We start from the raw sequence: 922,746 nt of genomic DNA, 5'->3' as shown, positions 1-922,746 counted from the left end.
GACCAGCAGCACCTCGTCGCCGCGGATAACCACTGCCGTCACGCCGATCAGCCACAGCGGGGAGTGGCCGACGTGCGCCCGGAGATCGACGATGAATTGCGGAATCGGCATGTGATCGATGGTGCCAGCCGGCTCGGTTGATCTCACAGCATTAGCGCAGGTAACGCGAGGGTGGCACACCTTGTGCCGGGCCGGCAGCGGGTATTCAATCGACGATAATGACAATCATATTCAACAAGTGGGCGGGCGCCCGGCCGTGACAGCCGCGCTGCCGGTGTGGATGGCATCTCCGCCCGAGGTGCACTCTGCGTTGCTGAGCGCCGGAGCGGGGCCCGGCCCCCTGCTGGCCGCCGCTTCCGCGTGGTCGGCACTGGGAGTCCAGTACACCGACGCCGCTGAGGACCTGCTGGCGCTGCTGGGGTCCGTGCAGGCCGGGGCGTGGCAAGGTCCGAGCGCGCAGGCCTATGTGGCGGCTCACTCGCCCTACCTGGCGTGGCTGACTCAGGCGGGCGCCGACAGTGTGGCGGCCGCAACCCAATACGAGACGGCCGCCGGGGCGTACGTCAGCGCGTTGGGCGCCATGCCGACGTTGCCGGAACTGGCCGCCAATCACGCCACCCACGGCGTACTGGTGGCGACGAACTTCTTTGGGATCAACACCATTCCGATTGCGCTCAATGAGGCCGACTATGTGCGGATGTGGGTGCAGGCCGCGGCGACGATGGCGACGTATCAAGCGGTCAGTGGTGCGGCGGTGGCTTCGGTGCCGCACACTCCGGCGGCGCCCCCGATCCTCAAGGTCGATGCGCAACCCGCCGATGACGACGAGGGCACCGACCCCACCGTCAACGATCCGCTGGATCAGCTGATCGCCAAGATTCTGCAGACCGCCAGCAACGGGCAGATCAATTGGGATCCCGCTCACGCGATGATGAACGGCATTCCCTATGACGAGTACGTCGATCCCAATCAGCCGATGTTCTGGCTGGTGCGGGCCCTCGAGCTGTTCGAGGACTTTCAGCAGCTCGGCGTGAATTTCCAGCAGAATCCCGCACTGGCGTTCCAGTACCTTGTCCAGCTCGCCGAGTTCGACTGGCCGACGCACCTCGCCGAGATCGGTTCCTGGCTGGCCCAGTCGCCCCAGTTGTTCGCCGCCGCGGTCGGCATGCTGGTCGCCCCGGTGGGCGCGGTGGGAGGTTTCGCCGGGCTGGCCGGATTGGCCGGCCTTCCGCAGCCGATTGCGCCGCTGCCGCCCGGCGCCGCTCCCGATGCCTTTGCCGGGGTCGGATCGGCCTCAGCGGGAGCGTCCGCACCGGCGATGCCGACCGCGCCGGCCCCGGCGCCGACTCCAGCGCCGGCCCCCGCGACGGCGGGTGTCAGCGGCCCCGCGCCGGCGCCGCCGCCCGCGCCGCCAGGTGCCACGCCGTTCTTCCCGCCGTATCTGCTCGGCCCGCCCGGTACCGGTACCGGCTCCGGCATGCCCGTCGGCGCGGGAGCGTCGCGCAAGGCCTCCGAGCCGCGCGGTTCGGAGGCTGCCGCTGCGGCAACCGCGGCCGAGCGCGACCAACAGCGGGCCCGACGTCGCCGGCGCGCCAAGCTGCGCCGGCCCGACGACGCCGTCATGGACCTCAACGTCGAGGTGATACCGGATTGGGCTGATCCGGCCGACCCGAGCGTGACAGCATCGTCTCGCGGATTGACCGGATTCGCCGGGACGCTGGCTCGCGACCACACACGCGCCGGGGGACTGGCGGTGTCGTCCGGCGGCACCTTCGACGACACGCCGCGCATGCCCTTGCTTCCGGGCGGCTGGCGGGACGAAAAAGGGTAGGAGTTCGGGTACCCGAAACTATGGATTCGCTAGAGTGAATTCTCGTGTTCGGGCCTATGTGGATGGCGTCTCCGCCTGAGGTGCATGCGACGCTGCTCAGTTCCGGTCCCGGTCCCGGCCCCCTGCTCGCTGCCGCCGGCGCATGGTCGTCACTGAGCACGGCATACGCCACAGCGGCGCAGGAACTGACCGCACTGCTGGCATCGGTTGCGGCGGGATTGTGGCGCGGTGTCGCCGGTGAGCAGTATCAGGCGGCGCATCTGCCGTATCTGGCGTGGCTATCTCGGGCCGGTGCCGACAGTGCCCGGATGGCGGCCGAGCATGAACAGACGGCGGCGGCCTATACGGCCGCGCTGGCGGCGATGCCCACGTTGCCGGAGTTGGCCGCCAACCACGCCACCCACGGGGTGTTGGTGGCGACGAATTTCTTTGGGATCAACACCATTCCCATCGCGCTCAACGAGGCCGACTACTTCCGGATGTGGGTGCAGGCCGCCACCACGATGGCGACCTATCAGGGGGTCAGCGAAGCCCTGGTCGCGTCGAGCCCTCGGGCCGCCGCGGCGGCTCCGATTCAGAACCCGGCCGAAGACTCATCACCGCCCCCATCGTGGCAGAATCCGTTGCAAGGACTCCTGGATTTTCTCGAGCCGATTCTGAAGGCCCTGGGCATCCAAGACGGTGTGACCGCGCATGATCCGATGGTCTCCAACGCCTTGACCACGGCCGTCTCGAATTTTCTGCAGAACTTCGGGATCAATTGGAATCCCGCCGCCGGCACCCTCAACGGTCAGGTCTACGACTTCTACGTCAACGCCGCGGACCCGATGTGGTACATGGCCAGATCCCTGGAGCTGTTCGAGGATTTCCTTTACATCAGCCAGGACCCCAGCCAGATCATTCCGGCGCTGCAGTACTTCGCGGCGCTGGCGCTCTTCGACTGGCCGACCCACATCGCCCAGTTGGCGACGACGATCAGTCAGTCTCCGGCGCTGTTCGTCGCCGCCGCGGGTGCCGTGGTCGCTCCCGCCGGCACTCTGGGCGGCCTTGCCGGTCTGGCCGGGCTGGGTCTGCCGGCGCCCGGTCCGGCTGCGGCCCCGACGCCACCGATGCACGTCGCCGACGTCTCGGGCGTCGCGGTGGGCCCGACTGTGGCGACGCCGCCGGCCGGCCCGCCTGCCGGACCGCCGGCGTCCGCCCCGGCCGGTGCGAGCCCACCGGCTCCGGCACCCGCGCCACCGGCGCCCGTGCCCGCGAACGCGCCGCTGATGCCCTACCTGATCGGTGGCGGGCCTGGCGTCGATTCCGGCTCGGGTCTCGGCGCACACGTCGGGGCCCCGGCCGCTGCCAGCAGGAAGTCGCCCACCCCGTCCGCCGCTTCAGCTGAGGCGGAAGAGGCCGCTCGCCGGTCCAAGCGCCTGCGCCGACGCAAGACCAGGCCGGGCCACGACGACGCGGTGATGGATCTGACGGTCGGCGTCTGCCCGGATTGGGGGCCGACACCGGCTTCGGATCACGGAGCCGGTGAGCTGGGACGCGCCGGGGCGGCACGCACCGACCTATCCGCGCCGACCGGGCTGATCCGGTTGGCGGGTGCCGAGTTCGCCGACGGTCCGCGGGAGCCGATGTTGCCCGAGACCTGGGGTGCGGGTTAGTAGGCGTCGAGCACGATCGAGCCCACCGTCTGGCGGCCCTGCAAGTCGCGGTGGGCTTGGGCCGCCTCGGCCAGCGGATAGTTCCGACTCACCGTCACCGTGATCGTGCGGTTGGCGATAGCCTCGAACAGTTCGCCCGCACGCCAGGTGAATTCCGGTGCGGTACGGGTGAAGTGGGCCAGGTTGGGACGTGTCAGGTAGACCGAGCCCGCGGCATTGAGTCGCTGCGGGTCGACTGGTGGCACTGGGCCGCTGGCCGCGCCGAACAGCGCCAGGGTGCCCCGGACAGCGAGACTGGCCAGGCTGGCGTCGAACGTCGACGCACCCACCCCGTCGTACACCGCCACGACCCCGCCGTCGGTCAACTCCCGGACCCGGGCGCCGAAGGCCGCGGCGTCTTCAGGCGCCGAGCCGGGATAGTCGAGCACCTCCACGGCGCCGGCTTGCCGCGACAACTCGGCCTTGGACGGATTCGACACCGTGGTGATCACCCGGGCACCGAGCGCGGTGGCCCATTGCGTCAGGATCAGTCCGACCCCGCCGGCACCGGCGTGCAACAACACGGTGTCGCCGGACTGAACGGGATACACCGACTTGATCAGGTAGTGCGCCGTCAAGCCCTTGAGCAGCGCGGCAGCGGCCACCCCGGCCTCAACGCCGTCGGGAATAGGTGCCGTCAAAGATGCTGGCGCCGTGCAGTATTGGGCGTAGGCGCCGGTCGCGGCCGCCGTCACCACGCGATCGCCCACGGCCAGTGCGGTCACACCCGCGCCGACCTCGGCGACCGTGCCCGCGGCCTCACTGCCGACCACGAACGGTAGCGCGGCGGGGTAGATCCCGGAGCGGAAATACGTGTCGATGTAGTTGACCCCGACGGCCTCGACGCGGATCAGCACCTCACCGGAGGCGGGGGAGGGCTGCGGTCTGTCGACAAGGTTCAAAACTTCGGGGCCGCCGGTCGCGGCCACTTCCACGGCGTACATGGTGACTATCATCTCCGAATATGAGGTCTGCATGAAGCTGGCCCGGCCCGACATCTTCCACCCGCGCGTCGTGCTGGCGGTCGATCCGCGGCGCGGCCACCACCGCGGCGGGAAGGCGACCGATGACGCCGATGACGACGCCGGCCTGGTCGCGGCGCTGCGTCATCGTGGGCTGCACGCCCGCCAATTGCCCTGGGACGATCCGGAGACACTGGAAGCGGACCTGGTGATTCTTCGCACGGCCGGCGGCGACCCGGTCCGGCACGCCGAATTCACGAAATGGACGACGCGGGTCGCCCATCTGCTGAACCCGCCCGAAGCGGTGGCATGGAACGCCGACGGGCGCTACCTGGCCGACCTGCAGTGCGACGGGGTGCCGACGTTGGTGGGACGGCCACCGGCCGAGGTCAGCACGCTGGTGTTCTTCGGCGCCGGCCGATCGCACGCATTCGGTGCTGAAGGTTCCGATCCCGACTTCGAACTGTGGGACGTCGGACGTGCCGCCCTGCGTTCGGCGGCCGAACGCTTGAGCATCCGGATCGAAGAGCTGCTCTACGCGCGCGCCGACGTAACCGGAACCGGCGCCGATGCGCGCCTGGTCAGCTTGGATCTGATTGCGCCGCAACTGGGTCTCAGCGAACTCGACGCCGACGAACGAGACCGGGCGCAGCGCCGCTTCGCCGTCGAGGTCACCGCGGCGCTAGAGCGACTCGGGTTGGGTCCGCTGGCGCAGCGACGCCCATAGTGCCGCGGTCGCGCCGGTGACCAGCACCGCACCCGCCACGTGCAGGGTGACCAGCACGGCGGGAACGCCGGTGAAGTACTGGACGACCCCGATCAGCCCCTGAGCCAAGGTCAGGACGGTCACCACTGCCAGCCGGCGGATCACCGGCTTGGCCGCCTGTACCGCAGCCAACCCGAAGGCCAAGCCCACCAGCAGTCCAAGGAATCCGATCAGCAGCGACTCGTGCAGATGGGCGAGTGTGGCGACCTCCACCTTGAGGCGGGCCACCGTGCGGGTCGCGCTCTTGTCGCCGGCGTGCGGTCCGGCGGCGGTCACCAGGGTTCCGGTCACCAGTACCGCGGCCAGCGTGACGGCACACAGCGCGGTCAGCCCGCGTAACGGCGTCGGGACCCGGTAGGTCACCACCGCCGACTCGTCGTCGGTCTGGCGGACCTTCGCGTAGAACTGCACCGCCAGCCACACCATCAGCATGGAGACCAGCAGGTGCACGGCCACCGTCCACCACGCCAGCCCGGTGCGTACGGTGATCCCGCCGATCACCGCCTGCAACACCGTGGAGCCGGGCATCAGCCAGGCATAGACCAGGACTTCAGTACGCCGCCGGGCCCGAATCACCGCCAGCACGGCCAGCGCCGCCGTGATCACGACGGCGAAGGTGACCATGCGGTTGCCGAACTCGATGGCCTGATGAATCCGCGGAACTTCCGAGACGGCAACCGGAACGTAGCTGCCCGGGAAGCACTGCGGCCACGTCGGGCAGCCCAATCCGGACGCGGTGACCCGCACGATCGCGCCGGTGACCGAGATGAATCCCTGGGTGAATACGACCGCGGCAGCCAGCCATCGCTGGGTCCGCAGGCCCGGTTCGGGCAGCAGGTCCACCAAGCGCATCAGGAACCGTCCCACGGGCCTGATCGTAGAGGATCGGTAACTACATTCCGTAGTAGGTCAGCTGAACCGGAACCACCGCACCGCACCGACGGCGGCCAACACACCCCACACCGCCACCACCGCGATACCGAACCAATCAATCGAGACGCTCAGCGCTTGCGCCAGCGCCTCGGTGAGCGCCCCCGAAGGGGTCAGCTGGGCGAGCCAGCGGACCGTGCCGGGTACCAGGTCGGTCTCCACCGTCAGCGCGGAGAATCCACCGAACACGAACCACATCAGGTTGGCTCCGGCCAGCACGATCTCGGCGCGCAGGCTGCCGCCGAGCAGCAGACCCAACGCCGCGAAACAGGCGGTCCCCAGCGCGATGACCACCGCACCCAGGCCGAGGCCGGCCAGTGTCGGCCGCCAGCCCAGCGCTGCGCCGATCGCCCCGAGCAGCACGGACTGCAGCAGAACGACCGTGGCGACCGACAGAGATTTGCCGGCGATGACACCCCAGACCGGGAGAGCCGTGGCGCCCAGCCGTTTCAGCGCCCCGTAGCGCCGGTCGAACGCCACGGCGATCGCCTGGCCGGTGAACGCGGTGGCGATCACCGCCAGCGACATGATCACCGGAAGCACGGTGGTAGCGCGTTCGGCGTGGCCCTCACCGAACGGTCCCAGCGGTAGCACCGTCAGGCCGATCAACAGGGTGATCGGAATGAACATCGTCAGCAGCAGCTGCTCGCCGTTGCGCAGCAGCAGGGTCAGCTCCAACCGGTACTGCGCGGCCAGCATCGCCGGCACGCTGGCCGGACGAGGGTCGGGGGTGAAGGTGCCGGGCGCGAAGACTTGTTGGTTGCTCATGCGCGTAGCTCCCGTCCGGTCAGCTCCAAGAACACGTCCTCCAGGCTGCGCTGCTCGACCCGCAGTGCGGTGGCCAGCACATCCAGGCGCGCGCACCAGGCGGTCACGGTTGCCAGCACCTGGGGGTCCACCGTTCCCTCGACGAGGTATTCGCCGGGCATTACCTCGCTGGCCCGATAGCCCTCCGGCAACGCCATGATCAGCAACGACAGATCCAGTCGCGGCGGTGCGGTGAACCGCAGCTGCCCCTGGGCTCCGCTACGGGTCAACTCCGTCGGGGTGCCGGCTGCGACCACCGCGCCGTGGTCGATGATCAACAGTCGGTCGGCCAGCTCTTCGGCCTCACGTAGGTGGTGGGTGGTGAGCACCACGGTCACGCCGTCGCGCCGCAACGCGTCGATCAGCTCCCACACCAGCAAGCGGGCGTGGGCGTCCATGCCCGCGGTCGGCTCGTCAAGGAACACCAGCTCGGGCCGGCCGACCAGGGCACAGGCCAAGGCGAGCCGCTGCTGCTGCCCGCCGGAAAGCCGCCGATAGGTGGTGCGCGCCGCGTCGGTCAGGCCCAGGGTGTCCAGCAGCCACTGCGGGTCCAGCGGGTTGGCCGAATACGACGCCACCAGCTTGAGCATCTCCCCGGCACGTGCGGCCGGGTAGCCGCCGCCGCCCTGCAGCATCACCCCGATGCGCTCCCGAAGCCGGTCATTGTCGGCGACCGGGTCCAAGCCGAGCACTTCGATGGTTCCGGAGTCCGGGCGGACGAAGCCCTCGCACATCTCGACCGTGGTCGTCTTCCCGGCGCCGTTGGGGCCGAGGAGGGCGAACACTTCGGCGGTCTGGACGTCGAAATCGAGGCCGGCGACCGCTTCGACCGCAGACGGACCGGTCCCGTAACGCTTACGCACCCCGCGCAAGCGCACCGCGACAGCTGAGTTCACGGAGAATCAGCGTAAGCGTCGGTGGCAGCGGCCGGCCGCGGGGTGGGCTCCTCGGCCGGTGCACCGCCCGTCGGGTGGTCAGCTTCAGCCGGCAACTCGCGCCACGGCAGCCGTCGATAGGTCAGCAGGAACAGCCCCGCCACCACGACGGCGCTCGCCAGGGTGGCGTCCACGATCTGGAACAGGGCAAAACGGTCGCCGTTGGCCGTCGGGCCGAAGATGCCCACCACCAGCGTCACCGCGATCACCGCGACCCGGAACTGCGGTCGGGTGGCCCAGGCGGCGAGCGGGATGATCGCCCACAGCAGGTACCACGGCTGGACCACCGGAAACAGCAGGACCGTGATGCCCAGCGCAACTCCGAGACCGCCGACCGGATGCAGCCGCCCGTTGAACACCACCAGCAGCAGCCACACCACCAGCACCGCGATGATCAGGACACCGATGGCACGCGTCAGCGACAGCACCGCGGTGGTGTGATCACCCAGACCCAGCAGGATCCCGACCTGGCCGGTGCCCAGAGCGATCAGCGTCGGAGGCGACATCCAGCTGCGCACCACGTTGGCCGTGCCCAGGGTGAAGACCCACCCGAAGCCCAGCCCGCTGGCCCACCCGATCAAGCCCGTCACCGCCGCAGCCAGAGCGGCCATGCCCGTGCCGGCCAGCAGAAACGCCCTCACATCGCCGCCCCAGCGCCAGCCCAGCGCCATGGCGACGAAACCGAGTGCCAACAGTGATGGCAGTTTGACCTGCGACGACAGCGTGATCAGCACGGCGCCGGTGAGCAGCTCGGCCAGCGGTGCCCAGTCGTCCCGGCTGGGGCGACGGCGCAGATCCGGCCATAGCGGTTTGGCCGCGGTGATCCCGCGCAACGCGAACTCCGTGCCGGTCAGCATGAGTCCGAGCATCAGCGCCTCGTTGTGGATGCCGGCGACCAGATGCATCAGCAGTAGCGGGTTGGCCGCACCGAGCCACAGGGCGCTGACCTCGGCGACCCCGCAGCGCGCTGCCAGGCGCGGCACCGCCCACACGATCAATCCGACCCCGAGCAGCACCACCACTCGGTGACACAGCACCGCGGTGACGATGTTCTCGCCGGTCAACGCCGAGATTCCGCGGCCGATCCACAAGAACAGCGGCCCGTAAGGAGCCGGCGTCTCCCGCCACAGGCTGGGCACCGACAGGGTGAAGACATGGTCGAGGCCCAGGGCCGGGGCCGGGCCCACCCGGTAGGGGTCCAAGCCCAGCCGGGAGATCTGGCTCTGCGCCAGGTAGGAGTAGACGTCTTTGCTGTACATCGGCGGGGCGACCAGCAGCGGCAGCATCCACAGCAGCAGGGTGCGGTCGAGTTGGCTGCGCGACATCCGTCGCTTGCCCAGCGCAAAGCGCCCCAGCATCAGCCAGGCCAGCGCCATCATCACCGCGCCGGTGGTGGTCATGGTCAGTGCCACCGTGGCCAGCCGCGACGGCAGATTCAGCAGCCGGACCCCGAAGGTCGGGTCTTGCACCACCGGGCGCGCACCCGCGCCGAGCGCACCGATGGCCATCAGCACCGTGCCGGTCGCACCGAACAGCCGGGTGCGCCGCAATGCGACCAGCTCAGCGGCGTTGAGCGGGGAGCCGACAGTGCGCTCATCGCCGTGCAGGTGCGCGATCGACGTGCTCAGCGAATGCCGGCGGAGGGCCATCCCAGCAGCGTAACGGCCGCTAGTTTTGCGGCCGGCGCACGCGCAGTGTGATCAGCGCAACGGCCGATCCGGGCTGAACTGAGGTAACCCTTTCTAGACCGTGCCCTGGAATTGCGTCACACTGGTGTTGTGAAAATCGAGGCCTCCGAAATGGGGGAGGTGAACGCCGCAACCGAAGCCGCCGGGCAGCGCCCCGTCGGTGCGGTTATGGCGGACGCCCAGCCGGCGGCCGACGTCGCCGGTGGCCACGACACCCGTCACGCGGTGGTACGCCTGCTGATGGAATCCGGATCGATCACCGCAGGGGAGATCGGCGCCCGGCTGGGCCTGTCGGCCGCCGGGGTGCGCCGCCACCTTGACGCCCTGATCGAGATGGGTGACGCCGAGGCACATGCGGCGGCATCCTGGCAGCAGGTGGGGCGCGGGCGGCCGGCGAAGCGGTTCCAGCTCACCGAGGCCGGCCGCGGCAAGCTCGGCCACCGGTATGACGACCTCGCGGTGGCCGCTATGCGTCAGCTGCGCGAGATCGGCGGCGAGGACGCGGTGGTCGACTTCGCGCGACAGCGCATCGACACCATCTTGGCCAAGGTCGCGGCCGTCGCCGCCGGCAGTGACGCCGATGACGACGGCGACCTGGAGGCCACCGCGCAGCGCATCGCCGGCGCGCTGACGGAGGCCGGTTACGCCGCCACCACCGCGCGGGTGGACGGTGGCGTACCGGGCGTCCAGATACTGCAGCACCACTGCCCGGTGGCCAACGTCGCCAAGGAGTTCCCGGAGTTGTGCCGGGCCGAGCGGCAGGCGATGGCCGAGGTGCTGGGCACCCACGTGCAGCGGTTGGCGACCATCGCCGACGGCGGCTACGTCTGCACCACTCATGTGCCGCTGACCAACCGAAGCGCCAAGGCCGCAAAGGCCGGGAAGACCGGCGCCGCCGCGACCAGCAAAAAACAGCACTAGCAGCACCGAACGACCTTCGGCCCACACCCTGCGCCGAAGCCATCACGAGCACAAGGAGCGTCACCATGACACTCACACCGGAGGCCACCGCAGCAACCGCGGAGCCGGCCACCCAGGAAGAGACGATCGCTTCGCTGGGCAGCTACGAATACGGTTGGGCCGACGCCGATGTCGCGGGCGCGGCCGCCCGGCGCGGAATCTCCGAGGACGTCGTGCGCGACATCTCGGCGAAGAAGAACGAGCCGGAGTGGATGCTCAAGGCCCGGCTGCGTGCCTACCGGACGTTCATGAAGAAGCCGATGCCCATCTGGGGCTCGGACTTGTCCGGCATCGACTTCGACAACATCAAGTACTTCGTGCGCTCCACCGAGAAGCAGGCTCAGACCTGGGACGACCTGCCCGACGACATCCGTAACACCTACGACCGCCTGGGCATCCCGGAGGCCGAAAAGCAGCGTTACATCGGTGGCGTCGCCGCCCAGTATGAATCCGAGGTCGTCTACCACAAGATCCGTGAAGACCTTGAGGCACAAGGGGTCATCTTCCTTGACACCGACACCGCGCTCAAGGAGCACGAGGAGCTGTTCCGCGAGTATTTCGGCACGGTGATCCCGGCCGGAGACAACAAGTTCTCCGCGCTCAACACGGCGGTGTGGAGCGGGGGATCGTTCATCTACGTGCCCAAGGGCGTGCACGTCGACATCCCGCTGCAGGCCTACTTCCGGATCAACACCGAGAACATGGGCCAGTTCGAGCGCACGCTGATGATCATCGACGAAGACGCCTATGTGCACTACATCGAGGGCTGCACCGCGCCGGTGTACACCTCGGACTCGCTGCATTCCGCGGTGGTGGAGATCGTCGTCAAGCCGGGCGGCCGCTGCCGCTACACCACCATCCAGAACTGGTCGGTCAACGTCTACAACCTGGTCACCAAGCGGGCCCGGGCCGAGGCCGGCGCCACCATGGAGTGGGTCGACGGCAACATCGGTTCCAAGGTCACCATGAAGTACCCGGCGGTCTGGATGACCGGCGAACACGCCAAGGGCGAGGTGCTCTCGGTGGCGTTCGCCGGCGAGGACCAGCACCAGGACACCGGTGCCAAGATGCTGCACCTGGCGCCTAACACGTCGTCCAACATCGTCTCCAAGTCGGTGGCGCGTGGCGGCGGTCGGTCCTCGTACCGCGGGCTGGTGGAGATCCACAAGGGTGCTCACGGAGCCAAGTCGAGCGTGAAATGCGATGCGCTGCTGGTCGACAATGTCAGCCGCAGCGACACCTACCCCTACGTCGACATCCGTGAGGATGACGTCACCGTCGGCCACGAGGCCACCGTGTCGAAGGTCAGCGAGAACCAGCTGTTCTACCTGATGAGTCGCGGCCTGACCGAGGACGAGGCGATGGCGATGGTGGTACGCGGCTTCGTCGAGCCGATCGCCAAGGAACTGCCGATGGAGTATGCGCTGGAACTCAACAAGCTGATCCAGCTGCAGATGGAAGGCTCGGTGGGCTAGGTGACAAGCTCCATTGCCGGTACCAACCTGACCCAGGCGGCCGAAGGCTTCCACAAGGGGATGCAGTTCACCTCGTTCGACGTCGAGGCGTTCGAGGTGCCGCACGGTCGCGACGAGGTCTGGCGCTTCACCCCGCTGCGCCGGCTGCGCGGCCTGCACGACGGCTCCGCGGTCGCTGATGCGGTCGCCGCCATCGAGGTCCTCGGCTCGGATGCCGTGCGGATCGAGACGGTCGCGCGCGGTGACGACCGGCTGGGTGCCGCGGGTGTGCCCGCGGACCGCATTGCGGCCCAGGCCTTCTCGGCGTTTCGTGAGGCGACGGTGGTCACCGTGCCCAAGGAAGTGAGCGTCGAGGAGCCCATCGGGATCACTGTCACCGGACCGGGTGCGGGGGCCACGGCCTACGGCCACCTGCAGCTGCGTGCCGAGGAACTGTCGCGGGCGACCGTCGTGATCGACGTGCGGGGCAGCGGAACCTACGCCGACAACGTCGAATTCGTGGTCGGCGACGGCGCGCAGCTGACTGTGGTCTGGATCGCCGACGCCGCCTCGGACCTGGTGCACGTCACCATGCACCACGCGGCGCTGGGCAAGGACGCGGTGCTGCGCCACAGTGCCGTGCAGCTGGGTGGCGAATTGGTACGCCTGACCGGGCGGGTCCGGTTCGACGGCCCGGGTGGCGACGCTGAAATGCTCGGCCTGTACTTCGCCGACGACGGCCAGCACCTCGAATCGCGGCTGTTGGTCGACCACGCCCAGCCCAACTGCCGGTCGAACGTGCTCTATAAGGGCGCGCTGCAGGGCGACCCGGGTTCGGCGCTGCCGGACGCGCACACCGTCTGGGTCGGCGACGTGCTGATCCGCGCAACCGGCGTCGGCACCGACACCTTCGAGGTGAACCGCAACCTGGTCCTGGCCGACGGCGCCCGGGCGGACTCGATTCCCAACCTGGAGATCGAGACCGGTGAGATCGTTCAGGCCGGACATGCCAGTGCGACTGGACGGTTCGACGATCTCCAGTTGTTCTACCTGCAGGCGCGCGGCATCCCCGAAGAGCAGGCCCGGCGCCTGATCGTGCGCGGATTCTTCGGCGAGATCATCGCCAAGATTCCCGTTGCGGCCGTGCAGGAGCGCCTCACCGAGGCCGTCGAGCGTGAACTCGCGGTCACCGAGAACCGATAAAACCGAACGCATCACCTAAGGACACGAATCAGCAATGAGCACACTGGAAATCAAGGGCCTGCATGTGAGTGTGTCGCCCGCCGGCGACGACGGCACGGCCGACATCCCGATTCTGCACGGTGTCGACCTGACGGTGAACTCCGGTGAGACACATGCCCTGATGGGCCCGAACGGGTCCGGCAAGTCCACGCTGTCCTACGCGATCGCCGGGCACCCCAAATACACCGTGACGTCCGGGTCGATCACCCTGGACGGCGAAGACGTGCTGGCGATGAGCATCGACGAGCGTGCGCGCGCGGGCCTGTTCCTGGCCATGCAATACCCGGTCGAGGTGCCGGGGGTGTCGATGTCGAACTTCCTGCGTACCGCGGTGACTGCCGTGCGCGGTGAGGCGCCGAAACTGCGGGCGTGGATCAAGGAACAACGTGCGGCGTTCGCCGACTTGGGCATTGACTCCGGATTCGCAGAACGCAACGTCAACGAGGGCTTCTCCGGCGGGGAGAAGAAGCGCCACGAGATTTTGCAGCTGAGCCTGCTCAAGCCGAAGATCGCCGTCCTCGACGAGACCGACTCCGGCCTGGATGTGGACGCACTGCGGGTGGTCAGCGAAGGGGTGAATCGCTATCAGGAGGCCGAGAACGGCGGCGTGCTGGTGATCACCCACTACACCCGCATCCTGCGCTACATCCAGCCGCAGTTCGTGCACGTCTTCGCCGGTGGGCGGATCGTCGAGTCGGGCGGGCCGGAGCTGGCCGACGAGCTGGAGGAGAACGGCTACGAGCGCTTCACCGCCGAGGCGGCAGTGGCGGAGGCCTAGAACATGACACTCTCGGTCAGTCGTTCGGCGGGGCCGGACCTCGACGCGATTCGGGCGGATTTCCCGATCCTGAACCGTGTCATGCGCGGCGGAAGCCGGCTGGCCTACCTGGATTCGGGTGCCACCTCGCAGCGTCCACTGCCGGTGCTCGACGCGGAGCGGGAGTTTCTACTGACCTCCAACGGCGCGGTGCACCGCGGGGCGCACCAGCTGATGGAGGAGGCCACCGACGCCTATGAGGACGGCCGGTCCGCGATCGCGCGCTTCGTCGGCGCCGAACCGGACGAGTTGGAGTTCACCAAGAACGCCACCGAGTCGCTGAACCTGGTGTCCTATGTGCTCGGCGACGACCGTTTCGAGGGGGCGGTCGGGCCCGGCGACGTCATCGTCACCACCGAACTGGAACACCACGCGAACCTGATTCCCTGGCAGGAGCTGGCGCGGCGCACCGGTGCGACGTTGCAGTGGTACGAGGTGACGCCCGACGGGCGCATCGACCTGGACTCGCTGCAACTCGACGAGCGCGTCAAAGTCGTTGCGTTCACCCATCACTCGAACGTGACCGGTGCGCTGGCGCCGGTGGACGAGCTGGTGTCGAGGGCCCGCGAGGTGGGTGCGCTCACCGTTCTGGACGCCTGCCAGTCGGTGCCGCACCAGCCGGTCGACTTCCACGGATTGGGTGTGGACTTCGCGGCGTTCTCGGGTCATAAGATGCTGGGGCCCAACGGGATCGGGGTGTTGTACGGCCGGCGGGAGCTTTTGGCGACGTTGCCGCCATTCCTCACCGGCGGATCGATGATCGAGACGGTCACGATGGCTTCGAGCACCTATGCGCCGGCACCGCAACGTTTCGAGGCAGGCACGCCGATGACCTCGCAGGTCGTCGGGTTGGCCGCGGCCGCCCGCTACCTCGATGCGATCGGCATGGACGTGGTGGCAGCCCATGAGCGTGAACTGGTGGCCGCCACCCTCGAGGGACTCGCCGGCATCCCCGGGGTGCACATCGTGGGGCCCACCACCATGATCGACCGGGGCTCGCCGGTGTCGTTCGTCATCGACGGGGTGCACGCGCACGACGTCGGTCAGGTGCTCGACGATGACGGTGTCGCGGTCCGGGTGGGCCATCACTGCGCAATGCCGTTGCACCGCAAGTTCAATGTGGCTGCCACCGCCCGAGCCTCGTTCGCGGTGTACAACACCCACGAGGAGGTGGAGCGCCTGCTGGCGGGTGTTCGCCGGGCCGTGGAATTCTTCTCCGGGAGCGTGAGCGATGCGTCTTGAGCAGTTCTATCAAGAGGTGATCCTCGATCACTACAAGCATCCGCAGCATCGCGGGCTGCGAGAGCCCTATGGCGCGCAGGTGCACCACGTCAACCCCACCTGCGGTGACGAACTGACCCTGCGGGTGGCGCTGTCGCCCGACGGCACGCAGATCGCCGATGTCTCCTATGACGGCCAGGGGTGCTCGATCTCGCAGGCGGCGACCTCGGTGCTGGCCACCCAGGTGATCGGTGTGCCGGTGGAGCAGGCCTTGACGACATTCGATGCATTCCACGAAATGGTCTCCTCACGGGGCACTGTGGAAGGCGACGAGGAGGTGCTCGGCGACGGCATCGCGTTCGCCGGGGTGGCCAAGTACCCGGCCCGGGTCAAGTGCGCGCTGCTCGGCTGGATGGCATTCAAAGATGCGTTGGCGCAGGCACTCGCGAAGACAGAGGAACCAACGCTGGCATCAGTCAGTGGGACAACCCAGGAGATGAATCGATGAGCGAATTGGGACCGGAAGAGCTGCTCGCCGAAGTCGAGGAATCGATGCACGACGTCATCGACCCCGAGATCGGCATCAACGTGATGGACCTGGGCCTGGTGTATGACCTGTCGATCCGGCAGGACGAGGACGGTGCGGCCGCGGTCGTCACCATGACCCTCACCTCGCCGGCCTGCCCGCTGCAGGACATGATCGCCGAGCAGGTCGAGAACGCCACCGTGGGCGCCGGTCTGGTCAAGAAGGTCGACCTGTCCTGGGTCTGGGAGCCGGCTTGGGGACCGGACAAGATCACCGATGAGGGCCGCGAAATGATGCGCGCAGTCGGTTTCACGGTCTGACCGTGCCGGCATCCGAGTTCTGGCTCTGCCGGACCTGCGGTGTCGAACACGAGGCGACACCGCAGGTGTGCGCCATCTGCGCCGATGACCGGCAATGGGTGCCGCCGGACGGCCAGCGCTGGGCCACCTTGGACGCTTTGGCCGCTGAAGGCATGCAGTCCTACGCCTTTGAACTGGAACCCGGGCTGATCGGGATCGGCAGCAATCCGCCGCTGGGTATCGGTCAACTGGGCAAGCTGGTGTGCACGCCCAGCGGCAACATGCTCTGGGATCCCTCGGGATTCTTCGATGACGCCGCGGTCGCCGCAGCGCTCGAGCACGGTCCGGTGCTCGGCGTCGTCGCCAGCCACCCGCACATGTTCGGCGCCCAGGTGGAATGGGGCCGACGACTCGGCGGGGTACCGGTGTACGTCAACGCCGCGGACAGAGAATGGGTGATGCGTCCGGACCCGGCGATCCGGTACTGGTCCGGGCTGCTGGAGCTCGCGCCCGGCTTGACCGCGATTCAGGTCGGCGGCCACTTTCCGGGCAGCTGTGTAGCGTGCTGGGACGCCGGTGCCGACAGGCGCGGGGTGCTGCTGGTCGGCGACACCGTCTTCCCGAACCCCGACCGGCGCACGGTGGCCTTCCTGCGCAGCTATCCGAATCGGATTCCGTTGTCGGCGGCTGTCGCCCAGCGGATGGCTGCAACGTTGGAGGAGTTGCGCTTCGACCGAATGTACGGGTTGCACACCAACACCATCGACACCGATGCGGTGGCCGCGGTCAGGTTCTCGGCGGACCGTCACGCAGCGTGGGCGCGCGGCGATCACGACGACCTCACCTAGCGCGGGACCGGTCAGCGTTGTCATGTGTCCCGGCCGGCAGCCCGGGAGACGGGCGCTGCCATACTCGTCGCGTGACTGTGACGGAAAACGAGCGGACACGGTGACGACGAGCAGGCGACGGTTTATGGCCGGGATGGCGGCCGCGGCGGCGGGCACAGCTGTTGGCGGGCTCGCGGCGTGCGGATCGCGGGGGCCGGGGGCCGACACCATTTTCATCGGTGGCCCGGTGGTGACGGTGGCGCCGGGCGCTCCGGAGGCCGAGGCGCTCGCGGTCACCGCTGGCCGGATCAGCCAGGTCGGCACCGCCGACGAGGTGCTACGACTGCGGGGCTCGGGGACCACCGTCGTCGACTTGCGCGGCCGGGCGCTGCTGCCGGCATTCGTGGAGCCGCATGGTCATCCCTTCGAGATGGGCTCCACCCTGGCTCCGCCGGCCATCGATGTGCGTCCCTTCACCGTCCCCACCGCCAGCGGGGTGTTCGCGAAGCTGGCCGAGGCCGTGGCGGACACGCCCAAGGGCCAGCCGATTCTGCTCAACGGGGTGGATCCGCTGCTGCAGACCGGCCTGCAGCCCTTCACCCGCAACGAACTGTCCCGGCTCGCGCCGAACAACCCCGTGGTGATCATTTCCAACAGCGGCCACGCCGCCTACGGCAACACCGCCGCATTCACCGCGGCCGGCATCACCAAGACCACCCCAAACCCGGCCGGGGCGCAGTACATCCACGGGCCCGACGGCCAGCTGACCGGCGAGGTGCGTGAGGCGGGGGCGGTGATGACGCTGGTGGCGCCCTTCTCCGGTGCGATCATGGCCAACGCCGGCGACAATCTGCGCTGGGCCTACTCCCAACTCGCCCGCGCGGGAATCGCCACCGCCACCGAGCATTCCTATGACGCGCGTGCGCAATCCGAGGTGTTCGGCAAGCTCGCTCAGCAGGCCGACTGTGCGGTGCGGGTCCGTGCCTACGAGATCGGCACCGCAGACCTGGCCGCGGACCCCAAGAATGTTCGTGGCAAGCGGGCCCGCGCCGACGTCCTGTTCGACAAGATCGGGATGAAGATGTGGGCGGACGGTTCGCCCTGGCAGGGCAACATCTTCACCACCTTCCCGTATCTGAGCAACGCCACCACCGCGGGCATGGGCCTGGGGCCCGACCACCGCGGCCGGATGAACTACTCGCCCGAACAGATCCAGGAGCTGACCAAGGCCTTCGTCGATCAGCATTGGCAGGTCTCCTGCCACGTCCACGGTGATGCCGCGATCGACGTGGTGCTGGACGCCTTCGAACAGGCACGCACGCCCCCGGCGCTGCGACCCCGGATCGAACACGTCGGGGCCATGCGACCCGATCAATTCGCGCGGGCCGCGCAGCTGGGAATCACCCCCAGCCTGTTCATCGAACACATCTATTACTGGGGAGATGTGTTGGTGGACAAGCTGTTCGGTCCCGACCACGGCTCGCGCTGGATGTCGGCGCGGTCGGCCCTGGACGCGGGGCTGCGCCTGTCGTTCCACAATGACGGCACCGTCACCCCGCCCAACCCGATCGGCAACATCGCCACCGCGGTGAACCGCATCGCCAAGGGCAGCGGCCGGGTGCTGGCACCCGAACAGCGCATCGGCGTGGATGCGGCGATCAAGGCGCAGACACTCAACGCCGCCTGGCAACTGCGGCTGGACACCGAGATCGGCAGCCTGGAGCCCGGCAAGTACGCCGATCTGGTCGTGCTGTCGCACAACCCTCGCCGGGTGCCGCCGGCCGAGCTGCGTGACGTGGCCGTGGAGGCCACCTACTTGATGGGCCGGCAGACCTACGGGAAGGTGCTGGGGTAGCGGTTACGGTGCCGCCGAGGCCCGCTACGCGGGCGGCTCGGGGCAGTTGCCGTCGCCGGCCCACACGGTGACCCGGGCCGCCTGCAGCACGCCGTCGCCGTCCGTGGTCCCGCCGGCGGCGACGCACTTGCCGGCGCTGATCGACGGTGCGCTGACAGTGACCATCCGGCGGAAGTGGGTGCTGTCGTTGACCGTGACCGTGGTCGGCCCGGACGGGCCACTGATGGTGAGGGTGTCACCGGAGACCGACTCGACCACGCCGCGCACGCCACGGTGCGGCTTCGGGGGCGCCGGGGCGTCGGCCGCCGCGGCGGGTCGCTGCGGGCACTTGCCGTCGACCGTGGTGCTGATCGCCACGAACTTCGCGGTGATGGCGCCGCTGTCGGCGGGGGCGCTGTCGCCAGTGGCGCCGGCCTTGATGCAGGTTCCGGCGGTGATCTCGGCGCGTTGTGCGGGTACCGACTCGAAGATCCGCGTGCCGTCGGTCATGGCCACCGTGGTGGTGCCGGAGGAGCGGGCCACCTCGAAGGTGTTACCCGACACCGAGGAGACCGAACCCATCACGTGGTCGCCCTGGGCGTGTGCCAATGCCGGGACGAACAACCCGGCCGCGAACAGTGCCGTCACTCCGGTCAGTGCGCGGATCGTCTGGGTGGGTGTGCTCGGGCGGGGGGACATCGGCAGTCTCCGTTCGTTGATATCGGCGGCGACGGGTGCCGCCGGCCGGTGCTACCACCGTCGATGGTCGAGTTAGTGGACAGCTAGCTTCCAGCTGTGAGCCCGCTGTGTAGACCACTCGGCCGGCACCCGGGAACACCGCGGCGTATCCGGGCGTTAGGCCAATCATGGCAACTCAAGACCTCACCGCAGCGAAATTCGAAGAAACCATCGCCGACAACGACATCGTGCTCGTCGACTTCTGGGCGTCCTGGTGCGGGCCGTGCCGATCGTTCGCGCCGACGTTTGCGGCAGCCTCCGAGAAACACCCTGACGTGGTGTTCGCCAAGGTCGACACCGAAGCCGAGCAGCAGTTGGCCGCCGCGGCCCAGATCCGGTCCATTCCCACCCTGATGGCCTTCAAGAAGGGCACGCTGGTGTTCAACCAGGCCGGTGCGCTGCCCGCTCCGGCGTTGGAGAACCTGGTCCAGCAGGTCAAAGATCTCGATGTCGAGGCGGCGTTGGCCGAGCAGGCCGCTGCGGGTAAGCCCGACCAGGTCTGAGGGCACGCACGCGATAGCGTGCATCCGTGTCTTCCGAATCCGAATTCATCCTGGTCGAACGTCCCCGTCCGCACGTCGCGCTGATCACGCTGAACCGCCCGGAGCGGATGAACTCCATGGCGTTCGACGTCATGGTTCCGCTACGCGATGCGCTGGCCGAAATCAGCTACGACAACTCGGTGCGGGTGGTGGTGCTCACCGGGGCGGGCCGAGGGTTCTCCTCGGGCGCCGACCACAAGTCCGCGGGTTCGGTGCCGCACGTGGCCGGGCTGACCCGCCCCACCTTCGGCCTGCGCTCGATGGAACTGCTCGACGACATCATCCTGGGGCTGCGGCGACTGCACCAGCCGGTGATCGCCGCCGTCAACGGGGCGGCCATCGGTGGCGGGCTGTGCCTGGCGCTGGCGGCCGACATCCGGATCGCCGCGTCCGGGGCCTACTTTCGGGCGGCCGGCATCAACAACGGGCTGACCGCCAGTGAGCTGGGGCTGAGCTACCTGTTGCCCCGGGCGATCGGGGCGTCGCGAGCGTTCGAGATCATGCTCACCGGCCGCGACGTCGATGCCACCGAGGCCGAGCGAATCGGCCTGGTCTCGCGGGTGGTGGAGCAGCCGGACCTGCTGGACACCTGCTACGACATGGCCGAGCGGATCGCCGGTTTCTCTCGCCCCGGGGCCGAATTGACCAAGCGGACGCTCTGGAGCGGACTCGACGCCGGTAGTCTGGAGGGGCACATGCAGGCCGAGGGGCTCGGACAGCTCTACGTGCGCCTGCTGACCAGCAACTTCGAGGAAGCCGTCGCTGCGCGCGCCGAGAAGCGCCCACCGGCCTTCACTGACGATAAGTAGCACCACGACAGGAGTACGCGCGCGTGATTACCGCAACGGGCCTGGAGGTCCGCGCCGGAGCGCGCACCCTGCTCGACTCGGTGGACTCGGTGCTGCGGGTACAGCCCGGAGACCGGATCGGCCTGGTCGGCCGCAACGGCGCCGGCAAGACCACCACGCTGCGCATCCTGGCCGGTGAAGGCGAGCCGTATGCGGGCACCATCACCCGCACCGGCGAGGTCGGCTACCTGCCGCAGGACCCCCGGGAAGGCAACCTCGATGTGCTGGCTCGCGACCGGGTGCTCTCGGCGCGCGGCCTGGACACGATCCTGACCGACCTGGAGAAGCAGCAGGTGCTGATGGCCGAGGTCGTCGACGACACCGAGCGCGACCGGGCCATCCGTCGCTACGGCCAACTCGAAGAGCGATTCGCCGCATTGGGTGGCTACGCCGCCGAGAGTGAGGCGGGCCGGATCTGCACCAGCCTGGGCCTGCCCGATCGGGTGCTGACGCAGCCGCTGCGGACCCTGTCCGGCGGGCAGCGCCGCCGGGTGGAGCTGGCCCGGATCCTGTTCGCCGCAGGCGAGGGCGGCGCTGGAGGCGCCGGTTCGGGCACCACCCTGCTGCTCGACGAACCGACCAACCACCTCGACGCGGATTCGATCGGCTGGCTGCGTGACTTCCTGAAAAACCACAGCGGGGGACTGGTCCTGATCAGCCACGACGTGGACCTGTTGGCCGACGTGGTCAACCGGGTGTGGTTCCTGGACGCGGTGCGCGGCGAGGCCGACGTGTACAACATGGGCTGGAAGAAATACCTCGACGCCCGTGCCACCGATGAACAGCGTCGCCGCCGGGAGCGCGCCAATGCCGAACGCAAAGCTGGAGCACTGCGCGCCCAGGCTGCGAAGATGGGTGCCAAGGCGACCAAAGCTGTTGCGGCGCAGAACATGCTGCGTCGCGCTGAGCGGATGATGGCCGAACTCGACGACGAGCGGGTCGCCGACAAGGTCGCCAAGATCAAGTTCCCGACCCCGTCGGCGTGCGGGAAAACCCCGCTGATGGCGTCCGGGCTGACCAAGATGTATGGCTCGCTGGAGATCTTCACCGGCGTCGACCTGGCCATCGACCGGGGCTCACGCGTGGTGGTGCTGGGCCTCAACGGCGCCGGCAAGACCACCCTGCTGCGGCTGCTCGCCGGCGTCGAGACCCCCGACGCCGGTCAGCTGGAGCCCGGCCACGGTTGCAAGATCGGCTATTTCGCCCAGGAACACGACACCATCGACAACGCTGCGACGGTGTGGGAGAACACCGTTCATGCGGCCCCCGACACCTCCGAGCAGGATCTGCGCGGACTGCTGGGCGCCTTCATGTTCACCGGGCCGCAGCTGGAGCAACCGGCCGGCACGCTGTCCGGCGGTGAGAAGACCCGGCTGGCGCTGGCCGGCCTGGTGGCATCCACCGCGAATGTGTTGTTGCTCGACGAACCGACCAACAACCTCGACCCGGCCTCGCGCGAGCAGGTACTCGACGCGCTGCGCAGCTATGCCGGCGCGGTGGTGCTGGTGACCCACGACCCGGGCGCGGCCGAGGCACTTGATCCCCAGCGAGTGGTGTTGCTGCCCGACGGCACCGAAGACCACTGGTCGGCGGACTATCGCGACCTGATCGAGCTGGCCTAGCAAGCGAGGCGGAGCCAGGCCCGGAGGCCCCGCTGTCCCGATTCCCCTGTATTTCAGCCAAACCCGCCCGATCGCCTCATCGGCTTCCTACGCTGAAGCCGTCAAGGCGGCGAGGGGATGGTGAGGGGACGTGGCGACGACGACGAAACCGAACAAGCAACGCGATCGTCAGCTGGTCGAGTTGCGCAGCGCCTATGAGGGCGGGGCGAGCATCCGGACTTTGGCGGCGTCGACCGGCCGATCGTACGGATCCGTGCACAGCATGCTGCGCGAGTCGGGAGCGGCGATGCGCAGCCGCGGTGGGCCCAATCACCGCACCCGATCGCGTTAGCGCAACTCCTGGCATCTCGCCGAACGTGTACTCAGGGCGAGATTTTGGCGAGAAATCCGTCCTGAGTACACGATCGGTGCAAAAGTTGCCCTCTAGTGCGGCGAAATCAGCTCTGCCGCACCGAATCCTCGACCAGGTCGAGGACAGCCGACAGTCGCTGCGGATCTTCGCCGGACGCCAGTCGCGCGACCAGGCCGTCGAGCACGAGATCCAGATAGCAGTGCAACACCTCAGCGGGGACATCGTCGCGCAGCCGTCCGGCCCGCTTCTGGCGGCGCAGCCGATCCACTGTGGCAGCGGTCAATTCGGCTGACCGCTCCGCCCAGCCGCGGCTGAACTCCGGATCGTGGCGCAGTTTGCGGGCGATCTCCAGCCGGGTGGCCAGCCAGTCGAACTGCTCTGGTGCGGCCAGCATGTCCCGCATCACGCCGATCAGGCCCTCGCGCGAGGCAACATCAGCCATCCGCTCCGCATCCTCGCGGGCCAGCTCGAAGAACAGCGTGTCCTTATCGCGGAAATGATGGAAGATCGCCCCGCGCGACAGCCCGATCATCTGCTCCAGTCGCCGCACCGTCGCCTGGTCGTAGCCGTAGGCGGCGAAGCAGCGCCGCGCGCCATCGAGGATCTGGCGGCGCCGGGCCGCCAGATGATCCTCGCTGACCCTGGGCATCAGGTGATCGCTGTCTAGGCGGTCTTGGACGACTTCAGCATGTTGCGCAGCACGTACTGCAGGATGCCGCCGTTGCGGTAGTAGTCGGCCTCACCGGGTGTGTCGATGCGCACCACCGCGTCGAACTCGACCGTCTCTCCACTTTCCTTGGTGGCGGTGACCTTGACCGTCTTCGGCGTCTTGCCGGCGTTGAGTTCTTCGACACCGACGATGTCGAAGGTCTCGGTGCCGTCCAGGCCCAGCGTCTTGGCGGTCTCGCCGGCCGGGAACTGCAGCGGGATCACGCCCATACCGATCAGGTTCGAACGGTGGATGCGCTCGAAGGACTCGGTGATGACGGCCTTGACTCCCAGCAGCGTGGTGCCCTTGGCCGCCCAGTCACGCGACGAGCCGGAGCCGTATTCCTTGCCGCCCAGCACGACCAGCGGGATGCCGGCCTTCTGGTAGTTCATGCAGGCGTTGTAGATGAACTCCTGCGGGCCACCCTCCTGGGTGAAGTCCCGGGTGTAGCCGCCCTGGGTGCCTTCGAGGCCGATGGTGTCCAGCACCCGGTTCTGCAGGCGGATATTGGCGAAGGTGCCGCGGACCATGACCTCGTGGTTACCGCGACGGCTGCCCAGCGAGTTGTAGTCCTTGCGCGCCACACCGTGGGCGTCCAGGTAGTCCGCCGCCGGGGTACCGGGCTTGATCGGGCCGGCCGGGCTGATGTGGTCGGTGGTGACCGAGTCGCCCAACAACGCCATCACCCGAGCGCCCTTGATGTCGGAGACCGGCTCGGGCTCCATTCCCATGCCGTCGAAGTACGGGGCCTTGCGCACGTAGGTCGACGCCTCGTCCCAGGCGAAGGTGTCACCGTCCGGGGTCGGCAGGTTTCGCCAGTTCTCGTCGCCCTTGAACACGTCGGCGTAGGACTTGCGGAACATGTCCTGGTTGATCGCGGACTTGATGGTGTCGTCGATCTCCTGGGCCGACGGCCAGATGTCGCGCAGGAAGACGTCGTTGCCGTCGGTGTCCTTGCCCAGGGAATCGGTTTCGAAGTCGAAGTCCATGGTGCCGGCCAGTGCGTAGGCGATCACCAGCGGCGGGGAGGCCAGGTAGTTCATCTTGACGTCGGGGGAGATGCGGCCCTCGAAGTTGCGGTTACCCGAGAGCACCGCGGTGACGGTCAGGTCTTCCTCGTTGACCGCCTTGGAGATCTCCTCGGGCAGCGGGCCGGTGTTACCGATACAGGTGGTGCAGCCGTAACCGCCCAGGTAGAAGCCGAGCTTCTCCAGGTAGGGCCACAGGCCGGCCTTCTCGTAGTAGTCGGTGACGACCTGGCTGCCCGGGGCCATGTTGGTCTTCACCCACGGCTTGGACGACAGGCCCTTCTCGACGGCGTTGCGGGCCAGCAGGGCCGCGCCGATCATCACCGACGGGTTGGAGGTGTTGGTGCACGAGGTGATACCCGCGACCGCGACGGCACCGTGGTCGAGGATGAACTCGCCGCGCTCGCCCTTGACGCGGATCGGCTTGCTCGGCCGGCCGTCGGAGCCGTTGGCGGCGGACTGCACGTTTACCGCACCGTCGTCGGCGAAGCTCAGCTTGGCCGGGTCGGAGGCCGGGAACGACTCCTCAATGGCTTCGTCGAGCTGGGTGTGCGGCGTCGGGAGCTGCTCTTCGACGTAGTTGTGGATGTCCTTGCGGAAGGCGATCTTGCTCTCCGACAACAGGATCCGGTCCTGAGGACGCTTCGGTCCGGCGATCGACGGGACCACGGTGGACAGGTCCAGCTCCAGGTACTCGGAGAAGGCCGGCTCGCGGTCCGGGTTGTGCCACATGCCCTGGGTCTTCGCGTAGGCCTCGACCAGCGCGAGCTGCTCGTCGGTGCGGCCGGTCAGGCGCAGGTAGTTGATGGTCTCTTCGTCGATCGGGAAGATCGCGCAGGTCGAGCCGAACTCGGGGCTCATGTTGCCCAGGGTGGCGCGGTTGGCCAGCGGGACCTCGGCCACGCCCTTGCCGTAGAACTCGACGAACTTGCCGACCACGCCGTGCTTGCGCAGCATGTCGGTGACGGTGAGCACCACGTCGGTGGCGGTGACGCCCGGCTGGATCTCGCCGGTCAGCTTGAAGCCGACGACCCGAGGGATCAGCATCGACACCGGCTGGCCCAGCATGGCCGCCTCGGCCTCGATACCGCCGACGCCCCAGCCCAGCACGCCCAGGCCGTTCTGCATGGTGGTGTGGCTGTCGGTGCCCACACAGGTGTCGGGGTAGGCCTGGCCGTTACGGACCATCACGGTGCGGGCCAGGTACTCGATGTTGACCTGGTGCACGATGCCGGTGCCCGGCGGGACGACCTTGAAGTCGTCGAAAGCGCCTTGGCCCCAACGCAGGAACTGGTAGCGCTCGGCGTTGCGCTGGTACTCCAGCTCGACGTTGCGCTCGAACGCGTCGGCGGTGCCGAAGACGTCGAGGATGACGGAGTGGTCGATGACCATCTCGGCGGGCGAGAGCGGGTTGACCTTGTTGGGGTCGCCGCCCAGGGCGGTGACGGCCTCACGCATGGTGGCCAGGTCGACGACGCAGGGCACACCGGTGAAGTCCTGCATGATCACCCGCGCCGGGGTGAACTGGATCTCGATGCTCGGCTCGGCGGACGGGTCCCAGTTGGCGATCGCGTTGATGTGATCTTTGGTGATGTTCGCGCCGTCCTCGGTGCGCAGCAGGTTCTCGGCCAGCACCTTGAGGCTGTAGGGGAGCTTCTCGGTGCCGGGGACGGCATCGAGGCGGAAGATCTCATAGTTCTTCTCACCCACGGTCAGGGTGTCGCGGGCTCCGAACGAATTCACCGAATCTGTGCTGGTCACTTCAACTCCCGAGATCGAGTTCTCATCCATCGACGGGTCCGCGCCGACGGGCGACATAACCCTAACAGTACGATTGTCCTGTATAAAGTAAGGTTCACCTCACTTGGCCGGGGTTGATACCGTCATCAACCGTGACGATCCAGCACCCGCCGGCCTACATTCCCGGCGAGCTCTGCATCACTGTCGGCCTCGATCCGGCCACCCCGCCCGACGACTGCATGGCGTTGGTCAAGGTCGCTGTCGCCGTCGACGGGGTGAGCGCGCCGGCGGCCGATGTGCCGGCGCTGCGCGAGGTGGTGGCCCAGGCCGGCCGCGACGGCATCGACCTCAAGATCGTCGAGGTCGCCCGAAACCCCGGGATGGACACCGCGCTGCGTGACGTCGCCACCGTGGTCGGCTACGACTATCCGGATTCGACCGTCCTGGTCGTCAGTACGAACTATGTCGGCAGCTATAGCGGCCAGTTTCACCGGTCCAAGCTGGAGGCGGCCGAGGATCACGCCAAAACCGGCGATCCGGTGACCTCGGCGCAGAATTTCCTGCACGAATTGAACACGCCGGATCTGCCCTGGACGGGCCTGACCGTGGCGCTGCTGGTCGGGGTGGCGGCGGCGGCCGTCGGCACCCGCTTCCTGCAGCGACGCAGCAAACGTGCTGCCGTGCGTTCCGACGTCGCGAACTAGCGGCCTTACCTCCGAAAACCCGGAAAGTGGGCGATCAATTGTCGCCCAGTTGTGGGCTGCCGCAAATAATTAGGTCACCGAATGGTCACAAGCGGCTTAATTACACAAACGTAGTTTGTTACGAACGTTTCTCCAGTGACTGATGTGACGTATGGTCTCAAAAGGCGCAGCTGTTGTATCTGTTGTTTCTGTGCTTTTGCCACCGGCCGAAGCGCGGCGCCGCCTGCTGAGAGTCCGAGGAGATCCAAGCCGAATGAGACGCATGCGCTGTGGCTCCGATGGCTCTGTTTTCCGACTGGCGACCCGGTTGGCCCAACCCGCGACGGTGTCGGTGCTCAGCGCCGCGATGCTGCTGGGCACCCCGGGACTGGCGACGGCCCTGCCCGGGCAGGACCCCGATGGCATCGCCGCGCTGATCGCCGACGTAGCCGACGCCAACCAGCAGCTGCAGGACCTGGGCGCGCAGATCGCCGAGGAGAAGGAAGGGGTCAACAAGGCCCTGGTGGATCTGCAGACCGCGCGCGAGGACGCAGCCGCCGCCCAGCATGAGGTGGAGGCGGGCCGGCAGGCGATCGTCGACGCCGATGCTGCGATCGCCGTCGCACAGCGCAGGTTCAACACCTTCGCCGCGTCGACCTACGTCAACGGGCCCTCGGACAGTTACCTGACCGCGGCCAACCCCTCGGACATGATCGCCACGGCTGCGGCCGGGCAAACCTTGGCGCTCTCCTCCCAGCAGGCGCTGGACGGGCTCAAGCGGGCCCGCACCGAACAGCTGAACAAGGAGTCGGCCGCCCGGTGGGCCAAGCAGAAGGCCGACCAGGCCGTCGCCGACGCACAGTCGAGCCAGGACGCCGCGGTGGCCGCGCTCACCGATACCCAGCGCAAGTTCGGCGAACAACAGGGCGAGATCGACCGGCTGGCCGCACGACGCAACGAGGCGCAGGCCAAACTCGCCGCTGCCCGCGGCCACGATCAGCCCCAGCAGGGGCAAGCACCGCCCGGTCCCGCAGGCGGTGATCGGTGGGGGAATCCGACTGGACCCGCCGCCGGTCCGGTGGCCGCCAAGGAGCCCGCGAAGTGGGACGGTCCCTGGGACCCGACCCTGCCGATGATCCCCAGCGCCGACGTCCCCGGCGACCCGATCGCCGTCATCAACCAGGTGCTCGGGATCTCCCAGACCTCCGCGCAGGTGACGGCGAATCTCGGCCAGAAGTTCCTGCAGTCGATCGGGCTGGCCCGCCCCGACGACACCGGTATCAACAACGGCAAGATTCCGCGGGTCTACGGCAGGCAGGCCTCCGAATACGTGATCCGGCGTGCCCTTTCGCAGCGCGGCGTGCCCTACTCGTGGGGCGGGGGCACCGCTGCGGGGCCCGGCCGCGGGATCGGCTCCGGTTCGGGCACCGTCGGATTCGACTGCTCCGGGCTGATCCTCTACGCCTTCGCCGGGGTCGGCATCAAGCTGCCGCACTACTCGGGTTCGCAGTACAAGATGGGGCGCCAGATCCCGTCGGCAATGGCGCGTCGCGGCGACGTCATCTTCTACGGACCCGGTGGTAGTCAGCACGTGACGCTCTACCTCGGCAACGGTCTGATGCTGGAGGCCCCGGACGTGGGCCAAACGGTGAAAGTGTCACCGGTGCGCAAGAGCGGCATGACGCCTTACGTAGTCCGATACATCGAATACTGACGGCGGTGCAATGCAACTGAGTTCATTACGTCTTTCGCGCCTCATCGGGTCGCTGCTGGTGGCGATCCCGGTGATGGTGGGCCTGGCCGGACCGGCCGAGGCGGACCCGGGGTGGGACCCCACCCTGCCGGCGACGATCAGCGCCGGGGCGCCCGGTGACCCGCTGGCGATCGCCAACGCGTCGCTGCAGGCCACCGCCAATGCCACCCAGACCACGATGGACCTGGGCCGCAAGTTCCTGTCCGGCCTCGGGTTCAACGTGGGCGATGAAGCCGCCGGCAACGTGTCACCCGGCCAGCGGGTGCACGGCAAGCAGGCCATCGAGTACGTGATCCGTCGCGGTGGCGCGCAGATGGGCGTGCCCTACTCCTGGGGCGGCGGTTCGCTGACCGGTCCCAGCAAGGGTGTCGACTCCGGCGCGGGCACGGTCGGTTTCGACTGCTCGGGCCTGATGCGTTACGCCTTCGCCGGCGTCGGCGTGCTGATCCCGCGATTCTCCGGTGACCAGTACAACGCCGGCCGGCACATTCCGCCCAATCAGGCCCGCCGCGGCGACCTGATGTTCTACGGCCCCGGCGGTGGCCAGCACGTCACCATGTACCTGGGCGGCGGCAAGATGCTGGAGGCCTCGGGCAGTGCCGGGAAGGTAGTCGTCAGCCCGGTGCGGACGTCGGGGATGACGCCGTATCTGACCCGGATCATTGAGTACTGACGCATTCGGGACGGGCCTTACGTCGACGGATGCTGCTAACCCTGGAATAGTGAAACGAGGGCACAACGCTGCCCCTCGGCCGTGCGCCGTGCAAGCAGTTGTGTCTGACCGACCTTTGTGGAGGATTTGTCGATGACGTCATCGGATGGGACGCCCGCGGGCGCCAGCGGTTTCCCCGGCTCGGCCGGTGCCGAGACAGGCACAGTCGGCGGTAGCGGGCTCGCCGCCGACGTACACGCGCTGGAGCGGGCCATCTTTGAGGTCAAGCGCGTCATCGTCGGCCAGGACCAGCTCGTCGAGCGCATCCTGGTCGGCCTGCTCGCCAAGGGCCACGTGCTGCTCGAAGGCGTGCCCGGCGTCGCCAAGACCCTGGCCGTGGAGACCTTCGCCAAGGTGGTCGGCGGGTCCTTCGCGCGCATCCAGTTCACCCCGGACCTGGTGCCGACCGACATCATCGGTACCCGCATCTACCGGCAGGGTCGCGAGGAATTCGACACCGAGCTCGGCCCGGTGATGACCAACTTCCTGCTGGCCGACGAGATCAACCGTGCACCGGCCAAGGTGCAGTCGGCTCTGCTGGAGGTCATGCAGGAGCGCAAGGTGTCCATCGGTGGCAAGAGCTTCGCGCTGCCCAACCCGTTCCTGGTGATGGCCACCCAGAACCCGATCGAGCACGAGGGCGTCTACCCGCTGCCCGAAGCGCAGCGCGACCGCTTCCTGTTCAAGATCAACGTCAGCTACCCGTCGCCCGAAGAAGAGCGCGAGATCATCTACCGGATGGGTGTCACCCCGCCGGAGCCCAAGCAGATCCTCGGCACCGGCGACCTGGTGCGACTGCAGACGCTGGCGGCCAACAACTTCGTGCACCACGCCCTGGTGGACTACGTCGTCCGGGTGATCACGGCCACGCGCCACCCTGAACAGTTCGGTATGCCGGACGTGAAGAACTGGCTGTCGTTCGGTGCGTCGCCGCGTGCCTCGCTGGGCATCATCTCCGCGTCCCGGGCACTGGCCCTGGTGCGGGGTCGCGACTACGTGATCCCGCAGGACGTCATCGAGGTGATCCCGGACGTGCTGCGGCACCGCCTGGTGCTGTCCTACGATGCCCTCGCCGACGAGATCACCCCGGAGATCGTCATCAACCGGGTGCTGCAGACGGTGCCGCTGCCTCAGGTGAACGCCGTTCCGCAGCAACAGCATTCGCCGGCACCGGGTGCCCCGACCGCGGCGGCAGTGGCCGGCGGTCGGTGAGCGACCCCGACACCGGGGCTGAATCGTCTCAGGCGCCCGGAACCAGTACCGCACCGCCGTCGATGCTGCGCGGAGGAATCCGCGACCCCAAGCTGGCCGCGGCGCTGCGGACCCTGGAGCTGACGGTCAAGCGCAAGCTCGACGGGGTGCTGCACGGGGACCATCTCGGCTTGATCCCCGGCCCGGGCTCCGAGCCCGGCGAGTCCCGGCTGTACCAGCCCGGCGATGACGTGCGTCGGATGGACTGGTCGGTCACGGCCCGCACCACCCATCCGCACGTCCGCCAGATGATCGCCGACCGCGAGCTGGAGACCTGGCTGGTGGTCGACATGTCGGCCAGCATGGATTTCGGCACCGCCACCTGCGAGAAGCGTGACCTGGCGGTGGCGGCGGCCTCGGCCATCGTCTACCTCAACAGCGGCGGCGGGAACCGGCTGGGCGCACTGGTAGCCAACGGTGAGCGCGTCGTGCGGGTCCCGGCCCGCTCCGGGCGCAACCACGAGCAGACCCTGCTGCGCACCATCGCCACCATTCCGCGGGCACCCGTCGGGGTGCGGGGCGACCTGGCGGCGGCCATCGACGCACTGCGCAGGCCCGAACGCCGGCGGGGGATGGCGGTCATCATCAGCGACTTCCTCGGACCGATCAACTGGATGCGCCCGCTGCGAGCGATCGCCGCCCGCCATGAGGTGCTGGGCATCGAAATCCTCGACCCGCGTGACGTCGAGTTGCCCGACGTCGGCGACGTGGTGCTGCAGGACACCGAATCCGGGATCACCCGCGAATTCACCATCGACGCCAAGCTGCGCGACGATTTCGCCCGGGCCGCGGTGGCCCACCGCGCCGACGTCGCGCGCGCGTTGCGCAGCTGCGGCGCGCCGATGCTGGGGTTGCGGACCGACCGGGACTGGATCGCCGACATCGTCCGATTCGTCGAGTCACGCCGGCGCGGCGCGCTGGCGGGGATGCCGTGAACTCGACCCGTAAACAGACAGGTCTGCTATGACATTGCCGCTGCTTGGGCCGATGACGCTGACGGGCTTCGCGCACCCGTGGTTCTTTCTGTTCCTGTTCGTGATCCTGGGCCTGGTCGCGCTCTACATCCTCATGCAGGTGGCGCGGCATCGGAGGATCCTGCGGTTCGCCAACATGGAGCTGCTGGAGAGCGTGGCGCCCAAATCGCCGACGCGCTGGCGGCACCTGTCGGCGATCCTGCTGATCACCTCTTTGCTGCTGTTCACCGTCGCGATGGCCGGCCCCACCCACGACGTCAGGATCCCGCGCAACCGCGCGGTGGTGATGCTGGTGATCGACGTCTCCCAGTCGATGCGGGCCACCGATGTGGCACCCAGCCGGCTGGCGGCCGCGCAGGAAGCCGGCAAGCAGTTCGCCGACGAATTGACCGCGGGAATCAACCTCGGCCTGATCGCCTATGCCGGCACCGCGACCGTGCTGACCTCGCCGACCACCAACCGCGACGCGACCAAGGCCGCGATCGACAAGCTGCAACTGGCGGACCGCACCGCTACCGGTGAGGGCATCTTCACCGCGTTGCAGGCGATCGCCACCGTGGGCGCCGTCATCGGCGGCGGCGACACCCCGCCACCGGCCCGCATCGTGCTGCTCTCGGACGGCAAAGAGACGGTGCCGTCCAACCCGGACAATCCCAAGGGGGCGTTCACCGCGGCCCGCACCGCCAAGGACCAGGGCGTGCCGGTCTCGACGATCTCGTTCGGCACGGCCTACGGCTACGTCGAGATCAACGAGCAGCGTCAGCCGGTGCCGGTCGACGACGATTCGCTGAAGAAGATCGCCGATCTGTCCGGCGGCAGTGCCTATACCGCCTCCAGCCTGGCCCAGCTCAAAGAGGTGTACTCCACGCTGCAGGACCAGATCGGCTTCGAGACCATTCGCGGCGACGCGAGCACCGGCTGGCTGCGGCTGGGGGCGTTCATCCTGGCGCTGGCGGGGTTGGCGGCGCTGCTGCTGAACCGCCGTCTGCCCGCCTAGGTCCCACCCCACCCGTTGACTCTGCGCTGGCGGCGCAAAAGTGCGAGTAGCCCGCGCCCTCAGCGCAGAGTCAACGTGTCGATTCGATAGGTTATGCCGGTGACAGACAGCGAAGCCCCCGCAGCAAAGCCCGCATTTGTGTCCCGTTCGGTCCTCGTCACCGGTGGAAACCGGGGCATCGGACTGGCGATCGCGCAGCGACTGGCCGCCGACGGCCACAAGGTGGCGGTGACGCACCGCGGGTCCGGTGCCCCCGAGGGATTGTTCGGGGTCGTGTGCGATGTCACCGACAACGACGCCGTCGATCGCGCCTTCACCCAGGTCGAGGAGCACCAGGGTCCGGTGGAGGTGCTGGTGGCCAACGCCGGCATCTCCAAAGACGCGTTCCTGATGCGGATGACCGAGGAGCGTTTCGAAGAGGTCATCAACGCCAACCTCACCGGCGCCTTCCGGGTCACCCAGCGGGCGTCGCGCAGTATGCAGCGCAAGCGCTTCGGCCGGATCATCTACATCGGATCGGTCTCGGGCATGTGGGGCATCGGCAACCAGGCCAACTACGCGGCCGCCAAGGCCGGCCTGATCGGCATGGCCCGCTCGATCTCGCGCGAGCTGTCCAAGGCCGGTGTCACCGCGAACGTCGTGGCACCCGGCTACATCGACACCGAGATGACCCGGGCCCTCGACGAGCGGATCCAAGAGGGCGCCCTGGACTTCATCCCGGCCAAGCGGGTGGGTACCGCCGAAGAGGTCGCCGGTGCGGTCAGCTTCCTGGCATCCGAGGACGCAAGCTACATCGCCGGTGCGGTCATCCCCGTCGACGGCGGCATGGGCATGGGCCACTAGCGACTCGTTCAGTTCAAGATAGGGGACTTTTCATGGCAGGCATTCTCGAAGGCAAGCGGATCCTGGTCACCGGGATCATCACCGACTCCTCGATCGCGTTCCACATCGCCAAGGTGGCGCAGGAGGCCGGCGCGCAGCTGGTGTGTACCGGTTTTGACCGGCTGCGGCTGATCCAGCGCATCATCGACCGGCTGCCGGAGCCGGCTCCGCTGCTCGAACTCGACGTGCAGAACGAGGAGCACCTGGGCTCACTGGCCGAGCGTGTCACCGAGGTGATCGGCGAGGGCAACAAGCTCGACGGCGTGGTGCACTCCATCGGATTCATGCCGCAGACCGGCATGGGCATCAACCCGTTCTTCGACGCTCCCTACGAAGACGTCGCCAAGGGCATCCACATCTCGGCGTACTCCTACGCCTCACTGGCCAAAGCGGTGCTGCCGATCATGAACCCGGGCGGCGGCATCGTCGGCATGGACTTCGACCCGACGCGGGCGATGCCGGCCTACAACTGGATGACGGTGGCCAAGAGTGCCCTGGAGTCGGTGAACCGGTTCGTGGCGCGCGAGGCCGGCAAAGTCGGTGTGCGGTCGAATCTGGTTGCGGCCGGGCCGATCCGGACCCTGGCGATGAGTGCCATCGTGGGCGGTGCCCTGGGCGAGGGCGCCGGCGAGCAGATCCGGCTGCTGGAGGAGGGCTGGGACCAACGGGCCCCGATCGGCTGGGACATGAAGGACCCGACGCCGGTGGCCAAGACCGTCTGCGCGCTGATGTCCGACTGGCTGCCGTCCACCACCGGAACGGTCGTCTACGCCGACGGTGGCGCGCACACCCAGTTGCTCTAAATGGAGCTAGACGCCGTCTTGCTGCTGTCTTTCGGGGGACCCGAAGGCCCGGAGCAGGTTCGGCCGTTCCTGGAGAACGTCACCCGGGGACGTGGTGTGCCGCCGGCCCGGCTTGACGCGGTCGCCGAGCACTACCTGCACTTCGGCGGCGTGTCGCCGATCAACGGGATCAACCGCGCGTTGGCCGACGCGATGCGCGCCGAAATGCCCGGCCTGCCGGTGTATTTCGGTAACCGCAACTGGGAGCCCTACGTCGAGGACGTCGTCGCTCAGATGGCAGCTGACGGCGTGCGACGTGCCGTGGTTTTTCCGACCTCGGCCTGGGGCGGATATTCGGGTTGCGACCAGTACGCCGAGGACATCGCCCGAGCGCGGCAGGCGGTGGGGGAGCAGGCACCGGAACTGGTGAAACTGCGCCAGTACTTCGACCACCCGTTGTTCGTGACGATGTTCGCCGAGGCGATCGCCACCGCCGCCGACAGCCTGCCGGCCAGCCTGCGGGATGCCGCCCGGCTGGTTTTCACCGCGCATTCCATCCCGGTCAGCGCCGACGCGCGCTACGGCCCGCAGCTCTACAGCCGCCAGGTCGCGTACGCGACGAGGCTGGTCGCGGCAGCCGCGGGCTACCACGACTACGACCAGGTGTGGCAGTCGCGCTCGGGGCCCCCGCAGGTGCCCTGGCTGGAGCCCGACGTCGAAGCGCACCTGGCTGCCCTGGCTGAGAACGGCGTGCGCGCGGTGATCGTCTGTCCGATCGGCTTTCTCAGCGACAACATCGAGGTGGTGTGGGACCTCGACAACGAAGTCCGCTCTGCGGCGCAGGCGGCCGGGATCGCCTACGCGCGCGCGGGCACCCCGAACGCCGATCGACGGCTGGCCCGTCTGGCCCGCGGCCTGATCGAGGAACTGCGCACCGGCAGCGCACCCGAACGCATCGCCGGGCCGTCCGCGCTGGGCTGCGGATTCGGGGTCAACGGGGCGCCGTGCGGTGCATCGCACTGCACCGCGGTCGTGGTGCCTGCCGATTAGGGGCTCGCCGTCGTAGCGTCAGTTCCGCCAGGCCGAGTGCAGAATCTCGGTCACCGCTGCGCTGCGCGCTGAGCGCACCACGGTCGTCAGCGGTGCAACCGCATCCACGGCACGCTGCACCGCAGAAGACGACTGAGCGCTGGCAGTCAGCAGATCCTCGCTGACGGTGATGATCGCCTCGACGTGCGCGGCGCTTTGCAGAACGCGCACTGCACGGTTCGGTGCATGGTCCGGAATCCGGTGCAAGAGCACGGCTTCCATCATCTGTTCCACCCGCAGCCGTGGATCCTCCACGCCGTAGTCGGCCCAGCGCGAACCGGTGGAGCCCAACGCTTCGGCCGCCGTTCGCACCGCCGATCGCAACGAGTACTCGGCGTCACCAAGATCGTGCTGTTCGGCGACCGGTACCCCCTGCAGCGCGTACACGACCCAGGACAGCGCCTCGGATTCGTCGAACTCCGGAACCAGCCCGATCGCGTCGCCGTGCGGACCGGAAACCAGGATCGCTTCGCCGACCGCCAACGCGTCCTGCGCGAATTGGGTTCCCGCCGGCAGACCGCGCACGTCGCCGGGGACCGGCAGCACCACGCTGATCGTCGGTTCGGTGCGGCCACCGGCCGCGGCGCGCAGCGTCTGAAGCAACGACGTCGTCCCGGCATCGGTGACATCGGGCCATGGCAGGCCCGAGCTGCCGGCGGCGACGGCGTCATAGGCGTACACCGATTGCACTGGAGCCCAAGCCGATAGTGCGTCCAAGACATCGTCGGGCGCCGCCCGGCCGGCAAGCCAGGCGTTGGCCCACACCGACAGGGAAGTACTCGGGCACCACATGATGCAAGGCAGTGTAGTTGCCCGCGCTGTCCCGGCCGGACCGCACAGGTTCGCGCGATTCTCGGGCTATCCTGGCCGCATGCCGACTGCCCTGATCTGGTTGGTCTTCGCACTCGGGCTCGCAGGAGCCGAGGCCCTCACCGGTGACATGTTCCTGCTGATGCTCTCCGGTGGTGCGCTGTCGGCGGCGGCAACCAGCGCCCTGACCAGTTGGCCGCTCTGGACGGACGGGGCGGTGTTCCTGGTGGTGTCGGTGCTGCTGCTGGCATTGGTGCGCCCCGCGCTGCGCCGCCGGCTGTGGGCGGGCACCGGCGGCGAAACCGGGGTGCTCGCGCTGCAGGGCAAGACGGCCCTGGTGCTCGACCGCGTCGAACAGCACGGCGGTCGGGTGAAGCTGGACGGCGAGGTGTGGACCGCCCGCCCGCTCACCGACGGCGACGTGTTCGAACCGGGGGAGCAGGTCACCGTGATGCACATCGACGGCGCCACCGCGGTGGTCGGCAAGATCCTGTAACGAAAGGAATCGTCATGGAAGGCGTCACAACGGGGCTGCTATTGCTGGCCGTATTGGTGGTGTTCGCGATCATCGTGGTCGCCAAGTCGGTCGCGCTGATCCCGCAGGCCGAGGCGGCGGTGATCGAACGGTTGGGCCGCTACAGCCGCACCGTCAGCGGTCAGCTGACCCTGCTGGTCCCCTTCATCGACCGGGTACGGGCCCGCATCGATCTGCGTGAGCGGGTGGTGTCGTTTCCGCCGCAACCGGTGATCACCGAGGACAACCTCACGCTCAACATCGACACCGTCGTCTACTTCCAGGTCACCAACCCCAAAGCCGCGGTGTACGAGATCAGCAACTACATCGTCGGTGTGGAGCAGCTGACCACCACCACGCTGCGCAACGTGGTCGGCGGGATGACGCTGGAGCAGACCTTGACCTCCCGCGAGGTGATCAACAGCCAGCTGCGCGGCGTGCTCGACGAGGCGACCGGCCGGTGGGGGCTGCGGGTGGCCCGGGTGGAGCTGCGCAGCATCGACCCGCCGCCGTCGATCCAGGCGTCGATGGAGAAGCAGATGAAGGCCGACCGCGAGAAGCGGGCCATGATCCTGACCGCCGAGGGACAGCGCGAGGCCGCCATCAAACAGGCCGAAGGCCAGAAACAGTCCGAGATCCTGACCGCCGAGGGCGCCAAGCAGGCGGCGATCCTGGCCGCCGAAGCCGACCGGCAGTCCACGATGCTGCGCGCCCAGGGCGAGCGGGCCGCTGCCTACCTGCAGGCCCAGGGCGAGGCCAAGGCGATCGAGAAGACGTTCGCGGCGATCAAGGCCGCTCGGCCCACGCCTGAGTTGCTGGCCTACCAGTACCTGCAGGTGCTGCCGGAGATGGCCCGGGGCGAGGCCAACAAAGTGTGGGTGGTGCCCAGTGATTTCGGCACCGCACTGCAGGGCTTCACCAAGCTGCTCGGTGCCCCCGGCGAAGACGGCGTCTTCCGCTACCAGCCGTCGCCCGATGACGAGCCCCGGCACCGGTCCGAGGACGACAGCGAGGAAGTCGCCGACTGGTTCACCACCCAGACCGATCCGGCGATCGCGCAGGCTGTCGCCAAGGCCGAGGCGGACGCCCGCAAGCCGGTCGAGGGCGGCGTGTTGCCGCCGCAGCTCGATCCCGGTCTGGCGTGAGCGCGCTGACGGCACGGCCAACCTACGCGGCGTTGGCCGCGTTTCTGGCGGGCGACGCCGTGGCGTCGGCGATCCCGGTGCCCTATGTCGCCAAGAACATGGATGCCATGCGGATTCCCGCCGAGGCCCGCTGGGCGGTCCCGGTGGCCAAAGCAGCCACCGCGCTGGGCCTGGCATCGGTGTTCCGCTTCCCGGGCGTCGCCCGGCTCACCACCGGGTTGTTGACGTTGTATTTCGCCGGGGCGCTGGGCATCCACCTGCGGGTGCGCAACCGGGTCGCCAACATCGTGCCCGCGGTGCTGCTGCTGATGGTGTTCGCCGCGATGACGGTCCAGGGCCCGCACGCCGCCGGGGGCGGGGTACGGGCCCTGGAGTCGTAGTTCCCTAGCTCCTGCGGGAGGAGGTGGCGGTGTGCTCGTCGAGGTTGGTCGCCTTGTAGGCGTAGGCGGCCACGACCGCGCCGAGCACCTGGGCGATCAGGTAGACCCAGAGGAACTTCCAGGCGAAGATCCCCGACAGCATCAAGCCGAAGGTGATGGCCGGGTTGAACGCGCCGCCGGAAATGGCGCCGACCGCCACCACGCCGACGGTCACCACGAATCCGATCGCCAGGCCGTAGAAGCTGTTGCCGGCACTGTCTTTGCTCGTCGCGGTGTGCAAAACGACGTAACACAGCGCGAAGGTGAATACCAATTCGGCCAGGAATGCGGGCCAGACGGTGCCGGTCAGATCAAGTGTTCCGGTCGCGTACTTGTCGTGCCACAACCCGAATCCCACACCGAAGGCGGCGAGCGCACCGACCAACTGGGCAACGATGTAGGGTCCGAGATCACCCAATGGCAGTGCCCCCCGCAAATAGGCGGCCACTGAGACGGCCGGGTTCAGGTGGCCGCCCGAGATGTGCCCACTGGCGTAGACCATGACCATCAGCACTGAGCCGATACCCAGCGCGGTGGCGGCGACGCATTCGGTGCCGGACAAGACGATGCCGAGCACAGCGAACATGAATACGAACGTGCCGATCATTTCGGTCAAATATTTGCGCACCGCGGCGTTCCGATCAGCCATTGATCCGGTCCCTTCACTCCGTCGAGCACTTGTCCAATTTGTGCTGTGCCAGCACATGGCACTAACGAATACTGTAACGGCGTGAAGTCTTCGGTCCGCTATTTGCGGACCGTTTTTCACCGAATTGTTGCTGGATTAACGAGAATTTCGTGTTGTTTGCCTATGCGTTTTCCGCAGTTTTCGTGTCGGGCGCGCAGCTCGGGGAGGCGGCGCTATCGGTCCAGGCGCAATTCGACCATCGGCAGCGCCGTGTTGGGCGGCGTCACCGGTTCGCCCAGCGTCTGCTCGAGCACGGCGCTGAACTTCGCCCAGGCGCGAGGGTGGCCTTCGATGTAGTGGCCCAGCACGCGGTCGACTTCGGCCTGGTCCAACACCCGGGCGGTGGCCGGTACCGATGCCCTGCTCCCGGCGTAGACCCGTACCCGGGGGTTGGCGGTGATGTTGCGAAACCATTGGGCGCGGGCGCCGAAACCCGATGCCACCACATAGCTGTCGCCGGCGGCGTGGTCGATGACTTCCAGCACGACACGGCGGGACGCGCCCGTCTTGCGTCCGATGTGCTCGAGCATCAACAGGCGCGGTCCGAGGAGGCCGCCAAGTCGCGCGCGGTACAGCCAGATCGGGGCGCGCATCAGCCGTCGTGATCGCAACAGTCGGCTGAACGTGTCGGCTAAGGGCGGCATCTTCTGCAGGTTACCCGCGGCGCGGCCGGGACACCGGATCACTCGTCGCGCGGGCGAACAAGGTCAACAGCGCCTTGCCGACAGACACGGCAGCCGACGGGCTGTCCACCGACACCGAGACCTGGTCGCCGAACCGGCGGCGAAGCTCGCGTTGCAGCCGGTCATAGAGCGTCGATTCCGCCGCGGGGCAGCCGTGGCAGGCACCGGCCATCCGCACCCGCACCTGGTCGCCGGTCACCTCGACCAGCTCGATCGCCCCGCCGTGGGATGCGGCGATCTCGCCGATCGGCCCGTCGAGCAGTTCCTGGACCGCCCGCGTCAGGTCGCCGGCGTGTTCGATGGGGGCGATACTCCACCCGGCCGGCTCCCGAAGCGCGTCGTCGAGCGCGACGCGGATCTCCTCGCCGCGAACCCGCCAACTCTGGCGGGGGCTCAGCGTGATCGCGATCTCCGACCCGGCCACCGCCAGCTCGTCGATCACGCCGTCGTCCTGCAACTCACCCAGCCGGCCCGGGGCATGCCGTACCCGCCCGGCGGCGGGCATGCGCTCGTGGTCGATCACCCACCGCACCCGTTGCGGATCTTCGGTCGCGACAGCATGCATGGGAATCATGCGCCCAGGCCCGACGCGATCGACCGGGCGGCGAATGCCATCACCCAGGCCAACACGAACATGTAGCCAAACGCGAAGGCCGGCCATCGCCAGGAATTGGTCTCCCGGCGCATCACCGCCACGGTGGACATGCACTGCAGCGCGAACATGAAATACACCATCAGCGCGATGACCGTCGGTGCGGTGAACACCGGCCGGCCGTCGTCGTCGGTCATCGACACCAGGGCCTGATGCGGGGCGGTGGGGTTGGTGGCCGCCGACACCTGGCCGAGCGTGGACACGAACACCTCCCGCGCCGACAGCGACCCGACCAACGCAATGTCGGTACGCCAGTCGAAGCCCAGGGGCGCGAAAACCGGCTCGATCGCCCTGCCGATCCCGGCGGCGTAGCTGTGGTCCAGCACGTAGGCGCTGGCGTCGGGTGGCGGGAGCGCTGTGGTCTCGGCGTCGCGGGTGGGCAGATTCATCAACACCCACAGCACCAGCGACGTGGCCAAGATGACCGTTCCGGCCTTGCGCAAGAAGATCTTCGCCGCATTCCACATCGCGACGAGAACGGCCGTGGGCGAAGGAAATCGATACGGCGGCAGTTCCATGGTGAACGGCAGCAGGTCGCTGCGCAGAATTGTGGACTTGAACAACGAGGCGGCCAGCAGTGCCGAGGTGCCACCGCCCAGGTACAGCAGGAACATGGTGATGCCCTGCGCGCTGAAGCCCCACCAGCGCGTCTGCGGTGCCACCAGGAGCCCGACGAGCAGGGTGTAGACCGGCAGTCGCGCTGAGCACGTCATCAACGGCGCACTGATGATGGTGGCGATCCGATCCCGCGACGACGGCAGGGTGCGCGTTGCCATGATGCCGGGGACCGCGCAGGCGAACGAGGAGAGCATCGCCACGAACGCGCGCCCCTCCAGCCCGGTTCTGGCCATGACCCGATCCATCAGGAACGCGGCACGCGACATGTAGCCGACGTTCTCCAGCAGTGCGATCAGCAAGAACAGCAACACAATCTGGGGAAGGAACTGCAGCACGGTGCCGACGCCGCCGATGACACCGTCGCCGATCACGCCGCCGAGCACCGTGCCGCCGAGCCGGCTGTCGACCTGGGATCCCAGCCAGTCGAGGGCAGTGGCGATCCGGTCCTGTAGTGGGGCGGCCAGGGTGAAGATGATCTGGAAGAACCCGAACATGACCGCAAAGAAGATGACGACGCCCCAGAGTGGGTGCAGCACCCACCTGTCGATCCGGCCGGTCCGCAGATCCTGGTGCGGGGAAACGTAGTCAGCGGCGGTAAGCACGGAGGTGCCCCAGGCGTCGAGCGCCTCGGGCTCTTCAGGCGGCAGCACCGCAGGCCGCGACCAGGCGTCGCTGCACCCCAACAGCGTGCGCAGGCCCTCTATGCCGGAACCGCGGTTGGCGATAACGGCAACGACCGGCACTCCCAACGCGCTCGCGAGAGCTTCCGCGTCGATTCCGCCTCGGCGCGAACATAATTCGTCGGTCATGGTGAGTACCAGCGCTGTGGGGAGGTCCAGGCGCAGTACCTGGCCCACCAAGGTGATCGAGCGGCGTAGCGTCGTGGCGTCGGCGACCAACACGATCGCGTCAGGGCGGTCGATCCCGTTGATTCCGCCGGCCAACACGTCGGCAACAACCTGTTCGTCCGGACTGATCGGGTCCAGGCTGTAGGTGCCGGGTAAGTCTTCGACCGCCACATCGACATCACCGACGGTCATCACCCCGACGCTGCGCCCCACCGTGACGCCCGGGTAGTTGCCGGTCTTGGCACGCAACCCGGTCAGGTGGTTGAACACGCTGGTCTTGCCGGCGTTCGGGCTACCGACCAGCGCTACCCGTCGCGCCGATGTCACGTCGACGGTGGTGGCGGTGCCATCGTGGCAGTCGGTCATTGCCGACCACCGCCGATGCCGTCGATCTCGATCAGCCGGGCCTCCCGCCGCCGCAGACACAGTTCGGTGTCCTGCACGCGGTAGATGGTGGGATCGCCCAGCGGCGCCCGGCGGATCACCTCAACGCGGGCGGTCGCACGGAATCCGAGCTGGCGCAGCCGGTTTGCCACCGCCTGAGGGGCGTGCACTGCGGCACCGGTGATGGTGGCCTGCTGGCCCGGAACCAAGTCGGCGAGCACGGCCGCCGATTCGGTTCGATGCGACGATCGCCGCCGCCACCTGCGCATCAGACGCCCTAACGTTAGATCGGCTTACTGCCTGAAAGGTACGCCTGATTCGCCGGTTACGTCATCGGCCGATTCGCCTCGCTCAGCCGATGGTCACCGATTCGGCCGCGTCGATCTCGGGGGTTTGCAGACCAGCCTCGGACCGGTTCGCCCGATGGGAGCGGACCTCGTAGGCCAGCAGTGCCACCCCGACTGCGGCGGTGCACGCCGATACCGCGAACAGCACCGGGCTCACCTCACCGGTGAGGGCGTCGCCGAGCACCACCACCGCGGCGGTGCCCGGCAGCAGCCCGACCAGGGTGGCCACCGTGTACGGCACCGGTCGCACCGCCGACGCGCCGGCGGCGTAGTTGATCACCGAGAACGGGATCGCCGGAATCAGCCGCAGCGAGATCACCGCCGGCCATCCGCGCTGGCGAAGGCGCTCGTCCAGTGAGTCGAGCCGCGGATGACGTACCACCCGGCTCAACTGCCAGCCGAACACCCGCATCAGGACCAGCACGCCCACGGCGCTGAGCGCGCTGGCCACCACTGCCAGTAGGACTCCCAGCCACGGGCCGAACAGCAAGCCCGCCGCCAGCGTGAACGCGGTCCGCGGGAAGGGGAACACCGTGACGACGGTGTGCGCCACCAGAAAAGCCAGCGGAAACCACGGCCCCAATGTCTGCGCCCAGTCCCGCAGTTGTACGGCGGTGGGAACGGGGACCAGCAGCGCCACCGCGATCAGGCTTCCGGCGACCGCGGTCGTCCATGCCAGCCGACGGAGGGCCACCTGGCGTGCGGTGGCGATGAATGCCGACCAGGCGCCACGCAGTACGCGCGGGATTCGGGTCGCGGCGGCCATCACGGCACTCAAGACTACGGGCCGGGGGTTAACACTTTGCGTCACGCAGAGGGAGTTTCTCCGCTCGGCACACCTCAACCGTGCCTGCCGATCGCCATCATTTAGCCTGGTTGGCACATGTCGGGTAGCGATTCAACAGCTACTCGCGAGTAACCACAGGAGTCGCCGGTGTCCATCGACGTGTCCGCCGAACCCGCCGGCATCCAGCAGGCCCGGGCCCGCTGGCGTGCCGCCGTGGCCGGGGTGCTGGCCAAGAGCGCACGCCGCGAGCCGGCCGATATCACCGCCGAGACCGACGGTGAGCCCGAGCGGCTGCTGGACACCCCGGTGGAGGGGCTGGCGGGACAGGGCGGATTCGCCGTTCGGGCGCTCTACACCGCGTTGGACGCCCTGCCGGAGCCGCCGTTGCCTGGCCAGTGGCCCTACGTGCGTGGCGCCGACGCCCGGCGTGACGTCAACACCGGCTGGAAGGTCGCCGAGGTCTTTCCCATCGGCGGTCCGGGTTCGGCCGCCGACGCCAATGGCGCCGTCCTCGGTGCCCTGACCGACGGCGTCAGCGCGCTGACCCTGCGGGTCGGAGATGCGGGCGTGCCGGCCGCCGAACTGCGGCCAGTGTTCGACGATGTCTACCTGGACCTGGTTCCGGTGCTGCTCGACGGCGCGGGTGCCGGCGACTACACCACCGCCGCCGAGACGATGCTGACGCTGGTCGACGCGCTCGACCCGGAGAACCGCGCCAACCTGTCGGTCGATCTGGGTGCCGACCCACTGACCGCGCCGTTGACGGACGGTGCGGCACCGTCGCTCGACGAGGTGATCGCGGTGGCGACACGTGCCGTCGGCCACCCGGGGGTGCGGGCCATCGCCGTCAACGGCCCGGCCCTGCACAACTTGGGCGCCGGCGCGTCCGGGGAGTTGGCCGCCGGGCTGGCCGCGGCCGTGGCCTACCTGCGGGTGCTCACCGACGCCGGCCTGTCGGTGGCCGACGCTGCACGCCAGATCAGCTTCCGGATCGCCGCCGACGACGACCAGTTCATCACGATCGCCAAGATCCGGGCCGCTCGGCAACTCTGGGCGCGGGTCACCGAGGTCGCCGGGGCGCCAGAGGCCGGGGCCGCTGTCGTCCACGCCGAGACGTCACTGGCGATGATGACGCAGCGTGACCCGTGGGTGAACATGCTGCGCACCACGCTGGCTGCCTTCGGTGCCGGTGTCGGTGGGGCGGACACCGTGCTGGTGTGGCCGTTCGACACGGTGATTCCCGGTGGGCAGCCCGGCACCTCGGCAACGTTCTCCCGGCGGATCGCCCGCAACACCCAACTGCTGCTGCTCGAAGAGTCGCACCTGGGTCAGGTGCTGGACCCGGCCGGCGGATCCTGGTTCGTCGAAGACCTCACCGAACAGTTGGCGCAGCAGGCCTGGGGGCAGTTCCAGGAGATCGAGGCGCTGGGCGGATTCGAGGCCGCCCGCGAGCACATCGGTGAGCGGATCGCAGCGGTGGCCGCCGCTCGGGCCGGGGAGATCGCGCATCGGCGCAGCGCAATCACCGGGGTCAACGAGTACCCGAACCTCGATGAGTCGCCGCTACCGCTGTCCGCGACTCAGGCTGCCCCGGCCGGCCTGCGGCGCTACGCGGCGCAGTTCGAGGCGCTGCGGGACCGCTCCGACGCCTACCTGGCGCGCACCGGTGCCCGGCCGCAGGTGCTGCTGCTGCCGCTGGGACCGATCGCCGAACACAACGTTCGGACCACCTTCGCCGCCAACCTGCTGGCCTCCGGTGGCATCGCGGCGATCAACCCCGGCACGGTGGGCGCCGAGCAGGTGGCAGCGGCCGTCGCGGAGGCCGGCTCACCGAGTGCGGCGGTGCTGTGTGGCAGCGATGCCCGCTACGGCGCCGAAGCGGCCGCGGTCATCGGGGCGGCTCGTACCGCCGGACTCGACCGGGTCTACCTGGCGGGGCCAGCCAAGGCTCTAGCCGGTAGCGCCGAAACCGATCCGAAGCCGGACGATTACCTGACCATGAAAATCGATGCCGTGCAGGCGTTGTCGGACTTACTGACCCGATTGGGGGCCTGAGAGCCATGACCACGAGCACCTCACACGGCACACTCGGCAGCTTCGCCGAGGTGGCGCTGCACGGCGACCGCGTCGCCGAACCGGTGACCGAGAGCGCCGTCGCCGCACACGTCGCGACCGCCGCGGCCGCGCACGGTTACACACCCGAACAGCTCGAATGGCACACCCCCGAGGGGATCGCGGTCAAGCCGGTGTACATCGCCGCCGACCGCTCCGCCGCGGTTGCCGAGGGCTACCCGCTGGACAGCTTCCCCGGCGAGGCCCCGTTCGTGCGTGGGCCGTATCCGACGATGTACGTCAACCAGCCCTGGACGATTCGCCAGTACGCCGGGTTCTCGACCGCCGCAGACTCCAACGCGTTCTACCGCCGAAACCTCGCCGCCGGGCAGAAGGGTCTGTCGGTCGCGTTCGATCTGGCCACCCACCGCGGCTACGACTCGGATCACCCCCGGGTGCAGGGCGATGTCGGAATGGCTGGGGTGGCGATCGATTCCATTTTGGACATGCGGCAACTGTTCGACGGGATCGACCTGAGCGCGGTCAGCGTCTCGATGACCATGAACGGTGCCGTGCTGCCGATCCTGGCGCTGTACGTGGTGGCCGCCGAGGAGCAGGGGGTGCCGCCGGAGAAGCTGGCCGGCACCATCCAGAACGACATCCTCAAAGAGTTCATGGTGCGTAACACCTACATCTATCCGCCGAAGCCGTCGATGCGGATCATCTCCGACATCTTCGGCTACACCAGCGCCAAGATGCCCAAGTTCAACTCGATCTCGATCTCGGGCTACCACATCCAAGAGGCCGGTGCCACAGCCGATTTGGAGTTGGCGTACACCCTGGCCGATGGGGTGGACTACATCCAGGCCGGCCTGGACGCCGGCCTGGACATCGACAAGTTCGCGCCCCGGTTGTCGTTCTTCTGGGGCATCGGGATGAACTTCTTCATGGAGGTCGCCAAGCTGCGCGCGGGCCGGCTGCTGTGGAGCGAGCTGGTCGCGAAGTTCGACCCCAAGAGCGCGAAATCGCTGTCGCTGCGCACGCATTCGCAGACCTCCGGGTGGTCACTGACCGCCCAGGACGTCTTCAACAACGTGGCGCGTACCTGCGTCGAAGCGATGGCCGCCACCCAGGGCCACACCCAGTCGCTGCACACGAACGCCCTCGACGAGGCGCTGGCGCTGCCCACCGACTTCTCCGCCCGCATCGCCCGCAACACCCAGCTGCTGCTGCAGCAGGAGTCGGGCACCACCCGGCCGATCGACCCGTGGGGCGGCTCCTACTACGTGGAGTGGCTGACCCATCAGCTGGCGCAGCGGGCCCGGGCCCACATCGAAGAGGTCGAGGCGCACGGCGGCATGGCCCAGGCCATCAGCGAGGGGATCCCGAAGCTGCGCATCGAGGAGGCCGCCGCGCGGACCCAGGCGCGGATCGACTCCGGGCGTCAGCCGCTGATCGGCGTCAACAAGTACCAGGTCGCCGAGGACCAAGAGATCGAGGTGCTCAAGGTCGAGAACAGCCGGGTGCGGGCCGAGCAGCTGGCCAAACTCGAGCAGTTGCGCGCCGAGCGCGACGAGGCGGCCTGCCAGGCCGCGCTGGCCGAGCTGACCCGGGCAGCCGGCGCCACCGGACCGGCCGGGGACGACGGACTGGGCAACAACCTGCTGGCGCTGGCCATCGACGCCGCCCGGGCCAAGGCCACCCTCGGGGAGATCTCGGACGCGCTGGAGAAGGTCTACGGTCGCCATCAGGCCGAGATCCGTACGATCTCTGGCGTCTACCGTGACGAAGTCGGGAAGGGCAGCAACATCGCTAGCGCAACCGCCCTGGTCGAGAAGTTCGCCGAGGCCGACGGCCGTCGGCCCCGCATCCTGGTAGCCAAGATGGGCCAGGACGGGCACGACCGTGGCCAGAAGGTGATCGCCACCGCATTTGCCGACATCGGCTTCGACGTGGACGTCGGCGCCCTGTTCTCCACCCCCGACGAGGTGGCCCGCCAGGCCGCCGACAACGACGTGCACGTGGTCGGGGTGTCCTCGCTGGCCGCCGGGCACCTGACGTTGGTACCCGCCCTGCGTGACGCGTTGGCCGCGGTGGGGCGGCCCGACATCATGATCGTGGTCGGGGGAGTGATCCCGCCCGGCGACTTCGACGAGCTCTATGCCGCCGGGGCGACCGCGATCTTCCCGCCCGGCACGGTAATCGCCGATGCTGCGGTGGACCTGCTGAAGACCCTCGCGTCGCGGCGAGGTTACGAGCTCGCCGAGCAGGCAGAACCGGCGGCAGACCAGAAATAGATGGCCGACAACGTGTCTGACACCGTTGCCGAGTTGGCGGCGGCGGTGCGCTCCGGCGACCGCTCCGTGCTGCCGCGGGCCATCACCCTGGTCGAGTCCACCCGCGCCGACCACCGCCAGCAGGCGCAGGAACTGCTGCTGGAGCTGTTGCCGGACGCCGGCGGGGCTCGCAGGGTGGGTATCACGGGGGTTCCCGGCGTGGGCAAGTCGACCACCATCGAAGCCCTCGGAATGCATCTCATCGAGCAGGGCCACCGCGTCGCGGTACTGGCGGTCGACCCGTCCTCGACGCGCACCGGTGGTTCGATCCTGGGGGACAAGACCCGGATGCAACGGTTGGGCACGCACGAACGCGCCTACATCCGGCCGTCGCCCACGTCGGGCACCCTGGGCGGGGTCGCCAAGGCCACCCGCGAAACGGTGGTGCTGCTGGAGGCCGCCGGCTTCGATGTCATCCTGATCGAGACCGTCGGCGTCGGCCAATCCGAGGTCACCGTCGCCAACATGGTCGACACCTTCGTGTTCTTGACGCTGGCCCGCACCGGCGATCAGTTGCAGGGCATCAAGAAGGGTGTGCTGGAACTGGCCGACATCGTGGTAGTCAACAAGGCCGACGGCAACCACCTGGCCGAGGCGCGAATGGCCGCACGGGAGTTGTCGACCGCGATTCGACTCATCTATCCGCGCGAAACCCTTTGGCGACCACCGGTCTTGACGATGAGCGCGATCGAGGGCACCGGGCTGCCGGAGTTCTGGGAAACCGTCGAGCGGCACCGGCAGACGCTGATCGATGCCGGGGAGTTCGACGCCCGCCGACGCGCACAGCAGGTGGACTGGACCCGGCAGTTGGTGCGTGACGCGGTGCTCGAACGCGCGCTGTCGGACCCGGCGGTGCGTGAGGTGCGCACCGAGGTGGAACAGCAGGTACTGCGCGGAGAACTGACCCCCGCGCTGGCGGCCCAGCGAATCCTCGGGGCCATCTGGAATTAATGGCACGCGCGTGCGGTAATCCGACTTATGTCGGCCGGTCGGCGCGGTAGATTCCCCACCATGACACAGCATCTCGAGGTTCGTCGGGCACAGCTTCCGGCGAACGTGCACGGCGCGGCCGACCCGAATTTCTCGTGTGCTGTGCGCGCTTTCGCCGCGATGTTCCCGGGCCGCCGCTTTGGTGGCGGGGCGTTGGCGATCTACCTCGATGGACAGCCCGTGGTAGACGTGTGGACCGGGTGGTCCGACCGGGCGGGGCAGGTGCCGTGGTCGGCTGACACCGGTGCCATGGTGTTCTCGGCAACCAAGGGTGCGGCGTCGACGGTCATCCACCGGCTGGTCGACTCCGGACTCATCGACTACGACGTGCCGGTGGCGCAGTACTGGCCGGAGTTCGGCGCGAACGGCAAGGCCGAGATCACCGTTCGCCAATTGTTGGGGCACCGGGCGGGGCTGACCCACCTCAACGGGGCCAGCAGGGCAGATCTGCTGGACCACGTGACGATGGAAGCCCGGATGGCTGCCGTGGCGCCCGGACCCGAACGCGGCAAACCCGCATATCACGCGCTGACCTACGGCTGGCTGGTGTCCGGGCTGGCCCGGTCCGTCACCGGCCTCGGCATGCGTGAGTTGTTCCGCACGGAGCTGGCCGGGCCGCTCGGTGTCGATGGTCTGCACCTGGGCCGCCCGCCCGCCGACGCGCCGACCGTCGCCGCGGAGATCATCATGCCCCAGCGCAGCCGACGCAACGTCGTAGTGGACCTCCTGGCGCCCAGGGCCGCCGCGGCGCAGAGATACGGGGGCCTGGGCGCCTTCTACTTCCCGGGGGTGATGGACACCGTCCGCGGCGGCATCCCGTTCCTGGACACCGAGGCCGCCGCCCTCAACGGGGTGGCCACCGCGCGTGGGCTGGCCCGCCTGTACGGCGCACTGGCCAACGACGGGCAGATCGACGGGACCCAATTCCTGTCGCCCCGGCTTGTGGCGGGCCTGACCGGTCCGCACACCCTCGAACTGGACCGCACCATCGGGGTTCCGCTGGCGTTCCACCTGGGCTATCACGCGATCCCGTTTGGGCCGGTGCTGCCCGGATTCGGTCACGTCGGCCTGGGCGGCTCCATGGGCTGGGCGGATCCGGCCTCCGGGCTGGCGATCGGCTTTGTGCACAACCGCCTGTTGACCCCGTTCGTGGCGCTCGACCATGCCGGTTTCGTCGGTACGGCCGCGCTGATCCGCCGGGGCGTGGCCCGGGGACGCCGGCACGGCTACACCCCGATCCCGCAGTTGGGGGAGCCGTTCGCCGCGCCGGATGCCGCGGCCGGCTAGCGCTGCTGCGCCGCTGTGCCGATGGCGGTGACCCGCTTCACCCGGCTCCGCCGGGTTCGCGATCGCCGCTGTGCTGGATGGCGGTGACCCGCTTCACCCGGCTCCGCCGGGTTCGCGATCGCCGCTGTGCCGATGGCGGCGACCCGCTTCACCCGGCTCCGCCGGGTTCGCGATCGCCGCTAAGGTTGCCGAGTGACTGACCGTACGCCGAAGCTCTACATCTTCCCGCATGCCGGCGGATCGCCGCAGTACTACGTTCCGTTCTCCAAGACCTTCACCACCGATGTCAAACGCATCGGCGTTCAATACCCGGGCAAGGGCGGAACCCACGACCTCGGCGCCTTCACCAGCATCGAAGACCTCGCCGACCAGGTCTGCAAGACCGTCGCGGCGCCGGCGGCGTCCGACGGACCCGTCGCCTTCTTCGGTCACAGCATGGGTGCGCTGTTGGCCTTCGAAGTGGCACGCCGATTCGAGGCGGACGGACATCGGATTGCCGCGCTGTTCGTGTCGGGTGCCGGCGCACCGGGACGAGCCGGGTACGACAACATCCCCGAGTCCGACCGCGGCCTGCTGGACGCCGTCAGCAGCATGACGGGAGTCAACCCCGAATTCTTGGAGAATGAGGAGTTCGCGGCCAAGATTCTGCCGACGCTGCGCGGCCTGAAAGCCATCGCGAACTACGACTGCCCGCCCGAGGCGAGGGTGTCCTGTCCGATCTTTGCGTTCCATGGTGACGAAGATGACGTCGCCACCGACGAAAAGGTGGGCCCCTGGGCGGAGCGCACCACCGCCGAATTCAGCGCGCGGGTGTTCACTGCGCCCGGCCACCACTTCTACCTCACCGAACACCTGCCGGAACTGGTCGGAGATATCGAGAAGAAAATCGCGCAGCACTGCCAAGGATGACGCGCCCGGCCACCCCGGAATGTGAATGGGCACTTGGTGCCGAAGTTACTCGTGATGCGCGTAATTGACTTCTCCGCTACTATGGCGGATCTGCTGCGTTTGCGCTGTACGCGGGCCATAAATTGCCTGTCAGCAGCGCGTCCGTGGTAGCCTCCGCGGAGGGAAACGCCTGGGATGTCGGGGTCCAAGGAGTTTTAGCGCAGGTTCCAAACATCCAGAAGGGGTACCCGTGTCGTTGGTCGAATCCTCCGCACCGGCCGTGTCGGCCGGGCGATCTCGGCGCTCGGAGGTCCCCGCCCCCGTCTTTACCCGGCACGGCGAGCAACCGACGTGCGCTGAGGCTGAAGTATTCAGCTGAGCAACTCCGCTGGGGGTGCCCGCAAGCTCTGATCCCGCGGGGGAACCGTCCCAAATGTCGCTAATCCAATTGCATACCTCCGCTGTGCAGGGACCTTGCGCAGCGAAACCGTCAGCTCGGACAGCAAGCGCAACGACTCTCGACGGGGCCGAAGTACTCAGCAGGTGAGGTCCACGGACCTGACAGCACAAGGAGAAAACAACGCAATGTCGGTAACTGAAACGCACATCCCGACCCTGTTGGCGAACCTGGAACGGGACCAGCCGGACCAGCCTGCGTACACGTTCATCGACTTCGACGTCGACCCCGCCGGCTACCGCGAGACCGTGACCTGGTCGCAGTTGCGCAACCGGGTGCGGGTCGTGGCGGCCGAGTTGGCCACCTGTGCCTCGCCGGGCGACCGGGTGGCAATCCTGGCCCCACAGAGCCTCGAGTACATCGTCGGGTTCTACGGCACGCTGGAGGCGGGCATGATCGCCGTGCCGCTGCCGGTGCCGATGTTCGGCGTACACGACGAGCGCGTGTCGGCGGCGCTGCGGGACAGTTCTCCTGCCGCGATCCTGACGACGTCGGCGGCTGTCGGTGACATCGCCAACTCGATCAAGGGCCTGGGCGGCAAGCCTCCGGTGGTCATCGAGGTCGACGCCCTGGATCTGGACTCCGAGCCGGCGTCGGCACCCACCGCGACCGCCCAGACCAAGGTCGCCTTCCTGCAATACACGTCCGGATCTACTCGGACCCCTGCCGGCGTCATGGTCACCCACACCAACGCCGTCTCGAACATGCGGCAGATGGCCGACGACACCTTCGAGCTGACCGGCGGGAACCCGCCGGAGGGACTCCACATGGTGTCGTGGATGCCGTTCTACCACGACCTGGGCCTGCTCGGCACCGTCATCTACCCGCTGGTTTTGGGCGTGCCCACGGTGCACATGAGCCCGATGGCGTTCCTCGCCAAGCCTGCCCGCTGGATGCAGGAACTCGCCAAGGCTCCCATCGGCTTCACCGGTGGGCCGAACTTCGCCTATGAGCTGGCCGTGCGGCGTACTTCCGATGAGGACATGGCTGGGCTCGACCTGGGCAACGTGCACACCTACTGCTTCGGCGCAGAGCGGATTCACGCCGCGACGCTGCGACGCTTCGTCGACCGGTTCGCCAAGTTCAATCTGAACCCGGCCGCCCTGCGGCCCGGCTACGGGCTCGCCGAGGCCAGCGTTTACCTCACCTCGAACACCCCCGGCACGCCGCCGCCGACCGCACGCTTCGACTACGCCAAACTGGCCGCCGGCACGGCCGAGCCGAGCGGGGCCGAAGGCGGCGTCGAGCTGGTCAGCTGTGGTGTCCCCCGGGCCTGCACCCTGCGTATCGTGGACCCGGAAACCCAGACCGAGAACCCGGAAGGCAAAGTCGGCGAGATCTGGACGCACGGCCCCAACGTCGCGGCGGGCTACTGGCACAACCAGCAGGCCACCGAGGCCACCTTCGGCGGCAAGCTGGTCGACCCGACTCCCGGAACGCCACAGGGGCCCTGGCTGATGACCGGCGACCTCGGCGTGATCTCCGGTGGAGAGCTCTACATCGTCGGCCGGATCAAGGATCTGCTGATCGTCGACGGGCGCAACCACTACCCGGACGACATCGAGGCCACCGTTCAGGAAATCACCGGTGGGCGTGTCGCCGCGGTCTCGATCCCGAACAGCCAAGCAGAGCAGCTTGTTACGATCGCTGAGTTCAAGAACAAGGGGGGGTCCGATGAGGAGGTCCTGGACAGGCTGACCGAGGTACGTCGCAAAGTGACGGCCGCGTTGTCCAAGGCGCACGGTCTGATGAGCGGAGACCTGGTCCTGGTGTCGCCGGGTGCCATCCCGATCACGACCAGTGGCAAGATTCGCCGCTCCAGCTGTGTGGAGATCTATCAGCGTGACGGGTTCGACCGACTGGATGCTACTGCTCGGTCTGTATGACAGATGACGAGCTGCTCGCGCGGCTCTCGGGGAGGTTGAGTTGAGCGAGAAGAGTGCTGCGCCGGTCGGGGGGCCGGATCGTCGGGCGATTGTTGCTGAGGCGCTGCGCAAGATTGATGATCTGACGGCGCGGTTGGCGGTGGCTGAGGCCGGCGATACTGAGCCGATTGCGGTGGTGGGTTTGGGGTGTCGTCTGCCTGGTGGGGTGGATGGTCCGGCTGCGTTGTGGCAGTTGTTGTGTGATGAGGGTTCGGGCATTGTGCGGGTTCCGGCGGATCGCTGGGATGCGGATGCGTTCTATTCGTCGGATCATTCGGTTCCGGGGACGATTTGTTCTCGTGAGGGCGGGTTTTTGACGTCGTGGCAGCCTGCTGAGTTTGATGCGGAGTTTTTTGGTATTTCGCCGCGTGAGGCTGATGCGATGGATCCTCAGCAGCGGTTGTTGATGGAGGTGGCCTGGGAGGCGTTGGAGCATGCCGGGATCACCAAGGAGGCGATCCGGGGCACTGCGACCGGCGTCTTCGTAGGTATGACCACCAACGACTACACGCTCAACATCATCGGCAAGATTCGCGAAGAAGAAATCGACCCCTACGTCCCGTTTGGGAATGCGCCGAATTTTGCGGCGGGGCGGTTGTCGTATTTCTTGGGTGTGCATGGTCCGGCGATGATGGTGGATACGGCGTGTTCGTCGTCGTTGGTGACGATTCATTTGGCGTGTGCGAGTTTGCGGCGTCGGGAGTCGGATCAGGCGTTGGCGGCTGGGGTGAACCTGATTTTGACCCCGCAGAACAGTATTGCGACGTCGCGGTGGGGGATGTTGGCCCCGGATGGGCAGTGCAAGACCTTCGATGCGGCCGCTGATGGTTACGTCCGTTCTGAGGGCGCTGGGGTGGTGGTGCTCAAGCGTTTGTCGGATGCGCAGCGTGATGGTGATCGGATTTTGGCGCTGGTGCGGGGTTCGGCGGTGAATCAGGATGGGCCGTCGTCTGGTCAGACGGTGCCGTCGGGTCCGGCGCAGCAGAAGGTGGTGCGGGCGGCGTTGGAGTCGGCTCGGTTGTCACCGGCTGATATCGATTATGTCGAGGCGCATGGCACGGGGACGGCGTTGGGTGATCCGATTGAGTTGGATGCGCTCTCGGCGGTGTTTGGTGAGCGTGCTGGGTCGGCGCCGTTGGTGTTGGGGTCGGTGAAGACCAATCTGGGGCATTTGGAGTCGGCTTCGGGTGTGGCGGGGTTTATCAAGACGGTGTTGTCGGTGCAGCGGGGGTTTGTGCCGCGGCATTTGAATTTTTCGGAGTTGACGCCGAATGCGGGTGTGGGGGCGTCGAAGTTTCAGGTTGCGGGTGCGGCGATGGATTGGCCGGCGGTGTCGCGTCCGCGTCGGGCGGGGGTGTCCTCGTTTGGGGTGTCGGGCACTAATGCGCATGTGATTGTGGAGCAGGCTCCCGATGCTGAGGTTGTTGCGGCGGGTGCTCCCGAGCCGGTGAGCACGTTGGTGGTGTCGGGGAAGTCGCCGGCGCGTATCGCGGCCACTGCCGGGGTGCTTGCGCAGTGGATGACCACCGACGGCGCCGAGATCGCCCTGCCCGATATTGCACATGCGCTCAACCATCACCGCACCCGCCATCAGAAGTTCGCCACCGTCGCCGCTCGCGATCACGAGCAGGCTATCGCGGGTTTGACGGCGCTTGCCGCCGGAGACTCTGCGCCGGGCGTGGTGGAACCCGCCGCGGCGCTGCCCGGGCCTGGCACGGTGTTTGTGTTTTCGGGTCAGGGTTCGCATTGGGTGGGGATGGGTCGTCGGTTGTTGGCCGATGAGCCGGTGTTTGCGGATGCTGTTGCTGAGTTGGAGCCGCTTTTTGCCCGGCAGGTGGGTTTTTCGCTGCGTGAGGTGATCGAGCAGGGCGTTGAGATTTCTGGTGATGCGCAGGTGCAGCCGGTGATCATGGCGTTGCAGTTGGCGTTGGCTGCGTTGTGGCGTTCGTATGGGGTTGTTCCGGATGCGGTGATTGGGCATTCGATGGGGGAGGTGTCTGCGGCGGTGGTGGCCGGGGCGCTGACGCCGGAGCAGGGTTTGAAGGTGATCGGGGTGCGGTCGGCGTTGATGTCGCGTCAGGCCGGTCAGGGTGCGGTGGCGTTGTTGGAGTTGGATGCCGCCGCGGTCCAGGAATTGTTGGTGGGTTATCCCGGGGTTGAGGTGGCGGGGTATTTGTCGCCGCGGCAGACGGTGGTGGCGGGTTCGCCGGCGGATGTGGATGCGGTGATTGCTGCGGTGGCTGCTGCGGAGCGGTTTGCGCGGCGGGTGAATATGGAAGTGGCTTCCCATACCGCGTTCATGGATCCGATTCTTGATGAGCTGCGTGCCGAGCTGGCCGACCTGACCCCACAAATGCCGCAGATCCCGTTCATATCCACGGTGGTCGATCCGGCCGGACCCACCCCGGTGCTCGACGCCGGCTACTGGGCCGACAACGTGCGTCAACCGGCCCGGGTGAACCAGGCGGTCGCCGCCGCAGGGGACAAGTACGGCACGTTCATCGAGATCAGCCCCCACCCGATCCTGACTCACACCATCGACGAGATCTTGGAGGCAGTGCCGCACTGCAGCGTCGCCACTCTGGTGCGAGACGGTGACGACACCGTCGTCTTCCATCAGCACCTCAACAGCGCACACCCGGTGAGCCCTCGCGAACTGCCGCACGCGTCCGGTCCGTACCCGGTGCTGCCGACCACCCCGTGGCGGCACACCCACCACTGGCTTGACGTCGAAAACTCCATCACTGCAGCGGAATCCGCGCCGCGGCCGGGCCTGCTGCTGGGCACTCATATCAAGATCGGCAGCACACCGGCCGTCCATCTGTGGCAAGCGCGGCTGTCGCCGGAGACCAAGCCGTACCCGGGCAGCCACCGCAACAATGGGGTGGAGCTGGTCCCGGCGTCGGTGCTGCTGCAAACGCTGTCCGACGCTGCCTTCGAGGTGAGCGGGCACTCGGCGGTCCGCGACATCCGTTTCGAACACCCGGTGATCGTCGACCGGCCGCGGACCATCCAGGTGCTTGCCGATGCCGAGTCGGTGACGGTGTCGTCGAAAGCGGTGACCGACGACCCGGCCGCGCGCTGGGTCAAGCACCTCAGCGCCCGCATCGCACCACGTGACGACACCGCCTGGCCGTCCGCCGACCCCACGTTCACCAACGGGCACAGTGGAACGGAGTTCGATGACGACGCGGTGACCTCGCTGTGGCTCACCTGGGGCAGTGAGGGGCGCCCGTTCGAGTGGTCACTGGCCTCCGGTCGGTCCACCGCGACGGTGTTGCGCGCCGATGTCACATCGGCACAGTCTGGGACGGCTGCGTTGCTCGACGCTGCTCTGCATGTTGCACGCCTGGTGGACGAGGCCAACCCCGAGCTGATGGTGCCCGCGTCGGTCGACGACGTCCGTTTCGGCGAAGCACCCGCTGACGGCCGGGCCGGAGTCACTGTGCACCGGCGCGACGGCGGTGAGGGCGAACTCGTCGTCGACATCGCCGTGACCACACCGGGCGGCGCCCGGTGCGTCGAGGTCCGCGGACTGCGCTACACGGCCCTGGGCTCGGCCACCTCGGCCGACGACCCGAGCGCCATTGCCCATGCGATCGACTGGCAACCCTGGGATGGTGTGCCGCAAACCCCGGGCCAGCCGGGAACCCTGACGGTGGTCGGGGACAGTGCGGCCGCCGACCGGTTGCGTGACGGGCTCAATGCGGTCGGTCACCACAGTGTCGGGATCACCGACGCCCAGACCGTCGTCTACGTCGCCGATCCCGGCCTTGCCGGCGAATCGGACCTGGACTGCGCGTCCCGGCTGGTCGGCGAGGTGGCTGACCTGGTGGCCACGCTGGCGCAACGCGACACCCACCCGCCCGCCCTGTGGATCATCACGCACGGTGTCCACGAGGCCACCTCCGACGCCGCGGTGCGTCAAAGCTGCCTGTGGGGCCTGGCCGGTGTGATCCGGGCCGAGCAGCCGCAGTTGTGCGGCGGTCTGGTCGACCTGCCCAGCGATGACACCGCCGGTGCGGCCGATTGCGCGGCGACGCTATCGGGCATCCTGCGTACGCCGGCCAAGTCGATCCTGGTTCTGCGCGACGGCCAGTTCCTGACGCCGGCATTCACCCCGATCTCCGGCCCACCGCAGCGCGAGCCGATGGTGTGCCAGCCCGACGGCGCCTACCTTATCACCGGCGGTATGGGAGCGCTTGGCCTGTTGATGGCCGGCTGGCTGACCGATCGAGGTGCCCGGCGCCTGGTGCTGGCCGGCCGCAGCGCCCTGCCGCCTCGGCGCGATTGGGACTCCGAAGAGATCGAAGCCAGCGTCCGCCACAAGATCGCCGCCATTCGGGCGCTCGAACGGCGCGGTGTCACCGTCGACGTGGCCGCTCTCGACATCGGATCCAGGGCCGCGGTGACCGACCTGTTGGCTCGCCGCGACGCAGCCGGCGCCCCGCCGATCCGTGGCATCATCCACGCGGCCGGCATCACCGAGGGCCAGCTGCTCACCGAGGTGGACGCCGACCGGCTGCGCGACACCATGTGGCCCAAGGTCGCGGGTGCCCAGGTGCTCGATGAACTCTTCCCGCCGACAAGCCTCGACTTCTTCTTCATGACCGCCGCCGCCGGCGCGGTGTTCGGTGTGCCCGGCCAGGGTGCCTACGCGAGCGCCAACGCCTACTTGGACGGCCTGGCCCGTGCCCGCCATCAGCGTGGCTGCCACAGCGTCAGCCTGGACTGGGTGGCGTGGAAGGGCCTCGGATTCGGGGCCGAAGCGCACGTCGTGCTGCACGAACTCGAGCGGATGGGTTCGCGGCCCATCACCCCGGCGGAAGCCTTCGCGGCCTGGGATCACGTCGAGCACTACGACGTCGCGCAGGCAGTGATGGTGCCGCTGCCCAGGGAAGGAAAGCCCGGGGAGTCCGCTTCCGATGCCGCCGGACCGGTCCGCGACTGGGCGCTGCTGCCTGCCGATGAGATACTGAGCGAGCTGGAAATCGGGTTGCGCGGCATTCTGGCGCGCGAGCTTCGCATGTCGGAGGCTGAACTGCAGCTGGACCGGCCGTTCGCCGAACTCGGTCTGAACTCGGTGATGGCAATGGCGGTCCGGCGCGACATCGAAGCGCTGGTCGGCCTGGAGTTGTCAGCCACCATGCTGTGGAACCACCCGACGACTGCGGCACTGGCGGCGCACCTGACCGGCAAGCTGCTGCCGCAGGACGATGCCGGCGACGACGCGGCGGCCACCGGCGGTGAGCTGCCCGAGTCGGCCGACAGTGTGTTGAATGAGCTGTTCGACAGCGTGGAATCGGCTCCGGCCGGATGGGACGGGATCTAGTGGGAATTGAGTTCCCCGCATGACCGCAGCATTTGACGAAGAAGCACTGCGCCACTGGCTGGCCGACTATCTGGTCACCAACATCGGTTGCAGTCTCGAGGACATCGATTTCAACGCGTCGCTCAACGATCTGGGCGTCGGGTCCCGCGACGCTGTGGTGCTCTGCGGCGAACTATCGGAGCTGCTCGGCCGCAAAGTCTCACCTGTCGAACTCTGGCAGCACCCGTCGGTTGCCGAACTGGCCCGATTCCTGATCGAGCCTGACTCCGCAGACGAAGAGTCGGCACCCGAGCCCGGTCGCTTCGGCACCGACGAGCCCATCGCGGTGATCGGTCTGGGTTGCCGCTTTCCCGGTGACATCAACTCACCGGAAGCGCTGTGGCAGTTCCTGATCGACGGCGGCAACGCGGTGACCGAAGTGCCGGCCGATCGCTGGGCGCCCTTCGACGACGGGTCGGCCGAGACCGGCAACGCGATCGCTCGCACCACCCGGTGGGGCTCGTTCCTGCGCGACATTGCGGCGTTTGACGCCGATTTCTTCGAGATCTCCAGCCGCGAAGCGGTCAAGATGGACCCGCAGCAGCGACTCCTGCTCGAAGTGGCGTGGGAAGCCTTGGAGCACGCGGGAATTCCGGCGACATCGTTGCGGCGATCGCAGACCGGCGTCTATGTCGGGGCCAGCATCACCGAGTACGGCTGCCACGCGTCCGCCGACCTTCCCAACGTGGACGCCTGGAGCAACGCCGGTGGTGCCTTGAGCATCATCGCCAACCGGCTGTCGTACTTCTTGGACTTGCGTGGTCCTTCGGTGACGGTGGACACCGCGTGCTCGTCGTCGTTGGTCGCCCTGCACCTGGCGTCGCGCAGTCTGCGGACCGGGGAGTGCGAGACCGCGATTGTCGGCGGGGTGAATCTGCTGATGTCTCCGGCGGTGTTCCGCGGCTTCGATCAGAGCGGGGCATTGTCGACGACCGGCGCATGCCACGCGTTCGACGCCGACGCCGACGGATTCGTTCGCGGTGAGGGCTGCGGCGTCGTGGTACTCAAGCGCCTGTCGGACGCCCGGCGGGACGGCGACCGGGTGCTGGCGGTGGTGCGCGGATCGGCGATCAACTCCGACGGCCACTCCAACGGTCTGCTGGCGCCGAACCCGGCCGCCCAAATGGCGGTGCTGCGGTCGGCCTACGCCGATGCGGGAGTAGCACCGCAGGAAGTCGACTACGTCGAAACCCATGGAACCGGCACCCTGTTGGGTGACCCGATCGAGGCCAAAGCGCTGGGCACGGTGCTGGGCCGGGGCCGTTCCCCGCAGGCACCGCTGCTGCTCGGGGCCGCCAAGTCGAACCTCGGCCATCTCGAGGCCGCCGCAGGCATGGTCGGCTTCATCAAGACGGTGCTGGCGGTGCAACGCGGGCGCATTCCGAAGAACCTGCATTTCAACACCCCGAACCCGCACATCACGTTCGACCAGATGCGTTTGAAGGTCGTTGCCGAACACCAGGAGTGGCCTTCGTCGGATCACCCGCGGCGGGCCGGGGTGTCCTCGTTCGGATTTGGCGGCACCAACGCCCACGTGGTCATCGAGCAGGCGCCGCCCGCCAAGGTCACTGCGCGCGAAGCCGACCCGGCGGTGACCACCCTGGTGGTCTCCGGGCGGACCCCGGAACGAATCGCCGCAACAGCCCGCGACCTGGCCGACTGGCTGGACGGCGACGGTGCAGGGGTGGAATTGGCCGACGTCGCCCACACCCTCAATCACCACCGTGCCCGGCAGTCGCTGTTCGGCAGCGTGTGCGCCCGCGACCGGGGTGCGGCGATCAGCGGCTTGCAGGCGCTGGCGGCCGGTACCTCGGCCGACGGCCAGGAGTGCGGAGTCGTCGGGCCGCACGACGGCCCGTGCGGTCCGGGCACCGTGTTCGTGTACTCCGGCCAGGGCTCGCACTGGGTCGGCATGGGGCGTCAACTGCTCACCGACGAGCCGGCTTTCGCCCGGGCGCTGGCCGTGCTGGAACCGGCGTTCGTCGAACACGTCGGGTTCTCGCTGTGGCAGGTGATCTCCGGCGGCGAACCGGTCAGCGGCGACGCGCAGGTACAGCCCGTCCTGATGGGGCTGCAGCTGGCACTGACCGAGCTGTGGCGCTCCTACGGGGTGCACCCCGACGCCGTCATCGGGCACTCCATGGGCGAGGTCACCGCCGCGGTGGTGGCCGGCGCCCTGAGCCCGGCCGATGGATTCGCGGTCATCGCGGCTCGTTCACGCCTGATGTCGCAGCAGGCCGGACAAGGCGCGGTGGCGTTGCTGAACCTGGACGCCGAAGCGACCGAGGCGCTGCTCGCCGACTACCCGGATGTCAGTGTGGCGGGCTACCTCTCGCCGAAGCAGACCGTCGTGGCCGGCCCGGTGTCGCCCGTCGATGCGGTCATCGCCGTGGTGAGCGGTCAGAACAAGTTCGCCCGGCGGGTCAACATGGAAGTGGCCTCGCACACCGCGTTGATGGACCCGATCCTGCCGGAGTTGCGGGCGGCACTGGAGGGCCTGACGCCCGAAGTCGCCACCATCCCGTTTTTCTCGACCGTGACCGAAGCGGCCATGCCGGCCGGCGGCATGCCGATGCTGGACGCCGAGTACTGGGTGAACAACGTTCGCCAGCCCGCGTTGCTGACCCAGGCGGTCCGTGCGGCGGCCGGCGAGTACACCACGTTCGTGGAGGTCAGCGCCCACCCGATTCTCACGCACGCGATTGCTGACACCGTGGAGGCCCTCGGCGGTCACCACCACAGCGTCGGGACCCTGGTGCGCGACGCCGACGACGCGGTCAGCTTCCACACCAACCTCAATCGCACGCACACCACCCAGCCTCCGCAGACTCCGCACCCGCCCGAACCGCACCCGGTGTTGCCCGCCACCCCGTGGCAGCACAGCACCTATTGGATCGAGACCACGGCCGTCCGGCATGCCGGCTCCCCGGCCGGTGCCGCAGCGCAACCGGCCGCCGGCAACCCGGGAGCGGTGCCTGCGGACTGGTGGTGCGAGCTGACCTGGCCGACTGCCGAAGCAGAGGCCCGCGACACCGGCACCGAGCAGTCCTGGCTTGTCATCGGCGACAACGGCCTGAGCGCCGAGATCGGCGCCAAGCGCGGTGGCGCCGTGACGGCGCTGGATGTCGACGCCGACCCTGCCGCACTGGTTGCGGCGCTGGCCACCGCCACCCATGTCCTCTACGCGCCGTCGACCGACCCGACGGACCTGCGCGCCGAACCGGCCTACGCGGCGTTCAACGCAGCACGGCGGCTGGCCACCGTGATGGCCGAGCAGACATCGACGCCGGCGACGTTGTTCCTGTTGACCCGCAACGCCCAACCCGTCGGCGACGGTGACCGGGCCAACCCCGCGCAGGCCGTGCTCTGGGGGCTGGGCCGCAGCCTGGCCCTGGAGCACCCCGAGATCTGGGGCAGGGTCATCGACGTCGACGAGTCGGTGCCCCCGGCCGTGGTCGCCGGATACCTGCTCGCCGAGGCGGGCGCTGCCGACAACGAGGACCAGGTCGTCTACCGGGCCGGCATCCGCCGGGTGCCGCGCCTGCTCGGTGGCCGCCCGACCGGTGCCGCGCCGGTCGAATTCGACGCCGACAGTTGCCATCTGGTGATCGGCGCGACGGGCAACATCGGTCCACAGCTGGTGCGGCAACTGGCGGCCAGTGGGGCAAAGACCATCATCGCCGTATCCCGGCACCCCGGTTCACGGCTCGACGAGTTGACGGCTGAGTTGGCCTCGGCCGGAACGACACTGGTGACGGTGCCCGCCGATGCCGCCGACGAGACCGCGATGAGTACGTTGTTCGATCGGTTCGGCGCCGACCTGCCGCCGTTGGAAGGCATCCACGTGGCCGCCTTCGCGGGCGGCCCGGTGACATTGCGCGACATGACCGATGACGACGTCACCACCATGTTCCGCCCGAAACTCGACGTGGTCGCGGTGCTGCACAAGCTGTCGCTGCGACAGCCGGTGCGCTACTTCGTGTTGTTCTCGTCGATCTCCGGTATCACCGGATCGCGGTGGCTTGCGCACTACACGGCAACCACTACCTTCCTGGACACCTTCGCCTACGCCCGCCGTGCGGCCGGGTTGCCGGCCACCGCGATCAACTGGGGTCTGTGGAAGTCGTTGACCGACACCCAATCCGATGTCGAGCGTCAGGTGACCGTCGACTCCGGGCTGGAGCCGATGGTCGACGACGTCGCGATCGGGGCGTTGCCACTGGTGATCGGCGCGCGGAGCGCGGTACGGCACACCGTCGTCGCGGCGGACTGGCCACGGCTGGCCGCCGCCTACCGCACTCGGGCCGCGCTGCGCATTGTCGATGACCTGCTGGTCGTCGACACGCCGGCTGATGGCGCGGCGGCGCAGAGCACCGAGTTCCGCCGAGCTTTGACCGAGGCGGAACCCGAACAGCGCCTGGAACTGCTGCGCGAACACGTCACCGATCAGGTCGTCGCGGCCATGGGCCTGGCGTCGCGCCACGCCCTGGATCCGACTGCGGGATTCTTCCAATCCGGCATGGATTCGCTGATGAGCGTCACCCTGCAGCGGGCCCTTTCGGACAGTCTCGGCGAAACACTGCCTGCCGCAGTGGTGTTCGACTACCCGACAATCGACGCGCTGACGGGGTACCTGGCAACGATCCTGCCCGAGGTGGCAGAGGCCGCCGAGCAGGACAGCGCCGACGCCTACGACGACATGAGCGATGACGAGCTGCTCGCGCGGCTCTCGGAGAGGTTGAGTTGAGCGAGAAGAGTGCTGCGCCGGTCGGGGGGCCGGATCGTCGGGCGATTGTTGCTGAGGCGCTGCGCAAGATTGATGATCTGACGGCGCGGTTGGCGGTGGCTGAGGCCGGCGATACTGAGCCGATTGCGGTGGTGGGTTTGGGGTGTCGTCTGCCTGGTGGGGTGGATGGTCCGGCTGCGTTGTGGCAGTTGTTGTGTGATGAGGGTTCGGGCATTGTGCGGGTTCCGGCGGATCGCTGGGATGCGGATGCGTTCTATTCGTCGGATCATTCGGTTCCGGGGACGATTTGTTCTCGTGAGGGCGGGTTTTTGACGTCGTGGCAGCCTGCTGAGTTTGATGCGGAGTTTTTTGGTATTTCGCCGCGTGAGGCTGATGCGATGGATCCTCAGCAGCGGTTGTTGATGGAGGTGGCCTGGGAGGCGTTGGAGCATGCCGGGATCACCAAGGAGGCGATCCGGGGCACTGCGACCGGCGTCTTCGTAGGTATGACCACCAACGACTACACCATTCTCGCGACAGAGCAGACCAGCCCGCGCGACATCGACCCCTACCTCTCGTTTGGGAATGCGCCGAATTTTGCGGCGGGGCGGTTGTCGTATTTCTTGGGTGTGCATGGTCCGGCGATGATGGTGGATACGGCGTGTTCGTCGTCGTTGGTGACGATTCATTTGGCGTGTGCGAGTTTGCGGCGTCGGGAGTCGGATCAGGCGTTGGCGGCTGGGGTGAACCTGATTTTGACCCCGCAGAACAGTATTGCGACGTCGCGGTGGGGGATGTTGGCCCCGGATGGGCAGTGCAAGACCTTCGATGCGGCCGCTGATGGTTACGTCCGTTCTGAGGGCGCTGGGGTGGTGGTGCTCAAGCGTTTGTCGGATGCGCAGCGTGATGGTGATCGGATTTTGGCGCTGGTGCGGGGTTCGGCGGTGAATCAGGATGGGCCGTCGTCTGGTCAGACGGTGCCGTCGGGTCCGGCGCAGCAGAAGGTGGTGCGGGCGGCGTTGGAGTCGGCTCGGTTGTCACCGGCTGATATCGATTATGTCGAGGCGCATGGCACGGGGACGGCGTTGGGTGATCCGATTGAGTTGGATGCGCTCTCGGCGGTGTTTGGTGAGCGTGCTGGGTCGGCGCCGTTGGTGTTGGGGTCGGTGAAGACCAATCTGGGGCATTTGGAGTCGGCTTCGGGTGTGGCGGGGTTTATCAAGACGGTGTTGTCGGTGCAGCGGGGGTTTGTGCCGCGGCATTTGAATTTTTCGGAGTTGACGCCGAATGCGGGTGTGGGGGCGTCGAAGTTTCAGGTTGCGGGTGCGGCGATGGATTGGCCGGCGGTGTCGCGTCCGCGTCGGGCGGGGGTGTCCTCGTTTGGGGTGTCGGGCACTAATGCGCATGTGATTGTGGAGCAGGCTCCCGATGCTGAGGTTGTTGCGGCGGGTGCTCCCGAGCCGGTGAGCACGTTGGTGGTGTCGGGGAAGTCGCCGGCGCGTATCGCGGCCACTGCCGGGGTGCTTGCGCAGTGGATGACCACAGACGGCGCCGAGATCGCCCTGCCCGATGTCGCCAAGACCCTGCGGCAGCACCGGAGCCGCTACACCTACACCGCGGGTGTGTGCGCTCGCGACCGCGCCGCCGCAGCGGCCGGATTGGCCGCACTTGCTGCCGGAGACTCTGCGCCCGGCGTCGTTGAACCCCGGCCACGGCCGGCGACATCGCGGCCGGTGTTTGTGTTTTCGGGTCAGGGTTCGCATTGGGTGGGGATGGGTCGTCGGTTGTTGGCCGATGAGCCGGTGTTTGCGGATGCTGTTGCTGAGTTGGAGCCGCTTTTTGCCCGGCAGGTGGGTTTTTCGCTGCGTGAGGTGATCGAGCAGGGCGTTGAGATTTCTGGTGATGCGCAGGTGCAGCCGGTGATCATGGCGTTGCAGTTGGCGTTGGCTGCGTTGTGGCGTTCGTATGGGGTTGTTCCGGATGCGGTGATTGGGCATTCGATGGGGGAGGTGTCTGCGGCGGTGGTGGCCGGGGCGCTGACGCCGGAGCAGGGTTTGAAGGTGATCGGGGTGCGGTCGGCGTTGATGTCGCGTCAGGCCGGTCAGGGTGCGGTGGCGTTGTTGGAGTTGGATGCCGCCGCGGTCCAGGAATTGTTGGTGGGTTATCCCGGGGTTGAGGTGGCGGGGTATTTGTCGCCGCGGCAGACGGTGGTGGCGGGTTCGCCGGCGGATGTGGATGCGGTGATTGCTGCGGTGGCTGCTGCGGAGCGGTTTGCGCGGCGGGTGAATATGGAAGTGGCTTCCCATACCGCGTTCATGGATCCGATTCTTGATGAGCTGCGTGCCGAGCTGGCCGACCTGACCCCACAAATGCCGCAGATCCCGTTCATATCCACGGCGGTGGATCCTGCGGGGCCCACGCCGCGATTGGACGCGGACTACTGGGTGGCCAACGTGCGCGAGCCCGCGTTGGTCAGCCAAGCCGTGACCGCAGCGGTCGCGGAGCACGACACGTTCATCGAGATCAGCCCTCACCCGTTGCTGACCCACTCCATCATCGAGACGGCCGAAGCCGCCGTCGCCGAACCGGTGACCGTGGCCTCGACCCTGCGCCGGGGCGACGACGAAACCCTGAGCTTCCATGTTCAGCTCACCGAACTCGGCCGGCATGCCGGCGACACCAACGCTGCCAATCCCGCCAAGGCCGGCGGATTCGCCGAACTACCGACCACCCCCTGGCAGCACAGCCGGCATTGGCTCGCCCCGCGTGGACCGGCTGCTGCGGCCCTGGACGTGCATCCGCTGCTCGGTGTGCACGTCGAGATGCTCCGCGGCGGCGACCACATCTGGCAGAACGATCTGAGCATCGAGACGATGCCGTGGCTGGCCGAGCACCCGGTGCACGGACAGGCCGTGGCGCCGGCGGCGGCGCTGATCGAGATGCTGGTGGCGGCGGGCGGCGAAGCGCTCGGCCGACCCACCGAGTCGATCGCGGTGACCGGCCTACAGATCGAACAGCCGCTGGTGCTGGAGGGCGGGATGCAGGTCACCACCCAGCTCAGCGGCAGCGAGGGGCAGACCCGGGTCGAGATCCACGCCCGCGCGGCCGGCGAAGCGTGGTCCCGGCATGTGGTCGCCGACATCTCGCCGGCACCGGCCGAGCGGGCGGTCGAGGCGCCGCCGGCGCACAGTGTGCTCACGTTGCCCGACAGCGTGGCCACCCATCCCGCCTACCGCCTGCACCCCGCATTGCTCGATGCCGGGCTGCGGCAACTGGCGGCGGCTATCTCGGCCGAGGGAACCAGCTACGTACCGACGGCGGTGGCCGCGGTGCGGGTGTTCGCCACGGCTGGGCGCCAGGTTGGTTGCCACGCCGAAGTGACCAGCCACGAAGACCAGGTGGCCGTAGGCCGCGTCGTCCTGAGCGATGAGGCGGGCGCCGTCCTTGCCGAGCTCACCGGGGTCGAGCTGCGCCCGCTCGATCCCCGGTCCCTGCGGGTGCCGTTGGACCAGAAGCTCTTTACCACCGAGTGGGCTCTGGCGCCTGCACCCGATGCCGCCGGGGCTGCCGACGGCAGCTGGCTGGTGCTTGCCGAGCCGTCCGCCGGAGAACTCGCCGCGCAGTTCGGGGCGCGCCTGGGCGGGCCGAATCGCAAGGTCGTGACCGGCCCGTTCGCCGACGAACCGGCCCTGACTGAGGCGGTTGCACGTGCCGCCGCCGACCCCGCGCACCCGCCGGCCGGCATCGTGGTCTTCCTGGACCGGCGCGGATTCGACGGGGCCGACCCGGACGGCGCACTGGCTCGCGCCCGCGAGCTCGTCTGGACGGCGTCGTCGACGGCCCGCGCAGCCGTCGAGGGTTGGCCGGCTGCGACCGGGGCCAACAAGCCGCGGTTGTGGCTGGTCAGCCGCGGCGGGTTGGCCTTCGGCGATAGTGAGCCGCATGAGCCTGGGGATCCCGCTATCGGCGCGCTGAAAGGCGTGGTCCGCACCTGGCGTTTCCCCGGCGAACTCGCCCGGGTTCTCGCCGATGAGCCCGACCTGGGTGCCACCCTGGTCGACCTGGACGCCTCGGAGGACGCCGCGGCCCTGGCCGAGGCCCTGCTGGCCGAACTGGGCGCCCCGCTGCGCGACGACGTGATCGCCTGGCGCGGCGGACAGCGCTACACCGAACGCCTCACCCGGGCCACCCTCGACGATGTCGAGACGATCCAGGCCCCACAGGCCGAGGTCCGCGCCGACGGCTCCTACCTGCTCACCGGTGGTCTGGGCGGACTGGGCATCGTGGTGGCTCGCTGGCTGGTGGCCCGCGGCGCCGGGCGAATCGTGCTGAACGGCCGCAGCGAGCCCGCCGGACAGCAGCGCGCCGTCCTCGACGAACTGGCCGCCGGAACCGAGGTGGTCTTTGTCGCCGGCGACATCAGTTCACCGGGAGTAGCCGATGCTCTGGTGGCCGCGGCCCAGGAGACGGGCAAGCCGCTGCGCGGAGTCGTGCACGCCGCCGGTGTGCTCGGCGACGGGCTGGTGACGGCCGTGACCCGCGAGAGCCTGGAGAGCGTCTGGGCGGCCAAGGCCGTCGGCGCCGCCCGGCTGCATGCCGCGACCGCAGCCACCCAGCTTGACTGGTGGGTGGGTTTCTCCTCGATGGCCGCGCTCCTGGGTCTGCCCGGCCAGCTCGGCTACGCCACCTCCAACGCCTGGCTGGATGCGCTGATGGCGTGGCGGCACGCCTCTGGCCTGCCCGCGACCGCGATCAACTGGGGCCAGTGGTCCGATGTGGGTCTCGGACGGTCGATGACGCTCAGCGTCCTCGACCCGATCAGCCCCGACGAAGGCATCGAGGCACTGGATGCCGTGCTGGGCGCCGACGCCGGCCGGATCGGGGCCCGGGTCGGGGTGGGACGCCTGCGGATCGACCGCGCGGTCGCCACCTCGCCGGAATTCCGGGAGCTGACCTTCTTCGAGGATCTGGTGAGCGAGGCCTCTGAAGCCGGAGTGACGCTCGGTGCTGCTGCGACCAGTGAGCAGTTCGGCGCTGCTACCTCGGCGGCAGGCGTTCCGGACTGGTCGACCATCCCCGCCGACCAGCGGCACGGGGAATTGGTGGTCAGGCTGCAGGCTATTCTGGCCCGCGAACTTCGGACATCTGCGACAGCGGTCAATGTGGATCAGCCGTTCCCGGAGATGGGACTCGATTCCATGATCGCGATGACGGTTCTGAAAGAGACACAACAGTTGGTGGGAGTGGATTTGTCGGCGTCGATGCTGTGGAATCACCCCAGCATCTCAGCGTTGGCAACGCACCTGGTGGGACTGCTGGCGTCACGTTATGTCGAACCGGACACCACGACGGGGCAAGACGACGATGATTTGGGGTTCGGCTCATCCGGCGGTGTGCTGGACGAGTTGTTCGATCAGGTCGAGTCGGCTTCGACCGGTAGCGAGAGCGGTATTTATTGATGACGACGATCTTCAACAGGATGTCGGCCATGGGCGCCGACAAGCGGGGGGCGCTGACCGAGCAGTTCGACAAGGCATCGCGGATCGCCGCCGCCGAACCGATTGCGGTCGTCGGGATCGGCTGCCGCTTCCCGGGCGGCGCCTCGGGCCCGGACGCCTACTGGGAGCTGTTGGAGACCGGGCGCGACGCCATCACCGAAATCCCTTCGGATCGTTGGGACGCCGACGAGTACTACGACCCGGATCCGCTGGCCCCGGGCCGGATGTCGTCGAAGTGGGGTGGCTTCATCTCCGACGTTGCCGGCTTCGACGCCGACTTCTTCGGAATCTCTCCGCGCGAAGCCGAGGCGATGGACCCGCAACAGCGTCTGATGCTCGAGGTTGCTTGGGAGGCCCTCGAACACGCCGGGCTGTCGCCGGAAACCCTGTCGGGCATCCGGTCCGCGGTGATGATGGGTGTGTATTACACCGAATACCAAGGGATTTCAGCAGCCAATCCAGATGCGATCGACGGCTACTCAGCCACGGGTAACGCCCACGCCGTCGCCGTCGGCCGAATCGCCTACCTGCTGGGACTGCGCGGTCCCGCGGTCGCGATGGACTCGGCATGCTCGTCGTCGCTGGTCACGATCCACATGGCCTGCCAGAGCCTGCGCATGCGGGAGAGTGACCTGGCCCTGGCCGGCGGTGTCAGCCTCATCCTGCGGCCGGAAACCCAGATCGCCATGGCCAAGTGGGGAATGTTGTCACCGCGCGGGCGATGCCACACCTTCGACGCCGGAGCGGACGGATTCGTGCGCGGCGAGGGCGCCGGGATCGTCGTGCTCAAGCGCCTCACCGACGCCATCCGTGACGGCGACCGGGTGCTGGCGGTGGTGCGCGGCTCGGCGGTCAACTCCGACGGCAAGTCCAACGGGCTGACCGCGCCGAACACCATCGCTCAGATCGACGCGATCAGCCGGGCCCTGCGTAGTGCCGACGTTACGGCGAATTCGGTGAACCTGATCGAGACGCACGGCACCGGAACGGCTTTGGGTGACCCGATCGAGTTCGAGGCGCTCGCAGACGTCTACGGCCGCGGCACCGACAAATGCGCCTTGGGTGCGGTCAAGACCAACATCGGCCACCTGGAGGCGGCGGCCGGAATCGCCGGCTTCATCAAGGCCGCGTTGTCTGTGCAACACGGCCAGATTCCGCCGAACCTGCACTTCTCCAAGTGGAACCCGGCGATCGACCCGTCTCCGACGCGGCTGTTCGTCCCCACGGAGATGACGCCTTGGCCGGCGGCCGAGGGGCCGCGCCGGGCCGCGGTGTCATCGTTCGGGCTGGGCGGAACCAACGCACACGTGGTGCTCGAGCAGGGACCGGACCCGGTACCGGCACCGGCTTCGGCCGAACCGGTCGCCACGCTGGTGATCTCGGGCAAAACCGAAAAGCGGGTGGCGGATTGGGCCGCCACGTTGGCCGACTGGATCGCGGGCCCGGGCGCCGCCGTACCGCTGGCCGACGTCGCCAACACCCTCAACCACCACCGCAGCCGGTATGCCAAGTTCGCCACCGTCTGCGCACGCGACACCGAGCAGGCGCTGGCCGGGCTGCGGGCAGTCGCTGGCGGATACCCGGCCCCTGGAGTCGTCGGCACGCGGGCCATGTTGCGCGGCAAGGGAACCGTGTTCCTGTACTCGGGCCAGGGATCTCAGTGGGCCGGCATGGGCCGCCAACTGCTGATCGATGAGCCGGCGTTCTCCGCCGCCGTCGACGAGCTGGAGCCCGATTTCGTTGCGCAGGTGGGGTTCTCGTTGCGCCAGGTTCTCGAATCCGGCGAGCCGGTGGTCGGCATCGATCGCATCCAGCCGGTGCTGGTGGGCATGCAGCTGGCACTGACGGCGCTGTGGCGATCCCACGGAGTCGAACCGGACGCGGTGATCGGCCATTCGATGGGGGAGGTGGCCGCGGCCGTGGTGGCCGGTGCGCTGAGTCCCGCGGACGGTCTGAAGGTGATCGCCACCAGGTCGAAACTGATGGCCCGATTGAGCGGCCAGGGCGCGATGGCGCTGCTGGAGCTCGACTCAAGCGCAGTCGACGCCGCTATCGCCGAGCACCCGGACATCACCGTGGCGGTGTACGCAGCGCCGCAGCAGACCGTGATCGCCGGACCGCCCGACCAGGTCGACGCCGTGGTCGCGATCGTCGACGCCCAGGGCAAGCTGGCCCGCCGGGTCGAGGTGGACGTGGCGTCGCATCACCCGACCGTCGACCCGATCCTGGGCGACCTGCGGAGCGCGCTGGCGGACCTGAGGCCGTCCGCGCCGAAGATTCCGCTGATCAGTACCGTCGGCCAAGAAGGAACCGGCGTGCCGGCGTTCGATGCGGACTACTGGGTGCACAACCTGCGCAACCCGGTGCGGTTCGCCCAGGCCGTGACCGCGGCCGCCGCTGGGCACGCCACCTTCATCGAGGTCAGCCCGCATCCGTTGCTCAGCCACGCCATCAACGGCAACCTCGAAACCGCACGGCCCGCCGGCGACAGCGTGGTAACCGGCACCCTGCTGCGCGAGCAGCCCGAGGCACTGAGCTTCCACACCAATCTGGCGACAGTGGCACCGCCGCCTGCCGACGCGCCGCAGCCCGACGGCGGGATCGGCCGCGCCGACCTGCCGCCGCGGCCGTGGCAGCACGTCCGCTACTGGGCCGCGCCGGTCGCCGCGAACCGTCACAGCGCCGATGCACATCCGCTGCTGGGTATCCACGTCGAGCTGCCGTCGGGCCACGGCCACGTCTGGCAGGCCGACGTAGGCACCGATCTCGTGGCGTGGATGGCCCACCACAAGGTGCACGGCCAGGTCGTGATGCCCGCGACCGGCTTCGCCGAAATGGCGTTGGCGGCGGCGGGTGAGGCCTTGGGTCTGCCGCCGTCCGCCGTCGCGGTGGATCGGGTCGAGGTCGAGCAGATGCTGCGCGTCGACGAGCGGACCGAAGTCACCACCCGGTTGCTGCACGACGCCGACGGTTCCGACGAACTGCGCATCGAGATCCATTCCCGTCCGGCCGGCGGCAGCTGGTCCCGGCACGCCGTGGCCCGCGCTGCGGCGGCACAACCCGCCGCTGCGGCGCAACGTCCGGCACCCACCGGCGGCGGCACCGCGCTCTCACCGGCCGACCTCTACACGGCGCTGCGCCGTACCGGCCTGCAGCACGGGCCGGCGTTCGCCGCGTTGACCCGGATCGTGCGCAAGCCCGGCGGCGCCTCGGAGGCCGAGATCGTGCTGCCCGACGAGGCCACCGCGCACCGGGGTTACCGGATTCACCCGGTGATGCTCGACGCGGCCCTGCAATGCCTGGCCGCGGCCCTGCCCGACGAGTCGTTGATGGGTTCGGCCGGGATGGAAGAGGCCACCTATCTTCCGGTGGCGGTCGAGAACATCCGGATCTTCGGCGACGTCGGCCGCCGGGCCCGTGGGCACGCCGAGCTGGTCAGCCACGACGACGGCGGGATCCTGGGCCGGGTCACTTTGACCGACGACACCGGGGCGGTCACGGCCGAGCTGTCCGGGATCTATCTGCAGCGTGTGCAGCGTCGTACCGTGCCACTGCCGTTGACCCAGAAGATCTTCGACACCGAGTGGATCGACACGTCCGTCCCCGCGCAGCCGCCGGCAGCTCCCGATGGCAGCTGGCTGGTTCTCACCGACGGTGCCGAAACCGAAGCGCTGGCAGCCGATTTCACCGCTCGCTTCGGTGGGGACAACCGCCGGGTGATCACCGCAGACCTGGCCAGCGAACCCGCCGTGCGGGAGGCGTTCGCGCAGACCGCCGACGACCCGGACCGGCCTCCGGTCGGGGTGATCGTGTTGGCCGCTCGAGGTGCCTTCGACGGCACCGAGGTCGGCGATGCGCCGGCACGCGGTCGTGACCTGGCCTGGTCGGTCGCCTCCACGGTGCGCACCATCGTCGGCGGCTGGCACGGCACCGCGCCGCGGTTGTGGCTGGTGGGCCGCAACGGCCTGACCGTGGGTGACGAGCACGGCGACCCGTCGATCAGCGCCCTCAAGGGGCTGGTGCGGGTGCTGGCCTACGAGCACCCGGACCTGCACACCGGCGTGGTCGACCTGGACGCTTCGGCGGACCCGGCGGCGGCCCTGATCACCGAGCTGGGGTTGGCGAGCACCGACGACGTGGTGGCCTGGCGCGGGGAGCACCGCTACGCCGAACGTCTCAAGCGTGCGAACGTGACCCCCACCGGTGTCCCGACCGTGCGATCCGACGGCGCCTACGTGCTGACCGGCGGCCTGGGCGGTATCGGGCTGGTCGTCGCCCGGTGGCTGATCGACCACGGTGCCGCGCGGATCGTGCTCAACAGCCGCTCGCAGCCATCGGAGGAGCAGCGCGCCGTGCTGTCCGAACTCGAGGCGCGGGCCCAGATCGCGGTCGTCTCGGGCGATCTCGCCGCACCGGGGGTGGCCGAGAGCCTGGTTGCCTCCGCGGAACAGACCGGGCTGGCACTGCGCGGTGTCATCCACGGTGCCGCGGTCATCGATGACCAGATCGTGGTCGGTATCGACAAAGAGACGCTCGGCCGAGTGTGGGCACCCAAGGCCGCGGCCGCGCTGCGCCTGCACGTCGCGACCGTCGGCAAGGAGCTGGACTGGTGGGTCGGGTTCTCCTCGACCTCGTCGCTGCTGGGGGCACCCGGCCAGGCGTCCTACGCCGCGGCCAGCGCCTGGCTGGACGGCCTGGTGGCGTGGCGGCGGGCCGCCGGACTGCCGGCGATCACCATCAACTGGGGCCAATGGTCCGGAGTCGGTGTCGCCCAGGAGCTCAAGTTCAGCGCGCTGGATCCGATCAACCCCGACGAAGGCATGGAGGCCCTCGAGGCCATCCTCGGCGGCGATCTTTCCCGGATCGGTGTTGCCCGGCTACGCCTGGACCGGGTGGCCGCGGCCTTCCCGGAACTGCAGCAGCTCGGGTACTTCGCGACCCTGGCCGAAGAGCTCGACCTCGACGACGAGGACGACGACTGGCCCGGTCCGGAAGGCCTGAAGCAGCTCAGCGCCTCCGAGGCCACCAAAGCCGTTGTCGCACGGTTGGGTTCGCGGATCATGGCGATCATGGGCTACCCCAAGGGCAGCGTCATCGACCCGGCGAGGCCATTGACCGAGCTCGGCATGGACTCGCTGATGGCGGTGCGCATCCGTAACACCGTCCGGGGTGACTTCGGTGCGGAGCCCCCGGTGGCACTGCTGCTGCAGGGCGCCTCACTGAACGACCTGGCCGCCGACCTGGCCCGCCAACTCGGCCTCGCCGAGCAGGAGGGGGCGGACCGCGCCGGCGACGGCGGGGGTGTTCGAGGCCGAGCCCAGCAGCGTGCCGCGGCACGTCAGCGGGCCGCGGCACGGCGAAAAGTAGGAGATCGTTCGTGACCAACAATGAAGTGCCGCCCAACGCGATCGCGGTTGTCGGCATGGCGGGGCGCTTTCCGGGTGCCCGCACGCTGACCGGATTCTGGAACAACCTGCGCAACGGCACCGAATCCATCGTCACGTTGTCCGAGGACGAGCTGCGCGCCAGTGGCGTGAGTGACAAGGCACTGGCGAACCACAACTATGTGCGGCGGGCCGCGCTGCTGGACGGCATCGACGAGTTCGATGCGGGCTTCTTCGGCTTCACCCCGCTGGCTGCTCGCACCATGGACCCGCAGCACCGGCTTTTCCTGCAGACCGCCTGGCACGCCCTGGAGGACGCCGGCTACCGGCCCGGCGAGATCGAGGGATCGGTCGGCGTCTACGGGACCAGCACCACCAGTGGCTACCTGCTGCACAACCTGATGTCGCACTACGACCCGAACCTGATCATCGGCCAGGGCGTCAGCTTCGAGATGGTCAACTTGTCGTTGCAGAACGACAAGGACTATCTGGCCACCCGGGTGGCTCACCAGCTCAACCTGCACGGCCCGGCACTGTCGGTGCAGACGGCCTGCTCGTCGGCGTTGGTCGCGCTGCACCTGGCCTGCCAGAGCATCCTCAACGGCGAATGCGACATGGCGCTGGCCGGTGGTTCGTCGCTGCGGGTTCCGCACCACGTCGGGTACTGGCACGAGCCGGGCTCGATGGTCTCGGCCAGCGGGCATTGCCGGCCGTTCGACGTGCGCGCCGACGGCACCATCTTCTCCAGCGGTGTCGGTGTGGTGGTGCTCAAGTCGCTGGATGCGGCCGTCGATGACGGTGACCAGATCCACGCGGTGATCCGGGGTTCGGCGCTGAACAACGACGGCGGCACCAAGATGACCTACGCCGCGCCCACCGCGGCCGGGCAGGCCGACGTGATCGCCGAGGCGCATGCGGTCGCCGAGGTCGACGCGTCCACCATCAGCTACATCGAGTCGCACGGCACCGCCACCCCGCTGGGTGACCCGATCGAAATCGAGGGCCTGCGACAGGCTTTCGCGGTCTCCGACGAGCAGCGGTCCGGTCCCTGCTATGTGGGCTCGGTGAAGTCCAACATCGGCCACCTGGAGTCGGCGGCCGGTATTGCCAGCCTGATCAAGACCATCCTGTGCCTCAAGCACCGGGCCATTCCCGGCACGCTGCACTACACCAGCCCGAACCCCGAACTGCACCTCGAGGACGGGCCGTTCCGGATCCGCGGCGAATACGGGCCCTGGGAATCCGACGGCATCCGGCGCGCCGGGGTCAGCTCTTTCGGCGTCGGCGGCACCAACGCCCACGTCATCGTCGAGGAGTGGCCGCAAGAGGAGACCGCCGGCACCGAACCCAAGCCCGGCCCCGAGGTGCTGTTGCTGTCGGCGCGTACCGCCGAGGCACTGGCGCAGGGACGCATCGATCTGGCCGCTGAGCTGTCCGGCGGTGACGACGCCGAGGCGCCCAGCCTCCCAGACGTTGCGTACACGCTGGCCAACCGGCACCCGCACAACCTGCGGCTGGCCGCGGTCGTCGCCGATCGCGCCGACGCGGCGGCGGTGCTGAGCGCCGAAGAGAGCGAGAACGTCTTTATCGGCGAGGGTGTGGACCTCAAAGAGGTGGGCGACGCCGCCGATCGGGTGGTGTTCCTGTTCCCGGGCCAAGGCGCCCAGCACATCGGAATGGCCCGCGGGCTCTACGACAACGAGCCGGTGTTCGCCGAGTACTTCGACCGCTGCGTCGCCGGCTTCGAGACGGAGCTGGGCTACGACCTGCGCGCGATGATCTTCGAGGGCACCTCGCGAGACTTGGAGCGCACCGACCGCACCCAACCGGCCCTGTTCACCGTGGAATACGCGCTGGCGAAGCTGGTCGAGAGCTACGGCGTGCGTCCGGCGGCCCTGGTCGGCCACAGCATCGGCGAATACGCTGCGGCCACCGTTGCCGGTGTCTTCGACCTCGACACCGCAATCAAGGTGGTGGCGATGCGGGCCCGATTGATGCACGCCGCACCGCGCGGCGTCATGGTGGCCGTACCGATCAGTGCCGACGCGGTCGGCGCCTACCTGACCGAGGGTGTCGACCTGGCCGCGGTCAACGACCCGGACGGCTGCGTGGTCGCCGGGGCCGAAGCCGACATCCGCGAGTTCTCCGACGCGCTCAAGCAGGCCGGGATCAACGCGCGCCGGGTCCGGACCTCGCACGCATTCCACTCGCGCCTGATGGACTCGATGATCTCGGAGTTCACCGCGTTCCTGTCCCGGCAGACGCTGCACGAACCGCAGATCCCGCTGCTGTCGAACCTGACCGGTACCTGGCTGGCGCCCAGCGAGGCGACCAATCCCGCGACGTGGGCGCGCAGCGTACGGGCCACCGTACGGTTCGCCGACGAGATCGACACCGTGCTGAACGACCCGCACCGCGTCCTGCTCGAGGTCGGCCCGGGAGCCACCCTGACCGCGTCGGCGGCCCGCAATCCGAAGTTCGCGGGTGGGCATCGGGCGGTTCGACTGATGCGTCACCACGCGCAGAACCGCGACGACCGCGACACCTTCCTGCTGGCCCTCGGCCAACTCTGGGCTGCCGGTGTCGAGGTGGACTGGTCGGCGTTGCGTGGCGATTACCAACCCAAGCACGTCACTGTTCCGGGTTATCCCTTTGAGCGTCAACGGCATTGGCTCGAACACAATGCCGGCGCCACCTGGGTGTCCGGCTCGAGCGCCGGAAGTGGCTCCGCCGGCGGGCAGAGCAACGGTAGTGGCAGCGGCGGCTCGGCCGGGTCTTCGATCGAGGCGACGCTGCAACGCATCTGGGCGCTCTGCCTGGGTGTCGGCTCAGTGGACCGCACCGCCAACTTCTTCGACGTGGGCGGTGACTCGCTGGTGGCGATCAGCGTCGCAATGGCCGCCTCCCACGAGGGGTTGGACCTCACCCCGCAGGACCTCTATGACAACCCGACGGTGGCGGCGCTGGCCAAGGCGTTGACCGCCCGGTACACCGCTGGGGGGCTGGGGCGCCAATCGCTCGGCGAGGTCGAGCACCCGCCCGTGCCGCCGAACATCACCTACTTCCTGGAAAACGGTGTCCGCGAACACGGTCGCTGGCGTATCCCGCTGATTCTGCGGTTGCGCCCCGACGTCTCGGTCGATGCCGTCCGAGCCGTGTTGACCGCGGTGGTCAACCACCACGACGCGCTGCGGCTGCGCATCACCGAGCGGGCCGGTACCTGGGAGCAGCGGATCGTCGAACCCGGCGATTTCGGGGAGATCAGCACCCACTCGTTGCCCGAGGGCCTGACCGCCGAACACGACGCGGTGCGCACGCTGCTGGCCGAGCACATCCGCGACCAGGACCTGTCCGGCCCGCCGCTGACGGCGCTGTACATCCGAGGCGCGTCGGGTGATCTGTGCTACCTGGCGCTGAGCCTGCACGCCGGAGTCGGTGATGAGGCGTCCCGCGACATCCTGCTGACCGACATCTTCACGGCCTTCGGCCAGAAGCTGGCCGGCAACGACATCGAATTGCAGCCGGTCGGGGTGGGCTGGACCGAGTGGTCGCAGCGTTGCGCCGGGCTCGCGACCCACCCGGCGGTGCTGGAAAGCCGCGAATTCTGGTTGAAAGCAACGCAATCAGCGACGCTGCGGCTGGCCGCGGATATCGCCGAACCTCCGGCCGCCGCCGACCTGTCCAAGCTCACCACGACGCTGCCTGCCGCCGACACCAGCGAGATCGACGACGCGCGCCGGCGGCTGCGGTTGCCGATCAACGAGATCCTGTTGGCCGGCCTGAGCCGGGCGGTGGCTTCGGTGGTCGGCGAGGGCACCGTGGCCGTCGACATGGGGGGAGCGGGCCGTTCGGTGCTCAAGCCCGACGTCGATCTGCGCCGTACCGTGGGCTGGTTCACCACGCTCTACCCGGTCGCACTCGGTTGCTCCACCGAGGGCCAGGCAAGCGCCCGGCAGCTGTTGGACTCGGTTCACGAGGCGCTCGACGGCGTACCGCATTACGGGATCGGCTACGGCCTGCTCCGTTACCTGTACGCACCGACCGCGCGACTGTTCGGCTCGATTCCTCCCGCGGATATTCATTTCGACTACGTCGGCGCGATTCCCGAGCCGCCATCGCTCGGCGACGCGCCCGTGCAGTTCGACCCCGATACCGCGATGCCGGTGCGCGAGGCGATCCCGGGGCTGGGGCACGCACTGGAACTGCGGGCTTATCGCACCGGCGGTGTGCTGTACCTCGATTGGTGGCACGACGGCCGCCGGATCGAGGAGTCCGTGGTGCGCGCGATCGCCGACGGCTTCTCCACGGCGGTGATGGACCTGGTCCGCGCGGCCCTCGCCGAAGAGGACATGGCCTCGCAGGGCGAGGACGAAATGACCTTGGTCGAGTTGTCATAGGCCTTTGATTTAGGAGAGAACCGAAAGTGTTTGCCACGTCGGTCATTCGGAAGCTGGCGATCAGTGAGGAGATGCTCGCCGAGACCCACAATTTCGTGGGCCTCGCCGCGCACGTCACCGGTCCGGTCGACATTGATCTGCTCTCGGAGGCCTACGAGGCGCTGCTGGAGGCGCATCCGATCCTCACCGGGCGCCTGGAGCGACTGCCCGACGGGCGCCACCAGTTCGTCACCGACGACCTGATGCCCGACGGCATCGAGGTCATCGAACTCGACGGGCCCGACGCGCAGCCGCCCACCCCGCGCTTCGATCAGACGGAGTCGCTGGTGGCGATGCGGGTGATCATCCGCGATGGGCAGGCCCAGCCGACGCTGTACGTGCACCATGCCGTGGCCGACGGTCACCACATGTATGCGCTGATCGAGGAGATGCTGTCCTTCTATACCGACCTGGTCACCATCGGCCGGATCGGTGCACTCAACGTCGAGCCCGCGCCGTTGTCCATCGAGGCGGTGCTGGCCGATCGGGGGATCGAGAAGCAGCAGCGCTCCGGGATCGAGCGGTTCATGCCGGCACTGTTCGCCTACGACCTGCCGCCCACTCGGCGGGCTGTCGGGCACGAGACGCCGTCGTCGCCGGTGCTGGTGCCGATGGCGTCGTGCCGGTTGACCGAAAGCCAGACCGACAGCGTGGTCGCGTTCGGCCGGGCACACGACCTGAGTCTGCACGCGGTGCTGTCGGCGGCGGTGCTGATCGCCGAATGGCAACTACGCGGCAAGCTGAGTATCCCGGTGCCCTACGTATATACGGTCGACTTGAGATACTTTCTGTCACCGCCGGTTTCGGCCACCGGATGCACCAATCCGATCGGACTGGCCACCTATCTCGCCGAGATCGACGCCAAGACCGACCTGGTCGAGATGGCGCGTGATATCGCCGCGAACTTCCAGAAAGACCTCGACGAAGGCGTCATCCAACAGTCCCGGCTGCACTTCAGCCCGCAGTACGTCGGAAACCCACCGGGCCTGCCGGACGTTGTCGTGCTGAGCAACAACGGTCTGGTTCCGCCGGTGCGGACACCGCCGGGCGTCGAGGTGACCACGACACACGGCGAGCTGTATTTCGCCGTGAGCGCAGGCATCGACATCTATTTCACCCAGATCTTCTCTGGGCAGCTCAACATCGAATATCACTCACACGGACCGGCGCCGGAGCGCTCGGTGGAGGCGATTCGCGCGCTGCTGTGCGACATCGCCGAGCAGCACGCCGGCGTCAGCTGACCGGACCGAAGGCGTAGCGGTGGTACTGCAGCATTCCGCGCAGCGGCCCCACCGCACGAGCCAGGCGGCTGGATCGCCGGAATCCGGCCGGGACCCGACTGAAGGTCTCCGCGTCGAAGAAATTCGCTGCAGCCAGCAGCCGAATACCGCTGACCTTGTCCAGAATGTCGCTGGGGCCGTTGACCGCCCAGTGCAACGTGGCGCCGGACTGTCGTTGCAGCCGATGGGTTTTCTGGCTCTTGATACCGAACCAGTTGTAGAAGTCGATCTGCAGTTCGCCGGCCGGGAAGCGGTCGACGATGCTCTGCAGCAATGCCACACCGTCGGCTTCGGCCAGGTACATGCTGATGCCCTCGGCCAGCAGCAGGACCGGGCGATCGGTGGGAATGTCGTCCAGCCACGACGGGTCCGTCGCCAGCGTCGCCACCAAGTGGTAACCCGGGCGGTCGGGGTACACCTGCTTGCGCAACGCGATCACCGGTGGCTGGTCGACGTCGTACCAGGCCACCCCGGGACCGGGATCGATCCGGAAGACCCGGGCATCCATACCGCAGCCGAGGTGAATGACGGTCGCATCCGGGTGGGCGGCCAGGAACTGACGCGCCCAGATGTCGTATTGCGCGGTGCGCACCGTCACCAGGGGCGCCCAGCGGCCGTTAGCCTTGAGTGCGTCCCAGTCGAAGTCGATACGCTCGACCGCCGCTCTGGCGTACCGATCACCCAGCACCGGCTGGTCGAAATCGGCGTCGAGGGCCTTGAGGTAGAGCGTCGTCAGCATGGTTGCCGCGGCTCCGTGCAGGTCGACGGGGATCTTGTCTGCCACGTCGGCGAGCCTAATACGCTTGCCGGAAAGTCGATGCACCGCACGGTCGGACCCGGCGGTTCAGCGAGGCTCGACGTAGGAGAGCCGAAGCTGGGACCGCCGCATAAACCCGGCGGTTCAGCGAGGCTCGACGTAGGAGAGCCGAAGCTGGGACCGCCGCATAAACCCGGCGGTTCAGCGAGGCTCGACGTAGGAGAGCCGAAGCTGGGACCGCCGAATGAATCAGGAGGCACAGATGGCGGTTGAGGCCAGCGAGCGCAACGGACGAGCGCCGCGGATCCTGTTGTTGTATTACAGCTTCTCCGGGCAGTCGCTCAAGGTGCTTGAGGCTGCCGGCGAGGTGTTCGCGCAGCGGGGCTGCGAGGTGGTCAAAGCCGGCATCGAATTCACCGACCCCCGCTACTCGCAGCGTTTTGCGCAGTTCCCGCTGCGCCGGGTCTGGCCGGACATGCTCAGCGTGCTCAAGGCACAACAGCGGGGCGAAACGGGGGAGATCTGCACGCCCGACGCGGTGCGCGACGGTGAGTACGACTTGATCTGCATCGGCTCGCCGACTTGGTGGAAGGCGCCCGCCATGCCGATCAGGTCGTTTCTGCAGACGGACGAGGCGCGAAAGCTTCTGGACGGCAAGCCGTTTGTGGTGTTCACCGTCTGCCGCGAGTTCTGGCAGGAGAATTACGCCGAGGTCTGCAGGCTGGCCGAGGAGTGCGGCGGTCGCTATCAGGACGAGATTCACCTCAGCTATCCCGGTGACCCGCTGCGCTCGATGCTCGCGTTGACCAGCTACCTGGGCAGCGGCCGCTACCGGCAGCGCTACCTGGGCCTGCGGCTACCGCCCACCAACGTCCAGCCCGAGCAGCTCGACCGGGTCCGCAAGTTCGCCGCGGGCCTGGTGAGCCGGTTGTTCGGCAAGTGAGAGGTCAGCGCTTATGCCCCGTTCCTTCGAGGTGACGTTCTCCTCACCGGCCTCCGTCGAGCAGGTACACGGTGCCTTCGGGAATCGCTCTTATTGGCAGGCCCGGCTGGAGGCCTTCGGCGGAAGCAAGACCCTTGATTCCCTCGACGTCGATGCGGACGGCCGAATCCGGGTCGTGGTGACTGAGGACCTGCGCCACGGCGCGTTGCCCGGGATGTTGGCCAAGGTGTACCGAGGTGACCTCAACATCGTCACCACTGAGGTGTGGACGCCGGCAGGGGAGGGACGGGTCGACGGTGAGATCTCGGTCGCGGTGACCGGCGCCCCGGGGTCGGGGACCGGCGCCGCGGTTCTCCAACGCGACGGCACCGGCTCGAGGTTGGAGCTGAACGGCACGATTCGTTTCAAAGTGCCGTTAGTGGGTGGCCCGATTGAGAGTTTCCTTGCCCGCGAATTCGCGCAGGGCATTCCGGAGATCCAACGCTTCACTACGACTTGGCTGGGTGAAAATGCCTGAATCAGAATTCACTTACGCTCACGTGCCGACCGCGGCCGCGGCGTTGGCCCGGCTGGACATGCCGCTGGCCGAGGCCATGATGACGCAGCGCGCGATACGGCGGGTGTACTCCGATCCGGTCGATGACGCGGTGGTGCTCAAGTGCATCGAGCTGGCGCTGCGGGCCCCGACTGGAAATGACGGGCAGAACTGGGAATTCATCGTTGTGAAGGACCGACGCGTCAAAGAAGAATTGGCTAAGCGTTATCGGCAGGCGTGGAAAATTCAGCGCGGTGTGGTGTTGCGGCGAAAAATCAAAACCGATGAATCGATCGCCGGCATTGCCCGGGCGATGGAGTGGCAGATCGACCATTTCGCCGAACTCCCGGTGCTCGTGGTGGCCTGCCTGCGACTGGGCGCACGCGAGGGCCGCTTGCCGGTGGTGCGCATGCCGCACATCGCCGAGTCGGCCTACTGGGGGTCCATCTATCCCAGCGTTCAAAATCTGCTGCTAGCTGCCCGTGCCATGGGCTTGGGCGCGTCGCTGATCACCCTGCCGCTGTGGAATCAGCGCGCCGTACGGCGCATCCTGCGGCTGCCGCACGCGGTCACGCCGTGTTGCATCGTGCCGCTCGGTTGGCCCCGTGGGCGCTATGGTCCGACCACCCGCAAGCCGGTCGGGGAGGTGGCTCATCTCGACGGCTATGGCGATCTTGCGTGGCGGGATAGCTGAATGGGAGCTTAAGATCAGCCTTTGCCGAAGTTTACGTGGAACTTAGCGGAAAACATTCCCCAAGTGATGTAAGTTAATCACTGCTCGCTTAGACACCCGGCGGTGACACCTATATGCTGTCACGGTTCGTGGGGGACACAAGGGGGATTTGTGATTGGTGGGGGGACGCGTCAGCGTCGATACGCAACAGGCGGAGCGCATAGAGCGGTTCCGCAGCGTCGATTCGCGATAGCCGGGGGACCTGTAGCCGTCCCGCAGGGTCGATCCGCGGCTGCCGGGGCGCACCGCGCAACGCCGCAGCGTCGATCAGCGACTGGCGGTACGCGCCCGGTGGCGCCGCCGCGCCGGTACACGACAGCCGGCGCCGCCGTCGCGGCCGCGACAGCCGTCGCGGCGGTCACCCCGGTCTCGCCGGTCGCACCCTGGATTACGGATCTGACCGCGGCCGAGCGTGCGGTGCAGCTGGCGGCCGAGGCGTCGCTGCTCAATATTCCGTTCAACCTGTTCCAGGACATCGTCAACATCCCGTTCAACGAGGTGTCGGCCACCAACGTGTTGGCCAACTCGTTCTTCTTCACCGGCAACTGGTTCACCCCCAGCGCCACCAATATCTGGGGTGAGGACCCGGGCGACCCGGGCCACTTCATGGCCGTCATGGACTACATGCTGCCGTTCGCCCCGCAGCTCTCCGGGCTGTACGACCCCACCATCGACCCGGATGCGTTGGCCAACGGCACCGCGGGCTGGGGCCAGCAGTTCGCGATGTTCGCCGCGGCCCTGCTGCCGATCAGCGCATCGTGTGACTCGATCCAGTGCTACCCGATGTCTCCGGTCGAGCCGATCACCGGGATCACCGGATTGGACGCGGCGCTGAACTTCTTCCTGAAGTTCACCAACTTCCCGAACGACGACAATCAGCTGGACCTGTTCAAGTACTGGCTCAAGGTGCCGATCCAGGACATGTTGAACGGTTACAAGTTCCCTGACAGCCCGTGGAGTGACCCCGATAACCCGACCTCCGGTGGCATCGCCAACCCGGACGCCGGCGTCGGTCCGGGTGGGGCGGTGCCGGGCGGACCCATGTACGGCGGGGCGCCATGGTCCGGTGAAGCTCAGCCCGGGTTCGGCTACCCGGGCACCCACCCGCTCCTCGACGAGAACGGCGACCCCGTCCTCGACGAGTACGGCAACCAGATCAACCTGATGCCGTGGGCGGGTCTGACCTTCAAGCTGGACCCGTTCGGGCCCCTTCAGCGGTGGTTCGACAGCCTGATGCAGCCGGTCGACTTGAGTGTCAACGGCGACGACCCGCTCACCGGCTTCCACTTCGCCGGCCCGGACGAGGTGTTCCAGGCCATGAAGGCGCTGATCGCCGGAATGGTGGTCGACTTCAACCCCTACGTCGCCGGCAGCCCGATGTGCCCGGGACTGTGCAACATGCCGCCGGTCTCTCCGCCGTGGGGAGTGACCAGCCTGGACCTCGTCAAGTCGATCCAGGCCATCGGCGCCCCCAACCCACTGATTCAGCAGTGGATTGACCTGACCGAGCAGGAAGGGGAGAACGCCGTCGGCAATGCCAACGGCGGGACCGACGAGCAGATCCTGGCCGGCATCTCCGCCCTGCAGACCGGCATGTTCACCTTCGACGCGGACACCCACAACCAGATCATCGACATGCTCGCGGACATCAACCCCTACCTGCCGGCCCTGGCCGTCAACGGCGGGATCTTGACCGACCCGGGCCTGCTGGGGCCGTGGCCGATCAACCCGGAGACCGGCTACTACATGCCGCCGACCTGGAACCCCGACCTGCCGCTGGACGAGCAGGAGATCGGCGACTTCGGCGGCAAGAACTCGCTGCTGCTGTGGGATGACTTCCTGCGGTTCCTTGACCCGAGTGGCGGACTCGTCACCGATCTCGACTCGCTGTGGAGCGAGCTCGCGAGCTGGTTCCCCTTCTAGATCGACTCCGCGTCTGCGCGACGTCGCGGCAGCCCGGCCCGTTCATACGGCCGGGCTGTCGTGCGTTCTGAGGGAGCGTTCTGATCTCATGCCAAATACAGCGCCTACATCGATTACCAACATGTGACTCTCGATTTGCGCTCAGGTAACACTTTGGTAGATTCATGAACCGCACGCGGCTGTGCCGCTTTCAGTAGTTACCTTAGCTTGTTGGAGGACCCCGGGATGGTTTCAGCCTTGCGTTCGTACTTCTCCGCGGGGCTGGTCGTCACCACCGCCGGACTCATCGCTGTCGCTCCGGTGGCGCCCGCGATTCCCGAGCTGCCCACGGTTCACCTGGACACGCAGCTCAGCGCTGGTGAGTCATTGTTGAATGTTCCGTTGAACCTGTTCCAGGCGTTGGTCAACATTCCGGCCAACGAGATCCACGCGATGGACACGCTGGCGAAGTCGCTATTCTACAGCGGCCCGTGGATGGCCGGAAGCCCGACGAACGCCTGGGGTGAGGACCCCGGCGACATGGGGCACTTCGAGGGCATCCTTCAGATGATGTTCCCGTTCCCGGAGATCTCCGGCGCCGGCCATGAAGGGGACCGGTTCTTCCCCGGCCTCGGACAGCAGCTGTCCATGCTGGCCAATGTTCAGATTCCGATCGATCTGAGCTGTGCGGGTCTGGACTGTCTGCCGGTCATGCCGACCAGCCCGATCACCGGCTTCACCTGGATCGACCAGTCTATCTGGAGCGTGCTGATCGCCCTGGGCCTGCAGAATTTCCCACTGATCCAGAACTGGTTCCAGATCCCGTTCTCGGACATGATGGACGGCAACGAGTTCTACTTCGATCCCAATGGGCCCGGCATGGTCAACATTGGCTACGCCAATGACATGTACTACTGGGAGGGCACGCGCACCCTCGCGGAACTGGGGTTGAACCCGGAGGACTACCCCAATATCGACCCGGACGCCCCGCTGATGCCGTGGGCGGGCAGCTACTACGCGATGGACTTCACCACGCCGTTCACGAACTTCTTCGACAGCCTGATGCAGCCGTTCGACGTCGACAAGTTCAACCTGCCGGACCCGATCGAATTCGCGCGCGCGCTGCAATCGCTTTTCGCCTCGTCTCTGCTGGCCTTCAACCCGTTCATCCCGGGTAGCCCGCTGTGCCCCGGGCCGTGCCTGCTTCCCGAGCCCGGCGGCAACATCTTCAACCCTGAAGACTGGAACACACCCAGCTATTACTGGCTGGTGAAGATCATGGACGACCTGTGGCCGGGCAACCCCGTCATCGGTGAGTGGATGGACGCCTACGACGAGGGCACCGCCAACGTCTCCAACCCGGAGATGATCGAGACGCAGGCGTGGTTGTGGCGCCTGGGCACCGTGTTGCTCGACATCAAGAACCCGCTGCCGGATGACCCGTTCATCGACACCTCCGGTTTCCTGCCCACCCCTGAGCAGCTCCAGGAGTTCTTCGGCGACTACTGGTACAACATTTTCGACAACTCCGGGATCATCGGGCCCTTCGACATTCAGGGCCTGTGGGACGCCATCTTCAACATCACCCCGGAGTAGACGCTCGCGGGCGCCCACGTGTCGGACACGTCCGGCACGTGGGACGTTGGAGCATTCAACTACTTTGGCATCCAACGGTTTTGAGCTGATTTACATTCAGCTTCGCCCGGTAGAACGCTCCGTCGTGCGCTACGCGCCGATCAGGCCCGACAGGTCCGGCAGGTAAGGGTAGAGGTCCGGCAGCGCGGACTGCGGCAGCATGCCCAAGTCCACCTGGGCGGCCGTCCAGCCCTGTTCCATACCGAGTTGGATGTTGCGCGACACCAGGTCCCAGTCGATGCCCGGCATGCTCCACGACATCGGGGTGCTGACGTCGGCGGGATCGGAGCGGTCGTAGCCCAAGTCGATCAGTACCCTTAGCGCGGGCTGGATCAGGTCCGCCATCGCCGGTCCGAACAACGGGAACTGTCGTAGCGACTCGAGCAGCGGCAGGTTCATGGTGGGGATCAGGTAGATCGAGGTGTCGCCGTCATACCCGTCGGACATGGGCAGCTTCACCGCGTCGGCCATCGCATCCGGGTCCCACGAACTGGGGTAGCCGGTGATCAGGTAGGGGTGCAGATAGAGGTACCCCGCCATCGAATTCGCCAGCGCCAGCATGTTCAGCGGATATTTGGGGAAGTCGGTGGCGCCGCTGTACTCGAAGTTGTAGATGTCGGTGGTGTACGGCGTATCGACGGGGGTGGGCGGAAGGCTCCCGAAGTCCAGCGGAAAGCGGGTGAAGATACCGCCGTTGGGCGTGTTCAGATCCTCGACCAGCACGAAATGCAGATTCGCCGGGTCGGGTGCACTTGCGCCGGCCTGGGCGAGGTCGATCATCGCCTGCGTGGCGATCGCCGTGGTCGAGGAGACGCCGAACACCGTTACCGGTCCGTCCTGCAAGTGCCGGGCAATGTCCTGGTTCAGGGTCTTGGCGGCATCGAGAAGGCTCTGTTGGTAATCGGAGGGATTCAGCGGCTCGACGACCGGGGTGTAACCCGGATACACCGACTGGCCGGGAAACGGGTTGGTGGGGTTGATGAACAAATCCATCACCCGTTGGTCGTAGACGGCACCGGGATCGGGCGTCATGACATAACCCATGATCAACGCCGTGCCGTTGCTCTCCCCGAAAGCGAACGACGCGTTGAACATCGACGTCAGCCCCATCAGGCCGGCGCAGCCCCCTGCCAAGACACCGGCCGTCAACCATCGATAGCTGGAATGCGTCATCTGATCCCCCATTTATCTCAGACACATGCTCGCGTCAGCGTACACAGGAGTTCGGCCCAGCGCGCGCAGAGGTGGCCAATAGGGCCAATAACCGCCCACCGACCGGCGCGGGTCCGCTGGTCGTCGACGACACGCGGGATAGGGTGAGTGCGTGGCTCTACCAGGTCCGGGAGACGACCGCGCGGCGATCGTGACCGGCGCATCGTCGGGTATCGGTGCGGCGGTGGCCCGTGAACTCGCGCGGCGCGGCCACCAGGTGATTCTGGTCGCGCGCAGCGCCGATCGATTGCACGCATTGGCCGGTGAGCTGAACGCGCTGCGATCGGGGCGGGTGCACGTGTTGCCCACGGACCTGTCCAGCCCCACCGAGCGAGCCGCATTGCCCGGCCGGGTCGCGGATCTGGGCGTGGTGCCGGATGTGCTGGTCAACAACGCCGGTGTGGCGATGGTAGGGCTGGTCGCGAAAACGGAGCCGGAACGGCAGCTGGGCCTGATCGAGGTCGACGTGGCCGCTGTCGTCGACCTGTGCACCCGGTTCCTGCCCGGCATGGTCGAGCGAGGACGTGGCGCGGTGCTCAACGTGTCCTCGGTGGCTGCGTTCGGCCCGCTGCCCGGTCAGGCCAGCTACGGCGCCGCCAAGGCATTCGTGGCGTCCTACACCGAAAGTTTGCGGAGCGAGCTGCGGGGCACCGGCGTCACGGCCACCATGCTGTGCCCTGGGCCGGTCGACACCGGCCTGGATGTCGCTGCCGGGTTCCGGGCGGGCGAACGCCGGCGGGTGCTACCGGCGGTGATGTGGAAGCCCGTGGACCATGTTGCCCGGGCGGCCGTTGACGGCCTGGCCAAAGGCAAGGGACGGGTGACGCCGGGTTGGGCGAATCGCCTGCTGGTGGACGTATACCGTGCTGTGCCGCACGGCCCACTGCTACCGTTGCTGGCACGGCGCACGCCGCTGTCGACGCGCAAAGCCGGGACGGGGAAGGCCGGGCTATCGTCGAAGTCAGTCGGGGGCAGGTCGCTGGACAGGGGGAGCGGTGTCGTGCTTGAGGTGATCGACAAGGGCTGCGTCAGCGACGCCCATCCCGTTCCTTTGCTGTTCGTCCATGGCGCGTGGCATGCCGCGTGGTGCTGGGACGAGAATTTCCTCGGCTACTTCGCCGATCTGGGCTACCGCGCACTGGCCGTCAGCTTCCGCGGGCACGGCAGCAGCTCCAACGACAAGCCGCTGCGAACCTGCAGCGTGGAGGACTACGTCCAAGACGTCCGATCGGTCGCCGACGAGCTGCCGGTGCCCCCGGTGGTGATCGGCCACTCGATGGGTGGGCTGATCGTCCAGAAGTATCTCGAGAACCGGCCGGCGCCTGCCGGGGTCTTGATGGCTTCGATTCCCCCGCAGGGCAACTACGGGTCGAGTCTGCGTTGGCTGCGCAACCGGCCGTGGCATGCCATCAAAATGGCGGTCACCGGTAAGTCACTGCCCTACATCAACACGCCGGAGCTGGCCCGGGAGAAGTTCTTCTCCGAGGCCACCCCGGAGCACGCGGTGCTGGAATGCGCGGCGCGGCTTCAGGAAGACAGCGCGCGGGTCAGCGTCGACTGCTTGATGCTCAACCTGCCGCGTCCGAAGCGAGTGAGCGCGCCGCTGCTGGTGCTGGGCGCCGAAGAGGACGGCGCGCATACCTGTAAGGAAGTGCGGGCCACTGCGAGTGCCTACGGCACCGAGGCCGAGTTCTTTCCGGGCATGGGCCACAACATGATGCTCGAACCGGGCTGGGAGGCTGTGGCCGAGCGCATCCACAACTGGCTCGGCGCCCGGGGCCTATAACGGCCGCTAGAGGCAGCCAGCGGGCCTACTGGACCCCGCCTCTCAGTCCTTGGTGAAGCAGTACAGGCGGTAGACGAACTCGCCGTTCTTCAGGGCGCCGTTGAAGGTCCAGTCGGTCGCGGCGCTGGCGAAGCGGGCCAGACCGCCGTGGTGGGCGATCATGTCCTGCTTGCGGGCCAGGTTCTTCTCGTTGCCGCGCAACACGTCCTTGCTGATGTCCTCCTGCGACACCAGTCGCAGTCCTGTGGCGGCCAGCTCAGCATCCCAGCGGGCCAGCTCACTGCGGCGGCGGAAATCGGTGTAGAGGAAGTGTCCGCCCGGGGCCAGCACCCGTGCCGCGCCGTTGAAGAACTTGGCCGGGTGCGGGTACAGGTGCGATGCCTCCACCTGGAACACCACGTCGAACGAGCCGTCCTCAAAGGGCAGGTTCTCGGCGTCGCCCTGCACGAAGTCCATCCCAGGCAGCTGGTGGCGCTCCCGGCAGAACTCGATGGCGGTCTCGTTGAGGTCCAGGCCGGTGTAGGAGGCGGGCTTGAAGGTGCGGGCCACATAGGACGCGCCGCCCCCGTGGCCACAGCTCACCTCAAGCACCTTCTTGCCGGCCATGTCAGCCAGGGCGGCGGTGCGGTGGTACTGCTGGATGAAGAACCGGTTGGGCTCGTCCGAGGCCTCCAGCGGCACCGCCATCGGGGGGTCCTCTTCGTAGCCGTAGTTGAGGAACAGCCAGTCGTCGCCGCTGAGCATCTTGGTCTGGGTCGAGAACCGCTTAGTCACAAACGAGGTGAACAGCAGGTGATAGACGAACGGGTTCGTCATGACGCGGTGGGACACCGGATTGAAGATCAGGCGGTTCATCGTGACCATCGAAAAAGTATCTCACGATTCTGGAGACCCCGCCGTGCCCGGGTCGCCGACGGCGGCGAACTCAGTCGTGTAGACCGCGCATCAGGATTCGATCCCACATCCGATCGGTCAACACGGCACGCGCCAGAACGGTGGCCTTGCCGGAGAGTCCGACCACATAGCGGGGACGAGGATTCTTCGACCGGACCACGCGGAGCACGGCACGGGCGACCACGTCGGGTTCGATCATCACCCCGCGCTGCGCGGAGAGCTGGCGGGTGTTCTCGGCGTAACGGATCTTGAAGCCGCCGTAGGGATCATCATCGGTGTAGGACGGTCGCGCCTCCTGTTGGGAGATGACGAACGGAGTCCGCACCGCGGTCGGGTCCAGCAGCACCACCCGCACTCCGAACGGCGAGACTTCGGCGCGCAGCGACAGCGACAACGCCTCCATGCCGTACTTGATCACGTGGTAGCCGCCGGCTCCGGGGCTGGCGAAGCGCCCGCCGGTACTGCCGATGTTCACGATGACGCCGGACCTGCGGCGGCGCATCACCGGCAGGACTGCCTGGGCCAAGTGAAGTGTCGCAACCACATTGGTCTCGAACAGGCCGCGAAGGTCATCGAGAGGCAACTGTTCGAGCGGACACGTGAGCGGATATCCCGCGCTGTTGACCAAGACATCGACCCCGCCGTGTTCCGCGTCGATCTCCGCGATGAGCCGATCCACCGCGGCTTCATCGGTGACGTCGAGGGCGCGAGCGGTCAGCCCGCGTGACGTAAGACGTTGCAGCGCTTCGGGATTGCGTCCCACAGCGAAGACGCGATAACCGGCTGCCTGCAGCCGATCGGCGGTCGCTTCGCCGATCCCGCTTGTCGCTCCGGTGACCAGCGCTACCGGCTGGTCGCTCATCGGGTGCCGGTGTTCCCGGACGGCACGGGCGCGGAGTCCACACCGGATTCGGCAGGCACCAACTCGACGGGCAGGTGCTCTAGGCCGCGCATGGTCGCATTGACCAGGTAGCGGTAGTCTCCGGCCAGCCGGATCTCCTTGACATGGGGGATCAGCTGCGTCAGCACCCGGCTGACTTCGATGCGGGTCAGGTGGGTGCCGAGGCAGTAGTGCGCGCCACCACCGAATGCGAGGTGGTCCGTCGGATTGCGGTCCAGGTCGAAGGTGTCGGGATCCGGGTAGTGCTGCGGATCGCGATTGGCGGCCGCATACAGGATCAACACCCGGGCTCCGGCCGGGATGGTCTGGTCGCCGACCCGGTAATCGCGGGTTGCGGTTCGGTAGAAGCCCTGAACGGGGGAGACCAGCCGCAGTTGCTCTTCGATGGCTGCCGGGATCAGCTCGGGGTGTTCGCGCAGCCGGCTGTAGACGTCCGGACGCTGTGCCAGTGTCAGAAACAGGCCCGAGATCAGGTTCGTGGTGGTCTCGCTGCCCGCGCCGACGAGCATCGAGGCGGTCCAGAACACCTCGTCATCGGAGAGGGTGTCCTCACCGCTCGGTGCCGCAAGCATCGAGATCAGGTCATCGCCGGATTCGGTGCGGCGCGCCTTGATCATCGGATCGAGACTGCGGTGCATCGCGATGACCGCCTGACTCGAGCGCATGTTCATCGCCATCCCACGCAGGGTCAGCGGGGCGAACGCAGCTTCATTGATGGTGTCCGCCCATTCCAGGAACTGGTGGCGGTCTTCCTGCGGAATCGCCAGCATCATGGTGATCAGCCGGTTCGGCAGGGGCTTGGCCAAATCTGCCACGATCTCGACTCGTCCGCGCGTGATCATCGCGGCGACCAGTTCGTCGGCCGCGCGGTTGATATTGATCTCCCACGACTTCATCGCGCGGGGCGTGAATGCCCGAGACACCGAGCGGCGCAGCCGGGTGTGCACCGGTGGGTCGGTGGCGTTCATGGTCTGCAGGCGGACCCGGAAGCGGGCCTGGCTCTGCGCCGAGGACAACGCCTCGTCGTCGCGCAGTGCCTGTCGGACCTCGTCGTAGCCCGGGATGATCCAGATGCCGCGCTTGCGGCTGTACCAGACCTTCGGACCGGACAGCAGCGTGCGATAGCCCGGATAGGGATCGTGCATCGTCTCGGGCGCGAACGGGTCGAAGTCAGTCAGCGGTGCGGTTTCGCGTCGGGTCAGGGCATAGCGGTAAGCGGTTGCCCGGTCGCGGACCACGCCGATAAGCCCGTCAGTGCCGATCTTGAGCAGGCTGGCGCGAAACCGAAGCCGACGCGTCAGTTCCTTCTGATCCATCTGGCAAGCCCCTCGTCACGATTGTCGGGTGTGGAGCGCGATTGGCCCGCGGCCGGGCCGCGGTTGGCCTGCGATCAGGCTAGCCGCCACCCTAACCGGCTGCCTCTGTCGCCTGAAGGGACGTCGGTCACCAAAGAAGCGCCGGAGCGCCGGGACGTCAGTCCCGATCGCTCCGGCGCTTCGATGCAGTGTCCTCAGTCTTTGACGAGGTCGAAAATGCGGTAGGTGATCTCGCCGCGGTCCAGGTCGCGGTAGAACAGCGAGCCCTCCACGACGGCGAATTCCCGGGCGAAACGGCGCAGGAAGAACGGCATCCGCTCGTTGATCAGGTCGTTGGAGCGCGGCGAGTTGGCGGCCAGGCCGCGAACGACCTCGCGGCTGATGTCGCGCTCGTTGACCAGCCGCAGCGGCGGGGTGGCCAGGGTCTGCTGCCAGGACTCGATGTCCTCTTTGGCGCGGAAATCGGTGTGCAGGAAGTGTCCGCCCGGACGCAACACCCTTCCCACCTCGCGAACGAACTGCGCGAAGTCGGGGTAGATGTGCGAGGCCTCGACATTGACGACCGCGTCGAACGAATTGTCGCCGAACGGCAGGTTCAGGGCGTCACCCTGCACGAAGTCCAGGCCGGGGACCTGGTGGCGCTGCTGGCAGAAGACGACACCGTCCGGGTTGAAGTCCAGTCCGGTGTAGGACGCGGGCGCCAGGGTGCGGGCCAGGAAGGAGGCGCCGCCGCCGTGCCCGGAGCTGACTTCGAGCACGTTCTTGCCGGCCAGATCGATCTGGGTGGCGGTCTGGTGGTAGAGCTGGATCGAGTACCGGTTCTCTTCGTCGGCCTCGTCGAGCTTCAGGCCCAGCGGTGGGTCCTGCTCATAGCCCCAGTTGAGGAAGACGACGTCGTCGTGTCCCATCCGCTTGGTCATGAACGGGTACCAGTATTTGAAGGCCTTCTTGTACAGCGGCATCGCCGAGATGCGGTACACCAGATCGGCGCCGACTTTTTCCAAGGTCTCAGATGGGGAACGCACCATACCGAAAGTATGGCACAGGGCAGAGCGGGCTTTAGACCTCGGTGAGTTGCACCGGCAGCTGCGCGCGTTGCGGCTCGCCGCGATACCGCGACGGTGCCCCGTCGATCTTGCAGATGCGCCACATCAGCCGCGCGGCGGGATTCATCAGCCCGAGTTCGTGGCAGACCATCCGAACATCGGAGAACATGTCCCGCCAGGTCTGGCGTGCGTCCGGGGTGCCGAAGAACCACTGCTTGCGCGCGGACTTCGGAACACCGAACTCGCGGAAGAACTTGCGGGGCGGCACGATCATCGCCTGGCCGAGCATCCGCATGACAACGGGCACGTACAGCGAGAGCATGAACCGGCTGCTCCACCACAGCCGAGGCACCCGTCGCTCCAGGTACTTGTGGGCGAACGAGATGTGGCGCGCCTCTTCGGCGACGTGGATGCCGATCATCCTGCGCACGATTGCCGGCACGCTGTCCTCTTCGCGCAGGGCAAGGGTCTGCAGGTAGTCGAACGGGACCTCGCCCGCCAGGACTCCGAAGAAGAACGAGTTCGGCAACGGCCCGGCGTAGAGCGGCACGATAGGGGAGAGCAGGCGCAGCCACCGCGGCATGCCGGGGACGTCGACGCCGATGCGGTTCACCAACTCCTGGAACATCAGGGTGTGGTTGCATTCCTCGATGCACTCGTGCAGGCAGTAGCGGTATTCCGGCGAGCCGTTCGGCACCCAAAACGTGTAGTGCATGAGGCCCCGCACCAGGATGCCCTCGAACTGCACCCCGACCTTGGCCATGTTGGCCTGGCGCCACATGCCCATCGCGATCTTCTTCTCCAGGGGCTGCGCCCGGTACCAGGGGTGGCGGCCCAGCGGGTCCGCTCCCGAAAGCACCCAGCGGGCGTCATCGGTCTTCACCGCGAGCTCGGGATCATTCCAGTCGATGTCGACATACGGGTTGAAGTTGCGTCGCACCGAGCTTTCGGACAGCGTCGCCAGCGTTTCGCCGTAGGCGGCATCGCCGCCGACATACATCGCGTTCTTCAAGCGCCGGAAGAAGTAAAAAAGGGCATAGGGCACCGCGGCGACGGCAATCATGCCGGCCAGCAACCAGCAGATGACGATCACGACGGTCGGCATACGGGCCCATCCTCAATTTCAGGCACGCACCGCCATGGGGCGTAGCCGAGCCGAAGCTTACCGTCAAGTTTGGCAAAACAGTAAGGTTTAACCGTTCACTTGAGTGTGATCGGCATCATCTTGGTACCGGGCGGCGTCCATTACTTTATCTCCCGGCCGTGGGCCGCCTCGCACTGGGCTGACCTGCACGTACGGCGATATATTGCGGCGTTGGGGTACCGTGTTCACCTTATGGGGACCCAGCAATACGACGCCGTCATCGTGGGGGCGGGCTTCGGCGGCATCGGTACGGCCATCCAACTGACCAAGCTGGGTTACGAGAACATCGTGATCGTGGACCGCCTCGACGGTCTTGGCGGAACATGGCGGGTCAACCACTATCCGGGGCTCTCCGTCGACCAGCCCTCTACTACCTATTCCTACTGGTTCGAACCGAACCCCTACTGGTCGCGGCTGTTCGCCCCCGGTAACGAGGTCCAAGCCTATGCCGAGCATGTGGCGGACAAATACGACGTGACGCGCTTCATGCGCTTCAACACCACGGTTGACGGCGCCCAGTGGGATGAGGACGCAAAGCTGTGGCGGACGTCGTTGGCCGGCGGTGAGACGCTGACCTCGCAGTTCCTCATCGTCGCCACCGGCTTCCTGTGCCAGCCGAAGATTCCCGACATCCCCGGCATCGACACGTTCGCCGGCCATGTCGTGCACACCGCGGAGTGGGACCACGATTACTCGATGGCGGGCCGGCGGGCGGCGGTCATCGGAACCGGGTCCACCGGGATCCAGGTGATCCCCGAGCTGGCCAACGAAGTCGCCGATCTGACGGTGTATCAGCGGACCCCGATCCTGGTGACGCCTAAGTCCGACGTGGTGTTCCCGCCGGCGGTGCAGCGGATGTTCGCCCGGGTGCCGTTCACCCAGCGTATTGTCCGGTGGCTCACCGACAACACCACGGACTTCATGATGGTGCTGACCATGTGGCGCTACCGGCGCTTCAAGTTCCTCAACAAGGCGATGGCGGCCCAGTCCGCGCGCCACCGGCGGCGCTCGGTGCGCGATCGTGAGCTCGCGCGCAAGATGGCGCCCGATTTCGACTTCGGCTGCAAGCGTCCGTCGATCTCCAACAACTACTACCCGACCTTCGCCAAGCCGAATGTGCACCTGGTGACCGAGGGGATCGAGCGGATCGAACCCGACGGCATCGTGGCGTGTGACGGCACGAAGCGCGAGATCGACACCCTGGTGCTGGCGACGGGATATGACGTCTGGGAGGGCAACCTGCCGGCGATCGAGGTGATCGGTCGCGGCGGTCGCAACCTGGGCAAATGGTGGCGCGAGACGCGCTTCCAGGCCTATCAGGGCATGACCGCCCCGCAGTTCCCGAACTTCATCAACATGGCCAGCCCGTTCTCCTGGGTTGGGTTGTCCTGGTTCAACACCGTGGAATACCAGACCCGCCACATGAACCGGCTGTTCGGCGAGGTGCAGCGGCGCCAGGCGCAGACGTTCGAAGTCACCGAGGAGGCCAACACCCGGTTCTACGAGCGGATGATGGGCCTGCTGGACAGCTCGGTATTCCACCTCGGCAACTGCGCGACGTCGAATTCCTATTGGTTCAACCAGAGCACCGGGGAGGCCCCGCTGTTCCGGCCGACCTCGGTTCGCAGCGCTGTGAAGGAGCAGGACCACTTCCCACTCTCGGACTATCTGATCGGATAGCTTCCGCCGCTACGGTCCTGAACAGGGGGTTACAGTGATCGTTTGGGCACATTGTCAGGTGAGGGGCCTCGGACAGTGACACATACACACCGCCCGAGCCACGAACGGTCGTCCGCGGCCGCATTCGTTCGCCGATTCGCGTTGCCGATCATCCTGGGCTGGATCGTCCTCACCGCGTTGGTGAGCGTCGCCGTGCCGCCGCTGGAGCAGGTCGCCAAGGAACACCCGGTGTCGTTGAGCGCCAAAGACTCACCATCGATCCAGGCGATGGCACGGCTCGGGCACGACTTCGCGGAGTCCAACACCGACAGCGCGGCAATGATCGTCATCGAAGGCGATGAGCCCCTCGGTGACGCCGCGCACCACTACTACAACGAGCTGATCGCCCAGCTCAACGCCGACACCAAGCACGTTCAGCACATCCAGGACTTCTGGGGAGACCCGCTCACCGCGGGCGGTGCCCAGAGTTCCGACGGCAAGGCCGCATTGGTGCAGCTGAACCTCGCCGGAAACCAGGGTGAGGCGCTGGCCAACGACTCGGTCGAGGCGGTCCGCGACGTCGTGGCGCGCACCCCGGCGCCCGCCGGGGTCCGGGCCTACGTCACCGGCCCGGCGCCGATGGTCACCGATATGAACTCCAGCGGCGACCGAGCGGTGCTCAAGATCCTGGTGGCGACCGTCTCGGTGATCTCGCTGATGCTGCTGCTGCTTTACCGATCGTTCAGCACCGTCGCGTTGTTGCTGGCCGTGGTTGGGGTCGAACTGGCGGCGGCACGCGGAATCGTCGCGTTCCTGGGGCACTACGGCCTGATCGGACTGTCCACGTTCGCGATCAACATCCTGGTGACGTTGGCGATCGCCGCCGGCACCGACTACGGGATCTTCTTCATCGGCCGTTACCACGAAGCCCGCCATGCCGGCGAAGACCCGGAGACCGCCTACTTCACCACCTATCGCGGTGTGGCCCATGTGGTGCTGGCGTCGGGCCTGACCATTGCCGGTGCCACATTCTGCCTGAGCTTCACCCGGTTGCCGGTGTTTCAGACCATGGGTGTGCCGTGTGCGGTCGGCATGCTGGTCGCGGTGGCGATTGCGCTGACCCTGGTGCCGGCGGTGCTGGCGATCGCCACGCGCCGCGGGCTGCTCGAACCCCGGCGCAAGATGTCCGACCGCGGCTGGCGCAAAGTGGGCACGGCTATCGTGCGCTGGCCCGGCCCGATCTTCGTGGCCGCCTGCGCGATCGCGCTCATCGGCCTGCTCGCCCTGCCTGGCTACAAGGTGAGCTACAAGGACCCGTCGTTCATCCCGCAGGACACGCCGGCCAACCTCGGCTGGGCCGCCGCGGCGCGGCACTTCCCGGAATCGCGCCTGCTGCCGGAGGTGCTGTTGATCGAATCCGATCACGACATGCGCAATTCCGCGGACTTCCTGGTGCTCAACAAGCTGGCCAAGAGCGTCTTCGCGGTCGAGGGTGTTGCCATGGTGCAGGGGGTGACCCGGCCGGAGGGCACCCCGCTCGGTCACACCTCGATTCCATTCCTGCTCAGCATGCAGAGCGCCGGGCAGATGCAGAACCTTGACTTCGTCAAGAGCCGGGTGGCCGACATGCGCCAGCAGGCCAACGATCTCGAGGGGACCATCGCCTCGCTGCAGCGGATGTACGGCCTGATGCAGCAGATGGCCGCCAACACCCATCACGCGACCGGTGTCTCGCAGGAGGCGAGGGATCTGGCCACGCAGGTGCGGGGCAACATGGCCGATCTGAACGAGAATTCCAAAGCGTTGCGTGAATCCGTCGAAGGGAAGGATTGCCGCGGCGACACCACTTGTCTGTCACTGCGGGCGGCGTATGCATCGATGGACGGGACCACCCTTCTCACCGAGAAGCTCGACGAGCTGGCGCCCGACATGAGCAATATCGATGCGGTGACGCCGCAGCTGCTGGAGATGATGCCGGCGCAGATCGCCGCGATGCGCAGCCTGCAGACCATGATGCTGACGTTGCACAGCACCATGTCCGGGATGATGGCGCAGATCGAGGAGGTCGGTGGTGACTCGGCCGCGATGGGGCAGGACTTCGACGCGGCGAAGAGCGACGACTCGTTCTACCTGCCCCGGGAAGCGTTCGACAACCCGGACTTCAAACGTGTGATCCAGCTGTTCTTGTCGCCGGACGGGCACGCGGCGCGCTTCTTCATCACCCACGACGGATACCCGGCGACTCCGGAGGGCATGGCGCGGGTCAACCTGATCAAGAAGGCCGCCATCGAGTCGTTGAAGGGCACCCCGCTGTCGACCGCCAAGGTGTACGTGGCCGGCACCGCCGCGCTTTTCAACGACTTGCAGGGAGCCGCCGACTACGACCTGCTGATTGCCGGAATCACCTCGCTGGCAATCATTTTCATCATCATGCTGCTCATCACCCGCAGCTTCATCGCCTCGGTGGTGATCGTCGGGACGGTGTTGGCGTCGCTGGGCGCGTCGTTCGGGCTCTCGGTACTGCTGTGGCAATACATCTTCGGCATCAACCTGCACTGGCTGGTGATGGTGATGTCGGTGATCATTCTGTTGGCGGTGGGCTGTGACTACAACCTGCTTCTCGTCGCCAGATTCAAAGAGGAGATGGGCGCCGGACTGAAGACCGGCATCATCCGCACCATGGGCGGCACCGGCAAGGTGGTCACTGCTGCCGGGCTGGTGTTCGCCTTCACCATGGCGTCCATGCTCGTCAGCGATCTGCGGGTGGTGGGCCAGGTGGGCACCACGATCGGGCTTGGCCTGCTGTTCGACACGCTGGTGGTGCGCTCGTTCATGATGCCCTCGATGGCGGCGCTGCTGGGGCGGTGGTTCTGGTGGCCGCTGAACGTGCGGGAGCACCCGGCGCGAGCGGTGCCGGTGGCTGCCCCGGCTGCCACAGCTCCCTCGGCTGCCACGGAAGGCAAGCCCGACGCGCATGACCGGACCTTCGAGGACATGGTCGCCACGGCATTCCCGGAGCTGTCCGCTCGTCCGGCGACGTCGTCGGACCAAGACCGGCCCACCGAGGTGCTGGCCACGATTCAGCCGCCGGAGGAAGAGGCCGACAACTGAGCCCTGCGCCGGCTCTGGTCAGCGTCCCACCGCATGGGCTAGATTTAGACAATTCGTGATTGTAGAAATCATTTGTGGGGTCTGACGCGCGGATTCGACGGTGTCAGTCAGGTCGTCGAACCGGTCTGAGGGGAGCGCCGTACATGTCCGATGAAGCCCTTTCCGCCGCCTTGGAGCGTGAGCATCAGCAGATCGAAGCGGGAATCGGCGCCTTCCTGGGGGGCCTCGAGGGCGGCAGCGCCGACGTTGAGGGCCTGCGCGTGACACTGGCTGTGCTGCGCCGCCACATCTACCTCGAGGAACAGTTGCTGTTCCCGCCGATCAGCAGGGGCGCGCACATGATGGCGGTCTTCGGGATGATCCGAGGTCATGGCGAGATCTGGCGCACGATGAACGCGCTCGAAGACCTGTCCCGTGCCGGCGCGGAGCATGCGACGCTACGGGGCGCCTGCTGCCGGCTGCTGGACCAGCTGGCCGACCACAACAAGGTGGAGGAGCCGGTGATCTACCCGGCCGCCGACACCGGCCTGGCGCCGGAAGTGGCCGCAGAAGTGGCCGAATTTCTGGCCGCCGGCCGGATGCCCGAAGGGTGGACCTGCGCACGGGGAGCGGCCTGAGCCCCGGCGGTTCAGCGAGGCTCGACGTAGGAGAGGTGAAGCTGGGACCGCCGCATGGACCCGCAGGAAACCAGCGATCAGGCTTCGGCGGCGATGAGAGCCGAGAGGCCGGCGTGATAGGCGGCCAGGCTGTGCCGCCAACCGATGTCGACGGCCCCACCGCTGTCCACGGCGATTTCGGCACCCACGTGCACATAGGGCGCGGGCGGCACCAGCGGGACGATGTCGAGGAAATTCACCACGCGATAGCAACATTCGATGGCGGCGTCGAACGCGGCCCTGAAGTCGGCCACGCCGACTCGCGGGCCCCCGAACGTGGTCAGTCGCGGCTCGATGGTGTTGGGGGGCATCCCGTGCGCGGCATCGGGTGCGGCCAGCACGGCCAGGGCGCCCCCGAGGCTGTGCCCAGTGATGAGGATCTGACTGCACCCGGCGGTCGCAGTGGGCAGATTGGCGGCGATGGAGGCACGGACACAGCCGTAGATGTCCTGGAAGCCCGCGTGCACCTGGCCAAAACCCGCCACCGGCGAATAGGGCGCGGGGAAGAAATCGAAATCGGCGATCCAGTCCGCCACATCGGAGCTGCCGCGAAAGGCGATGAACGCGGTGCCACTGGCGTTGTCACGGCCCATCAGCCCAAAGATGTTGGTGTCCTTGCCCATCGCCGTCGCAGGATGCTGCTCGGGTAGGGCGGCCAAGTGTGCCCGGTCAGCCTTGATCAGGGCGGTCTGGCTGAAACCGGTGGGCAGTGTGGGCGCAGCGCCGGACATCACGGCGTAGGCCGCCGATGTCAGCGGCAGCACCACGTCGCGGGCGTACGACGGGCTGAATGCCACGTCGAACAGTCTAGGAGCCTCAAAGTTGTCAACGAGCCTCAAAGTTGTCACCAAGTTGGCAACGTTTAAACTTTGACTCAACGGCTTTGAACCGGCCATCACCGGGGAGCCTTCGGAAGAACAGTCGGACCATTCCCACGGGCCGGCTCACTAGAACCGAACGGGACGGCCCGTCACAGCCCTACATCGAGCGGTCGTGCCCCGCAGGCGGGAGTGCGGCAAGCGGGGTGGTACCGCGGCGCTCGCGCAACCGCGCGGCGTCGTCCCCGGGCCGGGCCCTTGGGAGACGACACACCGTGAGCGAACGCAGCTATCCGAAGCCGGCCGCCGGCGCCCCCGATTTCCCGGCGGCTGAAGCCGCCGTCCTGGATTACTGGGCCGCAGATGACACCTTCCGGGCCAGCATCGCCCGCCGAGACGGCGCGCAGGAGTACGTGTTCTACGACGGGCCGCCGTTCGCCAACGGCCTGCCGCACTACGGACATCTGCTGACCGGTTACGTCAAGGACATCGTGCCGCGTTACCGCACCATGCGCGGCTACAAGGTGGAGCGCCGGTTCGGCTGGGACACCCACGGGCTGCCCGCCGAGCTCGAGGTGGAGCGCCAGCTCGGCATCACCGACAAGTCGCAGATCGACGCCATGGGCATCGCCGCGTTCAACCAGGCATGCCGGGAATCGGTGTTGCGCTACACGTCCGAGTGGCAGGCCTACGTCACCCGCCAGGCCCGCTGGGTGGACTTCGACAACGACTACAAGACCCTGGACCTGCCGTTCATGGAGTCGGTGCTCTGGGCGTTCAAGCAGCTCTGGGACAAGGGCCTGGCCTACGAGGGCTACCGGGTGCTGCCGTACTGCTGGCGCGACGAGACCCCACTGTCCAACCACGAGCTGCGGATGGACGATGACGTCTACAAGAGCCGGCAGGACCCGGCGCTGACGGTCGGGTTCCGGATCGTCGGCGGGGGACCGGCCGGTGAGCTCGAGGGTGCTCACCTGTTGGTGTGGACCACCACTCCGTGGACACTGCCGTCCAACCAGGCGGTGGCGGTCAACCCGGATGTGACCTACGTGCAGGTCGCGGTGGGGGAGCGCCGCTACCTGATGGCCGAGGCGCGGTTGGGTGCCTATGCGCGCGAGCTCGGCCTGGGCGAGGGTGAGGAACCGCAGGTGCTGGGCAGCTACCGCGGCTCGGAGCTGCTCGATGTGCGCTATGCGCCGCCGTTCCCGTACTTCATGGACTCGGCGAATGCCTTCCGGGTGCTTGCCGCCGATTTCGTATCCACCGAGGACGGCACCGGCATCGTGCACCTGGCGCCCGCCTACGGCGAGGACGACAAGAACACCACCGACCCGGCCGGCATCACCCCGGTCACTCCCGTGGACGCCAAGGGCCGCTTCGATGTCACTGTGCCGGACTATGCCGGCCAGCACGTCTTCGACGCGAACAAGGCGATCATCGCCGATCTGAAGAACGGCACCGGGCCGGCTGCCGCCAACGGGGCGGTGCTGGTGCGGCACGAAACCTACGAGCACCCCTACCCGCACTGCTGGCGGTGCCGCAACCCGCTGATCTACAAGGCGGTGTCGTCGTGGTTCGTCCGGGTCACCGAATTCCGGGACCGGATGGTCGAGCTCAACGAGCAGATCACCTGGTACCCCGAGCACATCAAGGACGGGATCTTCGGCAACTGGCTACGTGGTGCGCGGGACTGGTCGATCTCCCGAAACCGCTACTGGGGCACCCCGATTCCGGTATGGAAATCCGACGATCCGGCTTATCCGCGGGTCGACGTTTACGGCAGTCTGGATGAGCTGGAGCGCGACTTCGGGGTGCGGCCGGACAATCTGCATCGCCCCTACATCGACGAGTTGACCCGGCCCAACCCCGACGACCCGACCGGCCGTTCGACGATGCGTCGCATCTCCGACGTGCTGGACGTGTGGTTCGACTCGGGTTCGATGCCCTATGCCCAGGTGCATTACCCCTTCGAGAACGCCGAGTGGTTCGACGGCGGCGGGGGGCAGGCTGCCCATTACCCGGGTGATTTCATCGTCGAATACATCGGCCAGACCCGCGGCTGGTTCTACATGATGCATGTGCTGGCAACTGCGCTGTTCGACCGTCCGGCATTCAAAACCTGTGTGGCGCATGGCATCGTGCTGGGCAGCGACGGGCAGAAGATGAGCAAGTCGCTGCGCAACTACCCGGACGTGAGCGAAGTGTTCGACCGCGACGGCTCCGACGCCATGCGCTGGTTCCTGATGGCCTCGCCGATCCTGCGCGGCGGAAACCTGATCGTCACCGAGGCGGGCATCCGCGAGGGCGTACGCCAGGTGATGCTGCCGCTGACGAACGCCTACACCTTCCTGACGCTGTATGCCCCGAAACCCGGTGTCTGGCGCACCGATTCGCAGCACGTACTGGACCGCTACGTCCTGGCCAAGCTGGCGTCGCTGCGCGACGACCTGACGCGAGCCCTGGATGTGTGCGACATCTCCGGTGCCTGCGAGCAATTGCGACAGTTCACCGAGGCGCTGACCAACTGGTACGTGCGCCGGTCCCGGCAGCGGTTCTGGGACGAGGATGCCGACGCGATCGACACCCTGCACACCGTGCTGGAGATCACCGCGCGACTGGCCGCGCCACTGCTGCCGCTGACCACCGAGGTGATCTGGCGCGGGGTCACCGGGGAACGCTCGGTGCACCTGACCGATTGGCCCGAGGCCGCCGATCTGCCCGCCGATACCGAACTGGTGGCGGCGATGGATCAGGTCCGCGAGGTCTGTTCGGCGGCGTCGTCGGTGCGCAAGGCGCACCAGCTGCGGGTCCGGTTGCCGCTGCCCAAACTCACCGTCGCCGTCGACGAACCGCAGCGGCTGGCACCGTTTACCGACCTGATCGCCGACGAGCTCAACGTCAAGGCCGTCGAGCTGACCGACGACATCGCTCACTACGGGCGATTCGATCTGGCGGTCAACGCGAAGGTAGCCGGTCCCCGCGTGGGTAAGGATGTCCAGGCCGCGATCAAAGCGGTCAAGGCCGGCGAGGGCGTCGTCAACGCGGACGGCACCCTGAGCGCTGGTCCGGTGGTGCTGCTGGAGAACGAGTACACCTCCAAGCTGGTGGCCGCCGACCCGGAATACACCGTGGCGCTGCCCGAAGGCGCCGGCCTGGTGGTGCTCGACAGCGCGGTGACGCCCGAGCTGGAAGCCGAGGGCTGGGCCAAGGACCGGATCCGGGAGCTGCAGGAGCTGCGCAAAACCAGTGGCCTCGAGGTCTCCGACCGGATCAGTGTGGTGATCGCGGTACCCGAGCAGCGGCTGGAATGGGCGCAGAATCATGCCGAGTTGATCGCTGGAGAAATCTTGGCGACCAGTTTCGAATTCGGTGACCCAGCCGACCCCGTGGAAATCGGGGATGGTGTGCGGGTGTCCATCGCCAAGGCCTGACGATTCAGTCGGCGAAATTGCTGATCTCGGCCAGGACCGACTTTCTCGCGCCCAGATTCTTATGGTCGACGGGGGCCCACGGACGGGGCCTGCGCCGTCCGTCGTTGGCAGCTCGATCACGGCATTTATGCAGTTTGGGGTGGTAAAAAACCCCGCCGCGGGCGTGCGCTGGTGGCACCGCTGAGGTAGGTGAAACATCGGCGAAACAGCCCTGAACTGCCACGTCGGCGACTTCAGGGGCCGTTCGTCCCCGATTAACCTTCAGGCCATACGGACAGTTGTCTGCGGTTGGTTCTGACCCACCCGAATTGCCAGGAACCTGGCAAGCCGTTGCGTGACGCAACTCGGGTGGGTCCGTTCATTACTTGGCTAGAGGGGCAGGGGATTCATGGATTTCGGGGCACTCCCGCCAGAGGTCAACTCCGCGCGAATGTACGCCGGCCCGGGCTCGGCACCGTTGCTGGCCGCCGCGGCGAACTGGTCGGCGATGGCGACCGAGCTGCACTACACCGCCACCTCGTATGCCTCGGTGATCGCCGACCTGGCGGACTCGGCGTGGCAGGGCCCCTCGGCGGCATCGATGACGGCAGCGGCGGGCCCGTACGCGGCGTGGCTGAAGGCCACCGCCGTCGGCGCTGAGGAGACGGCGCTGAAGGCCACGGCAGCAGCCGGCGCCTATGAGGCCGCCTACGCCGCCACCGTGCCGCCGCCGGTGATCGCCGCCAACCGCACCCTGCTGGCCACGCTGGTGGCCACCAACTTCCTCGGACAGAACGCACCGGCGATCGCGGCGACCGAAGCGCAGTACGGCGAAATGTGGGCGCAGGACGCGGCCGCGATGTACGCCTACGCCGGTTCGTCGGCAACAGCCAGCCAGCTAGCTCCGTTCAACACCCCGCCGGAAACCACCAACGCCAGCGGTCAGGCCAGCCAGTCGGGGGCGGTCACCAACGCGGCACAGTCCGCCGTGGCCTCCAACGCGCAGTCGAGCCTGTCCGACTTCATCAACCAGATCCCGAACGCCCTGCAGAACCTGACGGCGAATCCCCTGACGCCGACGCAGATCGTGGACGACTACCAGGCGATCATCAAGACCCTCACCGGCGTGATCAGCACCGCGAACGGACCCTACGGGCTCAACCTCGCCAGCTCGGCGCGGGGCATCTACCAGATGGCCATCAGTATCCCGTCGGTCGCCAACGGGCTCGGGAACCTGACCAGCACGCTCAGTCCCAAGCCGATCGCCGGGGCCTTGGCGCCATTGCTGTCCAGCCCCCTGCTGAGTGGTTCGCACGCTGTCCCTACAGCGGTCTCGGGGGCCGTCGGTCGGGCCGGCCTGATCGGGTCACTGTCGGTGCCGTCGACCTGGGCCAGCGCGGTTCCGGCGGTCAAGACCGCCACCGTGGCGCTGCAGGCCAGCGTGCTCGAGGCCGCTCCGGCTCTCGCCGTGAACGGCGAGGGTGTGCTGGCCGGCCAGATGGCGCTGTCGAGTCTGGCCGGCCGCGCGATCGGCACACCGATACGGCAGGCCGCGGGCGCCACCGCCACCCGTGCGATCAGCGCCATCACCCACGTCACCAACAACCAGACGGCACCGGACATCGCTACCACCGCCACCGTCATCGTCATCCCGCCGATCGCGAAGTAACGAAAGCAGGTCGCGTTCATGGTATTTCAGACTTTCGCAGCGCAGCCCCCAGAGGTCATCTCCGGCCAGCTGTATTCGGGACCGGGTGCTGACCCACTGTTCGCCGCGGCGGCGGCCTGGTCGGGGCTGGGCGTCGAGCTGCACACAGCTGCTTCCTCCTACCAAGCGGCGCTGGCAAGCCTCAGCGGCGGCTGGCAGGGGCCGGCGGCGGCGGCCATGGCGGCCGCCGCCGCTCCGTACGTGACCTGGCTGACGACCACTGCGGCGCAGGCTGAGCAGACCGCCGCCCAGGCGACGGCCGCAGCCGCTGCCTATGAATCGGCCTTCGCCGGAATCGTGCCACCGCCGGCGATCGCCGCCAACCGCAGCCAGTTGGCGTCGCTGGTGGCCAGCAACATCCTTGGCCAGAACAGCACCGCGATCGCCGCTGTGGAAGCCGAATACGGCCGGATGTGGGCGCAGGATGTCGCCGCGATGCAGGGCTATGCCGGTGCTTCGGCGCAGGCAACCAATCTGCGTTCGTTCACCGCAGCGCCGCGGACCACCAACGGGGAGCCCGGAAGCGCGGACGCCACCGCCGAACCCGACCTGATCCAGGTGATCACCAAGCAGATCAACGATCTGACCTCGGCCTATAACACCGGCTGGCAGAACATGATTGATGGCGCGCTCGGCACCACCTACGCGCATAACCTGTGGGAGAGCCACCTCTCCCTGGCAAGTGGCGTCAGTGGCCAGACCGGGTGGGTCAATGCTGTCCATGCCACTACCAACATGGGCATCACCCAATTCCGCAGTGGGTACAAGGCGGTGGTCCCGGTGATTCCGAAGTCGGCCCTCGGCGGCCTGCACAGTTCCGGATTGAGCGCAGGCGTCGGTCTGCCCAGGGCCGCGGGGGCCGGTGTGGCCAGCGCGATGCGGGTGGGAGCGCTCTCGGTGCCACCGAACTGGGCCAGTGCCACCTCGGCGATCCAGCTGGCCTCCACTTCGCTGCCGCAGACCGCGCTGGGCGCTGCCCCCGCGGCGGGATCGGTGCCGGGGATGCTCGCCCCGGCGGCCCTGGGCAGTGCGGCCGGTGGTGCCTTGGGTGCGCCGGCGACTCGGACGGTGGCCCCGGTGGCCCGCGTGGTGTCGACCAACATCAAGGACCGCGAGGCGCCGGTCCCACTTGATCAGGTGATCGCGCAATTGCAGCAGACGCCGGATGTGGTGCAGCATTGGAACGTCGACCAGGCCGGCCTGGACGAGCTGGTCGCCAAGCTTTCCCTGAAGCCAGGAATCCACGCGGTGCACGTCCTCGACGACGAGGACATCACGCTCGCCGGAACGAAATCGGCGCTCGGCTGACGTGGCCCCGATGCCTCACGATTTCAGCCGCCCCAGGAGGACCCCGATGAAGCTGTTGTTCGTCCCGCTTGTCGCCGCCGCCGCGGTTGTTCTTGCCGCCCCTGGACACGCCGATCCCAATGTGGTCGAGGTGAGCACGGTCGACAGTACGGAATTCATCACCTCGCTTCGGCAGGTCGGGATCGTCTTCGACGACCCGGCGCAAGCCGTGGCCGCCGCCGAAGCGCTCTGCGGGTTGGCGGCCAACGGTGAAACAAGCCTGGAGCTGCTGAACGACATCACTGAGGCCAACCCGGACCTGAGCGTCGCCGACGCCGCCCGGTTCGCGGCGATCTCGGCGAAAACGTATTGCCCGCACCAGCTCAACAAGGGCGGCGGGGGGTCGAAGTAGCGCCGGCGTCAGGGCTTGACGGCCAGCCAGCGCTGCTGACCGGCCGCGGTAACCACCTCTACATCGCGGAAACCTATGCCGCGCAACCGGTCCGGTAATGCATCGGGGGAGACCGGGTTGTAGGTATCGCGGAAATGCATCAGCTGGAACATCGCCGAGTGCACCCCGTCGCTGCCGGCGAAGACCGCCCCGGGCCGCAGCACGCGAAAGGCCTCGGCGAACAGTTGGTCCTGCAACGCCGGCGTCGGAACGTGGTGCAGCATGGTGAAACACACCACGGAACTGAATTCGTCCGAGGGCAGCCCGGTATCGGTGCCGTCGCCGTTGATGATGTGGGCGCGTGAGCCGTATTTCGCCTGTAGGCGGCTGGTCATCGGTGGGTCGATCTCGACGGCAGTCAACCGGGGCGTCATCTCCACCAGGCACCGCATGTTGGCGCCGTAGCCCGGCCCGATCTCCAGGGTGTTCTCGCCGAGGACGACGTCCGTCAGCGCCCACGGCAGGAGTTTGCGTTCGACGCTGCGCGCCCAGTACCGCGAGCTGCAACACAGTCGGTGCACCAGATTCATCGCCATCGTCTCGACAGTAGTCGGATGCGGCCGCCAGGCGCAGTGCCCAATAGGCTTAAGCCCGTGGACGCCCGATGGGTCCTGCACCTGGATATGGACGCCTTCTTCGCGTCCGTCGAGCAATTGAGCCGCCCGACGTTGCGGGGACGGCCGGTACTGGTCGGCGGGCTCGGGGGCCGCGGCGTGGTGGCCGGGGCCAGCTACGAGGCGCGGGTTTTCGGCGCCCGCTCGGCGATGCCGATGCACCAGGCGCGGCGGCTGGTGGGGGCCCCGGCAGTGGTGCTGCCGCCGCGAGGCGCCGTGTACGGCATGGCCAGCAGACGGGTTTTCGAGACCGTGCGTGCGGTGATCCCGGTCGTCGAGCAGCTCTCCTTCGACGAGGCATTCGGGGAACCGGCCGAGCTGGTGGACGCAACCGCCGCGGAGGTCCTGCGGTTCTGCGAAAACCTTCGCCGGCGGGTGCTCGACGAGACCGGTTTGGTGGCGTCGGTCGGGGCGGGCTCGGGCAAGCAGATCGCCAAGATCGCCTCCGATCTGGCAAAGCCGAACGGGGTGCGGGTCGTCAGCCGCTCTGAGGAACGGCTGCTGCTGGACGGGCTGCCGGTGCGCCGGCTGTGGGGCATCGGTCCGGTCGCCGAGGAGAAGCTGCACCGGCTGGGCATTGACACCATCGGCCAGCTCGCCGCGCTGACCGACCGTGAGGTCGCCGACATTCTGGGCGCCACCATCGGTCCCGCGCTGCACCGGTTGGCCCGCGGGATCGATGACCGGCGGGTCGCCGAACGCGCTGAGGCCAAACAGATCAGCGCCGAATCGACCTTCGCCACCGACCTGACCACCTTGGAGCAGCTGCGGGCTGAGATCGGTCCGATCGGTGAACACGCCTACCGCAGGCTGCTGCGGGACGGGCGCGGCGCTCGCACCGTGACGGTGAAACTCAAGAAGGCCGACATGAGTGTGCTGACCCGCTCGGCCACGCTGCCTTATGCGACGACCGACGCCGCCGCACTCACGTCGGCGGCCGGCCGGTTGCTGCTCGATCCGCAGGAGATCGGTCCGATCCGGCTGCTTGGCGTGGGCTTCTCCGGGCTGACCGATGTCCGCCAGGAGTCGCTGTTCCCGGATCTGGAGTTTTCAGAAATTGGCGCCGTCTCGCCGGAAGTGACTGCGCGAGAACCGCTTTCCCCGACAGCAGCGGCGCCGTGGCGAGTCGGCGATGACGTCAGCCACCCCGTCCTCGGCCACGGCTGGGTGCAGGGGGCCGGCCACGGGGTGATGACGGTGCGCTTCGAGACGCGCAGCTCAGGCCCCGGTGCGGTGCGGACATTCCCCGATGACGAGCCAGGGATCAGCCGCGCCGACCCGGTGGCCAGCCTGGACTGGCCGGACTATGTCGCCCGCCCGGAGGAACACAGCTAGCTCGTCAGGGGAGTGCCTGCACCACCGGATCGTGTAGCACCGGGAAGTTGACGGAGTTGGCGATAAAGCAAATTCGGTGCGCATCGGAATGCAATGCCAAGGCCCGCTCCACCATCGCCGCATCGCCGACTTCGACGCGCGGCTGCAAGACAACACTGGTGAAGTGTCCGCCCTCGGGGTTCTCGATCATCGTGCCGACCGGCTGGTCCTGGTAGGAGACGACCACCACGCCGTTGACCGAACACAAATACAGGTAGGACAGCATGTGGCACTGCGCCAGCGCGGCCAACAGCAGCTGTTCGGGATTCCACCGGGTCGGATCACCACGGAATGCCGGGTCGGCGGTGCCGAGAATGGCGGGACACCCCTCGGCGGTCACCTCGTGCTCTCGCCCGTAGCCGCGATAGTCGCTGGTCCCGCTGCCGTGATTGCCGGTCCAGCGGACATCCACGGTGTAGGTGTGTTGGGTGGACACGCGGCCTCCACGGGCTTCGGGGTGGTGCGGGCTCGTCACCACAGCACACCGTAGACGCTGGAGAGCGTAAAACCATGGTGCCCATAGCCCTTGCAGGTCACCGTGCCCTGGTAGCCGACCGCACAGCTGGAACCCCAGTTCTCCAGCCGATGGCCCTCCGGCAGCACATCCACGTCCCGGGTGAACGACGCGATGTCGGAGTGGCGGTAGGCCGCGGGCACCACGCCGGCTTCGAGCACAGTCTGGGTGGCGCCGGCGGGAGCATCCATCGGCACCGCATCGCAGCCGATCGGCCCGCCGTTGGGGCCGATGCCGCAGGAGCGGCCGTCCGGCGTTCTGAAGAAGACCCAGTAGAAGTCGGTCGGCGACGAGTAGCGGCCGGTGCCGACCGGGTAGTCGTCGACAGCGTCCGCCCCGGGCGGCGGCTCGGCGTGGGCCGCGGCGGCGGTCCCGGCTGCGAGAACAGCGACGCCGATGAGGGCGAAAATCCTGGCCATCGGTCAGCCCCACCGGTCGATGACGTCGCCGACCGGCTGCCCGGCCGCGAGCGCCGCCATCAGCAGGACCCGTGCCTGCGGCGGCCTCAGCCGCGGCACTATCACCGCGCCCGCCTCCACCAGGGCCCGGCCGGGGCCGTAGTCCGCCCGGATGTGCCCGTCCGGAACTCGGCTGGACACCGCGACCACCAGCCCGGATTCGCAGTGCCGGCGCACCCCGTCGATCACCGCCGTCGGGGCATTGCCCGACCCGAGCGCGGCCAACACCACCCCTTGCGCACCAGCGGCGGCGCAGGCATCCAGGGCGACCGTGTCGGCACCCCCGTACAGCGCCACGACATCCACCCGCGGCACAGTGGCCGGTGCACCGAGGTGGGGCCGAGTCTTGGCACCGGAGAACGTGACACGGCCGTCGGTGACGCTGCCCAGCACCGGACCGGTGAAGCCGGTCAACCCGGTGATGGTCGCCTTCTGCAGACCCAGCGGGGCCAGCACCCGGCCGGCGAAGCACATCAGCACCCCCAGCCCCCGAGCGGCCGGATCTGCGGCCACGGCCAGGGCGTCGCGCAGGTTGCCCGGCCCGTCGGCATCGGGGGCGTCCGCGCCCCGTTGGGCCCCGGTCAGCACCACCGGCGCATCCCCGGTGTAGCCGAGTTCCAACCAGAGCGCGCCCTCTTCGCAGGTGTCGGTGCCGTGGGTGACGACCACCCCGTCGACGCCGCCGGCGACGGCGGAGTTGACCGCGCTCAGAAGCCGCACCCAGTCGGCCGGGCCCAGTTCCGAGCTGTCCCGGGCCATCAGGTCCACCACGGTGAGGTCCGCGGCGCCCGTGTCGGCGAGCAGGTCCGAGCCGCTGCGGGCGGGCCGCAACACCCCGTCGCCCTGGGTGCTGCAGGAGATGGTCCCGCCGGTGGTGATGACGGTGAGGCGCTTGGACAGCATGCCGCGATCATGCCGCACCTGGGTTAAGGGATGATGGGAGCGTGACTGACGAGACAACCGACTCGACCGAGACGGAGGTGGACCCGGCCCCGGCCCCGCAGACAGCGCCGGCCGCCCCGCCCCGCCGGCTGGGACTGCTGCTGTCGGTGGCCTCGGTGGTGCTGATTGCCGACGTCGTCACCAAGGTGCTCGCGGTGAAGATGCTGACCCCCGGCCAGCCCGTGCCGATCATCGGCGACACCGTGACCTGGACGCTGGTCCGCAACTCCGGCGCCGCGTTCTCCATGGCCACCAGCTACACCTGGGTGTTGACGCTGATCGCCAGCTCGGTGGTGCTCGGCATCATCTGGATGTCGCGCCGTTTGGTGTCGCCCTGGTGGGCGATCGGGCTGGGGATGATCCTCGGCGGGGCCCTGGGCAACCTGGTAGACCGGTTCTTCCGGGCGCCCGGGCATCTGCAGGGCCACGTGGTCGACTTCCTGTCGATCGGCTGGTGGCCGGTGTTCAACGTCGCCGACCCGGCGGTGGTGGGCGGGGCCATCCTGCTGGTCGCGTTGTCCGTGTTCGGCTTCGACTTCGACGCGGTGGGCCGTCGCCGCGCCGACGACGACGGCGACGGCGAGCAAGCCTGATGCGGCTGTGACCGAACGATCCATGCCGGTCCCCGAGGGCCTGGCCGGCATGCGCGTCGACGCCGGGCTGGCCCGCCTGTTGGGCCTGTCGCGCAATGTTGTCGCGACGTTGGCCGAAAAAGGCGACGTGGAACTCGACGGCGTCGCCGCAGGCAAGTCCGATCGGCTCATCGCGGGGGCGTGGCTGCAGGTGCGGCTGCCCGAAGCTCCGCCGCCGCTGGAGAACACCCCGACCGAGGTCGAGGGCATGACGATCTTGTACTCCGATGCCGACATCGTCGCCGTCGACAAACCTGCCGGGGTCGCCGCGCACGCCTCGGTGGGCTGGAGCGGGCCCACGGTGCTGGGCGGCCTGGCCGCTGCCGGCTACCGGATCACCACGTCCGGAGTTCCGGAGCGTCAGGGCATCGTGCACCGCCTGGATGTCGGAACCTCCGGGGTGATGGTGGTGGCGATCTCCGAACGCGCCTACACCGCACTCAAACGTGCGTTCAAGGCGCGCACCGTGGAGAAGCGTTACCACGCCCTGGTGCAGGGCCATCCGGACCCGTCCAGCGGGACCATCGATGCACCGATCGGGCGACACCACGGGCCGGAGTGGAAATTCGCCGTGACCGCCGACGGCCGGCACAGCATCACGCACTACGACACGGTGGAGGCGTTCGTCGCCGCGAGCCTGCTCGACGTACACCTGGAAACCGGCCGCACCCACCAGATCCGGGTGCACTTCTCGGCCCTGCGGCATCCGTGCTGCGGTGATCTCACCTACGGTGCCGACCCGACCCTGGCGCGCAAGCTCGGGCTCGAACGCCAGTGGTTGCACGCCCGTTCACTGGCGTTCGCGCACCCCGGCGACGGGCGGCGCATCGAGATCACCAGCGAATACCCCGCCGACCTGCAACACGCCTTGGACGTCCTGCACCGCTGAGAGCGCGCCTCAGGGCTTGCGGGCCTCGACCAACACCCGGGTGGCGTGTGCGACGAAGCACCCCTGAGACTCGATCAGCTCATGCATCTCGCGCAGCCGGTCACGGTGATCCTCGACCACAAAGTCGGGCACCGTCCAGATCACCTTGCGCAGGAAGTAGATGACGGCGCCGACGTCGAAGAATTCGGCCCGTAGCCGCTCGAGCCGTAGATCGAGCACCTCCATACCGGCGGCCGACGCGTCGGCACGTACCGCATCCGGCTGGTACTGGGCTCCTTTGCCCGGCATCGGCCCGAGAAAGAACTCGCTCAGCTCGAGCATCGTCGCCGGCCCGATCTGCTGGGCGAAGTAGTGACCGCCGGGCCGCAACACGCGGGCGATCTCGTCCCACCATGTCGCCAACGGGTGCCGGCTGCTGACCAGATCGAATGCTTCGTCGCCGAAGGGCAGCGGCGGCCGGTCCGGCACCGTCACCACCACCACGCCACGCGGATGAAGCAGCTCGGTGGCGCGTGCGGCATTCGGCGGCCAGGATTCGGTGGCTGCCATGGTCGGGGGAAACGTGCCGAAGTCCTGGATGCCCGCCAGCACCTCGCCACCGCCGGTGTTCAGGTCGACGGCGGCCGAGACGCCCGAGAGCCGCCCGGCCAGCAGCCGCTGGTAGCCCCAGGAGGGGCGCTGTTCGGTGGCGCGGCCGTCAAGCCAGGAGAACTCCCAGCCGTCGACGGGGGCGGTGGCGGCCTCGGCCACCAGTTCGTCGAAGCTACGTGACATCGAGTGGGTTAGCTCGATTCGTCGGCCGGCTTGGATGACTTCGGCGGCCGGATCTTGAAGGAGATGCGCAGTTTGGTGCGGTAGATGATCCCGCCCTTGTCGTCGAGGGTGAGGTCCTGCTCGACGACCTGAGCAACACGGATGTCGTCGATGGTCTGCTTGGCCCGGTGCACCGCTTCGGCCGCGGCGTTCTCCCAAGACGACGGGCTGGTCCCGATGATGTCGATCACCCGGTACACGCTCATGTATGCCTCTCCTCGCTTGCGCCGAACCTCAACGTAGTGCACAGCGGCAGTCGCTGTCCCGGGAAACGACAGCCGAAGAGACACGGCTGCCGACACGCCCGAGAAGCGTCGGTGCCCAGTCCTAGACTGGCGGTCCTATGGACAGTTCATCGTCGCGGTCCTTCGTGCACCTGCATAACCACACCGAGTACTCGATGCTCGACGGAGCGGCGAAGATCGCCCCGATGCTGGCTGAGGCACAGCGCCTGGAGATGCCCGCGATCGGGATGACCGACCACGGAAACATGTTCGGCGCCAGCGAGTTCTACAACGCGGCGACCAAGGCCGGAATCAAGCCGATCATCGGGGTGGAGGCCTATATCGCCCCCGCGTCTCGTTTCGACACCCGTCGGGTGCACTGGGGCGATCCCAGCCAGAAGAGCGACGACGTCTCCGGCAGCGGCTCCTACACCCACATGACGATGGTGGCCGAGAACGCCACCGGGTTGCGCAACCTGTTCAAGCTCTCCTCGCTGGCTTCCTTCGAGGGCCAGCTCGGCAAATGGTCGCGGATGGACGCCGAGATCATCGCCGAGCACTCCGAGGGCATTATCGCCACCACCGGCTGCCCGTCCGGGGAGGTGCAGACCCGGTTGCGGCTGGGCCACGAGCGCGAGGCGCTGGAGTCGGCCGCCAAGTGGCGGGAGATCTTCGGCGCGGAGAACTATTTCCTGGAGGTGATGGACCACGGGCTGTCCATCGAACGCCGGGTACGCGAGGGCCTGCTGGAGGTCGGGCGCAAGCTCGGCATCCCGACCTTGGCCACCAACGACTGTCACTACGTCACCCGCGACGCCTCGGGCAACCACGAGGCACTGCTGTGCATCCAGACCGGTAAGACGCTGTCGGACCCCACCCGGTTCAAGTTCGACGGGGACGGCTACTACCTGAAGTCGGCCGCCGAGATGCGCGCGCTCTGGGACGACCAGCTGCCCGACGCCTGTGACTCCACCCTGCTGATCGCCGAGCGGGTGCAGTCCTATGCCGACGTGTGGGCGCCGCGCGACCGGATGCCGGTGTTTCCGGTGCCCGACGGCCATGACCAAGGGTCCTGGCTGCGCCACGAGGTACAGGCCGGTCTTCAGCGACGCTTTCCCGCCGGCGTGCCCAGTGAGTACACCGACCGCGCGTCCTACGAGATCGACGTCATCTGCGGCAAGGGATTCCCGTCCTACTTCCTGATCGTCGCGGACCTGATCCATTACGCCCGCTCGATCAACATCTGGGTGGGCCCGGGCCGAGGGTCGGCCGCTGGGTCACTGGTGGCCTACGCGCTGGGCATCACCAACATCGACCCGATTCCGCACGGGCTGTTGTTCGAGCGCTTCCTCAACCCGGAACGGCCGTCGGCCCCCGATATCGACATCGACTTCGACGACCGTCGCCGCGGCGAGATGGTGCGCTACGCCGCGGAGCGGTGGGGTAGTGACCGGGTCGCCCAGGTGATCACCTTCGGCACCATTAAAACCAAGGCGGCGCTGAAAGATTCAGCCCGTGTGCACTACGGCCAGCCTGGCTATGCGATCGCCGACCGGATCACCAAGGCGCTGCCGCCGCCGATCATGGCCAAGGACATTCCGCTGTCGGGTATCACCGACCCGAACCACGAGCGGTACAAGGAGGCCGCGGAGGTTCGCGGGCTGATCGACACCGATCCCGACGTGCGCACCATCTACGAGACGGCACGCGGCCTGGAAGGCCTGGTCCGTAACGCCGGCGTGCATGCCTGCGCGGTGATCATGAGTTCCGAGCCGCTGATCGACGCGATCCCGTTGTGGAAGCGCCCGCAGGACGGCGCCATCATCACCGGCTGGGACTACCCGTCGTGTGAAGAAATCGGCCTGCTGAAGATGGACTTCCTGGGCCTGCGCAACCTGACGATCATCGGCGACTGTCTGGAGAACATCAAGGCCAACCGGGGCATCGATCTGGATCTGGACACCGTGGCGTTCGATGATCCCGCCACGTACGAACTGCTGGGCCGCGGTGACACGCTGGGGGTGTTCCAGCTGGACGGCGGCCCGATGCGTGACCTGCTGCGCCGCATGCAGCCCACCGAGTTCAACGACATCGTCGCTGTGCTGGCGCTCTACCGGCCCGGCCCGATGGGCATGAACGCCCACAACGACTACGCCGACCGTAAGAACGAGCGTCAGGTCATCAAGCCCATCCACCCCGAGCTTGAGGACCCGCTGCGCAGCATCCTGTCGGAGACCTATGGCCTGATCGTCTACCAAGAGCAGATCATGTTCATCGCACAGAAGGTCGCCTCGTACACGATGGGCAAGGCCGATGCGCTGCGTAAAGCCATGGGCAAGAAGAAGCTCGAAGTGCTGGAAGCCGAGTACAAGGGCTTCTATGAGGGGATGACGGCCAACGGGTTCTCCGAGAAGGCCGTGAAAGCGTTGTGGGACACCATTCTTCCGTTCGCCGGGTACGCGTTCAACAAATCGCATGCGGCCGCCTACGGTCTGGTGTCGTACTGGACGGCCTACCTGAAGGCGAACTATCCGGCCGAATACATGGCGGGTCTGTTGACATCGGTCGGTGACGACAAGGACAAGGCCGCGGTGTACCTGGCTGACTGCCGCCGGCTGGGGATCACGGTGCTGCCGCCGGACGTCAACGAGTCCGAGCTGAACTTCGCGTCGGTGGGCGAAGACATCCGCTACGGGCTGGGAGCGGTGCGCAACGTCGGCGCCAACGTTGTCGGCTCCCTGATAACCACCCGGACACACAAGGGCCGCTTCACCGACTTCTCGGATTACCTCAACAAGATCGACATCGCGGCCTGCAACAAGAAGGTCACCGAATCCTTGATCAAGGCCGGTGCCTTCGACTCGCTGGGGCATCCGCGCAAGGGGTTGTTCCTGGTGCACACCGACGCGGTCGACTCGGTGCTGGGCACCAAGAAGGCCGAGGCGGTGGGCCAGTTCGACCTGTTCGGCGGGGGAGACGGTGAAAGCGCTGGAACCGATGCCGTTTTCGGCATCAAGGTGCCCGACGAGGAGTGGGCCGACAAGCACAAGCTGGCACTGGAGCGAGAAATGCTCGGACTCTATGTGTCCGGGCACCCGCTCAACGGCATCGCGCACCTGCTGGCCGCCCAGGTCGACACCCAGATCCCGGCGATCCTGGAGGGCGACGTCGCCGCCGACACCCAGGTGCGGGTCGGCGGCATCCTGGCATCGGTGAACCGTCGGGTGAATAAGAACGGACTTCCTTGGGCCTCAGCGCAATTGGAGGATCTTACCGGCGGCATCGAGGTGATGTTCTTTCCGCAGACCTACTCGGCGTACGGCGCCGACGTCGCCGATGACGCCGTGGTGCTGGTCAGCGCCAAGGTCAACATCCGCGACGACCGGATCTCGTTGATCGCCAACGAGCTGGTGGTACCCGACTTCTCCGCCAACGCCCCGGACCGGCCGCTGGCCGTGAGCCTTCCGACCCGCCAATGCACCATGGACAAGGTCAGCGCGCTCAAGCAGGTGCTGACCCGCCATCCCGGCACCGCTCAGGTGCAACTGCGGCTGATCAGCGGGGAGCGCATCACCGTGCTGGAGCTGGATCCCTCGCTGCGGGTGACGCCATCGTCGGCGCTGATGGGGGATCTGAAGGCGTTGCTCGGGCCCGGCTGTCTGGGCGGCTGACGATCTAGCGGGCGGCCAGGTCGACCCGAACGATCACGCTGTCCGGCCAGAGGTTGCGAGTCCGGGTGCGCCGCACCTTGTCCCGTAGCGGCAGATCCCGGTGCACATTGGTCACTCCGGGCACCGGGATCATCGGCACGACGTTCCACTGCCAGCCGTACCGCCGGTGCAAGGCGCGGTTGGCGGCTTCGGCCTCATTGCCAGACAGAATGGTGGCCCGGCCGCGCAGCGCGGTCGCATGGTGACGGCGCCGGCCGCGATAGTCGCAGGCGGTCAGCTCGACATCCGGACGAGGGGTCAGCCTGCGAGTCTTGGGTCCGGTCTTGGTCCGAAACAACACGGCGCCGTCTTCGACCGCGAACCACACCGGAGTGTCCACCGGCGTGCCGTCGCGGCGGAAGGTACGCAGCAGCGCGTAGCGGGTGTCGCGTAGCTCTTCGAGTTGTTGGGGATGCATACCACCACGAAACAACTTAGAGTTGACTTCAAGTCAAGTCCTTCGGAGGTGCCGATGTCCGGTCGGTTCACCATCGGCGAAGTGGCTCACCGCAGCGGCGTCGCCGCAACCACACTGCGCTACTACGAGCGGATCGGCTTGCTGGCGTCGCCGGCTCGGGCCGGCGGCCAGCGCCGCTATGACGAAGCAGTGCTGGCCCGGCTGGAGGTGATCGGCCTGTGTAAGGCGGCGGGGTTCGCGCTCGACGAGATTGCGTTGCTGTTCGCCGATGACGCGCCCGGGCGTCCGGCGAGCCATGCGCTGGCCCAGGCCAAGCTCGCCGAGATCGATGCACAGCTGGAGTCGTTGTCGCGCGCTCGCGCGGTCATCGAATGGGGAATGCGGTGCACCTGTCCGTCCATCGACGCGTGTACCTGTGGAATCCATCCGCCGAAAGTCTGACTCTCAACATTACGGTTAGATCCGTTCCTGATTACAACATCGCATCACTGGTGTAACGTCTGAAACTTCTCACACAACACGTGTGGCCTCGGGGGGAGGTGGAGACTGTTGACGGCTGTGCGGAGCCGGTTTCGGCGGGCGCACTAACCCAAATAATCGAACTTTACCCAAGAATAGAATTAGCATAGGATATCAATGTTGTAACACAGACGTAACGAAAAACGTCTGTTGATACACAGAAAAGCATGTGCATGAACAACACGGAGGCAGTCATGTGGGTTTCGCGTCGTCTTCTCAACCTGCTCGGGATGGGCGCTGCCGCCGCATTCGCCGCGCTGGTACTACCCGTGTCGACCGCCAACGCGGCGGGGGACCCGTTCCTGGACGGCGGCCCGTACGAGACCTGCAACGGGGCGGTCTGCCTGGTGATGGGTGACATTCTGGATGGGAACTGGAAATACGAGGGCATCCGTCCGGTCATCACGGACTGGAAGGGCGACCAGCCTTACACCGTCCAGGTGACCGACGGCGACAACACGATCGACGCCGGAACGTACAACATCAAGATCGAGGACTACTGGAACTCGTTCTTCTCCACCAGGGCCTACCAATTCGGTGACTTCACCGCCAACTCCAGCCTGCCCGCCGACTTCGACATGAGCAGCCTGGGCAACTTCGGATATCTGTCCGGATCCTCGATCTACGAGGTCAACATCGGCGACTTCACCAACCTGACGATCAACGGCGTCGGGCCGCACGACCTGAACTACTGGGTCATGTCTCTCGGTGACATCAACTACTCCGTGGTGACAGACCCGATCAACTTCACGTCCGCGGGCGTGATCCAGTTCGGCGACGACGCCCCGATGCAGATATGGAACAGCCTGTTCCACTCGTGGACCCCTGAGGTTCCGGACTATCTCATTCCGAACGATCCGTTCGCCAACCTGGACTTCGACCCGTGTGACTTCCTCGGCGGTTGTGTCTAGCCAGGCACGTCAGAACTTGTAGCGCAGCACCCGGGCCTTGCCGGCCACCGACTTGAATCGGCCGGCAAGTCGGGTGATCGCGCGGGCCGGGCCGGGAAACGAATCCACCTCGGCGGCGTGCGCCAGGCAGGCCTGTTCGACCAGGCGCAGGCGCGGATCCCACCGCTGCGGCGTACGAGGGTCGGTGAAGCCGGGGTTGGCCCAGACGTGGCGCAGCACGGTGAACATGCCCCGTGGAGCCAGCTTCATGCCCAGCCAGCTGAGCGCCCCGACCCGGCCGTAGTCGTTGAACGCCAACTCGCCGGTCCCGAAATGGTCGATGGCGTGCCCGATCAGCGCAATGACCTGTGCCTCGGTGAGAAAGGCGAACAGTCCGTCGGCGATCACCATGGTGGGTCGCCCGACCGGAATACGGTCCGTCCATGCCGTGCCGGTCAGATCGGCGGCGACGACGTGCTCCCCGGGCTGAGGCGGCACCACCTTCTCACGCAGCGCGATCACGTGTGGCAGGTCGATGCTGTACCAGTCGACGCCGGGCGGCGGCTGCACCCGGGCGAACGGCTCGTTGAGCCCGGCGCCGAGGTCGACCACCACCGCATCGGGGTGCGCCGCGGTATATGCGCGGACGCGCTCATCGAGCATCTTGGCGCGAAGGGCGGTTTGGCGCACCACACTCGCCGGGATCCGGAATGCCGGGAAGTCGTAATCGATCTGGCCGACGACGCGGTCGGAGAACTCGTCACCGAGGATCGGGACGGGAGCACGACAGTCCAGTGCGCGGGCATACGCCGTGAGGAAGGCGGTCTGCTCGAGGCGGCTGAACTCGGTGACGGAAATCGGCATGGGCTCACCGTAAGCGATGTCGACGCTCGGTGGCCGTAACGGCAATCCCGCGCCTCGGCCGGGGCGGCGCCACTAACGTCGACGCCATGGAAACCACCACAGAGAATCTGTCGACCTCCACCATCGCGGTGACAGCCGACGGTGCGCTCGGCTCGATCACGCTGAGTCGTCCCGACAAGCTCAACCCGCTGGGCACGGTGACGCTCGACGAGTTGGTGGCGGCGGCCCGCTGGTTCGACGCCCGGCCCGCGGTCAAGGTCGTGGTCGTATCCGGCAGCGGCCGGGCGTTCTCTGCCGGCGCGGACCTGGCAGCGTTCGTCGCCGCCGCCGACGGCGCCGGGGCGCTGCGGGAGGCCGCCGACGCCGGTCGCCGGATGGCGGACGCCATCGAAGCCATGCGGGCGGTGACGGTGGCACGGCTGCACGGTCATTGTGTGGGCGGCGGTGTGGTGCTGGCCGCAGCCTGCGACCTGCGGGTGGCGGCCGAGGGCACCCGGTTCTCGATTCCGGAGGTGGACCTGGGTATTCCGCTGGCCTGGGGCGGTATCCCGCGGCTGGTCCGCGAGATCGGACCGGCGCTCACCAAGGAACTGGTGATGACCTGCCGCCCGTTCGATGCCGCCGAGGCCAAGGCAATCGGGTTCCTCAACCGGGTGGTGCCCGAGGCCGACCTGGATGCGGAGGTCGACGAGTTGGTGGGCCAGCTGGTCAGCAAGTCCACGCTCACGCTGGGCGGCACCAAACGGCAAGTCAACGCGGTCGCCGAGGGCATGGTGGGGACCGCGCGCAGTTGGAATGACGCCGATGCGCTGGTCACCGCGGTGCACGATCCCGAGTCGCAGGCATCGGCCATGGCATATCTGCAACGGGTCAGTCGCCGCTGAGGCGGCCGCGAGCAGGAGGAACGGATGACGCAGACATCGCCGGCGGCCACCCTGTGTGAGGCGTTTCAGCGCACCGCCACCATCGATCCGGACGCGGTCGCGGTACGCACCGTCGGCGATACCCAAACGCTGACCTGGCGCGACTACGCGCAGCAGGTGCGCCAGGTGGCGGCCGGCCTGGCCGGGCTCGGGGTACGCCGCGGCGACACGGTGTCGCTGATGATGGCGAACCGTATCGAGTTCTACCCGCTGGAAGTCGGCGCCCAGCACGTGGGCGCGACGTCGTTCTCGGTGTACAACACCCTGCCCGCCGAGCAGCTCGGTTACCTGTTCGCCAATGCCGGTACCAAAGTCGTGATGTGCGAGCAGGCGTTTGTCGAGACGATCCGGGACTGCGGAGCGGCGATCGAACACATCGTCTGCGTGGATGGGCATCCCGACGGCACCTTGTCGATCGCGCAGATGCTGGCCGCGGCCGACGACGACTTCGACTTCGAAACCGCTTGGCGGGCAGTGCAGCCCGACGATGTCGTGACGCTGATCTATACCTCCGGGACCACCGGTCTGCCCAAGGGCGTGGAGATGACGCACACCAATCTGCTGTTCGAGGCGGCCGCCCTCGACGCGGTGCTCGGGGTGCGTTTCGGGGACCGGATCACCTCGTATCTGCCTTCGGCGCACATCGCCGACCGAGCGATGGGCCTCTACAACTCCGAGATCGCCGGAGTTCAGGTGACCGTGGTCCCCGACGCGCGCCAGATTGGCGCGGCACTGCCGGACGTGCGGCCCACGATTTGGGGCGCGGTGCCGCGGGTATGGGAGAAGCTCAAGGCGGCAACAGAATTCGCTGTCGCGGGGGAGCCGGACGACAATCGCCGCGCTGCTTTGCAGTGGGCGCTGGCAGTCGGCGCGAAAAGGTCCGCGGCGCAACTGGCCGGCGAGCCCGTACCCGACGCGCTGGCCGCGGAGTGGGCACAGGCCGACGAGCTGGTGCTGTCGGCGCTTCGAGCCAAGCTGGGTCTGGACGAGCTGCGGTGGGCGGTGTCCGGCGCTGCGCCGATTCCCAAGGAGACCATCGCGTTCTTCGCGGGCCTCGGGATTCCGATCTGCGAGGTCTGGGGCATGTCAGAGCTCAGTTGCGTGGCGTCGACCACCCATCCGCGCGACGCACGACTCGGTACGGTCGGAAAGTTGTTGCCCGGACTGGAAAGCCGCATCGCCGACGACGGCGAATTCCTGGTGCGGGGGCCCCTGGTGATGCGGGGTTACCGCAAGGAGCCGGCCAAGACCGCCGAGGCGATCGACGCCGACGGATGGCTGCACACCGGAGACATTCTCGAAGAGGATGCCGAGGGCTACCTGCGAGTGGTCGACCGCAAGAAAGAGCTGATCATCAACGCCGCGGGAAAGAACATGTCGCCGGCGAACATCGAGAACGCGATCCTGGCGGCATGCCCGATGATCGGGGCGATGGTCACCATTGGCGATTCCCGGCCGTACAACACCGCACTGATGGTCTTCGACGCCGACTCGGTGGCGCCCTATGCCGCTGCCCATGGTCTGGCGGCGGCGACACCGGCCGCACTGGCCGATGACCCTCGGGTGATCGCACAGATTGCGGCGGGCGTGGCTGCTGGCAACACGAAACTGTCACGGGTCGAACAGATCAAGCGCTTCCGGGTACTGCCCGCGCTGTGGGAACCCGGTGGCGACGAAGTCACCCTGACCATGAAACTCAAAAGACGGCCGATCGCGGTGAAATACGCCGAAGAGATCGAACGCCTCTACGCCAGTGACCCCGGGCCCCACGTGCATCAACCCCGAGCCATCGAACAGCCTGCGCCCACCTCCGCGGTCTGACAGGAGAACGCCACGTCGCCAACGGTTTTCACGTTCGGCCACGGTACCGCGGACCGGGCCGCAATCATCACGCTGCTCGCCGGCGCCGGTGTGCAAGGCCTGGTCGACGTACGCAGCGCTCCGGGGAGTCGGCACAATCCCGAGACCGCGCGGGAGGAGATGCAGCGCTGGCTGCCGGAAGCCGGTATCGACTACCGGTGGGAACCGCGACTCGGCGGCTGGCGGCGGGTCACCGGCCAGAGCCCGGACATTGGGCTGCGCAACGAATCGTTTCGGTCCTACGCCGGCTATATGCGCTCCGCGGACTTCCAGTTCGGAATCGATGAGCTCGTGGTCCAAGCGGACGCTCAACAGGTTGCGGTGATGTGTGCCGAGACCGTTTGGTGGCGATGCCATCGCAAGCTGATCGCGGACCATCTCACACTGGTGCGCGGACTCGAGGTCCGGCATCTGATGCACGACGGCAAGCTGCGCGACCACCGGCCGACTGCCGAAGCCCGAGTTGCCGGCGATGTCCTGGTCTACGACGGCACGGCCGTCGGGCCCGAATAGCTGCGCTCAGCGGCGCGAAGGACGTTGCGCGCCCAGCACCAGCCACACCGCGGTGCAGACACCTGCGGCGGTCAGAACCGCGGCTGCGGCGCTGGACGTCACGGCGCCGACGATCAGAAGGGCGACCAACCCGGTGGCCAGCGCAACCAACTTGTAGGCCGGCCAGGGCACGCCGGCGATCGGCACTTGCTGCCCGAGGAGCTCGGCGGTGGTCATAGATTTAACGGTACGCGATAACCAATTGTTAGGCCAGCCGAAATCTGCAGGTCGGATTGTTATATCGTGCCACGGGACTACGCTGGCTGCATGCCTCTGAGCGGAGAATATGCACCCAGCCCGTTGGATTGGTCACGCGAGAACGCCGAGAAGTACATGGAGTCCGGTGGCACCGAGGGCATAGAGATGAAGGGCAAGCCGGTCGTGCTGTTGACCACGGTCGGCGCCAAAACCGGCAAACTGCGCAAGATCCCGCTGATGCGGGTGGAGCACGACGGTGAGTACGCGATCGTCGCGTCGCTGGGCGGGGCCCCGCAGAACCCGGTCTGGTACTACAACGTCGCCGCGAACCCCCGCGTCGAGCTGCAGGACGGACCCGTCAGCGGCGATTACGACGCCCGCGAGGTATTCGGCGAAGAGAAGGCGCAATGGTGGGAACGCGCCGTCGACGCATTCCCGTACTACGCCGAGTATCAGGAGAAGACCGATCGACAGATTCCGGTGTTCGTGCTGACCCCGGTGGGCTGAACACCCTACTGGGTGACACCATATTGCGGTGTCCGCCGAACTACGCCAGAACCGAAGTGGCTCCCATTCCGGCCCCTCGCAGGGCCCGTTGAAGGGGCCGTTGACCGCGGCCGACATTGACGCGGCGGCCAAGCGGATCGCCGGCGTGGTCGCCCCCACGCCGCTGCAGTACAGCGACCGGCTCTCGGAGCTGACCGGCGCCAACGTCTACCTCAAGCGCGAAGACCTGCAGTCGGTGCGCTCCTACAAGCTGCGTGGTGCCTACAACCTGCTGGTCCAGCTCAGCGAATCCGAGCTGGCTGCCGGTGTGGTCTGTTCGTCGGCCGGCAATCACGCACAGGGCTTCGCCTACGCCTGCCGGTCGCTGGGTGTTCACGGCCGGGTCTATGTGCCGGCCAAGACCCCGAAGCAGAAGCGTGACCGCATCCGCTATCACGGCGGCGAGTTCATCGAGCTGATCGTCGGCGGCGCGACCTACGACCTGGCTGCGGAGGCGGCCCTGGCCGATGTCGCCCGCACCGGCGCGACACTGGTGCCGCCCTACGACGACCTGCGGACCATGGCCGGCCAGGGAACCATCGCGGTGGAGATACTCGACCAGCTCGAGACCGAACCGGACCTGGTGGTGGTGCCGGTCGGCGGCGGCGGCTGCATTTCGGGTATCACGACCTACCTGGCCGAGCGGACCACCAAGAGCGCCGTGCTGGGCGTGGAGCCGGCCGGAGCCGCCTCGATGATGGCCGCGCTGGCCGCCGGGGAGCTGGTCAGCCTCGATCACGTCGACCAATTCGTCGACGGTGCGGCCGTGCGGCGCGCCGGGGCGTTGCCGTACGAAGTGCTGTCCGGGGCCGGCGACATGGTGTCGGTGACCACCGTCGATGAAGGTGCGGTCTGCACCGCGATGCTCGACCTGTACCAGAACGAGGGGATCATCGCCGAGCCGGCGGGTGCCCTGTCGGTCGCGGCCCTGCTGGAGGCCGAAGTCAGCCCGGGCTCGACGGTGGTGTGCCTGATCTCCGGGGGCAACAACGACGTCTCCCGGTACGGCGAGATCCTGGAGCGCTCGCTGGTGCACCTGGGCCTCAAGCACTACTTCCTGGTCGACTTTCCCCAGGAGCCGGGCGCTCTGCGGCGTTTCCTCGACGAGGTCCTCGGGCCCAGCGACGACGTCACCCTGTTCGAGTACGTCAAACGCAACAACCGCGAGACCGGTGAAGCCCTGGTCGGCGTGCAACTGGGGTCGGCTGCCGATCTCGACGGACTGCTGGACCGCATGCGTACCTCGGAGATCCACGTCGAGCCCCTGGAGCCCGGCTCTCCGGCGTATCGCTACCTGCTGTAGAAACGCGGGATCCGCCACAGCAGGTGAGCTCCAGGCGCCGAACGGGTAGCCGACGGACATGCCGTCAACGGAAACACTGCGCATGGATGAAACCGACGTCCGACGAGTTCTCGATATCGCTCTGCGATTCGGACAGCTGCTGTTGGGCTCACAGGCGGGCACCGCCGACGTCGCCTCGAGCATGCTCGCCATCGCCACCGCCTACGGGCTGCCGCAGACCCAGGTCGACATCATGGGCAACTCGATCCGGGTGTCGGTGCCCCGAGGCGTTCCGGGCGCCCCGGTCACCGCGATGTATCTGGTGCCGTCGCGCTCACTGGACTACACCCGGCTGCAGCTAGCCACCGATCTCGCCCAGCGCGTCGTGAACACGACGCCCGATCCCGAGTGGGTGCAAAAGCAGCTGGACGTCGTGAGCCGGGCCGGTCATCCCTATCCCCGCTGGGTGGCCACCGCCGGCTGGGCGGTTATGGCCGGCGGCTTCGCGGTCCTGATCGGCGCCGGGCCGCTGGTGGCCCTGATCTCGGCGGTCACCACCGCCTTGATCGACCGAATCGGACGAGTGCTCAACGGATGGCAGCTGCCACTGCTGTTCCAGCAGGTCGTCGCCGCCGCGGTGGCCACCGGGGCCGCGATCGGCGTGCATGCCGTCGGCTGGCTGCCCGCCGGGACCCCGGTATCGCCGGTGGTGGCCGCCAACATCGTGGTGTTGCTGTCCGGGCTGGCCACCGTCGGCTCCGTGCAGGACGCCATCACCGGCTACCAACTGACGGCCGTCTCGCGCGGCATGGACATCCTGCTGATGTCGGTCGGCATACTGGTCGGCGTCTCGATCGCGGTGCGGATCGGCGGGGCGTTCGGTGTGCAAGTTCGGGTGAGTCCGGAAATGCCGGTCGCGGCGCTCAGCGTTCCGGTGTACCTATTGGCGGGCGCCATCGGCGCCGCGGCCGCCGCGATCGCGGGCTACGCGCAGCTCAAGGCGGCCCTGGCGGCTGGTCTTGCCGGAGCAACCGCCACGCTGCTGTTCTTCGGACTGCAACTGGTGCAGAGCAATCCGATCGTGAGTTCGTTTGTGGCCGCCGCCGCCACCGGCCTGGTGGGCACGCTCCTCGCGCCGCGGCTGCGGGTCACGCCGCTGGTGATCATCATGGCGGGCATCATCCCGCTGGTTCCCGGGTTGACCCTGTTCCGGGGCTTCGTGCAGCTGGTCAACGGGCAACCGAATGCCGGCGGTTCACTCGGGCTGGCGGCCGGGCTTGCCCTGGCGCTCGGTGCGGGCGCGGTGTTGGGGCCGCTGTTGGCGCCCTCGGTGCGGCGCGAACTCGGTCGCTATCACCTGCGCGGTCGCGGACAGGCGACGCGTCGCATCCGCAGCCCGTACCGCATCCCGCAGCTGGCCGGCATCCGCTACTTCGGGCGCCGGGCGGCCTAGCTCAGCTGCTCTTGCGCAGGATGGTCAGCGAACGTCCGGTCACCGTCACGGCCTGGCCGGCGTCGACCACCAGGTCGGTGCTGCCGGCCGGATGGGCGGTGTCGATCACCGCGGCCCAGACCTGCGCGTATTCGGTATTGGGCGTGACGAAATCCACCGGTGCCTCACCGGCGTTGAAGCACAGCAGAAATGAGTCGTCGATGATCCGCTGCCCGCGTTCATCCGGTTCGGGCAGTGCCTCACCGTTGAGGAAAACCATGACGCATCTGCCGAATTCGCTGTCCCAGTCCTGCTGCGTCATCTCGTCTCCGGCCGGCGTGAGCCAGGCGATGTCACGCACCTCGTCGCCGCCGCGGATCGGCCGGCCCTCGAAGAACCGGCGCCGGCGGAACACCGGATGCGCGGTGCGCAGCGTGGTCAGCGCCTGGGTGAAGGCGAGCCGGTCGGCGTTGCCCTCAACCAGCGTCCAATCCATCCAGGACAGCTCGGAGTCCTGACAGTAGGCGTTGTTGTTGCCCTGCTGGGAGCGGCCCATCTCATCGCCGTTCAATATCATCGGGGTGCCCTGGCTGATCAGCAGGGTGGCCATGATGTTGCGGACCTGGTGGGCCCGCAACGCCAGGATCTCGGGGTCGTCGGTCGGGCCCTCGACACCGCAGTTCCACGACCGGTTGTGACTCTCGCCGTCGCGGTTGTCCTCGCCGTTGGCTTCGTTGTGTTTCTCGTTGTAGGACACCAGGTCCGCCAGCGTGAAACCGTCGTGGCAGGTGACGAAGTTGATGCTCGCGCTGGGACGCCGCCCGGTCGCCTCGTAGAGGTCCGAGGAACCGGTCAGCCGGGAGGCGAACTCGCCGAGGGTCTCGGGCTCACCACGCCAGTAGTCGCGCACCGTGTCGCGGTACTTGCCGTTCCATTCCGTCCACAGCCCGGGGAAGTTGCCCACCTGATAGCCGCCTTCGCCGACGTCCCAGGGCTCGGCAATCAGCTTCACCTGGCTGACCACCGGATCCTGTTGCACCAGATCGAAGAACGCGGACAGCCGGTCGACATCGTGCAGTTCCCGGGCCAGCGTGGAGGCCAGGTCGAAACGGAAGCCGTCCACGTGCATCTCGGTCACCCAGTAGCGCAACGAGTCCATGATCAGCTGCAGGGTGTGCGGATGGCGGGCGTTGAGACTGTTTCCGGTGCCGGTGTAGTCGGTGTAGTGCCGCGGATCGTCTTCGTCGAGCCGGTAGTAGGCGGCGTTGTCCATGCCGCGGAAGTTAAGCGTGGGGCCCAGGTGGTTGCCTTCGGCGGTGTGGTTGTAGACCACGTCGAGGATCACCTCGATGCCGGCCTGGTGGAACGCTCGCACCATCGCCTTGAACTCGGCTACCGCCCCGCCGGCCTGACGATTCGCCGCGTAGTCGTTGTGCGGTGCGAAGAACCCGAAGGTGTTGTACCCCCAGTAGTTCCGCAGCCCCAGCTCCAGCAGACGCTGGTCGTGCAGGAACTGGTGGACCGGCATCAACTCGATGGCCGTGACGTTCAGCGACTTGAGGTGCTCGATGATCACCGGATGCGCCAGCCCGGCGTAGGTGCCGCGTAGCTCGGCCGGAATCCCCGGATGGGTCGCCGTCATGCCCTTGACGTGCGCCTCGTAGATGATCGTCCGGTGATACGGGGTACGCGGTGAGCGGTCGGCCGCCCAGTCGAAGTAGGGGTTGATCACCACGCTGGTCATGGTGTGGCCCAACGAGTCGAGTGCCGGGGGCTCGGCACCGTTGTCGGGATCGGCCAGGTCGTAGGAGAACAGCTGCGGACCGAAGTCGAAGGAGCCGTGAAAAGCCTTCCCGTACGGGTCCAGCAATAGCTTGCTGGGGTCGCAGCGCTGGCCTGCGGCGGGGTTGAACGGGCCGTGCACCCGAAAGCCGTAGTGCTGGCCGGGGCTGACGCCGGGAAGATAGGCGTGCCAGACGTAGCCGTCCACCTCGTCGAGGCCGATCCGGGTCTCGGTGTGGTCGCCCTCGTCGATCAGGCAGAGTTCGACGCGCTCGGCGACCTCGGAGAACACCGCGAAGTTGGTACCGGCTCCGTCGTACACCGCGCCCAGCGGATAGCTGTTTCCGGGCCAGACCGCGGGCGCGGACGGCTCCGGTGTGGGCTCGGGCCCCGACTGCGCCGACGACACCGCTCGACTTTATCCGCTTTCTCGGCATCTGCCGCCGAGCATGGCCGGGTTCACCACCAGCCGGTGGCCGCACCCATCTGCCGACCGAGCTCGCCGGTCATGGTGCGCATGTAGGTCGCCGACAGATGGTGAGAGTCGTGGTAGACCAGCACATTCCCTTCGACCGCGCGGCAGATCTCTTTGTCGCAGACGGCGTCGGAGAGATCCAACGGCTTGAGCAGCGGGAACTTGCCGACGAAGTCCAGGGTGGGATTGCGCTCGACGAGGACTTCGGAACGCTTGATTCCGCAGGATTCCGCGTCACCGCCGGAGGCCAGGCAGTCCGCCGGCTGGAACGGGTCGCCGTCGCGCACCAGCCACGGGGTGTCGCGGACTCCCAGGATGGGAATGTGGTTGTCCGACAGCTGCTTCCAGATCCCGATATAGGTTCCGGGCATCACGTCGCCCGGTTTGATGTTCCACGGCCGGGTGGCGGTGGTGAACACGAAGTCCGGGTGGTCGGCGATCAACTTGTCCATCGTCTTGCCCACCCACTGGTAGCACTGCGGGTAGGGGGCGTTGTTGCCCATGATCAGCGGGACCTTCTCGGTGGACAGCGGACAGCCCATCTTGAGGTAGGTGACCACCTTGAAGTGGTGCCGCTGGCCGAGGATGTCCAACGCGGGCAGCCAGTGTTCGGCGTGCGATCCGCCGGCCAGTGCGACGGTCCGGGTCGCCTCCTGGTCGCCGTAGGTGCAGTTGATCAGGTCCGGGTTGGTGAAGGTGCTGATGCAGCCGTCCCGAGTGGAGCGCGGCAGGTCCTTCTTGGCCTCCAGGATGGTGGGCCGCATCCGAAGTTTGGGCACCCGCTTGTGCTTCAGCAGCGCGCGGGCGCCGGGGTAGTCATCCTTGCTGAGCTTGACCAACTCGGTGCCGCTGGCACGCTGCACGGTGACATGTTCGCGCCAGGAGAATGACGTCGCCGTCAGTGCCACCCCCAGCAGCACCACCGTCGAGCCCAGCACCGACGTTGGGCGCCGCCACCAGCCGGCCGCCGGCTTGCGCCACCGCGGGCGCACCACCGGCGCAGCGGCTTGGCCGGCCGGCTTGCGGTAGCGCAGCGGATCTTCGACGAACCGGGTGGTCAGATAGGCCAACACACCCGACACCACCAGGATCACGGCCCCGTCCACCAGGCTTGCGTGCCGATGCCCGCTGTAGGACAGCCAGAAGATCAGCAGCGGCCAGTGCCACAGGTACAACGAGTAGGCCATCGAGCCGAGCGTCACCAGCGGCGCCGCCGCCAGCCACCGGTTCGGCCACGGCAGTTTGGCGCTGGTGCTCGAGCGGGCTTGCCGGTTGGCTCCGGCCAGGATGAACGCCACCGTGGCGCCGACCGGGACCAGCGCCCACGGGCCGGGGAACTCCCGCACCCCTTCGATCAGCGCCCCGCAACTCAGGATCGCCGCCAGCGCCACCGTGGCGACGGCGGTTCGCAACCACATCGGCCAACGGATGTAGGGGACCAGCGCGCCGACCAGCGCGCCGATCAGCAACTCCCAGGCGCGGGCGAAGCTGTTGTAGTACGCCAGCGACTGATTGGCCTGGTGCGCGACGATCGCGTACCAGAACGAGGCCACCGTCAGCGCCGTGAGCAGTACGACGAACGCGGCCCGCAGGTGCTTGCCGAGCACCTTGCGGAACAGGAATGCAAAGCCGAACACCAGCAGCAGGAAGCTCAAGTAGAACTGGCCCTGCACCGACATCGACCAGATGTGCTGCAGCGGGCTGACTGCCTCACCGGCCTGCAGGTAATCGGCGGCACTGCGCGCCAATTCCCAGTTCTGGTAGTAGCCGAGGCTGGCCAGGCTCTGGTCGGCGAACGTCTCCCACCGGGTCTGCGGCTGAATCCAGATGGTCAGCAACGCGCAGGCGGCCAGCACGACAACCAGCGCGGGCAGCAGACGGCGGACCAGACGGACCAGGTCGGGGATCGGTGACAGCGACGAGGTCGGGTTCAGCGCGACCCGCAGCAGTTTGCCGCCGAAGAAGAAACCCGAGAGCGCCAGGAAGACGTCCACGCCGCCGGACACCCGCCCGAACCACACGTGGAACACCGCCACCAAGGCGATGGCGACCCCGCGTAGGCCATCAAGGTCGTGGCGGTAGAAACCCTCCTTGCGGGTACCCAACACGGTGGCCGGCCCGGCGGTCGGAACCGACCCGGATGCGGGCTCCGCAACAGGTGTTACCGCCGGTCGAGGCGGGGACAGGGCAATCATGATCGCCCGACAATCTACCTAACCTGCCTGGAGAAACCGCATTCTGCGCGTTGTGACGTCGACCGAGTCGGTCAGGAGCTGAGCACCCGGGTCAGGTAGGGGACCATGTTGGAGGTGCGCGCCGGTGAGACCGAGACCGCGGGGCTGGTGCCCTCGATCATCTGGTTGTTACCCAGGTACAGCGCGACGCTCTGGGTTCCGCCTGGGCCGTAGCACAGCAGGTCGCCGGGACGGGCCTGGGCGGGCGGGACCTTCTGGCCGACGCTGCACTGCTCGCCGGAGGTGCGCGGCATCCTGATCCCAGCACCGGCGAACGCGTATTGGATCAGGCCGGATGCGTCGAAACCGACGGTGGTGGTGTCGGGAATGCCCTCGCTGGGGGCCAGCGCCGTGCCCGGCAGACCCGGGGTGACGCTTCCCGGCAGCAGCGGATTGCCGGGGGTGCTCGGGAGGCTGGCGCGGCCGGTGATGTCGGTCAACGAGCTGCGGGTGGTGGCGGCCCGGGCACGCGCGCTGTTGGTGGGCCCGTTGACGTCACCGCCGCCGTAGACGAAGGGCACCCCGCGCTGTGACAACGCACGCTGAATCACGCGCTCGACGAGCTGGTTCTGACCGGTTTGCGACAGCGGGTCGGCGTAGGCGGGCGCGGCACTCAGCGCCGGGGCCAGGGCCGCCGTCAATGCGATCGCAGTAGCGCAGACGCGTTTCATTGGGACAACCCCCTTCTCAGCCGATATTCACGGCAGTATCACTCGTCACTTCTGTCACAGAGACTACCGGCGTTTACGCCCCGTCAGCCGTCGCGGAGGAGAAATTGCGCAACCTGTGACCCAACGGTTACGCCGGCGGCCACTACTGTCGTCAGGCATGCCCGCGTTGAGTCCCGACCAGATCAGCGCTATCGACGCCGCACACCTGTGGCACCCCTACAGCACGATCGGCGTGCATTCTCTTGCGCCGACCGTGGCGTTGGGCGCCCGGGGTGCCTACCTGACCCTGGCCCTCGACGATGCGCCGGCCGATGTGCTGGACGCGATGAGCTCGTGGTGGGCTGCGATTCACGGGCACGGCCACCCCGACTTGGATGCGGCGCTCACGGCGCAGGTGGGCACCATGAGCCACGTCATGTTCGGCGGACTCACCCACGAACCCGCCGCACGACTGGCGCAGCTGCTGGTGCAGATCACCCCGGCCGGCCTGGACACGGTGTTCTTCTCCGACTCGGGTTCGGTGTCGGTGGAGGTCGCGGTCAAGATGGCGCTGCAGTACTGGCGCGCTCGCGGCCGCGGCGCCAAACATCGCCTGATGACGTGGCGCGGTGGCTATCACGGCGACACCTTCACCCCGATGAGCATCTGCGACCCCGACGGGGGCATGCACTCGCTGTGGCGTGACGTCTTGGTGGCCCAGCTGTTCGCCCCGCAGGTGCCCCGCGACTACGACCCGGCCTACAGCGCCGCATTCGAGGCGCAGCTTCAGCAACACCGCGATGAGGTGGCGGCCGTGGTCGTGGAGCCGGTAGTACAGGGCGCCGGGGGTATGCGCTTTCACGATCCGCGTTACCTGGCGGACCTGCGCGAGGCCTGCACCCGCCACGGCGTGCTGCTGATCCTCGACGAGATCGCCACCGGGTTCGGCCGCACCGGTGAGCTCTTCGCCGCTGACCACGCGGGCGTGAGCCCCGACATCATGTGTGTCGGCAAGGCCCTGACCGGGGGCTATCTCAGCCTGGCCGCCACCCTGTGCAGCTCGGAGATCGCCCACACGATCAGCGGCGGCGAGGCCGGTGCACTGATGCACGGGCCGACGTTCATGGCGAACCCGCTGGCCTGCGCGGTCTCGGTTGCCAGCACCGAGCTGTTGCTGAGCCAGGACTGGCGCGCGACGGTCGCTGGGATCGGCGCGGGGTTGACCACGGCTCTAGAACCTGCGCGTGAGCTGCCCGGAGTCGCCGATGTCCGGGTCTGCGGCGCCATCGGAGTGATCGAATGCCGGGAGCCGGTCGACATGGCCGTTGCCACGCAAGCCGCGCTGGACCACGGGGTGTGGCTGCGCCCATTCCGCAACCTGGTCTATGCGATGCCGCCGTATGTCTGCGCGCCCGAAGAGATCGCCCGGATCGGCGGTGCGATGGTGGGCGTCGTGCATGCCTTAGCCTGAACAGTGTTCAAGTCGTCTCGAGACCGCACAGGGAGCACCGCGTGACCCGCACCGATGTGTCGCCACTGGCCTGGTTGGCCGAGGTGGAACAGCGGCGCCGGCAGGCCGGCCTGCGACGTTCTCTGCGGGTGCGGCCCGTCGTGGCCACCGAACTGGACCTGGCGTCCAACGACTACCTGGGTCTGGCCACCCACCCGGCTGTCGTCGCCGGCGGTGTCGAGGCGCTGCAGACCTGGGGCGGCGGCGCCGGGGGATCGCGCCTGGTGACCGGTAACACCGAACTGCATGAGCAGTTCGAACAGAAACTGGCCGACTTCGTCGGTGCGCCAGCGGGTTTGGTGTTCTCCTCCGGTTACACCGCCAACCTCGGCGCGGTGGTGAGCCTGTCCGGGCCCGGTGCATTGCTGGTGTCCGACGCCTACTGTCACGCATCGCTGGTGGATGCCTGCCGGCTGTCGAGGGCGCGGGTCGTCGTCACCGAGCACCGTGACGTGCAAGCGGTGGCCGCCGCTCTGGCCGGCCGAACCGAGGAACGCGCGGTGGTTCTGACCGAGTCGGTGTTCAGCACCGATGGGGCGCTGGCGCCGCTGCGGCAGCTGCACGAGGTGTGCCGCCGCTACGGCGCGCTGCTGATCGTCGATGAGGCACACGCGCTGGGCGTGCGCGGAGACGGGGGCCGCGGGCTGGTGCACGAGGTCGGGCTGGCCGGAGCGCCCGATGTGGTGATCACCACGACGTTGTCCAAGGCCCTGGGAAGTCAGGGCGGCGCGGTACTGGGGCCGGTCGAGGTTCGCGACCATCTCATCGACGCCGCCCGCACGTTCATCTTCGACACCGGTCTGGCGCCGGCGGCGCTCGGCGCCGCATCGGCCGCCCTGGATGTGCTGGTCGCCGAACCGTCCCGCGCCGCCGACGTCTTGCGGCACGCCGGCGTGCTGGCGCAGATCTGCGGGCTGGGCCTCCAACCGGAATCCGCGGTGGTCTCGGTCATTCTCGGGGACGCCGAGGTGGCGGTGGCCGCGGCGAGCGCCTGCCTGGATGCCGGGGTGCGGGTGGGATGCTTCCGGCCGCCCACCGTCCCGGCGGGCACGTCGCGGCTGCGGTTGACCGCGCGGGCTTCGCTGACCGGCGACGACCTGGAACTGGCGCGACGGGTGCTGCGTGACGTGCTGCGCGAGCACCCCGCCTCCTCCTCATGACCATCCTGGTCATCACCGGCACCGGCACCGGGGTCGGCAAGACGATCGCCACGGCGGCGCTGGCCGGCGCCGCCCGGCAGGCAGGCCTGGACGTGGCGGTGTGCAAACCGGTCCAGACCGGCACCGCCGACGGCGACGACGACCTGGCCGAGGTCGGGCGGCTGTCGGGTGTGACCGAACTGTTCGCCGCGGCCCGCTATCCGGCGCCACTGGCTCCGGTTGCCGCGGCCGAGCAGGCCGGGATGGCACTGCCTACCCGAGCGGACCTGCTGGCGACGATCCGCGCCGCTGACCGCCCGGGACGACTGACGCTGGCCGAAGGCGCCGGTGGCTTGCTGGTCGAGCTCGCTGCCGACGGCGTCACCCTGCGCGATCTGGCCGTCGACCTCGGCGCCGCTGTGCTGGTGGTGGTCGACGCCGGCCTAGGCACCCTCAACCACACCGCGCTGACCCTGGAATCGCTTGCAGGACAAGGGCTGTCGTGCGCCGGATTGGTGATCGGCAGTTGGCCGGCACAGCCCGACCCGGCCGCCACCAGCAATCGCGGGGCGCTGGATCAGCAGGCGCCGGTACGCGCCGTGCTACCGGCCGGGTCCGGGGCGCTGGGTGCTCCGGAGTTCGCCGCCATGAGCGCCGCCGCGTTCGACACCGACTGGGTGCGCACCCTGGCGGGGTAGCGATGGTGCACTCCATCGAGCTGGTCTTCGACGCCGACACCGAGTCCGCGGTCCGGCGGATCTGGACCGACCTGGCCGCCGCCGGGGTGCCCAGCCAGGCCCCGGCCGCCCGTCCACACGTCACCCTGGTGGTCGCCCAGCGCATCGATCCGCAGGTCGACGCCGCGCTGTCCACGGTCGCCGACCGGCTGCCGATCGACTGCACCTTGGGTGCGACGTTGATCTTCGGCCGCTCGCACGGGGTGCTGGCACGGCTGGTGGTACCGACTTCGGCACTGCTGGACCTGCACGAACAGGTGTATCGGTTGTGTGCACCCCACCTGATACCCGGGCCGATGCCCAACGTGGCGCCCGGCCAGTGGACCGCGCACACCACGCTGGCCCGCCGGGTCGGCCCGGCCCAGTTGGGACGGGCCCAACGAATCGCCAGTAAGGCCGATATCACTGGGCGGTTTGTCGGCTTGCGACGCTGGGATGGCAACGCGCGCACCGAACACCCGATTTAGGCGTTACGTACTGGGGAAGCACCGGTTCCCCGGGCGATACTGGGTAGTACCTAGTGCGGGTCGTTTCGATCGAAGGGTGACGCCGGTGCGAACAGCGAGCATGCGACGGTCGATCGCAGCACCGGTCGACGAAGTCTTCGACTGGATCGCGGACGGGACGAACTGGGCCTCCGTACCCGGAATGTTCTACTCCCGGGTACGGCCAGCCGACGGACCCGAGCCCTATGGTGTTGGCTCCGTCCGAGAATTCGCCAGCGTCGGCTCCAAGGTCACCGAAATAGTCACCGCATTCGAGCGCCCACGTTTCATGGCCTATAAGACTCTGTCGACAATTCCGCGCATCCAACACGCCGGGGATCGATAACCTTCCAAGAGGTTCCTGGCGGCACCGAAATCATTTGGACCTCAACGTTCCGGCTGAAAACTCCAGTGCTGGCGGACTTCCTGACGCGACTGTTTGCGCCCCTGGTCCACACGGGCATGGTCAGCGTGACTCGAGCTGCTGAACGCGCGTTGACGCGCTGATCCGCTCCCTTGCTAGCCGAGTGTGGCTCGGGCCCGCATCGTCAGCCCGTCAATCAGCAGTCCCAGCCCGAACGCGAACGCGCTGCTCGGGTCGGCGTCGGTCGTGATCGCGGCGGCCCCGGCGGCGTCCCACTGCAGGCGGGACTGTTCGTCGGCGGTGAACCCCAAGACGTAGTAGACGACCGTGCGGGCGACCTGCCCGGCCTGATCCGGATGCACGCCTGCCGCCGTTGCGGCCTGCGCCAGCAGCGCCAGAATGCCGGTGGCCGCCTGGGACTGGCCTGCCGCCATGCTGGCCGACACCAGTTCGGCGCCGTCGGTGTGGGACAGCAGCGCATCGCGCAGGCGTTCGCCCACGGTTTGGATCCGCCACTGCCAGCTGCCCGACCCGGGGTCGGCGCAGGCGGGAGCCAACACGCGGTCGGCGACCGCACCCAGTAGTTGCTGCTTGTTGGCGAAATGCCAGTACAGCGCGCTGGGGCTGACGTTGAGCTCACGCGCCAGCCGGCGCATCGACAGGTCGGCGATGCCGTAGTCGTCCAGGATGGTGGTGGCCGCGGCGACCACGTCAGGTTTGTGCAGCTGCACCCCGCTAGCCTAACCTGAACACCGTTCAAGTCTTGAGGGGAGCGCGCGTGACCGACGACATCCTGGCATTGGCCCGGGAACAGGTACTGGAGCGCGGCGAAGCGTTGCGTCAGGATCAGGTTCTCGAGGTGCTGCAGCTGCCCGACGAGCGCCTCGATGAGCTGCTGGCGTTGGCCCACGAAGTGCGGATGCGGTGGTGCGGCCCGGAGATCGAGGTCGAGGGCATCATCAGCCTGAAAACCGGTGGCTGCCCGGAGGATTGCCACTTCTGCTCGCAGTCGGGGCTGTTCTCCTCACCCGTGCGCAGCGCTTGGCTGGACATTCCCAGCCTGGTCGAGGCGGCCAAGCAGACCGCCAAGACCGGCGCCACCGAGTTCTGCATCGTCGCCGCGGTACGCGGGCCCGACGAGCGACTGCTCGCCCAGGTCGCCGCGGGTATCGAAGCCATCCGCAACGAGGTCGACATCCAGATCGCCTGTTCACTCGGCATGCTGACCCAGAGGCACGTGGACAAGCTGGCCGCGATGGGCGTGCACCGCTACAACCACAACTTGGAGACCGCCCGATCGCACTTTCCCAACGTCGTCACCACCCACACCTGGGAGGAGCGCTGGGAGACCCTGCGCATGGTGGCCAAAGCCGGCATGGAGGTCTGCTCCGGCGGCATCCTCGGCATGGGCGAGACGCTGGAACAGCGCGCGGAGTTCGCCGCCGATCTGGCCGAGCTCAACCCCGACGAGGTCCCGCTGAACTTCCTCAACCCGCGCCCGGGCACCCCGTTCGGGGACCTGGAGGTGCTGCCGGCCGCCGACGCGTTGCGGGCCGTCGCCGCGTTCCGCCTCGCCCTGCCGCGCACCATGCTGCGCTTCGCGGGAGGCCGGGAGATCACCCTGGGCGACCTGGGTGCCAAGCAGGGCATCCTGGGCGGCATCAACGCCATCATCGTCGGCAACTACCTGACCACCCTGGGCCGGCCGGCCGAGACCGATCTGGAACTGCTCGACGACCTGCAGATGCCGATCAAGGCACTCAACGCCACCCTGTGATGGTCCGCGACCTGCCCGTTCCGGTGGGAGCCGGCGTCTACAACGTCTACACCGGCGTGCAGATCGATGATCCTGCCGGCGCATCGCTGCCCACCGCCGCCCAGTTGGGTCTGGAGCCGCCGCGATTCTGCGCCTCCTGCGGGCGCCGGATGAAGGTGCAGGTCCGCCCGGACGGTTGGTGGGCCCAGTGTTCGCGGCACGGCCTGGTGGATTCGACCGACCTGGACACGCAGCGGTGACGACCTCCGGCGCGCCGCGGATCACACGGGGCCGTGCGTACCTGATCGTCGTCGCCGGACTGACCGCTGTCGGCCTGCCGATCGGCGCCTTGTGGGCGTGGGTCGCCCCGCCCATCAACGGTGTGGTGGCACTCGCCCGCAGCGGCGAGCGGGTGCAGGCCTATCTGGGCAATGAGGCCGAGCACTTCTTCATCGCGCCGTTTCTGCTGCTCGGACTGTTGGGCGTGGTGGCGGTGGTAGGGGCCGCCCTGGCCTGGCAGTGGCGGGCGCATCGGGGACCGGGCATGATCGCGGGCCTGTCGGTGGGTCTGACTGCCGGGGCCGCGCTGGCGGTATTGACCGGTACCGTCCTGGTACACCGCCGATTCGGCACCATCGACGTCGATGCCGCACCGGTGAGCCCCGAACACCGAGTGCACTACGTCGCCGAGGGTCCGCCGGTGTTCTTCGGGCACACCCCGCTACAGATCGCGGCCTCACTGCTCTTGCCGGCGGCCACCGCGGCGCTGGTGTACGGCTTGTGCGCCACGTGGAGCACCCGTGACGATCTCGGCGGCTATCCGCCAGAACCCGCGCAGCGACCGCAACCGGCGGTCACAGTGGAAGCCGTCGCACCGCCCCGCCGGTGATGACCCGGCTCGCGACCACGCCCAGGCGCACCAACCCCAGGTAGGTCTTGGGGTTCAGCAGCGCCGGCCACCCGCTGCTCACCGGAGCCTGCGGCAGCGGCCGGTTGGCGAACCGGTCCCGCAACCAGTCCAGCACCATGGGTGCCGACAGCGGATGCAGCGTCACGTGCTCGCTGAGCCGATCACGGTGATAGGTGACCCGCGCACCGCCGGCCGCGTAGGTCTCGGCGAGCGTGTCGATGTCGTCGACCGAGATCACCTGGTCGTGGATGGCCTGCAACATCAGCACCGGGACGGCCGGGGTCGCGCCACCCAGCCGGGTGTCGTCGAACACGTGCTGCACCACGGGGTGCTCGATCAGCTGCTCCAGTGGCCGGTCGATGAAGGTGTCCAGGGCGCGGTGGTGCAGCCGCAGCACCGCGGTCGCGGTAGTGACCGACTCCAGCGAGTGCAGCAGCGCACGGCCTTCGACGGTGGCGTGCTCCTCGACGACCTTGTCGAGGTCGGGATACACCCGGGCCAGCGCGGAGATCATGATGGCCGGCAGACCGGACCAAAACGAGCCGTTGAGTCGCTGCAGGGTGTTACCCAGGTCCCCCACGGGTGAGCCCAGGGCGGCTCCGACGATGTTGAGGTCGGGAGCGTAGTCGCCGCAGACTTGGGCCGCCCACGCGGTGGACAGGCCGCCGCCGGAATAGCCCCACAGGCCCACCGGGGCATCGGGGGACAGTCCCAGCTGCTCGGTGCCCAGCGCGGCGCGCAGCCCGTCGAGCACGTAGTAGCCGGGTTCGTACGGTGCCCCCCAGTGGCCGAAGCGGCCCTCATGGTCGGGAATCGACACCGCCCACCCCTGCGACAGGATGGCCGCGATCAGCACGAACTCCAGCTGGGTGAAAGACCCATGCGCGCGGGCGCGGCGGCGCAGCGCGAAGGACGGGAAGCACCGGCCGTCCACCGCGTCGATCGCGCACTGGTACGACACGATCGGACACGGCCGGGTCCGATCCCGGTCGGTGGGCACCACCACGGTTGTCACCGCCACCTGCGGGACGTTGTTGCGGTCGACGCTGCGGTAGAGCAGCTGGGTGGCCTGCAGCTGCTGCGGGATCAGGCCTAAAAAGGCCAGCTCAACGTCGCGGGAGCGCAGCACGGTGCCCGGCACGGCGTGCTGGAAGCCTGCCGGTGGCTCATAAAACGGATCCTCGGCCACCGGCAGCGGGCGTTCGCCGGATTGCAGGGGCTGGTGCGGGGCCTGCCCGATCCACTCGACAGAAGTTTCGCGGGCCAGACTGTCGACGTCCATCCCGGCATTGTTGCTTAAGAAGGCGTTAAGATTCCAGTCGACTCACCCGGGCGGGCGCAACGCAGCGAATTCGTCGGTGACGCGAAGTTCGGAGTCGGTGAACCGATATCGGGCCGCCGGACGGCCCCCGCTACGCCCGGAACGGGCGGTGGTACCGGTCGGGGTGATCACCCCACGGCGCACCAGCACGCGCTGCAGATTGGTCGCATCGACCTGGTAGCCCAGCACGACACTGTAGATATCCCGCAGTGTCGACAGGATGAATTCTGTTGGCGCCAAACCGAATCCAATATTCGTATAGGACATCTTGGCGACCAGACGGCTGTGCGCGTGCGCCACCATGGGGCCATGGTCGAACGCCATCGGCGGCAAGTCGTCGACGGGATGCCAATGCGTGTCGCCCGGCAGTTCCGGGTCGGCAGGGGAGGGCACCAAGCCCAGAAACGTCGAGGCGATGGTGCGCACGCCGGGCACCCGGCCCGGGTCGGAGAACACAGCCAGCTGCTCAAGGTGGGCGATCTCACGTAAATCGACCTTCTCGGCCAGCTGGCGGCGGGCCGATGCCGTGACATCCTCGTCATTGCGCAGCAAGCCCCCGGGTAGCGACCAGCGCCCCGACTGCGGTTCACGCGCGCGTTCCCACAGCAGCACGTTCAGTCGGGGTCGACGCTGGTCAAGCTCGCCAACCTGGAAGACCACAGTGAGCACTTCGTGCTCGGTGCTAGTATGGACCACGTTTTCGATTATAAGTCGAAAACCTGTTTTGAGAAGGAGTCACTCATGACCACCCTCACCGACAGCGGTGTACAGGCAGGCAGCCTGGCCGACCGCATCGTGAACTCGCCGGCCGGCTACAGCGGTATCGAACCCGACGAGGAGTGGGTGGCCGAGGTTCTCCGGCTCAAGAAGGAACGCAACGCGACGATCCTGGCCCACAACTACCAACTGCCGGCGATCCAGGACATCGCCGACCACGTCGGGGACTCGCTGGCGCTGGCGCGGATCGCGGCCACCGCGGACGAGGGCACCATCGTGTTCTGCGGTGTGCACTTCATGGCCGAGACCGCCAAGATCCTCTCCCCGGACAAGACGGTGCTGTTGCCCGACACCCGGGCGGGCTGTTCGCTGGCCGATTCGATCACGGCCGAGGAACTGCGGGCCTGGCGCGACGAATACCCGGACGCGGTCGTGGTGTCCTACGTGAACACCACCGCGGCGGTCAAAGCGCTGACCGACTACTGCTGCACCTCATCGAATGCCGTCGACGTGGTCAATGCGATCGACCCGGACCGTGAGGTGCTGTTTCTGCCCGATCAGTTCCTGGGCCAGCACGTCAAACGGGTCACCGGCCGCGACAACATCCACATCTGGGCCGGCGAATGCCACGTGCACGCCGCCATCAACGGCGACGAGCTCGCAGAGAAGGCCCGGGCCAACCCCGACGCCGAGCTGTTCGTGCACCCCGAGTGTGGTTGCGCGACGTCGTCGCTGTACCTGGTCGGCGAGGGCCATTTCCCCGAGGAGCAGGTCAAGATCCTGTCGACCGGCGGGATGCTCGAGGAGGCCGCGCGCACCGGAGCCCGCAAGGTGCTGGTCGCCACCGAGGTCGGCATGATCCACCAGCTGCGCAAGGCGGCGCCGCAGGTCGACTTCGAGGCGGTCAACCGCAAGGCGGCCTGCAAGTACATGAAGATGATCACCCCGGCGGCCCTGCTGCGCAGCCTGACCGAGGGCGCCGACGAGATCCACGTCGACCCCGAAACGGCGCGCCTGGCAGCCCGCAGCGTGCAGCGGATGATCTCGATCGGACACTCCGTCCCGGTCAGCAAGTGACCGCTGGTCCCAGCTGGCAGCAGCGAGCCGATGTCGTCGTCATCGGCACGGGCGTCGGCGGGCTGGCGGCAGCGCGGGCCGCGCACCGCGCCGGGCGCGCGGTCGTGGTGCTCAGCAAATCCGCCGCGGGCTCGGCGGCAACGGCGACGCACTACGCCCAGGGCGGGATCGCGGTGGTGCTGCCGGGCAATGACGACTCGGTGGCGGACCATGTCGCCGACACCCTGGCCGCCGGCGGCGGATTGTGTGACCGCGACGCGGTGACCTCGATCGTGGCCGACGGCTATCGCGCGGTCTCCGACCTTGCCGCCGCGGGGGCGCTGTTCGACCAGGACGCACAGGGGGACTGGGCGCTCACCCGCGAAGGCGGGCACTCCCGGCGCCGCATCATTCATGCCGGCGGCGACGCCACCGGGGCCGAGGTGCAGCGTGCCCTGGACCATGCCGCGGCCGCTCTGGATGTTCGCGTCGGCCAGGTGGTGCTGCAGATCCTGCGTGACGCCGATCGCGTCACCGGTGTGCTGGTGGCCAATGCCGACGGGATCGGGGTGATCCACGCCCCGTCGGTGGTGCTGGCGACCGGCGGTCTGGGCCATCTGTACCGGGCGACCACCAATCCCGGTGGAGCGACGGGCGACGGGGTGGCCTTGGCGCTGTGGGCCGGAGTCGCGGTCAGCGACCTGGAATTCATCCAGTTCCATCCGACGATGCTGTTCTCGGGAGCCGGCAACGGCAGTGCTACCGGTGGGCGCCGGCCGCTGATCACCGAGGCGGTGCGCGGCGAAGGCGCCAAGCTGATCGACGCCCGCGGCGCCTCGATCACCGAAGGGGTGCACCCGATGGGGGATTTGGCTCCGCGCGACGTGGTGGCGGGCGCTATCGACGCGCGCCTGCGCGAAACCGGCGACGCCTGCGCCTATCTCGATGCTCGCGGAATCGACGGCTTCGAAGGGCGCTTCCCGACCGTGACCGCGGCCTGCCGAAACGCCGGTATCGACCCTGTGCGCCAACCGATTCCGGTGGTCCCGGGCGCGCATTACAGCTGTGGTGGAGTGATCACCGACGTCACCGGCCGCACCGAGCTGCCCGGGCTGTACGCCGCGGGTGAGGTGGCACGAACCGGGATGCACGGTGCCAACCGATTGGCTTCCAACAGCCTGCTGGAAGGCCTGGTGGTCGGTGCCCGCGCGGGCACTGCGGCTGCGGCACACTCCGCCGCGGTGGGTCGGTCCGACACCGCGGTACCCGAGCCTGTCCGCCGCGCGACACTGGACCGGCAGACCCTGCAGGAGGCCATGTCGCGCGACGCCTCGGTGGTCCGCGACGCGCGCGGGCTTACCGGCCTGCAGGAGCTGCTGGCAGGCGCCGGTGCGCGGCCGGTCGCCGACCGGGCCGGCGTCGAGGACGCCGCGCTGACCCTGGCTGCCCGGGTGGTCGCAGCGGCGGCGTCGGCCCGTGCCGAGAGCCGAGGCTGCCATCACCGGGCTGACCACCCGGCCGCCGACCCCGGTCAGGCCCGCAGTTCCACCATCCGGCTGCGCGACGGGGTTGTCGCGCTCGACACACCCGCGGGAGTCGCATCGTGAAGCTGTCCGAGACCGAACTCGACGAGGCTCGCCAGGTCATCGCCCGCGCGCTCGACGAGGATCTGCGCTACGGGCCCGATGTCACCACCGCTGCGACGGTTCCCGCCGGCGTGATGGCCGAAGCGGCCATGGTCACTCGGGCGCCCGGGGTGATCGCCGGGGTCGATCTGGCTCTTCTGGTGCTCGACGAGGTCCTCGGGGCCGACGGCTACCGGGTGTTGGACCGGGTCACCGACGGTGCACGACTTGAGGCCGGCGCACCTGTCCTGAGCCTGAAGGCCGACACCCGCGGCCTGTTGACCGCCGAACGCACCATGCTCAACCTGGTCTGCCACCTGTCCGGGATCGCCACCACCACCGCGGCCTGGGTCGGCGCGGTCGACGGCACGTCGGCGCGCATCCGCGACACCCGCAAGACGCTGCCCGGCCTGCGGGTACTACAGAAGTACGCGGTACGTGTCGGCGGCGGGGTGAATCACCGGATGGGTCTGGGCGATGCCGCGCTTATCAAGGACAACCATGTGGCCGCGGCGGGTTCGGTGGCTGCGGCGCTGCGGGCGGTCCGAGCCGCGGCGCCCGACGTGCCCTGCGAGGTCGAGGTGGATTCACTCGAGCAGTTCGACGAGGTGCTGGCCGAGGGGCCCGAGCTGGTGTTGCTGGACAACTTCGAGGTCTGGCAGACCCAGATGGCCGCGCAGCGGCGCGACTCCCGAGCCCCCGGCGTGCTGCTGGAGTCATCGGGTGGACTCACTCTGGACTGCGCCGGCGCCTACGCCGCCACCGGAGTCGACTACCTGGCCGTGGGGGGCCTCACCCATTCGGTGCAGGTGCTCGACATCGGCCTGGATATGTAGCTTCAAGCAGCGATTTCGGCGCGCTCACGCCCGCTCAGCGGTGGTTACCGCGCCGAAATCACCGGTTTCAGCTGATATCGGTGACGAGCACCGCCACCTTGCGGTTCTGTACCCGCAGCAGGAATGGCAACGAGGTGTCGCCCGAGCCGGCCGGCAGGATCCGCGGATTGACCAGGTGCAGTTCACTGCGGGACAGCCGGACGTCGGCCTCGCCGGCGGCCAGCACGTTCTTGACCCAGTCGGTTTTGCCGTGGCCGAGCGCTATCGCCAGCAGGCCGTCTTTGCGGTAGGTGGTCACCACCGTCTCATAGGGCTTGCCGGACTTGCGCCCCCGATGGGTGATCACCGACGTGCCCGGAATGAACTTGGACAACGGCTTGACCACCGGGTTCACATACTTGATCTGCAGGCGATCCACCCACGCCGGGAACACGGCCGGCAGCGTGGACGGGTCAGCGGCACCCTTGTCGGAAGCCATGGCAACTCCGTTCCTCGTGGGGCGTGACGCGCATGTCGGCGATCGGTGTTCGCCGACGTCACACTGCGCACCACCCTAGCCGCGAGCCCCTACGCGGCGGGTCATCCCGGCGCTGCGATATTGACTTGAGCCCCTCTGGGAGAATGGGCGGTGTGAACACCGGCCTGATGGCACGCATCGACCTGCGCGGCACCGAACAGTCGGACCTATCCAAGGCCGAGCTGCGTGCCGCTCTGCCCCGCGGTGGTGTGGACGTGGAGGCGGTGCTGCCGAGGGTGCGCCCGATCGTCGAGGCGGTCGCCGAGCGTGGGGCCGCCGCGGCGCTGGAGTTCGGCGAATCGTTCGACCGGATCCGACCGGCCACGATCCGGGTGCCGGATGCGGCGCTGGGGCGCGCGCTGGCCGAGTTGGACCCCGCCGTCCGGGCCGCTCTGGAGGTGGCGATCAGCCGCGCCCGGGCCGTTCACTCCGATCAGCGGCGAACCGACACGATCACCACGCTGGCCCCGGGCGCCACCGTCACCGAACGCTGGCTTCCGGTCGAGCGGGTGGGCCTGTACGTGCCGGGCGGTAACGCGGTCTATCCGTCCAGCGTGGTGATGAACGTCGTACCGGCCCAGATCGCCGGTGTCGAGTCCCTGGTGATCGCCAGTCCGCCCCAGGCCGCCTTCGACGGTCTGCCGCACCCGACGATCCTGGCTGCGGCGCGGCTGCTCGGTGTCGACGAGGTCTGGGCGGTCGGCGGTGCCCAGGCGGTGGCGTTGCTGGCCTATGGCGGCACCGACGCCGATGGGGGTGAACTGGCACCGGTCGACATGGTCACCGGCCCCGGCAACATCTACGTCACCGCCGCCAAGCGGTTGTGCCGCTCGCAGGTGGGGATCGACGCCGAAGCCGGCCCCACCGAGATCGCCATCCTCGCGGACAACACCGCGCACCCGGCGCATCTGGCCGCGGACCTGATCAGCCAGGCCGAGCACGATGAGATGGCCGCCAGCGTGCTGGTCACCACCAGCCCGGAACTGGCCGATGCCACCGACCGCGAGGTGACTGCCCAGCTGCAGACCACCGTGCACCGCGAGCGGGTGACTACGGCACTGTCCGGGCCGCAGTCGGCGATCGTCCTGGTCGACGACCTGGACGCCGGTATCCGCGTGGTGAACGCCTACGCCGCCGAGCACCTGGAGATCCAGACCGCCGATGCCGCGGAAGTGGCAACCCGAATCCGTTCCGCCGGTGCGATTTTCGTCGGACCGTACGCACCGGTCAGCCTCGGTGACTACTGCGCGGGCTCCAACCACGTGCTGCCCACCGCGGGCAGTGCGCGGCACTCCAGTGGGCTGTCGGTACAGACGTTCCTGCGCGGCATCCACGTCGTCGAGTACACCGAGGCCGCACTCAAAGATGTCAGCGGCCACGTGATCGCACTGGCCACGGCCGAGGACCTTCCCTCACACGGCGAAGCGGTTCGACGGAGGTTCGAGCAGTGAGCGGCACACCAGCCCGCCCGGGCGCAGAGATCAGCCTGGCGGATCTGCCGCTGCGCGACGATCTACGCGGCAAGTCGCCCTATGGTGCACCGCAACTGGAAGTTCCGGTGCGGCTCAACACCAATGAGAATCCGCACCCGCCGAGCCAGGCGCTCATCGACGACGTGGCCCGTTCGGTGCGCGAGGTCGCGGCTGAGCTGCACCGCTATCCCGATCGCGATGCGGTGGCGCTGCGCACCGACCTGGCCGCCTATCTGACCGCGCAGACCGGTGTCGAGGTCGGGCCGGACAATGTGTGGGCGGCCAACGGGTCCAATGAGATCCTGCAGCAGTTGCTGCAGGCATTCGGCGGCCCGGGCCGTAGCGCCATCGGATTCGTTCCGTCGTACTCGATGCACCCGATCATCTCCCACGGCACCCAAACACGGTGGCTGGCCGCTAACCGGACCTTCGACTTCGGGCTGGACGTCGGTGTGGCCGGCGCCGCCATCGCCGAGCACCACCCCGACGTGGTGTTCGTCGCGTCCCCGAACAACCCGTCCGGGCAGAGCATTTCGCTGGAGGATCTGCGCAGCCTGCTCGACGCCGCGCCGGGGATCGTGATCGTTGACGAGGCCTATGGCGAATTCTCGTCGCAGCCCAGCGCGATCGCGCTGATCGACGAGTACCCGGCGAAGCTGATCGTCAGCCGCACGATGAGCAAGGCGTTCGCCTTTGCCGGCGGCCGGCTCGGCTACCTGATCGCGGCCCCGGCGGTGATCGACGCGATGTTGCTGGTTCGCCTGCCATATCACCTGTCGGTGGTCACCCAGGCGGCCGCTCGCGCCGCGCTCCGCCATGCCGACGACACCCTGGGCAGCGTCGCCCAGTTGATCGCCGAACGGGACCGCGTCTCAGCCGAGCTGTCCGCCATGGGGTTTCGGGTCATTCCCAGCGACGCTAACTTCGTGCTGTTCGGCCGGTTCGCCGACGCGCCCGCAACCTGGCAGCGCTACCTGGACGCCGGCATCCTGATCCGTGACGTCGGCATCCCCGGCTACCTGCGGGCCACCACCGGACTTCCGGAGGAGAACGACGCATTGCTCGCCGCCAGCAAGCAGCTTGCGGCCACCGAACTCGCCCAACCGCTATTAGGAGAATCATGACCCGCCGCGCCCGGGTGCAACGCGCCACCCGCGAATCCGACATCACGGTCGAACTCGACCTGGACGGCACCGGCATCGTCGACATCGAGACCGGTGTGCCGTTCTTCGATCACATGCTGACCGCGCTGGGCAGTCACGCCAGCTTCGATCTGACGGTGCGCGCCCGCGGCGACGTCGAGATCGAGGCCCACCACACCGTCGAGGACACCGCGATCGTGCTGGGACAGGCGCTGGGCGAGGCACTGGGCGACAAGAAGGGTATTCGCCGATTCGGCGACGCCTTCATTCCGATGGACGAGACGCTGGCCCACGCTGCCGTCGACGTGTCCGGCCGGCCCTACTGCGTGCACACCGGGGAACCGGATCACATGACGCACACCACGATTGCCGGAACGCAAGCCCCCTATCACACGGTGATCAACCGGCACGTGTTCGAGACGCTGGCGTCGAACGCGCGTATCGCACTGCACGTGCGGGTGCTCTACGGCCGCGATCCGCACCACATCACCGAGGCCCAGTACAAGGCGGTCGCGCGTGCGCTGCGCCAGGCAGTGGAACCCGACCCCCGGGTGACCGGCGTGCCGTCCACCAAGGGAGCCCTGTGAGCAGCTCTGCCCGGGTGGTGATCCTGGACTACGGTTCCGGGAACCTGCGCTCCGCCCAGCGGGCCCTGCAGCGGGTCGGTGCCCAGGTCGAGGTGACCGCCGACGCCGACGCCGCCGCCGCTGCCGACGGTCTGCTGGTGCCGGGTGTCGGGGCGTACGCGGCGTGCATGGCCGGGTTGCGCAAGGTCAACGGCGACAAGATCATCGCCGAACGCGTGCAGGCCGGCCGGCCGGTACTCGGAGTGTGCGTCGGGATGCAGATCCTGTTCGCCCACGGAGTCGAGTTCGGAGTGGACACCGCCGGCTGCGCCCAGTGGCCCGGGGCCGTCACCCGCCTGGACGCCCCGGTGATCCCGCACATGGGCTGGAACGTCGTCGATGCCGCGCCCGGCAGCACGCTGTTCGCCGGGCTGGACGCCGACACCCGGTTCTACTTCGTGCACTCCTACGCCGCGCAGCGCTGGGAAGGCCGCCCGGAGGCTTTGGTGACCTGGGCGACCCATCAGGTACCGTTCGTGGCGGCTGTCGAGGATGGGCCGTTGGCCGCCACCCAGTTTCACCCCGAAAAGAGTGGGGATGCCGGGGCGACACTGTTGAGCAACTGGGTGGAGGCACTGTGAGTACTGCTGTGAACAAGGCACTGGTTCTGTTGCCGGCCGTCGACGTCGTCGACGGGCGCGCGGTGCGCCTGGTGCAGGGCAAGGCCGGCAGTGAGACTGAGTACGGCTCAGCGCTGGACGCCGCGCTGGGTTGGCAGCGCGACGGCGCGGAATGGATCCACCTGGTCGATCTGGATGCCGCGTTCGGCCGCGGATCGAACCGGGAGCTGCTCGCCGATGTCGTTGGGCGCCTTGATGTCAAAGTCGAACTGTCCGGTGGCATCCGTGACGATGAGTCCCTGGCGGCCGCACTGGCCACCGGCTGCGCCCGGGTGAACCTGGGCACGGCCGCCTTGGAGAACCCGCAGTGGTGCGCGCGCGCGATCGCCGAGCACGGCGAAAAGGTCGCGGTCGGGCTGGACGTGCAGATCGACCCCAACCATCCCGATGGCATCCACCGGCTACGCGGCCGCGGTTGGGAGACCGATGGCGGTGATCTCTGGCCGGTGCTGGAACGTCTTGACCGTGAAGGCTGTTCACGCTACGTCGTCACCGATGTGACCAAGGACGGCACGCTGGGCGGCCCGAACCTGGAGTTGCTCGGCGCAGTCGCCGACCGCACCGACGCTCCGGTGATCGCGTCCGGGGGCGTGTCGAGCCTGGATGATCTGCGGGCGATCGCCACGCTGGTCGGTCGTGGAGTCGAAGGCGCCATCGTGGGCAAGGCCCTCTACGCGGGCCGGTTCACGCTGCCCGAGGCGCTGTCCACGGTGCAGGAGTAGTCCGGCATGGCGTTGGACACCGCGGATCTGGACGCGCTGATCGCAGCGGCGTCGGAGATCCTCGATGTCGCCGCCGAGCCTTTCCTGGCCGGCCACCGCGCCGACTCCGCGGTCCGCAAGGGCGCCAACGACTTCGCCACCGAGGTCGACCTGGCCCTGGAACGGCAGATCACCGAGGCATTGCTGGCGGCAACCGGAATCGGCGTGCACGGCGAGGAATTCGGCGGGCCACCGATCGATTCGCCGCTGGTGTGGGTGCTCGATCCCATCGACGGGACGTTCAACTACGCCGCCGGATCACCGATGTCCGCCATCCTGCTGGGCCTGCTGCGCGACGGTGAGCCGGTCGCGGGATTGACCTGGCTGCCATTCGCCGACCAGCGCTATACCGCGGTGGCCGACGGCCCGCTGATCCGCAACGGGGTGGCGCAGCCGCAACTGAAACCCGTCGACTTGGCCGACTCGTTGGTCGGCATCGGCACCTTCAACGTCGAGTGGCGGGGCAGGTTTCCCGGCCGCTACCGGCTCGCGGTGCTCGAAGGCCTGACGAGGGTGACCTCACGGACGCGGATGCACGGCGCCACCGGAATCGATCTGGCTTACGTCGCCGATGGAACCCTCGGCGGTGCGATCAGTTTCGGCGACCACATCTGGGACCACGCTGCCGGTGTGGCCATGGTGCGCGCAGCCGGAGGCATTGTCACCGACCTGGCAGGTGCACCGTGGACGGCCCACTCGGACTCGGCGCTGGTCGCCGCACCGGGAGTACACGATCAGATTCTCGACATCCTCAAGCGAGTCGGCCCACCGGGGGACTACTGACATGCATAAGCGCAGTGATGTGGCGGTACGGGTCATTCCGTGTCTGGACGTCGACGGCGGCCGAGTCGTCAAGGGCGTCAACTTCGCGAACCTGCGCGATGCCGGTGACCCGGTCGAGCTGGCGGCGGCGTACGACGCCGAGGGCGCCGACGAGCTGACCTTCCTGGACGTGACCGCGTCGTCGTCGGGCCGGGCCACCATGCTCGAGGTCGTCGCGCGCACCGCAGATCAGGTGTTCATCCCGCTCACCGTCGGCGGCGGAGTGCGCACGGTCGCCGATGTCGACGTATTGCTGCGGGCCGGCGCGGACAAGGTGTCGGTGAACACCGCCGCGATCGCCCGCCCGGAACTGTTGGCCGAGCTGTCCCGCCAATTCGGCTCCCAGTGCATCGTGCTGTCGGTCGACGCCCGTACCGTCCCGGCAGGTTCGCCGCCCACCGCATCCGGATGGGAGGTCACCACACATGGCGGCCGGCAGGGCACCGGTATCGACGCGGTCGAATGGGCCATCCGTGGTGTGGAGCTGGGGGTCGGGGAGATCCTGCTGAATTCGATGGACGCCGACGGCACCAAGGCCGGATTCGATCTGACGATGCTGCGTGCCGTTCGGGCCGCGGTGAGCGTGCCCGTGATCGCCAGTGGGGGAGCCGGTGCGGCAGAACATTTCGCCCCGGCGGTCGCCGCGGGTGCCGATGCCGTTCTGGCCGCCAGCGTGTTTCACTTCCGGGAACTGACCATCGGCCAGGTCAAAACCGCGATGGCGGCCGAAGGGATCGTGGTCCGATGACCCACCGCCTGGATCCGGCGATCGCGGCGCGGCTCAAGCGAAACGCCGAAGGATTGATCGCCGCGGTTGCGCAGGCGCGGGGCACCGGTGAGGTGCTGATGGTCGCTTGGATGGACGACGACGCATTGGCCCGCACGTTGGCAACTCGTGAGGCCACCTATTTTTCCCGCTCCCGGAATCAGCAATGGATCAAGGGGGCCACTTCCGGCCACACCCAGTACGTGCATTCGGTGCGGTTGGACTGCGACGGTGACACCGTCCTGCTGGAGGTCGATCAGACCGGGGCAGCTTGCCATACCGGGGCCCGTACCTGTTTCGACAATCACGTGCTGTTGGAAGCCGGGGACTGAGATTGAGTGACCGACGGTGACGGGCGGGAGGTGCGCCCTCACCGAATGGGCCTGATTGCCCGATCTTAGGTCGCCGGAACCCAGTCGTCTGGTGTCCGTCGCGCGACTCAGCGGGCGTTGCAGAGTCCCAGGGCTCGTGCGTCATTTCGCCCGATCCACGGAAATACAGTTCTTCTACCTATCCATTGTCCGCGCGATCACCGAGAAATAGTGATTAACTACCGGCAATGGCGATTAACAAATAGAACCGGACCTTGATAAATGGCGCGTTGTCCACCGGCCCACCAGCGGCGCCCCTCCCAAATAATGGTTAACAAAAGCGCCTCGAACTGGGGATTGGCGCCGTTCCGCGAGGCACGTGCCACGTCACATGGAAATACTGATTAACAAAATTAGGCTTGCGCGGGCGTCAATATAAGTCGATATAGTGACACGCGTGACGGGAGAGCAGGCGAGGATCATCAGTCAACGCGTCGACGTCCAAGCCGCAGCCATCTACGCCCGCATTTCTGCAGATATGGAGCGGATGAATTACCGCCATACCGAGGCCCATGACAAGGAGCTCTCCGAGCTGCACACACTGATCCGCCGTAGCGAGACGCGGATTGCCGCGCTCGGCGATCAGGTCGACAAGTCTCGGTACGAGTTGGCCACCACCTCGGCGCAGTACACCGAACTGGCCCGGGCAATCCCCGGCGATATCGCCAACCTCAGTGATCAGTTGACCTCGATCCTCTCGTCGGCCACGGCCGAAGCCGATCGAATCCGCACCAGCGCCCATGACCACGCCGCCGAGATCATTGCCGACGCGCAGAAGGAACATGATGCGGTTGTCGCGGTGCGCACCAACCTTGAAGAGCAGACCAGCCAACTGCACGCCGGACTGGCATTGCTTCGCCAGCAGGCCCGTCAGGACGCCGCCGACATCGTGCGCGACGCCGAGAGTGCAGCCGAGGAACTGCTGGCCCAGGTCCGGCTTGACATTGAAGCGCAACAGGCAGCGGCACAGGCCAAACTGCAGGAACTCCTGACGGTTCGCGCGATGATCACCGAACAACTGCGCGATTTCTACGCCAAGGTCAATGAGCTGGAGCAGGCCGCAGAACCCATCGACCAGGCCCGCACGGTAACCGTCACCTCGCACCGGGTTCACAACTCCGATGAGGGCGAGGACTGGGACGCGCTATTCCAGAAGCCTCCGTCCACGAAGCGGCTGGCGCGGCCGACCCTTGACCCCCAATCCTCCGACGACACACACCTCAACTAGGAGCCCCGGTGAGCACAGCGATTTCTCTTCTCGAGCCGCAACTGCCCAACTTCACGACGCAACTGCGCGGCCTCGACCGAAGCCAGGTGCTGGAGTACATCCAGAACCTGCACCAGGAGCTCGACTCTCTTCAACAGCGCATCCCAGCGCTCGAAGCTCAGCTTGCCGATGCTCGGCGCGATCTCGCCAACACCGACGATGACCGGACCCGGCTGCGCGGTGAGATCGATGCGCTGCGTGGTGACATCGCTCGGTTGTCCGGTCCGATCGATTCGGTGGAGGGGATGTCGGACCGAATAGCACGGATGATGCGGGTGGCCTCCGATGAGGCCCGGCGCACCAAGGCGATGGCTCAGGAAGAAGCCGAAGCGCTCACCCACGACCTGCGCGACGAGCTCGAGGCAGCCCGCCAGGATCGCGCCGCGGCCGGTGCCGCGTTGGCTGAGCTTCAGGAATCGACGTCGCAACGTCGCGAGCAGATCCTCACCGACGCCAAGACCGAGGCCGAGGAGCTGCTACGCGCCGCGCAGGCCGAATGCGCTCGCCTGATCAGCGAAACCGAGGAGACCGAGCGCGCCCGCCGCGAGGCCGCGCAGCGAGTCGCCGAGGAGGACGAACGGCGCCGCCGCGAAAGCGAACGCGAGCAGGCTAAGCAGGTCAGTGCGGCGTGGGAGCAGGCACAGATCCAGATCGCAAACATGGAAAAGGACAGCCGCCTCAACGCCGCAGCCCTGATCGCCACTGCTGAGCGTGAAGCCAAGCTCATCATCGAGCGCACCGATGCCGAAGTCATGCAGTTGATTCACGTCCGCGGGGACGTGGTCGGCGCGCTCAGCGAGATCCAGAGCCGGATCGAGTCGGCCATCCGCCGAGACCGGATGAGCGTGGTGAAGCGGTCCGGAGATTCCGAGCAGGCATAGCCCGCTCGTTTCCTCGGGTGAGTTGGGCCGGGGGACCGGGCCCGGTTGCAGCCCGTAGCTCGGCAATGTTTGCCTGCCAGTGTGTGCCGGCGCGCCTACGAACGATTCCTGCGCACGAAACAACGACGTGATAGCGTCCGCGGGTGCCGGACCTGCCATATTTCGACCTCGTCATAGGCGATAGCCAGAACCGCGGCGAACTCGGCCAATTGTGGGGCGACCAGGTGCACTGGGGCTACTGGGAGAACCCGGCAGTCGCCGACGGCACCCAGGCTGACTACATCGCGGCCATGGCACAGATGAACGGCCTGCTGCTCGATGCCGGCAAGGTTGCAGACGGGCAGGCGTTGCTGGATGTCGGTTGCGGATTCGGCGGAACGATTCGCCAGGTCAATGCCCGATATTCCGCCATGGGTCTCACGGGCCTGAATATCGACCCCCGCCAGCTCGCGGCCGCCGAGGCTCAGAGCACGCCGGCCGGCGACAACTCGATCTCCTGGGTCGAAGCCGACGCCTGTCAGTTGCCGTTCGCGGACAACTCTTTCGACCGCGTCCTAGCCGTCGAATGCATTTTCCACTTTCCCTCCCGTGAGCGGTTCATCGCGGAGGCGGCGCGGGTACTCCGGCCGGGTGGCTACCTGGCGGTTTCCGACTTCGTACCGATCTTGGCGGTCTTCGGGAAGACCCCGATCTGGATGGCGATCCGCAGCCGGATCGCGAAGTCCTACGGAACATTGGGCAATGTCCCCCTGCGGTCCTACAAGGCCATGGGCTCACGCGCGGGACTGCGACTGGAAACGAAGCGCAACATCCGCAAGCAAACCCTGCCGACGTACCCATTCCTGCTCAAATTCTTCCGCGCACACGAGTCAGCGCAGACTCGGAAGACCATGATCGTGGGGACCCGATGGATGAAGTGGCTGTCGCAGCTCGGCCTTCTGCAGTACCAGGTCTACACGTTCCACAAACCCGCCTGACCTCCGCCGCAACCGCCCAGCGCTAGGCCGACGAGCGCGCCCGCAGCACCTCCAGCGCCTTGTCGGCGTGGGTGTCCATGGAGAATTCGCTGGCGATCACATCCAGCACGGTGCGGTCGGTGTCGATCACGAACGTGGTCCGCTTCACCGGGATCAGCCTGCCCAGCATGCCGCGTTTGACGCCGAACTGGGTGGCCACCGTCCCGGCGGTGTCGGACAACAGGGGGTAGTCGAAGCCCTGCTGGTCGGCGAACTTGGCTTGCTTGTCCACCGCATCGGCGCTGATGCCGACTCGGGTGGCTCCCACGGCGGCGAACTCGCCGGCCAGGTCGCGGAAGTGGCAGGCCTCCTTGGTGCACCCCGGCGTCATGGCGGCCGGGTAGAAGAACAGCACCACCGGCCCGTTGGCCAGCAGGTCGCTGAGTCTGCGCGGCGCCCCGGTCTGGTCGGGGAGCTCGAAGTCGGCCACGGTGTCACCGGTTTTCATGGCGGCCACGCTACTCCGGGTGTCAGTGCGGCGGCGGCGATAGTGGTGGGTGCGCCGGGGTCTGGGAAGATGGGCGCGTGCAAATCACGAGCACTTCTAGGGCCGGCGTCACTTCCCGGGCGGACTTCCGGGCGCTGGCGGCTGAGCACCGCGTGGTCCCGGTGACACGCAAGGTGCTGGCCGACGCCGAAACGCCGCTGTCGGCCTACCGCAAGCTGGCCGCCAACCGTCCTGGCACCTTCTTGCTGGAGTCGGCCGAAAACGGCCGGTCGTGGTCACGTTGGTCGTTCATCGGTGCCGGTACGGCCTCTGCGCTGACGGTGCGGGGCGGCGAAGCGGTGTGGCTGGGTGCCGCACCGCAGGACGCACCCACCGGCGGTGACCCGTTGCAGGCCCTGCGCCAGACGCTGACGCTCCTGGAGACGGCCGCCATCCCCGGGCTGCCACCACTGTCGAGCGGCCTGGTGGGCTTTTTCACCTACGACCTGGTGCGCCGGCTGGAGCGACTGCCCGAGCTGGCCGTCGACGACCTTCAGCTGCCCGACATGCTGCTGCTGCTGGCCACCGACATGGCCGCCGTCGACCACCACGAGGGCACCATCACGTTGATCGCCAACGCGGTCAACTGGAACGGCACCGATGAGCGGGTCGACGAGGCCTACGACGACGCGATCGCGCGCCTCGATGTGATGACCGCGGCGTTGAGTCAGCCGCTGGAGTCCAGCGTCGCCACCTTCGACCGGCCCGACCCGGTCTACCGCGGTCAGCGCACGCCCGAGGAGTACGGGGCGATCGTCGAGCGGCTGGTCGGCGAGATCGAGGCCGGCGAGGCGTTTCAGGTCGTTCCGTCGCAGCGTTTCGAGATGACCACGCCGGCAGACCCGCTCGATGTGTACCGGATGCTGCGGGTGTCCAATCCGAGCCCGTACATGTACCTGCTGCAGGTGCCCGACGCCGATGGGGGACTGGCCTTTTCGATCGTGGGCTCCAGCCCCGAGGCGCTGGTGACCGTCCAGGACGGCCGCGCGACCACGCACCCGATCGCCGGGACCCGGTGGCGTGGGGCGACTGAGGACGAAGATCAGCTGCTGGCCAAGGATCTGCTGAACGACGAGAAGGAGCTCGCCGAGCATCTGATGCTGGTGGACCTGGGCCGTAACGATCTGGGGCGGGTGTGTGTTCCGGGCACGGTGCGGGTCTCCGATTACAGCCACATCGAGCGTTACAGCCACGTCATGCACCTGGTGTCCACCGTCACCGGGGAGCTCGCCGAGGATCGGACGGCGCTGGACGCGGTGACGGCCTGCTTCCCGGCGGGCACCTTGTCCGGGGCCCCTAAGGTGCGCGCCATGGAGCTCATCGAGGAGGTCGAAAAGACCCGGCGCGGCCTCTACGGCGGCGTCGTCGGCTATCTGGACTTCGCCGGCAACGCCGACTTCGCGATCGCGATCCGCACGGCATTGATGCGCGACCGCACCGCCTACGTGCAGGCGGGCGGCGGAGTGGTCGCCGACTCCAACGGCCCTTACGAGTACACCGAGGCATCCAACAAGGCCCGGGCAGTGCTGGCCGCGATCGCCGCCGCCGAGACCCTGGCGGCGCCCGGGACCGATGGCTGACGGCCGCGAACGCAACGACGCCCGCGCGCTACGCGGGGCACAACTGCTGCTGGTAGCGGCCGCCGGCGGGCTCTGGGGCGCCTCACGCCTGCCGTGGGTGCTGATCCGCTCGTTCGACGGGCTCGGGCAGCCCAAGGAGATCACCCTCACCGGCGCGTCCTGGTCGACGGCGCTGTTGCCCCTGGCGCTGCTGTGTCTGGCCGCTGCCGTCGCCGCGATGGCGGTGCGCGGGTGGCAGCTGCGGGTGTTGGCGGTGGTGTTGGCCGCAGTGAGTCTGGCCTGCGGCTATTTGGCCACCAGCATGTGGGTGGCCCGTGACATCACCCTGCGGGCCCTGGACATCGCCGAGATTCCGTTGACCTCGCTGGTGGGCACCGAGCGCCGGCTTACCGGCGCCGTCGTGAGCCTGGTCGCCGCCCTGGGTGTGCTGGCCGCCGCGGTGCTGCTGATGCGGGTCGCCGCACACACCGCCGGCCGCGTCACCAAATATTCGGCGCCCGCGGAGCGCCGCGCGGTCGCGCGTGATCTGGACGCGGGCAAGCGCGCCGGCCAGGGTGATTCACCGCTGTCGGAACGCATGATGTGGGACGCGCTCGACGAGGGGCGAGACCCCACCGGGGACCCCGATGACCGGGCGCCCGGCCCGGACGTCGAGGGCCGGTGACACCGCGGGCAACGAGGGTCGTTACCCTTCGATAAAGGTCTTCGACGAAGGTCCACAGGACGCGGGAGAGGAAGCGGCAGTCATGACTTCGGCATCCGTTCTCGACTCCATCATTGAGGGAGTCTGCGCCGACCTTGCCGCCCGTGAGGCCCTGGTCCCGCTCGCCGAAGTCAAGGCAGCGGCCGAGGCCATGCCCCCGCCACGCGACGTGATGGCGGCGCTGCGCGAGCCCGGCATCGCGGTCATCGCTGAGGTGAAGCGCGCGAGCCCCTCCAAGGGCCAACTGGCGCCCATCGCCGATCCCGCGGAGCTGGCCAGCTCCTACGCCGACGGCGGGGCCCGTGCCATCAGCGTTTTGACCGAACAGCGCCGCTTCAACGGCTCGCTGGCCGACCTGGACGCGGTACGCGCCGCGGTCTCAGTTCCGGTGCTGCGCAAGGACTTCATCGTGCGGCCGTACCAGATTCACGAGGCCCGCGCCCACGGCGCCGACATGCTGCTGCTGATCGTGGCGGCGCTCGAGCAACAGGCACTGGAATCCATGCTGGACCGCACCGAGTCGCTCGGCATGACCGCACTGGTCGAGGTGCACACCGAAGAAGAAGCGGACCGGGCCTTGACGGCCGGTGCCAAGGTGATCGGCGTCAACGCACGCGACCTGACCACGTTGGAGGTCGACCGCGACTGCTTTGCGCGGATCGCGCCCGGGCTGCCCACCGAGGTGGTCAAGATCGCCGAGTCCGGGGTGCGGGGCACCGCGGACCTGCTGGCCTACGCCGGTGCCGGCGCGGACGCCGTCCTGGTCGGCGAGGGACTCGTCACCAGTGGCGACCCGCGGGCGGCCGTTGCCGATTTGGTCAGTGCGGGTAAGCATCCGTCCTGCCCGAAGTCGGCCCGCTAAATGTCAGACACCTCGCAACCGAGTCTGCCGCGCGCCAGCGCCGGAGTGGCCGAGCCGACCCCGCACGATCCCGACGCCCGCGGGCACTTCGGGGCCTTCGGCGGCCGCTACGTCGCCGAAGCACTGATGGCGGTCATCGAAGAGGTCACCGCGGCCTACGACAAGGTGCGCAACGACCCGGAGTTCCTCGACACGCTCGATAACCTGCAGACGCACTACACCGGCCGACCCTCGCCGCTGTATGACGCGGAGCGCCTGACCGCGCATGCCGGCGGGGCCCGGATCTTCTTGAAGCGAGAGGACCTGAACCACACCGGTTCTCACAAGATCAACAACGTGCTCGGCCAGGCACTGCTGGCGCGGCACATGGGCAAGACCCGGGTGATCGCCGAGACCGGCGCCGGTCAGCACGGGGTCGCCACCGCCACCGCCTGCGCCTTGCTGGGCCTGGAATGCGTGATCTACATGGGTGCCGTCGACACTCGCCGTCAGGCGCTCAACGTGGCCCGGATGCGGCTGCTGGGTGCCGAGGTGGTCTCGGTCGAGTCGGGTTCGCAGACCCTCAAGGACGCCATCAACGAGGCCTTCCGGGACTGGGTCACCAACGCTGACCGCACCTACTACTGCTTCGGCACCGCGGCCGGGCCCCACCCGTTCCCGACCATGGTGCGCGACTTCCAACGGATCGTCGGCCTGGAGACCCGCGTTCAGATCCAACAGATGGCGGGCCGGCTTCCCGACGCCGTAGTGGCGTGTGTGGGCGGCGGTTCGAACGCCATCGGCATCTTCCACGCGTTCCTCGACGATCCCGCGGTCCGGCTGATCGGTTTCGAGGCCGGCGGCGACGGCGTCGACACCGGCCGGCACGCCGCGACATTCGCCGGCGGAACACCGGGTGCGTTCCAGGGATCGTTCTCTTACCTGCTGCAGGACGAGGACGGTCAGACCATCGAGTCGCACTCGATCTCGGCCGGTCTGGATTACCCGGGTGTGGGTCCGGAGCACGCCTGGCTGCGTGAGACCGGACGCGCCGAGTACCGGCCGATCACCGACACCGAAGCGATGGATGCTTTCGGAATCCTTTGCCGCACTGAGGGAATCATTCCGGCGATCGAATCGGCACACGCGGTGGCCGGTGCACTCAAGCTGGCGGCCGAGCTGGGACCCGGCAAGGTCATCGTGGTCAACGTATCCGGTCGCGGCGACAAGGACGTGGAGACCGCGGCCAAGTGGTTCGGTCTGTTCGACGAGGCAGGAGACGCGTCGTGAGCGACCATGCCGGCGACCGGCTGGCCCCGATGTTCGCCGCGTGCCGAGCCGAGGGCCGCGCCGCACTGATCGGCTATCTGCCGACCGGCTACCCGGACGTGCCGGGCTCCATCGCCGCGCTGACCACACTGGTCGAATCGGGTTGTGACCTCATCGAAGTCGGTGTGCCCTATTCCGACCCGGGAATGGACGGCCCGACCATCGCACGCGCCACCGAGACCGCCCTGCAGGGCGGGGTACGGGTGCGCGACACGCTGACCGCGGTCGAGGCGATCACCAAGGCCGGTGGGCGTGCAGTGGTGATGACGTACTGGAATCCGGTGCTGCGCTACGGCGTCGGCGCGTTCGCCCGCGACCTGGCGTCGGCCGGCGGACTGGGCCTGATCACCCCCGACTTGATCGTCGACGAAGCCGATGACTGGATGGCCGCGTCGCAACAGCACGCGCTGGATCGGATCTTCCTGGTGGCGCCTTCGTCGACGCCGCAGCGGCTGTCCGAGACCGTCAAAGCGACCCGCGGATTCGTCTACGCCGCCTCCACCATGGGCGTTACCGGCGCCCGCAACACGGTGTCGAACGCGGCGCCGGAGCTGGTGGCCAGAGTGCGCGAAGTCTCCGACATCCCCGTCGGCGTGGGGCTGGGCGTGCGATCGGGCGCGCAGGCCGCCGAAATCGGTGCCTACGCCGACGGTGTCATCGTCGGTTCGGCGCTGGTCACCGCGCTCGCCGACGGCCTGACCGAGCTGCGGACGTTGACGCAGGAGCTTGCTTCCGGCGTGCGTCAAAGGATTTCAACGCCATGACGTTGGATTGGCTGACCTATTTTCCCAGTCCTGCGCGCGGAGTCTGGCACCTCGGTCCGGTGCCGATCCGGGCCTATGCCTTGTGCATCATCATCGGGATCGTCGCCGCCCTGCTGCTCGGTGATCGCCGGTGGCGGGCCCGTGGCGGGGAGCCGGGCGTCATCTATGACATCGCGTTGTGGGCGGTGCCGTTCGGGCTGATCGGTGGGCGGCTGTATCACCTGATGACCGACTGGCGCACCTACTTCGGCGAGGGCGGCGTCGGATGGGAAGCGACGCCGCGGATCTGGGACGGTGGTCTGGGGATCTGGGGCGCCGTCGCGCTCGGTGGGGTCGGCGCGTGGATCGGCTGCCGCCGCCGCGGGATCTCCCTGCCCGCCTTCGGTGACGCCGTCGCGCCCGGGATCGTGTTGGCCCAGGCGATCGGGCGCATCGGGAACTACTTCAATCAAGAGCTCTACGGCCGGGAGACAACGCTGCCGTGGGGCCTGGAGATCTTCTGGCGCGAAGACGCCGCCGGCGTCCGGGATCCGCACCTGCTCGACGGCGTATCGACCGGCGAGCTCTACAAGATCGTCCAGCCCACGTTCTTGTACGAATTGTTGTGGAACCTCGTGGTGTTCCTGGTGTTGATCTACGCCGACCGGCGGTTCCGCATGGGGCACGGGCGATTGTTCGCGCTCTACGTCGCGGGCTACTGCATCGGCCGGTTCGGTATCGAGTTGCTGCGCGACGACGCGGCGACCCATATCGCCGGGATCCGGGTCAACTCGTTCACCTCGACGTTCGTCTTCATCGGTGCGGTGGTGTACATCCTGCTCGCGACCAAGGGGCGGGAAGACCCCGAAGCCATCCATCGAGCATGGCAACCCGAAGAAGCCGACGAGCGCGACGCTGCCGAGGCGGAGCCGCAAGACGAGCACGACGAGGCCGACGAGGCCGAGCTGGTGGCGGCCGGAGTCTCCAACGGTGTCGGCTCCGTGGTTCGAGTGCCGAAAAGACTTACCGGCGAAGCTGAATCGGCAGATGCTGAGACCGTCGACGAAGCCGAGGCGTCCGACGAGGAAGTGCCGGAAGCTGCGGTCGCCGAGCCGGAGGCCAAGGGGGACACCGACGCCGACGACGAAGCCCCCGTTGAGGAGGCCGGCGAAACCGACGAGGCCGTTGAAGACGAGGCCGTTGAGGAAGGTGACGCCGAACTCCCCGAAGGTCAGCCGGCGCAGGACGCTGACAACTCCGAGGAGCCAGAGGTAGTCCAGGAGGACGCAGTCGAGGAGCCCGCCGAAGACGCGGCAGAGCCCGAGCCTGAGCCCGAGCCGGAAGCGGCGGCGGACGGCGGCGAAGACGAAGCGGCCGATTCCGAACCGGACAGCGCCGACAGCGCGGAGTCGGAAGATTCGGAGAGCGACGGCACCGACGACGCCGAACTCCCCGAAGATCCCGTTGACGAGGCCGCCGAGGAACCCGAAGCCGTCGAGGCCGAACCCGACGAACCCGGCGACACCGAAGATTCGGACGGCGCCGACCAGGACCGATAGCGGACCAGCCGTCGTATCCGGCATTTCTGGCATGCTGCAGACATGACCGATCCGTCGTGGCCTCCAGCAGGTCCGTACGGCGGGTGGCAGCCCTACCCGCCACCGCCGGGCCATCCGGACATGTGGGCGCCCTACGGCCGCCATCCGAGGACGGGACAGCCCTACTCACCGAAGTCGAAAGTCACTGCCGCACTGCTACAGCTGCTGGGGTTTTTCGGGTTCCTCGGATTCGGCCGCATGTACCTGGGGCACATGGGCCTGGGCTTGGTGCAGCTGGCGATCGGTGTGTTGGCCACCATCACCACATACGGGCTCGGGATCGTCGTGCCGTTCGTCTGGGGTGTCATCGACGCGATCCTGATACTGAGCGGTCGAGTGCGCGACAAGCAAGGCCGACCACTGCGCGACGCCGGCTGATCGGCCGGCGCACCCGTGCGTCACATGGTTTTTCGCTGGCGGCAACCATTCCTGAGGGAGGCAGCTCAGTCGGCCCGACTATGCTGGCGCCGTGAATAGACGCGGAAAGATCGTCTGTACTCTCGGTCCTGCGACCAGCTCCGCGGAGATGGTCCGGGCACTGGTTGACGCGGGCATGGATGTGGCTCGCCTGAACTTCAGCCACGGTGCTCACGCAGACCACCAGGCGTCCTACGAATGGGTACGGGCCGCCTCGGATGCGACCGGGCGGGCTGTCGGTGTCCTCGCCGACCTTCAGGGCCCCAAGATCCGGTTGGGGCGTTTCGCCGACGGCCCCACCTACTGGGCCAACGGCGAGACGGTGCGCATCACCGTCGCCGACTGCCCCGGCGATCACGACCGGGTCTCCACCACCTACAAGAAGTTGGCCGCCGACGCCGCCCCGGGAGACCGGGTGCTTGTCGACGACGGCAAGGTCGGGCTGGTGGTGGATCACATCGACGGTGACGACGTGGTCTGCACGGTCACCGAGGGTGGTCCGGTCAGCAACCACAAGGGCATGTCACTGCCGGGCATGAACGTCTCCGCACCGGCGCTGTCGGAGAAGGACATCGACGACCTGGAGTTCGCGCTGAAGCTCGGCGTCGACATCGTTGCGCTGTCGTTCGTGCGCTCACCGTCGGACGTGGAACTGGTGCACGAAGTGATGGACCGGGTCGGCCGACGGGTTCCGGTGGTCGCCAAGATGGAGAAGCCCGAAGCCATCGAGAACCTCGAGGCCGTGGTTCTGGCCTTCGATGCGGTCATGGTGGCCCGCGGTGACCTGGGCGTGGAGCTGGCTCTCGAAGAGGTGCCGCTGGTACAGAAGCGGGTCATCCAGGTGGCCCGCGAGAACGCGCGCCCGGTGATCGTGGCGACTCAGATGCTGGAGTCGATGATCGAGAACTTCCGGCCGACCCGGGCGGAGGCGTCCGACGTGGCCAACGCTGTGCTCGACGGCGCCGATGCGTTGATGCTGTCCGGGGAGACCGCGGTGGGTAAGCACGCCCTTGACGCCGTACGGACCATGGGCCGGATCATCTGCGCGGTGGAGCAGAACTCCACGGCGGCACCGCCGTTGACGCACGTGCCGCGCACCAAGCGCGGCGTGATCTCGTTTGCCGCACGCGAGATCGGTGAACGCCTGGACGCCAAGGCGCTGGTGGCGTTCACCCAGTCGGGTGACACCGTGCGACGGCTGGCCCGGTTGCACACCCCGCTGCCGCTGTTGGCGTTCACCGCACTGCCGGAGATCCGTAGCCAGTTGGCGATGACCTGGGGGACCGAGACGTTCATCGTTCCGCAGGCTGACTCGACCGACGGGATGATCCGCCAGGTGGACAAGGCGCTGCTCGATCTGGGGCGCTACGAGCGCGGTGATCTGATGGTCATCGTCGCGGGGGCCCCGCCGGGAACCGAAGGCTCCACCAACATGATTCACGTGCACCGGATCGGGGAGGACGACATCTAGTGTCGTCCGAGCCGAATACGGATCTTGAGGAGCTGCTGGCCGTACTGGATCTCAAGAGTGTTGATGACGACATCTTCGTCGGATCGCACCCCAGCAAGACGCCGTTGCGCACCTTTGGCGGCCAACTGATGGCGCAGTCATTCGTCGCCGCGAGCCGCACCGTGGCCGCGCACCTGCCGCCAGGCGCGCTGTCGGTCCACTTCATCAACGGTGGCGATCCGACCCGCGACATCGAGTTCCGGGTGCACCGGCTGCGCGACGAACGCCGATTCGCCAATCGCCGGGTCGACGCGCTGCAGGGTGACACCTTGATCGCCACGTCGATGGTCTCGTACATGTCCGGGGGGAGCGGGCTGGAACACAGCGTTGAGGCGCCCACGGTGGCCGAGCCCGAGACGTTGCCCAGGTTGCGCGAACTGCTCAACGGTTACGAGGAAGTGGTCCCGGGCTTCGTCAAGGCGCCGCACCCGATCGAGTGGCGCTACACCAACGACCCGGCCTGGGTGATGCGGAACAAGGGTGGCCAACTGGGCCACAACCGGGTCTGGGTCAAGGCCGGCGGGGCTATCCCCGAGGACCCGGTGCTGCACACCGCGATGATGGTCTACTCGTCGGACACCACCGTGCTCGATTCCATCATCACAACCCACGGGTTGTCCTGGGGCTTCGACCGGATCTTCGCGGCCAGCGCCAACCACACGGTGTGGTTTCACCGGCCGGTGCGGTTCGACGACTGGGTGCTGTATGCGACGTCGTCACCGGTAGCGGCGGACTCCCGCGGGCTGGGCACCGGACACTTCTTCGACCGATCCGGGCAACTGCTGGCCACCGTCACGCAAGAAGGCGTGCTGAAGTACTTCCCGAGCTCGAAGCGCTAGGCCGGCATCAGCGCGGAGTCCGATTCCTCCTGCACCATGGGGGCGTCGGGACCGCTGCCGAAGGTGTTCTCGAAGTGCTCACGGAACCGTTCGGTGCACTGCTGCTGGGCGTCGGTGTCCGATCCGGCTTTGCTCATGCACGCCACGTAGTCGCCGGCGCCGGCGGTCCGCCAGATGCCGACATAGACGAAGATGCAGCCGATACCGGCGATCACCGCCAGCGCACCCAAGACGATCCCGGCGAGGGCGACACCGCCGTTGTCGGCTTCCCCGCGCTTGGCGCGGCCACGGCCGATGATGCCGAGCACGATGGCCGCCAGACCCAGTGCCACGCCGCCGATCACCGACAGCGCGGTCACGATGCCGGCGATCGCAACGATCAGGGCTGCGATGCCCGCACCGTTCCTCAGCGCCGGAGGCGCCGCAGGTGGGGGATAGCCGGGGTACTGCCCGGGCGCCGGATACGGGTACGGATAGCCCGGCGGCGGGGGATAGCTGGGACCGGGCGACGGCCAGGATTGCTGAGGCTCAGGCGACAGCGAGGGCATGCCGGACTCGGGCATTGAGCAGACTCCAGATCAGAGCTTCAGGCAGGTGTCAAAACAGGTCAGAACCCAAGGGTACCCGCGACTGGGCGAATCGGCCGCGGGCCGTCTGTCGCAGTTACCCGGCCGACAGCGCGGTAGCGACTTCGTGGGACGCGCTCCGAATCTTAAGCGCGGTGACGATCTCGACGATGCCGATGACGATCAGCCAGCTGCCGACGACCAGCGCCAGCACCCACAGCGAGGCGAACGGTGACGCGAGCGTCACCAGACCGGCCAGCAAACTGACGACACCCATGAAGATCTGCCAACCCCGGCCCGGCAGCGCCGGATCGCTGATGGCCGCCACGGCGGTCGCCACCCCGCGGAAGATGAAGCCGACCGCGACCCAGATGGCCAGCAGCAGCACCGCCAGGGCTTCCTCGTCGGAGTTGAAGTGCCGGAAACACAGGACCGCCAGAATCACCGACGCGGTGCCGCTGAGGAACAGCAACACCCGTCCGCCGGCGGACATGACGGGCAGGCTGAAAGCGAAGATCAACTGCGCGATTCCGGTGACGACCAGATACACACCGAACAGCACAGCAGCGGCAATGATGGACCGGCCCGGCCAGACCAAGACCAGCACGCCCAAGACGAGGGCCAAGACACCAGAGACCAGTGTCGACTTCCACAGATTCGGCAGCAGGCTTGAAACCGATGTTTCCATGGCCGCAGTCTGGCACAGATGCCGCGTTCCGGCCGGGTATTGGATGCCGTTCAGCTACCGGTGATGACCTGCGTCGTCTGCCGGGCGTAGATCTCGGCGAGGAACTGTTCTACGGCTACCGCCGTGTGTGCCGCGCGGGGCGAGCCGAAGATGTCGAAAGCGTGCTGCGCCACCGGTAACTCGGCATAGACCACCGGGCTCGTGCTGACCTCTCGCAGCCGGTCGGCGAACGCGCGGCCCTGTTCCACCGGCACCAACGAATCATTGCGTCCGTGCAGCACGAAAAACGGTGGAGCGTCAGCGGATAGATAGGTCATCGGGGAGGCGTCACGGTAGGTGTCCGGGAAGCGCCGCCGGCTCTGTTTGAACACATAGGCACCCAAAGCCGGGGTCAGCAGCGGGTGCAACCCGGTCTCACCGGTGAAGTCGTAGATCCCGTAGAACGGCACCGCTGCGCGCACGCTGGTGTCGGCGTCGGCGAAACCCGGCTGAAAACGGGGATCGTTTGCCGTCAGCGCGGTCAACGCGCACAGGTGACCACCCGCTGAGCCACCCGTCACCGCGACCCAATCCGGGTCGCCGCCGTAGTCGGCGATGTGCGCTTTGGTCCACGCCAAAGCACGCTTGACGTCGATGATGTGGTCTGGCCAGGTGGACCGTGGACTCAGCCGGTAGTTGATCGATACACACACCCAACCGCGTTCCACCAGGTGGGCCATCAGCGGATGCGCTTGGCCGCGTTTGCTTCCCACCATCCAGGCGCCGCCGGGTATCTGCAGCAGAACCGGGGCGCGGCCGTCGCGGGGTAGGTCGCGATGCCGCCACACATCGAGGGTGTTGCGGCCGCCGTATTCGCCGTAGGGGATGTCGGAGTCGGTGGCGTAGTCCTGGTAGACCCGCATCATCCTCACCACGCCGGGCGCCTTGGCGATTTCCGCGTCGGGGCCCGGCCGCTTCCACAAGTCCCGGCTTTCGGTGCGCCGTCCCGCACCGAGGTCGGCGTCCAGTGCCTCGGTCAGCGGCCTATTGGCGGTACGCCCGGCATAGTTCAGCCCCAACAAGCCCAGCCACGAGATCGCCGACAGCAGCCAGCTGGTCCGCCGAGCCCGCGGTGACAGCCGGCGGCTCACCGCCGCCAACGCTGCGGACTGACCGGCGATCAGCTGCAACGGCAGCTCCGAGGCGAACAGGCCGAACGCGAATGCGTACAGCGACGGGTAACCGCGCTTGGTCAGCGGGCGATACCCGTTGACGGTGGTGGCCAGACCGGCCAGCGAACCGAGCACGGCCAAAAGCCTTCGCATTGCGCTCCTCAGCGTTGTGGGACGACCTGATTCGGCACCCTACCGAAGCCGGCCGAACCACCCGGTCTGTGCGGGTCAGCCCGCTGGGGTCGCCGACAGGGACCGGGGTGCCGGACCGTGCGAGGCCGGAGGACGGGTGTTGACCAGAAACCAGGCGCGCATGACGCCCTTGCCTTTGACCTCGACGTCGCCGCGCTCCTCGAACACGAAGTCATCGTTGAGTCGCTCGTGCACCGTCTGCGGCACCTGGATCCGGTCCTGGGCGCCGGTCGATTCCATCCGGGAGGCGAGGTTCACCGCGTCGCCCCACACGTCGTAGAAGAACCGGCGGTTGCCGACGACGCCGGCCACCACTGGCCCGGTGGCCAGGCCGATCCGCAGCGACACCGGCCGGCCCAGGGGGTCGCGCAGGTCGGCGACGGTCGCCGCGATGTCGAGCGCCAGGCGCGCCAGCGCATGCAGATGATCGGGTCTCGGGTCGGGAACGCCGCTGACCACCATGTAGGAGTCGCCGCTGGTCTTGATCTTCTCCAGGCCATGTTGATCGACGAGCCGATCCAGGTCGCTGTAGAGGTCGTTGAGGAACCCGACCAGCTGGCCGGGGTCGGTCTGGCTGGCCCGGCGGGTGAAGTCGGCGATGTCGGCGAACAGCACCGAGGCGTCGGTGTAACTGTCGGCGATCACGTCCACCGCCGGGTTCTTCAGCCGGTCGGCCACCGCGGTGGGCAAGATATTGGCCAGCAGGGCTTCAGATCGTTCGTATTCGGCCTCCATCGCCGCTTCGGCCTGGGAGATCTCGCGCAGCGCGAACCAGACCGTGGCGACCACCATGAAGCAGGCCGAGACCACCACCAACACGTAGGAGAAGTTGTGCAACCACTCCGGTTGGTGCAGGTTGTCGGCCGGGACCAGGAACTGCAGTGCGATGGTCAGCGCCGCACCGATGCCGGCCACGACGGCGGCCAGCTTGATCCGGTCCACGCCCAGAATCAGCACACTGATCGATGCCGAGGCCAGAAAATAGAACTGGATGCCCGACCCGGTGCCCACCACCGCGCAGACGATGGCGGTCGTCGAGTAGGCGATTGCCACGAAGGCCAGGGGCGCGATGAGTTCGCCGTAGCGGTAGAGCAGCGGGGTCAGGGCCAGCGCGGCGGCGGCGACGAGATTGATCGCGCCGATCCACCAGTAGGCGGGGTCCACCCAGATCTCCAGCAGTCCCCAGCCCGCGCTGATCAACGCCGCCAGCCCGGCCGACAGCTTGAGGATCCGCAGCCGTTGCGACAGCCGCGCCGCGTAATGCCGGGTGCGGGCCGGTATGCAGTGCGTGCGCCGGTAGGGGCTTTGAGCCTCGGCCGGCACCGCGAGGAACCGCTTGACGGACACAAGCGACAGCCTAATCCGGGGAGCAGGGCCGTTGGCGGTTTCACCAGGTCGAGGGCTTACGTCTAGGGTCAGCGCTCATGGTCATGCGTTCCATCGCGCTGTTCGTGTTGGCTGCCATCGCCGAGATCGGCGGAGCCTGGCTGGTGTGGCAGGGCGTGCGGGAGCACCGCGGCCTGCTGTGGGCCGGCGCCGGGGTGATCGCCCTGGGGTTGTACGGCTTCGTCGCCACCCTGCAACCCGACGCCCAATTCGGCCGGATCCTGGCCGCCTACGGCGGGGTGTTCGTCGCCGGCTCGCTGGCGTGGGGCATGGCGTTCGACGGTTTCCGGCCCGACCGTGCCGACGTCCTGGGTGCGCTGATCTGTCTGATCGGGGTGGCCGTGATCATGTATTCGCCGCGCTGACGGGCCTCAGCCGACTGCTTCGATCCCCGAACTTGAGATCACGAAGCCGCGCCCTGATGAATTGACGGTGCAGGTCACCCCGGCGGCTTCCGATTGGCAGGTGAACGGTCCGGCACCCGCGCTCTGGCCGAACGGGAGAATCGGCTGGTCGAACGGGGGATTGGACAAGCAATTGACGCTGTCACGGCAAACCGATAACTCCCCGTCGGTATCCATCGATACGTGCTGCGGCGGATTGACCGACATGCAGTAAGCCGCATCGGGCAGTTCTGCTCGCCGGTAATTGATTTCGCAGTTGAACCCGGCCCGTGTCCCGAAAAACGGCACAAAGGGCAGGTGGCATGATTCGCAGTCGTCATAACTGGGCTCGCGAGCAAGCTCTTGTAGGGGGTCGCGCTGCAGCAGGTTGCCGCCGATGCCGCCGTCATGGCCAGATGACGCGTCTTCGTATTGCCCGCGAGCCTTGGCCGGCACCTGCTTGGTGTGGTGCGCATGATTCGACGTCCACACCAGAAAGCCGACCGACACGCCCAACAGCAGGACCAGAACACTCAGCACCGATTTCCTCAACGGCCCTCCTCGGCTGCCCAGTCGCGGCCCGAGTCTAAGTTCGGTGGTGCCGGTGAGTGGCGACAATGGCGAATCGCTTGGGACTCGTTGGCTCGTGTTGCTAGTGAACGACGTTCTATCCGGAGCACACAGCGCAAGGTGACAACATCCTGAGGCGGCAGAAGTGTCGATCAGATTAGGCTGTCGTCAGGGCCGATCCCTCGGTGAAGCCGCGACTGCCCCCAAAGTTTGTATCTCACCGACGGCATCACACCTCATCATCCTTTTCATTGGGCACCAAACTCACAACCACTGGCTGTTGAGGTCTCTTGCCCACCTGACACCGCGGCGTGCCGGCGTATTCCGAGCAGCAAGAAGCCACATCGGAGAGGTCGTGGCGGCTCGGCTGCACTCCGCCCGGCAGGGGAAACACCTCCGACTGTCGCCACAGCCATCATCGCCTAGGGAGTCGAAAGCCCGCTCCGCAAAGAACAGTCTACAGAATCAGCTCTCCAGCATTCAGGAAATGTTGCATGAAATCGAGTTGTGCGTCAAATCGTATCAATCTCAATATCGACATCATCTTGCGAGTTAGCGTGCTCGCCCGCTTTCCTTTTGTTGACTTCGTCCCGAATACGCCGCTGGATAATTCTGGGCTTCAGGGAATTTGTCTGGCTTCGAATTTCTTCGACGAGATCGATCATGTCAGCGGGTATCACGTCCATTTTGGCCAAGTCTAAAAGAACCGGAAACCGGTCAAGCGCAGCGGTCGCCTCCTGCGGGGAGTGGGGACGAAAACGCATTAACTGAGCGAGAAAGCCGGGATCAATGACTGGCGATGCGATAGGCTCGTCGAGCGCAAACGTCAGGGCCGCACTCAGCCCCTTAGCTAAACGGTCCGTGGTCAACCACCATTGCTGGTAGCCAGTAGGGCCCGGATTACTACGCCCACGTAGCTGTATAACGCCTACACTGTTCTCAACGTCGTGAGCAACCAATCGATCAAGATGTGTTGAATCAATTCCGCTACCATCGCGTCGTTTTTGCTGCTCTTCGCGCCAGTAATCTTGCGCAGCGATCCTAAGCTCGTCTGAGGCTGCATCTACAGCATCACGCAAATCTTGGCGAACTATATCGAATTCAACTCGCAGATATTCCTCTATGTCAAGAAGGGGCTCGTCCGCCCCACGAAAATCTTCTTGCCAGCTCGCGAAGCCGTTTCGCGGATGACCGTTGAGCATGTACTCAGACAGCAGGAATGGAATTCTGTATGAGCTTGACCTAGTTGAGCGAGCGGCGGCGACGCAGCTAGTGAGATGTGCGTTGACTTCTTCTATAACCCCAGTGGTCACAAATAGCCTGACCTCCGATAATCTACATGCTTTGACAAGGTCGCGCATTGGAGTCCGGTCGGGGTGTAACTCTTCCGCCATCAGCGGCAAGATGACCGACGTATCGAGCCAGATCTGCCCTCCCGTGAATACCTTTCGGAGCGCTTTCTGCACGTCGGGCGTCGACTTAACCATGGCCAGAACGGTGTACGAATCAAGCAGTTTGCGCAGGTGACGCCCCGTAGTCTCAGTGCCTTGCGTAAGCACCGTTTCGATAACCTCAGCGGCCGCCGTATTTGGCAAATGCGTTTTAAACGACATTTCCGCCAGCAGATGCTCAAGCTTTTCGGAAGTAGCAGCAGGGGCCCGCCCCGTAGATATGGCAACGGTGAACTGTTCACCATAATCAAGTAACAATTTTTCGATCACCTTGCGAAGCGCTTCGACAGACTCTCGACCCTTTGTCTCGTCTTCGGCTAAATCAGCATCTACGAGATAGATGGCGGCGCGAATATCTTCTTCGAACGCCGCTTCCTGTTCCAGAAATCGCTCGGTCTCTTCATTTATGCGCGTCGTTTCTTCGTGCGCGATGTGAAAGCTGTCCAAGTTCCGGATATGTTTGACCGTGCCGCGTTTCTTTGATAGACGCTCGAGAGCCGAGTCCACGCGAGCTGTCAGTTGCTCTTTGGATTCGGCATGTACAAAGCTGCATATACGCCCGTGGATGGACTGCCGATCCAGCGGAGCTTCATGCGTTGTCCCATGCAGAACGGCGAGAACCAAAGATTCAAAGGAATCTTTAGAGAAATTACGTGAACTGTCCCGCTCGATAAGATCAATTGAAATATGAAGAAAGGCGATTCGCTCTTCCTCCGCGGTAAGAGCGGGAGCAACCGTCTGCGCTATGCCCTGGGATGTCAAAAGCGGTACGACAAACTTCTGCTCTAAAACCTCGCTTGCGGCACGGGCAGCAATTGTGTGATCGCGTCGATCCAAGAAATACGACCGATCTCGGACATCAACCACGATCCCGTGTTCGGCGAATACATCGCGCTTCAAATCATCGGCTTCTGGGCCTATCTGTTGATTCGTTACGTATATCAAATGGGTCGGTTTTGGATCAAACTCTTTGAGGCGTTGGATGGTCCGCAATATCTTAGAGCGCCAGCCAACCGCAACCGAGTACTGCAATTTGATGCGTCCTGCATCATCCAAGTCGAAAATTTCAGCGTCTCTACCTTTGTCACCGGCAGAGCGTGCCATCGTGCGTAGATTGGGGAAATCCGCGATCAGAAATTCTGATGCGAACGTCTCAAAATCTTCCCAAGCGGTCGGTGGAATCTGCGACAGGGCTAATTCTAGGCGTCCTCGGCTCACCCGTGCATCGTAGGCGGGTTGACATACCAAGGGCCGGGTTCCTGATCGCGAAGGCTCAACCGCGCACCCCCCTAACAGAGAGCACAAGGAAGCGCGTGGCTAGGGCGGTGTGGATCGCACAGCGGCTTCATAGCGGCCGCCGGTGGAGGACGCCGCCGCCCGTCAATAGCCGTGGCGCGCCCCTAGCTCGACCAGCCATACTCGAGGGCTTCACTTAGGTGTATCTCAAGATCACCGCAACCAGAATGAACTGCTACTTCTGGTGCCCTCGGTGAGATTCGAACTCACACTGCACGGGTTTTGAATCCGTTTCCTCTGCCAGTTGGGATACGAGGGCCCAGCGCTGACGCGCGGCTTCCTACCTTAGACGATGCCCCTCGGGGTTGCCCCAGCCGGCAGCCACGACAGAATAGGGGGATGACCGAGCCCACGTCCGACAGCAGCCCACGCCCAGCCCGGCGGGTGCTGATCGCCGAGGATGAGGCGCTGATCCGCCTGGATCTCGCCGAGATGCTGCGCGAAGAAGGCTATGAGGTGGTTGGCGAAGCCGGCGACGGGCAGGAAGCCGTCGAGCTGGCCGAGCTGCTGCGACCGGACCTGGTGATCCTCGACGTGAAGATGCCGCGCCGCGACGGCATCGACGCGGCCTCGGAGATCGCCGCCAAGCGGATAGCACCGATCGTCATCCTGACCGCGTTCAGCCAGCGCGATCTGGTGGAACGCGCCCGCGACGCCGGGGCGATGGCCTACCTGGTCAAGCCGTTCACCGCCGGTGACCTGGTCCCGGCAATCGAGCTGGCGCTCAGCCGGGCCGACGAGATCACCGCCTTGGAGCGCGAGGTCAGCAACCTGTCCGACCAGCTGGAAACCCGCAAGCTCGTCGAGCGGGCCAAGGGCGTGCTGCAGACCGCGCACGGCTTCACCGAGCCCGAGGCCTTCAAGTGGATTCAGCGGGCGGCGATGGATAAGCGGACCACCATGCGACAGGTGGCCGAAGTCGTACTGGAAAACGTCGAGGCCCCGGTCAACCCACCGGCCTGACCGCCACGCCACCAGCGCAGCTGAGCCCCGTTGCGCTGGTTCAACCAGTACGCTCGATGACGTGCAGCGCAGAATCATGGGCATTGAGACTGAGTTCGGTGTCACCTGCACCTTCCACGGCCATCGGAGGCTGTCGCCCGACGAGGTGGCGCGCTATCTGTTTCGCCGGGTGGTGTCGTGGGGGCGTAGCTCGAATGTGTTCCTGCGCAACGGTGCTCGGTTGTATCTCGATGTCGGCAGCCATCCCGAGTACGCCACCGCCGAGTGCGACAACCTGATTCAGCTGGTCACCCACGACCGGGCCGGGGAACGGGTGCTCGAAGACCTGCTGATCGACGCCGAGCAGCGGCTGGCCGATGAGGGCATCGGCGGCGACATCTACCTGTTCAAGAACAACACCGATTCGGCCGGCAACTCCTACGGCTGCCACGAGAACTACCTGATCGTGCGGGCCGGGGAGTTCTCCCGCATCTCCGACGTGCTGCTGCCGTTCCTGGTCACCCGCCAGCTGATCTGCGGCGCCGGCAAGGTGCTGCAGACCCCCAAGGCCGCCACGTTCTGCCTGTCCCAGCGCGCCGAGCACATCTGGGAAGGCGTCTCAAGCGCCACCACCCGATCCCGGCCGATCATCAACACCCGCGACGAACCGCACGCCGACGCCGAGAAGTACCGGCGCCTGCACGTCATCGTCGGCGACTCCAACATGTCCGAGACCTCGACCCTGCTCAAGGTGGGCAGCGCGGCGCTGGTGCTGGAGATGATCGAGGCCGGGGTGTCCTTCCGGGACTTCTCGCTGGACAATCCGATCCGGGCGATCCGCGAGGTCAGCCACGACGTCACCGGCCGGCGACCGGTGCGCCTGGCCGGCGGTCGTCAGGCCGGTGCCCTGGATATCCAGCGCGAGTACTACGGGCGGGCCGTGGAGTACGTGCAGACCCGGGCCAGCAACCCCCAACTCGAGCAGGTCATCGACCTGTGGGGCCGCCAGCTCGACGCCGTCGAGACCCAGGACTTCGCCAAGGTGGACACCGAGATCGACTGGGTGATCAAGCGAAAGCTGTTCCAGCGCTACCAGGATCGCTACAACATGGAGCTGTCCGATCCCAAGATCGCCCAGTTGGACCTGGCCTATCACGACATCAAGCGTGGGCGCGGGGTGTTCGATCTGCTGCAACGTAAAGGATTGGCCACCCGCATCACCACCGACGAGGACGTCGACGAAGCCGTCGACACCCCTCCACAGACCACCCGCGCCAAACTGCGCGGCGAATTCATCAGTGCCGCACAGGCAGCGGGCCGTGACTTCACCGTCGACTGGGTGCACCTCAAGCTCAACGACCAGGCCCAGCGCACCGTGCTGTGCAAGGACCCGTTCCGGTCGGTCGACGAGCGGGTCAAGCGCCTGATCGCCAGCATGTAACGCACCAGCGATGACTCGGATCAGTGGCTTGGCCGCGCTTATCGGACTGGGCATCGCGCTGGCCGGGTCACCGGTAGCGCACGCAGACAGCGTCGTCATCTGCCAGTTCAGCGTGGCCAAGCCGTTCGTCTACTCGGTCAACGGGGCCGACTACATGGGCAGCCGCGTCGACGTCAGCGATTGCCGGACCGATCTTCCCGGCACGCCGGTGACCCTGCAGATGCACCTGACCGCCTCCGGCGCGCCGCTGGAGCTGGCTGGCCCGTCGCACACCCTCACCTACACCGAGACTCGTGCGGTGCACACCGGGGACAGCTTCTCGGTCGCGTTTCCCAACGATGACCGGCTGATGCCGCTGTACCCGGGCGTCTACGGCGCGAAGATGTCGGCACGCACCGATCTTCCGGGCGAGCCGCGCGCCGAAGACCCGGAATTCTCGGACTACCAGTGCAGCACCTGGGACTTCCCGGGCATGACATGCGCGCCGGCGACCCATATCTGAACAAACCCGCAACCAGGGACCCTTATCCTGTCTTGTCATGGCGACCGCGAAAGTCGAGCGACTACTCAATCTCGTCATCGCGTTGCTGGCCACCCGCAGCTACCTGACCGCCGAGAAGATCCGGACCACCGTCGTCGGCTACGGCGACAGCCCCAGCGACGACGCGTTCTCGCGGATGTTCGAGCGCGACAAGAACGAGCTGCGTGACCTGGGCATTCCGCTGGAGACCGGCAAAGTATCGGGGTTCGATACGGTCGAGGGCTACCGGATCAATCCCGACACCTACGCCCTGCCGGCCATCGACCTGACCCGCGAAGAGGCCGCCGCGGTCGCGGTGGCGGTTCAGCTGTGGCAGTCCCCGGAGTTGCGCGCCAACGCCGAGGGCGCGGTCGCCAAACTGCATGCCGCCGGTGTCGAGGTAGACCCGAATCAGGCCGACGTGCTGGTGGCGCCGCCGACGGCGCTGCCGGGCATGCACCGCGCCGAACCGGCGCTGGGCGCCTTGATGGATGCCGTGCAGGCGGGGCGGGCCGTGCAGTTCGAGCACCGCCCCTCGCCGGTCGAGCAGTATGTCACCCGCACCGTCGAGCCATGGGGAGTGGTCACGCACGCCGGCCGCTGGTATCTGGTGGGCCACGATCGCGACCGCAACGCGGTGCGCACCTTCCGGATGTCGAGGATCGCGCCGCAGGTTCGGCAGATCGGGCCGCCCGACGCCGTCAACCGCCCCGACACCGCCGATCTGCGCGCGATCGTCGCGAACGCCGTCGGCGATGCGCCCAGCGGAGTGCAGGCCCGCATCTGGGTCGCCGATGGCCGCGCCGTGGCGCTGCGCCGGGCCGGCACGGTGCTGACCCGTGAGGCGCTGGCCGGCCGCGACGGCGACATCATCGGCGTCGACATGGGCACCCATGACCGGCTGGCGCGCGAGATCGCCGGCTACGGGGCCGATGCCGTCGTTTTGCACCCGCCGTCGCTGCGCGACGACGTGGTGGCGCGCCTGAGTGCTCGTGTGGGGGAGGTGCCGGCGTGACGCAGCTGTCGAAACGCCTGGTCCGGCTGCTGAACATGGTGCCGTATCTGAAGGCTCGGCCCGGGATCAGCAAGGAACAGGCCGCCGCCGAGCTCGGCGTGAGCCTGAGCCAGTTGCAGAACGATCTGGAACAGCTGGTGATGTGCGGCCTGCCGGGCTACGGGCCCGGCGAGCTGATCGACGTGACCTTCTACGAAGACCGCCTGGACGTGTTCGAGTCCGCAGGAGTGGATCGGCCGCTGCGCCTGACGTCGCGGGAAGCCACGGCCATGCTGATGGCGTTGCGCACCCTGGTCGACATGCCCGGCATCGTCGACCCGCGGGCCGCCCGCAGCGCGATCGCCAAGGTCGAGGAGGCCGCCGGAGCCGCGGCACCGGCGGCGCCCGTATCCGCCACACACGACGAGTCGGCCGCCGACGTGGTCCGCGACGGCGTCCAGCAACACCGCGCGCTGGCCATCGACTACTACGCGGCGTCGCGGGACAGCGTGTCGCAGCGGATCGTCGATCCGATCCGGGTGGTGTTGATCGGCGCGCACAGCTACCTGGAGGCGTGGAGCCGCGAGTCCGAGGGGGTGCGGTTGTTCCGGTTCGACCGCATCGACGGCGCGCGGCTGCTCGACGAGCCGTCGGCGCCGCCGGAGCCGGCACGCCAGGCCGAAACCGACACCTCGCTGTTCGACGCCGACCCGTCGCTGCCGGTCGCCATCGTGCGGGTGGCGCCCTCGGCCGCGTGGATGTTCGAGTACTACCCCATGCAGGCCCTCGGCGAGCTGTCCGACGGCTGGCGCGAGGCGCAGCTGACGTACGCGTCGCAGGAGTGGCTGATCCGGCTGCTGCTGGGTATGGGCGACGACGTGCAGGTGATGGCGCCGGACTCGGTGGTGGCCGGGGTGCGCCAGGCCTCGGTGGCCGCGCTGGCGATGTACGAGAAGGTTTCCAGCTTCACCTCTCCTTCGTCGAGCCTCGCTGAACCGCCGGGTTGATGACCTGCGGTAGCATCGTGGCGACGTCTGGAGGTAACCAAAGTGAACGCTTTAGGACCGTCGCACCTGGCGATCCTCGCCGTCGCCGTGATCATTCTCTTCGGCGCCAAGCGACTGCCCGATGCAGCACGCTCGCTCGGTAAGTCGCTGCGCATCTTCAAGTCCGAGGTCCGCGAGCTGCAGAGCGAGAGCAAGCCGGATTCGACTGCCACCCCGACCACCGTCCAGTCCGAGCGGGTCGATCCGCCGGCGGCCGGCGGCCAGTCGGCGTAACCCGGTCCCGCCGTCGCGGCGACCGCGCCCCATTCGACTGTGCGCACGTTCGGAGTTCTGCGGCGGCTGGATCCCCGTCAGCGGCGCAGCCGCACCAATCCCGACGGGACGATGTCTCTCGTCGATCACCTGCGGGAGTTACGTACCCGGCTGCTGATCTCGATGGCGGCGATCGTGCTGACCACGATCGTCGGTTTCGTCTGGTACACCCAGCCGCTCTTTGGGCTGGAAAGCCTCGGCGAGTGGCTGCGTCACCCTTACTGCGAACTGCCGGCCTCCGCGCGTGCGTCGATCGCGCCCGACGGGCAGTGCCGCCTGCTGGCCACGGCGCCGTTCGACCAGTTCATGCTGCGCCTCAAGGTGGGGCTGGCTGCCGGAATCGTGCTGGCCTGCCCGGTTTGGTTCTACCAACTCTGGGCGTTCATCACTCCCGGGCTCTACCACAAGGAACGGCGATTCGCGGTGGTGTTCGTCGTCTCGGCGGCCGTGCTGTTCGTCACCGGCGCCATCCTGGCCTATTTGGTGCTGGCCAAGGCGCTCGGATTTCTGCTGACTGTCGGCAGCGACGTCCAGGTGACCGCCTTGTCCGGCGATCGCTATTTCGGGTTTCTGTTGAACCTGCTGGTGGTGTTCGGGATCAGCTTCGAGTTCCCGCTGCTGATCGTGATGCTCAACATGGTCGGCGTGATCAGTTACGCCCGGCTCAAGGAGTGGCGGCGCGGCCTGATCTTCGCGATGTTCGTGTTCGCCGCGTTCTTCACCCCGGGCTCGGACCCGTTCTCGATGATCGTGCTGGGTAGCACACTGACCCTGTTGCAGGAATTCGCCATCCAGATCGCCCGGCTGCATGACAGGCGCAAGGCCAAGCGGGAGGCGGCCACCGCGCTCGGCGACGATGAAGCCTCGCCCATCGAAGCGCCCACACCGGTTACCGCGCCGCATGACTAGTCCCGTTTTCCCCGCGAGGCGGGGGCACCTCCCGCTTGCGGGGGAGCGTGTTTGTACGGCGACACGCCGGTTTGGCTGTACAACTGTGCACGCTCAGCGGACCTCGGCACGCAACCCCGACGGCTCGCCGGCATGACTGAGCTGAGTCGGTTCACCGCGGAACTGCCCTTTGGACTGGACGACTTTCAGCGTCGGGCCTGCGAGGCCTTGCAGGACGGCCGGGGAGTGCTGGTGTGTGCTCCCACCGGCGCCGGCAAAACCGTCGTCGGCGAGTTCGCGGTCCACCTGGCGCTGGCCGGCGGCGGAAAATGCTTCTACACCACGCCGATCAAGGCGCTGAGCAACCAGAAGCACACCGATCTGGTGGCCCGCTACGGCAAGGACCGGGTGGGACTGTTGACCGGCGATCTGTCGATCAATTCGAATGCGCCGGTGGTGGTGATGACCACCGAGGTGCTGCGCAATATGCTGTACGCGAATTCTCCTGCACTGCACGGGCTTTCCCACGTCGTCATGGACGAGGTGCACTTCCTGGCGGACCGGATGCGCGGCGCGGTGTGGGAGGAGGTCATCCTGCACCTGCCCGAGGAGGTGCGGCTGGTCAGCCTGTCGGCGACGGTCAGCAACGCCGAGGAATTCGGCGGCTGGATTCAGACGGTGCGCGGCGACACCTCCGTCGTGGTCGACGAACATCGCCCGGTGCCGTTGTGGCAGCACATGATGGTCGGCAAACGGCTCTTCGATCTGTTCGAATCCCGGCCAGATTCCGACGCCCGCGCCGCCGGGGGCCGGCCGCGGGTCGCCCCCGAGTTGCTGCGCCACATCGCCCATCGCCGAGAAGCAGACCGGCTCACCGACTGGGGCAGTACCCGGCGACCACGGCACGGTGGCTCCGGCCGAACGGACCGGCCGACCTACCGGCCGCCGATGCGCCCGGACGTGATCGCGGTCCTGAACTCCGCGGGTCTGCTGCCGGTGATCACCTTCGTCTTCTCCCGGGCCGGCTGCGACGCCGCGGTCAAGCAGTGCCTGCGCTCCCCGCTGCGGCTGACCACCGAATCCGAACGGGCCCGCATCGCCGAGGTGATCGACCATCGCTGTGGTGACCTGGCCGACGACGATCTGGACGTGCTGGGTTACTACGAATGGCGCGAGGGGCTGCTGCGTGGCCTGGCCGGCCATCACGCCGGAATGCTGCCGGTGTTTCGCCACACTGTCGAAGAGCTGTTCGCCGCGGGTTTGGTCAAGGCGGTGTTCGCCACTGAAACCCTGGCGCTGGGCATCAACATGCCGGCCCGCACGGTGGTGCTCGAACGACTGGTGAAGTTCAACGGTGAGCAGCACGCCGCGCTGACACCGGGCGAGTACACCCAGCTGACCGGCCGGGCCGGCCGGCGCGGCATCGACGTGGAAGGCCACGCAGTGGTGCTGTGGCACCCCGGAGAGAGCACCGCGGACCCCGACCAGGTAGCCGGGCTGGCATCCACCCGTACATTCCCGTTGCGCAGCTCCTTCGCGCCCTCGTACAACATGACGATCAACCTGGTTCAGCACATGGGACCCGAGCAGGCCCATCAGCTGCTGGAGCAGTCATTCGCCCAGTTCCAGGCCGACCGGTCCGTCGTCGGCCTGGTGCGCAGCGCCGAGCGCGGTGAGCGCTCCCTCGATGAGATCGCTGCCGAGTTCGGCGGGCGCGACTCGGCGGTGCTCGACTACGCCAGGCTGCGGGCGAAGATCTCCGAACGCGAACGCGCCCAGGCCCGGGCCTCGCGCCTGCAGCGGCGACGGACGGCCAGTGATGCGTTGGCTGCGCTGCGCCGCGGCGACATAATCAACCTCAGCCACGGCCGCCGCGGAGGATTGGCGGTGGTGCTGCAGGCCGACCGGGATTCCGATGAGCCACGGCCACTGGTGCTCACCGAGCATCGCTGGGCCGGCCGCATCTCCTCGGCCGACTACTCGGGCGCCGTCCCGCCGATCGGCACCATGAGCCTGCCCAAGCGGGTGGAGCACCGCCAGCCACGGGTGCGCCGCGACCTGGCCTCGGCACTGCGATCGGCGGCCGCCGGCCTCGATGTGCCCAGCTCACGCAAGCGCCGCGGCGACCCAGATGACGCACCGGTGGATCCGGAGCTGGCGGCGCTACGCCAACGCATGCGCGACCACCCCGTTCACGATGCGCCGGATCGCGAAGCCCAGGTGCGGGTCGCCGAGCGCTACCTGCGGGTGGAGAACGACAACGCACAGTTGCGCAGAAAGGTCGAGGCCGCCACCAATTCGCTGGCGCGTACCTTCGACCGGATCGTCGGGCTGCTGTCCGAACGCGGCTTCATCGCAGACGCCGCGGCCGACGGCGATCCCAAAGTCACCGACGACGGCCGGATGTTGGCCCGGATCTACAGCGAAAGCGACCTTTTGGTCGCCGAGTGCCTGCGCACCGGGGCCTGGCAGAACCTCAAGCCCCCGGAACTGGCTGCGGTGGTCTCCGCGGTGCTCTACGAGACGCGCGGTGCCGATGGCCCCGGCGGACCGCCGACCCTGCAGGCGCCAACCGAGGCGGTGCGGCGGGCGCTGCACCAGACCCGCAAACTCTCGGCGGCATTGCGGGCCGACGAGCGCCGGCACGGCATCAACCCGACCCGCGAACCCGACGATGGGTTCGTCGCCGCGGTCTACCGATGGGCCCGCAGCGGCGATCTGGCTTCGGCACTGGCCGCATCGGACGCTGCCGGCGGGGGGACGCCGCTGTCGGCGGGTGATTTCGTGCGCTGGTGCCGGCAGGTACTCGACCTGCTGGATCAGCTGCGCAACGCGGCGCCCAGTCCGGAGTTGCGGGCCACAGCAAAACAGGCGATCGACACGGTTTTGCGCGGGGTCGTTGCCGTTGACGCCGGGTAGGCTGGTCCGGGCGCTACGGTGGAGAGCCGGCGGTGATCAGCACCCGCTACGTGAGAGGACTTGAGGAACAACGATGAGCGGACCGCAGGGATACGACCCGACGCAGCCGTGGCAGCCTCAGCAGCCCGGACAGCCCGAGGACCAGGGCACCGGACAGGGTCCCGCAACCGGCGCTGAGCAGCAGTGGCAGCCTCCGGCCTACACGCCGCAGCAGTACCCTCAGTACCCCCAGCAGGGCGCGTATCCGTCGGCGCCGCAGCAATATCCCGGCTACCCGCAGCCCGAGCAGTACGGTCAGCCGGGCCAGTATGGCCAGCCCGGCCAGTACGGTCAGCCGTCGCCGTATGGTCAGCCCGGCCAGTATGGCCAGCCGGGGCAGTACGGTCAGCCGGGCCAGCCGGGACAGTACGGCCAGTACCCGCAGCAGCCGGGCCAGTACCCGGCGCCGGGCACCGCGACCAAGCGTCCCTCCGGAATGGTCGGCACGGTGCTCGCCGGGTGCGTGGGCATTGCTGTCCTGGTGTTGCTGGTGCTGGGATTCTGGAAGCCTGGCTTCTTCGTGACCACCAAGCTCGACATCGACAAGGCCCAGGAAGGCGTGCAGCAGATCCTGGCCGACCAGACCAATGGCTACGGCGCCAAGAACGTCAAGGACGTCCGCTGTAACAACGGGCAGAGCCCGGTGGTCAAGCAGGGCGACACCTTCAACTGCGAGGTCAGCATCGACGGGACCAAGCGTCAGGTGACCGTCACCTTCCAGGACAACTCGGGCACCTATGAGGTCGGCCGGCCCAAGTAGTTCCGGGGCCGCCTAATCCGGCAGGGCGTCGAGCGCCCGCTGGAGCCGCGTGATCGAAGAGCCGACGCCCAGGCGCTGCGCCAGCTCGGCGACCCGCGCCGGGTCGGCGGCCACCCGCGGCAAGGTGTCCGACGCTGTCGACAGGCTGACCGGCGCGTCGGTCGCCACGCGTACCACCGGACCGGCGGCCTCGATGTAGTCCTGCCCGGCCTGCAGTTTGGCCCGAACTCCCTTGGCCATAGGCGATCCCGGGTCGGCGGCCGCGGCCAGCACCGCCGCCAGCGAGCCGTACTGAGTCAACAGGCCGACCGCCGTCTTCTCGCCGATGCCGGCAACCCCGGGCAACCCATCGGAGGGGTCGCCGCGCAGCAACGCCATTTCGGCGTAGGCAGCGCCGGCCCGCTCCGGCGGCAGGCTGTAGCGTTCGGCCACCTCCTCCGGGCCGAACAGCGTCGCTTTGGCCAGACCTTGGCCCAGGTAGAGCACCGACACCGGGACCGGCTGGTCGGTGACCACCTGAAGCAGGTCGCGGTCGCCGCTGACGACGATCACCGGGTCCTGACGTTCGGCGGCCGCCAAGGTGCCCAGCACGTCGTCGGCCTCGAAGTCCGGCGCCCCGCCCGTGGCGATCCCGAATGCGTCGAGCAGCTCGGCGATCATCTCGACCTGCGGGCTCAGCTCGTCGGGCACCTCCTCGACATCGGGGACGTCAGCGCCGGCCGGAGCCTCTTCGACCACCCGGTGGGCCTTGTAGGACGGGATCAGGTCCACCCGCCACTGCGGCCGCCAGTCCAGATCCAGACAGACCACCAGCCGTCCGGGGCTCTGGCGGGTGATCAGGGTCGCCACCGAGTCGAAGAAGCCGCGCACCGCGTTCACCGGCCGGCCGTCGGGTGCGGTGATCGAGGACGGCACCCCGAAGTAGGAGCGAAACCACATACTGGCACCGTCGAGCAGCAACACGGGAGCAGTCATGGGTGCCAGCCTATTTGCCGCCCGATAGCCTGATGTGCGTGACTTCCCGGTTCGAAAGCAGTGTCTACTCTCACCGATTGAACTCCGCGGCCGCAGCTGCCGCGAATGCCGGCCTGGCCGGCCTGGTGATCACGCCCGGCTACGACCTGCGCTACCTGATCGGCTCGCGGGCCCAGACTTTCGAGCGGCTCACCGCCCTGGTGCTGCCGGCCGCTGGTGCGCCCACCATGGTGGTCCCGCGGCTGGAGCTGGCGGCGCTGCGTGAATCCGCGGTGGCCGAATTGGGGGTGGCGGTGCGCGACTGGGTCGACGGTGAGGATCCCTATCGCATGGTGGGCGAGGCGCTCGGTCAAACATCGGCGGCGGTCGCTGTCACCGACTCGATGCCCGCTCTGCACCTGTTGCCGCTGGTCGATGTGCTCGGCACAACGCCCGTGTTGGCGACCGGCGTGCTTCGTGATCTGCGAATGATCAAGGACCCCAGCGAGATCGATGCCCTGCGCAAGGCCGGCGCCGCGATAGACCGGGTGCACGCCCGGGTGCCGGAGTTCTTGGTCCCGGGCCGCACCGAAGCCGACGTCGCCGCCGATATCGCCGAAGCGATCGTGGCCGAAGGACATTCGGAGGTGGCCTTCATCATCGTGGGTTCGGGGCCACACGGTGCCGACCCGCACCACGAGTGCTCCGAGCGGGTGCTGCAAGCCGGTGACATCGTGGTCGTCGACATCGGCGGCCCAGTCGAGCCCGGATACAATTCCGACTCGACCAGAACGTACAGCCTGGGGGAGCCCAATCCCGAGGTAGCACAACATTATTCTGTGCTGCAGGAGGCGCAGCGCGCCGCGGTGGCCAGTGTTCGCCCGGGCGTAACGGCGCAACAGGTCGACGCGGCGGCGCGCGATGTGCTGGCCGAGGCCGGCCTGGCCGAATACTTTGTGCACCGCACCGGGCACGGCATCGGCCTGTCGGTGCACGAGGAGCCCTATATCGTTGCCGGCAATGACGAGGCGCTCCGCGCGGGGATGGCGTTCTCGGTCGAGCCCGGCATCTACTTTCCCGGTAAGTGGGGCGCCCGAATCGAAGACATCGTGATCGTCACCGCCGACGGCGCCGAGTCACTGAACGGCCAGCCGCACGAGCTGGTGGTGGTACCGGTCGGCTGACTACCGGTTGCCGCGGTCGAGCAGATCGGCAGAGCCCAGCACGCGTTCCACCTGCACTTCGATCACCACACGCTGCGGGTTCACCCGCGGCGTGCGGTAGCGCTGGGCGTAACGCAGCTCGGCGTCACGAACCGCTGCGGGGGCGTCGTTGACGGTGGCGCTGCCTTCCAGTGAGAGCCAGCGCGCCCCATCGACTTGGCTCAGCACGGCGACCCCGGCCCGTTCGGCGTTGACCGCCTTCTGCGAACCACCGGTGGTGATCACGCGGGCAATATGGGTCTTCGGGTCGAAGGTGAAACCCACGGCGACCACGTGCGGCGAATTATCGGCCCGCAGCGTGGTCAGCATCGCCAGGTGGCGTTCGGTGAGAAACGCCAACGCGTCACTGGTCAGTCGAGTCGTCGCGTTCGCCATCACCGCCCACGCTAGCGCAGGCGATAATCTCAGCCGTGAACGACACGGTTGACGGGCCGGTAGTGATTTTCGGCGGACGTAGTGAGATCGGCCTCGAACTGGCGCGGCAGCTCGCGCCGGGGGCGACGGTGGTGCTGGCGGCACGCTTCGCCGATCGGCTCGACGCCGAAGTCGCCGCGGTGCGCGACGCGGGTGCTGTCGCGGTGCACACGAAAGAGTTCGATGCCGACGACCTGGACGCCCACGGCGCTCTGGTGGCCGCGCTGATCGCCGAGCATGGCCCGCTAGGTACCGCCGTGTTGGCGTTCGGCGTCCTGGGCAATCAGACCCGCGCAGAGTCGGATGCGGCGCATGCGGTGGCCGTCGTGCACACCGACTACGTCGCCCAGATCAGTTTGCTCACTCACCTGGCGGCGACCATGCGCACCGCCGGCCGGGGCCGCATGGTGGTCTTCTCCTCTGTGGCTGGAGTGCGGGTGCGACGGGCCAACTACGTCTACGGTTCGGCCAAGGCCGGTCTCGAGGGTTTCGCCGGCGGACTCGCCGACGCCCTGCACGGCACGGGTGTGGGCCTGCTGATCGTGCGGCCCGGTTTCGTCGTCGGCCGGATGACCACCGGCATGGACCCTGCGCCGCTGGCGAGCACCCCGCAGCAGGTGGCGCTGGCGGCGTCCCGGGCACTGCGCAAGGGCCGACGCACGGTGTGGGTGCCGTGGGCGCTGCGCCCGTTGTTCGCCGCCCTGAGGCTGTTGCCGCAAGCCGTCTGGCGCCGAATGCCGCGGTAGGTGTCGCAGCGCCGGCCCGGGACTCGGGGAGAAAATGTTACGGAACCGTAACCTTCTACCCAGGTAGGGATTCGGCATGAATTTCGCTACAATATGCTGGCTAATGCCCGCCTAACAGGACTATAGTCGAAATCCATGGACGATCGTTTGAAGGACCCATCGGTGGTCCTGCCCTACCTAGTCGGTAGGCAGCTCCCAGCGACGGAGGTCTACGAGGCCTTCGGCTATCGAAAGTCCGCCTATTACAAGGCGGCGCACGAAGGTCGGCTGATCACAGCCGACAACCTTATCCGGGTCGCTGAGCACTTCGGCTTGAATCCGGTCGATTTGCTGGTCCGCTACGGGCTGATCTCGCGCGCCTCGGTGGCCGACTACCTGGATACCGAGCAGTCGAAGTCCGAGCTGCCCAAGCTCGCAGATTTGCATCCCATCGCGAGCCGCCCACCGCTGTAGCCGTTCGGCCATGCACGCGGGCCCTGGGGCTCCGGGCGGGTAGGTTCGCGATCATGGCCCCTACTTTCGCCCAGATCGCCAAGTCCGACTATTTGCTGCTGACCACGTTCACCAAAGATGGCCGGCCCAAGCCGACGCCGGTGTGGGCCGCTGCCGACGGTGACCGACTGCTGGTGATCACCCAGGAGTCGTCCTGGAAGGTCAAGCGAATCCGCAATACCCCGCGGGTGACGCTGGCGGTCTGCGATGTGCGGGGACGACCCAAGGGTGAGGCGATCGAGGCCGTCGCCACTGTCTTGGACAAGTCGCACAACGGCGCCGTCTATGCGGCGATCGGCAAGCGTTACAAGCTCATTGGCCCGGTGTTCAACTTCTTCAGCAAGCTGCGCGGCGGCATGCGCACCAATGTCGGGCTGGCGTTGACCCCGGCCGACGACGCTGCCGGGGCGTGATCGACTGGGTCACATATAATGGACTTTGCTCATTGAAATGAGCATTGTTGGATCGGAACCTCGACCGCTTAGGAGCCACCATGGCCACCGTCACTTCCGATCAGATCCTGGGTGACATCGTCACCGCCGACCCGTCGTCCACCCGCATCCTGAGCCGGTTCGGGATCGATTTCTGTTGCCACGGTCAGCGCACCCTCGGTGCGGCGTGCGCCGCCGACGGAGTCGACGCCGACGAACTGCTGGCCGCGCTCAACGCCACCGCACCCGGCCGGCCGGCCGACTGGGCCGAGTACGACGACCCCTCGCTGATCGCCCACATTGTCAGCACCCACCACCGATTCCTGTGGGACGAGTTCCCGCGGTTGGCGGAGTTGGTGGACAAGGTGGCGCGGGTGCACGGCCCCAACCACGCCGAACTGCTGCGGGTCCGCGACGTGTTCCATCAGCTCCGCGGCGCCATGGAGCCACACCTGCGCACCGAAGAGACGCTGTTGTTCCCCGAGATCAGCCTGCACGCGGGGCGACCGGACCGCCCGCTGCCCGACGAGGTGCGCACCGAACTGGCCGAGAACCAGCAGGAGCACGACAACGCCGGTCATCTGCTGGCCGAACTGCGTGAGCTCACCGACGGCTACACCGTCCCCGCGGACGCCTGCGCCAGCTATACCGCGATGCTGGCCGGCCTGGCGGACCTGGAGTCCGACATCCATCTGCACGTGCACAAGGAGAACAACGTGCTGTTCCCGCGGGTGCTCGCGGCGGCCGGCGCTCCGGGCTGACCTGTCACGATTCGGCGCGCAAATGCTCGCCGAAGAAGCCGAACACGCGTTGCCAGGCATCGTCGGTCGCCGCCTCGTTGTAGCCGAAGCCGGCGATGCGGATCAGCGGCTGTGCCGGCAGCTCGTTGGCGAAGCTGTGGCCCGCTCCGGGGTAGACCTTGATGTCGTGCGCAATGGCCTTGTCCTCGGCCACCCGGCGTAGCCGATCGGCGGCACCGCGACCCATCGGGTCGCGGCCTCCGAAACTGGCCACGATCGGGCAGGCGCCGTCGAGGGTCTGCTCGAGGTGGCGGGGAAGCGGCACACCGTAGAACGGCGCGGAGGCGCCGAATCCCTTGGGCGCCAGGATCAAGGCGAACTGGCCGCCCATGCAGAAGCCGGCGATACCGACCGCACCTGAGCACTCCGGCATGCCCAGCAGGTGGTCGCGGGCGGCCAGAATGTCGTCGAGGGCGCGGCCGCGCTGAGTGAGCAGCTCGCGGAACACCCTGGTGATGCAGCGCGCCCGGCCGCCCCGGGAGTACAGGTTCGGTGACAGGGCCAGATAGCCCGCTTCCGCGACACGTTCGGAGATGGCCTGCATGTCCCTGCCGTAGCCGATCGCGTCGTGAATCAGCACCACACCGGGCCACGGCCCTGGCCCAGCCGGAACATCTAGCAGCGCATCGATGGGGCCGGCGGGTGCCTCGAGGTGGATCGTCGTCATCGCCTCAGTATTGCCGTCTCGGCGCCTCGCCGCGACGGGCTGGAACCACATCACCGGCCGGAACGTTGAGGATGGCATGGTGAGCGGTGTGCTGCGGATCTTCGGTCTCTACGCCCTGGTCGAGGTGGCGGCGGTTGCCGCGTTGATCTGGACGATCGGATTCGGCTGGACGACGTTGCTGCTGCTGGGCACCTTCCTGGCCGGCCTGGTGCTGGCGAGCGGACAGATCAGGCGCCAGATCCACCGCCTGCGCAAGCCCGCAGACCCGGGTGTTCTGGCCGACAGCGGGCTGGTCACGGTCGGCACCGTGCTGGTACTGGTTCCGGGACCGGTGACCTCGCTGGTGGGTCTGCTGCTGCTGGCGCCCCCGACCCGGGCCGCCGCCCGCCCGCTGCTGGCGGCGGTGGCGGCCACCGCGCTGGGCAGGCATACCCCGCTGGTGGCTGCGGCGTCGGTCGGCCGGCAGTGGTACACCACCCGACGCGCGCCCGGGAGCGCAGCGGAGTACATCGACGCCGAGTTCATGGATGTCACCGACGTCAGTGACCCAGGGCAGCGCGCCCTTCCGGTCGGCTGACCCGCAGTCTGCGTCAACCCGTACTTTCTACGACGTGACCGTTGTGACCGGCAGGCCTGCCTCCTTACTGCTCGGCGGGCGAATCCACAGCCCGAGTCATCCCGACGCCACCGCTATGGCGGTCCGGGACGGCGTGGTGGCCTGGCTGGGCAGCGACGACGTCGGCCGTGAGCAGTTCCCGCAGGCTGAAGTGCTCGAACTCGACGGCGCGCTGGTGACACCGGCATTCGTGGACAGCCATGTTCACCTCACCGAGACCGGCCTGTGCCGCATCGGGCTGGACCTTCGGCCGGCGACCTCGGCGCAGCACTGCCTGCAACTGATCGCCGACTACGCCGCAGCCCATCCCGGCGAGCCGATCCGCGGACACGGTTGGGATGAATCCGGCTGGCCCGACGGCCGTGCCCCCGACACCGCGGCCATCGACGCTGTGGTGGGGGACCGACCCGCATACCTGTCTCGCGCCGACGTCCACTCCGCGCTGGCCTCGACCGCGTTGCGCACTCTGGTGCCGGAACTGCCGACCGGAATCGGCGCTGCCGCCCCGCTGTCCGGCGATGCCCACCACCGGGTTCGCGCCGTGGCCGGCGGCCTGCTCACCGCCGCGCAGCGAGCCGAGGCCCGGGTGGCTGCGCTGGATGCCGCCGCCGCTGCCGGGATAGCCGCGGTACACGAATGCGCCGGCCCCGACATCGGGGGCCTCGACGACTGGCGCGAACTACGAGCCCTCAGCGAAGGCGGTCACGGCGTCGAGATCGTCGGCTACTGGGGCGAAGCGGTCACCAGCGCCGCCCAGGCCCGCGAGTTGATCGCCGACACCGGCGCGCGCGGGCTCGGCGGCGATCTGTTCGTCGATGGGGCGTTGGGTTCGCACACCGCCTGGCTCCACGATCCCTACGCCGACGCAGCCGGCTGTAACGGGGTGTGCCACCTGGACGTCGACGCGGTCACCGCCCACCTATGGGCCTGCACCGAGGCGGAGGTGACCGCCGGATTCCACGTGATCGGCGACGCCGCGGTCGCCGTGGTGGTTTCGGCACTGGAACAGGTGGTGGAGAGGTTCGGGGTGCCCGCGGTGGCCCGCTGCGGGCACCGGCTGGAGCACGTGGAGATGGTCAGCGTCGAACAGGCCGCCAAGCTGGGCTCCTGGGGCGTGATCGCCAGCATGCAGCCGGCTTTCGATGCGCTGTGGGGCGGCGAAAACGGCATGTACGCCCAGCGCCTGGGCGCCGAGCGAGCCGCCGGGCTGAACCCGTTCGCGCTGTTAGCATCCCAAGGCGTGCCTCTCGCGTTCGGTTCCGACAGCCCGGTGACCGCACTGGATCCGTGGGCTGCGGTGCGCGCAGCCGCACACCACCGCACGCCGGGTAGCGCGATATCGATGCGGGCGGCTTTCGCTGCATCGACGCGCGGTGGCTGGCGAGCCGCCGGTATCAACGACGGCCTCACCGGGACTCTGGTGGCCGGTGCACCTGCGTCCTACGCGGTCTGGGACACCAGCACGCTGGCCGTCGAGGCGCCGCGCGACACCGTGCAGCGGTGGTCGACCGATCCGCGTGCTCGGGTGCCCGCGCTACCGGTGCTCGAGCCGGGCGCCAGCCCCCGCTGCCGCCGCACGGTGCACCGCGGGGAGGTCCTGCATGGCTGAGACCACGGACGAACCGGCTGCTGCAACCCCCGCGGACCCGGCCGGCGACATTCCCATAGACCCGGCCGGTGACGTTCCCGCCCACCCGGCTGCTGACGTACCCACCCACCCATCCCGCACCGGGCCGAATCGGCTGGAACGGTTGGGCATCGCCGCGGCCGATCGCTGGGCGCAGCTGGCCGCAACGGTGGCTGCGGGCATGCTGTTGCGGTCCAGCTTCCCCCCGCTGAACTGGTGGTGGGCCGCGATCGTGGCGTTCGCGCTGCTGGGCTGGGTGCTCGTTCGCCGAGAGACCACCGTCGCCGGCGGATTCGGATACGGCCTGCTGTGCGGCCTGGCGTTCTATCTCCCGCTGCTGCCGTGGGTGGGCGGGCTGGTCGGCCCGCTGCCCTGGCTGATGCTGGCGTTGATGTGTGCGCTGTTTCCCGCCCTGTTCGGCTCGGCGGCGGTCGCAGTGCGCTCCTTGGCCGGCTGGCCGATCTGGTTCGCGCTGCTGTGGGCAGCCCAAGAATGGGCCAAATCGGTGTTCCCGTTCGGTGGGTTCCCTTGGGGGGCGGTGGGGTACGGCCAGACCGCTGGACCGTTGCTGCCCTTGGTCGCACTCGGTGGTGTTCCGCTGTTGTCGACCGGAGTGGCACTGATCGGTTACGCCGGCACCGCTCTGACGATGGAGATCGTGCGGTGGCTGCGGACACCACCTACCCCCGACTCAACCGACCGCCCGCCGGCGGTGCTGGTGCCCGGACTCTGTATCTGCCTGGTGATGCTGACCGCGGTCATGGTGTGGCCGGGGGTGCGCCGTTCCGGCGTGGGCGCCGGCAACGAACCGTCGATCACGGTGGCCGCGGTCCAGGGCAATGTGCCGCGGCTCGGGCTCGACTTCAACGCCCAGCGCCGGGAGGTACTGGACTATCACGTCCGCGAAACCCTGCGGTTGGCAGAGGACGTCGCGGCCGGACGCGTCCCGCAACCACTGTTCGTGGTCTGGCCGGAGAACGCCTCGGACATCGACCCGTTGACCAACATCGATGCCGCCCAGCAGATCACCGTCGCCGCCCAAGCAGTTGACGCCCCGATCCTGGTGGGCACGGTGCGTGCCGCGCCCGGCTGGAGCCGGGACAATCCGGTCGCCTCGAATTCGGTGCTGGTGTGGGATCCGCGCACCGGGCCGGGGGAGAGCCACGACAAGCGGATCGTGCAACCGTTCGGTGAGTATCTGCCGTGGCGCGACTTCTTCCGCCACCTGTCCGGCTATGCCGACCGGGCCGGGTACTTCGTTCCCGGGCACGGCAACGGGGTGGTTCATGTCGCCGGCGTCCCGGTCGGGGTGAGCACCTGCTGGGAAGTGATCTTCGACCGGGCGCCGCGCCAGTCGGTGCTCGCCGGCGCCCAGATGCTGACGGTACCGACCAACAACGCCACCTTCGATCAGACGATGAGCGACCAGCAGCTGGCGTTTGCCAAGGTGCGCGCTGTCGAGCACGATCGCTACGTCGTCGTCGCCGGAACCACCGGGATCAGTGCGGTGATCGCCCCCGACGGCCGTGAACTGGCCCGTACCGCCTTCTTCGAGCCCGCCTACCTCGACAGTCACGTGCGGCTCAAGACCACGCTGACGCCGGCGACCCGGTGGGCGCCAGTACTGCAATGGGTGCTGCTGGGAGCGGCCGTTGCGTCCCTGCTGGCCGCCATACGGCAAAATGGAAACTTCATGCGCGGTCCGATTACGCGACGTCATTTCAAGCGGGGCCGCACCGGCGCCGATGCGGAGAATGGGAGGAGCGGCGCCGATGAGTGAGCGTCCCAGCCTGCACACTCTGGTGGTCATCCCCACCTACAACGAGTTGGAGAACCTGCCGATCATCCTGGACCGGCTACAGCAGGCCCGTGCGGGAGTCCACGTCCTCGTCGTCGACGACGGCAGCCCGGACGGTACCGGGAAGCTGGCCGACGAGCGGGCCGCGGCCGATCCCGCGCGCATTCATGTGATGCATCGGACCTCGAAGGCCGGACTGGGCGCGGCCTACCTAGCCGGTTTCGCCTGGGGCCTGGAGCGCAACTACGAGGTGATCGTGGAGATGGATGCCGACGGCAGCCACGCGCCCGAACAGCTCTACCGGTTGCTGGATGCCATCGACGCGGGTGCCGATCTGGCGATCGGATCGCGCTACGTCGATGGCGGGACGGTGCGAAATTGGCCGGTGCGCCGGCTGGTGCTGTCCAAGACCGCCAATACCTATGCGCGCCTGCTGCTGGGCGTCCGAATCCACGACATCACCGCCGGCTACCGCGCCTACCGGCGCGGAGTGCTGGAGAAGATCGGCCTGGATGCGGTCGACTCGAAGGGATACTGCTTCCAGGTCGACCTCACCTGGCGGGCGGTCAACAGCGGGTTCACCATCACCGAGGTGCCGATCACGTTCACCGAACGTGAGCTGGGCGTGTCGAAGATGAGCGGCTCCAACATCCGCGAAGCGATGGTCAAGGTCGCGCGGTGGGGGATCGGCGGCCGGGTGAACCGGCTCCGGGGTGCGCGCGGCTGAGGCTCACTGCCGGTGGCGGTGCCGTTGGCGCGGTGCCATGGCCAACGGTGAGGCCGAAAAGTTCTCTGATGTCGTCACCTTGGTAGGCGTTGCAGTCGACGGTGATACCGGCGATGAGTGCGCGGTTGGTGAACTGCCACGCTGCCGGGGCAACACCGCCGTACGGTAGCCAGCCGCTGCCAGAGGCACCGCCGGAGTTTTCGTAGATTACCGATGCGTACCCGGGTCCGTCGGGGTAGGCCGATGAGACCAGTGCGTTGGCCAGGTTGACCAGACTGCCGCCTCCCTGGCGGTGCCAATACCACTGCGGGTAGTAGCCCAGCTGGACGGTGACGCCGGCGTTGTTGAACGCGTTCACCACAGCAGTCAGGTTGGCGAGGTTGCCCCCGCCGTTCTCCCAGTCCAACATGGTCCGTGCACCGCCGTTGTTGCCCAACCAGGTTTGTGCCTGCGCCTCGGGATCGTCGGTCGTCACGTAGTGGTAGCCGATCAGCGGAAAGCCGTCGGCCACGCACCACTGTTGCACCGTGGGCCAGTATGGGTCTTCGTAGTAGTTGCCCTCGGACACCTTGTGGCACAGGCCGCTGAACCCCTCGGGTGCAAGCTGTTCAAGAAAGCGGACGGCGTCGCGGTCTGACTGCCAGTTGTTGTTGCTGCAGTCCGGATAGAACAGCGTCACGACGGCTTCCAGTGGCTGGTGTGGGCAAGACGCTTGGTCACCCGGATGAGGCCGTCGCGTTCACGACGCACCTGCCAGCGCAGCCCGTCGTCGGTCCGGATCGCTGTGGCCACAGCGCCGGCCTGCCGCAGAACCTGCCCGACGCGAGTCGGGCTTCCCAGCTTGTTCATCGCGTAGATCGTCCCACCGGGGTCGAATGATGCGGCTTGATGCGACGAACCGCCCAGATCACTCCGCCGCAGCGGTGCAGGTCAGGCAGGCAGCCGTGTCGTCGGGGCTTTCAGGAGGCCGTCAAGTGGTTCGACACCTGCAGCGCTCAGCCGCGCCGCTTCGTCTTGATCAGCTCCAGGCGCTCCTTGAGCAGCTCCTCGAGCTCTTCGACCGAGCGGCGCTCGAGCAGCATGTCCCAGTGGGTGCGCGGCGGCTTGACCTTCTTCGGCTCGGGCACGTCGCCCTCGAGCAGGGTGCCTTCCAGGCCGTTACGGCACATCCAGGTGCCGGGGATCTCCGCGTCGTCGGCGAAGGGCACCTCGAACTCTTCACCGTTGTCGGTGCGGTAGCGCGCCATCCGACGCGGCGCCAGGTCGTGGTTGCGGTCGGTCTCGTAGCTCACGGCTCCCAGCCGACTGCCCCGCAGAACACGATCAGCCATGGCCCACTCTCCTTATGCCTATTGGTGAAAAATGCCTCGCGAGTGTCAACGCGAGCGAACCCTCTGAAGTTCCCGGCGCATATGGCGCGACCTCTCATGATACCGGGAACGTCGCGGTCTCCGGACTAAGGTGTGCGACGTGCCTCGCAGTCCCCGCCCCCAACCGTGCCGATGGTGCGGCCGCGACGTGGGCGACGCCGGGATCGGCCGGCGGCGGCAATACTGCCGGCAGTCCTGCCGGCAGCGCGCTTACGAGCAGCGTGCCCTGATCAGCAGCGGGAAGACGACCGCGCTGACGCCGGACTCCGTGGTGCTCTCCGCAGACGAAGCGACCGCCCTGTCCGACCGGGTCTATCAGGTGCGATGTGCGGCCGAGGACATCGCGACCGCCTTGTCCGAAGACGCTCCCCACGATGAGCTGCGGAAACTGTGCGACACGCTGCTTCAGGCCGTCGATTCTGCCGACCGCTGGCGCTGATCGTCAGCTGGCGCAGCTGAACTGTTCGCCGGCGTCGGCGGGCGGCGGTACCGGGTGCAGGCAGCCGAAAGTCCCGATGCCCGCCGGGCGCAGCAGCACCGCCGACCGGTGGGCGTAGTTCACGCAGATCAGCCCTACCTGATCCGCCCGACAGCGGTAGTCGCCGAACGACAACGAGGACCCGTCCGGCAGCTGCGCCCCGTCGCCGTGCACAAACCGGCCCGGATCGCCGTGTGCGGAGCCCACCCGCAGCGTGTTGCCGCCGAAGTCGACCCAGCCGCCCTTCCACTCGCCATAGATGTCGGCGGGTTGCGCCGGCGGGTTCGCCAGATCCACCACGCAGGCCAGGGCGCTGTCGGGGGAACCGGAATCGCTGATGCAGGTGGTGGCGCGGCGGGGCGCAGCTGCCACCGTGAAGGCGACATCATCGATGAGGTCGGTGACCTCACCGTCACGGGTGGCCTTGTGGTACGCGGCGGCGTCGACGGGGTGGCCGGCTTCTATCCAGGCGATGACGTCGGCGATCGCTGCGCCCTCAGCAGGGGGAGCCAGCGGCCCCGGCGGCTTCGCCGACGTTGACGTCACCGACGTCGACGGCGGGGCTGCGCTGGCGGGAGACGTCCCAGTCGAAGTCGGCTCCGGCGCTTCGACCTTGGCCCCCGAACATCCGGCGATCAACAGCAATACGGCGATCAGCCCGGTGAGACGCATGCCGTTAGGCTAACCGGCCCTGTCTAAGCGGCGGTCCAGCCTCACCTCTCCTTCGTCGAGGTTCGCTAACCACCCTGCTCAAGCGGCGGTCCAGCCTCACCTCTCCTTCGTCGAGGTTCGCTAACCACCCTGCTCAAGCGGCGGTCCAGCCTCACCTCTCCTTCGTCGAGGTTCGCTAACCACCGGGTGATTCGCTACCGTTCGCCTCATGCATAACCACCCTGTGCAGGCCCGCATCGCCACCGGCGTTGTGGAGGGTTTCGTTCGCGACGGGGTGCGCAGATGGCGATCCATCCCCTTTGCACGACCACCGGTGGGCCCGCTGCGGTTTCGGGCGCCCCAGCCGGCCGAATCGTGGTCGGGGGTGCGCCATTGCCACGGATTCACCAATTGCGCGCCGCAGGAACGGTTCTATACGGTCCTGGGCCCCGGCCGGTTCCAGCCGACCAGCGAGGACTGCCTGACGCTCAACGTGGTGGCCCCGGAGGACGCCGACGCGGGCCCGCTGCCGGTCATGGTGTTCATCCACGGTGGCGGCTACATCATGGGCAGCTCGGCCACCCCCATCTATGACGGCGCGGCGCTGGCCAGGCGCGGCTGTGTGTACGTCTCGGTCAACTACCGACTGGGTGCGCTGGGGTGTCTGGACCTGTCGTCCCTGTCGACGTCCGAAGTCACCCTGGACAGCAACCTGTACCTGCGCGACCTGGTGCTCGCCCTGCGCTGGGTCCAGGAGAACGTCGCGACGTTCGGTGGCGACCCCGACAACGTCACCATCTTCGGGGAAAGCGCGGGGGCGCACGCGGTGGCCACCCTGTTGGCGGTGCCCGCCGCGCAAGGCCTGTTCGCCCGTGCGATCGCCGAAAGCCCGGCCGCCGGGCTGGTGCGCAACACCGACATCGCCGCCGCCTTCGCCGAGCGATTCGCCGCGCTGCTCGGGGTGCGGCCGTCCGACGGCGCCCAGACGCTGCTGCGCGTGACGCCGTCGGAGCTGCTGGCCGCCCAGGACCGATTGATCGCCGACGGCAACCGGGACATGCTGGGCGCGTTTCCGATCGGCCCGGTCTGCGGCGACGACGTTCTGCCGGTGGATCCGGTTGAGGCGATGCGGCAGGGAACAGCCCACCGTGTTCCGCTCATCGTGGGCAGCAACGCCGATGAGGGGCGCCTGTTCACCCGGTTCTTGAGGATGCTGCCGGTCGACGAGCCAATGGTGGAGGCGGTCCTGGCCGGCACCGACGCGGGGGTGCGTGATCGCATCATCGCCGCCTATCCGGACTACCCGAAGCGGGCGGCCTGCGTCCGGCTCGGCGGTGATTTCGCCTTCAACGCTGCGGTGTGGCAGATCGCCGAAGCCCATGGCACCCACGCACCCACCTACGTCTACCGCTACGACTACGCGCCGCGGATGCTGCGCTGGTCGGGCATGGGTGCCACCCACGCGACCGAACTGTTCGCGGTGTTCGATGTGTACCGCAGTGGCGGGTTTGGTCGGCTGTTGACCGCCGGCGCGGACCGCCGGACGGCGTTGCAGGTCAGCAAGCAGGTGCAGCGCCGCTGGGGCGCGTTCAGCCGGGCGGGGGTGCCGGGCGAGAACTGGCCGGCCTATACCTCCGACGATCGCGCCGTCATGGTGTTCGACCGCAAGACCCGTTTGGAATACGACCCGGCCCCCGAGCGCCGGAAGGCCTGGCAGGGCTTCTCGCTAGCCCACTGACGGTCAGGCGCGGGTCACCCGGGTACCGCCGGCCAGCTCGTCATGCTTGCCCTGCTTGGTCGGGCTGCCGCTGATCGTCACGGCGATCACGACATAGGCCACGAAGGCCAGCAGCGCACCCAGATAGGGGACCACGGCCAGCAAGGTGAACGAGTTGCGGATGGCCGACTGCGAAGCCGTCGGCTTCGACACCCCGTCGGGCCCGTGCACCGCCAGCCCGAGCAGGCGCTTGCCCGGGGTAGCCCCCTGAGTCACCTCGAACAGTACGAAGTAGCCGAACGTCAGCGCCCCGGAGAACAGGCCGGTCACCAGAAACGGGTAATCGTCGGAGAACAGGAACACCGACAGGAAGAACGCCACGATGCCGACCAACACACCGTCGAGCACGCGGGCCCAAAAGCGCCTGCCCAGCCCGCCCGGTTGCTGTCCCCATCCGGGCTGCGGACCCCAGCCCTGCGGGGGCGGATAGCCGCCGGGCTGACCGTATCCGGGTCCATATCCGGGACCATTCGGGCCGAAATCGCCGGTTGTCATCAGATTCGCTCCTGACCACGTTGGATGTTCGCCAATGTACCGTGACCAACAGGGGCGGAAGCGGTTTCTGCGGAGGGCGAAACGACGCGCTGATGTACCAGATCGCGGTGGCGCTCATCGTCGCGTCGCATCTTGCGTTCGTCGGCTACGTCGTGGTCGGCGGCTTTCTCGCCGTGCGGTGGCCACGCACCCTGTGGCTACATGTAGCGGCGGCATTCTGGGCGGTGCTGATAGTGGTAGCGCACCTGGACTGCCCGCTGACCTGGCTGGAGCGCCGGGCGCGCGCCGCCGCCGGAATGGCCACGCTGCCGCCGGATGGATTCATCGCCCACTATCTGACCGGTGTGCTGTACCCGCCCGCGTGGACCACCGCAGTCGAGGTCGCGGTGCTGGTAACGGTCCTCAGCTCCTGGGCGCTGTGTGGCCGAGAAGCGCTGCGGCGCCGACGATACTGTGAGCGCATGCGGGCGCTGGTCATCGTCGATGTGCAGAACGATTTCTGCGATGGGGGAGCGATCCCGGTGGACGGCGCCGTGGCCGTCGCACAGGAGATCAGCCGTTACGTGGACGGCCCCGTCGGTAGGGCCCGCTACGCGCACGTGGTGGCCACTCAGGATTGGCACGTCGACCCCGGCGCGCATTTCTCTAAGCATCCGGACTACCAAAAATCCTGGCCGCCGCACTGCGTCGCGGGAAGTCACGGTGCGCAATTTCATCCCACATTGAGCACCGAGCGGATCGAGGCGGTCTTCAAAAAGGGCGCTTACGACACCGGATACAGCGGCTTTGAGGGTGTCGATGACCAGGGCACCTCGCTGGGCGAGTGGCTGCATCATCGCAAGGTGCGAGATGTCGACGTCGTCGGCGTCGCCACCGAGCACTGTGTACGCGCCACCGCCAAAGACGCTGTGCACCAAGGATTTTCCACCGCCGTGCTATCGCCCCTGACCGCTGGCACCTCCGCCGAGTCGACGGCCGCCGCGCTGGCGGCGATGCGCGGAGCCGGAGTCACTGTGATGGAGGCGATCTGATGACCGACGCCAAGGCCGCGGAGCTGCTGGCCGCAGTCGAGCAATCGCCAGCCGCGGCGGCCGCCCACGACCGGGCCGGCTGGGCAGGGCTGTTCAGTGCCGACGGCCGGGTGGAGGATCCGGTGGGTTCGCGCCCGCACGTCGGCCCCGAGCAGATCGGCCGGTTCTACGACACGTTCATCGGTCCGCGCGACATCACCTTCCATCGTGATCTGGACATTGTGCGCGGGACGACGGTCGTTCGGGATCTGCAGCTCGAGGTCGCGATGGGACCGTCGGTCACCATGCACATTCCAGCGATTCTGCGGTATGACCTGCAGGAATCGGCCGGCGGCTGGGAGCTGCAGCGCCTTCGCGCCTACTGGGAACTGCCGGCCATGGTGGGGCAATTCCTGGGCAACGGTGTCGCCGCGCTGCCCGCCGGGGTCGGGCTGTCACGATCGCTGCTGCGCAATCAGCGGCTGGCCGGCACCGCCGGATTCGTTTCCGGGTTCCGTCGGCCGGGAAGCAGGGGCAAGAAGACGGCACGAGCTTTCCTGGAAGCGATCGCAGCGGGCAACACTGCCACCGCCCGGGGTCTGCTATCAGCCAGTGCCACAGTCACTTACGGCGACGACACCGCTGCGGACCTGGCCGAGCTCGGCACGCAGCTCGACGGCGCACGCCTGACCAAGATGCTGGCCGCCGGAAGCACCGTGGCGGTGTCGATCACCTCGGCGCAGCGACGCGCCGTGCTGTTCTTCGACGTCATCGGCCGTGGCGCGCCGATCAGCGAAGTCCGGTATTTCCCAGGAGCCTGATGAGGCGCGACCGCGGCGATAAACTCACCTACGTGCCGAGCTTTCGAATTGCCGAAGTCGCCGAGCTCCTCGGGGTCAGCGACGACACCGTCCGCCGGTGGATCGACTCCGGTCGCCTGTCGCTGACGACGGGCAGTGGGCCCCGCATGGTCGACGGCGCCGAGCTGGCGCGGTTCGCCCAGGAGCGCGCTGCCGTCGAACCGGTGTCACGCAATCCCGTGGTCGGCCAGTCGGCGCGCAACCGGATGGTCGGGCTCGTCACCAAGGTCACCCGCGACACGGTAATGGCACAGGTCGAGGTTCAGGCCGGCCCGTTCCGGTTGGTCTCGCTGGTCAGCAGGGAGGCCGCCGATGAACTGCAGCTGCAGCCCGGCAGCCTGGTCGTCGCCTCGGTCAAGGCCACCAACGTCGTCGTCGAACTGCCACGACGTGCCGGCGCGGCCAGCCATACCGACCCGGCGACGGAATTCGGATAGGTCACGCCAGCAGGATCGCCAGCGACGCCGTCGACAGCGCCAGGTAAGCGGCCGGGAATCCGATGTTGGACAGCACCCCGGCCCGGATGTGGGTCACCACCGCCCCGATGAAGTAGGCGACCAGGCCGGCCGCGGCGGCGACGCCGAGCAGCGGCACTCCTGCCAGGCCGACGAGCAGGCCGGCGCCGCCGGCCAGTTTCAGCCCGCCCAACAGCGGCAACCAGGACCGCGGCACACCCACCCGCGCGGAGTTGGCCACGACGAACTGTGCCGGAATGAAGTCGGGTACGGCAATGGCGATGGTGGTGACCGCGGTGACCACGATGGTCACCAGATAGATCGTCTGTACGCTCATGGTGTTGCTCTTCCTGTCGTCGGTGGATCTGGCTCTATCCCTGTGACGACTCCCGAACGGGAAAGGTGACCTATGGGCAACACCGACGTTTTGGCCCTGCGGTTCGAAGACAACCGCCGGCGTCTGCATTCGGTGGCGTTGCATCTGCTCGGCTCGGCGGCAGACGCCGACGACGCCGTTCAATCAGCCTGGCTGAAGGCCAGCAGTGCCGACTTTGCCGCGGTGGACAATCTGCCCGGATGGCTCACCACCATCACCGCACGCGTGGCCATAGACCAGTTGCGGGCCCGCGCGCGGCACGTCGAGCAAGCACTGTCGGATGCACCCGAGTGGGACAGCGCCCCAGCCTTGGCCGTACCGGCCGCCGATGAGGAGGTGCTGCGCGCCGAGGAGGTCAGCCGCGCGCTGCTGGTGGTGCTGGACCGGCTGTCACCGGCACAGCGCGTTGCGTTCGTGCTGCACGACGTGTTCGACGTGCCGTTCGAGCAGATCGCCGGATTACTCGACCGCTCACCGGATGCCGCCAAGAAACTGGCCAGCCGTGCCCGGGCCCGACTGCAGGCCGGGCCGGCTGAGCAACCGCGACACCGCACCGAACATCTCGAGGTCGTGAGCGCCTTCCTGGCCGCCTCGCGCGGTGGCGACATCCCGGCCCTGCTGGAGTTGTTGGCGCCCGACGTCGTGCGGCGTGTCGACCCGGTGCTGATACCTGCCGACGCGCCGATCGAGATGCGCGGCGCCGCGGATGTCGCCACCGAGACCCGGCAGTTCACCCGGCGGGCACGAGCCGGTGCCGTGCTGCTCATCGATGGTGCACCGGGTATCGCGATCGCGCCCGGCGGTCGCCTGCTGGCCCTGTTGCGCATTGGAATCGGCGACGACGGGCGCATCCACACCATTGATATCGCCGGTGATCCCGAGCGGTTACGCGCCGCGACGCTGCAACTCCCGGAGACCTGATCCGCTGCAAGAACACGTGACGGCCGCCCATGGCGGCGGGTTCTGCTTTGATGGGTCACGCGAACTGATGTGAGGGGGACGTCCGGTGCCAGACGACACGACGGCCGCAGGGCAGACAACGGCTGCGGGTGAGACGGCAGCAGCGGCGCAGCCACCGGCCGCGGCGGTAGTGGCGCGCGGCATCACGATGACCGGGCCGTGGGGGCGCGTCTTCGGACCGCTCGACTTGGATGTCCCGGCCGGCGGTACCACGGTGCTGGTCGGCCCTCCGGGGTCGGGTCGCACCGCCCTGATGATGAACCTGGCCGGCCGGATGAAACCGTCGTCGGGAACGCTCACCGTCCTCGGGCGCAGCAAAGCCCGCGACATCTTCGGCGTCGCTGCCCTGGCCGGGATCGAACAGCTCGACGCGATTTTCGAGTCGGTGACGGTCGCGGACCTGATCACCGAACAGATCCGCTGGGATGCACCCTGGTATCAGTTGGTCCGCCGTGCCGGGGACGCCGAGCGCGACGCGATCTGCGGCCCGGTCTTCGGCGACCTGCCGGTACCCCAACTGCACGACTACGTCGAGCATCTCGACGAAATGACCGGGCTGTTGTTGCGCATCGCACTGGCCAATACCGCACGTCCACCGCTGCTGGTGGTCGGCAGCATCGACGAGATCAAAAACAGCCGCGATCGCGCCATCCTGCTTACCCGGCTGGTCGCGCTGGGGGAGAAGCAGACCGTGATCACCTCGTCGGCCAACCCGATTCCCGACGGGTTCGGGCTCGCCGGGCAGATCACCGTCGACCGTCTGGAGCGCGCGGAGCTCGTTCCCGGCCGACACGAGAAGGGGAACCGCTGATCATGCTCGCCGGAATGTCACTGGGCACCGACCTCAAACGCTATTCGCGCGGCACCATGCCGCGGCTGGCCCTGATCACCATCATCGTGCTGCCGCTGCTCTACGGCGCGATGTATCTGTGGGCGTTCTGGAATCCGTTCGCCGCCATCGACAAGATCCCGGTCGCCCTGGTCAACCAGGACACCGGCGCCGTGGTCTCGGGTGAGCAGTTGCATGCCGGTGACGAGGTCACCCGGGCGCTGATCGACTCCAAGCAGCTCGATCTGCATCAAGTGTCGGAAAGCGAAGCCGTCAAAGGAGTTTCCGACGGAACCTATTACTTCTCGATCACCTTGCCGTCCGACTTCAGCACGGCGGTGGTGTCCCCGGCGGGCCCGAACCCGCAGAAAGCGCAGATCCAGTTCCGCTTCAACGACGCCAACAATTACCTGGCCTCGGTTATGGGGCAGAACGCCGCCCGCGAGGTGCTCAACGAGGTGAGCGCCAAGGTCGGTCAACAGGTGATCGGTACCGCGCTGACCCAGGTGACCGACGAGGTCAAGAAGGCGGCGGACGGTGCGGGCCAACTCGCTGACGGCTCAAAGACGTTGGCCGACAACATGGGCACTGCCCGTGACGGGTCGGCCGCGCTCGCCGACGGAATACGTCAGCTGTCGAGCGGTGTTCACAACGCCACCGATCCGCTGCTCAAGATGACCGATGACCTGGCCGCTATGGGCTTCGACCCGAACGCCGCCGGCGCGGCCGCCGCCAGCCTCAGCGGCAACCTCAAGACGGTGAGTGACCGGATCGCGTCGCTCAACGTCAACTACCAACAGGCCGCCGGAATCGTCAACCAGGTGGTAGAGGGACTGCGCAACAACCCCGACCCGGCGGTGCGCGGACTCGGCGACACCCTTGCCGGCGCCCAGCGCCTGCTCGACGTGCAGGGCCTGGACCCGGCCACCGACGAGGGCCTGACCAACCTGCGCGCCGATACCCAACAGCTGGAGAACGATCTGGCCAATCCCAACAGCGGGCTGCGCACGTTCATGACCCACGCCCTCGACGGCGGCCTCAAATCAGATGTGCTCGCGCTGCGCGACGGGGCCACCGCGCTGGTAGCCGGGGCGAACCAGCTCAGCGACGGCCTGGGCCAATTGACCGACGGCAGCAATCAGCTCAAGGACGGTGCTGGGCAGCTGGCGTCGGGACTGGGCGAGGCCGACCAGCGTGCGTCCACCATCACCGACCAGCAGCGTGTCGAGGTGTCGGCAATCCTGGCCAGCCCGGTCGGGGTGGACATGGACTTCACCCATCATGCCGCCACGTTCGGCACCGGGTTCGCCCCGTTCTTCTTGCCGCTGGCGCTGTTCATCGGCTCGCTGATTGTGTGGATGTTGTTGACCCCGCTGCAGACTCGCGCCATCGTCAATGGCCTTGGCGCGCTACGGGTGGTGCTCGCGTCGTACTGGCCGGCCCTGCTGCTGGGGGTGTGCCAGGTCTTGCTGATGTACACGGTGGTGCACTTCGGGGTGGGGCTGCAGGCCCGGCACGCCGTGGGCATGGTCGCCTTCCTGGCGTTGATCGCCGCGTCATTCCTGGCGATGATCCAGGCGTTCAACGCCGTACTCGGTGTAGCCGTGGGCCGGGTGTTCACCCTGGCCTTCCTGATGTTCCAGCTGGTTTCGTCCGGCGGGGTGTATCCGGTGGAGACGACGGCGAAACCGTTCCAGATACTCCATCCCTACGACCCGATGACCTACGCCGTCAACGGGTTGCGCCAGCTGACCGTCGGCGGCATCGACGAACGGCTGTGGACATCGGTGGCCGTACTGGCGGGGATCCTGGTGTTGTCACTGGTTGCCAGCTCCTGGGCCGCGCGGCGAGATCGCCAGTTCACCCTCGAACGCCTCTACCCGCCGATCGAAGTCTGACGGTTTCGAGAGTGCCCCCCTCCGGTGCACGATCGCTCACGCGACGCAGCCTGCTGCGCGGCGCCGGAGCGATCGGGGCCGCAGCGCTGCTGCCCGCGACGTCGGCCTGCGGCAGCGACGACGACGCACTGACCTTCTTTTTCGCGGCCAACCCCGAAGAGGCCGACGCCCGGATGCGGATCGTCAACGCATTCCAGCACGAGCACCCCGATATCCGAGTGCGGACGATCCTGGCCGGCGGCGACCCGACCCAGCAGATGTCGACGTTCTGCGCCGGTGGGAAATGCCCGGATGTGCTGATGGCCTGGGAGTTCAACTACGCCGGACTCGCCGACCGCGGCGTGCTGGCAGACCTGAACACCCTGCTGGATCGGGATCGGCAGTTCGCGGCGGCGTTGCGCGCCGACAGCATCCCCGCGCTGTATGAGACGTTCGGCTTCAACGGCGGCCAGTACGCGTTCCCGGAGCAGTGGTCGGGCGCGTTCCTGTTCTACAACACCAGGATCTTCGCCGAGGCGGGTGTGCCGCCACCGCCGGGCCGCTGGGACACGCCCTGGACGTTCGACGAGTTCTTGACCACCGCTGCCGCACTCACCCAACGGTCCGGTAATGGCCGAGTCACCCAGTGGGGCTTCGTCGACACCTGGTCGCCGCCGTACTCCGCAGCGCTATTCGGCATGAACAACGGAGTGCCCTGGGCGGTGCCACGCGTCAACCCGACTCACCTGAACTTCGACGACGACGACTTCCTCGCCGGGATCCAGTTCTACGCGGATTTATCCAACGTGTATCGCGTGGCGCCCGCCGCCGCGGACACCCAGTCGATCTCCACCATGGGCCTGTTCACCGCGGGCAACGCGGCGATGGCGCTCGGCGGGCACTGGCGCTACCAGACCTTCGCTCAAGCCGACGACCTGGATTTCGACGTGGCGGTGCTGCCGACCGGTCCGGCTGCCGCGGCCAAGGGCATCGCGGGCCGATCCGCCATCGGCAGCACCGGTCTGGCCATCGCCGCCGACAGTCGCCACCGGGAACAGGCCTGGGAATTCGTCAAATTCGCGGCGGGGCCGGTAGGGCAGTCGCTGATCGGGGAGTCCGGGCTGTTCGTACCGGTGCTGCGATCGGCGATCGACTCACCCGGATTCACCGCCGCCCACACCGGAATCCGCAACCTTGCGGTGCTGACCGGCGGCCCGGCGCATTCCGAAGGCCTGCCGATCTCCCCGGACTGGCAGAAAGTCCACGCCCTGATGGACCGTGCCATCGGGCCGGTCCTGCGCGGCAAGCGGCCCGCGACTTCTCTGAAACGAGGGCTTACGCCTCAGATCGACGAAGTGCTGGCCACCGCATGAACCCCACCCACAGACGAGCACGCGCAGGACGCTGGTTCATCGCCCCAAACCTGGCGGCGGTGGCAGTGTTCATGGCGTTCCCGCTGGCCTTCTCGCTCTACATGAGCTTCCAGCGGTGGGATCTGTTCACTGCGCCGACGTTTGTCGGCGCAACCAACTACCGCGACCTGTTCACCGGTGACCCGCTGTTCGGCATTGCGGTGCGCAACACGACGGTGTTCACCCTCGGCACCGTGATCCCCACTGTGCTAATCAGTCTGGCGGTGGCGGGCCTGCTGAACCGGAAGATCAAGGGTATCGGCCTGTTTCGGGCGATCGCCTTTCTCCCGTTGGCGGTGTCCTCGGTGGTGATCGCGGTGGTGTGGCAGTTCGTGTTCAACACCGACAGCGGACTGCTCAACATCATGCTCAGCTGGTTCGGCGTCGCACCGGTGCCGTGGCTGACCGAACCGCACTGGGCGATGGCCTCGTTGTGTCTGGTGAGCATCTGGAAGAGCGTGCCGTTTGCGACGGTGATCCTGTTGGCGGCCATCCAGGGCGTGCCCGACTCATTGCACGAGGCGGCGCGCATCGACGGCGCGGGGGAGGTGCGGCGCTTCGTGTCGATCACGGTGCCGATGATCCGCGGGGCGGTGTGGTTCGTGGTGGTGATCTCGGTGATCAACGCATTCCAGGCCTTCGATCTGGTCTACGTGCTCACCGGCAGCAGCGGCGGGCCTGAGACCGGCACCTACGTGTTGGCCATCATGTTGTTCCAGCAGGCCTTTGCCTTCCTGGACTTCGGGTACGCGTCCGCGCTGGCCTGGGTGATGTTTGCCGTACTGCTGGTCCTGACCGTCGTCCAACTGCGCTTGTCGCGACGGAATGCGGTGGACCAGTGAGCCGCCCACCGGTGCGGCCCCGCATCGCAGGGTTGCTGGGCGTCTACGCCGGGTTGGGCGCCGTCGCCGCCTGCGCGTTGTTCCCGATCCTGTGGGCGCTGTCGGGCTCCCTGAAGCGCCAGGCCGAGATCAGCCAACCGATGTTGTTGCCGGCCCATCCGCAGTGGTCGAACTACCTCGAGGTGTTCGCCCGAATGCCGTTCTGGCGGATGCTGTTCAACACCGTCCTCTACGCCGGTTGTGTGACGGCCGGACAGGTGTTCTTCTGTTCGCTGGCCGGCTATGCCTTCGCCCGGCTGCCCTTCACCGGCCGTGACACCCTCTTCGTGCTCTATCTGGCGACGCTGATGGTCCCATTGACGGTCACGGTGATCCCGCAGTTCATCTTGATGCGCGTGTTCGGGTGGACCGACACCGTGTGGGCGATGATCATCCCCGGGTTGTTCGGCAGCGCGTTCGGCACCTATCTGATGCGGCAGTTCTTCGCCACCCTGCCTGTCGATCTGGAGGAGGCCGCGATCTTGGACGGCTGCTCACCGTGGACGATCTATCGGCGGATTCTGTTGCCGCACGCCAAACCCGCGGTGATGGTGCTGGCGGTGCTGACCTGGATCAACGTCTGGAATGACTTCTTGTGGCCGCTGCTGATGATTCAGCGCAAGGGCATCGCCACCTTGACCCTCGGGTTGGTGTGGATGCAGGGCGAGTATGTCGCCGAATGGCCGGTGCTGATGGCGGCATCCATGCTGATGCTGGCCCCGCTGGTGGTGATCTACGCGATCGCCCAGCGGGCCTTCGTCAGTGGGATCGCGGCCACGGGCTTCGGTGGACGGTAGTCAGGAGAACGCAGTGGCTTCAGTGACCTTCAACGCGGTGACCCGACGCTATCCGGGTACCGACCGCCCCGCCCTCGACGCGTTGAATCTCACGGTCGAAGACGGTGAGTTCATGGTGCTGGTCGGGCCGTCCGGGTGCGGCAAGACGACGACGCTGCGTATGCTGGCCGGCCTGGAACCCGTTGACGCGGGTCAGATCTACATCGGCGATCGCGACGTCACCGCAACCGACCCCGGCCATCGCGACATCGCGATGGTGTTCCAGAACTACGCCCTGTATCCGCACATGACCGTGGCGCAGAACATGGGTTTCGCCCTCAAGGTCGCCAAAACGCCCAAGGCCGAGATCCGCGCCCGGGTGGCCGAAGCCGCCCAACTGCTGGGCCTGGCAGAACTTTTGGGGCGCAAACCCAAGGATCTCTCCGGCGGTGAACGCCAACGAGTCGCGATGGGCCGCGCGATCGTGCGACGGCCGCAGGTCTTCTTGATGGACGAGCCACTGTCGAACCTGGACGCCATGCTGCGGGTGCAGACCCGCAATCAGATCGCCGAACTGCAGCGACGGCTGGGGATCACCACCGTCTATGTCACCCACGATCAGGTGGAGGCCATGACGATGGGCGATCGGGTCGCTGTATTGCGTGACGGGGTACTGCAGCAATGCGCGCCGCCGCGCGAGCTCTACCGGACCCCGGCCAACGTGTTCGTCGCCGGATTCATCGGATCGCCGGCGATGAACCTGTTCACGGTCACCACCGTCGACGGCGCGGTCTCGCTGGGCGGCCATCACATCGACGTACCGAGCGAACTATCTTCAGCGGCAACGCAACTGGTCGTCGGCATTCGACCCGAACACCTGCAGATCGCCGGTCCCGGGATCGGGATCGAGGTGGATTTCGTCGAAGAACTTGGCGCCGACACCTACCTGTACGGCACGACGGTTGACCCGCAGACCTCGCAATCAGTGGTCGCCCGGGTTCCCGGCAACACCGAGGTACGCCGCGGCGCCCGGCTGTCACTGGGCTTCGACACAACCGATCTGCACTTCTTCGGCGCCGACGGCGCCCGGCTCGGGTGATAACGGCCCTCCGAACGTCAGTGGATTCGCGTATAATCGAATGTATGTGCGACTCCTCAGGTTTGTGTGGGGAGTTTGGGGTGTAGGCCGCCGAGGCAGAGGTAGATCATTGAGCTCAGGGTTTGGGCGGAGTGGTGTCCGTAGCCGCGGGCGTTGATGAGTCGGATCTTGGCGTTGATGCCTTCGATGAGGGCGTTGCTGATGCCGAGTTCGATCGCGGCCAGAATGGGTTCGAAGTAAGCCTCGAAGCGTTTTCCCAGCGCGACGAACGCGGGGATGCGGGAACGCTTGGCTGCGGTGATCCAGGCTTTGAGCAATCTGCGGGCGACACCGGGTTCGTGGTCGTAGCGGTAGAGGTCGCGCGCTTGTTCTTTGAGGGTCCAGGCTCGGCCTATACGACGGTTGGTGCGTGCGATCTGGTTGACCAGGGCGCGTTTTTCGTCGTTGAGTTTGTTCTCGCCGGTACGCAGCGCCCATCGGGCGGCTTTCCAGTCCGCTGTGGCGTACCCGGGTAGGCGGATCGATTCGGCGAAGACGCGGTCCAGGGCACGGTTGACCCATTGCATGATGTGGAAGCCGTCGTAGCAGATGGTCGCGTGTGGGACCGCTGCGGTGGTGGCGGCGGTGTAGGCGGCTGAGACGTCCATGCTGACGGCTTCGATCTGTGCCAGTGAGCAATCCGTCTGGGCGGCATAGAAGTTGGTCAGTGATTGCTCGCTGCGGCCGGGTTGGATGTCGACGACGGTTCCGGTGTCGTGGTCGCCGATGATGGTCAGGTATCGGTGGGGGTGGCGGTAGCAGATCTCGTCGACCCCGATGCGGTAGAGCGTCTGCAGGCGGCGCTGATCAAGCAGCTCGGCCACGCCGCGGGTGATGATCGCGGTGACGGTTTCCCAGGCGCAGCGCATTAACGTGGCCACCGAGGTGCGGTCGGTGCGTTGGGCCAGCCAGAGCACCATGTCCTCGAAGTCGCGGGTATGACGCGCGCCGGGACGGGCCCAGGGCAGTTCTTCGGTGATCACCCCGCAGTCTGGGCAGTCGATGCGGCGAATCTCGTAGACCAGCCACAGCTGTGATCGAGCCAAATCCAGATGGCGCCAGCGCCGGCGCCGGCGGTCATAAATGGACCGTGAGTGTTTGCCGCATGGGCAGCGCAGCAGCCTGGCCTTTGGGCGCAGGCTGACCTCGATCTCACCGCCGTCGATGGCGACATCGGTGACCGTGGCTCCGGGAATCTGCAATAGGCGGTTAAATGCAGTACTGACGCGCACGCGGATCGTTCCTTGCGGTTGAGGTTGGTGTGGTAACCCCGAAACCTAGAGGCGCACCGCGTGCGCGTCCCTCATTTCACCGACGAACCGTCAAATCCTATTGCAGCGCAGACCAATATCGCCCTGAGCAGGGAAAAGGCGCCCACTAGAACCCTAGGAGCGCCATGTATGTTCGATACCGCTCTTCCTTCGCTGGAGGGCATCCGCGCGCGTGACGACGCGGGTCTGGTCGACGCGATGCAGGGGGCCGCGCGTCTGCAGGCGGCTTTTCTGGCGCGGGTATTCGCGGCAGGGGCGGAGTTGTATCACCGCAGATTGGCCGAGCAGCAGGCAGCCGCTCGGGAGATCTGGGCGATCGATGGCTGGGAGGCAGTGGCCGCGGAAATCGCTGCGGCTCAAGGCATCAGCCGGGGGCGGGCGGCGGGGCAGTTGCGGCTGGGTGTGGCCTTGGCTGAGCGGTTGCCGAAGCTGGAGGCGTTGTTTGCGGCGGGTGTGGTCGATTACCAGGTGGTGGCCGCGGTGGTGCATCGCACCGAGTTGATGCTCGATCCGGATGCGATCCCGCGGATGGACCGGTGGCTGGAGCGCAATGCGCCCCGGTGGGGCAAATGGTCGAGGAACCGGATCGTCGAAGCGGTCGACTACTGGGTGCAGGTGGTGGAACCGGCCGCGGTGCGCGAAGCCCGCACTATGGATGACACCCGCCACATTGGGATCTCGCCACAACATTCCGGCCTGGCTGCGATCTTCGGTGATGTTCGCACCCCTGATGCGTTGGCGTTCGATCAGCGGCTCACCGAACTGGCCGCCACCGTCTGCCGCTCCGATCCCCGCACCAAAGCGGAGCGCCGCGCCGATGCCCTCTCGGCGCTGACGGCGGGTGCGGGCGCCATGACCTGCGAATGCGGTTTGCCGGATTGTCCCGCTGCCACCGGCGATGCCTCGGTGGGTGTGGTGATGATCCATGTGATGGCCGAGCGGGCCACGCTCGACGGCGATTCGGACAAGCCGGGATTCGTTCCCGGGTTCGGTGGCCTGCAGGCGAAGGCGGTGCGCACCATCGCCAAGTCCGCAAAACTGCGGACGATCCGTCATCCGCGGGATGCAGCGCCGGAATCGGGGTACCGTCCCTCGACTGCGCTGGCGGATTTCATCCGCTGCCGTGATCTCACGTGTCGGTTTCCCGGGTGCGGTCGCCCCGCCGAGGTCGCCGACATCGACCACACCGTGCCATGGCCGCTCGGGCCTACACATCCGAGCAATCTGAAGTTGCTGTGCCGGCTTCACCATCTTTTGAAGACTTTCTGGGTCGGTCCCAATGGGTGGCAGGACCGCCAAGAACCCGATGGCACGGTGATCTGGACCGCGCCCACCGGGCACACCTACGTCACCAAACCCGGTGGTGCCCTATACTTCCCGCAGTTGGCCAACCCCACCGGCGAGCTGGATCTGCCCGAGTGGTCACCGACCGGTAGTCGCGGAGTGATGATGCCCACCCGCCGGCGTACCCGGGCTCAGGATCGGGCCTACCGCGTCTGGCTGGAACGCAGCCACAATCAGGAACGCATCGCCGCCGCGGCGATCGAAGCCGCCGCCGCCGAACACGCCAGACGAATCGCCGCCGCCAACGACCCACCCCCGTTTTAGCGCGCCGTTGGGCGCAGCGTGACCGCCAGGTGATGCAGCATGAGGACGAACGCGATAGTCCACGCGCCCAGCGCGATCCAGCTTTCGATCGAACCGATGTAATAGACGATCGGCAGATGGTCGGCCTGTCCCAGGTAGTGGCTGCCCACCCCGTACATGCCCAGTGGGAAGATCACACTCCACCAGGGCGCTTCGTAGCGCAGTGAAATGCGGTGCACAACGTGGCGCCACACGCCGGCGGCGATCATCGGCGGGATCAGCCAGGTGCCGAACGCCCAGAACACGACCGACGTTCCAGCGATCAGACCGCGTGTGGCGTGCACCATCGGCGCTTCGGCCATCTCGACGATGTGAGCACCGGCCAGCACGGTGATCGCGGTGGCGCCCATCGCCACCCAGTACTGCGGGACGAGGTCTTCGGGAAGCAGCGGGTAGAGCAGCAGTCGCAGGGCCACGAAGATTCCGGCGGCGCCGTAGAGGAACACGCCGATCGACCAGGAAACCACCGCGAGCAACGCCAGGCTTTGGCGCCACGGCTCGGACACCTCGACCTCGAGCACGGCGGCCAACACCGCGATGGACTGGCTGGCCACCACCCAGATGAACCAGGTGCCGTTGGCCCGGCGCACCACCGGCCGCTCCGCGGTCCCTAGCACCGCAGTCCACGGAATCAGATAACCCAGCACCAGCCAGGCCAGCGTGCTGACCACCAGCAGGCCGGCCGCGATACTGCTGTGCCCGTCGATCACCAGCCGGGCTCCCAGCACGTTGGTGGCGGAGACGAACGTGAACAGGCCGAAGGCGCGGCCGGAATCGTAGAGATCAGCCAGGAACTCGCGACGAAAGCAGGTGACGCGCACTGTCGACACCACGATCAACACCAGGTAGGAGATCACCGTCACCCACAGCAGCAGCACCGAAACCCACTGGGATTTCTGGTGGTACATCGCTGTCGACACCATGCCGCTGGCCATCACCAGCGCGAAATAGCCGGGATTGAGCGTGCGCACCGCTTCGCGAGCCCCGGTCGTCTGCCCCGTCGCCACTACGCCCACCGGTCTCAGCCCTTCGCATCGCGCACCGAAATCGTGTCCTGGTATACCACTGGGCCGGTCTGTCGATGGTGGGTTACCAACAACCAACAACGATCTCTACGCTGCCGGTTACCAAGATCAGTCGAGCAATTGGCGCAGTACGTATTGCATGATGCCGCCGTGCCGGTAGTAGTCGGCCTCGCCAGGAGTATCGATGCGTACCGTCGCATCGAATTCGATGTCGCCGGCCTTTACGTGCACTGTGTCGGGGATGTCGTCGGCCAGTGCGGTCACGCCGGTGATGTCGAACGTCTCCTCGCCGGTCAGGCCCAGCGAGTCCGCGTCGTCGCCGCCGGGGAACTGCAGGGGGAGGACCCCCATGCCGATCAGGTTGGATCGGTGGATGCGCTCGTAGGACACCGCCAGCACCGCCCGCACGCCGAGCAGCACGGTGCCCTTGGCGGCCCAGTCGCGCGAGGAGCCGGATCCGTATTCCTTACCGGCCAGAATCACCAGTGGAGTCCCGGCTTCGAGGTAGTTCACCGACGCGTCGTAGATGGTGCTGACCGGGCCGTCGGCCCGCGTGAAGTCGCGGGTGAAGCCCCCTTCGGTACCGGGCGCCAATTCGTTGCGCAGCCGCACATTGGCGAAGGTTCCGCGGATCATCACCTCGTGGTTGCCTCGCCGCGAGCCGTAGGAGTTGAAGTCCTTGCGCTCGATTCCATGCTCCGACAGGTATTTTCCGGCGGGCGAGTCGTAGCGGATGGACCCGGCCGGGCTGATGTGGTCGGTGGTGACCGAGTCACCGAGCTTGGCCAGGACCCGGGCGCCGGTGATGTCGGTGAGCGGCGCCGGGTCGCGGGTCATGCCGTCGAAGTACGGCGGCTGGCGCACGTAGGTGGAATCCGGTGCCCAGGAGAAGGTGTCGGTGTCGGGGACGTCCAGGGAACGCCAGCGGTCGTCGCCGGTGAAAACGTCGGCGTAGCTGGTGGTGAACATCTCGGCCTGCAGGTTGTCGTCGACCACGGCGGCAATCTCGTCGGTGGTGGGCCAGATGTCGCGCAGATACACCGGTTCCCCGTCACTGCCGGTGCCCAGCGGATCGGTGAGCAGGTTGACACGCAGTGTTCCGGCCAGAGCGTAGGCGACCACCAAGGGCGGGGAGGCCAGGAAGTTCATTCGGACCTCGGGGTGGATGCGCCCCTCGAAGTTGCGGTTTCCCGACAGCACCGAGCACACGGTCAGGTCGTTGTCGATGACGGCCTTGCTCACCTCGGGGATCAGCGGTCCTGAATTGCCGATGCAGGTGGTGCAGCCGTAGCCGACCAGGTTGAAACCGAGCTTGTCCAGGTAGGGGGTCAGGCCCGCCCGCTCGTAATAGTCGGTGACCACCCGCGACCCGGGCGCCAGGGTGGTCTTCACCCACGGCTTACGCGACAGCCCCTTGTCGACGGCGTTGCGCGCCAGCAGTGCCGCGCCGACCATCACCGAAGGGTTCGAAGTGTTGGTGCACGAGGTGATCGCGGCGATCACCACGTCACCGTTGTCGATCTCGGTGCGGGTGCCGTCGGCGAGTTCGATCGGCTTGGCATCGGTCCGCCAGGGGAGCTTGTCGCCACCGTCCCACGGCTCCCGCGGCTTGCCTTCGGATTGCGATTCACCGAACGCGATTGGGTCGCTGGCCGGGAACGAAGCCGCCGACGCCTTGTCGAGGTCCGACAGTGCCTCAGCGGTGGTTTCGGCGCCGTCGAGCAGCGCAGCGACGGTGTGCGGGGCCAACCGCAGCGGAATGCGGTCCTGTGGGCGTTTGGGGCCGGCGATCGACGGCTCAACACTGCTCAGATCCAGTTCCAGCGTCTGCGAATAGGCCGGTTCGCGATCTGGGTCATGCCACATGCCCTGCTCTTTGGTGTAGGCCTCCACCAGCTTGATCTGATGCTCGGAGCGGCCGGTCAGGCGCAGATAGTCGCAGGTGACGTTGTCGACCGGGAAGATCGCGCAGGTGGCCCCGTACTCCGGGCTCATATTGCCGATCGTGGCCCGATTCGCCAGCGGGACATTGGCCACGCCAGGGCCGAAGAACTCGACGAACTTGCCGACCACCCCGGTGGCGCGCAGCAGCTCGGCGACGGTGAGGACCAGGTCGGTGGCGGTGGTGCCGGGCTGCAGTTCGCCGGACAGTTTCAGTCCGACCACCGGTGGGATCAGCATGCTCATCGGTTGACCGAGCATGGCCGCTTCCGCCTCGATCCCGCCCACACCCCAACCCAGGACTCCGAGGCCGTTGACCATCGGGGTGTGCGAGTCGGTGCCGACCAGGGTGTCCGGGTAAGCCAGCGGTCCTTCGGCGCTGTCGCGAGTGAATACCACCCGCGCCAGGTACTCCAGGTTCACCTGGTGGCAGATGCCGGTGTCGGGCGGAACCACCGAGAAGTCATCGAAAGCCTGTTGGCCCCAGCGCAGCAACTGATAGCGCTCGGCATTGCGCTCGAACTCCAGCTCGGCGTTGATCGCGAACGCGTCGGTGCGGCCGAAGACGTCGGCGATCACCGAGTGATCGATCACCAGCTCGGTGGGGCACAGCGGGTTGATGCGGGTGGTCTTGCCACCCAGCTCGGCGATCGCGTCGCGCATCGCGACCAGGTCGACCACACACGGCACTCCGGTGAAGTCCTGCATCAACACCCGCGCCGGCGTGTAGGCGATCTCGCGGCCGTGCGCGGCGCTCGGGTCCCAGGCGGCCATCGCGCTGACCTGCTCGGCCGTCACCAGCCGGCCGTCTTCGTTGCGTAGCAGGTTCTCCAGCAGAACCTTGAGACTGTAGGGCAGTCTCGCCGAGCCATCGACGGGATCTAGCCGCCGGATCTCGTATGTGGTGTCGTCGACGCTGAGTCGGCCCCGGGTTCCGAAGCTGTCGAGGTTGCTGTCTGCGGCCATTGCGGGCCCTCCCACCGGTCGGATCGGTTATCACCGACCCTAGGTCCGGTTCACCGCCGGGACCAGGGGGAGAAGGCCCTCAATCAGCCTCGCTGTGCCGCGCGCTCCAGCACCGGCCGCTTGTCCGGGCAGTAGGTGTTGACCGAGGCGCCGAGGAACTGCCAGGCCTGCGCCTGGTTGGTGCCCTTCTGCAGATTGGGGGTGATGAAGCGGACCGACTTGGCCGCGTCACCGTCGACGCCCTTGTCCAACCGCTCGCACACGATCTTGCCCAGCCAGGCGTTGTAGTCCCGCGGGCCGTAGATGCCGTAGGTGTGCAGTTCTCGGGCGAAATCGGTGTCGGGGTCGGCGTGGGCGGGTGCTGCCAGGGCCACGGCCAAGCCCAAGACCGCTGCGGCGAGGGTCGTCGATTTCATGAGATGCAGTGTAGACCCATCTGCTTAGGTGGTCTTCCTTTGCCGGCGAGGGAGGTCAGGGGCACCGCCCCGCTCACCTGCGCGAATCGCGCGAAATGTGGCACCCGTCGCCGAATCGAATGTGACGAGCAAGACATAAGGAATTTATGAGGTTTATAAATTTGTGACTATTAGCCAAATTTCTCGTATTGTGTCTCTCCGTGGGCCGACACGAGTTAGCCAGCCAGCGCAAACGGTCATCGGTATTGATGGCCGCAGTCCTCGCACCAGCGGCATTGTTCTTTGCTGTAGGCGGCAGCGCCAATCCCGCGGTGCCGAAAGAAACCATTGCGGTGGTTGCTGAAGACAATTCACCAGGCGGTTTGCAGCTGGTGGCCGCACCTGTTGCGAACCCGGAAGCGGGCCCGCCCGCGCGGTTCGCCGTGGCATCACGAACGCGGGCCGTACCGCGGTTTCTGCCCGCGGGAGTCGCCCCGGAACGGGGCCTGCAGGTCCGAACGATCCAGGCCGCTCGCAGCATCAGCGACGCCTTTCCCCAGATCATGCAGATCGGTGGCGTACGGGCCGACGCGCTGCGCTGGCACCCCAACGGGCTGGCGCTCGATGTGATGGTGCCCAATCCGGGCAGCGCCGAGGGCATCGCGCTCGGAGATTCGATCGTGGCCTATGTGATGGAGAACGCCGGCCGGTTCGGCCTGCAGGACGCCATCTGGCGCGGCGTCTACTACACGCCCGGCGGCGGGGCCCAGCGCGGCGGCTACGGCCACTACGACCACGTCCACGTCACCACCACCGGCGGCGGGTACCCCAGCGGCAGCGAGGTTTACCTGCGCTGACGACCGACCTGACGGTCAGCGTCACCGACGGCGTCGCGCTGCTCACGCTGAATCGGCCACAGGCCCGCAACGCCTACACCGCGTTGATGGGGCGGCTACTGAGCCAGGCCTACCGCGACTGCGACGCTGACGACGCGATTCGCGCGATCGTTCTGACCGGTGCGGGCGACGCGTTCTGCGCCGGAGCCGACCTGTCTTCACCGGCAAGTCCATTCGATGCGCCCGAGGACGCCGGCGCGTTCACCGCATCGCCGATCAACCCGGCAGCATTTGAGTTGAGCACACCGGTCATTGCCGCGGTCAATGGTCATGCAATCGGGATCGGGCTGACCATCGCCTTGCAGACCGACATCCGGATCATGGCCGCGGACGCGAAATACGCCGTGCCGCAAGTCCGCCGTGGTGTCGTTCCGGATTGCATGGCGCATTGGACGCTGCCCCGGCTGGCGGGCACCGCCGTCGCCGCCGACGTACTGCTGACCGGGCGCACGTTCGACGGGCGCGAGGCCGCCCAGATGGGCATCGCCAGCCGCTGCCTGCCTGCCGCCGAAGTCCTCGACCATGCGCTCTCGGTCGCCCGCGACATCGCCGTCAACGTGGCACCCACGTCGGCGGCGCTGAGCAAGCGGTTGCTGTGGGACACCGTGATCAACGGCTACGCCCCGCGGCAGGTCGCCGATCTGGAAACCCAACTCCATCACCAGGTGATGGGGAGCCCTGAGGCGCGCGAAGGCGTCCAGGCGTATCTCCAGCGCCGCGCCCCGCGCTGGGGAGCAACAGCTCAGGAAGCCGCGGCCCCGGCGCCCAGCGGCCGGTCGACGAAGAAGTCCATCAGCGGCTCTGGTCCACCCCCGTAGCTGGCGAGGTCCGTCACGCCGGCCTCCGCCAGCACGTCGGCGTCGATGTAGCACTGGCCGGTGGCCTGGGAGGCCGGGCGCCGCAGAATCTCAACGGCGGCATCCGCCATGATCCGCGGGCTGCGGGACTTCTCCAGTAGGTCGCCGCCGTCGGGGGAGTTGGCCACCGCGGAGGTCGCGATGTAGGTCTCCGGCCACAGGCAGTTGCTGGCGATTCCGGCGTCGGCGTATTCGGCGGCCCAGCCCAGCGTCAACAATGTCATTCCGTATTTGGACAGCGTGTAGGACGGGTGCACGCCCAACCAGTACGGGTTCATGTTGATCGGGGGAGCGATCGTCAGCACGTGCGGTGCCGGCGACCGCCGTAGGTACGGTAGGCACGCTCTGGTCAGCAGGAAGGTCCCGCGCACATTGATGTCTTGCATGAGGTCAAACTTCTTGGCGGACAGATGTTCTGACGGGTCGGTCGCAATGGAGCTGGCGTTGTTGACGCAGATGTCGATTCCGCCGAACCTGTCCACCGCGGCGTCGACGGCGCGCTGCACGTCCTCTTCGCTGCGCACGTCGCCCACGACCGCCAGAGCCTTACCGCCGGCTTCCTCGATCTCGGTGGCCGCGGTGTGCACGGTGCCGGGCAGACGTGGATGCGGCTCGGCAGTCTTAGCCAGCAGCACGACGTTGGCTCCCAGTCGTGCCGCACCCAGTCCGATGGCCAGCCCGATACCGCGGCTTGCGCCGGACACCACCATGGTGCGGCCGGAGAATTCGGTGCCTGCCACCTGCTGACTCCTCGTCGTCGATGCGGGGGAGTAGCGGATCTTTCGATTGGATTCGGCCACCCCACGTCCGGCCGCAAGCGTGACAGTTCAAGGCATATTTGTAAAGCTGGTCAGGCAACCCCAGGGGCCTTGAGCGCGGCGGCCAGCATGGTCGCGGTCAGCCGGACCATCGCGTCGCGATCCGCGGTCGCGGGCCGCTGCAATGCGATGCGCAGGCAGGCGCTCGACGTCACGCCCATGGTCACGAACACCAGATCGTCCAACTCGGCGGGCGACAGGTCCGGACGGGATCTGCTCGGGATCACGCTGCCCAGCGGCAGCAGGCTGCGTTCGATCTCATCCATCGCAGTGTGGTTGAGGTAGGGCGGCAGGTCGAAAGATGAGGATGTCAGCGCCGCCAGCAGGATCGGGGCGTGCTGCTCGTAGGCGGTCGTCAGGGTGTCGATCACCAACAGGGCCGCTTGATCCACCTCGAGGTCGATGGCCTGTCCGACGCTGCGCACCAGCTGGAACGAGATATCGCGGGTCGCGGCATCCACCAACTCGGCGATGATGGCGGCGCGGTCCGGAAAGTACCGATAGACAGTGCCGATACTGACGTGCGCGGCGTCGGCGATGGTCTGCGTGGTCAGCGATTCCACACCGCGGCGCGCGATCAGCTGACGGGCGGTCTCGAGCAGGCGGCTGCGCATCTCGCGGGCTCGCTGCTGCTGCGGCCGCGACCGTGCCTGCGTGGGCATGGCACCCCCTATGAAAGTGAGTAGTAAGTGAGGTATTCTCATGTTTCCATATTTGTATGGCAAATGTGCCCAATACCCCCAATGCCGATCTGGCCGTCGTGCGATACGGCCAGGCTGGCCGCGATTGGATCGCCGGGACGCAGATCGGTGATCCGTTGGCCGACGCCGTCGTCGCCGACTTCGCCACGTTGCCTCGCGGCGCGGGGATGGCCATGCTGCGGATCGCGGTCCAGCACGGCATCGACGCTGTCGAGTCGCCGCCGGAGTCGCTGCGGGCCTTGTTCGCCGAGGTCGACCACGAGCCTGCCTGGCTTGACCACGACCGCCTGGATCGCGCGGCGGGGCATATCGTGCGCCACACCGCGTCCTACGGCATCGTCTTGGGTGCGGCCTCGTTGACGGCCGGTGCCATGAATGCCGTCGCCGGGATGCCGCTGGTGCTGACCGGTCGCTACACCAGCCAGGCGGCGGTGCGGTCGATCGAGGTCGGCGCTTGGCTCGAGGAGATCCTGAGTCCCGGCGGACTGCGGCGCGACGGCGCCGGGTTGGCGACGACGTTGCGGGTCCGGATGATTCACGCGTTCGTCCGGCGTCACCTGCTGACCGAAGGAGATTGGGACAGCGACGCGTGGGGTGCACCCATTCCGCAGAGCTACATGGCGTTCACCATCGTCGAGTTCGGTCGGATCGCCCTGGCGGCGATGCACCAACTGGGCGTTCGTTATACGCGAGCCGAACTCGATGACATCTACCACTTCTGGCGCTATGTCGGCCAGCTCAACGGCGTTACGGACGAACTGAATCCGGCCACCGAAGCCGATCAGGTCCGTATCGCCGAGCTGTATGCGCTGACCGCGGTGGAGCCCGATGACGGAGACCGTGACTTCGTGCGCGCGTTGACACACGACTATCTGGCGTGCGAGATCGCCGAGCTCATGCCGTTCGGCGGCACCTGGAAGCACCGGGTGGGCGTGAGCATCATCAACGGCATGACTCGGGCATTTCTCGGTGATGCCGACGCCAGCCGGCTCGGCGTGGCGGACACACCGTTCAAATACCTTCCGCGGCTGATCGGCCCGGCCGTCGGCGGGGTCAACCAAGTACTGGCGCGCATTCCTGGTATCAACGAACTACGGACTCGGCGCGCCTTGACCAACTATCCGCGCCTGATGGCCGAGCAACGGCAGCGCTACGGGGTGCACCACGACTTGGTAGATGCCGCGCCGGACAGCGGCGATCATCCTGCGGCGGTGCACGCCGTCTAGGGAAGCGCGCCCAGCGGGGCGGGACCAATGCGTCCGGCACGCACACCATTGGCAATGACGACGACTTCGGCGAGCTCGTGAACCACTACCACTGCGGTCAGCCCGAGGGTCCCGAAGACTGCGAGCGGCATCAGGACCGTGATGATGCCCAGAGACAGACCGACGTTTTGCAGCATGATCTGTCGGGAGCGGCGGGCATGGCGCAGTGCGTGGGGGAGATGGCGCAAGTCTTGGCCCATCAGGGCAACATCGGCGGTCTCAATGGCGACATCGGTTCCCATGGCGCCCATCGCGATTCCCAGGTCCGCGGCGGCCAGGGCCGGAGCGTCGTTGACGCCGTCACCGACCATCGCGGTCGGGCGCTCGGCACGCATTTGTGCGATCAAGCGGGCTTTGTCTTCGGGTCGCAGTTCGGCGAAAACACACCCAATTCCGGCTTGATCAGCCAGCGCCGCGGCAGTGGCGTGGTTGTCGCCTGTGAGCATCGATACCCGGTAGCCGCCGTCGTGTAGCGCGGAGATGACCTCGGCGGCCTCAGGGCGCAGTTCGTCGCGCACAGCGATAGCACCCAATAGCTGGTCATCGCGTTCGACCAGAACAGCAGTGGCCCCGCCCTTTTGCATACGTGCCACCTGTTCCGCGAGTTCGCCCGCCTCGAGCCAGCCAGGCCGGCCCAGGCGAACGGCGTGGCCATCCAGAGTGCCAGTCAGCCCGGTCCCAGGGAAGGCCTGCACATCGCTGGCGACGGGCCCGCCCGGTTCCCACGTGGCGAGAATCGCTGCCGCCAGCGGATGTTCACTGCGCGCTTCCAGTGCAGCGGCTACCGCGAGCACGTCGTCTCTGGAAGCGCCGTTGGCCGTGGCGACTTCGACAACGATGGGCCGGTTCGCTGTCAATGTTCCCGTCTTGTCCAGGGCGATCCCGCCGATGGTGCCGAGGGCTTCGAGCGCGGCTCCGCCCTTGATCAGGACACCGATCTTGGCTGCCGCGCCGATAGCCGCCACCACAGTCACCGGTACCGCGATGGCGAGCGCACAGGGCGACGCCGCCACCAGCACAACCAGTGCGCGCTCGATCCATACCGCCGGGCTGCCCAGGATGCTGCCTGCGCCGGCGATCAGCCCTCCACCAATCATGATGCTGGGCACCAATGGTCGCGCAATGCGGTCGGCCAGCCGCTGACTCGCGCCCTTGCGGGCTTGCTCAGCTTCCACGATCTGCACGATGCGCGCCAGTGAGTTGTTCTCGGCAGTCGCGGTGACCTGAACCTGCAAGACGCCGCTGCCGTTGATCGATCCGGCAAACACCTCGTCGCCACAGCCGGCCTCGACCGGAACGGACTCGCCGGTAATCGCGGACACGTCGAGCGCAGTGCGGCCGGCAACGATGATGCCGTCAGTGGCCAGTCGCTCGCCGGGTTTGACGATCATCAGATCACCGACCCGAAGCTCACGTGCGGCCACCACCATTTCAGTGTCGGAGCGCACGACGGTGGCCTGCTCCGGGACCAGCGAGAGCAGCGCACGCAGGCCGCGGCGGGTGCGAGCCACCGCGTATTCTTCCAATCCCTCGCTGATCGAGAACAAGAACGCCAGCGCCGCGGCCTCGCCGACCTTCCCCAGACCGACTGCCCCGGCCGCGGCGATGGTCATCAGCGAGCCCACGCCGATACGGCCCTGCGCCAGACGCCTGAGGCTGGAAGGCGCAAATGTCGAGGCCCCTACTGCCAGCGCAGTGACTTTGAGTCCTAAGGCAATCGGGCCCAGGGGAGTGACCCAAGCGCTGATCGCCGAGGCCGTCAGCAGTGCTCCCGACAGCGCTGCCCGCCGCACCTTCACGACGTCCCAAAGCTGGTGCGGTTCGGGTCCATTGGCGTCGCGATCGCAACAGTTGTCGTTCACCAGCTGTCGAGGGGCCCGGGCGGGCACAGATGCTGCCGGGGTTCGCTGGGCGGTGACGATAGCCGACAGTATTGCTGGGCGGTCGCATTGCTCGACTGAATACCAGATCACCACCGATGCGGTGCGTGGATAGGCATGCACCGCACGTACCCCAGGCACTTGAGACACCGCGTCCTCAATCGCCACAGCCGTCAGGGGGCCATTGCGAAAGCTGCTGGTCTGAACTCGCATTCGGCCGGCGGCAGCGGAGATGACGACCGGTGCGTGTTCTCGATCGGCGCAGATAGCTGCGGTCACCCTGAGCCCTTTCAGTTCAGCAGCAGTCGTCGCTTTCAGCGGTGGCGACCGGCAGCGGAGCCTCTTCACCGAGGCGGTCGCGAGCTTCTGCGACCACATCAGCGACTCTCAGCCGGGCCGCCTCGGCCGCCACCTCGGCTCGTCGGGTGCCACGCAGCCCCCACTCCGTGGCGGTTACCGCGGCGCGGTGAACCGGAGCCTCACCCGCCGCCCTGCGTAGCAATTCAAAGGCGCTCACCCCGACCAGACCGGTGACCACCGTTTCGGCCGCTTTGACCAATAATGCCTGCGGAACCACTGCGACATCTCCTCATTGTTGTTTTATGCCAAGACAGCTCGGACCGTCCGGCTATCCTTCAGCCGCTACGTCGACTGCCCTGGAGGTCACGCAGTCGTCGATGCAGGGTTCGTCGGTGTCGACTGCCAGAACCACCTGAACCAGCTCACCCAACGCGCGTGCCAGATGCGGGTCCGCCAACCCGTAGCGAACTTGGCGACCTTCATACGTTGCGATCACCAGACCGCATCCGCGCAGACACGACAGGTGGTTGGAAACGTTCGACCGCGTCAGCCCCAGATGCGATGCCAGCTGGCCGGGATAGGCGACACCGTCCAGGAGAGCCACCAGGATTCGGCATCGCGTGGGATCAGCCAACGCTCGACCGAGCCTCGCAAGGGCCGACTCTCGCATCTCACACGTCAGCATTTGCTGAACAGTACAGTAGCAACTGACCTATTATCAACAGCTGGCCGATTCGGCGAATCCCACAAGCGGTCTCAGGGGACACACCCGGTGCATCACTTCATCACCGCGACATACTGTTTCGCGCCTGTGATTGCGAGACCGCCGGAAGGGGTAGTGCTAGTAGATCGACACCCAGACTGAGGGTCTGGGCACTTCCGAAGGAGGGACCGATGAACGTGTTCCTACGCCGCATGACATGCGCCGTCGCGATTGCTTTGGCGCCCCTGTCGTACGTGGCAGCGGCATCGCCTGGCGTGGCCGTGGCTCAGCCCCCTGATTGCGGCCCAGGTAACTGGTGGAACCCGGGAGCCAATGCGTGCCAACCCACCGCACCGCCGAACTGCGGCCCAGGTAACTGGTGGAATCCGGCAGTCAATGCGTGCCAGCCGGTAGCGCCGCCACCACGCGGCTAGCGGCGGGTCAAGCGGCCATGGCGGTCAACTGCCCCCAGCGGTGGCAGCCATGGCTCGATAGCCTTCTCGCAGACTTCGATAGCGTGGCGCCCAACCGGTGGCCTGGCGAAAGCGTGCGTTGCTGACACGCAGTGATCTGGTCATCGACGTGGTGCGATCACCGAGCAGCAGGGCCAGCCGACCCGGCCCGGTGATCCATGGCCTGACACCGACATCCCGGCTACCGGGGCCTAACCGGCTTTCGCCTCCTGGTTGCGTGCGTCCCGGGCCAGACGACGGTCGCGTTGTTCCTCGAACCTGATCACATGGCGCTCAAGACTTTCGAGGTACGTGGCAAGCTGTTCCCGGCGCTGTTCTCCGCGCCAGGTGAAATCATCGCGCTCGAAGATCCGCCACTTGCGCAGATTCGGCCGCACGACTTCGTCCAGATGCTGCCGCGGGTCATAGATCCCGTGTTTAGCCATCAACACCCCGTTGCGCCGAAAGTTCGGCATACCCTGGCCGGGCATCCGGAAGTTCTCCACGACGTCGGAGACCGCTTCCAGTGCTTGATCAGGAACCAGATCCAATGCTGCACCGCACATGTTGCGGTAGAAGATCATGTGCAGGTTCTCGTCGGCGGCGACGCGCTGCAGCATCCGGTCGGCAACCGGGTCATTGCACACCTTGCCGGTGTTGCGGTGACTGATACGCGTGGCCAATTCCTGAAAGGTCACATAGGCGACCGACAGCAGGAAGTCGGTCTTGTGTTGCGACTCCTCCTCAGCGGTGGCCCCGAAGCCGTTGCTCACGTGCTGCATTCGTGCCTGTTCCAGCGCCACCGGGTCGACCCCACGGGTCACCAGGAGATAGTCGCGGATCACTATGCCATGGCGGTTTTCCTCGGCGGTCCACCGGCCCACCCACGCCGCCCAGGCACCATCGCCGGAAAAGTACTTGGCCGCCTGACGGTGATAGGACGGCAAATTGTCCTCGGTAAGCAGGTTGGTGATCATCGCTGCCTTCGCGACGTCGCTGAGTTGCGACTGTTCCGGCGACCAGTCGAGGCCACCGATCCGCGCGAAATCGCGGCCGCGTTCCCAAGGCACATAGTCATGGGGATTCCACGCGGTCGCCACCAGTTCGTGCCGATTCACGTTGGTTGCCGCAACCGGCTCCAACTCGCGAAGTATCTCCAGATCGGTCAACTGCCTCGACATCGCATCCCCCTGTACGGCTCTCGAGATGGCCCCCCAGCCGGACGAACCATACCCCGCCTGGGCACTGCAGGCCGACGCCGACAGACCAGTTGGGCCAAAATCACAGGCAGAACATCAGTGGGATCCGCAGTCGCGCCAATACATCACGTGATGTTGTCGTGATCTTGCCCACAGGGGGAGGCGCCGCAATGTCATTCGGCGACGTCGACAACCAGGAGTCGGTATCCCAGGTCAAGTTGTGTCGATCGGAGCAGTTCGGTGTGTCGCCGCTGCCAGGCGCCAGTTGCGACATCAGCGCGCAGGCGAGACAAGCCTTCCTGCAGTTGATTTTTCGGTGTCAGCGCAAATAACGACATTCCGTTCTGCACGGCAGCATCGAGGTACAACTCCGGGCGGCACCAGTAGGCCCCTCCGAACCCATCCCGACAGTCACGCGGCACGGGTACGGGCACGACGGCGACTCGGTCCCCACCAAGGCGTTCGATCAACATGTCCATCGGGACAGCCATCCGGGCATCGGTCTCCGCGGCAGCCGGAAGATATTCGCGCAACAGCCAGAACTGACCAAAAATGGCATGATCCCACGTGAATACGACTACGCGGCGACGCGCGATTCGAATCATCTCCGCCAGGCCGGCCGCGAGGTCGGTCCAGTGATGAACCGTCAGCAGAGCCATCGCGGCATCGACGGCGCCCGTCCGGATAGGTAGGTTCTCAGCGGCTGCCTGAACCGCCGGAGCGCCCATCGAGGACCGTTGGTTGATCATCACCCGACTGGGTTCGACGGCCACAACGGTGGATGCGGTCTCGTAGGAACCGGTTCCGGCACCGATGTTCGCCACCGATGCCGCGCCACGCAAGGCCTCGTCGATGGCTGCGGCGATATGGGGGTCGGCGACACGGGTCACCGAGTAGGCGGCTCCAGTACGGTCGTAAGTGCTCATGCCATGCCCAACTCGTCAACGTCGGTAGGCCAATCAGAGTAGGCCAGCGTGCGCCCGAGCGCCCCTCAGCCGGTGCCCATTCTCATCCGGCCGAGCGTAGCGGCAGCCCGCTCAAGCGATTCTGGTTACAGCTGATTCGCCACTTGGAGAACCGATTTCGGACTGATTTCCGTTTGGAACATCTCACCCGGTGCTGCCGGTGAGGTAGCTGCAGAGCATCACGACAATCGCGTCTTCGGTCACGTCTGCGGCAACCGGGGTGGGTGTCGCGATAAGTCGATGGACGAGCGATTCGATGGTCGCGACGATGATCTGTGCGGCGGTCGCGGAATCGCTGACATTCACTTCTGGGTACTGAGCCAGTAGCTTTGCGGTCGACGCAACTGCCATGCGTTCGAGATGATGTAGGTGGTCGAGAAATTCGGGGGATCGCGGAGCTTCCTCGAAGAGCACACGATGCAGCCCAGGGTCTTCGCGATGGTTGTCGATGGCCGATCGGACGAAGATTCGGAGCGTGTCCTCAAGGCGGTCGGGCAGACCATCGGCGGTACGCCGGACCAACAGCGCCATACTGGCCTCGACGTGCTGGTCCATCAGGGCCCGCAGGATCGCATCCTTGTTGGGGAAGTACTGATACAGCGAACCGATGGACAGCTCCGCATATTCAGCGATGCGGTTCGTGCTCGCCGAATACCCCTGCTCGGAGAAAACTTGAGCGGCAGCATCAAGCACCCGTTGCCGAGTCTCCTTGGCACGGTCCTGTTTCGGCTGCTTACGGGGGCGATACCGGTCTGGTGGAGCGATTGCTGAACTCCTGCCGAAATGCGAGTAGTCAAACCAAGGAATTCCCCTCAGTATTGAGGTGATCCTAACAACGGCGAGGGGTTGCTCGGCGTCCACAAATCAACCAAACAGAGGAACGACATGAGATCGGCTCGTACCGATGAACAGGAAATCCGCAAAGCCAGCGTGATCGACGCTCCGATCGACTCGGTGTGGCGGCGGATCACCTCGCAAGACGGGATCAACGACGAGATGGGTCCGTATCTCAAGATGACCATGCCGCGTAGCTTCCGCGGCAGGTCTATAGGCGACGTGACACCTGGCACCCGGATCGGCAAAAGCTACCTGTTGCTCTTCGGGGTCATCCCGGTCGGTTTCGACGACATCACCATCGCCAAGATCGAGCCGGGCCGGATGTTCCGCGAAGAGTCCCGAATGACGGGGATGCGTATCTGGGTCCACCACCGCACGTTGGAACCGACGAACGGTACAGCCGGCGAGAAAACCATCGTCACCGACGTGATCTCCGTAGCCCCACGGGCGCTGCTTGGACTCATCCCTGGATCGAGCACACTGGTGAGTACCATCCTTGGGCACTTCTTCGCCCATCGTCACCGGCGGCTGGCGCGGACGATGCACACCCTTAGGGGCACTATGCCACCTCAGAGCTGATTCGCCACTCCGAGAACCGATTTCACGTTGACAGGCCCACTCCGGGTACACCCAATCATTTCGTCACTGTGACGTATTGCCGTTGCGCAGTGGGAGGTGAGGCAGGGGCGAGTCGGGGTCAGTCGCGGCTGGCGTCACGCCGTGAATAGCGGCGAGCGTATCCGAGGCGGCGACGCACCTGCACGGGATCCTTGGCGGCACGGCCAGCGCCGCGACGCTTGTGCGGTTTGCACATCGGGCAACCGCGCCAGGACCGAGACGGATGATGGTTGGCCATGGTGTGACTCCAGGGGTGACTCCGCATACAAGGCGAAGGAAACGACGATACAGATCTGATTCGGCCACTTCCAGCCGGTATCGCTAACGCCGATAACGTACATTATGTCAGATTAAGTTCGGGGGTTTCATCTGACGAAACCCCCGCCGAGCCGGACCATGTTGCGCTGCACCCCAATTGTTTTCGTCCGACGATGCGATGCCGATAGCTGAGAATCACAGATCGAGGGCAAAGCGCAGAGCTTGGTCAATGGCCTGCATCTGATCTGGACCGATCATTCCCTGGCGAGATGACAGCCGTTCGATCGAGACGACTCGCAGTTGGTCGCAGCACGCGTACGAGGTGTGGTCCAGCCCGCTGGACTCAGGCTCCAGTTCGACATGGCTTCGCAGGCCGTAACCAGCGGTCGTGATCGGAACGACGACCACCAGACCACCCGGTCCATTGTTGAGAATGTCGACCGACACCACCACCGCCGGGCGGCGAAAGGCTGGCTCATGTCCGATCGGCTGGCCGAGATCGACGTTGTAGACCTCCCCTCGCCAGATCAAGCCAGTGTGTCCCACTCGCGACGCTCGGCCAGGTATCGCTCCCACCGCTCGGGGTCGTTGCGCAGGCGCTGATAATCCCCGTTGAGTCCCCGCAAGAATTCCTGCCGCTCCAAGGCGTCGATCGCAGCGTGCACGACATCGATGACGGCGGATTGGCGAGCCTTGGCTAGAGATTGCAGCCGCTCAGAATCGGGACGGCGGACTCGGACAGTCGTGGTTTCTGCTGCCATGCAATCAGTGTAGACGAAATGTAGACACGGGACATTCGCGTGTGTTCAGCAAAGAACGCCAGGCAAGATTCAGATGCTATCGGTACCCCACCCCGTTTCAGCACCCTAGATCTGTACGTTTGCCGCGCCGCCCATGGCCTGCCGGAACGCCCACCCGCGACCACGCCGCCACTCCGCGCCCCCCCAACAGCAACCGGTGCACCTGTTTGTAATATGTAGTATTGTTTGTAAACGTATCGATTTTCAGCAGTACTGTACCGGTGACATCCGATGGGAGAACCCGCGATGCCGACTCATCCGTCATTGCACTCGCACCGCGTAATCGCGCTTCTTGGAGTCACTTTCGGCACCGGCCTTGGTGTGGCCCTCGCTGCGAGTCCAGTCGCCGGCGCTGACGCCATCGACGACGCCTGGCCCTATCTCTCGATGTCGTCAACGCCATATCCGGTGGCGACACTCCCCGGCGAACTAACCATATTGCCGACAGCCTCTAACGGAAACGTCGCGACATACACACACCATCTCGATCCCGTTGGCGTACCGGTGACTGATGGGTGGTACACGGCCCACACGACTATTTCTTATATGCCGTCGTACGACATACCGATTCTGGGAAGCGTGAGTCATTCAGAAGTAACCGCACTGCTCGACGACTCGACGTTTCCCCACGTCGGGACCACTGAAGACGTGTTGGCACTATTCCCGTTCACCCCTGTGCAACTCGGGCTGAGCGGTGTGGAGCCGATGTTCGTTAATTCCTATCTGAACGACCCGATAGTCGGGTTCGCTGACGCATTCACCGTGCAGGGGTTCTTCGGCAACGGGGTCGGACTGACCAACACCTTCATCAGCGACGCGGCGGGCTTCAAAGACGTGCTCAGTTTTGATGGGCAGCCGCCATTTTTGACGCTGTTTGAGTTTCCCACGGCTGAACCTGCCTCTGCGGCATCAGATTTCAGTCAGCTAATGACCGATTTCACCGCGCTGTTCTGATCGACGACAGCCACAGCACCGAGAGGGCGCACTGAATCAGCGATCCGGGTGCGCGACCACGCGCAGATCTAGCGTGGCCCGACTGCCCCGGGAGGCACCACCTGGGTGGACACTATGGACGTGGCCCTTTCTGCAACAGTCTTCAAAGTCGAACTTGGCGTCTCCTATATCGATCACGGTTACTACGCCGATCACACGTTGACGGTGGCCCGTCATCCCAGTGAGAACGACGAGCGGATGGTCGTGCGATTGTTGGCTTTTGGGCTTCGCGCGCACCGACTCAGCGACATCGACGGTGAGTTGGCGTTCGGGCCGGGCCTGTCCACCCCTGGCGCACCGGACTTGGCGCTAACCGACTACACCGGCCGGATCCTCGAGTGGATCAACGTCGGCCAGCCCGACGAACGCGCCTTGGGCAAGGCCGCCAGCCAGGCCGACCAGGTGCTGCTCTTCCCGTTCGCCGCCGGCGTGGCCACCTGGTGGCGCACCGTCGGCCCCAAAGTGGCGGGGCTACCGAACCTGTCGGTGGTGCAGATACCGCACGCATCGGTGCAGCAACTGGCCCGGACTGTCGATCGACGGGTCTCGGCGCAGGTAATGGTGATGGAAGGCCAGGTGACGATGACCGTGGGCGGTGTCGACGCCACTTTCACGCCCGAACTATTGAAGTGAGCATCTGAGCCCAAAGTCGTAGTGTCCGCACGCACAAGACCTTCCGTCTCCCGGGCGGTGATGCTTTCGATGCGACCAACGGCGAGTTGCTTCGGTGTTCCCCGTAGGCTCACCGCATGCACGAAGTGACCCTGGCCAGCGCCATAGACGCGGCGACGCTGACAGTGGGGCTGTCGGTCTATGCAGCGTTGATGCTCGTCAGCATCGCGGTGGCGATCGACAGCGCCCGCCGACACCGGCAACGCCGCGCGATCTACGCCGCGGTGCTGGTTGGGGTGCTGACCCTCTGCGGGCTGGTTGCGGCGATTTTCAGCAGCATCGCATAAGCCTGGCCCGAAATGCTCACCGGACAACTCACTACTTGTGCTTGGCATCGTCGTCCTCGACGTCATCGCGGTGCGCGGCCTCAATCACCTCCGGCGGCACCGGCCTCTGCAACCACGCCCGCATCCGCATCAGCCCGCCGGCGATCGTCCCGACTGCGAGCACGGCAACGATGATCCAGAGCACAGGCGACATGCAGCAATTCTCCCCTTGCCCCGGGCGGCATGAGGCAACATTTCCCAGCTTTACTGTCTCGCACCGAGGTGTTTGCTCGCCCACTCCTCAGTGGTCGTGGTTGGGATGCCGCGAGTGGCGTTGAACGTACCTGCTTTCGGCCACGCGACGCCCTTGCCCTGAGCGAACACCGCACGGTACTTCCGCAGTCCATCGTCGGGGTTTCGGTCGAGGTCGTGCAATAGATGCGCGACGGTCCATTCATTGCGAATGACCTGGGCTCCCCTGGCCCGCCCGACGATCTCGGCGAGTTCGCGGTAGGTGATCGTGTCGCCGGCGACATAGACGACCTGGTTCGCGATACGCGGGCGGGTCTGGATGATCTCCGCAGTGAGTACGCCGATGTCCTCGGGAGTGGTGACGGTGACTTCGGTGTCCCAACTGCCTAGCGCATTAACGGTATTGGTGGTGAGTTCGACGACGCCGAACTCGGGTTCGAAGAGGAAGCTGGTGAACATGCCGGTCGACACGATCACCCATTCGGTGGAGCTCTGGGCACGCAGCATCTCGCGCACGTCGAGTTGTTCGTTGAACAGGTTCTGGGGACTGTCGCGTCCGATGGTGTCGTAGTCGACGCCGAACTGCCACGGGAAGTATCGCGGAACCCGCGCCGCCAACGCGGCCTCGGTGATCTTGCATTGGGTTCCCGCGCCCGCTGCGAATCCGATGCAGCTCACCACCGTGTGGAACTGTCCAAGCACTGTCGACAGCTCAGCCGCCGTCGCCGTCGCAACGTCGGCCTCGACGATACCGACGCCGCGGGCCGCGAACTCATCGCGTAGCTGAGCATGCCGGGGTGTGTCCGACGGCCGCAGCAGCACCGTCACCGGCGGCGCGTCGTCCCGGTGCGTCAGCGCGGCGACAACGTTGCCGCCGAGTTCGCCGGCTCCGATGACGAGAATCTCTTCCCGATGTGATGATTGCTCCGACGCCATAATCCCTCCGCGGCGCTGATCCGTTGGCGAATGCCAACGATGGCGACAACAACCCGCGGCGGCGGCGGCGCATTCCCGACCGTCTCTGCGGTGCACACTGGTCTCCATGGGCAAGCTCATCTACGGCTTCACCGTGTCAGTGGACGGCTACATCGCCGACGCACAAGGCAGCATCGACTGGAGCGAGCCGAGCGACGAACTGCACCAGTACTGGAACGACTTCGAGCGGGAGACCGCGCTGTCGTGCTACGGGCGCCGGCTCTACGAGCTGATGTCGGCGTACTGGCCGACCGCCGACGAGGCCCCGGACGCTCCCCCGTTGATCGTCGACTTCGCCCGCATCTGGCGCGCCATGCCCAAGGTCGTCTTCTCACGCACCCTGGAGTCGGTCGACTGGAACTCCCGACTGGAACGCGGCGACCCGGTCGAAGTAGTGCGGAAGTTGAAAGGCGAAACCGACGGCAACCTGGAGGTGGCCGGAGCGACATTGGCCGCACCGATGGTGCAGGCCGGACTGGTAGATGAATTTCGGATCGTGATCGCCCCCACCGCCATCGGCGGCGGCACCCCGTTCTTCCCCACTCTGCCGTCATGGATCTCACTGCGGCTGTTGGAGAACCGCACATTCCCCGGTGGCACGGTGCTGCTGCGCTACGCAGCGAAACACGACTGAGCCAGACGCCTAGCCGCAGCGAACCTGCCTGTTGAGCATGCAATTCACCGGCGGCGAGTACGTCCCGGACACCACCCCTCGGAAACCCCCTGTGGCCGTGCCGCCCGGCGCGATGATCCGGTTCCAGTTCGCCGGGGCGAGAACATAGTGCGTACCTGATCGGCCAACGCTGCTGTTCCAGGCGTGCGAGATGGATTCATTGGCCGGTAGGTCGAATTCAAGACGCCAATCGGTCATCGGCACCGCGCCCCAGTTGGTAATGGTGAAGCGGGCAATGAAGCCGGTCTGCCAGGTCGAGGACACCGACAACGTCGCCGTGGCCGCTGCCGCATGAGCCACGGCAGTGGTCGCAAATCCGAGCATGACAACCATCGCTGCCGCAACAGCGACGTGAACCGCTGCACGGCAGCGTTTCACGCAACTGTGAATCCCCGCCATAGCAACCAACCCTAGGACCGGACGCGCGATATCGGCCCTCTCGCCGCCGCTACCCTGCAGTACCTTTGCTCAACTGAAACCGTCACGTGACGTCAGTCGGCGTCATCGTGGAGCTGATCGATCCGGGTAACACCCTCGATATCGACAAGGATTCGCGTTGCCTCGATCACGCGGGGGCCCGACAAGGTCACCGTGACGCCGACCTGGTCGGCGGTCTGGGTGTGCTGTCCGACTGGCAGTCCAGCCACCACAGGTGAATCGGTGACCAGCGAAGTCAGATGCCAGCCATGCAGGTCGCACGCCTCCAACAGCTTCCGTAGGATCCCCCGGCCGTCCTGGTAAATGACATGCACGCGTACCGAACCGGGCAGTCGCGTCGCCATTCTTCGCACCGATGGTGCGATCCCGATCACAATCACGAAGTGCAGCATGGTCACCACGACGGCCAACAGCAGCAGCCCCGCCGCGGCGGCCATCCCGATCGCCGCCGATTCCCAGATTGCCGCCGCAGTGGTCAGCCCGATCACCGCGCCGCGGCGCGTGATGATCAGGCCCGCGCCGAGAAAGCCGATCCCCGAAACGATCTGGGCCGCAACCCGGGACGGGTCCAGGATCACCCTGCCCGCAGCGATGACGTCGCCGAACCCGTACTTGCTGACCAGCAGAATCAGACCCGCTGACGTGCCGACAATCGTCTGGGTACAGAGCCCGGCGCTTTTGCCCCGGATCTCGCGTTCCAGACCGATCAGCGCGGTCAACCCGAACGCGGCCACCAACTCCACGACCTGGCGAGTCCCCTGTCCTGTTCCCGTGAAAAATCCCTGCGCCAGCCACGTAGTCATCGAGCAGGGTTACCACGTATCGAGACCGGCTACACCTGGACGGCCCATCAGTCCACCCCACGGCCCCCGCCCGATCACCAGCAGGGCTACCGTTGCCCAAGGGCGAGATCATGTCCGCAAAGGAGCACCCACATGCTTAAGTACGAGATCCATGGAACCGGTGAACCCTTGGTGCTCGTCCACGGGATCACCCACCGCAGGCAGGCCTGGTACCCGGTGCTCGAGCACCTGACCGATCACCGCACCGTGGTGCTCTTCGATCTGCCCGGCCACGGCGAATCGCACGACTTCGTGGTCCGCAACGGTGACGTACAGGGAACGCTGCGCGACGAACTGGTCGGGCTGTTGGACCAGCTCGGCCTTGACCGCCCGCACATCGGCGGCAACTCTTTGGGCGGCCGGATCGCGATGGAGGCCGCCGCCGACAATCTGGTCGCGAGCGCGACCGTGCTGTCCCCCGCTGCCTACTGGCACAACTCCCTCGATTTCGCCTACGTTCGGATGATCTTCCGCTTGCTCACCACCAGCGCCCGGATGCTGGCCCCCGTGGTGCCGCGCCTTGCTCGTTCGCCACGGGCACGGCACATGATGGGCTCGGTGGTCTCGGCGCACCCCGAGCGGATCCCAGCCCAGGAGTTCGTGGCCGACCTCAACGGCATGCGCCGGGCCATTCCCGCGATGAAGAAGATCTTCCCGGCCGCCGAAGTCTTCGACCGGCAGATCCCCGCGGACATCGCGGTGACCATCGCATGGGCCGCGCGTGATCGGATCCTGCTGCCCTACCAGGCGCGTATCGCCGAACAGCGGCTCCCCCAGGCCCGCCACATCCGCCTGCCCGGCTGCGGCCATGTGCCGATGGCGGACGATCCCGAGCTCGTCGCACGCGTACTACTCGACGGCAGCGCTCCCAGCGCGCGGGCCGAGGCTTCGTAGCGAAGCCCCGGCCCAGCAGCTTGTAGCCAAAGCTACACGCGGACAGCCAGTTCCAACCCCGTGTCAAGCGCCAGCGGGCTGCTGACGTAGCCGTTCTCCGGCGCACGCACGTAGTCGAGATAGGCGTGAGTCGGGTCCAGATTTACGTTGTCGCCGACAATCAGTGCGCCAGTTGCCAGCACCGGCTCCAGGAGCTTGATCACCGTCAGATCGAGGTCGGGCCAGCCATCGAGCAGCACGAACTGCACGGGTTCACTGATGGACTTGAGGGTGGTGCGAGCGTCGCCTTCGAGGATGGTGATCAGGTCACCGACCCCTGCTTCGGCGAACGTCGCCTGGGCTGCGGCCAGCTTCCGCGAGCTCATCTCGGTGGTGATGATGTGGCCCGTGCCGTTGTCGCGGACCGCGGCCGCCAGGTGCAGCGTCGAGATCCCATAGGACATGCCGTATTCGACGATCGTCGTCGGCTTCAGCGCACGAACGAGGCTGTACAGCAGCCGGCCCGAGTCAGGCGCCACCGGCAGGTAGACGTCCTGAAAGGCCTCTGCCCGATCTTCGACGGTGTAGTCGCTGGGCGAGATGCCCTGTCGGCGGTCGGCATCGCGCTGCGCATCAGCGAAAAGCCGGTCGATGATCGAGGTGTATTCCGGGTGGTTCAAGGTTGCAGTCATATCTCTACGCTAGACGCTACGTTGCGTCTTGTCTAGATTGGGGTGGTGTTAGATCTAGCTGTGGCAAGCGCACAGCCGCATCGCGGCAATCGGCACGGACGCAGCGAAGCGGCCCGCGAGGCCATCCTGCATGCGGCCGACGATCTGCTGGTGGAGAAGGGTTTCGCGGGCGTTACCGTCGAGGGCATCGCCAAGGCGGCGGGGGTGGCAAAGCAGACGGTGTACCGCTGGTGGAGCTCCAAAACGGATGTCCTGATGGACGCCTTCCTCGAAGATGCGGCCGCCGAACTCGAACCGCCCGATACCGGCTCCCTGGAGTCCGATCTGCGCGCCCATCTGCGCGGTACCGCCCACTTCCTCACCGTCGACGATGCGGGCGCCGTCTATCGCGCACTGGTAGGGCAGATCCAGCACGATCCGGAGCTTGCCCAGATCTTTCGGGCTCGCTACCTCGATGATCAGCGGGTTCGCGACCAGAAGCCGTTCGTTCGGGCAATCGCCCGTGGTGACCTGGCGCCCGATGCCGACGTGGCCGCGCTTGCCGAGTGGCTCGTCGGCCGAATGCACTACCGGGTGATCGTGACGGGCGAAGCCGTTGATGACACCTTCATCGACGAAGTCGTCGACGGCGCTCTGTCGATGTGTCGCCGCTGGTCAAAGCTGTAGGCAGCCACGGTGCTTGAATAAGCCGTGACCAACCGCATCCAATCCCTGCTCGGGGTCGCCTACCCCGTCGTCCAGGCCCCGATGACCTACATCGCGCGCGCCGAACTCGCTGCGGCGGTGTCCGAGGCAGGCGGGCTCGGCGTGATCGAGACGCTGACCCCCGAAGGGCGGGCCGATCTGCAGCGGGTGCATGAGCTCACCGACAAGCCGGTGGCGGCCAACCTCATGATCCAAGGCTGGAAGAGCGATCCGTCGATCGTCGACACCCTGGCCGAAGCCGGCGTGCGTCATGTCTTCACCTCCGCCGGTGACCCCGCGCTGTTCACCAAACTGCTGCATGACGCCGACATGACGGTGGTCCACGTTGTCGGCTCACTCAAGGGCGCGCTCAAAGCCGCCGACGCCGGTGTCGATGCACTGGTGGTCGAAGGTGTGGAAGGCGGCGGTTTCAAGTCATTGCTGGGCGCCTCAACCATGGTGCTGCTACCGCTGGTCGCCGAGAATGTGGACCTGCCGATCATCGCCGCCGGTGGCATCTGCGATGCGCGGTCGGCTGCGGCATCGCTGGTGTTGGGCGCCGAGGGCGTGCAGATGGGAACCCGGATGCTGGCCAGCCATGAGGCCGCGGTTCACGCGAACTTCAAGGACGCAATCGTGGCCGCAAACGATTCCGGCACAGTGCTTCTCGATGTTCCCGGCAACCCCACGATGCGGGTCTTGCGGACCGGGCTGGCCGCCCGGGTGGCCGCACACGACCCGGATTCGCGACTGCTGGGCAAGATCACCGAGCTGTACTTCGACGGCGACATGGAGGCCAGCGTCGCCAACACCGGTCAAGTGTCGTCCCGGATCGTCGATCTCCTGCCGGTGGCCGAGATCATTCGCCGCACCTGGGGCGAGATCGAAGCGGTGCTGGACGGAGCACGAGCGCGAACCGAAAGTTTGTGAACCGCGCCCGCAGGTGAGCTCGCAACGTCCATGATCATCCAATGGTTCGCCATGGTGGGATGGACGACACGTGACCCTGCCCGATTCGGGGCCTGAATCCGGGCAGGATGCGCAGCGCCGCTCGAAGTTCTCACCCCTGCATCTGTTCGCCGTACTTGGCGTCATCGCCGTCCCGGCATTCGGCTGGTTCGGTCAACATTGGTCGGGTGCGACGACCGTGGTCGTGTATTGGTTCGAGAACGTCACGATGTGCCTGCTCGTGATGGCCCGCATCGCCGTGCACCAACGCCTAAGCCCCAAGCACGGGCACTTCCGCTACCGGGGCCCGGGGACCGGCGGCCCGTCGAATTCTTCGTTCTTGAGCGGCTTCGCCCTCATCAGCCTGGCGTTCTGCGCTGCCCACGGAGTCTTCCTGGCGGCCATCCTCGCGCTGCTGATCCACAACCGTGCGCCCGCGCTTGCGATGATCGATCTGAACTGGCGCAGCGTTGGCTGGGGATGCCTGGGCGTCTTGATGTTCCTGACGCTGGAATTCCTCACCGATCTGGTCGATCTGCGCCGATGGTCGTTCCGCGATATCGAGACCGCGGCCAACGTCGGCCTGGGCCGCGTCATGGTCGTGCACATGACCCTGCTGCTCGGATTCGCCGGGATCGCCGTCACGAACGCTCCCGGTGCACTGTTCACGGTGTTCGTCGTGCTCAAGAGTCTTGCGGCACTCAGCGCAGTGGTTCCCCAATGGGAGCCGGCGAGGCCCCCACGCGCACTGAGCAAGCTGATGGATCGACTGCCGAACGTGCATCCCGGCGAACGATTCGAGGATTTCTGGGTGAAGGACCAAGCCAACGAACGAGAGCGGCAACGGCGCAACGAGCAGCCCTGGAAGGCCGCCAGGAACTAACGGAGTACGGCCGGCTCCATCGCATCCGCATGGCCGGCCGCACCGAACATGGCGACGGCCACCGCACCCACGACCGCGGTGCAAAAGCCCAACGCCACCAACCAGCCCAGCCCCGCCCGCGCGGTATCCCCGAGCAGCGTCACCCCGACGATCCCGGGCATCACCGTCTCGCCCACGACCAGAGCCGCAACGGCGCCGTTCACGGAACCCAGCTGCAGCGCAACGGTAAACAGGTAGAAGCCCCCGGCTCCGGCAATGGCGATCGCCCACAACGCCGGGTCCTTCAGCAGGACCGGCAACTGCAGCGGATCGACGCCGTCGACCACCCGGACCGCGATGGCCATCACCCCGTAGAGGACACCGGCGACCATGCCGGCGGCGATGGCGGCGCGGGCTCCAAGCAGGCGAATGAGACCAACCCCGAGCGCGGCGATCAGCATTGCCAGCCACAGCAGCGCCCAGTGCAGCCCCGATCCCGACGTGTCTGTACCGGCCTGACCAGAGCTGAGCCCCAACACGCACAGCGACACAATCACCGTCGCGATCGCCACCCAATCGCGGCGGCGCAGCCGAACGCCGAGCACAGCGATGCCCAGCACCGCGGTAACGATCAGATTGGCGCTGATGATGGTCTGTGACAGAAACAGCGGTATCAGCCGCGCCGAGACGATGTTGCCGGCGAAACCGATGACGTCGAGGACCATCCCGGCAATGAATGCCGTGGTCAGCACCGCGTTGGCGGTCGAGCGCAGGGTCGGTCGGCCGTCGGACGTGACGAGGGCACACTCCACCGCAGCAGAATTCCGTGCACCGTAGGCCTGCAGAACCGAGGCAACCCCGTACCCGAAACAGGCCAACAGCGCGGCGGCCACCCCGATCAGCACGCCACCGACCTCATCTGCCCTGGATGGTGCGCGGCCCGGCCGAAATCTGCTGGGCGATCTCGCCGTATCGCTCGAAGCGCTCGGGATCGCCGAGTGCGTTGTACAAGACCAGCCGAGTCGCAACTCCCCCGTACTTGCCGGTCAGCTTGTCTGCCAACTCATCCCACGTCGACTCGGTGGCGAACGCGGCCAGGTGCTCGTCGCTGATCTGCGCCGCCATCCCGGCGAAGTCGCCGGCCTTCTGCTTCTCACGGATCCTGGCGGTGGTGCCGTCGAACCCGGCCTCATCCCAGATGAAAGCGTAATTGGGTGTGCTTCCGTAGAAGCTCAGGCTGGCCCGCACGAATTCTCGTTCCTTGTGCCGCTCTTCATCGCTGTCGCCGACGATCGTCATGGCGGGCACGATGACCGCGACCTCCGACGGGGAACGGCCCGCCTTCTCCGCTCCTTCGGCCAACTTCGGCACCACGTGACGCGCCAGGTAGCCGGGTTCGCCGAGCGGGTGAATGTGCACACCGTCAGCCACCTCGCCGGCCATCCGCAACATCCATGGATTCACCGCCGCGACATCGACCTTGGGATCGGGCGCGTCGATCGGGCCGGCACTCCACTGCGGGGTGATGAAATCCAGGTCGTAGAAGTCTCCGTGATGATCGAGCTTTCCCGTTCGGAAGGCGGCAAAGCACGCCTTGACCGCGAGCACGTAGTCGCGCAGCCGAGGCCCGGGATGGTCGAACGTCGCGCCGTAGCGCCGCACCACATGAGTACGCACTTGAGTGCCGAGACCGAGCCGGAACCTGCCACCGGTGGCCTCCTGCAGCTCCCACGCGGTGGCCGCCGTGACAAACGGACTGCGGGGAAAGGCAACCGCGACACCGGTCGACAGCTCGAGACCAGGCGCGGCTTGAGATGCGATGGCGGCGTTGAGATACGCGGTACGCCCCGCTTCGGTGAACAGCAGGCCGGAGAAACCTGCAGCCTCGGTATTGCGGGCCAGGTCGCCGGCCTTCCCCAACGGCTGCGGTAGGGCCATGACGTCAATGTGCACGTGGGTGAGACTACGTGCCGAGTCCCGGCTGACGGGTCTTCTTTGCGTCTGTAACGTGGCGGAGGTGAAACCCACTCGGATGCACTCATTCGTTGCTGTTGCGGCCAGTGTCGCGGCGATCGTCCTGCCCTTCGCGGCGGCAGGCACTGCGGTAGCCGCCGAGACCTGCCCCACGGCTGCACCGGCCGCCGGCACGCCGGAATGGACGCTGACCGGAGCCACCGGCAGCGTCGCAGTCACCGGATCGACCGAAACGGCCGCACCCCGGGTGGAGGTGTCGACGCCGTTCAGCGTGACTTCGACCCAGGTACACACGTTGCAGGCCGGCAGCGGCCCGGTGGTTCCGGGCACGGCCAAGGTGTCGGTCTGCTACATGGGTGTCAACGGACGCGACGGGTCGGTGTTCGACAGCAGTTACAAGCGCGGCGCCCCGGTGGACTTCCCGCTCGACGGCGTCATCCCCGGATTCCAGAAGGCTATCGCCGGCCAGAATGTGGGATCGACGGTCGCGGTGGCCATGACTTCCGCCGACGGCTACCCCGACGGCCAGCCCAGCGCCGGCATCCGGCAGGGCGACACCCTCATCTTCGCGATCAAGATCCTGGGCGCCTCAGGCTGATCCACGGTGGCGCTCGCCGAGGACATCGAGGCCGAGCGGGCGGAACTCACGAACGCGTTGAGTGCCGCCGGCGCCTCGGCACCCGCCGGGTGCGGGTCGTGGACCGCGCGAGATCTTGCGGCCCACCTGGCGGCCGAGGAACGCCTGGGCGGCATCTCGACGTTCATCGCGCGGTCCCTGGTGGCGCGCGGAATCGCAGTCCCGGCGCCGCCGAGAATGGTGGAGTTCGCGATTCGGCGTGAGCATCGCTACGACTTCACCGGTTTGATCGACCGGCTGCGGCGCCCACTGCCGCGACTGCTGCTCAGGTCACCGGTGGCACCGCTCACGCTGTTCGAGTACTGGACCCATCACGATGACCTCGCCGCTGCCAACGGCGCCGACCACCCGGCCCCGGCAACGCTGCGACAGGCCATTGCCCCACTGCTGCGCTATCAGCACGCAAAACTGCCCGCCGGTGCTGCGCTGACGGTCAGTACCGATGACGGCCGCGTTGTGGCATCCCTAGGCGCCCAGACGGACCAGGCGGTGCTGGCGCAGGGGACGCCGGCAAACCTGGTTCGCTGGTTGGCCGGGCGCCAGACGCGAGCCGACGTCGACCTGAGCGGTCCCGCGGCCCACGTACAGGCACTGCGAGCGTTCACAGGCTACGTGTGAATCTCGGTTGCGTTGTCCCCCAACTGATTTAACGACCATTGCCAGGGTTGGCCACATCCGGTAGCGTGCGCTCATGACCGATCGTAATCGCCGCTTCCTTCTCCGCGAACGCCCAGCCGGCCGCATCGGGCCGGACACCTTCGAACTCAGCGAGCAGGCGGTGCCGGAGATCGGCGACGGCGAGGCGCTGGTGCGTGTCGACTGGATCTCGCTGGACCCGACCAACCGGATGTGGATCAACGAGACTCCGTCTTACCTGCCGCCGGTCGGCATCGGCGAGGTCATGCGCGCCGCCGGCCTCGGCGTGGTCGTCGCGTCGAACAACCCGAACTATTCGGTCGGTCAGACCGTGCAGGGTTTGACCGGCTGGCAGGACTACGTGGTCGTCTCCGACACCATGCCGTTGTTCCCGGTCGACGTCGCGGACGGCGTCTCGCCCAGCGCTTACCTGGGCGCACTCGGCATGACCGGGCTCACCGCGTGGATCGGGATCCGCGACATCGGCAAGCCGCAACCGGGCGAGACCGTCGTCGTCTCGGCCGCAGCCGGTGCGGTCGGTTCGGTGGCCGGTCAGCTCGCCAAAGCCGCCGGCGCCCGGGTGGTCGGGATCGCCGGCGGACCGGAGAAGTGTGCTCTGCTCACTGATCAACTCGGTTTCGACGCGGCGGTGGACTACCGCGCCGACGACTGGGCCCGCCGGCTTGCCGCAGCGACGCCCAACGGCATCGACGTCGACTTCGAGAACGTCGGCGGCGACATCATGGATGCGATCTTTGCGCGTGTGAATGTCGGCGCGCGGATCGCGCTCTGCGGCATGATCTCGGGCTACAACGAGACCAACCCGCCGCCGGGGCCGCGCGCATTCGGCAACCTGCTGATCCAGCGCGCCACCCTGAAGGGCTTCATCATCCTCGATCACTTCCTGCGGGCACCGGAGGCCAACAGCGAGATCTCCGAGCTGATCGCCGCCGGCAAGCTCACGCCGCTCGAAACCGTCGTCGAGGGCTTCGAGCAGCTGCCGACCGCGATCAACATGCTGTTCGACGGCAAGAATGTCGGCAAGCTCGTGGTGAAGATCTCCGCTTAGGCGCGCCAGCGCCTCACCAGCCCGTCGGGCGCCCAGGCCGGCCAGCTCGGCTCACCGATCGGCGCGCCGCCCGCGAACTGCGCCACAATCTTCGGCCCGGCAGCCCGCGAGTTTTCGTAAACCGTTGCGACGTCGACCATTCCGATCGCTTCGGCGACCAGCGGCCAGAGCCGGTGGTAGCGTTCGCGGATCTTCCCCTCGGGAACGGTGTGTCCGCCTGCGGCCACCCGATACCGGACCCGGTGGATCGCCAACGCTTCGGGGATGAGCACCGCGTGCAGCACCACCGTGTAGTCGTGGGCGTGCGCGGTGCGGATCAACTCGATCTTCGACTCATGGGAGAAGACGGTCTCGGCGATGAACGAACGTCCCGCCTCGATGAGTTTCATCCGGGTCTGGGCGGCCAACCGCGCCGCGTCGTAGGCGTGCGCGGCCGCCTCGTCGGGCCAACGGTTCTTGGCGATCTCATCGGCGTTGACGAACGGTACGCCCGGCAACAGCGGCGCCAACGTGAGGGCGACAAAGGTCGATTTCCCCGCCCCGTTGGGACCGACGACGAGGTCAAGTCGCCTCAGCGCGACGCCTCCACGATCACCGAGGTGCCGTCGGGCCGGTATTCGACGATGCGGCCGTCGTCGTCGAGGGCGACGGTGGCGACGCCACGCTCGGCGAGGATGTCACCGTAGTGGGTGTGCGACAGGTTCTCCTCGATCGCTGCGGAGATCTCGGCGTTGAACACCACGCCCTCTTCGGCTGTCAACGCACCGGTATCGAGGTGACCGGCCAGGGCCGCCTCGACCCGTCGCCGCGCCGCGCTCTGCTGCGCCGACACCGCGCGGCCGACCCGCGCCCAGTGGTCGAGCTGCTGCTTGGCTGATCTGCTCTGGCGCGCGCCTTCGGCGGCGGCACTGTCCACCAGGTCCGCGGCAAAACGGGTGACCCGGTCGGCGACCTCACGCATCAACGACGTCCCCATTTCGTAGCATCTTGTAACGACGTATAGCAAAATGCTACACGGAGGGTTTTCGCCAGACCAGCCCGTAGCGGAACATCGGCAGCAGCCTCCAGCGCACCCCGGGCAGCTCCGCCATGGCGATGCGCCGGACGTCGGAATAGGACTGCCTGGGCGGCCACACGGTCGGTGCGGTGTGCTCCCAGTAGCCTTTGCGCCAAGACAGCCACTTGTGCTGGAGCACCCCGACCACCGCGAGCGCAAACTCCCGCAGCCGGGTCGGCCGCGCCAGGCCGACCACCACCAGCACGCCGCCCGGCGACGTCAGCTCCGCCAGCCGGCGCAGCACTGATCGCGGGTCCGGCAGGTGGTGCAGCGTTGCCACCGAGGCGACCACGTCGAAGGTCTCACCGAACGGGTAGGACATCACGTCACCGCGAAGCCAGGTGATGTCGCCGCGTTCGCGCCGGGCGGTCTGCAGCACCGTCTCGTCGACGTCGATCGCCACCACCCGCGCCAGCCTGTCGCGCAGGTCGGCGGCCAACAGCCCGTTTCCGGTACCGACGTCCAACGCCGAGCGGGCATCGCCGGGTACCTCCTTGAGCACCACCCGGTGGTAGTGAATGTTGTGGTTCCAGCGTGGCCGCTGGTGGCCCGACGCCGCGATGTCCATGGCCTCGATGCTAGGTCCGGCGCTGACCGGGCCGGGCTGTAGCGTGGCCATGGTGAATTCGCGTATGCCTCGGTTCCTCACACTCGCCGTCGGTGTCACCTCGTTGGCGGCGGCGCTCGCTGGTTGTGGCGGCTCGGACAACACCTCGTCGTCGAAGACGTCGTCGGTCACCGACCTGTTCCTGCCCCCGGGTGGCGATACCGTCACCGCCTGCCCCTCCAAGCCACCGGCGGAAGGCGTTGCAGCCGACTGGACGTTGAAGGGTGCCACCGGCAGCGTCGCGGTGACCGGCTCCACGAACTCCGCCGCACCGAGCGTCGTCGTAACCGGGCCGTTCAAGGTCACCCAGACCGAGGTGCACACGTTGCACGCTGGGGAAGGCCGTGTCGTCGGGGACCAAGCAACGGTCTCGGTCTGCTACATGGGTGTCAACGGACGCGACGGGTCGGTGTTCGACAGCAGCTACGAACGAGGCAAGCCGGTCGATTTCGGTCTGGACCGCGTAGTCCCGGGATTCCAGAAGGCCATCGCGGGCCAGAAGGTCGGGTCGACGGTGGCGGTAGCGATGGTCCCCGCCGACGGTTATCCCGAGGGCCAGCCGGCCGCCGGAATCCTGCCGGGCGACACGCTCGTCTTCGCGATCAAGATCCTCAACGCCTCCCGCTGAGCCTGGGCCGCCGCCATGGAATCGAGCCGGGTGGATCGGTGGCTGTGGGCGGTGCGGATCACCAAAACCCGGCCGGACGCCGCCGCCGCGTGCCGCGGCGGACATGTGCGGGTCAACAACCGCCCGGCGAAGCCGGCGACGACAGTGTCACCCGGTGACGTGGTGAGTGCCCTGGTGGGCGATCGCACCCGCATCGTCGAAGTGCTGCGGGTGATTCAGAAGCGGGTGGGCGCGGCCGACGCGGTGACCTGCTACCTGGACCGAACACCACCGCCCCCGCCGGCATCCGCCACGGCGATGGCCACTCGGGACCGCGGCGCCGGACGGCCGACCAAACGGGATCGGCGGGTGCTGGACAAATGGCGGGCCCAACAGCGCTGAGGGTCACTGCGGATGCGTGGCCAGATACTCCCCCACCGGAATCCGCGACGACGAGACATACCCGATCGGCAGCAGCAGATCACCTGCGGTGGTCCGGTAGTAGGTGTCCCAGCGGTAGTAGCTGGCGAACCCGGCCGGGTCGCCGCCCATCACCGCGGCGTAATCGTTGACCGCCCGCACGTAGTAGTCGGAATGGTTGTATCCCCAGATCGCCTTGTCGCGATTGGTGGCAAAACCGTTGGCGGCCAACAGGCGACCGGCCGCCATGATGGCATCACGTGGCGAGTGAATGTCGCCCCCGTTGCCGTAGGCCGCGAACGTCGACGGCAGGAACTGCATCGGCCCCTGGGCGGCGTCATCGCTGACTCCATTGATGCGGCCGAAGCCGGTCTCGACGAAATTGATCGCCGCCAGATAGTTCCACGGAACTCCGGACGCGGCCTCGGCCGCGCGGTAGCTGGCCATCAACTCGTTCGCCGGCACCGGCGGCACCACCCGCCACGGCGGCATGGTGTCCTTCGGGTCGGTGAGCGCCATGAGTGCCCGACGCGCGTCGATGTTGCGGTCGTAGACCGCTTGCAGCGCCGCCGGGATCTGCGGGCGAGCGATCGCATCCCACTCGGGGTGCGCGCCCAGGGTGCGGTAGGCGACCTGTTGCCGACGGGCCGCGGCGGCCAGCACCTGCTCCGGCGACGAGGTATTCCGCAACGCCTGATCGGCCGCGACCAGGTCGGTGGCCAGCGCGGCGGGATCCACGCCCGGTACCGCGCCGGCGGGTAGCGCCGCCGTCATCGCGCAGCAGACGGCGACAACCAGGGAGGCGACCAGACGCCACAACCGTGCAACCATGCCGTTCATCTTCTCCCGTGAGCCGTCCCGAACCGCGCAGGGCGCCCGATCGGAGCGTCCCCGGATACCTAGAACACGTTTCGTTTTGCTCGCAGGCCGTCCAATCACCGCTGGTCACTTCCGCAAGCAGAGAACTAGCGACTGTTACATTGATGGCCGTTCAGCTCACGTCGTCAAGGGAGAGCGCATGACCACCACCAGCGTGACGACCGACGTTTTGGTCGTCGGGTACGGCGCGGCCGGTACCTCTGCCGCGATCACCGCCCGCGAACTGGGCGCCGAGGTCATCGCGGTCGACCGTGCCAACGGCGGCGGTGCCACCGCGATCTCCGGGGGCATCATCTATGCGGGCGGCGGCACATCGGTCCAGAAGGAAGCCGGCGTGCACGACACCGCCGAGCAGATGCTGGACTACCTGCGCCTGGAAGTCGGCGACGCGGTCCGGCCCGACACACTGCAGCGCTTCGTCGACGGCAGCCCGGAGATGATCGACTGGTTGCAGGCCCGTGGGGTGCCGTTCAACTCCGGCCTGTGCCCCTACAAGACGTCCTTTCCCAACAATCGCTACTACCTGTACCACTCGGGCAGTGAGAACGCCGGAGCATTCCGCGCCCACACCCCGCCGGTGCAGCGCGGCCACCGCGCCTACGGCAAGGGCACCTCCGGCAAGCAGATCTACGCGCCGCTGGCCGAATCGGCCCGCAAGCTCGGCGTGGACTTCCGCCCGCACACCACCGTCACCGAACTGCTGCAGGACCCGTCGGGCCGGGTGATCGGCGTGCGGGCCACCACCATGGGGCAGGCGCCCCGCCGCATCCAGCGCCGCTACGCCCGCCTGGCTGCGCTCTCGTCGAAACCCGGTGTCTACTACCCGCCGCTGCGCGCCGCGATGGACCGCCGCCTGGAGAAGCTGCAACAACGCTACGGGCAGACGATCGAGATCATCGCGCGCCGCGGCGTGATCATCTGCGCCGGCGGTTTCATCGCCAACACGCAGTGGCGCAAGCGCTACGCACCGGAGTTCAACGGCGGCCTGCCCCTGGGCACCAGCGGCGACGACGGGAGCGGCATCGCGCTGGCCCAGAGCGTCGGCGCGGTACCCGATCGCATGGACAACGTCTCGGTATGGAAGTTCATCACGCCCCCGAGTGCCTTCATCTCGGCAATCATCGTCGACGCCGAGGGCCGACGGGTGATCGACGAGTCCCGCTACGGCGCCGCCGTCGGACAGGCCATGGTGAAAAACCATGGCAGCCAGGGCTGGATCCTGGCCGACGCCCACCTCATGTCGGAGGCCCGCCGCCAACTGCTCACCCAGACGCTGTGGTTCCAACGCGCCCAGGGCGCCGCGCTGATCTTCACCGGCGCCGTGCGAGGCGCCACGCTGGCCGAGGCGGCTCGGGCAGCAGGCATCGATGCCGAGGGCTTGGCAGCCACCGTCGCCGCGCACAACGACGCGATCGACTCCGGCGCCGTCGACCCGGCCGGTAAACCCGCCGATTTCTGCCGGCGCATCGATCAGGGACCGTTCACGCTGATGGACATCTCGGTGCGGCCCAACGTCTTACGCCCCACCCCCATGCTCACCCTGGGTGGCGTCCGGGTCTCCGAAGACACCGGCGCGGTGGTCGACGCCGACGATAATCCGATTCCGGGGCTCTACAGTGCCGGCCGCACCGCCATCGGCATCGCCTCGCAGTCCTACGTCAGCGGACTGTCGATCGCCGATTGCGTGTTTGCCGGACGCCGCGCCGGGGCCAACGCCGCCGCTCAACCCCGTTAGGCGGTAAGCCCTGCCGCCGAAGCGACGATCCAGGCCAGCTCCGGATAGAAGATGTCGCTGTGCGCGCCGGACGGCGGACCACCCTTGATCACTATCGCCGACGAGTCCACATTGAGGATGGCGCCCTTGGCAAAGGAATACGGGGTCCGCACTGCGCCGATGGGCTCGGTGGGTGCCTGGTAGGCGCCCAGCGAACCGATAGCGCGCCACCGGCCCAGCGGATCATCGTCAATGCCGGCACTGTCATCCCCGGCGGCGGCCGAGGCCAGCGGGTACATCACGCCCAAGGCCATGTCGTGGCTGGAATAACAGACAGTCAGCGGTCCGTCGACGCGCGCGAGCCGGCCGGCCAATGCGCCGCTCGGGTGTGGCGACGGAAACGGGAGTTCTTCGAGGAAGGCGAACCGGGAGAAGGCGCCCTCAAGCAGTGTGACGGACTTGACCGGGGACGGCGTGACAGTTGGTCCGCCGGCCAGCGCGAAGGACACCACCCGGGCACCGAAACTATGGCCCACCAAGTGGATTCGCAAGGTGGGGAACTTGACGGCGATACGTACCAGCAGTGGTCCGACGCCACGTTCCCCGACGACCCCGGCGCGGTTCTTCATCTGCCAGTAGGTCAGCTGACGCAGCGCCTGCTTGGCGCCGATCCACAGCTTCCTGATGCTGTCGCCGAGGCCCGCGCCACCGCCCCCGCCACCATCGCTGAGGTCGACGCCCGCGTCGGTCAGCGCGTCGGCGAAGCTCTCGAAGACGTCGTCAGCGCGTTTGTCGTCGTCCAACATGCCCGGCCGGGTGGGGTCGGCAGTCTCAGCCTCGCCATCGTCGAACCCGGCCCGCACCTTGTCGCTGAATTTGCGCATGGCCGTCAACATTTCGTCGCGCTGTTCCTGATCAGGCTCCGTCGCCAGCAGTGTGGTGAGGTGGCGGAGCTCGGCGGCCCCCGATGGGAACAGGGAAACGAGGTCAGCCAACTGTTGTGGGCTCAGGCTTGGGTCGGCATCGAACGTCGTGGCGGTGTCGTCCAACCCGGCAGCACCGGGTACCGCGCCACCGGGCGTGGCATCGAAGTCCGGAATGGGTTCGTCGCGCCACATCGCCGAAGGCCATCGGATTCCCAGGAAGCCGATGGTGCGGCCAGGGCCGAGTTGGTCATCGAGCAAGGCGGACCATCGCTGGTACAGCGAGGCGGCCGTCGCCTCGTCGTTGTTCCAGCCGTGGCTGAAGATGACCAGGTCAGCGACCTTGGCGGCCTCGAGTTGCTTCAGGAATTGCCTTTCACCGTCCGGGTCGACCTCTCCCTTGACATCGAATGACAACGCCCAGGGTGTGGCGGTGCTTGTGGTCATGGTGGCTGCCCCTTCGCCGATGTCATGGTGTTTGCAGTGCGCGCATGAGGTCGACCAGACCTGCGCCTTGGAAACTCGCGTCGCGATTGAGCGACGTCGCCGACGAGGTGAAGATTCGCTTGACCTCGTCGGGCTTCCCCACGAATTCGCGCTGTACCGAGAGAAACGCCGCGATGGCACCCGACACGTGCGGAGCGGCCATGCTCGTACCGCTGTCCTGGATGTACACCGCTGCGCCGTCGAACCCGTCGAGCTTGGCTTGCTGGATTCTGGTGAGGTTCTTGCCGGCAGCAGCCGAAGTGATCAGTTCGCCGGGTGCCACCAAGTCGGGTTTGGGCCGGCCGTCCCCGGTCGGCCCGCGCGAGGAGAAGTAGGAAACCCCGTTGGTGTGTGGCGAATCCCGGTGCGTCGAGCCAACCGTGATGGCCAGTTCGGCGTTGCCCGGATCGTTGATCGTGATCGCGGCGCTGAATTGGTTGACATCGGACTTCTGAACATTGAGTTTGACGTAGCCAGAGTTTCCGGCCGCGACCACCACGACCACGCCGGTACGCACCAACCGGTTCACTTCCAGGCATAGCGGGCTCTGTCCGCAGGCGAACCACTCAGCGAGAAAGTCGTAGCCCAGGCTGAGATTGACGCCGTGGATTCTGCTCAGCTTGCCGGTGTCGCCGTTCTTCTCACGGACGTAAGCCAGCGCATTGATCACCCTGGCAGTCCGCGCCGTGAGGTCACCAAGTCCGCCGAGTACCTTCAGGCTGACCAATTTTGCGTGCGGTGCAACGCCGTTGAGTTGTTCGAGGTCCACCGGACGCGGCGAGAGGATCGGGTCGGCGCCCGCAACTGCCCCGTTGTTCCGTCTCCTCTCGACGGCGATCGCGTGGGGCTCGCCACTGTCAGGCTTCCACCTGGCCAGGCCGCCGGCGATGATGCCGGCCACATGGGTTCCGTGCCCGTCGTCATCGACGAGAGCTGCGGCAGGGTCGCTGCTGCCGGACACGAAGTCATGATGTAGGTCCGCCACCGACGGGTCACTGAGCGTGTGTTCACCCTGGAAGTGCGGGTGGGTGCCGTCAATACCGGAATCGATCACCGCCCAGACGATGCCGTCGCCGAAGGCTGCGAACGAACGTTGCGCGGGTACCGCCTTGACCGTCGTGGTGGAGACGTCGATCTGGCGGTGCACCTGGAAGTCGGGCCAGATGCGGAAGATGGCCCGGTATGGCCAGTCGCCGGCAGCCGAATCTGCCGTCGCGATGTTCTGCATCTGCGCCGGCGTCAGGTCACCAGACAGGTATTGATCGGCGATAACGGTCGGTTCACCCTGCGCGCCAACAAGTTTCCACAGGTTCTGGACCCGGGCGATCGCCCCGGCCAAGCCACCGGCGATGGCTGGGTCTGCGCCAAGCCCGTAGCGCAGATTCAGCTCGATCATGATCGGTTCAGGTTCGTCCGCCGGCTGCTCGTCGTCGACGAAGCCTGGCCCGGCGTCCCGGACCGATGACCTGAATGAGTGAGTCACTCGGAAGAGATCGAGGTTTGCGGCGTGTTCTATAGCTGGCCGAAGCTTCCGTTGCAGTGGTGCGGTGACGACCCCGGGTTGCAACAGATCAGACGGAGGAGGCGCTTCTTCTCCGGTCGGTGCGGGAGCCGCGGCGACCAGAGCGCCGATCTGACATGCGGTGGCGTAGTGCTCACGACCCGCAGCGGTGGTACGTACCGCGCCCTTGAGTCGCCGCAGGTATTTCTGCTTTGTCAGCGCTTTGATGGCCTCGTCGACCCACCGCTCCCACGACGGCCGGGCACCGTCATAGAGCCGGTCCCCGGGCAAGAACGATGCCGCGAATTTGGCACCCACCATCTCCTTGACCCGGGTTGCGGTGGGCGGGGTGTCGATTGTCTCCAACTCCAGCACCGCGCACATCACCCTTGCCGCCCAAGATATTTCGGGCGGCGGTGGATCGAGTTCGCTGAATTCTGCGTGATCAGTCATGACGAGATCTACGCCGAGCGGCATCACCGCGGCGGTTCATCCGTGACGATCCGCAGACTGCCATGTCCCAACCCCATGTGATGCTGAGTGCTACGCAGGCGATACAGCTACCGTGCAAGCAACTTACTCCGCCGCAATGCCCATACGCCGAGCATTTGCGGATTCACAACCTCGCCGCAGGCGCGGACAGCTATCGCTGCGCCTCGACGAAGTAGCCGCGCGGAACGTCGGGTCCAGCCGCTGCGGTCACCCACGGGAACCAGCGGTTCCACCGGTTGCCCGGCTCCGCCACATCAGTCACCACGGCCGACCAACCGAGTCGTTCGGCGAGCTCCCCGGGCTCGTCCGTGCCGAACAGCCACGGTGAACCCTGCTGTGCCATGGACTTCAGCAACGGCGCCATCGACGGCGCTTCCAGCAGCGTCTTGCCGACCACGTCATACAGCAGCACCGAGCCGGGCGCCGACAGCGCGTCCACACGGGCGAACAGGGCACGCACTGCGGACTCGTCGAGGTACTGCAACAGTCCCTCGATGAGCCAGACGCTGGGAGCGGCCGCGTCGAAACCCGCGGCCGCCAAGGCGGCAGGCCAGTCCTCGGCTAGGTCGATACCGAGCGGCACCCGCCGGCAACGCGGCTCATCGCCGGCGAGCAGCTCGGCTTTGGCCGCGACGACCACTGGTTGATCCACTTCATAGACGGCGGTGCGCTCCGGCCAGGGCAGCCGGTACGCCCGAGCGTCCATCCCGGCCGCCAGGATGACCACCTGGGTGAGTCCGGCCCGCAGCAGGGCCTCATCCCAGAAGCGGGTACGGACGACGATCTGCCAGGTCGACTGCTCTCCGGAGTTGGCGATGGCCGCGTCGAGCATCCGCCGGCCGTCCTCCCCCGCCAGCTTGTCGGCGAACGGATCGGTGAACAGGGCGTCATCTCGGGCGGATTCCTTGGCGCGGATCGCGGCCACGAGGTTCCCGGTGCTGGCCACGGCTTCTCGGGTGCGGTACATGACCCCATCATCTGGGACGGCGGTGGCGGTTGGCTTGGATATTTTTGCCACCGCTCAACCGCGCGGCGTCGTCGGCGAATCCTCGACCAGGTCAACGTGCCCGGCCAACCACGAACGACGCCGCAGGTACTGGGTGGGGGTGGTCGCGGTGAACGCGCGAAACTCCCGCACGAAGTGCGCCTGATCGAAGTACCCCAGCTCAGCTGCCAGGGCAGCACCCCTCGCCGCCCCGCTGTCGAGGCGCGTGAGGGCGGCCTGCAGTCGCCGCACCCGCAGGTAGGCCTTGGGCGTCAGACCGACCTGGGCGCGAAACATGTTGATCAGCCGTTTGGGCGACGAGCCGGTGAGTGCGACCGCATCACGGACACGCATCGACGGATTGCGTTCCGCGCTGTCCAACACTGCGGTCACGTCACCGTGCAGAGCGAATTGCTTGTCCTGCAAACGATTCATGAGAAGCGCTTCGAGCAGCTTGACGCGTGCGGCAGCCGAGGAGGCCTCCGCCAACCGCTGGCGCAGCGTCACCGCCTCGCGCCCCCACAGCTCGCCCAGCCCGACGCAGGCATCCGTCAACTCCCCCTGCGCGATGCCCACGAACGGCCACGCGCCGCCGGAGCGAAAGTGCACGGTGATGACGGTCTGTGCCGTGTCGATCTGTGTCACGTAGGACGCGGTGCCGGCGCCGATGAAGAACGCGGGTGGCACGCTCACCCGGGTGCACGCATCGGCGCCGAAGAAATCCACCTCCGGCCGCTCGCCGATATCGATGACGATGGTCGCCGCTCCGCGCGGCAAGGCGCGGCTCCGGTGCGGACCAGCCCCACGGCGGTCCCAGTACCCGAAGTAGGCGATGCTCTCCGACAGCGGCGGTCGGGGCCGAAACAGTTGCGGCTCCATCACCCCTCCTCGATGAGCCTGCGGAAACGTGCCGCCGGGAAAGTGGCCGCGCCCGCCGTGGTGACTCGCTCCACCAGGGCAAGGTCAGAGGTCGCCACGGTGATGTCCTGCGGTCGGTCGTCCGCCCGGACCAGCCGCGCAATCTCGTCGTCGGCGGAGTTGGCGCCGGGTCGCGGCGCCGCCGCGATCGTCACGGCGTCCGAGTCGATGGGCGGCGACGGCGGCTTTTCGAAGACCACGGTGACGTCCTGGTCGTGCGCTGCTGCCCAGATTTCGAGCTGTCGGGTCAACCGCACCATCGCGGCGTGGCGGTCCTTCCACCAGCCGTCGGGACGCGCACCGATCACGTTCATCGCGTCCACGATCCACCGCACCACTCCGACGGTACGGTGCAGCCATGAGCCCGCGCCACGACGATGCAGAGCGAAGCGATGAGGAGAAGAGGCGCCATGAACCTGGTCACCTATGAGTGCCACGACCACGTCGCGACCATCACCTTGAACCGGCCCGAGGCCCGCAATGCCATCAACGGGGCGATGCGCGAGGACATCAACGCCGCCTGGGACCGGTTCCGAGCCGAGGAGGACGCCTGGGTCGGGATTCTCACGGCCGAAGGCGACGTGTTCTGCGCCGGCGCCGATCTCAAGGACTCGGCGGGCGCGGTCGGCACATTTCCCGGCACGTTCTGGGAGAAGCCCACGATCAACTCGTTCGAATCCGGCATGGAACTCTTCAAGCCGACGATCGCCGCCGTGCACGGCCCGTGTGTGGGCTACGGCCTCACCGGATTGTTGTTCTGCGACTTCATCATCGCCAGCACCGATGCGGTGTTCCGTTTCCCGGAGGTGACCCTCGGGGTGCCCACCATCGTCGGGGCGATCCGGCTACCGCAGCGGGTGGGCTGGGCCAACGCGATGGAGCTGTTGTTGACCGGGGAGCCGATGAGCGCACACCGCGCCATGGACATCGGCCTGGTATGGAAGCTCGTCGAACCCGACGCGCTGCAGGAGACGGCCCGAGCCTGGGCACGCACCCTAACCAAGGCCGCTCCCCTGGCCCAGCGCGCCACCAAGGAAGTGGCGTGGCGCAGCACCGACATGAGCTGGATCGACTCCGTGCGGTTCGGTGAAACGATGCGCAAGGTGGCCTCGGCGACCGAGGACGTCGCCGAGGGGCTACAGGCCTGGCGGGAGCAGCGGCCACCGCAGTGGCGGGGCCGCTGACTCCCCCGAACGAACCGCCGGGCGGGGACTTAGGCCCCGGCCAGTGCTGCCAACGCGGCGTCGTAGTTCGGCTCCTGGCCGATCTCCGGCACCAGCTCGGTGTAGGCGACGTTGCCGTCTGCGCCGATCACCACGATCGCCCGGCCCAGCAGCCCGGCCAGCGGACCATCGGCGATGGTGATGCCGTAGTCGGCACCGAAACTATCCCGGAAGCCCGAGGCACTGGTGACGTTCTCGATGCCCTCGGCACCGCAGAACCGCTTCTGCGCGAACGGCAGGTCGTTGGAGACACACAGTACGGCCCCACCCGCGGCCGCCCGCTCGTTGAAGGTCCGCACGCTGGTCGCACAGACCGGGGTGTCGACCGACGGGAAGATGTTCAGCAGAACCGGCTTACCGGCGAACTGCCCACTGTCCACCACGCTCAGGTCGGTTCCGGTCAAGCTGAACGCCGGTGCTGCCGAACCGACGGCCGGCAACTCGCCTACGGTGTTGATCTGGTTTCCCTTTAACGTGATCTGCGCCATGGCAACAGTCTGCCAAGCGCGTCAACCAGCGTCCACGGCGGGCCGCTGTCGCCGCGCTCAGCGCCCGGTGGCCACCGGCTCAGGCTTCTCGTGGGGCTCCAAGATCGGCGGGACCGTCGCGGCGGCCACCACACTCAAATAAGCCACCGCAAAACACAGCACCACGTACCAGAGACAGCCCACCGGGTCGCCGTTAGCGGTCAGCCCGCCCGACGCATCCAGGTAGGCCGGCAGGGCCGTCAGCCACAGCACCGTCATGACCGACAGATACACCGCGGCGTAGCGGACCATCAGCGGGTTGTCGTAGCGACCGGCGGCAAACAGATTCAGCCGCAAGCGGCGCCACTGGATGATCAGGATCGGGATGGCCACCGCGGTCATGATGAGAAGTTCAGCGGCATAGGCGATCCCGGTCAACCTCCCGTCAGTGACGGCACCGAGCAGGGTCGCCGGCAGCGGCAGGATTCCGGTGCCGAGCGAAGCCAGCACGCCGATGACGATCGTCCGCCACAACACCTGCAGCCCGCCGAACCTCCGGCCGTGATCGACCTGACGACCGACCAACAGTTGGACACAGAACGCCAGCGACGCCGGCCACAGCGCCGCGAACACCACCACACTGCCCATCGGCACCGAGGTGAACATGGGTTGGTTCAGCGGGTTGTCCACCGACCATTCCCACCAGCGCAGCTGCGGGCCGAGGTGGTCGAAGATCTCGTAGAAGGCGTGGTGGACAAAGCCCACGCAGATCGCCCCGACGATGACACCGTAGCGGCGGAACACGCCCAGGATCCGGACGATCTCGAAGGAGATGGTGGCCATCATCGGATAGATCGCGACGATGTACAGCGGGAGCCGCCCCCACAGGAATTCGACGGTGAACACGTTGTGCGCGAACATCGTGTCGACTTGATCGGCGATGCCGAACGCCCCGGGAAAATAGAGCGGCGGTTCGATGATCAGCAGATAGGCGATCGCCCCGAACCACAGTGCCAGGTTGGTGGCATCGCCGCGGCGGTACCGGATGATCGCGTAGATCAGTGCCAGCACGGCACCGGTGATCACGGTGATCTCCAGGACCGGCAGCGTCCAGTTTTCCAGCTGCAGGGGGCTGCGGAATTCCAGCAGTCCCCCGGCCTCTCCGCAGGAGAAGCCCAGCGACTCGGCGAGGCGCTCGAATGTCGGGGCACACAAGTCGGGCATCAGGCGCTCTTCTCCTCTGCGGTGTACCACTTGGTCACGTCGTAGCCGTCGTCATAGCGGGCGAACCACTCGTTGGCCAGGACCGGGATCTTCTCGTGAGCCGGTTTGTGATTGGGCAGCTGGCTGCGGATGATACCGGCTACCGCGGTGGCCATTTCGCGCTTTGGCAGATGTTTGAAGGCATCGGCGACCGGGCCCTCGTCCGCGGGCCAGCCGAACGGAACCCGCCGCCGCCACGCCTGCTTGGCGCGGTAGGTACTGAATAGTGACAGGGCGTCAACCTTGCGGTCCGCCAAGGGAACGTGCCGATTGAAGCCCTCGCACGCCACCTTGATCACGCTCATCACGTGTTTGAAGATCGACGGCGCCATCCGCATCCGGTACCACGGGTCGTTGATGACGTGGTCGTAGATGATCAGCGCGGAGCTGCGGTGCTCGACTTCCTCGACGAAGTGCCACAAGAACAGTGACGCCACCCGGTCGTCGCCCGGAGCGAACAGGGTGTTGTCGTGGTCGAGCATCAGCTTGAAGACCGGGGTGAAGGTGGCCTCGAGGTCGGCGGTGTAGGCCAGCCGGTAGTCCAATGACTTTTCGGCGGCCATCTTGTCGAACATGGCGTTGCACTCATCGACGGTCTCCTTGAGCCCCGGGTAGGCCCTGACCAATGCCTTGGCATGGCCGCGGTGGGCCATCGAGTGCTGACCCTCCTGACGCACGAAGGCGTCGGCCTCTTCGGCGACCACCGGGTCGGTGATAAGCGGCATCGCCTCGGCGATCATGCCGCCGATCATCTTCTCGAAGCCGATCGCCAGCAGCGAGACGGCGTTGGCCATCGACGAGAACGCCGGGTTGGCTTCGTTCCACAAAAACGGCACGGGGTACTCGGCGAAGGCGAACCGCAATTTGCGCACGATCAGGTCGGTCATCACTACCTCAGCTCAAAACATACAACTGGACATCTTCGCGTATGATTGTTCGATGCGCCAAGCTTGTCAAGCAGGTCACTGATGGCACGCCGACGCGGCTGGGGAGGCAACCCGCCGCACACCGACGAAGAAGCCGGCCGGCGAATCATCGCCGCGGCCGTCGAACTGGTCGCCGAGACCGGTTCGGCGGTGTCGCTGGCCGACGTCGCCACGTCGCTCGGGGTGATCCGCCAGACGGTGTATCGCTACTTCCCCACCGCCGATGCGTTGATGCGCGCCGTGGCCATCGCCTCCGTCGACGACTTCCTCGACCGGCTCACCGAGCACGTGCACGGCATCCACGACCCCGCCGACGCGCTCGCCGAAGGCGCCGTCTACACCCTCGATGCCGTGGCCCGCTCCCCACACCTGGGCGCCATGTTGTCGTCGTCGTCGGCGCACAACCGAGAGATGGCCTCGCAAGAGGCCCGCGACTTCGGGATGCGAATGATCGAGCGCTTCGACGTCGACTGGAAGCGGCACGGCTACGACGAAGCGGCGCTGCGCGAACTCGTGGAGTTCACCCTGCGGATCATGCTCTCGTTCGTCGTGGCCCCCAACGATCCAGATCGCTCCCCCGATGAACTGCGCCGATTCCTGCGGCGTTGGCTCGGCGAAGCCGTCGCCGCCCAGTCGCGGCACGCCATCGACTGACCCGCCTCCCTATACCCCCTAGGGTTCTTCGGGAATATTCGTATACCCTACGGGGTATAGTATTCACGAAGCAGCCGAGTGGAGGGAATCAAAACGTGATGGGTATGCGCGCGATCGTGAGCCGAGCCTGGGTGCCCGTCGTGGTCGCGTCGGCGGCAGTCGTCGGAACACTGGCAGTCGTCAACCTGCGCGGTGTGTTCGGCGCCGACGAGATCTTCCGCTGGGACGGCAGCGGTTCGCAGGTGATCAACTCGATCAACGAAAAGCAGGTCCGCTACGAGGTTTTCGGCTCTCACACTGTGGCCGGCTCGGTGAGCTATCTGAACCCAGAGGCCCAGCCCGCACGGGCGACGTTCACCGGCCTGCCCTGGAGCCACACCATGACCACCACAAGTCCATCTGTCATCGGCAATCTGGTCGCCCAAGGTGATGGCGACCAGATCGGCTGCCGCATCACGGTCAACGGCGCCGTCAAGGACGAGCAGCTGGCCACCGGGCACCACGCCCAGGTGTTCTGTCTGGTCAAAGGCGCATGAGCGGGCACGGCACCCCTCGCCCGGGGTATATGCGGGCGGTTCGCCGGCTGGCCTGGCCGCTGGTGATCTTCTGGCTGCTACTGACCGTCGGGCTCAATGTGCTGGTCCCGCCGATCGAGTCGGTGGCGCGGGAGAACGCGGTGACGATGTCGCCTCAGGACGCGCCGTCGATGATCGCGGCCAAGCACATCGGAGCCACGTTCGACGAATTCGACTCCGATGCCATGGTGATGCTGGTGCTCGAGGGCGAGACCGAACTGGGGCCCGAGGCGCACCGCTACTACGACACCGTGATCGCCAAACTGGCGGCCGATCACGAACACGTCCAGCACATCGCGGACCTGTGGGGCGACCCGATCACCGCCGCCGGAGTGCAAAGCACCGATGGCAAGGCCGCCTATGCGCAGATCAACACCGCGGGTGATCAGGGCAGCACCCTGGGCAACGAGTCGGTCGATGCGGTCCGCAAGATCGTCGCCTCGGTCCCAACACCGGACGGTGTGAAGGCCTATGTCACCGGCCAGGCCGCGCTGACCACCGATATGAACGAAGCCGCCGACAAGAGCATGCTCAAGATGATGGGCGTGACCGGAGTGGTCATCGTCATCATGCTGGCCATCGTCTACCGTTCCGCCGCCACCGTGGCGCTCGCACTGGTGATGGTGGGCTTCGAAATGGGCAGCGCGCGTGGCCTCGTCGCACTCCTCGGACACCATGGCCTACTGGGTTTTTCGACGTTCGTGGTTGCGATGCTGTCGTCGCTGGCGATCGCGGCCGGGACCGACTACGCGATCTTCCTGATCGGGCGGTACCACGAAGCCCGCAATGCCGGCGAAGACCCCGAGACCGCCTGGTACTCGATGTTTCGCGGCACCTGGCATGTCATCTTGGGCTCGGGCCTGACCATCGCGGGCGCGTCGCTGTGTCTGCATTTCGCCCGGCTGTCCTACTTCAAAGCCCTGGGCATCCCGTCGGCCCTGGGTCTGCTGGTGGTCATCGCCGGTGCGCTCACCGTGGCCCCGGCCATCGTCGCGATCGCCACCCGGCACGGTCTGCTGGAACCGAAGCGGGTCGAGGGTCGCGGCTGGCGGCGTATCGGAACCGCCAATGTCCGCTGGCCCGGTGCGGTTTTCGTGGCGGCGCTGTTGGTCACCCTCGCCGGGATGCTGGCGGTGCCCAGCATGAAGATCAGCTTCAACGACCGCCACTACATCCCCGCGAGCCTGCCCGCGAACGTCGGCTACGACGCCGCCGAACGTCATTTCAGCGCAGCCCGGATGAACCCCGACGTCCTGATGGTCGAAAGCGACCACGATCTTCGCAATCCTGCCGACATGATCATCTTGGACCGGATTGCCAAGAACATGTTTCGGAGCCGCGGAGTGGAACGGGTGCAGAGCATCACCCGCCCGTTGGGCAGCCCGATCGACCACACCTCGATACCGTTCCAGGTCAGCATGCAGGCCGTCCCGATCCAGGAGAACCTGCAGTTCATGACGGACCGGCTGTCGGACATGGTCAAGATGAGCGACGATCTGGGCGCCACCGTCGACTCCATGGTGCGACTGCGCGACCTGGTCAACCAGATGAACAGCACCACCGACAAGATGAGCGTCGACATGGCCACGGTCACCGCGACCGTCGACGAGATCCGCGACCACATCGCAGATTTCGACGATGTCGTGCGCCCGATCCGCAACTACTTCTACTGGGAGCAGCACTGTTCGGGCATCCCGGCGTGTGATGCGATCCGGTCGGTCTTCGACGCCTACGACGGCATGGACAAGTTCAGTGAGGACATGCGGCCGCTGCTGGCCGACATGGCAGAGGTGAACACCGTGATGCCGCAGCTGGTCGGGCAGTTCGACCCGATGATCGCGGTGGCGAAATCCATGCAGGGCAGCCTGCTCACGATGCATTCGAGCTTCTCCGGGTTGGTGACCCAGTTGTCGAGGATGACCGACACGGCCACCGAGATGGGCCGGGCCTTCGACGCCTCCAAGGCGGACGACTACTTCTATCTGCCCCCGGAGGCCTTCGACAACCCCGATTTCCAGAAGGGCCTCAAGCTGTTCTTGTCCCCGGACGGTAAGGCGGCGCGGTTCATCGTCACCTACGACGCCGACCCGGCCACGCCCAAGGGCATCTCGTTCGTCGAGCCGATGCTGGCCGCCGCTCACGACGCGGTGAAGGGCACACCGCTGACCGGTGCCAAGTTCTACCTCACCGGAACTGCGGCGGTGTACAAGGACATCCAAGTCGGCTCGACCTACGACATCCTGATCGTCGGGGCGGCGGCGGTGACGCTGATCTTCATCGTGATGCTGCTGATCACCCGGGCACTGGTCGCCTCCGCGGTGATCGTCGGGACGGTGCTGCTGTCGCTGAGTGCGGCATTCGGCCTGACCGTGGTGGTGTGGCAGCACATCCTCGGCCTCCAACTGAACTGGATCGCACCGGTGTTCGGGGTGATCATCCTGCTGGCGGTCGGCTCGGACTACAACTTGTTGCTGGTTTCCCGGTTCCAGGAGGAGATCGGCGCCGGGATCAAGACCGGGATCATCCGCTCGATCGGCGGCACCGGCTCCGTGGTCACCGCCGCGGGCCTGGTGTTCGCCTTCACGATGATGTCGATGGCGGCCAGCGACCTGTATTCGATCGGTCAGGCCGGCAGCACCATCGGGCTCGGCCTGTTGTTCGACACCCTGATCGTGCGCTCGTTCCTGACGCCCTCGATCGCGGCGCTGCTGGGCCGGTGGTTCTGGTGGCCTCAAAACATCCAGCGAATGCGGTCGGCGCCGACCCGGCCAGCCCCTGTCGAAAGCGGCGCGGCCACTACCCCGCTGCCGGTGACCGCGGGATCACCGTAGGCCGAAAGTCGTATTGGGTGGCCGCACCGCCGATCCCACCCCGTGCGGCCAGGCTGCCGAACGGCACCATCGGCGGCACCGCGGCCGCGTTGCCCATCCCCGCCGCCGGGGCCGCTACCCCGCCGACCGACGGCAGCGTCGTGGCCAACGGAGAGCTGGCCACACCCAGTCCGGTCCAGGCCGGCGGCACCGACAACGCGCCGATCGAAGCGGCCCGGCCCAACCCCGCGGTGGCCGCGGTTCCGCCGGAGAAACCGGTCAGCGTCACAGTGTTCGCCGCGCCACCGGCGGAGCTGAGCAGGCCCGAGGCCGCCCCTCCGGCGGCCGCCACCCCCGCCGCGGCGCCCTTGGCCCCGTTGGAGCCGCCCATCAGCATCCGCATCAGCATGCTCATCGGCATCATCGCCATGCGCATCGGCATCATCAGCGAGTTCAGGCTCGACATCGAGGACGACATCGACCCGCCCGTCGACGCCTCCTCGGTGGGTGCGGCCAGTGCTTGAAGGGCCGTCGGGGTGCTCGAGAGCAGTTGCGGCCCTTGCGACATCAACGCCTCGGTGTCGGTACCGGTGGTCGCGGCGGCCGACTGCGCGACGGAGGCCACCTGGCCGGCCTGGCGCGACGGGTCGGTGGTCTGCGGCGGCGAAGCGAACGGCGTGACCTGCGTGGCGACCGCCGACGCGCCGGCGTAGCCGTACATGGCCGCGGCATCCTGCGCCCACATCTGAAGATACTGCGCCTCGGTCGTGGCGATCGCTGCGGTGTTCTGCCCCAGGAGATTGGTGGCGATCAGCGTCTCCTGCAGGGTGCGGTTGGCGGCGATCAGTGGCGGCGGAACCGTTGCCGCGTGGGCGGATTCGTAAGCCGTGACGGCGGCGGCCAGTTGGGCGCCGGCCTGCTCGGCCTGTGCCCCGGTGGCACTGAGCCAGGTCACGTAGGGGCTTGCCGCGGCTGCCATCGTCACCGCCGAGGCGCCCAGCCAGGAACCACTCGTCAGACCCGCGATCACCGAACCGTAGGACGCGGCGGCGGAGTTCAGTTCGGCGGCCAAGTCCTGCCAGGCGGCCGCAGAGGCCAGCAACGAAGCCGGGCCGGGGCCGGCGTACATGCGCGCCGAATTGATCTCCGGCGGCAGGGCTCCGTAGTCCATTGCCTCCCCTTATCTCTTGGCCGGCAATCGATCCGGCAAGATGCTTTAGGAAGGCTAGCTAGCTATTTTTGGCGCCCGACAGGTCTGCGCTGTGCGCCCGCTGTGCACGCGCGGCGGAGCCGGCCGACCAACACAGCCACCTCAGCGCGCACCGAGCGTGCCCGCCACATACTGCTCGCGGCACGCGGTGCGGCCGAGTTTTCCGCTGGTGGTGCGTGGGATGGCCCCGGCAGGGACGAATCGGACATCGGCGGCATTCACCCCGTGCACCCGCCGCACTTCGGCGCGGATCGCCTCGATAGCCGGCCCGGGGTCCTTGCGGCCGGTGCCGGTCGCGCGCTCGGCGACGATCACCAGCTGATCGGCGGGCTCGGCCGGCACAGCGAACGCGACCACGTAGCCGCCGCGCACCATCGGTGCGGCCGCCGCCACGGTGGCCTCGATGTCCTGGGGATAGTGGCCGCGTCCGGCAAAGGTCATCAGGTCCACCGTGCGGCCGGTCACGTAGAGCTCACCGTCAAAGTAGAAGCCCAGGTCGCCGGTGCGCAGCCATCCGCCGTCGGCCGGTGTCGGCCCGGCATGGCTGCCGTGGTCCAGTCGAGACCGCAGGCGGGCACCGAATGCGTGCCGGGTCTCGTCGGGTCGGCCCCAGTAGCCGGCGGTGACGTTGTCGCCGTGCAGCCAGATCTCGCCGATACGGCCGTCGGGCAGTTCCGCGCCGGCCTCGGCGTCGACGATCACCGCCGACAGGCTGCGGGCCACCTGGCCGCACGAGACCTGGGCCACCGCGCCCGGGGCATCGGCGGCCACCGGCGCCGCGCGGCCGGCACCGAGGTGATCACGGTCCACGTACAACACGCTCGCCTGAGCTTCGGGGGCGATGGTAGCCACGAACAGCGTGGCCTCGGCGATCCCGTAGGACGGCTTGATGGCGGTGGACGGCAACCCATACGGCGCGAATGCCTCGTTGAAGGCGGTGATCGCTGCCATGTTCACCGGTTCGGATCCGATGATCATCACCACGTTGGCCAGGTCGATATCGGCACCCGGCGCTGGCAGACCCCGCGCCGCGGTCAGCTCATAGGCGAAGTTGGGTGCGGCGGTGACCACCCGGCCACGCCGCGAGGCGTCCGACAGCGCGTTGATCCAGCGCTGCGGTCGGCGGATGAATGCCGTCGGCGATATCAGCGTGGAGTGGCCCCCGTAGACCGCCGGAAATCCGATCATCGACAGGCCCATGTCGTGATAGAGCGGTAACCAGCTGAGGCCGTGCGTGTTTCGGTCCAGCATGTCGATCGACAGGATCATCTGCAGCAGGTTGGTGGCAACCGAGCGGTGGGTGACCTGCACACCGATCGGTGGCCGCGTGGTGCCCGAGGTGTACTGCAAGTGCGAGACGTCGTCGACATCGATGTCGACGGGCACGAAGTCCTCCCCCGCCGAGTCCGGTATTTCGTCGATGACCACAACATGGGGCTGCAACTGCCGGGGCAGCCTGCCCAGAAAATCGTCGACGATGCGCCGCACCGCAGCGGTCGTCAGGACTACGGCCGGAGTGGAATCCCGCAAGGCGGTGTCGAGTCGCTCGGCGTGCCCCGGGAGTTCGGGAGCGAACAGCGGCACCGCGACAGTTGCGCACTTGACGGCGGCATAGAACCCGGTGACGTAGTCCAGTCCCTGCGGCGCCAGGATCGCGACACGGTCACCGGGGGCCGTGAGGCCTTGCAGGCGGGCGCCGATAGCGCGCAGTCGCTCGCCGAGTTGTGTCCAGGTCAGCTCCACCGCCCGGCCCTCGACCTGGCCGGCATAGTCGAGGTAGCGAAATGCCACCGCGTCCCCCACATTGGCGATATTGCGGTCGATCAGCGAGATCAGGGTTTCGCCCGGCGGCAGAACGATGCCGCCGTCGGGGTCCAGGCACTCCTCGATCTGGACCAGTCCCTTGTGGGCCATCGGGCGCGGCAGCTGCGTCATGCCCGCAGTCTAAGTCCCAGCTCTTTGAGCGAAGCCCGCTTCGAACGTCAAAGGACCTCCACCACAATGGAGTTGGTGCAGTGACGGATCACATAGCCGGTTCGCGCAGCGCCAGGCTGATGAAGAGATAGCCCATGCAGATCAGCAGATTGAGCGAAGCGATCATCAGGCCGGCCACGATGAGCGCGTTCGTCAGGCGACGCCGATTGCGCCGTGCCCGGGCCAGTCGCTGCTCATGCTTCATCTCCGTGGCGGCAAGCGCGAACGCATAGTCGACCGATTCCGCCGACGCCAGCGGTGCACCGACCGCCATCTCACGAAGCCGAGCGGGCGGAATGCGGACGCCCACGCCGGCGAAGCGCCGACTCATCCGACGTGCCGCCCAGCGGCCGACCACCACGGGCTGCGGCGCCTGATCCCAGTGTTCTGCCCACCGGTCCGACCGGTACGTCATAAACCTTGAGTTTAGCCACTTCGGGCCACGAATCCGATGCCTTCGCGCGAGTTCTGCGGCATCAGCGGCGCCGTGCTGAAGATGTAGGCAAAACCGAACTATCGCTCAGCGTACGGCGGCACAATACGGGGAGGAAGCAAGCTGGGACCGCCGCATTGATCCGGTGAAAGGGAGCGAATTTCCATGACGACGATCGAGACGAACTCAACGGCGAGCACACCAGTCGAACGCGATGTCCACGCCGACGTCGCAGCCGTGCAGAAGTACTTCGACAGCCCCCGATTCGAAGGCATCACCCGTCTCTACAGCGCTCGCCAAGTCGTCGAGCAGCGCGGCACCATCCCCTCCGACTATCCGGTCGCTCGGGAGGCAGCCACCGCGTTCTACGCCCGGCTGCGTGAGCTGTTCGCCGCCAAGAAGAGCATCACCACCTTCGGGCCGTATTCGCCCGGCCAGGCGGTGGTGATGAAGCGGGTCGGCATCGAGGGCATCTACCTCGGCGGCTGGGCGACCTCGGCGAAGGGCTCCATCACCGAGGACCCGGGCCCCGACCTGGCCAGCTACCCGCTCAGTCAGGTACCCGACGAGGCGGCCGGGCTGGTGCGTGCCCTGCTCACCGCCGACCGCAACCAGCAGTACCTACGCCTGCAGATGACCGCGGAGCAGCGCGCCGCCACTCCCGCCGTGGACTATCGGCCGTTCATCATCGCCGACGCCGACACAGGCCACGGCGGTGATCCGCACGTGCGCAACCTGATCCGGCGCTTCGTCGAATCCGGGGTCCCCGGCTACCACATCGAAGATCAGCGCCCCGGCACCAAGAAATGCGGCCACCAGGGCGGCAAGGTGCTGGTTCCCTCCGACGAGCAGATCAAGCGGCTCAACACCGCGCGGTTCCAGCTGGACATGATGGGCGTGCCCGGCATCATCGTGGCGCGCACCGACGCCGAAGCGGCCAACCTGGTCGAGAGCCGCTCCGACGAGCGCGACCAGCCGTTCATCCTGGGCACCACCAACCTGAAGATCCCGTCCTACAAGGCGTGTTTCCTAGCGATGACGCGGCGGTTCTACGACTCGGGCATCAAAGAGATCAACGGCCACCTGCTCTACGCCCTGCCCGAGGGCGAGTACGCCGAGGCGGACACCTGGCTGGAACGCCAGGGCATCACCGAGCTGATCACCACGGCCGCGAAGGGCTGGAGCAGCGACGGAAGCCAGTCGGTGGACACCCTCTTCGACGAGATCGAGTCGAAGTTCGTGGAGGCCTGGCAGAACGACGCCGGGCTGATGACGTTCGCCGATGCGGTCGCCGAGATGCTGGACTTCGCCGAGCGAGAGGGTGAGCCCAAGGAGATGACCGCCGCGCAGTGGCGCGAATTCTCTTTCCGCGCACCGCTGTACACCGCGCGGGCGAAAGCTGCCGAACTCAACGCCGACCCCGGCTGGGACTGCGACCGGGCCAAGACTCCCGAAGGCTACTTCCAGGTGCGCGGCGGCATCCCGTATGCGATCGCCAAGTCGCTGGCCGCGGCGCCGTTCGCCGACATTCTGTGGATGGAGACCAAGACCGCCGATCTCGCCGAGGCCCGCGAGTTCGCCGAGGCGATCCACGCGGTGTATCCCGACCAGATGCTGGCCTACAACCTGTCGCCGTCGTTCAACTGGGACACCACCGGCATGACCGACGACCAGATGCGGGCCTTCCCCGCCGAGATCGGCAAGTTGGGCTTCGTCTTCAACTTCATCACCTACGGCGGCCACCAGGTCGACGGTGTGGCCTCCGAGGAGTTCGCGGCCACCCTGTTGCAGGACGGCATGCTGGCGCTGGCCCGCCTGCAGCGCAAGATGCGGCTGGTGGAGTCGCCGTACCGCACACCGCAGACGCTGGTCGGCGGGCCGCGCAGCGACGCTGCGCTGGCCGCGTCGTCGGGCCGCACCGCCACCACCAAGGCGATGGGCGCCGGGTCCACCCAACATCAGCATTTGGTGCAGACCGAGGTGCCCAAGAAACTGCTGGAGGATTGGCTGGCGTTGTGGGCCGAGCACTATCAGCTCGGCGAGAAGCTGCGGGCGCAACTGCGGCCCACCCGTCCCGGATCCGACGTGCTGGAACTGGGGATCTACGGCGAGGGCGACGAGAAGCTCGCCAACGTGATCGTCGACCCGATCAAGGACCGGCACGGTCGCAGCATCTTGACGGTGCGCGACCAGAACACCTTTGCCGAGAAGCTCCGCCAGAAGCGGTTGATGGACCTGGCCCACCTGTGGCTGATCCACCGGTTCAAGGCTGCGGCGGTGCACTACGTCACGCCCACCCAGGACAACCTGTATCAGACGGAGAAGATGATGGAGCACGGTATCTTCAGCAGCGTCAACCAGGAGGTCGGCGAGATCATCGTCGCGGATGTCAACCAGCCGCGCATCGATGAGCTGCTGGCATCCGACCGGGTGGCGCTGGGCAGGCTGATCAGCAAAGAGGGCTAGCCCCGAGGATTCAGCGAACTGTCGTGCGGAACCGATCGCGGTAGGCCTTCGGCGATACGCCTAAGTGGTCGACGAATACCCGACGGAGAGTTTCGGGACTGCCGAATCCCGCGCGGTGTGCGGACTCGGTGACGCTGTGGCCGGCGTCAAGCGCAGCACGGGCGGCATCGATGCGTACCGTTTCGACGTAGCGAGCCGGGGTGGTCCCGAGTTCGGCCTGAAACAGCCTGGTCAGTTGCCGGCTGCTCAAGGCGGCCCGCCGGGCAAGCGCGTCCACGCTGTGGTCGTCGGCCGGGTTCGCCACGATCGCATCGGTAACTTGGCGCAGCGCAGACTGCGGGGGCGGATCGGCCTCGACCAGCGCAGAGAATTGTGACTGTCCGCCTGCGCGTTTGAGGTAGACCACCAACCAACGAGCGACCTCGCGAACCAGCTTGCTGCCGTGATCCATTTCGACCAACGCCAACGCAAGGTCGATGCCGGCTGACACCCCAGCCGAGGTGTAGACGTCGCCATCACGGATGAAGATGGCGTCCGGCTCGACGGTGACGTCGGGGAAGGCCCGCGCGAACAACCGGGCGTCGTGCCAGTGCGTGGTGGCACGACGGCCGCTGAGCACGCCGGCCTGAGCCAGGATGAAGGACCCGGTGCAGATGGACGCCAGACGGCGGGTTCGACTTGCCACCGATCTGACGGCTTCGACAAGCGCGGGATCGATGGGGCGCCGGGGCAGATGGTCGCCACCGGCCACCAACACGGTGTCGGCCGAACCGATGGCGGCAAGGCTGTCGGTGACACCCAGCCGAGCTCCGATCGACGTCGTCACGTCGCGGCCATCCACCGAGGCGATCTTGACCACGTAGTTCGCGCCGAATCTGTTCGCTTCGACGAAGACTTCCCCGGCCCCCGCGACATCCAGGATCGTCACATCATCGAAGACGACGATCACCACCAGCCGCGGCCCGGCACCGGCGTCTGTCACGCAGCCATTATGTCGCTTTCGGTGCGAGATACGGCTCCGGGAGCATGTCGCATTCTGTGGGAAAGGCGGCGCGAACGCCCACGGCCGAGGCATCCGGCCAAACGCAGAATGGCTACAGGCCCAAACAAGGAGAGGCGTCCATGACCCAGGCGATCGAGACCATTGCCGACATCACCATTCCCGACTCGGCGTTGGCGCGGGAGATAACCGAGTTCATTCGAGACACCGAAGACGACCTGCTCTTCGACCATTCGCGCCGGGTGTTTCTGTTCGGCGCGCTGCAGGGCCGCCGCCGCGGGCTGCAACCGGACCTGGAGCTGCTCTACGCCGGCGCGATGTTTCACGATCTGGGCCTCACCCAGCGCTACCGCAGCTCCGCACTTCGCTTCGAGGTGGACGGTGCCAATGCGGCGCGAGATTTCCTGTTGCAGCGTGGCGTCGGCGAAGCCGAGGCCGGCAAGGTGTGGCTCGCCATCGCCCTGCACACCACCCCGGGCGTGCCCGAATTCCTCGACCCGGAGATCGCCTTGGTCACCGCCGGTGTCGAAACCGATGTGATCGGCCTTGGCCTGGATGACCTGTCCGCCGAGGACATCGCGGCAGTCATCACTGCTCATCGGCGTCCGGACTTCAAGAGGCGAATTCTGGCGGCCTTCAACGACGGGATGGAGCATCGGCCGCAGAGCACCTTCGGCACCATGAACGCCGACGTCCTTGCTCATTTCGACCCCGAGTTCGTGCCCGTCAACTTCGCCGAACTGATCCTCAACAACCCCTGGCCCGAGTAGGCCCCGAGAACGCGGCTACCCACGGATCCCCGCAATGGTGTCGGCCAGTGTTTCCCGAGGGGTTCGGAACACGATGCCGAGCTCACGCTCGGCAGGGGTGTCATCGGATTCGGGCATCTGGGTGTAGTACTGCATCCCGGCCTCGGTGAACGGAGTCGAGATCGGCAGCACCTGCTCGACCTGATCCAAGACGCGGCCCGCCCAGCGCAGTGCGATGTCCGGTATCGGCACCGCGAGCATGGGCGAACCCGACAGCTCTTGCAGCAGGCTCGCCAACTCTCCCGGCGGTACCCGCTGGCCACCTGCCATGTAGCGGCGCGGGCCCCGGCCCGGCTCCAGCAGCGCGAGATGCATTGCCGCAAGGTCACGAACGTCGATCACCATCCAGGCACTGCCGCGCCCGGGGATGACATGCATCTGCAGCGCGGCGCGTACACCTTCGCCGGCCTCCCCCAGCCGGTCTCCGACCGGAGGCCCGAGCACCATGCCCGGATAGGTGATGTTGACGGGGGCACCTGCGTCCTGCAGTCCGCGCACATAGAGGTCTTCACGGGCTTTCGACTGTCCATATCCGTCAGCGCCCCCGGCCACCGGCAGGTCAGCCCGCAACATCGTCAGTCCCGGGTGAAACAGCGCGGTGAAGCTGGAGACGTGAATGATCGGGTCCAGCCCCAGCTCGACCGCTCCGCCGAGCACGATGTGGGCGCCGGCCGAGTTCGTGGCCAGCATCTGTGCCGTCTGGCGTGGATCGGTGGCCACCACGGCGGCAGCGTGTATGACCGCATCGCAGCCGCGCAGAGCCTCGCGCACCGAGTCCGCGTCGGTGATGTCACCGACGACGTAGTCGGACACATCGACACCCAGCCGCTCCACGCTGCTGTACAGACCCGCGGGGTTTCGGACCAGGAATCGCACCCGGTGCCCGGCATCGGCGATCGCCTTGGCGGTCCAGCCTCCGACGAATCCGGTTCCACCGGTGATCAGTACGCGCATGGTGTCCATTCGCCAATACTGCTGAGGACAGCCCGATTTCGTCCGGTTTTGCGCTAAGTCCGTTTCGGAAGCTGTCCCGCGATCAGCGGTGCGATCCTGTCGGCCATGTACGCATGACCGGCGTCGGTGGGGTGTACACCGTCCGGGCCGATCAGATCGGGCAGGCCGACGAACCACCGCTCGGCGAGCGGATCGACAAACTCCGCACCGACCACGCGCGCCTCGGTACTGAGGACATCGCGGATGCGCCACACATTGCCCGGAACGTCGGCGGTGGGCCACGGTGGCCCGATCACCAGCATCCGCGCCCCCGGCGCGGTCCGGCGGGCCAAGCCCAGGGTGTCGGCGATCAGTCGGCTCAACTCGCCCGGCTCGACGTCTTGGTCATTACGCGAGCCGAAGAACACCACCAGCGCGTCGTCGGGTCGCACCGCGCGGCGAGTCAGGTCGCCGTACAGGGCGCCGCGGTTGCCGCGCACGCCGTAACCCGCACCGCCCTCGGCGGCCACGTCGGCGCTGACGTACACCCCTCGGCCGGCCAGGTTCTGCCATGCGCGCTCGGTCCAGTTCGCCGCACCGCGGCCGGTGTCCTCGTACCCGGCGGTGTAGGAGTCACCGACCACCGCAATACGATTCGGGGAGGCACTCAGCGGCACCGTCTCGTAATGGCGCGGCGACTCGTGATCGCGCGACAAATAGCCGGTTCCCGCGACCACCGCGACGACCCCGGCCACCATGACGACGGCGAACGTCATCACCCGACTCACGGCTACCTCCCCCCAATCAACTTCAGCGAAGACTAGCCGGAACCGCGACCTTGGGTTCGCCTAGGACACCGTCGTCCAAGTCGTTCGAATCGTTCCTGCCGTCCGAGATGTCGGGGCCCACCGGTTCGACCGCCAGGGGATCTTCGGCAGGTGTCACCTGGGCCGACTCGGGCCGGGCGCCGATCATCTTGCGCATCCAGTGCCGACCGGGCTCTTCAACAGCGTGGAACAGCAGCATCGACAAGAGCGTCGCCGCCACCAGCAAGCCGCACACCATCCACTTGGCCGCGGTCGCCCCCTCGTCGAGCACGATCTCGAATTGCTTTGCCGCCCAATTCCAGGACGTGTGCACCAGCTCGTGGACCATGTACAGGCAGAACGAGATCTGCCCGCCGTAGACCATCACGCGCGTGGACAGCAGCGCCGGCAGGCTGCCGATGCCGATCGCCAGGGCCATCACCAGCGGCACGAACAGCACATCGACCAGGCCGCCGCTGTCATAGAGCCCCGAGATCGGATGGCCGTCGAAGTAGTACAGGACACCGACCATCGAGGCGATGAGCAGTGCGGAGCAATAACCCGCGGCACGGCGAAACCGGTCGGTGGGGTTGATCTTGCGCACCGCGGCGCAGGCCAGCGCGCCCGCGGTGAACTGCATGACGATGCGTGGCAACCAGCTCCACGGGCTGTAGAACTCGCCGGTCGCCAGTAACAACAGCAACGGCGGGAGCGAAGCGATGATCGCCAATGCCGTCAGCCCACGCGCCGATGTCACCCGCATCATTCGGTAGACCGCCAGCACCAGCACGCCGAACAACAGGTAGGCCAGCCATTCGGCACTGATCGACCAGGCCGGCCCGTCCCAACTCGACCCATCGAAGAACGGCTCGAACCACAACTGCACCAGCAGGACCTGGCGCACATAGCTGATCGCGGTGATTCGGCTGAGGTCCTCGGTGGGGACATGCCCGACGTGCAACGTGAAGATGACCCACAGCAGCGCCAGGTGCATCGTGACCAGGTAAATCGGCCAGACCCGGGCCAGGCGCAACCACAAGAAGTGCACCGTGGCGCGTGCGGAGAACGTCTCCCCCATTCGCTCCAGGTAGTTCCAGGTCAGCACGAAACCACTGAGGATGAAGAACAGGTCGACGCCCTGAGCGCCACGGTCGAGCACCGGGGCGAGCGCATCGCTGAGCTCCGGGGACGCCAGTCGCAGCAAAGGCCGAAAATGAAACAGCACCACCCACACCGCGGCGATGATGCGAAGCCCGGTCAGGGCCTTGATCTCTCCGCTGCGCACAACACTCTTTCGCCGGGTGACTCCGCATGTCCTGGCTGCCTCGGGTGCGGGCCCGCCGAGACGGCCCGGCGATCGGCAGCCGCACCCCGGTAGCCGGCAGCCATCGAAGACTAGCAGCGGGACCGTCCCGGGTGAAGTAACCAGCCGGGCACGTCGGCGACGATACCGACGGGGCGCTTGTGAATACTGTAGCGATGCCAGACGACTACCAGGTTGGACGCGGAATCGCCGACATCACCGGCGAACCGGCCGAGTGCGGAATGCTCGGCTACGGCGTGGCCTCACAGCAAACCGACGGGCTGCACAACCGGCTGCGCGCGCGGGCATTCGTCATCGCCGACGCCGCCGCCGACACCCGGCTGCTCCTGGTGGTCTGCGAGGTGCCGTTGTTGCTGGAAAGCGTGCACCACGAAGTGCTCGGACGCCTGGCCGCGACCTACGGCGAGTTGTACACGTTCCACAACGTGATGCTGACGGCGACGCACACCCATTGCGGCCCTGGCGGTTACTCGGACCACCGGCTCTACAACTCGAACACGAATGGGTTCCGGCACCAGACCTTCAACGCGATCGTCGACGGGATCTGCGAAGCCGTCGACCGGGCGCATGCCGACCTCGCCCCCGCCGGCCTGAGCCTTGCCGTGGGCCGGCTGCACGATGCGAGCAGCAATCGCTCACCGCTGTCGTTCGCCCGCAACCCCGAGGCCGACCGGGCCCATTTCCCGGACGAGATCGACCCGCAGACCACCTTGCTGCGCATCGAGCGCGACGGCCGGCTGGTCGGTGCGGTGAACTGGTTCGCCACCCACGGCACGTCCATGACCAACCGCAACACCTTGATCAGCGGGGACAACAAGGGCTATGCCGCCTACCAGTGCGAGCGCCTGGACCACGGCGTCGACTACCTGGCAGCCACGCCACCGGATTTCATCGCGGCCTTCGCCCAGACCAACTCCGGCGACATGTCGCCCAATCTCAACCATCGCCCCGGCAGCGGCCCCACCGAGGACGAGCTTGAGAACACCCGCATCATCGGGTCCCGCCAAGCCGCCGCGGCCACCGAACTGACCCTGGGACACGGCACCGAGGTCACCGGAGGTCTCGACGCCCGCACCACCTACGTCGACCTGACGGACTTCGAGGTCCGGCCCGAGTTCACCGGCGACGGCCGGACCCATCGCACCGGTCCCGCGCTCGCGGGCGCTTCCTGCCTGGCCGGCACCGACGAGGGCGCCGGCCCGTTGTACCCCGTGTTCAAGCAGGGCCGAAACCGCATCTTCGACGGCCTGGTCGCCAACACGGTGTTCCGGCTCTCCCCCCGACTGCGCGACGCACACGCACCGAAGGGCACGGTAGGGCCGGGAACGCGGCTGAACAAGGCGCTGTCGATGCTGATACCCGAGGGCGGACCGGTGCAGCTGCTGCGCATCGGGCAGCTGCACCTGATCGGCATTCCCGCGGAAGTGACCATCGTGGCGGGTCTGCGGTTACGCCGCACAGTGGCTGACATCGTGGGCGCCGACCTGCGCGACGTACTGGTGGCGGGCTACAGCAACGGCTATCTGCACTACGTCACGACGCCGGAGGAATACGACGAGCAGCGTTACGAGGGTGGCAGCACGCTGTTCGGGCGCTGGGAGCTGCCCGCACTTCAGCAGGTGGTGGCCGAGCTGGCCACCGCGATGCGCGAGCAGCGGCCGGCGCCGCAAGGCCGGCGTCCCGCCGAGCCGTCCCGCCGGCGGCGGTCCCGTCACCGGGCAAAGCCGGATGCGCTGGCCGCCGGTCAGCGGTTCGGCGACGTCTTGGCAGCTCCGCTGCCTGCGTACCTCCCGGGTGCCACGGTGTCGGCGGAGTTCGCCGGCGCGTACCCGAACAATGATCTGCACCGCGGCGGCACTTATGTGCGGGTCGAGCAGCAGACCGGCGACGGGTGGACCACCGTGGCCGACGACAGCGACTGGTCGACGACATTCCGCTGGCGACGGGCCGGCCGGCGCGGGTCGACCATCACCGTGACCTGGACGGTTCCCGACGACATCGCTGCTGGGCGGTACCGGCTTCGCTATGACGGCGACGCGCTGGACCGAGACGGGCGTATCAGTGCGTTCACCGGGGCAACCGAGCCGTTCGAGATCTCACCAAAGCGTTAATCGGCCGCCCAAGAGGCCTTAACTTCGCCGCATAACGTCGGGAAACATCGAGGTCGGCACAGCTGCCGACAACGATCGACATGGAAGGCGGGGGCTGGCATGGCAATCGAGATCACTACACGAGGCACTGCTCGGATCAACCCGGTCGTCGAGTGCGGCGAGGCGCAGATTCGGGCGCACTACCGTCACCTCGCGACGGTGATCGCGATCCGGGGCCGGATCGATGCCAGCAACGTGGACCAGCTCAGCGAACACGCCCGGCGCTTCGTCCTTGCGAAGGAGCCGCTGGTGCTCGATCTGAGCGGGGTCACCTCGTTCGCCGCCGCCGGCATCTGGCTGCTGTGCGTCCTGGACGGCGACTGCCGTGCCGCGGGCGTGGAGTGGACGCTCATCGAGAGCTCGCCGGTCCAGGAACTGCTCGGCGACTTCGACGAGGACGCCATGTTCCCGACGTCACGCTCGGTGGACCAGGCGCTGCACGCGCTTGCTGACGGCAACGACCAGCGCCGCCAGATGCTGCTGCCTCTGTTCCAGAAGTCGGCCTGAGATAGGTCGAAGCCTCGCCACCGCCCTGCGCTGGTGGCCGCCGGTCGGCGTGCTGGCGACATTGGCCCTCGGCTGGGCGGTGGGCCGCGGCTCGACGCCCATCGATAACTGGTTCAGACACGCCACCTTCACCCTGATCGGCGAGCAGCCTCGGTGGCTGCTGATCTTCACCAGCGGCTGGTTGGTGTTAGGGGTGACGGTGGCGTGCCTGGCGTTGGCCTTATCGCGCGGGCAGTGGGCTTTGGCGGCCGCGGTGCTGGCCTGCCCGTTCGCGGTCACCGTCGCCACCATGGCACTCAAGCACCTGTTCGACCGGCGTAATGGGCCCTACCTCGAATACCCCAGCGGCCATACCGCGCTGTTGGTGGCGGTGCTGGGAATGATGGTCGTGGTGGCCGGTTCGAAGGTGGCCCGGCCGTGGGCCCTGACCGCAGCCACGCTGGTCAGCCTGCTGGGCATGCTCGGGTTGGTGGCCTGCGGCTACCACTTCTTCACCGATACCGTGGGTGCGGCGATGCTCGCCACCGCGCTGGTCTGCGGAACGGCTCGGTTAACGTCTGCGCTGTGATCGTGCTGCTGCCCCCGTCGGAGACCAAACGCGCCGGCGGCGACGGACCACCGCTGTGCCTCGAGGCATTGGCATCCCCGCAACTCACCGGCCTGAGGGCGGAACTGGTCGACGAGCTGGTGGGTTTGGCCGCTGATCGAGACGCCAGCCGCAGCGCGCTGGGATTGTCGGCGTCCCAGGACGCCGAGATCGAGCGCAACGCCACGCTGCGCACCGCTCCCACCGCGCCGGCGATCAACCGCTATACGGGTGTGCTGTACGAGGCGCTGGACGTCGACTCGTTGCGCGGCGCCGCGGCCGCCCGGGCCGGCGCCCGGTTGGCCGTGGGCTCCGCCTTGTTCGGGCTGTTGCGGGCCACGGACCCGGTGCCCGCCTACCGCCTCTCGGCGTCCTCGAAGCTGCCCGGACAACCGGGATTGGTCAAGCGCTGGCGGCCGGTTCTGGAACCGGTGCTGGCCGAGATCGCCGCAGTCGAACTGGTTGTCGATCTGAGGTCCGGATCCTATGCGGCACTGGCTGCTGTCCCCGGCGCTGTCCGCGTCGATGTGGTCGCCGAGCACCCCGACGGCCGGCGCGTCTCGGTGAGTCACTTCAACAAGGCGCACAAGGGTCGACTGGCGCGGGTGCTGGCCACTACCAGGGCCGAACCCGACGACGCCGCCGCAGTGGCGGCTACGGCTCGGCGGGCCGGGATGCGGGTGGAACGCGAAGAGCGTCGGCTGACGATCGTGGTTGCCGCCTGACAGGCGACAATGGGCAGATGCCGAGTCTGCGGATGGTGTTTGTTGTTGCGCTGCTGTTCGCCGGGGCCTCCGGCACTGCGGCCGCGGCGCCGGGATCGGAGGTGCCCGCGCTGTCGGAGCCGGCTCGCGCGGCCGGGTTCGTCGACGTGCGCAGCGCGGTGCCCGACGCGATCATCGACCTGCGATATGCCACCGCCAACAACTTCGTAGGCGAACAGCTCTACCCTTCGAACGCTCGGTGTCTGGTCCATGAGTCGATGGCGCCGGGGTTGGCCACGGCGGCCGCCGCGTTGCGCAGCCGAGGCCGAATTCTGGTGTTCTGGGACTGCTACCGGCCACACAACGTGCAGGTGCGGATGTTCGAAGTGGTGCCGAACCCGAATTGGGTGGCCCGACCCGGCTCGCTGGCCCGCAGCCACGAGACCGGGCGATCGGTCGACGTGACCACCGCCGACGCGTATGGGCGACTGTCGGAGATGGGCACCGGATTCGATGACTTCTCGCCGGCTGCAACGGCATTCGCCGACGGGATCAGCGCTCGCGCGGCGGCCGAGCGTGCCGCCCTGCGCGAGGCGATGAAGACCGGCGGTCTGGCCGTGTATTCGGGCGAATGGTGGCATTTCAACGGCCCCGGCGCCGACGTGGGGCGCCCGATCCTCGACGTACCGGTCAATTAGGTGGCGGCACCGCCAGGTGACGCTCCACCGATTCGACCTTGGTGTTCATCGCGTCGACCGCGCCATCTCGCCAGTCGGCTTTGATCACGGTACTGACCCGCGGTGCGCGGGCCGCTACCGCTTCCACCGCCCGTTGCACCACGGCCATCGCTTCGGTCCAGCTGTCGCTTTCGATCACGGTGAACATGGCATCGGTGCGATTGGGCAGGCCGGACTCCCGAACGACGCGCACCGCCTCGGCGACGATCTCGCCGACTCCCTCCCCCACACCGAGCGGCGTAACCGAGAACGCAACCAAGACCGACACGCGACTCACCCCTCCCGGAAGGCACCACGACAAGCCTACTTAGCATCGAGCCCGTGCGAGTTCTGGTCCAACGTGTCTCATCGGCCCGCGTCACGGTCGACGGTCAGACGGTCGGCGCGATCGAGCCGGACGGCCAGGGCCTGCTGGCCCTGGTCGGCGTGACCCACGCCGACGACTCCGCCACGGCGCGGCGGCTCGCCGAAAAGCTTTGGCAGTTGCGCATTCTCGACGATCAGAAGTCGGCAGCCGATGTGGGTGCGCCGATTCTGGTGGTCAGCCAGTTCACGCTCTACGCCGACACCGCCAAGGGGCGGCGGCCGTCGTGGAATGCCGCCGCGCCGGGCCCTGTCGCCGAACCTCTGGTCGCCGAGTTCGCCGAAGCACTGCGCGTGTTGGGCGCGCAGGTGGCGACCGGGCAGTTCGGGACGCATATGCAGGTGGAACTGGTCAACGACGGGCCGGTGACGGTGCTGCTCGAGCTCTGAGGCGAAACCGCGCTACGCCCGGGGCCGTGGACGCTAACGTGGCCCGATGAATACAGCTGGCAAGGTCCGTTGCGGTGTGTACGCCGCGATCGCCGTCGCTGCGCTCGTCGCCACCTGGAGCCAGAATCTGTCCTACGACGGGTCAGGCTTTCTTTCCCGGTTCCTGCCGGACACCGCCGTGACACCCGCGTCGCGCTCGATCACCGCCGACATTCTGATGCTGTTTCTGTCGGCGGCGGTGTTGATGGTCGCCGAGGCCCGGAAGCACAACGTGCGGTTCGTCTGGGCCTATATCTTCGGCGGCTTCCTCACTGCCATCAGTTTCACGTTCCCGTTGTTTCCGATCGCCCGCGAACGTCGGCTGGCCGCTGAGGGTGCGTCGGCGCCACGGCTGGGTGCGCTCGATACGGCACTGCTGGCCACGGTCACGCTGGTGCTGGTGGGCGCCACCCTGTGGGTCGATACCCGGTAGCGTCCGGCTCCGACGACACCCTGGAAATCCTGGCGTACTTCACCCCAGGAGAGCGGGCGGCACCGCGTACACCGTCAGCTCAGCCTGGCGCTGTGGGCCGCAGTTATCCCCAGTTGACGATCCTGCTAACAGGGGTTTGGCCAGCTGGCTTCTCTGTCGGTTGCTCGAACTAGTGTGGCGCTCCTAGGGTTCTAGTGGGCGCCTTTTCCCTGCTCAGGGCGATATTGGTCTGCGCTGCAATAGGATTTGACGGTTCGTCGGTGAAATGAGGGACGCGCACGCGGTGCGCCTCTAGGTTTCGGGGTTACCACACCAACCTCAACCGCAAGGAACGATCCGCGTGCGCGTCAGTACTGCATTTAACCGCCTATTGCAGATTCCCGGAGCCACGGTCACCGATGTCGCCATCGACGGCGGTGAGATCGAGGTCAGCCTGCGCCCAAAGGCCAGGCTGCTGCGCTGCCCATGCGGCAAACACTCACGGTCCATTTATGACCGCCGGCGCCGGCGCTGGCGCCATCTGGATTTGGCTCGATCACAGCTGTGGCTGGTCTACGAGATTCGCCGCATCGACTGCCCAGACTGCGGGGTGATCACCGAAGAACTGCCCTGGGCCCGTCCCGGCGCGCGTCATACCCGCGACTTCGAGGACATGGTGCTCTGGCTGGCCCAACGCACCGACCGCACCTCGGTGGCCACGTTAATGCGCTGCGCCTGGGAAACCGTCACCGCGATCATCACCCGCGGCGTGGCCGAGCTGCTTGATCAGCGCCGCCTGCAGACGCTCTACCGCATCGGGGTCGACGAGATCTGCTACCGCCACCCCCACCGATACCTGACCATCATCGGCGACCACGACACCGGAACCGTCGTCGACATCCAACCCGGCCGCAGCGAGCAATCACTGACCAACTTCTATGCCGCCCAGACGGATTGCTCACTGGCACAGATCGAAGCCGTCAGCATGGACGTCTCAGCCGCCTACACCGCCGCCACCACCGCAGCGGTCCCACACGCGACCATCTGCTACGACGGCTTCCACATCATGCAATGGGTCAACCGTGCCCTGGACCGCGTCTTCGCCGAATCGATCCGCCTACCCGGGTACGCCACAGCGGACTGGAAAGCCGCCCGATGGGCGCTGCGTACCGGCGAGAACAAACTCAACGACGAAAAACGCGCCCTGGTCAACCAGATCGCACGCACCAACCGTCGTATAGGCCGAGCCTGGACCCTCAAAGAACAAGCGCGCGACCTCTACCGCTACGACCACGAACCCGGTGTCGCCCGCAGATTGCTCAAAGCCTGGATCACCGCAGCCAAGCGTTCCCGCATCCCCGCGTTCGTCGCGCTGGGAAAACGCTTCGAGGCTTACTTCGAACCCATTCTGGCCGCGATCGAACTCGGCATCAGCAACGCCCTCATCGAAGGCATCAACGCCAAGATCCGACTCATCAACGCCCGCGGCTACGGACACCACTCCGCCCAAACCCTGAGCTCAATGATCTACCTCTGCCTCGGCGGCCTACACCCCAAACTCCCCACACAAACCTGAGGAGTCGCACTAGTGTTCGATACATGGGTAGGAATGCGATCGCGGATCGGGACACCATTCTGGGGTGCCTCGACGCGGTCGAGGCCGCCTATGACCAGCTCGAACACTGCTCGCTGGATGCCTTGAATGCCGACGAGTTGGTGGCGGTGCTGGCCCGCCGGGAAACGTTGGCGTGGCGGGCGCCGGTGGTCGATCACCGAATCCTGGCCCGGTTGGTCACCGACGGCGATCCCGGCGCCTTGGGGGCATGCTCGCTGACCAAGGCATTGGCCGAGCGGTTGCGGATCAGCAGCGCCAACGCGCGGCGTCGATTGGCCGAAGCTGCCGAGCTCGGTCCACGCGCCGCGGTGACCGGGGAACCCTTGGAGCCGGCGTTGCCGGAACTGGCCGCCGCGCAGGCCGTGGGTCGGATCGGGCCGGAGCATGTGGCGATCGCCCGCAAGGCCTTGACGAAAATACCGGCCGCGGTCAGTGCTGCCTACCGTCAGCGGGCCGAGCATGACCTCGCGGTACTGGCGAGCCAATTCGGGCCGGAAACCTTCCAGCGCCTAGCCGAGCATCTGGTGGCCGTCCTGGACCCGGATGGGGATTTCACCGACCGAGAACGCCTGGCCCGGCGCGGGCTGCGACTCGGCCGGCAAGGCATCGATGGGATGAGTTCACTGTCGGGGCGCATCACCCCGGAGCTGCGCGCCACCCTGGAGTCGATCCTGGCCAAACTCGCCGCCCCCGGTATGTGCAATGCCGCCGACGAACAGCCCTGTCTCAGCGGCGCCCCATCCCAGCAGCAGATCCAGCATGATGATCGCCGACCCGACCAACGCACCCACGACGCCCTACTCGCCGCTTGCCGCGCAGTGCTCGCCTGCGGGGACCTCGGCCAACTCAACGGGCTGCCGGTGACCGTCATCATCTCGACCACCCTGGCCGAGCTACACGCCGCCACCGGCAAGGCCCACACCGCCGGGGGGTCACTGTTGCCGATGTCCGATCTGTTGCGGATGGCCGAGCACAGCTACCACTACCTGAGCGTGTTCGACGGCAGGGGCCGGGCGCTCTGGCTGGGGCGTAGCAAGCGGCTCGCCTCAGCGGATCAGCGCATCGTGCTGCATGCCCGAGATCGCGGCTGCACGCGACCCGGTTGCTCCGTATCGGGGTATTTGTCCCAGGCGCATCATCTCGAAAAGGACTGGGCCCACAACGGACAAACCGACGTCGACGCGCTCGCGTTGGCGTGTGCACCCGACAACCGGATGGCCACCGAACAAGGCTGGACCACCACCCTCGGAGACGACGGGCGCGTCGCATGGATTCCGCCACCGAAACTTGAACGCGGCCAACCCCGAGTGAACCCGTTCCACTTCATCGAAGCCATCATCGACTACCACACCCGACCGGAACCCGCCCCCGACAAGGTCGACGATTGGCCCGAGGCTGGGTGATCGCCGCGGGACTAGCGGGGGCTCGGCGGCCCTGGCACGCTCGCCGAGACCGGGGACAGATAGACGCCCACCAGGCTGCGATGCCACCAGGCCCGGTCCCGTCGCCGTTCGGCCCATGTGGTGAAGCGATACTCGTAGAGCAGGATCCGCACGAAGCGCGGCGGACTGTCCGGAAATGGGTTGTGGCCCAACAGACGTAACGTGTCGCGGTCATTGCGCAGTAACCGCTGCAGCAGGCCGTCACGCCACGCCAGCCCGTACCGGGGCGAGAGCGCGGCGAACCACATCAGCCAGTCCAGGCGCAGATGATAGGGCGCCCATTGACGCGGAAGGCGTTTCACCGCACCGGGCTTGCCCTTGAAGTGGTATTCGCACCAGGTCGTCCGATCGGTGAGCTCCGCCGCCGCCGTTCCCTCGATCACCAGCTCCCGCCGGGAGCGGCCGACAGTCCCGAACGCGCCGTAGCTGTTGACCAGGTGGAGCGGGTTGAAGCTGGCATTCATGCGCTGATTGCGCGATGCCATGTTGCGCACCGGCCAGTAGCTCAGTACCACGACCGATGCCGCGTACACCATCACCAGCGCAGCGAACCACATCGGGGCCTGCGGCATAGCCGGTGGCTGCAGGCCCGAAATCGTTCCAGTGAACCAGGTTTCGTTGAGAGCCCCGGCCGCCAGAACGATCGTGATCCAGTTCAGCCAGGCGAAGTTACCCGAGGCCACCAGCCACAGCTGGGTGATGATGATGATCGCGGCGGCCACACCGGCGATGGGCTGCGGAGCGAACAACCCGAACGGCACCACCAGTTGAGCGACGTGGTTGCCCGCGGCCTCTATGCGGTGCAACGGTTTGGGCAGCTGATGGAAGAGCCAGCTCAACGGGCCGGGCATCGGCTGGGTCTCGTGGTGGTAGTACAGGCAGGTCAGGTCGCGCCAGCAAGAATCGCCCCGCAGCTTGATCAGGCCAGCGCCGAACTCGATCCGGAACAGCAGCCAACGGGCCAGCCACATGATGAGCACCGGCGGCGCAACGCGGTCGTTGCCCAAGAAGACGGCTAACAACCCGCTTTCCAGGAGAATCGACTCCCAGCCGAACGCGTACCACGTCTGGCCGACGTTGACGATCGACAGATACAACCCCCACAACAGCAGCCAGAGGGCCATCACCGCCCACAGCGGAACCAGTTCTCCAGCGCCCACCACCAGAGCCGCGGCCAGTCCCGCACCCAGCCAGCACACGAAAGCGAAGAACCGATCGGAGTAGTGCAGATGAAAGATGCTGGGCGTCAGTCGAAACGGCCGTCGCCGCAGATACTGCGGCACCGGCGTCATGCCGTGTTCGCCGATCAGGGCGCGGAACTGCCGTGCGGCGGCCACAAATGCGATGACGTAGATGGCCGCGATCCCGCGTTCGAGGACCAGCCGTCCCAGCCAGTACCCGGAACCGCTCAACCACGCCCACTGTGTGCTCACACCTGCAACTCCTCGGTGTGATGTTCATACCATCGGTCGGGGCAGGAATCAGCCGGTTGACAGTGCGCGGTACAGCAGATGCATGGCCACCGTCGTCGAGCGTTCCCGGACGTCGGCCCGGTCCCCAGGCAACCTGGTGGTCCGCGTGGTCATCCGGCCGTCACCGAGCGCCACACAGAAGCACACCGTGCCCACCGGTTTGTCCGGCGTTCCGCCGCCAGGCCCGGCAATTCCCGTGATCGCGACCGCGGTGTCGGCACCGAAGCGGCGCAGCGCACCGGCGGCCATGGCCTCGGCCACCGGCTCGGACACCGCACCGTGTTCGGCGATCAATGCGGCGTCGACGCCGAGCAGTTCGATCTTCGCCTCATTGGAGTAGGACACCACCCCGCCGGCCAAGTAATTCGAGGCGCCCGGCGGGTCGGCCAGCCGCCCCGCCAACAGGCCCGCGGTGCAGGATTCGGCGGTCGCGATCTGTCGACCGGACAACAACGCCGCCACCAGATCGTCGATCTGCGAACCGTCTTCGGAAAAGATCGCGCGCGAATGCCGCTCACGGAGCAATGCGAGCAACTGGTCGTAGGCGCCGGCGGCGTCCGGCTCGTAGCGCGTGACGATCTCCAGTTCACCGCGGCGCAGGCAGGTGGTGATCTCCAGCCGGTGAAAGTCACCGATGACATCCTGCGCGTGCCGCAGCGTGTCAGCCAGGCCGGACTCGGGCAAGCCGAACATCCGGATCATCTGCTGCTCGTAATGCGTCCGTCCGGCCAGCGCCTCCTGCACCGCGGCCGTCTGTATCGCCTTGTGCCACATGGGTTGCAGCTCGCGAGGTGGTCCCGGCAGCACCACAACTGTCGGCGTGCCGGGTACCACCACGCCGGGCGCCGTGCCTACCGGGTCCAGGATTGTCGCGCCGGCCGGGACCATCGCCTGTTTGCGATTGGCTGCCCGGACCGTCGCGAAATCCGGAGCGCCGGGACCGGTGTAGCGCGCCATCATGGGTTTGATGATGTCGGCGATCCGGGCTTCCAGTTCATCGTCGAGCACGACGTCACGACCGCAGAACCTGGCGACGGTCTCGACCGTCAGATCGTCGGCCGTCGGCCCCAGGCCGCCGCTGGTGATGATCAAGTCCACACCCTCGGCGGCCAGGAACCGCAGCTGACTCTCGATGTCCCTGGGCCGGTCGCCACAGATCGTGATGTGCGCCAACTCGACTCCCATTTCCAGGAGTCGGTCAGCCAACCACGGTCCGTTCCGGTCGGTCACACGTCCGGTGAGTACCTCGGTACCGGTGACGACGATTCCTGCGCGTGCGCTCACCGGTCCGAGATTACGCAGTCAGCGTCAGGGCAAGCCCGGAATCAGCATGACCTCCATCGGCGACACCGGAGCAACCGGAACGGTCGGCAGATACCCGGTGGGGGCGAACGCCGTCGGCGCCGCCGCCACCGGTGCCGGACCGCCGAAGTTCGGCATCGGGAACGGCAGGACCGAGCTCAGGCTGGCCGGCAGGTTCCCCAAACCGGGCAGACCGGTGGCCGAGGCCTGTTGCTGCGGCATTGCACTCGGCGAAGGCGGCACGTTGAAGGTCGCGGTCGCCAGCGGTGCCTGACCCGGTGTCGCGGGCGGAGCGAAGGTGGTGCCGCTCAGGGCCGACGTGGTGGTCTGCAGCAATTGCTGCGGGAGGCTCGTCGAGGACGCGACCATCTGCTCGACCACGCCGGGCAGCCCCGGGTTGATCGGCACGGTGTCGGCGTTGGCGGTGGCGCTGGACGCCAGCGCGGCGATGAACAGTCCCGCCGCGGCGCCGGCCGCGACGGTCAGGTACTTACGGATTCGTGACATGGCTTTTCCCCAATCCCAACAACTACAAGGTCGGGACCGAAGTTAGCCGTGTGAAAACTGATGCCTGTGTGACACGAGGGGCGTTTATGCAACCGTTGCGAACCGGAGCCGCGGCAGTTACCGAGCCGGCGTCAGCGGGCCAACCAGCTCGCAGTCTTCGCGAGTTCGGTGGTGTAGGCCAGCAGGATGCCGTCCTCGTAGTGGGCCCCGCCATTGATGGTGGTGCTGTCGCGCCAAATCGCGTGAACCTGGTAGATCCCGCGGCTGTAGATATCGACACGCTCACGCTGGGTACGCCGCCAGCCTTGCTGCTCTGCCTTTTCCGACAAAGTTTCCCGCGCGTCGGTCGCGGTGGTCTCACTGGTCATGAAGCCGACCCTCTTTTCGCATAGGCCAAACACGCTATCAGCTGCCCAGATGCCTCCCCGTGTGGCGCGGCGCGACACCGGCCCGGTCGACGGGCACCGACGTAACATCGACGGCGATGACCGCAGTGCCGAGCGATCCGATCGCCGACGTCGCGCGAACCGAACCGGGCGCCCGGATCGGGGCGTTCTTCGACCTGGACGGCACGTTGGTGTCCGGGTTCACTGCCACCGCACATGCCGGCGACCGGATCCGCCGACGCCAAGCCCGCGCCGGTGAGGTGTTCGGCGTCGTCGAGGCTGCCGTGCGGTATCGCCTTGGACGCATGCAATTCGAACGATTACTGGTACGCGCGGCGGGTTATCTGCGCGGCGAGTCCATCACTGAACTCGACGACGTCGGCGCACGACTGTTCTCCGACCACATCACGAGCCGGATCTACCCCCACATGCACGAGATCGTGCGCGCGCATCAGCAGCGTGGCCACACCGTCGTGCTGAGTTCCTCGGCACTGACCATCCATGCCGAACCGGTGGCCCGCTTCCTGGGGATTGCGCAGGTGCTGTGCAATCGCTTCGAGCTCGACGACCGGGGCATCCTCACCGGTGACATCGTCAAGCCCGTGGTGTGGGGGGCGCAGAAGGCGGCCACCGTGCAGGACTTCTGCACTGCCAACGGGGTCGACCTGGCCCAGAGCTTCTTCTACGCCGACGGCGACGAGGACGCCGCTCTGATGGCGCTGGTCGGCCGACCTCGTCCGGTCAACCCCCGGCCCCGGCTGGCGGCGCTGGCCGCCGAGCACGGCTGGCCGGTACTGCGCATCTCCAGCCCCGGCCGCGGCGCGCGGTCCTGGCGCCGCGCGGCCGATTTCGGGGTGGCGGTGCTGCGCGCATTCTCCACTCGCTGACCTACCCGATGCCCCAAGACACGATTGCCGGTAGTGTTAGGTTTCACCAGCACACCTAGGCCCGACTGGCCTCGTGATGCCGCATCTGGTACTTAATTAGAACACGTTTCACTTCGATCCCACGCCCCTGAAGGAGTCCGTCATGCACACTCCCCTCTGCGACGAACTCGGCATCGAGTTCCCGATCTTCGCTTTTACCCACTGTCGCGACGTGGTCGTCGCGGTGAGTAAGGCCGGCGGTTTCGGGGTGCTGGGCGCGGTGGGATTCACCCCGGAACAGCTCGAGATCGAGCTGAAGTGGATCGACGAGAACATCGGTGACCACCCGTACGGCGTCGACATCGTCATCCCGAACAAGTACGAGGGCATGGACTCCGGACAGTCCGCCGAGGAACTGGCCGAATCGCTGCGCAAGATGGTTCCCCAGCAGCACCTCGACTTCGGCAAGAAGCTCCTCGCCGACCACGGCGTGCCCGTCGAGGGCGCTGACGCGGACAGCCTGCAGCTGCTCGGCTGGACCGAGGCGACCGCAACCCCGCAGGTCGAGGTGGCGCTGCAGCACCCGAAGGTGACGATGATCGCCAACGCACTTGGGACTCCCCCGGCCGACATGATCAAGCACATCCACGAGGCGGGTCGCAAGGTCGCCGCGCTGTGCGGCTCCGCGCGACAGGCCCAGAAGCACGCCGCGGCCGGCGTGGACATCATCATCGCCCAGGGCGGCGAAGCCGGCGGACACTGCGGCGACGTGGGCTCGATCGTGCTGTGGCCCGAGGTCGTCAAGGCGGTCGCACCGGTGCCGGTGCTGGCGGCGGGCGGCATCGGTAGCGGCCAGCAGATCGCCGCGGCGCTGGCGCTGGGCGCGCAGGGCGCCTGGACCGGCTCGCAGTGGCTGATGGTCGAGGAATCCTCGAACACCGAGGCCCAGCACGCGGCCTACATCAAGGCCGGCAGCCGCGACACCGTCCGCAGCCGCTCCTTCACTGGCAAGCCGGCGCGGATGCTGCGCAACGACTGGACCGAGGCGTGGGAAGCGCCGGAGAACCCGAAGCCGCTGGGCATGCCGCTGCAGTACATGGTCTCCGGTATGGCCGTGCGTGCCACGAACAAATACCCGAACGAGAGCGTCGACGTCGCATTCAACCCGGTCGGACAGGTCGTCGGCCAGTTCACCAAGGTCGAGAAGACCGCGACCGTCATCGAGCGGTGGATTCAGGAATACCTCGAGTCCACCAGCACCTTGGAAGCCCTCAACGAAGCATCGGGCGTCTGATCGGCTACCGCTCGGCGCGTAGAAACGGTTGTGCGGCAACGAGGTAGATGCCGAACACCGCAAAAGGCGCCAACAGCGGTAGCCAAGGAAGCTGCCATGGGAACACCGTCGCGACCAACCCCGCGGCGGTGAACCCGAGGGCGAAGATCGCTGTCGGTGCCGGCACCGTGCCGGTGTGCCGCAACGCGAGGTAGCCGACCGCGGCCAGTCCGGCCGCCGCCGCGGAAACGTTGGGCGAATCGGCCAGGCCGATCACGACGACGGCGAGCAGCACCGCCGTCGTCGCCGCCACGCGCCACCGCAGCCCGAGTAGAACCGCGCCGGCGGCCAGCAGCGCCGCGGTCGCTGCCATACCCGAGGCGCCCAAGCTGGCGACTGCAACCATCGCCAGACCGCACAGGCCCGACAGCGCCAGCGGCAGGGGCCTGTCGACTCCGGACGAGAGCGCCATCACCGCACCGCCGCCGGCCTGTGCCGCTGCGTCACCATGCGCATCGCCTGCTCCAGCGGCTGTTCGCGCGGCCATGAGGCGACGTCAACACCGACAGTGGCCATGTCGCGATACATGGCGCTGCGCTGCAACATCCAGATCCGGGCCACCAACGGATCCGGCTCAATCTCGAAGGGCGAGCCGGCCAGCACGTCGACGGCGAGGACCACGTGCCCCCGCTTTCGCAGATCGGTCAGCGCCAGTGCGAATTCGGTGTCCAGCAGAGTGGAGAACGCGATGATCAAGGCGCCCGCCGGCACCGCGGCCCGGGGTGCCAACGTTCCGGTTGTCGACTCGACGCCATCGGCGGTGCCCAGTACCGCATCGACGATGCGATAGAACTGGCGCTGCCCGATCTCCGCGCCGACCCAGCGCGGGTGGCGGCCACCGAGAATGACGACTCCGGCACGATCGCCGTTGCGTAGCGCGGTCTGCACCACCTGCGCCGCCCCGAGTACCGACCGTTCGGTTGACTCGGTCGCCGGGCCGGCGGGCTGCGGGTACGCGTCGATCAGCACCACGACGTCGGCGCCACGATCGGTCAGCCGCCGGGTCACATGCAGGCTCCCGCGTCGCGCGCTGACCGGCCAATTCACCGAGCGCAACGGGTCGCCCGGTACGTAGGCGCGGATGTCGGCATATTCCACACCGCGGCCCGGGTGCCGGGTCAGGTGGGTTCCGACCCGATCGAGCAGGTCGCTGTGCGGGATCGGCGTGGCCTGTGGCGGCGCCGGCGGGAACACGGTGACCTCCGCGACGTCGACGGCTCCCCTCCCGACCAACAGACCGCCCCGGCCCACGGCATCCACGGTGGCGCGAATCGGATAGCGGCCCCAGCGTTCGGCGGTGGCAGTCAACGATTCTCGGCAACCAGCCGCGGCGGACGACTCGGTGATCTCGAGTGTGAGCGCCGGATGCGCCGTCACCACCAGACCCAGGTCGATCAGATCGGGGGCCGATGCCGTTGCGCCGACAGTCAATTCGACCGACTCGGTTTCGAAGCACCGCTGCTCTGCCGGGGTGGCGTGCACGCGCAACGCCGGAACGCCTCGCTGGCTGTCCAGCGAGCACAGCACTGCGAGCAGCGGCGCGGCGAAAGCGATCAACTGCCAACGCGATGCACCCACCGCCACCACCAGAGCCAGCGCGGCACCGGTGGCCAGTGCCTTAGCCAATGGCGAAGCCCGCCAATGCATGACGATATCCACCTCATGGAAGTCGGAGGCATGCGTCACGTCGGCGTCGCCTCCGGAGTCCGCGGCACCGGCAGCCGACGCAGCAGCTCCTCCACCACATCGGAGCCCTGGACGCGCCGTACCCACATCTCCGGCCTCAGCGTGATCCGATGGGCGATCGCCGAGGTGGCCAGCGCCTTGACGTCCTCAGGGATCACGTAGTCGCGGCCGAGCAGCAGGGCGCGGGCCCGGGCGAGCTGAACCAGGTCGAGTTCCGACCGCGGGCTGGCGCCCACGGCCACCTGCGGATGGCGCCGGGTCCCGGTCGCCAGCGACACCACGTAGCGCAGCACGTCGTCATGCACGCTGACCTGTTCCACGGATTCGCGCATCGCCACCAGGTCGTCGGCGTCGACCACCTTGCGCACCGTCGGCAAGGCGGCACCGCGATCCAGGCGCCGACGCAGCATGGCCGCCTCCCCCTGCTCCGAGAGGTAACCCAGGCGCAGCCTGATCGCGAACCGGTCCAGTTGGGCCTCCGGCAGCGGGTAGGTGCCCTCGTATTCGATCGGGTTGTCGGTCGCCAGCACGATGAACGGCGACGGCAACCGATGTGTGTTGCCGTCGATGCTGACCTGGCCTTCGGCCATCGCCTCCAGTAGGGCCGCCTGGGTTTTGGGTGGCGTCCGGTTGATCTCGTCGGCCAACACCAGGTTGGTGAAGATCGGCCCGCGCCGGAACTCGAAACGGCCCGAGGACATGTCGTAGATCGTGGTACCGAGTAGGTCGGCGGGCAGCAGGTCGGGGGTGAACTGCACCCTGATGAAGTCCAGTCCGAGCGCGGCCGCGAACGACCGTGCGATCAGCGTCTTGCCCAGGCCCGGCAAGTCCTCGATGAGCACATGACCGCCGGCGAGCACCGTGGTCAGAATGAGGGTGAGCGCGGATCGCTTACCCACCACGGCCCGTTCGATCTCGTCGAGCACCGCGGTGCAGCGTGCCCCGGTGGTGGCCGCCGCACCAGACAGCCCGGTGCTCATCGTTGCTCCAGGCGACACAGGATCTCTTCCAGCACAGCGCGTCCCGGGCCGGGCCCACTGACTCCGGCCGGCGCGACATTGCCCGGATCCACCCACTGCCACAGCTGGTCGCCGAACAGCAGCGCCCCGGTGGCACCGTATGCCGCGGGATCCTTCGTCCTCCCCTGCCCGGTGGATACCTCGAACCGACGCGCCAGGATCGGTCGCCACCGCCTGTCCCAGTCGGCTCTGGTCGATTCCGACCAGCGGATCCGCGCTTCGGTGCCCGACAGCCACCGGTGCAATGCCTCTCCGGGCTCATCGGTGGCCTCCGGGGCGGCGGGAGGTCCGGCGCCACCCGTGGTCAGCAGGCGCCGGATCCCCACTGCCGGCAGGGCGACGGCAACGCCCGCCGCCCAGAGTAGAGATTGCCGCTGGTGGATCATCAGCGTCACCAGCTCAGCACCGGCGATCAAGATGATTCCTTGCAGGGCAAGCGTTTTCATCGTGGAGTTCGCAGTTCGTCGAGAACCAGCCGCAGCGCTGCAACCGCGTCGCCGCGATCTCGCTCGGTCATCAGGTGGACGCTGAAGCGTGCCTCGGTGAACAGCTCCACCAGCCGGGTCGCGTTGTCCGCCGGCAGGGCATGGTGTTCCACGGCCCGCGCCAGCACTTCGGTAGGCGTGTCGAAGGCGCGCGGCGCGATATCAGGAACCGTGCCGAGGTGTTGTTCCATCACCGCGTAGCAGGCGATGATCGCGGCCCGCGGCTCGCGGCTGGGATCGACGATCCGGGCCAGGCCGAGTTCCGCTGCCCGCGCCAGGTTCTCGTCGGCGCTCGATGGGTCCGCCGTCGGCGGAATCCCAGGGGTCACGGGTGGTGCGGGATCGGGTCGCCGGGCGCGTGCGGCGACGATCACCGTGACGATCACCGCCAGCAGCAGGGTGGCAACGGCCAGCAGATAACCGGACATGCCAATGGCCGGCCCGCCGGGCACCGCCGGCGACGGCGGGGCCGGTGCTCCCGATGTGCCCGGCGGGGTCTCACCCGCGCCGGGAACCTCCGCCGGGAGTTCGATGCGGAGCCCGGCGCCGAACTTCGCCAGCACCAGGACCGTCAGCAGCCATAACGCCAACGCCGCCAGCACGATCAGCACCGATCGCCAGACCGGACCGCGGCTCGCCCCGGCGGTTGACGACAGCTGGCCGATGCTGCCGACCCTCGCACGGTGATGACGGGCCCGGTGCACGACGGCGACCGCGATGATGGTGCCCGACACCGCCAGCAAGACCGCCATCACGATCGGTTCGAGCGTGCTTGCGGCAGTCGCTCGGCGCGGCTCGGGCGGCGCGCCGGGCAGGTAACCGCGCGTCGCGGCACCGGCCACGAGCAACAGCACGATCGGGGCGATCACCCGCACGGTCGTGCTGTCGCTACCGGCTCTCACCGGAACACCAGTCATCTGGGTTTCCCGCCGTGGCCGCGGCATTCCCCATACTGGCATGCGCAGGCTGGCAGCGGCCAGGATCGCGCCGAGGCCGACTCGCCGGAAAGACCCGGTGTCGGTTCAGGCCGGTCCGGTCAGCCGGACTTCTCGTCGTGCCCGCCGAACTGCTTGCGCATCGCCGAGAGCACCTTCGCGCCGAACTCGAACAGCTGGCGCGAGGCGAATCGCGCGTACAACGCGGTGGTGAGCACCGGGGCGGGTACGCCCTCATCGATAGCGGCGATGACAGTCCACCGGCCTTCGCCGGAATCAGAGACCCGACCGGCGAATTCCTCCAATTGCGGCGACTTCTGCAGTGCACTGGCAGTCAGATCCAGCAGCCAGGAACCGATCACACTGCCCCGCCGCCAGACCTCGGTGACCTGCTCGATGTCGATGTCGTACCGATAGAACTCCGGATTGCTCAACGGCGCGGTTTCGGCGTCGCCCTGTTGATCCTGTTTGCCGATGTTGGCGTGGTGCAGGATGTTCAGCCCCTCGGCGATCGAGGCCATCATTCCGTACTCGATGCCGTTGTGCACCATCTTCACGAAGTGTCCGGCCCCGGACGGGCCGCAGTACAGATAGCCCTTTTCGGCTTGCGCGATCTCACCCTCGCGCCCCGGAGTGCGAGGGGCTGCCTCCACCCCCGGCGCCACGGTCGCGAAGATCGGCTCGACGTGGTCGAACGCTGGCCGGTCCCCGCCGACCATCAGGCAGTAGCCCCGTTCGCGGCCCCACACCCCGCCGCTGGTACCGCAATCGAGCAGATGAATGCCCTTGTCAGCCAAAATCTTTGCGTGCGCGATGTCGTCGCGATAGTAGGAGTTTCCGCCGTCTATCACGATGTCGCCGGCCGCCAGTGTGCCGGCAAGTTCCTCGATGACGCTCGTGGTGATGGCGCCGGCGGGCACCATCACCCACACCACCCGCGGAGCGGAAAGCTGCCCCGCGAGCTCGGCCACCGAGGACACCCCGGTGGTGTTGGGCTCGGTGGCCAATGCGCTGACCGCGTCGGTGTTGTGGTCGTAGACCACGCATTCGTGGCCGCCGTCGACCATGCGCCGAACGAGATTGGCGCCCATTCGGCCCAGACCGATCATCCCCAGTTGCATGCTGCGTTGCTCCTTACCGTGAGCGGCCGTCGTCCGCTCGAAGCTAACGCACCAGTCTGGACAGAGCCTGACCGGCGGATGCGCCGGGTGCGCCTAGCCGACCTGGGCGATCCCGGGCGGGAAGTAGGGGCCGATGCCTCCGGTGTAGATACCGGGCTGCCAGCCCCGCGCGCCCAGGCACAGCAGCGGCAGCCCGTCGGGTGATTGCGCGGCCGACTGCGGATTGGGGCACGGCGAACCGATCTCCTGCACCCCGTAGAGCGGGTAGGAGATCTGCCAGAAACCGGTGTCCTTGGCCGGGAACTGGTTGGCGATGAAGTGGCATGCCAGCGCTTGGCCATTGGGGCCGTGGCCATAGGTAAAGCGCTCCCAGCTGAAGCAGGCGTCGCCCTGGCGCTGGCCATCGACCATGCCCGGCACGTCGCCGGGGTAGGCAGCGGCATCCGGCGCGGCGCTGATAGCGACGGCACTCGCGGCTCCCGCGATGAAAGCAGCTGCAGCTAGTTCACGAATCATTCTTCGCCCTCAGTCTGTCGATCCAGGCCACCCATCGGCGACGCGTCAGAGCCTAACGGGTGGTGGTCGCACGCCATCGCGAATCCGCCGAAACCCCGCGGGCCGGGCCCGCTAAAGTGCCGCGGGTGACCGGAACGCAGTGGCAGCTCGACGCATCGCACGGCCAGCTCCTACTCCGCACCGATGTGGCGGGGCGAGCGGCGAAGATGGGCCATCGGCTCACCATCGTGATGGAGTGCTGGGAAGCAACCGTGTCATGGTCCGGCGACCGGCCGGCGGCGGTCGAGCTGGCCGTCGAGGTGGATTCGTTGCGGGTGGTGCAGGGCGACGGCGGAATGACGCCACTGACCGCGCCGGAGAAGACGCTGATCCGCAGCAATGCGCTCAAATGCCTCGACAGCAAGAAGCATCGGCTGATCCGGTTCGAGTCCAGCGACATCGCACCGACCGACGACGGGTATCGGCTGACCGGCGAGCTGGAGATCCACGGCCGGCGCAAGCCGCACGTCCTGGAGGTTCGGGTGACCGGCGACCGGAAGGTGAGCGGCGACAGCCGGGTGCTCCACAGCGACTTCGGTGTGCGGCGCTATTCGATGCTCATGGGAGCGATGCAGGTCGCCGACGAGGTGACGGTGTCCTTCTCGGGGACAATCCCGGCCGACGCCTCCGGCGGTGCCTGACTCAGCGGCCGGGTAGGCCGAATATGTGGTCCCGAATGCGTTCCCGCAATGATGGGACGCCATCCGGAGACGATTCCTGCAGGTCCGGGTCAGACGGTGCGTCCCACAGCGAACCGAACTCTGCGGGTGGCTCCTCCGAGGTCTCGGTCGGGGGCGCTGGCGCGGCAGGTGGCGGCAGGGCCGGGGCGGCCGCCGGTGGTGCGGCGGGCACGGCGACGCGCGCCACGGTCGCGTGCTGCGGTCGCGGCACATCCGGGTCTGCCCGGCCGGGGCCGAGCTGCAGGCTCAACGCGGCGGCCACCGACGCCACCAGTGACACCGCTCCCGCCCCCAACATCAGCAGGGCTGCGGCGTAGGACAGCGACCGCACCCGGCGCCGACCGACGTTTCCGGTCTCCAAGCCGGCCGCAGGCGCCTCCAGCGGTGCCGAGGTCAATTCGGCATGCGGCGCCAGCGCCTGGGCCGCCCCGCGCGCCAGGGCCTGAAACGCGCCACCCTGGACGAAGACCGGCATCGACAGCGTGGACTCCAAGCGGCGCCCGAGCCGGTCCATGCCCCGCAGCGATCCGGCCACCATGAGCACTTCCGGTCGCTGATCGGTCGGGGCCAAGGTGTTGCCCAGCCAGCCGGTCACATCGTCGACGGCGCTGATCGGACAGGCCGTGACGATCGATTCCCGAGATTCGGGGTGGTCGGGCAGGACCAGGGTGGCCACACCGGATTCGACGACACATACCGCGGCCCGCGCGTGTCGTGGGCCGATTCCGCAGGCCAGCGATGCGGCGGCCTGGCTGTAGCGCACCGGAACCACGTGTTCGAAGTCCGCATCCGCCAGCGACTCGAGCAGCAGTGCAGCCCCGACTGCGGCTTCATCGCTCCAGGTCACCGCCACGCCGTGCAATCGCTCGCCGCGCGAGGCCAGCATGGTGCGGACCCCGGCGGCCACCGCAGACGCCTGCGCCGCAAGATCCACCGCGTCGACTCCGGCGTCGCCGGCCGCGACACTCACCTCTTCACCGATAACCGTCGGGCAGCCCGAGCCCCCGGCGTCGGCCATGACCCAGCCGATGGTCGAAGGCGTGATCGCCAGCCCCAGTACGGTGTCCAAAATCGCGCGCCCCAATCGTCCTGATCTGCGATGTCACCGCGTCTGCTCAGGGCCCTCGCCGGGCCCGTCAACGGGATCGGCAGGGCGCCGGAACGGACCGGAGACAGCTCAGGACTGTGTGGTCTTGTCGGCTTACCGGAGGGGAGCCTACGCGTGTCATCCGGCTTGTCCTAACCGGGTCCGGAGCGAAAATCGGGTATGCTATATGCGAGTCGGATCCCTAGACGGCCGCGTGACTTGCAAATTGCGGCCGTTGCTGCATGTAAGGGCCGATGCCGAAGTGGTGGCGCGCGTGGCGTCGCGATCGAGAGATTGAACGTTCCACAGCAAGACGACAAGGGGCAGGAATGACAGACGTGAGCAAGGGATTGCGCTGGGCACGCCGACTTTTGGTCGGCGCGGTAGCTGCCGCAGCGCTGCCGGGCCTGATCGGCCTGACAGGTAGCGAGGCAACCGCATCGGCGTTCTCCCGGCCTGGTCTGCCGGTCGAGTACCTGCAGGTGCCTTCGGCAGGTATGGGCCGTGACATCAAGGTCCAGTTCCAGCCCGGCGGCTCGGGCTCCCCCGGCCTCTACCTGCTCGACGGCATGCGGGCCCAGGACGATTACAACGGCTGGGACATCAACACCCCGGCATTCGAGTGGTACTACCAGTCGGGTATCTCGGTGATCATGCCGGTCGGCGGCCAGTCCAGCTTCTACAGCGACTGGTACAAGCCGGCGTGCGGCAAGGCGGGCTGCTCCACCTACAAGTGGGAGACCTTCCTCACCAGCGAGCTGCCGTCCTACCTGGCCTCGGAGTACGGCGTGAGCCAGAGCCGCAACGCCGCGGTCGGCCTGTCGATGGCCGGCGCGTCGGCACTGACGCTGGCCATCTACCACCCCAACCAGTTCACCTACGCCGGCTCGCTGTCGGGTTACATCAACCCCTCGGACGGCAAGAGCTGGATCGGTCTGGCCATGGGTGACGCGGGCGGCTACAAGAAGGAAGACATGTGGGGCCCGGACGACGACCCGGCCTGGTTGCGCAACGACCCGACCGTCAACGTCGGCAAGCTGGTGGCCAACAACACCCGCCTGTGGGTCTACTGCGGTAATGGTCGTCCGAACGAGTTGGGCGGCGACAACATCCCCGCGACGTTCCTTGAGGGCAACTTCATGATCGGTCAGAACAAGAAGTTCCAGGAGCTCTACACCGCGGCCGGTGGCAGCAACGCGGTGTTCAACTTCCCGGACTACGGCACCCACAGCTGGGAGTACTGGGGCCAGCAGCTGCAGGCCATGAAGCCGGACCTGCAGAGTCACCTGGGCGCCAGCGGCGGCGGCAGCTAAACCTGCACCGACCGCAGCGGTCTTACCACTGGGCCCCATCCGATTCCGGATGGGGCCCAGTGCTTTGTCGCCGATGGGGTTACCGTGGCGCCGCCGACGTGATTGGATGGCGAACATGCAGGGTTCGGCGACAGTTCATATGGCGGCCCCGGCCGAGCGGATCTGGGATCTGGTGGCCGACGTTCGCAACATCGGGAAGTTTTCTCCGGAGACCTTCGAGGCCGAATGGCTCGACGGCGCCGACGGCCCCGCGGTGGGCGCACGATTCCGCGGGCATGTCCGGCGCAATGGGATCGGGCCGGTGTACTGGACCACGTGCCGGGTCACCGAGTGCGAACCGAACCGGGTATTCGGCTTCGCGGTGCTCGCCGGTGACCGCGCGGTGAACCGGTGGCGCTACGAGCTCTCCCCGACTGCGGATGGCACCGACGTCACCGAGTCGTTCCAGCTGGCCAAGTCCTTCCTCACCACCGTGTACTACTACGTGTTTGGCGGTTTTCTACGGCAGCGCAACAACATTCGCGATATGCGGCGCACCCTGGAGCGCGTCCGCGACGTCGCGGAAGGGCCAGCACAGCCCTAGCGGCTCAGTCCAGGCTGTCCGGGTCTGCCAGCGGCAGCAGCAGGAAAGACGGAGTGGGACCGCCCTGATGCACGTGGTAGAGACCGCCCGCCAACGCCCGGCGGGTGGACGCCGTCGGTACCAGGTGCGGAAAATCGTAGGTGGTCAACGTCAGTCGCAACCGGTGTCCCGGGGCGATCAGCGCCGCAGTCGGGAAGATCTCGATGTCGTAGCCGGTCAACTCCCCCGGCTCCACCGGTCGAACCGCAGAGCGGGTGCTGATGTGATGCGGGCGCAGCACGGTGCCATCCGGCAGGTACCAGGTACGGTCCGGGTCCAACTCACGGTGTGAACCGAGCAAAGCCCCCAGGGTCAGCGGGCGGTTGACCCCCTCGGGTGCAACGTCGTCGAGGTGGGCGACCCACAGTGTCTCGGTGGTGTCGGCGCTCGCCTGCACGCGCAGGGTGATCGGTCCGGCGATCAACGTCGGCGAGTCGAACGCCTCGGTGGTGTAGGTCAGTGCTCCGCGCTGCACTCGCCGGTTGTCCTGGTCATGACGGGTGCGGCCACCTGCCGCAGTGGTGGCGAAACTGTTCAGCCCCAACGACCACTGTTCGAGGCTGCGCCCGGATACCGGACCGTGTGAGCGATACGGCAACGCGGCCAGGCTTTGTTCCTCCTGGGCGTCGACAGTCAACCGGCCGGCGTGCGAGAGGTAGAGCCGGGTCGGTGTCGCCTCGGGAATCGGGTATTCGCGAGTGTGGTACCAGCGGCGGTCGCCGATCGGCTGAAAGGTGAACGGAGATCCCGAAATGGCAGCGGCGGCATCGTCTTTCAGCCAATAATCGAACCAGCGCAGCTGCAGGTCCAGCAGGTGCAGACCGTCGTAGTCCGAGACGTGGTACCACGGCCCCATCATCAGTTTGACTCGATCGGTCAGCGGTTGTCCGGGCTGCATCGGCGCATTCGCGGGGCGGCCGGTGTATGCGTTCTGCAGCGCCGCGTAGTTCAGCGGCGCGCCGCGCTGAAACGCGTCATGCCATCCGCCGGTGAGGAAGACAGCCACGTTGTTGGCGGCGATCTCGGGCAGCACCAAGTCCGGCCGCATGTCATCCCAGAACGGGCCGTCGTAGGCGGCGTCGCCGCCGGCGCCCGCCTCGGCGATCAATGGCCCGAAGTAGCCGCGCTGGTCTTTGCCGCGTTGGCGCACCGCCGCCAGCCCGCCGGCCCGGGGCCGCGAATGCGCTCCGGGGGTGAGGAACTCCAGCGCCGGGTTGATCACATTGAGCAACGCGTAGATCGAGCCGTAGGCGCGCACCGTCCGCAGGTGCGATACCCCGCCCATGGCGGCGGCATCCCGATAGAAGTCGTTGGCGGCCATCACCGGGAAAATCGCCTTGAGCGGAGAGTCCGGGCCCACCGCAGCCGCGGTGAACAGCTGATTGATGGCCAGGTAGGAGATGCCGAACATGCCGACTCGGCCATTGGCGTTGGGCAGTGTCGACGCCCAGGTGACCAACTCGACGCCGTCGCGCGTCTGGTCCGGGCCGAACATCTCGAACGAGCCGCCGGATGCGCCGGTGCCACGGACGTCGACCATCACCTCGATGTAGCCCCGCCGGATCAGATGCGGCGAGGGACCGCCACCGATCTGAGCCGCCGGTGGCGGCGCCAACTTGCCGTAGGGAGTCACCGACAGCAGTACCGGGAACGGCCCTTCGGCGGGCGCGCCGGTCTCGGGAATCGTCGGGTAGTGGATGTTGGCGCGCAGCACGACACCGTCGCTCATCGGCACAGCGACGTTGCGCTTGATCCCGACGCCGTAGCGCGCGGGCGGTGCGGTCCACTCCGGGCTCAGCGGCGACGGGTTCGCCTTGCGGGTCCGAGGGGCGCGCAACTTACCCGCCGCGACACCGGCTGCCCCCGCCGCAGCGGCTGCCGCCAGCACCCATCCGACTTTTCGCACCGTCCGCAGATCAGCCATGGCCACCTCCGCACCAGACTCTAAACACCGCGCCCATCCCGCTCGGACACCTGTCCGGCGCCGGCGTATATTCCGGCGTGTCACGTGCTTCGCCGGAAAGGGGCATCGGCATGCCGGCTGACGTCAAACACATCGTCACCGAGATGTGGAAGGCCTTGTCGCGTCGTGACTGGGAGGGGCTGAAACCCTTTCTGGCGCAAGACTGCATCTATGTCGATATGCCGGTGGGCCCGGCTGCGGCCGCCCGGGGGCCGCACGACATCGTCAAGCGCCTCAAGATCGGTCTGGAGCCGCTGGCCGGATACGAGAACCACTCTGGCCTGCTGGTCGCCGAGGGCCCCGACGTGCTCTACGAGCACTCGGAGACGTGGCGGTGGGCCACCGGAGAGACCGCGCTGCTGCGCTTCGTCACGGTGCACCAGGTGATCGACGGAAAGATCACGCTGTGGAAAGACTATTGGGACATGGCCGGCCTGACCGCGCACGCGCCGCCGACCTGGCTGGAAGACTTTGCCGAGGCCGACATGTCGTGGATATTCGACGCCACCGGCCTGATCTGAGCCGCGATCAAGCCCTGCTGGGCAGGGTCAGCGCACAGGCCTGTCCGATGTCCAGGGTGCGCAGCAGCCGCCCCATCCCCAGCCAGAGTGCACATGACAATGCGAGGTCGGCCACCAATTCATCACTGAGGTGCTCGCCGCAGCGCGACCAGAAGTCCTCGTCGTCCCGCAGGCCGGTGTGGTCGGTGGCGAAGCGGTGGGCGAACTCGGCGGCAAGCCGCTCCTGGGGGCTGTAGCCCGGCCAGGTGCGCCACTCGGCCACGTGCTCGTAGAGCTCCTCGTCCACCCCGGCCGCTGGGCCGTCGGCGTCACGGGTATTGACGCACACCGTGCACTCGTTGTCGAAGGCGATCACCATGCGGGCCAGTTCGCGCGTACGCATCGGCAACCGGCCCTTGTTGTAGACCGCTGTGCTGAATCCGCCGATTCCCGCTGCCAGGTCCGGTGACTTGACCATCCAGCCCATCACGTCATCTGCGGCGAATGCCCCGATTCGACTCATACTTCGCGATGCTAGCGGCTATCGCGAGTACGGCGGAGCCGGACGAAGCGGATCGCCGCCATTAATTCAGCGGTCTTTGCGGTCACCCGTGGGCGGTGCTGGTGAACTCCGCCGACTCCCCCGCGTCGTCGGGATCGATGATGGCCCGGCGCGCGATCCGCTGCAGCGCGGCGGAAACCTCGGCGCGATCCGGGCGGCCCTCGAAACCGGGCGAACGGGCCAGTTTGTCGACCACCCAGTCCTGCACCAGCGAGGACACGAACCCGACCTGACGCAGACCGGCCCGGGTCAGACCGAGATGATCGCCTTCGCGCAGTACATAGCCCTGAGCCACCAGCCGATCGACGGTGGGTTCGAGGATCTCGTAGGGCACCCGTAGTCGCTTGCCGATGTCACTGAGCCGCGCGGTCCGGAACACCTGTGTGTACCGGTAGATCCGCAGCACCGTCCACAGCCCGGCGACATCGAGCCGGCAGTCCGGCCGTAGTGCGATGGAGCGCAGCCGCATCCCCGGTTCGTTGTGCAACAGGCGCCCGATCGCGTTCTCCAGCAGATCGTCCGACGACGCGTTGGTGGGCATGCCGAACCCGTCGCCCAGGTCGACCGCGCTGTCGCGCAGCTCCTTGAGCGGGACCTCGCGCAAAAACAGGGCCAGCACGAACCCGAGCAGCGCGACCGGCGCGGCGCACAAGAACACCTGCCCCAGCGAATCGGCATAGGCCGTCACGATCGGCTCCGCCTGCTGCGGCGACAGTCGGCGCACCGCCTCGGGCGAATCGGCCGCGCCCGCGGCCAGTCCGGCGCCGCTCAGCGCCGGTCCCAGCCGGTGGCCAAGGAAGTTCACGAACAGCGACCCGAACACGGCCGCGCCGAACGAGCTGCCGATGGTCCGAAAGAACGTGACCCCGGACGTGGCGACGCCGAGGTCGGCGAAGCTCGAGGTGTTCTGCACGACGAGCACCAGAACCTGCATCGACAGCCCGATACCGGCTCCCAGGATCAGCAGGTAGACCGATTGCAGCAGCGCGGGAGTGGCGGCGTCCATCTGCGACATCAGCGCGAACGCGATCGTCATCAGTGCGGTGCCGACCACCGGAAAGATCTTGTACCGTCCGGTCCGTCCCACCAGGGCGCCGCTACCGGTGGAGGTCACCAACATGCCCACCACCATCGGCAGGGTGCGCAGACCCGAGGTGATCGCCGAAACACCGTCGACGTACTGCATGAAGGTGGGCAGGAAGGTCAGCGCGCCCAGCATCGCGAAGCCGACGACGAACGCCAGCACACAACAGACCGCGAACACCGGGTCGGCGAACAGTCGGGTCGGCAGGATGGGCGCCGCAGCCCGGTTCTCCACCCAGACGAACAGCGTCAGTGCCAGCACCGACCCGCCGAACAGTCCGATGATCGCCCACGATCCCCAGGCATATCGGCTGCCACCCCAGCTGGTGGCCAGCGTCAATCCGGTAGCGCCCAAACCGATCAACACGATCCCGGCGTAGTCGATGACGGGCTTGGAGCGGCCGGCCAAGGCCGGGATCGCCACGCCGGCCACGATCAACACCACCACCGAAATCGGCAGATTGATCCAGAACGCCCACCGCCAGGTGAGGTAGTCGGTGACGTAGCCGCCCAACAGCGGGCCGATGACGGTGGTGACCCCGAAAACCGCACCCAACATGCCCTGGTAGCGGCCCCGGTCACGCAGCGGGATGACTTCGCCGATGAGTGCCGCGGCGGTGACGGTCACGGCGCCCCCGCCGATGCCCTGCAGTGCGCGGGCGCCGACCAGCATCCCCATCGAGGCGGACAACCCACACAGCACCGATCCGGCGACGAAGCACACCACGGCGGCCTGGAACACCCGCTTGCGGCCGAACAGGTCGCCGAGCTTGCCCGCCAGGATGGTTGCGATCGTGGACGTCAGCAGGTAGCTGGTGACAACCCACGACTGATGCCCCGCGTTGCCCAGATCCGAGACGATCGTCGGCAAAGCGGTCGCCACGATGGTCTGGTCGAGCGCGGCCATCAGCAGGCCGAACACGATCGCGATGAAGATCAGGTTGCGGCGGTGCGGACTGACCGGCGCAGGTCGCATATCGTCGGCGACCGGCGACGATGCGGTCATACTCGCCTTCCCGCCGGGGACGGAGGTGGGGTCAACAGCGGCGCTCCGCTGTGTCGATCACGACGGCGGACGGGAGACGCACTGCGCCGAGTACAACGCCTCGCCGAGCTTGTCCATCAGCTCCAGTTGGGTTTCCAGGTGGTCGATGTGGGATTCCTCGTCGGCGAGGATGGTTTCCAGAATCTGGGCGGTGGTGCTGTCCTGCTTCTCGCGGCACATGACGATCCCGGGCCGCAGCCGGTTGAGCACATCGATTTCCAGCGCCAGGTCACTCTCGAACTGTTCGCGCAGGGTCTGCCCGATGCGGAGGGATCCGATGCGCTGATAGTTCGGCAGACCGCCCAGCACCAGAATCCGGTCGGTGACCGTCTCGGCGTGGCGCATCTCCTCCATCGACTCTTCGCGGGTGTGGCCGGCCAGTTCGGTGAAACCCCAGTTGTCCTGCATCTTCGCGTGCAGAAAGTACTGGTTGATCGCGGTGAGCTCACTGGTCAACTGCTCGTTGAGCAGTTTGAGAACCTCGGGGTCGCCTTGCATGATCTCTCCTCTGATGTGAAGAACCTCGCATGCCGGCCGCGACGGGACAGGGCTTGAATCATCGCCGTAACGCGCCAAATTCAATCTAATGCAGGCCAGCGCCCACAGGAGGCTGTTTACCCGCGTCTCGGCGCGTCGAATCGCCGCACCGCAATGGGGTCTTCGGGCGAGTGTGGATCGCCGTACGTCACCGGACCCGCGCAAGGTGCGCCTTACTTAGGTTAGACTCTACTAATATGAGACTGGTTTCGCCCGACAATCGTGTCGGTATTTCGCGCGCCAATCTCTCCCATCGCAACGACCCGCACTCGCTGGTGCTGGCGCTGGACTACCGGGTCGACGACGTAGGCCGGACGTGGTCGCTGATCCAGCAGGATCATTCCCCTCTTCTCGACCTGGGCGCCCGCCATGCGGTGCTCTACACCTCGGAGTTCGAGCCGGACCGGGTGCTGGTCACGATCGGCCTGCGGCATCGGGTATCGGTCAAAGAGTTGCTGCGCTCCCCCGCGATCTTCGCCTGGTTCGACCGCTCCGGTGTCAACGATCTGCCCGCGATCTTCGCCGGCGAGGTCACCGAGAAGATCAACCTGGCCCAGTCCGGTGATGAGCACGACGGTTCAGCGAGGCTCGACGGAGGAGAGGGGAAGCTGGAACCGTCGCATGTGCCCGACGGTTCGGAGGTGATCGTCGGCGCGGTTGCCACCATTGCCGACCCCGCGGACCTGATGGCCAAGGTGCACGCCGGGTTGGACCGGTTCTCCGACGCGGGAGTGCGCAAAGTGTGGGTGTATCAAGCAGTCGACGACGGGCATGAGGTGATGACACTGCTGGAAATCGACAGTGCGGCAAGTGCACAGCGATGGATCGACCACCCGGACACCGCCGCGGAGTGGATGTCCGGCATCGGAATCGGTGGTTATCCCCGACCGTTCGTCGGGAAATTCGCGACTGCGATCGATCTGATGACGCCCGTGGGCGACGGTCGGTAGGGGCATCGCATGTACGTATGCCTGTGTGTCGGAGCCACCAATCAGATGGTGTCCGACGCCGTCGCCGCCGGGGCGTCGACGTCGAAAGAGGTTGCCGCGATGTGCGGTGCGGGTGGCGACTGCGGCCGGTGCCGCTGCACCGTTCGCGGCATCATCGAGGCCACCCTGGCCGCGACCCCCACCGCTGCAGACAACGGAGCTCTGCGGCGCCTCGCGCTGGACATCAGCCCCGTCGGATCACACTGATTCGCCGCCCCGCCGACCGGTGAACTCGGCCAGCGCATCGGCGTTGGCCTGGCCACCCAAGAGTTCGGCGAAGAACGCGTTCTCCCGCTCGACCGCAGCCAGGGTCTCGGCCCGAGTCGGCTCGACCATCGCGCTCTTGACCGCCATCAGGCTGGAGATCGGCCGGGACGCAAGAACTTCCGCATGCCGACGAGCCTCGCCCAGGAGCCCGTCGGGCTCGCAGACCGCAAAGACCAGGCCCATCCGCAGCGCCTCGTCGGCGGTGATCCACTCCGAGGACATCAACAGCCAGGCTGCGTTCTGCCGCCCCATCAACTGCGGAAGCAGATAGGAGGAGGCCGCCTCCGGGGCCACCCCCAGGCTGGTGAACGGACATTTCAGCCTGGCCGTCGAAGCCATGAACGCCAGGTCGGCAAAGCCCAGGATCGTCGTTCCGATCCCCAGGCCCAGACCGTTGACCGCGCAGATCAGCGGCTTCGGGAAGCGCCCCAGCGCGGTGATGAGACCGCGGAATCCGTGCTTTCCGGGCGCGAAGTCCGGGTCGGTCACCATGGCCTGCATCTCGGCCAGGTCGGTACCGGCGCTGAACGCTCGCCCCGCCCCGGTGATCAGCACCACCGCGACCTCGGGGTCGTCCGCGGCGGCCAGCAGCGCTTCGGCCGTCGCGTCGTAGAGCGCCTCGTTGAAGGCGTTGAGCGCCTCGGGGCGATTGAGCGTCAGCGTCCGAACCCGGTTCTCGTCTTCGATCGTCAAGATCACCCGTGCAGCCTAAACGCCGGCCTGCACCCCGCGGCCGTGGCGCTCCTCAGACCAGCTCGACCTGGTGGTCCGCGGCGATGACGCCGCCGATGATCCCCGCCAACCGTCGATAGGCCTCGTCCCGTCCACTGGAAGCACGAAACACCAGCCCGATCCGCCGGCCAGGCTGGGGCGACGAGAAGTAGGCCAGCGCCAAACCATTGCGCTCGGCCTCGACCGCCACCGCGGTCTGCGGGATCAACGTCACCCCCAGCCCACCGTTCACGCACTGGACCGCGGTGGCCAGCGATGCGGCGCGGGTGGTGGCCAACTCGGCCCGCACGCCGGCGTTGCGGCAGATCTCCAGGGTCTGGTCCCGCAGACAATGCCCCTCGTCGAGCAGCAGCAGTGGCAGGTCCGCCAGTGCCGTCGGAGGCACCTTGCGTTTGCCGGCCAGCGCATGGCCCGGCGGCAGCGCCAGCACGAAATCCTCGTCGTAGATGGGTATTTCGGTCACCCCGGTCGCTTCGCTCGGCAAGGCCATCACGGCCGCGTCGACCGCGCCTTCACGCAGTCCGGTGAGCAGTCGTTCGGTCTGGTCCTCGATCACCCGCAGGCCCAGTTCCGGCAGTTGTTCGGACAGACCGGCCAGCACCGCGGGCAGCACATACGGCGCCACCGTCGGGATCAGGCCGAGCCGCATGATGCCCTGCAGCGGGTCGGCCACTCCGGCGGCGGCGGCGGAGAACTGCGCCGCGGCGTCCAGCACGGCGTGGGCGTGTGGGAGCAGCTGTTGCCCCTCCGCGGTCAGGAAGACTCGCCGGGTGGAGCGCTCGATCAGTTGGACCCCCAGGCCGGCCTCCAATGACGACAAGGCCTGCGACAGGGTCGACTGGCTCAGGCCCAGCCCGGCCGCCGCCAGGCTGAAGTGGTGCTTCTCGGCCACGGCGGCAAATGCCCGCAGGCCGGCGAGCGTCGGCTGATAGCTTGCATCGGTCATGCCGATAATTATAGTGCCTGGTATCACCTTTTATTTTTAATTGAGATGGGGCAGGATGGAGCGTGCGGGCGACCGACTCGCCCCGAACACCCGTAGAACTCAAAACCACAAGGAGTGACATGGCTCTGCTGACCATCGGCGACCAGTTTCCGGCCTACAGTCTGACCGCGCTGGTCGCGGGCGATCTGACGAAGATCGACGCGAAGGGGCCCGAGGACTTCTTCACCACCATCACCAGCGACGACCACAAGGGCAAGTGGCGGATCATCTTCTTCTGGCCCAAGGACTTCACCTTCGTGTGCCCCACCGAGATCGCCGCGTTCGGGAAGCTGAACGACGAGTTCGCCGACCGCGACGCCCAGATCCTCGGCGCCTCGACCGACAACGAGTTCGTGCACTACAACTGGCGCCTCGATCACGCAGACCTCAAGACGCTGCCGTTCCCGATGCTCTCGGACCTCAACCGGGATCTGGTCGAAGCCACCGGTGTTCTCAACTCCGACGGCGTGGCCGACCGGGCCACCTTCATCGTCGACCCCAACAACGAGATTCAGTTCGTCTCGGTGACGGCGGGATCGGTGGGCCGCAACGTCGACGAGGTGCTGCGGGTGCTCGACGCACTGCAGTCCGACGAGCTGTGCGCCTGCAACTGGAAGAAGGGCGAGGCGACCCTGAACGTCGGCGAGCTGCTCAAAGAGTCGCTGTAAACGCAGCCGGATGAATCGCGCTCGCGGTCATGTCGAGCGCCAGGATGAGGAGGAACAGCGCTAATGAGTATTGAGAACCTCAAGAACGCGATCCCGGAGTACGCCAAGGACCTCAAGCTCAACCTGGGTTCGATCGCCCGCACCACGGTCCTGAACGAAGAGCAGCTCTGGGGCAGCCTGCTGGCCACTGCCGCGGCCACTCGCAACGCCACGGTGCTGGCCGAGATCGGGGCCGAGGCCGCCGACAACCTGTCGGCGGAGGCCTATCAGGCCGCCCTGGGCGCCGCGTCGATCATGGGCATGAACAACGTGTTCTACCGTGGTCGGCACTTCCTGGACGGCAGCTACGACGACCTGAGGCCCGGGTTGCGGATGAACATCATCGGCAACCCGGGGGTCGACAAGGCGAACTTCGAGCTGTGGAGCTTCGCGGTCTCGGCGATCAACGGCTGCCAGGCGTGCGTTGCCTCCCACGAGCAGGTCGTCCGGGAGGCGGGCGTCGGCCGCGAAGCGGTTCTGGAAGCTCTCAAGGTCGCCTCGATCGTGGCCGGGGTGGCGCAGGCGGTCTTCGCCGCCAGCGCCGACCCCACCGCTACTTAGGTGTTCCAAGGCGTCTAGTCCCTATCGGCGCGCGCCGGGTGATACCCGGCGCGCGCCGTAGACTTTGACCCCGTGACGCTCCGCGATGCCGACCATGATTTCCTGGCCCGCTGCGTCGAATTGGCCGGCGAGGCCGTGGCGCACGGCGACGATCCCTTCGGTTCACTGTTGGTCGACGCCGACGGAACGGTGCTCTTCGAGGACCGCAACCGCGCCGGTGACGGCGATGCCACCCGCCACCCGGAGTTCGCCATCACGCAGTGGGCGGTGTCCAATCTCAGCCCGGCGCAACGTGTCCGGACCACCGTCTACACCTCCGGCGAACACTGCGCGATGTGCGCCGCGGCCCACGCGTGGGTCGGATTGGGCCGGATCGTCTACGCGTCGTCGGCGGCGCAACTGACCGAATGGCTGCGCGATCTGCAGGTGCCGGCGGCCCCGGTGGCCCCGCTGCCGATCACCGCAGTCGCCCCCCACGCAGTGGTCGACGGGCCGGCGCCGCAATTCGAGGAAGACTTGAAGGCGCTGTTTAGGGCCCGCTACCAGGGCCGGTGACGCGCACCACGCTCACTCTCGGGCAAGCCACGCCAGTCGGTCCAGTGTCACCGGATCCTCCTGCCCGTCGTAGAAGCGGTCGAGCACCGCGCGAAAGCCGCTGCAGCAGCAGTTGCCGGTGTGGCCGCCACCCTCACATGCCCGCCCGAACAACGTCATCGACGAACGCAGCTTGATGTCGTCGGGCCAGCCCAGAATCTCCTCGATGGACCGCCCGCTCACCGCATTGGTCAGCAGCCCCACGCACTCCGCAAGGCGCGGCCCCAGTACACCGTGGGCCAGGTAGGCGCGGGCCTCGGCGGGCGACGCGATGCCGTAACGCTGGGCCATCGCGCTGGCCCCCAAGCCGGAGAGCTGCGGAAAGACGAACCACATCCAGTGGCTGCGTTTGCGGCCGGCGCGCAGCTCGGCCACCACGGTGTCGTAGACACCGGCCTGCGCGTCGACGAAACGCTGTAGCCCGAATGGGTCGGAGGTTCCGGCCATGCCATCAACCGTGGCACAGTTCGACGTGCAGCACGGAAGGAGTCAGCGATGTCGACGACGCAACGGCGGGTTCCCAGGATCGGTGAACTTGCGCCACTGATCCGCTTCCGCAGGCCACGATTGAACCGCACGGCGCGGCGTCTTGAGACAGCCCTGACCGTCGAGGACTTACGTCTGCTCGCCAAACGGCGCACTCCCCGAGCCGCCTTCGACTACACCGATGGCGCCGCCGAGGACGAGATCTCGTTGGAACGAGCCCGACAGGCCTTCCGGGACATCGAGTTTCATCCGGCCATCCTGCGTGACGTCTCCAGCGTCGACACCAGCCGCGAGGTGCTCGGGGCACCGGTGGCGTTGCCGTTCGCGATCGCACCGACCGGCTTCACCCGGCTGATGCACACCGCGGGAGAGCTAGCCGGCGCGCGCGCCGCCGAAGCCGCCGGCATCCCTTTCTCCCTGTCGACCCTGGGCACCGCCTCGATCGAAGACGTCGCGGCGGCCGCCCCCGGGGCCCGCCGCTGGTTTCAGCTGTACATGTGGCATGACCGCGACCGGTCGATGGCGTTGCTGCGCCGGGCCGCCGCAGCCGGCTACGACACCCTGCTGGCGACCGTCGACTGCCCGGTCGCCGGGGCGCGGCGGCGCGACTCCCGTAACGGCATGTCCATTCCGCCGGCGCTGACGCTGCGCACGGTCGCCGATGCCGCCGTCCATCCGGCGTGGTGGTTCGACCTGCTCACCACCGAACCGTTGTCCTTCGCGTCCCTGGACCGATGGTCGGGCACCGTCGCGCAGTACATGGACACCATGTTCGACCCGAGCCTGACCTTCGACGACTTGGCCTGGGTCAAGTCCCAATGGCCGGGCCGATTCGTGGTCAAGGGCATCCAGAGCGTCGCCGACGCGCGCGCCGTGGCCGAGCTCGGCGTGGACGGCATCGTGTTGTCCAACCACGGTGGCCGCCAGCTCGACCGGGCGCCGGTACCGTTTCAGCTGCTGCCCGAGGTGGTGCGCGAAGTCGGACGCGACACCGAGATCCTGCTGGACACCGGCATCATGTCCGGCGCCGACATCGTCGCCGCGATCGCGCTGGGCGCCCGCTGCACCCTGATCGGGCGGGCTTACCTCTACGGTCTGATGGCCGGTGGACAGGCCGGGGTGGACCGCGTGATCGACATCCTCGCCGAACAGATCCGGCGCACCATGCGGTTACTCGGGGTTCGCGAACTCGCCGAACTGTCGCCGCAGCATGTCACCCAGCTGCAGCGACTGATGCCCCGTCAGTAGCCGCGCGTCTCGCCCTCAGAAGGCCGGCGCCCGCGTCACCAAGGCGGCGATCATGTCGGTGAGCACACTCGCCTCGTCGGTGATATGCGCACCGCAGGCCTTGACGTCGATCACCGTGTCCGCCACCGCATTGAGCACCCGCTGGCAGCCGTAGCCCTCGGAACCCAGGGTGTAGGTCTGGGAGATCCGCGGTGGATCACCCGCCTCTTCCCCGATGGTCCAGGTGTAGGTGTTGTGGTCGGGATAGGTCACGGTGACCGTCTGGCCCACACAGCCCCGCCACTGGGCCACCGACTGCTCGACGAACGCCACGGCCTGTCCGGAGTGCGGGGCGAAGGCCACAATGTCCTGGTCCACGAACGGCCGGCCGTTGACCCCAGCGCGTTGCAGGCCGCCCGGCTCTTCCAGCACCTTCCACGCCGCCCGCTCGACCTGGCTGTTCCGGTAGGTCTCGTCCAGGCCGGGGTAGAGAACACCCAGGCATTCCGGCTGTGACGCCGCTATCGAACCGGCCGGCTTCAACGACTCGAGGTCGGCCTGCACGGTCTCCATCGCGGGGGTGGCCATCACGGCCTGTACGTCATCATCAGCGGCCAGGTTCGGCGCGGGGGCATCCGGCGACGTGCGGGTGAGTCCGAACGCCAGCGCACCCGCGGCCGCCACCGCCACCACGGCGCCGGCCACCAGTAGCTTCTTTGCCGGCCGTCCTCGATGTCGTTCCCCGGCACCGGCGGGATCCATACCGTGTGCACCGGTAGCAAGGCCTCCGGTGTCCGGCCGGCTGATCACGGGTCGCGGCCCGGTCACCGCGGCGACCGGCATGCCGACGGTGGCGGCGGTGAAGCTCGGGTCGTTGGCGGCCAGGACGGCGTCGACATCGGCGCGGGTGCGCACCGTGACGTCCGGCCGGTCGCGCAACCGGCAGAGCAGCTGAACGATGTCGTTGCGCACGGTGGGGTCGTGGCAGTCCTCATCGAGTCGGGATCGAAGTTCCAGAACGAGTTCACCCTGCTTGTGGTAGCTCAGCTCGGATCCCGACAACTCCGAGGAGAGCCGCATCAAGTAGGCGAAGGGCACCATCGGTTCTTCGGGCAACTGCGCGGGCAGCGGTACCGCGCGGCGCGACAGGCTCTGCAGGGCGGCGACCAACCGGGCATGGGCGGCGCCGTCACGGATTCGGTAGTCGATGATCTGTGTCGCGGCCAGTGGGGTGACACGCACACTGTCGACCGGGCCGATCTGTACCGGCAGAACCGGCCGTTGCAACGCTCGTGCATAGGCGAGCTCGGCCTGACAGGGCTTGGACCGTAGCGAATTGTTGGACAACGCGACGACGAACACCGAGCAGCACCGAATTCGGTCCAGGATCGTCTGCCACCACGCCTCGCCGCCACCCAGCTCCTCGTCCAGCCACACCTGCTGGTCAGCGCTGCGCAAGACGGAAACCAGCGGATCGACCAACGCGCGATCCTGGCTGGCGTAACTGACAAACAGCATGATCCTCTCCAGGGCCGGCATGCGCAGAAGCGGACCGAATTGCTCTCCAGTTTGTCAGACTGAAGGCCGATATCGGTCGTCCTGCGTCCGGGTTAGTGTACGAGAGAACAGAGCGCTTTTGCGATGGGCCGAGCAGGCCCAGCAAAGAAAGCGCGGGAGGAGAAACGCCGATGACCGGTCGTGCGGCCGAATCGAGTGCTCCGGCAAAGCCCGGGCGCGCAGCCCCGCCGCCGGAGACCCTGCAGCACAAGATGCTGACCGGTCTGACCGATCCCCACTGGTACTGGCTGCTGATCCCAGCGGGAATCGTTGCCTTCGTGCTGGGCCTCTGGGGCTACGGCTCCTATGAGGGGGGCGGGCATTCGTACTCCGACGCGGTCTATGGCGCGGTCAAGTTGTTCTTCCTGCACGCGGCTCCGCAACCGGAGAACCACGTCGGTCTCGCGCTGGACATTGCCCGCTTCCTGGCTCCGGTGGTAGCCGGGTGGGCGGCGCTCATTGCGTTGGTATCGATGTTTCGGGATCGGGTGCAACAGTTGCTTATCCCGTTCAAGCACGGGCATGTGGTCATCTGCGGTCTGGGCTATGCGGGGTTCGAGTTCGTCCGTGAGCTCCGTGCTGCGGGATATCGGGCCGTGGTCATCGAGTCCGACGAGGCCAATCCTCGAATCAGGACTTGCCGAAACTGGGGATTCCCAGTCGTCATCGGCGATGCGCAGCTCAGCGCGACCCTTGAATCAGCCGGAGTTCGGCGCGCAGCCCGGCTGCTCGCGGTGACCTCGGATAGCGTGGCCAATACCGAAATCGTCACGCTGGCGAGGCGTTTGGCCGATGACTCCAAGAAGTCACACGGGATCTTCGGCCGCTCGAGCAAGGATCACTTGCGCTGCCTTGCGCGCATCGAGGACCCCGCGCTGTGCGTGCTGCTGCGGCTCGCGGAATTCAACCGCGGCGACGACCGGTTCGTCGTCGACTTCTTCAACATCGACACGGTCGGCGCTCGACTGTTGTTGGCCGAGCATCCGCTGCGGATTGTGCCACGGCCCCACATTGCGGTCGCCCACCTCGATGGTGTCGGGTCGGGGTTGGTGTTTCAGGCGGCCCGTCAATGGCACGAGGAACGCGTGGACGACCAACCCCTGCGGGTGACGGTGATCGACGACCAGGCCGCCGTCAAGGTGGCCAAGCTGGTGGCCAATCATCCTTCCCTCGATGAGGTCTGCGAATTCCACTGCTCACCGGCCTCGGTGCGCGACATCGATCGGGTGGCGCAGGACACCGACCGGCCGGTTACCCAGGCGTATGTGACCGGCTATCACGACGAACGCAACGTCGAGTCGGCGCTGAACCTGCGCCGCGCCCTCGACAACGCGGTACCGGTGGTCACGACCATCTCACGCGCGTACGGCGTGGCCGACTTGCTCGAGGAACAGGCGCTCGGCGGCTCAGGGGTCACCGTCTTCCGGACGCTGCAGGAGACCTGCACCGTGGAACTCGTCGAGGGCGGATCACTGGAGGCCGTTGCCCACGAGATCCACCGCCGGTACTGCCTGATGCAACCCGCCGGTGCGCCGGCACCACCGCCCTGGCCGGAATTGGCGGATGCGCTCAAGAACTCCAGTCGGGCCCAGGCTCGGCACATCGGGGTGAAGCTGCGCAGCATCGGATGCGTGATCGCTCCGCTGCGCAACTGGCACGCCCGGGACTTCCAGTTCACCGACGACGAGATGGACAAGCTGGGCACCATGGAGCACGACCGCTGGATGCAGGAGAAGCTTGCCGCCGGTTGGACTCTGGGTGAAGAGGACCCGGTGCTCAAGAAGGACCCGCACCTGGTGCCGATGGCGCAGTTGCCACCCGAGGTCGCTGAGGTCGACCGGATCTTCGTGCGAGCAATCCCGGAGATGCTGGCGGCGGTCGGTTTGGAGATCATCGACGTGGCACAGACCGCGCCGAGATATCCGGTTCGCAGCCTTTCGCACTAGCAGTCGCGCACGGCCGGTCACGCCGGGTTTTCGCCCCGGCGAATCCGGGTATATGCGCTGCTGTGATCGCCCACAAAGAACTGGTACGTCGACTACTGCGGCGTGCGGGTACGACCTATGCCCAGGAGGCCGGCATCCGGTTGCGCAACCAACCGATGCCGCTGTTCCAGCTGCTGATGCTGTGTCTACTGGCCAGCAAGCCCATCGACGCCACCGTCGCGGCCCGCGCTGCCCACGAGCTGTTCAAGAGTGGGTTGCGTACGCCGCACAAGCTCCTCGAAGCCGATCGACAGACCCTGATCGAGGCCATGGGTCGGGCCCACTACCGCCGCTACGACGAGAGCTCGGCCACCATGCTCGTCGAATTGGCCGAAGCGGTGCAGGCTGACTACGGCGGTGACCTTCGGCTGCTGGCCGAGCGCAGCGGGCGCGATATCGCGGCGGCCACCGAAGCGCTGAAGGCCTTCAAGGGAATCGGTGATGTGGGCGCCAGCATCTTTCTCCGCGAGGTCCAAGACGTCTGGCCGTGGGCCCGCTCCACCTTCGACGACCGCGCGCTGGATGCCGCGCGTGATCTCGGGTTACCCAGTGATGCAAATCAACTCGGGGCACTTTCGCAGGGTCGCAATGCCGAACTCGCTGCCGCGCTGGTGCGCTACTCCGCCGACGCCGGCGTCCGCGAGCGACTGAGCGAATGACGAGCAGAGGACAGCACGTGTCTACATCGGCCACGCTTGTGATCGTCGGCGCCGGCCTGGCCGGGGCCAAGGCCGCTGAAACCCTCGTCGACAAGAACTTCGCCGGAACCATCGTGCTAGTCGGGGAGGAGCACCAGCTGCCCTACGAGCGGCCGCCGCTGTCCAAGGAGTTCCTTGCGGGCAAGAAGACCCTCGACGACTTCACCGTGAAACCCGTGTCCTGGTATCGGGAACACGAGATCGACCTGCGGCTGGGCGTCCGCGTCATCGGCGTGGATCCGTCCGGTCGCAGTGTCACGCTGGCCGACGGCACCAGCCTCGGCTACGACAAACTGCTGTTGGCGACGGGCTCGCGGTCTCGGCGGATACCGCTCCCGGGCGCCGACGCCCCCGGCGTGCACTATCTGCGGACCGTCGAGGACGCGTCCGCGCTGGATTCGGCGCTGGCGGGCGGAGATTCGCTGGCGGTGGTGGGTGGGGGCTGGATCGGTATGGAGGTGGCCGCCGCCGCACGCCAGCGCGGGGTCGACGTCACCGTGGTGGAAAGCGCCGCCCTGCCGCTGCTGGCTGGCCTCGGCCCGGAGAACGCCGCGGTCTTCGCCGACCTGCACCGCGAGCACGGCGTCGACCTGCGTACCGGGTCGACGGTCGCCGAGATCACCACCGCCGGCGGTGCCGCCGCCGGCCTGCGGTTGGGCGACGGCTCGCAGATCCGCGCGGACGCGGTGCTGGTCGCAGTCGGCGCGCAGCCCAACATCGAATTGGCGCAGCAAGCCGGTCTTTCCACCGGTGACGGCGGCGTCCTGGTGGACGCCGGGCTGCGCAGCAGCGACCCCGACATCTACGCCGTCGGCGATATCGCAGCCGCGCAGCATCGGTTGCTGCGCACCCGGGTCCGCACCGAACACTGGGCCAATGCCCTCAAGCAACCCGCTGTCGCTGCGGCGGGCATGCTCGGCGAAGCGGCCGAATACACCGAACTGCCTTACTTTTTCACCGACCAGTACGACCTCGGAATGGAATACGTCGGCTACGCGCCGCACTACACCCGCGTGGTGTTTCGCGGTGAACCCACCGGCCGCGAATACACCAGCTTCTGGCTCGACGACGACAATCGCGTGCTCGCCGGGATGAATGTCAACATTTGGGAGGGCCTCGACGACATCAAGGCCCTGATCAACGCCCAGGTCCCGGCGAATCCGGACCGGCTGGCCGACGCCGGGGTACCGCTGGGCGACCTGTCGAGTTAGACACCCGCGCCCGGGACCTAACGCAACGTCGCGGTGCCGTCTTCGTGCACGTCGACCGCGGCACCGGCGATGTCCTCGCGCACGGTCGCTGCGGCGGAATCGGGGTCCCGGATCACCGCCAGAGTCCGTGCCCCGTCTGGGGTGCGGACCGCCAGGAACGCCTGCACGGGCTGCCCGTCGCGATCGAACGGTGTGGTCCAGGACTCCACCTCACCGGTCCCCTGCCACTGCACCGCCGCCGGCCGAGAAGCCTGGGCATCCACCTCGGGTTGCACGTCTTCCCAACGGAATCCGGCCGGCGGCGGCTGCGTTCCGTACACACCGAAACTGTGTTTGGTCAGGTACCCGCCGTTGGCGGTGATCAGGCCGCGCCGCCCGGGATTGGCCACCAGCAGTTCGGCCAGGGTGGCGATCGAATGCATGACGTAGTTGTTCCACGGGCCACCGGCGAAGGTGAGCCCGCCGGTCACGGTCAGCGGTCGGCCGGGATCATCGGTGGGGAGCCCGAGTTCGGCCGCCGCAACCTGCACCGCGGACGGGAAACACGAGTACAGGTCGACGTGATCGATCTCGCCGATACCGGCGGCACCAGCCAGCTCCAATGCCCGGGCCCCCGCGATCCGGATCGCCGGCGATCGGTGCAGTTCGGCGCGGTCGGCAATGGCGTAGGTGTCGTGGGCGTCGGCACCGGCCTGGGGGAAAATCCAGTTCTCGGTGGGGACCCGCAACTCGGTGGCGGTCTCGACCGAGGTCAGCACCAGCGCGGCCGCCTGATCCACCATGTTGTTGGAGTTCATCAACTTGGTGTAGGGCCAGCTGATCATCCGGTTCTTCGGGCCCGGCTGCCAGATCTCCTCGGCGGTGACCGGGTGCCGGATCCACGCGTGCGGGTTGTCGACGGCGACCGCATTGAACCGCGACCACAGTTCACCGATGCGCCTGCGGTGGTCTTCGGCCTTCTCCCCCGCGGCGATCCGCAACGCCTGTTCGAACAAAGGGTAGACGTAGGCGGGCCGGTCCAATCCGATGCGCTCTTCGGCGGGGCCGACCATCGGCACGTCTTCGCCCTCGCACTCGGCCATCGGGACCGAGTCGTCCTGCTGCGTCCAGACCAGTTTCGCGCCGGCACGCCGCAGCCTGGTCCGGGTGCGCCACGTCTCGCCGCCGGCCACCAGCACCACGCCCGCTCGACCGTCGCGGATATCCAGGCAGGCTTGATTCACCAAAGACTGCGGCACGTTGCCGCCCACGGGGCTGTACCGGGTGGCGGGGCGCTGCGCCCCGATCCGCTGTCCGAGCAGCGCGCCCGGGTCGCGGTAGCGCGCCGAGAGCAGGTTGACCACCCGAACCGAGTCGACCGCGCGCAGCACCCGGTCGTGAGCGGCGTGGCGCGCCGCGGCCACCATGAGATCGACGAGTTCTATCGCGTCGGTGTCGTCGCGGTGGTTGACCTGGCCGTAGCCGATCAGTACCGGTGTCCGGGGGTCGACAGGCATGGACGTCAGACTAATCCGCGGCGTTCATGCGAACAGCACACCGTCGGCGATCAACCGGTCGGTCTCGCCGTCGTCGAGTCCGAGCAGCGAGCGGCAAATCTCCCGAGTGTCCTGACCGGGCAGCGGCGCGGGCCGCTGCGGCGCCACCGGGATGTTGCGGAAAGGTGCGGGGCCGGTTTCGGCCGGCAGCGGATGCTCGATCAACGGGTGGGTCATGGGCGCGAACACCGCGCGGTGAGCCAGCTGGGGATCGTCGGCGACGTCGGGCGGCCGACTCATCGGCGCGGCGGCCACGCCGCGGCCCTGCAGCAGTTCGGCTACCCCGGCGGGGGTATCGACCGCGGTGTGGCGGGCCAACGCCGACGCCAGCTGCGCATGGTGGAGCGCGCGACCGGCACCAGTGCTGAAGCTTGGCTCGGCGGCCAACGCGTCGTCACCGAAAGCCGCAGCGACAGTGCGCATATCGACGTCAGTGCGGATCGAGATCACACACCATTCGTCGTCGCCGACGCACGGGCAGACCAGATCCACCGCGGTGTCCGGCTGGACCGACGAGCCCGCGGCGCGGGCCACATAGCTGGTGTCGAGCTGGTTTACCGCGGTCTCGGCCTGCGACACATGGACGTGACTGCCGGCGGCGGTGCGCCGGCTAGCGATCAGCGCGGCCAGCGCACCGATCGCGGCAACCCGCGCAACGACATGGTCGGGAAAAACGGTGGTCGCGTCGTAGAACGGATGACGCTCCGTGTCGCTGGACCCCTCCGGGGCCGTCCACAGCGCGGTGACCCCGGTAGTGGCACGTACCAGCGGGCCATACCCCATCCGGTCACTCCACGGCCCGGTCTCACCAAAAGCACTGCTCTCGGCGAGAACGACCCGCGGGTTGATCTCACGCAAGACATCGTAGGAAAAGCCAAGGGCAGCAAGCGTTCCCGGCTTGAAGTTGGCGAACACCGCGTCCGCGGCGCCGACCAGGCGAGTGAAGATCTCCTTGCCGGCCGGGCTGCGCAGATCCAGGCCGAGCCCGGAGTTGTTGCGGTGTGTCCAGGCGAACGACTCGCTCATTACCGAACCGGGGCGGGCCTGCCGCAGCCCGTCGGGGTAGGCGGCGCTCTCCACCTTGATGATCTCGGCGCCCAGATCGCCGAAGAGCCGGCTGGCCTCGCCGCCGGCGACGATCACTCCCAGGTCGACGATCCGCAGACCCTCGAACGGCCGGGCACCCACCGCACCACCGAAGGTCTGCTCCGTCAACGGTTCGGCCAGCCATCCGGCTTCCACCTCGCCGACGGCCGGGGCCGGGGTCCGAAATCCGGCGCGCTGGTCGTCGACCACGTAGTAGCCGGTCGGGATCACGACCGGCAGCCCCGGGGCCAGCTCGGTCCGGGTGACCGCTTGCGCGGCCGCGAAGTGTTCCTCGGCCAGTACCTGCGCCGGGTCACCGACCGCGGCGATGGGCACCCCGCGAGCTTGCCCGGCGGTGACCAGCTCCGCCATGTCCTGGCCGGCGAACAGTTCGCGAATCAGGGCACTGATCTGTTGCCAGACCGCGAACCGTTCGCCGATCACGCCGAACTTGGGATCGGCGTACTCGGCCGGCTCCCCCAGCCAGCTCCACAGTGCACGCCACTGGCGCGGGGACATGACGCAGAGCCGGACGTAGCCGTCGCGGCACGGATAGATCGGGTAGGCGTCCTGGTTGCGGGGCCGCCCGCGCCAGCGGCTCGATGCACGTTGGGCCGCGGCGACCTGGCCGTGCGCGCCGAATATCGGGTCGAGCACGGTGGCCACCGCATCGAACCGGGAGAAATCGATGTAATCCCCGGTTCCGCAGCGCAACCGGTTGTAATAGGCGACCAGCACCGCCCAGGCAGCCTGCACCGCCGCGGTCGCCGAGGCGATCCCATCGGGCGGCAATACCGGGGTCCCTGTGGTGGGGCCCGACCTCGACAGGGCCCCGGAGAGCGCGTAGAGCACCGCGTCGGTGGCCTGCCATCGTGAGCGCGGCCCGCTGGTCCCGAAATCGGTGACCGACATCGTCACCAGGTGAGCGAACCGGTCGGCCAGCTCACCGCAGGAGGTCCCGAAGTCCGCAGCGCGGCCCGGCAGGCCGCCGTCCACCACGATGTCTGCAGTGCTCGCCAGCTCGTCGAAGCGGCGGCGGTCCCGCTCGTCGCTGGGGTCCAGAGTGATGCTGCGCTTGTTGGCGTTGTGCAGCGCGAATGCGATGCTCACACCGCCCAGCAGCGGAGCGGCGGCACGCGCCGGACTGCCACCGGGGGGTTCCACCTTGAGCACGTCGGCACCCAGATCGGCGAGCAACCGGGTGACCGCATCGGCGTCGCCGCCGGCCAGATCAAGCACACGAACCGATTTCAGCAGCACGGGAGTCAGGGTAATGAATCGGTTGCCGGGTTCGGAGTTGGGCGCGACAATGGAAAAGGTGAGTGCAGCCAACGCGACTCCGTTAACGCCCACACTCTCCGACGATGAACTGGCCCGCCTCGACGCCTACTGGCGGGCCGCCAATTATCTCTCCGTAGGCCAGATCTACCTGCTGGACAATCCGCTGCTCGCCGAGCCACTGCGGGCCGAGCACGTCAAGCCCCGGCTGCTGGGGCACTGGGGTACTACGCCTGGGCTGAACCTGGTCTACCTCCACCTGAACCGGATCATCCGGGACCGCGACGCCGACGTCATCTTCGTCACCGGGCCCGGCCACGGCGGCCCGGCGCTGGTCGCCAACGCCTACCTCGAGGGCACCTACAGCGAGGTCTACACCGGGATCGGCGAGAACGTCGACGGGCTGCGGAAGTTGTTCCGGCAGTTCTCTTTTCCCGGGGGGATTCCCAGTCACGTGGCGGCCGAGACGCCGGGCTCCATCCATGAAGGCGGCGAGCTCGGATATGCGCTGGTGCATGCATTCGGCGCCGCCTTCGACAACCCGCAACTGGTGGTCGCCTGCGTGATCGGCGACGGCGAGGCCGAGACCGGACCGCTGGCTGCCAGCTGGCACGCGAACAAGTTTCTCAACCCGGCCGTGGACGGCGCGGTGCTGCCGATTCTGCATCTCAACGGCTACAAGATCGCCAACCCCACTGTGCTGGCTCGCATTCCGCAGCCAGAATTGGAATCGTTGCTACGCGGCTACGGGTACCGTCCGATCACCGTCGCCGGCGACGACCCGGCCGTCGTACACCAGCTGCTCGCCGCCGCCCTCGATGACGCGTTCGACGACATCGCGGCGATCCAGCGAGCCGCGCGCGCCGAGGGCTCGTCGATGCGGCCGGTGTGGCCGATGATCGTGCTACGCACCCCGAAGGGTTGGACCGGACCGAAGGTGGTCGACGGACAACAGGTGGAGGGGACCTGGCGGGCACATCAGGTGCCGCTCGCACAGACCCGTACCGACCCCGACCATCGCCGCCAACTGGAGGACTGGCTCCGTAGCTACCGCCCTGCGGAACTGTTCGACTCCTCCGGACGCCTGGTGCCGGAGCTGTCGGCGCTGGCGCCGCACGGGCACCGGCGGATGAGCGCCAACCCGCATGCCAACGGAGGGCTGCTGCTCCGCGATCTGGACCTGCCTGATTTCCGCGACTATGCGGTGCCGGTGACCGAGCCGGCCACCGAGACGCATGAGGCCACTCGGGTGCTCGGCACGTTCTTGCGCGATGTGATCGACCGCAACCGCGACCGGTTCCGGTTGATGGGTCCCGACGAAACGGCCTCCAACCGGCTCTCGGCGGTCTTCGACACGACCGATCGGGTCTGGTTGTCGCAGACCGCTCCCGGTGACGATCACCTGGCGCCGGACGGGCGAGTCCTCGAAGTGCTCTCGGAGCACCTGTGCCAGGGCTGGCTGGAGGGCTATCTGCTGACCGGCCGGCACGGGCTGTTCAACTGCTACGAGGCGTTCGTGCACATCGTCGACTCGATGTTCAACCAGCACGCCAAATGGCTGGCTGTCAGCCGCGAACTCCCGTGGCGAGCGCCGATCGCCTCGCTGAACTACCTGCTGACCTCCCACGTCTGGCGCCAGGACCACAACGGGGCGTCTCATCAGGATCCCGGGTTCATCGATCTGGTGGCCAACAAGCGACCCGAGGTGGTGCGGGTTTACCTGCCGCCGGACGCCAACACGCTGCTGTCGGTGGCCGATCACTGCCTGCGCAGCCGCAACTACGTCAACGTGATCGTCGCCGGCAAGCAGCCCGCTCTGGCCTACTTGGATATGTCGGCAGCGGTGGCGCACTGCACTCGCGGACTGGGGATCTGGGACTGGGCCGGCACCACCACCGGGGAGCCGGACGTGGTGCTCGCCTGCGCCGGGGATATTCCGACGCTGGAAACCCTGGCCGCCGCCGACATTCTGCGCGACGAGCTGCCCGATCTCGCCGTGCGGGTGGTCAATGTCGTGGACATCATGCGCCTGCAACCGACGACCGAACATCCGCACGGGTTGCCGGACAACGAGTTCGACGCGCTGTTCACCCGCGACAAGCCGGTGATCTTCGCTTATCACGGCTACCCCTGGCTGATCCACCGGCTCACCTACGCGCGGACGAACCACGACCAGATGCATGTGCGCGGGTACCGCGAACGCGGCACCACGACAACACCGTTCGACATGGTGATGCTCAACGATCTGGATCGCTTTCACTTGGTGATGGACGTCATCGACCGGGTGCCGCGGTTGGGCGGTCGCCACGCGGTGCTGCGCCAGCAGATGGTCGATGCGCGAATGGCGGCGCGGCTCTACACCCGCGAGCACGGGGAGGACGATCCCCGGATCACCAACTGGACCTGGCGATCGGGCGCAGACCCCAACGGCGGCGAGATAAGGTGACGGCCATGACTGCTCACCCCGCACCGGTCCGGATGCCCCGCAAGGCGATGTCGTTGCTGCTCGGCGCCCTCGTCGCGTCGGCCACCCTCGCCGGTGCCGGGTCGGCCGGCGCTACGCCGGACCACACCAAGGTGCCGGTCCGCTACGACCTCACCGGTACCGGGGTCGCCAGCTACATCACCTACCAGGGCCAGAACGGTCAGTCGCACGCCACCAACGCCCCGCTGCCGTGGTCCATTCAGCTGACCGGCTCGATGACGAACGCGGCCAGTCCGTCCTCGTACTCGCTGAGTGCCCAGAGCGCCGGTCCCGGCGCCCTGACCTGCACGGTCACCGTCAACGGCAAGGTGGTCAGCGAGAACACCGCCACCGGCAACCCGGCGCGGGTGCTGTGCGAGACCCACGGCCCCAAGTAGGCCGAATCTGACCCCGCGGTAGGGCGTCCCCGACGACGCCACCGCCCCCGAAGCGCCGTCACGCGTAGAATTCGGTGCAATGTCTGGCCACGAGTTCGCGGTGCCCTGGGGGCGGCACCCTTTGGTGTCGCAACTCTCGGCGCTGAATCACTTCCGCGCCTTCGTCGATGTCGCCGTCGTCGTGGTGGTGCTGGCGCTCGCCAATTTGATCGCCCACTTCACCACCCCGTGGGCCGCGGTTGCCACCGTCCCGGCCACCGCGGTCGGCTTGATCGCACTGGTCCGCTACAACGGCCTGAGCTGGAGCGAGCTCGGCCTGGGCCGCGCGCATTGGAAAGCCGGCTTCGGCTACGCGCTGGCCGCGGTGGCGGTCGTGGTGTCGGTGATCGCGATCGGCGTGATGTTGCCCGTGACCCGGCCGATGTTCTTGAACAACCACTACGCCACGGTTTCCGGTGCGCTGGTGGCATCGATGGTCGTCATCCCGCTGCAGACCGTGATCCCCGAGGAGTTGGCGTTCCGCGGTGCACTGCACGGCGCACTGCACCGGGCCTGGGGGTTTCGTGGGGTGGCCGCGGCCGGCTCGCTGTTGTTCGGCCTGTGGCATGTCGCCACATCCCTGGGCCTGACCAGCAGCAACGTCGGTTTCACCCGCATTCTCGGGGGTGGGTTCTTCGGCATGCTGGCCGGCGTGACGCTCGCGGTGCTGGCCACCGGGGCCGCGGGCTTCGTGTTCAGCTGGTTGCGGCGGCGCAGCGGCAGCCTGATCGCGCCCATCGCGCTGCACTGGTCGCTCAATGGGGTCGGGGCGCTGGCCGCCGCTCTGGTGTGGCAAGTGTCCTCCTGAGCCGCGGCATCAACCTCGCGGCTCAGACCAACAGCACCGCCGCACCGGCGATCCGGCCCGCAGCCAGGTCCGCCAGGGCCCGGTCCGCCTCGCCCAGCGAGTACACCGGCGTGGTCACGTGGATGTGGTGCGCGGCAGCGAAGTCGAGGAAAGCGTGGGCATCCGCGCGAGTGTTGGACGTGACCGACCGGATCTGACGCTCACGGAACAGGTGACGTTGGTAGTTCAGCGGTGGGATGTCGCTGAGATGGATTCCGGCAATGGCCAGGGTTCCGCCGGCGTCCAATGCCTGACAGGCGGGCAGCACCAGCTCGCCGACCGGGGCGAACAGGATCGCGGAGTCCAGCGGCACCGGTGGCGGATCCGCGGCGCCCTGGGCCGAGGCAACGCCCAGCTCCAGAGCCAGTTCCCGCGCACGTTCACCGCGGGTCATCACGTGTACCTCGGCGCCGCCGGCGAGGGCGACCTGCGCGGTGATGTGCGCACTGCCCCCGAACCCGTAGATCCCCAACCGCCCACCCGGGGGCAGGGCGGCGCGCTGCAAGGACCGGTAGCCGATGATGCCCGCGCACAGCAACGGCGCCAACTCGGTGTCGCTGTAGCCGCCGGGCAGGCGCAGTGCGAAAGCAGCTGGCACGGTGGTGAATTCGGCATAGCCGCCATCGTCATCCCAGCCGGTGTAGCGGGACTGCGGGCAGAGGTTCTCGTCGCCTCGCCGGCAGTAGCGACATGTGCCGCAGGTGTGCCGTAGCCAGGCGATTCCGACCCGGTCCCCCACCGCGAACTCGTCACCGACCTCGGCACCGACCTCGACGACTTCGCCGACCACCTCGTGGCCGGGGATCACACCGGGCCGGTGTACGGGAAGGTCGCCTTCGGCGACGTGCAGGTCGGTGCGGCACACGCCGCAGGCGTGCACGGCCACCAGCAGCTCCGAGGGCTGCGGTCGCGGCACCGCGGTGCCGACCCGCTCGAGTGGTCGGTTGGCTATCGGGCCGGGCCGTTGGACACGCCATCCCGACATCGACACACCGGTCATCTGCGACGCCATAGACCTATGGTGCGCGTTCGAGAGCCGGGACGGCTACCTGCGGCGAGCCAGTCCGACGACCCACAGCAAGATGATGGCCCCGCCCAGCGAGACGAAGAAGGTGAACCACCGGCGGCCGTGCTCAACATCGACACCGAGCCAGCCGAGCAGCATGCCGCCGATGAATCCGCCGATCACCCCGATCACGACGTTGAGCAGGATCCCCGATCCGCCGCGCTTCATGATGCGGTTCGCCAACCAGCCGGCGACGCCGCCGATCAGGACATACGCCAGCCAGCTGACCGACGTCGGTGTGGACAGTGAGGCAGCGAGGTAGCTTCCGGCCATGGGCGTGAGCAGTGGGGTTTACGCAGCAGGTGCCGGGGCCGGGGCCGGTGCGGGAGCCGGCGCGGGCGCCGGAGCCGGAGCGGGTGCCGGGATTCCCGGAATGCCCGGGGCCGGTGCGGGCGCTGCTTCCGCGGGGGGCGCGCCCAGCGGCCGGATGGACTCGGCCAGCGCGATCGCCGCGTTGGTGTCCACCGGGTTGTTGGCGGTGCCCAGCCACACCACGAACCACCGCTCGGCCTGCGGTCCGGTGCCCTCGGCCGGCGGCACACCGATCACGCCGCTCCAGATCTGGCCGACCGGCTTGGCCGGGTCGGTGAACTTGACCTCGTAGTACGACGCGCTGCCGGTCAGGCCGCCCCCGGTGAGCGGCGCGTTCACCTGGTTGGCGCGGGTTCCCGGGTAGGGCATGAAGAACTCGCCCATGTCCGATCCGAGGCGGGTCGCGGCCTTGGCGTTGTCCGCCTCAGCGCTGGCGTACAGCCGCTGGTCGAGCTTGCCGAGCACGATCCTGGTGTCGTTGGCCACCGGCGCCGGCTGCCCCGGCAGCATCGGCTCGCCGGTCTTCTTGCTCAGTAGTGACGAACCGTATTCAAGGTGGCTGGTGTCGGACTGCACCCAGCCGCCCGGCAGCACAAAACTGAACCCGCCCGCGACGTCGTCGACGCGGCCCACCTCGGGAGCGGCGGGTTCGGCGGGCGGAGCCGGGACGTTCGGGTCGGCCGCCGGGGCATCCGCGGAGGCCGGGGGTGCGGGGGGCGGCGGCGGCACCGGGTCCGCGTATACCGGCGCCGCAACGGCGAACGCCAACGCACCGGCGACCGCGGTCGCGGCCATCGCCCGAATTCCCCTGGAGGTCAGGTCCACCTGCTTCATGGCAGAAAAACCTACCGCGTTGCCATCGCTACGCAAGTTACGCCGTGCCGAGGTGTGTCGCGCGCAGCGTCACTTCCTGGGCTTTGACCCCCAGCCAGACCGTCTCCCCCGGCGTCAGGCGCAGTTCCGCCGCCGCGTCTGCGGTGATGTCTGCCGCCAGTCCCGGCGCACCGTCGGGCTGGTCCACACCGCGCACCTGAACCGTGCTGCCGCGTACCGCGAGTTCGGCCACGGTCACTTCCAGAAGATTACGCGGACTGCCGTGGCGCGGCGGCTCCCGGTAGACCGCCACCGCCGCAGGTGTGCTGACCGCGACTGCCGGCCGGCCCGCGCTCGCGCCGTCATCGGCGGTCCCATACCACCTGTCCCCCCACCCGGTGCGCAGTACGCCATCGCCGTCAAGGACCCCGGCGACCAGATTGAATCCGGCGATCTGTGCCCCGAACCGACTACGTGGCGCGGCCAATACATCTGCGGTGCGGCCGATCTCAGCGACCCGGCCGGACTCCAGCACCAGCACCCGGTCAGCCAACGCGAATACGTCGAGCAGGTCATGGGTGACCAGCACGGTGGTGCGACCGGCCGCACCGAGCACGTCGCGAAGCACCGTGCGCACCGCGGCCGCCGCTCCCACGTCGAGCCCGGCCAGTGGCTCGTCGAGCAACAGCACCTCCGGTTCAGCGGCCAGCGCACGCGCGATCGCGACCCGCTGCGCCTGCCCTCCGGAGAGCCGCCGCGGCCGCCGCTCGGCCAGCCCCTCGGCGTCGACCGCGCGCAACCACGGCGCCGCGACCGCCCGAGCGTGCCCCCGGCGACGGTCGAAGCGACGCCGGCTCCCCGACCCGAACGCCACATTGGCCGCCACACTCAGATGCGGGAAAAGCAGCGGATCCTGCGCCAGCAGCCCGACCCGGCGCTCGCAGGTGGCCACCTGCACCCCGGCCCGGGTGTCGGTCAGCACCCGATCACCCGTGCGGACCAGGCCTTCATCGGGCCGCAGCAAACCCGCGATCACATGCAGCAGGGTGGACTTACCGGCGCCGTTTGCCCCCAGGACCGCCAACACTTCGCCCGGCGCGACGCTCAATCGCACGTCCAGGCCGCGCTGCGCCACCACCGCCACCACGCTGAGCCCCCCGGACTCGACGGTCATCTGATCCCGCCCAGCCGCCGAACGCCCAGTCCCAGCACCACCACTGCGGCGACAGCCACCAGCAGCAGCGACATCGCCGCCGCGGCGTCGGCATCCGACACTCGCTGCAGATAGATGGCCAGCGGCAACGTCCGGGTGACGCCTTCAAGGGAGCCGGCGAAAGTCAGCGTCGCCCCGAATTCCCCGAGGGAGCGCGCGAATGCCAGCACCGCTCCCGAGATCAGGCCCGGAGTCAGCAGCGGCAGCGTGACACGCCACCACACCGCGCTGGGCCGGGCACCCAGCGTGGCCGCCACCGTCTCGTAGTCGGCACCGGCGGTCCGCGCCGCGCCTTCCAGGGCGATCACCAGAAACGGCAACGACACGAATGTCTGCGCCAGCACCACCGCGGTGGTGGTGAACGCGATATGGATTCCGGCGGCCTCCAGATAGCGCCCCAGCAATCCGAGCCGGCCGAATGCGTACAGCAGCGCAATTCCGCCCACCACCGGTGGCAGGACCAGCGGCAACAGCACCAGCGGCCGTAGCAGGCGCACCAACCGCGCCTGGCTGCGCGCCAGCACCAGCGCCATCGGCACGCCGAGCAGCAGACACAGCACCGTGCTGGCCGCGGCGGTGCGCAGGCTCAGTCCCAGCGCGGTGGTGGCCGACGGACTGCTGATCAGCGTCCAGAAATGTGGCCAGTCGACTTTGGTTGCGATCCCCACCAGCGGCAACACCACGAACGCCGCACCGATCGCGGCGGGCACATAGACCCAGCCCGGCAGGTGATCAGGCCGGCCGACCACGGCGGGTCAGGGCTTACCGAAACCGGCCGCGTGCAGCACCTTGCGCCCCGCCTCACCGGTGACCAGATCGACGAACGCGCGGGCCGGCCCGGGCGACGGCGCTTCCCGCAGCAGCACGATCGGGTAGGTGTTGACCGCGCCGGCAGCCTCGGGGAACTCGATGGTGGCCACCTGGTCTCCGGCGTGTTGCGCATCGGTGCGGTAAACCACACCGGCATCGGCCTGGCCGGTGGTGACCTTGTTGAGGACGTCGGTGACGTCGGGTTCCTCGCTGACCGGTGTGACCGTGACTCCGGTGGCCTCTTCGACTTTGTGGGTCGCCGCGCCGCACGGGACCGGCGATTGACACACCACCACGTCCAGTCCGGGTTCGGCGAGATCGGCGAAGGACCGCACCCTGTGCGGGTTGCCGGGGGCCGTCACTATCACCAGCGTGTTGGTGGCGAACGGCACCGCCGCGCCGTCCAGCAGGCCGGCCTGCGCGACCTTGTCCATCTGGATGGTGTTGGCCGAGGCGAAGACGTCGGCGCGCGCCCCTTGCGTCAGCTGGGTGGCCAGGTCTGACGATCCGGCGAAGTTGAAGGCCACCGCCACGCCGGGATTGTCGGTTTTGAACTGCTCGGCGATCTCGGTGAATGCCGGCTCCAGTGATGCCGCCGCGAACACGGTGATCGTCGGCGTCGCCGGCCCGGAGCCACAGCCGGCCAGTCCCGTCGCCAGCATGACCGCCACCGCGCCGCAGACCGCCCGGGTACGCCCCATGGTTTGGCAGCCTAGCGGCGATCGCAAGCGCTGCGAAGCAGCGCGCCGCGGGTCGACGCCCGGGGCACAGCGGCGATCGCAAGCGCTGCGAAGCAGCGCGCCGCGGGTCGGCTCAGGGCGCACCCCGGACTGTGGCCGGATCGTGTCTGTGCCGAGTTCCGCCCCATCTCCGAAAACCGGCTACCGTCCAGTAACATAGCTTCCAACACGAGGAGGATCTACCGATGGATGTGCTGGTCACCGGTGGTGACACCGACTTGGGTCGCACCATTGCCGAGGGTTTCAGCGAGGCCGGGCACAAGGTGACGCTCGCCGGCCTGCGGGGCCCCGAGCTTGAGGTCGCCGCCAAAGAACTCGACGCCAACGCGGTCGTCTGCGATAACACTGACCCGACGAGCATGCTGGCTGCCCGCGGACTGTTTCCGCACCATCTCGACACCATCGTCAACGTCCCGGCACCGCGTTGGCAGGGCGGCGACCCCCGCGGCTACTCGCTGGCCGACCAGGCCACCGCCTGGCGCAGCGCGCTCGACGCCACCGTGCTGTCCGCGGTGCTGACCGTCGGGACCATCGGCGACCACCTGCGCTCGGGCGGCTCGATCATCTCGGTGCTGCCGGACAACCCCAGCGACGGCAGTGCTGACGCGGCGGTCAAGGCCGCCCTGTCGAACTGGACCGCCGGACAGGCCACCACCTTCGGCACCCGCGGGATCACCGTCAACGTGGTAGCCGCCGGCGAAGGCGCCCGTCCGGGCTACGACGGGCTTACCCGCGTGCCGCCCACCGGGGTCGCTGAAATCGCCCGTCTCGCGGTGTTTTTGACCTCGCCGGCTTCCCGGCACATCACCGGCCAGACGCTGCACGTCGGCCACGGAGCGCTGGCCTGCTTCAGCTGACTGTGACGGGAGTGGCTAATCCCACAACCACTGGATGCGGTGACCGCCTTTTAGGTCGACTAGCGTATTGGGGGAACGCAGTCACCGTCGAGGAGCAACCGGATTCCCATGAGCGCCCAGCCTGAAGTCACTGCGCAGCAGAGCCGACGCCACCAGGTCGTCATCATCGGCTCGGGATTCGGTGGGTTGACCGCGGCGAAGAAGCTCAAGCGAGCCGACGTCGACGTCAAGTTGATCGCCCGTACCACCCACCACTTGTTCCAGCCGCTGCTGTACCAAGTGGCGACGGGCATCCTGTCCGAGGGCGAGATCGCGCCGTCCACCCGTGTCGTGCTGCGCAAGCAGCGCAACGCCCAGGTGCTGCTCGGCGACGTCTCACGCATCGACCTGGCCGGCAAGTTCGTCACCTCCGAGGTGCTCGGCCACACCTACGACACCCCGTTCGACAGCTTGATCATCGCGGCCGGCGCCGGACAGTCCTACTTCGGCAACGACCAGTTCGCCGAGTTTGCGCCCGGCATGAAGACCATCGACGACGCCCTGGAGTTGCGGGGTCGCATCCTGAGCGCCTTCGAGCAGGCCGAACGGTCCCGAGACGAAGCCCGGAGGGAGAAGCTGCTGACCTTCACCGTGGTCGGCGCGGGCCCCACCGGTGTCGAAATGGCCGGGCAGATCGCCGAATTGGCGAACTACACACTCAAGGGCGCGTTCCGCAACATCGACTCGACCAAGGCGCGGGTGATCCTGCTCGATGCCGCTCCGGCCGTGCTGCCACCGATGGGCGAGAAACTGGGCGCCAAGGCAGCCGAGCGGCTGCAGAAGATGGGCGTGGAGATCCAGCTCGGTGCCATGGTCACCGATGTCGACCGCAACGGCCTTACCGTCAAGGACGCCGACGGCAAGATCCGGCGGATCGAGTCCCAGTGCAAGGTGTGGTCCGCCGGTGTGTCGGCCAGCCCGCTGGGCCGTGATCTCGCCGAGCAGTCTGACGTGGAGCTCGACCGAGCCGGGCGGGTCAAGGTGCTGCCGGACCTGTCCGTGCCGGGTCACCCGAACGTCTTCGTGGTCGGCGACATGGCGGCCGTCGACGGTGTCCCCGGTATGGCGCAGGGTGCCATCCAGGGCGCCAAGCACGCCGCCAGCACTATCAAGGCCGAGCTCGGCGGCGCCGACCCGGCCGACCGGGAACCCTTCCAATACCTGGACAAGGGTTCGATGGCCACGGTCTCCCGGTTCTCCGCGGTCACCAAGATCGGGCCGCTGGAGTTCAGCGGTTTCCTGGCCTGGCTGGCCTGGCTGGGGCTGCACCTGATCTACCTGGTCGGGTTCAAGAACAAGATCAGCACCCTGCTGTCGTGGAACGTGACCTTCCTGAGCACCCGGCGCGGTCAGCTCACCATCACCGAGCAGCAGGCCTTCGCCAGAACCCGGCTGGAACAGCTCGAGGTGCTGGCGGCCGAGGCGCAGCGCGGCGCGGAGCGCGCGGTCAGCTAGCGCGGTCCGTCGCCATCGGCCTGGCCCGATCTGCGCCGAACGATTTAATCCGACAGGTTCTGCAGCCGGACCTGGCCGCGAGCGAGCGTCCGCTGGTCGGCGTCGGTGATCGTCACCAACCACAACTGCTGACGTCGGCCGCGATGGATCGGGGTGGATGCGGCGTATACGGTTCCCGACGAGACTGCCCGCAGGAAATCGGTGTTGTTGTTGACCCCGACCACGGTGCCGACCGCGTCCCCGCCGTCGCGGTTGAGCCAGGTGTGCGCCGAAACGCTGGCCACGCTTTCGATGATCGAGCAGTACACGCCGCCGTGCACGATGCCCGCCGGCTGGCAGAGTTTGGGCTGCAGCTCCAGTTGGGCGCGCGCACCGTCCGGGCCGATCTCGGTGTAGACCAGGCCGATCTCTTTGTCGAAGGGCGCAGAGAAATCGGACGGAACTCCGGTGGCAGCCATGTGATGGTTTTACACGATGCCCGCCCCGGCGATCCGTGCCCATCACATCCGGGTCGCAGCAGACCCTCAGCTTCTGATACGACGCCCGGTAGTAATTAAGGGTAGGCTTGCTCCGTTGCCCGGGGAGTTGATAACAAACATGGCGAAACAGACCCATTTAGGGGACTTGGAACGTGCGGTGATGGACCATCTGTGGTCGTCGCCGGAGTCTCAGACGGTGCGCGAGGTCCACGAAGCGCTGTCAGTGCAACGCGACCTGGCCTACACGACCGTGATGACGGTCCTGCAGCGACTGGCCAAGAAGAATCTGGTGTCGCAGATTCGCGACGACCGCGCGCACCGCTACACACCGGTCCGGGGCCGCGACGAACTGGTCGCCGGGCTGATGGTGGAAGCACTCGATCAGGCTGCTGACTCCGGTGACCGCCGGGCTGCGCTGGTGCATTTCGTGGAACGGGTCGGTGTCGACGAGGCCGATGCGTTGCGGCGTGCACTGGACGAACTCGAGGCCAAACACCGCATTCGGCTGCCAGGTAGCGGCCGACCCGCTTCCTGAGGGAGACTAACAGCGTGTCCGCGCTGGCCTTTTCCATCGTCGCGCTGTTGCTCGTAGGGCCGGTACCCGCCCTGCTGGCGCGCGCCGACTGGCCGCTACGCGCCCCCCGGGCCGCGCTGGTGCTCTGGCAGGCCATCGCGATCGCCGCTGTGCTGTCGGCGTTCAGCGCGGGCCTGGCCACCGCGAGCCGCCTGCTGATGCCGGGCCCGGACGGCCGACCCACCTCGACGATCCTCGGCTCATTGGACCGCCTGGGTTGGGGGCTGTGGACCTTCTACGTCGCGGTCTTCGCCTTGACCCTGATGGTCGGGCTGCGCCTCACGTGGACGGTGTTGCGGGTCGCGATCCGCACCCGCCAGCGCCGGGCCCACCACCGCATGCTCGTCGACCTGGTGGGCGTCACCGACCGCCCGCCCGCCGTGCGCACCAGTGGCCTGCGGATTCTGCAGGTGATGCAGCCGCTCGCCTACTGCCTGCCCGGGGTGCGAAGCCGGGTGGTGGTCAGTTCGGGCACTCTGCACGCGCTCGGTGACACCGAGTTGGCCGCACTGTTGTGCCATGAACGGGCTCATCTGCGCGCCCGACATGACCTCGTGTTGGAGGCGTTCTCGGCGGTGCACACTGCGTTCCCCTGGTTCGTGCGCAGCGCCAGTGCCCTGGACGCGGTGCGGCTGTTGATCGAACTTCTCGCCGACGACGCGGCCGTACGAGTGGCCGGCGCCCCTCCCCTGGCCCGCGCCCTGGTGACCTGTGCCTCGGCCAAAGTCCCCACCGGCGCGCTGGCGGCCGGCGGCACCAACACGGTGCTGCGCGTGCAACGGCTGTCGGGGCGGGGCAACAGCCCTGCGCTGGCCGCCGCCGCCTATTCGGCCGCGGCCGGGGTGCTGACGGTGCCCACGGTGGCGCTCGCGGTACCGTGGCTGACCGAGCTGCATCGACTGATCGCGGGGTAACCCGCGCCACCCGGCCTGCCGGGATCGAATCACCTACCACCGAGAGGCGAATACATGAGCGCGTCGGAAGTTGTTGGCACCGCCCAGATCGGCGTAACCGGACTGGCAGTCATGGGATCCAACATCGCGCGCAACTTCGCCAGCCATGGCTACACCGTGGCGCTGCACAACCGGTCGGTCGCCAAAACCGACGCGCTGCTCGACGCATACGGTTCCGAGGGGAACTTCGTGCGCAGCGAGTCGATTCCGGAATTCCTTGCCGCACTTGAGAAGCCGCGGCGCGTGCTGATCATGGTCAAGGCCGGTGACCCGACCGACGCCGTGATCAACGAACTCGCCGACGCGATGGAGCCCGGCGACATCATCATCGACGGCGGCAACGCGCTCTACACCGACACCATCCGCCGGGAGAAGGCGATGGCCGCCCGCGGCCTGCACTTCGTGGGGGCGGGTATCTCCGGCGGTGAGGAGGGCGCGCTGAACGGACCCTCGATCATGCCGGGCGGCCCCCAGAAGTCCTACGAGTCGCTGGGCCCGCTGCTCGAAGAGATCTCCGCCCACGTCGACGGGGTGCCGTGCTGCACCCACATCGGGCCGGACGGCGCGGGACACTTCGTGAAGATGGTGCACAACGGCATCGAGTACTCCGACATGCAGCTGATCGGTGAGGCCTACCAGCTGCTGCGCGATGGTCTGGGGCTCGCGGCACCGCAGATCGCCGACGTGTTCACCGAGTGGAACGCCGGGGAGCTGGACAGCTACCTGGTGGAGATCACCGCCGAGGTGCTGCGACAGGTAGATGCCAAGACCGGTCAGCCGCTGGTCGACATCATCGTCGACGAAGCCGAGCAGAAGGGCACCGGACGCTGGACCGTGAAGTCCGCTCTGGACCTGGGGGTTCCGGTCACCGGCATCGCCGAAGCGGTGTTCGCCCGGGCGCTGTCGGGCTCGGTCCCGCAGCGGCGCGCCGCGGCGGGCCTGGCCGCCGGAGCTCTCGGCGAGCGCCCCTCGGACGCGGCCCGGTTCACCGAGGACGTCCGCCAGGCGCTGTACGCCTCCAAAATCGTCGCCTACGCGCAGGGGTTCAACCAGATTCAGGCCGGCAGCGCCGAGTACGGCTGGAACGTCACCCCGGGGGACCTGGCGACGATCTGGCGGGGCGGCTGCATCATCCGCGCGAAGTTCCTCAATCGCATCAAAGAGGCCTTCGACACCGACCCCGACCTGGTGAGCCTGCTCGCCGCGCCGTATTTCCGCAGCGCGGTCGAGGCCGCCATCGACTCCTGGCGTCGAGTGGTGACCACTGCGATCAGCCTGGGTATCCCGGCCCCCGGTTTCTCCTCGGCCCTGGCCTACTACGACGGCCTGCGGACCGAGCGGCTGCCGGCCGCCCTGACCCAGGCCCAGCGCGACTTCTTCGGCGCCCACAGCTACGGCCGGGTGGACGCGGAAGGCAAGTACCACACGCTGTGGAGCGCCGACCGCAGCGAAGTGCCGGTCTAACGGCCTAGACCAAAAGGCGCAGTACGGCGTCGGTGAAGGCCTGCGGGTCCTCGACCTGCGGGTAATGCCCCAGCTCGGGTAGCTCGACGACGTCGGCGGCTGGGCGCAGCTGCCTCAGGCCGTCCAGCACATTGGTGGTGGCGACCGGATCGCCCAGCCCCCACACGAAGCCCAGCGGCTTGGGCCAGTCGCGCACCGCGCCGTGCCAGCGCTGCGCATACCGCACCCGTTCGTCGAGGTAGGCCGAGAGCAGGTGCGAGATCCGGTTCCCGCCGTTGTGGGTCAGCAGGGCCCACTGTGCGGCGGCTTCGTCAGCGGTCAGCGGATGATCCGAGCTGAACAGCCGGCCGAATCCGCGAACGAAGCTGCGCCGGTTGGTCAGTCGGGCGGCGACACCACCGAGCGGGCCGCGCAGTACCTTCTGGATAGGCCGCAGGCTGGCCCGCTCCAAGATCACGCTGCCGTTGGTCAGCACCGCGCGTTGCAGGTCGAAGGTCAGGTTGCCCTCAAGGTCGCGCGCCAACAGTTCGGTGGCCACCGAGGTGCCCATGTCGTGGGCGGCCAACACCACCGGACCCGTGGTTCTCGATGCCACCACCTGCTGCACCAGGTCGGCCTGCTCGAACAGGCTGTAGCGATGCGGACGCGGCTTGTCAGACAATCCGAACCCGAGGAAATCCATCGTCATCCAGGACCGACCGGCAAGCCTGGCCACGACCGACCGGAAATCATAGGAACAGGACGGAAAGCCGTGCAGCAGAAGGATAGTCGGCCCATCCCCTACTTCTGACCGCACAAACACCCGACCCGCGGCGGTAGACACCCACTCGCCGCCGTCCCGCCACTCGCTGACACTGCTTCGCCACACCGTATTCGTCATCGCGGTCATTGTGCGCTGCGCCTCAGATCAGCGCCAGCAGATCGGCGAGTGCCGAGCCGCTCGCGTCGGCCGCCCCGAGGTTCGACAACGCATCGGTGATGTCGGTGAACACCGTGGCGGGGAATCCCAGGAACGTCGTACTGATGTCGTGCAGCCCGGTCTGCAGCGCGTCACCGATGGTGGTGGCGTCCCCGCCGAGCAGCGCCTGGTAGAGGTGCCACGCCGCGACCTGCGGTGTGATGATCAGCTCGCGCACGTCCATGATGAGCTTCGTCAGCAGTCCGGGGTCCTCGGGGACGGCGATCCCGTTCCAACTGACCAGCGTCCAGCCGTCGGTGGGGTTGCCCTCTATCTGCACGATGCCGGTGTTGGGCAACATCGGTGATCCGTCGTCGTTGGCGAACATGGTCTCCAGGGTCAGCGGCAGCAGCAGTGAGATGTCGGGGTTCTTGACGTTGAGCGCCACCCAGGCCGCGATGTCGGCTTCATTGTTGAAGGCCACGGCGGTGATGTCGCCGTTGTCGCTGACAACCGGGTTGGCCATCGCGGCGCTGTACATCGCGTTGACGGCGCCGGTGAAGTTCTCGTTCATCACCACCCCGTTGGGATCCTCGACCGAACCGGGGATGGGCGCCAGCACCAATCCGAACAGCGTCCAGAGCATCGGCGTGAACTGGTAGAGGAATCCGGCCAGGCTGGCGATCGGTTGACCGGCGTAGATGCCGCTGTCGATCTCGTTGAGCCCGGGCAGGATCTGCGTCGCCATGTTCTCCAGGGCGGCGAACGGCGCGGCGGTGTCCATGTCCCTGATGGCCTGTCCCGAGAAGATTCCCGCGACCTGGTCGCCGAGTTCCTGGTGGAGTTTGTCGGCTACGTCCTGCGCCTGTTGCACGCCGAGATCGCTGAGCGGTGGACCGGGATGGTCCGGCGAGGGGGTGATGACATCGTTGAACGGCGGCATTCGCTGGCCGTGCCGCACGATATCGATGACGATGTCTTGAGCCTCGCCGCTGGCCAGCGTAATGCCGTAGACCGCGCCGCCGGGTTGCGCCGGCGGGACGACGGCTATGACACCGGCCCCGACGAGGGCGACACCGGCGGCAATCGGAGAGATCGAGCGTATCTGCATGGCGGCTACCTCCTAACCGAGATTTCCGATGGCGTCGATGATGTCGGTGAACACCGATCCGGGGAACTGCAGCAGCGCCGAGCTGACGTCGTCGAAACCGGTCTGCACCGCGCTCATGATCGTCGCGGGATCACCGCCGAGGAGGGCCTCCCAGGTGTGCCAGAGCGCCGCTTGCGCCGGCAGAACCAGATCGCGTACGTCGACGAACAGCGCGCTCAGCAGATCCGGATCCGCCGCGATGGCGTGCCCGTCCCAGCTGACCAGCGTCCAGCCGTCGGTGGGGTTGCCCGTGACTTCGACGACGGCGGTGTTGGGCAGGAAAATGGTCGTCTGGCCGTTCGGGACACTGTTCGCCTCTTTGATGAGGTCCAGAAAGAACAGCACATCCGGGTTGTCGACGTTCTGCATCACCCAGGTGAAGATCGACGCTGTGCTGGTGAACGCGACCTCTGTGACCTGGCCGTTGTCGCTGACGACGTCACTGTTGGCCAGTGCGTGGTCATACATGGTTTGAACACCGTCGTCGAATCTCTCCCCCATGACGATCCCGTTCGCGTCGTGCGAGCCCGGGGCCGACAGCAGTGCCAACCCCAGCGGCGCGCCCAACGACCAGCCGCCCACGGTCAGAAAGGCCAGCCGGCCGCCGAGGCTTTCGATGGGATCGAGCGCGTAGATTCCGCTGTCGACCTCGTCGAGTTGGGTCAACAACTGCGGGGTCATGCCCACCAGATCAGCGAACGGCGCGGCGGTCTCCGTCACCCGCAGGCCCAGCCCGCTGAAGATGCCGGCGACCTGGCCGAGCTCGGCGAAGAGCTGGTTCCCGACGTCGGACGCCTGTTCCTGTCCGACGTCGCTGAGCGGAGCCCCGGGATGATCCGGGGACGGGGTGAGCATGTTTTCGTACGGCGAGATCATCTCTGCGTGCCGCACGAAATCGATAACGATGTCTTGCGCGGTGAGCTGGATGTCGAATGCGGCCGCGGCCGCCGGTGGCGACGACGCCGCGAGCGGGACGACGGCGATGCCGCCGGCCAGCGCGGCGCTGGCGGTGAGGGACAGAACGTGGCTTGCCTGCATGGCGCCTACCTCTATTGGTGTTATCGGATTCAGCATTGATTCAGTTATTTATCAGTTTTTGAAGCGCTATTTAGTCGCAAGCGAGCTAACTGCAATAGGGCCAGATCATCGCGCAGTCGACAGCGTGCTCTGAATCGCCGTGCCTGCGCCATCCACGATTTCGTTCGATGCTGCGCAAAGGCGCTTGGCATCTCGCTGTGCGCCCCAAGGGGGTACGCCGCGTCGGCGTCGGAAATCGTCAATCGGACCGGAAGGCCGAAGCTCGCCGAGCTGCTCGTCAGCAGACAGCCCTATCAAATTACTTGTGCTGCAATCTAAGACAGAGCACAGACCTGAGTCTTCGCGGCCGATTTCGAGTCGGATTGGGCGGGTTACGATCCCCGGTTGCGCCACTGCCGGTGCAGTTTGCGCTGCAGGTATCCCTCGACGCGGCATTCCCGCCGCTCCAGCGTCGATTCGATCGCCTGTCGGCGGACGCCACGACCGACCACCGGGGGGACGCAAGAAGCTGCAACCGGGGCCGCGGTGGCGGCACCTCGCTGGTGGCAGCTAACTGTCATCTCCGCTCCCTTAAAAGTCTCCATGAGTTTAACCGACCAACCTGCTGTGAGGAAGATCAATTTTTCATTCGGTTGATATCGCGTCAGGTGGTGCCCGCCATCGCGCTGGCGGTACCGTGGCTGACCGGGCCGAAACGGTGTCGCCCGGTGGGTGCCGGTGTCCGGCTCACGACGTGTGGAGGCGAACAGATGGGCTCTTCGGAACCCGACAGACCGGTGGTGGTCGCCCGATGAGGTTCGTTGGCGGATACGACCCCACCCATGACCTGACCTACAACGACGTCTTCATCGTCCCCAACCGCTCGGCCGTCGACTCGCGCCTGGACGTCGACCTGTCCACCCGCGACGGGTCGGGCACCACGATCCCGGTGGTGGTGGCCAATATGACCGCGGTGGCAGGCCGGCGAATGGCCGAGACGGTTGCTCGGCGCGGCGGGATCGTGGTGCTGCCCCAGGATCTGCCGATCGAGGCCGCGAGGCACACCGTGGCGTTCGTGAAGAGTCGCGACCTGGTCGCCGACACCCCGGTCGTCCTGTCCCCCGAGGATTCGGTATCCGACGCGATGGCCTTGATCACCAAACGCGCGCACGGCGTCGCGGTGGTGCTCGTCGACGGCCGGCCCACCGGGTTGGTCACCAAGGCATGCTGCGAGGGCGTGGATCGCTTCACCCGGGTCCGCGATGTCGCGGTGGCCGAGCTGATCAGCGCGCCCGTCGGCACCGATGCGCGCACCGTGTTCGACCTGCTGGAGCACGCGCCCGTCGATGTCGCGGTGCTGACCAATCCCGACGGCACCCTGGCCGGCGTCGTGACCCGCACCGGCGCGATCAGGGCCGGGATCTACACCCCCGCCACTGACGGTGAGGGACGCTTGCGCATCGCCGCCGCGGTGGGTATCACCGGCGATGTCACCGCCCGGGCCACCGCCCTGCTGTCGGCCGGGGTGGACCTGCTGGTCATCGACACCGCCCACGGACACCAGGAAAAGGCCCTACAAGCCATCTGCGCGGTCGCGGCGCTGAAGCCCGGCGTTCCCGTGGTGGCCGGCAACGTGGTGTCCGCCGACGGCACCCGGGACCTGATCGCCGCGGGGGCCGACATCGTCAAGGTCGGGGTCGGCCCCGGCGCCATGTGCACCACTCGGATGATGACCGGAGTGGGCCGCCCGCAGTTCTCCGCCGTCCTCGAATGTGCTGCCGCGGCGCGCGAACTGGGCGCCCACGTGTGGGCCGACGGTGGAGTACGCCATCCCCGAGACGTCGCGCTGGCCCTGGCCGCCGGGGCGTCGAACGTGATGATCGGCTCGTGGTTCGCCGGGACCTACGAGTCCCCCGGCGACCTGATGTTCGACCGCGACGACAGGCCGTACAAGGAAAGCTACGGGATGGCGTCCAAACGCGCGGTGGCCGCGCGTACCGCCGCTGACAGTGCGTTCGACCGCGCCCGCAAAGCACTCTTCGAGGAAGGCATCTCGAAGTCGCGGATGGCGCTGGACCCCGAACGTGGCGGCGTCGAGGATCTGCTGGACCACATCACCTCAGGCCTCCGCAGCACCTGCACCTACGTCGGAGCTGCCGACCTGGCGCAGCTGCACGACCGGGTGGTGGTCGGCGTGCAGTCGGCTGCCGGGTTCGCCGAGGGCCATCCGCTACCGTTCGGCTGGTGAGACCCACACGGCGATGAGTATCCGATGAGCCTGGTAGTCACGGTAGCCAGCCTGCTGGCGTTCGCGGTCCTGACCCTGGGCACCGCGGTGTTCGTGGCCGCCGAGTTCTCCCTGACGACCCTGGAACGCAGTGTCGTGGAGGCCAACGCCCACCGCGGCGGCCGTCGCGATGCCTACATCCAAGACGCCCACCGCACGTTGTCCTTTCAACTGTCCGGCGCCCAGCTGGGCATCTCGATAACGACGCTGGCGACGGGCTATCTGGCCGAACCGGTGCTGGCCCGCTGGCTGCGCCTCCCGCTGGCGGCGGTGGGCCTGCCCGAGCGGATGACTGCCGGCGTTGCACTGTTCCTCGCCCTGGTGATCGCGACGTCGTTGTCGATGGTCTTCGGCGAGTTGGTGCCCAAGAACCTGGCCGTGGCGCGCCCGCTGCCGATCGCCCGCGCGGTGGCCGGGCCGCAACTGCTGTTCTCCCGGCTGTTCGCGATCGCGATCAAGGTGACCAATGGGACGGCGAACCGCATCCTGCGCCGGTTCGGGATCGAGCCCGCCGACCGGCTGGCCTCCGCCCGCTCGGCCCGCGAGCTGGCGTCACTGGTTCGCAATTCCGCACGCAGCGGTGCCCTCGACCCGACCACCGCCGCGTTGGTGGAGGGCTCGCTGCGATTCGGCGCCCTGACCGCCGCCGAACTGATGACGCCGCGATCCAAGATCGTGAGCCTGCAGGCCGGCGACACCGTCGCCGATCTGGCCGCGGCCGCCATCGACACCGGTTTCTCCAAGTTTCCGGTGGTCGACGGCGATCTGGACGCCACCGTCGGCATCGTCCACGTCAAACAGGTCTTTTCGGTCGCGGTCGCTGACCGGGCGTCCACTCGGGTCACGACTGTGGCCCAACCGGTCGCGGTGGTGCCCTCGACGCTGGACGGCGATGCGGTGATGGAACAGATCCGGGCCAATGGCCAGCAGGCGGCCATGGTCGTCGACGAATACGGCGGCACCGCCGGCATGCTCACCGTCGAGGACCTCATCGAGGAGATCGTGGGTGATGTCCGCGACGAACACGACGACGCCACCCCCGATGTCGTCGCCTCCGGCGGCGGTTGGCAGGTATCGGGCCTGCTGCGCATCGACGAGGTGGCCGCCGCTACCGGCTACCGCGCACCGGAGGGCTCCTACGAGACCATCGGCGGACTGGTACTCCAAGAACTCGGCCACATTCCGGCGGCCGGCGAGACCGTCGAGCTGACCGCGTTCGACCCCGACGAGCTCTCCGCGCACCCACCGCGCTGGCTGGCCCGGGTGGCCCGGATGGACGGCCGGCGTATCGACCTGCTGGAGCTCACCCATGTGGAGGCCGGCGATGGCTGACGTGCTGAACGTGGTGCTCACCGTGGTACTGGTCATCGGGAACGGGTTCTTCGTGGGCGCGGAGTTCTCGCTGATCTCGGCACGCCGGGACCGGCTGGAATCCCTGGCCGAACAAGGCAGGCGCAGCGCGGTCACCGTCATCCGCGCCGGTGAACAGCTCCCGCTGATGCTCGCCGGCTTCCAGCTCGGAGTCACGGTGTGTTCGATCCTGCTCGGCCGGATCGGTGAACCCGCCGTGGCCGACCTGCTCGAGCACCCCTTCCGGCTGGCGGGTATCCCGGATCCCCTGCTGCACACCGTGGCGTTCGTCGTCGCACTGGCGATCGTGGTCACCCTGCATGTGCTGTTCGGCGAGATGGTCCCGAAGAACATCACCCTGGCCGGTCCGGAGACCGCGGCGATGCTGCTGATCCCGCCCTACCTGCTCTACATGGCCGCGGCGCGGCCGTTCATCGTGTTCTACAACTGGTGCGCACACGTCATCATGCGGGTCCTGCGGGTGGAACCCAAGGACGAACTGGAGATCACGGTGTCCACCGTCGAGTTGAGCGAGATGATCGCCGAGTCGGTCTCGGCGGGTCTGCTCGACCTCGAGGAATACACCCGATTGACCCGTGCCCTGCAGATCCGCACCCGGGTGGTCGCCGATGTCGCGCTGCCGATCGGCGACATCCGCGCCGTGCCGGTGGCCAGCGCCGGACGCGGCCCGACCGTGGCCGCGATCGAAAAGGCCTTCGCTCAGACCGGTTACTCCCGGTTCCCGGTCATCGACCAGGGCGAATTCGTCGGCTACCTGCACATCAAGGATGTGCTGTTGCTCAGCGAGACCTCCACCGGGCTGGGGGCCGCAGCGGACGCCGTTGTCGACGTCGCCGCGGTACGGCCCCTGCCGCGTATCCCCGCCTCCCTGCCGCTGGCCGATGCCTTGTCGCGGCTGCGGCGTCTTAACAGCCATCTGGCGCTGGCGGTCGCCGAGGACGGTACAGCGGTGGCGATGGTGACCCTGGAGGACATGGTCGAGGATGTCGTGGGCACCGTGCGCGACGGGACGCACCGTGTTTGACCTGGCGGAACGGGTTCTGGACGGCGTGCAGTGGCAGCCCAGGGCCGAGGCGTACCGGCAGCGACTCGAGGACTTCCTGGCCCCGCAGCTGCGTCGGATCGCTGACGGCGACCCGGTGCCGAAATTCCTGTTCAGCTATTACAGCCTGCGGCCGGCACAGTTGCGCAGCTGGAATCCCGGCTTCGGTGTGACGCTCGCCGGGCCGGAGGCGTTGCGCCACTATGGCGGACGGCGCGGCTACGCGGTACGCGGCGGCCAGGTCGGTGTCGCCGAGGAATACCTGCGTGAGCGAGTCGACACCGTGACGTTCGTCGCAGGGCTGTTACGCGCCATCGCTGCGCGGCCGGCTCAGCTGAACTGCTTCGGCCTGCACGAGTGGGCGATGGTGTTTCAGGGCGATACCGTGCGCCACGGTCATGTACCGCTGCGGCTGAGTGCTGCCGAGACCGACGCGGTGGTCGAGTCAATTCCGCTGCGCTGCACCCACTTCGACGCCTTCCGTTTCTTCACCCCCGCCGCGGCGCCCCGCAATGCGGGGGCGCCGAGCCGGGCCACCCAAATCGCTTGGGAGCAGCCGGGTTGCCTGCACGCCAACATGGACCTCTATAAGTGGTGCTACAAGCTGGGGCCGCTGATCGACTCCGAACTTTTGCTGGCCTGCCTTCAGCTGGCCGCGTCGGCGCGCGAACTCGACATGCGCGCCAGCCCCTATGACCTGAGCTACTACGGTTACGCACCGATCACCATCGAAAACGCGGCCGGCCGTGCCGAATACGTCCGCCGCCAAAGCGAGATCGCACAGCGCGCCACACCGCTACGGGCCGCTCTGCTGGACCGGTGTGGCCTGCTGACAGAATTCGCCGGATGCGAATAGCCTCGCGACCTGCCGGTAAGGTGGTAGATCGGCTATGAGGGAGGAAATCATGACGGACCGGGTGTCGGTGGGCGACTTGCAGGTCGCACGCGTGCTGTATGACTTCATCACCGACGAGGCGCTGCCGGGCACCGGTGTCGACCCCGACAGCTTCTGGGCCGGCGTGGACAAGGTCGTCACCGATCTGACGCCCAAGAACCAGGAGCTGCTTGCGCGTCGCGACGAGCTGCAGGCGCAGATCGACAAGTGGCACCGGCACCGGGTGATCGAGCCGCTGGACACCGAGGCTTACCGGGCCTTCCTCACCGAGATCGGCTATCTGCTGCCCGAACCCGAGGACTTCACCGTCACCACGGCCGGTGTGGACGACGAGATTGCGGTGCAGGCCGGCCCGCAGCTGGTCGTCCCGGTGCTCAACGCCCGGTTCGCGCTCAACGCCGCCAACGCACGCTGGGGCTCGCTGTACGACGCGCTCTACGGGACCGACGTGATCAGCGAGGACGATGGAGCCGAAAAGGGCACGTCATATAACAAGGTGCGCGGCGACAAGGTGATCGCCTACGCCCGTAGGTTCCTCGACGACTCCGTGCCGCTGGCCAACGGTGCCTGGACCGAGGTCAAGAGCTTCGCGGTGACCGACGGCGCGCTGGTGGTCACGCTCGGCGACGGCCTGGAGACCGCAATCGCCGCACCGGCGGAATTCGTCGGCTACACCGGCGAGGCCGCATCGCCGTCGTCGGTGCTGCTGTCCCATCACGGCCTGCACGTCGAGATTCTGATCGACCCGGAGTCACCGATCGGATCCACCGACGCCGCCGGCATCAAAGACGTGGTGCTCGAATCGGCGGTCACCACGATCATGGACTTCGAAGACTCGGTGGCCGCGGTCGACGCCGAGGACAAGGTGCTCGGGTACCGCAACTGGCTGGGACTGAATCGGGGCGACCTGTCCGAACAGGTCCGCAAGGGCGACAAGACCTTCACCCGCACCCTGGCCGCCGACCGTGAGTTCACCGCGCCGGACGGGGGAACCCTGACCCTGCCGGGCCGCAGCCTGATGTTCGTCCGCAACGTGGGTCACCTGATGACCAACGATGCCATCGTCCGGAGCTCCGACGGCGCGGAAGACCGCGAGGTGTTCGAGGGCATCCAGGACGCGTTGTTCACCGGGCTGATCGCCGCGCACGGCCTGACCGCCTCCGACGACAACGGACCGCTGGTCAACAGCCGCACCGGATCGATCTACATCGTCAAGCCCAAGATGCATGGCCCCGATGAGGTCGCCTTCACCGCCGAGCTGTTCAGCCGGGTCGAGGACGTCCTGGGTCTGCCGCAGAAGACCCTCAAGATCGGCATCATGGACGAGGAGCGGCGGACCACGGTCAACCTGCGGGCCTGCATCAAGGCCGCCGCCGACCGGGTGGTGTTCATCAACACCGGCTTCCTGGACCGCACCGGAGACGAGATCCACACGTCGATGGAGGCCGGGCCCATGGTCCGCAAGGCCAGCATGAAGTCGCAGCCGTGGATCCTGGCGTACGAGGACAACAACGTCGACGCGGGATTGGCCACCGGCTTGACCGGTCACGCCCAGATCGGCAAGGGCATGTGGGCGATGACCGATCTGATGGCCGACATGGTCACCCAGAAGATCGGCCACCCGCGCTCGGGTGCCAGCACCGCGTGGGTGCCCTCTCCCACCGCCGCCACCCTGCACGCGATGCACTATCACCAGGTGGACGTCTTTGAGGTGCAGCAGGAACTGGCCGGAAAGCGGCGCGCCACAATCGATGCGCTGCTGACCATTCCGCTGTCCGAAGGCCTGGCCTGGGCACCCGACGAGATCCGCGAGGAGGTCGACAACAACTGCCAGTCGATCCTCGGCTACGTGGTGCGCTGGATCGACCAGGGTGTGGGTTGTTCGAAGGTCCCCGACATCCACGACGTGGCGCTGATGGAAGACCGTGCCACGCTGCGGATCTCGTCTCAGCTGCTGGCAAACTGGCTGCGGCACGGGGTCATCACCTCCGACGACGTGCAGTCCAGCCTGGAGCGGATGGCCCCGGCAGTGGACCGCCAGAACGCCGGTGACGCGAGTTACCTGCCGATGGCACCCGACTTCGAATCCAGCATCGCGTTCGCGGCCGCTCGCGAGCTGATCCTGTCCGGGACCACCCAGCCCAACGGTTACACCGAGCCGATCCTGCACCGGCGTCGGCGGGAGTTCAAAGCCCAGGCCGGTATCTGATCCGACGTAGATCTTCAGTGAACAACACCGTGGCCGGACAACTGACCAAGCGGAGAGGACGCACCCACCGTGGGTAGGCACAGTTTCCCCGGCCCGGACGATTCCGCCGATGAACCGTTGGGGGGCGACGAATCCGACGACAGCCACCTGTCCGGCGGACCCGAGCTGTTCGGCCTTGGCGACCCGGACGACGACGACTACGTCGACGACTATCACGACGCCTTCTACGACGAGACGTTCCCCGACGGTGGTGACGCTGGATATCGCGAGTCGCGATACGACGATGCGGGATACGACGATGCCGACCCGGCGCAGTACATGCGTCGCGGCGGTGAACCCGATGAGGAATCGCGTTATCGCACCGGGCCTTTCGGTGCCATCGGCGGCGTCGCCGGCGAGTCATCGGTATCGGATCAAGACGAGCCACGCGGCGGCCACCGCGATCTCGACCGGTGGCGCCGGCATCGCAACGACTCGGGGACGCGCGGTGTCAGCGTCGGAGTGATCGCCGCGCTTGTCACGGTGATCGTTGTGGTGGGCGCGGTGATCCTGTGGCGCTTCTTCGGCAATTCACTGTCGCATCGTTCCGCCGACGCCGCAGGCAACTGCGCCGCCGGCGATCTGGCGGTTGCCGTCGTGGCAGATCCATCGATCGCCGACCATGTGCAGGGTTTCGCCGACCGGTTCAACAAGACCGCGAAGCCCGTCGGCGATCGCTGCGTGTCGGTGCAGGTCAAGCCGGTCGATTCCGATGCCGTCGTCAGCGGTTTCATCGGCGACTGGCCGGCGCAACTCGGGCAGCGCCCGGCGCTGTGGATCCCTGGCAGTTCGGTCTCCACGGCTCGGCTGCAGGCCTCCGCGGGGGCGGAAACGGTCAGCGACAGCCGGTCGCTGGTGACCTCGCCGGTGTTGTTGGCGATTCGCCCCGAGCTCAAAAGCGCACTACAGAAGCAGAGTTGGGCGAGTCTGCCGGACCTGCAGACCGATCCTGACAGCCTGGGCCGGCTCGGGCTGGCCGGCTGGGGGCCGCTGCGGCTGGCACTACCGATCGGCGGCAACGCCGACGCCGCTTTCCTGGCCGGCGAGGCGGTGGCTGCGGGTGTAGCCCCCAAAGGCGCCCCGATCGTCGACGGGGTCGGCGGTGTACACCGGCTCGCGGGCGAGCAGCCCAAGCTCACCGATTCTTCGCTCGCCGAGGCCATGAACGTGCTTCTGCGCCAAGGAAATCTTGGCTCCGCACCGGTGCACGCGGTGGTGACCACCGAGCAGCAACTGTTCACCCGCGGCCAGTCGCTGTCGGACCCCGCGACCGAGCTGAGCTCCTGGCGGCCTCCGGGACCGGTGCCGGTCGCCGACTACCCCACCGTGCTGCTCGCCGGTTCTTGGTTGTCGCAGGAGCAGGTCAGCGCCGCCAGCGAGTTCGCCCGCTTCGCCCGCAAACCCGACCAGCTCGCCGAGCTGGCCAAAGCCGGATTCCGCGTTGAGGGCGTCGAACCGCCCAGCAGCGAGGTGACCGGTTTCCCGGCGGTGTCAGACACCCTGTCGGTCGACGACGATGCGACGCGCGCCGCCCTGGCCAACGCCCTGACCACCTTGCCGGGCAGCGCGGCGGTCACGGTGATGCTCGACCAGTCGATGACCACCGACGAAGGCGGCAAGAGCCGCTTGGCCCATGTGATCGCCGCCCTGGATCAACGGATCAAAGCCCTGTCCCCGACTTCGTCTGTGGGCCTGTGGACCTTCGACGGCACCGAGGGCCGCAATGTGGTCACCGGGGGCCCGCTGGACGAGCCGCTCAACGGCGGGACCCGTGCCGAGACCTTGGTCAGCGAGCTCAACGATCTGAGCTCGACGCCCGGCGGCGCGGTTTCGTTCACGACGTTGCGCTTGGTGTACAACCAGGCGTTGGCCAACTACCACCCCGGACAGGCGAATTCGGTACTTGTCATCACCGCGGGTCCACATACCGACCGGACCTTGGACGGCCCAGGGCTTCAGGACTTCATCCGGGCCAACATCGATCCGGAACGACCGGTCGCCGTCAACGTCATCGACTTCGGCGCGGACGCCGACCAAGCGACCTGGCAGTCGGTGGCGTCACTTTCCGGTGGCACGTACCAGAATCTGCGCGGGGCGAACTCCCCCGAACTGGCCGGCGCGCTGAACTCGCTGCTGAGCTGACGCACCCTGGGGCCGGCGCCCTACTGCGCTACCCGCCCAGCGCGTCCAGGATCTGCTGCGGCACGGTGACCAGCAGCTCGGTGATCATCCCGCCGAACGAGCCGACACTGATGCTGGCCAGGTCCAGGTTGCCCAAGCCGAGATCGTCGAGCAGCTCACCCAGGTTCAGGTTCGACAGGTCACCGACCAAGTCGCCGAGGTTCAGCGGCAGGTTGTCCAGGCCCAGGCCGCTGATCAGGCCACCCAGGTCCAGGCCGTTCAACAGTCCGGTGACGTCGATTCCGAGCAGCCCGCCACCGAGTCCGCCCAGCAGGCCGCCCAGCGTCAGGTCACCGGTGGAGTCGGCGAAGCCAAGACCTTCCAGGATGCCGCCGATAGTGAGGTCGCCGGTCGGCAGCGAGACCCCAAGGGCGCCCAGCAGCGAACTGACCGTCTCGTCGATGCTCTGACCGCCTAACAGGTCACCGAAGGTGACGGTGTTCAGCGCGTCGATCAGATTCTGCGGGGTGAGGACGACGGCACCGAGAACTTCTTCCAGAACGGGCCCGAGCAGCGGCAGGCCGTTGATGATGCTCGCCAGAACAGAGTTCAGGATGCCGGTGATATCGGTCAGCGCACCTCCCGGCAGCCCGCCGAGCAGCGATCCCAGCGAGGTATCGACCAGGCCGCCGAAACCCAGATTCGTCAGCAATTGGGCCAGGCCGAGGTTGATCTCGGTGTTGATGCCGAACGCATTCAGCACGTCGTCGAGGCTCAGGCTGTTCAGGTCGACCTCGGTGTCCAGGCCCAGCCCGCTCAGGATGCCGGTCAAGCTGAGGCTGCCCAGACCGAGGTTGCCCAGGCCCAGAAAGTCCAGCAGTCCGCCCAGGTCGGTGACGTTGCTGCCCAGCTTCAGCAAATCACCCAAACCGTCACCGCTGATCCCCAGCTCGGTGAGCAGTCCCCCCAGGGTCAGATCGCCCAGGCCGAGTTGGTCGATCAAGGCCGCGAGGTTGACGTTGGTCAGATCCAGGTTGCCCAGCCCAAGTGCGTCCAGCAGTTTGGTCAGGTTGAGGTCGACCTCCAGGTTCTGCTCCGGCGCCAGGATGCCGTTGAATGCCGGGATGTTGATGATGCCGCCGAGCAGACTCAGGTTGTCCTGGCCGTTCAGGTAGGCGTTGAGCACGGTGGCCGGCGCGTTGAGCAGCGCGGTGAAACCGGTCGCCGGGTCACCCAGCTCGGCGATCACGCTGTTGAGCGCGTTCAGGGTCGCCGCCTGCGACCCCAGGTTGGCGATCAGCAACTCCATTGCCGGCGCCAGTTGCACCGACACCGTCGCCGGCAGCGATGTGATGTCGGTGTCCACCGTCGGGGTGAGGTCGGTGAAGGCACCGATCACGCCGAGCGGGTTGGTGAACATCGCGGTGAAGACCTGGAAGATCCCGGACCAATCGGCGTGCGCACTGATGTTCTGCACGTTGTCCCAGGTATTGGTGAACAACTCGGTGTAGGTGGTGGTCAGTGCAACGGCGGGTGCGCCGCCTGGTGAGAGCGCCGGCGCAGAAACCGGCGCCACCGGCACGACCGCGAGCATCCCGGCGCCCACGACGGCGACACCGGCTGTGAGGTACGGACGAAGAGTGAGGTGTTGCATGATCTCTCCTCAGATGATGTTAATCACGATTCGGATGAGGCCAGCGTAAACCTATTTGAGGTCGAACTTGAGATTTCACTGAATTTATTCCGTATTGCTGGTACGGCGCCCCACAGCACCCCGGCGCGCGAATTCGCCCGATCTGAGGTGGCTACGAAGCGGACCTGGTGCCTAGCCGCCCAGCATGGCGAGAAGCTGCTGCGGCATGCTGACGAACAGTTCGGTGAACGTCCCACCGAAGGCGCCGACGCTGGCGCCGGCCAGATTCACTTGGCCCTGGGCAAAACCCTCGAGCAAGTCGGCGAGGTAGGGGTTCACCCAGTTCCCGACCAGGTCGCCGAGGTTGAGCGACACACCGTCGAGCCCCGAAAAGCCGACCAGGTCACCCACATCAAGGCCGTTCAACAGCCAGGTGAGGTCCAGCGCGAGCGGACCATTGATCAGGACGCCGCCCAGCGCACCCCCGAGCCCACTGAGCACATCGCGCAGCGTCAGGTCGCCGACGGAATCGGTGAAGCCGAGGTCTACCAGGACGCCGCCGATCGTCAGGTTGCCGACCGACAGCAACGCTCCGCCCACATTCCCCAACAGCGAACTGACGCTGTCGTCGAGCCGCAGGTCGCCCAGCAGATCGCCGACGGTGAAGGTGTTGAGCAGGGTTTCCAGGCCGTTGGCCCCCAGCAGGTCGCTCACCAGCCCAGTCAGCAGAGGTCCCACCAGGGGAACCGGGTCGAAGAGGTCAGCCGCTGTCGCGTGGAGCCAACCGAGAAGCTGGGTGAGCAGGCCGACGTCCGACAGCAGGCTGCCGAGGTGTTCGCCGGCGAGGTTGCCGTCGCCAAGACCGACCAGAAGGTGGCCCAGCCCCAGCGGGATCACGGCGTCGACCCCGAACGCGCTCAGCACGTCCGCGAGGCGGAAGTTGCCGAGTTCGAGGTCGAGGTCCAGATCCCGGTAGAAGTCGGTGTTGGGGCCGAGGTCACCCAAGAGGGCGGTCAGGCTGTAGCGGCTCAGACCCAGGTCGCCCAGGCCCACGAGGTCGAGCAACTCCCCCAGCGTGCTGACGTTGGTGGTCAGCTTCAGCAGATCCCCGACACCGTCGTCACTGAACCCCAGGCCGCTGAGCAGGCCCCCCAAGGTCAAGGTGCCGGACCGGATCTGGTCGATCACGCCGTCGAGGTTCAGGTTGCTCAGATCCGGAGTGCCCAACCCCAGCATCTCCAGCAGCCTGGACAAATTGAGGTCGATCTCCAGGCTCTGCTCGGGCGCCAGAACCCCGTTGAACGCCGGGATGGTGATGATGCCGCCCAGCAGGGACAGGTTGTGCTGGCCGTTGAGGTAGGCGTCAAGCAGGGTGGCCGGCGCGTTGAACAGCGCGGTGAATGCGGTCTTGGGATCACCCAGGTCGTCGACCACGCCGAACAGCGCATCCAGGGTCGCCACGTGCGATGTCAGACCCGCGATGAGCAATTCCAGCCCCGGCGACAGCTGCACCGAGACCGTGGCCGGCAGCGACGCGGTGTCGGTGTCCACAGCCGCCGTGAAGTTGCTGGCCGCTTCGATGACTCCGGCTGGATTGGCGAACATCGCGGTCAACAACTGCGAGATCGCCGACCAGTCCGCGTTCGCGCTGATGCGCTCGATGTTGTCGCGCGTGTTGGCAAACAGGTCGCCGTAGGAGGTGGTCAGCGCCACGCCCGGCGAAGTCACACAGGTCCGCGGTGGCACCGTGACCGGGGCGACCGTGACCATCCCAGCGCTCACGAGGGCGATACCGGCGGTGAGACAGGAGCGAGACATGGGCTCCTGCACGAGTCCTCCTAGGCGCGAACCTCAACCATGAATTGGATAAGTGCGATCCTAGACTCTTTTTTGCTGCAGCTGAGACTTTGCTGTCTGTTTACCGAATGTCGGCGACTCAGCCGAAGGCCTCCACCGGCGGGCACGAGCAGACTAGGTTGCGGTCGCCGAACGCACCGTCGATCCGGCGCACCGGCGGCCACACCTTCGGTCGGAATCCGCGGCCCAGCGGGTAGGCGGCCTGCTCCCGGGTGTAGGGGTGCTCCCACTTGTCGACCACCAGGCACTCGGCCGTGTGCGGGGCCCCGCGCAGCGGGTTGTCCTCAACCGTCCATTCGCCGGAGCCGACCCGGTCGATCTCGCCGCGAATAGCGATCATCGCCTCGCAGAACGCATCGATCTCAGCCAGACTCTCGCTCTCGGTGGGCTCCACCATCAGGGTTCCGGCCACCGGGAAGCTCATGGTCGGTGCGTGGAAACCGTAGTCGGCCAACCGTTTTGCGACATCATCGACGGTAACGCCGGTGTTCTTGGTGATCTCCCGCAGGTCCAGGATGCATTCGTGGGCGACCATGCCGTTCTCACCGGTGTAGAGCACCGGGTAGTGCTCGTCCAGCCGGCGAGCGATGTAGTTCGCCGACGCGATCGCCGTCAGCGACGCCGCACGCAGACCGTCGGCACCCATCATCCGGATATAGGCCCAGGTGATCGGCAGGATCGACGCGGACCCATAGGGAGCCGCCGACACCGGATGCCCGCCGGGCAACTCCGCGGCCAGCGGGTGCCCGGGCAGGAACTCGGCCAGGTGCGCGCGCACCGCCACCGGCCCGACGCCGGGGCCGCCGCCCCCGTGCGGGATGCAGAAGGTCTTGTGCAGGTTCAGGTGGCTGACGTCTCCGCCGAACTTTCCAGGCCGGGCCAGGCCGACCAACGCGTTGAGGTTGGCTCCGTCGACGTAGACCTGGCCACCGGCGTCGTGCACGGAGGCGCAGATCTCGGCGATGTCGTGCTCATAGACGCCATGCGTGGAGGGGTAGGTGATCATCAACGTCGACAACGCCTCAGCGTGCTGGTCGACCTTGGCGCGCAGGTCGTCGAGGTCGACATCGCCGTTGTCCCGGCAGGCCACCACCACCACCCGCATTCCGGCCAGCGCCGCCGACGCGGCGTTGGTGCCGTGGGCGCTGGAGGGGATCAGGCAGATGTCACGATGCGACTCACCGCGGCTGGCGTGATAGGCGTGGATCGCCAGCAGACCCGCGTACTCCCCCTGCGAACCGGCATTGGGTTGCAGCGACACCGCGTCATACCCGGTTATCCCCGTCAGCCAGGCCTCCAACTGGGCGATCAGCGTCCGCAGTCCCACGGCGTCGCCGGCCGGGGCGAACGGGTGCTGGCGGGCGAACTCCGGCCAGGTGATCGACTCCATCTCGGCGGCCGCGTTCAGCTTCATCGTGCAGGAACCGAGCGGAATCATGCTGCGGTCCAAGGCAATGTCCTTGTCCGACAGCGTGCGCAGGTAACGCATCATCGCGGTTTCGGTCCGGTAGCGGGTGAACGCCGGGTGCGTCAGGAATTCCGACGTGCGGGTGGCGATCGATACGCCGGTGGGCTCGACCACGGCCAACCCGAAGGCTTCCAGCACCGCCGCCACATGCGCGTCGGTGGTGGTCTCGTCGCAGGCCACCGAGACGTGGTCGGCGTCGACACGCCACAGGTTGATCCCCTTGGCCTTGGCCGCGGCGATGACCTCGTCAGCGCGGCCGGGCACCCGGGCCAGCACCGTGTCGAAATAGCGCTCGTGCACCAGCGCGTCGCCGAGCGCGGCGCCGATCTTCTCGGCCTGGCCGTGCACACGCCGCGCGATGGCGGCCAAGCCGTCGGCACCGTGGTAGCTGGCGTACATCGCGGCCATCACCGCCAGCAGCACCTGCGCGGTACAGATGTTCGACGTGGCTTTGTCCCGGCGGATGTGCTGTTCGCGGGTTTGCAACGCCAGCCGGAACGCCGCTGATCCATCGGCGTCCAGAGACACCCCGACCAGCCGGCCGGGCAGCTGGCGGGCGTGGCCCGAGTGCACCGCCAGGTAGCCGGCGTGCGGGCCGCCGAAGCCCATCGCCACCCCGAACCGCTGGGCACTGCCGAACGCCACGTCGGCGCCGATCTCGCCGGGCGGGGTGAGCAGCGTGCATGCCAGCAGGTCCGCGCCCACCGCCACCAGCGCACCGCGCTCGTGGGCGGTCTCGATCAGCCCGGACCAATCGGTGATCCGGCCCGAGGCGCCCGGCAACTGCACGATCACCCCGAAGAAGTCGCCGTCGGGAAGTCCTTCCCGCAGGTCGGCGGTGACGATCTCGATGCGCAGCGGCTCGGCCCGCGTAGCCAACACCGCCGCGGTCTGGGCGAACAGATCGGAGTCGACCAGCAACCGATGCGAGGCGCCCCGCGTCGCGCGGTGCATCAACGTCATCGCCTCGGCGGCGGCGGTGCCCTCGTCGAGCATCGAGGCGTTGGCGATCTCGCACCCGGTCAGATCGGCGATCATGGTCTGGAAGTTCAGCAGGGCCTCCAGCCGGCCCTGGCTGATTTCCGGCTGGTAGGGCGTGTATGCGGTATACCACGCCGGGTTCTGCATGATGTTGCGCAGCAGCACCGGCGGGGTGAGCGTGTCGTAGTAGCCCTGGCCGATCATCGAGACCGCGACCGTGCTGGCATCGGCCAGTTCGCGCAGTTCGCCCAGGGCCTGAGCCTCGGTAGCCGGAGCCGGAAGGACGTCGAGCCCGGGCGCGATGCCATCGGCATTCAGCGCGTCGAGGATGCCGGCGGGCACCGCCTTTGCCGCGAGATCCTCCAGCGACCCGACACCGATGGCGGCGAGCATCGTGCTGATCGCGGTGTTGTCGGGGCCGATATGCCGGTCAACAAAGCTGGATTCGGTGTGCTCGGACACGGGAACTCCTGGGCGCTAGACGACTGCGAGACGAATTCGTGTCCTCCCCCTCTGTCGTCTGCCCGGCCCGGGCGCCTGAGAGATTCGGCGCCGCGATTTCTGGGGCGCCTTTCCCCATGGGCGGGTGTTACCCGAATGGGCGTCACCGCTTTCCAGAGGCATCAATGCCGGCGCGGTCCGGGTGCCTGAGAGGTTGACGGAGAGGTATTGCTCCTTCGGCGTCCGCGGCTGGCTGCCACGGAACTCTCCCGCGCAAGGCTGATGCGGACCCAATACTACCCGCCGAACCTCGGTCCGCCGACGTCGAAGCCCGCTACCGCGCGCAGATTGGCCGCACCGAACGGGTGAAAGACGCTGGGCGCCGGATCAGCGAAGTGGACAGCTAAGACTGGATCGGATAAAAGCCGCGCGCCCCAACGAGTTTCGTTGGCTGCGAAGCCCCAGGAAGCCCCAGGAGGCCCTGGGAAGCTCTAGCCGGTCTTGCGGTCGCGGAACTTGCGGCGGCTGGCCAGCTCGTCTTCCGGCGCGGCGATCGACTCGCCGCCGTCGGCGCGCTCCCCGGGGAAATCGGAGATGACGCCGGTCAACTCACGCATCGCGCCCGACACCGCGATGCCGAACACGCCCTGGCCGCCCTGCAGCAGATCGACGACCTCTTCGGCCGAGGTGCATTCGTACACGGTGGTGCCATCGGAGAACAGCGTGATGTTGGCCAGATCCTGGACACCGCGCTCACGAAGGTGGTCCACGGCGATCCGGATGTTCTGCAGAGAGATGCCGGTGTCCAAGAGTCGCTTCACGATCTTGAGCACCAGGACGTCTTTGAACGAGTACAGCCGCTGGCTGCCCGAGCCGGCCGCGCCCCGGATCGAGGGCACCACCAGCGAGGTCCGGGCCCAGTAGTCGAGCTGGCGGTAGGTGATGCCGGCGATCTGGCAGGCGCTGGGGCCGCGGTAACCGACAAGCTCGTCCGGAACGGAGTCGTCCGGGAACAGTCCGCCCTGTACCGGTTGGCCAGCACTGGAAGGGGCCGCAGGGACGTCACGGTCACCCTGGTCGGACTGACCCATGTAGTCCAGCTGATCCTGCCCCGGTTGGTCGCCCACGCTGCTTCCTCTCGCCGATCGCGCTCGTTGCCACTGGCTGGCCGGTGGCCGCGTTTGCTCTTGCCCGAGTTGGTCGTGAGCATACGCCGTCCGACGAGCTGCCGTGCAGTTGTTCCCGCCGTGGCTCAAGTATGGGGGCCCGGTTTTGCGCGTGTTGCTTTCGTTCGGGCGTGTCGCGCTGGCCGCGAGAGATGAAACGGATCTGTGACGAGGCTGAGTCCGCCGCGCCGAGTCAGGTTGCTTTGAAATCGTCGGGCGACACGCTATCGAGGAATTCCTTGAACTTCTCCACCTCGTCTTCGCGCACCGCGCCGGCGGTCTCGTCGTCGCTCTCGTCGGGGATCAGCAGGCCCGCTTCGGCCAGCACCGCTTCCTCGACATAGATCGGCACCCCCACCCGCAAGGCGATGGCCACCGAGTCCGACGGGCGCGCCGACACCGTGATGTCGCGGTCGAAGATCAGGTCGGCATAGAAGGTGCCCTCCTGCAGATCGACGATTCGGACCTCCTTGAGCGAATGCCCGAGTGCGCCGATCAGGTCACGGATCAAGTCGTGGGTCAGGGGCCTGGCCGGCTCCACGCCCTGCTGCTCCAGGGCGATGGCGGCGGCTTCGGCCTGCCCGATCCAGATCGGGAGATATCGATCACCGTCGGCTTCACGCAGGAGCAACACCGGCTGGTTCTGCGGCTGCTCGACGCGGATGCCGACCACGCGTACTTCACCCATCTCCAGTCAGCCCTCCGCGTTCGCTGCGTCCCAAAGTCCTTGTCGTCCCAGTATGACTCGCTGCGAAACCCTCGGTCGGACAACCGTATGCCGCGCAACTAGCCGCCGAGGCGAAGTCTAGTCCTCAGCCGTGCAGTACGTCGTGTACCGACGACTTGAGCAGCGCGGTGTGCAGGGCGATCGCCAGCGCCGCAACCTCGCGGGCCAAGTCGTCGGCCCGGTCACGTGCGCCCGCCTTGCCCCCCTTGACCAGCGGACCGGCGATCTGGGCGATCAGGTCGGATTGCCGGTCGGCCGCCGAGCGGAACGCCCGCAGGTGCCGCGGCTCGACGCCGTAGTCGGCCAACCCCCGCGCGCACTGGACGATCACCACCGCGTGCTCGTCGAACAGCCCACCGGGCCCGGCGGTGATCACGCCCGATCGCACCAACGCCGTCAGCAGCGCGTCGTCGCCGCCCGAGCGCGCCAGCAGATCCTCGCGGCTCAGCCGCACCTGCCGGGGCGGCGCAGGCAGCGCCGTCCCGTTGTGGGCGGTGTCGCCGCCGGCTGAGACCAGCCGCGGCGTGGGGTACGGCGACTCCGGTGAGGGCAGCGCGCCGTCCGGTTCGGCATCCAGCCGCGCCTTGATCACCTTCAGCGGCAGGTACTGGTCGCGTTGCGCGGTCAGCACGTAACGCAGCCGAGCGCAGTCGTACGCGCTGAATCGACGGTAGCCCGACGCCGCCCGCTGCGGCATGACCAGCCCCTCGGTCTCCAGGAAGCGAATCTTGGAGACCGTGACGTCGGGAAACTCCGGCCGAAGCAGATCCAACACCGCTCCGATTGACATCCCGGCCAGTTCAGGGCTGTCAGGCGCGGTCATTAGCTGCCCGGCCCGGCCTCTGCCTCACCCGTCTTCGGGCCGGTCAGGAACACCAGGCGGAACTTGCCCACCTGGACCTCGTCGCCATTGACCAGGACCGCCGAATCGACCGGCTCCCGGTTGACGTAGGTCCCGTTCAGACTGCCGACGTCGACGACCTGAAACTCGTTGCCTTCCAGCCGGAACTCGGCGTGACGACGACTCACCGTGACGTCATCGAGGAAGATGTCGCTGTCGGGGTGCCGACCAGCAGCTGTGACCGGCTGATCGAGCAGGAACCGCGATCCGGCGTTGGGACCCCGCTTGACGACCAGCAGCGCCGACCCCAGGGGCAGCCCCTCCACGCCCGAGGTCAGGCTCTCGCCGCCCGCCTGCGCGGGAGCGTCGAGTTCGTTGAGGAAGTCGGCGCGGAAAACCGATGTGGTTTCCACGGTGACCTCGTCGCCTGCCTGGTCTTGCCCCGTCGCCGGGTCCTTCTCCGTCACCCGCTACTCCTCACTGGCCGCTGTTTTGCTACCTGGTCGCGCCTGCCGGACATGTGTTGCGCCCAACCCTGAATCGTTGAGTCGACCGTACCGCGCAGCGGTCCGTCATGTCCCCCGCACCGCGGGATCGTGTCGCCGGATACCCGGCGCGTCCCGGCAGGCAGGCTAACAATCGTCATTCCGACAACGTCGCCCGGTAGGCGTCGGCGGTCAACAGACCCGACAGACTCTGGTCCAGAGCCGCCGAATCCGCGTTGGCCACCTGAAGTTCCAGCAGCCAGCCGGCACCGTACGGGTCCGAGTTCACCAATTGCGGGTTCGCGTCCAGGTCGGCGTTGACCGCGCTCACCGACGCGGTGATGGGCGCGTAGAGGTCGGAGACGGACTTGGTCGACTCCACCTCGCCGAAGGCCTCGCCCGCGGTGACCCCGGTGCCCGCGGCGGGCAGTTGTACGAAGACCACGTCGCCCAGCGCCGCCTGCGCGAAGTCGGTGATACCCACCCGGACGGTGTCCGGGCCGGTGCGGCGAACCCACTCGTGCTCAGCGGTGTAGTACAGGTCGGATGGAACGTCGCTCACGGTGATCGTGCTCCTTGCGCTGTCGGGCTCACTTGACTGGCTGAGCGTATTGGCGTGGTTTCGGTTGCCGCAACACGGTCACCTCCACGCGGTCGGCCTGTTGCACCGCCATGGCGCCGCCGAGGCGTTTGACGCTGTCGACCGCCCCGCCGGGAATGTTCATCGCGGCCGCCAGAGTCGGGGGATCCCCAATCGCCAGAACCGAATACGGGGGCGTCAGCGCGGTGCCATCGAACTCCAGCGCGCCGGGCGTGCCGGCAACCCACGAGTCCACTCCGATGCGCACCGCCTTCGTGCCGTCGCGGACTTCCATCGCCTCGGCGCCGGCCGCCCGCAGCTCGTTGATCACGTCGAGCATCGTCTCGGGTGCGACACCGCGGGCCGGATCCTCGACGGTGACCACGACGCCGGGGCCGACCGCACCCACGGTGCCGATCATGATCGCCAGGGCGGCGAGCCGCGCTTGGGCGTTCTCGATAGCGGCCTGGTCACTGCTGCCGGACTCCTGCAGGGCGTTGAGCGTCTGCTGCAGTTCGGCGACTTCGGTGCCCAGCGTGGCCTCGCGTTGACGCAGCGAGTCCAGCAGCACCAGCAGGTCGGCCGGCCGAGCCGTCTCCAGTGCGTCCTGGGAGTCGTTCTGGCGAACCTGGGTGACAATCGCCACGCCCAACAACAGGCACAGCAGCATCCCCAGCACGCTGAACAACGGCCCGGAGCGGCCGCGCGGCGGCGGCACACCGTCTTGCGGTGACGGCTGCGGCCGCTCGTGGCGGCCGTGCGATGCCGGGTCGGTGCTGGACATGCCTGTCAGGCCCCGAACAGTCGTCGCCGCAGTGCCGCCGCGTTGCCGAAGATGCGGATGCCCAGCACCACGATGATCGCGGTCGAGAGCTGCGTGCCGACCCCCAGCTGGTCGCCGAGGTAGACCAGCAGTGCGGCCACCAGAACGTTGAACACGAACGACACGACGAACACCTTCGCGTCGAAGATCCGCTCCAGGTAGGCACGCAGGCCACCGAACACGGCGTCCAGCGCCGCCACCACGGCGATCGGCAGATAGGGCTGAACCACCTCCGGCACGCTGGGATGAAACACCAGCCCCAGCACAATCCCGGCGATCAGCGCGGCGATACCGATCATTGCGAAACCACTCCAGCCTCCCGAACCGGACCCGTGCGGGCCGCAACGGCCACGACCACCAAGCCGCGGCCCGCAGCGCAAGCTTGCGTCACGATGCCCCTATCTGTTTGGCAAACCGGACATCTCGCACCGATCCAGCCGGCAGCGTGATGTCGGCCGAGCCGCGGCCGTCGACCCGCACCACAACCCCGTAGGAGGCCTCCAACAGCCGCAGCCGGTAGAGCCCCGGGCTGCGGTCGAAGGAATCGCGCAACTGCTGTGGCGGCCCGATGGCCTGCAGCGCATAGGGACTGCTGATCGGCTTGTTGTCGACCAGGATGGCGCCGCCGGCCTGGCGGATCGTGACGTTGGGGCCGATGCGGACGTCGCCGACGGCGATCGCCTCGGCCCCGCTGGCCCACAGCGAGTTGACCACCAGCTGCAGGTCGCGGTCCAAGATGATCTGCTGGCTGCCCGACACCCGTTGTTTGGACGCGTCGGAGAGATTTCGCCCGGCGCCGGGATCGGTCACCGTGACGGTCACCCCGGGGCCGGCCACCCGGGTGCTGGCAGCCTCCAGGCTGAGCGCATCCAGGCCGGCCAGCACCCGCTGCCCCTGGGCGTCGTCGGCCAGCCGGTGCCGGCGCAAGTCGTCGACGCGGTTGGAGTACGTGTCACGTTTGTCAGCCAGCTTGCCGGTCACGGCTTCGGCCGATCGGACGTTCGTCGCCAGCACCTGTTGGGCGTCGTGCACCCCGGGCGCCACCGACCGCGCCTGCGCCACCGCCACGGCGAACACCGTCGCCACCAGCAGCGCCGCCACCGCCTCCCAGGCCCATCCCGCGACCCGGGTGGTGGCCGCGGGGGGCGCGGTCCGGCGTGCACGCCGGGCGGCCGCGGCGGCATAGCCCGGGTCGAGATGTTCCGACAGCAGCGAACGCAGCAGCGACGGCACCGCGAACTTCCGCGGCCGGCCGGCCTGGTGGGCGCCCGCACCCTGGGAGTCGTATCCGCTCAGCGCGAAGAACGGTTCAGCCACCGGCCACCTTCGGCATCGTGCGGACCACCAGGGCCACGTGGATCAGATACAGCACGAACGCCCACAGGTACATTCCCAAGCCCCAGAGCAGGAAACCCCAGCCCGCCGAGAGCACCACACGGCTCCACAGCTGGTCCCACTGCCCCAGCAGGATCAACGGAAACGCCGACATCAGCGCGAAGGTGCCCGCCTTGCCGATATAGGTCACCGGCAGCGCGGTCAGGCCCCGGCTACGCAGTGCAGGCAGTGTCGCGGCCAGCAGCAGGTCCCGGGCCAACAGCACCCCGATGATCGCCCAGGGCACCAGTCCGCGCATCCCGAAGGCGACCGGAATGGTGATCATGTAGAGCCGGTCGATCGCCGGATCGAGCAGGGCGCCCAGCCTCGAATACTGGTTGAACAGCCGAGCCACTTTGCCGTCGGCCCAGTCCGAGGCGCCGCTGAGCATCAGAATCGCCACCGCCGGCCCGTCCGCCCGCGTGACCAGCAGCAGGTACAGAAAGACGCCGATCAGCCCGAGACGGGCCAGGCTGATGACGTTGGGCACCGTGAGCACCCGGTCTTGGACGCGGTCGGAGCCGGACCCGGCAGACATTCCGACCCCCTAGCGGAAGATCCCGGGCAGGCTCAGCGCGTCCATGCTGTCGTCGCTCAGCGGGTTGTCCCGGACCATGTAGGTCCACGTCGAGGTGGGCCGGGCCAGCTTCGACAGGTCGATACCCGGCTCGGACTCGATCGAATCCGAGGTCTCCAGCGTCTGCTGGGAGGCCTCGATGGCGTCGGCGGCCAGCGAGGCGAACGCGTCCAGTGCCAACCGGTGGAATTCGTCGAGCGGGTTCTGCCGGCCCAGTGCCCGCAGGTGGATGCTCTCCCGGATGTCGGCCAGGTACGCGAGGTGGTCGGCCCAGCCGCGGTCCAGGTGATAGAGCATGATCAGCCGGCAGATCTTCTCCAGCTTGGCTTCGCCGTCTTCCCCGTTCTGCCCCAGCTGCGCCTTCAACTCGGCGTAGCGCTTCGGGGTGAGCTCGGCCAGCTCCTCGCGCGCCGCCGGGGTGGACAGCAGTGTGTTGCGCCGCTCCACGATGATGGTTCGCTGCTGGGCGATCAGCTGGTTGTACCGCCAGGTGTTGGCGTGGATGTCGAGCAGCTTGCCCTCGGCGATGCGCTGCGCGTGGTCGAGCAACCCGGACGCCTTGGGACTGAGGATCCGCGCGTCGTCGTCGGTCTCGGTCGGGAGCTTGTTGGCTTCCAGGTTGGTCGCGGCGACCTCATCTTCCCAGCTGGAGAAGAACACCGACGACCCCGGGTCGCCCTGACGGCCGGCCCGGCCCCGCAGCTGGTTGTCGAGACGCTGGGTGTGCTGTCGGCCGGTACCGATCACGTGCAAGCCGCCCAGTTCGACGATCGCGTCATGGTCGGCCTCTTCGGATCCGCCCAGGCGGATGTCGGTGCCGCGGCCGGCCATCTGGGTGGAGACGGTGACCACCCCGAGCTTGCCGGCCTCGGCGATCACCGTGGCCTCTTCGGCGTCGTTCTTGGCGTTGAGAACCACCGCCGGAACACCGCGCTTGCGCAGCCGCTCGTGTAGTTCCTCGGACTCGGCGACGTCGTGGGTGCCGACCAGGACCGGCTGTCCGGTGGCGTGCACCTCAACGATGTGGGCCACGATCGCGTCGTTCTTGGCCGCGGCGGTGATGTAGACCCGGTCCGCCTCGTCCTCGCGGATGTTGGGCATGTTCGGCGGGATCGGCGAGACCCCCAGCTGATAGAACTGCCGCAACTGTTCACCGGCCGCCAACGCCGTACCGGTCATGCCGCACACGGTCGGATACCGGTTGACCAGCGCCTGCACCGTGATGGTGTCGAGCACCTCACCGGTCTCGGTGGTCTCGATGCCTTCCTTGGCCTCCACCGCGGCCTGCAGGCCGTCCGGCCAGCGCTGCAGGGCGGCGATCCGGCCGCGCGAGGCATTGATCAACTGCACTTTGCCGTCGCGGACGATGTAGTGCACGTCGCGCTGCAGCAGTACATGGGCGTGCAGAGCGACATTGACCTCGGTCAGCGTGGAGACCACGTGCTCCTCGGAGTACAGGTCGATGCCACCGAGCGCCTTCTCGACCTTGTTCGCCCCCACCTCGGTGAGGTGGATGTTGCGCCGGTCCTCGTCCGAGTCGTAGTCCACTCCGGGCTTGAGTCGTCCGACCAGCTCGACGATCTCCATCCGGGGCGTCTCCCGGTGGGTGGTGCCGGCCAGCACCAGCGGCACCAGCGCCTCATCGACCAACACCGAGTCGGCCTCGTCGATCAGCGCCACGTCGGGGTTGGGCGAGACCAGGTCGTCGACATCGGTGACCAGCTGATCCCGCAGCACGTCGAATCCGATCTCGTTGATCGACGCGTAGGTGACGTCGCACTTGTAGGCCGCACGGCGCTCGGCCGCCGTGGAGTCTTCGGTGATCCACCCGACGGTAACCCCGAGAGCCTCCAGCAGGGGGCCCATCCACTCGGCGTCGCGGCGGGCCAGGTAGTCGTTGATGGTGACCACGTGCACGTGCCGGCCACCGATGGCGTAGCCGGCGGCGGCGATCGCGCCGGAGAGCGTCTTGCCTTCACCGGTGGCCATCTCGACCACATCGCCGGCCAGCATCCGCAGCGCGCCCTGCAGCTGAACATCGAACGGGCGCTGCCCGATGCTGCGCTCGGCGGCCTCGCGGGCGATTGCCAAGAACTGCGGGATGTCCGAGGCGTCGGCCAGCTCCTTGAGTTTGAGCAGTTGCGCGGCTTTGCGCAGCTGCTCATCGTCGAGTCCGGCCGCCTTCTTGGCGTACTCGCCGGCGGCCGTGACCTCGGCCATCGAACGACTCTGGTTCTTCTCGGTGCTGGCGCCCAGCAGTTTCCAGAATTTCCCGCTGAGCCGACCCGATTTGGTTCGCGTTGCGGAGACAGTCTTGGAGGTGTTAGCCACAGCACAACGGTACGCGGTGGCCACCGCCTGCAAGCCGGGGGCACCATCGCGTCGGCGGGGCGACGGGCAAGGCTTATCCGGCGCGACGCCGCACTGCTGCGGTAGGTTTCGCACGGGATTTCTCGATTCGGATACCGGCCGCGATGCGATTGCGGCGATAGCGAACGGCAAGGAGACATCGGCAGTGGACTCGAAGCTGTTCAACCCATCCATCGACTGGGCGCACGCGCTGCCCGATTCCCTGGTGTGGATCGCCCTGGCCTGGACCATCAGCGCCGTCAGCGTGCTCGCTGTGGCCGCCCTGCTGCGGGTCAGCACCCGATGGGGACGCCAGTTCTGGGAGATCAGCGGCGCCTACTTCACCGGGCGCGAGAGCCTCCGCGTCTGGCTGATGCTGGGCGTGCTGCTGCTGTCGGTGATCACCGCCGTCCGGCTCAACGTGTTGTTCAGCTTCCAGGGCAACGACATGTACTCGTCGCTGCAGACCGCCTTCCAGGGCGCCGCCGGGGGCGACGAGGCCATCAAGCAGTCGGGCGTACACGGATTCTGGATGTCGATCGGCATCTTCAGCGTGATGGCCGTGCTGCACGTGGCACGGGTGATGCTCGACATCTATCTGACCCAGCACTTCATGGTGAACTGGCGCAGCTGGCTCACCGAGCGACTGACCGGGGACTGGTTGGACGGGCGGGCCTACTACCGGGCCCACTTCGTCAAGACGCCGCTCGACCCGGCCGTCGGCGAAGCCATCGAAGGCGCGATCGACAACCCGGACCAGCGTATTCAGCAGGACATCGACATCTTCACCGCGGGCAACGGCGCCAACGTCAACGCACCGGCCAACGGCACCGGCAGCACGCTGTTGTTCGGCGCCGTGCAGTCCATGGTCACGGTGGTGTCGTTCACCGCCATCCTGTGGAACCTGTCGGGCACGCTGACCGTATTCGGGTTCGACATTCCGCGGGCGATGTTCTTGATCGTGCTGGTCTACGTGGCCATCGCGACCGTCGTCGCGTTCTGGATCGGCCGTCCCCTGATCCGGCTGAGTTTCCGCAATGAGCTCACCAACGCCGCCTTCCGGTACGCGCTGGTGCGCGTGCGCGACGCCGCCGAATCGGTGGCGTTCTACCGGGGCGAGCTGGCCGAGCGGGTCCAGCTGCGGACGCGGTTCCGCGCGATCATCGCCAACTATCTGAAGTTCGTGAACCGGACCATCGGGTTCTCCGGCTGGAACCTGTCGGTCAGCCAGGCGATCGTGCCGCTGCCCTGGGTGATCCAGGCACCACGGCTGTTCTCCGGGCAGATCATGTTCGGCGGCGTGGCGCAGACCGCGTCGGCGTTCGGCAACATCTCTGACTCACTGTCGTTCTTCCGCAACGCCTACGACAACTTCGCCGGCTACCGGGCCTCGATCATTCGTCTGCACGGGCTGGTGGAAGCCAACCGCGAGGCCCGGGACCTTCCCGAGCTGCTGGTCAAACCCAGCCCGGACGGCACGGTGGCCCTTGAGGGTGTCGAGGTGCGCAACCCCGAGGGTGTCCCGCTGATCGAAGCGCTCGACGTGCAGCTGGGCATCGGTGACGCCCTGATGATCGCCGGACCGTCGGGCAGCGGCAAGACGACGCTGCTGCGCAGCCTGGCCCAGTTGTGGCCGTACGCGTCGGGAACCCTGCGGCGCCCCGATGCGGTCAACGCCACCATGTTCATCTCGCAGCTGCCCTACATCCCGCTGGGCGACCTGCGCGCGGTGGTTTCCTACCCGCTGTCGGTCGGCGAGGTCTCCGACGCCGAGATCACCGAAGCGTTGGTCAAGGTGTCACTGCCGAATCTTCTCGACCGGCTCGATGACGTCGAGGACTGGGCCAAGGTGCTCTCACCCGGTGAGCAGCAGCGAGTGGCGTTCGCCCGAATCCTGTTGACCCGGCCCAAGGCCGCGTTCCTCGACGAGTCGACGTCGGCCCTCGACGAGGGGCTGGAGCTGACGCTGTATCGGTTGCTGCGCTCCGAGCTGCCCGACACCATCCTGGTCAGCGTGAGCCACCGTCACACGGTCCGCCAGCACCACAAGCACGTGCTGGAGCTGCTCGGCCAGGGCCGCTGGGACCTCACCCCGGTCTAGCCGCCGCCTCCCCCCTTCGCCGAACGTGAAGCCACCTTCACGCTCGACGGAGGGTAGGGACGCTGGGCGCGTAGGGCGGGGCGCTAGCGAGTTGCCGCGTGCTCCCCGGCGCGGCGGCCGAAGAACGAGCCCTCCCCCAATTGGGTTCCGCTGGCATAGCCCTTGCCGTCCTGGGCAATGTTGGCCGCACAGGCGCCGGCGGCGTAGAGGCCCGGGATCGGCTGGCCGTCGCTGCGCAACACTTCGCCGTCCACCGAGGTCGCCAGCCCGCCGATGGTGAAGCCGGCGTAGATCGCCTTGCCCAGCGACAGGTCGAACGCGCCCCACGGTCCGGTGTCCTGCGGAGCCAGGAACGGCGGCTGCTTGTGGAAGTCCGGGTCCTGCCCCTGCGCCGCGTGGGTGTTGTAACGGTCCAGGGTCGCCACCAGGTTTCCTTCCGGAATACCCAGTGCGGCTTCCATTTCCGGCACTGTCTCCCACCCGTCGATCAGGGGCACCAAGGGCACCTGCGGCTTGCGCATGTGGGCCTCGTCGACGATCAGGAACGCCGCACTGTCGGGCTGGTCCATGACGAACCCGGACGTACGGGAGTGGTAGGAGTCCTCGGCGACGAAACGCTTGCCCTCTTTGTTGACGATGATCCCGGTGAGCAGGATCGAGGGCGGATAGACCGGCGCGGTGATGAATATCTGGTCCATGTGCTTGGTGGCGCCGCCCGCCGACATCCCCATCCGGATGCCCAGGCCGTCATCGTAGGTGTTGCCCAGCACGAACGGCTTCTCCGCCAGCTTCGGCGTGTACTGGGCGACCATCTCCGGGTTCATCACGAAGCCACCGGCGGCAATCACCACCGATTTCGCCTTGATGACACCGCTTTCGGTGAAGTGCTTCCACGTGACACCCACGACGGCGCCGGCGGCGTCGGTGACCAGACCGGTGGCACCGGTTTCGTAGCGGATCGTCACCCCGAGGCTGTCGGCCCGCTTAAGTAGTAGGTCGATCGCCATCTTGGCGCCCTGGGTGTCACCGGGAACCGGGACCTTGTGCCCACGCGGCGCCGGAACGGCCTCGTTCAGAAACGGCCACACCTTCTCGTTGCCGGTGAACATCAGCCCCTCGGTGTTCGGCTGGATCACGGCCTTCTCCGGGTAGTAACTGCGCTCGAACGCAATCCCCAAGTCTTCAAGCCAGTTGAAGTGCTCGACGCTGCCGTCGCAATAGGCCCGGATCTTGTCGTGCTCGGGTTCGCGCGACACCGCGACGAGGTACTTGTACATCTCGTCGGCCGAGTCAGCATGCCCGGTGGCCTGCTGGACCGCGGTGCCCCCGCCGAGGTAGAAGTGACCACCGGCCATGGCGGTCGTGCCGCCGGCCTCGGCGGCCCGCTCCAGCACCAGCACCCGGGCCCCGGCTGCCGCCGCGGTGACGGCCGCGCAGCCGCCACCGATGCCGAAGCCGATCACCACGACGTCGAACTCGTCGGACCATTCCGAAACCGTTTCGGCGCTGGTGATATCCGGGATCTGGGTGCTCATTGCCGCCACTCCTCCTCGTCGCCGGCGCTCGTCATCGGCGCCGCTGCGGTGTTCACCGCTGCTCCTGTTTGATGTAGTCGAAGACCGCTCGGATCTCGGCCGGGATGTAGGCGATCTCCAGGTAGGGGATGCCGGCGTCCGGAGCTGAGACGTACGCGAATTGCATGCCTCCGGGCATCACGCCCCGGGCAACGACCTGGGCGCCCCGCTCGGCGGCGTCGTTCAGCATAACTTCGAAGGTCTCGGGGTCCTCGGCCTCGATGCAGACGTGGTGCAGGCCCGACCCGCGGTCACGGAGGAAGTCGTCGTAGAGACTGTGCCCGCGCACCGGTGCGATCAGCTCCAATTGCATGTCTCCGGCATAGCTCAGCGCGATGTCGGCGACGAAATCAGCCGGCTCGCCCAGGTAGCTGCAGGTGTCCGGGGCGAAGTGCACCCCCGGCATGCGGACCCATTTCCGAACGCCCAGCAACGCGGTCAGCATCGATGCCGTGGCATCGAGATCGCCTGTGACCCAGGCGATCTGGATGGGCGGGCGCGGCGTCGGCGTCACGACAGCGGGGTCGGTACGCCGACGTCTTCGCGGACCTGCTGGGAGATCGCCGGCCACGACACCGCAGCGGGGTAGTCGCCCCACATGCTGTTGAACAGTCCGACAATCCGGGCCGAGCCACCGTCGCGCAGCGCATACACCGGACCGCCGGAGTCACCCTGCTGACTGCGAACACTGCGACTCATGGTGAACCAGCCATTGTTGACCCGCTCGACGGTGCCGCAGGTTTCTCCGGTGACAATGCCGAAGTGGCAGACCGGCTCGCCGGGCTCAAGGCTGTCGTCCGGGCCGGCCTGCAGGTGCCGACCATCCGGCAGGACATCGTTGACATCGACGTCGTCGGCCAACTCGATCGCCTCGTAGTCGGCGATCACCTGGTCGGTGTTGACCGTCGAACCATTGGGTGTGTTGTCACGAAAAGTCGCCAACCTACCGATCACCGTGCCGCCCCGGTCTGTGACGATTCCGCTCCCCCGACAATGACCGGCGGTGAAGGCCACCCGCAGCAGCGGGTCGACGTAGCCGAGAGTGCAGACATGGGTGTCCTGGCGGATCTCCATGCCCGGGAACACCAGCACTCGATCGGCTCGGGCCGTGGCGACCGTCGGGCCGGCAGCAGCCGCGCCGACCCCCAACAACACCGCCAGCACCCGCGCAACGAGCCTGCGCAACCGTCGACTCCTATCGTTGAGGGCCGGTTTCGGTCCGGCCGGACCATGCCACCACGGCGCAGCGCGGCGGCCCGGCCCCTGGGGATCCGGGCCGCCGCGTCGGCGTTGCGCGGCGATCAGGGGATCGTCAGCTCCTGACCGGGGTGGATCAGGTCGGGGTTGGCGATGCCGCTGGCCTCGGCGATCTGCGGGTACTTGTTGCCGTCGCCGTAGAACCGCTCGGCGATGGCGAACAGGGTGTCACCGGCGACCACGGTGTACGTGCGCGCCGCGGGTGCTGCCTCCTCCACGGGAGCCGGAGCCTCTTCGGCCTTGGGCTCCTCGGGCGGCGGGGCGTCGGTCTCGGTCTTGGTGGACCAGGCCGCGCCGTCGGCGGCGTAGAGCACCACGTTGCGGTCGTCCTGCAGGACCAGCTTGACGTCCTTCTTGCCCTTGGTGTCGGTGTGCCAGATCGGCTTGTCGGCGGTGTACAGCACAAAGTTGCCGTCCGTCTGGACCTCGGCACGCACCACGTCGTTGCCGTTGGTGCCCGATGACCAGATGGCTTTGCCTCGCGCCGCCAACACCAGGTTGCCGTCCTCCTGCAGCGTCAGGGTGTAGGCCCCGTTGTTGGAGGTCAGCGACTCGCCCTTGACGAGTTTCTTTCCTGCAGTGAGCGTGTCTCCCAAGCTCTGTGCCACGTTGTCCCCTTCTCATCGGCACGCCGCGACCTGAATCGTCGGGCGTTGTCGCTCGGATGCGACGTTAGTCAGCCTAGGCGAACACCCGCCGGAGTGCCCCGCATTACGTCAGCGCAGTCTCGGTACCGGAGCTCCGGCCGGTTCCGCGGCCATGGGCTGCCAGCCGGGCGGCCCGAAGATGTAACCCAGCCGGTCGCGCCATCGGGTCGCGCCGCGCACATCGGCGACGATCGAGGCGTACTCATGGAATTGCAGGGTCACGATGTTGAAGGTGTCGACCGGCTTGGTCAGCCCGTAGTGCGGCCGAAACCGCTCGGGGGCGAAGCTGCGAAACATCCGGTCCCAGATGATGAGGATTCCGCCGTAGTTCTTGTCCAGGTACTCGGGATCCATGCCGTGGTGCACCCGGTGGTGCGACGGAGTGTTGAAGACGAACTCGACTGCCCGCGGCAGTTTGTCGATTCGCTCGGTGTGCACCCAGAACTGGTAGACCAGGCTCACCGAAAAGCTGGCGAACACCATCCACGGAGGAATGCCCAACAGCGGCAAGGGAATCCACATCAAGATCTCGCCACTGTTGTTCCACTTCTGACGTAGCGCGGTGGCGAAATTGAAGTAGCGGCTGGAGTGGTGCGCCTGGTGCGTCGCCCAGATCAACCGGATCCGATGCGCAATGCGGTGGTAGCTGTAGTAGAGCAGGTCCACACCGACCAGTGCGATCACCCAGGTGTACCAGCGCGCGGGCGACAGATGCCACGGTGCCACATACGTGTAGATCGCCGCGTAGCCGAGCAGCGCGACGAACTTCCACCCCGCGGTGGTGGCCATGGACACCAGGCCCATCGAGATGCTCGCCCAGGCGTCCTCGGTGCGATAGGCACCGGCGGGCACACTCTCCGAGTCGACCTGCTCGAGCTTGCGCGCGGCGAACCATTCCAGGCTCAGCAGCAGGAGGAAAAAAGGCACCGCGAATATAACCGGGTCACGCATCGGCCCGGGCAACACCGACCACACACCCGCGATCGCATCCACCGCCTGCTACCTCCGGATCACCAGCCTAGCGATGCCGGACTCGGCGGCGCCCCCGTTCAGTCCGATGACAACGACGACTGGTCCTCGGCGTGCCACTGCACCGCGTAGACGCCCGGCTGCAGCGACAGTTCGCCGACCAGTCGCTCAAGCCGGTCCGGCGCCCGGCTGTCCGACAGCATGGACGCGGTGAGCGCAATGTTGTCCTCGCCGGCGCGAACGGTGTGAATCCCCCGCAGAATCAGGTCGTTACTGGCGGTGTGTTGCACGATCTGGGCGCGCAGGTACTTCTCGGACTTCGGCCGGCAGATCACCTGCACCTCATACGGAGACTGCGGTTCGTCTTCCTCCACGTGCTGATCACGGTCGATGAGCCGACCCAACGGCCGCAGCAGCAGATGGGTGCCGACGATCGCGCCGGTCCCGATCAGGGAGAACGCCAGGAATCCGGCCGCCGCCAGCACGCCCACGGCAGCCGAGCACCACAGCGTGGCCGCCGTGTTGAGGCCGCGGACGTTGAACCCCTCGCGCAGGATCACCCCGCCGCCGAGGAAGCCCACCCCCGACACCACGTACGAGGCGACCCGGGTGGAGCTGGGTTCCACGGCGACGGCGTACAGCACGAACAGCGTCGCACCGGCGGCGACCAGCGCGTTGGTGCGCAGACCCGCCATGCGCGCACGCCACTGCCGTTCCAGCCCGATCAGTGCACCGCAGCCCAGCCCGACAGCCAGTCGCAACGTGAACTCGGCGACGCTCAGCGTCTGCATGATCTCAACGATGACACATGGCTAGCCGGCGACTACCGGCCGAGCCATGACCGTGGGCTTGAAGCCGTATCGCGGGGCGGCGAAACCGTAATTGCGGCCCTGTCCCGCGCCCGCCAGCGGCACGCCGGGCATACCGGCGGCGCCGGCCTCCGGTGCGTGCGCGGCGACCGTCCAGCCGGTGGCCGCGACCGAGGTACCCGGAGCTGCGGTAGCCGGTACGGCCGCAGCCCACGTCTGCGGAACCGACAGTGCACCGACTGAAGCGGCGTGGCCCATGCTCGCTGAGGCGGTGCCCAGACCACCCAACCCGTGCATTCCGTTGCCCAATCCAGCGCCCAGCCCGCCGAGCATGGGCGTGAACGGGTCGATGGCACCCAAGCCCAGCGGGTCACCGGCGGCGATGGCAGCACCACGCACCACCGCCATGTCGGCAGCGAAGCTGGAAATCGCAGCTGCGCCCATCGGGCTGAACGAGCTGCTCATCAGGTTGGTTATTCCGTTCGTCAGGTCACCCGTGCTGATCGGCGGTTCGACTGCGCCTCCACCGGCCTCAGCAGCTCCCTGCAGCGGCGACGCCAGACTCTGCAGTGTGTTCGGCGTGTTCGCAAGCGCCTGGGATGCTGCGGATTGCGCATTCGACGTGGCGGCCGTACCGGCGGCCTGGCTGACCGCGCCCTGCTGCGCGCCCTGCGCCGAAGGATCGGCGACCTCACGCGGAGAGGTGAACGGCGTGACCTTGGTGGCTGCCGCCGACGACGCCGCGTAGCCGTACATCGCGGCGGCGTCCTGCGCCCACATCTGGCCGTACTGCGCCTCGGTGGCCGCAATCGCCGCGGCGTTCTGGCCGAGGAAGTTGGTGGCCACCAGTGCCGCGAGCTGGGACCGGTTGGCGACGATCAGCGGCGGTGCAACCGTCATCGCATATGCCGCGTCGAATGCCGCGGCCGCCGCCTTGGCCTGCATGGCCGCCTGCTCCACCTTGGCTGCGGTGGCGCCCATCCATACGGCATACGGTGCGGCCGCGGCGGCCATCGCGTTGGACGCCGGCCCCATCCAGCCTTCGCTGACAAGTCCGTTGATGACGCCCTGGTAGGCGGCCTCGGCCGAGCTGAGCTCGGCGGCCATCTTGTCCCAGGCGCCGGCGGCGACCATCATCGGCCCCGAACCGGGCCCGGTGTAGATACGCGCTGAGTTGATTTCCGGCGGGAATGCTCCGAAGTCCATGGTATTGCTCCCTTTTGATGGTTTTCGCCGTGAATTGCTGGTCTTTGGGTGAGTTGTGCAGGCACGCTCGATGCCCGATATGCGTTGCAGCCGTAATCCAGACGGCCGGAGAAATCGGGACAGCGGTCATAGCGACATGCCGGAGCCAGTCATGCCGAACCGCTCACCTGCTCGACGAAAAGATCGAGCTACCAAGCAATTTCAGGGCATGCCGAAGCCTGGCGCCTTCCGCTTCGGAAAGGTACGCCAGTCGACGAGTTCAGCGCCGGTGCGAATCAGATGGTGAAAGCAGTACCGAGATCGAAGGAGACGAACATCGATCTCGGATAGGAACTATCACTCGGACTCAATGTCGCTCTCACCTCCTCTCGGTCTGGGCACGCGCGGGTGCCTGCACTTATGCACGACGAGGTGAAGTTACCCGGCGACAACCGAGATCCGCACCCCTCTCGTCAGAGCTTCGGCACTGCACGGCGTGTCCTGGCCTGCGCAAATGTGCAAACCCGGAAGCCACTTGGGCTCAACCCTTAATCCGGGAGGAGCTGTCCTGACCCGGGGCGTCTTTCGACGTTCGGGGTCAGTGGCCTATATCCGTGCAGACGCCTCACCTAACGAGGTGCTTGCTTAACCATAGTGCACCAGTGCGGTGACAGGGTCAATCGGACGCGGCGGGTCGCCTGCCAGCCGCCGTCCACCGCTCCGCTCCGGATTCGAAAGAGCTTGCCCTCGGAGAGAAGTCGCACCGGAGTCAGCCCGGCTGCCGATCCGTTCCGGCACCGCTTTGACCGTCCGGGTTGACGTGAACGGCGTGCACGCCGGGCTGCTCGGCGAGTTCCTCGAGCAGGCTGTCGAGGCGGTTGGGATCGACGTGCCAATGCTGCACCTCAGTGGTGCCGGCCAGTTCGGTGACCAGGCGTTCCAGTCGGCTCTGTGCATGTCCGTTCATAGCCGCGGCGGGCCCGCCGCGCGGGGCTGCGCCGGTGAGCGCCCTGCCCGCCAGGCTCGCCAGCGTCATATCGGCGAACACGCCGGTGGGGACCCCGGTCGCGGCGGCCGCAGCGGCCGGCGCCCCCGCTACCCCGGCGGCCGGCACCGCGGCGGCGGCCAGATTGGCCACCGGCGCGGTGGTCGTCCAGCTCGGCGGAACGCTGAGCCTGCCAACCGTTCCCGCCACACTCGGGGGCGGGGATACCGACCCGGCGCCGGTAGCCGGCGGCACCATGGCCTGCCCTGAAGCAGCCAATGCCGAAGCCCCAGAACCGAATCCGGCCCTTCCTCCGGTAGCGGCCGCGATGTCCAGGTCGGTGGTGAGATTGCGGGAGTATTGGATCATGCCGTACAGAACGGATTTGATGGCGTCGTTGAACGGCACAATGCTCTTCGGCAGGATCAATAAGTAGGAGACCAGTTGTGACAGGGTTGGCGCGCTCGCCTGCGCCGCCGGGGGCGACAGCGAAGCCGCCGCCTGACCAAGTCCGTGCAACGCCTGCGGGATCGCACTGATCAACCGCGACAGTTCGCTGTTTGCGGTCGCGTGGGCGACCGCCGCCGCCTGCCCGCCCAACCCCGAGGGATCGGTGGTGGCCGGCGGCTGGGCGAACGGGGCCAGCCCGGTCGCGGCCGCCGACTGGGCCGCATAGGCGTACATGGCCGCGGCGTCCTGAACCCACAGTTGCGCATACTCGGCCTCGAGCGCCGCGATGGCTGCAGTGTTCTGGCCGAAAACGTTCGTTGCGACCAGCGTCACCAGCGCGCTGCGGTTCGCTGCTATCACCGGTGGCGGCGCAATGGCCGAGTACGCCTCTTCGAAGGCTGCCGCCGCCGCGGTGGCGCGGGCCGCAGCTTGTTCAGCGAGCTCCGCGCTCGCATTGAGCCACTCCACGTACGGTGTGACAGCGGCGGCCATCGAGCCCGCGGCCTGTCCCAGCCACCCCTCGCCCAGCAATCCCGTCAGCACCGACTGATAAACCCCGGCAGCCGAAGCGGTTTCGGATGCCACCCGTGCCCACGCCGTCGCGACAGCCAGCATCGGCGCCGAGCCCGGCCCGGCATACAGGCGTCCGGAATTGACCTCTGGCGGCAGCGCGGCGAAATCCATCTCGCTCACCCCCTGTCCCCGGGACCGCCGCACGAGCCCGCCGGTTGATCGGCGTCGAAGTACACCTCATGGACACCGGGTTGTGCGGCCACCTCGCCCAGCAGGCCCTTGAGCTCACCCGGTTCGGCATGCCAGTGCCGCACCTCGTTGGTTCCGAGCAGCTCAGCGGTGGTCCACTCGCTGTGGCTCTCGGCCCGCCCGCTCCGCTGGCCTGCGCGCCCGGCAACAGCCGCCGCCGCCACTGGTCCCGCCGGGGCGACCGACGCTGCCGGTGGCGTCGCGGGCGCGGCGGTCGCGGTGCTCCCTGCCTCGGGCACGGAGTCGGTCCAGGCCGACGGGACCACAAGCTGTCCGACCGCACCCGCGGTCCCGGTGCTCGCGGCCACCACCGGCCGGGCGGCGCCCGCGATTGACGTGGAGATCGTTGTACCGGAACCGAATCCGGCTCGGCCGCCGGTGGCCTGGGAGATGTCGAGGTCGGTGTTGAGATTGCGCGCATACTGGCCCATCCCGTAGAGCACCGAGATGTTGGTGTCGTTGGCGGGCAGGACCGACCGCGCCAACGTCTCGATATAGGACGCGGTCTGTGACACCGGGTCGGTCGGGGCGGCCTGCGCGCTTCCCGCGGCAGAAAGGCCCTGCAACTCGTGCGGACTCGCGCCGAGCATCTCCGAGAGCTGGGCATGGGTGCTGCCCGAGGTACCCAGTCCCGTTGCGACACCCTGGGCGGGTACGGCGGCCGGGTCAACGACCGTTGGCGGCGCGGTGAACGGCGTCACGGCTGTCACGGCTGCCGAGCGGGCCGCATAGCCGTACATTGCCATCGCGTCCTGCAACCACATCTGGTTGTAGTCGGCCTCGGTCTCGGCGATCGAGGCCGTGTTCTGCCCCACCGTGTTGGAGGCAACCAGGACCGCCAACAGGCTGCGGTTGGCGGCAATCGCCGTGGGTGGCACCGTCGCTGCGAACACCTGCTCGAAATCGCTCACGGCCTGCAGCAGCACGCTCGCCGCCTGCTCCGCCGATACCGCGGTGGTGGCGAGCCAGTTCGCGTACGGCGCAGCCGCGGCAGCCATCGACTGCGATGCCGGGCCGAACCAGCTCTGCCCGGTGAGGCCGGAGACCACCTGTTGGTAGGCCGAAGCCGCAGCGCTGAGCTCTCCGGCCAGCCCGCGCCATGCCGCGGCCGCAACCAGCATCGAGCCGGTTCCCGGACCCGCGTACATCCGCGCAGAGTTCACCTCAGGTGGCAAGGCTGCGAACTCCCCGCCCGACACGGGTCAGTCCGCCGCTGACGGGGGAATCACGATGATGGTCGCCTTACTCGGCTTACGGGGCTTGCTCGCCGCCGCCAGTCCGGTGGCCCCACCTTCCCCGCGTCCGGCGGCTGCCCCGGTGACACTCATGGCCCGCCCGGCCAGACCGCCTAGAGCCAGGTCGCCGGCCAGTCCGCTTTCGCCCTCCGCGGCAATCGCCGCAACGGCTCCCGGGCCCGCTTCGGGAAATGCCGCGGCGACCGCCTTCGCCGTCGGGGTCTGCGCTAGCCAGCCCTGCGGCACCGCCAACCGCCCGATCCAACCGCCGTTGCCCGACGCGGCTGACACCACCGGGGCGCCGACCAATCGAGTTCCCGCGAGCGCACCTGCCGGTAGCTCCTGCGGCCCCTCGAGCCAGGGTTTGGGTCCCAGTGCCCGGTTGACCGAGGAGACGACATTCGCCCCGTTCATCGGCAGCAGTACGCATTGAATCGCCAACAGGTACGGGATGCCGCCGATACCGAACAGCGAGATCGGCGACAGCGGGCCGGCCAGGAAATCAAGGATCGCGATCGGGTCCGCCTGGGCCGACCCCGACAGCGCCATGCTCTGCAGCGCCTGGGGCACCATCGAGATCAGTTGGGCTAACGACGACTGAGCCTCGGCTCCGGCTCCCGCGGCCGCCTGGGTCGCTGCCGCGGACTGGGCCTGCAGACCGGCCGGGTTGGTGGTCTGCGGCGGTGTGGCGAACGGGGGCAGGGCGGTGGCGCCGGCCGACGCGCCGGCGTAGCCGTACATGGCTCCCGCATCCTGCGCCCACATCTCGGCGTATTCCAGCTCGGTGGCTGCGATAGCCGGGGTGTTCTGGCCCAGGATGTTGGTGGCGATCAGAGACAGGAGCAGGCTACGGTTCGCCGCGATGACCGGCGGCGGGACTGTCGCACCGAAGGCGACATCGTAAGCAGCAGCGGCGACCCGGGCTTGCACGGCGGTCTGCTGGGCTTGCGCGGAGGTGCTGCCCATCCAGCCCGCGTAGGGCTGCGCGGCCGCAGCCATCGATGCCGCCGTCGGGCCGGACCAGGCATCACCGGTGAGACTTGAGACCACCGAGCTGTATGACGACGCGGTGGACGTCAACTCCCCGGCCAGGGCATCCCACGCAGCGGCAGCAGCCAACAAGGGACCGGAACCCGGGCCGGAATACATCCGGCCCGAGTTGATCTCCGGCGGCAATAGCCCGAAATCCATGCCAGTCCCCTTTGGTCAATCGACCACCGGGCGGATTTCCGATCAGCTGGTGAAAACTACTTGCGCCCCAGCGCGTTTGGGCCGATCAGGCCCAGCTGGAGCCGACGGAGGCGTCGGTGTTGGCCATGTTGTTGCCGGCCGACTGCACCTTCTGACCGTGGCTGTTGGCCTGCTCATAGATCACCGCGAAGTTGCGACCCAACTGCGCCACAAACTCCTGGCACGCCACCGAACCAGCACCACCCCAAAAATCACCGGCCGCCAACACATCGTGCACGATCGCCTGGTGCTCAGCCTCCAACGAAGCAGCCTGCGCACGAATCAACGCACCATGGGCATCCACATCACCGAACTGGTAATTGATCGACATCTGCGGTTCTCCTTCTAGCTCGACAGGATCTGCTGGGAAGCAGCTTCCTGCTGCTCGTAGTGGTTCGCGTCCCGAATCAGCCCATCACGCACACCGTGCAGCATGGTCACGATGTTGCGAAACGCGGTCTGCATCTGACCCATGGTGTCCATCGAGGTCCGCTCCGCCAGACCACCCCAGCCCGCACCGGAGATGTTCGTCGAGGACGCCCACATCCGACGAGCCTCGTCCTCCACCGTCTGCGCGTGCACATCAAAACGGCCCGCCATCGAACGCATCGCGTCCGGATCAGTCATAAAACGTGTTGCCATGCTTGCTTCCTCGATTCTTGAAAGTTGTTGAAATGTAACGGTATTTGGAACTATCCGGCCGACGCGGCGTTGGCCGCCTCGGTCGCTGCGTAGGTATTGGCACTGGTGTTCAAGGTGGCCACGAACGCTTGGTGGATAGCCTCCGCCTGGGCGCTGATGGCCTGGTACATGCTGGCGTGCGCGGCGAACTGCGCAGCAGTCAGCGCCGACACCTCATCAGCAGCGGCCGGCACCACACCCGTGGTCGGCGTTGCCGCCGCCGCGTTCTGAGCACTGAGCGCCGAACCGATGGCGGCCAGATTGCCCGCAGCCGCCGTCAGCGCCTCCGGCTGGGTGTTCACAAAAGTCATGGGACTCTCCTCCAAGAATGCCGGTCGCAGAAGGACCGACGCTCACCGACTGCGCCGAGCCGAGGCCCCGTGACGACGTCGTACCGGAGCGTGCTCAACGCAACATGGTTCAAATAACAGAAACGGTGCCGGAGTCGGATCGGGACCAATCAGTCGCCGATTCCGAGCGGGCATTATCGCCGGGACACAACTCTCGTCCTCACCTCCTGACACCGACAGAGACCAACTGAGCCGGGCAAAAGCACCGGCCCCTTACCTGCGCAATGGTGGCATCGGTACCGGTGAGCGTCAACCCAGACAAGCGGTCCTTACCCTGTGAATCGACTGTCGGGCGACTGTTAGTTCAGGACGGCTTCTTCTCGGCAACCGCCGCGCTGAGCCCTTCGGCGAGATCCTCGCGGGTCAATTCCTTGAACTTGTGCAGCCATTCCTCGCTGAAATCGGTGACATCGCCGGAGAGCACCGCGTCCAATTCGGAATCATCGAGACGGAAACTGCGGTGGTCGCGGGCCTTCTCCACGACATTGCGGACGAAACCGGCGTTGCCCAGCACGTCGATGCCCCGGATCAGATCGCCGTCCTCGGAATAGTTCTCGTCGGCGTAGAACTTCTCATAGGACGGCAGCAGTCCCTGTACAGCCTCGTCGCTGACCACGTCCTCGTTCTCCGCGCCCATCATCTTGGTCAGTTCCAGCAGTTCGGGCGGGGTGTAGCTGAAGAACTCGATCACCGTCGAGAAGCGGCGCCGCAGGCCCTGGTTGACCTCCAGCATCCGCTCCATCGCATTGGCATAGCCGGCACCGAACACCACCAGTTCGTCGCGGTGATTCTCCATGTAGAGCAGCAGCGTGTTGATGATGGCGTTGCCGTACGCGTCGCCCTGGCTGTAGCCCCGCTCATTCAGAGTGTGCATCTCGTCGAAGAACACCGCACCACCGAGCGCGCCTTCGAGCAGTTCCTCTGTGTTCTTCTCGGCATCGGCCATGTAGCGGCCCAGCAGCTTGGAGCGGTTGGTCTCCACTACCAGCGGTTTGCGCAACACGGTCAGGCCGCACAACTGTTTGGCGAAAGCCCGGGCCACCGAGGTCTTACCGGTGCCGGGCGGGCCGAGCAACAGGGTGTGCCGCGAGGCCACCGGAACCGGCAGCCCCATCTTGGCGCGCGCCAGATTCACCTTGGTGGTCGCCTTGATCAGCTTGATCTCCCGCTTGGCCTGCTCCATGCCGAGCATGGCGGCCAGCTCCGCGTCGCCTTCGGCCAGGTATCGGGCGGCCTCTTCGGCGTGCCGATCGGCTTCGGCCTGTTCACGGGTCGGAGCACTGTCGGGATCCCACGGATCGGTGCGGGCCTCGATGGTCTCCGGGTCGGTCAGCACCAGGCGAAAGTCGGGATTGTCCAGTGCCTCGCGGGCGGGCGTGAATTTGGAGTCCCGCGAATAAACCCGGCGCAGTAGCTCAGCGGCCTCGTCCTCACGGCCCAGATGGCGCAGACACATGCCCTGGGTGTAGAGCGCGACGTTCGCGGCACCGGGCACGCGGTCGCCCTCGATGGCCTCCTGAGCCCGCCGCGTCGCTTCCTCGAACACCCCCAGCGAGGCCAGCGCAGTGGTGGCCATCGCCGCCGCCGCGGCCTTGAGTTCGGGCTGGCGCCAGGGCGCCGCTGCGGGGAACTGCTTGAGCACGTCCGGCCAGCGTCCGGTCCGGAAGTACAACAGACCCCGCACGTAGCTGACCAATTCGGTTTCGAAGGGATTCCGCGGCTCGATGCCGTCGAGCAGCTTCGCCGCCTCGTCGTAGCGCTTGGCTTCGGCCAGAGCCGCGGCATACGCGGCGGCCAGCGACTCCACGCTGGTGACCATCAGGCGCAGGAACATGCCGTCGGAGACTTCCGGGCGGAACTCCAAGTCGGACAGGCCCAGCCGCCGGGTCTCCCAACCGAACGTCCGAACCGTCCGCCAGGCGTTCCCCAGCGTCTCGATGTCGGAGTCACCGGCCAGCACCCGGGCCAGCCAGGCATCGCACATGCTCGGGTCGATGGAGCTGGCCGTGGTGAACATCTGCAACGCGACCTGCGGGTTGTGACTCGGTTGCAGTCCATTCACCGAGATCCCGGAGGCCAGCATGCCCGCGACCATCGCGTTACGCGCGTCGGTCGTCGCCGGACCGGTCACCCGCGCGCTCCAGCCGCCGCCGCGGGTGTGTACTCCTCGATCACATCGACCGACACCGGCAACTGCTCACCGTCCTGCAAGTCCCGCCCCGGCACCGACATCCGCCGATGGGCGGTGGGCGCCGGCAGGCTGGCGCAGACGGCTTCCAGCTGCCGCCGGCCCACAAAGCGGTTCAGCGCGGACCGCACGTTTCGGCTGGGCTTGTCGGCAGTGTGATACCGCGCCAACACCGAGATCTCGGTGGTTCGGCCGCCACCGCGGGAGAGACGCACAGTGACCACCGTTGCTTCGCTCTCGGGGTACCAGAGATGTTCGAGATTCTCCGGGGTGATGTCGTTCGGCGAGACCCAGAAGTTGGTGACCTGACCGGCCGGCCGATCGCGGAACAATCGGTGCCGCAACTGGGTGGCCTCCAGGCCTGCCAGGACCGCCTCGTCGACGGCGTCGAACTCGTCGGCGTGCAGTACCTGGGCGCTGAGCTGACGGCTATCGATCTCCTCGGCCAACCGCTCGGTGGCGGCCGCCAAGGTGGCGGCCAGCGAGTCGCGCGTGGCGACCGCGTTGACGTTGTGCTGCGGGTCCATCCGCAGCACCACCCAGGTGTGACGGCGGTCGGGCATCGACGGGTTCTCTTCGACATCGGGGTCGTCGGCGTCGCGGGGATCCTTGCGGGTGCCGACGGACACGACATCGATGCTGTCCAGCCGCACGTCGAACTGGCGCAGCCCGGCGGCCAGGCGCTCCACCGGCAGGGTCGCCTCCGCGGCGCGGCCGTGCCGGCCGGTCACCGACGCGGCCCGCCCGCCCACGGCGATGACCGTCACCAGCCGGCCTTCGTGCTCGCGGACACCGACCGACTCGCGTCCGAAGCGCCGGTGATGGTCGATTGCCACGCCACGGCCGTGTTGCAGCGCCGCGTCGGGGTCGGTGAACTGATCGGCCACCCAGGCCGCCCACATCGTGCTGATCGGCACCCGCCGATAGGTGAGCAGCGCAAGGAGTGCGACCAGCACCGCGACGGCGACACCCGACCACCACACGTAGTCAGCCGCCTTCGGGTCACCGGGCCAACGACCGGCGAGGACCAGGATCCCCACGTCGATCAGAAAGACCACGGTGACCCGCATCCAAGACAGGTTCAGACCCAGTGCGTGATGTGCCTTCATCGGTTCCTTGACGATCGTCGCAGTGCTGCCACTCCCAGTGCCACGCCGGCCGCCGCCAGCGCCGCCAACAGCCCGGCTCCGGCGACCCAGGCCGGTGTCATGTCACGTTCGGGCGGCATCGGCGGCACCTGCAGCGGTGCCGACAGCCGCTCCGGCGGCTGGGCCGGAACGTCGGGGACATCCCAAGTCAGCGCCGCGACCGGATCGACGATGCCGTAGCCGACCACATTGTCGACTCCGCGCGCCGGTGGCCGGGCGGTGCGGATCAGCCGGTTGATCACCTGGTGCGCCGACAGTTCCGGGTACTTGGCCCGCACCAGGGCCACCACACCGGAGACGATCGCCGTGGAGAAGCTGGTGCCGGACGGGACCAGCAGCGAGTTCTCCGGGCCATCGACGGCGTTCATCAGCCCGTCATCGCGCGGCGAAAGCCCCTCGATGTCGGTACCGGGAGCGGCGATCGACACCCATGGGCCGGCCACACTCGACTTGCTCATCGGGGCACCCGCCGAATCGACCGCGCCGACGGTCAACACGTACTCGTCGTACCAGGCCGGGGTCACCACGGTGTTGACGCCGTTCCAGTCGCGGGGATCATCGGGGCGCATCGCGTTGTAGACGGGGTTCTGCTTGCAGTCCCGCCAACTGGCGTCACCGGCGGCGGCAACGATCACCGCGTTCTTCTCCACCGCGGCGTAGCGCACCGCCGCACCCAGATCGGCCTGGTCGATGAGCGTGCGCACGTTCATGCAGATGGCCTGGGAGATGTTGATGACCTGCGCACCCATGTTGGCGGCGTGCACGATCGCCCGGGCCATGGTGCGGATGCCGTCGGTCTTCTCCCGCAGCTGCGGGTCACGTCCGTCCGCGAACGGTTCCTTGGGCCCGAAGGCCGCGCTGTACTGCCGGATCGCGATCACCTGCACATCGGGCGCGATACCACTGAACGCGTCCGGCCCCCCGCCCGGCGGCGGTGCGCTCGGGGCGCGGAAGTCGACCGGCGCGGTCCGGGCCTGCCCGGAGAAGCCGGCCGATCGCACCGGACCTGCGCCCGAGCCATGGGGGGCGTGCGCCGACGACGCTGCCGCGCCGGGCCCCGGAGCCGGTCCGGGCGCCGGTCCAGGTGCCGGGGCAGGAGCAGGTGCGGGAGCGGGGGCTGGTGCGGGGGCGGGTGCCGGGCCCTGGCCCGGAGCCGGTTCCTCGCCCTCGACAGGCGGTGGCGGCGGCGCTTGTGGCGGCGGCATCACCAGGATCGTCGTCGCCGGCGACGGTGTCGGTGGCGGCGGCTCGTTGGTGGGAACCGACGGCGGGCGACGGGTCTGACGGGGCGGTGGCAACGGGGCCACCCCGTTGTCCGGCATCGCGGCGATCAGCGAGGCCACCAAGGTCCCGTGCGCATCGCAGTCCGACAATCCGTCGCCGCCGGCCATCACGTAGTCACCGCCGGGGATCAGGTTCGGCAGCCGCGGGTGCGGGCTCACGCCGGTGTCGATGACGGCGACGGTGACGCCTCCCCCGCGACCGAATTTCCAGGCCTCCTGCAGGTTGAGCATGTCCATGTAGGCCGGCTGCACGCGGAAGTCGGAGTTCGGCAGCACCCCGACCTCGGTGCAGTACGAGGTCTGCCGCATGGTCTGCGGCGGTCCGGGCGTACCGTCCGGCGGCAACGCCGCAGGGTCGATCCCGGGCGGCTCGATGGCGCCGGCCGGTGGCATACCGGCCAGCGAGCCGCTGGCCACCATGATCATCGCGGCGCCGGCGGCCGCGGTGCGCTGCAGCCGACGCACGCCCCTACCGGTACCGGATCGCTTCATAGGTATTCATCAACCACAGTGCCAGCGGGAACAACGGCATGAGGCACAGGTATTCGATCCACTCGACGAACTTGCGGAACAGCGGGCTGTAGATGGTGTTCGGCACGATCACCGCAGAGAGCAGCCCGAACATCGGAACCAGCACCAGCACCGCCACTCCGACCACCAGAGCCGTGGGCGTCCACAGCACCACCGCGAAGCGCACGACCACGGCCGCGACGATCACCAGGCCGGTCAGCGTCACCGTGACCGCCTGCAAGCGGTCCCGGAAGGAACGGCCCCGCAACACCAGGAACCCCGCGGTCAGGCCGGCCAGCAGCAGCGGCAGCCACGTCCGGTCCGAGTGGGGGTCGCACAGTCCGGTCATGCACACCGCAATCAGCACGCCCAGCCCGGACAGCAGACCGGTCAGGAACGAACGCGCCCGTTCCGCGCGCAACACCACTTCGCGAACCGACTCCGGCCCCTCCAGCGACGGCGGGACGCCGGGCGTGGTCACCACCGTGGTGGGCAGGTCGGGGCGGGCCTCGAACACCCAGCGGCTGGTGGCCGACGGGAATACCGGCAGCCGCAGCCCGGCCAGCCACCGCGACAGCGACGGAGCCCACTGGTAAGCCAGCACGCAGACCAGATACACGCAGGTCATGAGGGTCACCGCGCCGGTCAGGAACAGCATCCGCAGCACGCAGGCGAACATCACGGCCACGCTGATGGTGGCGACGGCCGAGTAGGTGGCCAATTGCCGTCCGGTGAGCCGGATGACAGCCAATGCCGCAATGCCGGCGACACCGAAGCCCAGCGCGGCATGCGCGGCGCCCACCTCGCCGGGCACCGCCGCCGCGGCCGCCACCACCAGGGGGATCAGGCCGGTGGCCAGGAGAATGTCACCGACGCGCCGGTCGGACGCGTTGCGCGCCTGCATCAGGATCAGTGCGGCGGCAATCAGCACCAGGAAGGCCAGGCCCGCGCTGAAGCCGGCCGTCAGCCAGCTGTCGTGCTGGACGCGCCAGCCCGCGAGGAGTCCGGTGGCCAGCAGCACACCCAGCGACAGGGTCGAGACCCCGACGCGCACGGCCGTTGCCGCGTCGACCGGGGCGAATCGCTTTGCCAGGTTGACCGAGACCGCGGTGGAGATGTGCTCGATGACCGGCGAGCGCCGCTCCCGGTCCTCGATGAAGCGCAGCCACAACCGGTCGCCGTCGTAGACGTCCTGTTCGGTCAGCGACTGGTTCGGCCGCAGCGCCGTGCCGTCGACCAGGCACAACACCCAGCGGCCACGGCCCTCGGCTTGCAGGGTGGGTTCTTCGAGTTCGGCAAGCCGACCGTTGATCACCTTCAGCAGCGGGTCCAGCATCACCGATACCGGGGCGTCGGCGTCGAGCAGCGTCCCGATCTGGACACCCTCGCCCGCCATGACCCCGACCACCACGGCCCGGGGTGCCGACGGAGCAAGGTCGCCGCCGGCCTGTCCCGACTCGATCGCCGCGGTCATGAGTGCATCACCTGACCGACGAATACTGACCCCATAGAACCCATAGGTGCCGCCTTGCAATTTGTCATTTTTAAAGTCAGTCCAATTCTAAAGGCACTTCATGTTATTCGCACGACCCGCGTTTACTCGCAGTTTTCCGGTGCGACACTTGGCATTCGGCGCCCAGACCTAACGAGCAGTCCGTCAGACCCTCCGATGCGTTTTCCAGGCGCCGTAGGGCAGGGTGTCCAAGACGGTCTTGACGCCCACCTGAACCAGCTGCGGAGTGGCCGGGCAGATCGCCAGCCACGCTTCGCCCGAGCCCGCGGTGCGCGCCTGCTGATACAGCGCAATCCGTCCGCCTGACCCGTCTTTGAGCGACAGCACCGAAGCGCTCGGGCCCTTCGCGTCATCGCGGTATTGCCGCGCATACACCGCGGCTTCGGCCGCCGGCTCCGACAAGGCCTGTCCCAGCGCCGCGACGGTGGCGGCACTGATTCCCATCCGGCGCAGGTCGCCCCCGGTGAAAATGTTGAAACCCGAATCCTGCCAGCTCTGGGTGGCCTCCAGCATCTCCTCCATCGGCACGTTGACCGCGGTGATCTGGGCCGGGTCGGCGTGGTGGATGGATTCCATACCGTCGATCACCAGCGCGGCGATCGAGGCGGGGTCGGTCACCGAGACGTCGTCGACGGTGATGTCGGTGCCGACGCGTACCGCCGACACCCAGTGCTCACCGCGCCGCGCCAACAGCACCCGGAACTCGTTGTCGGGGATGTCGCGGGTGCCGGGTTCCTGGTCTTCGGCGTCAATGACGCCGTAACGCAGCTTGCCCAGCGACAGCAGCGCGATCACCTCAAGATCGGGTGCCGCGAGCACCCGCATTCGTGCTGCGACGGTCTCGTTGACCTCGTCGTCGACGACGATGCCCTGCTCGCGCATCACCGCCATACCGGGATGCTCGGACAACCAGTCGCTCGAGTCAGTGGAAACATAAGGCCGACAACGCAACTCGGGTGCAACATGGCGGATGTCCAGCAGCGCCTGCAGCATCCAGAAACCCTCGACGTTGACGGTGATGTCGGTGCGAGTGCTCGGGTCCATCACTACCCTCCTCTTGCGGGTTGGTCGATGTACTTGGCTATTGGATCACGCGAGAGGGCGCGACCGCTCGGCACCACCCGCCAATTGCAGCACGCGACAGCACACCCGTGGATCGGGTGTGCTGCCGCGCTGCGAAATTGCGGGGCGCTCAGGCCCAGCTGGAGCCCACCGAAGCGTCGGTGTTGGCCATGTTGTTGCCGGCCGACTGCACCTTCTGACCGTGGGAGTTGGCCTGCTCGTAGATCACCGCGAAGTTGCGACCCAACTGCGCCACAAACTCCTGGCACGCCACCGAACCAGCACCACCCCAGAAATCACCGGCAGCCAGCACATCGTGCACGATCGCCTGGTGCTCAGCCTCCAACGAAGCAGCCTGCGCACGAATCAACGCACCGTGGGCATCCACATCACCGAACTGGTAATTGATCGACATGTTCGTGTATCTCCCTCTGCCTAGCTGCCCGACAGGATCTGCTGCGACGCAGCTTCCTGCTGCTCGTAGTGGTTCGCGTCCCGAATCAGCCCATCACGCACACCGTGCAGCATGGTCACGATGTTGCGAAACGCGGTCTGCATCTGACCCATGGTGTCCATCGAGGTCCGCTCCGCCAGACCACCCCAGCCCGCACCGGAGATGTTCGTCGAGGACGCCCACATCCGACGAGCCTCGTCCTCCACCGTCTGCGCGTGCACATCAAAACGGCCCGCCATCGAACGCATCGCGTCCGGATCGGTCATAAAACGTGTTGCCACTGCTGTGTCTCCTTGTCTGAAGTTCGTTGTTTCTGATTGGTTTTCGTAGTTGACGGGTTATTGCCGCCAGTTACGTCGGTAACCGACGACCGGCTTTGAACGAATGAATGGTTCCCCTTCCATCAGCCCGCAGCCGGTAATGCGGTTGGCTCCGATCAGCCCGCCGCGGCAGCGTTGGCTGCCTCGGTGGCGGCGTAGGAGGTCGCACTGCTGTTGAGAGTGGCCACGAACATCTCGTGGATCGCCGCAGCCTGCGCGCTGACCTGCTGGTACATCGTCGCGTGCGCAGCGAACTGCGCCGCGGTCAATGCCGAGACCTCGTCAGCAGCGGCCGGGACCACGCCGGTGGTCGGGGCGGCAGCGGCGGCGTTCTGCGCGTTCAACGCCGAACCGATACCGCTGAGATTCGCAGCGGCAGCTGACAACGCTTCTGGCTGCGCATTCACAAACGACATTCGAGTCCCTCCTCATCGATCGCGGTCAGCAATCTCTCCGCTGTCGATCGTAAGGGCTCAAAGTGCCCGGGAGTAGCCACAACGCCGAGTGTTCACCTGCCGATAACAAGTGTTCATCTGGGGTAACAATCCGGCAGCGGCGACCAGGCCGTTGGGTCCTTGAAATGGCTCCAAACTGGAAAAACACAGCGCTGCTATTTCCAGCGCCGTCGGTGACCACGCACTGCTGTGAAACCTGCCGTCACGACGCCCTGATTAAAATCCTGCCGCGATTAATTCGCAGTCCCATGTCGGGCTGTGACAGCGCCAGCAACCACTGTGAAGCTGTTGTAGGCGTCACAGTGGTTGCTGGAGTCCGGTCAGCCGGCGGGGGTGGCGGCGCGCTCTTGCGCCGGCGCCCGCCGCAGCTCGGTGGCGGCGACCTGAACGAACACGCCGGTGTCCTCGGCCATCAGCAGGCCACGACCGCGAGGCAGCGGGCCGCCCTTCATCTTGCCGCGGATGAAGCCTTCGTCCGGGTCGGCGTCCATCACCAACAGTGGCGCGTTGGCCTGGTGCAGGGCCCGGAGCAGCGGGTCGGCACCCGCCGACGACCAGCCACCGAAGGTGCGGGTGGCGATCACGTGCAGACCGACGTCTGCCGAGCGCGTGACCCAGGGCGCAGCCTTCTGGAACGGCGAGTCGAAGCCGGGCGGGAACTGCTGGATGTCGTCGATGATCAAGAAGATCTCCGGCCCACTCCACCACGTCCGCGACAGCAGCTCTTCGGCCGACAGTCCCGGCGGAGGCTCACGGTTTGCCAGCGTGGTGGCCAACTCGTTGACCAGCGCCACGGCGCCATCCATGTTGTAGGCGAACTTCTCCACGTAGTCCGAACCCAGCGTGGTCAGCAGCTGACGACGTGGGTCGATCAGCCACACCTGCGCCGACGGCCGACCGTCCGGGCTGGGCGCGGGCGCGCTGCTGGATCCGGGCGCGTAGAGCCGCTCGATCTCGCTCATGATGGTGGCCAGCGTGGTGGTGCGACCGCATTCGCGACGCCCGGTCACCATCAGGTGGCCGTTTTCGGCGAAGTTCAGGTAGACCGGCTGCAGGTCGAGTTCGGAGATCGCCCAGGCGATACCGCCCGCTCCCACTCCTTCGCGGCGGTCGTTGGCCGCGACCGCACGCACCTCTTCCAGCCCGAACCGCGCCGGCAGACGCCGCACCGGGCGCACCCGACCCACCGCCAGCTGGCTCACCGCCGCCGCGACGCTGTCGGACTCGAACACCTTGCCGCCGGTGTCGGCCATCGCAGGCCGGGCGATCAGGGTGTGCAGACCGGACTGGGGGTCGCTGTCGAGGCGTACGTAGTTGACCGCGACCATGCCGCGCCCCGGCTTCACCGGGACATCCTTGGCGAACCGGGAGCGCACCAGCTTGGCGTCCTCGACCGCGGCCAGACGCAGCTCGACCCGGGACCCGAAACCGCTTCGCACCGGCGGGCGCAGCTCCGATTCGCGGTCGGCGGTCACGATCACGTGCACCCCGAACGAGGGCCCCTGGTTGATGATCTGGTTGACCTGCTCGACGAGCACCTCGTTGTCCTCCGAGAGCGCCCGGTAGTTGTCGACCACCAGGTAGACGTCGCCGAAACCGTCGTTGGGCACCGTGCCCGGCGCACCCTCGAACTTCCGCCGGCGGAAGACGTCCATCGACGCAACGTCGTTCTCCAGGAAGCTGCGCTTGCGGGTTCGCACCAGCGCCAGCAGTTCGGCCACCGTACGGCGCACTCCGTCGGGGTCGGTCGGACCACAGACGCTGCCCACGTGCGGCAGTCCGGCGACCGTGGTCAGCGAGGTGCCGCTGTAGGCCAGGCAGTAGAACTGGACCTGCTCGGGGGTGTGGGTCAGCGCCGCCGAACAGATCAGCGTCTGCAGCGCGGTCGTCTTACCCGAACCACCGGCGCCCAGGATCAGCACATTGGCGCCCGGGCCGGAGGTGTCCACCGTCCACGGCGGCTGATCGTGCTTGAAGGGCCGGTCGATGACCCCGATCGGGAACACCAGGTCGCGGCGGGTGCCGTAGTCCTGCTGCCACGGGTGACCCAGGTAGCGGTTGACCAGGTCCTCCACGGTCACCGGGGTGTCCAGCGGCGGCTGCCACAGCCGGTAGGGCTCGAAGTCGATCTGGCGCAGCTGGTCGATGATGACCGTGCCGACCTTGGGCGTCCGGATGAAGTCCTCTTCCTCGGCGGGCTCACTGGCCGCTGGCGCGGGTTTGGTGTCGATCGCCGGGATCTCTTCGGGCGCCTCGATCTCGGGCGTGCTGACGCTGACCTCGAGCGGGGTGAACTCGGTGGTGAACAGCTGCGGACGGATGTAGTCGACGGCATGCGTCAACGGCATCTGGTCGTCGTCGAGCATTCCGCCCCGGTGGTAGTCGCGCCACAGGAACTCGGCCTGGAAACGGATGACCTCTTCGCCGCTCTTGCGGAAGTAGCCGAGACCGGCCTTGGCCGGCAGGTTCACCGCGTTGGGCACACCGGCTGCCTGCGCGGCACCGGCGGTCTGCGCCTTGAGCACCAGCCGATAGCCCATGTTCTCCATCAGCTTCTCGGCGCGGCTCTCGATGGTCTGCGAGGCCATCATCAGGTGCACCCAGTAGGCGCGACCCTGCCGGCCGATCGAGTCCAACACCTCCACCGCGGTGGGCATGATGCGGAACCACTCATAGAACTCGTCGATGACGACGACCAGCATCGGCAGCGGCGGCAGGCTGTCGTCCCCGCGCGCCCGCATCCGGGACCGGATCTCGTTGTACTCCTTGGCGCCGTCTACACCGGCGTTGTCGCACATGGTCTTTCGCCGGGCGATCTCACCCCACATGGCCTCCAGGAAGCGCTCCATGAGGGCCTGGTCGTCTTCCAGGTCGGTGATGATCCGCGATACGTGCGGCACCCCGGCGAACGGCTTGACCGCCGATCCACCCTTGAGGTCGGCCAGCACGAACTGCAGCTCGTCCGGCGGGTGAGCCAGCAGCAGCGACTCGATCACCGTGCGCACCAGGGTCGACTTACCCGAACCGGTGGTGCCGGACATGACGCCGTGCGGCCCGTCGCCACCCTCGTCGAGGGACTTCATGTCCAAGAACAGCAGTTCGCCGTTGTCGGAACGGGTTCCGAACGGAATCCGCAGCCGGCCCCGAGTGCCCCCGTCGCGCCGGCTCGCCCACAGCTCTTCGAAGTCGATCCGCCCGGCGTCGTCGATCCCGTAGTAGGCCATGATGTCGCGCGCACCGATGTGGTGCGTCACCTTCTGGCCGATCTCCTCGTAAGCCGCCGCGAGACGCCAATGCGCCAACCGCTGCCCGAACTGTTCTGCGTCGGTCGGGCTGACCTGGTCGGCGAGGGCGAAGAACCACTCGTTGTCGTCGATCACCATCCAGGTGTCGCGGTCACGCGGCAGGGCGTTGATGATGCCCTTGTCGTCGAGGCGCAGCACCCGCTGCGAAACGCCCCGCCACTCCGGGGCGCCGGTCAGGTCGAAGAACGTCACACCGTCGATGCCCTCGGTGGTGTTGACGTACTCCCACTGCGGGTCCAGGCCGTCGACGATGATCAGGTGGTGCGGCGTCGGGGTCTCCGCCGACGAGCTGGCGTGGCGCGGCATGAACGATCCACGCCCGGAGAACAGTTCGGCGTGTTCGGTGGCGAAGTCCTGCACCGAGCCGTAGACCATCCGGGCGTTGCCCGCGGCGTCCTGGCGGCGCGGGTCGCCGAAGTGCGGCATCCACTTCACCCAGTCCCACTGCGCCACATCCGAAGTCACCACGACCATGCGCAGATGGTCGGGCCCGTGCGAGAAGGCCAGCTGGCAGATGATCGCGCGCATCAGCCCGAGCACCTGCTCGCGGTCACCGACCAGCGAGTACCAGGGCTCGACCAGCAGCGAGATCATCTTCGGCAGGTTGTAGACCACGCTCTGGTAGCGCCCGAACTCCTGCAGCGCCTTGCCGGTCACCGGTTCCAGCTCGATGTCGGTGGGCATGTTCTGCGGCTCGCCCCAGGTGACCTCCGGCCGGGTCATCCCCACCCCGACTCGGGCCAGGCCGAAGTTGAGGTCCTTGCCGTTGGGCTGGCGCTCCCACATGCGCGACGACCCGACCGAGGCGGCCAGGGTGGACGGCGCCGGGTGGTACCACCGGTAGTTGGCGTCCATGCTGTCCGCGGACTCCGCCGCCGACTCGCGCAGCCGGTCCAGCATGAGCATGAACTGGGCGCGCATCGCGTCGAGCTTGGGCCGGCTCAGCTGCTGGGCGCCGCCGCCGAAGCGGCCGCCGAACATCATCATCGCGACGCCGCCGATCATGAAGATCGGGAAGATCGAGCCGGCGCCCAGGAACATCCGGGAACCGCTGGCCACGGTCATCGCGACCATGCCCACGAGCAGGCCGACCACGAGCACGCCGACCACCACCAGCCACCACGGCTTGCCTTCCGGCGGCGGGACGCTCAACGGCGTCGGCAATACGATGTTCTCCGGTTTGACCACCGGCGCGCGTTCCGGCGTCGGCCGGGCGTATCCACGTTTCACTTGGGCACCGCCAATTCTGCTGGGCTCATATCGGTTGGCAGGGTGTCGTGACGTACCAGCGCATCCTGGCGAGACAGGGTCGGGCCGTGCGCCAGCAGGCGCAGCGCCACCGACGGCGCCAGTGCCGGTTCGCCGACCAGGCCCAGCGCCTTGCGCTCGTCGTCGCCGGGGATCCCGAATCGCACGCCCGAAGCGGAGATCCACCACAACGATTCCCGTGTGGAGGCATCCGGGTCGTTGCCGGTCACCGCGACGAAGTTTCCGTAGCCCGAACCGAAGTAGACCCGATCGGCCTCCGGCACGTTGGTGTCGTTGGTCTTCACCAGCGACACCACCCGGTTCATCTGCTTCTGCGACACCGGAATCGTGGGGCCCGACACCACCTGCACCCGGGCCCGGCTGTCCCCGGTGGACCGCTCCCACCACCAGCACGTGGAGGGGTTCTCCTTGATGTCGACGACCTGTAGCGGCCCCTCGGGGTAAGCCGACAGGTCCAGTCCGGTGACCACCGGCATCTTCGCCAGATCCTGCGGCGTCACCACTGCGGGCGCACCGCCTCCGGTGGCCCCGGCGTTCTGCAGAATGCGGGCCACCACCGGCGACACCGTTTGCACGCCGTTCATCAGGACAACCGAATACTGTTGCGGCCCAGCCAACTGCGGTGTGGTGAACACCATTCCCACCGGGCCGGGGGCATTCGGGAAGGCCGGCGGGTGACCGGCATCCGGAACGAACGGCACGGCCAGTTCCGGACCCACCGGCAACGCGTCGAACAGCGCCTGGCTCATCGGGCGGGCGTGGTCGACCTGCTCGGGGGTCAGTCCCAGCGGCAGCAGCACCGCCCGGTCGGCCGCGTCGATGCGCGAGCGGCGGCCCTGGCGAACCACCCAGGAGTCATTGCCGTAGCGCAGCACCACCGCGTCGGGCCCGTCCAGCACCCGGCGGCGGGAGTTGAGCTCCGGGGCGCCGTCGATCACCGTCACGGTCACCGGCGACGGCGCACCGACGCCCTGAACGTTGGCGACGGTGTCGCAGATCAGCCACGAAGAGGTGGAGGGCGTCGTAGGCAGGATGTCCGACGGCGCACCGGGAATTCCGACGAGCGGGCCGTGCGGCTGCTCGGCGATCTGAGTGGAGCGCACCTTGTGCGGGTTGTCGGCCCGGCCGGCGATCAGTCGAGCCGAGGCCAAATTCAGTGCCGGATATATGGTGTCGCCGACCCGCACATACAGGGCGCCGGAATCACGGTCGGCAATGATGGGCGATTCGTTCATCTGGCCCGACGGACTCAAAAACGACCACAGCAGCGCACCGAGGCAGACGACGGCACCCGCCGACACCGAGGCCACCACGGCCAGCGACTGGCGCCGGCCGGGCTCTACTTCCATCCGAACCTGCCAGCGGGTCAACGCCATCGCGGTCCGTCGCGCCAGGAATTGGTACCCGGTCATCTGGGTACGCGTCGACAGCCCAAGGCCGTAACCGGGTCCCCGCTGTTCGTCAGCCACGGCGCGCCCCAGCCCCCACCCACAGCATTGGCAGCACTGCCGAATTACGGCGCGGTGCCGGTCCCATATAGGTCGTCATCTACCCCTGCCTGGTCACAAGTTTCTCCACTGCGCATGCTAGCTGTGTCGCGCTAGGACTGCCCGCAGTGCAGATTGCAATCTGATGGCGATGGCGAAACGCACTTCGCCCGTTCTTCCTCGAATTATGACCGCGCTAGATGAACGGTCTGTAAAGCGCGAGATCGGCGTGAGTTCACTTCTGCCTTGCACAGCGAAATGCGGCGGTTTGCCTACCGAGATAATCGCCTCGATCGCACGATCGTGCCGGTCGAGGACCCAGGACACGGCAGCCGGCGGCACGGTGGCCGCGGACCGCAGCCGAAATCCGCACTTGCGTTACCTGAGTTTCCTGTCAGAAGCCTGCGTATCTGATGTCAGAGTATCGGGACACGAGCCTTTTCGCGCTACCGTCGAAAAGTGACCACGATTGATGGACAGGGTGCTGAAGGGCAGCTCGACCCGCGGGGTCCCGCGACCTCACCAGCAACGAAAGAGACAACTCACCCGGTCAGCTACTCCGCTGACGTCGTCGACGTCGAGTTGGAGCTGGAACAGGGTTACCGGGCAGAGATTCACAAAAACCACAACGAGACCGTCGACGTCGAGACCTACGGTGGCGGTTTCGACCTCAGCCGGCGCGCGGTCGCCCCGCATCTGCGTGTCGGCAAGGACAAGTGGTTCAACCTGCTCTGGCTGATCCCGATCGGTTTCGTCGGGCTGATCGCGATGATCGCGATCGGTAAGGGCATCCGGCACATGCCCGGCGTGGAGGATTTCATCGCCACGTACCCGGGCAGCAGCCCGTCCACCGAAGTCGCCGGGGGCCTGCCGGCCTGGGCCGGGTGGACCCACTTCTTCAACCTGTTCATGATGATCTTCATCATCCGGGCCGGCATCCAGATTCTCTGCGACCACCCGCGGCTGTACTTCAGCCGCAACTCCACCCCCGGCAAGGACGAATGGCTGCGAGTGGGGCCGCCGGTTCCAGACGACCCGTACTGGACGGCCAATGCCGACACCGTCGCCCTGCCGGCGCAGTTCGGTCTGCCGGGCTTCCGGCACTCGATCGGGCTGGCCCGCTGGTGGCACATGGGGCTGGGCGTGTTGTGGCTGCTCAACGGCGCGGTCTTCTATGTCCTGCTGTTCACCACCGGTCAGTGGCGCCGCATCGTGCCGACCAGCTGGGATGTCGTTCCGCACGCCGCCTCGGTGATGATCCAGTACGCATCGCTGGACTGGCCGGACGACCACACCTGGACCAACTACAACGCGCTGCAGCTGATCTCCTACTTCGTCACGGTGTTCGTGGCCGCCCCCGCCGCGCTGATCACGGCTCTGGGCATGTCCCCGGCGCTGTCACAGCGGCTGGGGCTGATCAGCAAGCACATGCGACTCAACCTGCAGATCGCCCGGTCCCTGCACTTTGTGGTGCTGGTCTATTTCCTGATGTTCATCCTGGTGCACGTCACCATGGTGTTCGCGACCGACGCCTTCGACAATCTCAACCACATGTTCGCCGCTCGCGGCTGCGCTGCAGGTGCGGGCCCGGAATGCCACAGCCCAACCGGCTTCTATGTCTTCTGCGTGGCGGCGGTGGTCTGCATCATCGGCTGGATCGCCGCCACGCCGCTCACCCTGCGCTACCCGCGCGTTGTGCAGAAGATCGGCTACGCCCTGATCGGGCCGTTCCAGCGCGCGCTGGAACGTCTGGACCCCGAGCCCGGGACCTTCACCGAGGCCGACATCTCGCCATTCCACTGGCGCAATGGCCGGCTGCCCGAGACCGTCGAGTACAAGGAATACGAGGCAAACGACTTCAAGGACTGGCGGCTCAAGGTCTACGGCCTGGTCGAGAACCCGATGGAGTTCTCCCTGGAAGATCTCAAGGCTCTTCCGTACCACGACCAGATCACCCAGCACATGTGCGTGCAGGCCTGGTCCGGCGTGGCCAAGTGGGGCGGAGTGTCGATGTCGACCATCATGGACATCGTCAAGCCGCTTCCCCAGGCCAAATGGGCGATCTTCTACTCGATGGGCCTGGGCGCCACCGGCGGCATTTTCTATAACGCACACCCGGTCGACCAGATGTGGCACCACATGTCGATGCTGGCCTACAACATGAACGACCAGCCGCTGCCGTACATGCACGGCCGGCCGCTGCGCCTGCGCAACGAGCTGCAGCACGGCTACAAGCTGGTGAAGTGGATCAAGGGCATCGAGTTCGTGGAGAGCTACAAGGAGATCGGCAGCGGCCACGGCGGCTACAGCGAAGACCACAAGTTCTTCGGACGCCATCAGACGATCTGAGCCGAGCCCAGGGAAAGCCCGCTCGCGCGGCCTGACAGGAACACCTGTCAGGCCGCGCCGCATCTGCGGAAGTTACGACGGCCAGCAGCCCGGCCTGACGTTGGCGACGGCCGGTCCGCCAATGCCACCCGCGCGTCGTAGGGTGACATGAGGCAACTGAACAACGGGGAGAATCCATGCGCAATCGCGGAATCGGAAAGTCAGTCCTGTCGGTGGTGGCCGTCGGGCTCACTGTGGGTGCGGTGGCGACCGCCTGCGGCGGCTGCGACAGTGATTCCGAGGAGGACACCTACGGCGAGGTCACCCAGGCACCCGCGTCGCCGGCGCCGCTGGCGCCGACCCCGCCCGCCGACGAGTCCGGCCCCACCACATTGCCGGATGCACCGCTCACCAGCGCCGCCCCGGTAGTCGAACCCACCGCAAAGCAAGCTCCGGCGGCTCCCGCAGCGCCGCGGGCCCCGTCTGCGCCCGCAGTCCCGGCCATCCCCGCGATTCCGGCAATCCCGGCGATTCCCGCTATCCCTGCCATTCCGGCCATCCCCGCAATCCCGTACCCGTAGGGGTCGCACCGGCGAGCGGTCAGATACCTGTCCAGGCCGAATCCAGCTGCTCGGCCACATCGATGATCTGCGCCCGCTGAGACTGCGGGCTGTCGATCTCGGCAGCCACGTAGTGCGCGATGAATCGGCGGATCTCTCCGTCGACTCCGGCGAAGATCCGCAGCAGCTCGCCGCGGATGGACGTCGACGACACCTCGACGGTGATGTCGGAAGACCGTGGTTTGGGCACGTCGATGATCAGCAGCAGCGGTTCGGCGGCTCGCGCGGTGGCATGCAGGGCGATGTCGCCGGCCACGGTGAACCGTTGCTTGTCCAGCCGCAGATCGATGAGCAGGTCGATCTCCAGCGGAATGTGGATCGCGAACGTCAGCAGGTCGCCCAGACCGCGCGCCACCCGGGGCTCTTGGACCCGCACCTTCGCGGTGACCTTGGCGATGCCGCCCGGACCCTGCCGCATCGCGGGCATCTCGAACTCGTCGCCGGCAATGACGGCGAACGCAGCTGCCACTCGTTCTTCGGTGACCGCGACCTCGAAGAACTTGCGCCCGAAGTCTTCGTAAGTCAGGTAAGTGTGGTTCTGCATAGGTTGATACGGTCTCACGTCCCCGTCGCCGACGGGCGCTGATCTGCCTGCGCGTCGCTGTCTGCGCAGTCCACCACACCACGATCGGTCAGATGCTCGATGAGCGGCGTCACGCCGGCCGCCAAGTGCTCGGCCATCGCGGTACGGGCCAGCGTCTGATCGTGTGCCGCCAGCGCGGCGAGCACCCGCCGGTGATCGGCCATGGACCGCTCCGGCCACCCGGCGATACCCGGGAAAACCGCCTCGGGCGCATACCGTGTTATCTGCGACATCATTTGCGCCAGCTTGGGCGAGGCGGCGGCCACATTGATCGCCCGGTGGAAATCGTGGTTGAGCCGAACGGTCCGCTCTTCGTCGTCTCCGGCGTAGGCCTGTTCCAGCCGGGACTGAATCTCATTCAGCTCCGTCAACTGCTCCTCGGTGATACCGGCGGCGGCCCGCGCCGCCAGCTCACCGCCGACGAACGCCTGGACCTCGGCGACATCCGCCAGGTCACGCCTGGTGACCGGCAACACCACGAACCCGCGGTGCGGCTGCTGGTCGAGCAGACCTTCACCGCGCAGCTCGAACAACGCCTCCCGCACCGGGGTGACACTGATGCCCAATTCCGTTGCCAGTTGGTCTAATCGGACGTACTCCCCCGCGGCGTAACCGCCGTCGAAGATCCGCTGGCGCACGTATCGCGCGACGGCTTCCGCCAATTGCGGCCGGGTGCTGAAGTCGGGGGCGGACATGGTTTCAGATGCGGTAGTCGGCCAGCAGGCGCTTGCTGATGATCTGCTTCTGGATCTCGCTGGTTCCCTCGCCGATCAGCAGGAACGGCGCGTCGCGCATCAGGCGCTCGATCTCGTATTCCTTCGAATAGCCGTAGCCGCCGTGAATCCGGAAGCTCTGCTGGGTGACCTCGTTGCAGTACTCGCTGGCCAGGTATTTCGCCATGCCCGCGGCTAGGTCGTTGCGCTCGCCGGAGTCCTTCAGGCGGGCCGCGTTGACGACCATCAGGTGGGCGGCCTCTACCTTGGTGGCCATCTCGGCCAGGCCGAACGCGACGGCCTGATGCTCGGCGATCGGCTTGCCGAAGGTGTTGCGCTGCTGGGCGTACCGGGCGGCGAGTTCGAAGGCGCGGATGCCCACCCCGCAGGCGCGTGCCGCGACGTTGACCCGGCCGACCTCGATACCGTCCATCATCTGATAGAAGCCGCGACCGGTCGTGCCGCCCAGGATGTCGGCAGAACTGGCGCGGTAGTCGTCGAAGATCATCTCGGTGGTGTCGATACCCTTATATCCGAGCTTGTCGAGCTTGCCGGGGATGGTCAGACCCGGGACGACTTCACCGAATCCGGTGGGCTTTTCGACCAGGAACGCGGTCATGTTGCGGTGCGGGGTGTCTGCCCCCTCGTCGGTGTGGACCAACACCGCCACCAGGCTCGACGTGGCGCCGTTGGTCAGCCACATCTTCTGGCCGTTGATCAAGTAGGCACCATCGCCGGTGGGTGTGGCCCGGGTGCGGATGGCAGCGACGTCGGAGCCGAGCTCGGGTTCGGACATCGAAAACGCCCCGCGCACATCGCCGGTCGCCATAGCCGGCAGGTAGCGCTGTTTCTGCTCGTCGGTGCCGTGCTGGCGCAGCATGTAGGCGACGATGAAGTGGGTGTTGATCACCCCGGAGATGCTCATCCAGCCGCGCGCGAGCTCCTCGACGCACAGCGCGTAGGTCAGCAGGGACTCGCCCAGCCCGCCGTAGGCCTCCGGAATCATCAGGCCGAACAGGCCCAACTGCCGCATGCCGTCGACGATCTGTTGCGGGTAGGCATCGGCCCGCTCGTATTCGGCGGCCTGCGGTATGACCTCTTTGTCGACGAACGCCCTTACCGCCGCGATGATCTCGGTCTGGCTCTCGGTCAGCCCCAACGTCTGGCACAGCCTGGTCATTTACGCCACCCTCTCGAACACGGCGGCCAAACCCTGGCCACCTCCAATGCACATGGTTTCCAGTCCGTAGCGCTCCTGGCGGCGGTGCAGCTCGCGTGCCAACGTCGCCAGCATCCGTCCGCCGGTCGCACCGACTGGGTGCCCCAGTGAGATTCCCGACCCATGCACGTTGGTCCGGTCGCGGTCGGCGACACCGAAACGCCACTCCGCCATGACCGCCAGCGCCTGAGCGGCGAACGCCTCATTGAGCTCGATCAGGTCGATGTCGGCGAGCGTGAGGCCGGCCTTGGCCAGAGCGACATCGGTGGCCGGTACCGGTCCGATACCCATGACGTTGGGCTTGACCCCGGCCAGCCCCCAAGAGACCAGCCGCACCAGCGGGGTCAGGCCCAGCTGCTCGGCCTTGTCCCGGGTGGTCACCACGCACATCGAGGCCGCGTCGTTCTGACCGCTGGAATTGCCGGCAGTGACTGTGGCGTCCGGATCGCTTTTGCCCAGAACCGGTTTGAGTTTCGCCAGCGACTCCACCGAGGTGTCAGCGCGGGGATGCTCGTCGGTGTCGATCCGCTGCTCGCCGGTGCGGGAGCGCACCGTGACGCCGATGATCTCGTCGGCGAGCACACCGCTGCGCTGGGCCGCCACCGCGCGCTGATGCGAGATGACCGCGAGTTCGTCCTGCTCGGCGCGGGAGATCTGGTACTGGCGGCGCAGGTTCTCCGCGGTCTCCAACATGCCGCCGGGCACCGGGTGGTACTGCCCGCCGGCGGTGGCCCGGCCGCGTGCCAGGCCGTCGTGCACCCGCACTCCGTTCCGGGCCCCGCCCCAGCGCATGTCGGTGGAGTAGAAGGCCACGTTGCTCATACTCTCCGCACCGCCGGCGATCACCACCTGGTGCGCGCCGCTGCCGACCTGCAGGCAGGCTTGGATCACCGCCTGCAATCCCGAGCCGCACCGCCGGTCGACCTGCATACCCGGAACCGTCACCGGCAGGCCGGAATCCAGCGCGACCACCCGGCCGATCGCCGGCGCCTCACTGCTGGGATAACAGTGCCCCAGCACCACGTCGTCGATGACATCGGCGGGCAGGCCGGTGCGCTCCAGCAGTCCGGTCAGCGCGGCAACGCCGAGCTCGACGGCGGTCAGCGACGCGAACATCCCGCCGTAGCGACCGATGGGGGTACGAACCGGTTCGCAGATCACCGCCTCGCGCAGCGTCATAGGTGGCGACCGCCGGTCACCTCGAGCACAGTGCCCGTCATATAAGAGGACAAGTCGGACGCCAGGAACAGCGCCACCGTCGCGACCTCATCGGGCTCCCCGGCCCGGCCCATCGGCACCTCGGCCACCTTCGAATCCCAGATCCGCTGCGGCATGGCCTCGGTCATCGCCGAGCGGATCAGCCCGGGCTGGATCGCGTTGACGCGGACACCGAGGTAGGCCAGCTCCTTGCTGGCGGCCTTGGTCATGCCGACGATGCCGGCCTTGGCGGCCGAGTAGTTGGTCTGGCCGACCATGCCGACCTTGCCCGATATAGAGGACATGTTCACGATCGCGCCGCGCTTGCGTTCGCGCATGATCGCCGCGGCCGCGCGCAGACCGTTCCAGGTGCCCTTCAGGTGGACCGCGATCACCTGGTCGAAATCGGCCTCGGTCATCTTGCGCATGGTGGCGTCGCGGGTGATGCCGGCGTTGTTCACCATGATGTCCAGGCCGCCGAACCGCTCGACGGCGAGCGCCACCAGTGCCTCGACGTCGGCAGCGTCAGTGACGTCGGTGCGCACCGCCACCGCCGCGTCGGCGCCCAGCCGCGCCGCCGCCGCCTCGGTCGCCTCCAGGTTCAGATCGCCCAGCACCACCCGGGCGCCCTCGGCGACGAAGCGTTGCGCGATCGCGAAGCCCAGCCCCTGCGCTCCGCCGGTGATCACCGCCGTCTGCCCATTGAGTAATGCCACGCCGAAACCGTCCTCTACATGTCGTGATGTCGTGCCCACCCGTGGTCCGGTACATCATATTTCATATATGATTTGTCGGCCAGTGCCGAAAGGGGCCTTGCCATGACGACCGCATCCGTCTCGTCCGTCGAAGACGACGTCTTCGCCGACATCCTGTCCCAGACCCGCCGGTTCGTCCGGACGATGGTCCTCCCGCGCGAACAGGAGATCCTCGACACCGATCGGGTGCCCGACGACCTGCGGCAAGCCGCCAAGGACCTGGGCCTGTTCGGCTACGCGATCCCCCAGGAATGGGGCGGGCTCGGCCTGAATCTGGCCCAGGACGTCGAACTGGCCATGGAACTGGGCTACACCTGCCCGTCGGTCCGGTCGATGTTCGGCACCAACAACGGCATCGCCGGCCAGGTGCTGGTGGGGTTCGGCACCGATGAACAGAAGGAGCGCTGGCTGGAGCCCATCGCCTCCGGCGCGGTCGCGTCCTTCGCCCTCACCGAACCCGGAGCGGGCTCCAATCCCGCGGGGCTGCGCACCAAGGCCGTCCGCGACGGCTCGGGAGAGGACGCGGCCTGGGTGCTGGACGGCCAGAAGCGCTTCATCACCAATGCCCCGCTGGCCGATCTGTTCGTGGTCTTCGCCCGCACCCGGCCCGCCGACGAGCGCGGCGCCGGGATCGCGGTGTTCCTGGTGCCTGCCGATACCGCCGGAGTCGAAGTCGGCGCCAAGGACGCCAAGATGGGCCAGGAAGGCGCCTGGACGGCCGATGTCACCTTCACCGGCGTCCGACTGCCCGCCGGCGCACTGGTCGGGGGCAGTGAGGACATCGGCTACCGGGCGGCGATGACGTCCCTGGCCCGCGGCCGCATTCACATCGCCGCGCTCGCGGTGGGAGCCGCGCAGCGCGCATTGGACGAATCGGTGAACTATGCCGCCACCGCCACCCAAGGCGGCAGCATCATCGGCGACTTCCAGCTGGTTCAGGCGATGCTCGCCGACCAGCAGACCGGGGTGCTGGCCGGCCAGGCATTGGTCCGCGATGCCGCCCGCAAGTGGGTCAGCAACGAGGATCGGCGGATTGCGCCGTCGGTGGCCAAGGTCTTCTGCACCGAGATGGCCGGCAAGGTCGCCGACTTGGCGGTACAGATCCACGGCGGCAGCGGCTACATCCGTGGCGTGCCGGTCGAGCGCATCTACCGCGACGTACGCCTGCTGCGGCTCTACGAGGGCACCAGCGAGATCCAGCGGCTGATCATTGGATCGAATCTGATCAAAAACGCGAAGCGCACACTGTAAGCAGCATCACTTTGGGCCCGAGAGAACGACACGCCACCTGCGCCGTTATTTTCGCTGATACCCGCGGTAATGGATACCTGCGACGTACCCATTGATCAGGTAATTTCATCCTAATAATGCGAATTTGTGACCTTTGCGACCACTCTCAACAAACACATACGGCTCATCTACCAGCACTTTCGTAAATTGACGGGCCCGCTCAGTGGATTTTCACCGGTCTACCTGCCGTTTTCCGTTCCGGCGTTGCGTTTGACAACATGAATGCCAAACGTGATGGGCACCACAGATTTTGGTAAGTCCAGTTATCCATGGTTAATGTGCTCGGTCATGTTTGGTCTAGAAGCTCTGATGGCGCTCATCCAGCAGGTTTCCGGCACCCCGTACATCGTCGGTGGGAACACTCCTGCCGGTACGGATTGCTCGGGTTTGGCCTCGTGGGTGTCCAACGTCGCCAGCGGCCGTCCGGCCTTCAGCGGCCGGTTCCACACCGCCAACGAGGAGTCGGCGCTGCTGGCTCGCGGCTTCCGGTATGGCACCGCCCCCAACGCTCTGGTGGTGGGTTGGAACAGCCACCACACCGCGGTGACCCTGCCGGACGGCACGCCGGTCGCCAGCGGTGAGCCCGGCGGCGTGAAGATCGGTGGCGGCGGCGCCTACCAGTCGCAGTTCACCCACCACATGTACCTGCCCATGGACGAGGCACCCGCACCGGACGCACCGGTGGTCGAATTCGCCGCCATGGTGGAGCCGGCCCCGGAGCCCGCCGCAGAGCCGATGGCCGAGCCCATGGCCTTCGAGCCGGCCGCCCCGCCGCTGGAGGCCCCGCCTTTTGAGGCACCCCCGGTCGAGGCCCCCATCGAGGCGCCGATGGACATGCCGCCCGGCGAGGCGCCCCCGATGGATGCCCTGCCGCTCGACGACGCCCCGGCCGAGCCCGCCCCGGAGCCCAGCGACCGCGAGGCACCGGCCCCGGCTTAGTCTCGTCCGTCCCCGTGCGGTGCCGGCTACGGCGCCTTGCGGCGTCGCGCCAGCAGCCACGCCAATCCGTCCGCTTCCCCCTCGGCGATCATCTCCAGGTTCGCGAAGGCCGTGCGCAGCTCACCGGGCGCGGCCCGGAACCGTCCCGCGGTGCTGCCGACCTGGCTCAGTACGGTGATCGCCAACAGTCCCCCCGGGGCCAGCCGCTGGATCATCGGTGCGTCGAGCCGACGGTCGCGGAACCGGGCGCCGTAGACGACGTCGGCGAGCGGCCCCTCCGGCAGGCCGTCATCGAGATCGACGACGTCGAATCGGCACCGGTCGCCGACGCCGCTGCGCCGGGCGAACGCCCGCGCCTGTTCGATAGCGACCGGCGAGACATCGAGCCCGGCCACCTGCAGGCCGCGCTGAGCCAGCCAGACCGCCGCCGCGCCCTGACCGCAGGCGATGTCAAGCGCGAAGCCCGCGGTCGGAAACGCGTCCGCGAACGGCGCGAACACCGCGGCCGGCCCGATCGAGCCCGGTAGGGAACGACCGGCATATTTCGCATCCCAGCGGGTGCGGTCTTCGGCGCTCATTGGAATGGACGATACTGCGGTGGTGAAGTTACGCCCCTCGATCGCACTGTTGCTGTTCGTCGTCGGTGGAGCTGCCGGTCTGATCGGTGATCACTCGCACGTGGTCACCGGGACCACCGAATACCTGCCGGGATCGCACGTGGTGCCGTTCATCTGGAGCAGCCCGCTGTACTTCCCGATCCTGGTCGGGTCCGCGACCGTCTTCCTGGCGGAACTGCGACTGCATCTCCCCTCGCCGCGGACCGCGGTCACGGTGCGTCAGGGGGTGGCTGGCCTGGCCGCGGTCCTGGGCAGCTACGTCGTCACCGCGATGTTGCATGCCTCGCCGGTGGTTCCCCTCACGACGTTGATCTGTGCGTTCGCCGCCATCACGTTCTGCGCCTTGGGCGATCGTCCGGCGATAGTCTGCGGTGCGCTGGTCGCGGTCGTCGGTCCGGTGGTCGAGATCGGGATCGCCGCAGCCGGACACTTCCGCTATGTCCCCGGCTCGGACGGGCTGTTCGGTGTGGCGCCGTGGCTGGTTCCGCTGTATTTCGCATTCGGGGTCGTCGCCGCGCTCTTCGCTGAGATCGCCACCGGCGTCAGGCGGTCGGCAGACTAGGGCAACCTGAGGACGGACGCGATGGCACCGGTCACGCTCGGCGGCTACCCGGCGAAACAGTGTGCCCGCGTCACCCATAACGAGTTCGCCCCCGGAGTTCCCGAAGCCGCACCGCCGCGCCCGGATCTGGAGTCGCTGCGCACTGCCGGAATCGCCTTCGAGGAACGGGTTCTCGACGAGCTGCGGTCACGCTACGGCGACTCGGAGCGCCTGCTGTTCCTCGACGCCGACACCAGCCGGGCTGAACGCCAGCGGCGCACGGTGGCCGCGATGCAGGCCGGAGTCGAGGTGATCGCCGGCGGGCACCTGCCGGATATCAACGGCCGCAGGGGCCTTCCCGACGTGTTGATCAAACACCGGGACGGCTACCTTCCCGTCGACATCAAGAACCACCGCACCGTGATCGCCGGAAAGCGCTCGGAGGTGCAGATTTCGACACTGTCGGAGCCCGATCGGCGGGTGACCCTTCCCGGCTACAGCGATCACGGCGCACGTTGGCGTGACGATGTCATGCAGCTGGCGCACTACACCCGGATGTTGCAGGAGTTGGGCTTTCACTGCGGGGTGAGCAGCGGCGGCATCATCGGCAGCTCCGACCTCGCCGCACTTCTCGGCGAGAGCCTCGGTATCACCTGGTATGACCTGAATGCCGAGAACATCGTCACGTATTCGGCCAGCGAACCGACGCACCGCAAAGCGCGCTCGGCCCTGCAACGCTACGACCATGAGTTCGCGTTCCGCCTCGACGTCGCGGCGGCCGCGGCGGCCGGGCGAGAGCTGGTGCGGCCCTACCGCATCAGCGACTGCGCCACCTGCGCGTGGTTCGACTACTGCGCCGCGGTGGCCGGCGGCGACGATGCGTCGTTCGCGATCGAGGCGGGTCACCTCACCATCCGGGAGTGGCAATACCTGTATCGACACTGCGGCGACGGCGCGACGTTGAGCCTCGCTCAGCTGGCCGCTGTCGATGTGGAGGCACACCTTCAGGCATTCCGGCTGCAGTCCGTCGGCACCAAGATGCCGCAGGATCGGCTGACCAACGCGGTTCGACGGGCCCGGATGAGTTGCACCGGAATTGATTTCGAGACACACGAGCCCGGGCTGCCGATCGTTCCCTGCGCCGACATCGAGGTCGACTTCGACATCGAGTGGGACGATCAGGGCCGGATCTATCAGTGGGGTCTGCGTATTCGCGACGGCCAAGACGACGCCACGGCCCGCTATCAACCCGTGGTCTCGTTCGATCCCCTCGACGAGGCCGGCGAAGCCGAACTCGCCGCCGAGTTCGCCTCCCGGATACGGCAATTACGCAGCGACGCCGCGCGGGAAGGCAAGTCGCTGCAGGTCTTCCATTGGCACCACCCCGAGATCAGCAGCACGCGCAGGTTCGCCGAAGTGGAGAAGGCGCTCGACGGTCTCACCTATGACCTGCGCAAGTGGTTCGACGCGACGTTCTTCGCCCGTACCTCGTCGTCGATCAAGCAGGTTGCCGGCTTCTTCGGCTTCGGCTGGAACGTCGACGACCCCGGGGGCCTGGCTTCCCAGGGCGCCATCGAAACCGCCCGGGGCAACGGTCCGCAGGCCGATGCCGCGCGGCAATGGTGCCTGAGCTACAACGAATGTGACGTCGCGGCGCAGGCCGCGATCCGTGACGGATTGCGCGCGTACGGCCGCTGAACCGGCTCAGCCCTGGGTCTTGGCCGTCGGGCAGATGTTGGTGCGGGCCGACTCGACCACCTCGCCGGCGGTGGGCTTGGCGATCTGCAGGTAGACGGAGACCTGCTCGACGATGAGGCTGGTCGGATGCTTCGGGAACTCCAGGCAGGCGGTTCGTCCGGCGGCCAGGCGGCGGGCCTCCGTGCCGGGCGGGAACTTCCCGCGGATGGCGTTGAGGTAGGCCATCTCGGCCCGACTGGGGTATGTCGACTGCTGCTGGGTGCACAGCAGGATGTCGGGACTGTTGCCGCAGTAGTCGGGATCACGAGGATTGAGCGGGTCGGCCTGAGCGGATGACGCAGCACCGATCAGCCCGGCCAGCACACCTGCGGCCAGGGTCGCCGCGAGTGCGGTTGATTTCACGTCCACGCCTTTCTTCTCGCCGCTGACGCTAGCAGCAATACCAAGCCACTCGGAGTGACTTGCCGGGTCTGGCCTGCACCGGCGCGGCCCCTTCCCCCGCACCCGCCGTAGCATTGCCGGTATGAGTTGGGCAGCCCGGTTCACCGCACCCATGGCCGTCGCCGGTGTCGCGACGGGAGTTCTGGTCGGGGCCGCGCCGGCGCACGCCGACGACGCCAGCTTCATGAAGTACCTCAATACCCACGGCTACACCGCCCGCTACGCGAATGACGAGCCGATCTCGGAGTCCAGCGTGCGCGCACTCGGGCACATGATCTGCGAGAACCTGCATGTGGGCCGAACGGTCGAGATCCAGCAGCCGCACTACTCGGCGTGGCCGCAGTTCCCACTGATCGCCGACGCGGCGCGCCAGGAGCTGTGCCCAGGCGGGTAATTCGGTGCGGCGAGGCCGCCGCAGCAGCACGGCCCGCCGGCACCGATCGGCGGCGACTCGATACCCCCCGCAGAGCGCCGGTCCGGCGGCTTCCAAGGTCAAGTAACTAAAGTGCTCTGGGTGGACGGACGAAAGATAGCCAGGATCTGCGGTCGCAGCCTGGCCATTCTGACGTCGCTGGCGGTCTCCGCCGCCCTCATCCACGCCCAGAGCAGCCACGATGCGGTGCCCAAGCCCACCCAGACCGCCGAAGCGGCGCCGTCGGCTCCGCCACACACGCCGCCCACCGGAGGGATACGCCTCGCCAACCCCGCGGAGGCCGCGGCTCTGGCGGCGAGCGTGCCGATGCCCACCGAAGGCCAGCAATTCACCTTCCCGCTGCCTGCCGGGGTGGCGCCGGAGAATGGACTGCAAGTCAAGACCATTTGGGCGGCCCGCACCATCGGCGTGCTGTTTCAGGAGATCAAGACCATCTACGGGTATCGCCAGGATCCGTTGAAGTGGCATCCCGACGGGTTGGCCATCGACGTGATGATCCCGGACTATCACAGTGAGGCCGGGATCCTGCTCGGCGACCAGATCGCCGGCTATGCACTGGCCAACGCCCAACGGTGGGGCGTCAACCACGTGATCTGGCGCCAGAAGATCTATCCGGGCGTCGGCGGCGGCAACTGGACCTCGGATTACGGCAACGAAACCGCCAACCACTACGACCACGTCCACATCGCCACCGACGGCGGCGGCTACCCCTCCGGGCAGGAGACCTACTTCATCACCTCGATGACCCCACCGCCGAAGGATTGAGCGGCGACCTCAACCGCTCCGTCGAACGTGTGTGGCGCTCCTAGGGTTCTAGTGGGCGCCTTTTCCCTGCTCAGGGCGATATTGGTCTGCGCTGCAATAGGATTTGACGGTTCGTCGGTGAAATGAGGGACGCGCACGCGGTGCGCCTCTAGGTTTCGGGGTTACCACACCAACCTCAACCGCAAGGAACGATCCGCGTGCGCGTCAGTACTGCATTTAACCGCCTATTGCAGATTCCCGGAGCCACGGTCACCGATGTCGCCATCGACGGCGGTGAGATCGAGGTCAGCCTGCGCCCAAAGGCCAGGCTGCTGCGCTGCCCATGCGGCAAACACTCACGGTCCATTTATGACCGCCGGCGCCGGCGCTGGCGCCATCTGGATTTGGCTCGATCACAGCTGTGGCTGGTCTACGAGATTCGCCGCATCGACTGCCCAGACTGCGGGGTGATCACCGAAGAACTGCCCTGGGCCCGTCCCGGCGCGCGTCATACCCGCGACTTCGAGGACATGGTGCTCTGGCTGGCCCAACGCACCGACCGCACCTCGGTGGCCACGTTAATGCGCTGCGCCTGGGAAACCGTCACCGCGATCATCACCCGCGGCGTGGCCGAGCTGCTTGATCAGCGCCGCCTGCAGACGCTCTACCGCATCGGGGTCGACGAGATCTGCTACCGCCACCCCCACCGATACCTGACCATCATCGGCGACCACGACACCGGAACCGTCGTCGACATCCAACCCGGCCGCAGCGAGCAATCACTGACCAACTTCTATGCCGCCCAGACGGATTGCTCACTGGCACAGATCGAAGCCGTCAGCATGGACGTCTCAGCCGCCTACACCGCCGCCACCACCGCAGCGGTCCCACACGCGACCATCTGCTACGACGGCTTCCACATCATGCAATGGGTCAACCGTGCCCTGGACCGCGTCTTCGCCGAATCGATCCGCCTACCCGGGTACGCCACAGCGGACTGGAAAGCCGCCCGATGGGCGCTGCGTACCGGCGAGAACAAACTCAACGACGAAAAACGCGCCCTGGTCAACCAGATCGCACGCACCAACCGTCGTATAGGCCGAGCCTGGACCCTCAAAGAACAAGCGCGCGACCTCTACCGCTACGACCACGAACCCGGTGTCGCCCGCAGATTGCTCAAAGCCTGGATCACCGCAGCCAAGCGTTCCCGCATCCCCGCGTTCGTCGCGCTGGGAAAACGCTTCGAGGCTTACTTCGAACCCATTCTGGCCGCGATCGAACTCGGCATCAGCAACGCCCTCATCGAAGGCATCAACGCCAAGATCCGACTCATCAACGCCCGCGGCTACGGACACCACTCCGCCCAAACCCTGAGCTCAATGATCTACCTCTGCCTCGGCGGCCTACACCCCAAACTCCCCACACAAACCTGAGGAGTCGCACGTGTGTTCTAATACGTGGTGAGCTTGCCCGCCGCCGCGGGCGACGAATGAGCAAGGAGGTCGCCACGATTATGACTGCACCCACGTTCGCCCCCGAAGCCCCGGCCATCACCCCCGAGGCCGTTGGGGCGGGTTCGTTCACTGACGCCCCGCCGGCCGCCGACGCTGCTGCCGCGGCCCCGAAGTCCCCCGCTGCCCCCGAGGTCAAGGAGCCGGTCAAGAAGTCGGCCGGGAAGAAGGCCAAGACGCTCGAGTTGACCCTGACCGTGACCGGCTCCGCCGACGGCGAATGGCACGCCGAGATCAAGCAGGGCAGCAACTATCTGGTGCGCAATCTCGCCGTCGCGGCCGCCGCGGTGTCACGCGCCGCCAAGGAACTCCACGAGGACCTGTTCGCACCGATCGAGGCATTGATGGATGAGGCGCGTTCCCAGCATGCCGCGCGGGTGGCCGCACTCGAAGCCGAGCTCGAAGCCGCGCGGAAAGCCTTGGCAGACTTGGACTGACGTCAGAGTCATCGACGCGCGAGCCAACCCAGAAACTGCTCCACGGTGAACACCGGTTTGCCGTAGTCCTGGGCCTTGCGGGCCTTTCCGGACTGCGTGCCCACTTCGGCGATGACCAGCACCTCACATCGCGTCTTGGTCACCGAACGCACCGGCGCCAGTCCGGCCGAGGCAGCCAACCGCTCCACCTCGTCGCGATCGAGCACGCGGCCTTGGCCATCGACCGCGGTTCCGGTGAAGCAGATGCGGGCGCCGGGAACCAGCACCGCATCGATGTTGTCGGCCATCGACGGCGCCTGCGCCAGCCCGGCTGCCAGGTCGCCGGCACCCAGCGCATTCAGTGCGTCGTGCAGGCGCGCCGACACCTCATCCGGTAGCCGGGTGCGGGTGGCGGCGAGCAGCAGTTGGTCGGCGGCGGCCTGGCACGCCGCCTGCTCCCAATTGTTCTGCCCCGCCAGCGATGCCGGGCCGACGGGTGTGGCGCCCAGCAGGACCGCTCCGAGGCCTCGGCTGATCCGCAACAGCGCGGACAGCGCCGGAAGGTGTTCTGCCGTCGGGGTTGCGGCGTCGGGATCGCGGCTGATCAAAAGTCCCGAGAGCGCGACGGTGTCGTCGGGGTCTTCGAACGGCGACGAGCCGGACTCCAGGTCGACGGTATCGAGGCGCTCAAGCGCCGACCGGGCACGCCGCAACGCCGTGTCGCCGGCGATACTTGGACCCCGCAGTTCGATGCCGAGCGGCATCGGAACCACCTGCCCCAGTCGCTTGAGTTCGAAGTCGATCAGGCCCAGCGTCTCGTCGACTTTGACGCCCACCGGCGTGCACCCGGCCAGCATCGGTGCGATCACCGCCCAGGCCTCCCGCAGCGTCGGCGCCAGCAGCACGTCGGCCACCCCGATCCGATACGCCTGGCGGGCGTCGGCCAGATCCCGCTGCGGGTTGATCAGCGTCGACACAGCGGTGCCGTCGTCGAACGCGACCGCCAGTTCCACCGGGCGCGGCCGCGACATCCGCCCCTCATCCCCCACCGTGAGCAGACCGATCGCGCAGTAACGGCGCGCCCGATCGCCGTCGACCGAGGCACGCAGGAACCGGGCGATCCGGCGATCCACCTTCAGGTCTTTCGGCAACACAGGGCGTTTCAGCACGAGCCCGGCCAACGAGGTGCAACGGCTCAACGCCACATACAGCTGACCGGTGGAGAACATGCCGCCGGACAGATCCACCACCAGCCGCTCGAGGGTCTGGCCCTGGCTCTTGTGGATGGTGATCGCCCAGGCGAGTTTGAACGGCAGCTGGGTGAAGGTGCCGACAACGTCGCGGCGCAAGGATCCGCCCTCGACCACGGGACGAGTGGCCTCCCAGGTGAAGGGGGCGACTTCGGCGATGCCACCGTCGGGAAACTCGATTTCGACCACCGCGCCGTGGCGGTCATAGCCCACCCCCACCACGCGGCCGATCGAACCGTTCACCCAGCGCTCGGCCTGATCGTTGTTGAGCATCATCACCTGGGCGCCGACCTTGAAGCGCAACTCGTCGTCCAGCGGCTTGTCGAACAGGGACAGGTCGCCGGATTCGGTGGCGCGGTGCACCATCTCCTGGCCCGGCAACCGCTCCAGCTGCTGGCGGTTGCGGGCGGTGACCAGCCTGTTGGTGGGCGCCAACGTCAACCAGAATTCGCCGTCCGGCGGCACGAAGTCGGCGTCCACCCGGGCGTCCAGGTGCGCCCTCGCATGGCCCAGCAGCACGCCTTCACGAATCTCGTTGAGAATCGCGGTCATCCGGTCATCGCCGAGCTGGCGGAATACCGTTGTCAACGAGACGCTGGGGAAATCCACCCGCTGGAAGGTGTGCGCCGAAAAGAAGTACGGGGTGTCATAGGTTGTCGAGAAGTAGTGTTGCTCACCTTCGGTGACCACGGGCGGCAGCTGGTAGAGGTCGCCGACCAGCACCACCTGAACGCCGCCGAACGCCGTTCCGGGCTCGGGGCCGAAGCGTTGCAGCGCTCCCGCGATCATGTCGAACACGTCGGCGCGCACCATCGACGCCTCGTCGATGATCAGCGTCTGCAGCTTGGCCAGTGTCTTGGTGAAGCGACCGGGCCGGTAGCCGCCGCCGGTGACATCGGACAGCGTTGTGGTGGGCCGGAATCCGAACAGGCGGTGGATGGTGTGGCCGTCGACGTTGAGCGCGGCGATCCCGGTCGGCGCGACCACCACGACGTTGCGATCGGTGTTAGCCATGAAGTGACGGATGAGCGTCGACTTGCCCGTACCGGCCTTACCGGTCAGGAAGAGGTTTCGCCCTGCCGCCAATAGCCCCAACGCGGCACGGAACTCCTCGGTCAGCACGACGGTATTGCTGGCTGCAACCACGCTGGCACCCTACTGGTGAGCGAGGCCGCGGACCGGCGAGGGCGTCACCTGCCCAGCACGGAGACGATCTTCTTGGCGGTCGCCTTGGCCGATCCCGGATTCTGGCCGGTGACCAGTCGCCCGTCGACGACGACGTGCGAGGCGAACGGAATCAGGCCCTTGCCGTAGTGGGCCCCGCGCTTCTTCATCTCCGCTTCGGCGTTGTAGGGCACCAGCTTGTTGACGCGGGCCAGCACCTCCTCCGACCAGGCGAATCCGGTGAGCTTGCGTCCGGCGACCAACAGCGATCCATCGGAGAGCGTGGTGTTGAGCAGGCCGCAGTAGCCGTGGCAGACCGAGGACACCACTCCCCCGTTTTCGAAGATCTCGCGTGTGATGCGTTGCAGTCCTTCGCTGTTCGGGAAGTCGTACATGACGGCATGCCCGCCGGTGAAGTAGATGGCGTCATACTCCGCTGGGTCGATCTCGTCCGGTGCGGCGGTTCCGGCCAGCAGCGCCATCTTCGTATTGTCGGCCTTCCACGCCTTGGCGCTCTTGTCGAAGTTGGGGAACTTCAGCGAACGCGGTTCCAGCGGCGATCGCCCGCCTTTCGGGCTGACGATCGTCTGTCGATAGCCCGCATCGGCGAAGACCTGATAGGCGTGGGTCAGCTCGGAGAGCCACAATCCGGTCGGCTCGGCAGGGTCGTCGTAGTGGGCGACGTTAGAGACGACGTTGAGGATGCGCTTGGTCATCTCCCCAGGATTCTCCTGGCACTCCGGTAGCGCCAGCGAACTGGCCAGGTACTGCGATTGAGTTCTACTGTGGCCAGATGGGAGCGCTCTCGCCGAAAACCCAGCAACCGAATTCCCAACACCTCGCCGCGTTCCTGATGTCGCTGGTGCTCGTCGTCATCGTTGCGGCCCTCGGGGGGCTCGCCTCGGCAGACGCCGCCGCCGACTACGGACGGCTCGCCCAACCGAGTTGGGCGCCACCGAGCTACCTGTTCGGTCCGGTGTGGAGTGCTCTTTATCTGTTGATGGCGGTCGCGGCCTGGCTCGTCTGGCGCGCGGATCCTCGCTGGACAAATCCCGCGATCATCGCCTACGGGGTACAGCTGCTGCTGAATCTGCTGTGGTCGCCGCTGTTTTTCGGGCTGGGCTGGCGCGGTCTGGCCCTGGTCGACATCGCGCTCCTGGACGTCGCCGCGGCGGTCACCATCGCGGCGTTCTGGAAGGTCCAGCGCGGGGCGGCGTGGATGATGCTGCCGTATTTCGGATGGATCCTGTTCGCGACCGCGCTGAACTTCTCGGTGTGGTCGCTGAACAGCTGAAACGTGCGGAACCTTGGCCGGACCGCTTGTATAACGCTACTCGCCGTAGTGTAATTGCGGGATGAATCGCACCGCACCGCTGGTCACCGACCCGTCGAGCGCAGCTGACACCGACATCCAGCTGAACGAACTCGGCTATTACGCCGTCACCCGACACCCGGCGGATGCTCGCGTGGTGCTGCCCGAAGCCCGGGAGGCCGACGCGCTCGGGTTGGGTTCGTGCCACATCGGGGAACGCTTCACGGTCAAAGATCCGGCGGTGCTCAGCGGCGCCGTGGCGGGCTGCAGCTCCAGGCTGGGGATCGCCCCGTCGACCAACCACCACACCCGCCACCCCACGGTGACGGCGACCGTGGGATCGACCATGCACGCCCTGACCGAGGGACGCTTCGCCATGGCATTCGGCCGCGGCATGGCCGGGTACTGGCCGGCCATCGGCCTGCCGACGGTGACCGCGGCTCGGCTGCGTGACTTCTTTTCCATCCTGCGCCGGCTCTGGGCCGGCGAGACGATCTTCAATCACGACGGGCCGGCGGGAAAGTGGCCGATGCTGCGCCACGCCAACGGCTTGGGCGAGGGACCGCCGATCGGCTTGGTCGCCGTCGGCCCCAAGACGATGGAACTCGCCGGTGAGATCGCCGATTTCGTTGTGCTGCATACCTTCTTCTCGGACGAGGCGACCGCGGCATCGGTCGCGGCGGTGCGACGCGGCGCCGAACGCGCGGGCCGTGACCCCGACAGCATCCGCATCTGGGCGTGCCTGGCGACGGTGTGCGACTCGCTGTCGCAGGACGATCAACTGCGCCGCGGGGTCGGCCGGCTGGCGACCTACTTGCAGGCCTATCCCGATGTGCTGGTCTCCGCCAATAGCTGGGATCTGCAGGTGTGGGAGCGAATCCGGCAGTCCGAGCTGTTCACCGATGCCGCGACCGCCGGGCCCATCGACGCCAGCGCCTCGTACGAGACGCTGCAGCGCATCGCCGAGCTGATTCCCGCCGAATGGTTGGCGGCAGTGGCAGCCGGATCGGCCCGCGACTGCGCGAGCACCATCGCCCGGCAGTTCGATCTGGGCGTGCACTCGGTGATCATGCACGGGGCCAGCCCCCACGAGCTCGCGCCGGTCGTGCAGGCCTACCGGGCCAACCGGCCGACGCTGCACCGGGCCGTCACGGCGAACCCGGGCAAATTCGCCTGAGCCCGAGGCACTTCAGTCCGGGTCAGTCGACTTTCGGGCAGTAGAAGTGCGGGTCGTTGCGGTAGTCCACCGGCGGGAGGTTACGCGCCGGGGTCTGCACCAGGGGTGCGTCCACCGGAAGGCGGCCCGAGGCACGATCCAGCGCCGATCGCTTGCGCGGATGCATCAGCGCACGCTTGGGGCCGTACTTGGACACGAAGGTGATGGCCTTGCAGAGATATCCGTGCACCCGCTCCTGGCGCGCAGACCAGGTGTAGCCCATGAGTTCACGGACCGGCGGGTCATAGAGGGCCACCGTCATGAACGTCAGGAAGCGCTGCATGACCTTGAGGTTCTGCGCCCACAACCAATCCGGAATCCATTCCAGTGACGGGTGTTTGGGCATGGTCGACAGGTCCATGACCTCACGGGCCGCCCAATTGTTCTCCAAGACGTTGTTGCACATGTGATCCCAGTACGCTTCGAACTCCTCCCAGCTCTTGGGCACCGGGCGCATGCTCATGCCATACATGCGATACCACTGCACGTGCTCGTCGAAGAGTTGCCGCTTGTCGGCCTCGGTCAGCCCGCCGGCGAACTTCTCGGCGGCCAGCAGGGTCGACTTGAAGAAGGTCGCGTGCGCCCAGTAGAAGACGTCAGGGTTCAGCGCGCTGTAGCGGCGCCCCTGCTCATCGACGCCCTTGATGCCGATGTGGTAGTCGCGGACCTCGGCGCCGGTCTGCGGTGCGCGATAGCCGTCGAACACCACGCCGCCGATCGGGTAGATCGACCGCATCAGGCGCGGAATGCGCTCGATGAAGAAGATCGAGTGATCTTTGACCGCGGCACCGAGCTGCGGGTGCATGTTCTGCATGGAGCCGGCCCAGGTCCCCTGGAACAGACCGGTCCATTGGCCGAAGTACTTCCAGGTCAGCGAGTCGGGGCCCAGCGGAATCGGGGGTGCGTCGTAGCCGCTGTTGCTCACAGGACAGCCGGCAGCTATCGGCGTCTCGTCGGCCGCGGGGCAGGTTTCCGACATGTCTTGAGTCACGAGCGCGCACTCCCAGTCATCGTTGACCACTTCTGACAACATGCGTTATCAGTATTGAAGTCTAGGGGGACTCCGGGCTCGGGTCAATGAGGGGCCACTCGGGTCGGCCTGAATCCGTGGCGGTGGAGGTGACCAAGATGCCAGAATTCTCATCGGTGCGCACACGGCAACAGCGCGAGTCGGGGGATCGTGATTCACGCCAATGCGCGATGACTGCCGCGGATGGAGACACCAATGACGACTGTCGACCTGCCCCTGTCGTACTCCTCGGGCGCGAGCACCACGCATAACAGTCAATGCACACTGTGTGAGGCGCACTGCGGCATTCAGATCACCGTGACCGACGGCAAAGTCAGTCGCATCCAGGGCAACTCCGAGGACGTGTTCTCGCACGGCTACATCTGCCCCAAGTCGACCGCGATGGGCGGGCTGCACGACGACCCGGACCGCCTGCGTACGCCGATGCGGCGGGTCGGCGAAGCCTTTGAACCCGTGAGCTGGGAACAAGCCCTTTCCGACATCGGCACCCGGCTGCGCTGGATCCGCAAAGTGCACGGCAAACAGGCCGTGGGGATGTACCTGGGCAACCCTGCTGCGCACAGTTCCGCAGCGATCTACGGCCTGCTGCTTCGCGCGGCCCTGATGACACCCAACTTCTTCTCCGCGTCGAGCATCGATCAGATGCCGCACGAGTTCGCGGCCTGGAAGGTGTTCGGCTCCAACGTGCTGATCCCGATCACCGACATCGACCGGACCCAGCGCCTGGTGATCCTCGGCGCCAATCCAGCCGTGTCCAACGGATCACTATCGGTCATGCCCGGGGCCAAACGACGCATCAAAGCGGTGCGCGATCGCGGCGGGACCGTCGTCGTGATCGACCCGCGCCGCACCGAGACGGCAAAGCTGGCTGACGCCCATGTCGCGGTGCGCCCGGGTGGCGACCTCTATCTCCTGCTGGGCATGCTGCATGTCCTGATCAACGAAAACCTCTGCGACACACCGGCGATTACCCACCAGTCGGTGGGTCTACCCCAACTGCGCCGCCTGGTCGCCAACGCCAGCCCCGAGGCCGTCGCCGCACGCGCCGGTGTCGATGTCGAGACCATCTACACCCTGGCACGTGACCACGCCGCGGCGGAGTCGGCAGCCATCTACTGCCGGATCGGCATCTGCCACCAAGAAACCGGGACGCTGGTGAGTTGGCTAGTCATGGTCATCAACGCGGTCACCGGCAACCTGGACCGAGCCGGCGGCACCATGTTCTCCACGCCGGCGGCCGACGTGCCACGCGTGGCGAAGTACATCCCGGCGGGCTACGGCGCGTGGACCGACCGGTCTGGGCATTACAAGTCCTTCCGCGGTGAGCTTCCCGCGGTCGTCATGGCCGACGAGATTCTCACCGCAGGCGAGGGCCAGATCAAGGCGATGATCACCTGCGCCGGAAACCCGGTGTCCTCGATCCCGCAGAAAGGCCGCCTGGACCAGGCCATGGCTTCGCTGGATCTGTATGTGGCCATAGACATGTACGTCACCGAAACCAGCCGGCATGCCGACTACATCTTGCCTCCGGCCTCACCGCTGGAGCGCGAAGACGTCGGACTGCTACTCCCGGTCTTCAGTGTGCGCAACAACATTCGTTACCAACATCGAACTTTCGAACCACCGGCGGGCACCAAAGACGACTGGGAGATCCTGAGCCTGTTGATGCTTGAGCTGCTGCCGGTCCCGCTGCGCAAGGTGATCGCACCGGTGCGCGAACGACTGGTCTCCGCGATCAATCCGCTGCGCATGGCCGCCATCTCCCTGGCGGCTGGACCCTATGGCTGGATCCGTAAAGGCCGCAAAGGCATCACCATGCGACAACTACGAGACAGCGCCGGAGGCCTGGACCTCGGGCCACTGCGCCCCCGGCTGCGGGAGGTCATCGGCACCCGCGACCGCAAGGTGCAGCTCGCGCCGGAGGAGTTCGTCGCCGCCGCAGCCACGTTGCTCGACGGCCCCGCCGGCCCGGCAAGCGCCTACGACCTGCAGCTCATCGGCCGACGCCAGCTCCGCAGCAACAACTCCTGGCTGCACAACGTGCCGTCGATGACCAGTGGTTCCAACCAATGCACCGTGCACATGCACCCCGACGACGCCAAGAATCGCGGGCTTGCCGAGGGCGACACGGTGCAGGTCACTTCCGACATCGGAAAGATCGAGGTGCCGCTGCACATCAGCGACGACATGCGGCCCGGCACCGTCTCGGTCCCCCACGGCTGGGGACACCGCAACACCGGCTGGCGCCACGCGGACTCCCTGCCGGGGGCCAACGTGAACGACCTGCACGATCCGCAGCGGGTGGACACCTTCACCGGGACCGCTGCCCTCAACAACACCTGGGTTTCCGTTACTGCCAACGCAATTGCGGTCGAGGACGATGGGCTTCAACGGTAAGGATCCCGCTCAACTTCCGATCGGCACGAATCCGCTGCCGGGTCCTTCGTTGGCGTTGACGTCGTCGAGGATTGCATTGAATTTCGTCAGGTATGTCAGCGGCCTCGGAAGCGAATACTTGGTGCCTAGAGTCATGCCGCCTGCGTAGACCATGCCGACCAGCAGACCGTCCATGGTTACCGGGGCTCCCACATCACCTGGGTCAAATTGCGCCAACAGGTTCACGCGCGGCCCGAAGGGGGTCGTGATGCGACCACAGAGACCAGGGGTCGCGGGTCCCCACTTGCACACTGCCGAATCGAACTGGGGTTCTGGGCCTAAGCCGTTGACCACCACGCCGACGTAGTCCGACACCGGGACCAAGTCGGGCACATCGAACTTGATCACCGCGTAACGAAGGTCGCCGTTGACGGCCACCACGGTTCCCACCGTGGTGTCTGTTCCGGCGACCCCGACGACAGCACCTGGCCCGCCACACTGCGCTCCGGTGAAGCCGACCACGTCGCCGGCCCGATCACGTCCGATCGTCGTCAAGGTGCAGTAGCTGTTGCCATCAACGACGATGGCCGCCCCACCGCCCAAGATCACCATCGCAACCGCGGGTGGGGCGACGGGTAAGCCCACACCGAAAAGCAGTGCGAGGGTGAGGGCGAGGCGCCAACGCTTGAACTGCAAGGCGTTCCCCTTCACTTTCATCGAACGAACCGCCCCATCAACTTCCGACCGGCACGAATCCGCTGCCCGGTCCGTCACCGGCGTTGACGTCTTCCAGGATCGCCCTGAATTTCGTCACGTATGTGACATCCATTGGTGGACTGTATCTGCCCCGATAGAGGAGGTTGCCGCCGTAGACCAGGCCGACCAGCCGACCGTCCATCGTTACCGGGGCACCCACATCGCCCACCTCAAATCGGCCAACCATCGGCACGTCCGGCCATCCGTCGCGCCAAACGGAATTGCAGATACCAGGGGTTGCAGATCCCCACTTGCACACCAGCGAACCGGCCACCGGGTCTGCACCGATGCCGTTGATCACGGTGCCGGCATAGTCAGACACCGGAATCAGTTCGGGCACATCGAATTTGATCACCGCGTAACGAAGGTTGTTGTTGACGGCAACCACGGTGCCCACGGTCGTGTCTGTTCCCGCGATCGCTACCACCGCCCCTGGCCCACCGCACTGTGATCCGGTGAAACCCACCACATCACCGGCCCGATCACGCCCGATCGTGGTCAAGGCGCAGTAGCTGTTTCCGTCAACGACGATGACCGCCCCACCACCCACGATCACCATCGCGGCCGCGGGTGGGGCGGCGGGTAGGCACGCGCCGAAAAGCAGTGCCAGGGTGAGCAAGAGACGCCAACTGGCGAATTTCATTGCGCTTCTTCCGTTCGATTCAGCCAGCGTCGCCGTAAGGGCGCGCCAGGAAGAGTGAGTGGCGGCGGTCCGGCCTGCGCGTTAACTGGCGATGAAGTCTTCGAAGTCGGCGTGGGTCGCCGAGGCCAACCCGAATGTCGCCAAGGCACCCACAGACGCTCCCGCAGCAGCCACCCGCCGCGGCGACGCGCAACCATTTACCTTAAGCCAACCTGAGATCTTCACGGCAACTGCCTATCACGGAAGGGAGTGAACCGCCATTCGAACGCAGACCCGAGAAACACCGACCTACCCGCAACGACAGTGAATTCCGCAAACCGTCATTCACTAATACAGTTCCCTCATGACCGCCCCCGTCCTGCAGGTCACTCCAGCCAGCCTGCGCGAGCTGGCGCAACGCTGCCAGGGCTTGTCTGGTCAGGTCGCACCGCCCGTGCCGGCGGTAAGTGCGCCAGCATGGCAGGTGAGCGGCGCGGCGGTGAGCAGCATAAACACCGGCGCCAGCAAGGCTGCGACAGCGATGCGTGGGCGAATGACAGCGAGCTCGGCCAAGCTGGCCACGGCAGCGCGCGAATACGAGGCGATGGACAACGATGGCGCCAGCGCCCTGGCTGCAGTGGCCCAAGGCGGAGCGGGCACGCGCCGGTCGGTCCCCCACTCGGGAGCCGACGGCGGCGCCGGCGGGCTCAGCATTCCAAGGTAGCCCCGCATGACGTTTCCGACGCTGACGCAGATCGAGGACGCCAACTGGGACTACCTCAAGTCCAACGCCACCGCGTGGACCGATCTCGCCAACACATGGGAGGCGGCATTCACCGGCATCCGCGACGCCGCCATCCGGCCCGGCGGCACGCCATGGACCGGCGCTGGCGGCGGCGCGTTTCAACTTCGCACCGCCGCCGACGTAGTGAAGGTTCACAGCCCGGCCGACATGTTGCGCAACGCCGCCGGGATCGCCAGCCGCGGCTACGACACTCAAATAGCAGGTAAGGGGCTCGTGCTCGCTGCCGTCGACGCCGCCGAACGCGAGTACTTCCGGGTGGGCGACGACTACTCCGTGACCGACACCTATACCTACTACAGTTCCGCCGCGGAGCAAGCAGCGCGCGAACACGCCGCCCAAGGCCACGCCAGCTTCATCAAATCCCGCGCCGCCAAATTGGTTTCAGGCGAAGCAGAGATCGCCCGCAGCCTCACCGCCGCGACTGCGGGATTGCACGAATTCGGATTCGGCGATGAGGGGGCCGACGGCGGCGCAGGTAGCAACGAGCAGCCGCGCGTGGTGCTGATGAACGACGAGGAGCCTCCTCCTATCTTGCTGGGCCGTCCCTTGTCGACAAATCGGCAAGACGCAGTCGATTACGCAGAGCAGTGGGCCGAAGGATTCAACCCAGATTACGAGTCACTTGGCGGAGGGGATCTGGACTGCACGAACTTCGTGTCACAGGTGATGCGGGCCGGTGGCTTTGGTGACGTCGGCAATGGGATCGATGACTGGCACCGGGGCGACAGCGATGACTGGTACTACCAGAACGGAGGCGCAGTGTTCCCCGGCAACACGGCGTCTACAACCTGGACACTCGCAAAAGAGAACCACAACTTCGTGACCCAGCATTCTGGGCGAGGCGAAATCGTAGCGGTCATACCAACCCCAACTAGAGCCGGGCTAGATCCGCTAGCACCGTCGCGTGCAGGTCTTCTGCCCGGCGATCTGATCTACTACAAAGACGCTGACGGGCAGATCAACCACGCGGCCGTCTACGTAGGGCAGGCCATGATCAATGGAGTGCCCACCGATGTCATTAACCAGCACTCTGGAGGCATCAAGACGCACGGTGACTGGATGCCCGACTCGGCCGAGTACACGCACGCCCCCGCGCAAGTCGAGTTCGTTCATCTCAAGTACCCAGGAGAATGAAGCAGTGTCGATTCGGTTCGGTGCATATCGCAGGGCATTGATAATTTTGGTAGCGGTGACCGCTGCCATCGCCACCGCCGCTGCGATCTGGTTCTACCTGTCGACGTCGAAATTCGATAGCGGATCTATGGGCGACTACGGCCCGCAAAAACAACAGGACTGGGCCGAGCGATTGGTAACTGGGCTGAACACCCGTGATGTGAACCAGGTTCCAGTCCTGCGCGCCAACGGCCAGCTATCAGACGCGCAGAGAAAAACTGTCGAGTCCGCCATGCCAGCTTCAGGCTGCCACTATGAATTGCTGGCAGTGGCCGATCGCGGCGAGCAGGGGCGCAGGACAATCCCGGGACTAAGCACAGAGAACTCGGCCTACAGATTCGACATGAATCTGAACGAACGGTGCTCAGGAGTGACCCGAACTCGGGTCCTGGGCGTCATGTCCATCGCCGAAATGGGCTACTGGGAACCGTTTTACTTCACGGTCTAGGAGCATGCCAGCCAAACCGGATAGGACGACCCGCAAACAACGTGCCGGCGCGCCACCATTATCGGTTCCAGTAGTTCTGAAATGCGCACGGTCCTCTACCGAGACGGCGCCTGTTCCCCGGCGGGTCCGCCCGCCAGTGCGTCCAGCACCCGATCGATGAACCGGTCGGCATGAGCACGAAGGCTGTCGTTGGTGTGCTGGGTCGTGTCGACCTCGATCGGATCCCCCGATGCGAAGCGCACCCGCATGGCGCGCCGGTACGTCCGCTCCCCGAAACCGTCCGCCGACCCATAAGCATGGACGTCGACCCCAACGACCTGGCTCAGCGGCCGGATCACCGCAGCCAGATTCTGTTCCTCCGCAGCGTCCGCAATGTAGTCCAACTGTCCGATCGCGTGCCTGTCGATCCAGACAAGACGGCACCGGTGATCTGGCAGCTTCTCGCGGGCGAAGCCGTCAACCGGCCATCGCCTAACCAGCTCGCCGATCTGCTCAACAACGATCCGGGGCGGCCGCGACCAGTCCGGGAATACGTCCCTGGCAATCTGCCGGAGTCGTTCTTCGTTCGCCATGGACGTCAAAGTAACCCGAACGAACGACCGTCGCCCGCTGGAGCGGTCGGTCCCCGTGAACGGCCCGACCCCGTCAGTGAATTCCACAAACAGCGATTCACTAATACAGTTTGCCCATGACCTCCCCCGCCCTGCGGGTCACCCCGGTCAGCCTGCACGAGCTGGCGCAGCGCTGCACGGTGCTGTCGGGGCAACTAACGCCGGCACTGCCCGCGGCTACCGCGTCCGGCTGGCAGTCCAGCGGAGCAGCGACCAGCAGCGTCAATTCCGGCGCGAGCAGCGTCGGCACCGCCTCCAAGACCCGGATGACCGCGACCTCGAACAAACTGGGCACCGCCGCTCGGGGGTACGAGTCGATGGACCACGACAGCGCCACCACCCTGGCCGCAGTCCCCCAGCACGCAGGCGGCCTTCCCTCGCTGGTCCCCCGCAACTCCGGTGTCGACGGCGGCGCCGGCACGCTAGGGGTATAGGCAGGTAGACCGCGATGTCTGGATTGCCGCCACTGACCGAGATCGAAAACGCCAACTGGGATTACCTCACCACCAATGCCACCGCCTGGACCAACCTCGCCAACACCTGGGAAGCCGCGTTCACCGAAGTCCGTGACGCCTCAAAGAGTCCCGGAGGCTCCCCCCGGACCGGCGCCGGCGCCGAAGCCTTTCAACAGCGCGCCGCCGCCGACGTGGTGAAAATCCACGGTCCCGCCGACATGCTGCGCAACGCCGCCGCTATCGCCACCCGCGGCGCGCAAGCCCAGCAGAGCAACAAGGGAATGGTGCTCTCTGCCGTCAATACCGCCGAGCGCGAGGATTTTCGGGTCGGCGACGACTACTCGGTCACCGACACCTGGACCTACTACAGTTCCGCCGCGGAACAGGTGCAGCGCGAGACCGCCGCGGAAAGGCATTCCAGCTTTATCAAGTCCCGCGCCGCCAACCTGGTCAACAACGAGCAGGAGATAGCCCGCCAACTCAGCACTGCCACCGCGGGCCTGCACTCGTTCAGCTTCGGTGAAGACGGCGCCGATGGTGGGGCGGGTGGCAACGGGCAGCCGCGCGTGGTGCTCGTCGATGACGTTCGCCGCGACCCGACGATCCAAGGCCCGGCCAGCACTCCTGAACGTGAGCAAGACGGCTACGACCTGCAAGACCAGTTCCAAGACGGCCAGGGGCCGATCTTCGGCGGCGATCCGCGGCAGTTTTACCCGGACGGCCGGCCAGCAGACTTCCCGCGAAGCCCCGCCTCCCAACTCGCCCAGGGGCCTGACGGCACTCGACCCCTGCCGACTGGCACCGCGTTGGGAACCGACGGTAGGCGCTACGCGTTCTTCAGCAACCCTGACGGCTCGGTACAGCCGGGAATCAGTCCTTGGGCGACGAACGGCACGGTATGGGATTTCACCGACCCGAACCATCCGGTGAGAGTCGGTGATCTACCTGGGATTTTCCAGGCCAGCGGCGCCTATGACGCCGCCACCAACCAGATGGTCATCATCGGCAACGCCAGCAACACAGAAAACGACCTCACCAGGGGGATGTGGGTTTCGGCGCCTATCGACCCCGCCAACCCGAACGGCTGGGTCAGCACCCTGCACCGTGTCGGCGACGTGGCGCTGCCGGGAAACCGGGAAAGCCAGGTGGTCGCGTTACAAGGCGGCGGTTTCATGCTGGTCGGCGCAACCGAAAGCGGACCGGTATCGGCTATCGCCGCGGCCACTCCCCAAGGGCTCGCCGGGGCGTCTCCGGTGGAAATACTCGCCCAGCGAGACCTGCCCAGTGTGTACGGTCCCACCGTTACCGGGCTGTCCTTCGACCCGGCGACGGGAAAGGAGGTGGTTGGACTGCGGGTGAGTACCTGGACTGATATGCCTCGGCCCCCGGGACTTCCAGCCGGGCAGCCGTTCGATCCATATAATCCGATGACGTACACCACCACTGTCACCGTCGGTCACTAGCAGGGAACAGGGCGGTCCGATGCCGGATAGGTCACTCGCAGTTACGGCAGTACCAGCAATTGTCGTCGCAGGATGCCTGACGTTGGCGCCGACTGCGTGTGGAGCGCCGTCGGGGTTCCCCGACCTCGACGCATTCCACGCGGTTGATCCTGCCTCCTACACAACTCATTTCGGCAGGGGCGGCGGTGGTGTCTTCTTCGCCACCCCCGACGGGTTGCAGTGCGGATGGGCTTCGCTGGCCAACGGGCCAGATGATCACGTCAGTCCGGGCTGCACGGGGCCTCTGCCAGGTGTATCCGGTAGCGACTCGCGAGCCGAGGGCGGCAAGTGCATGGGGGTAGGCGCGCCGACCTCTGAGCCATCGGACCTTGGGCCGTACGGCTTCAAGCAAGAAACCTGCCCAACCATCACCGCGGCGGTGCTGCACGTAGGGCAGAAAATCACCGCGGCCAATACGACGTGCCTGGTCGGCGCGGACCGGCTGACCGCGTGCCTCGACCCGATCCTCAACCGCGGGTTCGTGCTTGAGCCCTCCGGATCGTGGACCTTCTGACCATGCGCACCGTGATTCAGGCTCGCCGCACGCTGTTTGCCGCGGCTGCCGCGGCCGCGGCTGTGGTGATTGCACCGTCGTGGCCGGCGCGCGCCGATGATCAGAGCTATCTGACTTACCTCACGTCCCACGGGTTTCAGTACCACGTGAACGTCGAAACACCGGCAAGGGCAGTTCAATTCGGAAAGAACATCTGCACCAGCCTGCGTTTCAACGGTGACCCGATATCGCGGATCGACAAGAAGATCGCAGGAGCGGTTGACGGCGTGATGGTCGATGCAGCGCAGCACGAACTGTGTCCCGACACCCTGGATACGCCGTAACCCGCGGCCGCTGCCCGTCTTGCCCTTCAGCTGCCGTGAGTTCGGTTCGGCCAATGGCGTTGGCGGTGACTGCGGTCAGCGCCTCCTTGGTGTTTTCGCCGTTCGCTGCGGCCGATCCCGAATGCTCGTCCTACGAGCTGGGCAAGCAGTCCGTCGACGATGCTGCTCGTCAGGGTCCTCTTCATGTGACTGACTTGCCGAGGTACTGCGACACGTTGCTGGCCTGGGAGCTGAAAAGCGGGCGGGTTGCGAGAGTGGAATCTCGGTCGGACTTCATTGCCGGCTGCGACGACGAGGGCCGCGTTCTCATTGCCGGACAGTAGGTTCCCTCAGTCCCGTCAGGTCGCGTGGGTCTACGCATCCGATCTCCCCACGCCGCGGTCACGATGGTGTGCATGAGTCGCATATCGAATGGAATGTTGCCCCTGGTCGGCGTCCCGGCAATGATGGTCGCGTTTCTGCTGGCGTTCTGATCCGCTCCGCGCCCTGGCCACCGCGCCGGGTGCGGCCGCGGTCCGTGACGCCGTCACCGCCGCTGGTTAGAGCTGGACACTGATCGGCTCAGCGATCGGGATCAACGGCAAGGCGGCGCAGGCGCGTTACGGCTGAAAGGGCACGGGGTCCGCGGCGGCTACAGGTTCCGGTGCCGCACCGGGCGCGGGTGCCGGTTGCTGGTGCCGGTGCCGACTCAGCACCAGGTGGGAGATATCTGCAGGAAGCGGAGTCGAACGTCCTTCCGCCGGTGAGCGGAACGGCGTGTACGGCACATTCGTCCCGACCGCCGTCGGATCAAGAGCAGCCCCCTGGGCTGCGAAGTCCAGCGCCGCTTCCCCCAGACCAGCAAAAACCCCTTCCGACGCTGGTCAGAAGGGGTTTTCTCTGTCGGGCTGACAGGATTTGAACCTGCGACCACTTGACCCCCAGGAAGCAGCGGTAACGCGTTTGCCCAGGCCGCCGGCAGTAGTCGCCAGCAGGGCGCCGGGCGTGACGTTCACGGACGTGCAGGTCGTTCAGCATCGTGCATGACGTGTGGTCCCAACGTGGTCCCGGACGAGGACGACCGTTGACCTGGGCGTAGGAAAACCTCTACACTGAGTGGTGGCCTGTAACGATTTTCCTACGGGCACGCCAGGAGGTGTTTCATGAACAGTCGCGCCGTCGACGCCTTGCCAGAGACCTTCCGCTTCAGCGAAGCACTGCAGTACATCAATGAGCGGCAGTTCCGACTACTACTAGGCGAAGGCCAGATCATCCCGCTCTCACGCGGGCTGTACCACAAGGCGGACTGGATCGGTGATACCGACCTCATTGAAATCTCCGCACGGTCACCCCAGGCCACCCTCGCTTTGCGGTCGGCGCTGGCACGCCACGACCTCATCGATGACATACCGGATGCCCTCGACATTGCCATCCCTCGCGGTGCTTGGACACCGATACTGTCCGCTCCTGTCCGCTGGCACCATTTCGCCGAGTCCACTTTCGACATCGGGCGCGACACCCTAGACATCGGCGCGGGGCGCAGCATCGGGATCTACTCGCCGGAGCGCAGCATTATCGACGCGATCCGCCTGCGGCACGCCGAGGGGGAAGACATGCCGGTCGAAGCACTAAAGACATGGCTGAAGCGGGGTGGACAACCGTCGGAGCTCATCAGGATGGCGCGCGACTTCCCGCATGCGGAGCGCGCACTGCGCACCATCTTGAGCATCTTGCTATGAGCACGGCCGCAGAGGTGTTTCGCGCACTCCAACGCCAGGCGAAAGAAGCCGGCCGCCTCACGCAGGAACTCCTTGAGCTGTATGTGCTTGAGGGGTTCCTGGCGCGCCTGGCAGACAGCCCCCACCGGGATCTGTTCGTGCTCAAAGGCGGAGTATTACTCGCGGCGTTCGGCAATCGCCGCCCTACCCGCGACGTCGATCTCGCGGCGCTCGATGTGAGCAATGAAATCAACAACATTCAACGGCTCGTACGCGACATCCTCCGCATCCAGCTGGATGACGGCCTAGAGTTCGCCATCGACTCCGTTAACGGCGAAATTATCCGCGAAGAGGATCCATATGCCGGCGTCCGAATCAGCGCGCGCGCCAAGCTGTACACGGCGAAACTGAACTTTCACGTCGATGTCAATGTCGGCGACCCGATCGACCCCGCTCCCACCGATGTCAGCGTACCCAGACTCGTAGCCGGTGAACCGATTCGCCTGCTCGGTTACCCCATCCACATGGTTCTCGCGGAGAAGACTGTCACAGCTATCCAGCGTGGTACCGCGAACACTCGGTGGCGCGACTACGGTGACATCTGGACGCTGACGCGGCACCACCAGGTCGACGGAAGCCAACTCCACAAGGCCGTCATTACCGTTGGGGCACACCGCAAAGCGACTCTGGCATCGCTGACGGAGACGCTCGACGGCTACGCCGAGATCGCACAGTCGAAGTGGGCGGCGTGGCGCCGTAGGTTGAACAACACATCTCTTCCCGAGCAGTTCTCTGAAGTCGTCGCGGCCGTCATCTTGTTCGGCGAACCCGCGTTGTCTGGCGCATGCGTGGACCTGACGTGGGACCCAACGCATCGAAAATGGGGATGATTGGCCAAAGCCACGCTCCGAAAACCGCGATGCACGCGTGTGCCGCCGAGAGGTCATCGTCGGGTAAGCAACCCTCCAAGAAACTGCAATTCCACCAAGCCGTGAGCGCGGTCGTTGACCGTCGGTTCTTCAAGCAGGGGCACTGAGCGCAGGTTCGACGGCGGGAACGAATACGACTTAGTCACAAGGATTCCCGCTTCGCCCCGGCGCGTAATCCATGGAAGGCTGACCAAGCCCAGCCCGCAACTCGACTGCCGCCCCGCGACGACGTACGCCCTCGGCCTCAGCTCGCTCGATCGCTGCCCGAAGCTGATAAGGATCCGCGCCAGTCTTCATGTAGTCCTTGATGGTTCACAACGGCCGTGGCCCTGCTGCGCGCCACCGGCCCGGCGGCCGCGGCCGTCATCACCGCACTCGGTCTAGCGACGCCCGGATGGCGCTACGGCTGGCTGGCGTCGTCACCGACGAGAACAGCCGGGGGTCGGCACGCTAAAACGACGACTCTCACTGACACCAGCGTCGAACGAAAGGTTTCCCAGATAGAATTCCTCTAAAAACACTCCTACTGCTTTCGTAAAGCACTACAGTCCGATTTTATGAACCAAAAGCCGCTCGCTGCACTCGCCGCCTTAGGGTTCCTGGTGATCGGCGGTATCGCCGCAGGTACGACAAGCGCAGCCCCCCTTGGCCCCGCGCAACCCCTCAGCCCAGTGAGTCAAGCGAACGCAGTTAGCAAGGCACGGGAGTACCTCGAGGTCTCCGCCTTCTCCCGCCAGGGGCTCATCGAACAACTGGAGTACAGCCAGTTCTCAACCGATGACGCGACATCTGCCGTCGACAGCCTCAACATCGATTGGAATGAGCAGGCAGCGAAGAAGGCAAAGGAGTACCTCGAGGTCTCCAGCTTCTCCCGTGGCGGACTTATCGAACAGCTCGAATATGGCGGGTTCACCCCGGAGCAGGCTGAATATGGCGTAGCGACGACCGGGCTGTAGGCCGGCCAGCTAATCGCCGTAGTTCAACAGGCCTACTGCGGCAGCCGACCCCAGCGCCACGATCGGCGGCCGGGCATCCAGCTTGGCCCACATGATCGCGTTCTCCGCGGCCGCCGCTCGTCGCCACTCACCCGACCCACCCGGCAAAACGGGCCGCGGTCACCTGCTGTTCCCGGCCCCCCGGAACGTTCCAAGTTTCATATGCACAGGCACGCACTATGTCGGCCTCGGCAGCGCGATCGCCGGGCGGGCCGGCCCCCACCCTTCGGTCGGGCCGCTCACGACGGCTCGACTCGGCCGGCAAGCACGTCGGCCGGGTGAACTTGACTGCGCCGCCGCGGCTTCGGCGCCGCACGCTTCGCCGCGGCTGTTGCCGCAGTTTCTAAGTCGGGCTGACAGGATTTGAACCTGCGACCACTTGACCCCCAGTCAAGTGCGCTACCAAACTGCGCCACAGCCCGCCGCCGCCACAACAACTCCGGCAGCAGGTCGAAATGCTACCGCACGCGCCCGGGTGTCCCGAATCCGCGTGACGTCATCTGGACCGCGTAGGCTCGCCACGCGGGACTGCCCCCCTCGGCAGCGCGACTACCCCTCAGGAACCACCACTTATGCAGCTTCCCCCCTCGCAGCAGTGGTCGGCCACGCCCGACCCCACGGACCCCATAGACACCCCCAAGACCAGCGCCGACTCCGCCGTCACCGACGAAGTGGTCGACGTCGTCGACACCGGCGACACCATCTTGCTGCTGCAGAAGATGGAAAACCGGCTGATTCGGCACACGCTGCGCCGGCCCGACGTGCTGAGCGCCGAGCAGCTGCGCCGACTGCGGTATCTGCTCAACTTCGCCCGGCTCGACGACTTCGAGCCCGGCGCCGCCGGACCGGGCGGCGCTCGCGGCCGCGGCGACGTATCGGTCGGCGCGGAACTGGCCGGGTGGCGGGCCAAGGTGGCCGACGCCCTGCGCGGCCCGCTGCGCGAGGAACGCGACCCGGTGATGGCATTGGTCGCCGCCCGCGACACCCTGGGCGCGCTGGCCGCCGAGCAGGACGAGCAACGCCGGCTGCTGGCCGAGCGCCACGGCAACGACTTCTCCCTGGCCGAGCTCGACGCCGAGGTGGGACACAAGAAGCTGGTCACCGTCCTCGGTGGTGGGGGCGGCGCCGGCTTCGTCTACATCGGCGGCATGGAGGCCCTGCTGAAGTCCGGGGCGGTGCCCGACTACCTGATCGGGTCGTCGTTCGGTTCGATCCTGGGATCGGTGGTCAGCCGCACCCTTCCGGTGCCCATCCACGAATACATCGAGTGGGCCAAGACGGTATCGTTCCGCGCCATCCTGGGGCCCGAGCGGCTGCGCCGCCGCCACGGCCTCACCGGTGTGTTCGCCTTGAACTTCGATCTGTTCGCGGACGCGATGTTCCGCCGCGAAGACGGTGCGCCGATGAAGATGTCGGACCTGGAGATTCCGTTCGATGCCGTGGTGGCCGGGGTGCGCCGCCAGCCGTTCGCGGACCTGCCGGGGCGTTACCGCAACCAGCGCCTGGCCGGCCTGCAGCTGCGGTCCTTCCCGTATCTGTCCTTCGGCCTGGGCCCGCAGGTGGCCACGCGCATGTGGCAGACGGCCGCCTTCATCGACCCGCGGGTGGTGACCCCGATCGTGATCGGAGGCGACAATCCGGACCGCGACGTCAACGTCGTTGACGCAGCGTCCTTCTCGTCGGCGATTCCCGGGGTGTTGCACCACGAGCCCAAGGATCCGGCCATGCAGCCGCTGTTCGACGCGCTGTTGGCCGACAACGACGTCGGCGCCCTGGTCGACGGCGGCGCGGCCAGCAATGTGCCGCTGGAGCTGGCCTGGAAACGGGTCCGCGCCGGCCGGTTGGGCACCCGCAACGCCTGCTACCTCGCCTTCGACTGCTTCCATCCACAGTGGGACCCCAAGCACCTGTGGCTGGTGCCGATCACCCAGGCGATCCAGTTGCAGATGGTGCGCAACGCCCCCTACGCGGATCATCTGGTCCGGTTCTCCCCCACGCTGTCACCGGTCAACCTGGCGCCGTCGGCGGCCACCATCGACCGGGCCTGCCAGTGGGGACGCAAGAGTGTCGGGCATGCCATTCCAGTGGTTTCCGCACTGCTGCAACCGGTCTGGTGGGAAGGCAGCGAGCCCGCGGTGGTGACGCCGAAGGCGCCCGCCCAACCGGAGCACCCGCACGCCGCGTCGATGAATGAGGTGATGGCCTCGGCCCGGGCACCGCGCAGCCGCTGGGAGCGGTGGCGCAGGCAGAACCCGGCCTGAGCCGGCTAGACCGTCAGCAACCGGTAGAGCCCGATCAGGCCGACCACCAGGATCACCGCGCGCAGCGCGTTCGGCGACAACCGGCGCCCGTAGTGACCGCCCAGGTATCCCCCGATCAGTGAACCGCCCGCGATCAATCCGGCTGCCGGCCAACTGATCCGGCCGAACGCCGTCACCATGTAGGCCACGGCGGCCACCACGTTGACGATCAGCACCAGTAGGTTCTTCGCAGCGTTCATCCGCTGCATCGACTCGGGCAGCAGCACGCCCATCACACCGACCAGCAGAATTCCTTGGGCCGCAGCGAAATAACCGCCGTACACACCGACGACGAAGGTGCCCACTACCAATGCCGTCAGCCGGCCACCGCTGAGCTGGTCGGTGGAGCGGCCCTCGGCCGCCGCGCGACGCTGCGCCACCGCCTGAATCTTCGGCCCGATCACCACCAGCGCCAGGGCCCCGACCAACAATGCCGGCACGATTCGGTTGAACACGCTCTCGGGCAGGTGCAGCAGCAGATAGGCGCCGAGCACCGCGCCCAGCAGCGATCCCGGTATCTGCCAGCGCAGCCGCTCCCACTGACCGCGCAGTTCGCGACGGTAGGCCCAGGTGCTGGAGATACCACCGGCCACCAGACCGATCGCGTTGGAGATCGTCGCGGTCAGCGGCGCAAAACCCAGCGTCACCAGGGTCGGGAAGGTGATCAGCGTGCCCGAGCCGACCAAGGCGTTGATCGCCCCGGCGCCCACCCCCGCCAGCAGGATCAACACCATCTGCGAAACCGGCATCTGCAGCACCCTACGCTGATCGTGCGCAGGGCTAAGGCAGCCCAGCGGAGAGGTGAGGCGATGATCGGCATGACGGGAAAACGTGCTGTGGGTGCTGTCTGCGGGCTGCTGTTCGCCCTCGGGGCGCCGCCGGCCGCCCAGGCCGCCCCGGAGGTGCCGTCAGGCCCGTACGCCTTCACCGCCCAGCACGGCCCGTCGCAGCGAGAGGCGACGTGGACGTTCACCCCGTGCGGCGCGAACTGCACCACTGTCAACGCGGAACGCTGGCTGCAGAACGCGGAATTTCATCTCAACGGCGGTCGCTGGGAGTACAACGGGCGGGGCAGCATGGACTGCCCGGTGGATCACACCCCGCTGCCGGTGTCGAAGACGGTCAGCTTCGATGCGGTGACACTGGCCGGCCAATGGACCACCGCCACCCTGGAACCGTGCGGCCGCGGGCCGGCCGGCGGAGTGGTGGGCCAGTGGGACTTCCAGCTGACCAAGACCGGGTAAAACTGACGGTTCAGCGAGAACGCTTGGGGCCGCGCTTCTCTCGCACTCGCACATTGATGCGGATCGGGCTGCCCTCGAATCCGAACGTCTCGCGCAACCGCCGCTCCAGGAACCGGCGGTAGCCGGCCTCTAAGAACCCCGACGTGAACAACACGAACGTCGGCGGACGCGACGCCGCCTGGGTGGCGAACAGGATGCGCGGCGCGCGCCCACCGCGCGCCGGCGGCGGGGTCGCAGCGACCACCTCTTTGAGCCAGTTGTTGAGCTGCCCGGTGGAGATCCGCTTGTCCCACGACTCCAGCGACGTCTCCAGCGCGGGCACCAACTTCTGCACGGCGCGACCGGTTTTCGCCGAGATGTTCACCCGTGGCGCCCACGCCAGCCGGGCCATGTCCCGGTCGATCTCCTTGTCCAGCAGGTAACGCCGGTCCTCGTCAACCAGGTCCCACTTGTTGTAGGCCAGCACCACCGCCCGGCCCGCCTCGACCACCATCGAGATCACCCGCTGGTCCTGCTCGGTCAGCGGCAGCGACGAATCGACCAGCACGATCACCACTTCGGCGGCATCGATCGCGCCGTGAGTGCGCACCGAGGCGTAGAACTCGTGTCCACTGGCCTGCCCCACCTTGCGGCGCAGGCCGGCGGTATCGACGAAACGCCAGATCTTGCCGTCCATCTCGATCAGCGAGTCGACCGGATCGACCGTCGTTCCGGCCACGTCATGGACCACCGAACGCTCATCGCCGGCCAACCGGTTCAGCAGCGAGCTCTTGCCCACGTTGGGCTTGCCGACCAGCGCCACCCGCCTCGGACCGCCACCACCGCCGGCGGTTTCGGCCACCTCGGGCAGTTTGGCGATCACCTCATCCAGCAGGTCGGCCACTCCGCGGCCGTGCAGCGCACTGACCGTGAACGGCTCGCCCAGTCCCAGCGACCACAGTGCCGCCGCGTCGGCCTCGGCTCGCTCACTGTCAACCTTGTTGGCGGCCAGGAACACCGGCTTGCCGGATCGGCGCAGAATTCGCGCGGCGGCTTCGTCGCCGGCGGTCGCGCCGACCACCGCGTCCACCACCAGAATCACCGCGTCGGCGGTCCGCATCGCCACCGCGGCCTGCTCGGCCACCAGCTGCTGCAGGCCCTTGGCGTCGGGTTCCCAGCCGCCGGTGTCCTGCACGACGAAGCGCCGACCGGTCCACAGCGCGTCGTAGGACACCCGGTCGCGGGTCACCCCGGGCAGGTCCTGCACAACGGCTTCGCGCCGGCCCAGGATCCGGTTGACCAGCGTCGACTTGCCGACGTTGGGCCGGCCCACCACGGCCACCACCGGCGGCGGGCCGGAGTCTTCGACGAAATCGTCGAAACCGCCTTCTTCGCCGATCTCCCAGTCGCTTTCGTCGACCCAGGTTCCGTCAGTCATCGGATCGCCCCGCAATGCTGCTCAACCAGGTCCCGCAGATGGTCGATCACCTGCGCCTGGGTCATGTCTCCGGTGTCCACGATCACCGCATCGTCGGCGGGCCGCAGTGGCGACACCGCCCTCGTGGAGTCCAATTCGTCGCGGCGAAGCACATCAGCCAGCACGCCCGCGTAGTCGTCGCGCAGTCCGGCCGCGACGTTCTGGTCGTTGCGCCGCTGGGCCCGAGTCTCCGCCGAGGCGGTCAGGAAGAACTTCACGTCGGCGTCGGGCAACACCACGGTGCCCACGTCGCGGCCTTCCACCACCACGCCGCCGCCTTGCGCGGCCAACTGCTGTTGCAGCGCGACCAACCGGGTGCGCACCGCGGGAACCGCGGCCACCGCTGACACCGCGCGAGTCACCTCGTCGCCGCGGATCTCATCCGAAACGTCTTCGTCGCCGAGAAAGGCGCGGTCTCCCTCGGGAAGGGAGTCCACCGCGACCTCGACGCCCTGTGCGACCGCACCGATGCCGTCGATGTCATCAAGCGCGACACCCGATCGCAGCACCGCCAGCGTGACGACACGGTACATCGCGCCGGTGTCCAGATAGCGCGAACCCAGCTCCGTCGCCAATCCTCTTGCGACCGTGGACTTTCCGGTTCCGGCCGGCCCGTCGATGGCGACCACGGCCGCGCTGCCCGCACTCACAGGCCCACCGCTGAATAGAGCTCCCCGACTTCCTTGCGGGTCAGCGCCCGGATACTGCCGGGCCGCTGCTCCCCCAGCGTCACCGTGCCGATGTCGGTGCGCACCAACTCCTGGACCGGAAATCCAACCGCCGCCAGCATCCGCCGCACGATCCGCTTGCGGCCTTCGTGCAAGGTGACCCGCACCAGGGACTTTCCGGGCACGGCGTCGACCACCGCGAAATCGTCGAGCTTCACCGGACCGTCGTCGAGTTCGACACCCTCGCGCAGCTTCTTGCCCAGCCCGCGCGGCACGGCGCCCTGCACGGTGGCCAGATACGTCTTGGGTACCTGATACGACGGGTGCATCAGCCGGTGCGCGAGCTCGCCGTCGTTGGTCAACAGCATCAGGCCCTCGGTGTCCGCGTCGAGGCGCCCGACGTGAAACAGCTTGGCGTCACCGCGAACTCGGTGTTCGACGTAGTCGCCGATACACGGCCGTCCGCGGTCGTCGGACATCGTCGAATGCACCCCGCGCGGCTTGTTCAGTGCCAGATAGACCCGGGTCTCATCGACGGTCACCCGTGCCCCGTCCACGCGGATCACCGAGGCGGCGGGGTCCACTCGGGTGCCCAGTTCGGTCACCACCTGACCGTCCACCTCGACCCGGCCGTCGCGAATCATCCGCTCGGCGACCCGGCGCGAGGCAACCCCGGCCTGCGAGAGCACCTTCTGCAGGCGCACTCCGTCTTGGTCTTCGTCCGGCCACGCCATCAGAGGTGGTCCACATCGAAGGTCAGCGGCTGATCGGTCGCCGGCACACCACCGAGTTTCATGAAACGCGGTTCGCTGTCCAAGGTTTCGCTCATTTCGTCGATCACGTCGACATCGGGCAGCAGCGGGGCGATGTCGGGCAGGTCGGTCAGCGAGGACAGGCCCAGCCGCTCCAGGAAAAGCTCGGTGGTGGCGAAGGTCACCGCCCCGGTGTCGGCGTCGGCGCCCGCCTCGGTGATCAGGCCGCGCGCGACCAGGGTTCGGATCACCGCGTCGACGTTGACGCCGCGCACCGCGCTGACCCGGGCCCGCGTCACGGGCTGGCGGTAGGCGACCACGGCCAGCGTCTCCAGCGCCGCACGGGTCAGTTTGGACCGCGCGCCGTCGAGCAACAGTCGCTCCACGTACGGCGCGAACCGGGCACGGGTGTAGAGCCGCCAACCGCCGCCGGCCTCACGCAGGTCGATACCGCTGTCACGCTGCGTGAACTCCTCGGCCATCGTGCGCAGTTTGGCTGTGATGCGGTAGACCGGCTGATCGGTGGCGGCCGCCAGCGCCTCCACGGCCACCGGCGTGTCGACCACCAGCAGCAGGGCCTCGAGCACCGATCCCAGTTCGGCGTCTTCGAGTTCGGGTGCCAGGGCGACGTCGATCCCGAGATCGGAGCCCGTTGGGCCGGCGGACTCCTGCGCGCCCTCGTGGTCTTCCCCGGCATCCGTCGCCTCGGGGGCCTCGGCAGCCTCCTCCGCCACTTCGGAGTCGGGCATGTGGTCAGTCATCAATTCGTCTCGCACTACTCGGCCGATTCTGCTTTCACCAGGTCTTCATTGGTGGGACGTTCCCCCGTCCACGACACCTGGAGCACACCAAGTGGTTCTGACTGCTCAAATGCTACCGCCCGGGCCCGATACAGTTCGAGCAGCGCCAGGAAGCGGCCGACGATCTCGATCGGCATCGAGCAGTCGGCGACCAGTTCGGTGAACGACGCCCACTGCCCCCTACCGCGAGCTTCCAACAGCCGCAACACCACACCGGCCTGCTCCGGAACCGACACCATCACCTGATGCAGGTGCTCAAGACCCACCACCGGGACCGGACGCGGGGTGAACGCGGCGGCCGCGATCTGGGCGAACGACTCGGCGTCGACACCGAGCATCACTTCGGGAAGCAGATTGGCGTACCCGTCTTCGAGCGCCACCGCGCGGGGGTAGCTGCGCAACGCCGCGGCTTCGAGCTCGGCGAACATCTGCGCGACGTGCTTGAACGCCCGATATTGCAGGAGCCGCGCGAACAGCAGGTCGCGGACCTCGAGCAACGCCAGGTCCTCTTCGTCGTCGACCTGGCCGGCCGGCAGCAGCCGGGCCGCCTTGAGGTCGAGCAGCGTCGCGGCGATCACCAGAAATGCGGTGGTCTCTTCCAGCTCCAACTGCGCGCCGACGTCGCGGGTGTAGGCGATGAAGTCATCGGTGACCTGGTGCAGAGCCACCTCGGTGACGTCGAGGCGATGCGCGAAGATCAGCTGGAGCAGCAGGTCGAACGGACCCTCGAAGTTGGTCAGCCGGACCTTGAAGCCCGGCGGTTCAGCGAGGCTCGACGGAGGAGAGTCGACGCTGGGATCGCCGCTTGAGCCGGGCGAATCGGCGGGGGCGTCGGCCGTCTGGGTGTCGGCGTTCACGCGCCGAAGCGGTCGATGACTTCGCGGGCCAAGGCACGATAGGCCTGCGCGCCGCCGGATTTCGGAGCCCAGGTGGTGATGGGCTCGCCGGCCACCGTCGTCTCGGGGAAGCGCACCGTACGGGTGATGACCGTGTCGAACACCAGGTCGCCGAACCGCTCGACCACCCGCGACATGACCTCGCGGGAGTTGACCGTGCGCGGGTCGTAGCGGGTCAACAGGATGCCGCTGATCTCCAGCTTCGGGTTGAGCCGGTCGCGGACCTTCTCCACGGTGTCGGTCAGCAGCGCCAGGCCGCGCAGCGAGAAGTACTCGCATTCGGTCGGGATCACCACCCCGTCGGCGCAGGCCAGACCGTTGACGGTGAGCAGCCCCAGCGACGGCTGGCAGTCGATCAACAAGTAGTCGTAGCGGTCGAGCACCGGTGTCAGCGCCCGCGCCAGGGAGTGCTCCCGCCCCACCTCGTTGACCAGCTGGATCTCGGCCGCGGACAGGTCGATGTTGGAGGGCACCAGGTCCAGGTTCTCCACCCCGGTGCGCACCACCACATCGTCGATACCGACCCGCGGTTCGACCAGCAGGTTGTGCACGGTGTGCGCCAAGTCGTAGTGCGGCACGCCCAGGCCAGCCGACAGCGCGCCCTGCGGGTCGAGGTCCACCAGCAGCACGCGGCGGCCGTATTCGGCCAGCGCAGCACCGAGGTTGATGGTGGAGGTCGTCTTGCCGACGCCACCCTTCTGGTTACACATCGCAATGACCTTGGCCGGCCCGTGCGTCGAACGCGGCTGCGGCTCGGGGATATTCCGCGGCGGACGCCCGGTCAGACCGACGCCGGGGGTGTCGTCGTCGCTCATGGCCGGACCGGCCCTGTGGTGGCGGACATCCGCAGAAGTCTAGTAGGTGTCCGGCGTCTGTATTAGCCACATGACCAGTGATTGCACGCGCCAACGGCCATAAGATCGCAACCATGAGCCTCAAACGACGTATTCCCTTCCTGCGGTGGTCGTTCCTGCGGATGGCAACCGGTGCTCGCAACATCGTCACAACAGGGCAGATCGGCGACGGCCGGGAGGCCGCAGCGGTCGACTTCGTGCTGGCCAACGCCCGGGCCGGCGACATCGACGACGTGCTCGCCCGCATCGACGAGTTCGCCTACGAGAAGTCTTTGCTGATCAATATCGGCGACGAGAAGGGCCTGCTGCTGGACGCCGCGGTGCAGCGGGCCAATCCGGGCCTGGCGCTGGAGCTGGGCACCTACTGCGGGTACAGCGCGCTGCGGATCGCACGCGCCGCACCGTCGGCGCGGGTCTATTCGATCGAGCTGGCCGAGGCCAACGCCGCCAACGCCCGGCGGATCTGGGCGCACGCCGGGGTGGCCGACCGGGTCACCTGCGTGGTGGGCACCGTCGGCGACGGCGGGCGCACGCTGGACACCCTGACCGCCAAGCACGGCTTTGCCGCCGGCGGCCTGGACTTCTTGTTCATCGACCACGACAAGGACGCCTACCTGCCCGACTTGCAGGCCATCCTCGACCGGGGCTGGCTGCATCCGGGGGCGGTGGTGGTGGCCGACAACGTCAAGCTGCCCGGTGCGCCGCGCTACCGCGAGTACATGCAGGCCCAGCAGGGTTCGCGGTGGGACACCGTCGAGCACCGCACCCACGTTGAGTATCAGAGCCTGCTGCACGATCTGGTGCTGGAGTCGACCTACCTGGGCGGCTAACGCCTCTAGTGCCTGGCGCGAGCGTGCACAGACCGACAGTTATTACGGCGTGTCGGCGTACAGACACGCACACTCGCGCGAAATATCACCGGGCGCGGGGGTGGGCTCCGGCCCACACCTCGCGCAGCGCGTTGACGGTCACCAGGGTGTAGATCTGGGTGGTGGTCACCGAGGCGTGGCCGAGCAGCTCTTGCACCACCCGCACGTCGGCGCCGCCGTCGAGCAGATGGGTCGCGAACGAGTGCCGCAGCGTGTGCGGTGACACCTTCGCGGTGATCCCGGCCCGCTCGGCGGCGTCCTGCAGCACCTGCCAGGCGCTTTGGCGCGACAGCCGCCCGCCCCGGGCGTTGAGAAACACCGCCGCGGTACCGCGGCCGCGGCCGGCCAATTCGGGGCGGCCCCGCACCAGGTAGGCGTCCAGTGCCGCGACCGCCGGCCGACCGACCGGCACCAATCGCTGCTTGCCGCCCTTGCCGTGTAACAGCACCGACCGGTCTTGAACATCGATATCGTCGATGTCCATTCCCACCGCCTCGGAGATTCGAGATCCGGTGGAGTACAACATCTCCAGCAGCGCGCGATTGCGCAGCGTCAACGGCCCGTCCGAGGCGCTGTCGCCGCCGGCGCCGGCCAGCAGCGCCGCCACCTCGTCGACGGTCAGGCTCTTGGGCAGGCGCCGCCCCGGCGTCGGCGGCTTGACCGAACGCGCCACGTCGGCCGCCACCAGTCCCTCCGCGGCGGCGAACCGGTGCAGGCCGCGCACCGCGATCAGCGCGCGCCCCGCCGAGACCGCCGACAGGGCGGGCACCCCGTTGTCCGGGTCGCCGCGACGCAGCGCCACCAGAAACTCGGTCACGTCGCCTTCGGCCACTCCGGCCAGGTCCTCTATCCCGCGGGCCAGCAGGTGCTCGCGGTAGCGGCGCAGGTCACGCCGATACGAACTCAACGTGTTGGCTGCGACCCCGCGCTCGATGGTCAGGTGGTCCAGATACCCCTGCAACTGCCCGCCCAGCGGGCCCACCGGCTGGGCCGCCGCGGTCATGGCCGGTTCTGCCTTGCCGCGAACGCCTTCGGTCGATCGACCCACTCGGCGCCGGTGTCACGCAGCTCGGCGAAGCCCTGACTGTGTACGTGGGCGGCCAGGATGCCCGCCACCGCAATGGCATTGACTATCTCGCCGGTAAACACCATGCGGGCCGCCTCGGCGAGCGAATACCACTGCAGCCTCAGATCGGCCTCTTCGTCGTGAGCCTCCGGGCGGTCCACCTCGGTCAGGCCGGTGGCCAGATACACCCGCACCGACTCGTCGGAAAAGCCCGGGGTGGAGTCCAGGTCTACCAGCACCTGCCAGGTGGTCGCGGTCAGACCGGCCTCCTCGACCAGCTCGCGACCGGCGGTCAGCTGCGCCGGCTCGCCCCCGACATCGAGCAGGCCGGCGGGCAATTCCCACAGCCGCCGGCCCAGCGCATGGCGGTACTGGTAGATCAGCGGGATCCTGCCCTCGGCATCCAGCGCGACCACCGCGACCGCCCCGAAGTGCTCCACCACGTCCCGGGTGGCCGTCGCGCCGCCCGGCATCAAGACCTCGTCACGGCGCAACGCAAAGATCTTGCCGCTGTGCAGCAGTTGCGACGACGTGGTCTCGAAGACGTGGTCAGCCACGGGTGACGTGTTCCGGCAGCGCTTCTTGCAGTGAGTCGGTCAACGGCTGGGCGCTTCCGCCGCGCCCCTCGGCTCCGTTCTGGGCGTCTTCGTGCTCAGCGCCGTGGGGTTCGTGGGCGTGCTCGGGGATCTCGACCGGCAGCCGCTCGGCGGCCTTGTAGTCCATCGCCGCGCCGACGAACGCGGCGAACAACGGATGCGCCCGGGTGGGCCTGCTCTTGAGTTCCGGGTGCGCCTGGGTGCCCACCAGGAACGGGTGCACCTCGCGGGGGTACTCGACGAACTCCACCAGCTTGCCGTCCGGGGAGGTGCCGGAGAACCGCAGCCCGCTCTCGGCGATCCGGTCGCGGTAGGCGTTGTTGACCTCGAAGCGATGCCGGTGCCGTTCGGAGACCTCGGTGGCCTGATAGGCCTCGGCCACAATCGAATCCGCTTCCAGTACGGCGGGGTAGGCGCCGAGGCGCATGGTGCCGCCGAGGTCGGCCGTTCCGGCGACCGCTTCCTGCTGGTCGGCCATGGTCGCGATGACCGGGTCCGGGGTGTCCGGGTCGAACTCCGCCGAGCTGGCCTGCGTGATCCCCGCGACGCGGGCCGCGTCGATCACGATGCACTGCAGACCCAGGCACAGTCCCAGCACGGGCAGCGCGTGGGTGCGGGCGTAGGCGATGGCCCCGATCTTGCCCTCAATGCCGCGGATGCCGAACCCACCGGGGATCAGCACGCCATGCATCTCCCCCAACGCGGCGGCGGCGCCGGCCGGCGTCTCGCACGCATCGGAGGCCACCCAGTGGATCTCGACCTTCGCGTAGTGGGTGAAGCCGCCGGCCCGCAGCGCCTCGGTCACCGACAGGTAGGCGTCCGACAGGTCGATGTACTTGCCCACCAGTGCAATTCGCACGGTCTCGTGGGGCTCGTGGACCCGGCGCAGCAGCTCGTCCCACTCGGTCCAGTCGACGTCCTTGAACGGCAGGTTGAGGCGGCGCACCACGTAGGCGTCCAACTCCTCGCGGTGCAGCACCTTGGGGATGTCGTAGATCGAGGGCGCGTCCGGGGTGGAGATCACCCCGTCGACGTCGACGTCGCACATCAGCGCGATCTTGTTCTTCAGCGCGTCGGGCACATCGCGGTCGCAACGCAGGATCAGCGCGTCGGGGGTGATGCCGATGCTGCGCAGCGCCGCCACCGAGTGCTGGGTGGGCTTGGTCTTGAGCTCGCCGGACGGGGCCAGGTACGGCACCAGCGAGACGTGCAGGAAGAACACGTTGTCGCGGCCCACGTCGTGGCGGACCTGCCGGGCGGCTTCCAGGAACGGCTGCGACTCGATGTCGCCAACGGTGCCGCCGATCTCGGTGATCACCACGTCGGGGCGCACACCGTCGGCGTCCGGCTCCGACATGGCCAGGATGCGCCGCTTGATCTCGTCGGTGATGTGCGGGATCACCTGCACGGTGTCGCCGAGGTATTCGCCGCGGCGTTCCTTGGCGATGACCGTCGAATACACCTGGCCGGTGGTCACATTCGCCGAACCGGACAGGTCGCGGTCCAGGAATCGCTCGTAGTGGCCGACGTCGAGGTCGGTCTCGGCACCGTCCTCGGTGACGAACACCTCACCGTGCTGGAACGGATTCATCGTCCCGGGGTCGACGTTGAGATACGGGTCCAGCTTCTGCATGGTGACCTGCAGACCCCGGGATATCAGCAACTGTCCCAGGCTACTTGCGGTCAAACCCTTACCCAGCGAGGACGCAACTCCACCCGTGACGAAGAGATGCTTCGGCTCGGTTTGCGGATGCTTTCGCAGTGGTGGCAACACCAACCTCCGTGACGACGGCGCAGGAACTTGAGGGCCTGCCGACCCACGGAATCTCACCCTAACATCGACGCGGCGTCTCGGCTCCAGACACGCCCACCCGGGCCCGGGCGGGGCTGTGGTAAGTCCGGCTAGTGCGCCAGCGTGACCGACCCGGCGCCGTGGCCGATGCCGTACTGCCCCGGCTGGCCGCCGCCGATCAGACTGCTCACCGCCATGACGGTGGTGATCCGGCCGGACTCGAGGTCCACGTCGTCGACGGTGCTGATCGCTGCGGCCACCGCGGAATCGGTGCGGGCCATGGCCACCGCCGCGGTGCCCGACGCCGATCCGTCCCGGCCGGCCAGCACCGTCGCCGAGCCGTGTGGGGCCAGTGCCGCGGCGAACCGGGCCACGCTCAGCCCACTGGTGCCGGCGTCTTCGGGCAGCGCTCCGCCGGTGAGCACCACGGCGGCGTTAGCGGCCGGGAAGCGCTCCTGGTGATAGGTGACGAAGCCGGTGTCGCGCAGCGCGGCCAGCACGGTGTCACGCGCGGGGTCGTCGGCGGGCACGATCGTCGGATTGCGGTTGATCAGCAGCGCGATCCCGAGCAGGTCGCCGGTTTGGGCGTCCTGGTCGACGAGGCTGGTGCTCAGTTGGGCACCGGCCGGCACGATCCCGGATTCCAGCACGGCACGCAGCTTCTCTTCGGCGTTGCCCTCGACGAACTGGGCCGTCAATGTCACCGTTCCGGTGACGGTTCCGCCGGCCTGCCCGATGATCTTCGAGACCGCCTCGACGTCGCCGTCGGCGGCATCGGGAGTCCGGAAGATCACGGTGGATTTCCCGTTCAGCGCGTCGTGCACCATCCGGGGCGCCATCTGGGCGTCGAAATCGTTGGCGTTGCGCAGCCGCTCGTTCAGCGCGTTGTGCTGTTCGTGCAGCGCGTCGATCTGATCCCGCAGGTCCTGCTTGTCGGACTGCAGGCCGGCCATCAACGGGCCCGACAACAGCCCAGAACCCAGCACGACGCCGAACACCAGTGCCAGCAGCACTGCCGTCAGCGACATCGCGTGGTAGCGAGGGGTGATCATGGCGGTGCTGACCCCGATCCTTGTACGTCGATCCCGTTTAGGTCACCCAGTGCCGCAACCACTGCGACAGGTGCTGCCAGTAGTTGCCGAGCCACTCGAGCACCACGGCATCGGTCCGCGAGACCCACAGCGCGACCGTGATCGCCATCAGCATGGTCAGCACCAGCAGCGCGATCGCGCCGGCCGAAATCCGGTTCCGGTAGAGCGTGGCGACCGCGCGGGCGTCCACCAGCTTCTCGCCGACCTTGAGCCGAGTCATGAACATCGACGGGTTGGTCAGCTGACGGGTCCGGTCGAAGAACGTCTCGATGTTGGAGGTGTGTCCGGCCGTCACCAGCAGCGCCGCACCGTGGTGGTCGGCCAGCAGCAGCGCCAGGTCCATCGCCGAGCCGGCGGCGGGGAAGGTCATGGCACCGACACCCAGGTCCTGGATGCGCTCCAGGCCGGGCGCGTGGCCGTCGGCGTCGGCGGGCAGCACGACCTGCGATCCGCACCGCAGCACCTCGGCGCTCATCTGGTCGGGATCGCCGACGATCAGCTGCGGGCGGTAGCCGGCCTTGCGCAGCACGTCGGCTCCGGCACCGATGCCGATCAGCACCGGCTGGTACTCCTTGATGAACGGCTTGAGGCACTTCAGGTCGTCGGTGGCGGTGGCTTCGTCACCGACCAGCACCACGTGGCGACGTCGCAGGTCGACGTCGATCTCGGGGATCCCGATCCCGTCGATCAGCAGCGGGCTCTCGCTGCGGATGAACTCGATGGTGTTGCCGGCGAAGGACTCCAGGTGGGCCACCAGCCCGGTCTTGGCCTCCATCATCATGTCGGCGATCTCGACGTCGCTGCGTTCGACGCCGCGGGCCAGCCGGCGGTCGCCGGAGTAGACGGCGCCGTTGTAGAGGCGGATCTTGGCGCCGTCACGGATCTTCTTGAAGACCGTGGGTCCCGCTTCGTCGATCAGCGTGACGCCGTTGGCGACCAGCACTTCCGGCCCCAGGTTCGGGTAGCGCCCGGAGATCGAGGCCGAGGCGTTGACCACACCGGCGATCTGGGCCTCCACCAGTGCATCGGCGGTGATCCGGTCCAGATCGAGAATGTCGAGGACCACGATGTCGCCGGGTCCCACCCTGCGCAGCAGCCGGTCGATGTCGTGGTCGACCCGAGCCGTACCGACGAGACCAGGCCGGGCGGTGTTACGAGACAGCAGCGCAGACATCTTCATGGGCGCGATTCTGGCCGGGAAGTCGCAAGAATCACGGGAGGCGCGCCGTAACACCAGCCCCAGAAGTTCCATTACGTCACATGAGTCACAAGCGAGCTCGATGCGGCGGGCCGCTACGCGGACGCGCCCCGATCCTCTTGCGCGGCGTCCAGCAGCTCGCGGGCATGGGCCCGGGCGGTGTCGGTCTCCCCCAGTCCGGCCAGCATCCGGGCCAGCTCGCCGACCCGGTCATCGTCCGCCAGCCGCCGCACCCCGCTGGCGCCCTGACCCCCGGTGGGCTCGACCATCAGGTGCACGTCGGCGTAGGCCGCGACCTGCGGCAGGTGTGTCACCACGATGACCTGGTGGGTGCGGGCCAAGCGGGCCAGCCGCCGCCCGATCTGCACCGCGGCCCGTCCGCCCACTCCGGCGTCGACCTCGTCGAACACCATCGTGGTGCCGGCCGAGTTCCGCGCCGCCGCGGACGACGACGAGGTGGCCAGCACCACCTCCAGGGCCAGCATCACCCGGGACAGTTCCCCACCGGAGGCACTCTTGGCCAGTGGCAGCACCGTCATGCCGCGATGCGGAGCCAGTCCGAACTCGACATCGTCGATGCCGTCGGCGCCGGCGTGCACGGTCTGTCCCGACGGCAACCGCAAGGCGGCCGGGTCCTCCGCGGCCGCGGGACTGGTGCTGACCCCGATGCTGAACTCGGCATCGGCCATCGCCAGCCCGGACAGCTCGGCGCTGACGGCCTTGGCCAGTCCACCGGCCGCCTTGGTGCGCGCGGCACTGAGCTCGGTGGCGGTCTTGGCCACCTGCGCGCCCAACTCATCGACACGGCGAGCCAACTCGGCGAGCGCTTCCTCGGACACGTCGAGTTGGGTCAGGCGTTCCCGCGATTGCGCCGCCCAGGCCAGCACCCCGTCGATGTCGGCGGCGTACTTGCGGGTCAGGCTGCGCAGCTCGGCCTGGCGGGCCAGCTTGGCATCGAGCGCATCGGCGCCGGTGGGCAGTTCCTCGAGGAAGCTGCCGAGTTCGCGGGCCACATCGCCCACCACGGTGAGCGCCTCACCGAGCTGATCGCCCAGCGCCTGCAGGACGGTGTCGTCGGTGGCGCTCAACGCCGTCTTGGCCTGCCCCAGCCGATCGGTTGCCGAGCTCGGCCCGTCCGCCGCGTCCAGTGCGTCGTCGCCGCCGGCCAGGGCCGCCCGCGCGCCGTCGGCCGCGGCGCGCAGTGCGTCGAGTTCGGAGAGCCGCCGGATGTCGGCGGTCAGCGCGTCGTCTTCGCCGGCGCGGGGATCGACGGCGTCGATCTCCCGCAACGCGAAGGTGAGCCGGTCGGCTTCCTGCGCCAGTTCCCGGGCACGGTCGCGGCGTTCGACTAGCTCGCGTCGCGCGGACTGCCAGGCCTCACGCGCGGCGCGGTAGCGCTCCAGCCGGGCACCGACCGCGGCGTAGCGATCCAGCGCCGCACGCTGTTCGTCCGAGCGCATCAACCGCAGCTGGTCGTTCTGGCCGTGCAGCGTCAACAGGCTGCCGGTGAAACCGGTCAGCGATTTGGCGGGCACCCCGCGGCCACCCAGGTAGGCCCGAGAGGGGCCGTCGCGGCTGACCGAACGGGCCGCGATCACCGTGCCGTCCTCGTCACGCTCCGCCCCGGCGGCCTCCAGCAGTTCATCGATCTGCCCGGCCGCGGCCTGCGCCAGGTCGGCGGTGCAGAACCTGCCCTCCACCACGGCGCGGGCGGCCCCGGAACGCACCCGGTTGGCGTCCGCACGAGCTCCGCCGAGCAGATGCAGGCCCGTGACGACCATCGTCTTGCCGGTGCCGGTCTCCCCGGTCAGCACGGTCAGTCCGCGGTCGAATTCGGCGGTGGCTGCGCTGATGGCGCCCAGCGACTCAATACGGATCTCGGTCAGCACCGGTGGCGCACTCCTACTGTCCGCGCCAGCCGGTTACGGGCAACCGGAATTTGCGCACCAATCGGTCGGTGAACGGCGAGCGGCCCAGCCGGGCCCACTTCACCGGGGTGATGCCGCGGTGCACTTCCAGGCGCCCGCCGGCGGGCACCAGCATCTTGCGGCGGCCGTCGCAGAACACCAGCGCATTGTGGCCGTCGCCTTCGACTTCGATCGCGATGATCGATTCGGGGCTGGTGACCATGGGCCGGGCGAACAGCGCGTGAGCGTTGTTGGGCACCACCAGGATGGCGTCCAGGTCGGGCCAGAGCACCGGCCCCCCGGCGGAGAAGGCGTAGGCGGTGGATCCGGTCGGGGTCGACACCAGCACCCCGTCGCAGCCGAACGTCGACACCGGCCTGCCGTCCACCTCGACGACGACGCCCAGGACGCCCAGCCGCGGGCCCTTCTCCATGCTGGCCTCGTTGAGCGCCCAGCCGCTGTCGATGATCTCCCCGTCGGCGCGCACCGCGACGTCGAGCGTCATCCGGTCTTCCACCCGGTAGTCGCGGGCGATGATCTTGTCCAGGACCTGGTCGATGGTGTCGGCTTCGGCCTCCGCCAGAAACCCGATCCGGCCCAGGTTGACGCCCAATACCGGGATGTCGGCGCTGCGAGCCAGTTCCGCGGCGCGCAGGAAGGTCCCGTCACCGCCGAGCACCAGGACCAGTTCGCAGCCTTCGGCCGCCCCGTTGTCCGGGTCCACCAGGTCGATCGCGACACCGACTTCGCGACCGTCGTCCGAGCCCGCGTGCAGCGCGCCCTTGTCGACGGCTTCGGCGGTCAGCACCCGCAACGCGATGCCGTGCTCGTCGAGCACCTTCTCGACGCGGCGGGCGGTGTCGGTCGCCTCTTCTCGACCGCTGTGCACCACCAGCAGCACGGTGCGTTGACGATCTCCATCGGTCATTGCGGACCCCTCGCGACGGCATCCTGCACGGCCGCGTGCAACGCGTCACCGGTCAGTGGCGCGGCGGCGGCGCGCAGATGCAGAAAGTATTCGACGTTGCCGGACGGTCCCGGCAATGGGCTGGCGGTGACGGCGACGGTGCCCCACCCCAGTTCTTCGGCGCGATGCGCCACCGACAAGACCGCGTCGGCGCGCAGGACCGGGTCGGACACCACACCGCCCGAACCCACCTGTTGTCGTCCGACCTCGAACTGCGGCTTCACCATCGGAACGATATCGGCGTCCGGTGACGCGCAGCCAGCCAGCGCGGGCAACACCGTAGCCAGCGAGATGAACGACAGGTCCGCCACGATCAGCTCCGCGGGCCCGCCGATCGCGTCGACCGTCAGTCCGCGGACGTTGGTGCGTTCGATGACCACCACCCGCGGGTCGGTGCGCAGCGACCAGGCCAACTGCCCGTAGCCGACGTCCACGGCGACCACCCGGGCCGCATCGCGGTCCAGCAGTACTTCGGTGAATCCGCCTGTCGAGGCCCCGGCGTCCAGGCACTGCCGCTCGGCCACGGCGATGCCGAAGGTGTCCAGTGCGCCGATCAGCTTGTGCGCCCCGCGCGATACCCAGGTGCGTTCGCCGTCGTCGATCACGGCCAGCGCCGCGGTGAGGGCCACGGCGGTGGCGGGCTTGACCGCCGGGATGCCGTCGATGGTGACCTTGCCGGCCTCGATCAATTCGGCGGCCTGCTGACGAGACCGCGCCAATCCGCGCCGGACCAGTTCGGCGTCGACGCGAGCGCGCCGCGACATGCCTGACTCAGCCCTTCTCTACCGACTCCAGCGCCCGCACCAATACCTGGTGGGCTTCTTCGAGCCGCTGCGCCAACGCATTGAGGTCGCTGTGGGCCGGCAGGTCGGCCAGCTCGGTCTCCCCGGGCAACTCGGCCAGCACTGCCGCGATGCGTGCTCGAACGTCCTCGATCTCACTGTTCATGGGTGCCACTCACGCTAGTCGATGCCAGTTGGGGCCAGTTGGGGCCCTCAGGGCCACGTGCCGAGCAGGGACCACTGTTGCAACGCCGCATCCGCGGTCTCGTCGGCGGCCGCGACGGTGAAGGGGCGCCCCGCCAGCTCGGTGTCCCAGACCGCGGACGCCAGCGCCCGAACCACCGACAGGCCATCACCGTCTTCCTCGGGTTGCCCGGCGGCGACGGTGACGGTGGTGCCGTCCACCGTGACGTCCCAGTGCGGCTGGGCGCCGATCGCCAGCCGGTCGGCGCCGATGTTCAGCGCCCGCAGGTCATGCCCGAGGTAGGTCGGACGATGCTCGGCGTTCGCACCGACCGCGTCGCGGGCGGAGCTCACTCCGGTCAGTACCATCAGGCTGGGCAGCGCGGCGGCGTTGGCCGCGGCGATGTCGGTGTCGAGCCGGTCGCCGACCACCAGCGGGGCGTAGTACTCCCCGCGGGCCAGTGCGGCGGTCAGCAGCGCCGGACCCGGTTTGCCGGCCACCTGCGGTTCGGCGTCGGTCGCGGCCCGCAGCGCGGCCACCATCGACCCGTTGCCGGGCAACAGACCGCGCTCCGACGGCAGCGTCTTGTCGACGTTGGTGGTCATCCACAGCGCCCCGGCACGGATCGCCAGCGCCGCCTCGGCCAGGTCGGCCCAGCCGAGCTCGGTGGACAGGCCCTGAATCACCGCGGCCGGCTCGTCGGTAGCCAGCCGCACCGCTTCCAAACCGACGGCGGTGATCTCGGCGGCCAGTGACTCAGCACCCAGCACCAGGACCTTCGCGCCGGCGGGTAGTTGGCCGGCCAGTAGGCCTGCCGCGATCTGGCCGCTGGTGGCGACGTCCTCGGCTGTGGCGGTGAAGCCCAGCTGGTTCAGATGTCCCGCGACCTCGGCCGCTCCGCGCGAGGAATTGTTGGTGATGAACAGCGCCCGGCTCTGCAGTTCGGCCAACGTCTCGACAGCGCCGACCGTGGGTTCGCCCCCGCGGAACACCGTGCCGTCGAGATCCAGCAGCAGGCAGTCGTACTCCTCGGCCAGCGAAGCGCCGCCACCGAGTTCCGCGATGCGTTCCTCGACGTCGGTGACGCCCTCGGTGTCGGCCGCCGCGGCCCGCAGGTACCACTCCAGCGCCTCGCCCTCGCGGCCCAGGGCCACCAGCGTTTCGGCGTGCGCGTAGTGCAGCCGCGCCACTGTCGAGCCGGTCCGGCCGGGATCCGACGGCGCCGACGACAGCACCGTCAGCGCCTGCTCCAGCTGGCCCAGGTCGGCACGAGCACCGGCGGCGACGATGCGCATCTCGTCGGCCTCGTCGCCCTCGAGTTGTTCTGCTTCCGGACCGGTGGCCAACTCGATCGCCCGCTGGGGGCGACCCAGGCCGCGCTCGCAGTCGGCGATCAACGGCAGCAGCGCGGATTTACTGCCCATTCGGCGGGCCGCCCGCAGCTCGCCCAGCGCCTGCGACCAATCGCCGCACTGATAGGCAGCGATCCCGACCGCTTCGCGGACCGCGGTGATCCGCGTCGAGCGCGAGCGGGCCGCCTTGGCGTGCAGCAGTGCGGTCTCGGGGTCGTCGTCGAGGAGCATCCCGGCCGCGACCAGGTGGCAGGCCACCGAATCCGCGGTGGCCCGGTTGAGCGTGCTCAGTTCGCGGCGCACTTCGGGAGCCAGCTGCTTGGGCTCGATCCCCTCGGGCAGCGGCGGGTCGTCGTAGCGCGCGTTGGTGTCCTCGCCGGAAGGTCGCGGGGGCCGCGACGTGCGATCGAAGTCGCGCTGCGGTCGCGACGTGCGATCGAAGTCGCGCTGCGGTCGCGACGTCCGGTCGTTGTCCCGCGCAGGCCGCGACGTCCGGTCGAAGTCCCGCGGAGGCCTCGACGTGCGGTCGTTGTCCCGCTGGGGTCGCGGGCTCCCGTCGCGGTCCCACGAGGGACGGGGACTACCGTCGTGGTCGCGACGCTGCTGGGGACGACGATCGCGCTCGGGTCCAGAGCCGCCCGATGCCCGGCGCTGATCGCCGGATCCCCGGAACGAACCACCACCGGACTGCCCGGGGCGACCGCCGGATTGCCCGGGCCTGCCGCCGGACTGCCCGGGCCGACCACCGGATTGCCCGGGCCGGCCTCGTCGCCCGGCGTCGCCGGCGCCCCTGCCGCCCCGCGGCCCGTCGCCGCCATTGCCGTGTTCGGCCACTTCGTGCCCTTCGGTCGTAACAGTGCTACCGAAAAGGATACGGCGGGGATCGCCGACCTCTTGACACGGTCGCATTTGCGCGATCTGTTCGCGCAGAACATGGGACATGTGGGAAATGCCTGTGCCCCCCAATTTCTTGGGGGGCACAGGTCTTAATGTTGTGTTCGGCGGTGTCCTACTTTTCCACCCGTGTGGGCAGTATCATCGGCGCTGACAGGCTTAGCTTCCGGGTTCGGGATGGGACCGGGCGTTTCCCTGTCGCTATTTCCGCCGTAACTCTATTTTCTTTTTCCTTGCGGGGTGGACCTGTCCCCTTGTGTTGGGGGTTCCACCGGTGTCACCACGTTTGTGTTTGGTGGTGGGGTGTGGGTCTTTAAGTATTTTGTGGTGTGGTTGCGGGCAACACATGATTTGTTTCTTTGTGTTGTAAGTTTTCGGCCGGTTAGTGCCAGTTCCCTGCACACCTTGCGGTGCTTCTAGGTCTGGTCTATCGATCCCGTGGTCTGCGGGGGGCCTTATCCCTCTAAAAGGGTGAGAATCCTGGTCTTGGAGTAGGTTTCCCGCTTAGATGCTTTCAGCGGTTATCCTGTCCGAACGTAGCCATCCAGCCGTGCTCCTGGTGGAACAACTGGTATACCAGAGGTTCGTCCGTCCCGGTCCTCTCGTACTAGGGACAGGTTTCCTCAAGATTCTGACGCGCGCGGCGGATAGAGACCGAACTGTCTCACGACGTTCTAAACCCAGCTCGCGTGCCGCTTTAATGGGCGAACAGCCCAACCCTTGGGACCTGCTCCAGCCCCAGGATGCGACGAGCCGACATCGAGGTGCCAAACCATCCCGTCGATATGGACTCTTGGGGAAGATCAGCCTGTTATCCCCGGGGTACCTTTTATCCGTTGAGCGACACCCCTTCCACTCGGGGGTGCCGGATCACTAGTCCCGACTTTCGTCCCTGTTTGACGTGTCAGTCTTACAGTCAAGCTCCCTTGTGCACTTACACTCAACACCTGATTGCCGTCCAGGTTGAGGGAACCTTTGGGCGCCTCCGTTACATTTTAGGAGGCAACCGCCCCAGTTAAACTACCCACCAGGCACTGTCCCTGAACCAGCTTCATGGTTCGAAGTTAGAGGTCCAATACGATCAGAGTGGTATTTCAACAACGACTCCACCCACACTGGCGTGCGAGTTTCACAGTCTCCCACCTATCCTACACAAACCGCATCGAACATCAATACCAAGCTATAGTGAAGGTCCCGGGGTCTTTTCGTCCTGCCGCGCGTAACGAGCATCTTTACTCGTAATGCAATTTCGCCGAGTCTATGGTTGAGACAGTTGAGAAGTCGTTACGCCATTCGTGCAGGTCGGAACTTACCCGACAAGGAATTTCGCTACCTTAGGATGGTTATAGTTACCACCGCCGTTTACTGGGGCTTAAATTCTCAGCTTCACCCCGAAGGGTTAACCGGTCCTCTTAACCTTCCAGCACCGGGCAGGCGTCAGTCCGTATACATCGTCTTGCGACTTCGCACGGACCTGTGTTTTTAGTAAACAGTCGCTTCTCACTGGTTTCTGCGACCCCCTCCCGCTGCCGGCCGCGAAGGCCATGACGGTATGAGGGTCCCCCTTCTCCCGAAGTTACGGGGGTATTTTGCCGAGTTCCTTAACCATAGTTCACTCGTACGCCTTGGTATTCTCTACCTGACCACCTGTGTTGGTTTGGGGTACGGGCCGTGTATGTGCTCGCTAGAGGCTTTTCTTGGCAGCATAGGATCACCGAATTCGCCGCAAACGGCTATGCATCACCTCTCGGAATATATGCCAGACGGATTTGCCTATCTGACTTCCTACGGGCTTGCCCCAGTATTACCACTGACTGGTACGGCTACCTTCCTGCGTCACCCCATCGCTTGACTACTACCCACCCGGGTCCCACGCAGCCGGTCATCGTCGCACCCCGAAGGGATTAATCGACCACCATTTGGGTGGTTAGCAGAATGGATTCATCAGGGACGCCCACACACGGGTACGGGAATATCAACCCGTTGTCCATCGACTACGCCTGTCGGCCTCGCCTTAGGTCCCGACTCACCCTGGGAGGACTGGCCTGGCCCAGGAACCCTTGGTCTTTCGGCGGGCAAGGTTCTCACTTGCCTCATCGCTACTCATGCCTGCATTCTCACTCCCACACCCTCCACCACTAGATCACTCTGTGGCTTCACCGGATGCAGGACGCTCCCCTACCCAATACTTACGTATTGCCGCGGCTTCGGCGGTGTGCTTGAGCCCCGCTACATTATCGGCGCACAATCACTTGACCAGTGAGCTATTACGCACTCTTTCAAGGGTGGCTGCTTCTAAGCCAACCTCCTGGTTGTCTAAGCGACTGCACATCCTTTTCCACTTAGCACACGCTTTGGGGCCTTAGCCGGCGATCTGGGCTGTTTCCCTCTCGACGCACGGAGCTTATCCCCCGCCGTCTCACTGCCACGCTTACACTCACCGGCATTCGGAGTTTGGCTGACGTCAGTAACCTAGTAGGGCCCATCGGCCATCCAGTAGCTCTACCTCCGGTGAGAAACACGCAACGCTGCACCTAAATGCATTTCGGGGAGAACCAGCTATCACGGAGTTTGATTGGCCTTTCACCCCTACCCACAACTCATCCCCTCAGTCTTCAACCTAAGTGGGTTCGGGCCTCCACGCGGTCTTACCCGCGCTTCACCCTGGCCATGGGTAGATCACTCCGCTTCGGGTCCACAACACGCCACTACACCAACCCCAACGGATTGGATACGCCCTATTCAGACTCGCTTTCGCTGCGGCTACCCCACACGGGTTAACCTCGCGACGTGCCGGTGACTCGCAGGCTCATTCTTCAAAAGGCACGCCATCACCCCACCAAAAGGAGGGCTCTGACGGATTGTAGGCACATGGTTTCAGGTACTATTTCACTCCCCTCCCGGGGTACTTTTCACCATTCCCTCACGGTACTAATCCGCTATCGGTCATCGAGTAGTATTCAGGCTTACCGGGTGGTCCCGGCAGATTCACAGCAGATTCCACGGGCCCGCTGCTACTCGGGAAACATCACAAGACAGGTATCGGGTTTTCACGTACCGGGCTCTCACCGTCTACGGCAGGCCATCCCAAGCCACTTCCGCTAACCACAACACTTTTTCACTGTCCTCCAGGCGAGTAGACCCAGACATGACACTCCCACAACCCCGCACACACAATCCCTACCCGGTATCACATGCATACGGTTTAGCCATCCTCCGCTTTCGCTCGCCACTACTCACGGAATCACATTTTGTTTTCTCTTCCTACGGGTACTGAGATGTTTCACTTCCCCGCGTTACCTCCCCACCGGCTATACATTCACCGGAGGGTGACACGACATCACTCGTGCCGGGTTTCCCCATTCGGACATCCTCGGATCCACGCTAGGTTGGCAGCTCCCCGAGGCATATCGCAGCCTCCTACGTCCTTCATCGGCTCTCGATGCCAAGGCATCCACCATGCGCCCTTAAACACTTACAAATCACAAAAACCAAGAAACAAAAATTGCAAAACAAACAAGACCAAAGCCTCGCTTGTTAGATGCTCGCAACCACTATCCACAAAACAAACACCACACCCCACCACCAAGATGGAGCGACAACACGCCCACCCCCACAAAAGGGAGCGAAAACCGGCCTGTTGCCTCAGGACCCAACAGTGTGCCCAGCCAAAACCGGCCACCAGAAGCACAAAGCCCCTGGCGGTTGGTGATCAAAGAAGTTGTTGTTCGAAAAAACAATCTGCACCACCGACAACCCACTACAGGCGCCGGCGAAAAATATCCCAACCGCACTACTCCCACATGGTGTGGGGACGGGGGAAAATGGTGCTCCTTAGAAAGGAGGTGATCCAGCCGCACCTTCCGGTACGGCTACCTTGTTACGACTTCGTCCCAATCGCCGATCCCACCTTCGACGGCTCCCTCCACAAGGGTTAGGCCACCGGCTTCGGGTGTTACCGACTTTCATGACGTGACGGGCGGTGTGTACAAGGCCCGGGAACGTATTCACCGCAGCGTTGCTGATCTGCGATTACTAGCGACTCCGACTTCATGGGGTCGAGTTGCAGACCCCAATCCGAACTGAGACCGGCTTTAAAGGATTCGCTAACCCTCACGGGATCGCAGCCCTTTGTACCGGCCATTGTAGCATGTGTGAAGCCCTGGACATAAGGGGCATGATGACTTGACGTCATCCCCACCTTCCTCCGAGTTGACCCCGGCAGTCTCTCACGAGTCCCCACCATAACGTGCTGGCAACATGAGACAAGGGTTGCGCTCGTTGCGGGACTTAACCCAACATCTCACGACACGAGCTGACGACAGCCATGCACCACCTGCACACAGGCCACAAGGGAACCGATATCTCTACCGGCGTCCTGTGCATGTCAAACCCAGGTAAGGTTCTTCGCGTTGCATCGAATTAATCCACATGCTCCGCCGCTTGTGCGGGCCCCCGTCAATTCCTTTGAGTTTTAGCCTTGCGGCCGTACTCCCCAGGCGGGGTACTTAATGCGTTAGCTACGGCACGGATCCCTAAAGGAAGGAAACCCACACCTAGTACCCACCGTTTACGGCGTGGACTACCAGGGTATCTAATCCTGTTCGCTCCCCACGCTTTCGCTCCTCAGCGTCAGTTACTGCCCAGAGACCCGCCTTCGCCACCGGTGTTCCTCCTGATATCTGCGCATTCCACCGCTACACCAGGAATTCCAGTCTCCCCTACAGTACTCCAGTCTGCCCGTATCGCCCGCACGCCCACAGTTAAGCTGTGAGTTTTCACGGACAACGTGACAAACCACCTACGAGCTCTTTACGCCCAGTAATTCCGGACAACGCTCGCACCCTACGTATTACCGCGGCTGCTGGCACGTAGTTGGCCGGTGCTTCTTCTGTACCTACCGTCACCCCAAGAAAAATCCCGGAGCTTCGCCGATACTGAAAGAGGTTTACAACCCGAAGGCCGTCATCCCCCACGCGGCGTCGCTGCATCAGGCTTGCGCCCATTGTGCAATATTCCCCACTGCTGCCTCCCGTAGGAGTCTGGGCCGTATCTCAGTCCCAGTGTGGCCGGACACCCTCTCAGGCCGGCTACCCGTCGTCGCCTTGGTAGGCCATTACCCCACCAACAAGCTGATAGGCCGCGGGCCCATCCCACACCGCAAAAGCTTTCCACCACACACCATGAAGCGCGTGGTCCTATTCGGTATTAGACCCAGTTTCCCAGGCTTATCCCAAAGTGCAGGGCAGATCACCCACGTGTTACTCACCCGTTCGCCACTCGAGTACCCCCGAAAGGGCCTTTCCGTTCGACTTGCATGTGTTAAGCACGCCGCCAGCGTTCGTCCTGAGCCAGGATCAAACTCTCCAAACAAAAACCATTTGGAAACAATCCCAAAACATCAGTCAAAAACTGACATCAAAAAAATGCCACACCCCCAACACGGGGCGCCAAAGGCATGGCAAAAACAACAACAAACAAAAACCACCAAACACACTATTGAGTTCTCAAACAACACGCCCTGACTGAGCGCGCAACCTACCCGCGGCGTTTAACCGCTTGCAGGCAATGCGGACAGTCAGAATCCGTCGCGATTCTCTCGAATCTCTCCGGGGTGTCTCTGGGGCTTCCGTTTCCGGCGCTCCCTGCGACGTGGATTAAGTTACGCGAGGGGAATCTTAGAGTCAAATCCGCTGGTCAGGATGTTTTTTCAAGATCAACCTGTGCCGACGGCCCGCCCGCTAGACTCTCACTAGACCCGCTCAATACCCGCCACGTTGCGCTTGCCGCGGCGCAACACCAACCACCGGCCATGCAGGAAATTCTCGGGCTGCGGTGTCCATTCCTCGCTGTCGACGCGAACGTTGTTCACCGAGACGCCGCCCTCGCCGATAGTGCGCCGGGCCGCGCCCCGACTTGCCGACAGACCGGTGGCGACCAAAAGGTCGACAATTCCGTCGGCGGCGCCGGGCTCCAGCTGCGCCACCGAGGTCTCCTGCAGTGCCGCCGTCAGGGTGGTTTCGTCCAATCGGGTCAGCTCGCCCCGGCCGAACAGCGCCTGGCTGGCCAACTCCACCGCCTCGGTCGCCGCTTCCCCGTGCACCAGGGTGGTGAACTCCCTGGCCAGGGTGCGCTGGGCGGCGCGTTCGTGCGGGCGCTCCGCGGTCGCCTCTTCCAACGCGGCCAGCTCCTCGGCCGACAGGAAGGTGAACCAGCGCAGGTAGCGGATCACGTCGGCGTCGGCGGTGTTGAAAAAGTACTGGTACCAGGCGTACGGGCTGGTCATCTCCGGGTCCAGCCACAGACTGCCGCCGCCGGTGGACTTGCCGAACTTGGTGCCGTCGGCGGCGGTGACCAGCGGCACGGTCAACGCATGCACGGTCACGCCCAGTTTCTGGCGCACCAGCCGGACCCCGGCGATGATGTTGCCCCACTGATCCGACCCGCCGAGCTGCAGCGAACATCCGTACCGCTGCTGCAGCTGCACGTAGTCGTTGGCCTGCAGGAGCATGTAGCTGAACTCGGTGTAGGAGATGCCCTCATCGAGTCGGCGCCGGATGGTGTCGCGGTCCAGCATCACGTTGACGGAGAAGTGTTTGCCCACGTCACGCAGGAATTCCACCGCCGACAGCGGCGCGGTCCACTCCAGGTTGTTCACCACCACCGCGCCGGTCGGGCCGTCGTCGAAGTCGACGAAGCGCTCCAGCTGCCCGCGGATCCGCTCGGACCACTCGGCAACGGTGTCGGCGGTGTTCAGGGTGCGCTCGCCGCTGTCCCGGGGGTCGCCGATCAGCCCGGTGGCCCCACCGGCCAGCACGATGGGCCGGTGCCCGGCCCGCTGGAATCGGCGCAGCGCCAGCAGCGGCACCAGGTTCCCGGCGTGCAGGCTGGGCGCCGTCGGGTCGAATCCGGCGTAAACCGTGATCGGCCCGCCCTTCACCTCAGCGGTCAGTGCATCCAGGTCAGTGGACTGGGCGATGAGTCCGCGCCAGTTCAGCTCGTCGAGAATCGTCGTCGGCATGGGTCGATTTTCCCGGATCAGTCCGAGGCGCCCGGCGCCGGTGCCCGCGGGCTGCGTCGGTACGCCGAAACCTCGGAGGTTCCGGGCGCCCACAGCCGCCACGGTCGGTCGGCCGCCTGGCTGACTCCGACCCGCGGTCCGGCGTGTGCCGCGAGTGGTTCGCCGAACCGCAGCCGGACCGGACTGCCCGGGTCGAACAAATCGATTCCGTTGTCTTCCATAGTGATTCCGAGCGCCGAGCAGAGATTTCCCGGACCCCGCGCCAGCGCCACGTCGGGCACTGCCACACCGCGGCGGGCCCGGGCCAGCGGCTCGCCCCGATCCACCACCGCGGCCCGCAGCAGCACCGCGGCGGCCGTCCCGTCCGGACCGCAGACCACGTTGGCGCAGATGTGCATGCCATAGCTGCGGTAGGTGTACAGGTGCCCGGGCGGGCCGAACATCACCGTGTTGCGGGCGGTGGGACCACGGTAGGAATGTGCCGCCGGGTCCGGCCACGGGCCGTCCGGCACCCCGCCGTAGGCCTCCACTTCGACGATCGTCGCGTCAACGCCGCGGCAGGTGAGGCTGGCGCCGAGCAGCCGCTGGGCAGCCGCGAGCGGGTCCACGGCAAGCCGGCCAGCCCTCACGCTCCGAGATTCTGCCTTGACCCTCGGCGGCTCTTGACACGGCGTCATGCCGGGCCGATTATTCATCACATGATGATTTCATCGCGTGATGAATTCTGGGGCTCGAGTCCGGCCGTCGCGATCGATCACCTGCGGGTGGTGCGCGGCAAGCGGCCGGTGTTGCACGACCTCTCGGTGCAGATCGCCCCGGGCACCATCACCGGCCTGCTCGGGCCGTCTGGCTGCGGAAAGACCACGCTGATGCGCTGCATCGTGGGGACCCAGCTCATCACCGACGGCCGGGTCGAGGTGCTGGGCAGCCCGGCCGGCTCCCCCGTGCTTCGCCGCCGGGTCGGCTACATGCCGCAACAGGCCACCATCTACGACGACCTGCGGGTGATCGACAACGTGCGGTACTTCGCCGCCCTGGCCGGGGTCGACGCCCGCGACGCGGATGACGCGATCGAGGCGGTGGATCTGCAGGAGCATCACGGCGATTACTGCGCCAACCTCTCCGGTGGGCAGCGCGCCCGGGTCTCGCTGGCCTGCGCACTGGTGGGCCGGCCGGACCTGCTGGTGCTCGACGAGCCGACGATCGGCCTGGACCCGGTGCTGCGCGCCGAGCTCTGGCAGCAGTTCGCCGCGCTGGCCCGGCGCGGCACCACATTGCTGGTGTCCAGTCATGTGATGGACGAGGCCGACCACTGCGGCGATCTGCTGCTGATGCGCGAAGGCTGGCTGCTGGCGCGCACCACCCCGAACCGACTGCGAGAGGAGACCGGATGTCGATCGATGGAGGAAGCGTTCCTGTCCATCATCCGGCGCACCACCGCGCCCCGAGCCGGGTGACCGGGTTTCTGCAGTTGCGGCCGTTCACGGCCACCACCCAGCGAATACTGCGGCAGCTCGCCGGTGACCGACGCAGTGTCGCGATGATCCTGTTGGTGCCCAGCCTGGTCATCACGCTGATGTATTTCATGTTCTCGGGCGCCGCACACCCGCCGGGCACGCCGTCGCCGTTCAACGCCGCCTGCCTGATCTTGCTGGGCCTGTTCCCGCTGTTCTTGATGTTCGTCATCACCGCGATCACCATGCAGCGCGAACGCGCATCGGGAACCCTGGAGCGCATCCTGACCACGCCGCTTCGCCGGATGGACCTGCTTGCCGCCTACGGGACGGCCTTCTCCATCGCGGCGGCCGCCCAGGCCAGCCTGGCGTGCGTGGTGGCGTTCGGGCTGTTGGGTTTCGACACCGTGGGCAGCCCGGCATGGGTGTTCGGGATCGCGATCATCAACGCGGTGCTCGGTGTCGGCTTGGGCCTGCTGTGCAGCGCGTTCGCCCGGACCGAGTTCCAAGCCGTGCAGTTCATTCCGCTGGTGATGGTGCCGCAGCTGTTGCTGGCCGGGATTATCGTGCCGCGCGCGGCGATGCCCGATTGGCTGCAGTGGGTGAGCAACGCCATGCCGGCCAGCTACGCGCTCGATGCCTTGCAGCAGGTGGGCACCCATCCCGAACTGACCGGCGTCGCGGTGCGCGACATCGTCATCGTGCTGGCGTTCGCGGTCGCGGCACTGGGACTGGCCGCGGTCACGCTACGGCGACGGACGCCGTGATGGCCACCGAGCCGCGCAGCCGTAAGCCGGGCCGCCCGTCGGGTGCCTCCGACACCCGGGACCGGATCCTGGCCGCAGCACGGGAACTGTTCGCCCGCAATGGTTTCGCGAACACTTCTATCCGGGCGGTGGCCGCCGATGCGGGCGTCGACGCAGCGCTGGTGCACCACTACCACGGCACCAAGCAGCAGCTGTTCGCCGCTGCGGTCGAGCTGCCGATTGATCCGATGACGGTGCTGGGGCCGCTGCGCGAGACGCCGGTCGAGCAGCTCGGGCGGACGCTGCCCGGACTGCTGCTGCCACTGTGGGATTCGCAGGCCGGCACCGGTCTGATCGCAGCGATGCGGTCCATGCTCACCGGAACCGAAGTGCCACTGGCCCGGTCGTTCTTCCGGGACATCGTGATCGCCGAACTCGCCCCGCGGATCGACGAACCGGCCGGATCCGGCGTACTGCGCGCCGAGTTCGCCGCCAGCCAGTTGATGGGCGTCGTCATCGCCCGCTACATCATCGGGCTGGAGCCCATCGCCTCGCTACCGGCCGCGGACGTCGTGGCGATGATCGCCCCGACCCTGCAGCGTTATCTCACTGGGGATCTGCCGGGCCCGCTTGGGCAATGAGCAGGGCGTGCTCGTCGTCGCCGACGGATTCGGCCTCGTCGATCAGCAGCACCGGGATGTCGTCGTCGATGCGGTAAGCCCGATGCAGGCGCGGGTTGTACAGCGCACCGGAGCCACCGGAACGCTGTACCAGCAGCAGCGGGCCGCGGTCGGCCGGGCAGACCAGGATGTCCAACAGCTCTTGGGCGATCACGGGCGGCCACCGGCCAGTTCGGCACGCACCGCGGCCGTCAGCCTTTTGAACTGCCGGGTGGCGGCATCGAAGTACCAGGCGTTGCGTCCGGCCTTGGGCAGCCCGGCCTCACGCAGCGCGCCCACCACCGGGCGGTACACCGTGCTCAGCGAGAGGTTCGGCACCAGATGGATGACATCGGGACCGATGCCGGACGGCAACGCGGCCACCGCCTCGCTGAGGTCGGCGGCGGTGACCGAAGCGCCCGGTTGCACCGTCACCGCCGACACCACCAAGTCGGCCCCCTCGGTCGGCACCCGATAGGTCACCGCCAGGTCGACGCCGGTGACCGCACCGAGGGCATCGGTGATCACCACCGGGAACGCGATCCCCCGGGCGGTGCGGACGCTGGATGCGCGCCCGCCCACCAGCCAGTAGTCGCCGTCGGCGTCGCGCCGGAACAAGAACTCCGTGGAGATCCACGTGTCGGCCGGCGCGAACACACCCCGCTTGACCGAGGCCGACGGGTCGATCGGTCCGCGCGGTTTGGCCAGCAGCACACCGACTTCGTCGGTCTCGGCGACCCGCACGAAGCCCCGGTCGTCTTCCAGGATCAGGTCGTGATCGGTGTCGTAGGCGGCCAGTTCCACATCCACCGCGCCGGGCAGCGGGCGGCCCTTGCTGCCGACCTTGGCGCCGGAGACGTTGGCCAGCACGGCCTGACCGTCCTTGGTGGCGAAGAACTCGACGACGTGAGCCGGCGCGAACACCTCGGTGACCCGGTTCCAGAGGCCAACGGGCATACCGGAACCGATGAACAGCCGAACCGGATGGTTGCCCTGCAGGACGAAGTTCGGGTCGTCGATGACCTCACCGAGCATCGCCCAGGTGTAGGACACCACGCTGACGCCGTACTGACGGACCTCGGAGACGAACCGATCCGGGTTCAGGCCACGCGACAATGCGATGCGGGCCCCACCGACCACCGCGCCGCCGAGGCTGACCAACAGCCCGGACTCGTGGTGCAGCGGCGTGAGGCAGTACACCGTGTCGTTGGGACCCAGGGCCGCTGTCGACGCCGTGCCGAACGCCGAGAGCGCCCAGCGGAAGTTGGTGATCTGCTTGGCCACCAGCTCGCCGGCCGCATTGCCGAAGGCCACGAACGCCAGATCGCGGGCGAAACCCGGGTTCGACCGATACCAGCCGGGCAGTTCCACGGCATCCGGATCGATCTGTTCCATGTCGATGACGTCGATGTCGGTCGGCAGATCCAGGTCGCGGGCTTCACCACCGCCGAGAACCAACACCTGGCAGTCCAATTCGCGGGCGGCGGCGCCGACCAGCTCGAGAGTCTCCGGGTCGACGATGATGTCGGAGATGCCGCCCAGGCCGGCCGCGGGCAGCATATCCCCGTCGGTCGGCATCAGCACGGCCACCGCACCCAGCCGGGACAACGCGGCGATCGCGACCAGGGCGCTGGGCCGGGTGGCCATCGCCACACCGACGTGGACCCCTTGGCGCACCCCGACGTCGATCAGGCCGCGGACGACGTTGTCGATGCGCTTGTTGACCGCCTCGTAGGTGTGCACTCGCCCGTCGAACAGCAGGAACTCGCCGTCGGGCGAGTCGGCGGCCTGCTCATCGATGATGCGGCCCAGCGAGATTCGGGTGTGGTCGTTGATCTGTCCGAGCCGGGCCAGCCGGGGCAGGGTGCGCGCGGTCTCAACGGCCATGGTGCGCACCGACTTCTGCGCCGCCACCATGGCGTCCGCGGCGCCGCGCGCCAGCGTCAGCGCGACCTCGGAGGCCTCCCCCAGTCCGTGCGCGATCCGCGACGTCATCGCGACGCCCCGCTTGGCGCCTTCGGACGGCTGCGCGGACATCAGTGCCACCCCCGGCGGCTGCGGTCCCATCCCGGACTGCCACAGCACCCAGCGCGCCACGGTCGGCCAGGTCAGTTCGGCGGCCTTCGAACCCACCACCAGACCGAAGTGCCCTGCCCGCAGCAGATATTCGAAGACCTTGGCATCGGGTGCGGCGCGGCGGATCCCGCGGACGGCCACCGGCTGCCCGATGTCATCGACCTCACCGACGAAGGCCAGCACCGGGCAGGTGATGTCGGTCAGCGTGACCAGTTGACCGTTGATCGCGAAACCGCCGGTCATCATCCGGTTGTGGGCGATGAACTGCTTGAGCAGCTCGGAGATCGCCGGACCCGACCAGGCGATCCAGCCCTCGGACTCCAGGAACCGCCGCTGCGCCTCACGGGGCAGCAGGGCCTCCCGGTCGTGCAGCTGGCGCAGGAAGTCCATCCGGGCCTTCGCCGTCTTGAGCGGGTCCATCATCTGGAAGCCCAGGCGCGCCTGCCATCCCGAGATGTCCAGCCGGTTGAAGACGTGGTCGGCCATGAATCCGGCCACGCCGGAGGCCAGGTTGGGCGGTAGCCCCATCGGCAGCGCGGCCAGGGTGTCCACCGGCGAACCGAACGCGATGATGCTGGCGATGTTCTTCGAATGCCGGTATGCCCCGGTCTGATAGGCGAACATGCCGCCCTGGGAGTAGCCGGCCAGGTGCACGTCGCGTCCGGTGGTCTCGGCGACGGTATCGATGGCCTGGCTCAGGCCGACGATGTGGTCGGCCAGGTTGCGGCGCATGCCGCCTTCGATCTGGTCCGGCGAGCCGAAGTCGATCACCCACGGATCCACCCCGGCGTCGTGCAGGATGCCGACCGCGCCCTCATCGAGGGTGACGTCCCACATGTTTGCCGACATCATCATCGGGTGCACCAGCAGCACCGGCGGTCCGGGCTGCGGTTGTCCCGGCCGGCTGTCCGGCGGGAAGTACCGCCGCAGCTTGTACATCGGGGTGCTCTCGACGATCTGGAACGGTGATGGGACGGTCCCGGTCTCCAGGCCGCCCCAGCGCAGCACCTCCAGGCCGTTCTGTGCGGTGGCCATCAGCCACTCGACCGGCCGGGTGATGGCCGACAAGTTCAGATCCACCGCTGCTCCCCTACTTCGCGCACGATCCCGGAATGACGTGCACATTCTGGCACATCAGGGCCATACGTCCGGCTGGTTCACCATTCGCCAAGGGGCAGGCAGTACCGTTCCAGCGGTGGCACACCTGCTCGGAGCCGAGGCTCTTCACCTGCGGTACGCCACCGGTGTGGTGTTGGACTCAGTGACGCTCGGGGTCAACGAGGGCGCCCGGATCGGGATCGTCGGCCGCAACGGCGACGGCAAATCGTCGCTGCTGCGACTGCTGGCCGGCGCCGCGACCCCGGATTCGGGCCGCGTCACCCGGCGCAGCGGTCTGCGGGTCGGGTTGCTGGACCAGGCCGACACCCTCGACCCCGACAGCACGCTGGGGACGTCGCTGGTCGGTGATCAGGCCGACCATGAATGGGCGTCCAACCCGCGAATCCGTGACGTGGTCGACGGCTTGGTCTCCGACATCGCCTGGGACGCAACCATCTCCGGACTGTCGGGAGGTCAGCGCCGACGAGTGCAATTGGCAGCCTTGCTGATCGGCGAATGGGACGTGATCTGCCTCGACGAGCCGACCAACCACCTCGACGTGGAGGGCATCACCTGGCTGGCGCGGCACCTGCAGCAGCGCTGGGCCCGCAATTCCGGCGGCCTGCTGGTGGTCACCCACGACCGGTGGTTCCTCGACGAGGTGGCCACCACCACCTGGGAGGTATATGGCGGAGCCGTCGCTCCCTTTGAAGGCGGCTACGCGGCTTATGTCCTGCAGCGGGTGGAGCGCGATCGGATGGCCGCGGCCAGTGAGGCCAGGCGCCAGAACCTGTTGCGCAAAGAGCTGGCCTGGCTGCGCCGGGGAGCACCGGCCCGCACCTCCAAACCGAAGTTCCGCATAGAGGCGGCCAATGCGCTGATCGCCGACGTCCCGCCGCTGCGCAACGACGTCGAGCTGATGAAGCTGGCGACCGCGCGGCTGGGCAAGGACGTCATCGACCTGCTCGATGTGTCGGTCTCGTTCGACGGCCGCCCGGTGCTGCGCGACGTGGAATGGCGGATCGGGCCCGGCGAGCGCACCGGAATCGTCGGCGCCAACGGTGCAGGAAAATCCACTCTGCTCGGTCTGATCGCCGGCACGGTGGTGCCGGACAGCGGCCGGGTCAAACGCGGCAAGACGGTGCGACTGGGCATGTTGGACCAGCAGTCGGCGGAGCTGGCGACGCTGGCCGAAGACCGGGTGGCCGACGTGCTGGGCCGGCTGCGCAACGACTACCAGGTCGACGGCAAGGAGATGACGCCCGCGCAGCTGTTGGAGCGACTCGGGTTCGGCAGCGCTCAGCTGTCGGCGCGGGTGGGCGAACTCTCCGGCGGCCAGCAGCGGCGACTGCAGTTGATGCTGACCCTGCTCGCCGAACCGAACGTGCTGGTGCTCGACGAGCCCACCAACGACGTCGACACCGACATGCTGACCGCCACCGAGGACCTGCTGGACTCCTGGCCGGGCACCTTGATCGTGGTCTCCCACGACCGGTATCTGCTGGAGCGGGTCACCGACAATCAATACGCGATTCTCGATGGGCAGCTGCGGCACCTGCCGGGGGGTGTCGACGAATATCTGCGGCTGGCCGCCGACGCGCGTCGGGCGCCGGCGCCGCGACCCGCAGCCGCGGCCGCCGAGGGTCGGGGGCCGCTGTCGGGAGCGGAACTGCGTGCGGCACAGAAGGATCTGGCCGCCGTCGATCGCCGGCTGGCGCGGCTGGCCGAGCAGATCGAGGCCAAGCATCACGAGCTGGCCGACTACGACCAGTCCGATCATGTGGGCCTGGCCGGGCTGACCCGGGAGCTGAGGGCGCTGGAGGCCGAGGTGGCCGAGCAGGAAGGCCGATGGTTGGAGCTCTCGGAGCTCCTTGACTAACCCCGAACAGCCGTTTTCGTCACATGAGTCCCAGCGGTAACGCGGGAGAAGCATGTGGGTGTTGTCGATTTGGATAGCGCGTGCGCTACCAATCGGCCGGCACCGCGGCGGTGATATCGCCGGCGACATCCTTTTTCAACTTCGGTGCATGGTCGGTCGACGGTGCCGATGTGGCAGGTGTGACTTTCGTCGCGTCAGCGCCGCTCAAAATGCTGGTAGTCCACCGGCGACTTCCAATTGCCGCCCCAGCGCCACCCGGCGTCGGTGAAGGCGCGCACTGCGGCGTCACCGGCATGCAGCAGGCCCGGCTCGATCCGACGGCGATCCAGGTAGACCCCGGCGTTGCGCGGCTCGAATTTGCCGTGGTCGACCGAGGGATTCAGCAGCGGGTTGACGTCGATGGCACGGCCGTAGGCGTGTAGCGCCCAGTTGCCCGAGCCCGGGATGCGCCGGCAGTTGAACGCCGAGGTGTTGTTGTCCTCCATCGACAGCTCGTCGTCGCCGCCCCGATAGTGGGCCACCGGTTGCATCCGCTCGATCGGGAACTCCAGCCGGTAGAGCCGATCGAACACGGCGATGACCTGCGGAACCAGCTCCTGATTCACGATCAACTCGCCGCGGTGCGGCCGGTCGTCGAAGCCGAGATAGGTCAGCGTGACGCGCCGCAGCTGCGCGGGGGTGACCGGGCAGTCGCGGTGCCAGGTCGGGCCGAGCTCGGCGGCCGTGACGGCCGCGACGCTGGCGGGCTCGGGCGCGACGTTGCGGGGCGCGGATGCCGCCGGCGCCGGGTTGGGTTCCGGCGGTGCTCCACCGGTGCACTGCGCCAGCAGCCCGCAGAGCGCGATCGCCGTCACCAGGCGCCCCGCGGTCGAGATGTTTCGGCTGCCGTTGATCCATTCACGCTAGCGCAGCGCCGGATCTGCTACTGTCGCGACTTAGGTAAGGCATGCCTAATTTAAATCGACTCACTGGAGACCCCCGTGGCACCGCTCCTCGATTCGTTTCCCCTCGTCAGCACCCTGCGCGAGGCGCTGCTGCTGTCCGCAACCGTCGGCGAGATCGAACAGCTGACACCGACCATGCGCCGCATCCGATTCACCGGTCCACGGCTGCGAGGCCTGACCTGGACGCCGGGTCAGCATGTCCGCCTGCAGGTCGCCGGTCTGCTCGATTCGGTGCTGCGGCTGCATCCCCACGACGCCCTGCGCGCCTATTCCATCTACGACGCGGATCCCGACGCCGGAACGCTCGACATCGTGATGTGCCACCACGGTTACGACCGGGACGCCGTGACGCCGGCCCGGCGGTGGGCGGCCGCCGCGTCGCTCGGGGACCACGTCGATTTCACCCGACCGCAGGGCAACTTCGTCGTACGCCAGGACGCCGCCTACCACGTGTTCGCCGGCGATGAGACGGCGTCGGTCGCCTTCGCCGCGATGCTGCGCTCGCTGCAGCCCGGCGCCCAGGTGTACGGCGTCGTCGAGGCGGCGACCGAAGCCGATCACCTTCCGCTCCCGCGGCCCGTGACCCGCCTCGAGCGCGGTGACGCCTCGGCGGCGAACTCCCCCGTTCTCGCCGACGCCCTGCGCAACCTCGAGCTTCCCGACCATCCCGGCATCGCCTACCTCGCCGGTGAGGCCCGCACCATCCAAACCCTGCGAAAGATTCTGATCAACGAACGCGGCTGGGATAGACGCCGCATCCGCACCAAACCCTTCTGGACTCCCGGCCGTACCGGCATGGAGTGAACCCGCGACCATGACCACACCCATCTGGATGGCCTTGCCCCCCGAGGTGCACTCCACCCTGCTCAGCAGCGGGGTGGGCGCCGGGACACTACTGGCCGCGGCCGATGCTTGGGCGGCACTGAGCAGCGAATACACCACGGCTGCAGCCGAACTCACGACAATCCTGGGTGCCGTGCAGGCCGGCACGTGGGAGGGCCAAGCCGCGGCGCGCTACCTTGCCGCGCACGCGCCCTACCTGGCCTGGCTGATGCAGGCCGGGGCGAACAGCGCCAGCGCGGCCGCCCAGCTCCAGACGGCGGCCGGCTCCTATACCGCGGCGCTGGCCGCCATGCCGACCGTCGCCGAACTGGCGGCCAACCGCGCGACGCTGGGCGTGTTGGTGGCGACAAACTTCTTCGGTATCAACGCGATCCCGATCGCGGTCACCGAGGCCGACTACATCCGGATGTGGCTGCAGGCCGCCTCCACCATGAGCATCTACCAGGCCGTCTCCGCGGCGACAGTGGCATCCACACCACAGACGGCGCCCGCGCCGCCTGTCCTCGATCCGGGCGTCGGTGAGGCGGGGTCCGCCGCCTTCACCGACCCCATCGAGGAATGGCTGTCGTGGTCCGAGCACTTCAGCAGCATGTACCGCATGCTCAAACAGGTACTCGCCGATCCGCTCGGCACCCTGGTTCAGGTCATCACGGATTTTGCGGCCGACCCCGCGGCGGCCGTTGCCACCTGGATGCCGTTGTTCTACCTGTTCGCCTACGCGGCTACCTTCGCTGTCTTGGGAACGCCGATCTACGCCGCGATCATGGGGCCTGCATCGTCGGCGATCCCGATCGCATTGGGATTGTCCGGGCTCGCCAATCTGGCCCAGGTACCCGCCGCGGAGGTACCACCCGTGATCACGCCCCAGAATCTGCCGGCCGCGGTCGCGGTTCCGACTCCCCCGGCGTCCGCGTTGTCCAGCCCTCCCGCTCCTGCTCCGGCGCCCGCAAGCACGGCCCCCGCACCGGCAGCACCGGTACCGAATCCGCCTCCGGCTACCGGCGCCCCGCCGCTGTACTACGCGGTTGCCGGCGGCGGCCCCGGCGTGGGCTTCGGCCCACCCATGCAGCAGCGAGCCGCGGAGCCCTCACGTCGTCCCAGGGGCGCGAGTGAAGCCGCAGACGCCGCGGCGGTGGCTGCGTCCGGCAGAAGGTCCAGGACACGCAGGCGCCGCGGCGCTGACGTCAAAGAACGCGGCTACCGCTACGAATTCCTCACCGCCGACGACGAGGCGCCCGCTGCGCCGCACCCGGAACATCGGACCGGGGTCAGCGCGTCGGGCAGCGTCGCGCTTGGATCTAGCGGCGCTGCGGCGCGGTCTGGACTGGCGGACCCGGCCGGACTCACTACGCTGGCGGAAGATGCATTCGGCAACGGGGCCGCCACCCCGATGATGCCGGGAAGCTGGACCACCGAGAGCACCCGCGAAGAAGGGAACGGATCACAGCATGCCGCTGAAGGCCCCGGTTGACCCCGATGCCGTCCGATCGTTGTCCACCGCCATGCGGGAGGGATCGCAAGCGGCGCACGACGCCGCCGAGGCCTCGCCGTTTGTGTCAGAACTGATGAGCGGCAAGGTCAACGAACAGGGCTACGTCGACTACCTGTTGCGGTTGCGGATGGTCTACGCCGCACTGGAGGCCGCGATGCGGGCGAACCGCGACGACGCACTCGTCGCATCGGTGTACGACCCTGCGCTCGAACGGCTGGCAGCGATCGAGGCCGACCTGGAGTTCTGGGCCGACGGAGCCGTCGCGGAGGTCGTTTCGCCTGCCGCCCAGGCGTACTGCGACCGGATTGCCGCAGCCTCGAGCAGCGCCTTGTTGGCCCACCACTACACGCGCTACCTGGGTGACCTCTCCGGCGGCCAGGCGATCGGACGCGTATTGGACCGCACGTTCGAGCTCGGCGGCGCCGGCCTGTCGTTCTATGAGTTCCCGGTGCGCGCAAAACCGTACAAGGACGCCTACCGTGCCCGCCTCGACGAGCTCGGGCTGGAGCCCGACGAAATCGCTCGCGTGGTCGATGAGGTCAGGTTCGCGTTCGGACTGAACCAGGACTTGTTCGACGAACTGGCCGACAACCTGGCGTCGTACTACCGCTGATCGCCGGCGGTTCGACGGCGCGCCTGGCTGACGGCTTCGCGGATCGCGTCCAGCTGCTCGGCCACCCGCACCGGCGCGGTTCCGCCGCGGGCGTCACGGGATGCCACCGACCCCTCGACCGTCAGTACCTCGCGCACCTGCGGGGTGAGCTCCGCGCTGATGGCGGCCAGCTCGTCGTCGGTCAGTTCGTCCAGGCCGACGCCGCGCTGCTCGGCGGCCTTCACCGCTGCGCCGGCCGCCTCGTGGGCGATGCGGAACGGAACTCCTTGGCGCACCAGCCATTCGGCGATGTCGGTGGCTAGGGTGTAGCCGGCCGGTGCCAGCGCGGCCATCCGCTCGGTGTCGAACCGCAGGGTGCCGACCAGGCCGGCCATCGCGGGCAACAGCAGCTCCAGCTGAGCCGCCGAGTCGAACACCGGCTCCTTGTCCTCCTGCAGGTCCCGGTTGTAGGCCAGCGGCTGGGCCTTGAGCGTCGCCAGTAGGCCGGTCAGGTTGCCGATCAACCGGCCGGACTTCCCGCGAGCCAGCTCGGCGATGTCGGGGTTCTTCTTCTGCGGCATGATCGAGCTGCCGGTCGACCAGGAGTCGTGCAGCACCGCGTAGCCGAATTCCGTTGAACTCCACAAGATGATGTCTTCGGCCAGCCGGGACAGGTCGACGGCGATCATCGCGAACACGAACGCGGCCTCAGCGGCGAAGTCGCGTGCGGCGGTGGCGTCGATCGAGTTGTCCGCGGCGGCGGCGAAACCGAGTTCGGCGGCGATGGCATCCGGGTTCAGGCCCAGCGACGAGCCTGCCAGTGCACCCGACCCGTACGGCGAGATCGCGGCGCGGGCGTCGAAGTCGATGATCCGGTCCACGTCGCGCAGCAGCGGGTGGGCGTGCGCCAGCAGGTGGTGGGCCAACAGCACCGGTTGCGCCGACTGCAGGTGCGTCTTGCCCGGCATGATCGCACTCGGGTGGGCGCCCGCCTGGTGGGCCAGCGCCTCGACCACGTCGAGCACCCCGGCGGCCACCCGGCGCACCGCGTCACGCAGCCACATCCGAAACAGCGTGGCCACCTGATCGTTTCGCGAGCGTCCGGCGCGCAGCCGGCCGCCCAGATCGGGCCCGACCCGGTCGATCAGGCCGCGTTCCAGCGCGCCGTGCACGTCCTCATCGGTGACCAGTGGCCCGAAGCTGCCATCGGCGACGTCCTCGCCGAGGCTGTCCAGGCCGGCCAGTAGGCCGTCACGCTGGTCGTCGGTGAGCAGCCCGGCGCCGTAGAGCACCTTCGCGTGCGCCTTGGACGCGGCCACGTCGTAGGGCGCCAGCACCCAGTCGAAGTGAGTGGATTTGCTCAGCGCCGCCAGCGCGTCGGACGGTCCTTCGGCGAACCGTCCGCCCCACAGGGATCCCTCGTTGGTGCTCACCGCTCACCCCCGCCGAGTGTGAATTCCACGACGCCGCACCGGCGTGTTGCGTCGTGAGATTCACACTCGCGGTGGAGTGACGCCGCGAGCGTCACGAGCCCAGGTCCCGGCGGGCGGAGATCTTCGAGCTCAACCCGTGGATCTGGACGAAGCCACGAGCCGCGGTCTGGTCGAAGGTGTCGCCCTCGTCGTAGGTGGCCAGGTTGAAGTCGTACAGCGACTCCGCGCTGCGCCGGCCGTTGATGATGATGCTGCCGCCGTGCAGCACCAGCCGGATGTCACCGGAGACGTGCTGCTGGGTGTCCTCGACGAACACCTCCAGCGACCGCTTGAGCGGGCTGAACCACAGGCCGTCGTAGGTGAGCTCGCCCCACTTGCGGTCCACGCCGCGCTTGTAGCGGCCCAGCTCGCGTTCCAGGGTGACGTGCTCGAGCTCGGTGTGCGCGGTGATCAGCACCATCGCGCCCGGCGCCTCGTAGATCTCGCGGCTCTTGATGCCCACCAGCCGGTCCTCGACCACGTCGAGCCGTCCCACGCCCTGCGCGCCGGCACGGGCGTTGAGCTCCTGGATGATCTCCAGCACGCTGAGCGGGCGACCGTCGATCGCCACCGGGCGGCCCTTGTCGAAGCTGATGATCAGCTCGTCGGGGGCGTTGAAGTTGACCGTCGGGTCCTCGGTGTAGTCGTAGACGTCCTTGGTCGGGGCGTTCCACAGGTCTTCGAGGAACCCGGTCTCCACCGCACGGCCCCACACGTTCTGGTCGACCGAGAACGGCGAGCGCTTGGTGACGTTGATCGGGATGGCGTTCTCCTCGGCGAACGCGATGGCCTTCTCCCGGGTCCAGGCGTAGTCGCGGACCGGGGCGATGACGTTCAGTTCGGGAGCCAGCGAGGCGAAGCCGACCTCGAAGCGGACCTGGTCGTTGCCCTTGCCGGTGCAGCCGTGCGCGACGATGGTGCCCCCGTGGCTCCGCGCGGCATCCACCAAATGCTTGACGATCAGCGGCCGGCTGATGGCCGAGACCAGCGGGTAGCGGTCCATGTAGAGCGCGTTGGCCTTGATGGTCGGCAGGCAGTATTCGTCGGCGAACTCGTTGCGGGCGTCGACCACGACGGCCTCCACCGCACCGCAGTCCAGGGCCCGCTGGCGCACCACTTCCATGTCCTCGCCGCCCTGGCCGAGGTCGATGGCGACGGCGACCACTTCGCGGCCGGTCTCCTTGCCGATCCAGCTGATCGCCACCGAAGTGTCCAGGCCGCCGGAATACGCCAGGATGACGCGTTCGGACATTCGAGTTCTCCTTGCTTTGTGTTGCTGTGTGCTTGTGGGTGTTACTGCAGGTCGTTGAGGGTGGCGGCGAGCTCGGCGCCGGTCATCGGCTCGCGGGCCGCCACGAAGATGGTGTCATCCCCGGCGATGGTGCCGACGACGTACGGTAGCGCGGCCCGATCTATGGCGCTGGCCAGGTAGTCCGCCGCTCCGGGCGGGGTGCGCAGCACGGCCAGATTTCCGGTGGCGTCGGTGGACACCAGCAGCTCCCCCAGCAGCCGGCACAACCGGTCGGTGCCGCCGGAAAGGCGCAGCGGGTTGCCGTCTTCGGGGATTACGTACCCGCCGACTCCTCCATCGGGGCCCCGCAGTTTCACCGCGCCCAGCTCTTCGAGGTCGCGCGACAGGGTGGCCTGGGTGACCTCGATGCCGTCGGCCGCCAGGATGGTGGCCAGCTCGGTCTGGCTGCGCACCGCGGCAGAGGACAGCACCTCGACGATGCGGGCCTGGCGGCCCACGCGGGTGACGGTGCTGTCGGCTCGGCTCATCGTGACCGTTCCAGCAACCACACCAACAGCGCCTTCTGAGCGTGCAACCGGTTCTCGGCTTCGTCCCACACCGCGCTGCGCGGCCCGTCGATCACCGAGTCGGTGATCTCGTCGCCGCGGTGCGCCGGAAGGCAGTGCAGCACCGTGACTTCCGCATCCGCGAGGCCGACCAGTTCATCGTTGATCTGGAACGGTCGAAACGGCGCCACTCGGTCCAGGCCGTCGTCCTCCTGGCCCATCGAGGTCCAGGTGTCGGTGACCAGGACGTCGGCGCCGGCGGCGGCCTTGGCCGCATCGGTGGTGAGCGTGACCGAGGCGCCGGTGTCGGCGGCGCGCGCCTTGGCGGCGGCGACCACGCCCGCGTCGGGGGTGAAGCCCTCCGGGGCGGCGACGGTGACGTGCACCCCGGCGGTCACCCCGCCGAGCATCAGCGAGTGCGCCATGTTGTTGGCGCCGTCACCGAGATAGGTCAGCTTGAGCCCCTTGAGCGCACCTTTGCGTTCGGCGATGGTCTGCAGGTCGGCCAGCACCTGGCAGGGATGGAACTCATCGGAGAGGGCGTTGACGATCGGGACCGTGGCCGTGGAGGCCATCGCGGTCAGCCGGTCCTGGGCGAACGTGCGCCACACGATGGCGTCGACGTAGCGCGACAGCACCTGTCCGGTGTCTTCCAGGGTCTCGTCGCGGCCCAGCTGGGTGGACCGGCCGTCGACGACGACGGCGTGCCCGCCGAGTTGGGCGATGCCCATCTCGAAGGAGAACCGGGTGCGGGTGGAGTTCTTGTCGAAGATCACCGCGACACCCCGCGGGCCTTCCAGCGGCCGGCGGCTGAACGGTTCGGCTTTGAGTTCGGCTGCCAGGGACAGGATCTCGGCCTGCTCGGCTGGGGTGACGTCGTCGTCACGCAGGAAGTGGCGGATCATGACGCAGCCTCCTGCGCGGTGTCGAGGATGCCGGGCAGGGCGGTGATGAAGCTGCCGATCTGCTCCTCGGTGACGATCAGCGGCGGCGCCAACCGGACCACGCCCGCCGCGGCGGCGTTGACCAGGAAACCGGCCTCGCGGGCGGCCAGTTCGACGGCCTTGGCCTTGGGCTCGGTGAGCACCACCCCCTGCAACAGGCCCTTGCCCCGGACGTGGTCGACCAGCGGATGGCCCAGTTCCTCGATGCCGTGGCTCAGCGTCTTGCCGAGCGTGGCGGCCCGGGCGATCAGGTCGCCGTCGGCCAGCGCCCGCAGCACCGCCAGCGCGGCCGCGGTGCACACCGGGTTGCCGCCGAAGGTGCTGCCGTGCAAGCCCGGGGTCAACAGGTCACCGGCCGCACCGACCGCCAGGCAGGCACCGATCGGCAACCCGCCGCCCAGGCCCTTGGCCAGCGTGATGATGTCGGGGGTGATGCCGTCGTGCTGGTGGGCGTAGAAGGCCCCGGTGCGCCCGATCCCGGTCTGGACTTCGTCGAGTACCAGCAGGGCGCCGTGGGCGGCGGTGATGCCGCGGGCCTCGGCCAGGTAGCCGGCGGGCGGGGTGACGACGCCGCCCTCCCCCATGATCGGCTCCAGGAACACCGCGGCGGTGGTCGAATCGACCGCCGCGGCCAGCGCCTTGGTGTCGCCGTAGGGCACGTGGGTGATCTCGCCGGGCAGCGGCTCGAACGGCGCCTGCTTGTCGGGCTGTCCGGTCAGCGCCAGCGACCCCATGGTCCGGCCGTGGAAGGCGCCCTGGGCGGCAACGATCTTGGTCTTGCCGGTGAGTCGGGTCATCTTGAACGCGACCTCGTTGGCCTCGGTCCCCGAGTTGCAGAAGAACACCCGCGCCGGCGCGCCGAGATGGTCGACCAGCCCCTCGGCCAGGGCGATGCCCGGCTCGGTCGCATACAGGTTGGAGGTGTGGCCCAACGTGTTCAGCTGGGTGGTGACGGCCTCGATCACTGCCGGGTGTCGATGGCCGAGCACGTTGACCGCGATGCCGCCGAGCAGATCGACGTAGCTCTTGCCGGCCTCGTCGGTCACCACCGCGCCCTCGCCGCTGACCAGTGCCAGCGGCGGGGTGCCGTAGTTGTTCATCATCACCGCTTGCCAGCGGTCTTGGAGTGTCACGGGTTTACCACCTTGGTTCCGGTGCCGGCGTGAGTGAAAAGTTCGACCAGCACGCAATGTTCGACGCGGCCGTCGATGATGTGGGCGCTGGGCACCCCACCGCGGACGGCGCGCAGGCAGGCTTCGACTTTGGGGATCATGCCGGACTCCAGGCTCGGCAGCAGTTGCTCCAGGGTCGCGGTGTCGATCTCACTGACCAGCGAATCGCGGTTGGGCCAGTCGGTGTAGAGGCCGTCGACGTCGGTGAGCATCAACAGCTTCTCGGCCTGCAGCGCTTCGGCCAGGGCGGCCGCGGCGGTGTCGGCGTTGATGTTGTGCACCACCCCGTCGGGGTCGGGCGCCAGGGTGGAGACCACCGGAATCCGGCCTGCGGCAATCAAGTCCAGCACCGCGGCGGTGTTGACCTGGTCGACGTCGCCCACCAGCCCGATGTCGGTGGCGACCCCGTCGACATTCACGCTGCGCCGCACCGCGGTGAACAGCGCGGCGTCCTCTCCGGTGATGCCGACCGCATACGGGCCGTGGGCGTTGATCAGGCCGACGAGTTCGCGCCCGACCTGGCCGAACAGCACCATGCGCGCCACGTCCAGCACTTCGGGTGTGGTGACCCGGAATCCGCCCTTGAAGTCACCTTCGATGCCGAGCTTCTTCAGCATGGCGCTGATCTGCGGCCCACCGCCGTGCACCACCACCGGGTGGATGCCACAGTTGCGCAGGAAAGCCATGTCGGCGGCGAACGCATGCTTGAGGGTGTCGTCGGTCATGGCGTTGCCGCCGTATTTGACGACGACGATCTTGCCGTGCAGCTGCTTGAGCCACGGCAGGGCTTCGGCCAATACCTGCGCTTTGACGGCGGTGGTGAGTTCGGTCATGAGCTGTACGCCGAGTTCTCTTCGACGTAGGCGTGCGACAGGTCGGTGGTGCGCACCATGGCCTGCCCGCTGCCGAGGTTGAGTTCCACCGTCACGTGGATGTCCGCCCCGGACAGGTCGACTTCCCGGGCACCGGGCATCGGCGAGCCGCCGGAGAACACCGGGGAGCCGTTGAACGACACCGTGATCCGGTCCGGGTCGATGGTGAACGGCACCATCCCCACGGCGGCCAGCACCCGTCCCCAGTTGGGGTCCGAGCCGAACAACGCGGTCTTGACCAGGCTGTCGCGGGCCACGATCCGCGCGGCGATCAGGGCGTCGGCGTCGCTGCCGGCGCCGCTGACGGTGATCGACACCCGCTTGGTGACGCCCTCGGCGTCGGCCTGAAGCTGAGCGCACAGGTCGTCGCAGACCGCCAACACCGCGGCGTCGAGCTCGTCCTGGCTGGGTGCGATCTCGCTGGCACCCGACGACAGCAGCAGCACCGTGTCGTTGGTGGAGCAGCTGCCGTCGATGTCGAGCCGGTCGAACGTCACCGCGGTGGCCCGGCGCAGGGCGCTGTCCAGCGCCGCCGCGTCGACCTTGGCGTCGGTGGTCAGCACCACCAGCATGGTGGCCAGCGACGGCGCCAGCATGCCGGCACCCTTGGCCATGCCGCCCACGGTCCAGTCACCCTTGTGGTGCAGCGCAACCTGTTTGGGGACGGTGTCGGTGGTCATGATGGCGCGGGCGGCTTCGTCTCCGCCAACCAGGCCGCCGGCCATGGCCTGCACCACCTCGGTGACACCGGTCAGCAGCTTGGCCATCGGCAGCCGGTCACCGATCAGGCCGGTGGAACAGACCGCCACCTCGGCCGCCCCGGTCTCGGTGCCCCACTCCGACAGTGCCGTCGCGACCGCTTCGGCGGTGGTATGGGTGTCCTGGAAACCGCCCGGACCGGTGCATGCGTTAGCACCACCGGAGTTCAGGATCACCGCCCGCAGCCGGCCGGCCTTGAGCACCTGCCGGCTCCACTGCACCGGCGCGGCCTTGACCTGGTTGCTGGTGAACACCCCGGCCGCGGCGTAGTCCGGGCCCTCGTTGAACACCAGCGCCAGGTCCGGATTTCCGGAAGCCTTGATGCCGGCGGCGATTCCGGCCGCCCGGAAGCCTCCGGGCGCGGTGACGCCCTGCTCGCGCACCAGCCGAACGTTGGTCATGGCGCCACTCCTACGACGGAAAGTCCTTCGGTCTCCGGCCAGCCCAGCGCCAGGTTCATCGCCTGCACGGCCGCGCCGCCGGTGCCCTTGACCAGGTTGTCGATCGCCGCGATCGCGATGAACATCGAGGCGTCCTCGTCGACGGCGACCGCGAGGTGGGCCGCGTTGCTGCCGATCACCGATCCGGTCTTGGGCAGCTGGCCCTGCGGCAGCAGGTGCACGAACGGCTCGTCGTGGTAAGCCTTTTCGTAGACCGCCCGCAGTTCGGACAGCGACGTGGTGGTCTTGGCGGTGCAGGTGGCCAGGATGCCCCGGGATGTCGGGATCAGCACCGGGACGAACGCGACGCTGACGTCGCGATGGGTGACCGCGCGCAGCCCCTGGCTGATCTCCGGGGTGTGCCGGTGCGCCCCGCCGATGTTGTAGGCCCGCGCCGAGCCGATGACCTCCGAGCCCAGCAGGTCGACCTTGGCGGCCTTGCCGGCACCGGAGGTGCCGCTGACGGCGACCACGGTGACGTCGGGTTCCACCAGTCCGGCGGCGACGGCCGGGAACAGCGCCAGCAGCGCCGCGGTCGGGTAGCAGCCCGGCACCGCGATCCGCCTGGCGTTGATGAGTTTGTCACGCCCGCCGGGCAGCTCGGGCAGGCCGTAGGGCCAGGTGCCGGCGTGCGCCGAGCCGTAGAAGCGTTCCCAATCGGTCGGGTCGCCCAGCCGGAAGTCCGCTCCGCAGTCGATCACCACGGTGTCGTCACCGAGCTGCTCGGCCAGCACCGCCGAATGTCCGTGCGGCAGGCCCAGGAACACCACATCGTGCCCGGCCAGGGTGTCGACCTCGGTCGGTTCCAGGACGCGGTCGGCCAGCGGCACCAGATGCGGGTGTTGCTCGCCCAGGGTGCTGCCGGCGTTGCCGGCGGCGGTCAGCGCGCCGATGCTCAGCCGGCCGTCGGCGTAGGCGGGGTGCCCGAGCAGCAGCCGCAGGATCTCCCCGCCGGCGTAGCCGCTGGCACCGGCCACCGCCACTTTGATCGCTTTGGTCACTGGACGATTCTGCATGACTATGCGTATAGATGCAAACTAATTGAATCCACTTCCGCGAGCGTGCGTGTTTGCCCCGCAACCTGCGGCGTGTCGCGTACAACTACGCACCCTCGCCGCCCGGTGATTGACGGTAGCCGACCGTCAGATCGACCCGGCGTCGCGGTAGGCCTCCAACAACCGCAGCCACACTTCGCTGATCGTCGGGAAACACGGCACGGCATGCCACAGCCGGCTGATCGGCACCCTGGCGGCAACGGCGACGGTGGCCGAATGCAGCAGATCGGCCACGCCGGGGCCGACGAATGCCACACCGAGCAGGAACGATTCGTCGGCGTCGACCACGATGCGTGCGCGCCCACGGTAGCCGTCGGCATGCAGCTTGGCACCCATCACCGCGCCGCCGATCTCCACGTCCACCACCTGCACCCGGTGGCCGGCCCGCTCGGCCTGCTCGGCGGTGAGCCCGACCGCGGCGGCTTCGGGATCGGTGAAGAAGACCTGCGGCACCGCATGATGGTCGGCGGTGGCGGCGTGCACGCCCCATGGGGCGGTGTCCAGCGGTGTCCCGGCCGCCCGGGCTCCGATGGCGGCGCCGGCCACGCGCGCCTGGTACTTGCCCTCGTGGGTCAGCAACGCCCGGTGATTGGCGTCGCCGCACGCATACAGCCACCCCTCGTCGACGGCACGCACCCGCAGGGTGTCGTCGACCTCCAGCCAGTCGCCGGGGGTCAATCCCACGGTTTCCAGCCCGATGTCAGCGGTCAGTGGGGTGCGCCCCGTCGCGAACAGCACCTCGTCGACCTCGAGCTCACTGCCGTCGGTCAGCTCCAAACGCACCGGACCGTCACCCGCACGCGCCAGCTTGGCGACCGAGACACCCGTGCGCACCTCGACACCCGCGTCGGCCAGCCCGCGCGCGACGTATTCGCCCACGAACGGCTCCATCCGCGGTAACAGCCCCGAGCCGCGCACCAGCAGCGTCACCGCCGAGCCCAATCCCTGCCACGCGGTGGCCATCTCCACGCCCACCCCGCCGGCCCCGACCACGGCGAGGCGGCCGGGCACCGACGTGGCTTCGGTGGCTTCGCGATTGGTCCACGGACGGGCTTCGGCCATGCCGGGCAGGTCCGGCAGGGCCGCGCGGGTTCCGGTGCAGACCACGACCGCGTGCCGGGCCGTCAGCGTCACGTCGTCTCCGTCAGTTGCGACCACCACCTGTCGTGGGCCGTCCAGGCGACCGTGGCCGCGTACCAGCGTGGCGCCGATCGCGTCGATCCAGTCCGCCTGCCCGGAGTCGTCCCAGTCCCCCACATAGTGATTGCGGCGACCGAAGACCGCGGCGGCGTCGATCGGGGAACTGACGGCTTCGCGGGCGCCGGCCACCCGGCGGGTGTCGGCGACGGCGAGCACCGGCCGCAGCAGGGCCTTGCTGGGTACGCAAGCCCAATAGGAACATTCGCCGCCGATGAGTTCGCGTTCCACGATCGCCACGGTCAGCCCGGCGGCGCGGACGCGGTCGGCGACGTTCTCCCCGACCGGTCCGGCACCGAGCACGACGACGTCGTAGGTTTCGGGTTCGTGCATCGAGTCGACCCCCTCGAGGTTCACGGTCAGCGACCGGTGGCGACTCTCAGCATGCCCGAGCACGGGGGTTCGCGATAGCCCGCGAGCGTGCCCAGTTGTACGGCTGTCCGCGGCGTGTCGTGTGCAAACACGCACGCTCGCGCCAGGAGGAGTTACCCCCGCAGCGCGGCGCCGACGGCTTCGGCGGCACGCGCGACGGCGGCGTCGCGCGCCGCGCTGGCCTCGTCCTCGGTCAGCGTGCGATCGGCGGCCCGGAAGCGCAGCGCGAACGCCAGCGACTTGCGGCCCTCGCCGACCTGCGGGCCGGTGTAGACGTCGAACAGCGCGATGTCCTCCAGCAGCTCACCGGCGCCCTCGCGCACCGCGTCGGCCACCGCTTGGGCGGTCACCTTCTCATCGACCACCAAGGCCAGGTCCTGGAACACCGCCGGGAACGGCGATACGCGCGGTGCCGGCAGCGCCGTGGCTACCGGGATGGCGTCCAGGTTCAGCTCCACCGCACAGGTGCCCTTGGGCAGGCCGGCGCGTTCGATGACGGCCGGGTGCAGCTGGCCGGCGTGGCCGATCAGGGTTTCCCCGACCAGCACCTCGGCGCAGCGGCCCGGATGCCACGGCAGGTAGGCCCCGGAACGCAGCGTGACCTCGACGCCACTGGCACGGGCGATCACCCGCGCCGCCTCGATGGCGTCGGCGGCTTCGACGGGACGGCCCGGGCCCCACGGTCCGCGGGGTTCGGCCAGGCCGGTCAGCGCCACCGCGATGTGCTGCGGCTGGCGCGGCAGGGCAGCGTCGATCCCGGCGATCTCGGCGTCGGTCGGTCGCCGGGCAGACGTGACGGCCGGGAACTCGGCCAGGCCGGCCGACTGCACCACCTGGGCGATCGCGAACAGTGCGACATCACTCATGCCCCGGGAAACGTTGCGGCCCAAGGCTTCCAACAAGCTGGGCAGCAGAGTGCTGGCCAGCTGGGGCCGGTCGGCTTCCAGCGGGTTGAGCACCGACACCGTGGCTCGGCGCGGGTCGTCGTCGGCCAGACCCCAGGTGTCGAACGCCCCGGCGGGCAAGAACGGCGTGGTGAGCACCTCGACGTAGCCGGCCAGGGCCAGCGACTTGCCGATCGCCCGGCGCCGGCGCTGGGTGGCGGTCAGGCCACGCCCGGCCGGTGCGGCGGGCAGCACCGACGGGATGGACTCCAACCCCTCCAGCCGCAACACGTCCTCGACCAGGTCGGCCGGCTGACGCAGGTCCGGACGCCAACTCGGCGGGGTGACGGTCAAGCGGGAACCGTCGGCCGCCACCTCGCAGCCGATCTGGGTCAGCCGCCGAATGGTTGTGCCGTCGGGATAGGTCACCCCCGCGGTGCGGTCCGGCAGGTCCGCGGCGATCTCGATGGGAGCCTGACTCCAGTCCTGCACTGGCGGGTCGCCGCGCCAGTCGGTCAGACCGGTACCGATGACTCCCCCGGCGATCTCGGCCAGCAGCGTCGCGCAGCGGTCCAACACCGCCACCGAGATGGCCGGGTCCACGGAGCGCTCGTAGCGCCGAGCGGCCTCGCTGGGCAGGTGCAGCCGCCGCGCGGTCCGCGACACCGCGGCGGGGTCCCAGATCGCGGCCTCCAGCAGCACATCGGTTGAGTCATCGCGCATTTCGGTGCTGCCCGAGCCCATCACGCCACCGATCGCTGCGGTGGCGACGTCATCGACGATGAGCACGTCGACCGGTTCGAGCTTGCGTTCGATGTCATCCAGCGTGGTGACGGTCTCGCCGGCCGCGGCGAAGCGGACGTCGAATCCCCCGGTGATGCGGGCCCGGTCGTGGGCGTGCATCGGGTGGCCGAGTTCGACCATGACGTAGTTGGTGGCGTCGACGGCCGGCGAGATGGCCCGGATGCCGCACAGCGCCAGGCGACGTTGCAGCCACCACGGCGATACCGCCGCCGGGTCGATGCCGGTGACGCTGCGCAGCGCGAAGCGGCGCACCCCGGTGCCCGGCTGCACGCTCAGCGGCCAGGCCTCGCCGTCGGCGGGCAGCGCCGGCACCGCAGCCGGGTCGGCGAAGTCCAGGTCCAGCGCGTTGGCGATGTCGCGCGCCAGCCCGCGCACCGACATGCAGTAACCGCGGTCCGGGGTGATGGCCAGCTCGTAGACCACGTCGTCGAGACCCAGCACCGCCGCGGCGTCCGCACCCGGCTCAGCGGTGCCTTCGGGCAGCACCATGATGCCGGAATGGTCGGTGCTCAACCGTATTTCGGACGCCGAGCAGATCATGCCGTCGGAAGTGCGGCCGTAGGTCTTGCGGGTGGCGATGGCGAAATCACCGGGCAGCACCGCGCCGGGCAGTGCCACGGCCACCAGGTCGCCGACGGCGAAATTGGTGGCGCCGCAGACGATGTCGCGCGGCTCGGCTTCGCCCACTTCGACGCGGCAGGCCCGGATCGGCTTCTTGAACTCGGTGAGTTCCTCGATCTCGACGACCCGGCCGACCTTGAACGGGCCGGTGACCGGCCCCAGGGTGTGCACGTCCTCGACCTCGTGGCCGACCCGCAGCAGCGCCTGTTCCATCTCCTGGGCGGTGATGTCGAAGCCCGGCGCGCCGGCGATCAGGGTCTCACGCAACCAGCTGTAGGGAATACGCATCAGGCGCCCACCCCGAACGGCAGGGAGAACCGGACGTCACCTTCGACCATGTCCCGCATATCGGGGATTCCGTTGCGGAACTGCAGGGTTCGCTCCAATCCCATGCCGAACGCGAAGCCGGAGTACTCGTCCGGGTCGATGCCCACCGCGCGCAGCACGTTGGGGTGCACCATTCCGCAGCCACCCCACTCGACCCAGCCGGGACCACCTTTCTTGCCCTCGAACCAGATGTCGACCTCGGCCGACGGCTCGGTGAACGGGAAGAAGTGCGGCCGGAACCGGGTGCGCGTGGCCGGCCCGAATTCGGATTGGGCGAACGCGTCTAGGGTGCCGCGCAGGTGCGCCATGGTCAGGCCGCGGTCGACCGCCAGCCCCTCGACCTGGTGGAACACCGGCGTGTGGGTGGCGTCGAGCTCGTCGGTGCGGAAGGTGCGCCCGATCGAGACCACGTAGACGGGCAGTTCACGGGCCAGCAGGGCGCGGATCTGCACCGGGGAGGTGTGGGTGCGCAGCAGTTGCCGCGATCCGGACGGCGCGATGTGGAAGGTGTCCTGGTCGCTGCGCGCGGGGTGATCGACCGGGAAGTTCAGCGCGTCGAAGTTGAAGTGCTCGGCTTCGACCTCGGGGCCCTCGGCCAGTTCCCAGCCCATCGCGACGAAGGTGTCGGCGACGTGTTCGGCCAGCATGGTGATGGGGTGGCGCGCCCCGACGGGCTTGCGCGCCGAGGGCAGGGTGACGTCGATGCTCTCGGCGGCCAGTACGGCGGCATCACGCTCGGCGCGCAGGGCCGCCAGGCGCTCGTCGTAGGCGCGCTGGGCGTCGGTGCGCACGGCATTGACGCGCTTGCCCGCGTCGGCGCGGTCGGCCTTGTCCAGTTTGGCCAGCGCCTGGCGTGCCAGTGCCAGGGGCGCCTTGTCACCGAGGTGGTCGGTTTTGGCGTGGGCCAGCGCATCCAGGTCGGCGGCCGCGCTGAAGGCGGCCTGCGCCGCCTGTAGCGCCGAGGTCAGGGTCGCGTCGGAGACGACGGACTGGGCCAACTGTTCAGCAGGCTGATTGCCCACGGACGAAACTCCCCCTACTGGCTGTGATTTTGGCTGAGACGCAAGCGTCGATCTTATCGACATGACGACGAAAGCCCCGCACGCGGTGTGCGGGGCTTTCATCGTGTGGGTTAACTCCCGGACGCCGGGGACTTGGCCGGGGCGCCCGCACCACCGTCCGCACCCGTACCGCCGGTTGTGGTGGTGGGTGCAGTGGGCTTGACGGGCGTGGTGCCCTTGTCGGAGCCGGACGCACCACCGATGCCACCGGTACCGCCCGAGCCACCCTTGACGCTGCCGATGCCGTCACCGCCGTCACCGCCGTTGCCGCCCTTACCGCCGGCCTCGGTGGCGGCACTGTTGCCACCGTTGCCGCCGTTGCCGCCGGAGCCGACGATGACGCCCTGGCCGTTGGTCGGAGCGGTGCCGCCGCTGATGAGCTCGCCGCCGTCGCCGCCGTTGCCGCCGATGCCGCCGGCCCCGCCGGTGCTGCTGCCGCCGGCGCCGCCGTTGCCGCCGTTGTGGGCCCGCCAGGTCGCGTCGCCGCTGTTGCCGCCGTTGCCGCCATTGCCGCCGTCACCGGTGGTGCCGGTGCCGCCGGCCCCGCCGTTGCCGCCGTTGCCGCCGGAGCTGAACACGTTGCCGCCGCCCGTACCGATTGCGCCCGTGCCGCCGTCACCGCCGTCGCCGCCGGTCTTGCCGTTGCCACCGGCGCCGCCGTTGCCGCCACTGCCGCCGAAGTTGAGGATCTGGCCCTTGCCGGCCAGGTTGCCGTTGACGTCGTTCCAGCCGGTTCCGGTAGCACCGTCTTGGCCGTCGCCGCCGTCGCCGCCGTTGCCGCTGGTGCTGGCGCCGCCGGCACCGCCGCTGCCGCCGCTGCCGCCGGTGATGGTGCCCTGGCCGGCCGTACCGCCGTCGCCGCCGGCACCGCCGTTACCGCTGTCGCCGGCGTCCTTGGCGGTGTCGGTGGCGGCGCCACCCGCGCCACCTGCGCCGCCGGCACCGCCCCAGATGACCCGGGTACCGGCGTCGCTCGCGGCTTCTCCACCGTTTCCACCCAGGCCGCCCGCGCCGCCGTCGTAGTCGCCGCCGACGGACGCTCCACCGGCTCCACCGGCGCCACCGGCACCGGAGACACCCAAGATGGTGCCGGACCCGAACTTGCCGCTGAAGCCGTCGATGCCCCAGGTGCCGTCGGACTTCCAGCCGGTCGCGACGGCGCCGTTACCACCGGCCCCACCGTCGCCGCCCTTGCCCAGACCGGTGACCGCGCCGCCCTTGCCGCCCGCGCCACCGGCACCGCCGTACTGGGTGCCGGCCTGGCCGTTGCCGCCATCGCCGCCGGCACCGCCATTGCCCTTGACCGCGGCGCCGCCGGCGCCACCGGCACCGCCGTTGCCGCCCTTGGTCAGGGTGCTGGGGTCGTCGTCCTTGACTGGCTTGTAGGCGTCGCCGCCATCACCACCGTTGCCGCCGTTGCCGGTCGCGGTCCCGCCGGCACCGCCATTGCCGCCCGCGCCGCCATTGCCACCGGTGGCCGGGTTATTGACGGTGGGGTCGCCGGGGTTGCCGCCCGTCGGAGGCTCGATGTAGCCGCCGCCGTCGCCGCCGTTGCCGCCGTTGCCGTTGGTGCCGCCGGTGCCGCCGTCACCGCCGGCGCCGCCGTTCGGATGCAGGTTGTCACCGAGTGCGGCGGCACCGTCGCCGCCGTCGCCGCCATGCACGCCGCTGTAGTCGGCGGCAATCCCTGCGCCGTCGGTGCCCTTGGTACCGGCCGCGCCGCCGGTACCGCCGGTGCCGGCCGCGCCCGCGGCGCCGCCCTTACCGACCGCGCCGGTGTTGCCGGCGTTGCCGCCCTTGCCGCCGGAGCCGTAGTCGTACTGGCCCTTCTTGTCCCAGTCACCGTTGGCGCCGTTGCCGCCGTTGCCACCCGCACCGCCGGCACCGCCGTCACCGCCGCTACCGCCGTTGCCGTTGACGCCCTTGGTACCGGACGTCGACGCGCCGCCGTTGCCGCCCGCGCCGCCCTTGCCGCCGTCGAAACCGGCCCCGCCGGTGCTGCCGTTGCCGCCGGCGCCGTTGTTGACACCGACCGTGCCATCGCCGCCGTTGCCGCCGGTCACTCCGTGGTCGCCATCACCGCCGTTGCCGCCGAGGCCGCCCTTACCGCCGTTGCCGGAGTCCGAGGCACCGCCGTTGCCGCCGACGCCGCCATTGCCGCCGACGCTCTGGGAGCCCTCGCCGCCATCGCCGCCGTTGCCACCGTTGCCACCGTTGCCGGTGGTTCCGGTGCCGCCGTTGCCACCGGCACCGCCGTTGCCGACGTTGTGGCTGTCGCCACCATTGCCGCCATTGCCGCCGGAGGTGTGGGTGGCGTCGGCGTTGGCGCCGTCACCACCGGCGCCGCCGACGCTGGGTTCGGTGGGCCTGCCGCCCGCAGCGCCCTCGGCGCCGACGTTGGCGCCGTCACCGCCGGCCGCGCCGCCCTGGCCACCGTTGCCGCCCGCGCCGTTGTCGCCGGCATCGCCGCCGTTACCGCCGTTGCCCGTACCGCCGTTCGCCCAGGTACCCGCGGCACCCTTACCGCCGTCGCCGCCCGCGCCGCCAGCACCCCCGGCACCGCCGGCCCCGCCATTGCCGTACTTGCCCGCGACGCTGCCCGCGCCGCCGCCGGCAGCGCCGCCTACGCCGCCCTTACCGCCCTGACCGCCGTCGAAGCCGGCCTTGCCGCCCGTGCCGACGCCGCCGTTGCCGTCCCCGCCGTTCTCGAAGCTACCCGCTGCGCCGTCCGTACCCGCGGCACCCTCGTGCCCGGCGCCGCCGGCGCCACCGACCCCGCCGCTACCGCCGTTGCCCGCCGTGGTGCCACCGGCACCGCCGGTTCCACCGATACCGCCCGTGCCGCCCTCGGCGTCGTCGTAGGCACCGCTGAGCCCACCGGCACCACCGATGCCACCCGAGCCGCCGTTGCCGATCTTGCCGCCGTCACCACCGGTGCCGCCATTGCCGCCAGTGCCGGCTCCATGCGTCTCGTCGAATCCGGCGCCGCCGGCGCCGCCGGTACCGCCGGCGCCACCATTGCCGGTGTCGCCAGCGTCAGCGCCGGTGCCGCCCTTGCCGCCCTCGCCTGCCTCGTGGGTGGCGTCGGCGTCCGCGCCGCCACCGCCGGTACCGCCCTTGCCGCCATCGCCAAGGATCGCGCTGTTGTCGGCACCGGCCGCGGCCTTGCCGCCGAACGCCCCGCCCGTGCCGGCGTCGCCGCCCTTGCCGCCCATTCCGGCCGCGCCACCGTTGCCGCCGGTGCCGCCGTCGCCGTCGTTGTGGGCGAAGTCACCCGCGGCACCAGTACCGCCCTGGCCACCCGCTCCGCCGATACCACCGGCACCGCCCGCGCCGGCGCCGCCGAACAGGGAACTGGCGCTGCCGCCCTTGCCGCCATTGCCGCCGGTACCGCCGCTTTCGCCGACACCACCGACGCCGCCGGTAGCCCAATCACCGGTCGTGCCGGTCTCACCGACCTGGCCAGCACCACCGGCACCGCCTGCACCACCAATGCCGAACATCCAACCGTTGGCGGCGCCGCCGTCACCGCCGTCACCGCCCAAACCGCCGACGCCACCCGCGCCGCCGATGCCCATGATCGAGCCGCCCAGGCCGCCCGCGCCGCCGTCACCGCCCAAACCGCCGACGCCACCGGCGCCGCCGTTGCCGAACCAGCCCGCGTTACCCCCGACGCCGCCGCCGATGGCCGCGTCCGCGTCCTCGTCGGCGCCCGCGGAGTAGCCGGCGCCGCCGTCGCCGAACCAGAGGCCGCCGTTGCCGCCGTTGACGCTCTCCGCAGTGCCGTCCGCACCATTGCAGATCAGGCCGCAGTAATCCGGATTCGTGTTCAGCGAGTTGACCATGTCGATGAACCAGGCGTTGGCCGAGTTGTCGATGAAGGACTCCATGGAGGTGTGGAGCGGCTGGTAGACCAGCGCATTCCACAGCAGCGACATGCTGAACTCCGGGGTCGTGTCAGCGGCGGAACCCGGGTCTGCCGACGCGTTGAACCACGATCCGATGTCCCAAGCGTTGCTGTCCCAACCGCTGCCCGAGTCTGAGACGGGGGTGAACAGGTCAGTCAGCCAGTCGAAGTCCCAGTCGGCCCGTGCTGTGGGAGCCGCCGCCAGCGGGGCCATGCCGAACGCCAGGAACGCCGCCGCCGTACCGCCGGCACCCACCAGCCGATTCGTCTTACGGCGGTTGTTCCGACGCTGCTGCCGACCTGACATGATTCCCCGCTTCTGCGTTAAGGCGACCTGTGTAAACCGGCCAAATAGTTATGTTGCTCACCGCAGGGTATTCCAAGGAACGGGGTTCATCCACTCGTGCGCGGCAATCTGACCGGCCCACAAGGAAGTTAATGACGTGCAATCAGTCGGGGTCTGAGGGGTTCTGGCGAACTGCCTTCAGGCGGTACATCGTCAGATCCGCCGGGACGCCGCTGGTCTTGGCCGCGAGCACCTGACGGCGCGCCCGCTTGGCAACCACACCCAGCTCATCGAGGGCGGCGGGATCGATGCGTTCCAATGTCGGCCCGGAGATCACGATGCCGCCCTTGGTGGCGCGCTCCATGACCCGTGCGGCGATATTGACGTCCACGCCGAGCCAATCGTCGGCCAGCCGCTGCGGCCGACCGGTGTGGATGCCGACCCGCATCCGCGGCGTGTGCCCGTTGACCTCGACCTCACGGATGGCCTCTTGTGCCTCCAGGACCGCGGCCACGGCCACCAGCGGGTCCCGGAACACGGCCATCAGGCCGTCACCCATCCGTTTGACGATGCGGCCGCCGGCATCCAGCACCGGCGGCTCGATCGCGCGCGACACCCGTCGCAACAGAGTGAGGGTGGCGTCGTCGCCGGACCGTAGCGACCACGTCGAGAAGCCGACCAGGTCGGTGAAGACCAGCGTCGCCTCGGCACTGCCCGGCGCCCGCGACATCCGTTGGGTCAGGGCCTGCCAGACCTGCAGGGCGCCCAGGCTGACTTCGCGGGAGGCCGCGGAGCGATCTCCCATCAGGCGGTCGGCCGCCCTCGCAGCGGTCTGCGGTCCGCCATCCCCGGCGGTCGAGAGCGGGTCGCCGAACTCGGGGTCTCCGGGCAACACCCGCCGCACGCGCCGAACCAGGTCAACGATCCGGACGTCATTGGTGGTGCGGTTCAGCCACGCTGCGGCCTCATCGAGGGAGAACGACGGGCGGCGGTCGGGGCTGGGCTGGTCGGGCATCTCCACCGCCTCCCCGAGCCCATCAGCCTGCCGAGGGGCCGGCTCGAGGTCCATGAGACTCAGGGTAGGTGGCGCCCGCCGACACCGGCAACGACCGCCACAGTGGCACACGCCACGGTCGGCGATTTTGACGCGACGCGCCACACCTAATGTAGACAACGATCGTTGTCACAATTATCGTAGTTTCAGGTTCCCAGACAGGAGACGTGATGACCGTTACGCCGACCGCGTCCGTTGAGCAGGCCCCGGCGCCCGCCGACGAAAACACCCCGAGCGCTGCCACAACCGCTCCCAAACCCGCTGCCGCGGTAGAGCCGTTGAACTCCGAGTCGTTGACGTGGAAGTACTTCGGCGACCTGCGCACCGGGATCATGGGCGTGTGGATCGGCGCCATCGAGAACATGTACCCCGGCCTGGGCGCAGGCGTGACCGAGCACTCCAGCATCTTGAGCGAGCCGATGCAGCGCGTGACGCGGTCGGTGTACCCGATCATGGGCGTGGTCTATGACGGCATCCGGGCCCAGCACACCGGCGCCTCGATCCGCGACTACCACCGCGACATCAAGGGCGTTGACGAGAAGGGCCGGCGCTATCACGCACTGGACCCCGACACCTTCTATTGGGCGCACGCCACGTTCTTCATGTTGATCATCAAACTCGCCGAATACTTCGACGGCGGGCTCACTTTGGCCGAGAAGCACCAGCTCTTCGACGAGCACGTGCGGTGGTACCAGATGTACGGCATGAGCATGCGCCCGGTGCCGAAGTCCTGGGAAGAGTTCTGCGAGTACTGGAACCGGGTGTGCGAGGACGAGCTGGAGCTGACACCGGCCGCCATCGACATCTTGAACATCCGCATCCCCAAGCCGTGGTTCGTCCCGATGCCCGACGCGGTGTGGCACCAGATGTTCAAGCCGGCGCTGGCCGCCCAACGCTGGGTGGCGGCCGGACTGTTCGAGCCGGTGGTGCGGGAGAAAGCCGGTCTGCGCTGGTCGGAGGGCGACGAGGTACTGCTGCGGCTGCTGGGCAAGGTCAGCCACGTGGCGTTCAGCTTCGTGCCCGACGAGATCCGGCTGCATCCGCGCGCGCTGGCCGGATACCGACGCGAGCAGGGCAAGATCCCCAGCGACACACCGCCGATCGAAGCCCCGTGGTTCAGCGGACCACCAAAAGACAGGCGGCGCAGCGGAATGCACTACGTCCCGCCGGTGAGCCAGGGCATGAAGCTGGTCGAGCGGGCCGGGGCGCTGATGCACAGCACCTTCTCGCTGGCCGCCGGCAGCGGCCTGACCCCGCGTCCGCCGCGCCGCAAGCCCAAGGCCGCCTAAGCGCGGCGCTGGGCTCGCGCGCTCTGGTAGAGGCAGATCGCTGCTGCCGCAGCAACATTGAGACTCTCGGCGCCGCCTGCCATCGGGATCTGCACCCGGTGGTCAGCGGCGGCCGCCGCCTCGGCCGGCAACCCCTGGGCCTCCGGACCGAACAGCCACGCGGTGGGCGCGACCAACACCGGATCGGCGTCGTCGAGGTTCAGTTCGCCGTCAAGGGCCGTCGCCAGCACCTGCAGGCCGGCCTCCCCCAGTGCGGTGAGCACGGCGTCGGTGTCGGCGACCACGACGACCGGGATGTTGAAGATGCTGCCCGCGGACGAGCGCAGGCACTTGCCGTTGTAAGGGTCGACGCTGTTGCCGGTCAGCACCACCAGATCCGCGCCGGTGGCGTCGGCGATGCGGATCAGGGTGCCGGCGTTACCGGGCTCGCCGATGCCCACGGCCACCGCCACCAGCCGCGGAGCCTCGGCCAGCAATGTGGCCAGGTCTGCCTCGACATGCGCGCACACCGCGACCAATCCGGCCGGGGTGACGGTGTCCGACAAGGCTTTTGCCGCGCGGTCGGTGACCAGTTGGACCGGCACCTGTGCGCAGGCCAGCAGATCGTTATGACGTTGCGCCGCCGATTCGGTGGCGAAGACCTCGAGGACAAGGCCGCGAGCGATCGCGGCCTCGATCAGATTCGGCCCCTCGGCCAGGAAGCGCTGTTCGCGCTTCCTGGCCACGTGCCGATGCAGTTTGACCGCCGCGACCACCCGGGCCGAACGTTCGGTCAGCATCGGCTCGGTTCGGGTCAGGCAGCCTCGCCGGACGGCGCGTTGACATCCTCGGGCAGCGCGGCCCGGGCGACCTCGACCAGCGCGGTGAACGCAGCCGCGTCGCTGACGGCGATCTCGGCGAGGTTCTTGCGGTCCACCTCGACACCAGCGGCCTTGAGGCCCTGGATCAGCCGGTTGTAGGTGATGTCGTTGGCGCGGGCCGCCGCGTTGATGCGCGAGATCCACAGCTTGCGGAACTCACCCTTGCGGGCGCGACGGTCCCGGTAGGCGTAGGTCATTGAGTGCAGCTGCTGCTCTTTGGCCTTGCGGTACAGCCGCGACCGCTGGCCACGGTAACCCTTCGAAGCCTTCAGGACTGTACGGCGCTTCTTCTGGGCGTTGACTGCGCGCTTCACGCGTGCCATGGGGTGTTCCTACTCTCGTTGGGCGTAAGGGGGTTGCAGTGCGGAAGCGGCTGTTAGCCGTTCAGCATCGCGTTGACGCGCTTGGTGTCGCTGGCAGCCACCTCGGTGCGACCGGCCAGCCGGCGCATGCGCTTGCTCGGCTTGTGCTCCAGCAGGTGGCGGGCGTTGGCCTTCTGCCGCACGATCTTGCCGGTTCCGGTGCGACGGAACCGCTTCGAAGCGCCGCTGTGGGTTTTCGCCTTAGGCATGTTTCCTCAGTTCTGGTGTCGGGTGTTCAGTTCTCGGGCTGCGGCTCTGCCGCGTCCGCCGCGGGGGCGGGTGCGGGGGCTGGCTGAACCGAGCCTCCGCCGGCATCCTCTGCTGCCTTGGCACGGGTTTTCGCGCCGCGGTGCGGTGCCAGCACCATCGTCATGTTGCGTCCGTCCTGCTTGGCGGAGGTCTCGACGAAGCCGTACTCGGCGACGTCGGCACCCAGCCGCTGCAGCAGGCGGTAGCCGAGTTCGGGCCGAGACTGCTCACGGCCGCGGAACATGATCGTCACCTTGACCTTGGCCCCGGCTTCGAGGAAGCGGACCACGTGGCCCTTCTTCGTCGCATAGTCGTGGTCGTCGATCTTGGGACGCAGCTTCTGTTCCTTGACGACGGTCTGCTGCTGGTTCTTGCGAGACTCGCGCTCCTTCTGAGCCGCCTCGTACTTGTACTTGCCGTAGTCCATGATCTTGCAGACCGGCGGTTTGGCGGTCGGTGCGACTTCGACAAGGTCGAGATCGGCATCCGCGGCGACGCGAAGCGCATCCTCGATGCGCACAATGCCTACCTGCTCCCCGCCCGGGCCGATCAAACGAACCTCAGGTACGCGAATGCGCTCGTTGACGCGGATCTCAGTGCTGATGGGACCTCCTTGGGTAGTCTTCGGTCGCGGCCGCCGCAGTGCTCGTCCGGACGCAGCGGCGCTGACCCCACCCACCAGCAAAAAAGCCCTGCACGAAGCAGGGCCCATACCGACCGATCACGGCCTGAACAACATCAAGCCGCCTGCGCACCGCGCAGAGCAGGCGGTTCACACCGCCTGCGACCGGACCACTGAGCCTGTAAGGATTACTCCTCGGCTAGTGGTGGGAGGGAACTCCACTTGCTGTCCTGGCGTACGCCGGGACGGTCGCGTTAGGGAGTCTAGCAGCTGTATAGCGCTGCTTTCTCCCGGCGATCGCTCCCACCGGCGATTCCTCACATACATTTCGCGGTTTTCCTGCTTATTCTCGCGCCTTATGACGTTGACTGTGCCGCTCGGGCCGCGCTCGCGTAGCCGCGCGACCACCCGGTTCCACTGGGTGCCCGCGGCGGCCGCCTGGGCCGTCGGTATCGCCGCCACGTTGTCGTTGCTGGCGAGCATGTCTCCGGTGATCCGGTGGGCCATCCGGGTACCGCGCGAATTCATCGACAAGTACCTGTTCAATTTCCCCGACACCAGCCTGGCCTGGGCATTCGTCCTGGCGCTGCTGGCCGCCGCCCTCAGCGCCCACAAACGCATCGCCTGGTGGCTGCTGATCGCCAACCTGGTGGTCGCCGGCGGCTGGAACGTCAGCCGGCTGGTGTCGGACACCTCCGACCGGTTCCAGGTCATCAGCGGCCTCGCGGGCCTGGTGCTGCACGTGGTCGCGATCGTGGTGTTGGTGGCAGCCCGCGGTGAGTTCTGGGCCAAGGTACGGCGCGGAGCACTGCTCAAATCCGCCGCGACGCTGGTCGCGGGCTGGGCGGTGGCGATCCTGCTGTGCTGGGGGCTCATCGAGCTGTTCCCGGGGACGGTGACGCGCCCGCTGCGGCTGCCCTATGTGGTGAACCGGGTCGTCGGCTTCGGCCTGCTCGAACCGGACTTCTTCCCCGGCAAGCCGGACTTCGGGCTCAAGGCCCTGTGCGGGCTGCTCGGGGCGCTGGCCCTGATCATCGCGGCCATTGTGCTGTTTCTGTCCCAGCGCTCCGACAATGCCCTCACCGGGCAGGACGAGTCGGCCATCCGCGGGCTGCTCGAGCAGTACGGCAAGAACGATTCGCTGGGCTATTTCGCCACCCGCCGCGACAAGTCGGTGGTGTTCGCCCCCAACGGGCGCGCCGCCATCACCTACCGGGTCGAGGTGGGCGTCTGTCTGGCCAGCGGTGATCCGGTGGGCGACCCGCGGGCATGGCCGCAGGCCATCACCACCTGGCTGCGGGTCTGCAAGGACTACGGCTGGGCGCCCGGAGTGATGGGCGCCAGCTTCGCCGGCGCGCAGGCCTTCCGCGACGCCGGCCTGAGCGCCCTGGAACTGGGCGACGAGGCGATCTTGCGGCCCTCGGAGTTCAAACTGTCCGGACCGGACATGCGTGGAGTGCGCCAAGCGGTCACCCGGGCCCGCCGCTCGGGCCTGACGGTGCGGATGCGCCGGCACGGCGAGATCGGTGCCGAGGAGATGGCGCGGGTCATCGAACACACCGACGCGTGGCGCGACACCGAATCCGAGCGCGGGTTCTCCATGGCGTTGGGCCGCCTCGGCGATCCGGCCGACGCCGACTGCCTGCTGGTCGAGGCGGTACGCGGCGATCCGCGTACCGGTGAGGTAGTGGCGATGCTGTCACTGGTGCCGTGGGGCCACAGTGGGGTGTCCCTGGACTTGATGCGCCGCTCACCGCAATCCCCCAACGGCACCATCGAACTGATGGTCAGCGAATTGGCACTGCAGGCCGCCACCATCGGCGTCAGCCGGATCTCGCTGAACTTCGCGATGTTCCGCGCCGCCTTCGAGCAGGGTGCGCAGCTGGGCGCCGGTCCGGTGCTGCGACTGTGGCGCCGGCTGCTGATGTTCTTCTCCCGCTGGTGGCAGCTGGAGACGCTGTACCGCTCGAACATGAAGTATCGGCCGGATTGGGTGCCGCGCTACGCCTGCTACGAGGACGCCCGGCTGATCCCCCGCGTCGGGGTGGCCTCGGTGATCGCCGAAGGCTTTCTGGTGCTGCCGTTTTCGCGGCGCAACGAGCAGCACACCGGCCACCACTCCGCCGTGCCGGCGACGATGGCCGCGTCCGGGCGACTGCACAGCGACGGGACGGCGCCCGACGACGTCACCAGCGGCACTGCCGGCGAGTTCACCGAGGGAGCCGGGATGCTCCCCCGGCTGCCCGAACAGGTCCGCGTCCGGATGGCCAAGCTGAAGTCGCTGCAGGACAACGGCGTCGAGGCCTACCCGGTGGGGACGCCGCCCAGCCACACCGTGAGCCAAGCCCTGGCCAGCGGCACCGAGGAGACCGTGTCGGTGGCCGGGCGGGTGTTGCGGATACGCGACTACGGCGGCGTGCTCTTCGCCCAGCTGCGTGACTGGTCCGGTGAGGTACAGCTGCTGTTGGACGATTCGGTGCTCGCGCAGGCCGGCGGCGACGCGCGCGCCGCGGACTTCAGCGCGGGTATCGACCTCGGCGACCTGGTCGAGGCGACCGGCCGGATGGGTCACAGCCGCAACGGGACACCGTCACTGCTGGTGGCGAACTGGCGGCTGGTCGGCAAGTGCCTGCGCCCGCTGCCCGACAAATGGAAGGGCCTGACCGACCCCGAGGCCCGGGTGCGGACCCGCTATGTGGACCTGGCGATCAACACCGAGGCGCGCGAGTTGATCGCAGCCCGCAGCAAGGTGCTGCGCTCCATCCGCGACACCTTGTTCGGCAAGGGATTCCTGGAGGTCGAGACCCCGATCCTGCAGCAGCTGCACGGCGGGGCCAACGCGCGTCCGTTCGTCACCCACATCAACGCCTACGACCTGGACCTGTATCTGCGGATCGCCCCGGAGCTCTACCTCAAGCGGCTGTGCGTGGGCGGGGTGGAGCGAGTGTTCGAGCTGGGACGGGCATTTCGCAACGAGGGTGTCGATTACAGCCACAACCCGGAGTTCACCCTGCTGGAGGCCTACCAGGCTCACGGCGACTACCTGGCCTGGATCGACGGGGCGCGCGAGCTGATCCAGAACGCCGCGCTGGCGGCCAACGGCGCGCCCGTGGTGATGCGCCCCGGGGCCGGCGACGCGCTGGAAGCGGTCGACATCTCCGGGCAGTGGCCGGTGCGCAGCGTGCACGACGCGGTGTCCGACGCGCTCGGCGAACAGATCGACGCCGGCACCGACCTGGCCACGCTGCGCCGGTTGTGTGACCGCGCCGGCGTCCACTACCTGCGGCAGTGGGATGCCGGGGCGGTGGTGCTCGAACTCTATGAGCACCTGGTCGAGGCCCGCACCGAACAACCCACGTTCTACACCGACTTCCCCACCTCCGTCTCGCCGCTGACCCGGCCGCACCGCAGTAAGCCGGGGGTGGCCGAGCGGTGGGACCTGGTGGCGTGGGGCGTGGAGCTGGGCACCGCCTACAGCGAGCTCACCGATCCGGTGGAGCAGCGCCGCCGCCTGCACCAGCAGTCGCTGCTGGCCGCCGGCGGCGACCCGGAAGCCATGGAGCTCGACGAGGACTTCCTGCAGGCCATGGAGTACGCGATGCCGCCCACCGGCGGACTGGGCATGGGTGTGGACCGCGTCGTCATGCTCATCACCGGCCACAGCATCCGCGACACGCTGCCGTTTCCCCTGGCCAAGCCGCGCTGACCGGCATTCCGGTTCATCATGGAAGGGTGATCCTGGCGAGTGGCGAACACACCTCGCTGATGCACGGCTGGATTCCGGTCACGGTGCAGGCGGCGGCGGTGGTGTCGCTGATCCTGGCCGTGGGCTGGCGGTCGCGCCGCTGGCTGTGGCGGCTCCCGTTGATCGGCGGCCTGGGCCTGGCGGCGGCGGCGTTCGCGTACTGGTTCGTCACCGACGACGGCCTGTCCGGCCAGCCGCCACCGGTCGCCCTGTGGGTGTGGATCGCGCTGACGGGCGGCGCCGCGGCACTGCTGGTCTTGGGCTGGCGGGGTGCGGCCTGGTGGCGCCGCGCCATCTCCCTGCTGGCGGTGCCGCTGTGTCTGCTCAGCGCGGGATTGACGCTCAACGCCTGGGTCGGCTACTTCCCGACCGTGCAGAGCGCTTGGGGCAACCTGACGTCCGGGCCGCTACCCGACCAGAGCGACATAGCCGCGGTAACCGCGCTGGCCGGGGTGGGCAGACTGCCCACGCACGGCCATGTGTTGCAGGTGTCGATTCCCGCCGACGCCTCGCATTTCAAGCACCGCGGCGAACTGGTGTACCTGCCGCCGGTGTGGTTCACCCAAAGTCCACCGCCGGCACTGCCGGCCGTGATGATGATCGGCGGCGAGTTCAACACGCCCGCCGACTGGCTGCGCTCAGGCGGCGCCATCAAGACCGTCGACGACTTCGCAGCCGCCCATCACGGCAATGCACCCGTCCTGGTGTTCGTCGACTCGGGCGGTTCCTTCAACAACGACACCGAATGCGTCAACGGGCCCCGCGGTAACGCCGCCGACCATCTGACCGAAGACGTGGTGCCGTATGTGATCTCGCACTTCGGCGTCAGCCCCGAACGGTCGCACTGGGGTGTGGTCGGCTGGTCCATGGGGGGCACCTGTGCGGTCGACCTGACCACGATGCACCCGGACAAGTTCAGTGCCTTCGTCGACATCGCCGGCGATCTCAGCCCCAACGCGGGAACCCGCTCCCAGACCATCAGCCGGCTCTTCGGCGGCAGCGCCGACGCCTGGGCGGTGTTCGACCCGGCGACGGTGATGGCCAAGCACGGCCGGTATTCCGGGGTTTCGGGTTGGTTCGCGGTCAACGGCAGCGCCGCGGCGAACGATGTCGGCGGCCAGCTCGCCGCCGCGCGGTCACTGTGCGCGCTGGGCCAGGCCAACGGCATCGACTGCGCCGTGATCACCGAACCGGGCCAGCATGACTGGCCGTTCGCCGGGCGGGCCTTCGCCAACGCCCTGCCTTGGCTGGCCGGCAACCTGCATACTCCTGGTGTGCAATCGGTTCGGCTTCCCGTGGTGGCGACCCGAGACGCTGCCGAGCCGGCACCTGTCCCCCACGTCCAACCCGCGAGTCGGTGATCCCCGCGATGTCGACCATCTCCCGCGTCCGCCGCGCCATCTTCGCCCGGCATGCCAACCCGTGGAGCGCCTGGAGCCGTTGGGCGACGACACCGCTGATCCTGGTTCCGGTGTGGCGTCGTTCCTGGCGCGATGCGGCATGGGTGGCGGTGTGGTTCGCGCTGAACCCGGTGATCTTCGCGGCGCCGGTTGACCGGTCGGCCTGGTCGACGCGCGCGATGCTCGGCGAGGAACAGTGGGTTGTTGCTCGGCCGCGCGATGCCGCCCTGCTGGTGAATCTGGCCGGCAGCGTCGCGACCGCGGCCGCGCTGCGCAGCGCCCGCCGTCGGCAGCTGCTGCCAACCGTCATCGCAACGGCGATCGCGATGGCGCTGACCATGGGCTACTGGGCATTGATGGTCCGCTACTTCGATCGCCGCCGGTAACGTGTCCACCATGGGTGACGATCCGAATAACCCGCAACCCGACACCGGATACGACGACACCGGCGTGCCGACGTTCGAGTCGGTGCGCGAGAAGATCGAGCGGCGCTTCGAGACCTCGATCGGCGCCCAGGAGCTGGATTCCGAGACACCCGAGGGCCGCACCGTCGAGAAGGAGTTCGAGGACCGCCGGCGTGCGGCAGCCGACCGGCTGGAGCAGATCCGCAAGTCGATGCACGAGCGTGAGCACTGACCGGTGCGGACCTTCACCATCGCCGAACGGCGAAACCGTTTGGCGCGCCGGCATTTTCTTGCCCCCGACACCGCTGGTGAGCCGATAGACCGGATCGCGGCCACCTTGGTCGGGCTGCACGCCACCGATCCTGCGACCCCGTACCTGTCGCTGTGGGCGCGACGCTCGGAGTTCGCCGTGGCGGACTTGAACGACGCGCTGTATGAAAAGCGCTCACTGGTCAAGCATCTGGCGATGCGCCGCACCCTGTGGGTGTTCGATCCCGCCGATCTGCCCGCCGTGCAGGCAGCGGCCAGCGACCGGGTGGCCGACACCGAGCGGCGCCGGCTGATCGCCGAAGTGGCCAAAGCGGGTGTGGCCGCTGACGGCGAGAAGTGGCTGAGCCAGGCCGCCGCCGCGGTGCTACGCCACCTCGAGGAGAACGGCCCGGCCAACAGCGCCGCGTTGCGCGCGGCCCTGCCCGAACTGGCCGGCACCTACGATCCCGCGCCCGGCAAGTCCTACGGCGGCCAGACCCATCTGGCGCCGCGCGCGCTGACCGTGCTCGGCGCGCAGGGCCACATCGTGCGGGGCCCCAACGACGGAGGCTGGACCTCGTCGCGGCCGCAGTGGACGACCGCTGCGAGCTGGCTCGGTGATCTCGGTGCCCCACTCAGCACCGAGCCGGCGCAGACCCAGCTGATCCGAACCTGGTTGCGGGCGTTCGGCCCGGCCACCGCCGAGGACATCAAGTGGTGGTTCGGCACCACCAAGACCGCGGTCCGCAGGGTGCTGAGTGAGATCGGCGCCGTCGATGTCGACCTGCACGGCACGCCCGGCTATGCGCTGGCCGACGATTTGGAGCCCGAACCCGAGGTCGAGCCGTGGGGTGCGCTGTTGCCGGGGCTCGACGTCACCACGATGGGCTGGTATCACCGCGACTGGTATCTCGGCGAGCACCGTGGCCAGCTCTTCGACAACAACGGCAACGCCGGGCCCACAGTGTGGTGGAACGGCCGGATCGTGGGCGGCTGGTATCAGAATGCGGCCGCCGAGGTGCAGCTGCAGCTGCTCGAGGACCCGGGCGCCGACGCCCGCGACACGCTGGCGCGCCGGGCGCGCGAGCTCACCGCGTGGCTTGATGGGGTGCGGGTTCCGCCGCGGTTCCCGTCGCCGCTGGTGAAGGCGGCACAGCGCTGAGGGCGTTGTCTCTCGAAGCGGTGAACTGCTTCTGGAGCGTCGCGTACCCCCAGGCCAGCACCAGCCAGGGCGCGATCAACCACGGACTGTTCAGCAGAATGAACTTGAGGCCCAGATCCATGAAGCTGGCGGTGTTGATCGACGGGAAGCCGGCGATGATCTCGGTGCCGTAGTAATACCAGGTCAGGACGGTGTGCGTGACGGCCGTCGACATCACCAGCAGGGTTCCCCGGTAGTCGGTGAACTTGGAGCGGAACAGCAGGACGAGTCCGGTGACGCCCACGCAGGCGTTGATCACCGACAGCACCTCGATCATCAAGAAGTTGGGTTCGGCGTCCAGATAGCGCAGGTCGCCACCGTCGATGTAGTTCCACCAGGGATACGCCCACGCCGCATCGCGGGCGCCGGCGATGGCCTTGTGCAGGATCAGCCAGCCGAGCTCCCAGGTCAGATGCGTGACGTAGGAGCAGATCACGAACGGCAGAACGACCGCCTGGAGGCGCTGAAATCGGGTCCACGTCCGAAGTGACGGTAGCGGCAGGAACGCCGCAAAAATGCCCAGGAAGTAGGCAACGGTCGCCTGCACGACCATGGCGTCGGCGATCAGGGGACGGTCGAGGCCGCTGTGAAATGCCAAGTAGCTGTACACCGGAAACGCCAGGGCCAGCGAGCCGAACGCGACAATCCAGACGATGCGCAGTCCGCGCGACCGCGGAAGTGTCGCCGAAATCTGCGGTGAGTCGTCGCGGCTCAGCTCTGCCGTCGCCATCAGCGCACCTCTATCTGTCTCGATCGGCCACCTCGAGTAATCATTATTCTGTTACCCAGAATCATGATTACTGTGGCACCGTAGCACCTCGTGGACACTGGGCCAACGGTCGATCGAGAGCAGGGGGCGGCCATGGGAACGAACCGATCCACGCCACCGGTCGCCGACATGGCCGACGCACGCAGGGCCATGTATCACCAGCAGATCGTGGCCGCGGCCGAGTACGAGTTCAGTCGCACCGGCTTCGCCGACGCACGGGTGAGCGACATCGCCAAGACCGCCGGGGTGTCATTGGCGACGGTCTACAAGTACTTCGGCGGCAAGGACGAGATCTGGGACGCCCTCAACGCCGCGCGGATGCAGGAGTTCGTTGCCGCCGTGCGCGCACGCACGGACGAAATCGGCTCCCCGCTTGAGGCGATCCTGGTCGGAGCGCGTGCCGAGGTTGAGTTCTTCGCAGCACACCCCCACTTTCTACAGCTGCACATCAATGAGGGCCTGAGCTGGGCATCGGCCTCAACCGAATTGGGCCGAGGTGGTCAGCGGGCAGCGTGGCGAACGGGTATGGACATGATCACCCGAGCGGCCGAGATCGCGGTGGAAGCCGGCCAGATCACCCACCTGCCTCCGCGAATCGCTGCGGCACTGGTCATCTCGGCCTTGCAGATTTGGCTCACCGATTGGGTCGCTGCGGGCAAGACGGAGCCGATAGCGGCGGTCGCCGACGCTGTCGTGCGGCACTTGCGAGTCACACTCGGCGCCCCGCCGGCTTAGCCGAGCACGGCTCCTAGGCGCTGGCCTTGCGCCGCCGTTTGACGGCTTTGGCGGGTTTGGCCGGTGCACCGAGGATTTCGGCAAGGAACTTGCCGGTGTAGCTCTCCGGCACGGCCACCACGTCCTCGGGCGTGCCGGTGGCCACCACCGTCCCGCCCCCGGCCCCGCCTTCGGGACCCATGTCGACGATCCAGTCCGCGGTCTTGATGACATCCAGGTTGTGTTCGATGACGATCACCGTGTTGCCCTTGTCGACCAGACCGTTGATGACCACCAACAGTTTGGCGATGTCCTCAAAATGCAGTCCGGTAGTGGGCTCGTCGAGGATGTAGACCGTCCGGCCGGTGGAACGCTTCTGCAGTTCGGAGGCCAGCTTCACCCGCTGCGCCTCTCCCCCGGACAGCGTCGGCGCGGGCTGGCCCAGCCGCACATAACCCAGCCCCACATCGACCAGGGTGCGCAGGTAGCGGTGGATCGAGGAGATCGGCTCGAAGAACTCCGCCGCCTCCTCGATCGACATGTCCAGCACCTCGGCGATGGTCTTGCCCTTGTAGTGCACCTCCAGGGTCTCCCGGTTGTAGCGGGCACCGTGGCAGACCTCGCAGGGCACATAGACATCCGGCAGGAAGTTCATCTCGATCTTGATGGTGCCGTCGCCGGTGCACGCCTCGCAGCGGCCGCCCTTGACGTTGAACGAGAACCGGCCGGGCTGATAGCCGCGCACCTTGGCTTCGGTGGTGGCGGCGAACAGGGTGCGGATCTTGTCGAACACCCCGGTGTAGGTGGCCGGGTTGGACCGCGGCGTGCGCCCGATCGGTGACTGATCGACCCGCACCAGCTTGTCCAGGTGATCGAGGCCGGTGATCCGGGTATGCCGGCCGGGCACCAGCCGGGCGCCGTTGAGCTTGTTGGCCAGCACCGTCGCCAGAATGTCGTTGACCAGGGTCGACTTGCCCGAGCCGGACACCCCGGTGACCGCGGTGAGCACGCCGAGCGGAAACGCCACGTCGACACCGGACAGGTTGTGCTCGCGCGCACCGACGACCCCGAGTTGGCGCTTGGCATCCACCCGCCGGCGATTCTCGGGAACCGCAATGCTTTTCGCGCCGGACAGGTAGGCGCCGGTGATCGATTCGGTGTTGGCCAGCAGGTCGCTGTAGGGGCCACTGTGCACGATCTTGCCGCCGTGCTCACCCGCTGCCGGGCCGATGTCGACGATCCAGTCGGCGTGCGCGATGGTGTCCAGGTCGTGCTCGACGACGATCAGGGTGTTGCCCAGATCGCGCAATCGCACCAGGGTTTCGATCAGCCGCCGGTTGTCGCGCTGATGCAGCCCGATCGACGGCTCGTCGAGCACGTAGAGCACCCCGACCAGTCCCGAGCCGATCTGGGTGGCCAGCCGAATGCGTTGCGCCTCACCACCGGAGAGCGTTCCGGCGGCCCGCGACAACGTCAGATACTCCAGGCCGACATCGAGCAGGAAACTCAGCCGGGACTGGATCTCTTTGAGCACCTGCCCGGCGATGGCCTGCTCACGCGGGCCCAGGGTCAGCGCATTGAGGAAGTCCGCGCAGTCCGCGATCGACAGCTCACTGACCTGCGCAATGGACTTGCTGCCATAGTCGCCCGCAGCCATCGTCACCGCCAGGATCTCCGGCTTGAGCCGGGTGCCGGCACATTCCGGGCACGGCACGTCACGCATGAAACCCGCGTAGCGTTCCTTCATCTGCTCGGATTCGGTCTGCTCCATCTTTCGCTGCAGGAACGCCATCACACCTTCGAAATCGGTGTAGTACGAGCGCGTCCGGCCATAGCGGTTGCGGTAGCGCACGTGCACCTGCTCGTCGGAGCCCTCCAGGATCGCCTTGCGGGCCTTGGCCGGCAGTTTGCGCCACGGGGTGTCGACGTCGAAGCCCATCGCCTCACCGAGGCTGGCCATCATCCGGGTGAAGTACTCACTGGTGGGGCCCATCGACCACGGCACCACCGCGCCCTCGGCCAGGGTGCGATCCGCGTCGGGCACCACCAGGTCGGCGTCGACCTCCTTGCGGATGCCCAGGCCCGCGCACTCCGGGCAAGCGCCGTAGGGCGAGTTGAACGAGAACGACCGCGGCTCCAGGTCGTCGACGGACAGGGCGTGTCCGTTGGGGCAGGCCAGCTTCTCGGAGAACCTCTGCTCGCGGTGTGGATGGTCGTCATCCCGATCGACGAACTCCAGCACCACGATGCCGTCGGCCAGCCCCAGCGCGGTCTCCACCGAATCGGTGAGCCGCTGCTTGGCCGACTCCTTGACCGTGAGGCGGTCGACGACCACCTCGATGTCGTGCTTCTCCTGCTTCTTCAGCTTGGGTGGATCGGTCAGCGAGTACACCACGCCGTCCACCCGCACCCGGCTGTAGCCCTGGGTGTTGAGCTTCTCGAAGAGATCGGCGAACTCTCCCTTGCGGGTGCGCACCACCGGCGCCAGCACCTGGAACCGCAGGCCCTCGTCCATGGCCAGCACCTGGTCGACGATCTGCTGCGGGGTCTGGCGGGCGATCCGCTCGCCACAGACCGGGCAGTGTGGGGTCCCGGCGCGGGCATAGAGCAGCCGCAGGTAGTCATAGACCTCGGTGATGGTGCCGACCGTCGAGCGCGGGTTGCGGTTGGTGGACTTCTGGTCGATGGACACCGCCGGCGACAGTCCCTCGATGAAGTCGACGTCGGGCTTGTCCATCTGGCCGAGGAACTGGCGGGCGTAGGCCGACAGGGATTCGACGTAGCGACGCTGGCCCTCGGCGAAGATGGTGTCGAAGGCCAGCGACGATTTACCCGATCCGGACAGCCCGGTGAACACGATCAGCGCGTCACGCGGCAGGTCCAGATCCACACTGCGCAGGTTGTGTTCCCGCGCACCCTTGACGATCAGCCGGTCAGCCACGGGTCCATGCTAGGTGGCCCTACCGACAACCAGCTCAGGGCCAGTACCGTGACGGGCATGACCTCCCAGATCGCGGTGGACGACAACTACACCGGACACGTCGAGCCCGGAACCGCAGCGAGGCGCACCCTGCCCGGGGCCACCATCATCAAGGCCTCGGTGGGCCCGATGGACAACAACGCCTACCTGGTGACCTGCACCAACACCGGCAAGACGCTGCTGATCGACGCGGCCAACGACGCCGAGAACCTGGTGGCGCTGGTGCGCGAGCACGCCCCGGACGTGGCGCTGATCGTCACCAGCCACCAGCACTTCGACCACTGGCAGGCGCTGACCGCGCTGGCCGAGGCCACCGGGGCTCCGACGGCCGCGCACGCCTTGGATGCCGAGCCGCTGCCGGTCACCCCGGACCGCATCCTGGCCGACGGCGACACCGTGACCGTCGGCGATCTGAGCTTCGACGTGATCCACCTGCAGGGGCATACCGAGGGATCGGTGGCGTTGGCCCTGGACGGTGCGGCCACCGGCGGTGTGACGCAACTGTTCACCGGCGATTGCCTGTTCCCGGGCGGCGTTGGAAAGACTTGGCAGCCCGGGGATTTCGAGCGTCTGCTGGGTGACGTCAGCCGCAAGGTGTTCGACCGTTTCGGTGACGACACCGTCGTCTATCCCGGGCACGGCGACGACACCGTTCTGGGGGTCGAGCGCCCGCACCTGGCGGAGTGGCGCGAACGGGGTTGGTGAACTCCCCCGCCGGCTAGCCGGTGGTGTGAACGATCAGCACGTCGATCTTGGAGCGCCGCGACACGTTGGCCGGAACCGAACCGAGCAGCCGCCCGGCGATGGTGCTCAGGCCGACGTTGCCGACCACCAGCAGGTCGGCATTGACCGACTCCGCCAGCTCCACCAGCGCGTCGACCGGAGCGCCCACGATGGCCTTCTCCTCGACCTCGTAGGCGCCGGCATTGATGGCCCGCTCCTTGGCCTCCTTGAGGATGGCGTAGATCGGGGCGTTGCCCGAAGCCTTGTAGCCCTCGTCCTTCAGAGCGTCAGCCGCGCGAGGGTCGTCGGCGTGCGGCAGGTAGGCGGTGGCGATGACGACCTTCGCGCCTTCACCGGACGCCAGATGGGCCGCGCGGTCGACGGCGCGCAGCGACGAGTCCGAGCCGTCCGTCCCGACCACCACGGTCTTGTAGCCGCTCATTCGTAACCCTCCCGGTGCATTTGTCGCCTGTTCGCAAATTGAGCCATGGCGACATTAACGCGTCGACGGCCCCGATGGGGGCGATTGGCGTCACATGTCATTTGCGGCGCGGCGCGCACAGCCGTCTGACCGGCCAGGAAACCCCGCGTATGGGCCCTCGTGACGTAGCTGACATGCCGTGCCGAACGGTAGCGTGGAATGTCATCACCGTCACCGCGACCGACAGCGCACGCCGTTGAGCCAGGTTCTGAACCCGGCACCGGTGCGGATCGATGCGGGCCCGCCACCGTGTCCGCCACGCTCACCGCGCTCACCGGATGCGGCCGTAATCGCCGTCGCGGCAACGCTGATCAGCGCCATCGGCGCGAGCCGGCCGTCGCTGTGGTTCGACGAAGCGGCCACCATCTCGGCGGCGACGCACCGTTCACTGCCGGAGCTGTGGCGGATGCTGACCCACATCGACGCGGTGCACGGGCTGTACTACCTGGTGATGCACGGCTGGTTCGCGGTCTTCCCCGCGACCGAGTTCTGGGCGCGGGTGCCGAGCAGTCTGGCGGTCGGAGCCGGCGCCGCCGGTGTGGTCGTACTGTCACGCGGGTTCACCGGCCGACAGGTATCGGTGTGCGCCGGTGCGCTTTACGCGATATCGCCGCGGATGACGTGGGCGGGCGTCGAGGCGCGCCCGTATGCGTTCGCCGCGATGGCCGCGGTCTGGCTCACCGTGCTGTGGGTGGCCGCGGCCCGGCGCAACACCGTGCGCCTGTGGGTGGGCTACGGCGTGGCGGTCGTGGCGGCGACGCTGCTGAACACCTTCACCGTCCTGTTGGTGGCGGTCCACGCAGGGGCGCTGCGTGAGGTGGGCGGCGAGGGTTCGGCGAGGCGGAGATGGGCTGTGGCGGCAGGTATCGCGCTGGCCGCGCTGGCCCCGTTCCTGTGGTTCGGCCAGGGGCAGATCCGGCAGGTGGCCTGGATCCGGCCGCCGAATCCACGCACCGTCATCGAGATCGTCGAGCAGCAGTACTTCGACAACAGTGCGCCGTTCGCAATCCTGGCGTGGCTGGTGCTCGTCGGTGCCGTCATCGCAGTTCGGAACGGCACCCGCCGGGCCCCCGACCCCGATACACGTCGGCTGGCGGTGCTGTGCGTGATCTGGATGGCGATCCCGACAGTGGCCACGCTGGCCTATTCGGTGCTGGTGAAACCTGTTTATTACCCGCGGTATTTGATCAGCACGGCTCCGGCGATGGCGATCGCGATGGCGATCGCGGTCACCACGATCGCCGGTTCGCGCCGCGCCGTCATCGGCGTCGTCGCACTGCTGGCGATCGCGGCGGTGCCCAATTACGTTGCCAATCAACGCGATCGCTACACCAAGGAAAAGGGCTGGGACTACAGCGCGGTGGCCGACGTGATCGTCGCGCACGCCCAGCCGGGAGACTGCCTGCTGATCGACAACACCACCAGGTGGTTACCCGGCCCGATCCGGGCGCTGACCGCCGCGCGTCCCGAGGCGTTCGCGAAGCTGACCGACCCCGGCCTGGGGCCGCATCGCCAGACCCTGGGGCGGCTGTGGGACGGCCACCTCGCGGTGTGGGCGCTCAAAGACCAGTTCGACCGATGCCCGGCGATCTGGGCGGTCACCGATCACGACCGCAGCCTGCCGGCCCATCAAGCGGCCGTCGCGCTGCCGGTGGGCGCCCGCTTCGCCCGCACCCCCGACGGCCGGATGCTGCGCGCGCTGGGCTTCTACGTCGTCGAGCGCTGGCAGTTCACCTTCGCCCAGGTGATCAAAGCCAGCCGCTGAACACCCTAGGTACAGCAGTTGGGGTCCAGGGCCGCGCACAAAGCCTGTAAGGCATCCGGACGCACCCGGTGGAACACGTTCATCCCCCGCCGGTCCGACACCACAAGACCGGCCTTACGCAGCTGCGTCAGGTGGTGGCTGACGGTGGATTCGCTCAAGCCCAAAACCGCGGCCAGGTCGCCGGACTTCTGCTCTCCGGCGGTCGAGCTGAACAGATACGACACGATCTTGACCCGAACCGGATCCGCTAACGCCTTGAGCCGCAACGCGATCTGCAAGGCGTCAGCGTCTGTCATGGGTCCCGCGGCGACCGGGGCGCAGCACACCGGCGAGGTGGTGTCGATCACCGGCAACGCTTTGGGCATGCACCCATCATGGCACACCCCATTGACATATATCGAAAAGGTGGGAATGCTGGCCGCAGGATCGCTAGTTCGACATATGTCTCACAACCGGAGGTGGTTGCCATGTCCCGCGTACAACTCGCACTCAACGTCGATGACCTCGATGCCGCGATCGCGTTCTACTCCCGGCTGTTCGATACCGAGCCGGCCAAGGTCAAGCCCGGCTACGCCAACTTCGCGATCGCCGACCCGCCGCTGAAGCTGGTCCTGCTGGAAAGCCCAGGTCACGGCGGGACACTGAACCACCTCGGCGTCGAGGTGGCATCGAGCGAGATCGTCCACCAGGAGATCAGCCGCCTGGGCGAAGCGGGCCTGTTGACGGAGGCGGAAATGGGCACCACCTGCTGTTACGCCACTCAGGACAAGGTCTGGGTCAGCGGCCCTGACCGCGAACGCTGGGAGGTCTACACCAAGATCGCCGATGCCGAGTCCGCCGCAACCCCGGCCTCGTGCTGCTGATGATCGACGGAGCAACCTCTACAAGACTGTCCACCCTGGACCGATTGCTGCCGGTCTGGATCGGACTGGCCATGGTCGCCGGCCTGGCTCTGGGGCGGATGATCCCGGGGCTGAGTGACGGCCTCAGCGCGGTGCAGATCGACGGGATCTCGCTGCCGATCGCCGCCGGACTGCTGATCATGATGTATCCGGTGCTGGCCAAGGTCCGCTACGACCGGCTCGACGCCGTCACCTCCGATGGGCGCCTGCTGCTCAGCTCGCTGCTGCTCAACTGGGTTGTCGGTCCGGCGGTGATGTTCGCCCTGGCCTGGCTGCTCCTTGCCGGTCTGCCCGAGTACCGCACCGGGCTCATTGTGGTCGGCCTGGCCCGCTGCATCGCCATGGTCATCATCTGGAACGACCTGGCCTGCGGGGATCGCGAAGCCGCCGCCGTCCTGGTCGCGCTCAACTCGGTCTTTCAGGTCGTCATGTTCGCGGTGCTGGGCTGGTTCTACCTTGCCGTGCTCCCCGGCTGGCTGGGACTGCCGCAGGCCAGCATCGAGGTCTCGCCATGGCAGATCGCCAGATCCGTGGCGATCTTCCTCGGTATACCGCTGGCCGCCGGATACCTGACCCGCCGTTTGGCCGAACGCGCCAAGGGCCGCAGCTGGTATGAGAGCCGGTTCCTGCCGCGAATCGGGCCCTGGGCGCTGTACGGACTGCTCTTCACGATCGTCATCCTGTTCGCACTACAAGGCGATCAGATCACCCACCAGCCCCTCGACGTGGTCCGCATCGCGCTCCCGCTGCTGGCCTATTTCGCGATCATGTGGGGCGGCGGCTACGCCGTCGGGGCGGCGCTCGGCCTGGGGTATGCACGCACGACCACCTTGGCGTTCACCGCCGCCGGCAACAATTTCGAACTCGCCATCGCGGTGGCGATCGCCACCTGGGGCGCCGCCAGCGGGCAAGCCCTAGCCGGGGTGGTCGGGCCCCTCATCGAGGTCCCCGTCCTGGTCGGCCTGGTCTACGCGTCGCTGGCCCTGCGGAACCGTTTCGCCGCACCCATCAGACCCAGCGTGCTGTTCGTCTGCGTGCACAACGCCGGTCGCTCGCAAATGGCCGCCGCACTGCTGCGCCACCTCGCCGGTGACCGCATCGAGGTCCGTTCCGCCGGCACCGAGCCCGCCGACAAGGTCAACCCCCGCGCCGTGGAAGCCCTGGCCGAAATCGGCATCGACCTCGGCGCCAGCACACCGCAGGTCCTCACCGCCGACGCCGCCGCGTCCAGCGATGTCGTCATCACCATGGGCTGCGGCGACACCTGTCCCTACTTCCCGGGCGTGACCTACCGCGACTGGAAACTCGATGATCCGGCCGGTCAATCCCTCGACACCGTCTGCGCCATCCGCGACGACATAGCCGCCCACGTCAACGACCTCATTGCCGAACTCTTGCCGGACCTACCGCCTCAGTCGGCGCCGCCGACGAGTGCACCGGCACCGCGGCTGGCCCGATAGGAGACCACGAATCCCAGGGCGGCGAGCACGGCGAAGATCGCGAACAGCCAGCGGGCCGCGGGCTGGCCGGCGCTCATCGCGGTGTTGACCACCAGGCCGGCAATGCCCGCGCCGAACGCCCCGCCGATCAGCGTGACGGTGTTGACGGCGGCGGCGGCGGTACCGCCCTCGGCGGGATCGTCGACGCAGCTCATCGCCCATGCCGACAGGTGCGGCCAGCCGGCGCCGACGCCGATACCGACCACCAGCAGTGCCAGCGCCCAGATCGCGCCGACCGCGGTCGGGTTGTAGTGGCTCATCCGGGCGAACGCGACCACCGCCAGACCCGCCGACATCACCAGCGGCGCGGTGATCACCAGGGCCACGACCACCCGCACCTTGCTCACCGAAGCGCTGGCGATCTCGCTGAACGTCCAACCGGTCGACAACGCTGCGCCCAGGAAGCCGGCCATCACCGGCGGCAGGTGAGCCAGCCGCTGCCCGAGCAACGGGATGTACAGGTTGGCCTTCGTGGTGGCCATCAGCAGGCCCAATGTCAGGTAGATCCACTTCTCCCGGCCCGGGTGGAACGCGCTGGACGGCAACACCGCCGACGACGAGCGCCGGTCCACGACCAGGAACACGGCCAGCAGGATCCCGCCGACCAGCAGCAGCCCCATCGCACCGAACAGGCTGCGCGGCAACTGCGCGACGCTGACCGCCAGCGCGGCACCGCCCAACAGCAAGAGCGACCGCACCGGGAACTTCACCGGCTCGCCGCGGTGCCCGCTGCTCCCGGCCGGCAACACCACGCTCACCGCCACGCCCATCGCCACGGTCAGCACCGCCATGAGGCCGAACGCCCACCGCCAGATTCCGAACTGGGCGAACAGGCCGCCGGCGGCCGGGCCGACCAGGGTGCCAACCCCCCACATGGCCGACACCAGCCCCGACGCCCGGGTCCACAACCAGCTGGGCAGGACTGCGTTGATCAGCGCCCACCCCAACCCGGCCAACAGGCCGCCGCCCATGCCCTGCAGGGTGCGGCCGATCAGCAGGACTTCCATCTGGGGCGCCAGCGCACAGAGCACCGTGCCCAGGCCGAACGACGCCAGGCCCATCAGGTAGGCCGAGCGGGAACCCACGCGGACCAGCACCGCGTTGGCCGCGGCCGCTGCAAGCACCGATCCGACCAGGTACAGGGTGGTCACCCAGGCGTAGAACCGCTCACCGCCGATGTCCTTGATGGTGTTGGGCAGCAGGCTGATCGTCAGGAACTCGTTCGTCGCGTACAACGCGACACCGCCGGCCAGCACGGCCGCGGTACCTAGATAGCGCCTACCGAGCAGCTCACGCCAGCTGCCAGCGCTAACAGCGGATTCATGCATCACCGCTTCAGTCAGTTCCACCACCGCTTGCAGTCAATCACGGATCACCATGACACGCGAAAATGGACCGCCTGCCTGGCGCGTCACTTGATGCCGGCCGCGTCCATACCCCGCAATTCCTTCTTGAGGTCGGCGATCTCGTCGCGAATCCGGGCCGCCAGCTCAAACTGCAGATCACGCGCCGCGTTCATCATCTGCTCGGTGAGGTCCTTGACCAGGTCGGCCAGTTCAGCCCGTGGCATGTTGCTGGTGTCGCGGCCTTCGATGACCCCGGCGCTGACGCCGCGGCCGGGCTCGCCCTGAGCGCGCCGCCCGCGCGAGGAGTTGCGGCCCGACCCGGCGACCTCGATGGATTCGGTGTCCTCCACCTCCCGGTACACCTGGTCGAGGATGTCGGCGATCTTCTTGCGCAGCGGCTGCGGGTCGATGCCGTTCGCCTCGTTGTAGGCGACCTGCTTGGCCCGGCGACGTTCGGTTTCGTCGATGGCCTCCCGCATGGAGTCGGTGATCTTGTCGGCGTACATGTGCACTTCACCGGAGACGTTGCGGGCGGCGCGGCCGATGGTCTGGATCAAGCTGCGGGTGGAGCGCAGGAAGCCCTCCTTGTCGGCGTCGAGGATCGACACCAGCGACACCTCCGGCAGGTCCAGGCCCTCCCGCAGCAGGTTGATGCCGATCAGCACGTCGTAGTCGCCGAGCCGCAGCTGCCGCAGCAGCTCCACCCGGCGTAGCGTGTCGACCTCGGAGTGCAGGTAGCGCACCCGGATCCCCATCTCCAGCAGGTAGTCGGTGAGGTCTTCGGCCATCTTCTTGGTGAGCGTGGTCACCAGCACCCGCTCGTCGGCCGCGGTGCGCTGCCGGATCTCGGCGATCAGGTCGTCGATCTGGCCCTTGGTCGGCTTGACCACGACTTTGGGGTCCACCAGGCCGGTCGGGCGGATCACCTGCTCGACGAACTCGCCGCCGGCCTGACTGATCTCATAGGGGCCCGGGGTGGCCGACATGTAGACCGTCTGACCGATCCGGTCGGCGAACTCCTCCCAGGTCAACGGCCGGTTGTCGCACGCCGAGGGCAACCGGAAACCGAACTCCACCAGGTTGCGTTTGCGCGACATGTCGCCCTCGTACATGGCGCCGATCTGCGGCACGGTGACGTGCGACTCGTCGATGATGAGCAGGAAGTCCTCCGGGAAGTAGTCGATCAACGTGGCCGGCGCCGTGCCGGCGCCTCGACCGTCGATGTGCCGCGAATAGTTCTCGATGCCCGAGCAGAAGCCGACCTGGCGCATCATCTCGATGTCGTAGTTGGTACGCATCCGCAGCCGCTGGGCCTCCAGCAGTTTTCCGTGGTTCTCCAGCTCCTCGAGCCGGGCGGCCAGCTCCTCCTCGATGGTGGAGATGGCCTGCGCCATCCGTTCCGGGCCGGCGACGTAGTGGGTGGCCGGGAAGATGCGCAGCGAGTCCACCTTGCGCACCACATCCCCGGTGAGCGGGTGCAGGTAGTACAGCGCCTCGATCTCGTCGCCGAAGTACTCGATGCGGACCGCCAGCTCCTCGTAGGACGGGATGATCTCGACGGTGTCGCCGCGCACCCGGAACGAGCCGCGGGTGAACGCCATGTCATTGCGGGTGTACTGCACATCGACCAGCAGCCGCAGCAGGGCGTCGCGCGGCACCTCCGCGCCGACCTGCAGCTCGACGGAGCGGTCCAGGTAGGACTGCGGTGTGCCCAGGCCGTAGATGCACGACACCGAGGCGACCACCACCACGTCACGCCGGGACAGCAGGCTGGAGGTCGCCGAGTGGCGCAGCCGCTCGACGTCGTCGTTGATCGAGCTGTCCTTCTCGATGTAGGTGTCGGTCTGCGCGATATAGGCTTCCGGCTGGTAGTAGTCGTAGTACGAGACGAAGTACTCGACGGCGTTGTACGGCAACATCTCTCGCAACTCGTTGGCCAGCTGCGCGGCCAGCGTCTTGTTCGGCGCCATCACCAGGGTGGGGCGCTGCAGCCGTTCGATCAGCCAGGCCGCGGTGGCCGATTTGCCGGTGCCGGTGGCGCCCAGCAGCACCACATCCTTCTCCCCCGAGGTGATACGGCGTTCCAGGTCGGCAATGGCGGTCGGCTGGTCGCCGGCCGGCTGGTACTCGCTGACGACGTCGAACCGGCCGCCGGCACGGACGATGCCCTCGACGGCGTCACCGGCAGGCCGGTACTCCGAATGCGCGACGATAGGGTGTTCGGTTGCGAAGGCCACGGAAACCAGAGTAGGCCCGGCCTCCGACAGCGAGAGGCGGCCAGCGGTGCATCCACCCAAGGAAGAGACCTTCGACCTGCGCGGCTACACCAACACCGACCCCAAAGGGGTGGTGCGCGCCGTCGACGTCTACACGGTGCACCCGTGGGGTCTGTACCTGGCGCGCCCCACCCCGGGCCGGGCCCAGTTCCACTACCTGGAGTCCTGGCTGCTGCCGTCGCTGGGTCTGCGCGCGACCGTCTTCCACTTCAGCCCGGGTTATGAGCGCGACCAGGACTTTTACCTCGACGTCGGCGAGTACACCGCGGGGCCGGAGCGCTGGCACTCCCGGGACCACTACCTGGATCTGGTGGTCCGCACCGCATCCGACGTCGAACTCGCCGACACCGACGAGCTGATGGCCGCCGTCGCCGAGGGTCTGCTGAGCCAGCACGACGCCGAACAGGCGGTGCTGCATGCGGTGGCCGCCGTCGACGGTCTGGCCCGCAACGGCTACGACCTGCACCGGTGGCTGGCAGGCCAGGGCATGCCGGTGACCTGGCCGGTCAGCGATGGGCTTAGGGGGTCGCCACCGGGATCTCGGTAGTCACCGGGTCGTCGGCCGCGGGTTCGTCCCCGCCGTCGACCACTGCCGACCGGTTGCGGGTGAGCGACGAGGTGGGCAGCACCTTGATCGGCCACCAGAACCAGCGGCCCAGCAGCGCCGCGATCGATGGCGTCATGAACGCCCGGATGATGAACGTGTCGAACAGCAGGCCCAGGCAGATCGCGGTTCCGGACTGACCGATCGAGACCAGGTCACTGCTGATCATCGCGCCCATGGTGAACGCGAACACCAGCCCCGCCTGGGTGGCCACGCTGCCCGACCCTCCGACGCCGCGGATGATCGCGGTGTTCATCCCGGCGCCGAGTTCTTCCTTGAAGCGCGACACCAGTAGCAGGTTGTAGTCCGATCCCACCGCCAACAGGATGATCACGGTGAACGGCAGCACGAACCAGTGCAGTTGCAGGCCGAGGATGTGCTGCCAGATCAGCACCGACAGCCCGAACGACGAGCCCAGCGAGACCGCGATCGTTCCGACGATCACCGCGGCCGCGACGAGGCTGCGGGTCAGCACCAGCATGATGATCATGATCAGGCACAGCGACGCCATCACCGCCAGCATCATGTCGTATCGCAGGAACTCGCCGATGTCGTGATAGGTCGGCGCGGTTCCGCCGATGTAGACCCGGGCGCCCTGTAGCGGGGTGCCCTTGATCGCCGCCTTGGCCGCGGTCAGCTCCTCCTCGGTCTTGGACAGCGCCGCGTTGCCGGCCGGGTCGCCCTCGTGGGTGACGATGATCTGCGCCGACTTACCGTCCGGCGAGACCATCAACTTGAGGCCCTTCTGGAAGTCGGCGTTGTCGAAGGCCTCCGGTGGGAGATAGAAGAAGTCGTCGTTCTTCGCGGCGTCGAAGGCCTGCCCCATGACGGTCGCGGTGTCGGTCATCCGCGCCATCTGGTTGATCATCCCGTTGAAGGTGCTGTACATCGTCAGCATCGTTTCGCGGATGTCCTTGGAAATGGCGATCATCGGCGGCAGCTGCGCCACCATCTGTGGCATCAGGGTGTCCATGTGCTCCAGGTCGCCCAGCATCGCCGTCATCTTGTCGCTGAGATTGTCGACCCCATCAAGCCCGTCGAAGATCGACCGCAGCGACCAGCACATCGGGATGCCCGAGCAGTGCGGCTCCCAGTAGAAATAGTTGCGCATCGGACGCCAGAAGTCGTCGAAATCAGCCATGTGGTCCCGCATTTCATCGGTGACCTGCTTCATCTCGGTGGTGTGGCCCACCATGTCGTGAGTGACGCCGGCCTGCTCCGACATCAGCGCGTGCATGCGCTCCATGATCTCGATCATCGAACCGAGCTGATCGGTCATGTGCAGCATGTCGGCCATCCGGCCCTTGAGATAGTCCAGGTTCTCGGTGATGGGCACCGACTGCATGCTGAGCTGGAACGGCACCGAGCTGTGGTCGATCGGCGCCCCCAACGGCCTGGTGATGCTCTGCACCTTGTCGATGCCGTCCAGTCGGAAGATGTTCTTCGCGATCCGATCCAGCACCAGCATGTTGCCCGGCGTCCGCAGGTCCTGGTCGGTCTCGACGAGCACGATGTCGGGGTTCATCCGGGCCTTGGAGAAGTGCCGATACGACGCCTCGTAGCCCTGAATCGACGGCAGGCTCTTGGGGATGTAGTACTGGTCGTTGTAGTTCACCGAGTACGACGGCAGCACACCGATTCCGATCAGGGCGACGATCATGGTCACCACGAAGATCGGCCCGGGCCAGCGCACGATCGCGGTCCCGATCCGGCGCCAACCCCGCGCCGAGAGTTTCCGCTTGGACTCCAGCAGGCCGAATCGAGTGCCCAGCAGCAGCACCGCGGGGGTGATCGTCATCGCCGCGGCGACCACGACCAGCATGCCCACCGCGCACGGCACACCCATGGACGCGAAGTACGGCAGCCGGGTGAACTTCAGGCAGAACGTGGCGCCGGCGATCGTCAGCCCCGAACCCAGCACCACATGCGAAACACTGTGGTAGGTGGTGAAATACGCGGTGATGCGGTCTTGTCCCGCCGCCCTTGCCTCCTGATAGCGACCGATGAAGAAGATCGCGTAGTCGGTACCGGCGGCGATCGCCAGCGAGGTCAGCAGGCTCACCGCGAACGTGGACAGCCCCATGATCTCGAAGTGGCCCAGAACGGCCACGATCCCGCGCGCCGCACCCAGCTCGACGAAGACGGTGAACAAGATCAGCAGCACCGTCGCGATCGACCGGTAGATCAGCAGCAGCATGACCGTGATCACCACGAAGGTGATCGCCGTCATCTTGAGCATGCTCTCGTCGCCCGCGTCGTTCATGTCCATGGTCAGTGCGGCCTGACCGGTCACATAGACATGCAGTCCGGGGGGCGGCGCGCTGCCGTCGACGATGTCGCGCACCGACTGCACCGATTCCTTGCCGGTGGTGGTGCCCTGGTCGCCGACCAGGTTCAGCTGCACATAGGCGGCCTTGTCGTCCATGCTCTGAGCACCACCGGCGGTGATCCGGTCGCCCCAGAAGTCCTGCACGTACTCGACGTGCTCGGTGTCGGCCCGCAGCTTCTCCACCAAGCCGTGGTAGTAAGTGCGCGCCTGAACGCCCAGCGGCTCGTCGCCCTCCAGCAGGACCATCACCATGCTGTCGGAGTCGAACTGCTCGAAGTTGGCGCCCTGCTTCTTGATCGCCATGTAGGACTGAGCGTCCTTGGCCGCCAGCGACACCGAATGCGCCTTGCCGACCTCTTCGAGCTGCGGCACAACGACGTTGACGACGACGGTCAGCGCCAGCCACGCCACCACCACCAGCAGCGGGACGCGGTGAATGAACCGCGCGACCCGGGAATGGGTTACGGTGTCGGCGGTCTGGGCGTTTTCGGCTTTGGTAGTCACGTCGCTCATGCGGATTTCACCAGGCAGAAGACTTGGGCGTTGTGGGTGTCGACGGTCTGCTCGTCGCGGACCTCGCCGTTGACGGTGATGCGGCAGCCGATCGAGCTGCTGTCGCCCTGGGCGACAACGTTGGCGAAGATCGACGTCAGCTTGGTGGAGATGGTGAACGACCACGGCAGGTTCGTGAAGTCGGCACGCTGCGGCTGCGAGTTCTCGTCGAGGTAGTTCACCTGGCCGGCCGTGCCCTCGGGTCCGAACACCTCATAGATGACGTCTTTGGGGATCACGGGTCTGGATTCGTCGATGAAGGCGGTCGATGCGGGCTTGGGCGCCATCACCGCATGGATGCGAAAACCCGCAAACCCTGCCAGCGCCGCCACCAGCACCACGACCATCGGAATCCAGGCGCGCTTCACAAAGTCAAAAATGTTCTTTCCCTTTCGCTTTCGCGGTAGACCCCCGGGGGCCTAAAGGTGTTGCAGGGGTTCCAGCAGGCTCACACAGCGCCGGACTTCGTCCGACAACGAACCGGCAGCCGGATCCCGCGACCAGCGCTGGATGCCGGTGTTCGCCGTCGCCATCACCGCGCTGGCGATGACTTCGACGCGCCGATCGTCGCTGGGCAGCCGCAGTCGCTGGGCGATCAGCTCGACCAGCTGCGTTTCCAGCTCGGCCAGTTCGGCGGTGTGTAGCCGGAGCAGCTCCGGGATCTCGCAGATCATCGGCAGCAGCGTCGTGAGGCCGACCGAATTCTCGGTATGGACCTCGATGTGGTTGATGACCAGTTCGACCACGTCGGCCATCAGTCGTTCCGTTCCCGGCCCGTTCCGCACCACGGCACTGAGCTCCGGGTCGAACGGCGGGAACGGCAGCACCACCGACGTTTCCTTGTTTGGGAAATAGTTGAAGAAGGTGCGCACACAGACGCCGGCCCGGTCGCTGATCATCGGCACCGTCACCGCGTCGTAGCCCTGCTCGGCGATCAATTCGACCGCTGCGCGATGGATGGCCGCTTCGGTTTCGCGCCGCCGGCGTTCTCTCAGCGAGCTGACCTGCGGCGCATCCACTCGCAAATCATTGCACACAATGCAAACTTTGCGCGCCATGCAATTTTTGTGATTCCGGTCGCTCGGGGGCGCCGACTGTGACGCGCACTATGCCGGGGCCTTCGGCGTGACCGCGCTAAACTCCGCTGATATGAACGCCAAACTGCGAATCGGTGTCGCCGTTGCCACCACCGCAGCCGTGCTCGGGTGCGGTCAGCTGATCCCGGCGCCGGCGGGGGCCGATGACAACGACAACACCACCGAACTGCACAACGTCACCTACATCGCGAAGGTCGACGCCTGGTCCAGCGGCAACGTGGTCACCTTCATGCGCAACGACTACGAGACCTCCAGCGCGGACCTCGACGCATTCGGCACCCCGTTCGAGGCCAACACCGTGATGACCGACCCCAGCAAGGCCGGCATGGTGATCCGGCTGCGCTTCCCGACCACCGCGACCGTGCATTGCGAGATCAAGGTCGACGACGTCACCACGGTCAAGAGCGAGCGCTTCATCAACACCTGGGGCAACACCAACGACCCGCACACCGGCGCGATGCTGTGCGGCGCGCTGATCAGCAGCATGGCTTAGAGCGGCCGGTAAGCCTTTCTAGGGACGCCACCCGGTGTCGTCGGCCCACGCCCACGCCCGCCGGTAGGCGGTGTCGAACCAGGGTTCCTTGACGTCGGCGTAGGCGTCGATGCCACCCTCGACGCCCGCGCGTTCGGCGTCGCGTTTGACCGCCAGGTACTCGGCCCGAGCCTCGGCGTCCGCGGACAACCAGGCCGGAAACAGTAGGGCGAACTGCTGATTGGGCCGGCCCTGGACCCGGATGTGCACGTTGGTGGCCCGCCCAGGGTCGGCGGAGGCGTGAAACCGCTTCTGCCACAACGCCGGGTCATCGGTGCGATCGAATTCGATGACGGTGCTGCGGGCGTCGGGCTTGCCGCTGTCGGCGGTGATCGCCTCTTTGCGGGGATACCCGGCGCTCAACAGGGACTCGGCGAGTTCGTCGGCCATCGCCAAGGATTCGACCGTGACCTGCACGTCGATAACGTCTTTGGCATCGAGGCCGGCCACCGCGGTGGACCCGATGTGATCAATGCGGATCGCCCGGTGACCACAGGTGGTGCGCAGCCGGGCCAGAATGCGCTGCGCCTGATCGGGCCAGGTCGGGTCGGCCGGCATCAGCTGCGTCGGGGACGGCACTGTTTGGCCGGTGGCGAGGTTGTGCGAGAACGGCAGGATCCGCTGATGCCACAGCTCGAGCGCCTGCTTCGCCAACTCCTCCGGGTCACCGGAATTGTCCAGCCAGACGTCGGCGACATCGCGCCGCTGCGGCTCGGTGGCCTGGGCGGCGATCCGGGCCCGCGCATCGGCTTCCGACATGCCGCGGTACTCGGTCAGCCGAGTCACTCGAGTCTCGACGTCCGCGTGCACCACGATCACCAACGGGAACAGCGGCGCCATCTGGGATTCGACCAACAACGGGATGTCCTCGATAACCACCGCATCCTCGCCGGCGGCCGCGATCAGCTCCGCGCGGCGGTGCGCCACCAGCGGATGCACGATGCCGTTGAGGGTGGCCCGCTTGTCGTCGTCACTGAACGCGATCGCGGCCAGCGCCGGACGGTCCAAAGCTCCGTCCGGAAGCAGGATGCCCGGCCCGAAGGCCTCGACCAATTTGGCGAGGCCTTCGGTACCGGGCTCCACTACTTCACGGGCGATGACGTCACCGTCGACGATGACGCCACCGTGGCGGTTGAAGGTAGCCGACACCGTCGACTTACCGGCGCCGATACCGCCGGTCAGACCGATACGCAGCATCTGCGCCCCTTCAACTCGCTGGGCGCGAATTACGCGCTGTTACCGGCGAGCTTCTCACGCAGTGCGGCGAGCTGCTCGTCGCTGGCCAGCGAGCCACCGGCCGGAGCCTCGTCGCGGTGCGAACCGTTGGCACCCGAGCGCGGCTCGGCGTGCTCGGCAGCGGCGAACTTCTCCATCTGCGCGGTGTGCATCTTGTGACGACGCTCGGCCTCGGCGTAGCGGGCCTCCCACTCGGTGCGCTGCTTGTCGAAACCTTCGATCCACTCGTTGGTCTCGGCGTCGAAGCCCTCGGGGAAGATGTAGTTGCCCTGCTCGTCGTAGCTGTCGGCCATGCCGTACTTCGAGGGGTCGAACTCCTCGGTGTAGTCCTCGTTGGCCTGCTTGAGGCTCAGCGAGATCCGGCGGCGGTCCAGGTCGATGTCGATGACCTTGACCATGGCGTCGTCGCCGACCGCGACCACCTGGTCCGGGACCTCGACGTGGTGCTCAGCCAGCTCGGAGATGTGCACCAGGCCCTCGATGCCCTCCTCGACACGGACGAACGCACCGAACGGCACCAGCTTGGTGACCTTGCCCGGCACGATCTGACCGATCGCGTGGGTGCGGGCGAAGTGGCGCCACGGGTCTTCCTGAGTGGCCTTGAGCGACAGCGAAACCCGCTCGCGGTCCATGTCGACGTCGAGCACCTCGACGGTGACCTCGTCGCCCACCTGAACAACCTCGGACGGGTGGTCGATGTGCTTCCAGGACAGCTCGGAGACGTGCACCAGGCCGTCCACGCCGCCCAGGTCGACGAAGGCGCCGAAGTTGACGATCGAGGACACGACACCCTTGCGGACGGCGCCCTTCTGCAGCTGGTTGAGGAACTCGCTGCGCACCTCGGACTGGGTCTGCTCCAGCCAGGCGCGACGCGACAGCACCACGTTGTTGCGGTTCTTGTCCAGCTCGATGATCTTGGCTTCGATCTCCTTGCCGATGTACGGCTGCAGGTCACGAACCCGGCGCATCTCCACCAGCGATGCCGGCAGGAAGCCGCGCAGGCCGATGTCGAGGATCAGGCCGCCCTTGACGACCTCGATGACGGTGCCCTTGACGGCCTCGTCCTTCTCCTTGAGCTCTTCGATCGTGCCCCAGGCGCGCTCGTACTGGGCGCGCTTCTTGGACAGGATCAGACGACCCTCTTTGTCCTCTTTGGTCAGGACCAGGGCCTCGACCTCATCACCGACGGACACCACCTCGTGGGGGTCGACGTCGTGCTTGATGGACAGTTCGCGGGAGGGGATGACCCCTTCGGTCTTGTAACCGATGTCGAGCAGGACCTCGTCCCGGTCAACCTTGACGATCGTCCCTTCGACGATGTCGCCATCGTTGAAGTACTTGATCGTTTTGTCGATGGCGGCGAGAAAATCCTCGGCCGAGCCGATGTCGTTGACGGCTACTTGCGGCGAGGTGACGGTGGGACTTGGCATGTGTTGGGTTGCTCCGGACATTTTGACGTAGTAGGGACTCAGGTGTTGTCACGCATGCGGGGCACGCGGTGGCCCGCGATCTTGGTCTAGGCCTAGTCGAGGACTACCTGTTGAGGCTACTCGACGCGTTGCACGCTGGACAAACCGGTGGCTACGCTCCCTCGCTATGCCTCAGATGCGGAACCGGCGAAAAGTCGGAGCGCCGCTCATCGTCATTGTCCTGCTCGCCGTCCTCACGGCGTTCTTGTTGCTGCTGTTCACCGCGGCCAACCCGGGCGGGACACTGACCGCGCTGGTACTGGCGAGCATGTCGATGCTGGTGGTGCTGCTGTGCTATCGGTGGCTGGACCGCTGGGAGCCCGAGCCGCGCCGACTGTTGCAACTGGCGTTCTTGTGGGGCGCGTCGGTGGCCGTGGTGCTGGCGGTGGGCTTGGAGACGTTCGGGTCGTCGGTGGCCACGGTGCGGCCGCTGGTGTCGAAGACCTTCGATATGGCGGCCATCCAGGCGCCGTTCATCGAGGAGGCCGCGAAAGGCCTGTTCCTGCTGGTCATGCTGACCGGACGCCGACGGTTGGCGCTGAACTCGCTGACCGACTGCATGGTCTATGCGGGCGTTGTGGCGGTGGGTTTCGCCTGGATGGAGGACATCGTCTACATCGCGCCGGCCGATTCACCGGCCAAGATGGCCGCGGTGGCCATCGCCCGGCTGATCTTCGGCCCGTTCGCCCACCCGCTGTTCACCACGATGACCGGGATCGGGGTGTTCTTCGCGCTGCGCCGCCACGGGTTCTGGTCGAAGGCCATCGTGATTCTGATCGGCTACCTGGCCGCGGTGGCGATGCACGCCTCGTGGAACGCCTCGCTGGCGATGGGCGGCGGCCAGCTCTTCCTGATCACGTACGTGTTCTGGCTGGTTCCGGTGTTCCTGCTGATGGTGCTGCTGGGCATGTTGAGCCGCCGCCATGAACAGCAGCTGATCGCGAGCAAGCTGCCCGGCATGGTCGCCGGGGGCTTGATCAGCGCCAACGAGGCGACCTGGCTGGGGTCGATCCGCAGTCGCAAGCTGGCGATCCGCGAGGCCACCCGCATCGGTGGCCGACCCGCCGGCAAGGCCGTCAAGAAGTTCGCCGTCCAGGTGGTCCGGCTGGCGTTCATCAGGGACCGCATCGACCGCGGCTTCGGCGACCCCGAGGTGTTCGCGGTTCAGCAGGAGGACGCCTACGGGGTGGTGGCCGCCCGCACGGCCGCACCGGTGCTCTACACCATGGCCGGGTATCACTCCCCCTTGCCGGTGCGGCGCTGATCCGAAGGAGGCATCGCGATGTCGCTGCGCAACCGCCTCACCGAGTTCCTCGGCATCGACCACCCGATCGTGCTGGCGCCCATGGCGCAGGCATCCGGTGGCCGGCTCGCCGCGGCAGTCACCCGTGCCGGAGGACTCGGCCTCCTCGGCGGGGGCTACGGCGACCCCGACTGGGTGCGGCGCGAGTTCGATGTCGCCGGCGACACACGCGTCGGGTGCGGCTTCATCACCTGGAGCCTGACCCGCGCGCCGGAGGTCCTCGACGTCGCACTCAACCGGAGCCCGGCGGCGATCATGCTGTCCTTCGGTGACCCCGAGCCCTTCGCCGGAGACATCCGCGACGCGGGCGTTCCGCTGATCTGCCAGGTGCAGACCCTGGAGCAGGCGCATGCCGCGCTGCGGGCGGGAGCGAAAATCATCGTGGCCCAGGGCGCCGAGGCCGGCGGCCACGGAATGTCCGCCCGCTCGACTCTGACGTTTGTCCCGGCCGTCGTCGACCTCGTGGCCGAGCACTCGCCGGACACATTCGTACTGGCCGCCGGTGGTATCGCCGACGGCCGCGGGGTGGCCGCGGCGCTGGCCCTGGGCGCCGACGGTGTTCTCATCGGTACGCGGTTCTGGGCCGCCACCGAGGCACTCGTGTCGCCCAGCGCACACGAGCGAGCCATCCGAGCCAGCGGCGAGGACACTATCCGCACCCGCGTCTACGACCTTGTGCGACAACTCGATTGGCCCGCCCATTATGACGAGCGGGCGCTGGTCAACACGTTCCTGCAGAGCTGGCACGGCGACGACAGCCGCTTGCTGGCCAGCCTGCCCGAGGCCATCACTGCCTTCCAGGCGGGCCTCGCCGCGGTGGACTTCGACATTGCGCACATCCTGATCGGCGAGGCCGTCGGCCTTATTCACGAGGTGGTGCCGGCGGGTGACATCGTGGCGCAGATGGCGCAAGACGCCACCCGAATCCTGAACCGCGGCTCGTGACGACTTCGGACGTGCTCATGCCGGGTCGTCGTCGACTCCATGTGTCACTTGGAGGGAACCAGGCATTCGAGCGTGCAGTGCGGTCCTGCGAGTAGGACGTTCAACCAGCTCTGCTACGGCTGATCGCGGTCACCATCCCGCTGGTACCGTCACCTCACCTCGCGGGACCGAACCCGTAGACGAACTCGTCGTCGCTCCAGTTCATCCTGGCGTTGAACTTGTCTCCTGACCGCGAGCCGTCACCGTTATCGTGATTCCACGCGACGCAACTGAACGCTGTCGTCTCGGACAGCATGATGTCATTTGAACCACCCACGGGATCACATGACACCTCCTGGATCGGGCCCTCGATGACCTCCTTCTCCGCCATCTGCTCGGCGTACTTCTTTACACTCGCCTCGATATCGGTGACCTTTTTCTTGCGGCGCAGCCGCTCGGCGTCTGCTGCATCCGACTTCGCGGCGGCGCTAGCCGCGTACCCCTCCGACGCTTGGACGGCGGCGATGATCTGTCGATCAGCATCGAGTATGGCCTTGAGATAAGCGACAGCCACACCGCCAAGAACCAGGGCGAGAACTGCGATGACATACAGGCCCACAGCGCGTTTGCTCACGCGGTCGGTTGACTCCATGAACAGATTGCTTACCACTGCGAGCCGTCAATATCTCTGGCTTGGCGCAGGTCCTTCCCCTACTAGGGCGCGACTGGCGCGCGCTGTCTAGCCGTGAACCGTAGGGTTGGCTGCAGCCAAGGGCCGCTGCTCGGGCCGACCGACAATCTAGTGCGCCGCTGAATCCCAGGATCGCCCATATCCCACCGCGACCTCCAGCGGGACGCTGAGCGGGTAGGCGCTGCCCATCTTGTCGCGCACCAGCGCCTCCAGCTCCTCGCGTTCGCCGTCGGCCACTTCGAACAGCAATTCGTCGTGCACCTGCAACAACATTCGCGACCGCAGGGTGGAGGCCTTGAGGGCCTGATCGACGTTGATCATCGCGACCTTGATGATGTCGGCCGCACTGCCCTGGATCGGGGCGTTGAGCGCGGCCCGCTCGGCGGACTCCCGGACCTGGCGGTTGCTGCTGTCCAGTTCCGGCAGGTAGCGCCGCCGGCCCAGCACGGTGGAGGTGTAGCCGTCCTTGCGGGCCTGCTCGACCACCTCGTGCAGATAGTCGCGGACCCGGCCGAACCGGTCGAAGTAGGCGTCCATCTGCTCTTTGGCCTCTTCGGTGGAGATCTTGAGCTGGGAGGCCAGCCCGTAGGCACTCAACCCGTAGGCCAGGCCGTAGGACATCGCCTTGACGCGGCGGCGCATGTCCGGGGTCACCTCGTCGATGGGCACCGAGAACGCCCGCGACCCGACGAACGAGTGCAGGTCTTCGCCGGTGTTGAACGCCTCGATCAGGCCCTCGTCGGCCGACAGGTGCGCCATGATGCGCATCTCGATCTGGCTGTAGTCGACCGTCATCAGCTCGGGGTAACCCTCGCCGACCACGAAGCCGTCGCGGATCTGGCGGCCGGCGTCGGTGCGGATCGGGATGTTCTGCAGGTTGGGGTCGGTGGACGACAGCCGCCCCGTCGCCGCGATGGTCTGATTCAAGGTGGTGTGGATCCGGCCATCGGAGGCAACCGATTTCAGCAATCCGTCCACGGTCACCTTCAGCCGGGTGACGTCGCGGTGGGTCAGCAGGTGCTCCAGGAACGGGTGGCCGGTCTTGTCGAACAGGGTCTGCAGCGCGTCGGCGTCGGTGGTGTAGCCGGTCTTGGTCTTCTTGGTCTTGGGCATGCCCAACTCGTCGAAGAGCACCACCTGCAGCTGCTTGGGCGAGCCGAGGTTGATCTGCTTGCCGATCACCGCGTAGGCCGCCTCGGCGGCGTCACGGATCCGGTCCCCGAACCGGCTCTGCAGCTGACTCAGGTGGTCGAGGTCCACACCGATCCCGGCGGTCTCCAGCTCGGCCAGCACCCGCTGCAGGGGTAGCTCGATGTCGGCGAGCAGACCGGAGGAGTCGATGCGGGTCAGTTCGAGATCCAGCGCGTCGGCCAGGTCATTGACGGCCCGGGCCCGCAGGATCGCGGTCTGCACTGCCTGATCGTCGATGCCCTCGGTGTCATCTAACAGCGAAAGCTGTTGCTGTTCATCGGATTCGGCACGCAGTTCCCGGCGCAGGTAGCGCACCGAGAGGTCGTCGAGGCTGAAGCTGCGCTGGCCGGGCCGCACCAGGTAGGCGGCCAGGGCGGTGTCAGAGGTGACGCCGTCCAGGGTCCAGCCGCGCCCGGCCAGGTCGTGGATGGCCAGCTTGGCCTCGTGCAATGCCTTGGGCTTGCTCGGGTCGGCAAGCCAGGCGCCCAGCGCGGCGTCGTCGTCGGCGGTCAGCGTCGCGGTGTCGATGTAGCCGCCTTCGCCGTCCGCCGAGGCCAGGGCCAGCGCGGTCGCGTCGCTGTCGAAGCTGCGATGCGTGCCGATCACGGCCAGCCCGGTGCGGCGGCCGTCGGCGGCGTGTTCGGCCAGCCACGAGGCGACCGTCCCCGGCTCCAGGGCACCGCCGCGCACCTCGAAGCCCTCCTCTGCTTCGGGCACCGCACCGCCGGCGGTGGAGAGCGTCTCGAACAGCCGGTCGCGCAGCACCCGGAACTCGAGGTCGTCGAAGAGCTGATGGATCTGCTCACGGTCCCACGGCACCAGCCGCAGGGTGTCCGGCGTCTGGGCCAGCGGCACGTTGCGCACCAGGTCGGTCAGCTCGCGGTTGAGGATCACGGTGGACAGGTTGGCGCGCAACGCATCTCCGACCTTGCCCTTGACGGTGTCGACCTGGTCCACCAGGCCCTGCAGGGACCCGTATTCGGTGATCCACTTCGAAGCGGTCTTCTCCCCCACCCCGGGAATGCCCGGCAGGTTGTCGCTGGGGTCGCCGCGCAACGCCGCGAAGTCCGGGTACTGCGCCGGGGTCAGCCCGTACTTCTCGACGACCGCATCCGGGGTGAAGCGGGTCAGGTCGCTGACGCCCTTGCGGGGGTAGAGCACGGTCACGTTCTCGTTGACCAGCTGCAGGGCGTCGCGGTCGCCGGTGACCACCAGCACCCGGTAACCCTCGGCGTCGGCCTGGGTGGCCAGCGTGGCGATCAGGTCGTCGGCCTCAAAGCCCGGCTCCGACAGCGCGGTGATGCCCAGCGCGGCCAGCACCTCCTTGGTGATGTCGATCTGGCCGCGGAACTCATCGGGGGTCGACGAACGGGTGGCCTTGTACTCCGGGAAGCGCTCCGAGCGGAACGTCTGCCGCGACACGTCGAACGCGGCGGCGATGTGGGTGGGGCTCTCGTCGCGCAGCAGGTTGATCAGCATCGCGGTGAATCCGTAGACCGCGTTGGTGGTCAGGCCGCTGCGGGTCTTGAAGTTCTCCGCGGGCAGGGCATAGAACGCCCGGTATGCCAGCGAGTTTCCGTCGAGAAGCAGCAGCGTCGGTTTGGTCTGACTCACGGCCCCAACTCTATGCACCCGTCCCGACACGCAGTAACTGCCGCGCCCTGTCGACGAGCACCCGGGCGGCAGGGCTGCGCGGTCCCGACGCGCGCCACGCCAGCACCAGCCGGCCCCGCAGCTCCGGCGTCAGCCTCAGTGGGTGCAGGCCCGGGCGGCCGCGAGCCATCGAGCGCGGCAGGATCGCGACCCCGAGCCCACGCTCGGCCAGGTCCGCCAGCGCCTGCGGGGTGCTGGCCTCGAATGCGATCCGCGGGGAGATCCCAGCCACCGCGCAGGCTTGGTCAAACTGGCGGCGGATGCCGGTGCCGACGGGCAGCGCGATCAGCGGCCGCTGCGCCAACTGGGGGAGGCTGACCGTGGCATGCCCCGCCAGCTCATCGGCCAGGCTCACCGCCGCGTCGACGGGCTCGTCGGTGACCACCTCGATATCCAGCCCGGCGGGCTGCTCGCCGGGGCCGACCGACACGATCGCCAGATCCAGGTCACCGCCGCGAACCGCGTCGACCAGCTGGTCGGAATTCGCTGTGCTGAGGGTGATTTCGACGTTCGGGTACTCCGCGTGAAACCCGGCGAGCAGCCCGGGCACATCGACCGAGTGAGCGGTCACAGTGCCGATCGTGACCGTGCCACGGACCAGCCGGCTGAGCTCGTCGACGGCCAGCCGTACGTCATCCACCGCCGCCAAGGCGGCTTTGGCGTACGGGAGCACGGCCGCGCCGGCCGCCGTCGGGCGAACCTCCCGGCGGGAGCGGTCCAGCAACCGCTGGCCGAGTTCTCGCTCGAGCCGCCCGATCTGGGCGCTGACCGCCGGCTGCGCCACATGCACCCGCTGCGCCGCGCGGGTGAAGTTCGCTTCCTCGGCCACCGCCACGAAGTATTCGAGCTGCCGCAGTTCCATAAGCGATGAATATAGTTTCTGGGCTGAACAGATATTGGACTTATAGTTTCCAGGCCGGGACGCTGAGGTCATGACGAATTCGGACGTACTGATCGCCGGCGCCGGTATCGGCGGATTGACCACCGCACTGACCCTGCACGCGCGGGGGATCCCCGCGACCGTCATCGAAAGCGCCCGGGACTTGCGGCCGTTGGGCGTCGGCATCAACCTGCTGCCGCATGCCGTCCGGGAGTTGTCCGCCCTGGGCCTGGGCCAACAGCTGTCGGCGCTGGCGGTGGCACCGACATCGCTGGCGTACTTCGACAGTCGCGGCCGGGAGCTGTTCCGTGAACGGCGCGGCATCGCCGGCGGCTACGACTACCCGCAGTACTCGGTCCACCGCGGCGATCTACAGCTGCTGTTGCTCAATGCGGTGCGAGAGCGGTTGGGCGCCGGCGCCGTACGCACCGGATCGCGGGTCACCGGGTTCGTCGACGACGGCGACGCGGTGCGCGTGCAGGTGGGTGAGGACGAGCTCGTGGGCGCCGTCCTGGTGGGTGCAGATGGGATTCATTCGGCGGTGCGCGCCCAATTGCACCCCAGCGGCGACGAGCTGCGGTGGTCGGGGGTGCGGATGTGGCGCGGCGCCGCACCGGGAGAGCCGTACCTGGACGGGCGCACCATGGCGATCGTCAAGGCCGACGACGGCATCGAGTTGGTGATCTATCGGATCGGCGCCGGCCTGATCAACTGGGTGCTGTTGGTGCCCGAGGCCCAGCCCGGGCCGCTTCCGGACGCTGCCCGTTGGAATCAGCGATGCCAGGCCGAACAGGTGTTGGACTACCTAGACGGCTGGCGGCTGGATTGGCTCGACGTCGCCGATCTGGTGGGACGCACCGCCGACCCGCTGGAATACCCGATGGTCGATCGCGATCCGCTGCCGTGGTGGGGCCGGGGACGCGTGACCCTGCTGGGCGACGCGGCGCACCCGATGTATCCGGTGGGCGCCAACGGCGGATCGCAGGCCATCCTGGACGCCCGCGCCCTGGCAGACAGCCTGGCTGCGCATCCCGACACCGGCCTGCGAGCCTATGAGGAGCACCGCCGAGAAGCGACCGCCGCGGTGGTGGCCGCCAATCGGGAGATGCACCGCCGCGGCGCCATCCTGCGGTCGGACAACCTGGCCCGGGTGACCGCCGCCTACCGGCGCGACACCGGAGCGGATCGGGCGCGGGTCTGAACTTAGAACACGTTTCAGTTTCGCCGTTCGGGTTGGGTACGCTGACCGGGTGCCAGATGTAGCCTCGCAGCCGGCCATCGACGGGTGGTTCGCCACCGACGACGCCGGCCTCCCCCACCTGACCGGCGCCAAGTGTCCGCAGTGCGGCACCTATGTGTTCCCGCCGCGTGAGAACAACTGCCCCAACCCCGCCTGCGACGGCGACGTGTTGGAGCCGGTCGCGCTGTCGCGGCGCGGCAAGATCTGGAGCTACACCGAGAACCGGTACCTCCCGCCGTCTCCTTACCCGCCGAGCGACCCGTTCGAGCCGTTCGCGATCGCCGCGGTGGAACTGGCCGACGAGGGCCTGATCGTGCTGGGCAAGGTCGTCGAGGGCACCCTGGCCGCGGACTTGAAGGTCGGCATGGAGATGGAACTGACCACCATGCCGCTCTACACCGACGACAACGGCGTGACGCGCACCGTCTACGCGTGGAAGAAGGTGGACGCATGAGCGCTCCTGAGCCGCTGTACATCCTGGGTGCGGGAATGCACCCGTGGGGCAAGTGGGGCCGCGACTTCACCGAGTACGGGGTGGTCGCCGCCCGTGCCGCGCTGGCCGACGCCGGCCTGAACGCGCAGCAGATCCAGTTCATCGCCGGCGCGGACACCATCCGCAACGGCTACCCGGGCTTCATCGCCGGTTCGACGTTCGCCCAGAAGCTGGGCTGGAACGGGGTTCCGGTGTCGTCGTCCTACGCCGCCTGCGCCTCCGGTTCGCAGGCCCTGCAGAGCGCCCGGGCCCAGATCCTGGCCGGCTTCTGCGACGTGGCGCTGGTGATCGGCGCCGACACCACCCCCAAGGGCGCCTTCGCCCCGGTCGGCGGCGAGCGCAAGAACGACCCGGACTGGCAGCGGTTCCACCTGATCGGCGCGATGAACCCGGTGTACTTCGCGCTGCTGGCGCGCCGCCGGATGGACCTCTACGGCGCCACCTCCGAGGACTTCGCGCAGGTGAAGGTGAAGAACTCTCGCCACGGCCTGAGCAACCCGAATGCCCGCTACCGCAAGGAATCCGCGGTCGAAGACGTGCTGGCCAGCCCGGTGGTCTCCGACCCGCTGCGCCAGCTCGACATCTGCGCCACCTCCGACGGCGCTGCGGCGTTGATCGTGGCCAGCGCGGAATTCGCCCGCAAGCACCTGGGTTCGCTCGACGGTGTGCCGTCGGTGCGCGCGGTGTCCACCGTGACCCCCCGCTACCCGCAGCACCTGCCCGAATTGCCGGACATCGCAACCGATTCCACCGCCGTGGTGGCGGCCCCGGAGCGGGTGTTCAAGGACCAGATCCTGGATGCGGCCTACGCCGAGGCCGGGATCGGCCCCGAGGACGTCAGCCTGGCCGAGGTCTACGACCTGTCCACCGCGCTGGAGATCGACTGGTACGAACACCTGGGCCTGTGCGCCAAGGGTGAAGGCGAGCAGCTGCTGCGCAGCGGCGCCACCACCATCGGCGGCCGGGTGCCAGTGAACCCGTCCGGTGGGCTTGCCTGCTTCGGCGAGGCGATCCCGGCGCAGGCCATCGCCCAGGTGTGCGAGCTGACCTGGCAGCTGCGCGGTCAGGCCACCGGCCGGCAGGTCGAGGGCGCCACGGTGGGCGTCACCGCCAACCAGGGTCTGTTCGGGCACGGCTCGTCGGTGATCGTCGCCCGGTAGTTACTCCGCGATGGCAGAATCCGTCGTCGTCAAGGTCAAGCCGGGCAGCCGCAAAGGCCCCCTGGTCGAGACCGACGACGACGGGCAGCTGACCGTCTACGTGCGCGAGCCCGCGGTGGACGGCAAGGCGAACGCCGCCGTCATCCGGGTGCTGGCAGAGCATTTCGACGTTCCGCGCAGCCGGGTCGAGCTGGTGTCCGGTGCGGGCGCGCGCGTCAAGCGTTTCCGGATCGATCGGTAGGCGGCTTATCGAGGATTCGCACGGTCCCCTGCGAGCCATCGACCTCCACCCACGCCCCATCGGGGATGACGTGGGTGCCGTTGCCTGTCCCGATGACGCACGGTATGCCGAGTTCGCGCGCGATGATCGCGGCGTGCGACAACGTGCCGCCCACATCGATGGCCATCCCGGCCACTGCCATGAACCGCACCACCCACGACGGGTCGGTGGTTCGTGCGATCAGCACATCGCCAGCGCCGAGGTCGACGGACGCGCTGGGATCGGTCACCACCCGTGCCCGTCCCCGGGCACGGCCCGGGCTCGCAGCGGCACCGGTAATGAGTGCCTGCCCCCCGACCGCGGCCGGCGGGTTGCCCGGATCGCCGGCAAACGACAACGGGGGCTCCTGCGTGGCGAATCGCGACCGAACCCGTTGGCGGGCAAGAACATCTGCCGAAGACAGCGCTGCGCTTCCCCGGAGTTCGTCGAGTGTGCACCAGACCGCATCTGCGTCCATGAAGGACACCGCATGGCGGGCAACGTCAAGATCTTGTAGGAAGGCGGTCTTCCCGATCTCCCGACCGACCAGGGCTCGACGCGCCATCGCGATCAGGCCGGTGACGGCACCGCGCCGCGCGCGCGGCAAAAGAGCACGCAGGTCCGACTCTGCCTGGCGTCGTTCATCGCGCCGGCGGTCCAACGCGACACGCGGATCGCGTACACCGCCGCCATCGGCCCAGGTGTGTGCTGCCTGCAGCACCGGTTCCGGGTTCTGCCGCCACGACGCGGACGCGATCTCGCCCTCGTCGGGTCCGTGGAATCCGTGTTCGCGAAGGAACTGGTCGAGCGCGATCGCGCCGCCGGCAAGCAGACCGAGATCCCTGGCCAGCTGCGCTTCGGGGAGGTCACCATCGCCGGAGAGCAGGTCGATCGCCAGATCGCCGGCCACGCGCTCGACTGCCTGGTACAGGCTTTGGCACAGGTACGTCTGCATGGTGTGAATGGTCAAGGTCTCCTCGAAGCGCCTGGCGGCCCCGACCAGCAGCGCCAGAGGATCGTCGGCCGGTCGCCACGCATCCCGCTGCCACGCTTGCCGTGAAGTCGCACTGGCGGCGCGCAGGCGCCGATTCAGCAACGCAAGGGTGACCGGTGCGCGGAGGGCCATCCGGCATGCCGTCGCGACGCGCGCGTGTGTCGGTGCCGCGTCGACGTGTTCCGCCTCGCCGAGAAGCTGCTGGCTGAACGCGCTCGGATCCACGCCGGGGATCCGAGCGACTTGGCTCAACAGCAAGTCGACCGACAGCACCGGCCAGCCCCGTGCGAGGGTCAGAAGCTGCCCCTGCCGGCTCTCGCGCTGTGTCACGACGCCGAGGTGGGTTTGCGTTTGTCGCTGCGCCTCGGTGAGGCCAACACTCCACATCGACCAGGAAAGCGGCGTCGGCACGCCAGGCACGGCTTCACCGATGTTCACTCGGGTCCAACGACTTTCGGGCGCTCGCGGCGGGTCATATAGCTCGATGCTTCTCGCCTGGGCCGCCACCACGTCGGCCCCGGTGACCGGCCGCGCCTGCAGAACCCAGACCTGACCTTGTTCATCGACGACCCACTCGATGTCCTGCGGGCTGTCGTACCACCGTTCGATCCGCACTGCACACTCGGCAATGTTTCGAATCTGGTTGTGGGACAACGGATATTTCCGCATCGATACCCCGGTGTCGACGACCTGCAAGCCGCTCTTGTCCACCACCGTGCGCTCGGGCGTGACCAAGCCATCGGTCACATTTCCGCCATCTCCGTGCGCAAACTCGATGACCACCCGGTCCGTACGGCCGTTCAATGGGTCCGCGGTGAAAGCGACGCCTCCACAGGCCGAATCGATCTGCCGCTGAACGACGACAGCCATGTCGACATCGGGATCCAGCCCCCGCGCTTCCCGGTATCGGCGAGCCCGCGGGGACGAGGTCGACGTCCAGCAATGGTCCACGGCGGCAAGCAGTTGCGCGCTTCCCCGGACGTTGAGAACCGTCTCGTAGATTCCCGCATGCGACGCACTGTCGCCGTCCTCGGACACGGCCGAGGATCGCACGGCTACGGCGACGTCATCGCCCATGGCTTGGTAGTTCGCGACGATCGCCGCACGTACTACCTCCGCGGGAACTACGTGCGCGGGCACCCCGATGACGAATCCGTCGGGTATGGGCAGCTCGGCCGCCAGCAGCTCACCGAGGTTGGCGCCCTTGCCGCCACTGAACGCGATATCGGTTGCGCGGATGTCACGCAGTCGCTTGATGACAGCGCTCATGCACCCGGATTGGGGTTGCGGTCCGCGAGCGCCATGAAACCCAAATCTATCTGCCGCGAGGCGGTCTTGGAAGATTTCGCGCCCCGCACGCCTGAGCCGGGAGTCCGAGTTCATAGAAACCCGTCTAAAGGCTGAGACAGGAGTACGTCCCGGTCGAACCTTTCTTGGCGCGCAACGCTCGTGAGGGGCATCCTGCCGTTACTTACATTCATATTTTGGCGCGAGAAGCCGCGGCCGGACAAGAAGCGCTCCCGCCACGTGACGAAGCTCCCGACGAGCGCAACGAAAGCTGTAACACCTGCAGATTTACTGGTCTCTAGCCCAGGAGGCCAGGACCCCGAAGGTCATGCCGCAACCCCGTTACCAGCGATAACTTCGCGCCGGTGAAACCTGTTCTGATTTTTTGTATACAAATCATCCAACTCTCAGCTACTCTCGTCCCGTTCCATGTCGCGCTGTGCCCCAGATACCTGAAGGAGACCCCCTTGCACGCCACAGTTCGCCCCTACGCCACCGCAGGTGTGGCTCTGGTGGGGGCCAGTCTTGTCGCGGTGACACCGGCGGCCGCCCCCCTGCCCGCTCTGCTCAAGACCGAGTCCTCCTCGGTGCAACTGGCCAGCGCATGGCAGGACATTTTCAATGCGACGTCGGCCAATCTGACTGCGATGCTGAACAACTACTACCTGGCCCCTGGGGTTGGGATGCAGCAATTCGTGGCCAACCAGCTGGACTACGCCGACCGGCTGCTCAACGACCCGGCCGGCTCCACGAATTGGGTAAACGAGCAGATTCAGCTGCACTTGAATGCGGTGATCTCCGGCTGGGCGCTGCAGAACGCCACCGACGAAACCCGGGCCACGGTGCTCAACCACACCATGGACAGCACCCATCAACTGATGTTCGGGCAGATCGCCGGCTACATCCCACCGGATGTGGACACGGACTCGATCATGCCGATCATCGACTACCTGGGGTCCCCGGCCAGTGCACTGCTTATGGCGTCGATCGGGCCCATGATCAGTCCGTGGATCGCGTTGCTCAACGGAATCACCGACGGTGACAACCCGTTCGACATCCTGGCCAATATGGGCGGCGCGTTCTTCAACGGCGCCACGCTCAACCTGGATGCCCTACTGCCAATGATCAACGAGGCCGGCTTCTTCCCGGCCGGCATGAACATGGACCACCTGGACTTCGCCTTCGCCGGTTTGCTGTCCGCAGGCGCTGCCTCGGTGACCTACCAGGTGCTGGGCCCGGGCGGTGAAGTGGCGGCCGAAGTGCCGTCGATCGGTGGGTCACTGTTCCAAAGCGTGGGGCTGGAACTCAGTGGCGTCCCGGTGCTGGGAACCCTCGATCTCAACAGTGCCGCCATCGGGCCGATCGCGGCCTGGCAGGCCTGGGGACAGACCGTCGGTGCCCTGTTGGGATCGGGTTGGGACGGCAAGGGCCCGGTGGTTGTCACCCCGCCGCTGGCGGGAGCTGAGTTGCCAATCACCGACACGCTCGATGACGGCGGCTCCGGTGCGGCTACCGATGCGTTCGGCTGGCTGGGCGACCTGTTCGGCCTCTGAGCCCCAAAACCCTTTACCCCCATTCCTTGAGAGAGGTATCCCTGCACATGAGTCACCACATCAATGCACACCGCACCTCCCGGGCGGTCGGCGCCGCCAGTGCGGTCGGCGCATTCTTGGCATTCGGCATGACCCCCCTGACCGTGGCTCCCCCGGCACAGGCCGACGAATTCGATTGGATCGCTGATCTTTTCGACACCTCGGCATGGCTGACCCCCGAACCGGCCGAGGTGGGCGCCTTCGACTGGACCACCATGATCGATCAGTGGTTCTACGACCCCATCCACGACGGACTGCAGGCCTGGATCACCAGTGATTTCGGTGAGCTGGTCAACGGCGCGATCAACACCATGGCCGGGCAATACCTGATCGGCAATGGTATCGACGGCACCGAAGCCAACCCCGACGGCGGCAACGGCGGCCTGTGGTTCGGCGACGGCGGAGACGGCTGGGACAGCACCGAAGCCGGCGTGGCAGGCGGCAACGGCGGCAATGCGGCCGGCTGGCTCGGCGACGGTGGGACCGGTGGTGATGGCGGTGCCGGTGCCAACGGCGGTGACGGCGGAGCCGGCGGCAACTGGATGGGCAACGGCGGAAACGGCGGGGCTGGCGGAGCAGCACTGGACGCCGACAGCATCGGTGGCAACGGCGGACTCGGCGGCAACGCCTCAGCCTGGTTCTTCGGCAATGGCGGTAACGGCGGCATGGGCGGCGCAGGCGTTGACGGTGTGGCAGGCACCTGGACCAACGGTGGTGACGGAAATGGTGGCGCAGGCGGGCTCGGCGGCAGCGGTGGCAACGGCGGGCGCAGCAGCTTCATGTTCGGCAACGGTGGCAACGGCGGTAACGGCGGGGCCAACGGCAACGGTGGAAACGGAGCCACCGGCACCGCGGAACACGTCAACGGCGGCAACGGCGGGAACGCGGGAGTCAATTGGAGAGTCGGCCACGGTGGGACTGCCGGTGAACGAGGCTCGACCATCTTCACCAGCCCGATGTACGGCCAGGCCGGTCAACTCGGCCACTCCTCCAATGGCGGCAATGGCGGCAACGGCGGCGACGCCTACCAAGACGGCAGCGGCGACTACCTGGGTAATGGCGGCAACGGCGGCAACGGCGGCTACGGCGGGGGTTACACGGGCCCGACCGGCATCGGCGCGGACGGCGGCAACGGCGGCAATGGCGGCGCCGGGATCAACGGTGGCAACGGCGGCAACGGCAACACCGCCAGCAACAGCCTCCCCGGGAACCCCGAACTCGGCGGCAGAGGCGGCGATGGCGGCAACGGTGGTTTCGCCAGCGCCGGCACCGGCGGAAACGGCGGCAACGGCGGCTCGGGCCGCGGTAGCGGCGGTGGCGACGGCGGCAGCGGCGGCAACGGCGCCACCGACGACCCCACGGTCAAAACTATCGGCGGTAAGGGCGGCAACGGCTCTAACGCCTTTGGGGCCGGCCCAGGAGGTACCGGCGGCAACGGCGGCACCGGTACCTATGCCGGAGGCAACGGAGGCAACGGCGGCAGCGGCGGCAGCGGCGGCGGCTACGAAGGCGCCAAGGGCGGTGCCGGCGGTACAAGCACTGGCTGGCAGCACGACGGCGTCACCTACAGCATCGGCGGCAACGGAGGTAACGGTGGCGCCGGGGGTGCCGGCACCGTCACCACCGACGGCGGGACAGGCGGTGCCGGAGGTGCCGGAGGCAACGGTGCCACCGGCCCCGGTGTGATCAGCATCGGCGGCAAAGGCGGCAACGGAGGCAACGGAGGGAGTATGACCGCCGGACTTGCCGCGGGCGACGGTGGTGCAGGCGGGGCCGGAGGCTCTGGCACCGCTTCCGGCGGTAACGGCGGCAACGGAGGCAACGGAGGCACCGCGTCTATCCCCGTGACCGGCGGCGCGGGCGGCACCGCCGGCAACGGTGGAGCAGGCGGTGTCGGCGGCGCCAGCGGCGGCGTCGAGACCCCTGCCAACGACCTGGGCATCGGACCCAGCCATGCCGGCAACGGCGGCAATGGCGGCAACGGCGGCAGCGGCACCATCGGTACCGGCGGTGATGGAGGTGTCGGTGGTACCGGTGGTAGCGCTCAAGGCGCCGTCGATGGCGGCAACGGCGGCAACGGCGGGACCGGCGGCACTGGGTTCGTAGGAGGACCCGCAACCAACCCCGCGCACGGTCCCGGCGGCAACGGCGGCAACGGTGGCGACGCCGGCAACGGCGGCAAGGGCGGTTCCGGGGGTAGCGCGGTCTCCGGCGACGGCGGCAAGGGTGGTACCGGCGGTGCGGGGGGCACCGGCGGCGCCGGTAGGGCTGGCGGCAACGGCGGCACCGACTCCGACGGCAACACCTTGCCCGGCGGCAACGGCGGCAACGGCGGCGCGGGCGGCGATGGCGCCGCGGGCGGGGCCGGCGGCACCAGCACCGGCGGCTCCAGCGGGGCCCACGGCGCAGGCGGTGCGGCCGGTACCGGTGGGACCGCGGGCAATGGCGGCAACGGAACCCCCGCTGGACAACCCGGCACCGCAGGCAACGACGGTCAGCCCGGCTAGGCCGACAACAAGACGCTAATGTCCCCCAAAACTCCTGTTTTGGGGGACATTAGCGTCTGTTCGTCAGGTGGCCGACGCGTCGTTCAGCACGCCTCGCTCGGTCAACTCGGCGATCACCACCTTCGCCCGCAAGTCCGCCCGCTCCATGTTCGCGGCCCGCGCGGCCTCGGGATCCTGGCCGCGAATTGCCGCGGTTTCGGCTTCGTATGTGTGCACGAACTCCTCATTGCCCCGGGGATAGCTCCCCCAGAATCCGCGCGGCGCGAAGACACGTGCCGCGACGATCGCCGCCTGCAGCCGGGGACCGGCGTACTCCTCGACGATGATGCGCCGGTAGGCGTACGCCGCCTCTTGAAATGCCTTGGGCTCCTTACTGGCTCGCAACGTCCGCAACGCCGCATCCAGTTCGGCGAGCACTCGCGGCGTCGGGTTCGTCGCCGCACGCGCTGAGGCGATCCCGTTCAGCACACCGTGCAGTTCATGCTGTTCGAGAACGGCCGCTTCATCGAACCGCTCAACAAAGACACCGCGGTGATAACGGCTGGCCAACAGTCCGTCGTGCTCGAGTTGGTCGATGCCCTGCTGAACCGGAAGCCTACTGACCCCCAGAGCGGCCGCGATCGCGTCACGGTTGATGCGGTCGCCCGTGCGCAACTCTCCGGCAAGCACTAGGTCGACAATGTGATTGACAACCAGGTCCTTTTCCTTGACCCCGTACTTCTTGGGCATGGAGTGCTCACCTGGAACTTTCGCAAAACTCGGCAGGGCGCTTTGTTGGATCACCGAAAGCGCCCGGACCACGTGTGGCAATGCGAGCCTGCAAAAACTCCACTATCTGACGTAGCGACCCTTTCTCCGCCAAACCCTAGCGCAGCCGCAGTGTGACACACGCGTTCGAAGGCTCAGACCGTGGTCACACGTCGCTTTCGCCGCGCTCGATGACGCGCGCACGTTAATGAGTAGCACCTGAGTGTCGCAGACAGAAGTCTGCGTTTCCCTCCTTGATCCGCGCCATCCGACATTTCACGTATACATAATATCGCGGCCGAATGCGCACAATGCGCCGGAAAGATGCCCCGCCTTCCCGGTCGGCGCCACCAGCGTCCACCTCAAGGATAGGCGCGCTACCTCGTCATATCTGGCCACGGGCCGGACCGCCAGCCGGATCGCCTAATACAGACAGCACGAAACCCGTCCGACAACAGCACCCAGGACCTGCGGATTAGAACACGTTTCAGAATCACGTATACAAGACAGCAATTTCTAAGCTAAGTTCAGCTTGTCGATCTCGTGCTGTGCATCACATACCTGAAGGAGTTCCCCTTGCGCGCCACCGTTCGCCCCTATACCACCGCTGGTGTGGCACTGGTTGGAGCCAGTCTTGTTGCCGCTTCCCCAGCTCCTGTGTCGATGCCGGTCTCCCTTGATGTGCAGTCGCGTGCCGTGGCGCTGGCCAGTGCGTGGGACGACGTACTTAATGCCGCGTCGGCCAATGTGACCACCATGCTGAACAACTGGTATTTGGCGCCCGGAGTGGGGATGCAGCAGTTCATTGCCAATCAGATGGGTTACTGGGATCTGTTGGCCAATGACCGCGCCGGGTCGATCAACGAGGTAACCGAAGAGGTTCAGAAACATCTGAACGCGGTGATCTCCGGGTGGGCGTTGCAGAACGAAACCGACGCGACCCACTCCACGGTGCTCAACCACACCATGGACGGCACCCATCAGCTGATGTTCGGCCAGATCGCCGGCTACATCCCCGCGGATGTGGACAAAGACTCGATCATGCCGATCATCGACTACCTCGGCTCTCCGGCCAGTGCGATGTTGATGGGCATGATCGGCCCTGGCATCAGCCCCTGGATTGCGTTGCTCAACGGCATCACCGACGGCGACAACCCCCTCGACATCCTGGTCAACATGGGCGGCGCGTTCTTCAACGGCGCCACCCTGAACCTCGATGCGCTGTTACCGATGATCAACGAGGCCGGTTTCTTCCCCGCCGGCATGAACATGGATCACCTGGACTTCGCGTTCGGCGGGTTGTTGTCCCCGGGTGCGGCCGCGCCGATCTACCAGGTGCTGGGTCCCGGGGGCGAGGTCGCCGCGGAGGTGCCGGCGGTTGGTGGGTCGATCTTCCAAAGTGTGGGTCTGGAATTCAGTGGGGTCCCGGTGCTGGGCACCCTCGATCTCAACAGTGCCGGTATCGGGCCGATCGCGGCCATGCAGGCCTGGGGCCAAACCGTCGGCGCCCTGCTCGGCTCGGGCTGGGACGGCAAGGGCCCGGTGGTGGTGACCCCGCCGCTGGCCGGGGCTGAGCTGCCCATCATCGATGACGGCGGCGCCGCAGCCACCGATGCGTTCGGCTGGCTGGGCGATCTGCTCGGATTCTGATTCCCCTAAATCCTTTGTCCCCTAACTTCTCAAGAGAGGTCTCGCTGCACATGAGTCACCACACCAATACGCGCCGCGCCTCCCGGGCCGTCGGCGCCGCCAGTGCCGTGGGTGCTTTCCTGGCCTTCGGGATGGCCCCCCTGGCGACCGCACCGGCAGCCCAAGCTGATGAGTTCGATTGGATCGCTGATCTTTTCGACACCTCGGCATGGCTGACCCCGGAGCCGGCCGAGGTGGGCGCCATCGATTGGACCACCATGATCGACCAGTGGTTCTACGACCCGATCCACGACGGCCTGCAGGCCTGGATCACCAGTGACTTCGGTGAAATGGTCAACGGCGCCATCAACACCATGGCCGGCCAATACCTGATCGGCAACGGCATCGACGGCACCGCCGAGAACCCCGACGGCGGCAACGGAGGCCTGTGGCTCGGCGACGGCGGCGACGGCTGGAACAGCGTCGAAGCCGGCGTCGCCGGTGGTAACGGCGGCAACGCCGCCGGCTGGATCGGCGACGGCGGAACCGGCGGCAACGGCGGCGCGGGTGCCGACGGCGGCGACGGCGGGGCCGGCGGGCTCTGGATGGGCAACGGCGGAAACGGCGGAAACGGCGGAAACGGCGGTGTCGCGATCGACGCCGGCGGTTCAGGTGGCAACGCCGGTAACGGCGGCAACGCTTCGGGCTGGTTCTTCGGTAACGGCGGCGACGGCGGAATCGGCGCTGCCGGCGCAACGGGCTCAGCAGGCACCTTCGCGGGCGGCGGCGACGGGAACGGCACCGGCGGCGGCGCCGGCGGCAACGGCGGGGCCGGTGGGCGCAGCAGCTTCATGTTCGGCAACGGCGGCAACGGCGGAACCGGCGGCCACGCCGGGGCGGGGGGCGCCGGCGCCACCGGTACGGCCGACCACGTCAACGGGGGCAACGGCAGCTGGGGTAGCCAAGGCGGCAACGGCGGAGCTGCCGGTGGCCGTGGGTCCAGCATCTACACCAGCCCGATGTACGGGCAGGCCGGAAGCGGCGGCAACGGCGGCAACGGCGGCAACAGTGGTGACGGCGGCAACGCCTACCGGGACACCGACGGCTCCTACCTCGGCAACGGCGGCAGTGCCGGCTACGGCGGGGACGCCGGTTCGGGCCACATCGGCGGTGACGGCGGCAGCGGCGGGCACGGCGGCACCGGCCTCAACGGTGGAACCGGTGGGTACGGCGGGTCCGGCGGCGCCTCAGAGAACAACGCCATGGCAAGTCACGGCGGCAACGGCGGCGACGGCGGCGACGCCACGGCCGGACGGGCGGGCGACGGCGGCGGCGGCGGCTTCAACGCCTACGGCGCGGGCGGCAGCGGTGGAAACGGCGGCAACGGAATCGCCACGGACGCAAGCGTCAAGACCACCGGCGGTGACGGCGGCCTCGGCGGCGACAGCTACTCCACCGCCCCCGGATCCGGTGGAAACGGTGGTAACGGCGGAACCGGTAGCTACACCGGCGGTAACGGCGGCGCCGGCGGTTGGGGCGGCGGCAACGGCGGGGACGGCGGCAGCAGCACCGGCTGGCAACACGACGGCAGCACTTACAGCGTCGGCGGCAACGGCGGCGATGGGGGACTTGCTATTGCGGGCGGAGCACCCGGCGGCGACGGGGGTGCCGGTGGCAATGGCGCCACCGGTGCCGGTGTGGTCAGTGTGGGCGGCAACGGCGGCACCGGCGGAGGCGGCAGTTCCAACACCGGCAGCGTGCTCGGTCCCGGAGGTGTGGGCGGTGACGGCGGTGCGGGTGGCGCCGGCGGGTCAGGTACGGCCTCAGGCGGAAACGGCGGAGCCGGCGGTAGCGCCGGTGCCGGCGCGACCACGGGCGGAAACGGCGGCAACGGAGGGGCCGGCGGTGCCAGTGGCGGCGTCGAGACCCCGGCCAACGATCTCGGCCTCGGGCCCAGCCACGCCGGCAACGGCGGCAACGCCGGCAACGGCGGGGCCGGCGGGACCGGCTATCTCGCCGGCGGCCAACCCGCCACCAGTGGTGACGGCGGCGCCGGCGGCAATGGCGGCGCCGGAGGCAACGGCGCGGGAACCGTCAACGGCGGTACCGGAGGCCACGGCGGCGATGGCGGCGCGGCCGGCGAGACCGACGGCGGCCCCGGCCAGCCCGGCACTGCGCCCGCCGGGACCGTCGGCGGCGCCGGCGGAACGGGCGGCACCGGCGCCCATTGGGCGCCCGCGGGGTAGCCCTACGCCCCAGACACCACGGTCGTCGGGTTCAACCAGGGGCCCGGCGACCGTGGCGTCTTCAGCTTCCGCCGGTGGGTCCGTCGTTCAATACGCCACGGCTCGCCAGCTCGGCGAGCACCACATTGACATGCCACGCCGACCGGTCCACGCAGGCGGCCCGGGCCGCTTCGGGGTCGCGGTTGCGGATCGCCGTATTCTCGGCCTCGTAGCTGACCAGGATCTCAGCCGTGTAGTTGTGGTAGTCGGTCCAGAATCGGATCGGCAAAAGTATTTGCGCTGCACTGATTTCCGCTCGAAGCCGAGGACCGGCGTACTCGTCGACAATGATCTTGCGGTACGCCGCCGCCGCCTCCCCGAACGCCGCGCCCTGGGCGGCCCTCATGGTCTGAATCCCTGAGGCGAGATCGGCAAGGACCCGGGGCGTGGGATTGGCGGCTGCCCGGGCCGACACCATGCCGACCAACATCCCGTACAACTCATGATGTTCGTGCACCACGGCTTCATCGAAGCGCTCGATGAATGCGCCGCGGCGATAGCGGGTGACAACAAAACCGTCGTGCTCGAGCTGGGCCACCGCCTCATGCACCGGAAGTCGGCTGACCCCCAACTCGGCGGCAATCGCGTCGCGATCGATCCGGTCACCGCCGCGCAGCTTCCCGGTCAGCACCAGGTCGATGATGTGAGCGACTACCAGGTCTTTCTCTTTGACCCCGTATTCCTTGGCCACCGCACCACCTAGCCCGGAGAGTTGTCTGACGTCTCCCCCGGCGAACCCTCTTGCGGCAGCAGATCTTCCAGCGTCGACCGAGCAATCCGCCGAAACGCACGCTTGGGCCGGTTGGCATCCAGAATGGCCACCTCCAAGGTGCCCGGGCCCAGCTCGCGCGGTTCGGCACCGTTGCCGGTGTCAGTCTGTTTGAGCGCGTTGACCGCGATGTGCAGCGCGTCCGCCAGCTCAGCGTTCTCGGCGTACGACTCCTTGAGCGCATTGGTGACCGGCTCGGTGGTGCCGCCCATCACCACGAAGTGCGGCTCATCGGTGATCGACCCGTCATAGGTGACCCGATACAGCTCAGGCGCTTTCGTCTGACCCTGGTAGGCGACGCCGGCAACACACAACTCCACCTCGTAGGGCTTGGCCTGCTCAGTGAAGATGGTGCCCAGCGTCTGGGCGTAGACGTTGGCCAGCTGTCGCGCCGTGACGTCACGCCGGTCATAGGCGTAGCCGCGGGTGTCGGCGAACTGAATGCCGCCGCGGCGCAGGTTCTCGAACTCGTTGATCCGGCCCGCGGCCGCGAAGCCAACCCGGTCGTAGAGTTCGCTGATCTTCTGCAATGAGCGCGAAGGGTTTTCGGCGACGAACAACACGCCGTCGGCATAGGCCAGGGCAACTACGCTGCGACCGCGGGCGATGCCTTTACGGGCGAGCTCGCTGCGCTCGCGCATCGCCTGCTCGGGCGAGATGAAGTACGGGAAGCTCATTTGTCACCCCCGCGAGTACGACCCTCGACCACCAGACGGGCCAGTTCGGCGATCCGCTCCTCGGCGATGTCGACGGCGCCGTCGGCATCGATGGTGACCGCGGTCGGGTAGATGCCGCGCACCAGATCCGGACCGCCGGTGGCGGAGTCGTCATCGGCGGCGTCGTAGAGCGCCTCGATGGCCACCCGCAACGCGGTATCGGCGTCGCTGATCTGGCTGTAGAGCTTCTTGATCGACGATTTGGCGAACAGCGAGCCCGAGCCCACCGCCTGATAGCCCTCGCTCTCGACGTTCCATCCGCCGGCGGCGTCGAACGACACGATGCGCCCGGCGGTCTGCGGATCGTCGGCGTCGATGTCGTAACCGGCCAACAGCGGCAACGCCACCAGACCCTGCATCGCGGCACCCAAATTGCCGCGCACCATGGTCGACAACCGGTTGACCTTGCCGGCGAACGTCAGCGGGACGCCTTCGAGCTTCTCGTAGTGCTCCAGTTCCACCGCGTAGAGCCGAGCGAACTCGACGGCGATCGCCGCGGTGCCGGCGATGCCCGTCGCGGTGTACTCGTCGGTGACGTACACCTTCTGCACGTCACGGCCGGCGATCATGTTGCCCTGCGTCGAACGGCGGTCACCGGCGATGAGGACCCCGCCCGGGTACTTCAACGCGACGATGGTGGTGCCGTGCGGCAGTTGCTCGCCCACCCCACCGGTGTACGCGGCTCCCCCGCCCGCCGGCAACAGTTCCGGTGCCTGCAACCGCAGGAACTCCGAAAACGACGACAGACCTACGCCGGTGAGGACGATTCCTGGGATTGCTGAGTTGAGGGGCAGACGATCACGCGACAACCAGGTCACTGGCCGCCCTTTTGGACGTACGCGCGCACGAAGTCCTCGGCGTTCTCCTCCAGCACGTCGTCGATCTCGTCGAGCAGATCATCGGTGTCCTCGGTGAGCTTCTCTCGGCGTTCCTGGCCCGCCGCAGTGCTGCCGGTGAGATCGTCGTCGTCTCCGCCGCCCCCGCCGCGCTTGGTCTGCTCCTGAGCCATTGCTGCCTCCTGAATCTCATCGGCCGCGCATGACCGCGGCCGGTTTCTCCACCCTACCGGTCGGCGCCGATGTTGCTCGGGGTCTAGGTGGTGAGTTGTTGCACCAGTTCGGCGGCGCTGTCCACCGAGTCCAGCAAAGCTCCGACGTGCGCCTTACTGCCGCGCAGCGGCTCCAGCGTGGGGATCCGCACCAGCGAGTCCCCGCCCAGGTCGAAGATGACCGAGTCCCAGCTCGCGGCGGCGATGTCGGCCCCGAACCGGCGCAGGCACTCGCCGCGGAAGTAGGCCCGGGTGTCGGTCGGCGGGTTGTGGACCGCGGCCAGCACCTGCTGTTCGGTGATCAGGCGGCGCATCGAGCCACGGGCGACCAGCCGGTTGTACAGGCCCTTGTCCAGCCGCACGTCGGAGTACTGCAGGTCGATCAGGTGCAGCCGGGGCGCCGACCAGCTCAGGTTCTCCCGCTGCCGGAAGCCCTCCAGCAGACGCAGCTTGGCCGGCCAGTCCAGCAGGTCGGCGCACTCCATCGGGTCACGCTCGAGCTGGTCGAGCACCCTGGCCCAGGTCTCGATGATGTCGGTGGCACGGGGATCGGGATCACGGGCCTCGACCAGCTTGGCCACTCGCTCGAGGTAGATCCGTTGCAGCGCAAGACCGGTCATCTCACGACCGTCGGCCAGGGCGACGGTGGCCCGCAGGGTCGGGTCCCGGCTGATGACGTGCACCGCACGCACCGGCCGGGCCAACACCAGGTCACTCAGGTCGATCCCGTGCTCGTGGCCCTCCTCGATCAGGTCGAGGACCAGCGCGGTGGTGCCCACCTTCAGATACGTCGACGTCTCGGCGAGGTTGGCGTCACCGATGATGACGTGCAGCCGGCGGTACTTGTCGGCGTCGGCGTGCGGTTCGTCGCGGGTGTTGATGATGCCGCGCTTGAGCGTGGTTTCCAGGCCGACTTCGACCTCGATGTAGTCGGCGCGCTGCGAGAGCTGGAAGCCCGGTTCATCGCCCGCGGCGCCCAACCCGACGCGCCCGGAGCCGGTGACCACCTGCCGAGACACCAGAAACGGGGTCAGACCGGCGATGATCGCCGAGAACGGCGTCTGCCGGCTCATCAGGTAGTTCTCGTGGGTGCCGTAGGAGGCGCCCTTGTTGTCGATGTTGTTCTTGTACAGCTGCAGCTTGGCGGCACCGGGGACGCTGGCCACATAGCGCGCGGCCGCCTCCATCACCCGCTCGCCGGCCTTGTCCCAGATGACCGCGTCCAGCGGGTCGGTGACCTCGGGAGCGGAGTATTCGGGGTGGGCGTGATCGACGTAGAGCCGGGCCCCGTTGGTGAGGATCATGTTCGCCGCGCCCACCTCGTCGGCATCGATGATCGGCGGCGGGCCGGACGAGCGGCTCAGGTCGAAGCCGCGGGCGTCGCGCAGCGGTGATTCCACCTCGTAGTCCCAACGGGTGCGTTTGGCACGCGGGATGCCCGCGGCGGCGGCGTAGGCCAGCACCGCCTGGGTGGAGGTGAGGATCGGGTTCGCGGTGGGATCTGACGGCGAAGCGATGCCGTATTCGACTTCGGTCCCGATGATCCGTTGCATGGCTAAAGACTAGAGGGGGCAAGGAACCACACCGTCAGAGGTGTTGACCTCATCGAGGTCAGTGGCTAATTTCACCGAAATGTCCACCGAGCAAGCCCGTCAGCGCACAACCGACGTATCCGGGAAGCGCTACGGCGAAGTGCTGCTGGTCGAGATCGGCGAATCGGGTCCGCGGGCCAGCGTCTACAACACCTTTCCGCTCAACGACTGCCCCGAACAGCTGTGGTCGGCACTCGACCCCCAAGCCATCGCGACCGAGAACGGCGCGGCCGCGGCTCTGCTCAACGGGCCGCGCTACTGGCTGATGAACACCATCGAAAAGGCGCCGCAGGGCCCGCGGGAGACCAAGACCTTCGGCGGCATCGAGATGATCAAACAGGCGCAAGTCGCGCTGTCGTCGATGAACCCCGGGCCCTACACCGTCAACGAGGTGGACCGCCGGGCGGTCTTCGTCTTCGATGCCGGCGAGCAGGTCTACGAGCTGATCGACCCCGGCGGCCGGCGGTGGGTTATGCAGACCTGGAGTCAGGTCGTCGATGCGAACCTGTCCCGAGCCGACCTCGCCGGACTCGCCGACCGGCTCAGGCTGCCGCCCGGGTGGACCTATCAGGCGCGCGTGCTGGACATCGCGTTGCGGGTGGACACGACCACCGAGGTGGCCCGCGTGTTGCAGGACGACCTGACCAACAGCTATTCGCTGCAGAGCGGCTATTGACCCGTGCCTTGGGCAGTACGCAGGGTGCGGTGGACCATCTCCTTGGCCGCGGCGATGACGGCGGCCTCGTCGGGCTCGGAGTCCGCTAGGTAGGCGGCGTTCAACAGGCCGTCGACGGCGTAGTACAACAGCGCGGCAGTGGTGGGCGGATCGGTCACTGTGGCCGCTCCGACGTCCGCCGCCACAGCAATGACGTCGGCGAGCAGCGCGACGACTTTGGCGTCGGCTTCGCGCAGTTGGCGCAGCCCGTCGCCGGAAGTTTGGGAGAACACCGCTCGGTGCAGCGCGGCGTTGGACATGTCGTAGTGGATCATCTGCTCGATCAGCGCATCGAGAGCTGCCGGCCAACCCGGCGCCGAGGGCGGCGCGGCGGCGAGCTGCTCCTGCGCGGTGGCCAGGAAGGCATCGAGGTAGTCGGCCCACAACCGGGCCAGCAGGTGATCTTTGGAAGCGAAGTACAGGTAGAACGTGCCCTTGGCGACCTGGGCTGCGGCGGTGACCTTGTCCACCGTCAGCTCGGTAGGTCCGTCGGCCAACAGCAGACCGCGAGCCACCTCGAGCAACTGGCTTTCACGTTCCGCGGCCGGCAGCGTCGTGCGCCGGCGCCCGGACCCTTGCTGCGCCACTGCGTCGTCCTTTCCCGAGTCGGTACCGCGCTGGACCGTGCCGGACACGATTGACAGCCGCGGAGAACCACCATTACGGTAACATGACTGACGGTCAGTCAGTTCGATTCGGACAGCAAGGCGAGGTTCGTATGGCAACAACTGACACCGCTACCGGTACGGACCTGCTGGTGACCGAGAATCTGAACAGCGCATTGAGCGTGATGGCAGTCGGCCGGATGATCCTTGCCGTGGTCTCATTGGCCGCACCGCGGCAGTTCGCCAGGCTCGTCGGGGTCACGCCGTCGGCCGAACTCACCTACATGACCAGGATCTATGGAGCGCGGGCATTCGCGATGGGCCTGGGATATCTGACCAGCGGCGCCCGGGAGCGTTACCGCTGGAAGCGGCTCTCCCTGATGGTGGATTCCCTGGACACCCTCAACGGCATCAGCCATCTCGTCCGCCGTGACCTGCCGCTGCGCGCGGCCGCGAGCATGGTCGGACTCACCGGCTCGTATGCGGCCATCGGCGCGACCAGGGTCGCCACCGAACAGTTCGGCCGGTCGAGGTAGCCAAGGCACCGGCGTGCCGCGCGGGTGGTGCGAACGTGCGCAGTTGTACGAGTTTCACGGCGTGTCGGTGTGCAAACACGCACGCTCGCGCCCCGGTGCGCTACTACAGGTACTGGCCCAGGTTCGATTCGGTGTCGATGGCGCGGCTGGCGCTGGAGCTCTTGCCGGTGACCAGGGTGCGGATGTAGACGATCCGCTCGCCCTTCTTGCCCGAGATCCGTGCCCAGTCATCGGGGTTGGTGGTGTTGGGCAGGTCCTCATTTTCGGCGAACTCATCGACGATCGAGTCCAACAGGTGCTGGATGCGCAGACCCGGCTGGCCGGTCTCCAGAACCGACTTGATGGCGTTCTTCTTCGCCCGGTCGACCACGTTCTGGATCATCGCCCCAGAGTTGAAGTCCTTGAAGTACATGACCTCTTTGTCACCGTTGGCGTAGGTGACCTCCAGGAACCGGTTGTCGTCGATCTCGGCGTACATCCGGTCGACGACCTTCTCGATCATCGCCTTGATGCAGGCCGCGCGGTCCCCGCCGAACTCGGCGAGGTCGTCGGCGTGCACCGGCAGGGTCTCGACCAAATACTTGGAGAAGATGTCTTGCGCGGCTTCGGCATCCGGACGCTCGATCTTGATCTTGACGTCGAGGCGGCCGGGCCGCAGGATCGCCGGATCGATCATGTCCTCGCGGTTGGAGGCGCCGATCACGATGACGTTCTCCAGCCCCTCCACACCGTCGATCTCACTGAGCAGCTGGGGCACCACCGTCGTCTCGACGTCCGAGGAGACACCGGTGCCACGAGTGCGGAAGATCGAGTCCATCTCGTCGAAGAACACGATGACCGGGGTGCCCTCGGATGCCTTCTCGCGCGCACGCTGGAAGATCAGCCGGATGTGACGTTCGGTCTCGCCGACGAACTTGTTCAGCAGCTCGGGGCCCTTGATGTTGAGGAAGTACGACTTGGCCTCGTGGGCGTCATCACCGCGCACCTCGGCCATCTTCTTGGCCAGCGAGTTGGCCACCGCCTTGGCGATCAGCGTCTTGCCGCAGCCCGGCGGGCCGTAGAGCAGCACCCCTTTGGGCGGACGCAGCGCGTATTCGCGGTAGAGATCCTTGTGCAGGAACGGCAGTTCCACGGCGTCGCGGATCTGCTCGATCTGGCGAGTCAGGCCGCCGATGTCGCCGTAGCTGACGTCGGGCACCTCCTCGAGCACCAGGTCCTCGACCTCTGCCTTGGGAATGCGCTCGAAGGCGTAGCCGGCCTTGGTGTCGACCAGCAGCGAGTCGCCGGGGCGCAGCTTGCGGGGACGCCAGTCATCCGACAGCGCGTCCGGGTTGCTGTCGGGAAGGTCGGGGGCGACCAGCGGCTCGGCCAGCCAGACGATGCGCTCCTCATCGGCGTGGCCCACAACCAGCGCGCGGTGCCCGTCGGACAGAATTTCGCGCAACGTGGATATTTCGCCGACCGACTCGAAAGTGCCCGCCTCGACCACCGTCAGCGCCTCGTTGAGCCGGACCGTCTGGCCCTTCTTGAGGGTAGCTACGTCGATGTTGGGCGAGATGTTCAGCCGCATCCGGCGGCCGGACGTGAACACGTCGACGGTGTCGTCTTCGTGACTGCCCAGCAGCACCCCGTAGCCACTCGGCGGCTGACCGAGGCGATCGACTTCCTCACGCAGCGCCAGCAACTGCTGACGCGCCTCTTTGAGGGTGTCCATCAACTTGGAGTTTCGCGCGGTCAGCGAGTCAATGTGGGCTTCGAGCTGACGCACGTCGCGGCCCACCCGGGCGGTGTCCTGCGGGGTGTTCTCGAGCTGTGCGCGAAGCACCGCGGCTTCGCGGCGCAGTTCTTCCAACTCGGCGAAGTCATCACCGGGCGTGCCCGGCCCCCCGGACGCGTCGAATGTCTCAGGACGCGGCGAATCTTCCATGTTGCTCATGGTGCGCTCCTTTCCCGAACTGGAAGTTGAAGCGACGGATACCCCAACGCTACCGGCCATTGTGCATTCGCGTGCTCTGTGGCAATCCGACACACCGGCTCCGCTGCTAGCCTCGCTCTCAAATCGGGTGATCAAAAGGGCCTAGAAAGGATCCGAATGAACATGAAATCCCTCGCCGCGCGTGCGGCGGCGATTGCGGCCATCGGTGCGGCAGCCTCAGCTGTGAGCTACCTGGCAACGCCGGCACCCGCCGCCGCCGAGGCGCCGACGACGGTGTTCTTCGCCCCGCTGCCCTTGGACCCGGCCGCCGCTGTACCGGCCCCGGAGCAGTTGGCCGACGTGCTCAACACGCTGGCCGACCCCGGTGTCCCCGCCGCCGGAAAGTCCAACCTCGTCGAGGGCGGCCTGGGCCCCGTCGAGAGCGGTGCCATCGACCACCGGCTGCAGAAGGCCCTCAAGAAGGGCGCCCTGCCACTCTCGATCAGCGTGGCCAACGTCGCGCCGGCCGGTCCCGGAGCGGCGAGCGCCGACGTCACCGCGTCGGGACCGAAGCTGGAGCCGCACTCGGTGAACCTCACATTCGTCGACCAGGGTGGCTGGAAGCTCTCCCGGTCCTCGCTGTTGTCCCTCTCGCAGCTGACGTCGAACTGATCGCAGACCCCGTGTGTAGTCACCGCATCGCCTGGCCCGCCGCCCTCGCGGCGGCCGTCCTGGCGATGTCGGGCTGCGCGGGCCACCAGCCGGCGGAGCCGGTGGCCGAGGTTCCGGTGACGTCGACGACGGTGCCTGCCCAGGCGCCGTCGTCGGCCTTGCCGGCGCCCGAGGCGTTGACCGACGTGCTGTACCGATTGTCTGACCCCGAGGTTCCCGGCGCAGACAAGCTGTCGCTCATCGAGGGCGCCAAGCCCGCCGACGCCGCAACCATCGACAAATTCGCCACCGCACTCAAAGACGGCGACTACCTGCCGCTGAGTCTGGAGGCCGCCGGTCTCGGCTGGTCGGACCGCAACCCGGGCAACGTGACCGCCGATGTCACCGTCAACACGGCCAATCCCGCCACCGGCACGTTCTTCTTCCCGATGGAGTTCACGCCCAATCACGGCGACTGGCAGCTGTCGCAGGCCACTGCAAAGACCCTGTTGGCATTCGGCAACGCGAGGACCGGCAGCACAGAGCCGGCACCACCGACGCCCTGACCATGTGGATCGGCTGGCTCGAATTCGACCTGCTGCTCGGTGACGTGCACTCGCTCAAGCAAAAGCGCTCGGTGGTGCGCCCGATCGTCGCCGAGTTGCGGCGCAAATTCGAGGTGTCCGCCGCCGAGACGGGTTCACCGGATCTGCACCGGCGCAGCGGAATCGGAGTGTCGGCAGTGTCCAGCGACCGTGGACATCTGGTGCAGCTCCTCGACGCGGCGGAGCGGTTGGTGGCCGCCCGGCCGGAGGTGGAATTGCTGTCGGTGCGGCGGGGACTGAACCGCAGCGACGACTAGCGCCAAAACTGGTCGAAACTGGCACAGCGAACCCGCGGTAAACCGCTCGCGACCGGCGCATACTCCGAGAATGCCCATCGAGCAACGGCTGATCGTCAGCGTCGTTGACGAGATACCGGATTCCATACCGATCATCACCTATCAGCGTGACGATCACTCGTGTAGCGGGGCGTGGTCACGCCCGAAAGTTCCAGCGCTGGTCTTCGCCGACAACTCCCACGACGGGTCGGCGGTGGCCTATCACCACGGCGTACTCGGCGGCGCCCACACGCCCGTGCAGCTGGTGTTCTGGGGAAGCTGGTGGAACGGCGCGGGTTCGGCTCAGCGCGGTCTGATCGAGTCGCGCACCCAGTCGATGTTGACGAGCCGATATTTCAGCGAGCTGGCGCAGTATTACATCGCCGGCGCCCCGACCTGGCGCGGTTCGCTCACCGTGATCTCCCCCGGGCCCCCACTCGGTGCGGTGGATTCCACCGTGGCGATGCGCAAGGTACTGGGGTTGATCGAAGACTCCATCGACGACGGTGTGTTCCCCGATCCCGACGACGGCCCGCGAATCGCCTTCATCGTCTTGATGCCGCAAGGCTTTACGGTGGCCGGCGGCACCGTCGCGGGCGCGCACTCGACGGACTACACGTTCGATTTCCCGTTCGACACCGATCGCTACTGGGCGGGCTGGGTGCGCTATTTCGACCCGGCGACCGAGGACATCGAGCTGACGATGTCGACGTTGGGCCACGAGCTGGTGGAAATACTGACCGATCCCGAGGCGGACGGCTGGCGGCGGGAACCGCTGGACGGCAACTGCGAGATCTGCGACTGGAGCAATTCGACGGTCGGCGGCGGCCAGGTGCGGCAACGCGCCTGGGTCAACGACGTCCGGGTGCAGTCCTACTGGTCGGTCCGCCACGGCGCCACCATCATCCCGATCGACGACGACTACGGCGCGCAACTCGAGGCGAAGGTGTCCGAGACCAGCCGGCGTGAGGTGTCGCGGGGAACCCTGACCACCGACCCAGCCGTGCGCCGTGCCTGCGCGACCATCCCAGCGTGCTGCATCGCTGACAACCACTACGAGTACGTGTTGTACTCGGTGTCCGAGACCGCTCGGATCCGGTTGATCTGGACGCGATACCGCACACCGCGCGCCAGCTGGAGCATCCGGGGAATCGCCGTATCCGGTTCGGGCACTGTGCAAGTGACGCTTCCCGTGGACGGCTACAACGGCGAGAATCCGGTGACGTCGGTGCGGCGGGTGGCCGTGGCCTACACCGCGACGGACACCGTGCTGGATCTGACGGTGACCGATCCCGGCGGCAACTTCGATCTGCCGGTGAGCTGCAGCGTGACCGACGCGTCGATCGTGGGGAACGTGGCGACGAACGTGATCGCGACGCCCAGCATCGTCGTCGGCTTCGTCGGGGCCGACCTGGTGGCCGACGCCAATTACCTGGCCGCGCTGAGCCGGTGCTACAAGGCGATGCTGGACAAGTACAAGGTCCAATACGAGCCGATGGGACGGCCGGGTCCGGGCGACCCGATCAAGTACGACCCGACCGTGCTCAACCTCGGGCTACCGGCCTATGCCGGACTGACCGGACACCAACAGCTTCAGGAAACCGGCAAGCTGATCCGTGCCGCGGCCTACCTGCTCGACACCGACGACGCCTACGCCTTTGTCGGACATCTGGTCCGCTCGCAGCCGGCGCTGGTGCGCGCACTGCAAACGCGCACCGAGACCGACGTGGTGGCCACGCTGCTGACGACGACGTCCTAACCGGCTACGGCCGTCCCCGTTTGCGCCCCAACCGAGTCGGGGTGACAGTGTCCGGCGCCAACCGGCGAGCGCAGACCAGGAATGCGGTGTGGCCGCGCATCGCGTGCTGGGGGCGCACCGCCAGCCCGACGACGTTCCAGCCGCGCTGCATGGTCTCCCAGGACCGCGGCTCGGTCCAGCACTGCTGCTCGCGCAGCGCCTCGTTCACCTGGGACAGCTGGGTGACGGTGGCGACGTAGATCACCAGCACCCCGCCGGGGACCAGGACTCGCGACACGGTGCCCAGCACGTCCCAGGGCGCCAGCATGTCCAGCACCACCCGATCGATCGACCCGTCCGGCAAGTCGCAGTCGGCCACATCGCCCATCACCAGCTGCCAGTTGTCCGGCTGGTGCCCGAGGAAGGTCTCGACGTTGGCGCGGGCGTGCACCGCATGGTCGTCACGCAGCTCGTAGGAGATCACCTTGCCCTCCGGACCGACCGCCCGCAGCAGCGACAGCGTCAGGGCCCCCGAGCCGGCGCCGGCCTCGAGCACCCGCGCCCCGGGGAAGATGTCGCCCTCGTGGATGATCTGCGCGGAGTCCTTGGGATAGATCACCTGCGCACCGCGCGGCATCGACATCACGTAGTCGACCAGCAGCGGCCGCAGCACCAGGAACGGGTCACCGTTGGCGGACTTGACCACGCTGCCGTCCGGCAGCCCGATCACCGCGTCGTGCGGAATGGCCCCGCGATGGGTGTGGAAGTCACCGCCGGGGACCAGCACCGTGGTGTAGCGGCGCCCCTTGGCGTCGGTGAACTGGGCCCGATCGCCCGCCTGAAAGATCCCGGATTCGGACACAGCCGTCCACCCTACGCAGCGTGTTCGAGCGGGGTTGTCGGCGCATACCCGTAGGGTTCGGGACTATGAGCAAGCCTGCGTTATCCCCGTCGCGGGCGGCCGACTTCAAACAGTGCCCGCTGCTGTATCGCTTCCGGGCCATTGACCGGCTCCCGGAACCACCGTCCATGGCGCAACTGCGCGGTTCGGTGGTCCACGGCGCCCTGGAACGGCTCTACGCGCTGCCCGCACCCCAGCGTGATCCCGAGACCGCCCGGGACCTGGTGGCCCCGGCGTGGGAACACCTGATCAGCACCGCCCCGGACCTGGACGCCGGGCTGGACACCGAGCGGCTCATGGCCGAGGCCCGCAAGCTGCTGGCCGGTTATTACCGACTGGAGGATCCCCGCCGATTCGACCCGCAGAGCTGTGAACAGCGGGTCGAGGTCGAGCTGGCCGACGGCACCCTGCTGCGCGGCTTCGTCGACCGCATCGACGTCGCCGCGACCGGAGAGCTGCGGGTGGTCGACTACAAGACCGGCCGGGCTCCCTCGGCCACCGGGCGGCTGTCCGAGGCCGCCGAGTCGAAGGCCCTGTTCCAGATGAAGTTCTATGCGGTGGCCCTGCTGCGGTCGCGCGGCGTGATGCCCGCACGGTTGCGGCTGATCTATCTGGCCGACGGCCAGCTGCTGGACTACTCCCCCGAGCATGCCGAGTTGCTGCGCTTCGAGAAGACGCTGATCGCAATCTGGCAGGCCATCCAAAACGCCGGCGCTACAGGTGATTTCCGCCCCCAGCCGTCACGCCTGTGTGACTGGTGCTCCCACCGTGCGCTGTGTCCGGCGTTCGGGGGGACCCCGCCGCCCTACCCCGGCTGGCCGGCCGACAGTGCGGCATGACCGGCAGCTATTACCGGCGCGCGGATGGTTCCGACGGCGCCGTCTACGAATCCACTGACCTGACCCGCAGCAACTGGGGACAGATACAGCACGGGTCTCCTCCGCTGGCGCTGCTCACCCGCGAGATCGAGCGGCTGGTCGACGGATCGGGCCAGCGAATCGCCCGCCTGAGCCTGGACATCCTGGGGGCGATACCGGTGGCCCCGGTGCGGGTCGCGGCCCGGGTCCAGCGGCCGGGGCGGCGGATCGCCCTGCTGGAAGCCGAGATGTTCACCTGCGACGACGACCGGCCGGTGGCACGGCTGAGCGCCTGGGCGCTGGCCACCTCCGACACCACCGCGGTGTCCTCCGACCGGCACGCGCCACTGATCAGCGGGCCGTCGTTACCGCCGCCGGAGTGGTTCGCCCGGGCCAGCGGCTACGCCCATTCGGTGCGTTGGCGGGTCCAACAGGACGCGCCCGACGGCACGGCGGTCGCCTGGCTGAGTCCGCAGGTGCACCTGGTGGACAGTGAGCCGACCACCGCCCTGCAGCGGCTGGCCATGGTGGTCGACTCCGCGAACGGCGTCGGCGCCGCACTGGACGTCGACGAGTACATGTTCATGAACACCGACACCGTCGTGCACCTGCATCGGATGCCGACCGGAGCGGATTTCGGGCTGCGAGCCCGCGCCTCCATCGGCCCGGACGGGGTGGGCGTCACCACCGCGGAGCTGTTCGACTCGGACGGCTTCTTCGGCACGTCGGCGCAGGCGCTGCTGGTGCAGCGACGCTGAGAAGGTTCAGACCACCGCGGTCAACGCGGCGATCGCCAGACCGCCCAGCACCGCGATGCTGTCCTCCACCAACGCGATCGGCAGGTCGTGCCCGCCGTTGGCGGCGACCAGGCGCTGCCGCACCCGGAAACCGACCAGGGTGCCGATCACCGCACCGATGATGCCCGCGCCGAGTGCCGTCCAGGGGTAGTTCCAGGCCGTGCCGAGCACCGCGCCGGCGAACCCGCCCAGCAGGATTCGCGCGGTGAACTGCATGGGCACGGTACGCGCCGGCGTGCTGGGCAATTGGTCGGTGACGAATTCACCGACCGCCAGCAGCGTCAAGATGGCGACGGTCGCCGGATGGCTCAGCCACTCGACCCACGTCCCGTTCAAGTTGATCCACTGCAGCACCGCAGCCCAGGCCATCACGGCCGGCGCGGTAAACGCGCGCAACCCGCCAACGGCACCGATGAACAGCGCGAGCACCAGCACGATGAAATGCGTCACCACTACCTCCCGGGCCAGTCGAGCCGACCACCGGACGCTAACACGGCGAAGCCTCAGCTACCGGGACTGATCAAAATCGGCAGAATCTGATGTCCGAGGCCAGGATGGCCTTCGCTCCGATCGCGGCCAACTGGTCCATGATCGCGTTGACCTCGCGTCGCGGCACCAGCGCGCGCACCGCCGCCCAATCCGGGTCGGCCAGCGGAGCGATAGTCGGCGACTCCAGGCCTGGGGTGATCGCGACGGCCTGCTCGAGCACCGCACGCGGACAGTCGTAGTCGAGCATCAGGTACTGCTGGCCGAACACCACGCCCTGCACCCGGGCGGCCAGTTGGTCACGGGCGGCAGCGGTCTCGGCGCTGCGGCCATTGGATGCGGCGCCCTCGATCAACACCGCTTCGGAATCGCACAGCGACTCACCGAAAGCCACCAGACCGTGCTGGCGAAGGGTGCGCCCGGAGCCCACCACGTCGGCGATCGCGTCGGCCACGCCCAGCTGGATCGAGATCTCCACCGCCCCGTCGAGCCGGATGACGGTGGCCTCGATGCCCTTGCCGGCCAGATCCTTGCGGACCAGGTTCGGGTAGGCGGTGGCGATGCGCTTGCCGGCCAGGTCCGCGGCGACCCAGTCCCGCCCGGCCGGAGCGGCGTAGCGGAATCGCGAAGAGCCGAAACCCAGCGCCAACCGCTCGGCCACCGGCGCCCCGGATTCGGCCGCCAGATCCCGCCCGGTGATCCCGAAGTCGAGTTCACCGGACCCGACGTAGATGGCGATGTCCTTGGGGCGCAGGAAGAAGAACTCGACCTTGTTGGCCGGGTCGATGACAGTCAGGTCCTTGGCGTCGGTACGGCTGCGGTAGCCGGCTTCCGACAGCATTGCCGCGGCAGCCTCACTGAGCGCCCCCTTGTTGGGGACCGCAACACGCAACATGCTCACAGCTTCCCGTAGACGTCGGACAGCGTCAGCCCGCGCGAGATCATCAGAACCTGGGTCCAATACATCAGCTGGCTGATCTCCTCGGCCAGGTCGTCATCGGACTGGTGTTCGGCGGCCAGCCACACCTCGCCGGCCTCCTCCAGGATCTTCTTGCCGATCGTGTGTACACCGGCGTCCAGCGCCGCCACGGTGCCGCTGCCGGCCGGCCGGGTCGCGGCTCGCTCACCGAGCTCGGCGAACAGCTCCTCGAAGGTCTTCACGAGCAGGGATTGTTTCATGTCCGGTCAGTGGCGGTCACGGCAGTTTCGCTCCGCGGGGCTTCGGCTACTGGCGCGAGCGTGCACAGATGCACAGCTTTTACGGCGTGTCGGCGTGCAAACACGCACGCTCGCCGGAGAACGGGGCCAGCTGGGCGCAGATTTCGTGCAGGTCGGTCAGCCCGAGCCCGGTCAGGGAGGCCACCTGGTGGCGCCGAGGACCGGCCGGCACCGGCAGCGCATTGGGCACCACCAGCACCGCGCACCCGGCCGCCTCGGCCGCGGCGGCACCCGTCGGCGAGTCCTCCACGGCCAGACACCGGCGCGGATCCAGCTCCAGCAGCTGCGCGGCACGCAGGTAGGGATCCGGCGCCGGTTTGCCCGCGGGCACCTCGTCACCGCAGACCACGGCCGCGAAATAGTGCCGGCCGATACTGCCCAGCGCCCGCTCGGCCAGCATCCGCGGAGTGTTGGTCACCAAGGCCGTCGGCATCCCCGCACCGGCCAGCTCCTCGAGCAACTCCCGGGCGCCGTCGCACCAGGGCAGGCCCGCGTCGAACAGCTCACCGGTGTAGTCGTGCAGCCAGCGCGCCGAGGCCGCCATGGCCGCCGGATCGAGCGGCAGTCCCAGGTCGTCGTAGACGATCCGCATCGTGTCCTCGGCACACCCGCCGACCGTGGACGCCCGGACTTCCGGTGTCAGCACCCCGCCGAGACGGTCATAGAGCGCCTCCATCGCGACGTCCCACAGCTTCTCGGAATCGACCAGGGTGCCGTCCATGTCGCACAGCACCGCGCGCAGTACCAGGGCTCAGTCCTCCGGGTTGTAGCCGAGGTTGGAGGCGAGCCAGCGCTCGGCTTCTACCAAGGTCCAGCCCTTGCGCTTCGCGTAGTCGGCGACCTGGTCCTGGGCCAACCGGCCGATCACGAAGTACTGCGACTGCGGGTGCGAGAAGTACAAGCCGCTGACGGCGGCACCGGGCCACATCGCCATCGACTCGGTCAGCTCGATGCGGGTCCGCTCGTGGACATCCATCAACTTCCAGATCGTCGCCTTCTCGGTGTGCTCCGGGCAGGCCGGGTAGCCCGGGGCAGGGCGGATTCCCTGGTACTTCTCGGCGATCAGTGCCTCGTTGTCCAACTGCTCATCCGGCTGGAATCCCCAGAACTCCTTGCGAACCCGCTGATGCATCCGCTCGGCGAAAGCCTCCGCCAGCCGGTCGGCGACCGACTCCAGCAGGATCGCGCTGTAGTCGTCGAGATCCGCCTTGAACTCCGCGATCTTCTCGCCGCTGCCGAGCCCCGCGGTGACGGCGAAGGCGCCGATGTAATCCGCCAGACCCGTCTCTTTGGGCGCGATGTAGTCGCCCAGCGACCGGTTCGGGATACCGGCCCGGTGCTCACCCTGCTGGCGCAGGTTGTGAAACATGGTCAGCACCTCGGTACGGGTCTCGTCGGTGTAGACCTCGACGTCGTCACCGACCGCGTTCGCCGGGAAGAAGCCGATCACGGCGTTGGCCGTCAGCCACTTCTCCTCGATCAGGGTGTCGAGCATCTGCTGGGCGTCGTTGTACAGCTTGCGGGCGGCCTCGCCCGAAGCCGGGTTGTTGAGGATGTCGGGGAAGCGCCCCTTCATCTCCCAGGCGTTGAAAAACGGCTGCCAGTCGATGAACTCGCGCAACTCGGCGAGGTCGTAGTCAAGAAACTCCCGCACGCCGAGGCCCTGGGCGGGTACCGGCGGCGTGTAGCCGTCCCACTCGATGGGCGTCCGGTTCGCCCGGGCCTTTTCCAACGGCACCATCGGCCGCTCGTTCTTCTGGGCGTGCCGTTCCCGCAGGGACGCGTAATCCTTCGCGGTCAATTCCAGCAGCGCCGGCCGCTGCTTGTCGTCGAGCAGCGCGGCCGCGACGGGAACGGAACGCGAGGCATCCTTGACCCAGACCACCGGACCGCTGCGCCGCGGCGCGATCTTCACGGCCGTGTGGGCGCGCGAAGTGGTCGCGCCGCCGATCAGCAGCGGGATCTCCAGTCCTTCACGCTCCATCTCGGCGGCGAAGCCGGCCATCTCCTCCAGCGACGGGGTGATCAGGCCGGAGAGGCCGACGATGTCGGCGTTGTATTCCTTGGCCGCAGCCAGGATCTTCTCGGCGGGCACCATCACCCCGAGGTCGACGACGGTGTAGTTGTTGCACTGCAGCACGACCCCGACGATGTTCTTGCCGATGTCGTGGACGTCGCCCTTCACGGTCGCCATCACGATGGTGCCGTTGGTGTGCTCGGCTTCACCGGGCTGCTTCTCCGCCTCGATATACGGCAGCAGGTAGGCCACGGCCTTCTTCATCACCCGGGCCGACTTCACCACCTGGGGCAGGAACATCTTGCCCGCGCCGAAGAGGTCGCCGACCACGTTCATGCCGTCCATCAGCGGGCCCTCGATCACCTCGATCGGGCGACCGCCCGCGGCGGCGATCTCGGCCCGCAACTCCTCGGTGTCCGTCTCTACGTCGGCGTCGATGCCCTTGACCAGAGCGTGCGTGATCCGCTCACGAACCGGCAAGGATCTCCATTCGGCCGCCGCGGGAGCCCCGTCTTCCCCGACCTTGCCGTCCGAGTTGAACCGTTCGGCGATCTCCAGCAGCCGCTCGGCGGCATCGGGGCGACGGTTGAGCACCACGTCCTCGATCCGGTCCCGCAGTTCGAGGTCGATCGAGTCGTAGGGCACCAGCGCACCGGCGTTGACGATGCCCATGTCCAGGCCGGCCTTGATGGCGTGGAACAGGAACACGGCGTGGATCGCCTCGCGGACCGGGTTGTTGCCCCGGAACGAGAACGACACGTTCGAGATGCCGCCGGAGATGTGCACCCCGGGTAGGTTCTCCTTGATCCAGGCGCAGGCCTCGATGAAGTCGATCCCGTAGGTGGCGTGCTCCTCGATGCCGGTCGCCAGCGCGAAGCAGTTCGGGTCGAAGATGATGTCCTCGGCCGGGAAGCCGACCTGCTCGGTCAGGATCCGGTAGGCGCGCCCGCAGATCTCCTTGCGGCGCTCCAGATTGTCGGCCTGACCCTGCTCGTCGAAGGCCATCACCACCACCGCGGCGCCGTACTTGCGGCACAGCCGGGCCTCGCGGATGAACTTCTCCTCGCCCTCTTTCATGGAGATCGAGTTGACGATCGGCTTGCCCTGCACGTTCTTCAGGCCCGCCTCGATGACCTCCCACTTGGAGGAGTCGATCATCACCGGCACGCGGCTGATGTCCGGCTCGGACGCGATCAGTTTGGTGAACCGGTCCATCGCGGCGACGCCGTCGATCATGCCTTCGTCCATGTTGATGTCGATGACCTGCGCACCGACCTCGACCTGCTGCAGCGCGACCGACAGCGCGGTGTCGTAGTCCTCGGCCTTGATCAGGTTGCGGAACCGGGCGGAGCCGGTGATGTTGGTGCGTTCACCGATATTCACGAACAGGGAGTCGTCGGTGATGTTGAGCGGTTCCAGGCCCGACAGGCGGGTGGCCACCTCGATGGTGGGCAGCTCGCGCGGCGGCTTGCCCTCGACCACCTTGGCGATCTCGGCGATGTGCGCCGGCGCCGTTCCACAGCAACCCCCGACCATGTTGACCAGGCCCGCGTCGGCGAAGTCCGCGATGTAGGAGGCCTGGGCCTCCGGCGATTCGTCATACTCGCCAAAGGCGTTGGGCAGGCCCGCGTTCGGGTAGCAGGAGATATAGGTGTCCGCGATCCGTGCCATCTCGGCGATGTAGGGCCGCATCTCCGGTGCACCCAGAGCGCAGTTGAGGCCCACCGCGACCGGCTTCGCGTGCCGGATCGAGTTCCAGAACGCCTCGGTGACCTGACCCGACAAGGTGCGCCCGGAGGCATCGGTGATGGTGCCGGAGATGATGACCGGCCAGCGGCGTCCGCGATCCTCGAACAGCGTCTCGACGGCGAACACCGCCGCCTTGGAGTTCAGCGAGTCGAAAATGGTCTCGATCAGGAGGATGTCCGCGCCACCGTCGACCAGGCCGTTGGCGGCCTCGAGGTAGGCGGCGACCAGCTGGTCGTAGGAGACGTTGCGGGCGCCGGGATCGTTGACGTCCGGCGAGATCGACGCGGTCCGCGTCGTCGGGCCGAGCGTACCGGCCACGTAGCGGGGCTTGTCGCCGGTGCTGAACTCGTCGGCCGCCTTGCGGGCCAGGGCGGCACCCGCGTAGTTCAACTCATAGCTGAAGTCCGCCATGTCGTAGTCGGCCAGCGAGACCGCGTTCGCGTTGAACGTGTTGGTCTCCAGGATGTCGGCGCCCGCCTCGAGGTACTCGCGGTGGATTCCCTCGATGATCTGCGGTTGCGTCAGGGTGAGCAGGTCGTTGTTGCCCTGCAGCGCGGTCGGCCACTCGGTGAATCGGTCGCCGCGGTAGCCGGCCTCGTCCGGACGGTCCCGCTGAATCGCCGTGCCCATCGCGCCGTCGATCACCATGATGCGCCGGCTCAGCGCGGCCTTCAGCTCGTCGGTGCAGTCAGGCCGGATGTTGGGCTCAAAGGCAGTCACGCGGGCTCCTTCCGTGGCGGAAGGCGTCCTTAACTCTGCCGAGCGTGGCGGTTACCGGAACAGGCCGGCGAACCGTTGCAACGCCTCTCGACGGTGAAAAGTCTACGTGGTCACCCAGCATGGGGACGAATACCCCAACGAACAAGCCGACTCAGCCGGTCCGGTGCGGCCCGTGAACATTGCGCAGGCCTTACCCTGGCCTTGTGACGCGAGGAGATGACGGCGCTGCGCTTCCCGAACTGCACGACACCATCGTGGTGGCTGCGTTCGAGGGTTGGAATGATGCCGGCGACGCCGCCAGCGATGCGGTGCAGCACCTCAACAACATCTGGGAGGCCCGGCTGATCGTCGAGATCGACGACGAGGCCTACTACGACTACCAGGTGAATCGGCCGGTGATCCGCCAGCTCGACGGCGTCACCCGGGAGCTGGTCTGGCCGTCGATGCGCATTTCGCACTGCCGGCCGCCAGGCAGCGATCGCGACATCGTGCTGATGCACGGGGTCGAGCCGAACATGCGCTGGCGATCGTTCTGCGCCGAGCTGCTGGCGGTCATCGAACAACTCGACGTCGACACCGTGGTGATCCTGGGCGCGCTGCTGGCCGACACCCCCCACACCCGCCCCGTGCCGGTGTCCGGGGCGGCGTACTCGGCGGAGTCGGCCACCCGCTTCGGGCTGACCGAGACCCGCTACGAGGGCCCGACCGGCATCACCGGGGTGTTCCAGGACGCCTGCGTGGCGGCCGGGATTCCGGCGGTCACCTTCTGGGCGGCGGTACCGCACTACGTTTCGCAGCCGCCCAACCCCAAGGCCACGGTCGCCCTGCTGCGGCGCGTCGAGGACGCCCTGGACATCGAGGTTCCGCTGGGCGACCTGCCGGCCCAAGCCGAGGAGTGGGAGCTGGCGGTCAGCGAGATGGCCAGCGAGGACGACGAGATCGCCGACTACGTGGCCTCCTTGGAGGAACGCGGCGACGCCGAGGTCGACATGACCGAGGCACTGAACAAGATCGACGGCGATGCGCTGGCCGCCGAGTTCGAGCGCTACCTGCGGCGCCGGCGGCGCTGACCGCCGGGCTCATGCGGCGGTCCCAGCTTCGCCTCTCCTACGTCGAGCCTCGCTGAACCGCCGGGCTACTTTTCTTTTTCCCGGGCCTCGTTGTACGCACTGGTCGAGCGGCCCAGCGCGGCGACTTCGGCGTCCATCTTCGGGACGATGGTGGCGGCGCCCTTGATGAACGGTCCTTCCACCGGCCGCAATGTCAGCACCGGCTTGAGCCAGCGGAACACCCCCACCCAGCCGGGGCAGTAGACGCGGCGCCGACGGCCCTCGATGCCCGCGACGAAGGCGTCGACACACTTGTCGACCGAGGTGGTCTTGTTCAGCGGCCACGGCAGTTTGCCCAGCATTTCGCCGAAGGCCCCGAGATCGGCCTTGGTGTCGCGAACCAACGGGGTGTCGATCCAGGCCATGTGCGCCGAACCGACCTCAACGCCCTGGTAGGCGACCTCCTGGCGCAGCGCACTGGCGAAGTGCTCGACCCCGGCCTTGGCCACGTCGTAGGACGCCATCCCCGCGAGCGGACTGAACGCCGCCAGTGAGGACACCACCAGCACGTAGCCGCGACGTTCGATGACCGATGGCAGGGCGGCGCGCACGGTGTTGAACACCCCGATCACGTCGACGTCGATGACCCGCTTGAACGTCTCGGGATCCACGTTCAGCACCGAGCCGTAGCTCGCGATGCCGGCGTTGGCGACGACGGTGTCGATGCCGCCGAAGCGCTGCACGGCCTGCGCGGCAACCGACTGCATTTCGGCCAGATCCCGCACGTCGGCGACGGCGGTCAGCACCCGGTCACCGAGATCATCGGCCAGCTTGTTCAGGGCGGCCTCATCCAGGTCCGTCACCACCACCGAGGCGCCCTGGGAGTGCAGCCGGCGGGCCAGCTGCTCGCCGATACCGTGCGCGCCACCGGTGATGAAAATGACTTGGGAGTGAATCGAAGACATCTGCTCAACCTACCCCCGCCGTGGGTGGCCTACAGCGCCACTCCCAGCAGCGCATCGGCCGCCGTGGCCACCAGCCGCGGTGCGTCGGCGTCGTGGCCTCCGTACTCCAATGCGTCGGTCGTCCAGCCGTCCAACGCGGCCAGCGCCTTGACGGTGTCCAGGTCATCGGCCAGATAGCGACGCACCCGGGCGATGACGTCATCGGCAGCCGGTCCCACCGGAAGCGTCGTCGCGACCCGCCAGCGCTCCAGCCTCGCCTCGGCCGCAGCGAGGGTCGCGTCGTCCCAGAACCGGTCGCTGCGGTAGTGCCCGGCCAGCAGGCCCAGCCGGATCGCGGCCGGCTCGGTCCCCTGGGCGCGCAGCCTGGAGACCAGCACCAGGTTGCCGCGACTCTTGGACATCTTGTGCCCGTCCCAGCCGATCATCCCGGCGTGCACGTAGTGCCGGGCGAAACGGCGCTCCCCCGTGAGGGATTCGGCGTGCGCGGCGGAGAACTCGTGGTGCGGGAAGACCAGATCGGAGCCGCCGCCCTGGATGTCGAGCCCGGATCCGAGACGGCTCAACGCGATCGCGGCGCACTCGACATGCCAACCCGGCCGGCCGGCCCCGAACGGCGAGGGCCAACTGGGCTCACCCGGGCGGGCGGCGCGCCACAGCAAGGCGTCGAGCGGATCGGACTTGCCGGCCCGCTCCGGATCACCGCCGCGCTCGGCGAACAGCTCCAGCATGGTGGCGCGGTCGAAGCCGGATTCGTAGCCGAACTGCTCGGTGGCGTCGGCGCGGAAGTAGATGTCGGGATCGTCACCGTCGACGGTGTAGGCCGATCCGGCGGCCAGCATCTTCTCGACCAGCTCGACCACTTCGTCGATGGCCTCGGTGGCGGCCACGTAGTCGCGGGGCGGCAGCACCCGCAACGCGGTCATGTCGGCGCCGAACAACTCGACCTGACTGGCCGCCAGCTCCTGCCACGGCACCCCGTCGCGCTCGGCGCGCTCGAGCAGCGGGTCGTCGACGTCGGTGACGTTCTGCACGTAGTCCACCCGATGGCCGGCGTCGAGCCAGAGCCGGTGAATCAGGTCGAACACCAGATAGGTGGCGGCGTGGCCCAGATGCGTGGCGTCATAGGGCGTGATGCCGCAGACGTACATGGTGGCCGTCGGGCCCGGCGACACCGGACGCACCTGCCGGTCGGCGGTGTCATAGAGGCGCAGCGCCGGGCCGCGCCCGGGCAGGACCGGAACGGCCGGCGCGGACCACGATTGCATGCCCACGACTGTAAGGCCCGGCGGTTTAGCGAGGCTCGCCGGAGGCGAGGCGAAGCTGGAACCGCCGCATAGGCACCGCTTAGAGCACCGTCCGCCGCATCGCGTCCAGCAGGATGGGCGCCACGTCGGGCCGGCACATCAGCAGGTCGGGCAGGTAGGGGTCGGGTCGGTTGTAGCGCAACGGCGTCCCGTCGATCCGGGACGCGTGCAGCCCCGCCGCCAACACCACACCGGCCGGGGCGGCCGAATCCCACTCCCACTGGCCGCCGGCGTGCAGGTAGGCGTCCACGTCGCCGCGCACCACGGCCATCGCCTTGGCACCCGCCGAACCCATCAGCACCGGCTCCACCGGCAGCACCTCGCGGATGAGTCGCACCACCGCGGGCATCCGGGAGGCGCTGACCGCGACCCGAATGGGGTTCGGCGGCCCGGTCGGGGTGCCGGGCCGGGCGACCGTGTCGGTGCGGAAGACGACGTTGCTTCTGTTGTCGTAGGCCGGCAGCGACACCGCGGCGTCGGTGATCGCACCAAAACCGTCGGCGCCGCCGCGCTGCCACAGCGCGATGTGTACCGCCCAGTCGTCGCGTCCGGGCGTGGTGAATTCGCGGGTGCCGTCGAGGGGGTCGACGATCCAGACCCGGTCCGACCGCAGCCGGATCAGGTTGTCCGGCGATTCCTCGCTGAGCACCGCGTCCCCGGGGCGCGCGTCATGCAGCCGGCGGATGATCAGCTGGTTGGCCCGACCGTCGCCGGTGTCGCCGAGGTGCCACGGCTGGGCGAAGCCCACCTCGTCACGCACCGCCAGCAAAAGCTTTCCGGCCTCGACTGCCAGTTCGGCGGCCAGCGCCGCGTCGGTCAGCGTCACGTCTGGCAGTATCCCCGACGTGGACTAGAACGCCGGCCAAGGGATCGGGCGATGACGGTTCGGGCCGGGCATCACCGGGTGATCCAGCAGGTCGGCGACGCGGCCGCGCAGGGCGGCGATCTCGTCGGCGGTCAGGTGCGGTTGCAGGCACGCCGCCAGCGGACCCTCCAGCGCCACCAGCAGCCGCGCCAGGGCCGGCAGCGCCTGGTCGTCCAGCGTGGCCACCGACTTGCCCGCCCACCCCCACAGCACCGTGCGCAACTTGTCTTGGCTGTGCAGGCTCACGCCGTGGTCGACGCCGTAGACGCGGCCGTCGGTGCCGTGCAGAATGTGCCCGCCTTTGCGGTCGGCGTTGTTGATCACCACGTCGAAGACGGCGAGACGGCGCAACCGAATGTCGTCGGCGTGCACCAGGGTGACCGGGCCGCCGTCGTGGCCATAGGCCTGCAACACCGGTAGGTAGCCCGCCGGAACGTGGTCGCCCGGAACCACGTCGACCAGGCCGGGCACCGACGATACGTCGTCTTCGTCGTCGTCTTCGGGCTGATCCACCCACCGCTGCACCATGCCCGGGCCCGCCGGGCCGTCCCGAATGATGGTGTACGGAACCAGATTCCAGCCCAGTTCAACCGAGATCAGGTGGGCGCCGAGTTCGCGGCCGGCCAGGGTGCCGTCGGGGAAATCCCAGAGCGGCTGTTCGCCGGCGACCGGCTTGTACACGCAGTGGACGCGGTGCTCCCCCAGCATCGCCTGGCACAGGAAGGTGGCGTTGCTCGCCGAACGGATGCGGCCCAGGATCTCCAGTTCCCCGGAGCGCAACGTCTCCCGGTCGTCAGATGTCTGCGTCATCGGGCTCGTCGTCGGGCCCGAAAGCGCCCCGCCGATAGCCGTTGGTGCGCACGCACATGTGACCGGCGGGGTCCAGCGGCTCGTCGCACAGCGGACAGGGCGGGCGGCCCGCCGAGATGACCCGGTTGGAGCGGGTGGCGAACTGGCGCGCGGACTCCGGGGTGAGGAATACCCGCACCGCGTCCGGCCCCTCGTCGGTGTCGTCGAGCACCACCGACGCGTCGAACTCGGCGTCGCTGACCGCCAGCAGCTCCACCACCACCGTCTGCGCCTCGGAATCCCAGCCCAGCCCCATGGTGCCGACCCGGAACTCGGCGTCCACCGGCGTGACCAGCGGGTCCAGGTCGTCGATCTCGGTGGGCTCGGGCGGCACCGGCGTGCCGAATCGACGGTTGACCTCCAGCAGCAGCGCACCGATACGTTCGGAGAGCACCGCGACCTGCTGCTTTTCCAGCACCACCGAGACGATCCGTTCGTCGTGGACCGCCTGCAGGTAGAAGGTGCGGTTTCCGGGCTGGCCGACGGTCCCGGCCACGAAACGGTCGGGAGTGCGGAAGACATGAATTGCTCGGGACATGGCATCTCCAAAATACCGGCAGTTGAGGCGGCCGACGGCATCTGTCTTCGGCGAGGTGGACCTAGGTGGTGGAACCGCCGACTACCGCGTCGCTTTCACCGACGGCGCCGGCCGGCGAACTCTTCACCGCGGCGGCCAACGACGCTCCGGTGTGATTGAGGTGGATTACGAACGGGCGCAACGGCGTGTAGCGGATCACGCTCGCCGATGCCGGGTCTGCGGTGATCCGCTGAAAGCCGTCCAGGTGCACGCCGAGCGCGTCGGCGATGACCGCCTTGATGACATCGCCGTGGGTGCACGCCACCCACAGCACGTCGGCGCCGTGCTGGGCGGCCAGCTGCCGGTCGTGATCACGGACCGCACTGACCGCCCGGACCTGCACCTGCGCCAGCCCCTCACCGTCGGGGAAGATCGCCGCGCTGGGCTGCGCCTGCACCACCCGCCACAGCGGCTCGGCGGTCAGCTCGCTGATCTTGCGGCCGGTCCAGGCCCCATAGTCGACCTCGGCGAGCCGGTCGTCGACGAGCGGCTCCAGCCGCAGGGCAGCGGCCAGCGGCTCAACGGTGCGTCGGCAGCGCAGCAGCGGTGAGCGCACCACCGCCTTGATCGGCAGGCCGTCGAGCCGGCCGACGAGCTGGGCGGCTTGTTCGCGCCCCAACTCGTCGAGCTCGACGCCTTCGGTGCGCCCGGCCAGCACCCCGGAGGTGTTCGAGGTGGACCGGCCATGGCGCAGCAGGATGACGGTCATGGCGAGGCCGCCAACACCCCGGTGGCCAGCAGCACCAGGATCGTCGTCCCGGCGATCACCCGGTACCCGACAAACCAGTACATGCTGTGCGACACCAGGAACTTCAGGAACCAGGAGATGGCCGCCCAGCCCACGGCGAACGCGATCAGGGTGGCGACCAGCAGTTGCAGACCGCTGGCGCTCATCCCCGCACCTTCGGGGTGAAACGCATCCGGCAGCGAGAACAGCCCGGAGGCGAACACCGCCGGAATCGCCAGCAGGAACCCGAACCGGGCAGCCAATTCCCGGTCCAGGCCGGCGAACAGCCCGGCACTGATGGTGGCCCCGGACCGCGACACCCCCGGCACCAGCGCAAGGGTCTGCGCCGAACCCACCAGCACGGCGTCGCGCCAGGTCAGTTCCTTGGCGTGGCGGGCCTGACGGCCGAAGTATTCGGCCGCGGCGATCACCAACGAGAACACCACCAACGCGGTGGCCACCACCCACAGGTTGCGGACCCCGGACCGGATCAGGTCTTTGAACAGCAGGCCCAGCACACAGATGGGAATGGTGCCGATGATCACGTACCAACCCATCCGGTAGTCGGTCTCGCGTTCGGCGGGCAACGGTGTCTTGGCCAACGCCGACGCCACCCCGGACAGCCAGGCTGTGGCGATGCGTGCGATGTCCTTGGCGAAATACACCAGCACGGCGACCTCGGTGCCGAGCTGGGTCACCGCGGTGAAGGAAGCGCCCGCGTCACCGGCGAAGAACAACCGGGAGACCAAGGCCAGGTGTCCCGAGGAGGAAACCGGCAGAAACTCGGTGAGGCCCTGGACAATCGCCAGGACGACTACTTGCGGCCAGGACATCACCGCCTCGACTACCGACACGACGATGACCGTACCGGGCTGGTGTCAGCGGGTCAGACCGGATACCACGTCGCGCACCGCGGCGGTCAGGCTGCGCTCGTCGGCGACATCGATCTCGAACAGGTGCCGGCTCGCGGTGGCGACCACGTCCTCGTCGTGCGGGACCGGGCCGGCCAGCCGGGGCCGATAGATGTCGACCACGAGCTTCTGCTGCTCGGTGTGGAAAGAGAAGCTGCGGCCGTCACCGACCTCGCCGAAACCACTGGCGAAGGCGCCGGTCCAGATCTCCTCGATGCGGAACTCCGAACACGCCAGCTGCCAGTCATCGACCACAGTCATGGCCGAGAGGTTACACCTAAGCGAACTTATTGTTCGGACGGACATGCGAGCTTCACCTCGCCGCCTTCCTTAGAATCGGTGTTCGCACCCATCCGCCACCCTGACGAGCTGGAAGAGCTGCCCTGTGCCCAAGCGCCCCACCCGCCGGCCCCGCCGGACCCTGCAAGGCCTGTTGCTGCCGCTACTGCTGCTCACAGCGTGCTCATCCAATCCCATCACCGCGCCGCCGCCTACGATCGCGCCGGCCGAGCCCGCCGTTTCCCCGGTCGCTGCGGTGCGCCCGGCCGGCACGGTACGGCCGCTGGCCGGCCGGGCCACCGGTGCGGTGTTCGACGCGACCACCGGACTGCTGGCGGTGCTGTCCCCCGGGCCGGACGCGCAGGCCGCCGCGACGCTCGGACTGGTCGGCGACGCCAGTCGCCCACCCGCCGCGGTGGCGTTGCCGGGGCCGGCGAGCGCGCTGGCCGGCGACGGCCAGGGTGTGGCCTACCTGTCCGGGAGCGGCGGCTACTACACCGTCGACCTGGCCACCCGCGGCATCAAACGCGTCGACGTAGCCGATGCCGCCGGTGTCGAGTTCACCGCGATCGGCCGGCGCGCCGACGGAATCATGGTGTTGGGCAGCGGCGACGGCGCGGTCTACACACTGGCCGCCGACGGCACGCGGATCGCCGAGCGGGCCAAGATCTTCGCCCGGGTCGACCAGATCGTGACCCAGGGCGATATCGCGGTGGTGCTGGACCGCGGGCAGACCTCGGTGACGACCATCGGCACCGACGGCAAACCCCAGTACGCGCTGCGGGCGGGCCAGGGCGCCACCACCCTGGCCGCCACGTCGCAGGGGCCGGTGCTGGCGGCCGACCCCCGCAGCGGCCGACTGCTGGTGTACGGCGTGGACCCGCTGATGCTGCACCAGGACTACCCGGTGCCGGACGCCCCCTACGGGCTGGCCGGGGCGGGCGGGTTTGCCTGGGTGTCGCAGACCGGGACGAACACCGTGGTCGGCTACGATTTGACCACCGGAATTCCCGTGGAGAAGGTTCGCTATCCGACCGTGCAGCAACCCAACACCCTGGCCTTGGACGAGAAGTCAGACACCCTGTACGTGGTGTCGGGCTCCGGCGCTGGGGTCCAGGTGATCGAGCACGCCGCGAGGCCGCGGTGACCGCGCTGCGTCCACGACGAATGCCGGCCGGCTGGGACACCGAACTGTCCGATGACTACGAATGGATTCCGCTGCGACTGCCCCCGGAGGTCACCCGGATCGGGGCGTCCACCCGGTTGTCCATCGAAGCCGAATACCGAGGTTGGGAGCTGACCCGAGTGCGGTTGTACACCGACGGGAGCAGGCGAGTGTTGCTGCGCCGCAAGAAGTCTGCCGTGAATGCGATCAGCGAGAGCCGCTGCGTCGACCAGCCGGGACTGTAGACCGATGGGTCTCTACGGCGCCGTGCGCCGGGCGTTCTTCATGGTGCCGGCCGAGCGCATCCACACCATCGTGTTCGCGGGTTTGCGCGGCGCCGCCGCGACGCCGCCGGCACGCCGGTCTCTGCAGCGCCGGCTCGCCCCGCACGACCCGCTGCTGGCCAGCACCGTGTTCGGCGTGCAATTCCCCGGGCCGCTCGGGCTGGCCGCCGGGTTCGACAAGAATGGTTCCGGGCTCAAGGCTTGGGGCGCATTGGGTTTCGGTTACGCCGAGGTGGGCACCGTGACGGCGGCGGCACAACCGGGTAACCCCGCGCCCCGGCTGTTCCGGCTGCCCGACGACCGCGCGCTGCTGAACCGGATGGGCTTTAACAATCACGGGGCCGCTGCCCTGGCGGCGCGACTGACGCGGCACCGGGCCGACGTGCCGATCGGCGTGAACATCGGCAAGACCAAGGTCACCCCGCCCGAGGGCGCAGTGCAGGACTACCGCACCAGTGCCCGGCTGCTTGCCCCGCTGGCCGACTACCTGGTGGTCAACGTCAGCTCGCCGAACACGCCGGGACTGCGCGACCTGCAGGCCGTCGAGTCGCTGCGGCCCATCCTGGCCGCGGTGCGCGCCGAGACCACCAAGCCGGTGCTGGTGAAGATCGCACCGGATCTGGCCGACACCGACCTGGATGCCATTGCCGACCTGTGCGTGGAGTTGGGCCTGGCCGGCATCGTGGCGACCAACACCACGGTGTCACGCGAGGGCCTGGCGACCCCGGGGGTGGCCGAGTTGGGGCCCGGCGGCATCTCCGGCCCACCGGTGGCCCGCCGAGCGCTGGAGGTGCTGCGGCGGTTGTACGCCCGAGTGGGCGACCGGCTGGTCCTGATCAGTGTGGGTGGGATCGAGACCGCCGACGACGCCTGGGAGCGCATCACCGCCGGCGCCTCGCTGCTGCAGGGCTACACCGGCTTCATCTACGGCGGCGGCCTGTGGGCCCGCAACATCCATGACGGTCTGGCGCAGCGGCTGCGCGACGGCGGGTTCACGTCACTGGCCGAGGCGGTCGGGTCCGCCACCCGCTAGCGCGTCCCCCCTTCCCTCCTGCGCGAGCGTGCGTGTTTGTACGCGACACGCCGGTCGCGGCCGTACAAACACGCACGCTCGCGGGAAGTGTGCGTTAGTTCTGCTCGTAGGTGCCGACGATCACCGCGCGGGCGATCGCGTGCATGAACAGGTTGAAGCCCAGGTAGGCCGGGCTGGCGTCCTCGGCCAACTCCAGCTTCTCGACGTCGACGGCGTGCACCGCAACGTAGTAGCGGTGCGCCCCGTGACCGGCCGGCGGCGCGGCACCCACATAGCGGCGCATCCCGGCGTCGTTGACCAGGGTCAGCGCATCGCCGGGCAGCAGGCTGCCGTCCCCGACGCCCTCGGGCAGCTCGGTGCAGGTGGCCGGCAGGTTGGCCACCGCCCAGTGCCAGAAGCCCGACGCGGTGGGGGCGTCCGGGTCGTAGACGGTGACTGCGAAGCTGCGGGTCTCCTCGGGAAAGCCCGACCAGCTCAGCTGCGGGCTGGCGTCCTCACCACCGGCACCCATGATTCCGCTGACCTGGGCTTTGCCCAGCGACTGGCCGTCGGTCAGCGACGTGGAGGTGAGCGTGAACGACGGCAGCTTGGGCAGCGCGGCGTACGGGTCGGGGGCTGTGGTCATGACTGGTCCTCTCGTAGTGGATCAACTTCGTCGTTTGGTCAGCAGTGTGTCAGGAAGTGGTGCAGTACGCGGGTACCAAACTCCAGCGCGTCAACCGGTACGCGTTCGTCGACTCCGTGGAACAGCGCGGCGAAGTCGAGGTCGGGCGGCAGCCGCAGCGGAGCGAAGCCGAAGCACCGAATACCCAACTTGGCGAACGCTTTTGCATCCGTTCCCCCGGACAGCATGTAGGGCACGGTTCGGGCGTCGGGGTCACAGGCCAGCAGCGCCGCATTCATCGCCTCGACCAGGTCACCGTCGAAGGTGGTCTCTACGGGCGGCTGGAGGGCGACCCATTCCCGGGTCACGTCGGGGCCGATCAGCGCGTCGACCTCGGCCTCGAACGCCGCCTGGCGCCCGGGCAGCACCCGGCAGTCCACTACCGCCTCGGCGGTCGCCGGGATCACGTTGGCCTTGTAGCCGGCCGCCAGCATGGTCGGCGTCGCGGTGTCGCGCAGCGTGGCGTTGACGATGCGGGCGATCGGCCCCAGCTTCTCGATCATCCCCTCCAGGTCCGGGGAATCGACGTCGATGGTGTGCCCGGTCTCCTCACTGACCGCGGCCAGAAACTCCACCACCGCATCGGAAAGGACCAGCGGGAACCGGTGGCGGCCCAGCCGGGCCACCGCCTCGGCCAAGGTGGTGACGGCGTTGTCGTCGTTGATCATCGACCCGTGCCCGGCCCGGCCGTGGGCCCGCAGCCGCATCCAGGACAGGCCCTTCTCCGCGGTCTCGATCAGGTACAGCCTGCGCTCCCCGCCGTCGCGCCGCGGCACCGTCAGCGAGAAACCGCCGACCTCCCCGATCGCCTCGGTGACCCCGGCGAACAGGTCGGGGCGGTTCTCGACGAGCCAATGCGCTCCGTACTTGCCGCCGGCCTCCTCGTCGGCGACGAAGGCGAACACCAGATCCCGCGGCGGGGTGATCTTGTGCCGGGCCAGGTGCCGGGCCACCGCGATCATCATGCCGACCATGTCCTTCATGTCGACCGCGCCGCGACCCCAGACATAGCCGTCCTCGATCGCGCCGGAGAACGGGTGCACACTCCACTCGCTGGCCTCGGCCGGCACCACGTCGAGGTGCCCGTGGATCAGCAGCGCCCCGCGGGATGGATCACTGCCCTTGAGGCGGGCGAACACGTTTCCCCGCCCCGGCGCACCCGATTCGAGGTATTCGGTCTCATAGCCCACCTCCTCAAGCTGGGTGGCCACCCAGCGCGCGCAGTCGGCCTCACCTTTGGTGGTGGCCGGCTCGCCGGTGTTGGAGGTGTCGAAACGGATGAGAGTGCTGACGAGTTCGACCACCTCGCCCACTGCGTCTCCGGCAGGATCGGGGAAATCGGTCACAGCTACCTTTACTACCACTTCGCGCCCCTTCGGATCGCGTTGCGAGGGCTGGGTTTGGGTCCAGCGATCGGCATCCGTTAGCCTTAGCTGCCCGGCCACGCCGGGTTGGTCCGAGTGGCGGAATGGCAGACGCGCTAGCTTGAGGTGCTAGTGCCCTATTAACGGGCGTGGGGGTTCAAGTCCCCCCTCGGACACAATTTATTTGCGATGAGTCGGGTCATGGGTTACGGCCCGCTCCGGCCATGTGGGCTTGCGCCCGGCTTTCAGCGACAACTACTGCAGTGAGCCGGGATTGACCGAAAGTGTCGCTCAAAGGCGGGCGAACGCCCCTGCGGTCCGGCGGCACAGGCAGGCCCGCCCAGCAGGATCAGGCTCCGCTTTGGCCGGCTGCGGCATGGCCGAGCTGCATCACCAAAGCCCCAACCGTCGTAGGCTCGATGGGGAGATGACTCGTCCAGGCGCGTACTTTCGCCAGCCGGCGCCACGCACCTTTGACAACCGCCGTGACGCCGGCCGGGCCCTGGCCGGTCTCGTAACGGCCTACCTGCCCGGCGTAGCGAGCACCCAGGGCCTGGTGGTGCTGGGATTGGCCCGCGGCGGAGTGCCGGTCGCCTGGGAGGTCGCGGCCGCGCTGCGGGCGCCGCTGGACGTGTTCCTGGTCCGCAAGCTCGGCGTGCCGCAGCAGCCGGAGTTGGCGATGGGTGCGTTGGCCGGCGGCCAGGTGGTGATGAATGACGAGGTGGTCCGCAGCCTGGGTATCAGCAATGACGTGGTGGCGTCGGTGATCGAGCGCGAGACCACCGAATTGCGCCGCCGCGAACGTGTCTACCGCGGGGACCGGCCGGCGGCCGATCTGCGCGGCCGGGTGGTGATCTTGGTCGACGACGGAATCGCGACCGGAGCCAGTGTGCTGGCGGCGGTGCGGGCGGTCCAGGCGGCCGAACCGGCCTCGATCATCGTTGCGGTGCCGGTGGCGCCACGCTCGGCGTGCCGAAAGATCGCCCAGGAGGCCGACGACGTCGTCTGCGTCACGACCCCCGACGCCTTCGATGCGGTGGGGCAGGTCTATCGCGACTTTGACCAGACCGACGACGACGAAGTGCGAGACCTGCTGGCCGCACCGACTACCAGGCGAGCAGCGGGCTAATCGGCCGGGTGCGCAGCGATATCGTCGGCGGTCTCTTCGGCCGCCTCGGCGGCCTCAGCGTCGAAGTCCGCCACCTCAGCGGCGTCGGAGATCTCCATGCCGGCATCCTCGTCATCGTCGGCGAGAAACTCGTCCTCCTCGACGGCGTCGTCGGCAGCCACGGGGGCCTCGACCGCAGGGGCGTTCGCGCGCCGCTCCCGCAACGCGTCCACGATCAACAGCAGCACGCCCAGCACACTCGCACCGATACAGACCCACGCCACCAGCGCATTGCTGGTGACGACGGCGAATACCAATGCGGCAAGGCCGATTACCGCCAATACCAATGCGATCACCAGCATCGAATCACCTCCAGTCCAACGGACGAACTATTCGACTCCGACGGTCAGTTGGTGCCGCGGTTGAAATGGTTGAACCCGCCGCCGTCACCGGTGGCGCTGCTGTCGACCGGTGCCGCCGAGCCGCGCTGGCCCAGCTCCTCGAGCTGCGATTCCAGGTAGGTCTTGAGCCGGGTGCGGTACTCACGCTCGAAGGTGCGCAGTTGTTCGAGACGGCCTTCCAGCACGGTGCGCTGCTGGTTGATGGTGCCCATGATCTCGGAGTGCTTGCGTTCTGCGTCGGCCTGCAGGGCGTCGGCCTTCTCCTGAGCCTGGCGTAGCTGGGTCTCCGAACGAGTCTGGGCGTCTGTCAGCATCGCGTCGGCGCGCTGACGGGCTTCGGCGACGGTCGTCTCCGCGGTCTGCCGTGCCTCGGTGAGGATCTGGTCGGCGTTGGCGCGGGCGTCGGCCATCAGCTTCTCCGACTCGGCCCGGGCGGTGCCGGTCAACCGGTCGGCGGTGTCCTGGGCCAGGCTCAGCACGCGGGCCGCCTTGAGGTGCTGCTCCTCGGAAGGTGCTTCCTGGACCGCCGGTGCGGCGACCACCGGCTGCGGCGGTGCCACCGGCTCGGGGGCGGGCTCGTAGACCGGGATTGAGGGGATCGACTGGGCGCCGCCACCGGCACGAGCCGCGGCCAGGTCCTGGTCGAGCTCGCTGACCCGCTGCCGCAGGTCGGCGTTCTCCTCAATGAGGCGAGTCAGCTCGGTCTCCACCAAGTCCAGGAAGGCGTCGACCTCGTCCTCGTTGTAGCCGCGCTTCCCAATAGGCGGTTTGCTGAACGCGACGTTATGTACGTCGGCAGGTGTTAGTGGCATCGTCTGCCCCCTTGAGTCAGGTAGTAGTAGCGCCGATCGGGCACGGTAGTCGACCGGGAAAACGCTCGCCGTGTGTAACTGCCGTCCATCCTGTCACATCCGCCGCTGTGCTCGGCAATGTGAATGATATTAAGAGCGAATTTCAAATTGCTGCCACAAAAGTCACGCTTTGGCAAACGCAAGCCCTGACGGCGATCGGCGATCCGCGCCGGTGAGCGGCGCCGCAGCCCGCCGCGGCTAGACCAAAACCCCCGGGAACTGGGGTTCGGGCTACCACCGGCAGTCGTCGGCGGTGCCGCCCTTCCGGTTGCGGGCAGCAAAGCGCTTAGGCGTCCAGCCAGCGAAATGTGATCTATTTCGCTGGGTGTCCAAACGTGTCGCCAGCCGGTCCGGCGGCCCCGCCCGGCCCCGGGGGGGTACCGGTCCGGCCGCCCGCGCCGTATTATTCACAATCGCGACCCGTAATTATTCATAGCGAGGTCGCTCCGCGCGGAACCGACCGGAGGGACACTCGGGAATGACAAGCAATGACGTGGTCATGGCGACCAGTGCGGCGGACTCGGCATCCGTCGAGGACATCCGATCTCGCTACGCCGAACTCCTCGGCCGCCAGGCCGCCCTGGGCGCAGCGGTCTTCGCAGCGGTCGGCGCGACAGACCCGGCTTTCGGCGAGGCGCATCGCGCGGTGCAGGCATCCATCGACCAGGTAGTGCGGCCGCAGCTGCAGGCCGCGGTGGGGCTGATCTTCCCCGCAGTCGCCGGCGTCGAACGTTCGCGGCTACTGGTGGAAGGACTGCTCGGCGACATCCAACTGATCGAGCAGGTGGCGGCTCGAATCGCCCACGGCACCGACCGGGTGCAGATAGTCGCGCACGCGGAGGCGCTGCGTGTCCTGCTGGAGGCGCTGCTGGGTAAGGTCGCCGACCTGTTGCTGCCCGCGCTGGCGCAGGCCAGCGGTGTCTCGCTGGCCGCACTGGCCGCCGAACTTCCCGGCCTGGATGACATCGCATCCGGGCCCGCCCAACCCGCCAAGCCCGGCCCCGCGGCCCACGGACACGAGGGTCATGCCGGGTGCGGCTGCGGCGAGGAAGACGACGAGATGCCCGAACTCGACGTGCGAGAGATTCCGCATGCCATCAGGCACGCGACGGTGTTCGGCGCCTTCGACGCGGTGCCGGTGGGCGGATCGATGCTGCTGGTGGCCCCGCACGACCCGCTTCCGCTGCTGCGCCAGCTCGCCGAGCGCAGCGGTGGCCGGCTCGCGGTCGGCTACGAGGAGCGTGGTCCGGAGGCATGGCGCTTGCGCCTGACCCGGGTCTGAGTTCTCTGGGCCGCGCCCGTCACGCGGCGTGCTGCAGGGCCAGTTCCATGCCGACGAACGCGATCAGCAGCAGCACCATGATCGAGAGATCGATGCGCACCGCGCCGATGGTCAACTGCGGGATGAGGCGTCGTAGCAGCTTCACCGGCGGATCGGTGATGCTCATGATCAGCTCCAGGATCACCACGGTGGCCCCGGTGGGGTGCCAGTCACGGCTGAACGAGCGGATGAACTCGATGACGATTCGGGCGATCAACAACAGCCAGAAGACAAATAGCGCGATACCGAGAATCGTGAAGAACAGCGCCAACGGAATGCGACCTTACTGACGAGGGTGTGCCCGCATCAGCAGTGCTGACCGGCTCGACTGCCGTTCCAGCCTACCGATACGCGTAGAAGCCGGTCTCGGCGATGCGGCGACGCTCCTCCGGAGACACGTCGACGTCGGCCGGCGACAGCAGAAACACCTTGGTCGCGACCTTGTCGAAGGAACCACGCAGGGCGAAGGCAAGACCTGCCGCGAAGTCGACCAGCCGCTTGGCGTCGGCGTTGTCCATCGACACCAGATCCATGATCACCGGGGTGCCGTCGCGGAACCGCTCGCCGATGGTGCGCGCCTCGCTGTAGTCCTTGGGACGCAGCGTGGTGATCTTGGACAGCGGGCTGCTCTCGTCGAACATCTGCGCCATCCGGCGCGGCTCCATCGCCAGGGCGCCGCGGGTCGAGCCGCGCAACGAGGAGAACCGGCGCTCGAAGTCCCGGGGACGGTCGAACTCACGCGCCCGGTAGCGGGGGTCGTCCTCGTAGCCGCCGCCCCGGTAGCCCGCCGGTGCGTCGTCGTAGTCGCGGTCCTCGAAACGGCCGTCGTAACGGCTCTCCGAGCGGCCGCCGACGCGGTCGAAAACATCCTCGCCGAATCGCTCCGCCCGAGGCGCGTAGTCACGCGACCCGGCGCGGTCATCGCCGTCGTCGTAGTAGTCGTCGTCGTAGTCCTCCATAGGAGCCATCCCGAAGTAGGCCTTGACCTTGTGGAGTGTGCTCATCCTTGGACCCTTCTAGGCTGATGACTGTGATGAAGGTGTGACTGAAGTGACTAATAACGGTGACGGTAACGGCAGCGAGCGCGTTGGCGCGGCACCGACACGCGGACAGCTCCCACCGGTTTCATCCACCCCCTCCAGCGACCTCTACCGCGGACTCATTCCAGCCATATCAGGGACGCCAGCCGGCCGGTGAGTCCGTCGCGACGGTGGCTGAACAGCTTCGGGTCCGCCGCGGTGCAACGCGGGTCGGCGTCAATGGACTCGACGCCCAATCCCCTTAGTTGACGGGCGATTCCAGCCCGCAGGTCCAGCCCGGGCGTGCCCGCCGACGTGACGGTGCGACTGCCCGGCAGCGCCGCCTCGACCTCGTCGGCCATGGCGGCGGGCACCTCGTAGTGCAGCCCGCTGACGGCCGGGCCCAGCAAAACCGAAACGTCACCCGCCCGTGCGCCCGCCGCCAGCATCGCCTCCAGTGCGCGAGCGACCACGCCGTGCTGCGCGCCGACCCGGCCGGCGTGGACGGCGGCGACCACCCCGGCACGGGCGTCGGCCATCAGCACCGGGACGCAGTCGGCGGTCACCACCACCATTGCCAACCGGGGCACGGTGGTGACCAGAGCATCGGTGGCGTCGATCGGGGTGTCACGTGGGCCGTCGACGACCACCACATGATCGCCGTGGACCTGATTCATCCACACCAGCCGGTCGGCGCCGAGGCCGGTGGCCTTGGCCAGCCGCGCACGGTTGGCCGCCACCGCCGCCGGGTCATCGCCGACGTGGTCGCCGAGGTTGAAGCTGTCGAACGGGGCCGCCGAGATACCGCCGGACCGGGTGGTCGTCACCCGCCGGATGCGAAAAGTCATGCGGTAAAACCGCGGTGGTCGCGAGCGCGGCGGAGCCGGGCGAAGCGGGCCATCGCCATCAACTCAGTGCCGCATGAAGGGTGGCACGTCGACGTCGTCGTCGTCGCAGCCGTCATCGCCATTGCGTCCGCCGACGCTGACCGTGGCACCGTTGGTGGGAGCCGGCACGCTGACCGCATCCACCGGGTCGAACAGCGATGTGGTGACCTTGCCGGCCTGTCCGGGCGCCATCGCGTGCCGGGCCGCACCGGACGCACCGGTCACCGGCTTGCGGCCGGAGCCCGCCGAGTCGAAGCCGGCCGCGATCACCGTCACCCGCACCTCGTCACCGAGGGAGTCGTCGATCACGGTGCCGAAGATGATGTTGGCCTCGGGGTGCGCGGCGTCCTGAACCAGCGATGCCGCCTCGTTGATCTCGAACAACCCCAGGTCGCTGCCGCCGGCGACCGACATCAGCACGCCCTGGGCGCCTTCCATCGAGGCTTCCAGCAGCGGCGAGTTGATCGCGATCTCGGCGGCCTTGAGCGCCCGCCCGTCGCCGCGGGCCGAGCCGATGCCCATCAGCGCGGTGCCGGCGCCGCTCATGATGCCCTTGACGTCGGCGAAGTCGACGTTGATCAGGCCGGGGGTGGTGATCAGGTCGGTGATGCCCTGGACACCGTTGAGCAGCACCTCGTCGGCGCTGCGGAACGCGTCCATCAGCGAGACCTGGGCGTCGCCCATCTGCAGCAGTCGGTCGTTGGGGATCACGATCAGGGTGTCGCAGCTCTCCCGCAGTGCGCCGATGCCGTTTTCGGCCTGGTTGCTGCGCCGCTTGCCCTCGAAGGAGAACGGACGGGTGACCACGCCGACGGTCAGCGCGCCGAGCTTGCGGGCGATGGTCGCGACCACCGGTGCACCGCCGGTGCCGGTGCCGCCGCCCTCGCCGGCGGTGACGAACACCATGTCGGCGCCGCGCAGCAGCTCCTCGATCTCGTCCTTGGCGTCTTCGGCGGCCCGGCGACCCACTTCGGGGTCGGCGCCGGCACCGAGGCCGCGGGTGGAGTCACGGCCGACGTCGAGTTTGACGTCGGCGTCGCTCATCAACAATGCCTGTGCGTCGGTGTTGATCGCGATGAACTCGACGCCCTTGAGCCCCTGCTCGATCATCCGGTTGACGGCATTGACGCCGCCACCACCGATACCCACGACTTTGATGACGGCCAGATAGTTGTGCGGTGGGGTCATCGTTCGTCTTCCTCCCTGGTGGGATTGGAGTCCTCTCTGGGGCCGGGCTTGGCGCGGAACTCCCCGATTCTGTCTTCAACAAACCCTGCCAAACCCTCAACCTCAACCAAAGGCTTAGAGTTATGTCAAGTTGTTCCGCGCAACCGCCACAGTAGGGCCGCCGCGGCCGTCATCGGCGCCGACGCGCCGAGACACGCCCGGCGAATTTTCCTGTAGGACGCAGGTTTCCCGCTGCCCCCCTCGCCGAGTGTGAACCTGGCGACGGGATTTCCGCGTGTCGTGCAGCCGGATTCACGCTCGGCGGGGGTGGTGGGCGGCGGCGCTATCGGACGGTGGGCAGGTCCGGGCTCGACACGTCATAGGTGTGGCCGGGCTGGGTCAACAGCGCCGCCAGCTTCTGTGCCTTCTCCGCGGTGCGGTCGGTGTTGCCCCACACCACCACCCGGCCGTCGGCCAGCGTCAGGGTGATCGACGCCACGGACGGGGCGGCCACCCGGCTGATCTGCCCGGCTACGTCGGGCGCCAGCGAGGTCATCACCTGCAGGGCGGCCAGGGTGGACGGGTCCGCCGGGCCGGGATTCTCCACGTCGAAGAACGGCAGCATCCTCGGCGGCGCTCCGGTCGCGAAATCGACGCCGTCCCGGTCGAACAGGTGCGGGCCGTCCGGAAAGTCCTTGTAGACCACCGGGACCCGCTCGACGATCGCGATCCCCAGCACCGAGGGATACTGCCGCTGCACCCGAGTGCTGGCCACCCGTCGGATCGTCGCGACCCGGTCGGCCACACTGCCGGTGTCGATCTGCAACAACGGCGTTCCCAGCTGCACCCGCGCGACGTCCAGCACTTCCTCACGGGTCACCGCCGTGATCCCGGTGACCTCGATCTCGCGCGCCGACATGAGCGGGGTGAAGTACAAGATGAGCCCCAGCCCGACGACGAGCACCGCTGCCAGAAAGACGGCCAACACCATCTTCAGGCCCCGAATGGTGCCGCGGGAAACGCCTTTGGCCGGTTCGGCAGAACCGGTGCGCAGTCGCCGCTTGGCCTCGCGGCGAGCCTGTTCGATCGCCTCGGCGCGCGCCTGCGCGGCGCGTCGCTCCGCGCGCTCTCGGCGGGCCCGGCGCCGCGGTCCCTCCACCTCGGCGGGCTCGTCGGCGGATTCCGCCTCCGGCTCGTCCGCGGCGACTGCGCCGACCTCGCCCTGCGGGGCCCCCGAGTCCGGTTCGCCGGTTCCGCCGGCTTCGGGCGCCTGCGTTACTTCGGTTTCCGGGGCGTCTGCGGCGTGCTCCGGCTCATCCGGTGGCACGGCCGGGGTGTCGGGCGGCATGGTCACAACGCGTCCGGGCGGCCGGGAGGGGTCCGATCGCTGCGCGCCCGCAGCGCGGTGACGATCTCCGGTCCCAGCACGGTGACGTCGCCGGCACCCATGGTGATGATCACGTCACCCGAACCGGCCGCCGCGGCCACCGCCTCGGGCACCGCGGAGAAATCCGGCAGGTAATGCACCGGCACGCTGACGTGTTCGGCCACACTGGCGCCACTCACCCCGGGCAACGGCTGCTCGCGCGCGCCGTAGACGTCCAGGACGAAAACTTCGTCGGCACCGTCCAGTGAGCGGCCGAACTCGGCGGCGAACTCCTTTGTCCGCGAATACAGATGCGGTTGGAACACCACCAGGCTGCGCCCCGTCCCCTGCTCGTCCAGCAGGGCGCGGACCGCGGTCAGCGTCGCGGCGATCTCGGTGGGATGGTGCGCGTAGTCGTCGAAGACCCGCACCGACCCCGTGGCGCCCGCCGACCCGACCAGCTCGAATCGGCGGCGCACCCCGTCGAACCCGGCCAGGCCGTCGAGCACCGCGTCCAGCGGCGCGCCGACCTCGACCGCCGCCAGCAGCGCACCGAGCGCGTTGAGCGCCATGTGGCGTCCGGGGACCGAGAGTCGCATCGCCCTGCGCTCGACGGTCCCGGCCAGCGTGATCTCGGCGACCGCTCCGGTCCCCTGCTGCTCCCAACTGACCAGCTCGCCGTCGAGCGCCGCCGTCCCGGTGCCTTCGCTGCCGTAGCGCAGTACCCGGATGCCCTGTGCCGCGGTGCGGTCGGCCAGTTCGGCGCCGCCGGGGTCATCGACGCACACCACCGCCACCCCACCCGGTGCGATGCGCTCGACGAACGCGTCGAACACCTGCGTGTAGGCCTCGGCACTGCCGAAGAAGTCGAGGTGATCGGCCTCGATGTTGGTCACCACCGCGACGTTGGGGGTGTATTCCAACAGCGAGCCGTCGCTCTCATCGGCCTCGGCGACGAACAGCGGCCCGCTGCCGTGATGGGCGTTGGTGCCGGCCTCCGCACCGGCGGAACCCAATTCGCCGCCGACCGCGAACGACGGATCCAGCCCACAGTGCTGCAACGCGACCACCAGCATCGACGTCGTGGTCGTCTTGCCGTGGGTGCCGGTGACCATCAGCGTGGTGCGCCCGGCCATCAGCTTCGCCAGCACCGCCGGGCGCAACACCACCGGGATGCCGCGGCGACGGGCCTCGACGAGTTCGGGGTTGGTCTTGGGGATCGCCGCGTGGGTGGTGACCACCGTGGTGACCCCACCGGGCAGCAGGTCGAGGGCCGACGCGTCGTGGCCGATGCGCACCTGCGCACCCCGGGCCCGCAGCGCGTGAATTCCGCGGGACTCCTTGGCATCCGAGCCCGAGACGAGGCCCCCGCGGTCCAGCAGGATGCGGGCGATGCCGGACATGCCCGCTCCCCCGATGCCGACCATGTGTACCCGGCTCAGTTCCGGCGGAAGTTGCGAGGCGCTCACCGGCCGTCCCTCGCTGCACTCGCGACTTCCAGCGCGACGGAAGCCACCCGTCGCGCCGCCTCCGGGTGCCCGGCCAGGACCGCGGCGCTGGTCATCGCGGCAAGCCGCGCGGTGTCGGTGAGCAGCCCGGCGACGGTGTCGGCCACGAAATCCGGGGTCAGCGACGCGTCGTCGACCAAGATTCCGCCCCCGGCGTTGACCACCGGAAGTGCGTTGAGGCGCTGTTCACCGTTGCCGATCGGCAGCGGTACGTAGACCGCGGGCAGCCCGACCGCCGACACTTCGGCAACCGTCATCGCCCCGGAGCGGCAGATCGCCAAGTCCGCGGCCGCATACGCCAGGTCCATCCGGTCCAGGTAGGGCACCGCGACGTACGGCGGATCACCCGCGCCGGGATTCGGCAGGTCCAGAGTGTTCTTCGGTCCGTGCGCGTGCAGCACCGAAACGCCAGCGGCAGCAAGTTGTTTGGCCGCCCCGGCCACCGCCTGGTTGATCGATCGGGCCCCCTGCGATCCGCCGAAGACCAGCAGCACCCGGGCATCGTCGGAGAAGCCGAATTCGGCGCGGGCCGCCGCCCGCAGCGCCGCCCGGTCCAACGTGGTGATCGCCGCGCGGACCGGCACCCCGACCACCTCGGGGTTGGCCAGACCGCAGTCAGGAACGGCCGACAGCACCCGCTGCGCGCCCCGAGCGCCGACCCGGTTTGCCAGGCCGGCGCGGGCGTTGGCCTCGTGGATCACCACCGGCACGCGCTTTCCGCCCAGACCGCGCGCGGCCAGATACGCCGGTAGCGCCACGTAGCCGCCGAAGCCGATCACCACGTCGGCCCGCACGTCGCGCAGCACCGCCCGGGTCTCCCGGACCGCCCGCAGCACCCGCAGTGGCAGCCGGGCGAGGTCGGCGTTGATCTTGCGGGGCAACGGCACCGGGGTGATCAACTCCAGGTCGTAGCCGCGGGCCGGCACCAGCCGGGTCTCCAGACCGCGGGCGGTGCCCAGCGCGGTGATCCGGACGTCGGCGTCCAGGGCGCGAAGCGCATCGGCAACCGCCATCGCAGGCTCGACATGGCCGGCAGTGCCTCCGCCGGCAAGGACTACCGATAACGACGCACCGCGGTCCGATGAGATGACCGAGTCGTTCACTCCCTTATCGCTGACCTTCCAATGCGCGTACGCGTCCGCCGGTCGGACGCGCCCCGGCGTGACGCCGGCCGCCTCCATTTTGCCCTGCGCGCCCGGCGCCTCGGCTGGCTGCCCGGGCCGGCGCCTGCGCGGCGGTGCGCTGCCGGCCCGACCGAGCCGGAGTCTGCCCGGTCGACTGGGCTGTTCTTGGCCGGCTGGCCGGCTTCGGACGCGAGCGCAGCCGGTCGCGCAGCGCCTCCAGACGAGTCGGCGAGTACGGCTCGGGCAGCGGCAGCCGCAGGATCCGGTTCATCCGGTCATCCTGGCCGGCCCGCAGCGCCGCCACGGCCTCCGGTTCGTGCCGGGCCGCGTTGGCCATGATTCCGACCATGAACAGCGTTGTCGCCGTGGAGGTTCCGCCCGCAGAAATGAGCGGCAGCTGGATTCCGGTGACGGGCAACAGCCCGATCACGTAGCCGACGTTGATGAACGACTGGCCGATCACCCACATCGTGGTGGCCGCCGTCAACAGCCGCAGGAACGGGTCCGCGGAGCGCTTGGCGATCCGCATGCCGGTGTAGGCGAACAGCCCGAACAGCGCCAGCAGCCCGAAGCCGCCGATGAAGCCGAGCTCCTCGCCGATGATGGCGAAGATGAAGTCGTTGTGCGCGTTGGGCAGGTAGTTCCATTTCGCGGTGCCCTGCCCCAGGCCGTCGCCGAAGATGCCGCCGTTGGCCAGCGCGAACTTCGCCTGTCGCGCCTGGTAACCGGCGCCCTGCAGGTCGGCGTCGGGGTCCAGCCAGGACCGCACCCGGTCCGAGCGGTAGCCCTCGGTCACCGCCATGATCGCGGCGGCGGCGACGATGGCCGTCAGCGAAGTGAGGAACACCCGCAGCGGCAGACCGGCGTACCACAACAGTGACAGCAAGATGATGCCCAGCGAGACCGTCTGCCCCAGGTCGGGCTGGGCGACGATCAGCACCAGCGCGACCACGGCGGCCGGCACCAACGGGACCAGCATCTCGCCCAGCGTCGCCCGCTCCATGCGCCGGCTCGCCAACAGGTGTGCGCCCCAGATGACGAAGGCGATCTTGGCCAGCTCGGAGGGCTGCATGGAGAAACCGGCGACGACGAACCAGCCGCGGGAGCCGTTGGACAACGTGCCGATGCCCGGGATCAGCACCAACACCAGCAGCACGATGGTGAAGGCGAAACCGGCAAAAGCCATCCGGCGCATGAACCGGACCGGCATCCGCAACGCCACGTAGCAACCGACCAGCCCGATCACGGTCCACAGCACCTGCTTGCCGAAGATCCGCCACGCGGACCCGTCGGTGCCGTAGGACTCCACCCCGGAGGCCGACAGCACCATGATCAGGCCGAGCGTGGTCAGCAGTGCGGCCACGGCCACGATCAGATGAAATGACGTCATCGGCCGGCCCAGCCAGGCACCGAACCGGGTGCGCGGCTCGGCCTTAGCGGGCTTGCCCGCGGCTTCTTCGGAGGAGGCGGCAGCGGCTTTTGGGGCCCCGGCATCCCGCCGCAACCGGGCCAGGATGCCGATCACACCGATCCCGCCGCGGAACGCGCAGCGGCAGCGAACGCGTCGCCCCGGGCGCCGTAGCCGGAGAACTGGTCGAAGGATGCCCCCGCCGGAGCCAACAGCACCGTGTCACCGGGCCGGGCCAGGTCGCGTGCGGCGGCAACCACCGCCGTCATCACCCGCGAGCCCAGCGTCTCATCGGCCCCATCAGCTACTCGCTTCACATGAGTAACTGGAGACACAGCAGTATCACCCATATCACTATCCTCGCCCGTCACAACGTGGACGACGGGGACATCCGGTGCGTGTCGTGATAACGCCTTGGCAACCTCGCCACGATCTCGGCCGATCAGTACGGCCCCGGCCAGGTGAGCAGCGATTCTGGCGACGGTCGGCTCGATCGCGGCGCCCTTGAGCAGTCCGCCGGCCACCCAGATCACCCGCGGGTGGGCCAGCACCGATGCCTCGGCCGCATGCGGGTTGGTGGCCTTGGAGTCGTCGACGTAGCTGATCCCGTCGTCGACGACGACCAGTTCGGCGCGATGCCGCCCGACCTGGAATGCCGCCAGCGCGGCGGCAATCGCCTCCGGGGGCACGTCGACGCTGCGGGCCAGCGCGGCGGCAGCCAGCGCGTCCAGGATCCCGACCGGGCCGGGTACCGGTATCGACGCCGCCGCGGCCAGCACCACCTCGTCGCCCCCGGCTGCCACAAAGGCCCGGTCCACCAGCATGCCGTCGATTACGCCCAGCTCACCGGGCGCCGGTTCGCCGAGCCGGAAACCCACCTTCACCGCGGCGGGGGCGGTGTCGCGCAGCGCGGCGGCAGGCGCGTCGTCCATGCCGACCACCGCCACCCGGCCGGCCAGCGCGCGGGCCTTGTCGGCGGTGTAGGCGGCCATGCTGCCGTGCCAGTCCAGGTGGTCCTCGGCGATGTTGAGCACCGCGCCGGCCTCGGGGCGCAGCGACGGGGCCCAGTGCAGCTGGAAACTCGACAGCTCGACGGCCAGCAGTTCGGATTCATGCGGCGGTCCCAGCACGTCGAGCACCGGACTGCCGATGTTGCCGCACAACTGGGCACGGAGGCCCGCGGCCGACAGCATGGCGTGCAGCATGGACGTGGTCGTGGTCTTGCCGTTGGTGCCGGTCACCACCAGCCAGCGCCGCGGCGGCCCGTAGTGGCCCGCGACGTCGAGGCGCCAGGCCAGCTCCACATCACCCCAGATCGGCACCCCGGCCGCCGCGGCGGCGGCCAGTACCGGTGTGTCCGGGCCGAATCCGGGGCTGGTGACCACCAGCGTGTAGCCGTGGATCTGCGCGGCAGCCTCGTCCGGGGTGCAGGTCGTGACCTCGGGATGGGCTTGCAGCGCGGCCACGTTGTCGTCGCACAGCGTCACATCCAGCCCAAACGGCGCCAACGCATTGAGGATGGCCCGGCCGGTGACGCCGGCCCCGGCAACCAACACCCGCGCGCCGGCGGACAGCGGGGCCAACTCGGGCATGTCAGCCACCTACGGCGGTGAACCACTCGCCGTAGAACATGGAGACGCCCAATCCGCAGGCGATGGCGGTGAGCAGCCAGAACCGGATGATCACCGTGGTCTCGGCCCAGCCGGCCAGCTCGAAGTGGTGATGGAACGGGGCCATCCGGAACACTCGGCGGCCGGTGCTGCGGAACGCCAGGATCTGCACGACAACCGAGGTGATCTCGGCGACGAAGAGCCCGCCGAGCACCACCGCGAGGATCTCGGTGCGGGTGGTGATCGACATTCCGGCGATCACGCCGCCCAGTGCCAGCGAGCCGGTGTCACCCATGAAGATCTTCGCCGGGGCGGCGTTCCACCACAGGAAGCCGATGCAGGCGCCCGCGGTCGCGGCGGCGATCAGCGCCAGGTCCAGCGGGTCGCGCACGTTGTAGCAGCCCAGTCCGGGTGCGATCGAACAGGCGTTGCGGTGCTGCATCACGGTGATCAGCACGTAGGCAGCGCTGACCATCGCCATGGATCCGGCGGCCAGGCCGTCCAGGCCGTCGGTGAAATTGACCGCGTTCGACCAGGCGCTGACGATCAGGATCACGAAGAGCACGAACACCGCCGCGGGCAGCGTGACGGTGGCGATGTCGCGCACATAGGACAGTTGCAGGCTGCCCGGGGTCAGGCCGGAGCTGTTGCGGAAGCACAGCACCAGCAGGCCGAACAGGGTCGCCGCGGTGACCTGCCCGATGGTCTTGGCGGTCTTGTTCAGACCGAGGTTGCGCGAGCGGCGGATCTTGATCAGGTCGTCGAGGAAGCCGACGCCGCCCAGCGCGGTGGCCAGCCCCAGGACCAGCAGGCCCGACGCCGTCGGCCCGGTGCCGTAGAACACCAGGCCGGCCAGTTCCGCGGCCAGGTATCCCGCCCAGATCCCGGCCACGATGGCCACGCCGCCCATCGAGGGCGTGCCGCGTTTGCTCTGGTGGCTGGCCGGGCCGTCCTCGCGGATCTCCTGCCCGAAACCCTGCTTGGTGAACACCCGGATCAGCACGGGGGTCAGCAGGATCGCGACCAGCAGCGCGACTCCGGCCGCGATGAGGATCATTATCATCGGCGATCTCCTGGGTTTTCACTGGTCAGAGCCTCAGCCAGCGCGGTCAGGCCCGCGGAGTTCGACGCCTTGACCAGTACCACGTCTCCCGCCTGCAGCTCGGCGCGCAACAGGGCCAGGGCGGCATCGACGTCGGGCACCGCGGTGGCTTCGGCGCCCCAGGATCCCTCCATCACTGCGCCGTGCAGCATCGCGCCCATCGATCTCCCTACTCCGACGACAATGAGACGAGACACATCTAAGCGCACCGCGAGCCGTCCGATGCGGTCATGCTCAGATATCGCGTCCTCACCGAGCTCGGCCATCTCCCCCAGCACGGCCCAGCTGTGGCGCTTCGCCCCCGGATTCTCACCGCGGGCGATCCAGGCCAGCGCCTGCAGCGCGGCCCGCATGGAGTCGGGGTTGGCGTTGTAGGAGTCGTCGATCACGGTCACGCCGTCGGCGCGGGTACTGACCTGCATCCGGTGCTGCGAGGCCGGCCCGGCGCCGGCCAGCGCGTCGGCCACCTGCTGCGGCGTGGCACCGCATTCCAAGGCCACGGCAGCGGCGCACAGCGCGTTGCCGACCTGGTGGTCTCCGGACACCCCGAGCGACACCGTGACGTCGGCGTCGCCACCGGCGTGCAGGGCGAACCGCGGGCGGGCCAGCTCGTCGAGCACCACCGGCCCGGACCACACGTCGGCGCCAGCGGTGCGGCTGACCCGCACCACCCGTGCGACGGTCTTGTCGGCCATCGCGGCCACCGCCGAGTCATCGACGTTGAGGATCACCACACCGGTTTCCGGAACGGCTTGTGCCAGCTCGGCTTTGGTCTCGGCGATCGCCTCCCGGGAACCGAACTCGCCCAGGTGCGCGGTCCCGACGTTGAGTACCACCGCGATCTGCGGCGGGGCGATCGCCGCCAGCGCGGCGATGTTGCCGCGATGCCGCGCAGACAGCTCGAGGACCAGGTAGTCGGTGTTCTCGTCGGCCCGCAACACCGTCCACGGGTGACCCAGCTCATTGTTGAACGACCCGGGCGGGGCGATCACCTCCCCCAGCGGCGCCAGCACCGCGGCGATCAGGTCCTTGGTGGAGGTCTTGCCCGACGAACCGGTCACGCCGACGATCGTCAGCCCCTTGGCCACCAGGGCGGCGGCCACCGCACCGGCCAGTTTGGCCAGTGCCGCCAGCACCGCGGCACCGGATCCGGCCTCGTCGTCATGCTCGAGCGCACCCGATCGACTGTCCGATGCGACCGGTTCCACGACCACGGCCGGGACCCCGACCGGACGGGCCGCCAGCACCGCCACCGCGCCGGCATTCACCGCCGACGCCGCGTGATCATGGCCGTCTGCCCGCGCGCCGGGCAGGGCCAGAAACAGTGCGCCCGGCGTGATCCGGCGCGAATCGAATTCCACGGTGCCGGACACGACGATGCGCGCGGCCTGTTCCGGGGTGATGTCGGCCAGCCGGCCGCCGACGATCTCGGCGATCTGCGCGACGGTCAGCGCGATCATCGGTGCCGCTCCAGGGCGGCTGCCAATTCCACCCGGTCGTCGAACGGCTGGGTGTGCCCGGCGGCGGTCTGCCCGGTCTCGTGTCCCTTACCCGCGATCAGCACCACATCGCCGGGCTGGGCCCAGGCCACCGCGTGCTCGATCGCTGCCCGCCGGTCGCCGATCTCGACCACCTGGGCACTACCGGCGGCGGCACCGGCCAGCACGGCGCGCCGGATGTCGGCGGGGTCTTCCCCCCGCGGGTTGTCGTCGGTGACCACGACCAGGTCGGCGTTCTCGGCGGCGATCCGTCCCATCGGCTCGCGCTTGCCGTGGTCGCGGTCGCCGCCGGCGCCGAACACCACGGCCAGGCGCCCGCTGCCCTCACGCAGCTCCTGGCGCAGGGTCGCCAGTACCGCTGCCAGCGCCCCCGGCTTGTGCGCGTAGTCGACCAGCGCCAGGAAGCCCTGACCACGGTCGATCGGCTCCATCCGCCCCGGCACCCGCGCCGCTCGCAGGCCCGGCGCCGCCTGCTCCGGCGACACTCCGACCGCATCGAGAATGGCCAGCGCCACAAGGCAGTTGGCCACGTTGTAGTCGCCGGGCAGTCCGATGCCGATCGGGTGGTGCACACCGGCGGGGTCGACGGCGATGAACTCCCGGCCCCGAGATCCGCGCGTCGTCACCCGCTGTAGGCCCCAGTCCGCGGGGCGACCCGTCGCGCTGACGGTGACCGGGGCGGTGGCACGCGCGGCCATCGCCGCACCGGCGTCGTCGTCGATACAGACCACCGAGCGGACGGCGTGCAGCGGCGACGCCGGATCGAACAGCCGCGCCTTGGCCTCGAAGTAGTCCGCCATGGTCGGGTGGAAGTCGAGATGATCGCGGGACAGGTTGGTGAAGGCGCCCACCGCGAATCGGGTGCCGTCGACCCGGCCCAATGTCAGGGCGTGACTGGACACCTCCATCACCGCGGTGTCCACCCCGCGCTGCGCCATCGCGGCCAGCAATGCCTGCAGCGCGGGCGCCTCGGGGGTGGTCAAGGCGCTGGGCAGGTCGACGCCGTCGATGCGGACGCCGACCGTGCCGATCAGGCCGGCGGTGCGGCCCGCGGCCCGCAGGCCGGCCTCGACCAGATAGGTGGTGGTGGTCTTGCCCGAGGTCCCGGTGATGCCGATGACCGGGAGCCGATCACAGGGATGCCCGTAGACCTGAGCGGCGAGTTCACCCAGCGCGGCGCGGGGCGCCGGATGAACCAGCACCGGGATACCGGGAAGTGCTGCGCCGTCGGCTATCTCGGCGACCCCGGCTCCGTCGGAAAGCACCGCGGCAGCGCCCCGGGCCACCGCGTCGGCGGCGAATCGTGCGCCGTGCGTGGTCGCCCCGGGCAGCGCCGCGAACAGGTCACCGGGTCGGACGTCCTGGGCGCGCAGGGTCAACCCGGTGATCGGCAGGTCCGGCACCACATCACCGGTTACCGCGACCGCCCCGATCTGGGCCGCGAGCACCCGCAGCGACGTGCCTGCACCGACGTCGGGGCGCAGAGCAGCAGGCACCGCCATCACCTCCATTCGCTGCGTCCGGGTCGTCCGGATCGGCCCTGAGACTACCTAGGCGGACCCTGTCCACAGCGCAGGCGATACGGCTTGGGCCGACGGCGAGTCACGATGGCGGCGATTGCCCGGCGAAGCGCAGACCGCCGCATCAAGCCCCCGGCGGTTCGGCGAGGCTCGACGGGACGACCGGCAAAACGGCGGAATCACGTCTTTTTTTACGGACGCGAGTCGACGGATCGGCTGTGGCGGCGGCTACATCGCCTGCAGGACCAGCGGCGGGCCCGGGTCCGGCGACAACGGCACGTTGTGGCGCTGCAACAACCACCCGGCGATGTTGTGGAACAACGGCGCCGCCGAGGTGCCGGGCGACCCGTCCGCCGCGCGGTGGGGGTTGTTCATCATCAGGCCGATGACGTAGCGCGGATTGTCCGCCGGCGCTATCCCGGCGAAGGTGATCCAGTAGACGTCGTCGTAGTAGCAACCGCAGGCCGGGTTGATCTGCTGTGCGGTACCGGTCTTCCCGGCGATCTGGTAGCCGTCGACCGCGGCCTGCCATCCGGTGCCCTGCTGAACGCCGGTCGGATCACGTTGCACCACCGAGCGCAGCATGTTGCGCACGGTCGCCGCGGTCTGCTCCGAGACGACCCGGACGCCCTCGGGCCGGGGCTCGTCGGCACGACTGCCGTCTGGGGAAATGGTCGCCTTGATGATCCGCGGCGGAATCCGCAGGCCGTCGTTGGCGATGGCCTGATACATCCCGGCCATCTGCAGCAGCGTCATCGAGAGTCCCTGGCCGATCGGCAGGTTGGCAAAGGAGCTTCCGGACCATTGGTCCACCGGCGGGACCAGGCCGGCGCTCTCACCGGGCAGGGCTACGCCGGTGCGCTGTCCCAGTCCGAACTTCTCCAACATGTCGAACCAGCGCTCGGGGCCCACTCGTTGCGCCAGCATCAGGGTGCCGACATTGGAGGACTTTCCGAAGATTCCCGTCACGGTGTACGGCGCGACGCCGTGCTCCCAGGCGTCGCTGACGGTGACATCGGCGACGTTGATCGATCCCGGCACCTGCAGCACATCGTCGGGGTGGCCGAGGCCGTATTCGATGACCGAGGCCGCGGTGATGATCTTGTTCACCGAGCCCGGCTCGAACGGCGACGACACCGCCAAGTTGCCGAGCTCGCGGGCCTCCTGGCGCCCGATGTCCTGGGAAGGGTCGAAGGTGTTGTCGCCGGCCATCGCCAGCACCTCACCGCTCTTGGCGTCCAGCACCACGGCCGTCACGTCGTGTGCCCCGGTGACGTTCTTGGCCTGCTGCACCTGCTGCTGGACATAGAACTGAATGTCGTCGTCGAGGGTGAGCTGGATCGTCGACCCGTTGACGGCCTTGTGCCGGTTGCGGTAGCTGCCCGGGATCACCACGCCGTCGGAACCGCGGTCGTAGGTGACCGACCCGTCCGTGCCGGCCAGCACGGCGTCCATCGAGTCCTCCAGACCCAACAGGCCGTGACCGTCCCAGTCGATGCCGCCGATGATGTTGGCCGCCAGCGATCCACCCGGATACTGCCGCAGATCCTGGCGCTCGCTACCGACCTCCGGACATTTCTCGGTGATCACCTCGGCCACCGCGGGGTCGACGGCGCGAGCGAGATAGACGAAGGTCTCGTTGCTGCGCAGCTTCTTCAGCAGGGCCGCGGAGTCCGGCTTGTTGCCGAGGCGCGTGGAGATCTCCTTGGCGATCTGCTGCAGCCGCAGCTGCGGATCGGGGGCCGACGGGTCCTTCTTCTTGGCGTCGGCGAGTTGCTTGGCGATCTTGACCGGCTGGAAGGACAACGCCCGGGCCTCGATCGTGAACGCGAGCTTGTCGCCGGTGCGGTCGATGATGTCGCCGCGCATCGCCTGCTGGACATCGGTGACCTTGAGTTGGCCAGCGGCTTCGGCCCGCAGCCCGGATGCCCGAGGGACCTGCAGGTAGAACAGTTGAGCCGCCGACAACGCCAGCACCAGGAAGATGACCGCGTTTCCGGTGCGATGACGGAAAACGAATGACGCGCTGCGCAGGCCCACCTCGGTGGCCTGGCGGGTTCGACGTTCACGGGCCGAATGCCCGGTTGGCTGAGTCGCTTTCGAGGCCGCTTTCGGGGTCTTACCGGCCTTGGCGGAATTGGCCGGTTTGGCCGGCGGGGTAACGGTTCGGCGGGTCTTTCGCTTGGCACCCGTGGCCGAGCCGTCGGCGCGACGTGCCGGGCCGGTCCCCCGCGCGGTCCTTCTCATCGCGCGGCTCCCGGCACCACCGGCGGCGTCAGTACATCCGGCGGCAGCGGGGGTTGCGGCGGCAGCTGCGCCTCGGGCGGCAGCACCGCTGCCGGCGGCAGGACGGCCGACGGCGCAAGGGTGCCGTCCCGCGGGATCACCGTCTCGGGCGGCACTACCGACCCTGGCGGCAAGGCGACGGGCGCCACGCCTTCGGGCGGGAGGCCCGGCGGCGTTGCCAGAGAAGGGATGTCCTGCGCGCCAGGCCCAGGCAAGGGCCCGGCCAGCGGCGCGCCGGGAACTCCGGGCAGGCCGGGAATGGTCAACGGCGCGCCGGGCACGCCCGGAGGCGGGACTGCGGCGGGCAGATGGCGGCTGTCGAGCTTCGGTCCGGCCGGCGGCACCCGAACCGGCACCTCGACCGGTGGCGCCACGTCGTCGGGCAACTTGGTGTTCAGCGGCGGCGGCGGCATTCCCTCGGCGGGCTTCGGGACCCCGACGACCACCCAGTTGCCGATCGGGTCCTGAACCAGGTGCGCGGTGTCCCGGCTCGGGATCATGCCCAGTTCGCGGGCCGCCTCGGCAAGCGCCGGCGCGGACTCAGCGGTGAGCACGTCACGCTCGAGTGCTTCCTTCTGCTGCATCAGGACTCGGTTGCGCTCCTTGATGTTGCCCAACTGGTAGGACCGCTCGGCGGCATCCGTCGACAGCCACAGCGTGATTCCCAGCCCGATGCCGAGCGCGCCGATGATCAGCACGACGAACGGAACCTTGGCCGCCAGCGTGCGCGGCCGCAGGTCGACCGAGGCCAGCCGGGTGATCAGGCGTTCGCGCAGCGGAACGCGCACGACCTTGGGCGCCTTGGCCTTTCGGGCCTTGGCCCGCGCCTTGGCCTGTTTGGTGTTCTTCGGCGGTACCGGACGAGGGTCGGGACGAAGCGACGCCGCCTTCTGCGGGCCAGTGCGCGGCCTGGACTCACGACCTGCTGCGGGCGCCGCCCCGCGCTGCCGCCGCGGGCCCCGGGCCTGCGCCTGCTCGTTGACGCGCCGCGGGCCGGTGCGGGTTGCACTCTCCTGGCTACTACGGCGACAGTCGCCCTGCCGTGCCGGCGGCTTGCGCTTGGTCGCCATCACTTCCCCCTCGATGCGACGATCGGTCCGGCCTGGACCCGCTCAACAGCACGCAACCGGACCGAACCCGCCCGTGGGTTGCGCTCGACCTCATCCGCCTCGGCCCGTTCGGCGCCCCGCGTCAAAGTCGTGAACTTCGGTTCGTCGCCGGGCAATTCGACCGGGAGATCGACCGGTGTGCGCGACGCGGTCGCCGCGGCGAACAGCTGCTTGACGATGCGGTCCTCCAACGACTGGTAGGACATCACCGCCACCCGTCCGCCTACCGCCAGCGCCTCCAGCGCCGCCGGCAGCGCGCCCCGCAGCGAGTCCAGTTCGCCGTTGACCGCGATGCGCAGCGCCTGAAACGTGCGCTTGGCCGGGTGTCCCCCGGTGCGTCGCGCCGGCGCCGGAATCGCTTCGTAGAGCAGCGCCGTCAGTTCCCCGGTCGAGGTGAACGGAGTCTGGGCCCGGCGGCGCACGATGTAGGAGGCGATCCGCGATGCGAAACGCTCCTCACCGAAGCGGCGCAGAATGTCGGTCAGCGCCGCCGCGTCGTAGGTGTTGATGATGTCCGCGGCGGTGAGTTCACCCTGCGGATCCATCCGCATGTCCAGCGGCGCGTCCTGCGCGTAGGAGAATCCCCGCTCGGCCCGGTCGAGCTGCATCGAGGACACCCCGAGGTCGAACAACACCGCGTCAACCGATCCGGTTGCGGCCAAGCCTGATTCGGATAGGGCCGCGGCGATCCCGTCGTAGCGGGTGCGGACCGTCTGGAGGCGGTCGGCGAAGCGGGCCAACCGGGCCCCGGCGATGTCGAGCGCGGTGATGTCGCGGTCCAGGCCGATGACCCGCAGGCCGGGGAACTCGCTCAGAAACCGCTCCGTGTGCCCGCCCGCCCCCAGCGTGGCGTCGACCAGGGTCGCGCCCCGACCGTCCGGCGACTGGCGGGTCAGCGCCGGAGCCAGCAGCTCCACGCAACGCTCCAGCAAGACCGGTACATGTCCGAATTCGCCCTGTTCGGCCACAGCAACACCTCCCTGTTGCGGCCAGTGAATTGCACGAGGTGCTGCCAGCCCGGGCCCACTGCGCGCGACCCGTCCCCCGCAGGCCCTTGCCTCGAGGTCCCTGCCCGACGGCGCGAACCTGACGTTGGGGAAGTACGTCAGGGTCGGTTCGGACAGAGGCCACGAGGCACGGGCGTGCGCCTCAGATGATGTCGCTGAGTGCTTCATCGCTGGCCGCGGAGAAGTTCTCTTCGTGTGTCTGCTGGTAGTCGCTCCAGGCCTGCGCGTCCCAGATCTCCAGGTAATCGACCGACCCGATAACCACGCATTCCTTGGACAGGTTGGCGTAGCGACGGTGGTCGGGCGACAAGGTGATCCGACCCTGGGCGTCGGGGTGCTGTTCGTCGGTGGCGGCGGCCAGGTTGCGCAGGAATGCTCGCGCGTCCGGGTTGCTACGCGAAGCCTTGGCCGCCCGGCGGGCCAACTGCTCGAACTCCGCCCGGGGATACACGGCCAGGCTGTGGTCCTGACTCTTGGTGACCATCAACCCTCCTGCCAGCGCATCACGAAACTTCGCGGGCAGTGTGAGCCGCCCCTTGTCGTCGAGCTTGGGCGTATAGGTGCCGAGGAACATCGGCCACCTCCCGCCATGTCGACTTCGTCAGCCCACGATACCCCACATTCCCCCACTACGCACCATTTCCTAGGTCGAATCCACCCCTACGCCCCACCAGATCGCTAATCGCGCCGCCCAGGCGTACGGAAAAGTGCTCACAAGGGCGGCAAATGGCCAGTTCAGGGCCGGTGGAGGCAAAGTGGGGCGGGGTGGGGCGAACGCCCCTTCGCGGAGCACCCGGGTCGTGTCACCAGGCTTGCCGCGCGCACAAAAAAGGGCAGCCGATCGGCTGCCCTTTCACGTCACTCGTGTCGCTGGATCGGCCTACGGCTCGAACCGGCGGCGGAAACGGTCTTCCATGCGGCTGGAGAACGTCCCGCCGCCACCCTTGACGCGCCGCTGCGCACTACCGCCCGTCTTGGCCGCACCGTCTCGGCCGGCAGCGGCGTGGTTGCCGGTGATGGCGAACACCACCCCACCGAACATGACCACGAATCCCAGCACGCTCAGAATCAGGAATGCCGAATTGCCGGTGGTCGCATAGAAGGGGATGCCGGAGACCAGCATCACCAGACCGACCACGAGCAATGTCATGCCCTGCACCCGCCGACGGGTGGTCGGGGTACGCAGGGCGCCGCCGCGAACGCTGGAAGCGAACTTGGGGTCCTCGGCGTACAGCGCGCTCTCGATCTCGTCGAGCATGCGCTGTTCATGATCGGAGAGTGGCATTCGTCCCTCCTTGCCGACGGCCGCTCAATTCACTGCCCACGGCGCAATACGGACTGGTGCGGGCAACTAACACTGATAATACGAGGTGAGCCTGCGCCGTACCACAGGCTTCACCAGCCGATTGTAGCGGCGGCCCGGCGATGTCGATCCACAACGGCCGACGCCGCAGATTCAATCGCCGATAATGGGACTCCGGGCATCGGGCACGCTCCCACTTCTCCGGGAAAGGAACCTGCACGTTGGTGACCTTCCTCATCGACATGTCGCCGCGCGAAATGGCGGATCATCTCGGTGCGGCTCTGCGCGTCTACGTCACCGCGATGGGCTACCCGCCGGGCACCGAGAGCCAACGTGCCGCGATGTGGCTCGACCACACCCGCCGGAGTGGCTGGCGGGCGGTGGCCGCCTTCGCAGACAACGCAACCGGCACCGTCGGCGAGATTGGCGAGCCCGGCGCCGCGCCGGCGGGTTTGGACGGCGCCGAACTGCTGGGAGTGGCCTACGGCTACTGCGGAGCCCCCGACCAGTGGTGGCAGCAGCAGGTCGTGCTGGGTCTGCAGCGCCGGGGGCTGCCCCACCCCGACATCGCGCGCCTGATGGCCAGTTACTTCGAGCTGACCGAGCTGCACGTCGCCCCACGCGCCCAGGGCAGCGGCCTGGGTGAGGCCCTGGCGCGACGCCTGTTGGCGGGGCGACCCGAAGCCAACGTGCTGCTGTCCACGCCAGAAACCAGTGGTGAAGGCAACCGCGCCTGGCGGTTGTACCGACGGCTGGGCTTCACCGACGTCATCCGCGGTCATCACTTCGCCGGCGATCCCCGGCCCTTCGCCATCTTGGGCCGGCCACTGCCGTTGTCGTAGTCAAGCGCCGCGTCGTCGCCGCACCGACCCAGCGGTCTGGCACGATGACGTCGTGCATGTTGGGCGTTCGCTAATGACCGTTCGGGGCCCCGTTCCAGCGCCCACTCGGGCCAGGGTTCGACGGGGCAGCACCTACCGCCGACTGGTGGCCATGGTCGCGCTGCTGCTGATCGCGGCGCCGTTGGCCGGGTGCGTGCGGATTCGGGCCAACATCACCGTCTCCCCCAACGATCAGGTCTCCGGCCAGATCGTCGTGGCGGCCAAGCCGCGCAACGACAACGACACCGGCCCCAAGCTCAGCGCCGACCTGCCGTTCCCCCAGAAGATCGCGATCTCCAACTACAGCAGGGACGGCTACGTGGGCTCCCAGGCGGTGTTCTCCGACCTGACCTTCGCCGAGCTGCCGCAGCTGGCCGAAATGCACCGCGACGCGGCCGGGGTTGACCTGTCGCTGCGGCGGGCCGGAAACCTGGTGATCCTAGAAGGGCGGGTGGATCTCACCTCACTGGGCGACCCGGAGGCCGATGTCGAGTTGAGCGTCGCGTTCCCCGGCGAGGTGACATCCACCAACGGTGAACGCATCGGCGGCGACACCGTGCAGTGGAGGCTCAAGCCTGGCGTGGTGAGCACCATGAGCGCCCAAGCCCGCTACACCGACCCCAGCACCCGATCCTTCGCCCACGCCGCCATGTGGCTGATCGTGTCGACGTTCGCCGCGGCGGGCGCCGTTGCGGCGCTCGCCTGGTACGGCCGGGACCGCTCGCTGCGCCTGCGCTCCCCCGACGACACCGCGGGCTGAGCGCCAGCGCGAGTCAGCGGGTCGGCGGCGACCAGTACTCGAGCATCTGCGCAAAGGTGCGAAATGCCGCCGCGGACACGCCATAGGTGGCTTCGAAGTGGATGCTCAGCGGGAAGCCCAGATCTGCGACACCGTCGATCACCCGCTTGTAGAGATCGAGCATCAGCTTGCGCCGCTGGTCGGGTTCGCTGTCGGCGAGCGTCTTGACGAAGTCCTGTTCGGCGGCCACCGCCGCGTTGCCCGGATCCTGAATCAGCCAGTTGATCAGGCCGGTCCGGTTCTCGAATGACGGCACGAAGCCGAACGACAGCAAGATCTCCGGGCGCGCATCGCTGTGCTTGGCGAACTCGGTCAAGAACGGCACGATCGCGTCGGAGTAGAGCAGCTGGGTCAGCGCAAAGGTCGCGCCGCTGTCGCATTTGAAGTTGAACCGGCCGATCTCGTCGGCCCGGGTGGGGATCAGGATGACGCCGCGGTTGGCCACGTCGGCGCGGAACGTCGCCAGCGCGTCGGTCGGCGGGATGCCCGAGCCCTCGCCGTCGGCCATGGTGCGGGGCACGCCGACGAAGACCACTCCCTCGATCCCCGCGCCGGTCAGATCGGCCAGCCGGCTCCGCAGCGCCGCCTCGTCGGAGAACGAGGTGACCTGGGTGCACAACCCGGCCACGCCCGGCAGCTCGGGGCGAATCGCGTTCCAGAAGTCCAGCACGTCGAGCTTGGGCTTCATCTCGATCGGGCGGTCATCGTCCTCGGTGATCATGCTCGGCATCAGGATGTGGCGGATCCGCCCTTCGATGCCCGCCTCCGCGGCGAACCGCACAACCTTGTGCGCCTCCTCGATCGTCTGCTCGGGGCCTTTTTCCACGTTCGGCGGCACAAGCTCGAGTGCGACGGTGTTCAAAGTCACGTACTAGCTCCTCATGACGGACGGTCAGCAGACGTCAACGGTGCCACAGGGTAAGGAACGGGCAGCGTGGCCCGCCGCCGGCCGCTACCGGCCGCAGGCCCCCCGGGTGTGGTGGCACACTCTACGCTGGACCCACGCTGGGGGTCCCCGGCCGGGCAGCACAGAAAGGGGCGCCGAGCTGAGTTCCAAGGCAACCGCAGCGACCACACCGTCGGCCGCCGAGCTGGCCGCGGCGGTGACCGAACGGCTGCGCTCCCATCTGCGCAACCGCCGTACCGAGACCGCCTATATCGGCGACGACTACGAGGCTTTGATCACCGGCCTCGAAGAATTCGTGCTCGTCGGCGGGAAACGGTTGCGTCCGGCATTCGCCTATTGGGGCTGGCGCGCCATCACCGGCCGCGATGCCGACGACGGCGAATTGCTGCTGTTCTCCGCGCTGGAACTGCTGCACGCCTGCGCCCTGGTGCACGACGACGTGATCGACGCTTCGGCCACCCGCCGCGGCAATCCCACCACCCACCGCAAATTCGCCGAGCTGCACCGTGCCCGTGGGTGGCGGGGCTCGGCCGACCAGTTCGGTTTGTCGGCCGCCATTCTGCTCGGCGACCTGGCGCTGGTGTGGGCCGATGACATCGTCGCCGGTGCCGACCTGCCGGCCGATGCCCGGCGTCGCGTGCGCGGCGTCTGGTCGGACATCCGCACCGAGGTGCTGGGCGGCCAGTACCTCGACATCGTCGCCGAATCCAGCGGGGTGGACTCGATTGCCTCGGCGATGCGCGTCAACACCTACAAGACCGCCTCCTACACGGTGGTGCGCCCGCTGCAGCTGGGCGTGGCGGCCGCGGCCGACCGGCCCGACATTCAGGCGCTGTTCCACGATCTCGGCACGGACCTGGGCGTGGCGTTCCAGCTGCGCGACGACGTGCTGGGGGTGTTCGGCGATCCGACGGTGACCGGCAAGCCGTCGGGCGACGACCTGCGTTCGGGCAAGCGCACCGTGCTGCTGGCCGAGGCCGTCGAGCTGGCCGACAAATCGGATCCGGTGGCGGCCAATCGGTTACGCAGCGCGATCGGCACCGCGCTGACCGATGCGCAGGTCCGCGAACTGTGCGAGCTGATCGAGGCGGTAGGCGCACTGGCAGCCGTCGAGGACCGTATCGATCTGCTGACCCGCCGCGCCATGGCCGCGCTGGAAGCCGCACCCATTGACGAGGTTGGAAAAGCCGGACTGACCGACCTGGCCCGCCGGGTCGCCGACCGGTCCGCCTGAAAATCCCGGAGCGTCGATGTCGAACCCCACCACCCCACCGGTCCCCCGCGCGTCCAGCGACGCCGCCAGCGGCCTTTCCCGACTGCGGCAGTTCGCCGCCGGCGAGCAGGCCGGAGCCGCATGGCTCGGCTGCCTGGGCGCGCTGCTGATCACCCTGGGCGGCTTGGGCGCCGGCAGCACTCGCATCCAGGACCCGGTGCTGGATTCCCTGCACCTGTCGTGGCTGCGCTTCGGCCACGGCCTGGTGCTGTCGTCGGTGCTGCTGTGGGCCGGAGTCGCGGTGATGCTGGTGGCCTGGCTCGGCTTGGGCCGGCGGGTGATCGAGGGCACCGTGAGCACCTACACGTTGATCGCCACCACCGGATTCTGGCTGGCACCGCTGCTGCTGTCGGTCCCGGTGTTCAGCCGCGACACCTACTCCTACCTGGCCCAGGGAGCCCTGCTGCGTGACGGATTCGATCCGTACGTGGTCGGTCCAGTCGACAACCCCAACCCCCTGCTCGAGGATGTCAGCCCGATCTGGGCAGCGACGACGGCACCGTATGGCCCGGCGTTCATCCTGGTCGCCAAGCTCGTCACGATGTTGGTGGGCAACAACGTGGTGGCCGGCACCATGGTGCTGCGCCTGTGCATGCTGCCCGGGCTGGCGCTGTTGATCTGGGCCGCGCCGCGGGTGGCCGCCCGAGTCGGTGGCAGCGCGCCCGCAGCGCTGTATCTGGCCGTGCTCAACCCGCTGGTGATCATCCACCTGATGGGCGGGGTCCACAACGAGATGTTGATGGTCGGCCTGCTGATCGCCGGGATCGCGCTGACCCTGGAACGCCGTCACCTGGCCGGGATAACCCTGGTGGCGCTGGCGGCGGCGGTAAAGGCCACCGCCGCAATCGCATTGCCGTTTCTGGTGTGGATCTGGATGCGCCGCCTGCGGGAAACCCGCGGTTCAGCGAGGCTCGACGAAGGAGAGCCGAAGCTGGAACCGCGACTTGAACCCCGCGGTTATCCGACGGTGATCGCATTCGCCACCGCGACGGCGGTGTCCGCGGCGATCGTCGTCGTGGTGTTCGCCGTGCTGTCGGCCCTGGCCGGAGTGGGCCTGGGCTGGTTGACCGCACTGCTGGCCGGCAACGTCAAGATCATCAACTGGCTCACCGTCCCGACCGCGGCCGCCAACCTGATCCACGCCGTGGGCGGGTGGTTCGCCCCGGTCAACTTCTATGCCGTACTGCATGTCACCCGGATCAGCGGGGTCGCGGTGATCGGGCTACTGCTGCCGGTGTTGTGGTGGCGGTCCCGGCGTGACGATCGCGCTGCGGTGGCCGGCATCGCCTGGGCCATGCTGGTGGTGGTGCTGTTCGTGCCGGCGGCGTTGCCCTGGTACTACACCTGGCCACTGGCGGTGGCGGCCACCGTGGTCCGTTCACCGGCGGCGATCGCCGCGATCGCCGCGGCGTCGACCTGGATCATGGTGATCTTCAAACCCGACGGCTCGCACGGCATGTACACCTGGCTGCACGTCATCGGTGCGACGGGATGCGCCGTGTACGCCTGGTACCGGCTGTCGAGGGCGCAGCAGGCGCCGGCACTCGACGCCGCTTAAGACAAACGCCGCTTGAACTCAGTACGCCATGGCTTGCGCCCGGCGCATCACCTCACGGGCCTGGTGTGCGTGCAGCGCATCGATCGGGCGGGCGTTGTCGATCGACTCCCGCGCACCGTCGCGGGTCAACGACAGCGACGAATCCGGGGTGAACAGCCACCGCACGATGTCGGTCTGTTGATAGCCACCATCGTGCAGCACCGCCAGCAGCCCGGGCAGGCTCTTGACGATGTCCCCGTCTTCGGTGAAGAAGTTCCGCGGCACCCTCAATGCCCCCGCGCGGCGCACTGCGATCAGGTGATTGTCCCGCAGGTACTGATGCACCTTGGTGACGGGCACCGCCAGCATCTCGGCGACCCGGGGCAGGTCGAAAGTGGGTTCGTCGGGTTCAAGCACGTCTTCGGAGGCCGGAATGCTGCTCACGACACAAGTTTAAAGCCGCCGGACCGGCCGTTTGCACACATACCATGACCAAGTGACTGGAGCGTGGGGCGGCGACGCACTGGAGGGCGCGCTGCTCGACGGCCGGTACCGGGTGGGAACCCGGATCGCCACCGGGGGCACCTCCACGGTGTACCGCGGCCTGGACGAGCGCCTCGACCGGCCGGTCGCGGTCAAGGTGATGGATCTGCGCTACGCCGGTGACCAGCAGTTCCTGACCCGATTCCAGCTCGAGGCTCGGGCGGTCGCCCGGCTCAAGGACCCGGGGCTGGTGGCGGTGTACGACCAGGGTTTCGGCACCCCGCACGACCCCGGGCAGCCGTTTCTGGTGATGGAACTCGTCGAGGGCGGGACGCTGCGCGAACTGCTCAACGAACGTGGCCCGATGCCGCCACATGCGGTCGCCGCGGTCTTGCGGCCGGTGCTGGGCGCCCTGGGGATCGCGCATCGGGCCGGGTTAGTGCACCGTGACGTCAAACCGGAGAACATCCTGATCTCCGACGAAGGCGACGTGAAGGTGGTCGACTTCGGGCTGGTACGCGCCATCGCGGCGGCTGGAATCACCTCCACCAACGTGATTTTGGGCACCGCGGCCTACCTGTCCCCGGAGCAGGTCCGCGACGGAAACGCCGGACCCGCCAGCGATGTGTACGGGGTCGGCGTGCTCACCTATGAGCTCTTGACGGGACACACGCCGTTCTCCGGTGACTCGGCGTTGACGGTGGCCTACCAGCGGCTCGATCACGATGTTCCCCTACCGAGTTTCGCCATCGACGGCGTCCCAGGGGAATTCGACGACCTGGTTTCCCGGGCGACCTCCCGCGAACCGGCGGAGCGCTATGCCGATGGGCTGGAGATGGCGCGCGCGGTCGATGAGATCAGCGAGCGGCTGGCGCTGCCGCCGTTCCGGGTGCCGGCCCCCCGCAACTCCGCCCAGCACAACACGGCCCCGCCCCCTCGCGCCCCGGAACGACCGGCGTCGCCACCACACCAGACACCGCAACATCAGACACTGCACATGACCCGCGGGCCGGCGGATTGGGTGGACGACACCGACACCCAGTACCAGCTGGTGACAGGACAATTCGGCGGCGTCGAACTGAGCCGGTTCGTGTTGGAGCGCCAGCACGCGCGCCGGATGGTGGTCATCTGGTTGGCGGTGGTGTTCGCGGCCACCACTTTGGTCGCCGCGTTGGCGTGGACGCTGGGCAACAACGTCAGCGCGCTGCTGTAATCATCTCTTCGCGAGCGTGCACAGTTGTCCGGCGAAACCCCAGGTGGAGCTGGACAACTGTGCACGCTCGGCGGGGTTAGCCGCGCAGCATCTCCGCGACCAGGAAGGACAACTCCAGCGACTGCTGGGTGTTGAGCCGCGGGTCGCACGCCGTCTCGTAGCGGCCACCCAGGTCCGCATCCGAAATATCCTGGGCGCCACCGAGACACTCCGTGACGTCTTCGCCGGTGAACTCCAGGTGAATGCCGCCGGGGTGGGTGCCCAGCGCGTGATGCACCTCGAAGAACCCCTGCACCTCGTCGACGATCCGATCGAAGTGCCGGGTCTTGTGACCAGTGGAGGCCTCGTGTGTGTTGCCGTGCATCGGGTCGCACTGCCAGATCACCTGGTGGCCGGTGGCCTGCACCTTCTCGATGATTCCCGGCAGCAGGTCGCGCACCTTACTGTTGCCCATCCGGCTGATCAGCGTCAGACGCCCCGGAACATGGTGCGGGTCAAGGCGTTCCACGTATTCGACGGCTTGGTCCGGCGTGGTGGTCGGGCCGAGCTTGACCCCGATCGGGTTGGCGATCACCTCGGCGAGCGCGATGTGCGCGTGATCGAGCTGGCGGGTCCGCTCCCCGATCCACACGTAGTGCGCCGACAGGTCGTAGAGCTGCGGTGTGCCCGCGACGTCGGACATCCGCAACATGGCGCGCTCGTAGTCGAGCACCAGTGCCTCGTGGCTGGCGTAGATCTCGGCGGTCTGCAACTCCCGGTCGGCGACCCCGCACGCGCTCATGAACTTAAGGCCGCGGTCGATCTCACCGGCCAGCGCCTCATAGCGGGCACCCGCCGGCGAGGTGCGGACGAATTCCCGGTTCCAGTCGTGCACCAGCTCCAGCGATGCCAGGCCCGACGACGTCAGCGCCCGCACCAGGTTCATCGCCGCGCTGGCGTTGGCGTAGGCCCGCACCAGCCGAGACGGGTCGTGCTCGCGTGCCTCGGCATCCGGGGCCAGGCCGTTGACCATGTCGCCGCGGTAGGACTTCAGCCCCAGCGAGTCGATATCGGCCGACCGCGGCTTGGCGTACTGACCGGCGATACGGGCCATCTTGACCACCGGCATGCTGGCGCCGTAGGTCAGCACCACGGCCATCTGCAGCAGGGTGCGGATGTTGCCCCTGATGTGCGGCTCAGTGTTGTCGGTAAAGGTCTCCGCGCAGTCGCCGCCCTGTAGCAGGAAAGCCTCCCCGCGGGCGACCTGGGCCAGCTGCGCCTTGAGGCGCTCGATCTCGGACGCCACCGTGATCGGCGGGACGCTCTCCAGCACGGTGCGCATCGCCTTGGCCTGGTCAGCGGGCCAGCTCGGTTGCTGGACGGCCGGCCGGGCCAGCGCGGCGTCGAGGCGCTCGCGCAGCTCGGCGGGCAGCGGCGGCAACGCCGGCAGCTGGTCGATGGGTACGTCAACGGTCCAGTTCACCCGACCATGGTAGCCGGGCGCCGACCCTTGCTGATCAGGCCAGTTCGCCGGCGGTACTGATGGCCTTACTCCTCAACGGTCCGCTGCGCGGCCCGCATCGTCATCGGCCGTGATCACCTGGAAGCGGCGTAGCTGGTCACGGGCGTCCACCAGCGCATCGTGACTGCCCGCCGATCGCGGTGGCAGCCGCGGCCGGTCCCGGTCTTCCCACAATTGCCGAAGCTCGTGAGTGAACCGCGGGATCGGCGCCGGCAGATCAGGCATGGTGCCCCATAACTGGCAGAGCACCACGTGGTCGTAGGCCCCCACCCAGGCCCACAACTCGATCGGTTCGCCTCGCTCGACTCCGAAGAATTCCTCCAGATCCGCGCGGATCCGGCTGCGCGAGCGCCATGTCTGCGAAGCCGGCGACGGCAGCTTCGGCAGCACGTGGGTGCGGACCCACGGCCCCGCCCGGTCCGGGTCGAACTCGGTGGAGACCGCATAGTATTCGCGTCCGTCCTCGGCAACCACGCCGATCGAGATCAGCTCGATGGTGCGGCCGTCCTCGATGAACTCGGTGTCGTAGAAGTACCTCACCGCCACGGACCGCCCGGCCGGTGGATCCGCGGAGTCGCGACCGGCATGGTCGGGGCCGACGCCTCCGAAACCGCCCGGTTGGGGCCCGAGCGGCCAGGCGAACTCGCGGCGGGCGCCGGCCTGACCGGAGGCCTGGCCGGGGGCCTGCCGATGGGGACCTGTTGCCGGGGAACCATGAACTGCACCGTCGGGGCCGACGCGGCCCGCACCTCACGGTCGAGCTCGGCGTCGACGGCCCGCTCATCGGGTACCTGGGGCCGGCCCGCGACCGCGTCCTGCAACCAGAGCTTGGCCGCAATCACCGGCCGGCGCAGCCGCCGCTCCCGCTCCAGCGCGCGGTGCATGCGCGCACGATCAGGCAGGTAGCGCCAGCGCGCCCACGGGGCGTGCGGCCGGGACAGCCGCACCGCGCCCACCACCAGCAGTGGAAAGAAGAACATCCCGATCAACCCGGTCCACACCTTGCCTTTCAACAACACCATCACGCCCAACGGCAACGCCATCACCAGGCTGGCGATCACACCAGCGTGGATCAACAGCGAGGAGGTGTCGTGCCACGTAGACAGCACAAACGTCAGAGGATGAAAGCCCAGCACCAGGAGTCCGGTGACCGCGGTGGCGGCGAACACGGCGTCCACCGAGGCACGGCCGTCCTCCTCCCAGTACACGTCGGACAAGTGCAGGATCAACGCGTACTCGTCGAGCACCAGCGCCGCTCCGATCCCGAACGCTATCGCAGCCAGGCTGAATGCCGGCTCGTGCGCGTTCGGCCCGGCGGCCACCAGGGTCACCCCGGCGACCATCACCAACACCACCCCGAAGACCACATGGTGAATGTGCTTGGTGCCGAAGTGCAGATTGCGGGGCTGCCACCACCGTGGCGGACCGGAGTTTCCGGCCTGGCTGCGGATGTAGCGCACCACGGAGCGGGTCACCAGAAACGTCACCAGGAAGGCCAGCAGGCAGCTCAGCAACGGCAGTCTGCCCCGGCCGACGATGTCGTCGCGGAACCATTCCAGCACCTAATGCAACGTACGCCCTCGCGGCACACCACGCCGGGATCGCCACAGCTGTCGCTCGGTTTAGCGTCGCTACCCGATAGGCTGTGCTGCGACATGACTACATCGCGGCCGCCCGACCCGGGCCGTCGGCACGGGGGCATCAGCGGTAGGGCCGTTTGGTGGATCTTCACGCTGCTGGCGATTGCAGCCCTGGGCTACACGACGTGGCGGGCGCTGGGCAGCACGCCGTACCACATCGACGTCGACGTCTACCGGATGGCGGCACAGGCCTGGCGTGAAGGCCGGCCGCTCTACGGCGAGGACTGGTTCCAAACCCAGATCGACGGGACGGTGCTGCCGTTCACCTATCCCCCGATAGCCGCGGTGATGTTCGCCCCCCTCACCTGGGTGTCGCTGGGTACCGCCACCGCCGCGCTGACCGTCCTTTCGACACTGCTGCTGGTGGTGTCGATCACCATCGTGCTCACCGGTCTGAGGGTCCGCTTCGACGCGCGCCCCGACTGCGGACCGGCCTGGTGGCACCGCGCGGTGGTGGCCGTGGCGATCGTGGCGGCGTCGATCTGGCTGGATGCCGAACCGATCTGGGCCAACTTCGACTTCGGCCAGGTCAACGCGGTGCTGATGACGCTGGTGATCGCCGACTGCGTACCGCGCCGAACCTATTGGCCCCGCGGCACACTGCTGGGTGTCGCGGTGGCCCTGAAGCTGACCCCGGCCGTGTTCCTGCTCTACTTCCTCTTGCGCCGCGACCGGCGCGCCGCTATCACCACCGCGGCATCGTTCCTGGCGGCGACCCTGGTGGGCTTCGCAATGGCCTGGAGCGACTCCTGGCAGTACTGGACGCACACCGTCAGCGATACCGACCGCATCGGCGGGGCGAGCCTGAACACCAACCAGAACCTGGCCGGCGCGCTGGCCAGGCTGCCGCTGAACGACCACCTGCGCTCGGTGTTGTGGCTGGCGGGTTGCGTGTTGGTGCTCGCGACGATGTGGTGGGCCGCCCGCCGTGTGCTCGCCGCCGGCGAGCCCATCCTGGCGCTGGTCTGCGTGGCGCTGTTCGGGTTGGTGGTGTCGCCGGTGTCCTGGTCGCACCACTGGGTGTGGATGCTGCCCGCCGTGGTGGTGACGGTGGTGGTGGCCTACCGGCATCGTGCTGTCGCGCTGGGCGTGCTCAGTGTGGCCGGGGTGGCGCTGATGATGCGCAGTCCGATCGAGTTGCTGCCCGAACATCACGAGTCCGGCGCGGCGTGGTGGCGCCAATTGGCCGGTACGTCCTACGTGTGGTGGGCGCTGGCGGTGATCGTCACGGCCGGCGCCACGCTGCGGCCCGGCCCCCGGACGAATCCGGATCAGCCCGCCGCGGTCTCCGGAAACCGGGCGACCGGCTGACCCGTGGCCCCGTCCTGTTGCGGGACACCGTTTTTGACACTGGCCGCGTAGATGTCGACATATTCCTGACCCGACAGCCGCATCAATTCGTAGATCACCTCGTCGGTGACGGCACGCTCGATGAAGCGGTTGTCGGCCATCCCGTCGAAGCGGGAGAAGTCCATCGGCTCGCCGAAACGGACCGTGACCCGGCCGAACCGCAGCATCTTGGTGCCCGGCGGGTTGACCACGTTGGTACCGACCATGACGACCGGGATCACCGGGACGCCGGTGTGCAGCGCGAGCCGAGCCAATCCGGTCTTGCCCTTGTACAGCCGGCCGTCGGGCGAGCGAGTGCCTTCGGGGTAGATACCGAGCAGCTTGCCCTGCGACAGGATCCGCTGCGCTGTGGTCAGCGCGGCCTGCGCGGCGTCAGAATCGTTGCGGTCGATGGGAACCTGCCCGACGGCGGTGTAGAACGAGCGAGTGAGCCAGCCCTTGAGTCCGGTGCCGGTGAAGTACTCCGACTTGGCCAGGAAGGTGATCCGCCGACGCACCACCAGCGGCAGGTAGAAACTGTCCATGACGGCCAGGTGATTGCTGGCCAGGATGGCCGCACCGTCGTCAGGGATGTTCTCCAGACCCTCGACCTTCGGCCGCCCGATCAGGGCCAGCAGAGGCCCGAAGAATACGTACTTGACCAGCCAGTACCACATGGCCCCTCCCTCCTGCCCCCGCGCGGCGGCCGTGTTCGCGCCAACTTTACCGACCGGGCGTGGCTAGGGCCACACGGTGATTCGTCACATCGCGAATTCCGTGGAATTCCTCAGCTTTCGGTTTCGACGGTCACCGGAATGTGCTCATAGCTGGGCCGGGCCGGCGGTTGGCCGCCACCACCGTCTCCCCCGGGCGAGCCCGGGTCGGGCGGGCGTGGCCCCCCGCCGGTCGCATCGGTCTCCCCGACCACGGCACGGATCACCTCATACAGCGCGACGCTGTGCTCGGCGACCAGGGTGAGCAGCGGATGTTCTTCCCCGGTCACGAGCGCCGCCAGCGCGCACACCGGGCACCACACCTGTTGGCATTTGCCCGGGCCATCGCCGGCGGCCGCCAGCAGCGCCGCGGCACACACCGCCGGGTCGAGCCGATCCAGAATCGCCTGGGCGAGCTTGCGCAGCTCGGGCCCGAGTTCACCCAGATCGGGGTGCGCGCCAGCGTTCAACGTCGCACCTCCTCATCGCCAGTCACCGGCCACACATCCGGATTCGGCCGGAAACGGACCGTCAGTACGCTGCCACGCAGCGTTGCGTCCACGACCGTGCACCGCCGCAGGACCGACGCCAACCGAACCCGGCGTCTGGTTCCACCTGCACCGATGATCAGATCATCTCCGGATCGCCCCAGGCTCAGCGCACCGGAATCGACCTGGGGTAACTCTAGCCGCAGTCGATACACCGCCCCCAGCCCGGAACCAGACTCGCGGTCGACCACCGGCCGCACCGGACCCGGTGGCGCCGACCCGCCGCGGCGGCGGCTGTTCGCGAGCAGGTCGCCCAGCGCTTTGGGGCCGATCGGCTCGCCCGCCAGATGCGGGACCAGCACCATCGCCACATCACCGATGGCGCGGTCGACCTCTTCGAGGACGGTGCTCTGCTCACCGATCCGCTCGGCGTACCAGTCGAACGCCGGGTGGGCCGGCAGGTTGGTGTAGACGTATGAATCGTCCTGCAACAAAATCTGATTGACGATCAGCTCTGCCACCCGAACACCCGTCAGCGACAACGCCCCCAGGGTCCGGACGGCTTCGGCGGCCACCACCCGCTCGGCGGTCAGCACCAGGTGCGCGGCAACGGTGGTCTCATCGGTCAGTCGCTCGGCAAGCCGCTCGGCGGCGCCGCTGATCCGCTCGATCAACTCGACCAGCGCGGTCGATCGGGGATCCTCGGTTCCGCTGAGCCGGCGGTGCCGCGGCCAGGACCGCTCGGCATAGAGCGCCACGGTGGCGGGCAGGGTGAGCATCCGCATCGCATCGGCGGTGGACGCACAGTCGACGACGACCCGGTCCCATTGCCCACTGTCTGCGAGTTCGCCGACTTCGTGCAGGCCCAGTACCTCCTGGACCCCGGGAAGCGCCGAAAGCTCTTCGGGGGCAACGCTGCTCAGATCCGACTCCGGGAACCGCAAGGCCAGCACGTCGACCACGCCGGCCCAATGCCGCTCAAGCAGGGCCAGCGTGTCCAGCGCCAGCACGTCCAGACGGCCGCCCCCCGCACCGGCGTCATCGACTGCCACCGGGATGGGGTCCCGGCCGCCACTGGGCGGCACCGGCATTCCGAGCACGTCCCCGACCGAATGGGCCTGGTCGGTGGAGATCAGCAGCACCCGGTCTCCAGCACATGCCAGCGAGACAGCGGTCGCCGCCGCACACGTGGACTTGCCTACGCCGCCCTTGCCGAGGAACAGACTGATCGCAGCCACGGCCGGCGTCGCTGGCTCAGGCGGCCTCACTCAGCCTCTGCTCGCTTCTTCAGGTCCTTCAGCGCGGTGTCGGTCAGCCGTCGCTCCGCCTTGCGCTTGAGCAGGCCGATCATCGGAATCATCAGATCCACCGACAATTCGTAAAGGACCTCGGTCCCGGATCCCTTGGCCATCAAACGATATTCGCCGTCGAGGGCCTTCAGCAGAGAACTCGATGCCAGCGACCAACGCACCGAGCGACGGTCGGCCGACCAGTCATAGTCCAACACCATGGTGTCCTTGAGCACGGCGGCATCCAGCACTATGCGGGCTACCTTCGGATAACCGTCGGAATCGGTTTCGAGCACCTCGGCCTCGGTGTACTCCGAGACCCAGTCGGGGTAAGCGCCGATGTCGGCGATCACCTTCATCACCGTGTCCGGATCCGCCGCGATGTAGATCGTCTGAGCTGTCTTATCCGCCACGTACTTACTTCCCTAACTCGCTCGCGCCTGCCTGGAGGCCCTCGGCAGAGACGGTACCTCGCCAGCCCCGCCCTGGCGGGGTCAACTGACAGCGACGGGCGAGACCCCCACCGGTCGCGAACGCTCCAGGCGGTCCTTGATCTCAAAGGCCATCCGCTTGCCGGCCACCCGGCGGCGGTGGTTCAGCTTCGCCAAGTTCAGCCGGGCCAGCTGCCGGCCGGTCACACCGGCAGGTTCGGCGTGCAGAAAGTAGTGCAGCAGCACACCATCGAGCATCGGCTCCAACCAGATCTCCATGGTGCCGGTCAGCGGCCCGCTCACGGTCCACCGGATGCCCTTGTCGGCACGATCCTCGACCACCTGGAGCTGCAGGTCGGGCCACCACCGCTGCCAACTCGAGCGATCGGCGACAGCCGCGCCCACCTGCTCACCGGATGCGGCGACGAACGTCTCGTCGGCAACCTGGATACTGTTCATGGCCCCAGCTTCACATATGCCCCTGTGCGCGGATGGAACGCCCCGGGGTGCGCGGGGGCCCGCCGGCGGCCTGGGCAGTGAACACCGTCACACCCGCGCCAGGGCGCCGACTAGGCTGGGCGAAATTACTGCAGGCTGGCAAGAGAGGTCATGGCAATGCGTGAGTTCAGTGTTCCCGCGTCGTTCACCGTCGAGGAGCACGACAACGTCGCTGCGGTCGTCTTCGAGCACGAGCGCAACAACCCCGACTTCGTCATCTACCAGCGACTGGTCGACGGGGCCTGGACCGATGTCACCTGTGCCGAAGCCGCCGCGCAGATCCGTTCGGCCGCGCTGGGTCTGATCAGCCAGGGCGTGGCGGCCGGCGACCGGGTGGTCATCTTCTCGGCGACGCGCTACGAGTGGGCCATCCTGGACTACGCGATCTTGTCCATCGGCGCGGTCACCGTACCGATCTACGAAACGTCCTCGGCCGAGCAGGTCCGCTGGGTGATGCAGGACTCCAGCGCGGTGGTGGCGGTCGCCGAAACCGACGCCCACGCCCAGATCGTCAACGAGCTCGCAGGCGACCTGCCCGCGCTGCGGCGGGTGCTGACCATCGACGGCTCGGACACCCCGGCCCTCGACGAACTCGCCGAGGCCGGCGCCGGTCAGGACCCGGCCCAACTCACCTCGCGCCTCGATGCGCTGCGGGCCACCGACCCGGCGACGCTGATCTACACCTCGGGTACCACCGGACGTCCCAAGGGCTGCGAGCTCACCCACTCCAACCTCATCCACGAGGTGCGTGGCACCCAGGCCGCGCTGCCGACCCTGATGGTGTCCGGCCAGCGCCTGCTGGTCTTCCTGCCGCTGGCCCACGTGTTGGCTCGGGCCCTGAGCATCGCCGGCTTCGCCAACAAGGTCACCGTCGGATTCACCAGCGACATCAAGAACCTGGTGCCGATGTTCTCGGTGTTCAAGCCGACCGTGGTGGTGTCGGTGCCGCGGGTGTTCGAGAAGGTGTACAACACCGCCGCCCAGAACGCCGCCAACGACGGCAAGGGCCGCATCTTCGAGATGGCGGCCCAGACCGCGGTGGACTGGAGTGAGGCCACCGATCACGGTGGACCAGGCCTGTTGCTGCGCGCCAAGCACGCCCTGTTCGACAAGCTGGTCTACCACAAGCTGCGCACCGCGCTGGGCGGCAACTGCCGCGCCTCGGTCTCCGGCGGGGCGCCGCTGGGCGAACGGCTGGGCCACTTCTACCGCGGCGTCGGCCTGTCCATCTACGAGGGCTACGGGCTGACCGAGACCACCGCCGCCATCACCGTCAACCCGGTCGGCGGCATGAAGGTCGGAACCGTCGGAAAGCTGGTGCCCGGCAACAGCATGCGCATCGCCGAGGACGGTGAGCTGCTGGTCCGCGGCGGCGTGGTGTTCAACGGCTACTGGCGCAACGAGCAGGCCACCGCCGACGCGTTCACCGACGGTTGGTTCCGGACCGGTGACCTGGCCGCCATCGACGCCGATGGCTACCTGAAGATCACCGGCCGCAAGAAGGAGATCATCGTCACCGCCGGCGGCAAGAACGTCGCCCCCGCGGTGCTCGAGGACCAGCTGCGCTCGCACCCGCTGATCAGCCAGGCGATGGTCGTCGGCGACGCCAAGCCGTTCATCGGTGCCCTGATCACCATCGACCCCGAGGCCATCGAGGGCTGGAAGCAGCGCAACGGCAAGGCCAGCACCGCGACCCCGGCGGACCTGGCGACCGACCCGGATCTGATCGCCGAGGTGGACGCGGCGGTCAAGCAGGCCAATCTGTCGGTCTCGCACGCCGAGTCGATCCGCAAGTTCCAGATCCTGCCGGTCGACTTCACCGAGGCCACCGGCGAGCTGACCCCCACCATGAAGGTCAAGCGCAATGTGGTCGCGGAAAAGTTCGCCGACGCGATCGAGGCGATCTACGCCAAGGGCTGACCGACGCTGGGTCCGCCGCAACCCCGCGGTTCAGGCTTGCAGCAGGTCGGCCATGCGTCCGGCCAGTGTGTCCCAGCGCCAGTGCCCGGTCGCCCATTCGCGCCCGGCAGCACCCATCGCGGCGGCCCGGTCGGGGTCGGCGAGCAATCCGGCGACGGCGTCACCGATCTGCTCCACGGCCCGGCCGTCGACCACCAGCCCGGTCTGGTTGTGCAGGACGGTTTCGGGTGCGCCGCCCGAGTCGCCGGCCACCACCGGGACCCCGGCCGCCGACGCTTCCAGGAACACGATGCCCAAGCCCTCCACGTCAAGCCCGGCACCGCGGGTGCGGCACGGCATCGCGAACACATCGCCGAGCAGGTAGTAGGCCGGCAGTTCGGCGGCTGGTACACCGCCGGTGAAGGTCACCGCATCCGCAACCCCGCACTCGCCAGCCAGCTTGTGCAGCTTCTCGGCGTACGGCCCGCCGCCGACGATCACCAGCGCGGCCCCATCCACGCGTTGCCGAATCGCCGGCAACGCCCGGATCAGCATGTCCTGACCCTTGCGGGGCACCAGTCGCGATACGCACACCACGGTGGGACGCTCCCCCAGGCCATGCCGGGCCCGTAGTTCGGCGCGGGCACCCGAGTCGGGACGGAACCGGTCGGTGTCCACTCCGGGCGGCAGGTGCTCCAGCGCCGCGTTGGGGCCGAACGCCGAGGCGAACCGGCCACGGGTGTAGTGGCTGACGAACGTGACAGTGTCGCAGGAGTCGCCGATCCGGCGCAGCACCGAGCGGGCCCCGGGCAGCATCGACCAGCCCACCTCGTGGCCGTGCGTGCTGGCCACCACCCGGGTGGCACCGGCGGAGCGCGCCCGCTGCGCCTCCAGCGCCAGCGGGGCAGCCGCACCGAACCAGACGGTCTGTGCCCCGTGCTCGGCGATGAGCCGGCGCATCCGGGAGTCGACACCCGGCCCCGGCACCATCAGCGTGCCGGGATGGCGCACCACCTGGTAGCCGGCCGATTTCGCAGCCTCGTCGAAGGCGTCCGCACCCTTCCACTGGGGCGCATACACCGTCACGTCGTGGCGCCCACTACCGGCGATGCGGCGCACCAGCTCTTCCAGGTAGCACTGGATGCCGCCGGGACGCGGCGGAAAATCATTGGTTACCAGCAGGACCCGGCTCACCCGTGGGATGCTAGCGCGGTGACGATGCGGGCCGCCCGCGGCCCGAAGAGAAATCGCGCCATCAGGCACAGCGCGGTGACGATGCGCCCGTGACCCGATGTGGATTCGCGCCATCTAGGCTAACGGCCGGCGGCGACGGGCTCCGAATTCTGCGCCGGTGACAGAGGGAGGACGGCCGTGACCAGCCGCGTGGCCGATACGCGAACCACCCCGCGATCGCAGGTGGCGGCCTGGGCGCTGTGGGACTGCGGCGCGACAGGCGTCAATGCAGTCGTGGGCACCTTCGTCTTCTCCGTGTACCTGACCGGACAGGTCGGCGCGGGGCTGCCCGGCGCCACCACACCGGCAAGCTGGCTGGGCAAGGCGCTGACGTTCGCGGGGCTGTTCGTCGCGCTGTTGGCTCCCGCGATCGGGGTCTGGGTCAACGCCCCGCAACGTCGCCGCGCCGCGCTCGCGCTGTTCACCGGTCTGGTGGTGGTGCTGACCGCGATGATGAGCCTCATCGATGACGACTATCGGTACCTGGGTCCGGGGCTGGCCCTGCTGGCCTGCGCCGCGGTCTGCAGCGACCTGGCAACGGTGCCCTACAACGCTGTGCTGGGCCAACTGTCGACACCGCAGAATTCCGGCAGGATCTCCGGAATCGGCTCGGCCTCAGGCTTTTTCGGCAGCGTGCTGTTGCTGCTGGTCCTCTATGTCGGTTTCATCGCCGGCGATGGTGAGACCCGGGGCCTGTTCGGTCTCGCCGTCGACCACGGCCAGTACATCCGGGTGGCGATGCTGGTGGCCGCCGGTTGGCTGATCGTGTTCGCCTGCCCCCTGCTCTTTCTGGTGCGCACCCCGCCGGCCACCGAGCCGGCACCGGTGGCCGGGCTCCTGGGCGCCTACCGCACGCTGTGGCAGGAGATCAAGGCCGAGTGGCGTCGCGACCACAACGTCATCTACTACCTGCTGGCCAGCGCGGTGTTTCGCGATGGGCTCACCGGGATCTTCGCGTTCGGCGCGGTGCTCGGCGTCAGCGTGTACGGCGTATCGCAGGCCGACGTGCTGATCTTCGGCGTCTGCGTCAGCATCGTCGCCGCGGTGGGCGCGGTGGCGGGCGGCCGGCTCGCCGACCGCGCCGGTCCCAAGCCCGTCATCATCGGCTCGCTGGCCGCCATGGTCGCGGTCGGGTTGACCCTGCTGACCGCCTCCGGGCCGGTGGCGTTCTGGATCTGCGGGCTGTTGCTCTGCCTCTTCGTCGGTCCGATTCTGGCGTCCGCCAGGGCGCTGATGCTGCGCATGTCCGCACCGGGCAAGGAGGGGGTGGCCTTCGGCCTCTACACCACCGCCGGACGCGCCGCGTCATTCCTGGCGCCGTGGATGTTCTTCACATTTGTCGATCTGTTCGGCACCGACCGGGCCGGCATGGGTGGACTGTGCGTGGTCCTGGTGGCCGGCCTGATCGCCATGGTCGCCGTTCGGACACCACGCGAGGCGTCCTAGTCCATGTGGCTCACGGTGCTGGTGATGGCGTTTGCCGTGAGCCTCGAACCGTTCCGGATCGGTATGACGGTGTTGATGCTGAACCGGCCGCGACCAATGCTGCAACTGACCGCGTTCCTGATCGGCGGCTTCGCGATGGGGATGATCGTGGGGCTGCTCGTCTTGTTCGTCCTACGACGCCGGCTGCTCGGTTCGACCTATGTCACCTTGCCCCATGTTCAGATCCTGATCGGGGCGCTGGCGCTGGTGGCCGCCGCCGCGGTGGCCACCAAGGACAGGTGGTCGCGCCGCGCCACGCCGACGATGCCGACCCAGCGCCTGTTGCGCAGCAGCTCGCCGTGGATTGCGGCGGCGGCCGGCTTGGGGATCGCGTTGCCCTCGGTGGACTACCTCGCCGCACTCGCCGTCATCCTGGCCTCCGGCGCCGCGGTCACCGCGCAGGTCGGGGCGTTGCTGATGTTCCACGTCGTGGCGTTCGCGCTGATCGAGATCCCTCTGCTGGCATATGTATTCGCGCCCCAGCAGACACAGGCGGCGATCACCAGGATCAACGACTGGATTCGGTCACGTCGCCGCGTCGAGGTCGCCACCCTGCTCGCCGTCGTCGGCAGCCTGCTGCTGGCCGCCGGCATCCTCAGTCGCTGACGGTGTCGGCGGTTGGCCTGCCGGCGATTCGGCGTCCGGCAGCTGGGCGGCCAGGTACTCACCGAGGCCCCCGATCGTCGGATAGTCGAAGACCGCCGTCGCGTTGATGGTGAACGCGCCCCCGAACTGGCTGTGCAATCGGTTGCGCAGTTCGACCGCCATCAGGGAGTCCGTGCCCAGGTCCAGGAACCGACTGGTCGCGGCCGGCGGCTGCGCCAGGCGCAGAAACCCCTGAACTTCGCGCTGCAGGAACTCGGTGATGAAATCGGCCCGCTGCGCCACGGGAATCTCCTGCAGTTGCCGCAGCAATTCGGCGTCGCCGGCGGTATCCCCCGCAGCGCTGGGCAGCACCAGATCCAGAATCGGTGGACGGGAACTGCCCAACAGCTTCGCCGCACGCTGCCAGTTCGCCTTGAGGACGGTCGCCTGAGCGCATCCGCTGGCGACGACGGCGGCGAGCGCACCAAGAGCGGCCGAGGGTTCCAGTGGAACCAGCCCTTGCGCACCGATATTGGCGCGTGCTGCCTCCGACGAGGCCATCCCGCCCTGCCCCCAGGGCCCGAAGTTGACCCCGGTCGCCGGCAGGCCCCGAGCCTGGCGCTGCGCAACCAGCCCGTCGAGGAACGCATTGGCGGTCGAATAGTTGGCCTGCCCCGGCGATCCGAGCAAGCTGGACACCGACGAGGACACGATGAAGAAGTCCAGGGCGTCGTCTCGCGTCAGGCGGTCCAAGTACCAGGCGCCGAACGCCTTAGGCGCCAATACCGTCTGGAAGCTTTCCCGACTCTGCTGGGACAGCAGCGCGTCGTCGAGCACACCCGCCAGATGCGCGACGCCGGCCAGCGGAGGCAACTCGGTGCGGATTCGCTCCAGCAGCCCTGCCACCTCGGATTCGTCGCCGACATCGGCCGCAACGGTGTGAACACGGCACTTGTAGCGGTCGGTGATCTCCTCGATCGCCCGCTGCGCGTCGGCATCGGGTGTACGCCGACTGCTCAGCACGATGTCGCCGGCGCCGAGTTGAGCCAGATACGCCGCCAAGTGCAGGCCGATCGCGCCGAGGCCACCGGTGATCAGATACGTCCGGTCACCGCGCGGCTGTAGCGGCTCGGGCATCTGCACCACGATCTTGCCGATGTGCCGCGCCTGCTGCATGCGACGGAACGCCGTCCTGGCTTCGGTCAGCGGGTAGATCTCGGCGGGCAGCGGCGTCCATTCACCCTTGGCCAAGCCGTCGGACACCTCACCGAGCAGGGTGCGGATGCGGTCGGGTTCGGTGAACATCACGGTGTCCAACGCGACGATCTCGTAGGCGATGTCGGGGCGAGCCTCGGCCATCTGTTCCGGAGTCCAGATGTCTCGCTTGGCGATCTCCGCGAAACGCCCGCCCTGTGCCGTCGCCCGCAGGGTCGCCTCGATGAAGCCTTCGTTGGTCAGGCTGTTGAGCACCACATCCACGCCGGCACCGTCGGTATCGGCAAGGATCTGATCGGCGAAATCAGTTGTCCGCGAGTCATAGACATACTTCACGCCGAGCCTGCGCAGCGTCTCCCGCTTGAAGGTGCTCGCCGTCGCGTACACCTGCGCACCATGCTGCTGGGCCATTTGGATAGCGGCCAGCCCGACACCACCACTGGCGGCATGGATGAGCACCTTGTCGCCGGGATTCAGCTTCGCCCAGTCGAACGAAAGCCGAACCGTGAGCGCCGCGGCCGGAATCGTCGCGGCCTGCACCGCGCTCACCCCGTCCGGGATCGGTGCCACGAACTGGGCCGGTACAGCGAACCGGCTGGCGAAAGCGCCCTGCATGGAGCCGTAGACACGTTGGCCGACATCGAGTCCGGTCACCCCGTCGCCAAGTGCGGTGACGACGCCGGCGAAGTCGCCACCGACCGGCCCCGGATCGCCCGGGTACAGGCCCAACACGTTGAGCACATCCCGGAAGTTCAAGCCGGCGGCCTGCACCCGGACCTGTACATAGCCGGCGTCGGGCGGCGCCACCTCGACCTCGGTCAGCCGCAGGTTGTCGATCGCGCCACGCTCGGTCGGAGCCAGCGCATAGTCGGTGCCGCGCGGTACCGCGAGATGGCCGCTACGTGACCACTGCAGAAGCCGGGGCGCCAAGTACTTTCCTTGCCGCAGCGCAATTTCCGATTCGGCCATCGGTGTCGCGAGCAGACCCGCCAAGGCAACGACGGCCTCCGCGGATCCGTCGTGATCGAGCAGCCTGCAGTGCAGGGCCGGCTCCTCGTTGACGATGGTGCGCCCGAGTCCCCACAACGCCGCCTGCACCGGATCCACCGGCTCGCCGGATTCGGTGGCCACCGCTCGCTCGGTGACGAGCCACAGGCCGCCGGGCAGCTTGACCGCTCCCTCGCCCTGCAGCGCGTGCACGGCGCCGAGCAAATCGTCGATCTCGCGCTGTAGCCGCGCAGCAGCCTGGCCGCCGGACTCATCTGCCGTCGGTCCGCCGGCACGCCAGACGATTCCGGCGAACGACAACCCGCGCTGGTGCGCCTGCATCACGAACTGCCCCATGGGCTCCGGGTCGGTGTTGCGGTCCCAGGAGATGCAGCCCGGAAGGTGGGCCGCCAACTCGTCGAATCCGGCGATCAACCAGGTGCCGCCGGCCGTCGCGGTCTCCTCGGCCGGCGGCGGCGCCGGCACCTCGTGCCAGCCGAGGCTGTACAGCAGCCGAGTGCTGTCGCCGCCGAGCCCGCGCAACAACGCCTCGCGGGGCGCGCGTTTGACCGTGAACTCCCGGATCCCGCCGAGGTGGCGGTTGTCTCGGTCCACGAAGTCCAGATCGAAGACCTGGGTTTCACTGTCGAGAGCGCTGACGTGCCATCGGGCGCGGCAATAGAACCGCCGCGGCATCTTCTCGGCCAACATCACCTGGCCGTACCGCAGCGGCAGGAAAAGGTCGTGCACCCCCTGCTCGGCCGCCAGCAGCGCCGGAAATGCCGGGAACGCCACCCCGGTGCACAGGTCGAGCAGCACCGGATGCATGGGTTCTGCGCCCAGGTGTTCGGCGAGTTCGGCGCCGACGGTGATATCGCCGATCGCCTCGCCCTCGCCGAGCCACAGCGATTTCAGGCAACCCGACCAGCTGGGTCCCCACGCCAGCTCCATGTCCGCGAAGGTCTCGAACAGTTCCTGCGGCCGCATGCGTTCGAGGCGTTCGATGGCCACATCGATCGGATCCGCCGGATCGGATTCGGGTTCAGCTTCGCTGCCGGCGATACCGGAGAGCACCACGCCGTCGGCGTTCAATGCCCATTCGGCGTCCCGGACACCGTAAGGACGGCTGTGCACCTGGAAGCTCCAGGACTCCCCGTTCTCCGACCCCTCGTCACGCGGATGCAGGGTCAGTTGGACTTCCCGAGAACTCTTCTCCGCCAGAATGATCGGCTCGTAGAAGAACACTTCTTGCACCCGGGCCGGCGGGCCGACCGCCGCCAGGGCCATCGCCGCATACGTCGCGCCCGGGACGACGACGGTGCCATAGATCACGTGGTCGGCCAGCCAAGGCTGCGACTTGACCGACAGCCTGCTGGTGTACACCGAGTCACCGGATGCCAGGTCCTTGGTGCTGCCGAGAATTCCCGAAACAACGGGGCCGTCGACCGTGACGCCCGACGACCGGGGCCAAAAACGCCGGCGCTGGAACGGATAAGTGGGCAGCTCCATCCGGTACGAGGGCCGGTGCGCCAACGCGTCGAAGTTCGGCCGATGGCCACTGACATAGGCCGCGGCCAGCGCTTCGGCAATCTGACGCCGGTCGCCGACGCCCTTGCGCAACGACACGATCGCACGTGGAGCAGCCAGGTGGTCCGGCCAGACCTGCACCGCGTTGCCGGTCAGCACCGGTTGCGGCCCGATCTCCATCAGCACCGAACATCCCAGTGCCGCCACGGTCCGCACGCTTTCGGCGAACTGGACCGGCTGGCGGGAATGCCGACGCCAATACGGTGCGTCCAGCGGCGTTTCGGCCATGAGCACCGACCCGGTGCGGTTGCAGACCAACGGCAACGTCGGCACAGCGAACTGCAACTGCTGCGCATACGCTTCGAATTCACCGAGCACCGGGTCCAACAGCTCCGAGTGGAAGGCGTGGCTGGTATGCAGCCAGCTGCAGCGGATTCCGTCCTCCCCGAACGCCGCGACGATCTTCTCCAGGTCCGCTCCCGGACCCGAGAGCACGGTATTGGGCCCGTTGTAGGCCGCAATCGACACTCGCGGAAACTCGTTGACAACGACTTCGATGGGGTTGGCGTCGGCGAACACCGCGACCATCCGTCCGCCTTCCGGCAGGCTGCCGAACAGCCTGCCCCGCTCGGCCATCAGCCGTGCTCCGTCCTCAAGACTGAAGACGCCGGCCACACACGCCGCCGCGTACTGGCCCACACTGTGCCCCAGCACCACATCGGGCTCGATGCCCCACGACTTCCATAGCCGGGCCAGTCCCATCTCGACCGCGAAAAGTGCCGGTTGAGCAAACGACGTGTGCTGCAACAACTCCGCCGTGCCTCGGTTGGTCGCGAACAGCACGTCGAGCAATGGACGCGGCAGCATCCCTGCGACCGCATCGGCACACCGTGTCACGGTGTCGGCGAAAACCGGCTCGGCATCGAACAGTTCGCGGGCCATTCCCGGATGCTGGCTGCCCTGGCCGGTGAACAGCCACGCCGTCGTGGGCCGGTCGCCGCACTCGCCGCGCAGCACGCCGGGACGCAGGCGATTCTCGGCCAAGTCGGTCAGGCCGTCAGCGGCACTGCGAACCGAATCCACGACCAGTGCTGCTCGATGCTCGAAATGCGAGCGCCCGATTCCGGCCGTACGGCAGACATGGGCGATGTCGACATCTGGGTGGGTGTCCAACCAGGCCCGATACCGTTGCACCAGCGCCACCAGGGCCTCGGGTGACCGCGCCGACAGCGCCAGCACGTTGACCGACTCCCCGGAGTCCTCCGGTGTCGGCGCCACCGCGGATCGGTCGCCGGAGTGATCCGGCGGGGACGGCGCCTCCTCGATCAGCACGTGCGCGTTGGTACCGGTGAATCCGAACGAGCTCACGCCCGCGCGTCGAGGTCTGCCATTGGTCTGCCACGGCACCGGCTTGTCCACGACCCGAATCGGCAACGAGTCCCACGGGATATGCGGCGAAGGCTTGTCGAAGTGCAGGCTGGCCGGCAGCACGCCGTGCTGCAACGACAGCACGACCTTGATCAGACCGGCTGCCCCTGAAGCTGATTCGAGGTGACCGATGTTGGTCTTCACCGAACCCATCAACAGTGGCCGATCCGCATCCCGACCTGCGCCGTAAACGGCTCCCGCTGCCTGTACCTCGATCGGATCACCCAGCGGGGTGCCCGTTCCGTGCGCCTCGAGATAGTCGACATCGCCACCGATCAGCCCGGCGCGGGCCAGTGCGGTGCCGATCAGTCGCTGCTGCGCACCCCCGTTGGGAACCGTCAGGCCACTGGAGGCGCCGTCCTGGTTGGTCGCGCTACTCGGGATGACCGCGGCAACCCGGTCGCCGTCGCGCACCGCATCACTGAGGCGCTTGAGCACCAGAACCCCGCAGCCCTCACTGCGCACATATCCGTCGGCGGAGGCATCGAACGTCTTGCATCGCCCGACCGGGGAAAGCATCCTGGCGCGCGAGGCGGCGATGACGGTGACCGGGCTGAGCAATACGTTCACGCCGCCGGCCACCGCCAGATCGCAGTCCCCGGAGCGCAACGCCAGGCAAGCCTGGTGAACGGCCACCAACGACGAACTGCAGGCAGTGTCGAGCGCCACGGCCGGGCCCTCCAGCCCGAGCGCGAAGGCCACCCGGCCGGAGATGGCGTTGAGCGCGTTGCCGGTGATGAAGTAGGGCTCTATCTTGTCGACCGGCTCCGCGGACAGCAGGTGCGCATACTCATTGGCGGCCACACCGGTGAAGACACCGGTTCGGCTGCCGCGCAACGTTGCCGGTGCATAGCCGGCCCGTTCGAAACCCTCCCAGACGGTTTCGAGCATCAGCCGTTGTTGCGGCTCGATCCATACCGCCTCGCGTGGGGAGATGCCGAAGAACTCCGGATCGAACTCGTCTATCCCGTCGATGAATCCGCCGAAGCGACTGTAGATCTTGCCCGGGGCTTCGGGATCGGGGTCGTAGAACTCGTCGATGTCGAACCGGTCTTCCGGTACCTCTCGGATCGCATCGACGCCTTCGGACAACAACTCCCAGAATGCTTCCGGATCGGGTGCGCCGGGGAACCGGCACGACACCGCGAGGATCGCGATCGGCTCGTCGGTGGCCGTCGACTGTACCGAGACCGGCTGGGTACGTGCGTTGGCCGAGGACTGTTCGCTGAGCTCGAGGACCTCGCCGAGCAGGTAGTCCACCACGTCGGAGAGCCGCGGGTAGTCCATGGCCAGGGTGGCCGGTATCTCGCTGCCGACCCCCTGTTCGATGCGCTGCCGCAATTCGACGGCCATCAGCGAGTCCATGCCGAGGTCAAAGAATCCTGCGTCCTCGCGGATCTCGGCCGGGTCGACCCGCGTCACCTCGGCTACCGCACCGCGAAGGTAGTCCGACAGAAGCTTTCTGCGCTGCTGCACCGGGGCGGTTGTCAGCCGCTCGACCAGTTCGGTCTTCCCGGAGCGAGCCGCCGACGGCGCCGCCCCCGTCAGGTGGCTGGGGACCTCGCGTTCGAGTTCCGCCAGGAACGGGCGCCGGCCGGACTGCTGATAGAGCGGCAGGAACTTCGCCCAGTCGACCCGCGCTACGACGCCCTGTGCGGGACCCGGCGCCGGCCCCCGCCCGACCGACGCCGCGATCACATCGGCCATCCCGGCCAGCGCGTCGGCCGGGGACAGTGTCGCGATACCACGCTTGCTCAGCCGGGCGCGCGACTCCTCGTCGGCCATGCCCACCGACCACGGCCCGAAGTTGACGCTGATCCCCCGCATGCCCCGCTCACGCAACCGCCAGGCCAGCCCGTCCAAGAAGGCGTTGGCCGCGCCGTAGGCGCTCTGACCGAATCCGCCCCAGACCGAGGCGATCGAGGAGGTGCAGACGAAGAAGTCCAGCACAAGATCCGCCGTTGCTTCACTCAGCTGCCATGCCCCCCACACCTTTCCGGCGAAGACACGATCGAGTTCGGCTTGATGGGAGTCGGCGTCCAGCGCGCTGAGCGGGCTGGTGGCGATCTCTCCTGCGGCGTGGACGATGCCGGCCAACGGGGGCAGTTCGCCCTGCACGGTTGCCAACAGGCTCGCGACGTCGTGTGCGTCGGCGACGTCGGCCGTGATCGCCCGCACTGCGCAGCCGTACTGTTCGCGTACCACATCGATGCGTTGTCGGGCGGCCTCGCCGGGCGCGTGTCGACCGGTCAGCACCAGCTGCCGGGCACCGTGCGCCGCCAGGAATGCCGCGGTCTCCAGCCCGATCGAACCCAGCCCACCGGTCACCAGATACGTCGCGTCATCGCGCAATGTCAGCGGTGCCGGGTTGGGCTCGACCGCGCGCCGAATCAACCGGGGCACATAGGCGGTGTCGTCACGCAGTGCGATCTGGTCTTCTCGGCTACCGGGGTCGGCCGGCGCCACGATCTGGTCGATCAAGCTCGACCACTGGTCGGGGCCGGTCGAACTCAGGTCCGCCAGCCCGCCCCACAGTTGCGGAGTTTCCAGGGAGGCAGCCCGCCAGAAACCCCAGAGGCAGCTCTGCTCGGGCGCCACGACGTCGGCGTCCGTGACTCGCTGGCCGTCACGGGTAACCACCCAGATGGGGCAGCGCAGTTCGGCTGAGATCGCCGCACCCACAAGCCTCCGGGTGCCCCCGAGCACCCGGTGCTGCATGCGCGCCAGCGAGCGCGGCCCCGACGCAGCGGAGTCCAGGGCAGCGACATGCAAGATCCGCAGTTCCGGTTGGTCGGCCGCCGCGGCGCGCAGCATCGCGGCGAGTTCTTCCTGGTCGCCGTCAGATCCCGGCAACCCGACCACCTGATACCGATACCCACGCGTCGTCAGCGCTGCGGCCAAGGGCTCAAGCGCAGCGGGGTCATCGCCGATGACAAACCAGGTGGATCCGTCGGATTCGTCGGCGCCCGACGCCGGCGTCGGATGTGCCTGCCACTGGATCTCGTAGCGCGTATCCGAGATCGACCGGGTCTTGCGCTGCTGGTTATGTTGCGCGGCAAGCTTTGTCAGCACCTTGTACGTCTGTTGGTCGTCACCCGAATCGCCGAGCAATTCCGCGAGCTCGTGAATCCGGCCGTCCTCGAGGAGGCGGACGGCTTCGGTGCTGGCGGCGAGGTGCTGTTGCTGGCTGGGCCGCTCCCGCTGGTCTCGGAACCAGTACTCGCGGTGTTCGAACGGATAGGTCGGTAGGTCGACCTTGCGCGCGTGCGACGCTCGAACAGCACCGAAGTCGGGCACGTGGCCAACCGCGTAGGCCTCGGCGAGGGCTTCGGTGATCTGTCGCTGGTCGGCGGCGTTGCGGCGCAATGATGCGATCGCCCGCGGCACGGTGGCCGGGTCGGGCCATGCCCGCAGCGCCGCGGCGGTGAGCACCGGCTGCGGGCCGATCTCGAGCAGCACTTTGCAGCCGAGATCGGCGAGGGTTCGTACGGTCTTGGCGAATTCCACCGGCTGCCGCGCGTGGCGCCGCCAGTAGTTGCCGTCGAGCCGCACGCTGCGCCCAACCGCCGAGCCGGTGCGGTTGCAGATCAGAATCCGTTGGGGAGGACGGTAGTCGCACCGATCGGCATATGCCTCGAATTCGTCGAGGATCGGATCCAGCAATGCCGAGTGGAACGCGTGACTGGTCTCCAGCCAGTCGCACCGGACGCCGTCGGCGATCAGCTGGGCCACCGCCCGCTCGAGATCCCCAGCAGGCCCGGACAACACGGTGTTGGCGCCGTTGTAGGCGGCGATGGACAGAGTCGGGAACTCGTTGGTCAGGTGCTCGACACGCTCGGCCGCGGTGAACACCGCCACCATCCGGCCGCCCGCCGGCAGACTCCCGAACAGCCGGCCGCGCTCGGCCATCAGCCGCGCCCCGTCCTCGAGGCTCAGGACACCTGCGACGCAGGCCGCCGAGTACTGGCCGACACTGTGGCCTGCAACCACATCAGGCTCGAACCCCCACGACTGCCAGAGCCGCGCCAAGCCCATCTCGACCGCGAACAGGGCCGGCTGAGCGTAGCTGGTCTGCCGCAGGGTTTCTTCGCCATACAGACCGTCCACGTCGAAAATGACGTCCAGTAACGGCTTTTCGAGAATGTCAGACAACACGTCCGCACAGTGGTTCAGGGTCTCGGCGAACACCGGCTCGGTGTCGAACAACTCGCGCGCCATGCCCGGGTACTGGCTGCCCTGACCGGTGAACAGCCATGCCGTCTTCGGGGTGTCGCCGGAGATTCCGCGCACCAGGCCTGGGGCCGGGCGGTCGTCTGCGAGCGCACCGAGCAGCTCGGTGGCGGACTCCGTCGAGTCGACGACCAGCGCGGCCCGGTGCTCGAAGTGTGCGCGCCCCACCCCGGCGGTGAAGCACACGTCCGCCAGAGCGGCCTGCGGATGCGCGCTGAGCCAGTTGCGGTAGTCCTGCGCGAGCTTGACCAGTGCGGTGGGCGTGCGGGCGGACAGCGGAAGAATGCGCAACGTGCGCTTGGTGTCGCGCGGGCTCGGTGTCGCCGCCGGTTCCTCGGGTGGCGCTGGAGCCTCTTCGATGATGACGTGGGCGTTGGTCCCGGCGAACCCGAACGAGCTGACTCCAGCGATGCGGGGTTGCCCGTTGCGTTCCCAGGCGGTGGCCTGTCCAACGACCTGCACGGCGAGCCGCTCCCAGGGGATGTGCGGCGACGGATTGTGGAAATGCAGGTGCTGGGGCAGCAATTCGTTCTCAAGCGACAGGATGACCTTGATGACACCCGCGATTCCCGCGGCCGCCTCGAGGTGTCCGATGTTGGTCTTCGCCGATCCCATCAAGAGCGGCCGGTTCGGATCGCGGCCCTCACCGAGCACTGCGCCGGCGGCCTGCGCCTCGATCGGGTCACCCAGAGATGTCCCGGTCCCGTGCGCCTCCAGGTAACCGACATCGGCGGGCGCGATACCGGCGCGGTGCAATGCATCGGCGATAACCCGTTGCTGAGCAACGCCGTTCGGCACCGTCAGGCCGCCCGACGCGCCATCCTGGTTGATCGCGCTGCCCCGGATCACCGCCCGAATCCGGTCTCCGTCGGAGAGGGCGTCCGCCAGACGCTTGATGACGATGACACCGCAGCCCTCACCGCGCACATAGCCGTCCGCGGCCGCGTCGAATGTCTTGCACCGGCCGTCGGGGGCGAGCATGTGCGCATGCGAGAACGTGACCATGGTCGCCGGGGTCAGCAGAACATTCGCGCCGCCGGCCAGCGCCAGGTCGCATTCGCCCAGGCGCAGCGCCTGGCACGCCTGGTGGATCGCCACCAGTGACGAGCTGCACGCTGTGTCGACGGCGACAGACGGGCCCTGCAATCCCAGCCGATAGCTGATCCGTCCAGCCGCGGCGGCATTGGACGTCCCGATCGCCATGTACGCCTCGATCTCCGGGTAGGCGAGCTCCGCGGATGCCATACCGAGGTAATCATGGGTCGCCAGACCGACGAACACGCCGGTGTTGCTGTTCGCCAAAGCCGTTGGCGCAGTGCCCGAATGCTCCACCGCCCGCCATGCCGTCTCCAGCAACAGCCGATGCTGCGGGTCGAGCAACCTGGCCTCACGTGTCGAGATACCGAAGAACGGGGCGTCGAATCCCGTCACGTCATCGACGAAACCCGCCCGCCGGGTCACCACCTTGCCCGGTGCACCGGGCTCCGCGTCGAAGAACTCGTCCGCGTCCCAACGGTCGGCGGGCACCTCCGACACCGCGTCACGCCCTTGGCGCAACACCTGCCAGAACTCATCTGCGCCCGCCGCACCCGGAAAACGGGCCGCGTAGCCGACTATCGCGAACCCTGGTGGTGACCCTTTCCACTCCCCGACCGATGCCATACGCCGCCTTCCCCTGCCTCGTCGGCCACGATTCGTTCCCCCCGCGGCCGGTCCGAATTGCCCACCCAGACTCCCCCGCCATCGACCGGTAGTGCAAGAGCTGTGAGCGGATCCCTGGCAAACTCGGCGGACTTCCCCCAGGTGGGAGTGACCGCTGCCCACGATCCGCGGCGGAGCCGTTCACCCGAGACGTATCGGAGATCAGCCCGGCGCGTTATCCTGGCCTCGCCGCAGCATGGCCGGGGGGACCAAGCGAGGAGGGGCAGTTTGCGCATCGGCAAGATCACGGTTGGCTCGCTCGATGAATGGACCCTCAGCCCCGGCACGGTCATCTCTTGGCATCCCACGGCAGCGGCCACCGAAAAGGCCCGGCAGGCTGCGGTCAGCTCGGTTCCGGTCAGCTACATGCAGGCTCAGCATCTGCGGAATTACTGTGAGCGGACGGCAGCCGGTCTGAATTTCTCACGTCAGATCATCGCGAGCTGTGAAGTGCCAGGTCAGTGCGACGTTTCCGCGATGGACCACGCGCTCAACGCCTACCTGCGCAGGCATGACACCTTCCGCAGCTGGTTCGAAGAGGCCGGTGACGGTGAGTTCATCAGACATGAGATCACCGATCCGGCCGACATCGAATTTGCGCCTGTCGACCACGGAAGGATGACTGCGGACGAGATACGCGCGCACGTCGTCGCGATCCCCTCGCCGCTGGAATGGGGTTGTTTCACCTTCGGGATCATTCAGTCCGAGGGCCATTTCACTTTCTTTGCTGCCATGGACCATGTCCACGGCGACGCCACGCTGATCGGCACGACGATGCTGGAGGCCAATGGCATGTACTCCGCACTCAGTGGCGGCGGCAGCGCACTGACGCTTCCCGATGCCGGCAGCTACGGCGATTTCTGCATCCGGGAGCGGGAGAACACCGCGGCGTTGACGGTGGATTCACCCGGAGTGCGTGCCTGGCTGGACTTCGCCGAGAACAATGGCGATGGCTTCCCCGAATTTCCGCTCCCGTTGGGCGACCCGGCGGATTCGACCCGTAGTGACATGTCTTCCGAGCTGTTGATGGATGCCGGGCAGACCGATCGTTTCGAGACGGCCTGCGCTGCGGCCGGCGCGCGGTTCGTCGGTGGATTGTTCGCCTGCCTGGCCCTGGTGGAGCATGAGTTCACCGGTGCGCTCACCTATTACGGACTGACTCCTAGGGATTCCCGAACGGCGGCCGACAATTTCATGACGCAAGGCTGGTTCACGGGCTTGATCCCGATCACCGTGCCCATCGCGGCGGCCTCGTTCTCAGACGCGTCCTGGGCCGCACAGACGTGCTTCGATTCCGGGTTGGATATGGCGAAGGTGCCGTATTACCGGGTGCTGGAATTGGCACCATGGCTGAACTGGCCACAGCCGAACTTTCCGGTGTCGAACTTTCTGCACGGCGGAGCTGCTCCGCTCAATGCCATTCTCGCCGCGGGCGATATGGGGCTTGCGAACAACATCGGCATCTACCCCGATGGCCGGTATTCCTACCAACTGACCATCTATATCTTCCGGTACGGCGAGGGCACGGTCATGGCGATCATGCATCCCGACAACCCGATCGCCCAGAAATCGGCTACGCGCTACATGGAGGCGATGAGGTCCGTGTGTGTACGGGTCGCAGGCAGCGGGCACTGGGGTCGCGTCGCATAAAGGGGGTCAGGGCAATATGCGGCGATTAGCAGAGCTGGTGGTGCGATGGCCCTTGGTGGTCATCGGGGTCTGGATCGCCGTCGCCGCTGCACTGCCCCTGACTTTTCCTTCCCTGAGCGAGATGGCCCAGAAGCATCCGCTCGCGATCCTGCCGAGCGATGCGCCCTCGAGCGTCACCGCGCAGAGGATGGCCGAATCGTTTGAGGAATCGGGATCCGGCGACCTGCTGCTGGTGGTCCTGACCGACGACAACGGGCTCAATCGTGCCGACGAGTCCGTATACCGCAATCTGGTCGATGCGCTGCGCCGGGACACCGAAAACGTTGTGATGCTTCAGGATTTCATCACCACGCCACCGCTGCGTCCGATCGTCACCAGCGAGGACGCCAAAGCGTGGGTCGTGCCGGTCGGCGTTGCCGGTGAACTGGGTACGCCGCAGTCATTTGCGGCGTTCAATCGGATCAGCGCGCTGGTCGACCACGCGTTGGAACAGGCCCCAGATGGGTCGGCCCTGACCGCTCATCTCACCGGCCCGGCGGCAACCGTCGCCGACCTGACAGACGCCGGCGATCACGACCGGCTTCCCATCGAGTTGGCCATCGCAGTGCTGGTGCTCCTGGTGCTGCTGGTGGTGTACCGCAGCCCGATCACCATGCTGCTGCCGCTGATATCCATCGGGATATCTCTGGTGATCGCCCAGGCGCTGGTGGCCGGATACTCCCACCTGACGAATTCGGGCGTCTCGAACCAGTCCAATGTCTTTTTGAGCGCGATCATGGCCGGTGCCGGAACGGATTACGCGGTCTTCCTGATCAGCCGTTACCACGACCAGCTGCGGTCGGGGGCGGAGTCAGATCAGGCGGTCAAGGGCGCGATGATGTCGATCGGCAAGGTGATCGCCGCATCCGCCGCCACCGTCGGGATCACCTTTCTGGTCATCAGCTTCGCCCGCATGGGCGTCTTCAAGACGGTCGGATCGTCGGCGGCGATCGGGATCGGGGTCGCGTTCCTCGCCGCACTGACGTTGCTGCCGGCGATTCTGGTGCTGGCCGGGGCACGGGGCTGGGTCAAGCCTCGGCGCGAGTTGACGGCTCGACTGTGGCGTAAGTCGGGTATCCGCATCGTGCGCAGGCCCACGGCCCACCTGCTGGCCAGTCTGCTCGTGTTGGCCGCGCTGGCCGGCTGCGCCGCCTTCGTGCGCTACAACTACGACGACCGCAAGGCGCTGCGGTCCTCGGCTCCGAGTTCCCTCGGGTACACGGCGCTGGAGCAGCATTTTCCGGTGAATCAGTCGATTCCCGAATACATCCTGATCCAGTCACCGAATGACCTGCGCACTCCCGAGGCGCTCGCCGACCTGGAACAGATGGCACAACGCGTCAGCCAAGTCCCCGGCGTCGCTGCGGTCACCGGCATCACCCGGCCGACCGGGGCTGTGCCGGAAGAGTTTCGGGCCACCTATCAGGCCGGCGCAATCGGCGGCTTTCTCGCCGACGGGTCCGCCACCATCAGCGGCCGCTCCAGTGACCTCAACCGGTTGGCCGCCGGAGCCGAGACGCTGGCCACCAACCTGCGCGACGTGCGCGGCCAGGTCAAACGCCTGTCTGCCAGCGTCCAGGACGTGGTCAACTCCTTTTCGTCGATGAAGAACCAGTACGGCGGCGACACCCTGGTCCAGTCGGTCGACACCGCAGCCCAACTCGTCGACCATGTCAACGCGATCAGTAATTCCATGGGCTGGAATTTCTCCGCCGGCAGGAACATGTTCGGCTGGATCGGCCCGGTCCTGGCGGCGCTGCAGGGCAACCCGATCTGTGATCTGGATACGTCCTGCAGCGCCACCCGCGGGGCCTTCGAACAGCTGCTCGGTGGACGCAATCAAGAAGACCTCGACGCGATCAGTGATCTCGCACAGCAATTGCAGTCAATCCCGGACCAGCGGTCCCTGAACGCTTCGATCGAACGAGTGCGCACCGCGCTTGCCAACCTCACCAAGGTGATGCAATCCATGGGAATGGACAAACCCGGTGGCCTGCAGACCAACCTGCGGTCCATGCAAGACGGGGCGGACCGCGTCGCCGGTGGAAGTCGGCAGATCGCCGACGGCGTCGCCGAACTGGTCAAGCAGGTCAAGCAGATGGGCACCGAGTTGGATGCCGCCGCGACGTTCCTCCTGACGCTCAAAAACGGTGCGGCGCAACCGGCTCAGGCTGGTTTCAACATCCCGGCCCAACTACTGCAGTTGGACGAGTTCACCGAAGCCGCCAAGATATTCCTTTCGCCGGACGGACATTCCGTGCGCTACCTGGTGCAAACCGAACTCAATCCGTTCAGCACCGAAGCGATGGACCAGATCGACGCCATCACTGACGCCGCTCGCAGTGCCCAGCCCAACACCGCATTGGCCGACGCCACCGTGTCGATGACCGGCTACACCGCGGCTCTGAGAGACACCCGCGACTACTACCAGCACGACATCCGGTTCATCATCATCGCGACCCTGATCGTCGTGCTGTTGACGTTGGTTGCGCTGCTGCGTGCTGTCGTCGCACCGCTGTACCTGGTCGCCTCCGTGGTGGTCTCGTATCTGTCTGCGCTGGGTATCGGTGTGTTGGTGATCCAGTTCATCGGCGGCCAACAGCTGCATTGGACCGTGCCCCCACTGGCGTTCGTGGTGCTGGTCGCGGTCGGCGCCGACTACAACATGCTGCTGGTGTCGCGGATGCGCGACGAGTCGCCGCACAGCGTCCGCTACGGCGTGATCCGCACCCTGAGTTCGACCGGCGGCGTGATCACCGCAGCGGGCGTGATCTTCGCCGCCTCGATGTGCGGCCTGTTGTTCTCCAGCATCAGTACCGTGGTCCAGGGGGGTCTCGTCATCGGCGTCGGGATCTTGCTGGACACCTTCCTGGTCCGCACCATCACGGTGCCCGCCATCGCCGCGCTGGCCGGGCGTGCCAACTGGTGGCCGTCCCGGCTGGGATCGCGGCGACAACGGCGGGGGCGCGCTGCAGCGTAAGGGGGTTACTCGTGCAGGCGATCTGTGTGAAACTACAAGGCAAGCCGAGCCGTCGGGGGAGGCAGAGATGAAGAAGCTCGTAGCAGGATTCTCCGCGCTGGTGACTCTGAGCACTACCGGATGCTTCGGTACCGGAGTCAGCGCAGCCGACGACACACCCGGCTACGACACGCCCGGCGGAAGCGCGAATACATCCGACCGCAACGCCTACGCCCTCGGCGGCGCCCACGTCCTGGGCATCCCCTACGACGAGTACATCCGCCGTGAAGGCGAGGAATGGTTCCCGGGCCTGAGGCGCCAAATCGTGCGCTACCCGGCTGGGCAGGTCCAGGGGCACGTACTGGAGCGTCTGTTCCCCGGCATCGGCAAGCTCGATGAAGCCTTCCCCGGGTTGGGGGCGGACGGGCCCAGCATCGGTGAGTCGGTCGACGAGGGAGAGGGCAATCTCGACGCGGCGATCCGCAACGGCGGCCCCGGCACCGCGATCGGGCTGTCAGAGGGCTCGCTGGTGCTCGACGCCGTACAGGCCCGGCTGGCGACCGATCCCACCGCTCCCCCGCCGGACAAGCTGAACTTCGCCACGTTCGGCGACCCCATCGCGCGGCACGCCTTCGGCCAGAGCTTCCTGACCGCGATGTTTCCGGTCGGATCGGTTGTTCCGGCGATGGACTACCGCATTCCGGCTCCGGTGGAGAGCCAGTACGACACCAAGATGTTCGTCTCCGCCTACGACTCGATCGCCGACTTCCCGGACCGCCCGGACAACCTGTTGGCGCTGGCCAACACCCTCATGGGCCTGGCAACCGGCCACACCGCGGTCGCCTTCACCAACCCAGACATGGTGCCGCCGCAGAACATCAGGACAACGGTGAACTCCAGGGGTGCGACGACAACGACCTATCTGATCCCCGAGAAGCACCTTCCACTCGTTATGCCGTTGTCATACATCGGGATTGATGAAGACACACTCAACAGGCTGGACGCGATACTGCTTCCCCGGGTGAACGCCGCCTATTCACGCAACGACGATCCTGCGACCGCACCCATCCAAGTGGACCCGATCAATGGCTTCGACCCCGCAGCCGTCACCGCACCCGCCACCCAGGCCACCTTCGGCGGCGGGGCCGACCCGTTCTCGCAGATCCTGAACGGCGCAATGTCCGTATTGTCCGGAATGTCCGGGAGCGGCAAGGGCTGATCGCCCGCTGGCCTACCGATTCGATGAGCTATGTGACGCCGATGCCTCAGCCCTCCGTTCTGTCGATGCTGCACGGGCGTGCCAGCCTGCGGCCCCACGACGTCGCGTTCACCTTCACGAACTACGACGGAGACTGGGAGGGGGTTCGCGAGGACGTCACCTGGTCACAGCTGTCGCGCCGGACATTCAACGTGGCTCGCGAGCTCAGCTTCCATGGCTCCGTGGGAGACCGGGCGGTGATCCTGGCCCCGCAGTCGCTGGACTACATCGCGGCGTTTCTGGGCGCGATGCAGGCCGGGTTGATCGCCGTCCCGCTCCCGTTGCCACACCGCGGCTCGCATCATGAGCGGGTCGGCGCGGTCCTGGCCGATGCCGCGCCCGCGGTGGTTCTGACCACATCCGCGGTCGCGCAAGACGTCGCCGAATACGTTGATGCGGCCCGTCTGGACGCCGTGCCGAAGATCGTCGAGATCGACTCGATGCACCTCGATGTCGACAGCGAAACCGGTTTCCGGGCAACTGATTTGCCGAGCACGGCATACTTGCAGTACAGCTCCGGATCGACCCGGCAGCCAACCGGGGTGATGATCTCGCACGCCAACCTGCAGACGAATTTCGAGCAGCTGATGCGGAGCTACTTCGCCGGAACCACAGTCCCGTCGGATACCACCATGGTGTCGTGGCTGCCGTTTTACCACGACATGGGTTTGGTGCTCGGGGTCTGCGCACCGATCCTGGGCGGTTTCCGCGGCGAGCTGACCAGCCCGGTTTCGTTCTTGGAACGACCGGCCCGATGGATCCAGGCATTGGCGCGAAATCCGCACAGCTGGTCGGCGGCACCGAACTTCGCCTTCGACCTGGCCGCCCGCAAGACAACCGACGCCGACCTGAGCGGATTGGACCTCGGCGGCGTGTTGGGCGTCATCAGCGGCGCAGAGCGTGTCGAGGCGGCCACCCTGGAGCGCTTCGTCGATCGGTTCGCGCACTTCAATTTCCGGGACGAGATGATGCGCCCCTCGTACGGTTTGGCCGAAGCGACCGTCTTCGTAGCGTCCAACACCTGGAGCGAGGCCTCACCGGCGGCTCACTTCGATGTCGTTGAGCTGGGCGCCGGCCGCGCTCAGCGGTGCTCGCCCGGGAAAGGCACCGCACTGGTCCCCTACCGGGTACCGCAGTCGCCCACGCTGCGGATCGTCGACAGCGACACCCACCGTGAATGCCCGCCGGGCGTGGTGGGCGAGATCTGGGTGCATGGGGCCAATGTCGCCGACGGCTACTGGCGCAAACCACCGGAGGAGCAGCACTGCTTTGGCGTCACGCTCGGCGAACCCTCGCCGGGCACGCCGGACGGGCCCTGGCTGCGCACCGGCGACCAAGGATTTCTCGACGCGGGTGAGCTGTTCATCGTCGGCCGCATCAAGGATCTGCTGATCATCCGGGGACGCAACTACTATCCCGAGGACATCGAGGCGACGGTCCAACAGATCACCGCGGGTCGGGTCGCGGCGATAGCCGTCCGGGCGGGCGATACCGAGAAGCTGGTCACCATCATCGAGATTAAGCAACGCGACGCCGCCGGCGAGGAAGCGATCCAACACCTCGCCCGCATCGCCAGCGAGGTCACGGCAGCGATCGCCACGGAGCACGGCCTGACCGTCGGAGACCTTGTACTGGTAGCGCCCGGCGAGATCCCCACCACGACGAGCGGCAAGATCCGGCGCGCCGCCTGCATCGAGCAGCACCGCCGGAACGAGTTCACCCGGCTGGACGCCTGAGACCGTCGGCCCAGCGCTGCCACCCGACGAGCAGCTCGGACAGATTCACCCCGAGCACCAGAGGCACCGCCACCGCCGGCTGCACATGCCCGGGACCGCAGGCAGTCAGATAGAGCTCGCGCAGCTTGGCCGTCCCGAAGCGGCCGGCCACGAAACGAGCGAACTCCCATGCCCGGTCATAGGCCTGCGCCCGCCGCGGTCCGGGAGCATCGAGGTCGGCATCCGACGGCAACGCCACGACTCCTTCCGCCGGCGCGCTCGCCCGATCACCCTGCGGCCGTGCGATGAAATCGGCCACTCCCTCGGTGAGCCAGCGCGGCGCATCGAGCGCGGTGTCGGTTCGGGCCGCATAGTGAAAAAGCTCATGGGTCAACACGATTCGCAGCGCCGGTGTGCTCATCGTGTCCGCGCGGGGAGCGAAGACGATCCGTTGCCCAACTGCAGTCCGACGCTCCGGATCCACCCGGTCGGCGACCGCGACCGCGGCGACATCGGACCACTGGGCAACATCCGCGCTGTCGTGGCCGGCGAGCGCGACGAACTGCCGATCCGAGCCGGTGGCCGTCACCTGAATGCGATGCGACCAGTCGGTCCCCCAGAACGCTTCGACCGCGTCGACGGCCGATCCGATGTTCGCGGCCACCCGCGACAGCAGCTCTTCGCCGGGCTGACCGCCGAGGTTCTCCAGAACGACGCTGCGGTCATCGCCCACGATCAGTGGCTCGGTTGCCGGCGAGCGAGCAGCTACGCCCAGCAGCGCGACACCGCCGATCAGCTCGACAGCCAGTAGCGCCGCAAGCAGGCGTCGGATTCCCCGGCGCTCAGTAACGGCGGGCGTTGTGGATCGGGCCGGAGGAGTTCATCGGCACCACCCGGACCGGCTGACCGTAGGTGGACGAGTGGATCATCATGCCGTCGCCGACGTAGATCCCCGAGTGCGACGCGTCTGAGTAGAAGGTCAGCACATCGCCGGGCTGCAGGTCGGACAGCGACACCGCCTGCCCGCCGTTGGCCTGCGCCTGGCTGGAGTGCGGCAGGTTGATGCCGGCCTGGTGGAAGGCCCACATCACCAGACCGGAGCAGTCGAATCCGCCCGGTGCGGCCCCACCCCAGACATAGGGCGTGCCGACCTGGGTCAACGCCGCCTGGACGGCAGTCGCGGCACCTCCGCCACCGGGTGCGCCCAGCGCCACGTCCATCGGGGGCGGCGCGTCGGACCCGGGCATCGGGAATCCCGGGAATCCGGGGAATCCGGGGGCCGGCGGCATACCCTCGGGCGCGGGTTCGCCCGGTACGGCTTCGGGCCCCGCGCCGGGTGCGGCCATCGCCGTACGCTGCTGCGGCGTCAGGGCGTAGTACTGCGATTTCACCACGGAGATCTGCAGCTGCAGACGACTTTGGCGGGCCTGCAGCTCGGCGCGCACTGCGGCGGCCTGCTCGGCTGCCGTCCGTGCTTCGTCAGCCGACTTGGCCGACGCCTGCTCGGCCTGATCGGCCTGCTCGCTGGCGGCACGGAACCGGTCCAGTTGCACCGACAGGTCGCTGGCGACCACCCGCTGCACACCGAGCTTGTCGATCAGTTGTTGCGGCGACTCAGCGGTCAAGATGGCGTCCGCGCCGCCAACCCGGCCACCCATGTAGGTGGTGGCGGCGAAGCGGTTGACGGAAGCTCGGTAGGTGGACAACTGGTCCCGGGCCGCATCCAGGGCGGCCTGGTCGGCGACGTGCGCGCTGTCCGCGGCCTGCTGCGCGGCGAGCTTCTCATCGAGATTGAGCTGCGCGGTGTGCATGGCCTCAGTGGTCTGCTCGGCCTGGCGGGACAGTTCGCTGAGCTTCGCCAGGGCGTCGTCGGCGGGGTCTGCGTGGACGTTTCCGACCAACACGCTGCTCAGAGTCGTGACACCGGCCACCAAGCCGACTGCGGCGCCGAGCGCAGGGCGCCTCAAAGCACGCAGACGCCACTGCATACGTTCGAGCTCCAAGATTGCATCCTTAACACTGCCCAGGGAGGCACGGGGGGCGTGCCGCCGCCGAAACGTAAGGTCTCGAATAGGTTACGGAATGGCAACGTCGTTGTCCATCACGAATTGCCGACTGTAACAGTCAGGATTGTGAAAGTTCTAAGGCCGCTCGCCGCGATCCGGCCCTGGTCAGGCCACGCCCGAGCGGCGCACCGGACCCCGCTCGCCGCGGATCGGGACCAACCGCAACCGGGGTGCCATCCCGGCCTCGGCGAGCACATCCAGTGCCGCACGCTCGTCTTCGAGCAGTTCGTTGGGCACACCCAGCAACACGCTGACCACACAGTCCCGGCAAGCCGGTCCGCGCACCGCACAGTCATCGCAGTCGATCACCATCGGATCCGAATCCGCCCGGCGTGCACCGCAGCCATCCAAGTGTCCCGAGACCTGTCCCATGACGTTTCCTCTCGATCAGTTGCCGGCACGCTAACTCCGGGCACCGACAAGACGGCCTCACCGCGGCGGCCCCAGCTTCACCTCTCCTCCGTCGAGCCTCGCTGAACCGCCGGTGTCGGTGCGGCCGCCTACGGTTTCGACCATGACCACCGGCTCTGCCCCAGGACAGCTGAGCTTCCCCCAATTCGAAGCCGATCTCGAAGCCGAATTCGACGCCGTCCCGGCCACCTTGCACGACACCACGTTCGTGGTGGTGGACCTCGAGACCACCGGCGGCCGGGCCTCGCCCAGCGGGGACGAGCAGGCGGACGCCATCACCGAGATCGGCGCGGTCAAAGTGCGTGGTGGAGTGGTCGAGGGCGAGTTCGCCACGCTGATCAACCCGCAGCGCGGCATTCCGCCGCAGATCGTCCGGTTGACCGGTATCACCACCGCCATGGTCTATGAGGCGCCCACGATCGAGGCCGTGTTGCCGTCGTTCCTCGAGTTCGCCGGATTCGACCGCGGTTCGGTGTTGGTCGCCCACAATGCCGGCTTCGATGTGGGGTTCCTGACCGCCGCCGCACGACGCTGCGATCTGGCCTGGCCGCGGCCGCCGGTGCTGTGCACGGTGCGGCTGGCACGCCGGGTGCTCAGTCGCGACGAGGCGCCCAGCGTCCGGCTTGCCGAGTTGTCCCGGCTGTTCGCGGTCAGCACCACACCTACCCACCGAGCGCTCGACGACGCCCGCGCCACCGTCGACGTCCTGCACGCGCTGATCGAGCGGCTCGGCAATCAGCAGGTCAACACCTTCGGCGATCTGCGTGCCTATCTCTCACACACGACACCAGCCCAGCGCCGCAAGCGCAGCCTGGCGGTCGGGCTGCCGCACCGGCCCGGGGTCTACCTGTTCCGCGGCCCGTCCGACGAAGTGCTCTACATCGGCACCTCCACCAACCTGCGCCGGCGGGTCGCGCAGTACTTCAACGGCTCGGAACGCCGTAGCCGCATCGCCGAGATGGTGGCGCTGGCCACCCGGATCGATCACGTCGAATGCGCGCATCCGCTGGAGGCCGGGGTACGCGAGCTAAGGCTGCTGGCCGCGGCCGCTCCGCCCTACAACCGGCGATCGAAGTTTCCCCGGCGGTGGTGGTGGATCACCCTGACAGGCGAGGCTTTCCCCCGTCTGACCGTGGTGCGCGCTCCGCGGCACGAGCGGGCCATCGGCCCGTTCCGCTCTCGGGCCGACGCTGCCGATTCCGCCGCCCTGTTTTCACGGTTCACCGGAATCCGAACCTGCACAAAGCGATTGAGCCGCACCAGTCGGCATTCCTGCCCGCCGGCCGAAGTCGGCCCTTGCCCGGCGGCAGCGAACACCACTGCAGACGAGTACGCCGAAGCGGTCGGACGTGCCGCGGCGTTGTTCGACGGTGTCGACAACGGCGCCCTGGACGCCGCGGTGCAGCAGGTGAACGCGCTGGCCGATCGCGGGCACTACGAAAGCGCGGCCCGGCTACGCGACCGCACCGCCACGGCGATCGAAGCCCTGTGGCGCAGTCAGCGTGCCCGCGCCCTGGTAGCACTGCCCGAGCTGGTGGCCGCCGCGCCGGACTGCGCCGGCGGGTGGCACCTTGCGGTGATCCGCCACGGCCGGCTGGCCGCCGCGGGGTGCGCCGCGCGCGGTGTGCCGCCGATGCCCGTCGTCGATGCGATCACGCTGGGCGCCGAGGCGGTGCTGCCCGAGCCGGCGCCGTTGGCCGGCGCCCTGGTCGAGGAGACCATGCTCATCGCCCGCTGGCTGGCAGCTCCTGGGGTGCGCATCGTCCGCGTCGACGGGACCGGCGGTTCAGCGAGGCTCGACGAAGGAGAGACGACGCTGGGACCGACGCATGAGCTGAGCGGTTCAGCGAGGCTCGACGAAGGAGAGACGAAGCTGGGATCGCCGCATGAACCCGACGGCTGGGTGTCGCCACTGCGCTCGGCCGGTCCGTTGACCTCATGGGCAGCGCTGGCCCGCTCGGCGCGGCTGGCCTCAGAGCTGGGCGCCGAAGCGGACCCAACGGGCAAGCAGTTGTTCGGCCGCACCGCTGTCGATCGCCTGGACCGCGCGCGCCAACCCGTCCTCCCAGGCCGGCAACCACTCAGCGCTGCTGGTTAGCCCCGCGTGAGCCACGATCGCCCCGGCGGCGTTGAGTACCACGGCATCGCGCACCGCGCCCTTGGTTCCGGCGAGCACCGAACGGGCCTCCTCGGCGTTGGCCTGCGCATCACCGCCGAGCAGCTCGCCGACCTCCGCACGAGCGAACCCGAAACCAGCCGGGTCGAAGGTCAGCCGATCGATGGTCCCGGCCTGCACTCGCCAGATCGTGCTGGTCGTCGTGGTGGTCAATTCGTCGAGGCCGTCGTCACCGTGCACCACCAGCACGCTGGACCGCCGCGCCGCGAACACGCCGGCCATCACCTCGGCCAACTCCCCGAACGCGCAGCCGATCAGCCCGGCGCGTGGCCGTGCCGGGTTGGTCAGCGGGCCTAGCAGGTTGAACACCGTGGGGACGCCGATCTCGCGCCGTGCCACCGAAGCGTTGCGATAGGACGGCTGGAACTGCGGGGCGAAGCAGAATCCGATGCCGACCTCGGCGACACTGCGGGCCACCTCGTCGGGCCCCAGGTCGATACGCACCCCCAACGCCTCCAGGGTGTCGGCGCCCCCAGACAGCGAGCTCGCCGACCGATTGCCGTGCTTGACCACCGGCACCCCTGCGGCGGCCACCACGATCGCCGCCATCGTGGACAGGTTCACCGTGTTGGCGCCGTCCCCGCCGGTGCCCACCACGTCGACGGTGTCGGTGCCGATCTTGTCGGTGGGAACCTTGCGGCCGTAGGCCAGCATGACGTCGGCCAGCTCGCCTACCTCGGCGGCGGTCGGGCCCTTCATCTGCATAGCTACCCCGAACGCCGCAATCTGCGCGGAGGTCGCGGCGCCGGCCATGATCTGCTCCATCGCCCAGGCCGCCTGGCCCCGAGCCAGATCCGTACCCGACGTCAGGCCGCCCAGGACCTGTCGCCACTGCCCTATCTGCGCTTTCGGCTGCGCCGCATTACCTGGCTCGACCACGCGCCGATCGTCGCATGCGGCCCCCGCGACACCAAAGCCAACCGGAAGCACGGCCCGAAACAGGTGGAGGACAGAGCGCTAACAGCCCGGTAACAGCAGAGACGAGACCAGTTCAAACGAATTGCCAGCCCCGGGTGGAGATCTACAACTACATAGCGTCATACTTGCGGGGTGACGAGCGCTGTGGGGTCCTCGGGTACTGCCATTACTTCTCGTGTGCATTCGCTGAACCGTCCCAACATGGTCAGCGTCGGCACCATCGTGTGGCTGTCCAGTGAATTGATGTTCTTTGCCGGTTTGTTCGCGATGTACTTCACGGCTCGCGCGCAGTCCGGTGGCGCCTGGCCGCCGCCGCCAACGGAGCTGAACCTTGCCCTGGCGGTCCCGGTGACACTGGTGCTGATCGCGTCATCGTTCACGTGCCAGATGGGCGTGTTCGCCGCCGAGCGTGGCGACGTGTTCGGGCTGCGCCGGTGGTACCTGCTGACCTTCCTCATGGGACTGTTCTTCGTCTGCGGTCAGGCCTACGAGTACTCGCACCTGATCGCGCACGGCACCACCATCCCGTCGAGCGCCTACGGCACCGTGTTCTACCTGACCACCGGGTTCCACGGCCTGCACGTCATCGGTGGGTTGGTCGCCTTCATCTTCCTGATGCTGCGAACCACGATGAGCAAGTTCACCCCGGCTCAGGCCACCGCCTCGATCGTCGTGTCCTACTACTGGCACTTCGTCGACATCGTGTGGATCGCACTGTTCGCCACGATCTACTTCATCCGATGAGCAACCGCCCGATGAACAGGAGTGTCCGGTTGAAGACACTGAAGAAGTGGGCCCGACCTGGCAACAACGATTCCGTCGCCCGGCGGCGCCTGCGCCGTCGAGTCTCCGGCGGACTGCTGCTGCTGGTCGCCCTGATGCTGGCCGGCGGAATGGCCGCGGTGCTGACCCCGACCCCGCAGGTTGCGGTGGCCGACGAGTCGGCCTCGGCCCTGCTGCGCACCGGTAAGCAGCTCTTCGACACCTCGTGCGTGAGCTGCCACGGCGCCAACCTGCAGGGTGAGGTGGGCCGCGGTCCGAGCCTGATCGGCGTCGGTGAAGCCGCCGTCTACTTCCAGGTCTCCAGCGGCCGGATGCCCGCGGTCCGCGGTGAGGCGCAGGCCCCCCGTACGTACCCGTTCTTCGACGACAAGCAGATCGACGCCCTGGGCGCCTACGTCCAGGCCAACGGCGGCGGCCCCACCGTGGTGCGCAACGCCGATGGCAGCATCGCGCAGGCTTCGCTGCGCGGCGACGACCTGGGCCGCGGTGGCGACCTCTTCCGGCTCAACTGCGCGTCGTGCCACAACTTCACCGGCCGGGGCGGCGCCCTGTCCTCGGGTAAGTACGCGCCCGACCTGGAGCCTGCCAGCGAGCAGCAGATCCTGACCGCGATGCTGTCCGGCCCGCAGAACATGCCGCGCTTCTCCGACCGGCAGATCTCCATGGAGGAGAAGAAGGACATCATCGCCTACGTGAAATCCGTTACCGAGGAACGTGATCCGGGCGGCTACGGGCTCGGCGGCTTCGGCCCGGCGCCCGAGGGCATGGTGATTTGGATTATCGGCATGGTCGCAGCCATCGCCGCGGCAATGTGGATCGGGGCACGCTCATGAGCAGCAACGACAAGACCGGAACGCCTGACCTGCCAGACCAGGCCGCACTGGCGACGATGACCAACGACGAGCTGCTGGCTCTCGGCGGCAGCATCGACGGCGTCAACACCGTCTTCAAGGAGCCGCGCTGGCCGGTCGAGGGCACTCGGGCCGAGAAGCGCGCCGAGCGCCGGGTCGCGGCCTGGTTCCTGGCGGGTGGCGGCTTCGGCCTGGCCCTGCTGCTGGTCTTCCTGTTCTGGCCGTGGGAGTACGCGCCGCTGGAGTCCCCGAACGGCTTGGCCTACTCGCTGGCGACTCCGCTGTACGGCTTGACCTTCGGGCTCTCGGTGCTGTGCATCGCGATCGGCGCGGTGCTGTTCGTCAAGAAGTTCATCCCCGAAGAGATCACCATCCAGGACCGTCACGACGGCAGCTCCCCCGAGATCGACCGTAAGACCGTTGCGGCCCAGCTGACCGACGCGTTCGAGGGCTCGACCATCGGGCGGCGCAAGTTGCTGGGTGCGTCGCTGGGCGTCGGATTCGGCGCATTCGGCCTGGGCACCTTGGTGGCCGGCGCCGGTGGCCTGATCAAGAACCCCTGGAAGCCGGTCGTCGACACCGCCGAAGGCAAGAAGGCGGCGCTGTGGACTTCCGGGTGGACCCCGCGCTACCCCGGCGAGACCATCTACTTGGCCCGCGCGACCGGTCAGAGCACCAACTCTCCGTTCGTCAAGATGCGGCCCGAGGACCTGGACGCCGGCGGCATGGAGACGGTGTTCCCGTGGCGCGAGTCCGACGGTGACGGCACCACCGAAGAGTCGAACGAGAAGCTCACCGAGATCATGATGGGTGTTCGTAACCCGGTGATGCTGATCCGCATCCGGCCCGACGACATGCCCAAGGTGGTCAAGCGCCAGGGCCAGGAGAGCTTCAACTACGGCGACTTCTTCGCCTACACCAAGATCTGCTCGCACCTGGGTTGTCCGTCTTCCCTGTTCGAGCAGCAGACCTATCGGATCCTGTGCCCGTGCCACCAGTCGCAGTTCGACGCACTGCACTTCGCCAAGCCGGTCTTCGGCCCGGCGGCTCGCGCGCTGGCACAGCTGCCGATCACCATTGACGCCAATGGGCATCTGGTCGCCAACGGCGACTTCGTGGAACCTGTCGGACCGGCATTCTGGGAGCGCACCTCATGAGCCCTGCAATCGGCGACCTGCTCGCCCGCCAAGCAGACGACATCGATACCCGTTACCACCCGGCGGCCGCGCTGCGCCGCCAGTTCAACAAGGTCTTCCCGACGCACTGGTCGTTCCTGCTCGGTGAGATCGCGTTGTACAGCTTCATCATCTTGCTGCTCTCGGGCGTCTACCTGACGCTGTTCTTCGACCCGTCGATGGCCGAGGTCATCTACCACGGCGTCTATCAGCCGCTCAACGGCGTGCAGATGTCGCGGGCCTACGAGTCGGCGCTGGACATCTCCTTCGAGGTGCGCGGCGGCTTGTTCGTCCGCCAGCTCCACCACTGGGCCGCACTGATGTTCGCGGCGTCGATCATGGTGCACCTGGCGCGCATCTTCTTCACCGGCGCATTCCGTCGGCCGCGTGAGGCGAACTGGGTGATCGGGTCGCTGCTGCTGATCCTGGCCATGTTCGAGGGCTACTTCGGTTACTCGCTGCCCGACGACCTGCTGTCCGGTATCGGTCTGCGCGCCGCGCTGTCCTCGATCACGCTGGGTATGCCGGTGATCGGCACCTGGTTGCACTGGGCACTGTTCGGCGGCGACTTCCCGGGCACCATCTTGATCCCCCGGCTCTACGCACTGCACATCCTGCTGATCCCGGGCATCATCCTGGCCCTGATCGGCGTGCACATGGCGCTGGTGTGGTTCCAGAAGCACACGCAGTTCCCCGGCCCGGGCCGCACCGAGACCAACGTCGTGGGCGTGCGGGTGCTGCCGGTCTTCGCGATCAAGTCGGGCGCGTTCTTCGCGATGATCACCGGCATCCTGGGCCTCATGGGCGGGTTGCTGCAGATCAACGCGATCTGGAACCTGGGCCCCTACCGCCCGTCGCAGGTGTCGGCGGGTAGCCAGCCGGACTTCTACATGATGTGGACCGAGGGCCTGGCCCGTCTCTGGCCGGCCTGGGAGTTCTACTTCTGGGGCCACACCGTGCCCGGCCCGGTCGGTGTCGCGTTGATCATGGGTGGCGTCTTCGGCTTGCTGATGGTCTACCCGTTCCTGGAGAAGAAGTTCACCGGCGACTACGCGCACCACAACCTGCTGCAGCGTCCCCGGGACGCTCCGGTCCGTACCGCGATCGGTGCCATGGCGATCAGCTTCTACATGGTGCTGACCCTGGCTGCGATGAACGACATCATCGCGTGGAAGTTCCACATCTCGCTGAACGCGACGACCTGGATCGGCCGTATCGGGATGGTGGTTCTGCCGCCGCTGGTCTTCTTCGTCACCTACCGGTGGTGCATCGGTCTGCAGCGCAGTGACCGCGACGTGCTCGAGCACGGTATCGAGACCGGCATCATCAAGCGGCTGCCGCACGGTGCCTACATCGAGCTGCACCAGCCGCTGGGCCCGGTCGATGACCACGGCCACCCCATTCCGCTGGAGTACGCCGGTGCGCCGCTGCCCAAGAAGATGAACAAGCTCGGCTCGGCTGGGGCTCCCGGTACCGGCAGCTTCCTGACGGCCGACCCGGTCGACGAGGACGCCGCGCTCAACGAGGCCGCGCACGCCAGCGAGCGACGTGCGATGACCGCGCTGGCCGAGCATCAGGGCGGTAACACCAACGGTCACCACTAGGCCTACGGGGTCCGAAGAATCGGGCAGCCTGCGCAATCTCTTGCGCGGGCTGCCCGTTTTGGTTGGTGCGGCACCGGAGTTCGATCCGGCGCAGGCACCGGCCGATCCCGTCGCACTGTTTATCCAATGGCTGCTGCACGCTGTCGACAGCGGCGTGCCGGAACCTCATGCGATGACGTTGTCGACGGTCGGAACGGTCGGCGGGACCGGCGCAGCGCGGCCGTCGGCGCGGGTGCTGATTCTCAAGGACATCGACACCGCCGGTTGGCACTTCGGGGTCAGTTCGGCCAGCCGCAAGGGCGCAGATCTGGCCCGCAATCCGGCTGTCTCACTGACGTTTTACTGGCCCACGCTGGGCCGTCAGGTCAGGGTCGACGGTGTGGCACTCCCCGACCCGCCGCCGGTCACCGCCAACGACTTCCTCGCCCGCTCGGAGGGAGCCCGGGCGATGGTCCTCACCGGCCGCCAAAGCGAGCCCTATGCCGATCCCGGCGAGATCAGCGAGGCGCTCGCCAAGGCACACCTGGAGCTCGAGCACTCCCCCACCCTGATCCCGGCCGAGTGGGTGTCGTATGCGGTTGCGGCCGACGCCGTCGAATTCTGGCAGGCCGACCCCACGCGCCGGCACCGCAGGCTGCGTTATGAACGTGACGGGCAAAGCTGGTCGACGACACTGCTCTGGCCGTGATTCGGCAGGCCATGACAACGCGCCGTGGCGACGACTCAGCCGAAACGAGACGGCAGTGTCAGTACTTCACCCAGCCGACGCAGGTACAGCCACGGAATCACCGGCATGGCGGCAGTGCCGACTCCGGCCAGCCCGTAGCAGACCCACGAGCCGGTGTCCTTGCCGACCGCCATCAGATAGGTGGCCAATGCGACCACCGTCAGCGCACCGCCCACCGCGCAGGCCAGCACCGTGACACCGCGCAGCAGCACCCGGTCGACCTGAACCTGGTTGGGCCGCACTTGCCGTGTACCAGCCGCTCGGCGGCCCGGAGCGTCGAAGCCGCGCTGCGGGAGCGGGGCATCTGGGCGCGGCGGCTTGGCCTGCGCCTGGCTCGGGAAGCCGGGGGGCCGCGGCGGGCCGGGCTGGCGTGCCCGGAGCAGCACCGGGATGGCCGCCAGGATCACCAAGGCGGACACGCCGATGACGATGTAGAGCAGGCCGCTGTGCGAACTCTCGGTCGGCTCGTGGAAGCCGCGGCCCAGATCCACGAGCGCCACCGTGGCCGCCACGCTCATGCCCAGCAGCGTCAACCAGATCGCGGCGCACGCGCCCAGCAGGACGCGGTCAGTGACTTCCGGGGACTGCCCGGGCCGAATGAATCGATCTACCATGTTCCCGCCGGTCATCCGCAGCTCGTCGCCGGTGCGTCGTTGCTGTTGGAGAACAACACCCTACCGTCACTGCTGGTGATCGAGCAGTTGAGTTTGCTCAGCCGCAGCATGCTGGTCGCCTCCACCGAACCGATCTCCGACTGCGAGATCGGTGTCAGGGTGAGCGACCACGGGATGTAGGCGTTGCGCTGCGTGCGACGTTGCCCGGAGGCATCCACGTAGGTGATCGTGATCTGGTCGAACGGCGCCTTGGTGCCGGTCACCGAGTAGGTCACCTGCAACGGCTTTGCCTGCGTGGTCGTGGTGGTCTCCTGCGTCGTGGTCGATGGCTCGGGTGCCGGCTCCTCGCTCGGTGGCGGGGGCGGTGGTGGCGGCGGCTCCTCGCTGCTGGGCGGCGGAGGCGGGGGCTCCTCGCTGCTGGGCGGCGGAGGCGGCGGTGTTGTGGTGCTGGTGCTGGTCCGGGTGATCTCGTCCTGCACCGGCGGCACCGAGACCGTGCTGCTGCTCGTGACCGGCGTAGCCAGATCGTGGGTCTCGGTGCGGGCGAACAGCAAGGCCACCGACACCACCAGCGAGACCGCCGCGATGATCACGGTGACACCGACCACCCACGGCCACCGCGGCGTCTTGGCGTCCGGATCCGGTTCCTCGGGTGCGTCGTAGCTGTCGTAGTCGTAGAGCCGCGGATCCACCGGAACGTAAGGACCGCTCAAGAACTGCTCGGATTCGGGAGCCGAGTATGCCTGCGAGTACGCGGTGTTGTCTGCAGGTGCGGCGGCAGGAGTGGCAGCCACGTCGTCAAGCGGCTGGATCTCGCCGCCCGCACCTGCCTCGGGGGCCTTGCCAGAAGCCGGCTGACCGCTGCCGGAGCCCTCGTCTCCAGAGCCCGCCTCTGGGGGATTCGGCCCGCTCATTCCCGCCTATCCTGTTCAAACCGCCGCGCCACGCCCTGACCGGTTGCGGTCGGCACCAACCACCGTTGGTCATTGTGCCCCGGCAACCCTACCCAAACGGGCCGACACGGCGGCCGCGGCGGAGATGTGGTCAGTGTTTCTCGGGGCCGATGTAGTACTCGAAGACCAGTCCGGCCACACTCGACAACACGAACACCACTCCGGCGGCGATCAGCCACGGCAGCCACAGGGCGATCCCGACGGCGGCCACCGACCCGGACAGCGCGATCAGAATCGGCCACCAGCTGTGCGGGCTGAAGAAGCCCAACTCGCCGGCGCCGTCACTGACTTCGGCCGCCTCGTAGTCCTCGGGACGGGTGTCCAGCCGGCGTGCCACGAACCGGAAGAAGGTGGCCACGATCATGGCCATCATCCCGGTCAGGAACAGCGCGGTGGTGCCGGCCCATTCCACGCCACCGGTGGCGAACTTCCCGGTCAGCACCGCGTAGATCACCCCGACCACCAGGAAGAAGGTGGCGACGAACTCGAACAGCCTGGATTCGATGCGCATGCGTTGTCCCTACTTGTTGCTGGCTTGCGGGGCTAGCAGGCCACGGCGGCTGTCGAACGGGAACGTGGTGGTAGCCGCCGGTTCCTGCTTGATCGCCTCCAGCGCCTCGGCGTTCGTCTTTCCAGCGATGCGCTGATTCAGATAGGCCTTGAAGTCGTTGGGCGAGACCACTCGGACTTCGAAGTTCATCATCGCGTGGTAGGTGCCGCACATTTCGGCACAGTGGCCGACGAACGCGCCTTCCTTGGTGATCTCGGCAACCTGGAATGTGTTGACCTGGTTGTTGCGCTCTGGCCAGGCGATGACGTCACGCTTGAACAGGAACTCCGGCACCCAGAAAGCGTGGATGACGTCGGCCGAGTTCAGCACGAACTCGATGCGCTTACCGCTCGGCAGCACCAATACCGGGATCTCGCTGGTGGTACCCACCGTCTCGATCTTGTCGAAGTTCAGGTAGGTGCGGTCCTCGGTGTTGAGGCCCTGGACCGGTCCGACCAGTTCTTCGCCGTGCGCGTCCACGCCCTCGGGCTTGGAGGTCATCGCATCCTTGCGGGGCTGGTCCACGCCGTCGTAGCTCAGGGTGTGGTCGTGGAAGTCGACCTTCTGGTAGCCGAACTTCCAGTTCCACTGGAAGGCGGTGACGTCGACGACGACCTCGGGGTTCGGCTCGTGGTGCAGCATCTTCTCCTGCACCACGACGGTGAAGTAGAAGATCACCGCGACGGCCAGGAACGGCACGACGGTGAGGCCGAGCTCCAGCGGCATGTTGTAGCCGAACTGGCGCGGCAGCTCGGTGTCGGTCGCCTTCTTGCGGTGGAAGATCATCGACCAGAAGATCATTCCCCAGACGAGCCCACCGATCACCACCGAAGCGATGACCATGCCGATCCACAGCTGGTAGTTGGCCTCGGCCTCGGGCGTGATGCCCTTGGGCCAGCCGAAACCGACCACATCGGTCCAGTCGACGCTGCAACCGCTGAGCGTTACCGCCAGCAGTCCGAGCACGCTGACCGCGGTCAGCGGTCGAAGCAGACGGCGATGTGCAACGCCCTGCCCGCGACGTGTCACGTTGGTGCCTCCTCGAGTCACAGAACGGGCCGACTGACCCGGTGGAGCAGTCGAATACTACGCAGCGTAGACCACCCGGATCACCGAGGTTTGATGTACCTGCCGGTTGGCCGCCCCGGTGTGTTGACCGCCTCATCCGACGCCACAGGTTCTGCACCGGCCCCGCGCAGGCCTACGTGGCTAAAGGCCGATACCGGTGCGGCATACTGGGACCCGATGTGTGGACTGCTGGCTTTTGTGTGTGCCCCGGCCGGCACCGACACCGAGGTTCCGCGGCCGGCCGCGGATATGGAGAAAGTCGCCGGCGCGGTTTCGCGCGCGACTCACCTGATGCGCCACCGAGGCCCGGACGAGCCAGGCGGCATCTGGGCCGGCGACCACGTCGTGTTCGGGTTCAACCGGCTGTCGTTCATCGACATCGCCCATTCGCACCAGCCCATGCGGTGGGGGCCCGCGGAGGCGCCGGAGCGCTACGAACTGGTCTTCAACGGCGAGATCTATAACTACGTAGAACTGCGTGCGGAGCTCGCCGCCGAACACGGCGCGGTATTCGCCACCGACGGCGACGGCGAGGCGATCGTCGCGGGCTACCACTACTGGGGCGTTGACGTGCTGTCGCGGCTGCGCGGCATGTTCGCCTTCGCGGTGTGGGACACCGTGGCCGGTGAGCTGTTCTGCGCCCGCGACCCGTTCGGGATCAAGCCGCTTTTCATGGCGTCCGGGCCGGGCGGCACGGTGGTCGGCAGCGAGAAGAAGTGTCTGCTGGACCTGGCCGAGGTGGTCGGGTTCGACACCGACATCGACGCCCGCGCCGTTCAGCACTACACGGTGTTGCAGTACGTGCCGGAACCGGAGACACTGCACCGCGGTATCCGCCGGCTGGAATCGGGCTGCTACGCCCGCATTCGCCCCGGCGGTGAGCCGGAGACCACCCGCTATTTCCGTCCGCGGTTCGACGCCACCCCGATCACCCGCGACACCGAGCAGGCGCGCTACGACGAGATCACCGCGGTGCTCGAGGATTCGGTCGCCAAGCACATGCGAGCCGACGTCACCGTGGGCGCGTTCCTGTCCGGGGGGATCGACTCCACCGCGATCGCGGCGCTGGCGATGCGCCACAATCCCAAGCTGATCACCTTCACCACCGGGTTCGAGCGAGAGGGCTTCTCCGAGGTCGACGTCGCCGCCGCATCCGCCGAGGCGATCGGCGCCCGGCACGTGGTCAAGGTGGTCAGCCCGGCGGAGTTCGTCGCCGCCCTGCCCGAGATCGTCTGGTATCTCGACGACCCGGTGGCCGATCCGGCCCTGGTCCCGCTGTACTTCATCGCCGCCGAAGCCCGCAAGCACGTCAAGGTGGTGCTCTCCGGTGAAGGCGCCGACGAGTTGTTCGGCGGCTACACGATCTACCGAGAGCCGCTGTCGCTGCGCCCGTTCGACTACCTCCCGGCACCGGTGCGCCGCTCGCTGGGGAAGGCGTCGCGGCCGTTGCCCGAGGGCATGCGCGGCAAGAGCCTGCTGCACCGCGGGTCGCTCACGTTGCAAGAGCGCTACTACGGCAACGCACGCAGCTTTTCCGACGAGCAACTGCGTGCGGTGCTGCCCGGCTTCTCCCCCGACTGGACCCACACCGACGTCACCGCCCCGGTGTACGCCGAGTCCGTCGGCTGGGATCCGGTGGCCCGGATGCAACACATCGACCTGTTCACCTGGCTGCGTGGCGACATCCTGGTCAAGGCCGACAAGATGACGATGGCCAACTCGCTGGAACTGCGGGTGCCGTTCTTGGATCCCGAGGTGTTCGCGGTGGCGTCGCGACTGCCGGTGTCGGCCAAGATCACCCGTACCACCACCAAGTACGCGCTGCGCCGTGCGCTGGAGCCGATCATTCCCGCGCATGTGCTGCACCGCCCCAAGCTCGGCTTCCCGGTGCCGTTGCGGCACTGGCTGCGCGCCGGTGAGTTGTTGGAGTGGGCCTACGCCACGGTGGACGCCACCGGCGCCGATCACCTGATCGATGTCGCCGCGGTGCGCACGATGCTCGACGAGCACCGGATCGGCACCGCCGATCACAGCCGTCGGCTGTGGACCGTGCTGATCTTCATGCTGTGGCACGCCATCTTCGTCGAGCACAGCGTGGTACCGACCATCCGGGAACCGGACTACCCCGTGCGGCTCTAACCGTTGACTCTGCGTCCAGGGCGCGACCTACTCGCACTTTCGCGCCCTGGACGCAGAGTCAACGCCAAACTATTTGAGCGCGGCGTCGATCTCGGCCGCGGCGGCGTCGCCGTAGGCATCGGCCAACCGGCTCACCGCGGCGGCACGGTCCCACACCCATTCCTGGGTTCCGGTGGACTCGAGCACCAGCACCGCCACCAGCGAACCGAGCTGCGCGGACCGCTCCAGGCTCAACCCGGCACTGCGTCCGGTGAGGAAGCCGGCGCGGAAGGCGTCGCCGACCCCGGTCGGGTCGGTCTGGGACTTCTCCGGAACCACACCGACGTGCACACGAGAGCCGTCCGGAGAGACGATGTCGACACCGTCGCCGCCCAGGGTGGTCACCCGCAGCCCGACCTGCTTCATGACGTCGGCCTCGGTCCAGCCGGTCTTGGACAGCAGCAGGTCCCACTCGTAGTCGTTGGTGAACAGGTAGGTGGCACCGTCGATGAGCTTGCGAATCTCGTCCCCGGTCAGCCGCGCCAGCTGCTGCGACGGGTCGGCGGCGAACGCCAGCCCCAGCGTGCGGCACTCCTCGGTGTGCAAGAACATCGCCTCGGGGTCGTTGGCCCCGACGATCACCAATTCCGGCTTCCCGGCGGCCTCGACCAGCTTGGCCAGCGAGATATTGCGGGCCTCCGACATCGCGCCCGGGTAGAACGACGCGATCTGGGCCATGTCTTGGTCGGTGGTGCAGACAAACCGGGCCGTGTGCGAGGTCGTCGAGGTCAGCACGTGATCGCAGTTGACGCCGTGCGAGACCAGCCACTGCCGGTAGTCGGCGAAGTCGGCACCGGCGGCGCCGACCAACGCGGCGTCACCACCGAGCACACCGATGGCGAAGGCGATGTTGCCCGCCACGCCACCGCGGTGTACCACCAGGTCATCGACCAGGAAGCTCAGCGAAACCTTCTGCAGGTGATCGGCCAGCAGCTGTTCGGAGAACCGACCCGGAAAGCGCATCAGATGGTCGGTCGCAATCGAACCGGTCACCGCAATCGTCACTGAACAATCCCCCTCGTATCGTCACCATGGGCCTGGATGTGGGTACCCACGGTAGCGGCCCGATGCCGCCGGTCCGCCGCCGGGCAGCACAGAGCCCCCCGCATTGCGGCGAATATCAGATGCTCAGTTGAACGAGTCGCCGCACGAGCACGAGCCGCCGGCGTTGGGGTTCTCAATGGTGAAGCCCTGCTTGTCGATCTGGTCGGCGTAGCCGATCTCGGCACCCTGCAGGTACGGCGCGCTCATCCGGTCGACGGTCAGCGTGACGCCGTTGAACTCCGCGACCACGTCACCGTCGAGGCTGCGGTCGTCGAAGAACAGGTTGTAGCGCAGGCCGGCGCAGCCGCCCGGCTGGACCGAGATCCGCAGGGTCAGGTCGTCACGACCCTCCTGTTCCAGCAGCGCCTTCACCTTGGCCGCGGCCTCATCGGTCAAGACCACGCCGTGAGACTCGGTGGTCGACTGATCCTGAACAGTCATTGCGTCTCCCTATTGCGGTTGATCATGGGGGCGGGCCCGGCCTCGCCTGGAGGCGTTCGAGCCCACCACAACAACGATACCCTGCGCCGACGTGTTCCCTACCGACGCGGCGAACCCGGCGGTTAGCGAGGCTCGACGCAGGAGAGCCGAAGCTGGACCGCCGCATCAAACCCGGCGGTTAGCGAGGCTCGACGCACGAGAGCCGAAGCTGGACCGCCGCATCAAACCCGGCGGTTAGCGAGGCTCGACGCAGCAGAGCCGAAGCTGGACCGCCGCATCAAACCCGGCGGTTAGCGAGGCTCGACGCAGGAGAGCCGAAGCTGGACCGCCGAATCACCCGCGCGAACCCGCGGGACGACCACCGATCTGCGCCGCGGTGACGGCGGTCAGCCCGATCAGCTGGTTGGCGGCGTCGATCAGAGCCAGCCCCACCGAGCCGGCATAGTCGGCGAGTGCCCGGGCGGCCAACACCCCGGCCGACCGCAATGCGGGCTCGTCCAGGCTGATCTGTCCGGCCAGCACCAGCAGCGGTATCTCCCGCGCCCGGGCCGCAGCCGCCAGCGAACCGACCACTTTTCCGTGCAGCGACTGCTGGTCGAAGTGGCCCTCGCCGGTGACCAGAACGTCGGTGTCGGCGAGCGCGGTCGCCAGACCGGTGTGGCGGGCCACGATCTCGGACCCGGATTCGATGGTGCCGCCCAGGGCCAACACGGCGGCTCCGATCCCCCCGGCTGCCCCGGCACCCGACGCGGCGCTGGCCTCCCATCCCGCTGCCGCGTCCAGTTCGGACGCCCAGGCGGCCAGCCGGCTCTCGAGTACCGCGACCGTGGCCGCGTCGGCACCCTTCTGCGGCCCGAACACGCGGGCCGAGCCCCACGGGCCCAGCAGCGGGTATTGCACGTCGCAGGCGGCGATCAATTCGACGCCTGTGAGCCGTCGGCGTCCGGCGGCCAGGCCGCCCAGTTCGTCGATCATGCCGCGACCGCCGTCGGTGCAGGCACTGCCGCCGAGTCCGACGACGATTCGCTGCGCCCCGACCGCCAACGCCGCGGCGACCAGCTGGCCCACGCCGGCGCTGTGGGCGACCAGCGCGGTCCGCGGCGACGGGGGCCCGCCGAGCAGCCCCAACCCACACGCCTGGGCGCATTCCAGATAGGCCGTGTTGGCCGCGGCGTCCCAGACCCACTCGGCGTCGACCGGGTCGTCGAGGGGTCCGCTGACCTGTGACTGCCGGACCGTGCCCAGCGTGGTGGCCAGCACCGCGACGAAGCCCGGGCCGCCGTCGGACTGCGGTGCGATCGCCAGCCGGTCGTGAGGTCGGCTGCGGTGCCAGCCCGTTGAGATGGCGGCGGCGGCCTGCACCGCGGTCAGGCTCTCGCCGAAACAGTCCGGCGCGATCAGGACCCGAAGCGCCCGCGCCCGAGGACCGGCCGAGCCGCCGGCACCCGGGTGATCAGCCATCTGTGCAGGGTATCGAGCCGCGCGGACGGCGACGCAGGCCGGGCGGACCGGGCAAGTAATCTGGCGGGCGTGAAGTTGCCGGGGCGCAGAAAAGACGAGGCTCAGTCCGCTGAGTCCGTGGTCTCCGCCGTCTCTATCGACGGCGACGAGTCTGAGGATGCCGCCCGCGGCGGCGTCACCGCTCCCAAAGGCCGGCCCACCCCCAAGCGCAGCGCCGCAGCCAAGCGCCGCGGCCCGGTGGCACCGGCCCCGATGACCTCCGCGGAGGCCCGGGCCCGGCGCAAGTCGCTGGCCGGCCCGAAGCTGAGCAAGGAGGAACGCCGGATCGCGAAGGCCGAGCGTCGCGAGCGCATGGCCGACCGCCGGGAACGGATGCTGTCCGGCGACGAGGCGGCGCTGCTGGAGCGCGACCGCGGCCCGGTGCGCCGGTACGTTCGCGACATCGTCGACGCCCGCTACAACCTGCTGGGCCTGTTCATGCCGGTGGCGCTGGGGCTGATGTTCATCATGATGGCGGTCCCGCAGGTCCAGTACTACATTTCGCCGGCGATGATGCTGCTGATGGTCTTGATGGCCGTCGACGGGGTCCTGGTGGCCCGCAAAGCCGGCCGGATGGCTGACGCCAAATTCCCCGACAATGTCGAAAGCCGCTGGAAGCTCGGGCTGTACGCCGCCAGCCGCGCATCCACCCTGCGCCGGATGCGGGCACCGCGACCGCAGGTGCGGCGCGGCGAACGCCTCGACTGAGCCCTGCTCGGCACCGAAAGCGATGGATTTCCCACCGGTCAGCCCACCTGATGCCGCGGTGGCGGCCGCCGCCCGGGCCCGGCAGGATTCCCTGACCAAGCCTGCGGGTTCGCTGGGTCGCCTCGAGGCCCTCTCCGTGTGGGCGGCGGCCTGCCAAGGGCAGTGCCCGCCACAACAGTTCGAGCGCGTGCGCATCGTGGTGTTCGCCGGTGATCATGGCGTGACCCGGGAACGGGTGTCCGCCTACCCCGCGGAGGTGACGGCGCAGATGGTCGCCAACATCGACCGGGGCGGGGCGGCCATCAACGCGCTGGCCGCCGTCGGCGGGGCCGGAGTGCGGGTGGTGGACATGGCCGTCGATTCGGAAGCAACCGACTCCCCCGGGATGTCCAGCGCGTCCGGTGCCTACAAGGTTCGCCGCAGCAGCGGTGACATCACCAGCGAGGACGCGCTGACCCCCGAGCAGACCCTGGCCGCGGTCGAGGCAGGTCGGCGCATCACCGACGAGGAAGTCGACGGCGGGGCGGATCTGCTCATCCCCGGCGATATGGGGATTGGGAACACCACCGTCGCAACGACATTGATCGCTGCGCTGACCGGTGCCGAGCCCGCCGAGGTGGTGGGTCACGGGACGGGCATCGATGATGCCGGCTGGGCACGCAAGACCGCGGCAGTGCGTGACGCCCTCTTCCGGACCCGCCCGCACCACACCGATCCCCTGGCCCTGCTGCGCTGCTGCGGAGGCGCCGACTTCGCCGCGCTGGCGGGGTTCTGCGCCCAGGCCGCTGTGCGGCGCACCCCGGTGCTGCTCGACGGCCTGGCGTCGACGGCGGCCGCCCTGGTGGCCGACCGACTTGTGCCCGGGGCCCGCGCCTGGTGGCAGGCCGGTCATCGCTCGCCGGAGCCGGCGCATGCGCTGGCCTGCGCGGCGCTGGGCCTGGAGCCGATCCTCGACCTGCAGATGCGGTTGGGCGAGGGCACCGGCGCCGCGGTTGCCCTGCCGGTGCTGCGCGCCGCAGTGGCGGCGTTGGCCTCCATGTCGACCTTCGCCGAAGCCGGCGTCAGCGACCGATCATCGTGATCGCTTCCCTCGCCTCGTCTTTCGCGTTCGGAACGATTCTTCCCGTTTCGTCCGGCCGGCCGCCGGGCCGCGGGGCGATGACCGCGTTCCCGGTCGTCGGCGCCGTGTTGGGCGCGCTGGCCGCGGTAGTGGTCTGGGCCGGCGGGTACGCCTTCGGCCCCGGCAGCCCGATCACGGGCCTGCTCGCGGTGGCTGCGCTCTTGGCCGCGACCCGCGGACTGCACATCGACGGGGTGGCCGACACGGCCGATGGTCTGGGGTGCGCCCGGCCCGCTCCGCAGGCACTGCAGGTGATGCGCGAGGGATCGACCGGCCCGTTCGGGGTCGTCGCGGTGGTCCTGGTGATCGGCCTGCAGGCAACGACCTTCCCGATGCTGGGCGCCGCGCAGATCGTGCTCGCGGTCTGCGCGGGCCGGGTGGCCGCGGTGGTGGCCTGCCGGCGCTCGGTGCCGGCCGCCGCCGGAAGCATGCTGGGCGCCACGGTGGCGGGCAGTCAGCCGCTGTGGGTCGCCGCCGCCTGGGTGGTGGCCCTGCTCGCCGGGGCGATACCTGCCGGCTCGGCGCCCTGGCACGGTCCGGTTGCCGTCGCCCTGGCCCTGGGTTGCGCCGCTATGCTGGTAAAACGCTGTGTAAGCCGCCTCGGTGGCATCAGCGGCGATGTCCTCGGAGCAGTCGTCGAGTGGACGACAACGTTGGCCGCGCTAGGGCTCACCGCTCTGACCAGCGGTTGACTGTTGCGTCAATTTCGCATCCTTTCCGGACTTCCGGATATTTCTCCGAAACGATGTGTTACACCCAAATGGTCTTTGTAACAATTGCGGCGGCCATTAACATCGTGGTCCGGGGAGGAAAACTGGATGTCGCGCCATCAGAACTACAGCAAGCGGAGTCGGGAATCACGCAAGGCGATGACCGACGGCACCGCGGATGACGACGACGTCGACGACGACTACCCCGACTGTTGCGAACGCGTCGCCGAGGATTGGTCACCGGTGCCCGACGACCTGCGCCTGCCGCCAGATCCCGTGAGCTGACCTATTGCGTAATCGGTGATGTCGTCGGTACCCCGCCGATGGGGCTCCAAAGCCGGCAGCTGCGCACTGCGCGACATCGACCGGAAATGCAGTAGTCGACTACTGCATGCGTTCCTTCTCAGCGACCTTAACGTAGGTCTTTACCGGATTGTCAGGTTCTTCGGGAGGGCCGCGTCATGTGCGATCAGTACGCAAAAAGGATCCACGCCAGTGCCCGTCACCGCCGACTGTTCGGACTGACCAGCAGTGCTGGAGCTTTCCTGGCTTTCGGGATGATTCCGCTGGCCGCAGCACCGGCCCAGGCCGACCCGATGATCGACTGGATCGTCGACCTCTTCGATCCGGCGAGCTGGTCGTGGCTGGGAGCGGAGAGCACCGCCGACCTCGATGGAGCGGATTGGTCCGGTTTTCTGGCCGGTCTCGGCGACCCTGCCGGCACCGGGCTGACGCTGTCGCACACCGCCGCAGCCACCGACCCCACCACGGCCGACTGGTTCGATACCTGGATCTATGCCCCACTGCACCAGGCCGGACAGGACTGGCTGGCCAGCCAGTCCGGTATCGAGATCAGCACCTGGGTCAACAACACCTTTGGCAACGGCCAGCTGCTGATCGGCAACGGTGCCGACGGGATCGACGGCGGCACCAACGAACAGGCCATGGGCGGCGCGGGCGGGCTGTGGTTCGGTGACGGCGGCGACGGCGGCACCGCTGTCGGCGGCTGGGGCGGAAACGGCGGCGATGCCGGATTCTTCGGCAATGGCGGAGACGGCGGCCACGGCGGCGGCTTCGGTTCCGGCGACTATCCCGGCGATGGCGGCGACGGCGGGAACGGCGGCACCTACATGGGTCACGGCGGCTCCGGCGGAGACGGCGGAAGCGGTGCCGCCGGCTGGGGCGGCGGTTACGGCGGGGACGGCGGCAACGCCGTGGCCTGGCTGTTCGGCAACGGCGGCGCCGGTGGGCACGGCGGCAACGGCGGGAATGGCGCGGCCGGTGCGGTGGGCGGCGACGGCTGGTACGGCGGCGACGGCGGCAAGAGCGCGGCGCTGTTCGGTGACGGCGGCAATGGTGGAGCCGGCGGCCACGGCGGTGACGGCGGCGCCGCGGGCGCCGTCGGTGACGGCGGTGATGGTGGCTACGGCGGACTCGGCGGCCACGGCGGCGGCACCGCCGGCGGTGTCGGAGGCACCGGCGGGGCCGGTGGCCACGGCGGCAACGGGGGCAATGGCGGCACCACATCGGGTAACGGCGGCAACGGTGGCGTCGGCTGGGGCGGCGGGAGTAGTGGGAGCAGCGGGAGCGGCCTCGGCGCCAGGTACTCCGGCACCGGCGGCGCCGGTGGCGCCGGAGGGGACGGTGGGGACGCCAGCGCCGCCGGTTACTCCGCGGGTCGCGGCAACGGCGGTGGATGGGGCGGGCCCGGCGAATTCGGCGGCGCGGGCGGCAACGGCGGAGCAGGCGGGAACGGTAGCGGGGGCGCGATCGGTGCCGTGGGCGGCAACGGCGGGACCTCCGGGTTCGGCATAGCCGGCACCGGTGCCGGCGGAAGCGGCGGCCACGGCGGTGCCGACGGCGGCGGCGTCGGCGGCGTGGGCGGCAATGGGGCCATCGCCACCTTGGGCACCACCTCTGGTGGCGGCGGCGGAGGTGGTGGCGTTGGCAGTGCCGGGGGTACCGGTGGCGCGGGCGGGGTCGGCGGTGTCGGCGGCATCGGTACCGGTAGTGACTTGTTCGGCGGTATCGCGGGGGTAGGTGGAGCCGGTGGCTCAGGCGGAGTAGGCGGCCGCGGCGTCGATGCCGGCAGCACCGGTGGGATCGGTGGGGCCGGTGGGGTCGGCGGGAACGCCACTGGAATCAGCAGCATAGGCGGCGGCTACGCCGCCGGAGGTCGCGGCGGAGCCGGCGGGGCCGGCGGCATCGCGTTCAATGGCGGTACGGGCGGAAACGGCGGTGCCGGCGGGATCGGCGGGGACGGCACCGGTGGCAGTTCCGTGATTATCGGGCAAGGCGCCCTCGGTGGCGGTGGTGGCGCAGGCGGTACCGGCGGCACCGCCGACGGCTCCGTCGACGCAGGAGCCGACGGCTACAACGACTACACCGGTGGCGCGGGCGGCACGGGCGGTGCGGGCGGCGATGCGACTACCGCAGTACAGGGCACCGCTACCGGCGGCTTCGGTGGGACCGGTGGAGCCGGTGGGGTTGCCCATCCCGGAGCCAGTGGCATCGGAGGGGTCGGCGGCGCCGGGGCCAACGCCACCGACGGATTCGGGGCTACCGGCGGCGATGGCGGTGCCGGCGGTGCCGACGGCTCCCCCGGTACACCCGGTACACCTGGCTGATCTGGGTCTACTGACCCGCTCAGTCGAGCCGGGCCATCCAGCCGTGGGTGTCAGCGAAGGTGCCGCGCTGGATTCCGGTCAAGGTGTCTCGCAGCGCCATGGTGACCTCACCGGGTTGGCCGTCGGCGATGGTGAACTCACCGTCGGCCGACTTGACCTGTGACACCGGGGTGATGACCGCCGCCGTACCGCAGGCGAAGACCTCGGTGATCTCGCCGGAAGCGGCCTTCTTCTGCCATTCACTGACATCGATCTTGCGTTCTTCGACACTGAACCCCGCATCGGTTGCCAACTGCAGCAACGAATCCCGTGTGATACCGGGCAGCAGTGAACCGGACAGTTCCGGGGTGACCAGGCGCGCCGAGCCACCGGTGCCGAACACGAAGAACAGGTTCATCCCGCCCATCTCTTCGACGTAGCGCCGCTCGGCCGCATCCAGCCACACCACCTGGTCGCAGCCGTTGTCGGCGGCCTGCGCCTGGGCGACCAGCGATGCGGCGTAGTTACCGCCGAACTTGGCGGCGCCGGTACCGCCGGGGCAGGCCCGCACGTACTCGGTCGACAGCCACACACTCACCGGCTTGATACCGCCCTTGAAGTACGCCCCAGCCGGTGAGCCCATCACCAGGCAGCGGTACTCGTTGGCCGGGCGCACCCCCAGCCCCGGCTCGGTGGCGAAGACGAACGGGCGCAGGTACAGCGACTCCTCGCCGCCCGGCGCCGGCACCCAGGCTCCGTCCACGGCGATCAACTGCCGCAACGACTCGATGAACAGATCGTCGGGCAGCTCCGGGATGGCCAGCCGGCGCGAGGATGCACGCATCCGGGCAGCATTGGCCTCGGGCCGGAACGACACGATCGATCCGTCGGTCCACCGGTAGGCCTTGAGCCCTTCGAACACTTCCTGCGCGTAGTGCAGGACGATGGCCGACGGGTCCAGTTCGATGGGTCCGTAAGGAATGACCCGCGCGTTGTGCCAACCCGCGTCCACGGTGTAGTCGATCGAAACCATGTGGTCGGTGTGGTACTTGCCGAAACCCGGCTCCGCCAAAATGGATTCGCGCACCTCGTCGGGCGTCGGGTTCGCGGTGACCGACACGTGAAAATCGAGGAGGCTGCTCGTCATGCAGCGATTGTATAACCGGTGCGCTAACGGGTTTTTGCCGTGACGAATGGCGGCGTCACCACCTCGCATTCGACCGCGCGACCGCGTACGTCGACGGTGAGCCGCGCGCCGTCTTCTATACCCGCGTCGGCGTCGATCAGCGCCAGCGCAATACCGACCTTCTGCGTCGGCGAGAACGTTCCCGAGGTGGTGACCCCGACCCGGTGGTCACCGTCGAGCACGGCCAGGTCGGCGCGCAACACTCCCCGCCCCGTGGCGCGAAGGCCGCGCAGCAGGCGCGCGGGGCCGGCAGCTTTCTCCGCCAGTAGCGCGTCGCGTCCGAAGAACGACTCTTTCTTCCAGCCGATCGCCCACCCGCAGCGAGCCTGCAGCGGCGAGATGGTCGGCGACAGTTCGTGACCATGCAGGGCGTAGCCCATCTCGGTGCGCAGGGTGTCGCGGGCACCCAGGCCGGCCGGCTCGCCGCCGATCGCCCGCACGGCCTCCACCAGCGCGTCGAATACCACGCCCGCGGATTCCCACTCCGGCAGCAGCTCGTAGCCGTGTTCACCGGTGTAGCCCGACCGGCACACCCGTACCGGCACGCCGGCAAAGGCGGCATCGGCGAACGCCATGTAGTCCATCTCGGTCGGCAGGCCAAGACCCGCGACCACGTCGGCCGATCGTGGGCCCTGCACCGCCACCACCGCACGCGAGCGGTGCTCGTCGGTGATCGTCACCCCCGCCGGCGCCGCCTCCTGCAGCACGGCCACCACGTCCGCGGTGTTGGCGGCGTTGGGTACCAGAAAGATCTCGTCGTCGGCGACGTAATAGGCGATCAGATCGTCGATGACGCCACCGGATTCGTTGCAGCACAACGTGTACTGGGCCTGTCCCGGCGTGATCCTGCCCAGGTCGTTGGTAAGCGTCGCATTGACGAAGGCCGCCGCACCCGAACCGCGAACGGTCGCCTTACCCAGGTGGCTGACGTCGAACAGGCCCACGGTGTCGCGGGTGGCGTTGTGCTCGGCGACGGTGCCGGCGTAGGACACCGGCATCAGCCACCCGCCGAACTCGGCGAAGCTGGCGCCCAGTGCGCGGTGGCGGTCTTCCAGGGGTCCGTGTTGCAGTTCGCTCACGTCAAGCCACCCTAATCGGGTTGCAGATTGAGAACATCTGGGCGCCACGAATGTCGTTACCTAGCGGAATGTGGCCACTCTCAGCACGGTTACAGGCGTGCGCTCGATGCGACGCCTGACGCACAGACCTCATAGAGGCCCATGATCCAGACGCGCCCCGCCGCATCCTGGCATCCATCTGGGAAAACAGATGCAGAGGCAAGACTCGGATGGTTCACCAACACAGCATCAAGCTCGCGAAATCAGCTCGACGCCTCAGCTCACACGTAATATAATCGCATTCAAGCCACATGTTATTCACATAGTAGGCGATCACTTACTGGGGGGGATGGTAACGATGGATGTACGCATGAACACGGGCCCAAGCCTGCGACGCGCTCCGGTAGCGACCGCGGCGGCACTCATGGCAGGGGTGATCCTCACGCCGCTTTCCACCGCCTCGCCCGCGGTAAGCCCGCCGCAGGGCTGGAGCACGCCGGTGAGCCTGACCGCGTTACCGAACGCAAGCGAAGTCGCTCAAGCCGTGGGCGCTCTCGCACAAACCCTGCACTGGGTGTACATCGACGCCGGCTACCCCGGAACGACGCCGGCAGACACCCACAGCCTCGCTGAGGCAATCGTTCTTGATGCCTACAACCACGGCTACACGACAGACCAGCTGATCAATATCGTCAACACCGGCGGGCCGCAGAACATACTTTTGGAGCTGCATGACTATTCGCCCGAGGCTGTCTTTGGTTATTTCGACAACTATTTTGCCCGTTGGGTCGACTATTTCCCCAACGCCCACCTACCTAACCCGAACGACTCGGTGCCGCTGCCCGACCTAGGCGATGAGATCGGACAAAGCGGCGACCCGGGGATGTATTCGGAAGCCGCAGACCACTTCGGGATCTTTTATCCGCTCGTCCGGGACATCGGCACCTTCCTCCACGCCATGACCGACGATCCGCTCCTGAGCAGCGGCGCGCTGGGATTCTTCAGCTGGGGAGTCACGACGGGTTGGGACTTCATGATGTACGGCTACTACGGAATGATCGGACTCGACCAACAGCCAATCGACGAGCAGCTGGACGGGGATCTCAACGCCCTCATCGGTCTCGTATCCCCCGTAGCCGCGATCGAAGATGCCATCGCTTTCTTCGACCACACAGGCGACCTCTTCAACGGCACCATGACCGTCGAAGGATTCGGAGAATGGTCCGGAGAGTTCATCGGGATATTGCTGTCCGTCCTCTAGTCCACGTGTGACAAGCCGGCGTCTGGCGGTGCCTCTCGGCAACGTGCCCCACCGACCGGCCGAGGGCTGGCACACTTGGCGACGTGGCGGATTCGGCGGATTTCGAGGCTCTGCAGGCTGCCGGTATCGCTGATGCCCGTGAGCGTGCCGGCCTGATCGAATACCTCCACGGACTCGGGTTCACCACCGAAGAGATGGCCGATGCCGAGCGCCAGGGCCGGTTGTTCGGCCTTGCCGGTGATGCGGTGGGACGCTCGGGCCCGCCCGATTACACGTTGCGCACCGCGGCCGAGGCGTTGGGCGTGGCAGTCGACGACGTCGCGCAGGCTTGGCGGATGCTCGGGCTGAGCGTTCCCGGCCCGGACACGCCCGCGCTGAGCCAGGCCGACGTGGACGGGCTGGCCACCTGGGTCCAGATGCGGTCCTACCTCGGCGAGCCCGTCGACGGCTTCCTGCGGGTGCTGGGGGCGACCATGGCGCGGCTGGCCGAGGCGGAGTCGTCGATGATCCGGCTCAGCGAGCCCGACATGTGGCTGGGCCACACCCGCGACGAGCTGCGTACCGCCCGGGCCTGGCGCTCGGTCGCGGCCTATATCCCGCGCATCGGCGCCATGATCGATGCCGTTCACCGCCAGCACCAGGTCAGCCACCGGACTTTCCTCGAGGGGCTGGCCGGCGGGCCGGCGGCCAGCCTGATGTGCGGCGTCGGTTTCGCCGACCTGACCGGTTTCACCGCGCTGACCCAAGTCCTCACGTCCGCGGAGCTGGCCACGCTGCTGACCGATTTCGCCGGCACCGTCGCCGACGTCGTGCATTGCGACGGCGGGCGGGTGGTCAAGTTCATCGGCGACGCGGTGATGTGGGTGAGCGCGACCGGGGATCTGCTGGCCAGGGCGGCGATCGACCTTGTCGAGCATCCCAAGGCCCGCAAGGCCGGATTGCAGGTCCGCGCCGGGGTGGCCTACGGCGAGATGCTGGCGATCAACGGCGACTACTTCGGCACCCCGGTCAATCTGGCAGCGCGCCTGGTCGATGCGGCCGTACCGGGCCAGGTGCTGGCCTCTACCTGCGTCCGCGAAGAACTCCCCGACTGGCCGGCCACCCTTCAGGAACCGTTGACGCTCAAGGGTTTCGACGAACCCGTCCCGGCATACCAATTGCATCCGAACCCCGATCGTTAGGGTGAGTGCTTGTGAGCACCGAACCCGGATACCCCGCCCCCTCCGTCACCGTCGCCGCCTCGCTGCCCGCGAACGCCGATGAGGCCGTGCTGATCGTGCCGGTCGTTGCCGCTGATGACGACGCCACAGCCTCGGTCGCCGCGTCCGAGCCGGCCCTGCCCGCCGAGGCGGTCGCCGAGATCGAGGCGGCACTGCGCGCACTGGGCGCCAAGGGCGGCAGTGAGCAGGTGAACCGGCTGGTGGTGGCGTCGCTGCCGGTGGCCAGCGTGGTGACCGTCGGGCTGGGCAAGCCGCGCGATTCGTGGCCGGCCGACACCGTCCGCAAGGCCGCCGGAAACGCGGCACGTTCACTCAACGGCACCGCCAGCGTGATCAGCGCACTGAGCGGGCTGCCCGGCGACGGGGTGCTCGCCGCCGGCGTCGAGGGGCTGCTGTTGGGCGGCTACCGATTCACCGCGTTCCGCAGCGAGAAAACCGCCCCGAAGGAACCGGGCCTGCAGGCCGTGACGGTGCTGTCCACCGCGGCTGACGCCCAGGAGCAAGCGGCCCGCGGTGCCGACATCGCGACCGCGGTGGCCACCGCGCGCGACTTCGTCAACACCCCGCCGAGTCACCTTTTTCCGGCCGAGTTCGCCGACCGTGCCAAGGCACTGGGCGAGTCGGCCGGCCTGGAGGTCGAGGTGCTCGACGAACAGGCGCTCGCCGACGCCGGCTACGGCGGGGTGATCGGTGTGGGGCAGGGCTCCTCGCGCCCGCCGCGTCTGGTGCGGTTGATCCACCACGGATCACGCCTGCGCGACAACGCGGACGGCGCGAAGAAGGTGGCGTTGGTCGGCAAGGGCATCACCTTCGACACCGGTGGTATCTCGATCAAGCCGGCTGCCTCGATGCACCACATGACCTCCGACATGGGCGGAGCGGCCGCGGTGATCGCGACCGTGGTGTTGGCCGCCCGCCGCGGGCTGCCGATCGACGTGACCGCCACCGTCCCGATGGCCGAGAACATGCCGTCGTCGACCGCACAGCGCCCCGGTGACGTGCTCACCCAGTACGGCGGCATCACCGTCGAAGTGCTCAACACCGATGCCGAGGGCCGGCTGATCCTGGCCGACGCGATCGTGCGGGCCTGCGAGGACAACCCGGACTACCTGATCGAAACCTCGACGCTGACCGGCGCGCAGACGGTGGCACTCGGCGCGCGCATTCCCGGGGTGATGGGCTCGGACGAGTTCCGCGACCGGGTGGCGGCCCTCTCGCAGGCCGTCGGCGAGAACGCCTGGCCGATGCCGCTGCCCGACGAGCTCAAAGAGGACCTGAAGTCGACGGTGGCCGACCTGGCCAACGTCAGTGGTCAGCGTTTCGCCGGCATGCTGGTCGCCGGGGTGTACCTGCGTGAGTTCGTGGCCGACGGAGTCGACTGGGTGCACATCGACGTTGCGGGACCGGCCTACAACTCCGGTGGCGCCTGGGGCTACACCGGCAAGGGCGGCACCGGGGTGCCCACCCGCACCATGTTCGCGGTACTGGAAGACATCGCCGCGAAGGGATAACCGGCTGCCGGAAGTCAGGCGGGGACTTCCGCGTCTTCCACGTCGCTCTGGCTCCCGGCCTTCTGCACCGGACGGGGCGACCTTTCCACGCCCTGCTGGAAAGACAGCGCCACACTTTGCACCAGCATCAACACCGCGAACACGGCGACCCAGAGCCAGGATTCTGCCGCGCTCAGATGGGATGCCACATTGGTTTTCGGCAACGCCGCCATGGAGCGAACGATCGCCGCGATGATCACAACGGTGCTCAAGTACGGAAACGCGGTCCGAATGCGGCCGGCCATGGGGCCGATCGGCGTTTCGCTACGTCGTCGCGCCCGTCCGAGGAACCAGCCGATCGCACAGACGACCGCGATGGCGACCGTGATGGGCACGGACAGCCGGTTTGCGTCGTCCCACAGCGGCTGCAACGGCCGATGCGTCTGCTGGTCGCCGAGCGAGAGCGCCAGGTCTGTCAGGGTCGCCTCCACGAAAAACACCGCAATCGGTGGGACCAGGACCGCCACGATGAACACGCAATGTCTGATCAACGTGCCCGCGCTTCCCGACACGAACTGCACGATGGCGTACAGCAGAATGTAGAGCGAGGCCACAAATGATATGCCGCCCAACAGTTCTGCGGATGCGGCGCGACCGCTGCCGAGCGCGCACCCCTGCTCGCCGGCCAGCAGGCTGTATTGCACCGCGGTCAGGAACAGCCCCAGAAAGGCGTTCATCAGCGCGACCCCGGTAAGGGTCTCGTGCTCGATCTCGCGCGGGTCCGGAGCATGGCCGTCGCTACGCCGCCGATACGCACGATCGAGCACCAGATTGATGACGACGAACGCGAAACCGGCCAGCAAACCGGCTAGTTGGGCATAGTTGCGGGCCACGATGGATATGTCGAAGCCGGTCCACAGCTCACAGGCTGCAGAGATCTGCTCAGCGGGCACCCGCGAGATATTAGTGACGCTTCAGCGGCCGCAGTAGCGCTTTAGCGGACTGCGCGGTGCGCCATACCGGACGGCGTCGAGAGACGTTCGACCGCCACCTCGATGTGTGGCGGTGACACCGCAATGACAGGATGGTTTTCGACAGTCCACCTGGGCACCGCCCTCGCCCCACCACTGACGTGGTATCCAGGAAACGACGTGCAGCGACCGATCGAGCGAGGAGTCAACAACGATGGCCTTCTCAGTCCAGATGCCCGCCCTCGGTGAGAGCGTCACCGAAGGAACGGTGACCCGCTGGCTCAAGCAGGAAGGCGACACCGTCGAGGTCGACGAGCCGCTCCTGGAGGTCTCCACCGACAAGGTCGACACCGAGATCCCGTCACCGGTGGCCGGTGTGCTGACCAAGATCATCGCCGGCGAGGACACCACCGTCGAGGTCGGCGGTGAACTGGCCCTGATCGGCGAGGCCGGGGAAAGCGCCTCGGCTCCCGCAGCCCCCGCGGCGCCGGCGGCCGAGCCCGCGCCGTCGGAGCCGGCTCCCGCCGCCGAAGCGCCGGCCCCGGCTGCTCCCCCACCCGCCGCTCCGGCGCCCGCCGCGGAGGCACCCGCCGGAGACGGCACCCCGGTGCTGATGCCCGAGTTGGGTGAGTCGGTCACCGAGGGCACCGTGACGCGCTGGCTCAAGCAGGTCGGCGACACCGTCGAGGTCGACGAGCCGCTGGTGGAGGTCTCCACCGACAAGGTCGACACCGAGATTCCCTCGCCGGTGGCCGGCACCCTGCTCTCGATCACCGCCGGTGAGGACACCACCGTCGAGGTCGGCGGTGAACTGGCCCGAATCGGTTCGGGTGCCCCGGCGGCCCCCGCCGCTGCACCGGCCCCCGCGCCCGCTCCCGCGGCGCCCGCTCCGGCACCTGCGGCTCCGGCACCTGCGCCCGAGCCTGCTCCCCCGGCACCGGCACCCGCTCCGCAGGCCAAGCCCGAACCCATGCCGGCGCCAGCACCCGCCGCCGCGCCCGCTCCGGCGCAGCCCGCTGCCGCCGAGGCCCCGGCCGGCGACGCCGCACGGTATGTGACCCCGTTGGTGCGCAAGCTCGCCGCCGACAAGAACGTCGACCTGAGCCGTGTCACCGGCACCGGGGTCGGCGGGCGAATCCGCAAGCAGGATGTACTGGCCTTCGCCGAGAAGCAGGCCGAACCGCAGCAGGCACCCGCGGCTCCGGCCGCCCCGCGCCCGGCCGCCGCGGCACCCGTCTCGGCGCTGGCGCACCTGCGTGGCACGACGGCCAAGGCCAGCCGCATCCGTCAGATCACCGCCAAGAAGACCCGCGAATCCCTGCAGGCCACGGCGCAGCTGACCCAGACCCACGAGGTCGATATGACCAAGATCGTGGCGCTGCGGGCCCGGGCCAAGGCGGAATTCGCCGAGCGCGAGGGCGTCAACCTGACCTACCTTCCGTTCATCGCCCGCGCGGTGATCGACGCCCTCAAGGCGCACCCCAACGTCAACGCCAGCTACAACGAGGACGCCGGCGAGATCACCTACTACGACGCCGAGCACCTCGGCTTCGCGGTGGACACCGAACAGGGCTTGCTGTCCCCGGTCGTGCACAACGCCGGTGATCTCTCGCTGGCCGGACTCGCGCGGGCCATCGCCGACATCGCCGCCCGGGCACGCTCGGGCAACCTCAAGCCGGACGAACTGTCCGGGGGCACCTTCACGATCACCAACATCGGCAGCCAGGGCGCACTGTTCGACACGCCCATCCTGGTTCCGCCGCAGGCCGCCATGCTCGGCACCGGAGCCATCGTCAAACGGCCGCGGGTCATCGTCGACGAGGCCGGCAACGAGTCGGTCGGCGTGCGTTCGGTGTCCTACCTGCCGCTGACCTACGACCACCGTTTGATCGACGGCGCCGACGCCGGGCGGTTCGTGACTACGATCAAGAACCGGTTAGAAGAAGCCGCGTTCGAGGCGGACCTGGGTCTCTAACGGCGCCGGGGGCTTTTCCGAAGAGCTGCAAGAGGATTCAGCTGTGAACAACCCCACCGTCGCGATCGCCGGATCATCCGGGCTGATCGGCTCGGCCCTGATCTCGGCGTTGCGCGCCGACGATCACCAGGTGCTGCGGATTGTGCGGCGAACACCATCGCACGCGGGCGAGCTGCAATGGGATCCCGAGGCCGGTGACATCGACGTCGGCGCACTGGCCGGGGTCGACGCCGTGGTCAATCTGTGCGGCGTCGGCGTCGGCGACCGCCGCTGGTCGGGGGCCTTCAAACAGAGTCTGCGCGACAGCCGGATCGCCCCGACCGAGGTGCTGTCGGCCGCAGTGGCCCAGGCCGGCGTTCCGGTGCTGATCAATGCGAGCGGGGTCGGCTTTTACGGTGACACCGGCAACCGCACGGTCGACGAGTCAGCTTCGGCAGGAACGGATTTCCTGGCGCATCTCGCCAAGGACTGGGAAGCGGCAACCGCGGCCGCCCGCGATTCAGGTGCCCGAGTGGTGCTGGCCCGCACCGGCATCGTGCTGTCGCGGTCTGGCGGCGTCTTGGGCCGATTGCGGCCGCTGTTCTTCCTGGGACTGGGCGCCCGGATCGGCAACGGCCGGCAGTACATGTCGTGGATCAGCATGGAGGATGAGGTGCGCGCGCTGCTGTTCGCGATCTCGCACGACACGCTGTCCGGCCCGGTGAATCTGACCGGACCGGCGCCGGTGACCAACGCCGAATTCACCGCCGCACTGGGGCGCGCGGTCAATCGTCCGACCCCCATGCTGCTGCCCGCTTTCGCGGTGCGTGCCGGGCTCGGGGAATTTGCCGACAGCCTCCTGACCGGCCAGCGGGCCATCCCCGGCGCGTTGGAGGAGGCCGGTTTCCGGTTTGCCCACCACACCGTCGGCGAAGCCCTGGCCTACGCCACCTCCCGACCGACCCCGTTGTAGACACCCGCGCCGAGTAGCCTGCGAGCATGGTGTCCATCCGCTCCAGCGCCAAGCCGATCGAGGTGCGCCAGCTGGGCACCGTCGACTACGACGCAGCCTGGCAACTGCAACGCGAGCTGGCCGATGCCAGGGCGGCCGGCGGCCCGGACACCCTGCTGCTTCTGGAGCACCCCCCGGTCTACACCGCCGGGCGCCGCACCGAACCGCAGGAACGCCCGATGGACGGCACCCCGGTGGTCGACACCGACCGCGGCGGCAAGATCACCTGGCACGGTCCGGGTCAGCTCGTGGGCTATCCGGTGATCGGCCTCGCCGAACCTTTGGACGTGGTGAACTACGTTCGACGCCTTGAGGAGTCGCTAATCGAGGTGTGTAACACGTTGGGTCTCAACACGGTTCGGGTGGATGGCAGGTCCGGGGTATGGCTGCCGCCCGGCGGCGGACGGCCCGCCCGCAAGATCGCGGCGATCGGTGTCCGGGTGGCCCGCGCCACCACGTTGCACGGATTCGCACTCAATTGTGATTGTGATCTCAATGCGTTCAGCTCGATTGTGCCGTGCGGGATCACCGACGCAGGAGTGACGTCACTGTCGGCGGAGTTGGGCTTTGTGACCGGCGTCGAAGATGTGCGGCGGGCGGTGGCCAGCGCAGTCGTCGATGCGCTCGACGGTGTGCTGCCGGTGCGCGAGCATTCCGGTCCGCGCGTAACATCGACTCGGTGAGCGCCGTCCCGGGAGGTCGTAGGTTAAGCCGAGCCGAAGCACGCAACGCCGAGACGCCGATCGAACGCAAGCCGTCATGGATCAAGACCCGCGCCCGGATGGGACCCAACTACACCGAGCTGAAGGTCTTGGTGAAGCAGGAGAAGCTTCACACGGTGTGCGAGGAGGCGGGCTGCCCCAACATCTACGAGTGTTGGGAAGACCGCGAGGCCACCTTCCTGATCGGCGGCGAGGTCTGCACCCGCAACTGCTCGTTCTGCCTGATCAAGTCGGGTAAGCCGCCCGAATTGGACCGCGACGAGCCGCGCCGGGTCGCCGAAAGCGTGCAATCGATGGGCCTGCGGTATTCGACGGTCACCGGTGTCGCCCGCGACGATCTGCCCGATCAGGGTTCCTGGCTGTACGCCGAGACGGTGCGTGCGATCAAGGCCCTCAACCCGTCCACGGGTGTCGAACTGCTGATCCCCGACTTCGGCGGACGGCCCGACCTCTTGGGCGAAGTGTTCGAATCTCGCCCGGAAGTGCTGGCGCACAACGTCGAAACCGTGCCGCGCATCTTCAAATTGATCCGGCCCGGATTCAGCTACGAGCGCAGTCTCGACGTGCTGACCCAGGCCCGTGATGCCGGGTTGGTGGCCAAGAGCAACCTCATCTTGGGCATGGGCGAGACGGCCGATGAGATCAAAGCGGCACTGTCGGACTTGTACGACGCCGGCGCCGAACTGGTCACCATCACCCAATACCTGCGCCCCACCGAGCGGCACCACCCCATCGACCGATGGGTCAAGCCCGAAGAGTTCGTCGAGCACGCCCGCTTCGCCGAGGAGCTGGGCTTCGCCGGAGTGATGTCCGGACCGCTGGTGCGTTCGTCGTATCGGGCCGGGCGGCTCTATCAGCAGGCGCTGGAAAACCGGGCGCGCCGCGATCAGGCCCCCGCCACCGCGCACGGCTGACTGACGCCCCGGCTGGCGGTAAGCCCCGCTGGGTATCCTTGGTAGCTATGGCCAGACCGCGCACCACCACCGAGAACAAGGCTGCTCGGGCGGAGGCGAAAGCCGCCCGCAAAGCCGCCAGCCAGCAGCGCCGCACCCAGCTGTGGCAGGCCTTCCAGCTGCAGCGCAAGGAAGACAAGCGGCTGGTGCCGTACATGGTGGGCGCCTTCCTGCTAGTCGCCGGGGTGACGACCGCGCTGGCCCTCAACGGCGGCACGTTCGCCAAGGTGACGACGATCCCGCTCGGCCTGGTGCTCGGCGCCCTGGTGGCATTCATCATCTTCGGCCGACGGGCTCAGCGGTCGGTCTACCGCAAGGCCGAGGGGCAGGCCGGGGCCGCGGCATGGGCACTGGACAACCTGCGTGGCAAGTGGCGCGTCACCCCGGGGGTGTCCGCCACCGGCCAGCTCGACGCCGTACACCGGGTGATCGGCCGGCCGGGCATCATCTTCGTCGCCGAAGGTTCGCCCGCCCGGCTCAAGCCCCTGCTCGCTCAGGAGAAGAAGCGCACCGCCCGGCTCGTCGGTGACGTGCCGATCTATGACGTGGTGGTGGGCGCCGGCGACGGCGAGGTTCCGCTGGCCAAGCTGGAGCGTTACCTGACCAAGCTGCCGGCCAACATCACGACGAAGCAGATGGAATCGCTGGAGTCGCGGCTGGCCGCGCTGGGGTCGCGGACCGGAACCGCGGCCATGCCCAAGGGCCCGCTACCCGGCGGCGCGAAGGTGCGGGGCGTTCAGCGCGCAGTGCGCCGGCGTTAGTCGCCAACAGCCCGTTGACTCTGCGCTGACGGCGGAGGCTACCCGCACTTTTGCGCCGTACACGCAGAGTCAATGCGGGGCGGCTAACGGTCTAGCGGCTGCGCACCACGGCGGTCGCGGTGGCCCGATCCTGCAGGCCACGGCCGTCGGCGTCGGCGAACAAGGCCGGCACCACCAAGGCGATCAACAATCCGCGGACCGCGGCGCGGCCCACGCCCACGCCCAGTCCGGGGCCGTCCACCGGGACCACCCGCAGCCCGCAGGCGTACTGCCCCGGTGTGAAACCGAACAGCCGTACCGCGGCGGCCCCGAGGACCAGCCAGATCCCCAGCACCACCGTTGCCAGGTATTCCGGGGTCACCACGCCCGCTGCCACGCCCAGACCGGCCAGCCCGTAGCCCACCATCCAGTCGAGGGCCAGGGCCACCATGCGGCGCCCCATCGGAGCCAGGGACCCGGGGCCGCTGGAGGGCAAACCCAGGCCCTGTCCCGGGGCGTTGTCGGGGCGGCTGGGTCCGGCCGACTCCGGCCCGGACAGCCACGAAGAGAACGTGCGGCTCATGGCCCCTACGATAGGCGGGCGGCGAACCCGACCCGGCGTCGACGGGTCCAGCCGCCGTTGCGTAACGTCAGCACCGGCAACCTCAGCGTCCGACCGGGGCTACCAGCGGAGGAGAACACTTCTGTGACCGACAAGACGGCCGACGACATTCTCAAGCTCGTCGCCGATGAGAACGTGGAGTACGTCGACATCCAGTTCTGTGACTTGCCGGGTCAGATGCAACATCTGTCGATCCCCGCGTCCACGTTGGATGCGAGCGTCTTCGAAGACGGGCTGGCCTTCGACGGATCCTCGATCCGCGGCTTCCAGTCCATCCACGAGTCCGACATGATGCTGCTCCCCGACTTCTCCACCGCGCAGATCGATCCGTTCCGGGCCGCAAAGACGCTGAACCTCAACTTCTTCGTCCACGACCCGTTCACCCGCGAGCCGTACTCGCGCGACCCGCGCAACGTCGCCCGCAAAGCCGAGAACTACCTCACCAGCACCGGCATCGCCGACACGGCCTACTTCGGCGCCGAAGCCGAGTTCTACATCTTCGACTCGGTGCGCTTCGACTCGCAGATGAACGGCACCTTCTACGAGGTCGACTCGGACTCGGGCTGGTGGAACACCGGCTCGCCGACCGAGGCCGACGGGCGGGCCAACCGCGGCTACAAGACCCGCCCCAAGGGCGGCTACTTCCCAGTCGCCCCCAACGACCAGTACGTCGACCTGCGCGACACCATGACCACCAACCTGGCCAACGCCGGTTTCACCTTGGAGCGCGGTCACCACGAATGCGGCTCCGGTGGGCAGGCCGAGATCAACTACAAGTTCAACACGCTGCTGCACGCCGCGGATGACGTCATGTTGTTCAAATACATCATCAAGAACACCGCCTGGGCCAACGGCAAGACCGTCACGTTCATGCCCAAGCCACTGTTCGGCGACAACGGCTCAGGCATGCATGTACACCTGTCGCTCTGGAAGGGCGGACAGCCGCTGTTCTACGACGAGGCCGGCTACGCCGGACTCTCGGACACCGCACGCCACTGCATCGGCGGCATCCTGCACCACGCGCCGTCACTGCTGGCGTTTACCAACCCCACCATCAACTCCTTCAAGCGCCTGGTGCCGCACTACGAGGCGCCCATCAATCTGGTCTACAGCCAACGCAACCGCTCGGCCTGCGTGCGCATCCCGATCACCGGCACCAACCCCAAGGCCAAGCGGCTCGAGTTCCGCTGCCCGGACTCCTCCAGTAACCCCTATCTGGCGTTCGCGGCCATGTTGATGGCCGGCATCGACGGCATCAAGAACAAGATCGAGCCGGCCGCCCCGGTCGACAAGGACCTCTACGAGCTGCCGCCTGACGAGGCCGCCGACATCCCGCAGGCCCCCACCACGCTGGCCGAGGTGATGGACAACCTCGAGGCCGACCACGAATACCTCACCGAGGGCGGCGTATTCACCCCGGACCTCATCGAGAACTGGATCCGCTACAAGCGCGACCACGAGATCACCCCGATCAGCGTGCGGCCGCACCCGTACGAGTTCGCGCTGTACTACGACTGCTGAGCCATGCGACCGCGGGTTGAGCGGGCAGAACCCCGGTCCGCCTGAAATATCGTATTACGATTAAGTGATGCTCAATCTGGCGCACGCGTGGCGGCCTGCCGTGATCCTCGCCGTGATTCTGGCGTGTGCGCCCGCAGCGCACGCCGACCCGCAGCCACCCCCGAATGCTCCCGTCCCCACGGCCGACCAGGTGGCCACCATCTTGAACCAGCTGACCGATCCGGCGGTCCCCGACACCGACAAGGCGACGTTGGTCGAAGGCGGGCTCTTGCCGGATGAGATGAGCCAGAACGACCAGGGATTGGCCAAGCTGGCCCGGCATCACGCCCTGCCGTTCGCCTTTACCGTCACCGATGTCCAGCCGGCGATCAACAACCTGGCCGGCGTCACCGCAGCCCTCACCGGGCCGCGGCAGACGGTCCCGGTGATACGGCCGCTGGTCCTGGTCGACCACGACGGGACCTGGCAGCTCACCCACGACTCGTATGACCCGACATTCGTCAACATGGTCCGCCACGTCATACACCGGGTCGGGCCGCATCCCAACGCGGGCGGTAACGTCGCGGTCTTCGGCTGGTGACCCAGCGGCGGTCGGCCAGACCGTTCGGTCAGAACGAGAAGTCGAAGAGGTCCGCCGTGGTCACGACGTCGTCGAAAAGGCTTCCGATCCACACGATGGGCATCGACGCGATCGCGGCCGGGATCGCCTCAGAGAAGGTGACACCGAGCATCTGCAATGAAGCACTCATGGCGCCCGGGACGGATCCGTCCTCGATCGCGCTCTCGAATGCGTTGGTGGCATTGAGCATCGACTCACCGGCGTCCGCCCACTGCTGATTGAGCGGCGCGAAGAACAGCTGATCGATCAGCGAGGACATCGAACCGGAATGCGCGAGGATGGCGGACTCGGCCGGCGCAAGCCTGTCATCCACCATGAACACAAGCGTGTCCAGGATGCCTGGAATGCGCTGCGCCGACTCGACAGCCGAGAGCAACGTGCCGGACAGCTCCGCGGTGTCGATCCCGGTGATGACGTCTTTGGCATCGAGGAAATTCGCGGCGGCTATGACGAGCAGATCAGTCGAGTCGGCGCCCCCTCCGGCGGCTGCGATACCGGAAAGCTGATCAGCCGGCCCAGCCTGGGCGCCGCCCAGCCCGACCGTCAGCGCGACCGCTACGGCCCCGCCGATCAGGCCGGCTCCGACTCCAATACGACGGACATCACCAGACATCTGCATGGCCCTCTTCCTCCCCTGCCTCATACCTCGGGCCGCAGCCCACCAACATGAGTGTTTCCGAAGAAACACCATAACAAAAGATCAGAACCGCGTCCTTCCGACGCATTTCCGCAGGCCAGTCCCCCGGATTTGCCCCCAGTTGCCACGCCCAACCCTGGGCCAAAGGCGGACGCACCAACGCCGACGAACCGTTCTTCGCCTGCGGCTGCGATCACATCGACGGCCACCGACGGCAGACAACACCACCACCATCACCGACGGAACCACTCCACCCCAAATCAACCACGCCCATCACGCCGAAGAACTCCTCCAAGCAGACCCCGACCCACCCAACGACGAAGTCGCCTAGCCGGCGAATTGCCCGCGCAATTCTGTGTGTTTGCCGGGAGCCCAAGAAAGGGCGCTAGCGTGCACCGACATAGCCGCGGACACCCGCAGGCGGATTTCGAACATTTCCGAATCTCGTTCGTAAACAACGATTTTTACGCTTCGGGCGGTCCAAATCGGGATACGGGATGCGACTTCGCCGTGGGCGTGACGATTACGTCGCAGATGTTTGCCGGGGCAGCCCTAGACGCCGAATAAGGCAGGCCGGTAACGGCCGTTACCAAACCCCACAACATGTGATTGAACTTAGAAAAGATCCGTTGTAACTTATCGCCAGATCAGTAATTTTCCATCTAAAGGGCTAGTTTTCCACGAAAGGAACCGCCCATGGCTGACCGCAGATTGCTCCCCCTGGCCGTTGCACCGCTGCTGATCGCCAGTGCCGCCCTACCCGCAGGCGTGGCGACCCAGGGACCGAGGTTGGTCGCCGCACAGGTGGTCCTGCTCGACACCGAGGCCTGGGGCATGGGTGGCAGTGGCATGCCGATCCCCAGCCAAGCGGTGATCGACGCCGTCGGCTCGCGCTACATCATGCCCGCCTCGCCGATCTTCCCCGGCCAGCCGATCTTCCCGGTCGACTCGATTCATCCCCTCTTCACCCCGGAGGGCCTCTATCCGATTACCGGCACCAAGTCTCTGGTACTCGATCAGTCCCTGGCACAAGGCGTGCAGATCCTGGACGCCACCATCAAGGAGCGGCTCGCCCTGGGCCACGACCTCGTCGTGGTCGGCGCCTCGCAGAGCTCAACCCTCGCCGGACTGGAGATGCGCAATCTGCTGGCGCTACCGGCTGATCAGATCCCGACGTCCGATCAGCTGTCGTTCGTCCTGCTGGTCGACCCCAGCAACCCCAACGGAGGTCTGCTCTCCCGCTTCGGGGACCCGAGCCTGCCGCCGCTGACCGTTCCGAGTATGGGAGTGACGTTCAGCGGGGCCACTCCGTCGGAAACCCCGTGGGACACCGCCATGTACAACATCGAATACGACGGCTTCTCGGACTTCCCGCGCTACCCGCTCAACTTCCTGTCGGTTCTCAACGCCGTCTTGGGGATCGCCTTCGTGCACAGCTCCATCGCCGACCTCTCCGACGAGCAGATCGCCCAGGCCGTTCTGATGCCGGTGTCGGACGGCTACGGAGGCAACACCGATTACTTCATGATCCCCACCGAGAACCTGCCGTTGCTGGAACCGCTGCGGTTCCTCCCGATCCTGGGTGATCCGTTGGCCGATCTGCTCCAGCCAGCTCTGCGAGTACTGGTCAACCTGGGCTACGGCAACATCGAACACGGCTGGGACACCGGCCCGGCCGACCTGTCGACACCTTTTGGGGTGTTCCCGAACCTCGATCTGGGCGAGGTCCTCACGGCGCTGGGCAACGGCGTCCAGCAGGGCTGGCAGGACTTCATCAACGATCTGGGCTCGCTGCCGAGCCTGCCCGATGCCCTGGCGAACAGCGCAGATGCCCTCGGCGGCTTCAGCGATGTGGTCAACGGCTTCTCCGCGGCACTGTCCAACGGCTACTCGGCCCTGCTGCCGATCGCCGACCTGGCCAATGCCCTGCTGACCACCCTGCCGGCCTACAACGCCGGTCTGTTCGCGCAGGAGATCGCCTCCGGCGACCTGCTCGATGCACTGATGATGCCGCTGGCCGCTGACGTCGGCTTGATCACTACGGGACTCGGAATCGGACTGTTGAGTGTGGCGTCTGCCTTTAGCTTGTTCTGAAGGCACGCCGCTGCCGTCATTCGAGCCCCCGAAGGCATCCGAGATGTGTCCGCGGGCATACGTTTTCACGGCCCCCCTTACGGTGAATCGACGCTTCGGCACGCAACGGCGCCAGCGGTTTACCGCGCAGCCTCCACGGCCGGCACGCCGATTCTCCTGCGGGCGTTCGCCGAGATCGGGGTCTACACACCGAACGAATGAACCGGCAACAATTGACCGCCGAACCGCACTCATGTGATTGACCTTAGAGAAAAATCAATGTAACTTACCTTTTGCGCAAGATCGTTCCATATAAGTGTTCCGTTTTCCGCGAAAGGACTCGTTGATGATCGACCGCAGGCTGCTCCCGCTAGCGGTGGCACCGCTACTGATTGGCGGTCTCGCCCTGCCCGCGGGCACAGCTTTCTACGGTCCGGGGTCGGTGACCGCCCAGGTGACCCTGCTCGACACCGAGGCCTGGGGAATGGGTGGCAGTGGCACCCCGATTCCGTCGATGGAGCTCGCCCAGGCAATCGGCGACCGCTACGTCATGCCGGCCTCGCCGTTGTTCCCGGGCCAGCCGATCTTCCCGGTCGACTCGATCAATCCGTTGTTCACCCCGGAAGGCATGTATCCGGTCACCGGCGTCAAATCACTGCCGTTCGACGAATCCGTCAGCCAAGGCCTGCAGATCCTGGACGCCACGATCAAAGAACGGCTCGCGCTGGGCCACGACCTCGTCGTGGTGGGCGGCTCGCAGAGTTCCACGATCGCCTCACTGGAGATGCGCAATCTGCTGGCACTGCCCGCTGATCAGATCCCGACCTCCGACCAGCTGTCGTTCGTCCTGCTGGTCGACCCGAGCAACCCCAATGGCGGATTCCTGTCGCGCTTCGGCGACCCGAGTCTGCCGGAGCTGAGCTTCCCGAGCATGGGGCTCACCTTCAGCGGCGCCACCCCGTCGGACACCCCGTGGGACACCGCCGTCTACAACATGGAGTACGACGGGTTCTCCGACTTCCCGCGCTACCCGCTCAACTTCCTGGCCGTCCTCAACGCCGTCTTGGGAATCGGGCTCATCCACGCCAGCGTCACCGACCTCCCCGAGGAGCAGATCTCCCAGGCCGTTCTGCTGCCGGTATCGGAGGGCTACACCGGTAACACCGATTACTTCATGATCCCCACCGAAGACCTGCCCCTGCTGGAGTTGCTGCGGTTCCTCCCGATCCTGGGCGACCCGCTGGCGGATCTGGTGCAGCCGGCCTTGCGGGTGCTGATCAACCTCGGCTACGGCAACATCGAACACGGCTGGGATCCTGGTCCGGCCGACCTGCCCACGCCTTTCGGAGTGTTCCCGACCGACATCGATCTGGGCGACGTCCTCACTGCGCTGGGCAACGGTGTCCAGCAGGGCTGGCACGACTTCATCGACGATCTGAGCTCGCTGCCGAGCCTGCCCGACGCCCTGGCCAACAGCGCGGAGGCCCTGGGCGGCTTCACCGATGTGGTGAACACGTTCTCCGCGAACCTGTCGACCGCTTACTCGGCCCTGCTGCCGATCGCCGACCTGGTCAACGCCATGCTGACCACCCTGCCGGCCTACAATCTCAGCCTGTTCGCGCAGGAGATCGCCTCGGGTGACCTGCTCGACGCTTTGTTGATGCCGCTCGCGGCGGACGTCGGCCTAGTCACCACCGGTGTCGGTATCGCCGCCCTAAGCATGCTGTTTGCGTTTACCTGACGACGTCCTCGCAACAGCGGTCACTCAACCCCGTCGCGGGCCCAGGACGGCGTGATGAAGACCCCCTCGGCCTCCACGGTGACCCCGTTGGCGTCCGAGATGTGGCCGCGGGCGTAGGTTTTGACGCCTTCCTTGCGGTAGATCGAGGCTTCGGCGTGCAACGGCCCCAAGGGTGTGCCGCGCAGGTACTTCACCGTGATGGTGCCGGTGTAGCGCGGCTGGGTCAGACCATCGCTGGCCGCCTCACCGAGCACATGGTCGAGCACCAGGGCACTGACCCCGCCGTGGACCAGCGACGGCGGGCCCTCATAGGCCGCGCCCAGGTAGAAGTCGCTCCAGCAGTGCCCGTTCTCGCCGTGCTGCATCACCAGCGGCGGGGCGATCGGGTTACGCAGGCCCACCACGGCGTTGCCCCACGCCAGCGGCCGGCCGTCGACGACGTAACGCAGTCCCGGTGAGTCGCTGAGGGTTCCGGCACGAAGCCGCTCGGTCAGCTCCTGCACCTGGGCGGTCACCTCGCGGGCCGTGGCTTCGTCGGCCTGGGTGCGGATGGTGGCGTCAATCAGGTCGCGGACCGCCTGAGCCAACGGTCCGTACCGCTCCACCAGCTGCCCACTCTCGTCGACGCTGATCGTCGGCACGTTCGAGCGAGCCCTGAAATCCACCACAGAGGTCCTCCTTCAGTCTCCGAATACCTTGCGCGCGACGACCTTCGCCCGCCGCGTCACCCGGAGGTAGTTGTCCAGGAACTCACCGCCGTCGCCGCCGGGCCAGCCGGCGGCCACCGCGACCGCGTTGAGCGCGCGGCCCGGCCCGGGCAGTTGGTCGGTGGGCTTGCCACGAACCAGCACCAGCGCGTTGCGAGCACGGGTGGCGATCAGCCAGGCCTGCCGTAGCCGGTCCACCTCGTCTTCGTCGAGCAGCCCGGCAGCGGCGATGGCGTCCAGGGTTTCCAGCGTAGAGGTGTTGTGCAGCGCCGGTACACGGTGGGCGTGGCGCAACTGCAGCAGCTGAACGGTCCACTCGACGTCGGCCAGTCCGCCCCGGCCCAGTTTGGTGTGCGTATTGGGGTCGGCCCCGCGCGGCAGCCGTTCGGCGTCGACGCGCGCCTTGACCCGGCGGATCTCACGCACCGCGTCGGCAGACACCCCGCCGGGCGGATAGCGGGTGGCGTCGACCATCTGCAGGAACCGGTTGCCCAGGTCCGCATCGCCGGCGACGCAGTGTGCCCGCAGCAGTGCCTGGATCTCCCACGGCTGCGCCCACTGGTCGTAGTAGGCCGCGTAGGAGGCCAGCGTGCGGACCGGCGGCCCATTGCGGCCCTCGGGACGAAGGTTGATGTCGACCTGCAGTGGCGGGTCGACGCTGGCGGTACCCAGCAGCGCCCGGACCTGCTCGGCGATCGAGGTGGCCCAGCGCACCGCGTCGGCGTCGCTCACCCCGGTCGCCTTCTCATTGGCCTCGCACACGAACATGACGTCGGCATCCGAGCCGTAGCCGAGTTCGCGCCCGCCGAGTCGGCCCATGCCGATCACCGCGATCTTCGCCGGTGCTTCCTGCACGTCGTCACCGGGCAGATTGACCCGGACGATCGCGTCCAGGGCGGCCTGCAACACCGCCACCCACACCGCGGTCAGTGCCCGGCAGACATCGATGACGTCGAGCATGCCCAGCAGGTCCGCCGAGGCAATGCGGGCCAGCTCGTGGCGACGCAGGCTGCGGGCCGAAGCGATCGCGCGCACCGGGTCCGGATAGCGGCCCGCCGAGGCGATCAGCGCCCGCGACACCGCGTCCGAATCGGTGTCGAGCAGCTTGGGCCCCGTCGGTCCATCGCCATAGGCCTGGATGACGTCGGGTGAGCGGATCAACAGCTCCGGGATGTAGGCCGAGGTGCCCAGCACCCGCATCAGCCGCTTGGCCACGGCGCTGCTGTCGCGCAGCGTGCTCAGATACCACCGCTGCTGAGCCATCGCCTCACTGAGCCGCCGGTAGGCCAGCAGCCCCGCGTCGGGGTTGGGTGTGTCCGACAGCCAATACAGCAGGGTGGGCAGCAGTACCGCCTGTACCCGGCCCCGGCGACCGCTCTGGTTGGTCAGCGCGCCCAGGTGCGTCAGCGCGTTGTGCGGCGCCTCGTAGCCGAGTGCCGCCAGCTGACGTTCCGCGGCACCGCGCGTCAGCCCCCCGACCAGCTCCAGGCCCTCCGGGCTGACCGCCTCCAGCAGCGGCTGATAGAAGAGCTTGGCGTGCAGCCGCGACACCCGCCTGTTCTGGGCTTTGAGCTCTTCGCGAAGTACACCCAGGGCGTCATGCCGGCCGTCCGGACGGACATGGGCGGAGCGCGCCAGCCAGCGCAGTGCCTCGTCGTCATCGGGCGGCGGGAGCATATGGGTGCGCTTGAGCCGCTGCAGCTGCAACCGGTGTTCCAGCAGTCGCAGGAACTCATAGGAGGCAGTCAGATCGGCCGAGTCCTCGCGGCCGATATAGCCCCCGGCGCCCAGGGCAGCCAGCGCATCGACCGTGGATGCCACATGCAACGACTCATCGCTGCGGCCGTGCACCAGCTGCAGCAACTGCACGGCGAACTCCACGTCGCGCAATCCCCCTGATCCCAGCTTGAGCTCGCGGGACCGGACCTCGGCAGGCACCAGCTGCTCCACCCGGCGGCGCATCGCCTGCACGTCGGTGACGAAATCCTCACGCTCGCACGCGGTCCAGACCATCGGCAGCAGTGCGTCGATGTAGGCCCGGCCCAATTCGGCGTCGCCGACCGCCGCCCGAGCCTTGAGCAGCGCCTGAAACTCCCAGGTCTTGGCCCACCGCTGGTAGTAGGCAATGTGTGATTCCAGGGTTCGCACCAGCGCGCCGTGCCGGCCCTCGGGCCGTAGCCCGGCGTCCACCTCGAAGAACGCCTCGCCGGCCACCCGCATCAGCTCACCGGCGACCCGGGTGCTCACCGTGTCGGCTTCCTCGGCGACGAAGATGACGTCGACGTCGCTGACGTAATTCAGTTCCCGCGCACCGCATTTGCCCATGGCAATCACGGCCAGCCTGGGCGGGGCCACATCGCTGCCGGCGACGCATAGTTCGGCTACCCGCAGCGCGGCCGCCAGCGCGGCGTCGGCAAGGTCGGCCAGATGCTCGCCGACCGCCACGAAGGGCAGGGCCGGCAGCTGTTCGACGGTGGGCGCCAGGTCTATCGATGCCAACACCAACATCCTGTCGCGGTACAGCGACCGCAGCCGGTCGATGTAGGCGCCGTCCGTGGTGGCGGCAACGCAGTCGGTGAACATCGCGCGCAGCTGCGCCGCCGGTGGCGGCGTGATCGTGTAGTCCTCGGAGTCGACCGGACTGGCCAACAGCTTCCAGGATTCCGGATGGGTGATCAGGTGATCCCCCAGCGTCAGCGAGGATCCCAGGATCCCGAACAGCCGCCCGCGCAGTCCCCGGTCGGCCATCAGCGCCGCGCTCAGTTCGGCCCAGTCGATGCCTGGGGCTTCGGACAACCGGACCAGGGTGCGCAGCGCGACGTCGGCGTCGGGAGCGCGCGAGAGCGCCCAGAGCACGTCGACGTGCGGTTGGGTGTACGCGCTGTACCAGCCCAGCGCGGTCAGGTCCGCTGCGGCGTACCGGTCGACCAGACCGAGGCGCCCGACGCTGGGCAGCTTGCGGCGCTGAGCTCCGGGATAGGCCATGAGGCGTCGGAGGCCCTACAGCGACAGGTAGTTCTGCAGCTCGTAGGGGGTCACGTGGCTGCGGTAGTTCGCCCACTCCTGGCGCTTGTTGCGCAGGAAGAAATCGAAGACCTGCTCCCCCAACGCTTCCGCGACCAGCTCGGAGTTCTCCATCTCCGAAAGCGCGCGCTCCAGGGTGCCGGGAAGTTCCTTGTAACCCATCGCCCGGCGCTCCTCGGGAGTCAGCGCCCAGACGTTGTCCTCGGCCTCCGGGCCGAGCTCGTAACCCTGCTCCACCCCGCGCAGCCCGGCGGCCAACAGCACCGCGAAGGCCAGGTACGGATTGCATGCCGAGTCGGGGCTGCGGACCTCGATGCGCCGCGACGACGTCTTGTGCGGGCTGTACATCGGCACCCGCACCAGCGCCGAGCGGTTGGAGGCGCCCCAGGACGCCGCGGTGGGTGCTTCCCCACCGTGGATCAGGCGCTTGTAGGAGTTCACCCACTGGTTGGTGACGGCGCTGATCTCGTTGGCGTGCTCGAGAATGCCGGCGATGAACGACTTGGCGGTGGCGGACAGCTGCAGCGGGTCGTCCGGGCTGTGGAAGGCGTTGACTTCGCCCTCGAACAGGCTCATGTGGGTGTGCATGGCCGAACCGGCGTGCTCGCGGAAGGGCTTGGGCATGAACGATGCCCGGACACCTTCCTTGAGCGCGATCTCTTTGATCAGGTAGCGGAACGTCATCACGTTGTCGGCCATCGACAGCGCGTCGGCGTAGCGCAGGTCGATCTCCTGCTGCCCCGGAGCGTTCTCGTGGTGGCTGTACTCCACCGAGATGCCCATCGACTCCAGCGCGTCGATCGCGTGCCGGCGGAAGTTGGCGGCCGAACCGTGGATCGACTGGTCGAAGTAGCCTGCGTCATCGGCCGGAACCGGGGTGCTGCCGTCGTAGGGGCCGGGCTCCAGCAGGAAGAACTCGATCTCGGGGTGCACGTAGCAGGCGAAACCCAGCTCTCCGGCCTTGGCCAGCTGGCGGCGCAACACGTGCCGCGACGACGCCCAGGCAGGCGATCCGTCCGGCATGGTGATGTCGCAGAACATCCGTGCCGAGTACTGCCGACCGGCGTCGGACACCCACGGCAGCAGCTGGAAGGTCGACGGATCCGGATGGGCGACCATGTCGGATTCGAAGACCCGCGCGAAGCCCTCTATCGCCGAGCCGTCGAAGCCCACGCCTTCATCGAAGGCGCCCTCGAGCTCCGCCGGCGCGATCGCGACGGACTTCAGATAACCGAGTACATCGGTGAACCAGAGCCGGACGAAACGGATGTCGCGTTCCTCCAGCGTGCGGAGCACAAACTCCTTCTGACGGTCCATACCGCGAAGCGTATCAGCGCTCAGCACTTCGCATCGGTTGGCGGCAACGTGCCGTCGACCAGGTATCGCGCGGCGAATCGGTCCACGCATTCGTTGCCCTGGAATACCACCGTGTGCTGGGTTCCGTTGAACGTCAGCAGGCCCCCACCGAGCTGCTTAGCCAAGTCCACACCGGCCTGATACGGGGTGGCCGGGTCACGAGTCGTGGAGACCACCATCGTCGGCGTCAGGTCCGGCACCGAGAGGGCATGCGGCTCGGTCGTCGGGGGCACCGGCCAGAAGGCGCAGGTGCCCAGCGGGGCGTCGCCGGTGAACTTGCCGTAGCTCATGAACGGCGCCACCTCACGCGAACGCCGGTCTTCCTCGATCACCTTGGCGCGATCGGTGATCGGCGGCTGGTCGACGCAGTTGACCGCGACCCGGGCATCGGTGGCGTTGGTGTAGTGGCCGTTGGCGTCACGGCGCATGTACAGGTCGGCCAGGCTCAGCATGATGTCGCCGCGGCCGCCGGCCAGATCGGACAGGCCGTCGTTGAGGTGCGTCCAGAAGGTCGGCGAATACAGCGCCATGATGGTGCCGACGATCGCGTCGCTGTAGCTCAGACCGCGCGGGTCCTTGGTCTTGGCGGGCTTGTCCACCAGCGGGTCGACCAGGCTGTGGTAGACGTCGACGGCCTTGGCGGGGTCGGTGCCCAGCGGGCAGTCGTCCTCTTTGGCACAGTCGGCCGCGAAGTCGTCGAACGCACCCTGGAAGGCCTCCGCCTGGCGCAGGTCCTCTTCGATCGGGTCGGCATTGGGGTCCACCGCGCCGTCCAGGATCATCGCGCGCACGTTCTGCGGGTAGGCCTCCGCGTAGGCCGCGCCGATCCGGGTGCCGTAGGAGTAGCCGAGGTAGGTCAGCTTGTCGTCGCCCAATCCGGCGCGGATGGCGTCGAGGTCGCGGGCGACGTTGACGGTGCCGACGTTGGCCAGGAATTCCTTGCCGGTCTTCTCCAGGCAGCGCGCGACGTATTCCTTGGTCTCGCTCTCGATGCGTGCCACGCCCTCGGGGCTGTAGTCGACCTGGTTCAGGGCTCGCAGCCTGTCGTTCTCCTTATCGGAGTTGCACCAGACCGCCGGCCGTGACGACGCCACCCCGCGCGGGTCGAATCCGACCAGGTCGAACTGCTCACGGACCTGACGCGGCAGTGAACTGACGAGGCCCACCGCGGTTTCGATTCCGGACTCCCCCGGCCCGCCCGGGTTGATCACCAACGAACCGATCTTGTCCTTGGTGGCCGGGAATCGGATCATGGCCAGCCGAGCAACGGCGCCCTGCGGCTTGGAGTAGTCCACCGGAACCCCGATGAACCCGCACTGGGCGTCAGCGGGCACCTTGATGTTGGTGTCGGCGGTGAACCGGCACTTGTCCCATTGGACCGGTTGACCGACCCGCGGCACGGCCAGCACCGCGTGGCCTGGCGTCATCCGGGTGCAGCTGCCGACGGTGAATGCCACCATCGCGATCGCGAGGCAGGTCAGGGCGGTGCGCGTCATCTTATTGCGGCGCGTCGGCGAGCTCATGACACCACATGCTGCCATGCACGCCCGTGCAAGCCCGGTCACCTGCTGCGCTGCGCGCGTGGCGGTGTGAGGAAATCCACTGCACATGAAGGTTCAGCTGCGCGGCGGCAGGTGGCACACTGGGCATGTCAGACGACCCGGGGACCCGAGTGACGGGCTTCGAGGATCGACCCGACCAATTCGAGGGACAACGATGTCTGAGCACGTTTATGGCGCTGCACCTGATTCCAACCCCGGCCCTGCTCGCATTGCACCACAGACCCGCGTCCACCATCTGCAGCAGATGAAGAACGAGGGCCGCAAGTGGGGAATGCTGACGGTTTACGACTACTCGTCGGCCCGCATTTTCGACGACGCCGGCATCCCGGTGCTGCTGGTCGGCGACTCGGCGGCCAATGTTGTCTACGGCTACGACACCACCGTTGCCATCACCGTCGATGAGCTGCTTCCGCTGGTCCGCGCGGTGGTGCGCGGCGCCCCGCATGCGCTGGTGGTCGCCGATCTGCCGTTCGGCTCCTATGAAGGCGGGCCGGCGGCGGCGCTGGCCACCGCCACCCGGTTCATGAAGGAGGGCGGCGCGCACGCGGTCAAGCTGGAGGGCGGCGAGCGGGTTGCCGACCAGATCGCGACGTTGACCGCGGCCGGCATCCCGGTGATGGCGCACATCGGGTTCACCCCGCAAAGCGTCAACACCCTGGGCGGCTACCGGGTGCAGGGACGCGGTGACGCCGCCGAGCAGACCATTCACGACGCGATCGCGGTGGCAGAAGCCGGTGCGTTCGCGGTGGTGATGGAGATGGTGCCCGCCGAACTGGCCACCCAGATCACCGGAAAGCTGACCATTCCCACCGTCGGGATCGGCGCCGGGCCCAACTGCGATGCCCAGGTTCTGGTGTGGCAGGACATGGCCGGGATGACCACCGGCAAGACCGCCCGCTTCGTCAAGCGCTTCGGCGACGTGGGCGGCGAGTTGCGCCGTGCCGCAGAGCAGTACGCCACCGAGGTGGCTGCGGGCACTTTCCCGGCCGAGGAGCACTGCTTCTAGAACGCCATGTCCGGGCGGTCCGGATGTGACAGGCTGGATGCCGTGTCTGCAACCGACCCGAGCACCTCTCGGTTTCGCGAGGTGGAACGCAAGTTCGACGTTGACGCAGAGGCGATCTCGCCGTCCTTCGACGGCATCGCCGGGGTGGCCCACGTCGAGCAGTTGCCGGCACAGGATCTTGCGGCCGTCTACTTCGACACCCAGGGGCACGACCTGGCCGCGCGACGGATCACGTTGCGCCGGCGCACCGGCGGTCCCGACACCGGCTGGCACCTGAAACTTCCTGCCGGGCCCGACACCCGCACCGAGGTGCGCGCCCCGCTGGGCCCGGAGATTCCGGACGAACTGCTCGACGTGGTGAGGGCGATCGTGCGGGATCGGCCGCTGGCACCCGTGGCGCGAATCGATACCGCTCGCGGCGTGGTGGTGCTGCGCGACGATCACGGCGAGGTGCTGGCCGAGTTCTGCGACGACCAGGTCACCGCGTCGGCCGACGACGACGCCGAACAGCACTGGCGGGAATGGGAACTGGAACTGGGCTGCGGGGACCTCGAGCTGCTGGACCGGCTGAGCAACCGCCTACTCGATACCGGCGCCGGGCCAGCCGGCTACGGATCCAAACTGGCCCGGGTGCTCGGTGCGCCGCCGGCGCCCGCGCATCCGACCGATCGCCTGCATCGCGCGCTGGCCGAGCAGATCGACCAACTGCTGGTCTGGGATCGCGCGGTGCGCGCCGACGCCGACGACGCGGTCCATCAGATGCGGGTGACGATCCGGCGGATCCGCAGCCTGTTGCAGGGCGAAGAGGCCGCCCACGCCCCGCTGCTCGGCGAACTGCAGGAATTGGGTGCGGTGCTGGGTGTCGCCCGCGACGCCGAGGTGTTGGCCCAGCGCTATCAGCAGGCCCTCGACGAACTGACACCGGAGCTGGTCCGCGGGCCGGTGGGCGAACGGCTCGTCGGCGGATCGCTGCGCCGCTACGAGACGGGGCGACGGCGCAGCCTGGCCGCGATGCGCTCCCCGCGGTACTTCCGGCTACTCGACGGCCTCGACGAGCTGATCAGCGCGCCGGCCGCCGAGCGGTACGCCACGGTGGACATCGCCTACCGGCGGCTGCGCAAGGCGGTGAAGGCCGCCAAGAAAGCCGCCGACCGCGACGTGGCGCTGCACCGGATCCGCAAGGCCGCCAAGCGGCTGCGCTACGCCGCCGCCGCGGCGAACAAGAAGAAGATCGCCAAGCGGGCGAAGACGATTCAGACCGTGCTCGGCGACCACCAGGACAGCGTGGTCAGCCGGGCGCATCTGCTTCACCAGGCCGATACCGCGGCGGCCGCCGGTGAGGACACCTTCACCTACGGGCTGTTGTATGCCCGCGAGGCCGACCTCGCCGCGCGGAGCCGGGCGGCGTTACGGCCCGCGCTGCGCAAGCTTGAGCGGGCGGTTCACTGAGGCTCGATGCAGGAGAGCCGACGCTGGGACCGCACCATGAATCTGAAAACAACGAGCGTGGATGCAACCGTCATGCTGGGTCTGTCAGTCTCGACGATAATCAACCTGAGGCGCACCGGGCGGCTGCTGGCGAAGCGCCGTGGCCGCAAGGTCCTCATGCCTGCGTACGAAGTGTCGTCTCGGCGTCCATATCCGGACCAAGCACGCCACCCAGATCACTGGTTGACGTAACCAAAAGGTAGACCTCAGTTCGTTAGCCACTGCCGGACGCCGCCGTGCCGGGAACAAGTACCTGAGTGGTGTGTGCTAAACGAATAATCGCCATCCCGGCATATTGCGGCAGCTCCCGGCGGGGCTCCACCGCCATCCAAAAAGCCCGGAGCGCCACCAGGCGGCAGACCCGATGATGGGTCATGGATACATTGCCCATCGGAGTTCTCGTAGTAGCCCGTGCCACAACCGGCCCAAACCGTAGCCGTTTCGATCGCTACAACTGATGGAGCGCCGACCAACGCCGTTAGCCCGATGACCAATGTGACGGCGATAATCCGAACCCGAATGTGCATATATCTCACTCCACACGAAAAGATTTTATGAAATCGGGGGTGCCGTTTCCGAATGCAAGGTAATTCGTCCTCGGCTTTGATCGGGCGAGTTTGGATGAAGTTTCCGCTGCATCGCGCTAACTGGCAAACACCTCGTGCCCGGCCCAACCCCGATCGAACCTTAGCGCACTAGAACAGAACACCGGACTCCGGCAGAGTTGTGGGTTAACCTCTGGCGTTGGGCGGAATCCAATCCACCTCGCGGAAGGGTATGACGATGAATCAGCATGGGGGCGAGATGCCAGGAGGTGGCCCGGTTGCACCGGCGACCGGGCCTCAAGTACCCACGAAACAAAAGAACATGCTAGGCCTGATCGCGCTGATCGTCAGCGTCGTCGGATTCGCCTTCGCCTGTATCCCAGGCGCGCTCATCGTCGGGTGGGTGTTGCTGCCGATAGCATTCATCCTGGGCATCACGGGATTGTTCCAGTCCGGAATGGGCAAGGGTACGAGCGTCGCAGCGGTCATCGTCTCCGTTATCGGAATCGTCGTAGGCGTTACCGTCTTCGCGACCGTAGTCACTGATTCCGTCAACGATGCTTTCGGCGGATCAGGCTTATCGGCCTCCCCGTCTGCCTCTCCTACAGAGACAAGCAATGACGGCGACAGCAAAACCGCCGGCAGTAGAGAGAACCCGCTTCCGATCGGCGAGACCGTAGGCAACCAAGACTGGAAGGTCACACTCGGCGTTCCCCGAGAGGCGTGGTCTGAGATCGCAGCCACGAACCAGTTCAATGATCCGCCACCAGCAGGAATGCAGTACTGGATTGTGCCGGTCACAGCTACCTACATGGGTGACCAAACCGCGAATGCTGGGATGGATGTCACGGTCAAGTTTGTCGGCTCAGACAACCGGACCTACGACGATCGCTGCGGAGTCATTCCCGCTCCGCTCAACGATGTTGGCGACTTATACAAGGCTGGCGTTGCCGAGGGGAACACGTGCGTGACCGTCCCTGCCGGTGCCAACGGGCTATGGACAGTGGCTACCGGCCTTATCGGCAAGCCTCTCTTCTTCGCGGCTAAGTAGATCGAGCGCTGCGCCAAGGGGCCCGCCCAGGCCGATCTGACGCAGAAGTTGCCTCAAAACGTCCGTCGCATATTCACATGTTGTGAGACTCTTGAAACGCTGCGCGTATGGCCGCGTCCGCTTCACGGCCGGACCGTACACTGCCATGCGTAGCAGCTGCGTAGCGACGGGCCTTAGCAACCGGATATTGCCTGTTCAATGCTTCGGGGCGGACGAGTTGGCCTGTAAGCCGGATTCTGTTCCGCACCACTTACGCGGTGCGGCGGCGACCATCCATCTGGGCACACCGTTGCCGGGTACCTCAAGCGGCCTACCCGCAGATTCGGGCGAGCAGCCCTCAAACACCTGCGCGACCGCACCGAAATGCGGCCTTCTTGGCCTTGCTTCGGGTGGGGTTTACCAAGCCGTCCCGGTCACCCGGAACGCTGGTGCGCTCTTACCGCACCGTTTCACCCTTACCACCTTGCGGTGGCGGTCTGTTTTCTGTGGCACTGTCCCGCGAGTCACCTCGGATTGCTGTTAGCAATCACCCTGCTCTGTGAAGTCCGGACTTTCCTCGACCCGCTTTTACGCGTGCCGCGGCCGCCCGGCCAACTCGTCCGCGCTGATCACCGTACTACGCGGTGCCCGGCAATGCCGCACCGTAAACCGCGACCACCACCGATCGGTCCGGGCTGTTCTCCGACCACACGCCGATCGCGGTGTTGGCGCAGTCGGACATGATCGCGAAATCCGCGGGGTTGTAATACCACCGGTTGAGGATCTCGATGCCGCTGATAGCCACCGCGGGGTTGATCGCCACGGTTTCGGCCACCGTCCCCGGAAAGCCCGCAGCCTGCGCGCGGGTCTGCGGCGTGGATCCGTCGGAGCCGAGGTCGCCGTCCAGATCCCGATGTCCCAGAACGTCTTTGGCGTGCCATTCGGCGGCCAGCACCAGCCGGGGATCGACCATCACCTTCTCGGCGCAGCCGGCCTGGTGGTGAATCGTGTAGACGTTGGTCACGACACTGTCGTTGAGACGCGAGTTGTCGGCACCGGCAACGGGCGGCGTCCCCGCCCCGGCAATCATGATCGCCAATACCGCCGCGCGGCGCACATCAATTCCCATCTGCCACCTAGCCCCTACACCGGGTCGAACTGCGAGACCAGCCACCGGCCACCGACTTTGTCCAAAGTAACCCGGACACTCGAGGCGGTGGTGGTGGGCGGTCCGTCGCCGATCGTGGTCGCCTGGTCGACGAAGAGCAGCACCACCGCATGGCGCGCACTCGCGCTCACCGAGGACGCCGCGGGCACCGTCACGACGGTCGAAATGTGCTGTTGTTTGGCGCCGGGCGCCACGACTTCCTTGATCAGTTGGGTGTATTCATCACGGAAGGCGCCGGTCATTCCGTCGGCGGCCGCCGCCGACGCGGACTCGACGGTGTCCGGGCGGTACGACAACATCGCGATGGTGGCATCGGTCGCGGTCTGTACCGACTGTGCGGCCGTCTCCCGCGCGACGCGTGCCGACACGTCCTGCCATCTCAAGTAACCCGCCGCAATCGCCAGCGTCAGGACCACGCCCGGCAGCAGAGCTACCGGCGCCCAGCGCCGCAGGGTCGTTCTCGACACGCTGAACCCCCTGCTCACTGGACGAACGCGATGTTGGACACTTTGGGGCCGTCGGCGGTGCGTTGCAGGCTGATTCGCATCCGCCAGTGCCGCGGTTCGGGTTGGACTGTCCCGGCGATTGTGGTGCGCACCGAGACCGCCAACAAGACGTAGGCCCGGTCACCGTCCACCGATTGCAGGCCGGCCTCGGTGACGGTGCCTTCCGACTCCGACTGGGCCTGTTTGACGACGTCGACGAAGGGCCGGGATCGCTGGCTGAAGTCGTCGCGGAACTCCCCGGTGGTCGAATCGATGATGCGCTGCACATCGGTGTCGGCCTGCGCGTAGCTGATCGTCGTCAGGTTGATCGCCGCTTGACGTGCCACCTGGACGTAGCTCTCGCGCTGCGCCTGAGCCTGCTGGATGTGGTGGTCGCGGTAGCCGAGCCAGCCGACCGCACCGGCCAGCGCCGCCACAGCCAGGATCGCCCCTACCGCCGCTCGGCGTGCTATTCGCCCGGGGGCAGCAACATCGTCTGCCATGTCTGCTCCTTCCGTTGGGGGGCCAGATCTGTGCGGGTGTTCCGCTTGCCGTCCGGGCCGAGGTAGCTGCCGGTCTCCGGGTCGTAGGGAACGAAGGCGACCGGCGGCGCAGGCGCAGGGGCACGCGGCGGATCCTGCGGCACGGCCTGGCCGGACAAGGTGGCGTTGGGATCGCCCTTCCAGTTGTAGCCGTCGTTGAGCGGAATGTACGACTCGTCGCTCTCGCACATCTCGACCGTGGGGGCACGTTTGGCGGGGTCGTTCTCACAGGGAATGTTGCGTGCGCCACGCACATTCAGGTCCGAGTCCTGCGGCACCCGGCAGTACAGCTCGCCGGCGGGCCGATCCGGGTAATCCACGGAGCTGGGCGCCCGCTGTTGGCGGGCCGGCAGAAATCCGGTGTTGCACGGCGGCGGGTAATTCATATTGAGGTTGAAGTCCAGGTAGATGCCGCGATAGGGCGTGTTGAGGCCCGAGTCGGCCAGCGTGATCGCCGACATCACCGCGGTCCCCTGCGGAAACAGCACCAGCAGCTGCTCGATGCCCTGATGGAACGTCACCGCGATCTGACCCAGGCTGACCATGTTGGCCAGCAACACCGGCAGCGCCGGAGCCACCCGACTCAGCAGCGCATTGGCCTCATCGAGCGCCGGGGCGCCGACGTTGAGCAGGCCCGCGAACGCCCGGTCCTCGGCGTTGAGCTGGTCGGTGATCGAGGCCAGCCGCTGCGCCCACGTCGCGATCGAATCCGCGGTGACTACTTGGGAATTCAGCACCGGTGGGGTCTGATCGATCAACTGCGCGAAGGGTTGCGCGGCCTCGCCGCCTTCGATGGCCAGCGACGTCGATCCGGCGACGATGCGGGACAGTTCGGCACCCAGACCGCCCACCGCCTTGTCGGCCTCGTCGATGACGGTGCGCAGATCGTCGTGCGGGATCGCCAGCAGTGCACGGTTGGTGGCATCGAGCAGGTTGGCGATGTCGGCGGGAATGCGCACCTTGTCCGCCGGGATCACGTCACCGGCACGCAGCATCCGCTGATCGGTGGCGCCGGCGGTCGGGGTGAGTTCGAGGAACTGCTCACCGATCGCCGAGCGGCTGTGCACCGCGGCCATCACCTGCGCGGGCACCTTGATCGCCGAGTTGAGTTTCAGCACGGCACGCACCCCGTCGGCGTCGACGTCGATGGCGCTGACCCTGCCGATCTCGGTGCCGCGGTAGGTCACCACCGACGTCGGGTACAGCCCGCCGGACGCCGGCAGTTCGACGGTCACCGTGTAGCGGCCGATGCCGAAAAGTGCTGGGACCTTGACGAAACCGAACGCCATCACCCCGCCGGCGACGAGAGTGACCGTCGCCAGGATCGCCAGCTGGGTCCAAACGGTGCGGGACAGCCGAAACACCTCAGTACCCCCCGAAGTGGTAGGGGGCGATCAGCGGGTTGCCTGCGGTGTATGGGCTGGGCATCTGACCGACGGTTCTCCCCCACTGCATTTCCAACTCGGTGAGGTCGCCTTCCCACCGTGTTCCGGTGAACAGGCCGCTGTCGATCCGGCTCAACGTCAGATCGACGACCAGACTGATGTTGGCGAAGTCGCCGCGAAACCAATTGGGGATGTTGCTCTTGACCCAGGGGTAGGTGGACAGGAAGTCCAGGCCCTGCGTCAGCGCGGGACCGGCGTCGGCCAGCGAGCGCAACACCGGGGCGATGTTGCGCAGGTTGGCCACCAGGGCCTCCCGGCTCTGGTCGACGGTGGAGACCGCGATGGCGCTGAACTTTCCGAGCGCGTCGGCGGCGTCGGCGATCTTGGTGCGCTCCTGCGCCAGCACCGCCAAGGCCTGCGGGATCGTCGTCAGCGCCTTGTCCACGGTGCGGTTCCGCTGGGCGAACTGGCCGACCAGGCCGTTCAGCTTCTCGGTGGCCGCGATGATGTCATCCGTCTGATCGTTGAGTGCGGCGATGAAGGTGTCCAATTGCGTGAGCAGGCTGCGCATGTCGCTTTCGCGCCCCGCCAGCGCGCGAGCGAAGCTCTGGTTGATCTCCTGCAGCTGAGCCAATCCCCCACCGTTGAGCAGCAGCGAGACCGATGCCAGGGTCTGCTCGGTGCTCGGATAGGTGGCGGCCCGAGACAGCGGGATGACCGCGCCGTCCGTCAGTTCGCCGCGCGGCGGCTCGTCGGTCGGTGGCGCCAGCTCGATGTGCATCGAGCCGAGCAGGCTGGTCTGACCGACTTTGGCGGTGCTGTTCGCCGGCAGGTGCACGCTGTTGTCGATGCGCATGGTGACCAGCGCGTGCCAGTCCTGGACCTCGATCCTGGTCACATTGCCCACGTTGACGTCGGCGACGCGCACCCGTGAGTTCTGCTGAATGACTACGACATCAGGCAATTGGGCCGAGATCGTGTAGCTGCCGTTTCTCGCCGCAGTGCCCGGCAGGCTCAGCGAGTTCAGGCCCCGCCACTGGCAACCCGTGGCCCCGGAGGCAACCGTGATGCTCAGCGCGATGACCACGAGCCGCTTCACGGGGTGCCCTCGGGAGGCGCCGACGGCAGCAGCAGGCCGGGCAGGCCCAGTTCGGGGTCGATAGGTTGGCGGGGCGGCTCAGCCGGCTGTTGCGCAGCGTCGGGCCTGAGCCGGTCCTCGCTGTAGGTGATCTCGTTCGGTCGCGCCGCGGTGCCGACGAACGGGTTGCCGCCGATCGGCAGGAAGTTGTATTGGCGGTTCTTGATGATCGGCGCCAGATATTGCACGCACAACTTCGATGCCTGCAGTGAGTTCGCCCGCGCCAGAGCTTCGATTCCGCCGCAGATGAATTGGACGGTGGTGGCGAAGTTCCCGAGCGCCATCACCCCGGTGATCGCACTTTGGGCCGGCTGGTAGATGTTCACGAAATTCTGGAACACCGAGGGGGCGATGTGCAGAACCTGTTTGAGGTCGCCGCGGCTTTCGTTGAGTGCGGTCGTGATCGCCGTCAGGTGATCGACGGTGACGCCGAAGCCCTCCCGGTTCTCGCCGATGAATCCGCGTAGGTCGTTGACCACGCCGTCGAGACTTGTTATCGCGTCGGCGAATTCGCGGGGCGAATTGTTCAGCAAGGTGGTGATATCGGCGAGGTTGACGTTGAATGCCGCCAGCAGGTCGCTGCTGGAGGTCAGCGCCGAGACCAGCAGTTGCATGTTGCGGACCGTGCTGAAGATGTCGGTGCTGTGGTCGCCCAGCGCCGACATCGCCTGCGACAGTTTGATCACCGTCTCGCGTGCGGTGTCGCCCTGACCCCGCAGGTTGGCCGCCGCGGTGTTGACGAAGGCGCCGATGGCGCTGCGGCCGGCGGTGTCGGACGGCTGCAGCGAATCGGTGAGCTTCTCCAGCTGCTGCCTGAAGTCGTCCCACTCGACCGGAACCGCCGTGCGGTCCTGGCCGATGCTGGCGCCGTCGGCCAGTTCGGGACCACCCGTGTACGCCGGGACGAGCTGGATCGCCCTGGCGCTGACCAACGACGGCGACAGGATCGCCGCCCGGGCATCGGCGGGTACCCGGTACTGGCCGCCGACGGAGAAGGTCACCTTGGCGGTGTCCGGCAGCGGTTCGATGCGCTCGACGGTGCCGACGGCAACCCCCAGGATGCGGATTTCGTCGCCGGTGTAGAGGCCATTGGTGTTGGTGAAGTAGGCGGTGTAGACGTGCTTGCGCAGTTGCTCCCAGGGCGGTCCGGCCACCAAGAATAGTGCGAGGACAAGGCTCGATACCAGCACGGCCGCGGTCGTCAGCCGCAGGAGTCGCACGCCGTTGGCGGCCAGGCTTACACCGGCGACGGAGTGGGTGCCCACGTCAGCTCCCCCCGTCTGCCGCCGGACCGAGCGCGGGTGGGCCCGGGGGTGGTCCGCCCGGTGGCGGCGCCGGCAACGGCTCCCGGTAGGGATAGCGCGGGTCTCCGGGCTTGCCGGTGATGGCGTCCGGCAAGGTCAGATTCGGCTCGCCGCCTTGTCCGGTGCGGGGAAACGGCATCGGCAGTGGCGGGGTGCCGGGCTGGCCGACGGCCGGGTCGTTCAGCTGCGAGGGCAGCAGCACATTGGGGTCCAGACCCAGATCGGAGAAGGCCGCTTCGATGGCCGGCTGCGCCAATTGGCCCGGGATCAGGTTCACCACCGACGCTTTGAAGAACGGCCCGGATCCCAGCACCTCGCCGAACGACATGGCGTAGCGGCGAAACAGGTAGAGGGTGCGCTGTAGGTCGGCTCGGCGGTTGTCGAGGATCTCCAGGACACCGTTGAGTTTGTCCACCGCGGGTTTGAGTTGCTGACGGTTGTCGTCGACCACGGCCGACACTTGGTGCGACACCGCGGTCAGGTTGGTCATCAATGCGTCGACGGAATTGCGTTGTGACAACAGTTCGCTCAGCAGGGCGTTGCTGTTGGCGACCAGGCCGGCGATCTGTTCGCTGCGCCGCGCCAGCACTCCGGTGACGTTGTTGGCGTCGGCCAGTAGTTGGCGCAGCGTGGCGTCGCGTTTGTCGAGGGTGTCGGAGAAGCGCGCCACTCCTTGCAACGCCATCTTGAGGTCCGGTGGGGTGTCTTTGAAGGTCTCGGCCAAGGTGGTCAGCGCCGAGGAGAGCTGCGTGGTGTCTAGGCCGCTGATGACGGCGGTCAGATCTCCCAGGGCATCCGGCAGGTCGTAGGGCGAGGTCGTGCGTTCGACCGGTATCGGGCCGGTGAGGTGGCCGTCGCCGCGCGGGGTCAGTTCCAGGAACTTGTTGCCCAGCACCGTTTCGGTCTTGATCGCGGCCTCGGTCCGGTCGCCGAGCACGACTCCCTTGCGGACCGTGAACGTCACCCGGACCCGGTTGCCCTCCAGCCGCAGACCGGCAACCCGGCCGACGTCGAGTCCCGACACCCGTACGTCACTGTTGGATTTGATGCCACCGGCCTCGGTGAAGTAGGCGGCGTAGTCGGTGGTGCCCTTGACCAGCGGCAGCCTGTCGTAGCTGAAGACCGCGACCACCAAGGCGATCAGCAGGAGTATGCCGGTGACGCCGACCGCGGGCCGATTGCGCTCGGCCAGCGGCTTGATGGTGATCCGCGGCAGTTTCGGTCTCATCATTTCGGGGCGCACCGTCCGGTCGTCTGGTTCATGATCTTGGAGTAGAGCGGTTGGCCGCCTTTGCCATTCACCTTGATCACCAGGTCACACATGTAGAAGCCGAAATAGTCGCCGTAGAGCCCGTTGCGCGCCAGCACCTGGTAGGCGTCGGGCAGTGTCTTGACCAGATCGTCGACATAGTCGCGGTCGGCCATCACTTGGCCGGCGGCCCGATCGGTTTGCGTCACCACATCACGAATGGGTTCGCGGGCCACGGTCAGTAGGTCGGCGACTGAGCCGGCGGCGGCGTTGATGTAGGCCACGCCCTTGGTGATGTCGGTGCGGCGATCCGCCAGTCCCTGAACCATCTGGGTCAGCGAGTCCAGCCCGTGGCCGAACTCGCGGTCGCGGGTGCTGAAGGTGCCCAGCACGGTGTTGAGGTTGGTGATCACCTGGCCGATCAGCTCGTCGCGGCCGGCCAGTGTCGTGGTCAATGCCGAGGTCTGCGACAACACCGAGGCGATGGTGCCGCCCTGGCCCTGAAATACCTTAAGCAGCTCACCGCTGAGCGCGTTCACCTGGTCGGGGTCCAACGCACGGAACAGGGGCCGGAATCCTCCGATGAGGGCGTCCACGTCGAGTGCGGGTTCGGTCCGCGTCAGCGGAATGGTCTGGCCCGGCGCCAGGGTGCGTACCGACCCCGCGCCTTGCTCCAACGACAGGTAGCGGTCGCCGATGAGGTTCTCGTAGCGCACGGCGGCCCGGGTGCCCTCGGTGAGCGTCAGCCCCCGGTCGATCAAGAAGTCGACCGTGACGGTGCCGTCGGGGTGCAACGCCATGTGGGTGACCTTGCCGATCTCGACACCGGCGATGCGAACGAAGTTGCCGCCCTTGAGTCCCGAGACGTTGGTGAACTCGGCCCGATAGCCGACCCGGGAGTCGAATCGGAACTGCCCGAACACCGTGACCAGGATGAAGATGAACACCAGGCACGTCACCGTGAACAGCACGACCCAGGTCAGGGTTTTGCCGATGTTGCCTCTCATGGCGACTCCGGCCCGGGCGCGGGCGGTCCGGGATAGCGGATTCTTGGCGGTTCCGGTTCCGGTTTGGTGACCGGGAAGTAGTTGGCGAAGCCGGGGAAACCGATGCCCGGGTTGGGCCGAACGTCCAGGCCGGTACCGAATCCGGTGTCGGTCACCAGATACTTCACCGGGAAGTTCTTGCTCACGTCGGGCAGTGAGCCACAGCTGGGCCTGCCGCCCGGTCCGCCCCGGGCGTTGACCAGCGGCAGGTTGTCCGGGTACCGATACGGGTCGTCGCCGGCGAGCATCGCTGCGTCCATGATGACCGATCTACCGTTGCCGCCCATGGCGTCTCGTCCGCCGTTCTCCAGGAACCATTGCGCCCCCTGGAACAGGCAGGTGTAGGTCGGCGAGTACTCCTCGAGCAGGTCGGTGGTCGGTGCCATCAGGCGCAGCGCCTGAACCAGTCCGGGCTGGTTTGCACCGATGGTGTCGATCCCGGTCGCGGAGAAGCCGACCGCGGCGAGCAGCAGCGCGTCGAGTTCGCCGGCTTGGGCCGTCAGCGTTGTGCTGGTGGTGGATGCGGAGCCCAGGATGTTCAGGATGTTCTGCGCGGCAGCGGAATACACTCCGGTGGTCTGGCCGAACAGTTGCCAGTCGCGCTGCACGGTCGGCATGCGTGGGTTCACCGCCGTCAGCATCGTGTTGGCGCCGGTGATCGCCCGCCCGATGACGTCTCCCCTGCCCCGAACCGATTCGGCCACTGCCGACAGCACCGAATTGAGCTTGGCGGGGTCGATGGCGTGCACCACCGCCTGCAGGTTCTCAAACATGGTGTTGACTTCCACCGTCACGTTGCGTGACCGCAGCACCGCACCCGCCTTGAGCCGCTGGCCACTGGGGCCGCCGGAGGGAATGATCAGATCGACATACTTGGCGCCGAACGCCGTGCTGGACTTGATCTCGGCTTCGATGTTGCTCGGCAGGTATCCGAAAGGCCGCGGGTACATCTTCAGATTCAGGGTGGACCCTCGAGTGTGATCGGATCCCGGTTGGGTGCCAAGGGATCTCACCTCGCCGATCTGAATACCGCGCAGTTTTACCTTGGCTCCGTCCTCCATCACCAAGCCGGCTCGATCGGAGACCAGCGTGAGCGGGACGTATCCCCGGAACGCTCCGGAGAACAGCAGGGCGGTCATGGCGCACAGGGCGGTGATCACCACGACCAGGACGGGTGACCACCAGATCGGGTCGATCCCGCCGCGGCGGGACCTGTTGTGGGTTCCAGTGCTCATTGACTCACCCCGCCTCACCCCGACAGGTGGAAGTTGCCGGACTGTCCGTAGACGGACAGTGTGATGGTCAGCAGCACAAACACCGTTGCGGTGACCGAGGTTCGCACGGCGCGGCCGACGGCCTCGCCAACCCCGGCCGGGCCACCGCTCGCGGTGAAGCCGTAGTAGGTGTGCACCACCATGACCGCGGTGGCCATCGACAGTGCGGCCAGAAACGACCACAGCAGATCGGTGGGCTCTAAGAAGGTGGAGAAGTAGTGGTCGTAGACGCCCCGTGACTGCCCATAGATCACGGTGGTGCCGAAGCGAGTCGCCAAGAACGCCATCAGCACTGCGACGGTGTAGAGCGGGATCACCACCAGAACGCCGGCGACGATCCGGGTGGCGGCAAGGTAGGTGATCGACCGGATGCCCATGGCTTCTAGTGCGTCGATCTCTTCGTTGATCCGCATCGAGCCGATCTGCGCGGTGGCACCGGCGCCGATGGTCGCGGCCAACGCCACCCCGGCGGTGGCCGGGGCGATGAATCGGACGTTGAGGAAGGCGCCCAGGAAGCCGGTCAGTGCTTCAATTCCGACGTTGGACAAGGTGTTGTAGCCCTGCACGGCGATCAGGGCCCCGGTCGAGAGGGTGAGGAAGCCGACGATGACCACGGTGCCGCCGATGACGGCCAGCGCACCGGCTCCCATTCCCATGACCGCGATCAGCCGCAGCACCTCGCCGGGGTAGCGGCGGACCGCATCCCCGATGGCGGCCAGTGCGGCGCCGTAGAAGGCGGTCTGTTCGCCCAGCCGCCGGGCGGTGTCGGAGGCCGTCACGGCGCGACCTTCACACCGAAGGCGGTGGCCAGGATGTTGATCAGAAACAGCGCCATGAACGCGAAGACGACGGTCTCGTTGACGGCGTTGCCCACCGCCGTCGGGCCGCCGCCCACCGACAGCCCCTTGTAGCAGGCGATCAGTCCGGCCGACAGGCCGAACAGCAGGGCCTTGATCAGCGAGACCACCACCTGCGGCAGTCCGGTCAACAGCGTCATCCCGGCCACGAAGGCGCCCGGCGTGACGTGCTGCACGAACACCACAAAGGCATAGCTTCCGGTCAGGCCCACCACCGCGACCACCGAATAGAGCATCACCGCAACGAATGTCGCTGCAATGACGCGGGGAACCACGAGGGCCTCGACGGGGTTGACGCCGATCACCTTCATGGCGTCGATCTCCTCGCGAATCGTGCGGGCACCCAGATCGGCGCACATGGCGGTGGCGCCCGCCCCCGACACGACGATGGCGGTGACCACCGGGCCGACCTGGGTGACGGCCGCCAGCGCCGCGCCGGCGCCGGAGAGGTCGGAGGCGCCGATCTCCAGCAGCACGATGTTGAGGGTGAAGACGATGAGCACGGTGTAGGGAATCGACAGCATGATCGTCGGGACGATCGACACCCGTGCCACGAACCAGATCTGGTTGATCAGCTCGCGCCAAGCCCACGGTGGTCGCGCCATCGCCGCGAACGTCTCGCCGGCAAGCACGACGAAATCGCCGACCGCGATCGCGGGCTTGGACCAGGAGTGCCCGCTCATCGCTGCCTGCCTGTGGTGTGCGCCAACGCGTCAGCCCGTTCGTGCGCGCACGAGCCGTCCAGTCGACGACGGCTCCGCCACTGTCCCACCCGGTGCGCATGTCACTGCTGATCTCCCGCGCATTCGTCGCTCCCCTCCTGTAGTTGGCCGAACAGTAGGAGCGCACCAGTTAGCTGTCAACGCGCCAAAATGGCCCACTACCGTGCTGTTCATGGAAGCTGCTGGTTGCCAGGCGCCGGCGTTTTGGCGCACGGCGATTTAATCGAACCGACCCGAACGGCGACACTCATCGCGTCCCGCAGCGCGGTTTGCGGGCCGTGGCGCACACTCGAGAGCACCCGATCGGAAGGAACCTCAGCCATGGCGACGACGGTGACGCGCTGGGAGCGGCGGGTGGGTGCCGGAGATTGGGACGCCGTCACCGCCGAGCTCGATGAGTGCGGCGGCGCCCTGTTGCCGCGGCTGCTGACCGTCGCCGAGGCCGCGCGGCTGCGGCGTTGCTACGCCGACGACGAGCGCTTCCGTGCCACGGTCGACATGCAGCGCCATCGCTACGGGTCCGGGCAGTACCGGTATTTCGCGGCACCGGCACCCGATCCGGTCGATGCGCTCAAGCGCGCGCTGTACCCGCATCTGCTGCCGATAGCCCGGGACTGGGCTACCCGGCTGGGCCGCGACGCGCCCTGGCCCGACGACTTCGACGAATGGCTGCAACAGTGCCACCGGGCCGGTCAGACCAAACCGACCGCTCTGATGTTGCACTACGGCCCCGGCGACTGGAATGCACTGCACCGGGACCTCTACGGCGAGTTGGTGTTTCCGCTACAGGTAGTGATCAACCTCAGCGAACCCGCCGTCGACTACACCGGGGGCGAGTTCCTGCTTGTCGAGCAGCGCCCGCGTGCGCAGTCTCGGGGCGTGGCCGTGCAGCTGCCACACGGCCACGGTTATGTGTTCACCACCCGCGATCGCCCGGTGCGCTCCACCCGCGGCTGGTCGATGGCGCCGGTGCGCCACGGTGTCTCACCGATCCGCTCGGGTGAGCGCTTCACGCTGGGGCTGATCTTTCACGACGCCGCGTGATGCGGGCTTCCCGTACGCCGCAACAGGATCACGTTGTCGGTCAGCACGCCGGTCTGGCCGTCGGGTCCGACCGCGTCGCGCTCGGCAGTCCCGAGCCGCAGCAACTCGAACTGCGCATCATCGAGCGCCAATCCCGCGAGGACCTCTTCGGCCGTGGCGAAGTGATGCTCGTGCACGTGCTCGCCGGCCCACGGCGGCGCGGCGGCATGGTCGACTATCAGTAGTCGCCCGCCCACCGCCACGGCGTCAGCCGCCCGGCGCAGCACTGCTTCGCGTTCCAGTGGCACCGGCGAGTGCAGGAACTGCGCCGACACCAGGTCGAATCGGCCGGCGGGGAAGCTGGTGGACAGATCGTGGCGCTCGAAGCGGATGCGCGAGATCACCTGGCGCTCTTGCGCAGCGGCACAGGCCCGTTCCAGCGCGTTGGCCGAGACATCGACTGCCACCACCTGCCAGCCGTCTTCGGCCAGCCAGATCGCGTCGGCGCCCTCGCCGCAGCCCAGATCCAGTGCCCGGCCCGGCGCCAGGTCGGCGGTGATCTCGGCGAGTTGAACGTTGACCTTTCCGCTCCACACCCGTCCGTCGCCGCTGTAGAACTCGTCCCAGAATTCGCGTGGGTCGCGCAGTGCGTCGGTCATCGGTCTGTGTTCCTTCCGTTCATGACTGGCGGCAGCGGCAATCCGTAGTCGTCGGCGGCCAGGCTCTGCACCACCGCCGCCGCGGCGCGGGAGCCCGCCGCGATCGCGGTAGCCACCTGTGGCATCTCCGCCGTCAGATCCCCGGCGGCGAATACCCCGGGAATCGAGGTACGGCACAACGGATCGACACCGACAGGGTCTTGGGCCACGGGGCCGGGTTCCGCGACCGCCACACCGAGGCGCTCGGCCAGCTGGTCACGTTGGCGCAGGGTCGTCGCGACCAGTAGGCCGCGCCTGGGGAACCGCTCACCGTCGGCGAACACCACCGCCGCCAGCTCGCCGTCGTGCGCGTCCAGCTCAGCCACCGGCCGTTCGTCGATTTCGATGCCGGCTCGGGCCAGTCGGCTGCAGTCGTCGGCGCCCAGCTCGGTCGGACCGTTGGTGAGCACCACGATGTCGTCACTCCAGCACCGCAGCAGAAGCGCCATGTGCACCGCCCGGGCACCGTCGGCCAGCACCGCCAACGGCAGATCCCGTACCTCCCAGCCGTGACAGAACGGGCAGTGGAACACCGAACGGCCCCACAGCTGCGCCAGGCCGGGGAGATCCGGTGGCAGGTAGGTCATTCCGGTGGCCAGCAGCACGCGGCGTGTTCGTTCTTCGCGACCGCCGAGAAGCCGCACCATGAACCCGCCGTCGACGCTTTCGATGTCAGCCACTTCACCGGAGCGGATCTGCACACCGTAGGAGGCGAGTTCGTCGCGGCCGAGCCTGTAGAGCTCGACCGGCGGGCGGCCGTCGTGGCCCAGCAGGCCGCCGATTCCGTGTGCGCTGCGGTTGCTCTGCTGGCCCGCGTCGATCAACAGGGTGTTACGCCGGGCTCTGCCCAGCACCAGACCGGCGCTGAGCCCGGCCGCGCCGCCGCCCACCACTATGCAATCCCAGATTTCGCTCATGAATCGAGCATGCAGCCTGCAGCGCAAAACAGCACGCTCGTTTGCCATCCAGGCAAATGGCCGCCCCTAGGACTCGGCTTTCAGGAGGCAGCCACACCCCAGCCCAGCCAGCGCGAGGTCACCAGCACCAGCCCCAACGACACCGTGGCCACCACCACCAGGCCGATGACAGCCACCAGCAGTGGCCGCCAACCCGCCCGGGCGATCTGCCGAAAGTCAGTGGACAGACCGACGCCGGCGAACGTCAGCAGGAACGCCCACCTCGACACGTTGCCCAGGCTGGCCAGCTGAGGCTTGTCCAGCCATCCCAGCGTGGCCACCGTCGACACCACCAGGAAACCCAGGACGAATTTGGGGAACTGGTGCCAGATGAACGCCGCCTTGGCCCGAAAACCGGATGCCACCTGGTCAGCCTGTCCACGCGCCGTCCAGTACAACGCAAACCCCAGCACCACGAACCCGATCAGGGCGTTGCGGACGGATTTCACCAGCACTGCGATCTTGCCTGCCTCATCGGAGAACAGGTAGCCGGTGGCGGTGGTCTCGGCGGTGTTGTCCACGGACAGACCTGCCCACAACCCGAACTCATGGTCGCTCAACCCGATCAGGTGGCCCAGCGGCGGCAACACGAACAGGCCCACCGCACCGAGCGCCAAGATGGCGGCAATCGCATAGCTGACGTCGGAGTTCTTGGCCCGGATAGCTCCCTTCGACGCGATGATCGCCGACACCCCACAGATCGAGGTGCCGATGGCCAGCAGCGACCCGAGCTTGCCCGACAAACCGAAAAGGTGCGCTGCGCCAAGGATTATCGCGCCGGCGATCGTCATGTCCAGCAGAATCTGAATCAGGCTGATACCGCCCAGTTTGGCGATGTCACCGAGCACGAATCGAGAACCCAGTGCGACGATGCCGACCTTGAGCCAGAATTCGTAGGTCAGAACGCCCGGTAGAAAGATCCGGTGCAGTCCGACGGTGTTTCGGATCACGAGTCCGATGACGATGGCCCACAACACGTATTCGATGTCGGGCACCGTCGCATGCAGCTGATGGCCCAGCGCCAGCCACCACCGCTGGGCATACTTGCCGAGCAGTCCCACGGTGAGTAGCAGGGCGAACCCGGGCAGATAGTCCAGCGGGCGCCGGCTGATGAAGATCGCCTCTGGCTCGGTGTGGTCGGAATCCAGCTGTGTCGTGGTCATTTCTTCACCACGGAATCTTCGGGAGCAAATCGGCCAAAGCCAGCGCAATGAGCACGCCGACCACGAGGTTCGCCCATCCGTCCACGCCCAACCACTTCATCTGCGGCCTCTCGTCAGCGGTTCGGGCGTAACGGTATGACATCGCCGGTACGCGATGACAGAGTTCAAATCACCGTCGCTGAAAAGACGCACTCATGCTTGCCATCCCACCGAAGGTGCTGGCAACCTGGATTGCTATGCAGGCAAGCACTGGCGACGGCGGCGTCGACCTACGGGTGCGGCGTCGACTGCGTGAGCTACGCACCCAGCAGGGGCTGACCCTGGAAGACGTGGCGACTCGCGCCCGCATCGATGTCTCGACGTTGAGCAGGCTGGAATCGGGCAAGCGGCGCCTGGCGCTCGATCATCTGCCCCGGCTGGCCGAGGCACTGTCGGTCAGCACCGACGAGTTGCTGCGCGCCCCGCAGCATCAGGACCCACGGGTGCGAGGTACCTCGCACAGCCACAACGGCATCACCTACTGGCCGCTGACCCGGCACGGCCCGGCCGGCGGTTTGCATGCTTTCAAGATCCGCGTCGGTATGCGCCGTCGCCGCCCCGCCGAGTTGCCGGTGCACGAGGGCCACGAGTGGATGTACGTGTTGTCCGGCCGACTCCGGTTGGTGTTGGGCGACGATGATTTCCTGATCGGTCCCGGCGAGGCGGTCGAGTTCTCCACCTGGACGCCGCATTGGTTCGGCGCCGTCGATGGTCCGGCCGAGGCGATCGTGATCTTCGGAACCCACGGCGAACGCGTGCACCTGCACGACTGACGCGCAGGCCGGCGGCTACAGGTAGGCCGTCTGATTCACCAGCCGAACCGAGGCCGGCCCGTCGCCGTAGAACTCGGCGATGCTCAGCGACGCCAGGTCCAGGTGCAGCCGGTACAAGATGGCGGGGCCGGCGTCCAGCGCCAGCCGCAGCACCGTCTTGATCGGAGTCACGTGCGACACCACGAGCACGGTGGTGCCGCCGTGGTCGGCGACGATTCGGTCGCGAGCGGCCATCACCCGCTGCTGCACGGCATCGAAGCTCTCCCCGCCGGGGGGCTGCGTGGACGTGTCTTTGAGCCAGCGCCGGTGCAGGTCGGGATCGCGCTCGGCGGCCTGGGCGAAGGTCAGGCCCTCCCAGGCCCCGAAGTCGGTCTCGGTCAGATCCTCATCGACGGTGACGTCCAGGCGCAGCAGCCTCGCAGCCGCCTCGGCGGTGTCACGGCAGCGCTGCAGCGGTGAGCTGACGACCGCCGCGATACCGCCGTGCTGGGCCAGGTAGCGCGCCGCCGCATCGGCCTGCCGGCGGCCGGTGTCGGTCAGCGGCGGATTGCCGCGACCGGAGTAGCGCCGATGCACCGACAGTTCGGTCTGCCCGTGCCGCAGCAACAACAGCCGGGTCGCCGTTCCGGTCGCGCCGGTCCAGCCGGGAGCCGTGGGCGCAGGCGCAGCCGGCTTCTCCGCCGGCTGCTCGATCCCGGCAGCGGCGTCCATCGCCTCGTTGGCGAGCCGGTCGGCATGGGAATTCTGCTCCCGCGGAATCCAGGAGTAGCGGACATGGTCGAACCTCGACGCCAGCTCGCGAGCCTGCCGGTGCAGCGTGATCAGGTCCGGATGTTTGACCTTCCACCGGCCGGCCATCTGTTCGACCACCAGCTTGGAGTCCATGAACACCCCGACCTCGGCGGCACCCAACCGGGCCGCCTCGGTCAATCCCGCGACCAGGCCCCGGTATTCGGCGACGTTGTTGGTGGCAACGCCGATGGCCTCCTTGGCCTCGGCGAGCACCGAGGTGCGATCGGCGGACCACACCACCGCCCCGTAGCCGGCCGGACCCGGGTTTCCGCGTGACCCACCGTCGGCCTCGACGACGACCTTCATCCCCCCACCTTCACCCGCCAGAGCACTAACCGAAGTTCTTGACCCGCAGCAGGATCGTGTTGCATTCCGGGCACCGCAGGACCTCTTCGGGCTCCGCTGCCGAGATCTTCGCCAGCTGGCCGCGGTCGATTTCGATCCGGCAGGCGCCGCACTGGCCCCCGCGCAACAGGCCCGCGCCGACTCCCGCCGAGGCCCGCTGCCGCTCATAGAGCGCCAACAGCTCGGTGTCGATCTCGGCGGCCAGTCGTTCACGGCTGCCCGAACGCTGGCCGCGGGTGGTCTCGATCTCCTCTAAGGCGGTGTCGATCGCCTCCTGCACTCGGCCCAAATCAGCAGCCAGGCCCTCCAGCACGCTCGCTTCGGCGCTGGCCTGGGTCTGCAGTTGCTCACGCTGCTCCATCAACTCCAGCAGCGAGTCCTCGAGGCTGGATTGACGCTTCTGCAGGGTCTCCAGCTCGTGCTGCAGATCGACGACCTGTTTGGCGATGGCCTGCCCCGAGTCCAGCAGGGCGCGGTCGCGGTCCTCACGTTGGCGCACCGCGTCGATCTCCGACTCGAAACGACCGGCTTGAGCGTCCAAGTCCTCCAAGGCCAGCTCCAGCGCTGCCAACCGATCGGCGGCGGCGGTGTGCTGGGCCTGGATCCGCTCGCGTTCCTGCTGCTCGGGAAGGTTCCCGACGCGGTGCGCCATCCGGGCCAGTTCGGCGTCGAGTTCCGACAGTTCCAGCAGTGAACGTTGCTGTGTTTCTTCAGCCTTCATGACCGGCCTCCTTCATGCGCGAGATTCCAGGGGTCGGTGCGCAGCGTGCTGACACGCACCGGCAGCGTCGCACCGAAATGCGAGCGGAGTACATCGGCGGCCTGCGCGCACCACGGGTATTCACTGGCCCAGTGGGCCACGTCGACCAGCGCCATCGTCGATCGGCGGGAATGCTCGTCAGCGGGATGGTGGCGCAGGTCCGCGGTGACGTAGACCTGGGCGTCGGCGGCGGCCGCGGCATCCAGCAGAGAATCTCCGGCGCCACCGCAGACCGCCACCCGCGAGACCGCCAGGTCGGGATCTCCCGAGGCGCGCACACCCCACGAGGTGGCCGGCAGGCCCGCAGCGACGCGGGCGACGAACGCGCTCAACGGCTCCGGTGTCGCCAGGCTGCCGATCCGGCCGATCCCCACCCCGGCGGGCAGCGGCTGCAACGCGAAGATGTCGAATGCCGGTTCCTCGTAGGGGTGGGCGGCCAGCAGCGCGGCGTGAATCGCCCCGCGCGCCCGCGCCGGCGCCACCACTTCGACGCGGTCCTCGGGGACGCGCTCCACCTCGCCCACCTGGCCGATCGCCGGCGTCGCACCGTCGCCGGGCAGAAACTGGCCGGTGCCCGGCACACTCCAACTGCACTGCGCGTAGGCGCCGATGTGGCCCGCGCCGGCCGCGAACACTGCGGCCCGGACCGCCTCGGCGTGCTCTGCCGGGGTGTAGATCACCCATTTGTCGGTGTCGGCGCGCGGGCCGGCCGGCTCCAGCACCGACTCCACGGTCAGCCCGAGTGCTGCCGCCAGCGCGTCGGAGACCCCGGGCGAGGCCGCATCGGCATTGGTGTGCGCGGTGAACAGGGCGCGACCGGTCCGGATCAGCCGGTGCACCAGCGAACCCTTGGGGGTGCTGGCCGCGACGGTGTCCACCCCGCGCAGCAACAGCGGATGGTGGGCCAGCAGCAGGCCGCCGTCGGGCACCTCGTCGACTACCGCTGATGTGGCGTCAACCGCGATCGTCACCGAGCTCACCAGGTCATCGGGGTCACCGCAGACCAGCCCGACCGAGTCCCAGGAGTGGGCCAGCCCGGGCGGGTAGGCCGCATCCAGTACGTCAATGACGTCAGCCAGCCGCGCAGTCACACTGCAAGACAGTAGTGCGCCACCCGGCGAGCTCTCCGCGCACGTCGGGGACAATGGACCCGTGACGCGCACGAGCACCGCCGCCGCCGAATTGGTGATCTTCGACCTCGACGGCACTTTGACCGACTCCGCGGCCGGGATCGTCGCCAGCTTCCGGCACGCGTTGGACCACATCGGCGCGCCGATTCCCGATGGCGATCTGGCCGCGCGGCTGGTCGGCCCGCCGATGCACCACACGCTGGCCGCGATGGGCCTCGGCGAGCAGACTGAGGCGGCGGTCGCCGCCTACCGCGCCGACTACACCAGCCGCGGTTGGCAGATGAACACCATGTTCGACGGCGTCGCCGCGCTGCTGAACGACCTGCGGGCCGCCGGTGTCCGGTTGGCCGTGGCCACCTCCAAAGTCGAGCCGACGGCCCGCAAGATCCTCGCCCATTTCGGGCTCGACGGATATTTCGAGGTCGTCGCCGGCGCCAGTGTCGACGGCACCCGGGCCGCGAAGTCCGAGGTGGTGGCCCACGCCCTGGGTCAGCTGGCGCCGCTGCCGGCGCGGGTGTTGATGGTGGGCGACCGGCGTCACGACGTGGATGGCGCGGCCGCGCACGGCATCGACACCGTGCTGGTCGGCTGGGGCTACGGCCAGTCCGACTACGACGCCTCCGACGCTGAAATCCCCGACGGTCCTGTCGCCCGTGTGCAGACCGTCACCGAACTACGGGAGGTACTCGGTGTCTGACCCGATGCTGCATGTCACGTTCGTCTGCACCGGCAACATCTGCCGCTCGCCGATGGCCGAGAAGATGTTCGCCCACCAGCTCGCGCAGCGCGGGTTGGGCGGCACCGTGCGGGTGACCAGCGCCGGAACCGCGGACTGGCACGTCGGCAAGGGCGCCGACGAACGCACCAACCGGGTGCTGCGCGACAACGGCTACCCGGTGGAGCACAGCGCCGCCCAGGTCGGGCCCGAGCACGAGGCCGCGGACCTGGTGGTGGCGCTGGGACGCAACCATGTCGGGCTGCTGCAGGGGCTGGGCATTCCGGCCGAGCGGATCCGGATGCTGCGGTCCTTCGACCCACGTTCGGGTGCGGCCGTGCCGGACGTCGACGACCCTTACTACGGCGGCCATGACGACTTCGTGCAGGCGTTCACCGTCATCGCGGCCGCGCTGCCGGGCCTGCACGCCTGGGTCGACGGGCAGCTGGCGTTGGGCGAGAGCGGCTGATGCGACGCCTGGCCTTCCTGCTGCGCCCGAGCTGGCTGGCTCTGGCTGCGGTGGTGCTGGGCTTCGCCTACCTGTGCTTCACCGTGCTGGCGCCGTGGCAACTGGGCAAGAACACCACCACCTCCCGCGCGAACAGCCAGCTCGAGCACGCCCTGACCGCCGAACCCGTGCCGGTGACCACGCTGCTGCCGCATCAGGATTCCTCGGCACCGGACGAGCAGTGGCGGCCGGTGACCGCCACCGGGCACTACCTGGCCGAGAAGCAGGTGCTGGTGCGGTTGCGGTCGATCGACGGAGTGCCGGCGGTGGAGGTACTGACACCGTTCGCGGTCAAAGGCGGCCCGACCGTGCTGGTGAATCGCGGCTACGTGCGTACCGACGACGGCGGCTCGCGGCTACCGGACATTCAGGCGCCGCCGGACGGCGAGGTCACCGTCACCGCGCGACTACGTGACTCCCAGGGCGCCATTCCCGGCAAGAACCCGTTCACGGAGAACGGTTTTCGCCAGGTGTACTCGATCAACACCGAGCAGGTCGCAGCGGTGACCGGCGTCCCACTGGCCGGGTCCTACCTGCAGCTCGTCGACGACCAGCCCGGCGGCTTGGGCGTGATCGTGCTGCCTCGCCGGGATGCCGGACCGTTCCTGTCCTACGGGATTCAGTGGATCGCGTTCGGAATCCTGGCGCCAATAGGTCTGGGGTACTTCGCGTTCGCCGAGCTGCGGGCACGCCGGGCGGAGCGCTCCGCGACGCAGGCTCAGGCCGGTGATGACGAAGCCGCGCCGCCGATGACCGTCGAGCAGAAGCTCGCCGACCGATACGGCCGGCGCCGGTAGCCCATCGGCAGCGCTATGCCATCCTGGGGCGATGGTGAACATCTCGGGTGTCGGGATCTGGAGTGCGCCGCTGCGCTACGGCGATCAGGGCGAGGCCGCCGAGGCCGCCGCCGAATTGGAGGAGCTGGGTTTCGGCGCGCTGTGGATACCCGACGTCGGCGGCCCGGTGTTCGACGCGGTGGGCAACCTGCTGTCCGCCACCCGCAGCGCGGTCATCGCCACCGGCATCCTGAACCTCTGGATGCACACCCCGGCCGACGTCGCCGCGTCCTACGCATCGCTGACTGCGGCACACGGTGATCGGTTCCTGCTCGGCATCGGGGTCAGCCATGCTCCGCTGATCGACGCCGGGGATCCCGGACGATACCGCCGCCCGCTGCGGGCGATGAGCGAGTTTCTCGACGGGCTCGACGCGGCCGATGCGCCTGTGCCGGTCGAGTCGCGGGTGCTCGCGGCGCTCGGCCCGAAGATGCTCGACTTGGCCGCCACTCGCAGCCGCGGCGCCCACCCCTATCTGACCACCCCCGAGCACACCCGGTTTGCCCGCGAGCAGCTGGGCGACGGGCCGCTGCTGCTGCCCGAGCAGACGGGGATCTTGTGTGCCAGCCGCGACGAAGCACGCGCGATCGGCACCAAGTGGCTGGGCTCCTACCTGGCACTGCCCAACTACGCCAACAATCTGCTGCGGTCGGGATTCACCGAGGACGACATCGCCGGCGTCAGCGATCGGTTGTTCGACGCGATCATCGCCTGGGGAACCCCGGAGGACGTGCTCAGCCGGGTCGCCGAGCACCGGGCCGCCGGGGCCGACCACGTCTGCGTGCAGCTGCTGGACGCCGACCCACGCGCCTTCCCGCGGGAGCAGTGGCGGCAGCTGGCCGCGGCGCTGGGCTGATTCAGCCGACCGAACGCGCTGCCCCGGACCAGAACTGGGCGCGCACCGCCTTCTTGTCCGGCTTGCCCAGCGCGGTCACCGGCACCGATTCGGCGACGATCACCTGCTTAGGTGACTGAACGGAGCCCTTGCGCTCCTTGACCGCGGACTGGATCTCGGCGGTCATGGTGGCTACCGCGGCGGCATCGCTGTCCGCACCCGGGCGCAGCACCACCACCGCGGTCACCGCCTCGCCCCATTTCTCGTCGGGGGTGCCGATCACGCAGACCTGGGCCACCGACGGATGCTCGGCGATGACGTCCTCGACCTCGCGGGGGAAGACGTTGAAGCCGCCGGTGACGATCATGTCCTTGGTGCGGTCCACGATGTAGTAGAAGCCGTCTTCGTCCTCGCGGGCCAGGTCGCCGGTGTGCATCCAGCCGCCGGAGAATGTCTCAGCGGTGGCCTCGGGAAGCTTCCAGTAACCGCCTGAGAGCAGGGGCCCGGACACACAGATCTCGCCGACCTCGCCCTGGGCCACCGGGCTGCCGTCGTCGCCCAGCAGCGCCACCCGGGCGAACAGCGTCGGGCGGCCACATGAGGTGAGTCGCTTCTGGTCGTGGTCGCCCTTGGCCAGGTAGGTGATCACCATCGGCGCCTCGGACTGGCCGTAGTACTGGGCGAAGATCGGGCCGAACCGGTCGATGGCCTCCTGGAGCCGGACCGGGTTCATCGCCGAGGCGCCGTAGTACACCGTCTCCAGCGACGACAGGTCGCGGGTGTGCGAGTCGGGGTGATCCATCAGCGCGTAGATCATCGACGGCACCAGCATGGTGGCGGTGATCTTCTGCTCCTCGATCACCCGCAGCACCTCGGCCGGGTCGAATTTGGTCAGCACCACCAATTGGCCGCCCTTGATGATCGTCGGCACGAAAAACGCTGCGCCGGCATGCGACAGCGGGGTGCACATCAGGAACTTCGGGTGCTCGGGCCATTCCCACTCGGCGAGCTGCGTGGTGGTCATCGCGGTGATCGATGCCACGGTGCCGATGACGCCCTTGGGCTTGCCGGTGGTCCCGCCGGTGTAGGTGAGGCCTCCGATGTGGTCTGGGGCCAGGTCCGCGGCCGCCAGGGGCTGCGGGTCGTACTTGGCCGCCTCCGCGGCCAGGTCGACGGCCTTCCCCTCAAGCTCCGGCGGCACCGGGCCGATGGTCAACACCTGGCGCAACGTCGGTACCTTTTCGAGCAGGCCCAGAGCCCGCTCCACGAAAGCCGGTGTGGGATCGATGATCAGCGTGCTGACTTCGGCGTCGGCCAGTACGTAGGCGTGGTCGTCCAGCGAACCGAGCGGGTGCAGTGCCGTGCGCCGGTAACCCCGGATCTGCCCGGCACCGATGATCATCAGCACCTCGGGGCGGTTCAGTGACAACAGGCCGGTTGCGTCGGCTCCGAGCGCGTCGAACGCCTGGATGTACTGACTGATGCGCTCGGCGAGCTGACCGCCGGTCAACGTGGTGTCGCCGAGGAACAGCACCGGCTTGTCCTTGTTGCGCTTGAGGGCGCCCACGGTGAGATGCCCGGAATGAATGGGCTGGCGCATGGACTGCGTCGACATCGGGGCTACCTCCACTAGTGCGTGACGACTTGCCCGCTGGACACTACCGACCGCCTCATCGGCCCCTGGGACGAGCCGAGGGTTGACACCCCAGAGGCCGCAAGGCTTATTATTTGCGTATGCATGCAGATAATGGTGCAGCGGATCGGTTACCGGAAGATCAGGTCGGCCTGATCGTCGAGGTGTTCCGGATGTTGGCCGACGCCACCAGGGTTCAGGTGCTGTGGGCGCTGACCAGCCGGGAGATGTCGGTCAACGAACTCGCCGAGCACGTCGGTAAACCGGCGCCCTCGGTGTCCCAACACCTGGCGAAGCTCCGGATGGCGCGACTGGTGCGCACCCGCCGCGAGGGCACCACGATCTTCTACAGCATGGAGAACGAGCACGTCTGCCAGCTGGTCACCGACGCCGTCTTCAACGCCGAGCATGCCGGCCCGGGGGTGCCGCCGCATCACCGCGCCGCCAAGAACCTCCCGGCTGCTGCCGGAGAGGCGTTGCCCCAATTGCGGCAGCGCGCCATCGAACAAGGGAGATGAACACCCATGTCGCACCACAACCACGAGCACGATGCGCCGCATGCACACGAACACACTCACGGCGATCTGACGCACACCCACCTGCACGACACTCACGAGCACGACCACGTCGAGCACGAGCACGAACACACCCACGAAGACGGGACCGTGCACAGCCATCCGCACGTCCATCAGGCGGGCCTGGAGCATGCCGGGCACGCTCATTCGCACTGAGCGCTCCGCCGAGCTCCTGGCAGCGCCTTAGGCCGAGAGCACGATCAGCAGGGCGATGACGCCGATCAGCACGAGAAGGGCCGCCCACAGCAGGGCGCGTACGCCTGGCGGCTTCGCCGAACGTCCCGCGGGAGTCAGCTGCGGGCTGGTCGACGGCGGTACGCCCCACTTGCCGCTCGGCGCCCGCTGCGGAGGAACGGGCGGCGACGGTGGAGTGGGTTCGTCGGGTGTCGGAGAAGTTGTCATGCTCACCGCATTGACGATCTACCGCGGTGTCAAACAACTGGTGGGCGCGGACGGTATCGAACCGCCGACCGCTGGTGTGTAAAGGGACCGGAGAAAGTGAACATGCGTTCTACGGTGTCCATCACGTCCAGCTCAGGGCCGGTGCCCATGTCCGCGTGAGGCAGCCGTGTCCACTGCGTTTCACCGTGTCTTGGCAACTTGGCGGCAACACGGCGAACGGGTGTTCGGACAGGTAGGCGCAATCGATAAACCGCGATTCTCGATCAGATTCAACATCGGGGTCGGCGGTTGGTCGTCACTTGTGGGTGGGGGTAGTGCATCATCGTGACCATGCCGACCATCCCCGCTCCCGTGGAGACATCCGTGCTCCGCTGGGCACGGGAATCGTGCGGGTTGAGCGCGTTGGCAGCGGCTCGCAAACTCAAGCTGCCCGAGGACCGGGTGGAAGCGTGGGAAACCGGCCAAGCGGTTCCCACAATCGCGCAACTGCGTAAGGCCGCAGAGGTCTACAAGCGGTCCCTCGCAGTGTTCTTTCTATCCGAGCCGCCCGAGGGGTTCGACACGCTGCGGGATTTCCGGCGGCTCGACGGTGCCGAGGCTGCGCACTGGTCCCCCGAACTGCATGACGAGTTCCGCCGCGCACACACACAGCGCGACTTCGCGTTGGAGTTGGCCGAGACCGAAGAGCGTGAGTTGCCCGACGCCTGGCGCGTTTCGGTGTCAGCTGACGACAACGACACAGAGATAGCGGCGCTCATCCGCGAGGCGCTGACCAAGGTCGGACCGCTGCCTATCCCGCCCAACTCCACCAATCCTTACGAGCATCTGAACGCTTGGGTTTCTGCCATTGAGGCTTCCGGTGTCCTGGTGCTGAACACCCGTGGCGGCAAAGTGGCCGTAGACGAGATGCGCGGCATGTCCCTGTACTTCGACGTGCTGCCGGTGATCGTGCTCAACGGCAGCGACTACCCTCGCCCGCGCCTGTTCTCACTGCTGCATGAGTTCGCCCACGTCGTTCTGCACACCGAGGGGCTGTGTGACGTAGTGGCAGACGACCGCCCTCGCACCGCGGACCGCTTGCTGGAAGCGAGGTGCAACGCCATTGCCGCCGAGGTGCTGATGCCTTCTGATGTGGTGCTCGCCCGGCCCGAGGTCACCGCACGTATGGGCCTTCCGACATCATGGGACTACGACTCGTTACGCCCCGTTGCAGCATATTTTGGCGTGAGCGCGGAAGCCCTTCTACGCCGACTGAGCACCCTTGGCGTAGTGCCGGTTGAGCTGTACAGGCAACGACGCGCCGAATTCATCGTCGCCTATGAAAACGAAGCGGAGCGTACGCGGGCTACTGGTGGCAACTGGTATCGGAACACTGTGCGCGATCTCGGAAAGGCGTACGTACGTGCCGTAACTGATGCCCACCGACGCCGCGTCATCGATAGCAACACCGCCGCGATCTACCTAGGCGCCAAGGTCGGACAGATTCCTAAACTGGCCGCGTCTGCCGAGTTGAGGAACGTGGTTTGACCGACATCCGCTATTCGTTCGACACAGGGGCCATCCTAAATGGGCGGCGTGACCTGTTCCGACCCAATGTGTTTCGCAGCCTCTGGACACTGATCGAGGAGTCCATCGCTGCCGGAGAAGTGCGTTCTGTGGACGAGGTCCGGCGTGAACTATCGAAACGTGACGATGACGCAAAGCAATGGGCAGATGCGCAGTCTGACCTATTCTGCCCGCTTGATCGCCCAGTGCAGCAGGCCGCGACACACATCCTGCGGCTGCACCCCAACCTTGTCAGACAGGGTGGCCAGCGCAGCGGCGCTGACCCGTTCGTGATCGCTCTCGCGATGGCCAGCAACGGCAAGGTAGTTAGCGAGGAGACGGCATCGGGCCGAATCGAAAAGCCCCGCATTCCTGATGTCTGCGCCGCTATAGGTGTGCCATGCCTGACGCTCATGGACTACATCGAAGAGCAAGGGTGGGCTTGGTAGCCCGCCCAATAGCTACCTCACGCCGCCGTGCACGGGTTGGGCACAAGCCCAGCACTGCGAGCATCCCACAGGTCGGACCGCCGCCACCGATGCCCGCAGCGGACGCAGCGGTACCGGCACAAGACCCGCATTCCGCCGTGCCACGTCAGCGCCTCGGGCTCGGTCAGCGAGGCCAGCCGCACGGCGCTATCGGCGTAGTGGCCAAGCGGATTGCAGGCAGCGCAGTAATCGTCCAGAAACGCCAGGGACCGCTCGGAGCGGTGAACGGTGATACGGGAACGGGCGGCGGTCACGGTGTTCTCCTCGGGTGTCGTTGTCATTCGGTGCGTCGTTGCGTTGGCCACAGCCCGCCGAGGCTCGGGCAGCGACCGCGATTCGGTCAGACCAGCGGCGGCACCGACCGGCAGCCGGACCGCAGGCTGGCCAGCTGAACCGACGTCCGCCCGCCGCCGTCGGTGATGGCGAGGGCGTCGAGGACGTCGGCCTGGCACGCCTCTCCGGTGCGGTGCAAGTGCTGGGCCACCCGCACGACGGCGGGCCAGCAGCGTTCTAGCAGCGGCACGACGTCGCGCCCCGTGTGGTGCCCGTCGCTGGCGGAGCTAGCGATCATCGCGCGGTCGTCTTCATGCCCGTGGGTAGCCAGCACGGCATAGGTCTCGGCCTGCGTCGGGCGACGTCCGGCACGGAAACGCGCCTCGGCCCACGGCCCCGCATACGCGACCTCCGCCATCCGGCCAGCGGGCAGCCCGTCGTGCGTGAGCGTGGTCAATCCCTGAACGCCGATCACGCGCCCGCTGGCGACCACCGCCGAGCGGACCTCGCCGCCGAGGGCCACTGCCGCCACGGCGTGCCCGGCCTCATGGATGCACAGCTCCAGGTGCGTGCGCTCGGCGGCGGTGACGTCAGCCATCGTCAGCGGGCGGCGGCGCGGCTTGGTCAGGGTGCAGTTGTTCATCGGTTCGGTCTCTCCTCGGGTCGTCGGTGTCGGTCGTCTCGGCGATGGTGGCCGGGCGTCGGGACGCGGTGCGGTACATAACAGCAGTCCACCGCGCCCCGACGCCGGTTACTTTCCCGCAGTGATAGGAGTACGAATATCGTTGCTGCGAAACACTTTCGAGAGCATCCGTGCGCGTTCCCTGCCGTCTCGGGCGACACCGCGCGCGGCGCTGGCGTCGAGGTAGGCGTCGAGACACGGCGTGCACGTATAGCCGTGCACCGAGCCTCGCCACCGCCAGGCCGGGCCACCGCACACCCGGCAGCAAGCGGCGGTCACGGCGCGATCTCCACCGCCGCCACCACGGCCTCGTAGGACACCAGCACCGACCGTTCGGCGATGGCCACGTAGAGGTTCTGACGTTCGTCCAGGCTGGTCCTGGTCACCACCCCATCGCGCCAGCCGAGTAGCGGGGCGCTGGTGGCGATCATCGTCGCGCCGAGCCCGGCGCGGTAACCGCCGTCGAGCACCAGTGCATGGCCACCCGGCGTAGTCCACCGCGCGCCCGACCGGGTGAGCAGCTGCGCCGAGACCAGCACCGGCAGCCAGTCCGGCGAGGCGTGCACGTAGCCCAGCGCGTTGGACTCGGAGAACTCGCCCTCAATGGTCGACAGCGCGGCCACCACGTCGGTGGCGGTCGGGATCACGCCGGACAGGACCGCCGCGTCAGCCAGCAGGCGAGTGGCGAACTGGCGTGCCACCACCACGGACTCACGCATCCGAAGCGCTTGTGCTGCTCGCTGCTCGACCTCGGCGCGGCTCGGGGCGGTGAGGTCGCAGGCGTCGAACGCCCAAACGGTGACCGGCTCAAACGGGTCGAGGACGTCTCCGCGCGTGCCCTCTTTACGGGGTCCATCGAGGACGGGCACGCCGCACCACGGAACATCCCACACCCCGACCTGATCACCGGGGAAGTTCATGCCGCGCAACTCGACGCCGGTCAGGAATCGCGAGGGGCCGTCGCTGGGCTGCCAGTCGACCGCCGCGAACAGACCTCCGGGGGCGGGATTGATCGGCGGTACGTCGAACGCCACAGGTAAAGGGCTGTCGTGCACGGTCGGCGTGGGCATGGTCATGGTCGGTGTCTCCTCTTAGTCGGTGGCCACGCCGAGCGCAGCCAGCTCGGCGCGCGCCTGGTCGGCTTTGGTCATCTTGGGTTGCTCGACGCGCGGACGCTGGCGGTCGAGACGACGCGCGAACGACGTTGCGGCGGCGTCGACCTCGCGCAGCGGGGCCAGCACGCGGTCCGACACTGCCGAGGTCAGCGCATTGCCGAGCAGGGCGGACAGGTCGGCGGTATAGGGATCGGCCAGCAGGATCAGGGTCGCGGGCCAGGTGCCACCGCCGATCATGTCGTCGGTGATCTCGGGCAGCGAGGGCCGCTCGGCAAGGTCCACCAGGGCGCGAATACTGCGGCCTCGCTGGTCGACGCCGAGGTGACGGGTGCGGCGCTGGGCATCGGCCTCGGCCAGCAGCCCGACCACGGCGTGCATCAGGCCGTGCACAGCGAGGGTCAGGGCGTCGACCTCACGCCCCAGCGCGGCGGGTCGAGCCATAGCAGCGGTTCTCTGGGCCAGCGGGTCGCAGATTGCGGCGACCTCGGACGACAGCGACCACCGCCGGGTGAGTGTGACCAAGAGCCCGGCGCGGCGACGCTCACGCTGCTCGGTCTGGCTGTAGACGGGCACCGGCTGTGGAAGTCGCTGCGCCCGACCGGCGGGCGTGCGGTTCTTAGCGCGGACGGTCATCGGTTCACCGCCGCCGAGTGCCCGTGCTTGAGCATGTCGGCCAGCGCCGGAACGTGCGCGGGGTTGAGGTGTTCGCGATCGGCGTCGAGCACGCGGCGCACGCGCCAGTAGGCCAGGGCGGCGAGACATTCGGCGACGCGGGGATCGGCGTCGGTCACCCCACGGGACCGCAGCGCAGCCAGTCGACCCGACCACTGAGCCGGGGCTAGCGCGCCGGGATCGGTCGCGTACGTGCACTCAATTGCGGCGGTCACGCGAACCATGAGAGCACATGCCCGTGCAGCGTGGCTGCTCAGCTACTCCGGTCGGCGTGTCGACTAGATACGTTGCATCACAATAGAATTCATGGACACTATGAACATTCAGACCGACCGGAGCGGGGTGCCGTGGTACGGGCAGCGACGCTGGGCAAGCGCCCGGTGCTGTGAGGTCGGAGAGTCGGTGAACATCGGTCTCATTTGCCCACAGTCTGGACATTCGGCGCAGCCGCGAAAGTCGACCTTGCCGAGCGCGTAGAGCGTCGCCACGCGGGGCGAGACGTGCGCTAGCACCTCCTCGGCGTCAGTGTCGGACATCGGACGCTCGACGCCCGTGCAACGACGACAGCCGCAACCGTGGCCCTCGCTGTCGGCGCGCTCAGGCTCGGCCATCAGGAACGTGCGCAGCTCCTCGCGGCCACCGCGCGCGAGGTTGCCCGCGTCGTCTGCGAACAGACAACCGGGGTCGTGATGGCACGCCGCCACGTCGCCGAGGTCGGGTGTGCACGGCATCAGGCCGTTGTCGTCGGTCATGGTCGGTTTCCTATCCGCCGCCGCAGCCACTCGGGCGGCGGTGGCAATCGGCCCTCGCGGGCTTGGCGGGCTATCTCCATCGGCGAGACGATGTGTACCTGACCGCCGTGCGTCAGCACGTCGTGAGCGATCACTGCCGCCGCGATGCAGTCGGGCTGATGCTGTCCAGCCTGCCATCGGGTCGCCTGGCCCTCAAGGTTTTCGAGGTGGCCGACCAGCCGCACGGTGCCGGTTTCGAGCGCTTGGATCAGCTTGGCCGAGCGTGCCAGGGCGTCGCCCCGCCCGCGTCCGCTGCGGTCGCTCTTAGGGGGCCAGGACGTGACGCTGATCGGGTGCGGCAGGCGGTAGCGGCGCAACGTGGTGTTGAGCACCGACAGGTAGCCCTCCCGGGCCGTGAACGTCTCGACCGCGATTTCGCTGGCCCCGGTGTCTATGGCGAGTTCCACCGCCGCGCGCGCCCACGCCTCGGGGGTCAACGGCTCGCTGATGTCCCGGTGGATCACCACCTCTCCCCCGACAGTGATCGACGCCGCGATGATGCCCGCCGCGTCGCCCTGGCCGCTGTCGCTGGGATCGACCGCGACAACCGTCCGAACGGGGTCGGCTGGCATCGCAGACAGCCGCCAGGCATCGAACCAAGCGCGCCGGATCACGTTGCCGTCGGGCGACGCTGGGACGCCTTGGAACTCGGCCCACCACATACGTTCGCCGAGCGACCGGCGCAGATCGGCGAAGTGCTCGGGAGTTCGGCCCACAGCCGACACCATGACCTCACCGGGTGCACGCCCGAGGGAATCGGGCACCCCGGCATCGGCGACCGCCGGAACGCTGATGAGCCGCCAGCGGTCACCCTCCTCGGTCAGCAGCGTGCCTATCAAGTCCTCGGGGTGCCACCGCGTGCCGATGACCACGACCGACGCGCCGGGCTCGACGCGGGTCAGTAGCGTCGAGCGGAACTCGGCGACCACCCGGCGGCGATAGGTCGGCGAGTCGGCCTCGGTCATGTTCTTCACCACGTCGTCCACGATGAGCAGCCCGTCGGTCCCGTGGCCGGTGAGCCCTGACAGCAGGCCAGAGGCCAACAGCCCGCCACGGTGACCGTCCAGGGTCCACTGTCCAGCGCTGGCCTTGTCCGGCGACAGCGCCAAGCCGAGCAGGTCGCCGTATTCGGCAATGAGCTGGCGCGCCTCGCGCGAGTGCTTCTCGGCGAGTTCATCCGCATACGACGCCAGGATGATTCGGGCGTCAGGGTTGCCGCGCAGCGCCGCGAGTGTTCCCAGCACGGCGGCGGTGGTCGACTTCCCCTCACGCGGCGGCATGACGATGATGAGCCGCTGGTCGGGCTCGCCGATGGCGCGGGCGATCTCCTGACCGACCAGCGCCACGGCGGGCGTGATCCTGTAGCCCCGCATAATCCGCGCGCCGAGTTCGTGCGGCGTGGCCGGGACTCGACGGGCGCGCAGTTGCGCCAGGTGCTCGGCCTCGGCGAGCGCGTGCGCGGCCTGTTCGGCGCTGTCGAACGCGAACGCGTCTGACCTGGCGATTTGTGCCGTCATCGGTGGTCCGTTCGATCCTGTATCAAGCGGTCAGGGTTTTTGTCGACGGGCATCGCCTCAGGTCACATGGCATGACGGCGACCGCGACGGGCGCGCCAAGGCGGTCAGGTTGCCGAGACGTTGCCAAACGGCGGGACGCGGCGGGACTCACTCGGACGGCCACATGACCTCGCCGGGCAAGTATCCGGCGCGCCGTGCCGCCGCGTCACGCTGGCGCTGGCCGTCGGACGACGGGACCAGTCGGCGACGCTCGGCGGGCCCCTGCTCACCGAGATAGCCGCGCGTGCCCATCAGTTCATCGAACGACATGCGCACCCGGAACTGGCTACCGAACAAGTGCGCGCGCCGGGGCGGCTCGGGTGCCGCGTCGGGCTCGGGCTCGGCGACCAGCTCGGCGGCAGCGGCGGGCGCGGCCAGCTTGGCGCGGATGCGGGCGAGCAGCGAGCCTGGGCGTCGGTTATCGGTCATCGGTCGCACTCTCGCTGTCGGTAGCGGTCGATGACCGCGAGTGCCGACGCCTCGGCCTCGGCCAGCACCTCGCGCGGGACGTCAGCGAACTCGTCAACGTCCACTGTGTCCACTGTGTCTAGTTCTGTCGCAACAGGTTTCGCGTCGATCTCGGCGGCAGTGTCAGCGCCGCCGGAATCGCGGCTGTGCGGACCGTAGAGCGACGAAACTGAGCCGGGCGGACGATGCACCATGCCGCCGGGATTCTCGCGATTGCGGGCCACGGCGAGCCACTGCGCGAGTTCCGAGGCCGGTAGTCCGGCGTGTCCGAGCACCGCCCGGCACAGGTCGACATGGACGGGCCACAGCGGATCAGTCGGGCCGTCACACTGGCCGAAAACCTCACGGCAGCGGGCGGCGGCGCGGTCGGCCATAGCGGCGGCGGTCAGACGGCCCTCGGATACCTCGGTCATCAGCACCGCGACGGCCTCGGCTGCGGCCACGTCGGGCGCGCCGAACGCGGTCACCGGATCACCTCGGCGTCGATGACCTCGGCCGCCGACGCCAGCGCGGCGGGCTGGCCGCCACCGCTCACCGCCGCAGCAGCCGACATTTGGCGTAGCCACTCGGCGGTCGCCATGGCCGGGACGGCGTCAACGGACACGCTCACGTTCTGCGGCGCGTAGTACCCCGACGCCTTGGCCAGCTGGTCGTCTATCCGGTCGACGGCGGCGGACAGCTGCGCCACCGCCTGCGAATCGTTGGCGTCCTCGGCGACGGACAGTTGCCGCGACACCCGCGCGCGTAGGCGACGCTTGCCGTCGATCCACTTGCGCCGGGCGATGTGATTGGGGTCCGGCGTGGTCTCGGCCAGGTGCCGGTTAACGGCAGACTGCGCACCCGACCGGCTGCGGAAACCGAGGGCATCGGCGATGTCCTGCCAGCTGTAGCCGTCAAGGTGCATCTCATACGCCTTGGCGGCGCGGGCGCGGCTTTCGCGCTGTCGCATGACGGGTGCCATGCCGGTCACTGTACGCAAAATGTCACCATGCTACGACGAATGAGGTTGCACGCGTTGAGAATACCGCCGGAGTCGGGTAACTCGGCGAGCGGGCCGAGCTGCCACCGCCGCCCGCAACGCACCGCCGCACCGCCGCTCACACCGCCACCCTCACCTTCGGCGCAGACGTGAGTGGCGCGTCCGGTCGCGCTCGATGTTCTTCCCCCGAAAGCCGTCCACCGTCCGGCCCGTCCACGGGGCACCCTAAAGGGATGCCCGTTCCCGTGGACAACGGGTGAGGAGATATGGACATAGATGGACAACCTGGAAAACCCCAGCTCAGTAAGGCTTTCCGATTTCTGTGGACACTGCCGGACACAGTCGGACGCCGTTCGGTCCGTCCGGCACTGTCCAGCACTACCGGAAACCGCTTGACCAGCGGCGATGTCTCGGCGTCCGGCCGTGTCCGGCGGTGTCCACGAAACCGTAAGGACGGTGCCGGAAAATCCCAGGTCAGTAAAGGTTTCCAGCCGACCCCCGCAAGGCGGTTCACGGCCCGCCCGGCTCGTTGAGCTTGTCGACCTGACCGGGGTCAGTCGGGCGATTGACCGACCACCGCGCCCACGCCTCGGCGTAGGGCACGACGTGGCCGCCGACGAGCTTGTGGGCGTCGGTTTTGGCCATGTCGTCGGTAATGCGCCCCTCAGCCCGGCGGGCGCACAGACTCTCGATGATGGTGTCGACGGCGGCGGTGTAGATCGGCGAGCCGACGGCGGTGACCGCATCCTTGGTGTCCGGTGCGCCGTCGATCAACTCGCGCGCGGCGAGTCGCTGCGTGCCGGGCACCTTGACCAGCTTCCTGCCCTTGTCGAGCAGGGCGGTGACGGCGGCATACACCGAGCTGCGCCCCGCAATCGAGCGCTCCTCGGCGAATCTCACGATCTCGGCACGGGTGAGCCCTTCACCGCCGCCCAACTCGGCGACCAGGGCCAGGATTTCGGCCTGCGTGACGCTCAGACTGCGCTCGTCGTCGGGCTCGGCGGTGTAGGGGTCGACAGGGGCGAGCACCAGCGTCGACCGCTGCGCGGCGGTGGCATCGGGCATCAGCGCCTCGCTCACAGTATGGCCGGCCAACCGGAACTCGTGGGTACAGCCGTCGGGCCACTCTTTGTGCTTCGCGCACGTGATCTCGACCTTGCGGGACTTCTTGCCTTTCCTGGCCCCCGTGCGCGTCAGCAGCAGCGACGACCACACCGCCCCGTCCCAGGCGGTCGTCCCGCGCGCCCGGTCGCTTCCGGCGGCGGTGTGGTGCACCACCAGGACCGCCGCGCCGGTCTGGCTGTTGATCTCGTCGGCGTGAGCGATCACGCGCCCGTGGTCGGTAGCTGAGTTCTCCTCGACACCAACGGTGCAGCGCGCGCGGGTGTCGAACACGACCAGGGCCACGCCGTGACGCTTGACGAGGTCGCGCACTTGCGCCATGTGCCCGTCGTCGCCCATCTGGACGGCGCGCGGCGCGATGATGAACGTGTCTTCGATGTCCTCGGGCGCGACGCCGTTGATCTCGCACCAGGCGTGCAGCCGCGCGCTGATGCCCGAGGCACCCTCGGCGGCGACGTAGAGGACCGGCGCGCGCTCGGGCACGACGTGGCCGCACCACCGCCGACCCGAGGCAACCGCCCCCGACATGCCGACCGCCGCCATAGTCTTGCCCGAGCCGGGTGCGCCGTTGAGGTCGGCGAGCTGGCCGCGTGCGAGTAAACCCGTGATGAGCGGGCGCACCGGCTCGATCTCGGCCAAACCGGACAGGGTGAGCACCTCGGCGTCAAGGTCGAGCGCGGGCACGCTGCCCGCTCGCGCACGCGCAGTGATGCTGTCGCCGTGCCGAATACGCGCGATGGCCAGGTCCGCTAGGGCGGCATTGCGCTCGGCGTCTGTCGCGGCAGTCATGTCCGCGATGACCTCGACCGCCACGCCGATCGTGCCGACAAGTTCGGCGGCGGTCATCACGTATTCGCGCTCGCGGTAGCTGTGCGGCTTGGGGTGCGACCACGCGCGACGGTTCGCATCCTCGATGAGCTGTCGGCACCGCTCGGCGACCTCGGGACCGGCGACCGCGCCGATTTCATCGAGCGTGTAGGCGGTGGTCGACGGGATTTTCCTACTGTTGAGTGCCGCGTCCGTCCGTTTCTTGCGGTCGAAACGCTCCCACCGCGCCCTCTTGAGCCGCGCGCCGATGACGTGCGGGTCGTCGGTGATGGTGTCGGCGGCGAACTCGGCGACCTGCGCGCGGGTGAGCGACACCGGAGGGCTAGCGGCGTGCAGAACCGCCGACGGCAGCGCATTGAAGTCGCTGAACGCCATACTGTTCGCGCCATCGGGCAGGTACATCGAGACGTCGAACTGACGGCTGAACTTGCGTACCACGTGCCACGTCTCGACCCCTAGGTGATCGGCAATCGGCGTTTCGGGGTCGACGTTGAGCGCGTCGGCCCACTGCGTGCCGCTGACCCACTGCGCGGGCGCGTCGGGTCCATCGTCGGCGGCGGTCTGGCCCGTGCCGTTGGCGCTACACTCGGCCTTGCTGGGCATGTCGGTATGTCCTCGCTTCGGTGGTAAGTCGCCCCGGTCCCGCTGTCGTCGTAGGGCCGGGGCGCGCTGCGTTTCGGGGCCGGTTCAGTCCTCGCCGAGCACCCGCAGCAGACTGGCGGATTTCACGCGAACACGCTTCTCCCCCAACGTGATCGCGTCGAGTTCACCCGTGCGAGTGAGCTGGTAGGCATATGCCCGGCTGACGCCGAGCAGCAACGCGGCCTGTTCGACGCTGACGGTCGGGTGCAAACGCAGGTAATCGACGGTGACGGGTCCGCGCCGGATCACCGGGCACGCCGCCCGCCCTGGCGCGGTAGGGGTCGTTGTGGACGTTGTGGTTGTCATGGCGTCCACTATGTGCCGAATTGTTGATAACCGCCACGGCAATCCGTTATCGTATTTGTGTGTCCACTGATAAGCACGACAAGGGCGGCCAAGTCGACGGCGACGCGATCAAGGGTGACGTGATCGCCGACGCCATCCGGCGCGTGACCGGCGAACGCGGCAGCGCCGACGGCCTCATCGAAATTCCGCTGGTCGGCCACCGCCACCGCTACCGCGTTCGGGTCGACACCGGCGGCCCGGCACCGCGGCTTGTCGAGCTTCACCTGATCAGTGACGGCGACGCCGCGGAGATAGACCCCGACTCCATTCGCCAGGTACCCGTCCGGCGGCTGGCCAAGGCGGCGGCGCGGTTCATCGCGTTGACCGAGTTCGGCGTGGCCGAGGCCGGTGACGTCTACGACCCGACCCCGCTGTTACGGCCCGACCTTGAGCCGCCCGGTCGCAGCAATCGCAAGCTCGATGACGTGCACTATCGCCAGGTGCGCGACCTGCTGCTCTGGGCGCGCGAGGTCGGCGAGTCGCCGCGTGAGTACGTCGCCGAGCGATTCGCGCCCGTGTCGCTGCCCACCGTCGACAGGTGGATAGCCGAGGCGAAACGGCGCGGATTCCTGCGCCGCGACTGGCTGACCAACCCCAGCCCCGCCGACTGACCCGGCCCCCGCGCCGACCACGACCACGACCACCCGAGGAGACCGACCCGCGATGAGCACCGACCCCGCCAGCGAACAGCAGCCCGCCCAGCAGACCACCGCCAAGCGCACCCGGCGCGCCGAGCCGATCAACACTCACACGGCCAAGAACGGCACCGTGACGTATTGGTTCCAGCTCGACGTCGGCAACAAACCCGACGGGTCGCGCGACCGGCGAAAATTCACCTACCGCACCAAGGCCGAGGCACGTAAAGAGCTGCGCCGCATCAGTTCCGAGGTCGCCGCTGGCACCTACAGCCGCCCGACCTCGGTCACCGTGGACCAGGCGTGCGACGAGTGGCTGAGTGGTCGGCGCGGCATCCGGCAGGTGACGCTCTACAGCTACGAAATGGACCTCAAGCCCGTTCGGCGCTACCTCGGCGGCAAGAAACTCCAGGCGATCACCAAGGCCGACGGTGACGCGCTGGTCCGGTGGATGCTGACCGAGGCGCGCACCTCGCCCAAGCACTACCGGGACGGCTCGCTGGCGGGCCGGGTGGTCGCGCTGGTGTCCGAGCACCCCGAGGGCATAGCCGCCGCCGAGCTGTCCGCCGCGCTGCCCGGCGACGTCCATTCGGCGCTGTCCGCGTTGCTGGCGGCGGGCCGGGTCGCCCGCCTACGCCGGGGTGTCTATGCGCCCGTCGCACCCGAGACCGACGCCGCCAAGAAACGCGGCCTGAGCCCCCAGACGGTGCGGTCGGCGCTGACGACGTTCGGCGCGGTGGTCCAGAGCTACATGGATCAAGGGCTGTTACCGCGAAACGTGATTGCGCTGGTCGAGCGACCGAAGGACGCCGACCCCGACGACCACGCGGAGCGCGCCGACGGCTCCCCCGCCGCCGAGGCCACCGCGAAGTCGTGGACGCTGACCGAGGTCGGCCAGTTCCGCGACTCGGTGCATGATCACCGCCTGTTCGCGTGCTGGCTGTTGTCGTGCTACGGGTTACGGCGCTCCGAAGTGCTCGGGCTGCGCTGGGGCGCGGTCGATCTCGACACCGGCACGCTCTCGATTCGCCGGGGGCGGGTCGCCGTCGGTGCCGAGGCGGTCGAGGGTGCGCCCAAGTCGAAACGCAGCCGCCGCGACCTGCCGCTACCGGCGGACGTGACCGAGGCGCTGCGCACGCTGCGGCAGCGCCAGCGGACCGAGGCCCTGGCGCTCGGCGTCGGATGGTCAGACGACCGCCTGGTGGCCGTGCGTGAGGACGGCACGCCGCTGCGCCCCGAGTCCTACACCGACGAGTTCCAGCGGTTGCGTTCGCGCGCCGGACTGCGGCGGATCAAGCTGCACGGGCTGCGCAACACGTCGGTGTCGCTGATGCTCGACCAGGGCCACCCGCCCCACATCGTCGCCGCCTGGCACGGCCACGACCCGGCGGTGGCGCTGTCGATCTACGCGGACGTGAAGGCCGACGAGTTGCGCGCCGTAGGCGCGTCGCTGTTCAGCTGATTACCGGATTGCGAGGACAGGCCGATGGCGGGACAGGGTAAACGACAGCGGGCTCGGACCGCATACGTATGCAACTACTGCGCACTCGACGTGAAGCTCACTCAGCGGGGTCGTGTCGCCACGCACCGATTGGCAGACGGCACCCGTTGTCCGGGCACCGGATGGGAAGCCGCCGTGTGGCGTGACGTGGGCACGCCTGCAAGGAAACCACCGACGTCGCCCAAACCACAGCCACAGCCACAGCCACAGCCACAGCCACAGCGTCACCTCAGCGCAGCGGAAAACAGGGCCATCGAGCAGCGTGCCGTCGCCGTCGTACGCGAGCATTTTCGGCAACTTGGATTCGTCACCGAAGACGTTGGCGCAACAGAATCATTCGACGTCCGCGCCACCCTCGGAGACAGAGAGGTGCTGATCGAGGTGAAGGGCACCACGGGTCAAGGCGAAAGCATCACGCTGACCGCTAACGAGGTCGCGTTGCACACCACCGCCACTGACAATGCCCTGGCGATCGTGCGGTACATCAAGTTGGAAGAGGGGCGAGGCGCACCCTCGGCGACCGGCGGCGAGATGGTGCTGGCGATGCCGTGGAGGCCAGACCCCGCCGGCCTTCGCCCCATCGCTTACACCTACGTCACGGGCTTGGCCGGACCGTGAGCAAGGCATCGCCGCCGCTTCGTTGGCAACTTACTGGCAACTTGGCCTGATCATCGGACCTTGCAGGCTGAGTTCTAGCGCCGCAAATACGACGCTGAACTGCAATAACTTTGGTGGGCGCGGACGGTATCGAACCGCCGACCGCTGGTGTGTAAAACCAGAGCTCTACCACTGAGCTACGCGCCCCTGCCTGGGGCAGGTTACCCGGCCGGTGCCGGGCTCCCAAAACTGCGAGATTGCACTGGCGCAGCAAGAAGTCGTGAAATCCCTGCTTCAGTGCAATCTCGCGGCAAAGGGAGACCAGCCCTACCCCTTGAGGGCGCCCAGGGCGTCAAGCCAGAGCTGCTGGTCACGCGCCTCACCGGGCTGCTTCATCTCGGCGAACCGGATGATGCCGGACTTGTCGACGACGAACGTGCCGCGGTTGGGAAAGCCGGTGTCGGAGTTGAACACCCCGTAGGCCTCACTGACGGCGCCGTGCGGCCAGAAATCCGAGAGCACCGGGAACAGGAACCCGCTCTCGGTCGCCCAGATCTTGTGGGTGGGCGGCGGACCCACCGAGATCGCCAGCGCCACGCTGTCGTCATTGACGTAGCTGGGCAGGTGGTCGCGCAGCTGACCCAGCTCGCCCTGGCAGATCCCGGTGAAGGCCAGCGGGAAGAACACCAACAGAACGTTCTTGTCGCCCCGGAAGCTGCTCAGCGTCACCGGCTGCTGGTTCTGGTCCTTGAGGGTGAAGTCCGGAGCTTCGGCACCGACTTGCAGCATCAACGCTTCCCCGTGCGGGACTTGGGCTGCACCAGGCGACTGGCGCTCCAGTCCCCCAAGTTGACCGACGACGTCGGCATCAGGCCTGCAGTCGGCGCCGCTTCCGCGATCTCGGCGGGCTGCACGTGGCCGGAACGGCCGGTCTTGGGTGTCAACACCCAGATCACCCCGTCATCGGCCAAGGCAGTGATCGCATCCATCAGGGTGTCCACCAGATCCCCGTCGCCGTCGCGCCACCAGAGCAGCACGACATCGACTACCTCATCGGTGTCCTCGTCGAGCAGCTCGCTGCCGGCGGCCTCTTCGACGTCGACACGGATGTCGTCGTCGGCGTCCTCGTCCCAGCCGAACTCCTGGACCAACTGCTTGCTCTCGATGCCCAGTTTGCGGGCGAAGCTCGGGGCGTTATCCGCCGCGACCACCGTGTGACCTCCTTCGATCGTCAGCGCTGCGTGTGATGTGAATCATCGTTGCACAGCTCAGCGTGCTGGGCGGGCTCAGAAGGCTTTGCACAACTGCATCCCCTTGTCCCGAGCCCGGTTGAGTTCATCCTTGCGGGCGTTGTACACCGATACCGGCGCCTTGGAAGAGATTGCGGTCGCGACGCCGCGCGCGGCCTGTGCGTAGGTGTTGAACGCGTCGGTCAGGTCCTGCGACAACTTCTCGTTGATCGCCGCGGCGACCTCGTCGGCACTGTGGTTGAGTGCCTCCACCGCCGGCCCGGCGGTTCCGGAGATATCCCCGCCGTTGTTGAACGCCTCGACGTACTTGTTCACCACGTCGACGGCGTCGCTGCTGCTCGAGGCAAACCGCCCGCAGGCACCGCGAACCGCCTGGGTCGTCATCGACTGTTGACGCTGGGTCTCACGAATGCTCGACGTGGCCTCCGAAGCCGACACCGACGCCGAGACCGACGAGCGATAGGCCGGGGCCTCGGAAGTGTCGGCTTGCGGGTTGCCACCGATGATGCTGGTGCAGCCGACAACGCCCATTGCCAATGCCGCAACGCCACCGGCCACCGACGCACCCACCCGAGCGTGTCGCCGCGTCTGGGCGCGCGAGGCAGTCCGCCGTCGGGTCAGCACAACTTCAAACGTTACCGCGTACCCACCACCTGGCCGAGATCAGCCCACCCAGCGGCACTCGCCCACCGGCGGTCGGGTGTCCGGTGGGGCACGATAGAAAAGACGAGACCGGCGAATCGATCGGTTGGTGTCGTCCTGGCCACAAGCCGGGAGGCACATATTGACCTCCGAACCAAGGAGCATTGCGTTGACCACTGAGGCCGTACATCAGGATCTGGCCAAAAAGCCAAGCAGCACAACCGAATCCGACCGGGTCCGAGTGATCCGCGAGGGGGTGGCCTCCTATCTCCCCGACATCGACTCCGAGGAGACCTCCGAGTGGCTGGAGTCCTTCGACGAACTGCTGGCGCGGTCCGGCCCGGCCCGCGCCCGCTACCTGATGTTGCGACTGCTGGAACGCGCCGGCGAGCAGCGAGTAGCCATCCCGGCGCTCACCTCCACCGACTACGTCAACACCATCCCGACCGAACTGGAGCCCTGGTTCCCCGGCGACGAGGAAACCGAGCGCCGCTATCGCAGCTGGATCCGCTGGAACGCCGCGGTGATGGTGCACCGCGCGCAGCGCCCCGGGGTGGGAGTCGGCGGGCACATTTCGACCTACGCGTCGTCGTCGACGCTGTATGAGGTCGGGTTCAACCACTTCTTCCGCGGCAAGGACCATCCCGGCGGTGGCGACCAGGTGTTCATCCAGGGCCACGCCTCCCCCGGCATCTACGCGCGCGCTTTCCTCGAGGGCCGGCTGAGCCCCCACGATCTCGACGGCTTCCGTCAGGAACACAGCCACCCGGGCGGCGGCCTGCCGTCCTACCCGCACCCACGGCTGATGCCGGACTTCTGGGAATTCCCCACGGTGTCGATGGGCCTGGGCCCGATGAACGCCATCTACCAGGCCCGGTTCAACCACTACCTGCACGACCGCGGCATCCGCGACACTTCCGACCAGCACGTCTGGTGCTTCTTGGGCGACGGCGAGATGGACGAGCCGGAGAGCCGAGGGCTGCTGCACGTCGGGGCGCTGGAGGGCCTGGACAACCTGACGTTCGTGGTCAACTGCAACCTGCAGCGCCTGGACGGCCCGGTCCGCGGAAACGGCAAGATCATCCAGGAACTCGAATCGTTCTTCCGCGGCGCGGGCTGGAACGTGATCAAGGTGGTGTGGGGGCGCGAATGGGACGCCCTGCTGCACGCCGACCGGGACGGCGCCCTGGTCAATCTGATGAATGTCACCCCCGACGGCGACTACCAGACCTACAAGGCCAACGATGGCGGCTACGTGCGGGAGCACTTCTTCGGCCGCGACCCGCGCACCAAGGCGCTCGTCGCGGATCTGTCCGACCAGGACATCTGGCACCTCAAGCGCGGCGGCCACGACTACCGCAAGGTGCACGCCGCCTACCGCGCGGCCGTCGAGCACAAGGGCCAGCCGACCGTCATCCTGGCCAAGACCATCAAGGGCTACAGCCTGGGCAGCTACTTCGCCGGCCGTAACGCCACCCACCAGATGAAGAAGTTCCGGCTGCAAGACCTCAAGGACTTCCGTGACGAGATGCGGATTCCGATCCCGGACTCCGAACTCGAGGAGAACCCGTACCTGCCGCCGTACTACCACCCCGGCGAAGACGCACCCGAGATCCGCTACCTGCTGGACCGCCGACGTGCCCTGGGCGGCTTCGTGCCGCACCGCCGCACCGAGGCCAAAACGGTGGAACTGCCGGGCCCGCAGGCCTACGCGGCGGTCAAGAAGGGGTCGGGCAACCAGGAGGTCGCCACCACCATGGCGACCGTGCGGGTGTTCAAAGAGTTGTTGCGGGACAAGCAGTTAGGCCCGCGCCTCGTGCCGATCATCCCCGATGAGGCGCGCACGTTCGGGATGGACTCGTGGTTCCCGTCCTTGAAGATCTACAACCGCAACGGCCAGCTCTACACCTCGGTGGATGCCGACCTGATGCTGGCCTACAAGGAAAGCGAAGTCGGCCAGATCCTGCATGAGGGCATCAACGAAGCCGGCTCGACAGCCTCCTTCACCGCGGTCGGGACGTCGTATGCCACTCACGACGAGCCGATGATCCCGATCTACATCTTCTATTCGATGTTCGGCTTCCAGCGCACCGGCGACGGCCTGTGGGCGGCTGCCGATCAGATGGCGCGCGGTTTCGTCCTGGGGGCGACCGCGGGGCGCACCACGCTGACCGGTGAGGGGCTGCAGCACGCCGACGGGCACTCGCTGCTGTTGGCCAGCACCAACCCGGCGGTGGTCTCCTACGATCCCGCGTTCGCCTACGAGGTCGCCCACATCATCGAAAGCGGCCTGCACCGCATGTACGGCCCGGACCCGGAGAACGTGTACTTCTACGTCACGCTCTACAACGAGCCCTACGTGCAGCCGGCCGAGCCCGAGGGCTTCGACCCCGAGGGCCTGCTGCGCGGCATCTACCGCTTCCGCAGGGCCACCGAATCGCGGTCGAACACCGCGCAGATCCTGGCCTCGGGGGTGGCGGTGCCCGAGGCGCTGCGTGCCGCCGACATGTTGGCCGCCGACTGGGATGTGGCCGCCGACGTGTGGTCGGTGACCAGCTGGGGTGAGCTCAACCGGGACGGTGTGGCCATCGAGCGCGAGCGGCTGCGTCACCCGGAGAGCCCGGCCGCGGTGCCGTATGTGACGCAGGCATTGGCGGACGCCACCGGACCGGTCGTCGCGGTGTCGGACTGGATGCGGGCGGTGCCCGAGCAGATCCGGCCCTGGGTGCCCGGCAGCTACGTCACCCTGGGCACCGACGGGTTCGGGTTCTCCGACACCCGCCCGGCGGCACGGCGCTACTTCAACACCGACGCCGAATCGGTGGTGGTGGCGGTGCTCGCGGCGCTGGCCCGCGACGGGGCGATCGACGCCTCCGTTGCGGTGACCGCGGCGACGCAGTACCAGATCGACGACGTGCTGGCCGCCCCGGAACAGACGTCGGATTCCGGGGTGGCCTAGCGGGACGCTAACCGCCGGGTTGTCAGTTGTCACCAGAAAATAGGCGTAGCTTTTAGAAATGGCTGACAACCCGGCGGGCCCCGCCCTGCCGCGCTCCACGCTGGACCTGCTGAGCACCGTCCCGGACACCCTGCTGCGCAGGCTCAAGCACTACTCGGGCCGGTTGGCCACCGAATCGGTGTCGATGATGGGTGACCGCTTGCCGTTCTTCAACGACCTGGAAGCCGCCCAGCGGGCCAGCGTGGCCCTGGTGGTGCAGACCGCGGTGGTCAACTTTGCCGAGTGGATGCACGACCCACACGGCAACGTCAGCCACACCGCCCAGGCGTTCGAGTTGGTGCCCCAGGACCTGACTCGCCACATCGCGCTGCGGCACACCGTGGACATGGTGCGGGTCACCATGGAGTTCTTCGAGGAGGTCGTGCCGCTGCTGGCCCGCTCCGAGGAGCAGGTGACCGCGCTGACGGTGGGCATCCTCAAGTACAGCCGCGACCTGGCCTTCACCGCCGCCTCCGCCTACGCCGACGCCGCCGAGGCGCGCGGCACCTGGGATTCCCGGATGGAGGCCAGCGTGGTGGACGCCGTGGTGCGCGGCGACACCGGTCCGGAGTTGTTGAGCCGCGCGGCCGCACTGAACTGGGACACCACGGCCCCCGCCACCGTCGTGGTGGGCACCGCACCACCGGGCCCCGACGCCTACGCCGGACAGAAGGCCAGCCAAGACGTCCGTGATGTCGCCGAACATCATGGGCGGGCGGCATTGACCGACGTGCACGGGACGTGGCTGGTGGCCATCGTGTCCGGGCCGCTGACACCCACGCAGAAGTTCTTCGCCGACCTGCTCGGCGCGTTCTCCGACGGCCCGGTGGTGATCGGACCGACGGCGCCGACGCTGACCGCCGCCTATCACAGTGCCAGCGAAGCCATCTCAGGGATGAACGCCGTGGTGGGCTGGACCGGAGCACCGCGGCCGGTGCTGGCTCGCGAGCTGCTGCCGGAGCGGGCGCTGATCGGCGATGCGTCAGCGATCGCGGCCCTGCACACCGATGTGATGCGGCCGCTGGCCGAAGCCGGGCCCACGCTCACCGAGACCCTGGACGCCTATTTGGACTGTGGCGGCGCGATCGAGGCCTGCGCCCGCAAGTTGTTCGTTCATCCAAACACCGTCCGTTACCGGCTCAAGCGGATCGCCGACTTCACCGGACGTGATCCGGCCGTGCCGCGCGACGCCTATGTGCTGCGGGTTGCCGCCACGGTCGGGCGGCTGGCCAACCAAGCGCAGCACGCCAGTTTCAGCAACGCCAACGTGGCCTATGCCGCCGCACCGCTGACCTCCAGCGGTCCCGGCGAACCTCTGGTCAGCCCGGAGGAATGACCCCGCCGAGGGCGCTCTGGGGCGCGTACAGGTGGGCACCAACGGCGGACAGTTGTCGCAGTTCGGTATCGAACGCGTCGCATCGAACGGCAGGTTTGTAGGGTCTCCACAAAAACATAAGACAATGTTCATAATCTAGGACATCCTGCAAATCGCGCTTCACAATGTTCTCTTAAAGACGTGATTGCGTTGCTCGCTCCCGGACAGGGATCTCAGACCCCCGGCATGCTCTCGCCGTGGCTCCAGGCGCCCGGCGCAGACGCCGCGCGCGAGCAGCTGGCCGCCTGGTCGGAGATCGCCGGCCTGGACCTGATCGCACTGGGCACCACCGCGACCGCCGAGGAGATCACCGACACCGCGGTCACCCAGCCGCTGGTGGTAGCGGCGACCCTGCTGGCCTACGCCGAGCTGGCCAAGCGGCGCAACGGCCCGGTGAGCGGCAGCGATGCCATCGTGGCCGGCCACTCCGTCGGTGAGATCGCCGCCTATGCGATCGCCGGCGTCATCTCCCCCGACAACGCCGTCATGCTGGCCGCCACCCGCGGCCGCGAAATGGCCAAGGCCTGCGCACTCGAGCCGACCGGCATGGCCGCGGTGCTCGGCGGCGACGAGGCCGAGGTGCTGGCCCGCCTCGAGCAACTCGACCTGACCCCGGCCAACCGCAACGCGGTCGGCCAGATCGTGGCGGCCGGCCCGCTGCCCGCACTGGACAAGCTCGCCGAAGACCCGCCCGCCAAGGCCCGGGTCCGTAAGCTGGCCACCGCCGGCGCGTTCCACACCCAGTACATGGCACCGGCGCTGGAGGCGTACTCCGCCGCGGTCGAGCAGGTCAAGGCCGCTGGAATCTCGGAGCCCACCGCCATCCTGCTGTCCAACCGCGACGGACAACCCGTGGCGTCGGCGGCCGAGGCGATGGAGCACCTGGTCGCACAGCTGACCCGGCCGGTGCGCTGGGACCTGTGCACCGAGACGCTCCGGGCCCGCGAGGTCACCGCGATCGTGGAGTTCCCGCCTGCGGGAACCCTGGCCGGTATCGCCAAACGCGAACTTCGGGGGACCCCGACGCACGCCGTCAAGTCCCCCGCGGATCTGGACGGGCTGCCGGAGTTCTAACCCTCTTCAAGCCCGCTCCAACCCTGCACAACCAGATACGCAGTAATTACCCCCGCACACCCCGTGCGGATCCAACCGAAGGGAAACACAGTGGCTGCCAGCCAGGATGAAATCATCGCCGGTCTCGCCGAGATCATCGAAGAGGTGACCGGTATCGAGCCGAGCGAGGTCACCGTCGAGAAGTCCTTCGTCGACGACCTGGACATCGACTCGCTGTCGATGGTGGAGATCGCGGTTCAGACCGAAGACAAGTACGGCGTGAAGATCCCCGACGAGGACCTCGCTGGTCTGCGCACCGTCGGTGACGTGGTGGGCTACATCCAGAAGCTCGAGGCCGAGAACCCCGAGGCTGCCGCCGCGCTGCGCGAGAAGTTCGGTTCCGAGAGCTAATCGTGTCCTCTAAGCCTTCTACGGCCAACGGCGGTTACCCGAGTGTGGTGGTAACCGCCGTTGAGGCCACCACTTCAATCGGTGCAGACATCGAGAGCACGTGGAAGGGTCTGCTCGCCGGCGAGAGCGGCATCCATGTGCTCGAAGACGAGTTCGTCTCCAAGTGGGATCTGCCGGTCAAGATCGGCGGACACCTCAAGGACCCGGTCGACGACCACATGGGCCGGCTGGACCTGCGGCGCATGTCGTACGTCCAGCGGATGGCCAAACTGCTCGCCGGGCGGTTGTGGGAGAACGCCGGATCGCCTGAGGTCGACCCGGACCGCTTCACGGTCGTCGTCGGCACCGGACTGGGCGGCGGCGAGAAGATCGTCGAGACCTATGACCTGATGAACGAGGGCGGACCCCGCAAGGTCTCGCCGTTGGCCGTTCAGATGATCATGCCCAACGGTGCGGCCGCAGTGGTCGGCCTGCAGCTCGGTGCTCGTGCCGGAGTCATCACCCCGGTGTCGGCCTGTTCGTCGGGTTCGGAGGCGATCGCACACGCGTGGCGTCAGATCGTCATGGGCGACGCGGACTTCGCGGTCTGCGGTGGTGTCGAAGGCGGCATCGAAGCGCTGCCGATCGCGACGTTCTCGATGATGCGTGCGATGTCGACCCGCAACGACGACCCCGAGGGCGCGTCGCGGCCGTTCGACAAGGACCGGGACGGCTTCGTGTTCGGTGAGGCCGGTGCGCTGATGATCATCGAGACCGAAGAGCACGCCAAGGCTCGCGGCGCCAAGCCGCTGGCCCGGTTGATGGGTGCCGGAATCACCTCCGACGCCTTTCACATGGTGGCTCCCGGTCCCGACGGCAAGCGGGCGGGTTTCGCAATGAAGCGGTCGCTGGAGTTGGCGGGCATCTCCGCCAAGGACGTCGACCACATCAACGCGCACGGAACCGCCACTCCGATCGGTGACACCGCCGAGGCGAACGCGATCCGGGAAGCCGGTTGCCAGCACGCCGCGGTGTACGCACCCAAGTCGGCGCTGGGCCACTCCATCGGGGCGGTCGGTGCGCTGGAGTCGGTGCTGACGGTGCTCTCGCTGCGTGACGGGGTCATCCCGCCCACGCTGAACTACGAGACACCCGACCCCGAGATCGATCTGGACATCGTCGCGGGCGAGCCGCGTTACGGTGACTACAAGTACGCGATCAACAATTCATTCGGGTTCGGTGGGCACAACGTCGCGCTCGCCTTTGGGCGGTACTGACACCGGATCGCGAGAGAGGGAAGTTCGCAACAGCCATGTCAACGCTGGCAACGGGAAAGGGTCTCCCCAACGTCGTCGTCACCGGCTACGCCATGACGACGGCTTTGGCCGCGGACGGGGAGAACACCTGGAAGAAGCTACTGGACGGCCAGAGCGGCATTCGCAGGCTCACCGATTCATTCGTCGAGGAGTATGACCTGCCGGTTCGTATCGGCGGGCACCTCGTCGAGACCCCGGAGTCGTTCGACGAGGGGTTGAATCGGACAGAGCTGCGTCGGCTTTCCTACTTGCAGAAGATGGCTTTGGTGCTGAGCCGGCGTGCCTGGGCGCACGCCGGCTCACCCGAAGTCGACACCAGGCGCCTCATGGTGTCGATCGGCACTGGGATGGGCTCCAGCGAGGAGCTGGTCTGGGCGTATGACGGCATGCGCGAACGCGGCCTGAGGGCGGTCTCGCCCCTGGTCGTGCAGAAGTACATGCCCAATGGAGCAGCCGCTGCGGTCGGATTGGACCGTCAGGCAAAGGCCGGGGTGATCACCCCGATCTCGGCCTGTGCATCCGGCTCCGAGGGCATCGCGCATGCCTGGCAGCAGATCGTGCTCGGCGAGGCCGACATGGCGATCTGTGGTGGGGTGGAGACCCGGATCGAAGCAGTGCCGATCGCGGGGTTCGCCCAGATGCGCATCGTGCTGTCGACCAGCAATGACGACCCGGAGGGCGCCTGCCGTCCGTTCGACCGCGACCGCAACGGGTTTGTGTTCGGCGAGGGCGCCGCACTGATGGTGATCGAGACCGAGGAGCACGCCAAGGCGCGCGGGGCCAACATCCTGGCCCGGATCATGGGTGCCTCGATCACCTCGGACGGCTACCACATCGTCGCGCCGGACCCCGACGGCCAAAGCGCGGGTCGGGCGATGACACGGGCAATCCAGGCGGCCGGGCTAACACCCGGCGACATCAGCCACGTCAACGCGCACGCCACCGGAACCACGGTGGGTGACGTGGCAGAAGGCCACGCCATCAACCTCGCGTTGGGTCCGCACGGCGGCAACGCCGCGGTGTACGCGCCCAAGGCGGCACTCGGCCACTCGGTCGGTGCGGTCGGCGCGGTCGAGTCCATCCTGACGGTGATGGCTCTGCGTGAGCAGATCGTCCCGCCGACGCGGAACATGGAGAACCTCGATCCCGAGATCGACCTGGATGTGGTGGCAGGCGAACCGCGCCCGGGCAACTACGAATACGCGATCAACAACTCATTCGGGTTCGGCGGACACAACGTCGCAATCGTCTTCGGTCGGTATTAGAAAACCGCCGCAGCGGGACCCGCGACAAAGAATCAGACCAAGGAGAGGCGCGATGACGACAATGGCTCCCGAGACGGTGGGCGAATCGCTCGACCCGCGCGATCCCCTGCTGCGTCTGTCAACGTTCTTCGACGACGGCACCGTCGAGTTGCTGCACGAGCGTGACCGCTCCGGGGTGCTGGCCGCGGGCGGCACCGTCAACGGAGTGCGCACCATCGCGTTCTGCACCGACGGCACGGTCATGGGCGGCGCGATGGGCATCGAGGGCTGCGACCACATCGTCAACGCCTACGACACCGCGATCGCCGAGCAGAGCCCGATCGTGGGCCTGTGGCACTCGGGCGGCGCCCGGTTGGCCGAGGGCGTCCGCGCCCTGCACGCGGTGGGACGGGTCTTCGAGGCCATGATCCGGGCATCCGGATTCGTCCCGCAGGTCTCGGTGGTGGTCGGTTTCGCGGCCGGCGGCGCCGCCTACGGCCCGGCGTTGACCGACGTCATCGTGATGGCACCGGAGGGCCGGGTCTTCGTCACCGGGCCCGACGTGGTGCGCAGCGTCACCGGTGAGGATGTCGACATGGCCGCGCTCGGCGGCCCCGACACCCACCACAAGAAGTCCGGCGTGTGCCACATCGTCGCCGACGACGAGCTCGACGCCTATGAGCGCGGCCGCCGCCTGGTCGGGTTGTTCTGCCAGCAGGGTCACTTCGACCGCAACAAGGCTGAGGCCGGCGAGATCGACCTGCACGCCCTGCTGCCGGAGTCGGCGCGGCGCGCCTACGACGTGCACCCGCTGGTGCACGGGCTGCTCGATGCCGACGCGCCGTTCGACGAGTTCCAGGCCAAGTGGGCGCCGTCGATGGTCGTCGGGCTGGGCCGGTTGTCGGGTCGCACCGTCGGCGTGCTGGCCAACAACCCGCTACGGCTGGGCGGCTGCCTGAACTCCGAAAGCGCCGAGAAGGCGGCACGTTTCGTGCGGCTGTGCGACGCGTTCGGGATTCCGCTGATCGTGATCGTCGACGTGCCGGGTTACCTGCCCGGCGTCGGTCAGGAGTGGGGCGGCGTGGTGCGCCGCGGCGCCAAGCTGCTGCACGCGTTCGGCGAAGCCACCGTCCCCCGCGTCACTCTGGTGACCCGCAAGACCTATGGCGGGGCCTACATCGCGATGAACTCCCGGTCGTTGGGCGCCACCAAGGTGTTCGCCTGGCCGGACGCCGAGGTCGCGGTGATGGGAGCCAAGGCCGCGGTCGGCATCCTGCACAAGAAGAGGCTGGCCGCCGCGCCCGAACACGAGCGTGAAGCGCTGCACGAGGAGCTGGCCGCCGAACACGAGCGGATCGCCGGTGGGGTGGACAGCGCCATCGACATCGGCGTGGTCGACGAGAAGATCGACCCCTCGCACACCCGCGGCAAGATCACGCAGGCCCTGGCTGAGGCACCCGCCCGTCGCGGCCGCCACAAGAACATCCCGCTGTAAGGCGTAAATCCCCGCAGCCTCCCCCGCGAGCGTGCGTGTTTGCACCGCGACACGCCGTCTTCGGCGTACAACTGCGCACGCTCACCAGTAGCCGTTTACGCCCGAACCGACATGTTGGGCCTGGTTGTCGGTTACAACTACATCTATGCCGTCCGCCGATGAAACGCCGGAAGCCGCACCGGAGGGAACTGTCCAGCCCCGCGGAAAGCTACGCCGGCGCCAGGTATTGGGTGGCCTAGCGGCTTTAGGGGTGGGCGGCGCCGGCGTCTCGGCGCTGGCCGGTTGTGAAGGCAAAGACAGCGGCGGTGTGGCTGCCGGCGCCCCGGACTATGGGACCGGGATCAACGACGGGTTCAACGGGAAGATCGAACTCGACGTGCGGGATTCGGAGCCCGACTGGGGGCCTTTCGAACTCAAGCATGCTCCCCAGGACGCACCCAATGTGCTGGTGGTGCTCTACGACGACACCGGGATGGCGGCGTGGTCGCCCTACGGCGGGGCCATCGACATGCCCGTCATGCAGCGCCTTGCCGATAACGGGCTGACATATTCGCAGTGGCACACCACGGCGCTGTGTTCGCCGACCCGGTCCTGCGTCCTGACCGGTCGCAACCACCACGTGAACCGCTTCGCCTCGATCACCGAGGGCTCCGACGGCTTCCCCGGCGCGGCGGCCCGGCTGCCCGCACAATGCGCGACGATCGGGCAGGTACTCCAGGACAACGGGTACAGCACGTTCTGGGTGGGCAAGAACCACAATGTGCCAGAAGAGGACGTGTCCAGCGGGGGAAGCAAATCGGAGTGGCCGCTGCAGAAGGGCTTCGATCGGTTCTACGGCTTTCTCGGCGGAGAAACCAACCAGTGGTACCCGGATCTGGTGGAGGACAACCGATTCATCGAGCAGCCCTACCGCCCCGAAGACGGCTACCACCTGTCGAAAGACCTCGCCGACAACGCGCTTCGCATGCTGCGCGATCAACGGTCCAGCAATCCGTCCAAACCCTGGTACATGTGGTTCTGCCCGGGAGCCAATCACGCCCCACACCACAGCCCGACCGAGTACGCCGAGAAATACCGCGGCAGGTTCGATGACGGCTACGAGGCGTACCGCGAGTGGGTGTTAGCCCGCATGGTCGACAAGGGCATCATGCCCAAGGGCACCCAGCTGACGCCGCTGAATCCCCTTCCCGACGACGTCGCATTGCCGGCTGACGCGGTGCGGCCGTGGAATTCGCTCAACGCCGACGAGAAGCGCCTGTTCTCCCGGATGGCCGAGGTCTTCGCCGGGTTCTCCGAATACACCGACGCTCAAGTGGGCCGGATCGTCGAATACCTCGAGCAGACCGGCCAGCTGGACAACACCCTCATCTTCTATTGCGCCGACAACGGCGCCTCTGGCGAGGGTTCGCCGAACGGCTCGGTCAACGAGAACAAGTTCTTCAACGGCTATCCCGATGACCTTGCCGAGAACATGCGCTACCTCGACACCCTGGGGACGCCCGACACCTACAACCACTATCCGACCGGCTGGGCGGCTGCGTTCTCCACACCGTTCCAGATGTTCAAGCGCTACTCGCAGTTCTCCGGGGGTACCTGCGACCCGATGGTGATCCACTGGCCCGCGGGTATCAAAGCCAAAGGCCAAGTGCGCCACCAGTACCACCACGCCACCGACATCGTGCCGACCATCCTCGATGCGGTCGGGCTTCCGATGCCCGAGGAGTACCGCGGGGTGAAGCAGTACCCGCTCAACGGCGTATCGATGCGTTACAGCTTCGACTCCCCCGATGCGCCCACCGCCAAGAAGCGGCAGTACTACGCCATGCTGGGCACCCGCGGCATCTGGGAGGACGGCTGGAAGGCATCGGCGCTGCACGCACCGATCAGCGGAAAGGGCCATTTCGATTCCGACCGCTGGGAGCTCTACCACGTCGACGAAGATCGCTCCGAATCCACCAACCTCGCCGACAAGCATCCCGACAAACTCAAGGCACTCATCGATGTGTGGCACCGGGAGGCCAAGGACAACTACGTCCTACCGCTGGACGACCGCACGGCCACTGAACTGCTCACCATCAAACGGCCGCAGTTCGAACCACCGCGTGATCGCTACACCTACTACCCGGATACGGCTCCCGTCCCGGAAGGAGTGGCAGCCAACATCCGTGGACGGTCGTTCAAGATCGTCGCGAACGTCGATCTCGCACGCGATGCCCAAGGAGTGCTCTTTGCCCACGGGTCGCGGTTCGGCGGGCATGTGCTGTTCATCAAGGACGCCAAGCTGCACTACGTGTACAACTTCCTCGGCATCAGGCCCGAGCAGGAGTTCGCCTCGCGGCAACTGACGCCCGGCAAGCACACGCTCGGCATGGAATTCGTCCGCAAGGAATCGGGCCAGTACGGTGAATCCCTCGGCACCACAACGCTTTATGTCGACGGAAAGCCCGTCGATACGGGTCCGATGCGCACCCAACTGGGCAAGTTCACCCTCGCCGGCGACGGCCTGTGTGTCGGGTATGACAGCGGGGACAGCGTCTCCGACCAATACCAGAACCCGGGGACCTTCACCGGCGGCAGCATCCAGGCCGTCGTCATCGACGTCAGCAATGAGACCTTCGTCGATCTGCAACGGGAAGCGGCGGCAGCACTCGCCCGCGACTGACCGGACTCACCGCGTGGTGTAGCCGCCGTTGGCGAAGATGGTCTGCCCGGTGACCCAGTGGCCGCCGTCGAGCAGGAAAAGCACCAGCGGCGCGATGTCCTCGATCTGTGTCAATCGGTTGCCCATCCCCTGCGACTTGTGGAACTCGACCCGCTCGGGGGTCTCCTGCGGGTAGAAGAACGGGGTGTCCATCGGCCCGGGCGCGACGCTGTTGACGTTGATCCCCCGGGCCCCGAACTCTTTGGCCGCCGCCCGGGTGAAGTGCTCCACCGGGCTCTTGGAGCCCGCGTAGGTGGAGTAGCCGTCGGTGAACGCTCCGAGCAGCGCGGTCACGATCGTCACCACCGAGCCGTTGTCGTTGAGGCGCCTGCCGGCCTGCTGCAGAAAGAAATAGGCGGACTTGGCGTTGATGTCGAACATCGAGTCGTACTCGGCCTCAGTGGTTTCCAACATGGGCTTCCGCAGCACCTTGCCGACGGTGTTGACCGCGAAATCCACGCCGCCGAAAGCATTCACCGCGGCGTCGAACAGGGCGGTGACATTGGCCGGAACGGTCAGGTCGCCCTGCACCTTGATCGCCTTGGCGCCGGCGTCCTGCACCGCCGCCACGGTCTTGTCGGCGTCGGGCTCGGAGCTGTCGCTGTTGTAGTGCACCGCGACGTTGACGCCGTGCGCGGCCAACGTGGCGCTGATCAGCCCGCCCAGGTTCTTGGCGCCCGCGGCCACCACCGCCGATTTCCCGGTCAAATCGCTCATAGATCTTCCCTTCTGTGTCTGAGCACGAAACTAGCCGGGCTCTACACAAATGAGAAACAGTGTTATACGCATAATCAACAAGCGTTATTTGTGGTTAGCATGGGCCGATGCTCCCGGTCCCGGACCTGCGCCGATTGACGCACTTCATCGCCGTCGCCGAATCCGCCGGCTTCACCAGTGCCGCCAAGCAGCTACACCTGTCACAACAGGCCCTGTCGCATTCGGTGCAACAGCTGGAGAAGGAGATCGGCGTGACGCTGCTGGTGCGCGCCGGGCGCCGCATCACGTTGACCCAGGCCGGCCAGACCCTGATGGACGAGGGCCGGGCACTGTTGGCGGCGGCCAGGACCCTCACTGCAAACACGCGCGCCGCGGCCAGCGCCCTACCGGATGAATTCGTCGTCGGGCACTCCCCTGCGATCAGCAATCACGACGTCTACGCCCTGATCGAGCCGGCAATCGCCGCTTCGCCCGACACGTCGTTCACGGTCGTGCAGCTGTTCCCCGACCGGCTCACCGCCGGAGTGCGCGACGGCGCCGTGCAATTGGGGCTGCGCCGCGCCGTCGTGCCCCAAGAGCTGCTCGCCGGCGCGGTGATCGGCTATGACCCGCTGCGGGTTGCCGTGCCCGCCAATCACCCGCTGGCCTCGCGCTCCCGCATCCGCATCACCGATCTGGCCGACGAACTGATCGCGCTGTGGGCGCCTCCCGGTGCTTCCTACTACAGCGACTTCCTGGTCAACGCCTGCCGGCGTGCGGGATTCGAACCGCAGTACCGGGTCAGCCGGGTGCAGGGCTGCCCGCCCGAGGTGGCGGCCTTGACCGAGAGTGCCGCCGCGTTCGTCACCGCACCGCCCGGCCCGGCCCTGGATGGCGCCGTCACAGTGGTCGATCTCGACGAGCCGCCGCTGGTGCCCCTGCAGGCGCTGTGGCAACCCCATACCAGTTCGGCGGTGCGCGATCTCATTCTGCGTCAACACCCTTGACAACCTGCGCGCCGATACACCACAATTCATCATGCGATGAATTACTAGCTGTAGCCGCACGGAACCGGAAGGATCTCCGATGCCTGGATATCTGGCCGCCCTGGCACTCGCGCTCTGCCCCATCTTGGTCGTCATTCGCCTGATCATGCTGCGACGCAAGGGAACCGACGCCATGCACGTCGGCAGCACGGACAACAAGGACTTCCTGATCCCGCCCTTCGCGCTGGTCTACTTCTACGTGGTGTTCGCCAGTGCCTTCGGGTGGCCGTTGGTGGGCTGCGAGCGGTTCTTCAGCTCCACTGCCATCGCCTGGGCCGGGGCCGCATTGTGTTTCTGCGGCCTGCTGATGGTCGCGTTGAGCCTGGCCGCCTTCGGCAGCAGCTTTCGGGTGGGAATCGACACCGACAACCCGGACAAGCTGGTGACGTCGGGCGTGTTCGCGATCAGCCGCAACCCCATCTATGTCGGGTTCGGGTTGGTGCTGCTCGGCCAGTTCCTGGTGTTTCCAACCTGGATTCCGTTGGCCTACCTGCTCGCCGGGGTGTGGCTGTTCAACCGCCAGGTGCTGCGTGAGGAAGCCTTCATGCGTGACCACTACGGTCGGGAGTACGCCGAATACTGCAGCCGAGTCCGCAGGTACCTGTAGGAGTTCAGCCGCGGGCGAGGATCGCCGACAGCGCCCGCGCCAGCTCCGCGTCGGGGTCGGCCGGCAGTGTGTCGGCACGCCATCCCACGAAGTCATCCGGGCGGATCAGCACTGCGCCGTCGGGTTCCAGCCCGGTGATCCGTGCCCACTGTTCATCGGCGATGCGGCGCACAGTGACTGGGATACCCAGCGCCTCCGAGGCCTGCGCCGCGGCGGCCCGCCACCGTCCACCGTCGTTCCCGGTCAGCACGGTGAAGCCCGGCCCGAGCAGATCAAGAGTCGAAATCCGTTGTCCGCCATGCGTCAGCCATACATGCGGAACCCGCGTGCCGGGTTGTCCGCGCAGCTCGGACACCAGCGAGACGGCGCTCGGGTCGGATGGTGCAGGCTCGTCCGACAGCACCGCGGCTGACCGATACCGGTAGCCGATCAGCAGGGCGAACATCGGCGCCTCCTCGCTCGATGGGAGGCCGGGGCCGCTGTCGTCGAGTCGTAGCAGGGGCAGCACCGGCCCGGTCAGCGATTGGCGGGCGCTGAAGCGCCCCACCGGGTGCCGTTCGGCATGGTAAGTGTCCAGCAACGACGGATCGGCCGTCCCCGCCAGTACGGCCGCCAGCTTCCAGGCCAGGTTGTGCGCACTCGCAATGGCGCAGTTCGCGCCGCCGGCCTTGAACGGCGGCATGGCGTGCGCCGAATCTCCGACGAGAAACACCCTGCCGCAGCGGAACTGGTCGGCGACACGCTCGTAGGGCTGCCACGGCGTCACTTCGACGATCTCGATGTCGATGTCCGCACCAATCGCCCGGGTGAGCAGCCGACGGCAGTGATCGGTGGTGAACTGGGCAGCGGTCTCGCCTCGACCCGGAAGATAGGTGGTGAGGAACATGCCGAAGTCGTCACGTACCGGCAGAAAGATGCCGTCCACGTCGTCGTTGGCCACCTGGATGGCGTCACCGTCGCTGAGCTGCGGCACGAATTGCCGCCAGGGGCCGCGGAAGTAGATGAAGACGACGTAGATCGGCAACGCCCCGTGCCCGGAGGTCGGGATGCCCAGTGCATCGCGAGCCGGGCTGCGCACACCGTCGGCGGCGATCAGGTAGTCGGCCCGCACCAGTTCTGCGCCGCCGGTACTGCGGTCACGCACGACGACGGCTACGCCGGTGTCGTCCTGCTCGAAGGAGCACAGCTCGGTTCCGTAGCGAACCTCGCTGCCGCGCCCGCGGATGTGCTCGGCCAGCATCGGTTCCAGTGCACTTTGCGGGCAGTATTGCGCGGCCGGCTCGGGGCTCAGGCCGGCGAACGGTGCGAAGATCGCGTCCAGGTCGAAGGCCTGCTGCGCCTGGGTGCTGCGCAGCGAGACCTTGGTGAGCATGTCCGACACACCCTCGGCCACCGCGTGCACCTGATCCGCCAGACCGAGGCCGCGCAGGATCTCCAGGCTGCGGAAGCTCAAGTTGCGCGCTTTCGGGTAGAGGAAGACCTCGCTGCGCTTCTCGATCACCAGCGAACGCACGCCGTGTTTGGCCAACAGTGCTGAAGCGCTCAGACCGCCCGCACCTGCGCCCACGATCAGTACCGGGACTCGATCGTCCGTCATCGCCACCTCCGCCACATACGGAACTGACTAGTTCCGACTAATCCAATGTGGCATGCGTCGACGATCGGTGCAACCGACTACGGGGATGGATCACCGGTGAGCGGAAGGATGACGTCCTCCAGTACGCGCCGGACAAAGACGCGGTCAACCGGCCGACCGGTCATCACGCGCAGCACATTGAGACCCAACGCCACATCGGGGATCAGACTGAGGTCGCGACCGGCCTGGATCTCACCCCGCGCCCGCGCCTGGTCGAGCAGCACCCGGACCACATGGCGCGGCGGGTCGAGTACCAGATCGTCGAGGGCCGCCGCCAGGACCGGATTATGCATTGCCGCGGTCGCGACTCCGACGACGACTTTCATTGTTTCCATGCCCGATTCGTCAAACTCGGGCGCCGCGGCGACCAGCGCGTCGATGTCACCGCGCAGGCTACCGGTGTTGGGCGGCTCGACCGGTCCCTGTCGGCGGCGCCAATGAGCGATCGCATCGGCCACCACCACCGCCTTGGACGGCCAGCGCCGATAGATTGCGGCTTTGCCCACTCCGGCGCGGGCCGCGATGTCGTCCATGCTCAACCGGTCATAGCCCACCTCAGCCACACCCTGCAGCGCCGCATCGAGGATCGCGGGGTCGCGAGACCGGTCGAGGCGTCCCGGGCTTCGCCCCGGTCGCAATGCGGGCGCGGGTTCCTGGGCTCCCATAACGCGCCAGCCTAGTCGATACGAATCAGTTCCGTTGTAAGTCGATTCAATCGGCAGCCGCGAGAAACTCTTGTGCCACCTCCACGACCCGTTCGCGGTCTTCGGCCACCAGCCCGATCCGAGTCCGGCGATCCACGATGTCCTCGACCGTCAGCGCGCCTTCGTGGCTGACCGCGTACTCGAACTCGGCACGGATCACGTCGATGCCCTCGGCCACCGCTTCTGCGGGCCGCTCGCAGGTCGCGGCGGCCAACACGTTGGCCGCCTCACCGCCGTAGCGCAGCACCAGCGACTCGGGCAGGTCAGCCGTCAGCGCAAGGTGCGCTCCCGGATTGTCCGGTGCACCGATCAGCGGCAGGTCTCGCGTGCGACACGGCGTGGCCTCCAGCGTTCGCAGGCGCACGGCCCGGTCCAGCACGTCTTCGGCCATGTGCCGGTATTCGGTCAGCTTGCCCCCAATCACACTGAACACCCCGGTCGCCGATTCGACGACGGCGTGGTTGCGTGAGACGTCTGCGGTGCGGCCTTCTCCGGTATCGATCAGCGGCCGCAGCCCGGCATAGGCGCCACGAACGTCGGCCGTGCTCAACGCGGTGCCCAGCGCGGTGTTGACGGTGTCCAACAGGAAGCTGATCTCCGCCGACGTCGGTTGCGGCACATCGGGAATCGGACCGGGCGCCTCTTCGTCGGTGAGGCCCAGATATACCCGACCGAGCTGTTCGGGCATGGCGAACACGAACCGGTTGAGCTCACCGGGGATCGGAACGGTCAGCGCGGCAGTCGGATTGCCGAAGGCCGCCGCGTCGAACACCAGGTGCGTTCCGCGACTCGGCCGCAACCGCAGCGCCGAGTCGATGTCGCCGGCCCACACCCCGGTCGCATTGATCACCGCCCGCGCGGAGACGTCGAACGACTCTCCCGAGATCTGGTCGGTCAGCCGTACCGTGTCGCCGGTGGCGTGCGATGCGGCCACATAGGTCAGGATCGTCGCGCCGTGCTGGGCCGCGGTCCGGACGACCGCGGTGACCAGACGTGCGTCGTCGATCAATTGCCCGTCATAGGCCAACAGGCCACCGTCGAGGCCGTCGCGGCGCACGGTCGGCGACAGCTCCACGGCGTGCTCGGGTGAGACGCGTCGCGAGCGGGGCAAGACCGTCGCCGGTGTGCCGGCCAGCCTGCGCAGCGCGTCGCCGGCGAGAAACCCGGTGCGCACCAAGGCCCGATCCCGCCGCGGCATCGACCCCAGCAGCGGCACGAGTTGCGGCATCGCCCGCACCAGGTGAGGGGCGTTGCGGGTCATCAGGATTCCGCGTTCGATGGCGCTGCGCCGCGCGATGCCCACATTGCCGGTCGCCAGGTAGCGCAGCCCGCCGTGGACCAGTTTGGAGCTCCACCGGCTGGTGCCGAACGCCACGTCCTGTTTGTCCACACACACCACCCGCAGCCCGCGGGTGGCCGCGTCCAGGGCGATGCCGGCGCCGGTGATGCCCCCACCGATCACGACGACATCGATGGGTGCGCCGTCGGCCAGTGCGGTGAGTTCGGCGGTGCGCCGGGCGGCATTGAGTGCGGCAGTGTCGGGCATCACGAGAGGTACCTGTTCAGGGTGTAGGCCAGTTCGGTGGAGAGCGCGTCCTCATCGAGGATCGGCGCGACGACTTGCGCGGACTGGATAGCCGATTGGGTGATCAGCAGACACATCGCGGCGAGTTCGCGTGGATCACCGGCCCGCACGCTGCCGGCGGCCTGGGCTCCACCGAGTTCGCCGGCCACCAGGTCGATCAGCCGCCGTTGGCTGGACCCCATCCGCTGGGCGATGTAGACCATCGCCAGGTCGGGTGCGTGATGCAGCACCTGCATCACCACCTCGTCGTGGCGCAGCCGCGCCGCAACCGCGACGATCCGCCTCACTAGCGCCTCGCGTCCGCTTCCCGGTTGCTCCAGTTCGGTCCACGCCGCGGTGATCCGTGCGGTCAGCAGTGCGGCGATCACCGAGCGGCTGTCCGGCCACCGCCGGTACACCGTCGGACGACTCACCCCGGCGCGACGTGCGATGGCCGCCAACGTCACCCGCTCCATGCCCAATGCGAGCAGGCAGCTCGCGGCGGCATCGAGGATGCGCTCCCCGACCTCCAGCTGCTCGTCATTACTAGTTGACAGCATATGTAATACTGTAACGCATGACGCCGGCCGATGCCCAGGACGCCCTGACCCCGCCGATGAAGTGGAACGCCTGGGGCGATCCGGCAGCGGCCAAGCCTTTGAGCGACGGCATCCGTCAGCTGCTCAAGGCAGCCCTCGGGGTGGACGGCACGAGAACCCCGGAGCGCGATCCCAGCCAGGTGTCGCTCACCCCGTCGGCACTGGCCGAAACCGACCGCGCCGCGCTGGCGGCGATCGTGGGCGACGGTTTCTGCCGCACCGATCACACCGCACGGCTACTGCACGCCGGGGGCAAGTCCACCCTGGACCTGCTGCGGCGCAATGATTCCGGCACCCAGGACGCGCCCGACGCGGTGTTGCTGCCGGGCAGTGACGACGAAGTCGCGTCGGTCTTGAGCTACTGCAGCCAGCACGCCATCGCGGTGGTTCCGTTCGGCGGAGGTACCAGCGTCGTCGGTGGGCTCGACCCGATCCGCGGCGAATTCGCGACAGTGGTGTGCCTAGATCTGCGCCGGTTCGATGCACTGCTGAACCTCGACAAGGTCTCCGGCGAGGCCGAGTTCGGGGCCGGGGTCACCGGGCCCGACGCCGAACGACTGCTCGGTGAGCACGGCTACTCGTTGGGCCACTTTCCGCAGAGCTTCCAATTCGCCACCCTCGGCGGGTTCGCCGCCACCCGCTCCTCGGGGCAAGACTCTGCCGGCTACGGTCGCTTCGACGACATGGTCCGCGGCCTGCGGATGATCACCCCGGCCGGCGTGCTGGACCTGGGCCGCGCCCCGGCCTCGGCCGCCGGGCCGGACCTGCGCCAACTGTTGCTGGGGTCCGAAGGCGCGTTCGGCGTCATCACCCGGGTGCGGGTGCGCGTGCACCCGGTGCCGGCAACCACCCGCTATGAGGCCTGGTCGTTCCCCGACTTCGCCACCGGCGCCGCGGCACTGCGCGCGGTCACTCAGACCGGCTCCGGACCGACCGTCATCCGGCTGTCCGACGAAGCCGAGACGGGCGTCAACCTGGCCACCACCGAGCAGATCGGCGAGCAACAGATCACCGGCGGCTGCCTGGCTATCACGCTTTTCGAGGGAACCGCCGAGCACACCGAAAGCCGGCATGCCGAGACCCGAGCGGTGCTGGCCGCGAACGGGGGCACTTCACTGGGCGAGGAACCGGCGCGCGCCTGGGAGCACGGCCGATTCTCCGCGCCCTACCTGCGCGATTCACTGTTGGCGGCCGGGGCGCTGTGCGAAACGCTGGAGACCGCCACCGACTGGGCGCGAGTGCCCGCGCTCAAGACGGCGGTCACCGAGGCGCTGACCACCGCGCTGGGTGACAGCGGGACCCCCGCGCTGGTGTTGTGCCACATCTCGCATGTCTACCCGACCGGTGCGTCGCTCTACTTCACCGTGGTCGCCGGTCAGCGCGGCAACCCCATCGAACAGTGGCAAGCCGCGAAAGTCGCTGCGGGCGATGCGATCATGCGGGCCGGCGGAACCATTACCCACCACCACGCCGTCGGCGCCGATCACCGGCCGTGGATGAGCCAGGAGGTGGGCGAGCTGGGTGTGCAGGTGCTGCGGGCGGTCAAGGCCACGCTGGATCCGGCCGGAATCCTCAACCCCGGCAAACTGATTCCATGACGTCGCGCCAGATCAATCGGATCACCCTGCTGACCAACCCGGCGGCCGGACACGGCAATGCCAGGCACGCGGCCGAGCGAGCACTGGCACGATTCCAGCAGCGCGGCGTCAACGTCAACCACATCGTCGGCTCCGATGCCCACCACGCGCGGCAGTTGCTCGATGAAGCGCTGGCGGCCGGAACGGACGCCGTGGTGGTGGCCGGCGGCGACGGCGTCATCTCGCTGGCGCTGCAGTCTCTGGCGCTCGGTGACGTGCCACTGGGAATCATCCCGGCCGGCACCGGCAACGACCACGCCCGTGAATACGGTCTGCCCACCGGAGATCCCGAGGCGGCCGCCGACGTCGTCGCCGAAGGCCAGACCGAGACGATCGATCTGGGCCGCATCACCGAGGACGGCGGCGCGGTGTCCTGGTTCGGCACCGTGATGGCGGCCGGTTTCGACTCGCTGGTGAGCGACCGCGTCAACCGGATGCGCTGGCCGCACGGCCGGATGCGCTACAACGTCGCCATGGTGGCGGAGATGTCCAAACTGCGGCTGCTGCCGTTCCGGCTGACGTTCGACGACGACGAGCCGCTGGACATCGAGCTGACGCTGGCGGCATTCGGTAACACCCGCAGCTACGGCGGCGGCATGCTGATCTGCCCAGGCGCCGATCACGCCGACGGGCTGCTGGACGTCACCATGGTGCACTCGAGCTCGCGGACCAAGCTGATCCGACTGTTCCCCACCGTGTTCAAGGGCACCCACGTGCTACTCGACGAGGTGAGCACCCGGCGGGCGAAGTCGATCCGCGTGGAGTGCCCCGGAATCAACGCCTACGCCGACGGCGACTACGTGGCTCCGCTGCCGGTGACGGTGTCGGCCGTGCCGGGCGCGCTGCAGATCCTTCGTGCGCCCTGATCGATCTCAAGAGATCAGCGAGCTCCACAGCTCGCCGAGTTCGCCGGCCACCCCGTCAACCAAGGCACTGAAGTCGGCCGCCGCCGGTGCGTCCGTGTCGAGCCATGGGAAAGCCGGGATGTAGGTGCCGCCGGGCAGGAACGGATTCAGCATCACGTACCACGACGTCGCGAGGTCGATCAGCACCTGGAAGACGTTGGGCATCGACACCAGCGGGTGGTCCGATGGGTCGGCAGTCAGACTGGTCCAAAAATCCGCCCACGGTTTGCCTAGATCCAAGGTGAACGTCGTGCCGGCCCACGGGTAGACGTCCGAGCCGTCAGAGCCGATGGCCGTACCGGGGAAACCCAACGCGCCGTCGACCGCGCCGTGCGGGTCGGTGATTGTGGGCCCCTCCGTCGGGAAGGTGTAGCCGCTGCGCAGCTCCGAGATCGGCACTCGGCCATAGCCTTGGAGCAGCGCCATCCAGCCGTCAAGACTGCAGAACATGGTGTCGCACGCGGTGTGGGTCGGCATTTCGGCCTGCAGAAACCCGATCAACTGCTCACCGAGCGGCTTCGAGAGCGCCGGAATGGGGACCAGCATGTCGACCAATGCCTGGATTCGCTGCGGGTCGCCGAGATCGATACCCCAGATGTTCGTCTCGCTCGGGACCAACCACGGTCCGCTGAAGAACTGCGAATAGGCGAACGCGTCGATGGCCTTCAGCGCGTTGGCCGGGACGTTGATGATGGCGTAGAGCAGGTTCAGCGGAACGTTGGCCAGATCTCCGTCAGCAGTCAACTGCACGGCGACTCGTGAAGTCGGGATCTCGGGTGTGGCCGGGCTGGCGGTGATCAGACCAGCAGCCACCAACATCACATTGGCGATCGCAGCCGGCCGTGTCAGGGCCTGCATGATTTCTCCTTGACACTGAGAACTGCGCGCACGACAAAAGCGCGCGGCAAAGCGCGCGACAGTGAGCACAGCGCACGGCGCTGAGAACAGCGCGAGACGACAGGAACAAACGCGGGACAATAGGAACAACGCGCGGCAACAGGACCACCGCGCGAGTAAGCCTACCCTAAGTAGCTATCGGCGAGTTGCGCCGCTCGCGTGGCCTACCCCACGCCGCGGCTGAGCCAGGACACCTCCGCGCCGTCGCCGCCATAGCGGTAGGCCTCCAGCGCCTCATCCCATGCCGAGCCAAGCACCGTTTCCAGGTCCGCGGCCAGCGCGTCGGCGCCGGCGGCCATGAGCGTGCGCAGGCGGTTCTCCCCGACCATCACGTCGCCGTTGGCGCTCATCGTCCCGCTCCACAGACCGAGCTGGGGGGTGTGGCTGAACCGTTGGCCGTCGACCCCGGAGCTGGGGTCTTCGGTGACCTCGAAACGCAACACCGACCAGGAGCGCAGGGCGCTGGCCAGCTGCGCGCCGGTGCCCACCGGACCGACCCAGTTGACCACGGCTCGCAGCTGACCCGGCATGGCCGGTTGCGGCGTCCAGTTGAGCTTCGCCTGGCCGTTGCGGGCACCCAAAGCCGAGGTCAGTGCCCACTCCACATGCGGGCACACCGCCGCGGGCGAGGCGTGGATGTACACCACGCCGCTGGTCACGTCGGCGAATTGATTCGTCGCGCGCATCAGTTGCTCCTTCGGATCCACGAGGGACGTCTTCCCCAACGACCTGGCGGTACCGAATTTGAGCAGTGTTGCTGCAGAAACTGGAGTGTATTCAGTGTTGTATGTGTCTATTGTGCCTTGTGTGACGCCTGTTGGCTAGTCCCCGCTGTACGCGGCTACCACGGCATCAGACAGCTCCGGCCAGCGGTCGGTGACCCAGTCACCGAAGTCGCGGTCGGTGAGCACCACCAGCGCCCGCTCGATCGCCGGATCAGCCCAGATCAGAGTGCCTGACTGGCCGAAATGACCGAAGGTCCGCGCCGAGTTGGTGGCACCGGTCCAATGCGGTGTCTTGCCGTCCCGGATCTCGAAGCCCAGCCCCCAGTCGTTCGGCCGCTGCGGCCCGTAGCCCGGCAACACGCCGTCCAGGCCGGGGAACTGCACGCGGGTGGCCTCGGCGTGGAGCTGCGGAGACACCGTGACCGGCGCCAACAGGTCGGCGGCGAAGCCAGCGAGGTCTGCGACGGTCGATGTGCCCCCGAAGCCGGCCGCCGGCGCTCCCCCGTCCAGTCGGCTGGCCGTCATACCCAACGGCTCGAACACCGCCTCGATCAGGTAGCGGCCGAACTCGATCCCGGACTCGCGCTGCAGGGCGTCGGCCAGCACCGCGAAGCCGCGGTTGGAGTACACCCGCCTAGTGCCGGGCTGGGCCAGGATCCGATCGGAGTCCGGCGACAGCCCGGAGGCGTGCGCGAGCAGATGGCGCACCGTGGCGCCCGGGGGGCCGGCTGGCGTGTCCAGTTCGACGGCCCCCTCCTCCACCGCGACCTGCACCGCACGCGCCACCAAGGGCTTGGTCACCGACGCGAGACGGAACGGCCGCGTGGTGTCGCCGTGGGTGGCCAGCACCCCACTCGGGCCGATGACGGCGGCGGCCGCGTGACCGACCGGCCAGTCGTCGAGGGCGGCGAGGGGGGACATCGCAGGCCAGCCTAAGCGGGGACTGCAAGCGCGGCGAAGCCGGGCGATGGGGGCACCTCCCGCTTGCGGGGACAGGTCACCGCCATCAGCTACCGGGGCCGTCGAACCCAGTCGCCGCCCGGACCGCCTTGCGGTGGCCGGTCGCGCTACAGCCGAACCAGCGCTGGCAAGACCGGCTGAGCACGCTCTGCTCGGCGTAGCCGAGTTCGCGGGTCAGGTGCGCCAGGCTGATGTCGGTGTCACGCAAGTACCGGTGGGCGGCGTCGCGGCGGACCCCGTCGACCAGGGCCGCAAACGTGGTCTCCTCGGCGGCCAGACGTCGATGCAGCGTCTTGGGATGCAGGCCGAGCTGACTGGCGATCAGCTCCAGGCTCACGGTTCCGGTGGGTAACAGCTGACGGGCGATCGCGCGCACCGACGCCGCGATGCCCGGCGACTCGGCGGTAATGCCGCGCAGGTAGCGCACCATGGCCTGGTGAGCCTGGTCGTCCCGGTGCAGGGGGCGGTCCAGATCGACGGTGCGAAAGGTGAACCCGGCGACCGGTTGGGCGAAGTAGGGTCGGCAGCCGAAGTAGGCCAGATAGTCGCGCACCGGGGTGAGCGCCTCGTGTGGAAGGTGCACCGACAGCGGCGCATACGGAGCGTCGAACATCATCCGCATGATCCCCAGCGACACCCCCAGGGACAGCTCGGTGGTCTGCGGATGCGGTGGGGACCGCTCGATGAGCACCTCGAACGCATAAAACGATTCGGCGGGATCATGCGGCGGTCCCAGCTTCCCCTCTCCTGCGTCGAGCCTCGCTGAACCGCCGGCACGGCCACCCGGGATGATGCGCGCCGAGATCGCCGGACTGTAGGCGGATAAGAACCGCTCCACGATCGAGAACCCGCCGCCGACGGTGGCCGCGGTGCGTGCGGCCACACCCAGCGGCCCGAAGTTGCCGATGTCTTGACGCAGCGCCAGCCGGCGCCCGAAATCCGGGCAGCCGGTCGCATTCGCTGCGGATTCAACGGCCAGGATCACCGCGCGGTACGGCACGAATACGTCGTGAGCTCCCACGGACCCGTCCGGCACCCCGGCCGCCCCCAGCAATATCCCGGGATCACCGCCGAGCTCGGTGACCAGCTCCGGGTATCCGGACAGCGCGGTGCCGCGTACCACCGACATGTCCGCAAATATCAAAGGAATGTCCGCAGATGTCAAGACTTCGCCCGCGTTGCGAGACATGCTGGAACGGCATTCGGCGGAAAGGAACACCCGTGAGCTTTGACACCGTGATTCGTGGCGGCCGGTGGTTCGACGGCACCGGCGCGCCGTCGGCGATCCGCAATATCGGCATCCGCGACGGACACGTCGCCGCGATCTCCGCCGAACCGCTCGACGAGGCGGGCTGCGGCCAGGTGATCGACGCCGCCGGCAAGTGGGTGCTGCCCGGGCTGCTCGACATCCACACGCATTACGACGTCGAGATACTCCTCGCCCCCTCGCTGTCGGAGTCGGTGCGCCACGGCGTGACCACCGTGCTGGTGGGCTCGTGCTCGCTGTCCACCATTCACGTCGACGGCCAGGATGCCGGCGACCTGTTCGGCCGGGTGGAGGCCATCCCGCGCGGGTACGTGGTCGACACCATCGATGCGCACAAGACCTGGTCGAGTTGTGAGGACTACATCGCCAGCCTGGAGAAGCTGCCGCTCGGCCCCAACGTGACCGCGTTCATCGGGCATTCCGACATGCGCGCCGCCACCATGGGATTGGACCGCGCCACCCGCGCCGACGCTCGGCCCACGCCGGCCGAGCAGGCCCGGATGGAGCAGATGCTGGACGAAGCGTTGCAGGCGGGGTTCGTCGGGATGTCTTCCCAACAGCTGCTTTTCGACAAGATGGACGGCGACGTCTGCCGCTCGCGCACGCTGCCGTCGACGTACGCCAAGCCCAGGGAATTGCGCCGGCTCAAGTCGAAGCTGCGCCGCAGCGGACGGATTCTGCAGGCCGGCCCGGATGTCAAGAATCCCCTCGACGTGGTGTCCCAGCTGGCGCAAGCCCTGGGGATATTCCGCCGGCCGCTCAAGACCACTCTGCTGGCCGCCGCCGACGTCAAGAGCAACCGGCTGGCGATTCCGGCGATGGTCAAGGCATCGCGCATGTTGACCAGGTTGGGGGCCGATTTCCGCTGGCAGCACCTGCCGGTGCCGTTCGAGGTGTACGCCGACGGCATCGATCTGGTGATCTTCGAAGAGTTCGGCTCCGGCGCCGAGGCGCTGCATCTGCGGGAAGCCCTCGAACGTGACGAGCTGATACGCGACGAGTCCTACCGGCGCCGTTTCCGCAAGGACTACGAAAACAAGTACGGCCCACGGGTCTGGCACCGCGACTTCTTCGACGCCGAGATCGTCGCCTGCCCGGACGCCTCGGTGATCGGAAAGTCCTTCGGGCAGGTCGGGGTCGAGCGCGGCGACGTGCACCCCGTCGACGCCTTCCTCGATCTTGTGCTGGAACACGGGACCGCCCTGCGCTGGCACACCACGATCTCCAATGACCGGCCCGAGGTGCTCAAGAAGCTCGCCGCCGAACCGGGCATCCAGATCGGCTTCTCGGATGCGGGTGCGCACCTGCGCAACATGGCGTTCTACAACATGGGGCTGCGGTTGCTGCGCCACGTCCACGATGCTCAGCAGTGCGGGCAGGAGTTCTTGTCGGTCGAGCAGGCGGTGCACCGGCTGACCGGTGAACTGGCCGACTGGTACCGGGTCGACGCCGGCCACCTGCGCGTCGGCGACCGGGCCGATGTCGTGGTCATCGACCCCGCGCACCTCGACGACAGTCTGGACGCCTACGCCGAGGAGGCCTTCGACCAATACGGCGGGATGTCACGCATGGTGAACCGCAACGACGAAGCCGTCAGCGCCGTATTCGTCTCCGGCCGAGCGGTAGTCCTCGACGGTCAGCCCACCAGCGTGCTCGGGACGCAACGCACCGGAAGTTTCCTGCGTGCCGACACCCGCACTCCGGCTGTCGCCGCGCAAGCCCCGGTGCCGGCACCGGGCGCCACACCGGCAACATAAGGTGACCCCATGAGCCAGACAGTGCGCGGTGTGATCTCCCGTGAAAAGGGCCAGCCGGTCGAGGTGACCGACATCGTCATCCCCGACCCCGGTGCCAACGACGTCGTCGTCGCCATCACCGCCTGCGGGGTGTGCCACACGGACCTGACCTACCGCGACGGCGGTATCAACGACAGCTACCCGTTCCTGCTGGGCCACGAGGCCTCCGGCACCGTCGAGTCGGTGGGGTCGGCGGTCACCGCGGTCGCGCCCGGCGATTTCGTGATCCTGAACTGGCGCGCCGTATGCGGACAGTGCCGCGCCTGCAAGCGCGGTCGCCCGCACCTGTGCTTCGACACCTTCAACGCCTCGGTTCCGATGACGCTGACCGACGGCACCGAACTCACTCCGGCCCTGGGCATCGGGGCGTTCGCCGACAAGACCCTGGTCCACGAAGGCCAGTGCACCAAGGTCGATCCGAGTGCTGACCCCGCGGTGGCCGGGTTGCTGGGCTGCGGCGTGATGGCCGGGCTTGGCGCCGCGATCAACACCGGCGCCGTCACCCGCGACGACACCGTCGCGGTGATCGGGTGCGGCGGCGTGGGCGACGCCGCGATCGCCGGCGCGGCCCTGGTGGGTGCCCGGCGCATCATCGCTGTCGACACCGACAACACCAAGCTGAACTGGGCGCGTGAATTCGGCGCCACTCACACCATCAACGCCCGCGAACTCGACCCGGTCGAGACCATCCAGGATCTCACCGACGGTTTCGGTGCCGATGTGGTGATCGACGCGGTCGGCCGCCCCGAGACCTGGAAGCAGGCCTTCTATGCGCGCGACCTGGCTGGAACCGTTGTGCTGGTGGGGGTTCCGACTCCGGATATGCAGCTGGAGATGCCGCTGATCGACTTCTTCTCCCGCGGCGGTTCGCTGAAGTCCTCGTGGTACGGCGACTGCCTGCCCGAGCGCGACTTCCCCACCCTGATCAGCCTCTACCTACAGGGCCGGCTTCCGCTGGAGAAGTTCGTCTCCGAACGCATCGGGCTGAACGATGTCGAGAAGGCCTTCGGTCGCATGCACGGCGGCGAGGTGCTGCGGTCGGTCGTGGTGCTATGACCTCCGGCAGCCCGATCCAGCGGGTCATCACGCACGGCACATTCGAACTCGACGGCGGCAGTTGGGAAGTCGACAACAACATCTGGATCGTCGGTGACGATTCCGATGTGGTGGTCTTCGACGCAGCCCACGACGCGGCACCGATCGTCGAAGCCGTCGGCGGGCGCAACGTGGTGGCGGTGGTGTGTACGCATGGCCACAACGACCACATCACCGTGGCGCCCGCGCTGGGCCGAGCGCTCGACGCGCCGGTGCTGCTGCACCCCGGCGACGACATGCTGTGGCAGATGACGCACCCGGACAGCGACTTTCGGTCCGTAGCCGATGGCGACACGCTCACGGTCGGAGGCTTGGAGTTGCGGGCGCTACACACACCCGGTCACTCACCGGGCTCGGTGTGCTGGCATGCACCGGACCTGGGCGCGGTATTCAGTGGCGACACGCTGTTCTGCGGCGGCCCGGGGGCGACCGGACGCTCTTTCTCGGACTTCCCGACGATTCTGGAGTCGATCTCCGGGCGGCTCGGCGAACTGCCCGCCGACACGGTCGTTTACACCGGGCACGGCGACAGCACGCGGATCGGTGACGAGCTGGTGCACTACGACGAGTGGGTGGCTCGCGGCCACTGACGATGCACCGCGAGGCACGAGCGGTGCGGAGGAAGGGGCCCATCGGTCCGGCCACTGACGATGCACCGCGAGGCACGAGCGGTGCGGAGGAAGGGGCCCATCGGCCCGGCCACTGAGCGCCACTGAGCTCAGTGCCCGCGCAGGATGCGCCGCTTCTCTTCGGCGAACTCCTTCTCGGTCAGCGCTCCGGAATCACGCAGCGCCGTTATGGTTTTGAGCTGCTCGATGCGGATGCCTTCACCGTCGGGAACGAACCGGTCGCGACTGGTCTCCGCTCCGCTGACCACCGTCCTCACCGGAAGGCGACCGCGGCGGGCCGCCAACAATCGGCCTGCGATCAGATCCACCAGCCCCAGCACGAAGATCACCGGAAACACCCAGAGCAGCGTCGAGTTGCCGGCGGGCTTTCCGAACGCCAGTCGCGGAGCGATGTAGGCGCCGACCTGCCCGTCGGTGGCGATCTGGTAATCGCCGGCCTCGGCCACGGAGATCCGCCACAACCGCCGCCGCGCGTCGTTGTTGACCGTGGTGGTCATCCCGATGCTCTCCTGGAACTCCGGGTCGGGCACCCCGTCCGGTGGCGTCACCGTGACGCTGATCGGCGGCACCGGCAGCCCTCCACCGGTGGGACTGGAGATGACCCGGGTGTGCAGATTCACGGTCACCTCGCCCACCGGCAGATGCACCCGGCCCTCGCCCGGAATCGGCACCTCGCCGTAGGCGTCATAGCGGTCCAGCACAAAGACGTTGAGAATCAACGCAACCACGAAGCCGATCACCCCGATGGCCATCAGGCCGGCCGCCACCACGACCGGAATGCGCCCGATCGCACGCTGCGCGCTCACCTACGGAAGTGTGCCACGGATTGCCGATACCGCTACCGTCAGTGGTGATATCGATGACGGTTCGCCCGGGGTCGGAGGTGCCCATGCCAGAGTCAAGCATCGTGGTCCGCCCCGAGCCCGGGGGCGCTCCCTCGAGCCGGTTGCAGGCGGCCGGGCTGGCCCACGCCACCGGCGTGTTCGAACAGCTCGCGGCGACCGTTCCGCTGCCGGCCGCGCCGCGTCCGATCGTCGTCGCCGACTACGGCGCCGCCACCGGCTACAACTCACTGCTCCCGATCGGCGCCGCCATCGCTGCCTTCCGCCGACGCACCCGGGCCGACCATGCCGTGTTGGTCACCCACACCGACCTGCCGGACAACGACTTCACCGCGCTGTTCACCACGCTGGCTGAGGATCCCGACAGCTACCTCCGCAAGGACACCGCCAGTTTCCCCTCGGCGATAGGCCGGTCGTTCTACGCCCAGATCCTGCCCTCGCAGAGCGTCACCCTGGGCTGGACCTCCTGGGCGACCATGTGGCTGCGCCGGCCCGCAGGGGAGCTACCCGAATTCACCGACCACGTCCATGTCGAACACAGCGACGACGACGCCGCGCGCCGCGCCTACGCACGCCAGGCCGCCCAGGATTGGCATGACTTCGTAGCGTTCCGCGGCCGAGAACTGAGCCCGGGCGGCAAGCTGCTGGTGTTGACCGCAGCCGTCGATGCCGCGGGCCGTTCGGGCTACCGACCACTGCTCGACGCGATCGTGGCGGTTCTCGAGGAGCAGGTGCGCGACGGCGGACTGACCCGCGACGAGGTCGCCCGCATGGCGATCCCGGTGCTCGGCCGCAGCGAGAAGGAACTTCGCGCACCGTTCGCCCCCGCCGGCCGGTTCGAGTCGCTGACGATAGAACGACTGGAGGTGTTCGACGCCGAGGACCGGTTCTGGGACCGATACCTGCTCGACGGCGATGCGGTCGCGCTCGGCACCCATTGGGCGGCCTTTGTCAGCGCCGCCGTCTTCCCCACCCTGGCCGCCGCGCTGACCGGCGGCCCGGACGATCCGCGTGCGCCCGACTTCGTGCGTCACCTGGAAGCCGGCGTCGCCGCCAGGCTCGCGAGCAATCCGCAGCAGGTGCAGATTCCGCTCGCGCTGATCGTCCTCGCCAAGCAGCGTTAGGGACTGACCGGGTTCTCCGTGGATTCCGGAGCCGGAGTCTCCGGAACCTCGGGCAGGGTCGGCGCAAGGGGTTCGGGGCTGGGCGCGAACGCCGGTGGCGGCTCGAACGTCGGCGACGGCGAGGTGGTGGTAGTCGTGGTCGACACCGTGGTCAGCACGCTCGAGCCCGTCCCGGTGTCGGCGGCATGCCGCAGCACCAGCACGGCAATCGTGCCCAGCAACATCGCGACCAGCGCAGCCAGGATCACCACCGGGACCGGCCGTCGATACCACTGCCCGCCGCCCCCGCCGATCACCTCGGGTTCCGGTGCGGCGGGCTGGCGCGGAGCAGCAGGAGTCGGACGAGCCGGCGGTGGCATCACCAACGGTTGCGGCCCCGCATCCGGGACGCTTTCGGCGGGCGGCGGCGGGGCGTGCTCGGGCGGCGGGGCCGACTCGGGGAACTGTGTTGGTGCCGCCGGCGGCGGGGCCTTCTTCGGGATGGCCACCACATTGCCGGCGACACTCAGCGCGGCGCCGATGGCCGCCGTCAACTGTGGTCGCGGCGAGCTGATTACGGCGACCCCGAAGCGTTGTGACAAGCCGGTCGTGACCGTCGGCATGTTCGCCCCACCACCGACCGACACGATCGCCGACAGCGCATCGGGAAGAATCTCGTTGTCGTCCAAGATGTTCTGCAAGACCGTGAAAAAGCCGTCCAGCGGCTGACGCAGCGCCTCGTCGAGTTCTACGCGGGTCAGCCACACGCCGCCGTGGAAGCCCGCGAGTTCGGCCACCGTCTCAGTCGACAGCTGTTCCTTGGCGTCCCGGCACTGGCTGCGCAGCCGGGTCAGCGACCCCACCGTCGGAGGCCCGTCGCCGTTACCACCGAGATCGGCAACCACGTGATCCAGCAGCGCCTGGTCGATCACGTCTCCGGAAAAGACGGTGCTGCGCCGGGTGGAGCCGATCGGTTCGAATCCGTGCTCCGCGTCGACCAGGGTGACGTTGGTTCCGCTCCCCCCGAAGTCGCACACCGCGATGATCCCGTGGTCGGGTAGGCCCGGATTCGCTTGCAGCGCAGTCAAAGCTGCCGTCGTGTCGGAGATCAGCGACACCGGATGCTGCGCCCACTCCGAGACCCGCCCCAGCGCCGTGCGCAGCGCACCGACGGCGTCGCGTGACCAGTGCGAGGGATAGGTGACCGCTACCGCCGGCGGTATCGGACGGCCCTCCGTCACCGCATACGCCAAGGCGTGCAACCCATCAGCGAGCAGCTGCTCGGCACGGTGGGTAGATCCGTCGCTGGCCACCACCGGCCCACCGCCGCCGACGCGATCCACGAAATCGGTCACGACGAGTCCACGGTCGTGCAGTTCGGAACTCACCGCGGAATTCTCCGAGGGCATGCCGATTTGGGATGGCCGATCCCGGAACAGCGTCAGCACCGGCCGACGGGTGATCGCACGATCGGCGGTGACCGCCGCCAATGTGGTTGCCCCGACGGACATCCCCAACGCGGGGCCTGTCTCTTGCGCCATGCTGTCCCATCCACGGTGTCATCCGGCGGTCAGAGCACACCGGTCTACGTAATTTTACCGATGGATGTTCGATATACCCGGCATTGCAGCGCCGTTGGTGCGGCGGCGAAGTCACGCCGAGGGCCACTGTCGACGTCTAGCATCTGGTCGTATGCGAGCGCCGGGCCACGGTGCATCCCGCCCGGCGTTGAGTGCTTGGCGGTTCGTCACGGTGTTCGGCACCGTCAGTCTGCTGGCCGATTGTGTCTACGAGGGCGCCCGTTCCATCACCGGGCCGCTGCTGGCGTCATTCGGCGCGACCGGCCTGGTGGTCGGCACGGTGACCGGAATCGGTGAGGCCGCCGCGCTGGGCCTGCGACTGGTGTCGGGGCCGCTGGCCGATCGGAGCCAACGCTTCTGGGCCTGGACGATTGCCGGATACGCCCTGACGGTGCTCACCGTGCCCCTGCTCGGTGTAGCCGGCACGCTCTGGGTTGCCTGCTCATTGGTGATCGCCGAGCGGGTCGGCAAGGCGGTCCGCAGCCCCGCCAAGGACACCTTGCTGTCGCACGCCACCAGTCTCACCGGCCGGGGCCGGGGCTTCGCCGTGCACGAGGCGCTCGACCAGGTCGGTGCGGTGATCGGTCCGTTGACGGTGGCCGGGTTGTTGGCGCTCACCGGTGGTGACTATGCCCCGGCGCTGGGGGTGCTGGCGTTGCCCGGCGCCGCAACGCTGGCGCTGCTGATCTGGCTGCGGCTGCGAGTCCCGGACCCCCGGGACTATGAGCGCTACGAGCCGGGCGTGGCGCGAGCCCACCCGGCGCGCGGCGCGGCCGGGCGGTTGCCGGCGGCCTTTTGGCGGTACTGCGGTTTTGTCGCGCTCACGATGACCGGTTTCACGACCTTCGGCCTGGTGTCGTTTCACCTGGTCACCCGCGGTTTGCTGCCGGCGGCAGCGGTCCCGGTGCTCTATGCGGCAGCCATGGGCGCCGACGCGCTGGCGGCACTCGCCTCGGGGTGGTGCTACGACCGGCTCGGCAGCAAGGTCGTGCTCGCACTCCCGATTCTGTCGGCTGCCGTCGCGGTGTTCGCCTTCGCCGGCAGCGTCGCCGCGGTGGTGGTCGGGGCGCTGCTGTGGGGTGCTGCGGTGGGCATTCAGGAGTCGACGCTGCGTGCCATGGTCGCCGACTTGGTTTCGCCTCGGCGTCGAGCCAGTGCCTACGGCGTGTTCGCCGCCGGCCTGGGCGCGGCCGCCGCGGCGGGCGGAGTGCTGACTGGTTGGCTGTACGACGTCTCCGTCGGCGCGCTGATCGCGTCGATCCTGGGGATTCAACTGCTCGCACTCACTGTCGCGGGCGCCTCCAAAGTTTGCTCGGGTGGCAATCTCGGGCAGTCACCTCACTGACACCCGACGGTCATCGGCCGGTAACCGGTGGCCGCATGGGCGCCGATCTCAGTTGTGGCTCAGATCTTCGACATGAGGCACTCAGCATGTGCCACAACAGTCGGTCAGCAACCGCCGAATATGTTCACTGCCTGGGGTGTCTGCTGCACGCGAGGCACTTCTTGTGCCACCATGTACCGGTGAACCCACGACGGATCCTTCGTTCCCTCGGTGTTGTTCTGGCCCTGACTTGGCTGCTGCACAGCACCGCCGCCACCCCTCCTCCCGCCTTCGCAGACCCCTGCCCTGACGTCCAAGTTTTGTTTGCTAGAGGTACCGATGAGGTACCTGGCCTAGGCGAGACCGGGCAATCATTCGTCAACTCGCTGCGGGCCCGATTGCCCGAGCGGCCCGTGGACGCCTACGCCATCGACTACCCGGCCACCAATGACTGGCCGACAGGCATTCAGGGCATCCGCGACGCCACCACCCACATCGAGGCCACGGCGGCCAATTGCCCCAAGACCAAGATGGTGCTCGGCGGCTTCTCGCAGGGCGCCGCGGTGATGGGTTTCGCCACCGCCAGCGTCATCCCAGACGGAGTCGAAGGGGTCGATATACCACGGCCGATGCCCCCGGAGGTCGCAGATCATGTCGCGGCCGTGGTGCTCTTCGGAACCCCGAACGAGCGGGCGATGAACTTCCTCGGCCAACCGCCCTTGGCTATCGGCCCGGCATACACCGCCAAGACCATCCAGCTGTGCGCTCCCGAAGACCCGGTCTGCTCCGAAGGACTGAACTTCTCCGCGCACGCCCCCGGCGCCTACGACGGCATCGCGGACGAGGGCGCCGCCTACGCGGCAAACCGGCTCTAACCACTGTGTTCGTTCCGCACGGCCGACTTTGCGGTTTGCTGATTCGCTACCCGCGGGCCAGTGGCAAGGGCCGGACATGTCAGCATTCAAGGATGAGTTTGCGTAACACTGTTCGCACCTTCGCCGCCGCGGTGATGCTCACCGGAACACTGGTGGCCGCGCCGGTGGGCCTGCCCGCCGCCACCGCAGGGCCGTGCCCGGACGCCGAAGTGGTGTTCGCGCGCGGCTCCGGTCAGCCCGTCGGACTCGGTGACGTCGGAGAGGCTTTCGTCGGGTCCCTGCGGGAGCAGCTGGCAGGCCTGAACGTCAACGTCTATCCGGTCGAGTACCCGGCGAGCACCGACTACCACAACAGCGCGGTCCTCGGCGAGAGTGACGCCACCGCCCACATTCAGGGCACGGTCGCCAACTGCCCCAAGACCAAGCTGGTGCTCGGCGGCTACTCCCAGGGCGCCAGCGTCATCGCGATGTCCAGCAATGCGCTGCCCGCCGCGGTCGCCAACCATGTGGTCGCGGTGGCGCTGTTCGGCCCGCCGTCGAGCCCCTACTCCACGTCGTTGTGGGGCGGTCCCCTGCCGGTCCTCGCCTCGTCCTACCGCCCGAAGACCATCGACTTCTGCCTGGCGGGAGACATCTACTGCGAAGACAGCGGCAGCGTCGTCCCGCACCTGATGTACGTGCAAGACGGCAAGACCGTGGAGGCCGCGACGTTCGTGGCGAGCCGGGTCACGGCCGGCCAGAGCGTCAACTAGCACGGTGTGGCCGGCCCGAAGCCGGCCACCACGCGCATCAGGGCAGTCGTCCGGTCAGAACAGCGTCGGGATCCGCGCATCGATCAGATGCGGCCCCGGTTCTGCGACGGCCCGGCGGAACTGTTCGGCGAGCTCCTCGCAGGTGGTGGCCACCGTGGCCGGCACCCCGAACCCCTCGGCGATCTTCGCGAAGTCCATATTCGGCCGGGACAGGTCGAGCAGAGCCTCTGCCTTGGGGCCATACTGGCCCCCTTCGCCCGCGGCACCAACGCGGGCCAGTTCGAGGCGCAGGATCGCGTACGAGCTGTTGTTGATCAGCACCGTGGTCACGTTCAGGTTCTCGCGCGCCATCGTCCACAGCGCGGAGATGGTGTAGGCCGCGCTGCCGTCGGCTTGCAGCGCGATCACCGGCCGGTCCGGCGCGGCCACGGCCGCACCCAGCGCGACCGGCAGACCCTGCCCGATCGCCCCACCGGTGAGCGTGAGCACGTCGTGGCGTGGCGCACCGGCGGTTGCCGCGGGCAGCATCAGGCCCGAGGTGTTGGATTCGTCGGAGATGATCGCGTTGTCAGGCAGCAGTGCCCCGATAACCTGCACCCAGTTCTGCGGGGTGAGCTGACCGGTCGGGAGTTCGGGGCGCGCCGCGGGTGCCGGACGCGGCTGCACGCCGGCGGCCACCGCTTGGGCCAGCTGCTCCAGTGCGGCCACCACGTCGGTCTCCAGGCCGGCCAGGTTGTGCACGACGCAGCCTTCGGGAACCAGGTCGCTGGCCTTGCCGGGGTAGGCGAAGAACGACACCGGCGCCCGGGTGCCGGCCACCACCAGGTGCTTGATGCCGTCGAGTTGGAAGGCGGCCTGCTCGGCCAGGTAGCCAAGCCGGTCGATCGCCGGGACCCCGGCGCCGCGGACGAGCCGGGCCGGGAAGGTCTCGACCAGGGCACGGGCCCCGGTTGCGGCGACGATCCGGTCGGTGGCCTCCAGGGCGCGCACATCGGCGACGGCGGGCCCGCCGATCAGGATCGCCACCGGCTCACCGCTGCCCAGCACGGCGGCGACATCGGCGACGGCCTGTGCGTCGGGGGCAGCGGCGGGGACCGGGTCGACGGGCCCGGCCGCCTGCGCGCCGTCCTCCCAGGAGATGTCGGCGGGCAGAATCAGGTTGGCCACCTGCGCCGGGCTGGACATCGACTCCGCGACCGCTTCGGCGGCATCGCGACCGACGTCATCACCGGAGTTGGTGCGGCGCACCCAGCCGTGGGTCCAGTCGGTCAGCGGTTCGATGTCGGATTCCAGCGGCGCGTCGTACTTCTTGTGGTATGTGGCGTGGTCCCCGATGACGTTGACCACCGGCACATGCGCCCGGCGGGCGTTGTGCAGATTAGCCAGTCCGTTTCCCAGGCCGGGCCCCAGGTGCAGCAGCGTGGCAGCCGGCTTAGCGGCCACCCGTGCATAGCCGTCGGCGGCGCCGGTCACCACACCTTCGAACAGACACAACACCCCGCGCATCTGCGGCACCGAGTCCAGGGCGGCCACGAAATGCATCTCGGAAGTACCTGGGTTGGCGAAGCAGACCTGCACCCCGCTGTCGACCAGGGTGGCGATCAGGGCCTGTGCTCCGTTAGTCATATGACTGCCTTTCTTGCCGAGCACCAAACATTGCGGGACGCGCGATCTGCTGCCTATAGAAGCACGCCCGGATTGAGGATCCCGGCGGGGTCGAAAGCATCCTTGATCCGGCGCATCAGCGCGATCTTGACCGGGTCCTCGAGCTCCAAGAAATGCTGCGTCTTGACCCGTCCCAGGCCGTGCTCACCGGAGATGGCGCCGCCAAGGGCCATCGCGGCCGCGAAGATGTCATGCAGCAGCCGGTGACGCACCTCGTCGTCGGCGCAGAACACCGCCAAGTGGACGTTGCCGTCACCGGCGTGTCCGCAGCCGACCACACCGGCACCCACGTCCTGGGCCAATTCTTTTGCCTTGGTGAGGAACTGGTGCATCTCGGCCCGCGGGACCACCACATCGATGACATCGTGTGCGCCGGCGGCCTTGGCCGTCCAGAACGCCTTCTCGCGGGCTTCGATCAGGGCGTGCGCTGAATTACCTTCCAGCACATAGACATCGTCGGCGCCGAGTGAGGCCAGCAGTTCGCCCAGCATGGCCACGTCGTCGTCGAGGCGCGCACGGTCGCGGTTCTCCACCCCCACTACCAGGTAGGCCTCCGCGGTCTCACGCACCGCGTCGGGGATGCCCAGGTTCAGGTTCTGCGAGTAGCTGATCGCGGCCAGGGTGAGCTTGTCGACGTATTCGAGAATCACCGGGTCCACCCCGCTGCGCACCACCGCCGGCACCGCACGCATCACCGCGGGCAGATCGCAGAACGGCGCCAACAGCGTGGCGGAATGCCCGAGCCGTGGGTAGAGCCGCACGGTGACCTCGGTGGCCAGCGCGCAGGTGCCCTCCGACCCGATGATCAGCTGGGTCAGGTCATAACCGGTGGACAGCTTGGTGATTCGGCCGCCGGTGCGGATCAGCTCACCGGTCGGCAACGCGGCCTGCAAGCCCAGCACGTTGTGCCGCGTCACCCCGTACTTGACCGCGCGCATACCACCGGCATTCGTGCCGACGTTGCCTCCGACACTGGCGGACAGCTCCCCGGGGAAGACGGTGTACATCAGCCCCGCCTCGGCCGTCGCGGTGTCGAGGTCGGCCAACGTCACGCCCGGCTGCACCACGGCAACCTGATTGTCGGTATCGATCTCCAGGATCGCGTTCATCCGCTCGAAGGAGATCAGCAGACCGTCGGCGCACGGCCGGGCGCCTGCCGACATGCCGGTGCCTGATCCACGGGCGGTCACCGGAACCTTGGCTTCGGTTGCCGCGGCCAGCAGCGCCGCGACCTGCTCGGCGGTCTGCGGGCGGGCCACATAGCTCGGCATCACCGGCGCTCCGACCAGCGCCTCGTCATGCGCGTAGTCGGGGCCGATCTGCTCACCGCTCAGCAGTCCACCTGCTCCGACGATGTCGGTGAACTTCTGCGCGAGATCGCTGTCTAGCGTGGCCATCCGTCCCTACTTTCCAAATCCGGCGTCACGTAATGCCTGAGCCATCGATCCGCCTGCCGGTGCCGCGTCCCGGCGCCCGGCACTGTTACCGGGACGCCGCCCACGATTCTGCTTCGCGTTGTCACCACGCGCACCCGGTTTGGCCGCCGGGCCGCGAGCGGGCTTGTCCGCCGGCTTGTCCCCCAGCCGCAGGGTCAGCCCGATGCGCTGGCGGTCGACGTCGACGTCGACGACCTTCACCTTCACCACCTGGCCGGACTTGACCACCTCGTGCGGGTCGGAGATGAAACGGTCTGCCATCGCCGAGACGTGCACCAGGCCGTCCTGGTGCACGCCGACGTCAACGAAAGCGCCAAAGGCCGCGACATTGGTCACCACCCCCTCCAAAACCATGCCCACCTTGAGGTCGCCCACCTTCTCCACTCCCGCGGCGAAGGTCGCCGTGGAGAACGCCGGTCGCGGGTCGCGTCCCGGCTTCTCCAGCTCGGCGAGGATGTCGGTCACGGTCGGGACACCGAACCGGTCGTCGGCGAAGTCGCCGGGTTTCAGCGACCGCAGCACTCGCTCGTCGCCGATGATCTCGGCCAGCGACACTCCCGAGCGGTCCAGGATGCGCCGAACCACCGGGTAAGCCTCGGGATGCACCCCCGAGGAGTCCAGCGGGTCGTCACCATCGCGGATGCGCAAGAACCCGGCACACTGCTCGAATGCCTTGGGCCCCAACCGTGGCACATCGAGCAGGGCGGCGCGATTGCGGAAGGGCCCGGTGTGGTCGCGGTACGCCACGATGGCTTCGGCCAGCGACTCCGACACCCCCGACACCTTGGCCAGCAGCGGCGCCGAGGCGGTGTTCAGGTCGACGCCCACGGCGTTCACCGCGTCTTCGACCACCGCATCGAGGCTGCGCGCCAGGGTTCCCGGCGTCACGTCGTGCTGGTACTGGCCGACGCCGATGGACTTCGGCTCGATCTTGACCAGCTCGGCCAGGGGATCCTGTAGCCGCCGTGCGATCGACACCGCCCCGCGCAGCGTGACGTCCAGATCGGGAAGCTCGTGCGCGGCGTAGGCCGACGCCGAGTACACCGACGCGCCGGCCTCGCTGACCATCGCCTTGGTCGGCGCGGGAGCACCGATGCTCTTGAGGTCGGCGATCAGCTCCGCGGCCAGGGCATCGGTCTCGCGCGACGCGGTGCCGTTGCCGACCGCGATCAGGTCCACACCGTGGCGGGCGACCAGTGCGGCCAGTGCGGCCTTGGCCTGGTCCCACTGCTTTTGCGGTTGGTGCGGGAAGATCGCGCAGGTGTCGACGACCTTGCCGGTGCCGTCGACAACTGCGACCTTCACCCCGGTCCGAAAGCCCGGGTCGAGGCCGAGTGTGGTGCGGTTGCCCGCCGGCGCCGCCAACAGCAGGTCTTTGAGGTTCTTGGCGAACACCGCGACCGCGTCCTGCTCGGCACGCTGACGCAAGCGCATCCGGGCGTCGACTGCTGCCGAGAACGCCAGCCTGGTGTCCCATGCCCACCGCACGGTGTCGGCCAACCAGGGCGTGGCCTGGCCCGGTGCGGTCATGTCCACGCCGAGAGACTTGGCGACCATCGCCTGGTAGGGCTCGTTGTCGCCGCCGTCGAAGGCCAGCGCCAGGGCGTCCTCCTTCTCGCCGCGCAACACGGCCAGCACCCGGTGCGACGGCATGGTCTCCAGCGCTTCGCCGAACTCGAAGTAGTCCCGGAATTTTTGTGCCGCAGCACTTTTCGCGACATCTTCAGAGCGAGGCATAGTCCGCAGCGAGCCCGCCGACCAGAACTTCTCCCGGACCGCACCCACCAGCTCGGCGTCCTCGGCGGCACGTTCGACCAGAATCGCGCGGGCACCCTCCAACGCGGCCGCCGCGTCGGCGACCTCTTCGCCGGTGTACTCCGACGCGAGCTGCCCCGGGTCCAATGCGGGGTCGGCGAGCAGCCGGTCAGCCAGTGGCTCCAGGCCCGCCTCGCGCGCGATCTGCGCCTTGGTGCGGCGCTTGGGTTTGTAGGGCAGGTAGATGTCCTCGACACGGGCCTTGGTGTCGGCCGACAGCAGCGCGGCCTTGAGCTCGTCGGTGAGCTTGCCCTGTTCCTCGATCGAGGACAGCACCGCGGCCCGCCGGTCGTCGAGCTCGCGCAGGTAGCGCAGCCGCTCCTCCAGGGTGCGCAGCTGGCCGTCATCGAGGCTGCCGGTGACCTCTTTGCGGTAGCGGGCGATGAACGGCACCGTCGCCCCCTCGTCGAGCAGCGCGACGGCGGCCGCGACCTGTCGTTCGGCTACTTCCAGTTCGTCGGCTAGGCGGGCATTCACCGGTTTGAGGGTCACGTTCGCGGTCACGCCGACGGACCCTACCGAACGCCGCTGACGATTCCTGGCTCCGGGACGGCGTGGACCCGCCCCTCTTCCTGGACGGCGAGACACTTCCATAGCCGCGAGCTCAGGTATCGCGGCCCGAACCGCGAGAAGATGGCATCGTGACGACCTACGCCGAGATCCGCAACAACGCCCCGCTGTGGCCGGGGGTGATGGACCGCTCGCTGCTCGGCAACCGGCAGGCGCAGGCCGCCTTGTATCTGGCCGACGTGGCCAAGCGCGGCAAGTGGAGCACGGTGATCCGGGAACTCGACCGCGGCGATCACGTAGTCGATGTGAAGGCCTGGCGGCCCGGGGGCAAGACCTGGCTGACCGTGCTGCATCAGGCCGGCTGGCACGGCGCGTCTGCAGACATCGCGTCCTGGCTGATCGAGCAGGGCGCACTGCGCTCACAACCAGACGCCGCCGGCCGCACTGCCTACGACATTGCCGTCGAACACCAACGGCCCCCCGAACTGCTGGAAGTGCTCAGACCCCCGCCGGCGCCGCTGGACCGAGACCGGGTTGACGCGCTCAACTGCCAGCTCACCGCCGTGATCGACGACCTGATCCAACACCTGTTCCGGGGTGGTGACCTGCGCCAGATGCTGCGCTATCCCCCGGTCGAGGTGCTGCACGAGCTGCCCCGAAAACAACTGTGGTTCCCGGTGCCCTACCTGTGGGGAGGATTCCGGGTCGGCCTGCAGGACAACGACATCGAACTGTTCGGCGGCTACCGAGAACTCGATCCGGTCGGTGATGTGCACGTAGCGACGGTCGGCTATCGCATCACGGCCGAGGGCCCATTGCAGGTCTACGAGGGCTACGAATAGCCACTGATCTCGCGTAACTTCCCCTTGGCGATCTTGCCGCCGGATGAGCGCGGCAACTCGTCGATGACGACAAGACGTTCCGGCAACAGCTCTTTGGACACCTCAAGCGCCAGTAGGTGCTCGATGAGTTCGGCCAACGCAAGGGTGCCTGTCCCCGCGCGCGCCGCATCGGCGAGTTCGACGTAGACGCAGACCTTCTCACCGAAGACCTGGTCGCGTATCGGCACCGCGGCCGCCACCGCGATCGCCGGATGGGTCATCACCGCGTCCTCGACCTGGGCGGCGCTGATGTTCTTGCCGCCGCGCAGAATGAAATCCGACGTCCGGCCGGTGACACTCAGGTAGCCGTCGGCGTCGATCTCGCAGATGTCCCCCATCCGCATCCAGCCGTCGGCGGTGAACAGCTTGTCGTGATCGACCCCGTTGAGGTAGCCGAGGCTGGTGGCCGGCCCTCGGCAGGCGGGCTGCCCCCGGCCGGTGTCGGTCACGTCGGTGTTGCCGTTTTCGCCACCGAAGAGCCGGACCGCCATCTCCGGGACGATTCGCCCGCCGGTCCGCAGCCGACGCTCCAACGAATCGTCGAGAGTGGTGGCGCTGAGCACCCCGGTTTCGTTGGAGCCGTAAAACTGCAGGATCTTCGCTCCGGTGAGCTCCTCGAACTCCGCGGCCGGCCGGTAAGGCAACGCCTCCCCGCCGGTGAAAACCACCCGCAAGGAACTCAAATCGAACTCGCGGCTGGCAGCATCTGCCATCATCATGGTCAATTGAGTGCTGACACAGCACAATACGGTGACCCGGTGCCGCGCTATCGCAGCGCACGTCGCGGCCGCGGTGAAGCGGTCCAGCAGGATCGCCGTGGCGCCGAGGTGGATCGGGCTGGTGTGGCTGGTCCAGAGACCGAAGCCGAACGGAGTGGGAATGATCGGCAGGAAGACGTCGTCGGAGCTCAGCTGCCCGTTGGCGACGGCCAGTTGGTGAAAGTAATGCCAGCGATTCTGGGTGTGCACCACACACTTGGGCAGCCCGGTGGTACCGGAGGTGGAGTTGATCAGGAAGACATCATCGGGGCCGAGTTGCGGTCCAGGTACACCGATTTCGGTGGCCAACCGTAACTCATCGATACTGCGCGTCTCGATCTCGAGTCCGCCGGCGGCGGCGTGCCGCTGCTCGTCGGTGATCAGCAGCTGGGCCTGCGATGCGGCCAGGATCGCGGCCACCTCACGCAGTCCAGCCCGAGCACCGATTCCGACCACGATCGCCCCGCAGCGCTCGATCGCCACGAACAGCACATGGATGGCCGCGGAATCGCGATGCCACACCGCGATCCGGTGTCCGGGGCGTACACCGGTACCTGCCAGACGTGCCGCCAACTCCTGCGCCGCGGTGTCGAATTCCTGCCAGGTCATGCCTGCACCGAGATAATCCACGTAGGCATCCCGGGCGGGGAATTGTTGGGCGTTGCGGCGCACCGCATCGGAGAGCGTGGCCTGCGACCACCAGCCGACCGCGTGATAGTGAGCGGCTTCAGCGGCGGTGTAAGCCGGTGAATTCCAGTCGGTGTCGGAAGACATCTCGCTTACCGCCTCCGATCAGTCGACTTCGTTCGATATCAGTAGATATCAGTAGATGTAGTCTTCGCCGCTCGCTCGCACGGTGATGTCACTGATACTGATGCCCCAGGGCTGATCGATGACGTGCACCACCGCCTCGGCGAGGTCTTCGGGGGTGATCAGCCAGTACTTCACCGAGTCGATGTCGGTCTGCTCGGGTTCCAGGGTGCCCTCGGCGAACGCGGTGACCGATTGCATGTAGCTCTGGCCGCGGGACCCGACGATGCCCATGATCGCGGCACCGTTGACCACCCCTTTGCCGAGGTTGGTGCCCAGAACACCGGTCGGCTTGACCGTGGTGACCTTGATCTTTCCCTTCGCCTCGCTGCGCAGCGAATCCGAGAGGACGGCGACCGCGGCTTTGGTCGCGCTGTAGACCCCCGAGCCGGCCACACCGGCGTTGCCGTAAATCGACGAGATGTTGACGACGTGCCCGCGGCCTTGGGCGATCATCTGGTCGTAGACGGCCGAAATGCCGTTCACCACACCCTTGATGTTGATGTCGATCGCCCGGTGCCACTGCTGCCAGGCCTTCTCGTGATCGGCGAAATAGGCCAGTGGCATCACACCGGCATTGTTGACGATGACGTCCACCGCGCCGAAGGTCTGCACCGCGTGCTGCACGGCGGCCTTCATCTGATCGATGTCGGTGACATCGGCCACCTGATAGGTGCCGGACCGTCCCGCCTCGCGGATCCCGTCGAAGACCGCCGCGAGGTTCTCGGCACCGATGTCGACGCCGACAACGCGGGCTCCGGCGGCGGCGCACTTCTCGGCGATCAGTTTGCCGAAACCACCGCCGGCACCGGTGATGACGACGACCTTGTCCTGCAGGTGCTGCGACATAGTCGGCCAGTTTAGGTGTCCGGCGTCGCCCCGGTTGCCACCGCCCGATTTGCTCGCCGACAGGCGGCGCGTTCGAACGCCCGGTAACGGGTCCGGAGGCTATGGTCACTTCGTGAAGCGTCGAACGGCACTGGGGCTCCCCCTTCTGCTGGCGGCGGGTCCCACATTGAGCCGGCTCCCACTTGCCGGCGCGGACCCCGGCCGCTGGTCGATCGACCGGGTGAACCGCTGGTATCAGGCGCAGGGTTGGCCGGTCGGCTCCAACTACATCACCTCCACCGCGGTCAACCAGCTCGAGATGTTCCAGCCGGGCACGTTCGATCTGCGGCGGATCGACTCCGAGTTGGGCTGGGCCCGATCGGCAGGCTTCAACACGGTGCGGGTGTTCCTGCACGACCAGCTGTGGGCCGCCGATCAGCGGGGCTTCCAGTACCGGCTGGGCCAGTTCGTCGCCGTCGCCGCGCGCCACCGCATCAAGCCGATGTTCGTACTGTTCGATTCCTGCTGGGACCCGCACCCCAAGGCCGGACCACAGCCGGCCCCGCGAGTCGGCATCCACAATTCACGATGGGTGCAGAGCCCCGGCGCCGACCGCCTCGGGGACCGCAACTACTACCGCACCCTGCATGACTACGTCACCGGTGTGATGACCCAGTTCCGGTACGACGAACGGATCCTGGCCTGGGACCTATGGAACGAACCGGACAACATGGCCCGCGAATACAGTGCCGTCGAACGGTCGGACAAGCTGGATTACATCAGTGACCTGCTGCCCCAGGTGTTCAGTTGGGCCCGGTCGGTCGATGCCCGTCAGCCGTTGACCAGTGGGATCTGGGAGGGCTCGCGTCAGGGCAGCACGATCGTCAACACCCAACTGGGCAGCTCCGACGTCATCACGTTCCACTCGTACGACAAGCCGGCGACGTTCAGTGAGCGCATCGCCGAACTGGCGCCCCTGGGCCGGCCGATGATGTGCACCGAATATCTGGCTCGTACCCGCGGCAACACCATCGACGGGATTCTGCCGATCATGAAGCGCCACAATGTGGGCGCCTACAACTGGGGCTTCGTCGCCGGGCGAACCCAGACCTACCTGCCGTGGGACTCCTGGGACAACCCCTACACCGCCGAGCCGCAGACCTGGTTCCACGATCTGGTGCAGCCCACCGGTCGCGCGTACCGGAATCTGGAGATCATGACGATCAGCAACCTCACCGGCCGCTGACCAGCCACCTACCTGGCAAGCCTCCGTATGAATCCAGCGATGTTGACGCTACCGGCTGATCGCGGCGCGGTTCAGTGATGAAATCATTAGCGGCAATGTCGTCGGGCACGCAGTTCGGTGACCGGGGTTCATGGGTTTCCGTGAGGAGTCGGTGATGAGCGAGACCGCGTCGGGTTCGCGGGCTGGGTCACGGGTGGGGCGTTACCTCCTCAAACGGCTGCTGGGGCGCGGCACCACCGGTGAGGTCTATGAGGCGGTCGACACCTATAAGGACCGCACCGCCGCGCTCAAACTGCTGGCGCCGGCGTTGGGCGGGAATCCGGCTTTCCGCGAGTGGCTGCAGCGTGAGGCGCTGGTCGTCGGGCGGGTGCAGGAGCCTCATGTGGTCCCGGTTCGCGACTACGGCGAGCTCGACGGCCAGGTGTTCATCGATATGCCCCTGGTGGCCGGTGCCGACCTGGCCGCACTGTTGAAGCGCAACGGCGCGCTGCCCCCGTCGCGTGCGGTGAACGTCGTGTGGCAGGCAGCGTCGGCCCTGGATGCCGCGCACAGCGTCGGCGTGATCCACCGCGGTGTCAAACCGCGCAACATTCTGCTGACCAGTGATGACTTCGTCTATCTGGTCGATTTCGGGCTGGCCGGAGCTCCCGGAGCCGAGGCGGCCGACGCCGAGAATGCGGGTGCCCGCTGGAAGTACGCGGCACCGGAGTTGTTCTCCGGCAGTGACTTCGGGCCGGCTGTCGATGTCTATGCGCTGGCATGCGTGCTCTATCAGTGCGTGACGGGATCGCCGCCGTACCGGGCCGACAGCCTCAAGATGCTGGCCAATGCGCATCAGACCAAACCGATTCCGCGGCCCAGCTACGCCGGGGCGACCATCCCCGCCGCCTTGGACGAGGTAGTCGCCAAAGGTATGGCCAAGGACCCCCACGAGCGTTATGCCAGCGCCGCGGAGCTCGCAACCGCGGCCTATCAGGCGCTCAGCGCGCCCGATCAGCACCGGACCCTGCAGATCTATGAGACCAGCCAGCAGTCCACGCCGCCGTTGATCGAGCAGCCCCAACAAAGCACGCCGCCGGTGGTGCCGACCGAGGTGCCACCCTCCGAGCCGACCGCGGCGGCCGAGGTTCCCCAAGCCCCGGTGCGCGAGGCGCCGCCGGTGCCCGAGCCGCAGCCGACCCAACCGGCCGCCCCGCCGGCCCAGCCCGACCCGATTCCCGCGCCCGTGACCGCTGCCCGCCCCACGGGGCAGCCGGGCCCGTCCCGGGTCTCGACGGCCGCCGACGACTGGTTCAGTTCGTCACGCCGACTACGCCTGCATCACGATCCCGCCAAGCGCAAGCTGCTGCTGCGGGTCGGAGCGGCGCTGGTCATCGTCGTCGGGTTGATCATCTGGATGACGAACCGATCGGGTTCCGACGACCTGGCCGCCGACACCGACACCTCGCCATCCGCCGCGGGGGTGACTCAGCCCACCACGACAGTGTCGTCGGCCGAGGCTCAGGCCCGTCTGTTCAAGCTGCTGCCCTCGGGCTACCCGCAGGACACCTGCACATCGACGACACCGTCGGGCGGGGCGATCGCCGAGGTGACGTGTGGCCGCAACACCGACGTCGACGGCCCGCCGGCGGCGACCTACGCACTGTTCTCCGATGCCAGCTCGCTGCGCCAGAGCTTCGACAACACGGTGCAGGCCACCACCGTCGTCAACTGTCCGGGCCGAATCCAGTCGCCGGGCGCCTGGCACCGCACCGCCAGCCCGGACAAAACGGCCGGAACGCTGCTGTGCGGCACCCGACAGGGGTCTCCCGTGCTGGTGTGGACCAACGACGCCAACCTGGTGATCGGCTCCCTGCGGACCGAGCGCAACACACCCACGCTGGAGCAGTTCTACGCGTGGTGGAGTTCGCACTCCTGAGCATCGATCCTTGAGAGCCGAACAAACGCAGCTGTCAAATCCGTTAGGCTTTTCCTCCTGGAGTCACTGCATCACCCGGCGGTTCAGCGAGGCTCGACGAAGGAGAGGCGAAGCTGGAACCGCCGCAGGAAGCCCGAGATCAGTCGAACCGAGGAGTCAGCCCATAATGAAGTTCTTCACAACTGCCGTGGCAGCCGCGGGCGCGTTGGCCGCAGCCGGAGCCGTCACCGCCGCGACCGCCAGCGCGGACGCCGGCGACGCCGCACCCTCGACCCACCCGATCGGCACCCAGGGCACCGTGGAGAACGGCGGTGTCATCCAGGGCTGGACCGTCAGTGACCTGCGGCCCAGCTCCGACGCCATCCCCTACCAGCCGCGCGGCACCCTGTGGGAGGCCACCGCCACCGACGTGGCCATCCAGGGCAACGTCACCCCGGTGATCGCCAACCTCGGCGCACGCTCGGCGAGCGGACAGACCTACCCGGCGCTGTTCACCGTGGCCAGCGCGCAGGGCGTGAACCCGGCCAACCTGACGCAGGGCCAGAAGACCAGCGGCAAGGTCTACTTCGACGTCACCGGCGACGTGCCCAACAGCGCGGTCTACCAGGGCGCCGGTCAGGATCTGCTGGTCTGGACCCCCGCCGCGCCGACCACGCCGGCCGGCGGTTCGTCGGGTCCGGCGGCGACCGGTTCGCAGCGGGCCTCCGGTCCGGCGGCCACCGGCACCAAGCCTGCCCAACCGGGCACCCAGGGCGCCCCGGCCGCTACCGAGACCACGCCGGCTGCCGCCGGTAGCCAGGGCACCCCGCTGCCCGCGAGCAGCCAGGGCACCCCGTTGCCGGCCGAGGCCGGCGGCACTCCGGTCGCTGCCACCGGTTCGGAGGTTCCGGCCGCCACGGGCACCTCGGGGTCGCAGACCCAGGCCGGCGCGGGCAGCGCAGAAGCGTCGACTCCGGCCGGCGGCCCGGCGCCGTCGTCGCAGCAGACCCCGGGTACGCCGACCCAGTCCGAGGCATCGGCTGCCGCCGGCAGCTCGGGTACGCCGCTTCCCGCGGAGGCGCCCGGTGCGTCGACGACGGAAGCGACCGGTACGACGGGCACGGCGGGCACCGGTTCGGAAGGCACCACGTCGGCTGCCGCCGGAAACCAGGGCACGCCGCTTCCGGCCGCCGCCCCCGGTACCCCCGCCGCCAGCGGCGCGAGCGGCTCGACCACGTCGAACTGACCGAAGTTCATAGCCAATCCGGCCCGGCCTCCTACCGCGAGGTCGGGCCGGTCTCGTTCCTGGGTAGCCTGGTCCCCAGCTCGTTAGGATTGAAGTACTTGAGTACCAATGTCGTCGGCATACAGCCGATTTGAGGAGACACTCCGATGAAGTCCATCTCGACCGCCCTGGCCGCGGGAGCACTGGCCGCCGCGGGCGTCCTCAGCACCGGGATCGCCGGCGCGGACCCTGACCCGGCCCCGGCTCCCGCCCCAGCAACACAACCGATCGGCACGCAGGGAACCGTGCCCGAAGGCCCCGGCGTGCACGGCTGGACCATCAGCGATCTGCGCCCCAGCTCGGATGCGATTCCCTATCAGCCGCGTGGCACCCTGTGGGAGGCCACCGCCACCGACGAGGCGATCCAGGGCGCCGTTTTCCCGATCGTCGCCAACCTCAGTGCCCGTTCGGCCAGCGGCCAGAACTACCAGGCTTTGTTCACCGTGCCCACCGCACAGGGCATCGCTCCCGCAGCCCTGACTCAGGGCCAGAAGGCCAGCGGCAAGGTCTATTTCGACGTCACCGGCGACGCACCGAACAGCATGGTCTACCAGACCGGCGGCAACGATCTGATTCGCTGGGTGGCCCCGGCTCCGCAGGCGCCGGCGCAGCCGCAAGCACCCGCGGGCGGCTCCCAGCTCCCGGCGAACGGTGGCAGTAACCGGGCACCTGCCGCACCGGCTCGTCCCCCGGCGTCGCGGCCCGCGCACCCCACACCGTCAGCTCCGCCGTCCGGCAGCTCCGGGACACCGCTGCCCGAGGGCAGTTCCGGGACCCCGCTGCCCTGATTCAGCGGCTGCTCACAGCCCGAACTGGTCGTCGATCAGCCCGAGCCAGATCTGGGCCGCGTCGATGGCGACCTTCTCACTGATGAAGGCGTGCTGGGTCCCGGTATAGATGTCGCGGAATGCTCGTTCGAGGCGGCTGCCTTCGCGGATCGCCGTTGTTCCAGCCGCCAGGTGTGCCCATTCGGCGCAGTTTCTGGCGGTATCGGTGGCGTAGACGGCCGCCACTCGCATGTCGGCCCGCAGTCCTGGCGTCGGGTCTTCGCCTGCCGCGACAGCGGATTCGGCCGTGGTGAAGGCGTCGAGCACCAACAAGCGAGCGGCCCGCCACGCGGCCACGTGGTGAGCTAGATCCTTCTGAAACGTCGGGCGGCTGGCCAAGGACGCCATATCGCTCATCCGGTATTTGGTGGCTGCCAGCTCGGTCACGTCATCGAGCATGCTCTTGGCGACACCGAGCGCCCAGGACGCGTGCCCTGCCGCGGTCACCGGCATCAATCCCATCCGGCTGGCCGGTGAGTTACCCCGACGGGGTTCGCGGCAGAACAGCGGAAAAGTCCGGCTGTGCGGTACGAACACGTCCGCGATGCTGTAGTCGTAGGAACCGGTTCCCTTGAGCCCCTGGACGTGCCAGCCGTCGTTGAATGAGACCTGCTCACGCGGGAGTACCGCGACCTGCATGTCGGGTATCCCGTCACTGACCCAACGCATCTCGCCGTCGTCCATCGGGAAGAAGCCCGCGGCGACGTACTGGGAGTGACCGATGCCCGAGCCGAAGCTCCACGCTCCGCTCAGCCGGTAGCCGCCGTCGACCGCCACGCCCTGCCCATTGGGGAAGTATTGGCCGCCCAGCGTGACGCGATGGTCATGGCAGGTGAACACCTCGGCGAACCCGTCGTCGGGCAGGTAGGTGGCGGCCGCGAACGACGAGGGCATGTTGGCGATACCGACCCATCCGAAAGAGCCGTCTTGCCAGGCCATTTCGATCCACGTCTCGATCATCTGGGCAAACGACGGCTCGACGCCGCCGGCAGCGGCGGGATTGAACGACGTCATCAGGCCGCTGCGCCACATCTCGTCGACGATGGGGCCGGTCAGCGTGCGGCGCTGCTCGGATGCGGCGGCTTCGGCCGCCACCAGCTCGCGCATGCCGCGCGCCAATGCGACGACCCTGCCGGCCTCGGTCACTTGCGGAAACGCCCGGCGAATCCGCGCAGCGGCAGGTCGGCGCTGGTCAGCAGGCCGGGCGGCGCCGCCACCACCGACTTGATCGCGTTGAGTGCGGGCAGCCCGGTCACGGTCATGCCGATCGAGGCGAAGTTGTCCGGGTTGGACAGGTCCACCCCGGGTTTGGGGAAGATCATGTGCTTGTTGTAGACGCACGGATCGCCGGTGACCCGGGTGATGTAGCAGCCCTTGATATTCCAGTTCGGCTCGGTGAACGGCGTCATCTGCCACTCCAGATGCGTCTCGACGCGCGGCACACCGTCCACCATGCCCTGGTACTTGATGTAGTTGCCGCCCAACGAGCCCTTCGGCAGGGTGTACCAACCCAGGTCGACATCCCTGGTGCACACCCCCAGCTCGTAATCGAAGGTCACCTCGTCGAGGGTCAGATCGAAACAGTCGGCCATCATCAGCACGCTGTCGGCAAAGACGCGGGTGAATTTCTCCAACTTGGCTGGGATCTCTGGATCATCGGCCGGCTGGCCGTAGCCGACCTCGATCCAGGTGTCCTTGGAGTGGTGACACGACACGTCCACCGACTCGATGGTGGTGATGTTCTCGATCTCGGCGACATCAGCCGAACACACCACGCCGAGAATCTGATTGAGCCCCGGGTTCATTCCGGTGCCGTAGAAACTCGCGCCACCCAACTCGGCGGCCTCGGCCAGCAGCTGCGTCACCGGCTTGCCCGACGGGTGCGGGTGATTGCGGTCGCGATGCCAGCCGGTGATCCAGTCGGCGGTGGTCACGATGTTGATGCCCGCTTCCAGGACCTTGACGTAGAGGTCCTCGTCGGGGAACACCCCGTGAAACGTCAGGACGTCGGGCTTGGCGGCGATGATCTCCTCGACACTGCCGGTCGCGATGACCCCGTTGGGTGCGATCCCGGCCAGCTCACCGGTGTCCTTGCCAACCTTGTCCGGCGAATAGCAGTGCACCCCTACCAGTTCGAGGTCGTCGCGCGCGGCGAACCGCCGGATCATCTCGGTCCCGACGTTGCCGGTGGCGACCTGGAAAACACGGATGGGTGCGGCGGCTGCGTTCATGCGGTGAAACCCTTCTGCGCGTGGACCTCGGCAGCACTGCCGCCGACGCCATCGGGATAGAACTGCTTGGCCCACTGGCGAATTGCAGTGAAGCCCTCAAACTCGGCGGTCGCCAGAGCCGGCGGATCCGAATAGCGCTGATGCGACCAGATGTGGATGTCTTGCTCGAATTGGCGGATGACTTCGCGCCCGAAATCGGCTGCGCGGGCCTCGGCGCGATCAGGGTCGCCGGGTTTATGCGGCGGACCCAGCTTCTCCTCTCCTCCGTCGAGCCTCGCTGAACCGCCGGCAGGTGAGCGTCCGATGTAAACCATGAAGCGAACGTCGGAGGTGGATTCGTCCACCGGCGTGATCGCCGAGATGGTCCGGTTGTCGATCATGCCCCAGCTCTTGGTCACCGCGATACCCAGGCCGCCGTTGATCGCTTCCACGCCGCTGTTGACGTCCTCGATCTTCTGACCGTCGTGACCCTCGAAGGTGATGGTGAAATCGACGTAGGACACCGGTTCGGCGAAATCGTGGCGGGTGAAGACCGGCACGATCGGGGTGCGGTGCACGTACTTGAAGTGGGCGAAGTCCACACCGTTCTCCAGCACGTACTGCGGGTGCATTTCCAGGCTTTGCCGGTATAGCCGTTGCTGCGGGTAGTAGTCGGCGGCGCTGCGATCGTCAAAGCTGGCGAACACATCGGGCGGGTCGAAGTACGGCGCACGGCCGTGCGCGTCATTCCAGATGTAGACCGACTCGTTGCGCTCGACTACCGGATAGGTGGTGATACGCCGGCCGCGGTTGGGCTTGTCCTGGTATGGGATACAGACGTTGCGGCCCTGGGAATTCCACTGCCAGCCGTGGAACGGGCACTGCAGCACCTCGCCGTGCACGGTGCCGCCGTAGCCCAGATGTGCGCCCAGGTGTTCGCAGTAGGCGTTCATCACGGTGAGCTGACCGGACTCCGCACGCCAGGCCACCATCTCCCGGCCGAAGTACTTCATGGTGTGGACATCGCCGACGCCGATCTCGTCGGACCAAGCCACTTGAAACCAGCCTGTCGGGTTCATCGACAAGGGCGGTTTGGCCATGTCAACGTGTCCTCTCTGTGGTCTCCGACCGGGCCCGACTTCCGCAGCATAGTTCGCTCCGCGACAGAATCATAGTGGGCACTATGGAAAGGTTGTTAGGATCCGTGAGATGACACAACCGGCGCCGCGGCGCAGCAACCGGCGCGGGCAGGCCACCCGCGAGGCAATGCTGGACGCTGCGGTGCGCTCGTTGGCCACCGGCGACCCGAGCGCGGTATCGGCCAGCCGGATCGCCAAGGAGAGCGGTGCCACCTGGGGTGCGGTGCAGTATCAGTTCGGCGACGTCGACGGGTTCTGGGCGGCGGTGCTGCACCGCACGGCGGAACGCCGCGATGCCGCGATGTCGGCATTCGCCGGGGTGAAACCGGATGCGCCGCTGCGGGATCGAGTCGCGGCGATCATCGACACACTGTATGACGGGCTGGCGTCCCAGGACTCGCGGGCGATCGAGAATCTGCGGGCCGCACTCCCCCGCGACCACCTCGAACTGGAACGGATGTCTCCGCGCACCGCAGCCGAGTTGTACTCCTGGGGCAAGAGTTGGCTGACGACGTGCCATGCGGCCTTCGCCGATCTCGGCGTCGACCCCCAGCGAGTGCGCGAGGTAGCCGCCCTCATCCCGGGTGCGATGCGCGGGCTGGTCTCCGAGCGCCAGCTGGGCTCTTACGCCGACCTCGACGAGGCCCGCCGCGGCCTGACCAATGCGCTGGCGGCATATCTCGAGCAGTCACGGCTCGGCTAACGCTGCGGGAATCCGGCCACAGCGGCAGGATGTGATGGTGTTTGGCCTCGTCGTTGTTGTCACACTCGTCGCCACCGTGGTCGGCGGCACCATCCTGGGCAAGCGGTATCGCGTCGGTCCCCCGGTGTTGCTCATCGTGCTCGGCGGCATGCTGGGTCTGATCCCCCGCTTCGGCGAAACACAGCTCGACGGGGAGATCGTGTTGCTGCTGTTCCTGCCGGCAATCCTGTACTGGGAGAGCATGAACACCAGCTTCCGGGAGATCCGCGCGAACCTGCGCGTGATCGTGCTCGTCAGCGTCGGCCTGGTGATTGCCACCGCGGTGGCGGTGTCCTGGACGGCGCGATCGCTGGGCATGGAGCCGCATGCGGCGTCGGTTCTGGGCGCCGTGCTGTCGCCCACCGACGCCGCCGCCGTGGCCGGTTTGGCGAAGAAATTGCCGCGTCGGCCGCTGACCGTGCTGCGCGCCGAGAGCATCATCAACGACGGCACCGCGCTGGTGCTGTTCGCGGTCACGGTCGCCGTCGCCACCGGAAGCCCCGCGATCGGCCCCATCGACCTGGTGGGCCGATTCGTCGGCTCGTACCTCGGCGGTATCGCGGCCGGTCTGCTGGTGGGTGCCGCCGTCACGCTGCTGCGCCGCCGAATCGACGCGCCACTGGAAGAAGGCGCCCTGAGCATCTTGACACCGTTCGCGGCGTTCCTGCTGGCTCAGACGTTTCACTGCAGCGGCGTCGTCGCGGTGCTGGTATCAGCACTGGTGCTGTCCTACGTCGGCCCGCGGGTGATCGGGGCTCGTTCGCGGCTGCAGGCATTCGCGTTCTGGGACATGGCGACGTTTTTGATCAACGGCTCGCTGTGGGTGTTCGTCGGCGTCCAGATCCCCGGCGCGGTGCACGGGATCGAGAATGTCGGCGACGGCGTCCGTCATGCCACGATGCTGGCCCTCGCTGTCACCGGCGTCGTCATCGTGACCCGAATAGCGTGGTCGGAGATCACCACCGTGCTCCTGCGCACCCTGGACCGGCGTGCGGTGCAGCGGACCCGTCGGGTGGGCTGGCGCCAGCGCGCGGTATCGAGTTGGGCGGGCTTCCGCGGCGCGGTCTCCCTGGCCGCGGCACTGGCCGTCCCGATGACCACCCACGCGGGCACCCCATTTCCGGACCGCAACCTGATCATCTACGTGGTCACCTTCGTGATCCTGGTGACGGTGCTGGTCCAAGGAAGCACCCTGCCCGCGGTCGTGCGATGGGCACGGATGCCCGAGGACGCGGCACACGCCGAGGAGTTGCACCTGGCACGTACCCGGGCCGCCGAAGCCGCCCTGGAAGCGCTGCCGCGAGTAGCCGACGAACTCGACGTCAGTCCGGAACTGGTGGGTCGGCTACTCAAGGAGTACCGGGATCAGGCCGAGTTGGTCGCGGTGGCCGATCAGCCCAACGCGGCCGCCGAACGTGACGACATGGTGCGCCGGGTACATCTGGGCATCCTCGAGCACCAGCGCAGGGCCGTTACCGAGCTGCGCGACCGAAATCAGATCGACGACATCGTGTTACGCGAGGTGCAGGCCGAAATGGACCTGGAGGAAGTGCGCCTGCTGGGACCGTCCGACGCCGAGTAACGGCCGGGCGGGTCCATGCCCCACCAGCTCGTGGCGACAGGGTGGCTGCAGACCACTACTATCCACTTCGTGAGCGATTCCTCGGCCCGCCGACTGCGACTCGCAAGTTCAGGCACTGTGCTGGCAGCACTCTTGCTGACCGCCCCCGTCGTGATTCCCGCCGGCACACCCGGTGCTGTGGCGCCGGCCAGCGCGGCCTGCCCCGACGTCGAAGTGGTGTTCGCCCGTGGGCGCCTGGAATCACCCGGGGCCGGCGCGATCGGCAACGCGTTCGTCAGCGCGCTGCGCTCCAAGACTTCCAAGTACGTCAGTTTGTATGCGGTGAATTACCCCGCCGACAATGAGATCGACAAAGGCGCCAACGACATGAGCGCCCACATCCAGAACACGATCAACGGCTGCCCGAACACCCGGATAGTGCCGGGAGGTTACTCGCTGGGCGCGGCGGTCACCGACGTGGTGCTGGCGGTCCCCTTCTCCGCGTTGGGCTTCACCAATCCCCTGCCACCGGGCGCCGACGAGCACATCGCCGCAGTGGCGCTGTTCGGCAACGGCAGTCAATGGGTCGGACCCATCACGAACTTCAACCCGATCTACAACGATCGGACCATCGAGCAGTGCCATGGCGCCGACCCCATCTGCAACCCCGCCGACCCGAACACCTGGGAAGCGAACTGGCCGCAACACCTGGCCAGCGCCTATATCTCCGCTGGAATGGTCGACCAAGCGGCTGACTTCGTCGCCGGAAAGCTGTAGCCGGCCCTGGGCTGACCGCCGCTGTCAGCCCTTGGAGAGTTCGGGGGTACCGCGGCCCAGTCCGCGAAATCCCTCGCACGGTTGTTTGGCCCCGACCACGAACGGCAGCGCCTTCCACCGAAACCTCATCCTGCCGCGAAATCCCATGGCGTCTGCCGGTGGCGCTACCGCCGACTTCGCGAGATCCAGGTAGTACGTTGCCGTTTGGCCCAGTCCTTCGAAGTCGTGCACCAGTGGCGTGCACACGGCACGAACCGGCTCGTCAAGCCGCTGCGCTATGACATCGGTCATCAGCACGTATTCGGGAACCGGCACCAGGTTCTTGAGCATCCGGTGCACCAGAATGACGTCTACGCCGGCAAGTTCGGTGTGACGCTTGACCTTCTGCTCGGCGACCTCGCCCTCATGCGCGACGAACTTCAGCGAGAGGTTCATCAGCTGCTCGCAGCTTTCACAGTGACAGTTCCGGCCGTTCTCGATACGGGCCCGTCGATTCAGGAACGCCTGATGCATTCGCGACAACCGCTCGCTGACCAAGACCTGGGCGTCACCGTCGGGCGCCCAGAAGAAGGCGGCGTCGCCTTCGAGCTTCGCCAGCTTCATGCCCTTGGCGGCATCGATGACCGATTCCAGCAGCGCGGCGACTGCCATCTGGGCATGCACCAGATGGGTCCGGTTCCAGTTCATATAGGCGGTGTAGCCGCCGATATCGGCAATGACGAGCACCGCGCGCCGGATGGCCATGAACAAGGCAGTCTAGTCCGCGTTGCTAGCCATAACCACGCTTCACCAGATGACGTGCGCCGGCCTCCATGGCGGCCGGGCCGGCCACCTCGAAGTCGAACGCGTTGGCCAACCGATTGGTGATGTCGAAGACCAGACCGACCGCCAGCGCATCCTTGACCTGCTCAGCAGTGACGCCGGTGGCCAGCACCCCGCGCACGTCATCGGCGTCGATGCGGTGCTCGCGGGCGAGCCTCTCCAGTAGGCGCAGCGTTGCCCGCAGCTCTTCGGTGATCGGGGCGGTGTCCAGGTCGGCGAGGGTGGCGGCTGCGGTCGCATCGGTATAGCAGAGATTGGAGGTGGCCGTGTGCGCGGCGACGCAGAACGGGCAGTCGTTGACCTTGGAGAGGTAGGCGGCCATCAGCTCCCGCTCCCCGATGGTCCAGGCCGACGGCCCGCGCATCGCCTCGTTGGTCAGCGGTCCGCCACCGTAGAAATCCGGGCGATAGAACGCGAGTTTGACGGCGTCGACCACCGGCTGCCGTGACACCAGGCGAATGATTCTCAACAGGGCCTTGGTGCGTAGCCGATGGCCGTGGTCGAGAATGGCCAGTCTCATTGCTTCCCCCGAGCCTCGGTGGCGTCAGCGAGCGCCTCCAGCGCGCTGGTGTACTGCCGGGTCGCCTGGCCGACCGCGGCGCACACCACGACCTCGAAGATCTGGTCTTCGCTCAGGCCTGCGGCGCCGACGGCGGCAATGTCCTGCTCGGCCACGCTGTACGAGCGCAGGGCCACCTTGTCGACCAAGGTGCCGATCGGTTCCTCCAGACCGGCGTTGTCGTAGGCGGCCCGGCGCAATCCGAGCGGCGCTGTCCCGCCCTGGCCCAGAACACGGCCCAGCAGCGCTCGGTGTAATTCGGTGATGTCGGACATGGCTTTTCGTGGACCTCCTGGTGGGGATGAGGGTCACATCGGCTGGTCACTACCGGTCCATTGTGCGACCGCAGGGCCCCTTGGGTCCATACCTGGTCGGTTCAGCTCGACAGATCTACCGGCGGGGTGTGGACGAGGCCGGAATCGGGTGCCCCCGACATGCGCAGCAGACCCCGCACGACGCGGACGACCAGCGGCCAGGAGCGCGGATCTCGCAGATTGATGCCGCCGATCAGTTGTTTGACCATGGACAGCGTGTCGAAGTAGATCCGCTCGACCACCAGGTTCTCGTGCTCGTCGAAGATGAAGTAGGCGGTCATCCGGGTGCGGTGCCGTGATCCGGTGGGTGGCACGGCGCCTAGGGGTCCCAGATGTGTTCCCATCAGCCAGAATTCGACAATCACCGCGTCGGCACTGTGGCGCAGCGCGATGATCTCGTGGTTTTGGTCCGGGAAAGCCACTCGGGTGTCGTGGTAGTAACTGCGCACCTCGGCGTCGCCGTCATGCACCGTCAGGGTCGGAATGATCTCGTAGTGGGGATGCGGGAACGTGGCCAACACGTCGTCCCAGTCCTGACGTACTTCGTCCCGGAAATGGTCGAGGACCAGCCTCTCGCGGGCGCGCAGGACCTCGACGGACGGGATGGCGTAGCGATCGGTCACGGCTTCCCCTTACGGAGTCATGCGTTGTCCTGCCGGCGAGTTTCGCGCTCGTCGCTCACTTGCCGATACTGCCGCAGCTCGGCCCGCACCGCGGCATCGAATGCCCGGTCCAGGCTGGCGTGCGCCGACCGCCTGGCCACCCTGCGCATGGCGTCGACCAGGTCCGCGGCCCAGGCGAGTTCGTCGTCACTGGCCGGCAGCCACCCCCGGCCGCGCTGCCGAACCACCTCGTCGTGTCCGCTGCGCGTCAGAAGTCCGGCAGCACCGTCCAACTTCTTGTCGACGGCGGTCACGGTCTTCAGCATCGTCGCCAAGGGCATCCCGCGCGACATCAACGTCGCCAGGTCATCGATCTGATTCGTGTCCGCCACCCGGTACACGTTGTCGACGTCGGTCGGCTCGATGACTCCACTGGTGGTCAGGCGCCGCAGCAACGGGGCGTCCAGCGGGCCAAGCCGCTCCTCCAACTGTTCCCGCGTCATGGTCTGCGACAGCGGACGTGACCACGGTGCGGTCACCAACTCGCCCAGATCAGCCAGGTCCAAGACCTCGACCAAAGCCTCGCCGCGCTGGAGCCCGGTCAAGAACTTCAGGATGTGTTTGACCGTGAAACCCTCGCCGAGCAAACGGATGATCGCCTGTAATTGCTTGAGGTGCCGGTCGGTGTAGATCGCGACCCGGCCCCGCCGCTGGGGCCGGGGCAACAGACCGCTTTCCTGGTACACCCGGACGTTGCGAGTGGTGGTCCCCGCCTGTCTCGCAAGATCGTCGATCCGGTACTCGGTCACTATGACATCCTAGGCAGTCAGGACAGGGTCACTGCTTGTCTTAGCGGCGGTGATCTTGAAGTCTTCCAGTTCCAGCGTCTTGAGTTGGTTGACGAATTGCGTGGCGAAACCAGGGAACATGGTGGCATTGAAGCCATCCTCGGTCAGATACCAGCTCTGGCATCCGGAGTTCCACGTAGTGGACTTCAGGCGCCGCTGGATGTCCTGGTTGTAGCGATCCTGCACCTCGGGCCGTACATCGATCGACTTCCATTCGTACTGCAGCAGTTTCGAGATCGCGCCGACGATGTAGTCGATCTGAGCCTCCATGTAGACCAGCGCCGAGCTGTGGCCCGGTCCAGAGTTCGGACCGAAGGTGAAGAACAGATTCGGATAGCCCGATACCGCCACACTGCGGTAGGCGTAGGCGCCCCGGCTCCACTCCGATGCCAGGTCGCGGCCGTCGATTCCGCTGATCGGGATCGGGGTGCCGGCCTTGGACACCTCGAAGCCGGTGGCGAACACGATGGCGTCGAACTGGTGCTCGATGCCTTCGACGGTGCGAATGCCCTTGGGTGACAACCGAGCGATGGGCCAGGTCACCAGTTTGCAGTTGTCCTTCTGCAGCGCCGGATAGTAGTCACTGGTCATCAGCAGTCGCTTGCAGCCGGCGGAGAAGTCCGGTGTGAGCTGTCGACGCAACCACGGATCCTTCACCTGCGCCCGCAGATTCGCCAGACTCAGGGTCTCCACCAGCCGGGTGAAGGGGCTGTCCCACACCACACCGACCGCAACCGACTCATGGCCCCAGAACCAGGCAGACCGCATGAGCTTCTCGGCCAGCGGCACATCTTTGTAGATCCTCTTCAGCCAGCCGCCGGTCGCCGTGTTGAGCCGCGGCAGCACCCATCCCGGGGTGCGCTGGAACACCTTGACCGACTCGGCCACCTTGACCAGTTCGGGGACGATCTGCACACCGCTGGCACCCGTGCCGACGACGGCCACCTTCTTGCCGGTGAAGTCGTAGTCGTGATCCCAACGGGCGCTGTGAATCTTGTGACCCTCGTAGTCCTCGATGCCGGGGATGTTCGGGAAGCTGGCGTTCGCCAGCGGCCCGGAGGCGACGATGACAGACTTGGCGCGCACCGCTTCCCGGCCGTCCAGTTCGATGGTCCACTCGCCGGCGTCCGCGTCGTAACTGATGCCGCAGACGTTGTGCTCGAACCGGATATACGGCGCAATCCCGAAGGATTCGACCATGTCGTCGATATAGCCGAGAATTTCGGAGCTACCCGAGTAGGTGTGCGACCAGTCGGGGTTGGGGGCGAAGCTGTAGGAGTACAGCCGCGACGGGATGTCGCAGGCCGCACCCGGGTAGGTGTTGTCGCGCCAGGTGCCGCCAACCCGGGCACCGCGTTCGAAGAGGGCGAAGTCGGTGATTCCCTGGTCTTTGAGGCGGATGGCGGCACCGATGCCGGCGAAGCCGGCGCCGATGATTGCTACGGAGATCGTCATGTCCTGCTCCCTTTACGCGACCGGCTCGTAGGTCAGTTCCTGCGACCAGGTTGGGGTGTTGTGCACCAGCGAAGGCGGGATGACGCCAGTGATCTTGACCAGGGAGTCGGCCAGCCAGTGGTACTTCGAACTGCGGTCGATCACCTTCTTGCCGTGCCATGAGATGAACTGATACATCGGGACTCGGCGGGCGAAAGAGCTTCGCTCCCCGACGCTTTGGAAGCGGCGCATCGCCTGGTAGAGGCGTTCTTCGTTGACGCCCATCGCCACGATGTTGTCGCGCATCTTGTTCAGCAGCGGGAAATAGCTCAGGGTGCCGATCAGCAGCGCGGGGTTCATCCAGCTGCCCACCAACTCGACCGCCAACTTCCGCATGCTGGCGTGCCCCAGGATGTCCATCACCTCGAAGTCAACCGCCAGGTGACGCGACTCGTCGGAGTTGATTCGCTTGAAGACCTCTTGGGCCACCGGGTCTTTGACCTCGTCGGTGATGAACTTGATCAACGCGCCGTCCAGGGCCACCTCGAGCATGGGGATGACGGTGCCCAGGATGGACAGCGACATGCTGTCGGAGAACTTGTCGAGCCAGGTGATCACCAGCTGAACATTGACGCTAGGCGCCGGAATCTCGTCGTCGTCCAGCATTCCCCACCGTCGCATCAACGCGAGCTCGGCGTTTGCGTGCTTCTGCTCCTCGGCGTGGAAGTGCTCGTAGATGCTCTTCAGGGTCGGAGTCGGGGCCTTCTTGGCGAGCGCCGCGAAGCCGCGGGCGCCGACGTTCTCGATCCACATCAGGTCGGTCATGAACGGCTTGAGCTTGGCCCACAACTCCGGCTCGATCAGCTCGGCTCCGGGGGCGTCCCAGTCGATGTCGACCAAGGCCCACTGCTTGTCCTTGATCTTCTGCAGCATGTCGTCGAGGTTCATCGCCATGATCGGTTCTTTCCTTTCACAAGACGGTCATTACGAATTCAGTTCTGGGGTAGCACCCGGGCGAGCAACCCGGTGCCTCGGACGTACAGTTCCGGGAAGTGCCGCTTCAGGTGCCAGATGACCGTGGCGTCGAGTTGCGGTACCACATACAGCCGGCCACTGTCGTGAGCGTCCAAGGTGCGTGCCGCGACATTGTCTGCGGACAGCCCGGTCCAGTGGGCCAGCTGCTGGCTGAGGTTCATCGACGCCGGCGTGATGCGACCGTCTTGAAAGACGTTGGTCTTCACGAAGGTCGGGCACAGCACCGTGACCGCGATACCGGTGCCGTCCAGTTCGGCCGCCAGTGTCTCCGACAACGACATCACGCCGGCCTTCGACACGTTGTAGGCGGCCATCGACGGTGCGGCGGCAAACCCTGCCGCCGATGCCACGTTGATGATCCCGCCGCGTCCGGCCTGCCGCAGCAGCGGAGTGAAGACCTCGCAGCCGTTGACCACGCCCCACAGGTTGATCCCCAGCGCCCAGTCCCAGTCCTCGAAACCGATGTCGCCGACCGATTTTCCGCCGATGCCGACGCCGGCGTTGTTGATCACCAGGGTCGGTGGGCCACCGAAGATCTCCTGGGCACGCGCGGCCAAGCGTTCGATCGCGCCGCGGTCGGAGACATCGCACTTCACCGCATGCCCTGTACCGGTCGGCAGTTGCTCGATCAGCTCCACCGTTTCGGCGGCTCGCTCTGCGTTGATGTCGGCGCAGATGACCTCGCCGCCACGACGAGCCAGCTCCAGGGCGAACGATCGTCCGATGCCGCTGCCGGCGCCGGTGACCACCGCCTTGGCGTTGACCGTCCGTCGATCATGGCGAAACGGGGACAGCACCGTGTCGAGGCCGAACATCAGCGTGCCGCCCCCAGTTCGTCGGTTCGCTGGTCGGCATAGACGCCCGCGATGAAGGCCGCCACGCGGCGCAGCGCGGGCTTGGCCTCGGGGGCCAGCCGCGGCAGGGCCTGGAAGACATGCACCATTCCCGGCCACACCTCCAAAGTGGACGCTCCGCCGTTTCGGCGTAGCTCGGCATCCAGGTAGCGCGAGTCGGCGCTGAGGATCTCGAAGCCGCCCACCTGGGTGAAGACCGGCGGCAACCGATCCGCCCGAGCGAAGTCGAGCCGAAGGCGCACGTTGTCGGGGTCTTGATCCCGCACGTAGAGATCCACCAGCCGGCGGGCCGAGGCTGCCGACACCGCGGGGTCACGCCGCACCTTCTCCTGCTGCTCGGCCAGCTTCAGGGTGAGGTCGATCAACGGCGAGAACAGCACCACCCCGGCCGGCTGAAATCCCGGCTCGTCGGCGTGGGCGAGCAGCATGTCGCAGGTCAGGTGGCCGCCGGCGGAGTCCGCGCCGATCACGATGTCGCCGGCGGCATGCCCCTGGGCCAGCAACCACCGGTAGCCGGCCTCGACATCGTCGGCGGCCGCCGGGAACGGGTTCTCCGGAGCCAAGCGGTAGTCCACGGAGAACATCGGCAGGCCGGTTGCCTCCGAGAGCCTGGCGACCAGCTTGCGGTGGGTCCGCGTCGAGCACAGCACGTATCCGCTGCCGTGCACGTAGTAGCCCGCCCGCCGGCCGAACTCGACGCCGGGCCCGAGCACCCATTCGCCGCGCACCCCCGCCTCGCGCACCGGAATGACCCTGGTGCCGGCCGGAGTCGACCCGAGCGTTCCCATGATGGTGGCGATCAGTCCGCGCGCGAACGCGATACCCGGGCGATTCATCGGGATCATGGTGTTGAGAACGTGCAATGTCCAGCGCGTGGTCACGCCCGCAACCACCGCACGCATCGATGCGCGGGTGGGTACCGGCGGCAGGGTCGAGCCATCGGGTTCCGTCACGGCACTCACAACACCAGCGATCGTGCCATTTGTCAATGGCACGATTTGCGGTGTATAGGTCCAGGGCCGGTGTCGCCCGGTCGACATGCCTGAGCATTACCCAAATTTCGCTCATGTTGCGTTAAGTAATTCCGCACGCTATCTTCCTGCAAAACGGAAATTCGGTCCGTTTACTTGATCAGGGGTACCTCATGGAACACACTCGTAGCGCCCGTGCAGCTGTTGCCGTCGCGGTGGCGAGCGCCGGCCTCTTCGCTGTCGGCCCCGCGGCCACGCAGACACCGCAGGCCACCGTTCAACTGACCGCTGCCGTGTCTGACTTCCCCGACATCGCCAACCCTGCGGCGGCGTCCGAAGATCTGTTGCAGGCCTTGGCCCGGAACTTCAACCTCGCCATCGCTCAAGTGCAGAACGGCCTGACGGACCTGATCAACCTCGATCTGCCTCGCGCTGTCGCCGGCTTCACCCTGGCCGCTCTCAACATCGTCCCGTCCATGCCGGAGAACATTCTGCTGGCTGCGGTAGGCGGCGTAACGGGTCAGGAATTCGAGTGGTTCCGAAGCCACGACGATTACCAAGGTGGGGGGACCCAAGCATTGACGGACTGGCCTACGCTTGTTCCCGATCTGTTGGGAGGGTTCCAAGCCAGCTTCTCCCACGCCAGCGCGGCCGTAGAGAGTCTTTTCGCAGGCGAGATCGCCAACAGCCTGTACTACTCCATGTTGGCCACCGAAGCCTTGTTTATCGCCCCCGCGGTGATCGCCTTCCTTGGTGTACCGGCCCTGGTGGGCGACAGCCTGCTGGAGCTCGTCGGTCTGTAGGCACCACCGGCGCCGACCAGTCCCCCGCCGTTAGGACACGGTGACCGGGCCCAGCAGCTCGGGCAGCTCGGCCTGGTACGGCGGCAGGCTCGGCGTGGCCGGCCTCAGTTGAGGCGACGGGGCCGGCGGTGGCGTTGCACCCATGGCCCAGTTGCCGTCGTTACCGGCGGTGTAGGCCAACCAGACCCGGTCGACGCCGGCCTGGGCCTTGGCAGCCTTGAGCAGTTCGTTCTGATACCCGGTGCGGGGCACAGCGAAGGCACCCTGACCGATGCACGCGAGCGCGCCGCCGGCGAACTGGCCGGCACCGGAACTGATGTGCCAGCCGTCAGGGGCCTGGCAGGCGTAGCGCAGGAACTGGCTGCAGGCCTCGGCTTGGAAGCGACCGTCCCCGCTATGCACGGCGCACTGTTGGGTGGGGCTGGACAGCGGTTGACCGTAGGACCAGCTCCAGGCGAAGCCCGCCAGCTGATCGGCTTGTGGGTCCAGGAAGTTCGGGCCGGGCGCGTTCGCACCGCACTTCATCATCTCGTGGATATCGGCGGACGTCATCGGCTGGGCATTTCCGCCGCCGGCGAGCACGTCGACCAACGTGCTGGAGTCGAAGAACCGCGTGTAGGAGCTGTCGTACTGCGCTCTGCTGAAGTAGCAGTCGGGGTACTGGACGGTGACCGGCCTCCCCTTCTCCGCCACATTGCTGTCGTTGAAGCCGAGAGCATCCCACGCCGCATTCTGACCGCAACCGCTGTTGGTGAAGAGCAGCACCTGCTTGCCACTCGCGAGGATCTGGGCCATGCTCACGCCCCGCGGGATCGCCTGGGTGTCGCAGGAAGAGCCGGGCTGCACCTGCGACGGGCGGAACAGCAGGTCACGCGCGGAGGTATTGCCCAGCGTGCTCTCGATGACCGCGGCCCCGGCCGGCAGCGACTTGGTGACGTCGTCGACCGAGTCGTCGAGGCGATTCTCGATGTAGAGGACGATCACCTGGTCGGGGTGGGCGTCCAACCAGCGCCGTATCTCCTGCAAGCCCGCGGTCGCGGGCCGTTCGAAGGTGCAGCCCAGGTGGTTGTCGAAGCCGTGGCACAAGATCGGTGCGTAGCCGCCGGGGGCGCCCAGGCTGGGGTACCAGTGCAGGTCGAGCTCGAGGAACCGCATGTCCAAGTCAAGTTGGTTGACCAACGAATACAGCTGGTCGGGATCCATACCCGACAACGTCGGCGGGACATTGGCATTGGTGTAGTTGAACGAGTTGTGGGTAGCAGGTAGCTGAGCCTCCGCCAGCGGCAGAGTCATGCTCAGCCGGTACTGCTGCGCCAGCGCCTTGTGCACCGGCCCGGCCAAGTAGTTCTGCACGGACCGCTCGCCGATGGGGCTGCCGTTACGAAGGGCGCAATAGTCGATCGGGCCGTTGATCACCCGGCACTGGCTGGCTACCAGCTGTGCCGCCGCGTCAAGGGTCTTGCAGGTTGCCGCCAGCTGCCCGGTTGCGACGTCGAAGCAGGCGCTGATCAGTCCGTGCTTGTTCCCGCCGAACCAGCTGCACGCTTCGACGGAACCGACCGTGCTGCAGGCGTTCACCAGCGGGTCGGTGACGGCGCCGATCGCCGTACACACCGGGGTGAACGCCGGGCCTAGGTCGGTACAGGCGGTGGCCAGTGACGGCGGCGCGGAAGACGCCGACATCACCGTGATGCCGACGGTGGCCGGCGTCGAGACCCCCGAGCCGTCGGTCGTGGCGTAGCTGAAGGCGTCGGTACCGACGAAGCCGTTGGCCGGGGTGTAGGTAAACGTGGCTCCGGTGACAGTCGCCGTGCCGTTCGCGGGTGGGGTGACGATGGCGAACTGCGTGGCCGGGTTCGCTGGAACGGCAACCAGTCCCGCGCTGACCGGGGTGGCGGTAGTGGTCACGGCCACCACGTTCTGCGGCTGAGCACCCGCTGCCGACGCCACCCCCGGAAACCCCACCGCAGCCCCGGCGCCTCCGGAAAGTACCGACAGCACAGCGATGACCGCTGTCCAGCGCAACCGGCGGGTGGTGAGCCTAGTCGTGACGGACCACCCGAAGTGGCGCCGAAAACGCTCAGCTGTCGCCCCATCGACCACAGGCCAAACTCCTTACGGTTACGACCCCCGCAACGTTCAGGCAACTTCCGTAACAATGAGCAACAGAAATCACACTGGTAACACGACACGATCACGGATCGAACTCAATGAATTCTTCGGATTAACTTGGCTTGCACTCACTCAAGGAGCTCGCCATTCCGGGCGGCGCGAACGCCGAATGGTTCAGAAGTCCGCCAGCAGAGCGCTCGGCTCGCCCGAGTCCCCCAGGTCGACGTCGCCGAGGTCCGGCGGCAGCGAACCATCGATCGGCGAGTTCGAAGCACCGATCGACTCGGCGACAGCGCGCGGCAGATAGTTCACCAGGGCATCGACGAAACCCGTTTGGTTCACATCCGCGAACGGCGCCAGAAGGCCGGCCAGGCCCGGCGCTTCGCTGTTGAGATAGGCGTTGAGGAGGTCGGCCGGTGCGCCGAACAGCCCCAACAGCGCACCGGCGATATCGCCGGCCGACAGGTCCTCGACGAAATTGCGGGCGAGCGTCTCGAGTTCGGCGATGACGGCCTGCAGGGAGCTGAGCGCGGCAAGCCCGACCGGCACCTGTACTGCGTGCAGGGTGGCCATCGCCGCGTTCACGATGTTGCCGACGATGTCGATGGGGATCGCCACCAGGCGATCCACCAACCCCATGACCGGAAAGGCACTGATCACAATGGCAATGGCCTGGCCCAGCGCCGCGGTGATATCGCTCGACGAGATGGCGTTGAACAGCGTGTCGAGCTGGTCGGGCAGGTTGATCAGCCCGTCGACGAATGACTGGGCGGTCGCCCCGAATGCTTCGAACGTCCGCTGCGCGTAGTCGAACCCGTTGGTGGCCAGCTGGACCACTATGGGCAGTGGGTCTTCCAGCCAGTGCGCGCCGATGGTGCCCAGATTGGTGAAGGTGTTGGTGATCAGGTCCAGGTACGGGTCGAATGGACTGGCTGTCAGCTCGACTGCGCGCACGGCGACATCAGGAGGCGGCGCCACCAGCGGCGTCGCGATCAGGGTGCCCGCCGCCAACGCTGCGATGGCGGCACTGATACCGGGGTAACTGAGTAATCCCACAACACTCATTTCATGACTGGAGCCACTACGGTAACTCTGGGCACGCTGGTCAACCGCGGGAATGGGTGATTTTTGGCATGTCGCTAGCAGGGCAATGAGCGAATCCGTAAGGCCGGCCATCGCTTGGCCGAGTCCTCAAGAGCGGACCTAAGTCTTCTTATGCCCGCCCGCCGCCTCCTTTAGCACATCACCGGGCCGGACGTTGAGGATTTGATTCAGCGAATCTTTCGAATCCGAAGACGAAAATTGACGCCAGTTGCAACAATCCTGTCAGTTGCCAACTGGCGGCACAGCGTACGGTCCGACATCTGCTGGGGGCATGTCGGGCAACGTAATCGCTTGCCGTGCAAACACCTTGGCGACACCACCAGTGACCGCTCCGAACAAGGGGGTTCGATGAAGCAAATCATCTTCGGCGTCGCACTATGTGGCGCCGCGTTGGCGTTCGCCGGTGCAGCCAACGCCGCCAACGACAACCAGTACGACTTCCTCTACGGCTCAACCGACGCGTTGGTCCTGGGCCCAACCGGGATCGCGACACCGACCGCCAACTACATCAGCAACGGGATCGACCTGTACCTCGGTCCGCTGGGTTACGGCGGCACCGTCGAGTCTTCCGTGGCGCTGAGCATGCCCAACAGCTGGGACTTCCTCGAAAGCGTCCCGCAGGGGCAAGCCATCCTCGTTGACGCGATCCTCGCCGACTACAACGCCGGCGAGATGGGCTGTGACGCCTCGGGCGTGTGCAGCGACCCGCTGACCATTTTCACATACTCCCAGAGCAGCCTCATCGCCTCCTACGCCCAGGAGCAACTCTCTGATGCCGGCGTCCCCACCGACGCTTTGCGTTTCGTGATGCTCGGCGCCAACCCCGCCGCCGTCCCCACCGACCTGTACCCCACCGAAGTGTTCAACATCCAAGGCGACGTCTTCGCAGACAACTTGGGCAAGAGCTGGTGGGACCTGCTGTTCGGGAACACAAGTTGGCAGGATCTGTTCTACGGGTTGGCGCTCCATCAGGTCTACCTCGGGCTGACACCGGACCAAATCGACTCGGCCACATCGGTTGTCGATGGGATGACAACGTTCAACGATATTCCCACGCTCGACACCGGTGAACTGATCCAAGCGCTGTTCAACTCGTTCTTTGCCGTGTGATGTCCAGGTAGGGAGTTGAGCCGAGCGGCGCTCGGCTCAACTCCGCCTGGAATGCCTCAGCGCCACCCCACGGCATGCAAAAAAGAACGGGGTAGGGCGGGCGGGGCTCGAACCCGCGACCAATGGATTATGAGTCCACGGCTCTAACCAACTGAGCTACCGCCCCTGATACGCATGCGCGCGGGAACTATCGTGCCATGCCACGCAGCTGCGTCTCCATGCGCCGCCGCCCCCGATCAACGCCGTCACAACGACCTCGCATCCACCATCGGCCGCGGCTGACGCGTGGGCGCCCGCCGGTCGTCGTTTGCGATTGACTTCCCGGGCACAACACCTGGCAGATCCCCGGCCGGGGAACCGCCGAGCTCACCCGCCGCATCACGCGCCCCCGGGCACGCCAATTCATATTTATATTGCAATGTGTGCATGTGTTGGGTATCGTCGCTGCCATGAACACAACAGAGCACCAGACCCACTCCCACACCGAACACACCCACGGCCCCGACTGCGGACACGAGGCAATTCAGCACGGCGACCACGTGGACTACCTACACGACGGCCATCGGCACGCCGCTCACGGTGATCACTACGACGAGCACTGATCACGCGGCGCCGGCAATCGACCGGACGCAACCAATGGGGAGGGCTCCGCAACAGCGGGGCCCTTCCTCATTAACTACCTACGGCGGGTATCTCCGCCGCCGGACCCGCTGATTAGGAGTCAGCTGTTACCCCTCCGGTGGATCGGGCAGCTCCATGCCGGCCAAGCGGACCGGGTCCGCGATCGACACGATGCCGGCCAGTCGGCCGTTTCGCACCGTGCACGCCATCAGGGCCAGCGGCCGGCCCGTCGGGCCCCAGCCCAGGATTCCGGGCTCGCCGTTGACCAGGACACGGCGCGCGGTGATGCGCGCCCCCTGACCTCGACGGACCGCCTCTACGACCGCGCTGGATCCCGTCGTCACGCTCACCCCGCGGGCCGTGTGCTGACGCCAGGTGACCTCGGGGTCGAGTACCTGCAGCAGAGCCTCGAAGTCCCCGCCCTGCGCGGCGGCCAGGAACGCATCGACGACCTCGCGTTGCGCACGCCGATCCCCTGCCGGGGTGGGTACGTCCTGGACTTTGCGGCGTGCCCGGCTGGCCAGCATCTTGGCGGCATCAGCCGACTTCCCCACGATCGGCCCGATCTCGGCGAAGGGCACGGCGAACATGTCGTGCAGCACGAACGCGAGCCGTTCCTCGGGGCGCAGCGACCCCAGCACGACCAGCAGCGCCAGCCCGATTGAATCCGACAGCACCGCAGCGTCTTCGGGGGTGTCGTGGTCGTCGGTCACGACGAGGTCGGGCAGGTCTTGATCGATTGAGACTTCGGGCCGGGCGGTACGCGAACGCAGGATGTCGATGCAGATGCGGCTGATCACCGTCGTCAACCACCCCGACAGGTTGTCGATCGCATCAACGTCCTGACGGGACAGCCGCAGCCACGCCTCCTGGACGGCATCTTCGGCGTCGGGCCCCGAGCCCAACACCCGATACGCCAACGCCAGCAGGCGAGGGCGCTGCGGCTCGAATATCTCTGCCAGCTGCGTCTCGGTGGTCATCGGTTACCTCTCGTGGTGGCGGTCCGTCATAGGTAATGACGAACCCCACCCGACCGAGGTAACCACGAAGGAGTACGCCATGAACACCACCCTGTGGATCATCGCCGGCGTCGCCGCGACCGCGTATGCCATCGGTGGCGCCACCCTGCTACTGCTGCCCCGGGCCAAGTACCGGGCATTGGGCGCCAATCAGCACTGGGTCGACGATTTCGGCGACGGCCACCTCGCGGCGATCGGCACGATCAAGCTGCTGGGCGCGACCGGCCTGGTCCTCCCGGCCGCCGTCGGTGTGGCACCGCTGCTGGTGCCGATCGCCGCCACCGGCTTGATGCTGTTCATGGCCGGCGCCGCCACCACGAGGTTTCGCCGCAGCGAGTGCATCTATATGGCCGGCGACGTCGTGTTCATCGCGATGTTGGCGTTCCTGGCGTGGGGCCGATTTGTCCTGCATCCGTTCGCCTGAACACACCGGGCACCAACATCGGCACCTGGCGGCGATACCGCCGGTACTCGTCGCCGAGCGCGGCCACCAGGTCGCGCTCCTCGAGTCGCACCGCCACCAGGATGTAGCCGGTGGCCGCGACAGCGAACAACAGGTGCCCAGCGGTCATGGTGGGCGTGGCCCAGAACGCGATGACGAATCCCACCATCAGCGGGTGGCGCACCACCCGGTACAGCGCCCGGGCGTGAAAGCCGACGTGGGAGTAAGGCTGTGACCGCCAGGCGAGGTACACCTGGCGCAACCCGAACAGGTCCACGTGACTGATCATGAACGTCGACACCAGGGCTATCGCCCAGCCGATCCAGAACAGTCCCCACAGCACCGCCCGCTCCGCGGGGATCGTCAGATTCCAGATGGTCGTCTGGATCGGCCGCCACTGCCAATACAGCAGGACCAGAACCAGATTCGATGCCAGCACGTAGGTGCTGCGCTCAATACTCTCGGGCACCACGCGGGTCAACCACCGCTTGAACGCCGGGCGCGCCATGACGCTGTGCTGCACCGCGAAAAGCGCCACCAACGCGACATCGATGGCGACGGCCAGCCCGATTGGTGCGGGCGGGCCGTGATCGACGCTGCGCGGCACCACGAAGTTGCCGACGAAGCCGACCAGGTACAGGAAAACCGCTAGGAAACCGAGATAGTTGAGTGCCCCGTAGGCCAGGGCGAGATAACGGGCCATCGAACCCTCCTGAGCGCCCTCCCCATTGCCGACTCCGCCATCGTAGTCCCCCGAACCCGCAGGTCACCACAGGTTTCGCCAGGCAAGTGATCGGGCATTATCAAGCTCGGCTTACTATCCCAAGATGACCGCGGAAACCTTCGTCACCCACGCCCCCGGCGATGTCCGGATCATCGCCGACCGGCACGGTGACCCCGACGCTCGCGCCGTGGTGTTCCTGCACGGCGGCGGGCAGACCCGCCGGTCCTGGGGCCGGGCCGCCGCGGCGGTTGCCGAACGCGGCTGGCAGGCGGTCACCGTCGACCTGCGCGGCCACGGCGAGTCAGATTGGGCCAGCGAGGGCGATTACCGGTTGGTCAGCTTCGCCGCCGACGTTCACCAGGTGCTGCGCACCCTGCCGCCGGACCCGGTGCTGGTCGGCGCCTCGCTGGGCGGATGCACCGCGATGCTGCTCGGCGGCGAACTGGCGCCGGGGGCGGCCAGTGCGGTGGTGCTGGTCGACATCGTGCCCAACATGGATGCCTCAGGTGCGCAGCGGGTGCAGGCGTTCATGGCCGAGAACATGGAGTCCGGCTTCGATTCCCTCGATGAGGTCGCCGACGCGATCGCCGCCTACAACCCCCACCGGCCCCGCCCCACCGACTTGGGCGGGCTCACCACCAACCTGCGACGGCGCGGCGATCGCTGGTACTGGCATTGGGACCCGCAGTTCATCAGCGGCCCCGAGCACCAGGGCCCGATGGAGATCCACGATGTCGAGCGGCTCAACGCCGCGGTACAGACCATCCTCGACGGCGGGGTGCCGATGCTGCTGGTACGCGGCCAACTCAGCGACTTGGTCAGCGCCACCAACGCCGAGGAGTTCTTGGCCCGATTCCCGCAGGTGGAGTTCGTCGACGTCGCCGGGGCCGGCCACATGGTGGCCGGGGACCGCAACGACATCTTCGCCGACGCCATCCTGGGCTTTTTGGCCCGCCACTCCGCCTGAGTTCAGCCGAACACAGTCTGGCCGTCGGCGTCCAGCAGATAGCGCTCAGTGCCCTCGGCCACCCGCGGCGCGTCGGCGGCCAGCGACACCGCGATCTTGTTGCCGGCGTTGCGCATCACGTCCAACGTCAGCTCGACGGCCTGCTCATCGGTGAAGTGCCGGCGAACTCCGGCCGCCACCTCGACATCGAGGTGGGCCGGCGTCCAGACCAGCGCGTCAACATAGCGCAGCGCCGCCTGCTGCGCCTCGCTGAGCAGCCGGGACTCCTCGAAGTGCTCGATGTCGTCATAGAGCGACTCGGACCCGCCGGCGTCCAGGGCGGTCGTCTCGCGCAGCGACTTGCACAGCCGGCAGTTGTGCTGGGCCGCACCGCGCAGCCGCACCACCTCGGAGGTCACCGGATCCAGGGATCGTAGTCGGGCGACGGCGGGCATGAACCCGTTGAACAGCACATCGGCCGGGTGGCCGGTGTGATCCCACGCGATGGGGTCCGGCCACGACACTGCGACACCGACCGCATCGAGGCCGGCGCGCACCCGCGGTACGAAGTCGCCGATGTACATCTGAACGACGGCATCAAAGGCCTTGTCCCCCAGCGCTGCCCGCAGTCGGACTCGCTGGTCGTCGGTGATCACCGAGACGTCGACACTGAACTGTTCGGCGAATTCGGTCACCACCGGGTCGACACCGGATGCATCGGCGCCGACCTCGGCCGGCAGCGGCGGTAGACCCAGCGTCTGGCCGCACACGCCGCGGACCAGGGCGCCCAGCCGGCCATCCGAGCACGCCACCAATCGATTCAGCTCACCGAGAACGTCCATCCCACCGAGTTTATGCGGCGGTTCCAGCTTCGCCTCTCCTTCGTCGAGGCTCGCTAAACCACCGATTATGGACGCTGCAGCAATAGGCTGAAACCCATGCGCGTCGTCGTCATCACCAAAACCGGCCCCCCATCGGTGCTGCAGGTGCAGGACCGACCCGACCCGCCGCCGCCCGCCAGCGGCCAGGTACGGATCGCGGTAGGCGCGGCAGGGGTGAACTTCGCCGACCACCTGGCCCGGGTCGGCCTGTATCCCGATGCGCCGAAGCTGCCCGCCGTGGTCGGTTACGAGGTGGCCGGGACCATCGAGGCGGTCGGTGACGGTGTCGACCCGGCCCGGGTCGGCGAGCGGGTGCTGGCGGGCACCCGATTCGGCGGCTATGCCGAGATCGTCAACGCCAACGCCGCTGACACGGTCACGCTGCCGCCGTCGATGAGCTTCGAGGAGGGCGCCGCCATCCCGGTGAACTACGCGACGGCCTGGGCGGCGCTGCACGGTTACGGGTCGTTGCAGGCCGGCGAGCGGGTATTGGTGCACGCCGCGGCTGGCGGCGTCGGCATCGCGGCGATCCAGCTGGCCAAGGCCGCCGGGGCCGTCGTGCACGGCACCGCGTCACCGGGCAAACACGCCCAGCTGGAGGCGTTGGGCATCGACCGGGCCATCGACTACCGCCGCAAAGGCTGGTGGGATGGCCTGCCGCCGTACGACATGGTGCTCGACGGGCTCGGCGGCACCTCGCTGCGGCGCTCGCTGAAGTTGCTGCGTCCCGGCGGACGCCTGGTCGCCTACGGTCTTTCGTCACTGCAGCAGGGTGAGAAGCGGTCGCTGCTGCGGGCGGCGCCACAGGCGCTGGCGATGCTGCGCGGCTTCAGTCTGATCACGCAGATGGAGCAGTCCAAGACCGTGATCGGCCTGAACATGCTGCGGCTGTGGGACGACCGCGGCACGCTCGGACCCTGGATCGCCCCGCTGTCCGAGGCGCTGGCAGACGGGACCGCAGCCCCGGTGGTGCATGCGGCTGTGCCGTTCGCGAATGCCCCGGAGGCCCACCGCATTCTGGCCGCGCGGGAAAACGTCGGCAAAGTGGTGCTGGTGCCCTGAACCACGCCTGCGGCGCGGTGGATTCCCGCCAACCCGCACGCCGGATTCAGCCGGCCCCAGGCGGCCGGGGCATCCGAAATCGGCGGTCCCGCATGCGAAAAACCGGGGTACCGCCGCGGCGGGGCGCCCGACGGTCCATCGGTCCCATGATCGCGGTCGGGGCCTGGCCCACCGTCGGCCTCACCGTATTGGCCGCTTCCGTCGAGGCTGCGCCCACGGACGCCGGTCGCGGTGACTTCACAGCCGAATCGGCAACGCCTGCCGTCGGCGTCGCCGTCAACCAGTTCTGCGGCACCGACAACTTTCCGACCGGCGCCGCCTTTCCCGCACCCGCCAGCACCGCGGCGGGCACACCGGTCAAGGCCGTGCCGTGCGCATCGACCGTGACGACCGGCGTGACCAGCGCGGCGCCGGCGGCCGCTTTTGCTTGCGCGTTCAGAATCGCCATACCGAAGACGCCCTGCGAGCCGGTGGTGAACACCACCTGTTGAGCGACACCTAATACGCCTAGGGTGGGGCCGAAAGCCGCCACCTGATCGACGATCGGCAACGATGCCGGTGGTGGTGTGGCCTGGGCAAAGCCCACTTGTGGTGGCTGCGCCGATGCCGTGGTTAGAAGGTGTGGCTGTTCTGGCGCACCCGAAAGCAGCTCTGCCAACAGCACTTGCGTATCCCCGGCGACGACGTCGGCGACGGCGCGCGCCGCCGCGGCCTGCTGGGCGGATTGCCCGCCGTCGCTGGCGGTCTCCGGCGGCTGGGGAAACGATGTCAGCGTGCGCGCTTGCGCCGAGGCGCCGGCGTAGCCATACATCGCTGTGGCGTCTTGAGCCCACATCTCGGCGTAGACGGCCTCCGTGGCCGCGATCGCCGGCCCGTTCTGCCCGAAGAAGTTCGTGGCCACCAGCATGGCCAACTGGGTGCGATTGGCCGCCACCGCCACCGGTGGCACCGTCGCGGCAAACGCCGTCTCGTAGGCGCCAGCGACCACCCGGATCTGGGCAGCGGTCTGTTCGGCCTGCGCCGCGGTTGCGGTGGCCCACGCCATATATCGGGTGGCGGCCGCCGCCATGGAGTCCGAGGCGGGACCCGACCAACGCTGGCCCTGCAAGCTCGAGATCGTGGCGGAGTACCCGGTTGCGACCGACTCCAGTTGCCTGACAATGTCGTCCCACGCCGCGGCAGCCGCCATCATCGGCCCCGATCCCGGACCGGCATACATCCTGGTCGAATTGATCTCGGGGGGCAGCGCGCCGAAATCAAACATCAACTGCCCGGTTGTTTCGGCAAGGGGCCCGAAACCCTAGGTGGCGGTTCGCCAAGTGGGCGCGCATGAGCTAGCCACCGCAGGACGGACGAGGCATCTTGAACGGACTCGGCTCGACACGCAGGGCGCCAGCGACCGATTGGCGCCCCAATCCTCCGCCCAGCATTGCCGCCATCGGCCCCATACCTACCGCCGGTGACGCGCCGGGCATATCCGCCCCCGCGCTGACCTGCCACGGCGTCGCACCGTCAAGTTCGGCTTCCGACAGCCACTCCGGGTCTGTGGTTGCGGACGCTACCGGGGTGGCATCCGCCCATGCCGGCGGCACCGACAGCTGTCCCACCGGTGCCACGTCACCACCCATATGGGCAAACACCGCATTGGGAACGCCGGTCGCACCACCGGACTCGGCTTCCGGAGCTTCGGCATTGGCCAGGACCGGTCCCGCCGCACCGGCCGCTCCGATGCCGGCGCCACCATGGGTCAGCAAAAAGGCGTTCCCAGCCAACGCAAACGAGCCGATCGCCGAGACCGTACGCGCAGTCTGCAAGCCGAAAGAGGTCGGCCCCAGCAAGATGTTTGCCGCCTCGATCAGTTCCAGCGGCAGCAGCGGGTCCGCCTGGGCGGGTAGCGCCGCGGATTGGCCGGTGGCCAAGCCGCCGAGCTGTTGGGGCAGGGCCGTAAGCAGCTGCGACAGGAAGGTCTGCGAGTTCGACGCGCCAGCAGCGCCCGCCGAGCCGGCCACCGCAGCGGCCTGGGCCACGCCACCGGTCGGGTTGGTTGTCGGCGGTGGCTGCTGAAACGACGGCAACTGCGTCGCCGTCGCTGCTGTGGACGCGTAGCCGAACATTGCGAGGGTGTCTTGGGCCCACATCTCGGCGTACTCGAACTCAGCGACCGCGATCTGGGGCGTGTTCTGCCCGAAGACGTTGGCCGCAGCCAGGCTCGCGAGCCGAGCGCGGTTGGCTGTCACCACCACCGGTGACACGACCGCGATACGCGCATTCTCGTAGCTGGCCGCCGCCGCGCGCGCCTGGCCGGCGGCCCGTTCAATCTGGCTTGCCGTTACCGTCGCCCATTCGGCGTAGGGCGTTGCCGCGGCGGCCATTGCCGCAGATGCCTTGCCGGCCCAACCTTCGCCCTGCAGATCCGCGATCACCGAGAAGTAGCCGGTCGCAAATGAATTCAGTTGGGCAGCGAGTGCGTCGTAAGCTGCCGCAGCGGCCAGCAATGGCCCCGAGCCGGGACCGGCATAGACTTTCGCCGAGGTGATCTCGGGCGGAGACATTCCGAAATCCAACACCGCGCGTATCCCCTCTAGTTGCCGTTCTATCGGCGACCAGCGGTGCCGGACTCACCCCGCGTCTGGAGTTCATGGAGCTGATCGACCAACGCTGGTTCAACCGGACCGGGCTGTGTGGCGGCGACGCCGGCGATCAGTGGCAGTCCCCTCCGAGAAGTGACCCCGGTCCGGTGGAAATCTGCTTCCACCTGATTCCAGCTTCATTTGCGCACCGTCGCTTCGCTATCCGACCTGACACCCAATCATGGGGGGCGGCGACCTGTATGAAAGTAGTGCGACTGGGTGGGTATGGACGCACGTAAGAAAGATGTCGGCGGCCTTTACCGGCGACGCGGCCGCCCACGCACGGCGTCGAGTGATTCGAATGCGGACTCAGCCGTGGTTGCCTCTGACGCCGGCGGTGCCCTTCGTTCCGGCGCTGCCGACATCGCCGTTGATTCCGCCGGGGCTGCCTGCGGCGCCGACGGTAGTGCTGGCGCTGCCACCGGCACCTGCGGCACCGCCGCTACCGCCGGCCTTGGACTGGAATCCGCTACCGCCGTTGCCGCCGGAGCCGCCGTTGCCGCCACGGCCGCCCTGGCCGGAGTCGCCGCCGTCGCCGCCTAAACCGTTGGTGCTGGTGCCGCCGGCGCCGCCGGCGCCGCTGACGCCGCCGGTGCCACCGCTTCCACCGGTTCCGGCGGTACCGGCCTCGTACAGCCCCCACGAGCCGCCGCCGTTTCCGCCGGCGCCACCGCCCCCGCCGTCACCACCCTCGCCGCCGGTGCCGCCGTTGCCGGCGTTGCCGTTGGTGGCAGTGCCGCCGCGGCCGCCGGTGCCGCCGTCACCGCCGGTGCCGCCCTTGCCGCCGGTATTGCCGTAGCCGCCGCTCAGTGCGGGAGTGGAGGTGGCGCCGGCGCCGTTGCCACCGCGACCGCCGTCGCCGCCGGTACCGCCGGCCCCACCGGTACCGCCGTCACCGCCGTCACCGGAGATCGATCCCCCCGCGCCACCGCGTCCGCCGTTGCCGCCGGTGCCGCCCTGGTCACCGCCGGTTCCGACACCGCCGTTGTAGTTGTTGCCGAATCCCTGTTGGCCGTCGCGGCCGTTGCCGCCCATCCGGCCGGGGCCGCCGGTGCCGCCGTCACCGCCGCGGCCACCGTTGCCGATGTTGCCGCCGTTACCGCCCACGCCGCCAGCGCCGCCAGTACCGCGGATGGCGGTGGCCGATGCGCCGTTGCCGCCGTCACCGCCGTTACCCACCGCACCGGTCGGCCGCTGGCCTGCCGCGCCGGTGGCGCCGGTGGTGGAGCCGGCCCCGCCGGTCCCGCCCGCGCCGCCGGTCCCGGCGTCACCGCCCTTGCCGCCGTCACCGCCCCTGCCGGAGTACAGATTGATATCGGAGTTGTTGGCTCCCCGGCCGCCGTCGCCCGGGGTGCCGCCGGTGCCACCGTTGCCGCCGGCGCCGCCGGCGCCCTGCGCACCTGCGCTGCCGGACCCGCCGGATGCCACCCCGCCGCCGACGCCACCGGCGCCGCCCTTGCCGCCGGCGCCACCCTCGCCACCGTTGCCGCCGGCCTTCCCGTCAGTGCCGTAGCTGGCGCCTGCCGCGCCGTTCACCCCGGTCCCGCCGGTCCCGCCGGTCCCGCCGGCGCCACCGGCACCGCCCTCGCCACCGTCGCCGCGGACCCGGCCACCCAGGCCACCGGCACCACCGGAGCCTCCGGACCCGCCGGTCCCGCCGGCGTTGCCGGACTGGCCCGCGCTGACGCCCGGATCACCCTGACGGCCGATGGCGCCCTTGCCGCCGTCACCACCGTCACCGCCATCGCCGATATTGCCGCCGTTACCTCCCCTGCCGCCGGCACCGCCGGCAAAACCCGGCCCAGTGGCGTCCGCGCCGTTGCCGCCGGCACCACCGCTGCCGTGAACACCGGTCGGCAGGCTCCCCGCGGTGCCCGCGGCCCCGCGCACCGACCCGCTGCCGGCGCTACCGGCGGCACCGCCGGTGCCGGCATTGCCGCCGTTGCCGCCCATGCCGCCCTGGAAGCCGGCCGTGGTGGCGTCAGCACCCTTGCCCCCGTCCCCGGGGATGCCACCGGTGCCGCCGTTGCCCGCGGCGCCGCCGACACCGATCTTGCCGTCGTGCCCGGAGCCCCCGGCGGCCACTCCGCCGCCGGCGCCGCCGTAGCCACCGTTGCCACCCCGGCCGCCGGTGCCGCCGTCACCGCCGCGCTGTCCGTCGCCGCCGTTGCCAGACCCGGCAGCACCGTTCAGGCCGGCCCCGCCGTTACCACCGGTGCCACCACTGCCACCGGTGCCGCCGTTACCACCGTTGCCACTGATCGAGCCGCCCAGGCCGCCGGCGCCCCCGTTGCCGCCGATTCCGGCGGCCCGTCCGGCAGTGCCGGCCTGGCCGGCGTGAGTGCCATCGGTTCCGGCCTCGCCGTTGCCACCCCGGCCGCCGGTACCGCCGTTGCCGCCGTTGCCGTGATCGCCGCCGTTGCCGCCCTTGCCACCGTCGCCGCCGGTACCGTTGTCCATCCCGGCACCCCCGGTGCCGCCGGTACCGCCGTTTCCGTACTCGCCGCCGTTGCCGCCGGCGCCGCCGCGGCCACCGTTGTCGCCGGCCTCGGTGGCGTCGAAGCCCCGCCCGCCGGTGCCGCCGTTACCGCCGCTGTGCGCCTCGGCACCGGCCGCACCGTGGGCCCCCGGTCCTTCGTCGGCGAAACCACCGGCACCGCCCGCACCGGCCGTGCCGCCGTCACCCCCGATACCGCCGGCGCCACCGTCCGGGTGATCCTCAGTACCGGCCGCTCCGCTTCCACCGGTGCCGCCGAGACCAGCGGCACCGCCTCGGCCGCCGGCACCCGCGCTGCCGAACTCACCACCATTGCCACCGGCACCGCCGACGCCACCGATACCGCCGTTGCCGGCAGTGCCGCCGCCCCCGAAGTTGACGCCGAGCACACCTGTAGCGCCGTCCCCGCCGGTGCCGCCCGCGCCACCGGCTCCGCCGATACCACCGTTGCCGAATCTGGCGATACTCGTGCCACCAGCACCGCCGTTACCGCCCGCGCCCCCGGTTGCACCGGTGGCGCCCGTCGCGCCGATCCCACCGGCGCCGCCGGCTCCGCCATCGCCAAACACGTAGCCCAGCCCGGCGCCGCCATCTCCGCCGTCACCACCCCCGGCGCCACCGGCGCCACCGACGCCGCCGTCGCCCAGCAACCAGCCACCTGCCCCGCCGTCGCCGCCGTTCTGCCCGTCAGCACCGGAACCACCTGCGCCGCCGTTGCCGAACATCCCGGCGTCGCCGCCGGCGCCGCCCAGGCCGTCATAGCCGTCGCCACCATCACCGAACAACAATCCGCCAGCACCGCCGTCCGGGTGGTCGGTGGTTCCGTCGACGCCGTCGCCGATCCATAGTTGACCGGCAGGCGACAGCAGGTTGATGGCATCGATGAGCCAAGCGTTGTTCGGATCGTCGATAAAGCCATCGATACCGCCGTAGAGCGGGTCATTGACGAACGTGTCCAAAAAGGCCGACCAGTCGAAGTCTCCGGCGTCGCCGGCCCCGGGCGCCCAGTCAGCCGGGTCGAATAGATCGACGATCCAATCGAATACGTCGGCCTGCGTGCGCGGAGCAGCCGCCAAAGGCGCCATTCCGAATGTCACAAAAGCGCACGCCGCCACCCCGAGGGCAGACACCCGGCTCCAGGCACTACGTAACGCCGCGCTCAGCGACTGACGTTGTCCGATTCGTCCTGTGTCGGCCACCCGCGTACGTCTCCTCTTCTCCCGCCGTTTGCGCGCGGCGAGCAGCATTAAATTCAGCTGAGAACAAACTTGGACTATCACCGGCCTGGCATTAAATTAACGCCAAAGAGAGCGAAGGCCCAAGATAAGAGAGTTTGCGGTCTGACGGCGGCGCCGTCAACAGGAAGCACGTCACACCGGACCACTTCTGGCCCGGTGTGACCTCAGCGGAGCTCAGACGGTACGGGCCAACCGGTGTGCCAGGAGCTCGGCGAAGCGCGCCGGATCCTCCAGTGCCCCGCCCTCGGCCAACAGCGCTGTGCCGTAGAGCAATTCCGCGGTCTCGGCCACGTCGGCGTCCTCGCTGCGCTCACTGTGCGCCTGCCGCAGTCCGGTGATCAGCGGATGGCCCGGGTTGAGCTCGAGGATGCGCTTACCGACCGGGACCTCCTGGCCGTTGGCGCGGTAGATGCGCGCCAACGCCGGGGTCATCTCGAAGGTGTCGGTGATCAGGCACGCCGGTGACTCGGTGAGCCGGGTGGACAGCCGTACCTCTTTGACGTGCTCGGTCAGTGTCTGCTCCAGCCAGGAGATCAGGTCCGCGAAATCCTTTTCCTGCTCCTTGCGCTCGGCCTCGTGCGCGGTCTTCTCCTCCTCGGAGTCCAGATCCACTTCGCCCTTGGCCGTCGACTGCAACGGCTTCCCGTCGAACTCGGCGACGGCGTTCACCCACACCTCGTCTACCGGGTCGGTGAGCAGCAGCACCTCGTAGCCCTTGGCCTTGAACGCCTCCAGGTGCGGCGACTTCAGCAGTTGCTGGCGGGATTCACCGGTGGCATAGAAGATCTGCTCCTGGCCGTCCTTCATGCGCTCGACATACTCGGCCAGCGTGGTCGGCTCGGAGTCGCTGTGGGTCGAGCCGAACGAGCTGATCGCAAGCAGTGCCTCTTGATTGTCCAAGTCGGAGAGCAACCCCTCCTTGACCACGCGACCGAACTCAGTCCAGAAGGTGCGGTAGTCCTCGGGCCGCTGCGACTGCAACTCCTTGATGGTCGACAGCACCTTCTTGGTCAACCGCCGACGAATCGCGTTGATCTGCCGGTCCTGCTGCAAGATTTCCCGGGAGACATTGAGCGACATGTCCGCTGCGTCGACGACACCCTTGACGAAGCGCAGGTACTCGGGCATCAGCTGGTCGCAGTCGCCCATGATGAACACGCGTTTGACATAGAGCTGCACCCCGACCTGGGCGTCCCGGTTGAACAGGTCGAACGGGGCGTGCGACGGGATGAACAGCAGCGCCTGATATTCGAACGTGCCTTCGGCCTTCATCGCGATGACCTCGAGCGGGTCGTCCCAGGCGTGCGCGATGTGCTTGTAGAACTCGCTGTATTCCTCTTGCGAGACTTCGTCTTTGGGACGCGCCCACAGCGCCTGCATCGAGTTCAGTGTCGCGGTCTCCACCGTGACCGTCTCTTCGCCCCCCTCTTCGGCGGGCGGGGTCTGGCGCTCGATCTGCATCCGGATCGGCCAGGCGATGAAGTCGGAGTACTTCTTGACCAGACCGCGGATCGTCCACTCCGCGGTGTAGTCGTGCAGCGCGTCTTCGGCGTCTTCGGGTTTGAGGTGCAAGGTGATGGACGTGCCCTGTGGTGCATCGTCGACGGGTTCGATGGTGTAGGTGCCATCACCACTGGATTCCCACCGGATGGCTTCGCTCTGGCCGGCTTTGTGGGTGACCATCTCGACCTTGTCGGCGACCATGAACACCGAGTAGAAGCCGATCCCGAACTGGCCGATCAGCTCTTCGGAGGCTTTGGCGTTCTGCGCTTCGCGCAGTTGCTGACGCAGTTCGGCGGTGCCGGAGCGAGCCAGGGTGCCGATCAGGTCCACCACTTCATCACGCGACATGCCGATACCGTTGTCACGAACCGTCAGGGTGCGGGCCGTCGTGTCCACCTCGATCTCGATGTGCAGGTCGGAGGTGTCCGCCTCGAGATCCTTGTTGCGGAACGCCTCAAGCCGCAGCTTGTCCAGTGCGTCCGAGGCATTGGAGATCAGCTCCCGCAGGAACGCGTCCTTGTTGGAGTAGACCGAGTGGACCATCAAATCCAGCAGCTGCCGGGCCTCGGCCTGAAACTCCAGCTGCTCCACACGTGCGCTCATAGCCGCCAAATTTACCCGCGGCTTCGTCGTCCCCCGAGGGCGCATCACGACCGGCCCCGACTGGAGCGGATCGCGCCTTTACCGGATCTTGACCGTGCGTTGAATCGCCCCACCGACGATTGCCACGTGACTACCATTCAAGCCGTGGAGCTGGGGGTTTTGGGACCTCTCCAGGCCCGGCACGACGGCGCTTCGGTCACCATCCCGGGCGCCAAACCGCGTGCGATCCTCACGATGCTCGGTCTGCACGGCGGCTCTGTCGTGTCGGCCGAAACGCTGATCGATCTGCTCTGGGGTGACAAACCGCCCCGCACGGCCGCCAAGGCACTGCAGACTCACATCTCTTCGTTGCGTCGGGCGTTGGGCGACGGCTTCGTTCTCACCGAGGGAATGGGCTGGATCCTCAACACGACCGAAGTGGATGCCCCGCGTTACAAGCTGGCCACCAAGACAGGGCGAGAGGTCGCGGCGGCCGGCGATACCAGCCAAGCGGTAGTCCGCTTCGAGGAAGCGCTGAACCTCTGGCGCGGAACTCCCGAACTGCCCGATTCCCGCCGAGGTGTGTCCGAGAAGACACGCTGGATCGAGGGGCACGCCGCCCTGGTCGAGGACCGCGCCGACGCGCTGCTCGCGACGGGGCGGGCCGCGGAGATCATCGGTGAGCTGGAAGCCGCGGTGGCCGATGCGCCGTTGCGTGAGCGGCGGTGGGCACAGCTGATGCTCGCCCTCTATCGCGCCGGTCGACAAGGTGAAGCCCTGGGCGCCTATCAACGCGCCCGGTCGTTGCTCGCCGACGAGCTCGGCGTTGATCCCGGGCCGGAGCTTCGGCGGCTGGCGGCCGCGATCGTTGCCCAGGACTCCGCACTGGAGCACCCGGTGGCCCAGCATCTTGCCTCGGTGACACGCGCGGTGACCTTTCTGCTCACCGATATCGAGGGGTCGACCGCCGCGTGGGAGGCCGATGCCGACGCGATGGCGATCGCGCTCGCACGCCACGACGAACTCGTCGAACAGGTCGTCACCTCCCGCGGCGGGCGGCTCATCAAGACCCGTGGCGAAGGCGATGCCACGTTCTCGGTCTTCGACCGGCCCTCAGCGGCGGCCACCGCGGCTATCGAGCTGCAAGAAGCGATCCTCCGCGAGCCGTGGGTCCTGCACGAACCCATACGGATCCGGATCGCCCTGCACACCGGCGAGGTGGAGTTGCGCGACGGCGACTACTTCGGTCGTGCGGTCAACCGCGCCGCCCGCCTGCGGTCGCTGGCAACCGGCGGCCAGATCCTGTGCTCCGGCGCGACGGCCGAGCTCGTCATCGACACCCTGCCCGACGACGTCGGTCTCACCGACCTCGGGATGCGCGCACTCCGCAATCTGCCCCGCCCGGAGCATGTATTCGAGCTCCGCCTACAGACCGCCGAGCGGCGCGACGAGGCCGTCGATGAACCTCTCGAGCGGCCCGACCTCCCCGCGGTACTGACCGGCCCCGGGCGGTTTGTGGGGCGCGGGCTGGAGCTGGAGCGACTTGGCTCCGCGTGGCTGGCCGCGCTCGCCGGTGGTATTCACGCGATGCTGATCGCCGGCGAGCCAGGTGTGGGCAAGACGCGCCTGGCCGGCGAATGGTCGCACCAGGTCTTCGAGCAGGGCGCCGTCGTGTTGTACGGCCGATCGGATGAGGACCTCGGTGCGCCCTATCAGCCATTCGCCGAGGCGCTGCGTTCGCTCGTACCCTGCATCGGCACACGGCGCCTGCGGGGATTACGCGGCGTTGAAGCGCTACTCCCGCTGATTCCCGGTCTGACCGAAGTACTCCCCGATCTGTCTGCGCCGCCCCGCGCCGACCCCGACACCGAACGCTATGCACTGTTCGACGCCGTCGTCGCGCTGCTCGAACTCGCCTCCGCCAGTGCGCCGGTCGTCCTGATACTCGACGATCTGCACTGGGCGGCCAAACCGACACTGTTGCTGTTGCGGCATCTGCTCCGCTTCGGCGACCACACCCGGGTGCAGATCGTCGCGACGTACCGCAGCACGGACCTCGACCGATCCCATCCCCTGGCGGCAATGCTCGCCGATCTTCACCGCGACGGCACCGCGGATCGCCTTGCCCTTGGCGGCCTGGGCGCCGAGGACGTCACCGCCTATGTCGCCGACGCCGGATACGACGACGAACAGCTCGCCCGGGCGTTGGTGTCGGTCACCGGCGGCAACCCGTTCTTCTTGATCGAGGCACTGCGCCACGTGGACGAGAGTGGTGGGGTCTGGGATCCCAACACCTTGCCGCAGGGTGTTCGTGAAGCCGTGAGCCGCAGGCTTTCCCGGCTTCCGGCCCAGACCAACAAAGCCCTTGCCGCGGCCGCTGTCGTCGGCAGCCACTTCGCGGTGGACCTGGTGGAACGGGTAGTCGAACAGGACCTCGTCGACGCCTTCGACGAGGCCTGCAAGGCCGGCATCGTCATCGAAGAGTCCGGCGGGCGATACCGGTTCAACCACGCCCTCGTTAGGCAGGCGCTTATCGCCGAGCTGGCATCGGTACGGCGCATGCGACTGCACCAACGTATCGCCACCACCCTGGAAGCCACCCCCGGCGCAGACGACGAGCTGCTGGGGGAACTGGCGTACCACTATTTCGAATGTGCGTGGGCGGGCAACGCGGCCAAAGCCGTCGAGTACTGCCGGCGTGCGGCGGATCAGGCGATGTCGCGCCTCGCCTACGAAGGCGCCGCCGATCTGTACGACCAGGCCCTGCACGCGCTGGAGGAGATCGACGACGAGTTGCCCGATCGCGCCGACCAGATCGCCGACCTGCTGGTCGCGCGCTGCGAGGCGCTGCTTGCCGCGGGAGAAGTAGCGTCGGCCACCCGGGCGGTCTCGCAATTGCAGGCAGCGACAGTCGATTCGGCTCGGTTGGCGGCGTGGACGACGTGCTTCGACGGGCAACTGTCGATGCTGGTGCACCCCGAACGGTTGGACGAGATCGAGGCAGCGTTGGGCGCGGCTGCCGACAGGCTGGCTGGGTTGGGCGACACCGAGGGGGAAGCCAAGGCCCACACCGTACGGGCCGGATGCCTTGCGCGTCTTGGGAGAATCGGCGACTGCGAGATCGCGTTGGACAGTGCGCTGACCGCGGCGCGGCACGCACGTGAACAGCGTCGGGTGAACGCGGTGCTGGCCGGAGCGCCCCTGGCGGCACTGTGGGGCCCGAACCCGGTTCCGCGCGCGGGCGGACGCTGTCTTGACGTGGTACGGCTGTTGCGCATCACGACGGATTCCCCGGCGGTCGAGGCGACATCGACGCGATGCCAAGCCGTCCTGGAGGCCTTCCGCGGCCGCGCCGCCACCGCGCGGCGCATGATCGACTCGGCGCGGCGCACGGTCACCGAGATCGGCCTGCGCCATGCCCTGCTTGAGGTGGAGCAGTTCGCCGGGATCATCGAGCTGGTCGCCGACGACCCAGGCGGCGCCGAGCCTCATCTACGCCAGGCCTACCACGGTTTTCGCCGCATGGGGCTGGACGCCGACACCGCCGAGACCGCTGCCTTGCTGGGCCGTACCTGTCTGGCGCTCGGCCGCGATGCCGAGGCCGAGGAGTTATGCGGCGAGAGTGAGCGTCTCGCGGGTCACGCACTGAAGGCGTCTATCGCCTGGCGCACGCTGCGGGCGCTGCTGTTAACGCGGCGCGGGGATCACGCCGCGGCCCGGCAGATGGCCGAGTCAGCGGTCTACCTGGCCGAACGTACCGACGCCCTGGTCGATCACGGCGATGCCTGTCTGGCGCTGGCGACGGTGTTCAATGCCGCCGGCGACGAGACGAGGGCACGGGCCGCCGCGGAACGAGCGACGCGGCTCTATGAGAGGAAGGGCGCCGAGGCACTGGCGGTCAAGGCCCGCGTGATGCTGGGCGAGCGCGTGGCACCGGTCCCCGCGACACCACCCGAATCGCCGACCATGGGCTATGACACTCCGGCTGTCCGCGCCGGTGAACGCGTGATGGTCGCCATCGAACGCGAGGCGTGGGACGAGTTCGAGCGCATGTTTGTCCCCGAGGGCCTCATCGAGAGCCGCCGCAAGATCGTTGGCTTTCCGCCCAACGAGGTCTCGGCGGCTGGGGTGATGCATCAGACCAGGCAGGATCTCGAGTCGGGAGCCATGCGGGTTGAGCGAGTCGTTACCGCGGTGCGAGGCACGCGTCTGGCCCTGGCCCGAATGTGTCTTGGCACTCCCGGCGGGGGGCCGGGGGCACCCGCCGATGAGCTGCTCCAGCTGTACGGGATCGACGACGAGGGGCGAATCGCACTGCAGATCTGGTTCGACCTCGACGACATGGACGCCGCGATCGCCGAACTCGATGCGCGCTACCTCGCGGGCGAAGCCGCCGCCTGCGCGAAGACATGGTCAGCGATCACAACAGCTTTCGTCGCCCTGAGTCGGGGTGAAATCTGCCCGACCATTCCCGGTTTCCGTGCCGCACCGGAAGACGCAGTACAGCACATCACCTACGTCGAAGCCGTGCATCGGCTGACCCACCGCGGCGCGGTGGTCACCCACGTCGCCAAAGGGACATCGCAAGATGGCTTGGACGTCGAATGGCGCCTCGTCGATATTGTCGCGGTCGACGGCGATCTGATCAGCCACTGCGAGATGTTCGACGAGGCAGACCTGGACGCTGCGCTCGCGCGGTTCGAAGAGCTGCGGCCGCAGACGGCACGGCGATTGCACAATGCGGCAAGCCAGGTGTCCCAACGCTTCCTGGCCCAGTTCGCCGTTCACAACTAGGACGTGATGGGCGAGCTCTTGGCTGAGGATTACTACCAAGACGATCGCCGAAGTACCGTGAACGCCGGAATTCGAAGCGGTCGGGATGCGGCCCTCGCAAATATGCGAGTTGTCGCCGGGCTTGGCATCACCGACGTCAAGGTGAGCGATGTCGCGACGCGTGGGGACTCACTCGTCCTCACCAGGAGCGTCTTCTCATTCCGGGATCGAGACCCTGAAGCATTCCTCGCCGAGCAACTCGACGTCGGGGAAATCGATTCGGAGGGGCGGTTGGCGGCGAGCGTCTCCTTCGACTGCGATGATTTCGCGGCCGCCATCGCCGAGCTCGACGCCCGTTACCTCGCCGGCGAAGCGGCGGCATATGCGCATACGTGGTCGGTCCTGACACAGACATACGCGGCCGCGAATCGGCAACAGCTCCGACTAACGCCAGACTGCGTCACCATTGATCACCGACGGGCGAGAGCCTTCGCCCCCGGTACATTGACCGAATACATGCAAGCCTCTTGGGAACTCGCACCCAATGCCAGGGCCTACGTCGAGGCCGTGCACCGGCTGAGCAGCCTCGGTGCTGTCGTCACCCATGTGGTGCGGGGAACCTCACATGAGGGTTTCGACGCCGAGTGGCGTGAGGTCAGCCTTGTGACAATTGACGGCGACACAATCAACCGCTGTGAGCTGTTCGACGAGACGGACCTCGATGCCGCGCTCGTGCGGTTCACGGAGTTGCATCCCCAACCGAAACAGCTGGAGAACACGGCAAGCCGGGTACATGACCGAAACTTTGCGTACTTCCGAGCCGGCGCTTGGACGGCTCTAGCCGAGATTCTGACCGAAGACACCGTCGTCGACGATCGCCGTCGTGTGACGAGTTCCGGATTCTGGAACGGCCGTGATGTCGTGATCGAGAATCTGCGCGCCCTGGCCGACGCGGCACCGATGCCGTTGACCGCCGTCGCGACCCGCGGCGAGCGTCTCGCCCTCACTCGGGTCTGCTCGCCGAACCGAAATCTGCAATACGGGCAGTTCAGCAGCGACATGCTCATCCTCGCCGAGATCGACGCCGGCGATCGGATCACGGCGCAACTCGCATTCGACGTCGACGACCTCGACGCTGCCATCACCGAACTCGACGCCCGCTATCTCGCCGGCGAAGCGGCGGATTGCGCACACACGTGGTCGGTCATAAGGGCGGGTTACGCCGCATTCAACCAACGCGTATTTCCCGAACTCGACTGGCAGAACGTCGATCATCGTCGCGCGAGAGCGTTCGCGCCCGGTCAATTAGCCGCCTATATGCGCGCCACCTGGGAGCTCGCGCCCGACGTCGGGTGCTACAGCGAGGCGGTGCATCGGCTCAATGGCTTGGGTGCGGTCGTGACCCAGGTGGTGCGCGGGACCTCGCGAGAGGGCTTCGAGGCCGAATGGCGCGAAGTCGTGCTCTTCACGGTCGAGGGCGAAATGATCAGCCGCTGCGAAGTATTCGACGAGGCCGACCTGGACGCCGCACTCGTGCGGTTCGCGGAATTGCTTCCACAACCGCCGCGGCTGCAGAATGCTGCCGGGCGCGTATACCAGCGCATCTTGACGCATTACGCAGGTCGCGACTGGGCCGCGATCGCAGAGATCCTCGCTGAAGACTGTTCCACCATGGATCATCGTCCGGTGGTCAATGCTGGTCTCCGCCACGGCAGAGACGCCGTCATCGCTGAGGTTAGAGCAATCGCCGAAGTCGGATTGGTCCTTACGTCGGGCGTCATCGCGACCCGCGGAGAACGCCTCGTCTTGAGTCGTGGCCTGGCCTCGGAAGCGATCGAGCAACCTGACGCGTTCCGCTCCGATCTCCTCGATGTGGTCGAGATCGACACCAACGAACAGGTTGTGGCGCGCGTCATATTCGACGTCGACGACATCGACGCCGCCCTCGCCGAACTCGACGCCCGTTACCTCGCCGGCGAGGCCGCCGCCTACGCGCATACGTGGTCGCTCGTCGCCGGCGCTTATGCCGGGTTCAACCAACGCGATCTCGCTGCGACGACGCCGGACTGGGTGAGCATCGATCACCGTCGGGGGGCGGGTTTCGCGCCCGGCGACATGATCCCGTACATGCAGGCTGCCTGGGATGATTCACCCGACACCAGAATCTACATCGCTGCGGTGCATCGGATAAGCGCCATCGGAGCGGTCGTCACCCATGTGGCGCAGGGGATTTCACAGGACGGATTCGACGCCGAGTGGCGCGATATCACGATCCTGACCGTCGACGGCAACCTGGTCGATCGTTGCGAACTGTTCGACCACGACGACCTCGCCGCCGCCCTCGCGCGCTTCGACGAGCTCAGTTGATCAAGGGCGCATTACTGCGCCTGACTCACCGACGACATGTGGAAGTCGGGAATTCGCAGCGACGGCATGCTCGCCCGGGTCGCCCAGTCACCCCACTCCCGGGGCAGCGTCGGCTCGGCGATACCAGCCTGGGTGGCACGGCGCAGCAGGTCCAGCGGGCTCTCGTTGAACCGGAAATTGTTCACCGCCGCAGTCACTTTGCCGTCTTCGACCAGATAGACGCCGTCGCGGGTCAGCCCGGTCAACAGCAATGTGGTCGGGTCTACCTCGCGGATGTACCACAGCGTGGTCAGCAGCAGACCGCGCTCGGTCGAGGCGATCATCTCGTCCATGCTGGCCGACCCGCCCGTCATCAACAGATTGTCGGCAGCCAGGGCGACCGGGACGCCGAACTCTGCGGCCGCAGCACGCGGGTAGGCCAGCGCGTTGATCACCCCGCCGCGGATCCAGTCCACGCAACCGATGTCCAGACCGTTGTCGAACACCGATGCGGTCTCCGACGAGGTGCCGGTTGCCACGAACGGCGCGCACTCGAGCCCGAACGCGTGCGGGTCGGAGTACAGCGTCAGCGGCAGTTCGGACAGCCGCTCCCCCACCCGGGTGCCGCCGCCGGGCGCCGAAAGCGCGGTGCGGCCTTCCTGGGCTCCGCGTCCGCCCATCGTCCAACCGAGATAGATCATCATGTCGGCGACCGTGGAAGGCGGCATCAATGTCTCGTAGCGCCCGGCCGGCAACTCGACACTGCGCGCCGCCCAGCCCAGTCGCGTCGAGAGCTGCTCCAGCAGCGAATCCGTCGGCACATCTACGAAATCCGGGGTGCTGATCCCCGCCCAGGCACTGGCCCCATCGCGCTTGGCGTTGATCTCCACCGTCCCGGTGGGTTGGGTGAAACGCCGCCGCAACCCGGTCGAGGACGCCAAAAACGTGGTCTCCACCTCATGGCGGGCAAAACCGTAGAGCTGGTCGGCACTCTGAAAACCCCGGCTCAGTGAGGTGGCCAGATCGGAGAAGGCCTCCGCGCCGGTCTGCGGGACCGGGGCGTCCCAGTCCTCCGGTAGGGCTGTGCCGCCCAGCAGTGCCGCGGCATCGCGGGCCTCCGGTGCGCCCGCGGCCGCCTCCACCGAGGCCGCGACCAACTCCGGGATCAGCGCCGGGTCTACCTCTGCCGAACACAGCGAGCCGACCCGTGAGCCCTCGTCGTCGGAGACGACCGAGATGACGGTGGTGGTTCGACTGCTCGACACCCCGTTGGTGGTCATCGAGTTACCGGCCCAGCGCAGCGACGCCTCGGTCCGGTCGGTGACCAGCACGATGGTCTCGGTGTTGTCGCTCTTGGCCGCCGCCAGCGCGGTGTCGATGACCTGCTGCGGTCCGATCCTCATTCCCGGCCCCCCTCGCTGCGCGTGTTGAGCACGTTGATCCCCCGGAACAGTGCCGACGGACAGCCATGACTTACCGCGGCCACCTGACCGGGCTGCGCCTTGCCGCAGTTGAACGCCCCGCCCAATCGCCACGTCGAGGCGCCGCCGACGGCCTCCATCGCATTCCAGAAATCAGTGGTGGTCGCCTGATACGCCACGTCACGCAGTTGCCCGTCCAGGCGGCCGTCACGGATCCGGAAGAACCGCTGCCCGGTGAACTGGAAGTTGTAGCGCTGCATATCGATCGACCACGACCGGTCGCCGACGATGTAAATGCCGTTGTCCACTCGGCCGATCAGATCCGCGGTGGAGAGGTCTTCGGTTCCCGGCTGCAGCGACACATTGGCCATCCGCTGGATCGGGACGTGGTGCGGTGAATCGGCGTACGAGCACCCGTTGGAGCGAGACTGCCCCAGTCTGGGCGCGAACACTCGGTCCAACTGGTACCCCACGAAGCGCCCGTCGCGCACCAGGTCCCAGCTCTGGGCGGCCACGCCTTCATCGTCGTAGCCGATGCTGGCCAGCCCGTAGGGCACCGTGCGGTCGGCGGTCACGTTCATCACCGGCGAGCCGTATTGCAGGGCACCGAGCTTGTCCGGCGTCGCGAACGACGTCCCCGCGTAGGCCGCCTCGTAACCGATGGCTCGATCGTATTCGGTTGCATGGCCGATGGATTCGTGGATGGTCAGCCACAGGTTGGTCGGGTCGATCACCAAATCGGTCGGTCCCGGTACCACGCTGGGTGACTTGACCTTCTCGGCAAGCAGCACCGGCAGTTCGGTCAGCTCACCCGACCAGTCCCACACGTCGTCACCGGCCACCGCCTCCCAACCGCGTGCCGTCGGCGGCGCCAGCGTTCGCATCGAGTCGAAGCCGTCCGGTCCGACGGTGACCGCGTCGCAGACCGGCATCAGCCGCACTCTCTGCTGGGTTATCGACGATCCGAACACATCGGCGTAGAAGGTCTGCTCCTTGACCGCGGTCAACGCGGCGGTCACGTGATGCACCCCGTCGGCGGCGAGCAAGCGGCCCGAGTAGTCCTCCAGCACGTCGATCTTGTCAGCGGTGGGTACCTCGAACGGGTCGATCAGATAGTCCGACACCCACGTCGCGTCGCGGTACACCGGCTCGGCGGCCAGCTCGACTCGTTCGGCGTTGAGGACAGCCAACGTCTTGGCGACCTGAACGGCACGGCGGGCAGTGTCCGCCGCGACATCCGGGGCCAGTTCGGCATGCGAGGCGAAGCCCCAGGTGCCGTCGACGACCACCCGCACCGCGAAGCCGAGCTCGCGGTTGACGACGGCGGTCTCCAACTCACCGTCACGCAACCGGATGACCTCGGTCGCGATCCGGTGAATCCGCAGGTCGGCATGCTCGGCGCCGGCCGCTCTGGCCGCCGACAAGGCGGCGTCGGCCAGCTCGTGGCGAGGCAGGGCCAGAAACTCGGCGTCGATCCCCCGGTTCGCTGTCACCAGTCCACCGTAACGACGTGCCGATGGTTGACCACGGCATAGGTGTCAATTCATGATCACGGCGTGACAGCGCCCCAGCGACTGGTTCAAGACGGTGTTCGACGCTACGGCCGGTTCGATGGCCGGGTCCGCGACACCAACCCGGTCGACGCGCACTCCGGCCTGTCTCGCCTCTGGCGCGAGTTCCGGCTCAAGGAGTGGGTCGGTTTCGCCCTGATCCACCCCGAGATGTCGGGCGCCATGATCATGCAGGACGTGAAGTACCTGGCATCGTCGGAGCTGTTCGTCCGCGACCAGGCGACCGGGGTCCTGGTGGAGAAGAGTGCTCGGTTGCGGGGCGCCACCCTGGGCCTGCCCGACGATTTGCTGCACGGCGGCCGGTGCCGGGTCAAGACGCGCCGCTACCTGCTCGGCTACGACTTCGATGCCGACGCCGGCACGGCCACCGTGCGGATCGACTGTGCGGCAGACCAGCGCGGGCCCGCGATTACCGGTGCGCTGACACTGCATGCCGAGCACGCGGCGCCACCGCTCAGCATCAGCGCCAAGCTCACGTCTGCGATCGACTACTACACGTTCAAGCAGCCGTTTCCGGTCAGCGGCACACTCACCGTGGGTGACCGAACCTATGTGTTCCAGCGAGCGCGCGACTTCGCCATCCTCGATGAGCATCGTTCGCAGTTCCCGTATTCGACCTTCTGGACGTGGGGCACCTTTGCCGTCGCAATGGCTGGTGGTGTGGTGGGCTCCAACTTCGTCGACCGGCCGGAGTTCACCGACGACGATGACGAGTCGTCGAACTGGGTTCCCGGTGCGGTGGAGCCACTCGCGGGGGTCCGGTTCGACTTCGACTCCGACCATCCGCTGTCGACCGTGCATGTCCGTGACCGCGACCACCGACTCGATGTGATGTTCACGCCCGCGGGGCGCAAAGCGGTCAAGGTCAATCTGGTCGCGGCCGCGATCGACTACTGGCAGCTCGCCGGGACCTATCGCGGCACGGTGACGTCCCTGGCCGGCGAGTCCTACTCCTTCGATGACGTCCCCGGGGTGCTCGAGCGGATGAAGACCCGATTTTGAGTCGGCGCAAGCGCTTTAATACACCTATGAGCCGCGCCCCCCGTTCTGCGGCGCTGGGTTATGCGCTGCTCGCACCCAGCCTGTTCGGCGTGGTGGCGTTCCTGCTGCTGCCGATGCTGGTGGTGGTGTGGCTGAGCCTGCATCGCTGGGATCTGCTGGGAACGATCAGTTATGTCGGCGCGGAGAATTGGCGATCGGTGCTGACCGATCCGGTGTTCGGCAATTCTCTTGTGGTGACGGTGCTTTTCGCGGCGTTCGTCGTCCCGCTGCAGACCGTGCTGGGGCTGGGTGTGGCGGTCTTGCTGGCCCGCGGGTTGCCGGGCAGCGGCATGTTCCGCACCGTGTACGTGTTGCCGTGGATCTGCGCACCGTTGGCGATCGCGGTGCTGTGGCGCTGGATTCTGAGCCCCACCGACGGCGCGGTGAGCACCGTGCTCGGGCACCGCATCGAATGGCTGACCGATCCCGGATTGGCACTGCCGGTGACCTCGGCGGTGGTGGTGTGGACCAACGTCGGCTACGTCGCCCTGTTCTTCCTGGCCGGCATCCTGGCCATCCCCACCCAGGTGCTCTCGGCGGCGCGCATCGACGGGGCGAACGGGTGGCAGCGGTTCTGGCGGGTCACGTTGCCGATGCTGCGGCCCACCATGTTCTTCGTGCTGGTCACCGGCGTGGTCAGCGCGGCGCAGGTGTTCGACACCGTGTACGCGCTGACCGGCGGCGGACCCGCTGGCCGTACCGACCTGATCGCACACCGTATCTACGAAGAGGCGTTCGGGGCTGCGGCGATCGGCCGGGCCGCGGTGATGGCACTGGTGCTCTTCGCCGTACTGGTCGGGGTGACTGTGGTTCAGCAGCTCTCGCTGGGCCGGCGGGTCAGCTACGACCTCACGTGAGCCGAGTCGTTGCGATGCTTGTGTACTAACCTCCGTTGAGCGCGCTGTGACGGCGACCCCACAGCAGGTAGAAGATCAACGCGATCGCTACCCAGCCGGTGAACACGATCCAGGTGTACCGGTGCAGGCTGCACATGATCCATCCGCAAACCACCACCGACAAGATCGGTGTGATCGGATAGCCGGGCACCTTGAATCCGCGGGGCAGATCCGGTTCCCGGACCCGGAGCACAATCACCGCCACGGACACGACAATGAACGCGGTCAAGGCGCCGATGGAGACCGTTTCGGCCAGACGCTGAAGCGGCACCAGACCGGCGAGGGCCGCCGCCACGACCGCGACGATCATGGTGTTGGTAGCGGGTGTCCGGGTACGCGGGTTGACCTTGGCGAACGTCGCCGGCAGCAGGCCGTCGCGACCCATCGCGAAAAGGATGCGGGTCTGGCAGTACATCGTGACCAAAGTGACAGAGAAGATCGAGATCACCGCGCCCGCGGCCAAGACGGTGCTGCCCAAGCGGTTTCCGGTGATGTGATCCACAATCACGGCCAGGCCCGCGCTTTGCGACTCGAAGTTCTGCCACGGCTGGCTGCCCATCGCGGCCACCGCGACAATCACATAGACACCGGTCACGATCAGCAGTGCCGCGATGATTGCCCGCGGGATCGTGTGCTGCGGGTCTTTGGCCTCCTCGCCGGCGGTGGATACCGCGTCAAGCCCGACGTAGGAGAAGAAGATCGTGCCCGCGGCCCAGCTGATTCCCGAGAATCCAAAAGGGGCGAAGTCAGTGAAGTGGTTCGCTCTGAACGCCGTTGACGCGATCACCGCGAACATCAGCAGCACGCCGAGCTTGATCACCACCATTACGGCATTGACCTTGGCCGATTCGCTGGTGCCGCCGATCAACATAGCCGCACAAATTGTCACCAAGACGATAGCCGGAAGATTGACGAAACCACCTTCGAAATCCCATGGTGCCGATGAAATAGCCTGCGGTACAGCGAATCCGAAGACATTGAGTGACAATTTGTTCAGGTATTGACTCCACCCAACTGCCACCGCGGCGGTGGACACCCCGTATTCGAGCAGGAGGCACGCCCCGACGACGACGGCCATGAATTCACCGAGCGTGGCATAGGAGTATGAGTACGCCGACCCCGAAATTGGCACCGCCGAAGCCAACTCCGCGTAGCAGATCGCGGCCAGACCCGCTGCAGCCCCGGCGACGAGGAATGAAACGACCACTGCCGGGCCGGCTTGCGGCACCGCGACCGGGAAGACAAAGAAGATCCCTGTGCCGACCGTCGAGCCGACGCCGAACATGGTGAGCCGAAAGCCGCCGAGCCTGCGTCGCAGGTGGTTCGTGCCCCCGGTGGCCACCGGTGCACCGTTGACCGGCCGACGCCGCAGCATCTGCCGTGACATGCTGAGCGCCGGCGTTGACATTGGTGCCCCTAGCTGGACGGTTCGTGCCCATCATTGAACACGCCCCGCCCGGCGCAACGGGTTACAACACGACGAACCGGGTTAAGAACAAGTCACGTCGATTTCGAACGGCTTGTTCACCGGCTGCATCGGGTTGGCGGTGTCGATCCCGGTCGCGGTACCGCTGATCTTGTATTCGTTGCCGTCCTTGGTCGCCTTGGCCTCACCCTGACCGGTGCCCGCGGTGTATGCCAGCGTCACCCCGTTGACGTTGCCCAACCCGACCGACTTCACCTCTGGAGGGTTGGCATCGGTCAGCACCGCGGCGATGCCGGTGGCCGCGCCGCCGATCGCGATGTTGACGTCGCCGGCCATCGTCGTGCACACGGTGGTGCCGCTGACGTTCTGGTCCTGGCCGTCGATGGTGACTTTCGTGTTTGCCGCAGCGCCCCCGACGTTCACCGACGCACTGGATCCACTCGAGGAGCTGGCGGAGCTCGAGTGGGATTCGTGGACGCTTTCCGTCTTCTTGTCGCTGGAGCACCCAGACAGACCTACGACCGCGATTGCTGCCGCCGCTGCGGCAACCGTTACTGAACGCTTCACCGGTACTCCTTTGTTGTGGGTGGTCACGTGCCTGGTTTCGTGCTATTTGGTGGGCGCGGGCGGGGGCTGGCGGGCTAGGCTCAATTCCGCATCCTGATCAGATGGCGGTGTGCTGATGCCCGTGGCAGACCGCCCGCCACGCTCATTTGGGAGTGTGCTGGGCGGCCCAACCACGGCGCATCAGGTAATTACCTGATATTTGCTCCGGGATGCACGGTCCCAGACCCGATTCGGGAGGGGGGTTGGCCGTGGTGAGCCGTCTGCTCGAACGCGACACGACGCTGGCCACTCTTCATCGCTGCTATCGGGCCGCCACCCGAGGGCACGGGCAGTTGGTGTTGCTGCGTGGCGAAGCCGGGGCGGGCAAGACCACTCTGATCGCCCAATTTCTCACCACGCTCGATCCGGGCACCCGGCTGCTGCGGGGCTGGTGCGACGGGCTGGCCACCCCTCGGCCCTTAGGCCCATTCATCGACATGCTCACCGGCCTGCCGGCTGATCAGGCAACCTCGATACGCGCCGCCATCGATTCCGGAGACACCGAGGCGATCTATGCCCGACTGGTCGGGGTCGTCGGCGACGGCAACGCATCGGTGTGTGTGATCGAAGACCTGCACTGGGCAGACTGCGCCGCCCTGGATCTGCTGCGTCATCTAGCCCGGCGGATCGACACGATGCCGGTGCTGTTGCTGGCGTCCTATCGCGACGACCAGATCGGCCCGACCCACCCGCTGGCCGTGCTGTTGGGTGATGTGGCGACCTGGGCGACGGTGACGCGCATGACGTTGGACCCGCTCAGCCTCGCGGCGGTCGGCGCATTGACCGCCGGCAGCGGCGTCAACGCCCAAGCGTTGTATCGGCTTACCGAGGGGAACTCGTTTTTCGTAACGGAGATGGTGGCCTCCGGGCCTGATGCGCTGGGCGATGGCGGGCTGCCGTGCAGCATTTCTGAGGCCGTGCGGGGCCGGCTCGCGCGGCTGTCGGCCGCTGGGCGCGAGACCGCGCAGGCGGCAGCGATCTGCGGGCCTCGGGTGCACCCCGCCCTGCTCGAGGCGGTATCGCCTGGTGCGGCAGGCACTCTGAACGAATGCCTCGCCGCCGGGGTGCTGGTAGCCAATGCAGACGCAGTGGGATTCCGCCACGAACTGACCCGCCGCGCCGTCGTCGAACAGATCCCCGACTATCAGCGACGAGTGCTGCACAAGCGAGCGCTGACCGCATTGACCGAACCGCCGATCGACCCAGACACGCTGGCTGCGTTGACCTTCCACGCCGAACAGGCCGGCGACACCGACGCGGTCATCGTCTACGGCCCGGTGGCCGCCGAGCGCGCCGCAGAATTCGGCGCCAATCGGCAGGCCACCGACCTCTATGCGTTGGTGCTGCGCCATGCCGACACCATCCCCGACGAGCAAAGGGTGTTGTGGCTCGAACGGCACGCATTCAGCAGTTATCTGACCGGCCAGGCCGAATCGGCGGCGTTGTCATGGCAAGAAGCGATCGCGCTGCGCAAGCAGTTGGGGGATCCCCACCAAGAGGCTGAGGACCTGCGACGGCTGTCGCACGTCCTGCAGCTGCTGGGACGTCACGCCGAAGCCTCGGCAGCAGCGCACACGTCATTGCGGCTGCTCGAAGGCCTTGGGCCTTCCCCGCAGTTGGCCTGGTCGCTGATCAACATGGCTCATACCGCCGCTCTGGCCCTGGACCCCGCCTGTGCCCGATACGCGGCCCGAGCGAAGGCCCTCGGTGCCCGATTCAGCGACCCTGCCGTGGTAGTCCACGCCCGTGGATATGCGGCGCTCACCACGGTGTTCTGCAGCGACACCGGCTGGGATGAATTCGAGGAGGTGTGGCGAGAAGCGGCCGCGACCCCTGGAACCGAGGAACACAGCGCGATTTTGGGCATTCTCCTCGGCACGTTCGCAGTCGTGCGCGGCGAATTCGGTCGCGCCCAGCGTCACCTTGCCGAAGTTGCGGCCTACCTCGACCACCGCGACCTCGGCATGTTCGAGGCCCTGGTGGTGGGGCTGCAGGCGCTGACCGGCCTGGCGGGCGACGACTGGACGTCTGCCGCGCTGGCGGCCGAGCAGATCCTGACCCAGTCCGAATTGGCCCCGCAACATCGGATCGCGCCGTTGATCACTATCGCCTTGATCCGGGCACGCCGCGGCGAGGAACCGGTTTGGCCGCTGCTCGACGAAGCCCTTGAGTCCGCCACGGGCAGCCTGCTACGCCTGCCTGTTTGCGCCGCGCGTGCCGAGGCCGCTTGGCTCGCCGACGACGACGAGGCGGCCCGCCGCTGCGCGGCCGAAATCCTCACGGTGCCTGGCCCGGCGTACGCGTGGCTCGGGGGCTCCCTGCTGCGCTGGGCTCATCTGGCCGCAGGCGTGTCGGGTGTCGACGTCATCGCTGCCACGCCGTATGAACGTGAGATCAATGGGGATTGGCGCGCGGCGGTACAGGACTGGGTCCTCCGGGGCTGCCCCTACGATGCCGCCATCGCTCAACTCGGCGGTGACGTCGACGCGGTCGAGGCCGCTGTGGGCACCTTCCGCCAATTCGGTGCCCGCTGCGCGGCCCGGCGCGCCAAGCAACGCCTCGCCCAGCTGCGCGGCCGCGATCCCGACCGCCGCCGCAAGGACACCAGCACTGACCCCCGCGGTCTCACCAAGCGCCAACGCGACGTCCTCGAGCTCCTGGCCGCCGGCCACAGCGATGCTGAAATCGCTACCGCGCTCTACATCAGCACCAAAACCGCCAACACCCACGTCTGCGCCATCATGGCTAAACTCGGCGTCCACAACCGCACCCAGGCCGCCGCCTACGCTTACCAAAAAGTCCCCGTGAGCTACCCCAGGTGATGTTGATCAACAACTTGCTTCGTCCGCACAAGCACATTCGCGCCTCGGCGATCTACGCGCTGCTAACGCTCGGCGCCCTCATCACGCTTGCGCCCTTCGGGCTCGGCCTCTTGACGTCGTTCACTCCGGCACGCCAATTCGCCACCGGTACCCCACTGTCCTGGCCCCACCCACCGACGCTGGACAATTACGGCGACCTCGGCGGTGCCGGCTTCGGCCGGGCGGCGGCGGTCACGACGCTGATGACGGCGGTGATCGTGTTGGGACAGCTGAGTTTCTCGGTGCTGGCTGCCTACGCGTTCGCGCGGCTGGAGTTCCCGGGTCGCGACAAATTGTTCTGGGTGTATGTGGCAACCCTGATGGTGCCGGCCACCGTGACCGTGGTGCCGCTGTACCTGATGATGGCGCAGCTGGGTCTACGGAATACGTTCTGGGCGTTGGTGTTGCCGTTCGTGTTCGGTTCCCCGTACGCGATCTTCCTGTTGCGTCAGCATTTCCGCACCGTCCCGAATGATCTGATCAACGCCGCGCGCCTCGACGGAGCGAACACCCTGGACGTGATCGTGCACGTGATGATGCCTGCCAGCAGGCCCATCCTGGTCACCCTCGGGTTGATCACCGTGGTGTCGCAGTGGAACAACTTCATGTGGCCGCTGGTGATCACCAGCGGAGACAAGTGGCGGGTGCTCACCGTGGCGACCGCCGCCCTGCAGTCCCGCTACAACGCGCAATGGACGCTGGTGATGGCGGCAACCACGGTGGCGATGATTCCACTGATCGTGCTGTTCATGGTGTTCCAGCGCCGGATCGTGCAGTCGATCGTCGTCACGGGGATCAAGTGAGCCGGCCGCGGTTCTCCACCCTGTTCGCCGCGGCGGCGGTTGTCCTGGCCGCCCTCTTCGGCGCCGCGGCGGTGCTGCTCGACGGCGCCTCGACCCGGTCGACCGCCGGCACGACGGTGGTGACGGTACGACTGTGGGACGAGCAGGTCGCAACCGCCTACCGGCAGTCGTTCGCCGCGTTCCAACGAGCGCACCCCGAAATCGAGGTACGCGTCAACGTCGTCTCCTACGGGACCTACTTCGACACGTTGCGCACCGATGTCGCCGGTGGCGGCGCCGACGACATCTTCTGGCTCTCCGACGCCTACCTGGCCGGCTACGCCGACAACGGGCGGCTGATGAAGATCGATGCGGCGGGCGCGGATTGGGAACCATCGGTGATCACCCAGTTCACCCGCGACGCGACGCTGTGGGGAGTCCCGCAACTGACCGACGCCGGGATCGCGGTGTACTACAACGCGGATCTGCTAGCCGCTGCCGGGATCGCTTCCGCTCAGCTGGACCAACTGCGCTGGGATCCGCACGGCGCACACGACACGCTGCGCCCGCTGCTGGCCCGGCTCACCCTCGACAGCGCCGGGCGCAGCGCGGGCACCTCGGGCTTTGACGAGCGACGGATCCGGCAGTGGGGTTACAACGCGGCCAATGACCCGCAAGGGATCTATCTGAACTACATCGGCTCGGCCGGCGGGGTGTTCCAGCGTGGCGACGACTTCGCCTTCGACAACCCGGCAGCGGTCGGCGCCTTCGACTACCTGGTGCGGCTGATCAACGGCGACCACGTGGCACCGCCGGCCTCGGAGACCAACACCAACGGCGACTTCTCCCGCAATCAGTTCCTGGCCGGGAAGATGGCGCTGTTTCAGTCGGGCACCTACAACCTGGCGGCCGTTGCCGAGCAGGCCGCGTTCTCCTGGGGTGTGGCGCTGCTGCCTGCCGGGCCGGCCGGACGGGTCAGCGTCACCAATGGGATCGCCGCCGCCGGCAACGCCGCATCGCAGCACCCCGCAGCGGTGCGCGAGGTTCTGGCCTGGCTCGGCAGCCGCGAGGGCAACGCATACCTGGGGCGACAAGGTGCGGCGATACCGGCGGTGCTCAGCGCACAGCGGGTCTACTTCGACTACTGGGCGCGGCGCGGGGTCGACGTCACACCCTTTTTCTCGGTGCTCAACGGGCCCCGCATCCCGGCGCCGGGCGGCGGTGCAGGGTTTCCCGCCGGAAACCAGGCCATCAAGCCCTATTTCGATGAGATGTTCCTCGGCCGCTCCGACGTCAGCACGGCCCTATCCCAAGCGCAGGACGCCGCGAACGTGGCCGCACGCCGGTAACCTCTCCGCGGCCGATCCCCACCCCGCCCGAGATTGCAATCATGCAGGAAAGGCCGCGAAATCACCTGCGTGCCTGCAATCTCGGCGTCAAGGCGCCTTTCCATCCCCGCGATCTCAGCGCACGGTAGACGCGTTCGATCACCTCGGCCGGCCGATCCTCGGCGATCACCTTGATGTTGAGCCAACCCAATTGCGGCAGCTTGCGCTGCCGGCGTTCACCACGGACGTACTCGCGGCGATCGGTACGGTGTTGGTCCCCGTCGTACTCAGCCGCGACGCGAAACTCTTCCCACCCCATGTCGAGCATCGCGAACAGGTGACAGTTGATGTGCACGGGAATCTGCGTCGTAGGCACGGGCAATCCGGCGTCAAGGAGCAGGAGTCGCAACCACGTTTCCTTGGGCGAGGCCGCACCGCCGTCGACGAGCGGCATCAGTTCCCGCAGTTGGCGCAGTCCCCTGGCGCCTGAATAGCGATCGGCGAGCATCAAGACACGCTCGACCGCGAACGGGGTCGCCCGCATCAAGGCGTCCAGCCGCGCGAGGGCCTGCCCGCGCGGTAGGTGGCGTGCCAAGTCAAAAGCGGTACGTGCCGGGGTGGTCACCGGTATGCGCCCGACAAACGTCAGCTCGTCATTGGCGACAGCCTCGTTACGCGTGATCACCCCGCTCGGTGGCCGGCCGTTACGCAGCAGCATCTCGACGCCCGTGTCGTCGCGGACCCAGCACGCGCCGTGCAGCGCGGACGCCGCAACACCGGCGATGACGCCGCGGCGACGCGACCACAGCCAGGCTCCGCCGACGCGGTCCAGTAATGACGGAACCGTCTGGTCGGCGGGAAGGTAGACGTCGGGGAAGATCCGCCGGCACCGGCGTCCCAGTCGATCCCGGGATACTTCGCCCGCAGCGACGGCTTCGCTGCCGAGAAATGCCTTCATGACGCGCAAGGATGCGCGTAGGCACCGACAGCTCCCCGAGATTGCAACCATGCAGGAAAATCCGGCAGGAAACTTGCGTGAGTGCAATCTCGCGGAGGAGGTGGCGCGTCGTCAGACAGCTGTGGGCAACACCGTCAGTTCAAGCGCCACTGCCGTGCCGCACATCACGACCACAATCACCAGGACCGCCAGATCGGCCAACCCCGGCCGCGCCGGCGACGCCGAAATCTGGCCTATGCCACCACGAGCGGTGATCGCGTCCCCCATCTCGTCGGCCCGGCGAAGAGTGACGGTGATGGCCGCGGTGATCAGATCGATGGCCTCACGCGCCCAGCGGCGCCGACGTTGCCGGCGGGTGCGCGGACGGGACCGGGGCCGCAGGCGCCGCGCGGCGTAGAGCACGCGGAACTCATCGACCAGCATCGGAAACGCGCGCAGCGCCAGCGCCACCGTCACCGCCCACTCGTCAACGGGAATCCGAAGCAGCCGAAGCGGTCGCCCCAGAGTGGCCACCGCGGGCGCAATCTCCGCGACATTGGTGGTCCACGACACCAGCGCGCCCAGCCCCAGCAGCACGACAGACAGGGCGGTGATTCGCAGGAAGTACAACAGCCCGCCCAAGCCGGCCGGGTCACCGCCGGACATGGCCGCAGTCCCGCCTCCGACCAACAGCAGCACCCACAGCCAGCGAGGTACCGAAGGCAGCGCGCCCCGAGGGATACGAGCAATCCTGGCCGCGCCGAACACCAACAGCGCCACCGCACCGATCGTTGCCCAGCCGGGATAGAAGGTCAGCAGCACCGAGATCCCGAAGACCACGATCAGCTTCGTCCCGGCCCACAGTCGGTGCACGGCGGAGTCGCCGGGAACCGGCCGCAGCAACACCACCGGCCGAGGGGTGCTGCGCGTCTCCCCCGTCACGCCGCACCTGCCGGCGCCGGCACCAGTACACCGTTGTGCAAGTGCAGGGTTCGCGGGCACAACTCGCCGAGGCCGTCGAAATCGTGCGAGATGACCACCACAGTCAGACCGGTTTCCCGCCGCAGATCCTCCAGCAGTCGCAGCAGGCCGTCCCGGCTGGCGGCGTCGAGGCCGGCCAGCGGCTCATCGAGGATCAACGCTCGAGGAGACCGGACCAACAGGCCCGCCAGCACCAGGCGGCGCATCTGGCCGCCGCTGAGTTGGTCGATGCGCCGGCCAGCCAGCGCCGCGTCGAGCCCGACAGCAGCCAGTGCGGCACTGACCCTGGCATGGTCACGCGGCGAAAAGCCTGCCGCAGAAGCCACTTCCAACCCGACGTAGCTGCGCATCAGCTGCAACCGGGCCGCCTGGAACGACAGCGCCACAGCCCCCACCTGCTGGTCGGCGGGCCGGCCTCCGAGCAGGCAGCTACCGGTGGTCGGGGTCGTCAGGCCGGCCATGATCCACGCCAGGGTGGACTTGCCCGAACCATTGCCGCCATGGATCAACAAACCGTCGCCCTCATCGACGCTGAAGCTGATGTCCCGCAGCGCAGTCTTGGCCCACGGCGTACCGCTGGCGTATTCGTGTCCCACGCCGGACAATTCGAGCACCGGCGGGCCAGTACGTCGGACTGCCTGCCTGCCGGATGCGACGGGCACCTGGGCGGTCTCCACCATGGCGGTGTTGTCACGCGACCCGGACAGGTCGATGGTCCGGTCGGCGCTGCCGGCCTCGTCGTTGTAGTGGGTGATGTGCACCAAGGACGTGCAGCGCCGTTCAGAGCACCCGGCCAGCTCCGACAGCACGCCCAACAGCGCCTCGCGCCCTTGCGGGTCGACCATGCTGGTGACCTCGTCGGCGATCAGCAGCGCGGGCTCGCGGGCCAGCGCCGCCGCCACCGCCAACCGTTGCAGTTCCCCGCCCGACAAGCCGCCGGTATCGCGTTCGGCGAACCCCATCAGGCCGACCTCGCCGAGAAGCCGGTCGACATCGATGCTGGTACCCGGCGGCAGGCCCCACACCACGTCGTCGGCGACCCGGGTGCCCAGAACCTGGCTCTCTGGATGCTGCATGACCACCGCGGTGCCCCCGGGCGCACCGAGCCCCACCGCGCCGGGACGCTCAACGGTGCCCCCCGTGGGCGACCTCCCGGCCAGCAACAGCATCAAGGTGGTCTTGCCCGACCCGTTCGCACCGGTGATCGCGACGTGCTCGCCTGCGGCTACTTGCAGGCTTACCGGCCCCAGGGCGTCATGGTCGGACTGCGGATAGCGGAACCGCACCTGATCCAGCCGGACCGGGACCGGCGCCACCGGGCCGGCCTCGACCGGCAGGTCGAGTTTGTGTACGTCGGGCACCCCGCGGAGCCGGTCGAGCACCCGCGACAACGCCCACCACCCGAGCAGCGACACGATCATGACGCCGATGGTCATCTGGGCCAGGATGAGCCACTGCCAGTAGTGCAGCAGCGCACCGAGAAATCCGTTCAGATCCTGGGCGACCTGCTGGAATTCCGGCAGCGGGATGCGCGACAGGCCTGCCGCGACGCCGTGCACATTGGCGGTGATCGCGTCGAAGATCAGGTGTCGCAGCCGCGACAACACGGTCAATGCCAGCACCATGGCGGTGCCGAAGATGCCGCCGGCAACAGCGGAGGCCACGATCACGGTGGGCAAGCCACGGCGATGGCGCTTGATGACGCCGGTCAACCCGCCGATGTAGGCGCTGTTGACCACAGTCATGAAGCCGCCCATGCCGGCGATCAGGAATGCGATGATCGCGGCGGCGACCGTGGCGGCGATCAACACGCGGATCCGGTAGCGGTAGGCCAGAAGTCCCATCGGGACGGTGCCGAGCAGCGACAAGCCAGCGGCGAAGGGCACCACGACCGCGATGATCGCGGTCGCCGCACACAGTGCCGCCATCACGGCGGCCTGTGCGATCTCGACGGGCTGCATGGACCGCGCCCGGACTCGGTTAACGCCCTGGCCGGTCTTGGTCACCCGTCGATTCTGCCAGTCGCTCGGAGCGCCCCACGCTGAGCGGACCAAGCTGGTCCACTTTCGTTCACGGTTGTGAAATACTTGCCCGATGGTAGCCCCCGTCGAAGTCAGCCTTGGCGCCGATTTGCTCTGCGTTGTCTCCCGGCTCAACCGGCTCGCTACCCAGCGAGTGGCGCTGCCCATCCCGGGAGCACAGGCTCGACTTTTGTCCACTATCGAGGACCTGGATGTGGCCCGGATCTCCGACCTGGCGGCGGTGGACCACTGCTCCCAACCGACGATGACGACCCAGGTGCGCCGACTCGAGGACGCGGGTCTGACCACACGCACCCCCGACCCGCTCGACGCCCGCGCCGTCTTGATCCGGATCACCGACAAGGGCGTCGAGACCATGGCGCGAGTCCGCCAGGACCGGGCGGCGGCGCTCGACCCGGAACTGGACCGGCTGTCTGACGAAGACCGCCGGACGCTCGCCGACGCGGTTGAGGTCCTGCACCGATTCCTGGCCGAGGCCGCCCCGACCCGACCGGTGCGCTAGCGCCATCGGACAGCGCCGATCGCAAGCGCGGCGGAGCCGGGTGCAGCGGGTCGGCGCCATCGGACAGCGCCGATCGCAAGCGCGGCGGAGCCGGGTGCAGCGGGTCGGCGCCATCGGACACCGCCGATCGCAAGCGCGGCGGAGCCGGGTGCAGCGGGTCGGCGCCGTCGGACACCGCCGATCGCTCTAGCAGCCGCAATTCGGCTGAGAAGTTTCCAGCTTGACGGCCTTTTCGAATATGCTCGACAGCGGCATCGGCCCGAAGCGATCCTAGGCCTCCTGCGGCCCGTCGGCTCGCCCACTGGGCTGCCGGTCTTCGGGGGAAGGACATCGTGGCGGATAGATTGGCGCTGGTCACCTCGATCGCCGCCCAACTGATGGCCACCACACCATCGACGGCTGCCGCGGTCAGCGAACGCGTGCTGCAGACGCTGGTGGAGCAGCTCAACGTCGATGCCGGATTCCTTCGCCACAACGATCACGAGATCAGGGCCTCCAAGCTGGTGGCCGAATGGCCGCCGCGCACCGACGCCCCGGAGCCCGACCCTTTGGCGGTCGTCTCCTTCACCACCGCCGACCCGGTCTTCACCACCTGCGCGCACGGCAAGCGGGTCGCAGTCATCCGGCCGGAGCCGGACGAGTCCGGCTATGTGCGCCAGATGGCGATGGACCATGCCATCGAATCGCTGTCGGTGGCCACCGCACCGCTGATCTCCGGCCCGGTGACGATCGGCATGCTCGGCCTGGTCAAGTTCCGCCGACCCAAGTGGCGGCCCGAAGAACTCAACACGATCGAGGCGATCGCATCGCTGTTCGCGCAGCTGCAGGCCCGCGTCGCGGCCGAGGAACGGCTGCGCTATCTGGCCGATCACGACGACCTGACCGGTCTGCACAATCGTCGTGCGCTGGTTGCGCACCTGTCCGAGCGACTCGTCGCCGGCAACCCCGGACCGGTCGGTGTGTTCTACATCGACCTCGACCGGCTCAAGCCGATCAACGACTATCTCGGTCACGCCGCCGGTGACTGGTTCATTCAGGACTTCGCCCGGCGGCTGCGCGCGTACGCCGGGAACCGGACGATGGCGGCCCGGATCGGCGGGGACGAGTTCGTCGTCATCCCGGACTGGCCGATGTCGATGGCCAGCGCCGAGACGTTCGCCGACCGGCTGCAAGGGGCACTGCGCGAACGGGTGGAGATCCAGGGCCACACGGTCAACAGCACGGTCAGCGTGGGCGTGACGGTGGGGCTGCCCGGCGAGGACACCAGCGCCGGCCTGCTGCACCGCGCCGACGAGGCCGTCCTGGCCGCGAAACGCGGCGGCGGCAACCAGACCGTCAGTTCCACCGACGACATGTCGCTGAAGAGCTTGTTCCGCAAGGACATCGAACTGCACATGCAGGGCAAGATCGACGATGAGTCGTTGCTGTTGTACTACCAGCCCGAGGTCGATCTGTGGAGCGGCGCCATCGTCGCGGTGGAAGCGTTGGTCCGCTGGCGACATCCCACCCGCGGGTTGCTATTGCCGAGTTCATTCATCAGCATCGCCGAATCCGCCAACCTGGCTGATGATCTGGGCCGCTGGGTGATGCGCACCGCGTGCGCGGAATTCAGTCAATGGCAGGCCAACGGCGTCCGGACCAACGCCACCTTGCGCGTCAACGTCTCGCCGGTCCAGTTGGCCGCCCGCGGTTTCGTCCAGAACGTGGTCGAGACCATCCACGAATTCGGCCTACGCCCCGGCTCGCTGTGTCTGGAGATCACCGAGCGGGCGGTGGTGCAGAACATCGAAAGCACCCGTCGCACCCTGGCGGAACTGCGCGAAGCCGGGGTGCAGATCGCGATCGACGACTTCGGCACCGGCTATGCCGTCCTGTCACACCTGAAGGATCTGCCGGTCGACACCCTGAAGATCGACACCGTGTTCGTCCGGGAATTGGGCGTCAACCCGGGTGATCTCGCGATCGTCCGAGCAATCATCGCCCTGGCCGAGGCGTTCGGCCTGCAGGTGGTCGCCGAAGGCGTGGAAACCTCAGCGGCCGCGCTCACCTTGATGCGGCACGGCTGTCACCGCGCGCAGGGATTCCTGTTCTCCCGCCCGGTGCCGGGTCCCGCCGCCGAAGCAATGCTGGCGTCACGCTGGATGGCGATGCCCTTCCTGGCCGACAGCCAGGCTTTGGTGATCTGACAAGAACATCGCCCGGTAGAAAGCGGCACACAACCGCACCCCCGGCTGCCTGCCGGCGAGCGCTGCGGTCGGTGCGGTGCACCAACGCGGCTCGGCATGCGGCGGCAAGTGGCGATGCGGACCCCTCAAGGTGCCCCGGGCGAAGCTTTGGGAGGAACTCACCGGCGCCGGCCCCGGCGCACGCCGCAGCGTGCCCGATCCGTACAAACCCGTCCCTCGCATAACCGGAGATAGTACATACCTTTTGGATGGTGTTCAATCCATACAAGACTGTGCGTCAAGTCACGTTGATACCCTAGTTGTTGCCGGCGCCGCTCTCAGCACGCGGCGGCGGCGAACAACGCCCGCGGTACCGGCGGTGGCCGTCATAATCAGACCTATGGAGCGACGGCGGAACACGCAAACCCCTCTGGCACCGATGGATACTCTGCGGCAGCTGCCGGCCCTGGTCGCTCTCGAGCGGATCCCGGTTCCGGTGCTCGCGATCGCCGATGACGGCACCATCTTGTTCGCCAACACCGGGTTCGCCGCCATGCTGGGCTACACCCAGGAAGAGGTGCTGGCCCTGGAGTTCCGACAGATCTTCGGTCAGGTTCCGCCTGCTGAGGAGTCGGCGCTGTCAGTGATGCACTCCCTGGCCAATCTCGTTGTTTCCCTGGAACATCGGGACGGCTCGACGGTGCGCGCCTTGATGAGCAAGTCAGCGCTCGAACGTGCCGACGACCGGGTTGCGCTCGCGACGTTCCAAGACCTCACCGAGCAACTGTGGCTGGAGGAGCGCTAGCGCCGTCAGGGTTCGACGACTGATCTGCCGTCACTGCCGTTCTGATAGCGCAGCGCGTCGCGGGCCAGGAACTGCCTAAAATACGGCAGCGAGTCGGCCACCACGATCGCGGGCAGCAGCGTCTCCCACATCCGGGTGACCCGGCCGATGCTGTCACCTGCGTAGTGCGTCATCAGCCACGTCCCGAGCATCGCCGAGGTGATTGACTCGGCAACCTGGCGGGCATCGAGTTCCTCGCACAGGTCGCCCTCGGCGATTGCGCGCGCGGTCTGATCGGCAACGGCGTCCGCCCATTCACCGCCGACCTCAGCCCCCAACTCGTTGGATTCGGCCAGCGCGAAGACCAGGTGACCCGCAGCGCGCGCCTCCTTGTCGACGGACAGCACCTCGGTGACCGCGAACATGCCGTGGATCATCCCCTCCAGTGCGGGCGAAGACGGCTGGCACATGCTCCGGAATGTGGTCAAAACGGTGGCGAAACCGCCCTCGATGATGGCCGTGACCAACGAGTCCATCGAGTCGAAATGGTGGTAGAGCGCTCCCTTGGTCACCCCGGCCCGCTCGATGATCGCGGTTCGCCCGGCGGCGACGTAGCCGGCCTCGCCGAATACGTCGATGGCCGCGTCGAGCAGCTTGCGTCGGGTCGCCTCGGACCGGACCTGGCGCGCCATCAGCCGACCTCGCTGTCGGGTGCTGCTGACTTCGCTCCCGCCGACGTGGTCTTGACTGCCAACGCAGTACGGCGCCGCACAAACTGAACGAAATAGTCGATGCGATCGGCAGGCACCACACTGGGCAGCACAACCGACCAGATCCGCTCCAGCTCCCGCAGAAACTGTTCGGGCTCATCGAGATTGCCCGCCTGCCGCAAACCCAGGTACAGCGCCACCATCATCCGGGCCACATCCTGCGGGTCGCGGTCGAGGACGTCCCCTTCGGCGATAGCCCGCTCGGTCACCACGCTCAACGCCTGAATCGCGTTGTTGAGCACGGTGGCCTGCAGCCCCTCAGCACCGCCGACCACGGGGAGCAGATGCAGCATCGCCCGGGCACTGTCACTGGTGAGGTCCTCGACCGCCATGAGGTAGCCCACGTCCAGCATCGTCTCCAGGCCGGAAAGCTTGCGGTCCACCAATCCCCGGATCGCAGTGCCGGTCCTCGCGAGTTGTTCGTCGATGACAGCCAAGGCAAGCGCATGCTTAGATCGGAAATGGAAATACATCGCGCCCTTGGTCAATTCCGCTTCAGACAGAATGTCGTCCAGGCCGACGTCGTGAAAGGGCCGCTGGGCGAACTGATGCGCAGCGGCACGGATGATCTGCTGGCGCGTCGCATCGGCACGCCGGTCGGTCGACTCAGCCAACGCGTGATCTCAGCCTCGTCGCTGACCAGCAGTCGTACCACACCCGGGTTACGGTATCAGTCGAATGATGAAGGTGACTCATTTCTATACTTGAAATCGTCATTCACCTCCGATGACATTCCGAAGACGTCAATTCCGCGGCGCCAGATTGCATTCGGTCTGCGTGGGACTGTCGCGTCGGCGATGACCGTTGTCCGAGCTAGCCGGCGGGCATGGCGAAGGCGACGAACTGGGTCACCTCGCGCGGCGAGAAGTTGTCGTCGCTGACCAGTACCACCGTCTGCCGGCCATCGGACAGACGCGGACCCAGCGTCAGCCCCTCGATGTTGTCCAGCGGGTCCAGCCCGGGCGTGTTGGACAGGTCGGCCAACAATGTCTTGGCCATCGGAGTCACGGCCACGCCGGCGAGCGCCGGCATACCGAGCACATCGGTGGCGCCGGCGATCTCGGCGCGAAACAGCCGCACCGTCGGACGATCGCTGAAAGCACGCTCGATCACCAGGAACGCGGTGTCCGACAGTGCCACCAGGTCGGTGAGACCGTTGGTTTCGGCCGCTCCGGTGGCGGGCTCCAGCGGGTAGGCGTACTGAGCGACCGGTGCGCCAGGGCCCGCGTCGGAATCGAGCCGGTAGGCGGTGACGCGAGTCAGCGCGCCGTGGACGCGATCCGGCAGCGGTCCGTCGTCGTAGCCCGGGCCTTCCATAGCGGCGAACAGCATCCGCCCGTCGGCGGTCAGCGTCAGGCCTTCGAGGGTGGTGTTGCGGCGCGGCCCCGTGTCCTGTGCGGACATCGTCAGCTGCGGCGGCATGGTGAACTGGCCGAGGTAGCTGCCGTCGAGCCCGGCGGTCCGCACCCACGGGTCGGCCAGCACCGCACCGCGCGGGCCGTCGGTTCGCCGCTCCCCCTCCGACGACCAATACAACCGCTGCCGGCCGGAATCGAAGGCGATGCCTTCGGGGTCGGGCGGGATGACCGGCGGCGTTGCGTCGAAGGCCTGGGGCCCAAACGGGCGCCCGCCCTCGTCCAGCAGCGGATGCATGGCGCTGATCGCCACGTCATCGACGCCGCGGTCGGACACCGCCAGCCGCACGGTGTAGAAGCGGGCCGGCCCTTTGGCCGAACGATCGTCGCTGATCACGTAGTAGCAGTCGCGGCCGGGGTCGTAGCTGATTCCGGACAGGCCGCCCACGACGGTTCCGGCGAACGTGCTGTTCGAGGCCAGTTGAACTTGGCCGAGGTACTGCAGTCCGGTGGTCGCCGCCGGGGTATCGCACGGTGCGCAGCCGCCAAGCGCGGCGCCGCCGGCAAGCAGCACACCGCACAGCGCCGGCAGCCGGCTGCGCTTCGGACCCACATCCGTAATCTAAACCCGGTTTACCGGCGGCCCCGGCTGGATACGGTGGGTGAGGTGACCACTTCCGATGCCCTGCGTGACACTTTGGACGGCCGCTGGCGGACGGTGAAAAACCAGGTCCGGGCCACTCTGTGCGATGAGAAGTTCCGTCCGCACTACACGCCGAACACGGCGATCGCCCGAGCCAAAGTCGCCGAGCAGCTCAAGATCATGGCCGGATCCGGCGTCGCGGCCGACAGTTTCCGCAAGGAACACGGCGGCACCGGCGATGTCGGCGCGGCAATCACCATGATCGAGATGCTGGCGATGTCGGATCTGTCGCTGATGGTCAAGGCCGGAGTCCAGTGGGGGCTGTTCGGCGGAGCCGTGGAGAACCTCGGCACCGAGCGCCACCATCGCGCCTACGTCGAGAAGGTCATCGACCTCGACCTCCTCGGGTGCTTCGCGATGACCGAGACCGGCCACGGCAGCGACGTGCAGTCACTGGAGACCACCGCCACCTACGACCCCGCCACACAGGAATTCGTCATTGACTCCGCCACCGGCTCCGCCCGCAAGGACTACATCGGCGGTGCTGCCGAAACCGCGGCCGTCGCAGCGGTTTTCGCCCAGCTCATCACAGGCAACGAGAACCACGGCGTGCACTGCTTCCTGGTGCCGATCCGCGACGCGCAGGGCAACGATCTGCCCGGTGTCACCACTTCGGACTGCCACTACAAGGGTGGCCTACCCGGGGTGGACAACGGGCGCATTGTCTTCAACCACGTCCGGGTCCCCCGGGAGAACCTGCTGAATCGCTACGGCGAGGTGGATCCCGACGGCAACTATCGGTCGCCGATCGAGAGCGACGGTCGGCGGTTCTTCACCATGATCGGCACCCTGATCCGCGGGCGGGTCTCGGTGGGCGGCAGCGCAGGCGCGGCCGCCCGGGTCGCACTGGATATCGCCACCCGATATGCGTTGCAGCGCAGGCAGTTCAGCGCTCCGAGCGACGACGGAGCCGAACGCGAGGTGCTGATCATGGATTATCTGGTGCACCAACGCCGGCTCTTCCCGCTCATTGCCCGCTCCTATGCGCTGCAGTTCGCCCAGAACGAGCTGGTGGGCCGCTGCCACGATCTGCAGACCGCGGATGAGCCCGACGCCGAGGAACAGCGTGAGCTGGAGGCACGAGCCGCCGGACTGAAAGCAGCCAACACCTGGCACGCCTCCCGCGCCATCCAGGAGGCGCGAGAGGCCTGCGGCGGCGCCGGGTACATGGCCGAGAATCGGCTGATCGCCCTGCGCGCCGACATCGACGTGTTCACCACCTTCGAGGGCGACAACCACGTGCTGACGCAACTGGTGGCCAAGCAGCTGCTGACCACGTACGCCGATGACATCGCCGATATGAGTCCGGTCGGGTGGGTGCGGTTCGCGGCCGAAGCCGTCGGGGATCGGGTGCTCAAACGCACTGCGGCCGAGACGATCATCCAGACCATCGTGGACGCCAGGCAGGACAGTGAGGAGGAGGGCAGCCTGTTCAACCGGGGCACCCAGGTGCACATGTTCGAAGACCGCGAGGAGTATCTGCTGACCTCGGTGGCACGGCGGCTCAGAGGCAAGGCCCAGGACATGAGCGACTTCGACGCCTTCAACGCGGTCCAGGACCACATGCTGCATGCGGCCACCGCCCACATCGACCGAGTCGTGTTGGAGGCGTTCGTCGCCGGAATCGACTCCTGCCAGGATCCCGAGGCCCGCGATCTGCTGGAGCTGGTGTGCGACCTGTACGCGCTCAGCGTCATCGAGGACGACAAGGCCTGGTACATCGAGCACCGGTATCTGTCCACCGATCGGGCCAAGGCGGTCACCCGCGGGATCAACGACCGGTGCCGAAAGTTGCGCCCACACGCGCAGACCCTGATCGACGGGTTCGGCATCCCCGAACAACTGCGGTACGCCGAAATGCTGCATCCGGAACACTTGTCCCTACGGCCCGCCGGTGCGTCCTCCAGGTAGCCGCTTAGGCTGTCTGGACCCCAGACCGAACAAAGGAGTACCTCTCATGGCGTGGTTCCTCGCCCTGAATGCCACCCCCACCAAAGGCGTGCAAGCGCCTACCTACGAGCTGCACGAGACCGCCGATCTCGAGCGGATCACCGAGGAGATGGCCACCTTCGCGGCCACCGACCGGGCTGTAGCGGTTCCGGCCGTCTTCAACAACGGCCGCCAGCAGGTCACCGTGTATGTGCGTCCGGCCGCTTGGGGCGCGTGGGCGATCTACGAGCTCAGCGAAGAAGAACGCCGCGAGATGATGGCCAACAACCCGCTGGTCAACGCGCTCGCCCAGGCCCGTGCCGCAAAGCAGCAGGGAGCGCAGCAACAACAGGTTCCTGGGATGTTCGCACCGCAGCAGCCGCCTTCGCAGGCGGGTCCGTCAGTGATTCCCCGGCTGGACTAACGCCGGTTTCAAACGTGGCTCCCCCGGGTGGACTCGAACCACCAACCCTCCGGTTAACAGCCGAATGCTCTGCCAATTGAGCTACAGGGGATTGCTGTCCTCGCGGACTTGCAAGACTCTAGCGCATACCCAAATCACCGCCGTGCAACGGGGGTCGCACCCGGCCCCCGTTGCACCGCGTGAGGCAGGATGGAAGCACTGCATCGACTGTTCTAAGGGGCCGCATTGATCGGGTATGTCGTGGTGATGGGGGTCGGCTACGTGATGGGCACCAAAGCCGGCCGCCGCCGCTACGAGCAGATTGTCGGCACCTACCACGCGGTGACCAGTAGTCCGGTCGCCAAGGCGCTGATCGACAAGGGACGGCGCAGCATCGCCGACCGGATTCATCCCGATCCGACGATGGTGACGCTGACCGAACTCGAGGACGGCATCACGGTGGTACGGCCGGAAGAAGCGGACGACGACCCACAGCGGTGAGCCGTCAGCGCGCCGGGGCACGCACCGCCATCAGGCGGTCAGATCGTCGCCGCTGGCCTGCTCCAGCAGGCTGCGCCGGTAGGCCTCCATGGCGACCAGGTCGCCGAAGAGCGCGTGGTATTCGTCGCTGTGCTCCACCGGCGACATGCGCTGCAATTTGGACTTGACCTCGGCGATCTGTCGGCCCACCCACACCTCTTGCAGCCGGGCCAGCACCCCGCCGATATAGCGCGGCAGCTTGTCCTCGTCGACGCAGACGGCCTCCACGCTCAGCTCGTGGATCAGCGCGGTGGTCAGTGACGAGGGCGTCTGCTCGCGCACTGTTTCGATCCACTGTGCACCGCCGGCGCCGGCCACTCCCGCGGTCCCGCCGGCTGCATCGATCGCAGAGCGCACCGCGGCATAACCGGGGTGGGTGAAACTCTCCACCGTCAAGGTGTCGAACACCGGCCCGGCCAACGCCGGGAACTGCAGTGCCGCCTTGAGCGCCTCGCGCTGCGGCCACAACGTCGGATCGGCCGGGTTTGGACGTGCGACCGCCGGTTGTTCGGCGGGTTTGGCGGTCGACGGAGCCGCCTGACGTTCCCTGGTCGGTCCGGTGCCCCTGGTGTCGCCCTTGGCCTCGTTCCGGGCTTGTGCACGCACCCGGCCGATCACCTGTGCGACGTCGTCCCAGCCCACCCAGCCGGCCAGCTGACGCGCGTACTCGTCGCGCAGCGTCGGGTCCTTGATCTGGGCGACCATCGGCACGCAGCGGCGCAGCGCGGAGACTCGGCCCTCGGCTGTGTCCAGGTCCATTTCGGTGAGGGCGGTGCGCACCGCAAACTCGAACAGCGGGGTACGGCGTGCCACCAGGTCACGCAGCGCCTCGTCGCCGTGCGCCAGGCGCAGATCACACGGGTCCATGCCGTCGGCGGCGACCGCGACGAAGGACTGACCGGCCAGCTGTTGCTCACCTTCGAGGGCCTTGACCGCGGCAGCGCGGCCCGCCGCGTCACCGTCGAAGACGTAGATCAGTTCGCCCCGAAAGAACTTGTCGTCCATCATCAATCGGCGCAGCATCGCGAGGTGCTCATCGCCGAACGCGGTACCGCACGAGGCGACCGCGGTGGTGACACCTGCCAGATGCATCGCCATGACATCGGTGTAGCCCTCGACGACGATGGCCTGGTGTCCACGGGCAATGTCTCGTTTGGCCAGGTCGAGACCGAACAGCACGTTGGACTTCTTGTAGAGCGTGGTCTCCGGGGTGTTGACGTACTTGGCCTCCATCGGGTCGTCATCGAACAACCGGCGGGCGCCGAACCCGATCACCTCCCCCGCCGACGAACGGATCGGCCACAGCAGCCGGCGGTGGAATCGGTCCATCGGGCCGCGGCGCCCTTCCCGGGACAGTCCCGCAGCCTCCAGTTCCTTGAACTCGAAGCCCTTGCGCAGCAGGTGTTTGGTCAGGCCGTCCCACCCGGACGGGGCGAAACCACAGCCGAAGCGTTCGGCGGCCGCGGCATCGAAGTTTCGCTCGGTGAGATATTTCCGCGCCGGTGCGGCCTCGGGGGTGCTCAGCGCGGCGGCGTAGAACTCCGCGGCCGCCGCGTTGGCGGCGATCAGCCGGCTGCGGCCACCGCGCTCGCGTTGGATGTTGGTCGCCGACGCGCCGGTGTAGGTGATGGTGTGGCCGACCCGGTCGGCCAGCAGTTCCACCGCCTCGACGAAGCTGGCGTGCTCGATCTTCTGCACGAAGGCGTAGACGTCGCCACCTTCCCCGCAACCGAAGCAATGGAAGAGGCCGTGGTTGGGCCGGACGTGGAAGGACGGCGACTTCTCGTTGTGAAACGGGCACAGGCCCTTCAGCGAGTCCGCGCCGGCGCGCCTGAGCTGCACATAGTCACCGACCACATCCTCGATTCGGACACGTTCGCGGATGGCGGCGATGTCGCGGTCGGAGATACGGCCTGGCACTGGGTCAGTCTAGAGCGCGCCGTCAGGCCCCGCGGCGATCGCGAGCACGGCGGAGCCGGGCGAAGCGGGTCGCCGCCATCGGCACCACCCCTGATGCCGGCACTGCCCATGCTTTAATGACGGGTCAACTGCTGCGTCAGGGGCGTAAATGAACTCGAAACGGGTCTGGTTGGTGACCCTTGTCGCCGTCGCCGTGCTCGCCGCGGCCGCGGTGACGACCTGGCTGGTGCTGCCCGACCGGTCCCGCGGTGCGGCCGGCGTGACCGGTGAAACCGTCAAGCAGGTGCTGCTCAACGGCACCGAGCTGACCGCCATGCTGGATCAGCCCTTCACCACTGTGACCGGCCCGCCGTCCTACGGCGGCCTGGAGGCCATGGACGACTCAGCGACCCCGGGCGACTGCGTCGGGGTCTTGGACGTCGCGCAGCGCAGCGTCTACGCGTCGGCCCCGATCCAGAGCTACGCGCGTGAGACGTGGATCGACTCCGCGCCCACCCGCGACGGCTTCAAGCCGCTCGACACCCGGGTGATGTTCGTCAAGGAGGCCGTGGTGGCCCTGCCCACCGCCGCGGACGCCCGGCAGCTGTTCGAGAAGTTCACCGAACAGTGGAAGCACTGCGACGGGCAACCGGTCAACGCGGCCGACCCCGAGACCGCTGGATCCCCGCACCTTCCGGGCACCGAGATGCACATCACCGACGTGCGGGTCACCGACGATATCCTGGCGGCATCGATCGTCCTCGACAAGAGCCCCAAGGCGCCCGACACCCGCGCCATCGGGCTGCAGGACAACTGCATCGTCGGAGTACTGATCGCCTTCACCGGAACCGAGAACGCCAGTGGTTCCGGCGACCCGCAGACCAGCAGCACCGATGTCGTGCGGGCCATGATGGACAAGGTCGCCAAGCTCGGCTGAGTTCGCCCGCGGTGGTCGCAGGCGCGGCGAAGCCGGGTAGCCGGGCCGCCACTGTGTCGCTAGCCCGCGACCAGGCGTTCCAGCCGCCCCTCGGTGCACGACGCGATCTGGTCGACGATCACCCGCAGCCGCGCGCCGTCGTCGGCCGCGGCGGTGAACGCCGGAACGAAGAGCGGGTCCAGACTGTCCGGTGCCGTGGCGAGCAGCCGACGCGCGACCTCGTGCACCTGCTCGCGCTGAGCGGCCTGAATCCTGCGATGCTGATCCGACGAAATGATGAACTGCACCGCAAGGGTTTTCAGTACGGCCACTTCGGCCCGCACCAGTTCGGGCACTGCGAGGTCTGCCTGGTAGCGGGTCAGCGGCCCGGGGCCGGCGACAGCGTGGGTGGCGGTGATCGCCGCGGAGGCGAAGCGCCCGACGAGTTCACTGGTCAACCGTTTGAGTGCCACCGACGCCGACAGGGTCGCGTCGTAATCACCCACGGCGGCCACCACCGGCAATTCGGTGAGCCGGCGAGCCGCCCCAGCCAGATCGTGCACCCCGTCGGGGTCGCCCAGACGCGTCAGCTCGGCCACGGTCGACGCATCGGCGAGTACCCGCAGGTCGATCCGACCGGAAATGACGCCGTCTTCGACGTCATGCACCGAGTAGGCGACGTCGTCGGCCCAATCCATGATCTGCGATTCCAGGCAGACGCGTCCCTCCGGAGCCCCGCGACGCATCCATTCGGCGGCCGCCCGGTCGTCGTCGTAGAAGCCGAACTTGGTCCGATCCGAGCCGTCCGCCGCGCGACGGCGCCACGGATATTTGGTGACCGCGTCGAGCGCCGCCCGGCTCAGATTCAGCCCCGCACTGGCACCGTCAGGCCCCAGGACCTTGGGCTCCAAACTGGTCAGGATGCGAAAATTCTGTGCATTTCCCTCGAATCCGCCACAGCTCGAGGCGATTTCGTTGAGCGCCTGTTCACCGTTGTGACCGTAGGGCGGGTGGCCGATGTCGTGGGCCAACCCGGCCAGGTCCACCAGATCAGGGTCGCAGCCGAGTCCGATCGCCATCCCCCGCCCGATCTGCGCCACCTCCAGCGAGTGGGTCAGCCGGGTACGCGGGGTATCGCCGTCGCGGGGGCCGACGACCTGAGTCTTGTCGGCCAGCCGACGCAGCGCAGCGCTGTGCAGCACCCTGGCCCGGTCGCGGGCAAAGTCGGTGCGGTATTGGCCGCCGGTTCCGGGTAGGCCGGCGGTTTTCGACGGCTCCGCCACCACGCGGTCGCGGTCGTGCGCGTCGTAGCTGTCGCAGGAGTTTGTGGCCACCGCCGCCAGTCTATTTTGCCCCCGGCCGGGCACGTGACACGCCGGGCCGAAGTTCGGCACCCAACCCGGCGAAACCGGGTGAGCCGGTCGCAGAATTGGCGTCGATCGCCCCCGGATCACATATAGATTTACCGGCATGCGCATCCCCCGCCTGGCCAGCGCCGCCCTGGCGTTTCTCATCGCAGTGCTGCTGGTAGCTCCAAGCGCTGCGGCGCAGCCTGCGATGCGTCTGCCCACCCTGATCACCGACAGCGCCGGGGCGCTGTCGCAATCGGAGCGCGCCGGGGTGCAGGACGCGATCGACAAGCTCTATGCCGACCGGCACATTCGGCTGTGGGTGGTCTACGTCGACGTGTTCTCCGGGCAGACCGCCGAGGACTGGGGTCGCAGCACGGCGCGGCTCAGCGATCTGGGCAGCAACGACGCCTTGCTCGCGGTAGCCACCGCCGACCGCAGCTACGCCTTCCTGGTATCCAACGGTATCTCCGAGATCAGCTCGGGCAAGGTCGACGCGTTGCGCCGCAACCAGATCGAACCGGCCCTGCACCTGGGCAACTGGGCCGGCGCGGCCTCAGCTGCCGCCACCGGACTCGATGCCGCCGCCGCACCCACCGAGGTGAGCTGGACGCCGATCCTGATCGCCCTGGCCGCAGTGGCGGCCGCCGGCCTGGTGTTGCTGCTGGTGGTTCGTCACCTGCGGCGCCGGCGGCACGCCGCGGCATTGGCGGCGGCCCGGCGCGTCGACCCGACCGATCCCAACGCGCTCTCCGACGTGCCGGTGTTCGCGCTGGACGCGTTGTCGCGAGAGAAAGTCGTCGAGGTCGACAACGCGGTGCGCACCAGCGCCAACGAGCTGGAGCTGGCCGTCGAGGAATTCGGCCACGAGCGCACCCGGCCGTTCGCGCAGGCCGTCGCCTCGGCCAAGGCGGCCATGGAACACGCCTTCACCGTTCGCCAGCAACTCGACGACGACATCCCCGAGACGCCGGCCCAACAGCGCGATCTGCTGACCGGGGTAATGGTCACCGCCTCCAAGGCAGACCGCGAACTGGAGACCCAGCGCGCCGCGTTCGAGCAGTTGCGTGATCTGGTGCTGGGCGCCGCCGACCGGCTCAACGCACTGACCCAGCAACTGGTCGAGCTGACCGGCCGCATTCCGGCCTCCGAGCAGCACCTAGTCCAATTGCACACCGAGTTCGACGCCACCGCGCTCAGTTCGGTGTCCGGCAACGTCAAGACCGCACAGGACCGGGCCGCCTTCGCCGAACGCAACATCACCCGGGCGCGCAGCCTGGCCGACCGCCCGGTGACCGGCGGACAGAGCGACCTGGTCGACGCGGTGCGAGCCGCCGAGTCGGGGCTGGGCCAGGGCCGGGCGCTGCTCGACGCGGTGGACAACGCCGCAAGCGACATCCGCCACGCAGTCGCCACGCTGCCCGCGAGCATCTCCGACGCCGAGGCCAGCATCGCCCAAGCCAGCGAACAGCTGCAGCGCGGAGTCGGCATACACAAGTCCGAGCTGACCGCCGCCCGCGACACCGTGGTCAAGGCTGTCGCCACCGCCCGTACCACCGGAGATCCTTTGGGGGCCTTCACCGCGCTGATCAAAGCCGACGCCGACCTGGACCAGCTGTTGGACACCGTGGCCGAAGAACGCGCAGCCGCTGAGCGGTTGGCCCGGACGCTCGAGCAGGCTCTGTTCACGGCGTCGTCGCGCATTCGCGCGGTGTCCGAATACATCGATACCCGTCGCGGCAGCGTGGGCCCGGAGGCGCGCACCCGGCTGGCCGAGGCACGGCGCCGCCTCGACGCCGCCAACGACAAACGCGCCACCGATGTCGCCGGAGCCATCACCCAGGCCAACGGCGCGGCCACCCTGGCCGCCGCGGCGCAGTCGCTGGCCAAGGCCGACGTACAGGACGCGCAGCGGGCCTACTACGGGCGTTACGGCAATGATCCCCGCGGCGGCAACGACACCGGCGCCATGCTGGGCGGCATCATCATCGGCAACATCCTCTCCGGTGGCGGCGGCTTCAGCGGTGGTGGCGGAGGGGGCGGTTGGAGTCCGACCTCGTTCGGCGGCTCCTCCTCGGGGGGAGGATTCTTCGGCGGCGGTGGCCGGTTCTAGTCTGCTGGTGAACCTATGTTGGATCTGATCAATGTCGCCTTGGTGGCGGCCCTGGCGGCGTGCGGATACGCGCTGTGGGCCCGTCGTCACACCTGGGGCTCACGCTGGGACGCCAATCCCTCGCGCGTCCTGGTTCTCATCGTCTGCGCGGGTCTGCTGATGTCCCCGTTGGGTCCAACACTTTTCGACCCGCTCGTCTACCGGGTGGTCGGACTGTGGAATGTCGCCGGCCTGCTCGCGGTGCTCTGCATGTTCGGCGCGGTGGCGGCGATGTTCGAGCACCTGACCACGCGTTTGGCCGACGACGATCACGCCAGGTTGCTGAAGCGTCGCCACATCATGATGCCGCTGAAACTGGGCCTGCCGCTGGTCGTCATCGTGTTCTGCATCGCCGATCGCGGACAACCCGGGCATCTGGATGTCTTCGCGCCCCGAGGTCCGTGGTTCGGGGTGTACTGGGCGGTGATCAGCGCCTTGGCGCTGTATCTGTTCGGATTCACCGGGCGGGTACTGCTGGCCCTGCGCAGTGATCCGCGCTCGGCAGCTTCCGCGCAGTACTACCTGTTGTGGGTCGTCTTCAAAGTCTCGGCGATCCTCACGCAGTTGACCAGCGTGCTGCTCGGCAGTGCGGTCACGTTGCCCACCTGGATTTGCGCGGGCGTGAGCACCACGGCATTCGCCTACGCATCCGAGCTTTCTTGGCGCGCCCGAACAGATTGGTTCAAGCCCTTCAGGTCGATATCCCCCGAAGCCGCCGGCGACTGACCGCGCTCAGCACGTCGGCACCGTTCGGACACCGCAGCGAAAGTGCCCGCACGCCAAAGGCGTGCGGGCACTTTCACACCACGAGGGCTCAGGGGGTGTCAGCTGCTCCTGTCGCGCCCTGCTGACCGTCCGCTCCGGCGGTACCGGCCGTACCGTCGGTCGCCGTGCTGTTGCCGGTCGCCGTCGCCTTGCCTCCGGCACCAGCGGCACCGCCCTGTCCGCCGGCCCCGCCGGCCGCGCCGCCGGTACCTCCGGCACCGCCGTTGCCACCGGCACCGCCGTCGCCGCCATCACCCGCAGTCGAGACGCCACCCGAACCGTGGGTGGTGGCGTCGCCACCAACACCACCGGCACCGCCCTTGCCTCCGGTACCTCCCGCAGTACCTGCTGCACCTGTTGCACCTTCGGCGCCAACGCCACCGGTACCACCGGCACCAGCGGTCGCCGTTCCCCCGGCGCCGTTAGCCCGGGCGTCGCCACCGGCGCCGCCGTCACCACCGGTTCCGGCGATAAGGCCCTGCCCGCCGGTACCGCCGGTCCCGCCGTCACCGCCATTGGCGATGCCCTCGGAGCCGTTGGACGTGGCCTCGCCACCGGCGCCACCGATCCCGCCGATACCGCCGTGTCCGTTCTCGGCGACACCACCGGTACCACCCTGGCCGCCGTTGCCGCCGGTCGAGTCACCGCTGAAGCCGTTAGAGGTGCCTTCACCGCCAGCACCGCCTGCGCCACCGGCACCGCCTTCACCGCCGTTGCCGATGGGTGCTGCCGAATTGCCGCCCGTGCCGCCGACGCCACCGTTACCGCCGGTGACAGTGCCACTGGCCCCATTAGCAGTCCCAGCGCCGCCAGCACCGCCGGCACCACCCGCACCGCCGTTGCCGAAGACCGAAGCGATGGCGTCGCCGCCGACACCACCGGCGCCACCGTTGGAGCCGACCGCGGTGCCGTCGACGCCGTTGGCCGTAGCGAGATACCCGGCACCGCCGGCACCGCCGACGCCGCCGTCGCCCATGACCGTGCCGCCGGTGCCGCCGGCACCGCCGACTCCGCCGTCCACGCCGGCCACTGTGGAAGCCCAGCCGTCGCCGCCCGCGCCACCGTTGCCGAAGAACCCGGCAGCACCGCCGTCACCACCAGCCACGCCTTGCATAGTGGAGTCCCAGCCGTCGCCGCCGTCACCGAACCACAACCCGCCGGCGCCGCCGTCGGGGTCCTCCGCCGTGCCGTCGACGCCGTTGCAGATCAGGCCGCAGGCGCCGTCGAGGCTGTCCACGCCGTTCATCTGGATGTAAGCGGTGTTGATGGCGTCGTTGACCTGCTGACCGAAGTCACTGGTGATCCAGCCCTCCATGGCCGTGTGCCAGGGGTCGTACATCCACTGTTCGACCACGCTCGCGGGGTCGAGAGCGGGGTTGGCCAGCAAAAGCTGGTCCCAGAACGGCGAATCGCCGAACACGCCGTCGACCCCGCTGGTGTCCGCGGCCGAACCCGCGACCAGGCCGGGATCGAACAGATCCATCAGCCATTCGAACCCATCGGCGTGTGCGCCGGGCGCGGTGGCCAACGGGGCCATCCCGAACGCCAAGAATGCGGCCGCCGTGCTCCCCACCCCGATCACACGGCTGCGACGGCGCACTTTGGCGCCAAGTGAATGATGATGCTCCGCGGTGCTTTCACTGACAGTCATCTACCTACCTCCCAGGTATGGACTTGCCCTTGACTTTCAGAAAGTCATTACGAAATACAGACTTCCATAAGTTAATGCGGACCATAGCGGCGCATCAACCTGAAGCACCGGACTCTCAGGAAGCGTGAAACCCAAACGCCCTCAGGAGCAAAGCAGCGACGGACGCCGACCGACCACGGTTACCAGAGGCCAACCCGCGGCGATGGGGTCGCGGTCGCCCAGCCCAGCAACGGCTCAGATCCAACGAGCAGCGCTCAGCAGCCCTTGAGGCGCACGGCCAGGTAGTCGGAGACCGCGTCGATGGCCACCCGCTCCTGAGACATCGTGTCGCGCTCACGCACCGTGACGGCGTGGTCTTCGAGCGAGTCGAAGTCGACCGTGATGCAGAACGGGGTACCGATCTCGTCCTGACGCCGGTAACGCCGGCCGACCGCACCGGCGTCGTCGAACTCCACGTTCCAGGACTGGCGCAACTCGGCGGCCAGGTCCCGGGCCTTCGGCGACAGGTCGGCATTGCGCGACAGCGGCAGCACGGCGGCCTTGACCGGTGCAAGCCGCGGGTCCAGCCGCAGCACCGTGCGCTTGTCCACCCCGCCCTTGGCGTTGGGGGCTTCGTCCTCGTGGTATGAGTCCACCAGGAAGGCCATCAGCGAGCGGGTCAGGCCGGCTGCCGGTTCGATCACGTAGGGCACGTAGCGGGTGTCGGATGCCTGGTCGTAGAACGACAGGTCCACGCCGGAATGCTCCGAATGGGTGGTCAGGTCGAAGTTGGTGCGGTTGGCGATGCCCTCCAGCTCACCCCACGGGTTCCCGGTGAAACCGAACTTGTACTCGATGTCGGTGGTGCCGGCCGAGTAGTGCGACAGCTTCTCGAGCGGGTGTTCGTAGAGGCGCAGGTTCTCCGGATTGATGCCCAGGTCGATGTACCACTGCAGGCGCGCGTCGATCCAGTACTTGTGCCACTCGGGCGCGGTGGACGGCTCGACGAAGAACTCCATCTCCATCTGCTCGAACTCACGGGTCCGGAAGATGAAGTTGCCGGGCGTGATCTCGTTGCGGAAGCTCTTGCCGATCTGGCCGATGCCGAACGGCGGCTTGCGCCGCGCCGTGGTCACCACGTTGGCGAAGTTCACGAAGATGCCCTGCGCCGTTTCGGGCCGGAGGTAGTGCAGGCCCTCTTCGGACTCGATCGGGCCCAGGTAGGTCTTGAGCATCATGTTGAAGTCACGGGGCTCGGTCCACTCGCCCTTGGTACCGCAGTCCGGGCAGGAGATCTCGCTCATCGGCACGTCATCGGGGTTGCCACCCTTTTTCAGTGCGACCGCTTCCTGCATGTGGTCCTGTCGGTGCCGCTTGTGGCAGTTGAGGCACTCCACCAGCGGGTCGTTGAACACCGCGACGTGCCCGGAGGCGACCCACACCTGACGCGGCAGGATGATCGCGCTGTCCAAGCCGACGACGTCGTCGCGGGACGTCACGACGGAGCGCCACCACTGTCGCTTGATGTTCTCCTTGAGCTCTACCCCGAGTGGGCCGTAGTCCCACGCCGACTTTGTGCCGCCGTAGATTTCGCCCGACTGGAAGACCAGGCCACGTCGCTTGGCCAGGTTGGCAACGGTGTCGATGATGGACGCCACGAGGGGGTGCACTCCTGTCTTGACGGGGCCGCGCCGGCAACGCCGACACGCAAAACATCAGTCATCGTATCGATACCGTCGGCGTTCTTTGACATGCGTCATCACGCATGGAACAGTGGGTGGCAAGTGAAAACGATTTCCAATGCGCCCGGAGGTGATGCTGTGCCCTCCTCAGTGTCGGGTCTGGTGGCCGACGGCCACCAACACAGCGGTCCTGCCTTCCCCGCGACACCGCCGCGGGAGATCCTCGACGCCGCTGGGGAATTGCTGCGCGCCCTGGCCGCCCCGGTGCGCATCGCGATCGTGTTGCAGCTGCAGGAGTCGCACCGCTGCGTGCACGAACTCGTGGACGCGCTGGGAGTCCCCCAGCCGCTCGTCAGTCAGCACCTGAAGATCCTCAAGGCGGCAGGGGTGGTCGCCGGGGAACGTTCCGGCCGCGAAGTGCTCTACCGGCTGGCCGATCATCACTTGGCGCACATCGCCATCGACGCAGTCGCCCATGCCGGTGAGGACCGTTGACCGCCCCCGGCGTGCGCTCCACCCGGCAACGGGCGGCGATCTCGGCGTTGCTGGAGACCGTCGACGATTTCCGGTCGGCCCAAGAGCTGCACGACGTCCTGCGCGAGCGCGGCGAGAACATCGGTTTGACGACCGTCTATCGCACGTTGCAGGCGATGGCGACGGCCGGACAGGTCGACACGCTGCGATCCGACACCGGAGAATCGGTGTACCGGCGGTGCTCGGAGCACCACCACCACCACCTGGTGTGTCGGGACTGCGGGGCGACCGTCGAAGTGGGAGATCGCGAAGTCGAGGAGTGGGCCGCCCGCATCGCCGCCGAGCATGACTACTCCGACGTCGGCCACACCATCGAGATCTTCGGCACCTGCGCCGACTGCCGGAAGTGACCCCCGCACGCCTCAGGCGTTGAGTACGTCCCGGATGTCGACACCCTTGGTCAGCACCAGCAGGACCAGCGTGCGCAGCGCGTCGTCGGTCAGGCCCGATCCGGGAAAGTTGTAGCGCAGCATCACATCTGCGGACTTGGTATCCTTCTCGACCAGCGTGACGGTCCCGAGCTGGCTGAGACTCGCCTGTTCGGCGGCGCGCTTGCGCAGCGCCTTGGTCAGCGGCAGATCCCACCCCAGGATCTGAGTGAGCGACACCAGCTCGAGGTCCTCGGCTATCGGCACCACCCGCAACGACGCCAGTGTGCCGTCGTGCCGCACAGTCAGCGCGCCATCGGGCTCGGCATCAACGGCCAGCACCTCGGCGAGCACCGTGGCGAGGCGGTCGGCCAGGGCTGCCATCACGCCGTTCCGAACCTGCGCTGCCGCGAGGCGTACTGCTCGCAGGCCTCCCACAGGTCGCGGCGGTCGTAGTCCGGCCACAGCTTCTCCTGGAAGATGTACTCCGCGTAGGCCGCCTGCCACAGCATGAAGTTGGATGACCGCTGCTCCCCCGAAGTACGGATCAGCAAGTCGACATCGGGCATGTCGGGCCGGTGCAGATGCCGCGCGATGGTGGCCTCGTTGATCCGGCTCGGGTTGAGCTTGCCCGCCACCGCCTCCTGCGCGATGGCCTGGGCGGCTTCGGCGATCTCGGTGCGCCCACCGTAGTTGACGCAGTAGTTGATGGTGATGACGTCGTTGCCGACAGTCATCGCTTCGGCGATCTCGAATTCCTTGATGACACTGCGCCACATCTTCGGCCGTGAACCCACCCAGCGCATCCGCACGCCCATCGCGTTGAGGTTCTCCCGACGTCGACGGACCACCTCGCGGTTGAAGCCCATCAGGAAGCGGACCTCTTCAGCGGAGCGCTTCCAGTTCTCGGTCGAGAACGCGTACACCGTCAGCCACTTGATACCGAGTTCGATAGCGCCGCAGGTGATGTCGATCAGCACCGCCTCGCCCATCTTGTGCCCCTCAGTGCGACCCAACCCCCGCTGGGTCGCCCAGCGGCCATTGCCGTCCATGACGACGGCAACGTGGTTGGGCAGCGCGTCTGCGGGGATCTGCGGGGCGACGGCCTTGGAGGTGTGCTGTGGGGGGCGACACGGCCCCCCGCCCGACGGCGACGGCAGCTGCGGGAAAATCACCGGCCAGGTGGATTTGTCCGGGAACACCGGATAATCCTCGGGTGCCGCGGGCAATTGTGGGAAGGCAACCTTCCGATTGACCCGATTCAACACCATGCGCCCTATCCTGCCCGACCGGACCGGCGCCGCCCGCGGCGACCATGTGGTCGCCGCGGCGGCTTACCGGCTTTACCTACGATCAGGAACCGGCACTCAGATCGATCGCGACGAAGTCCAGACGCCACAGCGACTGGAACAGCTTGCGACCGAACTTCTCCAGGTCCGCGGCGCTCCCTCGCGCCGGGCCGGCGGCCTGCGCCAGGTCCGCAGCGATCTGACGAATGCTACGACGCCCGTCGATGCTCTGAACGAACGGCAGCTGGGCCGGGTTCAGCGGCATACGCCAGCCCGAACGGAAGATCTCGTTGCCGTTCAAGCCACACTTCCAGCGGAACAGTGGCACGTAGTCGAGGCTCTCCGGCGTGGAGAAATCGATCGCGTAGCTGCTCTTGGGCCGCTCGGGCCGAGTGGCGATGAAGAAGTGCCGCGCGTTGAGGGTGTGGATGCGCTCCATCACCGACCAGATCTTCTCCTCCGGCAGCGAGTTCACCTTGTCGTAGAAGCCGCCGGACGCCACCGCCACATCGTGGGCGTAGTACGGCGCCTTGAGCAGCCAGCCCTGGAAGTCCAGCCCGGCCGAATTCGCCAGATCGATGCAGCCGTCGACGTCGTAGCTCTTCGCCCGACCGTGCAAGAACGTGTCCACCAGACCCGAGTCCGAGGCCAGGTCACCGGCGATCCGCAGGTACGGCTGGACCGGGTGGTCCTGCGACAGCAGTCGGATGGCCTGGCGAACCGTCTGGATCGAGTCGTCGCTCTGCTCCAGCCCCAGGTCCTGGAAGACCGACTCCAGGATTTCGATACCGATCCGGCCATAGCGCGCGTAGAGCATGATGCCGGCGACGCCGTCGGGCCGCAGCTGGTCCGCGATCGCCTTCATGCCGACCTTCGGGTCGGCCATGTGATGCAGCACGCCCGTCGAGATCGCCAGGTCGAAGTCCCGGCCGAGCGTGGACAGCTCTTCGATCGGCAGCTGGTGCAGCTCCAAGTTCCACAGGCCGTGCTTGTCCTTGAGGTACTGCTGATGGCCCAGCGACGACGCGCTGATGTCGACGGCCACCACCTTGGCCTGCGGGTTGTTGTAGGCGAAGACCGCCGCCTGGTTGGTGCCGCAGCCCGCGATCAGAATGTCGAGGTCGGGGCGGTACTCACGATCCGGCCACAGCACCCGGTGTGCGTGGCTCGGGTCGAACCACTCCCAGTTCCCAGCCGACCATGCCTGCAGGTCGTGGATGGGCGGCGGGTAGGTCCACCGCTCGTACTGCCGGGAGACGACGTCTGCACGTGGATTCTCGGTCACTTCTTTGTGGCTCCTTGTCGAATTGCCCCCCGCCGGATCGGATCAGACTTTAGCGGGAGCAGTTTTGGCCGGTGCGGCGCGGCTCACATCGGAGCACGCCGGCCGGTGGTTGGAACGGTTGTGTCGAACCGGCTCAGTGAGCGTGGCCGGGCTGCCCGGGCTGCCCAGGCTGGCCCGGCTGGCCCGGTGTTCCACCGGGTCCGGCCGCTCCGCCGGCCCCGCCGGCACCGCCCAGACCGGGTTGGCTGCCTGCACCACCGGCACCACCGGCACCACCGTTCCCGCCGCGTCCGCCCATACCGCCTTGGCCGCCGGCACCACCCTTGCCGCCTTGGCCGCCTTGGCCGCCCTTACCGCCCTGGCCACCCTTACCGCCCTGGCCGCCCAGGCCACCGGCGCCGGGGGCACCGTCAGCGCCGGGGGCGCCGTCGGCTCCATCAGCACCATCGGCACCGTCAGCGCCGGGGCCGTTCGACGGCAGCGGCGCCGTAATCCCGGCGACCGGGCCGGGCTCGGCGGCCCGCGCGCAGGAAGCCACGGCCGGGATCATTCCCACGACGAGTAGCGCTCCGGCCGCCGCACCGATACCGGCTCCGTAGCCCGGTGTCGTCCTGTGCGCCCAGCGCCCCCACCCGGTGTCGTGAAACATTCGGCCTGCCTTCCTGATTGAACCTAGGGATCGTGAAGTCGCATCAGCCTACCGCCGACGCCCGCATCGTCCACTGGAACGGACACAATCCCCAGGTCGGTACCAGGGGATCAGCCGTCGCTGCCGGTGGCCCGAGGCTGATCTTCAGCCTCGGCCTCGACGTCGCGCCCGGCTGGCCGCTGCTGGACCCGCTCCACCAACGGCAACGTCCGCAGCCGCCGCTCCAGGTGCCACTGCAGATGCGCGGCCACCAAGCCACTGGCATGGCTGCGATGCGCCGCCGTGGAAATCTCAGCGGCCTCCCAGTCACCGTCGTGCAACGCCGACATCAGATCCAGCACACCCATCGGCGGGGTGGTCGCCCCAGCCGGGCGGCAGTGCCCACAGACGCTGCCACCGGCCGCGACGTGAAATGCCCGATGCGGGCCAGGGGTGGCGCAACGGGCGCACTCGGTCAGCGCCGGCGCCCACCCGGCCACCGACATGGCACGCAGCAGATAGGCGTCCAGCACCAGCTCGCGGGGGCGTCGGCCATCGGCCACCGCGCGCAGCGCACCGACCGTGAGCCGGTGCAACGCCGTCGCCGGGGCTCGCTCGGCACCGGCCAGACGTTCCGCGGTCTCCAAGATCACACAGGCGCAGGTATAGCGGCCGTAGTCGCTGACGATGTCGGTGGCGAACGCGTCCACCGACACCACCTGGGTGACGATGTCGAGGTTGCGGCCAGGATGCAGCTGAACATCGATGTGGGCGAACGGCTCCAGCCGGGCACCGAACTTGCTGCGGGTACGGCGCACCCCCTTGGCCACCGCGCGGACCAGCCCGTGGTCGCGGGTGAGCAAAGTGACGATCCGGTCGGCTTCGCCGAGCTTGTGCTGGCGCAGCACCACCGCCCGGTCCCGGTACAGCCGCATCGGACCAGTTTCGCATCGCGAGGGGGTGTTTCGAGAACACCCACCGGCGTGGCACGCCGATACTCTCTTCACCGATGACCCACCCGCCCGCGGCGTCTGGCACCCGCTTCCCCACCCTCACCGAGCAGCTCTACCAGCTGGCCAGCGGCGAGACGACCTCCGTCGACCTGGTGCGTCGGGCGCTGCACGCCATCGACGCCAGCCAGTCCACCCTGAACGCCTTCCGGGTGGTATTCACCGAGTCGGCGCTGCTCAGCGCCGCCGAAGCCGACCGGCGTCGGGCCGCAGGCCACCGGGCCCCGCTGCTGGGCCTCCCGATCGCGATCAAAGACGACACCGATATCGCGGGTGTGGCCACCTCGTTCGGCGCCTCCGGGTATGTCGAGCCCGCCGGCCACGACGCCGAGGTGGTGCGTCGACTGCGGGCGGCCGGCGCGGTGATCGTCGGCAAGACCAACACCTGCGAGTTGGGCCAGTGGCCGTTCACCAGCGGCCCGGGATTCGGCCACACCCGCAATCCCTGGTCCCGCCGCCACACCCCCGGCGGGTCGTCGGGGGGCAGCGCCGCCGCGGTGGCCGCGGGTCTGGTCGCCGCGGCCATCGGATCAGACGGAGCCGGCAGCGTGCGCATCCCCGCCGCGTGGACGCACCTGGTCGGCATCAAGCCACAGCGCGGCCGCATCTCCACCTGGCCGCAGCCGGAGGCATTCAATGGCCTCACCGTCAACGGCGTACTGGCCCGCACCGTGGAGGACGCGGCGCTGGTGCTGGACGCGGTGTCCGGCAATGCCGACGGAGACCTGCACAAGCCACCGCCGATGACGGTCTCGGACTATGTGGGGACGGCTCCGGGACAACTGCGTATCGCGCTGTCGACCCAGTTCCCCTACACCGGATTCCCGGCTCGGCTGGATCCGGAGATCAGGGCGGCGCTGGAACGTACCGCCGAGCAGCTGCGGTTGCTCGGGCACACCCTGGTTCCGGGCAACCCCGACTACGGGATGCGACTGTCGTGGAATTTCCTGTCCCGGTCCACCGCCGGAGTGCTGGCCGCCGCGAACGGCCTCGGCAGCGCCGTCACCCTCGACCAGCGGACCCTGGCCAACATGCGCACCGGCCGGCTGCTCTCGCAGGCTGTACTGCGCAAAGCCCGTGCCCACGAGTCCAAGGATCAGCGCCGGGTGGGCTCGATCTTCCGCATCGTCGACGTGGTTCTGGCGCCCACCACCGCCCAGCCACCACCGCTGGTGCACACCTTCGACGACCTGGGCAGCTGGGAGACCGATCGCGCGATGATCGCGGCCTGCCCGGTGACCTGGCCATGGAACCTGCTGGGTTGGCCGTCGATCAGTGTGCCGGCCGGGTTCACCGCCGAGGGGCTGCCGATCGGAGTGCAGTTGATGGGTCCGGCCAACAGCGACGGGCTGTTGGTGTCACTGGCCGCTGAGCTGGAGGGCATCAACGGCTGGGCGGCCCGGCAACCCACGCCATGGTGGCGTACCGAGCCCGGCCACGGCTCATAAGCGCCCCAGAACGCCGCTAGCTGCGACTTCAGCGGGTCGCGCGGAGGTCGGCTAAGCTTGGCCAGTCTTGACTTAGGTCTTCATATCCCCGTAAAGGTGCACTGGTGAAAGGCGTCCGAAAAATGGCCTCTCTGTCGTTGACCAGGTTCGCTGTCGCAGCTGGCAGTCTGGCTCTGTCGCTCTCCGCCGGAGCTGGGTTCGCATCCGCGAGCCCTGACCTCGGCCCGATCATCAACACCACCTGCAGCTACTCGCAGGTGCATGCGGCGCTGGTCGCGGAGAACCCCTCCGCCGCCGCGGAGTTCGACGCCAGCCCGAACGGGCCGGGCATGCTGCAGATGTTCCTGAACGCGCCGCCGGCCAAGCGGCAGCAGCTGGCCGGCATGGTCCAGGCCATGCCGGAGGCTCAGCAGTACGTCGGCACCATCACTTCGGTCGCCAACTCCTGCAACAACTACTGAGCGGATCCCCGCGGTGGGTCCGCGCAGCAAGGTCCTGATCACGGCCGCGGAGCTCACGGAGCTCCTGCGGGCGGGTGATCCGGCCACCCTCCTCGACGTCCGTTGGAGTCTGGAAGCGCCAGACGGGCATCAGGCATATCTTCACGGCCACCTTCCGGGCGCGGTGTACGTCTCACTCGAAGACGAGTTGTCCGACCACACCGTGCCCGGTCGGGGTCGCCATCCCCTGCCGACCGGCCGCAATCTGGAGGCCGCCGCCCGCCGCTGGGGGGTACGGCGCAACCAGCCGGTCGTGGTCTACGACGACTGGAACCGGGCAGCGTCCGGACGGTTGTGGTGGTTGCTGACCACCTCCGGCGTGGCGGACGTCCGCATCCTCGACGGTGGCCTGCCGGCGTGGACCGCCGCCGGCGGTGAGCTGCAGACCGGCGAGGTCTCCCCCGAGCCGGGCAACGTCACTCTGCTGCCCGAGGACCTCTATGAGGGCCTGCGGCCCACGCTGACCGCCGACCAGGCCGGCGACGGCGCTCAGTCCGGCTCGCTGGTGCTGCTCGACGCCCGCGCCCCCGAGCGGTTCCGCGCAGAGGTGGAGCCGATCGATGCGGCCGCCGGTCACATCCCGGGCGCGAAGAACCTGCCGTTCACCGCACTGCTGGCCGCCGACGGAACGTTCCTGCCCGGCGATACGATTGCCGGGCTGCTGGCCGACCGCGGTGTCGGTGCCGACGACACGGTGGGCGCCTACTGCGGCTCGGGGATCAGCGCCACGGTGATCGTCGCGGCACTGGCCGCCGGAGGCCGCTCGGCGGCCATGTTCCCGGGGTCATGGTCGCAGTGGAGTGCGGATCCGTCCCGTCCGGTGGCACGCGGCGAGGGCTGAGGGGCCGCATCAGCCGAGGTGGCTGGGTCAGCTGAGGTGGAAGGCCGTCGGATCGGGGCTGCCCAACATCGCCTTCATCGTGGCGCGGTCGAATGGCCACAGATCGACGGCGCCGCCCTCGGTGAGGTACCACGAATTGCAGCCGGTGTTCCACACTGTCGGGCCCATCGCAAGCGCGACGTCGTCGTTGAACCGGGTCGTGGCTTGATCGGTGACCTCGATTGTGGTCAGCTCGCCGGCCCGGAACTTCTCCAGCCACTGCCCGATGTAGCGCGCGGTCAACTCCGAGGTGTACTGCAGTGAGATCGACCCGGTGGGCGAATTGGGACCCAACACCGTGAACAGATTCGGGAAGCCGGGAATCGCGGTCATCTGGTAGGCCCGCGGCCCCTTCGCCCAGGCGTCATCGATGCTGACCCCGTCCCGGCCGTGCAACCGCATGGGGCGCATGTAGTTGTGGGCGTGGAAGCCGGTGGCCAGCACGATGACGTCGGTGTCCCGGTGGGTGCCCTCGGCGGTGCGGATGCCGGTCGGGGTGACCTCGGCGATGCCGTCGGTGACCAACTCGGCGTTGTCGGCGCGGATGGCCCGGTAATAGCTTCCCGACACCACCTGACGTTTGCACAGCGGCTCATAGTCCGGCCGAAGCTTGGCTCGTAACGTTTCGTCACGCACCTGGATTCGCAGGCAGGCCCGGGCGTAGGCCTGCACCGCCCGGCGCCGCCACGTCGGACGGGTGGTGACGTCCGTCAAGACTCGCGAACCGCCGAATGCCATCAGCCGGTAGAGCGTGCGATGCAACGCGGGGAACCGTGCCAAGATGGAGGCAACGCCGGGCAGCTGCCGAAGCGACATGGGCGCCCACAGAATCCACTGCGCCGAACGCACATAGTGGTCGATCGATACCGCATCGGGCTGCAGGGCGGAGACCACCTGTACGCCGGTGGACCCCGTGCCGATCACCGCGATCCGCTTTCCACCGGTCTCCAGCGCGTCGTCCCAACGGGCGGTGTGCACCACCGGGCCGGCGAAGTCCGCCAGTCCGGGGATGTCCGGAACAAACGGGTGGTGCAGGACGCCGGTCGCGCAGATCAAGAAGTCGGCGACCAACTCTTCACCGGCAGCAGTGGTGACAACCCAGTGCCGATGCTCGTCCCATTGCGCGTCGGTCACCTCGGTGTCGAGCCGGATCAGCTCCGCCAGCCCGAGCTGCTCAACGACGTCGCGGTGGTAGCGCTGAATAGCCGTGCCGGTGGCCCAGGCATGCTGCCAGTCGGGTTTCGGTGCGAACCCGAATTGGTAGATCTGCGAGGGCACGTCGCATCGCAGACCCGGATAGTGGTTCCAGTACCAGACCCCGCCGACGTCGGAGCCCTTCTCCAGCACGGTGATATCGGTGAAACCCTGCTCTCGCAGGACGTGGGCGGTGGTGATACCCGCGACGCCCGCCCCGATGATGATGACGCGGGGCTCACGCTCGGTCACGAGGCCGTCTCTTCATGATGTGTGCGGGCCTGTCGGTCCACCCGGTCGATGTAGGCACTGCGCGCAGCGGTGTCGATGGACGTCAACGCCCGCCGGTCGTCGATCAGCCGCCGGGCCAGGCTCTGCAGCCGCTCGGGCACAAACGCGGTCATCGACCACGCCGGAGCTACCCAACGGGGCACCGACCGGCGAGCGGCACGTGTTCGCAGCACCGCCAAGATCGCCGCAGCCACATCATCCGCATCGACCGTGGGCATCCCGCCGCCCAGCGGGGCGCCCGAGGTCAGGTCGGTCCGCACCGCCGAGGGCAGCACCGCCGACACCGCGACACCGGTTCCGGCGTACTCGCGCCGCGCCGACAGCGACGCGCCCAGCGCCGCGAATTTGCTCGCGTTGTAGGTGACCATGCCCGGAACCGGAATCATGCCGGCCATCGAGGCGACGTTGACGATATGTCCACGGCCACGTCGGGCCATGCCGGGCAACACCGCCCGCATACCGTTGAGCACGCCCCGGATATTGACGTCCAGGATGAGATCCCTGACCTGCTCTGTCTCGGCTTCGAAGGCTCCGAGCGGCATGACCCCGGCGTTGTTGACCAGGATGTCCAGCGGGCCGCCGGCATCGGAGTCCGTCTCGATGCGCGCCAGCATGTCCCGCCAGGACGCCGTGCTGGTCACGTCGAGCCGGCCGCCGGAGACACCGAGTTCGGCGGCGGTGTGCAGGCAGGCGTCCTCGTCGACGTCACCGATCCACACGCGTGCGCCATGAGCGGCGAGCAGTTTGGCGGTGGCCGCCCCGATCCCGCGGGCGCCCCCGGTGATCAGCACTCGGGCGTTGCCGACCGACTGCTTCTTCGGCATGGGCTAGTCGCGCAGCGCCGAGACCGCGTCGACCAACAACTGGCGCGCCCGGTCGGCGTCGACCATGCTCGGCGGCTGGCCGCGGACCGGCTGCGGGTTGGCCGTGACCTGCACCATCGCACTGCCCAGGTAGGCAGTGAAGGTGTAGGACTCGCGGGACTGCTGCTGCCCGTCCTTGCCCGTGATCTCGATCTCCGAGTGTGAACCCACGGTCCTGGCGTGGTCGATCTTCGGGGCGTCCACGTCATCGAGGTAGCCGGTGAGCTTTCCGGCGTTGAACGAGACATGCTTGCACTTCTCGGCGTCGGCGTCGTCATACGACAGGTCCTGGTCGGCCTGCATGGCAATCGCCACCAGCTGGTTGCCGTTGCCGAGGATCGAGACCATCGACATCTTGCCCCGGATGCCCTTCGGCGGCCGGCCGGTGTTGGCGGCGTACTCGGCGCAGTCAGAGGGATCGAACGTCACGCCGGGCGGCATCTTCTGCGGCCCGAGGATCTTCGGGTCGATGTCGTTGGGACCCTTGGTCTGGGTCTTGAAGTCCGAGCCGAACGTCGACTGGACGTTGAACAGCTTGGTGGTATCGACCGGCTTCTGGGATCCCCCACAGCCGGCCAGTGCTTGCGCACACACGAGGAAGCCAACCGAGGAGACAAGCAATGACTTGCGTACGGGCATCCAAGGAATCTACCAATGCCGATTCACCGGCCGCGGGCGGTGGCCATCGGCGTTCCGGCGCGATCCGCGCCGATGCGACGCCGCTCTAGAAGCCCAGCCGCCCGAGCTGCTTGGGGTCGCGCTGCCAGTTCTTGGCCACCTTGACCCGCAGGTCGAGAAAGACCTTGGTACCCAACAGCTTCTCGATCTGAGTGCGCGCGGCCGTACCCACCTCGCGCAGCCGGGCGCCGCCGCGGCCGATCACGATCCCCTTCTGGCTGTCGCGCTCCACGTACAGCAGCGCGTATACCTCGATCAGATCCTCGCGATCCTCGCGCGGGCGCACCTCCTCGATCACCACCGCCAGCGAATGCGGCAGCTCGTCGCGCACCCCCTCCAAGGCGGCTTCCCGGATGAACTCGGCCATCAGGGTCTCTTCGGGCTCGTCGGTCAGTTCACCGTCCGGGTAGAAGGCGGGCCCCACGGGCAACGCGGCGGCCAGCACGTTGATCAGCACGTCGACCTGCTCGCCGCTGATCGCCGACACCGGCACGATCTCGGCTTCCGGCGCCAGCTCGCCGACCGCGACCAGCTGGGCGGCAACCTTGTCGCGGGTGGTCTTATCGATCTTGGTGACGACGACAACCAGCTTGGTTCGCGGTGCGACGACGCGGATCTGCTCGATGATCCAGCGGTCCCCCGGCCCGATGGCCTCGTCAGCGGGAATGCACAAGCCGATGACGTCGACCTCGGAATAGGTGTCCTTGACCAACTCGTTCAGCCGCTTGCCCAGCAGCGTCCGGGGACGGTGCAGGCCGGGAGTGTCGACCAGGATGATCTGGAAGTCGTCCCGGTGCACGATCCCGCGGATGGTGTGCCGGGTGGTCTGGGGGCGGTTCGAGGTGATCGCCACCTTCGCACCCACCAGGGCGTTGGTGAGCGTCGACTTGCCGGTGTTGGGCCGGCCGACGAAACATACAAAACCGGAATGGAACTCGGTCACGAGCCGCCTTTCGCCGAACGTGTTCTCAGCGTGAGATTTCGGGTGCATTGCCGCGCTGGGCGCACGTTCGACGCGCGCACAACGTGTGCGTCATTGCTCAACTGCGGCCTCCTCGCCGGTGGGTTCGACGGGGCTGACCAGAACCGTGCCGATCCGCACCCTCCCGCGGCTGTCGCGGCTGCCTTCGGCCCGCAGGCGCAGGCCGTGTGACACTACCTCGGCACCGGGCAGCGGAACGCGGCCCAGCTCCAGCGCGAGCAGCCCACCGACCGTGTCGACGTCGAGACCGGGGTCGAACTCCACCCCGTAGAGCTCCCCGACGTCTTCGATCGGCAGGCGCGCCGAGACCCGAAATCGGTTGCCGCCCAGCTCCTCCACCGGGGCGACCTCGCCCTGGTCGTACTCGTCGGCGATCTCGCCGACGATCTCCTCCAGGACGTCCTCGATGGTGACCAGACCAGCGATGGCGCCGTATTCGTCGACCAGCAGGGCCATGTGATAGCGGCTGCGCTGCATGTCTTCCAGCAGCGCGTTGAGCGCCTTGGAGTCGGGCATGAAGACGGCCGGGCGCATCACCTGCGCCACTGTGGTGTCCCGTCCTCCGTTGACCGAATAATACGTTTGCTGGACAAGGTCTTTCAGGTAGACGACACCGAGGATGTCATCGACGTTCTCGCCGATCACCGGAATGCGGGAATGCCCGCTGCGCACTGCCAAAGCCGTGGCCTGCCCGGCGGTCTTGTCATTTTCGATCCAGACCATCTCGGTGCGCGGCACCATCACCTCGCGGGCCGGGGTGTCGGCGAGTTCAAAGACCGACTGGATCATCCTGCGCTCGTCGGCGGCCACCACCCCGCGCTGCTGCGCCATGTCGACCACTTCGCGCAGCTCGATTTCGGAGGCGAACGGCCCGTTGCGGAACCCGCGCCCCGGGGTCAGCGCGTTACCCAACACCACCAGCACCCGGCTGATCGGGGCGAGCAACACCGACAAGACTTGCAGCGGAAGCGCTGCGGCCAGCGCGATCGAATAGGCGTTCTGCCGGCCCAGAGTCCGCGGCCCCACCCCGATCACCACGAAGCTGACCACCACCATGGCCGCCGCGGCCGCGAACAGTCCCCAGTCCAGGCCGAGCACCGCGCTCAGCAGATACACCAGCAGCGCGGTCGCGGTGACCTCGCAGGTGATACGCAACAACACCACCAGGTTGATGTAGCGAGGACGTTCGGCCATCAGCTTGACCAACCAGACCGCACCGGGCCGTTTCGCCCGGACCAGTTCCTCCACCCGTGCCGGCGAGACGGTGCTGACCGCGGCGTCGATCGCCGCGAACAACCCACCCAGACCGATCAGCGCAATCACGCCGAGTAGCAGCGGTGTTCCGGTCACGATTCGTCGAAATACCTGGACTTGTCGAGGAGTCGGCGGTCCTTCTCGCTCTGGGTCTCGGCCCGGTAGGTCTCCACCTGGTCGGCGACCCACTCCTCGAGCAGGCGGCGCTGCAGGGCGAACATCTCTTTTTCTTCGTCCGGCTCGGCGTGGTCGTAGCCGAGCAGATGCAACACGCCGTGCACGGTGAGCAGCGCCAGTTCCTGGCCCAGGGAATGCCCGGCCGCCGCGGCCTGCTCGGCGGCGAACTCCGGGCACAATGCGATGTCGCCGAGCATCGACGGCCCGGGCTCGGGAGCGTCCGGGCGACCGCCGGGCTCCAGCTCGTCCATCGGGAAGCTCATGACGTCGGTGGGCCCGGGCAGGTCCATCCAGCGCATGTGCAGGTCGGCCATCGCGGCGGTGTCCAGCAGCACCATCGACAGCTCGGCCCCCGGATTGACGTCCATCTTGGCCAGCACGAACTTGGCGACGCTGACCAGCTCGACCTCGGAGACGTCGAGACCGGATTCGTTGGAGACCTCAATGCTCATCGGCGTGACCTGCCTTGCGATGCGCGCCGTGACGCTCGGTTCATGGCCAGCCCCGGCTGGACCTGTTCGGATTCATGGCGTGCGTAGGCGTCGACGATCTCCGACACCAGCCGGTGCCGCACGACGTCGACGCTGGTGAGCTCGGCGACGTAGATGTCGTCGATGTCGTCGAGGATGTCCACTGCGGCACGCAGCCCGGACTTCGCCCCGCCGGGCAGGTCGATCTGGGTGACGTCACCGGTGACCACCATCTTGGAGCCGAAGCCCAGCCGGGTGAGGAACATCTTCATCTGTTCGGCGGTGGTGTTCTGCGCCTCGTCGAGGATGATGAATGCGTCATTGAGCGACCTGCCGCGCATGTACGCCAGCGGTGCCACCTCAATGACCCCGGAGCTCATCAGCTTTCCGATCAGCTCGGGATCCATCATGTCGTGCAGCGCGTCATACAGCGGGCGCAGATACGGGTCGATCTTCTCGCTCAGGGTGCCGGGCAAAAACCCCAGGCTCTCACCGGCTTCCACCGCCGGACGCGTCAAGATGATGCGGGAGACCTGCTTGGCCTTCAACGCGCTGACCGCCTTGGCCATCGCCAGATAGGTCTTGCCGGTGCCGGCCGGGCCGATGCCGAAAACGATGGTGTGGGCATCGATGGCGTCGACGTAACGCTTCTGGTTGAGCGTCTTGGGCCGGATGGTCTTACCGCGCCGCGACAAGATGTCGAGGCTGAGGACTTCGGCGGGTGATTCGTTGCCGGTGCCCACCAACATCCCGACGCTGTGCCGCACCGTTTCGGGCGTCAAGGACTGCCCGCCGGCCACGATCGCCACCAGCTCGGAGAGCACCCGTTCGGCCAGGGCGACATCGGCCGGCGCTCCGGAGATGGTGACGGCATTGCCGCGCACATGCAGGTCGGCGGTCAGCAGGCGTTCGATGGCGCGCAGGTTCTCATCTGCGGAACCCAGCAGGCCCACGACCAGGTCGGGTGGAATGTCGACGCTGCTGCGAACCTGCGAGGCCGGCCCGGCAGCGGGGGTATCGCGGGGCGTCACGGGGTTTCCGATGCCTGCTTCCTGGGGGTTTGTACCGTGGGTACGGCGATCAGTCGGACGCTTTAGTCTACCGTCGGCCACCCCTAGGTCCCAGCAGTTCCCTCCCCCCTCAATGCTGGAGGTTAGCGACGACCGCCGTGAATTAGGCCGCACCGCCCCGGCGTGGCCTGCAGTGGACTCCCCTATAGCGACGAGACAAGATGGGCGATCTCGATGTAGAGCGGGATCCCAATGGTCACGTTGTAGGAGAACGTCAAACCCAGCGACGCGGCCAATGGCAAGCTGGGACTGGCTTCTGGAATCGCCAGTCGCTGGATGGCAGGAACGGCGATATAGGAAGCCGCGCCGCTCAACACAGCGAACAAAACGTAACTTCCCAATTCGAACTGGACTCCGGTCAGCAGAGAGTATCCGCGGACAACGAGTATGCCGATCGTTGCAAACAAGTTCGGAACCAGCAGCCCGAACAGAATGAAGCCACGACCCGCTGACTTCAGATCTTGCAGTTTACGGGCTGCGGTAAGTCCCATCTCCAGCAAGAAGAGACACAGTGCGCCCTGAAATGCCGTGATGAAAACCGGATCCTCGACTGAGGTGACCTGGGAGCCCTGTAGACCGCTGAGGAAACCGATCAAGATCCCACCGAGCAGCAGACAGATTCCCGGGTTAAGGAAGACCTCCCGCAGCAACTCCTGGTTGAGCAGGCGACCACGAGTGGATGTATCGACCGCCGGCCCCTCGGGCCTCATGTCGATCGCAAAGCCGCTGGGGTCAGACTTCGTCGCCACAGTCGAGACCGCGTGGACTGCACCGGCCGGCACCGTGTAGCCGGCCTCTTTGGGCATGTATCCGTCGGCGTCCATCCCTTTATGGCGCAACCGGGCGACCAGGAGGAGAGCCACCAGGCAGCCGGGGATCTCCATGACGGCCAGCATGACGGGCATATACGCGTCGTACGCAATTCCGGCGGTGGCGAGGACACCCAAACAGGTGGCGAACGTACCTGCCGAGTCCGACGCGTAGTACCCAGCGACTGTCGCACGATCGACTTCTCGCATTCTGGTGAGATGTTTGAGCAGGTAGTAGGCGAGCGTCCCGATCAGGAAGTTCGAGACGAAGCCGGTGGCCACGAAGCCGAGGATGCCGCCGAGCCGGGAGAGATCGATTCCCGCCAGTTCTTCGCCCCCGTGCCAGCCGATGGCCAACAACAGATACATCGTCAGCCCGTGATAAACCGCGGCGGGAAACTCGAATGGAACCTTCATCAACGCGAGCAGGAATCCGAAGTAGAAGAACAACAACAGCGGTTTGAACAGATTGTGCGTGAAGTTCTGCCAGAATTCGACCAGCATTTTGTCTCTCTTTCGGGCTCAGCGTCACCGACGATGAAGTGCAGGTATCAGTTCCGTAGCGTTACGGCTTCCTTCAGATGCGCGGGGACCACCGCCGTCCGATCCTCCCGAGGTGCGCGACCACTCGCCCACCAAGATCAAATCGATGGAACCGTATGGCGTTGCTGCAAAACCCAATTCGAATCCAGGTACGTCCCATGCGGATGCGGCCGCAAACGGCGGCGCGGAACCGGCGCCACCGTTCACTGCTCGCGTATCGAGAGCTCCCGCACAAGACCGAGGTGCGCCGAAGTTCGACCGTGCGAACTCAAAACCTAGAAGGGCGTTGCCTACTGACGATTCCCATTGCACCAACAGAGGGCCAAGAATCCACTACTGACCCCAAGGATTCTTTGGCATCTATTGCCAGACAGCACCCATACAGGTCCCGGGCTAGTACTAAGCCCAAACTTGCTGACCAGCAGCGCTTTTGACGCCATCTCCAATGAGAAGGAAGATAGCGGAGGTTCTAGGATCCGCGGTAGCGCCACTGGCGATGCCGCCGGCAGAAGCGGTCAATGTCATCTCCGCCGGCGATGACAAGAGCAAGGATGCGCTCCTGACCGGGGCCACGACCACCGCTCATTCCGTATCGGCGTGTCCGACCGGATGTAAGCATCGGCCGCTCGCGCACCACACCGGCGCGGAATCGCCAATTACTCACTGCAATAGTCATCTTAATTAGGTGATAGTACACAGTAGCTGCCACCAGTCCACCGCCCACTCACCGGCGACTCGCGCAGTGCAGACTGCAAGAGCGGTTCGTTCAAGACGCGATGGTGCCGCGCGGGCGAAACTGCCGGGTATGAGCGAGGAAACCTTCACCCCTGCCCTGGGCCGCTTGGCGCCGGCCCGGTTCTTCGACTACGTGGTGGCGCTGACGCGTGAGCGGCTGTGGCGAGGCCTGACCGTCATGCACCTGGCGCCGCGTCCCGACGACACGATCCTCGACGTGGGTTGCGGCACCGGTTCGTTGGCGCTGCTGGCCGCTCGGGTGGAGCCGCAGGCCAACATCACGGGCCTGGACCCCGATCCGGAGATCCTGGCGGTGGCGCGGCAAAAGGATGCGGAGTCCGAGTCAGCCGGCCGTGTCCGCTGGCTGACCGGGATGGGCGACGACCTGGTGGCGTCGGTGGAGGCAGAGTCGATGGACGGCGTGATGTCTTCTCTGGTGCTGCACCAATGTCCGATGGACGTCAAGCGCGCCATCCTCGCGTCGATGTTTACGGTACTGCGCCCAGGTGGCCGTCTGGTGATCGCCGACTTCGGGTTGCAACGGACGCCGCTGATGCGTCTGGCGTTTCGGTTCGTCCAGTTCGCCGACGGCAAGACCGATACCCAACCGAATGCCGATGGTGTTCTCCCGGAGCTGATTTCGGCCGCCGGCTTCGTGGACGTTCGCGAAGCCGACGTGGTGGCCACCATCAACGGGACGATCTCGATCTATACCGCCCGCAAACGGTGATCACACGAGGGCGTGGCGCACCACCGACGGCGTCAGGCCCATCATCTCCCGCATCTGCCGGGTGAAGTGGGCCTGATCGGCGAAGCCCGCGGCGATCGCGGCCTGCGCCAACGGCGTCCCCGACTGCAGGGCTTCGACGGCCCGACGCAGCCGCGACCAGACCCGCCAACGGGCGAGCGGCATCCCCAGTTCCCGGCGCGCCAGCGCGCGCAGGCGCTGCGGCGAGAGGCCGATCTCGGCAGCCAGGCTCGGCATCGTGATGCTGCTGTCGGCCAGTAGGGCCAGCGCCGTCACCAGGCGCGGATCCAGCTCCTCCGACTGGCCCCGGCAGGCGGCTGCGATATCGGGCTCGCGCAGCTCGCCCAGCTCGGGGGCTGCGGCGATCCCGGCGTCGTAGCGCCCGCGCAGCCGGTCGGCGAACAGGCAGTGCGGCTCGATGAAGTAGGTGATCAGGTCGCGGATGGCCAGGATGCGGTGCGGTGCCATCGGTGACACAACCAGTGCGGCGGCCTGATGGCAGGTGCCGGCGAGATCCACCATCGTCACTTCACCTCGCCCGGCGACCACGATCTGGAAGGCGCCGTGGCGGTGAATGGGGCCGCCGCCGCCCACCGGGCCGCGATACACCGCGTAGCCGTCGCTGATGCTCAGCGACGGCACCGAAGCCGCCCGGCTATTCACTCCGCCAGCGTGGGGTCAGCACTCCGAGCGCGCCCAACGCGACCGCCGCCGCGGTCGAGGTGCGCAGCACAGCAGGACCGAGCCGGGTGGCGACGGCACCGGCGCCGGCCAGCGCTGTCCGCTCCGCCTCGGTGATCCCGCCTTCGGGGCCCACCACCAGGGCCAATGCCGAGGCGGTGGGCTCCACCGCGTCGGCCAAGGCGACGACGGCCGCGTCGTGCAGCATCAGCACGGTCGTGCCGGCGGCCACCTGGTCGCGCACCCACGACACCAGCTCGGCGTCGCTGAGCACTCCGTCCACCGGCGGAATGTGGGCCCGGCGGGATTGGCCGGCGGCCGCTCGGGCAACCGATTGCCAGCGCCGCAGTCCCTTGTCGGCTCGCGGGCCGTCCCAGCGCGCCACGCACCGGTCAGCCTGCCACGCCATGAAAGCGTCGGCACCGGCCTCGGTGGCCAGCTCGATCGCCAGCTCGGAACGCTCGGATTTGGGCAGGGCCTGCACCACGGTCACCGGTGGGGCCGGCGGCGCGACCTGGGAACGCTCCAGCACCCGGGCCCGCAGCCCACCGCGGTCGGCCTCTTCGACCTGGCATTGCGCCAGCACACCGGCGCCGTCACCGAGGGTCAGCTGCTCACCCGGCCGGATCCGGCGCACCGTCGCGGCATGGAACCCGGCGTCGCCACCGAGCACGGCCAGCGCACCCACCTCGGGCACCGCATCGACATAGAACAGGCCTGCCACCGCGGGCTCAGCGGCCGGTGAAAGTTTCGCGCAGTCGGCTGAACAGCCCGCCGCTGTTCTGCGTGTGCGCCGAGCGGACCTCGGCGATCTCGCGGTCGCGGTGCTGCTTGAACTTGCGCAGCAGCTCGGTGTCATGGCTGTCGAGGCGCTCGGGAACCACCACCTCGATGTGGGCGTGCAGGTCTCCGCGCACGCCGGTCCGCACCTGCGGCATGCCGTTGCCGCGCAGCACGATGGTGGCCCCCGGTTGGGTGCCGGCCGGGATGGTGATGTCGGTGGCGCCGTCGAGGATCGCCTCCACGGTCACGGTGGTGCCCAGCGCCGCGTCGACCATCGGGACCGAGATGTGGCAGTGCAGGTCGTCAGCGTCGCGGGCGAAGATGTCGTGAGGCTGCTCGTGCACCTCGACGTAGAGGTCACCGGCCGGTCCCCCACCCGGTCCGACCTCACCCTGGGCGGCCAGCCGCACGCGCATGCCGTCGCCGACTCCGGCCGGGATCTTGACGCTGATCTCACGGCGCGAGCGCACCCGGCCGTCGCCGCCGCACTGGTGGCACGGGTCCGGAATCACCTCGCCGACGCCGCGGCAGGTGGGGCAGGGCCGCGAGGTCATGACCTGGCCCAGCAGCGAGCGCTGCATGCTCTGCACCTCGCCGCGCCCATGGCAGGTGTCACACGTCATGGGGCGCGAGTCAGCGTGGGTTCCGCGACCTTGGCAGCGGTCGCACAGCACCGCCGTGTCGACCGTGACGCGCTTGGTCACCCCGGTTGCGCACTCGGTGAGGTCCAAGCGCATGCGCAGCAGCGAGTCCGAACCCGGCCGGACCCGTCCGATCGGGCCACGCGAGGCCGCCCCGCCGCCGAAGAACGCTTCGAACACGTCCCCGAGGCCCCCAAAACCCCCACCGAAACCGCCACCGAAGCCATTGCCGCCGCCGCCGCTCTCCAGCGGGTCGCCGCCGAGATCGACGATGCGGCGCTTCTCCGGGTCGGACAGCACCTCGTAGGCGGCACTGATCTCCTTGAACTTTGCCTGTGCCGCTTCGTCGGGGTTGACGTCGGGGTGGTAGGTGCGCGCCAGCTTGCGATAGGCGCGCTTGAGATCGGTGTCGGTCGCGTCCTTATCGACGCCCAACAAGCCGTAATAGTCGCGTGCCACGCCTGACCCTTCCCAACTTCTGCCAGCCGGAGATTAGCGAGCCCCGAGCACTTCACCGATGTACATTGCAACCGCTGCAACACTGGCGATCGTTCCCGGATAGTCCATCCGGGTGGGACCCAGCACCCCCATGCCCCCGTACACGGTGCCCAGGGATCCGTAAGCGGTGGACACCATCGAGGCGCCGGCCATCTCCTCAGCCTCGGTCTCGTGACCGATGCGCACCGTGACTTTACCGGCTTCCTGCTGCACGGCGAGCAGCCGCAGCACCACAACCTGCTCTTCGAGAACTTCCAGCACAGACCGCAGTGAACTGCCGAAGTCCGCGGCATTGCGGGTCAGGTTGGCCGTACCGCCCAGCAGCAGGCGCTCCTCGCGGTGCTCGACCAGCGATTCCAGCAGCACCGTCGCCGAGCGACCCACCGCGTTGGCCAGGCCGGGCGACAGCCCGCTGCGCCCGTCCAGGTGCCCGGCCAGTTCGGCGACCGCGGTGGAGGCTGCCGAGATCCGCTTGCCCTCCAGCGCGGCGCCGAGCAACTCCCGAAGCTGGCTGAGCTGATGCTCGTCGATCGGTTCGCCCAGTTCGACGATGCGCTGATCGACCCGGCCGGAGTCGGTGATGACCACCAGCAGCAGCCGCGCCGGGGTCAGCGCGATCACCTCGAGGTGGCGCACCGTCGACACCGACAGAGTCGGGTACTGCACAACGGCCACCTGGCGGGTCAGCTGCGCCAGGGTGCGCACCGCGCGGCGGAGCACGTCGTCGAGGTCGACACCGGAATCCAGGAAGGACAGAATCGCCCGGCGTTCCGCGGCCGACAGCGGCTTGACGTCGTCGATCCGGTCGACGAACTCCCGGTAGCCCTTCTCGGTGGGCACCCGCCCGGAACTGGTGTGCGGTTGGGCGATGTATCCCTCGGCCTCCAGCACGGCCATGTCGTTGCGGACGGTGGCCGGCGAAACCCCCAGGTTGTGCCGTTCGACCAGGGCTTTGGAGCCGATCGGCTCCTTGGTGGCAACGAAGTCCGCGACGATGGCACGCAGTACCTCGAGGCGGCGATCATCAGCCACGCCCACGGATGCTCACCTCCTGCTTCGAACAGCTACGGCCGTCCTCGATTTTACGGTGAACCCGCCAACAGCCGGTGCTCGATGCCGTGCACGATGTCCCGCTCCCTGTCCCGCACCAAACAGGCGACGTCGACGAAGCGGGAGACCAGCGGCGACGGCTCGCCGTCGGTCCAGCCCACCGCGATGGCCGAACCGGGCCAGTCGTTGATCGGCAGGAACCGGACCCCGCTCAACGGCATGAAGTGCGCGGCCGCCGCACCGGTGATGGCGATGGCCGCCCCTGCGGCCACCACCTGCGCCTCCTCGGTGATCGAATCGGAGCGCACCACGTGCACCTTCGTCGCAGCAGTCCGCGCCGCAGCCAGGCTCCAGAACGCGTGATGGGCCTGGTCGACGCTGGACGACTGGGTGATCGGGTCGTCGAGAAGGTCCCGTACCGACACCGACTTCCGTCCGGCGTGCCGGTGCGAGGCCGACACCATGGCGACGACCGGATCGACTGCCAGGATCTCGGTGCTGATGTTCGGCGTGCTCTGCGGCAGCCGCAGGAATGCCACATCGGTGGCCCGCGACGCCAACCCGGCCGACGGATCGCTGACCTGGAATTCCCGCATCTCGATGGTGACCTCGGGGTGACGTTCCCGGAACTCGGCAATGATCGGTGCGGTCAATTCGAGCGCGGCGCCCGGTACGTAGCCCAGCCGCAGCGTGCCCACCACCCCGCGCGCTGCCTGTTGAGCGGCGGCGGTCACACCGTCCAGTGCGGCCAAGACGGTGCGCGCGCCCTCCAGGAAGACCTCGCCGGCGGGCGTGAGCGCCACGTTGCGGGTGGTCCGTTCGAACAGCTTGACGCCGAGTTCGTCTTCGAGTTCTTTGATTTGGCGGCTCAGTGCCTGCTGCGCCAGGAAGACACGCGCTGCCGCCCGACTGAAGTGCAGTTCTTCAGCAGCCACCACGAAGTGGCGCAACTTTCGCGTGTTGATGTCTATGGTGCTCGATCCTAGGACACCGCGTGTTGGTCGAGGGTGGTTCGATCCGGCCCGCATGAATCGCCGAGCGCAGCCACCGAGGTGGCTTTCAAGTCGACTCCTGATCGACCGAGTCTGCGCGCACCGGTGATCAGGGCGTCGACGACGCGGGCCGCCTCGAGGTAGCCCAGACCGTCCGGAGGATGCACGTTGGACACGCAATTGCGTTCGGCGTCGGTGCGTCCCGGCCGCGGCTGGTGCGTCAGATACAACCCGAGGCTGCTGGCCACCGACAATCCCGGCCGCTCACCGATCAGCACCACCACGGTCTGCACGCCCATCACCTGGCCGATGTGGTCACCGAGCGCTACCCGGGCTCCGGTGGCGATCACCGGTGCGGCGATGGAGCGGTGAGCACCCACCACATCGGTCAGCGCACGCAGTAACGCAACACCGTGTTCGGTCAGCGCCGCCGGGGACAGCCCGTCGCACAGCACAAAGCCCACCTGCGCTGTACTGCATGGGATTTCAGTCAAATCGTCGGGCAGGCGACCAAGGTCGGGGCGCCGCAGATACTCCTCGCGACTGCTCGCTCGACTGGTCACCGCCACGGGCTCGCCGAGCCCTACGTCGGCCACCCGCTGGGCCAACCGTCCGACGTCGAACGGTTGGCGCACCGCGTCGCGGGCCAGGGCGTGCGCCGCCCGGAACTCCAGCACGCTGCGGGTCGGCTGGGCGTCGCCGGAGCGCCCGAGCCCGATCCGCGCCTGGGTGTGGCGGCGTAAGTCCTGCCAGAGGTCCTGCGACTCAGTCGGTTTAGCGAGGCTCGACGAACCCGGCGGTTTCGAACGCAAGGCGCTCATGCCGGTGCCGCCAGCGACCGCAACGGCGAGCGCTCCACCGCACTGGGCAGCACTCGGCCGGACTCATCGGCGATACCGATCCCCTGTAGCCAGGTCTCGAACTCGGGCGCTGGGCGCAGGCCCAGCACGCGTCGCGCATAGAGCGCGTCGTGGAAGGACATGCTCTGGTAGCCCAGCATCACGTCGTCGGCCCCGGGGACGGTGATGACGAAGTTGCACCCGGCGACGCCGAGCAGCGTGAGCAGGGTGTCCACGTCGTCCTGATCGGCTTCCGCGTGGTTGGTGTAGCAGACGTCGACACCCATCGGCAGCCCGAGCAGCTTGCCGCAGAAGTGGTCCTCAAGCCCGGCGCGGGCGATCTGTTTGCCGTCGTAGAGGTATTCGGGTCCGATGAACCCGACCACGGTGTTGACCAGCAGCGGCGAGAATTCGCGGGCCACCGCGTAGGCCCGGGTCTCCAGGGTCTGCTGATCGACCGGCCGGCCACCGCAGCCCAGGTGGGCGTGCGCGCTCAGTGCCGAACCCTGGCCGGTCTCGAAATACATGACGTTGTCCCCGACGGTCCCGCGCTGCAGCGACCGCCCGGCCTCGTGGGCGGTACGCAGCAGATCGAGGCTCACACCGAAGCTGCGGTTGGCCCCCTCGGTGCCGGCGATCGACTGGAACACCAAATCCACCGGGACGCCCTGCTCGATCAGCTCGATGGTCGTGGTCACGTGCGAGAGCACACAGGACTGCGTCGGGATCTGGTAGCGCAGCCGGATGTCGTCGAGCAGGTACAGCAGGTCGGCGGTGGCCTGCGGCGAGTCGGTGGCCGGGTTGATGCCGATCACCGCATCGCCGCATCCGTGCAGCAGCCCATCAAGGGTGGCGGCGGCGACACCCCGAGGGTCATCGGTCGGATGGTTGGGCTGCAGCCGGGTGGCCAGGCGGCCCGGCAATCCCAGCGTGGTGCGAAACGCGCTGGTGACCCGTATTGATCGCGCCACCGCGATCAAGTCCTGGTTCCGCATGAGTTTGCTGACCGCGGCCACCATTTCGGGAGTCAGCCCCGGCCCGACACGACGCAGGGTGTCGGCCGCGGTCGGCGTCGCCGCCACCTCCAGCAGCCAGTCCCGCAGACCACCGACGGTCAGATGGGACACCGCCCGGTAGCTCTCGCGGTCGTGGCGATCGATGATCAGCCGGGTGACCTCGTCGGTCTCGTAGGGCACCACCAGGTCATGCAGGAAGGTGTCCAGCTCGACGTCGGCCAGTGCCCACTGCGCCGCGGCCCGTTCGACGTCACTGGCGGCGGCGCAGCCGGCCAGTTCGTCGCCGGATCGGCGCGGGGTGGCCTTGGCCAGGAGGTCGATCAGCCCGTCGAACCGGTAGGTGGTGCCGGCCAGCGTCTGCGTGTACGTGGTCATCGCAGACCCCTTCCCCTCAGCCGGGATTCCCTGATCGCACCGACGGCGGCACGCAGGTGCGGCAAGGAATTGCCGTCGTGCCGATTTGAGTCGCGGGCGAAGAAAAGCAACTCGCGCCCCCCATTTTTCCATACCGGCGACGTGATTCCATAATTCGGTCATTTCGCCGGCGAACACGGAATCCCGCAACTCGGTGGTACTGTCCCCCGTTTGTGGGAATTGCAGCGGAATCCATCAATGACGATCTGACCCTGGCGCTGCGCCTGGCGGACGTAGCCGACGCCATGACGATGGACCGGTTCGGTGCACTGGACCTGCGGGTCGACACAAAGCCGGACCTCACTCCGGTCACCGACGCCGACCGCGCGGTGGAGGTCGCGCTGCGCGAGGTCCTGGCACGCGATCGGCCCAACGACGACGTACTGGGCGAGGAGTTCGGCGGCAGTGCGATCTTCAGCGGCCGCCAGTGGGTCATCGATCCGATCGACGGCACCAAGAACTTCGTGCGCGGGGTACCGGTGTGGGCCACGCTGATCGCCCTGCTCGACGACGGCGTGCCGTGCGTCGGTGCGATCAGCGCCCCCGCGCTGGGCAGGCGGTGGTGGGCCGGCGATGGCCTGGGCGCATTCGCCGCGGTCGGCGGGGCGGCGCCGAGGCGACTATCGGTCTCCGCGGTGGCAGACCTGGGCTCGGCGAGCTTGTCGTTCGCCGGACTCAAGCAGTGGGCGCACCTCGGACTGCGTCAGCGCTTCCTGGATCTGACCGACACCGTGTGGCGAACGCGCAGTTACGGCGATTTCTGGGCCCATTGCCTGCTCGCCGAGGGCGCGGTCGACATCGTTGTCGAGCCCTCGTTGTCACTGTGGGATATGGCGGCCCTGGACATCCTGGTCCGTGAGGCGGGTGGCACGTTCACCGACCTCAGCGGCACCGCCGGCCCGCACGGCGGCAGCGCGGTGGCTACCAACGTCCTGCTGCACTCAGCGGTGCTGGACAGCCTGGGCGTGGCCTAGCACCGCGCATTCCCCACCCAACACCCGATTAACAACAAAATATTGTCAATACTGTCCTTTTTTGGTGTTGGAATTCTCGCGCGCGATTTGAGATTATTGGCCCACGGCCATTGAACAAATGTCATGGCAATTCTTGCTACCCATCCGCAGCCGACATTCGGACACGCAGGAGATCATGAATTCAGGCAATTCACTGCGGGCCCGCGGTGGGACGGTCGGCGTGATACCGACGGGGCGGGCGGCACGTGATGTGACGCCGCGTCGGCCGCCCGTGGTTAGCTCTGCTATTGCGCGTGCGAACAACAACACGATGATCCCTCGGGGTTTGTGACCCGGGGGGTCCTCAAGATGGAGGATCTGCTCTCACCATGTCCGACTTTCCCTACACGGACCGCTTCACCGTCAACCGCACGCTGCCCGAACAGGGCCGGCCGCGTGACGAAGTGCTCGCGGAGCTGCGTGAGATGGCGCAGGCCGAGGACCCCACCTGGGAAACCGGCAAGGTGTCCGGGACCATGTACTGCGGTGACCACGAGCACTACCGCTTCCTCGATGAGGCGTTCGGACTGTTCGCCCATGTGAACGTGCTGCAGCGCGACATCTGCCCGTCGGCGACCAAGTTCGAGGGCGAAATCATCGCGATGGCACTGGATCTGATGCACGCCGAGGCCATCACCGACACCGAACCGGTCGGTATGGTCACCACCGGCGGCACCGGCAGCATCATCCACGCACTGCTGGCCTACCGCGAGCACGCCGCCAAGCACCGGGGCATCACCCGGCCGAACTTCATCAAGCCCGAAACCGGTCACCCGGCCTTCGACAAGGGCTGCCATCTGTTCGGCATCGAGATGCGTAGGGCGCCGATCGATCCGCAGACCACCCAGGTGGACGTCGACTGGGTGGCCAACAACATCGACGAGAACACCATCGCGATCATGGGCTCGGCCTGCAACTACGGCTACGGCACCGTCGACCCGATTCCCGAACTGGGGCAGCTCGCCCTGCAGCACGGAGTGGGCCTGCACGTCGATGGCTGTCTGGGCGGGTTCGTCCTGCCGTTCGCCCAGGAGCTGGGCTATGACGTCCCGCTGTTCGATTTCCGGGTGCCCGGGGTCACCAGCATCTCCGCGGACAACCACAAGTACGGCTACTCGTTGAAGGGCGCCTCCACCCTGCTGTTCCGCGACAAGGCCTACCGCAACGCGCAGTACTTCTACCTCCCGGAGTGGTCCGGCGGCAAATACCACTCGCCGGGAATCGAGGGCTCCCGCTCGGGTGGGCTGATCGCCGCCGCGTGGGCGTCGATGGTGCAGCTGGGCCGGGAAGGCTACCGGGCCTACGCCAAGGCAATCCTCGAGACGGCATCGGCCATGCAGGACGCCGTGCGCAGCCACCCCGAGCTGATGATCCTGGGCTCACCAACGTTCTGCTTCAGCTTCCGCTCCGACGAATTCGACATCTACCACGTCGCTGACGCCATGAAGCCCAAGGGCTGGCGCTTCAACGGCCAGCAGTACCCCAACTCCATCCACATGGCCGTCACCCGGCCCCAGACCCAGCCCGGCGTGGCGGAGGCATTCGCCGCCGACCTCGACGACGCGGTCGAGTACGCCAAGAAGAAGACTGCCGAGGGCGAGGCGCCGGTCAGCGCTGCGGTCTATGGCGGCGTCCCCGGCGGGATGACCGATGAGGCGGCTCATTTCATCGAAGGGTTCATGGAACACATCCTCGACACCCAGCAGTCGCTGCCGCCCGTATGACCAGTTCGGACCGCGTCGTTCTGGCCGTTGACCTTGGCACTGGCGGCCCCAAAGTCGGTTTCGTGTCGTTGGACGGCGCCGTGCTGTGGTCGGACCTCACTGCGGTCTCGACCGAATACGGCCCGGGCGGTGCTGCCACCCAGGACGCGGGTCTGTGGTGGGAGATCATCCGCGACGCCACCAAACGCGGGCTGGCCGAGAGCGGGATACGCGGTGAGCAGGTAGCCGGGGTGTCGATCACCGGGCAGTGGGCCAGCACCATCCCGGTCGACGCCGAGGGACGTCCGGTGGGTCCATGCGTGATGTGGATGGACACCCGCGGTGCGCCCTACAGCCGCAAGGTGTTCGGCGGTCGGGTAGCCGGCTACCGACCACGGGTCCTGCTCAGCTGGCTCCGTCGCAACGGCGGCATCCCCTCGCCCAGCGGCGACGACCCGGTCGGGCACATGCTGCACCTGCAGCACGGCGACCCGGCGGTCTTCGCGGCCGCCCGCTGGCTGCTGGAGCCGGTCGACTACCTCGGCATGCGTCTCACCGGACGGGCGGCGGCATCGCGGGCCTCGATGATGGGCAGCTGGCTCACCAACAACCGCAATCTGGACGTGCTCGACTACGACGACGTACTGGTGCGCCTGGCCGGTGTCGACCGGGCGAAACTTCCCCCGCTGGTGCCGACCGGCTCCATCATCGGCCCGGTGGCTCCGTCGGTCGCCGCCGAACTCGGCATATCGCCTGCGGCCCAGGTGGTCACCGGCACCCCAGACCTGCACGCTGCGGCAGTGGGTTCCGGTGCGGTGCGCCAAGGTGAGCTGCATCTGACCATTTCCACCACGTCGTGGATCAGCTGTCCGGTGGCGTTCAAGAAGACCGATGCGTTCCACCAGCTGGCCACCGTCGCGGGCCTCGACCCGACGTCCTATCTGCTGGTCAACAACCAGGACACCGCCGGCCGCGCGCTGCAATGGTTGCGCGACACCATGTTCGACGATCTGGACTACGACGCGCTGACCGCGCTTGCGGCGGGCGCACCGGCCGGCTCGAACGGGGTGATCTTCACGCCTTGGCTCAAAGGCGAGCACTCCCCCGTTGACGACCGCCGTGCCCGCGGCGGTTTCCACAACCTGTCACTGGCCACCACCCGCGCCGATCTGGTGCGCGCGGTGCTCGAAGGGGTCGCCTACAACAGCCGCTGGCTGCTCGAGTGCGTGAATCGGTTCACCCCCAACGGCGGACCGATCCGGATCGTGGGCGGCGGTGCGCGCTCGGACCTGTGGTGCCAGATCGTCGCCGACGTCACCGGCCGTACCTGCGAGCGGGTGGCCGATCCGCTCAATGCGCAGTTGCGGGGCGCGGCGCTGTTCGCTGGGATAGGAATGGGCTACGTGCACCCCGACGAGCTACGCGATCTGATCCCGCTCGACGGCGTATTCGAGCCGGTAGCCGCCAATCACGAGGTGTACGACCGGCTCTTCGCCGAGTTCCCCCGGCTCTACAAGGCCCAAAAGGGCATGTTCGGCCGCCTCAACCGCTGACCGACTCGTTCTGCGGGCTAGTGGGCCGCCATGATCTGCATCAGCTGGGTGGCCGAGTCGTGCGACAGCACCCAACGACCCTGGTCGACGAGCTGCAGCGGGACGGTCTGCGGCGCAGGCATCTTGGGGCCCGAGACGGTGACGTTGGCCAGCCCCTGGCCCTCGCCGGTCTGCACCACATTGATCACGTCGAAGTTGTAGGGCAGTTCTCCGTCGCGGTAGGCCCTGCGGAGCTCGCTGTCGAGCCCGTGCCCCTCGTGCTGCGTTATGCCGTTCTCGACCAGATCGGCCTTCTCCTTGTAGCCGATGCCGGCGTCGCTGAGCCTGGTCAGCATGCCCGACACCTCACCGGTGGTGGGCAGCGGCACACCGGACGGCGCCGGGGCGGGGGCCGGTGTCGGCGGCGCGGGCTCCAGCGGGAGGGGCGCACCGGCCACGGAGTCCTGCGGTGCGGCCGGCTCAGCGGAAGCCACACCTCCCCCGAACAACCCGGACACTCCGATCACAGCCAGCGCCGCAGCGCCGATCAGTAGAAGTCTTCCAGTCACGGTTCCCCCTCCGAATGACGGTTTCGGGAGCCAGGCTACCCCCGTTCGGCCGCCATGGCATCACGAAGACTCTTGGGCCGCAGATCGTTCCAGTGCTGCTCGACGTACTCCACACAAGCCGCGCGGTCGGCGCCCTGTTCACCTCCGTAGACCACTCGCCACCCGGCGGGAACATTGGCGAACGTCGGCCACAGGCTGTACTGCTCCTCGTCGTTGACCAGCACATAGAAGCTGCCGCTTTCGTCGTCAAAGGGATTGGTGCTCATCGGATCTCCTCGGTATCGGTGGCGCAGCAGAAAGGTGGGCGCCCAGCACCCGGTCGGACAGCAGTCCCAAACAGCTCAGGTTGGGAAAGCCAGGCCCCTGGGTGAGCCCGGCAAGGTTGGGCAGGAAAAGCTTCGGGGTGACGTGAGTGACGGCCAGGTCGTGCCCGATCGCCTCGGCCAGCCGGTCACCGGATAGCGGGCCGCCCAGGCCCAGCTCAAGCAGGTCCAAGGTGTCCTGGCCGAACAGCGACACGAACCACAGCGGGTCCGCGCCAGAGCCATCGATGACCAGGTCAAAACCGTGGACGGTCTCGAAGTTCTCGCCGCCGCGGTTGGTGCTCAGTGTCAGCCGGATCCGGCCGTCGCGGGCCACCGCGTGCGCCACCCGGCCCCGCAGGTGGCGGATCCGATCGTCGGCCAGCAGTGCGTCCTGTACCCGGGCCGAGAACACCCCGCGGTCGGTGCGGGCCAACGCATCTCGCCGCTCGGCCAGGGTCAGCGCTGTCCAGTCGGTGGGATCGGAGAACAGGGCGTTCTCGAAGAAACCCTCCCCTCGGGTGAACAGAGTCACCTGTGGGGAGATCACGGTGATCGTCGATACCCGGTGCCGGAACAGCTCATTGAGCATCGATGCGGCGGTCTCGCCGCCGCCGATGACGGCGACGCGCTCGGCGCTGATCCGGTCGGCCGCAGCCCGGTGCCAGAACTGCGCGATGGAAAGCACCAGCGGATTGCCAGGCAGGATCGACTTCTCGGCCTGGCCCGGACCGGTGATCATCACCGCATCTGCGGCGACCTCGGTTTCGCGGGTGTGCAGCACCCACCCGGCGCCGTTCACCCCCAGTCGCTCCACCTCGCCGGGAATCACGTTGAGCCGCACCGCGTCGGCCACCCAGCGCAGATACTGGCTCCAGCGCAAGTGGGTGGGGGCCGGCCGGCCCCGATCCACCCACTCGGCGAACTGGCCGGTGGCGATCAGATAGGACTGCCAGCCGTAGCGGGTCATTCGCTCGTCGAGTTCGGCGTTGCGTCCTGCCACCAGCGCCGAGCGGTACGGGAAGCCGACGTCCTTCTCCGGGCTGGTGCCCAGCCGATGCGCACCATCGGTCCAGCCCCCGGCGGCACGCCAGTTGGCGGCGACCTCGGTGCGTTCGACGGCGACCACGTCCGGGGCGGCGACACCCATCTCGCGCAGCGCTGCGGCCTTAGCGGCCACCGCGACGGCCTTGGCCCCGGCTCCCACCACCGCAAGTGTGCTCATCGCAGTTCCTCCACCAGCTCGCCCAGGCTGTCGGTGAACAGCTCTTGCAGTGCCGTGATCTCGGCGTCGCCGAGGATATCGGGCAACGTGCGCCATTGGGTCATCAGCGCCTGCCCCGACCCGAGGTCGGCCACCGCGGCGAAGACGCTCAGCTCGTGGCGTACCGCCTGGCCGGGTTCGGGCACCGACGGCAGCCCGGCGATCAGGTCGGGAGCCACCGCCGGCCCGCCCCCGGCCCGGTCGACCCGGCCCAGGTAGTTCAGCAACAGCTGCGGCCCCGGCTGAGCCGCCAGCCGGTCGGCGGTGTCGGCACGCAGGTAGGCCAGCAGCCCGTAGTCGATTCCGCCGCCCGGGATGTCCGCCAGTGCGCGCGCCACCCCGGCCGGGTCTGCCTGGGCCACCCGCAGCGGATAGATCGCGGACAACAGGCCGGCGATGTCGACGGTATCGACACCGGTCACAACCTCCTCGGCACGCCCGTGGGTCTCCAAGGCCAGCAACGGTGTCGCGCCGGCCTGCCCGCGGCGGGCCCGCCAGGCGGTGACCATCCGCGCGGTCGCCGCAACAAGCAGGTCATGCATCGGAACCGGCAAGGCCAACAGCGCAGCGGTCAGCACCCGGTCGGCGACGGTCACCGACACCGTGAGATCACCGGCGCGATCGCGTTCCGGGTCGACTCGCCGAGCACCCAGATCCGGGTCGTCGCCGGCCAGCTGGGCGGCCCAGAAGTCCACCGTGTCCAGGCTCTGCGCACGCTCGTGCAGCGCGCCCGCCCAGCGCCGGTAGCCGCTGCGCTCCGGCAGCGGATCCGCCCCGGCCAGCGCGGCGTGCAGTTCACCGAGGATCACCTGCCACGACACCGGGTCCAGTGCCAGTACGTGCCCGCACAGCATCAGCACTCCCGCGCCGTCGGGCTCGCGCAGCCACACCGCCCGCAGCATGACTCCGTTCGCCGGATCCAGGCTCTCCAACAGTCGGGTGCCGTGCTCGGTGACCACCGAAAGGTCGGCCGAGGTAACCGTGACCTCGGTCAGGATGTCGACGGGCTCGGTCGGGTACAGCGTCAGCTCGGCCGGGTCGAGTCGGGTGTGCAGCAGCGGATGAGCGGCGACGATCGCGGCCAGGGCAGCCCGCAGCTGCCCGCCGTCGGTGTCGTCGGGCAGCCGGATCGCCTCGACCTGCCCCAATCGGCGTGGGCTGCCGTATTGGTAGAGCCAGCGGCCGGCCGGCAGCAGCGGAATCGGCCCGTCGGCCGCCTGCGACCCGTCGCGCTGCGCCGCCTCGTCGGCCTCGGCCGCTTCGCGGTCCAAGGCCGCCGCCACGTCCCGAATCGTGTTGCAGCTCAAGATGGTCCGCGGACGCAACGGCAGGCCGCGCCGGCGGGCCGCCCGCACCATCGACAGCGCAACGATGCTGTCCAAACCCAGCTCACGCAGATCGGTCTCGACGCCGGGGGCTGAACCGTCGGCATTCTCTCGGCCCTCCGGGCCGGCGAACACCTCGGCCAGCAGTTCCACCAGGACGCGTTCGGTGTCGGTGTCCGCCTCTACCCCGCCGCCGAGCGGACCGGACTGCGCCAGCAGCGCCGCCAACTCCTCCGTGTCCAGTTTTCCGTTGGCGGTCAACGGCATCGATTCCACCGCGGTGATCCGCGCAGGTATCAGGTAGGACGGCAGCCGGGCGCCGATCTCGGCGCGCACCCGGGTGGTGTCCACGTGCGCGCCGGTGACAAAGCCGGCCAGTTGGGTGCCGGCCGGCCCTTGCACAGGCAGTACCGCGGCGGCGGTCACCTCGGTGGCCGCGACCAGTGCCGCCTCGACCTCGGCGATCTCGACCCGGTAGCCGCGCACCTTGACCTGGTCGTCGGCACGGCCGAGGTATACCAGGCGGCCATCCGTCCGGCGCCGGACCAGGTCCCCGGTGCGATACATCCGGCCGCCGGTGCGAAACGGGTCGGCGACGTAACGAGCCGCGGTCGCCCCGGCGCGACCCAGATAGCCACGGGTGACCTGGGCGCCAGCCAAGTACAGCTCGCCGGCCACCCCGTCAGGCACTTCGCGCAACGCGGAGTCCAGTACGTGAGCGCTCATGCCCCGCACCGCTTCTCCGATCACCGGAACATCGGTGTCGGCGACGTCGGCCACGACGGCTTCCACCGTGGTCTCGGTGGGTCCGTAGCAGTTGTGGACCGCCGTCGAGGGCGCCGCACGCAGTCGCGCCCAGGTGTGCGGGGCGATCGCCTCCCCACCCAGCGCCAGCACGGTGAGGCGGTGGTCCGAGCCGGCATCAAGCAGGCCGGCGTCGAACAGCTGGGTGAACATCGACGGTGAGGTGTCGATCATGTCCAGCCGGTGCCGGCGGATGCCGTCGATGATCGCCTCGGCATCACGCATCGCGTCGGCGGAGAACAGGTGCACGCTCTGACCACCCAGCAGGCCGACCAGCGGCTGCCAGCTCGCGTCGAAGCTCAGCGACCAGGCGTGCGCGACGCGCAGTGCGCGGCCCAGGCGCGCGACGGCGGGCGCGTACATGCGTTGCTGGTGGTCCGCGAAGTACGACGCCAGCGCACGGTGGGTGCCGACGACGCCCTTGGGTTCTCCGGTGGACCCCGAGGTGAAGATCACGTAGGCGGCCGAGTCGGGGCGGATCACGGGCGGAGTCGCGATCTGCACAGCGTCTTCGGAACGCAACTCGTCCAGCAGTTCGACGGTCAGCGTCAGCTTCGGACCAGATTGGCGCAGAATCGATTCGATGCGCGCCTCGGGCAGGCTGATGTCGACGGGAACGTAGGCCGCCCCGGCCTGCAGCACCGCCAGGATCGCGATGACCGAATCCAGTGAGCGGGGCATTGCTATCGCGACCCGGTCTTCGGGACCGATCCCCCGCCCGGTCAGCGCCCGCGCCAAACCGGCGGATTCGGCCGCCAGCTCGGCGTACGTCAGGCTGCGGTCCTCGCCGGTGAGCGCCGGACGGTCCGGGTGCGCTGCGGCGGCCGCGGCGAACAGAGCGGGAACCGAGGTGGGCGGGTTCACGTCCACCGCCCGATCGGCGATGCGGGCCCGCTCGACAGGCAACAGCACGTCCAAGTCGGCGATGCGGGGCCGCGCCGGGTCGGCCAGCTGGCGCAGCACCTGCAGCAGCCGCTGCCCAAGATCCGGAACCGATAACTCCCCCAGCGCATCTGGGATCGCTTCGAGCAGCACGGTAAGCCGGCCGTCGCGGGGTGGATAGCTGACCAGGGTCAGCGGATAGTGCGTCAGACTTTCGACCGTGACCGGGATGAAGCGCACCCCATCGGGGGTGGTGACCCCGGCCGACGCCGAGCCGATGGGCGCATTCTCGAAGACCAGCAGGGTGTCGAACACCGCGTTGCCGCTGGCCCGCTGCACCGTCGACAGGCTCAGGTAGCCCAGGTCGCGCATGGCCGCGGTGTCGCGTTGGAGCGCTTGGCAGGTGGCGACCACCTCGGCGCGCGGCGGTGTCGACGCGGCCACCGGGACGGTGTTGATGAACAGGCCGACCATGGTTTCGACGCCGGTGAGCTGTTGTGGGCGACCCGACACCACCGCGCCGAACGCCATGTCGGTCCGGTCGGTGAGTCGGCCGAGCAGTACCGCCCAGGCGAACTGCAGCACGGTGTTCAGCGTCAGCCCATGCCGACGGGCCCACTCCGTCAGGCGCGCGGTGGCGTCGCTGTCCAGCGCTACCTCGTGGGTCTGCGGGACGGCGCTGCCCACGGCGGCTCGCTCACCACCGGCCAGCATGGTCGGGGCGCTCAGCGGGACCAGGTAGTCGCGCCAGGCCGCGACAGCGGCGTCGGTGTCTTGGCTTGCCAGCCAGCCGATGTAGTCACGGTAGGGGCGCGGCGCCGGCAGCGGGTCGACGCCGCCGGCACGGTAGATCGCCACCATTTCGTCGAAGAACACCGCCATCGACCATCCGTCGAGCAGCAGGTGGTGCACGGTGAGGATCAGCCGGTACCGCTCGGGAGCGGACTGGGCCAGCACGAAGCGCAGCAGCGGTCCGCGGGCCAAATCGAAGTTCGTGGTGCGTTCGATTCGTGCGATCTCATCGAATTCAGTTGGCGCAGCTAGGATCTCCCGCCACGGAAGCACCGCTGTCGCCGGGATGATCTGCACCGGGTGCGGCAGGTCGACGTCCCAGAATGACGCCCGCAGGTTGGCGTGGCGGACCAGCATCGCCTCGGCACTGCGCCGCAACAGCCCGGGGTCGACGGCGCCCTCGATATCGATGACGAACTGCACGGTGTAGACGTCGACACCGTCCACCCCGCCCCCGTCATCGGTGGCGAGTTTGGCCAGCGAGAACAATCCCTGCTGCAGTGGGGAGAGCGCCAGCACATCCTCGATCGCCGCGGGAGCCGCAGTGCCCCGCGCAGATGCAGTCTCGGTCACGGCGAATCACCCCATGCCGCGGTCAGATCGGCCAGCGCGTCGCTGCTCAGACCCGAGACGCTCATCGGCTCAAACGCCGTGTCGGCAGCTGCTGGGGTGCCACCGGCCGCGGCCGCAGCGTCGACTGCGGCGGCCAGTTCGGCGAACGTGGGGTGCTCGAAGATCATCCGCGGGTCGACGTCCAGCCCCGCCGCGCGCGCCCGCGCAGCCAGCTGCACCGACAGGATGCTGTCGCCGCCGAGCTCGAAGAAGCCGTCACTACGCCCGATTGCCGCTACACCCAGGAGCTCGGCGCAGATTCCGACCAGGGTCTGTTCGGTGGCGGTGACCGGTGGGTCCGATTCCCCGCGCGTGGCCACCGCCGGCTGCGGCAGCGCGGGCCGGTTCAGCTTCCCGGAGTCGGTCAACGGCATGGAGTCAAGGACCGTCAGCGATGACGGGACCATGTAGCCGGGAAGCGTTGCGGCGACTGCCGCACGCACCGACGCGATGAACTCCGCCGCGTCGGAGACCGGGGTCGCAGGTACCAGATAGCCGGCCAGCGTGGTGACACCGCGCTGGTCCCAGGTACGGGCGGCGGCCATCGCCACTCCCGGTGCGCCGCGCAACGCGGCCTCCACTTCGGCCAGCTCCACCCGGAAGCCACGCACCTTGACCTGGTGGTCGGTGCGGCCAACAAATTCGAGTACTCCGTCGACGGTCCAACGGGCCCGGTCACCACTGCGGTAGAGCCGGTCGCCGGAAGCGTTGGAGAACGGGTTCGCGACGAAGCGGGTCGAGGTCAGTCCCGGCCGCTTCCAGTAGCCGCGGACGATCTGCGGGCCCGCGTAGTAGACCTCGCCGACCACCCCGGGCGGCACCGGCTGCAGTGCGTCGTCGAGCAGGTAGGCCTGCGACCCGGGCGTGGGCCGGCCCAGCTTCGGTGTTGGCGGCTCCAGTTCACCGCGCACCACCGCGCCGGAGGTCTCGGTGGCACCGAAGTTGTTGAGCAGCTGAGCGTTCGGATCCAGCGCCCCGCCCAGCCGGGCCAGCAGGTCCGCCGAGACGGGCTCACCGCTGCACACCAGCCTTCGCAGCCCGCGCAGTGCGCCGGGTTCATGCGGCGGTCCCAGCTTCGGCTCTCCTTCGTCGAGCCTCGCTGAACCGCCGGGTTCATGCGGCGGTCCCAGCTTCGGCTCTCCTACGTCGAGCCTCGCTGAACCGCCGGGTTCATGCGATTCCGCCAGCACCGAGATCAGGCTCGCCACCGCAGTCACCTGAGCCACCCGCTCGTCCACGATCAGCCGTGCCAGTGCTTCGGGGTTACGGAACTCGTCGTCGTCGGCCAGAATCAGCGTCGCCCCAACGGCCAGCCCGGCCAGCATCTCCATGCCGCCTTCCAGGAACGTCATCGACGACTGGGCCAGCCGGATGTCCTCGCCGGTGACCGGGTAGTGGGCGATCTGCCAGTTCAGGCGTGCGCTCATCGACCGGTGGGTACCGAGCACACCCTTGGGCATGCCGGTGGATCCGGAGGTGAACACCAGATACATCGGGTCATCGGGGTGCGGCACCGGAAGATTTACCCCGGCAACGTCTTTGGTCAGCTCCTCCTGCACATCGGCGTCGTCCAGGCACAGCAGCGTGACACCGTCCCTTGCCGGAATCGCATCCCGGGTGGCAGCGCTGACCAGGATCACTTTCGGCGCGACGTCGTCGATCATGAACTCGAGTCGCTGGCTCGGATAGCTCGGGTCCAGCGGGAAGTAGCCGGCGCCGGCCTTCATGATGCCGACCAGTGCCACCGGCAGATCCAGGTCGCGGCGCACCGACAGACCCACCAGGGTTCCGGGCTCCACGCCGGCGGCGATCAACAGCTCGGCAAGCCGGTTAGAGCGGGAATGCAGCTGTGGGTAGCTGAGTTCGGCTCCGGCGCATCGCACGGCGACGCCGTCGAAGCTGCGGCTGGGCGCCAGCACCTCGGCGATGGTTTGCGGATCGCCCGCGGGAATCTCGGCACCGCGGCTCCACCGCTGCAGGATGCGCTCGCGTTGCTCCTCGTCGACCAGGCTGATGTCGCGCAGCGCCCGTCCCGGATCGCCTGCCATGGTCGCCAGCACCCGGCCCAGCCAGTCGGCCAGTCGCGCCACGGTGGCGCGCTCGTAGAGGTCGGTGCGGTAGATCAGATGTCCGTCATAGCCTTCCCGGTCGGAGTCCGCTGTGGTGAACAGATTCACCGACAAGTCGGCATGGGCGATGTCGAAGGTGGGCATCACGGTGCGGAAGACCAGGTCCCCGTCGGGCCCACTGTCGATGACGTGGGTGACGTCGGCGGCCTCGCGGACGTGGACCACCACCTGAAACAGCGGGTTACGCGACAGCGTGCGGACCGGGTTGAGGGCCTCCACCAGCCGGTCGAACGGCAGGTCGGCATGTGCGTAGGCGCCCAGCGCGGCTTCCCGCGCCCGGGTGACGACCTCGCGCAGTGTCGGGTTGCCGGACAACCGGTTTCGCAGCACCACGATGTTGACAAAGAACCCGACCAGGTTGTCCAGTGCGTTGTCGGTACGTCCGGCGATCGGTACGCCGAGCGGGATGTCGTCGCCGCTGCCGGCCAGATGCATCAGCACCGCGACCGCGGACTGCACCACCATGAACTCGGTGGCGCCGGTCTCGCGGGCCAGCGCCGCCAGCCCGGCCCGCACCTGCGGGGGGACGCTGAATGCGACCGAGTCGCCGGAGCCGTTCGCGGTGGCGGGGCGGGGAAAGTCCGGCCGCGGTCCAGTGTCGTCGGCCAGATCGGCCAGCTGCTCGATCCAATAGCGGCGTTGCGCCTCGATCAACCCGGACTCGTCACGCAGCAGTTCGCCCTGCCAATGCGCGAAGTCCGCGTACTGCAACGCCGGCGGCTCCCATGCCGGCGCGGAACCGGCGGCACGGGATCGGTAGGCGATCAGCAGATCGGTGAAGAGCACCTCGACCGACCAGTGGTCGGCGGCGATGTGGTGCACCACCAGGGAAAGCACCCGTTCCTCGCCGGGCAGGTGCAGCAGTGCCGCCCGGATCGGCCAATCCCGTTCCAGGTCGAATGCGATAGCGCGCTGTTCGTCGAGCCGGGCTCGCGTCCACTCCGTGACGGGACCCGGATCGGTTTCGGGACACTGCAGTTCGGTCACCGGTACCGCCGCGGGCGCATTGATCACCTGATGCGGCAGACCGTCGATCTCGCGGAACGTGGTGCGCAGACTGTCGTGGCGGGCCACCATGTCACCGATCGCGGCGGTCAGCGCGGCGGTGTCGCAGGGCCCGGTGAGCCGGGCCGACAGCGGAATGTTGTCGCCGGTGGCATTCGGGTCCAGTCGGTAGGCGAACCAGGTCCGCAACTGGGACGCCGAGACCGGGAGATTCCCAGAGCGCGGTACCGCGACCAGCGGCGGTCGCCCGGCCCCGTCGGGTTGCGCGGCGGGGGCCCGGTCGATCGCGGCGGCCAGTCGGGCCACCGTGCTGGCCTCGAAGATCTCCCGGATGCCGATCTCCACCTCGCAGCGGGCCCGGATCGCCGCGACCAGTTTGGTGGCCAGCAGCGAGTGACCGCCAAGGTCGAAGAACGAGTCGTCGGCACCCACCTGGTCGCGGGAGAGCAGTTGCGCGAACAGTTGCGCCACCACGTGTTCGGTGTCGGTCTGCGGTTCCCGGTAGGGCGTGCTCTCGATCGGCTGCGGGTCGGGCAACGCAGCGCGGTCGATCTTGCCGTGCGCGGTGATCGGGATGTCGTCGACCACGACGTACGCGGACGGCGCCATATATTCCGGCAACGCCGCGGCCACCCGGGCCCGGATCCGCGGAATCTCGACGGAGTCTTCCCCGGCGCCCGGGCCGGCGGGGGTCAGATAGGCGACCAGGCTGCGGCCCAACCCGGGAAGGTCCGAGACCACCACCACGCACTGGCCGACACTCGGATCCACCGAGATGGCCGAGGCCACCTCTCCGAGTTCGATCCGGAAGCCACGGACCTTGACCTGGTCGTCGGCGCGGCCGATGAACTCCAGGTCGCCGGCGGCATTACGGCGGGCCAGATCCCCGGTGCGGTACAGCCGCTGGCCAGGCGTCCACGGGTCGGCGACGAACCGCTCGGCGGTCAGGCCGGGACGGTCGAAGTAGCCGCGAGCGACATGTGTTCCGCCGATGTAGATCTCGCCGATCACTCCGACCGGCACCGGCGCCAAGGCGTCGTCGAGCAGCCACATGGTGGTGTTGATGTTCGGGCTGCCGATCGGCGCGATCCGGTTGCCCTGGGGTCCTTCCACCTTGAATCGGGAAGAGTTCACCACGGTCTCGGTGGGGCCGTAGAAGTTATGCAGCAGGGCATCGAAGGTGGCGTGGAACTTGTCTGCGAGTTCGCCCGGCAACGGTTCGCCACCGATCGGGATACGGCGCAGGGTGCGCCACTGATTCACGCCGGGCAGCGACAGGAACAGGCCCAGCAGTGACGGCACGAAGTGCATGGCGGTGACGCCTTCGCGCTGCAGCAGGTCGGTCAGGTAGCCGATGTCGCGAAGACCGTCCGGGCGTGGAATGACCAGCCGGGCACCGTTTCCCAGGGTTCCGAACAGTTCGCCTATCGACACGTCAAAGCTCGGCGAGGCGACCTGCAACAGAACGTCGGTGTCGTCGATGCCGTACTCGCCGCCGAACCAGACCAGGTACTCGGTGATCGGCGCGTGGGAGACCTCGACACCCTTGGGCAACCCGGTCGAACCCGAGGTGTAGATCAGGTAGGCCAGATTCTCTGGCCGCAGCGGGCGCACCCGCTCGGCGTCGGTCGGGTCGGTGTCGGGCTGGCCGGCCAGATCGTCCGCGGTCAGCGGTTCACGCAGCACGATCGACGGACGGGCGTCACCGAGGATGAATTCGATGCGGTCCGGCGGGTATTCGGGATCGACAGGAACGTAGGCGGCGCCGGCTTTGGCGATACCCAAGGCGGTGACCACCAGATCCGTCGAGCGGCCGAACAGCACCGCGACCTTGTCTTCGGTGCCGATGCCGGCCGCGATCAGGTGGTGTGCGATCCGGTTGGCGCGCGCGTTGATCTCGGCGTAGCTGTATTTGCCATGGTCGTCGACGACGGCGATGGCGTTCGGCGTGGCCGCGGCCCGGTCGGCCACCAGTGAACCCAGGGTGGCCGGCGCCTCTGGGGGCGGGACGAAGTCGGGTCCGCGGGAAATCGCGTCCAGCCAGGCCCGGTCGTCATCGCCGAGGATGTCCAGCTCGCCGACGGTCGTCTGGGGCTGTGCCACGGCGGCGGACAGCAGCTGCACCAGGTGGCGCAGCAACTGCTCGACCAATCCCTCGTCGAGCACGTCGTGCAGGTATTCGGCCTCGATCAAAGCGCCGTCAGCGTCGGCCTCCACCATGATCCCCAGCGGCAGCTGGGCGACCTTGCCGCGGTAATCGGCCCGCGTGCAGGTGATCCCATCCGGCTGGAATCCGCCGCCCTGTGTCGAGCGGAAACCGAAACTGAGCCGGGTGAGTCGTTCCACTCCCCCGTGCCGGCGATCCGGGTTGAGTTCGCGCACCACCCGGTCGAGGTTGATGCCCTGGTGGCCGAATGCCCCCAGTGCGGCGTCTCGGGTCCGAGCCAGCAGTTCGTTGAAGCGGTCCGCGGCGACGACCCGGGCGCGCAGCACCACGGTGTTGCCGAAGTAGCCGATGGCCCCTTCGGTCCCGGCGGTGCGGTTGAGCACCGGTGAGGCGATGAGGAAGTCGTCGGTGGCGGTATAGCGCTGGATCAGAGCGGACAACGCCGCGGCGATCACCATGTAGGGCGTAGCGCCGTTGCTGCGCGCCAGATCGGCGATCCCGGCCATCAATTCGGCGGGCAGGGTGCGGGTGCACAATCCGGCGCGCAGCGTGCTGGGTATCGCCGAGCCGTGCGGGCCGGGCAGCTCCAGGGGATCCGGCGGGTCCGCCAGCAGAGTGCGCCAGTACTTCAGCTCCGCTTCGTGGCCGGAGCCTGCCGGTGCGACCGGATGCGGTACGGACGGGCGGGTGGCGAACTGTTCCGGGTCGGCATAGGCGGCCGTGAGGTCGGCGAAGAAGACCGCCCAGGAGTCGTCATCCCAGGCGATGTGGTGGGCTACCAGCAGCAGAATGTGTTCGTCTGGTGCAACCCGGATCAGGGTGAGCCGCAGCGGTGCATCGGCGTCCAGCCGGAACGGGGTGCCGAATTCTCGCTGAGCCAGTACTTCCAGCCGCAGCGCCCGGGCCTGTTCGGCAAGGTCGGACAGGTCGTGGGTGGCAAAGCCAGGTGTGACCTCGGCGATCACCGGGTGCGGTTCGCCCGCGTCGTCGACGGAATAGACGGTGCGCAGCACCGGGTGGCGCGCGGCCACAGCGGCCAGCGCGGCCTGCAGCCGGGCGCCGTCCAGCGGGCCGTTCAGCCGGTAGGAGACCGAGATGTTGGCCAACGCGCCGTCCGGGTCAAGGGCCTGCACGAACCACATCCGGCGCTGTCCGTCACTCATGGTCAGCGGCCCAGACCCATTGGTCGGCCCGGAATCCGGCTCCGAAGATGCCGACGTGGCAGCGAGCCCGCGTTCGGCGAGTCGACGGCGCAACAGTTCCAGCCGCAGCTCGTTGGCGTCGGTCGCCTGGTCGACGGCGTCAGTCATGGGTGAACACAGTCCTTTCCGTAGCCGCGGCCGGCGCTGCGTCATCACGCAGCGCCGCCGTCAGCTGGGCTCCGGTCATTCCAGCCAGCAGTGGGCCGAGCGCCACACGCAGGCCGGTGGCCCGCCCCAAGCGCTTGCGCAGGTCCAGTGCGAGCAGTGAATCCAGGCCGAGATCGACCAGGGCCCGGTGCATGTCGATGTCGTCGGGGCCTTCCAAGCCAAGCACCGTCACCAGTTCGTCGACCACCATCTCACCGATCGGGCGATCGGCCTGCCCATCCGCCGTTGCGACGGTCAGTGATTCGTCGAAGGGCGAGGGCACGCCCTGGCTGTCGAAGAACACGGCCAGTCGATCGAAATCGGCGGCCAGGATCGCCGGGTCGTCCGGCGCGGCAAGAAGTCCGGCGGTGATCGCGGCCTCCGGGAGCATCGGGGTGAGGCCGGTTCGGGCGATCCGGTCCTTCTCCTCGCCGCTGACCACGGCCACGCTGCGCCACAGTCCCCAGCGGATTGAGGTGGCACCCAGGCCCTGGGCTCGCAGCTGTCCCACCAGCGTGTCGGCCATCCGGTTGGCCGCCGCGTAGAGCCCGTGTCCCGAGCCGCCCCACAGCGCCAGTACCGAGGAGCAAACCAGCACGCGTGCGTCGGCGTCCAGCGGCCAGTGCCGTGCCAGGTTGTTCAATCCGATCACCTTGGCGCCGAACGCGTCCCGAACTGCATCAGCCGTAATCTGCGACGCGGCCACGGCCTCTGCCGACGCCGTATGCACCAGCAGGCCGGCCGGACCGGGCCGGTACTGCGCGATGACCGCCGCGACTGCGGCCCCGTCGGTGATGTCGCAGCGGATCGCGGTGATACGCGCCCCGGTACGCGCACGCAGCGCATCCAACTGCGCGGCAATGGCATCACTGGCCCCGCTGCGGCTGAGCAGGACGATATCGCGTGCGCCGTGGTCGGCGCAGAACGCCACGTAGGCCATTCCGATGGCACCGGTGCCGCCGCTGATCACCACGGTCTCCGGGACCGTAGGCACCGTCGCAGCACAAGCGGACTCGACAAATCGACGGGCCGCCAGGCCTCCGGCACGTACTGCCACCTCGGTGTCGGTCAACCAGAGTGCGGCACCCGCGGCTCGCAGGTCGGCGGCAGTCGGCTGCACCGGCAGATCGAGGTGCGCGAATGTGTGGTCCGGGTAGTCGAATCCTGTGCTGCGGTGCAGCGCAGCCAACGCCGCGGCACCTGGGCTCGGTGGCGGATCACCATCGAGATACTCGGCGCCGCGGGTCAGCAGCCATACCCGGCGGCAGTTCTGTCCTGGCTGAAGGGCGGTTTGACCAACCGCGTTCCCGGCGAACTCGGTTGCTGCGGTGGTGATATCGACCGCGCCGGCGAGCGGAGCGACCAGAAGCAGGAATTCGGCGGCGGCCGGGTCCACCACTTCGACGTCCAACTCCGCCGCCAATTGCGCGGTCAGCTCAGGCGATTGCCCGGAGTAGTCGATGACGGCCACCCGCGTGGGCCGCTGGCCCGGCTCGGTGACCGGCAGCCAGCGTTCGGTCATGACCACCGGCATCCGATGGCGCGGCGCGGACGTTTCCGTGCCTGCCCATAGCCGGTTGGTGTGCATCGGTGCGTGCGGAAAATGCCGCAGCAGCGCAGGAGCATCCGACACAAAGTCGCGCCAGCGGTAGCCGGGGTCGACGATCGCCGCGGCTGCGATGTTGGCCGCCAGTGCCTCGCCGGACGACTGGTCACGGTCGGTGCTGCCCAGCACTTGGGCGGGCCCGACCGAGTCCGCGAGCGCCACCAGCAGGGTCGGATGCGCTGACATCTCGATGAACGTCGTAACACCGCGCGCCACCGCGGCTGCGGCAGCCAGGTCGAACCGAACCTGCCGGCGCAGATTGTCGAACCAGTACTGGCGGAACGTTGCCGCGAGCGGGATCGGTCCGCCGTACACCGACCCGATGAATTCCACTGGGGCGCTGTGGAATTGAGCATCGGGAAGCTTCCCGGTCAACTGGTCTCGCAACGGCTCCAGGGCGCTGGTGTGCGCCGGATAGCGCACCGGGAGTTCGCGGGCGAAGATTCCGCGCCGGCCGGCGGACTCCAGAATGTGCTGTATCGCCGGTAATTCGCCGGAGACGACCACCGATTCGGGGCCGTTGACCACCGACAGCTCCAGCCACCCGGGGGTTGCGGCGATCATATCGGCGGCGGCGTCGGCACTCAGGGCGATCATCGCCATGCCGAACCGGACTGGGGCGTCGGCGGCCAGCAGGTCGGTCAGCTGTGCCCGTGCGGCCACCACCGCCACCGCGGCATCCAAATCCACCACGCCGGCGGTGTAGGCGGCGGCCAGCTCCCCGAGGCTGTGGCCCACGGTGATGTCGGGAAGCACTCCGAAGTGCCGCCAGGTGGCGGCCAGTGCCGCGGCGTGGGTGAACTGGGCGGCCTGCACCACCACCGGGTCGGTGTCATCGGTGCCGCGCAGGTAGCTCAGCGGCGAAGCGTGCCCGGCACGCAAGAAGGCGTCATGGCAGCGGTCCGCCTCGGCGCGGTAGGCCGCGAGGCCGAGCAGCTCGGCTCCCATGCCGGGCCACTGGTTCCCCTGGCCCGGGAACACGAAAGCGGTGCGAGCGGCCTCGGGTTGATGCGACCGGGCCACCAGCGGGTGTTCGACGCCGCGGTAGACGGCGTCCAGGCCGGCGATGAGCTCGGCGGTATCGCGGGCCCGGATCACCGCGCGATAGCGGCGCACCGGACGGGTGGCCCGCAGCGTCTGGGCGACCGCCTCGACCCCGGCGGAATGCGTGTGCAGGTAACGCGCCAGCGCGCCGGCCTCGGCAGCCACCAGGTCGCGGGCGTGTGCCGAGATCAGCACGGGGATCCGGCCGTCGGGCAGGGTGGTCGGGTGGCTGTTCAGCACGGCGCGACCTCGTCCACCCCGACGATCAGGTGCGCGTTGGTGCCGCTCATCCCGAACGCCGACACCGAGCCGATCCGGCGGCCCTCGTTCGCCGGCCAGGCGGTGATGGTCTCGGCCAGCGTGATCGGGTGCCCGTCCCAGTCGATGCCGTCGTGCCAGCCGTCGCGGACGTGCAGGGTGGGTGGGATCGCCTGGTGCTCGGCGGCCAGGAGCACCTTGGTCAACCCGAGCGCCCCGGCCGCGGCCTGGGTATGCCCGATGTTGGATTTGACCGAACCGAGCCGTGGGCCGGCGCCGGTCGTCGTGTCGGTGCCGTAAACGCTGATCAGCGACCGCAGTTCCACGGGATCCCCGACCCGAGTTCCGGTTCCGTGGCCCTCGATCATCCCGACCTGGCCGGGGTGCACGCCGGCATCGGCCAGGGCGTGGCGGAACAGTCGCTGCTGGGCCGCCTCGCTGGGCGTGAGCAGGCCGGTGGTGTGACCGTCCTGGTTGAGCCGACTGGCCAGGATCTCGCCGTAGATGTGCCGGCGGTCGCGCAGCGCGGCCGATTTTCGTTGCAGCACAAAGATTCCGGCACCTTCGGCCCACACCGTTCCGGTGGCGGCGGCACTGTAGGGCCGGCAATGGCCGTCGTCGGAGAGCGCGTGCTGTTTGGAGAACTCGACGAAGAAGCCGGGCGAGCCCATCACGCATACCCCGCCGGCGAGCGCCATGTCGGTGTCACCGGTCTGAATCGCCTGCACCGCCAGGTGCAACGCGGACAGCGCCGACGAACAGGAGGTGTCGACGGTGATCGCCGGGCCGGCCAGCCCCAGGGTGTAGGCGATCCGGCCGGAGATCACCGACAGTGCGGTGCCGGGCAGCAAGTGACCGCTGTGCGCGCTGAACTGCGCCATGTCCGGGCCGTAGCCGGTGACCGACGCGCCCAGGTACACGCCGACGTCGTGGCCGGTGAGCTCGTCGGGATTGATGCCGGCATCTTCCAGGGCGCGCCATGCCACCCGCAGCGCCACTCGCTGCTGCGGGTCCATAGCGACGGCCTCGCGTGGCGCGATACCGAAGAATCCGGGGTCGAATTCGGCGGCGCCGGAGAGGAATCCGCCCGCGTTGCAGATCGGCTTGAAGCCCTCACGGTGCGATCCCTCGATGAGTTCGCGCACCGCCCAGTCCCGGTCCTCGGGGATGGTGCTCAGCGCCTCGCGGCCGTCGGCCAGCAGTGACCAGTACTGCTCGGCCGTGTCGATCCCGCCGGGAGCCTCGACGCCGAGGCCGGTGATGACGACCGGGTCCTCGCGCCGATCATTCATCGGCGATGATCCGCTTCGCCAAGGTCTCGATGTGCTCGTAGTGGTAGAAGTGCCCGCCGTCGTAGAGCGACATCGCGCAGGCGCCGGTGGTGTGGTCGGCCCAGCGTTCCAGCAGGTCGGCTCCGACCCGGTCGTCGGAGCGGCCACCGAGCACCATGATGTCGGCGCTGATGGTCGCCTCGGGTGCGCACTGGTAGCGGTTGAACGCCAGGTAGTCCGAGCGCACCGGGGTCAACAGCAGGGTGAGGAATTCCTCGTCGGCCAGAATGCGCGGGTCGGTGCCGCCCAATTGGGCGAGTTCGGCGCGCAGGTCCGCGTCGCCGGTGGGCACCTTGCGCAGGCCGGCCACCAGGCCGGGCGCGGGCGCGGCCGAGGCCCACAGCCGCTGGATCTCGATGCCGCGCTCTTCGGCGAGCCGGGCGAACTCGAACGCGACCAGCGAGCCCATGCTGTGCCCGAACAGGCGCAGCGGCCCGAGCTGGTGCCAGGGCGCGGCGTCGAACAGGCTGCGGGCCAGCTCCGGCAGGGTTTCGGCGGCCGGTTCGCGGAAACGGTCGGCACGCTGCGGATATTGCATGACGTAGGTGTCGGCACCGGCGGCCAGGGCCAGCGCCAGGGGTCGGTAGTTGACCGCGGTTCCGCCGGCGTGCGGGAAGACCAAAGTGGGAGCGCCGGGCCCGGGAAAGCGCCCGATCCAGGAGGGGAACTGCGCGACGGCCGAGGTGTCGTCGACGGCCATCCGATCCCCTCGCAAGTATTAGTAAAGGCTGCCCTAATTTCCCTGCGTTAGGTTACCCCTATAGGAGGCGGGCCGGAAATCCGGGCGCCTCTCGGCCGGTCCTGGCCCCTCCGCCGCACCGAGCGTGCACTGAGCCTGATTTTTTGCCCCTTTCCTCGCGCTGAATGCACGTTCGGCGAGGGCGGGGCCGCGCTGTGGGCCACACTCCCCTGATGGATGTCCGCACCACGATCGATACCTACCTGCGCGCCTGGACCCAACAGGACCCCGAGCTCATCGTCACGATCTTCACCGACGACGCCACCTACCACGAGCGGGTGCTGGGCGAACCCATCCGCAACCGAGCCGGGATCCGCGACTACTGGCAGCGCAAGGTCGTCGAGGGACAGGCCGATATCGACGCCCGACTGCTCAACCTCTACACCGCCACCGATGGCAGCACGGTGATCGCCGAGTGGGAGGCGACCTTCGTCGACCGCGTCCAGAACGTGCGAAAACGGATGCGGGAAGTCGCCATCCTGGAATTCGCCGGCGATCGGATCGCCAGCCTGCGTGAGTACTGGGCCTCGGAGGTAATCGGGTAGCCGTCCCGCGTCAGAGATGGCTCGCCACGAAGCCCGCGGCCTGAGCGGGCATCGGCGACTGCGCATAGGACAGGTGCGGAGCGGAGAACATCTCGTCATGCGAGGGCAGCGCCAAGGCTCCCGGAGTGCAGATCGGATCGCCGTCGGCGCACAGATCGATCGCCTTGGCCCCGTACCAAGGGCTGATCTCGCTGATCGGTCCGCCCAGGTACCGGTCGGTGGGATTGCCGAACACCGCGACCGCGGCCACGTGCGCAGCTTCCTCCTCGGACAACGTCGCGGCGGTGAAGCCCGCCACCGATGCCCGCGCAATGGTGATCAGGTCGATGACCATCGCGCCTTGGGAATAGCCGCCGAGCACCAGCTTGGTGTTCGGACAGGTTGCAACCATGGATTGCACGTGGGTGTTCGCATCGCCGGCGCCGGCGGACGCCGAGGGCGGCCAGTCCTCGGCTGCCGGGTAATTGACCGCGTACACCCCGACGGAGCGCCCCCCGACCTGCGAGCGCAGTGCATCGATGAATTTCTGGCCAACTCCACCGACACCGGGCGCCTCCGCGGTTCCCCGGGCGAAGGTCACCTCGATGTCGGGACAGCCGGCAGCCGAGGCGGAGGGGACGACCGGGGCGCTGGGCAGCGCAGCCAACGCCGTCACCACCGGAATGCTGAGCAATAGGAGCGATCGGCGCGCTTTCATATCACCGATGCTGGCACACACCGACCATGCTCCACCAGCCCCTATCGCAGCGTTTACCTGCCTTTTTCAGTCATCTCCGGTCAGACGCTGGGTGCGCAATCGCAGCGCATTGCCGATCACGCTGATCGACGACAGGGACATGGCAGCCGCGGCGATCAGCGGTGACAGCAGCAGTCCGAACGCCGGGTAGAGGATGCCGGCGGCAATGGGAATGCCGACCGCGTTATAGGCGAACGCGAAGAACAGGTTCTGCCGGATATTGGCCACGGTCATCCGGGAGAGTTCGCGTGCGCGCACAATGCCGGTGAGTTCGCCATTGAGCAGGGTGACGCCAGCGCTTTCCATGGCCACATCGGTGCCGCCGCCCATGGCCAGCCCGACGTCGGCGGCGGCCAGCGCCGGGGCGTCGTTGACGCCGTCCCCGGCCATGGCCACCACCCGCCCGGCGGTGCGCAGCCTGGTGACGACATCACTCTTCTGATCGGGCAGCACATCGGCCTCAATCCGGTCGATCCCCAGGCGGCGTCCGACGGCCTCTGCGGTCACCCGGTTGTCGCCGGTCAGCATGACGATGTCGATACCTTCACGGCGCAACGCGGCCAGTGCCGCCGGAGTTGTGGCCTTGACCGGGTCGGCGATGGCGAAGATACCGGCCGCCCGGCCGTCGACGCCCAGATAGATCGCAGTGGCTCCATCCGACCGCAACCGGTTGGCGTCGGCCTCCAACGCGCTGACGTCGATCCGCTGCGAGATGAGGAACTCGGCGTTGCCCGCCACGACATGGCGGCCGTCGACGACGCCGATCACGCCTCGACCGGCCGGTGCATCGAAGCCGTCGACGGCGGGAACAACCACGCCGCGGTCCGCCGCCGCCGCAACGATGGCTTGCGCCAGCGGGTGCTCGGAGGCCCGCTCGACACCTGCGGCCAGTCGAAGGATCTCCGCGGGGTCGAAACCGGGCGCAGCGACGATGTCCGTCACCGCGGGATGTCCTTCGGTCAGGGTGCCGGTCTTGTCGACGACCAGGGTGTCGACCTTCTCCATGCGTTCCAGCGCCTCAGCGTTCTTGATCAACACGCCCAGCCTGGCTCCGCGGCCCACTCCGACCATGATCGACATCGGCGTGGCCAGCCCCAGCGCACAGGGACACGCGATGATCAACACCGTAACCGCGACGATCAGGGCGTGCGCCAGCTTGGGGTCGGGACCGAACAGGCCCCACACGATGAACGCGATCACCGCGACGACGATCACCGCGGGTACGAATATTCCGGCGACTCGGTCGGCGATCCGCTGGATCGGCGCTCGAGAGCGCTGCGCCTGCGCGACCATGGCCACTATCCGCGCCAACATGGTGTCCCGGCCGATCTTTTCGGCGCGCATGACCAGCCCGCCGGACTGGTTGATGGTGCCGCCGATGACGGTGTCGCCGGCGGTTTTGGTGACCGGCATCGATTCGCCGGTCACTACCGACTCGTCGATCGTGGATCTGCCGTCCTCGACCGTACCGTCGACCGGAACCCGCTCGCCGGGCCGCACCCGCAGCCGATCGCCAAGCTGCACCTCGTCGAGGCTGATCTCCTCGTCGGCACCATCCGAACGGATTCGCCGGGCAGTCTTCGGTGCCAGATTGAGCAATGCCTTGATGGCGCCGGACGTCTGCTCGCGCGCCCGCAGTTCCAGCACTTGGCCGAGTAACACCAGGACGGTGATGACGGCTGCCGCCTCGAAGTAGACGTCGACGGCGCCCATCGTCCGGAACGAGTCAGGGAAGACACCGGGCGCGACAGTGGCGACCACGCTGTACACCCAGGCCACGCCGGTGCCCATCGCGATGAGGGTGAACATGTTCAAGTGGCCGGTGCGCACCGAATCCCAGCCACGGACAAAGAACGGCAATCCTGCCCACAACACCACGGGCGTGGCCAGCGCCAACTGGATCCAGGCCGATACCGACGAAGAGATGACGTCCGGCACCCAGCCGAACAGGTGGCCGCCCATGGCCAGCACGACCACCGGCAGTGCCAACGCCAGGCCCACCCAGAAGCGGCGGGTCATGTCGGCAAGTTCGTGGTTGGGACCTGCGTCAGCGGTGACCAGGACCGGTTCTAGCGCCATGCCGCAGATCGGGCACGACCCCGGGCCCGGCTGGCGAATCTCCGGGTGCATCGGGCAGGTGTATTCCGACGCCTCCGGCACGCCCGAAGGCTCGACGCCGATGCCGGCGCCGCAGTGATCGTGCTCGTCGTGGCGCTCGCGGCCGGTCTGCGCTGTCATGCGCAGCAGCCCATCGAACCCCAGACCGCTTGCTCGGCGTGAATTGCTATTTGTCGCAGCATTGTTTGTCCGGCATCTGCTTATCCCTCGGCATGTCCGGAGACATCTTCTGGTGAGACATTCCCGGACCCGACTTGTGCGAGCTACCGCCGTTGTGCTCGGACCCGTTGGGCGAAGGCGCATTCGGGGCATGAGACGCGGCGGCCGTTACCGGACCCAGCGTAACCGCACCGGAGGCTCCAGCCCAGGTTCCGACGAAAAAGACTCCCGCCGTGACACCGACGAAGCCCAAGGTGGCCGCGATGGCGCGCCGGAGCTCGCCCACGGTACGACCGAGCTTGCGGACGATTCCCATTTCGACTCCTTTCGACTGCCGCTTATACCCTAAGGGGGTATGGGTATATCGCGTTTGACTGTACAACCCCGGCAAACCTGTCGCAACTGGGACTTAGCGAAACGACGATCCGCACCAGCGCCGGGATCGCGGCCTACCGGCAGACCGTCGAGGGGCGTGCGAAAGCAACTGCGGGACGGGAAATCGCCTTTCCGAAAACCGTCCGGCGCACCCATCGCCGGCCTGGGCGAAAGGTGGGCTCTGGAAGTCGCCGGCTGAATCGGCGACTCCCCTGGCTCACTCCTCGCCGATCGCCGCCAGCACGTCGGCAGCATCGAGCTGTGCCACTTCCAGGTAGATCTCGGCGACCGCATCCAACCGACCGGGATCAGCCTCAGCCGCAGCCAGCCGAGAGGCCAGCCCCGCGACGGTTCGGGTGGCGAAGATGTCGGCGACCACCGCTCCCGGAGCGTCCAACCAGGTGCGGATGCGTGACACGGCAGCGGTGGCCAGTACCGAATCGCCGCCCAGGGCAAAGAAGTCGTCGTCGGCTCCGACTCGGGCGGCACCAAGCACCTCGGCGACGATCGCGGCCAAGGCACGCTGCAGCGGACCGGATGGCTCGCGGTAGCCGTCGCCGGCCGCCATTGCCGCGGCCAGCTCGGCCGTCACCGCCCGCCGGTCGATCTTGCCGGAGACGGTGTAGGGAACCGTCGAAACCAGTTGCAGCTGACGGGGAATCATGTGTTCGGGCAGCGATTCGGCCAGCCCGGCCTGCAATCCGGCGACGCTCACCGCGGGATCACCGGTACGCACGGCGGCCGCCAACACCTCGCGCCCACCTGGCTCGGACAGGGCCACCACCACTGCCTCGGCGACCCCGGGCAGCCGACGCAATGCGGATTCGACCTCACCGAGTTCGATGCGATAGCCGCTGATTTTGACCCGGTGATCAGCGCGGCCGACGAATTCCAGTGTGCCGTCGGGAAGGTAGCGGACCAGATCGCTGGTGCGATACCAGGTTCGGCCGTCATACTCGACGAATTTCTCGGCGGTCAGATCGGGCCGACCGCGATAACCCGAGGCGATGCCGCGCCCGGCGACCCACAGTTCGCCGGCCACCCAGTCGGGGCGGTCGGCTCCGTCGGCGCCCACCACCCGGCAGGCGATGTTGGGCAGGGGGAAGCCGTAGGGCACCGCGGCCCAGTGCGCCGGCGGGTCACCCACGACCTCGCACAGCGTGGCGTGGATGGCTGTTTCGGTGGCCCCACCCAGTCCGGCGAACCGCACGCCGGGAGCAGCCGCGGCGAAGTGTCGCGCCAGTTCGGGACGCACCCAGTCGCCACCGGTCAACACCGCGCGCACCGAAGACAGTTCGCCGCCGGTGGCGGCCAACATCTCCAGGGCGCCGGGCATCAGGTTGAGCACGCTGACCCGGTGCCGTGCCACCAGCCGCGCCCACACTTCGGGGCTGCGCCGGTCGGCCTCATCGACCATCACGATCGCCGCACCGGCGCGCAGCATGGCGAACACGTCGAGCACCGACATGTCGGCGTCCAGGGTCAGCAGCGCCAAGCTGCGGTCGCTCGGCGCGAATCCGAAACGAGCACTGAGGGTTTCGATGGTGTTCATGGCGGCGTCGTGGGTGAGCTCGACACCCTTGGGCTCGCCGGTGGAGCCCGAGGTGAACACCACGTAGGCCAGCTGGGACGGATCGGTGCGAACCGGGTCAACGGCACCGGCCCGCTGTAGGGCATCGGACGCCGCCAGCACCGGAATTGCCAACGCGGGCACCACGTCCCCGGTCACCAGGGCCAGCGCGGCACCGCCCAGGGCCACGATCCGCTCCCTGCGCTCGGGCGGCTGATCGGCAGCGATCGGCAGATAGACCGCGCCGGCGGCCAGGATGCCCAGCAGCGCCGGAATCTGCTCGGCGCCCTTGGGGCCCAGCAGAGCCACCGTGTCACCGGGTTGCACGCCGCGCTCCTGCAGCGCGGCGGCCACCGCCAACGCCTGATCGCGTAGCCGGCCGTAGCTCAACTCCCCGGATCCGTGCAGCAGCGCAACCGCCTCGGGGTTGCGGTCGGCCTGGCGAAAGAACCCGTCCTGCAGGGCTTCCCCGCTCGGTTCGGCGGTGCCCGCGTTCACCGACTCACGGACCTGGGCCTGCTCGGCGGGCAACGCTGCCGGCGCGGGTTCCGCCCAGCCGTCACCCCGGGCCAGCCGGGTGAGGTCGGCGATGTGGTGGGCGAACATGGCGTCGATCACGCCGGGCGCGAACATGTCCTCGCGCACATCCCAATTCACCAGGATGCCGCCGTCGAACTCGGTGACCTGGGCGTCCAGCAGCACCTGCGGGCCCTGCGAGATGATCCAGACCGGGGTGCCGAACGCGCCGGTGACCGCATCGGCGAACAGCTCGCCGAGTCCCAGCGCGCTGGTGAACACCACCGGCGCCAGCACCTGCGTGCCGCGGTGGCGGCTCAGGTCACGCAGCACCGCCAAGCCGGGGTAGTCGGCGTGTGCGGCGGCAGTGCGCATGGCGTCCTGCACCGCGTGCGCGCGCTGCGCGCCGGTGCCGGCCTGGCTCAAATCCACATCCAGCAGCAGTGACGAGGTGAAATCACCCACCAGCCGGTCGACGTCGTCGTGCAACGGTTCCCGGCCGAACAGCGGCACATTGAGCAGGAAGCGCGGCGCGTCCGACCAACTGGCCAGGGTGTGGGAGAACGACGCGGCCAAGGTCATGGCTGGCGTGACGCCGTGGGCGCGCGCCTGAGCGAACAGCGCGTCGCGGGTGTCCGGGTCCAGCCGGTGCCACCGCCGGGTGCTGCGCCGCGGGTCGGCGGGGGCGCCCGTGGGCGGCGGCAGCTTGGGCGGGTCGGGCAGGTCGGGGATACGCTGCGCCCACCACTGGCGGTGGTCCTCGTCGGGTTGTCGGTTGGCGGTGGCGTGACGGTACTGCCGGTAGGTGTAGCCCAGCTCCGGCAGCGACTCCCCGCGGTAGGCGGCGGCCAGATCCGCCATCAGGGTGCGGTAGCTCATCGCGTCGGCGGCCTGCATGTCCAGGTCGACGTGCAGACGCGCGGTCCCGTCCGGCAGCAACGACACCGTGAGCTCGAAGACAGCGTCGTCGAGCTGCTGATGCGATTTCGCCACCCGGGTGGCGTCCAGCCGCTGGGCCACCTCGGCGGCATCCAAGCCACGCAGGTCCTGCACCACGACGGGCAGTTCGGCATCGGGCCGGATGTACTGGGTGCCGTCGGGTGAGAATTGCACCCGCAGCATCGGGTGGCGTGCGGCCAACGCGGCCGCGGCGGCGGCCAGCCGATCCGCATCAATGCCGGGCCCATCAAACTCCACGTAGAGGTGCCCGGCCACCCCGCCGAGCGCGACGTCGTCGTCGCGTCCCACCCACATGGCGTGCTGCATGGGAGCCAGCGGAAACGGTGCGCCGGCATCGGTCGGGTCGTCCGTCGGCGCGGTCACGGGTATCGGTTCGCCCCGGTCGCCCAGCAGGTCCTGCCACGCGGCGATACGCGGGTCGGCGGCCAGCGCAGCGAAGTCGACGTCAATGCCCTGTTTGCGCCAGCGACCGGCCAGGCTCATCATCCGGATCGAGTCCAGACCCTGTCCGACCAGGTCGGCCTCGGGATCGACGGCGCTGGCGTCGGCGCCGAGCAGGTCAGCGACCTGCGCACGTATCTCGTCCGGCCCCACGGCGCCACTCCACCCTTCGTTAGGCTGCCCTAATTTCTCGAAGCTACTCTATCCAGGTTCGGTCTTCGGTAAGCCAGGGAGTACACATGCACGGGTTCGTACCGTTTCCCGACGAGAGGGCCGCCGCCTACCGTGCGGCCGGCTATTGGAGCGGACGGCCGCTGACATCGCTGCTCGACGACGCGGCGGAGCGCTGGCCCGATCGGCCGGCGGTGATCGATGGCGGCGCGACGCTGTCGTATGCGCAGTTGGATGCGGGCGCCGATCGCGCAGCGTCGGGTCTGCACCGGCTGGGTGTCGGCGCCGGCGACCGGGTGTTGCTGCAGTTGCCCAACAGTTGCGCATTCGCGGTCACGCTGTTCGGGCTGCTGCGGGTGGGCGCCATCCCGGTGCTCTGCCTGCCCGGACACCGTGCCGCTGAGATCGGGCATCTGGCCGCGGTCAGCAACGCGGTCGGGATCGTGATCCCTGACACCACTGCGGGATTCGACTATCCGGCGATGGCCGCCGAACTCGGATTGAAACGGCTCATCATCGAAGAGGCGTCCGACGACTCCCCCGCGCCGCGATTCACCCCCGATCCGGCCGCGCCGGCACTGCTGCTGGTCTCCGGTGGGACCACCGGGATGCCCAAGCTGATCCCCCGCACCCACAACGACTACATCTATAACGCCACCGCCAGCGCGCAGCTGTGCGAGCTGACCGCTGACGACGTCTATCTGGCCGCGTTGCCGGCAGCCCACAATTTTCCGCTGGCCTGCCCGGGGCTGCTGGGCGCCATGTCCGCGGGGGCGGCCACGGTCTTCGGCGCCGACCCCAGCCCCGAGGCGGCGTTCGCCACCATCGCCCGTCACCGGGTGACGGTCACCGCGTTGGTGCCGGCGTTGGCCACGTTGTGGGCGCAGGCCTGCGATTGGGAGCCGCAGAAGCCGACGACGCTGCGGTTGCTGCAGGTCGGCGGTGCCAAGCTGGCCGCGGGCGATGCCCGCCGGATTCGGGAGGTGCTGACGCCGGGCCTGCAGCAGGTGTTCGGCATGGCCGAAGGGTTGCTCTGCTACACCCGGCCCGGCGACGCGGCGGAGTTGCTCGACACCACGCAGGGCCGGCCGTTGTGCGCCGACGACGAATTGCGGGTGGTCGACGAGGACGGCGCCGAGGCATCCGAAGGTGAGCTGATGGTGCGCGGGCCGTACACGATCAACGGCTACTACAACGCTCCCGAAGCAAATGAGCGATCCTTCAGCCCGGACGGCTTCTACCGCAGCGGGGACCGGGTCCGTCGCCTGGCGAACGGCTACCTGGAGGTGACCGGGCGGATCAAGGACGTCATCGTCCGCGGCGGCGAGAACATCGCTGCCGACGAGCTGGAGACGCACCTGCTGGCGCATCCGGCGGTTAGATCGGCTGCCGCGGTCGGCTTGTCGGATCAGTACTTGGGCGAAAAGGTGTGCGCCGCAGTGGTGTTCAACAGCGCACCGCTGACGCTGGCCGAGCTGAACCGACATCTCGACGAGTGCGGGGTCGCCACCCACGTGCGGGTCGATCAGCTGGCGGCGCTACCGGCCCTCCCTACCACGGCGGTCGGCAAGATCGACAAAAAGGCATTGGTCCGCCAGCTCGGCTGAACCGAATCCGCTGACCTACCCACGTTCGACGACGTTGTCGAACCCCGAGGTGCTCACTTCGGGGTTCCCGGAGCGGTAGGTAATCCGGTTGTTGAGACCCGATGCCGTGACTTTTGGCGTGGAGTCGATGGTGATGACGTTGCCGATGCCCGACACCGTCAGACCGGCGCACTGGCCGGTGAGTTCCACCGTGTTGCTGACCCCGCTCACGGACACGTAGCGGCCGTCGCAGGCCAGGGTCTTGTTCTCCCCGGCCCCGGCGATGATGAGGGTGACACTGCTGTCCGGAGCCGGGACAGCGGGCGACGCTGCGACCGGCGGTGCCAGAACGATCGGCGGTTCGGGCGCAGGCGCCGCCTTGGAGGGCAACGGTATCGGGGTGAAACCGCTGGGCGTGGTGGGCCGCCCAGGCTCGGAGCTGGTCGAGTCCTGGGCGAACAGAAACACTGCGAACGCCCCAGCCGTCACCACCACCGCTGCCATCACACTGACGACGATGGCGAGTCCGCGGCCGTTTCCTGACCGCGACGGCGCCCGCCCGTCGACAGCACCCGTCGGGGCGGTCAGTTCCACGGGGCGGGCGAAGCCCGACAGCGGACGCTCCAATTCCCGTATCCGGGCCTCGGGGTCATCGTCGGCGTTCACGCCTTCGATGATCGCACTAAATCGCACTAAATCGATGGCGGTGGCCCGCTGCGCCCGGCTCCGCCGCGCTTGCGACCACCGCAAAATCGATGGCGAGTCGCTAGCCGGCGTGGATCTGCCACCCGGCGGCATCGTTCTGCTGTCGCCAGAACTCGTCGAAACGTCCACCGGCCGCGCGTAATTCGTCGATCGTCCCGTCCTCGATGACCTTGCCGTCGTCGATGAACAACACGCGGTCGGCCTGGGAGATACTGGCCAGCCGGTGCGCGACGATCACCCGAGTGCGCGGGCGCGACTCCGAGCTCAGCGCGGCGACGATCGCCGCCTCGTTCTCGGTGTCCAGCGCGCTGGTCGCCTCATCGACCAGCAACACCGGTGCGGGTTTGAGCAGTGCCCGGGCGATGCTGACCCGTTGGCGCTCACCGCCGGACAGCGCCGCGCCGGCCTCTCCGACCCTGGTGTCACTGCCGTCCGGCAGGCGGGCGACCAGCTCGTCGACCCGGGCTAATTCGGTGGCCCGCTCGAAAGCCTCCTGATCGGCGCCGGGGTCTCCGACCAGCACGTTGTCGCGGATCGTGCCGTCGAGTAGGTAGGGATGCTGGAACACCACGCTGGTGGCGGCCCGCCGCGACGGGGCGTCGAGCCCGACGGCATCCACCCCGTCGAGCAACACCCGGCCGCCGGTGGGCTCATGCAGTCCGGCGATCAGGGACAAGATGGTGCTCTTGCCCGAACCGGATGGTCCGACGATTGCCGTGGTGGTGCCGGCCTGCAGGGTGAAGCTGACTCGGTCGAGCACCGGTGGGCCCGCCGAGTCGTAGCCGAACGTGACGTCGTCGAACTCGATGCGCGGCGCGGCGGCATCCTCGGGTACCTGACCGGGTCCGACCGTCACCTCCGGCGCGGTGAGCACGGCGCGGATCCGCTCGAGGGAGGCCCGCGTCGACTCCAGGGCCGGCGCCAGCTCGCTGATGACGGTGAACGGTTCCAGGTAGCGGGCCGCCACCACGATCAACGCGATGGCCTCGGGAACGCTCAGCGTGCCGGTCACGGTCAGCGCGGTGGTACTGCCGGCCAGCAGGATCAGCGCGCCCTGGCTGGCCAGACTGAACAGCAGTTGCCCCGGAATCTGCATGAGTAGCAGCCGCATCGCGGCGCCATGCTGGGCGCTCAGCGCCTGCCCGACGGTGCTGCGCTCGGGTTCGACGCGCCGCGCCGCGCGCAGCGCCTGCTGGGTGCGGGCGAACTCGATGATTCGTTCCGTCAGAGCGGTGTTCGCGTCGCCGGCCGCGGCGTCCGCGCGGGCGCTGAGTCGGTTGGACGCCCACAACGCCCCCAGCAGCAGCGGCACCCCGCCCAGGGCGGCCAGCCCCAGCTGCCATGACACCCCGAGCAAGGCCAGCGCGATCGCCGGCGGCAGCAGGATCGCGCTGATCAGCGGCGTCAGCAGATTGACCACCAGGCTCACCAGTTCGGGGCCGGTGGCAGCGATCGCCTGTCGCGCGTCCGCGGTGTTGGCGGACGTGAACCAGCCCAACCGCACGCCGGGCAGGCGGTCGGCCACGTCGTGTTGGGTGTGATCGAGGACGGCGAAGCCCAGGTCGAATCCGATTCGGGCGCACGCGAAGTCGATCAACCAACCCGCGGCGGTCGCCACCGTCAGCCAACCCAGCCAGGCCAACGCCCGGCTCGGGGTCTCGGAGAACAGCGCGCTCACCAGCGGGACCAGCAGCACGGTTCCCGCCGCCCGCACCGCCACCGACAGCAGCGTCAACGCGGCGTAGCCGAACATCCGGCCGCGACGGTCATGCGGGATCAGCTGGATCAGGGTCCGGATCATCGGCCCGCCTCCGCACCGACGGTGACCGCGGCGCGGCCCGTCTCCCACAGTTGCAGGTAGCGTCCCTGCGCGGCCAGCAGCTCGTCGTGGCTGCCCTGTTCGACGATGCTGCCGTGGTCGAGCACGACGATCTGATCGGCACCGGTGATCGTGTGCAGCCGGTGGGCGATCACCAACACGGTGCGATCCTGGGTCAATCTGTTCAGCGCCTGCTGCACTAGGTATTCCGATTCGGGGTCGGCGAACGCGGTGGCCTCGTCCAGGATGAGGACGGGCGTGTCGGCGAGGATGGCGCGGGCGATGGTGAGCCGCTGCCGCTCCCCCCCGGAGAGCGCTGCGGCGGCACCCAGCACGGTGCCGTAGCCGTCGGGCAACCGCAGGATCCGATCATGGATCTGGGCTTCGCGGGCCGCGGCCTGCACCTGCTCGTCGGTGGCGTCCGGGACCGCGAGTGCGATGTTGTCGCGGACCGTCCCGTGCACCAGCTGCGTCTCCTGCAGGACGAATCCCACCCGGCGATACAGCTCGTCGGCGGTCAACGACCGGATGTCTTGACCGCCAACCGATATCGATCCGGACTCGACATCGTGGAAGCGAGCCAGCAGCGCGGCCAGCGTCGACTTACCCGAGCCCGATGGGCCGACCAGTGCAGTCACCGTGCCCGGCCGCAGGGTCAATGACACTCCGCGGATCACCGGGACACCGGGACGATAGCCGAAGGTTGCGGCCTCGAAGCGCACCGTCCCAGCCGTTTCGGCTGCCTCCGAACCCAGCCGCTCTCCTACCTCGAGTTCGGGCTCGTCCAAGGCGATCTGTAGCCGCCGGGCCGCCAGCATGCCACCGCGAATACCGCCGACCCCCAGGCCGATGCCCAGCAGGCGGGCGCCGAAGGTGGTGCCCAGCAACAGGAACGGCAGCAGGTTCACCGGATCCATCCGGCCGGAGAGAATCAGCGGGGTGCCGGTCAGCATGATCAGCCACAGGAAGGTCGACGGGCGGGTGACCAGGTCCATCAGCGTCTTCTTGCCGATGAAGGGCCGCTGCCAGTCCACCAGGAATTTGATGTAGTCGTCCAACTGGCGGCGGAAGGTGGAGGCGGCGGCCCCGCCGAACACCCGGATCACCGGCTGACCCTCCAGGTAGGTGCCGGCTTCGCCGTTCATCCGCTCGGCCCAACGTTGCGCCTGACTGATCTTGGGGCCGGACTGGGTCATCATCACCGACATCAGCACCATGTAGACCAGCACCGGTACGAACAGCACCAGAGCCACCCGCCAGTCCACCACGAACAGGTAGACCAGCACCGCCACCGGTGCCACCACGGCGGCGACCGCGTCGGGGATGGCGTGGGTGACCAGATAGTGCAGGGACAGGGTGTCGTCGGCGACCAGTTGCTTGATCGAGCCGGATCCGCGGGCGGTGAACCAGCCCAGCGGCAGCCGTGCCAGCTTGCTCAGCAGCCGGGTCCGCAGCGCGCTGGCGAAGCGGGCGTCGACGACGTGCAGCCAGAGCGTCAGTCCCGCCCCCAGCAAGGTGCCCAGGCCCAGCAACGAGAGTGCGGCGATTCCGATCGCCCACAGCCGTGACTCGTCGGCGCCGGTCACCAACAGCCGGGCCAGCTCCACCAGCAGCACGAACGGGGCCAACTGCAGCAGTGTGATCAGGGCCTGCAGGACACCGGAGATGATCAGCGGCACCTTCAGCGCGCCGAGCAGCCGGCCCGCGGCCTGGGCGCGCCATGCCCCCTTCGCGTTGACTGGGCGCTCACCGGGCACCTCACTCGCACTTGTGTCGGGTGACGGCAGAGTCGACGCGGGCTTTGCGGTGTCTTCCGGCCCGCGCTGGGTGCCCATGGCACGGCCGGCGGTCCAGTAGGCCTGCGCGTGGATCTCGGATTTGGGGAAGCCGAACTCGTCGCGCAGCCGGGTCCGCAACGCCTTGAGGGTCGCCGCTTCCGGGGTGGCCCAGGCGTACCAGTCCGACCAGTCTCGGGCTTCGATCGCCGCGGCCAGCGAGCTCGCGTCGCGGCGGGGCACCCAGTGCACCCGCAGCCGGGGATGTCCACGCAGCGGGATCAGCAGATCGTCGTCGTCGTGCTGTTCGAGGTAGAGCTCGATCGGAACGTCAGGTGCGACGGTGCCGATGATTCCGTTGATTCCCGGTATCGACGCCGAGTCCCCCATGAGTAGGTAGCCGGCGGGTTGCGCGTCGGCGTCGGGCACCTCGAAGCGCGACGAGCCCATCAGCGACATCGCCGCGATCGTGGCCCCGGGCTCCACGGTGCGGGCCCAGCGGGTGGCCGGCCCGGCCGGTTCGTGCAGCACCATGTCGACCGCGAATCGTCCGGTCTCGGCGTCGCCCTCGGCGATCGTGTAGGCGCGCTGGAACTCGGTGTCCGATCCGTCCGGGTCCGGGAACCAGAACCGCAGCCAGGCACTGGGTTCGACGGCCGCGTCGGTGAACAAGGTCGGCGAATGCATCCAGACCCGGATGCAGTGTGGGGCGATCCGGCTGGTCTCGAGCACCGTTACGGTGTGGTCGCGAGCACCGAAGCCCCGCAGAATCGCACCTTGCAAGCCGCGCGCCATCACGGTCCTTTCGCCAACGGTGGCCCACCCCGCGGAGCCGGGCTCGGCGCCCCGCCGCCAAGTCGAACCTAGGTTACCCTACCCTCACTTACCCGAAGGGGAGCTCGGGTAAGCTGACTGCTCGTTATGACTGACGCCGCAACCATCCTGCACCGCGAGCTGACGGACATTTCCGACGAGGTTCGCAGTGTGCCGGCACCGCCCATTCCGGCGCTCGCCGAGCCGTACGCGATCCGGGTCGCCGACCCGGACGTCGACGCGGAAATGATGTCCGAGTGGATGAACCGGCCGCACCTAGCGGAGACGTGGGAGTCCGCCTGGCCCCCAGAGCGCTGGCACGCCTACCTGAGCGCCCAGGTCGCCGGCAGCTTCACCAGGCCGCTCATCGTCAGCCGGCACGGCCAAGACTATGGCTATATCGAGTTATACCGGGCGGCAAAGGATTCCATCGCCAAGTACTACGATGCCGACCCGCGCGATCTCGGCATGCACGGCGCCGTTGCTGACATCGCGGCGGTCAATCGGGGGTTCGCAGCGATCCTGCTGCCGCGCGTGATGAAAAGCGTGTTCGAACTGGAACCGCAGTGCCGGCGGATGATGTTCGAACCCGAATATCGCAATACGGCGATGCGTCGGCTGGCCGAGTATGTGGGCGGCACCTTCCTCGGCGAACACGACATGGGTTATCGCAAGATGGCCTTGTACGGGGTGCTGCGCTACCCCGACGACGACCCGTTGGCGAACAACTCGTCGTAGCGGTCGTAGTCGGGGCGCATCCCGGCTGCCACCAACTCCCAGAGCACCTCGTCAGTGCCGCCGCCGACGCGGGCCAGCTTCATGTCCCGCCACCAGCGCCCGATCGGCGTCTCGTCGACCAGGTAGCCGGAGCCGCCGAAGATGTGCATACATTCGGAGAACACTTCTTCACCGAGCCGGGCCGCGGTGACCTTCATGGCCGCGGCGGTACGCAGATCGAGCCGCCCGTCAACGGCAATACCCTTGAGTGCGTGGCGGAGCAGATCGACCCGGGCTTGCAGGTCAGCGACGCGCATCCGTAGCGCCTGGTGCTCGAACAGAGTGGCGCCGAACTGTCGGCGGCGCATCATCCGGGCGTGAGTGAGCCCCAGCATCAGCTGACACGACGCGGCGACCTGCCCGGCGATAGACATGCGTTCATGGGCCAGGCCCCAGGAGATCGCGGCCAGGCCGGTGCCCGGGCGGGCGATCAAGGCATCAGCCGGCACCCAGGTGTCGATATCGACTGCGGCGGTGTCCAGCGGCCCGGCCCCCACCTTGCGGTACGGCTCGTTGATGTGCACTTGGGAAGTCGGGACCGCGATCACCATGACGTTGCCATGTCGACTGTTCTCGTCGTGGTCCACGCCGCGCGCCACCACCAAGATGTGATCTGCGATCGGAGACAGCGACACGAACTTCTTGCGGCCTCGCACCTCGAAACCATCACGCACGGAACGAACTTCGGTTTCGACGATCTGCAGGTCCGAGCCTCCAGACTCTTCCGAGGCCGCGATGCAGAGCACCGCCTGGCCCCCGATGGCCTGCTCGCAGATGTTCTGCAGATATTCGGACCGCCCGAACCGGCGCAGGATCGCGATGGCGGAGTCGTGCAGGCTCACCCCGACCCCGATACCGGCCGATCGCAGCTGGCCCAGCTTGAACGCCAAGGCCACCAGCTTGGCGACATCGGGATGCTGGCCGTTGCTCCACTTGCCCGCGAACACCCCGGTACGGCCCAAATGCTCGATCAGCGCGCGCGGAAAGCGCTCGGTGGCTTCGGCTTCGGCGGTCCAGTCGGCAACCTGGTGGTCGAACACCTCGTCGAGCAAGGCGCGATAAGTGTCGATGTCGGAACCAGCGGTCACTTCGGTCACTTCATAACCTCCAGGTTCCGTTTGACTTCCAGTCGCCGCAGCTTGCCCGACGACGTCCGGGGCAACGATCCCGGTGCCAGGAACACCACATCTGCGGGCACCACCCCGCATTGCGATGCCACCCGGGAGATCAGGTCGGCACGCGCGCCCGCCTCGTCGCGACCGCGGAACTCCGCGGCGATCACCAGACCCGGACGGATTCCGTCTCTGCCGACCGCCACCACCGCTCCATCGCGGACACCACGCACCTCGGCGGCCACTCGCTCGATCTCGGTGGGAAACACGTTGCGTCCGGCGATCGAGATGATCTCTTTGGCGCGGCCGCAGACCACCAGGCCTGCGTCGGTGAAGTAGCCGAGGTCGCCGGTGGTAAACCAGGTGTCCGGCTCCAGCGCCGACTGGCCCAGGTAGCCGGACATCATCGAGGTTCCGCGGATCTCGATCTCGCCGACTTCGCGTTGCGGCAGCTCCTCATGGCGCTCGGCTACCGGACTGATCCGGACCTGCATTCCGGGAATCGGTTCGCCGAGCACGGCATGCCTGCGCACTGCCTCGGCATCATCGCTTGCCGCACCGACGATTTCGTCGTACTGCAGACCGGTACCTGGCCGTGGCGCGGTCACCGCGCAGGTAGCTTCGGCCAAGCCGTACGACGGCATGAGAGCACCGGGATCGAGGCCGAACTTGCCGAGTTCGGCGACGAATCGCTCCAGTCCGGCACAGTCGACCGGCTCGCCGCCGTTGATCGCGACCCGCAGCCGGCCCAGGTCCACTTCGGGGACTCTTCGGGCGTATTTGCCGATCACGGTGTAGGCGAAGTTGGGTGCGGCGGTCATGGTGGCCCGGCTGTCGTGCAGCCAGCTGAGCCACCGAAACGGCGAGGCGGCGAACGCCGCCGTAGGCGCCAACCACTGCTCAGATCCGGTCAGCGCGGCGCTGAGCAGGAAGGTCAGCCCCATGTCGTGATACAGCGGCAGCCAGCTGCAGCCGACATCGTCTGCCGGATCGACACCGACGTGCTTACTCAAGCCGGAGACGTTCGCCAATACCGCGGCCGGTGACAGCTGGGCGGTGCGCGGGGTGCCGGTCGACCCGGCGGTGCCCTGCAAAACCGCGGGCACATCGGGTTCCGCAGTGACCGGTTTGACCGAGCGACCGGTGCCGGCGGCCGCGGCAACGTCAGCCATCGCCAGAGGCCGACCGTTCTCCTCGGCGCGCAGCAGATCCAACACCGATCCGTGGCTCAGCACCGTGCCGACCCCGATGCCGTGGAAACGATCCAGCGTCGCCTGCGCCCATTGCCGGGGATCGGCGCCGCGGACCGGTCCGGGCAGGATCGACACACTGCGGCCGGCCAACCATGCGCCCTGAATCGCGGCGACCAGATCTGCGGTCGGCTCACCGACCAGCCCCACGGCCCCGTCGTCATCGCCGTCAAGGATCCGGGCGGCCACACTTTCGGCCCGGGCGTGCACCTGCTGCCACGGATGGCGATTCCATGCTCCGGCCTCAGGATCGAAAACCACCAGGTCGTGTTCCGACCCGGTCATCGCCCCTGCCAGGACGCTGGCCAGCACGCTCACGCGCCGGCGGGGGCTTTCGCCCTGATAGCGGCCTCAAGGTCGCCGACCGTGTCACAGGTCAACAGGTCTTCCTCAGACAGTGCGACGCCGAGCCGGTCCTCGATGGCCACCATGCCGATCGCGAACGCCACTGAATCAAGGCCCACGTCATCGACCAGCCGCGACTCCGGCGTCACCCGGCTGAGGTCGACCTGCAGATCGTCGCGCAAGATCTCACGCAGCGCGACGCTTACGGCGTCAGAGGACGAAGAGCTCATGTGGGCCGACGCTACACCAGATCCAGAACTAAGGTTAGCGTGCCCTATCTTGTGACTCGTGACACTAAGAGTAAGGCAAGGCTTGCCTGATGTTTGCTCATGTGGTTAACGTTGGCCATCGTTCTACATAGACACGAACCTCACATTAGATGAGGTCACGATAAGGAGAAGCAATGCAGCTCGCACTCGCTGCCGGGTCGACCGACTCCGGCACCGCCTCGAACGCCCGGGCCACCGGCCTCATGGCCGCCGGGATCGCCCTGGCCGGCGCCGGCGTGCTGGCCGTCAGCCCGGTTGCGCCGCTGGCCCCCGTCGGCCACCAGCCGGCCGTCGAGCTCACCGCCACGACCTCGGAGAACCTCGACGCGCTCACTGAGCTGCTCTCCGGCCCGAACCCGATCTTCACGGCCTTGGGCGAGCTGTCCAGCTACTACGGCCAGGCCACCAGCGACAGCCTGCAGGGCTCGTTGGACGGCATCGAGGGCATGTGGTCCGGCATCGGGCCGATCGTGGGCCTTGAGACCAACCTGCCGCTGATCATCGACTTCCTCAAGGAGGGTGACGTCACCCACGCTTGGAACCTGATCAACTGGGACATGGTGTTCGGTGCGCAGTACATCTTCCAGCCGCTGTTCAACCGCGTGGTCAGTGGCGAAGAGGTCCTCGGAGTCTTCGGCATCGGGACCGACATGAGCCAGGTCTTCACCAACCTGCAGGACCTGTTCGACGACTTCAGTTTCTGGAAGAGCGCTGCCAAGTCCGTGTGGGAGCCCTTCCTCGGCTTCCAGTTCGCGCTGGCGGAGAACTTCACCAGCAACCCGGACCACGCGCCCCAGGACCCGTTCGACGCACTGCTCAACGGCTATGTCGTGTGGGACGAGGACGGCGGCGTTCCTCGGGCGCCGTGGCAGGGCCTGCTCACCTCGAACGGCACCTTCGCGTACCTGTTCGACAAGCTGCCCAACTTGATCGCCGCCGCGTTGACCTCCACCATCCCGGTGGAGCCCGACACCGACGTCGACGCCGGTGGGGCCCTCGCCGACCCGAACCTGTTGGACACCTCGGACAGCAACCTGCTCGACTTCGGCTGGCTCGACGGCCTGTTCAACTAAGCAGTACCGCACCATCTGTCTCGCGCGAGCGCTGGCGATCCCAGCGCTCGCGCGGCAGCAGAGCCGGGTTCGGGCCGCCACGGGCCCGAGCCCGGCTCTAAACATTGCCATTGACTAATGGCACCATTGACTGTTGACTCAGTCACATGATCCTTGGCCGATCGCCCAAACGCAGCCATGGGGCCTCCGCCGTCGTGACCGGCGCCGGAAGTGGCATCGGAGCCGCCTTCGCCATCGAACTCGCCCGCCGCGGCAGCGCCGTGGTCTGCAGCGATATCGACGATGACGCCACCCAGGGCACCGTCGAGGCCATCACCGGCGCGGGCGGCCGCGCCACCGCCGTGCACTGCGACGTCTCTCAGCTCGACGAGGTCACGGCGCTGGCCGAGGCCGCACAGTCCTGGTTCGGCCACGCCCCCACCCTGGTGATCAACAACGCCGGCGTCGGCGCCGGCGGGCAGCCGATCGGCGAGATGGCGCTGGACGACTGGAACTGGACGCTGGGCATCAACCTTTGGGGCCCCATCCATGGCTGCCACGTCTTCACCCCGATCCTGCGGGAGGCAGGGCCCGATCACCCCCGCGGCATCATCAACGTCGCCTCCGCCGCGTCGTTCGGCGCCGCCCCGGAAATGGCGGCCTACAACGTCAGCAAGGCGGGCGTGCTGTCGCTGTCAGAGACCTTGGCGGCCGAGCTGTCCGGTACCGGCATCGGTGTCACCGTGCTGTGCCCGACGTTCGTCAAGACCAACATCGTCGAATCCGGCCGGATCACCGCCCAATCCAGTGAGGCGGCGAACCTGCTGATGCGCTGGACCGGGCTCTCCGCCGGACGCGTCGCCCGCGACTGCCTGGACACCCATGACCGTGGCGGGCTGTACTGCATGCCGCAGCTGGACGCCAAGATCGGTTGGAACATCAAACGTTTCGCGCCTGAGACATTCACCCGAACCATCGGACTGGCATTCCGTGCCAGTGCCGCATTGCCAGGTAGGTCCGACTAAAGGAGATCACGATGGCTCTCGACATGGACGTCATGCTCACCAAGATCAAGGATCGGCAATGGGCGCTGGCCGATATCGACTGGGACGCACCGGGAGCCGAGCTGATCCGCCCCGAGATGGCGCCCAAGCTCAAGAAGTTCATGGCCGACCTGTGCTGGATCGAGAACATCGGCGCCCGCGGCTTTGCGGCCATGGCACGCAAGGCGCCCACCGCGACGCTGGCCGAGATCTACCGCTACTTCCATGCCGAGGAGCAACGCCACGCCAACGCCGAGCTGGCGCTGATGAAGCGCTGGGGCATGCTCGAAGACGGCGAGATGCCCGAACCGAATGTCAACATCCGGTTGGCCATGCAATGGCTCGACGACTACTCCGACGACCTGCCGCTGTCGGTGCTGGGCACGGTGATCCCGATGCTGGAAGTGGCACTCGACGGCGCCCTGCTCAAGTTCCTGCTCGATGAGGTCGATGACCCGGTCTGTCATCAGGTGTTCGAGAAGATCAACAACGACGAATCCCGGCACATCGCTGTTGATTTCGAGGTGCTGGAGCTGATCGGCCACGCCGACGCCCGCAGGCTGGCGATCGAGTTCGTCGGCACCGTCGCCTCCCCGTCACTGATCGTCGGCGCGCTGATCTCGGTCCCGCTGCTCAACCGGATTCGCAACGAAGTCATCGGCATGGGACTGGATCCTCAGCGGCTCTATTCGGCGCTGATGCGTTTCACGCAGTTCGGTGAACGCGGCGAACACACCCGGCGGGTGCCCGCCTACCAGGTGATCAAGCGCTACTCGGGCTGGATGGCCAACCCGGACAGCCCGTATCACCTGCTGGCCAACCCCGCGGTGTGGCTCTCCGGCTTCTACCCCAAACGACTGCTCAAGCCCATCCCGAGCTGGTTCAAAGAGCTCACCTACGAACCGGCGGCCTGACGTGGCGCGCGCGCACGTCTACCAGACGCTGATCGTGGGTGCCGGGTTCACCGGGATCGGCGCGGCGATCAAGCTGGCGGAAGCGGGCCTCGCCGGCGCCGACGAGATCGTCATCCTGGAGCGCAGCGACCGGGTCGGCGGCACCTGGCGCGACACCCGCTATCCCGGTGCGGCGTGCGATATTCCGTCTCTGCTGTATTCCTTCTCGTTCGTCGCCAACCCCGCCTGGTCGAGGGCCTACCCCTCGGCCAGTGAGATCTGTGCACACATCGAGGACATGGTCGACCGGTTCGACCTGCGCCGCCACATCCGGTTCGGCATCGAGGTCACCCGAATGACTTTCGATGAGGGCGACGGCGTGTGGACGGTGTCGGCCGGGCGCACGAAGTTTCGCGCCCGCACCGTGGTGCTGGCATCCGGGCCGCTGCCGGATTCCAGCTTCCCGGCCCTGCGCGGTCTGAAGAGCTATACCGGCCACAAGATCCACAGCGCACGCTGGGATCACGACTACGACTTCACCGGCAAGAGGGTTGCGGTCATCGGCACCGGCGCCAGTGCGGTGCAGATCATCCCGGAGCTGGTCGAACAAGCTGGATTCGTCAAGGTCTTTCAGCGCACTCCGGGCTGGGTGATCCCCCGCCTGGACATGGCCATGCCGGCCGCGGTGCAGGATCTGTTCGCCAAAGTCCCTGCCGCCCAGCAGCTTGCCCGCCAGGCGCTGTTCTGGGGGCATGAGGCCAGCGCCACCGCACTGGTGTGGAACACTCCGCTCACCGGCCTGGTGGCCCAACTGGGCAAAGCCCACCTGCGCGCAACGGTCAAAGATCCCTGGTTGCGTCGCCAGCTCACGCCGGACTTCACCCCCGGCTGCAAGCGCATGCTGATCTCCAGCGACTACTACCCGGCGCTGCAGCGTGACAACTGCAAGCTGATCGCCTGGCCGATCGCCGCGCTCAGCCCGTCGGGCATCCGCACCAGCGACGGCGTGGAGCACCACCTGGACGCCATTGTGTTCGCGACCGGTTACGACGTGCACCTGACCGGCCCGCCGTTTCCGGTCACCGGGCTGGGCGGCCGCTCACTGGCCGCGGACTGGAGCGGGGGCGGCCAGGCCTTCAAGAGCATTCAGGCCCACGGCTACCCGAACCTGTTCTTCATGACCGGCCCCAACTCCGGGCCGGGCCACAATTCCCTGCTGGTCTACGTCGAAGGCCAGATCGACTATGTGGTGCGTGCCATCGGTGCGATCCGCGGGCGGCGCCTGCGCTACCTGGACGTGCGTGACGATGTACAACGCCGCCATAACGAGCAGATTCAGCGGCGGCTGGGTAAGACGACCTGGATGTCGGGCTGTCGCAGCTGGTATCTGACCGAGGACGGTTTCAACGCGTCGATGTACCCGGGGTTCGCAACGCAGTATCTTCGGCAGATGCGCAGTTTCCGCCTCTCCGACTACCACGCGGTGGCATGACCGGACCGGATCGTCCCGCCAAGCCCGACTCCATCGCCGGGGTGCTGGCCAATCTGCGGCGGGTCCCCCGCCGGGTGCGACGCGAGTCCCGCGAGGTGATCGAGGCCGCGGTGACCCAGCTCTTCGAGATCGTGGTGCGCCACCCGGGTAGCAACACCGCATCGCGCGAATACCGGATCGATGACCTGGCCCGATTGGGCGGCACCACCACCCGCAACGTGCGGGTGTACCGGGACCGGGATCTGCTGCCGCCGCCGCGACGGGTCGGGCGGATCGCGTTGTACAACGACACTCACCTGACCCGGCTGCGGCTGATCACCTCGATGCTCGACCGCGGCTACACCATCGCGCACGTCAAAGAGATGATCGGCGCCTGGGAGCAGGGCAAGGACCTCGGCGACATCCTGGGACTGGAAAGCGCGATCGCCGGTAGCTGGACCACCGAACGGCCCGAGACCATGCCACGTGCGGAGGCCGAGCGGCGGATCGGCGATCCGCCGGCGATGCGGCGGCTGGTGGCGCTCGGGGTGATCCGCCTCAACGAGGCCGACGCCCTGGCCACCATTACCCGGCCCAAGCTGATCGATGCGTTCAACGAGGTCCGCGGCTACGGCATCGCCATCGACAAGCTCATCGACCTCTACGAGCAGTCGTTGCCGCACATCGACGCGATCAGCCAGATGTTGGTGCGAGCCGGCGCCGAGCACGTCCTGACCCGGATCCAGCCCGGTGCGCCACTGCCGGCCGACACCGAGATCGCCGAGCTGATCGGCATGCTGGTGCGGTTCCGCACCCAAGCCGTCGCGTCAGTGACGGCCACCTTGGCCTCGTCGATCGAATCGACCATCGAGTCGATGGTCAGCGGCCTGCTCACCGAGTCGCTACTGCAGTGACCGCCGCCGCGTACGGATGCCGCTAGGCCAGCGCGAGGAAAAGCTTCTCAAGTTCGTCTTCGGTGAGCGGCGCTTTGCCGCTGGCGGATTCACCAGCCAGGCATTCGCGAAGTCCACTGGCGACGATCTTGAAGCCCGCCCGGTCCAGCGCCCGCGAGACCGCGGCAAGCTGGGTGACCACGTCCTTGCAGTCGCGGCCGCCTTCGATCATCGCGATCACCCCGGCAAGCTGGCCGTGCGCACGGCGCAACCGGTTCAACACCGACTTGACGCTGTCTTCGTCATCAAGCACGTGAGGTCCTCTCCCCGAACTGGCCGTTATACCCTATAGGGTATCGCACTCCGGGAGTGGGGCGGCGGATTCAGCGGTCGGCGATCAGATACG

At 67.6% G+C, this 922,746-nt stretch carries 808 protein-coding genes, 6 tRNA genes, 3 rRNA genes, 1 other RNA gene, 10 pseudogenes and 2 riboswitches (2 of these 830 running past the window's edge); of the genes and pseudogenes, 383 read left to right on the top strand and 445 right to left on the bottom strand.

The genetic code is table 11. From position 1 onward, the window contains the following. Positions 1-111, bottom strand: the 5' portion of a protein-coding gene (locus ACKY0W_RS11960) for an NUDIX hydrolase (protein WP_409434233.1). The gene continues 390 nt to the left of window position 1, outside the view; only the first 111 of its 501 coding nucleotides appear in the window; the start codon lies at positions 109-111; its stop codon lies off the left edge, out of view. 169 nt (positions 112-280) lie between these two features. Here ACKY0W_RS11960 and ACKY0W_RS11955 point away from each other — a divergent pair, with 169 nt between their 5' ends. Further along, positions 281-1,831 (top strand): PPE domain-containing protein, encoded by a 1,551-nt coding sequence (locus ACKY0W_RS11955; protein ID WP_409437757.1) that lies wholly within the window; start codon positions 281-283, stop codon positions 1,829-1,831. A gap of 62 nt (positions 1,832-1,893) precedes the next feature. Continuing rightward, positions 1,894-3,486: a PPE family protein gene (locus ACKY0W_RS11950; RefSeq protein WP_409434232.1), complete on the top strand. Its 1,593-nt coding sequence runs from the start codon at positions 1,894-1,896 to the stop codon at positions 3,484-3,486. Here the strand turns inward: ACKY0W_RS11950 and ACKY0W_RS11945 are convergent. After that, complete coding sequence (locus ACKY0W_RS11945) at positions 3,483-4,469, bottom strand: quinone oxidoreductase family protein (protein WP_409437756.1); 987 nt, start codon at positions 4,467-4,469, stop codon at positions 3,483-3,485. The two genes, ACKY0W_RS11950 and ACKY0W_RS11945, sit on opposite strands and share 4 nt — an antisense overlap. 31 nt (positions 4,470-4,500) lie before the next feature. On the opposite strand from ACKY0W_RS11945, the gene ACKY0W_RS11940 reads away from it, so the two are divergent. Then, a complete protein-coding gene (locus ACKY0W_RS11940) occupies positions 4,501-5,214 on the top strand; it encodes a hypothetical protein (RefSeq protein ID WP_409437755.1) in 714 nt (237 codons plus the stop codon). Here the strand turns inward: ACKY0W_RS11940 and ACKY0W_RS11935 are convergent. The 4 genes from ACKY0W_RS11935 to mptB are packed head-to-tail and all read right to left on the bottom strand — an operon-like array spanning position 5,170 to position 9,574. Further along, positions 5,170-6,105 carry a COX15/CtaA family protein gene (locus ACKY0W_RS11935; protein WP_409437754.1) on the bottom strand — a complete coding sequence of 312 codons (936 nt, stop codon included), beginning with the start codon at positions 6,103-6,105 and terminating at the stop codon, positions 5,170-5,172. The genes ACKY0W_RS11940 and ACKY0W_RS11935 overlap by 45 nt on opposite strands. Positions 6,106-6,162: 57 nt before the next feature. Continuing rightward, complete coding sequence (locus ACKY0W_RS11930; RefSeq protein ID WP_409434231.1) at positions 6,163-6,951, bottom strand: ABC transporter permease; 789 nt, start codon at positions 6,949-6,951, stop codon at positions 6,163-6,165. After that, entirely contained in the window at positions 6,948-7,886 is a 939-nt protein-coding gene (locus ACKY0W_RS11925; protein WP_409434230.1) for an ABC transporter ATP-binding protein, read from the bottom strand. The genes ACKY0W_RS11930 and ACKY0W_RS11925 overlap by 4 nt, the downstream gene beginning before the upstream one ends. Further along, positions 7,883-9,574 (bottom strand): polyprenol phosphomannose-dependent alpha 1,6 mannosyltransferase MptB, encoded by a 1,692-nt coding sequence (gene mptB, locus ACKY0W_RS11920; protein ID WP_409434229.1) that lies wholly within the window; start codon positions 9,572-9,574, stop codon positions 7,883-7,885. Before mptB ends, ACKY0W_RS11925 begins: the two co-directional genes overlap by 4 nt. Positions 9,575-9,781: 207 nt before the next feature. Here mptB and ACKY0W_RS11915 point away from each other — a divergent pair, with 207 nt between their 5' ends. The 9 genes from ACKY0W_RS11915 (at position 9,782) to ACKY0W_RS11875 (ending at position 18,814) form a co-directional block, all read left to right on the top strand. Next, on the top strand, positions 9,782-10,534 hold the full coding sequence (locus ACKY0W_RS11915) for a helix-turn-helix transcriptional regulator (protein WP_409437753.1): 753 nt from the start codon (positions 9,782-9,784) through the stop codon (positions 10,532-10,534). A gap of 65 nt (positions 10,535-10,599) precedes the next feature. Then, complete coding sequence (gene sufB, locus ACKY0W_RS11910) at positions 10,600-12,048, top strand: Fe-S cluster assembly protein SufB (RefSeq protein WP_409434228.1); 1,449 nt, start codon at positions 10,600-10,602, stop codon at positions 12,046-12,048. A 60-nt stretch (positions 12,049-12,108) separates the two neighbouring features. After that, entirely contained in the window at positions 12,109-13,230 is a 1,122-nt protein-coding gene (gene sufD / locus ACKY0W_RS11905; protein ID WP_409437752.1) for a Fe-S cluster assembly protein SufD, read from the top strand. Positions 13,231-13,264: 34 nt separating this feature from the next. Then, positions 13,265-14,047 carry a Fe-S cluster assembly ATPase SufC gene (gene sufC / locus ACKY0W_RS11900; RefSeq protein ID WP_406759340.1) on the top strand — a complete coding sequence of 261 codons (783 nt, stop codon included), beginning with the start codon at positions 13,265-13,267 and terminating at the stop codon, positions 14,045-14,047. 3 nt (positions 14,048-14,050) lie between these two features. Next, positions 14,051-15,328, top strand: coding sequence for a cysteine desulfurase (locus ACKY0W_RS11895; protein WP_409434227.1), 1,278 nt, complete (start codon positions 14,051-14,053; stop codon positions 15,326-15,328). Then, on the top strand, positions 15,318-15,815 hold the full coding sequence (sufU, locus tag ACKY0W_RS11890; RefSeq protein ID WP_409434226.1) for a Fe-S cluster assembly sulfur transfer protein SufU: 498 nt from the start codon (positions 15,318-15,320) through the stop codon (positions 15,813-15,815). Before ACKY0W_RS11895 ends, sufU begins: the two co-directional genes overlap by 11 nt. Continuing rightward, positions 15,812-16,153, top strand: a complete 342-nt coding sequence (locus ACKY0W_RS11885) for a metal-sulfur cluster assembly factor (RefSeq protein WP_409434225.1) — start codon at positions 15,812-15,814, stop codon at positions 16,151-16,153. The genes sufU and ACKY0W_RS11885 overlap by 4 nt, the downstream gene beginning before the upstream one ends. A gap of 2 nt (positions 16,154-16,155) precedes the next feature. Next, positions 16,156-16,980, top strand: a complete 825-nt coding sequence (locus ACKY0W_RS11880) for an MBL fold metallo-hydrolase (protein ID WP_409434224.1) — start codon at positions 16,156-16,158, stop codon at positions 16,978-16,980. Positions 16,981-17,104: 124 nt separating this feature from the next. After that, on the top strand, positions 17,105-18,814 hold the full coding sequence (locus ACKY0W_RS11875) for an amidohydrolase (RefSeq protein ID WP_409434223.1): 1,710 nt from the start codon (positions 17,105-17,107) through the stop codon (positions 18,812-18,814). A 24-nt stretch (positions 18,815-18,838) separates the two neighbouring features. On the opposite strand, the gene ACKY0W_RS11870 is transcribed toward ACKY0W_RS11875, so the two are convergent. Further along, entirely contained in the window at positions 18,839-19,492 is a 654-nt protein-coding gene (locus tag ACKY0W_RS11870) for a DUF5666 domain-containing protein (protein WP_409434222.1), read from the bottom strand. 167 nt (positions 19,493-19,659) lie between these two features. On the opposite strand from ACKY0W_RS11870, the gene trxA reads away from it, so the two are divergent. The 4 genes from trxA (at position 19,660) to ACKY0W_RS11850 (ending at position 22,874) form a co-directional block, all read left to right on the top strand. Continuing rightward, on the top strand, positions 19,660-20,034 hold the full coding sequence (trxA, locus tag ACKY0W_RS11865; RefSeq protein WP_406759348.1) for a thioredoxin: 375 nt from the start codon (positions 19,660-19,662) through the stop codon (positions 20,032-20,034). A 26-nt stretch (positions 20,035-20,060) separates the two neighbouring features. Continuing rightward, positions 20,061-20,882, top strand: a complete 822-nt coding sequence (locus tag ACKY0W_RS11860; protein WP_409434221.1) for an enoyl-CoA hydratase — start codon at positions 20,061-20,063, stop codon at positions 20,880-20,882. A 23-nt stretch (positions 20,883-20,905) separates the two neighbouring features. Then, positions 20,906-22,543 carry an ABC-F family ATP-binding cassette domain-containing protein gene (locus tag ACKY0W_RS11855; RefSeq protein ID WP_409434220.1) on the top strand — a complete coding sequence of 546 codons (1,638 nt, stop codon included), beginning with the start codon at positions 20,906-20,908 and terminating at the stop codon, positions 22,541-22,543. A 130-nt stretch (positions 22,544-22,673) separates the two neighbouring features. Then, a complete protein-coding gene (locus tag ACKY0W_RS11850) occupies positions 22,674-22,874 on the top strand; it encodes a helix-turn-helix domain-containing protein (protein WP_046282993.1) in 201 nt (66 codons plus the stop codon). Positions 22,875-22,980: 106 nt separating this feature from the next. Here ACKY0W_RS11850 and ACKY0W_RS11845 read toward each other — a convergent pair whose 3' ends face one another. Both ACKY0W_RS11845 and acnA read right to left on the bottom strand, forming a co-directional pair. Next, positions 22,981-23,544: a TetR/AcrR family transcriptional regulator gene (locus ACKY0W_RS11845; protein ID WP_409434219.1), complete on the bottom strand. Its 564-nt coding sequence runs from the start codon at positions 23,542-23,544 to the stop codon at positions 22,981-22,983. 14 nt (positions 23,545-23,558) lie between these two features. Then, on the bottom strand, positions 23,559-26,393 hold the full coding sequence (gene acnA, locus ACKY0W_RS11840; RefSeq protein ID WP_409434218.1) for an aconitate hydratase AcnA: 2,835 nt from the start codon (positions 26,391-26,393) through the stop codon (positions 23,559-23,561). A 176-nt stretch (positions 26,394-26,569) separates the two neighbouring features. On the opposite strand from acnA, the gene ACKY0W_RS11835 reads away from it, so the two are divergent. The 9 genes from ACKY0W_RS11835 to ACKY0W_RS11795 all read left to right on the top strand — a co-directional run bounded on the left by ACKY0W_RS11835 (position 26,570) and on the right by ACKY0W_RS11795 (position 35,456). Then, positions 26,570-27,076, top strand: a complete 507-nt coding sequence (locus ACKY0W_RS11835) for a DUF6676 family protein (protein ID WP_409437751.1) — start codon at positions 26,570-26,572, stop codon at positions 27,074-27,076. A gap of 262 nt (positions 27,077-27,338) precedes the next feature. Beyond that, complete coding sequence (gene ripA, locus ACKY0W_RS11830) at positions 27,339-28,769, top strand: NlpC/P60 family peptidoglycan endopeptidase RipA (RefSeq protein ID WP_409437750.1); 1,431 nt, start codon at positions 27,339-27,341, stop codon at positions 28,767-28,769. Between the two features lie 10 nt (positions 28,770-28,779). Beyond that, the gene (ripB, locus tag ACKY0W_RS11825) at positions 28,780-29,481 is read left to right on the top strand and encodes an NlpC/P60 family peptidoglycan endopeptidase RipB (RefSeq protein ID WP_406759354.1); all 702 of its coding nucleotides are present in this window, start codon (positions 28,780-28,782) and stop codon (positions 29,479-29,481) included. Between the two features lie 132 nt (positions 29,482-29,613). After that, a complete protein-coding gene (locus ACKY0W_RS11820; RefSeq protein ID WP_409434217.1) occupies positions 29,614-30,732 on the top strand; it encodes an AAA family ATPase in 1,119 nt (372 codons plus the stop codon). A gap of 62 nt (positions 30,733-30,794) precedes the next feature. Then, the gene (locus ACKY0W_RS11815) at positions 30,795-31,706 is read left to right on the top strand and encodes a DUF58 domain-containing protein (protein ID WP_406759393.1); all 912 of its coding nucleotides are present in this window, start codon (positions 30,795-30,797) and stop codon (positions 31,704-31,706) included. 28 nt (positions 31,707-31,734) lie between these two features. After that, on the top strand, positions 31,735-32,742 hold the full coding sequence (locus ACKY0W_RS11810) for a VWA domain-containing protein (protein ID WP_409434216.1): 1,008 nt from the start codon (positions 31,735-31,737) through the stop codon (positions 32,740-32,742). A gap of 99 nt (positions 32,743-32,841) precedes the next feature. Beyond that, positions 32,842-33,585, top strand: a complete 744-nt coding sequence (fabG1, locus tag ACKY0W_RS11805) for a 3-oxoacyl-ACP reductase FabG1 (protein ID WP_409434215.1) — start codon at positions 32,842-32,844, stop codon at positions 33,583-33,585. 32 nt (positions 33,586-33,617) lie between these two features. Continuing rightward, positions 33,618-34,427, top strand: coding sequence for an NADH-dependent enoyl-ACP reductase InhA (gene inhA / locus ACKY0W_RS11800; protein ID WP_067973144.1), 810 nt, complete (start codon positions 33,618-33,620; stop codon positions 34,425-34,427). Beyond that, positions 34,428-35,456: a ferrochelatase gene (locus tag ACKY0W_RS11795; protein ID WP_409434214.1), complete on the top strand. Its 1,029-nt coding sequence runs from the start codon at positions 34,428-34,430 to the stop codon at positions 35,454-35,456. It abuts the gene before it with no gap. Between the two features lie 18 nt (positions 35,457-35,474). Here ACKY0W_RS11795 and ACKY0W_RS11790 read toward each other — a convergent pair whose 3' ends face one another. Next, positions 35,475-36,287 (bottom strand): hypothetical protein, encoded by an 813-nt coding sequence (locus tag ACKY0W_RS11790; RefSeq protein ID WP_409434213.1) that lies wholly within the window; start codon positions 36,285-36,287, stop codon positions 35,475-35,477. 79 nt (positions 36,288-36,366) lie between these two features. On the opposite strand from ACKY0W_RS11790, the gene ACKY0W_RS11785 reads away from it, so the two are divergent. Genes ACKY0W_RS11785 through ACKY0W_RS11775 form a run of 3 tightly spaced genes read left to right on the top strand, consistent with a single transcriptional unit; the run spans position 36,367 to position 38,344 of the window. Then, positions 36,367-36,801 carry an NfeD family protein gene (locus ACKY0W_RS11785; RefSeq protein ID WP_409434212.1) on the top strand — a complete coding sequence of 145 codons (435 nt, stop codon included), beginning with the start codon at positions 36,367-36,369 and terminating at the stop codon, positions 36,799-36,801. Between the two features lie 14 nt (positions 36,802-36,815). Continuing rightward, a complete protein-coding gene (locus ACKY0W_RS11780; protein ID WP_409434211.1) occupies positions 36,816-37,964 on the top strand; it encodes an SPFH domain-containing protein in 1,149 nt (382 codons plus the stop codon). Next, complete coding sequence (locus tag ACKY0W_RS11775) at positions 37,961-38,344, top strand: DoxX family protein (RefSeq protein WP_409434210.1); 384 nt, start codon at positions 37,961-37,963, stop codon at positions 38,342-38,344. The genes ACKY0W_RS11780 and ACKY0W_RS11775 overlap by 4 nt, the downstream gene beginning before the upstream one ends. 4 nt (positions 38,345-38,348) lie before the next feature. On the opposite strand, the gene ACKY0W_RS11770 is transcribed toward ACKY0W_RS11775, so the two are convergent. From ACKY0W_RS11770 to ACKY0W_RS11745, 6 genes are all read right to left on the bottom strand, one after another. Further along, on the bottom strand, positions 38,349-39,032 hold the full coding sequence (locus tag ACKY0W_RS11770) for an MIP/aquaporin family protein (RefSeq protein ID WP_409434209.1): 684 nt from the start codon (positions 39,030-39,032) through the stop codon (positions 38,349-38,351). 212 nt (positions 39,033-39,244) lie between these two features. After that, positions 39,245-39,715 carry a nitroreductase family deazaflavin-dependent oxidoreductase gene (locus ACKY0W_RS11765; RefSeq protein ID WP_409434208.1) on the bottom strand — a complete coding sequence of 157 codons (471 nt, stop codon included), beginning with the start codon at positions 39,713-39,715 and terminating at the stop codon, positions 39,245-39,247. 10 nt (positions 39,716-39,725) lie between these two features. Then, entirely contained in the window at positions 39,726-40,328 is a 603-nt protein-coding gene (locus tag ACKY0W_RS11760) for a NifU family protein (protein WP_409434207.1), read from the bottom strand. Beyond that, entirely contained in the window at positions 40,325-42,238 is a 1,914-nt protein-coding gene (locus ACKY0W_RS11755; RefSeq protein ID WP_409434206.1) for a ferrous iron transporter B, read from the bottom strand. Before ACKY0W_RS11755 ends, ACKY0W_RS11760 begins: the two co-directional genes overlap by 4 nt. Beyond that, the gene (locus tag ACKY0W_RS11750; protein ID WP_409434205.1) at positions 42,235-42,525 is read right to left on the bottom strand and encodes a ferrous iron transport protein A; all 291 of its coding nucleotides are present in this window, start codon (positions 42,523-42,525) and stop codon (positions 42,235-42,237) included. The genes ACKY0W_RS11755 and ACKY0W_RS11750 overlap by 4 nt, the downstream gene beginning before the upstream one ends. Before the next feature lie 82 nt (positions 42,526-42,607). After that, the gene (locus ACKY0W_RS11745) at positions 42,608-43,369 is read right to left on the bottom strand and encodes a TVP38/TMEM64 family protein (protein WP_409434204.1); all 762 of its coding nucleotides are present in this window, start codon (positions 43,367-43,369) and stop codon (positions 42,608-42,610) included. Positions 43,370-43,537: 168 nt separating this feature from the next. On the opposite strand from ACKY0W_RS11745, the gene mutA reads away from it, so the two are divergent. The 12 genes from mutA to ACKY0W_RS11685 all read left to right on the top strand — a co-directional run bounded on the left by mutA (position 43,538) and on the right by ACKY0W_RS11685 (position 79,981). Next, positions 43,538-45,445: a methylmalonyl-CoA mutase small subunit gene (gene mutA, locus ACKY0W_RS11740; RefSeq protein ID WP_409434203.1), complete on the top strand. Its 1,908-nt coding sequence runs from the start codon at positions 43,538-43,540 to the stop codon at positions 45,443-45,445. Positions 45,446-45,450: 5 nt separating this feature from the next. Further along, on the top strand, positions 45,451-47,739 hold the full coding sequence (scpA, locus tag ACKY0W_RS11735) for a methylmalonyl-CoA mutase (protein ID WP_409434202.1): 2,289 nt from the start codon (positions 45,451-45,453) through the stop codon (positions 47,737-47,739). After that, positions 47,740-48,729, top strand: coding sequence for a methylmalonyl Co-A mutase-associated GTPase MeaB (gene meaB / locus ACKY0W_RS11730; RefSeq protein WP_409434201.1), 990 nt, complete (start codon positions 47,740-47,742; stop codon positions 48,727-48,729). It abuts the gene before it with no gap. Between the two features lie 60 nt (positions 48,730-48,789). Continuing rightward, positions 48,790-50,055: a serine hydrolase domain-containing protein gene (locus ACKY0W_RS11725; protein ID WP_409434200.1), complete on the top strand. Its 1,266-nt coding sequence runs from the start codon at positions 48,790-48,792 to the stop codon at positions 50,053-50,055. A 192-nt stretch (positions 50,056-50,247) separates the two neighbouring features. Continuing rightward, the gene (locus tag ACKY0W_RS11720; RefSeq protein WP_406759369.1) at positions 50,248-50,964 is read left to right on the top strand and encodes a thioesterase II family protein; all 717 of its coding nucleotides are present in this window, start codon (positions 50,248-50,250) and stop codon (positions 50,962-50,964) included. A 564-nt stretch (positions 50,965-51,528) separates the two neighbouring features. Continuing rightward, a complete protein-coding gene (locus tag ACKY0W_RS11715) occupies positions 51,529-53,286 on the top strand; it encodes an AMP-binding protein (protein ID WP_409434199.1) in 1,758 nt (585 codons plus the stop codon). A 40-nt stretch (positions 53,287-53,326) separates the two neighbouring features. Beyond that, positions 53,327-58,657, top strand: a complete 5,331-nt coding sequence (locus ACKY0W_RS11710; RefSeq protein WP_409434198.1) for a type I polyketide synthase — start codon at positions 53,327-53,329, stop codon at positions 58,655-58,657. 19 nt (positions 58,658-58,676) lie between these two features. Next, on the top strand, positions 58,677-63,443 hold the full coding sequence (locus tag ACKY0W_RS11705) for an SDR family NAD(P)-dependent oxidoreductase (protein WP_409434197.1): 4,767 nt from the start codon (positions 58,677-58,679) through the stop codon (positions 63,441-63,443). Continuing rightward, on the top strand, positions 63,440-68,881 hold the full coding sequence (locus ACKY0W_RS11700) for an SDR family NAD(P)-dependent oxidoreductase (RefSeq protein WP_409434196.1): 5,442 nt from the start codon (positions 63,440-63,442) through the stop codon (positions 68,879-68,881). Before ACKY0W_RS11705 ends, ACKY0W_RS11700 begins: the two co-directional genes overlap by 4 nt. Then, positions 68,881-74,301, top strand: a complete 5,421-nt coding sequence (locus ACKY0W_RS11695; protein ID WP_409434195.1) for a type I polyketide synthase — start codon at positions 68,881-68,883, stop codon at positions 74,299-74,301. Before ACKY0W_RS11700 ends, ACKY0W_RS11695 begins: the two co-directional genes overlap by 1 nt. After that, positions 74,298-78,701, top strand: a complete 4,404-nt coding sequence (locus ACKY0W_RS11690) for a type I polyketide synthase (protein WP_409434194.1) — start codon at positions 74,298-74,300, stop codon at positions 78,699-78,701. The genes ACKY0W_RS11695 and ACKY0W_RS11690 overlap by 4 nt, the downstream gene beginning before the upstream one ends. A gap of 26 nt (positions 78,702-78,727) precedes the next feature. Then, the gene (locus tag ACKY0W_RS11685) at positions 78,728-79,981 is read left to right on the top strand and encodes a phthiocerol/phthiodiolone dimycocerosyl transferase family protein (RefSeq protein WP_409434193.1); all 1,254 of its coding nucleotides are present in this window, start codon (positions 78,728-78,730) and stop codon (positions 79,979-79,981) included. Here ACKY0W_RS11685 and ACKY0W_RS11680 read toward each other — a convergent pair. Next, positions 79,974-80,804, bottom strand: coding sequence for a class I SAM-dependent methyltransferase (locus ACKY0W_RS11680; RefSeq protein ID WP_409434192.1), 831 nt, complete (start codon positions 80,802-80,804; stop codon positions 79,974-79,976). The two genes, ACKY0W_RS11685 and ACKY0W_RS11680, sit on opposite strands and share 8 nt — an antisense overlap. 217 nt (positions 80,805-81,021) lie before the next feature. On the opposite strand from ACKY0W_RS11680, the gene ACKY0W_RS11675 reads away from it, so the two are divergent. The 5 genes from ACKY0W_RS11675 (at position 81,022) to ACKY0W_RS11655 (ending at position 86,486) form a co-directional block, all read left to right on the top strand. After that, positions 81,022-81,720, top strand: coding sequence for a flavodoxin family protein (locus ACKY0W_RS11675; protein WP_409434191.1), 699 nt, complete (start codon positions 81,022-81,024; stop codon positions 81,718-81,720). A 13-nt stretch (positions 81,721-81,733) separates the two neighbouring features. After that, complete coding sequence (locus ACKY0W_RS11670) at positions 81,734-82,237, top strand: DUF2505 domain-containing protein (RefSeq protein WP_409434190.1); 504 nt, start codon at positions 81,734-81,736, stop codon at positions 82,235-82,237. Then, positions 82,230-82,949 (top strand): nitroreductase family protein, encoded by a 720-nt coding sequence (locus ACKY0W_RS11665; protein WP_409437749.1) that lies wholly within the window; start codon positions 82,230-82,232, stop codon positions 82,947-82,949. The genes ACKY0W_RS11670 and ACKY0W_RS11665 overlap by 8 nt, the downstream gene beginning before the upstream one ends. A 330-nt stretch (positions 82,950-83,279) precedes the next feature. Then, positions 83,280-84,911: a hypothetical protein gene (locus ACKY0W_RS11660; protein WP_409434189.1), complete on the top strand. Its 1,632-nt coding sequence runs from the start codon at positions 83,280-83,282 to the stop codon at positions 84,909-84,911. A gap of 225 nt (positions 84,912-85,136) precedes the next feature. After that, positions 85,137-86,486 carry a hypothetical protein gene (locus ACKY0W_RS11655; RefSeq protein WP_409434188.1) on the top strand — a complete coding sequence of 450 codons (1,350 nt, stop codon included), beginning with the start codon at positions 85,137-85,139 and terminating at the stop codon, positions 86,484-86,486. Between the two features lie 129 nt (positions 86,487-86,615). Here ACKY0W_RS11655 and ACKY0W_RS11650 read toward each other — a convergent pair whose 3' ends face one another. Then, positions 86,616-87,698, bottom strand: coding sequence for a PE-PPE domain-containing protein (locus tag ACKY0W_RS11650; RefSeq protein ID WP_409434187.1), 1,083 nt, complete (start codon positions 87,696-87,698; stop codon positions 86,616-86,618). A gap of 151 nt (positions 87,699-87,849) precedes the next feature. On the opposite strand from ACKY0W_RS11650, the pseudogene ACKY0W_RS11645 reads away from it, so the two are divergent. Together ACKY0W_RS11645 and ACKY0W_RS11640 are read left to right on the top strand one after the other, a co-directional pair. Further along, positions 87,850-88,650, top strand: a pseudogene (locus tag ACKY0W_RS11645) (SDR family NAD(P)-dependent oxidoreductase); the annotation flags it as partial. An 87-nt stretch (positions 88,651-88,737) separates the two neighbouring features. Continuing rightward, positions 88,738-89,523, top strand: a complete 786-nt coding sequence (locus ACKY0W_RS11640; RefSeq protein ID WP_409437748.1) for an alpha/beta hydrolase — start codon at positions 88,738-88,740, stop codon at positions 89,521-89,523. A 42-nt stretch (positions 89,524-89,565) separates the two neighbouring features. Here the strand turns inward: ACKY0W_RS11640 and ACKY0W_RS11635 are convergent, their stop codons facing one another. From ACKY0W_RS11635 to ACKY0W_RS11615, 5 genes are all read right to left on the bottom strand, one after another. After that, on the bottom strand, positions 89,566-90,378 hold the full coding sequence (locus ACKY0W_RS11635) for a phthiotriol/phenolphthiotriol dimycocerosates methyltransferase (protein WP_409437747.1): 813 nt from the start codon (positions 90,376-90,378) through the stop codon (positions 89,566-89,568). Between the two features lie 70 nt (positions 90,379-90,448). Then, on the bottom strand, positions 90,449-91,279 hold the full coding sequence (locus ACKY0W_RS11630) for an SDR family NAD(P)-dependent oxidoreductase (RefSeq protein ID WP_409434186.1): 831 nt from the start codon (positions 91,277-91,279) through the stop codon (positions 90,449-90,451). Beyond that, entirely contained in the window at positions 91,276-92,634 is a 1,359-nt protein-coding gene (locus ACKY0W_RS11625; protein WP_409434185.1) for a cytochrome P450, read from the bottom strand. Before ACKY0W_RS11625 ends, ACKY0W_RS11630 begins: the two co-directional genes overlap by 4 nt. Before the next feature lie 194 nt (positions 92,635-92,828). Further along, positions 92,829-93,596 (bottom strand): phthiotriol/phenolphthiotriol dimycocerosates methyltransferase, encoded by a 768-nt coding sequence (locus ACKY0W_RS11620; RefSeq protein WP_409437746.1) that lies wholly within the window; start codon positions 93,594-93,596, stop codon positions 92,829-92,831. Positions 93,597-93,693: 97 nt separating this feature from the next. Further along, entirely contained in the window at positions 93,694-94,743 is a 1,050-nt protein-coding gene (locus ACKY0W_RS11615; RefSeq protein ID WP_406757246.1) for a diiron oxygenase, read from the bottom strand. Positions 94,744-95,016: 273 nt separating this feature from the next. Here ACKY0W_RS11615 and ACKY0W_RS11610 point away from each other — a divergent pair, with 273 nt between their 5' ends. From ACKY0W_RS11610 to ACKY0W_RS11600, 3 genes and pseudogenes are all read left to right on the top strand, one after another. Then, on the top strand, positions 95,017-96,504 hold the full coding sequence (locus ACKY0W_RS11610) for a flavin-containing monooxygenase (RefSeq protein ID WP_406756943.1): 1,488 nt from the start codon (positions 95,017-95,019) through the stop codon (positions 96,502-96,504). A 75-nt stretch (positions 96,505-96,579) separates the two neighbouring features. Continuing rightward, positions 96,580-99,426, top strand: a pseudogene (locus tag ACKY0W_RS11605) (RND family transporter); the annotation flags it as partial. A gap of 311 nt (positions 99,427-99,737) precedes the next feature. Further along, positions 99,738-100,211, top strand: a complete 474-nt coding sequence (locus tag ACKY0W_RS11600; RefSeq protein ID WP_409434184.1) for a hemerythrin domain-containing protein — start codon at positions 99,738-99,740, stop codon at positions 100,209-100,211. 77 nt (positions 100,212-100,288) lie between these two features. Here ACKY0W_RS11600 and ACKY0W_RS11595 read toward each other — a convergent pair whose 3' ends face one another. Then, complete coding sequence (locus tag ACKY0W_RS11595; protein WP_409434183.1) at positions 100,289-101,047, bottom strand: lipase family protein; 759 nt, start codon at positions 101,045-101,047, stop codon at positions 100,289-100,291. A gap of 296 nt (positions 101,048-101,343) precedes the next feature. Between ACKY0W_RS11595 and ileS the strand changes: the two genes are divergently transcribed. The 4 genes from ileS to ACKY0W_RS11575 all read left to right on the top strand — a co-directional run bounded on the left by ileS (position 101,344) and on the right by ACKY0W_RS11575 (position 107,885). Then, complete coding sequence (ileS, locus tag ACKY0W_RS11590; protein ID WP_409434182.1) at positions 101,344-104,499, top strand: isoleucine--tRNA ligase; 3,156 nt, start codon at positions 101,344-101,346, stop codon at positions 104,497-104,499. Between the two features lie 388 nt (positions 104,500-104,887). After that, entirely contained in the window at positions 104,888-106,147 is a 1,260-nt protein-coding gene (locus tag ACKY0W_RS11585) for a PPE family protein (RefSeq protein ID WP_409434181.1), read from the top strand. Between the two features lie 18 nt (positions 106,148-106,165). Beyond that, entirely contained in the window at positions 106,166-107,494 is a 1,329-nt protein-coding gene (locus tag ACKY0W_RS11580; protein WP_409434180.1) for a PPE family protein, read from the top strand. Between the two features lie 46 nt (positions 107,495-107,540). After that, positions 107,541-107,885, top strand: coding sequence for a DUF732 domain-containing protein (locus ACKY0W_RS11575; RefSeq protein WP_409434179.1), 345 nt, complete (start codon positions 107,541-107,543; stop codon positions 107,883-107,885). Positions 107,886-107,893: 8 nt separating this feature from the next. On the opposite strand, the gene ACKY0W_RS11570 is transcribed toward ACKY0W_RS11575, so the two are convergent. Then, complete coding sequence (locus tag ACKY0W_RS11570) at positions 107,894-108,460, bottom strand: class I SAM-dependent methyltransferase (RefSeq protein ID WP_409434178.1); 567 nt, start codon at positions 108,458-108,460, stop codon at positions 107,894-107,896. An 18-nt stretch (positions 108,461-108,478) separates the two neighbouring features. Between ACKY0W_RS11570 and ACKY0W_RS11565 the strand changes: the two genes are divergently transcribed. Further along, positions 108,479-109,873 (top strand): DNA polymerase IV, encoded by a 1,395-nt coding sequence (locus ACKY0W_RS11565; RefSeq protein WP_409434177.1) that lies wholly within the window; start codon positions 108,479-108,481, stop codon positions 109,871-109,873. Between the two features lie 4 nt (positions 109,874-109,877). On the opposite strand, the gene ACKY0W_RS11560 is transcribed toward ACKY0W_RS11565, so the two are convergent. The 3 genes from ACKY0W_RS11560 to ACKY0W_RS11550 are packed head-to-tail and all read right to left on the bottom strand — an operon-like array spanning position 109,878 to position 111,787. Continuing rightward, positions 109,878-110,348 carry an OsmC family protein gene (locus ACKY0W_RS11560; protein WP_409434176.1) on the bottom strand — a complete coding sequence of 157 codons (471 nt, stop codon included), beginning with the start codon at positions 110,346-110,348 and terminating at the stop codon, positions 109,878-109,880. Between the two features lie 35 nt (positions 110,349-110,383). After that, positions 110,384-110,845, bottom strand: a complete 462-nt coding sequence (locus ACKY0W_RS11555) for a hypothetical protein (protein ID WP_409434175.1) — start codon at positions 110,843-110,845, stop codon at positions 110,384-110,386. 3 nt (positions 110,846-110,848) lie between these two features. Beyond that, positions 110,849-111,787 (bottom strand): asparaginase domain-containing protein, encoded by a 939-nt coding sequence (locus ACKY0W_RS11550; RefSeq protein WP_409434174.1) that lies wholly within the window; start codon positions 111,785-111,787, stop codon positions 110,849-110,851. A 41-nt stretch (positions 111,788-111,828) separates the two neighbouring features. Here ACKY0W_RS11550 and lspA point away from each other — a divergent pair, with 41 nt between their 5' ends. Together lspA and ACKY0W_RS11540 are read left to right on the top strand one after the other, a co-directional pair. Continuing rightward, positions 111,829-112,419 (top strand): signal peptidase II, encoded by a 591-nt coding sequence (gene lspA / locus ACKY0W_RS11545; protein WP_409434173.1) that lies wholly within the window; start codon positions 111,829-111,831, stop codon positions 112,417-112,419. Between the two features lie 7 nt (positions 112,420-112,426). Beyond that, positions 112,427-113,347 carry an RluA family pseudouridine synthase gene (locus tag ACKY0W_RS11540; protein ID WP_409434172.1) on the top strand — a complete coding sequence of 307 codons (921 nt, stop codon included), beginning with the start codon at positions 112,427-112,429 and terminating at the stop codon, positions 113,345-113,347. A gap of 9 nt (positions 113,348-113,356) precedes the next feature. On the opposite strand, the gene ACKY0W_RS11535 is transcribed toward ACKY0W_RS11540, so the two are convergent. Both ACKY0W_RS11535 and ACKY0W_RS11530 read right to left on the bottom strand, forming a co-directional pair. Further along, a complete protein-coding gene (locus tag ACKY0W_RS11535; protein ID WP_409434171.1) occupies positions 113,357-114,121 on the bottom strand; it encodes a methyltransferase domain-containing protein in 765 nt (254 codons plus the stop codon). A gap of 8 nt (positions 114,122-114,129) precedes the next feature. After that, on the bottom strand, positions 114,130-114,366 hold the full coding sequence (locus ACKY0W_RS11530; protein WP_024443139.1) for a dodecin family protein: 237 nt from the start codon (positions 114,364-114,366) through the stop codon (positions 114,130-114,132). 137 nt (positions 114,367-114,503) lie between these two features. Between ACKY0W_RS11530 and dnaE the strand changes: the two genes are divergently transcribed. Beyond that, a complete protein-coding gene (dnaE, locus tag ACKY0W_RS11525) occupies positions 114,504-118,055 on the top strand; it encodes a DNA polymerase III subunit alpha (protein WP_409434170.1) in 3,552 nt (1,183 codons plus the stop codon). A gap of 4 nt (positions 118,056-118,059) precedes the next feature. Here the strand turns inward: dnaE and ACKY0W_RS11520 are convergent, their stop codons facing one another. Next, positions 118,060-118,512, bottom strand: coding sequence for a PPOX class F420-dependent oxidoreductase (locus ACKY0W_RS11520; protein WP_409434169.1), 453 nt, complete (start codon positions 118,510-118,512; stop codon positions 118,060-118,062). 54 nt (positions 118,513-118,566) lie between these two features. On the opposite strand from ACKY0W_RS11520, the gene ACKY0W_RS11515 reads away from it, so the two are divergent. Beyond that, positions 118,567-118,953 (top strand): MerR family transcriptional regulator, encoded by a 387-nt coding sequence (locus tag ACKY0W_RS11515; RefSeq protein WP_409434168.1) that lies wholly within the window; start codon positions 118,567-118,569, stop codon positions 118,951-118,953. 272 nt (positions 118,954-119,225) lie between these two features. Beyond that, a complete protein-coding gene (locus tag ACKY0W_RS11510; protein WP_240174982.1) occupies positions 119,226-119,942 on the top strand; it encodes a hypothetical protein in 717 nt (238 codons plus the stop codon). A gap of 9 nt (positions 119,943-119,951) precedes the next feature. On the opposite strand, the gene ACKY0W_RS11505 is transcribed toward ACKY0W_RS11510, so the two are convergent. After that, complete coding sequence (locus tag ACKY0W_RS11505; RefSeq protein ID WP_409434167.1) at positions 119,952-120,785, bottom strand: class I SAM-dependent methyltransferase; 834 nt, start codon at positions 120,783-120,785, stop codon at positions 119,952-119,954. An 86-nt stretch (positions 120,786-120,871) separates the two neighbouring features. On the opposite strand from ACKY0W_RS11505, the gene ACKY0W_RS11500 reads away from it, so the two are divergent. The 3 genes from ACKY0W_RS11500 (at position 120,872) to ACKY0W_RS11490 (ending at position 124,081) form a co-directional block, all read left to right on the top strand. Beyond that, positions 120,872-121,669, top strand: coding sequence for an enoyl-CoA hydratase/isomerase family protein (locus ACKY0W_RS11500; protein WP_409434166.1), 798 nt, complete (start codon positions 120,872-120,874; stop codon positions 121,667-121,669). Positions 121,670-121,693: 24 nt separating this feature from the next. Beyond that, positions 121,694-123,529: a fatty acid--CoA ligase FadD11 gene (fadD11, locus tag ACKY0W_RS11495; protein ID WP_409434165.1), complete on the top strand. Its 1,836-nt coding sequence runs from the start codon at positions 121,694-121,696 to the stop codon at positions 123,527-123,529. 63 nt (positions 123,530-123,592) lie between these two features. Continuing rightward, positions 123,593-124,081, top strand: coding sequence for a DUF488 family protein (locus tag ACKY0W_RS11490; protein ID WP_409437745.1), 489 nt, complete (start codon positions 123,593-123,595; stop codon positions 124,079-124,081). Between the two features lie 6 nt (positions 124,082-124,087). Here ACKY0W_RS11490 and ACKY0W_RS11485 read toward each other — a convergent pair whose 3' ends face one another. After that, positions 124,088-124,297, bottom strand: a complete 210-nt coding sequence (locus tag ACKY0W_RS11485; protein WP_409434164.1) for a hypothetical protein — start codon at positions 124,295-124,297, stop codon at positions 124,088-124,090. A 90-nt stretch (positions 124,298-124,387) separates the two neighbouring features. Here ACKY0W_RS11485 and ACKY0W_RS11480 point away from each other — a divergent pair, with 90 nt between their 5' ends. From ACKY0W_RS11480 to ACKY0W_RS11470, 3 genes are read left to right on the top strand one after another with little or no spacing between them, the layout of a single operon-like run. Then, entirely contained in the window at positions 124,388-124,825 is a 438-nt protein-coding gene (locus tag ACKY0W_RS11480; RefSeq protein WP_406756967.1) for a nitroreductase family deazaflavin-dependent oxidoreductase, read from the top strand. 28 nt (positions 124,826-124,853) lie between these two features. Continuing rightward, the gene (gene ilvA / locus ACKY0W_RS11475) at positions 124,854-126,167 is read left to right on the top strand and encodes a threonine ammonia-lyase IlvA (protein ID WP_409434163.1); all 1,314 of its coding nucleotides are present in this window, start codon (positions 124,854-124,856) and stop codon (positions 126,165-126,167) included. A 58-nt stretch (positions 126,168-126,225) separates the two neighbouring features. Continuing rightward, complete coding sequence (locus ACKY0W_RS11470) at positions 126,226-127,599, top strand: threonine/serine exporter ThrE family protein (RefSeq protein WP_409434162.1); 1,374 nt, start codon at positions 126,226-126,228, stop codon at positions 127,597-127,599. Position 127,600: 1 nt separating this feature from the next. On the opposite strand, the gene glgX is transcribed toward ACKY0W_RS11470, so the two are convergent. The 3 genes from glgX to ripD all read right to left on the bottom strand — a co-directional run bounded on the left by glgX (position 127,601) and on the right by ripD (position 132,740). After that, complete coding sequence (gene glgX, locus ACKY0W_RS11465) at positions 127,601-129,769, bottom strand: glycogen debranching protein GlgX (RefSeq protein WP_409434161.1); 2,169 nt, start codon at positions 129,767-129,769, stop codon at positions 127,601-127,603. A 50-nt stretch (positions 129,770-129,819) separates the two neighbouring features. Further along, positions 129,820-132,030, bottom strand: coding sequence for an acyltransferase family protein (locus tag ACKY0W_RS11460; protein ID WP_409434160.1), 2,211 nt, complete (start codon positions 132,028-132,030; stop codon positions 129,820-129,822). 71 nt (positions 132,031-132,101) lie between these two features. Then, on the bottom strand, positions 132,102-132,740 hold the full coding sequence (gene ripD / locus ACKY0W_RS11455; protein WP_409434159.1) for an NlpC/P60 family peptidoglycan-binding protein RipD: 639 nt from the start codon (positions 132,738-132,740) through the stop codon (positions 132,102-132,104). A gap of 157 nt (positions 132,741-132,897) precedes the next feature. Between ripD and ACKY0W_RS11450 the strand changes: the two genes are divergently transcribed. From ACKY0W_RS11450 to ACKY0W_RS11430, 5 genes are all read left to right on the top strand, one after another. Then, on the top strand, positions 132,898-134,190 hold the full coding sequence (locus ACKY0W_RS11450; RefSeq protein ID WP_409434158.1) for an adenosylmethionine--8-amino-7-oxononanoate transaminase: 1,293 nt from the start codon (positions 132,898-132,900) through the stop codon (positions 134,188-134,190). Between the two features lie 41 nt (positions 134,191-134,231). Further along, the gene (locus ACKY0W_RS11445) at positions 134,232-135,389 is read left to right on the top strand and encodes an 8-amino-7-oxononanoate synthase (RefSeq protein ID WP_409434157.1); all 1,158 of its coding nucleotides are present in this window, start codon (positions 134,232-134,234) and stop codon (positions 135,387-135,389) included. Further along, a complete protein-coding gene (gene bioD / locus ACKY0W_RS11440) occupies positions 135,386-136,066 on the top strand; it encodes a dethiobiotin synthase (RefSeq protein WP_409434156.1) in 681 nt (226 codons plus the stop codon). Before ACKY0W_RS11445 ends, bioD begins: the two co-directional genes overlap by 4 nt. Positions 136,067-136,068: 2 nt before the next feature. After that, positions 136,069-136,572, top strand: a complete 504-nt coding sequence (locus ACKY0W_RS11435) for a 2'-5' RNA ligase family protein (RefSeq protein WP_409434155.1) — start codon at positions 136,069-136,071, stop codon at positions 136,570-136,572. Between the two features lie 85 nt (positions 136,573-136,657). Then, a complete protein-coding gene (locus tag ACKY0W_RS11430) occupies positions 136,658-136,936 on the top strand; it encodes an SRPBCC family protein (protein WP_409434154.1) in 279 nt (92 codons plus the stop codon). Between the two features lie 173 nt (positions 136,937-137,109). On the opposite strand, the gene ACKY0W_RS11425 is transcribed toward ACKY0W_RS11430, so the two are convergent. Then, a complete protein-coding gene (locus tag ACKY0W_RS11425; protein ID WP_409434153.1) occupies positions 137,110-137,685 on the bottom strand; it encodes a TetR/AcrR family transcriptional regulator C-terminal domain-containing protein in 576 nt (191 codons plus the stop codon). Positions 137,686-137,732: 47 nt separating this feature from the next. On the opposite strand from ACKY0W_RS11425, the gene bioB reads away from it, so the two are divergent. The 3 genes from bioB to ACKY0W_RS11410 are packed head-to-tail and all read left to right on the top strand — an operon-like array spanning position 137,733 to position 139,599. After that, positions 137,733-138,731: a biotin synthase BioB gene (bioB, locus tag ACKY0W_RS11420; protein ID WP_406756978.1), complete on the top strand. Its 999-nt coding sequence runs from the start codon at positions 137,733-137,735 to the stop codon at positions 138,729-138,731. Beyond that, a complete protein-coding gene (locus ACKY0W_RS11415) occupies positions 138,731-138,970 on the top strand; it encodes a hypothetical protein (protein WP_409437744.1) in 240 nt (79 codons plus the stop codon). The genes bioB and ACKY0W_RS11415 overlap by 1 nt, the downstream gene beginning before the upstream one ends. Continuing rightward, positions 138,967-139,599 (top strand): DUF2567 domain-containing protein, encoded by a 633-nt coding sequence (locus ACKY0W_RS11410; protein ID WP_409434152.1) that lies wholly within the window; start codon positions 138,967-138,969, stop codon positions 139,597-139,599. The genes ACKY0W_RS11415 and ACKY0W_RS11410 overlap by 4 nt, the downstream gene beginning before the upstream one ends. Here the strand turns inward: ACKY0W_RS11410 and ACKY0W_RS11405 are convergent. Then, positions 139,565-140,902: a lipase family protein gene (locus tag ACKY0W_RS11405; protein WP_409434151.1), complete on the bottom strand. Its 1,338-nt coding sequence runs from the start codon at positions 140,900-140,902 to the stop codon at positions 139,565-139,567. The two genes, ACKY0W_RS11410 and ACKY0W_RS11405, sit on opposite strands and share 35 nt — an antisense overlap. Before the next feature lie 42 nt (positions 140,903-140,944). Next, positions 140,945-141,637, bottom strand: coding sequence for an NUDIX hydrolase (locus tag ACKY0W_RS11400; protein ID WP_409434150.1), 693 nt, complete (start codon positions 141,635-141,637; stop codon positions 140,945-140,947). A gap of 45 nt (positions 141,638-141,682) precedes the next feature. Here ACKY0W_RS11400 and nadA point away from each other — a divergent pair, with 45 nt between their 5' ends. Genes nadA through nadC form a run of 3 tightly spaced genes read left to right on the top strand, consistent with a single transcriptional unit; the run spans position 141,683 to position 145,175 of the window. Continuing rightward, a complete protein-coding gene (nadA, locus tag ACKY0W_RS11395) occupies positions 141,683-142,735 on the top strand; it encodes a quinolinate synthase NadA (RefSeq protein WP_409434149.1) in 1,053 nt (350 codons plus the stop codon). Continuing rightward, the gene (locus ACKY0W_RS11390; RefSeq protein ID WP_409434148.1) at positions 142,732-144,321 is read left to right on the top strand and encodes an L-aspartate oxidase; all 1,590 of its coding nucleotides are present in this window, start codon (positions 142,732-142,734) and stop codon (positions 144,319-144,321) included. Before nadA ends, ACKY0W_RS11390 begins: the two co-directional genes overlap by 4 nt. Further along, complete coding sequence (gene nadC, locus ACKY0W_RS11385; RefSeq protein ID WP_409434147.1) at positions 144,318-145,175, top strand: carboxylating nicotinate-nucleotide diphosphorylase; 858 nt, start codon at positions 144,318-144,320, stop codon at positions 145,173-145,175. Before ACKY0W_RS11390 ends, nadC begins: the two co-directional genes overlap by 4 nt. 67 nt (positions 145,176-145,242) lie before the next feature. Here the strand turns inward: nadC and ACKY0W_RS11380 are convergent, their stop codons facing one another. Then, positions 145,243-145,653, bottom strand: a complete 411-nt coding sequence (locus tag ACKY0W_RS11380) for a nitroreductase family deazaflavin-dependent oxidoreductase (RefSeq protein WP_406756985.1) — start codon at positions 145,651-145,653, stop codon at positions 145,243-145,245. Between the two features lie 164 nt (positions 145,654-145,817). On the opposite strand from ACKY0W_RS11380, the gene hisD reads away from it, so the two are divergent. The 11 genes from hisD to ACKY0W_RS11325 all read left to right on the top strand — a co-directional run bounded on the left by hisD (position 145,818) and on the right by ACKY0W_RS11325 (position 155,397). Beyond that, positions 145,818-147,143, top strand: coding sequence for a histidinol dehydrogenase (hisD, locus tag ACKY0W_RS11375; protein WP_409437743.1), 1,326 nt, complete (start codon positions 145,818-145,820; stop codon positions 147,141-147,143). Positions 147,144-147,172: 29 nt separating this feature from the next. Beyond that, a complete protein-coding gene (locus ACKY0W_RS11370) occupies positions 147,173-148,288 on the top strand; it encodes a histidinol-phosphate transaminase (protein ID WP_409437742.1) in 1,116 nt (371 codons plus the stop codon). After that, on the top strand, positions 148,285-148,893 hold the full coding sequence (gene hisB / locus ACKY0W_RS11365; RefSeq protein WP_406756987.1) for an imidazoleglycerol-phosphate dehydratase HisB: 609 nt from the start codon (positions 148,285-148,287) through the stop codon (positions 148,891-148,893). The genes ACKY0W_RS11370 and hisB overlap by 4 nt, the downstream gene beginning before the upstream one ends. After that, on the top strand, positions 148,890-149,513 hold the full coding sequence (gene hisH / locus ACKY0W_RS11360; protein ID WP_409434146.1) for an imidazole glycerol phosphate synthase subunit HisH: 624 nt from the start codon (positions 148,890-148,892) through the stop codon (positions 149,511-149,513). Before hisB ends, hisH begins: the two co-directional genes overlap by 4 nt. 20 nt (positions 149,514-149,533) lie before the next feature. Next, complete coding sequence (priA, locus tag ACKY0W_RS11355) at positions 149,534-150,274, top strand: bifunctional 1-(5-phosphoribosyl)-5-((5-phosphoribosylamino)methylideneamino)imidazole-4-carboxamide isomerase/phosphoribosylanthranilate isomerase PriA (RefSeq protein ID WP_409437741.1); 741 nt, start codon at positions 149,534-149,536, stop codon at positions 150,272-150,274. Between the two features lie 6 nt (positions 150,275-150,280). Next, positions 150,281-151,096: an inositol monophosphatase family protein gene (locus tag ACKY0W_RS11350; RefSeq protein WP_409434145.1), complete on the top strand. Its 816-nt coding sequence runs from the start codon at positions 150,281-150,283 to the stop codon at positions 151,094-151,096. Position 151,097: 1 nt separating this feature from the next. After that, complete coding sequence (gene hisF / locus ACKY0W_RS11345; RefSeq protein ID WP_409434144.1) at positions 151,098-151,883, top strand: imidazole glycerol phosphate synthase subunit HisF; 786 nt, start codon at positions 151,098-151,100, stop codon at positions 151,881-151,883. Beyond that, entirely contained in the window at positions 151,880-152,233 is a 354-nt protein-coding gene (gene hisI / locus ACKY0W_RS11340) for a phosphoribosyl-AMP cyclohydrolase (protein WP_409434143.1), read from the top strand. Before hisF ends, hisI begins: the two co-directional genes overlap by 4 nt. Before the next feature lie 436 nt (positions 152,234-152,669). Then, on the top strand, positions 152,670-153,500 hold the full coding sequence (locus ACKY0W_RS11335) for a hypothetical protein (protein ID WP_409434142.1): 831 nt from the start codon (positions 152,670-152,672) through the stop codon (positions 153,498-153,500). Between the two features lie 8 nt (positions 153,501-153,508). Then, positions 153,509-154,420, top strand: coding sequence for a hypothetical protein (locus ACKY0W_RS11330; RefSeq protein WP_406756993.1), 912 nt, complete (start codon positions 153,509-153,511; stop codon positions 154,418-154,420). Between the two features lie 143 nt (positions 154,421-154,563). Further along, positions 154,564-155,397, top strand: coding sequence for a methyltransferase domain-containing protein (locus ACKY0W_RS11325; protein WP_409434141.1), 834 nt, complete (start codon positions 154,564-154,566; stop codon positions 155,395-155,397). A gap of 22 nt (positions 155,398-155,419) precedes the next feature. Here ACKY0W_RS11325 and ACKY0W_RS11320 read toward each other — a convergent pair whose 3' ends face one another. Next, positions 155,420-155,884 (bottom strand): peroxiredoxin, encoded by a 465-nt coding sequence (locus ACKY0W_RS11320; protein WP_409434140.1) that lies wholly within the window; start codon positions 155,882-155,884, stop codon positions 155,420-155,422. A gap of 83 nt (positions 155,885-155,967) precedes the next feature. On the opposite strand from ACKY0W_RS11320, the gene ACKY0W_RS11315 reads away from it, so the two are divergent. The 9 genes from ACKY0W_RS11315 (at position 155,968) to ACKY0W_RS11275 (ending at position 165,483) form a co-directional block, all read left to right on the top strand. Further along, positions 155,968-157,503, top strand: a complete 1,536-nt coding sequence (locus ACKY0W_RS11315) for an anthranilate synthase component I (RefSeq protein WP_409437740.1) — start codon at positions 155,968-155,970, stop codon at positions 157,501-157,503. Then, positions 157,496-158,167: a TIGR02234 family membrane protein gene (locus ACKY0W_RS11310; protein ID WP_409434139.1), complete on the top strand. Its 672-nt coding sequence runs from the start codon at positions 157,496-157,498 to the stop codon at positions 158,165-158,167. Before ACKY0W_RS11315 ends, ACKY0W_RS11310 begins: the two co-directional genes overlap by 8 nt. Before the next feature lie 82 nt (positions 158,168-158,249). Next, complete coding sequence (gene trpC / locus ACKY0W_RS11305) at positions 158,250-159,068, top strand: indole-3-glycerol phosphate synthase TrpC (protein ID WP_046286467.1); 819 nt, start codon at positions 158,250-158,252, stop codon at positions 159,066-159,068. Next, positions 159,069-160,337 (top strand): tryptophan synthase subunit beta, encoded by a 1,269-nt coding sequence (gene trpB / locus ACKY0W_RS11300; protein WP_409437614.1) that lies wholly within the window; start codon positions 159,069-159,071, stop codon positions 160,335-160,337. 29 nt (positions 160,338-160,366) lie between these two features. Then, entirely contained in the window at positions 160,367-161,140 is a 774-nt protein-coding gene (gene trpA, locus ACKY0W_RS11295; RefSeq protein ID WP_409437739.1) for a tryptophan synthase subunit alpha, read from the top strand. After that, positions 161,137-162,678, top strand: coding sequence for a prolipoprotein diacylglyceryl transferase (lgt, locus tag ACKY0W_RS11290; RefSeq protein WP_409437613.1), 1,542 nt, complete (start codon positions 161,137-161,139; stop codon positions 162,676-162,678). The genes trpA and lgt overlap by 4 nt, the downstream gene beginning before the upstream one ends. Positions 162,679-162,720: 42 nt before the next feature. Then, on the top strand, positions 162,721-163,095 hold the full coding sequence (locus ACKY0W_RS11285) for a hypothetical protein (protein ID WP_409437612.1): 375 nt from the start codon (positions 162,721-162,723) through the stop codon (positions 163,093-163,095). Positions 163,096-163,186: 91 nt separating this feature from the next. Beyond that, on the top strand, positions 163,187-164,605 hold the full coding sequence (gene pyk / locus ACKY0W_RS11280; protein WP_409437611.1) for a pyruvate kinase: 1,419 nt from the start codon (positions 163,187-163,189) through the stop codon (positions 164,603-164,605). Further along, positions 164,605-165,483, top strand: coding sequence for an acyl-CoA thioesterase II (locus ACKY0W_RS11275; RefSeq protein ID WP_409437610.1), 879 nt, complete (start codon positions 164,605-164,607; stop codon positions 165,481-165,483). Before pyk ends, ACKY0W_RS11275 begins: the two co-directional genes overlap by 1 nt. Here the strand turns inward: ACKY0W_RS11275 and ACKY0W_RS11270 are convergent. The 4 genes from ACKY0W_RS11270 to ACKY0W_RS11255 all read right to left on the bottom strand — a co-directional run bounded on the left by ACKY0W_RS11270 (position 165,480) and on the right by ACKY0W_RS11255 (position 169,427). Beyond that, positions 165,480-166,046, bottom strand: a complete 567-nt coding sequence (locus ACKY0W_RS11270; protein ID WP_409437609.1) for a DUF4190 domain-containing protein — start codon at positions 166,044-166,046, stop codon at positions 165,480-165,482. The genes ACKY0W_RS11275 and ACKY0W_RS11270 overlap by 4 nt on opposite strands. A gap of 100 nt (positions 166,047-166,146) precedes the next feature. After that, positions 166,147-166,755 carry an HdeD family acid-resistance protein gene (locus ACKY0W_RS11265; protein ID WP_409437738.1) on the bottom strand — a complete coding sequence of 203 codons (609 nt, stop codon included), beginning with the start codon at positions 166,753-166,755 and terminating at the stop codon, positions 166,147-166,149. Between the two features lie 32 nt (positions 166,756-166,787). Further along, positions 166,788-168,041, bottom strand: coding sequence for an alpha/beta hydrolase fold domain-containing protein (locus tag ACKY0W_RS11260; protein WP_409437608.1), 1,254 nt, complete (start codon positions 168,039-168,041; stop codon positions 166,788-166,790). 75 nt (positions 168,042-168,116) lie between these two features. After that, positions 168,117-169,427 carry an adenylate/guanylate cyclase domain-containing protein gene (locus ACKY0W_RS11255; protein WP_409437607.1) on the bottom strand — a complete coding sequence of 437 codons (1,311 nt, stop codon included), beginning with the start codon at positions 169,425-169,427 and terminating at the stop codon, positions 168,117-168,119. A gap of 77 nt (positions 169,428-169,504) precedes the next feature. Between ACKY0W_RS11255 and ACKY0W_RS11250 the strand changes: the two genes are divergently transcribed. Then, a complete protein-coding gene (locus ACKY0W_RS11250) occupies positions 169,505-169,831 on the top strand; it encodes a YnfA family protein (protein WP_409437606.1) in 327 nt (108 codons plus the stop codon). A 6-nt stretch (positions 169,832-169,837) separates the two neighbouring features. Here ACKY0W_RS11250 and ACKY0W_RS11245 read toward each other — a convergent pair whose 3' ends face one another. From ACKY0W_RS11245 to ACKY0W_RS11235, 3 genes are all read right to left on the bottom strand, one after another. After that, positions 169,838-170,401 (bottom strand): hypothetical protein, encoded by a 564-nt coding sequence (locus tag ACKY0W_RS11245; RefSeq protein ID WP_409437605.1) that lies wholly within the window; start codon positions 170,399-170,401, stop codon positions 169,838-169,840. A 530-nt stretch (positions 170,402-170,931) separates the two neighbouring features. After that, on the bottom strand, positions 170,932-173,088 hold the full coding sequence (locus ACKY0W_RS11240; RefSeq protein WP_409437604.1) for a hypothetical protein: 2,157 nt from the start codon (positions 173,086-173,088) through the stop codon (positions 170,932-170,934). A 260-nt stretch (positions 173,089-173,348) separates the two neighbouring features. Then, positions 173,349-173,425: transfer RNA gene (locus tag ACKY0W_RS11235), tRNA-Leu, on the bottom strand. Positions 173,426-173,505: 80 nt separating this feature from the next. Here ACKY0W_RS11235 and ACKY0W_RS11230 point away from each other — a divergent pair. The 9 genes from ACKY0W_RS11230 to ACKY0W_RS11190 all read left to right on the top strand — a co-directional run bounded on the left by ACKY0W_RS11230 (position 173,506) and on the right by ACKY0W_RS11190 (position 182,988). Beyond that, positions 173,506-174,129, top strand: coding sequence for an ANTAR domain-containing response regulator (locus ACKY0W_RS11230; RefSeq protein ID WP_406757011.1), 624 nt, complete (start codon positions 173,506-173,508; stop codon positions 174,127-174,129). Positions 174,130-174,190: 61 nt separating this feature from the next. Next, entirely contained in the window at positions 174,191-175,549 is a 1,359-nt protein-coding gene (gene pafA, locus ACKY0W_RS11225) for a Pup--protein ligase (RefSeq protein ID WP_406757012.1), read from the top strand. Between the two features lie 10 nt (positions 175,550-175,559). Then, on the top strand, positions 175,560-176,051 hold the full coding sequence (locus tag ACKY0W_RS11220; RefSeq protein ID WP_409437603.1) for a hypothetical protein: 492 nt from the start codon (positions 175,560-175,562) through the stop codon (positions 176,049-176,051). A 37-nt stretch (positions 176,052-176,088) separates the two neighbouring features. Continuing rightward, complete coding sequence (locus ACKY0W_RS11215; RefSeq protein WP_409437602.1) at positions 176,089-177,084, top strand: helix-turn-helix transcriptional regulator; 996 nt, start codon at positions 176,089-176,091, stop codon at positions 177,082-177,084. Then, the gene (locus ACKY0W_RS11210) at positions 177,081-178,070 is read left to right on the top strand and encodes a helix-turn-helix transcriptional regulator (protein WP_409437601.1); all 990 of its coding nucleotides are present in this window, start codon (positions 177,081-177,083) and stop codon (positions 178,068-178,070) included. Before ACKY0W_RS11215 ends, ACKY0W_RS11210 begins: the two co-directional genes overlap by 4 nt. 42 nt (positions 178,071-178,112) lie before the next feature. Continuing rightward, positions 178,113-178,343, top strand: coding sequence for a Sec-independent protein translocase subunit TatA (gene tatA / locus ACKY0W_RS11205; protein WP_409437600.1), 231 nt, complete (start codon positions 178,113-178,115; stop codon positions 178,341-178,343). Positions 178,344-178,382: 39 nt separating this feature from the next. Next, on the top strand, positions 178,383-179,291 hold the full coding sequence (tatC, locus tag ACKY0W_RS11200; protein WP_409437599.1) for a twin-arginine translocase subunit TatC: 909 nt from the start codon (positions 178,383-178,385) through the stop codon (positions 179,289-179,291). A 132-nt stretch (positions 179,292-179,423) separates the two neighbouring features. Further along, positions 179,424-182,189 carry a DEAD/DEAH box helicase gene (locus ACKY0W_RS11195; protein ID WP_409437598.1) on the top strand — a complete coding sequence of 922 codons (2,766 nt, stop codon included), beginning with the start codon at positions 179,424-179,426 and terminating at the stop codon, positions 182,187-182,189. Between the two features lie 73 nt (positions 182,190-182,262). After that, complete coding sequence (locus ACKY0W_RS11190) at positions 182,263-182,988, top strand: DUF4333 domain-containing protein (protein ID WP_409437597.1); 726 nt, start codon at positions 182,263-182,265, stop codon at positions 182,986-182,988. 12 nt (positions 182,989-183,000) lie between these two features. Here ACKY0W_RS11190 and ACKY0W_RS11185 read toward each other — a convergent pair whose 3' ends face one another. Further along, positions 183,001-183,963: a 5'-3' exonuclease H3TH domain-containing protein gene (locus tag ACKY0W_RS11185; protein ID WP_409437596.1), complete on the bottom strand. Its 963-nt coding sequence runs from the start codon at positions 183,961-183,963 to the stop codon at positions 183,001-183,003. 32 nt (positions 183,964-183,995) lie between these two features. Here ACKY0W_RS11185 and ACKY0W_RS11180 point away from each other — a divergent pair, with 32 nt between their 5' ends. Further along, positions 183,996-185,126, top strand: coding sequence for a M24 family metallopeptidase (locus ACKY0W_RS11180; protein ID WP_409437595.1), 1,131 nt, complete (start codon positions 183,996-183,998; stop codon positions 185,124-185,126). On the opposite strand, the gene ACKY0W_RS11175 is transcribed toward ACKY0W_RS11180, so the two are convergent. Beyond that, the gene (locus tag ACKY0W_RS11175; RefSeq protein WP_046284039.1) at positions 185,127-185,540 is read right to left on the bottom strand and encodes a F420-dependent biliverdin reductase; all 414 of its coding nucleotides are present in this window, start codon (positions 185,538-185,540) and stop codon (positions 185,127-185,129) included. 35 nt (positions 185,541-185,575) lie between these two features. Here ACKY0W_RS11175 and ACKY0W_RS11170 point away from each other — a divergent pair, with 35 nt between their 5' ends. The 4 genes from ACKY0W_RS11170 to ric all read left to right on the top strand — a co-directional run bounded on the left by ACKY0W_RS11170 (position 185,576) and on the right by ric (position 188,009). Beyond that, positions 185,576-186,325 carry an SDR family NAD(P)-dependent oxidoreductase gene (locus ACKY0W_RS11170; RefSeq protein WP_409437594.1) on the top strand — a complete coding sequence of 250 codons (750 nt, stop codon included), beginning with the start codon at positions 185,576-185,578 and terminating at the stop codon, positions 186,323-186,325. A 135-nt stretch (positions 186,326-186,460) separates the two neighbouring features. After that, entirely contained in the window at positions 186,461-186,778 is a 318-nt protein-coding gene (locus ACKY0W_RS11165; protein ID WP_409437593.1) for a hypothetical protein, read from the top strand. Between the two features lie 53 nt (positions 186,779-186,831). Continuing rightward, positions 186,832-187,230 (top strand): PPOX class F420-dependent oxidoreductase, encoded by a 399-nt coding sequence (locus ACKY0W_RS11160; protein ID WP_409437592.1) that lies wholly within the window; start codon positions 186,832-186,834, stop codon positions 187,228-187,230. An 80-nt stretch (positions 187,231-187,310) separates the two neighbouring features. Continuing rightward, complete coding sequence (ric, locus tag ACKY0W_RS11155; protein WP_409437591.1) at positions 187,311-188,009, top strand: iron-sulfur cluster repair di-iron protein; 699 nt, start codon at positions 187,311-187,313, stop codon at positions 188,007-188,009. 4 nt (positions 188,010-188,013) lie between these two features. Here ric and ACKY0W_RS11150 read toward each other — a convergent pair whose 3' ends face one another. Then, positions 188,014-188,715: a dienelactone hydrolase family protein gene (locus ACKY0W_RS11150; protein WP_409437590.1), complete on the bottom strand. Its 702-nt coding sequence runs from the start codon at positions 188,713-188,715 to the stop codon at positions 188,014-188,016. Between the two features lie 79 nt (positions 188,716-188,794). On the opposite strand from ACKY0W_RS11150, the gene ACKY0W_RS11145 reads away from it, so the two are divergent. From ACKY0W_RS11145 to ACKY0W_RS11130, 4 genes are all read left to right on the top strand, one after another. After that, on the top strand, positions 188,795-189,292 hold the full coding sequence (locus ACKY0W_RS11145) for an FxsA family protein (protein ID WP_409437589.1): 498 nt from the start codon (positions 188,795-188,797) through the stop codon (positions 189,290-189,292). A gap of 115 nt (positions 189,293-189,407) precedes the next feature. Further along, a complete protein-coding gene (locus ACKY0W_RS11140) occupies positions 189,408-190,940 on the top strand; it encodes an amidohydrolase (RefSeq protein ID WP_409437737.1) in 1,533 nt (510 codons plus the stop codon). Continuing rightward, a complete protein-coding gene (lnt, locus tag ACKY0W_RS11135; RefSeq protein ID WP_409437588.1) occupies positions 190,933-192,738 on the top strand; it encodes an apolipoprotein N-acyltransferase in 1,806 nt (601 codons plus the stop codon). The genes ACKY0W_RS11140 and lnt overlap by 8 nt, the downstream gene beginning before the upstream one ends. Further along, complete coding sequence (locus ACKY0W_RS11130; RefSeq protein WP_409437587.1) at positions 192,731-193,483, top strand: polyprenol monophosphomannose synthase; 753 nt, start codon at positions 192,731-192,733, stop codon at positions 193,481-193,483. The genes lnt and ACKY0W_RS11130 overlap by 8 nt, the downstream gene beginning before the upstream one ends. On the opposite strand, the gene ACKY0W_RS11125 is transcribed toward ACKY0W_RS11130, so the two are convergent. The 3 genes from ACKY0W_RS11125 to ACKY0W_RS11115 all read right to left on the bottom strand — a co-directional run bounded on the left by ACKY0W_RS11125 (position 193,422) and on the right by ACKY0W_RS11115 (position 194,814). Beyond that, positions 193,422-194,162, bottom strand: coding sequence for a GH25 family lysozyme (locus ACKY0W_RS11125; protein WP_409437586.1), 741 nt, complete (start codon positions 194,160-194,162; stop codon positions 193,422-193,424). The genes ACKY0W_RS11130 and ACKY0W_RS11125 overlap by 62 nt on opposite strands. Further along, complete coding sequence (locus ACKY0W_RS11120; RefSeq protein ID WP_409437585.1) at positions 194,159-194,332, bottom strand: hypothetical protein; 174 nt, start codon at positions 194,330-194,332, stop codon at positions 194,159-194,161. The genes ACKY0W_RS11125 and ACKY0W_RS11120 overlap by 4 nt, the downstream gene beginning before the upstream one ends. A 146-nt stretch (positions 194,333-194,478) precedes the next feature. After that, positions 194,479-194,814, bottom strand: a complete 336-nt coding sequence (locus tag ACKY0W_RS11115) for an RNA polymerase-binding protein RbpA (protein ID WP_046314905.1) — start codon at positions 194,812-194,814, stop codon at positions 194,479-194,481. 139 nt (positions 194,815-194,953) lie between these two features. Here ACKY0W_RS11115 and ACKY0W_RS11110 point away from each other — a divergent pair, with 139 nt between their 5' ends. Continuing rightward, positions 194,954-195,292, top strand: coding sequence for a hypothetical protein (locus ACKY0W_RS11110; RefSeq protein WP_409437584.1), 339 nt, complete (start codon positions 194,954-194,956; stop codon positions 195,290-195,292). 3 nt (positions 195,293-195,295) lie between these two features. On the opposite strand, the gene ACKY0W_RS11105 is transcribed toward ACKY0W_RS11110, so the two are convergent. Beyond that, positions 195,296-196,003: a hypothetical protein gene (locus tag ACKY0W_RS11105; RefSeq protein WP_409437583.1), complete on the bottom strand. Its 708-nt coding sequence runs from the start codon at positions 196,001-196,003 to the stop codon at positions 195,296-195,298. Between the two features lie 208 nt (positions 196,004-196,211). Between ACKY0W_RS11105 and ACKY0W_RS11100 the strand changes: the two genes are divergently transcribed. Beyond that, complete coding sequence (locus tag ACKY0W_RS11100) at positions 196,212-197,720, top strand: carboxylesterase/lipase family protein (RefSeq protein WP_409437582.1); 1,509 nt, start codon at positions 196,212-196,214, stop codon at positions 197,718-197,720. A 3-nt stretch (positions 197,721-197,723) separates the two neighbouring features. Here ACKY0W_RS11100 and ACKY0W_RS11095 read toward each other — a convergent pair whose 3' ends face one another. Beyond that, positions 197,724-198,254, bottom strand: a complete 531-nt coding sequence (locus ACKY0W_RS11095) for an RDD family protein (protein WP_406757033.1) — start codon at positions 198,252-198,254, stop codon at positions 197,724-197,726. A gap of 92 nt (positions 198,255-198,346) precedes the next feature. Between ACKY0W_RS11095 and ACKY0W_RS11090 the strand changes: the two are divergent. From ACKY0W_RS11090 to ACKY0W_RS11075, 4 genes and pseudogenes are all read left to right on the top strand, one after another. Continuing rightward, a pseudogene (locus tag ACKY0W_RS11090) lies at positions 198,347-198,661 on the top strand (DUF2784 domain-containing protein); the annotation flags it as partial. A 54-nt stretch (positions 198,662-198,715) separates the two neighbouring features. Continuing rightward, positions 198,716-199,285, top strand: coding sequence for an isochorismatase family protein (locus ACKY0W_RS11085; RefSeq protein WP_409437736.1), 570 nt, complete (start codon positions 198,716-198,718; stop codon positions 199,283-199,285). Next, positions 199,285-200,085, top strand: coding sequence for a nuclear transport factor 2 family protein (locus tag ACKY0W_RS11080; RefSeq protein WP_409437581.1), 801 nt, complete (start codon positions 199,285-199,287; stop codon positions 200,083-200,085). Before ACKY0W_RS11085 ends, ACKY0W_RS11080 begins: the two co-directional genes overlap by 1 nt. A 32-nt stretch (positions 200,086-200,117) precedes the next feature. After that, positions 200,118-200,561, top strand: coding sequence for a molybdopterin-binding protein (locus ACKY0W_RS11075; protein ID WP_409437580.1), 444 nt, complete (start codon positions 200,118-200,120; stop codon positions 200,559-200,561). Between the two features lies 1 nt (position 200,562). On the opposite strand, the gene ACKY0W_RS11070 is transcribed toward ACKY0W_RS11075, so the two are convergent. After that, complete coding sequence (locus tag ACKY0W_RS11070) at positions 200,563-200,916, bottom strand: DoxX family protein (RefSeq protein WP_409437579.1); 354 nt, start codon at positions 200,914-200,916, stop codon at positions 200,563-200,565. Positions 200,917-200,988: 72 nt separating this feature from the next. Here ACKY0W_RS11070 and ACKY0W_RS11065 point away from each other — a divergent pair, with 72 nt between their 5' ends. The 7 genes from ACKY0W_RS11065 (at position 200,989) to ACKY0W_RS11035 (ending at position 208,789) form a co-directional block, all read left to right on the top strand. After that, positions 200,989-201,876: a sigma-70 family RNA polymerase sigma factor gene (locus tag ACKY0W_RS11065; RefSeq protein WP_409437578.1), complete on the top strand. Its 888-nt coding sequence runs from the start codon at positions 200,989-200,991 to the stop codon at positions 201,874-201,876. Between the two features lie 187 nt (positions 201,877-202,063). Continuing rightward, entirely contained in the window at positions 202,064-202,726 is a 663-nt protein-coding gene (locus ACKY0W_RS11060) for an ATP-binding cassette domain-containing protein (RefSeq protein WP_409437735.1), read from the top strand. Between the two features lie 2 nt (positions 202,727-202,728). Next, the gene (locus ACKY0W_RS11055; RefSeq protein WP_409437577.1) at positions 202,729-204,642 is read left to right on the top strand and encodes a YhgE/Pip family protein; all 1,914 of its coding nucleotides are present in this window, start codon (positions 202,729-202,731) and stop codon (positions 204,640-204,642) included. A gap of 11 nt (positions 204,643-204,653) precedes the next feature. Further along, positions 204,654-205,994 carry an ABC transporter substrate-binding protein gene (locus ACKY0W_RS11050; RefSeq protein WP_409437576.1) on the top strand — a complete coding sequence of 447 codons (1,341 nt, stop codon included), beginning with the start codon at positions 204,654-204,656 and terminating at the stop codon, positions 205,992-205,994. Beyond that, positions 205,991-206,875 (top strand): carbohydrate ABC transporter permease, encoded by an 885-nt coding sequence (locus tag ACKY0W_RS11045; RefSeq protein ID WP_409437575.1) that lies wholly within the window; start codon positions 205,991-205,993, stop codon positions 206,873-206,875. Before ACKY0W_RS11050 ends, ACKY0W_RS11045 begins: the two co-directional genes overlap by 4 nt. Next, the gene (locus tag ACKY0W_RS11040) at positions 206,872-207,711 is read left to right on the top strand and encodes a carbohydrate ABC transporter permease (protein WP_409437574.1); all 840 of its coding nucleotides are present in this window, start codon (positions 206,872-206,874) and stop codon (positions 207,709-207,711) included. Before ACKY0W_RS11045 ends, ACKY0W_RS11040 begins: the two co-directional genes overlap by 4 nt. A gap of 13 nt (positions 207,712-207,724) precedes the next feature. Next, positions 207,725-208,789: an ABC transporter ATP-binding protein gene (locus ACKY0W_RS11035; protein WP_409437573.1), complete on the top strand. Its 1,065-nt coding sequence runs from the start codon at positions 207,725-207,727 to the stop codon at positions 208,787-208,789. 56 nt (positions 208,790-208,845) lie between these two features. On the opposite strand, the gene ACKY0W_RS11030 is transcribed toward ACKY0W_RS11035, so the two are convergent. Continuing rightward, positions 208,846-210,030: an ISL3 family transposase gene (locus ACKY0W_RS11030; RefSeq protein ID WP_409434498.1), complete on the bottom strand. Its 1,185-nt coding sequence runs from the start codon at positions 210,028-210,030 to the stop codon at positions 208,846-208,848. Positions 210,031-210,228: 198 nt separating this feature from the next. Between ACKY0W_RS11030 and ACKY0W_RS11025 the strand changes: the two genes are divergently transcribed. Then, on the top strand, positions 210,229-211,707 hold the full coding sequence (locus ACKY0W_RS11025) for a DUF222 domain-containing protein (RefSeq protein ID WP_409437572.1): 1,479 nt from the start codon (positions 210,229-210,231) through the stop codon (positions 211,705-211,707). On the opposite strand, the gene ACKY0W_RS11020 is transcribed toward ACKY0W_RS11025, so the two are convergent. The 3 genes from ACKY0W_RS11020 to ACKY0W_RS11010 all read right to left on the bottom strand — a co-directional run bounded on the left by ACKY0W_RS11020 (position 211,704) and on the right by ACKY0W_RS11010 (position 216,094). Beyond that, positions 211,704-212,753 carry a tellurite resistance/C4-dicarboxylate transporter family protein gene (locus ACKY0W_RS11020; RefSeq protein WP_409437571.1) on the bottom strand — a complete coding sequence of 350 codons (1,050 nt, stop codon included), beginning with the start codon at positions 212,751-212,753 and terminating at the stop codon, positions 211,704-211,706. The genes ACKY0W_RS11025 and ACKY0W_RS11020 overlap by 4 nt on opposite strands. A 126-nt stretch (positions 212,754-212,879) precedes the next feature. Next, positions 212,880-215,678, bottom strand: coding sequence for an aconitate hydratase (locus ACKY0W_RS11015; protein WP_409437570.1), 2,799 nt, complete (start codon positions 215,676-215,678; stop codon positions 212,880-212,882). A gap of 83 nt (positions 215,679-215,761) precedes the next feature. Continuing rightward, entirely contained in the window at positions 215,762-216,094 is a 333-nt protein-coding gene (locus tag ACKY0W_RS11010; protein WP_409437569.1) for a DUF732 domain-containing protein, read from the bottom strand. Positions 216,095-216,294: 200 nt separating this feature from the next. Between ACKY0W_RS11010 and ACKY0W_RS11005 the strand changes: the two genes are divergently transcribed. After that, positions 216,295-216,930 carry a hypothetical protein gene (locus ACKY0W_RS11005; RefSeq protein WP_409437568.1) on the top strand — a complete coding sequence of 212 codons (636 nt, stop codon included), beginning with the start codon at positions 216,295-216,297 and terminating at the stop codon, positions 216,928-216,930. After that, entirely contained in the window at positions 216,927-217,787 is an 861-nt protein-coding gene (locus tag ACKY0W_RS11000) for an enoyl-CoA hydratase/isomerase family protein (RefSeq protein ID WP_409437734.1), read from the top strand. The genes ACKY0W_RS11005 and ACKY0W_RS11000 overlap by 4 nt, the downstream gene beginning before the upstream one ends. On the opposite strand, the gene ACKY0W_RS10995 is transcribed toward ACKY0W_RS11000, so the two are convergent. Together ACKY0W_RS10995 and ACKY0W_RS10990 are read right to left on the bottom strand one after the other, a co-directional pair. Then, positions 217,712-218,536 carry an SDR family oxidoreductase gene (locus ACKY0W_RS10995; RefSeq protein WP_409437733.1) on the bottom strand — a complete coding sequence of 275 codons (825 nt, stop codon included), beginning with the start codon at positions 218,534-218,536 and terminating at the stop codon, positions 217,712-217,714. The genes ACKY0W_RS11000 and ACKY0W_RS10995 overlap by 76 nt on opposite strands. 140 nt (positions 218,537-218,676) lie before the next feature. Then, positions 218,677-219,306, bottom strand: coding sequence for a TetR/AcrR family transcriptional regulator (locus ACKY0W_RS10990; RefSeq protein WP_409437567.1), 630 nt, complete (start codon positions 219,304-219,306; stop codon positions 218,677-218,679). A 56-nt stretch (positions 219,307-219,362) separates the two neighbouring features. Here ACKY0W_RS10990 and ACKY0W_RS10985 point away from each other — a divergent pair, with 56 nt between their 5' ends. Further along, positions 219,363-220,571 carry an oxygenase MpaB family protein gene (locus ACKY0W_RS10985; RefSeq protein WP_409437566.1) on the top strand — a complete coding sequence of 403 codons (1,209 nt, stop codon included), beginning with the start codon at positions 219,363-219,365 and terminating at the stop codon, positions 220,569-220,571. Here the strand turns inward: ACKY0W_RS10985 and ACKY0W_RS10980 are convergent. The 7 genes and pseudogenes from ACKY0W_RS10980 to ACKY0W_RS10950 all read right to left on the bottom strand — a co-directional run bounded on the left by ACKY0W_RS10980 (position 220,568) and on the right by ACKY0W_RS10950 (position 226,874). Continuing rightward, on the bottom strand, positions 220,568-222,703 hold the full coding sequence (locus ACKY0W_RS10980) for a heavy metal translocating P-type ATPase (protein ID WP_409437732.1): 2,136 nt from the start codon (positions 222,701-222,703) through the stop codon (positions 220,568-220,570). The two genes, ACKY0W_RS10985 and ACKY0W_RS10980, sit on opposite strands and share 4 nt — an antisense overlap. 82 nt (positions 222,704-222,785) lie before the next feature. Continuing rightward, positions 222,786-223,067 carry a DUF1490 family protein gene (locus ACKY0W_RS10975; protein WP_409437565.1) on the bottom strand — a complete coding sequence of 94 codons (282 nt, stop codon included), beginning with the start codon at positions 223,065-223,067 and terminating at the stop codon, positions 222,786-222,788. A 51-nt stretch (positions 223,068-223,118) separates the two neighbouring features. After that, the gene (locus ACKY0W_RS10970; RefSeq protein ID WP_409437564.1) at positions 223,119-223,475 is read right to left on the bottom strand and encodes an ArsR/SmtB family transcription factor; all 357 of its coding nucleotides are present in this window, start codon (positions 223,473-223,475) and stop codon (positions 223,119-223,121) included. Positions 223,476-223,951: 476 nt separating this feature from the next. Further along, positions 223,952-224,140, bottom strand: a pseudogene (locus tag ACKY0W_RS10965) (NAD-dependent epimerase); the annotation flags it as partial. 17 nt (positions 224,141-224,157) lie between these two features. Further along, positions 224,158-225,126, bottom strand: a complete 969-nt coding sequence (locus ACKY0W_RS10960; protein WP_409437563.1) for an acyl-ACP desaturase — start codon at positions 225,124-225,126, stop codon at positions 224,158-224,160. A gap of 191 nt (positions 225,127-225,317) precedes the next feature. Next, complete coding sequence (locus ACKY0W_RS10955; protein WP_409437562.1) at positions 225,318-226,034, bottom strand: class I SAM-dependent methyltransferase; 717 nt, start codon at positions 226,032-226,034, stop codon at positions 225,318-225,320. 219 nt (positions 226,035-226,253) lie between these two features. Then, positions 226,254-226,874, bottom strand: coding sequence for a TetR/AcrR family transcriptional regulator (locus tag ACKY0W_RS10950; protein ID WP_409437731.1), 621 nt, complete (start codon positions 226,872-226,874; stop codon positions 226,254-226,256). A 120-nt stretch (positions 226,875-226,994) separates the two neighbouring features. Here ACKY0W_RS10950 and ACKY0W_RS10945 point away from each other — a divergent pair, with 120 nt between their 5' ends. Further along, positions 226,995-227,525, top strand: a complete 531-nt coding sequence (locus ACKY0W_RS10945; protein WP_409437561.1) for a hypothetical protein — start codon at positions 226,995-226,997, stop codon at positions 227,523-227,525. Positions 227,526-228,017: 492 nt separating this feature from the next. Here ACKY0W_RS10945 and ACKY0W_RS10940 read toward each other — a convergent pair whose 3' ends face one another. Then, the gene (locus tag ACKY0W_RS10940; RefSeq protein WP_409437560.1) at positions 228,018-228,353 is read right to left on the bottom strand and encodes a type II toxin-antitoxin system PemK/MazF family toxin; all 336 of its coding nucleotides are present in this window, start codon (positions 228,351-228,353) and stop codon (positions 228,018-228,020) included. Beyond that, a complete protein-coding gene (locus tag ACKY0W_RS10935; RefSeq protein ID WP_409437559.1) occupies positions 228,350-228,583 on the bottom strand; it encodes a hypothetical protein in 234 nt (77 codons plus the stop codon). The genes ACKY0W_RS10940 and ACKY0W_RS10935 overlap by 4 nt, the downstream gene beginning before the upstream one ends. A 270-nt stretch (positions 228,584-228,853) precedes the next feature. On the opposite strand from ACKY0W_RS10935, the gene ACKY0W_RS10930 reads away from it, so the two are divergent. The 3 genes from ACKY0W_RS10930 to ACKY0W_RS10920 all read left to right on the top strand — a co-directional run bounded on the left by ACKY0W_RS10930 (position 228,854) and on the right by ACKY0W_RS10920 (position 230,574). Next, positions 228,854-229,576, top strand: coding sequence for a hypothetical protein (locus ACKY0W_RS10930; RefSeq protein ID WP_409437558.1), 723 nt, complete (start codon positions 228,854-228,856; stop codon positions 229,574-229,576). Between the two features lie 120 nt (positions 229,577-229,696). Further along, a complete protein-coding gene (locus tag ACKY0W_RS10925) occupies positions 229,697-230,248 on the top strand; it encodes a YaeQ family protein (RefSeq protein WP_409437557.1) in 552 nt (183 codons plus the stop codon). Positions 230,249-230,364: 116 nt separating this feature from the next. Then, positions 230,365-230,574: a hypothetical protein gene (locus tag ACKY0W_RS10920; RefSeq protein WP_409437556.1), complete on the top strand. Its 210-nt coding sequence runs from the start codon at positions 230,365-230,367 to the stop codon at positions 230,572-230,574. Positions 230,575-230,605: 31 nt separating this feature from the next. Here ACKY0W_RS10920 and ACKY0W_RS10915 read toward each other — a convergent pair whose 3' ends face one another. Both ACKY0W_RS10915 and ACKY0W_RS10910 read right to left on the bottom strand, forming a co-directional pair. Further along, positions 230,606-230,767 carry a hypothetical protein gene (locus ACKY0W_RS10915; protein WP_409437555.1) on the bottom strand — a complete coding sequence of 54 codons (162 nt, stop codon included), beginning with the start codon at positions 230,765-230,767 and terminating at the stop codon, positions 230,606-230,608. Positions 230,768-230,817: 50 nt separating this feature from the next. Then, positions 230,818-231,741, bottom strand: coding sequence for an aromatic alcohol reductase (locus tag ACKY0W_RS10910; RefSeq protein WP_409437554.1), 924 nt, complete (start codon positions 231,739-231,741; stop codon positions 230,818-230,820). 106 nt (positions 231,742-231,847) lie between these two features. On the opposite strand from ACKY0W_RS10910, the gene ACKY0W_RS10905 reads away from it, so the two are divergent. After that, on the top strand, positions 231,848-232,414 hold the full coding sequence (locus ACKY0W_RS10905) for a dihydrofolate reductase family protein (protein WP_409437553.1): 567 nt from the start codon (positions 231,848-231,850) through the stop codon (positions 232,412-232,414). A 9-nt stretch (positions 232,415-232,423) separates the two neighbouring features. Here ACKY0W_RS10905 and ACKY0W_RS10900 read toward each other — a convergent pair whose 3' ends face one another. Together ACKY0W_RS10900 and ACKY0W_RS10895 are read right to left on the bottom strand one after the other, a co-directional pair. Further along, positions 232,424-232,852 carry a cellulose-binding domain-containing protein gene (locus ACKY0W_RS10900; protein WP_409437552.1) on the bottom strand — a complete coding sequence of 143 codons (429 nt, stop codon included), beginning with the start codon at positions 232,850-232,852 and terminating at the stop codon, positions 232,424-232,426. 92 nt (positions 232,853-232,944) lie between these two features. Further along, positions 232,945-233,694 (bottom strand): MgtC/SapB family protein, encoded by a 750-nt coding sequence (locus tag ACKY0W_RS10895; protein WP_409437551.1) that lies wholly within the window; start codon positions 233,692-233,694, stop codon positions 232,945-232,947. 132 nt (positions 233,695-233,826) lie between these two features. Between ACKY0W_RS10895 and ACKY0W_RS10890 the strand changes: the two genes are divergently transcribed. Further along, a complete protein-coding gene (locus tag ACKY0W_RS10890; RefSeq protein ID WP_409437550.1) occupies positions 233,827-234,627 on the top strand; it encodes an alpha/beta fold hydrolase in 801 nt (266 codons plus the stop codon). Between the two features lie 32 nt (positions 234,628-234,659). Here ACKY0W_RS10890 and ACKY0W_RS10885 read toward each other — a convergent pair whose 3' ends face one another. Beyond that, positions 234,660-235,298 carry an O-methyltransferase gene (locus ACKY0W_RS10885; protein ID WP_409437549.1) on the bottom strand — a complete coding sequence of 213 codons (639 nt, stop codon included), beginning with the start codon at positions 235,296-235,298 and terminating at the stop codon, positions 234,660-234,662. 60 nt (positions 235,299-235,358) lie between these two features. On the opposite strand from ACKY0W_RS10885, the gene ACKY0W_RS10880 reads away from it, so the two are divergent. The 3 genes from ACKY0W_RS10880 (at position 235,359) to ACKY0W_RS10870 (ending at position 237,813) form a co-directional block, all read left to right on the top strand. Beyond that, positions 235,359-235,964: a TetR/AcrR family transcriptional regulator gene (locus tag ACKY0W_RS10880; RefSeq protein ID WP_409437548.1), complete on the top strand. Its 606-nt coding sequence runs from the start codon at positions 235,359-235,361 to the stop codon at positions 235,962-235,964. Between the two features lie 24 nt (positions 235,965-235,988). Further along, positions 235,989-236,912 (top strand): NAD(P)H-dependent flavin oxidoreductase, encoded by a 924-nt coding sequence (locus ACKY0W_RS10875; RefSeq protein ID WP_409437547.1) that lies wholly within the window; start codon positions 235,989-235,991, stop codon positions 236,910-236,912. Between the two features lie 76 nt (positions 236,913-236,988). Continuing rightward, complete coding sequence (locus ACKY0W_RS10870) at positions 236,989-237,813, top strand: DUF6498-containing protein (protein WP_409437730.1); 825 nt, start codon at positions 236,989-236,991, stop codon at positions 237,811-237,813. Here ACKY0W_RS10870 and ACKY0W_RS10865 read toward each other — a convergent pair. Together ACKY0W_RS10865 and ACKY0W_RS10860 are read right to left on the bottom strand one after the other, a co-directional pair. Further along, positions 237,810-238,697, bottom strand: coding sequence for a hypothetical protein (locus ACKY0W_RS10865; RefSeq protein ID WP_409437546.1), 888 nt, complete (start codon positions 238,695-238,697; stop codon positions 237,810-237,812). The two genes, ACKY0W_RS10870 and ACKY0W_RS10865, sit on opposite strands and share 4 nt — an antisense overlap. Before the next feature lie 10 nt (positions 238,698-238,707). Beyond that, positions 238,708-239,745 (bottom strand): TIGR03617 family F420-dependent LLM class oxidoreductase, encoded by a 1,038-nt coding sequence (locus ACKY0W_RS10860; RefSeq protein WP_409437545.1) that lies wholly within the window; start codon positions 239,743-239,745, stop codon positions 238,708-238,710. Positions 239,746-239,824: 79 nt separating this feature from the next. On the opposite strand from ACKY0W_RS10860, the gene ACKY0W_RS10855 reads away from it, so the two are divergent. The 3 genes from ACKY0W_RS10855 (at position 239,825) to ACKY0W_RS10845 (ending at position 242,108) form a co-directional block, all read left to right on the top strand. Next, the gene (locus ACKY0W_RS10855) at positions 239,825-240,364 is read left to right on the top strand and encodes an FKBP-type peptidyl-prolyl cis-trans isomerase (RefSeq protein ID WP_409437729.1); all 540 of its coding nucleotides are present in this window, start codon (positions 239,825-239,827) and stop codon (positions 240,362-240,364) included. A 6-nt stretch (positions 240,365-240,370) separates the two neighbouring features. Beyond that, positions 240,371-241,021, top strand: a complete 651-nt coding sequence (locus tag ACKY0W_RS10850) for a maleylpyruvate isomerase family mycothiol-dependent enzyme (RefSeq protein WP_409437544.1) — start codon at positions 240,371-240,373, stop codon at positions 241,019-241,021. Positions 241,022-241,094: 73 nt separating this feature from the next. Next, positions 241,095-242,108, top strand: a complete 1,014-nt coding sequence (locus tag ACKY0W_RS10845; RefSeq protein ID WP_409437543.1) for an NADP-dependent oxidoreductase — start codon at positions 241,095-241,097, stop codon at positions 242,106-242,108. Here ACKY0W_RS10845 and ACKY0W_RS10840 read toward each other — a convergent pair. Genes ACKY0W_RS10840 through ACKY0W_RS10830 form a run of 3 tightly spaced genes read right to left on the bottom strand, consistent with a single transcriptional unit; the run spans position 242,105 to position 243,733 of the window. Continuing rightward, positions 242,105-242,683 (bottom strand): zeta toxin family protein, encoded by a 579-nt coding sequence (locus ACKY0W_RS10840; RefSeq protein WP_409437728.1) that lies wholly within the window; start codon positions 242,681-242,683, stop codon positions 242,105-242,107. The two genes, ACKY0W_RS10845 and ACKY0W_RS10840, sit on opposite strands and share 4 nt — an antisense overlap. Then, a complete protein-coding gene (locus ACKY0W_RS10835) occupies positions 242,680-243,069 on the bottom strand; it encodes a TA system antitoxin ParD family protein (protein WP_409437727.1) in 390 nt (129 codons plus the stop codon). The genes ACKY0W_RS10840 and ACKY0W_RS10835 overlap by 4 nt, the downstream gene beginning before the upstream one ends. 49 nt (positions 243,070-243,118) lie before the next feature. Then, on the bottom strand, positions 243,119-243,733 hold the full coding sequence (locus ACKY0W_RS10830) for a class I SAM-dependent methyltransferase (protein ID WP_409437542.1): 615 nt from the start codon (positions 243,731-243,733) through the stop codon (positions 243,119-243,121). 49 nt (positions 243,734-243,782) lie between these two features. On the opposite strand from ACKY0W_RS10830, the gene ACKY0W_RS10825 reads away from it, so the two are divergent. Both ACKY0W_RS10825 and ACKY0W_RS10820 read left to right on the top strand, forming a co-directional pair. Beyond that, on the top strand, positions 243,783-244,400 hold the full coding sequence (locus tag ACKY0W_RS10825) for an FKBP-type peptidyl-prolyl cis-trans isomerase (RefSeq protein ID WP_409437541.1): 618 nt from the start codon (positions 243,783-243,785) through the stop codon (positions 244,398-244,400). Between the two features lie 15 nt (positions 244,401-244,415). Next, positions 244,416-244,781 (top strand): RNA-binding S4 domain-containing protein, encoded by a 366-nt coding sequence (locus ACKY0W_RS10820; protein ID WP_024441306.1) that lies wholly within the window; start codon positions 244,416-244,418, stop codon positions 244,779-244,781. Positions 244,782-244,784: 3 nt separating this feature from the next. Here the strand turns inward: ACKY0W_RS10820 and ACKY0W_RS10815 are convergent, their stop codons facing one another. Continuing rightward, positions 244,785-245,573 (bottom strand): transglycosylase SLT domain-containing protein, encoded by a 789-nt coding sequence (locus ACKY0W_RS10815; RefSeq protein WP_409437726.1) that lies wholly within the window; start codon positions 245,571-245,573, stop codon positions 244,785-244,787. Between the two features lie 244 nt (positions 245,574-245,817). Here ACKY0W_RS10815 and ACKY0W_RS10810 point away from each other — a divergent pair, with 244 nt between their 5' ends. Continuing rightward, positions 245,818-247,413 carry an FAD-binding protein gene (locus ACKY0W_RS10810; protein WP_409437540.1) on the top strand — a complete coding sequence of 532 codons (1,596 nt, stop codon included), beginning with the start codon at positions 245,818-245,820 and terminating at the stop codon, positions 247,411-247,413. Here ACKY0W_RS10810 and ACKY0W_RS10805 read toward each other — a convergent pair. The 5 genes from ACKY0W_RS10805 to ACKY0W_RS10785 form a co-directional block, all read right to left on the bottom strand. Then, positions 247,410-248,762, bottom strand: coding sequence for a serine-threonine protein kinase (locus ACKY0W_RS10805; protein WP_409437539.1), 1,353 nt, complete (start codon positions 248,760-248,762; stop codon positions 247,410-247,412). The genes ACKY0W_RS10810 and ACKY0W_RS10805 overlap by 4 nt on opposite strands. 22 nt (positions 248,763-248,784) lie before the next feature. Continuing rightward, entirely contained in the window at positions 248,785-250,755 is a 1,971-nt protein-coding gene (locus tag ACKY0W_RS10800) for a S8 family peptidase (protein ID WP_409437538.1), read from the bottom strand. A gap of 190 nt (positions 250,756-250,945) precedes the next feature. After that, positions 250,946-251,761 carry a class I SAM-dependent methyltransferase gene (locus ACKY0W_RS10795; RefSeq protein WP_409437537.1) on the bottom strand — a complete coding sequence of 272 codons (816 nt, stop codon included), beginning with the start codon at positions 251,759-251,761 and terminating at the stop codon, positions 250,946-250,948. A 54-nt stretch (positions 251,762-251,815) separates the two neighbouring features. Further along, positions 251,816-252,661 carry a helix-turn-helix domain-containing protein gene (locus tag ACKY0W_RS10790; RefSeq protein WP_409437536.1) on the bottom strand — a complete coding sequence of 282 codons (846 nt, stop codon included), beginning with the start codon at positions 252,659-252,661 and terminating at the stop codon, positions 251,816-251,818. Beyond that, entirely contained in the window at positions 252,658-253,032 is a 375-nt protein-coding gene (locus tag ACKY0W_RS10785; protein WP_409437535.1) for an NYN domain-containing protein, read from the bottom strand. The genes ACKY0W_RS10790 and ACKY0W_RS10785 overlap by 4 nt, the downstream gene beginning before the upstream one ends. A 75-nt stretch (positions 253,033-253,107) precedes the next feature. On the opposite strand from ACKY0W_RS10785, the gene ACKY0W_RS10780 reads away from it, so the two are divergent. Next, positions 253,108-253,881, top strand: a complete 774-nt coding sequence (locus ACKY0W_RS10780; RefSeq protein WP_409437534.1) for an enoyl-CoA hydratase/isomerase family protein — start codon at positions 253,108-253,110, stop codon at positions 253,879-253,881. Positions 253,882-253,910: 29 nt separating this feature from the next. Here the strand turns inward: ACKY0W_RS10780 and tpx are convergent, their stop codons facing one another. The 3 genes from tpx to ACKY0W_RS10765 are packed head-to-tail and all read right to left on the bottom strand — an operon-like array spanning position 253,911 to position 256,537. Further along, positions 253,911-254,408: a thiol peroxidase gene (tpx, locus tag ACKY0W_RS10775; RefSeq protein ID WP_409437533.1), complete on the bottom strand. Its 498-nt coding sequence runs from the start codon at positions 254,406-254,408 to the stop codon at positions 253,911-253,913. 57 nt (positions 254,409-254,465) lie between these two features. Continuing rightward, positions 254,466-255,611 carry a hypothetical protein gene (locus tag ACKY0W_RS10770; RefSeq protein WP_409437532.1) on the bottom strand — a complete coding sequence of 382 codons (1,146 nt, stop codon included), beginning with the start codon at positions 255,609-255,611 and terminating at the stop codon, positions 254,466-254,468. Then, positions 255,611-256,537 carry a metal-dependent hydrolase gene (locus tag ACKY0W_RS10765; RefSeq protein WP_406757081.1) on the bottom strand — a complete coding sequence of 309 codons (927 nt, stop codon included), beginning with the start codon at positions 256,535-256,537 and terminating at the stop codon, positions 255,611-255,613. The genes ACKY0W_RS10770 and ACKY0W_RS10765 overlap by 1 nt, the downstream gene beginning before the upstream one ends. Before the next feature lie 81 nt (positions 256,538-256,618). Here ACKY0W_RS10765 and ACKY0W_RS10760 point away from each other — a divergent pair, with 81 nt between their 5' ends. The 3 genes from ACKY0W_RS10760 (at position 256,619) to ACKY0W_RS10750 (ending at position 260,636) form a co-directional block, all read left to right on the top strand. Continuing rightward, positions 256,619-257,230: a TetR/AcrR family transcriptional regulator gene (locus ACKY0W_RS10760; protein ID WP_409437531.1), complete on the top strand. Its 612-nt coding sequence runs from the start codon at positions 256,619-256,621 to the stop codon at positions 257,228-257,230. A gap of 104 nt (positions 257,231-257,334) precedes the next feature. Then, positions 257,335-257,766 (top strand): MmpS family transport accessory protein, encoded by a 432-nt coding sequence (locus ACKY0W_RS10755; protein WP_409437530.1) that lies wholly within the window; start codon positions 257,335-257,337, stop codon positions 257,764-257,766. Next, positions 257,763-260,636: an RND family transporter gene (locus tag ACKY0W_RS10750; protein ID WP_409437529.1), complete on the top strand. Its 2,874-nt coding sequence runs from the start codon at positions 257,763-257,765 to the stop codon at positions 260,634-260,636. Before ACKY0W_RS10755 ends, ACKY0W_RS10750 begins: the two co-directional genes overlap by 4 nt. Here ACKY0W_RS10750 and ACKY0W_RS10745 read toward each other — a convergent pair. The 3 genes from ACKY0W_RS10745 to ACKY0W_RS10735 form a co-directional block, all read right to left on the bottom strand. After that, complete coding sequence (locus tag ACKY0W_RS10745; protein ID WP_409437528.1) at positions 260,602-261,786, bottom strand: PPE family protein; 1,185 nt, start codon at positions 261,784-261,786, stop codon at positions 260,602-260,604. The genes ACKY0W_RS10750 and ACKY0W_RS10745 overlap by 35 nt on opposite strands. Before the next feature lie 141 nt (positions 261,787-261,927). Further along, positions 261,928-263,760 (bottom strand): fatty acyl-AMP ligase, encoded by a 1,833-nt coding sequence (locus tag ACKY0W_RS10740; RefSeq protein WP_409437527.1) that lies wholly within the window; start codon positions 263,758-263,760, stop codon positions 261,928-261,930. A gap of 88 nt (positions 263,761-263,848) precedes the next feature. Then, positions 263,849-264,214 (bottom strand): hypothetical protein, encoded by a 366-nt coding sequence (locus ACKY0W_RS10735; RefSeq protein WP_409437526.1) that lies wholly within the window; start codon positions 264,212-264,214, stop codon positions 263,849-263,851. A gap of 183 nt (positions 264,215-264,397) precedes the next feature. Between ACKY0W_RS10735 and aceA the strand changes: the two genes are divergently transcribed. Beyond that, on the top strand, positions 264,398-266,698 hold the full coding sequence (gene aceA, locus ACKY0W_RS10730; RefSeq protein WP_409437525.1) for an isocitrate lyase ICL2: 2,301 nt from the start codon (positions 264,398-264,400) through the stop codon (positions 266,696-266,698). Positions 266,699-266,708: 10 nt separating this feature from the next. Here aceA and ACKY0W_RS10725 read toward each other — a convergent pair whose 3' ends face one another. Then, positions 266,709-267,680: a GlxA family transcriptional regulator gene (locus ACKY0W_RS10725; protein ID WP_409437524.1), complete on the bottom strand. Its 972-nt coding sequence runs from the start codon at positions 267,678-267,680 to the stop codon at positions 266,709-266,711. A gap of 140 nt (positions 267,681-267,820) precedes the next feature. On the opposite strand from ACKY0W_RS10725, the gene ACKY0W_RS10720 reads away from it, so the two are divergent. Beyond that, a complete protein-coding gene (locus tag ACKY0W_RS10720) occupies positions 267,821-268,468 on the top strand; it encodes an HD domain-containing protein (RefSeq protein ID WP_409437523.1) in 648 nt (215 codons plus the stop codon). 15 nt (positions 268,469-268,483) lie between these two features. Here the strand turns inward: ACKY0W_RS10720 and ACKY0W_RS10715 are convergent, their stop codons facing one another. Genes ACKY0W_RS10715 through ACKY0W_RS10705 form a run of 3 tightly spaced genes read right to left on the bottom strand, consistent with a single transcriptional unit; the run spans position 268,484 to position 271,531 of the window. Then, complete coding sequence (locus ACKY0W_RS10715; protein WP_409437725.1) at positions 268,484-269,461, bottom strand: NAD-dependent epimerase/dehydratase family protein; 978 nt, start codon at positions 269,459-269,461, stop codon at positions 268,484-268,486. A gap of 53 nt (positions 269,462-269,514) precedes the next feature. Then, positions 269,515-270,228 (bottom strand): Rv0518 family GDSL lipase, encoded by a 714-nt coding sequence (locus ACKY0W_RS10710; protein ID WP_409437522.1) that lies wholly within the window; start codon positions 270,226-270,228, stop codon positions 269,515-269,517. A 22-nt stretch (positions 270,229-270,250) separates the two neighbouring features. Then, positions 270,251-271,531 carry an acyltransferase family protein gene (locus ACKY0W_RS10705; RefSeq protein ID WP_409437521.1) on the bottom strand — a complete coding sequence of 427 codons (1,281 nt, stop codon included), beginning with the start codon at positions 271,529-271,531 and terminating at the stop codon, positions 270,251-270,253. Between the two features lie 194 nt (positions 271,532-271,725). Here ACKY0W_RS10705 and ACKY0W_RS10700 point away from each other — a divergent pair, with 194 nt between their 5' ends. The 5 genes from ACKY0W_RS10700 (at position 271,726) to ACKY0W_RS10680 (ending at position 276,215) form a co-directional block, all read left to right on the top strand. Continuing rightward, positions 271,726-273,681 (top strand): neutral/alkaline non-lysosomal ceramidase N-terminal domain-containing protein, encoded by a 1,956-nt coding sequence (locus ACKY0W_RS10700; RefSeq protein ID WP_409437520.1) that lies wholly within the window; start codon positions 271,726-271,728, stop codon positions 273,679-273,681. Between the two features lie 99 nt (positions 273,682-273,780). Beyond that, positions 273,781-274,227, top strand: a complete 447-nt coding sequence (locus ACKY0W_RS10695) for an STAS domain-containing protein (protein WP_409437519.1) — start codon at positions 273,781-273,783, stop codon at positions 274,225-274,227. Between the two features lie 49 nt (positions 274,228-274,276). Further along, positions 274,277-274,795, top strand: coding sequence for a phosphatase PAP2 family protein (locus tag ACKY0W_RS10690; protein ID WP_409437518.1), 519 nt, complete (start codon positions 274,277-274,279; stop codon positions 274,793-274,795). After that, positions 274,792-275,538 carry a peroxide stress protein YaaA gene (gene yaaA / locus ACKY0W_RS10685; protein ID WP_409437517.1) on the top strand — a complete coding sequence of 249 codons (747 nt, stop codon included), beginning with the start codon at positions 274,792-274,794 and terminating at the stop codon, positions 275,536-275,538. The genes ACKY0W_RS10690 and yaaA overlap by 4 nt, the downstream gene beginning before the upstream one ends. 17 nt (positions 275,539-275,555) lie before the next feature. Continuing rightward, positions 275,556-276,215: a M15 family metallopeptidase gene (locus tag ACKY0W_RS10680; RefSeq protein WP_409437516.1), complete on the top strand. Its 660-nt coding sequence runs from the start codon at positions 275,556-275,558 to the stop codon at positions 276,213-276,215. On the opposite strand, the gene ACKY0W_RS10675 is transcribed toward ACKY0W_RS10680, so the two are convergent. Then, positions 276,208-276,522 (bottom strand): MTH1187 family thiamine-binding protein, encoded by a 315-nt coding sequence (locus ACKY0W_RS10675; protein ID WP_409437515.1) that lies wholly within the window; start codon positions 276,520-276,522, stop codon positions 276,208-276,210. The two genes, ACKY0W_RS10680 and ACKY0W_RS10675, sit on opposite strands and share 8 nt — an antisense overlap. Positions 276,523-276,575: 53 nt before the next feature. Here ACKY0W_RS10675 and dtd point away from each other — a divergent pair, with 53 nt between their 5' ends. The 4 genes from dtd (at position 276,576) to ACKY0W_RS10655 (ending at position 280,476) form a co-directional block, all read left to right on the top strand. Beyond that, a complete protein-coding gene (dtd, locus tag ACKY0W_RS10670) occupies positions 276,576-277,007 on the top strand; it encodes a D-aminoacyl-tRNA deacylase (RefSeq protein ID WP_409437514.1) in 432 nt (143 codons plus the stop codon). Between the two features lie 46 nt (positions 277,008-277,053). Then, positions 277,054-277,479 carry a DUF2834 domain-containing protein gene (locus ACKY0W_RS10665; RefSeq protein WP_409437513.1) on the top strand — a complete coding sequence of 142 codons (426 nt, stop codon included), beginning with the start codon at positions 277,054-277,056 and terminating at the stop codon, positions 277,477-277,479. A 370-nt stretch (positions 277,480-277,849) separates the two neighbouring features. Further along, complete coding sequence (locus tag ACKY0W_RS10660; protein ID WP_409434498.1) at positions 277,850-279,034, top strand: ISL3 family transposase; 1,185 nt, start codon at positions 277,850-277,852, stop codon at positions 279,032-279,034. Between the two features lie 23 nt (positions 279,035-279,057). Then, entirely contained in the window at positions 279,058-280,476 is a 1,419-nt protein-coding gene (locus ACKY0W_RS10655; RefSeq protein ID WP_409437512.1) for an HNH endonuclease signature motif containing protein, read from the top strand. 11 nt (positions 280,477-280,487) lie between these two features. Here ACKY0W_RS10655 and ACKY0W_RS10650 read toward each other — a convergent pair whose 3' ends face one another. The 4 genes from ACKY0W_RS10650 to ACKY0W_RS10635 form a co-directional block, all read right to left on the bottom strand. Next, entirely contained in the window at positions 280,488-281,948 is a 1,461-nt protein-coding gene (locus tag ACKY0W_RS10650; RefSeq protein ID WP_409437511.1) for a lipase maturation factor family protein, read from the bottom strand. 48 nt (positions 281,949-281,996) lie between these two features. Next, entirely contained in the window at positions 281,997-283,271 is a 1,275-nt protein-coding gene (locus ACKY0W_RS10645; RefSeq protein WP_409437510.1) for a competence/damage-inducible protein A, read from the bottom strand. Positions 283,272-283,295: 24 nt separating this feature from the next. Next, positions 283,296-283,796 (bottom strand): hypothetical protein, encoded by a 501-nt coding sequence (locus ACKY0W_RS10640; RefSeq protein ID WP_409437509.1) that lies wholly within the window; start codon positions 283,794-283,796, stop codon positions 283,296-283,298. 131 nt (positions 283,797-283,927) lie between these two features. Beyond that, positions 283,928-284,164 (bottom strand): hypothetical protein, encoded by a 237-nt coding sequence (locus ACKY0W_RS10635; protein ID WP_406757108.1) that lies wholly within the window; start codon positions 284,162-284,164, stop codon positions 283,928-283,930. Between the two features lie 116 nt (positions 284,165-284,280). Between ACKY0W_RS10635 and ACKY0W_RS10630 the strand changes: the two genes are divergently transcribed. Next, positions 284,281-285,069 (top strand): HAD family hydrolase, encoded by a 789-nt coding sequence (locus ACKY0W_RS10630; protein WP_409437508.1) that lies wholly within the window; start codon positions 284,281-284,283, stop codon positions 285,067-285,069. A gap of 142 nt (positions 285,070-285,211) precedes the next feature. Next, positions 285,212-286,342, top strand: coding sequence for a nitronate monooxygenase (locus ACKY0W_RS10625; protein WP_409437507.1), 1,131 nt, complete (start codon positions 285,212-285,214; stop codon positions 286,340-286,342). Positions 286,343-286,346: 4 nt separating this feature from the next. Here the strand turns inward: ACKY0W_RS10625 and ACKY0W_RS10620 are convergent, their stop codons facing one another. From ACKY0W_RS10620 to ACKY0W_RS10590, 7 genes are all read right to left on the bottom strand, one after another. Further along, on the bottom strand, positions 286,347-286,793 hold the full coding sequence (locus ACKY0W_RS10620) for a hypothetical protein (protein ID WP_409437506.1): 447 nt from the start codon (positions 286,791-286,793) through the stop codon (positions 286,347-286,349). After that, positions 286,793-288,028: a DUF58 domain-containing protein gene (locus ACKY0W_RS10615; RefSeq protein WP_409437724.1), complete on the bottom strand. Its 1,236-nt coding sequence runs from the start codon at positions 288,026-288,028 to the stop codon at positions 286,793-286,795. The genes ACKY0W_RS10620 and ACKY0W_RS10615 overlap by 1 nt, the downstream gene beginning before the upstream one ends. Before the next feature lie 35 nt (positions 288,029-288,063). Continuing rightward, positions 288,064-289,047, bottom strand: a complete 984-nt coding sequence (locus ACKY0W_RS10610; protein ID WP_409437505.1) for an AAA family ATPase — start codon at positions 289,045-289,047, stop codon at positions 288,064-288,066. Further along, positions 289,044-289,532, bottom strand: coding sequence for a hypothetical protein (locus ACKY0W_RS10605; protein WP_409437504.1), 489 nt, complete (start codon positions 289,530-289,532; stop codon positions 289,044-289,046). Before ACKY0W_RS10605 ends, ACKY0W_RS10610 begins: the two co-directional genes overlap by 4 nt. After that, positions 289,529-290,473, bottom strand: coding sequence for a DUF4129 domain-containing protein (locus tag ACKY0W_RS10600; RefSeq protein WP_409437503.1), 945 nt, complete (start codon positions 290,471-290,473; stop codon positions 289,529-289,531). The genes ACKY0W_RS10605 and ACKY0W_RS10600 overlap by 4 nt, the downstream gene beginning before the upstream one ends. A gap of 134 nt (positions 290,474-290,607) precedes the next feature. After that, the gene (gnd, locus tag ACKY0W_RS10595; RefSeq protein WP_409437502.1) at positions 290,608-291,627 is read right to left on the bottom strand and encodes a phosphogluconate dehydrogenase (NAD(+)-dependent, decarboxylating); all 1,020 of its coding nucleotides are present in this window, start codon (positions 291,625-291,627) and stop codon (positions 290,608-290,610) included. Positions 291,628-291,720: 93 nt separating this feature from the next. Further along, positions 291,721-292,143: a hypothetical protein gene (locus tag ACKY0W_RS10590; protein WP_406757115.1), complete on the bottom strand. Its 423-nt coding sequence runs from the start codon at positions 292,141-292,143 to the stop codon at positions 291,721-291,723. A 116-nt stretch (positions 292,144-292,259) separates the two neighbouring features. Here ACKY0W_RS10590 and ACKY0W_RS10585 point away from each other — a divergent pair, with 116 nt between their 5' ends. After that, entirely contained in the window at positions 292,260-292,823 is a 564-nt protein-coding gene (locus ACKY0W_RS10585) for a YceI family protein (protein ID WP_409437723.1), read from the top strand. Position 292,824: 1 nt separating this feature from the next. Here the strand turns inward: ACKY0W_RS10585 and ACKY0W_RS10580 are convergent, their stop codons facing one another. Beyond that, positions 292,825-293,931, bottom strand: a complete 1,107-nt coding sequence (locus ACKY0W_RS10580; protein WP_409437501.1) for a hypothetical protein — start codon at positions 293,929-293,931, stop codon at positions 292,825-292,827. A gap of 347 nt (positions 293,932-294,278) precedes the next feature. On the opposite strand from ACKY0W_RS10580, the gene ACKY0W_RS10575 reads away from it, so the two are divergent. Together ACKY0W_RS10575 and ACKY0W_RS10570 are read left to right on the top strand one after the other, a co-directional pair. Further along, complete coding sequence (locus ACKY0W_RS10575; RefSeq protein WP_409437500.1) at positions 294,279-295,262, top strand: esterase family protein; 984 nt, start codon at positions 294,279-294,281, stop codon at positions 295,260-295,262. Positions 295,263-295,368: 106 nt separating this feature from the next. After that, the gene (locus ACKY0W_RS10570) at positions 295,369-295,845 is read left to right on the top strand and encodes an SRPBCC family protein (RefSeq protein WP_409437499.1); all 477 of its coding nucleotides are present in this window, start codon (positions 295,369-295,371) and stop codon (positions 295,843-295,845) included. A gap of 4 nt (positions 295,846-295,849) precedes the next feature. Here the strand turns inward: ACKY0W_RS10570 and ACKY0W_RS10565 are convergent, their stop codons facing one another. Then, a complete protein-coding gene (locus tag ACKY0W_RS10565) occupies positions 295,850-297,613 on the bottom strand; it encodes a CocE/NonD family hydrolase (protein WP_409437722.1) in 1,764 nt (587 codons plus the stop codon). A gap of 305 nt (positions 297,614-297,918) precedes the next feature. Between ACKY0W_RS10565 and ACKY0W_RS10560 the strand changes: the two genes are divergently transcribed. Beyond that, on the top strand, positions 297,919-298,368 hold the full coding sequence (locus ACKY0W_RS10560; RefSeq protein ID WP_409437498.1) for a nuclear transport factor 2 family protein: 450 nt from the start codon (positions 297,919-297,921) through the stop codon (positions 298,366-298,368). 7 nt (positions 298,369-298,375) lie between these two features. On the opposite strand, the gene ACKY0W_RS10555 is transcribed toward ACKY0W_RS10560, so the two are convergent. The 3 genes from ACKY0W_RS10555 to bfr form a co-directional block, all read right to left on the bottom strand. Next, entirely contained in the window at positions 298,376-298,870 is a 495-nt protein-coding gene (locus ACKY0W_RS10555) for a carboxymuconolactone decarboxylase family protein (RefSeq protein ID WP_409437497.1), read from the bottom strand. An 82-nt stretch (positions 298,871-298,952) separates the two neighbouring features. Then, the gene (locus tag ACKY0W_RS10550; protein ID WP_409437496.1) at positions 298,953-300,998 is read right to left on the bottom strand and encodes an MDR family MFS transporter; all 2,046 of its coding nucleotides are present in this window, start codon (positions 300,996-300,998) and stop codon (positions 298,953-298,955) included. Between the two features lie 57 nt (positions 300,999-301,055). Beyond that, positions 301,056-301,535: a bacterioferritin gene (gene bfr / locus ACKY0W_RS10545; RefSeq protein ID WP_046285450.1), complete on the bottom strand. Its 480-nt coding sequence runs from the start codon at positions 301,533-301,535 to the stop codon at positions 301,056-301,058. A 236-nt stretch (positions 301,536-301,771) separates the two neighbouring features. Between bfr and ACKY0W_RS10540 the strand changes: the two genes are divergently transcribed. Together ACKY0W_RS10540 and ACKY0W_RS10535 are read left to right on the top strand one after the other, a co-directional pair. After that, entirely contained in the window at positions 301,772-302,524 is a 753-nt protein-coding gene (locus ACKY0W_RS10540; RefSeq protein ID WP_409437495.1) for a fatty-acid--CoA ligase, read from the top strand. 9 nt (positions 302,525-302,533) lie between these two features. Beyond that, positions 302,534-302,770, top strand: coding sequence for a bacterioferritin-associated ferredoxin (locus ACKY0W_RS10535; protein WP_308486722.1), 237 nt, complete (start codon positions 302,534-302,536; stop codon positions 302,768-302,770). On the opposite strand, the gene ACKY0W_RS10530 is transcribed toward ACKY0W_RS10535, so the two are convergent. Continuing rightward, on the bottom strand, positions 302,762-303,529 hold the full coding sequence (locus ACKY0W_RS10530) for an enoyl-CoA hydratase/isomerase family protein (protein ID WP_409437494.1): 768 nt from the start codon (positions 303,527-303,529) through the stop codon (positions 302,762-302,764). The genes ACKY0W_RS10535 and ACKY0W_RS10530 overlap by 9 nt on opposite strands. Before the next feature lie 46 nt (positions 303,530-303,575). Next, positions 303,576-304,508: a hydrogen peroxide-inducible genes activator gene (locus ACKY0W_RS10525; protein WP_409437493.1), complete on the bottom strand. Its 933-nt coding sequence runs from the start codon at positions 304,506-304,508 to the stop codon at positions 303,576-303,578. A 119-nt stretch (positions 304,509-304,627) separates the two neighbouring features. Here ACKY0W_RS10525 and ACKY0W_RS10520 point away from each other — a divergent pair, with 119 nt between their 5' ends. From ACKY0W_RS10520 to ACKY0W_RS10510, 3 genes are all read left to right on the top strand, one after another. After that, the gene (locus ACKY0W_RS10520; protein WP_409437492.1) at positions 304,628-305,215 is read left to right on the top strand and encodes a peroxiredoxin; all 588 of its coding nucleotides are present in this window, start codon (positions 304,628-304,630) and stop codon (positions 305,213-305,215) included. A gap of 63 nt (positions 305,216-305,278) precedes the next feature. Continuing rightward, a complete protein-coding gene (locus ACKY0W_RS10515; RefSeq protein WP_046285444.1) occupies positions 305,279-305,815 on the top strand; it encodes a carboxymuconolactone decarboxylase family protein in 537 nt (178 codons plus the stop codon). A gap of 72 nt (positions 305,816-305,887) precedes the next feature. Beyond that, positions 305,888-306,370: a deaminase gene (locus ACKY0W_RS10510; RefSeq protein ID WP_409437491.1), complete on the top strand. Its 483-nt coding sequence runs from the start codon at positions 305,888-305,890 to the stop codon at positions 306,368-306,370. Between the two features lie 12 nt (positions 306,371-306,382). On the opposite strand, the gene ACKY0W_RS10505 is transcribed toward ACKY0W_RS10510, so the two are convergent. After that, the gene (locus ACKY0W_RS10505; protein ID WP_409437490.1) at positions 306,383-306,856 is read right to left on the bottom strand and encodes a DUF1810 domain-containing protein; all 474 of its coding nucleotides are present in this window, start codon (positions 306,854-306,856) and stop codon (positions 306,383-306,385) included. 48 nt (positions 306,857-306,904) lie between these two features. Here ACKY0W_RS10505 and ACKY0W_RS10500 point away from each other — a divergent pair, with 48 nt between their 5' ends. Further along, positions 306,905-308,143, top strand: coding sequence for an alpha-hydroxy acid oxidase (locus ACKY0W_RS10500; RefSeq protein WP_409437489.1), 1,239 nt, complete (start codon positions 306,905-306,907; stop codon positions 308,141-308,143). A 15-nt stretch (positions 308,144-308,158) separates the two neighbouring features. Here ACKY0W_RS10500 and ACKY0W_RS10495 read toward each other — a convergent pair whose 3' ends face one another. Next, positions 308,159-309,640, bottom strand: a complete 1,482-nt coding sequence (locus ACKY0W_RS10495) for a sensor domain-containing protein (RefSeq protein ID WP_409437488.1) — start codon at positions 309,638-309,640, stop codon at positions 308,159-308,161. Positions 309,641-309,810: 170 nt separating this feature from the next. Here ACKY0W_RS10495 and ACKY0W_RS10490 point away from each other — a divergent pair, with 170 nt between their 5' ends. The 3 genes from ACKY0W_RS10490 to ACKY0W_RS10480 all read left to right on the top strand — a co-directional run bounded on the left by ACKY0W_RS10490 (position 309,811) and on the right by ACKY0W_RS10480 (position 313,573). Then, complete coding sequence (locus ACKY0W_RS10490; protein ID WP_409437487.1) at positions 309,811-311,625, top strand: NAD-binding protein; 1,815 nt, start codon at positions 309,811-309,813, stop codon at positions 311,623-311,625. A gap of 62 nt (positions 311,626-311,687) precedes the next feature. After that, positions 311,688-312,323, top strand: a complete 636-nt coding sequence (locus tag ACKY0W_RS10485; protein WP_409437486.1) for an endonuclease — start codon at positions 311,688-311,690, stop codon at positions 312,321-312,323. 17 nt (positions 312,324-312,340) lie between these two features. Further along, positions 312,341-313,573 (top strand): NAD(P)/FAD-dependent oxidoreductase, encoded by a 1,233-nt coding sequence (locus ACKY0W_RS10480; RefSeq protein WP_409437485.1) that lies wholly within the window; start codon positions 312,341-312,343, stop codon positions 313,571-313,573. 17 nt (positions 313,574-313,590) lie between these two features. Here the strand turns inward: ACKY0W_RS10480 and ACKY0W_RS10475 are convergent, their stop codons facing one another. Together ACKY0W_RS10475 and ACKY0W_RS10470 are read right to left on the bottom strand one after the other, a co-directional pair. After that, the gene (locus ACKY0W_RS10475) at positions 313,591-315,069 is read right to left on the bottom strand and encodes an acetyl-CoA acetyltransferase (RefSeq protein WP_409437484.1); all 1,479 of its coding nucleotides are present in this window, start codon (positions 315,067-315,069) and stop codon (positions 313,591-313,593) included. A 24-nt stretch (positions 315,070-315,093) separates the two neighbouring features. Further along, on the bottom strand, positions 315,094-317,469 hold the full coding sequence (locus ACKY0W_RS10470) for a CoA transferase (protein ID WP_409437721.1): 2,376 nt from the start codon (positions 317,467-317,469) through the stop codon (positions 315,094-315,096). Between ACKY0W_RS10470 and ACKY0W_RS10465 the strand changes: the two genes are divergently transcribed. From ACKY0W_RS10465 to ACKY0W_RS10455, 3 genes are all read left to right on the top strand, one after another. Beyond that, positions 317,468-319,918, top strand: a complete 2,451-nt coding sequence (locus tag ACKY0W_RS10465; protein WP_409437483.1) for a phosphoketolase — start codon at positions 317,468-317,470, stop codon at positions 319,916-319,918. The two genes, ACKY0W_RS10470 and ACKY0W_RS10465, sit on opposite strands and share 2 nt — an antisense overlap. Positions 319,919-319,923: 5 nt before the next feature. Beyond that, the gene (locus tag ACKY0W_RS10460; RefSeq protein WP_409437482.1) at positions 319,924-320,334 is read left to right on the top strand and encodes an MmpS family transport accessory protein; all 411 of its coding nucleotides are present in this window, start codon (positions 319,924-319,926) and stop codon (positions 320,332-320,334) included. Positions 320,335-320,413: 79 nt separating this feature from the next. Next, a complete protein-coding gene (locus ACKY0W_RS10455) occupies positions 320,414-321,181 on the top strand; it encodes a CPBP family intramembrane glutamic endopeptidase (RefSeq protein WP_409437481.1) in 768 nt (255 codons plus the stop codon). Between the two features lie 22 nt (positions 321,182-321,203). Here the strand turns inward: ACKY0W_RS10455 and ACKY0W_RS10450 are convergent, their stop codons facing one another. The 6 genes from ACKY0W_RS10450 to modA are packed head-to-tail and all read right to left on the bottom strand — an operon-like array spanning position 321,204 to position 326,135. Continuing rightward, entirely contained in the window at positions 321,204-322,232 is a 1,029-nt protein-coding gene (locus ACKY0W_RS10450) for a zinc-binding alcohol dehydrogenase family protein (protein ID WP_409437480.1), read from the bottom strand. Positions 322,233-322,265: 33 nt separating this feature from the next. Then, the gene (locus tag ACKY0W_RS10445) at positions 322,266-322,559 is read right to left on the bottom strand and encodes a GlsB/YeaQ/YmgE family stress response membrane protein (RefSeq protein WP_409437479.1); all 294 of its coding nucleotides are present in this window, start codon (positions 322,557-322,559) and stop codon (positions 322,266-322,268) included. An 18-nt stretch (positions 322,560-322,577) separates the two neighbouring features. Beyond that, entirely contained in the window at positions 322,578-323,432 is an 855-nt protein-coding gene (locus ACKY0W_RS10440) for an alanine and proline-rich secreted protein Apa (RefSeq protein ID WP_409437478.1), read from the bottom strand. 37 nt (positions 323,433-323,469) lie between these two features. Continuing rightward, positions 323,470-324,585 carry a sulfate/molybdate ABC transporter ATP-binding protein gene (locus tag ACKY0W_RS10435; protein WP_409437477.1) on the bottom strand — a complete coding sequence of 372 codons (1,116 nt, stop codon included), beginning with the start codon at positions 324,583-324,585 and terminating at the stop codon, positions 323,470-323,472. After that, positions 324,582-325,373 carry an ABC transporter permease gene (locus ACKY0W_RS10430; protein WP_409437476.1) on the bottom strand — a complete coding sequence of 264 codons (792 nt, stop codon included), beginning with the start codon at positions 325,371-325,373 and terminating at the stop codon, positions 324,582-324,584. Before ACKY0W_RS10430 ends, ACKY0W_RS10435 begins: the two co-directional genes overlap by 4 nt. A 6-nt stretch (positions 325,374-325,379) precedes the next feature. Beyond that, complete coding sequence (modA, locus tag ACKY0W_RS10425; RefSeq protein WP_409437475.1) at positions 325,380-326,135, bottom strand: molybdate ABC transporter substrate-binding protein; 756 nt, start codon at positions 326,133-326,135, stop codon at positions 325,380-325,382. Between the two features lie 224 nt (positions 326,136-326,359). On the opposite strand from modA, the gene ACKY0W_RS10420 reads away from it, so the two are divergent. Both ACKY0W_RS10420 and ACKY0W_RS10415 read left to right on the top strand, forming a co-directional pair. Next, positions 326,360-327,031 carry an SDR family oxidoreductase gene (locus ACKY0W_RS10420; protein ID WP_409437474.1) on the top strand — a complete coding sequence of 224 codons (672 nt, stop codon included), beginning with the start codon at positions 326,360-326,362 and terminating at the stop codon, positions 327,029-327,031. Positions 327,032-327,139: 108 nt separating this feature from the next. Beyond that, positions 327,140-328,525, top strand: a complete 1,386-nt coding sequence (locus ACKY0W_RS10415; protein WP_409437473.1) for an NAD(P)/FAD-dependent oxidoreductase — start codon at positions 327,140-327,142, stop codon at positions 328,523-328,525. A 44-nt stretch (positions 328,526-328,569) separates the two neighbouring features. Here ACKY0W_RS10415 and ACKY0W_RS10410 read toward each other — a convergent pair whose 3' ends face one another. Continuing rightward, positions 328,570-328,983, bottom strand: coding sequence for a PaaI family thioesterase (locus tag ACKY0W_RS10410; RefSeq protein WP_409437472.1), 414 nt, complete (start codon positions 328,981-328,983; stop codon positions 328,570-328,572). Between the two features lie 139 nt (positions 328,984-329,122). On the opposite strand from ACKY0W_RS10410, the gene ACKY0W_RS10405 reads away from it, so the two are divergent. The 3 genes from ACKY0W_RS10405 to gndA are packed head-to-tail and all read left to right on the top strand — an operon-like array spanning position 329,123 to position 331,995. Further along, positions 329,123-329,539 carry a BlaI/MecI/CopY family transcriptional regulator gene (locus ACKY0W_RS10405; protein ID WP_406757146.1) on the top strand — a complete coding sequence of 139 codons (417 nt, stop codon included), beginning with the start codon at positions 329,123-329,125 and terminating at the stop codon, positions 329,537-329,539. Positions 329,540-329,553: 14 nt separating this feature from the next. Further along, positions 329,554-330,492 (top strand): M56 family metallopeptidase, encoded by a 939-nt coding sequence (locus ACKY0W_RS10400; RefSeq protein WP_409437471.1) that lies wholly within the window; start codon positions 329,554-329,556, stop codon positions 330,490-330,492. A 54-nt stretch (positions 330,493-330,546) separates the two neighbouring features. Continuing rightward, the gene (gndA, locus tag ACKY0W_RS10395) at positions 330,547-331,995 is read left to right on the top strand and encodes an NADP-dependent phosphogluconate dehydrogenase (protein WP_409437470.1); all 1,449 of its coding nucleotides are present in this window, start codon (positions 330,547-330,549) and stop codon (positions 331,993-331,995) included. Positions 331,996-331,999: 4 nt separating this feature from the next. Here gndA and ACKY0W_RS10390 read toward each other — a convergent pair whose 3' ends face one another. From ACKY0W_RS10390 to ACKY0W_RS10380, 3 genes are read right to left on the bottom strand one after another with little or no spacing between them, the layout of a single operon-like run. Next, positions 332,000-332,863, bottom strand: coding sequence for an alpha/beta fold hydrolase (locus ACKY0W_RS10390; protein ID WP_409437720.1), 864 nt, complete (start codon positions 332,861-332,863; stop codon positions 332,000-332,002). 34 nt (positions 332,864-332,897) lie between these two features. Then, positions 332,898-334,004, bottom strand: a complete 1,107-nt coding sequence (locus ACKY0W_RS10385; protein WP_409437469.1) for a histidine phosphatase family protein — start codon at positions 334,002-334,004, stop codon at positions 332,898-332,900. Between the two features lie 12 nt (positions 334,005-334,016). Further along, positions 334,017-335,081 carry a histidine phosphatase family protein gene (locus ACKY0W_RS10380; RefSeq protein ID WP_409437468.1) on the bottom strand — a complete coding sequence of 355 codons (1,065 nt, stop codon included), beginning with the start codon at positions 335,079-335,081 and terminating at the stop codon, positions 334,017-334,019. 790 nt (positions 335,082-335,871) lie between these two features. Between ACKY0W_RS10380 and ACKY0W_RS10375 the strand changes: the two genes are divergently transcribed. The 6 genes from ACKY0W_RS10375 (at position 335,872) to ACKY0W_RS10350 (ending at position 345,045) form a co-directional block, all read left to right on the top strand. Continuing rightward, a complete protein-coding gene (locus tag ACKY0W_RS10375; RefSeq protein ID WP_409437467.1) occupies positions 335,872-337,308 on the top strand; it encodes a GuaB1 family IMP dehydrogenase-related protein in 1,437 nt (478 codons plus the stop codon). 24 nt (positions 337,309-337,332) lie between these two features. After that, complete coding sequence (locus tag ACKY0W_RS10370; RefSeq protein WP_409437466.1) at positions 337,333-338,679, top strand: hemolysin family protein; 1,347 nt, start codon at positions 337,333-337,335, stop codon at positions 338,677-338,679. Further along, on the top strand, positions 338,672-339,742 hold the full coding sequence (locus ACKY0W_RS10365; RefSeq protein WP_409437465.1) for a hemolysin family protein: 1,071 nt from the start codon (positions 338,672-338,674) through the stop codon (positions 339,740-339,742). Before ACKY0W_RS10370 ends, ACKY0W_RS10365 begins: the two co-directional genes overlap by 8 nt. Further along, a complete protein-coding gene (locus ACKY0W_RS10360; protein ID WP_409437464.1) occupies positions 339,702-340,616 on the top strand; it encodes a 3-methyladenine DNA glycosylase in 915 nt (304 codons plus the stop codon). The genes ACKY0W_RS10365 and ACKY0W_RS10360 overlap by 41 nt, the downstream gene beginning before the upstream one ends. A 49-nt stretch (positions 340,617-340,665) precedes the next feature. Beyond that, a complete protein-coding gene (locus tag ACKY0W_RS10355) occupies positions 340,666-342,864 on the top strand; it encodes a malate synthase G (protein WP_409437463.1) in 2,199 nt (732 codons plus the stop codon). A gap of 69 nt (positions 342,865-342,933) precedes the next feature. Further along, positions 342,934-345,045: a hypothetical protein gene (locus tag ACKY0W_RS10350; RefSeq protein WP_409437462.1), complete on the top strand. Its 2,112-nt coding sequence runs from the start codon at positions 342,934-342,936 to the stop codon at positions 345,043-345,045. Between the two features lie 28 nt (positions 345,046-345,073). Here ACKY0W_RS10350 and ACKY0W_RS10345 read toward each other — a convergent pair whose 3' ends face one another. From ACKY0W_RS10345 to secA2, 13 genes are all read right to left on the bottom strand, one after another. Then, complete coding sequence (locus ACKY0W_RS10345; RefSeq protein WP_409437461.1) at positions 345,074-346,678, bottom strand: hypothetical protein; 1,605 nt, start codon at positions 346,676-346,678, stop codon at positions 345,074-345,076. A 171-nt stretch (positions 346,679-346,849) separates the two neighbouring features. Next, positions 346,850-348,475 carry a hypothetical protein gene (locus ACKY0W_RS10340; RefSeq protein ID WP_409437460.1) on the bottom strand — a complete coding sequence of 542 codons (1,626 nt, stop codon included), beginning with the start codon at positions 348,473-348,475 and terminating at the stop codon, positions 346,850-346,852. A 118-nt stretch (positions 348,476-348,593) separates the two neighbouring features. Further along, positions 348,594-351,425: an aminomethyl-transferring glycine dehydrogenase gene (gene gcvP, locus ACKY0W_RS10335; protein ID WP_409437459.1), complete on the bottom strand. Its 2,832-nt coding sequence runs from the start codon at positions 351,423-351,425 to the stop codon at positions 348,594-348,596. A gap of 163 nt (positions 351,426-351,588) precedes the next feature. After that, positions 351,589-351,686: riboswitch (glycine riboswitch) on the bottom strand. Positions 351,687-351,895: 209 nt separating this feature from the next. Beyond that, positions 351,896-352,531 carry a MerR family transcriptional regulator gene (locus ACKY0W_RS10330; RefSeq protein ID WP_406757161.1) on the bottom strand — a complete coding sequence of 212 codons (636 nt, stop codon included), beginning with the start codon at positions 352,529-352,531 and terminating at the stop codon, positions 351,896-351,898. A 232-nt stretch (positions 352,532-352,763) separates the two neighbouring features. Then, complete coding sequence (locus ACKY0W_RS10325) at positions 352,764-353,258, bottom strand: bifunctional nuclease family protein (protein WP_409437458.1); 495 nt, start codon at positions 353,256-353,258, stop codon at positions 352,764-352,766. Between the two features lie 124 nt (positions 353,259-353,382). Next, positions 353,383-354,120 (bottom strand): MerR family transcriptional regulator, encoded by a 738-nt coding sequence (locus ACKY0W_RS10320; protein WP_409437457.1) that lies wholly within the window; start codon positions 354,118-354,120, stop codon positions 353,383-353,385. Beyond that, positions 354,120-354,605: a glycogen accumulation regulator GarA gene (garA, locus tag ACKY0W_RS10315; protein ID WP_406757164.1), complete on the bottom strand. Its 486-nt coding sequence runs from the start codon at positions 354,603-354,605 to the stop codon at positions 354,120-354,122. The genes ACKY0W_RS10320 and garA overlap by 1 nt, the downstream gene beginning before the upstream one ends. 175 nt (positions 354,606-354,780) lie before the next feature. After that, positions 354,781-355,185 carry a glycine cleavage system protein GcvH gene (gene gcvH / locus ACKY0W_RS10310; protein WP_406757165.1) on the bottom strand — a complete coding sequence of 135 codons (405 nt, stop codon included), beginning with the start codon at positions 355,183-355,185 and terminating at the stop codon, positions 354,781-354,783. Positions 355,186-355,213: 28 nt separating this feature from the next. Continuing rightward, positions 355,214-355,987, bottom strand: a complete 774-nt coding sequence (locus tag ACKY0W_RS10305) for a DUF881 domain-containing protein (protein ID WP_406757166.1) — start codon at positions 355,985-355,987, stop codon at positions 355,214-355,216. 5 nt (positions 355,988-355,992) lie between these two features. Then, complete coding sequence (locus ACKY0W_RS10300) at positions 355,993-356,325, bottom strand: small basic family protein (RefSeq protein WP_046189077.1); 333 nt, start codon at positions 356,323-356,325, stop codon at positions 355,993-355,995. 88 nt (positions 356,326-356,413) lie between these two features. Beyond that, the gene (locus ACKY0W_RS10295; RefSeq protein ID WP_409437456.1) at positions 356,414-357,343 is read right to left on the bottom strand and encodes a DUF881 domain-containing protein; all 930 of its coding nucleotides are present in this window, start codon (positions 357,341-357,343) and stop codon (positions 356,414-356,416) included. Next, entirely contained in the window at positions 357,336-357,938 is a 603-nt protein-coding gene (locus tag ACKY0W_RS10290; RefSeq protein ID WP_409437455.1) for a CDP-alcohol phosphatidyltransferase family protein, read from the bottom strand. The genes ACKY0W_RS10295 and ACKY0W_RS10290 overlap by 8 nt, the downstream gene beginning before the upstream one ends. 9 nt (positions 357,939-357,947) lie before the next feature. Beyond that, complete coding sequence (gene secA2, locus ACKY0W_RS10285; RefSeq protein WP_409437454.1) at positions 357,948-360,308, bottom strand: accessory Sec system translocase SecA2; 2,361 nt, start codon at positions 360,306-360,308, stop codon at positions 357,948-357,950. 184 nt (positions 360,309-360,492) lie between these two features. On the opposite strand from secA2, the gene ACKY0W_RS10280 reads away from it, so the two are divergent. Next, a complete protein-coding gene (locus tag ACKY0W_RS10280) occupies positions 360,493-362,427 on the top strand; it encodes an ABC transporter ATP-binding protein/permease (RefSeq protein WP_409437453.1) in 1,935 nt (644 codons plus the stop codon). An 83-nt stretch (positions 362,428-362,510) separates the two neighbouring features. On the opposite strand, the gene ACKY0W_RS10275 is transcribed toward ACKY0W_RS10280, so the two are convergent. The 23 genes from ACKY0W_RS10275 to eccB all read right to left on the bottom strand — a co-directional run bounded on the left by ACKY0W_RS10275 (position 362,511) and on the right by eccB (position 389,537). Next, positions 362,511-363,962 (bottom strand): FAD-binding protein, encoded by a 1,452-nt coding sequence (locus ACKY0W_RS10275; protein ID WP_409437452.1) that lies wholly within the window; start codon positions 363,960-363,962, stop codon positions 362,511-362,513. Positions 363,963-364,014: 52 nt separating this feature from the next. After that, the gene (locus ACKY0W_RS10270; protein ID WP_409437451.1) at positions 364,015-364,515 is read right to left on the bottom strand and encodes a VOC family protein; all 501 of its coding nucleotides are present in this window, start codon (positions 364,513-364,515) and stop codon (positions 364,015-364,017) included. After that, positions 364,512-365,186, bottom strand: a complete 675-nt coding sequence (locus ACKY0W_RS10265; RefSeq protein WP_409437450.1) for a hypothetical protein — start codon at positions 365,184-365,186, stop codon at positions 364,512-364,514. The genes ACKY0W_RS10270 and ACKY0W_RS10265 overlap by 4 nt, the downstream gene beginning before the upstream one ends. Before the next feature lie 116 nt (positions 365,187-365,302). Beyond that, positions 365,303-365,854 (bottom strand): LysM peptidoglycan-binding domain-containing protein, encoded by a 552-nt coding sequence (locus ACKY0W_RS10260; protein WP_406757274.1) that lies wholly within the window; start codon positions 365,852-365,854, stop codon positions 365,303-365,305. A 120-nt stretch (positions 365,855-365,974) separates the two neighbouring features. Further along, the gene (locus tag ACKY0W_RS10255) at positions 365,975-366,898 is read right to left on the bottom strand and encodes a sterol desaturase family protein (RefSeq protein ID WP_409437449.1); all 924 of its coding nucleotides are present in this window, start codon (positions 366,896-366,898) and stop codon (positions 365,975-365,977) included. A gap of 56 nt (positions 366,899-366,954) precedes the next feature. Further along, complete coding sequence (locus tag ACKY0W_RS10250; RefSeq protein WP_409437448.1) at positions 366,955-367,665, bottom strand: MgtC/SapB family protein; 711 nt, start codon at positions 367,663-367,665, stop codon at positions 366,955-366,957. Positions 367,666-367,686: 21 nt separating this feature from the next. Beyond that, the gene (locus ACKY0W_RS10245; protein ID WP_409437447.1) at positions 367,687-368,889 is read right to left on the bottom strand and encodes a PPE family protein; all 1,203 of its coding nucleotides are present in this window, start codon (positions 368,887-368,889) and stop codon (positions 367,687-367,689) included. Positions 368,890-369,326: 437 nt separating this feature from the next. Next, a riboswitch (M-box (ykoK) riboswitch) is annotated at positions 369,327-369,512 on the bottom strand. Positions 369,513-369,637: 125 nt separating this feature from the next. Continuing rightward, positions 369,638-370,987 carry a PPE family protein gene (locus ACKY0W_RS10240; RefSeq protein WP_409437719.1) on the bottom strand — a complete coding sequence of 450 codons (1,350 nt, stop codon included), beginning with the start codon at positions 370,985-370,987 and terminating at the stop codon, positions 369,638-369,640. 5 nt (positions 370,988-370,992) lie between these two features. Further along, on the bottom strand, positions 370,993-372,264 hold the full coding sequence (locus tag ACKY0W_RS10235) for a PPE family protein (RefSeq protein ID WP_409437446.1): 1,272 nt from the start codon (positions 372,262-372,264) through the stop codon (positions 370,993-370,995). Between the two features lie 3 nt (positions 372,265-372,267). Beyond that, positions 372,268-373,491, bottom strand: coding sequence for a PPE family protein (locus tag ACKY0W_RS10230; RefSeq protein ID WP_409437445.1), 1,224 nt, complete (start codon positions 373,489-373,491; stop codon positions 372,268-372,270). Between the two features lie 85 nt (positions 373,492-373,576). Beyond that, complete coding sequence (locus ACKY0W_RS10225; protein WP_047317298.1) at positions 373,577-373,861, bottom strand: WXG100 family type VII secretion target; 285 nt, start codon at positions 373,859-373,861, stop codon at positions 373,577-373,579. A 14-nt stretch (positions 373,862-373,875) separates the two neighbouring features. After that, positions 373,876-374,172, bottom strand: coding sequence for a WXG100 family type VII secretion target (locus tag ACKY0W_RS10220; protein ID WP_406757180.1), 297 nt, complete (start codon positions 374,170-374,172; stop codon positions 373,876-373,878). Positions 374,173-374,222: 50 nt separating this feature from the next. Further along, on the bottom strand, positions 374,223-374,522 hold the full coding sequence (locus ACKY0W_RS10215) for a PE family protein (RefSeq protein WP_046286641.1): 300 nt from the start codon (positions 374,520-374,522) through the stop codon (positions 374,223-374,225). 343 nt (positions 374,523-374,865) lie between these two features. Continuing rightward, entirely contained in the window at positions 374,866-376,656 is a 1,791-nt protein-coding gene (gene eccA, locus ACKY0W_RS10210) for a type VII secretion AAA-ATPase EccA (protein WP_409437718.1), read from the bottom strand. Between the two features lie 32 nt (positions 376,657-376,688). Beyond that, complete coding sequence (gene eccE, locus ACKY0W_RS10205) at positions 376,689-377,858, bottom strand: type VII secretion protein EccE (protein ID WP_409437444.1); 1,170 nt, start codon at positions 377,856-377,858, stop codon at positions 376,689-376,691. Beyond that, entirely contained in the window at positions 377,855-379,672 is a 1,818-nt protein-coding gene (locus tag ACKY0W_RS10200) for a S8 family serine peptidase (RefSeq protein WP_409437443.1), read from the bottom strand. Before ACKY0W_RS10200 ends, eccE begins: the two co-directional genes overlap by 4 nt. Continuing rightward, a complete protein-coding gene (gene eccD / locus ACKY0W_RS10195) occupies positions 379,650-381,164 on the bottom strand; it encodes a type VII secretion integral membrane protein EccD (protein ID WP_409437442.1) in 1,515 nt (504 codons plus the stop codon). The genes ACKY0W_RS10200 and eccD overlap by 23 nt, the downstream gene beginning before the upstream one ends. Before the next feature lie 183 nt (positions 381,165-381,347). After that, the gene (locus ACKY0W_RS10190; protein ID WP_406757184.1) at positions 381,348-382,247 is read right to left on the bottom strand and encodes an ESX secretion-associated protein EspG; all 900 of its coding nucleotides are present in this window, start codon (positions 382,245-382,247) and stop codon (positions 381,348-381,350) included. 148 nt (positions 382,248-382,395) lie between these two features. Continuing rightward, on the bottom strand, positions 382,396-382,680 hold the full coding sequence (locus ACKY0W_RS10185; protein ID WP_047317298.1) for a WXG100 family type VII secretion target: 285 nt from the start codon (positions 382,678-382,680) through the stop codon (positions 382,396-382,398). A gap of 20 nt (positions 382,681-382,700) precedes the next feature. Next, complete coding sequence (locus tag ACKY0W_RS10180) at positions 382,701-383,000, bottom strand: WXG100 family type VII secretion target (protein ID WP_406757185.1); 300 nt, start codon at positions 382,998-383,000, stop codon at positions 382,701-382,703. A 155-nt stretch (positions 383,001-383,155) separates the two neighbouring features. Next, on the bottom strand, positions 383,156-383,455 hold the full coding sequence (locus ACKY0W_RS10175; RefSeq protein WP_046283697.1) for a PE family protein: 300 nt from the start codon (positions 383,453-383,455) through the stop codon (positions 383,156-383,158). Positions 383,456-383,814: 359 nt separating this feature from the next. Then, positions 383,815-388,029, bottom strand: coding sequence for a type VII secretion protein EccCa (gene eccCa, locus ACKY0W_RS10170; protein ID WP_409437441.1), 4,215 nt, complete (start codon positions 388,027-388,029; stop codon positions 383,815-383,817). Further along, the gene (eccB, locus tag ACKY0W_RS10165; protein ID WP_406757187.1) at positions 388,026-389,537 is read right to left on the bottom strand and encodes a type VII secretion protein EccB; all 1,512 of its coding nucleotides are present in this window, start codon (positions 389,535-389,537) and stop codon (positions 388,026-388,028) included. The genes eccCa and eccB overlap by 4 nt, the downstream gene beginning before the upstream one ends. A 600-nt stretch (positions 389,538-390,137) precedes the next feature. Here eccB and ACKY0W_RS10160 point away from each other — a divergent pair. Continuing rightward, positions 390,138-391,904, top strand: coding sequence for a molybdopterin-dependent oxidoreductase (locus ACKY0W_RS10160; RefSeq protein WP_409437717.1), 1,767 nt, complete (start codon positions 390,138-390,140; stop codon positions 391,902-391,904). A gap of 176 nt (positions 391,905-392,080) precedes the next feature. Beyond that, positions 392,081-392,464 carry a hypothetical protein gene (locus ACKY0W_RS10155; RefSeq protein ID WP_409437440.1) on the top strand — a complete coding sequence of 128 codons (384 nt, stop codon included), beginning with the start codon at positions 392,081-392,083 and terminating at the stop codon, positions 392,462-392,464. Between the two features lie 19 nt (positions 392,465-392,483). Here ACKY0W_RS10155 and ACKY0W_RS10150 read toward each other — a convergent pair whose 3' ends face one another. Genes ACKY0W_RS10150 through fabG form a run of 5 tightly spaced genes read right to left on the bottom strand, consistent with a single transcriptional unit; the run spans position 392,484 to position 396,931 of the window. After that, on the bottom strand, positions 392,484-393,047 hold the full coding sequence (locus tag ACKY0W_RS10150) for a hypothetical protein (RefSeq protein WP_406757189.1): 564 nt from the start codon (positions 393,045-393,047) through the stop codon (positions 392,484-392,486). A 14-nt stretch (positions 393,048-393,061) separates the two neighbouring features. Then, positions 393,062-393,781 carry a GntR family transcriptional regulator gene (locus ACKY0W_RS10145; protein WP_409437439.1) on the bottom strand — a complete coding sequence of 240 codons (720 nt, stop codon included), beginning with the start codon at positions 393,779-393,781 and terminating at the stop codon, positions 393,062-393,064. A gap of 4 nt (positions 393,782-393,785) precedes the next feature. Continuing rightward, a complete protein-coding gene (locus ACKY0W_RS10140; protein ID WP_409437438.1) occupies positions 393,786-394,979 on the bottom strand; it encodes an acyl-CoA dehydrogenase family protein in 1,194 nt (397 codons plus the stop codon). After that, positions 394,980-396,197: an acetyl-CoA C-acetyltransferase gene (locus ACKY0W_RS10135; protein WP_409437437.1), complete on the bottom strand. Its 1,218-nt coding sequence runs from the start codon at positions 396,195-396,197 to the stop codon at positions 394,980-394,982. Continuing rightward, positions 396,194-396,931: a 3-oxoacyl-ACP reductase FabG gene (fabG, locus tag ACKY0W_RS10130; RefSeq protein WP_409437436.1), complete on the bottom strand. Its 738-nt coding sequence runs from the start codon at positions 396,929-396,931 to the stop codon at positions 396,194-396,196. The genes ACKY0W_RS10135 and fabG overlap by 4 nt, the downstream gene beginning before the upstream one ends. Positions 396,932-397,033: 102 nt before the next feature. Here fabG and ACKY0W_RS10125 point away from each other — a divergent pair, with 102 nt between their 5' ends. Further along, positions 397,034-398,221: an acyl-CoA dehydrogenase family protein gene (locus ACKY0W_RS10125; RefSeq protein ID WP_409437435.1), complete on the top strand. Its 1,188-nt coding sequence runs from the start codon at positions 397,034-397,036 to the stop codon at positions 398,219-398,221. 270 nt (positions 398,222-398,491) lie between these two features. Next, a complete protein-coding gene (locus ACKY0W_RS10120) occupies positions 398,492-399,199 on the top strand; it encodes a peptidoglycan endopeptidase (protein WP_409437716.1) in 708 nt (235 codons plus the stop codon). 26 nt (positions 399,200-399,225) lie between these two features. Here the strand turns inward: ACKY0W_RS10120 and ACKY0W_RS10115 are convergent, their stop codons facing one another. Then, on the bottom strand, positions 399,226-399,777 hold the full coding sequence (locus ACKY0W_RS10115) for an SAM-dependent methyltransferase (protein WP_409437434.1): 552 nt from the start codon (positions 399,775-399,777) through the stop codon (positions 399,226-399,228). Between the two features lie 22 nt (positions 399,778-399,799). Here ACKY0W_RS10115 and ACKY0W_RS10110 point away from each other — a divergent pair, with 22 nt between their 5' ends. Together ACKY0W_RS10110 and ACKY0W_RS10105 are read left to right on the top strand one after the other, a co-directional pair. Then, positions 399,800-400,378 (top strand): hypothetical protein, encoded by a 579-nt coding sequence (locus ACKY0W_RS10110; protein WP_409437433.1) that lies wholly within the window; start codon positions 399,800-399,802, stop codon positions 400,376-400,378. Positions 400,379-400,399: 21 nt separating this feature from the next. Continuing rightward, complete coding sequence (locus ACKY0W_RS10105) at positions 400,400-402,055, top strand: recombinase RecB (RefSeq protein ID WP_409437432.1); 1,656 nt, start codon at positions 400,400-400,402, stop codon at positions 402,053-402,055. Between the two features lie 6 nt (positions 402,056-402,061). Here the strand turns inward: ACKY0W_RS10105 and ACKY0W_RS10100 are convergent, their stop codons facing one another. After that, a complete protein-coding gene (locus ACKY0W_RS10100) occupies positions 402,062-402,457 on the bottom strand; it encodes a hypothetical protein (RefSeq protein ID WP_409437431.1) in 396 nt (131 codons plus the stop codon). 121 nt (positions 402,458-402,578) lie between these two features. Here ACKY0W_RS10100 and ACKY0W_RS10095 point away from each other — a divergent pair, with 121 nt between their 5' ends. From ACKY0W_RS10095 to ACKY0W_RS10080, 4 genes are all read left to right on the top strand, one after another. Continuing rightward, the gene (locus tag ACKY0W_RS10095; protein ID WP_409437430.1) at positions 402,579-402,890 is read left to right on the top strand and encodes a hypothetical protein; all 312 of its coding nucleotides are present in this window, start codon (positions 402,579-402,581) and stop codon (positions 402,888-402,890) included. Between the two features lie 111 nt (positions 402,891-403,001). Continuing rightward, on the top strand, positions 403,002-403,694 hold the full coding sequence (locus tag ACKY0W_RS10090; RefSeq protein WP_409437429.1) for a glycoside hydrolase: 693 nt from the start codon (positions 403,002-403,004) through the stop codon (positions 403,692-403,694). 227 nt (positions 403,695-403,921) lie between these two features. After that, entirely contained in the window at positions 403,922-405,106 is a 1,185-nt protein-coding gene (locus ACKY0W_RS10085) for an ISL3 family transposase (RefSeq protein ID WP_409434498.1), read from the top strand. Between the two features lie 80 nt (positions 405,107-405,186). Beyond that, on the top strand, positions 405,187-405,621 hold the full coding sequence (locus ACKY0W_RS10080) for a DUF6319 family protein (RefSeq protein WP_409437428.1): 435 nt from the start codon (positions 405,187-405,189) through the stop codon (positions 405,619-405,621). 8 nt (positions 405,622-405,629) lie between these two features. Here ACKY0W_RS10080 and ACKY0W_RS10075 read toward each other — a convergent pair whose 3' ends face one another. After that, positions 405,630-407,996 (bottom strand): AAA family ATPase, encoded by a 2,367-nt coding sequence (locus ACKY0W_RS10075; RefSeq protein ID WP_409437427.1) that lies wholly within the window; start codon positions 407,994-407,996, stop codon positions 405,630-405,632. A 44-nt stretch (positions 407,997-408,040) separates the two neighbouring features. Next, positions 408,041-408,730, bottom strand: coding sequence for a type 1 glutamine amidotransferase domain-containing protein (locus ACKY0W_RS10070; protein WP_409437426.1), 690 nt, complete (start codon positions 408,728-408,730; stop codon positions 408,041-408,043). Positions 408,731-408,807: 77 nt separating this feature from the next. Here ACKY0W_RS10070 and ACKY0W_RS10065 point away from each other — a divergent pair, with 77 nt between their 5' ends. Further along, a complete protein-coding gene (locus ACKY0W_RS10065; RefSeq protein WP_409437425.1) occupies positions 408,808-409,308 on the top strand; it encodes a TspO/MBR family protein in 501 nt (166 codons plus the stop codon). A gap of 61 nt (positions 409,309-409,369) precedes the next feature. Next, positions 409,370-410,503: a TIGR03857 family LLM class F420-dependent oxidoreductase gene (locus ACKY0W_RS10060; RefSeq protein ID WP_409437424.1), complete on the top strand. Its 1,134-nt coding sequence runs from the start codon at positions 409,370-409,372 to the stop codon at positions 410,501-410,503. 22 nt (positions 410,504-410,525) lie between these two features. Here ACKY0W_RS10060 and ACKY0W_RS10055 read toward each other — a convergent pair whose 3' ends face one another. Continuing rightward, entirely contained in the window at positions 410,526-411,521 is a 996-nt protein-coding gene (locus ACKY0W_RS10055; RefSeq protein WP_409437715.1) for an oxygenase MpaB family protein, read from the bottom strand. A 246-nt stretch (positions 411,522-411,767) separates the two neighbouring features. Here ACKY0W_RS10055 and ACKY0W_RS10050 point away from each other — a divergent pair, with 246 nt between their 5' ends. Then, a complete protein-coding gene (locus tag ACKY0W_RS10050) occupies positions 411,768-413,969 on the top strand; it encodes a molybdopterin-dependent oxidoreductase (protein WP_409437423.1) in 2,202 nt (733 codons plus the stop codon). 9 nt (positions 413,970-413,978) lie between these two features. Here ACKY0W_RS10050 and ACKY0W_RS10045 read toward each other — a convergent pair whose 3' ends face one another. Further along, entirely contained in the window at positions 413,979-414,665 is a 687-nt protein-coding gene (locus ACKY0W_RS10045) for a serine protease (RefSeq protein ID WP_409437422.1), read from the bottom strand. Between the two features lie 16 nt (positions 414,666-414,681). Then, positions 414,682-415,347 carry a serine protease gene (locus ACKY0W_RS10040; protein WP_409437421.1) on the bottom strand — a complete coding sequence of 222 codons (666 nt, stop codon included), beginning with the start codon at positions 415,345-415,347 and terminating at the stop codon, positions 414,682-414,684. Positions 415,348-415,690: 343 nt separating this feature from the next. Here ACKY0W_RS10040 and ACKY0W_RS10035 point away from each other — a divergent pair, with 343 nt between their 5' ends. The 3 genes from ACKY0W_RS10035 to ACKY0W_RS10025 are packed head-to-tail and all read left to right on the top strand — an operon-like array spanning position 415,691 to position 417,752. Beyond that, a complete protein-coding gene (locus tag ACKY0W_RS10035; protein WP_409437420.1) occupies positions 415,691-416,050 on the top strand; it encodes a type VII secretion target in 360 nt (119 codons plus the stop codon). A gap of 6 nt (positions 416,051-416,056) precedes the next feature. After that, positions 416,057-417,265 carry an amidase domain-containing protein gene (locus ACKY0W_RS10030; RefSeq protein WP_409437419.1) on the top strand — a complete coding sequence of 403 codons (1,209 nt, stop codon included), beginning with the start codon at positions 416,057-416,059 and terminating at the stop codon, positions 417,263-417,265. Positions 417,266-417,320: 55 nt separating this feature from the next. Further along, a complete protein-coding gene (locus ACKY0W_RS10025; RefSeq protein ID WP_409437418.1) occupies positions 417,321-417,752 on the top strand; it encodes a hypothetical protein in 432 nt (143 codons plus the stop codon). 95 nt (positions 417,753-417,847) lie between these two features. Here ACKY0W_RS10025 and ACKY0W_RS10020 read toward each other — a convergent pair whose 3' ends face one another. After that, positions 417,848-418,324 (bottom strand): hypothetical protein, encoded by a 477-nt coding sequence (locus tag ACKY0W_RS10020; protein ID WP_409437417.1) that lies wholly within the window; start codon positions 418,322-418,324, stop codon positions 417,848-417,850. Between the two features lie 116 nt (positions 418,325-418,440). Here ACKY0W_RS10020 and ACKY0W_RS10015 point away from each other — a divergent pair, with 116 nt between their 5' ends. The 7 genes from ACKY0W_RS10015 to ACKY0W_RS09985 all read left to right on the top strand — a co-directional run bounded on the left by ACKY0W_RS10015 (position 418,441) and on the right by ACKY0W_RS09985 (position 423,744). Beyond that, positions 418,441-418,797: a type VII secretion target gene (locus tag ACKY0W_RS10015; RefSeq protein WP_409437416.1), complete on the top strand. Its 357-nt coding sequence runs from the start codon at positions 418,441-418,443 to the stop codon at positions 418,795-418,797. Positions 418,798-418,811: 14 nt separating this feature from the next. After that, positions 418,812-420,281: a hypothetical protein gene (locus tag ACKY0W_RS10010; RefSeq protein ID WP_409437415.1), complete on the top strand. Its 1,470-nt coding sequence runs from the start codon at positions 418,812-418,814 to the stop codon at positions 420,279-420,281. A 331-nt stretch (positions 420,282-420,612) separates the two neighbouring features. Beyond that, positions 420,613-420,834 (top strand): hypothetical protein, encoded by a 222-nt coding sequence (locus tag ACKY0W_RS10005; RefSeq protein WP_409437414.1) that lies wholly within the window; start codon positions 420,613-420,615, stop codon positions 420,832-420,834. Continuing rightward, entirely contained in the window at positions 420,822-421,157 is a 336-nt protein-coding gene (locus ACKY0W_RS10000) for a DUF732 domain-containing protein (RefSeq protein ID WP_409437413.1), read from the top strand. Before ACKY0W_RS10005 ends, ACKY0W_RS10000 begins: the two co-directional genes overlap by 13 nt. 53 nt (positions 421,158-421,210) lie before the next feature. Beyond that, positions 421,211-421,480, top strand: coding sequence for a hypothetical protein (locus ACKY0W_RS09995; protein WP_409437412.1), 270 nt, complete (start codon positions 421,211-421,213; stop codon positions 421,478-421,480). Positions 421,481-422,299: 819 nt separating this feature from the next. Beyond that, positions 422,300-422,875 carry a hypothetical protein gene (locus tag ACKY0W_RS09990; RefSeq protein ID WP_409437411.1) on the top strand — a complete coding sequence of 192 codons (576 nt, stop codon included), beginning with the start codon at positions 422,300-422,302 and terminating at the stop codon, positions 422,873-422,875. Next, the gene (locus ACKY0W_RS09985) at positions 422,872-423,744 is read left to right on the top strand and encodes a nucleotidyl transferase AbiEii/AbiGii toxin family protein (protein ID WP_409437410.1); all 873 of its coding nucleotides are present in this window, start codon (positions 422,872-422,874) and stop codon (positions 423,742-423,744) included. Before ACKY0W_RS09990 ends, ACKY0W_RS09985 begins: the two co-directional genes overlap by 4 nt. A gap of 181 nt (positions 423,745-423,925) precedes the next feature. Here the strand turns inward: ACKY0W_RS09985 and ACKY0W_RS09980 are convergent. After that, positions 423,926-424,095 (bottom strand): annotated as a pseudogene (locus ACKY0W_RS09980) (hypothetical protein); the annotation flags it as partial. A 245-nt stretch (positions 424,096-424,340) separates the two neighbouring features. Between ACKY0W_RS09980 and ACKY0W_RS09975 the strand changes: the two are divergent. Beyond that, complete coding sequence (locus ACKY0W_RS09975; protein WP_409437409.1) at positions 424,341-424,739, top strand: Ltp family lipoprotein; 399 nt, start codon at positions 424,341-424,343, stop codon at positions 424,737-424,739. Positions 424,740-424,748: 9 nt separating this feature from the next. Here ACKY0W_RS09975 and ACKY0W_RS09970 read toward each other — a convergent pair whose 3' ends face one another. Together ACKY0W_RS09970 and ACKY0W_RS09965 are read right to left on the bottom strand one after the other, a co-directional pair. Beyond that, positions 424,749-424,886 carry a hypothetical protein gene (locus tag ACKY0W_RS09970; RefSeq protein WP_409437408.1) on the bottom strand — a complete coding sequence of 46 codons (138 nt, stop codon included), beginning with the start codon at positions 424,884-424,886 and terminating at the stop codon, positions 424,749-424,751. 240 nt (positions 424,887-425,126) lie between these two features. Beyond that, positions 425,127-425,200: transfer RNA gene (locus ACKY0W_RS09965), tRNA-Pro, on the bottom strand. Positions 425,201-425,350: 150 nt separating this feature from the next. On the opposite strand from ACKY0W_RS09965, the gene ACKY0W_RS09960 reads away from it, so the two are divergent. Continuing rightward, a complete protein-coding gene (locus ACKY0W_RS09960; protein ID WP_409437407.1) occupies positions 425,351-427,039 on the top strand; it encodes a patatin-like phospholipase family protein in 1,689 nt (562 codons plus the stop codon). A 5-nt stretch (positions 427,040-427,044) separates the two neighbouring features. On the opposite strand, the gene ACKY0W_RS09955 is transcribed toward ACKY0W_RS09960, so the two are convergent. Next, complete coding sequence (locus ACKY0W_RS09955) at positions 427,045-427,827, bottom strand: sulfite exporter TauE/SafE family protein (RefSeq protein WP_409437406.1); 783 nt, start codon at positions 427,825-427,827, stop codon at positions 427,045-427,047. A 60-nt stretch (positions 427,828-427,887) separates the two neighbouring features. Between ACKY0W_RS09955 and ACKY0W_RS09950 the strand changes: the two genes are divergently transcribed. Beyond that, positions 427,888-428,322, top strand: a complete 435-nt coding sequence (locus tag ACKY0W_RS09950) for a hypothetical protein (protein ID WP_409437405.1) — start codon at positions 427,888-427,890, stop codon at positions 428,320-428,322. Positions 428,323-428,332: 10 nt separating this feature from the next. Here ACKY0W_RS09950 and der read toward each other — a convergent pair whose 3' ends face one another. The 6 genes from der to ACKY0W_RS09920 form a co-directional block, all read right to left on the bottom strand. Continuing rightward, on the bottom strand, positions 428,333-429,739 hold the full coding sequence (gene der, locus ACKY0W_RS09945; protein ID WP_409437404.1) for a ribosome biogenesis GTPase Der: 1,407 nt from the start codon (positions 429,737-429,739) through the stop codon (positions 428,333-428,335). Then, the gene (cmk, locus tag ACKY0W_RS09940) at positions 429,736-430,428 is read right to left on the bottom strand and encodes a (d)CMP kinase (RefSeq protein ID WP_409437403.1); all 693 of its coding nucleotides are present in this window, start codon (positions 430,426-430,428) and stop codon (positions 429,736-429,738) included. The genes der and cmk overlap by 4 nt, the downstream gene beginning before the upstream one ends. Next, on the bottom strand, positions 430,425-431,183 hold the full coding sequence (locus ACKY0W_RS09935) for a pseudouridine synthase (protein ID WP_406781632.1): 759 nt from the start codon (positions 431,181-431,183) through the stop codon (positions 430,425-430,427). Before ACKY0W_RS09935 ends, cmk begins: the two co-directional genes overlap by 4 nt. Beyond that, complete coding sequence (gene scpB, locus ACKY0W_RS09930) at positions 431,180-431,959, bottom strand: SMC-Scp complex subunit ScpB (protein WP_409437402.1); 780 nt, start codon at positions 431,957-431,959, stop codon at positions 431,180-431,182. Before scpB ends, ACKY0W_RS09935 begins: the two co-directional genes overlap by 4 nt. Before the next feature lie 14 nt (positions 431,960-431,973). Further along, positions 431,974-432,738, bottom strand: a complete 765-nt coding sequence (locus ACKY0W_RS09925) for a segregation/condensation protein A (RefSeq protein ID WP_409437714.1) — start codon at positions 432,736-432,738, stop codon at positions 431,974-431,976. A 113-nt stretch (positions 432,739-432,851) separates the two neighbouring features. Beyond that, positions 432,852-433,709 carry a ParA family protein gene (locus ACKY0W_RS09920; RefSeq protein ID WP_406757231.1) on the bottom strand — a complete coding sequence of 286 codons (858 nt, stop codon included), beginning with the start codon at positions 433,707-433,709 and terminating at the stop codon, positions 432,852-432,854. Between the two features lie 113 nt (positions 433,710-433,822). On the opposite strand from ACKY0W_RS09920, the gene ACKY0W_RS09915 reads away from it, so the two are divergent. Beyond that, positions 433,823-434,578, top strand: coding sequence for an O-methyltransferase (locus ACKY0W_RS09915; RefSeq protein WP_409437401.1), 756 nt, complete (start codon positions 433,823-433,825; stop codon positions 434,576-434,578). Positions 434,579-434,663: 85 nt separating this feature from the next. Here ACKY0W_RS09915 and xerD read toward each other — a convergent pair whose 3' ends face one another. The 16 genes and pseudogenes from xerD to ACKY0W_RS09835 all read right to left on the bottom strand — a co-directional run bounded on the left by xerD (position 434,664) and on the right by ACKY0W_RS09835 (position 454,096). Continuing rightward, entirely contained in the window at positions 434,664-435,620 is a 957-nt protein-coding gene (xerD, locus tag ACKY0W_RS09910; RefSeq protein ID WP_409437400.1) for a site-specific tyrosine recombinase XerD, read from the bottom strand. Then, positions 435,617-436,240 (bottom strand): NUDIX domain-containing protein, encoded by a 624-nt coding sequence (locus ACKY0W_RS09905; RefSeq protein ID WP_409437399.1) that lies wholly within the window; start codon positions 436,238-436,240, stop codon positions 435,617-435,619. Before ACKY0W_RS09905 ends, xerD begins: the two co-directional genes overlap by 4 nt. Next, on the bottom strand, positions 436,233-438,041 hold the full coding sequence (locus ACKY0W_RS09900; RefSeq protein WP_406757282.1) for a CTP synthase: 1,809 nt from the start codon (positions 438,039-438,041) through the stop codon (positions 436,233-436,235). Before ACKY0W_RS09900 ends, ACKY0W_RS09905 begins: the two co-directional genes overlap by 8 nt. Positions 438,042-438,181: 140 nt before the next feature. Then, a complete protein-coding gene (locus ACKY0W_RS09895; protein WP_409437398.1) occupies positions 438,182-439,123 on the bottom strand; it encodes a copper transporter in 942 nt (313 codons plus the stop codon). A 37-nt stretch (positions 439,124-439,160) separates the two neighbouring features. Next, positions 439,161-440,342, bottom strand: coding sequence for a putative cytokinetic ring protein SteA (gene steA / locus ACKY0W_RS09890; RefSeq protein WP_406781597.1), 1,182 nt, complete (start codon positions 440,340-440,342; stop codon positions 439,161-439,163). A 113-nt stretch (positions 440,343-440,455) separates the two neighbouring features. Further along, entirely contained in the window at positions 440,456-442,249 is a 1,794-nt protein-coding gene (gene recN / locus ACKY0W_RS09885) for a DNA repair protein RecN (RefSeq protein WP_409437397.1), read from the bottom strand. Positions 442,250-442,262: 13 nt separating this feature from the next. After that, positions 442,263-443,195 carry an NAD kinase gene (locus ACKY0W_RS09880; RefSeq protein WP_409437396.1) on the bottom strand — a complete coding sequence of 311 codons (933 nt, stop codon included), beginning with the start codon at positions 443,193-443,195 and terminating at the stop codon, positions 442,263-442,265. After that, positions 443,192-443,998: a TlyA family RNA methyltransferase gene (locus ACKY0W_RS09875; RefSeq protein ID WP_409437395.1), complete on the bottom strand. Its 807-nt coding sequence runs from the start codon at positions 443,996-443,998 to the stop codon at positions 443,192-443,194. The genes ACKY0W_RS09880 and ACKY0W_RS09875 overlap by 4 nt, the downstream gene beginning before the upstream one ends. A 7-nt stretch (positions 443,999-444,005) precedes the next feature. Beyond that, positions 444,006-444,191: a hypothetical protein gene (locus tag ACKY0W_RS09870; protein WP_409437927.1), complete on the bottom strand. Its 186-nt coding sequence runs from the start codon at positions 444,189-444,191 to the stop codon at positions 444,006-444,008. A gap of 38 nt (positions 444,192-444,229) precedes the next feature. Beyond that, the gene (locus ACKY0W_RS09865; protein WP_409437713.1) at positions 444,230-445,213 is read right to left on the bottom strand and encodes an HAD-IIA family hydrolase; all 984 of its coding nucleotides are present in this window, start codon (positions 445,211-445,213) and stop codon (positions 444,230-444,232) included. A 36-nt stretch (positions 445,214-445,249) separates the two neighbouring features. Next, a pseudogene (locus ACKY0W_RS09860) lies at positions 445,250-445,957 on the bottom strand (tetratricopeptide repeat protein); the annotation flags it as partial. A 591-nt stretch (positions 445,958-446,548) separates the two neighbouring features. Then, positions 446,549-446,661, bottom strand: a 5S ribosomal RNA gene (gene rrf / locus ACKY0W_RS09855). 147 nt (positions 446,662-446,808) lie between these two features. Next, positions 446,809-449,927 (bottom strand): 23S ribosomal RNA (locus tag ACKY0W_RS09850). A gap of 357 nt (positions 449,928-450,284) precedes the next feature. Then, positions 450,285-451,819: ribosomal RNA gene (locus tag ACKY0W_RS09845) — 16S ribosomal RNA — on the bottom strand. The 16S, 23S and 5S rRNA genes sit together here, the layout of an rRNA operon. Positions 451,820-452,198: 379 nt before the next feature. Beyond that, positions 452,199-453,467: a tyrosine--tRNA ligase gene (tyrS, locus tag ACKY0W_RS09840; protein WP_409437394.1), complete on the bottom strand. Its 1,269-nt coding sequence runs from the start codon at positions 453,465-453,467 to the stop codon at positions 452,199-452,201. Positions 453,468-453,484: 17 nt separating this feature from the next. Further along, complete coding sequence (locus tag ACKY0W_RS09835) at positions 453,485-454,096, bottom strand: DNA-3-methyladenine glycosylase (RefSeq protein WP_409437393.1); 612 nt, start codon at positions 454,094-454,096, stop codon at positions 453,485-453,487. Positions 454,097-454,165: 69 nt separating this feature from the next. On the opposite strand from ACKY0W_RS09835, the gene ACKY0W_RS09830 reads away from it, so the two are divergent. Genes ACKY0W_RS09830 through ACKY0W_RS09820 form a run of 3 tightly spaced genes read left to right on the top strand, consistent with a single transcriptional unit; the run spans position 454,166 to position 456,308 of the window. After that, positions 454,166-454,924, top strand: coding sequence for an ABC transporter ATP-binding protein (locus ACKY0W_RS09830; protein WP_409437392.1), 759 nt, complete (start codon positions 454,166-454,168; stop codon positions 454,922-454,924). Continuing rightward, complete coding sequence (locus ACKY0W_RS09825; protein ID WP_406782658.1) at positions 454,858-455,688, top strand: ABC transporter permease; 831 nt, start codon at positions 454,858-454,860, stop codon at positions 455,686-455,688. The genes ACKY0W_RS09830 and ACKY0W_RS09825 overlap by 67 nt, the downstream gene beginning before the upstream one ends. After that, positions 455,685-456,308 (top strand): TetR family transcriptional regulator, encoded by a 624-nt coding sequence (locus ACKY0W_RS09820; RefSeq protein ID WP_409437391.1) that lies wholly within the window; start codon positions 455,685-455,687, stop codon positions 456,306-456,308. The genes ACKY0W_RS09825 and ACKY0W_RS09820 overlap by 4 nt, the downstream gene beginning before the upstream one ends. On the opposite strand, the gene ACKY0W_RS09815 is transcribed toward ACKY0W_RS09820, so the two are convergent. After that, complete coding sequence (locus ACKY0W_RS09815) at positions 456,274-456,501, bottom strand: Trm112 family protein (RefSeq protein ID WP_406782656.1); 228 nt, start codon at positions 456,499-456,501, stop codon at positions 456,274-456,276. The two genes, ACKY0W_RS09820 and ACKY0W_RS09815, sit on opposite strands and share 35 nt — an antisense overlap. Then, on the bottom strand, positions 456,498-459,482 hold the full coding sequence (locus ACKY0W_RS09810) for an acyl-CoA synthetase (RefSeq protein ID WP_409437390.1): 2,985 nt from the start codon (positions 459,480-459,482) through the stop codon (positions 456,498-456,500). Before ACKY0W_RS09810 ends, ACKY0W_RS09815 begins: the two co-directional genes overlap by 4 nt. 115 nt (positions 459,483-459,597) lie before the next feature. On the opposite strand from ACKY0W_RS09810, the gene ACKY0W_RS09805 reads away from it, so the two are divergent. Next, positions 459,598-461,379 (top strand): ABC-F family ATP-binding cassette domain-containing protein, encoded by a 1,782-nt coding sequence (locus tag ACKY0W_RS09805; RefSeq protein ID WP_409437389.1) that lies wholly within the window; start codon positions 459,598-459,600, stop codon positions 461,377-461,379. A 194-nt stretch (positions 461,380-461,573) separates the two neighbouring features. On the opposite strand, the gene ACKY0W_RS09800 is transcribed toward ACKY0W_RS09805, so the two are convergent. Beyond that, positions 461,574-462,233 (bottom strand): M15 family metallopeptidase, encoded by a 660-nt coding sequence (locus tag ACKY0W_RS09800; RefSeq protein WP_409437388.1) that lies wholly within the window; start codon positions 462,231-462,233, stop codon positions 461,574-461,576. Between the two features lie 114 nt (positions 462,234-462,347). On the opposite strand from ACKY0W_RS09800, the gene ACKY0W_RS09795 reads away from it, so the two are divergent. The 3 genes from ACKY0W_RS09795 to ACKY0W_RS09785 are packed head-to-tail and all read left to right on the top strand — an operon-like array spanning position 462,348 to position 465,271. After that, positions 462,348-463,127 carry a siderophore-interacting protein gene (locus ACKY0W_RS09795; protein ID WP_409437712.1) on the top strand — a complete coding sequence of 260 codons (780 nt, stop codon included), beginning with the start codon at positions 462,348-462,350 and terminating at the stop codon, positions 463,125-463,127. Between the two features lie 10 nt (positions 463,128-463,137). Next, the gene (locus ACKY0W_RS09790; RefSeq protein WP_409437387.1) at positions 463,138-464,637 is read left to right on the top strand and encodes a PPE family protein; all 1,500 of its coding nucleotides are present in this window, start codon (positions 463,138-463,140) and stop codon (positions 464,635-464,637) included. After that, positions 464,615-465,271, top strand: a complete 657-nt coding sequence (locus tag ACKY0W_RS09785; protein ID WP_409437386.1) for a heme oxygenase (biliverdin-producing) — start codon at positions 464,615-464,617, stop codon at positions 465,269-465,271. The genes ACKY0W_RS09790 and ACKY0W_RS09785 overlap by 23 nt, the downstream gene beginning before the upstream one ends. Here ACKY0W_RS09785 and argH read toward each other — a convergent pair. From argH to ACKY0W_RS09720, 13 genes are all read right to left on the bottom strand, one after another. Continuing rightward, entirely contained in the window at positions 465,262-466,683 is a 1,422-nt protein-coding gene (argH, locus tag ACKY0W_RS09780; RefSeq protein ID WP_409437385.1) for an argininosuccinate lyase, read from the bottom strand. The genes ACKY0W_RS09785 and argH overlap by 10 nt on opposite strands. Before the next feature lie 91 nt (positions 466,684-466,774). After that, on the bottom strand, positions 466,775-467,974 hold the full coding sequence (locus tag ACKY0W_RS09775; protein ID WP_406782649.1) for an argininosuccinate synthase: 1,200 nt from the start codon (positions 467,972-467,974) through the stop codon (positions 466,775-466,777). 41 nt (positions 467,975-468,015) lie between these two features. Then, on the bottom strand, positions 468,016-468,501 hold the full coding sequence (locus ACKY0W_RS09770; protein ID WP_409437711.1) for an arginine repressor: 486 nt from the start codon (positions 468,499-468,501) through the stop codon (positions 468,016-468,018). Continuing rightward, positions 468,498-469,424 (bottom strand): ornithine carbamoyltransferase, encoded by a 927-nt coding sequence (gene argF, locus ACKY0W_RS09765; RefSeq protein WP_409437384.1) that lies wholly within the window; start codon positions 469,422-469,424, stop codon positions 468,498-468,500. Before argF ends, ACKY0W_RS09770 begins: the two co-directional genes overlap by 4 nt. Beyond that, complete coding sequence (locus ACKY0W_RS09760) at positions 469,421-470,596, bottom strand: acetylornithine transaminase (protein ID WP_409437383.1); 1,176 nt, start codon at positions 470,594-470,596, stop codon at positions 469,421-469,423. Before ACKY0W_RS09760 ends, argF begins: the two co-directional genes overlap by 4 nt. Beyond that, entirely contained in the window at positions 470,593-471,468 is an 876-nt protein-coding gene (gene argB / locus ACKY0W_RS09755) for an acetylglutamate kinase (RefSeq protein ID WP_409437382.1), read from the bottom strand. Before argB ends, ACKY0W_RS09760 begins: the two co-directional genes overlap by 4 nt. Next, complete coding sequence (gene argJ / locus ACKY0W_RS09750) at positions 471,465-472,667, bottom strand: bifunctional glutamate N-acetyltransferase/amino-acid acetyltransferase ArgJ (RefSeq protein WP_409437381.1); 1,203 nt, start codon at positions 472,665-472,667, stop codon at positions 471,465-471,467. Before argJ ends, argB begins: the two co-directional genes overlap by 4 nt. Beyond that, on the bottom strand, positions 472,664-473,722 hold the full coding sequence (gene argC / locus ACKY0W_RS09745; protein WP_409437380.1) for an N-acetyl-gamma-glutamyl-phosphate reductase: 1,059 nt from the start codon (positions 473,720-473,722) through the stop codon (positions 472,664-472,666). Before argC ends, argJ begins: the two co-directional genes overlap by 4 nt. 126 nt (positions 473,723-473,848) lie before the next feature. Continuing rightward, positions 473,849-475,291, bottom strand: a complete 1,443-nt coding sequence (locus ACKY0W_RS09740; protein ID WP_409437379.1) for a dihydrolipoyl dehydrogenase family protein — start codon at positions 475,289-475,291, stop codon at positions 473,849-473,851. Between the two features lie 152 nt (positions 475,292-475,443). Further along, positions 475,444-477,927, bottom strand: coding sequence for a phenylalanine--tRNA ligase subunit beta (gene pheT, locus ACKY0W_RS09735; protein WP_409437378.1), 2,484 nt, complete (start codon positions 477,925-477,927; stop codon positions 475,444-475,446). Then, positions 477,927-478,964, bottom strand: coding sequence for a phenylalanine--tRNA ligase subunit alpha (pheS, locus tag ACKY0W_RS09730; protein ID WP_409437710.1), 1,038 nt, complete (start codon positions 478,962-478,964; stop codon positions 477,927-477,929). Before pheS ends, pheT begins: the two co-directional genes overlap by 1 nt. Positions 478,965-479,098: 134 nt before the next feature. After that, entirely contained in the window at positions 479,099-483,241 is a 4,143-nt protein-coding gene (locus tag ACKY0W_RS09725; protein WP_409437377.1) for a PE family protein, read from the bottom strand. A 142-nt stretch (positions 483,242-483,383) separates the two neighbouring features. Beyond that, positions 483,384-484,289 (bottom strand): adenylate/guanylate cyclase domain-containing protein, encoded by a 906-nt coding sequence (locus ACKY0W_RS09720; protein WP_409437376.1) that lies wholly within the window; start codon positions 484,287-484,289, stop codon positions 483,384-483,386. A gap of 155 nt (positions 484,290-484,444) precedes the next feature. On the opposite strand from ACKY0W_RS09720, the gene ACKY0W_RS09715 reads away from it, so the two are divergent. After that, the gene (locus ACKY0W_RS09715) at positions 484,445-485,563 is read left to right on the top strand and encodes an oxygenase MpaB family protein (protein WP_409437375.1); all 1,119 of its coding nucleotides are present in this window, start codon (positions 484,445-484,447) and stop codon (positions 485,561-485,563) included. On the opposite strand, the gene ACKY0W_RS09710 is transcribed toward ACKY0W_RS09715, so the two are convergent. Genes ACKY0W_RS09710 through infC form a run of 4 tightly spaced genes read right to left on the bottom strand, consistent with a single transcriptional unit; the run spans position 485,560 to position 487,638 of the window. Further along, positions 485,560-486,342 (bottom strand): TrmH family RNA methyltransferase, encoded by a 783-nt coding sequence (locus ACKY0W_RS09710; RefSeq protein WP_409437374.1) that lies wholly within the window; start codon positions 486,340-486,342, stop codon positions 485,560-485,562. The genes ACKY0W_RS09715 and ACKY0W_RS09710 overlap by 4 nt on opposite strands. Before the next feature lie 14 nt (positions 486,343-486,356). After that, on the bottom strand, positions 486,357-486,746 hold the full coding sequence (gene rplT / locus ACKY0W_RS09705; protein ID WP_024442881.1) for a 50S ribosomal protein L20: 390 nt from the start codon (positions 486,744-486,746) through the stop codon (positions 486,357-486,359). A 53-nt stretch (positions 486,747-486,799) separates the two neighbouring features. Further along, positions 486,800-486,994 (bottom strand): 50S ribosomal protein L35, encoded by a 195-nt coding sequence (rpmI, locus tag ACKY0W_RS09700; protein ID WP_046188963.1) that lies wholly within the window; start codon positions 486,992-486,994, stop codon positions 486,800-486,802. A 26-nt stretch (positions 486,995-487,020) separates the two neighbouring features. After that, complete coding sequence (gene infC / locus ACKY0W_RS09695) at positions 487,021-487,638, bottom strand: translation initiation factor IF-3 (RefSeq protein WP_406759959.1); 618 nt, start codon at positions 487,636-487,638, stop codon at positions 487,021-487,023. A gap of 376 nt (positions 487,639-488,014) precedes the next feature. Here infC and lysX point away from each other — a divergent pair, with 376 nt between their 5' ends. From lysX to ACKY0W_RS09670, 5 genes are read left to right on the top strand one after another with little or no spacing between them, the layout of a single operon-like run. After that, a complete protein-coding gene (lysX, locus tag ACKY0W_RS09690) occupies positions 488,015-491,362 on the top strand; it encodes a bifunctional lysylphosphatidylglycerol synthetase/lysine--tRNA ligase LysX (protein WP_409437373.1) in 3,348 nt (1,115 codons plus the stop codon). A gap of 59 nt (positions 491,363-491,421) precedes the next feature. After that, entirely contained in the window at positions 491,422-492,762 is a 1,341-nt protein-coding gene (locus tag ACKY0W_RS09685; RefSeq protein ID WP_409437709.1) for an alpha/beta hydrolase, read from the top strand. An 8-nt stretch (positions 492,763-492,770) separates the two neighbouring features. Continuing rightward, positions 492,771-493,187 carry a DUF6653 family protein gene (locus tag ACKY0W_RS09680; RefSeq protein ID WP_409437372.1) on the top strand — a complete coding sequence of 139 codons (417 nt, stop codon included), beginning with the start codon at positions 492,771-492,773 and terminating at the stop codon, positions 493,185-493,187. 10 nt (positions 493,188-493,197) lie between these two features. Next, complete coding sequence (locus ACKY0W_RS09675; protein ID WP_409437371.1) at positions 493,198-493,437, top strand: hypothetical protein; 240 nt, start codon at positions 493,198-493,200, stop codon at positions 493,435-493,437. A gap of 3 nt (positions 493,438-493,440) precedes the next feature. Next, the gene (locus ACKY0W_RS09670; RefSeq protein ID WP_409437370.1) at positions 493,441-494,616 is read left to right on the top strand and encodes a winged helix DNA-binding domain-containing protein; all 1,176 of its coding nucleotides are present in this window, start codon (positions 493,441-493,443) and stop codon (positions 494,614-494,616) included. Here ACKY0W_RS09670 and ACKY0W_RS09665 read toward each other — a convergent pair. Continuing rightward, complete coding sequence (locus ACKY0W_RS09665) at positions 494,543-495,385, bottom strand: hypothetical protein (protein WP_409437369.1); 843 nt, start codon at positions 495,383-495,385, stop codon at positions 494,543-494,545. The genes ACKY0W_RS09670 and ACKY0W_RS09665 overlap by 74 nt on opposite strands. Positions 495,386-495,517: 132 nt before the next feature. On the opposite strand from ACKY0W_RS09665, the gene ACKY0W_RS09660 reads away from it, so the two are divergent. Then, entirely contained in the window at positions 495,518-496,159 is a 642-nt protein-coding gene (locus ACKY0W_RS09660) for a TetR/AcrR family transcriptional regulator (RefSeq protein ID WP_409437368.1), read from the top strand. A 13-nt stretch (positions 496,160-496,172) separates the two neighbouring features. On the opposite strand, the gene uvrA is transcribed toward ACKY0W_RS09660, so the two are convergent. Beyond that, the gene (gene uvrA / locus ACKY0W_RS09655) at positions 496,173-499,079 is read right to left on the bottom strand and encodes an excinuclease ABC subunit UvrA (RefSeq protein WP_409437367.1); all 2,907 of its coding nucleotides are present in this window, start codon (positions 499,077-499,079) and stop codon (positions 496,173-496,175) included. A 57-nt stretch (positions 499,080-499,136) separates the two neighbouring features. Between uvrA and ACKY0W_RS09650 the strand changes: the two genes are divergently transcribed. After that, positions 499,137-499,823, top strand: coding sequence for an MBL fold metallo-hydrolase (locus ACKY0W_RS09650; RefSeq protein WP_409437366.1), 687 nt, complete (start codon positions 499,137-499,139; stop codon positions 499,821-499,823). Between the two features lie 13 nt (positions 499,824-499,836). Here ACKY0W_RS09650 and ACKY0W_RS09645 read toward each other — a convergent pair whose 3' ends face one another. After that, positions 499,837-500,283: a universal stress protein gene (locus ACKY0W_RS09645; protein ID WP_406759921.1), complete on the bottom strand. Its 447-nt coding sequence runs from the start codon at positions 500,281-500,283 to the stop codon at positions 499,837-499,839. 235 nt (positions 500,284-500,518) lie between these two features. Between ACKY0W_RS09645 and ACKY0W_RS09640 the strand changes: the two genes are divergently transcribed. Then, positions 500,519-502,087 carry a glycosyltransferase family 39 protein gene (locus tag ACKY0W_RS09640; protein WP_409437365.1) on the top strand — a complete coding sequence of 523 codons (1,569 nt, stop codon included), beginning with the start codon at positions 500,519-500,521 and terminating at the stop codon, positions 502,085-502,087. Between the two features lie 5 nt (positions 502,088-502,092). Here the strand turns inward: ACKY0W_RS09640 and ACKY0W_RS09635 are convergent, their stop codons facing one another. After that, on the bottom strand, positions 502,093-502,452 hold the full coding sequence (locus tag ACKY0W_RS09635) for an Rv2640c family ArsR-like transcriptional regulator (protein ID WP_409437364.1): 360 nt from the start codon (positions 502,450-502,452) through the stop codon (positions 502,093-502,095). A gap of 102 nt (positions 502,453-502,554) precedes the next feature. Between ACKY0W_RS09635 and ACKY0W_RS09630 the strand changes: the two genes are divergently transcribed. After that, a complete protein-coding gene (locus tag ACKY0W_RS09630; protein ID WP_409437363.1) occupies positions 502,555-502,950 on the top strand; it encodes an ArsI/CadI family heavy metal resistance metalloenzyme in 396 nt (131 codons plus the stop codon). Next, entirely contained in the window at positions 502,950-504,449 is a 1,500-nt protein-coding gene (gene arsB, locus ACKY0W_RS09625; RefSeq protein ID WP_409437362.1) for an ACR3 family arsenite efflux transporter, read from the top strand. The genes ACKY0W_RS09630 and arsB overlap by 1 nt, the downstream gene beginning before the upstream one ends. Here arsB and ACKY0W_RS09620 read toward each other — a convergent pair. Further along, on the bottom strand, positions 504,401-505,816 hold the full coding sequence (locus tag ACKY0W_RS09620; protein ID WP_409437708.1) for an MFS transporter: 1,416 nt from the start codon (positions 505,814-505,816) through the stop codon (positions 504,401-504,403). The two genes, arsB and ACKY0W_RS09620, sit on opposite strands and share 49 nt — an antisense overlap. 83 nt (positions 505,817-505,899) lie before the next feature. Next, the gene (gene uvrB, locus ACKY0W_RS09615; protein WP_409437361.1) at positions 505,900-508,071 is read right to left on the bottom strand and encodes an excinuclease ABC subunit UvrB; all 2,172 of its coding nucleotides are present in this window, start codon (positions 508,069-508,071) and stop codon (positions 505,900-505,902) included. A 112-nt stretch (positions 508,072-508,183) separates the two neighbouring features. Here uvrB and ACKY0W_RS09610 point away from each other — a divergent pair, with 112 nt between their 5' ends. Then, positions 508,184-508,657: a DUF402 domain-containing protein gene (locus ACKY0W_RS09610; RefSeq protein ID WP_409437707.1), complete on the top strand. Its 474-nt coding sequence runs from the start codon at positions 508,184-508,186 to the stop codon at positions 508,655-508,657. Here the strand turns inward: ACKY0W_RS09610 and ACKY0W_RS09605 are convergent. Genes ACKY0W_RS09605 through ACKY0W_RS09595 form a run of 3 tightly spaced genes read right to left on the bottom strand, consistent with a single transcriptional unit; the run spans position 508,629 to position 512,614 of the window. Continuing rightward, complete coding sequence (locus ACKY0W_RS09605) at positions 508,629-511,556, bottom strand: RND family transporter (RefSeq protein ID WP_409437360.1); 2,928 nt, start codon at positions 511,554-511,556, stop codon at positions 508,629-508,631. The genes ACKY0W_RS09610 and ACKY0W_RS09605 overlap by 29 nt on opposite strands. Continuing rightward, positions 511,553-511,975 carry an MmpS family transport accessory protein gene (locus ACKY0W_RS09600; RefSeq protein WP_409437706.1) on the bottom strand — a complete coding sequence of 141 codons (423 nt, stop codon included), beginning with the start codon at positions 511,973-511,975 and terminating at the stop codon, positions 511,553-511,555. Before ACKY0W_RS09600 ends, ACKY0W_RS09605 begins: the two co-directional genes overlap by 4 nt. 39 nt (positions 511,976-512,014) lie before the next feature. Next, entirely contained in the window at positions 512,015-512,614 is a 600-nt protein-coding gene (locus ACKY0W_RS09595; protein ID WP_409437359.1) for a TetR family transcriptional regulator, read from the bottom strand. 130 nt (positions 512,615-512,744) lie between these two features. On the opposite strand from ACKY0W_RS09595, the gene ACKY0W_RS09590 reads away from it, so the two are divergent. Beyond that, positions 512,745-513,185, top strand: coding sequence for a hypothetical protein (locus ACKY0W_RS09590; protein ID WP_406759912.1), 441 nt, complete (start codon positions 512,745-512,747; stop codon positions 513,183-513,185). Between the two features lie 18 nt (positions 513,186-513,203). Here ACKY0W_RS09590 and coaE read toward each other — a convergent pair whose 3' ends face one another. Both coaE and rpsA read right to left on the bottom strand, forming a co-directional pair. After that, entirely contained in the window at positions 513,204-514,421 is a 1,218-nt protein-coding gene (gene coaE, locus ACKY0W_RS09585; RefSeq protein ID WP_409437358.1) for a dephospho-CoA kinase, read from the bottom strand. 29 nt (positions 514,422-514,450) lie between these two features. Continuing rightward, positions 514,451-515,890, bottom strand: coding sequence for a 30S ribosomal protein S1 (gene rpsA / locus ACKY0W_RS09580; RefSeq protein ID WP_046285750.1), 1,440 nt, complete (start codon positions 515,888-515,890; stop codon positions 514,451-514,453). A 175-nt stretch (positions 515,891-516,065) separates the two neighbouring features. On the opposite strand from rpsA, the gene ACKY0W_RS09575 reads away from it, so the two are divergent. Beyond that, complete coding sequence (locus tag ACKY0W_RS09575; RefSeq protein WP_409437705.1) at positions 516,066-517,193, top strand: PrsW family intramembrane metalloprotease; 1,128 nt, start codon at positions 516,066-516,068, stop codon at positions 517,191-517,193. A gap of 18 nt (positions 517,194-517,211) precedes the next feature. Beyond that, the gene (locus ACKY0W_RS09570; RefSeq protein WP_409437357.1) at positions 517,212-518,177 is read left to right on the top strand and encodes an NAD(P)H-dependent flavin oxidoreductase; all 966 of its coding nucleotides are present in this window, start codon (positions 517,212-517,214) and stop codon (positions 518,175-518,177) included. Positions 518,178-518,331: 154 nt separating this feature from the next. On the opposite strand, the gene ACKY0W_RS09565 is transcribed toward ACKY0W_RS09570, so the two are convergent. From ACKY0W_RS09565 to ACKY0W_RS09555, 3 genes are all read right to left on the bottom strand, one after another. Then, on the bottom strand, positions 518,332-518,808 hold the full coding sequence (locus ACKY0W_RS09565; protein WP_409437356.1) for a DUF2510 domain-containing protein: 477 nt from the start codon (positions 518,806-518,808) through the stop codon (positions 518,332-518,334). A 147-nt stretch (positions 518,809-518,955) separates the two neighbouring features. After that, positions 518,956-521,670, bottom strand: coding sequence for a DNA polymerase I (polA, locus tag ACKY0W_RS09560; RefSeq protein ID WP_409437355.1), 2,715 nt, complete (start codon positions 521,668-521,670; stop codon positions 518,956-518,958). After that, positions 521,663-522,553, bottom strand: coding sequence for a LysR family transcriptional regulator (locus ACKY0W_RS09555; protein WP_409437354.1), 891 nt, complete (start codon positions 522,551-522,553; stop codon positions 521,663-521,665). Before ACKY0W_RS09555 ends, polA begins: the two co-directional genes overlap by 8 nt. Positions 522,554-522,623: 70 nt before the next feature. Here ACKY0W_RS09555 and ACKY0W_RS09550 point away from each other — a divergent pair, with 70 nt between their 5' ends. Genes ACKY0W_RS09550 through ACKY0W_RS09535 form a run of 4 tightly spaced genes read left to right on the top strand, consistent with a single transcriptional unit; the run spans position 522,624 to position 525,705 of the window. Then, positions 522,624-523,772: an FAD-dependent monooxygenase gene (locus ACKY0W_RS09550; RefSeq protein WP_409437353.1), complete on the top strand. Its 1,149-nt coding sequence runs from the start codon at positions 522,624-522,626 to the stop codon at positions 523,770-523,772. A gap of 49 nt (positions 523,773-523,821) precedes the next feature. Next, the gene (locus ACKY0W_RS09545; RefSeq protein ID WP_046286377.1) at positions 523,822-524,265 is read left to right on the top strand and encodes a Zn-ribbon domain-containing OB-fold protein; all 444 of its coding nucleotides are present in this window, start codon (positions 523,822-523,824) and stop codon (positions 524,263-524,265) included. Further along, complete coding sequence (locus ACKY0W_RS09540; protein ID WP_065042209.1) at positions 524,262-525,464, top strand: lipid-transfer protein; 1,203 nt, start codon at positions 524,262-524,264, stop codon at positions 525,462-525,464. Before ACKY0W_RS09545 ends, ACKY0W_RS09540 begins: the two co-directional genes overlap by 4 nt. Before the next feature lie 10 nt (positions 525,465-525,474). Next, positions 525,475-525,705 (top strand): DUF167 domain-containing protein, encoded by a 231-nt coding sequence (locus ACKY0W_RS09535; RefSeq protein ID WP_024441357.1) that lies wholly within the window; start codon positions 525,475-525,477, stop codon positions 525,703-525,705. Here ACKY0W_RS09535 and ACKY0W_RS09530 read toward each other — a convergent pair. Next, a complete protein-coding gene (locus ACKY0W_RS09530; protein WP_409437352.1) occupies positions 525,680-528,100 on the bottom strand; it encodes a PEP/pyruvate-binding domain-containing protein in 2,421 nt (806 codons plus the stop codon). The two genes, ACKY0W_RS09535 and ACKY0W_RS09530, sit on opposite strands and share 26 nt — an antisense overlap. 371 nt (positions 528,101-528,471) lie before the next feature. Here ACKY0W_RS09530 and gjpA (ACKY0W_RS09525) point away from each other — a divergent pair, with 371 nt between their 5' ends. Continuing rightward, entirely contained in the window at positions 528,472-529,557 is a 1,086-nt protein-coding gene (gene gjpA / locus ACKY0W_RS09525) for an outer membrane porin GjpA (RefSeq protein WP_064889785.1), read from the top strand. A 47-nt stretch (positions 529,558-529,604) separates the two neighbouring features. Continuing rightward, positions 529,605-532,103: a PGRS repeat-containing protein gene (locus ACKY0W_RS09520; RefSeq protein ID WP_305070825.1), complete on the top strand. Its 2,499-nt coding sequence runs from the start codon at positions 529,605-529,607 to the stop codon at positions 532,101-532,103. Positions 532,104-532,166: 63 nt separating this feature from the next. On the opposite strand, the gene ACKY0W_RS09515 is transcribed toward ACKY0W_RS09520, so the two are convergent. Continuing rightward, positions 532,167-532,832: a GntR family transcriptional regulator gene (locus ACKY0W_RS09515; RefSeq protein ID WP_409437351.1), complete on the bottom strand. Its 666-nt coding sequence runs from the start codon at positions 532,830-532,832 to the stop codon at positions 532,167-532,169. A 561-nt stretch (positions 532,833-533,393) separates the two neighbouring features. On the opposite strand from ACKY0W_RS09515, the gene gjpA (ACKY0W_RS09510) reads away from it, so the two are divergent. Then, positions 533,394-534,500, top strand: coding sequence for an outer membrane porin GjpA (gjpA, locus tag ACKY0W_RS09510; RefSeq protein WP_409437350.1), 1,107 nt, complete (start codon positions 533,394-533,396; stop codon positions 534,498-534,500). Positions 534,501-534,550: 50 nt separating this feature from the next. Next, positions 534,551-536,725: a PGRS repeat-containing protein gene (locus tag ACKY0W_RS09505; RefSeq protein ID WP_409437349.1), complete on the top strand. Its 2,175-nt coding sequence runs from the start codon at positions 534,551-534,553 to the stop codon at positions 536,723-536,725. 61 nt (positions 536,726-536,786) lie between these two features. Here ACKY0W_RS09505 and ACKY0W_RS09500 read toward each other — a convergent pair whose 3' ends face one another. From ACKY0W_RS09500 to dop, 5 genes are all read right to left on the bottom strand, one after another. Continuing rightward, the gene (locus tag ACKY0W_RS09500; RefSeq protein ID WP_409437348.1) at positions 536,787-537,455 is read right to left on the bottom strand and encodes a GntR family transcriptional regulator; all 669 of its coding nucleotides are present in this window, start codon (positions 537,453-537,455) and stop codon (positions 536,787-536,789) included. An 8-nt stretch (positions 537,456-537,463) separates the two neighbouring features. Continuing rightward, positions 537,464-538,210, bottom strand: coding sequence for a proteasome subunit alpha (gene prcA / locus ACKY0W_RS09495; protein WP_406759895.1), 747 nt, complete (start codon positions 538,208-538,210; stop codon positions 537,464-537,466). Continuing rightward, complete coding sequence (gene prcB, locus ACKY0W_RS09490; protein WP_409437347.1) at positions 538,207-539,067, bottom strand: proteasome subunit beta; 861 nt, start codon at positions 539,065-539,067, stop codon at positions 538,207-538,209. Before prcB ends, prcA begins: the two co-directional genes overlap by 4 nt. Continuing rightward, positions 539,064-539,258: a ubiquitin-like protein Pup gene (locus ACKY0W_RS09485; protein ID WP_024441366.1), complete on the bottom strand. Its 195-nt coding sequence runs from the start codon at positions 539,256-539,258 to the stop codon at positions 539,064-539,066. The genes prcB and ACKY0W_RS09485 overlap by 4 nt, the downstream gene beginning before the upstream one ends. Positions 539,259-539,341: 83 nt before the next feature. Then, positions 539,342-540,850, bottom strand: coding sequence for a depupylase/deamidase Dop (gene dop / locus ACKY0W_RS09480; protein ID WP_409437346.1), 1,509 nt, complete (start codon positions 540,848-540,850; stop codon positions 539,342-539,344). A gap of 79 nt (positions 540,851-540,929) precedes the next feature. Between dop and ACKY0W_RS09475 the strand changes: the two genes are divergently transcribed. Next, positions 540,930-541,565 (top strand): hypothetical protein, encoded by a 636-nt coding sequence (locus ACKY0W_RS09475; protein ID WP_409437345.1) that lies wholly within the window; start codon positions 540,930-540,932, stop codon positions 541,563-541,565. On the opposite strand, the gene ACKY0W_RS09470 is transcribed toward ACKY0W_RS09475, so the two are convergent. After that, a complete protein-coding gene (locus tag ACKY0W_RS09470) occupies positions 541,559-542,239 on the bottom strand; it encodes a TetR/AcrR family transcriptional regulator (RefSeq protein WP_409437344.1) in 681 nt (226 codons plus the stop codon). The two genes, ACKY0W_RS09475 and ACKY0W_RS09470, sit on opposite strands and share 7 nt — an antisense overlap. A gap of 83 nt (positions 542,240-542,322) precedes the next feature. Between ACKY0W_RS09470 and ACKY0W_RS09465 the strand changes: the two genes are divergently transcribed. Next, positions 542,323-542,745: a hypothetical protein gene (locus ACKY0W_RS09465; protein WP_409437343.1), complete on the top strand. Its 423-nt coding sequence runs from the start codon at positions 542,323-542,325 to the stop codon at positions 542,743-542,745. Between the two features lie 103 nt (positions 542,746-542,848). Here the strand turns inward: ACKY0W_RS09465 and arc are convergent, their stop codons facing one another. Beyond that, entirely contained in the window at positions 542,849-544,672 is a 1,824-nt protein-coding gene (arc, locus tag ACKY0W_RS09460) for a proteasome ATPase (RefSeq protein WP_409437704.1), read from the bottom strand. Positions 544,673-544,837: 165 nt separating this feature from the next. Here arc and ACKY0W_RS09455 point away from each other — a divergent pair, with 165 nt between their 5' ends. The 4 genes from ACKY0W_RS09455 to ACKY0W_RS09440 all read left to right on the top strand — a co-directional run bounded on the left by ACKY0W_RS09455 (position 544,838) and on the right by ACKY0W_RS09440 (position 547,950). Further along, the gene (locus ACKY0W_RS09455; protein WP_409437342.1) at positions 544,838-545,332 is read left to right on the top strand and encodes a hypothetical protein; all 495 of its coding nucleotides are present in this window, start codon (positions 544,838-544,840) and stop codon (positions 545,330-545,332) included. 11 nt (positions 545,333-545,343) lie between these two features. Further along, positions 545,344-545,877, top strand: coding sequence for a hypothetical protein (locus ACKY0W_RS09450; protein WP_409437341.1), 534 nt, complete (start codon positions 545,344-545,346; stop codon positions 545,875-545,877). A 2-nt stretch (positions 545,878-545,879) separates the two neighbouring features. After that, positions 545,880-546,173: a DUF503 domain-containing protein gene (locus ACKY0W_RS09445; protein ID WP_409437340.1), complete on the top strand. Its 294-nt coding sequence runs from the start codon at positions 545,880-545,882 to the stop codon at positions 546,171-546,173. A gap of 70 nt (positions 546,174-546,243) precedes the next feature. Further along, on the top strand, positions 546,244-547,950 hold the full coding sequence (locus ACKY0W_RS09440) for a hypothetical protein (protein WP_409437339.1): 1,707 nt from the start codon (positions 546,244-546,246) through the stop codon (positions 547,948-547,950). 4 nt (positions 547,951-547,954) lie between these two features. On the opposite strand, the gene ACKY0W_RS09435 is transcribed toward ACKY0W_RS09440, so the two are convergent. Next, complete coding sequence (locus ACKY0W_RS09435; protein WP_409437338.1) at positions 547,955-548,791, bottom strand: tRNA (adenine-N1)-methyltransferase; 837 nt, start codon at positions 548,789-548,791, stop codon at positions 547,955-547,957. Positions 548,792-548,856: 65 nt separating this feature from the next. Between ACKY0W_RS09435 and ACKY0W_RS09430 the strand changes: the two genes are divergently transcribed. Both ACKY0W_RS09430 and ACKY0W_RS09425 read left to right on the top strand, forming a co-directional pair. Beyond that, positions 548,857-549,669, top strand: a complete 813-nt coding sequence (locus ACKY0W_RS09430) for a RecB family exonuclease (RefSeq protein ID WP_409437337.1) — start codon at positions 548,857-548,859, stop codon at positions 549,667-549,669. Further along, positions 549,666-550,445: a thioesterase family protein gene (locus ACKY0W_RS09425; protein ID WP_409437336.1), complete on the top strand. Its 780-nt coding sequence runs from the start codon at positions 549,666-549,668 to the stop codon at positions 550,443-550,445. Before ACKY0W_RS09430 ends, ACKY0W_RS09425 begins: the two co-directional genes overlap by 4 nt. 6 nt (positions 550,446-550,451) lie before the next feature. Here the strand turns inward: ACKY0W_RS09425 and ACKY0W_RS09420 are convergent, their stop codons facing one another. The 5 genes from ACKY0W_RS09420 to metH all read right to left on the bottom strand — a co-directional run bounded on the left by ACKY0W_RS09420 (position 550,452) and on the right by metH (position 556,674). After that, positions 550,452-550,934: a DUF4126 family protein gene (locus ACKY0W_RS09420; protein ID WP_409437335.1), complete on the bottom strand. Its 483-nt coding sequence runs from the start codon at positions 550,932-550,934 to the stop codon at positions 550,452-550,454. A 70-nt stretch (positions 550,935-551,004) separates the two neighbouring features. Continuing rightward, entirely contained in the window at positions 551,005-551,865 is an 861-nt protein-coding gene (gene hisG, locus ACKY0W_RS09415) for an ATP phosphoribosyltransferase (RefSeq protein WP_409437334.1), read from the bottom strand. Positions 551,866-551,867: 2 nt separating this feature from the next. Next, entirely contained in the window at positions 551,868-552,149 is a 282-nt protein-coding gene (locus tag ACKY0W_RS09410; protein ID WP_065042224.1) for a phosphoribosyl-ATP diphosphatase, read from the bottom strand. A 79-nt stretch (positions 552,150-552,228) separates the two neighbouring features. After that, a complete protein-coding gene (locus ACKY0W_RS09405; protein WP_409437703.1) occupies positions 552,229-552,930 on the bottom strand; it encodes an HAD family hydrolase in 702 nt (233 codons plus the stop codon). Between the two features lie 9 nt (positions 552,931-552,939). Beyond that, positions 552,940-556,674 (bottom strand): methionine synthase, encoded by a 3,735-nt coding sequence (metH, locus tag ACKY0W_RS09400; protein WP_409437333.1) that lies wholly within the window; start codon positions 556,672-556,674, stop codon positions 552,940-552,942. 203 nt (positions 556,675-556,877) lie between these two features. Between metH and ACKY0W_RS09395 the strand changes: the two genes are divergently transcribed. Beyond that, positions 556,878-557,744: a PAC2 family protein gene (locus ACKY0W_RS09395; RefSeq protein WP_409437332.1), complete on the top strand. Its 867-nt coding sequence runs from the start codon at positions 556,878-556,880 to the stop codon at positions 557,742-557,744. Between the two features lie 65 nt (positions 557,745-557,809). Here the strand turns inward: ACKY0W_RS09395 and ACKY0W_RS09390 are convergent, their stop codons facing one another. From ACKY0W_RS09390 to ACKY0W_RS09355, 8 genes are all read right to left on the bottom strand, one after another. Beyond that, on the bottom strand, positions 557,810-558,688 hold the full coding sequence (locus ACKY0W_RS09390) for an SDR family oxidoreductase (RefSeq protein WP_409437331.1): 879 nt from the start codon (positions 558,686-558,688) through the stop codon (positions 557,810-557,812). Positions 558,689-558,717: 29 nt separating this feature from the next. Beyond that, positions 558,718-559,953 carry a cysteine--1-D-myo-inosityl 2-amino-2-deoxy-alpha-D-glucopyranoside ligase gene (gene mshC, locus ACKY0W_RS09385; protein WP_409437330.1) on the bottom strand — a complete coding sequence of 412 codons (1,236 nt, stop codon included), beginning with the start codon at positions 559,951-559,953 and terminating at the stop codon, positions 558,718-558,720. A gap of 79 nt (positions 559,954-560,032) precedes the next feature. Continuing rightward, positions 560,033-560,818: a 3'(2'),5'-bisphosphate nucleotidase CysQ gene (locus ACKY0W_RS09380; RefSeq protein WP_409437329.1), complete on the bottom strand. Its 786-nt coding sequence runs from the start codon at positions 560,816-560,818 to the stop codon at positions 560,033-560,035. A 24-nt stretch (positions 560,819-560,842) separates the two neighbouring features. Further along, complete coding sequence (locus ACKY0W_RS09375) at positions 560,843-561,667, bottom strand: SCO1664 family protein (RefSeq protein ID WP_409437328.1); 825 nt, start codon at positions 561,665-561,667, stop codon at positions 560,843-560,845. Beyond that, positions 561,651-562,244 (bottom strand): DUF3090 domain-containing protein, encoded by a 594-nt coding sequence (locus ACKY0W_RS09370; RefSeq protein ID WP_406758397.1) that lies wholly within the window; start codon positions 562,242-562,244, stop codon positions 561,651-561,653. Before ACKY0W_RS09370 ends, ACKY0W_RS09375 begins: the two co-directional genes overlap by 17 nt. Before the next feature lie 61 nt (positions 562,245-562,305). Continuing rightward, positions 562,306-562,992 carry a histidine phosphatase family protein gene (locus ACKY0W_RS09365; RefSeq protein WP_409437327.1) on the bottom strand — a complete coding sequence of 229 codons (687 nt, stop codon included), beginning with the start codon at positions 562,990-562,992 and terminating at the stop codon, positions 562,306-562,308. Further along, positions 562,989-563,843, bottom strand: coding sequence for an undecaprenyl-diphosphate phosphatase (locus tag ACKY0W_RS09360; RefSeq protein WP_409437702.1), 855 nt, complete (start codon positions 563,841-563,843; stop codon positions 562,989-562,991). Before ACKY0W_RS09360 ends, ACKY0W_RS09365 begins: the two co-directional genes overlap by 4 nt. A gap of 45 nt (positions 563,844-563,888) precedes the next feature. After that, positions 563,889-564,182: a hypothetical protein gene (locus tag ACKY0W_RS09355; RefSeq protein ID WP_406758395.1), complete on the bottom strand. Its 294-nt coding sequence runs from the start codon at positions 564,180-564,182 to the stop codon at positions 563,889-563,891. Positions 564,183-564,306: 124 nt separating this feature from the next. Between ACKY0W_RS09355 and ACKY0W_RS09350 the strand changes: the two genes are divergently transcribed. From ACKY0W_RS09350 to ACKY0W_RS09340, 3 genes are read left to right on the top strand one after another with little or no spacing between them, the layout of a single operon-like run. Then, positions 564,307-565,347 carry a hypothetical protein gene (locus tag ACKY0W_RS09350; protein WP_409437326.1) on the top strand — a complete coding sequence of 347 codons (1,041 nt, stop codon included), beginning with the start codon at positions 564,307-564,309 and terminating at the stop codon, positions 565,345-565,347. Then, positions 565,344-565,610 carry a DUF5703 family protein gene (locus ACKY0W_RS09345; protein WP_409437325.1) on the top strand — a complete coding sequence of 89 codons (267 nt, stop codon included), beginning with the start codon at positions 565,344-565,346 and terminating at the stop codon, positions 565,608-565,610. The genes ACKY0W_RS09350 and ACKY0W_RS09345 overlap by 4 nt, the downstream gene beginning before the upstream one ends. 4 nt (positions 565,611-565,614) lie before the next feature. Further along, a complete protein-coding gene (locus ACKY0W_RS09340) occupies positions 565,615-566,682 on the top strand; it encodes a quinone-dependent dihydroorotate dehydrogenase (RefSeq protein WP_409437324.1) in 1,068 nt (355 codons plus the stop codon). Positions 566,683-566,776: 94 nt separating this feature from the next. Here ACKY0W_RS09340 and ACKY0W_RS09335 read toward each other — a convergent pair whose 3' ends face one another. After that, positions 566,777-567,307 (bottom strand): YbhB/YbcL family Raf kinase inhibitor-like protein, encoded by a 531-nt coding sequence (locus tag ACKY0W_RS09335; RefSeq protein ID WP_409437323.1) that lies wholly within the window; start codon positions 567,305-567,307, stop codon positions 566,777-566,779. A gap of 38 nt (positions 567,308-567,345) precedes the next feature. After that, on the bottom strand, positions 567,346-568,692 hold the full coding sequence (locus tag ACKY0W_RS09330; RefSeq protein ID WP_409437322.1) for a M20/M25/M40 family metallo-hydrolase: 1,347 nt from the start codon (positions 568,690-568,692) through the stop codon (positions 567,346-567,348). Positions 568,693-568,800: 108 nt separating this feature from the next. Here ACKY0W_RS09330 and ACKY0W_RS09325 point away from each other — a divergent pair. Together ACKY0W_RS09325 and ACKY0W_RS09320 are read left to right on the top strand one after the other, a co-directional pair. After that, positions 568,801-568,886 (top strand) — tRNA-Leu (locus ACKY0W_RS09325). Positions 568,887-569,137: 251 nt separating this feature from the next. Beyond that, positions 569,138-569,839, top strand: coding sequence for a phosphoribosyltransferase (locus tag ACKY0W_RS09320; protein ID WP_409437321.1), 702 nt, complete (start codon positions 569,138-569,140; stop codon positions 569,837-569,839). Here ACKY0W_RS09320 and ACKY0W_RS09315 read toward each other — a convergent pair. Together ACKY0W_RS09315 and ACKY0W_RS09310 are read right to left on the bottom strand one after the other, a co-directional pair. Then, entirely contained in the window at positions 569,836-570,180 is a 345-nt protein-coding gene (locus tag ACKY0W_RS09315; RefSeq protein WP_409437320.1) for a hypothetical protein, read from the bottom strand. The genes ACKY0W_RS09320 and ACKY0W_RS09315 overlap by 4 nt on opposite strands. 44 nt (positions 570,181-570,224) lie before the next feature. After that, positions 570,225-571,031, bottom strand: coding sequence for a DivIVA domain-containing protein (locus tag ACKY0W_RS09310; RefSeq protein WP_406758388.1), 807 nt, complete (start codon positions 571,029-571,031; stop codon positions 570,225-570,227). A 517-nt stretch (positions 571,032-571,548) separates the two neighbouring features. On the opposite strand from ACKY0W_RS09310, the gene ACKY0W_RS09305 reads away from it, so the two are divergent. Continuing rightward, positions 571,549-572,352, top strand: a complete 804-nt coding sequence (locus ACKY0W_RS09305; protein WP_409437319.1) for a DUF2249 domain-containing protein — start codon at positions 571,549-571,551, stop codon at positions 572,350-572,352. 19 nt (positions 572,353-572,371) lie between these two features. Here ACKY0W_RS09305 and ACKY0W_RS09300 read toward each other — a convergent pair whose 3' ends face one another. The 17 genes from ACKY0W_RS09300 to ACKY0W_RS09220 form a co-directional block, all read right to left on the bottom strand. After that, entirely contained in the window at positions 572,372-572,662 is a 291-nt protein-coding gene (locus ACKY0W_RS09300; RefSeq protein WP_024440472.1) for a YggT family protein, read from the bottom strand. A 70-nt stretch (positions 572,663-572,732) separates the two neighbouring features. Continuing rightward, complete coding sequence (locus ACKY0W_RS09295) at positions 572,733-573,395, bottom strand: cell division protein SepF (RefSeq protein ID WP_409437318.1); 663 nt, start codon at positions 573,393-573,395, stop codon at positions 572,733-572,735. 155 nt (positions 573,396-573,550) lie between these two features. Beyond that, a complete protein-coding gene (gene pgeF / locus ACKY0W_RS09290; protein ID WP_406758385.1) occupies positions 573,551-574,258 on the bottom strand; it encodes a peptidoglycan editing factor PgeF in 708 nt (235 codons plus the stop codon). Positions 574,259-574,321: 63 nt separating this feature from the next. Continuing rightward, a complete protein-coding gene (ftsZ, locus tag ACKY0W_RS09285; protein WP_409437317.1) occupies positions 574,322-575,485 on the bottom strand; it encodes a cell division protein FtsZ in 1,164 nt (387 codons plus the stop codon). Between the two features lie 322 nt (positions 575,486-575,807). After that, on the bottom strand, positions 575,808-576,812 hold the full coding sequence (locus ACKY0W_RS09280; RefSeq protein ID WP_409437701.1) for a cell division protein FtsQ/DivIB: 1,005 nt from the start codon (positions 576,810-576,812) through the stop codon (positions 575,808-575,810). Between the two features lie 2 nt (positions 576,813-576,814). After that, positions 576,815-578,299 (bottom strand): UDP-N-acetylmuramate--L-alanine ligase, encoded by a 1,485-nt coding sequence (gene murC, locus ACKY0W_RS09275; RefSeq protein WP_409437316.1) that lies wholly within the window; start codon positions 578,297-578,299, stop codon positions 576,815-576,817. Further along, entirely contained in the window at positions 578,296-579,519 is a 1,224-nt protein-coding gene (murG, locus tag ACKY0W_RS09270) for an undecaprenyldiphospho-muramoylpentapeptide beta-N-acetylglucosaminyltransferase (protein WP_409437315.1), read from the bottom strand. The genes murC and murG overlap by 4 nt, the downstream gene beginning before the upstream one ends. Then, positions 579,446-580,987 carry a putative lipid II flippase FtsW gene (gene ftsW / locus ACKY0W_RS09265; protein ID WP_409437314.1) on the bottom strand — a complete coding sequence of 514 codons (1,542 nt, stop codon included), beginning with the start codon at positions 580,985-580,987 and terminating at the stop codon, positions 579,446-579,448. The genes murG and ftsW overlap by 74 nt, the downstream gene beginning before the upstream one ends. Further along, positions 580,984-582,462, bottom strand: a complete 1,479-nt coding sequence (murD, locus tag ACKY0W_RS09260; RefSeq protein ID WP_409437313.1) for a UDP-N-acetylmuramoyl-L-alanine--D-glutamate ligase — start codon at positions 582,460-582,462, stop codon at positions 580,984-580,986. The genes ftsW and murD overlap by 4 nt, the downstream gene beginning before the upstream one ends. A 1-nt stretch (position 582,463) precedes the next feature. After that, positions 582,464-583,543 carry a phospho-N-acetylmuramoyl-pentapeptide-transferase gene (gene mraY / locus ACKY0W_RS09255; protein WP_409437312.1) on the bottom strand — a complete coding sequence of 360 codons (1,080 nt, stop codon included), beginning with the start codon at positions 583,541-583,543 and terminating at the stop codon, positions 582,464-582,466. Further along, entirely contained in the window at positions 583,540-585,042 is a 1,503-nt protein-coding gene (gene murF / locus ACKY0W_RS09250) for a UDP-N-acetylmuramoyl-tripeptide--D-alanyl-D-alanine ligase (protein ID WP_409437311.1), read from the bottom strand. Before murF ends, mraY begins: the two co-directional genes overlap by 4 nt. After that, positions 585,039-586,583: a UDP-N-acetylmuramoyl-L-alanyl-D-glutamate--2,6-diaminopimelate ligase gene (locus ACKY0W_RS09245; protein WP_409437310.1), complete on the bottom strand. Its 1,545-nt coding sequence runs from the start codon at positions 586,581-586,583 to the stop codon at positions 585,039-585,041. Before ACKY0W_RS09245 ends, murF begins: the two co-directional genes overlap by 4 nt. Before the next feature lie 246 nt (positions 586,584-586,829). Then, on the bottom strand, positions 586,830-588,848 hold the full coding sequence (locus tag ACKY0W_RS09240; protein ID WP_409437309.1) for a peptidoglycan D,D-transpeptidase FtsI family protein: 2,019 nt from the start codon (positions 588,846-588,848) through the stop codon (positions 586,830-586,832). After that, on the bottom strand, positions 588,845-589,957 hold the full coding sequence (locus ACKY0W_RS09235) for a hypothetical protein (RefSeq protein ID WP_409437308.1): 1,113 nt from the start codon (positions 589,955-589,957) through the stop codon (positions 588,845-588,847). The genes ACKY0W_RS09240 and ACKY0W_RS09235 overlap by 4 nt, the downstream gene beginning before the upstream one ends. Next, the gene (rsmH, locus tag ACKY0W_RS09230; protein ID WP_409437307.1) at positions 589,957-591,171 is read right to left on the bottom strand and encodes a 16S rRNA (cytosine(1402)-N(4))-methyltransferase RsmH; all 1,215 of its coding nucleotides are present in this window, start codon (positions 591,169-591,171) and stop codon (positions 589,957-589,959) included. Before rsmH ends, ACKY0W_RS09235 begins: the two co-directional genes overlap by 1 nt. Continuing rightward, positions 591,146-591,577, bottom strand: coding sequence for a division/cell wall cluster transcriptional repressor MraZ (gene mraZ, locus ACKY0W_RS09225; RefSeq protein ID WP_024440488.1), 432 nt, complete (start codon positions 591,575-591,577; stop codon positions 591,146-591,148). Before mraZ ends, rsmH begins: the two co-directional genes overlap by 26 nt. 306 nt (positions 591,578-591,883) lie before the next feature. Further along, positions 591,884-592,288 carry a DUF3040 domain-containing protein gene (locus ACKY0W_RS09220; RefSeq protein WP_409437306.1) on the bottom strand — a complete coding sequence of 135 codons (405 nt, stop codon included), beginning with the start codon at positions 592,286-592,288 and terminating at the stop codon, positions 591,884-591,886. Between the two features lie 239 nt (positions 592,289-592,527). On the opposite strand from ACKY0W_RS09220, the gene ACKY0W_RS09215 reads away from it, so the two are divergent. Next, on the top strand, positions 592,528-593,148 hold the full coding sequence (locus ACKY0W_RS09215; protein WP_409437305.1) for a GNAT family N-acetyltransferase: 621 nt from the start codon (positions 592,528-592,530) through the stop codon (positions 593,146-593,148). 151 nt (positions 593,149-593,299) lie between these two features. Further along, complete coding sequence (locus ACKY0W_RS09210; protein WP_409437700.1) at positions 593,300-593,947, top strand: LppM family (lipo)protein; 648 nt, start codon at positions 593,300-593,302, stop codon at positions 593,945-593,947. Between the two features lie 13 nt (positions 593,948-593,960). Here ACKY0W_RS09210 and ACKY0W_RS09205 read toward each other — a convergent pair whose 3' ends face one another. Next, positions 593,961-594,854, bottom strand: coding sequence for a mycobacterial-type methylenetetrahydrofolate reductase (locus ACKY0W_RS09205; RefSeq protein ID WP_406781873.1), 894 nt, complete (start codon positions 594,852-594,854; stop codon positions 593,961-593,963). 223 nt (positions 594,855-595,077) lie between these two features. Between ACKY0W_RS09205 and idsA2 the strand changes: the two genes are divergently transcribed. Both idsA2 and ACKY0W_RS09195 read left to right on the top strand, forming a co-directional pair. Next, positions 595,078-596,127 (top strand): bifunctional (2E,6E)-farnesyl/geranyl diphosphate synthase, encoded by a 1,050-nt coding sequence (gene idsA2, locus ACKY0W_RS09200; protein ID WP_406782020.1) that lies wholly within the window; start codon positions 595,078-595,080, stop codon positions 596,125-596,127. Between the two features lie 16 nt (positions 596,128-596,143). Continuing rightward, positions 596,144-597,724, top strand: a complete 1,581-nt coding sequence (locus ACKY0W_RS09195; protein ID WP_409437304.1) for an alpha-(1->6)-mannopyranosyltransferase A — start codon at positions 596,144-596,146, stop codon at positions 597,722-597,724. A gap of 18 nt (positions 597,725-597,742) precedes the next feature. Here the strand turns inward: ACKY0W_RS09195 and ACKY0W_RS09190 are convergent, their stop codons facing one another. Further along, on the bottom strand, positions 597,743-598,147 hold the full coding sequence (locus ACKY0W_RS09190) for an Rv2175c family DNA-binding protein (protein ID WP_406758369.1): 405 nt from the start codon (positions 598,145-598,147) through the stop codon (positions 597,743-597,745). Positions 598,148-598,199: 52 nt separating this feature from the next. On the opposite strand from ACKY0W_RS09190, the gene ACKY0W_RS09185 reads away from it, so the two are divergent. Next, positions 598,200-599,399: a protein kinase domain-containing protein gene (locus ACKY0W_RS09185; RefSeq protein ID WP_409437303.1), complete on the top strand. Its 1,200-nt coding sequence runs from the start codon at positions 598,200-598,202 to the stop codon at positions 599,397-599,399. Positions 599,400-599,475: 76 nt separating this feature from the next. Here the strand turns inward: ACKY0W_RS09185 and ACKY0W_RS09180 are convergent, their stop codons facing one another. The 3 genes and pseudogenes from ACKY0W_RS09180 to ACKY0W_RS09170 all read right to left on the bottom strand — a co-directional run. After that, positions 599,476-600,861, bottom strand: coding sequence for a class II 3-deoxy-7-phosphoheptulonate synthase (locus ACKY0W_RS09180; RefSeq protein ID WP_409437302.1), 1,386 nt, complete (start codon positions 600,859-600,861; stop codon positions 599,476-599,478). 72 nt (positions 600,862-600,933) lie between these two features. Then, positions 600,934-601,440, bottom strand: a complete 507-nt coding sequence (locus tag ACKY0W_RS09175; protein ID WP_409437301.1) for a polyadenylate-specific 3'-exoribonuclease AS — start codon at positions 601,438-601,440, stop codon at positions 600,934-600,936. 188 nt (positions 601,441-601,628) lie between these two features. Then, positions 601,629-602,462 (bottom strand): annotated as a pseudogene (locus ACKY0W_RS09170) (hypothetical protein); the annotation flags it as partial. 93 nt (positions 602,463-602,555) lie between these two features. On the opposite strand from ACKY0W_RS09170, the gene ACKY0W_RS09165 reads away from it, so the two are divergent. Further along, positions 602,556-603,851, top strand: a complete 1,296-nt coding sequence (locus ACKY0W_RS09165; RefSeq protein ID WP_409437300.1) for a glycosyltransferase 87 family protein — start codon at positions 602,556-602,558, stop codon at positions 603,849-603,851. Here ACKY0W_RS09165 and ACKY0W_RS09160 read toward each other — a convergent pair. The 5 genes from ACKY0W_RS09160 to ACKY0W_RS09140 all read right to left on the bottom strand — a co-directional run bounded on the left by ACKY0W_RS09160 (position 603,812) and on the right by ACKY0W_RS09140 (position 607,249). Then, entirely contained in the window at positions 603,812-604,546 is a 735-nt protein-coding gene (locus tag ACKY0W_RS09160) for a lysophospholipid acyltransferase family protein (RefSeq protein WP_409437299.1), read from the bottom strand. The two genes, ACKY0W_RS09165 and ACKY0W_RS09160, sit on opposite strands and share 40 nt — an antisense overlap. A gap of 110 nt (positions 604,547-604,656) precedes the next feature. Continuing rightward, positions 604,657-605,052 (bottom strand): hypothetical protein, encoded by a 396-nt coding sequence (locus ACKY0W_RS09155; RefSeq protein WP_409437298.1) that lies wholly within the window; start codon positions 605,050-605,052, stop codon positions 604,657-604,659. Continuing rightward, entirely contained in the window at positions 605,049-606,308 is a 1,260-nt protein-coding gene (locus tag ACKY0W_RS09150; protein WP_406781880.1) for an ArsA family ATPase, read from the bottom strand. Before ACKY0W_RS09150 ends, ACKY0W_RS09155 begins: the two co-directional genes overlap by 4 nt. Positions 606,309-606,334: 26 nt before the next feature. Further along, entirely contained in the window at positions 606,335-606,772 is a 438-nt protein-coding gene (locus ACKY0W_RS09145) for an SRPBCC family protein (protein ID WP_409437297.1), read from the bottom strand. 81 nt (positions 606,773-606,853) lie between these two features. Next, positions 606,854-607,249, bottom strand: a complete 396-nt coding sequence (locus ACKY0W_RS09140) for a polyketide cyclase / dehydrase and lipid transport (protein ID WP_406758361.1) — start codon at positions 607,247-607,249, stop codon at positions 606,854-606,856. 156 nt (positions 607,250-607,405) lie between these two features. Here ACKY0W_RS09140 and ACKY0W_RS09135 point away from each other — a divergent pair, with 156 nt between their 5' ends. Further along, on the top strand, positions 607,406-609,208 hold the full coding sequence (locus ACKY0W_RS09135; RefSeq protein ID WP_409437296.1) for an AMP-dependent synthetase/ligase: 1,803 nt from the start codon (positions 607,406-607,408) through the stop codon (positions 609,206-609,208). Between the two features lie 30 nt (positions 609,209-609,238). Here the strand turns inward: ACKY0W_RS09135 and ACKY0W_RS09130 are convergent, their stop codons facing one another. Further along, positions 609,239-610,381 (bottom strand): glycosyltransferase family 4 protein, encoded by a 1,143-nt coding sequence (locus ACKY0W_RS09130; protein ID WP_409437295.1) that lies wholly within the window; start codon positions 610,379-610,381, stop codon positions 609,239-609,241. 177 nt (positions 610,382-610,558) lie between these two features. Here ACKY0W_RS09130 and ACKY0W_RS09125 point away from each other — a divergent pair, with 177 nt between their 5' ends. Both ACKY0W_RS09125 and ACKY0W_RS09120 read left to right on the top strand, forming a co-directional pair. Next, positions 610,559-611,866, top strand: coding sequence for an MFS transporter (locus ACKY0W_RS09125; RefSeq protein ID WP_409437294.1), 1,308 nt, complete (start codon positions 610,559-610,561; stop codon positions 611,864-611,866). 3 nt (positions 611,867-611,869) lie between these two features. Further along, entirely contained in the window at positions 611,870-612,511 is a 642-nt protein-coding gene (locus ACKY0W_RS09120; RefSeq protein WP_409437293.1) for a GAP family protein, read from the top strand. Here ACKY0W_RS09120 and ACKY0W_RS09115 read toward each other — a convergent pair. Beyond that, a complete protein-coding gene (locus ACKY0W_RS09115) occupies positions 612,431-623,539 on the bottom strand; it encodes an SDR family NAD(P)-dependent oxidoreductase (protein WP_409437292.1) in 11,109 nt (3,702 codons plus the stop codon). The two genes, ACKY0W_RS09120 and ACKY0W_RS09115, sit on opposite strands and share 81 nt — an antisense overlap. Before the next feature lie 267 nt (positions 623,540-623,806). Here ACKY0W_RS09115 and ACKY0W_RS09110 point away from each other — a divergent pair, with 267 nt between their 5' ends. From ACKY0W_RS09110 to ACKY0W_RS09095, 4 genes are all read left to right on the top strand, one after another. Continuing rightward, a complete protein-coding gene (locus tag ACKY0W_RS09110) occupies positions 623,807-625,228 on the top strand; it encodes a condensation domain-containing protein (protein ID WP_409437291.1) in 1,422 nt (473 codons plus the stop codon). 16 nt (positions 625,229-625,244) lie between these two features. Continuing rightward, positions 625,245-628,247, top strand: a complete 3,003-nt coding sequence (locus ACKY0W_RS09105) for an RND family transporter (protein ID WP_409437290.1) — start codon at positions 625,245-625,247, stop codon at positions 628,245-628,247. Positions 628,248-628,314: 67 nt separating this feature from the next. Then, positions 628,315-629,445 (top strand): acyltransferase PE, encoded by a 1,131-nt coding sequence (gene pe, locus ACKY0W_RS09100; protein WP_406781889.1) that lies wholly within the window; start codon positions 628,315-628,317, stop codon positions 629,443-629,445. A gap of 41 nt (positions 629,446-629,486) precedes the next feature. Next, the gene (locus ACKY0W_RS09095) at positions 629,487-631,220 is read left to right on the top strand and encodes an AMP-binding protein (protein ID WP_409437289.1); all 1,734 of its coding nucleotides are present in this window, start codon (positions 629,487-629,489) and stop codon (positions 631,218-631,220) included. Here ACKY0W_RS09095 and ACKY0W_RS09090 read toward each other — a convergent pair. From ACKY0W_RS09090 to ACKY0W_RS09080, 3 genes are all read right to left on the bottom strand, one after another. Continuing rightward, positions 631,201-632,022: a hypothetical protein gene (locus ACKY0W_RS09090; protein ID WP_409437699.1), complete on the bottom strand. Its 822-nt coding sequence runs from the start codon at positions 632,020-632,022 to the stop codon at positions 631,201-631,203. The genes ACKY0W_RS09095 and ACKY0W_RS09090 overlap by 20 nt on opposite strands. 19 nt (positions 632,023-632,041) lie before the next feature. Beyond that, the gene (gene ripC, locus ACKY0W_RS09085; protein WP_409437698.1) at positions 632,042-633,187 is read right to left on the bottom strand and encodes a peptidoglycan hydrolase RipC; all 1,146 of its coding nucleotides are present in this window, start codon (positions 633,185-633,187) and stop codon (positions 632,042-632,044) included. A gap of 183 nt (positions 633,188-633,370) precedes the next feature. Continuing rightward, complete coding sequence (locus ACKY0W_RS09080; protein WP_409437288.1) at positions 633,371-633,637, bottom strand: hypothetical protein; 267 nt, start codon at positions 633,635-633,637, stop codon at positions 633,371-633,373. 142 nt (positions 633,638-633,779) lie between these two features. Between ACKY0W_RS09080 and ACKY0W_RS09075 the strand changes: the two are divergent. Further along, positions 633,780-635,396: pseudogene (locus tag ACKY0W_RS09075) on the top strand (DEDD exonuclease domain-containing protein); the annotation flags it as partial. 252 nt (positions 635,397-635,648) lie between these two features. On the opposite strand, the gene trpD reads toward ACKY0W_RS09075, so the two are convergent. Continuing rightward, complete coding sequence (gene trpD / locus ACKY0W_RS09070; protein ID WP_409437287.1) at positions 635,649-636,731, bottom strand: anthranilate phosphoribosyltransferase; 1,083 nt, start codon at positions 636,729-636,731, stop codon at positions 635,649-635,651. 171 nt (positions 636,732-636,902) lie between these two features. On the opposite strand from trpD, the gene ACKY0W_RS09065 reads away from it, so the two are divergent. The 5 genes from ACKY0W_RS09065 to ACKY0W_RS09045 are packed head-to-tail and all read left to right on the top strand — an operon-like array spanning position 636,903 to position 641,871. Next, positions 636,903-637,514, top strand: coding sequence for a heme-copper oxidase subunit III (locus ACKY0W_RS09065; RefSeq protein ID WP_046283762.1), 612 nt, complete (start codon positions 636,903-636,905; stop codon positions 637,512-637,514). An 11-nt stretch (positions 637,515-637,525) separates the two neighbouring features. Then, entirely contained in the window at positions 637,526-638,386 is an 861-nt protein-coding gene (locus ACKY0W_RS09060; RefSeq protein ID WP_409437286.1) for a c-type cytochrome, read from the top strand. Beyond that, entirely contained in the window at positions 638,383-639,561 is a 1,179-nt protein-coding gene (locus tag ACKY0W_RS09055; protein ID WP_409437285.1) for a ubiquinol-cytochrome c reductase iron-sulfur subunit, read from the top strand. The genes ACKY0W_RS09060 and ACKY0W_RS09055 overlap by 4 nt, the downstream gene beginning before the upstream one ends. Beyond that, the gene (locus ACKY0W_RS09050) at positions 639,558-641,183 is read left to right on the top strand and encodes a cytochrome b (RefSeq protein WP_409437284.1); all 1,626 of its coding nucleotides are present in this window, start codon (positions 639,558-639,560) and stop codon (positions 641,181-641,183) included. The genes ACKY0W_RS09055 and ACKY0W_RS09050 overlap by 4 nt, the downstream gene beginning before the upstream one ends. 40 nt (positions 641,184-641,223) lie before the next feature. After that, positions 641,224-641,871, top strand: coding sequence for a pyridoxal 5'-phosphate synthase (locus ACKY0W_RS09045; RefSeq protein ID WP_409437283.1), 648 nt, complete (start codon positions 641,224-641,226; stop codon positions 641,869-641,871). Between the two features lie 35 nt (positions 641,872-641,906). On the opposite strand, the gene ACKY0W_RS09040 is transcribed toward ACKY0W_RS09045, so the two are convergent. From ACKY0W_RS09040 to ACKY0W_RS09025, 4 genes are all read right to left on the bottom strand, one after another. Continuing rightward, positions 641,907-642,524 (bottom strand): DUF2561 family protein, encoded by a 618-nt coding sequence (locus ACKY0W_RS09040; protein WP_409437282.1) that lies wholly within the window; start codon positions 642,522-642,524, stop codon positions 641,907-641,909. Positions 642,525-642,535: 11 nt separating this feature from the next. Then, positions 642,536-643,438, bottom strand: a complete 903-nt coding sequence (locus ACKY0W_RS09035) for an MmpS family transport accessory protein (RefSeq protein WP_409437281.1) — start codon at positions 643,436-643,438, stop codon at positions 642,536-642,538. A gap of 130 nt (positions 643,439-643,568) precedes the next feature. Continuing rightward, positions 643,569-643,988: a cytochrome c oxidase subunit 4 gene (locus ACKY0W_RS09030; protein WP_067974017.1), complete on the bottom strand. Its 420-nt coding sequence runs from the start codon at positions 643,986-643,988 to the stop codon at positions 643,569-643,571. Between the two features lie 9 nt (positions 643,989-643,997). Further along, positions 643,998-645,077 (bottom strand): cytochrome c oxidase subunit II, encoded by a 1,080-nt coding sequence (locus ACKY0W_RS09025; protein ID WP_409437280.1) that lies wholly within the window; start codon positions 645,075-645,077, stop codon positions 643,998-644,000. A 195-nt stretch (positions 645,078-645,272) separates the two neighbouring features. Between ACKY0W_RS09025 and asnB the strand changes: the two genes are divergently transcribed. After that, complete coding sequence (asnB, locus tag ACKY0W_RS09020; RefSeq protein WP_409437279.1) at positions 645,273-647,234, top strand: asparagine synthase (glutamine-hydrolyzing); 1,962 nt, start codon at positions 645,273-645,275, stop codon at positions 647,232-647,234. A 69-nt stretch (positions 647,235-647,303) separates the two neighbouring features. Here the strand turns inward: asnB and ACKY0W_RS09015 are convergent, their stop codons facing one another. The 3 genes from ACKY0W_RS09015 to ACKY0W_RS09005 all read right to left on the bottom strand — a co-directional run bounded on the left by ACKY0W_RS09015 (position 647,304) and on the right by ACKY0W_RS09005 (position 650,219). Next, positions 647,304-648,278: a carbohydrate kinase family protein gene (locus tag ACKY0W_RS09015; protein WP_409437278.1), complete on the bottom strand. Its 975-nt coding sequence runs from the start codon at positions 648,276-648,278 to the stop codon at positions 647,304-647,306. 123 nt (positions 648,279-648,401) lie between these two features. Further along, a complete protein-coding gene (locus ACKY0W_RS09010) occupies positions 648,402-648,758 on the bottom strand; it encodes a HesB/IscA family protein (RefSeq protein WP_024440524.1) in 357 nt (118 codons plus the stop codon). A gap of 333 nt (positions 648,759-649,091) precedes the next feature. Beyond that, positions 649,092-650,219, bottom strand: coding sequence for a glycerate kinase (locus ACKY0W_RS09005; RefSeq protein WP_409437277.1), 1,128 nt, complete (start codon positions 650,217-650,219; stop codon positions 649,092-649,094). A gap of 69 nt (positions 650,220-650,288) precedes the next feature. Here ACKY0W_RS09005 and ACKY0W_RS09000 point away from each other — a divergent pair, with 69 nt between their 5' ends. From ACKY0W_RS09000 to ACKY0W_RS08980, 5 genes are all read left to right on the top strand, one after another. Further along, positions 650,289-650,966 carry a DUF3043 domain-containing protein gene (locus ACKY0W_RS09000; RefSeq protein ID WP_409437276.1) on the top strand — a complete coding sequence of 226 codons (678 nt, stop codon included), beginning with the start codon at positions 650,289-650,291 and terminating at the stop codon, positions 650,964-650,966. 22 nt (positions 650,967-650,988) lie between these two features. Continuing rightward, positions 650,989-652,047: a nicotinate-nucleotide--dimethylbenzimidazole phosphoribosyltransferase gene (gene cobT, locus ACKY0W_RS08995; RefSeq protein WP_409437275.1), complete on the top strand. Its 1,059-nt coding sequence runs from the start codon at positions 650,989-650,991 to the stop codon at positions 652,045-652,047. After that, entirely contained in the window at positions 652,044-652,778 is a 735-nt protein-coding gene (locus ACKY0W_RS08990) for an adenosylcobinamide-GDP ribazoletransferase (protein WP_409437274.1), read from the top strand. The genes cobT and ACKY0W_RS08990 overlap by 4 nt, the downstream gene beginning before the upstream one ends. A 126-nt stretch (positions 652,779-652,904) precedes the next feature. Next, entirely contained in the window at positions 652,905-653,081 is a 177-nt protein-coding gene (locus ACKY0W_RS08985; RefSeq protein WP_409437273.1) for a hypothetical protein, read from the top strand. Between the two features lie 176 nt (positions 653,082-653,257). Beyond that, a complete protein-coding gene (locus ACKY0W_RS08980; RefSeq protein WP_409437272.1) occupies positions 653,258-655,423 on the top strand; it encodes a PE family protein in 2,166 nt (721 codons plus the stop codon). A 19-nt stretch (positions 655,424-655,442) separates the two neighbouring features. Here ACKY0W_RS08980 and ACKY0W_RS08975 read toward each other — a convergent pair whose 3' ends face one another. Together ACKY0W_RS08975 and gcvT are read right to left on the bottom strand one after the other, a co-directional pair. Then, complete coding sequence (locus ACKY0W_RS08975; RefSeq protein WP_406758337.1) at positions 655,443-656,549, bottom strand: branched-chain amino acid aminotransferase; 1,107 nt, start codon at positions 656,547-656,549, stop codon at positions 655,443-655,445. A gap of 23 nt (positions 656,550-656,572) precedes the next feature. Then, positions 656,573-657,667 carry a glycine cleavage system aminomethyltransferase GcvT gene (gene gcvT, locus ACKY0W_RS08970; RefSeq protein WP_409437271.1) on the bottom strand — a complete coding sequence of 365 codons (1,095 nt, stop codon included), beginning with the start codon at positions 657,665-657,667 and terminating at the stop codon, positions 656,573-656,575. A gap of 403 nt (positions 657,668-658,070) precedes the next feature. Between gcvT and ACKY0W_RS08965 the strand changes: the two genes are divergently transcribed. The 3 genes from ACKY0W_RS08965 to ACKY0W_RS08955 all read left to right on the top strand — a co-directional run bounded on the left by ACKY0W_RS08965 (position 658,071) and on the right by ACKY0W_RS08955 (position 661,638). After that, positions 658,071-658,907 (top strand): hypothetical protein, encoded by an 837-nt coding sequence (locus tag ACKY0W_RS08965; protein ID WP_409437270.1) that lies wholly within the window; start codon positions 658,071-658,073, stop codon positions 658,905-658,907. A gap of 83 nt (positions 658,908-658,990) precedes the next feature. Continuing rightward, positions 658,991-660,088: an adenylate/guanylate cyclase domain-containing protein gene (locus ACKY0W_RS08960; protein WP_409437269.1), complete on the top strand. Its 1,098-nt coding sequence runs from the start codon at positions 658,991-658,993 to the stop codon at positions 660,086-660,088. Between the two features lie 11 nt (positions 660,089-660,099). Next, on the top strand, positions 660,100-661,638 hold the full coding sequence (locus ACKY0W_RS08955) for a leucyl aminopeptidase (RefSeq protein ID WP_409437268.1): 1,539 nt from the start codon (positions 660,100-660,102) through the stop codon (positions 661,636-661,638). A 14-nt stretch (positions 661,639-661,652) separates the two neighbouring features. Here ACKY0W_RS08955 and ACKY0W_RS08950 read toward each other — a convergent pair whose 3' ends face one another. Then, positions 661,653-662,570 (bottom strand): hypothetical protein, encoded by a 918-nt coding sequence (locus tag ACKY0W_RS08950; protein WP_409437267.1) that lies wholly within the window; start codon positions 662,568-662,570, stop codon positions 661,653-661,655. A gap of 232 nt (positions 662,571-662,802) precedes the next feature. On the opposite strand from ACKY0W_RS08950, the gene sucB reads away from it, so the two are divergent. From sucB to ACKY0W_RS08925, 5 genes are read left to right on the top strand one after another with little or no spacing between them, the layout of a single operon-like run. Next, a complete protein-coding gene (gene sucB / locus ACKY0W_RS08945) occupies positions 662,803-664,563 on the top strand; it encodes a 2-oxoglutarate dehydrogenase, E2 component, dihydrolipoamide succinyltransferase (protein ID WP_409437266.1) in 1,761 nt (586 codons plus the stop codon). A gap of 43 nt (positions 664,564-664,606) precedes the next feature. Continuing rightward, complete coding sequence (locus ACKY0W_RS08940) at positions 664,607-665,515, top strand: TIGR01777 family oxidoreductase (protein ID WP_409437265.1); 909 nt, start codon at positions 664,607-664,609, stop codon at positions 665,513-665,515. Positions 665,516-665,541: 26 nt separating this feature from the next. Next, entirely contained in the window at positions 665,542-666,237 is a 696-nt protein-coding gene (gene lipB, locus ACKY0W_RS08935; RefSeq protein ID WP_409437264.1) for a lipoyl(octanoyl) transferase LipB, read from the top strand. Next, a complete protein-coding gene (locus ACKY0W_RS08930) occupies positions 666,234-667,190 on the top strand; it encodes a lipoyl synthase (RefSeq protein WP_409437263.1) in 957 nt (318 codons plus the stop codon). The genes lipB and ACKY0W_RS08930 overlap by 4 nt, the downstream gene beginning before the upstream one ends. 47 nt (positions 667,191-667,237) lie before the next feature. Next, the gene (locus ACKY0W_RS08925; RefSeq protein ID WP_406758327.1) at positions 667,238-667,990 is read left to right on the top strand and encodes a DUF4191 domain-containing protein; all 753 of its coding nucleotides are present in this window, start codon (positions 667,238-667,240) and stop codon (positions 667,988-667,990) included. Between the two features lie 91 nt (positions 667,991-668,081). Here the strand turns inward: ACKY0W_RS08925 and ACKY0W_RS08920 are convergent, their stop codons facing one another. Continuing rightward, the gene (locus ACKY0W_RS08920) at positions 668,082-668,552 is read right to left on the bottom strand and encodes an RDD family protein (protein ID WP_409437262.1); all 471 of its coding nucleotides are present in this window, start codon (positions 668,550-668,552) and stop codon (positions 668,082-668,084) included. 123 nt (positions 668,553-668,675) lie between these two features. Between ACKY0W_RS08920 and glnA (ACKY0W_RS08915) the strand changes: the two genes are divergently transcribed. Further along, a complete protein-coding gene (gene glnA / locus ACKY0W_RS08915) occupies positions 668,676-670,112 on the top strand; it encodes a type I glutamate--ammonia ligase (RefSeq protein ID WP_046285215.1) in 1,437 nt (478 codons plus the stop codon). Positions 670,113-670,179: 67 nt separating this feature from the next. Continuing rightward, positions 670,180-670,692 carry a hypothetical protein gene (locus ACKY0W_RS08910; protein ID WP_409437261.1) on the top strand — a complete coding sequence of 171 codons (513 nt, stop codon included), beginning with the start codon at positions 670,180-670,182 and terminating at the stop codon, positions 670,690-670,692. 28 nt (positions 670,693-670,720) lie between these two features. Here ACKY0W_RS08910 and ACKY0W_RS08905 read toward each other — a convergent pair whose 3' ends face one another. Continuing rightward, positions 670,721-671,350, bottom strand: a complete 630-nt coding sequence (locus ACKY0W_RS08905) for a hypothetical protein (RefSeq protein ID WP_409437260.1) — start codon at positions 671,348-671,350, stop codon at positions 670,721-670,723. Between the two features lie 714 nt (positions 671,351-672,064). On the opposite strand from ACKY0W_RS08905, the gene ACKY0W_RS08900 reads away from it, so the two are divergent. Further along, entirely contained in the window at positions 672,065-673,462 is a 1,398-nt protein-coding gene (locus ACKY0W_RS08900; protein ID WP_409437259.1) for a PE-PPE domain-containing protein, read from the top strand. Between the two features lie 421 nt (positions 673,463-673,883). Beyond that, positions 673,884-675,182 (top strand): PE-PPE domain-containing protein, encoded by a 1,299-nt coding sequence (locus tag ACKY0W_RS08895; protein ID WP_409437258.1) that lies wholly within the window; start codon positions 673,884-673,886, stop codon positions 675,180-675,182. Between the two features lie 20 nt (positions 675,183-675,202). Here the strand turns inward: ACKY0W_RS08895 and ACKY0W_RS08890 are convergent, their stop codons facing one another. From ACKY0W_RS08890 to ACKY0W_RS08875, 4 genes are read right to left on the bottom strand one after another with little or no spacing between them, the layout of a single operon-like run. Further along, positions 675,203-675,850 (bottom strand): PaaI family thioesterase, encoded by a 648-nt coding sequence (locus tag ACKY0W_RS08890; protein WP_409437257.1) that lies wholly within the window; start codon positions 675,848-675,850, stop codon positions 675,203-675,205. Between the two features lie 12 nt (positions 675,851-675,862). Further along, a complete protein-coding gene (locus ACKY0W_RS08885; protein WP_409437256.1) occupies positions 675,863-678,874 on the bottom strand; it encodes a bifunctional [glutamine synthetase] adenylyltransferase/[glutamine synthetase]-adenylyl-L-tyrosine phosphorylase in 3,012 nt (1,003 codons plus the stop codon). A gap of 15 nt (positions 678,875-678,889) precedes the next feature. Next, a complete protein-coding gene (gene glnA, locus ACKY0W_RS08880; RefSeq protein WP_406758319.1) occupies positions 678,890-680,230 on the bottom strand; it encodes a type I glutamate--ammonia ligase in 1,341 nt (446 codons plus the stop codon). Between the two features lie 20 nt (positions 680,231-680,250). Beyond that, complete coding sequence (locus tag ACKY0W_RS08875; RefSeq protein ID WP_409437255.1) at positions 680,251-681,792, bottom strand: alpha/beta hydrolase; 1,542 nt, start codon at positions 681,790-681,792, stop codon at positions 680,251-680,253. A 193-nt stretch (positions 681,793-681,985) separates the two neighbouring features. Between ACKY0W_RS08875 and panB the strand changes: the two genes are divergently transcribed. Together panB and ACKY0W_RS08865 are read left to right on the top strand one after the other, a co-directional pair. Next, positions 681,986-682,837 carry a 3-methyl-2-oxobutanoate hydroxymethyltransferase gene (panB, locus tag ACKY0W_RS08870; protein WP_409437254.1) on the top strand — a complete coding sequence of 284 codons (852 nt, stop codon included), beginning with the start codon at positions 681,986-681,988 and terminating at the stop codon, positions 682,835-682,837. Positions 682,838-682,879: 42 nt separating this feature from the next. Further along, a complete protein-coding gene (locus tag ACKY0W_RS08865) occupies positions 682,880-684,286 on the top strand; it encodes a CHAD domain-containing protein (protein ID WP_409437253.1) in 1,407 nt (468 codons plus the stop codon). Positions 684,287-684,531: 245 nt separating this feature from the next. Here ACKY0W_RS08865 and ACKY0W_RS08860 read toward each other — a convergent pair whose 3' ends face one another. Then, complete coding sequence (locus tag ACKY0W_RS08860; protein ID WP_409437252.1) at positions 684,532-684,852, bottom strand: DUF3761 domain-containing protein; 321 nt, start codon at positions 684,850-684,852, stop codon at positions 684,532-684,534. A 250-nt stretch (positions 684,853-685,102) separates the two neighbouring features. Here ACKY0W_RS08860 and ACKY0W_RS08855 point away from each other — a divergent pair, with 250 nt between their 5' ends. Further along, positions 685,103-685,921 carry a hypothetical protein gene (locus ACKY0W_RS08855; protein WP_409437251.1) on the top strand — a complete coding sequence of 273 codons (819 nt, stop codon included), beginning with the start codon at positions 685,103-685,105 and terminating at the stop codon, positions 685,919-685,921. A gap of 209 nt (positions 685,922-686,130) precedes the next feature. On the opposite strand, the gene rnpB is transcribed toward ACKY0W_RS08855, so the two are convergent. The 12 genes from rnpB to ACKY0W_RS08795 form a co-directional block, all read right to left on the bottom strand. Further along, positions 686,131-686,519, bottom strand: an RNA gene (gene rnpB / locus ACKY0W_RS08850) — RNase P RNA component class A. 18 nt (positions 686,520-686,537) lie between these two features. Next, positions 686,538-687,029 (bottom strand): CAP domain-containing protein, encoded by a 492-nt coding sequence (locus ACKY0W_RS08845; RefSeq protein WP_409437250.1) that lies wholly within the window; start codon positions 687,027-687,029, stop codon positions 686,538-686,540. 14 nt (positions 687,030-687,043) lie between these two features. Beyond that, positions 687,044-687,535 (bottom strand): hypothetical protein, encoded by a 492-nt coding sequence (locus ACKY0W_RS08840; RefSeq protein ID WP_409437249.1) that lies wholly within the window; start codon positions 687,533-687,535, stop codon positions 687,044-687,046. A 14-nt stretch (positions 687,536-687,549) separates the two neighbouring features. Beyond that, complete coding sequence (locus ACKY0W_RS08835; RefSeq protein WP_409437248.1) at positions 687,550-688,056, bottom strand: mammalian cell entry protein; 507 nt, start codon at positions 688,054-688,056, stop codon at positions 687,550-687,552. Beyond that, positions 688,023-689,459, bottom strand: coding sequence for an MCE family protein (locus ACKY0W_RS08830; RefSeq protein WP_409437247.1), 1,437 nt, complete (start codon positions 689,457-689,459; stop codon positions 688,023-688,025). The genes ACKY0W_RS08835 and ACKY0W_RS08830 overlap by 34 nt, the downstream gene beginning before the upstream one ends. A 1-nt stretch (position 689,460) precedes the next feature. Then, positions 689,461-690,579, bottom strand: a complete 1,119-nt coding sequence (locus tag ACKY0W_RS08825; RefSeq protein WP_409437246.1) for a virulence factor Mce family protein — start codon at positions 690,577-690,579, stop codon at positions 689,461-689,463. After that, the gene (locus ACKY0W_RS08820) at positions 690,576-691,883 is read right to left on the bottom strand and encodes an MCE family protein (RefSeq protein WP_409437245.1); all 1,308 of its coding nucleotides are present in this window, start codon (positions 691,881-691,883) and stop codon (positions 690,576-690,578) included. Before ACKY0W_RS08820 ends, ACKY0W_RS08825 begins: the two co-directional genes overlap by 4 nt. Before the next feature lies 1 nt (position 691,884). Continuing rightward, complete coding sequence (locus ACKY0W_RS08815) at positions 691,885-693,153, bottom strand: MCE family protein (RefSeq protein WP_409437244.1); 1,269 nt, start codon at positions 693,151-693,153, stop codon at positions 691,885-691,887. Further along, on the bottom strand, positions 693,150-694,178 hold the full coding sequence (locus ACKY0W_RS08810; protein WP_409437243.1) for an MCE family protein: 1,029 nt from the start codon (positions 694,176-694,178) through the stop codon (positions 693,150-693,152). Before ACKY0W_RS08810 ends, ACKY0W_RS08815 begins: the two co-directional genes overlap by 4 nt. Then, on the bottom strand, positions 694,175-695,452 hold the full coding sequence (locus ACKY0W_RS08805; protein WP_409437242.1) for an MCE family protein: 1,278 nt from the start codon (positions 695,450-695,452) through the stop codon (positions 694,175-694,177). Before ACKY0W_RS08805 ends, ACKY0W_RS08810 begins: the two co-directional genes overlap by 4 nt. Positions 695,453-695,466: 14 nt before the next feature. Further along, positions 695,467-696,270, bottom strand: coding sequence for an ABC transporter permease (locus ACKY0W_RS08800; RefSeq protein ID WP_409437241.1), 804 nt, complete (start codon positions 696,268-696,270; stop codon positions 695,467-695,469). After that, on the bottom strand, positions 696,267-697,031 hold the full coding sequence (locus ACKY0W_RS08795; RefSeq protein ID WP_409437240.1) for an MlaE family ABC transporter permease: 765 nt from the start codon (positions 697,029-697,031) through the stop codon (positions 696,267-696,269). The genes ACKY0W_RS08800 and ACKY0W_RS08795 overlap by 4 nt, the downstream gene beginning before the upstream one ends. A 372-nt stretch (positions 697,032-697,403) precedes the next feature. Here ACKY0W_RS08795 and ACKY0W_RS08790 point away from each other — a divergent pair, with 372 nt between their 5' ends. Beyond that, positions 697,404-698,114, top strand: coding sequence for a 2OG-Fe(II) oxygenase (locus tag ACKY0W_RS08790; RefSeq protein WP_409437697.1), 711 nt, complete (start codon positions 697,404-697,406; stop codon positions 698,112-698,114). Here ACKY0W_RS08790 and ACKY0W_RS08785 read toward each other — a convergent pair. From ACKY0W_RS08785 to ACKY0W_RS08775, 3 genes are all read right to left on the bottom strand, one after another. Next, the gene (locus ACKY0W_RS08785; protein WP_409437239.1) at positions 698,099-698,752 is read right to left on the bottom strand and encodes an SAM-dependent methyltransferase; all 654 of its coding nucleotides are present in this window, start codon (positions 698,750-698,752) and stop codon (positions 698,099-698,101) included. The two genes, ACKY0W_RS08790 and ACKY0W_RS08785, sit on opposite strands and share 16 nt — an antisense overlap. After that, the gene (locus ACKY0W_RS08780) at positions 698,749-699,708 is read right to left on the bottom strand and encodes an NAD(P)/FAD-dependent oxidoreductase (RefSeq protein ID WP_409437238.1); all 960 of its coding nucleotides are present in this window, start codon (positions 699,706-699,708) and stop codon (positions 698,749-698,751) included. The genes ACKY0W_RS08785 and ACKY0W_RS08780 overlap by 4 nt, the downstream gene beginning before the upstream one ends. 80 nt (positions 699,709-699,788) lie before the next feature. After that, positions 699,789-700,910, bottom strand: a complete 1,122-nt coding sequence (locus tag ACKY0W_RS08775) for a YeiH family protein (RefSeq protein WP_409437237.1) — start codon at positions 700,908-700,910, stop codon at positions 699,789-699,791. Positions 700,911-701,146: 236 nt separating this feature from the next. On the opposite strand from ACKY0W_RS08775, the gene ACKY0W_RS08770 reads away from it, so the two are divergent. Then, positions 701,147-701,722, top strand: coding sequence for a helix-turn-helix domain-containing protein (locus ACKY0W_RS08770; protein ID WP_409437236.1), 576 nt, complete (start codon positions 701,147-701,149; stop codon positions 701,720-701,722). A gap of 15 nt (positions 701,723-701,737) precedes the next feature. Here ACKY0W_RS08770 and ACKY0W_RS08765 read toward each other — a convergent pair whose 3' ends face one another. From ACKY0W_RS08765 to ACKY0W_RS08755, 3 genes are read right to left on the bottom strand one after another with little or no spacing between them, the layout of a single operon-like run. Continuing rightward, on the bottom strand, positions 701,738-702,820 hold the full coding sequence (locus ACKY0W_RS08765; protein ID WP_409437235.1) for a bifunctional RNase H/acid phosphatase: 1,083 nt from the start codon (positions 702,818-702,820) through the stop codon (positions 701,738-701,740). Positions 702,821-702,845: 25 nt separating this feature from the next. Beyond that, positions 702,846-703,580: a zinc ribbon domain-containing protein gene (locus ACKY0W_RS08760; protein ID WP_409437234.1), complete on the bottom strand. Its 735-nt coding sequence runs from the start codon at positions 703,578-703,580 to the stop codon at positions 702,846-702,848. Next, the gene (locus tag ACKY0W_RS08755) at positions 703,577-704,710 is read right to left on the bottom strand and encodes a Nif3-like dinuclear metal center hexameric protein (protein WP_409437233.1); all 1,134 of its coding nucleotides are present in this window, start codon (positions 704,708-704,710) and stop codon (positions 703,577-703,579) included. The genes ACKY0W_RS08760 and ACKY0W_RS08755 overlap by 4 nt, the downstream gene beginning before the upstream one ends. 61 nt (positions 704,711-704,771) lie before the next feature. Between ACKY0W_RS08755 and ACKY0W_RS08750 the strand changes: the two genes are divergently transcribed. From ACKY0W_RS08750 to ACKY0W_RS08735, 4 genes are read left to right on the top strand one after another with little or no spacing between them, the layout of a single operon-like run. Continuing rightward, the gene (locus ACKY0W_RS08750; protein WP_409437232.1) at positions 704,772-705,446 is read left to right on the top strand and encodes an HAD hydrolase-like protein; all 675 of its coding nucleotides are present in this window, start codon (positions 704,772-704,774) and stop codon (positions 705,444-705,446) included. Next, positions 705,439-705,933 (top strand): low molecular weight protein-tyrosine-phosphatase, encoded by a 495-nt coding sequence (locus ACKY0W_RS08745; RefSeq protein WP_409437231.1) that lies wholly within the window; start codon positions 705,439-705,441, stop codon positions 705,931-705,933. Before ACKY0W_RS08750 ends, ACKY0W_RS08745 begins: the two co-directional genes overlap by 8 nt. Then, on the top strand, positions 705,933-706,769 hold the full coding sequence (locus ACKY0W_RS08740; protein ID WP_409437230.1) for an SURF1 family protein: 837 nt from the start codon (positions 705,933-705,935) through the stop codon (positions 706,767-706,769). The genes ACKY0W_RS08745 and ACKY0W_RS08740 overlap by 1 nt, the downstream gene beginning before the upstream one ends. Positions 706,770-706,803: 34 nt before the next feature. Beyond that, positions 706,804-707,664 (top strand): LLM class F420-dependent oxidoreductase, encoded by an 861-nt coding sequence (locus tag ACKY0W_RS08735; protein WP_409437696.1) that lies wholly within the window; start codon positions 706,804-706,806, stop codon positions 707,662-707,664. A 1-nt stretch (position 707,665) separates the two neighbouring features. Here ACKY0W_RS08735 and fadD8 read toward each other — a convergent pair whose 3' ends face one another. After that, positions 707,666-709,258 (bottom strand): fatty-acid--CoA ligase FadD8, encoded by a 1,593-nt coding sequence (gene fadD8 / locus ACKY0W_RS08730; RefSeq protein WP_409437229.1) that lies wholly within the window; start codon positions 709,256-709,258, stop codon positions 707,666-707,668. A gap of 119 nt (positions 709,259-709,377) precedes the next feature. Between fadD8 and ACKY0W_RS08725 the strand changes: the two genes are divergently transcribed. Both ACKY0W_RS08725 and ACKY0W_RS08720 read left to right on the top strand, forming a co-directional pair. After that, the gene (locus ACKY0W_RS08725; protein WP_409437228.1) at positions 709,378-709,794 is read left to right on the top strand and encodes an ArsR/SmtB family transcription factor; all 417 of its coding nucleotides are present in this window, start codon (positions 709,378-709,380) and stop codon (positions 709,792-709,794) included. Between the two features lie 6 nt (positions 709,795-709,800). Beyond that, the gene (locus ACKY0W_RS08720) at positions 709,801-710,007 is read left to right on the top strand and encodes a zinc transporter Slc39a7 (RefSeq protein ID WP_409437227.1); all 207 of its coding nucleotides are present in this window, start codon (positions 709,801-709,803) and stop codon (positions 710,005-710,007) included. Between the two features lie 27 nt (positions 710,008-710,034). On the opposite strand, the gene ACKY0W_RS08715 is transcribed toward ACKY0W_RS08720, so the two are convergent. Continuing rightward, complete coding sequence (locus ACKY0W_RS08715; RefSeq protein ID WP_409437226.1) at positions 710,035-710,253, bottom strand: hypothetical protein; 219 nt, start codon at positions 710,251-710,253, stop codon at positions 710,035-710,037. A 245-nt stretch (positions 710,254-710,498) separates the two neighbouring features. On the opposite strand from ACKY0W_RS08715, the pseudogene ACKY0W_RS08710 reads away from it, so the two are divergent. After that, a pseudogene (locus ACKY0W_RS08710) lies at positions 710,499-711,780 on the top strand (ImmA/IrrE family metallo-endopeptidase). A gap of 5 nt (positions 711,781-711,785) precedes the next feature. After that, positions 711,786-712,247, top strand: coding sequence for a DUF4411 family protein (locus ACKY0W_RS08705; RefSeq protein WP_409437695.1), 462 nt, complete (start codon positions 711,786-711,788; stop codon positions 712,245-712,247). Positions 712,248-712,264: 17 nt separating this feature from the next. On the opposite strand, the gene ACKY0W_RS08700 is transcribed toward ACKY0W_RS08705, so the two are convergent. The 12 genes from ACKY0W_RS08700 to ACKY0W_RS08645 all read right to left on the bottom strand — a co-directional run bounded on the left by ACKY0W_RS08700 (position 712,265) and on the right by ACKY0W_RS08645 (position 721,720). After that, entirely contained in the window at positions 712,265-712,567 is a 303-nt protein-coding gene (locus ACKY0W_RS08700; RefSeq protein ID WP_409437225.1) for a hypothetical protein, read from the bottom strand. Positions 712,568-712,626: 59 nt separating this feature from the next. Next, entirely contained in the window at positions 712,627-713,202 is a 576-nt protein-coding gene (locus ACKY0W_RS08695; RefSeq protein ID WP_409437224.1) for a hypothetical protein, read from the bottom strand. 314 nt (positions 713,203-713,516) lie between these two features. Next, positions 713,517-714,317 carry a hypothetical protein gene (locus ACKY0W_RS08690; RefSeq protein WP_409437223.1) on the bottom strand — a complete coding sequence of 267 codons (801 nt, stop codon included), beginning with the start codon at positions 714,315-714,317 and terminating at the stop codon, positions 713,517-713,519. Between the two features lie 15 nt (positions 714,318-714,332). After that, positions 714,333-714,989: a hypothetical protein gene (locus ACKY0W_RS08685; protein ID WP_409437222.1), complete on the bottom strand. Its 657-nt coding sequence runs from the start codon at positions 714,987-714,989 to the stop codon at positions 714,333-714,335. Beyond that, positions 714,986-715,243 carry a hypothetical protein gene (locus ACKY0W_RS08680; RefSeq protein ID WP_409437221.1) on the bottom strand — a complete coding sequence of 86 codons (258 nt, stop codon included), beginning with the start codon at positions 715,241-715,243 and terminating at the stop codon, positions 714,986-714,988. The genes ACKY0W_RS08685 and ACKY0W_RS08680 overlap by 4 nt, the downstream gene beginning before the upstream one ends. A gap of 108 nt (positions 715,244-715,351) precedes the next feature. Next, on the bottom strand, positions 715,352-715,780 hold the full coding sequence (locus ACKY0W_RS08675; RefSeq protein ID WP_409437220.1) for a hypothetical protein: 429 nt from the start codon (positions 715,778-715,780) through the stop codon (positions 715,352-715,354). Then, a complete protein-coding gene (locus tag ACKY0W_RS08670; protein WP_409437219.1) occupies positions 715,777-717,336 on the bottom strand; it encodes a hypothetical protein in 1,560 nt (519 codons plus the stop codon). The genes ACKY0W_RS08675 and ACKY0W_RS08670 overlap by 4 nt, the downstream gene beginning before the upstream one ends. A 147-nt stretch (positions 717,337-717,483) precedes the next feature. Further along, on the bottom strand, positions 717,484-717,804 hold the full coding sequence (locus ACKY0W_RS08665; RefSeq protein WP_409437218.1) for a hypothetical protein: 321 nt from the start codon (positions 717,802-717,804) through the stop codon (positions 717,484-717,486). Continuing rightward, positions 717,801-718,310, bottom strand: coding sequence for a hypothetical protein (locus ACKY0W_RS08660; protein ID WP_409437217.1), 510 nt, complete (start codon positions 718,308-718,310; stop codon positions 717,801-717,803). The genes ACKY0W_RS08665 and ACKY0W_RS08660 overlap by 4 nt, the downstream gene beginning before the upstream one ends. Continuing rightward, complete coding sequence (locus ACKY0W_RS08655) at positions 718,307-718,804, bottom strand: hypothetical protein (RefSeq protein ID WP_409437216.1); 498 nt, start codon at positions 718,802-718,804, stop codon at positions 718,307-718,309. The genes ACKY0W_RS08660 and ACKY0W_RS08655 overlap by 4 nt, the downstream gene beginning before the upstream one ends. Positions 718,805-719,332: 528 nt before the next feature. Continuing rightward, positions 719,333-721,375: an AAA family ATPase gene (locus ACKY0W_RS08650; protein ID WP_409437215.1), complete on the bottom strand. Its 2,043-nt coding sequence runs from the start codon at positions 721,373-721,375 to the stop codon at positions 719,333-719,335. Between the two features lie 84 nt (positions 721,376-721,459). Continuing rightward, positions 721,460-721,720: a helix-turn-helix domain-containing protein gene (locus ACKY0W_RS08645; protein ID WP_409437214.1), complete on the bottom strand. Its 261-nt coding sequence runs from the start codon at positions 721,718-721,720 to the stop codon at positions 721,460-721,462. A gap of 59 nt (positions 721,721-721,779) precedes the next feature. On the opposite strand from ACKY0W_RS08645, the gene ACKY0W_RS08640 reads away from it, so the two are divergent. The 3 genes from ACKY0W_RS08640 to ACKY0W_RS08630 are packed head-to-tail and all read left to right on the top strand — an operon-like array spanning position 721,780 to position 724,513. Then, positions 721,780-722,370: a hypothetical protein gene (locus ACKY0W_RS08640; RefSeq protein ID WP_409437213.1), complete on the top strand. Its 591-nt coding sequence runs from the start codon at positions 721,780-721,782 to the stop codon at positions 722,368-722,370. 52 nt (positions 722,371-722,422) lie between these two features. Further along, positions 722,423-723,856 carry a tyrosine-type recombinase/integrase gene (locus ACKY0W_RS08635; RefSeq protein WP_409437212.1) on the top strand — a complete coding sequence of 478 codons (1,434 nt, stop codon included), beginning with the start codon at positions 722,423-722,425 and terminating at the stop codon, positions 723,854-723,856. A gap of 24 nt (positions 723,857-723,880) precedes the next feature. Next, entirely contained in the window at positions 723,881-724,513 is a 633-nt protein-coding gene (locus ACKY0W_RS08630) for a protein NO VEIN domain-containing protein (RefSeq protein WP_409437211.1), read from the top strand. A 111-nt stretch (positions 724,514-724,624) separates the two neighbouring features. Here the strand turns inward: ACKY0W_RS08630 and ACKY0W_RS08625 are convergent. From ACKY0W_RS08625 to ACKY0W_RS08610, 4 genes are all read right to left on the bottom strand, one after another. Continuing rightward, positions 724,625-724,699, bottom strand: a tRNA-Val gene (locus ACKY0W_RS08625). Positions 724,700-724,819: 120 nt separating this feature from the next. After that, a complete protein-coding gene (locus ACKY0W_RS08620) occupies positions 724,820-725,281 on the bottom strand; it encodes a peroxiredoxin (protein ID WP_409437210.1) in 462 nt (153 codons plus the stop codon). Next, positions 725,281-725,703 carry a DUF3052 domain-containing protein gene (locus tag ACKY0W_RS08615; RefSeq protein WP_308486436.1) on the bottom strand — a complete coding sequence of 141 codons (423 nt, stop codon included), beginning with the start codon at positions 725,701-725,703 and terminating at the stop codon, positions 725,281-725,283. Before ACKY0W_RS08615 ends, ACKY0W_RS08620 begins: the two co-directional genes overlap by 1 nt. Positions 725,704-725,778: 75 nt before the next feature. After that, a complete protein-coding gene (locus ACKY0W_RS08610) occupies positions 725,779-726,312 on the bottom strand; it encodes a hypothetical protein (protein WP_409437209.1) in 534 nt (177 codons plus the stop codon). Between the two features lie 241 nt (positions 726,313-726,553). Between ACKY0W_RS08610 and aceE the strand changes: the two genes are divergently transcribed. The 8 genes from aceE to ACKY0W_RS08570 all read left to right on the top strand — a co-directional run bounded on the left by aceE (position 726,554) and on the right by ACKY0W_RS08570 (position 738,917). After that, on the top strand, positions 726,554-729,343 hold the full coding sequence (gene aceE, locus ACKY0W_RS08605) for a pyruvate dehydrogenase (acetyl-transferring), homodimeric type (protein WP_409437208.1): 2,790 nt from the start codon (positions 726,554-726,556) through the stop codon (positions 729,341-729,343). Between the two features lie 58 nt (positions 729,344-729,401). Then, positions 729,402-730,718 carry a PucR family transcriptional regulator gene (locus ACKY0W_RS08600; RefSeq protein ID WP_409437207.1) on the top strand — a complete coding sequence of 439 codons (1,317 nt, stop codon included), beginning with the start codon at positions 729,402-729,404 and terminating at the stop codon, positions 730,716-730,718. Positions 730,719-730,898: 180 nt separating this feature from the next. Beyond that, on the top strand, positions 730,899-731,831 hold the full coding sequence (locus ACKY0W_RS08595; RefSeq protein WP_409437206.1) for an ACP S-malonyltransferase: 933 nt from the start codon (positions 730,899-730,901) through the stop codon (positions 731,829-731,831). Between the two features lie 90 nt (positions 731,832-731,921). Beyond that, positions 731,922-732,221, top strand: a complete 300-nt coding sequence (gene acpM, locus ACKY0W_RS08590) for a meromycolate extension acyl carrier protein AcpM (protein ID WP_046188312.1) — start codon at positions 731,922-731,924, stop codon at positions 732,219-732,221. A 2-nt stretch (positions 732,222-732,223) separates the two neighbouring features. Beyond that, positions 732,224-733,477, top strand: coding sequence for a 3-oxoacyl-ACP synthase KasA (gene kasA, locus ACKY0W_RS08585; RefSeq protein ID WP_409437205.1), 1,254 nt, complete (start codon positions 732,224-732,226; stop codon positions 733,475-733,477). A 35-nt stretch (positions 733,478-733,512) separates the two neighbouring features. Further along, positions 733,513-734,781, top strand: coding sequence for a 3-oxoacyl-ACP synthase KasB (gene kasB, locus ACKY0W_RS08580; protein WP_409437204.1), 1,269 nt, complete (start codon positions 733,513-733,515; stop codon positions 734,779-734,781). A gap of 52 nt (positions 734,782-734,833) precedes the next feature. Then, positions 734,834-736,255 (top strand): acyl-CoA carboxylase subunit beta, encoded by a 1,422-nt coding sequence (locus tag ACKY0W_RS08575; RefSeq protein ID WP_409437203.1) that lies wholly within the window; start codon positions 734,834-734,836, stop codon positions 736,253-736,255. 145 nt (positions 736,256-736,400) lie between these two features. Beyond that, positions 736,401-738,917, top strand: a complete 2,517-nt coding sequence (locus tag ACKY0W_RS08570) for an arylsulfatase (RefSeq protein WP_409437202.1) — start codon at positions 736,401-736,403, stop codon at positions 738,915-738,917. Positions 738,918-738,923: 6 nt separating this feature from the next. Here ACKY0W_RS08570 and ACKY0W_RS08565 read toward each other — a convergent pair whose 3' ends face one another. Next, positions 738,924-739,673, bottom strand: a complete 750-nt coding sequence (locus ACKY0W_RS08565) for an SDR family oxidoreductase (protein WP_409437201.1) — start codon at positions 739,671-739,673, stop codon at positions 738,924-738,926. A 107-nt stretch (positions 739,674-739,780) separates the two neighbouring features. On the opposite strand from ACKY0W_RS08565, the gene ACKY0W_RS08560 reads away from it, so the two are divergent. Both ACKY0W_RS08560 and ACKY0W_RS08555 read left to right on the top strand, forming a co-directional pair. Next, positions 739,781-740,659: a LysR family transcriptional regulator gene (locus ACKY0W_RS08560; protein WP_409437200.1), complete on the top strand. Its 879-nt coding sequence runs from the start codon at positions 739,781-739,783 to the stop codon at positions 740,657-740,659. Positions 740,660-740,738: 79 nt separating this feature from the next. Continuing rightward, positions 740,739-741,305, top strand: coding sequence for a methyltransferase family protein (locus tag ACKY0W_RS08555; RefSeq protein WP_409437199.1), 567 nt, complete (start codon positions 740,739-740,741; stop codon positions 741,303-741,305). A 4-nt stretch (positions 741,306-741,309) separates the two neighbouring features. Here ACKY0W_RS08555 and ACKY0W_RS08550 read toward each other — a convergent pair whose 3' ends face one another. The 4 genes from ACKY0W_RS08550 to ACKY0W_RS08535 all read right to left on the bottom strand — a co-directional run bounded on the left by ACKY0W_RS08550 (position 741,310) and on the right by ACKY0W_RS08535 (position 745,769). After that, complete coding sequence (locus ACKY0W_RS08550; protein ID WP_409437198.1) at positions 741,310-742,902, bottom strand: FAD-dependent monooxygenase; 1,593 nt, start codon at positions 742,900-742,902, stop codon at positions 741,310-741,312. Positions 742,903-742,979: 77 nt separating this feature from the next. Beyond that, entirely contained in the window at positions 742,980-743,606 is a 627-nt protein-coding gene (locus ACKY0W_RS08545; RefSeq protein WP_409437197.1) for a TetR/AcrR family transcriptional regulator, read from the bottom strand. A gap of 46 nt (positions 743,607-743,652) precedes the next feature. After that, the gene (locus ACKY0W_RS08540) at positions 743,653-745,191 is read right to left on the bottom strand and encodes a glycerol-3-phosphate dehydrogenase/oxidase (protein ID WP_409437196.1); all 1,539 of its coding nucleotides are present in this window, start codon (positions 745,189-745,191) and stop codon (positions 743,653-743,655) included. Then, complete coding sequence (locus ACKY0W_RS08535; protein ID WP_409437195.1) at positions 745,191-745,769, bottom strand: TetR/AcrR family transcriptional regulator; 579 nt, start codon at positions 745,767-745,769, stop codon at positions 745,191-745,193. Before ACKY0W_RS08535 ends, ACKY0W_RS08540 begins: the two co-directional genes overlap by 1 nt. 56 nt (positions 745,770-745,825) lie before the next feature. Here ACKY0W_RS08535 and ACKY0W_RS08530 point away from each other — a divergent pair, with 56 nt between their 5' ends. Both ACKY0W_RS08530 and ACKY0W_RS08525 read left to right on the top strand, forming a co-directional pair. Beyond that, positions 745,826-747,406, top strand: a complete 1,581-nt coding sequence (locus ACKY0W_RS08530) for an FAD-binding oxidoreductase (RefSeq protein ID WP_409437694.1) — start codon at positions 745,826-745,828, stop codon at positions 747,404-747,406. Beyond that, positions 747,403-748,311 (top strand): diacylglycerol kinase, encoded by a 909-nt coding sequence (locus ACKY0W_RS08525; RefSeq protein WP_409437194.1) that lies wholly within the window; start codon positions 747,403-747,405, stop codon positions 748,309-748,311. Before ACKY0W_RS08530 ends, ACKY0W_RS08525 begins: the two co-directional genes overlap by 4 nt. Positions 748,312-748,317: 6 nt before the next feature. On the opposite strand, the gene ACKY0W_RS08520 is transcribed toward ACKY0W_RS08525, so the two are convergent. The 4 genes from ACKY0W_RS08520 to ACKY0W_RS08505 all read right to left on the bottom strand — a co-directional run bounded on the left by ACKY0W_RS08520 (position 748,318) and on the right by ACKY0W_RS08505 (position 752,061). Continuing rightward, positions 748,318-749,208 carry a hypothetical protein gene (locus tag ACKY0W_RS08520; RefSeq protein ID WP_409437193.1) on the bottom strand — a complete coding sequence of 297 codons (891 nt, stop codon included), beginning with the start codon at positions 749,206-749,208 and terminating at the stop codon, positions 748,318-748,320. Between the two features lie 203 nt (positions 749,209-749,411). Beyond that, positions 749,412-749,933 carry a DUF3145 domain-containing protein gene (locus tag ACKY0W_RS08515; protein WP_409437192.1) on the bottom strand — a complete coding sequence of 174 codons (522 nt, stop codon included), beginning with the start codon at positions 749,931-749,933 and terminating at the stop codon, positions 749,412-749,414. Between the two features lie 135 nt (positions 749,934-750,068). After that, complete coding sequence (locus ACKY0W_RS08510) at positions 750,069-750,893, bottom strand: serine hydrolase domain-containing protein (protein WP_409437191.1); 825 nt, start codon at positions 750,891-750,893, stop codon at positions 750,069-750,071. A gap of 85 nt (positions 750,894-750,978) precedes the next feature. Further along, positions 750,979-752,061, bottom strand: coding sequence for an AraC family transcriptional regulator (locus tag ACKY0W_RS08505; RefSeq protein ID WP_409437190.1), 1,083 nt, complete (start codon positions 752,059-752,061; stop codon positions 750,979-750,981). A gap of 92 nt (positions 752,062-752,153) precedes the next feature. Here ACKY0W_RS08505 and ACKY0W_RS08500 point away from each other — a divergent pair, with 92 nt between their 5' ends. Genes ACKY0W_RS08500 through ACKY0W_RS08490 form a run of 3 tightly spaced genes read left to right on the top strand, consistent with a single transcriptional unit; the run spans position 752,154 to position 755,680 of the window. Then, on the top strand, positions 752,154-753,956 hold the full coding sequence (locus ACKY0W_RS08500) for an N-acyl-D-amino-acid deacylase family protein (RefSeq protein ID WP_409437189.1): 1,803 nt from the start codon (positions 752,154-752,156) through the stop codon (positions 753,954-753,956). Positions 753,957-753,965: 9 nt separating this feature from the next. Next, the gene (locus tag ACKY0W_RS08495) at positions 753,966-755,051 is read left to right on the top strand and encodes an S-(hydroxymethyl)mycothiol dehydrogenase (protein ID WP_409437188.1); all 1,086 of its coding nucleotides are present in this window, start codon (positions 753,966-753,968) and stop codon (positions 755,049-755,051) included. Next, entirely contained in the window at positions 755,048-755,680 is a 633-nt protein-coding gene (locus tag ACKY0W_RS08490) for an MBL fold metallo-hydrolase (RefSeq protein ID WP_409437187.1), read from the top strand. Before ACKY0W_RS08495 ends, ACKY0W_RS08490 begins: the two co-directional genes overlap by 4 nt. 128 nt (positions 755,681-755,808) lie before the next feature. On the opposite strand, the gene ACKY0W_RS08485 is transcribed toward ACKY0W_RS08490, so the two are convergent. Then, entirely contained in the window at positions 755,809-756,525 is a 717-nt protein-coding gene (locus ACKY0W_RS08485; protein WP_409437186.1) for an SHOCT domain-containing protein, read from the bottom strand. An 83-nt stretch (positions 756,526-756,608) separates the two neighbouring features. Here ACKY0W_RS08485 and ACKY0W_RS08480 point away from each other — a divergent pair, with 83 nt between their 5' ends. Continuing rightward, positions 756,609-757,685, top strand: a complete 1,077-nt coding sequence (locus ACKY0W_RS08480; protein ID WP_409437185.1) for an SAM-dependent methyltransferase — start codon at positions 756,609-756,611, stop codon at positions 757,683-757,685. Here the strand turns inward: ACKY0W_RS08480 and ACKY0W_RS08475 are convergent. Then, entirely contained in the window at positions 757,682-759,205 is a 1,524-nt protein-coding gene (locus tag ACKY0W_RS08475; protein WP_409437184.1) for an Hsp70 family protein, read from the bottom strand. The two genes, ACKY0W_RS08480 and ACKY0W_RS08475, sit on opposite strands and share 4 nt — an antisense overlap. 151 nt (positions 759,206-759,356) lie before the next feature. Between ACKY0W_RS08475 and ACKY0W_RS08470 the strand changes: the two genes are divergently transcribed. The 3 genes from ACKY0W_RS08470 (at position 759,357) to ACKY0W_RS08460 (ending at position 762,195) form a co-directional block, all read left to right on the top strand. After that, on the top strand, positions 759,357-760,589 hold the full coding sequence (locus tag ACKY0W_RS08470) for an MFS transporter (protein ID WP_409437183.1): 1,233 nt from the start codon (positions 759,357-759,359) through the stop codon (positions 760,587-760,589). A gap of 161 nt (positions 760,590-760,750) precedes the next feature. After that, a complete protein-coding gene (locus ACKY0W_RS08465) occupies positions 760,751-761,443 on the top strand; it encodes a cutinase family protein (protein ID WP_409437182.1) in 693 nt (230 codons plus the stop codon). A 92-nt stretch (positions 761,444-761,535) separates the two neighbouring features. Beyond that, positions 761,536-762,195: a cutinase family protein gene (locus ACKY0W_RS08460; protein ID WP_409437181.1), complete on the top strand. Its 660-nt coding sequence runs from the start codon at positions 761,536-761,538 to the stop codon at positions 762,193-762,195. Between the two features lie 54 nt (positions 762,196-762,249). Here the strand turns inward: ACKY0W_RS08460 and ACKY0W_RS08455 are convergent, their stop codons facing one another. The 3 genes from ACKY0W_RS08455 to ACKY0W_RS08445 are packed head-to-tail and all read right to left on the bottom strand — an operon-like array spanning position 762,250 to position 767,615. Beyond that, positions 762,250-763,821: an acetolactate synthase large subunit gene (locus ACKY0W_RS08455; protein ID WP_409437180.1), complete on the bottom strand. Its 1,572-nt coding sequence runs from the start codon at positions 763,819-763,821 to the stop codon at positions 762,250-762,252. Between the two features lie 53 nt (positions 763,822-763,874). Further along, positions 763,875-765,257, bottom strand: coding sequence for an FAD-binding oxidoreductase (locus tag ACKY0W_RS08450; RefSeq protein WP_409437179.1), 1,383 nt, complete (start codon positions 765,255-765,257; stop codon positions 763,875-763,877). A gap of 6 nt (positions 765,258-765,263) precedes the next feature. After that, on the bottom strand, positions 765,264-767,615 hold the full coding sequence (locus ACKY0W_RS08445) for a Tex family protein (RefSeq protein WP_409437178.1): 2,352 nt from the start codon (positions 767,613-767,615) through the stop codon (positions 765,264-765,266). 137 nt (positions 767,616-767,752) lie between these two features. Here ACKY0W_RS08445 and ACKY0W_RS08440 point away from each other — a divergent pair, with 137 nt between their 5' ends. Continuing rightward, on the top strand, positions 767,753-768,463 hold the full coding sequence (locus ACKY0W_RS08440; RefSeq protein WP_409437177.1) for an ankryin: 711 nt from the start codon (positions 767,753-767,755) through the stop codon (positions 768,461-768,463). Here the strand turns inward: ACKY0W_RS08440 and ACKY0W_RS08435 are convergent. Both ACKY0W_RS08435 and ACKY0W_RS08430 read right to left on the bottom strand, forming a co-directional pair. Then, complete coding sequence (locus tag ACKY0W_RS08435) at positions 768,454-770,034, bottom strand: AMP-binding protein (protein ID WP_409437176.1); 1,581 nt, start codon at positions 770,032-770,034, stop codon at positions 768,454-768,456. The genes ACKY0W_RS08440 and ACKY0W_RS08435 overlap by 10 nt on opposite strands. 48 nt (positions 770,035-770,082) lie before the next feature. Then, a complete protein-coding gene (locus ACKY0W_RS08430) occupies positions 770,083-770,919 on the bottom strand; it encodes an SDR family oxidoreductase (protein ID WP_409437175.1) in 837 nt (278 codons plus the stop codon). A 112-nt stretch (positions 770,920-771,031) separates the two neighbouring features. Between ACKY0W_RS08430 and ACKY0W_RS08425 the strand changes: the two genes are divergently transcribed. The 4 genes from ACKY0W_RS08425 to ACKY0W_RS08410 all read left to right on the top strand — a co-directional run bounded on the left by ACKY0W_RS08425 (position 771,032) and on the right by ACKY0W_RS08410 (position 776,114). After that, positions 771,032-772,144 (top strand): 1,4-beta-xylanase, encoded by a 1,113-nt coding sequence (locus ACKY0W_RS08425; protein ID WP_409437174.1) that lies wholly within the window; start codon positions 771,032-771,034, stop codon positions 772,142-772,144. Between the two features lie 154 nt (positions 772,145-772,298). After that, on the top strand, positions 772,299-774,062 hold the full coding sequence (locus ACKY0W_RS08420; RefSeq protein ID WP_409437173.1) for a serine/threonine-protein kinase: 1,764 nt from the start codon (positions 772,299-772,301) through the stop codon (positions 774,060-774,062). A gap of 166 nt (positions 774,063-774,228) precedes the next feature. Next, positions 774,229-775,287 (top strand): DUF1942 domain-containing protein, encoded by a 1,059-nt coding sequence (locus ACKY0W_RS08415; protein ID WP_409437172.1) that lies wholly within the window; start codon positions 774,229-774,231, stop codon positions 775,285-775,287. A gap of 146 nt (positions 775,288-775,433) precedes the next feature. Next, the gene (locus tag ACKY0W_RS08410) at positions 775,434-776,114 is read left to right on the top strand and encodes an MPT63 family protein (RefSeq protein ID WP_409437171.1); all 681 of its coding nucleotides are present in this window, start codon (positions 775,434-775,436) and stop codon (positions 776,112-776,114) included. 12 nt (positions 776,115-776,126) lie between these two features. Here the strand turns inward: ACKY0W_RS08410 and ACKY0W_RS08405 are convergent, their stop codons facing one another. From ACKY0W_RS08405 to ACKY0W_RS08395, 3 genes are read right to left on the bottom strand one after another with little or no spacing between them, the layout of a single operon-like run. Beyond that, entirely contained in the window at positions 776,127-777,260 is a 1,134-nt protein-coding gene (locus tag ACKY0W_RS08405; protein WP_409437693.1) for an acyl-CoA dehydrogenase family protein, read from the bottom strand. Between the two features lie 35 nt (positions 777,261-777,295). Beyond that, on the bottom strand, positions 777,296-778,384 hold the full coding sequence (locus ACKY0W_RS08400) for a dihydrodipicolinate reductase (RefSeq protein ID WP_406758250.1): 1,089 nt from the start codon (positions 778,382-778,384) through the stop codon (positions 777,296-777,298). After that, positions 778,381-779,463, bottom strand: a complete 1,083-nt coding sequence (locus ACKY0W_RS08395) for a Rieske 2Fe-2S domain-containing protein (RefSeq protein WP_409437170.1) — start codon at positions 779,461-779,463, stop codon at positions 778,381-778,383. Before ACKY0W_RS08395 ends, ACKY0W_RS08400 begins: the two co-directional genes overlap by 4 nt. A gap of 109 nt (positions 779,464-779,572) precedes the next feature. Here ACKY0W_RS08395 and ACKY0W_RS08390 point away from each other — a divergent pair, with 109 nt between their 5' ends. The 3 genes from ACKY0W_RS08390 to ACKY0W_RS08380 all read left to right on the top strand — a co-directional run bounded on the left by ACKY0W_RS08390 (position 779,573) and on the right by ACKY0W_RS08380 (position 782,582). Beyond that, entirely contained in the window at positions 779,573-780,205 is a 633-nt protein-coding gene (locus ACKY0W_RS08390) for a TetR/AcrR family transcriptional regulator (protein WP_409437169.1), read from the top strand. 37 nt (positions 780,206-780,242) lie between these two features. After that, positions 780,243-781,826: a Na+/H+ antiporter gene (locus ACKY0W_RS08385; protein WP_409437692.1), complete on the top strand. Its 1,584-nt coding sequence runs from the start codon at positions 780,243-780,245 to the stop codon at positions 781,824-781,826. A gap of 69 nt (positions 781,827-781,895) precedes the next feature. After that, the gene (locus ACKY0W_RS08380) at positions 781,896-782,582 is read left to right on the top strand and encodes a cutinase family protein (protein ID WP_409437168.1); all 687 of its coding nucleotides are present in this window, start codon (positions 781,896-781,898) and stop codon (positions 782,580-782,582) included. Between the two features lie 24 nt (positions 782,583-782,606). On the opposite strand, the gene ACKY0W_RS08375 is transcribed toward ACKY0W_RS08380, so the two are convergent. The 9 genes from ACKY0W_RS08375 to ACKY0W_RS08335 all read right to left on the bottom strand — a co-directional run bounded on the left by ACKY0W_RS08375 (position 782,607) and on the right by ACKY0W_RS08335 (position 790,003). Next, complete coding sequence (locus ACKY0W_RS08375) at positions 782,607-783,326, bottom strand: DUF2652 domain-containing protein (RefSeq protein ID WP_409437167.1); 720 nt, start codon at positions 783,324-783,326, stop codon at positions 782,607-782,609. Between the two features lie 25 nt (positions 783,327-783,351). After that, positions 783,352-783,924, bottom strand: a complete 573-nt coding sequence (locus ACKY0W_RS08370) for a carboxymuconolactone decarboxylase family protein (protein WP_409437166.1) — start codon at positions 783,922-783,924, stop codon at positions 783,352-783,354. Then, entirely contained in the window at positions 783,921-784,238 is a 318-nt protein-coding gene (locus tag ACKY0W_RS08365) for a hypothetical protein (protein WP_409437165.1), read from the bottom strand. Before ACKY0W_RS08365 ends, ACKY0W_RS08370 begins: the two co-directional genes overlap by 4 nt. A gap of 101 nt (positions 784,239-784,339) precedes the next feature. After that, a complete protein-coding gene (locus ACKY0W_RS08360; protein ID WP_409437164.1) occupies positions 784,340-784,900 on the bottom strand; it encodes an ester cyclase in 561 nt (186 codons plus the stop codon). A 17-nt stretch (positions 784,901-784,917) separates the two neighbouring features. Then, positions 784,918-785,688 (bottom strand): MerR family transcriptional regulator, encoded by a 771-nt coding sequence (locus tag ACKY0W_RS08355; protein WP_409437163.1) that lies wholly within the window; start codon positions 785,686-785,688, stop codon positions 784,918-784,920. Between the two features lie 9 nt (positions 785,689-785,697). Then, the gene (locus ACKY0W_RS08350; protein ID WP_409437162.1) at positions 785,698-787,182 is read right to left on the bottom strand and encodes a flavin-containing monooxygenase; all 1,485 of its coding nucleotides are present in this window, start codon (positions 787,180-787,182) and stop codon (positions 785,698-785,700) included. Between the two features lie 12 nt (positions 787,183-787,194). After that, positions 787,195-788,115 carry a ferritin-like domain-containing protein gene (locus ACKY0W_RS08345; RefSeq protein ID WP_308486388.1) on the bottom strand — a complete coding sequence of 307 codons (921 nt, stop codon included), beginning with the start codon at positions 788,113-788,115 and terminating at the stop codon, positions 787,195-787,197. A gap of 38 nt (positions 788,116-788,153) precedes the next feature. After that, complete coding sequence (locus ACKY0W_RS08340; protein ID WP_409437161.1) at positions 788,154-789,011, bottom strand: SDR family NAD(P)-dependent oxidoreductase; 858 nt, start codon at positions 789,009-789,011, stop codon at positions 788,154-788,156. Then, complete coding sequence (locus tag ACKY0W_RS08335) at positions 789,011-790,003, bottom strand: alpha/beta hydrolase (RefSeq protein ID WP_409437160.1); 993 nt, start codon at positions 790,001-790,003, stop codon at positions 789,011-789,013. The genes ACKY0W_RS08340 and ACKY0W_RS08335 overlap by 1 nt, the downstream gene beginning before the upstream one ends. 191 nt (positions 790,004-790,194) lie before the next feature. On the opposite strand from ACKY0W_RS08335, the gene ACKY0W_RS08330 reads away from it, so the two are divergent. Then, positions 790,195-790,824 (top strand): hypothetical protein, encoded by a 630-nt coding sequence (locus ACKY0W_RS08330; protein WP_409437159.1) that lies wholly within the window; start codon positions 790,195-790,197, stop codon positions 790,822-790,824. A 30-nt stretch (positions 790,825-790,854) separates the two neighbouring features. Here ACKY0W_RS08330 and ACKY0W_RS08325 read toward each other — a convergent pair whose 3' ends face one another. After that, positions 790,855-792,825, bottom strand: a complete 1,971-nt coding sequence (locus ACKY0W_RS08325; RefSeq protein ID WP_409437158.1) for an Ig-like domain-containing protein — start codon at positions 792,823-792,825, stop codon at positions 790,855-790,857. Between the two features lie 285 nt (positions 792,826-793,110). After that, entirely contained in the window at positions 793,111-794,001 is an 891-nt protein-coding gene (locus ACKY0W_RS08320; RefSeq protein WP_409437157.1) for a hypothetical protein, read from the bottom strand. Positions 794,002-794,388: 387 nt separating this feature from the next. On the opposite strand from ACKY0W_RS08320, the gene ACKY0W_RS08315 reads away from it, so the two are divergent. Next, complete coding sequence (locus ACKY0W_RS08315) at positions 794,389-795,150, top strand: PE-PPE domain-containing protein (protein ID WP_406758235.1); 762 nt, start codon at positions 794,389-794,391, stop codon at positions 795,148-795,150. A gap of 92 nt (positions 795,151-795,242) precedes the next feature. Here ACKY0W_RS08315 and ACKY0W_RS08310 read toward each other — a convergent pair. Then, positions 795,243-795,316 (bottom strand) — tRNA-Ile (locus ACKY0W_RS08310). A 283-nt stretch (positions 795,317-795,599) separates the two neighbouring features. Between ACKY0W_RS08310 and ACKY0W_RS08305 the strand changes: the two genes are divergently transcribed. Beyond that, complete coding sequence (locus ACKY0W_RS08305; protein ID WP_046282532.1) at positions 795,600-795,752, top strand: hypothetical protein; 153 nt, start codon at positions 795,600-795,602, stop codon at positions 795,750-795,752. Positions 795,753-795,878: 126 nt separating this feature from the next. On the opposite strand, the gene ACKY0W_RS08300 is transcribed toward ACKY0W_RS08305, so the two are convergent. Continuing rightward, positions 795,879-796,751: a sigma-70 family RNA polymerase sigma factor gene (locus tag ACKY0W_RS08300; protein WP_409437156.1), complete on the bottom strand. Its 873-nt coding sequence runs from the start codon at positions 796,749-796,751 to the stop codon at positions 795,879-795,881. Positions 796,752-796,830: 79 nt separating this feature from the next. Here ACKY0W_RS08300 and ACKY0W_RS08295 point away from each other — a divergent pair, with 79 nt between their 5' ends. Continuing rightward, the gene (locus ACKY0W_RS08295; RefSeq protein WP_409437155.1) at positions 796,831-797,214 is read left to right on the top strand and encodes a DoxX family protein; all 384 of its coding nucleotides are present in this window, start codon (positions 796,831-796,833) and stop codon (positions 797,212-797,214) included. Here ACKY0W_RS08295 and mddA read toward each other — a convergent pair. Then, positions 797,156-797,935 carry a methanethiol S-methyltransferase gene (gene mddA / locus ACKY0W_RS08290; protein ID WP_409437154.1) on the bottom strand — a complete coding sequence of 260 codons (780 nt, stop codon included), beginning with the start codon at positions 797,933-797,935 and terminating at the stop codon, positions 797,156-797,158. The two genes, ACKY0W_RS08295 and mddA, sit on opposite strands and share 59 nt — an antisense overlap. 124 nt (positions 797,936-798,059) lie before the next feature. Between mddA and ACKY0W_RS08285 the strand changes: the two genes are divergently transcribed. Beyond that, positions 798,060-798,923: an alpha/beta fold hydrolase gene (locus ACKY0W_RS08285; protein ID WP_409437153.1), complete on the top strand. Its 864-nt coding sequence runs from the start codon at positions 798,060-798,062 to the stop codon at positions 798,921-798,923. A gap of 2 nt (positions 798,924-798,925) precedes the next feature. Here ACKY0W_RS08285 and ACKY0W_RS08280 read toward each other — a convergent pair whose 3' ends face one another. Then, complete coding sequence (locus ACKY0W_RS08280; protein WP_409437152.1) at positions 798,926-799,744, bottom strand: carboxymuconolactone decarboxylase family protein; 819 nt, start codon at positions 799,742-799,744, stop codon at positions 798,926-798,928. A 96-nt stretch (positions 799,745-799,840) separates the two neighbouring features. On the opposite strand from ACKY0W_RS08280, the gene ACKY0W_RS08275 reads away from it, so the two are divergent. Further along, the gene (locus tag ACKY0W_RS08275; RefSeq protein ID WP_409437151.1) at positions 799,841-800,845 is read left to right on the top strand and encodes a zinc-binding dehydrogenase; all 1,005 of its coding nucleotides are present in this window, start codon (positions 799,841-799,843) and stop codon (positions 800,843-800,845) included. A gap of 46 nt (positions 800,846-800,891) precedes the next feature. On the opposite strand, the gene ACKY0W_RS08270 is transcribed toward ACKY0W_RS08275, so the two are convergent. From ACKY0W_RS08270 to htpG, 4 genes are all read right to left on the bottom strand, one after another. Then, positions 800,892-802,109 carry a PPE family protein gene (locus ACKY0W_RS08270; RefSeq protein WP_409437150.1) on the bottom strand — a complete coding sequence of 406 codons (1,218 nt, stop codon included), beginning with the start codon at positions 802,107-802,109 and terminating at the stop codon, positions 800,892-800,894. A gap of 70 nt (positions 802,110-802,179) precedes the next feature. After that, complete coding sequence (locus ACKY0W_RS08265) at positions 802,180-803,397, bottom strand: PPE family protein (RefSeq protein ID WP_409437149.1); 1,218 nt, start codon at positions 803,395-803,397, stop codon at positions 802,180-802,182. Positions 803,398-803,784: 387 nt separating this feature from the next. Beyond that, positions 803,785-807,069, bottom strand: coding sequence for a PGRS repeat-containing protein (locus ACKY0W_RS08260; RefSeq protein WP_409437148.1), 3,285 nt, complete (start codon positions 807,067-807,069; stop codon positions 803,785-803,787). 315 nt (positions 807,070-807,384) lie between these two features. Further along, entirely contained in the window at positions 807,385-809,316 is a 1,932-nt protein-coding gene (htpG, locus tag ACKY0W_RS08255) for a molecular chaperone HtpG (RefSeq protein WP_409437147.1), read from the bottom strand. Positions 809,317-809,460: 144 nt separating this feature from the next. Between htpG and ACKY0W_RS08250 the strand changes: the two are divergent. Next, a pseudogene (locus tag ACKY0W_RS08250) lies at positions 809,461-816,435 on the top strand (BTAD domain-containing putative transcriptional regulator). Between the two features lie 11 nt (positions 816,436-816,446). Here the strand turns inward: ACKY0W_RS08250 and ACKY0W_RS08245 are convergent. After that, on the bottom strand, positions 816,447-817,817 hold the full coding sequence (locus ACKY0W_RS08245; protein ID WP_409437146.1) for a metallopeptidase TldD-related protein: 1,371 nt from the start codon (positions 817,815-817,817) through the stop codon (positions 816,447-816,449). Continuing rightward, positions 817,814-819,328: a TldD/PmbA family protein gene (locus ACKY0W_RS08240; RefSeq protein WP_409437145.1), complete on the bottom strand. Its 1,515-nt coding sequence runs from the start codon at positions 819,326-819,328 to the stop codon at positions 817,814-817,816. Before ACKY0W_RS08240 ends, ACKY0W_RS08245 begins: the two co-directional genes overlap by 4 nt. Before the next feature lie 63 nt (positions 819,329-819,391). Between ACKY0W_RS08240 and ACKY0W_RS08235 the strand changes: the two genes are divergently transcribed. Together ACKY0W_RS08235 and ACKY0W_RS08230 are read left to right on the top strand one after the other, a co-directional pair. Continuing rightward, entirely contained in the window at positions 819,392-820,408 is a 1,017-nt protein-coding gene (locus ACKY0W_RS08235) for a DUF2804 family protein (RefSeq protein ID WP_409437144.1), read from the top strand. A gap of 26 nt (positions 820,409-820,434) precedes the next feature. After that, entirely contained in the window at positions 820,435-821,304 is an 870-nt protein-coding gene (locus tag ACKY0W_RS08230) for a carbohydrate ABC transporter permease (protein ID WP_409437143.1), read from the top strand. A 25-nt stretch (positions 821,305-821,329) separates the two neighbouring features. On the opposite strand, the gene ACKY0W_RS08225 is transcribed toward ACKY0W_RS08230, so the two are convergent. After that, complete coding sequence (locus ACKY0W_RS08225; RefSeq protein ID WP_409437142.1) at positions 821,330-822,751, bottom strand: amino acid permease; 1,422 nt, start codon at positions 822,749-822,751, stop codon at positions 821,330-821,332. Between the two features lie 81 nt (positions 822,752-822,832). Then, positions 822,833-823,336: a lipoprotein LpqH gene (locus ACKY0W_RS08220; protein ID WP_409437141.1), complete on the bottom strand. Its 504-nt coding sequence runs from the start codon at positions 823,334-823,336 to the stop codon at positions 822,833-822,835. A 251-nt stretch (positions 823,337-823,587) separates the two neighbouring features. On the opposite strand from ACKY0W_RS08220, the gene ACKY0W_RS08215 reads away from it, so the two are divergent. Genes ACKY0W_RS08215 through ACKY0W_RS08205 form a run of 3 tightly spaced genes read left to right on the top strand, consistent with a single transcriptional unit; the run spans position 823,588 to position 828,367 of the window. After that, positions 823,588-826,197 carry a helix-turn-helix transcriptional regulator gene (locus ACKY0W_RS08215; protein WP_409437140.1) on the top strand — a complete coding sequence of 870 codons (2,610 nt, stop codon included), beginning with the start codon at positions 823,588-823,590 and terminating at the stop codon, positions 826,195-826,197. Next, on the top strand, positions 826,197-827,039 hold the full coding sequence (locus ACKY0W_RS08210) for a carbohydrate ABC transporter permease (RefSeq protein ID WP_409437139.1): 843 nt from the start codon (positions 826,197-826,199) through the stop codon (positions 827,037-827,039). Before ACKY0W_RS08215 ends, ACKY0W_RS08210 begins: the two co-directional genes overlap by 1 nt. Next, positions 827,036-828,367 (top strand): extracellular solute-binding protein, encoded by a 1,332-nt coding sequence (locus ACKY0W_RS08205; RefSeq protein ID WP_409437138.1) that lies wholly within the window; start codon positions 827,036-827,038, stop codon positions 828,365-828,367. Before ACKY0W_RS08210 ends, ACKY0W_RS08205 begins: the two co-directional genes overlap by 4 nt. A gap of 61 nt (positions 828,368-828,428) precedes the next feature. On the opposite strand, the gene ACKY0W_RS08200 is transcribed toward ACKY0W_RS08205, so the two are convergent. The 3 genes from ACKY0W_RS08200 to ACKY0W_RS08190 all read right to left on the bottom strand — a co-directional run bounded on the left by ACKY0W_RS08200 (position 828,429) and on the right by ACKY0W_RS08190 (position 832,225). Beyond that, positions 828,429-829,304, bottom strand: a complete 876-nt coding sequence (locus ACKY0W_RS08200) for a hypothetical protein (protein WP_409437137.1) — start codon at positions 829,302-829,304, stop codon at positions 828,429-828,431. A 111-nt stretch (positions 829,305-829,415) separates the two neighbouring features. Next, a complete protein-coding gene (locus ACKY0W_RS08195; protein ID WP_409437136.1) occupies positions 829,416-830,225 on the bottom strand; it encodes a CbiQ family ECF transporter T component in 810 nt (269 codons plus the stop codon). Next, entirely contained in the window at positions 830,222-832,225 is a 2,004-nt protein-coding gene (locus tag ACKY0W_RS08190; protein ID WP_409437691.1) for an ATP-binding cassette domain-containing protein, read from the bottom strand. Before ACKY0W_RS08190 ends, ACKY0W_RS08195 begins: the two co-directional genes overlap by 4 nt. Before the next feature lie 133 nt (positions 832,226-832,358). Here ACKY0W_RS08190 and ACKY0W_RS08185 point away from each other — a divergent pair, with 133 nt between their 5' ends. The 3 genes from ACKY0W_RS08185 to ACKY0W_RS08175 all read left to right on the top strand — a co-directional run bounded on the left by ACKY0W_RS08185 (position 832,359) and on the right by ACKY0W_RS08175 (position 835,778). Then, positions 832,359-832,808 carry a MarR family winged helix-turn-helix transcriptional regulator gene (locus ACKY0W_RS08185; protein ID WP_406758213.1) on the top strand — a complete coding sequence of 150 codons (450 nt, stop codon included), beginning with the start codon at positions 832,359-832,361 and terminating at the stop codon, positions 832,806-832,808. Between the two features lie 377 nt (positions 832,809-833,185). After that, complete coding sequence (locus ACKY0W_RS08180; RefSeq protein WP_406758413.1) at positions 833,186-834,994, top strand: putative bifunctional diguanylate cyclase/phosphodiesterase; 1,809 nt, start codon at positions 833,186-833,188, stop codon at positions 834,992-834,994. Positions 834,995-835,412: 418 nt separating this feature from the next. Beyond that, complete coding sequence (locus ACKY0W_RS08175) at positions 835,413-835,778, top strand: PAS domain-containing protein (RefSeq protein WP_406758212.1); 366 nt, start codon at positions 835,413-835,415, stop codon at positions 835,776-835,778. A gap of 5 nt (positions 835,779-835,783) precedes the next feature. On the opposite strand, the gene ACKY0W_RS08170 is transcribed toward ACKY0W_RS08175, so the two are convergent. From ACKY0W_RS08170 to ACKY0W_RS08160, 3 genes are all read right to left on the bottom strand, one after another. Next, complete coding sequence (locus tag ACKY0W_RS08170; protein WP_409437135.1) at positions 835,784-836,449, bottom strand: TetR family transcriptional regulator; 666 nt, start codon at positions 836,447-836,449, stop codon at positions 835,784-835,786. Beyond that, the gene (locus ACKY0W_RS08165) at positions 836,449-837,141 is read right to left on the bottom strand and encodes a TetR family transcriptional regulator (RefSeq protein ID WP_406758210.1); all 693 of its coding nucleotides are present in this window, start codon (positions 837,139-837,141) and stop codon (positions 836,449-836,451) included. The genes ACKY0W_RS08170 and ACKY0W_RS08165 overlap by 1 nt, the downstream gene beginning before the upstream one ends. Before the next feature lie 199 nt (positions 837,142-837,340). Next, positions 837,341-838,495: an esterase-like activity of phytase family protein gene (locus ACKY0W_RS08160; protein WP_409437134.1), complete on the bottom strand. Its 1,155-nt coding sequence runs from the start codon at positions 838,493-838,495 to the stop codon at positions 837,341-837,343. 54 nt (positions 838,496-838,549) lie between these two features. Between ACKY0W_RS08160 and ACKY0W_RS08155 the strand changes: the two genes are divergently transcribed. Together ACKY0W_RS08155 and ACKY0W_RS08150 are read left to right on the top strand one after the other, a co-directional pair. Beyond that, entirely contained in the window at positions 838,550-840,496 is a 1,947-nt protein-coding gene (locus ACKY0W_RS08155) for an acyl-CoA dehydrogenase (protein ID WP_409437133.1), read from the top strand. A 46-nt stretch (positions 840,497-840,542) separates the two neighbouring features. Beyond that, entirely contained in the window at positions 840,543-840,938 is a 396-nt protein-coding gene (locus ACKY0W_RS08150) for a hypothetical protein (RefSeq protein ID WP_406758624.1), read from the top strand. Between the two features lie 15 nt (positions 840,939-840,953). Here the strand turns inward: ACKY0W_RS08150 and ACKY0W_RS08145 are convergent. Then, positions 840,954-841,029, bottom strand: a tRNA-Asn gene (locus tag ACKY0W_RS08145). 134 nt (positions 841,030-841,163) lie between these two features. On the opposite strand from ACKY0W_RS08145, the gene ACKY0W_RS08140 reads away from it, so the two are divergent. Further along, a complete protein-coding gene (locus tag ACKY0W_RS08140; RefSeq protein ID WP_409437132.1) occupies positions 841,164-841,418 on the top strand; it encodes a hypothetical protein in 255 nt (84 codons plus the stop codon). Positions 841,419-841,448: 30 nt separating this feature from the next. On the opposite strand, the gene dnaG is transcribed toward ACKY0W_RS08140, so the two are convergent. Beyond that, positions 841,449-843,377: a DNA primase gene (dnaG, locus tag ACKY0W_RS08135; protein WP_409437131.1), complete on the bottom strand. Its 1,929-nt coding sequence runs from the start codon at positions 843,375-843,377 to the stop codon at positions 841,449-841,451. Positions 843,378-843,525: 148 nt separating this feature from the next. Here dnaG and ACKY0W_RS08130 point away from each other — a divergent pair, with 148 nt between their 5' ends. Next, entirely contained in the window at positions 843,526-844,293 is a 768-nt protein-coding gene (locus tag ACKY0W_RS08130; protein ID WP_409437130.1) for a sensor domain-containing protein, read from the top strand. A 59-nt stretch (positions 844,294-844,352) separates the two neighbouring features. Here ACKY0W_RS08130 and ACKY0W_RS08125 read toward each other — a convergent pair whose 3' ends face one another. After that, entirely contained in the window at positions 844,353-845,606 is a 1,254-nt protein-coding gene (locus tag ACKY0W_RS08125; RefSeq protein WP_409437129.1) for a deoxyguanosinetriphosphate triphosphohydrolase, read from the bottom strand. A 136-nt stretch (positions 845,607-845,742) separates the two neighbouring features. Here ACKY0W_RS08125 and ACKY0W_RS08120 point away from each other — a divergent pair, with 136 nt between their 5' ends. Together ACKY0W_RS08120 and ACKY0W_RS08115 are read left to right on the top strand one after the other, a co-directional pair. Further along, positions 845,743-847,734 (top strand): TPM domain-containing protein, encoded by a 1,992-nt coding sequence (locus tag ACKY0W_RS08120; RefSeq protein ID WP_409437128.1) that lies wholly within the window; start codon positions 845,743-845,745, stop codon positions 847,732-847,734. A 15-nt stretch (positions 847,735-847,749) separates the two neighbouring features. After that, positions 847,750-848,499, top strand: coding sequence for a hypothetical protein (locus ACKY0W_RS08115; RefSeq protein ID WP_409437127.1), 750 nt, complete (start codon positions 847,750-847,752; stop codon positions 848,497-848,499). An 88-nt stretch (positions 848,500-848,587) separates the two neighbouring features. Here ACKY0W_RS08115 and ACKY0W_RS08110 read toward each other — a convergent pair whose 3' ends face one another. Continuing rightward, positions 848,588-850,189 carry a PGRS repeat-containing protein gene (locus ACKY0W_RS08110; RefSeq protein ID WP_409437126.1) on the bottom strand — a complete coding sequence of 534 codons (1,602 nt, stop codon included), beginning with the start codon at positions 850,187-850,189 and terminating at the stop codon, positions 848,588-848,590. A 254-nt stretch (positions 850,190-850,443) separates the two neighbouring features. Further along, the gene (locus tag ACKY0W_RS08105) at positions 850,444-851,838 is read right to left on the bottom strand and encodes a glycine--tRNA ligase (RefSeq protein WP_406758617.1); all 1,395 of its coding nucleotides are present in this window, start codon (positions 851,836-851,838) and stop codon (positions 850,444-850,446) included. 150 nt (positions 851,839-851,988) lie between these two features. On the opposite strand from ACKY0W_RS08105, the gene ACKY0W_RS08100 reads away from it, so the two are divergent. Further along, the gene (locus ACKY0W_RS08100; RefSeq protein WP_406758616.1) at positions 851,989-852,345 is read left to right on the top strand and encodes an ArsR/SmtB family transcription factor; all 357 of its coding nucleotides are present in this window, start codon (positions 851,989-851,991) and stop codon (positions 852,343-852,345) included. After that, the gene (locus ACKY0W_RS08095; protein ID WP_409437125.1) at positions 852,342-852,734 is read left to right on the top strand and encodes a Fur family transcriptional regulator; all 393 of its coding nucleotides are present in this window, start codon (positions 852,342-852,344) and stop codon (positions 852,732-852,734) included. The genes ACKY0W_RS08100 and ACKY0W_RS08095 overlap by 4 nt, the downstream gene beginning before the upstream one ends. A gap of 12 nt (positions 852,735-852,746) precedes the next feature. On the opposite strand, the gene ACKY0W_RS08090 is transcribed toward ACKY0W_RS08095, so the two are convergent. The 5 genes from ACKY0W_RS08090 to recO all read right to left on the bottom strand — a co-directional run bounded on the left by ACKY0W_RS08090 (position 852,747) and on the right by recO (position 856,889). Continuing rightward, positions 852,747-853,136: a hypothetical protein gene (locus ACKY0W_RS08090; RefSeq protein ID WP_409437124.1), complete on the bottom strand. Its 390-nt coding sequence runs from the start codon at positions 853,134-853,136 to the stop codon at positions 852,747-852,749. Continuing rightward, positions 853,136-854,023 (bottom strand): decaprenyl diphosphate synthase, encoded by an 888-nt coding sequence (locus ACKY0W_RS08085; protein ID WP_409437123.1) that lies wholly within the window; start codon positions 854,021-854,023, stop codon positions 853,136-853,138. Before ACKY0W_RS08085 ends, ACKY0W_RS08090 begins: the two co-directional genes overlap by 1 nt. Positions 854,024-854,105: 82 nt before the next feature. Then, complete coding sequence (locus ACKY0W_RS08080) at positions 854,106-855,326, bottom strand: class I SAM-dependent methyltransferase (protein ID WP_409437122.1); 1,221 nt, start codon at positions 855,324-855,326, stop codon at positions 854,106-854,108. 133 nt (positions 855,327-855,459) lie between these two features. Further along, the gene (locus tag ACKY0W_RS08075; RefSeq protein WP_409437121.1) at positions 855,460-855,975 is read right to left on the bottom strand and encodes a hypothetical protein; all 516 of its coding nucleotides are present in this window, start codon (positions 855,973-855,975) and stop codon (positions 855,460-855,462) included. Between the two features lie 110 nt (positions 855,976-856,085). Then, positions 856,086-856,889 carry a DNA repair protein RecO gene (recO, locus tag ACKY0W_RS08070; protein WP_409437120.1) on the bottom strand — a complete coding sequence of 268 codons (804 nt, stop codon included), beginning with the start codon at positions 856,887-856,889 and terminating at the stop codon, positions 856,086-856,088. Between the two features lie 74 nt (positions 856,890-856,963). Between recO and ACKY0W_RS08065 the strand changes: the two genes are divergently transcribed. The 3 genes from ACKY0W_RS08065 to ACKY0W_RS08055 all read left to right on the top strand — a co-directional run bounded on the left by ACKY0W_RS08065 (position 856,964) and on the right by ACKY0W_RS08055 (position 859,753). Further along, positions 856,964-858,412, top strand: coding sequence for an amidase (locus ACKY0W_RS08065; protein ID WP_409437119.1), 1,449 nt, complete (start codon positions 856,964-856,966; stop codon positions 858,410-858,412). Between the two features lie 122 nt (positions 858,413-858,534). Next, a complete protein-coding gene (locus ACKY0W_RS08060) occupies positions 858,535-858,873 on the top strand; it encodes a hemophore-related protein (protein ID WP_409437118.1) in 339 nt (112 codons plus the stop codon). A 13-nt stretch (positions 858,874-858,886) separates the two neighbouring features. Next, positions 858,887-859,753 (top strand): sulfurtransferase, encoded by an 867-nt coding sequence (locus tag ACKY0W_RS08055; RefSeq protein ID WP_409437117.1) that lies wholly within the window; start codon positions 858,887-858,889, stop codon positions 859,751-859,753. A gap of 27 nt (positions 859,754-859,780) precedes the next feature. Here the strand turns inward: ACKY0W_RS08055 and ACKY0W_RS08050 are convergent, their stop codons facing one another. The 8 genes from ACKY0W_RS08050 to ACKY0W_RS08015 form a co-directional block, all read right to left on the bottom strand. Beyond that, positions 859,781-861,238, bottom strand: coding sequence for a flavin-containing monooxygenase (locus ACKY0W_RS08050; protein ID WP_409437116.1), 1,458 nt, complete (start codon positions 861,236-861,238; stop codon positions 859,781-859,783). Further along, a complete protein-coding gene (locus ACKY0W_RS08045; protein WP_409437115.1) occupies positions 861,235-862,101 on the bottom strand; it encodes an SDR family oxidoreductase in 867 nt (288 codons plus the stop codon). The genes ACKY0W_RS08050 and ACKY0W_RS08045 overlap by 4 nt, the downstream gene beginning before the upstream one ends. Positions 862,102-862,104: 3 nt before the next feature. Then, on the bottom strand, positions 862,105-862,779 hold the full coding sequence (locus tag ACKY0W_RS08040; RefSeq protein ID WP_409437114.1) for a DUF5642 family protein: 675 nt from the start codon (positions 862,777-862,779) through the stop codon (positions 862,105-862,107). Positions 862,780-862,864: 85 nt separating this feature from the next. Then, positions 862,865-863,761: a GTPase Era gene (gene era / locus ACKY0W_RS08035; RefSeq protein ID WP_409437113.1), complete on the bottom strand. Its 897-nt coding sequence runs from the start codon at positions 863,759-863,761 to the stop codon at positions 862,865-862,867. A gap of 90 nt (positions 863,762-863,851) precedes the next feature. After that, a complete protein-coding gene (locus ACKY0W_RS08030) occupies positions 863,852-865,150 on the bottom strand; it encodes a hemolysin family protein (RefSeq protein WP_409437112.1) in 1,299 nt (432 codons plus the stop codon). Next, positions 865,147-865,683: an rRNA maturation RNase YbeY gene (ybeY, locus tag ACKY0W_RS08025; protein ID WP_406758601.1), complete on the bottom strand. Its 537-nt coding sequence runs from the start codon at positions 865,681-865,683 to the stop codon at positions 865,147-865,149. Before ybeY ends, ACKY0W_RS08030 begins: the two co-directional genes overlap by 4 nt. Beyond that, entirely contained in the window at positions 865,680-866,732 is a 1,053-nt protein-coding gene (locus ACKY0W_RS08020; RefSeq protein WP_409437111.1) for a PhoH family protein, read from the bottom strand. Before ACKY0W_RS08020 ends, ybeY begins: the two co-directional genes overlap by 4 nt. 182 nt (positions 866,733-866,914) lie before the next feature. After that, positions 866,915-868,084: a sodium-dependent bicarbonate transport family permease gene (locus ACKY0W_RS08015; RefSeq protein WP_409437110.1), complete on the bottom strand. Its 1,170-nt coding sequence runs from the start codon at positions 868,082-868,084 to the stop codon at positions 866,915-866,917. An 844-nt stretch (positions 868,085-868,928) separates the two neighbouring features. On the opposite strand from ACKY0W_RS08015, the gene ACKY0W_RS08010 reads away from it, so the two are divergent. Next, positions 868,929-869,588 (top strand): methyltransferase domain-containing protein, encoded by a 660-nt coding sequence (locus ACKY0W_RS08010; protein ID WP_409437109.1) that lies wholly within the window; start codon positions 868,929-868,931, stop codon positions 869,586-869,588. Here ACKY0W_RS08010 and ACKY0W_RS08005 read toward each other — a convergent pair whose 3' ends face one another. Genes ACKY0W_RS08005 through ACKY0W_RS07975 form a run of 7 tightly spaced genes read right to left on the bottom strand, consistent with a single transcriptional unit; the run spans position 869,589 to position 876,481 of the window. Then, positions 869,589-870,269, bottom strand: coding sequence for a helix-turn-helix domain-containing protein (locus ACKY0W_RS08005; RefSeq protein WP_409437108.1), 681 nt, complete (start codon positions 870,267-870,269; stop codon positions 869,589-869,591). Continuing rightward, positions 870,262-871,011: a 16S rRNA (uracil(1498)-N(3))-methyltransferase gene (locus ACKY0W_RS08000; protein ID WP_409437107.1), complete on the bottom strand. Its 750-nt coding sequence runs from the start codon at positions 871,009-871,011 to the stop codon at positions 870,262-870,264. The genes ACKY0W_RS08005 and ACKY0W_RS08000 overlap by 8 nt, the downstream gene beginning before the upstream one ends. A gap of 7 nt (positions 871,012-871,018) precedes the next feature. Continuing rightward, positions 871,019-872,170, bottom strand: a complete 1,152-nt coding sequence (gene dnaJ, locus ACKY0W_RS07995; protein WP_409437106.1) for a molecular chaperone DnaJ — start codon at positions 872,168-872,170, stop codon at positions 871,019-871,021. 33 nt (positions 872,171-872,203) lie between these two features. Next, positions 872,204-873,247, bottom strand: coding sequence for a heat-inducible transcriptional repressor HrcA (gene hrcA / locus ACKY0W_RS07990; protein WP_406758595.1), 1,044 nt, complete (start codon positions 873,245-873,247; stop codon positions 872,204-872,206). A gap of 44 nt (positions 873,248-873,291) precedes the next feature. Continuing rightward, positions 873,292-874,287, bottom strand: coding sequence for a LysR substrate-binding domain-containing protein (locus ACKY0W_RS07985; RefSeq protein WP_409437105.1), 996 nt, complete (start codon positions 874,285-874,287; stop codon positions 873,292-873,294). Beyond that, on the bottom strand, positions 874,242-875,072 hold the full coding sequence (gene eutC, locus ACKY0W_RS07980) for an ethanolamine ammonia-lyase subunit EutC (protein ID WP_409437104.1): 831 nt from the start codon (positions 875,070-875,072) through the stop codon (positions 874,242-874,244). Before eutC ends, ACKY0W_RS07985 begins: the two co-directional genes overlap by 46 nt. Then, positions 875,069-876,481 carry an ethanolamine ammonia-lyase subunit EutB gene (locus ACKY0W_RS07975; protein WP_409437103.1) on the bottom strand — a complete coding sequence of 471 codons (1,413 nt, stop codon included), beginning with the start codon at positions 876,479-876,481 and terminating at the stop codon, positions 875,069-875,071. Before ACKY0W_RS07975 ends, eutC begins: the two co-directional genes overlap by 4 nt. A gap of 218 nt (positions 876,482-876,699) precedes the next feature. Between ACKY0W_RS07975 and hisN the strand changes: the two genes are divergently transcribed. From hisN to ACKY0W_RS07960, 3 genes are all read left to right on the top strand, one after another. After that, positions 876,700-877,494 carry a histidinol-phosphatase gene (hisN, locus tag ACKY0W_RS07970; RefSeq protein WP_409437690.1) on the top strand — a complete coding sequence of 265 codons (795 nt, stop codon included), beginning with the start codon at positions 876,700-876,702 and terminating at the stop codon, positions 877,492-877,494. Positions 877,495-877,862: 368 nt separating this feature from the next. Further along, positions 877,863-879,257 carry a pyridoxal phosphate-dependent decarboxylase family protein gene (locus tag ACKY0W_RS07965; RefSeq protein WP_409437102.1) on the top strand — a complete coding sequence of 465 codons (1,395 nt, stop codon included), beginning with the start codon at positions 877,863-877,865 and terminating at the stop codon, positions 879,255-879,257. Continuing rightward, positions 879,254-880,789, top strand: a complete 1,536-nt coding sequence (locus ACKY0W_RS07960) for a xylulokinase (RefSeq protein WP_409437101.1) — start codon at positions 879,254-879,256, stop codon at positions 880,787-880,789. Before ACKY0W_RS07965 ends, ACKY0W_RS07960 begins: the two co-directional genes overlap by 4 nt. A gap of 17 nt (positions 880,790-880,806) precedes the next feature. Here ACKY0W_RS07960 and ACKY0W_RS07955 read toward each other — a convergent pair whose 3' ends face one another. From ACKY0W_RS07955 to ACKY0W_RS07920, 8 genes are read right to left on the bottom strand one after another with little or no spacing between them, the layout of a single operon-like run. After that, positions 880,807-881,337: a hypothetical protein gene (locus ACKY0W_RS07955; protein ID WP_409437100.1), complete on the bottom strand. Its 531-nt coding sequence runs from the start codon at positions 881,335-881,337 to the stop codon at positions 880,807-880,809. Positions 881,338-881,372: 35 nt separating this feature from the next. Next, positions 881,373-881,603, bottom strand: a complete 231-nt coding sequence (locus ACKY0W_RS07950) for an MbtH family protein (RefSeq protein WP_406758589.1) — start codon at positions 881,601-881,603, stop codon at positions 881,373-881,375. Then, on the bottom strand, positions 881,584-882,864 hold the full coding sequence (mbtG, locus tag ACKY0W_RS07945) for an NADPH-dependent L-lysine N(6)-monooxygenase MbtG (protein ID WP_409437099.1): 1,281 nt from the start codon (positions 882,862-882,864) through the stop codon (positions 881,584-881,586). Before mbtG ends, ACKY0W_RS07950 begins: the two co-directional genes overlap by 20 nt. Continuing rightward, the gene (locus ACKY0W_RS07940; protein WP_409437098.1) at positions 882,861-887,279 is read right to left on the bottom strand and encodes an amino acid adenylation domain-containing protein; all 4,419 of its coding nucleotides are present in this window, start codon (positions 887,277-887,279) and stop codon (positions 882,861-882,863) included. The genes mbtG and ACKY0W_RS07940 overlap by 4 nt, the downstream gene beginning before the upstream one ends. Then, positions 887,276-893,929: an amino acid adenylation domain-containing protein gene (locus ACKY0W_RS07935; protein ID WP_409437097.1), complete on the bottom strand. Its 6,654-nt coding sequence runs from the start codon at positions 893,927-893,929 to the stop codon at positions 887,276-887,278. The genes ACKY0W_RS07940 and ACKY0W_RS07935 overlap by 4 nt, the downstream gene beginning before the upstream one ends. After that, entirely contained in the window at positions 893,922-896,858 is a 2,937-nt protein-coding gene (locus ACKY0W_RS07930) for an SDR family NAD(P)-dependent oxidoreductase (protein ID WP_409437096.1), read from the bottom strand. Before ACKY0W_RS07930 ends, ACKY0W_RS07935 begins: the two co-directional genes overlap by 8 nt. Further along, on the bottom strand, positions 896,852-898,168 hold the full coding sequence (locus ACKY0W_RS07925) for a polyketide synthase (RefSeq protein WP_409437095.1): 1,317 nt from the start codon (positions 898,166-898,168) through the stop codon (positions 896,852-896,854). Before ACKY0W_RS07925 ends, ACKY0W_RS07930 begins: the two co-directional genes overlap by 7 nt. Further along, a complete protein-coding gene (locus tag ACKY0W_RS07920) occupies positions 898,161-898,907 on the bottom strand; it encodes a thioesterase II family protein (protein WP_406758583.1) in 747 nt (248 codons plus the stop codon). The genes ACKY0W_RS07925 and ACKY0W_RS07920 overlap by 8 nt, the downstream gene beginning before the upstream one ends. A 212-nt stretch (positions 898,908-899,119) precedes the next feature. Between ACKY0W_RS07920 and ACKY0W_RS07915 the strand changes: the two genes are divergently transcribed. Next, positions 899,120-899,491: a nuclear transport factor 2 family protein gene (locus tag ACKY0W_RS07915; protein WP_409437094.1), complete on the top strand. Its 372-nt coding sequence runs from the start codon at positions 899,120-899,122 to the stop codon at positions 899,489-899,491. 10 nt (positions 899,492-899,501) lie between these two features. On the opposite strand, the gene ACKY0W_RS07910 is transcribed toward ACKY0W_RS07915, so the two are convergent. From ACKY0W_RS07910 to ACKY0W_RS07900, 3 genes are all read right to left on the bottom strand, one after another. Continuing rightward, positions 899,502-900,188: a cutinase family protein gene (locus ACKY0W_RS07910; RefSeq protein WP_409437093.1), complete on the bottom strand. Its 687-nt coding sequence runs from the start codon at positions 900,186-900,188 to the stop codon at positions 899,502-899,504. A 66-nt stretch (positions 900,189-900,254) separates the two neighbouring features. Beyond that, a complete protein-coding gene (locus tag ACKY0W_RS07905) occupies positions 900,255-902,357 on the bottom strand; it encodes a copper-transporting P-type ATPase (RefSeq protein ID WP_409437689.1) in 2,103 nt (700 codons plus the stop codon). Between the two features lie 739 nt (positions 902,358-903,096). Further along, the gene (locus tag ACKY0W_RS07900; protein ID WP_409437092.1) at positions 903,097-906,519 is read right to left on the bottom strand and encodes an amino acid adenylation domain-containing protein; all 3,423 of its coding nucleotides are present in this window, start codon (positions 906,517-906,519) and stop codon (positions 903,097-903,099) included. Positions 906,520-906,605: 86 nt separating this feature from the next. Here ACKY0W_RS07900 and ACKY0W_RS07895 point away from each other — a divergent pair, with 86 nt between their 5' ends. After that, positions 906,606-908,144 (top strand): (2,3-dihydroxybenzoyl)adenylate synthase, encoded by a 1,539-nt coding sequence (locus tag ACKY0W_RS07895; protein WP_409437091.1) that lies wholly within the window; start codon positions 906,606-906,608, stop codon positions 908,142-908,144. A gap of 15 nt (positions 908,145-908,159) precedes the next feature. Here ACKY0W_RS07895 and ACKY0W_RS07890 read toward each other — a convergent pair whose 3' ends face one another. The 3 genes from ACKY0W_RS07890 to ACKY0W_RS07880 form a co-directional block, all read right to left on the bottom strand. Continuing rightward, positions 908,160-908,789 (bottom strand): DUF3060 domain-containing protein, encoded by a 630-nt coding sequence (locus ACKY0W_RS07890; protein ID WP_409437090.1) that lies wholly within the window; start codon positions 908,787-908,789, stop codon positions 908,160-908,162. A gap of 100 nt (positions 908,790-908,889) precedes the next feature. Then, positions 908,890-910,629 carry an ABC transporter ATP-binding protein gene (locus ACKY0W_RS07885; protein ID WP_409437089.1) on the bottom strand — a complete coding sequence of 580 codons (1,740 nt, stop codon included), beginning with the start codon at positions 910,627-910,629 and terminating at the stop codon, positions 908,890-908,892. Continuing rightward, positions 910,626-913,217, bottom strand: coding sequence for an ABC transporter ATP-binding protein/permease (locus ACKY0W_RS07880; protein WP_409437088.1), 2,592 nt, complete (start codon positions 913,215-913,217; stop codon positions 910,626-910,628). The genes ACKY0W_RS07885 and ACKY0W_RS07880 overlap by 4 nt, the downstream gene beginning before the upstream one ends. Before the next feature lie 126 nt (positions 913,218-913,343). Here ACKY0W_RS07880 and ACKY0W_RS07875 point away from each other — a divergent pair, with 126 nt between their 5' ends. Next, positions 913,344-913,973, top strand: a complete 630-nt coding sequence (locus tag ACKY0W_RS07875) for a GNAT family N-acetyltransferase (protein WP_409437087.1) — start codon at positions 913,344-913,346, stop codon at positions 913,971-913,973. On the opposite strand, the gene mbtN is transcribed toward ACKY0W_RS07875, so the two are convergent. From mbtN to ACKY0W_RS07860, 3 genes are read right to left on the bottom strand one after another with little or no spacing between them, the layout of a single operon-like run. After that, positions 913,934-915,100 (bottom strand): mycobactin biosynthesis acyl-ACP dehydrogenase MbtN, encoded by a 1,167-nt coding sequence (mbtN, locus tag ACKY0W_RS07870; RefSeq protein WP_409437688.1) that lies wholly within the window; start codon positions 915,098-915,100, stop codon positions 913,934-913,936. The genes ACKY0W_RS07875 and mbtN overlap by 40 nt on opposite strands. Before the next feature lie 5 nt (positions 915,101-915,105). After that, positions 915,106-916,692, bottom strand: coding sequence for a long-chain-fatty acid--ACP ligase MbtM (gene mbtM, locus ACKY0W_RS07865; protein WP_409437086.1), 1,587 nt, complete (start codon positions 916,690-916,692; stop codon positions 915,106-915,108). Continuing rightward, positions 916,689-916,997, bottom strand: coding sequence for an acyl carrier protein (locus ACKY0W_RS07860; RefSeq protein ID WP_409437687.1), 309 nt, complete (start codon positions 916,995-916,997; stop codon positions 916,689-916,691). The genes mbtM and ACKY0W_RS07860 overlap by 4 nt, the downstream gene beginning before the upstream one ends. A gap of 125 nt (positions 916,998-917,122) precedes the next feature. Here ACKY0W_RS07860 and ACKY0W_RS07855 point away from each other — a divergent pair, with 125 nt between their 5' ends. From ACKY0W_RS07855 to ACKY0W_RS07835, 5 genes are all read left to right on the top strand, one after another. Next, entirely contained in the window at positions 917,123-918,061 is a 939-nt protein-coding gene (locus ACKY0W_RS07855) for a hypothetical protein (protein WP_409437085.1), read from the top strand. A 146-nt stretch (positions 918,062-918,207) separates the two neighbouring features. Next, positions 918,208-919,065, top strand: coding sequence for an SDR family NAD(P)-dependent oxidoreductase (locus tag ACKY0W_RS07850; protein ID WP_409437084.1), 858 nt, complete (start codon positions 918,208-918,210; stop codon positions 919,063-919,065). A gap of 11 nt (positions 919,066-919,076) precedes the next feature. Beyond that, positions 919,077-919,997 carry a ferritin-like domain-containing protein gene (locus ACKY0W_RS07845; RefSeq protein ID WP_409437083.1) on the top strand — a complete coding sequence of 307 codons (921 nt, stop codon included), beginning with the start codon at positions 919,077-919,079 and terminating at the stop codon, positions 919,995-919,997. Position 919,998: 1 nt separating this feature from the next. Then, positions 919,999-921,468 (top strand): flavin-containing monooxygenase, encoded by a 1,470-nt coding sequence (locus ACKY0W_RS07840; protein ID WP_409437082.1) that lies wholly within the window; start codon positions 919,999-920,001, stop codon positions 921,466-921,468. After that, positions 921,465-922,361 carry a MerR family transcriptional regulator gene (locus ACKY0W_RS07835; protein ID WP_409437081.1) on the top strand — a complete coding sequence of 299 codons (897 nt, stop codon included), beginning with the start codon at positions 921,465-921,467 and terminating at the stop codon, positions 922,359-922,361. The genes ACKY0W_RS07840 and ACKY0W_RS07835 overlap by 4 nt, the downstream gene beginning before the upstream one ends. A gap of 22 nt (positions 922,362-922,383) precedes the next feature. Here ACKY0W_RS07835 and ACKY0W_RS07830 read toward each other — a convergent pair whose 3' ends face one another. Further along, entirely contained in the window at positions 922,384-922,653 is a 270-nt protein-coding gene (locus ACKY0W_RS07830; RefSeq protein ID WP_409437080.1) for a metal-sensitive transcriptional regulator, read from the bottom strand. Positions 922,654-922,723: 70 nt separating this feature from the next. Further along, positions 922,724-922,746, bottom strand: the 3' portion of a protein-coding gene (locus ACKY0W_RS07825) for a salicylate synthase (RefSeq protein WP_409437079.1). The gene runs 1,324 nt beyond the window's last position; the window shows 23 of its 1,347 coding nt (coding positions 1,325-1,347); its start codon lies beyond the right edge, outside the window — the gene reads right to left on this strand; it ends in the stop codon at positions 922,724-922,726.

The sequence above is a fragment of the Mycobacterium sp. SMC-14 genome, assembly GCF_046250075.1.
Taxonomy (GTDB): Bacteria; Actinomycetota; Actinomycetes; order Mycobacteriales; family Mycobacteriaceae; genus Mycobacterium.
This window is presented reverse-complemented; position numbering and strand designations above follow the sequence as displayed.

Bases quoted from the DNA above. Each gene is read 5' to 3' on its own strand.
- ACKY0W_RS11955 (WP_409437757.1), top strand. From the start codon at position 281: ATGGCATCTCCGCCCGAGGTGCACTCTGCGTTGCTGAGCGCCGGAGCG.
- ACKY0W_RS11950 (WP_409434232.1), top strand. From the start codon at position 1,894: ATGGCGTCTCCGCCTGAGGTGCATGCGACGCTGCTCAGTTCCGGTCCC.
- ACKY0W_RS11945 (WP_409437756.1), bottom strand. From the start codon at position 4,469: ATGTACGCCGTGGAAGTGGCCGCGACCGGCGGCCCCGAAGTTTTGAAC.
- ACKY0W_RS11940 (WP_409437755.1), top strand. From the start codon at position 4,501: ATGAAGCTGGCCCGGCCCGACATCTTCCACCCGCGCGTCGTGCTGGCG.
- ACKY0W_RS11935 (WP_409437754.1), bottom strand. From the start codon at position 6,105: ATGCGCTTGGTGGACCTGCTGCCCGAACCGGGCCTGCGGACCCAGCGA.
- ACKY0W_RS11930 (WP_409434231.1), bottom strand. From the start codon at position 6,951: ATGAGCAACCAACAAGTCTTCGCGCCCGGCACCTTCACCCCCGACCCT.
- mptB (WP_409434229.1), bottom strand. From the start codon at position 9,574: ATGGCCCTCCGCCGGCATTCGCTGAGCACGTCGATCGCGCACCTGCAC.
- ACKY0W_RS11915 (WP_409437753.1), top strand. From the start codon at position 9,782: ATGGCGGACGCCCAGCCGGCGGCCGACGTCGCCGGTGGCCACGACACC.
- sufB (WP_409434228.1), top strand. From the start codon at position 10,600: ATGACACTCACACCGGAGGCCACCGCAGCAACCGCGGAGCCGGCCACC.
- sufD (WP_409437752.1), top strand. From the start codon at position 12,109: ATGCAGTTCACCTCGTTCGACGTCGAGGCGTTCGAGGTGCCGCACGGT.
- sufC (WP_406759340.1), top strand. From the start codon at position 13,265: ATGAGCACACTGGAAATCAAGGGCCTGCATGTGAGTGTGTCGCCCGCC.
- ACKY0W_RS11895 (WP_409434227.1), top strand. From the start codon at position 14,051: ATGACACTCTCGGTCAGTCGTTCGGCGGGGCCGGACCTCGACGCGATT.
- sufU (WP_409434226.1), top strand. From the start codon at position 15,318: ATGCGTCTTGAGCAGTTCTATCAAGAGGTGATCCTCGATCACTACAAG.
- ACKY0W_RS11885 (WP_409434225.1), top strand. From the start codon at position 15,812: ATGAGCGAATTGGGACCGGAAGAGCTGCTCGCCGAAGTCGAGGAATCG.
- ACKY0W_RS11875 (WP_409434223.1), top strand. From the start codon at position 17,105: ATGGCCGGGATGGCGGCCGCGGCGGCGGGCACAGCTGTTGGCGGGCTC.
- ACKY0W_RS11870 (WP_409434222.1), bottom strand. From the start codon at position 19,492: ATGTCCCCCCGCCCGAGCACACCCACCCAGACGATCCGCGCACTGACC.
- trxA (WP_406759348.1), top strand. From the start codon at position 19,660: ATGGCAACTCAAGACCTCACCGCAGCGAAATTCGAAGAAACCATCGCC.
- ACKY0W_RS11845 (WP_409434219.1), bottom strand. From the start codon at position 23,544: ATGCCCAGGGTCAGCGAGGATCATCTGGCGGCCCGGCGCCGCCAGATC.
- ripA (WP_409437750.1), top strand. From the start codon at position 27,339: ATGCGCTGTGGCTCCGATGGCTCTGTTTTCCGACTGGCGACCCGGTTG.
- ripB (WP_406759354.1), top strand. From the start codon at position 28,780: ATGCAACTGAGTTCATTACGTCTTTCGCGCCTCATCGGGTCGCTGCTG.
- ACKY0W_RS11820 (WP_409434217.1), top strand. From the start codon at position 29,614: ATGACGTCATCGGATGGGACGCCCGCGGGCGCCAGCGGTTTCCCCGGC.
- ACKY0W_RS11815 (WP_406759393.1), top strand. From the start codon at position 30,795: ATGCTGCGCGGAGGAATCCGCGACCCCAAGCTGGCCGCGGCGCTGCGG.
- ACKY0W_RS11810 (WP_409434216.1), top strand. From the start codon at position 31,735: ATGACATTGCCGCTGCTTGGGCCGATGACGCTGACGGGCTTCGCGCAC.
- inhA (WP_067973144.1), top strand. From the start codon at position 33,618: ATGGCAGGCATTCTCGAAGGCAAGCGGATCCTGGTCACCGGGATCATC.
- ACKY0W_RS11795 (WP_409434214.1), top strand. From the start codon at position 34,428: ATGGAGCTAGACGCCGTCTTGCTGCTGTCTTTCGGGGGACCCGAAGGC.
- ACKY0W_RS11790 (WP_409434213.1), bottom strand. From the start codon at position 36,287: ATGTGGTGCCCGAGTACTTCCCTGTCGGTGTGGGCCAACGCCTGGCTT.
- ACKY0W_RS11785 (WP_409434212.1), top strand. From the start codon at position 36,367: ATGCCGACTGCCCTGATCTGGTTGGTCTTCGCACTCGGGCTCGCAGGA.
- ACKY0W_RS11780 (WP_409434211.1), top strand. From the start codon at position 36,816: ATGGAAGGCGTCACAACGGGGCTGCTATTGCTGGCCGTATTGGTGGTG.
- ACKY0W_RS11770 (WP_409434209.1), bottom strand. From the start codon at position 39,032: ATGGCTGATCGGAACGCCGCGGTGCGCAAATATTTGACCGAAATGATC.
- ACKY0W_RS11765 (WP_409434208.1), bottom strand. From the start codon at position 39,715: ATGCCGCCCTTAGCCGACACGTTCAGCCGACTGTTGCGATCACGACGG.
- ACKY0W_RS11760 (WP_409434207.1), bottom strand. From the start codon at position 40,328: ATGATTCCCATGCATGCTGTCGCGACCGAAGATCCGCAACGGGTGCGG.
- ACKY0W_RS11755 (WP_409434206.1), bottom strand. From the start codon at position 42,238: ATGACCGACTGCCACGATGGCACCGCCACCACCGTCGACGTGACATCG.
- ACKY0W_RS11750 (WP_409434205.1), bottom strand. From the start codon at position 42,525: ATGCGCAGGTGGCGGCGGCGATCGTCGCATCGAACCGAATCGGCGGCC.
- ACKY0W_RS11745 (WP_409434204.1), bottom strand. From the start codon at position 43,369: ATGGCCGCCGCGACCCGAATCCCGCGCGTACTGCGTGGCGCCTGGTCG.
- scpA (WP_409434202.1), top strand. From the start codon at position 45,451: ATGACCACGAGCACCTCACACGGCACACTCGGCAGCTTCGCCGAGGTG.
- meaB (WP_409434201.1), top strand. From the start codon at position 47,740: ATGGCCGACAACGTGTCTGACACCGTTGCCGAGTTGGCGGCGGCGGTG.
- ACKY0W_RS11725 (WP_409434200.1), top strand. From the start codon at position 48,790: ATGACACAGCATCTCGAGGTTCGTCGGGCACAGCTTCCGGCGAACGTG.
- ACKY0W_RS11715 (WP_409434199.1), top strand. From the start codon at position 51,529: ATGTCGGTAACTGAAACGCACATCCCGACCCTGTTGGCGAACCTGGAA.
- ACKY0W_RS11705 (WP_409434197.1), top strand. From the start codon at position 58,677: ATGACCGCAGCATTTGACGAAGAAGCACTGCGCCACTGGCTGGCCGAC.
- ACKY0W_RS11695 (WP_409434195.1), top strand. From the start codon at position 68,881: ATGACGACGATCTTCAACAGGATGTCGGCCATGGGCGCCGACAAGCGG.
- ACKY0W_RS11675 (WP_409434191.1), top strand. From the start codon at position 81,022: ATGAATCAGGAGGCACAGATGGCGGTTGAGGCCAGCGAGCGCAACGGA.
- ACKY0W_RS11670 (WP_409434190.1), top strand. From the start codon at position 81,734: ATGCCCCGTTCCTTCGAGGTGACGTTCTCCTCACCGGCCTCCGTCGAG.
- ACKY0W_RS11665 (WP_409437749.1), top strand. From the start codon at position 82,230: ATGCCTGAATCAGAATTCACTTACGCTCACGTGCCGACCGCGGCCGCG.
- ACKY0W_RS11655 (WP_409434188.1), top strand. From the start codon at position 85,137: ATGGTTTCAGCCTTGCGTTCGTACTTCTCCGCGGGGCTGGTCGTCACC.
- ACKY0W_RS11650 (WP_409434187.1), bottom strand. From the start codon at position 87,698: ATGACGCATTCCAGCTATCGATGGTTGACGGCCGGTGTCTTGGCAGGG.
- ACKY0W_RS11635 (WP_409437747.1), bottom strand. From the start codon at position 90,378: ATGAACCGCCTGATCTTCAATCCGGTGTCCCACCGCGTCATGACGAAC.
- ACKY0W_RS11630 (WP_409434186.1), bottom strand. From the start codon at position 91,279: ATGAGCGACCAGCCGGTAGCGCTGGTCACCGGAGCGACAAGCGGGATC.
- ACKY0W_RS11625 (WP_409434185.1), bottom strand. From the start codon at position 92,634: ATGGATCAGAAGGAACTGACGCGTCGGCTTCGGTTTCGCGCCAGCCTG.
- ACKY0W_RS11620 (WP_409437746.1), bottom strand. From the start codon at position 93,596: ATGCCGCTGTACAAGAAGGCCTTCAAATACTGGTACCCGTTCATGACC.
- ACKY0W_RS11615 (WP_406757246.1), bottom strand. From the start codon at position 94,743: ATGATTGCCGTCGCCGCGGTGCCCTATGCCCTTTTTTACTTCTTCCGG.
- ACKY0W_RS11610 (WP_406756943.1), top strand. From the start codon at position 95,017: ATGGGGACCCAGCAATACGACGCCGTCATCGTGGGGGCGGGCTTCGGC.
- ACKY0W_RS11600 (WP_409434184.1), top strand. From the start codon at position 99,738: ATGTCCGATGAAGCCCTTTCCGCCGCCTTGGAGCGTGAGCATCAGCAG.
- ACKY0W_RS11585 (WP_409434181.1), top strand. From the start codon at position 104,888: ATGGATTTCGGGGCACTCCCGCCAGAGGTCAACTCCGCGCGAATGTAC.
- ACKY0W_RS11580 (WP_409434180.1), top strand. From the start codon at position 106,166: ATGGTATTTCAGACTTTCGCAGCGCAGCCCCCAGAGGTCATCTCCGGC.
- ACKY0W_RS11575 (WP_409434179.1), top strand. From the start codon at position 107,541: ATGAAGCTGTTGTTCGTCCCGCTTGTCGCCGCCGCCGCGGTTGTTCTT.
- ACKY0W_RS11570 (WP_409434178.1), bottom strand. From the start codon at position 108,460: ATGGCGATGAATCTGGTGCACCGACTGTGTTGCAGCTCGCGGTACTGG.
- ACKY0W_RS11565 (WP_409434177.1), top strand. From the start codon at position 108,479: ATGCGGCCGCCAGGCGCAGTGCCCAATAGGCTTAAGCCCGTGGACGCC.
- ACKY0W_RS11555 (WP_409434175.1), bottom strand. From the start codon at position 110,845: ATGGCCAGGATTTTCGCCCTCATCGGCGTCGCTGTTCTCGCAGCCGGG.
- ACKY0W_RS11550 (WP_409434174.1), bottom strand. From the start codon at position 111,787: ATGCTGTCCAAGCGCCTCACCGTCATCACCACCGGCGGGACCATCTCC.
- ACKY0W_RS11535 (WP_409434171.1), bottom strand. From the start codon at position 114,121: ATGTCACGTAGCTTCGACGAACTGGTGGCCGAGGCCGCCACCGCCCCC.
- ACKY0W_RS11530 (WP_024443139.1), bottom strand. From the start codon at position 114,366: ATGAGCGTGTACCGGGTGATCGACATCATCGGGACCAGCCCGTCGTCT.
- dnaE (WP_409434170.1), top strand. From the start codon at position 114,504: ATGGACAGTTCATCGTCGCGGTCCTTCGTGCACCTGCATAACCACACC.
- ACKY0W_RS11520 (WP_409434169.1), bottom strand. From the start codon at position 118,512: ATGCATCCCCAACAACTCGAAGAGCTACGCGACACCCGCTACGCGCTG.
- ACKY0W_RS11515 (WP_409434168.1), top strand. From the start codon at position 118,567: ATGTCCGGTCGGTTCACCATCGGCGAAGTGGCTCACCGCAGCGGCGTC.
- ACKY0W_RS11510 (WP_240174982.1), top strand. From the start codon at position 119,226: ATGTGGGTTTCGCGTCGTCTTCTCAACCTGCTCGGGATGGGCGCTGCC.
- ACKY0W_RS11505 (WP_409434167.1), bottom strand. From the start codon at position 120,785: ATGCCGATTTCCGTCACCGAGTTCAGCCGCCTCGAGCAGACCGCCTTC.
- ACKY0W_RS11500 (WP_409434166.1), top strand. From the start codon at position 120,872: ATGGAAACCACCACAGAGAATCTGTCGACCTCCACCATCGCGGTGACA.
- fadD11 (WP_409434165.1), top strand. From the start codon at position 121,694: ATGACGCAGACATCGCCGGCGGCCACCCTGTGTGAGGCGTTTCAGCGC.
- ACKY0W_RS11485 (WP_409434164.1), bottom strand. From the start codon at position 124,297: ATGACCACCGCCGAGCTCCTCGGGCAGCAAGTGCCGATCGCCGGCGTG.
- ACKY0W_RS11480 (WP_406756967.1), top strand. From the start codon at position 124,388: ATGCCTCTGAGCGGAGAATATGCACCCAGCCCGTTGGATTGGTCACGC.
- ACKY0W_RS11470 (WP_409434162.1), top strand. From the start codon at position 126,226: ATGCCGTCAACGGAAACACTGCGCATGGATGAAACCGACGTCCGACGA.
- ACKY0W_RS11460 (WP_409434160.1), bottom strand. From the start codon at position 132,030: ATGATTGCCCTGTCCCCGCCTCGACCGGCGGTAACACCTGTTGCGGAG.
- ripD (WP_409434159.1), bottom strand. From the start codon at position 132,740: ATGAAACGCGTCTGCGCTACTGCGATCGCATTGACGGCGGCCCTGGCC.
- ACKY0W_RS11450 (WP_409434158.1), top strand. From the start codon at position 132,898: ATGCCCGCGTTGAGTCCCGACCAGATCAGCGCTATCGACGCCGCACAC.
- bioD (WP_409434156.1), top strand. From the start codon at position 135,386: ATGACCATCCTGGTCATCACCGGCACCGGCACCGGGGTCGGCAAGACG.
- ACKY0W_RS11435 (WP_409434155.1), top strand. From the start codon at position 136,069: ATGGTGCACTCCATCGAGCTGGTCTTCGACGCCGACACCGAGTCCGCG.
- ACKY0W_RS11415 (WP_409437744.1), top strand. From the start codon at position 138,731: ATGGTCCGCGACCTGCCCGTTCCGGTGGGAGCCGGCGTCTACAACGTC.
- ACKY0W_RS11405 (WP_409434151.1), bottom strand. From the start codon at position 140,902: ATGGACGTCGACAGTCTGGCCCGCGAAACTTCTGTCGAGTGGATCGGG.
- nadA (WP_409434149.1), top strand. From the start codon at position 141,683: ATGACCACCCTCACCGACAGCGGTGTACAGGCAGGCAGCCTGGCCGAC.
- ACKY0W_RS11380 (WP_406756985.1), bottom strand. From the start codon at position 145,653: ATGGCTTCCGACAAGGGTGCCGCTGACCCGTCCACGCTGCCGGCCGTG.
- hisB (WP_406756987.1), top strand. From the start codon at position 148,285: ATGACCCGCCGCGCCCGGGTGCAACGCGCCACCCGCGAATCCGACATC.
- ACKY0W_RS11350 (WP_409434145.1), top strand. From the start codon at position 150,281: ATGGCGTTGGACACCGCGGATCTGGACGCGCTGATCGCAGCGGCGTCG.
- hisF (WP_409434144.1), top strand. From the start codon at position 151,098: ATGCATAAGCGCAGTGATGTGGCGGTACGGGTCATTCCGTGTCTGGAC.
- hisI (WP_409434143.1), top strand. From the start codon at position 151,880: ATGACCCACCGCCTGGATCCGGCGATCGCGGCGCGGCTCAAGCGAAAC.
- ACKY0W_RS11320 (WP_409434140.1), bottom strand. From the start codon at position 155,884: ATGAAAACCGGTGACACCGTGGCCGACTTCGAGCTCCCCGACCAGACC.
- ACKY0W_RS11310 (WP_409434139.1), top strand. From the start codon at position 157,496: ATGGCTGACGGCCGCGAACGCAACGACGCCCGCGCGCTACGCGGGGCA.
- trpC (WP_046286467.1), top strand. From the start codon at position 158,250: ATGACTTCGGCATCCGTTCTCGACTCCATCATTGAGGGAGTCTGCGCC.
- trpB (WP_409437614.1), top strand. From the start codon at position 159,069: ATGTCAGACACCTCGCAACCGAGTCTGCCGCGCGCCAGCGCCGGAGTG.
- trpA (WP_409437739.1), top strand. From the start codon at position 160,367: ATGTTCGCCGCGTGCCGAGCCGAGGGCCGCGCCGCACTGATCGGCTAT.
- lgt (WP_409437613.1), top strand. From the start codon at position 161,137: ATGACGTTGGATTGGCTGACCTATTTTCCCAGTCCTGCGCGCGGAGTC.
- ACKY0W_RS11285 (WP_409437612.1), top strand. From the start codon at position 162,721: ATGACCGATCCGTCGTGGCCTCCAGCAGGTCCGTACGGCGGGTGGCAG.
- ACKY0W_RS11270 (WP_409437609.1), bottom strand. From the start codon at position 166,046: ATGCCCGAGTCCGGCATGCCCTCGCTGTCGCCTGAGCCTCAGCAATCC.
- ACKY0W_RS11260 (WP_409437608.1), bottom strand. From the start codon at position 168,041: ATGCGAAGGCTTTTGGCCGTGCTCGGTTCGCTGGCCGGTCTGGCCACC.
- ACKY0W_RS11250 (WP_409437606.1), top strand. From the start codon at position 169,505: ATGGTCATGCGTTCCATCGCGCTGTTCGTGTTGGCTGCCATCGCCGAG.
- ACKY0W_RS11230 (WP_406757011.1), top strand. From the start codon at position 173,506: ATGACCGAGCCCACGTCCGACAGCAGCCCACGCCCAGCCCGGCGGGTG.
- ACKY0W_RS11220 (WP_409437603.1), top strand. From the start codon at position 175,560: ATGACTCGGATCAGTGGCTTGGCCGCGCTTATCGGACTGGGCATCGCG.
- ACKY0W_RS11215 (WP_409437602.1), top strand. From the start codon at position 176,089: ATGGCGACCGCGAAAGTCGAGCGACTACTCAATCTCGTCATCGCGTTG.
- ACKY0W_RS11195 (WP_409437598.1), top strand. From the start codon at position 179,424: ATGACTGAGCTGAGTCGGTTCACCGCGGAACTGCCCTTTGGACTGGAC.
- ACKY0W_RS11190 (WP_409437597.1), top strand. From the start codon at position 182,263: ATGAGCGGACCGCAGGGATACGACCCGACGCAGCCGTGGCAGCCTCAG.
- ACKY0W_RS11185 (WP_409437596.1), bottom strand. From the start codon at position 183,963: ATGACTGCTCCCGTGTTGCTGCTCGACGGTGCCAGTATGTGGTTTCGC.
- ACKY0W_RS11180 (WP_409437595.1), top strand. From the start codon at position 183,996: ATGTGCGTGACTTCCCGGTTCGAAAGCAGTGTCTACTCTCACCGATTG.
- ACKY0W_RS11175 (WP_046284039.1), bottom strand. From the start codon at position 185,540: ATGGCGAACGCGACGACTCGACTGACCAGTGACGCGTTGGCGTTTCTC.
- ACKY0W_RS11165 (WP_409437593.1), top strand. From the start codon at position 186,461: ATGGACGATCGTTTGAAGGACCCATCGGTGGTCCTGCCCTACCTAGTC.
- ACKY0W_RS11160 (WP_409437592.1), top strand. From the start codon at position 186,832: ATGGCCCCTACTTTCGCCCAGATCGCCAAGTCCGACTATTTGCTGCTG.
- ric (WP_409437591.1), top strand. From the start codon at position 187,311: ATGGCCACCGTCACTTCCGATCAGATCCTGGGTGACATCGTCACCGCC.
- ACKY0W_RS11150 (WP_409437590.1), bottom strand. From the start codon at position 188,715: ATGACGACGATCCACCTCGAGGCACCCGCCGGCCCCATCGATGCGCTG.
- ACKY0W_RS11140 (WP_409437737.1), top strand. From the start codon at position 189,408: ATGGCGGTCCGGGACGGCGTGGTGGCCTGGCTGGGCAGCGACGACGTC.
- lnt (WP_409437588.1), top strand. From the start codon at position 190,933: ATGGCTGAGACCACGGACGAACCGGCTGCTGCAACCCCCGCGGACCCG.
- ACKY0W_RS11130 (WP_409437587.1), top strand. From the start codon at position 192,731: ATGAGTGAGCGTCCCAGCCTGCACACTCTGGTGGTCATCCCCACCTAC.
- ACKY0W_RS11120 (WP_409437585.1), bottom strand. From the start codon at position 194,332: ATGAACAAGCTGGGAAGCCCGACTCGCGTCGGGCAGGTTCTGCGGCAG.
- ACKY0W_RS11115 (WP_046314905.1), bottom strand. From the start codon at position 194,814: ATGGCTGATCGTGTTCTGCGGGGCAGTCGGCTGGGAGCCGTGAGCTAC.
- ACKY0W_RS11105 (WP_409437583.1), bottom strand. From the start codon at position 196,003: ATGCGTCTCACCGGGCTGATCGCCGTATTGCTGTTGATCGCCGGATGT.
- ACKY0W_RS11100 (WP_409437582.1), top strand. From the start codon at position 196,212: ATGCATAACCACCCTGTGCAGGCCCGCATCGCCACCGGCGTTGTGGAG.
- ACKY0W_RS11095 (WP_406757033.1), bottom strand. From the start codon at position 198,254: ATGACAACCGGCGATTTCGGCCCGAATGGTCCCGGATATGGACCCGGA.
- ACKY0W_RS11085 (WP_409437736.1), top strand. From the start codon at position 198,716: ATGCGGGCGCTGGTCATCGTCGATGTGCAGAACGATTTCTGCGATGGG.
- ACKY0W_RS11080 (WP_409437581.1), top strand. From the start codon at position 199,285: ATGACCGACGCCAAGGCCGCGGAGCTGCTGGCCGCAGTCGAGCAATCG.
- ACKY0W_RS11070 (WP_409437579.1), bottom strand. From the start codon at position 200,916: ATGAGCGTACAGACGATCTATCTGGTGACCATCGTGGTCACCGCGGTC.
- ACKY0W_RS11065 (WP_409437578.1), top strand. From the start codon at position 200,989: ATGGGCAACACCGACGTTTTGGCCCTGCGGTTCGAAGACAACCGCCGG.
- ACKY0W_RS11060 (WP_409437735.1), top strand. From the start codon at position 202,064: ATGACCGGGCCGTGGGGGCGCGTCTTCGGACCGCTCGACTTGGATGTC.
- ACKY0W_RS11055 (WP_409437577.1), top strand. From the start codon at position 202,729: ATGCTCGCCGGAATGTCACTGGGCACCGACCTCAAACGCTATTCGCGC.
- ACKY0W_RS11045 (WP_409437575.1), top strand. From the start codon at position 205,991: ATGAACCCCACCCACAGACGAGCACGCGCAGGACGCTGGTTCATCGCC.
- ACKY0W_RS11025 (WP_409437572.1), top strand. From the start codon at position 210,229: ATGTTCGATACCGCTCTTCCTTCGCTGGAGGGCATCCGCGCGCGTGAC.
- ACKY0W_RS11015 (WP_409437570.1), bottom strand. From the start codon at position 215,678: ATGGCCGCAGACAGCAACCTCGACAGCTTCGGAACCCGGGGCCGACTC.
- ACKY0W_RS11010 (WP_409437569.1), bottom strand. From the start codon at position 216,094: ATGAAATCGACGACCCTCGCCGCAGCGGTCTTGGGCTTGGCCGTGGCC.
- ACKY0W_RS10995 (WP_409437733.1), bottom strand. From the start codon at position 218,536: ATGGTGGTGTCCGGCGCAAGCCGCGGTATCGGGCTGGCCATCGGACTG.
- ACKY0W_RS10990 (WP_409437567.1), bottom strand. From the start codon at position 219,306: ATGCCCACGCAGGCACGGTCGCGGCCGCAGCAGCAGCGAGCCCGCGAG.
- ACKY0W_RS10985 (WP_409437566.1), top strand. From the start codon at position 219,363: ATGGCAAATGTGCCCAATACCCCCAATGCCGATCTGGCCGTCGTGCGA.
- ACKY0W_RS10980 (WP_409437732.1), bottom strand. From the start codon at position 222,703: ATGCGAGTTCAGACCAGCAGCTTTCGCAATGGCCCCCTGACGGCTGTG.
- ACKY0W_RS10970 (WP_409437564.1), bottom strand. From the start codon at position 223,475: ATGCTGACGTGTGAGATGCGAGAGTCGGCCCTTGCGAGGCTCGGTCGA.
- ACKY0W_RS10960 (WP_409437563.1), bottom strand. From the start codon at position 225,126: ATGTCGAGGCAGTTGACCGATCTGGAGATACTTCGCGAGTTGGAGCCG.
- ACKY0W_RS10945 (WP_409437561.1), top strand. From the start codon at position 226,995: ATGAGATCGGCTCGTACCGATGAACAGGAAATCCGCAAAGCCAGCGTG.
- ACKY0W_RS10935 (WP_409437559.1), bottom strand. From the start codon at position 228,583: ATGGCAGCAGAAACCACGACTGTCCGAGTCCGCCGTCCCGATTCTGAG.
- ACKY0W_RS10930 (WP_409437558.1), top strand. From the start codon at position 228,854: ATGGGAGAACCCGCGATGCCGACTCATCCGTCATTGCACTCGCACCGC.
- ACKY0W_RS10920 (WP_409437556.1), top strand. From the start codon at position 230,365: ATGCACGAAGTGACCCTGGCCAGCGCCATAGACGCGGCGACGCTGACA.
- ACKY0W_RS10915 (WP_409437555.1), bottom strand. From the start codon at position 230,767: ATGTCGCCTGTGCTCTGGATCATCGTTGCCGTGCTCGCAGTCGGGACG.
- ACKY0W_RS10910 (WP_409437554.1), bottom strand. From the start codon at position 231,741: ATGGCGTCGGAGCAATCATCACATCGGGAAGAGATTCTCGTCATCGGA.
- ACKY0W_RS10905 (WP_409437553.1), top strand. From the start codon at position 231,848: ATGGGCAAGCTCATCTACGGCTTCACCGTGTCAGTGGACGGCTACATC.
- ACKY0W_RS10900 (WP_409437552.1), bottom strand. From the start codon at position 232,852: ATGGCGGGGATTCACAGTTGCGTGAAACGCTGCCGTGCAGCGGTTCAC.
- ACKY0W_RS10895 (WP_409437551.1), bottom strand. From the start codon at position 233,694: ATGACTACGTGGCTGGCGCAGGGATTTTTCACGGGAACAGGACAGGGG.
- ACKY0W_RS10890 (WP_409437550.1), top strand. From the start codon at position 233,827: ATGCTTAAGTACGAGATCCATGGAACCGGTGAACCCTTGGTGCTCGTC.
- ACKY0W_RS10885 (WP_409437549.1), bottom strand. From the start codon at position 235,298: ATGACTGCAACCTTGAACCACCCGGAATACACCTCGATCATCGACCGG.
- ACKY0W_RS10855 (WP_409437729.1), top strand. From the start codon at position 239,825: ATGCACTCATTCGTTGCTGTTGCGGCCAGTGTCGCGGCGATCGTCCTG.
- ACKY0W_RS10845 (WP_409437543.1), top strand. From the start codon at position 241,095: ATGACCGATCGTAATCGCCGCTTCCTTCTCCGCGAACGCCCAGCCGGC.
- ACKY0W_RS10835 (WP_409437727.1), bottom strand. From the start codon at position 243,069: ATGCGTGAGGTCGCCGACCGGGTCACCCGTTTTGCCGCGGACCTGGTG.
- ACKY0W_RS10830 (WP_409437542.1), bottom strand. From the start codon at position 243,733: ATGGACATCGCGGCGTCGGGCCACCAGCGGCCACGCTGGAACCACAAC.
- ACKY0W_RS10825 (WP_409437541.1), top strand. From the start codon at position 243,783: ATGGTGAATTCGCGTATGCCTCGGTTCCTCACACTCGCCGTCGGTGTC.
- ACKY0W_RS10820 (WP_024441306.1), top strand. From the start codon at position 244,416: ATGGAATCGAGCCGGGTGGATCGGTGGCTGTGGGCGGTGCGGATCACC.
- ACKY0W_RS10815 (WP_409437726.1), bottom strand. From the start codon at position 245,573: ATGACGGCGGCGCTACCCGCCGGCGCGGTACCGGGCGTGGATCCCGCC.
- ACKY0W_RS10810 (WP_409437540.1), top strand. From the start codon at position 245,818: ATGACCACCACCAGCGTGACGACCGACGTTTTGGTCGTCGGGTACGGC.
- ACKY0W_RS10805 (WP_409437539.1), bottom strand. From the start codon at position 248,762: ATGACCACAAGCACCGCCACACCCTGGGCGTTGTCATTCGATGTCAAG.
- ACKY0W_RS10800 (WP_409437538.1), bottom strand. From the start codon at position 250,755: ATGACTGATCACGCAGAATTCAGCGAACTCGATCCACCGCCGCCCGAA.
- ACKY0W_RS10795 (WP_409437537.1), bottom strand. From the start codon at position 251,761: ATGTACCGCACCCGAGAAGCCGTGGCCAGCACCGGGAACCTCGTGGCC.
- ACKY0W_RS10780 (WP_409437534.1), top strand. From the start codon at position 253,108: ATGAACCTGGTCACCTATGAGTGCCACGACCACGTCGCGACCATCACC.
- tpx (WP_409437533.1), bottom strand. From the start codon at position 254,408: ATGGCGCAGATCACGTTAAAGGGAAACCAGATCAACACCGTAGGCGAG.
- ACKY0W_RS10770 (WP_409437532.1), bottom strand. From the start codon at position 255,611: ATGCCCGACTTGTGTGCCCCGACATTCGAGCGCCTCGCCGAGTCGCTG.
- ACKY0W_RS10765 (WP_406757081.1), bottom strand. From the start codon at position 256,537: ATGACCGACCTGATCGTGCGCAAATTGCGGTTCGCCTTCGCCGAGTAC.
- ACKY0W_RS10760 (WP_409437531.1), top strand. From the start codon at position 256,619: ATGGCACGCCGACGCGGCTGGGGAGGCAACCCGCCGCACACCGACGAA.
- ACKY0W_RS10755 (WP_409437530.1), top strand. From the start codon at position 257,335: ATGCGCGCGATCGTGAGCCGAGCCTGGGTGCCCGTCGTGGTCGCGTCG.
- ACKY0W_RS10750 (WP_409437529.1), top strand. From the start codon at position 257,763: ATGAGCGGGCACGGCACCCCTCGCCCGGGGTATATGCGGGCGGTTCGC.
- ACKY0W_RS10745 (WP_409437528.1), bottom strand. From the start codon at position 261,786: ATGGACTACGGAGCCCTGCCGCCGGAGATCAATTCGGCGCGCATGTAC.
- ACKY0W_RS10740 (WP_409437527.1), bottom strand. From the start codon at position 263,760: ATGACGCAGCTGCCGCGCCCGATGGCCCACAAGGGACTGGTCCAGATC.
- ACKY0W_RS10735 (WP_409437526.1), bottom strand. From the start codon at position 264,214: ATGACGTACCGGTCGGACCGGTGGGCAGAACACTGGGATCAGGCGCCG.
- aceA (WP_409437525.1), top strand. From the start codon at position 264,398: ATGACGACGATCGAGACGAACTCAACGGCGAGCACACCAGTCGAACGC.
- ACKY0W_RS10720 (WP_409437523.1), top strand. From the start codon at position 267,821: ATGACCCAGGCGATCGAGACCATTGCCGACATCACCATTCCCGACTCG.
- ACKY0W_RS10715 (WP_409437725.1), bottom strand. From the start codon at position 269,461: ATGCGCGTACTGATCACCGGTGGAACCGGATTCGTCGGAGGCTGGACC.
- ACKY0W_RS10700 (WP_409437520.1), top strand. From the start codon at position 271,726: ATGCCAGACGACTACCAGGTTGGACGCGGAATCGCCGACATCACCGGC.
- ACKY0W_RS10695 (WP_409437519.1), top strand. From the start codon at position 273,781: ATGGCAATCGAGATCACTACACGAGGCACTGCTCGGATCAACCCGGTC.
- ACKY0W_RS10680 (WP_409437516.1), top strand. From the start codon at position 275,556: ATGCCGAGTCTGCGGATGGTGTTTGTTGTTGCGCTGCTGTTCGCCGGG.
- ACKY0W_RS10665 (WP_409437513.1), top strand. From the start codon at position 277,054: ATGAATACAGCTGGCAAGGTCCGTTGCGGTGTGTACGCCGCGATCGCC.
- ACKY0W_RS10655 (WP_409437512.1), top strand. From the start codon at position 279,058: ATGGGTAGGAATGCGATCGCGGATCGGGACACCATTCTGGGGTGCCTC.
- ACKY0W_RS10640 (WP_409437509.1), bottom strand. From the start codon at position 283,796: ATGTCACGAATCCGTAAGTACCTGACCGTCGCGGCCGGCGCCGCGGCG.
- ACKY0W_RS10635 (WP_406757108.1), bottom strand. From the start codon at position 284,164: ATGACCAGTGAGACCACCGCGACCGACGCGCGGGAAACTTTGTCGGAA.
- ACKY0W_RS10630 (WP_409437508.1), top strand. From the start codon at position 284,281: ATGACCGCAGTGCCGAGCGATCCGATCGCCGACGTCGCGCGAACCGAA.
- ACKY0W_RS10625 (WP_409437507.1), top strand. From the start codon at position 285,212: ATGCACACTCCCCTCTGCGACGAACTCGGCATCGAGTTCCCGATCTTC.
- ACKY0W_RS10620 (WP_409437506.1), bottom strand. From the start codon at position 286,793: ATGGCGCTCTCGTCCGGAGTCGACAGGCCCCTGCCGCTGGCGCTGTCG.
- ACKY0W_RS10615 (WP_409437724.1), bottom strand. From the start codon at position 288,028: ATGCATTGGCGGGCTTCGCCATTGGCTAAGGCACTGGCCACCGGTGCC.
- ACKY0W_RS10610 (WP_409437505.1), bottom strand. From the start codon at position 289,047: ATGAGCACCGGGCTGTCTGGTGCGGCGGCCACCACCGGGGCACGCTGC.
- ACKY0W_RS10605 (WP_409437504.1), bottom strand. From the start codon at position 289,532: ATGAAAACGCTTGCCCTGCAAGGAATCATCTTGATCGCCGGTGCTGAG.
- gnd (WP_409437502.1), bottom strand. From the start codon at position 291,627: ATGCAACTGGGGATGATCGGTCTGGGCCGAATGGGCGCCAATCTCGTT.
- ACKY0W_RS10590 (WP_406757115.1), bottom strand. From the start codon at position 292,143: ATGATTCGTGAACTAGCTGCAGCTGCTTTCATCGCGGGAGCCGCGAGT.
- ACKY0W_RS10575 (WP_409437500.1), top strand. From the start codon at position 294,279: ATGACAGACGTGAGCAAGGGATTGCGCTGGGCACGCCGACTTTTGGTC.
- ACKY0W_RS10570 (WP_409437499.1), top strand. From the start codon at position 295,369: ATGGCGAACATGCAGGGTTCGGCGACAGTTCATATGGCGGCCCCGGCC.
- ACKY0W_RS10565 (WP_409437722.1), bottom strand. From the start codon at position 297,613: ATGAGCGACGGTGTCGTGCTGCGCGCCAACATCCACTACCCGACGATT.
- ACKY0W_RS10560 (WP_409437498.1), top strand. From the start codon at position 297,919: ATGCCGGCTGACGTCAAACACATCGTCACCGAGATGTGGAAGGCCTTG.
- ACKY0W_RS10555 (WP_409437497.1), bottom strand. From the start codon at position 298,870: ATGAGTCGAATCGGGGCATTCGCCGCAGATGACGTGATGGGCTGGATG.
- ACKY0W_RS10550 (WP_409437496.1), bottom strand. From the start codon at position 300,998: ATGACCGCATCGTCGCCGGTCGCCGACGATATGCGACCTGCGCCGGTC.
- bfr (WP_046285450.1), bottom strand. From the start codon at position 301,535: ATGCAAGGCGACCCCGAGGTTCTCAAACTGCTCAACGAGCAGTTGACC.
- ACKY0W_RS10540 (WP_409437495.1), top strand. From the start codon at position 301,772: ATGAGACTGGTTTCGCCCGACAATCGTGTCGGTATTTCGCGCGCCAAT.
- ACKY0W_RS10535 (WP_308486722.1), top strand. From the start codon at position 302,534: ATGTACGTATGCCTGTGTGTCGGAGCCACCAATCAGATGGTGTCCGAC.
- ACKY0W_RS10525 (WP_409437493.1), bottom strand. From the start codon at position 304,508: ATGACCGATGCAAGCTATCAGCCGACGCTCGCCGGCCTGCGGGCATTT.
- ACKY0W_RS10520 (WP_409437492.1), top strand. From the start codon at position 304,628: ATGGCTCTGCTGACCATCGGCGACCAGTTTCCGGCCTACAGTCTGACC.
- ACKY0W_RS10515 (WP_046285444.1), top strand. From the start codon at position 305,279: ATGAGTATTGAGAACCTCAAGAACGCGATCCCGGAGTACGCCAAGGAC.
- ACKY0W_RS10505 (WP_409437490.1), bottom strand. From the start codon at position 306,856: ATGGCCGGAACCTCCGACCCATTCGGGCTACAGCGTTTCGTCGACGCG.
- ACKY0W_RS10500 (WP_409437489.1), top strand. From the start codon at position 306,905: ATGTCGACGACGCAACGGCGGGTTCCCAGGATCGGTGAACTTGCGCCA.
- ACKY0W_RS10495 (WP_409437488.1), bottom strand. From the start codon at position 309,640: ATGCTGTTTGTCAGTTACGCCAGCCAGGATCGCGCGTTGGTCGATCCG.
- ACKY0W_RS10490 (WP_409437487.1), top strand. From the start codon at position 309,811: ATGACCGGTCGTGCGGCCGAATCGAGTGCTCCGGCAAAGCCCGGGCGC.
- ACKY0W_RS10475 (WP_409437484.1), bottom strand. From the start codon at position 315,069: ATGCCTGTCGACCCCCGGACACCGGTACTGATCGGCTACGGCCAGGTC.
- ACKY0W_RS10465 (WP_409437483.1), top strand. From the start codon at position 317,468: ATGAATCGGTTGCCGGGTTCGGAGTTGGGCGCGACAATGGAAAAGGTG.
- ACKY0W_RS10460 (WP_409437482.1), top strand. From the start codon at position 319,924: ATGACTGCTCACCCCGCACCGGTCCGGATGCCCCGCAAGGCGATGTCG.
- ACKY0W_RS10455 (WP_409437481.1), top strand. From the start codon at position 320,414: ATGTCTGGCCACGAGTTCGCGGTGCCCTGGGGGCGGCACCCTTTGGTG.
- ACKY0W_RS10450 (WP_409437480.1), bottom strand. From the start codon at position 322,232: ATGGCGTCGCAGATGACCGGTGTGTCGATGTCGGGATGGCGTGTCCAA.
- ACKY0W_RS10445 (WP_409437479.1), bottom strand. From the start codon at position 322,559: ATGGCCGGAAGCTACCTCGCTGCCTCACTGTCCACACCGACGTCGGTC.
- ACKY0W_RS10440 (WP_409437478.1), bottom strand. From the start codon at position 323,432: ATGAAGCAGGTGGACCTGACCTCCAGGGGAATTCGGGCGATGGCCGCG.
- ACKY0W_RS10435 (WP_409437477.1), bottom strand. From the start codon at position 324,585: ATGACCGTCGAGTCCGGGGGGCTCAGCGTGGTGGCGGTGGTGGCGCAG.
- modA (WP_409437475.1), bottom strand. From the start codon at position 326,135: ATGGGGCGTACCCGGGCGGTCTGCGGCGCGGTGGCGGTCATGCTGGCG.
- ACKY0W_RS10420 (WP_409437474.1), top strand. From the start codon at position 326,360: ATGGATGTGCTGGTCACCGGTGGTGACACCGACTTGGGTCGCACCATT.
- ACKY0W_RS10415 (WP_409437473.1), top strand. From the start codon at position 327,140: ATGAGCGCCCAGCCTGAAGTCACTGCGCAGCAGAGCCGACGCCACCAG.
- ACKY0W_RS10410 (WP_409437472.1), bottom strand. From the start codon at position 328,983: ATGGCTGCCACCGGAGTTCCGTCCGATTTCTCTGCGCCCTTCGACAAA.
- ACKY0W_RS10405 (WP_406757146.1), top strand. From the start codon at position 329,123: ATGGCGAAACAGACCCATTTAGGGGACTTGGAACGTGCGGTGATGGAC.
- gndA (WP_409437470.1), top strand. From the start codon at position 330,547: ATGAGCGCGTCGGAAGTTGTTGGCACCGCCCAGATCGGCGTAACCGGA.
- ACKY0W_RS10385 (WP_409437469.1), bottom strand. From the start codon at position 334,004: ATGCAGATACGCTCGATCTCTCCGATTGCCGCCGGTGTCGCCCTCGTC.
- ACKY0W_RS10380 (WP_409437468.1), bottom strand. From the start codon at position 335,081: ATGCAGGCAAGCCACGTTCTGTCCCTCACCGCCAGCGCCGCGCTGGCC.
- ACKY0W_RS10375 (WP_409437467.1), top strand. From the start codon at position 335,872: ATGAGGTTCGTTGGCGGATACGACCCCACCCATGACCTGACCTACAAC.
- ACKY0W_RS10370 (WP_409437466.1), top strand. From the start codon at position 337,333: ATGAGCCTGGTAGTCACGGTAGCCAGCCTGCTGGCGTTCGCGGTCCTG.
- ACKY0W_RS10365 (WP_409437465.1), top strand. From the start codon at position 338,672: ATGGCTGACGTGCTGAACGTGGTGCTCACCGTGGTACTGGTCATCGGG.
- ACKY0W_RS10360 (WP_409437464.1), top strand. From the start codon at position 339,702: ATGTCGTGGGCACCGTGCGCGACGGGACGCACCGTGTTTGACCTGGCG.
- ACKY0W_RS10355 (WP_409437463.1), top strand. From the start codon at position 340,666: ATGACGGACCGGGTGTCGGTGGGCGACTTGCAGGTCGCACGCGTGCTG.
- ACKY0W_RS10345 (WP_409437461.1), bottom strand. From the start codon at position 346,678: ATGCAACACCTCACTCTTCGTCCGTACCTCACAGCCGGTGTCGCCGTC.
- ACKY0W_RS10340 (WP_409437460.1), bottom strand. From the start codon at position 348,475: ATGTCTCGCTCCTGTCTCACCGCCGGTATCGCCCTCGTGAGCGCTGGG.
- ACKY0W_RS10325 (WP_409437458.1), bottom strand. From the start codon at position 353,258: ATGGGTGAAGTACGCGTGGTCGGCATCCGCGTCGAGCAGCCGCAGAAC.
- ACKY0W_RS10320 (WP_409437457.1), bottom strand. From the start codon at position 354,120: ATGACCGCGCCTGACAGCCCTGAACTGGCCGGGATGTCAATCGGAGCG.
- ACKY0W_RS10305 (WP_406757166.1), bottom strand. From the start codon at position 355,987: ATGTCCAGCACCGACCCGGCATCGCACGGCCGCCACGAGCGGCCGCAG.
- ACKY0W_RS10300 (WP_046189077.1), bottom strand. From the start codon at position 356,325: ATGATCGGTATCGCCGCGCTGATCGCCGGGATTGTGCTGGGGCTGGTG.
- ACKY0W_RS10290 (WP_409437455.1), bottom strand. From the start codon at position 357,938: ATGTCTGCCGGGTCCGGCTCCGACCGCGTCCAAGACCGGGTGCTCACG.
- ACKY0W_RS10275 (WP_409437452.1), bottom strand. From the start codon at position 363,962: ATGAGCACCCAGATCCCGGATATCACCAGCGCCGAAACGGTTTCGGAA.
- ACKY0W_RS10250 (WP_409437448.1), bottom strand. From the start codon at position 367,665: ATGCAGACGCTGAGCGTCGCCGAGTTCACGTTGCGACTGGCTGTCGGG.
- ACKY0W_RS10245 (WP_409437447.1), bottom strand. From the start codon at position 368,889: ATGGACTTCGGAGCATTCCCGCCGGAAATCAACTCAGCGCGTATCTAC.
- ACKY0W_RS10240 (WP_409437719.1), bottom strand. From the start codon at position 370,987: ATGGATTTCGCCGCGCTGCCGCCAGAGGTCAATTCCGGACGCCTGTAT.
- ACKY0W_RS10230 (WP_409437445.1), bottom strand. From the start codon at position 373,491: ATGGATTTCGGGCTATTGCCGCCGGAGATCAACTCGGGCCGGATGTAT.
- ACKY0W_RS10225 (WP_047317298.1), bottom strand. From the start codon at position 373,861: ATGTCGATCAATTACCAGTTCGGTGATGTGGATGCCCATGGTGCGTTG.
- ACKY0W_RS10220 (WP_406757180.1), bottom strand. From the start codon at position 374,172: ATGGCAACACGTTTTATGACTGATCCGGACGCGATGCGTTCGATGGCG.
- ACKY0W_RS10215 (WP_046286641.1), bottom strand. From the start codon at position 374,522: ATGACTTTTGTGAACACCCAGCCGGAGGCGCTGACGGCGGCTGCGGGC.
- eccA (WP_409437718.1), bottom strand. From the start codon at position 376,656: ATGGTCGCGGGCATGCTGGCCTCCGGGATCTCGGTGAATGGACTGCAA.
- eccE (WP_409437444.1), bottom strand. From the start codon at position 377,858: ATGAAGGCACATCACGCACTGGGTCTGAACCTGTCTTGGATGCGGGTC.
- ACKY0W_RS10200 (WP_409437443.1), bottom strand. From the start codon at position 379,672: ATGAAGCGATCCGGTACCGGTAGGGGCGTGCGTCGGCTGCAGCGCACC.
- eccD (WP_409437442.1), bottom strand. From the start codon at position 381,164: ATGACCGCGGCGATCGAGTCGGGACAGGCCGGCGGCGACCTTGCTCCG.
- ACKY0W_RS10190 (WP_406757184.1), bottom strand. From the start codon at position 382,247: ATGGACCCGAGCACTCGCACCGACATCACCGTCAACGTCGAGGGTTTC.
- ACKY0W_RS10185 (WP_047317298.1), bottom strand. From the start codon at position 382,680: ATGTCGATCAATTACCAGTTCGGTGATGTGGATGCCCACGGTGCGTTG.
- ACKY0W_RS10175 (WP_046283697.1), bottom strand. From the start codon at position 383,455: ATGTCGTTTGTGAATGCGCAGCCAGAAGCGTTGTCAGCTGCCGCTGCG.
- ACKY0W_RS10155 (WP_409437440.1), top strand. From the start codon at position 392,081: ATGCGCAATCGCGGAATCGGAAAGTCAGTCCTGTCGGTGGTGGCCGTC.
- ACKY0W_RS10150 (WP_406757189.1), bottom strand. From the start codon at position 393,047: ATGCAGAACCACACTTACCTGACTTACGAAGACTTCGGGCGCAAGTTC.
- ACKY0W_RS10145 (WP_409437439.1), bottom strand. From the start codon at position 393,781: ATGTCCGCCCCCGACTTCAGCACCCGGCCGCAATTGGCGGAAGCCGTC.
- ACKY0W_RS10140 (WP_409437438.1), bottom strand. From the start codon at position 394,979: ATGACCAGGCTGTGCCAGACGTTGGGGCTGACCGAGAGCCAGACCGAG.
- ACKY0W_RS10135 (WP_409437437.1), bottom strand. From the start codon at position 396,197: ATGACGCTGCGCGAGGCGGTGATCTGCGAACCGGTTCGTACCCCCATC.
- ACKY0W_RS10125 (WP_409437435.1), top strand. From the start codon at position 397,034: ATGACGACCGCATCCGTCTCGTCCGTCGAAGACGACGTCTTCGCCGAC.
- ACKY0W_RS10115 (WP_409437434.1), bottom strand. From the start codon at position 399,777: ATGAGCGCCGAAGACCGCACCCGCTGGGATGCGAAATATGCCGGTCGT.
- ACKY0W_RS10105 (WP_409437432.1), top strand. From the start codon at position 400,400: ATGGCACCGGTCACGCTCGGCGGCTACCCGGCGAAACAGTGTGCCCGC.
- ACKY0W_RS10095 (WP_409437430.1), top strand. From the start codon at position 402,579: ATGAGTTGGGCAGCCCGGTTCACCGCACCCATGGCCGTCGCCGGTGTC.
- ACKY0W_RS10080 (WP_409437428.1), top strand. From the start codon at position 405,187: ATGACTGCACCCACGTTCGCCCCCGAAGCCCCGGCCATCACCCCCGAG.
- ACKY0W_RS10070 (WP_409437426.1), bottom strand. From the start codon at position 408,730: ATGACCAAGCGCATCCTCAACGTCGTCTCTAACGTCGCCCACTACGAC.
- ACKY0W_RS10065 (WP_409437425.1), top strand. From the start codon at position 408,808: ATGGGAGCGCTCTCGCCGAAAACCCAGCAACCGAATTCCCAACACCTC.
- ACKY0W_RS10060 (WP_409437424.1), top strand. From the start codon at position 409,370: ATGAATCGCACCGCACCGCTGGTCACCGACCCGTCGAGCGCAGCTGAC.
- ACKY0W_RS10055 (WP_409437715.1), bottom strand. From the start codon at position 411,521: ATGTCGGAAACCTGCCCCGCGGCCGACGAGACGCCGATAGCTGCCGGC.
- ACKY0W_RS10050 (WP_409437423.1), top strand. From the start codon at position 411,768: ATGACGACTGTCGACCTGCCCCTGTCGTACTCCTCGGGCGCGAGCACC.
- ACKY0W_RS10045 (WP_409437422.1), bottom strand. From the start codon at position 414,665: ATGAAAGTGAAGGGGAACGCCTTGCAGTTCAAGCGTTGGCGCCTCGCC.
- ACKY0W_RS10040 (WP_409437421.1), bottom strand. From the start codon at position 415,347: ATGAAATTCGCCAGTTGGCGTCTCTTGCTCACCCTGGCACTGCTTTTC.
- ACKY0W_RS10035 (WP_409437420.1), top strand. From the start codon at position 415,691: ATGACCGCCCCCGTCCTGCAGGTCACTCCAGCCAGCCTGCGCGAGCTG.
- ACKY0W_RS10030 (WP_409437419.1), top strand. From the start codon at position 416,057: ATGACGTTTCCGACGCTGACGCAGATCGAGGACGCCAACTGGGACTAC.
- ACKY0W_RS10020 (WP_409437417.1), bottom strand. From the start codon at position 418,324: ATGGCGAACGAAGAACGACTCCGGCAGATTGCCAGGGACGTATTCCCG.
- ACKY0W_RS10015 (WP_409437416.1), top strand. From the start codon at position 418,441: ATGACCTCCCCCGCCCTGCGGGTCACCCCGGTCAGCCTGCACGAGCTG.
- ACKY0W_RS10010 (WP_409437415.1), top strand. From the start codon at position 418,812: ATGTCTGGATTGCCGCCACTGACCGAGATCGAAAACGCCAACTGGGAT.
- ACKY0W_RS10005 (WP_409437414.1), top strand. From the start codon at position 420,613: ATGGGGGTAGGCGCGCCGACCTCTGAGCCATCGGACCTTGGGCCGTAC.
- ACKY0W_RS09995 (WP_409437412.1), top strand. From the start codon at position 421,211: ATGGCGTTGGCGGTGACTGCGGTCAGCGCCTCCTTGGTGTTTTCGCCG.
- ACKY0W_RS09990 (WP_409437411.1), top strand. From the start codon at position 422,300: ATGAACAGTCGCGCCGTCGACGCCTTGCCAGAGACCTTCCGCTTCAGC.
- ACKY0W_RS09985 (WP_409437410.1), top strand. From the start codon at position 422,872: ATGAGCACGGCCGCAGAGGTGTTTCGCGCACTCCAACGCCAGGCGAAA.
- ACKY0W_RS09975 (WP_409437409.1), top strand. From the start codon at position 424,341: ATGAACCAAAAGCCGCTCGCTGCACTCGCCGCCTTAGGGTTCCTGGTG.
- ACKY0W_RS09960 (WP_409437407.1), top strand. From the start codon at position 425,351: ATGCAGCTTCCCCCCTCGCAGCAGTGGTCGGCCACGCCCGACCCCACG.
- ACKY0W_RS09955 (WP_409437406.1), bottom strand. From the start codon at position 427,827: ATGCCGGTTTCGCAGATGGTGTTGATCCTGCTGGCGGGGGTGGGCGCC.
- ACKY0W_RS09950 (WP_409437405.1), top strand. From the start codon at position 427,888: ATGATCGGCATGACGGGAAAACGTGCTGTGGGTGCTGTCTGCGGGCTG.
- der (WP_409437404.1), bottom strand. From the start codon at position 429,739: ATGACTGACGGAACCTGGGTCGACGAAAGCGACTGGGAGATCGGCGAA.
- scpB (WP_409437402.1), bottom strand. From the start codon at position 431,959: ATGACTGACCACATGCCCGACTCCGAAGTGGCGGAGGAGGCTGCCGAG.
- ACKY0W_RS09920 (WP_406757231.1), bottom strand. From the start codon at position 433,709: ATGAGCGACGACGACACCCCCGGCGTCGGTCTGACCGGGCGTCCGCCG.
- ACKY0W_RS09915 (WP_409437401.1), top strand. From the start codon at position 433,823: ATGAGCCTCAAACGACGTATTCCCTTCCTGCGGTGGTCGTTCCTGCGG.
- xerD (WP_409437400.1), bottom strand. From the start codon at position 435,620: ATGACCGCGGCGGCCCAGCCGGTGGGCCCGCTGGGCGGGCAGTTGCAG.
- ACKY0W_RS09895 (WP_409437398.1), bottom strand. From the start codon at position 439,123: ATGATCACCCCTCGCTACCACGCGATGTCGCTGACGGCAGTGCTGCTG.
- steA (WP_406781597.1), bottom strand. From the start codon at position 440,342: ATGAAGATGTCTGCGCTGCTGTCTCGTAACACCGCCCGGCCTGGTCTC.
- ACKY0W_RS09880 (WP_409437396.1), bottom strand. From the start codon at position 443,195: ATGACCGATGGAGATCGTCAACGCACCGTGCTGCTGGTGGTGCACAGC.
- ACKY0W_RS09875 (WP_409437395.1), bottom strand. From the start codon at position 443,998: ATGTCGCGGCGCGCTCGCGTCGACGCCGAACTGGTCCGGCGCGGATTG.
- tyrS (WP_409437394.1), bottom strand. From the start codon at position 453,467: ATGCCGACGACGATTCTCGACGAGCTGAACTGGCGCGGACTCATCGCC.
- ACKY0W_RS09830 (WP_409437392.1), top strand. From the start codon at position 454,166: ATGATGATTTCATCGCGTGATGAATTCTGGGGCTCGAGTCCGGCCGTC.
- ACKY0W_RS09825 (WP_406782658.1), top strand. From the start codon at position 454,858: ATGTCGATCGATGGAGGAAGCGTTCCTGTCCATCATCCGGCGCACCAC.
- ACKY0W_RS09790 (WP_409437387.1), top strand. From the start codon at position 463,138: ATGACCACACCCATCTGGATGGCCTTGCCCCCCGAGGTGCACTCCACC.
- ACKY0W_RS09785 (WP_409437386.1), top strand. From the start codon at position 464,615: ATGCCGCTGAAGGCCCCGGTTGACCCCGATGCCGTCCGATCGTTGTCC.
- ACKY0W_RS09775 (WP_406782649.1), bottom strand. From the start codon at position 467,974: ATGTCCGAACGCGTCATCCTGGCGTATTCCGGCGGCCTGGACACTTCG.
- ACKY0W_RS09770 (WP_409437711.1), bottom strand. From the start codon at position 468,501: ATGAGCCGAGCCGACAGCACCGTCACCCGCGTGGGCCGCCAGGCCCGC.
- argF (WP_409437384.1), bottom strand. From the start codon at position 469,424: ATGATCCGCCACTTCCTGCGTGACGACGACGTCACCCCAGCCGAGCAG.
- argB (WP_409437382.1), bottom strand. From the start codon at position 471,468: ATGACCGAACTCACCACCGCCGTCAAAGCGCAGGTATTGGCCGAAGCC.
- argJ (WP_409437381.1), bottom strand. From the start codon at position 472,667: ATGACCAACGTTCGGCTGGTGCGCGAGCAGGGCGTCACCGCGCCCGGA.
- argC (WP_409437380.1), bottom strand. From the start codon at position 473,722: ATGCAGAATCGTCCAGTGACCAAAGCGATCAAAGTGGCGGTGGCCGGT.
- ACKY0W_RS09740 (WP_409437379.1), bottom strand. From the start codon at position 475,291: ATGCACGAACCCGAAACCTACGACGTCGTCGTGCTCGGTGCCGGACCG.
- pheT (WP_409437378.1), bottom strand. From the start codon at position 477,927: ATGCGTATTCCCTACAGCTGGTTGCGTGAGACCCTGATCGCCGGCGCG.
- ACKY0W_RS09725 (WP_409437377.1), bottom strand. From the start codon at position 483,241: ATGTCAGGTCGGCAGCAGCGTCGGAACAACCGCCGTAAGACGAATCGG.
- ACKY0W_RS09720 (WP_409437376.1), bottom strand. From the start codon at position 484,289: ATGGACCTCGAGCCGGCCCCTCGGCAGGCTGATGGGCTCGGGGAGGCG.
- ACKY0W_RS09715 (WP_409437375.1), top strand. From the start codon at position 484,445: ATGACCGTTACGCCGACCGCGTCCGTTGAGCAGGCCCCGGCGCCCGCC.
- ACKY0W_RS09710 (WP_409437374.1), bottom strand. From the start codon at position 486,342: ATGCTGACCGAACGTTCGGCCCGGGTGGTCGCGGCGGTCAAACTGCAT.
- rplT (WP_024442881.1), bottom strand. From the start codon at position 486,746: ATGGCACGCGTGAAGCGCGCAGTCAACGCCCAGAAGAAGCGCCGTACA.
- rpmI (WP_046188963.1), bottom strand. From the start codon at position 486,994: ATGCCTAAGGCGAAAACCCACAGCGGCGCTTCGAAGCGGTTCCGTCGC.
- lysX (WP_409437373.1), top strand. From the start codon at position 488,015: ATGACGTTGACTGTGCCGCTCGGGCCGCGCTCGCGTAGCCGCGCGACC.
- ACKY0W_RS09685 (WP_409437709.1), top strand. From the start codon at position 491,422: ATGCACGGCTGGATTCCGGTCACGGTGCAGGCGGCGGCGGTGGTGTCG.
- ACKY0W_RS09680 (WP_409437372.1), top strand. From the start codon at position 492,771: ATGTCGACCATCTCCCGCGTCCGCCGCGCCATCTTCGCCCGGCATGCC.
- ACKY0W_RS09675 (WP_409437371.1), top strand. From the start codon at position 493,198: ATGGGTGACGATCCGAATAACCCGCAACCCGACACCGGATACGACGAC.
- ACKY0W_RS09665 (WP_409437369.1), bottom strand. From the start codon at position 495,385: ATGGCGACGGCAGAGCTGAGCCGCGACGACTCACCGCAGATTTCGGCG.
- ACKY0W_RS09660 (WP_409437368.1), top strand. From the start codon at position 495,518: ATGGGAACGAACCGATCCACGCCACCGGTCGCCGACATGGCCGACGCA.
- ACKY0W_RS09650 (WP_409437366.1), top strand. From the start codon at position 499,137: ATGACCTCCCAGATCGCGGTGGACGACAACTACACCGGACACGTCGAG.
- ACKY0W_RS09645 (WP_406759921.1), bottom strand. From the start codon at position 500,283: ATGAGCGGCTACAAGACCGTGGTGGTCGGGACGGACGGCTCGGACTCG.
- ACKY0W_RS09635 (WP_409437364.1), bottom strand. From the start codon at position 502,452: ATGCCCAAAGCGTTGCCGGTGATCGACACCACCTCGCCGGTGTGCTGC.
- ACKY0W_RS09630 (WP_409437363.1), top strand. From the start codon at position 502,555: ATGTCCCGCGTACAACTCGCACTCAACGTCGATGACCTCGATGCCGCG.
- arsB (WP_409437362.1), top strand. From the start codon at position 502,950: ATGATCGACGGAGCAACCTCTACAAGACTGTCCACCCTGGACCGATTG.
- ACKY0W_RS09620 (WP_409437708.1), bottom strand. From the start codon at position 505,816: ATGCATGAATCCGCTGTTAGCGCTGGCAGCTGGCGTGAGCTGCTCGGT.
- ACKY0W_RS09605 (WP_409437360.1), bottom strand. From the start codon at position 511,556: ATGAGCGACGTGACTACCAAAGCCGAAAACGCCCAGACCGCCGACACC.
- ACKY0W_RS09590 (WP_406759912.1), top strand. From the start codon at position 512,745: ATGAACGCCAAACTGCGAATCGGTGTCGCCGTTGCCACCACCGCAGCC.
- coaE (WP_409437358.1), bottom strand. From the start codon at position 514,421: ATGCTGCGTATCGGTCTGACCGGCGGTATCGGCGCCGGTAAGTCGACG.
- rpsA (WP_046285750.1), bottom strand. From the start codon at position 515,890: ATGCCAAGTCCCACCGTCACCTCGCCGCAAGTAGCCGTCAACGACATC.
- ACKY0W_RS09575 (WP_409437705.1), top strand. From the start codon at position 516,066: ATGCGGAACCGGCGAAAAGTCGGAGCGCCGCTCATCGTCATTGTCCTG.
- ACKY0W_RS09570 (WP_409437357.1), top strand. From the start codon at position 517,212: ATGTCGCTGCGCAACCGCCTCACCGAGTTCCTCGGCATCGACCACCCG.
- ACKY0W_RS09565 (WP_409437356.1), bottom strand. From the start codon at position 518,808: ATGGAGTCAACCGACCGCGTGAGCAAACGCGCTGTGGGCCTGTATGTC.
- ACKY0W_RS09555 (WP_409437354.1), bottom strand. From the start codon at position 522,553: ATGGAACTGCGGCAGCTCGAATACTTCGTGGCGGTGGCCGAGGAAGCG.
- ACKY0W_RS09550 (WP_409437353.1), top strand. From the start codon at position 522,624: ATGACGAATTCGGACGTACTGATCGCCGGCGCCGGTATCGGCGGATTG.
- ACKY0W_RS09540 (WP_065042209.1), top strand. From the start codon at position 524,262: ATGAGCGCTCCTGAGCCGCTGTACATCCTGGGTGCGGGAATGCACCCG.
- ACKY0W_RS09535 (WP_024441357.1), top strand. From the start codon at position 525,475: ATGGCAGAATCCGTCGTCGTCAAGGTCAAGCCGGGCAGCCGCAAAGGC.
- ACKY0W_RS09530 (WP_409437352.1), bottom strand. From the start codon at position 528,100: ATGAACTCGGACTCCCGGCTCAGGCGTGCGGGGCGCGAAATCTTCCAA.
- ACKY0W_RS09520 (WP_305070825.1), top strand. From the start codon at position 529,605: ATGAGTCACCACATCAATGCACACCGCACCTCCCGGGCGGTCGGCGCC.
- ACKY0W_RS09515 (WP_409437351.1), bottom strand. From the start codon at position 532,832: ATGCCCAAGAAGTACGGGGTCAAGGAAAAGGACCTGGTTGTCAATCAC.
- ACKY0W_RS09505 (WP_409437349.1), top strand. From the start codon at position 534,551: ATGAGTCACCACACCAATACGCGCCGCGCCTCCCGGGCCGTCGGCGCC.
- prcA (WP_406759895.1), bottom strand. From the start codon at position 538,210: ATGAGCTTCCCGTACTTCATCTCGCCCGAGCAGGCGATGCGCGAGCGC.
- ACKY0W_RS09485 (WP_024441366.1), bottom strand. From the start codon at position 539,258: ATGGCTCAGGAGCAGACCAAGCGCGGCGGGGGCGGCGGAGACGACGAC.
- dop (WP_409437346.1), bottom strand. From the start codon at position 540,850: ATGCAACGGATCATCGGGACCGAAGTCGAATACGGCATCGCTTCGCCG.
- ACKY0W_RS09475 (WP_409437345.1), top strand. From the start codon at position 540,930: ATGTCCACCGAGCAAGCCCGTCAGCGCACAACCGACGTATCCGGGAAG.
- ACKY0W_RS09465 (WP_409437343.1), top strand. From the start codon at position 542,323: ATGGCAACAACTGACACCGCTACCGGTACGGACCTGCTGGTGACCGAG.
- arc (WP_409437704.1), bottom strand. From the start codon at position 544,672: ATGGAAGATTCGCCGCGTCCTGAGACATTCGACGCGTCCGGGGGGCCG.
- ACKY0W_RS09455 (WP_409437342.1), top strand. From the start codon at position 544,838: ATGAACATGAAATCCCTCGCCGCGCGTGCGGCGGCGATTGCGGCCATC.
- ACKY0W_RS09445 (WP_409437340.1), top strand. From the start codon at position 545,880: ATGTGGATCGGCTGGCTCGAATTCGACCTGCTGCTCGGTGACGTGCAC.
- ACKY0W_RS09440 (WP_409437339.1), top strand. From the start codon at position 546,244: ATGCCCATCGAGCAACGGCTGATCGTCAGCGTCGTTGACGAGATACCG.
- ACKY0W_RS09430 (WP_409437337.1), top strand. From the start codon at position 548,857: ATGAGCAAGCCTGCGTTATCCCCGTCGCGGGCGGCCGACTTCAAACAG.
- ACKY0W_RS09425 (WP_409437336.1), top strand. From the start codon at position 549,666: ATGACCGGCAGCTATTACCGGCGCGCGGATGGTTCCGACGGCGCCGTC.
- hisG (WP_409437334.1), bottom strand. From the start codon at position 551,865: ATGTTGCGTGTTGCGGTCCCCAACAAGGGGGCGCTCAGTGAGGCTGCC.
- ACKY0W_RS09410 (WP_065042224.1), bottom strand. From the start codon at position 552,149: ATGAAACAATCCCTGCTCGTGAAGACCTTCGAGGAGCTGTTCGCCGAG.
- ACKY0W_RS09390 (WP_409437331.1), bottom strand. From the start codon at position 558,688: ATGTCTTCGATTCACTCCCAAGTCATTTTCATCACCGGTGGCGCGCAC.
- mshC (WP_409437330.1), bottom strand. From the start codon at position 559,953: ATGCAATCGTGGTCCGCGCCGGCCGTTCCGGTCCTGCCCGGGCGCGGC.
- ACKY0W_RS09375 (WP_409437328.1), bottom strand. From the start codon at position 561,667: ATGACGCAGACATCTGACGACCGGGAGACGTTGCGCTCCGGGGAACTG.
- ACKY0W_RS09370 (WP_406758397.1), bottom strand. From the start codon at position 562,244: ATGTCCCGAGCAATTCATGTCTTCCGCACTCCCGACCGTTTCGTGGCC.
- ACKY0W_RS09365 (WP_409437327.1), bottom strand. From the start codon at position 562,992: ATGACCGTCATCCTGCTGCGCCATGGCCGGTCCACCTCGAACACCTCC.
- ACKY0W_RS09360 (WP_409437702.1), bottom strand. From the start codon at position 563,843: ATGTCCTGGCCGCAAGTAGTCGTCCTGGCGATTGTCCAGGGCCTCACC.
- ACKY0W_RS09355 (WP_406758395.1), bottom strand. From the start codon at position 564,182: ATGACTGTGGTCGATGACTGGCAGCTGGCGTGTTCGGAGTTCCGCATC.
- ACKY0W_RS09340 (WP_409437324.1), top strand. From the start codon at position 565,615: ATGGGTCTCTACGGCGCCGTGCGCCGGGCGTTCTTCATGGTGCCGGCC.
- ACKY0W_RS09335 (WP_409437323.1), bottom strand. From the start codon at position 567,307: ATGACCACAGCCCCCGACCCGTACGCCGCGCTGCCCAAGCTGCCGTCG.
- ACKY0W_RS09320 (WP_409437321.1), top strand. From the start codon at position 569,138: ATGACTCGTCCAGGCGCGTACTTTCGCCAGCCGGCGCCACGCACCTTT.
- ACKY0W_RS09315 (WP_409437320.1), bottom strand. From the start codon at position 570,180: ATGCTGGTGATCGCATTGGTATTGGCGGTAATCGGCCTTGCCGCATTG.
- ACKY0W_RS09310 (WP_406758388.1), bottom strand. From the start codon at position 571,031: ATGCCACTAACACCTGCCGACGTACATAACGTCGCGTTCAGCAAACCG.
- ACKY0W_RS09305 (WP_409437319.1), top strand. From the start codon at position 571,549: ATGACAAGCAATGACGTGGTCATGGCGACCAGTGCGGCGGACTCGGCA.
- ACKY0W_RS09295 (WP_409437318.1), bottom strand. From the start codon at position 573,395: ATGAGCACACTCCACAAGGTCAAGGCCTACTTCGGGATGGCTCCTATG.
- pgeF (WP_406758385.1), bottom strand. From the start codon at position 574,258: ATGACTTTTCGCATCCGGCGGGTGACGACCACCCGGTCCGGCGGTATC.
- ftsZ (WP_409437317.1), bottom strand. From the start codon at position 575,485: ATGACCCCACCGCACAACTATCTGGCCGTCATCAAAGTCGTGGGTATC.
- ACKY0W_RS09280 (WP_409437701.1), bottom strand. From the start codon at position 576,812: ATGCCGCCCGACACCCCGGCCGTGCCACCGGATGAGCCGGAGCACGCC.
- murG (WP_409437315.1), bottom strand. From the start codon at position 579,519: ATGGAGGCGGCCGGCGTCACGCCGGGGCGCGTCCGACCGGCGGACGCG.
- murD (WP_409437313.1), bottom strand. From the start codon at position 582,462: ATGCCCGAGTTGGCCCCGCTGTCCGCCGGCGCGCGGGTGTTGGTTGCC.
- mraY (WP_409437312.1), bottom strand. From the start codon at position 583,543: ATGATAATGATCCTCATCGCGGCCGGAGTCGCGCTGCTGGTCGCGATC.
- murF (WP_409437311.1), bottom strand. From the start codon at position 585,042: ATGATCGCGCTGACCGTCGCGCAGATCGCCGAGATCGTCGGCGGCCGG.
- ACKY0W_RS09245 (WP_409437310.1), bottom strand. From the start codon at position 586,583: ATGGCGGTGCCTGCTGCTCTGCGCCCCGACGTCGGTGCAGGCACGTCG.
- ACKY0W_RS09240 (WP_409437309.1), bottom strand. From the start codon at position 588,848: ATGAGAAGGACCGCGCGGGGGACCGGCCCGGCACGTCGCGCCGACGGC.
- ACKY0W_RS09235 (WP_409437308.1), bottom strand. From the start codon at position 589,957: ATGGCGACCAAGCGCAAGCCGCCGGCACGGCAGGGCGACTGTCGCCGT.
- rsmH (WP_409437307.1), bottom strand. From the start codon at position 591,171: ATGAAGCACTCAGCGACATCATCTGAGGCGCACGCCCGTGCCTCGTGG.
- mraZ (WP_024440488.1), bottom strand. From the start codon at position 591,577: ATGTTCCTCGGCACCTATACGCCCAAGCTCGACGACAAGGGGCGGCTC.
- ACKY0W_RS09220 (WP_409437306.1), bottom strand. From the start codon at position 592,288: ATGCCACTCTCCGATCATGAACAGCGCATGCTCGACGAGATCGAGAGC.
- ACKY0W_RS09210 (WP_409437700.1), top strand. From the start codon at position 593,300: ATGGTCGCGCTGCTGCTGATCGCGGCGCCGTTGGCCGGGTGCGTGCGG.
- ACKY0W_RS09195 (WP_409437304.1), top strand. From the start codon at position 596,144: ATGTCGAACCCCACCACCCCACCGGTCCCCCGCGCGTCCAGCGACGCC.
- ACKY0W_RS09165 (WP_409437300.1), top strand. From the start codon at position 602,556: ATGACTACATCGCGGCCGCCCGACCCGGGCCGTCGGCACGGGGGCATC.
- ACKY0W_RS09160 (WP_409437299.1), bottom strand. From the start codon at position 604,546: ATGTGGTACTGGCTGGTCAAGTACGTATTCTTCGGGCCTCTGCTGGCC.
- ACKY0W_RS09140 (WP_406758361.1), bottom strand. From the start codon at position 607,249: ATGAACAGTATCCAGGTTGCCGACGAGACGTTCGTCGCCGCATCCGGT.
- ACKY0W_RS09135 (WP_409437296.1), top strand. From the start codon at position 607,406: ATGCGTGAGTTCAGTGTTCCCGCGTCGTTCACCGTCGAGGAGCACGAC.
- ACKY0W_RS09120 (WP_409437293.1), top strand. From the start codon at position 611,870: ATGTGGCTCACGGTGCTGGTGATGGCGTTTGCCGTGAGCCTCGAACCG.
- ACKY0W_RS09115 (WP_409437292.1), bottom strand. From the start codon at position 623,539: ATGGCATCGGTCGGGGAGTGGAAAGGGTCACCACCAGGGTTCGCGATA.
- ACKY0W_RS09105 (WP_409437290.1), top strand. From the start codon at position 625,245: ATGCGGCGATTAGCAGAGCTGGTGGTGCGATGGCCCTTGGTGGTCATC.
- pe (WP_406781889.1), top strand. From the start codon at position 628,315: ATGAAGAAGCTCGTAGCAGGATTCTCCGCGCTGGTGACTCTGAGCACT.
- ACKY0W_RS09095 (WP_409437289.1), top strand. From the start codon at position 629,487: ATGCCTCAGCCCTCCGTTCTGTCGATGCTGCACGGGCGTGCCAGCCTG.
- ripC (WP_409437698.1), bottom strand. From the start codon at position 633,187: ATGCAGTGGCGTCTGCGTGCTTTGAGGCGCCCTGCGCTCGGCGCCGCA.
- ACKY0W_RS09080 (WP_409437288.1), bottom strand. From the start codon at position 633,637: ATGGGACAGGTCTCGGGACACTTGGATGGCTGCGGTGCACGCCGGGCG.
- ACKY0W_RS09060 (WP_409437286.1), top strand. From the start codon at position 637,526: ATGAACAGGAGTGTCCGGTTGAAGACACTGAAGAAGTGGGCCCGACCT.
- ACKY0W_RS09055 (WP_409437285.1), top strand. From the start codon at position 638,383: ATGAGCAGCAACGACAAGACCGGAACGCCTGACCTGCCAGACCAGGCC.
- ACKY0W_RS09050 (WP_409437284.1), top strand. From the start codon at position 639,558: ATGAGCCCTGCAATCGGCGACCTGCTCGCCCGCCAAGCAGACGACATC.
- ACKY0W_RS09040 (WP_409437282.1), bottom strand. From the start codon at position 642,524: ATGGTAGATCGATTCATTCGGCCCGGGCAGTCCCCGGAAGTCACTGAC.
- ACKY0W_RS09035 (WP_409437281.1), bottom strand. From the start codon at position 643,438: ATGAGCGGGCCGAATCCCCCAGAGGCGGGCTCTGGAGACGAGGGCTCC.
- ACKY0W_RS09030 (WP_067974017.1), bottom strand. From the start codon at position 643,988: ATGCGCATCGAATCCAGGCTGTTCGAGTTCGTCGCCACCTTCTTCCTG.
- asnB (WP_409437279.1), top strand. From the start codon at position 645,273: ATGTGTGGACTGCTGGCTTTTGTGTGTGCCCCGGCCGGCACCGACACC.
- ACKY0W_RS09010 (WP_024440524.1), bottom strand. From the start codon at position 648,758: ATGACTGTTCAGGATCAGTCGACCACCGAGTCTCACGGCGTGGTCTTG.
- ACKY0W_RS09005 (WP_409437277.1), bottom strand. From the start codon at position 650,219: ATGGCTGATCACCCGGGTGCCGGCGGCTCGGCCGGTCCTCGGGCGCGG.
- cobT (WP_409437275.1), top strand. From the start codon at position 650,989: ATGGATTTCCCACCGGTCAGCCCACCTGATGCCGCGGTGGCGGCCGCC.
- ACKY0W_RS08985 (WP_409437273.1), top strand. From the start codon at position 652,905: ATGTCGCGCCATCAGAACTACAGCAAGCGGAGTCGGGAATCACGCAAG.
- ACKY0W_RS08980 (WP_409437272.1), top strand. From the start codon at position 653,258: ATGTGCGATCAGTACGCAAAAAGGATCCACGCCAGTGCCCGTCACCGC.
- ACKY0W_RS08975 (WP_406758337.1), bottom strand. From the start codon at position 656,549: ATGACGAGCAGCCTCCTCGATTTTCACGTGTCGGTCACCGCGAACCCG.
- ACKY0W_RS08965 (WP_409437270.1), top strand. From the start codon at position 658,071: ATGGCAGGGGTGATCCTCACGCCGCTTTCCACCGCCTCGCCCGCGGTA.
- sucB (WP_409437266.1), top strand. From the start codon at position 662,803: ATGGCCTTCTCAGTCCAGATGCCCGCCCTCGGTGAGAGCGTCACCGAA.
- lipB (WP_409437264.1), top strand. From the start codon at position 665,542: ATGGTGTCCATCCGCTCCAGCGCCAAGCCGATCGAGGTGCGCCAGCTG.
- ACKY0W_RS08925 (WP_406758327.1), top strand. From the start codon at position 667,238: ATGGCCAGACCGCGCACCACCACCGAGAACAAGGCTGCTCGGGCGGAG.
- ACKY0W_RS08920 (WP_409437262.1), bottom strand. From the start codon at position 668,552: ATGAGCCGCACGTTCTCTTCGTGGCTGTCCGGGCCGGAGTCGGCCGGA.
- ACKY0W_RS08910 (WP_409437261.1), top strand. From the start codon at position 670,180: ATGCTCAATCTGGCGCACGCGTGGCGGCCTGCCGTGATCCTCGCCGTG.
- ACKY0W_RS08905 (WP_409437260.1), bottom strand. From the start codon at position 671,350: ATGCAGATGTCTGGTGATGTCCGTCGTATTGGAGTCGGAGCCGGCCTG.
- ACKY0W_RS08900 (WP_409437259.1), top strand. From the start codon at position 672,065: ATGGCTGACCGCAGATTGCTCCCCCTGGCCGTTGCACCGCTGCTGATC.
- ACKY0W_RS08885 (WP_409437256.1), bottom strand. From the start codon at position 678,874: ATGGCCTATCCCGGAGCTCAGCGCCGCAAGCTGCCCAGCGTCGGGCGC.
- glnA (WP_406758319.1), bottom strand. From the start codon at position 680,230: ATGGACCGTCAGAAGGAGTTTGTGCTCCGCACGCTGGAGGAACGCGAC.
- ACKY0W_RS08875 (WP_409437255.1), bottom strand. From the start codon at position 681,792: ATGAGCTCGCCGACGCGCCGCAATAAGATGACGCGCACCGCCCTGACC.
- panB (WP_409437254.1), top strand. From the start codon at position 681,986: ATGTCTGAGCACGTTTATGGCGCTGCACCTGATTCCAACCCCGGCCCT.
- ACKY0W_RS08860 (WP_409437252.1), bottom strand. From the start codon at position 684,852: ATGCACATTCGGGTTCGGATTATCGCCGTCACATTGGTCATCGGGCTA.
- ACKY0W_RS08855 (WP_409437251.1), top strand. From the start codon at position 685,103: ATGACGATGAATCAGCATGGGGGCGAGATGCCAGGAGGTGGCCCGGTT.
- ACKY0W_RS08845 (WP_409437250.1), bottom strand. From the start codon at position 687,029: ATGGGAATTGATGTGCGCCGCGCGGCGGTATTGGCGATCATGATTGCC.
- ACKY0W_RS08835 (WP_409437248.1), bottom strand. From the start codon at position 688,056: ATGGCAGACGATGTTGCTGCCCCCGGGCGAATAGCACGCCGAGCGGCG.
- ACKY0W_RS08815 (WP_409437244.1), bottom strand. From the start codon at position 693,153: ATGATGAGACCGAAACTGCCGCGGATCACCATCAAGCCGCTGGCCGAG.
- ACKY0W_RS08810 (WP_409437243.1), bottom strand. From the start codon at position 694,178: ATGAGAGGCAACATCGGCAAAACCCTGACCTGGGTCGTGCTGTTCACG.
- ACKY0W_RS08805 (WP_409437242.1), bottom strand. From the start codon at position 695,452: ATGAGCACTGGAACCCACAACAGGTCCCGCCGCGGCGGGATCGACCCG.
- ACKY0W_RS08795 (WP_409437240.1), bottom strand. From the start codon at position 697,031: ATGAGCGGGCACTCCTGGTCCAAGCCCGCGATCGCGGTCGGCGATTTC.
- ACKY0W_RS08785 (WP_409437239.1), bottom strand. From the start codon at position 698,752: ATGACCGACGCACTGCGCGACCCACGCGAATTCTGGGACGAGTTCTAC.
- ACKY0W_RS08780 (WP_409437238.1), bottom strand. From the start codon at position 699,708: ATGAGCGAAATCTGGGATTGCATAGTGGTGGGCGGCGGCGCGGCCGGG.
- ACKY0W_RS08775 (WP_409437237.1), bottom strand. From the start codon at position 700,910: ATGACCACGACACAGCTGGATTCCGACCACACCGAGCCAGAGGCGATC.
- ACKY0W_RS08770 (WP_409437236.1), top strand. From the start codon at position 701,147: ATGCAGGCAAGCACTGGCGACGGCGGCGTCGACCTACGGGTGCGGCGT.
- ACKY0W_RS08765 (WP_409437235.1), bottom strand. From the start codon at position 702,820: ATGAAGGTCGTCGTCGAGGCCGACGGTGGGTCACGCGGAAACCCGGGT.
- ACKY0W_RS08760 (WP_409437234.1), bottom strand. From the start codon at position 703,580: ATGAAGGCTGAAGAAACACAGCAACGTTCACTGCTGGAACTGTCGGAA.
- ACKY0W_RS08740 (WP_409437230.1), top strand. From the start codon at position 705,933: ATGCGACGCCTGGCCTTCCTGCTGCGCCCGAGCTGGCTGGCTCTGGCT.
- fadD8 (WP_409437229.1), bottom strand. From the start codon at position 709,258: ATGTCGACGCAGTCCATGCGCCAGCCCATTCATTCCGGGCATCTCACC.
- ACKY0W_RS08725 (WP_409437228.1), top strand. From the start codon at position 709,378: ATGCATGCAGATAATGGTGCAGCGGATCGGTTACCGGAAGATCAGGTC.
- ACKY0W_RS08720 (WP_409437227.1), top strand. From the start codon at position 709,801: ATGTCGCACCACAACCACGAGCACGATGCGCCGCATGCACACGAACAC.
- ACKY0W_RS08715 (WP_409437226.1), bottom strand. From the start codon at position 710,253: ATGACAACTTCTCCGACACCCGACGAACCCACTCCACCGTCGCCGCCC.
- ACKY0W_RS08700 (WP_409437225.1), bottom strand. From the start codon at position 712,567: ATGACAACGACACCCGAGGAGAACACCGTGACCGCCGCCCGTTCCCGT.
- ACKY0W_RS08695 (WP_409437224.1), bottom strand. From the start codon at position 713,202: ATGAACAACTGCACCCTGACCAAGCCGCGCCGCCGCCCGCTGACGATG.
- ACKY0W_RS08690 (WP_409437223.1), bottom strand. From the start codon at position 714,317: ATGACCATGCCCACGCCGACCGTGCACGACAGCCCTTTACCTGTGGCG.
- ACKY0W_RS08685 (WP_409437222.1), bottom strand. From the start codon at position 714,989: ATGACCGTCCGCGCTAAGAACCGCACGCCCGCCGGTCGGGCGCAGCGA.
- ACKY0W_RS08675 (WP_409437220.1), bottom strand. From the start codon at position 715,780: ATGACCGACGACAACGGCCTGATGCCGTGCACACCCGACCTCGGCGAC.
- ACKY0W_RS08670 (WP_409437219.1), bottom strand. From the start codon at position 717,336: ATGACGGCACAAATCGCCAGGTCAGACGCGTTCGCGTTCGACAGCGCC.
- ACKY0W_RS08665 (WP_409437218.1), bottom strand. From the start codon at position 717,804: ATGACCGATAACCGACGCCCAGGCTCGCTGCTCGCCCGCATCCGCGCC.
- ACKY0W_RS08655 (WP_409437216.1), bottom strand. From the start codon at position 718,804: ATGGCACCCGTCATGCGACAGCGCGAAAGCCGCGCCCGCGCCGCCAAG.
- ACKY0W_RS08650 (WP_409437215.1), bottom strand. From the start codon at position 721,375: ATGCCCAGCAAGGCCGAGTGTAGCGCCAACGGCACGGGCCAGACCGCC.
- ACKY0W_RS08645 (WP_409437214.1), bottom strand. From the start codon at position 721,720: ATGACAACCACAACGTCCACAACGACCCCTACCGCGCCAGGGCGGGCG.
- ACKY0W_RS08635 (WP_409437212.1), top strand. From the start codon at position 722,423: ATGAGCACCGACCCCGCCAGCGAACAGCAGCCCGCCCAGCAGACCACC.
- ACKY0W_RS08630 (WP_409437211.1), top strand. From the start codon at position 723,881: ATGGCGGGACAGGGTAAACGACAGCGGGCTCGGACCGCATACGTATGC.
- ACKY0W_RS08620 (WP_409437210.1), bottom strand. From the start codon at position 725,281: ATGCTGCAAGTCGGTGCCGAAGCTCCGGACTTCACCCTCAAGGACCAG.
- ACKY0W_RS08600 (WP_409437207.1), top strand. From the start codon at position 729,402: ATGGCTGACAACCCGGCGGGCCCCGCCCTGCCGCGCTCCACGCTGGAC.
- kasB (WP_409437204.1), top strand. From the start codon at position 733,513: ATGTCAACGCTGGCAACGGGAAAGGGTCTCCCCAACGTCGTCGTCACC.
- ACKY0W_RS08575 (WP_409437203.1), top strand. From the start codon at position 734,834: ATGACGACAATGGCTCCCGAGACGGTGGGCGAATCGCTCGACCCGCGC.
- ACKY0W_RS08570 (WP_409437202.1), top strand. From the start codon at position 736,401: ATGCCGTCCGCCGATGAAACGCCGGAAGCCGCACCGGAGGGAACTGTC.
- ACKY0W_RS08565 (WP_409437201.1), bottom strand. From the start codon at position 739,673: ATGAGCGATTTGACCGGGAAATCGGCGGTGGTGGCCGCGGGCGCCAAG.
- ACKY0W_RS08560 (WP_409437200.1), top strand. From the start codon at position 739,781: ATGCTCCCGGTCCCGGACCTGCGCCGATTGACGCACTTCATCGCCGTC.
- ACKY0W_RS08555 (WP_409437199.1), top strand. From the start codon at position 740,739: ATGCCTGGATATCTGGCCGCCCTGGCACTCGCGCTCTGCCCCATCTTG.
- ACKY0W_RS08550 (WP_409437198.1), bottom strand. From the start codon at position 742,902: ATGACGGACGATCGAGTCCCGGTACTGATCGTGGGCGCAGGTGCGGGC.
- ACKY0W_RS08545 (WP_409437197.1), bottom strand. From the start codon at position 743,606: ATGGGAGCCCAGGAACCCGCGCCCGCATTGCGACCGGGGCGAAGCCCG.
- ACKY0W_RS08540 (WP_409437196.1), bottom strand. From the start codon at position 745,191: ATGCCCGACACTGCCGCACTCAATGCCGCCCGGCGCACCGCCGAACTC.
- ACKY0W_RS08535 (WP_409437195.1), bottom strand. From the start codon at position 745,769: ATGCTGTCAACTAGTAATGACGAGCAGCTGGAGGTCGGGGAGCGCATC.
- ACKY0W_RS08530 (WP_409437694.1), top strand. From the start codon at position 745,826: ATGAAGTGGAACGCCTGGGGCGATCCGGCAGCGGCCAAGCCTTTGAGC.
- ACKY0W_RS08525 (WP_409437194.1), top strand. From the start codon at position 747,403: ATGACGTCGCGCCAGATCAATCGGATCACCCTGCTGACCAACCCGGCG.
- ACKY0W_RS08520 (WP_409437193.1), bottom strand. From the start codon at position 749,208: ATGCAGGCCCTGACACGGCCGGCTGCGATCGCCAATGTGATGTTGGTG.
- ACKY0W_RS08515 (WP_409437192.1), bottom strand. From the start codon at position 749,933: ATGCGCGCGACGAATCAATTCGCCGACGTGACCAGCGGCGTGGTGTAC.
- ACKY0W_RS08510 (WP_409437191.1), bottom strand. From the start codon at position 750,893: ATGTCCCCCCTCGCCGCCCTCGACGACTGGCCGGTCGGTCACGCGGCC.
- ACKY0W_RS08505 (WP_409437190.1), bottom strand. From the start codon at position 752,061: ATGTCGGTGGTACGCGGCACCGCGCTGTCCGGATACCCGGAGCTGGTC.
- ACKY0W_RS08495 (WP_409437188.1), top strand. From the start codon at position 753,966: ATGAGCCAGACAGTGCGCGGTGTGATCTCCCGTGAAAAGGGCCAGCCG.
- ACKY0W_RS08490 (WP_409437187.1), top strand. From the start codon at position 755,048: ATGACCTCCGGCAGCCCGATCCAGCGGGTCATCACGCACGGCACATTC.
- ACKY0W_RS08480 (WP_409437185.1), top strand. From the start codon at position 756,609: ATGCCAGAGTCAAGCATCGTGGTCCGCCCCGAGCCCGGGGGCGCTCCC.
- ACKY0W_RS08475 (WP_409437184.1), bottom strand. From the start codon at position 759,205: ATGGCGCAAGAGACAGGCCCCGCGTTGGGGATGTCCGTCGGGGCAACC.
- ACKY0W_RS08470 (WP_409437183.1), top strand. From the start codon at position 759,357: ATGCGAGCGCCGGGCCACGGTGCATCCCGCCCGGCGTTGAGTGCTTGG.
- ACKY0W_RS08460 (WP_409437181.1), top strand. From the start codon at position 761,536: ATGAGTTTGCGTAACACTGTTCGCACCTTCGCCGCCGCGGTGATGCTC.
- ACKY0W_RS08455 (WP_409437180.1), bottom strand. From the start codon at position 763,821: ATGACTAACGGAGCACAGGCCCTGATCGCCACCCTGGTCGACAGCGGG.
- ACKY0W_RS08450 (WP_409437179.1), bottom strand. From the start codon at position 765,257: ATGGCCACGCTAGACAGCGATCTCGCGCAGAAGTTCACCGACATCGTC.
- ACKY0W_RS08435 (WP_409437176.1), bottom strand. From the start codon at position 770,034: ATGTCTTCCGACACCGACTGGAATTCACCGGCTTACACCGCCGCTGAA.
- ACKY0W_RS08430 (WP_409437175.1), bottom strand. From the start codon at position 770,919: ATGTCGCAGCACCTGCAGGACAAGGTCGTCGTCATCACCGGTGCCGGC.
- ACKY0W_RS08420 (WP_409437173.1), top strand. From the start codon at position 772,299: ATGAGCGAGACCGCGTCGGGTTCGCGGGCTGGGTCACGGGTGGGGCGT.
- ACKY0W_RS08415 (WP_409437172.1), top strand. From the start codon at position 774,229: ATGAAGTTCTTCACAACTGCCGTGGCAGCCGCGGGCGCGTTGGCCGCA.
- ACKY0W_RS08410 (WP_409437171.1), top strand. From the start codon at position 775,434: ATGAAGTCCATCTCGACCGCCCTGGCCGCGGGAGCACTGGCCGCCGCG.
- ACKY0W_RS08405 (WP_409437693.1), bottom strand. From the start codon at position 777,260: ATGCGCGAGCTGGTGGCGGCCGAAGCCGCCGCATCCGAGCAGCGCCGC.
- ACKY0W_RS08400 (WP_406758250.1), bottom strand. From the start codon at position 778,384: ATGAACGCAGCCGCCGCACCCATCCGTGTTTTCCAGGTCGCCACCGGC.
- ACKY0W_RS08395 (WP_409437170.1), bottom strand. From the start codon at position 779,463: ATGGCCAAACCGCCCTTGTCGATGAACCCGACAGGCTGGTTTCAAGTG.
- ACKY0W_RS08390 (WP_409437169.1), top strand. From the start codon at position 779,573: ATGACACAACCGGCGCCGCGGCGCAGCAACCGGCGCGGGCAGGCCACC.
- ACKY0W_RS08375 (WP_409437167.1), bottom strand. From the start codon at position 783,326: ATGGCCATCCGGCGCGCGGTGCTCGTCATTGCCGATATCGGCGGCTAC.
- ACKY0W_RS08370 (WP_409437166.1), bottom strand. From the start codon at position 783,924: ATGAGACTGGCCATTCTCGACCACGGCCATCGGCTACGCACCAAGGCC.
- ACKY0W_RS08365 (WP_409437165.1), bottom strand. From the start codon at position 784,238: ATGTCCGACATCACCGAATTACACCGAGCGCTGCTGGGCCGTGTTCTG.
- ACKY0W_RS08350 (WP_409437162.1), bottom strand. From the start codon at position 787,182: ATGACGATCTCCGTAGCAATCATCGGCGCCGGCTTCGCCGGCATCGGT.
- ACKY0W_RS08345 (WP_308486388.1), bottom strand. From the start codon at position 788,115: ATGGCGATGAACCTCGACGACATGCTGCAGAAGATCAAGGACAAGCAG.
- ACKY0W_RS08340 (WP_409437161.1), bottom strand. From the start codon at position 789,011: ATGTTCGGCCTCGACACGGTGCTGTCCCCGTTTCGCCATGATCGACGG.
- ACKY0W_RS08330 (WP_409437159.1), top strand. From the start codon at position 790,195: ATGGAACACACTCGTAGCGCCCGTGCAGCTGTTGCCGTCGCGGTGGCG.
- ACKY0W_RS08320 (WP_409437157.1), bottom strand. From the start codon at position 794,001: ATGAGTGTTGTGGGATTACTCAGTTACCCCGGTATCAGTGCCGCCATC.
- ACKY0W_RS08315 (WP_406758235.1), top strand. From the start codon at position 794,389: ATGAAGCAAATCATCTTCGGCGTCGCACTATGTGGCGCCGCGTTGGCG.
- ACKY0W_RS08305 (WP_046282532.1), top strand. From the start codon at position 795,600: ATGAACACAACAGAGCACCAGACCCACTCCCACACCGAACACACCCAC.
- ACKY0W_RS08300 (WP_409437156.1), bottom strand. From the start codon at position 796,751: ATGACCACCGAGACGCAGCTGGCAGAGATATTCGAGCCGCAGCGCCCT.
- ACKY0W_RS08295 (WP_409437155.1), top strand. From the start codon at position 796,831: ATGAACACCACCCTGTGGATCATCGCCGGCGTCGCCGCGACCGCGTAT.
- mddA (WP_409437154.1), bottom strand. From the start codon at position 797,935: ATGGCCCGTTATCTCGCCCTGGCCTACGGGGCACTCAACTATCTCGGT.
- ACKY0W_RS08285 (WP_409437153.1), top strand. From the start codon at position 798,060: ATGACCGCGGAAACCTTCGTCACCCACGCCCCCGGCGATGTCCGGATC.
- ACKY0W_RS08280 (WP_409437152.1), bottom strand. From the start codon at position 799,744: ATGGACGTTCTCGGTGAGCTGAATCGATTGGTGGCGTGCTCGGATGGC.
- ACKY0W_RS08275 (WP_409437151.1), top strand. From the start codon at position 799,841: ATGCGCGTCGTCGTCATCACCAAAACCGGCCCCCCATCGGTGCTGCAG.
- ACKY0W_RS08270 (WP_409437150.1), bottom strand. From the start codon at position 802,109: ATGTTTGATTTCGGCGCGCTGCCCCCCGAGATCAATTCGACCAGGATG.
- ACKY0W_RS08265 (WP_409437149.1), bottom strand. From the start codon at position 803,397: ATGTCTCCGCCCGAGATCACCTCGGCGAAAGTCTATGCCGGTCCCGGC.
- htpG (WP_409437147.1), bottom strand. From the start codon at position 809,316: ATGAGCGCACGTGTGGAGCAGCTGGAGTTTCAGGCCGAGGCCCGGCAG.
- ACKY0W_RS08245 (WP_409437146.1), bottom strand. From the start codon at position 817,817: ATGAGGATCGGACCGCAGCAGGTCATCGACACCGCGCTGGCGGCGGCC.
- ACKY0W_RS08230 (WP_409437143.1), top strand. From the start codon at position 820,435: ATGAGCCGCGCCCCCCGTTCTGCGGCGCTGGGTTATGCGCTGCTCGCA.
- ACKY0W_RS08225 (WP_409437142.1), bottom strand. From the start codon at position 822,751: ATGTCAACGCCGGCGCTCAGCATGTCACGGCAGATGCTGCGGCGTCGG.
- ACKY0W_RS08210 (WP_409437139.1), top strand. From the start codon at position 826,197: ATGTTGATCAACAACTTGCTTCGTCCGCACAAGCACATTCGCGCCTCG.
- ACKY0W_RS08200 (WP_409437137.1), bottom strand. From the start codon at position 829,304: ATGAAGGCATTTCTCGGCAGCGAAGCCGTCGCTGCGGGCGAAGTATCC.
- ACKY0W_RS08190 (WP_409437691.1), bottom strand. From the start codon at position 832,225: ATGCAGCCCGTCGAGATCGCACAGGCCGCCGTGATGGCGGCACTGTGT.
- ACKY0W_RS08185 (WP_406758213.1), top strand. From the start codon at position 832,359: ATGGTAGCCCCCGTCGAAGTCAGCCTTGGCGCCGATTTGCTCTGCGTT.
- ACKY0W_RS08180 (WP_406758413.1), top strand. From the start codon at position 833,186: ATGGCCACCACACCATCGACGGCTGCCGCGGTCAGCGAACGCGTGCTG.
- ACKY0W_RS08175 (WP_406758212.1), top strand. From the start codon at position 835,413: ATGGATACTCTGCGGCAGCTGCCGGCCCTGGTCGCTCTCGAGCGGATC.
- ACKY0W_RS08170 (WP_409437135.1), bottom strand. From the start codon at position 836,449: ATGGCGCGCCAGGTCCGGTCCGAGGCGACCCGACGCAAGCTGCTCGAC.
- ACKY0W_RS08150 (WP_406758624.1), top strand. From the start codon at position 840,543: ATGGCGTGGTTCCTCGCCCTGAATGCCACCCCCACCAAAGGCGTGCAA.
- ACKY0W_RS08130 (WP_409437130.1), top strand. From the start codon at position 843,526: ATGAACTCGAAACGGGTCTGGTTGGTGACCCTTGTCGCCGTCGCCGTG.
- ACKY0W_RS08120 (WP_409437128.1), top strand. From the start codon at position 845,743: ATGCGCATCCCCCGCCTGGCCAGCGCCGCCCTGGCGTTTCTCATCGCA.
- ACKY0W_RS08115 (WP_409437127.1), top strand. From the start codon at position 847,750: ATGTTGGATCTGATCAATGTCGCCTTGGTGGCGGCCCTGGCGGCGTGC.
- ACKY0W_RS08110 (WP_409437126.1), bottom strand. From the start codon at position 850,189: ATGACTGTCAGTGAAAGCACCGCGGAGCATCATCATTCACTTGGCGCC.
- ACKY0W_RS08090 (WP_409437124.1), bottom strand. From the start codon at position 853,136: ATGGCAGCCCTGGCCGACCGCCTCGCCACGGTGCTCGCCGAGGTGCTG.
- ACKY0W_RS08085 (WP_409437123.1), bottom strand. From the start codon at position 854,023: ATGGTGTTGAATCGGGTCAATCGGAAGGTTGCCTTCCCACAATTGCCC.
- ACKY0W_RS08075 (WP_409437121.1), bottom strand. From the start codon at position 855,975: ATGTTTCACGACACCGGGTGGGGGCGCTGGGCGCACAGGACGACACCG.
- recO (WP_409437120.1), bottom strand. From the start codon at position 856,889: ATGCGGCTGTACCGGGACCGGGCGGTGGTGCTGCGCCAGCACAAGCTC.
- ACKY0W_RS08065 (WP_409437119.1), top strand. From the start codon at position 856,964: ATGACCCACCCGCCCGCGGCGTCTGGCACCCGCTTCCCCACCCTCACC.
- ACKY0W_RS08060 (WP_409437118.1), top strand. From the start codon at position 858,535: ATGGCCTCTCTGTCGTTGACCAGGTTCGCTGTCGCAGCTGGCAGTCTG.
- ACKY0W_RS08045 (WP_409437115.1), bottom strand. From the start codon at position 862,101: ATGCCGAAGAAGCAGTCGGTCGGCAACGCCCGAGTGCTGATCACCGGG.
- ACKY0W_RS08040 (WP_409437114.1), bottom strand. From the start codon at position 862,779: ATGCCCGTACGCAAGTCATTGCTTGTCTCCTCGGTTGGCTTCCTCGTG.
- ybeY (WP_406758601.1), bottom strand. From the start codon at position 865,683: ATGAGCATTGAGGTCTCCAACGAATCCGGTCTCGACGTCTCCGAGGTC.
- ACKY0W_RS08015 (WP_409437110.1), bottom strand. From the start codon at position 868,084: ATGCTGGTCGAATTCTGGCAGAACTTCACGCACAATCTGTTCAAACCG.
- ACKY0W_RS08010 (WP_409437109.1), top strand. From the start codon at position 868,929: ATGAGCGAGGAAACCTTCACCCCTGCCCTGGGCCGCTTGGCGCCGGCC.
- ACKY0W_RS07985 (WP_409437105.1), bottom strand. From the start codon at position 874,287: ATGCGGGCCGGATCGAACCACCCTCGACCAACACGCGGTGTCCTAGGA.
- eutC (WP_409437104.1), bottom strand. From the start codon at position 875,072: ATGAGCGCCTTGCGTTCGAAACCGCCGGGTTCGTCGAGCCTCGCTAAA.
- ACKY0W_RS07975 (WP_409437103.1), bottom strand. From the start codon at position 876,481: ATGACCACGTACACGCAGACGCTGGCCGGCACCACCTACCGGTTCGAC.
- ACKY0W_RS07965 (WP_409437102.1), top strand. From the start codon at position 877,863: ATGTCCGACTTTCCCTACACGGACCGCTTCACCGTCAACCGCACGCTG.
- ACKY0W_RS07960 (WP_409437101.1), top strand. From the start codon at position 879,254: ATGACCAGTTCGGACCGCGTCGTTCTGGCCGTTGACCTTGGCACTGGC.
- ACKY0W_RS07950 (WP_406758589.1), bottom strand. From the start codon at position 881,603: ATGAGCACCAATCCCTTTGACGACGAAAGCGGCAGCTTCTATGTGCTG.
- mbtG (WP_409437099.1), bottom strand. From the start codon at position 882,864: ATGAGCACACTTGCGGTGGTGGGAGCCGGGGCCAAGGCCGTCGCGGTG.
- ACKY0W_RS07935 (WP_409437097.1), bottom strand. From the start codon at position 893,929: ATGACTGACGCCGTCGACCAGGCGACCGACGCCAACGAGCTGCGGCTG.
- ACKY0W_RS07925 (WP_409437095.1), bottom strand. From the start codon at position 898,168: ATGAATGATCGGCGCGAGGACCCGGTCGTCATCACCGGCCTCGGCGTC.
- ACKY0W_RS07920 (WP_406758583.1), bottom strand. From the start codon at position 898,907: ATGGCCGTCGACGACACCTCGGCCGTCGCGCAGTTCCCCTCCTGGATC.
- ACKY0W_RS07915 (WP_409437094.1), top strand. From the start codon at position 899,120: ATGGATGTCCGCACCACGATCGATACCTACCTGCGCGCCTGGACCCAA.
- ACKY0W_RS07910 (WP_409437093.1), bottom strand. From the start codon at position 900,188: ATGAAAGCGCGCCGATCGCTCCTATTGCTCAGCATTCCGGTGGTGACG.
- ACKY0W_RS07905 (WP_409437689.1), bottom strand. From the start codon at position 902,357: ATGCACCCGGAGATTCGCCAGCCGGGCCCGGGGTCGTGCCCGATCTGC.
- ACKY0W_RS07895 (WP_409437091.1), top strand. From the start codon at position 906,606: ATGCACGGGTTCGTACCGTTTCCCGACGAGAGGGCCGCCGCCTACCGT.
- ACKY0W_RS07885 (WP_409437089.1), bottom strand. From the start codon at position 910,629: ATGATCCGGACCCTGATCCAGCTGATCCCGCATGACCGTCGCGGCCGG.
- ACKY0W_RS07880 (WP_409437088.1), bottom strand. From the start codon at position 913,217: ATGGCGCGCGGCTTGCAAGGTGCGATTCTGCGGGGCTTCGGTGCTCGC.
- ACKY0W_RS07875 (WP_409437087.1), top strand. From the start codon at position 913,344: ATGACTGACGCCGCAACCATCCTGCACCGCGAGCTGACGGACATTTCC.
- ACKY0W_RS07855 (WP_409437085.1), top strand. From the start codon at position 917,123: ATGCAGCTCGCACTCGCTGCCGGGTCGACCGACTCCGGCACCGCCTCG.
- ACKY0W_RS07850 (WP_409437084.1), top strand. From the start codon at position 918,208: ATGATCCTTGGCCGATCGCCCAAACGCAGCCATGGGGCCTCCGCCGTC.
- ACKY0W_RS07845 (WP_409437083.1), top strand. From the start codon at position 919,077: ATGGCTCTCGACATGGACGTCATGCTCACCAAGATCAAGGATCGGCAA.
- ACKY0W_RS07835 (WP_409437081.1), top strand. From the start codon at position 921,465: ATGACCGGACCGGATCGTCCCGCCAAGCCCGACTCCATCGCCGGGGTG.